At 65.2% G+C, this 911670-nt stretch carries 919 protein-coding genes, 12 tRNA genes, 15 pseudogenes and 2 riboswitches (2 of these 948 cut by a window edge); of the genes and pseudogenes, 512 read left to right on the top strand and 434 right to left on the bottom strand.

Annotated features, from left to right (window positions below; translation table 11 throughout):
* Positions 1 to 748, top strand: partial view of an alpha/beta fold hydrolase gene (locus tag G6N36_RS18875; protein ID WP_163688438.1) — the 3' portion only. It extends 23 nt beyond the left edge of the window; only the last 748 of its 771 coding nucleotides appear in the window; its start codon lies beyond the left edge, outside the window; the stop codon is at positions 746 to 748.
* Here the strand turns inward: G6N36_RS18875 and G6N36_RS18870 are convergent.
* Positions 722 to 976: a hypothetical protein gene (locus G6N36_RS18870; RefSeq protein WP_163688437.1), complete on the bottom strand. Its 255-nt coding sequence runs from the start codon at positions 974 to 976 to the stop codon at positions 722 to 724. The genes G6N36_RS18875 and G6N36_RS18870 overlap by 27 nt on opposite strands.
* A 71-nt stretch (positions 977 to 1047) precedes the next feature.
* Here G6N36_RS18870 and G6N36_RS18865 point away from each other — a divergent pair, with 71 nt between their 5' ends.
* The gene (locus G6N36_RS18865) at positions 1048 to 2034 is read left to right on the top strand and encodes a helix-turn-helix domain-containing protein (protein ID WP_163688436.1); all 987 of its coding nucleotides are present in this window, start codon (positions 1048 to 1050) and stop codon (positions 2032 to 2034) included.
* Between the two features lie 11 nt (positions 2035 to 2045).
* On the opposite strand, the gene G6N36_RS18860 is transcribed toward G6N36_RS18865, so the two are convergent.
* Both G6N36_RS18860 and G6N36_RS18855 read right to left on the bottom strand, forming a co-directional pair.
* Positions 2046 to 3404, bottom strand: a complete 1359-nt coding sequence (locus G6N36_RS18860; protein ID WP_163688435.1) for a bifunctional lipase/adenylate cyclase LipJ — start codon at positions 3402 to 3404, stop codon at positions 2046 to 2048.
* A 13-nt stretch (positions 3405 to 3417) separates the two neighbouring features.
* Positions 3418 to 4287 (bottom strand): iron-sulfur binding domain-containing protein, encoded by an 870-nt coding sequence (locus G6N36_RS18855; RefSeq protein ID WP_163688434.1) that lies wholly within the window; start codon positions 4285 to 4287, stop codon positions 3418 to 3420.
* On the opposite strand from G6N36_RS18855, the gene G6N36_RS18850 reads away from it, so the two are divergent.
* Complete coding sequence (locus G6N36_RS18850; RefSeq protein WP_163688433.1) at positions 4286 to 4906, top strand: carbonic anhydrase; 621 nt, start codon at positions 4286 to 4288, stop codon at positions 4904 to 4906. The two genes, G6N36_RS18855 and G6N36_RS18850, sit on opposite strands and share 2 nt — an antisense overlap.
* Before the next feature lie 71 nt (positions 4907 to 4977).
* Positions 4978 to 5736, top strand: a complete 759-nt coding sequence (locus tag G6N36_RS18845; protein ID WP_163688432.1) for a hypothetical protein — start codon at positions 4978 to 4980, stop codon at positions 5734 to 5736.
* Here the strand turns inward: G6N36_RS18845 and disA are convergent.
* From disA to G6N36_RS18830, 3 genes are all read right to left on the bottom strand, one after another.
* Positions 5733 to 6851, bottom strand: coding sequence for a DNA integrity scanning diadenylate cyclase DisA (gene disA / locus G6N36_RS18840; protein WP_163688431.1), 1119 nt, complete (start codon positions 6849 to 6851; stop codon positions 5733 to 5735). The genes G6N36_RS18845 and disA overlap by 4 nt on opposite strands.
* A 10-nt stretch (positions 6852 to 6861) precedes the next feature.
* Positions 6862 to 8256 (bottom strand): DNA repair protein RadA, encoded by a 1395-nt coding sequence (gene radA / locus G6N36_RS18835; protein WP_163688430.1) that lies wholly within the window; start codon positions 8254 to 8256, stop codon positions 6862 to 6864.
* Between the two features lie 68 nt (positions 8257 to 8324).
* Positions 8325 to 8888, bottom strand: coding sequence for a copper chaperone PCu(A)C domain-containing protein (locus tag G6N36_RS18830; protein WP_163688429.1), 564 nt, complete (start codon positions 8886 to 8888; stop codon positions 8325 to 8327).
* 239 nt (positions 8889 to 9127) lie between these two features.
* On the opposite strand from G6N36_RS18830, the gene carD reads away from it, so the two are divergent.
* The 4 genes from carD to rlmB are packed head-to-tail and all read left to right on the top strand — an operon-like array spanning position 9128 to position 12463.
* The gene (gene carD / locus G6N36_RS18825; RefSeq protein ID WP_003888533.1) at positions 9128 to 9616 is read left to right on the top strand and encodes an RNA polymerase-binding transcription factor CarD; all 489 of its coding nucleotides are present in this window, start codon (positions 9128 to 9130) and stop codon (positions 9614 to 9616) included.
* 5 nt (positions 9617 to 9621) lie between these two features.
* Entirely contained in the window at positions 9622 to 10101 is a 480-nt protein-coding gene (gene ispF, locus G6N36_RS18820) for a 2-C-methyl-D-erythritol 2,4-cyclodiphosphate synthase (RefSeq protein ID WP_163688428.1), read from the top strand.
* A 20-nt stretch (positions 10102 to 10121) separates the two neighbouring features.
* Positions 10122 to 11522, top strand: coding sequence for a cysteine--tRNA ligase (cysS, locus tag G6N36_RS18815; RefSeq protein ID WP_163688427.1), 1401 nt, complete (start codon positions 10122 to 10124; stop codon positions 11520 to 11522).
* Positions 11522 to 12463: a 23S rRNA (guanosine(2251)-2'-O)-methyltransferase RlmB gene (gene rlmB / locus G6N36_RS18810; RefSeq protein WP_163688426.1), complete on the top strand. Its 942-nt coding sequence runs from the start codon at positions 11522 to 11524 to the stop codon at positions 12461 to 12463. Before cysS ends, rlmB begins: the two co-directional genes overlap by 1 nt.
* Here the strand turns inward: rlmB and G6N36_RS18805 are convergent.
* The 4 genes from G6N36_RS18805 to G6N36_RS18790 form a co-directional block, all read right to left on the bottom strand.
* Positions 12460 to 13236, bottom strand: a complete 777-nt coding sequence (locus G6N36_RS18805; protein ID WP_235690104.1) for an SGNH/GDSL hydrolase family protein — start codon at positions 13234 to 13236, stop codon at positions 12460 to 12462. The two genes, rlmB and G6N36_RS18805, sit on opposite strands and share 4 nt — an antisense overlap.
* Positions 13237 to 13340: 104 nt before the next feature.
* A complete protein-coding gene (locus G6N36_RS18800; RefSeq protein ID WP_163688424.1) occupies positions 13341 to 14582 on the bottom strand; it encodes an SLC13 family permease in 1242 nt (413 codons plus the stop codon).
* Entirely contained in the window at positions 14573 to 15493 is a 921-nt protein-coding gene (locus G6N36_RS18795) for an MBL fold metallo-hydrolase (RefSeq protein WP_163688423.1), read from the bottom strand. Before G6N36_RS18795 ends, G6N36_RS18800 begins: the two co-directional genes overlap by 10 nt.
* 17 nt (positions 15494 to 15510) lie before the next feature.
* The gene (locus G6N36_RS18790) at positions 15511 to 15909 is read right to left on the bottom strand and encodes a VOC family protein (RefSeq protein WP_163688422.1); all 399 of its coding nucleotides are present in this window, start codon (positions 15907 to 15909) and stop codon (positions 15511 to 15513) included.
* A gap of 66 nt (positions 15910 to 15975) precedes the next feature.
* Here G6N36_RS18790 and G6N36_RS18785 point away from each other — a divergent pair, with 66 nt between their 5' ends.
* Positions 15976 to 17007 (top strand): CobW family GTP-binding protein, encoded by a 1032-nt coding sequence (locus G6N36_RS18785; RefSeq protein WP_163688421.1) that lies wholly within the window; start codon positions 15976 to 15978, stop codon positions 17005 to 17007.
* A gap of 10 nt (positions 17008 to 17017) precedes the next feature.
* Here the strand turns inward: G6N36_RS18785 and G6N36_RS18780 are convergent, their stop codons facing one another.
* Together G6N36_RS18780 and bluB are read right to left on the bottom strand one after the other, a co-directional pair.
* Positions 17018 to 17773, bottom strand: a complete 756-nt coding sequence (locus tag G6N36_RS18780) for a LamB/YcsF family protein (protein WP_163688420.1) — start codon at positions 17771 to 17773, stop codon at positions 17018 to 17020.
* Entirely contained in the window at positions 17770 to 18444 is a 675-nt protein-coding gene (bluB, locus tag G6N36_RS18775; protein WP_235690103.1) for a 5,6-dimethylbenzimidazole synthase, read from the bottom strand. Before bluB ends, G6N36_RS18780 begins: the two co-directional genes overlap by 4 nt.
* Before the next feature lie 30 nt (positions 18445 to 18474).
* Between bluB and G6N36_RS18770 the strand changes: the two genes are divergently transcribed.
* Positions 18475 to 19281: a sulfurtransferase gene (locus G6N36_RS18770; RefSeq protein WP_163688418.1), complete on the top strand. Its 807-nt coding sequence runs from the start codon at positions 18475 to 18477 to the stop codon at positions 19279 to 19281.
* Here the strand turns inward: G6N36_RS18770 and G6N36_RS18765 are convergent.
* Genes G6N36_RS18765 through G6N36_RS18755 form a run of 3 tightly spaced genes read right to left on the bottom strand, consistent with a single transcriptional unit; the run spans position 19278 to position 21847 of the window.
* Positions 19278 to 20138, bottom strand: coding sequence for a metal ABC transporter permease (locus G6N36_RS18765; RefSeq protein ID WP_163688417.1), 861 nt, complete (start codon positions 20136 to 20138; stop codon positions 19278 to 19280). The genes G6N36_RS18770 and G6N36_RS18765 overlap by 4 nt on opposite strands.
* Positions 20131 to 20934, bottom strand: coding sequence for a metal ABC transporter ATP-binding protein (locus G6N36_RS18760; protein ID WP_163688416.1), 804 nt, complete (start codon positions 20932 to 20934; stop codon positions 20131 to 20133). The genes G6N36_RS18765 and G6N36_RS18760 overlap by 8 nt, the downstream gene beginning before the upstream one ends.
* A 7-nt stretch (positions 20935 to 20941) precedes the next feature.
* Complete coding sequence (locus G6N36_RS18755) at positions 20942 to 21847, bottom strand: metal ABC transporter solute-binding protein, Zn/Mn family (RefSeq protein WP_163688415.1); 906 nt, start codon at positions 21845 to 21847, stop codon at positions 20942 to 20944.
* Between the two features lie 101 nt (positions 21848 to 21948).
* Between G6N36_RS18755 and G6N36_RS18750 the strand changes: the two genes are divergently transcribed.
* A complete protein-coding gene (locus G6N36_RS18750; protein WP_163688414.1) occupies positions 21949 to 23049 on the top strand; it encodes an Rv3575c family transcriptional regulator in 1101 nt (366 codons plus the stop codon).
* Here G6N36_RS18750 and otsB read toward each other — a convergent pair.
* Together otsB and kstR are read right to left on the bottom strand one after the other, a co-directional pair.
* The gene (gene otsB / locus G6N36_RS18745) at positions 23046 to 23792 is read right to left on the bottom strand and encodes a trehalose-phosphatase (RefSeq protein ID WP_163688413.1); all 747 of its coding nucleotides are present in this window, start codon (positions 23790 to 23792) and stop codon (positions 23046 to 23048) included. The two genes, G6N36_RS18750 and otsB, sit on opposite strands and share 4 nt — an antisense overlap.
* Positions 23793 to 23794: 2 nt before the next feature.
* Positions 23795 to 24466 (bottom strand): cholesterol catabolism transcriptional regulator KstR, encoded by a 672-nt coding sequence (gene kstR, locus G6N36_RS18740; RefSeq protein WP_163688412.1) that lies wholly within the window; start codon positions 24464 to 24466, stop codon positions 23795 to 23797.
* Between the two features lie 210 nt (positions 24467 to 24676).
* Here kstR and G6N36_RS18735 point away from each other — a divergent pair, with 210 nt between their 5' ends.
* Positions 24677 to 26770 (top strand): acyl-CoA dehydrogenase family protein, encoded by a 2094-nt coding sequence (locus G6N36_RS18735; RefSeq protein WP_179964952.1) that lies wholly within the window; start codon positions 24677 to 24679, stop codon positions 26768 to 26770.
* On the opposite strand, the gene G6N36_RS18730 is transcribed toward G6N36_RS18735, so the two are convergent.
* Entirely contained in the window at positions 26767 to 27315 is a 549-nt protein-coding gene (locus G6N36_RS18730; RefSeq protein ID WP_179964814.1) for a hypothetical protein, read from the bottom strand. The genes G6N36_RS18735 and G6N36_RS18730 overlap by 4 nt on opposite strands.
* A 39-nt stretch (positions 27316 to 27354) precedes the next feature.
* Positions 27355 to 28407, bottom strand: coding sequence for a ferredoxin--NADP reductase (locus tag G6N36_RS18725; RefSeq protein WP_163688410.1), 1053 nt, complete (start codon positions 28405 to 28407; stop codon positions 27355 to 27357).
* Positions 28408 to 28563: 156 nt separating this feature from the next.
* Between G6N36_RS18725 and hsaA the strand changes: the two genes are divergently transcribed.
* Genes hsaA through hsaB form a run of 4 tightly spaced genes read left to right on the top strand, consistent with a single transcriptional unit; the run spans position 28564 to position 32111 of the window.
* Positions 28564 to 29748: a 3-hydroxy-9,10-secoandrosta-1,3,5(10)-triene-9,17-dione monooxygenase oxygenase subunit gene (gene hsaA, locus G6N36_RS18720; RefSeq protein WP_163688409.1), complete on the top strand. Its 1185-nt coding sequence runs from the start codon at positions 28564 to 28566 to the stop codon at positions 29746 to 29748.
* Positions 29749 to 29761: 13 nt separating this feature from the next.
* Entirely contained in the window at positions 29762 to 30652 is an 891-nt protein-coding gene (gene hsaD, locus G6N36_RS18715; protein WP_163688408.1) for a 4,5:9,10-diseco-3-hydroxy-5,9,17-trioxoandrosta-1(10),2-diene-4-oate hydrolase, read from the top strand.
* On the top strand, positions 30649 to 31548 hold the full coding sequence (gene hsaC / locus G6N36_RS18710; protein WP_163688407.1) for an iron-dependent extradiol dioxygenase HsaC: 900 nt from the start codon (positions 30649 to 30651) through the stop codon (positions 31546 to 31548). The genes hsaD and hsaC overlap by 4 nt, the downstream gene beginning before the upstream one ends.
* Positions 31548 to 32111: a 3-hydroxy-9,10-secoandrosta-1,3,5(10)-triene-9,17-dione monooxygenase reductase subunit gene (hsaB, locus tag G6N36_RS18705; protein ID WP_163688406.1), complete on the top strand. Its 564-nt coding sequence runs from the start codon at positions 31548 to 31550 to the stop codon at positions 32109 to 32111. Before hsaC ends, hsaB begins: the two co-directional genes overlap by 1 nt.
* On the opposite strand, the gene G6N36_RS18700 is transcribed toward hsaB, so the two are convergent.
* Positions 32108 to 32356 (bottom strand): fibronectin-binding protein, encoded by a 249-nt coding sequence (locus G6N36_RS18700; protein ID WP_163688405.1) that lies wholly within the window; start codon positions 32354 to 32356, stop codon positions 32108 to 32110. The genes hsaB and G6N36_RS18700 overlap by 4 nt on opposite strands.
* On the bottom strand, positions 32356 to 33135 hold the full coding sequence (locus G6N36_RS18695; RefSeq protein WP_163688404.1) for an alpha/beta fold hydrolase: 780 nt from the start codon (positions 33133 to 33135) through the stop codon (positions 32356 to 32358). The genes G6N36_RS18700 and G6N36_RS18695 overlap by 1 nt, the downstream gene beginning before the upstream one ends.
* A gap of 50 nt (positions 33136 to 33185) precedes the next feature.
* Between G6N36_RS18695 and G6N36_RS18690 the strand changes: the two genes are divergently transcribed.
* Together G6N36_RS18690 and G6N36_RS18685 are read left to right on the top strand one after the other, a co-directional pair.
* Entirely contained in the window at positions 33186 to 33563 is a 378-nt protein-coding gene (locus G6N36_RS18690; protein ID WP_163688403.1) for a BlaI/MecI/CopY family transcriptional regulator, read from the top strand.
* On the top strand, positions 33560 to 34474 hold the full coding sequence (locus G6N36_RS18685; RefSeq protein ID WP_163688402.1) for a M56 family metallopeptidase: 915 nt from the start codon (positions 33560 to 33562) through the stop codon (positions 34472 to 34474). Before G6N36_RS18690 ends, G6N36_RS18685 begins: the two co-directional genes overlap by 4 nt.
* A 3-nt stretch (positions 34475 to 34477) precedes the next feature.
* Here the strand turns inward: G6N36_RS18685 and G6N36_RS18680 are convergent, their stop codons facing one another.
* From G6N36_RS18680 to G6N36_RS18670, 3 genes are all read right to left on the bottom strand, one after another.
* Positions 34478 to 35641: a L,D-transpeptidase gene (locus G6N36_RS18680; RefSeq protein ID WP_276067285.1), complete on the bottom strand. Its 1164-nt coding sequence runs from the start codon at positions 35639 to 35641 to the stop codon at positions 34478 to 34480.
* A 152-nt stretch (positions 35642 to 35793) separates the two neighbouring features.
* Entirely contained in the window at positions 35794 to 36567 is a 774-nt protein-coding gene (locus G6N36_RS18675) for an alpha/beta fold hydrolase (protein WP_163688400.1), read from the bottom strand.
* An 18-nt stretch (positions 36568 to 36585) separates the two neighbouring features.
* Positions 36586 to 37509 carry a LysR family transcriptional regulator gene (locus tag G6N36_RS18670; RefSeq protein WP_179964812.1) on the bottom strand — a complete coding sequence of 308 codons (924 nt, stop codon included), beginning with the start codon at positions 37507 to 37509 and terminating at the stop codon, positions 36586 to 36588.
* A gap of 108 nt (positions 37510 to 37617) precedes the next feature.
* Between G6N36_RS18670 and G6N36_RS18665 the strand changes: the two genes are divergently transcribed.
* From G6N36_RS18665 to G6N36_RS18655, 3 genes are read left to right on the top strand one after another with little or no spacing between them, the layout of a single operon-like run.
* On the top strand, positions 37618 to 38994 hold the full coding sequence (locus G6N36_RS18665) for an MFS transporter (RefSeq protein WP_163688398.1): 1377 nt from the start codon (positions 37618 to 37620) through the stop codon (positions 38992 to 38994).
* On the top strand, positions 38991 to 39737 hold the full coding sequence (locus tag G6N36_RS18660) for a 3-hydroxybutyrate dehydrogenase (protein WP_163688397.1): 747 nt from the start codon (positions 38991 to 38993) through the stop codon (positions 39735 to 39737). Before G6N36_RS18665 ends, G6N36_RS18660 begins: the two co-directional genes overlap by 4 nt.
* On the top strand, positions 39734 to 41629 hold the full coding sequence (locus G6N36_RS18655) for an acetoacetate--CoA ligase (protein WP_163688396.1): 1896 nt from the start codon (positions 39734 to 39736) through the stop codon (positions 41627 to 41629). Before G6N36_RS18660 ends, G6N36_RS18655 begins: the two co-directional genes overlap by 4 nt.
* 165 nt (positions 41630 to 41794) lie before the next feature.
* Here the strand turns inward: G6N36_RS18655 and G6N36_RS30445 are convergent.
* The 3 genes and pseudogenes from G6N36_RS30445 to istA (G6N36_RS18640) all read right to left on the bottom strand — a co-directional run bounded on the left by G6N36_RS30445 (position 41795) and on the right by istA (G6N36_RS18640) (position 45722).
* Positions 41795 to 43013 (bottom strand): annotated as a pseudogene (locus G6N36_RS30445) (IS110 family RNA-guided transposase).
* Positions 43014 to 43297: 284 nt separating this feature from the next.
* A complete protein-coding gene (locus G6N36_RS18645; RefSeq protein ID WP_163688395.1) occupies positions 43298 to 44074 on the bottom strand; it encodes an ATP-binding protein in 777 nt (258 codons plus the stop codon).
* Positions 44074 to 45722 (bottom strand): annotated as a pseudogene (istA, locus tag G6N36_RS18640) (IS21 family transposase). Before istA (G6N36_RS18640) ends, G6N36_RS18645 begins: the two are co-directional and overlap by 1 nt.
* Positions 45723 to 45968: 246 nt before the next feature.
* On the opposite strand from istA (G6N36_RS18640), the gene G6N36_RS18635 reads away from it, so the two are divergent.
* On the top strand, positions 45969 to 47423 hold the full coding sequence (locus G6N36_RS18635; RefSeq protein ID WP_163688394.1) for an HNH endonuclease signature motif containing protein: 1455 nt from the start codon (positions 45969 to 45971) through the stop codon (positions 47421 to 47423).
* Here G6N36_RS18635 and G6N36_RS18630 read toward each other — a convergent pair.
* The 6 genes from G6N36_RS18630 to fadD3 are packed head-to-tail and all read right to left on the bottom strand — an operon-like array spanning position 47420 to position 53902.
* A complete protein-coding gene (locus G6N36_RS18630) occupies positions 47420 to 48574 on the bottom strand; it encodes a pyridoxal phosphate-dependent aminotransferase (RefSeq protein ID WP_163688393.1) in 1155 nt (384 codons plus the stop codon). The two genes, G6N36_RS18635 and G6N36_RS18630, sit on opposite strands and share 4 nt — an antisense overlap.
* Positions 48571 to 49311: a phosphate/phosphite/phosphonate ABC transporter substrate-binding protein gene (locus G6N36_RS18625; protein WP_235690100.1), complete on the bottom strand. Its 741-nt coding sequence runs from the start codon at positions 49309 to 49311 to the stop codon at positions 48571 to 48573. Before G6N36_RS18625 ends, G6N36_RS18630 begins: the two co-directional genes overlap by 4 nt.
* A 10-nt stretch (positions 49312 to 49321) precedes the next feature.
* Positions 49322 to 50263: an acyl-CoA dehydrogenase IpdE2 gene (gene ipdE2, locus G6N36_RS18620; protein ID WP_163688392.1), complete on the bottom strand. Its 942-nt coding sequence runs from the start codon at positions 50261 to 50263 to the stop codon at positions 49322 to 49324.
* A complete protein-coding gene (locus G6N36_RS18615; RefSeq protein WP_163688391.1) occupies positions 50260 to 51225 on the bottom strand; it encodes an acyl-CoA dehydrogenase family protein in 966 nt (321 codons plus the stop codon). Before G6N36_RS18615 ends, ipdE2 begins: the two co-directional genes overlap by 4 nt.
* 4 nt (positions 51226 to 51229) lie before the next feature.
* Positions 51230 to 52354 (bottom strand): acyl-CoA dehydrogenase family protein, encoded by a 1125-nt coding sequence (locus G6N36_RS18610; protein WP_163688390.1) that lies wholly within the window; start codon positions 52352 to 52354, stop codon positions 51230 to 51232.
* A 9-nt stretch (positions 52355 to 52363) separates the two neighbouring features.
* The gene (fadD3, locus tag G6N36_RS18605) at positions 52364 to 53902 is read right to left on the bottom strand and encodes a 3-((3aS,4S,7aS)-7a-methyl-1,5-dioxo-octahydro-1H-inden-4-yl)propanoate--CoA ligase FadD3 (RefSeq protein WP_163688389.1); all 1539 of its coding nucleotides are present in this window, start codon (positions 53900 to 53902) and stop codon (positions 52364 to 52366) included.
* Positions 53903 to 53949: 47 nt separating this feature from the next.
* Between fadD3 and ipdE1 the strand changes: the two genes are divergently transcribed.
* The 4 genes from ipdE1 to fadA6 are packed head-to-tail and all read left to right on the top strand — an operon-like array spanning position 53950 to position 57633.
* Positions 53950 to 55098 (top strand): acyl-CoA dehydrogenase IpdE1, encoded by a 1149-nt coding sequence (ipdE1, locus tag G6N36_RS18600; RefSeq protein WP_163688388.1) that lies wholly within the window; start codon positions 53950 to 53952, stop codon positions 55096 to 55098.
* Positions 55095 to 55883 carry a (5R,7aS)-5-hydroxy-7a-methyl-1-oxo-2,3,5,6,7,7a-hexahydro-1H-indene-carboxyl-CoA reductase gene (gene ipdF / locus G6N36_RS18595; RefSeq protein WP_163688387.1) on the top strand — a complete coding sequence of 263 codons (789 nt, stop codon included), beginning with the start codon at positions 55095 to 55097 and terminating at the stop codon, positions 55881 to 55883. Before ipdE1 ends, ipdF begins: the two co-directional genes overlap by 4 nt.
* Positions 55880 to 56485 carry a TetR family transcriptional regulator KstR2 gene (gene kstR2, locus G6N36_RS18590; protein WP_163688386.1) on the top strand — a complete coding sequence of 202 codons (606 nt, stop codon included), beginning with the start codon at positions 55880 to 55882 and terminating at the stop codon, positions 56483 to 56485. The genes ipdF and kstR2 overlap by 4 nt, the downstream gene beginning before the upstream one ends.
* The gene (gene fadA6, locus G6N36_RS18585; RefSeq protein ID WP_163688385.1) at positions 56485 to 57633 is read left to right on the top strand and encodes a steroid 3-ketoacyl-CoA thiolase FadA6; all 1149 of its coding nucleotides are present in this window, start codon (positions 56485 to 56487) and stop codon (positions 57631 to 57633) included. Before kstR2 ends, fadA6 begins: the two co-directional genes overlap by 1 nt.
* Here fadA6 and G6N36_RS18580 read toward each other — a convergent pair.
* From G6N36_RS18580 to echA20, 7 genes are read right to left on the bottom strand one after another with little or no spacing between them, the layout of a single operon-like run.
* The gene (locus G6N36_RS18580) at positions 57630 to 58745 is read right to left on the bottom strand and encodes an NDMA-dependent alcohol dehydrogenase (RefSeq protein WP_163688384.1); all 1116 of its coding nucleotides are present in this window, start codon (positions 58743 to 58745) and stop codon (positions 57630 to 57632) included. The genes fadA6 and G6N36_RS18580 overlap by 4 nt on opposite strands.
* Positions 58746 to 58800: 55 nt before the next feature.
* Positions 58801 to 59538, bottom strand: coding sequence for a hypothetical protein (locus G6N36_RS18575; protein ID WP_163688383.1), 738 nt, complete (start codon positions 59536 to 59538; stop codon positions 58801 to 58803).
* Positions 59535 to 60188, bottom strand: a complete 654-nt coding sequence (locus tag G6N36_RS18570) for a SatD family protein (RefSeq protein WP_163688382.1) — start codon at positions 60186 to 60188, stop codon at positions 59535 to 59537. The genes G6N36_RS18575 and G6N36_RS18570 overlap by 4 nt, the downstream gene beginning before the upstream one ends.
* Positions 60189 to 60239: 51 nt before the next feature.
* Positions 60240 to 61301 (bottom strand): (3aS,4S,5R,7aS)-5-hydroxy-7a-methyl-1-oxo-octahydro-1H-indene-4-carboxyl-CoA dehydrogenase, encoded by a 1062-nt coding sequence (ipdC, locus tag G6N36_RS18565; protein WP_163688381.1) that lies wholly within the window; start codon positions 61299 to 61301, stop codon positions 60240 to 60242.
* Complete coding sequence (gene ipdB, locus G6N36_RS18560; protein WP_276067718.1) at positions 61301 to 62044, bottom strand: cholesterol ring-cleaving hydrolase subunit IpdB; 744 nt, start codon at positions 62042 to 62044, stop codon at positions 61301 to 61303. The genes ipdC and ipdB overlap by 1 nt, the downstream gene beginning before the upstream one ends.
* On the bottom strand, positions 62044 to 62919 hold the full coding sequence (gene ipdA / locus G6N36_RS18555; RefSeq protein ID WP_163688379.1) for a cholesterol ring-cleaving hydrolase subunit IpdA: 876 nt from the start codon (positions 62917 to 62919) through the stop codon (positions 62044 to 62046). Before ipdA ends, ipdB begins: the two co-directional genes overlap by 1 nt.
* Positions 62916 to 63671 (bottom strand): (7aS)-7a-methyl-1,5-dioxo-2,3,5,6,7,7a-hexahydro-1H-indene-carboxyl-CoA hydrolase, encoded by a 756-nt coding sequence (gene echA20 / locus G6N36_RS18550; protein WP_163688378.1) that lies wholly within the window; start codon positions 63669 to 63671, stop codon positions 62916 to 62918. The genes ipdA and echA20 overlap by 4 nt, the downstream gene beginning before the upstream one ends.
* 64 nt (positions 63672 to 63735) lie before the next feature.
* Between echA20 and G6N36_RS18545 the strand changes: the two genes are divergently transcribed.
* The 4 genes and pseudogenes from G6N36_RS18545 to G6N36_RS18530 all read left to right on the top strand — a co-directional run.
* The gene (locus G6N36_RS18545; RefSeq protein WP_163688377.1) at positions 63736 to 64509 is read left to right on the top strand and encodes an SDR family oxidoreductase; all 774 of its coding nucleotides are present in this window, start codon (positions 63736 to 63738) and stop codon (positions 64507 to 64509) included.
* A 33-nt stretch (positions 64510 to 64542) separates the two neighbouring features.
* Positions 64543 to 65448, top strand: a complete 906-nt coding sequence (locus G6N36_RS18540; RefSeq protein WP_163688376.1) for an SDR family oxidoreductase — start codon at positions 64543 to 64545, stop codon at positions 65446 to 65448.
* A gap of 73 nt (positions 65449 to 65521) precedes the next feature.
* Positions 65522 to 66544 (top strand): TAXI family TRAP transporter solute-binding subunit, encoded by a 1023-nt coding sequence (locus G6N36_RS18535; RefSeq protein WP_235690099.1) that lies wholly within the window; start codon positions 65522 to 65524, stop codon positions 66542 to 66544.
* 56 nt (positions 66545 to 66600) lie between these two features.
* A pseudogene (locus G6N36_RS18530) lies at positions 66601 to 68553 on the top strand (TRAP transporter permease); the annotation flags it as partial.
* On the opposite strand, the gene G6N36_RS30135 reads toward G6N36_RS18530, so the two are convergent.
* From G6N36_RS30135 to G6N36_RS18515, 4 genes are read right to left on the bottom strand one after another with little or no spacing between them, the layout of a single operon-like run.
* The gene (locus G6N36_RS30135) at positions 68525 to 68596 is read right to left on the bottom strand and encodes a hypothetical protein (protein WP_264001558.1); all 72 of its coding nucleotides are present in this window, start codon (positions 68594 to 68596) and stop codon (positions 68525 to 68527) included. The pseudogene G6N36_RS18530 and the gene G6N36_RS30135 sit on opposite strands and share 29 nt — an antisense overlap.
* A gap of 40 nt (positions 68597 to 68636) precedes the next feature.
* Positions 68637 to 69095 (bottom strand): nitroreductase family deazaflavin-dependent oxidoreductase, encoded by a 459-nt coding sequence (locus G6N36_RS18525; RefSeq protein WP_163688375.1) that lies wholly within the window; start codon positions 69093 to 69095, stop codon positions 68637 to 68639.
* A 9-nt stretch (positions 69096 to 69104) separates the two neighbouring features.
* Positions 69105 to 69494, bottom strand: coding sequence for a DUF8021 domain-containing protein (locus tag G6N36_RS18520; protein ID WP_163688374.1), 390 nt, complete (start codon positions 69492 to 69494; stop codon positions 69105 to 69107).
* On the bottom strand, positions 69494 to 70669 hold the full coding sequence (locus G6N36_RS18515) for a steroid 3-ketoacyl-CoA thiolase (protein ID WP_163688373.1): 1176 nt from the start codon (positions 70667 to 70669) through the stop codon (positions 69494 to 69496). Before G6N36_RS18515 ends, G6N36_RS18520 begins: the two co-directional genes overlap by 1 nt.
* 130 nt (positions 70670 to 70799) lie before the next feature.
* Between G6N36_RS18515 and G6N36_RS18510 the strand changes: the two genes are divergently transcribed.
* The 16 genes from G6N36_RS18510 to G6N36_RS18435 all read left to right on the top strand — a co-directional run bounded on the left by G6N36_RS18510 (position 70800) and on the right by G6N36_RS18435 (position 87891).
* Positions 70800 to 72053 (top strand): cytochrome P450, encoded by a 1254-nt coding sequence (locus G6N36_RS18510; protein ID WP_163688372.1) that lies wholly within the window; start codon positions 70800 to 70802, stop codon positions 72051 to 72053.
* 24 nt (positions 72054 to 72077) lie between these two features.
* Complete coding sequence (locus tag G6N36_RS18505) at positions 72078 to 73091, top strand: acyl-CoA dehydrogenase family protein (RefSeq protein ID WP_163688371.1); 1014 nt, start codon at positions 72078 to 72080, stop codon at positions 73089 to 73091.
* Complete coding sequence (gene fadE29, locus G6N36_RS18500; RefSeq protein ID WP_163688370.1) at positions 73076 to 74239, top strand: acyl-CoA dehydrogenase FadE29; 1164 nt, start codon at positions 73076 to 73078, stop codon at positions 74237 to 74239. The genes G6N36_RS18505 and fadE29 overlap by 16 nt, the downstream gene beginning before the upstream one ends.
* The gene (locus tag G6N36_RS18495) at positions 74236 to 75198 is read left to right on the top strand and encodes a bifunctional MaoC family dehydratase N-terminal/OB-fold nucleic acid binding domain-containing protein (protein ID WP_163688369.1); all 963 of its coding nucleotides are present in this window, start codon (positions 74236 to 74238) and stop codon (positions 75196 to 75198) included. The genes fadE29 and G6N36_RS18495 overlap by 4 nt, the downstream gene beginning before the upstream one ends.
* On the top strand, positions 75195 to 75626 hold the full coding sequence (locus G6N36_RS18490) for a MaoC family dehydratase (RefSeq protein ID WP_308205936.1): 432 nt from the start codon (positions 75195 to 75197) through the stop codon (positions 75624 to 75626). The genes G6N36_RS18495 and G6N36_RS18490 overlap by 4 nt, the downstream gene beginning before the upstream one ends.
* Positions 75626 to 76792, top strand: coding sequence for a 17-hydroxy-3-oxo-4-pregnene-20-carboxyl-CoA lyase (locus tag G6N36_RS18485; RefSeq protein ID WP_163688367.1), 1167 nt, complete (start codon positions 75626 to 75628; stop codon positions 76790 to 76792). The genes G6N36_RS18490 and G6N36_RS18485 overlap by 1 nt, the downstream gene beginning before the upstream one ends.
* Positions 76793 to 77461: 669 nt before the next feature.
* Positions 77462 to 78304: a glycosyltransferase family 2 protein gene (locus G6N36_RS18480; protein WP_163688366.1), complete on the top strand. Its 843-nt coding sequence runs from the start codon at positions 77462 to 77464 to the stop codon at positions 78302 to 78304.
* Positions 78301 to 79404 carry a glycosyltransferase family 4 protein gene (locus tag G6N36_RS18475; RefSeq protein WP_163688365.1) on the top strand — a complete coding sequence of 368 codons (1104 nt, stop codon included), beginning with the start codon at positions 78301 to 78303 and terminating at the stop codon, positions 79402 to 79404. The genes G6N36_RS18480 and G6N36_RS18475 overlap by 4 nt, the downstream gene beginning before the upstream one ends.
* Positions 79392 to 80438, top strand: a complete 1047-nt coding sequence (locus G6N36_RS18470) for an NAD-dependent epimerase/dehydratase family protein (protein WP_163688364.1) — start codon at positions 79392 to 79394, stop codon at positions 80436 to 80438. The genes G6N36_RS18475 and G6N36_RS18470 overlap by 13 nt, the downstream gene beginning before the upstream one ends.
* On the top strand, positions 80435 to 81205 hold the full coding sequence (gene rfbF / locus G6N36_RS18465) for a glucose-1-phosphate cytidylyltransferase (RefSeq protein ID WP_163688363.1): 771 nt from the start codon (positions 80435 to 80437) through the stop codon (positions 81203 to 81205). The genes G6N36_RS18470 and rfbF overlap by 4 nt, the downstream gene beginning before the upstream one ends.
* Positions 81205 to 82383: a DegT/DnrJ/EryC1/StrS family aminotransferase gene (locus G6N36_RS18460; RefSeq protein ID WP_163688362.1), complete on the top strand. Its 1179-nt coding sequence runs from the start codon at positions 81205 to 81207 to the stop codon at positions 82381 to 82383. Before rfbF ends, G6N36_RS18460 begins: the two co-directional genes overlap by 1 nt.
* Before the next feature lie 6 nt (positions 82384 to 82389).
* Complete coding sequence (locus G6N36_RS18455) at positions 82390 to 84633, top strand: hypothetical protein (RefSeq protein ID WP_163688361.1); 2244 nt, start codon at positions 82390 to 82392, stop codon at positions 84631 to 84633.
* The gene (locus G6N36_RS18450; protein ID WP_163688360.1) at positions 84630 to 84821 is read left to right on the top strand and encodes a hypothetical protein; all 192 of its coding nucleotides are present in this window, start codon (positions 84630 to 84632) and stop codon (positions 84819 to 84821) included. The genes G6N36_RS18455 and G6N36_RS18450 overlap by 4 nt, the downstream gene beginning before the upstream one ends.
* Positions 84822 to 84922: 101 nt before the next feature.
* On the top strand, positions 84923 to 85642 hold the full coding sequence (locus G6N36_RS18445) for a glycoside hydrolase family 16 protein (RefSeq protein WP_163688359.1): 720 nt from the start codon (positions 84923 to 84925) through the stop codon (positions 85640 to 85642).
* A gap of 18 nt (positions 85643 to 85660) precedes the next feature.
* Entirely contained in the window at positions 85661 to 86629 is a 969-nt protein-coding gene (locus G6N36_RS18440) for a glycosyltransferase family 2 protein (RefSeq protein ID WP_235690097.1), read from the top strand.
* Positions 86629 to 87891, top strand: a complete 1263-nt coding sequence (locus tag G6N36_RS18435; RefSeq protein WP_163688357.1) for a lipopolysaccharide biosynthesis protein — start codon at positions 86629 to 86631, stop codon at positions 87889 to 87891. Before G6N36_RS18440 ends, G6N36_RS18435 begins: the two co-directional genes overlap by 1 nt.
* Here the strand turns inward: G6N36_RS18435 and G6N36_RS18430 are convergent.
* Positions 87888 to 88748, bottom strand: a complete 861-nt coding sequence (locus G6N36_RS18430; protein ID WP_163688356.1) for an enoyl-CoA hydratase ChsH3 — start codon at positions 88746 to 88748, stop codon at positions 87888 to 87890. The two genes, G6N36_RS18435 and G6N36_RS18430, sit on opposite strands and share 4 nt — an antisense overlap.
* Positions 88748 to 90430 carry a 3-oxosteroid 1-dehydrogenase gene (gene kstD / locus G6N36_RS18425; protein WP_163688355.1) on the bottom strand — a complete coding sequence of 561 codons (1683 nt, stop codon included), beginning with the start codon at positions 90428 to 90430 and terminating at the stop codon, positions 88748 to 88750. The genes G6N36_RS18430 and kstD overlap by 1 nt, the downstream gene beginning before the upstream one ends.
* Before the next feature lie 73 nt (positions 90431 to 90503).
* Between kstD and G6N36_RS18420 the strand changes: the two genes are divergently transcribed.
* The 5 genes from G6N36_RS18420 (at position 90504) to G6N36_RS18400 (ending at position 95873) form a co-directional block, all read left to right on the top strand.
* A complete protein-coding gene (locus G6N36_RS18420; RefSeq protein WP_163688354.1) occupies positions 90504 to 91289 on the top strand; it encodes a 2-keto-4-pentenoate hydratase in 786 nt (261 codons plus the stop codon).
* Positions 91290 to 91302: 13 nt separating this feature from the next.
* Positions 91303 to 92229: an acetaldehyde dehydrogenase (acetylating) gene (locus G6N36_RS18415; RefSeq protein WP_163688353.1), complete on the top strand. Its 927-nt coding sequence runs from the start codon at positions 91303 to 91305 to the stop codon at positions 92227 to 92229.
* Positions 92226 to 93281, top strand: coding sequence for a 4-hydroxy-2-oxovalerate aldolase (gene dmpG / locus G6N36_RS18410; RefSeq protein ID WP_163688352.1), 1056 nt, complete (start codon positions 92226 to 92228; stop codon positions 93279 to 93281). Before G6N36_RS18415 ends, dmpG begins: the two co-directional genes overlap by 4 nt.
* Entirely contained in the window at positions 93278 to 95362 is a 2085-nt protein-coding gene (locus G6N36_RS18405; protein WP_163690750.1) for a RecQ family ATP-dependent DNA helicase, read from the top strand. The genes dmpG and G6N36_RS18405 overlap by 4 nt, the downstream gene beginning before the upstream one ends.
* Before the next feature lie 103 nt (positions 95363 to 95465).
* Positions 95466 to 95873, top strand: coding sequence for a hemophore-related protein (locus G6N36_RS18400; RefSeq protein WP_235690096.1), 408 nt, complete (start codon positions 95466 to 95468; stop codon positions 95871 to 95873).
* 21 nt (positions 95874 to 95894) lie between these two features.
* Here the strand turns inward: G6N36_RS18400 and G6N36_RS18395 are convergent, their stop codons facing one another.
* Positions 95895 to 96836, bottom strand: coding sequence for an IclR family transcriptional regulator (locus tag G6N36_RS18395; protein WP_163688350.1), 942 nt, complete (start codon positions 96834 to 96836; stop codon positions 95895 to 95897).
* A gap of 70 nt (positions 96837 to 96906) precedes the next feature.
* On the opposite strand from G6N36_RS18395, the gene G6N36_RS18390 reads away from it, so the two are divergent.
* The 3 genes from G6N36_RS18390 to G6N36_RS18380 are packed head-to-tail and all read left to right on the top strand — an operon-like array spanning position 96907 to position 99963.
* The gene (locus G6N36_RS18390) at positions 96907 to 98034 is read left to right on the top strand and encodes a hypothetical protein (protein ID WP_163688349.1); all 1128 of its coding nucleotides are present in this window, start codon (positions 96907 to 96909) and stop codon (positions 98032 to 98034) included.
* Between the two features lies 1 nt (position 98035).
* On the top strand, positions 98036 to 98821 hold the full coding sequence (locus G6N36_RS18385) for an SDR family oxidoreductase (RefSeq protein WP_163688348.1): 786 nt from the start codon (positions 98036 to 98038) through the stop codon (positions 98819 to 98821).
* On the top strand, positions 98821 to 99963 hold the full coding sequence (locus G6N36_RS18380; protein WP_179964811.1) for a sulfotransferase family protein: 1143 nt from the start codon (positions 98821 to 98823) through the stop codon (positions 99961 to 99963). Before G6N36_RS18385 ends, G6N36_RS18380 begins: the two co-directional genes overlap by 1 nt.
* A 3-nt stretch (positions 99964 to 99966) precedes the next feature.
* Here G6N36_RS18380 and G6N36_RS18375 read toward each other — a convergent pair whose 3' ends face one another.
* Genes G6N36_RS18375 through G6N36_RS18365 form a run of 3 tightly spaced genes read right to left on the bottom strand, consistent with a single transcriptional unit; the run spans position 99967 to position 102292 of the window.
* Positions 99967 to 100608, bottom strand: coding sequence for a sensor domain-containing protein (locus G6N36_RS18375; protein ID WP_163688347.1), 642 nt, complete (start codon positions 100606 to 100608; stop codon positions 99967 to 99969).
* Positions 100609 to 100625: 17 nt separating this feature from the next.
* The gene (locus tag G6N36_RS18370; protein ID WP_163688346.1) at positions 100626 to 101129 is read right to left on the bottom strand and encodes a hypothetical protein; all 504 of its coding nucleotides are present in this window, start codon (positions 101127 to 101129) and stop codon (positions 100626 to 100628) included.
* Positions 101126 to 102292, bottom strand: a complete 1167-nt coding sequence (locus tag G6N36_RS18365; RefSeq protein WP_163688345.1) for a 3-ketosteroid-9-alpha-monooxygenase, oxygenase component — start codon at positions 102290 to 102292, stop codon at positions 101126 to 101128. The genes G6N36_RS18370 and G6N36_RS18365 overlap by 4 nt, the downstream gene beginning before the upstream one ends.
* Before the next feature lie 130 nt (positions 102293 to 102422).
* Here G6N36_RS18365 and G6N36_RS18360 point away from each other — a divergent pair, with 130 nt between their 5' ends.
* Complete coding sequence (locus G6N36_RS18360) at positions 102423 to 102953, top strand: gamma carbonic anhydrase family protein (RefSeq protein WP_163688344.1); 531 nt, start codon at positions 102423 to 102425, stop codon at positions 102951 to 102953.
* A gap of 16 nt (positions 102954 to 102969) precedes the next feature.
* The gene (locus G6N36_RS18355; protein WP_179964810.1) at positions 102970 to 103950 is read left to right on the top strand and encodes an MOSC domain-containing protein; all 981 of its coding nucleotides are present in this window, start codon (positions 102970 to 102972) and stop codon (positions 103948 to 103950) included.
* Here the strand turns inward: G6N36_RS18355 and G6N36_RS18350 are convergent.
* Genes G6N36_RS18350 through G6N36_RS18325 form a run of 6 tightly spaced genes read right to left on the bottom strand, consistent with a single transcriptional unit; the run spans position 103947 to position 109160 of the window.
* Positions 103947 to 104570 carry a hypothetical protein gene (locus G6N36_RS18350; protein ID WP_235690095.1) on the bottom strand — a complete coding sequence of 208 codons (624 nt, stop codon included), beginning with the start codon at positions 104568 to 104570 and terminating at the stop codon, positions 103947 to 103949. The two genes, G6N36_RS18355 and G6N36_RS18350, sit on opposite strands and share 4 nt — an antisense overlap.
* A gap of 29 nt (positions 104571 to 104599) precedes the next feature.
* Entirely contained in the window at positions 104600 to 105016 is a 417-nt protein-coding gene (locus G6N36_RS18345) for a nuclear transport factor 2 family protein (RefSeq protein WP_163688343.1), read from the bottom strand.
* A 3-nt stretch (positions 105017 to 105019) separates the two neighbouring features.
* Entirely contained in the window at positions 105020 to 105898 is an 879-nt protein-coding gene (locus G6N36_RS18340; protein ID WP_163688342.1) for a TIGR03619 family F420-dependent LLM class oxidoreductase, read from the bottom strand.
* Between the two features lie 5 nt (positions 105899 to 105903).
* A complete protein-coding gene (locus G6N36_RS18335) occupies positions 105904 to 107085 on the bottom strand; it encodes a thiolase family protein (protein WP_163688341.1) in 1182 nt (393 codons plus the stop codon).
* Between the two features lies 1 nt (position 107086).
* Positions 107087 to 108145: a thiolase family protein gene (locus tag G6N36_RS18330; protein ID WP_163688340.1), complete on the bottom strand. Its 1059-nt coding sequence runs from the start codon at positions 108143 to 108145 to the stop codon at positions 107087 to 107089.
* Positions 108146 to 108155: 10 nt separating this feature from the next.
* Complete coding sequence (locus G6N36_RS18325) at positions 108156 to 109160, bottom strand: Zn-ribbon domain-containing OB-fold protein (RefSeq protein WP_163688339.1); 1005 nt, start codon at positions 109158 to 109160, stop codon at positions 108156 to 108158.
* A gap of 58 nt (positions 109161 to 109218) precedes the next feature.
* Here G6N36_RS18325 and G6N36_RS18320 point away from each other — a divergent pair, with 58 nt between their 5' ends.
* The 3 genes from G6N36_RS18320 (at position 109219) to G6N36_RS18310 (ending at position 112260) form a co-directional block, all read left to right on the top strand.
* The gene (locus tag G6N36_RS18320; RefSeq protein ID WP_163688338.1) at positions 109219 to 110250 is read left to right on the top strand and encodes an LLM class F420-dependent oxidoreductase; all 1032 of its coding nucleotides are present in this window, start codon (positions 109219 to 109221) and stop codon (positions 110248 to 110250) included.
* A 78-nt stretch (positions 110251 to 110328) separates the two neighbouring features.
* Positions 110329 to 111042 (top strand): acetoacetate decarboxylase family protein, encoded by a 714-nt coding sequence (locus G6N36_RS18315; RefSeq protein WP_163688337.1) that lies wholly within the window; start codon positions 110329 to 110331, stop codon positions 111040 to 111042.
* A gap of 3 nt (positions 111043 to 111045) precedes the next feature.
* Positions 111046 to 112260, top strand: a complete 1215-nt coding sequence (locus tag G6N36_RS18310; RefSeq protein ID WP_163688336.1) for a cytochrome P450 — start codon at positions 111046 to 111048, stop codon at positions 112258 to 112260.
* Between the two features lie 51 nt (positions 112261 to 112311).
* On the opposite strand, the gene G6N36_RS18305 is transcribed toward G6N36_RS18310, so the two are convergent.
* Complete coding sequence (locus G6N36_RS18305) at positions 112312 to 113118, bottom strand: crotonase/enoyl-CoA hydratase family protein (protein WP_163688335.1); 807 nt, start codon at positions 113116 to 113118, stop codon at positions 112312 to 112314.
* Positions 113119 to 113188: 70 nt separating this feature from the next.
* Here G6N36_RS18305 and G6N36_RS18300 point away from each other — a divergent pair, with 70 nt between their 5' ends.
* The gene (locus tag G6N36_RS18300; protein ID WP_163688334.1) at positions 113189 to 114841 is read left to right on the top strand and encodes a medium/long-chain-fatty-acid--CoA/3-oxocholest-4-en-26-oate--CoA ligase; all 1653 of its coding nucleotides are present in this window, start codon (positions 113189 to 113191) and stop codon (positions 114839 to 114841) included.
* 30 nt (positions 114842 to 114871) lie between these two features.
* Positions 114872 to 115993, top strand: a complete 1122-nt coding sequence (locus G6N36_RS18295) for an NAD(P)H-dependent flavin oxidoreductase (RefSeq protein ID WP_163688333.1) — start codon at positions 114872 to 114874, stop codon at positions 115991 to 115993.
* 159 nt (positions 115994 to 116152) lie between these two features.
* Here G6N36_RS18295 and G6N36_RS18290 read toward each other — a convergent pair whose 3' ends face one another.
* The 5 genes from G6N36_RS18290 to G6N36_RS18270 form a co-directional block, all read right to left on the bottom strand.
* On the bottom strand, positions 116153 to 116869 hold the full coding sequence (locus tag G6N36_RS18290) for an envelope biogenesis lipoprotein LpqN (protein WP_163688332.1): 717 nt from the start codon (positions 116867 to 116869) through the stop codon (positions 116153 to 116155).
* Between the two features lie 287 nt (positions 116870 to 117156).
* Positions 117157 to 117801 carry a trimeric intracellular cation channel family protein gene (locus tag G6N36_RS18285; RefSeq protein WP_163688331.1) on the bottom strand — a complete coding sequence of 215 codons (645 nt, stop codon included), beginning with the start codon at positions 117799 to 117801 and terminating at the stop codon, positions 117157 to 117159.
* Positions 117802 to 117848: 47 nt separating this feature from the next.
* Positions 117849 to 119369: a long-chain-fatty-acid--CoA ligase FadD17 gene (fadD17, locus tag G6N36_RS18280; RefSeq protein WP_163688330.1), complete on the bottom strand. Its 1521-nt coding sequence runs from the start codon at positions 119367 to 119369 to the stop codon at positions 117849 to 117851.
* Entirely contained in the window at positions 119366 to 120463 is a 1098-nt protein-coding gene (locus tag G6N36_RS18275; protein ID WP_163688329.1) for an acyl-CoA dehydrogenase family protein, read from the bottom strand. Before G6N36_RS18275 ends, fadD17 begins: the two co-directional genes overlap by 4 nt.
* A gap of 13 nt (positions 120464 to 120476) precedes the next feature.
* Complete coding sequence (locus G6N36_RS18270) at positions 120477 to 121658, bottom strand: acyl-CoA dehydrogenase family protein (protein WP_163688328.1); 1182 nt, start codon at positions 121656 to 121658, stop codon at positions 120477 to 120479.
* A 161-nt stretch (positions 121659 to 121819) separates the two neighbouring features.
* Between G6N36_RS18270 and G6N36_RS18265 the strand changes: the two genes are divergently transcribed.
* From G6N36_RS18265 to G6N36_RS18210, 12 genes are all read left to right on the top strand, one after another.
* Positions 121820 to 122011 (top strand): ferredoxin, encoded by a 192-nt coding sequence (locus tag G6N36_RS18265; RefSeq protein WP_015309489.1) that lies wholly within the window; start codon positions 121820 to 121822, stop codon positions 122009 to 122011.
* 12 nt (positions 122012 to 122023) lie between these two features.
* A complete protein-coding gene (locus tag G6N36_RS18260; protein ID WP_163688327.1) occupies positions 122024 to 122944 on the top strand; it encodes a 3-oxoacyl-ACP reductase in 921 nt (306 codons plus the stop codon).
* Positions 122945 to 123210: 266 nt separating this feature from the next.
* The gene (locus G6N36_RS18255; RefSeq protein ID WP_083127371.1) at positions 123211 to 123972 is read left to right on the top strand and encodes an MlaE family ABC transporter permease; all 762 of its coding nucleotides are present in this window, start codon (positions 123211 to 123213) and stop codon (positions 123970 to 123972) included.
* Positions 123972 to 124814: an MlaE family ABC transporter permease gene (locus G6N36_RS18250; RefSeq protein ID WP_163688325.1), complete on the top strand. Its 843-nt coding sequence runs from the start codon at positions 123972 to 123974 to the stop codon at positions 124812 to 124814. Before G6N36_RS18255 ends, G6N36_RS18250 begins: the two co-directional genes overlap by 1 nt.
* A gap of 15 nt (positions 124815 to 124829) precedes the next feature.
* Positions 124830 to 126020 (top strand): MCE family protein, encoded by a 1191-nt coding sequence (locus G6N36_RS18245; RefSeq protein WP_163688323.1) that lies wholly within the window; start codon positions 124830 to 124832, stop codon positions 126018 to 126020.
* Positions 126020 to 127048: an MCE family protein gene (locus G6N36_RS18240; protein ID WP_163688321.1), complete on the top strand. Its 1029-nt coding sequence runs from the start codon at positions 126020 to 126022 to the stop codon at positions 127046 to 127048. Before G6N36_RS18245 ends, G6N36_RS18240 begins: the two co-directional genes overlap by 1 nt.
* A complete protein-coding gene (locus tag G6N36_RS18235) occupies positions 127041 to 128087 on the top strand; it encodes an MCE family protein (protein WP_163688319.1) in 1047 nt (348 codons plus the stop codon). The genes G6N36_RS18240 and G6N36_RS18235 overlap by 8 nt, the downstream gene beginning before the upstream one ends.
* On the top strand, positions 128084 to 129511 hold the full coding sequence (locus G6N36_RS18230; protein WP_163688317.1) for a virulence factor Mce family protein: 1428 nt from the start codon (positions 128084 to 128086) through the stop codon (positions 129509 to 129511). The genes G6N36_RS18235 and G6N36_RS18230 overlap by 4 nt, the downstream gene beginning before the upstream one ends.
* Entirely contained in the window at positions 129508 to 130704 is a 1197-nt protein-coding gene (locus G6N36_RS18225; RefSeq protein ID WP_163688315.1) for an MCE family protein, read from the top strand. Before G6N36_RS18230 ends, G6N36_RS18225 begins: the two co-directional genes overlap by 4 nt.
* Positions 130704 to 132524, top strand: a complete 1821-nt coding sequence (locus G6N36_RS18220; protein ID WP_163688313.1) for an MCE family protein — start codon at positions 130704 to 130706, stop codon at positions 132522 to 132524. Before G6N36_RS18225 ends, G6N36_RS18220 begins: the two co-directional genes overlap by 1 nt.
* Complete coding sequence (locus tag G6N36_RS18215) at positions 132524 to 133219, top strand: Rv1363c family protein (RefSeq protein ID WP_163688311.1); 696 nt, start codon at positions 132524 to 132526, stop codon at positions 133217 to 133219. Before G6N36_RS18220 ends, G6N36_RS18215 begins: the two co-directional genes overlap by 1 nt.
* Positions 133219 to 133695, top strand: a complete 477-nt coding sequence (locus G6N36_RS18210) for a mammalian cell entry protein (RefSeq protein WP_163688309.1) — start codon at positions 133219 to 133221, stop codon at positions 133693 to 133695. The genes G6N36_RS18215 and G6N36_RS18210 overlap by 1 nt, the downstream gene beginning before the upstream one ends.
* Here G6N36_RS18210 and G6N36_RS18205 read toward each other — a convergent pair.
* From G6N36_RS18205 to G6N36_RS18190, 5 genes are all read right to left on the bottom strand, one after another.
* The gene (locus G6N36_RS18205; RefSeq protein ID WP_163688307.1) at positions 133682 to 135142 is read right to left on the bottom strand and encodes an alpha,alpha-trehalose-phosphate synthase (UDP-forming); all 1461 of its coding nucleotides are present in this window, start codon (positions 135140 to 135142) and stop codon (positions 133682 to 133684) included. The two genes, G6N36_RS18210 and G6N36_RS18205, sit on opposite strands and share 14 nt — an antisense overlap.
* Positions 135143 to 135307, bottom strand: a complete 165-nt coding sequence (locus G6N36_RS29425) for a hypothetical protein (protein ID WP_170311127.1) — start codon at positions 135305 to 135307, stop codon at positions 135143 to 135145.
* 52 nt (positions 135308 to 135359) lie between these two features.
* Positions 135360 to 135731 carry a hypothetical protein gene (locus G6N36_RS18200; RefSeq protein ID WP_163690746.1) on the bottom strand — a complete coding sequence of 124 codons (372 nt, stop codon included), beginning with the start codon at positions 135729 to 135731 and terminating at the stop codon, positions 135360 to 135362.
* 100 nt (positions 135732 to 135831) lie between these two features.
* Positions 135832 to 136188: an intersectin-EH binding protein Ibp1 gene (locus G6N36_RS18195; protein ID WP_163688305.1), complete on the bottom strand. Its 357-nt coding sequence runs from the start codon at positions 136186 to 136188 to the stop codon at positions 135832 to 135834.
* Between the two features lie 68 nt (positions 136189 to 136256).
* Positions 136257 to 136616 carry an intersectin-EH binding protein Ibp1 gene (locus tag G6N36_RS18190; protein WP_163688303.1) on the bottom strand — a complete coding sequence of 120 codons (360 nt, stop codon included), beginning with the start codon at positions 136614 to 136616 and terminating at the stop codon, positions 136257 to 136259.
* Between the two features lie 244 nt (positions 136617 to 136860).
* Between G6N36_RS18190 and G6N36_RS18185 the strand changes: the two genes are divergently transcribed.
* A complete protein-coding gene (locus tag G6N36_RS18185; protein WP_163688301.1) occupies positions 136861 to 137784 on the top strand; it encodes an enoyl-CoA hydratase in 924 nt (307 codons plus the stop codon).
* Positions 137785 to 137829: 45 nt separating this feature from the next.
* Positions 137830 to 138666: an SDR family oxidoreductase gene (locus G6N36_RS18180; RefSeq protein ID WP_163688299.1), complete on the top strand. Its 837-nt coding sequence runs from the start codon at positions 137830 to 137832 to the stop codon at positions 138664 to 138666.
* Between the two features lie 12 nt (positions 138667 to 138678).
* Here G6N36_RS18180 and G6N36_RS18175 read toward each other — a convergent pair whose 3' ends face one another.
* The 3 genes from G6N36_RS18175 to G6N36_RS18165 are packed head-to-tail and all read right to left on the bottom strand — an operon-like array spanning position 138679 to position 141973.
* Complete coding sequence (locus tag G6N36_RS18175) at positions 138679 to 139563, bottom strand: NAD(P)-dependent oxidoreductase (RefSeq protein WP_163688297.1); 885 nt, start codon at positions 139561 to 139563, stop codon at positions 138679 to 138681.
* Positions 139564 to 139610: 47 nt separating this feature from the next.
* Positions 139611 to 140732, bottom strand: a complete 1122-nt coding sequence (locus G6N36_RS18170) for an XdhC family protein (RefSeq protein ID WP_163688294.1) — start codon at positions 140730 to 140732, stop codon at positions 139611 to 139613.
* 20 nt (positions 140733 to 140752) lie between these two features.
* Positions 140753 to 141973, bottom strand: coding sequence for a cytochrome P450 (locus tag G6N36_RS18165; protein WP_163688292.1), 1221 nt, complete (start codon positions 141971 to 141973; stop codon positions 140753 to 140755).
* A gap of 150 nt (positions 141974 to 142123) precedes the next feature.
* On the opposite strand from G6N36_RS18165, the gene G6N36_RS18160 reads away from it, so the two are divergent.
* Genes G6N36_RS18160 through G6N36_RS18150 form a run of 3 tightly spaced genes read left to right on the top strand, consistent with a single transcriptional unit; the run spans position 142124 to position 144943 of the window.
* Positions 142124 to 142744, top strand: a complete 621-nt coding sequence (locus G6N36_RS18160; protein ID WP_163690745.1) for a M15 family metallopeptidase — start codon at positions 142124 to 142126, stop codon at positions 142742 to 142744.
* Between the two features lie 16 nt (positions 142745 to 142760).
* Positions 142761 to 143630, top strand: a complete 870-nt coding sequence (locus tag G6N36_RS18155; protein ID WP_163688290.1) for a DKNYY domain-containing protein — start codon at positions 142761 to 142763, stop codon at positions 143628 to 143630.
* Between the two features lie 2 nt (positions 143631 to 143632).
* Positions 143633 to 144943, top strand: a complete 1311-nt coding sequence (locus G6N36_RS18150) for a spinster family MFS transporter (RefSeq protein WP_163688288.1) — start codon at positions 143633 to 143635, stop codon at positions 144941 to 144943.
* Here G6N36_RS18150 and G6N36_RS18145 read toward each other — a convergent pair.
* Both G6N36_RS18145 and G6N36_RS18140 read right to left on the bottom strand, forming a co-directional pair.
* Positions 144911 to 146590 (bottom strand): alpha-amylase family protein, encoded by a 1680-nt coding sequence (locus G6N36_RS18145; protein WP_163688286.1) that lies wholly within the window; start codon positions 146588 to 146590, stop codon positions 144911 to 144913. The genes G6N36_RS18150 and G6N36_RS18145 overlap by 33 nt on opposite strands.
* The gene (locus G6N36_RS18140; protein WP_163688283.1) at positions 146587 to 147570 is read right to left on the bottom strand and encodes a TIGR03885 family FMN-dependent LLM class oxidoreductase; all 984 of its coding nucleotides are present in this window, start codon (positions 147568 to 147570) and stop codon (positions 146587 to 146589) included. The genes G6N36_RS18145 and G6N36_RS18140 overlap by 4 nt, the downstream gene beginning before the upstream one ends.
* Before the next feature lie 41 nt (positions 147571 to 147611).
* Here G6N36_RS18140 and G6N36_RS18135 point away from each other — a divergent pair, with 41 nt between their 5' ends.
* The gene (locus G6N36_RS18135) at positions 147612 to 148640 is read left to right on the top strand and encodes an NADP-dependent oxidoreductase (protein ID WP_163688281.1); all 1029 of its coding nucleotides are present in this window, start codon (positions 147612 to 147614) and stop codon (positions 148638 to 148640) included.
* Between the two features lie 32 nt (positions 148641 to 148672).
* Positions 148673 to 149455 carry a cutinase family protein gene (locus G6N36_RS18130; protein WP_163688279.1) on the top strand — a complete coding sequence of 261 codons (783 nt, stop codon included), beginning with the start codon at positions 148673 to 148675 and terminating at the stop codon, positions 149453 to 149455.
* Here G6N36_RS18130 and G6N36_RS18125 read toward each other — a convergent pair.
* Together G6N36_RS18125 and G6N36_RS18120 are read right to left on the bottom strand one after the other, a co-directional pair.
* A complete protein-coding gene (locus G6N36_RS18125; RefSeq protein ID WP_163690744.1) occupies positions 149439 to 150410 on the bottom strand; it encodes an SDR family NAD(P)-dependent oxidoreductase in 972 nt (323 codons plus the stop codon). The two genes, G6N36_RS18130 and G6N36_RS18125, sit on opposite strands and share 17 nt — an antisense overlap.
* Entirely contained in the window at positions 150407 to 151621 is a 1215-nt protein-coding gene (locus tag G6N36_RS18120) for a cytochrome P450 (RefSeq protein ID WP_163688278.1), read from the bottom strand. Before G6N36_RS18120 ends, G6N36_RS18125 begins: the two co-directional genes overlap by 4 nt.
* Positions 151622 to 151715: 94 nt before the next feature.
* Between G6N36_RS18120 and G6N36_RS18115 the strand changes: the two genes are divergently transcribed.
* A complete protein-coding gene (locus G6N36_RS18115) occupies positions 151716 to 152345 on the top strand; it encodes a TetR/AcrR family transcriptional regulator (protein ID WP_163688276.1) in 630 nt (209 codons plus the stop codon).
* Here the strand turns inward: G6N36_RS18115 and G6N36_RS18110 are convergent.
* From G6N36_RS18110 to G6N36_RS18100, 3 genes are all read right to left on the bottom strand, one after another.
* On the bottom strand, positions 152342 to 153049 hold the full coding sequence (locus tag G6N36_RS18110; RefSeq protein ID WP_163688275.1) for a cutinase family protein: 708 nt from the start codon (positions 153047 to 153049) through the stop codon (positions 152342 to 152344). The genes G6N36_RS18115 and G6N36_RS18110 overlap by 4 nt on opposite strands.
* Before the next feature lie 117 nt (positions 153050 to 153166).
* The gene (locus G6N36_RS18105; RefSeq protein WP_179964950.1) at positions 153167 to 154408 is read right to left on the bottom strand and encodes a DUF445 domain-containing protein; all 1242 of its coding nucleotides are present in this window, start codon (positions 154406 to 154408) and stop codon (positions 153167 to 153169) included.
* A 17-nt stretch (positions 154409 to 154425) separates the two neighbouring features.
* Positions 154426 to 155100, bottom strand: a complete 675-nt coding sequence (locus G6N36_RS18100; RefSeq protein WP_235690094.1) for an Abi-alpha family protein — start codon at positions 155098 to 155100, stop codon at positions 154426 to 154428.
* 93 nt (positions 155101 to 155193) lie between these two features.
* On the opposite strand from G6N36_RS18100, the gene G6N36_RS18095 reads away from it, so the two are divergent.
* Positions 155194 to 156078 carry an NAD(P)-dependent oxidoreductase gene (locus tag G6N36_RS18095; protein WP_163688271.1) on the top strand — a complete coding sequence of 295 codons (885 nt, stop codon included), beginning with the start codon at positions 155194 to 155196 and terminating at the stop codon, positions 156076 to 156078.
* On the opposite strand, the gene G6N36_RS18090 is transcribed toward G6N36_RS18095, so the two are convergent.
* From G6N36_RS18090 to G6N36_RS18075, 4 genes are all read right to left on the bottom strand, one after another.
* Positions 155967 to 156917, bottom strand: a complete 951-nt coding sequence (locus G6N36_RS18090; protein WP_235690093.1) for a hypothetical protein — start codon at positions 156915 to 156917, stop codon at positions 155967 to 155969. The genes G6N36_RS18095 and G6N36_RS18090 overlap by 112 nt on opposite strands.
* Before the next feature lie 18 nt (positions 156918 to 156935).
* Positions 156936 to 157355: a cupin domain-containing protein gene (locus G6N36_RS18085; protein ID WP_163688270.1), complete on the bottom strand. Its 420-nt coding sequence runs from the start codon at positions 157353 to 157355 to the stop codon at positions 156936 to 156938.
* A 69-nt stretch (positions 157356 to 157424) separates the two neighbouring features.
* Positions 157425 to 159155, bottom strand: a complete 1731-nt coding sequence (locus G6N36_RS18080; protein WP_163688268.1) for an L-aspartate oxidase — start codon at positions 159153 to 159155, stop codon at positions 157425 to 157427.
* A gap of 260 nt (positions 159156 to 159415) precedes the next feature.
* Positions 159416 to 159760: a hypothetical protein gene (locus G6N36_RS18075; RefSeq protein WP_163688267.1), complete on the bottom strand. Its 345-nt coding sequence runs from the start codon at positions 159758 to 159760 to the stop codon at positions 159416 to 159418.
* A gap of 50 nt (positions 159761 to 159810) precedes the next feature.
* Between G6N36_RS18075 and G6N36_RS18070 the strand changes: the two genes are divergently transcribed.
* Complete coding sequence (locus tag G6N36_RS18070; RefSeq protein WP_163683900.1) at positions 159811 to 160077, top strand: hypothetical protein; 267 nt, start codon at positions 159811 to 159813, stop codon at positions 160075 to 160077.
* Here G6N36_RS18070 and G6N36_RS18065 read toward each other — a convergent pair.
* Positions 160074 to 160511, bottom strand: coding sequence for a hypothetical protein (locus G6N36_RS18065; RefSeq protein WP_234809789.1), 438 nt, complete (start codon positions 160509 to 160511; stop codon positions 160074 to 160076). The two genes, G6N36_RS18070 and G6N36_RS18065, sit on opposite strands and share 4 nt — an antisense overlap.
* A gap of 173 nt (positions 160512 to 160684) precedes the next feature.
* Between G6N36_RS18065 and G6N36_RS18060 the strand changes: the two genes are divergently transcribed.
* Positions 160685 to 161377 carry a cupin domain-containing protein gene (locus G6N36_RS18060; RefSeq protein ID WP_163690742.1) on the top strand — a complete coding sequence of 231 codons (693 nt, stop codon included), beginning with the start codon at positions 160685 to 160687 and terminating at the stop codon, positions 161375 to 161377.
* On the opposite strand, the gene G6N36_RS18055 is transcribed toward G6N36_RS18060, so the two are convergent.
* The gene (locus G6N36_RS18055) at positions 161374 to 161778 is read right to left on the bottom strand and encodes an HNH endonuclease family protein (protein WP_163688265.1); all 405 of its coding nucleotides are present in this window, start codon (positions 161776 to 161778) and stop codon (positions 161374 to 161376) included. The genes G6N36_RS18060 and G6N36_RS18055 overlap by 4 nt on opposite strands.
* Positions 161779 to 161826: 48 nt before the next feature.
* Positions 161827 to 161901 (bottom strand) — tRNA-Thr (locus tag G6N36_RS18050).
* Positions 161902 to 161951: 50 nt separating this feature from the next.
* Between G6N36_RS18050 and G6N36_RS18045 the strand changes: the two genes are divergently transcribed.
* Positions 161952 to 162281, top strand: coding sequence for a hypothetical protein (locus G6N36_RS18045; RefSeq protein WP_163688263.1), 330 nt, complete (start codon positions 161952 to 161954; stop codon positions 162279 to 162281).
* Positions 162282 to 162283: 2 nt separating this feature from the next.
* On the opposite strand, the gene G6N36_RS18040 is transcribed toward G6N36_RS18045, so the two are convergent.
* A complete protein-coding gene (locus G6N36_RS18040) occupies positions 162284 to 163114 on the bottom strand; it encodes a hypothetical protein (RefSeq protein WP_163688261.1) in 831 nt (276 codons plus the stop codon).
* Positions 163115 to 163208: 94 nt separating this feature from the next.
* On the opposite strand from G6N36_RS18040, the gene G6N36_RS18035 reads away from it, so the two are divergent.
* Both G6N36_RS18035 and G6N36_RS18030 read left to right on the top strand, forming a co-directional pair.
* Positions 163209 to 163931: a response regulator transcription factor gene (locus G6N36_RS18035; RefSeq protein WP_163688259.1), complete on the top strand. Its 723-nt coding sequence runs from the start codon at positions 163209 to 163211 to the stop codon at positions 163929 to 163931.
* 11 nt (positions 163932 to 163942) lie between these two features.
* Positions 163943 to 165376, top strand: a complete 1434-nt coding sequence (locus G6N36_RS18030; RefSeq protein WP_163688256.1) for a sensor histidine kinase — start codon at positions 163943 to 163945, stop codon at positions 165374 to 165376.
* Between the two features lie 3 nt (positions 165377 to 165379).
* Here G6N36_RS18030 and G6N36_RS18025 read toward each other — a convergent pair whose 3' ends face one another.
* The gene (locus tag G6N36_RS18025) at positions 165380 to 165784 is read right to left on the bottom strand and encodes an HIT family protein (protein ID WP_163688254.1); all 405 of its coding nucleotides are present in this window, start codon (positions 165782 to 165784) and stop codon (positions 165380 to 165382) included.
* A gap of 158 nt (positions 165785 to 165942) precedes the next feature.
* Here G6N36_RS18025 and G6N36_RS18020 point away from each other — a divergent pair, with 158 nt between their 5' ends.
* Positions 165943 to 167319 carry an HNH endonuclease signature motif containing protein gene (locus tag G6N36_RS18020; protein ID WP_308205935.1) on the top strand — a complete coding sequence of 459 codons (1377 nt, stop codon included), beginning with the start codon at positions 165943 to 165945 and terminating at the stop codon, positions 167317 to 167319.
* Between the two features lie 75 nt (positions 167320 to 167394).
* On the opposite strand, the gene G6N36_RS18015 is transcribed toward G6N36_RS18020, so the two are convergent.
* The 9 genes from G6N36_RS18015 to G6N36_RS17975 form a co-directional block, all read right to left on the bottom strand.
* On the bottom strand, positions 167395 to 168255 hold the full coding sequence (locus tag G6N36_RS18015; protein ID WP_163690741.1) for an SDR family NAD(P)-dependent oxidoreductase: 861 nt from the start codon (positions 168253 to 168255) through the stop codon (positions 167395 to 167397).
* Positions 168251 to 168694 carry a nuclear transport factor 2 family protein gene (locus tag G6N36_RS18010; protein WP_163688252.1) on the bottom strand — a complete coding sequence of 148 codons (444 nt, stop codon included), beginning with the start codon at positions 168692 to 168694 and terminating at the stop codon, positions 168251 to 168253. The genes G6N36_RS18015 and G6N36_RS18010 overlap by 5 nt, the downstream gene beginning before the upstream one ends.
* 5 nt (positions 168695 to 168699) lie before the next feature.
* Positions 168700 to 169830: an NDMA-dependent alcohol dehydrogenase gene (locus tag G6N36_RS18005; RefSeq protein WP_163688250.1), complete on the bottom strand. Its 1131-nt coding sequence runs from the start codon at positions 169828 to 169830 to the stop codon at positions 168700 to 168702.
* A 91-nt stretch (positions 169831 to 169921) separates the two neighbouring features.
* Positions 169922 to 170461, bottom strand: coding sequence for a nuclear transport factor 2-like protein (locus G6N36_RS18000; RefSeq protein ID WP_163688248.1), 540 nt, complete (start codon positions 170459 to 170461; stop codon positions 169922 to 169924).
* A gap of 2 nt (positions 170462 to 170463) precedes the next feature.
* Complete coding sequence (locus G6N36_RS17995; RefSeq protein ID WP_163688246.1) at positions 170464 to 170673, bottom strand: ferredoxin; 210 nt, start codon at positions 170671 to 170673, stop codon at positions 170464 to 170466.
* A gap of 8 nt (positions 170674 to 170681) precedes the next feature.
* Entirely contained in the window at positions 170682 to 172034 is a 1353-nt protein-coding gene (locus G6N36_RS17990; RefSeq protein WP_163688244.1) for a lanosterol 14-alpha demethylase, read from the bottom strand.
* On the bottom strand, positions 172031 to 172858 hold the full coding sequence (locus G6N36_RS17985) for an SDR family oxidoreductase (protein WP_163688242.1): 828 nt from the start codon (positions 172856 to 172858) through the stop codon (positions 172031 to 172033). Before G6N36_RS17985 ends, G6N36_RS17990 begins: the two co-directional genes overlap by 4 nt.
* 11 nt (positions 172859 to 172869) lie before the next feature.
* A complete protein-coding gene (locus G6N36_RS17980; RefSeq protein ID WP_163688240.1) occupies positions 172870 to 174099 on the bottom strand; it encodes a cytochrome P450 in 1230 nt (409 codons plus the stop codon).
* Positions 174096 to 174704, bottom strand: a complete 609-nt coding sequence (locus G6N36_RS17975) for a TetR family transcriptional regulator (RefSeq protein WP_163688238.1) — start codon at positions 174702 to 174704, stop codon at positions 174096 to 174098. Before G6N36_RS17975 ends, G6N36_RS17980 begins: the two co-directional genes overlap by 4 nt.
* A 142-nt stretch (positions 174705 to 174846) precedes the next feature.
* Between G6N36_RS17975 and G6N36_RS17970 the strand changes: the two genes are divergently transcribed.
* From G6N36_RS17970 to G6N36_RS17950, 5 genes are read left to right on the top strand one after another with little or no spacing between them, the layout of a single operon-like run.
* Entirely contained in the window at positions 174847 to 176316 is a 1470-nt protein-coding gene (locus G6N36_RS17970; protein WP_163688236.1) for an aldehyde dehydrogenase, read from the top strand.
* A 10-nt stretch (positions 176317 to 176326) separates the two neighbouring features.
* The gene (locus G6N36_RS17965) at positions 176327 to 177088 is read left to right on the top strand and encodes an SDR family oxidoreductase (protein ID WP_163688234.1); all 762 of its coding nucleotides are present in this window, start codon (positions 176327 to 176329) and stop codon (positions 177086 to 177088) included.
* On the top strand, positions 177085 to 177936 hold the full coding sequence (locus G6N36_RS17960; RefSeq protein ID WP_163688232.1) for an NAD(P)-dependent oxidoreductase: 852 nt from the start codon (positions 177085 to 177087) through the stop codon (positions 177934 to 177936). The genes G6N36_RS17965 and G6N36_RS17960 overlap by 4 nt, the downstream gene beginning before the upstream one ends.
* Before the next feature lie 5 nt (positions 177937 to 177941).
* Positions 177942 to 178385: a carboxymuconolactone decarboxylase family protein gene (locus G6N36_RS17955; RefSeq protein ID WP_163688230.1), complete on the top strand. Its 444-nt coding sequence runs from the start codon at positions 177942 to 177944 to the stop codon at positions 178383 to 178385.
* Complete coding sequence (locus tag G6N36_RS17950) at positions 178375 to 179601, top strand: hypothetical protein (protein ID WP_163688228.1); 1227 nt, start codon at positions 178375 to 178377, stop codon at positions 179599 to 179601. Before G6N36_RS17955 ends, G6N36_RS17950 begins: the two co-directional genes overlap by 11 nt.
* On the opposite strand, the gene G6N36_RS17945 is transcribed toward G6N36_RS17950, so the two are convergent.
* Together G6N36_RS17945 and G6N36_RS17940 are read right to left on the bottom strand one after the other, a co-directional pair.
* The gene (locus G6N36_RS17945; protein WP_163688226.1) at positions 179540 to 180208 is read right to left on the bottom strand and encodes a TetR/AcrR family transcriptional regulator; all 669 of its coding nucleotides are present in this window, start codon (positions 180206 to 180208) and stop codon (positions 179540 to 179542) included. The two genes, G6N36_RS17950 and G6N36_RS17945, sit on opposite strands and share 62 nt — an antisense overlap.
* 20 nt (positions 180209 to 180228) lie before the next feature.
* The gene (locus G6N36_RS17940; RefSeq protein ID WP_163688224.1) at positions 180229 to 181452 is read right to left on the bottom strand and encodes a cytochrome P450; all 1224 of its coding nucleotides are present in this window, start codon (positions 181450 to 181452) and stop codon (positions 180229 to 180231) included.
* A gap of 82 nt (positions 181453 to 181534) precedes the next feature.
* Between G6N36_RS17940 and purD the strand changes: the two genes are divergently transcribed.
* Positions 181535 to 182803 (top strand): phosphoribosylamine--glycine ligase, encoded by a 1269-nt coding sequence (gene purD / locus G6N36_RS17935; RefSeq protein WP_163688222.1) that lies wholly within the window; start codon positions 181535 to 181537, stop codon positions 182801 to 182803.
* A gap of 1 nt (position 182804) precedes the next feature.
* Here the strand turns inward: purD and G6N36_RS17930 are convergent, their stop codons facing one another.
* Positions 182805 to 183626 carry an alpha/beta hydrolase gene (locus tag G6N36_RS17930; protein WP_179964809.1) on the bottom strand — a complete coding sequence of 274 codons (822 nt, stop codon included), beginning with the start codon at positions 183624 to 183626 and terminating at the stop codon, positions 182805 to 182807.
* A 123-nt stretch (positions 183627 to 183749) separates the two neighbouring features.
* Between G6N36_RS17930 and G6N36_RS17925 the strand changes: the two genes are divergently transcribed.
* From G6N36_RS17925 to G6N36_RS17915, 3 genes are read left to right on the top strand one after another with little or no spacing between them, the layout of a single operon-like run.
* Positions 183750 to 184379, top strand: a complete 630-nt coding sequence (locus tag G6N36_RS17925) for a TetR/AcrR family transcriptional regulator (protein ID WP_083127427.1) — start codon at positions 183750 to 183752, stop codon at positions 184377 to 184379.
* Positions 184380 to 184420: 41 nt separating this feature from the next.
* A complete protein-coding gene (locus G6N36_RS17920; RefSeq protein WP_163688220.1) occupies positions 184421 to 185386 on the top strand; it encodes an SDR family NAD(P)-dependent oxidoreductase in 966 nt (321 codons plus the stop codon).
* A 19-nt stretch (positions 185387 to 185405) separates the two neighbouring features.
* Positions 185406 to 186833 (top strand): APC family permease, encoded by a 1428-nt coding sequence (locus tag G6N36_RS17915; protein ID WP_163688219.1) that lies wholly within the window; start codon positions 185406 to 185408, stop codon positions 186831 to 186833.
* Here the strand turns inward: G6N36_RS17915 and G6N36_RS17910 are convergent.
* On the bottom strand, positions 186830 to 187684 hold the full coding sequence (locus G6N36_RS17910; RefSeq protein ID WP_163688217.1) for a DUF429 domain-containing protein: 855 nt from the start codon (positions 187682 to 187684) through the stop codon (positions 186830 to 186832). The genes G6N36_RS17915 and G6N36_RS17910 overlap by 4 nt on opposite strands.
* 40 nt (positions 187685 to 187724) lie before the next feature.
* Between G6N36_RS17910 and purB the strand changes: the two genes are divergently transcribed.
* Genes purB through G6N36_RS17895 form a run of 3 tightly spaced genes read left to right on the top strand, consistent with a single transcriptional unit; the run spans position 187725 to position 191298 of the window.
* Entirely contained in the window at positions 187725 to 189143 is a 1419-nt protein-coding gene (gene purB, locus G6N36_RS17905) for an adenylosuccinate lyase (protein WP_163688215.1), read from the top strand.
* Positions 189140 to 190375 (top strand): cytochrome P450, encoded by a 1236-nt coding sequence (locus G6N36_RS17900; RefSeq protein WP_163688213.1) that lies wholly within the window; start codon positions 189140 to 189142, stop codon positions 190373 to 190375. Before purB ends, G6N36_RS17900 begins: the two co-directional genes overlap by 4 nt.
* Positions 190372 to 191298 (top strand): tellurite resistance/C4-dicarboxylate transporter family protein, encoded by a 927-nt coding sequence (locus tag G6N36_RS17895; RefSeq protein ID WP_179964808.1) that lies wholly within the window; start codon positions 190372 to 190374, stop codon positions 191296 to 191298. The genes G6N36_RS17900 and G6N36_RS17895 overlap by 4 nt, the downstream gene beginning before the upstream one ends.
* On the opposite strand, the gene G6N36_RS17890 is transcribed toward G6N36_RS17895, so the two are convergent.
* Both G6N36_RS17890 and G6N36_RS17885 read right to left on the bottom strand, forming a co-directional pair.
* A complete protein-coding gene (locus G6N36_RS17890) occupies positions 191222 to 192085 on the bottom strand; it encodes a type IV toxin-antitoxin system AbiEi family antitoxin domain-containing protein (protein ID WP_163688210.1) in 864 nt (287 codons plus the stop codon). The two genes, G6N36_RS17895 and G6N36_RS17890, sit on opposite strands and share 77 nt — an antisense overlap.
* Before the next feature lie 96 nt (positions 192086 to 192181).
* Complete coding sequence (locus G6N36_RS17885) at positions 192182 to 192802, bottom strand: hypothetical protein (RefSeq protein ID WP_163688208.1); 621 nt, start codon at positions 192800 to 192802, stop codon at positions 192182 to 192184.
* A gap of 30 nt (positions 192803 to 192832) precedes the next feature.
* Between G6N36_RS17885 and G6N36_RS17880 the strand changes: the two genes are divergently transcribed.
* The 6 genes from G6N36_RS17880 (at position 192833) to G6N36_RS17855 (ending at position 199410) form a co-directional block, all read left to right on the top strand.
* Complete coding sequence (locus G6N36_RS17880) at positions 192833 to 193726, top strand: phosphoribosylaminoimidazolesuccinocarboxamide synthase (RefSeq protein ID WP_163688205.1); 894 nt, start codon at positions 192833 to 192835, stop codon at positions 193724 to 193726.
* Positions 193723 to 195858, top strand: a complete 2136-nt coding sequence (locus tag G6N36_RS17875) for a S9 family peptidase (protein ID WP_163688203.1) — start codon at positions 193723 to 193725, stop codon at positions 195856 to 195858. The genes G6N36_RS17880 and G6N36_RS17875 overlap by 4 nt, the downstream gene beginning before the upstream one ends.
* Positions 195859 to 195895: 37 nt before the next feature.
* The gene (locus tag G6N36_RS17870; RefSeq protein WP_163688201.1) at positions 195896 to 196462 is read left to right on the top strand and encodes a TetR/AcrR family transcriptional regulator; all 567 of its coding nucleotides are present in this window, start codon (positions 195896 to 195898) and stop codon (positions 196460 to 196462) included.
* Positions 196463 to 196472: 10 nt separating this feature from the next.
* A complete protein-coding gene (locus tag G6N36_RS17865) occupies positions 196473 to 196964 on the top strand; it encodes a glutathione peroxidase (RefSeq protein ID WP_163688199.1) in 492 nt (163 codons plus the stop codon).
* 74 nt (positions 196965 to 197038) lie between these two features.
* Positions 197039 to 197743: a DUF2334 domain-containing protein gene (locus tag G6N36_RS17860; RefSeq protein ID WP_163688197.1), complete on the top strand. Its 705-nt coding sequence runs from the start codon at positions 197039 to 197041 to the stop codon at positions 197741 to 197743.
* Between the two features lie 23 nt (positions 197744 to 197766).
* On the top strand, positions 197767 to 199410 hold the full coding sequence (locus G6N36_RS17855; protein WP_163688196.1) for an FAD-binding dehydrogenase: 1644 nt from the start codon (positions 197767 to 197769) through the stop codon (positions 199408 to 199410).
* Here the strand turns inward: G6N36_RS17855 and G6N36_RS17850 are convergent.
* A complete protein-coding gene (locus G6N36_RS17850) occupies positions 199407 to 200018 on the bottom strand; it encodes a hypothetical protein (protein ID WP_179964807.1) in 612 nt (203 codons plus the stop codon). The genes G6N36_RS17855 and G6N36_RS17850 overlap by 4 nt on opposite strands.
* Positions 200019 to 200044: 26 nt before the next feature.
* Complete coding sequence (locus G6N36_RS17845) at positions 200045 to 200698, bottom strand: MBL fold metallo-hydrolase (RefSeq protein ID WP_163688194.1); 654 nt, start codon at positions 200696 to 200698, stop codon at positions 200045 to 200047.
* A gap of 44 nt (positions 200699 to 200742) precedes the next feature.
* Here G6N36_RS17845 and G6N36_RS17840 point away from each other — a divergent pair, with 44 nt between their 5' ends.
* Genes G6N36_RS17840 through G6N36_RS17815 form a run of 6 tightly spaced genes read left to right on the top strand, consistent with a single transcriptional unit; the run spans position 200743 to position 204784 of the window.
* Positions 200743 to 201405 carry an ATPase gene (locus G6N36_RS17840; RefSeq protein WP_163688192.1) on the top strand — a complete coding sequence of 221 codons (663 nt, stop codon included), beginning with the start codon at positions 200743 to 200745 and terminating at the stop codon, positions 201403 to 201405.
* A gap of 36 nt (positions 201406 to 201441) precedes the next feature.
* Positions 201442 to 201693: a phosphoribosylformylglycinamidine synthase subunit PurS gene (gene purS, locus G6N36_RS17835; protein ID WP_083127467.1), complete on the top strand. Its 252-nt coding sequence runs from the start codon at positions 201442 to 201444 to the stop codon at positions 201691 to 201693.
* Positions 201690 to 202364 (top strand): phosphoribosylformylglycinamidine synthase subunit PurQ, encoded by a 675-nt coding sequence (purQ, locus tag G6N36_RS17830; RefSeq protein ID WP_163688191.1) that lies wholly within the window; start codon positions 201690 to 201692, stop codon positions 202362 to 202364. The genes purS and purQ overlap by 4 nt, the downstream gene beginning before the upstream one ends.
* A 57-nt stretch (positions 202365 to 202421) precedes the next feature.
* Positions 202422 to 202706, top strand: a complete 285-nt coding sequence (locus G6N36_RS17825; RefSeq protein ID WP_163688189.1) for a type VII secretion target — start codon at positions 202422 to 202424, stop codon at positions 202704 to 202706.
* Positions 202707 to 202709: 3 nt separating this feature from the next.
* Positions 202710 to 204056: a hypothetical protein gene (locus G6N36_RS17820; RefSeq protein WP_163688187.1), complete on the top strand. Its 1347-nt coding sequence runs from the start codon at positions 202710 to 202712 to the stop codon at positions 204054 to 204056.
* Positions 204056 to 204784 carry a hypothetical protein gene (locus G6N36_RS17815; protein WP_163688185.1) on the top strand — a complete coding sequence of 243 codons (729 nt, stop codon included), beginning with the start codon at positions 204056 to 204058 and terminating at the stop codon, positions 204782 to 204784. Before G6N36_RS17820 ends, G6N36_RS17815 begins: the two co-directional genes overlap by 1 nt.
* Here the strand turns inward: G6N36_RS17815 and G6N36_RS17810 are convergent, their stop codons facing one another.
* Together G6N36_RS17810 and G6N36_RS17805 are read right to left on the bottom strand one after the other, a co-directional pair.
* Positions 204785 to 205582 carry a family 1 encapsulin nanocompartment shell protein gene (locus G6N36_RS17810; RefSeq protein WP_163688182.1) on the bottom strand — a complete coding sequence of 266 codons (798 nt, stop codon included), beginning with the start codon at positions 205580 to 205582 and terminating at the stop codon, positions 204785 to 204787.
* Positions 205582 to 206604 (bottom strand): Dyp-type peroxidase, encoded by a 1023-nt coding sequence (locus G6N36_RS17805; RefSeq protein WP_163688180.1) that lies wholly within the window; start codon positions 206602 to 206604, stop codon positions 205582 to 205584. The genes G6N36_RS17810 and G6N36_RS17805 overlap by 1 nt, the downstream gene beginning before the upstream one ends.
* A gap of 52 nt (positions 206605 to 206656) precedes the next feature.
* Between G6N36_RS17805 and G6N36_RS17800 the strand changes: the two genes are divergently transcribed.
* On the top strand, positions 206657 to 207913 hold the full coding sequence (locus G6N36_RS17800; protein WP_163688178.1) for a M18 family aminopeptidase: 1257 nt from the start codon (positions 206657 to 206659) through the stop codon (positions 207911 to 207913).
* Between the two features lie 109 nt (positions 207914 to 208022).
* Here G6N36_RS17800 and G6N36_RS17795 read toward each other — a convergent pair whose 3' ends face one another.
* Positions 208023 to 208412, bottom strand: a complete 390-nt coding sequence (locus G6N36_RS17795; RefSeq protein ID WP_163688176.1) for a nuclear transport factor 2 family protein — start codon at positions 208410 to 208412, stop codon at positions 208023 to 208025.
* An 86-nt stretch (positions 208413 to 208498) separates the two neighbouring features.
* Here G6N36_RS17795 and G6N36_RS17790 point away from each other — a divergent pair, with 86 nt between their 5' ends.
* From G6N36_RS17790 to G6N36_RS17765, 6 genes are read left to right on the top strand one after another with little or no spacing between them, the layout of a single operon-like run.
* Complete coding sequence (locus tag G6N36_RS17790) at positions 208499 to 208846, top strand: VOC family protein (RefSeq protein WP_163688174.1); 348 nt, start codon at positions 208499 to 208501, stop codon at positions 208844 to 208846.
* A 36-nt stretch (positions 208847 to 208882) separates the two neighbouring features.
* Positions 208883 to 211192, top strand: coding sequence for a phosphoribosylformylglycinamidine synthase subunit PurL (gene purL, locus G6N36_RS17785; protein ID WP_163688172.1), 2310 nt, complete (start codon positions 208883 to 208885; stop codon positions 211190 to 211192).
* Complete coding sequence (locus G6N36_RS17780) at positions 211189 to 212913, top strand: alpha/beta hydrolase (protein WP_179964806.1); 1725 nt, start codon at positions 211189 to 211191, stop codon at positions 212911 to 212913. Before purL ends, G6N36_RS17780 begins: the two co-directional genes overlap by 4 nt.
* Positions 212913 to 213551, top strand: coding sequence for an Rv0804 family intramembrane glutamic endopeptidase (locus G6N36_RS17775; RefSeq protein ID WP_163688170.1), 639 nt, complete (start codon positions 212913 to 212915; stop codon positions 213549 to 213551). Before G6N36_RS17780 ends, G6N36_RS17775 begins: the two co-directional genes overlap by 1 nt.
* Before the next feature lie 9 nt (positions 213552 to 213560).
* Positions 213561 to 214058 carry a hypothetical protein gene (locus G6N36_RS17770; RefSeq protein ID WP_163688168.1) on the top strand — a complete coding sequence of 166 codons (498 nt, stop codon included), beginning with the start codon at positions 213561 to 213563 and terminating at the stop codon, positions 214056 to 214058.
* 28 nt (positions 214059 to 214086) lie between these two features.
* Positions 214087 to 214872, top strand: a complete 786-nt coding sequence (locus G6N36_RS17765) for an SDR family NAD(P)-dependent oxidoreductase (protein ID WP_163688166.1) — start codon at positions 214087 to 214089, stop codon at positions 214870 to 214872.
* Between the two features lie 4 nt (positions 214873 to 214876).
* Here G6N36_RS17765 and G6N36_RS17760 read toward each other — a convergent pair whose 3' ends face one another.
* Together G6N36_RS17760 and G6N36_RS17755 are read right to left on the bottom strand one after the other, a co-directional pair.
* A complete protein-coding gene (locus G6N36_RS17760) occupies positions 214877 to 215299 on the bottom strand; it encodes a PPOX class F420-dependent oxidoreductase (RefSeq protein WP_163688164.1) in 423 nt (140 codons plus the stop codon).
* Positions 215300 to 215339: 40 nt separating this feature from the next.
* Positions 215340 to 216545 carry an MCE family protein gene (locus G6N36_RS17755; RefSeq protein ID WP_163688162.1) on the bottom strand — a complete coding sequence of 402 codons (1206 nt, stop codon included), beginning with the start codon at positions 216543 to 216545 and terminating at the stop codon, positions 215340 to 215342.
* Between the two features lie 16 nt (positions 216546 to 216561).
* Here G6N36_RS17755 and G6N36_RS17750 point away from each other — a divergent pair, with 16 nt between their 5' ends.
* Both G6N36_RS17750 and purF read left to right on the top strand, forming a co-directional pair.
* Positions 216562 to 216954, top strand: a complete 393-nt coding sequence (locus G6N36_RS17750) for a sterol carrier family protein (RefSeq protein WP_163688160.1) — start codon at positions 216562 to 216564, stop codon at positions 216952 to 216954.
* A gap of 218 nt (positions 216955 to 217172) precedes the next feature.
* Positions 217173 to 218705 carry an amidophosphoribosyltransferase gene (gene purF / locus G6N36_RS17745; RefSeq protein ID WP_163688158.1) on the top strand — a complete coding sequence of 511 codons (1533 nt, stop codon included), beginning with the start codon at positions 217173 to 217175 and terminating at the stop codon, positions 218703 to 218705.
* A 22-nt stretch (positions 218706 to 218727) separates the two neighbouring features.
* Here purF and G6N36_RS17740 read toward each other — a convergent pair whose 3' ends face one another.
* Entirely contained in the window at positions 218728 to 219696 is a 969-nt protein-coding gene (locus G6N36_RS17740) for an NAD(P)H-binding protein (protein ID WP_163688156.1), read from the bottom strand.
* Between the two features lie 34 nt (positions 219697 to 219730).
* The gene (locus tag G6N36_RS17735; RefSeq protein WP_163688154.1) at positions 219731 to 220165 is read right to left on the bottom strand and encodes a cupin domain-containing protein; all 435 of its coding nucleotides are present in this window, start codon (positions 220163 to 220165) and stop codon (positions 219731 to 219733) included.
* Positions 220166 to 220273: 108 nt separating this feature from the next.
* On the opposite strand from G6N36_RS17735, the gene purM reads away from it, so the two are divergent.
* A complete protein-coding gene (gene purM, locus G6N36_RS17730) occupies positions 220274 to 221344 on the top strand; it encodes a phosphoribosylformylglycinamidine cyclo-ligase (RefSeq protein WP_163688152.1) in 1071 nt (356 codons plus the stop codon).
* A gap of 3 nt (positions 221345 to 221347) precedes the next feature.
* Here purM and G6N36_RS17725 read toward each other — a convergent pair whose 3' ends face one another.
* Both G6N36_RS17725 and ygfZ read right to left on the bottom strand, forming a co-directional pair.
* Positions 221348 to 221524, bottom strand: a complete 177-nt coding sequence (locus G6N36_RS17725; protein ID WP_083129021.1) for a DUF3073 domain-containing protein — start codon at positions 221522 to 221524, stop codon at positions 221348 to 221350.
* 162 nt (positions 221525 to 221686) lie between these two features.
* Entirely contained in the window at positions 221687 to 222760 is a 1074-nt protein-coding gene (ygfZ, locus tag G6N36_RS17720; RefSeq protein WP_163688149.1) for a CAF17-like 4Fe-4S cluster assembly/insertion protein YgfZ, read from the bottom strand.
* A gap of 32 nt (positions 222761 to 222792) precedes the next feature.
* Here ygfZ and G6N36_RS17715 point away from each other — a divergent pair, with 32 nt between their 5' ends.
* The 3 genes from G6N36_RS17715 to G6N36_RS30130 all read left to right on the top strand — a co-directional run bounded on the left by G6N36_RS17715 (position 222793) and on the right by G6N36_RS30130 (position 224843).
* Positions 222793 to 223710, top strand: coding sequence for an aminodeoxychorismate lyase (locus tag G6N36_RS17715; protein ID WP_163688147.1), 918 nt, complete (start codon positions 222793 to 222795; stop codon positions 223708 to 223710).
* Positions 223711 to 224001: 291 nt separating this feature from the next.
* Positions 224002 to 224583: a transporter substrate-binding domain-containing protein gene (locus G6N36_RS17710; protein WP_264001548.1), complete on the top strand. Its 582-nt coding sequence runs from the start codon at positions 224002 to 224004 to the stop codon at positions 224581 to 224583.
* Positions 224547 to 224843 (top strand): type 2 periplasmic-binding domain-containing protein, encoded by a 297-nt coding sequence (locus tag G6N36_RS30130; protein WP_264001547.1) that lies wholly within the window; start codon positions 224547 to 224549, stop codon positions 224841 to 224843. The genes G6N36_RS17710 and G6N36_RS30130 overlap by 37 nt, the downstream gene beginning before the upstream one ends.
* Here G6N36_RS30130 and G6N36_RS17705 read toward each other — a convergent pair.
* From G6N36_RS17705 to lmeA, 8 genes are all read right to left on the bottom strand, one after another.
* On the bottom strand, positions 224840 to 225100 hold the full coding sequence (locus tag G6N36_RS17705) for a hypothetical protein (protein ID WP_163688145.1): 261 nt from the start codon (positions 225098 to 225100) through the stop codon (positions 224840 to 224842). The two genes, G6N36_RS30130 and G6N36_RS17705, sit on opposite strands and share 4 nt — an antisense overlap.
* Positions 225100 to 225774, bottom strand: coding sequence for a heme-binding beta-barrel domain-containing protein (locus G6N36_RS17700; protein ID WP_179964948.1), 675 nt, complete (start codon positions 225772 to 225774; stop codon positions 225100 to 225102). Before G6N36_RS17700 ends, G6N36_RS17705 begins: the two co-directional genes overlap by 1 nt.
* A gap of 128 nt (positions 225775 to 225902) precedes the next feature.
* Positions 225903 to 226205, bottom strand: coding sequence for a DUF1416 domain-containing protein (locus G6N36_RS17695; protein WP_083129015.1), 303 nt, complete (start codon positions 226203 to 226205; stop codon positions 225903 to 225905).
* Position 226206: 1 nt separating this feature from the next.
* Positions 226207 to 227040 carry a sulfurtransferase gene (locus tag G6N36_RS17690; protein WP_163688141.1) on the bottom strand — a complete coding sequence of 278 codons (834 nt, stop codon included), beginning with the start codon at positions 227038 to 227040 and terminating at the stop codon, positions 226207 to 226209.
* A gap of 36 nt (positions 227041 to 227076) precedes the next feature.
* Positions 227077 to 227544, bottom strand: coding sequence for a DUF4395 domain-containing protein (locus G6N36_RS17685; RefSeq protein ID WP_163688139.1), 468 nt, complete (start codon positions 227542 to 227544; stop codon positions 227077 to 227079).
* A 96-nt stretch (positions 227545 to 227640) separates the two neighbouring features.
* Positions 227641 to 227757, bottom strand: coding sequence for an Ms5788A family Cys-rich leader peptide (locus G6N36_RS30375; RefSeq protein WP_350310128.1), 117 nt, complete (start codon positions 227755 to 227757; stop codon positions 227641 to 227643).
* Between the two features lie 5 nt (positions 227758 to 227762).
* Positions 227763 to 228185 carry a thioredoxin family protein gene (locus tag G6N36_RS17680; protein WP_163688137.1) on the bottom strand — a complete coding sequence of 141 codons (423 nt, stop codon included), beginning with the start codon at positions 228183 to 228185 and terminating at the stop codon, positions 227763 to 227765.
* A gap of 28 nt (positions 228186 to 228213) precedes the next feature.
* On the bottom strand, positions 228214 to 229011 hold the full coding sequence (gene lmeA, locus G6N36_RS17675; protein ID WP_163688135.1) for a mannan chain length control protein LmeA: 798 nt from the start codon (positions 229009 to 229011) through the stop codon (positions 228214 to 228216).
* 178 nt (positions 229012 to 229189) lie between these two features.
* Between lmeA and G6N36_RS17670 the strand changes: the two genes are divergently transcribed.
* Complete coding sequence (locus G6N36_RS17670; protein WP_163688133.1) at positions 229190 to 229963, top strand: winged helix-turn-helix transcriptional regulator; 774 nt, start codon at positions 229190 to 229192, stop codon at positions 229961 to 229963.
* Positions 229960 to 230865 carry a mycothiol synthase gene (gene mshD, locus G6N36_RS17665; protein WP_163688131.1) on the top strand — a complete coding sequence of 302 codons (906 nt, stop codon included), beginning with the start codon at positions 229960 to 229962 and terminating at the stop codon, positions 230863 to 230865. Before G6N36_RS17670 ends, mshD begins: the two co-directional genes overlap by 4 nt.
* On the opposite strand, the gene G6N36_RS17660 is transcribed toward mshD, so the two are convergent.
* A complete protein-coding gene (locus G6N36_RS17660) occupies positions 230862 to 232160 on the bottom strand; it encodes an NAD(P)-binding domain-containing protein (protein ID WP_163688130.1) in 1299 nt (432 codons plus the stop codon). The two genes, mshD and G6N36_RS17660, sit on opposite strands and share 4 nt — an antisense overlap.
* A gap of 140 nt (positions 232161 to 232300) precedes the next feature.
* On the opposite strand from G6N36_RS17660, the gene G6N36_RS17655 reads away from it, so the two are divergent.
* A complete protein-coding gene (locus tag G6N36_RS17655) occupies positions 232301 to 232762 on the top strand; it encodes an ArsI/CadI family heavy metal resistance metalloenzyme (RefSeq protein ID WP_163688128.1) in 462 nt (153 codons plus the stop codon).
* Positions 232763 to 232765: 3 nt separating this feature from the next.
* Here the strand turns inward: G6N36_RS17655 and G6N36_RS17650 are convergent, their stop codons facing one another.
* Positions 232766 to 233389 (bottom strand): sigma-70 family RNA polymerase sigma factor, encoded by a 624-nt coding sequence (locus G6N36_RS17650; protein WP_163688126.1) that lies wholly within the window; start codon positions 233387 to 233389, stop codon positions 232766 to 232768.
* Between the two features lie 17 nt (positions 233390 to 233406).
* Complete coding sequence (locus tag G6N36_RS17645) at positions 233407 to 233766, bottom strand: Rv2640c family ArsR-like transcriptional regulator (RefSeq protein ID WP_163688124.1); 360 nt, start codon at positions 233764 to 233766, stop codon at positions 233407 to 233409.
* Between the two features lie 95 nt (positions 233767 to 233861).
* Here G6N36_RS17645 and G6N36_RS17640 point away from each other — a divergent pair, with 95 nt between their 5' ends.
* The 5 genes and pseudogenes from G6N36_RS17640 (at position 233862) to G6N36_RS17620 (ending at position 237108) form a co-directional block, all read left to right on the top strand.
* Complete coding sequence (locus G6N36_RS17640) at positions 233862 to 234338, top strand: ArsI/CadI family heavy metal resistance metalloenzyme (protein ID WP_163688122.1); 477 nt, start codon at positions 233862 to 233864, stop codon at positions 234336 to 234338.
* A gap of 67 nt (positions 234339 to 234405) precedes the next feature.
* The gene (locus tag G6N36_RS17635) at positions 234406 to 234774 is read left to right on the top strand and encodes an ArsR/SmtB family transcription factor (RefSeq protein WP_163688120.1); all 369 of its coding nucleotides are present in this window, start codon (positions 234406 to 234408) and stop codon (positions 234772 to 234774) included.
* A complete protein-coding gene (gene arsB / locus G6N36_RS17630) occupies positions 234771 to 235889 on the top strand; it encodes an ACR3 family arsenite efflux transporter (RefSeq protein ID WP_163688118.1) in 1119 nt (372 codons plus the stop codon). Before G6N36_RS17635 ends, arsB begins: the two co-directional genes overlap by 4 nt.
* Before the next feature lie 16 nt (positions 235890 to 235905).
* A pseudogene (locus tag G6N36_RS17625) lies at positions 235906 to 236081 on the top strand (arsenate-mycothiol transferase ArsC); the annotation flags it as partial.
* A gap of 241 nt (positions 236082 to 236322) precedes the next feature.
* Positions 236323 to 237108 (top strand): bestrophin-like domain, encoded by a 786-nt coding sequence (locus G6N36_RS17620; RefSeq protein WP_163688116.1) that lies wholly within the window; start codon positions 236323 to 236325, stop codon positions 237106 to 237108.
* A gap of 80 nt (positions 237109 to 237188) precedes the next feature.
* Here G6N36_RS17620 and G6N36_RS17615 read toward each other — a convergent pair whose 3' ends face one another.
* Complete coding sequence (locus tag G6N36_RS17615) at positions 237189 to 237857, bottom strand: arsenate reductase ArsC (RefSeq protein ID WP_163688114.1); 669 nt, start codon at positions 237855 to 237857, stop codon at positions 237189 to 237191.
* A gap of 13 nt (positions 237858 to 237870) precedes the next feature.
* Positions 237871 to 238548: a metalloregulator ArsR/SmtB family transcription factor gene (locus tag G6N36_RS17610; protein ID WP_163688112.1), complete on the bottom strand. Its 678-nt coding sequence runs from the start codon at positions 238546 to 238548 to the stop codon at positions 237871 to 237873.
* A gap of 224 nt (positions 238549 to 238772) precedes the next feature.
* Between G6N36_RS17610 and pstS the strand changes: the two genes are divergently transcribed.
* Genes pstS through pstB form a run of 4 tightly spaced genes read left to right on the top strand, consistent with a single transcriptional unit; the run spans position 238773 to position 242645 of the window.
* Entirely contained in the window at positions 238773 to 239903 is a 1131-nt protein-coding gene (gene pstS, locus G6N36_RS17605) for a phosphate ABC transporter substrate-binding protein PstS (protein WP_163688110.1), read from the top strand.
* A 12-nt stretch (positions 239904 to 239915) separates the two neighbouring features.
* Positions 239916 to 240962, top strand: coding sequence for a phosphate ABC transporter permease subunit PstC (gene pstC / locus G6N36_RS17600; protein WP_163688107.1), 1047 nt, complete (start codon positions 239916 to 239918; stop codon positions 240960 to 240962).
* Entirely contained in the window at positions 240959 to 241861 is a 903-nt protein-coding gene (gene pstA, locus G6N36_RS17595; protein WP_163688105.1) for a phosphate ABC transporter permease PstA, read from the top strand. Before pstC ends, pstA begins: the two co-directional genes overlap by 4 nt.
* A 7-nt stretch (positions 241862 to 241868) precedes the next feature.
* Positions 241869 to 242645 (top strand): phosphate ABC transporter ATP-binding protein PstB, encoded by a 777-nt coding sequence (gene pstB / locus G6N36_RS17590; protein ID WP_163688103.1) that lies wholly within the window; start codon positions 241869 to 241871, stop codon positions 242643 to 242645.
* Positions 242646 to 242712: 67 nt separating this feature from the next.
* Here the strand turns inward: pstB and phoU are convergent, their stop codons facing one another.
* The 4 genes from phoU to G6N36_RS17570 form a co-directional block, all read right to left on the bottom strand.
* The gene (gene phoU / locus G6N36_RS17585) at positions 242713 to 243378 is read right to left on the bottom strand and encodes a phosphate signaling complex protein PhoU (protein ID WP_163688100.1); all 666 of its coding nucleotides are present in this window, start codon (positions 243376 to 243378) and stop codon (positions 242713 to 242715) included.
* Between the two features lie 102 nt (positions 243379 to 243480).
* Positions 243481 to 245604: an LCP family protein gene (locus G6N36_RS17580; protein ID WP_163688097.1), complete on the bottom strand. Its 2124-nt coding sequence runs from the start codon at positions 245602 to 245604 to the stop codon at positions 243481 to 243483.
* Between the two features lie 206 nt (positions 245605 to 245810).
* The gene (gene dusB, locus G6N36_RS17575; RefSeq protein WP_163690737.1) at positions 245811 to 246944 is read right to left on the bottom strand and encodes a tRNA dihydrouridine synthase DusB; all 1134 of its coding nucleotides are present in this window, start codon (positions 246942 to 246944) and stop codon (positions 245811 to 245813) included.
* A gap of 17 nt (positions 246945 to 246961) precedes the next feature.
* Entirely contained in the window at positions 246962 to 247975 is a 1014-nt protein-coding gene (locus tag G6N36_RS17570; RefSeq protein ID WP_163688096.1) for an acyl-ACP desaturase, read from the bottom strand.
* A gap of 192 nt (positions 247976 to 248167) precedes the next feature.
* Here G6N36_RS17570 and G6N36_RS17565 point away from each other — a divergent pair, with 192 nt between their 5' ends.
* Together G6N36_RS17565 and G6N36_RS17560 are read left to right on the top strand one after the other, a co-directional pair.
* A complete protein-coding gene (locus G6N36_RS17565; RefSeq protein ID WP_235690303.1) occupies positions 248168 to 248599 on the top strand; it encodes a hypothetical protein in 432 nt (143 codons plus the stop codon).
* An 87-nt stretch (positions 248600 to 248686) separates the two neighbouring features.
* Positions 248687 to 249106 carry a hypothetical protein gene (locus tag G6N36_RS17560; RefSeq protein ID WP_163688092.1) on the top strand — a complete coding sequence of 140 codons (420 nt, stop codon included), beginning with the start codon at positions 248687 to 248689 and terminating at the stop codon, positions 249104 to 249106.
* A gap of 3 nt (positions 249107 to 249109) precedes the next feature.
* On the opposite strand, the gene G6N36_RS17555 is transcribed toward G6N36_RS17560, so the two are convergent.
* Positions 249110 to 249694 carry a TetR/AcrR family transcriptional regulator gene (locus tag G6N36_RS17555; RefSeq protein ID WP_163690736.1) on the bottom strand — a complete coding sequence of 195 codons (585 nt, stop codon included), beginning with the start codon at positions 249692 to 249694 and terminating at the stop codon, positions 249110 to 249112.
* A 74-nt stretch (positions 249695 to 249768) separates the two neighbouring features.
* Between G6N36_RS17555 and G6N36_RS17550 the strand changes: the two genes are divergently transcribed.
* Together G6N36_RS17550 and G6N36_RS17545 are read left to right on the top strand one after the other, a co-directional pair.
* Positions 249769 to 250776, top strand: coding sequence for an oxygenase MpaB family protein (locus tag G6N36_RS17550; protein ID WP_163688090.1), 1008 nt, complete (start codon positions 249769 to 249771; stop codon positions 250774 to 250776).
* Positions 250777 to 250915: 139 nt separating this feature from the next.
* Positions 250916 to 252892, top strand: coding sequence for a serine/threonine-protein kinase (locus G6N36_RS17545; protein WP_163688088.1), 1977 nt, complete (start codon positions 250916 to 250918; stop codon positions 252890 to 252892).
* Positions 252893 to 252943: 51 nt separating this feature from the next.
* On the opposite strand, the gene G6N36_RS17540 is transcribed toward G6N36_RS17545, so the two are convergent.
* Positions 252944 to 253019, bottom strand: a tRNA-Lys gene (locus G6N36_RS17540).
* Between the two features lie 121 nt (positions 253020 to 253140).
* Between G6N36_RS17540 and G6N36_RS17535 the strand changes: the two genes are divergently transcribed.
* From G6N36_RS17535 to G6N36_RS17510, 6 genes are all read left to right on the top strand, one after another.
* Positions 253141 to 253213 (top strand) — tRNA-Glu (locus G6N36_RS17535).
* 43 nt (positions 253214 to 253256) lie between these two features.
* Positions 253257 to 253333: transfer RNA gene (locus tag G6N36_RS17530), tRNA-Asp, on the top strand.
* 44 nt (positions 253334 to 253377) lie between these two features.
* Positions 253378 to 253451 (top strand) — tRNA-Phe (locus G6N36_RS17525).
* 142 nt (positions 253452 to 253593) lie between these two features.
* Positions 253594 to 254952 carry a cytochrome P450 gene (locus tag G6N36_RS17520; protein ID WP_163688086.1) on the top strand — a complete coding sequence of 453 codons (1359 nt, stop codon included), beginning with the start codon at positions 253594 to 253596 and terminating at the stop codon, positions 254950 to 254952.
* On the top strand, positions 254949 to 255860 hold the full coding sequence (locus G6N36_RS17515) for an alpha/beta fold hydrolase (RefSeq protein WP_163688084.1): 912 nt from the start codon (positions 254949 to 254951) through the stop codon (positions 255858 to 255860). Before G6N36_RS17520 ends, G6N36_RS17515 begins: the two co-directional genes overlap by 4 nt.
* The gene (locus G6N36_RS17510) at positions 255844 to 256689 is read left to right on the top strand and encodes an SDR family NAD(P)-dependent oxidoreductase (RefSeq protein ID WP_163688082.1); all 846 of its coding nucleotides are present in this window, start codon (positions 255844 to 255846) and stop codon (positions 256687 to 256689) included. Before G6N36_RS17515 ends, G6N36_RS17510 begins: the two co-directional genes overlap by 17 nt.
* Here the strand turns inward: G6N36_RS17510 and G6N36_RS17505 are convergent.
* The 4 genes from G6N36_RS17505 to G6N36_RS17490 are packed head-to-tail and all read right to left on the bottom strand — an operon-like array spanning position 256686 to position 259459.
* Positions 256686 to 257690 (bottom strand): zinc-binding dehydrogenase, encoded by a 1005-nt coding sequence (locus G6N36_RS17505; protein ID WP_163688079.1) that lies wholly within the window; start codon positions 257688 to 257690, stop codon positions 256686 to 256688. The two genes, G6N36_RS17510 and G6N36_RS17505, sit on opposite strands and share 4 nt — an antisense overlap.
* Before the next feature lie 2 nt (positions 257691 to 257692).
* Entirely contained in the window at positions 257693 to 258478 is a 786-nt protein-coding gene (locus tag G6N36_RS17500) for an MBL fold metallo-hydrolase (RefSeq protein WP_163688078.1), read from the bottom strand.
* Positions 258475 to 258936, bottom strand: a complete 462-nt coding sequence (locus G6N36_RS17495) for an ester cyclase (RefSeq protein WP_163688076.1) — start codon at positions 258934 to 258936, stop codon at positions 258475 to 258477. The genes G6N36_RS17500 and G6N36_RS17495 overlap by 4 nt, the downstream gene beginning before the upstream one ends.
* Before the next feature lie 28 nt (positions 258937 to 258964).
* Positions 258965 to 259459, bottom strand: a complete 495-nt coding sequence (locus tag G6N36_RS17490; RefSeq protein WP_163688074.1) for a DUF2834 domain-containing protein — start codon at positions 259457 to 259459, stop codon at positions 258965 to 258967.
* A gap of 70 nt (positions 259460 to 259529) precedes the next feature.
* Here G6N36_RS17490 and G6N36_RS17485 point away from each other — a divergent pair, with 70 nt between their 5' ends.
* The 3 genes from G6N36_RS17485 (at position 259530) to G6N36_RS17475 (ending at position 262852) form a co-directional block, all read left to right on the top strand.
* Positions 259530 to 260123, top strand: a complete 594-nt coding sequence (locus G6N36_RS17485; RefSeq protein WP_163688072.1) for a TetR/AcrR family transcriptional regulator — start codon at positions 259530 to 259532, stop codon at positions 260121 to 260123.
* Between the two features lie 49 nt (positions 260124 to 260172).
* Positions 260173 to 261735: a phytoene desaturase family protein gene (locus G6N36_RS17480; RefSeq protein ID WP_163688070.1), complete on the top strand. Its 1563-nt coding sequence runs from the start codon at positions 260173 to 260175 to the stop codon at positions 261733 to 261735.
* A 136-nt stretch (positions 261736 to 261871) separates the two neighbouring features.
* Positions 261872 to 262852: an NAD-dependent epimerase/dehydratase family protein gene (locus G6N36_RS17475; RefSeq protein ID WP_163688068.1), complete on the top strand. Its 981-nt coding sequence runs from the start codon at positions 261872 to 261874 to the stop codon at positions 262850 to 262852.
* Here G6N36_RS17475 and G6N36_RS29420 read toward each other — a convergent pair whose 3' ends face one another.
* The 3 genes from G6N36_RS29420 to G6N36_RS17465 are packed head-to-tail and all read right to left on the bottom strand — an operon-like array spanning position 262853 to position 263869.
* A complete protein-coding gene (locus G6N36_RS29420; RefSeq protein WP_170311126.1) occupies positions 262853 to 263029 on the bottom strand; it encodes a hypothetical protein in 177 nt (58 codons plus the stop codon). It lies immediately after the preceding gene.
* 18 nt (positions 263030 to 263047) lie between these two features.
* Positions 263048 to 263401 carry a UBP-type zinc finger domain-containing protein gene (locus G6N36_RS17470; protein ID WP_163688066.1) on the bottom strand — a complete coding sequence of 118 codons (354 nt, stop codon included), beginning with the start codon at positions 263399 to 263401 and terminating at the stop codon, positions 263048 to 263050.
* A 24-nt stretch (positions 263402 to 263425) separates the two neighbouring features.
* Positions 263426 to 263869 (bottom strand): nuclear transport factor 2 family protein, encoded by a 444-nt coding sequence (locus tag G6N36_RS17465; RefSeq protein ID WP_163688064.1) that lies wholly within the window; start codon positions 263867 to 263869, stop codon positions 263426 to 263428.
* A gap of 31 nt (positions 263870 to 263900) precedes the next feature.
* Between G6N36_RS17465 and G6N36_RS17460 the strand changes: the two genes are divergently transcribed.
* The 3 genes from G6N36_RS17460 (at position 263901) to G6N36_RS17450 (ending at position 267551) form a co-directional block, all read left to right on the top strand.
* Positions 263901 to 264344, top strand: coding sequence for an SRPBCC family protein (locus tag G6N36_RS17460; RefSeq protein WP_163688062.1), 444 nt, complete (start codon positions 263901 to 263903; stop codon positions 264342 to 264344).
* A gap of 38 nt (positions 264345 to 264382) precedes the next feature.
* Positions 264383 to 264829 carry an SRPBCC family protein gene (locus tag G6N36_RS17455; protein ID WP_163688059.1) on the top strand — a complete coding sequence of 149 codons (447 nt, stop codon included), beginning with the start codon at positions 264383 to 264385 and terminating at the stop codon, positions 264827 to 264829.
* Between the two features lie 115 nt (positions 264830 to 264944).
* The gene (locus G6N36_RS17450; protein ID WP_163688057.1) at positions 264945 to 267551 is read left to right on the top strand and encodes a LuxR C-terminal-related transcriptional regulator; all 2607 of its coding nucleotides are present in this window, start codon (positions 264945 to 264947) and stop codon (positions 267549 to 267551) included.
* On the opposite strand, the gene G6N36_RS17445 is transcribed toward G6N36_RS17450, so the two are convergent.
* Positions 267548 to 270838, bottom strand: a complete 3291-nt coding sequence (locus G6N36_RS17445) for a beta-propeller fold lactonase family protein (RefSeq protein ID WP_163688055.1) — start codon at positions 270836 to 270838, stop codon at positions 267548 to 267550. The genes G6N36_RS17450 and G6N36_RS17445 overlap by 4 nt on opposite strands.
* 106 nt (positions 270839 to 270944) lie before the next feature.
* Here G6N36_RS17445 and G6N36_RS17440 point away from each other — a divergent pair, with 106 nt between their 5' ends.
* A complete protein-coding gene (locus tag G6N36_RS17440) occupies positions 270945 to 271346 on the top strand; it encodes a hypothetical protein (RefSeq protein WP_163688053.1) in 402 nt (133 codons plus the stop codon).
* Between the two features lie 434 nt (positions 271347 to 271780).
* Here the strand turns inward: G6N36_RS17440 and G6N36_RS17435 are convergent, their stop codons facing one another.
* Positions 271781 to 274969 carry an AAA family ATPase gene (locus G6N36_RS17435; RefSeq protein ID WP_264001646.1) on the bottom strand — a complete coding sequence of 1063 codons (3189 nt, stop codon included), beginning with the start codon at positions 274967 to 274969 and terminating at the stop codon, positions 271781 to 271783.
* A 119-nt stretch (positions 274970 to 275088) separates the two neighbouring features.
* On the opposite strand from G6N36_RS17435, the gene G6N36_RS17430 reads away from it, so the two are divergent.
* Genes G6N36_RS17430 through G6N36_RS17410 form a run of 5 tightly spaced genes read left to right on the top strand, consistent with a single transcriptional unit; the run spans position 275089 to position 279756 of the window.
* The gene (locus G6N36_RS17430; RefSeq protein ID WP_163688049.1) at positions 275089 to 276168 is read left to right on the top strand and encodes a CaiB/BaiF CoA transferase family protein; all 1080 of its coding nucleotides are present in this window, start codon (positions 275089 to 275091) and stop codon (positions 276166 to 276168) included.
* Between the two features lie 58 nt (positions 276169 to 276226).
* Positions 276227 to 276661, top strand: coding sequence for an SRPBCC family protein (locus G6N36_RS17425; RefSeq protein ID WP_163688047.1), 435 nt, complete (start codon positions 276227 to 276229; stop codon positions 276659 to 276661).
* Positions 276662 to 276716: 55 nt separating this feature from the next.
* A complete protein-coding gene (locus G6N36_RS17420) occupies positions 276717 to 277436 on the top strand; it encodes a GntR family transcriptional regulator (protein ID WP_163688045.1) in 720 nt (239 codons plus the stop codon).
* Positions 277437 to 277489: 53 nt separating this feature from the next.
* The gene (locus tag G6N36_RS17415) at positions 277490 to 279043 is read left to right on the top strand and encodes an NCS1 family nucleobase:cation symporter-1 (protein WP_163688043.1); all 1554 of its coding nucleotides are present in this window, start codon (positions 277490 to 277492) and stop codon (positions 279041 to 279043) included.
* Positions 279040 to 279756, top strand: coding sequence for an aspartate/glutamate racemase family protein (locus G6N36_RS17410; protein ID WP_163688042.1), 717 nt, complete (start codon positions 279040 to 279042; stop codon positions 279754 to 279756). Before G6N36_RS17415 ends, G6N36_RS17410 begins: the two co-directional genes overlap by 4 nt.
* Here G6N36_RS17410 and puuE read toward each other — a convergent pair.
* The 4 genes from puuE to G6N36_RS17390 are packed head-to-tail and all read right to left on the bottom strand — an operon-like array spanning position 279738 to position 284017.
* Positions 279738 to 280625 carry an allantoinase PuuE gene (gene puuE, locus G6N36_RS17405; protein WP_163690735.1) on the bottom strand — a complete coding sequence of 296 codons (888 nt, stop codon included), beginning with the start codon at positions 280623 to 280625 and terminating at the stop codon, positions 279738 to 279740. The genes G6N36_RS17410 and puuE overlap by 19 nt on opposite strands.
* Before the next feature lie 17 nt (positions 280626 to 280642).
* Entirely contained in the window at positions 280643 to 281605 is a 963-nt protein-coding gene (gene alc, locus G6N36_RS17400; RefSeq protein WP_163688040.1) for an allantoicase, read from the bottom strand.
* On the bottom strand, positions 281602 to 282822 hold the full coding sequence (locus tag G6N36_RS17395) for a DUF6986 family protein (RefSeq protein ID WP_235690091.1): 1221 nt from the start codon (positions 282820 to 282822) through the stop codon (positions 281602 to 281604). Before G6N36_RS17395 ends, alc begins: the two co-directional genes overlap by 4 nt.
* A gap of 10 nt (positions 282823 to 282832) precedes the next feature.
* On the bottom strand, positions 282833 to 284017 hold the full coding sequence (locus tag G6N36_RS17390; RefSeq protein WP_163688037.1) for a pyridoxal phosphate-dependent aminotransferase: 1185 nt from the start codon (positions 284015 to 284017) through the stop codon (positions 282833 to 282835).
* A 54-nt stretch (positions 284018 to 284071) separates the two neighbouring features.
* On the opposite strand from G6N36_RS17390, the gene G6N36_RS17385 reads away from it, so the two are divergent.
* The 5 genes from G6N36_RS17385 to G6N36_RS17365 all read left to right on the top strand — a co-directional run bounded on the left by G6N36_RS17385 (position 284072) and on the right by G6N36_RS17365 (position 292123).
* A complete protein-coding gene (locus tag G6N36_RS17385) occupies positions 284072 to 285178 on the top strand; it encodes an alkene reductase (RefSeq protein WP_163688035.1) in 1107 nt (368 codons plus the stop codon).
* A gap of 128 nt (positions 285179 to 285306) precedes the next feature.
* Positions 285307 to 286518, top strand: a complete 1212-nt coding sequence (locus G6N36_RS17380; RefSeq protein WP_163688033.1) for an acetyl-CoA C-acetyltransferase — start codon at positions 285307 to 285309, stop codon at positions 286516 to 286518.
* Positions 286519 to 286526: 8 nt separating this feature from the next.
* Complete coding sequence (locus G6N36_RS17375) at positions 286527 to 288671, top strand: 3-hydroxyacyl-CoA dehydrogenase NAD-binding domain-containing protein (protein WP_163688031.1); 2145 nt, start codon at positions 286527 to 286529, stop codon at positions 288669 to 288671.
* Between the two features lie 86 nt (positions 288672 to 288757).
* Positions 288758 to 290587, top strand: coding sequence for a S9 family peptidase (locus G6N36_RS17370; protein WP_163688028.1), 1830 nt, complete (start codon positions 288758 to 288760; stop codon positions 290585 to 290587).
* Positions 290588 to 290641: 54 nt separating this feature from the next.
* Positions 290642 to 292123 (top strand): class I adenylate-forming enzyme family protein, encoded by a 1482-nt coding sequence (locus G6N36_RS17365; protein WP_163688026.1) that lies wholly within the window; start codon positions 290642 to 290644, stop codon positions 292121 to 292123.
* Here the strand turns inward: G6N36_RS17365 and G6N36_RS17360 are convergent.
* Together G6N36_RS17360 and G6N36_RS17355 are read right to left on the bottom strand one after the other, a co-directional pair.
* Positions 292120 to 292545 carry a pyridoxamine 5'-phosphate oxidase family protein gene (locus G6N36_RS17360; RefSeq protein WP_163688024.1) on the bottom strand — a complete coding sequence of 142 codons (426 nt, stop codon included), beginning with the start codon at positions 292543 to 292545 and terminating at the stop codon, positions 292120 to 292122. The two genes, G6N36_RS17365 and G6N36_RS17360, sit on opposite strands and share 4 nt — an antisense overlap.
* A gap of 35 nt (positions 292546 to 292580) precedes the next feature.
* Positions 292581 to 292814: a hypothetical protein gene (locus G6N36_RS17355; protein ID WP_235690090.1), complete on the bottom strand. Its 234-nt coding sequence runs from the start codon at positions 292812 to 292814 to the stop codon at positions 292581 to 292583.
* A gap of 170 nt (positions 292815 to 292984) precedes the next feature.
* Between G6N36_RS17355 and G6N36_RS17350 the strand changes: the two genes are divergently transcribed.
* Together G6N36_RS17350 and G6N36_RS17345 are read left to right on the top strand one after the other, a co-directional pair.
* Positions 292985 to 294388: an amidase gene (locus G6N36_RS17350; RefSeq protein WP_163688022.1), complete on the top strand. Its 1404-nt coding sequence runs from the start codon at positions 292985 to 292987 to the stop codon at positions 294386 to 294388.
* Positions 294389 to 294399: 11 nt separating this feature from the next.
* Positions 294400 to 295389 carry an LLM class F420-dependent oxidoreductase gene (locus G6N36_RS17345; protein WP_163688020.1) on the top strand — a complete coding sequence of 330 codons (990 nt, stop codon included), beginning with the start codon at positions 294400 to 294402 and terminating at the stop codon, positions 295387 to 295389.
* 3 nt (positions 295390 to 295392) lie between these two features.
* On the opposite strand, the gene G6N36_RS17340 is transcribed toward G6N36_RS17345, so the two are convergent.
* Positions 295393 to 296004 (bottom strand): hypothetical protein, encoded by a 612-nt coding sequence (locus tag G6N36_RS17340; RefSeq protein WP_163688018.1) that lies wholly within the window; start codon positions 296002 to 296004, stop codon positions 295393 to 295395.
* Positions 296005 to 296307: 303 nt separating this feature from the next.
* Between G6N36_RS17340 and G6N36_RS17335 the strand changes: the two genes are divergently transcribed.
* The gene (locus G6N36_RS17335) at positions 296308 to 296652 is read left to right on the top strand and encodes a cupin domain-containing protein (RefSeq protein WP_083129260.1); all 345 of its coding nucleotides are present in this window, start codon (positions 296308 to 296310) and stop codon (positions 296650 to 296652) included.
* Here G6N36_RS17335 and G6N36_RS17330 read toward each other — a convergent pair.
* Both G6N36_RS17330 and G6N36_RS17325 read right to left on the bottom strand, forming a co-directional pair.
* Positions 296649 to 298298, bottom strand: coding sequence for a DNA repair helicase XPB (locus G6N36_RS17330; RefSeq protein ID WP_163688016.1), 1650 nt, complete (start codon positions 298296 to 298298; stop codon positions 296649 to 296651). The two genes, G6N36_RS17335 and G6N36_RS17330, sit on opposite strands and share 4 nt — an antisense overlap.
* 37 nt (positions 298299 to 298335) lie before the next feature.
* On the bottom strand, positions 298336 to 300585 hold the full coding sequence (locus tag G6N36_RS17325; RefSeq protein WP_163688014.1) for a helicase-associated domain-containing protein: 2250 nt from the start codon (positions 300583 to 300585) through the stop codon (positions 298336 to 298338).
* Between the two features lie 57 nt (positions 300586 to 300642).
* Between G6N36_RS17325 and G6N36_RS17320 the strand changes: the two genes are divergently transcribed.
* The 5 genes from G6N36_RS17320 to G6N36_RS17300 all read left to right on the top strand — a co-directional run bounded on the left by G6N36_RS17320 (position 300643) and on the right by G6N36_RS17300 (position 303397).
* Positions 300643 to 300846 carry a hypothetical protein gene (locus G6N36_RS17320; protein ID WP_163688012.1) on the top strand — a complete coding sequence of 68 codons (204 nt, stop codon included), beginning with the start codon at positions 300643 to 300645 and terminating at the stop codon, positions 300844 to 300846.
* Entirely contained in the window at positions 300846 to 301352 is a 507-nt protein-coding gene (gene moaC, locus G6N36_RS17315) for a cyclic pyranopterin monophosphate synthase MoaC (RefSeq protein WP_163688010.1), read from the top strand. Before G6N36_RS17320 ends, moaC begins: the two co-directional genes overlap by 1 nt.
* Positions 301349 to 301828 carry a MogA/MoaB family molybdenum cofactor biosynthesis protein gene (locus G6N36_RS17310; protein WP_163690733.1) on the top strand — a complete coding sequence of 160 codons (480 nt, stop codon included), beginning with the start codon at positions 301349 to 301351 and terminating at the stop codon, positions 301826 to 301828. The genes moaC and G6N36_RS17310 overlap by 4 nt, the downstream gene beginning before the upstream one ends.
* Positions 301825 to 302250 carry a molybdenum cofactor biosynthesis protein MoaE gene (locus G6N36_RS17305; protein WP_163688008.1) on the top strand — a complete coding sequence of 142 codons (426 nt, stop codon included), beginning with the start codon at positions 301825 to 301827 and terminating at the stop codon, positions 302248 to 302250. Before G6N36_RS17310 ends, G6N36_RS17305 begins: the two co-directional genes overlap by 4 nt.
* 154 nt (positions 302251 to 302404) lie before the next feature.
* Positions 302405 to 303397: an IS481 family transposase gene (locus G6N36_RS17300; RefSeq protein ID WP_163685615.1), complete on the top strand. Its 993-nt coding sequence runs from the start codon at positions 302405 to 302407 to the stop codon at positions 303395 to 303397.
* Between the two features lie 9 nt (positions 303398 to 303406).
* Here the strand turns inward: G6N36_RS17300 and G6N36_RS17295 are convergent, their stop codons facing one another.
* The 4 genes from G6N36_RS17295 to G6N36_RS17280 all read right to left on the bottom strand — a co-directional run bounded on the left by G6N36_RS17295 (position 303407) and on the right by G6N36_RS17280 (position 307139).
* Positions 303407 to 304945 carry a transglycosylase family protein gene (locus tag G6N36_RS17295; RefSeq protein ID WP_163688006.1) on the bottom strand — a complete coding sequence of 513 codons (1539 nt, stop codon included), beginning with the start codon at positions 304943 to 304945 and terminating at the stop codon, positions 303407 to 303409.
* A 10-nt stretch (positions 304946 to 304955) separates the two neighbouring features.
* A riboswitch (cyclic di-AMP (ydaO/yuaA leader) is annotated at positions 304956 to 305136 on the bottom strand.
* Positions 305137 to 305389: 253 nt separating this feature from the next.
* Positions 305390 to 305674 carry a MoaD/ThiS family protein gene (locus G6N36_RS17290; protein WP_179964804.1) on the bottom strand — a complete coding sequence of 95 codons (285 nt, stop codon included), beginning with the start codon at positions 305672 to 305674 and terminating at the stop codon, positions 305390 to 305392.
* Positions 305675 to 305676: 2 nt separating this feature from the next.
* Positions 305677 to 306726: a GTP 3',8-cyclase MoaA gene (moaA, locus tag G6N36_RS17285; protein ID WP_163688004.1), complete on the bottom strand. Its 1050-nt coding sequence runs from the start codon at positions 306724 to 306726 to the stop codon at positions 305677 to 305679.
* Positions 306723 to 307139: a YccF domain-containing protein gene (locus G6N36_RS17280; RefSeq protein ID WP_163688001.1), complete on the bottom strand. Its 417-nt coding sequence runs from the start codon at positions 307137 to 307139 to the stop codon at positions 306723 to 306725. The genes moaA and G6N36_RS17280 overlap by 4 nt, the downstream gene beginning before the upstream one ends.
* A 145-nt stretch (positions 307140 to 307284) precedes the next feature.
* On the opposite strand from G6N36_RS17280, the gene G6N36_RS17275 reads away from it, so the two are divergent.
* Both G6N36_RS17275 and G6N36_RS17270 read left to right on the top strand, forming a co-directional pair.
* The gene (locus G6N36_RS17275; RefSeq protein ID WP_083127806.1) at positions 307285 to 307695 is read left to right on the top strand and encodes a cold-shock protein; all 411 of its coding nucleotides are present in this window, start codon (positions 307285 to 307287) and stop codon (positions 307693 to 307695) included.
* Positions 307696 to 307731: 36 nt separating this feature from the next.
* Complete coding sequence (locus G6N36_RS17270) at positions 307732 to 308736, top strand: glutathione S-transferase family protein (RefSeq protein ID WP_163687998.1); 1005 nt, start codon at positions 307732 to 307734, stop codon at positions 308734 to 308736.
* Here the strand turns inward: G6N36_RS17270 and G6N36_RS17265 are convergent.
* Both G6N36_RS17265 and G6N36_RS17260 read right to left on the bottom strand, forming a co-directional pair.
* Entirely contained in the window at positions 308721 to 309215 is a 495-nt protein-coding gene (locus G6N36_RS17265; RefSeq protein WP_163687996.1) for a DUF2771 domain-containing protein, read from the bottom strand. The two genes, G6N36_RS17270 and G6N36_RS17265, sit on opposite strands and share 16 nt — an antisense overlap.
* Entirely contained in the window at positions 309212 to 310927 is a 1716-nt protein-coding gene (locus G6N36_RS17260; protein WP_163687995.1) for an MFS transporter, read from the bottom strand. Before G6N36_RS17260 ends, G6N36_RS17265 begins: the two co-directional genes overlap by 4 nt.
* An 88-nt stretch (positions 310928 to 311015) precedes the next feature.
* On the opposite strand from G6N36_RS17260, the gene G6N36_RS17255 reads away from it, so the two are divergent.
* Positions 311016 to 311813, top strand: coding sequence for a DUF3027 domain-containing protein (locus G6N36_RS17255; protein WP_163687993.1), 798 nt, complete (start codon positions 311016 to 311018; stop codon positions 311811 to 311813).
* 125 nt (positions 311814 to 311938) lie between these two features.
* Positions 311939 to 312931: an IS481 family transposase gene (locus G6N36_RS17250; RefSeq protein ID WP_163687991.1), complete on the top strand. Its 993-nt coding sequence runs from the start codon at positions 311939 to 311941 to the stop codon at positions 312929 to 312931.
* On the opposite strand, the gene G6N36_RS17245 is transcribed toward G6N36_RS17250, so the two are convergent.
* Positions 312928 to 313383, bottom strand: coding sequence for an SRPBCC family protein (locus tag G6N36_RS17245; protein WP_163687989.1), 456 nt, complete (start codon positions 313381 to 313383; stop codon positions 312928 to 312930). The two genes, G6N36_RS17250 and G6N36_RS17245, sit on opposite strands and share 4 nt — an antisense overlap.
* A gap of 27 nt (positions 313384 to 313410) precedes the next feature.
* Positions 313411 to 313650, bottom strand: coding sequence for a DUF2530 domain-containing protein (locus tag G6N36_RS17240; RefSeq protein WP_163687987.1), 240 nt, complete (start codon positions 313648 to 313650; stop codon positions 313411 to 313413).
* Positions 313651 to 313710: 60 nt separating this feature from the next.
* Here G6N36_RS17240 and G6N36_RS17235 point away from each other — a divergent pair, with 60 nt between their 5' ends.
* The 3 genes from G6N36_RS17235 to G6N36_RS17225 are packed head-to-tail and all read left to right on the top strand — an operon-like array spanning position 313711 to position 315262.
* A complete protein-coding gene (locus G6N36_RS17235) occupies positions 313711 to 314142 on the top strand; it encodes an Rv0880 family HTH-type transcriptional regulator (protein WP_163687985.1) in 432 nt (143 codons plus the stop codon).
* A 35-nt stretch (positions 314143 to 314177) separates the two neighbouring features.
* Positions 314178 to 314993 (top strand): TrmH family RNA methyltransferase, encoded by an 816-nt coding sequence (locus G6N36_RS17230; protein ID WP_163687983.1) that lies wholly within the window; start codon positions 314178 to 314180, stop codon positions 314991 to 314993.
* The gene (locus tag G6N36_RS17225; protein WP_163687980.1) at positions 314990 to 315262 is read left to right on the top strand and encodes a DUF2537 domain-containing protein; all 273 of its coding nucleotides are present in this window, start codon (positions 314990 to 314992) and stop codon (positions 315260 to 315262) included. Before G6N36_RS17230 ends, G6N36_RS17225 begins: the two co-directional genes overlap by 4 nt.
* A gap of 63 nt (positions 315263 to 315325) precedes the next feature.
* Here G6N36_RS17225 and sepH read toward each other — a convergent pair whose 3' ends face one another.
* Together sepH and serC are read right to left on the bottom strand one after the other, a co-directional pair.
* A complete protein-coding gene (sepH, locus tag G6N36_RS17220; protein WP_163687978.1) occupies positions 315326 to 316141 on the bottom strand; it encodes a septation protein SepH in 816 nt (271 codons plus the stop codon).
* Between the two features lie 85 nt (positions 316142 to 316226).
* Positions 316227 to 317339 (bottom strand): phosphoserine transaminase, encoded by a 1113-nt coding sequence (gene serC / locus G6N36_RS17215; RefSeq protein ID WP_163687977.1) that lies wholly within the window; start codon positions 317337 to 317339, stop codon positions 316227 to 316229.
* A gap of 174 nt (positions 317340 to 317513) precedes the next feature.
* Here serC and G6N36_RS17210 point away from each other — a divergent pair, with 174 nt between their 5' ends.
* Positions 317514 to 317975 (top strand): CAP domain-containing protein, encoded by a 462-nt coding sequence (locus G6N36_RS17210; protein ID WP_163687973.1) that lies wholly within the window; start codon positions 317514 to 317516, stop codon positions 317973 to 317975.
* A 6-nt stretch (positions 317976 to 317981) separates the two neighbouring features.
* Here the strand turns inward: G6N36_RS17210 and map are convergent, their stop codons facing one another.
* Positions 317982 to 318746: a type I methionyl aminopeptidase gene (gene map / locus G6N36_RS17205; protein WP_163687969.1), complete on the bottom strand. Its 765-nt coding sequence runs from the start codon at positions 318744 to 318746 to the stop codon at positions 317982 to 317984.
* Between the two features lie 133 nt (positions 318747 to 318879).
* On the opposite strand from map, the gene G6N36_RS17200 reads away from it, so the two are divergent.
* Together G6N36_RS17200 and G6N36_RS17195 are read left to right on the top strand one after the other, a co-directional pair.
* Positions 318880 to 319908, top strand: a complete 1029-nt coding sequence (locus tag G6N36_RS17200; protein ID WP_163687967.1) for an AurF N-oxygenase family protein — start codon at positions 318880 to 318882, stop codon at positions 319906 to 319908.
* A 7-nt stretch (positions 319909 to 319915) separates the two neighbouring features.
* A pseudogene (locus G6N36_RS17195) lies at positions 319916 to 321594 on the top strand (FAD-dependent oxidoreductase).
* A 5-nt stretch (positions 321595 to 321599) separates the two neighbouring features.
* On the opposite strand, the gene G6N36_RS17190 reads toward G6N36_RS17195, so the two are convergent.
* Complete coding sequence (locus tag G6N36_RS17190) at positions 321600 to 322052, bottom strand: VOC family protein (protein WP_163687964.1); 453 nt, start codon at positions 322050 to 322052, stop codon at positions 321600 to 321602.
* A 129-nt stretch (positions 322053 to 322181) separates the two neighbouring features.
* On the opposite strand from G6N36_RS17190, the gene G6N36_RS17185 reads away from it, so the two are divergent.
* A complete protein-coding gene (locus G6N36_RS17185; RefSeq protein WP_372512348.1) occupies positions 322182 to 323714 on the top strand; it encodes a glycosyltransferase family 39 protein in 1533 nt (510 codons plus the stop codon).
* A 1-nt stretch (position 323715) separates the two neighbouring features.
* Here the strand turns inward: G6N36_RS17185 and G6N36_RS17180 are convergent, their stop codons facing one another.
* The 3 genes from G6N36_RS17180 to G6N36_RS17170 form a co-directional block, all read right to left on the bottom strand.
* A complete protein-coding gene (locus G6N36_RS17180) occupies positions 323716 to 324561 on the bottom strand; it encodes a glycoside hydrolase family 16 protein (RefSeq protein ID WP_163690731.1) in 846 nt (281 codons plus the stop codon).
* 85 nt (positions 324562 to 324646) lie between these two features.
* The gene (locus G6N36_RS17175; RefSeq protein ID WP_372512349.1) at positions 324647 to 325252 is read right to left on the bottom strand and encodes a maleylpyruvate isomerase family mycothiol-dependent enzyme; all 606 of its coding nucleotides are present in this window, start codon (positions 325250 to 325252) and stop codon (positions 324647 to 324649) included.
* A gap of 2 nt (positions 325253 to 325254) precedes the next feature.
* Complete coding sequence (locus G6N36_RS17170; RefSeq protein ID WP_107529057.1) at positions 325255 to 326373, bottom strand: citrate synthase 2; 1119 nt, start codon at positions 326371 to 326373, stop codon at positions 325255 to 325257.
* A gap of 126 nt (positions 326374 to 326499) precedes the next feature.
* Here G6N36_RS17170 and pdxH point away from each other — a divergent pair, with 126 nt between their 5' ends.
* The 3 genes from pdxH to G6N36_RS17155 all read left to right on the top strand — a co-directional run bounded on the left by pdxH (position 326500) and on the right by G6N36_RS17155 (position 329345).
* Complete coding sequence (gene pdxH / locus G6N36_RS17165) at positions 326500 to 327159, top strand: pyridoxamine 5'-phosphate oxidase (RefSeq protein ID WP_276067872.1); 660 nt, start codon at positions 326500 to 326502, stop codon at positions 327157 to 327159.
* Positions 327160 to 327293: 134 nt separating this feature from the next.
* A complete protein-coding gene (locus G6N36_RS17160) occupies positions 327294 to 327944 on the top strand; it encodes a TetR family transcriptional regulator (protein ID WP_163687954.1) in 651 nt (216 codons plus the stop codon).
* A gap of 105 nt (positions 327945 to 328049) precedes the next feature.
* Complete coding sequence (locus G6N36_RS17155; protein ID WP_083127825.1) at positions 328050 to 329345, top strand: citrate synthase; 1296 nt, start codon at positions 328050 to 328052, stop codon at positions 329343 to 329345.
* 55 nt (positions 329346 to 329400) lie between these two features.
* Here the strand turns inward: G6N36_RS17155 and G6N36_RS17150 are convergent.
* A pseudogene (locus tag G6N36_RS17150) lies at positions 329401 to 330491 on the bottom strand (IS30 family transposase).
* 339 nt (positions 330492 to 330830) lie between these two features.
* Here G6N36_RS17150 and G6N36_RS17145 point away from each other — a divergent pair.
* A complete protein-coding gene (locus tag G6N36_RS17145; RefSeq protein WP_163687952.1) occupies positions 330831 to 332291 on the top strand; it encodes an MFS transporter in 1461 nt (486 codons plus the stop codon).
* Positions 332281 to 332709: a MarR family winged helix-turn-helix transcriptional regulator gene (locus G6N36_RS17140; RefSeq protein WP_163687950.1), complete on the top strand. Its 429-nt coding sequence runs from the start codon at positions 332281 to 332283 to the stop codon at positions 332707 to 332709. Before G6N36_RS17145 ends, G6N36_RS17140 begins: the two co-directional genes overlap by 11 nt.
* Before the next feature lie 10 nt (positions 332710 to 332719).
* Here G6N36_RS17140 and G6N36_RS17135 read toward each other — a convergent pair whose 3' ends face one another.
* Both G6N36_RS17135 and G6N36_RS17130 read right to left on the bottom strand, forming a co-directional pair.
* The gene (locus tag G6N36_RS17135; protein WP_163690730.1) at positions 332720 to 334282 is read right to left on the bottom strand and encodes a phytoene desaturase family protein; all 1563 of its coding nucleotides are present in this window, start codon (positions 334280 to 334282) and stop codon (positions 332720 to 332722) included.
* Positions 334279 to 334527, bottom strand: a complete 249-nt coding sequence (locus G6N36_RS17130) for a DUF2630 family protein (protein ID WP_099038641.1) — start codon at positions 334525 to 334527, stop codon at positions 334279 to 334281. The genes G6N36_RS17135 and G6N36_RS17130 overlap by 4 nt, the downstream gene beginning before the upstream one ends.
* A 22-nt stretch (positions 334528 to 334549) precedes the next feature.
* On the opposite strand from G6N36_RS17130, the gene G6N36_RS17125 reads away from it, so the two are divergent.
* Positions 334550 to 334933 carry an FKBP-type peptidyl-prolyl cis-trans isomerase gene (locus G6N36_RS17125; protein WP_179964803.1) on the top strand — a complete coding sequence of 128 codons (384 nt, stop codon included), beginning with the start codon at positions 334550 to 334552 and terminating at the stop codon, positions 334931 to 334933.
* A 20-nt stretch (positions 334934 to 334953) separates the two neighbouring features.
* On the opposite strand, the gene G6N36_RS17120 is transcribed toward G6N36_RS17125, so the two are convergent.
* Together G6N36_RS17120 and prrA are read right to left on the bottom strand one after the other, a co-directional pair.
* A complete protein-coding gene (locus G6N36_RS17120) occupies positions 334954 to 336294 on the bottom strand; it encodes a sensor histidine kinase (RefSeq protein ID WP_163687945.1) in 1341 nt (446 codons plus the stop codon).
* Between the two features lie 4 nt (positions 336295 to 336298).
* On the bottom strand, positions 336299 to 337009 hold the full coding sequence (gene prrA / locus G6N36_RS17115; RefSeq protein ID WP_163737715.1) for a two-component system response regulator PrrA: 711 nt from the start codon (positions 337007 to 337009) through the stop codon (positions 336299 to 336301).
* A 292-nt stretch (positions 337010 to 337301) separates the two neighbouring features.
* On the opposite strand from prrA, the gene G6N36_RS17110 reads away from it, so the two are divergent.
* Both G6N36_RS17110 and G6N36_RS17105 read left to right on the top strand, forming a co-directional pair.
* Positions 337302 to 339257, top strand: coding sequence for an ABC transporter ATP-binding protein (locus G6N36_RS17110; protein ID WP_163687942.1), 1956 nt, complete (start codon positions 337302 to 337304; stop codon positions 339255 to 339257).
* The gene (locus G6N36_RS17105) at positions 339254 to 341074 is read left to right on the top strand and encodes an ABC transporter ATP-binding protein (protein ID WP_163687939.1); all 1821 of its coding nucleotides are present in this window, start codon (positions 339254 to 339256) and stop codon (positions 341072 to 341074) included. Before G6N36_RS17110 ends, G6N36_RS17105 begins: the two co-directional genes overlap by 4 nt.
* On the opposite strand, the pseudogene G6N36_RS30370 reads toward G6N36_RS17105, so the two are convergent.
* Positions 341071 to 342464, bottom strand: a pseudogene (locus tag G6N36_RS30370) (NAD(P)-binding protein). The gene G6N36_RS17105 and the pseudogene G6N36_RS30370 sit on opposite strands and share 4 nt — an antisense overlap.
* A gap of 8 nt (positions 342465 to 342472) precedes the next feature.
* Positions 342473 to 343570, bottom strand: a complete 1098-nt coding sequence (locus tag G6N36_RS17095) for an epoxide hydrolase family protein (RefSeq protein WP_163687936.1) — start codon at positions 343568 to 343570, stop codon at positions 342473 to 342475.
* Between the two features lie 35 nt (positions 343571 to 343605).
* On the opposite strand from G6N36_RS17095, the gene G6N36_RS17090 reads away from it, so the two are divergent.
* Both G6N36_RS17090 and G6N36_RS17085 read left to right on the top strand, forming a co-directional pair.
* Complete coding sequence (locus tag G6N36_RS17090; protein ID WP_163687933.1) at positions 343606 to 345231, top strand: AMP-binding protein; 1626 nt, start codon at positions 343606 to 343608, stop codon at positions 345229 to 345231.
* 30 nt (positions 345232 to 345261) lie between these two features.
* Complete coding sequence (locus tag G6N36_RS17085) at positions 345262 to 345663, top strand: hypothetical protein (protein WP_163687927.1); 402 nt, start codon at positions 345262 to 345264, stop codon at positions 345661 to 345663.
* Here the strand turns inward: G6N36_RS17085 and G6N36_RS17080 are convergent.
* The gene (locus G6N36_RS17080; RefSeq protein WP_163687923.1) at positions 345641 to 346777 is read right to left on the bottom strand and encodes an FAD-dependent oxidoreductase; all 1137 of its coding nucleotides are present in this window, start codon (positions 346775 to 346777) and stop codon (positions 345641 to 345643) included. The two genes, G6N36_RS17085 and G6N36_RS17080, sit on opposite strands and share 23 nt — an antisense overlap.
* Positions 346778 to 346877: 100 nt before the next feature.
* On the opposite strand from G6N36_RS17080, the gene G6N36_RS17075 reads away from it, so the two are divergent.
* Both G6N36_RS17075 and G6N36_RS17070 read left to right on the top strand, forming a co-directional pair.
* Positions 346878 to 347423 (top strand): TetR/AcrR family transcriptional regulator, encoded by a 546-nt coding sequence (locus G6N36_RS17075; RefSeq protein WP_163687920.1) that lies wholly within the window; start codon positions 346878 to 346880, stop codon positions 347421 to 347423.
* Positions 347424 to 347432: 9 nt separating this feature from the next.
* A complete protein-coding gene (locus G6N36_RS17070) occupies positions 347433 to 347879 on the top strand; it encodes a hypothetical protein (RefSeq protein ID WP_163687917.1) in 447 nt (148 codons plus the stop codon).
* A 6-nt stretch (positions 347880 to 347885) separates the two neighbouring features.
* Here the strand turns inward: G6N36_RS17070 and G6N36_RS17065 are convergent, their stop codons facing one another.
* Both G6N36_RS17065 and G6N36_RS17060 read right to left on the bottom strand, forming a co-directional pair.
* A complete protein-coding gene (locus G6N36_RS17065; RefSeq protein WP_163687915.1) occupies positions 347886 to 348578 on the bottom strand; it encodes a hypothetical protein in 693 nt (230 codons plus the stop codon).
* Between the two features lie 99 nt (positions 348579 to 348677).
* The gene (locus G6N36_RS17060; protein ID WP_163687912.1) at positions 348678 to 350147 is read right to left on the bottom strand and encodes an acetyl-coenzyme A carboxylase carboxyl transferase subunits beta/alpha; all 1470 of its coding nucleotides are present in this window, start codon (positions 350145 to 350147) and stop codon (positions 348678 to 348680) included.
* A 26-nt stretch (positions 350148 to 350173) separates the two neighbouring features.
* Here G6N36_RS17060 and G6N36_RS17055 point away from each other — a divergent pair, with 26 nt between their 5' ends.
* From G6N36_RS17055 to G6N36_RS30125, 7 genes and pseudogenes are all read left to right on the top strand, one after another.
* Positions 350174 to 350908, top strand: a complete 735-nt coding sequence (locus G6N36_RS17055; protein WP_163687909.1) for an enoyl-CoA hydratase — start codon at positions 350174 to 350176, stop codon at positions 350906 to 350908.
* Positions 350908 to 352017, top strand: coding sequence for an MBL fold metallo-hydrolase (locus G6N36_RS17050; protein WP_163687906.1), 1110 nt, complete (start codon positions 350908 to 350910; stop codon positions 352015 to 352017). The genes G6N36_RS17055 and G6N36_RS17050 overlap by 1 nt, the downstream gene beginning before the upstream one ends.
* A gap of 26 nt (positions 352018 to 352043) precedes the next feature.
* Positions 352044 to 353630, top strand: a complete 1587-nt coding sequence (locus G6N36_RS17045) for a serine hydrolase (protein ID WP_163687903.1) — start codon at positions 352044 to 352046, stop codon at positions 353628 to 353630.
* The gene (locus G6N36_RS17040) at positions 353627 to 356014 is read left to right on the top strand and encodes a cation-translocating P-type ATPase (RefSeq protein WP_163687900.1); all 2388 of its coding nucleotides are present in this window, start codon (positions 353627 to 353629) and stop codon (positions 356012 to 356014) included. Before G6N36_RS17045 ends, G6N36_RS17040 begins: the two co-directional genes overlap by 4 nt.
* 9 nt (positions 356015 to 356023) lie before the next feature.
* Positions 356024 to 356305, top strand: a complete 282-nt coding sequence (locus G6N36_RS17035) for an antitoxin (protein ID WP_163687896.1) — start codon at positions 356024 to 356026, stop codon at positions 356303 to 356305.
* Between the two features lie 5 nt (positions 356306 to 356310).
* Positions 356311 to 356757, top strand: a complete 447-nt coding sequence (locus G6N36_RS17030) for a type II toxin-antitoxin system Rv0910 family toxin (protein WP_163687893.1) — start codon at positions 356311 to 356313, stop codon at positions 356755 to 356757.
* 5 nt (positions 356758 to 356762) lie between these two features.
* Positions 356763 to 356876, top strand: a pseudogene (locus tag G6N36_RS30125) (glyoxalase superfamily protein); the annotation flags it as partial.
* 77 nt (positions 356877 to 356953) lie between these two features.
* On the opposite strand, the gene G6N36_RS17025 reads toward G6N36_RS30125, so the two are convergent.
* From G6N36_RS17025 to G6N36_RS16965, 14 genes are all read right to left on the bottom strand, one after another.
* Positions 356954 to 357520: an isomerase gene (locus tag G6N36_RS17025; protein ID WP_163687890.1), complete on the bottom strand. Its 567-nt coding sequence runs from the start codon at positions 357518 to 357520 to the stop codon at positions 356954 to 356956.
* Positions 357520 to 358725 (bottom strand): cytochrome P450, encoded by a 1206-nt coding sequence (locus G6N36_RS17020; RefSeq protein ID WP_235690087.1) that lies wholly within the window; start codon positions 358723 to 358725, stop codon positions 357520 to 357522. Before G6N36_RS17020 ends, G6N36_RS17025 begins: the two co-directional genes overlap by 1 nt.
* On the bottom strand, positions 358722 to 359135 hold the full coding sequence (locus G6N36_RS17015) for a hypothetical protein (protein ID WP_163687887.1): 414 nt from the start codon (positions 359133 to 359135) through the stop codon (positions 358722 to 358724). The genes G6N36_RS17020 and G6N36_RS17015 overlap by 4 nt, the downstream gene beginning before the upstream one ends.
* The gene (locus G6N36_RS17010) at positions 359132 to 360190 is read right to left on the bottom strand and encodes an NAD(P)H-dependent amine dehydrogenase family protein (RefSeq protein ID WP_163687884.1); all 1059 of its coding nucleotides are present in this window, start codon (positions 360188 to 360190) and stop codon (positions 359132 to 359134) included. Before G6N36_RS17010 ends, G6N36_RS17015 begins: the two co-directional genes overlap by 4 nt.
* Positions 360183 to 361232 (bottom strand): NAD(P)H-dependent amine dehydrogenase family protein, encoded by a 1050-nt coding sequence (locus tag G6N36_RS17005; protein ID WP_163687881.1) that lies wholly within the window; start codon positions 361230 to 361232, stop codon positions 360183 to 360185. Before G6N36_RS17005 ends, G6N36_RS17010 begins: the two co-directional genes overlap by 8 nt.
* Complete coding sequence (locus tag G6N36_RS17000; protein WP_163687878.1) at positions 361229 to 362446, bottom strand: cytochrome P450; 1218 nt, start codon at positions 362444 to 362446, stop codon at positions 361229 to 361231. The genes G6N36_RS17005 and G6N36_RS17000 overlap by 4 nt, the downstream gene beginning before the upstream one ends.
* Positions 362443 to 362868 carry a hypothetical protein gene (locus G6N36_RS16995; protein ID WP_163687876.1) on the bottom strand — a complete coding sequence of 142 codons (426 nt, stop codon included), beginning with the start codon at positions 362866 to 362868 and terminating at the stop codon, positions 362443 to 362445. Before G6N36_RS16995 ends, G6N36_RS17000 begins: the two co-directional genes overlap by 4 nt.
* Positions 362869 to 362890: 22 nt before the next feature.
* The gene (locus G6N36_RS16990) at positions 362891 to 363586 is read right to left on the bottom strand and encodes a hypothetical protein (RefSeq protein WP_163687873.1); all 696 of its coding nucleotides are present in this window, start codon (positions 363584 to 363586) and stop codon (positions 362891 to 362893) included.
* Positions 363583 to 363714 carry a hypothetical protein gene (locus G6N36_RS30120; RefSeq protein ID WP_024445692.1) on the bottom strand — a complete coding sequence of 44 codons (132 nt, stop codon included), beginning with the start codon at positions 363712 to 363714 and terminating at the stop codon, positions 363583 to 363585. Before G6N36_RS30120 ends, G6N36_RS16990 begins: the two co-directional genes overlap by 4 nt.
* A 1-nt stretch (position 363715) precedes the next feature.
* Complete coding sequence (locus G6N36_RS16985) at positions 363716 to 364501, bottom strand: CbbQ/NirQ/NorQ/GpvN family protein (protein ID WP_163687872.1); 786 nt, start codon at positions 364499 to 364501, stop codon at positions 363716 to 363718.
* Positions 364498 to 366030 (bottom strand): nitric oxide reductase activation protein NorD, encoded by a 1533-nt coding sequence (locus G6N36_RS16980; protein ID WP_163687869.1) that lies wholly within the window; start codon positions 366028 to 366030, stop codon positions 364498 to 364500. The genes G6N36_RS16985 and G6N36_RS16980 overlap by 4 nt, the downstream gene beginning before the upstream one ends.
* A 135-nt stretch (positions 366031 to 366165) precedes the next feature.
* Positions 366166 to 366768 carry a TetR/AcrR family transcriptional regulator gene (locus G6N36_RS16975; RefSeq protein WP_163687867.1) on the bottom strand — a complete coding sequence of 201 codons (603 nt, stop codon included), beginning with the start codon at positions 366766 to 366768 and terminating at the stop codon, positions 366166 to 366168.
* Positions 366769 to 366825: 57 nt separating this feature from the next.
* Positions 366826 to 367557: a hypothetical protein gene (locus G6N36_RS16970; RefSeq protein WP_163687863.1), complete on the bottom strand. Its 732-nt coding sequence runs from the start codon at positions 367555 to 367557 to the stop codon at positions 366826 to 366828.
* A gap of 40 nt (positions 367558 to 367597) precedes the next feature.
* A complete protein-coding gene (locus tag G6N36_RS16965) occupies positions 367598 to 368197 on the bottom strand; it encodes a TetR family transcriptional regulator (RefSeq protein WP_163687860.1) in 600 nt (199 codons plus the stop codon).
* Positions 368198 to 368298: 101 nt separating this feature from the next.
* Between G6N36_RS16965 and G6N36_RS16960 the strand changes: the two genes are divergently transcribed.
* Genes G6N36_RS16960 through G6N36_RS16950 form a run of 3 tightly spaced genes read left to right on the top strand, consistent with a single transcriptional unit; the run spans position 368299 to position 372433 of the window.
* On the top strand, positions 368299 to 369087 hold the full coding sequence (locus G6N36_RS16960) for an SDR family NAD(P)-dependent oxidoreductase (RefSeq protein WP_163687858.1): 789 nt from the start codon (positions 368299 to 368301) through the stop codon (positions 369085 to 369087).
* A gap of 14 nt (positions 369088 to 369101) precedes the next feature.
* Entirely contained in the window at positions 369102 to 370175 is a 1074-nt protein-coding gene (locus G6N36_RS16955) for an NAD(P)H-dependent amine dehydrogenase family protein (protein WP_163687854.1), read from the top strand.
* Positions 370176 to 370228: 53 nt separating this feature from the next.
* Complete coding sequence (locus G6N36_RS16950; protein ID WP_163687851.1) at positions 370229 to 372433, top strand: molybdopterin-containing oxidoreductase family protein; 2205 nt, start codon at positions 370229 to 370231, stop codon at positions 372431 to 372433.
* Here G6N36_RS16950 and G6N36_RS16945 read toward each other — a convergent pair.
* From G6N36_RS16945 to G6N36_RS16915, 7 genes and pseudogenes are all read right to left on the bottom strand, one after another.
* Positions 372417 to 373076 (bottom strand): SDR family oxidoreductase, encoded by a 660-nt coding sequence (locus tag G6N36_RS16945; protein ID WP_163687849.1) that lies wholly within the window; start codon positions 373074 to 373076, stop codon positions 372417 to 372419. The genes G6N36_RS16950 and G6N36_RS16945 overlap by 17 nt on opposite strands.
* 69 nt (positions 373077 to 373145) lie before the next feature.
* Positions 373146 to 374421: pseudogene (locus G6N36_RS16940) on the bottom strand (IS30 family transposase).
* A gap of 87 nt (positions 374422 to 374508) precedes the next feature.
* On the bottom strand, positions 374509 to 375975 hold the full coding sequence (locus G6N36_RS16935) for an acyl-CoA synthetase (protein ID WP_163687846.1): 1467 nt from the start codon (positions 375973 to 375975) through the stop codon (positions 374509 to 374511).
* Positions 375972 to 376742 carry an SDR family NAD(P)-dependent oxidoreductase gene (locus G6N36_RS16930; RefSeq protein ID WP_163687843.1) on the bottom strand — a complete coding sequence of 257 codons (771 nt, stop codon included), beginning with the start codon at positions 376740 to 376742 and terminating at the stop codon, positions 375972 to 375974. Before G6N36_RS16930 ends, G6N36_RS16935 begins: the two co-directional genes overlap by 4 nt.
* A gap of 1 nt (position 376743) precedes the next feature.
* Entirely contained in the window at positions 376744 to 378291 is a 1548-nt protein-coding gene (locus tag G6N36_RS16925; protein ID WP_163687840.1) for an AMP-binding protein, read from the bottom strand.
* Positions 378288 to 379034 (bottom strand): GntR family transcriptional regulator, encoded by a 747-nt coding sequence (locus tag G6N36_RS16920; protein ID WP_163687837.1) that lies wholly within the window; start codon positions 379032 to 379034, stop codon positions 378288 to 378290. Before G6N36_RS16920 ends, G6N36_RS16925 begins: the two co-directional genes overlap by 4 nt.
* Entirely contained in the window at positions 379031 to 380635 is a 1605-nt protein-coding gene (locus G6N36_RS16915; protein ID WP_163687834.1) for a Vgb family protein, read from the bottom strand. The genes G6N36_RS16920 and G6N36_RS16915 overlap by 4 nt, the downstream gene beginning before the upstream one ends.
* 138 nt (positions 380636 to 380773) lie before the next feature.
* Here G6N36_RS16915 and G6N36_RS16910 point away from each other — a divergent pair, with 138 nt between their 5' ends.
* From G6N36_RS16910 to G6N36_RS16855, 12 genes are all read left to right on the top strand, one after another.
* On the top strand, positions 380774 to 381619 hold the full coding sequence (locus G6N36_RS16910) for an SDR family NAD(P)-dependent oxidoreductase (RefSeq protein WP_163687831.1): 846 nt from the start codon (positions 380774 to 380776) through the stop codon (positions 381617 to 381619).
* Positions 381620 to 381631: 12 nt separating this feature from the next.
* Positions 381632 to 383044 carry an aromatic ring-hydroxylating oxygenase subunit alpha gene (locus tag G6N36_RS16905; RefSeq protein WP_163687828.1) on the top strand — a complete coding sequence of 471 codons (1413 nt, stop codon included), beginning with the start codon at positions 381632 to 381634 and terminating at the stop codon, positions 383042 to 383044.
* A gap of 68 nt (positions 383045 to 383112) precedes the next feature.
* Positions 383113 to 384972: a flavin-containing monooxygenase gene (locus G6N36_RS16900; RefSeq protein WP_163687825.1), complete on the top strand. Its 1860-nt coding sequence runs from the start codon at positions 383113 to 383115 to the stop codon at positions 384970 to 384972.
* Positions 384965 to 385900 (top strand): SDR family NAD(P)-dependent oxidoreductase, encoded by a 936-nt coding sequence (locus G6N36_RS16895; RefSeq protein ID WP_163687822.1) that lies wholly within the window; start codon positions 384965 to 384967, stop codon positions 385898 to 385900. Before G6N36_RS16900 ends, G6N36_RS16895 begins: the two co-directional genes overlap by 8 nt.
* Complete coding sequence (locus G6N36_RS16890) at positions 385893 to 387053, top strand: CaiB/BaiF CoA transferase family protein (protein WP_163687819.1); 1161 nt, start codon at positions 385893 to 385895, stop codon at positions 387051 to 387053. Before G6N36_RS16895 ends, G6N36_RS16890 begins: the two co-directional genes overlap by 8 nt.
* 3 nt (positions 387054 to 387056) lie before the next feature.
* Positions 387057 to 388223: an acyl-CoA dehydrogenase family protein gene (locus G6N36_RS16885; RefSeq protein ID WP_163687816.1), complete on the top strand. Its 1167-nt coding sequence runs from the start codon at positions 387057 to 387059 to the stop codon at positions 388221 to 388223.
* A gap of 5 nt (positions 388224 to 388228) precedes the next feature.
* Entirely contained in the window at positions 388229 to 389146 is a 918-nt protein-coding gene (locus tag G6N36_RS16880) for an acyl-CoA dehydrogenase family protein (protein ID WP_163690728.1), read from the top strand.
* Complete coding sequence (locus G6N36_RS16875) at positions 389143 to 390063, top strand: Gfo/Idh/MocA family protein (protein WP_163687814.1); 921 nt, start codon at positions 389143 to 389145, stop codon at positions 390061 to 390063. Before G6N36_RS16880 ends, G6N36_RS16875 begins: the two co-directional genes overlap by 4 nt.
* Positions 390060 to 391220 carry an acyl-CoA dehydrogenase family protein gene (locus G6N36_RS16870; protein WP_163687812.1) on the top strand — a complete coding sequence of 387 codons (1161 nt, stop codon included), beginning with the start codon at positions 390060 to 390062 and terminating at the stop codon, positions 391218 to 391220. The genes G6N36_RS16875 and G6N36_RS16870 overlap by 4 nt, the downstream gene beginning before the upstream one ends.
* On the top strand, positions 391220 to 392167 hold the full coding sequence (locus G6N36_RS16865) for an acyl-CoA dehydrogenase family protein (RefSeq protein ID WP_179964802.1): 948 nt from the start codon (positions 391220 to 391222) through the stop codon (positions 392165 to 392167). The genes G6N36_RS16870 and G6N36_RS16865 overlap by 1 nt, the downstream gene beginning before the upstream one ends.
* 19 nt (positions 392168 to 392186) lie before the next feature.
* Positions 392187 to 393899 carry a thiamine pyrophosphate-binding protein gene (locus G6N36_RS16860; protein ID WP_163687809.1) on the top strand — a complete coding sequence of 571 codons (1713 nt, stop codon included), beginning with the start codon at positions 392187 to 392189 and terminating at the stop codon, positions 393897 to 393899.
* Between the two features lie 28 nt (positions 393900 to 393927).
* Entirely contained in the window at positions 393928 to 395352 is a 1425-nt protein-coding gene (locus tag G6N36_RS16855) for an aldehyde dehydrogenase family protein (protein WP_163687806.1), read from the top strand.
* A 55-nt stretch (positions 395353 to 395407) separates the two neighbouring features.
* Here G6N36_RS16855 and G6N36_RS16850 read toward each other — a convergent pair whose 3' ends face one another.
* Positions 395408 to 395731: a DUF1330 domain-containing protein gene (locus G6N36_RS16850; protein ID WP_163687804.1), complete on the bottom strand. Its 324-nt coding sequence runs from the start codon at positions 395729 to 395731 to the stop codon at positions 395408 to 395410.
* A 4-nt stretch (positions 395732 to 395735) separates the two neighbouring features.
* Here G6N36_RS16850 and G6N36_RS16845 point away from each other — a divergent pair, with 4 nt between their 5' ends.
* Positions 395736 to 396644, top strand: coding sequence for an amidohydrolase family protein (locus tag G6N36_RS16845; RefSeq protein ID WP_163687801.1), 909 nt, complete (start codon positions 395736 to 395738; stop codon positions 396642 to 396644).
* On the opposite strand, the gene G6N36_RS16840 is transcribed toward G6N36_RS16845, so the two are convergent.
* Complete coding sequence (locus tag G6N36_RS16840; RefSeq protein ID WP_163687796.1) at positions 396641 to 397297, bottom strand: SDR family oxidoreductase; 657 nt, start codon at positions 397295 to 397297, stop codon at positions 396641 to 396643. The two genes, G6N36_RS16845 and G6N36_RS16840, sit on opposite strands and share 4 nt — an antisense overlap.
* Before the next feature lie 159 nt (positions 397298 to 397456).
* Between G6N36_RS16840 and G6N36_RS16835 the strand changes: the two genes are divergently transcribed.
* Positions 397457 to 397834 carry an Hsp15 family ribosome-associated heat shock protein gene (locus tag G6N36_RS16835; RefSeq protein WP_163687793.1) on the top strand — a complete coding sequence of 126 codons (378 nt, stop codon included), beginning with the start codon at positions 397457 to 397459 and terminating at the stop codon, positions 397832 to 397834.
* A 4-nt stretch (positions 397835 to 397838) separates the two neighbouring features.
* On the opposite strand, the gene G6N36_RS16830 is transcribed toward G6N36_RS16835, so the two are convergent.
* Positions 397839 to 398285 carry a cupin domain-containing protein gene (locus tag G6N36_RS16830; protein ID WP_163687789.1) on the bottom strand — a complete coding sequence of 149 codons (447 nt, stop codon included), beginning with the start codon at positions 398283 to 398285 and terminating at the stop codon, positions 397839 to 397841.
* A gap of 22 nt (positions 398286 to 398307) precedes the next feature.
* On the opposite strand from G6N36_RS16830, the gene G6N36_RS16825 reads away from it, so the two are divergent.
* Entirely contained in the window at positions 398308 to 398745 is a 438-nt protein-coding gene (locus G6N36_RS16825; protein ID WP_163687786.1) for a hypothetical protein, read from the top strand.
* Complete coding sequence (locus tag G6N36_RS16820; RefSeq protein WP_163687784.1) at positions 398742 to 399338, top strand: GNAT family N-acetyltransferase; 597 nt, start codon at positions 398742 to 398744, stop codon at positions 399336 to 399338. Before G6N36_RS16825 ends, G6N36_RS16820 begins: the two co-directional genes overlap by 4 nt.
* Positions 399339 to 399420: 82 nt before the next feature.
* On the opposite strand, the gene G6N36_RS16815 is transcribed toward G6N36_RS16820, so the two are convergent.
* The 4 genes from G6N36_RS16815 to G6N36_RS16800 form a co-directional block, all read right to left on the bottom strand.
* Positions 399421 to 399870, bottom strand: a complete 450-nt coding sequence (locus G6N36_RS16815) for an Hsp20/alpha crystallin family protein (RefSeq protein ID WP_163687781.1) — start codon at positions 399868 to 399870, stop codon at positions 399421 to 399423.
* Positions 399871 to 399975: 105 nt separating this feature from the next.
* On the bottom strand, positions 399976 to 400836 hold the full coding sequence (locus tag G6N36_RS16810; protein ID WP_163690727.1) for a winged helix-turn-helix transcriptional regulator: 861 nt from the start codon (positions 400834 to 400836) through the stop codon (positions 399976 to 399978).
* Positions 400837 to 400869: 33 nt separating this feature from the next.
* On the bottom strand, positions 400870 to 402393 hold the full coding sequence (locus tag G6N36_RS16805; RefSeq protein WP_163687778.1) for a carotenoid oxygenase family protein: 1524 nt from the start codon (positions 402391 to 402393) through the stop codon (positions 400870 to 400872).
* 1 nt (position 402394) lies between these two features.
* Positions 402395 to 403609, bottom strand: coding sequence for an acetyl-CoA acetyltransferase (locus G6N36_RS16800; protein ID WP_163687775.1), 1215 nt, complete (start codon positions 403607 to 403609; stop codon positions 402395 to 402397).
* A gap of 189 nt (positions 403610 to 403798) precedes the next feature.
* Here G6N36_RS16800 and G6N36_RS16795 point away from each other — a divergent pair, with 189 nt between their 5' ends.
* The 4 genes and pseudogenes from G6N36_RS16795 to G6N36_RS16780 all read left to right on the top strand — a co-directional run bounded on the left by G6N36_RS16795 (position 403799) and on the right by G6N36_RS16780 (position 406223).
* Complete coding sequence (locus tag G6N36_RS16795; protein WP_163687772.1) at positions 403799 to 404506, top strand: GAF and ANTAR domain-containing protein; 708 nt, start codon at positions 403799 to 403801, stop codon at positions 404504 to 404506.
* Positions 404484 to 405176, top strand: coding sequence for a DUF6766 family protein (locus tag G6N36_RS16790; RefSeq protein WP_163687770.1), 693 nt, complete (start codon positions 404484 to 404486; stop codon positions 405174 to 405176). The genes G6N36_RS16795 and G6N36_RS16790 overlap by 23 nt, the downstream gene beginning before the upstream one ends.
* An 8-nt stretch (positions 405177 to 405184) precedes the next feature.
* Positions 405185 to 405631 (top strand): annotated as a pseudogene (locus tag G6N36_RS16785) (peptidase); the annotation flags it as partial.
* A 58-nt stretch (positions 405632 to 405689) separates the two neighbouring features.
* Positions 405690 to 406223, top strand: coding sequence for a hypothetical protein (locus tag G6N36_RS16780; RefSeq protein WP_163683898.1), 534 nt, complete (start codon positions 405690 to 405692; stop codon positions 406221 to 406223).
* A gap of 92 nt (positions 406224 to 406315) precedes the next feature.
* Here G6N36_RS16780 and G6N36_RS16775 read toward each other — a convergent pair whose 3' ends face one another.
* Positions 406316 to 409138, bottom strand: coding sequence for a CocE/NonD family hydrolase (locus G6N36_RS16775; protein WP_163687764.1), 2823 nt, complete (start codon positions 409136 to 409138; stop codon positions 406316 to 406318).
* Positions 409139 to 409539: 401 nt separating this feature from the next.
* Between G6N36_RS16775 and G6N36_RS29870 the strand changes: the two genes are divergently transcribed.
* Positions 409540 to 409875, top strand: a complete 336-nt coding sequence (locus tag G6N36_RS29870) for a hypothetical protein (protein ID WP_235690086.1) — start codon at positions 409540 to 409542, stop codon at positions 409873 to 409875.
* Positions 409876 to 410015: 140 nt separating this feature from the next.
* On the opposite strand, the gene G6N36_RS16765 is transcribed toward G6N36_RS29870, so the two are convergent.
* Positions 410016 to 411020, bottom strand: coding sequence for a cobalamin B12-binding domain-containing protein (locus G6N36_RS16765; RefSeq protein ID WP_163687761.1), 1005 nt, complete (start codon positions 411018 to 411020; stop codon positions 410016 to 410018).
* Between the two features lie 7 nt (positions 411021 to 411027).
* Positions 411028 to 412290, bottom strand: coding sequence for a PP2C family protein-serine/threonine phosphatase (locus G6N36_RS16760; RefSeq protein WP_163687758.1), 1263 nt, complete (start codon positions 412288 to 412290; stop codon positions 411028 to 411030).
* Between the two features lie 787 nt (positions 412291 to 413077).
* On the opposite strand from G6N36_RS16760, the gene G6N36_RS16755 reads away from it, so the two are divergent.
* On the top strand, positions 413078 to 414202 hold the full coding sequence (locus G6N36_RS16755) for a hypothetical protein (RefSeq protein WP_163687756.1): 1125 nt from the start codon (positions 413078 to 413080) through the stop codon (positions 414200 to 414202).
* 1873 nt (positions 414203 to 416075) lie between these two features.
* On the opposite strand, the gene G6N36_RS16750 is transcribed toward G6N36_RS16755, so the two are convergent.
* The 3 genes from G6N36_RS16750 to G6N36_RS16740 are packed head-to-tail and all read right to left on the bottom strand — an operon-like array spanning position 416076 to position 418016.
* Positions 416076 to 416726 (bottom strand): adenylate/guanylate cyclase domain-containing protein, encoded by a 651-nt coding sequence (locus tag G6N36_RS16750; protein ID WP_163687753.1) that lies wholly within the window; start codon positions 416724 to 416726, stop codon positions 416076 to 416078.
* Positions 416719 to 417393, bottom strand: coding sequence for a methyltransferase family protein (locus G6N36_RS16745; RefSeq protein ID WP_179964801.1), 675 nt, complete (start codon positions 417391 to 417393; stop codon positions 416719 to 416721). The genes G6N36_RS16750 and G6N36_RS16745 overlap by 8 nt, the downstream gene beginning before the upstream one ends.
* Complete coding sequence (locus tag G6N36_RS16740) at positions 417390 to 418016, bottom strand: class I SAM-dependent methyltransferase (RefSeq protein WP_163687751.1); 627 nt, start codon at positions 418014 to 418016, stop codon at positions 417390 to 417392. The genes G6N36_RS16745 and G6N36_RS16740 overlap by 4 nt, the downstream gene beginning before the upstream one ends.
* 122 nt (positions 418017 to 418138) lie before the next feature.
* Here G6N36_RS16740 and G6N36_RS16735 point away from each other — a divergent pair, with 122 nt between their 5' ends.
* Positions 418139 to 418906, top strand: coding sequence for a helix-turn-helix domain-containing protein (locus G6N36_RS16735; RefSeq protein WP_170311171.1), 768 nt, complete (start codon positions 418139 to 418141; stop codon positions 418904 to 418906).
* Between the two features lie 48 nt (positions 418907 to 418954).
* Positions 418955 to 419914 carry a sterol desaturase family protein gene (locus tag G6N36_RS16730; protein ID WP_235690085.1) on the top strand — a complete coding sequence of 320 codons (960 nt, stop codon included), beginning with the start codon at positions 418955 to 418957 and terminating at the stop codon, positions 419912 to 419914.
* A 65-nt stretch (positions 419915 to 419979) separates the two neighbouring features.
* On the opposite strand, the gene G6N36_RS16725 is transcribed toward G6N36_RS16730, so the two are convergent.
* A complete protein-coding gene (locus G6N36_RS16725) occupies positions 419980 to 420249 on the bottom strand; it encodes a metal-sensitive transcriptional regulator (protein ID WP_137146001.1) in 270 nt (89 codons plus the stop codon).
* Between the two features lie 70 nt (positions 420250 to 420319).
* Positions 420320 to 421174 (bottom strand): sulfite exporter TauE/SafE family protein, encoded by an 855-nt coding sequence (locus G6N36_RS16720; RefSeq protein ID WP_163690725.1) that lies wholly within the window; start codon positions 421172 to 421174, stop codon positions 420320 to 420322.
* Between the two features lie 163 nt (positions 421175 to 421337).
* Here G6N36_RS16720 and G6N36_RS16715 point away from each other — a divergent pair, with 163 nt between their 5' ends.
* The 6 genes from G6N36_RS16715 to G6N36_RS16690 all read left to right on the top strand — a co-directional run bounded on the left by G6N36_RS16715 (position 421338) and on the right by G6N36_RS16690 (position 426918).
* On the top strand, positions 421338 to 422714 hold the full coding sequence (locus tag G6N36_RS16715) for an MBL fold metallo-hydrolase (RefSeq protein WP_163687746.1): 1377 nt from the start codon (positions 421338 to 421340) through the stop codon (positions 422712 to 422714).
* 83 nt (positions 422715 to 422797) lie between these two features.
* Positions 422798 to 423205, top strand: coding sequence for an ArsR/SmtB family transcription factor (locus G6N36_RS16710; protein ID WP_179964800.1), 408 nt, complete (start codon positions 422798 to 422800; stop codon positions 423203 to 423205).
* The gene (locus G6N36_RS16705) at positions 423202 to 425163 is read left to right on the top strand and encodes a heavy metal translocating P-type ATPase (protein WP_163687744.1); all 1962 of its coding nucleotides are present in this window, start codon (positions 423202 to 423204) and stop codon (positions 425161 to 425163) included. Before G6N36_RS16710 ends, G6N36_RS16705 begins: the two co-directional genes overlap by 4 nt.
* A complete protein-coding gene (lspA, locus tag G6N36_RS16700) occupies positions 425160 to 425666 on the top strand; it encodes a signal peptidase II (protein WP_163687741.1) in 507 nt (168 codons plus the stop codon). The genes G6N36_RS16705 and lspA overlap by 4 nt, the downstream gene beginning before the upstream one ends.
* Positions 425663 to 426262: a cadmium resistance transporter gene (locus G6N36_RS16695; protein ID WP_163687737.1), complete on the top strand. Its 600-nt coding sequence runs from the start codon at positions 425663 to 425665 to the stop codon at positions 426260 to 426262. Before lspA ends, G6N36_RS16695 begins: the two co-directional genes overlap by 4 nt.
* Positions 426263 to 426321: 59 nt before the next feature.
* A complete protein-coding gene (locus G6N36_RS16690; protein WP_163687736.1) occupies positions 426322 to 426918 on the top strand; it encodes a TlpA family protein disulfide reductase in 597 nt (198 codons plus the stop codon).
* Positions 426919 to 427114: 196 nt separating this feature from the next.
* On the opposite strand, the gene G6N36_RS16685 is transcribed toward G6N36_RS16690, so the two are convergent.
* The 4 genes from G6N36_RS16685 to G6N36_RS16670 all read right to left on the bottom strand — a co-directional run bounded on the left by G6N36_RS16685 (position 427115) and on the right by G6N36_RS16670 (position 429778).
* Positions 427115 to 428074 (bottom strand): M56 family metallopeptidase, encoded by a 960-nt coding sequence (locus G6N36_RS16685; protein WP_163687733.1) that lies wholly within the window; start codon positions 428072 to 428074, stop codon positions 427115 to 427117.
* Positions 428071 to 428445: a BlaI/MecI/CopY family transcriptional regulator gene (locus G6N36_RS16680; protein WP_163687731.1), complete on the bottom strand. Its 375-nt coding sequence runs from the start codon at positions 428443 to 428445 to the stop codon at positions 428071 to 428073. Before G6N36_RS16680 ends, G6N36_RS16685 begins: the two co-directional genes overlap by 4 nt.
* 225 nt (positions 428446 to 428670) lie before the next feature.
* Positions 428671 to 429222 carry an MPT63 family protein gene (locus tag G6N36_RS16675; protein WP_264001322.1) on the bottom strand — a complete coding sequence of 184 codons (552 nt, stop codon included), beginning with the start codon at positions 429220 to 429222 and terminating at the stop codon, positions 428671 to 428673.
* A gap of 250 nt (positions 429223 to 429472) precedes the next feature.
* Positions 429473 to 429778: a hypothetical protein gene (locus G6N36_RS16670; RefSeq protein WP_163687728.1), complete on the bottom strand. Its 306-nt coding sequence runs from the start codon at positions 429776 to 429778 to the stop codon at positions 429473 to 429475.
* Between the two features lie 392 nt (positions 429779 to 430170).
* Between G6N36_RS16670 and G6N36_RS16665 the strand changes: the two genes are divergently transcribed.
* On the top strand, positions 430171 to 430659 hold the full coding sequence (locus G6N36_RS16665; RefSeq protein ID WP_163687725.1) for a DUF4365 domain-containing protein: 489 nt from the start codon (positions 430171 to 430173) through the stop codon (positions 430657 to 430659).
* Positions 430656 to 431807: a hypothetical protein gene (locus tag G6N36_RS16660; protein WP_163687722.1), complete on the top strand. Its 1152-nt coding sequence runs from the start codon at positions 430656 to 430658 to the stop codon at positions 431805 to 431807. Before G6N36_RS16665 ends, G6N36_RS16660 begins: the two co-directional genes overlap by 4 nt.
* 543 nt (positions 431808 to 432350) lie before the next feature.
* Here the strand turns inward: G6N36_RS16660 and G6N36_RS16655 are convergent.
* Positions 432351 to 433259, bottom strand: coding sequence for a hypothetical protein (locus G6N36_RS16655; RefSeq protein WP_163687720.1), 909 nt, complete (start codon positions 433257 to 433259; stop codon positions 432351 to 432353).
* A 1077-nt stretch (positions 433260 to 434336) separates the two neighbouring features.
* On the opposite strand from G6N36_RS16655, the gene G6N36_RS30365 reads away from it, so the two are divergent.
* The 4 genes and pseudogenes from G6N36_RS30365 to G6N36_RS16635 all read left to right on the top strand — a co-directional run.
* Complete coding sequence (locus G6N36_RS30365) at positions 434337 to 435032, top strand: endonuclease domain-containing protein (protein WP_372512262.1); 696 nt, start codon at positions 434337 to 434339, stop codon at positions 435030 to 435032.
* A 446-nt stretch (positions 435033 to 435478) separates the two neighbouring features.
* Positions 435479 to 436552, top strand: a complete 1074-nt coding sequence (locus G6N36_RS16645; RefSeq protein WP_163687713.1) for an ATP-binding protein — start codon at positions 435479 to 435481, stop codon at positions 436550 to 436552.
* Entirely contained in the window at positions 436443 to 436751 is a 309-nt protein-coding gene (locus G6N36_RS30360) for a helix-turn-helix transcriptional regulator (protein WP_372512261.1), read from the top strand. Before G6N36_RS16645 ends, G6N36_RS30360 begins: the two co-directional genes overlap by 110 nt.
* Positions 436708 to 437745 (top strand): annotated as a pseudogene (locus G6N36_RS16635) (tyrosine-type recombinase/integrase); the annotation flags it as partial. The gene G6N36_RS30360 and the pseudogene G6N36_RS16635, both read left to right, overlap by 44 nt.
* Before the next feature lie 348 nt (positions 437746 to 438093).
* On the opposite strand, the gene G6N36_RS16630 reads toward G6N36_RS16635, so the two are convergent.
* Positions 438094 to 438169, bottom strand: a tRNA-Arg gene (locus tag G6N36_RS16630).
* 118 nt (positions 438170 to 438287) lie between these two features.
* On the opposite strand from G6N36_RS16630, the gene G6N36_RS16625 reads away from it, so the two are divergent.
* Genes G6N36_RS16625 through G6N36_RS16615 form a run of 3 tightly spaced genes read left to right on the top strand, consistent with a single transcriptional unit; the run spans position 438288 to position 439869 of the window.
* On the top strand, positions 438288 to 439004 hold the full coding sequence (locus G6N36_RS16625) for a hypothetical protein (RefSeq protein ID WP_179964799.1): 717 nt from the start codon (positions 438288 to 438290) through the stop codon (positions 439002 to 439004).
* The gene (locus G6N36_RS16620; RefSeq protein ID WP_163687703.1) at positions 439001 to 439591 is read left to right on the top strand and encodes a cytochrome c oxidase subunit 3; all 591 of its coding nucleotides are present in this window, start codon (positions 439001 to 439003) and stop codon (positions 439589 to 439591) included. Before G6N36_RS16625 ends, G6N36_RS16620 begins: the two co-directional genes overlap by 4 nt.
* Entirely contained in the window at positions 439591 to 439869 is a 279-nt protein-coding gene (locus G6N36_RS16615) for a cytochrome C oxidase subunit IV family protein (protein ID WP_163687701.1), read from the top strand. Before G6N36_RS16620 ends, G6N36_RS16615 begins: the two co-directional genes overlap by 1 nt.
* Here G6N36_RS16615 and G6N36_RS16610 read toward each other — a convergent pair whose 3' ends face one another.
* A complete protein-coding gene (locus tag G6N36_RS16610) occupies positions 439870 to 440691 on the bottom strand; it encodes a TIGR03621 family F420-dependent LLM class oxidoreductase (RefSeq protein ID WP_163687698.1) in 822 nt (273 codons plus the stop codon).
* Positions 440692 to 440864: 173 nt separating this feature from the next.
* Here G6N36_RS16610 and G6N36_RS16605 point away from each other — a divergent pair, with 173 nt between their 5' ends.
* Positions 440865 to 441965, top strand: coding sequence for a glutamate--cysteine ligase (locus G6N36_RS16605; protein WP_163687696.1), 1101 nt, complete (start codon positions 440865 to 440867; stop codon positions 441963 to 441965).
* Here the strand turns inward: G6N36_RS16605 and G6N36_RS16600 are convergent.
* The 13 genes from G6N36_RS16600 to G6N36_RS16540 form a co-directional block, all read right to left on the bottom strand.
* Positions 441962 to 442681: an anti-sigma factor gene (locus G6N36_RS16600; protein ID WP_163687692.1), complete on the bottom strand. Its 720-nt coding sequence runs from the start codon at positions 442679 to 442681 to the stop codon at positions 441962 to 441964. The two genes, G6N36_RS16605 and G6N36_RS16600, sit on opposite strands and share 4 nt — an antisense overlap.
* Positions 442678 to 443259, bottom strand: a complete 582-nt coding sequence (locus tag G6N36_RS16595; protein WP_163687690.1) for a sigma-70 family RNA polymerase sigma factor — start codon at positions 443257 to 443259, stop codon at positions 442678 to 442680. Before G6N36_RS16595 ends, G6N36_RS16600 begins: the two co-directional genes overlap by 4 nt.
* The gene (locus G6N36_RS16590) at positions 443256 to 444041 is read right to left on the bottom strand and encodes a DUF1295 domain-containing protein (RefSeq protein WP_163690721.1); all 786 of its coding nucleotides are present in this window, start codon (positions 444039 to 444041) and stop codon (positions 443256 to 443258) included. The genes G6N36_RS16595 and G6N36_RS16590 overlap by 4 nt, the downstream gene beginning before the upstream one ends.
* Positions 444042 to 444063: 22 nt before the next feature.
* Entirely contained in the window at positions 444064 to 445338 is a 1275-nt protein-coding gene (locus G6N36_RS16585; RefSeq protein WP_163687687.1) for a class I SAM-dependent methyltransferase, read from the bottom strand.
* The gene (locus G6N36_RS16580; RefSeq protein ID WP_163687684.1) at positions 445335 to 446078 is read right to left on the bottom strand and encodes a DUF1365 domain-containing protein; all 744 of its coding nucleotides are present in this window, start codon (positions 446076 to 446078) and stop codon (positions 445335 to 445337) included. The genes G6N36_RS16585 and G6N36_RS16580 overlap by 4 nt, the downstream gene beginning before the upstream one ends.
* Positions 446072 to 447370, bottom strand: coding sequence for an NAD(P)/FAD-dependent oxidoreductase (locus tag G6N36_RS16575; RefSeq protein WP_163687681.1), 1299 nt, complete (start codon positions 447368 to 447370; stop codon positions 446072 to 446074). The genes G6N36_RS16580 and G6N36_RS16575 overlap by 7 nt, the downstream gene beginning before the upstream one ends.
* A gap of 48 nt (positions 447371 to 447418) precedes the next feature.
* Positions 447419 to 448483, bottom strand: a complete 1065-nt coding sequence (locus tag G6N36_RS16570; protein WP_163687678.1) for a poly-gamma-glutamate hydrolase family protein — start codon at positions 448481 to 448483, stop codon at positions 447419 to 447421.
* Positions 448483 to 449709 carry an Nramp family divalent metal transporter gene (locus tag G6N36_RS16565; protein ID WP_163687675.1) on the bottom strand — a complete coding sequence of 409 codons (1227 nt, stop codon included), beginning with the start codon at positions 449707 to 449709 and terminating at the stop codon, positions 448483 to 448485. The genes G6N36_RS16570 and G6N36_RS16565 overlap by 1 nt, the downstream gene beginning before the upstream one ends.
* Before the next feature lie 78 nt (positions 449710 to 449787).
* Positions 449788 to 449997 carry a hypothetical protein gene (locus G6N36_RS16560; protein WP_235690084.1) on the bottom strand — a complete coding sequence of 70 codons (210 nt, stop codon included), beginning with the start codon at positions 449995 to 449997 and terminating at the stop codon, positions 449788 to 449790.
* A 201-nt stretch (positions 449998 to 450198) separates the two neighbouring features.
* Positions 450199 to 450516: a hypothetical protein gene (locus G6N36_RS16555; RefSeq protein WP_163687668.1), complete on the bottom strand. Its 318-nt coding sequence runs from the start codon at positions 450514 to 450516 to the stop codon at positions 450199 to 450201.
* A 30-nt stretch (positions 450517 to 450546) separates the two neighbouring features.
* Positions 450547 to 451623, bottom strand: coding sequence for an NAD(P)H-dependent amine dehydrogenase family protein (locus G6N36_RS16550; RefSeq protein WP_163687666.1), 1077 nt, complete (start codon positions 451621 to 451623; stop codon positions 450547 to 450549).
* Between the two features lie 10 nt (positions 451624 to 451633).
* Positions 451634 to 452425, bottom strand: coding sequence for an SDR family oxidoreductase (locus tag G6N36_RS16545; protein ID WP_163687663.1), 792 nt, complete (start codon positions 452423 to 452425; stop codon positions 451634 to 451636).
* A 167-nt stretch (positions 452426 to 452592) separates the two neighbouring features.
* Positions 452593 to 453678: a methyltransferase gene (locus G6N36_RS16540; RefSeq protein WP_163687660.1), complete on the bottom strand. Its 1086-nt coding sequence runs from the start codon at positions 453676 to 453678 to the stop codon at positions 452593 to 452595.
* A 72-nt stretch (positions 453679 to 453750) separates the two neighbouring features.
* On the opposite strand from G6N36_RS16540, the gene G6N36_RS16535 reads away from it, so the two are divergent.
* Complete coding sequence (locus G6N36_RS16535; RefSeq protein ID WP_163687656.1) at positions 453751 to 454413, top strand: TetR/AcrR family transcriptional regulator; 663 nt, start codon at positions 453751 to 453753, stop codon at positions 454411 to 454413.
* A 3-nt stretch (positions 454414 to 454416) separates the two neighbouring features.
* Here the strand turns inward: G6N36_RS16535 and ku are convergent, their stop codons facing one another.
* Genes ku through G6N36_RS16515 form a run of 4 tightly spaced genes read right to left on the bottom strand, consistent with a single transcriptional unit; the run spans position 454417 to position 458677 of the window.
* Positions 454417 to 455337, bottom strand: coding sequence for a non-homologous end joining protein Ku (gene ku / locus G6N36_RS16530; RefSeq protein WP_163687655.1), 921 nt, complete (start codon positions 455335 to 455337; stop codon positions 454417 to 454419).
* A gap of 9 nt (positions 455338 to 455346) precedes the next feature.
* On the bottom strand, positions 455347 to 456294 hold the full coding sequence (locus G6N36_RS16525; protein ID WP_163687652.1) for a carbohydrate kinase family protein: 948 nt from the start codon (positions 456292 to 456294) through the stop codon (positions 455347 to 455349).
* Complete coding sequence (locus G6N36_RS16520; RefSeq protein WP_163687650.1) at positions 456291 to 457679, bottom strand: mannitol dehydrogenase family protein; 1389 nt, start codon at positions 457677 to 457679, stop codon at positions 456291 to 456293. The genes G6N36_RS16525 and G6N36_RS16520 overlap by 4 nt, the downstream gene beginning before the upstream one ends.
* Entirely contained in the window at positions 457676 to 458677 is a 1002-nt protein-coding gene (locus G6N36_RS16515) for an NAD(P)-dependent alcohol dehydrogenase (RefSeq protein WP_163690720.1), read from the bottom strand. Before G6N36_RS16515 ends, G6N36_RS16520 begins: the two co-directional genes overlap by 4 nt.
* 115 nt (positions 458678 to 458792) lie before the next feature.
* Here G6N36_RS16515 and G6N36_RS16510 point away from each other — a divergent pair, with 115 nt between their 5' ends.
* The 7 genes from G6N36_RS16510 (at position 458793) to G6N36_RS16480 (ending at position 467057) form a co-directional block, all read left to right on the top strand.
* A complete protein-coding gene (locus tag G6N36_RS16510; RefSeq protein ID WP_179964798.1) occupies positions 458793 to 459815 on the top strand; it encodes a sugar-binding transcriptional regulator in 1023 nt (340 codons plus the stop codon).
* 19 nt (positions 459816 to 459834) lie between these two features.
* The gene (locus G6N36_RS16505; protein WP_163687647.1) at positions 459835 to 461199 is read left to right on the top strand and encodes an ABC transporter substrate-binding protein; all 1365 of its coding nucleotides are present in this window, start codon (positions 459835 to 459837) and stop codon (positions 461197 to 461199) included.
* Complete coding sequence (locus G6N36_RS16500; protein ID WP_083128871.1) at positions 461199 to 462173, top strand: carbohydrate ABC transporter permease; 975 nt, start codon at positions 461199 to 461201, stop codon at positions 462171 to 462173. Before G6N36_RS16505 ends, G6N36_RS16500 begins: the two co-directional genes overlap by 1 nt.
* Positions 462173 to 463042: a carbohydrate ABC transporter permease gene (locus tag G6N36_RS16495; protein ID WP_163687644.1), complete on the top strand. Its 870-nt coding sequence runs from the start codon at positions 462173 to 462175 to the stop codon at positions 463040 to 463042. Before G6N36_RS16500 ends, G6N36_RS16495 begins: the two co-directional genes overlap by 1 nt.
* 28 nt (positions 463043 to 463070) lie before the next feature.
* A complete protein-coding gene (locus tag G6N36_RS16490) occupies positions 463071 to 464150 on the top strand; it encodes an ABC transporter ATP-binding protein (protein WP_163687642.1) in 1080 nt (359 codons plus the stop codon).
* A 1-nt stretch (position 464151) separates the two neighbouring features.
* Positions 464152 to 465471, top strand: coding sequence for a DUF4032 domain-containing protein (locus tag G6N36_RS16485; protein WP_163687639.1), 1320 nt, complete (start codon positions 464152 to 464154; stop codon positions 465469 to 465471).
* 95 nt (positions 465472 to 465566) lie between these two features.
* Complete coding sequence (locus tag G6N36_RS16480; protein ID WP_163687636.1) at positions 465567 to 467057, top strand: HNH endonuclease signature motif containing protein; 1491 nt, start codon at positions 465567 to 465569, stop codon at positions 467055 to 467057.
* Between the two features lie 8 nt (positions 467058 to 467065).
* Here the strand turns inward: G6N36_RS16480 and G6N36_RS16475 are convergent, their stop codons facing one another.
* Complete coding sequence (locus G6N36_RS16475; protein WP_163687634.1) at positions 467066 to 467296, bottom strand: hypothetical protein; 231 nt, start codon at positions 467294 to 467296, stop codon at positions 467066 to 467068.
* Between the two features lie 31 nt (positions 467297 to 467327).
* Here G6N36_RS16475 and G6N36_RS16470 point away from each other — a divergent pair, with 31 nt between their 5' ends.
* Positions 467328 to 469622 carry an ATP-dependent DNA ligase gene (locus G6N36_RS16470; RefSeq protein WP_163687631.1) on the top strand — a complete coding sequence of 765 codons (2295 nt, stop codon included), beginning with the start codon at positions 467328 to 467330 and terminating at the stop codon, positions 469620 to 469622.
* An 89-nt stretch (positions 469623 to 469711) separates the two neighbouring features.
* The gene (locus G6N36_RS16465; RefSeq protein WP_163687628.1) at positions 469712 to 472693 is read left to right on the top strand and encodes a serine/threonine-protein kinase; all 2982 of its coding nucleotides are present in this window, start codon (positions 469712 to 469714) and stop codon (positions 472691 to 472693) included.
* Here the strand turns inward: G6N36_RS16465 and G6N36_RS16460 are convergent.
* On the bottom strand, positions 472690 to 473304 hold the full coding sequence (locus tag G6N36_RS16460; RefSeq protein WP_163687626.1) for an FHA domain-containing protein: 615 nt from the start codon (positions 473302 to 473304) through the stop codon (positions 472690 to 472692). The two genes, G6N36_RS16465 and G6N36_RS16460, sit on opposite strands and share 4 nt — an antisense overlap.
* A 117-nt stretch (positions 473305 to 473421) precedes the next feature.
* Positions 473422 to 474426 (bottom strand): hypothetical protein, encoded by a 1005-nt coding sequence (locus G6N36_RS16455; protein WP_163687623.1) that lies wholly within the window; start codon positions 474424 to 474426, stop codon positions 473422 to 473424.
* A 223-nt stretch (positions 474427 to 474649) separates the two neighbouring features.
* Between G6N36_RS16455 and G6N36_RS16450 the strand changes: the two genes are divergently transcribed.
* A complete protein-coding gene (locus tag G6N36_RS16450; RefSeq protein WP_163687620.1) occupies positions 474650 to 475615 on the top strand; it encodes a bile salt hydrolase in 966 nt (321 codons plus the stop codon).
* On the opposite strand, the gene G6N36_RS16445 is transcribed toward G6N36_RS16450, so the two are convergent.
* Complete coding sequence (locus tag G6N36_RS16445) at positions 475612 to 476487, bottom strand: TIGR03619 family F420-dependent LLM class oxidoreductase (protein WP_163687617.1); 876 nt, start codon at positions 476485 to 476487, stop codon at positions 475612 to 475614. The two genes, G6N36_RS16450 and G6N36_RS16445, sit on opposite strands and share 4 nt — an antisense overlap.
* A 67-nt stretch (positions 476488 to 476554) precedes the next feature.
* Between G6N36_RS16445 and G6N36_RS16440 the strand changes: the two genes are divergently transcribed.
* Positions 476555 to 476821 (top strand): DUF4235 domain-containing protein, encoded by a 267-nt coding sequence (locus tag G6N36_RS16440; protein ID WP_163687614.1) that lies wholly within the window; start codon positions 476555 to 476557, stop codon positions 476819 to 476821.
* 27 nt (positions 476822 to 476848) lie between these two features.
* A complete protein-coding gene (locus G6N36_RS16435) occupies positions 476849 to 478063 on the top strand; it encodes an MFS transporter (protein WP_163687611.1) in 1215 nt (404 codons plus the stop codon).
* Here G6N36_RS16435 and G6N36_RS16430 read toward each other — a convergent pair.
* Both G6N36_RS16430 and G6N36_RS16425 read right to left on the bottom strand, forming a co-directional pair.
* On the bottom strand, positions 478003 to 478290 hold the full coding sequence (locus G6N36_RS16430) for a DUF4873 domain-containing protein (RefSeq protein ID WP_163687609.1): 288 nt from the start codon (positions 478288 to 478290) through the stop codon (positions 478003 to 478005). The genes G6N36_RS16435 and G6N36_RS16430 overlap by 61 nt on opposite strands.
* Positions 478287 to 479177, bottom strand: a complete 891-nt coding sequence (locus tag G6N36_RS16425; protein ID WP_163687606.1) for an AurF N-oxygenase family protein — start codon at positions 479175 to 479177, stop codon at positions 478287 to 478289. Before G6N36_RS16425 ends, G6N36_RS16430 begins: the two co-directional genes overlap by 4 nt.
* A 121-nt stretch (positions 479178 to 479298) precedes the next feature.
* Between G6N36_RS16425 and cobF the strand changes: the two genes are divergently transcribed.
* Genes cobF through G6N36_RS16410 form a run of 3 tightly spaced genes read left to right on the top strand, consistent with a single transcriptional unit; the run spans position 479299 to position 481348 of the window.
* Positions 479299 to 480042: a precorrin-6A synthase (deacetylating) gene (cobF, locus tag G6N36_RS16420; RefSeq protein ID WP_163687605.1), complete on the top strand. Its 744-nt coding sequence runs from the start codon at positions 479299 to 479301 to the stop codon at positions 480040 to 480042.
* 25 nt (positions 480043 to 480067) lie between these two features.
* Positions 480068 to 480469 (top strand): phage holin family protein, encoded by a 402-nt coding sequence (locus tag G6N36_RS16415; RefSeq protein ID WP_163687602.1) that lies wholly within the window; start codon positions 480068 to 480070, stop codon positions 480467 to 480469.
* A gap of 15 nt (positions 480470 to 480484) precedes the next feature.
* Positions 480485 to 481348: an Fpg/Nei family DNA glycosylase gene (locus G6N36_RS16410; protein ID WP_163687596.1), complete on the top strand. Its 864-nt coding sequence runs from the start codon at positions 480485 to 480487 to the stop codon at positions 481346 to 481348.
* On the opposite strand, the gene G6N36_RS16405 is transcribed toward G6N36_RS16410, so the two are convergent.
* Positions 481341 to 481928, bottom strand: a complete 588-nt coding sequence (locus G6N36_RS16405; protein ID WP_163687593.1) for a chorismate mutase — start codon at positions 481926 to 481928, stop codon at positions 481341 to 481343. The genes G6N36_RS16410 and G6N36_RS16405 overlap by 8 nt on opposite strands.
* Positions 481929 to 481939: 11 nt before the next feature.
* On the opposite strand from G6N36_RS16405, the gene G6N36_RS16400 reads away from it, so the two are divergent.
* The 4 genes from G6N36_RS16400 to G6N36_RS16385 all read left to right on the top strand — a co-directional run bounded on the left by G6N36_RS16400 (position 481940) and on the right by G6N36_RS16385 (position 484051).
* Entirely contained in the window at positions 481940 to 482689 is a 750-nt protein-coding gene (locus tag G6N36_RS16400) for an SDR family oxidoreductase (RefSeq protein ID WP_163687590.1), read from the top strand.
* A gap of 47 nt (positions 482690 to 482736) precedes the next feature.
* Positions 482737 to 483114 (top strand): hypothetical protein, encoded by a 378-nt coding sequence (locus G6N36_RS16395; protein ID WP_163687587.1) that lies wholly within the window; start codon positions 482737 to 482739, stop codon positions 483112 to 483114.
* Positions 483115 to 483222: 108 nt separating this feature from the next.
* Entirely contained in the window at positions 483223 to 483531 is a 309-nt protein-coding gene (locus G6N36_RS16390; RefSeq protein ID WP_163687585.1) for a helix-turn-helix transcriptional regulator, read from the top strand.
* Positions 483506 to 484051 (top strand): hypothetical protein, encoded by a 546-nt coding sequence (locus G6N36_RS16385; protein ID WP_163687582.1) that lies wholly within the window; start codon positions 483506 to 483508, stop codon positions 484049 to 484051. The genes G6N36_RS16390 and G6N36_RS16385 overlap by 26 nt, the downstream gene beginning before the upstream one ends.
* Positions 484052 to 484110: 59 nt before the next feature.
* On the opposite strand, the gene pgi is transcribed toward G6N36_RS16385, so the two are convergent.
* A complete protein-coding gene (gene pgi / locus G6N36_RS16380) occupies positions 484111 to 485778 on the bottom strand; it encodes a glucose-6-phosphate isomerase (RefSeq protein WP_163687578.1) in 1668 nt (555 codons plus the stop codon).
* A gap of 48 nt (positions 485779 to 485826) precedes the next feature.
* On the opposite strand from pgi, the gene G6N36_RS16375 reads away from it, so the two are divergent.
* Together G6N36_RS16375 and G6N36_RS16370 are read left to right on the top strand one after the other, a co-directional pair.
* Positions 485827 to 487275: an NAD-dependent succinate-semialdehyde dehydrogenase gene (locus G6N36_RS16375; RefSeq protein WP_163687575.1), complete on the top strand. Its 1449-nt coding sequence runs from the start codon at positions 485827 to 485829 to the stop codon at positions 487273 to 487275.
* A gap of 88 nt (positions 487276 to 487363) precedes the next feature.
* Positions 487364 to 489301: an SGNH/GDSL hydrolase family protein gene (locus G6N36_RS16370; protein ID WP_163687572.1), complete on the top strand. Its 1938-nt coding sequence runs from the start codon at positions 487364 to 487366 to the stop codon at positions 489299 to 489301.
* 102 nt (positions 489302 to 489403) lie between these two features.
* On the opposite strand, the gene G6N36_RS16365 is transcribed toward G6N36_RS16370, so the two are convergent.
* Complete coding sequence (locus G6N36_RS16365; RefSeq protein ID WP_264001313.1) at positions 489404 to 489739, bottom strand: chorismate mutase; 336 nt, start codon at positions 489737 to 489739, stop codon at positions 489404 to 489406.
* A gap of 179 nt (positions 489740 to 489918) precedes the next feature.
* Here G6N36_RS16365 and pcrA point away from each other — a divergent pair, with 179 nt between their 5' ends.
* A complete protein-coding gene (gene pcrA / locus G6N36_RS16360; protein ID WP_163687568.1) occupies positions 489919 to 492240 on the top strand; it encodes a DNA helicase PcrA in 2322 nt (773 codons plus the stop codon).
* On the opposite strand, the gene G6N36_RS16355 is transcribed toward pcrA, so the two are convergent.
* Both G6N36_RS16355 and G6N36_RS16350 read right to left on the bottom strand, forming a co-directional pair.
* A complete protein-coding gene (locus G6N36_RS16355; RefSeq protein WP_163687566.1) occupies positions 492237 to 492806 on the bottom strand; it encodes a hypothetical protein in 570 nt (189 codons plus the stop codon). The two genes, pcrA and G6N36_RS16355, sit on opposite strands and share 4 nt — an antisense overlap.
* A complete protein-coding gene (locus G6N36_RS16350) occupies positions 492807 to 493880 on the bottom strand; it encodes a M23 family metallopeptidase (protein WP_163687563.1) in 1074 nt (357 codons plus the stop codon).
* Between the two features lie 260 nt (positions 493881 to 494140).
* Between G6N36_RS16350 and sucC the strand changes: the two genes are divergently transcribed.
* The 3 genes from sucC to G6N36_RS16335 all read left to right on the top strand — a co-directional run bounded on the left by sucC (position 494141) and on the right by G6N36_RS16335 (position 497837).
* The gene (gene sucC / locus G6N36_RS16345; RefSeq protein WP_163687561.1) at positions 494141 to 495304 is read left to right on the top strand and encodes an ADP-forming succinate--CoA ligase subunit beta; all 1164 of its coding nucleotides are present in this window, start codon (positions 494141 to 494143) and stop codon (positions 495302 to 495304) included.
* A 12-nt stretch (positions 495305 to 495316) separates the two neighbouring features.
* Positions 495317 to 496219, top strand: coding sequence for a succinate--CoA ligase subunit alpha (gene sucD / locus G6N36_RS16340; RefSeq protein ID WP_163687558.1), 903 nt, complete (start codon positions 495317 to 495319; stop codon positions 496217 to 496219).
* Positions 496220 to 496304: 85 nt separating this feature from the next.
* Complete coding sequence (locus tag G6N36_RS16335) at positions 496305 to 497837, top strand: acetyl-CoA acetyltransferase (protein WP_179964797.1); 1533 nt, start codon at positions 496305 to 496307, stop codon at positions 497835 to 497837.
* Here G6N36_RS16335 and G6N36_RS16330 read toward each other — a convergent pair.
* Entirely contained in the window at positions 497834 to 498682 is an 849-nt protein-coding gene (locus tag G6N36_RS16330) for an LLM class F420-dependent oxidoreductase (protein WP_163687555.1), read from the bottom strand. The two genes, G6N36_RS16335 and G6N36_RS16330, sit on opposite strands and share 4 nt — an antisense overlap.
* Positions 498683 to 498740: 58 nt before the next feature.
* Here G6N36_RS16330 and G6N36_RS29860 point away from each other — a divergent pair.
* From G6N36_RS29860 to purH, 5 genes and pseudogenes are all read left to right on the top strand, one after another.
* A pseudogene (locus tag G6N36_RS29860) lies at positions 498741 to 499083 on the top strand (dimethylsulfone monooxygenase SfnG); the annotation flags it as partial.
* A 34-nt stretch (positions 499084 to 499117) separates the two neighbouring features.
* A complete protein-coding gene (locus G6N36_RS16320) occupies positions 499118 to 499960 on the top strand; it encodes a DUF5336 domain-containing protein (RefSeq protein ID WP_163687553.1) in 843 nt (280 codons plus the stop codon).
* A gap of 59 nt (positions 499961 to 500019) precedes the next feature.
* Complete coding sequence (locus G6N36_RS16315; RefSeq protein WP_163687550.1) at positions 500020 to 501525, top strand: cell division protein PerM; 1506 nt, start codon at positions 500020 to 500022, stop codon at positions 501523 to 501525.
* A gap of 10 nt (positions 501526 to 501535) precedes the next feature.
* The gene (gene purN / locus G6N36_RS16310; protein WP_163687547.1) at positions 501536 to 502165 is read left to right on the top strand and encodes a phosphoribosylglycinamide formyltransferase; all 630 of its coding nucleotides are present in this window, start codon (positions 501536 to 501538) and stop codon (positions 502163 to 502165) included.
* Positions 502162 to 503730, top strand: a complete 1569-nt coding sequence (gene purH, locus G6N36_RS16305) for a bifunctional phosphoribosylaminoimidazolecarboxamide formyltransferase/IMP cyclohydrolase (RefSeq protein WP_163687543.1) — start codon at positions 502162 to 502164, stop codon at positions 503728 to 503730. Before purN ends, purH begins: the two co-directional genes overlap by 4 nt.
* Positions 503731 to 503798: 68 nt before the next feature.
* On the opposite strand, the gene G6N36_RS16300 is transcribed toward purH, so the two are convergent.
* A complete protein-coding gene (locus G6N36_RS16300; protein WP_163687540.1) occupies positions 503799 to 504056 on the bottom strand; it encodes a DUF7218 family protein in 258 nt (85 codons plus the stop codon).
* Positions 504057 to 504210: 154 nt separating this feature from the next.
* Between G6N36_RS16300 and G6N36_RS16295 the strand changes: the two genes are divergently transcribed.
* Together G6N36_RS16295 and G6N36_RS16290 are read left to right on the top strand one after the other, a co-directional pair.
* A complete protein-coding gene (locus G6N36_RS16295) occupies positions 504211 to 505593 on the top strand; it encodes a sigma 54-interacting transcriptional regulator (RefSeq protein WP_163687537.1) in 1383 nt (460 codons plus the stop codon).
* Complete coding sequence (locus tag G6N36_RS16290; RefSeq protein ID WP_163687534.1) at positions 505586 to 507565, top strand: VWA domain-containing protein; 1980 nt, start codon at positions 505586 to 505588, stop codon at positions 507563 to 507565. Before G6N36_RS16295 ends, G6N36_RS16290 begins: the two co-directional genes overlap by 8 nt.
* Before the next feature lie 21 nt (positions 507566 to 507586).
* Here the strand turns inward: G6N36_RS16290 and G6N36_RS16285 are convergent, their stop codons facing one another.
* The 10 genes from G6N36_RS16285 to G6N36_RS16240 all read right to left on the bottom strand — a co-directional run bounded on the left by G6N36_RS16285 (position 507587) and on the right by G6N36_RS16240 (position 519444).
* Positions 507587 to 508168, bottom strand: a complete 582-nt coding sequence (locus G6N36_RS16285; RefSeq protein ID WP_083126795.1) for a DUF1707 SHOCT-like domain-containing protein — start codon at positions 508166 to 508168, stop codon at positions 507587 to 507589.
* 158 nt (positions 508169 to 508326) lie between these two features.
* Positions 508327 to 509088 (bottom strand): SDR family oxidoreductase, encoded by a 762-nt coding sequence (locus G6N36_RS16280; RefSeq protein ID WP_163687531.1) that lies wholly within the window; start codon positions 509086 to 509088, stop codon positions 508327 to 508329.
* 15 nt (positions 509089 to 509103) lie between these two features.
* The gene (locus G6N36_RS29540) at positions 509104 to 509505 is read right to left on the bottom strand and encodes a hypothetical protein (RefSeq protein ID WP_179964796.1); all 402 of its coding nucleotides are present in this window, start codon (positions 509503 to 509505) and stop codon (positions 509104 to 509106) included.
* A gap of 74 nt (positions 509506 to 509579) precedes the next feature.
* Positions 509580 to 511085, bottom strand: a complete 1506-nt coding sequence (locus G6N36_RS16270; protein WP_163687528.1) for an ArnT family glycosyltransferase — start codon at positions 511083 to 511085, stop codon at positions 509580 to 509582.
* Between the two features lie 9 nt (positions 511086 to 511094).
* Positions 511095 to 511865 (bottom strand): enoyl-CoA hydratase family protein, encoded by a 771-nt coding sequence (locus G6N36_RS16265; RefSeq protein ID WP_163687526.1) that lies wholly within the window; start codon positions 511863 to 511865, stop codon positions 511095 to 511097.
* A complete protein-coding gene (locus tag G6N36_RS16260) occupies positions 511865 to 513025 on the bottom strand; it encodes an acyl-CoA dehydrogenase family protein (protein WP_163687523.1) in 1161 nt (386 codons plus the stop codon). Before G6N36_RS16260 ends, G6N36_RS16265 begins: the two co-directional genes overlap by 1 nt.
* A gap of 8 nt (positions 513026 to 513033) precedes the next feature.
* Positions 513034 to 514968, bottom strand: a complete 1935-nt coding sequence (locus G6N36_RS16255) for an acetyl/propionyl/methylcrotonyl-CoA carboxylase subunit alpha (protein WP_163687520.1) — start codon at positions 514966 to 514968, stop codon at positions 513034 to 513036.
* A 5-nt stretch (positions 514969 to 514973) separates the two neighbouring features.
* Entirely contained in the window at positions 514974 to 516569 is a 1596-nt protein-coding gene (locus G6N36_RS16250; protein ID WP_163687517.1) for an acyl-CoA carboxylase subunit beta, read from the bottom strand.
* A complete protein-coding gene (locus tag G6N36_RS16245) occupies positions 516566 to 517726 on the bottom strand; it encodes an acyl-CoA dehydrogenase family protein (RefSeq protein ID WP_163687513.1) in 1161 nt (386 codons plus the stop codon). The genes G6N36_RS16250 and G6N36_RS16245 overlap by 4 nt, the downstream gene beginning before the upstream one ends.
* Positions 517723 to 519444: an acyclic terpene utilization AtuA family protein gene (locus G6N36_RS16240; protein ID WP_163687510.1), complete on the bottom strand. Its 1722-nt coding sequence runs from the start codon at positions 519442 to 519444 to the stop codon at positions 517723 to 517725. Before G6N36_RS16240 ends, G6N36_RS16245 begins: the two co-directional genes overlap by 4 nt.
* Positions 519445 to 519728: 284 nt before the next feature.
* Between G6N36_RS16240 and rpmF the strand changes: the two genes are divergently transcribed.
* The 8 genes from rpmF (at position 519729) to G6N36_RS16200 (ending at position 527316) form a co-directional block, all read left to right on the top strand.
* Positions 519729 to 519902 carry a 50S ribosomal protein L32 gene (gene rpmF, locus G6N36_RS16235; protein ID WP_066978450.1) on the top strand — a complete coding sequence of 58 codons (174 nt, stop codon included), beginning with the start codon at positions 519729 to 519731 and terminating at the stop codon, positions 519900 to 519902.
* Between the two features lie 89 nt (positions 519903 to 519991).
* On the top strand, positions 519992 to 520678 hold the full coding sequence (locus G6N36_RS16230) for a response regulator transcription factor (protein ID WP_163687506.1): 687 nt from the start codon (positions 519992 to 519994) through the stop codon (positions 520676 to 520678).
* Positions 520678 to 522165 (top strand): HAMP domain-containing sensor histidine kinase, encoded by a 1488-nt coding sequence (locus G6N36_RS16225; RefSeq protein WP_163687503.1) that lies wholly within the window; start codon positions 520678 to 520680, stop codon positions 522163 to 522165. Before G6N36_RS16230 ends, G6N36_RS16225 begins: the two co-directional genes overlap by 1 nt.
* Positions 522166 to 522311: 146 nt before the next feature.
* On the top strand, positions 522312 to 523682 hold the full coding sequence (locus G6N36_RS16220; RefSeq protein ID WP_163687501.1) for a S1C family serine protease: 1371 nt from the start codon (positions 522312 to 522314) through the stop codon (positions 523680 to 523682).
* Between the two features lie 29 nt (positions 523683 to 523711).
* Positions 523712 to 524257, top strand: a complete 546-nt coding sequence (locus G6N36_RS16215) for a MogA/MoaB family molybdenum cofactor biosynthesis protein (protein ID WP_179964943.1) — start codon at positions 523712 to 523714, stop codon at positions 524255 to 524257.
* A 596-nt stretch (positions 524258 to 524853) separates the two neighbouring features.
* A complete protein-coding gene (locus G6N36_RS16210) occupies positions 524854 to 525495 on the top strand; it encodes a porin MspA (protein WP_163687498.1) in 642 nt (213 codons plus the stop codon).
* Positions 525496 to 525764: 269 nt separating this feature from the next.
* A complete protein-coding gene (locus tag G6N36_RS16205; RefSeq protein ID WP_163687495.1) occupies positions 525765 to 526406 on the top strand; it encodes a porin MspA in 642 nt (213 codons plus the stop codon).
* A gap of 268 nt (positions 526407 to 526674) precedes the next feature.
* A complete protein-coding gene (locus tag G6N36_RS16200) occupies positions 526675 to 527316 on the top strand; it encodes a porin MspA (RefSeq protein ID WP_163687492.1) in 642 nt (213 codons plus the stop codon).
* 65 nt (positions 527317 to 527381) lie between these two features.
* Here G6N36_RS16200 and mscL read toward each other — a convergent pair whose 3' ends face one another.
* The gene (gene mscL / locus G6N36_RS16195; RefSeq protein ID WP_163687489.1) at positions 527382 to 527804 is read right to left on the bottom strand and encodes a large-conductance mechanosensitive channel protein MscL; all 423 of its coding nucleotides are present in this window, start codon (positions 527802 to 527804) and stop codon (positions 527382 to 527384) included.
* Positions 527805 to 527949: 145 nt separating this feature from the next.
* Here mscL and G6N36_RS16190 point away from each other — a divergent pair, with 145 nt between their 5' ends.
* A complete protein-coding gene (locus G6N36_RS16190) occupies positions 527950 to 528153 on the top strand; it encodes a hypothetical protein (protein WP_163687486.1) in 204 nt (67 codons plus the stop codon).
* Between the two features lie 5 nt (positions 528154 to 528158).
* Here G6N36_RS16190 and G6N36_RS16185 read toward each other — a convergent pair whose 3' ends face one another.
* The 3 genes from G6N36_RS16185 to G6N36_RS16175 form a co-directional block, all read right to left on the bottom strand.
* Positions 528159 to 528821 (bottom strand): SAF domain-containing protein, encoded by a 663-nt coding sequence (locus tag G6N36_RS16185; protein WP_163687484.1) that lies wholly within the window; start codon positions 528819 to 528821, stop codon positions 528159 to 528161.
* Positions 528822 to 528882: 61 nt separating this feature from the next.
* Positions 528883 to 529233: an FmdB family zinc ribbon protein gene (locus G6N36_RS16180; RefSeq protein ID WP_163690717.1), complete on the bottom strand. Its 351-nt coding sequence runs from the start codon at positions 529231 to 529233 to the stop codon at positions 528883 to 528885.
* Positions 529234 to 529321: 88 nt separating this feature from the next.
* A complete protein-coding gene (locus G6N36_RS16175; RefSeq protein WP_179964795.1) occupies positions 529322 to 529888 on the bottom strand; it encodes a 5-formyltetrahydrofolate cyclo-ligase in 567 nt (188 codons plus the stop codon).
* A 64-nt stretch (positions 529889 to 529952) separates the two neighbouring features.
* Here G6N36_RS16175 and G6N36_RS16170 point away from each other — a divergent pair, with 64 nt between their 5' ends.
* From G6N36_RS16170 to G6N36_RS16150, 5 genes are all read left to right on the top strand, one after another.
* A complete protein-coding gene (locus tag G6N36_RS16170; protein ID WP_179964794.1) occupies positions 529953 to 530864 on the top strand; it encodes a UTP--glucose-1-phosphate uridylyltransferase in 912 nt (303 codons plus the stop codon).
* A 37-nt stretch (positions 530865 to 530901) separates the two neighbouring features.
* Positions 530902 to 532176, top strand: a complete 1275-nt coding sequence (gene glp / locus G6N36_RS16165; RefSeq protein WP_163687479.1) for a molybdotransferase-like divisome protein Glp — start codon at positions 530902 to 530904, stop codon at positions 532174 to 532176.
* Between the two features lie 20 nt (positions 532177 to 532196).
* Positions 532197 to 532850 (top strand): GNAT family N-acetyltransferase, encoded by a 654-nt coding sequence (locus G6N36_RS16160; protein ID WP_163687477.1) that lies wholly within the window; start codon positions 532197 to 532199, stop codon positions 532848 to 532850.
* A gap of 180 nt (positions 532851 to 533030) precedes the next feature.
* Positions 533031 to 534062 carry a divisome protein SepX/GlpR gene (sepX, locus tag G6N36_RS16155; protein ID WP_163687473.1) on the top strand — a complete coding sequence of 344 codons (1032 nt, stop codon included), beginning with the start codon at positions 533031 to 533033 and terminating at the stop codon, positions 534060 to 534062.
* 54 nt (positions 534063 to 534116) lie between these two features.
* Positions 534117 to 534189: transfer RNA gene (locus G6N36_RS16150), tRNA-Ala, on the top strand.
* Between the two features lie 41 nt (positions 534190 to 534230).
* Here the strand turns inward: G6N36_RS16150 and G6N36_RS16145 are convergent.
* Together G6N36_RS16145 and G6N36_RS16140 are read right to left on the bottom strand one after the other, a co-directional pair.
* Positions 534231 to 534632, bottom strand: a complete 402-nt coding sequence (locus tag G6N36_RS16145) for a tyrosine-type recombinase/integrase (protein WP_163687470.1) — start codon at positions 534630 to 534632, stop codon at positions 534231 to 534233.
* A 19-nt stretch (positions 534633 to 534651) separates the two neighbouring features.
* Positions 534652 to 535842, bottom strand: a complete 1191-nt coding sequence (locus tag G6N36_RS16140; protein ID WP_163687467.1) for a site-specific integrase — start codon at positions 535840 to 535842, stop codon at positions 534652 to 534654.
* 230 nt (positions 535843 to 536072) lie between these two features.
* On the opposite strand from G6N36_RS16140, the gene G6N36_RS30245 reads away from it, so the two are divergent.
* The 6 genes from G6N36_RS30245 (at position 536073) to G6N36_RS16110 (ending at position 540971) form a co-directional block, all read left to right on the top strand.
* The gene (locus tag G6N36_RS30245) at positions 536073 to 536477 is read left to right on the top strand and encodes a ferredoxin (RefSeq protein WP_308205959.1); all 405 of its coding nucleotides are present in this window, start codon (positions 536073 to 536075) and stop codon (positions 536475 to 536477) included.
* Positions 536470 to 537213 carry an SDR family NAD(P)-dependent oxidoreductase gene (locus tag G6N36_RS16130; RefSeq protein ID WP_163687464.1) on the top strand — a complete coding sequence of 248 codons (744 nt, stop codon included), beginning with the start codon at positions 536470 to 536472 and terminating at the stop codon, positions 537211 to 537213. Before G6N36_RS30245 ends, G6N36_RS16130 begins: the two co-directional genes overlap by 8 nt.
* A 299-nt stretch (positions 537214 to 537512) precedes the next feature.
* Positions 537513 to 538772 carry an aromatic ring-hydroxylating dioxygenase subunit alpha gene (locus tag G6N36_RS16125; RefSeq protein ID WP_235690081.1) on the top strand — a complete coding sequence of 420 codons (1260 nt, stop codon included), beginning with the start codon at positions 537513 to 537515 and terminating at the stop codon, positions 538770 to 538772.
* A 101-nt stretch (positions 538773 to 538873) separates the two neighbouring features.
* Positions 538874 to 539281, top strand: a complete 408-nt coding sequence (locus G6N36_RS16120; protein WP_235690080.1) for a 3-methyl-2-oxobutanoate hydroxymethyltransferase — start codon at positions 538874 to 538876, stop codon at positions 539279 to 539281.
* An 11-nt stretch (positions 539282 to 539292) separates the two neighbouring features.
* Entirely contained in the window at positions 539293 to 540114 is an 822-nt protein-coding gene (locus tag G6N36_RS16115) for a 3-methyl-2-oxobutanoate hydroxymethyltransferase (RefSeq protein WP_163687455.1), read from the top strand.
* Positions 540115 to 540116: 2 nt separating this feature from the next.
* Positions 540117 to 540971, top strand: coding sequence for an alpha/beta fold hydrolase (locus tag G6N36_RS16110; RefSeq protein ID WP_235690286.1), 855 nt, complete (start codon positions 540117 to 540119; stop codon positions 540969 to 540971).
* Here G6N36_RS16110 and G6N36_RS16105 read toward each other — a convergent pair.
* Positions 540957 to 541655, bottom strand: coding sequence for a FadR/GntR family transcriptional regulator (locus tag G6N36_RS16105; RefSeq protein ID WP_163687449.1), 699 nt, complete (start codon positions 541653 to 541655; stop codon positions 540957 to 540959). The two genes, G6N36_RS16110 and G6N36_RS16105, sit on opposite strands and share 15 nt — an antisense overlap.
* Positions 541656 to 542189: 534 nt before the next feature.
* Between G6N36_RS16105 and G6N36_RS16100 the strand changes: the two genes are divergently transcribed.
* Together G6N36_RS16100 and G6N36_RS16095 are read left to right on the top strand one after the other, a co-directional pair.
* Complete coding sequence (locus G6N36_RS16100) at positions 542190 to 542513, top strand: 2Fe-2S iron-sulfur cluster-binding protein (protein ID WP_163687444.1); 324 nt, start codon at positions 542190 to 542192, stop codon at positions 542511 to 542513.
* Entirely contained in the window at positions 542510 to 543790 is a 1281-nt protein-coding gene (locus tag G6N36_RS16095) for an NAD(P)/FAD-dependent oxidoreductase (protein ID WP_308205958.1), read from the top strand. The genes G6N36_RS16100 and G6N36_RS16095 overlap by 4 nt, the downstream gene beginning before the upstream one ends.
* On the opposite strand, the gene G6N36_RS16090 is transcribed toward G6N36_RS16095, so the two are convergent.
* Both G6N36_RS16090 and G6N36_RS29855 read right to left on the bottom strand, forming a co-directional pair.
* A complete protein-coding gene (locus G6N36_RS16090; protein WP_014211426.1) occupies positions 543765 to 544688 on the bottom strand; it encodes a substrate-binding domain-containing protein in 924 nt (307 codons plus the stop codon). The genes G6N36_RS16095 and G6N36_RS16090 overlap by 26 nt on opposite strands.
* A 160-nt stretch (positions 544689 to 544848) precedes the next feature.
* On the bottom strand, positions 544849 to 545286 hold the full coding sequence (locus tag G6N36_RS29855; RefSeq protein WP_235690341.1) for a hypothetical protein: 438 nt from the start codon (positions 545284 to 545286) through the stop codon (positions 544849 to 544851).
* Between G6N36_RS29855 and G6N36_RS16085 the strand changes: the two genes are divergently transcribed.
* The 6 genes from G6N36_RS16085 to G6N36_RS16060 all read left to right on the top strand — a co-directional run bounded on the left by G6N36_RS16085 (position 545201) and on the right by G6N36_RS16060 (position 551564).
* Positions 545201 to 546187 carry a zinc-dependent alcohol dehydrogenase gene (locus G6N36_RS16085; RefSeq protein WP_235690284.1) on the top strand — a complete coding sequence of 329 codons (987 nt, stop codon included), beginning with the start codon at positions 545201 to 545203 and terminating at the stop codon, positions 546185 to 546187. The two genes, G6N36_RS29855 and G6N36_RS16085, sit on opposite strands and share 86 nt — an antisense overlap.
* Positions 546188 to 546189: 2 nt before the next feature.
* Complete coding sequence (locus G6N36_RS16080) at positions 546190 to 546882, top strand: 4-carboxy-4-hydroxy-2-oxoadipate aldolase/oxaloacetate decarboxylase (protein WP_083128687.1); 693 nt, start codon at positions 546190 to 546192, stop codon at positions 546880 to 546882.
* On the top strand, positions 546879 to 547937 hold the full coding sequence (locus G6N36_RS16075; protein ID WP_083128690.1) for an amidohydrolase family protein: 1059 nt from the start codon (positions 546879 to 546881) through the stop codon (positions 547935 to 547937). The genes G6N36_RS16080 and G6N36_RS16075 overlap by 4 nt, the downstream gene beginning before the upstream one ends.
* A 75-nt stretch (positions 547938 to 548012) precedes the next feature.
* Positions 548013 to 549224: a cytochrome P450 gene (locus G6N36_RS16070; protein WP_163687438.1), complete on the top strand. Its 1212-nt coding sequence runs from the start codon at positions 548013 to 548015 to the stop codon at positions 549222 to 549224.
* Entirely contained in the window at positions 549221 to 550672 is a 1452-nt protein-coding gene (locus G6N36_RS16065; protein ID WP_163687436.1) for an aldehyde dehydrogenase family protein, read from the top strand. Before G6N36_RS16070 ends, G6N36_RS16065 begins: the two co-directional genes overlap by 4 nt.
* Positions 550673 to 550760: 88 nt before the next feature.
* Positions 550761 to 551564: a 2-keto-4-pentenoate hydratase gene (locus G6N36_RS16060; protein ID WP_067396793.1), complete on the top strand. Its 804-nt coding sequence runs from the start codon at positions 550761 to 550763 to the stop codon at positions 551562 to 551564.
* A 284-nt stretch (positions 551565 to 551848) separates the two neighbouring features.
* Here the strand turns inward: G6N36_RS16060 and G6N36_RS16055 are convergent, their stop codons facing one another.
* Both G6N36_RS16055 and G6N36_RS16050 read right to left on the bottom strand, forming a co-directional pair.
* Positions 551849 to 552352, bottom strand: a complete 504-nt coding sequence (locus G6N36_RS16055; RefSeq protein WP_083128701.1) for a hypothetical protein — start codon at positions 552350 to 552352, stop codon at positions 551849 to 551851.
* Complete coding sequence (locus G6N36_RS16050) at positions 552352 to 553152, bottom strand: IclR family transcriptional regulator (protein ID WP_163687432.1); 801 nt, start codon at positions 553150 to 553152, stop codon at positions 552352 to 552354. Before G6N36_RS16050 ends, G6N36_RS16055 begins: the two co-directional genes overlap by 1 nt.
* A 532-nt stretch (positions 553153 to 553684) precedes the next feature.
* On the opposite strand from G6N36_RS16050, the gene G6N36_RS16045 reads away from it, so the two are divergent.
* From G6N36_RS16045 to G6N36_RS15725, 65 genes are all read left to right on the top strand, one after another.
* A complete protein-coding gene (locus G6N36_RS16045) occupies positions 553685 to 555139 on the top strand; it encodes an aromatic ring-hydroxylating dioxygenase subunit alpha (protein ID WP_083128740.1) in 1455 nt (484 codons plus the stop codon).
* The gene (locus G6N36_RS16040) at positions 555136 to 555732 is read left to right on the top strand and encodes a 3-phenylpropionate/cinnamic acid dioxygenase subunit beta (RefSeq protein WP_083128703.1); all 597 of its coding nucleotides are present in this window, start codon (positions 555136 to 555138) and stop codon (positions 555730 to 555732) included. Before G6N36_RS16045 ends, G6N36_RS16040 begins: the two co-directional genes overlap by 4 nt.
* Entirely contained in the window at positions 555729 to 556034 is a 306-nt protein-coding gene (locus tag G6N36_RS16035) for a hypothetical protein (RefSeq protein ID WP_083128705.1), read from the top strand. The genes G6N36_RS16040 and G6N36_RS16035 overlap by 4 nt, the downstream gene beginning before the upstream one ends.
* A complete protein-coding gene (hcaB, locus tag G6N36_RS16030) occupies positions 556031 to 556834 on the top strand; it encodes a 3-(cis-5,6-dihydroxycyclohexa-1,3-dien-1-yl)propanoate dehydrogenase (RefSeq protein WP_083128707.1) in 804 nt (267 codons plus the stop codon). The genes G6N36_RS16035 and hcaB (G6N36_RS16030) overlap by 4 nt, the downstream gene beginning before the upstream one ends.
* Positions 556835 to 556862: 28 nt before the next feature.
* Positions 556863 to 557063, top strand: coding sequence for a ferredoxin (locus G6N36_RS16025; protein ID WP_014211439.1), 201 nt, complete (start codon positions 556863 to 556865; stop codon positions 557061 to 557063).
* Positions 557060 to 558301 carry an NAD(P)/FAD-dependent oxidoreductase gene (locus G6N36_RS16020; RefSeq protein ID WP_083128709.1) on the top strand — a complete coding sequence of 414 codons (1242 nt, stop codon included), beginning with the start codon at positions 557060 to 557062 and terminating at the stop codon, positions 558299 to 558301. Before G6N36_RS16025 ends, G6N36_RS16020 begins: the two co-directional genes overlap by 4 nt.
* Before the next feature lie 550 nt (positions 558302 to 558851).
* A complete protein-coding gene (locus G6N36_RS16015) occupies positions 558852 to 559937 on the top strand; it encodes a cupin domain-containing protein (RefSeq protein WP_083128712.1) in 1086 nt (361 codons plus the stop codon).
* A 126-nt stretch (positions 559938 to 560063) separates the two neighbouring features.
* Entirely contained in the window at positions 560064 to 560960 is an 897-nt protein-coding gene (locus G6N36_RS16010; protein WP_235690079.1) for a dihydrodipicolinate synthase family protein, read from the top strand.
* Between the two features lie 18 nt (positions 560961 to 560978).
* On the top strand, positions 560979 to 561869 hold the full coding sequence (locus tag G6N36_RS16005; protein ID WP_163687428.1) for a VOC family protein: 891 nt from the start codon (positions 560979 to 560981) through the stop codon (positions 561867 to 561869).
* A 46-nt stretch (positions 561870 to 561915) separates the two neighbouring features.
* The gene (locus G6N36_RS16000) at positions 561916 to 562302 is read left to right on the top strand and encodes an SCP2 sterol-binding domain-containing protein (protein WP_163687425.1); all 387 of its coding nucleotides are present in this window, start codon (positions 561916 to 561918) and stop codon (positions 562300 to 562302) included.
* A gap of 166 nt (positions 562303 to 562468) precedes the next feature.
* Positions 562469 to 563545: a dihydrodipicolinate synthase family protein gene (locus tag G6N36_RS15995; protein WP_083129042.1), complete on the top strand. Its 1077-nt coding sequence runs from the start codon at positions 562469 to 562471 to the stop codon at positions 563543 to 563545.
* Between the two features lie 945 nt (positions 563546 to 564490).
* Positions 564491 to 565000: an aromatic-ring-hydroxylating dioxygenase subunit beta gene (locus G6N36_RS15990; protein ID WP_083129082.1), complete on the top strand. Its 510-nt coding sequence runs from the start codon at positions 564491 to 564493 to the stop codon at positions 564998 to 565000.
* A 122-nt stretch (positions 565001 to 565122) separates the two neighbouring features.
* Positions 565123 to 566346, top strand: coding sequence for an FAD-binding protein (locus G6N36_RS15985; RefSeq protein ID WP_235690078.1), 1224 nt, complete (start codon positions 565123 to 565125; stop codon positions 566344 to 566346).
* 102 nt (positions 566347 to 566448) lie between these two features.
* Positions 566449 to 566820: a 4Fe-4S dicluster domain-containing protein gene (locus G6N36_RS15980; RefSeq protein ID WP_308205963.1), complete on the top strand. Its 372-nt coding sequence runs from the start codon at positions 566449 to 566451 to the stop codon at positions 566818 to 566820.
* Positions 566821 to 567016: 196 nt separating this feature from the next.
* Entirely contained in the window at positions 567017 to 568477 is a 1461-nt protein-coding gene (locus G6N36_RS15975) for an aldehyde dehydrogenase family protein (protein WP_163687421.1), read from the top strand.
* A gap of 555 nt (positions 568478 to 569032) precedes the next feature.
* On the top strand, positions 569033 to 569542 hold the full coding sequence (locus G6N36_RS15970) for an aromatic-ring-hydroxylating dioxygenase subunit beta (RefSeq protein ID WP_083129082.1): 510 nt from the start codon (positions 569033 to 569035) through the stop codon (positions 569540 to 569542).
* 60 nt (positions 569543 to 569602) lie between these two features.
* Entirely contained in the window at positions 569603 to 570970 is a 1368-nt protein-coding gene (locus tag G6N36_RS15965) for an aromatic ring-hydroxylating dioxygenase subunit alpha (RefSeq protein ID WP_083129047.1), read from the top strand.
* 64 nt (positions 570971 to 571034) lie between these two features.
* Positions 571035 to 571817, top strand: coding sequence for an SDR family NAD(P)-dependent oxidoreductase (locus G6N36_RS15960; protein ID WP_179964942.1), 783 nt, complete (start codon positions 571035 to 571037; stop codon positions 571815 to 571817).
* A 57-nt stretch (positions 571818 to 571874) separates the two neighbouring features.
* Positions 571875 to 572900: a 2,3-butanediol dehydrogenase gene (locus G6N36_RS15955; protein ID WP_163687419.1), complete on the top strand. Its 1026-nt coding sequence runs from the start codon at positions 571875 to 571877 to the stop codon at positions 572898 to 572900.
* The gene (locus tag G6N36_RS15950) at positions 572897 to 574000 is read left to right on the top strand and encodes a beta propeller repeat protein (protein WP_233151270.1); all 1104 of its coding nucleotides are present in this window, start codon (positions 572897 to 572899) and stop codon (positions 573998 to 574000) included. The genes G6N36_RS15955 and G6N36_RS15950 overlap by 4 nt, the downstream gene beginning before the upstream one ends.
* Entirely contained in the window at positions 573997 to 575178 is a 1182-nt protein-coding gene (locus tag G6N36_RS15945) for an aromatic ring-hydroxylating oxygenase subunit alpha (protein WP_163687417.1), read from the top strand. The genes G6N36_RS15950 and G6N36_RS15945 overlap by 4 nt, the downstream gene beginning before the upstream one ends.
* A complete protein-coding gene (locus G6N36_RS15940) occupies positions 575172 to 575669 on the top strand; it encodes an aromatic-ring-hydroxylating dioxygenase subunit beta (RefSeq protein WP_069416746.1) in 498 nt (165 codons plus the stop codon). The genes G6N36_RS15945 and G6N36_RS15940 overlap by 7 nt, the downstream gene beginning before the upstream one ends.
* 28 nt (positions 575670 to 575697) lie before the next feature.
* Positions 575698 to 576096 carry an SCP2 sterol-binding domain-containing protein gene (locus G6N36_RS15935; protein ID WP_163687414.1) on the top strand — a complete coding sequence of 133 codons (399 nt, stop codon included), beginning with the start codon at positions 575698 to 575700 and terminating at the stop codon, positions 576094 to 576096.
* Between the two features lie 2 nt (positions 576097 to 576098).
* A complete protein-coding gene (locus G6N36_RS15930) occupies positions 576099 to 576617 on the top strand; it encodes a peptidase associated/transthyretin-like domain-containing protein (protein WP_083129054.1) in 519 nt (172 codons plus the stop codon).
* A gap of 133 nt (positions 576618 to 576750) precedes the next feature.
* Entirely contained in the window at positions 576751 to 577560 is an 810-nt protein-coding gene (locus G6N36_RS15925) for an MlaE family ABC transporter permease (RefSeq protein ID WP_083129055.1), read from the top strand.
* Positions 577557 to 578414 (top strand): ABC transporter permease, encoded by an 858-nt coding sequence (locus G6N36_RS15920; RefSeq protein ID WP_163687411.1) that lies wholly within the window; start codon positions 577557 to 577559, stop codon positions 578412 to 578414. Before G6N36_RS15925 ends, G6N36_RS15920 begins: the two co-directional genes overlap by 4 nt.
* A 5-nt stretch (positions 578415 to 578419) precedes the next feature.
* On the top strand, positions 578420 to 579763 hold the full coding sequence (locus G6N36_RS15915) for an MCE family protein (RefSeq protein ID WP_083129057.1): 1344 nt from the start codon (positions 578420 to 578422) through the stop codon (positions 579761 to 579763).
* 58 nt (positions 579764 to 579821) lie between these two features.
* Complete coding sequence (locus tag G6N36_RS15910) at positions 579822 to 580850, top strand: MCE family protein (protein ID WP_083129058.1); 1029 nt, start codon at positions 579822 to 579824, stop codon at positions 580848 to 580850.
* Entirely contained in the window at positions 580847 to 582175 is a 1329-nt protein-coding gene (locus tag G6N36_RS15905; protein ID WP_083129059.1) for an MCE family protein, read from the top strand. Before G6N36_RS15910 ends, G6N36_RS15905 begins: the two co-directional genes overlap by 4 nt.
* A complete protein-coding gene (locus G6N36_RS15900) occupies positions 582172 to 583521 on the top strand; it encodes an MCE family protein (protein WP_083129060.1) in 1350 nt (449 codons plus the stop codon). The genes G6N36_RS15905 and G6N36_RS15900 overlap by 4 nt, the downstream gene beginning before the upstream one ends.
* The gene (locus tag G6N36_RS15895; RefSeq protein ID WP_083129061.1) at positions 583518 to 584657 is read left to right on the top strand and encodes an MCE family protein; all 1140 of its coding nucleotides are present in this window, start codon (positions 583518 to 583520) and stop codon (positions 584655 to 584657) included. The genes G6N36_RS15900 and G6N36_RS15895 overlap by 4 nt, the downstream gene beginning before the upstream one ends.
* Entirely contained in the window at positions 584657 to 586117 is a 1461-nt protein-coding gene (locus tag G6N36_RS15890; protein ID WP_083129062.1) for an MCE family protein, read from the top strand. Before G6N36_RS15895 ends, G6N36_RS15890 begins: the two co-directional genes overlap by 1 nt.
* Complete coding sequence (locus tag G6N36_RS15885) at positions 586114 to 586761, top strand: Rv1363c family protein (RefSeq protein ID WP_163687408.1); 648 nt, start codon at positions 586114 to 586116, stop codon at positions 586759 to 586761. Before G6N36_RS15890 ends, G6N36_RS15885 begins: the two co-directional genes overlap by 4 nt.
* The gene (locus G6N36_RS15880) at positions 586758 to 587417 is read left to right on the top strand and encodes a hypothetical protein (protein ID WP_099042074.1); all 660 of its coding nucleotides are present in this window, start codon (positions 586758 to 586760) and stop codon (positions 587415 to 587417) included. The genes G6N36_RS15885 and G6N36_RS15880 overlap by 4 nt, the downstream gene beginning before the upstream one ends.
* Positions 587418 to 587504: 87 nt before the next feature.
* Entirely contained in the window at positions 587505 to 588629 is a 1125-nt protein-coding gene (locus G6N36_RS15875; RefSeq protein WP_036349499.1) for an epoxide hydrolase family protein, read from the top strand.
* Positions 588630 to 588791: 162 nt separating this feature from the next.
* On the top strand, positions 588792 to 590231 hold the full coding sequence (locus G6N36_RS15870; RefSeq protein WP_163687404.1) for an aldehyde dehydrogenase family protein: 1440 nt from the start codon (positions 588792 to 588794) through the stop codon (positions 590229 to 590231).
* Between the two features lie 315 nt (positions 590232 to 590546).
* Positions 590547 to 592007: an MFS transporter gene (locus G6N36_RS15865; protein WP_163687401.1), complete on the top strand. Its 1461-nt coding sequence runs from the start codon at positions 590547 to 590549 to the stop codon at positions 592005 to 592007.
* Positions 591997 to 592425, top strand: coding sequence for a MarR family winged helix-turn-helix transcriptional regulator (locus G6N36_RS15860; protein ID WP_013470368.1), 429 nt, complete (start codon positions 591997 to 591999; stop codon positions 592423 to 592425). Before G6N36_RS15865 ends, G6N36_RS15860 begins: the two co-directional genes overlap by 11 nt.
* A 282-nt stretch (positions 592426 to 592707) precedes the next feature.
* Entirely contained in the window at positions 592708 to 594099 is a 1392-nt protein-coding gene (locus G6N36_RS15855) for a Rieske 2Fe-2S domain-containing protein (RefSeq protein ID WP_163687397.1), read from the top strand.
* Entirely contained in the window at positions 594096 to 594638 is a 543-nt protein-coding gene (locus tag G6N36_RS15850) for an aromatic-ring-hydroxylating dioxygenase subunit beta (RefSeq protein ID WP_163687394.1), read from the top strand. Before G6N36_RS15855 ends, G6N36_RS15850 begins: the two co-directional genes overlap by 4 nt.
* 106 nt (positions 594639 to 594744) lie before the next feature.
* Positions 594745 to 595776 carry a 2,3-butanediol dehydrogenase gene (locus G6N36_RS15845; RefSeq protein WP_163687391.1) on the top strand — a complete coding sequence of 344 codons (1032 nt, stop codon included), beginning with the start codon at positions 594745 to 594747 and terminating at the stop codon, positions 595774 to 595776.
* A 54-nt stretch (positions 595777 to 595830) separates the two neighbouring features.
* The gene (locus G6N36_RS15840; protein ID WP_163687389.1) at positions 595831 to 597084 is read left to right on the top strand and encodes a CaiB/BaiF CoA transferase family protein; all 1254 of its coding nucleotides are present in this window, start codon (positions 595831 to 595833) and stop codon (positions 597082 to 597084) included.
* On the top strand, positions 597081 to 598247 hold the full coding sequence (locus G6N36_RS15835) for a thiolase C-terminal domain-containing protein (RefSeq protein WP_163687386.1): 1167 nt from the start codon (positions 597081 to 597083) through the stop codon (positions 598245 to 598247). Before G6N36_RS15840 ends, G6N36_RS15835 begins: the two co-directional genes overlap by 4 nt.
* Positions 598248 to 598283: 36 nt before the next feature.
* Positions 598284 to 598742, top strand: a complete 459-nt coding sequence (locus G6N36_RS30115; protein ID WP_069416765.1) for a Zn-ribbon domain-containing OB-fold protein — start codon at positions 598284 to 598286, stop codon at positions 598740 to 598742.
* Positions 598729 to 599775 (top strand): FAS1-like dehydratase domain-containing protein, encoded by a 1047-nt coding sequence (locus G6N36_RS15825; protein WP_163687383.1) that lies wholly within the window; start codon positions 598729 to 598731, stop codon positions 599773 to 599775. The genes G6N36_RS30115 and G6N36_RS15825 overlap by 14 nt, the downstream gene beginning before the upstream one ends.
* 30 nt (positions 599776 to 599805) lie before the next feature.
* A complete protein-coding gene (locus tag G6N36_RS15820; protein WP_069416767.1) occupies positions 599806 to 600003 on the top strand; it encodes a ferredoxin in 198 nt (65 codons plus the stop codon).
* 251 nt (positions 600004 to 600254) lie between these two features.
* A complete protein-coding gene (locus G6N36_RS15815) occupies positions 600255 to 601670 on the top strand; it encodes an aromatic ring-hydroxylating oxygenase subunit alpha (protein WP_083043724.1) in 1416 nt (471 codons plus the stop codon).
* Complete coding sequence (locus G6N36_RS15810; protein ID WP_163687380.1) at positions 601667 to 602221, top strand: 3-phenylpropionate/cinnamic acid dioxygenase subunit beta; 555 nt, start codon at positions 601667 to 601669, stop codon at positions 602219 to 602221. The genes G6N36_RS15815 and G6N36_RS15810 overlap by 4 nt, the downstream gene beginning before the upstream one ends.
* Before the next feature lie 99 nt (positions 602222 to 602320).
* A complete protein-coding gene (locus tag G6N36_RS15805; protein WP_011559081.1) occupies positions 602321 to 602764 on the top strand; it encodes a cupin domain-containing protein in 444 nt (147 codons plus the stop codon).
* Positions 602765 to 602853: 89 nt separating this feature from the next.
* The gene (locus G6N36_RS15800) at positions 602854 to 603732 is read left to right on the top strand and encodes an NAD(P)-dependent oxidoreductase (protein ID WP_163687377.1); all 879 of its coding nucleotides are present in this window, start codon (positions 602854 to 602856) and stop codon (positions 603730 to 603732) included.
* Between the two features lie 165 nt (positions 603733 to 603897).
* Positions 603898 to 604416 (top strand): MarR family winged helix-turn-helix transcriptional regulator, encoded by a 519-nt coding sequence (locus G6N36_RS15795; RefSeq protein WP_036348802.1) that lies wholly within the window; start codon positions 603898 to 603900, stop codon positions 604414 to 604416.
* 451 nt (positions 604417 to 604867) lie between these two features.
* Positions 604868 to 605767, top strand: coding sequence for an alpha/beta fold hydrolase (locus G6N36_RS15790; RefSeq protein ID WP_011559084.1), 900 nt, complete (start codon positions 604868 to 604870; stop codon positions 605765 to 605767).
* The gene (locus G6N36_RS15785) at positions 605767 to 607083 is read left to right on the top strand and encodes an aromatic ring-hydroxylating oxygenase subunit alpha (RefSeq protein ID WP_163687374.1); all 1317 of its coding nucleotides are present in this window, start codon (positions 605767 to 605769) and stop codon (positions 607081 to 607083) included. The genes G6N36_RS15790 and G6N36_RS15785 overlap by 1 nt, the downstream gene beginning before the upstream one ends.
* A 2-nt stretch (positions 607084 to 607085) precedes the next feature.
* Positions 607086 to 607598: an aromatic-ring-hydroxylating dioxygenase subunit beta gene (locus G6N36_RS15780; protein WP_011559086.1), complete on the top strand. Its 513-nt coding sequence runs from the start codon at positions 607086 to 607088 to the stop codon at positions 607596 to 607598.
* Positions 607599 to 607634: 36 nt separating this feature from the next.
* Positions 607635 to 608864 (top strand): Gfo/Idh/MocA family protein, encoded by a 1230-nt coding sequence (locus tag G6N36_RS15775; protein WP_163687372.1) that lies wholly within the window; start codon positions 607635 to 607637, stop codon positions 608862 to 608864.
* Between the two features lie 19 nt (positions 608865 to 608883).
* Positions 608884 to 609837: a DODA-type extradiol aromatic ring-opening family dioxygenase gene (locus G6N36_RS15770; RefSeq protein ID WP_083043909.1), complete on the top strand. Its 954-nt coding sequence runs from the start codon at positions 608884 to 608886 to the stop codon at positions 609835 to 609837.
* 535 nt (positions 609838 to 610372) lie between these two features.
* A complete protein-coding gene (locus tag G6N36_RS15765) occupies positions 610373 to 611152 on the top strand; it encodes a 3,4-dihydroxyphthalate decarboxylase (RefSeq protein WP_011559089.1) in 780 nt (259 codons plus the stop codon).
* A 236-nt stretch (positions 611153 to 611388) separates the two neighbouring features.
* Positions 611389 to 612240, top strand: a complete 852-nt coding sequence (gene hcaB / locus G6N36_RS15760) for a 3-(cis-5,6-dihydroxycyclohexa-1,3-dien-1-yl)propanoate dehydrogenase (RefSeq protein ID WP_163687369.1) — start codon at positions 611389 to 611391, stop codon at positions 612238 to 612240.
* 12 nt (positions 612241 to 612252) lie between these two features.
* Entirely contained in the window at positions 612253 to 613143 is an 891-nt protein-coding gene (locus tag G6N36_RS15755) for a VOC family protein (protein WP_163687366.1), read from the top strand.
* A gap of 205 nt (positions 613144 to 613348) precedes the next feature.
* Complete coding sequence (locus tag G6N36_RS15750) at positions 613349 to 614746, top strand: Rieske 2Fe-2S domain-containing protein (RefSeq protein WP_163687363.1); 1398 nt, start codon at positions 613349 to 613351, stop codon at positions 614744 to 614746.
* 64 nt (positions 614747 to 614810) lie between these two features.
* Positions 614811 to 615329, top strand: coding sequence for an aromatic-ring-hydroxylating dioxygenase subunit beta (locus tag G6N36_RS15745; protein WP_114740559.1), 519 nt, complete (start codon positions 614811 to 614813; stop codon positions 615327 to 615329).
* Positions 615330 to 615376: 47 nt separating this feature from the next.
* Positions 615377 to 615595, top strand: coding sequence for a hypothetical protein (locus tag G6N36_RS15740; protein WP_014211497.1), 219 nt, complete (start codon positions 615377 to 615379; stop codon positions 615593 to 615595).
* A 147-nt stretch (positions 615596 to 615742) separates the two neighbouring features.
* Positions 615743 to 615952: a ferredoxin gene (locus G6N36_RS15735; protein ID WP_083129296.1), complete on the top strand. Its 210-nt coding sequence runs from the start codon at positions 615743 to 615745 to the stop codon at positions 615950 to 615952.
* A 74-nt stretch (positions 615953 to 616026) separates the two neighbouring features.
* The gene (locus G6N36_RS15730; protein WP_083129295.1) at positions 616027 to 616287 is read left to right on the top strand and encodes a hypothetical protein; all 261 of its coding nucleotides are present in this window, start codon (positions 616027 to 616029) and stop codon (positions 616285 to 616287) included.
* A gap of 246 nt (positions 616288 to 616533) precedes the next feature.
* Positions 616534 to 617535, top strand: coding sequence for an AraC family transcriptional regulator (locus tag G6N36_RS15725; protein WP_232076037.1), 1002 nt, complete (start codon positions 616534 to 616536; stop codon positions 617533 to 617535).
* A gap of 38 nt (positions 617536 to 617573) precedes the next feature.
* On the opposite strand, the gene G6N36_RS15720 is transcribed toward G6N36_RS15725, so the two are convergent.
* Together G6N36_RS15720 and G6N36_RS15715 are read right to left on the bottom strand one after the other, a co-directional pair.
* Positions 617574 to 618578: a ketopantoate reductase family protein gene (locus tag G6N36_RS15720; protein ID WP_163687360.1), complete on the bottom strand. Its 1005-nt coding sequence runs from the start codon at positions 618576 to 618578 to the stop codon at positions 617574 to 617576.
* Positions 618578 to 619555 (bottom strand): dihydrodipicolinate synthase family protein, encoded by a 978-nt coding sequence (locus tag G6N36_RS15715; RefSeq protein ID WP_163687358.1) that lies wholly within the window; start codon positions 619553 to 619555, stop codon positions 618578 to 618580. Before G6N36_RS15715 ends, G6N36_RS15720 begins: the two co-directional genes overlap by 1 nt.
* A gap of 343 nt (positions 619556 to 619898) precedes the next feature.
* On the opposite strand from G6N36_RS15715, the gene G6N36_RS29845 reads away from it, so the two are divergent.
* The 5 genes from G6N36_RS29845 to G6N36_RS15690 all read left to right on the top strand — a co-directional run bounded on the left by G6N36_RS29845 (position 619899) and on the right by G6N36_RS15690 (position 623005).
* Entirely contained in the window at positions 619899 to 620210 is a 312-nt protein-coding gene (locus G6N36_RS29845; protein ID WP_235690075.1) for a hypothetical protein, read from the top strand.
* On the top strand, positions 620203 to 620787 hold the full coding sequence (locus G6N36_RS15705) for a CAP domain-containing protein (RefSeq protein ID WP_372512252.1): 585 nt from the start codon (positions 620203 to 620205) through the stop codon (positions 620785 to 620787). The genes G6N36_RS29845 and G6N36_RS15705 overlap by 8 nt, the downstream gene beginning before the upstream one ends.
* 402 nt (positions 620788 to 621189) lie before the next feature.
* Positions 621190 to 621672 (top strand): cupin domain-containing protein, encoded by a 483-nt coding sequence (locus tag G6N36_RS15700; RefSeq protein ID WP_163687355.1) that lies wholly within the window; start codon positions 621190 to 621192, stop codon positions 621670 to 621672.
* A gap of 490 nt (positions 621673 to 622162) precedes the next feature.
* A complete protein-coding gene (locus G6N36_RS15695; RefSeq protein ID WP_163687352.1) occupies positions 622163 to 622579 on the top strand; it encodes a hypothetical protein in 417 nt (138 codons plus the stop codon).
* Between the two features lie 3 nt (positions 622580 to 622582).
* Positions 622583 to 623005: a MarR family winged helix-turn-helix transcriptional regulator gene (locus tag G6N36_RS15690; RefSeq protein WP_163687349.1), complete on the top strand. Its 423-nt coding sequence runs from the start codon at positions 622583 to 622585 to the stop codon at positions 623003 to 623005.
* A 542-nt stretch (positions 623006 to 623547) separates the two neighbouring features.
* Here the strand turns inward: G6N36_RS15690 and G6N36_RS15685 are convergent.
* The 4 genes and pseudogenes from G6N36_RS15685 to G6N36_RS15670 all read right to left on the bottom strand — a co-directional run bounded on the left by G6N36_RS15685 (position 623548) and on the right by G6N36_RS15670 (position 628606).
* Positions 623548 to 624360: an ATP-binding protein gene (locus G6N36_RS15685; RefSeq protein ID WP_163685366.1), complete on the bottom strand. Its 813-nt coding sequence runs from the start codon at positions 624358 to 624360 to the stop codon at positions 623548 to 623550.
* Positions 624357 to 625909, bottom strand: a pseudogene (gene istA / locus G6N36_RS15680) (IS21 family transposase). Before istA (G6N36_RS15680) ends, G6N36_RS15685 begins: the two are co-directional and overlap by 4 nt.
* Positions 625910 to 626959: 1050 nt before the next feature.
* Positions 626960 to 628171, bottom strand: coding sequence for a thiolase family protein (locus G6N36_RS15675; RefSeq protein ID WP_163687346.1), 1212 nt, complete (start codon positions 628169 to 628171; stop codon positions 626960 to 626962).
* 36 nt (positions 628172 to 628207) lie between these two features.
* Complete coding sequence (locus G6N36_RS15670) at positions 628208 to 628606, bottom strand: Zn-ribbon domain-containing OB-fold protein (protein ID WP_163687343.1); 399 nt, start codon at positions 628604 to 628606, stop codon at positions 628208 to 628210.
* A gap of 95 nt (positions 628607 to 628701) precedes the next feature.
* Between G6N36_RS15670 and G6N36_RS15665 the strand changes: the two genes are divergently transcribed.
* Entirely contained in the window at positions 628702 to 629085 is a 384-nt protein-coding gene (locus G6N36_RS15665; RefSeq protein ID WP_163687340.1) for a hypothetical protein, read from the top strand.
* A gap of 30 nt (positions 629086 to 629115) precedes the next feature.
* On the opposite strand, the pseudogene G6N36_RS29840 reads toward G6N36_RS15665, so the two are convergent.
* Positions 629116 to 629451, bottom strand: a pseudogene (locus G6N36_RS29840) (DUF742 domain-containing protein); the annotation flags it as partial.
* A gap of 117 nt (positions 629452 to 629568) precedes the next feature.
* Positions 629569 to 630090 (bottom strand): annotated as a pseudogene (locus tag G6N36_RS29835) (peroxiredoxin); the annotation flags it as partial.
* A gap of 107 nt (positions 630091 to 630197) precedes the next feature.
* Between G6N36_RS29835 and G6N36_RS15655 the strand changes: the two are divergent.
* Positions 630198 to 631004 (top strand): crotonase/enoyl-CoA hydratase family protein, encoded by an 807-nt coding sequence (locus tag G6N36_RS15655; RefSeq protein ID WP_163687334.1) that lies wholly within the window; start codon positions 630198 to 630200, stop codon positions 631002 to 631004.
* Positions 631005 to 631020: 16 nt separating this feature from the next.
* On the opposite strand, the gene trhA (G6N36_RS15650) is transcribed toward G6N36_RS15655, so the two are convergent.
* From trhA (G6N36_RS15650) to G6N36_RS15635, 4 genes are all read right to left on the bottom strand, one after another.
* Entirely contained in the window at positions 631021 to 631797 is a 777-nt protein-coding gene (trhA, locus tag G6N36_RS15650) for a PAQR family membrane homeostasis protein TrhA (protein WP_372512334.1), read from the bottom strand.
* 88 nt (positions 631798 to 631885) lie between these two features.
* A complete protein-coding gene (locus G6N36_RS15645; protein WP_170311125.1) occupies positions 631886 to 632953 on the bottom strand; it encodes a phosphotransferase in 1068 nt (355 codons plus the stop codon).
* Positions 632950 to 633921: a DNA polymerase domain-containing protein gene (locus tag G6N36_RS15640; RefSeq protein ID WP_163687331.1), complete on the bottom strand. Its 972-nt coding sequence runs from the start codon at positions 633919 to 633921 to the stop codon at positions 632950 to 632952. Before G6N36_RS15640 ends, G6N36_RS15645 begins: the two co-directional genes overlap by 4 nt.
* Position 633922: 1 nt before the next feature.
* Entirely contained in the window at positions 633923 to 634723 is an 801-nt protein-coding gene (locus G6N36_RS15635; protein ID WP_163687328.1) for an SDR family oxidoreductase, read from the bottom strand.
* A gap of 73 nt (positions 634724 to 634796) precedes the next feature.
* Between G6N36_RS15635 and G6N36_RS15630 the strand changes: the two genes are divergently transcribed.
* A complete protein-coding gene (locus G6N36_RS15630; protein ID WP_163687323.1) occupies positions 634797 to 635795 on the top strand; it encodes an acetyltransferase Pat in 999 nt (332 codons plus the stop codon).
* 1 nt (position 635796) lies between these two features.
* Positions 635797 to 636627 (top strand): shikimate 5-dehydrogenase, encoded by an 831-nt coding sequence (locus G6N36_RS15625; protein ID WP_163687320.1) that lies wholly within the window; start codon positions 635797 to 635799, stop codon positions 636625 to 636627.
* Positions 636628 to 636663: 36 nt separating this feature from the next.
* Here the strand turns inward: G6N36_RS15625 and G6N36_RS15620 are convergent, their stop codons facing one another.
* The gene (locus tag G6N36_RS15620; RefSeq protein WP_163687317.1) at positions 636664 to 637368 is read right to left on the bottom strand and encodes an envelope biogenesis lipoprotein LpqN; all 705 of its coding nucleotides are present in this window, start codon (positions 637366 to 637368) and stop codon (positions 636664 to 636666) included.
* Between the two features lie 170 nt (positions 637369 to 637538).
* Here G6N36_RS15620 and G6N36_RS15615 point away from each other — a divergent pair, with 170 nt between their 5' ends.
* Positions 637539 to 639110 carry a PE-PPE domain-containing protein gene (locus G6N36_RS15615; protein ID WP_163687315.1) on the top strand — a complete coding sequence of 524 codons (1572 nt, stop codon included), beginning with the start codon at positions 637539 to 637541 and terminating at the stop codon, positions 639108 to 639110.
* 8 nt (positions 639111 to 639118) lie between these two features.
* Here G6N36_RS15615 and G6N36_RS15610 read toward each other — a convergent pair whose 3' ends face one another.
* Complete coding sequence (locus G6N36_RS15610; RefSeq protein WP_163687312.1) at positions 639119 to 639427, bottom strand: hypothetical protein; 309 nt, start codon at positions 639425 to 639427, stop codon at positions 639119 to 639121.
* 62 nt (positions 639428 to 639489) lie between these two features.
* Here G6N36_RS15610 and G6N36_RS15605 point away from each other — a divergent pair, with 62 nt between their 5' ends.
* Together G6N36_RS15605 and G6N36_RS15600 are read left to right on the top strand one after the other, a co-directional pair.
* Positions 639490 to 640179 (top strand): DUF5642 family protein, encoded by a 690-nt coding sequence (locus tag G6N36_RS15605; RefSeq protein ID WP_170311124.1) that lies wholly within the window; start codon positions 639490 to 639492, stop codon positions 640177 to 640179.
* 41 nt (positions 640180 to 640220) lie between these two features.
* Positions 640221 to 640892 carry a DUF5642 family protein gene (locus G6N36_RS15600; protein WP_163687309.1) on the top strand — a complete coding sequence of 224 codons (672 nt, stop codon included), beginning with the start codon at positions 640221 to 640223 and terminating at the stop codon, positions 640890 to 640892.
* Here G6N36_RS15600 and G6N36_RS15595 read toward each other — a convergent pair.
* Both G6N36_RS15595 and soxR read right to left on the bottom strand, forming a co-directional pair.
* The gene (locus tag G6N36_RS15595; RefSeq protein WP_163687307.1) at positions 640889 to 641494 is read right to left on the bottom strand and encodes an alpha-ketoglutarate-dependent dioxygenase AlkB; all 606 of its coding nucleotides are present in this window, start codon (positions 641492 to 641494) and stop codon (positions 640889 to 640891) included. The two genes, G6N36_RS15600 and G6N36_RS15595, sit on opposite strands and share 4 nt — an antisense overlap.
* 33 nt (positions 641495 to 641527) lie before the next feature.
* On the bottom strand, positions 641528 to 641962 hold the full coding sequence (soxR, locus tag G6N36_RS15590; protein ID WP_163687304.1) for a redox-sensitive transcriptional activator SoxR: 435 nt from the start codon (positions 641960 to 641962) through the stop codon (positions 641528 to 641530).
* Positions 641963 to 641996: 34 nt separating this feature from the next.
* Between soxR and arcA the strand changes: the two genes are divergently transcribed.
* Positions 641997 to 643223, top strand: coding sequence for an arginine deiminase (arcA, locus tag G6N36_RS15585; protein WP_163687301.1), 1227 nt, complete (start codon positions 641997 to 641999; stop codon positions 643221 to 643223).
* Positions 643224 to 643305: 82 nt separating this feature from the next.
* On the opposite strand, the gene G6N36_RS15580 is transcribed toward arcA, so the two are convergent.
* Positions 643306 to 644847 carry a dolichyl-phosphate-mannose--protein mannosyltransferase gene (locus G6N36_RS15580; RefSeq protein ID WP_163687299.1) on the bottom strand — a complete coding sequence of 514 codons (1542 nt, stop codon included), beginning with the start codon at positions 644845 to 644847 and terminating at the stop codon, positions 643306 to 643308.
* A 24-nt stretch (positions 644848 to 644871) separates the two neighbouring features.
* Between G6N36_RS15580 and rsmI the strand changes: the two genes are divergently transcribed.
* Positions 644872 to 645708 carry a 16S rRNA (cytidine(1402)-2'-O)-methyltransferase gene (gene rsmI / locus G6N36_RS15575; RefSeq protein ID WP_163687289.1) on the top strand — a complete coding sequence of 279 codons (837 nt, stop codon included), beginning with the start codon at positions 644872 to 644874 and terminating at the stop codon, positions 645706 to 645708.
* 12 nt (positions 645709 to 645720) lie between these two features.
* Complete coding sequence (locus G6N36_RS15570; protein WP_163687287.1) at positions 645721 to 646179, top strand: hypothetical protein; 459 nt, start codon at positions 645721 to 645723, stop codon at positions 646177 to 646179.
* Positions 646180 to 646229: 50 nt separating this feature from the next.
* On the opposite strand, the gene G6N36_RS15565 is transcribed toward G6N36_RS15570, so the two are convergent.
* The 6 genes from G6N36_RS15565 to metG form a co-directional block, all read right to left on the bottom strand.
* Positions 646230 to 647489 (bottom strand): aminodeoxychorismate synthase component I, encoded by a 1260-nt coding sequence (locus G6N36_RS15565; RefSeq protein WP_163687285.1) that lies wholly within the window; start codon positions 647487 to 647489, stop codon positions 646230 to 646232.
* A 19-nt stretch (positions 647490 to 647508) separates the two neighbouring features.
* Entirely contained in the window at positions 647509 to 648405 is an 897-nt protein-coding gene (locus G6N36_RS15560) for an RNA polymerase sigma-70 factor (protein WP_163687283.1), read from the bottom strand.
* On the bottom strand, positions 648402 to 649583 hold the full coding sequence (locus G6N36_RS15555; protein ID WP_163687280.1) for an NAD(P)/FAD-dependent oxidoreductase: 1182 nt from the start codon (positions 649581 to 649583) through the stop codon (positions 648402 to 648404). The genes G6N36_RS15560 and G6N36_RS15555 overlap by 4 nt, the downstream gene beginning before the upstream one ends.
* 131 nt (positions 649584 to 649714) lie before the next feature.
* On the bottom strand, positions 649715 to 650641 hold the full coding sequence (sigJ, locus tag G6N36_RS15550) for an RNA polymerase sigma factor SigJ (protein WP_235690073.1): 927 nt from the start codon (positions 650639 to 650641) through the stop codon (positions 649715 to 649717).
* Positions 650638 to 651843 (bottom strand): NAD(P)/FAD-dependent oxidoreductase, encoded by a 1206-nt coding sequence (locus G6N36_RS15545; protein ID WP_163687277.1) that lies wholly within the window; start codon positions 651841 to 651843, stop codon positions 650638 to 650640. The genes sigJ and G6N36_RS15545 overlap by 4 nt, the downstream gene beginning before the upstream one ends.
* Before the next feature lie 63 nt (positions 651844 to 651906).
* The gene (metG, locus tag G6N36_RS15540) at positions 651907 to 653442 is read right to left on the bottom strand and encodes a methionine--tRNA ligase (RefSeq protein WP_163687276.1); all 1536 of its coding nucleotides are present in this window, start codon (positions 653440 to 653442) and stop codon (positions 651907 to 651909) included.
* A gap of 25 nt (positions 653443 to 653467) precedes the next feature.
* On the opposite strand from metG, the gene G6N36_RS15535 reads away from it, so the two are divergent.
* The 3 genes from G6N36_RS15535 (at position 653468) to rsmA (ending at position 656465) form a co-directional block, all read left to right on the top strand.
* The gene (locus G6N36_RS15535) at positions 653468 to 654322 is read left to right on the top strand and encodes a TatD family hydrolase (RefSeq protein ID WP_163687274.1); all 855 of its coding nucleotides are present in this window, start codon (positions 653468 to 653470) and stop codon (positions 654320 to 654322) included.
* An 83-nt stretch (positions 654323 to 654405) separates the two neighbouring features.
* On the top strand, positions 654406 to 655533 hold the full coding sequence (locus G6N36_RS15530; RefSeq protein ID WP_163687272.1) for a resuscitation-promoting factor: 1128 nt from the start codon (positions 654406 to 654408) through the stop codon (positions 655531 to 655533).
* The gene (gene rsmA / locus G6N36_RS15525; protein WP_163690710.1) at positions 655530 to 656465 is read left to right on the top strand and encodes a 16S rRNA (adenine(1518)-N(6)/adenine(1519)-N(6))-dimethyltransferase RsmA; all 936 of its coding nucleotides are present in this window, start codon (positions 655530 to 655532) and stop codon (positions 656463 to 656465) included. The genes G6N36_RS15530 and rsmA overlap by 4 nt, the downstream gene beginning before the upstream one ends.
* A 9-nt stretch (positions 656466 to 656474) precedes the next feature.
* Here the strand turns inward: rsmA and G6N36_RS15520 are convergent, their stop codons facing one another.
* On the bottom strand, positions 656475 to 657257 hold the full coding sequence (locus G6N36_RS15520) for a serine/threonine-protein kinase (protein WP_163687264.1): 783 nt from the start codon (positions 657255 to 657257) through the stop codon (positions 656475 to 656477).
* Between the two features lie 83 nt (positions 657258 to 657340).
* Here G6N36_RS15520 and G6N36_RS15515 point away from each other — a divergent pair, with 83 nt between their 5' ends.
* The 4 genes from G6N36_RS15515 (at position 657341) to G6N36_RS15500 (ending at position 662161) form a co-directional block, all read left to right on the top strand.
* A complete protein-coding gene (locus G6N36_RS15515; protein WP_163687262.1) occupies positions 657341 to 658297 on the top strand; it encodes a 4-(cytidine 5'-diphospho)-2-C-methyl-D-erythritol kinase in 957 nt (318 codons plus the stop codon).
* A 286-nt stretch (positions 658298 to 658583) separates the two neighbouring features.
* Positions 658584 to 660218, top strand: a complete 1635-nt coding sequence (locus G6N36_RS15510) for a fatty acyl-AMP ligase (protein ID WP_163687261.1) — start codon at positions 658584 to 658586, stop codon at positions 660216 to 660218.
* 120 nt (positions 660219 to 660338) lie between these two features.
* On the top strand, positions 660339 to 661316 hold the full coding sequence (locus G6N36_RS15505; RefSeq protein ID WP_163687259.1) for an efflux ABC transporter ATPase subunit, DrrA-related: 978 nt from the start codon (positions 660339 to 660341) through the stop codon (positions 661314 to 661316).
* Positions 661313 to 662161 carry an ABC transporter permease gene (locus tag G6N36_RS15500; RefSeq protein WP_163687258.1) on the top strand — a complete coding sequence of 283 codons (849 nt, stop codon included), beginning with the start codon at positions 661313 to 661315 and terminating at the stop codon, positions 662159 to 662161. The genes G6N36_RS15505 and G6N36_RS15500 overlap by 4 nt, the downstream gene beginning before the upstream one ends.
* On the opposite strand, the gene G6N36_RS15495 is transcribed toward G6N36_RS15500, so the two are convergent.
* Positions 662158 to 663207 carry a phosphotransferase family protein gene (locus G6N36_RS15495; protein WP_163687257.1) on the bottom strand — a complete coding sequence of 350 codons (1050 nt, stop codon included), beginning with the start codon at positions 663205 to 663207 and terminating at the stop codon, positions 662158 to 662160. The genes G6N36_RS15500 and G6N36_RS15495 overlap by 4 nt on opposite strands.
* Positions 663208 to 663418: 211 nt before the next feature.
* Positions 663419 to 663982 carry a TetR/AcrR family transcriptional regulator gene (locus G6N36_RS15490; protein WP_163687256.1) on the bottom strand — a complete coding sequence of 188 codons (564 nt, stop codon included), beginning with the start codon at positions 663980 to 663982 and terminating at the stop codon, positions 663419 to 663421.
* A gap of 186 nt (positions 663983 to 664168) precedes the next feature.
* On the opposite strand from G6N36_RS15490, the gene G6N36_RS15485 reads away from it, so the two are divergent.
* The 3 genes from G6N36_RS15485 (at position 664169) to G6N36_RS15475 (ending at position 667206) form a co-directional block, all read left to right on the top strand.
* On the top strand, positions 664169 to 665332 hold the full coding sequence (locus G6N36_RS15485) for an Rv3169 family protein (RefSeq protein WP_163687255.1): 1164 nt from the start codon (positions 664169 to 664171) through the stop codon (positions 665330 to 665332).
* A 63-nt stretch (positions 665333 to 665395) separates the two neighbouring features.
* The gene (locus tag G6N36_RS15480; RefSeq protein ID WP_163687254.1) at positions 665396 to 666427 is read left to right on the top strand and encodes a 4Fe-4S binding protein; all 1032 of its coding nucleotides are present in this window, start codon (positions 665396 to 665398) and stop codon (positions 666425 to 666427) included.
* 83 nt (positions 666428 to 666510) lie between these two features.
* Positions 666511 to 667206, top strand: a complete 696-nt coding sequence (locus G6N36_RS15475; RefSeq protein ID WP_235690072.1) for a cutinase family protein — start codon at positions 666511 to 666513, stop codon at positions 667204 to 667206.
* Positions 667207 to 667208: 2 nt separating this feature from the next.
* Here G6N36_RS15475 and pth read toward each other — a convergent pair whose 3' ends face one another.
* The 7 genes from pth to glmU all read right to left on the bottom strand — a co-directional run bounded on the left by pth (position 667209) and on the right by glmU (position 673042).
* Complete coding sequence (gene pth, locus G6N36_RS15470) at positions 667209 to 667787, bottom strand: aminoacyl-tRNA hydrolase (RefSeq protein WP_163687252.1); 579 nt, start codon at positions 667785 to 667787, stop codon at positions 667209 to 667211.
* 6 nt (positions 667788 to 667793) lie between these two features.
* The gene (locus G6N36_RS15465) at positions 667794 to 668480 is read right to left on the bottom strand and encodes a 50S ribosomal protein L25/general stress protein Ctc (RefSeq protein WP_163687251.1); all 687 of its coding nucleotides are present in this window, start codon (positions 668478 to 668480) and stop codon (positions 667794 to 667796) included.
* 131 nt (positions 668481 to 668611) lie between these two features.
* Positions 668612 to 669481: an oxidoreductase gene (locus G6N36_RS15460; RefSeq protein WP_163687250.1), complete on the bottom strand. Its 870-nt coding sequence runs from the start codon at positions 669479 to 669481 to the stop codon at positions 668612 to 668614.
* Between the two features lie 39 nt (positions 669482 to 669520).
* Positions 669521 to 670177, bottom strand: coding sequence for an LpqN/LpqT family lipoprotein (locus G6N36_RS15455; RefSeq protein ID WP_163687249.1), 657 nt, complete (start codon positions 670175 to 670177; stop codon positions 669521 to 669523).
* A complete protein-coding gene (gene arsC, locus G6N36_RS15450) occupies positions 670174 to 670518 on the bottom strand; it encodes an arsenate reductase (glutaredoxin) (protein WP_163687248.1) in 345 nt (114 codons plus the stop codon). The genes G6N36_RS15455 and arsC overlap by 4 nt, the downstream gene beginning before the upstream one ends.
* Positions 670518 to 671498: a ribose-phosphate diphosphokinase gene (locus tag G6N36_RS15445; RefSeq protein ID WP_083126661.1), complete on the bottom strand. Its 981-nt coding sequence runs from the start codon at positions 671496 to 671498 to the stop codon at positions 670518 to 670520. The genes arsC and G6N36_RS15445 overlap by 1 nt, the downstream gene beginning before the upstream one ends.
* 74 nt (positions 671499 to 671572) lie before the next feature.
* On the bottom strand, positions 671573 to 673042 hold the full coding sequence (gene glmU, locus G6N36_RS15440; RefSeq protein WP_163687247.1) for a bifunctional UDP-N-acetylglucosamine diphosphorylase/glucosamine-1-phosphate N-acetyltransferase GlmU: 1470 nt from the start codon (positions 673040 to 673042) through the stop codon (positions 671573 to 671575).
* Positions 673043 to 673196: 154 nt separating this feature from the next.
* Here glmU and G6N36_RS15435 point away from each other — a divergent pair, with 154 nt between their 5' ends.
* Positions 673197 to 674066 (top strand): DUF559 domain-containing protein, encoded by an 870-nt coding sequence (locus G6N36_RS15435; RefSeq protein WP_163690709.1) that lies wholly within the window; start codon positions 673197 to 673199, stop codon positions 674064 to 674066.
* A 73-nt stretch (positions 674067 to 674139) separates the two neighbouring features.
* Here G6N36_RS15435 and G6N36_RS15430 read toward each other — a convergent pair.
* Positions 674140 to 674211, bottom strand: a tRNA-Gln gene (locus G6N36_RS15430).
* A gap of 104 nt (positions 674212 to 674315) precedes the next feature.
* Between G6N36_RS15430 and G6N36_RS15425 the strand changes: the two genes are divergently transcribed.
* The 9 genes from G6N36_RS15425 to G6N36_RS15385 all read left to right on the top strand — a co-directional run bounded on the left by G6N36_RS15425 (position 674316) and on the right by G6N36_RS15385 (position 684901).
* Positions 674316 to 674921, top strand: coding sequence for a TetR/AcrR family transcriptional regulator (locus G6N36_RS15425; protein ID WP_083126663.1), 606 nt, complete (start codon positions 674316 to 674318; stop codon positions 674919 to 674921).
* A gap of 42 nt (positions 674922 to 674963) precedes the next feature.
* Positions 674964 to 678599: a transcription-repair coupling factor gene (gene mfd, locus G6N36_RS15420; RefSeq protein WP_163687246.1), complete on the top strand. Its 3636-nt coding sequence runs from the start codon at positions 674964 to 674966 to the stop codon at positions 678597 to 678599.
* A gap of 242 nt (positions 678600 to 678841) precedes the next feature.
* Positions 678842 to 679351 (top strand): hypothetical protein, encoded by a 510-nt coding sequence (locus tag G6N36_RS15415; RefSeq protein WP_163687245.1) that lies wholly within the window; start codon positions 678842 to 678844, stop codon positions 679349 to 679351.
* A 184-nt stretch (positions 679352 to 679535) separates the two neighbouring features.
* On the top strand, positions 679536 to 680606 hold the full coding sequence (locus tag G6N36_RS15410; protein WP_163687243.1) for a nucleoside triphosphate pyrophosphohydrolase: 1071 nt from the start codon (positions 679536 to 679538) through the stop codon (positions 680604 to 680606).
* A 79-nt stretch (positions 680607 to 680685) separates the two neighbouring features.
* Positions 680686 to 681429 carry a lytic transglycosylase domain-containing protein gene (locus G6N36_RS15405; protein WP_163687241.1) on the top strand — a complete coding sequence of 248 codons (744 nt, stop codon included), beginning with the start codon at positions 680686 to 680688 and terminating at the stop codon, positions 681427 to 681429.
* A 73-nt stretch (positions 681430 to 681502) separates the two neighbouring features.
* Positions 681503 to 682792: a phosphopyruvate hydratase gene (gene eno, locus G6N36_RS15400; RefSeq protein WP_163687239.1), complete on the top strand. Its 1290-nt coding sequence runs from the start codon at positions 681503 to 681505 to the stop codon at positions 682790 to 682792.
* 3 nt (positions 682793 to 682795) lie between these two features.
* Entirely contained in the window at positions 682796 to 683479 is a 684-nt protein-coding gene (locus G6N36_RS15395; RefSeq protein WP_163687237.1) for an FtsB family cell division protein, read from the top strand.
* Positions 683472 to 683966 (top strand): DUF501 domain-containing protein, encoded by a 495-nt coding sequence (locus G6N36_RS15390; protein WP_163687236.1) that lies wholly within the window; start codon positions 683472 to 683474, stop codon positions 683964 to 683966. The genes G6N36_RS15395 and G6N36_RS15390 overlap by 8 nt, the downstream gene beginning before the upstream one ends.
* Positions 683963 to 684901, top strand: coding sequence for a Ppx/GppA phosphatase family protein (locus tag G6N36_RS15385; protein ID WP_163687235.1), 939 nt, complete (start codon positions 683963 to 683965; stop codon positions 684899 to 684901). Before G6N36_RS15390 ends, G6N36_RS15385 begins: the two co-directional genes overlap by 4 nt.
* Before the next feature lie 115 nt (positions 684902 to 685016).
* Here G6N36_RS15385 and G6N36_RS15380 read toward each other — a convergent pair whose 3' ends face one another.
* The 5 genes from G6N36_RS15380 to G6N36_RS29825 form a co-directional block, all read right to left on the bottom strand.
* A complete protein-coding gene (locus G6N36_RS15380) occupies positions 685017 to 686879 on the bottom strand; it encodes a pyruvate kinase (RefSeq protein ID WP_163687234.1) in 1863 nt (620 codons plus the stop codon).
* Between the two features lie 78 nt (positions 686880 to 686957).
* A complete protein-coding gene (locus tag G6N36_RS15375; protein WP_163687233.1) occupies positions 686958 to 687239 on the bottom strand; it encodes a hypothetical protein in 282 nt (93 codons plus the stop codon).
* 86 nt (positions 687240 to 687325) lie between these two features.
* Positions 687326 to 687772 carry an enoyl-CoA hydratase-related protein gene (locus G6N36_RS15370; RefSeq protein ID WP_276067816.1) on the bottom strand — a complete coding sequence of 149 codons (447 nt, stop codon included), beginning with the start codon at positions 687770 to 687772 and terminating at the stop codon, positions 687326 to 687328.
* A 654-nt stretch (positions 687773 to 688426) separates the two neighbouring features.
* The gene (locus G6N36_RS29830) at positions 688427 to 689215 is read right to left on the bottom strand and encodes a class I SAM-dependent methyltransferase (RefSeq protein ID WP_163687232.1); all 789 of its coding nucleotides are present in this window, start codon (positions 689213 to 689215) and stop codon (positions 688427 to 688429) included.
* Positions 689212 to 690852, bottom strand: coding sequence for a radical SAM protein (locus tag G6N36_RS29825; RefSeq protein ID WP_235690070.1), 1641 nt, complete (start codon positions 690850 to 690852; stop codon positions 689212 to 689214). The genes G6N36_RS29830 and G6N36_RS29825 overlap by 4 nt, the downstream gene beginning before the upstream one ends.
* 145 nt (positions 690853 to 690997) lie before the next feature.
* Here G6N36_RS29825 and G6N36_RS15350 point away from each other — a divergent pair, with 145 nt between their 5' ends.
* Both G6N36_RS15350 and G6N36_RS15345 read left to right on the top strand, forming a co-directional pair.
* Positions 690998 to 691573: a protein disulfide oxidoreductase gene (locus G6N36_RS15350; protein WP_372512337.1), complete on the top strand. Its 576-nt coding sequence runs from the start codon at positions 690998 to 691000 to the stop codon at positions 691571 to 691573.
* Positions 691570 to 692457, top strand: a complete 888-nt coding sequence (locus G6N36_RS15345; protein ID WP_163687231.1) for a cytochrome c biogenesis CcdA family protein — start codon at positions 691570 to 691572, stop codon at positions 692455 to 692457. Before G6N36_RS15350 ends, G6N36_RS15345 begins: the two co-directional genes overlap by 4 nt.
* Before the next feature lie 11 nt (positions 692458 to 692468).
* Here the strand turns inward: G6N36_RS15345 and G6N36_RS15340 are convergent, their stop codons facing one another.
* From G6N36_RS15340 to G6N36_RS15305, 8 genes are all read right to left on the bottom strand, one after another.
* Positions 692469 to 693467 carry an Rv1681 family radical SAM protein gene (locus G6N36_RS15340; protein ID WP_179964793.1) on the bottom strand — a complete coding sequence of 333 codons (999 nt, stop codon included), beginning with the start codon at positions 693465 to 693467 and terminating at the stop codon, positions 692469 to 692471.
* Positions 693461 to 694285, bottom strand: a complete 825-nt coding sequence (locus G6N36_RS15335; RefSeq protein WP_163690706.1) for an Rv1680 family SBP-like protein — start codon at positions 694283 to 694285, stop codon at positions 693461 to 693463. The genes G6N36_RS15340 and G6N36_RS15335 overlap by 7 nt, the downstream gene beginning before the upstream one ends.
* Positions 694286 to 694300: 15 nt before the next feature.
* Positions 694301 to 695428, bottom strand: coding sequence for an Rv1679 family acyl-CoA dehydrogenase (gene fadE16, locus G6N36_RS15330; RefSeq protein ID WP_163687229.1), 1128 nt, complete (start codon positions 695426 to 695428; stop codon positions 694301 to 694303).
* A 3-nt stretch (positions 695429 to 695431) separates the two neighbouring features.
* The gene (locus tag G6N36_RS15325; RefSeq protein WP_163687228.1) at positions 695432 to 696343 is read right to left on the bottom strand and encodes an Rv1678 family membrane protein; all 912 of its coding nucleotides are present in this window, start codon (positions 696341 to 696343) and stop codon (positions 695432 to 695434) included.
* A 129-nt stretch (positions 696344 to 696472) separates the two neighbouring features.
* Positions 696473 to 697843: an MFS transporter gene (locus G6N36_RS15320; protein ID WP_163687227.1), complete on the bottom strand. Its 1371-nt coding sequence runs from the start codon at positions 697841 to 697843 to the stop codon at positions 696473 to 696475.
* Positions 697844 to 697977: 134 nt separating this feature from the next.
* A complete protein-coding gene (locus tag G6N36_RS15315) occupies positions 697978 to 698274 on the bottom strand; it encodes a glutaredoxin domain-containing protein (protein ID WP_163687226.1) in 297 nt (98 codons plus the stop codon).
* 405 nt (positions 698275 to 698679) lie between these two features.
* Positions 698680 to 699369 (bottom strand): peroxiredoxin family protein, encoded by a 690-nt coding sequence (locus G6N36_RS15310; protein WP_235690069.1) that lies wholly within the window; start codon positions 699367 to 699369, stop codon positions 698680 to 698682.
* The gene (locus tag G6N36_RS15305; protein ID WP_163687225.1) at positions 699366 to 699941 is read right to left on the bottom strand and encodes a carboxymuconolactone decarboxylase family protein; all 576 of its coding nucleotides are present in this window, start codon (positions 699939 to 699941) and stop codon (positions 699366 to 699368) included. The genes G6N36_RS15310 and G6N36_RS15305 overlap by 4 nt, the downstream gene beginning before the upstream one ends.
* Positions 699942 to 700011: 70 nt before the next feature.
* Between G6N36_RS15305 and G6N36_RS15300 the strand changes: the two genes are divergently transcribed.
* Entirely contained in the window at positions 700012 to 700632 is a 621-nt protein-coding gene (locus tag G6N36_RS15300) for a TetR/AcrR family transcriptional regulator (protein ID WP_163687224.1), read from the top strand.
* 147 nt (positions 700633 to 700779) lie between these two features.
* Here the strand turns inward: G6N36_RS15300 and nrtS are convergent, their stop codons facing one another.
* A complete protein-coding gene (nrtS, locus tag G6N36_RS15295; protein WP_163690705.1) occupies positions 700780 to 701070 on the bottom strand; it encodes a nitrate/nitrite transporter NrtS in 291 nt (96 codons plus the stop codon).
* Positions 701067 to 701669, bottom strand: a complete 603-nt coding sequence (locus tag G6N36_RS15290; RefSeq protein ID WP_235690068.1) for a hypothetical protein — start codon at positions 701667 to 701669, stop codon at positions 701067 to 701069. Before G6N36_RS15290 ends, nrtS begins: the two co-directional genes overlap by 4 nt.
* Before the next feature lie 148 nt (positions 701670 to 701817).
* Here G6N36_RS15290 and G6N36_RS15285 point away from each other — a divergent pair, with 148 nt between their 5' ends.
* The gene (locus G6N36_RS15285) at positions 701818 to 702543 is read left to right on the top strand and encodes a Crp/Fnr family transcriptional regulator (protein WP_163687223.1); all 726 of its coding nucleotides are present in this window, start codon (positions 701818 to 701820) and stop codon (positions 702541 to 702543) included.
* Positions 702544 to 702559: 16 nt separating this feature from the next.
* Here the strand turns inward: G6N36_RS15285 and G6N36_RS15280 are convergent, their stop codons facing one another.
* The gene (locus G6N36_RS15280; protein ID WP_235690067.1) at positions 702560 to 702967 is read right to left on the bottom strand and encodes a hypothetical protein; all 408 of its coding nucleotides are present in this window, start codon (positions 702965 to 702967) and stop codon (positions 702560 to 702562) included.
* Positions 702964 to 703311: a DUF427 domain-containing protein gene (locus tag G6N36_RS15275; protein WP_163687222.1), complete on the bottom strand. Its 348-nt coding sequence runs from the start codon at positions 703309 to 703311 to the stop codon at positions 702964 to 702966. The genes G6N36_RS15280 and G6N36_RS15275 overlap by 4 nt, the downstream gene beginning before the upstream one ends.
* A 281-nt stretch (positions 703312 to 703592) precedes the next feature.
* Here G6N36_RS15275 and G6N36_RS15270 point away from each other — a divergent pair, with 281 nt between their 5' ends.
* A complete protein-coding gene (locus G6N36_RS15270) occupies positions 703593 to 703907 on the top strand; it encodes a hypothetical protein (RefSeq protein WP_163687221.1) in 315 nt (104 codons plus the stop codon).
* Between the two features lie 402 nt (positions 703908 to 704309).
* Here G6N36_RS15270 and G6N36_RS15265 read toward each other — a convergent pair whose 3' ends face one another.
* Both G6N36_RS15265 and G6N36_RS15260 read right to left on the bottom strand, forming a co-directional pair.
* Positions 704310 to 704849: a peroxiredoxin-like family protein gene (locus G6N36_RS15265; RefSeq protein WP_163687220.1), complete on the bottom strand. Its 540-nt coding sequence runs from the start codon at positions 704847 to 704849 to the stop codon at positions 704310 to 704312.
* Between the two features lie 275 nt (positions 704850 to 705124).
* A complete protein-coding gene (locus G6N36_RS15260; protein WP_163687219.1) occupies positions 705125 to 707149 on the bottom strand; it encodes a hypothetical protein in 2025 nt (674 codons plus the stop codon).
* A 211-nt stretch (positions 707150 to 707360) separates the two neighbouring features.
* Between G6N36_RS15260 and G6N36_RS15255 the strand changes: the two genes are divergently transcribed.
* Positions 707361 to 708092, top strand: a complete 732-nt coding sequence (locus G6N36_RS15255) for a DUF1889 family protein (protein ID WP_163687218.1) — start codon at positions 707361 to 707363, stop codon at positions 708090 to 708092.
* A 136-nt stretch (positions 708093 to 708228) separates the two neighbouring features.
* Here the strand turns inward: G6N36_RS15255 and G6N36_RS15250 are convergent, their stop codons facing one another.
* The 6 genes from G6N36_RS15250 to G6N36_RS15225 are packed head-to-tail and all read right to left on the bottom strand — an operon-like array spanning position 708229 to position 715678.
* The gene (locus tag G6N36_RS15250) at positions 708229 to 708651 is read right to left on the bottom strand and encodes a hypothetical protein (protein WP_163687217.1); all 423 of its coding nucleotides are present in this window, start codon (positions 708649 to 708651) and stop codon (positions 708229 to 708231) included.
* The gene (locus tag G6N36_RS15245) at positions 708648 to 710783 is read right to left on the bottom strand and encodes a hypothetical protein (RefSeq protein WP_163687216.1); all 2136 of its coding nucleotides are present in this window, start codon (positions 710781 to 710783) and stop codon (positions 708648 to 708650) included. Before G6N36_RS15245 ends, G6N36_RS15250 begins: the two co-directional genes overlap by 4 nt.
* Positions 710780 to 712657, bottom strand: coding sequence for a hypothetical protein (locus G6N36_RS15240; protein WP_235690066.1), 1878 nt, complete (start codon positions 712655 to 712657; stop codon positions 710780 to 710782). Before G6N36_RS15240 ends, G6N36_RS15245 begins: the two co-directional genes overlap by 4 nt.
* Entirely contained in the window at positions 712654 to 714102 is a 1449-nt protein-coding gene (locus tag G6N36_RS15235) for a site-specific integrase (protein ID WP_163687215.1), read from the bottom strand. Before G6N36_RS15235 ends, G6N36_RS15240 begins: the two co-directional genes overlap by 4 nt.
* A gap of 50 nt (positions 714103 to 714152) precedes the next feature.
* A complete protein-coding gene (locus tag G6N36_RS15230; RefSeq protein WP_235690065.1) occupies positions 714153 to 714518 on the bottom strand; it encodes an enoyl-CoA hydratase-related protein in 366 nt (121 codons plus the stop codon).
* The gene (locus tag G6N36_RS15225) at positions 714515 to 715678 is read right to left on the bottom strand and encodes an aromatic ring-hydroxylating oxygenase subunit alpha (RefSeq protein ID WP_163687214.1); all 1164 of its coding nucleotides are present in this window, start codon (positions 715676 to 715678) and stop codon (positions 714515 to 714517) included. Before G6N36_RS15225 ends, G6N36_RS15230 begins: the two co-directional genes overlap by 4 nt.
* 109 nt (positions 715679 to 715787) lie before the next feature.
* Here G6N36_RS15225 and gnd point away from each other — a divergent pair, with 109 nt between their 5' ends.
* The 3 genes from gnd to G6N36_RS15210 are packed head-to-tail and all read left to right on the top strand — an operon-like array spanning position 715788 to position 719002.
* Positions 715788 to 716801 carry a phosphogluconate dehydrogenase (NAD(+)-dependent, decarboxylating) gene (gene gnd / locus G6N36_RS15220; RefSeq protein ID WP_179964938.1) on the top strand — a complete coding sequence of 338 codons (1014 nt, stop codon included), beginning with the start codon at positions 715788 to 715790 and terminating at the stop codon, positions 716799 to 716801.
* 5 nt (positions 716802 to 716806) lie between these two features.
* On the top strand, positions 716807 to 718198 hold the full coding sequence (gene zwf / locus G6N36_RS15215; RefSeq protein ID WP_163687212.1) for a glucose-6-phosphate dehydrogenase: 1392 nt from the start codon (positions 716807 to 716809) through the stop codon (positions 718196 to 718198).
* Complete coding sequence (locus G6N36_RS15210) at positions 718199 to 719002, top strand: PaaX family transcriptional regulator C-terminal domain-containing protein (protein WP_163687211.1); 804 nt, start codon at positions 718199 to 718201, stop codon at positions 719000 to 719002.
* 7 nt (positions 719003 to 719009) lie between these two features.
* Here the strand turns inward: G6N36_RS15210 and G6N36_RS15205 are convergent, their stop codons facing one another.
* Complete coding sequence (locus G6N36_RS15205) at positions 719010 to 719624, bottom strand: TetR/AcrR family transcriptional regulator (RefSeq protein ID WP_163687210.1); 615 nt, start codon at positions 719622 to 719624, stop codon at positions 719010 to 719012.
* Positions 719625 to 719660: 36 nt separating this feature from the next.
* On the opposite strand from G6N36_RS15205, the gene G6N36_RS15200 reads away from it, so the two are divergent.
* Positions 719661 to 720131: a DUF2867 domain-containing protein gene (locus G6N36_RS15200; protein ID WP_163687209.1), complete on the top strand. Its 471-nt coding sequence runs from the start codon at positions 719661 to 719663 to the stop codon at positions 720129 to 720131.
* Position 720132: 1 nt separating this feature from the next.
* Here the strand turns inward: G6N36_RS15200 and G6N36_RS15195 are convergent, their stop codons facing one another.
* Positions 720133 to 722046, bottom strand: coding sequence for a propionyl-CoA synthetase (locus G6N36_RS15195; protein WP_163687208.1), 1914 nt, complete (start codon positions 722044 to 722046; stop codon positions 720133 to 720135).
* Here G6N36_RS15195 and G6N36_RS15190 point away from each other — a divergent pair.
* From G6N36_RS15190 to G6N36_RS15180, 3 genes are read left to right on the top strand one after another with little or no spacing between them, the layout of a single operon-like run.
* Positions 722045 to 722911, top strand: a complete 867-nt coding sequence (locus G6N36_RS15190) for an alpha/beta fold hydrolase (protein WP_163687207.1) — start codon at positions 722045 to 722047, stop codon at positions 722909 to 722911. The two genes, G6N36_RS15195 and G6N36_RS15190, sit on opposite strands and share 2 nt — an antisense overlap.
* 28 nt (positions 722912 to 722939) lie before the next feature.
* Entirely contained in the window at positions 722940 to 723410 is a 471-nt protein-coding gene (locus G6N36_RS15185) for an SRPBCC family protein (protein WP_163687206.1), read from the top strand.
* Positions 723411 to 723434: 24 nt separating this feature from the next.
* On the top strand, positions 723435 to 723911 hold the full coding sequence (locus G6N36_RS15180) for a DUF309 domain-containing protein (RefSeq protein WP_163687205.1): 477 nt from the start codon (positions 723435 to 723437) through the stop codon (positions 723909 to 723911).
* Here G6N36_RS15180 and G6N36_RS15175 read toward each other — a convergent pair whose 3' ends face one another.
* The 9 genes from G6N36_RS15175 to G6N36_RS15135 form a co-directional block, all read right to left on the bottom strand.
* Positions 723912 to 724601, bottom strand: a complete 690-nt coding sequence (locus G6N36_RS15175) for a response regulator (protein ID WP_163687204.1) — start codon at positions 724599 to 724601, stop codon at positions 723912 to 723914.
* Positions 724598 to 727129 carry a DUF4118 domain-containing protein gene (locus G6N36_RS15170; protein ID WP_163687203.1) on the bottom strand — a complete coding sequence of 844 codons (2532 nt, stop codon included), beginning with the start codon at positions 727127 to 727129 and terminating at the stop codon, positions 724598 to 724600. The genes G6N36_RS15175 and G6N36_RS15170 overlap by 4 nt, the downstream gene beginning before the upstream one ends.
* 8 nt (positions 727130 to 727137) lie before the next feature.
* Positions 727138 to 728013, bottom strand: a complete 876-nt coding sequence (locus tag G6N36_RS15165) for a potassium-transporting ATPase subunit C (RefSeq protein WP_163687202.1) — start codon at positions 728011 to 728013, stop codon at positions 727138 to 727140.
* A gap of 1 nt (position 728014) precedes the next feature.
* Positions 728015 to 730159, bottom strand: coding sequence for a potassium-transporting ATPase subunit KdpB (kdpB, locus tag G6N36_RS15160; protein WP_163687201.1), 2145 nt, complete (start codon positions 730157 to 730159; stop codon positions 728015 to 728017).
* A gap of 1 nt (position 730160) precedes the next feature.
* Positions 730161 to 731831, bottom strand: coding sequence for a potassium-transporting ATPase subunit KdpA (kdpA, locus tag G6N36_RS15155; RefSeq protein WP_163687200.1), 1671 nt, complete (start codon positions 731829 to 731831; stop codon positions 730161 to 730163).
* Entirely contained in the window at positions 731832 to 731933 is a 102-nt protein-coding gene (gene kdpF, locus G6N36_RS29820) for a K(+)-transporting ATPase subunit F (RefSeq protein WP_234809744.1), read from the bottom strand.
* A 268-nt stretch (positions 731934 to 732201) separates the two neighbouring features.
* A complete protein-coding gene (locus G6N36_RS15145) occupies positions 732202 to 732819 on the bottom strand; it encodes a hypothetical protein (RefSeq protein ID WP_163687199.1) in 618 nt (205 codons plus the stop codon).
* A gap of 192 nt (positions 732820 to 733011) precedes the next feature.
* Positions 733012 to 733170, bottom strand: coding sequence for a hypothetical protein (locus G6N36_RS15140; RefSeq protein WP_163687198.1), 159 nt, complete (start codon positions 733168 to 733170; stop codon positions 733012 to 733014).
* 512 nt (positions 733171 to 733682) lie between these two features.
* Positions 733683 to 733758: transfer RNA gene (locus tag G6N36_RS15135), tRNA-Leu, on the bottom strand.
* Positions 733759 to 734053: 295 nt separating this feature from the next.
* Between G6N36_RS15135 and istA (G6N36_RS15130) the strand changes: the two genes are divergently transcribed.
* Positions 734054 to 735571, top strand: a complete 1518-nt coding sequence (gene istA, locus G6N36_RS15130; RefSeq protein WP_163687197.1) for an IS21 family transposase — start codon at positions 734054 to 734056, stop codon at positions 735569 to 735571.
* Between the two features lie 71 nt (positions 735572 to 735642).
* A complete protein-coding gene (istB, locus tag G6N36_RS15125) occupies positions 735643 to 736383 on the top strand; it encodes an IS21-like element helper ATPase IstB (RefSeq protein ID WP_372512369.1) in 741 nt (246 codons plus the stop codon).
* Between the two features lie 71 nt (positions 736384 to 736454).
* On the opposite strand, the gene G6N36_RS15120 is transcribed toward istB, so the two are convergent.
* Complete coding sequence (locus G6N36_RS15120) at positions 736455 to 737039, bottom strand: hypothetical protein (protein ID WP_163687196.1); 585 nt, start codon at positions 737037 to 737039, stop codon at positions 736455 to 736457.
* Between the two features lie 333 nt (positions 737040 to 737372).
* Here G6N36_RS15120 and G6N36_RS29815 point away from each other — a divergent pair, with 333 nt between their 5' ends.
* The 3 genes from G6N36_RS29815 (at position 737373) to G6N36_RS15105 (ending at position 740041) form a co-directional block, all read left to right on the top strand.
* On the top strand, positions 737373 to 737570 hold the full coding sequence (locus G6N36_RS29815; protein ID WP_235690063.1) for a tyrosine-type recombinase/integrase: 198 nt from the start codon (positions 737373 to 737375) through the stop codon (positions 737568 to 737570).
* A 577-nt stretch (positions 737571 to 738147) separates the two neighbouring features.
* Entirely contained in the window at positions 738148 to 739401 is a 1254-nt protein-coding gene (locus G6N36_RS15110) for a cytochrome P450 (RefSeq protein WP_163690700.1), read from the top strand.
* Positions 739394 to 740041 carry a TetR/AcrR family transcriptional regulator gene (locus G6N36_RS15105; RefSeq protein ID WP_163687195.1) on the top strand — a complete coding sequence of 216 codons (648 nt, stop codon included), beginning with the start codon at positions 739394 to 739396 and terminating at the stop codon, positions 740039 to 740041. Before G6N36_RS15110 ends, G6N36_RS15105 begins: the two co-directional genes overlap by 8 nt.
* Positions 740042 to 740054: 13 nt before the next feature.
* Here G6N36_RS15105 and G6N36_RS15100 read toward each other — a convergent pair whose 3' ends face one another.
* Positions 740055 to 742430 carry a putative bifunctional diguanylate cyclase/phosphodiesterase gene (locus tag G6N36_RS15100; RefSeq protein ID WP_163687194.1) on the bottom strand — a complete coding sequence of 792 codons (2376 nt, stop codon included), beginning with the start codon at positions 742428 to 742430 and terminating at the stop codon, positions 740055 to 740057.
* Positions 742431 to 742681: 251 nt separating this feature from the next.
* Between G6N36_RS15100 and G6N36_RS15095 the strand changes: the two genes are divergently transcribed.
* The 4 genes from G6N36_RS15095 to G6N36_RS15080 all read left to right on the top strand — a co-directional run bounded on the left by G6N36_RS15095 (position 742682) and on the right by G6N36_RS15080 (position 747000).
* Positions 742682 to 742912 carry a hypothetical protein gene (locus G6N36_RS15095; RefSeq protein ID WP_163687193.1) on the top strand — a complete coding sequence of 77 codons (231 nt, stop codon included), beginning with the start codon at positions 742682 to 742684 and terminating at the stop codon, positions 742910 to 742912.
* A gap of 90 nt (positions 742913 to 743002) precedes the next feature.
* Positions 743003 to 744655 carry an acyl-CoA synthetase gene (locus G6N36_RS15090; RefSeq protein WP_163687192.1) on the top strand — a complete coding sequence of 551 codons (1653 nt, stop codon included), beginning with the start codon at positions 743003 to 743005 and terminating at the stop codon, positions 744653 to 744655.
* 108 nt (positions 744656 to 744763) lie between these two features.
* The gene (locus G6N36_RS15085; protein WP_163687191.1) at positions 744764 to 745447 is read left to right on the top strand and encodes a hypothetical protein; all 684 of its coding nucleotides are present in this window, start codon (positions 744764 to 744766) and stop codon (positions 745445 to 745447) included.
* Between the two features lie 53 nt (positions 745448 to 745500).
* The gene (locus tag G6N36_RS15080; protein WP_163687190.1) at positions 745501 to 747000 is read left to right on the top strand and encodes a M28 family peptidase; all 1500 of its coding nucleotides are present in this window, start codon (positions 745501 to 745503) and stop codon (positions 746998 to 747000) included.
* A 60-nt stretch (positions 747001 to 747060) separates the two neighbouring features.
* Here G6N36_RS15080 and G6N36_RS15075 read toward each other — a convergent pair whose 3' ends face one another.
* On the bottom strand, positions 747061 to 747891 hold the full coding sequence (locus G6N36_RS15075; RefSeq protein WP_163687189.1) for a lysophospholipid acyltransferase family protein: 831 nt from the start codon (positions 747889 to 747891) through the stop codon (positions 747061 to 747063).
* Between the two features lie 161 nt (positions 747892 to 748052).
* On the opposite strand from G6N36_RS15075, the gene G6N36_RS15070 reads away from it, so the two are divergent.
* Entirely contained in the window at positions 748053 to 748931 is an 879-nt protein-coding gene (locus G6N36_RS15070; protein WP_163687188.1) for a cutinase family protein, read from the top strand.
* A 63-nt stretch (positions 748932 to 748994) separates the two neighbouring features.
* Here the strand turns inward: G6N36_RS15070 and thpD are convergent, their stop codons facing one another.
* From thpD to G6N36_RS15045, 5 genes are all read right to left on the bottom strand, one after another.
* On the bottom strand, positions 748995 to 749909 hold the full coding sequence (gene thpD / locus G6N36_RS15065) for an ectoine hydroxylase (RefSeq protein WP_163687187.1): 915 nt from the start codon (positions 749907 to 749909) through the stop codon (positions 748995 to 748997).
* Entirely contained in the window at positions 749906 to 750298 is a 393-nt protein-coding gene (locus G6N36_RS15060) for an ectoine synthase (RefSeq protein WP_163687186.1), read from the bottom strand. The genes thpD and G6N36_RS15060 overlap by 4 nt, the downstream gene beginning before the upstream one ends.
* Positions 750299 to 750330: 32 nt before the next feature.
* On the bottom strand, positions 750331 to 751620 hold the full coding sequence (gene ectB / locus G6N36_RS15055; protein WP_163687185.1) for a diaminobutyrate--2-oxoglutarate transaminase: 1290 nt from the start codon (positions 751618 to 751620) through the stop codon (positions 750331 to 750333).
* Between the two features lie 17 nt (positions 751621 to 751637).
* Positions 751638 to 752186 carry a diaminobutyrate acetyltransferase gene (ectA, locus tag G6N36_RS15050; protein WP_372512273.1) on the bottom strand — a complete coding sequence of 183 codons (549 nt, stop codon included), beginning with the start codon at positions 752184 to 752186 and terminating at the stop codon, positions 751638 to 751640.
* A 355-nt stretch (positions 752187 to 752541) separates the two neighbouring features.
* Complete coding sequence (locus G6N36_RS15045) at positions 752542 to 752916, bottom strand: hypothetical protein (RefSeq protein WP_163687184.1); 375 nt, start codon at positions 752914 to 752916, stop codon at positions 752542 to 752544.
* 141 nt (positions 752917 to 753057) lie between these two features.
* Here G6N36_RS15045 and G6N36_RS15040 point away from each other — a divergent pair, with 141 nt between their 5' ends.
* Positions 753058 to 753480, top strand: a complete 423-nt coding sequence (locus G6N36_RS15040; protein ID WP_163687183.1) for a nitroreductase family deazaflavin-dependent oxidoreductase — start codon at positions 753058 to 753060, stop codon at positions 753478 to 753480.
* Here the strand turns inward: G6N36_RS15040 and G6N36_RS15035 are convergent, their stop codons facing one another.
* Positions 753481 to 754614 (bottom strand): 3-ketosteroid-9-alpha-monooxygenase, oxygenase component, encoded by a 1134-nt coding sequence (locus tag G6N36_RS15035; RefSeq protein ID WP_163687182.1) that lies wholly within the window; start codon positions 754612 to 754614, stop codon positions 753481 to 753483.
* An 82-nt stretch (positions 754615 to 754696) separates the two neighbouring features.
* Between G6N36_RS15035 and G6N36_RS15030 the strand changes: the two genes are divergently transcribed.
* Positions 754697 to 755308 (top strand): TetR/AcrR family transcriptional regulator, encoded by a 612-nt coding sequence (locus G6N36_RS15030; RefSeq protein WP_163687181.1) that lies wholly within the window; start codon positions 754697 to 754699, stop codon positions 755306 to 755308.
* Positions 755309 to 755371: 63 nt separating this feature from the next.
* Here the strand turns inward: G6N36_RS15030 and G6N36_RS15025 are convergent, their stop codons facing one another.
* Entirely contained in the window at positions 755372 to 756625 is a 1254-nt protein-coding gene (locus G6N36_RS15025) for a serine hydrolase domain-containing protein (RefSeq protein ID WP_163687180.1), read from the bottom strand.
* A 147-nt stretch (positions 756626 to 756772) separates the two neighbouring features.
* Here G6N36_RS15025 and G6N36_RS15020 point away from each other — a divergent pair, with 147 nt between their 5' ends.
* The 5 genes from G6N36_RS15020 to G6N36_RS15000 all read left to right on the top strand — a co-directional run bounded on the left by G6N36_RS15020 (position 756773) and on the right by G6N36_RS15000 (position 761165).
* Positions 756773 to 758056, top strand: a complete 1284-nt coding sequence (locus G6N36_RS15020) for a H(+)/Cl(-) exchange transporter ClcA (RefSeq protein ID WP_235690062.1) — start codon at positions 756773 to 756775, stop codon at positions 758054 to 758056.
* Positions 758057 to 758088: 32 nt separating this feature from the next.
* Positions 758089 to 758595, top strand: a complete 507-nt coding sequence (locus tag G6N36_RS15015) for a nucleoside deaminase (RefSeq protein ID WP_163687178.1) — start codon at positions 758089 to 758091, stop codon at positions 758593 to 758595.
* Positions 758596 to 758823: 228 nt separating this feature from the next.
* Positions 758824 to 759171 (top strand): STAS domain-containing protein, encoded by a 348-nt coding sequence (locus G6N36_RS15010; RefSeq protein WP_163687177.1) that lies wholly within the window; start codon positions 758824 to 758826, stop codon positions 759169 to 759171.
* 32 nt (positions 759172 to 759203) lie between these two features.
* Positions 759204 to 759665, top strand: a complete 462-nt coding sequence (locus G6N36_RS15005) for an ATP-binding protein (protein WP_163687176.1) — start codon at positions 759204 to 759206, stop codon at positions 759663 to 759665.
* Between the two features lie 441 nt (positions 759666 to 760106).
* Entirely contained in the window at positions 760107 to 761165 is a 1059-nt protein-coding gene (locus G6N36_RS15000) for an MmpL3/TtfA transport complex stabilizer (RefSeq protein WP_276067558.1), read from the top strand.
* Positions 761166 to 761196: 31 nt separating this feature from the next.
* Here the strand turns inward: G6N36_RS15000 and G6N36_RS14995 are convergent, their stop codons facing one another.
* The 3 genes from G6N36_RS14995 to G6N36_RS14985 are packed head-to-tail and all read right to left on the bottom strand — an operon-like array spanning position 761197 to position 764308.
* Positions 761197 to 761883 carry a response regulator gene (locus tag G6N36_RS14995; protein WP_163687175.1) on the bottom strand — a complete coding sequence of 229 codons (687 nt, stop codon included), beginning with the start codon at positions 761881 to 761883 and terminating at the stop codon, positions 761197 to 761199.
* The gene (locus G6N36_RS14990; protein ID WP_163687174.1) at positions 761880 to 763421 is read right to left on the bottom strand and encodes a sensor histidine kinase; all 1542 of its coding nucleotides are present in this window, start codon (positions 763419 to 763421) and stop codon (positions 761880 to 761882) included. The genes G6N36_RS14995 and G6N36_RS14990 overlap by 4 nt, the downstream gene beginning before the upstream one ends.
* Positions 763418 to 764308: an alpha/beta fold hydrolase gene (locus G6N36_RS14985; protein ID WP_235690060.1), complete on the bottom strand. Its 891-nt coding sequence runs from the start codon at positions 764306 to 764308 to the stop codon at positions 763418 to 763420. The genes G6N36_RS14990 and G6N36_RS14985 overlap by 4 nt, the downstream gene beginning before the upstream one ends.
* A gap of 98 nt (positions 764309 to 764406) precedes the next feature.
* Between G6N36_RS14985 and G6N36_RS14980 the strand changes: the two genes are divergently transcribed.
* Positions 764407 to 765780 carry a cation:dicarboxylate symporter family transporter gene (locus G6N36_RS14980; RefSeq protein WP_163687172.1) on the top strand — a complete coding sequence of 458 codons (1374 nt, stop codon included), beginning with the start codon at positions 764407 to 764409 and terminating at the stop codon, positions 765778 to 765780.
* Between the two features lie 152 nt (positions 765781 to 765932).
* Positions 765933 to 766229: a hypothetical protein gene (locus tag G6N36_RS14975; RefSeq protein WP_083126716.1), complete on the top strand. Its 297-nt coding sequence runs from the start codon at positions 765933 to 765935 to the stop codon at positions 766227 to 766229.
* A gap of 57 nt (positions 766230 to 766286) precedes the next feature.
* Here the strand turns inward: G6N36_RS14975 and G6N36_RS14970 are convergent, their stop codons facing one another.
* The 5 genes from G6N36_RS14970 to G6N36_RS14950 form a co-directional block, all read right to left on the bottom strand.
* Positions 766287 to 766610: a hypothetical protein gene (locus tag G6N36_RS14970; RefSeq protein ID WP_163687171.1), complete on the bottom strand. Its 324-nt coding sequence runs from the start codon at positions 766608 to 766610 to the stop codon at positions 766287 to 766289.
* Positions 766610 to 767800 carry a lipid-transfer protein gene (locus G6N36_RS14965; RefSeq protein ID WP_163687170.1) on the bottom strand — a complete coding sequence of 397 codons (1191 nt, stop codon included), beginning with the start codon at positions 767798 to 767800 and terminating at the stop codon, positions 766610 to 766612. The genes G6N36_RS14970 and G6N36_RS14965 overlap by 1 nt, the downstream gene beginning before the upstream one ends.
* A gap of 64 nt (positions 767801 to 767864) precedes the next feature.
* Positions 767865 to 768206, bottom strand: coding sequence for a DUF732 domain-containing protein (locus G6N36_RS14960; RefSeq protein WP_163687169.1), 342 nt, complete (start codon positions 768204 to 768206; stop codon positions 767865 to 767867).
* Between the two features lie 120 nt (positions 768207 to 768326).
* Positions 768327 to 770072, bottom strand: coding sequence for a serine/threonine-protein kinase (locus tag G6N36_RS14955; RefSeq protein WP_163687168.1), 1746 nt, complete (start codon positions 770070 to 770072; stop codon positions 768327 to 768329).
* Positions 770073 to 770122: 50 nt separating this feature from the next.
* Positions 770123 to 771262, bottom strand: coding sequence for a BTAD domain-containing putative transcriptional regulator (locus tag G6N36_RS14950; RefSeq protein WP_163687167.1), 1140 nt, complete (start codon positions 771260 to 771262; stop codon positions 770123 to 770125).
* Positions 771263 to 771416: 154 nt separating this feature from the next.
* On the opposite strand from G6N36_RS14950, the gene G6N36_RS14945 reads away from it, so the two are divergent.
* Positions 771417 to 772466 (top strand): NAD(P)H-dependent amine dehydrogenase family protein, encoded by a 1050-nt coding sequence (locus tag G6N36_RS14945; protein ID WP_163687166.1) that lies wholly within the window; start codon positions 771417 to 771419, stop codon positions 772464 to 772466.
* Here G6N36_RS14945 and G6N36_RS14940 read toward each other — a convergent pair.
* Both G6N36_RS14940 and G6N36_RS14935 read right to left on the bottom strand, forming a co-directional pair.
* Positions 772463 to 773209 carry an SDR family NAD(P)-dependent oxidoreductase gene (locus G6N36_RS14940; protein WP_163687165.1) on the bottom strand — a complete coding sequence of 249 codons (747 nt, stop codon included), beginning with the start codon at positions 773207 to 773209 and terminating at the stop codon, positions 772463 to 772465. The two genes, G6N36_RS14945 and G6N36_RS14940, sit on opposite strands and share 4 nt — an antisense overlap.
* Complete coding sequence (locus tag G6N36_RS14935) at positions 773206 to 774249, bottom strand: zinc-binding dehydrogenase (protein ID WP_163687164.1); 1044 nt, start codon at positions 774247 to 774249, stop codon at positions 773206 to 773208. Before G6N36_RS14935 ends, G6N36_RS14940 begins: the two co-directional genes overlap by 4 nt.
* Before the next feature lie 82 nt (positions 774250 to 774331).
* Here G6N36_RS14935 and G6N36_RS14930 point away from each other — a divergent pair, with 82 nt between their 5' ends.
* Positions 774332 to 775183, top strand: coding sequence for a patatin-like phospholipase family protein (locus tag G6N36_RS14930; protein WP_235690058.1), 852 nt, complete (start codon positions 774332 to 774334; stop codon positions 775181 to 775183).
* Between the two features lies 1 nt (position 775184).
* Here G6N36_RS14930 and G6N36_RS14925 read toward each other — a convergent pair whose 3' ends face one another.
* Together G6N36_RS14925 and lpqV are read right to left on the bottom strand one after the other, a co-directional pair.
* Entirely contained in the window at positions 775185 to 776135 is a 951-nt protein-coding gene (locus tag G6N36_RS14925; protein WP_163687163.1) for a patatin-like phospholipase family protein, read from the bottom strand.
* Positions 776136 to 776150: 15 nt separating this feature from the next.
* Entirely contained in the window at positions 776151 to 776597 is a 447-nt protein-coding gene (lpqV, locus tag G6N36_RS14920; RefSeq protein ID WP_163687162.1) for a lipoprotein LpqV, read from the bottom strand.
* A 271-nt stretch (positions 776598 to 776868) separates the two neighbouring features.
* Between lpqV and G6N36_RS14915 the strand changes: the two genes are divergently transcribed.
* Positions 776869 to 777396 carry a cysteine dioxygenase gene (locus G6N36_RS14915; protein ID WP_163687161.1) on the top strand — a complete coding sequence of 176 codons (528 nt, stop codon included), beginning with the start codon at positions 776869 to 776871 and terminating at the stop codon, positions 777394 to 777396.
* Positions 777393 to 777776, top strand: coding sequence for a rhodanese-like domain-containing protein (locus G6N36_RS14910; protein WP_179964792.1), 384 nt, complete (start codon positions 777393 to 777395; stop codon positions 777774 to 777776). Before G6N36_RS14915 ends, G6N36_RS14910 begins: the two co-directional genes overlap by 4 nt.
* Here the strand turns inward: G6N36_RS14910 and G6N36_RS14905 are convergent.
* The 3 genes from G6N36_RS14905 to G6N36_RS14895 are packed head-to-tail and all read right to left on the bottom strand — an operon-like array spanning position 777773 to position 781293.
* Entirely contained in the window at positions 777773 to 779473 is a 1701-nt protein-coding gene (locus G6N36_RS14905) for an alpha/beta hydrolase (protein ID WP_163687160.1), read from the bottom strand. The genes G6N36_RS14910 and G6N36_RS14905 overlap by 4 nt on opposite strands.
* Before the next feature lie 9 nt (positions 779474 to 779482).
* Positions 779483 to 780259: an enoyl-CoA hydratase gene (locus G6N36_RS14900; RefSeq protein ID WP_163687159.1), complete on the bottom strand. Its 777-nt coding sequence runs from the start codon at positions 780257 to 780259 to the stop codon at positions 779483 to 779485.
* Positions 780256 to 781293: an enoyl-CoA hydratase/isomerase family protein gene (locus G6N36_RS14895; RefSeq protein WP_163687158.1), complete on the bottom strand. Its 1038-nt coding sequence runs from the start codon at positions 781291 to 781293 to the stop codon at positions 780256 to 780258. The genes G6N36_RS14900 and G6N36_RS14895 overlap by 4 nt, the downstream gene beginning before the upstream one ends.
* Before the next feature lie 155 nt (positions 781294 to 781448).
* Here G6N36_RS14895 and G6N36_RS14890 point away from each other — a divergent pair, with 155 nt between their 5' ends.
* On the top strand, positions 781449 to 782297 hold the full coding sequence (locus G6N36_RS14890; protein ID WP_163687157.1) for a Bax inhibitor-1/YccA family protein: 849 nt from the start codon (positions 781449 to 781451) through the stop codon (positions 782295 to 782297).
* A gap of 158 nt (positions 782298 to 782455) precedes the next feature.
* On the top strand, positions 782456 to 783325 hold the full coding sequence (locus G6N36_RS14885; RefSeq protein WP_163687156.1) for a hypothetical protein: 870 nt from the start codon (positions 782456 to 782458) through the stop codon (positions 783323 to 783325).
* Positions 783326 to 783361: 36 nt separating this feature from the next.
* Here the strand turns inward: G6N36_RS14885 and G6N36_RS14880 are convergent, their stop codons facing one another.
* Positions 783362 to 784579, bottom strand: coding sequence for an acetyl-CoA C-acetyltransferase (locus G6N36_RS14880; RefSeq protein ID WP_163687155.1), 1218 nt, complete (start codon positions 784577 to 784579; stop codon positions 783362 to 783364).
* A 32-nt stretch (positions 784580 to 784611) separates the two neighbouring features.
* Positions 784612 to 785580, bottom strand: coding sequence for an SGNH/GDSL hydrolase family protein (locus G6N36_RS14875; protein WP_163687154.1), 969 nt, complete (start codon positions 785578 to 785580; stop codon positions 784612 to 784614).
* 195 nt (positions 785581 to 785775) lie between these two features.
* Here G6N36_RS14875 and G6N36_RS14870 point away from each other — a divergent pair, with 195 nt between their 5' ends.
* The 6 genes from G6N36_RS14870 (at position 785776) to G6N36_RS14845 (ending at position 791815) form a co-directional block, all read left to right on the top strand.
* A complete protein-coding gene (locus G6N36_RS14870) occupies positions 785776 to 786837 on the top strand; it encodes an alpha/beta hydrolase fold domain-containing protein (RefSeq protein ID WP_163687153.1) in 1062 nt (353 codons plus the stop codon).
* Between the two features lie 44 nt (positions 786838 to 786881).
* Positions 786882 to 788294 carry a cystathionine beta-synthase gene (locus tag G6N36_RS14865; RefSeq protein ID WP_163687152.1) on the top strand — a complete coding sequence of 471 codons (1413 nt, stop codon included), beginning with the start codon at positions 786882 to 786884 and terminating at the stop codon, positions 788292 to 788294.
* 175 nt (positions 788295 to 788469) lie between these two features.
* Entirely contained in the window at positions 788470 to 788811 is a 342-nt protein-coding gene (locus G6N36_RS14860; RefSeq protein ID WP_083126733.1) for a CD225/dispanin family protein, read from the top strand.
* 370 nt (positions 788812 to 789181) lie between these two features.
* Entirely contained in the window at positions 789182 to 789928 is a 747-nt protein-coding gene (locus tag G6N36_RS14855) for a DUF7847 domain-containing protein (RefSeq protein WP_308205927.1), read from the top strand.
* 106 nt (positions 789929 to 790034) lie between these two features.
* Positions 790035 to 790586, top strand: coding sequence for an Rv1078 family RDD domain-containing protein (locus tag G6N36_RS14850; protein ID WP_235690057.1), 552 nt, complete (start codon positions 790035 to 790037; stop codon positions 790584 to 790586).
* A 74-nt stretch (positions 790587 to 790660) separates the two neighbouring features.
* The gene (locus G6N36_RS14845; RefSeq protein WP_163687150.1) at positions 790661 to 791815 is read left to right on the top strand and encodes a cystathionine gamma-synthase; all 1155 of its coding nucleotides are present in this window, start codon (positions 790661 to 790663) and stop codon (positions 791813 to 791815) included.
* Here G6N36_RS14845 and G6N36_RS14840 read toward each other — a convergent pair.
* The 3 genes from G6N36_RS14840 to G6N36_RS14830 all read right to left on the bottom strand — a co-directional run bounded on the left by G6N36_RS14840 (position 791807) and on the right by G6N36_RS14830 (position 793658).
* The gene (locus G6N36_RS14840) at positions 791807 to 792469 is read right to left on the bottom strand and encodes a GOLPH3/VPS74 family protein (protein WP_163687149.1); all 663 of its coding nucleotides are present in this window, start codon (positions 792467 to 792469) and stop codon (positions 791807 to 791809) included. The genes G6N36_RS14845 and G6N36_RS14840 overlap by 9 nt on opposite strands.
* Positions 792470 to 792507: 38 nt before the next feature.
* Complete coding sequence (greA, locus tag G6N36_RS14835; protein ID WP_083126812.1) at positions 792508 to 793002, bottom strand: transcription elongation factor GreA; 495 nt, start codon at positions 793000 to 793002, stop codon at positions 792508 to 792510.
* Positions 793003 to 793238: 236 nt separating this feature from the next.
* The gene (locus G6N36_RS14830) at positions 793239 to 793658 is read right to left on the bottom strand and encodes a DUF4307 domain-containing protein (protein WP_163687148.1); all 420 of its coding nucleotides are present in this window, start codon (positions 793656 to 793658) and stop codon (positions 793239 to 793241) included.
* A gap of 136 nt (positions 793659 to 793794) precedes the next feature.
* On the opposite strand from G6N36_RS14830, the gene mca reads away from it, so the two are divergent.
* Genes mca through G6N36_RS14810 form a run of 4 tightly spaced genes read left to right on the top strand, consistent with a single transcriptional unit; the run spans position 793795 to position 797314 of the window.
* A complete protein-coding gene (gene mca, locus G6N36_RS14825) occupies positions 793795 to 794667 on the top strand; it encodes a mycothiol conjugate amidase Mca (protein WP_163687147.1) in 873 nt (290 codons plus the stop codon).
* A complete protein-coding gene (locus tag G6N36_RS14820; RefSeq protein WP_163687146.1) occupies positions 794664 to 794921 on the top strand; it encodes a hypothetical protein in 258 nt (85 codons plus the stop codon). Before mca ends, G6N36_RS14820 begins: the two co-directional genes overlap by 4 nt.
* On the top strand, positions 794908 to 796932 hold the full coding sequence (locus tag G6N36_RS14815; RefSeq protein ID WP_163687145.1) for a thioredoxin domain-containing protein: 2025 nt from the start codon (positions 794908 to 794910) through the stop codon (positions 796930 to 796932). The genes G6N36_RS14820 and G6N36_RS14815 overlap by 14 nt, the downstream gene beginning before the upstream one ends.
* A gap of 10 nt (positions 796933 to 796942) precedes the next feature.
* Positions 796943 to 797314 carry a nuclear transport factor 2 family protein gene (locus G6N36_RS14810; RefSeq protein ID WP_163687144.1) on the top strand — a complete coding sequence of 124 codons (372 nt, stop codon included), beginning with the start codon at positions 796943 to 796945 and terminating at the stop codon, positions 797312 to 797314.
* 7 nt (positions 797315 to 797321) lie between these two features.
* Here G6N36_RS14810 and trhA (G6N36_RS14805) read toward each other — a convergent pair whose 3' ends face one another.
* Complete coding sequence (gene trhA / locus G6N36_RS14805; protein ID WP_163687143.1) at positions 797322 to 798056, bottom strand: PAQR family membrane homeostasis protein TrhA; 735 nt, start codon at positions 798054 to 798056, stop codon at positions 797322 to 797324.
* Between the two features lie 53 nt (positions 798057 to 798109).
* On the opposite strand from trhA (G6N36_RS14805), the gene G6N36_RS14800 reads away from it, so the two are divergent.
* The 4 genes from G6N36_RS14800 to G6N36_RS14785 all read left to right on the top strand — a co-directional run bounded on the left by G6N36_RS14800 (position 798110) and on the right by G6N36_RS14785 (position 801263).
* Complete coding sequence (locus G6N36_RS14800; protein WP_163687142.1) at positions 798110 to 798907, top strand: (2Z,6E)-farnesyl diphosphate synthase; 798 nt, start codon at positions 798110 to 798112, stop codon at positions 798905 to 798907.
* A gap of 15 nt (positions 798908 to 798922) precedes the next feature.
* Entirely contained in the window at positions 798923 to 800278 is a 1356-nt protein-coding gene (locus G6N36_RS14795; RefSeq protein ID WP_163687141.1) for a hypothetical protein, read from the top strand.
* Between the two features lie 69 nt (positions 800279 to 800347).
* A complete protein-coding gene (locus tag G6N36_RS14790; protein WP_163687140.1) occupies positions 800348 to 800761 on the top strand; it encodes a hypothetical protein in 414 nt (137 codons plus the stop codon).
* A 91-nt stretch (positions 800762 to 800852) separates the two neighbouring features.
* Positions 800853 to 801263: a hypothetical protein gene (locus G6N36_RS14785; RefSeq protein ID WP_163687139.1), complete on the top strand. Its 411-nt coding sequence runs from the start codon at positions 800853 to 800855 to the stop codon at positions 801261 to 801263.
* A gap of 85 nt (positions 801264 to 801348) precedes the next feature.
* Here the strand turns inward: G6N36_RS14785 and coaA are convergent, their stop codons facing one another.
* A complete protein-coding gene (gene coaA / locus G6N36_RS14780) occupies positions 801349 to 802287 on the bottom strand; it encodes a type I pantothenate kinase (RefSeq protein ID WP_163687138.1) in 939 nt (312 codons plus the stop codon).
* Between the two features lie 30 nt (positions 802288 to 802317).
* Here coaA and G6N36_RS14775 point away from each other — a divergent pair, with 30 nt between their 5' ends.
* From G6N36_RS14775 to G6N36_RS14760, 4 genes are all read left to right on the top strand, one after another.
* On the top strand, positions 802318 to 803532 hold the full coding sequence (locus G6N36_RS14775; RefSeq protein ID WP_179964791.1) for a DUF885 domain-containing protein: 1215 nt from the start codon (positions 802318 to 802320) through the stop codon (positions 803530 to 803532).
* Positions 803533 to 803558: 26 nt separating this feature from the next.
* Positions 803559 to 805007: a glycine hydroxymethyltransferase gene (locus G6N36_RS14770; RefSeq protein ID WP_083126748.1), complete on the top strand. Its 1449-nt coding sequence runs from the start codon at positions 803559 to 803561 to the stop codon at positions 805005 to 805007.
* A gap of 54 nt (positions 805008 to 805061) precedes the next feature.
* Complete coding sequence (locus G6N36_RS14765; RefSeq protein WP_163687137.1) at positions 805062 to 805889, top strand: acyl-ACP desaturase; 828 nt, start codon at positions 805062 to 805064, stop codon at positions 805887 to 805889.
* A 190-nt stretch (positions 805890 to 806079) separates the two neighbouring features.
* Positions 806080 to 807393: an RNA 5'-3' helicase PhoH2 gene (locus G6N36_RS14760; RefSeq protein WP_083126816.1), complete on the top strand. Its 1314-nt coding sequence runs from the start codon at positions 806080 to 806082 to the stop codon at positions 807391 to 807393.
* A 4-nt stretch (positions 807394 to 807397) separates the two neighbouring features.
* On the opposite strand, the gene G6N36_RS14755 is transcribed toward G6N36_RS14760, so the two are convergent.
* From G6N36_RS14755 to G6N36_RS14745, 3 genes are all read right to left on the bottom strand, one after another.
* On the bottom strand, positions 807398 to 807622 hold the full coding sequence (locus tag G6N36_RS14755; protein WP_235690056.1) for a hypothetical protein: 225 nt from the start codon (positions 807620 to 807622) through the stop codon (positions 807398 to 807400).
* A gap of 79 nt (positions 807623 to 807701) precedes the next feature.
* Positions 807702 to 809894, bottom strand: a complete 2193-nt coding sequence (locus tag G6N36_RS14750; RefSeq protein ID WP_163687136.1) for a DUF1810 family protein — start codon at positions 809892 to 809894, stop codon at positions 807702 to 807704.
* Positions 809895 to 810264: 370 nt separating this feature from the next.
* On the bottom strand, positions 810265 to 811335 hold the full coding sequence (locus G6N36_RS14745) for an HNH endonuclease (protein ID WP_163687135.1): 1071 nt from the start codon (positions 811333 to 811335) through the stop codon (positions 810265 to 810267).
* 71 nt (positions 811336 to 811406) lie between these two features.
* Between G6N36_RS14745 and G6N36_RS14740 the strand changes: the two genes are divergently transcribed.
* The 3 genes from G6N36_RS14740 to G6N36_RS14730 are packed head-to-tail and all read left to right on the top strand — an operon-like array spanning position 811407 to position 814520.
* Positions 811407 to 811736: a nucleoside triphosphate pyrophosphohydrolase gene (locus G6N36_RS14740; RefSeq protein WP_163687134.1), complete on the top strand. Its 330-nt coding sequence runs from the start codon at positions 811407 to 811409 to the stop codon at positions 811734 to 811736.
* A gap of 4 nt (positions 811737 to 811740) precedes the next feature.
* On the top strand, positions 811741 to 814176 hold the full coding sequence (locus G6N36_RS14735; protein ID WP_163687133.1) for an AAA family ATPase: 2436 nt from the start codon (positions 811741 to 811743) through the stop codon (positions 814174 to 814176).
* Positions 814173 to 814520 (top strand): hypothetical protein, encoded by a 348-nt coding sequence (locus G6N36_RS14730; protein WP_163687132.1) that lies wholly within the window; start codon positions 814173 to 814175, stop codon positions 814518 to 814520. Before G6N36_RS14735 ends, G6N36_RS14730 begins: the two co-directional genes overlap by 4 nt.
* A 696-nt stretch (positions 814521 to 815216) precedes the next feature.
* Here G6N36_RS14730 and G6N36_RS14725 read toward each other — a convergent pair.
* Positions 815217 to 816794, bottom strand: a complete 1578-nt coding sequence (locus G6N36_RS14725) for an SIR2 family NAD-dependent protein deacylase (RefSeq protein ID WP_163687131.1) — start codon at positions 816792 to 816794, stop codon at positions 815217 to 815219.
* Positions 816795 to 817003: 209 nt separating this feature from the next.
* On the bottom strand, positions 817004 to 817264 hold the full coding sequence (locus G6N36_RS29810) for a hypothetical protein (RefSeq protein WP_235690055.1): 261 nt from the start codon (positions 817262 to 817264) through the stop codon (positions 817004 to 817006).
* A 183-nt stretch (positions 817265 to 817447) separates the two neighbouring features.
* Between G6N36_RS29810 and G6N36_RS14715 the strand changes: the two genes are divergently transcribed.
* Both G6N36_RS14715 and G6N36_RS14710 read left to right on the top strand, forming a co-directional pair.
* Positions 817448 to 818020, top strand: a complete 573-nt coding sequence (locus G6N36_RS14715) for a hypothetical protein (protein ID WP_163683895.1) — start codon at positions 817448 to 817450, stop codon at positions 818018 to 818020.
* A 30-nt stretch (positions 818021 to 818050) separates the two neighbouring features.
* On the top strand, positions 818051 to 818926 hold the full coding sequence (locus G6N36_RS14710; protein ID WP_163687130.1) for a hypothetical protein: 876 nt from the start codon (positions 818051 to 818053) through the stop codon (positions 818924 to 818926).
* 43 nt (positions 818927 to 818969) lie between these two features.
* On the opposite strand, the gene G6N36_RS14705 is transcribed toward G6N36_RS14710, so the two are convergent.
* From G6N36_RS14705 to G6N36_RS14695, 3 genes are read right to left on the bottom strand one after another with little or no spacing between them, the layout of a single operon-like run.
* A complete protein-coding gene (locus G6N36_RS14705) occupies positions 818970 to 819197 on the bottom strand; it encodes a hypothetical protein (RefSeq protein ID WP_163687129.1) in 228 nt (75 codons plus the stop codon).
* The gene (locus tag G6N36_RS14700; RefSeq protein ID WP_163687128.1) at positions 819197 to 819934 is read right to left on the bottom strand and encodes an ankyrin repeat domain-containing protein; all 738 of its coding nucleotides are present in this window, start codon (positions 819932 to 819934) and stop codon (positions 819197 to 819199) included. Before G6N36_RS14700 ends, G6N36_RS14705 begins: the two co-directional genes overlap by 1 nt.
* Positions 819934 to 821397 (bottom strand): ADP-ribosylglycohydrolase family protein, encoded by a 1464-nt coding sequence (locus G6N36_RS14695; RefSeq protein WP_163687127.1) that lies wholly within the window; start codon positions 821395 to 821397, stop codon positions 819934 to 819936. Before G6N36_RS14695 ends, G6N36_RS14700 begins: the two co-directional genes overlap by 1 nt.
* A gap of 75 nt (positions 821398 to 821472) precedes the next feature.
* Here G6N36_RS14695 and G6N36_RS14690 point away from each other — a divergent pair, with 75 nt between their 5' ends.
* The gene (locus G6N36_RS14690) at positions 821473 to 822126 is read left to right on the top strand and encodes an NUDIX hydrolase (protein WP_163687126.1); all 654 of its coding nucleotides are present in this window, start codon (positions 821473 to 821475) and stop codon (positions 822124 to 822126) included.
* 62 nt (positions 822127 to 822188) lie between these two features.
* A riboswitch (SAM riboswitch) is annotated at positions 822189 to 822300 on the top strand.
* Positions 822301 to 822335: 35 nt separating this feature from the next.
* Positions 822336 to 822659 (top strand): hypothetical protein, encoded by a 324-nt coding sequence (locus G6N36_RS14685; protein ID WP_163687125.1) that lies wholly within the window; start codon positions 822336 to 822338, stop codon positions 822657 to 822659.
* A 178-nt stretch (positions 822660 to 822837) separates the two neighbouring features.
* On the opposite strand, the gene G6N36_RS14680 is transcribed toward G6N36_RS14685, so the two are convergent.
* Complete coding sequence (locus G6N36_RS14680; RefSeq protein WP_163687124.1) at positions 822838 to 823128, bottom strand: hypothetical protein; 291 nt, start codon at positions 823126 to 823128, stop codon at positions 822838 to 822840.
* A gap of 324 nt (positions 823129 to 823452) precedes the next feature.
* Between G6N36_RS14680 and G6N36_RS14675 the strand changes: the two genes are divergently transcribed.
* The 3 genes from G6N36_RS14675 to G6N36_RS14665 all read left to right on the top strand — a co-directional run bounded on the left by G6N36_RS14675 (position 823453) and on the right by G6N36_RS14665 (position 826231).
* Positions 823453 to 823794 (top strand): contact-dependent growth inhibition system immunity protein, encoded by a 342-nt coding sequence (locus G6N36_RS14675; RefSeq protein WP_163687123.1) that lies wholly within the window; start codon positions 823453 to 823455, stop codon positions 823792 to 823794.
* 254 nt (positions 823795 to 824048) lie between these two features.
* Positions 824049 to 825461, top strand: a complete 1413-nt coding sequence (locus tag G6N36_RS14670; protein WP_163690692.1) for an amino acid ABC transporter substrate-binding protein/permease — start codon at positions 824049 to 824051, stop codon at positions 825459 to 825461.
* Positions 825458 to 826231, top strand: coding sequence for an amino acid ABC transporter ATP-binding protein (locus tag G6N36_RS14665; protein ID WP_163687122.1), 774 nt, complete (start codon positions 825458 to 825460; stop codon positions 826229 to 826231). The genes G6N36_RS14670 and G6N36_RS14665 overlap by 4 nt, the downstream gene beginning before the upstream one ends.
* A 98-nt stretch (positions 826232 to 826329) precedes the next feature.
* On the opposite strand, the gene G6N36_RS14660 is transcribed toward G6N36_RS14665, so the two are convergent.
* The 9 genes from G6N36_RS14660 to G6N36_RS14620 form a co-directional block, all read right to left on the bottom strand.
* A complete protein-coding gene (locus G6N36_RS14660; RefSeq protein WP_163687121.1) occupies positions 826330 to 826593 on the bottom strand; it encodes a hypothetical protein in 264 nt (87 codons plus the stop codon).
* On the bottom strand, positions 826586 to 826912 hold the full coding sequence (locus tag G6N36_RS14655) for a contact-dependent growth inhibition system immunity protein (protein WP_163687120.1): 327 nt from the start codon (positions 826910 to 826912) through the stop codon (positions 826586 to 826588). The genes G6N36_RS14660 and G6N36_RS14655 overlap by 8 nt, the downstream gene beginning before the upstream one ends.
* Positions 826909 to 827400 (bottom strand): hypothetical protein, encoded by a 492-nt coding sequence (locus G6N36_RS14650; protein ID WP_163687119.1) that lies wholly within the window; start codon positions 827398 to 827400, stop codon positions 826909 to 826911. Before G6N36_RS14650 ends, G6N36_RS14655 begins: the two co-directional genes overlap by 4 nt.
* Positions 827401 to 827717: 317 nt before the next feature.
* Complete coding sequence (locus tag G6N36_RS14645; protein ID WP_163687118.1) at positions 827718 to 828140, bottom strand: hypothetical protein; 423 nt, start codon at positions 828138 to 828140, stop codon at positions 827718 to 827720.
* 2 nt (positions 828141 to 828142) lie between these two features.
* Positions 828143 to 828637, bottom strand: coding sequence for a hypothetical protein (locus G6N36_RS14640; RefSeq protein WP_163687117.1), 495 nt, complete (start codon positions 828635 to 828637; stop codon positions 828143 to 828145).
* A gap of 10 nt (positions 828638 to 828647) precedes the next feature.
* Positions 828648 to 829130: an Imm61 family immunity protein gene (locus tag G6N36_RS14635; protein ID WP_235690276.1), complete on the bottom strand. Its 483-nt coding sequence runs from the start codon at positions 829128 to 829130 to the stop codon at positions 828648 to 828650.
* 344 nt (positions 829131 to 829474) lie between these two features.
* On the bottom strand, positions 829475 to 829798 hold the full coding sequence (locus tag G6N36_RS14630) for a contact-dependent growth inhibition system immunity protein (protein ID WP_163687115.1): 324 nt from the start codon (positions 829796 to 829798) through the stop codon (positions 829475 to 829477).
* Positions 829795 to 831816 carry an RNase A-like domain-containing protein gene (locus G6N36_RS14625; RefSeq protein ID WP_235690053.1) on the bottom strand — a complete coding sequence of 674 codons (2022 nt, stop codon included), beginning with the start codon at positions 831814 to 831816 and terminating at the stop codon, positions 829795 to 829797. The genes G6N36_RS14630 and G6N36_RS14625 overlap by 4 nt, the downstream gene beginning before the upstream one ends.
* The gene (locus G6N36_RS14620) at positions 831813 to 832088 is read right to left on the bottom strand and encodes a type VII secretion target (protein WP_163687114.1); all 276 of its coding nucleotides are present in this window, start codon (positions 832086 to 832088) and stop codon (positions 831813 to 831815) included. The genes G6N36_RS14625 and G6N36_RS14620 overlap by 4 nt, the downstream gene beginning before the upstream one ends.
* Positions 832089 to 832316: 228 nt before the next feature.
* Here G6N36_RS14620 and G6N36_RS14615 point away from each other — a divergent pair, with 228 nt between their 5' ends.
* Genes G6N36_RS14615 through G6N36_RS14605 form a run of 3 tightly spaced genes read left to right on the top strand, consistent with a single transcriptional unit; the run spans position 832317 to position 833751 of the window.
* Positions 832317 to 833042: a hypothetical protein gene (locus tag G6N36_RS14615; protein WP_163687113.1), complete on the top strand. Its 726-nt coding sequence runs from the start codon at positions 832317 to 832319 to the stop codon at positions 833040 to 833042.
* A 44-nt stretch (positions 833043 to 833086) separates the two neighbouring features.
* Complete coding sequence (locus G6N36_RS14610; protein WP_163687112.1) at positions 833087 to 833344, top strand: type II toxin-antitoxin system Phd/YefM family antitoxin; 258 nt, start codon at positions 833087 to 833089, stop codon at positions 833342 to 833344.
* Entirely contained in the window at positions 833341 to 833751 is a 411-nt protein-coding gene (locus tag G6N36_RS14605) for a type II toxin-antitoxin system VapC family toxin (protein WP_163687111.1), read from the top strand. The genes G6N36_RS14610 and G6N36_RS14605 overlap by 4 nt, the downstream gene beginning before the upstream one ends.
* A 6-nt stretch (positions 833752 to 833757) precedes the next feature.
* Here G6N36_RS14605 and G6N36_RS14600 read toward each other — a convergent pair whose 3' ends face one another.
* The 4 genes from G6N36_RS14600 to G6N36_RS14585 all read right to left on the bottom strand — a co-directional run bounded on the left by G6N36_RS14600 (position 833758) and on the right by G6N36_RS14585 (position 838731).
* Complete coding sequence (locus G6N36_RS14600; protein ID WP_163687110.1) at positions 833758 to 834444, bottom strand: sensor domain-containing protein; 687 nt, start codon at positions 834442 to 834444, stop codon at positions 833758 to 833760.
* 224 nt (positions 834445 to 834668) lie between these two features.
* The gene (locus G6N36_RS14595; RefSeq protein ID WP_163687109.1) at positions 834669 to 836279 is read right to left on the bottom strand and encodes a peptide chain release factor 3; all 1611 of its coding nucleotides are present in this window, start codon (positions 836277 to 836279) and stop codon (positions 834669 to 834671) included.
* 51 nt (positions 836280 to 836330) lie between these two features.
* On the bottom strand, positions 836331 to 837104 hold the full coding sequence (locus tag G6N36_RS14590; protein WP_163687108.1) for an esterase: 774 nt from the start codon (positions 837102 to 837104) through the stop codon (positions 836331 to 836333).
* 49 nt (positions 837105 to 837153) lie between these two features.
* Positions 837154 to 838731 carry an FMN-binding glutamate synthase family protein gene (locus tag G6N36_RS14585; protein WP_163687107.1) on the bottom strand — a complete coding sequence of 526 codons (1578 nt, stop codon included), beginning with the start codon at positions 838729 to 838731 and terminating at the stop codon, positions 837154 to 837156.
* A 111-nt stretch (positions 838732 to 838842) separates the two neighbouring features.
* Between G6N36_RS14585 and G6N36_RS14580 the strand changes: the two genes are divergently transcribed.
* Complete coding sequence (locus G6N36_RS14580; protein WP_163687106.1) at positions 838843 to 839994, top strand: serine hydrolase domain-containing protein; 1152 nt, start codon at positions 838843 to 838845, stop codon at positions 839992 to 839994.
* Between the two features lie 165 nt (positions 839995 to 840159).
* Entirely contained in the window at positions 840160 to 841698 is a 1539-nt protein-coding gene (locus tag G6N36_RS14575; RefSeq protein WP_163687105.1) for a DUF4407 domain-containing protein, read from the top strand.
* On the opposite strand, the gene G6N36_RS14570 is transcribed toward G6N36_RS14575, so the two are convergent.
* Complete coding sequence (locus tag G6N36_RS14570; protein ID WP_163687104.1) at positions 841695 to 842309, bottom strand: dihydrofolate reductase family protein; 615 nt, start codon at positions 842307 to 842309, stop codon at positions 841695 to 841697. The genes G6N36_RS14575 and G6N36_RS14570 overlap by 4 nt on opposite strands.
* Positions 842310 to 842441: 132 nt before the next feature.
* Here G6N36_RS14570 and G6N36_RS14565 point away from each other — a divergent pair, with 132 nt between their 5' ends.
* The 4 genes from G6N36_RS14565 to G6N36_RS14550 all read left to right on the top strand — a co-directional run bounded on the left by G6N36_RS14565 (position 842442) and on the right by G6N36_RS14550 (position 845194).
* Positions 842442 to 843254 carry a DUF1206 domain-containing protein gene (locus G6N36_RS14565; protein ID WP_163687103.1) on the top strand — a complete coding sequence of 271 codons (813 nt, stop codon included), beginning with the start codon at positions 842442 to 842444 and terminating at the stop codon, positions 843252 to 843254.
* Between the two features lie 83 nt (positions 843255 to 843337).
* Positions 843338 to 843487: a hypothetical protein gene (locus G6N36_RS30240; RefSeq protein ID WP_163687102.1), complete on the top strand. Its 150-nt coding sequence runs from the start codon at positions 843338 to 843340 to the stop codon at positions 843485 to 843487.
* 193 nt (positions 843488 to 843680) lie between these two features.
* A complete protein-coding gene (locus G6N36_RS14555; RefSeq protein ID WP_163687101.1) occupies positions 843681 to 844247 on the top strand; it encodes a TetR/AcrR family transcriptional regulator in 567 nt (188 codons plus the stop codon).
* Positions 844244 to 845194 carry a PP2C family protein-serine/threonine phosphatase gene (locus G6N36_RS14550; protein ID WP_235690051.1) on the top strand — a complete coding sequence of 317 codons (951 nt, stop codon included), beginning with the start codon at positions 844244 to 844246 and terminating at the stop codon, positions 845192 to 845194. Before G6N36_RS14555 ends, G6N36_RS14550 begins: the two co-directional genes overlap by 4 nt.
* Before the next feature lie 185 nt (positions 845195 to 845379).
* Here G6N36_RS14550 and G6N36_RS14545 read toward each other — a convergent pair whose 3' ends face one another.
* The 3 genes from G6N36_RS14545 to G6N36_RS14535 form a co-directional block, all read right to left on the bottom strand.
* Positions 845380 to 846744 carry a flavin monoamine oxidase family protein gene (locus tag G6N36_RS14545; protein WP_163687100.1) on the bottom strand — a complete coding sequence of 455 codons (1365 nt, stop codon included), beginning with the start codon at positions 846742 to 846744 and terminating at the stop codon, positions 845380 to 845382.
* A 105-nt stretch (positions 846745 to 846849) separates the two neighbouring features.
* Positions 846850 to 847827: an esterase family protein gene (locus G6N36_RS14540; RefSeq protein WP_163690689.1), complete on the bottom strand. Its 978-nt coding sequence runs from the start codon at positions 847825 to 847827 to the stop codon at positions 846850 to 846852.
* A 114-nt stretch (positions 847828 to 847941) separates the two neighbouring features.
* On the bottom strand, positions 847942 to 848958 hold the full coding sequence (locus G6N36_RS14535; protein ID WP_163687099.1) for a TIGR03617 family F420-dependent LLM class oxidoreductase: 1017 nt from the start codon (positions 848956 to 848958) through the stop codon (positions 847942 to 847944).
* Between the two features lie 38 nt (positions 848959 to 848996).
* On the opposite strand from G6N36_RS14535, the gene G6N36_RS14530 reads away from it, so the two are divergent.
* Both G6N36_RS14530 and G6N36_RS14525 read left to right on the top strand, forming a co-directional pair.
* On the top strand, positions 848997 to 849350 hold the full coding sequence (locus G6N36_RS14530) for a Fe-S protein (protein WP_163687098.1): 354 nt from the start codon (positions 848997 to 848999) through the stop codon (positions 849348 to 849350).
* Between the two features lie 85 nt (positions 849351 to 849435).
* Positions 849436 to 851229: a sensor histidine kinase gene (locus tag G6N36_RS14525; protein ID WP_163687097.1), complete on the top strand. Its 1794-nt coding sequence runs from the start codon at positions 849436 to 849438 to the stop codon at positions 851227 to 851229.
* A 1-nt stretch (position 851230) separates the two neighbouring features.
* Here G6N36_RS14525 and G6N36_RS14520 read toward each other — a convergent pair whose 3' ends face one another.
* Positions 851231 to 852301: a tartrate dehydrogenase gene (locus G6N36_RS14520; RefSeq protein ID WP_163687096.1), complete on the bottom strand. Its 1071-nt coding sequence runs from the start codon at positions 852299 to 852301 to the stop codon at positions 851231 to 851233.
* Positions 852298 to 853902, bottom strand: coding sequence for an SLC13 family permease (locus G6N36_RS14515; protein ID WP_163687095.1), 1605 nt, complete (start codon positions 853900 to 853902; stop codon positions 852298 to 852300). The genes G6N36_RS14520 and G6N36_RS14515 overlap by 4 nt, the downstream gene beginning before the upstream one ends.
* Before the next feature lie 202 nt (positions 853903 to 854104).
* Between G6N36_RS14515 and G6N36_RS14510 the strand changes: the two genes are divergently transcribed.
* Positions 854105 to 855223: a glycosyltransferase gene (locus G6N36_RS14510; RefSeq protein ID WP_163690688.1), complete on the top strand. Its 1119-nt coding sequence runs from the start codon at positions 854105 to 854107 to the stop codon at positions 855221 to 855223.
* A gap of 7 nt (positions 855224 to 855230) precedes the next feature.
* Here the strand turns inward: G6N36_RS14510 and G6N36_RS14505 are convergent, their stop codons facing one another.
* A complete protein-coding gene (locus G6N36_RS14505) occupies positions 855231 to 856409 on the bottom strand; it encodes a N(5)-(carboxyethyl)ornithine synthase (protein WP_163687094.1) in 1179 nt (392 codons plus the stop codon).
* Positions 856393 to 856530 (bottom strand): hypothetical protein, encoded by a 138-nt coding sequence (locus tag G6N36_RS29415; protein ID WP_170311121.1) that lies wholly within the window; start codon positions 856528 to 856530, stop codon positions 856393 to 856395. Before G6N36_RS29415 ends, G6N36_RS14505 begins: the two co-directional genes overlap by 17 nt.
* A gap of 212 nt (positions 856531 to 856742) precedes the next feature.
* Between G6N36_RS29415 and G6N36_RS14500 the strand changes: the two genes are divergently transcribed.
* From G6N36_RS14500 to G6N36_RS14490, 3 genes are read left to right on the top strand one after another with little or no spacing between them, the layout of a single operon-like run.
* Positions 856743 to 857906 (top strand): fatty acid desaturase family protein, encoded by a 1164-nt coding sequence (locus tag G6N36_RS14500; protein WP_163687093.1) that lies wholly within the window; start codon positions 856743 to 856745, stop codon positions 857904 to 857906.
* Between the two features lie 2 nt (positions 857907 to 857908).
* The gene (locus G6N36_RS14495) at positions 857909 to 858616 is read left to right on the top strand and encodes a GAF and ANTAR domain-containing protein (protein WP_163687092.1); all 708 of its coding nucleotides are present in this window, start codon (positions 857909 to 857911) and stop codon (positions 858614 to 858616) included.
* A 25-nt stretch (positions 858617 to 858641) separates the two neighbouring features.
* Positions 858642 to 859397 carry a GAF and ANTAR domain-containing protein gene (locus G6N36_RS14490; protein ID WP_163687091.1) on the top strand — a complete coding sequence of 252 codons (756 nt, stop codon included), beginning with the start codon at positions 858642 to 858644 and terminating at the stop codon, positions 859395 to 859397.
* 1 nt (position 859398) lies between these two features.
* Here the strand turns inward: G6N36_RS14490 and G6N36_RS14485 are convergent, their stop codons facing one another.
* The 4 genes from G6N36_RS14485 to G6N36_RS14470 form a co-directional block, all read right to left on the bottom strand.
* Entirely contained in the window at positions 859399 to 860205 is an 807-nt protein-coding gene (locus tag G6N36_RS14485; RefSeq protein WP_163687090.1) for a GAF and ANTAR domain-containing protein, read from the bottom strand.
* Positions 860206 to 860253: 48 nt separating this feature from the next.
* Positions 860254 to 861888 carry a fatty acyl-AMP ligase gene (locus tag G6N36_RS14480; RefSeq protein WP_163687089.1) on the bottom strand — a complete coding sequence of 545 codons (1635 nt, stop codon included), beginning with the start codon at positions 861886 to 861888 and terminating at the stop codon, positions 860254 to 860256.
* A gap of 451 nt (positions 861889 to 862339) precedes the next feature.
* Positions 862340 to 864136, bottom strand: coding sequence for a sulfatase-like hydrolase/transferase (locus G6N36_RS14475; RefSeq protein ID WP_163690687.1), 1797 nt, complete (start codon positions 864134 to 864136; stop codon positions 862340 to 862342).
* Between the two features lies 1 nt (position 864137).
* The gene (locus tag G6N36_RS14470) at positions 864138 to 864584 is read right to left on the bottom strand and encodes an SRPBCC family protein (protein ID WP_163687088.1); all 447 of its coding nucleotides are present in this window, start codon (positions 864582 to 864584) and stop codon (positions 864138 to 864140) included.
* Positions 864585 to 864640: 56 nt separating this feature from the next.
* Between G6N36_RS14470 and G6N36_RS14465 the strand changes: the two genes are divergently transcribed.
* Positions 864641 to 865075, top strand: coding sequence for a nitroreductase family deazaflavin-dependent oxidoreductase (locus G6N36_RS14465; RefSeq protein WP_163687087.1), 435 nt, complete (start codon positions 864641 to 864643; stop codon positions 865073 to 865075).
* Positions 865076 to 865081: 6 nt separating this feature from the next.
* Here the strand turns inward: G6N36_RS14465 and recD are convergent, their stop codons facing one another.
* The 6 genes from recD to G6N36_RS14435 form a co-directional block, all read right to left on the bottom strand.
* Entirely contained in the window at positions 865082 to 866773 is a 1692-nt protein-coding gene (gene recD / locus G6N36_RS14460; RefSeq protein ID WP_163687086.1) for an exodeoxyribonuclease V subunit alpha, read from the bottom strand.
* Entirely contained in the window at positions 866770 to 870054 is a 3285-nt protein-coding gene (gene recB / locus G6N36_RS29535) for an exodeoxyribonuclease V subunit beta (protein WP_163687085.1), read from the bottom strand. Before recB ends, recD begins: the two co-directional genes overlap by 4 nt.
* A complete protein-coding gene (gene recC / locus G6N36_RS14450; protein ID WP_163687084.1) occupies positions 870054 to 873293 on the bottom strand; it encodes an exodeoxyribonuclease V subunit gamma in 3240 nt (1079 codons plus the stop codon). The genes recB and recC overlap by 1 nt, the downstream gene beginning before the upstream one ends.
* 31 nt (positions 873294 to 873324) lie before the next feature.
* Positions 873325 to 873588 (bottom strand): hypothetical protein, encoded by a 264-nt coding sequence (locus G6N36_RS14445; protein WP_163687083.1) that lies wholly within the window; start codon positions 873586 to 873588, stop codon positions 873325 to 873327.
* Positions 873589 to 873659: 71 nt separating this feature from the next.
* Entirely contained in the window at positions 873660 to 874277 is a 618-nt protein-coding gene (locus G6N36_RS14440) for an HD domain-containing protein (protein ID WP_163687082.1), read from the bottom strand.
* 95 nt (positions 874278 to 874372) lie between these two features.
* Positions 874373 to 875104 carry a DUF3060 domain-containing protein gene (locus G6N36_RS14435; protein WP_163687081.1) on the bottom strand — a complete coding sequence of 244 codons (732 nt, stop codon included), beginning with the start codon at positions 875102 to 875104 and terminating at the stop codon, positions 874373 to 874375.
* 92 nt (positions 875105 to 875196) lie between these two features.
* Between G6N36_RS14435 and G6N36_RS14430 the strand changes: the two genes are divergently transcribed.
* On the top strand, positions 875197 to 876387 hold the full coding sequence (locus tag G6N36_RS14430; protein WP_372512272.1) for a glycoside hydrolase family 3 N-terminal domain-containing protein: 1191 nt from the start codon (positions 875197 to 875199) through the stop codon (positions 876385 to 876387).
* A gap of 142 nt (positions 876388 to 876529) precedes the next feature.
* Complete coding sequence (locus G6N36_RS14425; protein ID WP_163687080.1) at positions 876530 to 877657, top strand: NAD(P)/FAD-dependent oxidoreductase; 1128 nt, start codon at positions 876530 to 876532, stop codon at positions 877655 to 877657.
* A gap of 3 nt (positions 877658 to 877660) precedes the next feature.
* Here G6N36_RS14425 and G6N36_RS14420 read toward each other — a convergent pair whose 3' ends face one another.
* From G6N36_RS14420 to G6N36_RS14375, 10 genes are all read right to left on the bottom strand, one after another.
* Entirely contained in the window at positions 877661 to 878650 is a 990-nt protein-coding gene (locus G6N36_RS14420) for a magnesium transporter CorA family protein (RefSeq protein ID WP_163687079.1), read from the bottom strand.
* A complete protein-coding gene (gene mddA, locus G6N36_RS14415; protein WP_163687078.1) occupies positions 878647 to 879399 on the bottom strand; it encodes a methanethiol S-methyltransferase in 753 nt (250 codons plus the stop codon). Before mddA ends, G6N36_RS14420 begins: the two co-directional genes overlap by 4 nt.
* 48 nt (positions 879400 to 879447) lie before the next feature.
* A complete protein-coding gene (locus G6N36_RS14410; protein WP_163687077.1) occupies positions 879448 to 881010 on the bottom strand; it encodes an HD domain-containing phosphohydrolase in 1563 nt (520 codons plus the stop codon).
* 31 nt (positions 881011 to 881041) lie between these two features.
* Positions 881042 to 881779 carry a hypothetical protein gene (locus tag G6N36_RS14405; protein ID WP_163687076.1) on the bottom strand — a complete coding sequence of 246 codons (738 nt, stop codon included), beginning with the start codon at positions 881777 to 881779 and terminating at the stop codon, positions 881042 to 881044.
* A gap of 162 nt (positions 881780 to 881941) precedes the next feature.
* Complete coding sequence (locus G6N36_RS14400; RefSeq protein ID WP_163687075.1) at positions 881942 to 882532, bottom strand: TetR/AcrR family transcriptional regulator; 591 nt, start codon at positions 882530 to 882532, stop codon at positions 881942 to 881944.
* A gap of 9 nt (positions 882533 to 882541) precedes the next feature.
* The gene (locus G6N36_RS14395) at positions 882542 to 883240 is read right to left on the bottom strand and encodes a crotonase/enoyl-CoA hydratase family protein (protein ID WP_163687074.1); all 699 of its coding nucleotides are present in this window, start codon (positions 883238 to 883240) and stop codon (positions 882542 to 882544) included.
* A gap of 193 nt (positions 883241 to 883433) precedes the next feature.
* Positions 883434 to 884438, bottom strand: a complete 1005-nt coding sequence (locus G6N36_RS14390; RefSeq protein WP_163687073.1) for a DUF8453 domain-containing protein — start codon at positions 884436 to 884438, stop codon at positions 883434 to 883436.
* A 135-nt stretch (positions 884439 to 884573) separates the two neighbouring features.
* A complete protein-coding gene (locus G6N36_RS14385) occupies positions 884574 to 885248 on the bottom strand; it encodes a DUF4352 domain-containing protein (RefSeq protein WP_163687072.1) in 675 nt (224 codons plus the stop codon).
* A gap of 107 nt (positions 885249 to 885355) precedes the next feature.
* The gene (locus G6N36_RS14380; protein ID WP_083124440.1) at positions 885356 to 886066 is read right to left on the bottom strand and encodes an MBL fold metallo-hydrolase; all 711 of its coding nucleotides are present in this window, start codon (positions 886064 to 886066) and stop codon (positions 885356 to 885358) included.
* A gap of 13 nt (positions 886067 to 886079) precedes the next feature.
* A complete protein-coding gene (locus tag G6N36_RS14375) occupies positions 886080 to 886940 on the bottom strand; it encodes an NYN domain-containing protein (RefSeq protein ID WP_163687071.1) in 861 nt (286 codons plus the stop codon).
* Between the two features lie 88 nt (positions 886941 to 887028).
* Between G6N36_RS14375 and G6N36_RS14370 the strand changes: the two genes are divergently transcribed.
* The 11 genes from G6N36_RS14370 (at position 887029) to rplA (ending at position 891701) form a co-directional block, all read left to right on the top strand.
* Positions 887029 to 887101 (top strand) — tRNA-Thr (locus G6N36_RS14370).
* A 36-nt stretch (positions 887102 to 887137) separates the two neighbouring features.
* Positions 887138 to 887211: transfer RNA gene (locus tag G6N36_RS14365), tRNA-Met, on the top strand.
* 34 nt (positions 887212 to 887245) lie between these two features.
* A complete protein-coding gene (gene rpmG / locus G6N36_RS14360; protein WP_003929651.1) occupies positions 887246 to 887413 on the top strand; it encodes a 50S ribosomal protein L33 in 168 nt (55 codons plus the stop codon).
* Positions 887414 to 887462: 49 nt separating this feature from the next.
* Positions 887463 to 887942, top strand: a complete 480-nt coding sequence (hadA, locus tag G6N36_RS14355; RefSeq protein ID WP_083124444.1) for a (3R)-hydroxyacyl-ACP dehydratase subunit HadA — start codon at positions 887463 to 887465, stop codon at positions 887940 to 887942.
* Complete coding sequence (gene hadB, locus G6N36_RS14350) at positions 887929 to 888357, top strand: (3R)-hydroxyacyl-ACP dehydratase subunit HadB (protein WP_083124446.1); 429 nt, start codon at positions 887929 to 887931, stop codon at positions 888355 to 888357. Before hadA ends, hadB begins: the two co-directional genes overlap by 14 nt.
* A gap of 3 nt (positions 888358 to 888360) precedes the next feature.
* Entirely contained in the window at positions 888361 to 888888 is a 528-nt protein-coding gene (gene hadC, locus G6N36_RS14345) for a (3R)-hydroxyacyl-ACP dehydratase subunit HadC (protein ID WP_163687070.1), read from the top strand.
* 152 nt (positions 888889 to 889040) lie between these two features.
* Positions 889041 to 889113 (top strand) — tRNA-Trp (locus tag G6N36_RS14340).
* A gap of 78 nt (positions 889114 to 889191) precedes the next feature.
* Positions 889192 to 889614, top strand: coding sequence for a preprotein translocase subunit SecE (gene secE, locus G6N36_RS14335; RefSeq protein WP_083124450.1), 423 nt, complete (start codon positions 889192 to 889194; stop codon positions 889612 to 889614).
* Positions 889615 to 889640: 26 nt separating this feature from the next.
* Entirely contained in the window at positions 889641 to 890462 is an 822-nt protein-coding gene (gene nusG, locus G6N36_RS14330) for a transcription termination/antitermination protein NusG (RefSeq protein ID WP_083124452.1), read from the top strand.
* 33 nt (positions 890463 to 890495) lie between these two features.
* A complete protein-coding gene (rplK, locus tag G6N36_RS14325; RefSeq protein WP_083124454.1) occupies positions 890496 to 890924 on the top strand; it encodes a 50S ribosomal protein L11 in 429 nt (142 codons plus the stop codon).
* A gap of 69 nt (positions 890925 to 890993) precedes the next feature.
* Positions 890994 to 891701 carry a 50S ribosomal protein L1 gene (gene rplA / locus G6N36_RS14320; RefSeq protein ID WP_083124456.1) on the top strand — a complete coding sequence of 236 codons (708 nt, stop codon included), beginning with the start codon at positions 890994 to 890996 and terminating at the stop codon, positions 891699 to 891701.
* A gap of 247 nt (positions 891702 to 891948) precedes the next feature.
* On the opposite strand, the gene G6N36_RS14315 is transcribed toward rplA, so the two are convergent.
* The 4 genes from G6N36_RS14315 to G6N36_RS14300 all read right to left on the bottom strand — a co-directional run bounded on the left by G6N36_RS14315 (position 891949) and on the right by G6N36_RS14300 (position 894521).
* Positions 891949 to 892200: a hypothetical protein gene (locus G6N36_RS14315; RefSeq protein ID WP_163687069.1), complete on the bottom strand. Its 252-nt coding sequence runs from the start codon at positions 892198 to 892200 to the stop codon at positions 891949 to 891951.
* Between the two features lie 64 nt (positions 892201 to 892264).
* Positions 892265 to 892489 carry a hypothetical protein gene (locus G6N36_RS14310; RefSeq protein WP_163687068.1) on the bottom strand — a complete coding sequence of 75 codons (225 nt, stop codon included), beginning with the start codon at positions 892487 to 892489 and terminating at the stop codon, positions 892265 to 892267.
* A 90-nt stretch (positions 892490 to 892579) separates the two neighbouring features.
* On the bottom strand, positions 892580 to 893809 hold the full coding sequence (locus G6N36_RS14305) for an RNA polymerase sigma factor (RefSeq protein WP_163687067.1): 1230 nt from the start codon (positions 893807 to 893809) through the stop codon (positions 892580 to 892582).
* Positions 893810 to 893819: 10 nt separating this feature from the next.
* The gene (locus G6N36_RS14300) at positions 893820 to 894521 is read right to left on the bottom strand and encodes a YciI family protein (RefSeq protein WP_163687066.1); all 702 of its coding nucleotides are present in this window, start codon (positions 894519 to 894521) and stop codon (positions 893820 to 893822) included.
* A gap of 155 nt (positions 894522 to 894676) precedes the next feature.
* On the opposite strand from G6N36_RS14300, the gene G6N36_RS14295 reads away from it, so the two are divergent.
* Positions 894677 to 896311, top strand: a complete 1635-nt coding sequence (locus G6N36_RS14295; protein ID WP_163687065.1) for a PE-PPE domain-containing protein — start codon at positions 894677 to 894679, stop codon at positions 896309 to 896311.
* Between the two features lie 70 nt (positions 896312 to 896381).
* Here the strand turns inward: G6N36_RS14295 and G6N36_RS14290 are convergent, their stop codons facing one another.
* The 5 genes from G6N36_RS14290 to G6N36_RS14270 all read right to left on the bottom strand — a co-directional run bounded on the left by G6N36_RS14290 (position 896382) and on the right by G6N36_RS14270 (position 901704).
* Positions 896382 to 897281 carry a cyclopropane mycolic acid synthase family methyltransferase gene (locus G6N36_RS14290; protein ID WP_163687064.1) on the bottom strand — a complete coding sequence of 300 codons (900 nt, stop codon included), beginning with the start codon at positions 897279 to 897281 and terminating at the stop codon, positions 896382 to 896384.
* An 87-nt stretch (positions 897282 to 897368) separates the two neighbouring features.
* Positions 897369 to 898250 (bottom strand): cyclopropane mycolic acid synthase family methyltransferase, encoded by an 882-nt coding sequence (locus G6N36_RS14285; RefSeq protein WP_163687063.1) that lies wholly within the window; start codon positions 898248 to 898250, stop codon positions 897369 to 897371.
* Between the two features lie 156 nt (positions 898251 to 898406).
* Entirely contained in the window at positions 898407 to 899306 is a 900-nt protein-coding gene (locus G6N36_RS14280; RefSeq protein WP_163687062.1) for an alpha/beta fold hydrolase, read from the bottom strand.
* The gene (locus G6N36_RS14275; RefSeq protein ID WP_163687061.1) at positions 899307 to 900653 is read right to left on the bottom strand and encodes an ABC1 kinase family protein; all 1347 of its coding nucleotides are present in this window, start codon (positions 900651 to 900653) and stop codon (positions 899307 to 899309) included.
* 61 nt (positions 900654 to 900714) lie between these two features.
* Positions 900715 to 901704: an oxygenase MpaB family protein gene (locus G6N36_RS14270; RefSeq protein WP_163690685.1), complete on the bottom strand. Its 990-nt coding sequence runs from the start codon at positions 901702 to 901704 to the stop codon at positions 900715 to 900717.
* Positions 901705 to 901800: 96 nt separating this feature from the next.
* Between G6N36_RS14270 and G6N36_RS14265 the strand changes: the two genes are divergently transcribed.
* The 3 genes from G6N36_RS14265 (at position 901801) to G6N36_RS14255 (ending at position 903638) form a co-directional block, all read left to right on the top strand.
* Positions 901801 to 902397 carry a TetR/AcrR family transcriptional regulator gene (locus G6N36_RS14265; protein WP_163687060.1) on the top strand — a complete coding sequence of 199 codons (597 nt, stop codon included), beginning with the start codon at positions 901801 to 901803 and terminating at the stop codon, positions 902395 to 902397.
* A gap of 27 nt (positions 902398 to 902424) precedes the next feature.
* Positions 902425 to 902817 (top strand): DUF6319 family protein, encoded by a 393-nt coding sequence (locus tag G6N36_RS14260; protein WP_163687059.1) that lies wholly within the window; start codon positions 902425 to 902427, stop codon positions 902815 to 902817.
* A 518-nt stretch (positions 902818 to 903335) separates the two neighbouring features.
* Entirely contained in the window at positions 903336 to 903638 is a 303-nt protein-coding gene (locus tag G6N36_RS14255) for a hypothetical protein (protein ID WP_163690684.1), read from the top strand.
* Here the strand turns inward: G6N36_RS14255 and G6N36_RS14250 are convergent.
* Genes G6N36_RS14250 through G6N36_RS14240 form a run of 3 tightly spaced genes read right to left on the bottom strand, consistent with a single transcriptional unit; the run spans position 903635 to position 905700 of the window.
* Positions 903635 to 904543: an alpha/beta fold hydrolase gene (locus tag G6N36_RS14250; protein WP_163687058.1), complete on the bottom strand. Its 909-nt coding sequence runs from the start codon at positions 904541 to 904543 to the stop codon at positions 903635 to 903637. The genes G6N36_RS14255 and G6N36_RS14250 overlap by 4 nt on opposite strands.
* Positions 904544 to 904552: 9 nt before the next feature.
* The gene (locus tag G6N36_RS14245) at positions 904553 to 905161 is read right to left on the bottom strand and encodes a DinB family protein (protein WP_163687057.1); all 609 of its coding nucleotides are present in this window, start codon (positions 905159 to 905161) and stop codon (positions 904553 to 904555) included.
* A gap of 2 nt (positions 905162 to 905163) precedes the next feature.
* The gene (locus G6N36_RS14240; protein WP_372512270.1) at positions 905164 to 905700 is read right to left on the bottom strand and encodes a DinB family protein; all 537 of its coding nucleotides are present in this window, start codon (positions 905698 to 905700) and stop codon (positions 905164 to 905166) included.
* 62 nt (positions 905701 to 905762) lie between these two features.
* Here G6N36_RS14240 and G6N36_RS14235 point away from each other — a divergent pair, with 62 nt between their 5' ends.
* The 5 genes from G6N36_RS14235 to G6N36_RS14215 all read left to right on the top strand — a co-directional run bounded on the left by G6N36_RS14235 (position 905763) and on the right by G6N36_RS14215 (position 908566).
* On the top strand, positions 905763 to 906725 hold the full coding sequence (locus G6N36_RS14235; RefSeq protein WP_163687056.1) for a helix-turn-helix transcriptional regulator: 963 nt from the start codon (positions 905763 to 905765) through the stop codon (positions 906723 to 906725).
* A gap of 50 nt (positions 906726 to 906775) precedes the next feature.
* On the top strand, positions 906776 to 907021 hold the full coding sequence (locus tag G6N36_RS14230) for an AbrB/MazE/SpoVT family DNA-binding domain-containing protein (protein WP_163687055.1): 246 nt from the start codon (positions 906776 to 906778) through the stop codon (positions 907019 to 907021).
* Positions 906981 to 907427: a type II toxin-antitoxin system VapC family toxin gene (locus G6N36_RS14225; RefSeq protein WP_235690048.1), complete on the top strand. Its 447-nt coding sequence runs from the start codon at positions 906981 to 906983 to the stop codon at positions 907425 to 907427. The genes G6N36_RS14230 and G6N36_RS14225 overlap by 41 nt, the downstream gene beginning before the upstream one ends.
* A 78-nt stretch (positions 907428 to 907505) precedes the next feature.
* The gene (locus G6N36_RS14220; protein ID WP_163687054.1) at positions 907506 to 907727 is read left to right on the top strand and encodes a nuclear transport factor 2 family protein; all 222 of its coding nucleotides are present in this window, start codon (positions 907506 to 907508) and stop codon (positions 907725 to 907727) included.
* Positions 907727 to 908566: an oxidoreductase gene (locus tag G6N36_RS14215; RefSeq protein WP_163687053.1), complete on the top strand. Its 840-nt coding sequence runs from the start codon at positions 907727 to 907729 to the stop codon at positions 908564 to 908566. The genes G6N36_RS14220 and G6N36_RS14215 overlap by 1 nt, the downstream gene beginning before the upstream one ends.
* Here G6N36_RS14215 and G6N36_RS14210 read toward each other — a convergent pair.
* Entirely contained in the window at positions 908563 to 909375 is an 813-nt protein-coding gene (locus G6N36_RS14210) for a MerR family transcriptional regulator (RefSeq protein WP_163687052.1), read from the bottom strand. The genes G6N36_RS14215 and G6N36_RS14210 overlap by 4 nt on opposite strands.
* Before the next feature lie 26 nt (positions 909376 to 909401).
* Entirely contained in the window at positions 909402 to 909953 is a 552-nt protein-coding gene (locus G6N36_RS14205) for a nucleotidyltransferase (protein WP_163687051.1), read from the bottom strand.
* 44 nt (positions 909954 to 909997) lie between these two features.
* Between G6N36_RS14205 and G6N36_RS14200 the strand changes: the two genes are divergently transcribed.
* Both G6N36_RS14200 and G6N36_RS14195 read left to right on the top strand, forming a co-directional pair.
* The gene (locus G6N36_RS14200) at positions 909998 to 910765 is read left to right on the top strand and encodes an endonuclease/exonuclease/phosphatase family protein (RefSeq protein ID WP_163687050.1); all 768 of its coding nucleotides are present in this window, start codon (positions 909998 to 910000) and stop codon (positions 910763 to 910765) included.
* 17 nt (positions 910766 to 910782) lie between these two features.
* On the top strand, positions 910783 to 911670 hold the 5' end (the start) of the coding sequence (locus G6N36_RS14195) for a glycoside hydrolase family 38 N-terminal domain-containing protein (RefSeq protein ID WP_163687049.1). Its footprint extends 3294 nt past the window's final position; only the first 888 of its 4182 coding nucleotides appear in the window; it begins with the start codon at positions 910783 to 910785; the stop codon falls past the right edge of the window.

Raw genomic sequence — 911670 nt, 5'->3', positions numbered from 1 at the left:
CCGAGGAGGAGCCGGCGAGCCGCTGGTCCTGGTTCACGGCCTGATGGGCCGGGGCAGCACGTGGTCGCGGCAGCTGCCGTGGCTGACCCGACTGGGCCGGGTGTACACCTATGACGCGCCGTGGCACCGCGGTCGTGATGTCGACGGTCCGTATCCGATCAGCACCGAGGGATTCGTCGCCGACCTCGGAGACGCCGTCGCGACGCTGGGCGCCCCGGCCGTCATGGTGGGACATTCGATGGGCGCGCTGCACTCGTGGTGTATGGCGGCAAGCCGGCCCGAACTGGTACGCGCGCTCGTCGTGGAGGATATGGCGCCGGACTTCCGTGGCCGCACGACCGGTCCGTGGGAACCGTGGTTGCGTGCGCTGCCGGTCGAATTCAGCACGGCGCAGAGGGTTTACGACGAGTTCGGCCCCGTCGCCGGGCAGTATTTCCTCGAGGCCTTCGACAAGACCGATTCCGGTTGGCGCCTGCACGGACACCCGAAGACGTGGATCGAGATCGCCGCCGAGTGGGGCACCCGCGACTACTGGCAGCAGTGGTCGATGGTGCGGGTGCCCTCGCTGCTGTTGGAGGCGGGCAACTCCGTCACGCCGCCGGGACAGATGCGCACAATGGCTGAAACCGGCTACCGGACGACGTATCTCCACGTACCAGGGGCCGGCCACCTGATCCACGACGATGCGCCGCAGGTCTATCGAGACGCGGTCGAGTCGTTTCTAGCGACCCTCACCCAGCGACCCTGACGAGGGCCATAACGGGTGCTGCTCGAAGCGCGTGCGCACCGCATCGGCGTCGTGGTCGATGCGGAAGGCGTCGCGATCGTCCTCGAAGTACCGACCAGTCATGGGACCGGCCATCCGGAACTGGTCGAGTCGCAGCCGCAGTGATCCGGAGCGACGAGCGGCCCAGCTGAGGGCCACTGCCACCGCCAGGGGGGCGATCAGAATGAGGAAGGTGAGTGCAGTGGTCATGGCAGTAATGCTCCGCTCACAAATATTCCGCCAACAGTGGCAGGAAGGACACCTTAGGATAAAATGCTGCCATGGCAATAAAGAGCGTATCGGCGCTGGTGCTGGACGGTCTAGCGATTTTCGAGTTCGGCGTCATCTGCGAGGTGTTCGGCATCGATCGCTCGGCGGACGGCGTGCCCAACTTCGATTTCAAGGTCTGCGGTCCGGAACCCGGCAAGCCGCTGCGGACCTCGGTCGGCGCGACGATCACCCCCGACCACGGCCTTGACGACCTCGTGGGAGCGGACCTGGTGGCCATTCCCGCGATCGGCGGATCGGATTACCTACCCGCGGCGCTGGAGGCGGTTAAAGCTGCCGCCGACTCCGGGTCGATCATCCTCACGGTGTGCTCGGGCGCATTCGTCGCGGGCGCCGCAGGGCTGCTCGACGGCCGGCCGTGCACCACACACTGGATGCACGCCGACGACCTGGCGCGCCAGTATCCGACCGCGAAAATCGATCGCAATGTGCTGTTCGTCGATGACGGCAATCTGATCACCAGTGCGGGAACCGCGGCGGGTATCGACGCGTGTCTGCATCTGGTCCGCCGCGAACTCGGCAGTGAGGTCACGAACAAGATCGCGCGCCGGATGGTGGTGCCACCGCAGCGCGACGGCGGTCAACGGCAGTACATAGATCAACCGATCCCGGTGCGATGCTCGGAACGCTTTGCGCCGCAACTCGACTGGATCCTGGGTAACCTCGATCAGCCGCACACGGTCGCCAGCCTCGCTGCCCGTGCGCACATGTCGGCGCGCACATTCGCGCGCAGGTTCGTCGAGGAAACCGGCCGCACGCCGATGCAGTGGGTCACCGATCAGCGCGTGCTCTACGCCCGCACCCTGCTCGAAGAGTCCGATCTCGACATCGACCGGATTGCCGAGCGATCCGGCTTCGGCACCGCGACGCTCCTGCGACACCACTTCCGCCGGATCATCGGCGTAACACCGTCGGACTACCGACGCAGGTTCTGCTGCACCGACAGCGATTCCGGCGATGAGGAAGCGGCCACCGCCTGACTGGCACTGCCCTATTCGCGCACCAGCGCATACACCCGCCATCGGCCGGGCACACCCTTGAGGTCGTGCTCGCCTCGGTCGTCGAAAGCCAGTCGTGACCCCGTCACGATCTCGCGCACCGTCGAGGACACCAGCACCTCGCTCGCGCCCGCCAGCCCCGCCACCCGCGCTCCGATGTGCACCGCCATCCCGGCGATGTCGTCGCCGCGCACCTCGACCTCCCCAGCATGGATGCCCACCCGTACCTCGATGCCGAGTTGACGCACCGCGTCGACGACCGCGGAGGCGCACTGGATGGCCGCGCTGGGGCTGGGGAACATGGCGACGAAGCCGTCGCCGACGGTGTTGACCTCGATGCCCCGGAACCGTTCGAGCTCACGACGGACGACGGTGTCGTGGTTGTCGAGCAGGGCGTGCCACCGGTCGTCGCCGAGGGCGGCCGCGCGCTGAGTCGAACCGACGATGTCGGTGAACACGATGGTGGTCAGGACGCGTTCGAATTCGGCGCCGCGGCGCGAACCCGTGACGAACTCTTCGATCTCGTCGAGGATCGACGAGCTGTCGCCGACCCAGTACAGCGAGTCCGCGCCGGGTAACTCGACATAGCGGGCGTCCCCAATGTGCTCGGCCAGATATCGGCCGTGGCCGACCGGAACAAAGGCGGTGTCCCTGCGATGCAGCACCAGCGTCGGCGCCGAGATGTGTGGCAGCTTGTCCCGCACGTCGCCTTCGGCTAGCGCCTGGCTCGACCTGCGGGCCATGCTGGGTGACGCCGCGCGGTTGCCCGCGGCGTCCCACCAGGTCCGGAATGCGATGTCGTCGGCGACCGACGGCGCCACCAGGGCCAGGACGTCGAATCCCTGCTCGACGGCATCGGGTTCGACCGCAACGGTGGTGAACGGGCTCGCCGCAGTCGCGCGCGATCCGGGCTCGTAATCGGGGGCCCACAGCGCTCGCGCGGCACCGTTGGCGATGACCAACTTCGATACCCGCTCCGGGCGGTCGCCGGCCAGAAAAAGTGCACTCATCGCGGAGAACCCGGTCGCGAACACCGTGGCCTGCTCCGAGCCGACGGCATCCATCACGGCGACGACGTCCTCCGCCCAGCAGGCCGGGGTGATCTTGTCGGCTCCGATGCGCGACGACATGCCCATGCCTCGGTGGTCGAACCGGATCAGCCTGCAAAACGACGACAGTCGCCGGTGAAACCGGTACATCGAGGGTTCGGCGTCGATGGAGTCGATCGGCACGAAGGGGCCGGGCATGACGACGACGTCGACGGGACCATCGCCGAGTACCTGGTATGCGATGTCCAAGTCGCCACGCGATGCGTAGCGGGTCCGCGGCGCCCCTGAACCGGTCACAGCCACAGCACCAGGCTAACTAGTCGCCTTCCCCGGCAAGTGCGAAACGCCCGTCTGCGGTCTGCTCGACGAGCCCGTCGACCAACAGCGAATCCAGCGCACGATCCCGCTGTGCGGTGTCGGTCAGCCATGCCATGTCGAGCTGCGCCCTGGGAACCGGAGAGTCGTTGCCGCGCAACACATCCAGCAACCGGCCGCGCACCTGGCGATCGGTTCCGGCGTAACGCTGAACCCGGCGCACCGGCGCCGCCGCCTCCGGATAACCTCTCGAGCGCCACGCGCAGACACTCAACGGGCACAGCCCGCACCGGGGTGCGCGCGCCGTGCACACCGTTGCTCCGAGTTCCATCAAAGCCACCGAAAACGTTGGCGCGTCGGCACTATCGGGCAGCAGCGCCGCGACGTCGTCGAGATCGCGGACCGAAGACGGGGAGTCTGCGCGTCCGTGTACCACCCTGGCCACCACCCGGCGCACGTTGGTGTCCACGACGGGCACCCGCTTGCGGTAGGCGAAGCAGGCGACGGCCCGTGCGGTGTACGTACCGACGCCGGGAAGGGTCAACAACGTCTCGATGTCCGACGGCACGACGTCGTCGTGCTCGGTGGCGATCACCGTCGCGCACTCGTGCAGCCGCTTGGCGCGGCGCGGATAGCCGAGCTTTCCCCACGCGCGCAGCACATCGGCCGCGCTCGCGGCCGCGGTCGCCGACGGGGTCGGCCAGCGCTCGATCCACGCCAGCCAGATCGGCTCGACTCGCGCGACGGGTGTCTGCTGAAGCATGAATTCGCTGACCAGAATCTGCCACGGCGAGACGCCCGATCGCCGCCACGGCAGATCGCGCTGCTCGGTGCGGTACCAATCGAGCAGCTGAGGCACAATGTCGGTCATGCCCAACACCAGCCCCGTGACCGCGTGGAAAGCACTCAAAGAGGGTAACGAGCGGTTCGTCGCGGGTAAGCCCGAGCACCCGAGCCAGGGAATCGAACACCGAGCCAGCCTGACCGCGGCGCAGAAGCCGATCGCCGCTGTGTTCGGCTGCGGCGACAGTCGAGTGGCCGCCGAGATCATCTTCGACCAAGGTCTCGGAGACATGTTCGTCGTACGCACAGCCGGTCATGTCATCGACTCGGCGGTGCTCGGCTCGATCGAATTCGCGGTCACGGTGCTCAACGTGCCGCTGATCGTCGTCCTCGGTCACGACAGCTGCGGCGCGGTCAAGGCGACGATTTCGGCGCTGGACGACGGTGTGGTGCCCGGCGGCTACGTGCGTGACATCGTCGAACGGGTGATGCCGTCGATCCTGGCGGGCCGCCGCGAGGGATTGAGCAGAGTCGACGAGTTCGAGGTCCGGCACGTCACGGAGACCGGCGCGCAGCTGATGTCCCGATCGACCGCCATCGCCGAACGCGTCGAGGCGGGCAGCTTGGCGATCGTCGGCCTGACCTACCAGCTGGCCGACGGCCGCGCGGTTTTGCGGGACCATCTCGGCGACATCGGCGAAAGCTGAGTCCAGGCTCACTCGCGACACGCCGGGCGACCTCGGACGAACAGGCATAACCCGGCCTTACCGTGTGAATTGTGCTGGATCTAGAACCGCAGGGCCCACTACCCCAACAGATTTACTGGCGCCGTAGGGCACTGGCGCTGGGCGTTGCGGCGATCGTCATCGGCGTGATCGCAGCCCTCTCTGTCGTGATCATCAAGTCCACGGGCGGCACCGAGAACACCGCCGCCGAACAGCCTGCCCCGCCCGCCGCGACGCCATTGCCGGGGGAGAACCCCGAGGTCAAGACCCCGGTCATGCCGCCGGCGCAGAATGCCCCACCGCCGACCCCCACCCCCACCGCGGCCGTCGCCCCGCCGCCGGTGCTCAACGAGGGCGACGACTGCCCCGATTCGACGCTGGCCGTCAAAGGCATCACGAACCAGCCGCAGTACGTCGTGGGCGATCAGCCGAAGTTCACCATGGTCGTCACGAACATCGGCCTGGTGGCGTGCAAGCGCGACGTGGGCGCCGCGGTGCTCGCCGCCTACGTCTACACGCTGGAGAACGGCAGGCTGTGGTCGAACCTGGACTGCGCGCCATCGAACGAGACGCTGGTCAAAACGTTCCAGCCCGGCGAGCAGGTGACGACCGAAGTGACCTGGACCGGGATGGGCTCGGCACCGAACTGCCCGCTACCGCGGCAACCCATCGGACCCGGCATGTACAACCTGGTGGTCCAGCTGGGCAACCTGCGCTCGGCGGCGGTTCCGTTCGCGCTCGCTCAGGCCGCAGAGGTGCCGCACGCCGAGGGCGTACCGCTGCCGGGTCCCGCTCCGGCCGCAGTCGGCTAGGCCAGCCGGTCGGCGATCGTCGATTCGGCCAACTGCGACAAGCCTTCTCGGATGTGGCGTGCCCACATCGATCCGATTCCCTCGACGTTCTGCAGATCGGTCGCGCTCGCGGCCAGCAGTCCCTGCAGTGAGCCGAACGAGCGCACCAGCAGGTCGACATGGGCGAACTGCAATCGCGGAATGCCCGCCATCGCGCGGTAGCCGCGCGAGCTCATCGCCGAATCCTGTGCCTCGGCGGTCGATGGGTAACCGAAAACCCTTGCCAGCGCGGTGAAGTCGAGGAGCTCGTTGTCGGACAGATGGTCCAGCTCCTCCAACGTTGCGCTGACCTGAGCGGCGGTCGGCGGGTCCGGGTTGGCGTGGTAGTCGCGCACGATCAGCTCGCGCGCGGTCTCGTTGTCGCCGACCAGCTCTTCGAGCTGCAGCTTGAGCTGGCGTCCGTCGGTGCCGAGTTCGACCACGTCCGAATCGATTTCCAGGCTGATCCGCCGCACCATCTCCAGCCGTTGTACGAGCGTCATCACATCGCGGAGCGTGACGAAGTCCTCGATTTCAGCCGTCGACAGTTGCCTGCTGACCTCGTCGAGGCGGGCCTTGTAGCGCTCCAGCGTGTCGATGGTCTGGTTGGCGCGCGACAGGATGGTCGCCGAATCGGGGATCACGTGGCGTTCGCCGGCCACGTAGACGGTCACGATGCTCATCGAGTGGCTCACCGAGATCACGGGATAGCCCGTCTGGATGGCGGTGCGTTCCGCCGACCGGTGCCGGGTGCCGGACTCCTCGGTGGGGATCGACGGATCGGGCACCAACTGGACGTTGGCCCGCAGGATCCGGCTGCCGTCGGTGGACAGCACCACGGCGCCGTCCATCTTGGACAGCTCGCGCAGCCGCGTAGGCGCGTAGCGGACGTCGAGCGCGAAACCGCCGTCGCAGATCGCCTCGACGCTGTCGTCGTAGCCGATGAGGATCAGCGCGCCGGTGCGGCCGCGCAGGATGCGCTCGAGCCCGTCGCGCAGCGCGGTCCCCGGGGCCAGTCGGGAAATGGTCTCGCGCATGGTTGGCCTCGCCAACGGCACGACTGTGCGGCCGGACCTCCCACCAGGCTTGACAGCCATCGAACCCCTCCTACGACTGGCCGTTATTCTGCGCGATTTCTCGCAGCACCCGCAATGCCGAGCCGATGTTGTCGGCCGAAATCGCGCGCAGTCGGGCGGGCACGGCCGTCACGCCGGGAGGCACCACGGCGACGGTGAAGCCCAGCCGTGCGGCCTCGGCCAGCCGTCGATCCATCCCGCTGACGCGGCGCAGATCGCCCGCCAGTCCGACTTCGCCGATGGCCACGGCGGAGCCGGGCATCGGCAGGTCCATGCACGACGACGCGATCGCCAGTGCCACCGCAAGATCGGCGGAGGGATCAGTCAACCGCATGCCCCCAACCGTCGACAGATAGATGTCGTTGGCGCCGACCGGCAGCTTCGCCCGCTTCTCCAGCACCGCGGTGATCATCGCCGCGCGCGACGAGTCGATACCGCTGACCGCGCGCCGTGGCGACCCGCTGGCCGGTGCTCCGATGAGCGCCTGCACTTCGCCGATGAGAGGGCGCTTACCGTCGAGCGTAACCGTGACGGCCGTCCCCGACACCGGCTGCGGCCGTTGATCCCGGAACAGTGCCGACGGATCCGAGACGCATTCGATTCCGTTGTCGTGCAACAGAAAACAGCCGACCTCGTCGGCCGCCCCGAAGCGGTTCTTGACACCGCGAACCATGCGCAGCGACGACTGCCGGTCACCCTCGAAGTGCAGGACGACGTCGACGAGATGCTCCAGTGAGCGGGGTCCCGCGATCGCGCCGTCCTTGGTGACGTGGCCGACCAGGATCATCGCCACTCCAGAGGTTTTGGCGGCCATCGTCAGCGTCGTGGTCACTGCGCGCACCTGGGTGACGCCACCCGTGACGCCCTCGGCTTCGGTCGTCGACATCGTCTGCACCGAGTCGACGATGACCAGGCTGGGCTGCACTTCGTCGATGTGACCGAGCACCATCTGCAGATCCGACTCGGCGGCCAGGAAGACCTCGTCGTGCGTGCAGCCGGTGCGCCCGGCCCGCATCCGGATCTGGCCGGCTGATTCCTCGCCGGACAGGTAGAGCGCGCGCTTTCCGCTCTCGGCCCACCGGTGAGCGGCCTCCAGCAGCAGGGTCGACTTCCCGACTCCGGGTTCTCCTGCCAGCAGCGTGACCGACCCGGGGACCACTCCGCCCCCGAGGACCCGGTCGAGTTCGGTGATTCCGGTGCGGATGTGCCGGGTGCGGCCGGGATCGATCGAGCTGATCGGTACCGCGGGTGAGGTCGGGGCGACCGCGCGGCGCATTGATGACCCGTTGACGGCTGAGAGCACCGCCACCTCGTCGACCGTGCCCCAGGTGCCGCAGTCCGCGCACCGGCCGACCCACTTCGCTGTGACGTGGTGGCATTCGGAGCAGCGGTACTGCGACCGTGGCTTAGCACCACTTTTGGGCATGGGCCGACCGTAGCCGCACGGACCGACAGAAACCCCGTGGTGAGGGGCCGTGTCGCGGAGTAGTGCGGTCAGTGACCGCCGGAGCCGCCGCTCGAGTGGCCTGCGCTGCCGCCCTCTTCGCGACGCGGGCTCTCACCGGCGGAAATCGGCACGGCGAAGGTGCCCTCGCCGCTCTTCTCGAACGTGAACGTGAAGTCGTAAGTCAAGCCGTTGGTGATCGGCTTCGTCAGCTCCACCTTGGCTTCGGCCGCGTCGACCGTCTCGACGCTTTCGAGCGGAGTGATTTGCCCGTCGGGGGCGCCCACCACGAGGTTGCCCGTCGCCGGCAGGGCGGTGTCGCCACTCAGCGTGACCGTTCCGACGTCGGAGGTGATCGACAGCAGCTTGTCGTTGACGTCCGGCGAGTTGTTGGAAGCGACGAAGATCAGCTCCACCTCACGGCCCGGCTGTACGTAATCCGACGTCTGGTCGACCCGCAGGTGGGCGTTGCGTACCGCAATCTGCCCGATGTTCGCGCTGGTGCCGTTGACCGCGGGTTCCTGGGTGGCCGTTTGGGAGACCTGCCCTGCCCCGCAGCCACTCAGGACGACGGTGGCTGCCAGTCCACAGGCGGCCAGTTTGAAGCGGTCCACACGTGCCTCCTGCTCGACGGACTTTGGATTCGACTATGGACTGTAGTAGGTGCGCGTGGCGGGCGGTAGCTGAGGGGCGACGGACGGTCTGCATATTTCTCGATGGCAGCAGCGTGTTGCACGTATTCATCCGCCTGTCAACCCCTAGTCTCGACCCGGAGTGCCCCTGACCTGCACCGTTGATCCACGCCTGTCTGGACACCGTGCTAACATTGGGTTGTGAAAGGGGCTCTAATCTGATGATTTTCAAGGTCGGAGACACCGTCGTCTATCCACACCACGGCGCCGCGCTGATCGAAGCGATCGAAACCCGGACCATCAAAGGCGAACAGAAGGAATACCTCGTCTTGAAGGTCGCCCAGGGCGATCTCACCGTTCGAGTCCCAGCGGAGAATGCCGAATACGTGGGCGTGCGAGACGTCGTCGGGCAAGAAGGTCTCGACAAGGTTTTCCAGGTGCTCCGCGCGCCGCATACCGAGGAGCCGACCAACTGGTCGCGCCGCTACAAGGCCAATCTCGAGAAGCTGGCCTCCGGCGACGTGAACAAGGTCGCCGAGGTGGTCCGCGACCTGTGGCGTCGCGATCAGGAGCGTGGCCTGTCCGCCGGCGAGAAGCGGATGCTGGCCAAGGCGCGTCAGATCCTCGTCGGTGAGCTCGCGCTTGCGGAGAACACCGATGACGAGAAGGCCGCGACCATTCTCGACGAGGCACTTGCTGCCGCCTCCTGAAGGCCATGACGAGCCTGCCCAGAGTCGGGCTCGGTACCGACGTACACCCGATCGAGACCGGTAGGCCGTGCTGGCTGCTGTGCCTGTCGTTCGCTGACGCCGACGGTTGTGCCGGACATTCCGACGGCGACGTCGCCGCACATGCGTTGTGCGACGCGTTGCTCTCCGCCGCCGGCCTCGGCGATCTTGGCGAGGTGTTCGGCACAGGCCGCCCCGAATGGCGCGACGTCAGCGGTGCTGACATGTTGCGCCACGTGCACGGTCTGCTGGTGGCCGAGGGTTACCGCGTCGGCAACGCCGCCGTTCAGGTCATCGGCAATCGGCCCAAGGTGGGTCCGCGTCGTGCCGAGGCCCAGAAGTTGCTGTCCGAACTCATCGACGCCCCGGTGTCGGTTTCGGCGACCACGACAGACGGTCTGGGTCTGACCGGCCGGGGCGAAGGTTTGGCCGCGATCGCGACCGCACTGGTCATTCCGCCCGAATAAGCCCGGTAAGCTGGCCCGTCGTGACCGACCTGCGGCTATACGACACGATGACGGGCGCTGTCCGCGACTTCGTGCCGGTGCGCGAAGGCCACGTGTCGATCTATCTCTGCGGCGCGACGGTGCAGGGTCTGCCTCATATCGGCCACGTTCGCAGTGGGGTGGCGTTCGACGTCCTGCGGCGCTGGCTGATGGCGAAGGGTTACGACGTCACTTTCATCCGCAACGTCACCGACATCGACGACAAGATCCTGAACAAGGCCGCCGATGCGGGCAGGCCGTGGTGGGAATGGGCCGCCACCTACGAGCGCGCGTTCTCGGCCGCTTACGACGCCCTGGGCGTCCTTCCGCCGTCGGCTGAGCCGCGGGCCACCGGACACATCACGCAGATCATCGAGCTGATCGAGCGCCTGATCGAACGTGGCCACGCCTATGTCGGCGGTGGTGACGTCTACTTCAACGTGCTCAGCCTGGCCGACTACGGGAAGCTGTCGGGCCACCGTATCGATGACGTACATCAGGGCGAAGGCGTTGCCACCGGTAAGCGCGACGAGCGCGACTTCACGCTGTGGAAGGGCGCGAAACCGGGTGAACCGTCGTGGCCGACACCGTGGGGGCGCGGCCGTCCGGGCTGGCACACCGAGTGCGTAGCGATGTGCGAGGCCTACCTGGGCGCCGAATTCGACATCCATGCCGGCGGTATGGACCTGGTGTTCCCGCATCACGAAAACGAGATCGCACAGGCCGAGGCCGCCGGTGATCCGTTCGCCCGGTTCTGGCTGCACAACGGCTGGGTGACCATGGGCGGCGAGAAGATGAGCAAGTCACTGGGCAACGTGCTGGCGATACCGGCTGTGTTGCAACGGGTTCGGGCTGCCGAACTGCGGTATTACCTGGGCAGCGCGCACTACCGGTCGATGCTGGAGTTCTCGGAGACGGCGCTGCAGGACGCCGCGAAGGCCTACACCGGAATCGAGGATTTCCTGCACCGCGTGCGTACCCGGGTCGGTGCGGTGGTGCCGGGCGAGTGGACACCGAAGTTCGCGGCGGCCCTGGACGACGACCTCGCGGTGCCGATGGCGCTGGCCGAAATCCACGCCGCGCGCGCTGAGGGGAACCGAGCATTGGACGCCGGCGACCACGAAGAGGCTCTGTCACAGGCGATGTCGATCCGGACGATGATGGGCATCCTGGGCGCCGATCCGCTCGACGAGCGCTGGGAGTCCAAGGACGAAACCTCGGCCGCGCTGGCCGCGGTCGATGTGCTGGTGCAGGCCGAGGTACAGCGCCGCGCTGACGCCAGGGACAGACGCGACTGGGCCGAGGCCGACGCCATCCGCGACCGTCTCAAGGCGGCCGGGATCGAGGTCACCGACACCGGTGACGGACCGCAATGGACACTGCTGGACGGTTATACAAAGTAATGGCTGGAAACTCCAAACGCCGTGGCGCGGTTCGCAAGCCGGGCACCAAAAAGGGGCCGACCGTCGGATCGGGCGGTGTGCGCCGCCGTGGACTCGAGGGCAGGGGAGCGACTCCGGCCGCCACGGACCGGGTCAATCATCCCGCGGCCAAACGCGCCGCCAAGGCGGCGAGAAAGCAACAGGGACGGCAACGCAAGACCGACGACGTCGAATTGGTGCTCGGGCGCAACCCGGTCGTGGAATGCCTGCGCGCGGGAGTGCCCGCCACCGCGCTCTACGTCGCCCTCGGCGCGGAATCCGACGAGCGACTGACCGAATCAGTCACGCGGGCAGCCGATTCCGGCATCGCGATCCTCGAGGTGCCCCGGACCGATCTGGACCGAATGAGCACCAACGGGCTGCATCAGGGAATCGCGTTGCAGGTGCCGCCGTATCAGTACGCACATCCCGACGACCTGGTGAAGTCTGCGACGACGGACGTGTCGCCCGCACTGCTCGTCGCACTGGACAACATCTCCGATCCGCGCAACCTCGGCGCGATCGTGCGGTCGGTGTCCGCGTTCGGCGGTCACGGTGTGCTCATTCCGCAGCGCCGATCGGCGTCGGTGACGGCGGTCGCGTGGCGCACAAGTGCGGGTGCGGCGGCCCGGCTTCCGGTGGCGCGGGCGACGAATCTCAATCGCACGCTGAAGGATTGGGCCAGCGCGGGTCTGCAGGTGGTGGGTCTCGATGCCGACGGTGACATCACGGTGGACGAGCTGGACGGCTCGGGCCACATCCTGGTCGTCGTCGGATCCGAGGGCAAGGGTCTGTCGCGGCTGGTCAGGGAGAACTGCGATGTGATCGTGTCGATTCCGATGGCCGGGCCGACGGAATCGCTGAACGCATCGGTGGCCGCCGGTGTGGTACTCGCCGAGATCGCCCGCCAGCGCCGCAGCTAGTACGCGGGCTGCAGAATCTCGGCCAGCCCAGGCAATTTCGGTTCTATACCGGCACCTGGCGTCACGCGCCGTAGCCGACGCGCCACCCACGGCGCAGCGAATGCTGTCGCCCATCGCAGGTTCTGCCACCAGCTGTGTACCGGAGGCGACGACGCCAGCAGGGCGGCTGAGCGCGACGTGAGGCTGTGCGGCACCGTGAGTGTGTCGAGGACTTTGGCGGCCATGCGTTCATGCCCGAGTGGGGACAGGTGAATGCGGTCGCCCGCCCACAGCCGCGGATCCCGAAATTCGGTGAACCGCCAGAAGTCCACGAGCTGAACACCGATATCGTCGACGACGGTGCGCAGCAACTCGTTGTAGATCGCGGCACGGCCGCGCAGCCGCCGGAACAACGGCACCGTTCCGAGATCGGCCGCGGTGAACGTCAGCACCACGGCACCCGTCTGCTGCAGCGTCTTCAGCGCGTCGGCATAGCGCGCCATCATGGCGTCGATGTTGTTGCGCACCAACAGCAGATCATTCATCCCGGCATAGACCGTCACGATATCGGGCTCGAGCATGACGGCGGTCTGGATCTGCTCGGCGAGGATCTCGTCCATGGTGCGCCCGCGCACCGCCAGGTTGGCGTACCGCATGTGCGGGTTGTGCTGTCCGAGCACTTCTGCGACGCGATCGGCCCAGCCGCGCAGACCGTTCGGGCAGTCTGGGTGGGGGTCGCCGATACCTTCGGTGAACGAGTCGCCGAGCGCGACGTACCTGCTGAACGCCTCCATAGCATCAATCTGGCCGATACTATGGCGACGCGCACCCCGCAGCGCCGCCGGTGGCTCAATCGACATGCGTTGTCCCACTGTCGTTTGAGCGCAGGTAACCGGGCCTACACGCCGATCAATCGGATGCTCACCCATAGCGCTGCGACCGAAGCCAGCAGGGTGAGCGGTACGGTGCACAACCCGATCCGGGTGAATTCGACAAACCCCGTCGGCATCTCGCGGCGTACCACGCCGCGCCACAGCAGGTTGGCCAGTGAGCCGATGTAGGTCAGATTCGGCCCGATGTTCACCCCGATAAGTACGGCGAGCACGGCTGCCGGGCCCGATGCCGCGACGAGCGGAAGCATGACCAACACCGCGGGCAGGTTGTTGACGGCGTTGGACAGCGCGGCGGCGATCGCGGCGATTCCGAGCAGCGCGGGCAGCGTGGTCCCGGTGGGAAGCACATGGCGCATCGCGGAGTCGAGGCCGTGCAGCATCACCGCGTCGACGACGACCCCGAGGCACAATACGAACGCCAGGAACGGCGCGTCGATCGCGGCGGCGATCCGTATGACGGTGGTGTCGCGGTGCGCGAGTGCGCGCACGCCCAGGATGGTCGCGCCCGCCAGGGCCGCCCAGGCCGGGGAGTGTCCGAGTAGCGAGGCCACCGCAAAACCGACGAGGGTGAGTGCGAGAACCACCAGCACGAACACCGGGACGTCGACGGGCTCTGAGGTATTTGCCTGCTGCGATTCGATCGACAGATCACGCTTGAAAAGCCAACGCAGAAGGACGAATTCGACGGCGATCGCCGCCAGCCACGGCAGGGCCATGATCGCGGCGAAATGCAGGAAGGTCAGGCCCGCTGCCGTGAACGCCAACAGGTTGGTCAGGTTGGACACCGGCAGCAGCAGCGACGCGCTGTTGGACAGGTGGGCGGTGGCGTACGCGTGCGGTCGGGCCGGTACGGCCAGCGTGCGTGCCGTCGCGAGGACGACCGGTGTCAGCAGCACGACGGTGGCATCCAGGCTCAGGATCGCGGTGGTCGCCGATGCGACGACGAACACCATGGACAGCAGGTGTTTGGGGTTGCCCGCGCTGAACCGCGCCATCGCGACGCCTGCGGCGCGGAACAGGCCTTCGTCATCGCACAGGCGCGCCAGCACCAGTATCGCCGCGAGGAACCCGACGACGGGCAGCAGCCGGTTCACCTCGTCCAGCGCTTCCGGCACCGAGATGACGCCGGCGACGAGCAGCGTGGCGGCCGCCGGCACCGCGACGATGGCCTCGGGCCAGCCGTGCGGGCGCACGATGGCGAACAGCAGCACGACGGCCAGCGCGACGAGCGCCAGGCTCAACTCCACGGGTCCGTGCGCTGCCAGAGCGTAGGCAGATGCAGCGCGACACCGTCCTCGACAGCCAGCCGGGAAAGCAGCCGCATCGTGACGTCCAGGTCGTCACCCGCGTAGGGCAACGCGCGCAGCGGCTTGTGCAGCGGGCGGAAGAAGTCGTCCCAATTGGTCAGGACGACGCGGCGCGCACCAACCGTGCGCACAGCCTCTGCCCAGTAGTCGAGCAGGTACTGCTCGGGCTGCACACCGAGCTGCCCGACGCCGAGGTAGACGACGTCGGCCTGTTGTCCGGCCAGCGCACCGGGCACGAAACCGGCGCTGCCGACGATCAGCAGCCGCCGGTCCGACGGCCGGTGATGCACGACCGTCGACCATGCTTCACCGCACTTGTATGCCGGCGCGCGCACCGGTGGCGTGACGGGTTCGGTGATGACTCCGGGAAATCGGTCGGGGGGGCAGTGTTCGGACTCGATCAGCGTGACGTCATACGCCCCAAGGGTTATCGGTTCACCCGGTATCGCCACGACGAGACGATCGTCGGGCAACCCGTGACCGAGGCCGACCTGTCGCGCCGATGTTCCGCCGACCACCTTCGCGCCGGTGCGCTCGGCGACGACGGCGCTGTCCATCGCGTGGTCGAAATGGGTGTGCACCGGCAACACCGCCTCGAGCCGCTGCACGCCCAATCGCGCCAACGAGCCGTCAATCCTAGGCGCCGAGGGCGACAACGACCGCAGCCCGACCTCGGCGAGGCTCGGTCGGGAGAAGAAGCCGTCGGTCATCACCGCGGACTCACCGTCGTCGACGAGCAGCGTGGTGACGCCGGCCCAGGTGACGGTCAGCGGCGCACCCTCGGGCGCAGCGGGCGCGTCGAAGTAACCGGCGTAGTCGGCCAGGTTCGGCCTGCCGAGCTTGAGGCGCATGGCGCCAGCCTATGGGGTCAGAACACCGGCCTTGGCACCAGCACGACACGCCAGCCGTCGGGATCCTCGAAGGTCAGCGCACCCACTCCCGCCCAGTACGGATTCTCGGCGTCGACGGGGTACCGGCCTGCCAGCGCCAGCCTTTCGACGACCTCGTACATCTGAGCATCGCTGCGGAAATACAGGACGAGCAGATTCTCGCGCGACGGCGCGGGTCCTGGACTGCCGTCTACGTGCGAGGTGAACTCGAGGTGGTAGTCGATGCCGGGCAGCCCGATCATGACGCCGTCGTATCCGGCGTGGTTGGCGAACCGGTAGATCACCGGCAAGCCCAGCGCGTCGGTGTAGAACCGCTCGACTTCGGCAAGTCGGTCCGTCGGCCTGGCCATCCGCACTTGCGCCACCGCGGTGTTCATTTCCGCAGTCTGCAACCTCAATCGCGGTTCAGGTCAACTACCGGTCGGCATCGTAGAGTTGTGCGAGTGAGCAACATCCCCGTCATCGCGCTGACGGGATATCTCGGCGCGGGCAAGACCACCCTGCTGAACCATGTCCTGCGAACGCCGAGAGCTCGACTTGGCGTGATCATCAACGATTTTGGCGCGCTCAACGTCGACGCCGGACTGGTCACCGGCCAGATCGACGAACCCGCCTCGATCACCGGCGGCTGTGTGTGCTGTCTGCCGGACAACGGTGGGCTGGACGAGGCGCTGACCAAGCTCACCGACCCACGGCTCGACCTGGATGCCATCATCGTCGAGACCAGCGGCCTGGCCGACCCCGTCGCCGTGGCGCAGCTGATTCGGTTCAGCGGTGCTGACGGCGTGCGGCCGGGTGGCATCGTCGACGTCATCGACGCCACCACCCACTTCGACGTGGTGGATCGCGATGCACGCCCGCCGGCGCGCTATGCCGCCGCCTCGTTGATCGTCGTCAACAAGATGGATCGACTGCCCGAGGGGGACCGGCAACCGCTGCTCGAGCGAGTCGAGCAGCGTGTGCGAGAACGGAACCCTCATGCGCCTGTCGTCGGGACAGTCGGCGCACGAATCGACCCCGCACTGCTGTATGACCTACCCGGATCGGATGACGAGCCGGGCCAGCTCTCGTTCAGGGAACTCCTCTTTGACGCCGCGGACGAGGCACATGCCCACGCGGACGATGATCACGCCCACGCCGACGCGGTCACGGTGACCAGCTCGGGGTGTATCGACCCGGGCAAACTTCTTGACCTACTGGAGGATCCGCCGTCTGGGGTCTATCGAGTCAAGGGGACGATCGCCGTGCGATACCGCTCGACAGTGCGGCCCTATGTCGTGCATCTCGTTGGTCCGTCCATTCATATCTCCACCGCTTCCGCGTCGGCGGCGCCGAACAGCCTCGTCGCCATCGGAATGGAGCTGGACACAGAGCACGTGCGCGCCCTTCTTCACGACGCGCTCGCTCCTTGTGACGGAAACGCGTCGGCAGGCGCCATCCGCCGACTGCAGCGCTATCGCCGGCTGAGCCTGTGAGCACGCAGGCTCAAGTGAACGGCCTGATCTCGACTCCGTCGGATCCCAGCCGGGCCCGAACCGCGTTGGCGATGTGCACCGCCCCCGGCGAATCTCCATGCACGCAAACAGATTCGACCGTGATCGGAATCGTGGAGCCGTCGGCGGCGGCAACTCGTCCCGCCGTCACCATCGACGACACCCGGTCGGCGATCTCGTCGACGTCGTGCAGCACCGCGTTGGGCAGGCGTCGGGATATCAGCTGCCCGTCGGATCGGTACGCGCGGTCGGCGAACGCCTCGGACACAGTCCGCAGGCCGAGCTCCTGCGCCTCGGCGAAGAACACCGAACCGGACAGGCCCAGGACGGGCAGGGCCGGGTCGACAGCGTATACCGCTTCGGCGACCGCCCGCGCCTGATCGTGATTGGTGACGATCGTGTTGTACAGCGCGCCATGGGGTTTGACGTAGGTTACCGTCGATCCCGCCACGCGAGCGATCGCCTGTAGCGCGCCGATCTGGTAAATCACGTCCGCCTTCAGGTCTTCTGGATCGGCGTCGATGAAGCGTCTGCCGAATCCGGCGAGATCGAGATAGCTGACCTGCGCACCGATGCGCACATTGCGTTCGGCGGCCGCCCGGCACGTCCGCAGCAACAATGCAGAGTCGCCGGCGTGGAAACCGCACGCGACGTTCGCGCTCGTGACGACGTCGAGCATGGCGTCGTCGTCACCGAGCTTCCACACTCCGAAGCTCTCGCCGAGATCGGCGTTCAGGTCGACGGTCACGTCGACCAGCCTACGATCGGCGCCTGCGCGGCCCACCGGTTCTCGGCGACGAACTCGCTCAGCGGCCGTCCGACCGCCCAATCGTCGATCTCGAGTTGCGGACGGTCGGGAAACTCCGGCACCGGACCGAGACACAGCACGGCGACCGCTTCGGCGTCCTCCGGAACACCGAGCAACTCCCCGAGCCGGCGCGGGTCGAAAATCGACACCCACCCCATGCCGAGACCTTCGGCACGTGCGGCCAGCCAAAGGTTCTCGATGGCGCACGACACCGACGCGAGATCCATCTGGGGCAGCGTGCGCCTGCCGAACACGTGGGCCTGCCTACCGTCGCCGAGCGCGACGACGAAGAGCTCGGCACAGTCCAGAATGCCTTCGACCTTCAGGGCCAGGAACTCGGCGTTGCGCGGGCCGAGCGCCTCTGCCGTGCGCTGACGCTCGTCGTCGACGACGGCGTGGATGTCGCGGCGCAACGCGGGGTCGGTGATCCGGATGAATCGCCACGGCTGCATCAGCCCGACGCTGGGCGCGGCATGCGCGGCCTGCAGTAACCGGAACAGGACGTCCTCGGGGATCTCGGATCCGGGGACGAAGCGGCGCATATCGCGGCGCGCGGCGATCACCCGATAGATCGCGCTTCGCTCAGCAGGGCTGAATGCGTGCTCGGTCACGCTGGTGAGCTTAGGTGGCACCATCGAAAGGTGACCCGCGAGCAAGTATTGATCAGTGCGGCGGAGCTGAAACAGCGACTCGACGACGGCGAGCGGCCGACGATCCTGGACGTGCGTTGGCAGCTCAACGAGCCCGACGGTCGCCCGGCATTCGAGCGTGGGCACATCCCGGGCGCGGTGTACGTCTCGCTGGAGGACGAGTTGTCCGACCACACCGTCACCGGGCGCGGGCGCCACCCGCTGCCCTCCGGTCGCGACCTGGAGGCAGCCGCCAGGCGTTGGGGTGTACGCGACGGTTCGCCGGTTGTCGTGTACGACGACTGGAACCGGGCCGGGTCGGGGCGCGCCTGGTGGGTGCTGACCGCGGCGGGCATCCCCGATGTGCGGATCCTCGACGGCGGACTGGCCGCCTGGTCCGGTCCACTCGAATGCGGTCCGGCGAGCGTGCAACCCGGCGATGTGACGGTGGCACACCACGACCTGTACGCAGGCGCGTTGTCGACACTCACCGCCGAGCAGGTGACCGCCGCCGACCTGACCCTGGTGGATGCCCGCGCGCCGGAACGCTTTCGCGGCGAGGTCGAGCCGGTCGATCCGGTCGCGGGCCACATTCCCGGCGCCCGTAATGTCCCGAGCACGAGCCTGCTGGACCGCGACGGGCGTTTCGTCGCCGATGTGCCGGAGGCCAGCGGCGCCGTGGGCGTGTACTGCGGATCGGGTGTCACGGCATCGGTCGTGGTCGCTGCGCTCGCCGCGGCCGGAGTCGACGCCGCGCTGTATCCGGGCTCATGGTCTGAATGGTCCTCGGACTCAACACGTCCGGTGGAACGGGACTAACCGCGGGCACGGCCCCGGCGACCGATCAGCCAGCACACCAGGAAGATCGCGAACGAGATCGTCGTGACGAACACCGAGACCGGAACGCCGGGCGCCAGCGACAGCAGGATGCCCCCGACGGCGGACACCTCGGCGAAGATCACCGATGCCGCGAGCGCCGCCCCGGGTGACGAGAACACCCGAACGGCGGCCGCAGCGGGTGTGATCAGCAGCGACATCACCAGCAACGCCCCGACGATCTGCACGCCCTGTGCGGCCGTGACCCCGACCAGCGCGGCGAAAACGATGCCCAACGCGCGCACCGGAACTCCGCGTCCCGCCGCCACCTCGGGGTCGACAGTGGCGAACAACAGGGGACGGTAGGACACCGCAAGCACGACGATGACGACTATCGACACGACGGCCAACAACGCCAGCCCCGAGTAGCCGACGCCGACGATCTGCCCGGTCAGCAGCGCGAAGCTCGTCCCGCTGCGCCCGGGATAGAGATGGATGAACAGCACCGCAAGGCCGAGCCCGAACGCGAGCACCACACCGATCGCCGAATCCCGTTCGCGCGCACGCTGGCCCAGCACCCCGAACAAGACCGCGGCCAATGCGCATCCGACAAGTGCGCCGATACCGACGTTGAAACCGGCTAGCAGCGCGAAAGCCGCTCCGGTGAGCGACAGTTCGCTGGACCCGTGCACCGCGAACGACATCTGCCGCATCACGATGAACGGTCCGATCAACCCGGACACCAGGGCGAGCAGTGCGGCCGCGAGTAGGGCCTGCTGGACGAAGTCGCGGCGCAACAGGTCGATGGTGATGTCGAACGAGAACAGGTGTGCCAGCAGGTCGGTGAGCCGTTCACTCATGGTCGTGGCCGCTCGCGTGTGCCGAGTGGTCGTGCTCGCCGACCACGACGTAGCGGCTGCCGACCTTCACCACCTGGATGTCGGCGCGATACAACTCGGACAGGGTCGCCGACGTCATCACCTCTTCGACGGTGCCGATCCGGAATCGACCGTCGACCAAATACAGCACCCGGTCTACATATGGCAGAACGGGATTCACCTCATGGGTGACGAAAAGTACGGCGGTGTTCGCGTCGCGCCTGCGCGCATCGATCAGCGTCGACACCAGCCGTGCGTTGGCCGGATCCAGGTTGAGCAGTGGCTCGTCGCACAACAGCAGCACCGGATCCGTGGTCAGCGCCTGGGCGATCCGCACCCGCTGGAGCTCGCCGCCGGACATCACACCGACCGGCACATTCGCGAGTGCCTTGCCGTTGACCTGGTCCAGCGCCCGCTGCACGGCTGTGCGCTTGGCCGAACGGTCGGTCGCCAGACCCCAGCGGTGACCGTCGAACCCCAACCCGACGAGATCACACCCCCGCAGCGACAGTCCGCTGTCGATCGCGCGGTGCTGGGGCACGTAACCGATTCGCCTGCTGCCCTTTTCGACCGGCTTACCGCAGATCGTGACCTTGCCCGCGGTGAGGGGCAGTTGGCCGAGCAGCACCTTGAGCAGGGAAGTCTTGCCGGTACCGTTGGGGCCGAGCACTGCGATGAATTCGCCCGCGCGCACGGTGAGGTCGAGTTGGTCCCACAGCACGCGTTCGGCGAACGCCAGCCGGGCGCTCGTCAGTTCGGCGACGACGTCAGCGGGCACGGATCGATTATCTGTTCGCCGGTGGCGCCTTATCCAACTGGCTCGCCAGCTGTTCGGCGGTTTGGCGCTGCCAGGTCAGGTAGTCGGTGTCATCGGGCAAAGTCTCCGTCACGTTCACGACGGGTATCGAGGCGCGGCTGGCGGCGTCCCGAAGCTGGCTGGTGACCGCGGTCTCGGTCTGCGGGTTGTACACCAGCGCGGACACCTGCCGAGCGTTGATCAGGTCGAGCACCGCGGCCAGGTCCGCGGGCGACGGGTCGGTGTCCTGCTCGATCGCGTTGGCGAAGCCCTCCGGAGTCTTGTCGGTGATACCTGCATTGACCAGCAGGTAGTGCGCGACGGGCTCAGTCGCGACGACGGAGGCCCCAGGATGTTCCTGGCCGATCGTGCGCTCGAGCGCCAGGATCTCGTCGGTCTTGGCGCCGAACGTCGCGGCGTTGGCGCGGTAGGCCTCGGCGTTGCCGGAGTCGATCGTCGACAGCCGTTCGGCGATCTGCGCGGCGACGGCCTTGGCGGTCGCCGGGTCGTAGAAGACGTGCTCGTTCGGGGGTTGCGACGAGGCCGGCAGTAGCGCGACGGCGTCGACGCTGGGCACGTCCGGATGTTCTTCCAGCACGTGCTCGACCCAGTGGTCGTAGTCGCCGCCGTTGAAGACGACCAGCGAGGCGTCGGTAAGCGCCGCGGTGTCGGCAGGGCTGGCCTCGAACGAGTGCGGATCGGCGACCGTGCCGTTCACGATCGATGTCACGGATGCATGGTCGCCGGTGACAGCGCTGGCCACGCTGCCCCAGACATCGGTGGATGCGACGACGGATACGGCGCCGTCGCCGGATCGCGCCGATTCCTGCTGAGTGCATCCGGCCGCGCCGATCGCCACCACGACCGCCGTCATCGCCGCAAAGCTGGCACGCATGGCAACCTCCCGTAAGCCTCTGAATAGAAATGAAAACCGTTTCCAATAACTCTATCCCACGGCATCCCGGGTTACGCAAATTCATGGGCTAACGTCACAGCATGTCCAGGAGTCCAGCGCCCCGGCGCCGGGCGACTCTGGCTTCGTTGGCCGCCGAGTTGAAGGTCTCGCGGACCACCATTTCCAACGCCTACAACCGGCCGGATCAGCTGTCGGCCGATCTCCGCGATCGTGTACTGGCCACCGCGAAGCAGCTGGGCTACCCGGGGCCGGACCCGGTGGCCCGCTCGTTGCGCACCCGTAAGGCGGGGGCGGTCGGGCTGATGATCACCGAACCGCTCAACTACTCCTTCAGCGATCCCGCCGCGCTCGACTTCGTCGCCGGACTCGCGGAGTCGTGCGAAGAGGCCGGGCAGGGACTGCTGCTCGTGGCGATCGGTCCGAAGCGAAGCCTCGACGACGGTTCGGCTGCCGTCCTCGCGGCGGGGGTGGACGGGTTCGTGGTGTACTCCGCCTCCGACGACGATCCCTATCTGTCGGTGGTGCAGCAGCGGCACCTGCCGATCGTCGTCGTCGACCAGCCGAAGGATGCGCCGGGCACCTCGCGGGTGTGTATCGACGACCGCGAAGGCATGCGCCAACTTGCCGAACATGTTGTGGGCCTTGGCCACCGGGAGATCGGGCTGTTGACGATGCGACTGGGACGCGACTGGCCGCATGGTGGACCGAAGCCGGCGTTGGCCGACCCCGACCGAGTCCAGACTCCGCACTTCCACGTGCAGCGCGAGCGCATCCACGGCGTACACGACGCAATGACCGCCGCGGGCCTCGACCCGGCGTCGCTGACCGTGGTCGAGAGCTATGAACACCTGCCGACGTCCGGTGGGGCGGCCGCCGAGGTGGCCCTCGACGAGAACCCGCGTATCACCGCGCTGATGTGCACGGCCGACGTGCTGGCGCTGTCGGCGATGGATCACTTGCGCGCGAAGGGTATCTACGTTCCCGGGCAGATGACGGTGACCGGCTTCGACGGTGTGCCCGAGGCGTTGCGGCGCGGCCTGACGACGGTCGTGCAGCCGAGCATGGAAAAGGGCAGACGCGCGGGCCGATTGCTGCACAACCCGCCGCGCTCCGGGCTGCCGGCGATCGAGGTGCTCGAGACCGAGGTGGTGCGCGGCCGCACGTCGGGTCCGCCCGCCTAGCTCTGGCGACGGGCACTCAGCAGGTACGCCATCGCTTCTGCGACATCGGCGGGCGACTCGATGCGAAAGCCCGCCGCTGTGTCACCGGGTCCGACCTTGACCCCGATGTCGCCGTCGCGCAGCCGCGCGAATGCCTTCTCGTCGGTGACATCGTCCCCGAGAAAGACCACAGCGGTAGCGGCGTTCTGCTCGCGCAGGATGTCGACCGCCTCGCCCTTGTCGGTCTGGATGACGGCGAACTCCAGCACCGCCTTGCCCGCGGTGGCGTGCGCATCCCAGGTGTCCGAGGCGCGGCGGGCCTGGTCCAACGCCGCCTCGCCGTCGCCCGGACTGGCATTGCGGACATGCAGGGCGACCGATGCCGGTTTCGTCTCCACCGTGACGCCGGGCTTGTCCGCAGCGATCTCGTTCAGCTCGGCGATGATTCGGGTCAGCAGGCCCTCGTCGATGTCGTGGGCGAAGCCGGTGTCGAATTCGGCCCCGTGGCTGCCGACCAGGTGAACGGATGCCGGCATCCTCGACAGCGTGCGCAGCACGCCGAGCGCCCGTCCGGATACCAGGGCCACGTGGGTGTCGGGCAGTTCGGCGAGCGCGGTCAGCGCGGTGGCCGCATCGGGCAGCATCCGGGCGTCGGCCGGGTTGCTGACGATGGGCGCGAGGGTGCCGTCGAAATCGCAGGTGACCAGTAACCGGGGAACCCGGGAAACGGTATCGAGCGCGCGCTGCAGTTCGACCGGGAGCACGCCTAGATCTTAGGGTGCTCGCCGTCGCCGATCAGAAGCCGCACGGCGAGGTCCAGACGCTTGGCGACATCGGTCGCCGACGCCCGCCGCGTCAGCCAGGCGAGCAGGTTCGAAAGCCAGACGTCGGAGATGACGCGCGCGATGTGGTACTGGTCCTCGGTCGGCTCGCCGTCGCTCATGGCGCGGGCGAACATCGAGTCCATCAGCTTGCCGACGTGGTCAACCTCGCCCGCCGCCGACGCGTCGGCGAATACGAATGCCCGTGTCATCGCCTCGGTCAACAGCGGATTGCGCTGCATCGACCGGTTGAGCTTGCCGACCATGACGTTCAGGCGCTGGTACGGGGTGCCCCCGACGATCGTGGCACGGTCGGTCTTGGCGTCGATGCGCTCGAATTCCCGGCCCAGCGCCGACACGAGCAGGTGCACCTTCGAGGGGAAGTAGCGATACAGCGTGCCTACCGCGACATCGGCCCGTTCCGCGACCGCGCGCATCTGCACCGCCTCGTAACCGCCCTTGGAGGCGATGGCCAGGGTGGCGTCCAAGATTCGCTTGCGGCGCTCCCGTTGGGCTTCGGATCCCAGTTCGGACTCGGCCAATACCGCCACGGTCATCACCTGGGGCGGTCGCGAATCCGACCCCGATCCCGGGTTTGGCTGTGACAGGCCGGACATCTGATCGACTACTCCCTCTCCGCGCGCGTACTCGTGAAAACGATACGCATGCCGAACTACATTTTCTCACTTCAGAAACGCCGCGGCACCGACGTGTCCTGCTGCTATGGCGGTCGACTTGACGGTCGATCGCTGGCACTATTAGAACACGTTCTAGTGGGAAGCATGGACTTCTCACCCAAACGCTAGGAGCAGACGGTGTCAGCCACAATGACCGACGAGCAGTTTGCCGCGCGCGAGCTGGTCCGTAGCTGGGCAGCTGCTTCCGGCCCCTCCGAGGCGGCCAGGAGGGTGGAGGCGGGCCAGCCGGACGCGTGGCGTTCAGCTTACGACGGGCTGGCTCAACTCGGCCTCTTCGGTGTCGCGCTTTCCGAGGAGAAAGGCGGCGCCGACGGCACCGTCGAGGATCTGTGCGCGATGGTCGACGAGGCCGCCGCGGCCCTGGTCCCGGGCCCGGTCGCGACCACGGCCCTGGCCACGTTGCTGGTGGAGCAGGCCGACGTCCTGGAGTTGCTGGTCGGCGGTGAACGGGTAGCGGGCGTCACGCTGACGGCCGACATCGAACTCGACGGCGCCCGGGCATCCGGCACCGCCGACTACGTGCTGGGAGCCGATCCCGGCGGGTTCTTGCTGCTGCCCGCTGCGGATTCCGTCGTGCTGATCGACGCGTCTGCCGACGGTGTCACCGTCGAACCGCTGACCCCGACCGACTTCTCGCGGCCGCTGGCGCGTGTCGTGCTCGACGGCGCACCCGCGGTGAAGCTGTCGACGTCGCCGCAACGTTTCGCCGACCTGGCGGCCACGGTGCTGGCCGCCGAGGCAGCGGGGTTGGCGCGCTGGGCGCTACAGACCGCGACGGAGTACGCGAAGGTGCGCGAGCAGTTCGGCAAGCCGATCGGCAGTTTCCAGGCCATCAAGCACATGTGCGCCGAGATGCTGCTGCGCTCCGAGCAGGCGTCGGTGGCCGCGGCGGACGCGGCCAGGGCGGTGGCCGAGGATGACGAACAGCAACTCTCCATTGCCGTCGCGGTGGCTGCGGCCGCCGGAATCGACGCCGCGAAGGCCAACGCCAAGGACTGCATTCAGGTACTCGGCGGCATCGGGATCACGTGGGAGCACGACGCGCATCTGTATCTACGGCGCGCGTACGGCATCGCCCATTTCCTCGGCGGCGCTGACAAGTGGCTGCGTCGTGTCGCGACACTCACTCAGCAGGGTGTGCGCCGCGATTTGAAGATCGACCTTGAATCGGTGGAGCATCTGCGCCCCGAAATCGCTTCTGCGGTAGCCGAAGTCGCCGCTCAGCCTGCGGAGAAGCGGCAGGTTGCGTTGGCTGATTCCGGTCTGCTGGCGCCGCACTGGCCGCGTCCACACGGCCGCGAGGCCGGCCCGGCCGAACAGTTGCTGATCGATCAGGAGCTGGCCAAGGCCGAGGTGGTCCGACCGGATCTGGTGATCGGATGGTGGGCGGTGCCGACGATTCTCGAGCACGGCTCTCCCGAGCAGATCGAGCAGTTCGTCCCGGCCACGCTGCGTGGCGAGTTCCTGTGGTGCCAGCTGTTCAGTGAGCCCGGCGCGGGGTCGGATCTGGCCGCGCTGCGCACCAAGGCCGTTCGCGCTGACGGGGGCTGGAAGCTCACCGGTCAAAAGGTGTGGACGTCGGCGGCTCACAAGGCGGCATGGGGGGTGTGCCTGGCCCGTACCGATCCGGACGCCCCCAAGCACAAGGGCATAACCTATTTCCTCGTCGACATGAAGTCGGCGGGCATCGACATCCGTCCGCTGCGAGAGATCACCGGCGACAACCTGTTCAACGAGGTGTTCTTCGACGAGGTCTTCGTGCCCGACGAGATGGTGGTCGGCCCGGTCAACGACGGCTGGCGGCTGGCACGCACGACGCTGGCCAACGAGCGGGTGGCGATGGCGCATGGCACCGCGCTGGGTAACCCGATGGAGGAGTTGTTGCGTCAGGTCGCCGATCTCGATCTCGATTCGACCGGACAGCACCAGCTCGGCTCGCTGATCCTGGCGGCGCAGGTCGGCTCGCTGCTGGACCAGAAGATCGCGGAACTCGCTGTGGGGGGCCAAGATCCGGGCCCGCAAGCCAGCGCGCGCAAGCTGATCGGGGTGCGCTACCGGCAGGCGCTGTCCGAGCTGAGGATGGAGCTGTCCGAGGGTGCCGGCGTCGTCGACAACAAGACCGTCTTCGACTTCTTGAACACGCGCTGCCTGACGATCGCGGGCGGAACCGAGCAGATTCTGCTCACCATGGCAGGCGAACGACTGCTCGGCCTGCCCCGCTAGCTGAAGGCGGCCTGCGCGCAGGCGTTGGGTGTCGTGAGGTTGACGCCCGCGTACACCACCTGGATGTAGGAGCACACGATCAGCGGAACATCGGTGCGGGGGCGGCCGGTGTAGGAGTCGATCGGCCACGCGACGCCGTGCAGGCTGACCCGATCCGGCGGTCCACCGCCGAAGTAGACCGTCGAGATCTCGTTGTCGGTCAACGATTTGAAGATCCGGGTGTTCGGCGTCGCGACGTTCGAGTTGATGTAGACGGAGCGGTCCATCGTGCGCAGCGTCACGTTCTGCCGGGCGTACAGATCACCGGGAAACCCGACCACACCGGTCGGTGTGCGCAGGTTTGCGACGGTGTCGAACAGGCATCTCGCTTCGGCCGTAATGCAATTGGCGGTCACACGCATCTGAATTGTGTCCACCGGATTCGCGGGAATCGACGAGTCCGCCGTGTCCAGCGCAGCCGATGACACGGCCGTCGGTGTGATGGACGCTAGTGTCAGCACTGTCGCCGAGATCGCCACGAACGCGCCGGCCAACCGCCTAATCACAGAGATGCTCCCTTCGGTGCGCGCATCGTAGCCCGCGGGTTACTCGTCGTAGGTGACTTCGACCGAATCGGATCGCGGCAGCGCCTGGCAGCCCAGGATCAGGCCTTCGTCGAGGTCGGACTGCTCGAGCACGTCGTTGATTTCCATCTCGACGTCGCCGCTCTTCTTCAGTACCGCGCATGCGCCGCAGTGGCCCTCTCGACACGAGAACGGCGCATCGAGGCCCTTGTCGAGCAGGACGTCGAGCAGCTTCGCCTTGCGCGGCCAGGTGATCTCATGCTTCTCACCGTCGAGCGTGACGACCGCTGTGGCCGGGCCCTCATCGCTGTCGTCTTCCTCGATGACCACCGCGGCGAACGGGTCGGAGTCCAACGACTTGAACACCTCGATGTGAATGCGTTGCGCGCCGACGGTCTTGAGCGCTTCCTCGGCCGCGACCATGAACGGACCCGGGCCGCAGATGTACGCGTCATGTCCCGCATACGGCTCGGCCAGGCCGGCCAACGCCGCTGCGCTCGGCAGCCCCTGCACGCTGACGAGCCAGTGCACGACAGTGAGGCGATCGGGGTACTTGGCCGCCAGGTCGCGCAGTGCGGCGTTGAAGATCACCGAGTTCTCGTCCTCGTTGGCGTAGATCAGCACGACCTTGCCGCTGCCCTCGGCGAGCGCCGACTTGCAGATCGACATCATCGGCGTGATGCCGCTGCCGGCTCCCAACAGCAGGAAGTCGGTGTCGAGGGTCTTGGGTACGAAGGTGCCCGACGGCGCCAGCACGTGCATCTTCATGCCGGCGTGCGCGTTGTCGCACAGCCAGTTCGAGGCGTATCCGTCCGCGGTGCGCTTGACGGTCACCGTCAGCGGGTCGTCGGTGAAGGGGGAACTGCACAGCGAGTAGCAGCGCGCCACCGAGCCGGTGCGATCGCTGGGCACCCGCAGCGTCAGGAACTGACCCGGCGAGTAGCGCAACCGGTCGGCGGGGACGTCGGCTCCGTCCGGGACGGCGAAAACCAGCGAACGCGCGTCGGTGGTCTCCTCGACGACGTCGGTCAGCTCCAGCTCGAGCACGTGGCTTCCGAGCGGCTCGTCCGTCACCGTGCACCCTTCCTCGCGAAATATCATGGCCAATAACTAGAACAGGTTACAGAAATGCATGTCCCCAGGTCCAGCCGCCGCAGCAAGGCCCTTCTCGACACAAATCGTAACGTGTTCTAATCTTTATCTAGGCCCATACTCCGGAAGGCGAATCCAGTGACGTCCATTGAACAGCGTGACGTGCAGTCGGTCCTAGCCGGCATCGACGATCTGCTGCCGCTCATCGCAAAGCGGGCGCAGGCGGCCGAGGAACTGCGGCGGTTGCCCGACGAGACCGTCGCCGAACTCAACGAGGCCGGGTTCTTCAAGCTTCTGCAGCCCGAGCAGTGGGGCGGCCTGCAGTGTGATCCGACGGTCTTCTACGAAGCCGTCCGCCGCATCGCGAGCGCCTGCGGGTCGACCGGATGGGTCAGCTCGATCATCGGCGTCCACAACTGGCATCTCGCCCTGTTCGACCAGCAGGCGCAGGAAGAGGTCTGGGGCGACGATCCGGCCGTCCGGATCTCCTCGTCGTACGCGCCGATGGGGGCGGGCACCGTGGTCGACGGCGGTTATCTCGTCAACGGCGCGTGGCACTGGTCCTCGGGCTGCGACCATGCCACGTGGACGTTCGTCGGCGGTCCGGTGATCAAGGACGGCAAGCCGGTCGACTTCGGCAGCTTCCTCATTCCGCGGTCGGACTACGAGATCGACGACGTCTGGCATGTCGTGGGGCTCAAGGGCACCGGGAGCAACACGCTCAAGGTCAAGGACGTCTTCGTCCCGCGGCACCGCTTCCTGTCCTACAAGGCGATGAACGACCGCACTGCCGGTGGGCTGGAGAACAACACCGCACCGGTTTACAAGATGCCTTGGGGCACCATGCATCCCACGACCATCTCGGCGCCGATCATGGGTATGGCGTACGGCGCCTACGACGCCCACGTCGAACACCAGGGCAAGCGCGTCCGCGCGGCGTTCGCCGGCGAGAAGTCCAAGGACGACCCGTTCGCCAAGATCCGGATCGCCGAGGCGGCGAGCGATATCGACGCCGGCTGGCGGCAGCTCATCGGCAATGTTCGCGATGAGCATGAACTGCTGAAGGCGGGCAAAGAGATTCCGTTCGAGCTGCGGGCCCGGGCCCGACGTGACCAGGTCCGCGCCACCGCCCGCGCCATCTCGTCGATCGACCTTCTCTTCGAGGCCTCCGGCGCGACCGCGCTGAACTCCGATCAGCCGGTGCAGCGTTTCTGGCGCGACGCGCACGCCGGCCGCGTGCACGCCGCCAACGAGCCGGAGCGGGCCTACCTGATCTTCGGGAACAACGAGTTCGGCCTGCCACCGCAGGACACGATGGTTTAACTGGGAAGGCCTGATGACCTCCTTCGCTGCCGAAGCTGCGCAGCAGCAAGAGATCACGTTCGAGTCGACCTCGCGCTACGCGCAGGTTCGCGATGACATGCGCCTGCATTACCACGAGGCGGGTGTCGGCAACGAGAAGACTGTGGTGCTGCTGCACGGCGGCGGACCGGGCGCGTCGAGCTGGTCGAACTTCGGTCGCAACATCGCTGTGCTGGCCCGCCACTTCCACGTGCTCGCAGTCGATCAGCCGGGATATGGACACTCGGACAAGCACACCGAGCACGAGCAGTACAACCGCTACAGCGCCACCGCGCTGCTGAACCTGTTCGACCATCTGGGGATCGAAAGCGCCGACCTGGTCGGCAACTCGCTCGGCGGTGGGACCGCGGTGCGGTTCGCGCTCGACAACGGCAGGCGCGCCGGCCGGCTGGTGTTGATGGGCCCCGGCGGCTTGTCGGTGAACCTGTTCGCACCCGACCCCACCGAGGGTGTGCGGCTGCTCGGCAAGTTCACCGCCGAGCCGACGCGCGAGAACATGGAAAAGTTTCTGCGCATCATGGTCTTCGACCAGAACCTCGTCACGCCCGAGCTGATCGACGAGAGGTTCGAGATCGCGAGTCAGCCCGAATCGCTGGCCGCCGCCCGCGCGATGGGTAAGTCTTTCGCGGGTGTGGACTTCGAGCTCGGCATGATGTGGCGCGAGGTCTACAAGCTGCGCCAGCGGGTGCTGCTGATCTGGGGCCGCGAAGACCGGGTCAACCCGCTCGACGGGGCGCTGGTGGCGCTCAAGCAGATCCCGAAGGTCCAGTTGCACGTCTTCGGACAGTGCGGGCACTGGGCGCAGGTGGAAAAGTTCGACGAGTTCAACAAGCTGACTATCGATTTTCTCGGGGGTGGCTCATGAGCATCAAGTCATTGGGTTATCTACGCATCGAATCAACCGACGTGGGGGCGTGGCGCGAGTACGGCCTGAAGGTGCTCGGCATGGTGGAGGGCTCCGGTCAGACCGAGGGCGCGCTGTACCTGCGGATGGACGAGTTCCCGGCGCGGCTGGTCATCGTCCCCGGCGAGCATGACCGCCTGCTGCAGTCCGGTTGGGAGACCGCGAATGCCGCGGCGCTGCAGGAGATTCGCAACCGCCTCGACATCGAGGGCACGCCCTACAAAGAGGCATCGGCCGCCGAACTCGCCGAGCGCCGCGTCGACGAGATGATCACGTTCGACGATCCCTCGGGCAACACGCTGGAGGTCTTCCACGGAGTTGCGCTGGAACACCGCCGCGTCGTCAGCCCGTACGGCCACAAGTTCATCACCGAGGAGCAGGGTCTCGGTCACGTGGTGCTCACCACGCGCGACGACGCGGAGACACTGCACTTCTATCGCGACGTGCTCGGCTTCTTCCTACGTGACTCGATGAAGCTGCCGCCGCAGCTCGTCGGCAGGCCCGCCGATGGCGCGCCGGCGTGGCTGCGGTTCCTCGGCGTCAACCCGCGCCACCACAGCCTCGCGTTCATGCCCGGTGAGACACCAAGCGGGATCGTGCATTTGATGGTCGAGGTCGGCGAGGCCGACGACGTCGGGCTGTGCCTTGACCGTGCGCTCCGCCGCAAGGTCCCGATGTCGGCCACCCTGGGCCGTCACGTCAACGACAAGATGCTCTCGTTCTATATGAAGACACCCGGCGGATTCGACGTCGAATTCGGTTGCGAAGGCCTGCAGGTCACCGACGACGATTGGGTCGCCAGGGAGAGCACCGCCGTCAGCCTGTGGGGCCACGATTTCAGCATCGGCTTCAAGTAGTGGGTGAGCCCATCGATCCCCGCACATTCCGAAATGTGCTGGGGCAGTTCTGTACGGGCATCACGGTGATCACCACCGTGCATGACGGGCAGCCCGTCGGGTTCGCGTGCCAGTCGTTCGCCGCGCTGTCGCTGGATCCCCCGATGGTGCTGTTCTGCCCGACGAAGGTGTCGCGATCCTGGAAGGCCATCGAGGCCAGCGGGCGCTTCTGCGTCAACGTCCTGCATGAGAAACAGAAAGACGTATCGGCGCGCTTCGGCTCCAAGGAGCCGGACAAGTTCGCCGAAATCGATTGGCATCTATCGAAACTCGGATCGCCCATCATCAAGGACACGCTGGCGCACGTCGACTGCACGGTGCATTCGGTGCACGACGGCGGCGATCACCTCGTGGTGTTCGGCGCGGTGCACTCGCTGTCGGACGTGCCACACAAGAAGCCGCGCCCGCTGTTGTTCTACAAGGGGCAGTACACCGGGATCGAGCCGGACAAGAACAGCCCGGCACATTGGCGCGACGATCTCGAGGCGTTTCTCACCGCCACCACCGACGACACCTGGCTCTAGATACAGCCCGCCGAGCAGGGGTCGAGCGGCGGCATCATTTCGGGGTCCGGGGCGTTCGGATCCACCGGCACCTGAGTCGACAGGTCGACATTGTGATCGAGTTCGGGCGCCGTCGGGATGATGTTGCAGATGAAGGTGAGTGCAAGGTCGCACGGAGGACGTCCGGGCTGTGCGGCGGCCGGGACGGCGAACGCCACCGCCGCGCCACAGATGGCGACGGCCGCGAGGACTGCCTTCTTGATCATTACGACGAGCTTAGTCCCACCCTCTCGATGAATTCGACGATTGTCCGAGCCACCTCACGGTGCACCGTCTCGTTGAGAATGTCGTGGCGGCCGCCTGGGAACTCGGTGAGCTGCAGCGGCGCGATCTGCTCGGCATAGGCGCGGACGGCGCCGACCGGTGCTATCGAGTCGTTGACGCCGTGCACCGCCAACGTCGGCACCGACAGGTTCGGCAGATCCCCGCCGAACCGGTCCCAGGCCCTGTCCAGCTCTCGGGCGAGCGACGTCCCGTCGGCGCCGACGAACGCCAGCGGATCGTTCTCCAGCGAATCGACATAGAAGGGGTCCGCCGAGAGCCAGCCGGGCTCGAGGTCGAACGCCGTGTCGGTGTCGAGGAGTTCGGGGATCGGCACCAGGGGAGCGCCGGAGACGACTCCGGCCCGGTAGCGGTCGGGTTGATCCAGCAACCGGAACAGGGTCACGACGGAACCGAACGAATGGCCCTGGGCGATCAGCGGCACGCCGGGCCGCTCGCCTTCGGCCAGTTCGGTGAGGGTGTCAGCCAGGTCGGAACAGTATTCGATCGAACCGAAATCGCCGCGGTCACCCGGGCTGAGTCCGTGGCCGAACTGGTCGACCGCCCACAGGTCGATGCCCGCGGCGTTCAGTGCGAACCCGTAGCGGTGGTAGACCCCGGTGTGTTCGCCGAAGCCGTGCAGGAAGACGACCGCGGCGCGCGGCTCGGGGGCGGCCCAGTGCCGGTAATACGCGCGGCCCTTCGGGTGGTCGATGAACGGCATGCCTCGACGCTAGCGCTGATCGACTACCCTTCACAGGCCAGGAGGTATCAATGCAGCAGCGCGGATTCGGCGACCTCGAGGCGACCGTCATGGAACGTGTGTGGGGTCGCGAGCGCGGTGTGACCGTCCGCGAGGTCTTCGAAGAACTCTCCGGCGCGCGACAGATTGCATATACAACCGTGCTGTCCACGATGGACAACCTGCACCGCAAGGGCTGGGTGAAGCGAGAGCGCGAGGGTAAGGCGTACCGGTACTGGCCGACGATGACGCGCGAGCAACGTTCGGCGAATCTCATGCGAGCCGCTTTCGACGCCGGCGGCGACACCGAAGCGGTTTTGGCTTTCTTCGTCAACCAGATGACCGAGACGGAGTCCGCTCAGTTGAAGGCGGCGCTGCGCCGCACAGGTACCGGGAAGCGGCGTCGATGACGGTCGCGATTCTGCTGCTGGTGTATGCGGCGCTGGTGACGTGGGTGTCGCCCCCGCTGCTCTCCCGGCTCACCTGCCGCGGGGTGAGCCCGCGCCTTGGGGTTGCCGCATGGCTCTCGGCGATCACCGGTGCGCTGCTCGCATGGGCGGCGGCCGTGACGATCCTGGTCGCAGCGGGCGTGCAGGGACTTTCGAACTCCTCGGCGATGATGTTCTGCCTGAAGCTTGTGGGTCTGCCCGCGGCGGCGCCGAGTCCGTTGAGCATGGCGGCGCTCATCGTCATCGGCCTGGTGGCGTCGGCGGTGGTCACGGTCAAAGTGACCCGGGCTGTTCGCGGGTTGCGGCTGCACAGTCGCGAACACGCTCATACCGCCCGGGTCGTCGGCGTCCCCACTGATCGGCCCGATGTCTTCGTGGTGGCCGCCGATCGGCCCGCCGCATACTGCGTCGTGGGGCGGCCGCACGCGATCGTCGTCACGTCGGCGGCGGTGGAAACGCTTGACGAAGCGCAACTCGCGGCGGTGCTCGCACATGAGGACGCTCACCTGTCCGGCCACCATCACCACCTGCTGATGGTGCTGCGCGCGCTCGCGTCGTCGTTACCGTTGTTGCCGTTGTTCACCCGCGGTGCCGCGCAGGTGGCCGACTTACTGGAGATGCGCGCCGACGATTCGGCTGCGCGCCGGCATGGCACGCGGCCGTTGATCGCGGGGATGATCATGCTCGCGGGCTCGGCGTCATCGCCCGTTGCGGGTATGGCCGTAGCCGCCAACGCGGTGATCGCGCGGGTGACCCGGCTCATGGATCCGGCACAGCGCGGGACACGTTGGGCTCACCGGCTTTTGGTGTCGGCGACCATCTCGGCGATCGTCACCGCGCCCGTCGTCGTCAACATGCTGTGCCACCACTGACGACTACACTCCGGCGTTTCCGGCCTTCCACTGCTCCCAGGGGATGTTCCAGTCGCCGAGTCCGTCGACGCCGGACAACGTCGGCCCGACGGTGTTGACGACCTCGACGATGTCGCCGCGTTTGGTGCTCTCGTAGAACCACTCGGCGTTCTGTGGGCTGACGTTCAGGCAACCGTGGCTGACGTTCGACCGGCCCTGGCTGCCGACGGACCACGGCGCCGAATGGACATAGATTCCGCTGTAGGACATCTGGGTTGCCCAGTTGACCTCGGTGCGGTATCCGTCGGGTGAATTGACCGGAACACCGTATGTCGACGAGTCCATCACGAGGAAGTAGTAGCGGTCGCCGATGATGTAGGTGCCGTTGTCGGTCGGAGTTGCGTTCTTGCCCATGGAGATCGGCATCGTCTTCACGACTTCGCCGTTGATGCGCACTGTCATCGTCTTGGTGGTGTCATCGGCGGTCGCGATGACCTCGTCACCGATGGTGAAGTGACTCGTCACGTCGTCCTGGCCGAAGAGTCCGTCGCCCAGGTCGACACCGTAGGTCTTGACGCTGATATCGACCCTCGTCCCGGGCTTCCAGTATTCGGCTGGGCGCCAGCGGACTTCGCGATTGTTCACCCAGTAGAAGGCGCCCTCTACCGGGGGATCGGTCTTCACGGTGATCGCCTGCTGCGCGGCGAATCGGTCGGGGATGTTCTCGTCGAACCGCACCGCGACCGGTTGACCGACGCCCACTACTTCACCGTCCTTGGGGAAGACGTAGGGCATCGTCAGATTTCGGGGCGAGTGAGTTTCGAACGTCGCGTTGCTCTGCGTCGCCCCGCCGAGGCCCAACGCTTCGGCGGTCAGGGTGTACTGCTTGTTGTAACCAAGCGGCTCGGCCGAGCGCCAGATGAGACCGTCGGGACTCAGTTCCCCCTTGACCATGCGGCCCGCGTCGTTGACGAGCGTCACCGGACCAAGGACGCCGTCTTCGGCGCTCACCGTGACAGGCGATTCGACGGCGACCCCGACGGCGCCATCGGTGACCGACGTCTGCAACTTCGGGATCAGTAGATCGCCGTACGGCGTGCCCTTGTCGATGATCGCCTGCGGTTGTGGCGGCGGCGACGAGCTGCTGCATGCGCCGAGCCCGACGACGAGCGCGACGATGGTCATCATGGTCGCTGTCGTCCACCAGACCCGCCGCATAGGTGTCGTCCCGTCGTTCGTCGGAGCAATTGCATCACCAGTCTACGTAGTTCCTACGTAGATGCAGGTCGGAGAAGCTTGTGTTGGAAACAAGCGCTGGCCGTTGAGGAAGCGCTCGCGAACTAGCTCGTCGTCTCCAGGATCAGCTCGATCGTCTCGGCGGGCTGATCCCAGTGCGGGAAGTGGCCACTGTCGGTGAACCAGTGCAAGTCCGCATCTGGATACAGCTCTGCGGCTCGGCGCGCCTGCCGCGGAAGGGTCACCCGGTCTTTGTCTCCCCACCCGATGACCACGGGTGCGCGCAGAGAACCCGAAGGTGCCCCAGCCTGTTTGGGTCCGTGCACCAGAGCGTGCATCGCGTCATCGAGGCTCGGCGCCTTCTTGAACGCGCGCAGCTCGGTGAGCACCAGGTCGCGATCCAGGCGCCACGGTTTGGCCGAGAACTGGAGCAGGAGCGCGGTGCGCCCTGCGACGCTGCGCGTCAGGGCAGGCAGAATCGGATCGATCGCCCGCACGAGTTTCAATGAACCTCCGACGCTGGCGCCGAACACCTTGACCTCGGTGTCGGTCCAGAAGCCACCGGGATCAAGGGCGACGACGGCGCCGGGGTGGCCGCGGCGAGCCAATTCCAACGCGATGCGCGCACCCATCGAACTGCCGACCACGTCGACCGTCGCGAGTTGGTGCTCTTCGATGAACTGCTCAACCGCGTCGGTCAGCGTGGCGATGCTCACCTCGCCGGCCAATGGCGGACTATCTCCGAAGCCGGGCAGGTCGACAGTGATGACCTCACGGTCGCGTGCGAGCGCAGGGACGATGGGATCCCAGTTGTGCAGCTGGGATATGCCGTGGACGAGTAGTAGAGGCTTGCCGGTGCCGGTGCGAACGAAGTGCATCGACGGTGCATACCCTCCTCAACGCACTCCCAACAGCACGTCACGCTGCTCGGTCATCCGCTGCTGTATCGCGTTCACGACGGCCGCGACCTCGGGTCTGCGCAACGTCTCCGCACGCGTGACAAGCCAATACGTCAACCGGACCGCCACCTCGTCGGGCAGCACCCGCACGAGGTCGTCGTGGCGGTCGGCCATGAAACACGGCAGCAGACCGATGCCCGCCGCCGCCCGCGTCGCCTCGACGTGCACGAACACGTTGGTGGACGTCACCGATTCGCGCATGGCCGGCGCGAAGCTCGTGGCGACGTCGAGGTCGTCGACCTGAAGCATCGAGTCGATGAAGTACACCAGCGGATAGCGGGCGAGGTCGGCGATGTTCGCCGGTGTTCCGTTGTCGGCCAGGTAATCACGTGCACCGTAGAGACCAAGACAGTAGTCGCCGAGTCGGATCGCCTTGGCGCGGTGTACTTTCGGCTCCCCGACCACGACTTCAACATCCAGGCCGGATCGTTGTTGGGTGGCGCGCCGGGTCGCGGCGACGATCTCCACCGCGACGTCGGGGTGGTTGCGTTGCACCTGGGCCGCGGCGGGCGCGGCGATGTAGGCGGAAAAGCCGTCGGTCGCCGATATCCGAACCACGCCTTCGAGCGCGCGCTGGCCGCCGGTGTTGACCGACAGCGAACGCACTGCCGACTCGACGGCTTCGGCGGCCGACAATGCCTCGCGCCCGAGATCCGTCAGCTCCCAGCCGCCGGCGACCCTGGCCAGCACCCGGCCGCCGACTGACTGTTCCAGCGCGTTGATGCGGCGCGAGATCGTCGTGTGGTTGAGGCCGAGCTCCTCCGCGGCGATGGTGTAGCGGCCCGACCGCCCGACCGCCAGCAACACGAGAAGGTCGTCGGCGCTGGGCTGGCGACCCGATGAGCGAGAGGACACAGCCATATCTGCATTTTTGCAGATAACTCCTGCAGTTTTGACCATTGCAGGTGGGGGTACCTGCATGAATACTCACAAAGGTCTGTGCGTTGCATCACAATCGAGGAGCGTTCGATGACGATTCACAACGACCCGAAAACCACCGGGGGTGACGGCACCTCCGCTCCGGCGGGCCTCAAAAGGGTGGTCGCCGCCTCTATGGCCGGCACCGTCGTCGAGTGGTATGAGTTCTTCCTCTACGGCACCGCGGCCACGCTGGTCTTCAACAAGGTCTTCTTCCCGGAGAGTGACAGCGCTTACGGCGCCATCTTCGCGGCATTCTTGACCTACGCGGTCGGCTTCGTCGCGCGCCCATTGGGCGGCGTGGTGTTCGGGCATTTCGGGGACAAGTTCGGGCGCAAGAAGCTGCTGCAGTTCGCCATCCTGCTCGTCGGTGCCGTCACGTTCCTGATGGGTTGCCTGCCGACGTACGCCCAGATCGGCATCTGGGCCCCGACGCTGCTGGTGGTGTTGCGGTTCCTTCAGGGGTTCGCCGTCGGCGGCGAGTGGGGTGGCGCCGTGCTACTGGTGGCCGAACACAGCCCGAACCGGAGCAGGGCCTTTTGGGCCAGCTGGCCGCAGGCCGCGGTACCAGTGGGCAACATGCTTGCGACGGTCGTGCTGTGGGTGCTGACCGCGACCCTGTCGGAAGAGGCGTTCCTGTCCTGGGGCTGGCGAGTGGCTTTCTGGCTGTCGGCAGTGGTCGTGCTGATCGGCTACTACATCCGGACGAAGGTCAGCGATGCGCCCATTTTCCTCGAGGCACAGCAGGAGGTGGAGCGCGTCAAGGCCGTGTCCTACGGCGTGGTCGAGGTGCTCAAGCGGTACCCGCGCGGCGTGTTCACGGCCATGGGACTGCGATTCGCCGAGAACATCATGTACTACCTCGTCGTCATCGTGTCGATCACGTATCTCAAGGTGCAGGTCGGTGTCGACACCAACGCGATTCTGCGGTACATGCTCGTCGCGCACGCGGCGCACTTCCTGGTGATCCCGTTCGTGGGCAAGCTGGCCGATCGGTACGGCCGCAGGCCCGTCTACCTCGTCGGCACGATTCTGGCGGCGACGTGGGGGTTCTTCGCATTCCCGATGATGGACACCGCCAACTATCTGCTCATCATCGCCGCGATCGTCATCGGACTGATGATCCACGCGCTGATGTACGCACCGCAGCCCGCGATCATGGCCGAGATGTTTCCGACCCGGATGCGGTATTCCGGTGTGTCGCTTGGCTATCAGGTCACCTCCATCGTTGCGGGATCCCTCGCACCGATCATCGCCGTCAAGCTGCTGGAGATCTACGGCTCCTGGGTGCCGATCGCGATATACCTGGCAGCCGCTTCGGTTGTCACGCTGATCGCCGTGCTCGTGATGCGTGAGACGAACGGCCTCGACCTGGAGGCCATCGACGTCGCCGACCGCGAAGACCTCGCCAAGGCCGGGGTCGTATGACCGAGCTTGCGGGACGCACCGCGCTGGTGACCGGCGGTGCGAGCGGCATCGGCGAGGCGTGCGCGCGGGAGCTGGCCGCCCGCGGCGCGGTGGTCACCGTGGCCGATCGGGACGACGTCGGCGCCAAGGCCGTAGCCGACGATATCGGCGGAAAGGCATGGCCCGTAGACCTTTCCGATGTGTCGGCGCTCGAAGAGTCGCAGCTCGAAGCCGACATCCTGGTCAACAATGCCGGTGTTCAGCACGTCAGCCCGATCCCCGAATTCGCGCCTGACCGCTTCCGCCACCTGATGACGCTGATGGTGGAATCGCCGTTCCTTCTCATCCGCGCCGTGCTCCCGCACATGTATCGGCAGAACTTTGGCCGGATCATCAACATCTCCTCGGTGCACGGGATCAGGGCATCGGAGTACAAGGTCGCCTACGTCACGGCCAAGCACGGTCTCGAGGGCCTTTCGAAAGTGACTGCGCTCGAGGGCGCGGCGTACGGCGTGACGAGCAACTGCGTGAACCCGGGATATGTGCGAACCCCGCTGGTGACCAAGCAGATCGCCGATCAGGCCAAGGTGCACGGCATCCCGGAGGATAAGGTGGTCACCGACATCCTCCTGAAGGAGAGCGCCATCAAACGTCTGGTGGAACCGGAAGAAGTAGCGGCATTGGTTGGCTGGCTGGCGTCGCCGACCGCGGGAATGGTGACGGGGGCGTCGTACACCATGGACGGGGGCTGGAGCGCGCGATGACCGGTGCCGCACCGCAATGGGTGCCGACGGACGAGGACGTCGCCGCAGCCCGAGTGACCGACTTCGCGCGCTTCGCGGCTGATCGCACCGGCGCGCCGACCGCCGACTACCAATCGCTGTGGCAGTGGTCGGTGGACGAGCCCGCCGCGTTCTGGGCGACGTTGTGGGACTATTTCGAGCTCGGGCAGCGCGGCGAGAAAGTCCTCGAGAGCGATACGATGCCGGGCGCGCAATGGTTTCCGGGTGTCACGCTGAACTATGTCGACCGGGTCATCCGCAACGCACGCACCGACCGGCCCGCGATCATCCATGTCGTCGAGGACGGCCCTGACATCGAAGTCTCCTGGACCGAATTGCTCGGGCGCACCGCGGCATTCGCGGAAAAGCTGCGTTCGCTCGGAGTCGGCGTGAGCGATCGCGTCGCGGGATACCTGCCCAACATCCCCGAAGCCGTCATCGCCTTCCTGGCGACGGCGAGCGTAGGGGCGATCTGGAGCGCCTGCGGCCAGGACTATTCGGCGAAGGCCGCGCTGGATCGGCTGGGTCAGCTCGAGCCCGTGGTGTTGGTGACGGCCGACGGATACGACTTCGGCGGAAAGCACTACGACAAGAATGAGGATGTCGAAGCCCTGCGCGAGGGACTGCCGACGCTGAAAGAGACTGTGCTGGCCTCTGAGCTCACCGCGACCGGCGGCGAGCTCACGACGGTGCCCGTCGGCTTCGACCATCCGCTGTGGATCCTGTATTCGTCTGGGACCACGGGTAAGCCCAAGGGAATAGTCCACGGGCACGGTGGAGTCGTGCTAGAGCATTTGAAAGCCGTTGCTCTGCAGTCGAATATCGGGCAAAATGACACGTTCTTCTGGTACACCAGCCCCAGCTGGATGATGTGGAACTTCCAGATCGCCGGGCTGCTGGTGGGTGCGACGATCGTCTGCTATTCGGGAAGTCCGAACTCGCCCGCGCCGGATGCGCTGTGGGACATCGCGGCGCGGCTGCGAGTGACTGCCTTGGGTACCAGTCCCGGCTATGTGCTCGGATGCGCCAAGGCGGGCGCCGTTCCGCGCAATGAGCATGACCTGACGGCGCTGCGGACGGTGGGCATCACCGGATCGTCGTTGCCACCATCGTCCTCACTGTGGTTGCGCGACAACGTCGGTGAACATGTCCAGGTCGCTTCGATCAGTGGTGGCACGGACGTGGTCTCGGCCTTTATCGGCGGTGTGCGCACCGTGCCGGTGTGGCCTGGGGAGCTGTCGGCCCCGTTCCTCGGTTGCGCGCTGGACGCGTGGGACGAGTCGGGTAACCCTGTGCGCGGTGAGGTCGGCGAGTTGGTCGTCACGAAGCCGATGCCGTCGATGCCGATCTACTTCTGGAACGACGACGACGGATCGCGTTATCGCAGCGCTTATTTCGAGATGTTTCCCGGAGTGTGGCGCCATGGTGACTGGATCACGATCACCGAGCACGGCAGCGTCATCGTGCACGGGCGGTCGGACTCGACGCTGAATCGGCACGGGATCCGGATGGGCAGCGCTGACATCTACCAGTCGGTGGAGCGCCTGCCGGAAATCGCCGAGGCGTTGGTGATCGGGTGTGAGCAGGAGGACGGCGGGTATTGGATGCCGTTGTTCGTCGTGCTGGCCGACGGCGCTGAGCTGACCGATGATCTGCGTGAGCGGATCAAGAAGGCCATCCGCGACGAGGTTTCCCCGCGGCATGTGCCCGACGAGATCATCGAGGCTCCCGGGGTGCCGCATACGCGCACCGGGAAGAAGCTCGAGGTGCCGATCAAGAAACTGTTCGCAGGCGCTGACGCAGCGAAAATCGTGGAACGCACCGCTGTCGACGATCCGGACCTGCTCGACTGGTATGCGAATCTGAAACGCTAGTTCTCCGATCGAATGATGTGGTCGTCGTCTTCGTAGGTGGGTGTCACGGTGACGATCATCTGAGTTCTCCTTTCTTCCGGTTATCAAGCTGACGGATCAGTCTTGGCGTTTCCTTAATGCGTTGGGTTCGGCGGCCTGATTAGATGCTCCTATCTCTGTTATGGGTCAAGCAGCGTCGATGATCAGGGTGTTTAGCCATTGGCGGTAGTTGGTTGCGAGGGTGTCGTCGCGTTTGAGGCCGCGTTCGAGTCGGGAGATCGTGATTGGCCAGACGTTGAAGTGTGCTGCCGCTGGCGGTCAACGTGATGTTGCGGGCTTGGCGGGCTGGACGTAGGTCGCTGTAGTCGTCGATGGGGCAGGGCTGGGTGAGGTGTCGGAACATCTCGCGAGCGATGGCCCGTTTGAGTAGACGTAGGACGTCTTTCTTGCTGCGCCCGGCGGCCAGTTGGCGGGCGACGTAGTCGCGGGTTCGTCGGTCGTGAGACCAGCGGACCAAAGCGATGCGGTGCAGGGCGTTGTCGGCGGCGCGGTCTCCGCCGCGGGAAAGCCGATGCCGGTTGGTTTTTCCCGATGAGGCCGGGATCGGCGCGACCCCAGTCAGCATGGCGAACGCTGCTTCGCTGCGTAGTCGGTGACTGTTGGTGCCGGCGGTGATGAGCAGTTGGGCGGCGGTGTCGGGGCCCACTCCGTAGGCCGCCCGCAAAGCGGGGTTGAGCGCGGCGGTCAAGGCGTCGAGCTCAGCGGTCAGCTCACGGTCTTGGCGCTCGAGGTACCCGATGCGCTGCGCGAGCGCTTTGCAGGCGATCAGCACCGACACCGTTGTGGGGTTCTCGTGTGCGCTGGGGCGGCAGCCGGCCAGCGCTTCGACCAGACGCAGGGTGGTGGGGTAACGGCGCTAGCGTTCCCGAAGGTCGGCCGGGGCGGTCACGAGCAGGTCCTTGATCTGCTGGATAGCCGCGGTGCGGGCTTTGATCGCGCCGCGACGAGCGATCAGCAGCGCTTTGAGGGCCCCGGTGTGGGGGTCTTTGGGCACGGCAAGGCCGTGGCCGGCCAACACCGCACGAGCAGCGCTATAAGCATCGAGAGGGTCGGATTTGCCTTGGCGGCGCCGCGCCGAGCGGTCGGGACGGTTGACCTCGACGACGTGAATGTCGTTGATCTGCAATGCTTGTGTCAAGCCTGCACCGTAGGAGCTGGTGCCCTCAACACCGACAGCGACGACCTCGCCGAAACTACGCGCCCAGCAGATCGCGGCCCAGTAGCCGCTCGGGTTGGTTAGGAATTCGGCATCGCCAAGCAGTCCGCCGGTATCGGTGATCGCAGCCACGTGGATGGTGTCGAGGTGGGTGTCAGCGCCGATGACGACGCGGCGTGGGGATGTCACGATGGTGGTGTCCTCTCCGTGCAATGAACCGTGCGGCCGAGTGACAACCCGGTAGGGCGGGCAGACAAGACATTGATGAGGCAGCGGACAGGCTCCTGATTAAGTCATGTCCGCCCTACCAGGGCTGTTGTGGTACTTGCCCGCACGTCGCCGGTGAGACAAATCAATTGGAAGACAACCCAGCAGGGCGCCAGTCTGTCATTTGCCACGGTGATGGGACCACCGGTTCGCCAGCGGGTAGGGACCACCTGTTTGGCTCAAGGGGCATGATCTTTCGTCTTGGGTCAGCTGTCAACTGAGGGTTTCTGGCGTCGGCGGTAGGACTGGCCTTCGACGACGAGTTCGTGTGCTGTGGAGGTGAGCCGGTCCACGGCGGACTGGGCCAGCAGTGGGTCGGTCATGACGGCCAGCCATTCGTCGGGAGTTCGGTTGGATGTCAGCACGGTGGAGGCCTTCTGGTGGCGGGCCACGACCAGCTCGTAGAAGTCGGCGGTCGCGGTGGCGTCCATGGGCTGCAGGGCGAAGTCGTCGACAATCAGCAACCGGACTTGAGCGAGCCGCCGCATCTCGGCTTCGGTGCTGTTGTCGAGTCGAGATGCCCTGAGCCGCTTGAACATCGAGTCTGCTCGCAGCATCAGGGTGGGGATCTTGCGGCGCACCGCGATATGGCCGAGCGCGGTTGCCAGATGGGTTTTGCCGACCCCGACCGCACCCAGCAGTAGCGCCCCGTGCGGTCCGTCGAGGAACCGCAGGCTGGTCAAGTCGGCCCATAGTGTGCGGTCGTAGCGCACGGCCGCGGTCTCGTCCCACGCCTCGAGGTGCATGGCCGGGTCCAGGCCGGCGTCGCGGGCGCGCCGGGCGGCTGAGCTGGTGTCTCTGCGGGTGGCCTCATCGGCCAGGACGAGTTCGAGGAACGCGGCATGGGACATGTGTCGTTGCCCGGCCAGGATGAGCCGCTCGGGCAGGGTGTCGAGCATGCGGCCGAGTTTGAGTTGACGCATCACGTGTTTCAGATCGGCCGAGACTGGATCAATGACAACGTCTTTGGTGGGTCTGGGCATCACAGTTGCTCCTGTCCGGGCTCGTCGAGGACGCCGCCGTCGATGACGGTCAGCCAGTCCGGCCTGGTCGGCTTGGCCGGCGTGGGTGGGCTGGTGCGGTATTCGTCGGGGTCGCGGGCGAACCGTGCCGGGGCCAAGCCGGACGCGGCGCGTGGTGGCGGCTGTTCGGCGTTCTCGGTGGCTTTGGCCAGCATGGCCGCGATCTTGGTCACCGAGACGACGTCGAGGTCCAGGGCACGCCCACAGGCGGTATCGGTGGGATCCGGGCCGTAGCGTTTGACCAGCCCCAGCAGTCGGTACACCTGACGCATCCGGGTCCACGGCAGGTCGTGATCCAGCAGCCGTTCGGCGTAGATGCCGATGTTGGTTCCGTGCCCGGCGGCGGTGGCGATCAGCCGGTTCAGGTCGCGCATGGCGTAGCCGGTCTTGGCCGCGGGCAGATCGACCGGGTCTGTGCTGCGCCCACCGGGGGGTTGTCGTGGGTGGGTCTTGACCAGCTGACCGCGGTGGAACATCTTGACCAGTTCACCGTCGGCTCGGGCTGAAATCGTCTGTCCCCGATACTGTTCGGGTATCGAGTAGAGTGCTTTGCCGACTTGAACGTGGTAGTCGCGGTGCACTTTGACTTGGGCGTAGATCGGTACCGCGTAAGGTGCGGCGGGCGCCTCGACCAGCAGTGCGGCTTCGGTCTCGGCGAACACCACCGCCGGGCGGGCACAGGTGGTGCCGTGGATGCGTTTGCCGGCCTTCTCGGCGCACCACGCCTGGGCGCGGGCCTGGGCGTCGGCCAGATCGGTGAAGTCCTCCCCGGCGAAGAAGTTGTTCCGCACGTACTGGACCATCCGCTCGACCCGCGGCTTGTCCTGCGGGTGGGCCACCCGGGCCGGGTCGGTGAGGAACCCGCGGGCCTGACTGTATTCCAGCCAGCCGACGGTGAACCTCGGATTCACCGAATCGGCGTGGGCCACAATAGTACTCATATTATCGGGGATCAGGACCTTGAAGACTCCGCCGAAGAACCGCCACGCCGCCTCACAGCCATCGATGACCGCTTGCAACGTCTGGGAGAACGTCAGCCACACGAACATGTGCCGCGAATACACCGCGGTGAAGATCAATGCGTGCACCACCCGGCGGCGCCCACTGACCGAGTCGAACAGCATGCCCATCCGAGCGAAGTCGATCTGGCACTCCACGCCGGGTTCCCCGTCGACCACGGGCACCGTGCCCCCTCGGCCCCGATAGTCGGTGCGCTCAGCGCAATAGCGGTGCAGGGTCCGCTGAGGCACCACCACCCCGCGGCGGGCCAGCAGATCACCGATCTTGACCACCGTCAAACCGTCCTTGACCCAGTCTTTGATCTGATCATGGTTGGCGCACAACGATTCCCACGCCACACCATGGCCTTGCGGACGGTCCGGGCGGACCGCGGCTACCACCGCGCCGATCAACTCGTCACTGAGCTGGTCGACACCACACTCACGATCCAACCCGCCGCCACTGCGGCATCGACGTAGCGTCGCGCCGTCTTGCGGTCCACCCCAGCCTGGGCAGCCACCGTCCGATACCCCGAACCCGACAGCCATGCCCGCAGCACCTCACGAATCTCGATCACCGAAACCTCCCGATACACAGCGGACCTCCACATCGATTGACGTGAAGCAATCCGACCCAGCAATCGAGCGACTCCAGGCGCGACGCGCCGGGTGGTCCCATTACTGGCAAACGGGTGGTCCCATGACCGTGGCTAAACCCAGCTCAAACCGGTCCCATCACCGTGGCGGGCGACACCAGTCAGAGGCCGAGTCATCACCGGCGGCGAACGAGCAAGACCATCCTCACCCGAACCCGTTTAACGGAATCAATGTCAGTGGAGTGATGTAGTGTCGAACACATGTTCGAGTCAGAGTTCGTGGGTGTCGAGGACGCCGCTGTCGTTGCGGCCGTCGCCGACAGTGCCCGGGCGGAGGCTGCGAGCGCGGCGCGGCGGTTGGCGGCGATCGCTGAATTGACGTGTCGTCGGGTTCTCGACGATGACGAGCGTGCGCGGTGGGCCTGTGATTGGTGGGATTGCGCGGCCGCGGAGGTGGCTGCGGCGATGAACATCAGTCCGCGTAAGGCCTCGGGGCAGATGCGGATCGCGGTGGCGTTGCGCGATCATCTGCCGGCGGTGGCGGCGATGTTCGCCCGAGGCGAGGTGAGTGCGCGGGTGGTCGGCGCGATCACCTGGCGGACCCAGTTCATCACCGAGGCGTCGGTGTGGGCGCAAATCGATCAAGCCATCGCGAAGCGGGCGGGCCGGTGGGGTCCGTTGGGCGAGGACAAACTCGTCGCGGCCGTCGATGCGTTGGTGTTGGAGTTCGACGAGTCGGCGGTGATCGTGGCCAAGGCTGTGGCGCGCGCCCGCGATTTTGTGGTCGGGGATCTGGAGGATGAGGACGGGACGACCTCGGTGTGGGGGCGGTTGTCGGCGGCGGATGCGGCGGTGTTGAAGAAGAAGATCGCCGCGATGGTGGCCACGGTGTGTGAGCACGATCCCCGCACCGCCGGTGAGCGGCGCGCGGCGGCGGTGGGGGCGTGGAGCCAGGGCAACGATCACCTGCCGTGTGCGTGTGAGAGCCCGTCCTGCCCGGCCCGGGCCGCCCAGCCGGCACCGAAGTCCTCGGTGGTGGTGAACGTCTACACCGACCAAGCGACCGTCGACAACGTGCAGAGATCCGGAGCGCAAGCAGCCCCGTCAGAGTCCTCTGCCCCCTCGGCTCCCGTCACGGCGGGCACGGCGTTGTTGTCGGGGACCGAGGTGATGCCCACGCCGCTGCTGGCCGAACTCTTGCGTGATGGCGCCAAGCTACGGCCGCTGTGCACCCCGGCCGAGGAGCCCGAACGGGGGTATCGGCCGTCGGCGGGGTTGGCGCGCTGGGTGCGGGCGCGGGATCTGACGTGCCGGTTTCCCGGCTGCACTGCGGCCGCGGAGTTCTGCGATATCGATCATGTGATCCCCTACCCGCTGGGCGCCACGCATCCGTCGAATCTGGTGTGTTTATGCCGAAAACATCACTTGCTCAAAACGTTTTGGACCGGGGATTGGGACCTGACACTGCGGCCTGATGGCGCGGCGGTGTGGACATCGCCGACCGGGCACACCTATACGACATACCCCGGATCACGGGCGTACTTCCCGGACTGGGACACCAACACCGGAGACCTGCCACCCCCACCACAGCCGCCCACGTTCAGTACTGACCGGGGTTTGATGATGCCCCAACGTAAACGCACCCGAGCCGAGGACCGCGCCGCCCACATCAAAGCCCAACGCGCACAAAATAACTCAGACCCGCCAACCTTCTAGCCGAGCCACGCGCCGATACGGCGAACAGCCTCCTCGATATCAACCTCGGGGCCTGCAAAGGACAGCCGCACGAACGATCCGCCCCGCACCGTGTCGAAGTCGACGCCGGGCGCGATCGCGACACCGGTATCGGCTAGTAACTTCGAGCAGAACGACAGCGAATCGGCCGTCAGGTGCGATACGTCGGCGTACACGTAGAAAGCACCATCTGTCGGCGCGAGTTTGTCGATGCCGATGCCGCGAAGTCCGTCGAGCAGAAGTGTCCGGTTGCTCGAGTAGTGATGCAGCAGCGCGTCTGCCTCGGCGATCGACTCCGGCGTGAACGCCGCGACCGCGGCGACCTGTGCCAGCGTCGGCGGGCAGATGGTGAAATTACCGGTGAGGCAGTCGACTGCCCGCTGCAATTCCTGCGGGACCAGTAGCCAGCCCAGCCGCCACCCGGTCATCGCGTAGTACTTCGAAAAGCTGTTCACCACAACGGCTTGCCGCGACGTGGACCATGCGCAACTCGTCTCGGGCGCACCCTCATAGACCAGCCCGTGGTAGACCTCATCACTGATCAGCCGAACACCAGTCGACTCGCACCAGGACGCGATCGCCGCCAGTTCCTCCGGCGGAATGATCGTCCCCGTCGGGTTGGCAGGGCTCGCGACGATGACGCCCTGCAACGGTGGATCGAGTTCGGCCAGCATCTGCGTCGTCGGCTGGAACCGCGTCTCCGGTCCGCACGGAATCTCGATGACCTCACATCCCAGCGCCGACAGAATGTTTCGGTAGCACGGATAGCCCGGGCTCGCGATCGCCACCCGGTCGCCCGCGTCGAAGCATGCGAGGAACGCCAGCAGGAAACCACCACTCGACCCGGTCGTCACCACCACGTCCGCCGGGTCGACCGTTAGCCCGCGCCGAGTCTGATACGACGCTGCGATCGCCGCCCGCAGCTCTGGAATGCCAAGCGCCACAGTGTAACCAAGCACCGTATGATCCAGCGCTGCCTTTGCCGCCGCACGCACCGCTTGCGGTGCGCCGGAACTCGGCTGACCCGCCGAGAGATTCACCAGATCGCCGTGACTGCGCTGACGCTCGGCAGCAGCCAGCCACACGTCCATCACATAGAACGGCGGGATGCCGGCACGCAACGAGACGTTCATCGGGCCGGAAGTTGATCGAGGTCGTGGAAGAACCCGTGCACGTCGGCGTAATAGAAGGGCTTGAGCCCGCCGTACACGCCGCTCCAATCAGGCACCCACGCGACCACTGCGTCGAGAAGCATTGTGCGGGTGCCTTCGTCCAGTCCCTTGCGTGCAATCACCACGGGTGGTTTGCAGTTGTCGTACTGTCCGATGATTTTCGTGTCCTTGGCGTTGTCTGGCCGTGCTCGCCAGACATCCTCCAGGACCATCGTCGCCCGAACTTGCTTGGAGACAACGGCATCGATCTGGCCTTGCCACGCCGGGACTGCGACCATATGCAGGAAATCATCCCGCGATTTACCCTGCCTGGCCAACAGAATCGCCGGTGAGAAGTAGCTCGACGTACAGGCCGTGTTGATGTATCCGTAGTCAGCGCCCTGCAAGTCGGCCCACCCCGTCGCGGGGTCGTCGGCCCTGACGACGAGCAGGCTGGTCTGGCGAGGATCGCCGGTGAACTTCGACGTGGCGATCGCCAGGCCTCGGTAGGTGTCGTCGCCACTTCGGAAGATCCGGTGAAAGTCGGCCGTCGGCACATACGCGATGTCCGGCTGGTGTCGGTCGAGAGCCTCGTCGATCGCGGCGAGATCGGCGGTCTGGCTCGCGACGATGTCGGCGGCGGTGAGAATGCTCTTCCACGGCTCATCGCTGGTCGGCAGCCCAAGATTCTGGTCCAGGACGAAGGTCAGCGACGTCACGTAGCCAACGTTAGAACACTTCGGATTCGAGCCGACGCAAATGCTCCCTAGGCGGTCCGAGCAGTTGCGCGCTGCCGTGCGCTCGCTTGAAGTACAGCTGAATGTCGTGCTCCCACGTGATGGCGATGCCACCGTGCATCTGGACTGCCTCGCCCACCACCTCGGAGAACGCTTCGCTCGCCGAGAAACGCGCCAGCGCCGCTGATGTCGGTGATGGTTCGGCTACCGCGTCATTGACCACCGCGCGCGCCGACTGCACTGCGACGTACAGGTCGGCCATCCGGTGCTTGAGCGCCTGGAAGCTGCCGATCGGCCTGCCGAACTGAACCCTGTCCTTGGTGTACGCGACGGTGAGATCGAGACACCGTGCGGCCGCTCCGATCTGCTCGGCGGCCAGCAGGATCGCCGCCGTATCGGCGAGCCCCGGGTCGGCGCCGATCTCGGTATCGCCCTGCGATTCGATGCGGGCCAGCCGACGCGTCGGATCCATGGTGTCGACGCGGTTCGCGGTGAACTCCGACAGCAGCGTCAGCCGCTCTCCGTCCGCGGTGATCACGATGTCAGCGACGTCGCCGCTGATCACAAAATTCGTATCGAACGCGACCGTGCCGATCTTGGTACCGGCCGCGAGTTCTTCCAGCGCGGAGGCGTCGGGTTGCTCGGCGGTCAGCAGCGCCAGCTCAGCCAGCGTCGTGCCGAGCAGAGGCGTCGGCACCAGGCCCTTGCCGAGTTCTTCGAGGACGACGGCGGCATCGGCGAGCTCACCACCCGCACCGCCGAGCTCCTCGGGTACCACCAGAGCGGCGGCGCCCACCTGCTCGCACAACAACTTCCACAGCGACTCGTCGAAACCTCGCTCGGACTCCATCGCCTGCCGTACGGCCTCAGGCGACGCGTGCTTTTCGACCAGGGCGGCTACCGTGCCCCGCAGCAGTTCCCGTTCTTCGCTCACAGTGCCTCCAGAAGCCGTCGCCGGTGCAGCGTGGGATCGCCCCACGCCGAACGCAGTGCCTGCACCCGCAACAGCGACAGCGACATGTCGTGCTCTTGCGTGAATCCGATCGCGCCGTGGGTCTGTAGCGCAGAGCGTGCCGCCAGCAGCGCGGCGTCCGCCGCGGCGACCTTGGCGGCACTGACGTCGCGCGCCGTCTCCGGCGTCTGGTCGGCCACCGACAGCGCCGCCCCGTAGACCAGGGGCCGAGCGAGCTCCAGGGCAATGTGCACGTCGGCGAGTTTGTGTTTGATTGCCTGATACGTACCGATCACCGTGCCGAACTGGCTGCGCTGCTTGGCGTACTCGACCGACATGTCGAGCAGCGCCTGCCCTGCCCCGACCAGCTGCGCCGCAGTCGCCAACACGCCGAACTCGTATGCGCGTTCCACATCGGCGGCCTGGCCGTCCCCGGACACGCTGACGTTGAACAACTTTCGACTCGGGTCGACGGATTGCGCCTGCTCGCCCGCGGTGCCGTCGCTGACTTTTCCATCGGCCGCCACCAGAATCAGGCCGGCGGTGTCGGCGTCCACCGCCCGCGGTACCTGTGGGGGCATCGCCACGGTGGCGATCAACTTACCGGCCGCCAGCGCCGCGCTCCGTTCGGCCCCGTCATCGTGGCTGGCGAGGAGAACCGGTGCCACCGCGATCGATTCGGTCACCGGGCCGGGAACGCACCACCGACCCAACCGCTCGGCGGCGACCACCAGATCGACGGGGTGCGCGTCGATCCCGTCGAACTTCTCGGGCACCATCAGGGCGGTCACACCCAGGTCGGCCAGCTGTGCCCACACCTTGCGGCCAGGCGCGGGGTCGCCCGCGGCCCACGCGCGCACCGCGGCGGGCATGTCGGCCGCGCCGAGTGCGGCGTCGATGCTGGCGGCGAAGTCGCGCTGCTGTTCGTCAATCTCGAAGTTCATCTGTCTACTTCCGCGGCAGGCCCAGTAGGCGCTCGGCGATGATGTTGCGCTGAATCTCGTTGGTGCCCGCGTAGATCGGGCCGCCCAGTGCGAAAAGCAGACCTTCGGTCCACGAGTCGACCAGCTCGGCGTCGGCGCCGCGCATGTCCAGCGCGGTCTGATGGATCGCCACGTCGAGGTCCGACCAGAACACCTTGGTCACCGACGACTCGGCGCCCAGTTCACCGCCGCCACTCACTCTGGTCACGGTGCCGAACGTGTGCAGCCGGTAGGCCTGCGCCTTGATCCAGGCGTCGGCTACCCGGTCGACGAAAACGGGGTCGGGGTTGGCCTTCCACTGGGACACCAGTCTTTCGGCGGGCGCGATGAAGCGGGCCGGGCTGCGAAGTGACATCCCGCGCTCATTGCTCGACGTACTCATTGCGGCGCGCCAGCCGTCGTTCACCTCACCGATCACGTCGTTGTCAGGCACGAACACGTCGTCGAGGAAGATCTCCCCGAAACCGGTGTCGCCGCCCAGCTGGGCAATCGGGCGCACCGTGACCCCGTCGGCCTTCAGGTCGAACATGACGTACGTCAGCCCTTTGTGGCGCTGCGCCTCGGGATCCGAGCGGAACAACCCGAACGCACGCTCCCCGAACGGCGCCCGCGAGCTCCAGATCTTCTGGCCGTTGAGCAGCCAGCCACCGTCGGTCTTGGTGGCGGTCGATCGCAGCGACGCCAGGTCGCTGCCCGACTCGGGCTCCGACCAGGCCTGCGCCCAGATCTCCTCGCCACTGGCCATTTTGGGCAACGCCCTGTCGAGCTGCTCCTGGGTGCCGTGCGCGAACAGGGTCGGCGCGAGCATCGACGTGCCGTTCGCGCTCGCTCGGCCGGGCGCGCCCGCGCGGAAGTACTCCTCCTCGTAGACCACCCACTGCAGCAGCGTCGCGTCGCGGCCGCCGTACTTCTCGGGCCACGTGATCACCGACAAGCCGGCGTCGAAGAGCACCTTGTCCCAGGTCCGGTGTTGTTCGAAGCCCTCGGCCGTGTCGTATGACTTGGTCGGGAACTTGTCCTTGTTCGCCGAGAGGAATTCGCGCACCTCGGACTGGAAGTCCAAGGTCGCGTCGTCGAAATTGAGATCCATCAGTGCTTCCTATTTCCTCATCCCGCGGAGGACTGGCTTGACCACTTTGCCGCCCGGATTACGCGGCAGCACGTCGAGGAACTCCACGAAACGCGGCGCCTTGAAGTTCGCGAGATGCTCACGCGTATAGGTGATTACCTGTTTTTCGTCTAGTTCCGCGCCTGGCTTGAGTACGAGGAACGCCTTGCCGACCTCGCCCAAGCGATCGTCGGGCACCCCGATGACGGCCGACTCGGCGACGCCGTCGAGGCGCGCCAGCACCTGCTCGATCTCGGCGGGATACACATTGAATCCGCCGCAGATGTACATGTCCTTGAGCCGATCGGTGATCGTCAGGTTTCCGCGCTCGTCCAATCGGCCGACGTCGCCGGTGTGTAGCCAGCCGTCGGAATCGATTGCGGCGGCGGTGGCTTCGGGATCATCGAGGTATCCGAGCATCACGTTGGGCCCGCGCAGCAGCACCTCACCCGACCCGTCCTCGGACGGGTCGTCGATGCGCAGTTCGAAGTCGGCGATCGGGCGCCCGCATGTCGCGGCCACGGTGACCGCGTCGTCCTCCGCGCGGCACATCGTGCCGAACCCGCTGGCCTCGGTCAGGCCGTACGCCGTCAGCACGATGTCGATGTCGAGTTCGCTCTGCATGCGTTCGATCAGAACCACGGGGATCGTCGCCGCGCCGGTCACCGCGAATCGCAGCGACGTCAGGTCGTAGTCGCCGCGCTTCGGATGGTCCAGCAGGGTCTGGTAGATCGTGGGCGGCCCCGGCAGCACGGTGATGCGGTGTTCGGCCACCGCGGCCATCGCGTTCTCCGGGTCGAACGTCAGCTGCGGGATGAGCGTCGCGCCGGTCTGCAGGCACGCCAGGATTCCGGCCTTGTAGCCGAAGTTGTGGAAGAACGGATTGATGCACAGGTAGCGGTCGGCGCTCGTGAGCTGTCCGCAGGCGGCCCACGCCGCGGGCGCGTCGAGCGACTGGCGATGCGCGCACAGCGCGCCCTTACTGCGACCGGTGGTGCCGGATGTGAAGAGGATGTCGGAGACGTCGTCGGGGGTCAGCGCGGCGACGCGCGCGTCGACCGCCGCCAGGTTTGTCCCCCGCGCCACGAACTCGTCCCACGTGCCGTCGGCCTGCTCGATCGGGACGCGAATCACGTGCCGTAGGTCGGGCAGGGAACCCCGATCGATGGACGCGGCCTTGTCGGCGCCGAGGAACTCGCCCGCGGCGAACAGCAGCGGAGCGGCGGTGCGGGCGAGAATGTCGGTGGCCTCACTCGCGGTGTAGCGGGTGTTCAGCGGCACCACCACAGCGCCGGCATAGTGCGTGGCCAGGCACGCGACCACCCAATGCCAGGTGTTCGGCGACCAGATCGCGACCCGGTCCCCGGCCTGCACGCCCAGGTCGATCATGGCGGCGGCGGCCTGGCGCACCTCGGTGCGCAATTGCGCGTAAGTCAGCCGGCGATCGGTCGTGACCAGGGCGTCGTGGTCCGAGAACTGGTCAGCAATCCGGTCCAGGACCTGCGGAATGGTCCTCAGATCGGGCGTCATCGATGCTCCTCTAACAAAGCAAGTGCTTGGTAGGTTAGCCTACAGGGGTGATAGAGGTCCAGGAGTTCAGGGCCGAGGTCCGCGACTGGCTCGCCGAGAATCTCACCGGCGAATTCGCCGCGATCAAAGGCCTCGGAGGCCCGGGTCGCGAGGATGAGGCGTTCGAGGAACGACGCGCATGGAACCAGCATCTCGCGGCCGCCGGCTACACATGTCTCGGCTGGCCGGAGGAGCACGGCGGCCGCGGCCTGACCGTTGCGCACCGCGTCGCTTTCTACGAGGAGTACGCCCTCGCGAACGCGCCCGCGAAGGTGAACCACTTCGGTGAGGAACTGCTGGGTCCGACAGTGATCGCGTTCGGAACCCCAGAGCAGCAGCAGCGCTTCCTGCCCAAGATTCTCGATGTCACCGAGCTGTGGTGTCAGGGCTACTCCGAACCCGGCGCGGGCAGCGATCTGGCCAACGTGTCGACGACTGCCGAGCTCGTCGGTGACGAGTGGGTGATCAACGGGCAGAAGGTGTGGACATCGCTGGCGCACTGGGCGCAGTGGTGCTTCGTCGTCGCCCGCACCGAGAAGGGTTCCAAGCGTCACGCCGGTCTGTCCTTCCTTCTGGTGCCGTTGGATCAGCCGGGTGTCGTGGTGCGGCCGATCGTGCAGTTGACCGGGGACTCTGAGTTCAACGAGGTGTTTTTCGACGACGCGCGCACCGAGGCCGATCTGGTGGTTGGGACGCCGGGCGATGGTTGGCGAGTCGCCATGGCACTGTTGACGTTCGAGCGTGGTGTGTCGACGCTCGGCCAGCAGATCGAGTACGCCCGTGAGCTCTCCGGCGTCGCCGAGCTCGCCAAGCGCAACGGCGCAGCCGACGATCCGCTGATCCGCGAGCGGCTCACTCGGTCGTGGGCCGGTCTGCGCACCATGCGGTCCTACGCGCTGGCGACCATGGATGTCGAGCAACCCGGTCAAGACAACGTCTCGAAACTGTTGTGGGCCAACTGGCATCGTGAGCTAGGCGAGATCGCGATGGAGGTGCTGGGGCGCGACGGCCTGACGCTGACCGACGGTGGCTTCGACGAATGGCAGCGGCTGTACCTGTTCTCCAGGGCGGACACGATCTACGGCGGCTCCAATGAGATCCAGCGCAACATCATTGCCGAGCGGGTGCTCGGCCTACCCCGTGAGGTAAAGGGATGACTCTGGCCGAAGCGCCGAAAGAGATTGAGGGCCACGGACTTCTGACGGACAAGGTCGTGGTGGTGACCGCAGCCGCAGGCACCGGCATCGGCTCGTCGGTCGCACGACGCGCGCTGGTCGAGGGGGCTGACGTCGTGATCTCCGACCACCACGAGCGGCGCCTCGGTGAAACCCGCGACCAGCTCCTCGAACTCGGCCTCGGTCGCGTCGAGAGCGTCGTGTGCGACGTGACGTCCACCGCGCAGGTCGACGCGCTGATCTCGTCGACCACCGCTCGGATGGGGCGGCTGGACGTGCTGGTCAACAACGCGGGGCTGGGCGGCGAGACGCCCGTTGTCGACATGACCGACGAGGAGTGGGACCGCGTCCTCAACGTGACCCTGACGTCGGTGATGCGTGCGACGCGCGCCGCGCTGCGGTACTTCCGCGACGCGGACCACGGCGGTGTGATCGTCAACAACGCCAGCGTCCTCGGCTGGCGGGCGCAACACTCCCAGTCGCACTATGCCGCCGCCAAGGCGGGCGTGATGGCGCTGACACGCTGCAGCGCAATCGAAGCCGTCGAGCACGGCGTTCGGATCAATGCGGTGTCACCGAGCATTGCCCGGCACAAGTTCCTCGAGAAGGTCAGCAGCTCAGAGCTGCTGGACCGGCTCTCGGAGGGCGAGGCGTTCGGCCGGGCTGCCGAGCCATGGGAGATCGCCGCCACCATCGCGTTCCTGGCCAGCGACTACTCCAGTTACCTGACTGGAGAAGTGATTTCGGTGTCGAGCCAACGAGCATGAGTACCGAAAGTCCCGCTGGACAGACACGGCGCGACGAGCTCCTCGAGCTCGCCGCGACGATGTTCGCCGAGCGTGGGCTACGGGCGACGACGGTGCGCGACATCGCCGACTCGGCGGGAATCCTGTCCGGCAGTCTCTACCACCACTTCTCGTCGAAGGAGGAGATGGTCGACGAGGTGCTGCGTGGTTTCCTGGACTGGCTGTTCGATCGGTACGAGCAGATCGTCGCGGAGGAACCCAATCCGCTGGAGCGGCTCAAGGGCCTTTTCATGGCGTCGTTCGAGGCGATCGAGCATCGGCACGCGCAGGTCGTCATCTACCAGGACGAGGCCAAGCGGCTCGCGGGCCAGGAGCGGTTCTCCTATGTCGAGAAACGCAATCAAGAGCAGCGCAAGATGTGGCTGGACCTGCTCGACCAGGGCGTCCAAGACGGGTACTTCCGGCCCGACATCGACGTCGACCTGGTCTACCGGTTCATCCGCGACACCACCTGGGTTTCGGTCCGCTGGTATCAGCCGGGTGGACCGCTCACGGCCGAAGAGGTCGGCCGACAGTACCTATCCATAGTTCTCGGTGGTATCACCAAAGAAGGAGTCGAGTAATGGCTGAGGCATATGTCATCGAAGCTGTCCGCACCGCAGTGGGCAAGCGCAACGGCGGTCTGTCCGGCGTGCATCCCGTCGATCTGGGCGCCGCCGGGTGGCGCGGACTGTTCGACCGCGTCGACGTCGACCCGGGCGCCGTCGATGACGTCATCGCCGGCTGCGTTGACGCCATCGGACCCCAGGCAGGCAACATCGCCAGGCTGTCATGGCTGGCCGCCGGATATCCCGAAGAGGTGCCAGGCGTCACGGTTGACCGCCAGTGCGGGTCGAGCCAGCAGGCCATTTCCTTTGGCGCACAGGCCATCATGTCCGGCACCGCCGACCTGATCGTGGCGGGCGGAATGCAGAACATGAGCCAGATTCCGATCTCGTCGGCCATGACCGTCGCCGAGCAGTTCGGGTTCACCTCGCCGACCAACGAATCCAAGAGCTGGCTGCACCGCTACGGCGACCAGGAGATCTCGCAGTTCCGCGGTTCGGAGCTGATCGCCGAGAAGTGGAACCTCTCGCGTGAAGAGATGGAGGAGTTCTCACTGATCAGCCATCAGCGCGCGCAGGAGGCGATCCGGGCCGGACACTTCGAGAACGAGATCATCGGCGTCGACGGTTTCGCCATCGACGAAGGTCCACGCGACACGTCGCTGGAGAAGATGGCCGGCCTCAAGACCCTTGTCGAGGGCGGCCGGCTGACCGCCGCGATGGCCAGCCAGATCTCGGACGGTGCGAGCGCGGTGCTGCTCGCATCGGAGAACGCAGTTCAGGCTCATAATCTTAAGCCGCGCGCCCGCATCCACCACATCAGCGCCCGCGGGGCCGACCCGGTGTTCATGCTGACGGGGCCGATTCCCGCCACCCAGTACGCGCTGAAGAAGACCGGCCTGACGATGGATGACATCGACACCGTCGAGATCAACGAGGCGTTCGCACCCGTCGTGATGGCGTGGATGAAGGAGCTCGACGTCGACCACGCGAAGGTCAACCCCAACGGCGGCGCGATCGCGCTCGGTCACCCGCTCGGTGCGACGGGCGCCAAGCTGTTCACCACGATGCTGAACACGTTGGAGCGCACCGGCGGTCGCTACGGTCTGCAGACGATGTGCGAGGGCGGCGGCACCGCCAACGTCACGATCATCGAAAGGCTCTAGTGGTTGTGGACGATCACACCGCGGATGTTGCGGCCGGCGAGCATGTCGTCGTAGGCCTCGTTGATGTCGGCCAGCTTGTACTCCGCGGTGACCGTCTCGTCGAGCAGTAGCTTGCCGTCGCGGTAGAGGTTGAGTAGCCGCGGAATGTCCGCGCGGGGATTCGCCTCGCCGTAAAGGCTGCCGAGCAGCCGCTTCTGGTACAGCGTCACCATCGCCATCGGGAGGGTCGGCGTCACGTCGGCCATCGAGGCGATGGCGGTCATCACCACCGCGCCGCCCTTGCGGACGATGTCCATCGCCTCGTTGATCATCGGGCCCTTGAGCAGGCCGACGGTCAGCAGTGCGGAATCCGCCATCACCCCGCGGGTGATTTCGGCCACCAACTCCGTCGCTTCCGGCATGGACGTCACGAAGTGGGTGGCACCGAACTCGAATGCCTTGTCGCGCTTGGACTCCACGATGTCGACGACGACGATGTGCTCGGCACCCGCCAGCCTGGCGCCCTGGATCGCACCGCTGCCGATACCGCCGCACCCGATCACCACGACGGTGTCACCCGGGGTCACGTCGGCGGTGTTGACGGCTGACCCCCAGCCCGTCATCACCCCGCAGCCCAGCAGGCACGCGCGCGACAGCGGCAGGTCGTCGTCGACCTTGACCAACGAGGTCTCCGACACCGTGCTCAGTTCGGAAAAACTTCCGACGCCGACCATCACGCCGACGTCCTTGCCCTTTACCCGGCGCCGGTACGTGCCGTCGGCCTGCAGGCCCAACAGGATGATTGCGCCCATATCGCACAGGTTCTGGTGTCCGCTGGCACACCAGCGGCAGCGGCCACACGCGGGCAGGAAGGACGCCACCACGTGGTCTCCCGGCTTCAGGTCCTTCACGCCGGGGCCGACCTCCTGCACGACGCCGGCACCCTCGTGTCCGCCGATCATCGGCAGTGTCACGCCGGCCAGATCACCGGTCTGGACGTGGTGGTCGGAATGGCACAACCCGGTGGCCTCGAACGCGACGAGAACCTCGCCCTCCTGCGGACCATCGAGATCGATCTCTTCGACGCTCCACGGTTCGTTGAGTCCCCACAGCATGGCGGCGTTCGTCTTCATGGGCCGAGTTTAGGAAACTGCGACGCGGATTGGGCTGGATCGAAAGGCTTACTGTTCACTGCGCGAGAACCAGCCCGCCCAGTGCCACGATCCAGCTGGCGAAGCTGCCGACCAAGAAGTACTCCGTGACGTCATCGATCCCGATGTGCCCGTTCTCACGGGCCTTCTGCGCATTGATTTCCGGGAACCGGATGATGCTCTTGGCCGCGACCACCGCGGTGGCGGCCGCGAGCTGACCGGCCAGTCCGAGCCCGAGAATCAGCAGCCGTTCCATCGGGCCAAGCAGACGACCGCCCTTGAGTCGATCCGATGCCTGCGGTTGGCCGGCGGGCTTCACCGCACCGACCGAGGCGAGGACCAGCCGCACCAACTGGTTACCGGTCACGATTTGCAGGAGTACCACCGCGACGACCATGAGTATCCGGTCGGGATCCAAGTCTGCGATGCCTGGCAGGTCGACCCACGTCGACCATCGCCGCACCAGGCCGCCTGCTTCAGACCCCAAGCCCGACAACAGAATCAGCAGACCGACCGCCGTGGCGAACACAACCAGCGGAGCCAGCTGGCTGTCGCCGGTTCGCTCGGAGCGCGCGCACAGCACGACCCACGTGACGCTCGCCGCGATGGCGATCTCCAGCAGCACGATGTCGCGGGGGTGCCACAGCCCCGCGAGCGCCGCTGACGCAATCACCACAGCCACCGCGACGACGGGCGGCACCCAGGACCGGTCGGTCAACCGCCGCGTCAGATCGGCGATGCCCATCGCGATCAGCATCACCGCGAGCGCGCTCACGGGACACCACGCAGGTATTGCGATGCGACGACGATCAAGTCAAGGCCGTCGCGCCCGGCGCGCTGGGACACCGCCGATGCGCTGATGCCCTCGGCGGCGGCGATGTCCTTCTTCGTCTGGTTGGTCAACAGGCCCTTCACTATCCGTACCGATCGGTCGTCCAGCGATCCAAGCAGATGGTCCCGACACAGCAGGGCGGCGTTGATGGCGTCGGCGTCTGCGCGGTCAACGCCGTTGACCCGGAACGACGTGCGAACCAAGGCCAGCCCGGGTTGCCGTTGCGCGGCGGCCGTCCACTCGATCGCTTCACGTGCCGCCCACCAACCCGGACCGTCCTGGATACCGCGCTCGGGATCGAGCACCGACACCGCGCCCCAGCCGATGCCGAATCGGACATCGATGTGGGTTGCGACGGCGAGCCTGATGGACAGTGCGGCGTCGATCGCCGCGCCGACGCTGCGGTAGCTGCCCTGAAATTCGTCGCCGACCGTGAACGCCGGCGGATCGATCGCGCCCGCGCCGACGTCGCGCAACGCGTCTTTCAGCGCGACGTGAACGGCGCCGCGATCGGCGAGGTGACGTGAGCCGACGACGTCTCCGATCAGCGCAGCGCGTACGCCTGATGAAGTCTGGTACTTCATATCGGACATATGAAGATTATAGCTTCATTTTGAAGAAATGAAGCTTCAGACTTCAGATGGCTATTCGACCAGCGCGGCAGCCGCCTGCAGGTGTTTGACCGCATCGGCCACGATTGATTCGACCAGTTCGGCGCACGACGGCAGGTCGCTCAGGATGCCCGCCACCTGGCCTGAAGCCAGCACCCCCGCGTCGGTGTTGCCCTCGACCAAACCGGCCTTCAGCAGCATCGGGGTGTTGGCCGCCATGACGACCTGCGACCAGGTGAGTTCTTTACCGTGCCGCATCTCCAGGCCGTCGCTGATCATCGAACGCCATGTCATGCCGGACATCTTCTTGAACTTCTGGGCGTTGCGGATCGCGGCGGAAAAACCACGCAGGCGCGAACCGCTCTCGAGTTTCTCCACGAGCCCGGTGCGCAGCACTCGATGCGGCATACCGTCGACGCGGGTCGACACGACCGTGCCGTCCAATGCGGCCTCGAGGTATCGCCGCTTGACCGCTTCGGGCACGGTCGAATCGGAGGTCAACAGGAACCGGGTTCCCATCGCGACGCCGGCCGCTCCGTAGGACAGCGCTGCGGCGAGCCCGCGGCCGTCGAAGAATCCGCCCGCCGCGACGACGGGAATGTCGACCGCATTCAACACCGAGGGCAGCAGCAGCGTGGTGGCGATCGGCCCGGTGTGGCCGCCACCCTCGCCGCCCTGGACGATCACCGCGTCGGCACCCCACCCGGCCACCTTCTTGGCGTGCTTGGCGAGGCCGACCGACGGAATCACCACCACTCCGGCGTCTTTCAGCTTCGCGATCAGGTCGGGTTTGGGCGCCAGCGCGAACGATGCCACCCGCACGCCTTCGCGAATCAGCAGGTCGATTCGCTCGTTCGCGTCTCCGGCGTCGGCCCTGATGTTGATGCCGAACGGCTTGTCGGTGGTTGCCTTGACTTTCGTGACGGCGGTCGCCAGCTCCTCGAGCGTCATGGTCGCCGATGCCAGGATGCCGAGTCCACCGGCATTGGAGGTCGCCGCCACCAGCCGCGCACCCGCCACCCAGCCCATGCCGGTCTGCACCACCGGATGCTCGACGCCGACCAGCTCGGTCAGCGGAGTGCGCAGCTTGACCATTATCGTATTTCCTTGTCCCGTAGTGACTTCGGATCAATGACTTCGCGGATCAGTTTCTGCTCCTCGTCGGTGGGCAGCCGTGTCGTGTCGGCCGCCTCGAGGCCGTGCACCTCGAAAGAGGTGTTCTCGGCGACCTGCTCGGCCTCGACGCCGGGGTGCAGCGACAGCGCGCGCATCTGGTGGTCGGGTCCGTTGAAATCGAAGACGCCGAGGTTGGACACCACGCGGAACACGTTGACGAACCGGTAGGCGGGATTGTCGGGATCAACTTTGTCCCAGCCGATTCCGGATACCACGTCGACGAAATCGCCGAACACCCGCTTGGAGTGATTGCCCACCCAGTAGCTCGTCGCATGGTTGATGGTGTTCCCGGGGGCGCCGCGCACGCCGAACATCTGGCGGGTTGGATGCTGCAGCGGGCCAAACGCCGACAGGTTCTGATTGCCGTAGCGGTCAACCTGATTGGCACCCATGACGACATGGCGCCTACCCCAGGCCAGCGTCTCGAAGACACGGCCGAACGGCATCCAGCCCTCGATCGCCCCAGCCGCACCGAGCGCGGGGGTATCGGCTAGCAGCCGGGCCTCCCCGTCGGTCAGCAGTATGTCGGGGGAGAAGGTCAGGCGGGCCAGCCGGGCCCCGATCGACACCATGTTCGCCATCGGGCTGACCATGATCTCGCCTGCGTCGCGGAACAATTCGGCGCACGCCACGGCACACACCTCGGCGCGGGTCACTGACATCACTGGCTCTCTCCAAACTTCCGCACGGCGGCCTGATAGTCGGCCTCACTGCCGGACAGATACGTCGTGACGAAGTCTTGCCACGTTTCGTCGGAACCCGCGGCCTCGGCGTAGTGCCGCTGGAACTTCTCGTCGCGGCGGTAGTCGGGTTCGGCCGTGGTGAAGTGAGCACCGCCCGGTGCCTCGACCACGGTGTCGACCATCATCCGATTGATCAGCAGGGCCTGCGGGGGCACCGCCTTGACCAACTCCTCCGTCGGCACCACCCGCTCGACGGACAGCAGCCGCTTCTTCGCTGCCATCAGGAACAGGTCGTCGAAATACGGGTCGATGCCGGTGTATGCGGCATTGCCCTGGGCATCACCGAGATTCAGGTGGACCAATGCGGCGTCGAGGTTCAACGCGGGCATGGCGATCAGTTCCTCGAAGCCATCTCCGGTGGGGTAGGGCGACTTCACCGTCTTCAGCTCGTCGCCCCAGAACGCGCGGACGTCGCTGCCCAGCCCGGCGCGGATCGGCAGGAACGGCAGGCGCTGTGCGGCGGCCTGCAGACCGCAGCGCACCATACCCTCGTCCATCTCGCGGGCCTCGATGGCGCCGCTGGTGCGGGCCTTGGCGAACCACGGGTCATAGAACGGCGGTGAGTCCAAAGACACGAAGCCGTAGTAGACGCGCTTGACCTTGCCCGCCGAGCACAGCAGACCCAGGTCGGGACCGCCGTAGGTGACGACCGTCAGGTCCTTCACGTCGGTGCGCAGCAGCGCGCGCACGAACGCCATCGGCTTGCGCCGCGACCCCCAGCCGCCGATACCGATGGTCATGCCGCTCTCGATGGACGAGACGGCCTCGTCCAAAGTTGTTCTCTTGTCGCTCATTTGCCTCTCTTATCGGTCCCCGCGAACGCGTCGCGGTGCTCGTCGGCCACGCCTGCGAGGTTGAGCTCGAACGTGAAGCCCTGTTCCATGCGGTAACTCGAGTTCACCCTCTGCACATCGATGAGGTTCAGCGCTTCCTTGGCCGCGCGGATGACGCGGGTGTCCTTGGCGGCGATGTCGCGCGCCACCCGCAATGCGGCCTCGTCGAGCTCGTCGCGCGGCACGACCTCGTGCACCGAACCGAAGTGGTGCAGGGTCGCGGCGTCGACGGTGGCCGCGGTGAAGAACAGTCGGCGCATCATGTGCTGCGGCACCAGTCGCGACAGGTGCGTCGCCGCACCCAGGGCACCGCGCTCGACCTCGGGCAGGCCGAAGGTCGCGTCGTCGGACGCGACGATGACGTCCGCATTGCCGACCAGCCCGATGCCGCCGCCGACGCAGAAGCCGTTGACCGCCGCGACCACGGGCACCTCGCACTCGTACACGGCGCGGAACGCGTGAAAGCAACCGCGGTTGGCGTCGATGAGCGCGGTGAAGCCCTCGGTGTTCTGCATCTCCTTGATGTCAACACCCGCGTTGAAGCCGCGGCCCTCGGCGCGCAGGATCACGACGTGGGTGCTGCGGTCGCGGCCGGCTGCGGTGATCGCGTCGCCGAGTTCGAACCAGCCGCGCGATGGAATCGCGTTGACCTTCGGATAGTCCACGGTGACCGAGACGATGCCCGGTTCGACCGTATTGGTGGTGATCGTCATGCGGATACCTCGGTTACTCTGGGGGTCTCTACCTAAGCAAGCACTTGCTTGGTACGCTAGCACAGTGACCGACCGCCCAGAGATAGTCCTCGGACTCAATGACAGGGTCGTCCTGGTGACCGGAGGAGTACGCGGCGTCGGCGCCGGCATCAGCTCTGTGTTCGCCGCTCAAGGTGCGACCGTGGTGACGTGTGCACGTAGGCCGGTAGACGGATCGCCGTACGAATTCCACAGCTGCGACGTGCGCGACGACGAGTCGGTGGCGGCGTTGATCGACGCGATCACGAGTCGCCACGGGCGCCTGGACGTCGTCGTCAACAATGCGGGCGGATCGCCCTATGTGCTGGCCGCGGAGTCGTCGGCGAAGTTCAACACGAAGATCGTCGAGCTCAACCTGCTCGGACCCCTTTCGGTGTCGATCCACGCGAACGCCGTGATGCAGGAGCAGGCCCAGGGCGGTTCGATCATCAACATCGCCAGCGTCAGTGGGCGCAGGCCGACGCCCGGAACCGCACCGTACGGCGCGGCCAAGGCGGGCATGGAGAGCATCACCGCCACGCTGGCCGTCGAATGGGCGCCGAAGGTGCGGGTGAACTCGGTGGTCGTCGGGATGGTGGAGACCGAGCAGTCCGAATTGTTCTACGGCGACGCCGATTCCATCGCGGCCATCTCCAAAAACGTCCCGCTGGGACGGCTCGCCAAACCGGACGACGTCGGCTGGGCCGCCGCGTTCTTGGCCTCCGACGCGGCGTCCTACATCAGCGGCGCCTCCCTCGAGGTGCACGGTGGCGGCGAACCTCCGCACTACCTGGCAACCACCTCTGCAGACATCAAGTGACACATTCTTCAAACAACCGAGGAGATTTGAGATATGGGACTGCTCGACGGCCGCGTGGTCATCGTGACGGGTGCAGGCGGCGGCATTGGGCGCGCACATGCGCTGGCGTTCGCCGCCGAGGGTGCGCGAGTGGTGGTCAACGACATCGGTGTCGGGCTGGACGGCTCGCCCGCGGGCGGCGGTAGCGCCGCACAGGGCGTGGTCGACGAAATCACCGCTGCCGGAGGCGAAGCCGTGACCAGCGGCGCCAATGTCGCGGACTGGGCGCAGGCCGAGGGCTTGATTAAGACTGCCGTCGACTCGTTCGGCGGGCTCGACGTACTGGTGAACAACGCCGGCATCGTCCGCGACCGGATGTTCGCCAACACCAGTGAGGAAGAGTTCGACGCCGTCATCGCGGTGCACCTCAAGGGGCACTTCGCGACCATGCGCCATGCCGGCGCCTACTGGCGCGCGCAGTCGAAGGCGGGCCACACCGTAGACGCGCGCATCATCAACACCAGCTCCGGCGCCGGCCTGCAAGGCAGTGTGGGACAAGCCAATTACAGTGCGGCCAAGGCGGGAATCGCGGCGATGACGCTCGTCGCGTCCGCGGAGATGGGCCGCTACGGAGTCACCGTCAACGCCATTGCGCCGTCGGCCAGGACCCGGATGACCGAGACGGTGTTCGCGGAGATGATGTCCACCCAGGACAAGGACTTCGACGCGATGGCACCGGAAAACGTTTCCCCACTTGTGGTTTGGCTTGGCAGTGTCGAGTCCAAGGACGTCACCGGCAAGATGTTCGAGGTCGAGGGCGGCATCATCCGCGTCGCCGAGGGCTGGGCCCACGGCCCGCAGGTCGACAAGGGCGCGCGCTGGGATCCGGCGGAGCTCGGTCCCGTCGTCGCCAAACTGCTGGCCGAGGCGCGCCCGCCTGTGCCGGTCTACGGGGCCTGATCGCCGCCGATTGCGCCGAAACGCCGTGCGATAGCGCGCCGCCTTCCATGATGGAGAGGTGAGAGGTTATGCAGTGGGCGGCGTTGCCCGGATAGCCGGCTCGGCCGGCGTTGTTCTCGGCGCAATCCTGTTGGTGGTGGCCGGTTGTGGCGGTCAACGTGGCGGCGAGAACGGGGCGGCGGCGACCGATCCGACGTCGTGTGAGGTCACGTCCGACGCCAGGCTGAGCATCGCGACGGGCAACACCACCGGGGTGTACTACGCCCTCGGCGGCGCCTACGCCGAAGCCATCAATCAGCAGACCGACGGCAAGCTGAAGGCCACCGCCGCCGAGACGTCGGCCTCGCTCCAGAACATCCAGCAACTCGTGGCCGGCACCCATCAGGTGGCGTTCTCGCTGGCCGACACCGCGGCCGACGCGGTCAACGGCATGGCGGCGTTCGACGACGACCAGCCGATCGCCGCGCTGAGCCGGCTGTACCCCAACTACACCCAGGTGATCGTCCGCAGCGACGCAGGCATCAATTCGATCCTCGACATGCGTGGCAAGCGGGTATCCACCGGATCGCCGAACTCGGGCACCGAGGTGATCGCCAACCGCATGCTGGAGGCCGCCGGTCTCGACCCGAAGACCGATGTGCAGGCCCAGCGCACCGAACTCGGCAAGACGGTCGAAGGCATGAAAGACGGTTCGATCGATGCGATGTTCTGGTCGGGCGGGCTGCCGACCGGCGGCATCACCGACCTGTTCGTCAGCCAGCGCGACAACGTCAAGTTCATCGACGTGACCGACACGCTGCCGAAGTTGCAGAACATCAACCCGATCTACGAAGAGGGCGTCATCCCGGCGGACACTTATCAGACGCCCACGGACGTCGCGACCGTCTTGGTGCCCAATCTGCTTCTGGTCAAGAACGATATGGACGGCGACACCGCCTGCGTGCTGACCAAGGCGCTGTTCGACCACAAGCCCGAATTGGTCAAGGTCAACAAGGCGGCCGAAGGCATCTCGCTGGACACCGCACGCGAGACCATGCCCGTGCCGCTGCATCCCGGCGCCAAGCGCGCCCTCGACGACCTCGGCGCGGCGAACTGACCTCCACCGAAGCGGCTGCGTCGGCCGGCTACGAGGACGAGAAGCCGGCCCGGCAGTTGACCGGCTGGGTACACCACCTGGTGACCGTGGGCTGTGTCCTGATCGGGCTGTTCGCGCTGTATCAGGTGTTCTTCCCGCTGGCGCAGGGCAATCAGGTTTCGCTGATCCTGTTCCTGGCGGCAGTCCTTCCGCTCACGCTGTTGTGTTACCGATCCGGTGTGCGGTTGCGCCGCCGGACGGACAAGTCGGAGAACACCGACGAGGCGCCGCGGCAGAATCCGACGTGGTTCGACTGGCTGCTGGCGGTGACCGCGCTGGTGGCCTGCCTGTACCCCGTGTTGCCGTTCCAAATCGGTGACGGCGGAGGGGGATTCGACGAGTTCCTCAGCAGGCAGAGCACGCCGGCGATGGTCGACGTCGTCGTCGGAACGATCGTCGTCCTACTCGTCCTGGAGGCGTGCCGCCGGACCACTGGTGTGGCGCTGCCCATCGTGTGCCTGCTTGCTCTGGGTTACGCCTACTACGGCGGGTACCTGCCGCAGGGGGCGGCGATCGCCCACGCCGGCGTGGATTGGGTGCAGATCGTCAGTGCGTCGTTCATGCAGTCGACGGGACTGTACGGCGTGCCACTCGATGTCGCGGCGACCTACATCGTGTTGTTCACCATCTACGGCGCGGTGCTCGAGGGGTCCGGTGCGAGCAAGTTCTTCATCGACCTTTCGTTCGCCGCGTTCCGCCGGTCGCGGGCGGCCCCGGGACGGACGGTGACACTGGCCGGGTTCCTCATGGGCAGTGTGTCCGGATCCGGGACTGCGACGACGGTCAGCTTGGGTTCGGTGACGTGGCCGGTGTTGCGCCGCGCCGGGTATCCGCGCGAAAACGCGGGCGGAATGCTGGCCGCCGCGGGCATCGGTGCGATCCTGTCGCCGCCGACGCTCGGTGCTGCGGCGTTCATCATCGCCGAGTACCTCGGGGTGCCGTACCTGACCGTCCTGGTCTGGGCGGTGGTGCCGACGATTCTGTACTACCTGGGCATTCTGCTGGCCGTCGAGATCGACGCGCGGCGGTACGGCACGCGCGAGGTCGATGTCGACGCCGGGTCGTTCTGGCGTCTGCTCGGCAGGTTCGGTTACCACCTGATCTCGCTGGTGATGATCGTTGTGTTCCTCGCGCTGGATGTGTCGGCGATGCGCGCGGTCGTCTACGCCATCGCAGTCCAGATCGTGCTGTCGTATTTCGACCGCGAACACCGGCTGACCCCGGTGCGGCTCTACCGGGCGCTGGCCACCGGGGTGCGCGGGGTGCTCTCGGTGGCGGCGGTGTGCGCGGCTGCGGGCGTTGTCGCCGCGATGATCACGCGCACGGGACTCGGTCTGCAGCTGAACTCCATCCTGGTCAACACCGCCCGCGTCATATCTGAAAACCCAACGGTCGTATTGATTTTCACGGCGATATTCGCCGCGTTGGCGGTCTCGGTGCTGGGGCTGGCGGTGCCGGTCACCGCGTCGTTCGTGATCAGCTGGGTGATCGTCGGGCCCGCGCTGCAGGACCTCGGTGTCGCCGCGCCCGCGGTGGCGATGTTCGTCTTCTACTTCGCGGTGCTCTCCGAAGTGACACCGCCGACGGCGCTGGCATCGGTGGCGGCGTCGGCGATCACCGGCGGTCGCGTCATCCCCACGATGATGCAGACGTGGAAGTACACCCTGCCCGCATTCCTTGTACCATTCGCGTTCGTCTTGACCGACAACGGTGAAGGTCTGCTCGGGCTGCGATCGTTCGTCGACATGGTGTGGACGGGCGCGGTGGCCGCGCTGGCGGTGGCCGCGCTGGCTGTCGTCACCGGCGGCTGGATGATCCGGCGGGCGGGCTGGCCTGAGCGCGTGCTGTGCGTACCGGCGTCCGCGCTGCTGCTCTATCTGAACCCGGTGACGATCGCCGTCGGTGCGGGCCTGTTGGCGGTGGCCGCGGCGGTGAACGTCGTCATGGCTCGCAGACGACCATCGGAATCACCCGATCGGCAGCCTCTCGATATCCCCGATACGGCGGGTACATCTTGATCAGGCTGGGCCAGTAGCGCTTTCGCTCATCGTCGTTACGACGGTTCGCAGATGACGAGCGGGATCACCCGGTTGGTCCAGGATTTGTAGTCCTCGTACGTCGGATACATCTCGACCAGTCTCGGCCAGTACTTCGCACGTTCCTCCTCGGTGGCGTCGCGCGCGGTGAGATCGAGGATCTCTTTCTTGATTTGCACCTGGACTTTCGGGTTGGCCTTCAGGTTCAGGTACCACATCGGATGCTTGTCGCTGCCGCCCTTGGACGCGGCAACGACGACGGTGTCGCCGTCGCGGTGGAAGTACAGCGGACTGATCCGCGGCTCGCCGGTCTTGCGACCGATGGTGGTGAGCAGCGCCACCGGGATGCCCTGGAAATCACTGCCGAAGCCTTCACCTCCGCTGCGCCGGTACATGTAGGTGTTGAGCTTCGACATCCACTTGATGAAGGTGTCGGAAGCCTTCGTATCCATGAAGCGGGGACGCGATTTGGCCATGCGGTGATCTTAGGACTCGGTGAGGAACGGGCGGATCCCTGCGCGGATGTGGTGGATCAGGCCGTCGGCCGGGATCTGGAACGTCTCGTCGATGTGCGCGCCGACCTTGCGCCCCAACAGCGAAGGCTTGGTCACGAGATCGAACTTCGCCCGGATGGTGTTGCCGTCGACGACGGTGAACTCGGGCACGGTCGTCGCCTGGATCACCCGGTACTGCAACCCGCGATTCAGGCTGCGGCGCAGGTGATCTCCCGAGAACCCGGTCTTGAGCCCCACCTCGATACGCGTGCACCCGGGCGCGAACGGCACCTTGTCCGCGTCGTGAGAGACCAGCGCGTCGATGTACGCCTGGGCGGCCGCGATGCGCTGGGCTTCCGTGGACGATGGGGCCGCAGACATCAGATCCGCTCGATGATCGTTCCGGTGGACAGTGCGCCGCCCGCGCACATGGTGATCAGCGCGGTGCTCTTGTCGGTGCGTTCCAGCTCGTGCAACGCGGTGGTGATCAGGCGGCTGCCGGTGCTGCCGACCGGATGGCCGAGCGCGATCGCGCCGCCGTTGACGTTCACCTTGTCCATGTCGGGGTTGTGCACCCGCGCCCACGACAACACGACCGACGCGAAGGCCTCGTTGATCTCGGTGATGTCGATGTCGCCCATCTTCATCCCGGCCTTTTCGAGCACCTTCGCCGTCGACTGCACCGGGCCGTCGAGGTGGTAGTACGGCTCGGCGCCGACGAGCGCCTGGCTGACGATCCGCGCGCGGGGCTTCAGGCCGAGCGCCTTGGCTTTCTCCTCGTCCATCCACAGCACAGCGGCGGCGCCGTCGGAGATCTGCGACGACGTCCCTGCGGTGTGGATACCGCCCTCGATCACGGGCTTGAGCGAGTTCAGACCCTCCAGCGTGGTCTCCCGCAGGCCCTGGTCCTTGGTCACGATGTGACGGTCGCTGGTCGGCTGCTTGTTCTCGTCGAGCACCGGCGCTTCGATACCGCTGATCTCGCGGTCGAAGCGTCCTTCCGCCCAGGCCTGGGCGGCCTTGCGCTGCGAGTCGAAGCCGAACTGGTCGATGTCCTCGCGGGTGATACCGCGGCGCTGCGCGATGCGCTCGGCGGCGGTGAACTGGTCGGGCAGGTCGATGTCCCATGAGGCGGGGCGCAGGATGCCGCGGTCGGGGCCGGCGTTGGCGCCGAGGCCGACGCGGCTCATCGCCTCGATGCCGCAGGCGATGCCGATGTCGATGGCGCCGGCCGCGATCAGACCCGCGACCAACCCGTTGGCCTGTTGGCCGCTGCCGCACTGGCAGTCCACGGTCATGGCGCCGACGTGTTCGGGCAGTCCGGCGACCAGCCAGCTGACCCGGGTGATGTTGTTGGACTGCTCGCCGAACTGCGTGACGCAGCCGCCGATGACCTGCTCGACCATGTCGATTTCAAAGCCAGAGTCGTGCCTGGCCTTTTCGACTAGAGCCTTCTGTGTTGCGCCAAGCAACTCGGTGGCGTGTAGGCCGGATAGCCATCCGTTCCGCTTACCGATCGGGCTGCGAGTGGCTTCAACGATGACAGGGTTACCCATTCCGTCAGGCTAGAACACGTTTCATTACTCTGACAAGCGAGGATGGTGACCTGCCTTTTATCTGCGGAGAAGGCATGTTTTACTGGCACTAGAACACGTTGCAATTTGTGTTGAAAAGGAGCGCACGGTCATGGCACCCCACAACATTCCCGCAGACTTCGACTTCCTCGACGCGAGTCTGAACCTCGAGCGTCTACCCGTGGAGGAGCTCGCCGAGCTGCGGGCCTCGGAGCCCGTCCACTGGGTGGACGTTCCGGGCGGAACCGGCGGATTCGGAGACAAGGGCTACTGGCTTGTCACCAAGCACGCCGACGTCAAAGAGGTGTCGAAGCGCAGCGACATCTTTGGCAGTTCGCCCGACGGCGCCATCCCGACCTGGCCGCAGGACATGACCCGCGACGCCATCGACCTGCAGAAGGCCGTGCTGCTGAACATGGACGCGCCACAGCACACCCGGCTGCGCAAGATCATCTCCCGCGGCTTCACGCCAAGGGCGATCGGTCGGCTCGAGGACGAACTGCGCGCGCGTGCCCAGAAGATCGCCGAGACCGCCGCGGCCGAGGGCTCAGGAGACTTCGTCGAACAGGTCTCGTGCGAACTGCCGCTGCAGGCGATCGCCGAACTGCTCGGTGTACCGCAGGACGACCGCGACAAGCTGTTCCGCTGGTCCAACGAGATGACCGCCGGTGAGGACCCGGAGTACGCCGATGTCGATCCGGCGATTTCCTCGTTCGAGCTGATCCAATACGCGATGAAGATGGCCGAGGAGAGGGCCAAGAACCCGACCGAGGACATCGTCACCAAGCTCATCGAGGCCGACATCGAGGGCGAGAAGCTGTCCGACGACGAGTTCGGCTTCTTCGTCGTGATGCTCGCGGTCGCGGGCAACGAGACCACGCGCAACTCGATCACCCACGGCATGATCGCGTTCTCGCAGCATCCCGATCAGTGGGAGCTGTACAAGAAGGAGCGCCCCGCCACCGCGGCGGACGAGATCATCCGCTGGGCCACACCGGTATCCGCTTTCCAGCGCACAGCGCTCGAGGACACCGAGCTCGCGGGCGTGAAGATCAAGAAGGGCGAGCGTGTGGTGATGTCCTACCGCTCGGCCAACTTCGACGACGAGGTCTTCGAAGGTCCTCATCAATTCAATATCCTTCGGGATCCGAACCCGCACGTCGGCTTCGGCGGCACCGGTGCGCACTACTGCATCGGGGCGAACCTGGCCCGCATGACCATCAACCTGATCTTCAACGCAGTGGCCGACGCAATGCCCGATCTCAAGCCGATCGGGGAGCCCGAGCGGTTGATGTCGGGGTGGCTGAACGGCATCAAGCACTGGCAGGTTGACTACTCCGGCAAGAGCGCAGCCGTCGCACAGTAGCTTTCGCGGATCAAGGAGGATTCGGTGGATTTCAGTCCGGACGAAGGACAGCAGGCTGTCGCCGATGTGGTGACGTCGGCGCTCGGCAGGGACAACAGCTGGGACGCGCTGGTGTCCGGCGGCATCACGGCCTTCGGCGTACCCGACCGCCTCGGTGGCGACGGCCTGGGCCTCGCCGAGGTCGGCACCGCACTCATCGAGATCGGCAGACACGGCACCGTGAGTCCCGCGCTGGCGACACTGGGTCTCGGGTTGATCCCGCTGCTGGAGCTGGCGTCCGACGAGCAGCAGGATCGCTACCTCGCTGGGGTGCCGAAGGGCTCCGTGCTCTCCGCGGCGCTCAACGAGCCCGGCGCACCGCTGCCGGACCGGCCCGCGACCTCGCTTTCCGGCGGGAGGCTGAACGGGGTCAAGGTCGCGGTTCCCTATGCGGAACAGGCGGATTGGCTGATCGTGACCGCCGGCGGCGCTGTTGCGGTGATCTCCCCGAAGGCCGCGGGCGTACAGGTGGTCAAGACGCCGACCGCCAACCACGGCGACGAGTACTCGGTGACTTTCTCCGATGCCGAGGTCGACGGGGTGCTCGACGGTGCGCAGCCGCGGCGGGTGAACCAGCTGGCGCTGGCGGGCATCGGCGCGTTCGCGTCGGGTCTGGTCGCGGGCGCCCTACGGCTGACCGCGGACTACGTGGCCAACCGTGAGCAGTTCGGCAAGCCGCTGTCGACGTTCCAAACCGTCGCCGCACAGCTCGCTGAGGTATACATCGCCTCTCGCACACTGACCTTGGCCGCGACCTCCGTGTTGTGGCGGCTCTCTGAAGGGCTGGACGCCGACGACGACACCGACATCCTCGGCTACTGGCTGGCCTCAGAGGCGCCGCCGGCGATGCAGTTGTGCCACCATCTGCACGGTGGGATGGGAATGGACATCGACTATCCGATGGACCGCTACTACTCCGGCGTCAAGGACCTGACCCGGCTGGTTGGCGGCCCGTCGCACCGACTCGATCTGGTGGGAGCGCAATGTACATCGAACTGACCCCTGAGCAAAAGCAGCTCCAAGCCGAACTGCGGCAGTACTTTTTGAACCTCATCTCGCCCGAAGAGCACAAGGAGATGGAGAGCGACCGCCACGGCAAGGCCTACCGCGCGATCATCAAGCGGATGGGCTCCGACGGCAAGCTGGGTGTCGGCTGGCCCAAGGAATTCGGCGGCCTGGGCTTCGGCCCCATCGAGCAGTCGATCTTCGTCAACGAGGCACACCGCGCCGACGTGCCCCTGCCCGCCGTCACCCTGCAGACCGTGGGACCGACGCTGCAGCAGTACGGCACCGATCTCCAGAAGAAGAAGTTCCTTCCCGGCATCCTCGCCGGTGAAATCCATTTCGCGATCGGCTACACCGAGCCCGAGGCCGGCACCGACCTCGCATCGCTGCGCACCACCGCGGTCAAGCAGGGCGACGAATACATCGTCAACGGCCAGAAGGTGTTCACCACCGGTGGACATGACGCCGACTACGTATGGCTGGCGTGCCGTACCGACCCGGAAGCCGCCAAGCACAAGGGCATTTCGATGCTGATCGTCGACACAACCGATCCCGGCTACAGCTGGACGCCGATGATTCTGTCCGACGGCGCTCACCATACGAACGCGACGTACTACAACGACGTCCGGGTACCCGCCGAGATGCTGGTCGGCGAGGAGAACGGCGGCTGGCGCCTGATCACGACGCAGCTGAACAACGAACGCGTGATGCTCGGTCCGGCAGGGCGATTCGCCTCGCTGTACGACCGGGTACACGACTGGGCCGCGAAGCCCGGTTCCAACGGCGACACCCCTCTCGATCACGACGACGTGAAGCGGTCGCTCGGCGAACTCAAGGCGATGTGGCGGATCAACGAGCTGCTGAACTGGCAGGTGGCCGCCTCCGGCGAGACCATCGACGTCGCAGATGCCGCCGCCACCAAGGTGTTCGGCACCGAGCGGATCCAATATGCCGGCCGGCTCGCCGAGGAGATCGTCGGTAAGTACGGCAACCCGGCGGATGCGGAAACCGCAGAACTGCTCGAGTGGCTGGACTCGCAGACCAAACGCAATTTGGTGATCACGTTCGGCGGAGGTGTCAACGAAGTGATGCGAGAAATGATCGCGGCGGCCGGACTGAAGGTGCCGAGGGTTCCCCGGTGAGCGCGGTCGAGGACATCCAGAAGGCCGCCGAGCGGGTCAAGGCCGAGGGCAAGAGCAAGCCGCGGGTTGCCCGTCACCCGGTGAACCAGCCGATGATCGACCACTGGCTCGACGCAATGGGGGACACCAACCCCATCTACGTCGACGAGGCAGCCGCCAAGGCGGCGGGTCATCCGGGCACCGTCGCACCTCCCGCGATGATCCAGGTCTGGACCATGATGGGGCTGGGCGGCAACCGCGCCGACGACGATCCGCTGGGCAAGATCCTCGGATTGTTCGACGACGCAGGGTATATCGGCGTCGTCGCGACGAACTGCGAGCAGACCTATCACCGCTACCTGCGCCCCGGTGAGCAGGTCAGCGTCGCCGCGGAGCTCACCGACGTCGTCGGCCCCAAGCGGACCGCGCTCGGCGAGGGTTTCTTCATCACCCAGCGGATCTCCTGGCAGGTCGGCGACGAAGACGTCGCCGAGATGATGTGGCGCATCATGAAGTTCAGGCCCGCCGATCAGGACGCTGCGACCGGCGCGGTGCCCGATGACTTGGACGCCGACTCGATGATGCGGCCGGCATCGTCGCGGGACACGAAGTTCTTCTGGGACGGCGTCAACGCGCACGAGTTGCGTATCCAGAAGCGCGGCGACGGCACGCTGCAGCATCCACCCGTGCCGGCACTCTGGCAGGACAAGGAGCTGGAGACCGACCACGTCGTCGCCTCCGGTAAAGGGACGGTGTTCAGCTTCGTGGTGCACCACGCCCCGAAGGTGCCCGGCCGCACGCTGCCCTTCGTCATCGCATTGGTCGAACTCGAAGAGGGTGTGCGGATGCTCGGCGAGCTCCGAAACGTCGACCCCGCGGAGGTGGAGATCGGATTGCCGGTCCGCGCAATGTATATCGACTTTCCCGAAGGGGATTCCGGGCCTGCTTGGACCAACTACGCATGGGAGCCCGCAAAGTGAGCGCCACAGGGTCTGATGTCGCCGCCGGAGCGGCTCCGGAAATCCAGGTGGGCACGAAGCTGCCCGAGCTCGCACTCTACGGCGATCCGACGTTCATCGTGTCGACGGCGATTGCCACGCGCGACTATCAGGATGTGCACCACGACCGGGACAAGGCACAGGCCAAGGGTTCCAAAGACATCTTCGTCAACATCCTGACCGATACCGGCCTCGTGCAGCGCTACATCACCGACTGGGCCGGACCGAACGCGATCATCAAGACGATCGGGCTGCGGCTCGGTGTGCCGTGGTACGCGTATGACACCGTCACGTTCAGAGGTGAGGTCACCGCCGTCGAGGACGGCCTGATCTCACTGAAAGTGACTGGTAGCAACAGCCTTGGCGATCATGTGATCGCCACCGCGACGTTGACGATCGGAGATGCCTGATGCCGGGTGAGCTTTCCGGAAAGGCGGCGATCGTCGGGATCGGCGCCACCGACTTCTCCAAGAACTCCGGTCGCAGCGAATTGCGGCTGGCGTCCGAAGCCGTGCTGGACGCGCTCGACGACGCCGGCCTGACACCGGCCGATGTGGACGGCATGGTCACCTTCACCATGGACTCCAACACCGAGGTGTCGATTGCGCGCGCCACCGGAATCGGTGAGTTGAAATTCTTCTCCAAGATCCATCACGGTGGTGGCGCGGCGTGCGCCACGGTCCAGCAGGCAGCGATCGCGGTGGCCACCGGGGTCGCGGATTGCGTTGTGGCATACCGGGCCTTCAACGAGCGGTCGGGCATGCGCTTCGGCCAGGTTCAGATGCGACTCGTGGAGAACGCCGACTCCACCGGTGTGGACAATTCGTTCTCGTATCCGCACGGTCTGTCCACGCCTGCCGCTCAGGTGGCGATGATCGCCCAGCGCTACATGCACTACTCCGGTGCGACCAGCGCGGACTTCGGCGCCGTCTCGGTGGCCGACCGTAAGCACGCCGCCAACAATCCGAAGGCGTACTTCTACGAGAAGCCGATCACTATCGAGGATCACCAGAACTCGCGGTGGATTGCCGAGCCGCTGCGGCTGCTTGACTGCTGTCAGGAGACCGATGGTGGTGTGGCGCTTGTGATTACGTCTGCTGAGCGGGCCAAGGATCTCAAGCACCGGCCCGCCGTCATCGAGGCGGCCTCGCAGGGTTCCAGCCCCGATCAGTATTCGATGACAAGCTACTACCGGTCGGAATTGGGGCTGCCGGAGATGGGCTTGGTCGGTAGGCAGCTCTGGGAGCAGTCCGGGCTGACGCCCGCCGACATCCAGACCGCGATCCTGTACGACCACTTCACGCCGTTCACGCTCATCCAGCTGGAGGAGCTGGGGTTCTGCGCTCCGGGTGAGGCCAAGGACTACATCAAGGACGGCGCGATAGAGATCGGCGGCAGGTTGCCGATCAACACCCACGGTGGTCAGCTCGGTGAGGCGTACATCCATGGCATGAACGGCATCGCCGAAGGTGTCCGGCAGCTTCGCGGGACGTCGGTGAACCCGGTGGACGACGTCGAGCACGTGTTGGTGACCGCAGGCACCGGTGTCCCCACCTCCGGGTTGATTCTGGGCTGACGCCCGCTGTCGACACGATGCCCGACCGCGCGATGCGGTCGGGCTACTCGGCGATCTCGGTGATCCGCCCATCGGCCAGCAGGTTTAGGCTTTGCGTGCATATAAGTGCAAATCTAACAAACAAATCTGCGCCCGATATCCGACTCGTAGCGCCATTGCTGTCCCAGATCTGGGAGTCGAGAGACAGTGCCGGCGTGTGGGATTCGTCACTAACGAGAACGTAAGTAAATTCGAGTCGATCGCCGGGAAAAGCAGAGGTTCTCCCGGCAATACGCGTCTGCAGCAGGGAAGACGCTGCGGCGGTAGCCAGTACGCGAAGAGTCGCCGCCGGGCTATTTGATTGAAAACGCAAGCTTTGCCCAGTTCATGCAAACTCTCGAGTTGCTGCAGATCTGGCAAACTCCTACTCTGTTCATGACGCAGTCGGAAAGCTGATCTAGGTAAGAGCAGTCACGGTGGCCAGCTCACGGACAACGAGAGTCCATCGGCCGTCGGGACGGCGATCGAGCCCGGCTGAAATCACGTTCGCGGGGGCGACGAAAACAAGTCAGGAGTTTTGACCTTGGCAGGCCGCAGGGGCCCCGCGCCGGACGCACGCGAGACAAGAACTGGTTCATCGAGGCACCTCGTTGCTGCCCCATCACGCCCATCTCTGATCGGAGTACACAAATGACCAGTGCGGTGACCAACGGCAACGGATCTGCCGAACACGCAAAGCCGTTACTCAGCTCGTTACCCAAACCATCCGGTGGCGCCCAAACGTCTTCGGTCAGTCTCGTCATCCCGGTACGTAACGAGGCCCGCAACATCGCGTGGGTTCTGGAGCAGATCGCCGACGATGTCGACGAAATCATCCTCGTCGACGGCGAATCGACAGACGCCACGTTGATCACCGCCCGCAGTTACCGACCGGACGTCAAGGTCGTGGCACAGGAGGGCACCGGCAAGGGCAGCGCATTGCGAACCGGCTTCCTCGCGGCGACCGGCGACGTGATTGTCATGATGGACGCGGACGGCAGCATGTCGCCCCAGGAGATCCGGCACTACGTGCACTTCTTGGCCAATGGCTATGACTTCGTCAAGGGCTCGCGGTTCATGGGTGGCGGGGGGTCACTGGACATCACGCCGTTCCGGCGGCTCGGCAACCGATTCCTGCTGTCCGTCTTCAACAACCTGTACGGGACGGAACTCACCGATCTGTGCTACGGCTTCTGCGCATTCCACCGCCGCTATCTCGACCTTCTCGATCTCACCGCGACCGGATTCGAGATCGAGGCGGAGATGACAGTTCGGGCAGTGCAATCCGGTCTCCGCATCGCCGAGGTCCCCAGCCTCGAAATGCCGCGCCGAGCGGGCAAGTCGAACCTGCGTGCCATACGCGACGGCCGACGGGTATTGGAGACCACCCTGCGCGGACGGCGCGCGCCACGTCAGCGCAATGCGGGCCAGTTCATTAACGAGCTCGGGACCAGTTCGCTCGCGTCGGAAGCAGCAGCCGGGTCGGGATCGTGAGCCAGGCGTCGACCACGTTGGTTCGGCCGCCGCGCATCGTCCTGGCGACCGACCGGTTGAGTCCGGGGGGAGTCTCACACTTCGTCCTACAGCTGGCGAACCACTTCCGCGCTCGGGGGTGCCAGGTCGACGTCGTGTCACTGCGCCCCGGAGAGTGGGATCACCGGCTGGTCGAATCCGGCGTCGACGTCCATACAGTGCCGAGTCGCAAGGTCGTCGAGCTGATCCGTTCGGCTGACGTGATCCATTGTCAACAAAGGATTCTCGGTCTGCTTGCCGTCCTTCTCGGCGCGCGTGCCCGCACCATCGAACACGTCCACAACGTCATGTCGGGCCACCGATTGCTTTCGTTTCGCGCCTCGACCATCGTCGCGGTGTCGAATCACGTACGGAGCGGTCTGCAGTCACATTATCCGCGGTTGGCGAATCGCCATTTGAGCGTAGTGTCCAACGGCGCGCGCAAACGTCCCGGTGATCCCCTGCCGTTCGGACGCCGGTGCTACGACATCGTCGGTGTCGGCCGGTTTGAGGAGCAGAAGGATCCCCTCGCCTTCCTCGACTTGGTGGCGCGCCTGCACCGGCACAACGCCGGCCTGAGAGCCGTGTGGATCGCGCCCGGCGCGGGATCGCTGCAGCAGCAGTTCATTGATCATCAACGCCTGCTGGGCCTGAACGACGTCGTGACGGTATCGCAGGGCGGCACGCATGAGGCCACTCGGGACCTGATCGCACAGTCAAAGGTGTTCCTGATGACGTCGAAGTGGGAGGGCCTGCCACTCGCGGCTCTCGAGGCGCTCGCCAGTGGCACCCCCGTGGTGACGACACCCTGCGGTGAGATCGCCGACATCATCGGGAACGGCGGCTGTGGGGCGGTGTTGGACTCCGATCTCGACGCAGGGACGTCAACACTGGTATCGCTGACCTGCGACCGCTCGCTCTGGGAAAGCAACTCTGCCAACGCATTCTCGGTCGCCGACGATTTCTCCGAGGACGGCATGACGGCCATGGTCGAACGCACCTACAGATCGGTGCAGCCGAACGTGTGGCCCGATGTTCCTGATCGGGTGCCAAGCGAAGGAGGGGTGTTATGCGAGTCTTGATGACCGGCCATCGCGGCTACCTCGGCGCAGAGATGGTCCCAGTCTTGAGACAACTGGGGCACGACGTCGTCGGGCTCGATACGGATTACTATGCCGGGCGCGACTTCCTGCGCTCTCCCGATCCGATTCCGATGCTCGCGATGGATATCCGCGACGTGAGCGCCCGCGAGCTGCGAGGGTTCGACGCCGTGGTGCACCTGGCCGCGCTGTCGAACGATCCGGTATCGGCACTGAATCCACAGCTGACCTACGACATCAACCTGCACGCCAGCGTCAGCTTGGCTGAGGCGGCCAAGGCCGCTGGCGTCAGCCGCTTCGTGTTCTCGTCGTCGTGCAGCCTCTACGGTCGCGGCGGTGACAAGGCACTTTCCGAACTGGCCCCGCTCAATCCGGTGACACCATACGGTGAGTCTAAAATCCAGGTCGAGCGCGCGCTCTCGGCGCTCGCCGACGACACCTTCTCGCCGACCTATCTGAGGAACGCGACGGCATACGGGCTGTCGAGGCGGTTGCGTGAGGATGTGGTTGTCAACAACCTGGTCGGACATGCGATGACCAGTGGCCGTGTGCTGTTGCTCAGCGATGGCCAATCGTGGCGCCCGCTGGTCCACGTTCTCGACATAGCGCACGCATTCGCCCAAACACTCTCCGCACCACGTGAAACCGTTCACGACGAAGCCTTCAACGTGGGCAGGTCGGCCGAGAACTATCGGATCGCCGACGTGGCAAAGCTCGTCGCCGAACTGGTCCCCGACTGCGTCGTCACTTGTGGTGAACACGCCGTCCCGGATATCAGAAACTACCTGGTCGATTTCACGAAGATCGAGACCCAGCTACCCGGTTACCGTCCGACGTGGACTGTGCCGGCGGGTATCGCACAGCTCCGCGACGCTTTCGCCGCCGGAAACATGACGGCCGAACTGTTCGACGGGCCGGACTATGTGCGGTTGCGCACCCTTCAGCAACTCATCGAGAAACGTCTGCTGGACGACGAATTGAGATGGAATCGCAGAGATGAGGAGACACCCGAATGAAAGCAGTCATCTTGGCGGGCGGTCGAGGCACCCGCATCAGTGAGGAGTCGCAGGACCGTCCGAAACCGATGGTCGAAATCGGCGGACGCCCGATCATCTGGCACATCATGAAGATCTACGCCTCGGCCGGCATCACCGACTTCATCGTGCTGCTCGGATACAAGGGCTACATGATCAAGGAGTATTTCGCGAACTACTTCCTGCACACCAGCGATGTGACGATTGATCTCGAGAACAACACGATCAGGACCTTGAAGTCCACCAGTGAACCCTGGCGTGTCACGTTGCTGGACACCGGGTTAGAAACGATGACCGGTGGCCGACTGTTGCGCGCCCGAGAGCACATCGGCAACGAGGACTTCGCGTTCACCTACGGCGACGGCGTTGGGAACATCGACGTCGCGAAGGTCGTCGACTTTCACAAGAACGCGGGCTCGATCACCACCGTGACCGCGGTGCAGCCGCCAGGCCGATTCGGGACCCTCGAGATCGATGACGTGCACGCAGAGTTCAGGGAGAAGCCGAAGGGCAGCAGTGGCTGGATCAATGGCGGATTCTTCGTGTCCTCGCCGAAGATTCTCGACTACATCGACAGTGACAGCACGCTTCTGGAACGCGAGCCGCTTGAAAGACTTTCTGCCGAAGGACAACTCGCCGCATACAAGCACCATGGCTTCTGGCGCGGGATGGACACCATCTGGGACAAGATCTACCTCAACGATTTGTGGAATCAGGGCAACCCGCCGTGGAAGGGTTGGGACGACTAGTGCGCGACGCGACCGACGTCGTCGACAAGAGCGAGGGACCGGTGCCGGTCTATCGGCCTTATCTCGGTGACGATGTGCAGAAAGCAGCGACCGACGCGCTCGCGGCGGGTTGGCTGGGCATGGGAAAGCTGAGCCAGGAGTTCGAGATCTCCATCGAGCGCTATCTCGGCCTGGAGGATCGTCGGGTGGTCTCCACGAACTCGTGCACCGAGGCACTGCACCTGGCCGGCCGCCTGATCGGTCTTGGACTCGGTGACGAGGTGATCTGCCCCTCCTTCACCTATGTCGCCGGCCACCAGGCGATCAGCCGTACCGGCGCCGAGATCGTGTTCTGTGACATCGAGCCAACGTATCTGAGCATCGACCCCGCCGAGGTCCGCAAGCTGATCGGTCCGCGGACCAAGGCCATTCTGGCGGTCGATTACCTCGGTCTCCCTTGCTATCTCGACGAGCTGATGGTGATCGCACGCGAGCATGGCCTGAGGGTCATCGAGGATGCGGCACACGCCTTCGGCAGCGTCAGTAAGGGCAGAGCGATCGGCTCGTTCGGAGACATCACCTGCTTCAGCTTCGGGCCCGTCAAGACGATCACCAGCCTGGAGGGCGGCGCGGTGATCACCTCTGATGTCAACGATGTCCAGGCATTGCACGAGCTAAGGCATCTCGGTATCGACTCAGATACCGACGCCCGATACCGCAATCAACGCAATTGGGATTTCGACGTGGTCCGGCAGGGCTACCGCTGTCACCTGGGTTCGGTCCCTGCCGCGATCGGCCTCTCGCAGCTGGCCCGCGTCGATGAGTTCATCGACAACCGGCAGCTGTACTGCCGTTACTACGACGAGGCTTTCGCCGATCTCGACGGCGTGACGCTGTTCGATACCGACTGGACCGACGTCGCCCCATACATTTACGTCATCAGGCTGCCCGACGCCGGTGTGCGCGGAGCCCTGATCGACCACCTCAAACGCCTCGGCATCGCCACCGGCATCCACTTCCTGGGTGCGCACCATTTCAGCTACTACCGCGATTGCCGTCGCGGCAGTCTCGAGGTCACCGAGGCCGCTGCCGACAGTGTGTTGACGCTACCGCTGCATCCCTACATGAGTAAAAGCACCCTGGACAGGGTGATCGACGGTGTTCGCGACTTCATGACGATGCACATGCGGAAGGCGTAGCCACGGGTGGTTAGCTCCCTGGACACCATACGCATAGGCCACGCGAACGGGCGGCACCGGCGTGGCACGGTCGGTCCGGCGCCCCCGAGCGATTTCGAGACGCCGACGATCCTGGTGCTGTCGTCCGTATTGATCTGTGCCTCAGCCATATTGACGATTCTGTCGATCATCGGTCTGAGTGAGTTGGTGCCCACGGCAGTCCGAGTTGCGCTGGTCGTCCTCACCTCCGTGACGCTGCCCGGCCTGCCGATTGCGTCGTGGTTATGCCTGCCGCGTAACGGGATATTCGCCAGTGTGGCGGTTGCGCTGTCACTCGCGTCGACCCTGTTGTTGTCACAGCTGAGCAATGTCGCGGGCTTACATCACCCCTTTGCTGTTCAGCTTCTGATTCTCGGCATGGCTACGGTGCCCACCGTGCTTCTCGCGAACCGATGGCGCACGCACCCGAGTGTGCCTCGCGCGTCGCCCGGCCACAGCTTCCTTGTCGGTGTTCGCGCAACGCTCGGGAGAGTCAGCGGATACAGCATCGCGATGCTGGCCATCGCCCTGGCGCTCTTCGTCGCCGGAGTGTCCGACCTCGATACCGGTCGTAGCGGCGCCACCGGGCTGATCGGGATTCTGGGCATCAAATACATTGCCGGGTTTGCGCTTTTGTGCGTGGTCCTCGCCGTGGAGTACAGCAGGACCGTCATCGACAAGGCGACGCTCGCGTTGTCGAACGTGATGTTGGTGATGTACATGACCATGCCGGTGGCGTGGGCGGACCGTACAGCGCCATTCTCGACGGCATACGTTCACCGATACATCGCCGACTGGATCTTCGACATCGGCGCCATGCCACCACCTGTCGACGCCAGAATCAGTTGGGGCGGGTTCTTTTCCGGCGCCGCGCACCTGATGAGCATCGGGTCGCTGAACGACAGCGCAGTGTTCGTCACCAGTGCATCCTTCTTCTTCGGTGTACTGCTGATCTTCCCGGTTTATGCCATCGCCCTGGCGCTGAGCGGGAATGCCCGGACGGCCTGGCTCGGTGTCACCGTCTTCGTCCTTTTCAACTGGTATCAGCAGGATTACTTTGCGCCGCAAGCGGTCGCGATGCAGCTCTACGCCACCATTCTGGCGGTATTGATCTGGCAGCTGCGGGCAGCACGGCTGCCGGCACTGCACGGAGGTCGATTCGCGGGACTGACGAAACCCTGGAGTCGCCTGCCCGGACTGGTTCCCGGCGCCGATTATCGATGGTCACTTGCGATGGAGGTTGCGCTGGTCGTGCTGATCGCGGCCATGGTGGTGTCGCATCAATTGACACCGCTGGTGACCATCGGTGCACTGCTGGCGATGTCGGTGCTCGGCGTCACACGACTCAAACTGCTTTGGCTTGCAGCGCTTCTCATCTTCGCGGCGTGGTTCACCTACGGCGCCAGCGCATACTGGCATGGCCACCTCGGCGAACTGCTTCACGAACTCGGTAGCGTGCGCAGTAGCTTGGGCGTCGGCGTGTCGAATCGTATCGCTGGGGATCCTGTCTACAGCAATATGCAGCTGCTGCGGATCGGCGCCGGCGTCCTGCTGTTCGCCATGGCCGCGGTCGGCCTTTACCGGATACGGCGGACCAAGTTCTGGCTCATTGCGGCGGCGCTCGCGTTGCAGCCCTTCATGTTGGTCGTGGTGCAGAGCTATGGCGGGGAGGTCGTGATCCGCTGCTTCCTCTACGCGTCCCCGGTATTGGCGCCGCTGGCGGCGATCGCACTCCGGTCAGTGCTGCGGCTGGGAACGAGAGGGCGCCGACGGCGATCGGGCATCATCCTGGTGACAGGTGTGCTGTTGCTCATCCTGGGGCTGTGGGGCCTGACCAATCGGGGGTTGAACACGTCGTTCGAGCACACCGACCCAGCCGAGCTGGCGATCTCGGAGCAATTGGCAAGGCAGGTTGCTCCGGGGTCGGTCGCCTTCTGGGGTCAAGGCACGTTGCTCGGCCTGCCCAGGGGTCACGACGTCGGTGCCGCCTGCATCGAGGCGGGACGCGATCTCGCCGAGTGCACCGCCGAAACAGACGCGTCGTATCTCATCGTCACTCGGCAGGACGAGAAGCTTCTCGAATACCGCTATCGTGTCGACCACGATGCGGTGGCGCGGGCGATCGAGTTGCTGGTGTCCTACTACGCCTTCACCCCGGTTTACGGCAGCGAGCTCGTCACGGTGCTCGAGCGCGCCGGTGCCAAGCCCGTTTTGCTCGGGATACCGCAATGACGGTCATCGCGCTCTTTGCCCTTGCGGGACTGCTGTATGTTTTGGCGACCCTGCGCCGTGAGTGGCTGGTGTCCTATTCCGGCGATCTGGGCCATGACGACATGAAGACCGTGCTCACCTTCGCTGCTGTGACCGTCTCTGTTTTCGCGGTGGCAATCGCAGCCCTCTCAATGGTGCTACAGACGTGAAAGGCTTGACGTTGCCAAGACGTGCCGTTTCGGCGGCGATATTGCTGACGGCCGTGGTCGTGGCTACCTGTCCGACACCGGCTTCGGGGCAAGCGCCGCGGATGGAATTGCCAGGCTGGACGCCGGTGTTCTACGACGACTTCGATCGGGACGCTCCGATCGGAAGTTGGGCCAACGATTGCGATCCCCGGAAGGTGGTGTACCAGGGCCAGCAGGGCCAACAGTGGCTCAGCTATCCGCGCTGCTTCAACGACACGATCGATCGCCGACCCTACCGGTCGGACCAAGTGCTGCAGGTGGCCGACGGGATGCTCATCTTCAACCTGCAGAGCGTGGACGGTCAGCCTGCGGGCGCCAACCCTTCCCCGATACTAAGCAGCGGCAGTCAGTACCAGCGTTACGGCCGGTACTCCGCACGGATGCGCGTCGACAATCCCAATCTCACCGAGTACTACGTCGCCTGGCTATTGTGGCCGCAATCCGAAAACTGGCCGTACGACGGCGAATTGGACTTTCCAGAAGGCGGGTTGGCGGGTCCGGTCGGTGGCTTCCAGCACTTCGCAGGCCCCGCCTCATGCGACGGCTGCAAGATTCCTTCCCGGGACATCGGTGCGCGGTTCTCCGATTGGCACACCTACACCATTGAGTGGTCACCGGGGCGGGTGCGCTACCTACTGGACGATGTGGTGGTTCTCGACAGCAGCGAATCGGTGCCGGACACTCCGATGCGTTGGCAGCTGCAAACCGAAACTCGCGGAAACGGAAACAACAGTGGACGGCTGCTCGTCGATTGGGTCTCCGTCTGGTCCTACAGCGGATAGCGAACTATGGAGACTGCCGTGACGGCCACCGCGACACACCGGGTCAGCGTGATCATCTGCGCATACACCGACGAGCGCTGGGACGACCTGGTGCGCTCAGTGAGCAACGCCGCCGAGACACTCCTCGACGAGGACGAGTTGATCGTCGTCGTCGACCACAACGCTGCGCTGTTGGCTCGCGCACAACGGGAGATCGGCGACGTCGGGCGACCGGCGCTACAGATCATCGCGAGTACGGACAAGAAAGGTCTGTCCGGTGCTCGTAACAGCGGGATCGCTTGTGCCACCGGTGACATCGTTGCATTCGTCGACGACGACGCCGCGGTGCATCCCGGCTGGCGTGACGCCCTCACCGGCCACTATGCCGACGCCGCGGTGGCAGTCGTGGGAGGCTCCGCCCAACCGGTGTGGCCCGATGAACGACCGCGATGGCTGCCCGGTGAGTACGACTGGATCGTCGGATGCGCCTACGTCGGGCTGCCGACGACGGTGCTGCCGGTACGCAACGTCATGGGCTGCAACATGTCGTTTCGTCGTGAAATCCTCGGCTCGGTAGGCGGTTTCAATACCGATCTCGGGCGAGTGGGACGACACCCGGTCGGTTGCGAGGAGACCGAATTCTGTATCCGGATATCGCAGCGGTGGCCGTCGAAGAAGATCCTGTTCGATCCCGATCTCCGCGTTTCACATTATGTATCGGCCGACCGCACCAAACTTCGGTACGCACTGCGGCGGTGCTTCGGCGAAGGCATATCGAAGCGACAGATATCACGGCTCGTCGGCTCGCGTGATGCCACCAGCGCGGAGCGAAGCTACCTGACCAGCACGGTGCCGCGGGCGCTGCTGCGCGGTGTGCGGGAAGGCCTGTCGCCGAGGACTCGTCGCTTCGCGCCCGGCGGTCTGGCCCGATCGGCGGCACTGGTCCTTGGCGTGGCGGCGGCCGGCGCCGGTTACGTGTACGCCGCAGCGCAGGAGAGACGGCACTGATGTCGATCACTGTGTCGGGCCCGCAGCCGCGCAGTGGGCTGGCCGGGGATTCGATCGCGATCGTACTGACGTACTTTCTCACCGCCGCGGCGGGCATGCTGTTCTGGATCGTGGCGGCCAGGACGATACCTGCTCACGAACTCGGTGTGCAGACAGCGCTCATCTCCCTGATCACGACCATCGGGACCGTCACCGCCTACGGCGTCGGCAGTGCCTACAAAGCCATGCTGTCCGCGCCCGGGTGCGTCCGCCGTCAGCGCCTCGTCGACGGTCTGATCATCACGGTTGTGGTGTCGCTGACCGTCGGGGCGCTGGCAGGCCAGTTCGCCGGCGAAGCTGTGGCCGGCGATTCCATAACCGCGCTGTTGGTGCCTGCCGGCGCGCTGGTGCTGGCATTGTTCGTCCTCAAGGACGCGGCGCTGATCGGCCTGCACGCCACTCGGTGGCTGCCGGTCCTCAACCTGGTTTCGGTTTTGGTCAAGGTCGGTCTCGTACTGTTACTTGCGGGGTGGCTGGACCTGCCCGCAGTGTGGGCGACCGTCATCCCGGCCGCCGCGACGGCATTGTTTGCCTTCGCATTTCTCATTCCCGCGTTGGTCAAGCATCGCGGCGGTGTCCCGTCGCAAGACGTGCCGGATCCCCGGCTCAGCCGTCGGGCGATGGGCGCGTTCGTCTTTCGTGACGGCGTCGCCAGCTCGACGTCGTTCGGCCTCATCCTGGTGCTGCCGTTTGTCACCACCTGGCTGGCGGGGCCGGTTGCGGGTGCGACGTTGGCGATCGCGATGGCCGTCGCGCAGGCATTGGACTTCGTTCCAGACGGGGCCGGCGCGGCACTGACCTCTCACATGGCCCGCGAACCCGCGGCGGCGACCTTTCACGTGCGACGAATCTGGCTGATCTCCACGGTGCTGGTCAGCACCGGCGCGGTGGTTCTGGCAATCGGCTCGCCCTGGATAGGTCGGCTGTTCGGGGACGGCTACAACGGCGCCGATTTCCGCGCTTGCTTGATCGTGGTCGCAGTGGGTTCGGTTCTGCGCGTGCCGTACTCGATCTGGATGTCGGTGCTGCGGGCATCGCTGGAGACCCGCACGATCTTGCGAGTCAACGCGGCGGCGTTCGTCGTCTCGTTGCCGACCATCGGGTGTCTGACCCACTACTGGGGGGCCATCGGCGCCGCAGTCGGCCTCGCCATCGGCTCTGCCCTGCTCGGTGGCTTTGGGGCGTGGGACCTCAAGCGACGCTGGCTCGGCGGCAGCTGCTAAGCGGGGACGAGCTCCACGCCCGCCAGTGCCACCGCGTTGTCACGCTCGGGCGCGGTCACGACGCCGGTGAAACCCTCGCCCTCTTTCCAGATGCTGGCCAGCAGCGTCTCGCCGGGGAACACCACACCAGCGAACCGGGCGCCGTAGCTACCGACCCGGGCGGTGTCGCCGTCGAGCAAGGTGTCGACCATCGCCTTGCAGGTCATGCCGTAGGTGCACAGACCATGCAGGATCGGCCTCGGAAAGCCTGCGGCGGCCGCGAATTCGGGATCCGAATGTAGCGGATTGCGGTCACCGCACATCCGGTACAGCAGGGCCTGCTGTGGCGACACCGCGATCGATATCTCGAAATCCGCGGCGCGCTGCGGCGGTTCCGACGATGTCGACGGGCCGCGTTCGCCCCCGAAGCCGCCCTCGCCGCGAGCGAAGATCGACCGCTTCTGCTTCCACAGAACCGTGCCGTCCGGTGAGGAGACCGTGGTCTCCGACCAGATCACCGCGGCCTTGCCCTTGTCCCAGATGTCGGTGAACCGGGTGACAGCTACGCCGGTGCCCGACGGCGGGATCGGCCCTGGCACGGACACCGCTTCGCTGGCGTGTAGCACCTTCGACAGCTCGATGTCGATACCGGGGAACTTGACCGCAGGTGGCTTGGTGTCGTGGAACGTCGCAGCGACGTTGCCGAACGTCGGCAAGACCTGCGGAGTGTCATCGGTCAGGTAGCGGAGTTCGCGCTTGTTCATCGGGTCGCCGCCCGCGCCGAGGCCGAGGTGGTACAGCTGGACATCGCTACTGGTCCAGGAGAATTCAGCGGGTGGAAGCTCGGCGCCCAGCGCCTCGTCGAGATTGATGGGCATCAGTTCTTCCCCGCGATGTGTAGTGCTGCCAGGTATCCGAACGTCATGGCGGGCCCGATGGTGCCGCCGGGACCGGGATAGGTGTGGCCCATCACCGGTGAGCTGACGTTACCCGCGGCGTAGAGGCCTTCGATGATCGACCCGTCGTCGCGCAGCGCGCGCCCGTGAATGTCGGTGCGGACGCCACCCTTGGTGCCCAGGTCACCCGGCACCATCTTCGCCGCGTAGAAGGGCGGTTTGGCGATCTCACCGAGGTTCGGGTTCGGTTTGACCGTCGGATCGCCGTAGTAGCGGTCGTACGCGCTCTCGCCGCGTTTGAAGTCCTCGTCGACACCCGAGCGGGCGAAGCCGTTGAAGCGCTCGATCGTCGCGGTTAGGGCTTCTGCGGACACCCCCGTCTGCTCGGCCAGTTCGCCAATGGTGTCGGCCTTGACGATTACCCCGGATTCCATCCACTTTGTCGGAATCCGTTGTCCTGGCTGCAATCCCGCGAAGATGTAGCGATCGCGATAGGTCTGGTCGAACACCAGCCACGCCGGGATGTTCTCGCCGGGACCCGGGCCCTGGCCGTATTGACCGCCGTACATGTGGTGGCACGCCTCGACGTACGGCATCGACTCGTTCATGAACCGCTTACCGGCCATGTTCACGATGATGGAGCCCGGGGAGTTGCGTTCGGACAGCGCGAACCACGGTGCATCCACCAGCGGAACCGTCGGACCCCACCAGGCGTCTTCCATGATCTCTAGTGCGGCGCCCAGCTTCTCGGCGGCCAGAATGCCGTCGCCGGTGTTCGCCTTCGCGCCGACCGTCCACTCGGTGGTGATCGGGGCGCGCTGGTACTTCACCCGCATCTGCTCGTTGTGCTCGAAACCACCCGACCCGAGGATCACCGCGCGGCGTGCCCGGATGAGTTGCGGCTCAGCACCAGCGGAGTCACGGGCATCAACAACATAAATCCCGCTGACCCTGCCGTCCTCCACGTAGAGATCGGTCAGCGCGGTGTTCAGCTGGACCGGCACGCCCGCCTTCTGCAGCCCGATGCGCAGCGGCGCGATCAGGGCGCGGCCCATGCCGACGAGGTTCTTGCGGGTGGCGTTGGCCCACACGGAGCGCACGCCGACCTTGATGCTGCGCAGCACCCCGCGCGGATGGCGCTTGAGCTGGTTGAGACGCACATAGTCCTGCTGCATCACCACCATGTTCAGCGGCACCTTGCCGTACGGCGGTTCGAGGCCCTTCTCGTCGGGGCCGAGCTTGCGGGCGTTGAACGGCTTCGGCTCGATCGAGCGTCCAGCGGGACGCCCGCCGGGTGTTTCGGGGTAGTAGTCGGAGTAGCCGGGCACCCAGCACATCTTCAGCGGCGAGTTCTTCAGCACGAACGACAACATCTCGGGTCCGCGCTCCAGGTAGGTGTCGACCTTCTCCGCGGGCACGACATCGCCGATGATCGCGTGTAGGTAGGTGCGCGCCGCCTCGGGGCTGTCTTGGACCCCGTCTCGCTTGAGAATCTCGTTGTTCGGGATCCACACGCCGCCACCGGACCGCGCAGTGGAACCGCCATAGTGTGCAGCCTTCTCGACGACTACTGTGGAAAGTCCCTGGTGGGCGGCGGTGAGGGCGGCGACCATGCCGGCGGCGCCGCTTCCTACCACGACGACGTCATACTCCTGACCAGTCATGTAGAACACGTTATAGAATTGCCCGGCCTTACAACAACTGCGCCGGTCGAACAAACGAGGGGACTTCGCAAACATGCTCAGCGCTCAGGTGCGTGAACAGCTCGCCGCCGATCTGGCCGAGGCGGAGCGCAGCCGCGTGCCCATCGCCCCGTTGACCGACGCGCACGCCGATATCGACGTGGTGGATGCCTACGAGATTCAGCTGATCAACATCCGCCAGCGGGTCGCCGAGGGCGCCCGCGTGATCGGGCACAAGGTCGGCCTCTCGTCGGAGGCCATGCAGAAGATGATGAACGTCGACGAACCCGACTACGGGCACCTGCTCGACGAGATGCAGGTCTACGAAGACAAGCCGGTCGTCTCGGCGAACTACCTGTACCCGCGGGTCGAGGTCGAGGTCGGCTTCATCCTCGCCGACGACCTGCCCGGTGCCGGATGCACCGAGGACGACGTCCTGGCGGCGACGGCGGCGTTCGCCCCCGCGATCGAGTTGATCGACACCCGCATCACCGACTGGAAGATCAAGCTCTGCGACACGATCGCCGATAACGCGTCGTCGGCGGGCTGGGTGCTCGGCGAGGCCAGGGTGTCGCCGAAGGACATCGACATTCGCAACATCGACGCCGTGCTCACCAACAACGGCGAGGTCGTCGCGGAGGGCCGCAGCGATGCGGTGCTCGGCAACCCGGTCACCGCGGTGGCGTGGCTGGCGCGCAAAGTAGAGGGCTTCGGGGTCCGGTTGAAGGCCGGTGACATCGTGCTGCCGGGGTCGTGCACGCGTGCGATAGATGCACCGCCTGGCAGCAATTTCGTCGCCGACTTCGCCGGGTTAGGTTCAGTCCACCTGAGTTTCGAATAGTAGGGAAGTCACAATGGCCGGAACGTCCAGGAAAAGCACAGTCGCCATCGTCGGGTCGGGCAACATCAGCACCGACCTGCTGTACAAACTGCTGCGCTCGGAGTGGCTCGAGCCGCGCTGGATGATCGGGATCGATCCCGAGAGCGAGGGCCTTGCGCGGGCGCGCAAGCTCGGGCTGGAGACGTCGCACGAGGGCGTGGACTGGCTGCTGGCGCAGAGCGAGAAACCGGATCTGGTGTTCGAGGCCACCAGCGCCTACGTGCACCGCGACGCCGCACCGCGCTATGCCGAGGCGGGCATCCGCGCCATCGACCTGACTCCAGCCGCCGTCGGCCCCGGCGTGATCCCGCCGGCGAACCTGCGTGAACACCTGGAGGCGCCCAACGTAAACATGGTCACCTGCGGCGGTCAGGCCACCATCCCGATGGTCTACGCGGTGAGTCGCGTCGTCGACGTGCCGTACGCCGAGATCGTCGCGTCGGTGTCGTCGGCGTCGGCCGGGCCGGGAACGCGGGCCAACATCGACGAGTTCACCAAGACCACGAGTGCGGGCGTCGAGGTCATCGGTGGTGCCAAGCGCGGCAAGGCGATCATCATCCTCAACCCGGCCGATCCGCCGATGATCATGCGCGACACCATTTTCTGCGCGATCCCCGAGGACGCCGACCACGATGCGATCACGCAGTCGATCAAGGACGTCGTCGCCGAGGTGCAGACCTACGTGCCGGGCTACCGGCTGCTCAACGAGCCGCAGTTCGACGAGCCGACGGTGTTCAACGGCGGAAACCACCTGGTCACGACCTTCGTGGAAGTGGAGGGTGCGGGCGACTATCTGCCGCCCTACGCTGGAAACCTGGACATCATGACCGCTGCGGCCACCAAGGTCGGGGAAGAGATCGCGAAGGATCGCGCCTCCGCGGGAACTGGAGCGCAAGCATGAGCACTGACGAGATCTACTTCAATCCCATGTGGGACATCCGGATGACGGACACGTCGCTGCGCGACGGCAGCCACCACAAGCGTCATCAGTTCACCAAGGACGAGGTGCAGGCGATCGTCGCGGCGCTGGACACTGCGGGCGTTCCGGTCATCGAGGTGACCCACGGCGACGGGCTCGGCGGGTCCAGCTTCAACTACGGGTTCTCCAAGACCCCGGAGCAGGAGCTGATCAAGCTGGCCGCCGAGACGGCCAAGGAATCCAAGATCGCCTTCCTCATGCTGCCCGGCGTCGGCACCAAAGAGGACATCAAGGAGGCGCAGAACAACGGCGGGGTGATCTGCCGGATCGCCACCCACTGCACCGAGGCCGACGTGTCGATCCAGCACTTCGGCCTGGCCCGCGAGCTGGGCTTGGAGACGGTCGGCTTCCTGATGATGAGCCACACGATTCCGCCCGAGAAACTCGCGGCGCAGGCACGCATCATGGCAGACGCCGGCTGCCAGTGCGTCTACGTCGTCGACTCGGCGGGTGCGCTGGTGCTCGAGGGCGTGGCCGACCGAGTTTCGGCGCTGGTCGCCGAGCTCGGCGATGACGCTCAGGTCGGTTTTCATGGCCACGAGAACCTCGGCCTCGGCGTCGCCAACTCCATCGAGGCCGTGCGGGCGGGCGCCAAGCAGATCGACGGGTCGTGTCGCCGGTTCGGCGCCGGTGCGGGCAACGCACCGGTCGAGGCGCTGATCGGCGTGTTCGACAAGATCGGCGTCAAGACCGGCATCGACTTCTTCGACATCGCCGACGCCGCGGAAGAGGTCGTCGCACCCGCCATGCCGGCCGAGTGCCTGCTGGACCGCAACGCGCTGATCATGGGCTACTCCGGCGTGTACTCGAGCTTCCTCAAGCACGCCATCCGCCAGTCCGAGCGCTACGGCGTGCCCGCGCACCAACTGCTGCACCGCGCGGGCCAGCGCAAGCTGATCGGCGGCCAGGAGGACCAGCTGATCGACATTGCGCTGGAGATCAAGCGCGAACAAGAAGCGGCACCGGCCTCCTGACACGCCAGGCCGCACAGGCGCTACTGGAACAGCTGGCGGGGCAGACCGCCGTCCTGCGCGACGACCAATGGACCGCGATCGAAGCGCTCGTCGTCGCACGTCGGCGGGCACTTGTCGTCCAGCGCACGGGTTGGGGTAAGTCGGCGGTGTACTTCATCGCCGCCAAATTGCTGCGCGAAGCGGGCCGCGGCCCGACGGTGATCGTGTCGCCACTGTTGGCGCTGATGCGCAACCAGGTGGCCGCCGCCGAGCGGGCCGGGGTGCACGCCGCGACCATCAACTCCAGCAACGTCGCCGACTGGGACGAGATCAACGAGCGCGTGCACCGCCGCGAGCTCGATGTCCTGCTCGTGAGCCCAGAACGGTTGAACAATCCCGACTTTCGCGATCAGGTGCTGCCAGCGCTGGCGCACGACGCGGGTCTCGTCGTCGTCGACGAGGCGCACTGTGTGTCGGACTGGGGCCACGATTTCCGACCCGACTACCGACGCATCCGCACCCTGATCGGTGAACTCGGCGCCGACGTTCCCGTGCTGGCCACCACCGCGACCGCCAATGACAGGGTCGTCGAGGACGTCGCCGCTCAACTCGGCGTCGGGGGCAAGGACACGCTGGTGCTGCGCGGCGGCCTGGATCGGGAGTCGCTGCGACTATCCGTGGTCAAGGCGGGCAATCCGGCGCAACGCGCGGCTTGGCTTGCGGCACATATCGATTCGCTTCCAGGATCGGGGATCGTCTACACCCTGACCGTCGCTCAGGCGCATGACGTCGCGTCGTTGTTGCGTGAGCAGGGCCACGACGTCGCCGCCTACACCGGGTCCACCGAAGCCGCCGAACGCGAACAGCTCGAGGCGGATCTGCTGGCCAACCGGGTCAAGGCGCTGGTGGCCACGTCGGCGCTGGGCATGGGGTTCGACAAACCCGACCTCGGCTTCGTCGTCCATCTCGGTGCCCCGTCCTCGCCGATCGCCTACTACCAGCAGGTCGGCCGTGCAGGACGAGCCACGGAGAGCGCACAGGTCATCTTGTTGCCCGGCCACGAGGACCAGGACGTCTGGCGGTATTTCGCCTCGGTGGCGTTCCCGTCGGAGTCCATGGTGCGCAACGTGATTGGCGTGCTGGACCCAGAGCGGCCGCAGTCGACACCCGCGCTCGAGCCCCTCGTGGACCTGGGGCGGTCGAGGTTGGAGATGGTGCTCAAGGTGCTCGACGTCGACGGTGCCGTGCGCCGCGTCAAGGGTGGCTGGATCGGCACGGGAGCGGCGTGGGAGTACGACGAGCCGCGGTACCGCAAGCTCGATGATGCCCGCAAGCGCGAACAGCAGGCGATGCTGGACTACCAGGCGACCGACGGGTGCCGGATGGCGTTTCTGCGTGGGCAACTCGACGACCCGTCACTCGCGGCGGGGGAGCGGTGCGGGCGCTGCGACAACTGCACGGGCGAGCACGTCAGCGCCGATGTCGATCCCGGTACCACCGAGGAGACGAGGCAACGGCTGATGCGTCCCGGCGTGGAACTCGCGCCACGCAAACAATGGCCGTCCGGGCTGGCCAAGCTCGGCGTCGAGCTGAGCGGCAGGATCGCCGACGGCCCGGAACCAGGACGCGCCATCGGCAGGCTGACGGATCTGGGGTGGGGTGCGCGGTTGCGGCGCGTGCTCGACGAACCCGACGCCGAGGTGTCCGACGACCTCGTTGCCGCGGCGGTGAAGGTGCTGGCGTCCTGGGACTGGGCGCAGCGGCCGGCGGCGGTGATGGCATTGGATTCCGAACGTCACCCGCTGCTCGTTTCCTCCCTGAGCCGCGAGCTTGCCCGACTCGGAAGGCTGACCGACCTCGGCACCCTGCAGTACTCGCCGACGCGGCGGCCGGTGACCGCGGCGAACTCCGCCTACCGCGTCGCTGCACTCGATGGGGCATGGACGCCGCCGGATCCTGACCTTTTCGCCTCCGTCGGCGGACCGGTGCTGCTCGTCGACGACCTCTCCGACACTGGGTGGACGCTGACCATGGCAGCCAGGGTCGTGCGCGCGGCGGGCGCCGTGGCCGTCCTTCCGTTCACGCTGGCCACCACCAGCTGACACGCCGGGCTGGCCAGGAGATTGTTTAAGTCAGACCCCACATCGGTTACGCCTTTTGGCAGCGACCACGAGGTCGCCGACTAGAGGAGTGATTTTGATGAAGATGTCCGAGAAGACCGTGCGACGCGGCCTGTACGGCATGTTCGCCGGGGGTCTGCTTGCTTTCGGTTCCGCGGCCATCGTGATTCCGGTCGTGAATGCCCAGCCTGCGCCGGGTCCGGGCACGGAGCCCCAGAACTGCAGCGTCAGCACGATTGCCGACACCTCACGCACTGTGGCGGAGTCCACCAGCACGTATCTGGCCGGCAATCCTGCAGCCAATGACGCGCTGACCACCATCGTCGAGCAGTCGCCTGCCGATGTGACCCAGGCGTTCCGCACCTACTTTGCGGAGAATCCGAAGGTCGAGACCGAGTTGATGACGATCAATCAGCCGGCGATCGATCTGGCCAGCCAGTGTGGTGTCGAGGTGGCACCCACACCGATCACCGAGGCGCTGACTGACCTCTAAAGCCAAATGAATCTCCACCGCTCAATCGCGTCGGCTGTCCCGCCGGCGCGATTGAGTGTTTCCCAGCTGAGCGCTGACCGCGTCGGCGGTCGCCACCACGGCGCGGGCCCGCTCGACGATCTCGTTGTCCGTCAACGACGTTCCGATGTGCATCGAGGCGACCATCACCTGTCGCTGGTCGTGGTCGTAGACCGGCGCCGAGATCACGCTGATGTCATGCCGCCTCCGGCCCGCCTGCCCGTTCTCGTCGCGCAGATACACGCGCTCACCGATGTCGGAGACCAATTCGCCGAGTAGCGCCCGCAATTCGTCGGGCAGGTTGCTCGACATCCCCGCCATCAGGGAATACAGCCGTCGGCCACCCGGCGTCAGCCGCTCGACCAGATAGCCGTCCTCGCGGCACCTGGCGATCACCCTGTTGAGCCGGTCCGAATGAGTGCGCAGCGGGATCGTCGGCTCCTTGGCGAGCCACTTGCGTTCGGCCTCTTCATCCCACAGCACGAACATCAAACCGACGGGCGGAGCGAACGGATAACTCTGCCCCACCTCGACGCCCGGTCTGGTACCGGCGGGAGCCACCAGGTCCAGTAGCGTAATCCGGTCGTCGATGACACCGGACAGCGCCGCGGTGACACCGAAGCGAGCCGACAGTCTCCGCAGTTCTTCGCGTGCCGCCGGGCTGACCCGCATCGACTCCTGGGCCTTCTGGCCGAGAGTGATCAGTGCCGGGCCAAGGCGGTACGTCTTGTCCGCGGCGTCGCGCACCAGGTATCCAGCATCGGCGAGGGACGTGACGATGCCGAGGCACGTCGGCTTGCTCAGTCCGACCCGACGGGCCAGATCGGACACCCCGAAGCGTTCCGTGGGGCGGCCCGCGAGGTAGTCGAGGATCCGCACGACCCTGTCGGTCGGTGGCGATGCACGGCCGGAAGGTTCGGGGGCGGACACCCCAGCAGCGTACATCTCGTTCCATATATGTACCGGAACGGTCGATATATTGACTCTTGTTAGAACGCGTTCTAGTTTCGTAGGCATGTATTCGCAGCCGCTGATCGACGCGATCGCAGAGGCCGAACACCTCGTCGCGACGGCCCACTTCATCGAATCCGAAGCCGACCTGCTCGAGGGCCTGCAATACCTCGCCGGGTGTATCGCAGCCTGCACGCACGTGGCCTTCGACTACGACCGCGACCACCCGTTCCTGCACAGCGGGACCGGACCGTTCACCAAAATGGGCCTCGACAATCCCGACACCATGTACTTCGGCACCCGCGTGCAGCCCGGCAACGAGTACGTCGTCACCGGAACGCGCGGCACCACCACAGATGTCAGCTTTCAGCTCCTCGGTGGTGAGTACACCGACGAGGTCGTACCGGATAGCGAGACCGCTTTCGACGACCGCAAGCTCGACATCGCCTCGGATGGCACCTTCGAGTGGCGGTTCACCCCGGACAGCCCTTCGCAGTTGGTCATTCGCGAGGTGTACAACGACTGGTCCGCTCAGCGCGGCACCTTCGCCATCGCGCGCACCGACACCGCGGGCACCGCACCGCCGCCGCTCACCACGGCGCTGATCGAAAAACGCTATGCGGTGGCGGGTAAGCAGCTCGTGCAGCGGGTCAAGACGTGGTTGCAATTCCCGAAATGGTTCTACGACGATCTGCCCGTGAACACGCTGACGGCGCCGAGGCTCACCCCCGGTGGTCTCGCTACGCAGTACTCGTCGGTCGGACATTACGATCTGACGCCCGACCAGGCGATGGTGATCACGCTGCCCGTCACCGACGCGCCGTACCTCGGCTTTCAGTTGGGCAGCCTGTGGTACATCTCGCTGGACTACATCAACCATCAGACGTCGCTGAACGGCACTCAGGCACAGGCTGATCCGGACGGCAAGATCCGTTACGTCGTGTCCGATGCCAACCCCGGTGTGACGAACTGGATGGAAACACTGGGTCACAGCAAGGGGTACCTGCAGTTCCGGTGGCAACGGGTATCCCGAGAACTGACCGAAGCCGACGGCCCCACCCTCGAGATCGTCGACATCGACAAGGTGGCCGCCGCGCTGCCGTACTACGACTCCAACAAGATCAGTGACGCGGACTGGCAGGCGCGGATCGCGCTGCGCCAGAAGCAAATCGGCGAAAGAATGGTGGGTTAGGGTGTCCACGGAACTCTTGAAGGACAAGGTTGTCGTCATCAGTGGTGTCGGCCCGGCGCTGGGCACCACGCTCGCCAGGCGCTGTGCCGAAGCGGGTGCGGATCTGGTGCTGGCCGCCCGCACCGTCGAGCGGCTCGAGGACGTCGCCAAGCAGATCACCGACATCGGCAGGCGTGCGGTCACGGTGGGTACCGACATCACCGACGAAGCGCAGGTGAGTAACCTCGTCGACCAGACGCTGGCGGCGTACGGCAAGGTCGACGTGCTGATCAACAACGCTTTCCGGGTGCCGTCGATGAAGCCGTTCGCCAACACGACGTTCGAGCACATGAAAGACGCCATCGAGCTGACGGTGTTCGGCGCGCTGCGGATGATCCAGGGCTTCACGCCTGCGCTGGCCGAGTCCAAGGGTTCGGTCGTCAACGTGAACTCCATGGTCGTACGTCACTCGCAGGCCAAGTACGGCGCCTACAAGATGGCGAAGTCGGCGTTGCTGGCGATGTCGCAGACATTGGCGACCGAACTCGGCGAGCAGGGCATCCGCGTCAACTCCGTTCTGCCGGGCTATATCTGGGGTGGAACCCTGAAGGGCTACTTCGAGCACCAGGCCGGCAAATACGGCACCAGTGTCGAAGACATCTACAACGCGGCCGCCGCCGGATCCGACCTGAAGCGGCTGCCGACCGAGGACGAGGTCGCATCGGCGATCCTGTTCATGGCCAGCGATCTGTCCAGCGGCATTACCGGGCAGGCCCTGGACGTCAACTGCGGGGAGTACAAGGCCTGATGACCAGGACGGACGTTGGCACCGTCGACGATCTGCACGCTTCGGCGACGAAGGCGTGCGGACTCGACGACTTCGGTGCCGACGATGACAACTACCGGGAGGCGCTGAGCGTCCTGCTGGAGTCGTTCCGGCGCGACGCCGATCTCACCGAACTCGGTAGCAAGATGAACCGGTTCTTCGTCCGCAACGCACTGGTGGCGCGACTGGTGTCGGAGGCGGCGTGGAAGCAGTACCCCGAGCACGCCGACGTGACGGTCGAGCGCCCCATCTTCGTCACCGGGCTGCCGCGCACGGGCACGACCGTCATTCACCGACTGCTCACCGCCGACCCGCGGCATCAAGGACTGGAACTCTGGCTGGCCGAGTTCCCACAACCCCGTCCGCCACGCGAGACATGGTCGGAGAACCCGGTTTTCGCGCAGATCGACGCCCAGTTCGCCAAGGCGCACGCGGAGAATCCGGACTACACCGGTCTGCACTACATGACGGCCGACGAGGTGGAGGAGTGCTGGCAGCTGCTGCGCCAGTCGCTGCATTCGGTGTCGTACGAGACGCTGTCCCATCTGCCGACGTACTCACAGTGGCTGGCCAAGCAGGACTGGACCAAGCCATATCAGCGGCATCGCAAGAACCTGCAGTTGATCGGTCTGAACGATGCCGAGAAGCGCTGGGTGCTCAAGAATCCGAGCCATCTGTTCGCGCTCGACGCGATCTTCAAGACGTACCCGGATGCGCTCATCGTGCAGTGCCACCGGCCCGCGGAGACCATCATGGCGTCGATGTGTTCGCTGGCGCAGCACACGACCGAAGGATGGTCGAACTCGTTCGTCGGCGCGCAGATCGGTGCGGACGCGATGGAGACGTGGACGCGAGGTCTCAGGCGGTTCAACGAGGTTCGGGCCGACCATGACCAGGCGCAGTTCTGCGATGTCGACTACTTCGAGTTCGTCAAGGATCCGGTGTCGGCGGTCGAGGGCATCTATTCGCACTTCGACATCGAGTTCACCGGCGAGGCCCGCACGGCGATAGCCGAGAGCCACGCCGAGAGTCAGCAGGGCCCCCGCGCGCCGAAGCACACGTACTCACTTGCCGACTACGGGCTGACCGACGAGCAGGTCAAGGAGCAGTTCAAGGGGCTGTGACGGTCAGGCCGTCGTATTGGCCAGCCTCTCAATGCGATCCAACGCTTCTGCAGCCAGCGTGCGCACCGGATAGCCGCCGGCCGCGCCACACGTGGAAATCTCGATCGCCGCATTGTGGGCGGCGACGAACGTACTGTCGCATGCCCAGTCGCTGGCTGTGAAGGACCACAGCAGGATGTTGGGCGAGCTGGATGACGTCAGCGGCTGCAGCGTGAAGTCGTAGACGCGGCCCTTCATATCGGTGACAGTGAACGGAGTATCCGCGCACGACTGCAGCGTCCGCTTCGCTTGCGCCAGTGCATTCTTCGCGTCGTAGTCCGCCCGATAGACGCCGACCATCTCCTCGATGTACACCTGGCGTCCGGCGTCGTCGACCATCCAGTGCCCGCCGTCGGTCGCAGCCGGATCGTGGTCGAAGATGAACGGCGGATCCACCTCTCTGGCGACGCCGCTGCACTCGTCGGGTTCGACGGTGGCGAACAGATTCCCGTCGTACTTCTCGACTTTGGGGCTCAGCAGGTCCTTGACCTGTCCGGCGGTGATAGGCGCCACCGGCGGAGCGGCCCTCGGAGGGGCGTCGACGACTTCGGTGCAGCCCGGAACGAGGACGAGCGCAAGCAGAAGCACCGACCGCCGCGCCACCATGGCCGCCATGGTGGAAGCTAGCCGTCCCCCGGGGATGGCGCTGAGGACGTCTCCTCCAGGCAGCCTTCAACCACAGCGTGTTTGATGCTGCCCGCGAGCTTCGGGCAGGAGCGGGCCCGTGCCGGATCACCGCCGGCCTCGCGGATCTCGTTGAAGTACGCGCAACGGCGGGTTGCCTCGGAGTTCCACTGCACCGACGTCTGCGCGGGACCGAGCTTCTTCACCTCGACCGCCACGTGGCAGAACCTGCAGTCGACCGAAACCAGCCCCGATCGCAGGTAACGCTCACGGTCGCGCACGGTGGCCTCCCGAAGCGCCTCGGCTCGGTCGTCGCCGAAAGTCGGTGCCTTGGACCAAGACCGAGCCCCGGCTTCCCTGGAATCCCCTGTCTCACTGTCGCCGTGGCTGTGGTCGTCGTCGTCATGAACGCCGTGCAGAAGCAGCATCGACCTCGCCAGCTGGTCGACGTCGGCGGGGCCGACAATCTGACCGGAGTCAGGGGCGTCCTTACGCGGGGTCATGAGCTCGCGTGCTCTGCCTTTTCGTTCTCGTCCTGCTCTTTGGCCTGAGTCTTGAGGTTCTCCTCGACCTCGACGTGCCACTTCTCGTTGGCCACCGTGGTGTCGACCTCGATCTCGAAGCGGTCGGTCATGTCGGGAGTCACGTCGGCGACGTCGACGTAGAACTGCTGGTACCAGCGGCGCATCTGGTAGACCGCGCCGTCCTCCTCGACGAGCAGCGGGTTGTCGATGCGCGTCTTGTGCTTCCAGATCTCGACGTCCTGCAGAAAGCCCTTGCTGACGCCCTCGGTGAACACCCGTGCGAGCTTGTCGGTCGTGGCCTCGTCCAGGCCCTTGGGCTTCTCGACGATGACACCCCACTGCAGCACGAACGAGTCCTGGGTGACCGGGTAATGGCAGTTGATCAGGATCGACTCGGCCTTGAATCCGCCGTAGTTGTTGTGCAGCCAGTTGATCATGAATGACGGCCCGAAGTACGACGCCTCCGAATCGAGATGCGCCTCACCGTAGGAGGTGCCCAGATCGCTGACGTCGGGCCTGCCCACATTGTGCAGGTACTGCGACGCGATGTGGCCCTCGAAGACGTTCTTGAAATACGTCGGTAGGCCGAAGTGGATGTAGAAGAAGTGCGCCATGTCGGTGACGTTGTCGATGATCTCGCGGCAGTTGCTGCCCTCGATGAGCATGGTGTTCCACCGCCAGTCGGTCCACCCGTCGTCGGCGAACTCCGGGATGTCGGGGATACGGACCTCTTCTTGAGGCGGGTTGCCCTCGTGGTCGTGCCAGACGAACAGCAGACCACCGCGGACGTCGGTGTGCCAGGCCTTGGTGCGGGCCAGCCGGGGAGTGCGCTTGGCGTAGGGCACCAGCTTGCACTTTCCGTCGCCACCCCAGCGCCAGTCGTGGAACGGGCAGGCGACCTCGTCGCCCTTGATCGTGCCCTGCGCCAGGTTGCCGCCCATGTGCCGGCAGTAGCCGTCCAGGACCTTGAGGTCGCCGTTGGAGTCGGCGAAGACCACCAGCATGGTGCCGAAGATCTCCACGCCGTGCGGCTTGCCGTCCAGGTAGTCCTTCACAGGACCGAGGCAGTGCCAACCGCGCGCAAACCTGTCCGGGAGCGCGCCGGTGTCGATTTCGCGGACGGCTGCTGTTTCGGTAGTCACGGTGGGCCTCCCGTTTCTGTGGCTCTAACTAGAACACGTTACAGTTTTTCCCCGCGGCCGCGCAATCAAACGCATCTACCTGCTTTTTCGCGCCGGCACTATCGCGGGGCAACTGCGGTATATCTAGACAATGCCGTTGTACTCGTTCGAGGGGCGATCACCGATCGTCGATCCCAGTGCGTTCGTCGCTCCGACCGCCACTCTGGTCGGTGACGTGCATGTGGAGGCGGGTGCTTCGGTGTGGTTCAACGCGGTGCTCCGGGCCGATTTCGCTCCGATCGTCGTCCGCGAGGGCGCGAACGTGCAGGACTGTTGTGTGCTGCACGCCCCACCGGGCATCCCGGTCGACGTCGGACCCGGTGCCACGGTCGCGCACGGGTGCGTGGTGCATGGCGTGCACATCGGCGCCCAGGCCGTGCTGGCCAACCACTGCACGGTGCTCGACGGCGCGGTCATCGGCGCACGCAGCCTGATCGCGGCGCATTCGCTGGTCATCGGCGGCACCAAGATTCCCGACGAGGTGGTGGTGACCGGTGCACCGGCGAAGGTGCGCGGACCCGTGGCGGGGACCGGCGCGGAGATGTGGGTGAAGACCAATCCGGGCGCTTATCAGGATCTGGCCCGTCGCTACATCGCGGGACTGCAGCTCATCCCCGATTAGCGCGTACCGTAGCCGCATGTCGTTCGGTCAGGTCACGGCGCTGTGGCGCTACCCCGTGAAGTCCCTCGGCGGCGAGCAGCTCGAGCAGATCGACATCGGCGCCCGCGGTGTGCACGGCGACCGGTTGTGGGCGGTTCGCGACCTCGAACGCGACGTCACCGCGACGGCCAGGCGCATCCCTGCCCTGCTTGGTGCAACGGCCCGCTACGCGCATCCGGTCGGTGCCGACGCAGGCCCGGGGAACGCACCCGAGGTCGAGATCACCTTCCCCGACGGCAGTGTGTGCTCCAGCAGCGACCCCGATGTGCACAAGAAGCTCTCCGAGCTGGCCGATCGCGACGTCCGTCTCACCGCCCTGCCACCCGCCGACGACACCTCGCTGCACAAGCTGAGCAAGGACGAGCGCGAGAACATGTCGATCGCCGCGCTGCGCAAGGACTTCGGGGTCGCCGAAGGGGAGAAGTTCCCGGACATGTCGATGTTCCGGGTCACCGATCTGACCTTGCTGGGCAGATACTCGACGCCGCCGGGCATGTTCGTCGACCTGGCGCCCGTCCATGTCATGACGCAGACGAGCTTGAAGACCATTGGGGCCGAGATCGGCGGTGACGACGTCGATGTGCGCCGCTTCCGCCCCAACATCCTGCTCAACCTGGCCGATCCCGAGGACGGGCTGCCCGAGTCGCAGTGGGCCGGCGGACGCCTCTCGCTCGGCGGGGCCGTGCTCGCGGTGACGATGCCGACCATTCGGTGCGTCGTGCCGAGTCGTGCGCAACCCGGCATCGAGGTCGACCGCCGAATCACCAAGGCGGTCGCGTCCCGGGCCGGACGCTGCCTGGGCACCTACTGCTGGGTGAACGTCGGCGGCCCGGTCAGCGTCGGTGACGAGGCGACGCTGAAGCAGACCAGGAATCGTGTGCTCGCCGATGCCGCCCGCCGTACGAAGCGGTTCGCGTTCGGCGTGGCGACGTCGGCCATGGAACGATTCGGACGCTAGCCGGCCGACGCCAACCCGGTTCGCAGCGCGATCTGCTGCATCTTGCCGATGTTGATGACGAACTGGTCAGTGGTGACGTCACCGAGTGCGCTTTGAAATTCAAGGCGCACCAGCGCGGGTCCCTCGGTGAAAAGCAACAGCGTCGTCGCCTTGCTGCCGTTTTTCGACATGCCGACGGCCATGGTGCCGTCGGTGCCGACCGGAACGGGTCTCGGTGTTGCGCCGGTGATCGTCGTTCCGAACGCGGGTAAGGCGTCACGCAGTGTTCTTGTCGCGGTCTCGGCATCCGGGTAGATCACGATGGTGTCGGCGATGGCCCGGGTGTCGTCCTGGTTGACGAAAAACGCACTGGCACCGGGCAGCCCGTCCGGACCGGACGGCGTGCTCGACTGCTCGGTGAATGTGTCCTCGTTGTCGCTGAGGTCGCCCGGCTGGAGTAGCAATCGGCTGTAGTCGACCTGGTCGTCCGTCTTGGTGGTGGTCGGAGCGGCCGACGCCGACGAGGTCGTTGACGCGGGCAGGCTCGGAACGGTACCCGCCGGGCCGGTGCCGGATGAGTCACATCCGATCGCCGCCACGCACATCAACGCTGCCAAGGCCGCGGTGGATCTGGATCGCATACCTCCACCGTGCCACAGCCGGCGTGGCGCTAGATTCTGCGAGCGCTCGCCGTCGCCCGGTCGAGCTCCCAGAACGCCCGCAGTGCAACGATCTTGCCGTCGTCGTTCACCCGGTAGGTGAACACGCCTTCGGCCTTCACCTCGTAGCCGGCGGCCCTGATCACGATGTGGCCGACGTTGGCCTCCTCGTTGCCGCACTGGTATGTCTGCTCGAAGTGGAAGGTCAGGTCGCTGGGGGCGATCGCCTTGTCGTAGAACAGCGCGATCGCTTCCTTGCCGCGGTGACCCTTACCCTCCGGGTCGAAGTGCGACGGCCCGATGGGATCCTCGACGACGGCGTCGTCGGCGAAGTTCGCCAGCCAGGCATCCTTGTCGTGTGCGATCGCCGCCTCGCGAGAACGCTTGCCCGCCAGATGAGCCGGGGCGTTCGGGTCGGTGACCGCCATGCTTCAGTCCTGCCAGCCAGAGTGAATGTACGTATCGGCGAAGCGCTTCATCGCGTCCTTCTTCTGCTCCAGCGGTGCGTCGAAGGCGAGTCCCTCGAACACCCACGGAATCCCGATGTAGTCGGTGACACCCGCCGCGACCAGGTCGCGGTGGCCGTCGACGCCGAACTTGTCGATACACACGGCCTGGTATTCGAACGGGTCGTCGGCGCGACCTGCTTCAGCCAGCAGACCCTTGAGTTTGCCGATGGTCTCGGCCAGCTGGTCGCAGGTCATCATCGCACTCGTCCAGCCGTCACCGATCCGGACAGCGCGTTTGAGCGCGACGTCGGTGTGCCCGCCGACGTAGAACGGCACCGGCTCCGACGGTGCCGGGCTCATCTGCAGTCGGTCGAAGTCGTAGAACTCGCCGTGGTGTTCGACCATGCCTCCGGCGAGCACCAACTTGATGACGTCGATCATCTCGTCGACGCGTTTGCCGCGCTTCGCGTAGGGCACTCCGCACCACTCGAATTCCTCGGGAGCCCAGCCGATCCCGACACCGAAGCCGAACCGGTTGTTGGTGAGGTTCGCCACCGACCCGACCTGCCGGGCCAGCAGCAGCGGGTTGCGGGAGCCCAGCTTCATCACGTTGGTGTAGAAGCGCAGCTTCGAAGTCACCGCACCCAATGCGCCCGCGAGGATCAACGGATCGACCCATGGCGAGTTCTCATCGAACATCCGCTTGCCGTCGGCAGTGTAGGGATAGTCGACCGACTGCTCCTCGAAATAGAAGATCGAGTCCGGCAGCGCGATGTTGTCGAAGCCGAGTTCCTCAGCCGTTTTCGCGATTTCGATCAGCTGGTCGAGTGGGCTGAACGCGATGCTGATGGTGTACCGCATGCGAGTCACGGTTTGTCAGCTCCCACGACCCACATCGAGTAGTACTGCGCGCCACCGCCATACGCGTGGCCCAGCGCTTTGCGAGCACCGGGGACCTGATGGTCGCCGCCCTTGCCCATCACCTGGATCGCCGACTCGGCGAACCGGATCATCCCGGAGGCGCCGATCGGATTCGACGACAGCACACCGCCGGAGGCGTTGAGCGGAATGCGGCCGGTGATCTCGGTTTCGCCCGCCTCGGTGAGCTTCCACCCCTCGCCTTCCGGGGCAAACCCGAGGCTCTCCAACCACATCGGCTCGTACCAGGAGAACGGCACGTAGACCTCGGCGGCATCGATCTCATCGATTGGGCTCTTGATGCCCGCCGCTTTCCAGAGGGCGGCCGCGGCGTCCCGGCTGGCCTGCGGGTTGACCTGGTCGCGGCCCGCGTAGGCAAGCGGTTCGGTGCGCAGCGACGTGGCATGAATCCATGCGACCGGGTGACCGTTGGCGAGATGCGCTTCCGCTGCTTCCTCGTTGCCGATCACCATGGCCGCGGCGCCGTCGGACGAGGGACAGGTCTCGTCGTAGCGGATCGGGTCCCACAGCATCGGGGACTCCATCACCTTCTCGACCGTGATGTCGGGTTGGTGCAGATGAGCCAGCGGGTTCTTGGCGCCGTTGCGCCGATCCTTGACCGCAACGATCGCACCGATGTGGCTCGGTGCACCCGAGCGACGGATGTAGGCGCGGATGTGCGGCGCGAAATAGCCGCCGGCGCCCGCACCGACCGGCTTGGTAAACGGTACCGGGATGCTCAACGCCCACATGGCGTTCGACTCGGACTGCTTCTCCCACGCCATCGTCAGCACGCGCTTGTACTTGCCCGACTGCACGAGGCTGGCGGCGACGATCGCGGTCGAGCCACCCACCGAGCCGGCCGTGTGTACACGGATGAGCGGCTTGTTCGTGGCGCCGGTGGCGTCGGCCATGAACAGCTCCGGCATCATCACGCCCTCGAAGAAGTCGGGCGCCTTGCCGACCACCACGGCGTCGATGTCGTCGAACGTCGAGCCGGCGTCCTCGAGCGCCCTGTCGATGGCCTCGCGAACCAGGCCGTTCATCGACACGTCGTGGCGCTTGGCGACGTACTTCGTCTGCCCGGTGCCCAGCACCGCAGCTAAGTTCTTTTGAGGTGCGCCAGCCACTTCAGTTCTTCCCTTCCAGAACGGCGACGAGATTCTGTTGCAGCGCAGGGCCGCTCGTGGCATGCGCGAGTACCCGCTGCGCGGAACCGTCGAAGATGTGCTGCGCGGCGAAGCCGATGCGCTCCAGTCCGGCCGAGAACATCGGGTTGGCCGCCAGTGCGCCACCCGAGGGGTTGACCTTCGTCTTGTCCGTCAGCCCGATCGCTTCTTTGAGGATCAGCTGCTGGTGGGTGAATGGTGCGTAGAGCTCAGCGACGTCGATCGAACCGGCATCCCCGTTCGTCGCGACCTTGGCCGACGCCGCGGTCGACGGCGAGGTGGTGAGGTCGCGCGCGCCCAGGATCGGGGTCTCGATGCGGTGCTCGAAACCGGTTATCCAGGCCGGGTTTTCACGAAGCTCGCGCGCCCTGTCGCCCGCTGCGAGCACGATCGCCGACGCGCCGTCGGTGATCGGGGCGATGTCATGGCGCCGCAGTGGATCGGCGAAGTACGGCCGGGACAGCAGCTCGTCGACGCTTCCGGTGACCTCTTCTTTGTCGGTACGTCCGCCGGCGGCGTAGGAATCCAGCGCCACCTGAGCCATCTGCTCGACGGTCCATTTGCCGGCGTCCAGGCCCGCCCGGGCCTGCAGACCCGCCATCGACACCGAGTCCGGCCATAGTGGCGCGACGGTGTAGGGATCGGTCTGCAATGCCAGAACGCGACGCAGCGTGCCCGCCGACGACTTGCCGAACCCATAGACCAATGCGGTTTCGACCTGACCGGTGAGCAACTTGATGTAGGCCTCGTACAGCGCCCAGGCTGCGTCCATTTCGACGTGGCTCTCGTTGATCGGTGGAACCGCGCCGATCGAGTCGATCGCCGAGATGAACGAGAAGGCCCGGCCGGCAAGGTAATCCGAGGATCCCGAGCACCAGAAGCCGATGTCGGTCTGCTGCAGGCCCAGCTCGTCGTACAGCTCGCGGAAGCACGGCATCAACATCTCGACGCCGTTGGTGGTGCCGTCGGTACGGCGGACGTGGGGTGCGTGCGCGAAGCCCACCACTGCAATGTCAGTCATGAATGTGCCTTTACAGGTGGTGCTTGTAGGTGTCGTAGTCGGCGTCGGGCTCACCCGTCGGCCGGAAGTAGTCGATGTTGTCGATGCCCAGACCCCACTCCTCGCGGGGCTTCCACACGGCTTGCACCCGCATGCCCATCCGGACGTCCGCCGGGTCGATCTCGGTGACCAGATGCAGGAACGGGATGTCGGCGCCGTCGAGAAGCACGTACGCCGCGACGTAGGGCGGCTTTATGCGCTGTCCGGGGAACGGGATGTTGATGATGGCGAAGGTGGTGACGGTTCCCTTGTCGTCGAGTTCGAGGAACTCGTCGAGTTCCAGGCCGGTGGCCGGATCGGCCTCCTTCGGCGGGAAGTACACCGGGCCTGGCTTATCGCCGCGTCCGCTCCTGGTCCGCGCCGCGAGCAGCTTGCCTTCCTCGAGCGCACGCAGGAACCTGCTCTCGGGCAGCGAGGCGGTGTGCTGGATCTCGATCATCGACGGCGACACCTGGATCTTGACCGGTTCGCGATCGTCGGGCTGGCCTTCGGGCTCCGCGTCTTCGCCGGGCAGGAAGTGCGCGATGTCGGTGATCGCGCCGACCGGTTCGTCTATCCAGTGCGCATGCACCCTGGTCCCGGTGCTGATCGCGTCCGATGACCCGGCGTCCACCGCGTGCAGCAGCGGGGTGTCGGCGCCGTCGAGCTTGATCAGCGCCCACGCGAACGGCTTGTCCAGCGGCTGGCCCTCCAGCGGCGTCGACTGCCAGGTCCAAGACATGACCGTTCCGACGCTGCTCACCGGCACGACCTCGGTCAGGGGCTCGTACGTCACGGGGTCATACTCAGCAGGCGGCACGTGCACCCGCCCGTCCGAACCGCGTACGCCGACGATCCGTCGCTCCCGCAGGGCGGTGAAGAACTGGGACAGGAGTGGTCCGACTGAACGGGTGTAGTCGAATGAGAGCTTCAGCGGAGCCGAGAGAGGCCGCTCATGCTTGTCGATCTGCACCGGGCTGCTTTGGCCTGTGGTCACGGCATCGAGTAGAACAGGTTCTAATAATAGTTTCAACCATGGGTCTGGAGGCTCGCTAATGAAGCTGGGTTTGCAGTTGGGTTATTGGGGCGCGCAGCCGCCGGAGAACCACGCCGAACTCGTGGCCGCGGCCGAGGAGGCCGGCTTCGACACTGTCTTTACCGCCGAGGCATGGGGTTCGGACGCCTACACGCCGTTGGCCTGGTGGGGGCGCGAAACCACGAAGATGCGGCTCGGCACATCGGTGATCCAGTTGTCGGCGCGGACGCCGACGGCGTGCGCGATGGCTGCGCTGACGCTCGACCACCTCTCCGGTGGCAGGCACATCCTCGGTCTCGGGGTGTCGGGGCCGCAGGTGGTCGAGGGTTGGTACGGCGCCAAGTTCCCCAAGCCGCTGGCCCGCACCCGCGAGTACATCGACATCCTGCGTCAGGTCTGGGCCCGCGAGGCACCGGTACACAGCGACGGCCCGCACTACCCGCTGCCGTTGACCGGCGAGGGCACCACCGGGCTCGGCAAGAACCTGAAGCCGATCACCCACCCGCTGCGCGCCGACATCCCGGTGATGCTGGGCGCCGAGGGGCCCAAGAACGTCGCCCTGGCCGCCGAGATCTGTGACGGCTGGCTGCCCATCTTCTACTCGCCACGGATCGCCGGCATGTACAACGAGTGGCTCGACGAGGGTTTCGCGCGTCCCGGCGCGCGGCGCACCCGCGAGACGTTCGAGATCTGCGCGACCGCACAGGTCGTCGTCACCGACGATCGCGCCGAGATCATGGAGTTGATGAAGCCCCACCTGGCGCTCTACATGGGCGGGATGGGCGCTGAGGACACCAACTTCCACGCCGACGTCTACCGCCGCATGGGGTACGCGGAGGTGGTCGACGACGTCACGAAGCTGTTCCGTTCCGATCGCAAGGACGAGGCGGCGAAGATCATCCCGGACGAGCTCGTCGACGATTCGGCGATCGTGGGTGACCTCGCCTACGTGCAGGAACAGATCAAGGCGTGGGAGGCCGCCGGCGTGACGATGATGGTCGTCGGTGCGCGCTCCGTCGAGCAGATCAAGGATCTTGCCGCACAGGTCTGAAGCTCGGAGGCGAGCCGCCAATCCAACTCGGTAGACACTTCCTTGCTAGTTGTCTAGTCGGCGTTCTAGATTGACCCGATGAGCCAGCACACCATCGCGGGCACCGTGCTCACCATGCCGGTCAATGTCCGCAAAGCGACTCAGCACATGGCGATGTTCCCGGTGGACGCCGACGCCGCCCAGGCGATGATCGACTACAGCGGTTTGCAGGTGTGCCAATACTTGCCGGGCAGAGCGATAGTCGCGCTGATGCTGATGCATTACATCGACGGCGATCTCGGTCAGTATTACGAGTACGGCACAAACGTGATGGTCAACCCACCGGGGACCGATGCGAAGGGGATGCGGGCCCTGCAGTCCGCAGGTGCATTCATCCACCACCTTCCCGTCGACCAGGAATTCACGCTCGAAGCCGGGACGAAGATCTGGGGCTATCCAAAGGTGATGGCCGACTTCACGATCCGCGACGGCCATTCGTACTCGTTCGATGTGACGATCGACGGCCAGTTCGCGGTCGGCATGGACTTCCGGCCGGGGCTTCGCGTGCCGGCAGCATTCACCTCGAAGCCGCAAGATCCGCCGACGTACGCCTATCGCGATGGCGTGCTACGCGAGACCATCGGGGTGATGAGGTCAACCGACGTTCGCTACCGGCCCGGCGGTGCAAAGGTTCGGCTCGGCGAACATCCCTACGCGAAAGAATTGGCCTCGCTAGGCTTCCCCAAACGCGCGATGGTCTCCGGTTCGGCAGGCAACGTGGCGATGTCGTTCGCAGACGCGCAGGAGGTTTGAAACATGGCGGCGCCGACAGTATTCACGAAGCCGGACGTAGACCTTGCCGATGGCGGGTTCTATGCCGACCGGCCTGCATCCCGCGAGGCGTACAAGTGGATGCGGGCCAACGAGCCCGTGTTCCGGGACCGCAACGGATTGGCCGCGGCCACAACGTACGAGGCCGTGATCGACGCGGAGCGAAACCCCGAGCTGTTCTCGAACGCCGGCGGTATCCGTCCCGATCAAGACGCGCTGCCGATGATGATCGACATGGACGATCCGGAACATCTGTTGCGCCGCAAGCTCGTCAATGCGGGCTTCACGCGGAAGCGGTTGAAGGTTCAAGGCGATTCGATCAGCTCGCTGTGTGACTATCTCATCGATCGGGTCTGTGAGCAGGGTGAGTGCGACTTCGTCAGAGACATTGCCGCGCCGCTGCCGATGGCGGTGATCGGCGACATGCTCGGCGTGCTTCCCGAAGAGCGAGAGCTGTTCCTCAAGTGGTCTGACGACATGATGGAAGGCCTGAGTTCCACTGTGTCCGAGGCCGATATGCAGGTCACCTTGGATGCCTTCATGGCTTACAACGAGTACACCATGAACAAGATCGAACAGCGTCGAGCGGAGCCGACCGAAGACCTGATCAGCGTGCTGGTGCACGCGGAGGTCGACGGTCAGCGGTTGTCCAACGACGACATCCTGCAGGAGACCCTGCTGATCCTCGTGGGCGGCGACGAGACCACACGCCACACGATCTCCGGTGGAATCGAACAGCTCATCCGCCACCCCGAGCAGTGGGAGCTGTTGCAGAACAACCCCGACAAGATCCCCCTCGCGATCGAGGAGATGCTGCGCTGGACCTCACCGTTGAAGAACATGGCGCGCACGATCACCGCCGACACCGAGTTTCACGGAGCGCAGCTGCGCAAGGGCGAGAAAATGCTGCTGATGTTCGAGTCGGCGAACTTCGACGAGGCCCAGTTCGGCGACCCCGAGAAATTCAACATTCAGCGAGATCCGAACAGCCATTTGGCATTTGGCTTCGGCACGCACTTCTGTCTGGGTAATCAGTTGGCCCGAATCGAGCTCATCAACATGATCGGCGCGGTCCTGGAGAGGCTGCCCGATCTCCAGTTGGCGTCCGACGCCGTGCTGCCGTTGCGGCCAGCTAACTTCGTCAGCGGCCTCGAGTCGATGCCGGTGACGTTCACCCCGACGAAGCCGCTGCTGACGTAGCGATTTGGGTGCGCCTACGATCGCTCAGCGGCTGTATGCGCACCGAAATCACTACTTCATCTGGAAGTTGGGCTTGCGCTTCTCCAGGAACGCCTTCGGCCCCTCCTTGGAGTCCTCGGACAGGAACACCGGAATGCCGTTCTGGGTGTCCGGCTTGAAGGCGTCGTTCTCGTGCATGCCTTCGGTCTCGCGAATGGTCTTCAGGATCGCCTGAACCGCGAGCGGACCGTTGTTGTTGATCACCTCGGCGATCTCCAACGCCTTGTCCAGTGCCGAGCCGTCGGGCACGACATAGCCGATCAGACCGATCTCTTTGGCCTCGGCGGCGGTCAGGTGGCGGCCGGTCAGCAAGATGTCGCAGGCAATCGTGTAGGGGATCTGGCGGACCAGTCGGACCGCGGAGCCGCCCATCGGATACAGGCTCCATTTCGCCTCCGAAACACCGAATTTGGCGCTCTCACCCGCGACGCGGATGTCAGTGCCCTGCAGGATCTCGGTGCCACCCGCGATGGCCGGGCCCTCGACGGCAGCGATCAGCGGCTTGGTCAAGCGACGGCCCTTGAGCAGTGCGTCGATGCGCGTCGGATCGAAGCCGCCCTTGAAGCTGTCGCCGGGCGACTGCTGATCGGCTTTCTTCAAGTCCATGCCCGCGCAGAAATAGCCGCCGGCACCGGTGAGGATGCAGGTGCGTATCTCTGGATCTTCGTCGACGCGGTCCCACGCGTCCACCATGATCGACATCATCTCGGTGGAAAGTGCATTGCGCTTCTCCGGCCGGTTCATGGTGACGATCAAGGTGTGTCCGCGCTGCTCAATGAGGGCGTCGGCGCCATTTTCCGGTTTTCCTTCGTCGCTCACGAACTAGTCCGCCTTCCAGCGTCGATGCCACAGACTTGTCTGGAAATGTAACACGTTCTAGTTTAGTGCTGTGGCCCTGAACATTGCCGATCTTGCCGAGCACGCCATCGACGCCGTGCCAGACCGTGTCGCCCTCATTTCCGGTGACGTACAGCTGACCTACGCCGAATTGGAGGATAAGGCCAACCGTTTGGCCCACTACCTCCTCGACCAAGGCGTGAAGAAGGACGACAAGGTCGGGCTGTACTGCCGCAATCGCATCGAAATCGTCATCGCGATGCTGGGCATCGTCAAGGCGGGCGCGATTCTGGTCAACGTCAACTTCCGCTACGTCGAGGGCGAGCTGAAGTACCTGTTCGACAACTCGGACATGGTCGCGCTGGTGCACGAGCGCCGCTACGCCGACCGCGTCGCCAACGTGCTGCCCGAGACACCCGCCGTCAAGACCATCCTTTCGGTCGAGGACGGCAGCGACGACGACTATCAGCGTTACGGCGGTGTCGAGTTCTACTCGGCGCTGGAGCAGGGCTCGCCCGAGCGCGATTTCGGTGAGCGCAGCGCCGACGACATCTACCTGCTCTACACCGGCGGCACCACCGGCTTCCCCAAGGGCGTGATGTGGCGCCACGAGGACATTTATCGGGTGCTGTTCGGCGGCACCGACTTTGCGACCGGCGAGTTCGTCAAGGATGAGTACGACCTGGCCAAGGCCGCCGCGGAGAACCCGCCGATGATCCGCTACCCGATCCCGCCGATGATCCACGGGTCCACCCAGTCGGCCACCTGGATGTCGATCTTCTCGGGTCAAACCACCGTGCTCGCACCGGAGTTCGATGCCGACGAGGTTTGGGAGACCATCGAGAAGCACAAGGTGAACCTGCTGTTCTTCACCGGCGACGCGATGGCGCGCCCGCTGCTGGACGCGTTGACCAAACTGCACGACGAGGGCCGCGAGCCCGACCTGTCGTCGCTGTTCCTGCTCGCCAGCACGGCCGCGCTGTTCTCGACGAGCATCAAGGAGAAGTTCCTCGAGCTGCTGCCCAACCGGGTGATCACCGACTCGATCGGTTCCTCGGAAACCGGCTTCGGCGGCACCAGCATCGTGGCGAAGGGCCAGTCGCACACCGGCGGACCGCGCGTGACGATCGACCATCGCACCGTCGTTCTCGACGAGGACGGCAACGAGGTCAAGCCGGGCTCCGGGGTGCGCGGAATGATCGCCAAGAAGGGCAACATCCCGGTCGGTTACTACAAGGACGAGAAGAAGACTGCCGAGACGTTCAAGACGTTCAACGGTGTGCGCTATGCGATTCCGGGTGACTACGCCGAGGTCGATGCGGACGGCTCGGTGACGATGCTCGGCCGCGGTTCGCAGTCCATCAACAGCGGTGGCGAGAAGATCTACCCCGAAGAAGTCGAGGCCGCACTCAAGGGCCACCCCGACGTCTTCGACGCGTTGGTAGTCGGCGTGCCCGACGAGCGGTACGGCAACTGCGTGGCCGCCGTCATCCACCGCCGCGAAGGCACCAACCCGACGCTGGCCGAACTCGACACCTTCGTCCGGAATGAGATCGCGGGTTACAAAGTGCCGCGCAAGGTTTGGTGGGTCGACGAGATCCACCGCACGCCCGCCGGAAAGCCCGACTACCGGTGGGCGAAGGACACCACCGAGGAGCGGCCCGCCGACGACGCACACGCCAAGCACGCGGGCAGCACATCCTAGCGGGGCGAGCGAAGCGACGGGGAGAAATACATGCGTACCGAGCTGTGTGACCGTTTCGGCATCGACTATCCGATATTCGTCTTCACGCCGTCGGAGAAGGTCGCCGCCGCGGTCAGTAAGGCCGGCGGTCTCGGTGTGCTCGGCTGCGTGCGGTTCAACGACGCCGACGATCTCGAGAACGTGCTGTGCTGGATGGACGAGAACACCGACGGTAAGCCGTACGGTGTCGACATCGTGATGCCGGCCAAAGTCCCGCAGGAGGGCACGGCCGCCGATATCGGCAAGCTCATCCCGCAGAGCCACCGTGACTTCATCGACAAGACGCTCGCCGATCTCGGCGTTCCGCCGTTGCCCGAGGACGAGGAGCGTAGCTCGGGTGTGCTGGGCTGGCTGCATTCGGTGGCCCGCTCGCACGTCGAGGTGGCGCTCAAGCATCCGATCAAGTTGATCGCCAATGCCCTTGGCTCACCGCCGAAGGACGTGATCGATCAGGTACACGCGGCCGGGGTGCCAGTGGCCGCTCTCGCCGGTAGCGCCAAGCACGCGCAGCGACATGCCGAGAACGGGGTCGACATCGTCGTGGCGCAGGGCCACGAAGCGGGCGGGCACACCGGCGAGATCGGTTCGATGGTGCTGTGGCCGGAAATCGTTGATGCGCTTGACGGTAAGACTCCGGTGCTGGCGGCAGGCGGTATCGGCACCGGGCGGCAGGTCGCCGCGGCGCTCGCGCTGGGCGCCCAGGGGGTGTGGATGGGCTCGGCGTTCCTGACGTCGGCCGAGTACGACCTGGGCCATCGCAAGCCGTCCGGTGTGTCGACGATCCAGGAGGCCCTGCTCCGGGCCAACTCGAGCGATACCGTGCGCCGCCGCATCTACACCGGTAAGCCCGCGCGCCTGCTGAAGTCGCGCTGGACCGACGCCTGGGATGCACCCGATGCGCCCGAGCCGCTGCCGATGCCGCTGCAGAACATCCTCGTCAGCGAGGCCCATCAGCGGATGAACGAATCGGACAATCCCGACACCGTCGCGATGCCCGTCGGCCAGATCGTCGGCCGGATGAACGAGATCCGGCCGGTCGCCGACATCATCGCCGAGTTGGTCTCCGGCTTCGACGAGGCCTCGAAGCGACTCGACGGTATCCGCGGCAACTAGCTCACGCCCGACTGATCACCGTTCTACTCACGTCCGAGAGTGCCTGCCGCGCTGTTGCATCAGACGGGCAAGGGCTAATGCACGAAATCCACGTTTTGCAGACGAAGTGCGAGTAGAGGTCTGCAAAACGTGGATCTCGAAGCGCGCGGCAGTGCTACATCACGGGGTGATCGTCGTCTGCTCGTCGATGACATCCGTTGCCGCGCCGACGATGTCGCCCTGGTTCTCCAGGCCGTCGGCGTTGAGCTGCAGCACGTACAGGCCGTCGGCTCCGGGGATCACGACGGTTTTCTGGGCGACGATCTTGGTCATCCCTTCCGACTCCCAGGTGCCGCCGAGCTGGTAGGCCGGGTAGTCGCTGAGCGTGCTGTTCTGACCCTCGTTCGACGCGCTCCAGCCCGGCAGGTTCTGCAGTTCGCCGGGAGCCAGGTCGATGATCTGCTGCGGGTCGACGTTGCCGGTCAGTTTCGACACCAGCGCGACGATGCTCGGGGAGTACTCGGCGGCTTCGGGGCCGGTGTAGATGATGGCGCCGTAGGCCCACTCCGGGGTGTTCTCGCCGGCCGGCTCCCAGCCCTCGGGGATCGGCAGATCGATGGTGGGTGAGCCGGGGTCGCCACGCTTGACCGGCGCCTCCTGGATGTTGTTCTCCTTGATGTAGCTGGCGATCGTCGGGTTCGGGCCGGCGGCGTCCTCATCGCGAGGAGCGACTTTGGCCGTCGTCGTCGGTGCGGCCTCGGCCGTGGTCGTGGTGGTGGTCGTGGTCTCCGACTCGCTGGTGCTCGGCTCGGTCTTGGTGTCCGAGCCGCAGCCGGACAAAACCAGGGCCAGAGTGGCGGCCAACGCGGCCGCCCCGGTGATCGCCGTGCGCCTCATCAGTCACTCCTGTCGTCCTGCAACGCGTGTCACCGTTCTCGGCAAACATGGCCGGTTGCTTTGGTCGTGACGAAGCGTAATCGAAAAGGGCCTGTATTAAGGGCGAGTAGTACTACTCGATGTGAAAGCCGGCAAACCGAAGTCGGGGCGTGTCCGATTTGTTCACGACCTCTCGCGGTGGCCCGACATAGCGTCAGGGCCACCGAGATTCGTCTGACATCAATTGTCTGTCAGGTTTTCACAGCTCGCCGGACTTCTACCGGCTGCCCGAGGATTCCGCAACGCAATTACCGGCAGTCTGCGGGACCACCGCGGCCAGGCGGCTGAGGTGCGTGCAAGTCGAACCGCATGCCGACCACGCGAATCGCGAAGCACACCAGAGCCGCGCCGAGTGCGGCAAGGGTCCCCTGATAGCCAAAGCTGTTCGCCGCGGCCGCGCAGCCCGCGCCGATCAGGGCGGGTATGGCGTACAGCTCGCTACGAAGGACCGTAGGAATTCGACCGATCATCACGTCGCGGATCGTGCCGCCCCCGACGGCGGTGATCGCTCCGACGATGACCGCCTGCGCCACACCGAATCCCATATCAAGAGCCTTGTATGCACCGAGCACCGCGAAGACGCTCAGTCCGATCGCATCGAGAACGTTGATGGTCTCGGCAAGACGGTCGAGGAATCGGCTCAGCGCAAAAGCGATCACCCCGCCTGCCGCGGCGACAGCCAAGTAGCGCCAGTCGACGAACGTGGCAGGCGGCAAGGCATCGAGCAGGATGTCACGGATGGTGCCGCCGCCAAGGCCGGTGAACATCCCAAGAGCGAGGACACCGACGATGTCCAACCGCGCGGCGCGCACCGCGGTCAGTGCGCCGTTGAGCGCGAACGCAAACGTACCGATGAGATCGAGGATCAACCACAACGGCGATTCAGCCAACATGACAGAGGTATACCGCGTCCGAGCTACCGTCGTCGCGACATCAATTCTCAGCGTGGAACGGGATACACCGGATCGTCGCAGTCGGTCCCTTCGGCCTGCAGTCGGCGTTTGATCACCTTGAACGTCTCGGTGCGGGGTAGGTCGGTACCGACTCGCACATACGACGGCCACTGCTTGGGGCCGAGGTCGGATTGATCGGCGAGGAATTCGCGGAACTGTTCCGGATCGAACGACGCGCCGTCGGTCAGCACCACCGCCGCCATGATTTGGTCGCCGACATCGGGCGCGGGGATTCCGTACACCGCCACTTCGACGACGTCGGGATGGCGCAGTAGCACCCGCTCGATCGGCGCCGAGCCGAGGTTCTCACCGTCGACGCGCATCCAGTCACCAAGTCGGCCGGCGAAGTACGCGTAGCCGTTCTCGTCGCAGTAGGCCAGATCGCCACTGTGGTATGCCCCGCCGCGCATCCGTTGGGCGTCGGCGTCCGGATCGTTGTAGTAGCCCTCGAAACGCCCAGCGTTGGATGTGTTCACCAACTCGCCCGTGACGCCGGGCGGGCAGGGCTCCCCGGTCTCGACGTCGAGAATTTCGGTGCCTGCGGGCAGCGGGCCGAGCGACCCCGGCGGGGTGTCCGGTGTGCGGCCGATCGCGATACCGCCCTCGGTCGAACCGAACCCGTCCATCACCAGGGTGTTGAACCGGCTGGCGAACCTCTCGACGTCGGCGGGTGCGCCCTCGTTGCCGTAGACGGCGCGCAGCGGATTGTCGGCATCGTCGGGTTGTTCGGGAGTGGCGAGCACATACGACAGCGGCTTGCCCACGTAGTTGGCGTACGTGGCACCGAACCGGCGGACATCGGGCAAAAATTGCGACGCGGAGAACTTGCGCCGCAACGCAAGTGAGCTTTGCGAAGCCAAGGCCACGGCCCAGCCGACCAGCACCGCGTTCGAGTGGAACAACGGCATCGACACGTAGCAGACGTCCCGGGACCCGAGCTCGAATCGCTCCGTCATCATCTGACCCGCGATGGCGACCTTGCCCTGGCTGCACTTGACCGCCTTGGGGTCCCCGCTGGTGCCCGACGTATAGATCAGCATGAACAGATCACCGGGGTCGGCGTCGTAGGCGACGACGGGTTCGTCGGAGTAGCGCGCTACCTCGGCTGCCCACTGCGGTGAGTCGACGTCGATGTGCTCGATATCGCCGACGACGGCCGCCGATGCCGAATCCGCAAGCACCACCTGGCAATCCGCGTGCGTGACGTCGCGCTGCAGCGCCGCGCCACGGCGCACCGGGTTCAACCCCACCGGCACGATCCCGGTGAGCCCCGCCGCCATCAGAACCGACGAGAAGAACGGGGTGTTCTGCAGCAGCACGCCGACATGCGGCGGCCGCTCAGGATCCATGCGCGCGCGCAGCGCGGCCGCCACCGCAGCACCGTTGGCGATGTGCTCACGCCACGTGGTGAACGTGTCCTCGAAGTAGACCCCGCGGTCGTCGACGTCGACCAGCGGTGCGATCAGCGAGGTTACGGTGGGAAGCTCGCTTCCCGTCGCCGGGTTCAAGCCGGGGTGTCGGCCAGTTCGCGACCGATGCGCAGCAGCTGCCCGGTGGCCCCGCCGACCGCGAACTCGGTCTGCTTGGCCGCCAGGAAGTACCTGTGCACCGGGTGGTCGGTGTCGATCCCGACGCCGCCGTGCACGTGCACCGTGGTGTGGGCGACCCGATGGCCGGCCTCGGCCGCCCAGAACGCCGCCGTATTCACCTCGACATCGGCGGGCAGATTTTCGGACAGCCGCCATGCCGCCTGCGTCACCGTGAGGCGCAGCGCCTTGACGTCGATGTAGCCATCGGCCAGCCGTGACGAGACGGCCTGGAAGCTGCCGATCGGCCGCTCGAACTGCTCACGCTCGCGGGCGTATTCGGCCGTGAGCTCGAGTGCACGCTCCACCACACCGAGCTGAAAAGCGCTGCGGCCCAACGTGCCGTGTGTGGTCAGCCAGGCGAGTACCTCGTCGCCGCCGACGACGCGGTCGGCGCTCAACTCGACACCGCGGAGTTCCAGATGGCCGACGCTGCCGTGTCCGGTGGTGCTCAGCGACTCGACCGTGACACCGGAATCGGCGGCGGCGACCACGAAGACCCTGGTGCCGGAATCGGTTTCGGCGGGCACGAGGAACGCGTCGGCAACCGGGCCGTAGCTGACCTGGGTGCGGCTGCCGGTCAACCGGAATCCGTCGCCGTTCGCACTCGCCTGGACCGGGCCCTCGCCCATCTCACCGTCGAGCGCGACGGACAGGACCTTCTGCCCGTTGACGGCGGGCACCGCCCACTCCTGCTGCAGCGCTTCGGACCCGAACGTCGCCAGCGCGCCCGCGGCCAGCACCGCCGATTCCAGATACGGAACGGCGGCCATCTGCCTACCCAGCGCGACCAGCACCGCGACCTGCTCCAGCACACCGAACCCGCCACCGCCCAGGGATTCCGGCGCAGCGGTGGACAAGATGTCGGCTTCGATCAGCTTGCTCCACAGCGTCTTGTCGAAGCGTTCGTCGAGACCGTCGAGTTCGCGTTGGCGTTCCGGCGTGCTGACCGATTCGGTGATGGTGCGCGCCAGACCTCCGAGATCCTCGGATGCCTCAGTTGTCTTGAAGTCCATGTCGTCTCAGTCCTTACCGGTTGACCCTGGGCAGGCCGAGCGCGACCATGCCGATGATGTCGCGCTGGATCTCGTTCGTGCCGCCACCGAAAGTGAGGATCAGGCACGAGCGGTGCATGCGTTCGATGCGGCCCCGCAGCAGGGCCCCGGGGGTGTTCGTGCGCAATGTCGCGGCGGTGCCGAGCACCTCCATCAGCAGTCGGTAGGCCTCGGTGGCCAATTCGGTGCCGTACACCTTCGCGGCCGACGCGTCAGCCGGTGACGGGGCGGCATCCGTGGAGGAGGCGAGCTCCCAGTTGATGAGCTTGAGTACTTCGGCTTTGGCGTGCACCCGGGCCAGGTTCAGCTGAACCCATTCGGAGTCGATCACACGCCTGCCATGGGCGTCCTTGGTGTTCTGCGCCCATTCGCGGACACCGTCGAGCGCCGAGAAGATCGGCTGCGCGGAAACCAGTGCGACGCGCTCGTGGTTGAGCTGATTGGTGACCAGCTTCCACCCCGCGTTCTCCTCGCCGACGAGGCTGGAAACCGGCACCCGCACGTCCTGGTAGTAGGTGGCGCTGGTGTCGACGCCGGCCATGGTGTGCACCGGCGTCCACGAGAAGCCCTCGGCCGTCGTCGGCACGATGAGCATCGAGATGCCGCGGTGCTTCTTGGCCTCCGGGTTGGTGCGCACCGCGAGCCACACGTAGTCGGCGTAGGCGATCAGGCTGGTCCACATCTTCTGACCGTTGATGACGTAGTCGTCGCCGTCGCGTACCGCCGTGGTCCGCAGCGCGGCCAGGTCGGTACCGGCGCCCGGCTCGGAGTATCCGATCGCGAAGTGCAGTTCTCCGGCGGCGATCTTGGGCAGGAAGAACTTCTTCTGCTCGTCGCTGCCGAAGTGCATGATCGTCGGCGCGACGCTGTTGATGGTCAGGAATGGCACCGGGACGTTCGCGATAGCGGCCTCGTCATTGAAGATCAGCCCGTCCATCGGCGGACGCGCCTGGCCGCCGTACTCCTTGGGCCACGAGAGCGTCAGCCACCCGTCCTTGCCCATTTGGGCGACGGTGTCGCGATAGACGTTGCCCCGCCCCATCTCTCCGTCGCTGGAGGCCAGCGCTTCGGCGCGCTCGGGGGTCATCAGCTTGGTGAAGTACGCCCGTAGCTCGCGGCGCAACTCCTCCTGCTCTGGGGTGTAGCCGATCCGCATCGCCTTGTCCTAACTTCTGTAGAGCACCGGTAATTAAGTGCACCAGACTGGAACCGAAGTCCAGCCCGACTTCACTCCCGGTTGTAACACGTTCTAGTCTTGGGGTCCAGGCCGGTGCCACACTGGCTGCTCGAAGCAGCCCCGAGCGCAAGGAGTGCATCATGCGAGTGGAAGTGGACCGTGACCGTTGCGAAGGCAACGCCGTATGCGTTGGAATTGCCCCCGACCTGTTCGATCTCGACGACGAGGATTACGCGGTCGTCAAGGCCGATCCGGTGCCCGCCGACCAGGAGGACCTGGCGGAGCAATCGATCGCCGAGTGCCCTCGAGCAGCCCTGATCCGCAGAGACTAGAGGTATTCATAAATGACTGCAGATGCGACTGATCTTTCCGGCCTCGTCGCCGTGGTGACCGGTGCGGCCGCCGGGCTGGGCCGGGCCGAGGCCATCGGTCTCGCGCGAGCCGGCGCCACCGTCGTCGTCAACGACATCGCAGGTGCGTTGGATGGCTCCGACGTGGTCGACGAGATCGTCGCCGCCGGTTCCAAGGCAGTCGCGGTCGCCGGTGACATCAGCGAGCGGTCGACGGCCGACGAGCTGGTGTCCACCGCCGACGGCCTCGGCGGTCTGAGCATCGTCGTCAACAATGCGGGCATCACGCGCGACCGCATGCTGTTCAACATGACCGATGAGGACTGGGATGCGGTCATCGCCGTCCATCTGCGGGGTCACTTCCTGCTGACCCGCAACGCAGCCACGTATTGGCGCGCGAAAGCCAAGTCGGCCGGAGCAGATGGGGCCGGCCGCGTCTACGGCCGCGTCATCAATACGTCGTCGGAGGCCGGCCTGGTCGGGCCGGTCGGGCAGGCCAACTACGGCGCTGCGAAGGCGGGCATCACCGCGCTGACGCTGACGATGGCGCGGGCCCTGGATCGCTACGGCGTGCGGGCCAACGCGATCGCGCCCCGCGCCCGCACCGCGATGACCGCCGAGGTGTTCGGCGAGGCGCCGGAACTGACCGAGGGGCAGATCGACTCGCTGTCGCCCGAGCATGTCGTCACGTTGGTGCAATTTCTGGCATCGCCCGCTGCGGAAGGCGTCAACGGACAGCTCTTCATCGTTTACGGTCCTACGGTGACGCTTGTTGCGGCGCCAACGGTCGAAGCTCAGTTCAGCGCGCTGGGTGACGCCTGGAAACCAGCGGATCTGTCAATTACCCTGCGCGACTACTTTGCTGAGCGCGGCTCGGATGCGAATTTCGCGGCGACCGACATTATGAATTCATAAGCTCGATAATCTGGGCCGACCTCGACTTGGGAGACTAGAACACGTTCTAACATGGCGTGTGTCACACCTGCTTTGACCAGCATGTTTATAACAATTTGTACCTTTTTTCCGGTTCTTTGACACTGTGAACTTGTTCTAGTTAGTATGATCCGGCTCACTAAGAGCAGCGCTTAAACCGCGGGTGTGAAGCAAGCGTCGGCTACGTTATTCGAAGTCTTCGCCACGCGAGCCCTCCATCCGCCACCGCAGAGAAACGGAGCCCGAGGTTGATCGAACAGCTCGCGGCACCGACTCGGGCCGTGGGCGGTTTCTTCGAAATGTCGATGGACACCTTCGTCAAGATATTTCGACGCCCCTTTCAGTTCCGCGAGTATCTCGACCAGACGTGGATGATCGCGCGTGTTGCGCTCATCCCGACCCTGTTGATCTCGATCCCGTTCACAGTGCTGGTCGCGTTCACCCTCAACATCCTCTTGCGCGAGATCGGCGCGGCGGACCTGTCCGGCTCCGGTACCGCGTTCGGCACGGTGACGCAGCTGGGCCCGATCTCGACCGTGCTCGTGATCGCCGGCGCCGGCGCCACCGCGATCTGCGCCGACCTGGGTGCCCGCACCATCCGTGAAGAGATCGATGCGATGCGAGTGCTCGGCATCGACCCCATTCAGCGCCTTGTGGTTCCGCGTGTGCTGGCCTCGACCACCGTCGCCCTGCTGCTCAACGGCTTGGTGATCGCGATCGGTCTCACCGGCGGTTACGTGTTCTCCGTGCTGCTGCAGGGGGTGAACCCCGGTGCGTTCATCAACGGTCTGACGATCCTGACCGGCTTGGGCGAGTTGGTGATCTCCGAAGTCAAGGCCCTTTTGTTCGGTGTGATGGCAGGCCTCGTCGGCTGCTACCGCGGCCTGACCGTCAAGGGTGGACCCAAGGGCGTCGGAGAGGCCGTCAACGAGACCGTGATCTATGCGTTCATCTGCCTGTTCGTCATCAACGTTCTGATGACCGCAATCGGCGTTCGGGTGCTCGGCTGATGAGCTACGACGTGACGCTGAAGATGCGGCGGGCACTCGGATGGCTTCCCAGGGCGGTCGACACGTTCGGCGAGCAGGCGTTGTTCTACGCCGAGTCGGTCCGGTACATGCCGAACGCGGTGCGGCGCTACGGCAAGGAAACGACCCGGCTGATCGCGGAGATGACGCTCGGCACCGGCGCGCTGGTCCTCATCGGCGGCACGGTCGGCGTCGCGGCGTTCCTCACCCTGGCCTCCGGCGGTGTCATCGCCGTACAGGGCTACGAATCGCTGGGCAACATCGGCATCGAGGCACTCACCGGCTTCCTCTCGGCGTACCTCAACGTGCGCATCGTGGCGCCGATCATCGCCGGCATCGCGCTCGCGGCCACTATCGGTGCGGGCACCACGGCCCAACTGGGGGCCATGCGCATCTCCGAGGAGATCGACGCCGTCGAATCGATGGCCGTGCACTCGATGTCCTATCTGGTGTCCACCCGCATCGTCGCCGGACTCATCGCGATCATTCCGCTGTACTCGCTCGCTGTCTTGGCCGCGTTCTTCTCAGCCCGCACCATCACGGTCTTCGTCAACGGACAGTCCGGCGGGCTGTACGACCATTACTTCAATACCTTCCTGATCCCCACCGATCTGCTGTGGTCGTTCGCTCAGGCAATCGTGATGGCGGTCGCGGTGATGTTGGTCCATACCTACTACGGCTACAACGCATCCGGCGGACCCGTCGGCGTCGGCGTCGCCGTGGGTAAGGCTGTCCGGACCTCGCTGATCGTCGTCGTCATCATCACCTTGTTCATCTCCCTGGCCGTGTACGGTGCCACCGGAAACTTCAACCTCTCGGGGTAAGGGGAAAGAGAGACCATGTCGAGGACAGCCGCGATCAGGGTCGCCGCCGTAGTGCTGGCGGCGATCATCGTGGCGTTCTCGGTGTTCACCTACCTGTCCTACTCCGCAGCCTTCACGCCGACCGAGAGCGTGGTCGTCACCTCTCAACGTGCCGGTTTGGTGATGGACCGCGACGCCAAAGTCAAGTACCGCGGGATCCAGATCGGCAAGGTCGAGGACATCTCGTACACCGGTAATGAAGCAAAGTTGACTCTGACGATCAACAAGGGCGAACTGCGCTACGTCCCGTCGAACGCGCCAGTGCGGATCGCCAGCACCACGGTTTTCGGCGCGAAATCGGTGGAATTCCTTGCGCCGGAACAACCCTCGGGTACGCCGTTGCGGGCCGGGGCCGTCGTCGCGGCCAAGGACGTCCAGCTCGAAGCGAACACGTTGTTCCAGACGCTGATCGACGTACTGGACAAGATCAATCCCATCCATCTGAACGCGACGATGTCGGCGCTCGCGGAGGGCCTGCGTGGTCATGGTGAGGATATCGGCGTCAGCACGGCCGGGCTGAATCAGTACCTCACGCAACTGAATCCGAAGCTGCCGCAGGTCGAGGCGATTCTCGCGCAGACAAACACGGTGGCCAACGTCTACGGCGATGCCGGCCCCGACCTGGTGACCGTCATCAAGAACGTGCCGACCATCAGCCAGACGGTCGTCGATCAGCAGGAGAACCTGAACGCCACGTTGCTCGCGACGATCGGCCTGGCGAACGAGGGCGCCGACACCCTCGAGCCTGGCGCCGACGATTACATCGCGGCGATCCAGCGACTGCGGGCGCCGTTGAAGGTGCTCCACGACTATTCGCCCGTCCTCGGTTGCATCGTCCAGGGTGTCGCGAAAGGCCGCCAGCGGGGTGCTGACATCCTGGGCGGCTACAAGCCCGGCGCCATGGTCAGTTCCAGCTTCGTGTTGGGAGTGCCGTCATACACGTATCCGGAGAGCCTGCCGATCGTGAATGCGACGGGTGGCCCGAATTGCCGTGGCTTGCCGAACCTTCCGAGCATGCAGTTCGGTGGCTCGTACTTCCGGTCGCCGTTCCTGGTCACCGACAACGCGCTCATTCCGTATGAGCCGTTCACCGAGGTACAGGTCGACGCTCCGAGTACATTCCAGTTCCTCTTCAATGGCGCGTTCGCAGAACGGGACGACTTCTGATGAAGGGAATCCTGACGAAGGTGGGCATCTTCGTGGTGGCGATGCTGTTGGTCTCCGCCGGGTTGATAGTGATCTTCGGCGAGTTCCGCTTCGCGTCGACCACCAGCTACCACGCCACGTTCGCCGACGCCTCGCGACTCGAGGGCGGTAATGACGTACGGATCGCAGGCGTTCCGGTCGGCACCGTCGAAGGCGTCAAGCTGAACCCCGACAACACCGTCGACGTGGCGTTCACGCTCGACAAGAAGTATCAGTTGTATACGTCGACCCGAGCCGTGATCCGGTACGAGAACCTGGTCGGCGATCGCTTCATGGAGATCACCTCGGGCCCGGGTGAACTGAAGAAGCTGCCTAGGGGCGGCACCATCTCGAAAGAGAACACGCAGCCGGCCCTTGACCTGGATGCACTGCTCGGCGGTCTGCGACCGGTGGTCAAAGGCCTCGACGGCGATCAGGTCAATCAGATCAGCAATGCGATCATCGAGCTGCTGCAGGGCCAGGGTGGTGCGCTGTCTCAACTGCTTTCGGAGACAGGAACGTTCAGCCAGACGCTGGGTGATCGTTACCAAGTGATCTCGGAGGTGATCCAGAACCTCAACCAAGTGTTGGGGACCATCGACTCCAAGAGCGCCGAATTCAATGCCAGCGTGGACGAGTTGCAGAAGCTCGTCACGGGGCTCGCGGAGGGCCGGGACCCCATCGCCGGCGCGATTCCGCCGCTGGCCTCGGCCGAGTCGAATCTGACGGAGATGCTGGCCAACTCGCGACGACCCGTACAGGGCGTCCTCGAGAACCTTCGCCCGCTGGCCACCGAGTTCGACAACCGCAAGTCCGAGGTAAACGCGGTCATCGAACCTCTCGCCGAGAACTATCTGCGACTCAATTCTCTTGGGGCGTACGGGTCGTACTTCAACTACTACATCTGCGCGACAACGCTCAAGTTCAACGGACCAGCAGGTAGCGACATCCTGCTCCCGATCGGTGGCGTGCCGGACCTCTCGAAGGGCAGGTGCTCCGAGAATGGATAAGACGCTACGGGCGGGCATCTTCGGAATCGCGGTGCTGGCGATGGTGGTCGTCGTCGCATTCGGCTACAGCAGCCTCCCGTTCTTTCCGCAGGGCAAGCCCTACGAGGCCTACTTCGCCGACGCCGGCGGCATCTCGCCGGGCAATGACGTCAACATCTCCGGCATCACGGTCGGCAAAGTGACGGACGTCGCCCTCGCCGGAGAGTTCGCGAAGGTGAATTTCACCGTCGACCGTGATATCCGGCTGGGTGACCAGACGCTCGTGTCGATCCGCACGGACACAGTGCTCGGCGAGAGGTCGCTCGGTGTCACTCCAGCGGGCGGCGGATCGGTGACCTCGATCCCGGTGGCCCGCACGACAGTTCCGTACACCTTGAACCAGGCGCTGCAGGATCTCGGTCAGAATGCGGCCGCGGTCGACCAGGAGCAGCTGACCCAGGCGCTGGGGGTGCTCACCGATTCGTTCCGCGACGCAACGCCCGAGCTGCGCCGCACGCTCGACGGGGTTGCGGAATTATCCCAAAGCATCAACGCCAACGACGAGGCGTTGGGCCAGCTGTTGACGCGTGCGAAGTCGGTGACCCAGACACTCGCCGACCGGGCCGGTCAGGTGAACCAACTCGTCACCGACGGCAACCAGTTGTTCGCCGCGCTCGATGAGCGACGTGCCGCGCTGAGCACCTTGATCGCGGGCATCGACGATGTGTCCGAGCAGCTCTCGGGTTTTGTGAACGACAACCGTCGCGAATTCGGACCGGCCCTGAGGAAACTGAACCTGGTGATGGACAACCTGCTCGAACGCCGGGACCACATCAGCGAGGCGCTGAGGCGTCTGCCGCCGTACGCCACCGCACTCGGCGAGTCGGTCGGTTCCGGTTCGGGCTTCATGGTGAACCTGCCCAACGCGATTCCGAACAGCACGCAGGAAGGCTTGCTGCTGGACCTCTACTTCCAGCCGGGCAAGATTCCTGACAGCCTCTCTGACCTCCTGCGCGGGTTCATCAACGAGCGCCTGATCATCAAGCCGAAGTCGCCATGAGCCGGCTCGTGCGTCTCGGAATCATCGGCGCCCTGGTGGTGGCGCTGATCGGTGGGCTTTACGTGATCTGGCCGCGCGTCACCACGTACAAAGTTGTCGGCTACTTCGCCTCGGCTGCCGGCGTGTACCCGGGCGACGAAGTACGCGTCGTCGGCGTTCCGGTCGGCAAGATCGAATCGATCACGCCACAGGCCGATGCCGTCAAGATCACCATGCGGGTCAACAACGACGTCAAGATCCCTGCCGATGCCCGCGCGGTGATCATGTCACCGAATATCGTTGCCGCCCGGTTCGTTCAGCTCACGCCGGTCTACCAGGGCGGCGCGGAGATGCAGGACGGTGCCACCATCGAGTTGAACCGCACCGCCGTGCCGGTGGAGTGGGACGACGTCAAGACCGAGCTGACGAGGCTGAGCCAGCAGCTCGGGCCGTCGACGGGCCAGGTTCAGGGACCGTTGAGCGAGTTCGTCAATCAGGCCGCCGATACGTTCGACGGCAATGGGGATTCGTTCCGGAACGCCCTGCGCGAACTGTCACAGACCGCGGGACGGTTAGGTGACTCGAGCACCGACCTGTTCGGCACGATCAAGAATCTCCAGATCCTCGTCGACGCGCTGTCGAAGAGCAACGAGCAAATCGTCCAATTCAGTGGGCATTTGGCGTCGGTCTCTCAGGTCCTGGCGGACAGCACGGTGGGACTCGACAGCACGCTGGGCAGCCTCAACCAGGCCCTGTCGGACGTCCGCGGCTTCCTCGACGAGAACAACGAGACGCTGGTCAACAGCATCACCAGGCTGACCGACTTCACCAGCATCCTCACGAACCAGACCGACGACGTCGAGCAGATCCTGCACGTCCTGCCTAACGCGATGGCGAACTTCTACAACATCTACAACCCGGCCCAGGGCACCGCCAACGGTCTGCTGGGCCTGCCGGAGTTCCAGAATCCGGTGCAGTTCATCTGCGGCAACTTCGACGGTGCGGGCATGCCCGACTACGACAAGCGGGCCGAGATCTGCCGCCAGCGGATGGCCCCGGTGCTGAAGCGCCTCGCCATGAACTTCCCGCCGTTCATGGAGCACGGGATCAACACGATCACCGCCTACAAGGGTCAGGTCATCTACGACACCCCGGCGACCGAAGCCAAGGCCAAGACGTACATCCCGTACTTGGAATGGGTTCCGGCCGATGGTCGGTTCCCGCCGCGGCAGGGCGATCCAGGAGATCCCAGCGCGTTGCTACTGCCGCAGCCCGCGGTGCCGGGCCCGCCCCCGCCCGCGCAGCCGTACACGCTCGGTCCGGTGATACTCCCGCCAGGTCCAGCGCCCGCGCCCGGTCCGGTTCCGGGTGCGCCGCCCGCGCCGATTCCGCCCGGTCCGCTTCCCGCCGAGGCCGGCGGCGTCCCGCATGGAGGTGGACAGTGATACGCAAGCCAGTGCGCCGCAAAGCGGGTCGCGCGGCCACCCGGTCGCTGGCCATCGGCGCCGGCGCAGTGCTGCTCGCCGGCTGCCAATTCGGCGGGCTGAACTCGCTCGACATGCCCGGCACCGCCGGGCACGGCAAAGGCTCGTTCGTCATCACGGTGGAAGTGCCCGACGTGGCGACGCTGCCGCAGAACTCGCCGGTGCTGGTTGACGACGTGACGGTCGGCAGCGTTTCGGGAATCGAGGCCGTTCAGCGTCCCGACGGCAGCTTCTACGCGGCGGTGAAACTGTCACTGGACGAAAACGTCAAGTTGCCGCAGAACTCGACGGTGCGCGTCGGGCAGACCTCGCTATTGGGTTCGCAGCACATTGCGCTGGCCCCGCCGATCGACCAGGAGCCGGTCGGCCAGCTGCGTGAGGGCGCCCAGATTCCGCTGAGTGACGGCAGCCGCGCTCCGACGACGGAGGAAGTGCTGTCCGCGTTGGGGACGGTCGTCAACAAGGGCAATCTCGGTGCGCTGCAAGACATCACGCAGGAGCTCTACACCGCGGTGGCCGGCCGTGAAGGGCAGTTCGCCGGTCTGATCCCGCGGCTCGCCGAACTGGCATCGTCGCTGAATCGTCAGACCGACGACATCATCGCGACGGCCGAGGGCCTCAACCGATTCGCCGGTGTCCTCGCGCGTAACAAGGATGATCTGGGTCGGGCGCTGGACACTCTGCCGGGAGCGTTGCGGGTGTTGAACGAGAACCGCGGCCATATCGTCGATGCGTTCGCCGGCCTGCAGCGTCTCGGCACGGTGGCGTCGCGCATCCTGTCCGAGACCCAGCAAGACTTCACACAGGACATGATTGCGGTGTACTCGGTGATCAAGCCGCTCAACGACAATCGTGCGGATATGGTTTCCGGCCTCGACAGCCTGGCGACGTTCCCGTTCCCCGGCAAGAACCTGTCCAAGGTTGCGAGAGGCGACTACTTCAACATCTTCGCCACATTTGATCTGACGATCCGCCGGCTCGGCGAGACCATCTTCACCACGTCGTTCTTCGACCCGAACATGAAGCGCCTCGCAGAAGTCGTCAGCCCGCCGGAATTTCTCACCGGGGAGATGGCGAATCTGTCAGGGCAGGCCGCTGATCCGTTCGCCATCCCGGCAGGCACCGCGTCGGGCCAGGAGGTGCCAGCGGAGTAATGTACAGCCGAACTACACGAATTCAGTTGTGGGTCTTCGCCGTTGTGACGGTGCTGGCCGTCGGTGCGATCGCTCTGCTGTATGTGCGCGTCCCCGCCCGACTGGGCATCGGCACGTACGAGGTCACCGCGAATTTCGTGGCCGGTGGCGGACTGTACGAGAACGCCAACGTCACCTACCGCGGCGTGCAGGCAGGCCGGGTCGAGTCGGTCAGGCTGACCAATGACGGTGTCGCGGCGCGCATGCGGATCAACAGCAGCATCAAGATTCCGGAGAACTCCACCGCCACCGTCAAGAGCGTGTCGGCGGTCGGCGAGCAATACGTGGATTTCGTTCCGCCCGCTGATCCCTCGCAGGCGCTGCTGCGCAACGGCGCAACCATTCCCAAGGATCGGACGGCGATCCCGCAGGATGTCGCCGAGCTGTTGCAAGAGGCCGACAACCTGGTGACCAGCCTTGACAACACTCGCCTCCAGGACCTGCTGCGTGAGACGTTCGCGGCGTTCAACGGCTCCGGGCCCGAGCTCGCGCGACTGCTCTCCTCGGCGCGGACGCTGATCGACGAGGCCAACGCGAGCTGGCCGCAGACCTCGATGCTGATCGATCAGGCGGGGCCGTTCCTGGACGCGCAGATCCAGAGCGGCGACGATATCCGGTCGTTCTCCGAAGGCCTTGCGCGTCTCACCACTGAAGTGGCGGACGCCGACCCCCAGGTGCGTGACCTGCTCGCCACTGCGCCGGGAGCCGCGGCCGAGGCCAGCGAGACGTTCTCGGGCATCCGTCCGTCGTTCCCGGTGCTCGCCGCCAACCTGGCCAACTTCGGCCGCGTCGGCGTCATCTATCACAAGTCGATCGAACAGGCGCTGGTCATCTTCCCCGCGCTGCAGGCGTCGCTTATGACGATCGGCGGTCAGCTTCCCGTGAGCGAGGGCGGTAAGCAGGACTTCAAGATCTCGATCAACGACCCGCCGCCGTGCACCACCGGCTTCCTGCCGGGCGCCGACATCCGCACACCCGGTGACACGACCATTCGCGATCTGCCGACGGACTTGTACTGCAAGATCCCGCAGAATGATCCGACCGTGGTGCGTGGCGCGAGGAACTACCCGTGCCAGGAGTTCCCCGGTAAGCGGGCCCCGACGATCCAGTTGTGCCGCGACCCGGCCGGCTACGTGCCACTGGGCAACAACCCATGGCGCGGTCCGCCGGTGCCGATAGGCACGCCGTCGGACATCATGGAGGACGACACACCCGAGGATGGGCGAAATATCCTGCCGCCCAATAAGTTCCCGTATATTCCGCCGGAAGCTGATCCGGATCCGGGGTATCCCGTCGCGCCGGGCCTGCTGCCGCCTGACGTGCCGAGGGGTCCTGGACCGGCACCGCACCAGCCGTGGCCGTACATTCCGCCGCCGAACTCGGGACCGCCGCCGCCGCCGTACACCGCGTGGATTCCGCCGGCGCCGTATCCGAATGCGTGGCCGCCACCGGCGATCCCGCCGGGCTGGGCGACCAATCCGACGAATCCGCCGGACATCTTCGCCGGGCCCTATGGTCCGCCGCCACCGCCGCCGCCGGCGCCGCCGCCGCCGCCGGGACTGCCACCTGCGGCTGCGCCGCTCGCGGGATTGCCAGACGCAGCGCCGTCACCTGTGGGAACGCCACCTGCGGCCGGTGGGGCTGGCTACGGGACGTACGATCAGCACACAGGAGTCTTCGTTGACCCGGCCGGCGGTACGGGGGTGTACGCGCCCGGTGCCGCTGATCTGCGGCCAACTGAGAACTGGCTTGATCTGATGCTGTATCCGAAGCAGGTGTAATGACGTCCACCCCGACACCACCGGGGAAGCCCGTGCGCCGGCGCGCTTCCCGGCCGGCAGGTCCCACCGCCGGCAAGGCCCCGGAGGCCACCGCTGTAAGCGTTCCGACGGCTGAAGCGGTGGGTGCGACGACCGTTCGCAAGGTCGTCAAGCCCGTGGCCCCGCCTTCGCGCCGGTCGGCGCCCAGCCGGCTCGTGACGGTCGTAGCGTTGGCCTGCGGGCTTGTCGCGACCGCCATTGTGGGCGCCGCGGTGGCGGTGTTGATCGTTCAGCAGAACAACGCCGAAGAAGCGCAGGCGCGCAATCAGCGATTTGTCGACACCGCGACGCAGGTCGTGGTGAACATGTTCAGCTTCAAGCCGGACAGCATCGATGACAGCGTCGACCAGTTCTACAACAGCACCAGCGGCCCGCTGCGCGACATGTTCAGCCAGAACAACAATGTCGAGAATCTCAAGGCGATCTTCCGGCAGACCGGCGGCAGTTCCGAGACGGTGATCAACGGCGCCGCGCTGGAGAGCTTCGACGATGTCAGCAACAACGCAACGGTGTTGGTCTCGGCGAGGGTCACCGCCAGTGACATGAACGGCAACAACCGGCCGTCGCAGCCGTACCGGCTGCGCATCATCGTGCACGAGGATGACGACGGGCGGATGACGGCCTACGACCTCAATTACCCCAACGGCGGTAACTGATGCGCGGAATCGTCGCGCTGGTGGCTGTCGCGTTCGTGAGTCTCGCCGCGGTGGGTGGCGGGCTGTACTGGCAGCGGGTGGAGACACGTGGTGAGCAAGCGGCGCGCGCTGAACTCGGACCGCTTGCGCAGAAGCAGATTCCGAGTGTTTTCACCTACGATTACAAGACCGTCGAGCGTAACCTCACCGACGCGTCGAGCATGCTCACGCCCAGCTACCGCAAGGAGTTCGAGGACAGGGCGAACGCTGAGATCATTCCGCAGGCCCGGGCTCGAGAACTAGTGAGTCAAGCCAATGTGGTCGGCGTCGGAGTGCTGGACGCGCAGCGGGATTCGGCGGCGGTGATGGTCTACATCAACCGGACGGTTTCGGACAAGACGAACCGTGAGCAGCCGATCTATGACGGTGCGCGACTGCGCGTCGATTATCAGAAGATCGACGGCAAGTGGCTGATCGACTACATCACTCCGATTTAGCTTCGCGGGTGGCGGCCAGCGCTTCGAGGAACGACTGTGCCCACAGGTCGACGTCGTGTACGAGAACCTGGCGACGCATGGCTCTCATCCGTCGCCTGCCCTCCTCGGGTGTTTGGTTCAACGCCGCTTCGATGGCGTCCTTGACACCTTCGAGGTGGTGCGGGTTCGCCAGGTAGGCCTGGCGCAATTCGGCTGCGGCGCCGGTGAATTCGCTGAGGACCAGGGCGCCGCCCAGGTCGCTGCGGCAAGCGACGTACTCCTTGGCGACGAGGTTCATACCGTCGCGCAGTGGTGTCACGAGCATGACGTCGGCGGCGACGAAAAAGGCGATCAACTCGTCGCGAGGTATCGGTCGGTGCAGGTAGTGCACGATCGAATGTCCGACCTCGGCGTGTTCACCGTTGATGTGGCCGACCTGACGTTCGATGCTCTCGCGCATCGCGATGTAGCTCTCGACTCGCTCCCGGCTCGGCGTCGCGAGCTGAACCAGCACGGTGTCCTCACGATTCGCGCGGCCCTCGTCGAGCAACTCCGAGAACGCCTTGAGCCGGACGTCGATGCCTTTCGTGTAATCGAGCCGGTCCACGCCGAGCAAGATCTTTCGCGGATTGCCCAGCTCGCGGCGAATCTCCTTGGCCCGCTGACGGATCGGGCGTGTCCGCGCCTGCTGATCGAGAGCCGTCGAATCGATGGAGATCGGAAACGCGCCGACTTTGACGGTGCGCGAGCCGACTTCGATCTCGCCGAACCTGGAACGAACGCCGATGTTGGCGCGCGAGGTGTTGGCGCCCACGAGCCGACGAGCCAGGATCAGGAAGTTCTGCGCGCCTCCGGGCAGGTGGAAGCCGACGAGATCAGAGCCGAGCAGCCCCTCGATTATCTCGGTGCGCCAAGGCATCTGCATGAACAGCTCGACCGGCGGGAACGGGATGTGCAGAAAGAAGCCGATTGTCAGGTCGGGTCGCAGCTCCCGCAGCATCTTCGGAACGAGCTGCAGCTGATAGTCCTGGATCCACACCGTGGCGCCGGTGGCCGCCGCTTTCGCCGTCGCCTCCGCGAACCGGCGGTTGACGTCGACGTACCTGTCCCACCACTCACGGTGGTAAATCGGCTTGACGATGACGTCGTGATACAGGGGCCACAGCGCCGCATTGGAGAAGCCCTCGTAGTACTCGGCGATGTCCTCGGCGGACAAGCTGACCGGACAGAGCAGCATGTCGTCCTGCGCGATCGGCTCGTCGCCGGCGTCGGGTACGCCTGGCCAACCGATCCAGGCACCCCGACGGCGGCGCAGAAGTGGCTCCAGAGCTGTCACGAGGCCGCCGGGGGCTCGTTTCCAGGTCGTGGTGCCGTCCGGCAGCCGTTCCATGTCTATGGGCAGCCGGTTGGCGACCACGACGAAGTCGGAATCACCGGAGCTGACCTCCCGGTCACCCCCCCGACTCACTTACGCCTCGAGTTTCGAGGGTCCAATGCCGAGCATCGACAGGAAAACCCGGCACTCGTCGGCGTCGTTCGCATAAGCGGCAACGACGCGCCTGGCCTGGCGCGCAGTGCTGTCGGCAAGCGGTTCGACGTCGCCGAGTTCGGCGGGATCAGATTTCGCAGGCATACGACAACTCTAGGGGACGGTGTCATAGCCCCTGTTCGGAGGCTTCCGAAGGCTAGTTCGTCACCGTCGGACTGCTCCCGAAGACGGGTGCCGGAGGCGGCGTCACCGTCATAGCCTGCTGCTCCTCGGCGAGGCCGATGCACTGACCCGAGTTGTGTCCGGCGCACGGGATGCCCATGACTGTCGGGATGTCGGGATTCTGCGGGGTGGTCGAGTATGGCGAGGAGCCCGAGTTGGGAACCGTGTGGGGGACGCAGACGCCGGTGAACTGGTCGGACTCTTCACCGCCCGGGCAGCCTTGAGCGATGGGGGCGATATCGGTGGCCGGCACCGCGAGCGCGGAGATTGCGGGGGCCGCGGCAACTGCGACCGCAAAGCCACCGGCAAGGATCAGTCGTCGAGCTGAGAGCTGGAAGGTCGCCATCGTCACGCTTTCTCTAGTTAGACCGTGTCGTCGGCAAGATTCTATGGAAGCTGCCAACTTTCTGCACAGCTTCGGTGAGTTCCCTGGTTACAAGCCAGGGCTAGGTCACCGTAGGGCTGGCGCTGACCGTGGAACGCGGCGTGACATTCGGGATGAGCGCTTGATCCTCGGCCAGGCCGATGCACTGACCCGAGTTGTGCCCGATGCACGGAATGCCGTCGATCTCCGGCACATCCGGGTTGGCCGCGGTCGTGGTGTACGGGGATCCGGCGTTGGGCACCATGAAGGGCACGCAGGTGGTCGTGAACTGGTCGGGTTCCTCACCACCCGCGCATTGAGCCACGGGTATTCCGGGCTCGGGCGTCGAGTATGCGGCAACGACGGGCGCGGCTGCCGCCGCGACGACGAAGGCGCCGATCAGAAGGTGACGCCGGATCGCGAATGAGGAAGAGGCCATTCCGAGAGTCTAGTGATCGCGCCGTGATTCTGTGGATCTTCTGAGGGGTGAGGGAGCGCCCGCCGCGGTTAGGGGCTGGAGCTCACGCTGGTGTGCGGCTGAACCAGGGGAGTTTGGGCCTGCTGCTCTTCGGCGAGTCCGATGCACTGACCCGAATTGTGGCCAGCGCAGGGGATTCCGTCGATCGCGGGTAAGTCCGGATTACCCGGAATCGTCGAATACGGGGAGCCCGCGTTCGGCACGAGGTCTGGGGTGCACGTCGTGGTGTACAGGTCCTCGGATTCGCCGGAGGGACAAGCCGTTACCTCGGGCTTGCCGGCGGGCGCATCGTGGGTCGCCAACGCCGCCATCGCGGGTGCGGTGAGGGCTGCCGCCGCGAATCCGCCTACCAGAATGAGTCGTGATGCGGTGATCCGCTGAGTGGCCATCTCTCGCACTTCCTTCTAGTTTGCTGTACTGGTACAGCGCGCCGACGAAGTTGGACTGCGCGCGGCGTCGAATAGCTCAAGTGTACTCGTAAACAGGGGAATAGCGATGTGGGCGCATTGTCTGGAAGTTGGCGCTCATCTGACTGTGAATTCGCTGGGCGATGGCTGTGGCACCGCTGAGCGACCGCTTGACCGAGCACCGTAATGTGCAATCTGCCCAACTACGCGAACGAGGTGGTCGGCTGTGGCTAGCCCTGATGTGACACGTGCGGAACCGACCGGACAACAGGTCACCTACGAGACTCTGGACGAGGGGCGTATTGCGCGCATCTGGCTCAACCGGCCCGAAGCGCAGAACGCCCAGTCGCGAACTCTGCTGGTGCAACTGGACGAAGCCTTTGGCCGTGCGGAGGCGGATGACGAGATCCGGGTGGTTATTCTCGCCGCCCGCGGCAAGAACTTCTCGGCCGGACACGATCTCGGCTCGGAGGAGGCGATGCTGGAGCGTAAGCCCGGCCCCGGCCAGCATCCGACGTTCTCCATCAACGGAGCCACGAGGCCCGCCGTCGCTGAGAAGACGTACCTGCAGGAGTGGCACTACTTCTTCGAGAACACCCGCCGCTGGCGCGATTTACGCAAGATCACTATCGCGCAGGTGCAGGGCAACGCGATCTCGGCTGCCCTGATGCTGATCTGGGCGTGCGACCTGATCGTCGCCGCCGACGACGCGAAGTTCAGCGACGTCGTCGCCGTCAGGATGGGCATGCCGGGAGTGGAGTATTACGCGCACCCATGGGAATTCGGCGCGCGTAAGGCGAAAGAGCTTCTGTTGACCGGTGATTCGATCGACGCCGAAGAGGCTTACCGGCTGGGTATGGTATCGAAGGTCTTCCCGCGCTCCGAGCTCGAGGACAAGACGCTTGATTTCGCGAGACGCATCGCCGAGCGACCCACGATGGCGGCACTGTTGGTCAAGGATTCGGTCAATGCCGCGGCCGACGCGATGGGCTTCACCGAGGCGCTTCGGCATGCGTTTCACATCCACGAACTCGGGCACGCCCACTGGGCGGCTGCCAACGAGAACCGCTACCCGGTCGGACTGCCGCCGGACGTACCGGACTGGCGAACGTTGGGAGCGCCCAAGCCTGCGCGCTATGACGAGCCGTGACGTATAACTAGAACCTGTTCTAGTTGTCGGACGAAGGGGTCTGCAGTGCAACTGTCATTGACGGGGCAAACGGTTCTGGTCACCGGTGGTGGCAGTGGCATAGGTAAAGCGTGCGCCGCTGCGGTGGTCGCGTCCGGCGGCAAGGCGATGCTCGTCGGACGCAACGCGGACAGGCTTTCGGCCGCGGCCGACGAGATCAAGGCCCTGGGCGGACCCGGTGAGGTGCTGTACGAGCCCGCCGACGTCTCCAACGAGGACGAGGTCAGCCGCGTCGTGGAGGCGACGACCGCGTGGTCCGGCAGGTTGCAGGGTGTCGTGCACTGCGCCGGTGGCAGCGAGACGATCGGGCCGATCACGCAGATCGACTCCGAGGCGTGGCGACGCACCGTCGACCTGAACATCAACGGCACCATGTACGTGCTCAAGCACGCGGCGCGGGAGATGGTTCGCGGCGGTGGCGGATCCTTCATCGGTATCTCGTCGATCGCGGCGAGCAACACCCACCGGTGGTTCGGCGCCTACGGGGTCTCGAAGGCGGGCATCGACCACATGATGCAACTGGCGGCCGACGAGCTCGGTGCGTCCTGGGTACGGGTGAACTGCATCAGGCCGGGCCTCATCCGCACCGAACTCGTCGCGCCGGTTCTCGAGTCGCCCGAACTGAGCGCCGACTACGCGGACATCACGCCGCTGCCACGGCCCGGTGAGGTCGAGGACATCGCGAACTGTGCGGTGTTCCTGCTGAGCGACGCTGCGAGTTACATCACCGGCCAGGTGATCAACGTCGACGGTGGGGTGCTGGTGCGCCGTGGGCCCGATTACTCGGCGATGCTCGAGCCGCTCTTCGGGGCTGACGGCCTGCGCGGGGTCGTCGCGCAGTAGGTCGCCATCCGGTTACAACCGGCGAGCGCCCGCTTCCCACGAGGCGACCTTGCCCAGCGCGGACCAGTCGAGATGGGCGCCGCCATTGGCGAGCAGGGTGAGGAAGCGGTCGCGGATCAGGCTCGCCACCGGCAGCGGCACCTCCAAAGACTCGCCCGCGGCGAGCACCAGCCGGACGTCCTTCAAGCCCAGTGAGGCGGCGAAGCCTGCCGGTTCGAACTCCTCGCGCGCCAGCAGTCCTCCGTACGTCTTGTAGACCGGTGCGTCGAAGAGCGTCGACGTCAGCACCTCGAGGTAGTCCTGCTTGTCGACGCCGGCCTTTTCCACCAGCGCCATCGACTCGGCGAGCGACTCGATCACCGACGCGATGAGGAAGTTCCCGCTCAGCTTGACGAGGTTCGCGGCCGTCGGCTGTTCCGCCACGACGAACGTCCGCTGACCGATCGCATCGAATATCGGCGAAAGTGCTTGCACCGCAGCGGGTTCACCGGCCGCCACCACGAACAGCTTGGCCGCTTCCGCGGCCTCGGGACGCCCGAACACCGGCGCCGCCACGAACCGCTGGCCCGCCGCGGCATGGGCGTCCGTCAGCCGTTCCGCCAGCGCGAGGCTGATCGTGCTCGACGAGACATGAGTCGCGCCGGCCGAAAGCGTCGCGAGAATGCCTTCCTCGCCGAACGTGACCGTCTCCACCGCAACGTCGTTGGCCAGCATCGTGATCACCACGTCGCCCCCGCACGCCTCGGCCACGGTCCGCGCCGCGCCGGCGCCCTGCTCGACCAGCGCGGCGACCTTGTCCTGCGAGCGGTTGTACGCCGTCACCTCATGCCCGGCCGCCAGCAGGTTGGTCGCCATGCCCGCGCCCATGTTTCCCAGTCCTATGAACCCGATTTTCATGACATCCACATTGCCGGGTCTTGCTGGGAGGCGCCTACGGCCGCCCCTCACCGGTCGTGGTGGATTCGTCCATCCGTATCTGCGAGCCTCAGACCCCCGCCGCCCCACCGTCGCGCGATGATCTCCGCGGCGATCGATACCGCCGTCTCCTCCGGTGTGCGTGCACCCAGATCGAGGCCGATCGGGCTCGACAGCTTGCCCAACTCCAGATCTGAGATGCCGGCCTCGCGCAGGCGGGCGATCCGATCGTCGTGGGTGCGGCGCGAGCCCATCACGCCGATGAAGCCGACCTGCGGCAGTCGCAGCGCGCCGTGGAGGACGGGGACGTCGAACTTGGCGTCATGGGTGAGCACGCAGATCGCGGTGCGGTCATCGATCAAGTCCTTGGCCGCCTGTCCGGCGAGATAGCGGTGCGGCCAGTCGACGACGACCTCGTCGGCCCCCGGAAACCGCGCCGGTGTCGCGAACACCGGCCGCGCATCGCACACCGTCACCCGATAACCCAGGAACGAAGCCTGCGTGACAAGCGCCGACGCGAAATCGGTCGCACCGAATATCAGCATCCGGGGACGCGGGGCATGGCTGGCGACGAACACTTCCATACCGGACTCCTGCCGCTGCCCGTCGGCGCCGTAGGACAGCACCGTCGACCGCCCGGCCGCCAGCAACCCCCGCGCGTCGTCGATGATCGCGGCGTCGGCCCGATGCGATCCCAGCGAGCCGTCGACGCCGTGCTGTCCGACGACGATCCTGCGCCCCACCCGCCGTGGGTCCGGGTGGGCGATAACCGTGGCCACGGCAGTCGGACGATGTGCCGCGATGTCGTCGGCAATCGTCTCCAGTTGCGGGAAGGTGCTGCGCGATACCGGCTCGGCGAAGATGTCGACGATCCCCCCGCAGGTCAGCCCGACCGTGAACGCATCGTCGTCGCTCACGTCATAGCGTTGGAACCGGGCCTGGCCGGACGCGACGACATCGTTGGCCAGTTCGTAGACAGCCGCCTCGACGCAGCCTCCGGATACCGAGCCGGCCACCGTCCCGTCGGGGGCGACGAACATCGTCGCTCCGGGCTGCCGCGGCGCCGACCGGATCGTATGAACGACGGTGGCGACGCCCGCCGTGCCACCGGTCCGCCACACCGAAAGCAAATCGTCGAGGACGTCGCGCACCGTCGAAGTGTAAGCCCGAATCAGCGGCGCTCGTCGAACTCGATCGGCAACACCGCGGGACCGGTGATGCCCACCAACGGCTTCCACACCGCGGGCGCCGTTCGCCGCACGTTGGTCATCCGCTGGGTCATCACCACCAGCGCCTCGGCAAGCTCGCGTCGTGCCAGATTCGCGCCGAGGCAGTAATGCGCACCCGCGCCGAACGTCTGCATGGGGGCTGCACCTGCACGCGTGATGTCGAGGCGATGCGGATCGTCGAACACCTCGGGGTCGCGATTGCCCGCGGCCGTGTTCACCATGACGAAGGTACCGGCCCGGATCGTCACGCCCCCGAACTCGACGTCCTCGATCGTCATCCGCATCGCGCCGAAGACGACGGGGTTGAAGCGCACCAGCTCCTCCACCGCGGTCATCGCCAGCTCCGGCCGTTCGGCGAGCAACTCCCATTGATCGGGGTGATCGCACAGCGTGTCCACCGCTGCCGCGAGCTGATTTCGGGTGGTGTCGGTGCCCGCCATCAGGATGCCCGCCGCGAGCATGCGCAGCTCGGGTGTCGTCAGCCGGTCTCCGTCGTCCTCGGCGCGGATCAGATCCGAGATCAGATCGTCGGTCAGCGAGTTGCGGCGTTCTGCGACCATGGCGTCGATGTAGTCGTCGAGCTCCGCCCAGGCCTGCAGAATCAGCTGCTCGTGCTCGGCCACGTTCCAGGTGAACAGCTTGAAGAAGTCATCGGCCCACTCGGAGAACAGCTTCGCGTCCTCGCTCGGCGCGCCGAGTAGCTCCGCGATCACCGGGACGGGGTAGGGCCGGGCGATGTCCGCAACGATCTCGCTCTTGCCCATGGGCAGCAGCGGTTCGACCAGCCGCGTGATGATGTCGGTGATCACTGTGTCGAGGCGGCCCACCGCCCGCGGTGTGAAGGCTTTGGACACCAGACGGCGCAGCCGATCGTGGTCGGGTCCATTGATGCTCAAGATGGTCGAGACCGCGCGATCCCAGATGGGGCCCGACGTGATGCCCTGCGTCTCGAGGCCAAGGCCTTCCGGCACGCACATGCGGTGATCGCGAAGCGCGGCGCGGGCCAGGTCGTAACTCAGAATCTCGGGGCCGTGCGCCCCCATCACGACCGGCCCCTGGCTCAGGGCGATAGCCAGTCGGCGGTGCGCTTCTCCAGGGTCGGGTGCGGTTTCGTAGTCGACTGTCGGCAGGTCGACGATGGTGGGTTCAAGCGCGATGGTCATGAGGGCCTCCCCGGCGTTTGAAAGGACACCTCGATAGTCGATCCGGGGCGGGGAAGCGGACTAGCGTAGGCGACTACCCCAGCCAGAGATCCCCAGCGCAGAGTGAGGTCACGAGTGCGACAGGTCATTGCAGGTCTGCTCGTCGCGGGCATGGTGGCGTGGGGTGTGCCCGGCGTCGCGTCGGCGGCCCCCGACATCCCGCCGGTTTCGGATGCGGCGCGCGCCGCCGGACTGGTCGACGTCCGGACCGTCGTGCCCGACGCCGTCATCGACCTGCGCTACGCGACGTCGAACAACTTCGTCGGGGTGGCGATGTATCCGGCCGACGCACGGTGCCTTGTCGCTCAGTCCATGGCCGACGGCCTCAGGACCGCCGCCGGCATCCTGCGGGCCGACGGCGATGTCCTCGTTTTCTGGGACTGCTATCGGCCGCACGCGGTGCAAGTCCAGATGTACGAGGTGGTATCTGAGCCCGGCTGGGTCAGCAAGCCCGGACCCTATGCCCGTAGCCACGAGGCGGGACTGTCGGTCGACGTGACGCTGGCACATGACGGCGCGCTCGTGGACATGGGAACCGGCTTCGACGAGTTCACGCCTCGCGCTCATGCGTACGCCACCGAGGGTGTCAGCCCGGCGGCACAGGCGAACCGGACCCGGCTGCGCGACGCGATGGCCGCCGGCGGGTTCACCGTCTACGAGGGCGAATGGTGGCATTTCGACGCACCCGGCGCGTACGCCAACCACCCGATTCTCGATGTTCCTGTGAATTAGGTGATTTGATTCCTCGGTGCGCAGATTGATTGCGGCGGTGTCGCTGGTCGCGGTCGCGCTTGTGCCGGCATGTAGCCGGGATGCCCCGCCCAGTTCGCTGTTCAATGCCGGCGGTTACCACGTGCGCGGCGAGAAGGTCTACTACCTGCATTCGTTCCCGGGCGACGCGTTCGAGATCGACGGCGCCGACGCCACGTCGTTCCACGTGTTCGATCACACATATGCCCGCGACAAGTCGACCGTGTACGTCGACGGGCGCGCGCTGCCCGGCGCGGACGCATCGAGTTTCGAACTCCTCGACCGCCCCGGCTTCGCGAAGGACGCCAGCCACGTCTATCAACGCGACCGTCGGGTGAGCGACGATCCGGCTCACTTCGAACTGCTCGACGGAGGTCTGTCCAAAGACAGCACCGCGGTGTACTGGAGCGGCGGAGAGGTGCTCTCCGATGACCCCACGCATTTCACGATCATCTCGAACACCGACCACTACCTGTTCACCAAGGATGCCCGGACCGTCCACGTCAACGGCAATCCGATCGACGGTGCCGACCCTGCGACATTCGCCGTGTTTAAGGGCGCCTATGCACGGGACAGCGGACGGGTCTACTACTTCACCGACCAGATCGCCGGCGCGGATATGGCGTCGTTCCGGGTCTTCGAGGGCCCGTATGCCGCCGACGCCGCGCGGGTCTTTTGGATGGGCGAACCCATCGAGGACGCGGACCCGCAGACGTTCCGGGTACTCAACGCCGATTTCGAGTGTTCGGCCGATGCGCGCCGCGCCTACTACCGTGATTCCGTTGTCACACAAGCAGATCCGTCGACCTTCCCGCCCGATCGGTCCGTTACCCGATGTGACGAGACCTCGATTTCCTTCGCGGAGTAGCCATGACCGAAGTTGCCGCGGACAAGTTCGTCGAACAAGCGACCCACAGCACCCGACGCGCCTGGGTGGCCGTCACGCTGCTTGCGGTGGTCGGCACCCTCAACTACGCCGACCGGTTTCTGCCCGCCGTCCTGGCCGAGCCGATCAAGAACGACCTGGCGTTGTCCGATACCGCAATCGGTGTCATCAACGGCTTCTGGTTCCTGGCCGTCTATGCGGTGCTGGGCCTCGTGATCGCCAGGATCGCCGACCGTGGCGCCTTCGGTCTGGTGATCTCGACGTGCCTGACCCTGTGGGGCGCCATGACGATGCTCGGCGGCGCCGTCCAGTCGGCATTCCAGCTCGCCCTCACCCGCGTAGGAGTCGCGGTGGGGGAGGCGGGCAGCACGCCGGCCGCGCATGCCTATGTGGCACGGAACTTTCCGCCGGAACGCCGCGCCGCACCGCTGGCCGTCATCACCCTGTCGATCCCAGTGGCTAGTGCCGCAAGCCTGCTCGGCGGCGGTCTGCTCGCACATTCGCTGGGATGGCGGACCGCGTTCGTGGTGATGGGCGCGATCAGCGTGTTGTTCGCGCCTTTGGTGCTCGTGGTCCTCGGACGCCGCCAACCGATGCCCGGGGTGACGGCACCCGCGGGCGGCGACGTGCAGGCGGTGAAAGTGCTTGACCTGCTGAAGAAGCCGAGCTTTTGTGCCGTTGTACTCGGCGCGGCGTTCATCTCGCTCGCGGGCTACTCGCTGACCACCTTCGCTCCGGCCTACCTCATGAGAGCCCGTGAGATGTCGTTGGCTGACGTGGGTGTGCAATACGGCCTGGCCAGCGGCCTGACCGGGATCTTGAGCCTGCTGATCGTCGGACGCGTCGCAGATCGCCTGTCCGCCAGGGATCCTCGCTGGTTGCTGTGGCTGGTGGTCGCGATGACCGCTGTCTTGCTCCCGTTTTCGGCACTGGCATTCATCGTGGAGGACCGCACGTGGTGCGTGTGGTTCATCGCGCTGAGCTACGTCATCGGGACTGCGCACATGGCGCCGTCGATTGCCGCGATCCAGCGGTTGGCACGAGCTGCCCAGCGCGCAACCGCCTCGGCGATCTTCTTGTTCGTCGGTTCCATGCTCGGATCGGTCGGGCCGTTCCTGACCGGCGTCATCAGCGATGCGCTCAAGGCCGACCTCGGCAACATGTCGCTGGGCCGGGCATTGCTCATCGTGCCTGCGGCACAGGTGATCGCGATCATCTGCTACCTCGCGGCGAGCAGGAGCTTCATGCGCGAGATCGTGGAATCAGATGATGGGCTGGTCGTCCGGGCGGCGTAACCGTAACCACCGATAGCCATAGGGTTCGAGGCCGATCTCGATGCGGCCCTTGGCATCGAGCGCATGCTCCGTGAGATCATCGAGCAGATCTACGAGCACGGAATCGGGCGGCGTGCTGTCAATCTGGATCGGCACGATGCAGCTGTCCGCGCCGAAATTGTGCAACGCGACCATCGCCCAGCCAGACTTCTCGCGGCACACGTGTGCCAGGACGGCCGGGTTGGGTTGCTCCAGGATTTCAGCTGTCGACCAGCCGATCTCCGGCTGCTGGCGGTAGGTGTAGATGAGGTTTCGCATGAACCACCAGAAGGAGCCGTGGTCGTGCCGCTGGTCGGCCGCGTTGACGCGGTCCGGACCGTACAGACCGTCGGGCATCGGGCGGGTCAGTCGACGCCTAGCCGCCTCGGAAAAGCCACCGTTGACCCCGTTCGTCCACTGCATCGGTGTGCGGACCGCGAATCGTCCTTCGATGTCGAGGTTCTCGGCCATCCCGATCTCCTCGCCGTAGAAGAGGACGGGTGTGCCGGGCATCGAGAACGCCAGCGAGTACGCCATGCGCATTCGTCGCTCATCGCCCCCGAGCATGGACGGAAGTCGCCGCCGCAGTCCGCGGCCGTAGAGTTGCATGTCCGGGTCCGGACCGAACGCGTCGAAGACCTCCTGTCGCTCCTCGTCGCCCAACTTGTCGAGCGTCAGCTCGTCGTGGTTGCGCACGAAGTTGGCCCACTGGCTGGTCACGTCGAGCGGGGGTCGCTCGCGTAAGGCGTCGGCGATCGGACCGGCGTCGCCACGCGCGAGCGCGAGATACATGTTCTGCATCGCGATGAAGTCGAACTGCATGTTCAGCCCGTCACCGTCGGGACCGCCGAAGAATGTCAGCTGGTCCTTGTACGGCAGGTTCACCTCGCCGAGCAGGACCGCGTCTCCCAGGCGGCGGGTGATGAAATTACGAATGTCGCCCAGGTACTCGTTGGGGTCGAACACTCCGGGGTCTCCGGGTGCGCCGTCCTTGGCGAAGAGGAACGGCACGGCGTCCACCCGAAAGCCCGAAACGCCAAGCTCGAGCCAGAACCCGAGAGTGCGCGAAATCTCCTCCTGCACTTGCGGGTTGGCGATGTTCAGGTCGGGTTGATGCTTCAGGAAGTGGTGCAGATACCACTCGTCGGTCTTGGGGTCGAGCTCCCACAGGCTGTCCTCCTGATCGGGGAAGACCACGTCCTTGCGACTCGACTTCGGTTTGGTCTTGCTCCACACGTAGTAGTCGCGGTACGAGTCGTCGGTGCTGCGGCGCGCCGACTTGAACCACGGGTGGGCATCGGAGGTGTGGTTCATGACGAAGTCGATGATGACCCGGATGCCGGCGGACTTGGCCGTGCGTACCAACTCGACGAAATCGCCGAGAGTTCCCAGGCGCGGGTCCACACCGAAGAAGTCGGTGATGTCGTAACCGTCGTCCACCCGGGCGGTCGGATAGAACGGCATCAACCACAGACAGGTCACACCGAGGTCGGCGAGATACTCGATCCGCTCCGACATGCCGCGGATATCACCGCAGCCGTCGCCGTTGTAGTCGTAGAAGGTTTCGATGTCCGCGCAGTAGAAGACGGCGTTCTTCCACCACAGGTCGGCGGTGTCGCAGTGCCTCATGCCCGTGCCACCTGTGGCGCAGTTGGAGACAGCGACGGCAGCACACGTTCACCGAACGCCTCGATGAAGGCGCTCTGATGCTGCCCGACGAAGTGCAGATAAAGCTCGTCCCATCCCTGCTCGATGTCTTGTTGCAACCATTCGGTGTGCTGACCCAGATCGTCTGAGACCCGGACGGATTGGCGGACGTCTTCGGGGGACACCTTCTCGGCGATCACGTCGAACGCCTCGACCGACTCGGTGTCCCAGCAGACCGGAGGATCGAACACGTTGCTGCGCCACTGATGATGGGCGATGGCGAGTGCCTCGTCCTCGGTGGGCGCCCAGCTGAGATGGATCTGGAGGCGAGCGGGCCCTCTGCCGCCGGCGTCGCGATAGGACTCCATGACCTTGCCCAGTGTCTCCCGTGACTGATTGACGGTGACCAGGCCGTCGGCCCACGCGGCATGGCGAGCCGCGGTGTCGGGCGTGACGGCCGGTCCGACGAGGTCTGGAACGACGTCGGGCAGCGTCCACAACCGCGCCCGGTTGACGTGCACGAGGCCGCTGTGGCTGACCTCCTCACCGTTGAGAAGACGCCGGATGACGTCGACACATTCGACGAGGCGTTCGTCGCGCACGTCCTTGCGCGGCCATTCATCGCCGGTGATCCGTTCGTTCGACGCTTCGCCCGATCCGAGCGCCGCCCAGAATCGCCCGGGAAACATCTGCGCGAGGGTCGCTATCGCCTGCGCGACGATGGCTGGGTGGTAGCGCTGCCCCGGCGCATTCACGACGCCGAACGGTAGTTGCGTGGTAGCGAGCGCGGCTCCCAGAAACGACCATGCGAAGCCCGACTCGCCTTGACGCTCACTCCAGGGGCTGAAGTGATCCGAGGACATGGCGGCAGTGAATCCGGCTTGTTCAGCGTGCTGGACGTCCCGCAGTAGTTGGCGGGGTGCGATCTGCTCGTGAGAGCAGTGAAAACCAATGACCGTCATGGGTGAGCGCATACCCGATATGGACGAGTAGTTTCACGTTCGTGGCTGACCTGATGAACCGGCAGATCGTCTTGCGTCGTCGTCCGACCGGGTTGGTTGCGCCCGATGACACCGAGTTGGTGACCACACCGGCGCCCGAGCCCGCCGAGGGTGAGGCACTGATCCGCACGACCTATGTCGGCATCGACGCCGCCGCGCGCACATGGCTCAACGATCAACCCGGCTATCTCCCGCCCGTGCAGATCGGTGAGGTCATCCGCGCGGCAGGCATCGGCGAGGTGGTCGCTTCGCGCTGTGAGGCCTACGCCGTCGGCGACGTCGTCACTACGCTCACCAATTTCCAGGAGTACGTGATCTGCCGCGACGACATCTTCACCACCCCGGTGCCCGGACCGCAGGACAAGGTCGACCAGCTCGCGGTGATGTCCGTGTACGGGCCGACGGGTGCGACCGCCTACTTCGGCATGGTCGGCATCGGTCAGCCCAAGGAGGGAGAGACGGTGGTCGTCTCCGCTGCGGCGGGAGCCACCGGATCGGTGGCCGGTCAGATCGCCAAGATCGCGGGCGCCCGCGTCGTGGGCATTGCCGGTGGTCCCGACAAGTGCAAGGCGGTCGTCGAGGACTTCGGATTCGATGCGTGCATCGACTACCGGGAGGACAACGTGAAGGCCGCGCTCAAGGAGCACTGCCCGCGCGGGGTCGATGTTTACTTCGACAACGTCGGCGGTCCGATTCTGGATGCAGTGCTCGGCCGTCTCGCACCGAAGGCGCGCGTGGTGCTGTGCGGTGTCATCTCCAGCTACCTCACCGGTGAGCATCCCGGACCTGCCAACTACGTGAACTTGCTCGCGAAAACCGCGACGATGCAGGGCTTCAACGCGCTGGATGAGTGGAGCCGATTCGATGAAGCGTTCGGCCCCCTGCGTAAGTGGTCGGATGAAGGCAAGCTCGTCCACCGCGAAACCATTTACGAGGGCATCGAGTCGTGCGTCGACGCCATGAACGGGTTGTTCACCGGGGCGAACATCGGGAAGATGTTGGTGAAGATCAGCGAGCCAAAAACCGGCTGAATACCTCCGAAAGAAAGGGGGTACAGGGGGGCATGGTTTCTAATGTCCTTCGTTTGCTCGGCGTCGCCGTCACCGCCGTCGCGGCACTCCTGATCTCCCCTGTCCCGTCCGCCACCGCCCAGGGATGTCCCGATGTCGAGGTGGTCTTTGCACGCGGCACCGGTGAACCGCCGGGCGTCGGCGGCGTCGGCCAGGCCTTTGTCGACGCCCTGCGGGCGCAGGCCGGCCCCCGGTCCATGAACGTCTATCCGGTCAACTACGCGGCCAGCAGCGACTTCATGGGAGATCGCATCGCCTTCGCCAGGACCGTCGTGGATGGCATCCGCGATGCGGGTACGCACATCGAGGCGACTGCGGCGAACTGCCCGGACACCAAGATCGTCCTCGGCGGCTTCTCCCAGGGCGCAGCCCTCGCAGGTTACGTGACCTCGGCCGAGATCCCTCAGGAGGTGCCCGCCGAGTACCGCGAGTTCATTCCGAATCCGATGCCCGCGGAGGTAGCTGACCATGTCGCGGCCGTGGTCCTGATCGGGCTGCCCTCGCAGGAGTTCCTGAGCACCGGAGGCGCCCCGCCCATCAGGATCGGTCCGTCCTACGTCGACAAGACCCTCAAGATCTGCGCGCCTGACGACAACATCTGCAACGGGGCACCGGCTGGTCCGCCCAGCTTCTCCCACGCGATGTACGGCGTGAACGGAACCACGAATGACGCGGCCGCTTACGTGGTCGCCAGACTTGGTCCCACCGCGCCACCTCCAGCCGCTGCGTCGATGACCCCGGCGCCTCCGGCCCCGTGGTCTATGCCGGTGCAGTGATCGTCGCGAATAGTTCGGCCATCTCGTCAGCCGGGCCACTGGGCACGGTGTAGCCGGTTTCGTCCCGGATCTCGTCTAGGTGCTCGTACACGTCCTCGACGGACAGCTCGCGACGATAGAAGCCCTTCGTCCTGCCGATGAAGAAGCGCGCCACGTGGCCCGCGCCGACGGTGTAGATCTCGCCCGACACCGGACACTGCCGGTGCGTCAGGAACGCCGCCACCGGTGCGACGAGTGCAGGGTCGAGCCTCTTCAGGTATCGGCCGGCGAGCTCGTCCAGGATGGCCTGTGCAGTGGCGTCGTCCTGTCGCGGCGCCGCGAACGCTGTGTCGACGGAGTGCTGCAGCATCCGCGTGAACGCAATCGGCGCGATGGCGTTCACCTTTATGTCGTCATCGCCTCCCTCGGCCGCCAGCACGCGGGTCAAGCCGACCAATCCGGTTTTGGCCGCGCCGTAGTTGCTCATCCGCTCGGCGCCCAGCAGACCGGCTGCCGAGCAGGTGTTGAGGATCCGGCCATAGCCCCGTGCTCGCATCACCTTCCACGCCGGCCGCGTCAGGTTGAACGCACCCCTCAGATGCACATCCACCAGCGGATCGAGGTATTCGGGCGTGACGTCCTCGAACGGGGCGTCGCGCACGATGCCCGCGTTGTTGATGAGGATGTCGACCCGACCCCACGCCCCAACGGCGGCGTCGATGATGGCCTGCCCGCCTTCGGGCGAGCTGACGCTGTGGTGGTCGGCGACTGCCTCTGCGCCCATCGCCCGGATCTCGTCGGCGACCGCGTCAGCAGTCCCGCGGTCCGAGCCGTCACCGGTGACGGAACCGCCGATGTCGTTGACGACGACGTGCGCGCCGCGTGACGCGAGCAGCAGTGCGTACTCCCGGCCGAGACCGCCGCCCGCGCCGCTGACCACCGCGACCTGGCCGTCGAACCGCAGCGTCGGTGTCACCACGTGACCGGAAGCTCTTTCATGCCGTAGATGCCGGATTCGCCCTTGAAACTCAGCTCGTCCACATCGACGGCCAGTTGCAGTCCCGGCACTCGTCGCGCCAGTGTCGTGAACGCGATCTGCATCTCGACCCGGGCGAGGTTCGCACCGATGCAACTATGCACGCCGTAGCCGAAACCCAAGTGCCCACGCGCATTTCGGTCACCGTCGAGTACATCTGGGTGGTCGACGAAGTCGGGATCCCAGTTTCCGGCGGGCAAGTTCATCACCAGCCAGTCGCCGGCGTAGATCTGTTGTCCGCCGAGGATGAGATCTTCGGTCGCGATCCGGTCGACCTGGCTGTGCACGATGGCAAGGTAGCGCAACAATTCCTCGACGATCTTGGCGATCACCGACTGGTCGTCGGTATGCCCGAGCAGCTCGAACATCTCCCGATGTTCCATCAGCGCAACGGTTCCCAGGGCGATCATGTTTGCCGTCGTCTCGTGACCGGCCTGCATCATGATCGCGCCGGTGACGGTGGCGGTCTCTGGACTGATATCGCCGGTCACCACATGATCGATGACGAGTCGGCTGAGCAGATCGTCGCCGGGCTCGTGCTTCTTGCGTTCGACCAGCTCGGCGATGTAGGCGAACATTTCCCCGAAGGCCTTCGCCTTCTCTTCGTCCGAGGTGTGCACGTCCAGTCCGACAGTCGTGTGATGGTGGAAGAGTTCGAGGTCATCGCTGGGTACGCCGAGCAGGTGTGCGATGACGAGCGAGGGCACCGGCAACGCGTAGGCACGCACGAGATCGGCCGGCGGGCCGGTCTCGAGCATCGCGTCGAGATAGTGATCGACGATCTCCTGGATCTGCTGACGCATACCGTCGACGCGCCGGAAGGTGAAGTCTCTGGTCAGCATTCGCCGGATGCGATGGTGTTCGGGATCGTCGACCCGCGCGAACATGATCGGCGTCTTGTTCTCGCTGTCCTTCGGCATCATTTCGGATGGAATGGTTTCGGCGGACAGCCGGGGATCGACGAGCGCGGCCCGGATGTCTTCGTACCGGCTGACCACCCATGTCGGCCTGCCCTGGTAGATCGCACGTCGCAGGCCGGGCTCGTCGCGCCACCGCGTGAACTCTGCGGGCGGGCGCAACGGGCAGGTCGCCGAGCGCGCAGCGGGGATTGCGGGGAGGTCGGACTCTACGGTTGTGGAAGTGCTTGTCATCACCGGTGTTTCCGTCAAGTGTCAGTGTCCTGACAGTTAGTCTTGAGCGTAGGACCCACCGGAGTGGCAGTCAACTGTCAGTTAGACTGGGTTGATGACCGACATCGCCGATCGGCCGTTGCGTGCCGACGCGGCACGCAACGCGGAGCGCATTCTTCGCGCAGCGCGTGACGTCTACGGCGAACTGGGGGCAGAGGCGCCGATGGAGGCCATCGCCCGCCGCGCGGGCGTCGGCGAGCGCACGCTGTATCGGCGATTTCCCACCAAGGGCGACTTGATCAACGCCGCACTGGACCAGAGCATCGCCGAGAACCTGACGCCGGTGATCGAGAAAGCCCTTGGCGACAAGGACCCGATGCGCGGACTCGTCGCGTTGATCGAGGCGGCGATCTCTCTGGGGGCCCGCGAGCATCACATGCTGACCGCGGCGCGTCGTGCGGGCGCGCTGCGGTCCGACGTCTCGGCCGAACTGAATGACGCCCTAGCCACGCTCATCACGCGCGGCCGGAAAGCGGGAGTGATCCGGGCCGACGTGGTTGCCGACGACCTGCCCCGCTTCATCGCGATGCTCTACGGCGTGCTGTCGACGATGGATTCCGACAGCGACGGCTGGCGGCGTTACGTCGCTCTGCTCATCGACTCGATATCGACGGGTGCGCGGCAGCGCACCCTCCCGCGCGCGGTGCCGCTGCGCTTCGAGCCCTCGCCGAACAGCTGGCCCTAGTGCGCGCTGGTGCCGCGGCCGGATGCGATGTGGTCGGCCGCATAGGTCGCGGCCTCGTCGATCATCCCGTTGACCGGATAGCTGTTGTGGGCGGCACCGTCCCCACCGCCGGCTGAGCAGATCGGGTCCGCGGGGGCGCACAGGTCAAGGGTTCTGCCCGAATACAGACTGCCGACGGTAATCGGCGGCGCGGCGGTGTTGATGGTCTGCAGAAAGCCGTTCGACGGCTTCCCGAACAGCGCCACCGCGGCGACATGGTCGGCGACGTCGGAGGGCATCGGACCGGTGATCCCCTGCGGCAGCGTGAATCCGGGCGGGACGCCGTCGGCCGTGATGTACCCGGCGACAGCGGCACCCTGTGAAAAACCTCCGAGGACGATATCGGTCTCGGGGCAGGTGTTGGCGACGTCCTGGACCTTGTTTCTCGCGTCGATGACGCCGTCTGCTGCGGTCGCGAAATCCAGTGACGCTGGGTAGTTCACGGGGTAGACGTCCATGGACTGGTCGCCGATCTTCGATTTCAGCGAATCGACGAACGCCTGGCCGACGCCGCCGACCCCCGGTGCCTCGAATGTGCCGCGCGCGAACACAACCTGCACATCCGGACACTGTGCGGCCGACGCCGAAGGGACAGCGACGGAGGGACTGAGCAACGCCGCCGCCGTCACCCCCGAAGCAACGACCAACTGATTGATGACCCGCATACCGACGCACCACCTGTGGATAGTTCTGGAACTGGGGTGGGGCTCAACGTTGCGCTCCGCGGGCGCGGAGTTCCCCTCCGGCGCAGGCGTAAAACACACGCGCTCATGTGATCTGGATCAATGCCCGAACTGTTCGATGATGAGTACCTGCAACTCGCCGACCACGCCGCCGAGGATACCGCCCACGGTGATCATCAAAGGCTCGTCGTCCTTGAAGATCGGTCGCAGAATCGACTCGTATTCTTCGTTCGTGAGCTGATCCATCTTCTCGACGATGGTGTTCTCGAGGTCTATCACGCTCGTCGCGTAGTCCTGTGCCTCGAGCAGTGTCGACGGGAGACGCTCGAGCACGAGCTCGACCACCCGGTCCTTGAGGGCGCGATAGCGTTTCGTGCCGACGGCGAGCACAACGAGCGGGCCCGCGATCCCCGTCTGTGCATCGATTGCCGCCTCGGTCTCCTTGGCGGCGAGCGCAAACAGCTTGTCGGAGCCGGGACCCTTGAGAATGCCGTCGAAAAGAATCTCCGGTGAGAACAGATCGTCGGCGAGGATCTTGGCGTAGTCGCGCGTGATCTTGTCGCGCTGGGCGTGCAGCATCCCCTGAAACGGGATGAAGCCCAGGAACTTCTTCTCGTGCACGGGCCGGAACAACATATTGAGCGCGATGTAGTCAGACAGAAAGCCGACGGCGAAACCGAACGCCGGCATGATCCACGGGTTCTTGAACAGGGCCCACGCGATCATCTGCACCAGACCGATGGCGAAGCCGAAATAGATTCCGCTGCGCCGGACGAAGGCCATCGCGTCGTCGCTGACACCGCGCATCAGCTTGTTGAGCTTCTCTTTGTTGCGCACCAGCGTGGTGACCGCAAGAAACTGCAGATCGACGTAGCGGACCAGGTCCGACTTCATCTCGTTGAGCATGTTCTCGGTGACCTTGGGCGCTTGCGCCTGAATCCGATCCTGGATGGCCCTGCGGGCGGGTTCGGGCAGTGAGTCCCACAGGCCGGGGCGAATCTGCTCGGCGAGGTCGCGTGTGATCTCGTCGATGGCCTCGACCAACGGGCCGCGCAAGGCCTCGACCGCTTCCGCGGCGTCGATTCGCTCCAGCAGCTCTTCGGGCTTGAGCAGGTTCGTGGTGAGCAACTCGATGGTCTTGGAGCCGACCTTGCCCGCGCGCCGCGGCACAATGCCCTGCCATCCGATCGGTCCGATGCCCTTGAACTCGAGTGGGCGGTAGATCATCTCCAGCGCAACGATTTTGGTGCCCCAGCCGACAAATGCGGCCACGAGTGGCATCGACAGGTAGATCAGCCAGTTGGCGCCGAAGTCGCTCTTGATCTCCGCCCAGGACTGCATGGCGACGACGAGATCGCTCACGTGCCGCCCTGCTGCATCGTCGCTTCCCACAATGACTTGCCGAGCCCGGACAGTGACAGGCTGAACTTGTCGACCTTTGCGACCAGAGGGCCGCGAGAGGCTCTCTTGATTGCGTCCAGTACCGCTGTTTCCGCCAGCAACACCTCGTAGTCGTCCTTCAGATCGGGATCCTCAGGACCGATCTCGACCAGCCCCAACGACAGTAGATGGCTGACGTAGGTGGGGACCATCGCGGGCAACGCGACATTGGCCGTACGACCGATGAGAGAGGCGTTCTCGAGGACGGCGCGGCCGGGCGCGGCGCGTCGAACCCAGTCGTGCACCGTTACCAACGGCGATGACGAGCCGTCGGAAAGCGCGCTGATGATGCGCGCTTCGTCGGCGACCAGCTGGTCGAGGATGTGGTGAAACAGTTCGACCTGGCTGCTGCTCGTGCTGTTGTCCAGCGCGCGGTCGAGCAGCTCGCGCATCTTCGAGCCAAGGGCGTCGGTTTGCGGAGCGGCGGGCGGGGTCGACGTCGGCCGGTCGGGCGGGGCTGCGGATTTGTCGGAGTCGTCGTCGAGCCATCCCATCAGGTATTCCTGCGTTCGGATGGACGTACGAAGCCAGTAGCGCGCAGCGCCGGTCGCGAGCCCGGCGACGCGTTCGAGCGGGTCCTGCGAGTTCCCCACGGCGCAACGGTAACGGCTCGACTGTAAGAATCGGCGAAAAGGGAGGTTGCGCGTGAACCAGGACACCTACAAGGGCCGGGGCTAGCAGCCGGTATGGACATCGGGTTCATCGGGCTGGGAAACATGGGGCTTCCGATCGTCTGCCGGCTGATGGATGCCGGGCATCGCGTCGTCGTCTTCGACACCCGAGCGGCCGTCGTCGACGACGCTGTGGCGCGCGGCGCCGAGTCCGCGCAGTCCGCGACCGACGTTGCCCACCGCGTAGCCACCGTCATGGCCAGCCTGCCGACGCCCCAGGCGTCCGGCGCCATCGCGGACGCCGTCGCCTGCGGGTCCGCCATCCGCCGCTTCGTCGACTTCGCCACGGTGGGAAGCCCGACAGCGCAACGCAATAGCGCGCTGCTGGCCCAGTCTGGTGTCGCTGCGCTCGACAGCCCGGTCAGCGGAGGCGTGCACGGCGCGGAGGCGGGCACGCTGGCGGTGATGGTGTCCGGACCACGAACCGATTTCGACGTATGCACAGCGGCGTTCGACGCGATCGGCCGCGCCACCTACATCAGCGCGAAACCCGGCGCGGCGCAGACGATGAAGCTCGTCAACAACCTGATCGCCGCATCGTCTTTGGCGGTCACCGCGGAAGCCGTGGCGATGGGAGTCAAGGCCGGTCTGGATGCACAGACAATGATCGATGTGCTCAACGCGGGATCGGGTGGGACCCACGCGAGCCGCGACAAGTTCCCACGAGCCGTGCTGCCGCGCACGTTCGACTACGGTTTCGCGACCGGCCTGATGGTCAAGGATGTCCGGCTCTATCTGGACGAGGCCAGGGCACTCGGAATGCCGACGCAGATGGCCGACGCCATCGCTCAACTGTGGGAGACGACGCTGGCATCAGAGGGGCCCGACTCCGACTTCACATCGATCGTCAAGCCGATCGAGGCGGCGGCAGGGGTTGTCATCGAGGCTCGAGAATCCTGAGTGGGGTGCAGCCACGCGGCGATATTGCGGACGTAGTCCTTGAACGCCGCCAGGCGTGATGGATACTCCTGGATCTGGGAGCCTTCGGGTTCGGTGACGAATGTCGGTGCGCCGCAGGCGAGATCCCAGTTGTAGTCGGCGAAGTGGTGAAAAGTCGACGCGGCCAGCGCGCGACCCATCCGTCGGCCGCCCTCGGTGAGCTCGCCGTCCAGCGCGACGGCGAGGCTGAACCGGCGGCCGGACGCGATGCTGCGGCCCTGGGCGACAACCGTCGCGAAGTCCACACACGCCGACACCGCACCCTCATGGGGATGCGCGGGGAACCACTCGATCCGGCCGCTGTCGGTTCGGGCCGTGCGCAACAAGTCGTGCACTGGTTCCGCGGCGAACACCGGCGGGTAGTCGCCGTTGGCGCCGGAGTGATAGTTGGGCCATGAGATCGTCGGCGTGTCTTGGTCGTCGCGCATCCTGGCCGGGTCGGGATTCTTCTCATGAAAGTGGTTGACCTGACCCAAACTTCCCAGACCGATCAGGCAGCTGCCGAGATCCTGGTGGTCGCGGGCGGTGAGCACCCCGCCGCCGTTCTCGCGGAACCGCACGATGGCTCGCGACTCGGCACCGGTGAGGCCATCGCCGACGTCGACGGCCAACAGCCAGAGCTGGTCGTAGTCAAGCTCGTCGAGCCTGCTCAGTATCGGATCGTCGGCTGTGCTGAGCCGATTGCGCGCCGTCACCTGGTGGCCCGCGGCGCGCAGCTCGTCGGCCAGCAGCGCAAACCGGGTGATGTCCCAATCGTCGAGGTGGTGCACAATCGTGGTCTGCAGCAGGATTTTGGACATCGGAATCCCTTCTTGCACTCAGGATTTGGTGGCGGGGACACGCTGGTCTCGGCGGGCCATCAGTTCGTCGTCTTCGACGAGGGTGAGCATCGGCTGACCCGGAACGCAGAGCATTGTGACGAGGAAGCGGACCTTGACGTCGTCGCGGGCATTTCCGTCCGAGTAGTGAATGACGTCGCCGCCGGGCTCCCAGAACGTCTCCCCGGCCTTGACCACGCGAGGCGCCTCACCCTCGAGTTCGAACAGCATCTCGCCCTCGAGTACATAGCCGAACGCCGGCCCGCTGTGACGGTGCGGTGGCGTGCCGGGGTCGCCCGGAGGGAATTCGACGGCGATGGTCATCGCATGCGAACCCGCGGCCACGTCCGGTGGTGTGGCCTCCTGCAGCACAGTGACCGCGGTCTGCCACGTGTTGCTGCGTTGCTTCGGTGTGGTCATCTGCGGCTCCTTCGGTTTTGCGGATACACCTCGAAGACCGGGCAGGCCCGAGATTTGTGACAGACCCGGTTATTCGACGAGCTTGCCGTCGGCGGACACCTCGCGCATGAGCCCGGCGATCTCGGCTGGGATCTCGGGAATGGGCTCGCGTGTCAGTTGTCCCGGTCCCGACCAGATGAAATTCACCTGCAGCGACTCGTCGAGCTCGGGGTAGTCGGAGCGGTTGTGGCAGCCGCGGGATTCGCGGCGTTCCAGCGCGGCCTCGAGCGTTGCACGCGCGGCCATCAGGCTCGACTTCAGATCGAAGGCGTGGGCCAGATCCTGATATCCGGCGATGTCGGGATGGACGCCGACCTGGGCGGCGTGCTCGTCGATCGCGTCGAGCTCGTGCAGGCCTGCGCGCAGTCCGCCCTCGTCGCGCACCACGCCGCAGTGTTCGGTCATGGTGTTGCGGACGCCGCGCTGCAGGTATCTGACGGTCTCGCCGCCCTTCGCCGAGAGCAGCGCGTCAATCTCGTCCCGGGCATGAGAAACCGCAGCGGCAGAACGTTGTTGGGCGCCAAGGGCCGTCGAGTAGGCGGCCGCGTCGGCGCCGACGATGCGGCCGTAGACGAGCAGTTCGATGAGCGAGTTGCCGCCGAGCCGGTTGGCGCCGTGCAGCCCGCTGGATGCCTCACCGATGGCGTACAGTCCCTGCACGTCGGTGGTGTGGTCCTCGGGCCGCACCCACACGCCGCCCATCGAATAGTGTGCCGTCGGTGCGATCTCGATGGGGGTGGTGGTGATGTCGAGCAGCTGTAGCTCCATCAGCGTGTGGTAGACCCGCGGCAGTCGCTCCATGATCTGTTCGCGCGGCAGGTGCGAAACGTCGAGCCAGACACCGCCACGAGGTGTGCCGCGACCCTCTTTGATTTCGGTGTACGCGGCGAGCGCGACGCGATCTCGGGTGGACAGCTCCATCCGCTCGGGGTCGTAACGCTTCATGAAGCGTTCGCCGAGGTCGTTGCGCAGGATTCCGCCCTCGCCGCGGGCGGCCTCGGAGACCAGTGTGCCCGCGGAATCCGCCGGCTCGATGAGCCCGGACGGATGGAACTGGACGAGTTCGGGATCGCGGATACGCGCACCCGCTTCGACAGCGAGACGGAAGGAATCACCGGTGTTTTCGTCGCGGCGAGATGAGGTGCGCCGCCAGATTCGGGTGTGTCCGCCGGCGGCGAGGATGACGGCGTCGGCGCGGATGACGTAGCGGGTGCCGTCGCTCAGGTCGAAGCCGTACGCCCCGAAAATCACCTTGTCGTGTACCAGGAGCCGGGTGATGTATACGGAGTCAAGAATCGGGATGTTCAGCTGCGCAGCGCGTTTGACTAGGGTGCGCTGGATCTCCAGCCCGGTGTAGTCGCCCGCGAAGGCGGTGCGGCGAAACGTGTGCGCACCGAAGAAACGTTGGGAGATCCTGCCGTCCTGCTCGCGGGCGAAGTGCATGCCATACCGCTCGAGGTCGCGGATGCCCTCGGCGGCGCCTTCCGTGACGACCCGGACCGTATGCGGGTTGGCCAGCAGGTAACTCTCTTTCAGGGTGTCGGCAGCGTGCTGCGCGGGACTGTCCTGCGGATCCATGGTCGCCAGCGCGGCGTTGATACCGCCGGCGGCCAATGTGGTGTGAGGGTCGGACTTGGGTCGCTTACCGACCGCCAGCACATCGATTCCGCGTTCCGCCAGTTCGATCGCTGCCCGTAGACCCGAGCCTCCGGTACCGATGACAAGCACAGACGTCGCGATCTGCTGTTCGAAGGTCTTCATGTCCTTATGACACCGCCGGCTGGCGTTCTGTGACAGATCTCGAAAGCGGACGTGCGTCTGAGTCCAATTCGGTTGAACCGCGGGCATGTACGCGGACCGGCCGTCCCTGCCGGTCGGCAAGTCGGAACGTGATGTGCTGCATCGACGTCGCACTCGGCCGGTCCGCGTGCGCAGAGATTATCACATCATCTGAACAGTTGGACATATAATATAGTGTGTGGTCGTACGGATGGGGGTCATGGCCGAGACGGCCTGAACTCCTAGAGGCCGCCGCACTCCGAGGGCCCGATGATGACGTTCCACGGCGGGCAGTGCGCCGGCCGCGGAGCAGGCGGGGGAGGCGGACCCATCGGCGGTGGTGGGGAATCCATCCATAGGTAGCTGGCCATCGCGTTGCCGTTCACATCGAACATCGGGATATTGCCCTTGCCCATCGGGACGGTGACGAAGGTGTGGCACACGTCCATGTCCCAGCCCAGGCCGTGCATCGGCAGCGGCTGGCCGGGGCACCACGTGTAACTGCCCTGGGCGGTTGCCGTTCCCATTCCGGCCGCGAGGGCGGCACACACGGCGACCCCTGTTGCGAACCGCGAGTATCGGTACATCTCTGGCTCCTTTCGAACGCCCAACTGAAAAATCGGCGTAGCCTGCAGTTATGTGGTCATCAGCGTTGATCGTTGGTGGATTGTGTGCTGCCCTGATCGCCACGGCGCCGGCCGCGCTCGCGGAACCGACTCCGGGGTATCCGGCGACCGACGCCAACGGCGTCCCGACGAACAGATCCGGTGGCCCCGCCCCGACGATGAACGGGATCACCTGCACGGGTGGCCATTACGGCGTGTGCTTCGCGATGGCGCAAAGTCAACAGCCGCGCAGGACTCCCCGTGTCACCGTGGGCCACAGCCCGACCGTCAGGAACTAGCGCCGCAACGAGCCTGGCGGCCAGTCATAGCCGATCTCATCGCAGATCGGCGGGATGATGATCAGCGATCCGCGCGGGCTGCAGAAGGGCATACCCGGCGGCGGCTGCAACGGAGCCGGGGGCGCGCCGACTGGAGCGGGTGGCGGCGAAGCCGGATGCGGGGAGCCCGACCACGGGTACATGGTGTTGGTGGTGACGTCCACGATGCCCTCGGAGGTCCAGTACCAGTCGTGCGGGACGTTCCAGTCCCACGTCAATACTTGACCGCCCGGCGGCGGGGGCTGGCCGGGTAGCCAGTGGGTGCATGTCTGGCCCGGGGGACAGTTGCCGCCCTGGTAGCTGGGTCCCTGGGCGGACGCGGTCGTCACCAATCCCAATCCGGCCAGCGCCAGACCGGTGGTCGCCACCGCGATTTTCGCGATTCGGTTGATCATCGTTCTCCTTCGTCGGGGCACGCATGAGTTGCGTCGCCGGTGTTGCCAAGTACAGAGCCCGACGTTGGCTACCGAACCCAACAATGATGGCCCAGCAAGCGTCCGGCTGAGTGAATTAGCGGCATACTCATCGGACTTCCGTCGCAGGTGCACGGCCGGCGTTAGGCTCACAGATCGTGACGGTGAATCGTCGCAAAGTCTTGGGTGCGGCAGGCCTGGCGGGCGCTGGCGCCGCGACCGGCGTGGGTGTTGACCGCCTCATCTCCAGCGGTTCCGGAAATAGTGAGAAGGAAACTCCGATGACTGTTTCGGATGATGCCGCGCGTTTCGGTGACCCACGAATACCCGCAGAAACGATCACCTCGCAGTCACACCTGTTCCGGCTCGGTGAGCAGCCGCGCAGCACGCACGACGGCGGCTGGTTCCAGCAGGCCAACGAGGACAACTTTCCAATCCTCAAGGGACAGGAAGCCAGTCTGTTGCTGCTCACGTTGGAGCCGGGTGGTATCCGTGAGCCCCACTGGCATCCGAGCGCGTGGGAACTCAACATCGTCACCCGCGGGGTGGCGACGTGGGTGGTCATCGATGGCAACGGCAACCACGAGAGCTTCGAACAACGGGTCAACGACCTCGTTTTCGCGCCCCAGGGGTCGTTCCACTACTTCGAGAACCGCGGGACCGACGATCTGACGATCATCATCATCCAGAACACGAGTGCGCCCGAAGACAAGGACAACATCGGTATCGGGGAGTCCATGAGCAGGCTGCCACCGCGGGTCCTGTCCGCCATATTCGGTGTTCCCGCAGAGACTTTCGGTTCGTTCAAGAAGATCGACAACTCGATCGTCATCCTGCGGTCGACTTAGTAGGACTGCCCGTCGGCGTACCGCTGCCGGCGAAAATGGCGTCCTTTCCCACGGTTGCGGCTCTTGTACGTCGCCAGCTGTGAGTCACAGTTGGGGCAGATCAGCCGCAGGTTCTCGCGTCGGTTGTTGTTCGGGTTCCCGTCGATGTGGTCCATCACCAATGCGAGCGGCAGGTCGAGCCAGATGCTCGGTGCGCCGCAGATCGCGCAACATCGCGACTGGGCATCGGCGATGTACTGCCGGATGTAATGGCCACGGGTGGTGCCTACCCGCGCCTGGCCGCATTCGAGCCAACGTTCCAGACTCGCCTTGCGCCGGAACGCCTGCTGACATGCGTTACCGCAGTAGACCTTCTGACTGCGCCTCGTGAGTGCACAGGCGCAATTGCGACACTGTCTCATGCTCGGAAGCTACGACGGGCCACCGACAACCAGGCGGGTGCCGGAACGTGGAGCCTCCTATCGGGATTGAACCGATGACATTCCGCTTACAAGGCGAACGCTCTACCACTGAGCTAAGGAGGCCTGCGGGCTAAGAGTTTATCGGGTCACCCTTTCGGGGAACTAGCTGCGGTGTGAGTGTCAAAGACGACCTGCTCGAGGACTTGCCGCATGTTTACCCGGGATTGAAGCGGCCCGACGTCGAGCGGCTGCTGACGTTGCTCGACCAGAGCGCCAGCACCGAGGCCAGCATGGGCCTGTCGATCGCCACCGCACTCGATCCGCTCGTGCCGAACGTCGCCCGACGAATCGAGTCGTACAAGGCGTCCGGCGACGTCGATGATTACCTGCGGATGCTGCGCGGCGCCGCGGTTCTGCTGCTTCAGGAGTGGCAGCCGCAGGGTCAACCTCCGCCGCCGGACAGCATCGCCAACTTGGTCGACAAGGTCGAACGCGACAGCTGAGATCACTCGTCGACGTCGATGACCCGTTGCGACGTCACGGTCCTCGACGCTTCAGCCCTGGCGCGGGCTCTGGGCCGTCGGCCGGGCAGGGGAATTCGGTCAGCGATGTTGCTCAGCGGGTTGACCACCTGACTCAGGGTGATGACGGCCTCGTGCAGGGCATCGATCGTCGGCGCCAACGCCTCCAGTCCGGGCGCCAACCGGTTCAGCGTGTCGGCGACATCGGCCAGTTTCAGCAAAGGGCCGTTCTCGTCGGTCAGGGTGTCCAGCAGCCCACCCTCGGCCAGTAGTCGGTCGGCCACTCCATCCTCGCGCAGCACCCGCTCGATCAAGCCGTCGTTGGCCAGCAGCTGATCGGCGAGCCCGCCAGGGGCGATAACCCGTGATATCGCGCCGTCGTCGGTGGTCATCCGGTCCAGCAGCCCACCCTCGGCGGTCACCTGGTCGACGATGCCGCCCGGTGCCAGTGCTCGGGCCACGGCTCCGTTCTCCGCGGTCAGCCGGTCCAGCAGCCCGCCCTCGGCGGTCACCTGGTCCACCACCCCGCCGGGGCGCAGCAGCCGGTCGAGTGGACCGTTGGGCGCCAGCGCCCGGCCCAGGGGCGCGTCGTCGTCCATGAGCCTGGCCAGCCGGTTTGCGCGTTCGACGGCGTCGTCGAGACCGAGCAAGTGTGCGAAGGAGGCCGACCCGACGGCGTCGGTACCCGTCTCACCGAGGGTCCGGTGCGCGATGCCGAGCGCGCCACTGGCCATCGAAAGCCCTGTCTCCGCCATTGCCAGTCCGACCCGGACCGGCGCTGTGGCGAGGTCGGTTACGGCTTTGCCGAGGTTCATTTCCCCAGTCTATGGACCGCGCAAGCATAAACTCACAGGAAGCACACAGCTATCGGGCAGGATCATTACCAGGCAAGAGGTGGACAGTAGCGAGATGGCGATGCCTGCTGCACCCGAAAAAGCCCCAGAAGCCAGGGTCCTCGTCGTCGACGACGAGATGAACATCGTGGAGCTTCTGTCGGTCAGTCTGAAGTTCCAGGGATTCGAGGTCTACACGGCGTCCAACGGCTCTGCCGCCCTGGACAAGGCCCGGGAAGTGAAGCCGGACGCGGTGATCCTCGACGTCATGATGCCCGGGATGGACGGATTCGGCGTGCTGCGCCGACTGCGCGCCGACGGTATCGACGCCCCGGCCCTGTTCCTCACGGCGCGCGACTCGCTGCAGGACAAGATCGCCGGCCTCACTCTCGGCGGCGACGACTACGTGACCAAGCCGTTCAGCCTCGAGGAGGTGGTGGCCCGCCTGCGGGTCATCCTGCGGCGTTCGGGCCGCGGCGCGGTCGAGGAGGCTCGCAGCTCCCGGCTGATCTTCGCCGACATCGAACTCGACGAGGACACCCATGAGGTGTGGAAGGCCGGCGAGCCGGTCGCGCTGTCGCCGACCGAGTTCACTCTGCTGCGGTACTTCATCATCAACGCGGGCACCGTGTTGTCGAAGCCGAAGATCCTCGACCACGTGTGGCGTTACGACTTCGGCGGGGACGTGAACGTCGTCGAGTCCTACGTCTCGTATCTTCGCCGCAAGATCGACACCGGCGAACAACGCCTGCTGCACACGTTGCGCGGTGTCGGCTACGTGTTGAGAGAGCCCCGCTGAACAATGGGGGTGTGGGCGCACTGAGCGGACGTGGCATCCCGCTGCGGGTTGGGCTCGTGGCCGCCACTCTCGTGCTGGTGGCGTGCGGTTTGCTCGCCGCCGACGTCGCGGTCACCTCGATCCTGCGCCACACGCTGAGCAACCGCGTCGACCAGGAACTGCTCGACGCCTCCCGCAGCTGGGCGCAAGCTCCCCGGCACCAGCCCGCGCTGCCCATGGAGGGACCCAATCCCGCGCGGCCGCCGTCGAACTTCTACGTCCGGGGCATCGGTCCCGACGGAAACATCTGGATGGCGGTCAACGACCGCGACGCCGAACCGGCGCTCCCTGACGACAACGACGTCGGGCCGGTCCCGGTGACCATTGGCTCGGTCGGCGACTCCGGCGTCGAATGGCGCGCGATGACGGTGCGCGGGCCGCAGGGAGAGCTCACCACCGTGGCCATCGACCTGTCCGACGTCCAGACGACGGTGCGGGCCCTGACGTACGCGCAACTCGGCATCGGCTTGGCGGTGCTGTTGGTGCTCGGGGTGGCCAGCTATGCCGTCGTGCATCGGAGCCTGCGCCCGCTCGCAGAAGTCGAACGGACCGCCGCGGCGATTGCGGCGGGTCAGCTCGACCGCCGGGTTCCAGAACGTGATCCCCGCACCGAGGTCGGCCGATTGTCGTTGGCGCTCAACGGGATGCTCGCTCAGATACAGAGTGCGATGGCGGCATCGGAGTCGTCCGCGGAGAAGGCGCGCGGGTCGGAGGAGCGGATGCGACGGTTCATCACCGATGCCAGCCATGAGTTGCGCACGCCGTTGACCACCATCCGGGGTTTCGCCGAGTTGTACCGGCAGGGCGCAGCCAACGACGTCGAGATGCTGATGAGCCGGATCGAAAGCGAATCGAGCCGGATGGGTCTGCTGGTCGAGGATCTGCTGCTGCTCGCGAGGCTCGATGCGCAGCGCCCGCTGGATCGGCGCAGGGTCGACCTGCTCGTGCTGGCGAGCGATGCCGTGCACGATGCGCGCTCGATCGCGCCGAAACGCACCATCACCATGGAGGTGTTCGACGGGCCGGGAACTCCCGAGGTGCTCGGTGACGAGCCGCGACTGCGGCAGGTGCTCTCCAACCTGATGACCAACGCGCTGCAGCACACCCCGGACACCGCCGACGTGACGGTGCGGGTGGGGACGGACGACGACACCGCGGTGATCGAGGTGTGCGACAAGGGTCCGGGGATGAGCGTGGAGGATGCGCAGCGCGTCTTCGAGCGGTTCTACCGCGCCGACTCGTCTCGCGCGCGGGCCAGCGGCGGGACCGGGCTCGGGCTCTCGATCGTCGACTCGCTCGTATACGCGCACGGCGGCTCGGTCAGCGTCGCCACCGCGCCGGGAAAGGGCTGCCGGTTCAGGGTCGAGCTACCGCGGATCGCCGACGTGCCCGCCCATGTCGGTTGAGCCTCAGCGCAATTCGGCCAGCGCGGCCTTGATTTTCGCCTGAGCGTCGTCGAGGGATTGCGGCGACGGGTTCTGGTCGGCGTTCGCGAAACCGAAGTCCGCGAGGTTGTTCGTGGGGAAGACGTGGACGTGGAGGTGCGGCACCTCCAGGCCGGCGATGATCACGCCCGCACGTTCAGCGGGGAAGGCCTTGACGACGGCCTTGCCGATCAGCTGCGACACCTCCATCACGCGGGCGAACACCGCGGGCTCGACGTCCTGCCAGTTGTCGATCTCCGCGCGCGGCACCACCAGCGTGTGGCCGACGGTGATGGGCGCAATCGTCAGGAATGCGACGATGTCGTCGTCCTCGTAGACGAATCGACCGGGTAGCTCTCCGTTGATGATCTTGGTGAACACGCTCGCCATGTCCGACAGCATTCCAGGGGGCAGGCCCCGGGCGCGACGGGGGTGGCGTCGGCAGTCTCGTCCCCCCAGTTGTCCCCAATCGGCAATTTATCCACAGGTCGGTGCTGAGAACAAAATGGCGTGTCTGTGCTGTCGGGTGCCGCCTATACGGTTCAGACATGTTCGATGGTTCCCTGCCTGAAATCGGCGAAGTCGCCGCGCTGAGTGATGCGGCGCTGATCGATGCCGCCGGTGGCTGGGGCCGTGTCGAGGCGGCGGCGTGCGCGCGCAAGCAGGCCGCGATGGCCGAGATCTTCGTCCGACGAACCGGTTTGGACGCCGGCGAGCGTGAGCTCTGGTGGGTTGACCCCGAAGCTGGTGTGGCCGCCGAACTGGCCGCCGCCTTGAATGTCAGCACCGGTATGGCGTTGCATCTGACTCATCGCGGTGTCGCCCTGCGCGACCGCCTGCCAAAGGTGGCCGAGCTATTTCACAGTGGGTCGATCAGCGACCTGCTGGTGCGCGCCATCGTGTGGCGCACCTATCTGATCGAGGATCCCGACGCGATGGCGAACGTGGACGCCGCGCTCGCCGAGCAGGTCGTCACGTGGGGACCCTTGTCGGCGAAGAAGACCGAACAAGCCATCGACGCCCTCGTCGAACGATTCGACCCGGGCGCGCTGCGGCGCAGCCGCGATAGCAGTCAGTACCGTGACGTGACGTTCGGCTCGCCGTCCGACGAAGCGGGGTGCACCAGCATGTGGGCTCGGCTGTTGACCGGGGATGCCAAGGTGCTCGAACAGCGGGTCAACGAAATCGCCGGCAGCGTGTGTGACGCCGACCCGCGGACCCTCGGTGAACGTCGTAGCGAGGCGTTGACGGCGCTGGCCGACGGCCTCACCGAACTGGCCTGCCAATGCGGTGACGCTGAATGTGCGGCGGCCGGACGTAGACGCACCTCGCCGACGTCCACGGTGGTCCATGTGATTGCCGACGCCGATACCGTGTCCGCGGCTCAGGTCGCATCCGCCACTGACACCGCTCCCGCATTCGTCATCGGCGGAGGGATTCTGCCCAGCTCGCTCCTTGCCGCGACACTCGAACGGGCTACCTCGCGCCAGGTTCGTCATCCCGGTGTCGACGCTTCACCTGAGACGCGCTATCGCCCCTCGGCCGGACTGGCCGCGTTCGTGCGTTGCCGGGATCTGACGTGTCGCTGGCCCGGCTGTGACAAGCCGGCCGACGTCTGCGATCTGGACCATACCGTGCCGTATCCGCTGGGGCCGACTCATGCGTCAAACCTGAAGTGCTTGTGCAGGTTTCACCACCTGTTGAAAACCTTTTGTGGTTGGCTTGATCAACAATTGCCCGACGGCAACGTCGTATGGACGGCGCCTACCGGGCACACGTACATCACCAGACCCGGAAGCGCCGAACTCTTTGCGAGCCTCTGCCGGTCGACTGGAAAACTCGCTTTGCCCGAGCCACGCACGATCGCCCAATCGACCGGTGATCGCGGCGCGATGATGCCCAAGCGTCGCCACACGCGCGTATAACCGCGCGAAAGCCATCGCAGCCGAACGCCGACTCAACGACCCATTTGTCGCCGAACGGAATCGTCCTCCGCCGTTCTAGCTGTCTCGCAGCATCTGGTGAAGCTCTGCCATTGACCATGGCGGCGAGTCACTGTGGTCGCGGTAACCGATGATCGCCGGTGTCTGACGGTCGAAACGTCCGATGAAACCGCCTGCGGCGATGAAGATCTGGCCCGTCACATCCTTGGCGAGATCACCGGCGAGATAGGCGTAGGCCGGTGCGGCGTACTCGGCCGGGGGCGCGTCCAGCGCGGCCTGCGTGCTGACGTCGTCCAACAGGCCGCGACGGTTCAGTTCGGCGATGTGGGATTCGTACTCCCCGCCCGTCGACAGCCGCGTCTTCGCGCCGGGGCACACCACATTCGCTCGCACACCGTGTTCCCTCAGCTCCGCGGCGATCGCCAACGTCAGCCCGTTGACGCCGCCCTTGCCCGCCGGATAGCCGGTGCCGCCGTAGTCACCGAGGTAGGCGAACGAACTCGTGTTGATGATCGAACCACCACCGTTGGCGACCATTTTCGGCGCCGCGGCCCGGCAGGTCTCGAACGTGGTCATCAGGTGCGCGTCGATGAGATCACGGAACAGCTCGCTGGTGACGCGCAGAATCGACTCGGCGGCCAATCCCGGTGTGCCCGCGCAGTTCACCAGGATGTCAATGCTGCCGAACTCGTCGACGCACCTGTCGATCAGTACATCGGCGACCTCAGGGTTGGCGGGTGAGCCGGGATGAGCCACCGCACCGGGTATGCCTTCGGCGGCCTGTTTCGCGGTATCGGGGTCGCGCCCGTTGAGCACCACTCCGGCGCCCTGTTCGGCGAGCAGTTGCGCCACGGCGAGCCCGATGCCGCGGGTGCCGCCGACGACGACGGCGCCGCGGCCGGCAAGGGGACGGCTAATCGCCGCCTTCCTCCTGCCCGAATTCCATCGCGTCCATGTTCCAGTACCCGCGCAGGTTGGTGATCAGCCCGGCATCGTCGACCTTATAGGTGAACACGCCGCGCACGGTGGCGGTGAAGCCGTTCGGGAACAGGGTGCGCAGCACCAGGATGTACGCGATCTCGTTCGGAGAGCTGGACGGGAACGTCGCCTCGCGGGTGACGGTCAGCTTGTTCGGTCCGATGTTGGTGTCGAAGAACTCGCCGACCGCCGCCTTGCCGCGCACACCGTTGCCGTCGGGATTCGTCACCGAAGGACCAATCGGGTCTTCGATGACGATGTCGTCGGTCATCAACGCCAGCCAGCCGTCCTTGTCGCCTGCCTGCACGCATCGCCACGACGACTCGGACGCGGTGACGACCGGCGATTTCTCGACTGTGTCAATCGTGCTGTCGGACATGGCGATTACCGGTCTTCGTCGGTGTACCGGATGACGCCGCGGATGTTGCGGCCCTGCAGCATGTCCTGATAGCCGTCGTTGATCTGCTCCAGCTTGTACTGCCGGGTGACCATGTCGTCGAGGTTGAGTTTGCCCGCCTTGTACATCGACAGCAGCTGCGGAATGTCGTAGTGCGGGTTGCCGCCACCGAAGATGGTGCCCTGCAGCCTCTTCTGCATCAGAGTCAGCAAGGCCAGGTTCAGCTTCACATCCATCTCGGCCATGTTGGCGACTGCCGTCACCACGCAGGTGCCACCCTTGGAGGTGCAGTTGAGGTAGTTGTCGATGTCCTCGCCCTTGAGCTCACCGGTCGTGATGATCGTCTTGCGCGCCATGCCGCCTGCGGTGACCTCGGCGATGCCGGCCATTGCGGAGAAGACGTCCGGGTAGACATGCGTCGCACCGAACTTCAGCGCCTGGTCGCGTTTCCACTCGACCGGATCGATCGCGAAGATGTTGCGTGCGCCCGCGTTCACCGCACCCTGCAATGCGCCCATGCCGACGCCGCCGATTCCGAAGATGGCCACGTCCTCACCCGGACGGATATCCGCGCTGCGGGTGGCCGAGCCGTAGCCGGTGGTCACTCCACAGCCGACGAGGCAGGCCACCTCGAACGGGATGGACGGATCGATCTTCACGACCGAGCTCTTGTGCACGACCATGTACGGGCTGAAGGTGCCGAGCAGGGTCATCGGGATGACCGGCTTGCCGTCGGCGGTATGCACCCGGTTGGTGCCGTCGGACACCGCGGTCCCCGTGAGCAGCAGCGCACCCAGGTCGCACAGGTTGCGCTGGCCGCTTTGACAGGTCGAACACTCACCACACGAGGGGATGAAGGAGAGCACCACGTGATCGCCGACGGCGACGTTCTCGACGCCGGGGCCGACCTCGGTGACGATGCCTGCGCCCTCGTGGCCGCCCAGCACGGGGAATCCGGCCATCGGGATATCGCCGGTGACCAGGTGGTGGTCGGAGTGGCACATCCCCGACGCTTCCATCTGAATCTTGACCTCGTCCTTGACGGGGTCGCCGATCTCGATCTCTTCGATCGACCACGGCTGGTTGAACTCATAGATGAGAGCGCCCTTTGTCTTCATCCGTACGCCTTCCGTTAGAGCCTGTGAGGCCAGACTAGAGCCATTAGTTAGGTGCGTCACACGCGCCCCCAAGCAACCGCTTGGCCGGGAGCTACCAGATTTTTGCTGGAGCCTGGCCGAGAGGGTAGTAGCCAGGCAGCTTCTCGCCCGCCATGGATCGCTCGATACGCTTCTGCATCCCGTCGCTGAGGTCGCCGGATTCGATGAGCTTGCCAAACATATAGGCGACGTGACCGAAGTCGAAGAAGTCGCGCTGCCACTCGATCATGAGGTTGCTGTCGAGCCGGAACCAGCTGCCGCCGATGCCGTAAATCTCGTCCTGCGTGCCGTCAGACTTGTTCACGATTTGCTTCCAGAACCCGACGATCTCGTTCTGCTTCTCGTCTACGAGCACCTTCTGGTACTCGTACACCCAGTTCTCCAGGCCCTCCATCTCGAGGCCGAGTGCGACGTCGCGAATCTCGTCCTTACCGATACACATCACGTCTTCCTTCGGCCCGATGTTCCAGCCGTAGGTCGCGTCGTCGGTATAGAAGTCGGCGAGGGGCTTCCAGTCGCCTGCCTTTTCGCAGTCCTGATTGGCCTTGAGCCACCGGGCTACCCAGTCGTCGAGTTCTTCACGTGACGCCATTGTCAGTCTTCTTTCTCTTTGATGAACAGGGCTTGGGTGGGGCACATATCGACCGCGTTCTGCACTTCCTCGCGGACGTCGTCGGGCGGTTCGGTATCGAGGATTTCGACCTTGCCGCGTTTGGGAACCGTGAAGACGTCGGGCGCCTCCAGTTCGCACATGGCGTGGCCCTGGCACAGGTCCAGGTCGACTTCGATTCGGTAGGAGGCCATGCGTGCGCCTATCCCTTGCGCCTGCGATACCTGGCCTTCGCGGGCCGGGCCAGCTGGACGACCATCTTGGAGTGATCGTTGCGATAGCTATCGGCCGGCTGAGCCATCTCGAACTCGTACTCGCGCAACAACACCGAGAAGATCGCCTTGATCTGCATCTGCGCGAATGCCGCACCGACGCAACGGTGTCGGCCCGCGCCGAACGGAATCCACGTCCATCGGTTGACGATGTCGGCCTGCTCGGGCTTGTTGTAGCGGTCCGGATTGAATTCGTCTGGATCCGGGAAATCCTCAGGGATTCGGTTGGAAATCGCCGGGGAAGCCGCCACGAAATCACCCTTGTGAATCGGGAAGCCCTTGACCTCGAACTCACCCTGCGCGACGCGCATCAGGATGATCAGCGGCGGATGCAGGCGCAGCGTCTCTTTGACGACGTTGTCCAGCTTCGGAATCTGGCGCAGTGCATGGAAACTCACCTCCTGGCCGTCGGAGTAGAGCTCGTCAAGTTCCTTGCACACCTCGGCGTAGATCTCGGGGTGGCGGATCAACTCGATGAGCGTCCACGCAGAGGTGCCCGAGCTGGTGTGGTGCCCGGCGAACATCAGCGAGATGAACATGCCGGTGACCTCGTCGGCGGCGAACCGCGGGTTGCCCTCTTCGTCTTTGATCGACACGAGCACGTCGAGCATGTCGCGGTCGGCCTTGTCCTCGGGAGGGTTGGCCAGCCGCTGATTCATGATCTCCTGCACCAGCGCAACAAGTTTCACGCGCGACTCGTCGCGTAGCCGGAAGCTCTCGATGTCCAGGTAGGGGTCGACGTAGCACAGCGGGTCGGTGCCGCGTTCCAGGTCGTGGTAGTACTCCGCGAAGCGGTGGTCGAGCTGGTTGCGGAACTTCTCGCCGATCAAACATGCTGTCGAGGTGTAGATGGTCAGCTCGGCGAAGAAGTCGAGCAAGTCGATCTCGCCTTCGTCGCCCCAGTCGGCGATCATCCCCTTGACCTGACGCTCGATGGTCGCGGCGTGGCCTTTCATCTGCTCGCCACGAAGCGCCGAGTTGTGCAGCATCTCCTTGCGACGTTCCGGGCTGGCGTCGAAGACCACGCCCTTGCCGAAGATCGGCGTCATGAACGGGTAGGCCTCGGCCTGGTCGAGATCCTCGTCGGCGGACCGGAAGAAGAACTCGTTGGCCTCGGCGCCGGACAGGAAGATGACGTGCTTGTCCACCAACTGGAACCAGCCGACGTCGCCGCATTCCTCGCGGATGCGCTTCATCAGGCCGATCGGGTCGGTGCGGAACTCTTCGAGGTGTCCGTGTTCTTCCTCGCCGCCGGAGACTCGGGGCACACTTGCCGTGGTCATGTGTTCAAGTTCTCCTCGTTCAAGACCAGCTTCTGACGCTCTGCCGGTGCGTTGGCCAACGGGGCTTCGGGCTGAAGTTCCATGCTCGCGATGAAGCCGCCGCGCGGCGTCTCTGCGACGAAGGTGATCGCCCGCGCGAGATCGGAAGCCCGTAGGAAGTAGTCGTGTCTGGCCTGCCCCCACTTCGCCCAATCCTCAAGTGCTGGACCGATCTTCTCGGCAGGCAGGCTCCAGCCCATGCTTGTCTTGGTCGGTCCCGGATGCACGATCGACGCGCGGACACCGGTGCCCTCGAGCTCCATCTGGAAGTTCGTCACCATCGCGACCAGCGCAGCCTTGGCCGCCCCGTAGGCGCCCATGTGGGGGCGCTGGCGCAGTGCGACGTCGGAGCCGACGAAGATCAGGTCGCCGCGCTGACGTTCGAGCATGCCCGGCAGCACCGCCGTCGCCAACCGGTTGGCTCCGATGAGATGAATCTGCAGCTGCGAGTCGAATTCGTCGGTGCTGATCTCGGCCAGCTTGCCGAAGTAGGTGTCGCCGGCGCCCGCGACCAGTACCTCGATCTCGCCGAGTGCATCAACGGCGTTGGCTACGAACGATTTCACCGAGTTGGGGTCGGTGACGTCGAGGTGGAAGCCCACGGCCTCACCGCCTTCGGCGTTGATCTTGCCGACGAGGTCGTGGAGCTTCTCCACCCGACGGGCGCCGAGCGCGACGGGGAAGCCGCGCGACGCCAGCTCGATCGCGGTGGCTTCACCGATGCCCGCCGACGCTCCTGCGACGATGACCGGTCGGCGGTCGGGAAGTGGTGCAAAACGTGGCATCCTGTTGGCCTTCAGTTGATCTCGAGGGTCATGGGTAGGTGGGCGAACCCGCGGACATTGCTGGAGTGGACGCGGACGGCGTTGGCCTCGTCGACTTCGAATCCGCGGATTCGCTTGAACATTTCGGTCAGCGCGACTCGGGCTTCCATCCTGGCGAGGTGTGCACCGAGGCAGAAGTGGGCACCGCTGCCGAAGCTCTGGAGTTTGGCCCCGATCTCGCGGCCGACGATGAAGTCGTCGGGGTTCTCGAAGGCGCGCTCGTCGCGGTGGGCGGAGCCGGGAAGCAGCAGCAGCACGTCACCGTCGGGGATGGTCGTGTCGTAGATCGTCAGTTCGCCCTCGACGGTGCGGGCCAGTATCTGGCTCGAGGTGTCGTATCGAAGCGTCTCTTCGACCCACAGCGGTATGCGGTCGAGATCGGTGTAGATCGGCGCCAGCTGATCGGGGTTCTTGTGGCCCCAGAACGCCGCGTTGGCAAGCAGTTTGGTGGTCGTCTCGTTGCCGGCGATCACCATCAGGAACATGAAACCGAGGATCTCGTCGTCGGTGAGGCGGTCGCCGTCGATCTCCGCCTCGAGCAAAGCCGACGTCAGATCGTCGGTGAGCTGGCTGCGGCGCTGGGCGACCATCTCCTGGTAGTAGACGATCAGGTTGAGCGACGCCTCGATGGCTGCGGGCGGCACGTCGGTCACGCCTTCGTCGCGGTGCATTACACCGTCGGCCCACGCCCGAACCTCATCGCGGTCCTCGACGGGCACGCCCATCAGCTCGGAAATGACGTCCATCGGGAGCTTGCCCGCGAATTCGTTGACGTAATCGACGGTCTCCGAAGGAGAGGAGCGCGCCTTCTCCAGCATCGTGTCGAGATGCTGGGTCGCGATCTCGGTGACCCGCGGTTCCAGCTCCCGGATGCGACGCGGCGTGAAGCCCTTGGACACCAGGGTGCGCAGCCGTAAGTGCGCCGGATCGTCCATCGCCAGAAACGACATGGTCTTAGACGCGTGTGGACCGCGCGACGCGGGATCCAACGACACCCCGAACTTGTTGGAGAGCGTGGTGCTGTTGCGGAATCCGGCCAGCACGTCGGCGTGCCGCGACAACGCCCAGAAGCCCAAGTCGGGGTTGTGATAGAGCGGAGCTTCGTCGCGTAGCCGCTTGTAGTACGGATACGGGTCTTCGTGGAAGTCGTAGTCGTACGGGTCGAGGAGCAGATCGCTCGTCTCAACGCTCTTAAATGTCACGAGTCGTCCCCGATGATGAGGCCGACCACGTAGCTGAGCCGGTCGGCGATCTGGTGATAGGTGAACGCGCCGCTGCCGGCATTGACCAACGCGCCGAAGAACGTCATCTCCAACGCGGCAAGCGTGCGCGGGTCCGCATCCGGGCCGACGGCCGAACGGATGCGACGGTGGATCTCTGCACCGATGCGATCGCGGACCGCGCGCACCGCCTCGTCGTTTCCGCTCAGCAGCGCGGTGGTGCACGCGGCGGCCACCTCCGGCTCGTCGGCGACGGTCAGCGCCATGCTGCGCAGCGTCTTCTCGACACGGGCGACCCGGCTGTCGTTGACGTCGGTGAAGTAGGGCACCTGTCGGATCAGGTTCAGATACACCTCGGCGATCAAGTGGTTCTTCGATGAGAAGTAGGTGTAGGCGGTCGCGGGCGCGACCTTGGCCCGCGCCGCCACCGCGCGCACTGTCAGATCCGCATAGGACGACTCGCGCAGCATCTCGACGCCGGCAGCGAGCACCTTGTTGAAGGTCTCCTCCTGGCGGCGGTTGCGCGGCGTCTCCCCAGGCTGAGGGGGAGGCGGCTGCGTGACCACAACCACGGGATCACTGGACACATGTCCAACTTATCGGATGTGGTCAGTCTGAGGCAAGTACACAGGTGAAGTCGGGTGCCCTTGCTTCTCTCCGTACAGTGCAGCTAAGGTTCGTCGTAAGATAGTCGGACAGTTGTCCAGTAGTACGAACACAGGAGTTCGGATGGGAATCCTCGCCGATCGCGAGAGTCGTTTGCTCATCGACGGCGAACTTGTCGCCGGCAGCGGGGGCACGTTCCAGACCATCAACCCGGCGACCGAGGAGGTGCTCGGAGTCGCCGCCGACGCGAGCACCGACGACATGGGTCGGGCGATCGAGGCGGCGCGGCGCGCGTTCGACGAGACCGAATGGTCGACCGACACCGAGCTGCGGGTGCGCGGTATCCGCCAACTCCAGCAGGCGATGCGCGATCGCGCCGAAGAATTGAGGGAACTCGCCATCTCCGAGGTGGGCGCACCGCGGATGTTGACCTCGATGGCCCAACTCGAAGGTCCCGTCGAGGATTTGACCTTCTGTGCAGATACCGCCGAGGGCTATCAATGGACTACCGATCTCGGTATCGCCGAGCCGATGGGAATCAAGACTCGTCGGACCATCGCCAGGGAGGCGATCGGCGTCGTCGGCGCCATCACACCGTGGAACTTCCCCAACCAGATCAACCTCGCCAAGCTCGGCCCCGCGCTGGCGGCCGGCAACACGGTGGTGCTCAAACCCGCTCCAGACACTCCGTGGAGCGCGGCCATCCTCGGCGAGCTGATCCTCGAGCACACCGACATCCCGGCCGGCGTGGTCAACATCGTCACTTCCAGTGACCATGGTGTCGGCGCGCTGCTGTCGAAAGACCCACGGGTGGACATGGTTTCGTTCACCGGATCGACGAACACCGGCCGCGCGGTGATGGCTGACGGTGCCCCGACCCTGAAGAAGGTGTTCCTCGAACTCGGCGGAAAGTCGGCGTTCTTGGTCCTTGACGATGCGGACCTGGCCGGTGCCTGCTCGATGTCGGCGTTCACGGCGTCGATGCATGCGGGTCAGGGTTGCGCGATCACCACTCGCCTCGTGGTGCCGCGGGCCCGCTACGACGAGGCCGTCGAAGCCGCAGCGGCCACTATGGCCGGACTGCGCCCGGGTGACCCCAACGATTCCGGCACCATCTGCGGGCCGGTGATCTCAGAACGTCAACGCGACCGTATCCAGGGCTATCTCGACTCGGCCACTGCCGAGGGTGGCAAATTCGCCTGTGGCGGTGGACGTCCCGCCGATCGCGACAAGGGATTCTTCATCGAGCCCACCGTAATCGCAGGCCTGGACAACAACGCCAAGGTTGCGCGTGAGGAGATCTTCGGGCCGGTGCTCACCGTCATCGCCCATGACGGCGACGACGACGCCGTGCGGATCGCCAACGATTCGCCCTACGGGCTGTCGGGCACGGTGTTCTCCGCGGACGAGGAACGTGCGGCGGGCATCGCCGCACGGTTGCGGGTCGGCACGGTCAATGTCAATGGCGGCGTCTGGTACTCCGCCGACATGCCGTTCGGCGGGTACAAGCAATCCGGCCTGGGCCGTGAGATGGGGCTCGCCGGTTTCGAGGAATACCTGGAAATCAAAGCCATCGCGACTGCGGCTAGTTAAGGAGACACGCGTGGGATTCTACGGAGATCAGTTCAAGGAGAAGGTCGCGATCGTCACCGGTGCCGGCGGCGGTATCGGCCAGGCGTACGCCGAGGCGCTGGCCCGTGAGGGTGCGGCCGTGGTGGTCGCCGACATCAACGTCGAGGGTGCACAGAAGGTCGCGGACGGCATCAAGGGTGAGGGCGGCAACGCGCTCGCCGTCCGGGTCGATGTCTCGGATCCGGACTCCGCCAAGGAAATGGCCGCGCAGACACTCGCCGAGTTCGAGGGCATCGACTACTTGGTCAACAATGCGGCGATCTTCGGCGGGATGAAGCTCGACTTCCTCATCACCGTCGACTGGGACTACTACAAGAAGTTCATGAGCGTGAATCTCGACGGTGCGCTGGTGTGCACCCGCGCGGTGTACCGCAAGATGGCCAAACGCGGCGGGGGCGCGATCGTCAACCAATCCTCCACCGCGGCATGGCTTTACTCCAACTTCTACGGCCTGGCCAAGGTCGGCATCAACGGCCTCACACAGCAGCTCGCGACCGAACTCGGTGGACAGAACATCCGCGTCAACGCCATCGCTCCCGGCCCCATCGACACCGAGGCCAATCGCACCACCACGCCGCAGGAGATGGTCGCCGAGATCGTCAAGAACATCCCGCTGTCGCGAATGGGCGAGCCCGAGGATCTCGTCGGCATGTGCCTGTTCCTGCTGTCTGATCAGGCCAAGTGGATCACCGGCCAGATCTTCAACGTCGACGGCGGACAGATCATTCGATGAGTGGCGACGTGAAGCTCGGCTACATCGGCCTCGGAAACCAGGGTGCCCCGATGGCCAAGAAGCTCGCCGATTGGCCGGGCGGACTTATCGTGTTCGATGTGCGCACCGAGGCCATGACGCCGCTGGCCGAGCTCGGCGCCTCACTTGCCGACAGCGTGGCGGATGTCGCTGCCGCAGACGTCATCAGTGTGACCGTCCTGAACGACGCACAGGTGCGCGACGTCGTCGGTGAACTCGGCGCGCATGCCAAGCCCGGCACCGTCATCGCGATTCACTCCACCATCGAGCCCAGCACCGCAGCCGAGCTGGCGGAGCAGCTGCAACCCAAGGGGATTCACGTCGTCGACGCTCCGGTCAGCGGCGGTGCGGGCGCGGCGGACAAAGGCGAGTTGGCCGTCATGGTCGGTGCCGACGACGAGGCGTACGAAATGGTCAAACCCGTCTTCAAACGATGGGCATCGCTGGTGGTGCGTGCCGGTGAACCGGGCGCAGGCACCCGGATGAAGCTGGCGCGTAACATGCTGACGTTCATCGGCTTTGCCGCCGCGTGTGAATCGCAGAAGCTGGCCGAGGCCGCGGGTATCGACCTTCAGAAGCTCGGCCGCGTGGTACGCCACAGTGACGCGCAGAGCGGCGGCCCCGGTGCGATCATGTTCCGGGATGACATGAAGCCACTCACTTCGGACCACTTCCTTCACGACATGTTCGTTCACACCCGCGGTCTGGGCGAGAAGGACCTGAAGCTGGCGATCGGGCTCGGGGACGCCACCGGGGTTGACCTGCCCCTGGCCCAGGTGGCATTGAATACGCTGGCCGACGGGCTCGGCGTACCGCACGCGAAGGAGTAACCGGTATGGACGAACTGCGCCGCAAAGGCCTCGAGAAGATGAACGAGGTGTACGGCTGGGAGATGCCGAACATCGAGGGCGATCCATTCTTCGACCTCACCGTCGACCATCTCTTCGGCACCATCTGGAACCGCCCCGGACTGTCGATGCGGGACAAACGGATCATGACGCTGACCGTAGTGACCGCCGTCGGGAACGCCGACCTCGCCGAGATCCAGGCCAACGCCGCGCTCGCCAACGGCGAAATGACGGAGACCGAACTCAAGGAGATGGCGGTCTTTCTCACGCACTACCTGGGATTCCCGTTGGGGTCCAAGCTCGACGGTGTCGTGTCCTCGGTGATCAAGAAGCGCAAGAAGGCCGCGGAACGGGGTCAGGGCGAGGACAAGAAGGGGAACGTCAACGCGGCGGTACGAATGCACTCCGGGGGCTCGGTCCATGATGAGTAGGTATGCAGCGCTGTCGCGCGAGGAACTGGCCACCCTCGTGCCGGAGCTGTTGTTGATCGGTCAGCTCATCGACCGCTCCGGAATGGCGCACTGCATCAGCGCGTGGGGACGCGAGGAGATGCTGCAGATCGCCATCGAGGAGTGGGCCGCGTCCAGCCCCCTCTACACCAAGCGGATGCAGAAGGCGCTGAACTACGAGGGCGTCGACATATTCACCCTCTTCAAGGGGCTGCAACTCGACATCGGTGCGCCGCCGCAGTTCATGGATTTCCGCTACGTGGTGCACGACCGCTGGCACGGTGAGTTCTACCTCAATCACTGTGGCGCTCTGCTCGATGTCGAGCCGATGGGCGAGGATTACGTCAAGGGCATGTGCCACGACATCGAGGACCCGACCTTCGATGCGACGGCCCTGGCCACCAACCGCAAGGCTCAGGTTCGACCGATCCACCGGCCGCCGAGGACACCGTCCGACCAGCATCCGCACTGTCGGTGGACGGTGATCATCGACGAGTCCTACCCAGAGGTTCCCTTCATCCCGGCGATGGACATCGTCGGTGCCACCCGCGCCCACCACACCGAGCTCGCGCCGATCGACCCGAACGACGAAGGCATGGCGGACTATTCGGGAGAGCTGCTCGCCGATGTCGACTTCGGGGCGTTCTCGAAGTCGGCGCTGGTCCGGATCGCCGACGAGGTTTGCCTGCAGATGCACCTGCTGGTGAAGTCATTCACGATCGCGGTCGAGAAGCGTGCCAAGGACGATGTGGCGCTCGCGCGGTCGATCCGCACCAAGCAGCTGATCGGCATCGCCGGCGTCGCGGCGGAACGAATTCACAAGGGACTGAAGATCGCCACGGATGTCAAGGGCGCACTGCGGGTGCTCGAGTTGCATCCGCTGTTCAATCCGGCTGCCTACGTGTGGGCCGACGTCGATCCCGGCTTCGTACGTGTGCGCCAATCGCCGGCACACGAGGACGGTTCGTGGATCTCGCTGGTCTCGCCCGTCGCTGACCTGCCGCTGCAGGCGATCGTCCAGGCGGTCGATCCGCATTTGCGCGCCGAGGTGTCGGGTACCGAGTCCGATTGGACCGTGCGGGTGATCGAAACGGACACCGCAGCAAAGGAACTGCCCGAGGTGTCCGTATGCAAGTTCAGCGGTGGAGCGTCGTGGGAGTTCGAAGAGCGAAAGTCGCTTCCGCTGACGGTTGTTTGATTGTCGGCTCGGCCGACGGTCGTATAGCACCGCCCACCCAGCGCCGCAGGTACCGGCGCAACTCAGCGCCCCGGCGTGGCGGTCTGCCCGGGTCGATCACGAACGACTGGATGATCCGCAGCAGATGCTCGACCAGTTCGGCGAGATCGGCGTCGGTGTACCCGAGGCCCGTCCAGTCGACGTCGAATCTGCGCACCAGCGAATGGCCGAAATCCATCGCGACGTCCGACGTCACCGACTCCGTGTGGCGACTGGGCTGGCCGGGCATGATGAGCAGGCCGATGTGCTTGTCCTCGGGTAACCATTCGAGCGCTGTTGCGACGGCCTCGGCGATGGCGTCGGCCGGATCGGTGATCCCGCGCAGATGTGCTGCCAGCCGGTCGAGGAAGCCACTGGCCGCGTGGACGGCGGCGGCGATCAGCAGCGCGTCGGTGCTGGGGAAGTAGCGGTACACCGTCTGGCGGGTGACGCCGAGTGTGCGGGCCACGTCGCTGATCGAGAAATCGGCACCACGCTCGTCGATTGCCCTGCTCGCCGCGTCGAGGATGCGGCTGATGGCCTCCTCGTCGGTGGCGGGTGCCGATCCGGACCAGCCGTGGGTGCGCATCCTGAGGATAGTACTGCGCTTCAGAACGAGACGGGCAACGCCTTGACCCCGTTGATCCAACCCGACCTAAGCCGTTGAGGTTCACCCAGTTTGGCGATGTTCGGAATCTGATCGGCGAGCTCGTTGAAGATCAGCTTGATCTCCATGCGCGCCAGGTTGGCGCCGATACAGAAATGTGCACCGTTGCCGCCGAAGGCCAGATGCGGGTTCGGGTTGCGCAGGATGTTGAATTCGAAGGGGTTCTCGAAGACGTCTTCGTCGAAGTTGGCCGAACTGTAGAACAGCCCGACTCGCTGCCCTTCGCGGACGGTCACACCGCCGATCTCGTTGTCCGTCAACGCCGTTCGCTGGAAGCAGTGCACGGGCGTCGCCCAGCGGATGATCTCGTCAACCGTGGTCTCCGGCCGCTCCCGCTTGAACAGCTCCCATTGGTCGGGGTTCTCGAAGAACGCGTTGATGCCGTGCGTCATGGCGTTGCGGGTGGTCTCGTTGCCCGCGACGGCCAGCAGGATGACGAAGAACGCGAACTCGACGTCGCCAAGTGCCTCGCCGTCCATATCGGCCTCGATCAGGCGCGTGACGATGTCGTCTGCCGGACAACGCCGTCGCTCTTCGGCCATGTTGTAGGCGTAACCCATCAGCTCGGCATTGGCGGTCGTCGGATCGGAGTCGAAGTCGGGATCGTCGGTGTTCATGATCGAGTTGGTCCAGTGAAAGAGCTTCTCGCGGTCAGCCTCGGGCACACCGATCAGGTCGGCGATCGCCAGCAGCGGCAGGCTCATCGCGATGTCGTCGACGAAGTCCCCGGTGCCCTTCTCTTTCGCCGCGCGGACGATGTCACGTGCGGCGACGGCGAGCTTCTCCTCGAGTGCCGCGACCGCGCGCGGGGTGAACAGCCGCGACACGATCTTGCGCAGTCGGGTGTGCTCGGGGGCGTCGTGGTTGATCAGCAGCGCCTTCGTCAGGTCGAGTTGCTCGCTCGTGACGCCATCGGGCAGCCGCATCACCGCGCCCTTGCGGTTCGTGGACCACAGCTCGCCGTTACGGGAGATCGCTTTGATGTCCTCGTGACGGGTGATCACCCAGTAGCCACCGTCATCGAAGATCGATTCCTGCTGGTCGTTCCACCACACCGGCGAGGTCTTGCGCAGTTCGGCGAATTCGTTGACCGGGATGCCCTGCAGCAGGACGTCGGGGTCGGTGAAGTCGAAGCCCGCGCCGAAGGGGCATGTGCTCTGCGTCATACTTTGACCATACACTGCGCAGTCAAGTGTATGGCCGAGATGATCGCTGTCTGCACCGCGAGAGGCATTAAGGTGTGCGGTTGTGCGCGTCCTGGTGATCGGATCCGGTGCCCGTGAACATGCGTTGCTACTTGCGCTGCGCCGAGACCCCGAGGTCGAGGAACTTGCGGTGGCGCCCGGTAACGCCGGCACCGCGATCATCGCCGACCAGTACGACGTCGACATCACCTCCGGTGCGGCCGTCGTCCAGCTCGCCCAGCGCATCGGCTCCGACCTGGTGGTCGTCGGCCCCGAGGTGCCGCTCGTGCTCGGTGTGGCCGACGCGGTCCGCAGCGCGGGCATCGCCTGCTTCGGGCCCACCAAGGACGCCGCTCGCATCGAGGGCTCGAAGTCGTTCGCCAAGGACGTGATGGCCGCCGCGGGGGTGCGCACCGCGACCAGTGAGATCGTCGACAACCCCGCCAATCTCGACGCGGCCCTGGACCGGTTCGGCCCGGCGGTCGGCGACCCGTCCTGGGTCGTCAAGGACGACGGTCTGGCCGCCGGCAAGGGTGTCGTGGTGACCGCCGACCGCGATGCGGCGCGGGCACATGCCGCCAGCCTGCTCGACTCCGGACACCCGGTGCTGCTCGAGTCGTTTCTCGACGGTCCCGAGGTTTCACTGTTCTGTGTCGTCGACGGCGAAACCGTTGTGCCGCTGCTCCCCGCCCAGGACTTCAAGCGTGTCGGCGACGGCGACACCGGACCCAACACCGGCGGCATGGGCGCGTACGCACCGCTACCGTGGCTGCCCGCCGGTGTGGTCACCGCGATCGTCGATGACATCGTGAAACCCGTTGCCGCCGAACTGGTCAAGCGCGGCAATGGCTTTTCGGGCCTGCTGTACGCCGGGTTGGCCCTCACGTCGCGCGGGCCCGCCGTCGTCGAATTCAATTGCCGCTTCGGCGATCCGGAGACCCAAGCGGTGTTGGCACTGCTGGAGACGCCGTTGGGTCAGCTGCTGTACGCTGCTGCGACGGGGAGGCTCGCCGAGCAGCCGCAGCTGGTGTGGCGCGGTGGCGCCTCGGTGACGGTCGTGCTGGCCGCCGAGAACTATCCCGGCCGGCCTCGGGTCGGTGATGTCATCACCGGGTCGGAAGCCGACGGGGTGCTGCACGCGGGCACCACGCGCCGGGACGACGGCGCGATCGTATCGTCGGGCGGCCGGGTGCTGTCGGTGGTCGGCACCGCGGACGACCTGTCTGCGGCGCGTGAGGCCGCGTATGCGTTGATCAAGTCGATTCGCTTGCCGGGCAGCCACTTTCGTGGCGATATCGGGCTGGCCGCGGCGCAGGGCCGCGTCTCGGTCTAGATCAGGCGACGAGCAGGGGCGCCATCCACGCCACCTCGCCGGGCAACTGCGAGCTCCAGTAGGCGCCGTCGTGGCCGCCGGGGGAGAAGCCGCCCGCGGGCGGGTTGGCCAACTGGGCGACGAACTGCTTCGTCGCCGAGTAGAAGGGATCGCTGTCGCCGCAGTCGATCCGGATCGGAATCGAGTTCAGCGCAGGCAGGCCCCACACGCTGTTGGCCTCGTAGTCGTCGGCACCGTCGAACGCACCCGGCGCAGTGGCACCCGAAGATGTCCACAACGCGGGGCTGACTGCGGTGATCGCCGCGGTGCGTGCCGCACCCAGGCGCGCGCCGAGCAGCAGTGCGCCGTAACCGCCCATCGACCAGCCCATGAATGCCACGCGTGACGTGTCGAGTCCCTGCTCGCCGAGCATCGGGATGAGCTCGGTGAGCACCATCGCACCGGAGTCCTCGCCGGAGGCCCGCTTGTGCCAGTAACTACCGCCGCCATCGACCGCGACCACGGCGACCGGCGGGATGCCGGCGTCGACCGCTTGCGCCAGTCCGTTTTCGACACCACCGGCCATCACACCCGCGGCGTCCTGGCCCTTGCCATGCAGCGCGATGATCGGGCGCAACGGGGTGGTCTGTCCCGGCGGACGGGCGATCGCCCAGTTCGTCGAGACGCCGCCGCGCGCCGCCGAGACGAACGAGCCGTCAACGTACGTCGGGGCGGGGGCTGCGGTCGCCGGTGGCGACAAGCGCAGAGTCGCCGCCCCGGCCACCGCGCCGACACCGAGGCGCAAAAGGGCGCGTCGACTCAGTTCGGGCATGGCGGCCATCATGCCATCGGCGCCTCAGGCTGCCGGATCGGCTTCGGTGGGCACGGTGAGCAGAAGTGCGGACTTGTCTGAGTAAAGGCTGATGATTGGCCGAAAGCCCGATGCCGTGCCCTTCAGACTGGCAGCATGCTTTACGTGACAGCAGCGGTCACTCCGAAGGGGGAGAGAAGGCGCTACGCGCTGGTCAGCGCTGCTGCCGACCTGCTGTGCGAAGGTGGGTTCGACGCAGTGCGGCACCGTGCGGTGGCTCGTCGCGCCGGGCTGCCTCTGGCGTCGACGACGTACTACTTTTCATCGCTCGAGGACTTGATCGCCAAGGCTGTCGAATACGCGGGCGCGCGTGAGGCCGAACAGCTTCAGGTGCGGGTGTCCGCCCTGTCGCGGCGGCGCCGCGGCGCGGAGTCGACGGCCGACATCTTGGTCGACCTTCTCGTCGGGGAGGCCAACGGACTGCGGGTCACCGAGCAGTTGATCTCCCGATACGAGCGTTACATCGCCTGCGCCCGCCAGCCGGGGCTGCGCGATATCGAACGGCGCATCCTGCAGCAGCGCACCGACGCCGTCGTCGAGGTCGTCGAGCGATCCGGACGGGCGGTGCGCGTGGAGCTGCTCACGGCGTTGGTGTGTGCTGTCGACGGCGCGGTGGTCGCCGCGCTGGTGGGCGACGGTGACGGTCCGCGCGCGACCGCCCGCGCGACATTGATCGACGTCATCGATGTGCTCGCGCCGATCGACGAACACGTCGCCCAGGTGTGATCGACGTTTGCGCAGTTCGCATGTTGGATAACTAGCTACGGGTGAGATTCGCCAGGCTTCTCGACAACGCGCTGGACCGCTCCGTCGTACTCGGTTACACAAAGATCGGTTCACGTTTGCGGCGGACATGGTGGCCGGCGGACCCGCGGCCAAAGGCGATGGCCGGAAAGCGCGTTGTCGTCACCGGTGCGACGGCAGGGATAGGTGAGGCCATCGCCCGCTCGTTCGCCGAACTCGACGCGACCGTCCATCTGCTTGGTCGAAACCCCGACAAGGTCAGGCATTCGGCGGGTGCGATCCGGCGCGCGGTATCCGGGGCGATGGTGGTCGAAGAAGTCTGCGATGTATCCGATCTGGACGCCGTCCGGGCCTGGTGCGACGACCTTTCCGGTCGCATCGAAGAACTCCACGGGGTGGTTCACAACGCCGGTGCGATGCCGAAAGAGCGCATCGAAACGCCTCAGGGTCACGAAACCCAGCTGGCTTGCCACGTCCTGGGACCGCACCTCATGACCGAGAAACTCTTGCCGTTGCTGCGGGCTGCCCATGGCGCTTCGGTCGTCTTCATGTCGTCGGGAGGCATGTACACATCTCCGCTTTCGGTCGACGACATGGAATCGAAATCCGGTGATTACAACGGTGTTCGGGTGTACGCGCGAACCAAGCGGATGCAGGTGACGCTCGCGGAAGCGTGGGCGCACAGGCTCTCGGGTTCTGACATTCGGGTCGAGAGCATGCACCCGGGCTGGGTAGAGACTCCCGGCGTCGCCGGAGCATTACCGGTGTTTCGAGTGGTGACACGCCCACTGCTGCGCGATACTGCAGACGGTGCAGACACTGCGGTGTGGCTGGTCGCCACCCGACCCGAATCTGAACCGGGCCATTTTTGGCACGACAGGGCCCAGCGGCCAACGACGTTCGGCTGGCAGCGCACCGAGGATCCTGAATTGGTTACGCAATTCCTCGACGCGGTTTCATCGATGACGGGAACAATGCAGTTCACCTAGGACTGGCGGGAGGCGCATCGTGACAAAGCCGGAAACTGCGGAGGGTCAGCCGGAGCTGAAACGGGTGATGGGCCCGGGACTGCTGCTGCTGTTCGTCGTCGGCGACATTCTCGGCACCGGCGTATACGCGCTCACCGGGCAGGTGGCCGGCGAGGTCGGTGGCGCAGCGTGGCTGCCGTTCCTGCTCGCGTTCGTGATCGCGACCATCACCGCATTCTCATATCTGGAGCTGGTGACCAAGTATCCGCAAGCGGCGGGCGCAGCGCTCTACGCGCACAAGGCATTCGGCATCCACTTCTTCACCTTCATCGTCGCCTTCGTCGTGATGTGCTCGGGTATCACCTCGGCGTCCACCGCGTCGCAGGCGTTCGCGTCCAACTTGATCAAGGGCTTCGGACTGGACTGGGGCAAGGTCGGAATCGCGGTCATCGCGTTGTCGTTCATGGCGGGCCTCGCTGCGATCAACTTCCGCGGCGTCAGCGAGAGCGTGAAACTGAACGTCTTCCTCACGATCATCGAGATCACGGGCCTGCTGATGGTGATCATCGTCGGACTCTGGGCGTTCACGCAGGGCGGCGACAACCTCGACTTCTCACGGATCATCCTTTTCGAAAGTGAAAGCGATAGAAGTACTTTCGTGGCGGTGACAGCGGCGACCTCGTTGGCGTTCTTCGCGATGGTCGGCTTCGAGGACTCGGTCAACATGGCCGAGGAGACGAAGGACCCGGTGCGGATCTTCCCCAAGGTTCTCCTCAGCGGCCTGACGATCGCCGGTGTCGTCTATGTCCTCGTGTCGATCATCGCGGTGGCACTGGTGCCGATCGGTGACCTCAGGGAGAGCAAGACCCCGCTTGTCGACGTCGTCGAGGCGGCGGCGCCCGGGCTGCCGATCGACACGATCTTCCCGTTCATCACGATGTTCGCGGTGTCCAATACGGCCCTGATCAACATGCTCATGGCCAGCCGATTGATCTATGGCATGGCGCGCCAACACGTACTGCCCCCGGTATTGGGTTCGGTGCACAAGACCCGGCGCACTCCGTGGGTGGCCATCATCTTCACGACGGTCATCGCATTCGGGCTGATCTTCTACGTGTCCGCCTTCGCCAGCGACAGCGCTGTCTCCGTGCTCGGTGGCACGACTTCGCTTCTGTTGCTTGCGGTTTTCGCGATGGTCAACATCGCGGTGCTGGTGCTCCGCCGAGACGTCAAGCAGGCAGGCGGGCATTTCAAGACGCCGACAGCGCTGCCTGTGATCGGTTGCATCGCATCGCTGTACCTGGTGACTCCGCTGTCGGGCCGTCCGGGTTCGCAGTATCTGTTGGCCGGCGCACTGCTGCTCGTCGGGATCGCGCTCTTCTTGATCACCCTGGCGATCAACAAGCAACTCGGAATCAAGCAGACGGCCATCACCGATCCCACCCAGCTGGCCGAAACGCCGGACTAACCCCCGAGTTGTCTGCGGATCGCGGTGAGCTCACGCTGAGCCCGCTCGATCATCTGTTGCACCTGCTCGAGCCGGGCAACGATATCGTCCGAACCCGATTGCGCTGCGGTCTGATTCGGCTTCTTGACACGGTCACCCGGCAGCGTCGGGGTGACGATGTATCCGCTTTCGGCGTCGCCGTAGATGGTGACGTCTTCGGGTCTGTCGTACCAGTAGGCGCACACGTAGGCGCAGATGACCGCGTCGACGGGATCCTCGTCGCGGTCCAGCTGTGACGGCCGGGTGGCCGCCTCGACCCGCTTGCGCAGCGCGACCCACGCGACGTTGCGATTGACGCGCAACCTCGGAGTGGCCGCGTCGAGGCCCTCGATATGAGTCATCAACGTCAGCAGCGCAGCCTTGCGCTCGTCGAACGGTCCGCGCTTGTACTTGAGGGTCTTGGTGAGATTGAACAGGACGATCGACGCGGGATGCGGGAAGACCTCGATCGCCCGCCTGCTCGCATCCGACGACGGGTCCAGCTCGAGACCGAGCGCTTCGGCGAGCCGCGCGCCGCGGGGATGCTTGAACTCGGGCTTGTCGGTGAAGGCCGGGCGCGCGCCGGCCTCGAAGCGCTGGAAGTCGCGGTTGTAAGCGGCCTCGGCGGGACGGTGGCCCGTCGCGTTCTTCACTATCAGGGGGGCGTCGATACCCACCAGGCATGCGTCGCCGGTATAGGGCGCGATCGCGGCGATGATGCTGTTGTCGTCCCCGGCGGCCCCGACGTGCAACAGCCTGCCGTCGGCATCGATGGCCGCAACGCCGGTCTGGTTCTTCTCACCCCATGCGAGATCAAGCCCAACGAAGTACATACGGCAAGACTGCCTTACCCGGGCCGTAAGCTGTGTGTTTGTGTCGATCCCGAATGTGCTGGCCAACCGGTACGCCAGCGACGAGATGGTGGCCATCTGGTCGCCGGAGGCGAAGGTCATGGCCGAGCGGCGGCTGTGGTTGGCGGTGCTGAGAGCACAGGCTGAACTCGGCGTCGATGTGCCGGAAGGCGTGATCGAGGACTACGAGCGGGTGCTCGAGGACGTCGACCTTGCGTCGATCGCGGCGCGCGAGCGGGTGACCCGCCACGACGTGAAGGCGCGCATCGAGGAATACAACGCGCTGGCGGGCCATGAGCATGTGCACAAGGGCATGACGTCTCGCGACCTCACGGAGAACGTCGAGCAGCTGCAGATTCGTCGCTCCCTGGAACTGGTGTTCTCGCACGGTATCGCGGTGGTGGCCCGGCTCGCCGAGCGCGCCGTCGTCTATCGCGACCTGGTGATGGCGGGACGTTCGCACAACGTCGCCGCGCAGGCCACCACGCTGGGTAAGCGATTCGCGTCGGCCGCCGAGGAGCTTCTGGTCGCGTTGACCCGGCTGCGTGAACTCATCGACCGGTACCCGCTGCGCGGCATCAAGGGCCCGATGGGCACCGCGCAGGACATGCTCGACCTGCTCTCCGGCGACGCGTCGAAACTGGCCGATCTGGAACGGCGTGTCGCCGAATTCCTTGGCTTCACAGAGATTTTCATCAGTGTCGGCCAGGTATATCCGCGGTCGCTGGACCATGATGTCGTCTCGGCTCTCGTGCAGGCCGGTGCGGGACCGTCATCGATGGCGCACACGATCAGGCTGATGGCGGGCCACGAACTGGTGACCGAGGGTTTCGCGCCCGGCCAGGTCGGCTCGTCGGCGATGCCGCACAAGATGAACACGCGCTCCTGCGAACGTGTCAACGGGCTGCAGGTGGTGCTGCGCGGTTACGCGTCGATGGCAGCCGAACTCGCGGGCGCGCAGTGGAACGAAGGCGACGTCTTCTGCTCGGTGGTGCGGCGGGTGGCGTTGCCCGACGCGTTCTTCGCGATCGACGGGCAGACGGAGACGTTTTTGACCGTGCTCGACGAGTTCGGCGCCTATCCGGCGGTGATTCAGCGCGAGCTCGACCGGTATCTGCCGTTCCTGGCGACGACGCGGATCCTGATCGCGGCGGTGCGCGCAGGCGTCGGCAGGGAGACCGCTCACGAGGTGATCAAGGAACACGCCGTCGCGGTGGCGCTGGCGATGCGGGAGAAGGGCCAGGAGCCCGACCTGCTCGACCGGCTGGCCGCAGACTCGCGACTGCCGCTGGACCGGATGTCGCTGGAGGCGGCACTGGCGGACAAGCAGGCGTTCACGGGTGCGGCCGGCGATCAGGTGGACCGGGTCGTGGAAGCGGTGGGCGAGTTGGTCAGCCGGTATCCGGAGGCCGCCAAATACACGTCGGGCGCGATCCTGTGACTTCAGTGGCGGGTGCGCTGGCCGGGATCGACTTCACCGATCTGGACAACTTCGCCGACGGCTTTCCGCATGCGCTATTCGCGGTGCACCGTCGCGAGGCGCCCGTCTACTGGCACGAGCCGACCGCCAACACGCCCGACCACGAAGGGTTCTGGTCCGTCGCGACCCACGCCGAAACCCTTGCGGTGTTCCGGGATCCGGTGACGTACTCGTCGGTGACCGGGGGAGCCCGGCCGTTCGGTGGCACGCTGCTGCAGGATCTGGCGGTTGCGGGACAGGTCCTCAACATGATGGACGATCCGCGGCATTCCCACATCCGCCGCCTCGTCAGCTCGGGTCTGACACCGCGGATGATCGCCCGCGTCGAAGACGATCTGCGGAGCCGCGCCCGTCGACTGCTCGACGACATCGAGCCCTGCAGTGCCTTTGATTTCCTGGTCGACGTGGCCGCCGAGCTGCCGATGCAGATGATCTGCATACTGCTGGGAGTGCCTGAATCCGAACGCCATTGGCTGTTCGAGGCGATCGAGCCGCAGTTCGATTTCGGAGGCTCGCGGAAGGCCTCAGTGGGGCAGTTGACCGCGGAGGAAGCCGGTTCGCGGATGTACACCTACGGCCAGGAGTTGATCGCATCGAAGCGGTCCGCGCCGACCGACGACATGCTGTCGGTGGTCGCAAACGCGACGGTGGAGGACGAGAGCCTCTCGGACATGGAGCTGTACCTGTTCTTCAGCTTGCTGTTCAGCGCCGGTGCGGAGACCACACGCAATGCCGTCGCGGGCGGGTTGTTGGCGTTGATCGAGTATCCGGACCAATTCCAGGCGCTGCGTTCGGATTTGACACATCTGCCGACCGCGGTCGAGGAGATGGTGCGGTGGACGTCGCCGTCGCCGTCGAAGAGGCGAACCGCGACGCGCGACGCGGAGCTGGCGGGCTGCGAGATCAAGGCCGGCGATAAGGTGCAGATCTGGGAGGGCTCGGCGAATCGCGATCCGCTGGTGTTCGCGGATGCCGAAACCTTCAACATCACGCGCAAACCCAACCCGCACTTGGGGTTCGGCCAGGGAGTGCACTACTGCCTCGGCGCGAACCTGGCGCGGCTCGAGCTGCGGGTGCTCTATGAGGAGCTGCTGACGCGGTTCGGATCGGTGCGGCTGGTCAAGCCTGTCGAGTGGACGCGCAGCAACCGGCACACGGGTATCCGCCACATGGTGGTCGAACTACGGCCGTGAGACCCGACGTATTCGCGGCGGTCATGGCGACCGGCATCGTGTCGATCGCGGCCGCGGATCACGGCCTCGGTGTCATCAGTGAGATCCTGATTGTCTTCGCCGCAGTTGGGCTGCCGGTGTTGATGTTTCTGGTGGCCAAGGCATGGCGCGAGTTCGATATGCGCGATCCCGACGTCACACTGGCGCTGTTCACCTATGTCGCGGCGTGTGCGGTGGTGGGTACGCGGCTGGCCGATCATCGCATCGTGCTGTGGGTGTTGGGGGGCATGGCGTTGCAGGGCTGGTTGTCGTTGGCGCCGATCTCCGCTCGCTCGATGTGGCGGCACCGGTGGACGGGGCTGCGCGATCGTGCTCGCGGCGGATGGGAGCTCGCTGCGGTCGCGACGTCCGGGTTGGCGATCGTCTTCGCCGAACTCGACGTCGTCTTCTGGGCTTTCATTTTCTGGGTGCTCGGCATCTGTCTGTATCTGGCGATGACATCACTGGTGCTCTGGCGGGTGCGCCACGATGCGTCGTCGGCGGAGCTGGTTCAGCCTGACGTATGGATTCTGATGGGCGGCATAGCGATTGCGACGCTGGCCGGTGACCATCTGCATCACGCGCTGATTCCCGGGCCGATCGCCGACGGCGTGCGCGCGGTGACAATCGCAACGTGGATCGTGGCGACGGTGTGGATTCCGGTGCTCGGCTACGTGGCGGTCCGGCGATCGGTGGGGCTTGGCTGGCCCGCGGTCTTCCCATTCGGAATGTACTCGTCGGCGACCTATGCGATGTTCGTGGAGACCGGCTGGCGGTGGTTCGTCGTGATCTCACTGGCGTTCTTCTGGATCGCGTTCGCGGCGTGGCTCATCGTGGCTGTCGGAGAGCTGCTGCGATTTCAGCGATTACGCGCTGCGGGTACTCCGTCAGATCCAGCCAGGTGAACCGCAGCACCTGCCAGCCACTGAGCGATATCGTGTTCTGGCGCGTGCGGTCGCGCTGGAAAACTTCTTCGTCACTGTGAAATGCCCAGCCGTCGACCTCGATGGCGATCTTTTCCTTCGGGAAAGCGATGTCGACCTTGTAGCCGCCGACCGGATAGTTGGTCTTCCATCCAGTGAATCGTGCATCTCGCAGGAGTTTGACCATTAGACGCTCAGCCTCCGAACGCGCGCCGTCCCCGGCGGCTTGTAGCAACTGGCGGGCGGCGGGTGAACCATGCCTGCCTTTGTTGCGCAGGTGTGCGCGCCAAAGCTGTTCGAGCTCGACGTGACGCTGCAGGGCGCGGTCCATCAGCTTCGCTCCGTCGCGTCGACGTACCGCTGCCTCGACGACGGTCAGCGGGAGCGCGGTCACCCGCAAGCCATTGCGTTCGACAACGTCGCGGGGGCTCAGATCGCGTCGCCGAGCACGGACGCCATATCGTCGGCGGTGGTTGCTGACCTTGGGCACCGTTACTTCCACGGGGTCGGGTGCATATCGAGTGAGCCCATGCCACCACGCGGCGGCAAGTCCGCTCGCCGTTGCCTGCGGGCCGTAGGACCAAACCGCAGCACGAATTCTCGCGGCCTCGGTGAACGGTCGGTCAGCGACGAAGTAGACACCGGGCGTACACCGAAGCCATGCGCCCGAGCGGACCCGTCGGTTTACAGCGTCGTGACTGAGGCCGGCGGCGCGCGCTTGGACGAGCGTGATGACCCCGTCGTGGTCACGCAGATAGTCCTCGAGCACGCGAGTTCGGACGCGCGTGAACTCGCAAATGGTTCCCCTCGATGCGATTTGTGCACACTTACCGGCGCTCACCGCCGCTAGACGTGCACAAATCGCTTATTGGCGAACGCGTCGGACGCCGGCGGCCCGCAATTCCAACGCCGCGAGGCCGCGGATGACCACGGGGTCGTAGCTGCGCCACGCTCCGACGGGGTCCTCGTCGACCGCCAGCAGCTTGTTCAACGGGCGATTGGCCAACGCCCGCATCGCCAGCAACTGTTCACCCGCGGGCGTTCGCGCCAACGTGATTGCAATCCACTTGCGACGGAAGAACCGAATACGCAGGAACAGCCAGGGCAGTGCGACGAAAAGAATCGGCGGGGCCGCAACCGCCAGCGCCAGCACCCACGCCAGCCACGACGCCGTCGAGTCGAGGCTCTGCCCGGCACCGGCGATGTCGAGCGCGGCCTCGGCCGCCGCCCGCAAGGGTTTGGCCAGCGAGTCCCCGACGAGCGGGAAGTCGTCGGTGTTGTCACCGGCTGAGTTGAGGTTGTCGGCGACGCCGTTGGCGCCGTCCCGCACTTTACGGCCCACTTCGGCGATCGTGGACACGGCGGAGTGGACGGCCATGCCGATCAGCACCCAGATCACAGCCCAGGTGATCACGACGATGTCGCTGATCAACTGGGCCAGCAGGCGGGTCGGCGTGGTGGCATAGGGAAGAAACCGCGAACTCATGATGCCGATGCTGCCCGATAGGCTGGCCCGATGCGTCCCGCTCTGTCCGACTACCAGCATCTGGCCAGCGGCAAAGTTCGTGAGCTGTATCGAATCGACGACGAGCACCTGCTGTTTGTCGCCACCGACCGCATCTCGGCCTTCGATTACATCCTCGACAGTCAGATCCCCGACAAGGGTCGGATTCTGACCGCCATGAGCGTGTTTTTCTTCGACCTCGTCGACGCACCCAACCATCTGGCGGGCCCACCCGACGACGAACGCATCCCCGAGGATGTCCTGGGCCGGGCGCTGGTGGTCACCGAACTCGAGATGATGCCCGTCGAAGCGGTGGCGCGCGGCTACCTGACCGGCTCAGGGCTGATCGACTACCAGAAGACCGGTTCGGTGTGCGGGATCCCGCTGCCGTCCGGTCTGGTCGAGGCCAGCCGGTTCATCGAGCCGTTGTTCACCCCGGCGACCAAAGCCGAACTGGGCGCGCACGACGAGAACATCTCCTTCAACGACGTCATCGAGCTGGTCGGCGCGGTGCGGGCGAACCAACTGCGCGAGCGCACGCTGCAGACCTACATCCAGGGCGCCGACCATGCGCTGACCAAGGGCATCATCGTCGCCGACACCAAGTTCGAGTTCGGTGTCGACTCCGACGGCAACCTGCGGCTGGCCGACGAGATCTTCACGCCTGACTCGTCGCGCTACTGGCGCGCCGAGGAGTACTCCGAAGGCGTCGTGCAGAACAGCTTCGACAAGCAGTTCGTCCGCAACTGGCTGATCGGCCCGGAGTCCGGTTGGGACCGGCACGGAGACAAACCACCGCCGCCGCTGCCGGCAGAAATCGTCGACGCGACCCGTTCGCGTTATATCGAAGCCTACGAACGCATCTCGGGCCTGAAGTTCGACTCCTGGATAGGGCGACCCTCATGAAACCACCCGTCGCGAAGAGGGTAAGTCATCGAAGAGAGCATCACGGCGACGTCTTCATCGACCCCTACGAGTGGCTGCGCGACAAAACCGATCCCGAAGTGACCGAGTACCTCGAGGCGGAGAACGAGTTCACCGACAACGCCACCGAGGGCCTCGCGGACCTGCGGCAGAAGATCTTCGACGAGATCAAGGCCCGCACCAAGGAGACCGACCTCTCGGTGCCCACCCGGCGCGGCGACTGGTGGTACTACGGCCGCAGCTTCGAGGGCAAGCAGTACAACGTGCATTGCCGTTGTCCGATAGGTGATTTCAACGACTGGACGCCGCCGGAGCTTGACGAGCAGACCGCGATCCCCGGCGAACAGATCCTCATCGACGAGAACGTGGAGGCCGAGGGCCACGACTTCTTCGCGCTGGGCGCCGCGGGGGTCAGCATCGACGGGAACGTCCTCGCTTTCTCGGTCGACACCAATGGCGATGAGCGATACACGTTGCGGTTCAAGGACTTGCGAACCGGCGCGATGTACGACGACGAGATCGCCGGCATTAGTGCAGGCGTGACGTGGGCCGCAGACAACCGCACCGTCTACTACACGACGGTCGACGATGCGTGGCGGCCGGACACCGTGTGGCGGCACCGCATCGGATCCGGTCTACCTGCCGAGCGGGTGTATCACGAGGCCGACGAGAAGTTCTGGCTGGCAGTGGGGCGTACGCGCAGTGACAAGTACGTTCTCATCGCCGCGGGTAGCGCCGTGACGACCGAGGTCCGATACGGCGACGCTGTGGACCCGCAGACAGAGTTCACCCAGGTCTGGCCGCGCCGCGAGCTGGTCGAGTACTCGGTCGAACACGCCATCGTCGGCGGTGAGGATCGATTCCTGATCCTGCACAACGACGGTGCGGAGAACTTCGCGCTCGTCGAGGCACCGGTGTCGGACCCGATGACGTTCCGCACGCTGATCGAGCACCGCGATGACGTTCGCCTCGACTCGGTCGATGCGTTCGAGGGACACCTCGTCGTCGGCTACCGAAGCGAGGCATTGCCGAAGATCCAGCTCTGGCCCATCTACGCGAACGGCACCTACGGCCATCCCGAGGAACTCACCTTCGAATCGGAACTGATGTCGGCGGGGCTGGGGGGAAACCCGAACTGGAGCTCACCCAAGCTGCGGATCGGCGCCACCTCCTTCGTCATCCCGGTGCGGATCTACGACGTCGACCTGGCCTCGGGGGAGCGCACGCTGCTGCGCGAGCAACCGGTGCTCGGCGAGTATCGGTCCGAGGACTACGTCGAGCGTCGCGACTGGGCCGTCGCTGCCGACGGCGCGCGGGTTCCGATCTCGATAGTCCACCGCATCGGCTTGCAGTACCCGGCACCGACGCTGCTGTACGGCTACGGGGCCTACGAGTCCTGTGAGGATCCACGGTTCTCCATCGCCCGCCTTTCGCTGCTCGACCGCGGCATGGTGTTCGCGGTCGCCCACGTCCGAGGCGGCGGTGAGCTCGGGCGCCCCTGGTACGAGCACGGAAAGCTGCTCGAGAAGAAGAACACGTTCACCGATTTCGTCACCGTTGCACAGCATCTCGTCGACACCGACATCACCCGGGCCGAGACCATGGTCGCCTACGGCGGCAGCGCGGGCGGGCTGCTCGTCGGGGCCGTCGTCAACATGGCTCCGGAACTGTTCGCGGGCGTCCTCGCCCTCGTGCCGTTCGTCGATCCCCTGACCACCATCCTGGATCCGTCCCTGCCGCTGACCGTGACTGAATGGGACGAGTGGGGTAATCCGTTGCAGGACAGCGACGTATACGACTACATGAAGTCCTACTCGCCGTACGAGAACATCGAGGCCAAGCGATATCCGCCCATCCTCGCCATGACGTCGTTGAACGACACCCGCGTGTTGTATGTCGAACCTGCGAAATGGGTGGCCGCACTGCGGCACACCCATCCCGAGGCCGCACCCGAGGTGCTGCTCAAGACCGAGATGAACGCCGGCCACGGCGGCATCAGCGGACGCTACGAGCGGTGGAAGGAAGCGGCGTTCCAGTACGCATGGCTGCTCGACGCCGCCAAGGCCAACCATGTCGGCGGCGCGTACGAAGAAGAACTGCTCGACCGTTCCTAGATCTAGGCGTTGTCAAGATCGACGGTATGATCACGGGATGACCAGGGATTCCTACCATCACGGCGACCTGAAGGCCGTGATCCTCGCGGAGGCGGCCGAACTGGTCGCCGAGCGGGGTGCCGACGGGATCTCGCTTCGGGAGTTGGCTCGTGCCGCCGGGGTCTCGCACGCCGCCCCGGCGCATCACTTCACCGACCGACGTGGGCTGTTCACCGCGCTGGCTGCCGAAGGTTGGCGCAAGCTGGCGACCGCTCTCGACGGTGCCCGTCCCGAGTTCATCGACGCAGCAAGGGCATACGTGGGTTTCGCACTCGAGAATCCCGGTCACTACGCGGTGATGTTCGACCGCTCGCTCGTCGATCCCGACAACGAGGAGCTGATCTCGGCGCAGGACGCGGCGGGTGCCGAACTCGTCCGTGGCGTCGGCACTCTCGACGACGCGCGGGCCGAGAACGACCCGCGGGCCGCGCAACTGGCGGCATGGTCTCTGGTGCACGGATTTTCGCTGCTGTGGTTGAACGGCAACGTCCCAGCCATCGACGACGGCGCCGATCCGATGCAGACGGTGCACCGAGTCGCGGGGATGCTGTTCAAGAGCGGGTAGCGTGCCAGGCATGACATCGCTCAACGACATCCCACTGACCACGCTCGACGGCCGGCCGACCACGCTCGGCCAACTCGCCGACGGAGCCGCGCTGGTGGTCAACGTCGCCTCCAAATGTGGCCTCACGCCGCAGTACACGGCGCTGGAGAGGCTGGCCAAGGACTACCGGGACCGCGGGCTCACCGTGATCGGCGTGCCGTGCAACCAGTTCATGGGTCAGGAGCCGGGTTCGGCCGAGGAGATCGCGGAGTTCTGCTCGACCACCTACGGGGTGACGTTCCCGCTGCTGGAGAAGACCGACGTCAACGGCGACGGCCGGCATCCGCTGTACGCCGAGCTGACCAAGACGGCCGACGACGCAGGTGAAGCGGGCGACATCCAGTGGAACTTCGAGAAGTTCCTACTCGCACCGGGTGGCACCGTGGTCAAGCGGATCCGACCGCGCACCGAACCGGACGCCCCTGAGGTCGTCGCGGCGATCGAAGAAGTGCTGCCCCGGTAGTTCGCACCGGATGGACAACTGCGCGCAGGGTGTCAGAAACCGTTGCGACACCTGCAGTTGCCACACTTGAGCGCGTGGCTGGACAACTGATCGTCTCGATCTCCGGGATCAGCGACCGCACCATGGGAGAGGTCGAGGACTTCTGCGGTCAGCTCGACGCGCGCGCAGTGCCGGTGTCGTTTCTGGTGGCACCGCGAATCAAAGGTGGATACCGGCTCGATGAAGACACCCCCACCGTCGAGTGGCTGAGCCGCCGGCGCGACGCGGGCGATGCGATCGTGCTGCACGGTTTCGACGAAGCGAGCACCAAGAAACGGCGCGGTGAGTTCGCGACCCTGCCCGCACACGAGGCGAACCTGCGACTGATGGCCGCTGACCGGGTGATGGAACACGTCGGGCTGCGCACCCGACTGTTCGTCGCGCCAGGCTGGACCGTGTCGGCTGGGACGGTCACGGCGCTGCCTCGCAACGGCTTTCGCATGCTCGCGGCACTCAACGAGATCACGGATCTGGTGCGTGACACGACTGTGCGTGCCCGGGTGCTCGGCATAGGTGAGGGTTTTCTCACCGAGCCATGGTGGTGTCGCACGTTGGTGCTCGCCGCCGAACGCACGGCACGACGCGACGGCGTTGTTCGGGTCGCCGTGGCGGCCCGTCATCTGCGTAGGCCCGGACCGCGGCAGGCGATGCTCGACGCTGTCGACCTCTCCCTCATGTACCAGTGCACGCCCGTCGTCTATCAATGGACGCCGTACAGCGCATTGACAGACGCCGCGTAGCCCGCGGCCGCTAACGTGGCGGCATGACAGACGCTGATGTCATTGTCGTAGGAGCTGGTCTCGCCGGTCTGGTCGCCGCGTGTGAGCTCGTCGAACGTGGCCGCCGGGTTCTGATCGTCGACCAGGAGAACGCCAACAATGTGGGTGGTCAGGCGTACTGGTCGTTCGGCGGGCTGTTCTTCGTCGACAGCCCCGAACAGCGCAGGCTCGGCATCCGCGACAGCTATGAGCTCGCGCTGCAGGACTGGCTCGGCGCTGCGGGATTCGACCGGCCCGAGGACCACTGGCCGCGGCAGTGGGCACACGCCTACGTCGACTTCGCCGCCGGCGAGAAGCGCGGCTGGCTGCGCGAGCGTGGACTGAAGACCTTCCCTGTGGTCGGTTGGGCCGAGCGCGGCGGCTATGACGCTCGCGGACATGGCAATTCGGTCCCGCGGTTCCACATCACGTGGGGCACCGGACCGGCGATCGTGGAGGTGTTCGCCCGCCGGCTTAGCGGGAACGCGAAAGTGACCTTCGCGCATCGCCGTCGGGTCGACGAGCTTGTTGTCGAGGACGGCGCGGTGGTCGGCGTGCGCGGCGCGGTGCTCGAACCGTCCGATGCGGCCCGTGGTGAGGCGTCGTCCCGAAAGACCGTCGGCGACTTCGAATTGCGGGCGCAGGCGGTGATCGTCGCCAGCGGGGGGATCGGCGGCAACCACGACCTCGTCCGTCAGAACTGGCCGACGCGGATGGGTCGCGTTCCCGAGCAATTGCTGAGTGGTGTCCCCGCGCACGTCGACGGCCGGATGATCGGCATCAGCGAGACGGCAGGCGCGCGGGTGATCAACAGCGACAGAATGTGGCATTACACCGAGGGCATCACCAACTACGACCCGATCTGGCCGCGGCACGGCATCCGCATCATTCCCGGCCCGTCATCACTGTGGCTGGACGCCACCGGCAGGCGTCTGCCGCCGCCGTTGTTCCCCGGCTTCGACACCCTCGGCACGCTGGAGTACATCGCCAAGACCGGTCACGACTACACCTGGTACGTACTGAGCGCGCGCATCATCGAGAAGGAGTTCAGTCTGTCGGGGCAGGAACAGAACCCCGATCTGACCGGGCGTAGCGTGCGCCAAGTGTTGAGCCGCGTGAGGCCGGGTGCGCCGCCGCCGGTGCAGGCCTTCGTCGACAAGGGCGTCGACTTCGTGACGGCGAATTCGTTGCCGGAGTTGGTATCCAAGATGAACGCGGTGCCCGACGTCGAGCAACTCGACTACGACGTCGTGGAAAGGGAAGTCACCGCCCGCGACCGGGAGACCGTCAACAAGTTCACCAAGGACAGCCAGATCACGGCGATCCACGGTGCGCGCGCGTTCATCTCCGACAAGATCAGCCGCGTCGTGGCGCCACACCCGATCACCGACCCCAAGGCAGGTCCGCTGATCGCGGTGAAGCTGCACATCCTGACCCGCAAGTCCTTGGGCGGCTTGGAAACCGATCTCGATTCCAGGGTGTTGAGGGCCGACGGTTCGGTGTTCAGCGGGCTGTACGCCGCGGGCGAGGCTGCCGGATTCGGGGGCGGTGGCGTGCATGGTTACCGCTCGCTGGAGGGAACCTTTCTCGGCGGCTGCGTGTTCTCCGGCCGTGCGGCGGGTCGGGCGGCGGCGAGGGACGTCGGCTAGGGCAGGTCGATGGTGGTGGTCACCGCGACCAACTGCGGTGTCGACGGTGCGGACGAGAACCCGAACCGCACCGGCGGATGCAGCGCCGTGAGCCCGCCGACGTCGTCTCCTTCGAATGTGCCGTCGACAGCTGTGATGAGCCTCGTGCGCCCGACCCCGTAGTACTCGCGACGCCCATTGCCCGCGCTGCCCGCGGTCCGAACGCCCGGCACCAGCATCGTCGCGAGCGGATTGATGAGGCGCAGCCAGGCCGGCGTTCTCATCAGTCTCGGTGGTACCAACCGGAGCAACCAGTCGAACGGCGCGGGACCGCCGAGGCTGCCGGACACCGCGAGGCCGGGCGCGGTGACGCTGAACCCCTCGGCGGTGCGCCGGACATCAACCTCGCCGAGTTCTATCCGGTCGAAAGTGTAGGTCTGCGAGACGAATTCGGCGATGACGGATGTCGGTGCGAGTAAGGTGCGTTCACCGTCCGCCGATTCGACCATGACGTCGGCGAAGCGGCCGAACGGCGACTCCTCCCACGCCCCGACGACCATCCGGACACCCGCTTCGGTTCCGAATCCCGCGATGTGGCCACTGAACACCAGGCGCCGTGCGCGCACCACTCAGAACTCCGCCGCCCAGACGCGAATCAAAACTCCGTGCCGTTCTCCTCTGCGAGCACTTGGAAGTCGGTGTCGGTCATCTCCTCGAGCCGGCCGTAGAAGATGCCCCTGGCGCTGGGGTCGACGATGCCCTGATGGATCGGGACTGCATGCGTAGGAGCGACCGCGCGCAGGTAGTCCACCGCCTCTGAGATCTTCATCCACGGAGCGGCGGTCGGTGTCGCGAGCACGTCGACCGGTTCGCCGGGAACGTGTAATGCATCGCCGGGATGCATCAGTCGTGCCGAATGGGTGGCATCGCCGACCAGATACGAAATGTTGTCTATCACAGGGATTTCCGGATGGATGACCGCATGGCGCCCGCCGGTGCCGCGGACGGTGAGGTGTCCGATGCTCAATTCGTCGCCGACGTTGACCGCCTGCCATGAACCGCCGAGCTGGGCGGCCGTCTGTGGATCGGCGTACAGCGCGGCCTGCGGGTTGGCGTCGAGGAGTGCGGGCAGGCGCTCCCGGTCGGCGTGATCGGGATGCTGATGGGTGATCAGGATGGCAGACAGGCCGGTGATGCCCTCGAATCCGTGGGAGAACGTACCCGGATCGAAAAGAATCGTGGTTTTGTTCGCCGAATCGTCGCGAAAGTTGGCGAGTAAGCACGAATGGCCGAAATGCGTCAATTGCATTCCTATATTGTGCGCGCAGGCGTTCTCCAGGGGGTAGTGCAGACGTGCGATTGTTGTGGGCGTTGGCTGTCGCGACGTGCGGGCTGACCATCGCCCCGGCGACTGCCTCCGCGGTGCCCGGCATCTGCCCGCCGATCTGCGACGCCATCCCCGATCCGGCGTGGATCGCACCGTCCGCCATTCCGCTCGACGCGGTCTATCATTGGCCCGGCCTTGCCGGTCTTGCCGTCAGAGCGCCCGCGCCACGGTTCATCTTCGAGGAGATGTGCGCGTCGCCGCCGCTCATCGCCGACGCCAGGGACTATGCGGTGGCCGCGATTGCGACGGTGACCGAGCCGCCCGGGCAGTGGCAGCTGCGGGCGCAGGTCATTCACTGGCGCGGCCCCACCGCGCAGTTCGGGCCGACGGCCACGCAGACCCTGGATCTGGCCAGAGCGCGGCTGCGGGACTGCCAGGTCACCGCTCCGCTCGCTTCCCCGTCGATCACGACGAGCGATCCGTTTCGGCTGGCCGCGGTGATCAGCGTGCCCGGTCAACGGGTGGTTCACCAGTACCTGTTCGCCCACCCGTCCAGCAGCACCGTCGTGGAATTGGCCATGTGGTCGACACTGCCGCCGCTCGTGCCCTGGTCAGCCGCGCCGGACGCGCAGGTGTTCGACGCGCTGGCGGCCCCGCTGTGCGATGCGTACATCGGATCGTGCCGGTGAGGCGGCCCGGCAGAACCCGCAGGTAGAGTGGTCGCCGTGGCAAGGGTGGTAGTGCATGTGATGCCGAAGGCCGAGATCCTCGACCCCCAGGGGCAGGCGATCGTCGGCGCGCTGGGTCGTCTCGGCTTCGGCGCGGTCTCAGATGTGCGGCAAGGCAAGCGGTTTGAGCTTGAAGTCGATGACAGTATCGACGACGACACGCTCGCCGAGATCGCCGAGTCGCTGCTGGCGAACACCGTCATCGAGGACTGGAGCGTGAGCCGGGAACCGGCGGGGGACGGGTCGTGACGGTCCGGATGGGTGTGATCACCTTCCCCGGCACGCTCGATGACGTCGACGCGGCGCGGGCGGTCCGGCTCGCCGGTGCGGAGTCCGTGAGTCTCTGGCACGCCGACGCCGACCTCAAGAAGGTGGACGCCGTGGTGGTGCCCGGAGGCTTCTCTTACGGCGATTATCTGCGGACCGGTGCGATCGCGAAGTTCGCCCCCGTGATGGGTGAGGTCGTCGGCGCAGCGGCGCGGGGTCTCCCGGTATTGGGTATTTGCAACGGATTTCAGATCTTGTGCGAGGCCGGGTTGCTTCCCGGTGCGCTGACCCGCAACGCCGGTCTGCATTTCGTGTGCCGCGACCTCTGGCTCGAGGTGGCATCGAATACGACGGCGTGGACATCGCGGTACGAGCTGGGTGCCGACCTGCTGGTGCCGCTGAAGTCGGGGGAGGGCCGGTACGTTGCCAGCGACGACGTGCTCGACGAGCTCGAGGGTGAGGGACGGGTCGTCTTCCGCTACCGCGAGAACCCGAATGGTTCGATGCGCAACATCGCCGGGATCGCGTCGGCCAACGGCCGGGTTGTCGGTCTGATGCCCCATCCCGAACACGCCACCGAGGCGCTGACCGGGCCGTCCGACGACGGTCTTGGCCTGTTCTACTCCGCTCTGGACCAGGTGTTGGCCGCGTAGCGGTCCTAGTGAAACTGGTGCGCTGACGGTCCGGTGACCGGTGTTACGTTCAAGACCGTGTTAGTCGATCCCGAAGTATTGCGCGCATTTGCTGCACAGGTGAATACGGAGTCCGGCGCCATAACGACCACCAACATCGGGCTCAAGGCGACCACGGCTGCCGACGGGCTCGCAGGGTCCACCACGCAATGGGCGATGCGCCTCGCGGGTGAGCACATCGCGCAGCAGGGCAACGACATCGGTACGAACATCACCAAGATGGGCGCCGCGGTACGCGGCGCCGGCGACACGTACGAGGTGGAAGACAGCGCCCTCGCCGGCGCGTTCGACGGGTTGTTCTGACCCGTGATTCCGTCACGATCACAGCTGCGGACCTGGAATCCCGACGCAGCCGAGAATGGCTCATCGACACTCAGCGACGCGGGCCTAGCGGTGTACCGCGCGGTGCGCAACCTGGACGACGGCTGCGACCGCATGTCCGAGGCCCGCGCATGGGGCGGGCCTGCGCATGATGCCGCGGCGGCGATGTTTCACCGTGCAACGGATGCCAGTTCGAAGTTCAGCCACTACACCGAAGGCGTGGCGGCCGCGCTGTCGAAGGGCGCGGTCGCAATCAGCGCCGCTCGTACCGCGCTGCTGAATCACGCCGACGCAGTCGATCGTGGCGAACTCTTGGTCAACGACATGTGGGTGGTGCTCATCAAACCGGCCCGCGTCTCGGCGGAGAAGGCGGCCGACCTGCAGGCTGCGGCGAAGGCAGAGCAGGCTGAGATCAATCGGTTGCTGACTGCCGTCGGCGACGCCGACGACACTACTGCGTCCCAGATACAAGCTGCGGCAGAGAGTTTCGGCTTCACGATGCCCAGCCCCGACGATCCACACCGTCTCTTTCCTGGCGTCGGAATGGCCCGACCCGCCGACGAGGTCCCCAATCCGATGGACCTCTACGGCCTGATGCAACAGGGCGTCTTCCGCGACAACGACATGGCGCAGACCGTGCGGGAGAGCAAGGAGTGGATCACCGAGGACGGTCAGGTGCGCAAGACGTTGCTCATGATGGACGGCAGTAGACATGAAATCTACGAGTGGAACGAATCGCTGCCGTGTGTCGAGGACACGTACTACGACAAGAACGGACATGAGGTGTCGAGCACGTTCTCGCAAGACAAGACGCACTATGACGGAACGAAGTTCACGTCCATCAGATTCGCCAACGGCACCGAGGTCACGATGACGCGGACCGCGGACGGCAAGTGCACCGGCGGTGTGACGACGGGCGATGGCCGCCACGGCGCCCTGCCCGACGAGTTCTTCTCACACCCGGCGCTGACAACCGTCGGCGGAGCGCTCACCGGTCTCGAGGAGCAGGCCGCGCGCGGAATCCCGATGTTGTCACCGCAGTCCGTGGAGAACCTGGGCAAGGTCGGCAAGTACGGCGGCCCGACGCTCGGGGTGGCGGTGGCGCTGTACGACACGGTGACGGCGAAGACCTTCGAGGACGCCTGTGTTGCAGCGATTTCGGGTGGTGCGGCAATCGGGGGTGGTATGGCGACCGGTGCTGCCTTCGCAGGGGGAATCACCGCGGCGGGTGCTCCTGGGGCTGCTCCGGCGCTCGCGTTTGTCGGCGACATAGCCGGCGGGGCGGCGTTCGGTTACCTCGGCGGCATCATCGGCAATATTGTGTGCCGTTGATGAAGCGTGCGACCGCGATCTGCTCGGGGCTGTTCTGCGTCAGCTTCGGTGTCTTCACCGCGGCGTGGACCGTGATCTTTGTCGTCCACGGAGAGTTCCTCAATGCCGTCGTCGCATTCGGGTTCGCAACGTTCTGCTTCGGTTTCCTCATCCCGCTCTTCACGGTGATTCCCGGGAAAGCCGCTCCGCGTGTGAACGTGGACGAGGGAGGAACGACGTTCCGGCCCGATCGCGGCGTTGAAATGCCGTTGTATATCGGGCTGCTCGGCGCTGTGACGGCGTGTGCGGTTTACACGATTTTCGCCCCCGCGGGAAGGGTGACTATTGCGATACCGCACTCCATGCGGTACTCAATACCATTCGCGTCCGGCGTTCTCGTGTTGATGGGTGTGCCCATGCTGTGGCGATACTTTCGTCGGGGCAGCACCAAGTATCTACGCCTGACGCCCAGCGGATTTGAACTGGAAGAAAGCTGGCGGACTGAGTCCGGCGAATGGGGTCAGGTGAAGAACGTCACTGACGAGTCAAGCGACAAGAAGTGGGCCAGGTCCGGTCCGATCGTGTTCGTCATGTCCGATGACCGTACGCCGACGATCGCGGCGAGTGCGATGACGCCGGACGGCAAGGCATTGCGCGAACTGGTCCGGTTCTATTGGGAGCATCCGGAAGTGCGCGACGAACTCACCGACGGAAAGGCGATCGAGCGCCTGGCCCGGAGCCTGGCCTAGCTACTTCGCCAGCGCCACAGACGCTTCTGCGGTGTAGCACAGGAAGGTCAGCGTCTCCTGCAGATACAGCTCGACGGATTCCGCGTTGTGCGACAGGTAGCCGATGCATACGTCGGTCCCCAGCTGCAGATCGAAATCGCCACCGCGCGTCGACAACACAAACGCTCCATCGATGGCGGGCGCCCAGATGATCTCGCCGTCCACCAGCCGGTTGAGGTGCTCGCGAATCGGATAGCCGTGCTCGGTCGTCTCGCTGACCTCGGTGTACACGTCTGCCGACAGCAGCACCGAATACGGCCCGTCGACACCGGCCAGCCGCAGCTCGGTCAGCGCCTGGGAGATGACGTCGGGGATCTCGCGGACATCGCTCGGTAGCGCCAGCGCAGGATTGTTGCTGCAAGCCCGGATGCCCTCGATCGACGCTGCGCCGTAACCCTCGAAGATCGCTCGGTCCTCGACGAAGGCCAGTCTCTTCGCGGCCTCCTTGACCGGATCCCAATCCGAGTCCTGCGAGCCACGCTCGACATCGTCGATCGCGGTGCGGCTCAACGTGAACGGCACGCGCAGGCGCACCAGCGGCTTGCTCTCCCGCAGGTGTGCCACCACGCCCTCGCCCGGCGGGGACACATCACGGAGGTGGCCGGTGCTGACCGCCGCCGTCACCGGGCCTCCCGGCTCGCTGACGTCGACGACGCGCCGCCCCGCGATGTGCCGTTTGAACGTTCGGGTCGCCTCCAGCTCGATTTCGTCCCAGGCGGCTTCGGTGATCGGAGCGAGCTCGCGATACAGGTTGTTCATCAACGGGTTCCTTTCAGGCTGCCGATGCCCAACGAGCCGTCCCTGACGGGCAGGCCGGCATCGGCGGGGACGTCTTGTGCTGCCTCCGAATCCGGAAGCGGAGGAGGGTCGTTGAGAAAATCGACGATCGGCGTGAAGAACTTCCCGCCGGTGATGGCAGTGGAGAACTCCAGGATGTGGTCGGTGTTGCCCGGCGGATCACCGAGGAACATGTTGGAAAGCATCTGCTCGGTTACCGCGGCAGTTCGCGAGTAGCCGATGAAATACGTACCGTATTCGTCCTTTCCGATCTCACCGAACGGCATGTTGTGACGCACGATCTTCAGTTCGGTGCCGTCCGCGTCCTCGATGACGTTAAGTGCGATGTGTGAGTTCGCCGGCTTGACGTCGTCGGCCATCTCGATGTCCTCGAGCTTGCTGCGTCCGATCACCAGTTCCTGCTCGGTGACCGACAACGAATCCCACGACGACATGTCGTGTACGTACTTCTGCACGTGCACATAGCAGCCACCGGCGAAATCGGGATCCTCATCGCCGATCTCGGTGGCGGACACCGCAAGTGGACCCTCTGGGTTCTCGGTGCCGTCGACGAACCCAAGTAGATCGCGGTTGTCGAAGAAGCGGAATCCGTGCGTCTCGTCGACGACGGTGACCGCGCCCAGCGCCTTGACGATCCGGCCCGCCAACTCGAAACACATATCCATCGACATCGCCTTGATGTGCAACAGCAGGTCCCCCGGCGTCGACGGCGCGTGGTGGCGTGGGCCGGACAACTCCATGAAGGGGGTCAACTCCGCCGGCCGCGGCCCCGAGAAGAGCCGGTCCCACGCGTCCGACCCGATCGACGTCACCACCGATAGGTGCTTGTCGGGGTCGCGGAAACCGACCGCACGCACCAGTCCGGCGATATCTCCGAGCCCGTCGTGCACAGCTGCCTCGCCGCCTTCGTCAATGGTCACCACCAGGAAGATGGCCGCAGGTGTGAGCGGCGCCGTGACCGGCTGCGGCAGTGGTGCGGGCACCTCACGACCCTAATTCAAGATCGGCGGCGATGATCGGAGAAGATGAACAACCATGTCGGCAAGTCCGCAAGGCCTGTGTGAGTTCATCGACGCTTCGCCGTCGCCGTTCCATGTCTGCGAGACGGCGGCCGACCGATTGCGCGCCGCCGGCTTCACCGAGCTGAACGAAGGCGATGCATGGCAAGCCGAGGGTCGGTTCTTCACGCTGCGGGCGGGTTCGTTGGTCGCCTGGAAGGCCGAGACCGGCCCGTCGGCACCTTTTCGGATCGTCGGCGGCCACACCGACAGCCCGAATCTGCGCGTCAAACAGCATCCCGACCGCTTCGTCTCGGGCTGGCAGGTCGTCGCGCTGCAGCCGTACGGCGGGGCGTGGCTCAACTCCTGGCTGGACCGTGACCTCGGCATCAGCGGACGGCTGTCCGTCCGCGGCCGGGACGCGATCGAGCACCACCTGATCCGCATCGACGAGCCCATCTTGCGCGTACCCCAGCTGGCCATCCATCTCGCCGAGGACCGCAAGGCAGTCGAGCTGAACCCCCAGCGCCACGTCAACGCCGTGTGCGGCGTCGGCAGCGGGACCCGGTCGTTCCTCGGCTACGTCGCCGACCGCGCCGGCGTCGCCGTGTCCGACGTCCTTGGCGCGGACCTGATGACCCACGACCTCACCCCGTCGACCCTCGCGGGTGCCGGAGACGAACTTCTCAGCGCGCCGCGGCTGGACAACCAGGCGACCTGCTACGCCGGTCTCGAGGGCCTCCTCGCCGCCGAACTGCGCGGCCATGTGCCCGTGCTCGCGCTGTTCGATCACGAGGAGGTCGGCTCGCAATCCGACCACGGCGCCCAATCCGAGCTGCTGCTCACCGTGTTGGAACGCATCACGCTGGCCGCCGGCGGCGGTCGCGAGGAGTTCCTGCGCCGGATGCCGGGCTCGATGGTGGCGTCGGGCGACATGGCCCATGCCACGCACCCGAACTACCCCGAACGTCACGAACCCGGCCACCTCATCGAGGTCAACGCCGGACCCGTGCTCAAGGTGCAGCCGAACCTGCGCTACGCGACCGACGGGCGGACCGCGGCGGCGTTCGCGCTCGCGTGCGCTCAGGCCGATGTGCCGTTGCAGCGCTACGAACATCGAGCCGATCTGCCGTGCGGTTCCACGATCGGACCGATGACGTCGGCGCGCACCGGCATCCCGACAGTCGACGTGGGTGCCGCCCAGTTGGCCATGCATTCGGCACGTGAAGTGATGGGTGCCCACGACGTCGCGGCGTACGCCGCTGCGCTGGGGGCTTTCCTGTCCCCGGCGTGAGTCGGTGTGCACATCGAGGGTCGATCGCAATGTCACCCTGACAGCCGCTCCGTGCATATATGTCCATGTCGGCGTCGTCAGGCTGACATTGCCGTTGCCCGAGCGGGCTTCAGGTCGGGTCGACCAGGTCGTAGCGGATGACGTTCTCCACGACCACGCCGTCGCGGGCGCGGACCCGGTCCAAACCGCGGATCGCGATCGGCCCCTCAGGCCCGGTGCCCTGGCCGACGTAGTGCAGATACACCAGCTGTTCGCCGGGGACATCGCCATCGATCGTCGCGCTGTCCAGCAGCTCGAGTCGCAGGTCGGGTACGGCGGTGATGAGCTCGACGATCTTCGCGGTGTAGGCCGCGCGACCGTGCACCGGCTTCGGCTCGCCCTGCCAGTAGCCGACGATGTCGTCGGCCAGGATGTCGCCGATGCGCGATTCGTCGGGTGCCGCCCAGAACGCGGCCCACATCTGTGAACTGAACTTCGGTTGGGTTTGGGTCTCGGTCATGGACCAAGCGTGCGGCCGAACGCGGCGCCGCTCAATTACGCCAGACGTAAGCGCCCTTGTCGCCCGGCTGCTCTAGGGTCAGCCCCATGGCACTCAAGGTGGAGATGATCACGTTCGACTGCGCCGACCCTGACGCCCTCGCCGACTGGTGGGCGCGCGCCGCGGGAGGCGACGTAAATGCCGTTGCACCAGGTGAATTCGTCATGGTCACCAACGAAGGCCGGCCGGCTCTGGGCTTCCAGCGCGTGCCCGATCCCACACCGGGCAAGAACAAGGTCCACCTGGACTTCCAAGCCGCCGACAAGGAGGCAGAGGTGGCGCGGCTGATCGGCCTGGGCGCGCGGGAGACGGCGCGGAACAGCTTCGGGCCGGAGTTCGATTGGGTCGTGATGGCCGACCCCGAAGGCAACGCCTTCTGCGTCGCGGGCGGCTGACGGCGTGTCCGCCGGCTCGCAAACTAGACTGGCCGGGTGACGTCGGAGCTAACCCACGCCCTCGACACCGTCGAACACGCCACCGCCACACCCGACCAGCCCCAGCCGCACCGCGAGCTGGGCCTCAAGGACGATGAGTACCAGCGGATCCGCGAGATCCTGGGCCGTCGGCCCACTGACGCTGAGCTGGCGATGTACTCGGTGATGTGGAGCGAACACTGCTCCTACAAGTCGTCGAAGGTGCACCTGCGCTATTTCGGTGAGACCACCACCGAGGCGATGCGTACCGGGTTGCTCGCCGGCATCGGCGAGAACGCCGGCGTCGTGGACATCGGCGACGGGTGGGCGGCGACGTTCAAGGTGGAATCCCACAACCACCCGTCCTACATCGAGCCGTATCAGGGTGCGGCCACCGGGGTCGGCGGCATCGTGCGCGACATCATGGCCATGGGCGCGCGCCCAGTGGCGGTGATGGACCAGCTGCGATTCGGCGCCGCCGACGCGATGGACACCCGCCGCGTCGTCGACGGGGTCGTGCGCGGCATCGGCGGGTACGGCAACTCGCTGGGCCTGCCGAACATCGGCGGTGAGACCGTGTTCGACGCCTCCTACGCGGGCAACCCGTTGGTGAACGCCCTGTGCGTGGGGGTGCTCCGGAAGGAGGACCTGCACCTGGCGTTCGCCTCGGGGACCGGGAACAAGATCATCCTGTTCGGTGCGCGCACCGGGCTCGACGGTATCGGCGGCGTGTCGGTGCTCGCGTCGGACACCTTCGGCGGCGACGAGAGCGGCGCCGCCGGGCGCAAGAAGCTGCCCTCGGTTCAGGTGGGCGACCCGTTCATGGAGAAAGTTCTCATCGAGTGCTGCCTCGAGCTGTACGCCGCCGATCTGGTGGTCGGCATTCAGGACCTCGGTGGTGCCGGATTATCCTGTGCGACATCGGAACTCGCGTCGGCCGGTGACGGTGGTATGCGGATCGAACTGGATACCGTCCCGCTGCGTGCCGCGAACATGACCCCCGCGGAGATCCTGTCGAGCGAGTCCCAGGAGCGGATGTGCGCGGTTGTCACACCCGACAACGTCGACGCGTTCATGGCAGTCTGCCGCAAGTGGGACGTGCTGGCGACCGTCATCGGTGAAGTCACCGACGGGGACCGCCTCGAAATCACCTGGCACGGCGAAACCGTCGTCGACGTGCCGCCACGCACAGTCGCCCACGAGGGACCCGTCTACGAGCGCCCCGTCGAGCGCCCCCGTACCCAGGACGCGCTGAACGCCGACACCTCGGCGAAACTCCCACGGCCGTCCACCGGCGACGAACTGCGCGCGACGCTTTTCGCGATGCTCGGCAGTCCGCATCTGTGTAGCCGCGCCTACATCACCGAGCAGTACGACCGCTACGTCCGCGGCAACACCGTCCTTGCCGAGAACGCCGACGGCGGGGTGCTGCGCGTTGATGAGGCCTCCGGCCGTGGCATCGCGATCTCGACCGACGCCTCGGGCCGCTACACCGCGCTCGACCCGTACACCGGTGCGCAACTCGCACTGGCCGAGGCGTACCGCAACGTCGCGGTCACCGGCGCCACACCGGTCGCGGTCACCAACTGCCTCAACTTCGGCTCGCCGGAGGATCCGGGAGTCATGTGGCAGTTCAGCCAGGCGGTCCGCGGACTCGCCGATGGCGCTGCGAAGTTGGGTATTCCGGTCACCGGCGGCAACGTCAGCTTCTACAACCAGACCGGTACCACGGCAATTCTGCCGACCCCGGTCGTCGGTGTGCTCGGCGTCATCGACGACGTGAAGCGTCGCATTCCGACCGGGCTTGGCACCGAACCCGGTGAAACCCTGATCCTGCTCGGCGACACCCGCGATGAGTTCGACGGCTCGGTCTGGGCGCAGGTCACCGGCGACCACCTGGGTGGACTGCCGCCGAAGGTCGACCTGGACCGGGAGATGCTGCTGGCCGACGTGTTGGCCGCGGCATCGCGTGACGGACTGGTGTCCGCAGCGCACGATCTGTCCGAAGGCGGGCTCGTCCAGGCCGTGGTCGAGGCCGCGCTGACCGGCGAAACCGGTTGTCGCATCGTCGTTCCCGAAAATTCAGACCCGTTTACCTTCCTCTTCTCGGAGTCGACGGGCCGGGTGCTGGTGGCCGTGCCACGGACCGAGGAAAGCCGCTTCGTCGCCATGTGTGAGGCGCGCGGACTGCCGGCCACCCGCATCGGTGTCGTCGACCCCGGACCACGAGGGGGAGAGGCCGCTGTCGAGGTTCAGGGCCTGTTCACCGCCAGTCTGGAGGACCTGCGAAGCACGTCGGAGGGCGTGCTCCCCGGGTTGTTCGGGTGATTGCGCAGAACCGCGAACGGCACCCCTTCTATGTCTGGGCATGGAGCCTGGTCCGGCTCGACTTTGTCGGAATCGCTTTTGGTGCACTGTTTTTCTGTCTGAGCCTGACACCGTCGCTGTTGCCGAGAGACTGGCTGTTCCAGGGGCTCATCGGCGGGCTGAATGCGGCCATCGGCTACGGTATCGGCGTATTCGGTTGGAGGTTGTTCCGCCGCTTCGTGATTCGCCGGCGCAAGGGTTGGCCGCCGCCGAGGCGGGTGCAGTACGTGTTCAAGACCACGACCGTGGTGCTGGCGATCGCGGCGTGTGTGCTGATGCTGATCCCGGCCGCCCAATGGCAGCGCCAGGTGTCGGCGGTGGTGGGTATCGAGGGGCCGACGACGCTCGGATACCTGAGGACACTGATCATCGCGGTGCTGGCCGGTGGCGCGTGCGTGGCCGCCACCCGGGTGCTGATCGACTTGATCAAGGCGATGGCGCGGTTCTTCATCCGGCGTTGGCGACTCAACGACGAGGTCGCCTTGTTCATCGGCACCGCGATCGTCGTCGTATTGACGATCACGCTGATCAACGGTGTCCTCGTCCGTGGCTTTCTCACCGCCTCGAACCGGATGTTCCAGCCGCAGAACTTCACCACACGGCCCGGGGTCGTCCAGCCGCTGGAACCCGAAAAGTCTGGCAGTCCAGACTCTTTCGCGCCGTGGGAGACACTGGGGTATCAGGGCCGCAATTTCGTCGCGACCGGACCCGACGCCGCAGAGCTGACCGAACTCAACGGTCGGCCCGCCAAGGAGCCTATCCGCGCCTACGTCGGCCTGCAGACCGCCGACACCGACGAACAGCGAATGGCGGTGTTGCTCAGCGAACTAGAGCGCACCGGAGCGTTCGAGCGCAAGCTGCTGGTGATCATCCCGACCACCGGCACCGGGTGGATCAACCCGGTCGCCGCACGGTCGCTGGAGATGATGTACAACGGCGACACCGCGCTGGTCGGCTCGCAGTATTCGTATCTGCCGAGCTGGATCTCGTTCCTGGGCGACCAGCAGAAGTCCATGGAATCCGGCCGCATGATGATCGACGCCATTCACGAACGCTGGGCGAAGTTGCCACCGGACCGGAGGCCGAAGCTATTGCTCTACGGCGAAAGCCTCGGCTCGATGGCAGGCCAGGGCGCGTTCGCGTGGTTACCGGATATCGCCGAAATGGGCTTCTCGTCGGTGCTGTGGGTCGGCCCGCCGAATGCCAGTCCGCTGTGGAGCGCGATCACCGAGCGTCGCGACCCGGGTACCCCAGAGGTCCGGCCGCGCTACGACAACGGCCGGACGGTGCGGTTCTCCGAGGCCACCGACGCCCAACAGATCGCCAATGTAGCGGAAAAGCCTTGGGAGGGAACGCGTGTGTTGTTCATGCAGCACCCCTCCGATCCTGTCGTGTGGTGGTCGGAGGACCTCCTTTTCAGCAGGCCCGACTGGCTGCGGGAACCCCCGGGCCGTGACCGCACGGCGTCGATGCGGTGGTATCCGATCATCACGTTCTGGCAGGTCGCCGTCGACATGACCAACGCCGGATCGGTCCCGGCTGGGCACGGACACAACTACGGCGACTATGTGCTCGACGGCTGGGCGGCCGTCGCGCCACCTGACGGCTGGACACGAGAGGACACCCAGCGGATCCGCCTCGCACTCCAGAAGACCGAAGCCGAAGACGGTCCCGAATACTAGTGCGCCCCAAGCAACGTTCGGCGGTAGAGGCGCTGGGCCTGGCGGCCATCCTCGTGGGGTGGAGCCTGGTGGCCCCGCGGTTGCCGTCGCGCTGGCATCCCGCCGCGCATGCCCTCGGCGGCGCCACACTGGTCGCCCTGACGCGCGCGCCCGTCGGCTTTCGGCATCCGGGCTCAGGTCTGCGGTTGGGCCTCGGCGCTGCCGCCCCCGTCGTGATCGGCGTTGCGACGGCGACGGCGTTGCCCCGGGTGCGGCAGGAGATGGCGGACCGGGACCTGCCCGATGGTGCGCTCCGTTGGCTCTTGGTCGGTATTCCGCTGGGCACGGTGTGGTCGGAGGAGGCCGCTTTCCGCGGTGCCCTGGGCACCGTCGCCGCGGAGGCGTTCGGGACCGGCGGCGGCCGGTTCCTGCAGGCCGCGGCCTTCGGGTTGTCGCACATCACCGATGCCCGCCGGACCGGAGAGCCCGTCGTTCCCACGGTGCTGGTCACCGGACTGGCCGGCTGGGTGTTCGGCTGGCTGTACGAGCGCTCGGGCAGCCTGATCGGCCCGATGCTGGCGCATCTGGCGATCAACGAATCCGGTGCGGTGGCGGCACTGGCAGTGCAAAACAGCCGTGCACGTGCGATTTCTCTGTGATAGTGACCTATGGCCATCACCCGGGCCGCAGTTGTCGCCGTAGTCGGCATCGTCGCCGGCTCTGCGTTCGCGGTCTGCGCATCACCGGTCGCCGCGGCGACTCCGTTGACCGACGGCCTGTACCGGCTGAGCTTCGCGGGCACCGAAGCGAGTGACTTCGACTATCCGGAGCCCCGCGGACCGTACACCTGGCTCTTGGCAATTCGCTCGGCCTGCCCGCCCGCCGGCTGCGTCGCGACGGCGACCAACGTCGGCGGCGTATCGACAACCTACGTCTTCCGCGAAAGCGGAGGTCGGTACATCTCCAGCCAGGCACAAGGTTTCGCGTGCGAGGGCAAGAAGACCGCGGGCACTTCGACGATGTCCTTCTCCGCGTCGGGGACCTCGCTGAGCGGTGAGTTGGTCGAGTCGGCGTCGCCGTGCCAGCCGATCTCGCGGTCGTTCACCGCAGTCCGCGAGGGTGACCTGCCGTCAGGCGTGACCGTGGCGGACCCCAATTCCGTCTGACACGAATCGAATTGCGTATCGTCTGCCCATGACAGACAGATCCGCATCCCGCACCTTCGTCGTCACCGGCGCAGCGTCAGGCATCGGCCTGGCCACCGCTCGGCGACTGCTGGCCGAGGGCGGCACCGTCGTCGGCACCGACCTGGTTGCCCCCACCGAGGACCTGGGCGCCCGATTCACCTTCGTCGCAGCCGACGTGGCCGACGAAGCGGCGGTCGCGGAGGTCTTCGCTGCGGTTCCCGGCCGCGTCGACGGGGTGGTCCATTCCGGCGGTGTTGCGGGAGGAGGCCCGGTGCACCTGCTCCCCAAAGAGGAGTGGGAACGGGTGATCTCGATCAACCTCACCGGCACGTTCCTGGTCGCGAAGGCCGCACTGGCCAAGATGATCGAGCAGCCGAGGGTCGACGGTGAGCGTGGTTCGATCGTGACGCTCGCCAGCGTCGAGGGGCTCGAAGGCACTGCGGGTGGTAGTGCCTACAACGCGTCGAAGGGCGGCGTCGTCCTTCTCACGAAGAACATCGCACTGGACTACGGCCCCAGCGGCATCCGCGCCAACGCCATCTGCCCCGGCTTCATCGACACCCCGATGCTCAACGCCGTGATGGGTCTCGAGGGCATGGAGGGCCCGTTGCAGTCGATCACCGACGAACACGCCCTGCAGCGCAGGGGTCGGCCTGATGAGATCGCCGCGATGGCAGCCTTCTTGGTGTCGATCGATGCCTCGTTCGTCACCGGGCAGGCGATCGCGGTCGACGGCGGCTACACCGCGGGCCGCGATCACGGTGTCGTCAAGATGTTCGGCTTCCCCGACTGAGCTGCTACACGTCCCGGATATCTGCGGTGAGTTGGTGCGGCTCGGTGTCCTGATCGTCGATGCCGAAACTGATGATCCGCGTAGGGGTGACGCGGATGATCGCCGTATCCAGATGGTCGCCCGCCGCGCCCTGTGACGGGGCGATCACGGCCTGTTCGGCGGTGCCGCGAATCTCGAGGCAACGCACCCGCCACGGCGCGCGCGACGCGATGTCGTCGACCACGAACGCAACCCGGTCGTTGTGCGCGATGTTGCGATACTTCTGGCTCTTGGACATCTGATAACCGGCGATGTCGATCGTCCCGAGCTGCTCGTTGTAGGTGAATCCGACCGGACTGTTCTGCGGTGTCCCGTTGCGCTGAATGGTGGCCAACCGACCCAGGTCGGCCCGCCGAAGATATTCGATCTCATGTGATTTGAACGTCATGCTGCGAACGTAAAACCTCAACAAATGTTGATGTCAACGCTCACGGGTTGATGGTCAGCTCGCCGACCTGCCTGCCCCACACGTAGTCGATCAGGATCGGCTGCCCGATTTCGGCGTGGTTGTACGGCGCGATGCTGGCGCCGGTGTCCATCACCAGGTACGGCGCGGGCCACAACTCACGGGAGATCTTCTGCCAGCAGCCCGGACGACCCTCCGGGCCGCCCCTGGCGTTCACCCGCGGCAGGTTGTCGGGGTAGATGTACGGGTTGCCGGCACCGGCGAATGTGCCCGACGACGTAGCAAGCGAATAGCCGTTCCCGCCGAGAGTCTCGGCGACCTTCTTCTCGATCTCGGCGAAGTTCCGCAGCGTGCAGAACAGCTGGGGGCTGTAGTCGTCGAACAGTTTGGACGTGGGGATCAGATCCGCGGCGCCGCGCACGAAGTACGGTCCGCCGCGATTCAGGCTGTCGGCAGCGGGGTCGGCGAAGCCCAGCGCGGCCATCAACGCCGCGTCGATGCCGTCCCACTGCGCGTTGAACGTGCGCACGGTGGTGACCGCGTCCTCCAGGCCGTCCCACAGATCCGGTGACGCATCGGCGTACACGTCGAGAAGACCCGCCACCAACCTGGTGTCCTCGCGGATCTGCGGCATTCGCACATTGAGATCGTCGAGGATGCTGTTGCCATTCGACAGCGACTCACCGAACCGGTCACCCAGGCCCGTCAACGCCTCGGCCGTGGCGGTCAGTGTCTGGTTCAGCTTGATCGGGTCGACCTGCTCGGCAAGTGACAGCACCGTCTCGAACAGGGTGTTGAACTCGGTGCTCACCGAGGACACCTCGATCACGTCTGTGCCCGAAACACGTTCTGCAGATGGATCTTCCGGTGATCGAAACGACACGTACTTGTTGCCGAAAACGGTGGTCGCCTGCACGTCGGCGATCACATTGGCCGGAATGAGCTCGAGGTATTCCGGGTCGACGTCGAGGGACAGCTGCGCCTTCGCGGTGCCATCCACATCGACGGTGCCGATGCGCGCGACGCGGCCGATCTCCACGCCGTTGTAGGTCACCTTCGCGCCGGGTTCGACCACCAGTCCAGAGCGCGACGAGACCAACGTGAGTGGTGTGGACGGGATGAAGTCGCCCCGGAACTGCAGGTAGATCAGGCCCGCCGCAACCGCGGCGATCACCACCAAGACCGCGCCCGCCGTCCGGTAGGGCGGATTGTGGCGGTCGACAAACACTTTGAGAATCTAAAGTATGTCCAGCTCTCGTAGGGCCGATCCGGCGATGACACGTGCTGCGGTTTCGGCCGTCGCCGCGTGGCTGCGCGACGACAGCGAACCCGCTCCCGCGCGCGCCGAACTCGCCGAGGCGGTGCGATTGACCGCTCGCACGCTCGCCGCGCTGGCGCCGGGCAACAGCGTCGAGGTCCGTGTCCCGCCATTTGTTGCGGTGCAATGTATTTCAGGGCCGGCGCACAGGCGGGGAAATCCACCCAATGTGGTGGAGACCGACCCGCGGACGTGGCTGCTGCTCGCGACGGGCCTGCTGGACGTGGCGGACGCCACCGCGGGCGGGCTGTTGACGTCTTCCGGGGCGCGTGCCGGTGAGGTCGCCGGTTGGCTGCCGCTGATCCGCCTCGACGGTTAGCTTCGCCACACGTCCGCCTGAGCCGATGCTCAGGCCAGGGACGCCGCCGCGCACCCGTGACCTGGTGGTTCGCCGATTGGAAGCGATATGCGAGGAATTTCTCGACCCGTAGAAGTCGTTCTTTTGGGTGCACGACATCGTCGGTGTCTTCCGTGATTTACCGGTGATGACCGTAGACTGATCTCGTCTACCCACACCGCCCTGGGAGCAGCCATATCGTGACCGGCCCGCAGACCGATCAAGAACCCCGCGAAGAATGTGGCGTATTCGGCGTCTGGGCGCCGGGTGAAGAAGTCGCCAAACTCACCTATTACGGCCTCTACGCGCTGCAGCACCGCGGCCAGGAAGCGGCGGGCATCGCCGTCGCCGACGGCTCCCAGGTGCTGGTCTTCAAGGATTTGGGCCTGGTCAGCCAGGTGTTCGACGAGCAGACGCTGGCGGCCATGGAGGGCCACGTCGCCGTCGGGCACTGCCGATACTCGACGAGCGGATCCACCACTTGGGAAAATGCCCAGCCGGTGTTCCGCAACACCGCGGCGGGCACGGGCGTCGCGCTCGGCCACAACGGCAACCTGGTCAACGCCGCCGACCTGGCCACCCGGGCCCGCGAGGCGGGTCTACTCGGCACCCGTGGCGCCCCGGCGGCCACCACCGACTCCGACATTCTCGGCGCACTGCTGGCGCACGGCGCCGCCGATGCGACGCTGGAGCAGGCCGCACTCGAACTGCTGCCGACGGTGCGCGGCGCGTTCTGTGTCACCTTCATGGACGAGAACACCCTCTATGCGGCCCGCGACCCCTACGGCGTGCGGCCGCTTTCGTTGGGGCGGCTGGACCGCGGCTGGGTCGTGGCCTCCGAAACGGCGGCTCTCGACATCGTCGGCGCCTCGTTCGTCCGCGACATCGAGCCCGGTGAGTTGCTGGCCATCGACGCCGACGGGGTGCGCTCGACGCGCTTCGCCAACCCCGAGCCCAAGGGTTGTGTCTTCGAGTATGTGTACCTGGCCCGACCCGACAGCAACATCGCGGGTCGCTCGGTGCATGCCGCTCGCGTCGATATCGGCCGCCGCCTGGCCCGTGAGAAGCCCGTCGAAGCCGACCTGGTGATCGGCGTGCCGGAATCGGGCACCCCGGCGGCCGTCGGTTACGCGCAGGAGTCCGGCATTCCGTACGGGCAGGGCCTGATGAAGAACGCGTACGTCGGGCGCACGTTCATCCAGCCGTCGCAGACGATTCGGCAACTGGGTATTCGGCTCAAGCTGAATCCGCTCAAGGAAGTGATCCGCGGTAAGCGGTTGATCGTCGTCGACGACTCCATTGTCCGCGGCAATACGCAGCGGGCGTTGATCCGTATGCTGCGTGAAGCCGGCGCCGTCGAGGTGCATGTGCGCATCGCATCGCCGCCCGTGAAGTGGCCGTGCTTCTACGGAATCGACTTCGCCACGCCCGCCGAGCTGATCGCCAACGCCGCGAGCACCGAAGGTGATGCCGGCGAACTGCTCGAGGGTGTCCGCCATGCCATCGGCGCCGACACGCTGGGCTACATCTCGCAGCGCGGCATGATCGCGGCCACCGAACAACCGGCGTCGCGACTGTGCTCGGCGTGCTTCGACGGCAACTACCCGATCGAGCTGCCTGGCGAAACGGCGTTGGGCAAGAACGTCATCGAGCACATGCTGGCGACCGCGGCCCGCACCGGGGTGCCGCTGCAGTCCGACAACGACAACGTCTCGGCGCTCAGGAGACCTTGACGGCTCGGCCGTCGTGCAGACGCTAACCGGCCGGGCGGCCGACGTGTGCCCACTTCGGATCGCTCGGCAGCGGACCATGACTCATCGCATCGGCGACCGCATCGCGGTAGCCGGTGAGTCCGCCCGGCGGCGGCCCGATGACGGCGTCGATGTCATGCTCACTCATCACCGCGTCGACCTCCAGCGATTCGATCAGCGGCCGCGCCAGGCCCGGTGGCATGGGCGTGACGAGACCGATCCACAAGCTGGCGATCGTCGGTGTCAGGAACGGAATCGCGATGATGATCCGTGGCCGCAGACCGGCCACTTGCGCGTACACCTGCATGGCGTCGCCGTACTCGAGCGCGTCGGGGCCGCCGATGTCCCATGTGCGTGACGCGGGCATCTCGGCGGTGGCCGCCTCGGCGAGGTAGTAGAGGACGTCGTCGATCGCGATCGGCTGGATCTTGTTGTGCACCCACTTCGGCGTCGTCATCGCCGGCAGACGGTTGGTGATGTGGCGCATCATCTCGAACGACGCCGAGCCGGCACCGACCACGATCCCGGCCTGGAACACAACTGTCTCGATGCCGGAGTCCAGCAGGATGTCCCCGACCGCCACTCGCGACCGAAGGTGCGGCGACAACTCCGCGCCCGAGGGGTGCAGCCCGCCCAGGTACACGAACCGCCGCACGCCGGCCTGCCGTGCTGCCGCGACGACGTTGCGGGCCGACGCCGCCTCCGCAGCCACGAAATCCTTCGATGTGCCCATCGAGTGCACCAGGTAATAGACGACGTCGACGCCGTCGAACGCGTCGCGTAGCGAGTCGGCGTCACCGAGATCGCCGCGCGCGACCTCGACCCTGTCCCGCCACGGCCGGTCCGCCAGCTTGTCGGGCTGGCGGGCCAAGGCTCGCACCGGATGGCCGCGACCGAGCAGTCGCGGCACGAGTCGGCCACCGATATAACCGGTGGCGCCGGTCACCAGGCAACGGGGCTTGTCATTGGGCATCAACGCGTATGGCCGTTCTCGGCGCGGGGCAAACCTAGATCGGGCAGCCGGGCGGCGGCGGGACGTCGACGGACAGCGGCGTGCCCGCCGGCTGGATGTAATCCACCCACAGCACGACGGGAACGGGGCCCAGGTTGCGACCGTTGTGGGCATGGTCGGGACCGGACCCTTCGGTCACCGGAGCGCCGGCCGGATCGACCACGTCCTTGCAGTCCGGCATGGTCCGCGTCAGGGTGCCTTCCTTGACGATGCCGAACACCCGACCGTCGTGATAGTGCCAGCCGGTACTGCCGCCGGGCTGGATGGTGATCCTGCGGGTGATGTAGTCGACACCGTCGACCGTCGACTGATTGATGACCACCGAATCGACGTTGACAGGCGCGGTGGCGACGGCGGCGGGGGCCACCACGGCGGCGGCGGCCGTCAGAAGCACGGGCAGAGCCGGCGCGCACCAGCGAACAAGTTTCATGGTCGGTCACATTCCCATACTCGGCGGCCCGCCCGTGAGCGATCGGACTGAATCCGATCCGGGAGGACAATCAACCTCGCGCAGTCATCACCGGTAGCCTTGTGCGCGATGACCGAACGCGCCGAACCTGCCGGCATCTCCTACGCGTCGGCCGGGGTCGACATCGAAGCCGGTGACCGCGCCGTCGAACTTCTGAAACCGCTGGCCAAAAAGGCCAGCAGACCCGAAGTGCGGGGTGGCCTCGGCGGATTCGCCGGGCTTTTTGCGCTGCGCAGCTATCGGGAACCCTTGCTGGCGTCATCCACCGACGGTGTCGGTACCAAGCTCGCGGTCGCCCAGGCGATGGACAAGCACGACACCGTCGGCATCGACCTCGTCGCGATGGTCGTCGACGACCTCGTCGTCTGCGGCGCCGAACCGTTGTTCCTGCAGGACTACATCGCCGTCGGACGCACTGTTCCGGAACGGATCTCCGAGCTGGTCTCGGGTATCGCCAACGGCTGCGTGATGGCCGGTTGCGCCCTGCTGGGCGGGGAGACCGCCGAACATCCTGGCCTCATGGCGCCCGACCACTATGACATCTCGGCCACCGGTGTCGGCGTCGTGGAGGCCGACGACGTGCTGGGACCCGACCGGGTCAAGCCCGGCGACGTGCTCATCGGGATGTCCTCGACCGGCCTGCACTCCAACGGCTACTCACTGGCCCGCAAGGTCCTGCTGGAGATCGATCGGATGAACCTCGCCGGACACGTCGAGGAGTTCGGGCGCACGCTCGGCGAGGAGCTACTCGAGCCGACTCGGATCTACGCCAAGGACTGCCTCGCGCTGATCGCCGAAACGCAGGTCCGCACCTTCTGCCACGTGACCGGTGGCGGACTGGCCGGCAACCTCGAACGGGTCGTCCCGCCCGGACTCACGGCCGAAATCGACCGTGGCACATGGACTCCCGCGCCGGTTTTCACGATGATCGCGCAGCGTGGCCGGGTCGAGCGGGTCGAGATGGAAAAGACGTTCAACCTCGGCGTCGGGATGGTCGCCGTCGTCGCGCCGGAGGACACCGATCGCGCGCTGGCTGTGCTTACGGCCCGACATCTGAACTGCTGGACGCTGGGCACCGTCACCAAGGGCGGTAAGGACAGCCCACGAGCCAAGCTCGTGGGCCAGCACCCGCGCTTCTAGGGCTTAACGACGCCAGTCGTCATCGTCGGCCACGTCATCGTCGGCCAACCTGTCGGTGCCGTTGAGATCGTCGGCGCCCGCCAGTTCGCGCTGGAGGCGGTCGAAATCGGTCTGCGGTGAGCTGTATTTGAGCTCACGAGCAACCTTGGTCTGCTTTGCCTTTGCCCGGCCGCGGCCCATTGGGGGTACCCCCTCGCGCAATAACGGAGCGGCCCAAATTTCAGGCGGCTCCGATCTGAGTGTGTTTTATCGTCCTGCCGACACTTTACCGTGCCGCGGTGCGGTGCGCTGGCAGGCCCGTCCGGAGGGACCCGAGCCCGCGAACCAGCGAAATATCGACACTCATCGCGAGCCGCCTCGCAGCTGTTCGACCGCGAGGCGTCCGGCGCCCGTCGCATCCGGTGGCGGCATCGAATCGACGTCGATCACGGCGGCCACCGGCGATTCCCCGCCGATGGTCAGTTCGGTCTCAGCCAGTAGGCCCCGCTTGACCAATGCCAGGGCGATCGGCCCCTCGTCGACGTGATCGACCACGGTGCCGAGTCGGCCGACGGTCCGGCCGCCGGCCAACACAGGATCCCCGGTCGCCGGCCTCTCGCCGGAGCCGTCGAGATGCACGAGCACCAGCATGCGCGGCGGTTTGCCCAGGTTGTGGACGCGCGCGACGGTCTCCTGGCCGCGGTAGCAGCCCTTGTCCAGGTGAACCGCCGAGCCGATCCAGCCGACCTCGTGCGGAATCGTGCGCTCGTCGGTGTCGACCCCCAGCCGTGGCCGTAACGCGGCGACGCGGTGCGCCTCATAGGCCCAGACACCGGCCGCGCGCACCCCGACCGCAGCGAGCCGATCGCGCCATGCCGCGACCTGATCGCGGGGGACCACCAGATCCAGCTCCACATCCGGACCGCCCATCCTGCGCAGGAAACCACCCTCGGGAAGGGCCACCGCGGTCATTTCGGCCGGTAGCGAAACCACGCCGAGGACGTCGACCACCGGCGGATCCACCAGGCGCGGGCCGAGCAGCGAAAGTACCGCCAGATCAGCGGGTTCGACGACCACGTCGGCCCAGAACACCATCTTGCGCAGATAGGCGGTCAGGGGTTCGCCACGCCACGATTCGGTGTCGAGATAGGTGATCCCGTCGAGCTCCGTCTGGATCCAGTGATCCTCGACACGACCCTGGCCGTCGAGGCTCAGATTCTCGGTCACGGTGCCATTGGCGAGGCCGGCGACGTGCTGCGTGGAGATGTTGTGCAGCCAAGAATTGCGCTCAGCGCCGGTCACGGTGATCACAGCTCGTTGTGAACGGTCCACCAGGACCGCTGCATCGGCGGCCGACCGTTGTTCGCCGAGGGGATCGCCGTGATGCCAGACGGCTCCGGCGTCGGGCCCGGTGTCCGGGGCTGGCACAGCTGACATACCTCAACCTTACGGCGCTACGCTTCTTGCCCATGGCGAGCCAACCTGCGGTCGTGGTCACGCTCGACGGTGAATTGCACGACCCGGCCGCCCCACTGCTGTACGCCGACGACCTGGCAGCCGTTCGCGGTGACGGCATCTTCGAGACACTGTTGATCCGCGACGGCAGGCCCTGTCTGCTCGAAGCCCACCTGGCCCGGCTCACGCAGTCGGCGGAGCTGATGGACCTTCCCGCACCGGACTTGCCGCGGTGGCGTGCGGCCGTCGACGTGGCGGTACAGCGGTGGCTCGCCGTCGGCGCGGGCGAGGGGGTGCTACGGCTCGTCTACAGCCGCGGGCGCGAAAGCGGTTCACCGCCAGTTGGAGCCGCAGGGTCGGCGACATCCGGTACGGCGTTTGCGACCATCGGTGCGCTGCCCGCCCGGGTGGCCGCCGCGCGCAGCGGCGGGGTCGCGGCGGTGACGTTGGCGCGTGGACTCTCCGCCGAGGCCACCACCGGGATGCCGTGGCTGCTGGCGGGCGCCAAGACGCTGTCCTATGCGATCAACATGGCCGCGCTGCGGCACGCCGAACGCCTGGGCGCAGGAGACGTCATTTTCGTCGGCGCCGACGGCCTGATCCTGGAGGGTCCGCGGTCGACGGTGGTGGTCGCCACCGAATCAGAAGATGGGGCCGGCGACACCGCTTTCTTGACCCCGCCGCCGTGGTATCCGATCCTGCGTGGAACCACGCAGGAGGCCTTGTTCGAAGTGGCGCGCAACAAAGGGTATACGTGCGACTACCAGGCGCTTACGCCCGCTGATTTGTATGCGGCACAGGGTGTTTGGTTGGTATCGAGCATCACGCTTGCCGCACGGGTGCACACCCTGGACGGCAAGGCTCTGCAACCCGCCCCCCTTGCCGGTGAGTTCGCCGAACTCGTCGACGCCGCGATCGTCAGCGATCGCTGAGCGCTGAACCGGTCAAAATCTGTTGTCGCGTTCCTACTCCGCGGGTACCGTCGGCCGTACACAAGGAAGGAGGTGGTCCGAGAAATTGAATGACTTATGGACATGTGAGGTGGCTGCGAGCTAGCAGCGCCAGGGGATGAACCGCCTGCGCGCGCTGGCGAATTCCCCGCAGTCACCCGGCCCCCGAGCCTCTTGGTTTTGTCCAACCAGAACACACGGCTCGGGGGCCGCCCCATGTCTGGGTGACCTCAATGGTGGCGTCGGCTCTCGCCGTGCGCGATGATGCCGCACATGCGCAACAGGTGGTGGCTGCCAGCCCTGCTGGCCGTGGCCACGTCGGCCGCCGCCTGTGCTCCCGTCGACGACGAGTCTGCGTCGGGCATTCAGAACTGCCGCAAGGACTCGCTGTCGACCCTTTACCCCGGCATCATCACCGTCGGCACCGATCAGCCCGCCTATCCGCCGTGGTACATCGGTGACGATCCGACCAACGGGGAGGGATTCGAAAGCGCACTCGCCTTCGCCGTAGCGGGAAACCTCGGCTACACCCCCGACGAGGTGCGCTGGGTCCGGGTGCCGTTCAACGGAGCTCTGGAGCCTGGCCCGAAGACGTTCGACGCCAGCCTTTCTCAGTTCTCGATCACCGATCAGCGCCGGGCGTCCGTCGACTTCTCATCGCCATATTTCGACGTCACCCAGGTTGTGGTCACGACGGACACCTCTCCGGCCGCGCGGGTGCGAAGCATCGGTGACCTGGAGAAGACCCAGCTCGGCGTGCAGGTCGGCACGACCAGTCACACCGCGGCGATCGAGATAGCGGCGACGTCCCGGTCGAGGTGTACAACACGAACGCCGACGCCAAGGTGGCGCTGAGCAACGGCGAGATCGACGCTTTGGTCGCCGACCTGCCGACCGCCTACACCGTCGCGGGTGAGCTTCGCGGCGGCAGGATCGTCGGACAGCTTCCCACGGACACCGAGGACGTGGAGCAGTTCGGGATCGTGCTCGACAAGGACAGTCCACTCACGCGCTGCGTGTCGTCGGCCGTCGATGGGCTGCGTTCGGATGGCACGCTGGGGCGGTTGGAGCGCCAGTGGTTGTCCGACGCTGGGAGTGTGCGGATTCTGCGTTAGCCGGCCGGTCCAGGGGCCAGCGACGAGCAGGTCTGCATGGCCTTGTTCCACGCGTCGGGATCCACGCCCGGCGGCGGTCCGGCCATCGGGCCCGGAGCCGCAGGCACCCCGTGTTCACTGAGGCATTGCGCCAGCGAGCCGTGACCGGTCGGTGCCACCGACTCGTCGGTGGTGGACTGCTCGGCGGGAGTATTCGACGAGCACCCCGCGAGGATGCCTGCCGTGGCGAGGCCCGCGGCCAACAATGACACGCGCATCAGCCGACGTACCTCGACAACCGTGCGGACAGGTGCGGCACCAGGCCGCCGTCGGCGTCGACGCGCTCCTCGACGTAGGCCAGATCGCCGCCCTCGACGATGCCGTAGAGCCGTTTGGCACCGCCGACGAGCATCCCGGACTTGGTGCGCGCGAGCGCGTCGGTGGCCAACTCCCACGACGACTGATTCAGTGGCCGGCCGTAGAACAGCTCGACGTAGCCGGCCGAATGCGCCAGCAGCAGCTCGATGGCGTCACTCTCGGTGGGATCGGCAGGGTCATTGATAAACCGCCAGAAGCCGGACTCGCGCAGCGACGCGCTCTCGAACTCGCCGTCCGCGGTGATGCGCCACGACCTGGCCTCCCAGATCAAGTAGTCGCCACCGTCGTGTGAGACCACGATCTGCTGACCGAAGCGGTAATCGCCGTCAGGCCCCCGACCCTCGCCTTCGCCGCGCCACACGCCGACGAGGGGCAGCAGTGCAAGCAGCGCGTCGTTGAGGTTGGCGCCTTCGCGAAGATTGGCCGTGTCGGCCGGCGCAGGGAGATCCCCGAGGGCGGGGATATTTCGGGCTGCGGTCGTTTTCGCGCGCTCGGCCGCGGCCGCTACAGCGTCGTCGCCTGAGGTCACGACTCGTCGGTGATGAGGCGGTAGAGCGTGTAAAGCGCGAACCAGGTGATGACCACCACGGCGGCGATCAACAGGATCTCGAAGAACAGCACCACGGCAGAAAGTCTAGCCGCAACACTGCCGACAACCCTCGTCGGTCGCAGTGGAATCGATCACGGAACCGGCGGACCGGCTCAGGCGACCTTGACGTCGACCTCGTGGATGCCCGCGCCCGACGGTGCGATGCTGGCATCGCCGTTGCCGGCGGGGGACAGCGCACGCAGCGTCCACGTGCCCGGTGCCGCGAAGAACCGGAAATCACCGGTAGCGGACGCGACGACCTCCGCCGTGAACTCGTCAGAGCTGTCCAGCAGCCGGACGAACGCGCCGCCGACGGCCTGGCCCGCGCCGTCGACGACGCGTCCGGTGATCACGGTCTCCCGTTCGAGGTCGACGCTGGAGGGCAACGTCAGACCTTGCTTCGGTGCAGAGCACATATCAACTTCCCAACTCGATCGGGGCTCCCACGAGAGAGCCGTATTCGGTCCAACTTCCGTCGTAGTTCTTGACGTTCTGGTGTCCCAACAACTCCTGCAGCACGAACCAGGTGTGCGACGAGCGCTCACCGATCCGGCAGTAGGCGATGGTCTCCTTCTGGCCATCCAGTCCCGCCTCGGCGTACAGCTTGGCCAGGTCCTCGTCGGACTTGAAGGTCCCGTCCTCGTTGGCCGCCTTGCTCCAGGGAACATTGATGGCGCCGGGGATATGCCCGGGCCGCTGACTCTGTTCCTGCGGTAGGTGGGCGGGGGCGAGGATCTTGCCGGAGAACTCATCGGGGGAGCGCACGTCGACCAGGTTCTTCTCGCCGATCGCGGCGATGACCTCGTCGCGGAACGCGCGGATGGCGTTGTTCGGCTGCTTGGCCTCGTATGAAGTAGCAGCGCGGGCGGGGACCTCCGTCACCAGCGGGCGCCCGTCGAGCTCCCACTTCTTGCGTCCGCCGTCGAGCAGCTTGACGTTCTCGTGGCCGTACAGCTTGAAATACCAGTACGCGTAGGCGGCGAACCAGTTGTTGTTGCCGCCGTACAGGATCACGGTGTCGTCATTGCTGATGCCTTTGTCGGACAACAACTTCGAGAACTGCTGCTGGTCGACGAAGTCACGCTTCACCTGGTCCTGCAGCTCGGTCTTCCAATCGAGCCGCACAGCGCCGGCGATGTGGCCGCCCTCGTATGCGGAGGTGTCTTCGTCGACCTCGACGAAGACGGTGTTAGGCGCTTCGAGATTGCTCTCGGCCCAGTCGGTCGTGACCAGGACGTCGGAGCGTGCCATGTAGGAAATCCTTTCGGTTGCTTGCTATTTGAAGTGTTAAGCGGGGTCGGGGCGGAAACGTGCGACGAGCGGATAGATCTGACAGCCGAGGCAGATGCCGAAGGCCGCGTTGAGAAACGCCGCCACGAGCGCGAAGCCCGTGGCGATCAGGCCGAGCAGTGGGACACCGACGGCGAACCCGACGACACCGACCGCCGCGAACGCCAAACCGACGAGTTGGGCGAACTTCAGCGGGGGTACCGGTTCCTTCTCGGTGACCGGTCCGAAGCGCGGAGCGACCAGCGACCGGAAGATCAGCCCGTACGGATGCCGCTGCGGTCCGCGCTGTGCGCCGATCGCGAACACGATCGCCTGCACACCGAGGATCGCCGCCGCAGCGACGGCGCTGACGGCCGACGCCAGGAGCGCCACGATGAGGACGCCGGTGGTGACCCACGCGGCGAAACGCGGCCCGCGCACGTCCACCTGATCAGGTGGGGCGATGGTGTTCGTGCCGGTCGGCATGGATGTGCTCCTGTTGCATGGATGGCTGGCTGGAATGGGAGGGCAGGCCACATGGGGCTACTCCCGAGTGCGGCGCGAGGGGGACGGCGCGGCTACTCAGCAGCTACAACAACAACAGCAACAACCCGCGACGCGGCACAGATCGACTGCGCGGCGCTTGGTGAGCATCGGCTCGAGGCGGGCGGACACGAGCGACAGCTTACCCAATGACATGGTGATCAAGCCAACAGTGGTTCCAGGGCCGAGCGCAGGTCAGCAGGCTTGGGAACACCGTGGGTGCGAAAGCGCGGGCGCCCGTCGGCGTCGAAGATGATCGTGGTGGGCAGCGACAACACCGAAAGTCGCCTGGCCGCTTCCGGATTGGCATCCATGTCGATCTCGACATGAGCGACCCCGGGCAGCTCTGCGCACACCTGGTCGACGACCTGTCGCACGCCCGCGCAGGGTCCGCACCACTCGGCGCTGAAGTGCAGCACCGTCGGTCCGGTTTCGGACAATCCCAGGTCACTGGTGTCCACGTTGGCGGCGTCCTCGCTCGCTTTGAGGAGCCCGGCACGCAGGGTGAGCAGCCTGCCGATCACGTAGGCCAGCCCGAGCGCGGCGACGAGCACGACGACCACCAGTACCCATGAAGAGCTCATCGCCACCCTCTGTTCTTCGCGCAAGCGCTCATCTCATGTTGAACCCGCTCAGCGGCACGGTTACTCCCTCGGCGATGCCTTCGATGATGAGGTCGGAGCCGCGGGCGCCTTCCGCGGTCGGCGCGAGTCCGAACGGCAGCTTCTGACCGGGCAGTCTGGTGGAGAACGCGGCCAGCACCTCGTCCTTCTTGTCGTCGGGAACGGCCTGGTCGGCGGTGCCCGCGCCGGTCAACACGTCGGTCGCGGTCAGGACCAGGGTGGTTTGTTCCGGCCCGACGATCGACAGGTCCACCGCGATGCTGACCCTCTCGTCGAAGCCAGCGGATGTCGGGGTTCCGGTGAAGACCACCCCGCGATTGCTGGATATTCCGGATTCGGTGGTGCCGCCGGTGGAGTCATTGCTTTCCCGCGTCGGCGCCTCGACCAGCAGGTCCGGAATGCCCATGAATCTCCCGACGTGCGTCGAATCGATGATGATGCGGCTCTCTGCCTTGCCCACCCTCAGCTTGGCCTCCGGGCTGACCAGCCACGAAGAGTCCAGAAGGTCGATCGAATGCAGCGTCGCCTCCAGCGACGCCTTCCCGACCACGGGGTGGCCGACACCGGCGGCCCGAATCTCCACTTCGTCGTAGTGCCGGTTGGCCGCTTGGGTGATGAATGGAAAACCGAGGATGGCCACCGACGGGTCCCAGGCCAGGTCAGCGGCGCTTCGTACACTTCTGGCCAGGCGATACTCGGCGTAGATCGCCGCGCCGAAATCGGCTCCGAGGGCACCGACCACCACCGCGGTCGTCGTCGCCAAAACACCGATCAGCAGCTTTCGCACCCGCACATTCTTGCCCACTCGCGCCCACTGGACCGCGTTGAGTCAGCTGACCAGGAGGTGTCGCGCTATCGTTAGATCACCATCGGCCGAGTAACGGCTGTATGTCAGGCATGAATCTGGGAAGTCACCGACCGACATTGTTGTCCAGGCGAGGTCCCCATGGCTGCTGGAGGGCCAGTTGGATCTACTGCTACTGACCGTTGATCCCAATCCTGAGTCCGTGCTGCCTTCGTTGGCCCTACTTGCGCACAACGTACGAACCGCGCCCACTGAGGTTTCCTCATTGTTGGAAGCCGGCAACGCGGATGTGGCGATCGTCGACGCGCGTACAGATCTGGCCGCCGCGCGTGGCCTGTGCCGCCTGTTGGGCACGACCGGTACGTCGGTGCCTGTGGTGGCGGTCGTCAACGAGGGCGGCCTGGTGGCAGTCAACGTCGAATGGGGTCTCGACGAGATTCTCCTTCCGAGCACCGGACCCGCCGAGATCGATGCGCGGTTGCGACTGCTGGTCGGGCGTCGCGGCGGCACGGCCAATCAGGAGAACGTCGGCAAGATCAGTTTGGGCGAGCTCGTCATCGACGAAGGCACCTACACCGCGCGACTGCGCGGCCGGCCGTTGGACCTCACCTACAAGGAATTCGAACTCCTGAAGTATCTGGCACAGCATGCGGGCCGGGTGTTCACCCGTGCGCAGTTACTCCAGGAGGTCTGGGGCTACGACTTCTTCGGCGGCACCCGCACGGTCGACGTGCACGTGCGGCGTCTGCGGGCCAAGCTCGGTACTGAATACGAGTCGCTGATCGGCACCGTGCGCAACGTCGGATACAAGGCCGTTCGGCCCGCGCGGGGGCGGACCCCGACGCCTGCTGCCGATCCGCCCGACGAAAGCGGTGACCTCGACGATTACGACGCGGTGCCCGAGGCGCTTGCCGACCCGCTGCGCAGTCAGTGACCGGTCGGGTCATCGGCTGGCGCACCGGTCTGTCCGCGGACGATCGACGCCGCATCGGCGAGCTCATCGAAGCGGCCAGCAGGGCCGACGGCGTTGCGCCGGTCGGCGATCAGGTATTGCGTGAACTGAGCCACGACCGCACCCGGCACCTGTTGGCCGTTGACGGCGCCGACGTGGTCGGATACCTCAATCTGACGCCTGCCAACGAACAGGCATCGGCGATGGCCGAACTCGTCGTGCACCCGTCGGCCCGGCGTCGCGGCGTCGGTTCGGCAATGGCGCGGAAGGGGTTGACCGAGGGCGGTGACGGCGCCCGGATCTGGGCGCACGGCAACCTCGAGGCCGCGCGCGCCACCGCGGCGTCGCTCGGCTTGTCCGTCGTCCGGGAGTTGCTGCAGATGCGCCGGCCACTCCTCGATCTGCCTGCGACGACCATTCCCGACGGCGTGCGTATCGCCACTTATTCAGGACCCGCCGACAACGCGGAACTGTTGCGCGTCAACAACTCCGCGTTCGCCTGGCATCCCGAACAGGGAGGCTGGACCGATGCCGATATCGACGAGCGCCGCGGCGAAACGTGGTTCGATCCGAACGGGCTCTTCCTGGCGTTCGACGAGACGAGTGGAAAGCTGCTGGGCTTCCATTGGACCAAAGTTCACAATGCCGACCTCGGCGAGGTTTACGTCGTGGGCGTCGACCCGGCGGCGCAGGGTCGCGGACTCGGTGCCGCGCTGACGCTGATCGGGCTGCATCATCTCGCCGACCGGTTGTCAGACAGCTCGAAAGGCGCGGTGATCCTGTACGTCGAGGGGGATAACGCCGCGGCCGTAAAGACCTACCAGCGACTCGGTTTCGAGGTGTCGTCGGTCGATGCCGCTTATGCGATGCGCGGGTCGTCCTAGCCGCACCCGCTCGCCGTCAGCTCGTGGTCGGCTCCCTTCGCCTCGGTCTGGGTCTTGAGGCCGCAACCCGATCCTGCCTGGGGAAGGACCAGTTCGACACGGGCGGCGGCTTCGTGGTCGCCGGCAAGTTCGGCCACGACTGAACGGGCCTGCTCGTACCCGGTCGCCAACAGCAGGTTGGGCGCGCGGCCATAGCTCTTGGCGCCGATGGCATAGAACCCGTGCTCGGGATGCGCCAGTTCCGCAGCGCCGTGCGGGGGCACCGAACCGCACGAGTGGACGTTGGGATCGATCAACGGCGCCAATGCTCGCGTGCTCTCGACCCAGGGATCGAGGTCCAGGCGCACCTCGCGCAGGAAGCTGAAATCAGGTCGTAATCCGGTCGCCGCGATGATCTCGTCGAACGGCCCGACGGCACGCCCGTCCGGGGTCATCAGCATGATGCCCAACTCGTCGGAATGGATTCGTTCGGTACGGAATCCCGTTTCGAGCTGGACCCGTCCTGAGGAAACCAACTGGTGCGCGTCGGCACCCAGCTTGCCTCTTTCGGGGAGCCGGGCGTCGACCTCGTTCCCGTAGACCCGCTGATCCTCGCCTCTGCGCACGATCCAAGTGATCGTGGTGTCGGCCGCCTGCTCGGCCAGACGCGACAATTCCCGGATCGCATGTTTGGCCGAATGGCCGCTTCCTACGACGGCAATTCGCCGCTCCGCATAACGGTTCCGGTCGGCACCGAGGACATCCGGAATGCCATAGCTGATCCACTGGGCTGACTCTGCCTCGCCGATCGCCGGTATACCCTCGGCGCCAACCGGATTCGGGGACAACCAGGTGCCGGTCGCGTCGATGACGGCACGCACCGGTGTCCGCGTCATACCTGCGGGCCCGCTGGTGGTCACGATGAACGGCCGTTCGTCGCGCTCGTCGTCCCGCAGCTTGTCGACACCTTGGCGGGTGACGCCGACGACTCGATGGCGCAGTCGGACATTCGGCGCGATCGCGTCTAGCTGTGCCAACGGCGTCAGGTAATCATCGACGATGTCTGCCCCGGTCGGGAAGTCGGCCGGATCCGGGGAATTCCAGCCGTGTGCCTTGAGAAGTCGTTGCGCCGCGCGATCCAGGTCGGTTCGCCACGGCGAGAACAGGCGGACGTGACCCCAGCGACGGATGCTCGCGCCGACGGAGTCACCCGCTTCGAAGATGACGAAGGGGAGTCCTCGCTCGGTCAGATGAGCGGCTGCTGCCAGCCCAACCGGGCCCGCTCCGAGGACAGCTACTGGGAGTTGTGTCGACATGATATTTCTCCTGGTGTGGTGGATGTTCACGAGTACTGACGCCCACTCACCCAAAAGGACGCACAACGGTACTCCGGTGCGTCCCGGCGGACCTCGATACGTCATTGCAGGTGTCAACCACTGACCCTGAAAGGATCGCCATGTCCATCAATCGAATCCAACTCGCACTCAATGTCGACGATGTCTCCGCTGCAACCGCGTTTTACGAGAAGATGTTCGGCGTGCCCGCGCACAAGATCCGCGATGGGTACGCCAACTTCGCTATCGAGAACCCGCCGTTGAAGTTGGTCCTCATCGAAAAGCCGGGCGCTACCGAGCATCTGAACCACCTCGGCGTCGAAACGGCGACGGCCGATGACGTCGCCGCGGCAATGGAACGTTTTACGGCGGCTGGCCTGGACACCACGGTCGCGGAGCAGGACATCTGCTGTCACGCCACACAGGACAAGGTGTTCGTCGCCGCGCCGGACGTGCCGCTCGGTTGGTGGGAGTTCTACAGCATCAGCGACGACAACCCGGCCAACCCGGATGGTGAGTCGAACTCCGTGTGCGCAAAGAACTGCGCAGCCGAGGACAACGCTGAAAGCACTTGCTGCGCATAGCTGTCAGCCGGGCTGCGGTCCGTCCTTCGCGCAACCGCAGCCCGGTCCCGGCTCGTAATCCATTGGCACGCCCCGGCCGTCGAGAATGAGTGCACAGCACTGTCCCAGCAGCTCGGCGAGCCGCCGGCGGCCGCGCTGCACGCGGGACTTCATTCCGGACAGTGAAACCCCCGCCTGTTGCGCGGCATCGGCTTGGGTGATCCCCGCCAGATCCACCATCTCCAGAGCCTCACGCTGGTCCGCCGACAGCCCCTCGAGCAATGGCCGCAGGCACGCGGAGAGCTCACGCACCGCGCTGGGCTCGTCCGGATCCGTGAACGGCTCGATCACCCGCTCGGGCGGGGCCGACGTCAGCTGTTCGCGGCTGCGGCCGGCTCGACGGTACTCGTCGATCACCGCGTTCCGCGCAATGCGGAACACCCAATTCGGCAGCAGCTCCCGATCGTCGAGTGAGGCCACGTTCTGGTGGATACGCAGCAGGATGTCGGCGACGAGGTCGTCGGCTCGGTCGGGGTCCGCTATCCGGCGACGCACGAACCTTCGCAGCTGCGGCAACATCTCGCGCCACATTTGTTCGGTCGGCTGCCGCACGGCCGCAGATTCCGTCTTCATCATGTCGGCGTTCATGACCGCCGTCCTTCCGGCTAGCCGCAGCACGTCGGGTCGAGGACACCGCACAGCGCGACCAGCGCGTCGCGCCGCGCACGGTGATAGACGTTCATGCCCCGACGATCGGAATCGACCAGTCCCGCTTTGCGTAGTTGTGTCAGGTGATGGCTCACCGTCGATTCGGTCAGCGCCACTGCAACTGCCAGATCCCCGCTGTTCAGTTCGCCGATCGGCGAGCTCAGAAGCAATGACATCAGTTTCACGCGCGCGGGGTCGGCGAGCGCCTTGAGCCGTAGGGCGACTTCGAGAGCCGCGGTGTCGTCAACAGGACCTGCCGCGACAGGCGCGCAACACACGGGGGCGGACATGTCGATCACGGGCAAGGCCTTGGGCATGAGTCCATCTTGCCAGTAGTCTTGACATATATCAAAGAGGTGGGCATGCTGGCGGTGTCCATTAGTTTGATATATGTCGTACTACAGGAGGCACCATGTCCCGCGCTCAACTCGCTCTCAACGTCGACGACCTCGAAGAAGCTGTGACGTTCTACTCGAAGCTGTTCAACGCCCAACCGGCCAAGCGCAAGCCCGGCTACGCCAATTTCGCGATCACCGAGCCTCCCCTCAAGCTCGTTCTCATCGAGAACCCGGGGCACGGCGGCACCCTCAACCACCTGGGCGTCGAGGTCGAGACCAGTGACCGGGTGCATGAAGAGATCGCCCGCCTGTCCGGTGAGGGGCTGTTCACCGACGAAGAGATCGGCACCACCTGTTGCTTCGCGACGCAGGACAAGGTCTGGGTGTCCGGCCCTGGCGGTGAGCGATGGGAGGTCTACACCGTGCTCGCCGATTCCGACACTTTCGGGAGCGCTCCGAAGGATCTCGGCGCGGCGGGCGAATGTTCGTGTGGGACCGCCGAAGAGCATGCCGAGGGAGAGCGGGTCAAGGCCGACACCGGCTGCTGCTGACGGTTGCCGCCGAGAATTCATCTGCTGTCGGTTTGCCCGCAGATTCGATATGGGTCAATATCGATGCATGTCGAATCAGTTCGCGTCGTCGGAAGCCTGCTGTGCGCTTGAGCCGTTGGTACGGGAACCCCTGACAACGGCTCAAGCGACGGAAATGGCGTTGAAGTTCAAGGCGTTGTCCGACCCGGTACGGCTGCGCTTGCTGAGCTCGGTGGCAAGCCATTCCGGCGGAGAGGCGTGCGTGTGCGACATCTCACCCGGCCTCGAGGTGTCGCAGCCGACGATCTCGCACCACCTCAAGGTGCTGCGCGATGCGGGGTTGCTGACCTCGGAGCGGCGCGCTTCCTGGGTGTACTACACGGTCGTGCCCGAGGTGCTCGGCTCGTTGTCGTCGTTGTTAAGTGTCAGTGCCGACGCGGCGGTCGCTCGGGCATGACCGACAAAGTTCAGCAGCGTCAGGCAGCGGCGCCACCCGTCGTGGCGAAGTTGTCGACGTTGGACCGGTTCCTCCCCGTCTGGATCGGCATCGCAATGGCCGCCGGCCTGTTGCTCGGCCGCTGGATTCCGGGACTCAACACGGCTTTGGACAAGGTGCAGATCGACGGCATCTCGCTGCCGATTGCGCTTGGACTGTTGATCATGATGTATCCGGTGCTCGCCAAGGTCCGCTACGACCGCCTGGACACTGTCACCGGTGACCGCAAGCTGCTGATCAGTTCGCTGTTTCTGAACTGGGTTCTCGGTCCGGCGCTGATGTTCGCGCTGGCGTGGCTGTTGTTGCCGGACTCGCCCGAATACCGCACCGGGCTGATCATCGTCGGCCTGGCTCGTTGCATCGCCATGGTGATCATCTGGAACGACCTCGCCTGTGGAGATCGCGAGGCAGCGGCCGTGCTGGTTGCCCTCAACTCGATGTTCCAGGTCGTGATGTTCGCGGTTTTGGGCTGGTTCTATCTGTCGGTGTTGCCGGGATGGCTGGGGTTGCAGCAGACCACCATCTCGACATCCCCCTGGCAGATCGCCAAATCCGTCCTGATCTTCTTGGGCATCCCGTTACTGGCCGGGTACCTGTCTCGGCGATTCGGGGAGAAGGCCAAGGGGCGCGAATGGTACGAATCCAAGTTCCTGCCGACCGTAGGGCCGTGGGCTCTTTATGGACTCCTGTTCACCATCGTGATTCTCTTTGCGCTGCAAGGAGATCAGATCACCAGCCGGCCACTGGACGTAGCCCGGATCGCCCTGCCGCTGTTGGCGTACTTCGCCATCATGTGGGGTGGCGGTTATCTGCTGGGTGCGCTCCTGCACCTCGGGTATGAACGCACCACCACGCTCGCGTTCACCGCGGCAGGTAACAACTTCGAACTGGCCATCGCCGTTGCCATCGCAACGTATGGGGCCACTTCCGGTCAGGCGCTGGCCGGAGTCGTTGGACCGCTGATCGAGGTTCCTGTACTGGTGGCGCTGGTATACGTGTCTCTTGCGCTGCGACGCCGTTTCGATGCCGGAGATGGCGCCGCTGTGCCGGCGGCACCCACGGGCAGACCGAGCTAGCGCGGTGTCGAAACGGATGAAGCCCTCGGTGCTTTTCGTATGCGTCAAGAACGCCGGGAAGTCGCAGATGGCGGCCGGTCTCATGCGACAAGCGGCGGGCGACGCGGTGGACGTGTACTCAGCGGGTACCAACCCGGTGCGGAGATCAACGCTCTGTCCGCGGAGTCTCTCGTCGAGCTGGGAGTCGATATCGCGGTACGCGTGAAAGCACTTGCTCCCAAATGACTGCCACGACGTAACCAGCCCTGGTACACGTCGCAGCAACCGGGGGCGCCATGTGTCGCCAGCAGAGCCCCTCGCTTCGGCGTGTCATTCCCGTTCGCGCACCCCAATATCGCAACGACTCCTACAGTCAAGAAGTTCGCCAGCTAGAGAGTTCTAGCGCGAGCGGGCAAACGCGCCCGCCCCACCCTGGCGGTCGCAGGAGAGCCGAATGATTAGTCAATGGTTGGTGGCCAACCTTCCCTCGTGGGTGCTGTTGCTGGGAATCATTGTCTTCGTCGCCGGTGGAGCGATTCTCGTTCAAGTATTTGTGCGCCGTCGTTTCCCCAACCTCAAGGGTGAAGAGCACAACGATGTCATCAAGTTTGCGTTCGGGGTGGTGGGATTCGTGTTCGCGTTCTTCCTTGGCTTCGTCGTATCCGCCATGTGGGGACAGATCGGCGACGCGGACGGAAGAGCGCGTACCGAGGGTGCAGCGGGGGTGCAGCTTGTCAGAACTGTCACAGTGTTCGACCAGCCTGATGAAGATCGGATTCGGAAGGCTCTGCTCGAGTACCAGCAGGCAGCGTTAGTCGAGTGGCGCGAAATCGCCCAAGGCGGCTCATACCCCGACGCCGACGAGGCCTTTACGCGACTTTATGCGGCCTATGAAGAAGTTCAAGCACGCACCGACGCGCAAAAGACAATACTCTCAACCTCTTTCGGCAATCTCGACAGCGTCGGGCAGGCACGTACGCAGCGCTTGGCGCAAGCGCAAACGGATGATGGGCCGCCCTGGTCGCTGTGGGCGGTCATCTGGTTGACCAGCGGCCTCCTTCTGGCCTGCGCAATCATTTACGATGTCAAGAAACCCGCGACCCACTACACGATGGTTGCGATTCTGGGCATTCTGGTGGCCGTAAACCTGTTCCTCGTCGCGGAACTCTCACACCCATTCATCGGTGAAATTGGGACGACCTCGGAACCACTGCAACAGGTCATCCGGCAGTTGTCGTGAGGTCGTATTACCGCGGGGATGCGTCGGCAGGCTAGCCGGCGCGAAACCATCCGATGAGCTTCCGCAGGGGGCGCAGAGGGTTACCCACGAGCCGGCACCTCGAGTTCGGTCAGCAGCGCTCGGACCCGACGCTCGATCTCGTCGCGGATGGGACGTATTGCGGCGACGTCTTGTCCGTGTGGATCATCGAGGATCCATTCCTCATACCGACGGCCCGGAAATATCGGGCAGGCGTCGCCACAGCCCATCGTGATGATGACGTCTGCGGCCCGCACGATTTCATCCGTCCACGGCTTGGGGTATTCACCCGAAATGTCGATGTCGCGCTCGGCCATGGCTTCAACCGCTGCCGAGTTGACCAACTCGCCTGGCTCGGAGCCCCCGGACCACGCGACCGCCCGATCGCCGGCCAGATGGGTGAAGAATCCCATCGCCATCTGCGACCGGCCGGCGTTGTGGGTGCACAGGAACAGGACGGTCGGCTTTCCGTCGTTCGATTTGCCCTCGACTTTTGCGAGTGCGCGGAGTCGTTGTCGCGCAAAGCGTTCGGCCAGCAAGGGGAGGAAACGGGGTACCGTCGCCCGGCCGGCGAATTGGTCATAGGACGAGTGCAGGAACCTTTCGATGGTTTCCACCCCGAACACACCGTCGAACTCCTTCTGGAGTTGGCTGGCCGCCGTCTTCATCGCCAAACGCTGGTCGATGGACAGATCGCTACGGAGATGGTGCTCAACGATGTTGTCGGTCATGGCTTCTCCTGAACTAGGCGGGCTGGACATCGGGGACGAAACGGTCGATTCGGACGGTGAGTTCACGTACCGCATCATCGAACGCGGACGCGATGGCGGTGCGGGTCGGATCGCTGATCGACCAGTGGATGCGAGGTAGTTCAGCGGGCAGCTCCTCATGCGCGTTGTCGCACACCGCGATCACCAGGTCGTCGGCGGCGAGGACATCCCCTAGATAACGCGGTTTGACTGCGCGCATCGACAAGTTGAGGCGTTTTGCGGCGGCCACCGCGCCCCGATGCACCTGGGGCGCGGGTTTGGTGCCGGCTGAGGTAGCGGGTAGTTCGCTGCGCCGGTTCCAGATCGCGGCGGCTAGCTGGCTGCGGGCCGAGTTGTGGGTGCAGACGAACACGACGCGACGAGCCCGATGTTGGGCTGATGGGAGCAGACCGTCGAGCGCCGCATGGTTGAGCTTGAGGTATGTCCGCCGCCCGTCGGCTTCTGACCGGCCCTGCCGTACCAGCCCGGTGTTCTTCAGCACAGCGAGGTGATGCGCGAGCAGGTTGGAAGACATCGACAGCACGGCGCGCAGTTCTGAGGGGGACACATCCGCATTGAGCAGGTGGTCGACGATCGTCAGCCGGGCGGGATCGGATAGCGCGGCGAAAACCGCGGTACGTCGCGCCAAATCCAAAGTCGTATCAACAGACATTGACTCAATATCTACTGAGGCAAGTCGGCGATGTCAATCCGTCCAGTGGAAATGTCGCCTCGAGCCCCTTACCGGTTCATCTTCCGTTCACTATCCGTAGGCAAGTGATTAACGGCGTGCGCTTAGGTTTTCAGCCGAGCAGCAACCGGTCTGCTCGACGCGACATGTGTCATGGCGGGGGCAACGGCCCCTGCCAGCGTCTACCTGTTTCACAAAGGAGCTTCGTGAAGGCCAATCGAACTGGTGCCGCGCTGAGCCTGCTGGCCGCTGGCACCTTGCTACTGGCGGCGTGCGGTAGCGACAACAACGCCTCTTCGGGATCGGGATCAGACAGTGGGTCGACTCCGGCCGGTGACTGCGGCGGCAAGGAAGCGCTCAAGGCCAGTGGCTCGTCGGCACAGGCGAATGCGATGACGCGCTTCATCAACGCTTACGAGAAGGACTGCCCCGGCTTCACTCTCAACTACACCTCGAGCGGCTCGGGTGCCGGTGTCTCGGAGTTCATCGGCGGACAGACCGACTTCGGCGGTTCCGATTCGCCGCTAAGCGCCGAGAAGGGCGAGGTCGACAAGGCCAAGGAGCGGTGCGGCGGCAGCGACGCGTGGAACCTTCCCGCCGTGTTCGGGCCCATTGCCGTCACATACAACGTCGCAGGCGTCGACGGCTTGGTGCTCGATGGACCGACCTTGGGCAAGATCTTCAACGGCACGGTCAAGACGTGGGATGCCCCCGAGATCGCGGCACTGAACGAGGGCGCCAGCCTGCCGGCCGAGCCGATCAACGTGATCTTCCGCAGCGACGAGTCGGGCACGACGGACAACTTCCAGAAGTACCTGGACGCGGCCTCGGACGGATCGTGGGGCAAGGGTGCCGGCAAGTCGTTCGCCGGCGGGGTCGGCGAAGGTGCGAAGGGTAACGAGGGCACGTCCGCAGCGATCGCGAGCACCCCGGGTTCCATCACCTACAACGAGTGGTCCTTCGCCAAGGCGCAGAACCTGTCGATCGCCAGGATCATCACCTCGGCAGGGCCGGAGCCGGTCGAGCTGAACACTGAATCGGCGGGTAAGGCCATCGACGGCGTCAAGTTCAAGGGCGAAGGTAACGACCTGGTGCTCGACACCGCGTCGTTCTACATGCCGACCGAGCCCGGTTCGTACCCGATCATGCTTGCCGCGTACGAGATCGTGTGCTCGCAGTACCCCGACGCCGAGGTCGCCACCGCGGTGAAGGCGTTCCTGCACTCAGCACTCGGTAACGGCCAGACCGGTCTCGAGGATAACGGCTACATCCCGATCCCCGAGGCGTTCAAGACTCGCCTGACCGAGGCCGTCGACGCGATCAACGCGAAGACGTAGTAGCAACGACGCATGGCTGTGACACCAGATTCGACCGCTGTGGGCTCGTCAACCACGACGAGCCCACAGCAGGTTGGGCATACTTCAGAGAAGCCAACCAAGGATCGGAAGGGATCGGCTTTGAAGCAGGGCGAGGGACGTTGGGGCGACACCGTCTTCAAGTCCATCGCGATCGCGGCCGGCGCAACCATCATCGGCGCGATCGCTCTGATGGCCCTCTTCCTGATCGTCAAGGCGATCCCGTCGCTGCAGGCCAACCAGGCGAACTTCCTGACCAGCACGGAGTTCCTCACCAGCGACTCGGCCAACCTCCGCTTCGGCGTTCGCGACCTGTTCATGGTGACGGTGCTCAGCTCGGTCTTCGCCCTGATCATCGCCGTGCCCGTCGCGATCGGCATTGCGGCGTTCTTGACGAACTACGCACCGAAGCGGTTGGCACGGCCGTTCGGAATGCTGGTGGATCTGTTGGCGGCGGTGCCGTCGATCGTTTTCGGTCTGTGGGGCATCTTCGTGCTGGCCCCGTGGCTCACCCCGGTGGCGACTTTCCTCAACGAGAACCTCGGCTGGTTCTTCCTCTTCTCCGAAGGCAACGTCTCGCTCGCGGGAGGCGGCACCATCTTCACGGCGGGAATCGTTCTGGCCGTGATGATTCTCCCGATCATCACCTCGGTCACCCGGGAAGTGTTCGCACTCACCCCACGTGGTCACGTCGAGGCCGCGCAGGCTCTCGGTGCGACCAAATGGGAAGTCATCCGGATGACGGTCTTTCCCTACGGCCGCAGCGGCATGATCGCGGCGTCGATGCTGGGCTTGGGCCGGGCGCTCGGTGAGACGATCGCGATCCTGATCATCTTGCGGACGGCTGCTCAGGCGGGCCACTGGTCGCTGTTCGACGGTGGCTACACGTTCGCGTCCAAGATCGCCTCGGCAGCAGCGGAGTTCAGTGCGCCACTGCCCACAGGCGCTTACATCGCCGCCGGCTTCGTGCTCTTCGCGCTGACCTTCGTCGTCAACGCACTGGCCCGGGCCGCGGCCGGCGGAAGGGTTAGCGGAGGATGACGGCAACACTGGACCAGCCGGTGAAGGCCCCCACCTTCCACCCGGTGAGCACGGGTCGCAAGTTCAAGAATCGCCTCGCGACAACACTTTTCACCGCGTCTTTCGTGGTCGCGATGGTCCCGTTGATCTGGTTGATCTACACGGTACTTGCCAAGGGCATCGCGGCGATCACCTCTTCGACGTGGTGGAGCCACTCGCTCGCCGGCGTGCTGCCGGAGGAGATGGCCGGCGGTGTTTATCACGCGATCTATGGCACGGTGATTCAGGCCGCGATCGCCGCCGTGCTGTCGGTGCCGTTAGGTGTCATGGCCGCGGTGTACCTGGTCGAATACGGACGGGGCAAGTTCGCCAAGGTGACCACGTTCATGGTCGACATTCTTGCCGGCGTGCCGTCGATCGTGGCCGCGCTCTTCATCTTCGCGCTGTGGATCGCGACCCTGGGATTCGAGCAGAGCGCCTTCGCGGTGTCGTTGGCATTGGTCTTGCTGATGCTTCCCGTCGTCGTGCGCAACACCGAGGAGATGCTGAAACTCGTACCGGACGAGCTGCGAGAAGCGTCGTACGCGTTGGGCATTCCCAAATGGAAGACGATTGCACGCATCGTCGTACCCACCGCGTTGCCCGGGATGATCAGCGGCATCCTGTTGGCCCTTGCCAGGGTGATGGGGGAGACGGCTCCGGTGCTGGTGCTAGTGGGTTACAGCCGGTCCATCAACATGGACCCACTCGAGGGCAACATGGCGTCGCTGCCACTGCTGATCTACACCGAACTGGTCAACCCGGAAGCGGCGGGCGCGCTGCGAGTCTGGGGTGCCGCGCTGACCCTCATCTTGATCATCGCGGCGCTGTACCTCGGCGCTGCATTCGTCAACCGATACCTGACGCGGAACAGAGTTTAGGAGCCTCATGGCCAAGCGGCTGGATCTCAAAGACCTCAACATCTACTACGGTTCGTTCCACGCCGTCGCCGACGTGGGATTGTCCGTCACACCGCGTAGTGTCACCGCCTTCATCGGCCCCTCGGGCTGCGGAAAATCGACGGTGCTGCGCACTCTCAACCGCATGCACGAGGTCCTGCCCGGCGCCCGGGTCGAAGGCTCGGTGCTGCTGGACGGTGAGGACATCTACGCTGCGGGCATCGATCCGGTGAGCGTCCGCAAGACCATCGGTATGGTGTTCCAGCGGCCGAACCCGTTCCCCACCATGTCGATTCGCGACAACGTGGTTGCCGGTCTGAAGCTGCAGGGTGTGCGCAACAAGAAGACGCTCGAGGAGGTCGCCGAGCGCTCACTCAAGGGCGCCAACCTCTGGAACGAGGTCAAGGACCGGCTGGACAAGCCCGGCGGCGGCCTGTCCGGTGGGCAGCAGCAGCGACTGTGCATCGCGCGCGCAATCGCAGTGCAGCCGGACGTGCTGCTGATGGACGAGCCATGCTCGGCGCTGGATCCGATTTCGACGTTGGCAATCGAGGATCTGATCTCAGAACTCAAGCAGGACTACACAATCGTCATCGTGACCCACAACATGCAACAGGCCGCCCGCGTCAGTGACCAGACGGCTTTCTTCAATCTGGAGGCCACCGGTAAGCCGGGTCGGCTCGTCGAGATCGACGTAACCGAGAAGATCTTCTCGAATCCGACGCAGAAGGCGACCGAGGACTACATCTCAGGCCGCTTCGGCTAAGCGCTGAGTCCGAAAAGCCAAGAGCCCCCGATCACTCGGGGGCTCTTGGCTTTGAAGTGAACGACCTTCAGCGTGATGCCAGCTGGTCTTCTTCTGGGAGGTTGCCGGTGGCCTGGAAGATGACCCGGCGGGCGATCTCGACCGCGTGATCGGCGAAGCGCTCGTAGAACCGGGACAGCAGCGTCACGTCGACCGCGGCGGTGACGCCATACTTCCACTCGCGGTCCATCAGCACGGTGAAGAGGTGGCGATGGAGATCGTCCATCGCATCGTCTTCTTCGCTGATCCGTGCCGCCTTCTCCGGATCGCGCGTAACGAGCACCTCCTGGGCGCTGTTACCCAATTCGACTGCCACCCGGCCCATTTCAGCGAAGTAGCCGTTGACCTCTTCGGGCAGCGCATGCTGGGGATGGCGACGGCGGGCGATCTTTGCCACGTGTAGCGCCAGGGCGCCCATCCGATCGACGTCGGCGACGATCTGGATCGCCGTGACAATCGAGCGCAGATCGCCTGCCACCGGCGCCTGCAGCGCCAGCAGCACGAACGCGGCCTCCTCGGCGCGCGCGCTCATCGCGATGATATGCTCATGGTCGCTGATCACCTGCTCGGCCAGAACGAGATCGGCCTGCAACAGGGCTTGGGTTGCGCGCTCCATCGCCGCGCCGGCCAGCCCGCACATGTCGCCGAGCTGTCCAGATAGCTGATCCAACTGGTCGTGGTACGCGGTTCGCATGTATCCACCCTACGGTCTGAGCAGCCGGAACGTCACGGCGTGCAGGGTGAACGCCAGGTGAATGGCGCATGCCGAAAAGCCGACGATGCCACGCGGACAGGACTATTCGCAGGTCGTGTCGGCAGCGTTCGTGACGGTCAGATCCTCGGGCAGGTCGGTCGGTGTGCTGTCGGTGCCGCGCACGATCTGGACCTGCACCGGAGATCCGCTCGATGGCGGCGAGGTCACCGAGTAGAAGTCGTTGCCGAGTACCACCTGAACGACGTCGCCGAGGTTGGTCGCGCGTTCGATGGTCGAGTTGGGGAACGACGCGGCAACGGTTGCCGCCGCCTGCTCGTTGCCCGGGGAGAAGAACACCGTTGTGGTGTCCAGCGGACCGGGGTAATCGTCGGGCGTGATGACGTTGAAGCCATGCGTTTGGAGTTCGCCGGCAGCGGTCGCACCCAGCCCGTCTTCGCCCGTCGAATTCGACACCTGCACGGTGATGTCGTTCGGGTCGGTCGTGATCGTGTCGACGAGCTCGGTCGGTGCCGCGGCGTCCTGACTGGGTGCCTCGGTCTGGCTTTCGGGAGTGCCGGGCACCGGGGTGTTGTCGGCGTTCTTTTCCTCTGGCAGCGGATCGTCGTTGATGATCGCGTCGAAGATGGCCCGGTTGTCTTCTTCGCGAAGGTGCTCGTTGCCGTACTCGTCCATGAACCCCGTCGTCGGCACGGTCAGGAACGTGATCCGGCCCGCGGCGATGCCCTGAACCGACTGGCCCAGGGTGACCAGGTCTTTGGTGTTCATGTTGTCGACATAGCTGTCGTTGATGAACATGTTGACGACGTTGTTGAGCTTGTTGAGGGAGAAGAACACTTCCTTGGAGATCATCGAGCGCAGCAGCGAGGACAGGAAAAGCTGCTGACGCTTGATGCGGCCGTAGTCGCCGTTGGTTTCCGTCGTGACCTGGCGTGCCCGCACGTACTGAAGTGCGGTGTGGCCGTCCACCGTCTGGCGGCCGGCATTGGCCAGCACGGTGCCCAGCTCGTAGTCCTCGAGCGGGGTGGTGCTGCACACCTCGACACCGCCGAGTGCGTCGACCATCTTCGAGAAACCCGCGAAATCGACTGCCATGAAACGGTTTACGTACAGGCCCGACAACTTCTGAATGACCTTCACCAGGCACTTCGGTCCACCGACGGCGTACGCGGAATTCAGCTTGTACTCGGTGTAGACCCTGTCGGCCCCGTACATGGGTGACTCGGGGTCGGTGATCGGGCCGTATTCCCCGGTTTTGGGGTCCCACGGCTCGCACTGCATGGGCTCGATGGCGAGGTCTCGCGGAAATGACACCGCCACAACACGTTCACGGTTTGCGGGGATGTTCACCAGCATCACCGTGTCCGACCTCGCGCCGGCGGCCTCGTCGGTCGTGCCCGCACCCATGTCGACGTTCTCGCCCATGCGGCTGTCCACGCCGACGATCAAGAAGTTCTCGTCACCGAACTGTGCGTTCGGATCGAGGATGTCGCGGGAATCGGGATCGAGCGCGGAGATCCGGTTGAGCATGTTGTTCTTCGCCGACTGCCACTGCCACGCCCCACCGGTGAGGGCAAGAGCGAGCACGGCGATCAGGGCGGTGACCACGCGTCCGACGATCATCGACCTGTGCCGGCCCCGTGACGGCTGATGCTCATCGGTTCGGCGACGGCCGGCACCGACATGAGACGGCGGAACGCGGCCGTGCCGATGGGTGGATGTCAGGTCCGGCAGGTCCATCGCGACGGCCGGGATGATCTCGGTGTCGTAGTAGTCCTCGGCCTCAGGAACGTCTGCAGCGGCTTCGTGAGGTTCGATGTCGGGTCCGAAGGGCCGCTCGTGCCGACCGTACGCCGGCACGGCATCGATGACCTCGGTCAGCGGAGACGGCGGCGGTTCGGCGGGCGGCGGCGTGCTGAGGTCGGGCCGGTCTCGCTTCAGCTCAGCTGGGACGGCCTCGTCGCCGTTGAGCTTGGCGATGAGGTCGGCGACCGTCACTCCGTCGGTGTGGTTACCGACGGAGGACGCCGATGGCTCCTCGGTGGGCGCATCGTCATTGTCGGACACGTGCGCGCGCTCCCACGGCGCGGCGCCTGGTGACGGGTGAGATCTTCGGGTATGCCATTGATAGGTCTCGGACTGGTCGTCAGGCGACGACGAGGCACCCCGGCCATGACGGCCAGGAGTGGCGTTGTCGCCGTCACTCATCCTTCTACCGGCCTCCGACTCATCAACCGCCGCGTGCGACGTTGGGCTCCGATGTACCCGGTGCTTCCCTACAGGTCACAGCACCCAGCAACACTTCAGTGGCCCCGACGTTGGAGCCGACTTCGAACGAGACTCATATCGTACTGAGACATCCTGAGAGATGTGATGTCAGAGTCGTCTCAGGTGGGAGACGACTATGAGACGTACTAACCTCCTGAATGCATGACCTCGGCGCCCACCGGGACGGTGCAGTCGTCGGGGTTTGTTAGCCAGCCCTCGGGCAGTGACACCGCGGCAGGGGAGCCCTGCCGGCCCCGCGGCCCCATTGCCGCGGCGGGAAACTCGATGGTCTGGTCGAGGTTGCCGAGCAGGCTCCGCAGTTCCTCCAGCGACTTGACCAGCGCCAACGCGCGCCGCAGGTCCGCACCGGCGGGGAAGCCGTGGAGATACCAGGCGACGTGCTTGCGGATGTCGCGCATTCCCCTGTCCTCGCCGAAATGCGCGGCGAGCAGTTCGCCGTGGCGCAGGATGATCGCCGCGACCTCGCCCAGTGTCGGCGGGGCGGCGGCGGGTGTGCCGGCGAATGCGGCCGACAACTCGGCGAACAACCAGGGTCGACCTAGGCACCCCCGACCGATGACAACGCCGTCGCAACCGGTCGCATCCATCATCGCCAGCGCATCGGCGGCTTCGAAGATGTCGCCGTTGCCGAGCACGGGAACCGTCGTGACGTGCTGTTTCAGCGCGGCGATCTGCTCCCAGTCCGCCTCGCCGGAGTATCGCTGTGCCGCAGTGCGCGCATGAAGCGCGACGGCGGCGGCGCCCTCCTCGGCGGCGATCCGGCCGGCGTCGAGGTGGGTGTGATGAGAGTCATCGATTCCGATCCGGAATTTCACCGTCACCGGAATGTCAGTGCCCTCGGTGGCGCGCACCGCCGCGGCCACGATCTGCCCGAACAGCCTGCGCTTGTACGGCAGCGCCGCCCCGCCACCGCGTCGGGTGACCTTGGGAACCGGGCAGCCGAAGTTCATGTCGATGTGATCGGCCAGGCCCTCGTCGACGATCATCTTCGCCGCCAGATAGGTGTTGTGCGGATCAACGGAGTACAGCTGAAGCGATCGCGGGGTTTCGTCGTCGGCGAAGGTGACCATGTGCATGGTCGACGGGTGGCGCTCGACGAGTGCCCGGGCCGTCACCATCTCGCACACGTAGAGCCCGCTGACGGTGCCGGCCCTGGCCGTTTCCAGTTCGCGGCACAGCGTGCGGAAGGCGACGTTGGTGACGCCCGCCATCGGTGCCAGCACGACGGGGCTTCGCAGCGCGATAGAACCGATCTGCAGGGCTGGGCGGGCGTCGGTCAGGACGCTGATGACGTCACCAGGAGGTTCTTGGCGGCCTTCTTCTCGGCTACCTTGGCGATGCGTTCGAGCCTGCGCTGCTTGGCGATTTCGAACTTCACGCAGGTGTCTTCGAGCTCCTCGACGTGGGCGGCCAGCTCGTCGCGCAGCCGGGCGGCCTCACCGGTGAAGTCGTCGCGTTCGAAGATGCGCCACTTCTTGAGCACCGGCATCACGACATCATCGAGGTGGATGCGGGGGTCGTAGACACCGCCCGAGGCGATGGTGACAGCCTTACGCCGGAAGTCCGGGATCGTGTATCCGGGCATCTTGAAGTTGGTCAGCACCTTGTGGAGCGAGTGCATCGCCTGGTTGGGGGCAATATCGAACCCGGCAGCCGAAACGTCACGGTAGAAGATCATGTGCAGGTTCTCGTCAGCCGAAACCCGTTGCAGCAGTTGGTCGGCGACGGTCTCGTTGCAGGCCTTGCCGGTGTTGCGGTGTGACACGCGGGTGGCCAGCTCCTGGAACGTCACGTAGATGACGGAGTCGAACAAGGATTCGGCGAACAGGTTGGCGTCACCCTCCAGCTGCTGGTTCTGGCCGGGGGAGAAGCCGCGGGTGACCTGTTCCATGCGTAGCTGCTCGAGCTCGACGGGGTCGATCGCGCGGGTGACGACCAGATAATCGCGCAGCGCGATGCCGTGCCGGTTCTCCTCGGCGGTCCAGCGGTTCACCCAGAAGCCCCACGGTCCGTCCATGCTGAAGTTCATCGCGATCTCGCGGTGATAGGACGGCAGGTTGTCCTCGGTCAACAGGTTGGTCAGCATCGCGACCTGGGCGACCTCGGACAGCTTCGACTCTTCGGGGTCCCAGTCCTTACCGCCGAGGGCGTAATAGTTCTTGCCGTCCGACCACGGGATGTAGTCGTGCGGATTCCAGTCCTTGCGCATGGTCAGGTGCCGGTTGACGTTCTTCTCGACCACTGGCTCGAGTTCGGTGAGCAGCTGTAGGTCGGTCAGGTCTTTCGACATGGCCCCTCCCGAGTTATCTGTACCTGTTGGTTGCACTCAATATATCTGTGCCCCGCGGTGACATTCAAGTCACTACGCATCGTGTCACATAAGCCACACGGGACCCACGTGCGCTGGCTAATATTTCGCCGGGCAAGTAACTGAAGCCCGCATGTCAGGCGAAGACGACTCGGAGGACGGGCTCAGGTGAACATGCTCAATATCGTTGCCGGTGCGATGGCCGCGGCGGTGGTCGCCGGCACCGGTATGTGTCTGGGGGCGGGCATTGCGAACGCCGCCCCGGAGGTGGTCGACCGCACCTATAACGACGCCAAGCGGATGATCCAGCAGGCGGGCGGCACCGCTGTCATCGCGACGCGGACAGGTGCGGGCCTGGAAGACGGAAAATGCCTTGTGATGAACGCCTGGGACGCGGGTTATCAACGCATCGTCCGCGGCGGTATGCGGGCTAACAACGAGGTGCTGCTCGCCCTGAACTGCAACGGCGTTCTGGCAGGTCCAGGCTCCTCTGGCAACTCCTTGGCGAGTCCGGTCGGTCGCGAGGCAAAGCTTAAGGCCGAGCAGGAAGCCGCGAAGCGAGCAGCGCAGCAGAGGCAGGCCCAAGCGGCTGCCTCCGCCGGCTAGCTCCCCCGGTGGCGGCCTCGACCGGGAGGCCATAAGCTACGGTCATCAACCGTTTTGAGGTTCATTGACTGTGGAGGTCGGGCGCACGTGAAGAAGCTCATCGTTCTAGGGGCGGGCTCGGCGTTTGCCGTCGCGGCAGCCACGTCTCTGTTGTTCGGGGCAGGCATCGCATCGGCCGCCCCTGATGTCGTGGGCGACACGTACTCGGATGCCGAACAGGCGATCTCGGACAGCGGCGGTTCCGTGGTCGTCGCGTCGCGGGTCGGCGACAAGCTCGACCAGGGTGACTGCATCGTCACCAACGCATGGGACGCGTCATTCCTGCGTATCGATTCTTCCGACGATTCTCAGGTCAATGTCGCGCTGAACTGCAATGGTGGGCATGCCACTGCTACCAACCCCGGCTCGTCGGCGCAGAATCCGCTCGGTCGGGCTTCGAAGGAAGAGCAAGAGGCCGCCGAAGCCGAAGAGCAGGAGCTCGCCGGGCCTGAGATCCCCGATAACTAGGGATCAGTAGCTCGATACGCGGCTCAGCAGCATCTCCACGCAGTAGTCGATGAATTGCTCGCGTGAAGCTGCGAGGCTGCCGTTCAAGTAGGCGGTGAACAACGCCGTCAACGCACCGATCAGGCCAGTGGCGACCATGGCTGCCTGCACAGGGTCCCCGATGCGGGTCAGCTTGCGCTGTACGAGTTCGATGAAGCTCGGCATCCATTCGGCGCCCGAGCGGGTCAGTACCGGTTCCTTCTCGGGCGCCAGCAGCAGAACCCGGCCGCGCGCTGGATCGTCGACCATGAGCGCGACGAATTGCTCGACGGCGTCGCGCGGGGTTTTCGCCGTCGTCAGCGTGGACATGGCCCGCGCGCAGACGTCGTCGTAGACCGCGCGGACGAACTCGTCTCGGTCAGTGAAGCTCTCGTAGAAGTAGCGTTCGGTCAGCCCGGCCGACTGGCACACCCCGCGCACCGTCAGGGCCGGCCCCTGCGCGCCTCCGAGTCGGGCGACGCCCGCGGCGATCAGTTCGTCGCGGCGCAATGCCTGCCGGTCCTCCAGGGGTACACCGGACCACCGGCCCCGTCGTTGACCCGACGCCACATCCCTCCTAGACTTCATTCTGACAACGCGTGTAGTCAGAATAGGTCGTTCTGACTGGATGGGAAGCTAACCCAGTGACTCAAGATACGTCCGCGACATGCCCCGTGCACAGAGACGAGGCTCCCGCGGCAGCCGGGTGCCCTGTTTCGTCAGCGGGATACGACGCTCCGCCGCCGTCGCTGGGGCCCGACTCGCTGACGTGGAAGTATTTCGGTCGGTGGACCGGAATGCTGCAGGGGCCCTGGGCCGGCTCGATGCAGAACATGCATCCACAGCTGGGTGCCGCAGTCCAGGAGCACTCGATCTTCTTCATGGAACGGATGCCGCGGCTGTTCCGGTCGGTGTATCCGATCGGCGGCGTGGTGTTCGACGGTGACCGCGCGCCCCAGACCGGGGCACAGGTCCGCGACTATCACATCGGGATCAAGGGCGTCGACGATCAGGGTCGTCGCTACAGCGCGCTGAACCCCGACGTTTTCTATTGGGCACACGCGACATTCTTCAAGTCGACGCTGCTGGCGGCGGAATGGCTCGGCGGCGGGCTCACGGAGGCGCAGAAACGGCAGCTGTTCGACGAGCACATCGTCTGGTACCGCATGTACGGCATGAGCATGCGGCCGGTGCCGAAGTCGTGGGAGGAATTCCAGGAGTACTGGGATCACATGTGCCACAACGTGTTGGAGAACAACTGGGCCGCACGCGAGGTACTCGATCTGTCATCGATGCCGAAGCACCCCTCGCTGAACTGGATGCCCGACTGGATGTGGAAGCTGAACATCGCGGGGATGCAGCGGTTCTTCAACTTCACGACCGTCGGCCTTTTCGATCCGGCGGTTCGTGACCTGATGGGCTACACCTGGACGCCCCGCCAGGAGCGGCTGCACAAACTGTTCGGCAAGGTGGTGTATCACGCCGTCAAGCTGCTGCCCAAACGCGTGATGATGCACCCGCGCAAGCGATCTGCGTGGGATCGTGCCACCGGCCGGCTGCCCGCGGACTCACCGTTGGTCGAGACGCCGGCGCGCAACCTTCCGCCGGTGGAGTACCGCGATAACCCGCATTACTACTCGCCGAAGGTCTGAGACCTGACGTCAGACGGTGTGCTCCGTCCATGCCACACCGTCGAAAGCCTTATCCGGCAACGGCATATTCTGCACCAGGAATTCCCAGGCCACCCGTGCTGCGGCGTTAAGATGCAGATGACCTGGAACGAGGGTGTCAATGACCGATCCGACTGCCCGCCGGCAAGCCGAGTTCGCTCCAACTCAAGTGTCGGCCGACACTGTCGACGAAACACGCGGCGGCACCGGAACACTCGGCTCGTCATTTGACATGTCCAGGCCGCCATCCGCCCAGATCGCGCGGATCGAGGTCGGCCAGCGGCTCGACGACTTCGATCTGCTCGTCGAACTCGGCAGCGGCGCATTCGCACGAGTCTTTCTAGCTCGTCAACGGTCTATGCAACGCCTGGTGGCGGTGAAGATCTCCGCGAACCGCGGCGAGGAAGGGCAGACACTCGCCCAGCTTGATCACGACTACATCGTCCGGGTCTTCGACCAGCGGATACTCCGAGATCGGGACTGGCGGCTGCTCTACATGCAATATGTGCCCGGCGGGACGCTGCTCGACCTCGGTCGACTGATTTTCGGTGACGAGCGGCGACCCGAATCCGGTCAAGCGCTGCTCGACGCGGTCGACGTCGCGCTGGAGGCACGCGGCGAGAGCCGGCCCACCGAATCAACCGCTCGCGCTGAGCTCGCGACGCTTTCCTGGCCCGAGACGGTCGCATGGCTGGGGAAACGACTGGCTGAAGCATTGCACTACGCGAATTCGCGGGGCGTCCTGCACCGCGACATCAAGCCCGCCAACGTATTGCTTGCACCCGATGGCACCCCCAAACTCGCGGACTTCAACATCAGCTTCGCCCGAAACCTCTCCGGCGCAAGCCCGTTCACCTACTTCGGCGGCTCACTGTCCTATATGTCTCCTGAGCAGCTCATGGCTACCCGGCCCGGGCACGTTCAGGACGCGGCAATGCTCGACACGCGCAGTGACATCTACTCACTCGCGGTCATGCTGTGGGAACTGCTGACGGGAATGAAACCGTTCGACGATTCCGCGGCGCAGGCTGCTCGCGCGGAGTCGGCCGAATTGGTCGGCGACACCACCGCGCTCGATCTGATGCTGTCCACCCGCGCAGGAGGGATTACATCGGAGGCACTTGCGGCGCTGCCGAGTGACTGTCCTACCGCGCTGCGTCGAGTTCTGTTGAAGGCACTGAGCGCAGACCGCGATCAACGCTGGGCCTCGGGGGCCGAACTCGCCGAGCAACTGCAGTTGTGCCTTGATCCGCAAGCGCGTGACCTCGTGGATCCACCTGAACGAAGTTGGCGGCTGCGTCTGCGGCCGTACTTTCTGCCGATCGCCGTGCCGGCCGTCGTGATTCCCAATGCGTTGGCCGCCGCCTACACCATCCACCACAATCAATTGCTCATCGTGAGCAAGCTTTCCGAGCAGGGCCAAGACCGTTTCATGCTGCTCACGACGCTGCTCAACCTACTGGTCTGGCCGCTCGGCATTGTGTTGGCCGTCTATTCGATCCGTTACGTGATCTTCGTCCCGCGGCGCCTGCGGCGTGGTCCGACACCGCCTGCAGAAGCATTGGCCCGCGCGCGCCACGACTGCCTCGTCGCAAGTGAACGGGTGGTCTTCGTCGTCATTGGTTTGTGGGTGATGTCTGGGCTGACGTTTGCGCTCATCCTGCAGTCCGTTGCGGGTGGAATGCCCGGTCGATCCGCGATCCACTTCGTGGGGTCCCACGCGGTGGGCGGCGCGATCGCGATCGCGTATCCGTTCTTTCTGCTGACCTTCCTCATCGTCCGCAGCATCTATCCGGAGCTGATCGCCCAAGGACAGACAGACGCGCGGGATGCCGAGCAGTTACGCGCACTCAGCCGTCGACTGTCACGCTATTTGGCGATCGCAGCGTCGGTGCCGTTGCTCGCCATCATGGCCGTCAGCTTCCTGACCGCTTCCGAGATCGCCGAAATCATCGTCCCGATCAGGGTGGTGTGTATCGGGGGAATTGCCGCATTCGTATTCGCGTACTGGCTGTCGCGCATGATCGAATCCGACATTCAAGCGCTCGAGCGGGTGATTCTCCAGGCACGGATTTCAGAACGCCGCGTGCCGTCGTAGAGCCGGTGCCGTGCACCGCGCCAGGCGGTGCAGCTTGCGAATTCGTACTTCTGGTGCCCCCACCAGGGCTCGAACCTGGGACCTGCGGATTAAAAGTCCGTAGCTCTACCAACTGAGCTATAGGGGCGCGAGGAATCAGGATACTGGGTGCCGTCGGGCACCGCGTTTGAGGATTGGGGTGTCCGTACCCTAAGCTAGCGAGGCTCCCAGCGTCACAGCGTTGTGAGTACCCCGGAGAGATTCGGCTGGCCCCCTTCGTCTAGCGGCCTAGGACGCCGCCCTTTCAAGGCGGTAGCGCGGGTTCGAATCCCGTAGGGGGTACGCGCGGCACCGTACGATTGGAAGCCGCAAGCGTAGAAAGCAAGGCCCTGTGGCGCAGTTGGTTAGCGCGCCGCCCTGTCACGGCGGAGGTCGCGGGTTCGAGTCCCGTCAGGGTCGCCAGTATTGGCGAGGCACTTCGGTTATCCATACGGCCGGTGCCTTCCGGCCAGGTAGCTCAGTTGGTACGAGCGTCCGCCTGAAAAGCGGAAGGTCGCCGGTTCGATCCCGGCCCTGGCCACTCCGGAGGCGCTCTGCCTCGATGCCCCGTCGACGTTCGTTCGAGTATCGACGGCCTCCACCACGACTGGCCGGGACAGTTGCGTCTTTCTGGCGGAGCGCATATCTTCCGTTGGTACGATGATGTACCACGGAGGGATCAAATGGCCGAGCCGACCACGGACCCGGTGCGCCTGCCGCCGGCGCCACGCATACCCAAGCTGCTGCAGGGCGTGGGATTCCTCGCTGCCCGGGATAGGGCGGTCGCCGCGGTGTCCAAGCGTTACGGCCCCACATTCACGCTCAACCTGCCGATTTTCGGCCCAACCGTCGTCGTCGGTGATCCGGCCCTGATCAAGGAATTGTTCACGGCGAAACCGGACCTGATCGCACGCGCCGGGGTGCTCGGCGAGATGTTCGGCCCGGGCTCGACGTTCAGTCTCGCGGGCGCCGAGCACCGGGAACGTCGCAAGCTTCTGGTTCCGCCGTTCCACGGCAAGCGCATGGCCGGCTACGAGGCGATCGTCGAAGAAGAGGTCATGCGTGAGGTTGCGTCCTGGCCCGAAGGTCAGGAATTCGAGACCATGCCCTCGATGATGCGCATCACCCTGAACGCCATTCTGCGCACGGTGTTCGGCGCCGAGGGGACGGCCCTGGACGAACTGCGCGATTGTCTGCCGCAGATGGTGTTGTACGCCTCTCGGTTGGCCGTCATGCCGCCGGTGGTGCGCAAGGACTTCGGGCCGCTCAGCCCCGGGCGGAAACTCACCGAGAACCGCAGGCGCTACGACGAGATCATCGCCCGCCTCATCGCCGACATCCGCAACGACCCGGCGTTTGAGCAGCGCACCGATGTCCTGTCGCTTCTGCTGCAGGCTCGGTACGACGACGGGTCACCCATAGCCGACGATCACGTGGCCGACGAACTGCTGACGCTGCTGGCCGCCGGACACGAGACCACCGCCACCACCTTGGCGTGGACGGTCGAGCGGCTGCGCAGACACCCGCGGCTCTTGTCGCGCCTGGCCGCTGAGGTCGACGCCGGCGGGTCTGAGCTCGTCCAGGCCACCATCTGGGAGGTCCAGCGGACCCGGCCCGTCATCAACGGCACCGCGCGAATGACGAAAACGCGGATCCGGCTGGGCGATTGGGTCATTCCGGAGCGTCACGTCGTGATGGCCAGCATCACCCTGGCGCACGTCGCTGCGAGCAGTTTCCCCAACGCAGAGGTGTTCGATCCTGACCGGTTCGTCGGCAATCCACCGGACAATTACGCGTGGATTCCCTACGGTGGCGGCGTCCGCCGATGCATCGGGGCCGCGTTCGCCAACATGGAGATGGTCGTGACGCTGCGAACGCTGATGCGCGAGTTCGAATTCGGCACCACCTACACCGCGGGTGAGCGCAGGCATTCGCGCGGCGTCGCCACCGCGCCCGGTCGCGGCGGCCGGGCGGTCGTTTATCGCCGTCGTGCCGCGGCTCCGCGGATGAGTCCTTCCGGCGCGGCGAGGATATCGGCATGACAGCGAACGAGACCGTCGTCGACGTCGGCCGTGGCATCGAACTCTGCTACGACCACACCGGTGACCCAGCCGATCCACCAGTCATGCTGGTCGCCGGTCTGGGGCAGCAATTGCATTCCTGGCCCGACGAATTCGTCGCAAAACTGGTGGGACTCGGCTATCACGTGATCCGGTTCGACAACCGCGACGCGGGCCGTTCCACCCACATGTCCTATCGTCCGCCCAATCCGGTGGCCATGTTGCGCGGCGGCGATTCCCGGCATCAGTACCACCTGGGTGATATGGCGCGCGACACCGTCGGCCTGATGGATGCACTCGGTTATCGAGATGCGCACCTGGTGGGCGTGTCGATGGGCGGCATGATCGCGCAGACCGTCGCCGCGCATCATCCGGGCCGGGTGCGCACACTCACCTCGATCATGTCGACAACGGGGGCGCGTCGGTTGGGACGGCCCGCGCTGTCCACGTGGCGACGGATGCTGACGTCGAAGCCACCGCGGACGAGGGAAGACGAAATGGATCGGGCCGCGAACATCTTCGCCCACATCGGATCCCACGGCTTTCCCTTCGACGAGGAGGCGGTGCGCACCTATGCCGGCATCGCCTTCGACCGTGACCCCAGCCCGGCGGGCATCGCTCGGCAGCTGGCGGGCATCTTCGCGTCTGGCGACCGAACCGCCGAGCTCGCCCACATCGACGTACCGACCCTGGTCATCCACGGCGATCGGGATCGGATGGTGCATCCGACCGGCGGAGCGGCGACCGCCCGAGCGATACCGGGTGCACGCCTCGAGACGATCGTCGGCCTCGGGCACGACCTGCCCGCCGGGGCATGGGACCAAATCGTCGACCTGATCACCGACCACTTCACTGGCGCAGAATGGAGAACGCATGACACAGAGGCGTAGGACGATAAGTGGCCGCACCGCGGTCATCACCGGTGCGGCATCGGGTATCGGTCGCGCTCTGGCGCAACGGTTATCGGCGCACAGCTGCCCGGTCGCCATCGCCGACGTCGACGAGGCCGGGTTGAAGGAAACCGAGGCGTCGTTGCCTGGCCCGGCCCTACTGCGCGTTCTCGACGTCAGCGATGCGCAGGCGCAGCACGACTTCGCGGCAGAGGTACGTGACTGGGCACCCCAGCCACTCGGCGCGGTGTTCAACAACGCCGGCGTTGCCGTCGGATCGAGCGTGCTCGACGCAGTCCCGGCGGACGACGAATGGCTGTGGAGCATCAACTTCGGCGGCGTCGTCAACGGCACACGGGCGTTTCTGCCCATCCTCGTCGAACAGGATGAGGGCGTGGTCGTCAACACGTCGAGCGTCTTCGGTCTGGTCGGCATGCCGACCCAGAGTGCTTACTGCGCAGCCAAGTTCGCTGTCCGCGGCTTCACCGACGCCCTGCGTCAAGAGCTGCGCGGCACCGGCGTCACTGCCATCAACGTGCACCCGGGCGGGATCAACACCAACATCGTGCGCAACGGTCGGATGCGCACAGATCCCGAGGGCCGAGGTCGCACCCAGGAGCAGATGGCCAAGGAGTTCGCGAACATCACCATGACGCAGCCCGACAAGGCCGCCGAGATCATCCATCGCGGTGTGGAATCGGGCAAGGCGCGCATACTCGTCGGACCCGACGCCTACATGTTCGACGCCTTGGCGCGACTGGCACCGACGCACTATTACGACGTACTCGGCCGGCTGCAGAGCGTCCTGCGAAGGCGCGCCTCGAGCTAGGGGACCAGCACGACCTTGCCGATGTTCTCGCGCGCGGCGAGGATGCGGTGCGCCTCGCGCGCGTTGTCGAACGGCACGGCGGCGTGCACGATCGGCCTTACGACGGCGTCGGCCAATGCCTTTGCCAGGGGACCGATCCACGGTTCGAGTGTGCCGCGGTCATCCCAGAGTGCCAGCATGTTGAGGCCGACGACTGCCTTGGAGTCCGAAAGCTGTTTGGTCAGGTTGAATCCGCGCAGCATCGGTAGCAGCTGAGGCAAGACGGTACGTAGAGAACGCTTCTCGCCCTGCTGCAACGCCGAGATGCCATACGCGATCAGTTTGCCTCCGGGCCGGAGCAGGTCGTAGGAGCGGCGCAGCGACGCACCGCCGATCGCGTCGAGCACCATGTCGTAGGGCGGCAGATCTTTCCACCACCCGTCACGCCGATAGTCGATGGTGCGGTCCACGCCCATATCCTTGAGCACCTGATGCTTACCCGGTGACGCCGTGCCATGGATTTCGACACCCGTGGGCTTGGCCAGCTGGATCGCTGCGGTGCCGACGCCGCCTGCCGCCGCATGGATGAGGACGCGTTCACCGGCCTTCGGTGAGCCGTATCCGTGTAGCGCGGCCCATGCAGTCGCGTAGTTGACCGGAACGGCGGCACCCTGCTCGAAGGTCAGGCGGTCCGGAAGCACAACCGTATCGGAAGCCTTGACGTTCACGATTTCGGCGTATCCACCGAAACGCGTTCCGGCCAGCACTCTTTCGCCCACCCTTGCCTCGTCAACACCTGGACCGACCGCCTCGATGGTCCCGGAAACTTCGTAGCCGACCACAGAGGGCGGTTTGGGCGCTTCGGGGTAGAGGCCGACGCGCGCGAGATGGTCGGCGAAGTTGACGCCGGCGGCGTGCACCTCGATACGGACCTGGCCCGGCCCGGGAGGCGGCGGCTCGGGTCGGTGTTCGACCTTGAGCACTGAGGGATCACCGTGCTTGGTGATGACGACGGCGCGCACGGTTACGAAGTCGCTTTCGCGTGTTCGTACAGCTCGGCGTCGTGGGCGCAGACCATCAGCAGGTCGGGCTCCTGACGCTGGTAGAGCTCGGCGAGGCGAGCGTGGTTGTCTGCCACCTTCTTTCGGTCGAATGCGAGAAGAGGCTCGATGATCCTGATCGGCCGGGGGACCTCGGAAATGCCGTCCAGGGTGCCCTGCTGATAGAACGCGTCGCCGCAGTGCAACACCCAGCGGTTCCCGGCGTCGACGGCGATACATGCGTGTCCCCGCGTGTGGCCGGGCAGCGACACCAAGACGATTCCCGGCGCGATGTCGTCGAGCTCTTTGGCGGCGGCGAATCCTCGCCATTTCTCGCCTGTCGGCTCGTGCTCGACGATCTTGGGGCCATGCGCCCATTGGACGGCGCGAAAGCGCATCTTCTCCTGAAACGTCGGTTCCCTTACCGCTCCTTTGATTTCGGCGCGGGTGGCGTGGACTTGGGCATCGGGGAAGTCGGAGATGCCGCCGATGTGGTCCATGTCGAAATGAGTGACGACGATGTGGCGGACGTCGGAGCGATTGAACCCGAGTCGTTCCACCTGACGCAGTGCCGTCTCGCCGTGGTCGAACACCGGCTTGAACAGGTGGCGGGTGGGCCCGACCCGGGCGTGGTCGTCGCAGTCGCGTGTCCCGTATCCGGTGTCGACGAGCACCAGCCCGTTGTCGGTCTCGATGAGCAGGACGTGGCAGACGATCCGCGGCGCGATGTACGGGTTCATCGTCCCGCAGTTGAGATGGTGGACCTTCACAGCTCTCCCGCCATAGCGAGCAATTCGCCGCGCCCGATCTGCGTGACGAGGCTGGCCGAGTCGAAGTAGATGCGTTCGTTGACGACACGGTCGCCCTCGAAGTAGAACACCGCGATGATCGGTACCCGGAATGCCTTGCCGGTCGGCGGCAGGCCGTAGAACTCGCCGAGATTGGTTCCCAGCAGGTCGAATTCGACGATGACGGCATCATCGGCGACGTGGCATACGACGTTGTCGTGCCGCTGGTCCGGGAATGCGGTTCTGGTGGTCCGGTAGTAGCCCATGACTTCATCGTCGCCGTCGAAGACCTGTCCGGTGGCCATGATCTCGTAGTGCGGGCGACCCCCCGAATCGTTCTTGAAGGTGGCCAGGGTGCGGTCGAACTCCTTGGTCACCTCGGTGTCCATGTGCTCCCGGATCACCTCGAGGCGCCGCTCGCGCAGATCGTCTGTGATCATGCCTTGACTGTAGGCCGCCTGCCGGGTGTCAGACCGCGGATTGCAGGGGCGCTCCGAACTGCTGGTGCCGGTGCTGGCGTTCGACGACGGCGAGGTAGGCCGCCCACGCGAATGCCGAGCTGGCGAACAGGATGAATCCGCAGAAGAGCCACGGGTGTTTGATGCCGCGTCTACGGCCGTCGACGATGGACCACAGCGGGAACAGCAGCAGGCTCATGATCGTGTAGTCCTGGCTGGCCGAGGCGGCAGCCGGGTTGGCGTATCCCAGCGTGATGAACTCCCACCAACTGCCGGGTCCCCAGATGAAATTGTGCATACCGCCCGGCGGCGCGTACTCGGCGACGTACTGGTTGTTGAAGTAATAGCCGAGCACGACCGACGCGATACCGGCGACATAGTAGAAGAGTTCGAGCCCGGTGACCTGACGGCCGGACGAGTAGCGCGCGAAGATCGCCGGATTCGTCTTGACGATTAAAGCCATCGTCGCGAACCCGAGGACGAGGTGGACGATCAGGGAAACCATAAAGGCGGAGTCTCATCAGGGTGTGAAGTTTTGTCAATAGTGACAGAACTTGGTGCGGTAGTTTCTCCACATGGTCCGACCCGCCCAGACGGCACGAAGTGAGCGCACGCGCGAGGCGTTGCGGCAGGCCGCGGTGGTGCGGTTTCTCGCCCAGGGGGTCGAAGACACCTCGGCCGAACAGATCGCGGCTGATGCCGGGGTTTCGCTGCGGACGTTCTATCGGCACTTCGCGTCCAAACACGATCTGCTGTTCGCCGACTACGCCGGACTGCAGTGGTTCAGGACGGCGCTGGCGCAGCGCGATCCCGACGAGTCGATCATCGATTCGGTGCACGCCGCGATGATGGCGCGGCCGTACGACGACTGGGCGGTAGCGCAGACCGCCGCCCTGCGCGCACAGGAGATCGAACCCGACCGGATCGTGCGGCATATCCGGCAGGTCGAAGCTGATTTCGCCGAGGCGATCGTGCATCGCCTCACGGAGGAGAACCCGCCCGCACCGGGTACCGACGAGGGAATGCGCGTTGCGATCACGGCGCGGTGCATCGCGGCGGCGGTCTTCGGTGCGATGGAGGTGTGGATGCTCGGCCAAGAGCGCTCACTGCCCGAGTTGTCGCGGCTGACGCGGGAGGCGCTGGACACAATCGCCAAGGGGATTGGCTGAAAGTTTTGTCAATATTGACAAAACGTGTGGCGCGTGTCAGCCTCAGCGCATGGCTGACTTTGATGCGATCGTCGTCGGCGCGGGCCACAACGGGTTGACCGCTGCCGCACTTCTTCAGAAGGCGGGGCTGCGTACGCTCTGCCTGGACTTCAAGCTGTATGCCGGCGGCATGGCCTCGACTGTCGAGCTGTTCGACGGCTTCCGATTCGAGATCGCAGGGTCGGTGCAGATTCCGACCTCGGCCGTGGTCAGCCGCGAACTCGGACTCGACGAGTTGCCGACCGTCGACCTGGACGTGATGTCGGTGTCACTGCGTGGCGTCGGCGACGAACCGCTGGTCTACTACACCGACCCGATGAAGCTGATGACGCACATCAACGAGGTGCACGGCGCGGAAGCCGTCAACGGGATGGCCGGTCTGATGGCGTGGTGTCAGGCGCCGACGCGCGCCCTGGGCCGGTTCGAAGCCGGCCAGCCGCCCAAGACACTCGACGAGATGTATGCCTGCGCGACAAACGAATTCGAGCGACAGACGATCACCGATCTGCTCTTCGGCTCGGTTACCGATGTGATCGACCGCTACCTGCCCGACCGGGAGAAGCACGGCGCGCTGCGCGGCATGCTCTCGTTGCTCGCATGCAACACCACCTATCGCGGCCCAGCGACGCCGGGTACCGCGGCGGCGCTGGCCTACGGTTTCGCCGTTCCGGACGAGAACGCGCTCCTGGTGAAGAAACTCCAGGGTGGCATCGGCGCCTTGACGTCGCACCTGTGCGACGTGTTCACCTCGGCCGGCGGCGAATTGCGGTTGCGCAGCAAGGTCGAGGAGATCCAGATCGCCGACAGCCGGGTGAGCGGTGTCCGGCTGGAGGACGGGACAGTCATCACCGCGCCCATCGTGATCTCCGGTATCGCACCGGATCTCACCATCAACGGCATGATCGACCCCGCCGCGCTACCCGCCGATGTTCGTGAACGCTTCTCCGGCCAGGATCACCGCGGCAGCTATCTGCAGATGCACTTCGCGCTCGACGGCATACCGGAGTTCGCGGCGCCATACGAACTGCTCAACGATCCGGCGATGCAGTCGAATATCGGAATCTTCTCCACCCCCGAGGAACTGCAGCGGCAGTGGGAGGAGTGCAGGCACGGCATCGTGCCCGCCGACCCGTCCATCGCACTGCAGATACCGTCGGTGAACGACCCGGGCCTGGCGCCTGAAGGCAAGCACGCGGCATCGGCGTTCTCGCTGTGGTTCCCCATCGAGGAGTCGGATTCGAGCTACGGGGAGATGAAGGCCGAGATGGGGCAGCGGGTGATCGACAAGATCACCAGGCTGGCGCCCAATTTCGAGAGCCTGATTCTCAAACACACCACCTTCACTCCCAAGCACATGGGCACGATGTTCGGGGCGCCGGGCGGCGACTACTGCCACGGGCTGATCCACCCCGACCAGATCGGGCCCAACCGGCCAGGCCCGAAAGGCTACGTCGACCAGCCTATTCCGATCGACGGCCTCTACCTGGCCAGTGCCGGATGCCACGGTGGCCCCGGCATCACGTTCGTGCCCGGTTACAACGCGGCCAAGCAGGCACTCGCCGACGCGACGTAGATCCCGGACGAGATTCCGGCGAGCAGACGCAAACTCCCCCTTTTCAGCGACGTTTTGGGCAGTTTTGTGTCTGCTCACCGATCTGATTGCCTGCGGTCTCCGTTTCGATCCCGCCTGGACGGGCATCCCAGACGGCATGGGTCTCACGGTCGCCGTCACCGGCCCGACGGGGGAAATCGGCATCTCGGCTGTCACCGCGCTGGACCGCGACCCGGTCGTCGAGCGGATCATTGGGATGGCGCGTCGTCCGTTCGACCCGGCGGGGCAGGGCTGGACCAAGACCGAGTACCGGCAGGGCGACATCACGGAGCGCGGCGACGTCGACGACCTGGTCGCGGATGCGGATGTCGTCGTGCATCTGGCCTTCATCATCATGGGGACGCGCGAAGAGAGCGCTCGGGTCAACCTCGCAGGCACCCGCAACGTGTTCGAGGCGACGGTGGCCGCGCAGCGACCGCGCCGCCTGGTCTACACCTCCTCGGTCGCCGCGTATGGCTACCACTCCGACAACCCTTCTCCGATCACCGAGGACGTTCCGCCGCGTGGTTCGCCCGAGCACTACTACTCCGAGCAGAAGGCGGCCTGCGAGGCGGCGTTGAAGGAGACCGTCGCAGGCTCTGACCTCGAGGTGTACGTCTTGCGCCCGTGCATCGTCGCCGGGCCCAAGGCGCCGGCACTGGCAGATGCCATGCCGTGGAATCAACTGCCGGGGCCCATCAAGCGGGTGACCCAGCTGCTGCCGTTACCGAAACCTCTGTTGCCCGATCCCGGCGTCCCGATGCAATTGGTGCATCACGATGACGTCGCCTCCGCCATCGCGCTGGCCGTGACCACTGATGCTCCTCCCGGTGCGTACAACCTGGCCGGTGACGGTGTGGTGTCGATCTCGGACGTAGCCACCGAACTCGGCGCCCGTCCCGTTCGTGTGCCCCAGTTTGCAGCGACTGCCGCATCAGGACTGATGGCCAGAATTCCATTCCTCCCGTCGTCCCTGGAGTGGCTGCACGCGAGCCGCACGTCGGTCGTCATGGATACCGGTAAGGCGAAGACCCAGCTGGGCTGGGAGCCGAAATACACTGCCGCCGAGACATTGTCGGAATTGGGACGATCGCGCTAGCTACTGAGTGTGATCCCCGGTGTCGGCCGGGCCGCCAGGAGTGGCGCCGCCTTCATCGGACCAGTCGGCGCCATCCTCGTCACCCTTGGCCGGGTCGCTCTCTACGTCATCGTCCGCACCGCTGGGGCCGGCGTCGGTTTCGGTGGTGTCGGGTTTGTCGGGGTTGGTCTCAGTCATGTCGCTCGAATACCCAATTCAGTCGGAGCGACTACGAAGCTGTGCCATCCAGTTGCCGGGAACCCGATCCGCCGGTCCGGGGGCGGGCTGGTCTTCGGGGTGGTTTTGGGGGGCCGCGAGCTCGGGTCCGTCGTAGTACCGGTTCGTATCGTAGTTCCAGAACCAGTCCTCGCCCGGTTCGAAGGACCGGATGATCGGATGTCCGGTGGAGCGCCAGTGCGCCGACGCGTGCCTCGCCAACGAGTCGTCACAGCAACCGATGTGTCCGCAAGCGGCGCAGCGCCGAAGGTGCACCCACCACCCGCCGTGCTCATCGCACTCAACACACCCGGTACCGCTCGGCGGGACGGTCGGATCGACGGCTTCGCTCATAGTCGATGAGCCTACCGATTTCGGCTAGCCGGCCATGGTCGAGTTCGGCGCGTGCCAATCGGTCGAGACGAAGCGGTGACGGATCAGCCACTCATCATCGACCGGCACGAAGAGGTCACGATAGCGGCCGTAGTGATCGAGGCCGATCTCGGTGAAGACGGTGAAGTAGCAGGCGACCCTGGCCCGCTGCGGCGTCATTTCGGTGAACCGGATGTTCGTCACGTTGTGACGGACGATGCGGCGCACGCCCGATTCCTGCGCCACCGCATTTGGTGATGCGACTGCGCCACCGAGGAACTCGACGATAGCCGCGCGACCCTGAACCGGGGCGCCACCGCGCAGCTCGAGCTCCCCGCCCTCGCAGAAGGATTCGGCGAGCTCGGGTAGCCGCATCGCGTCGCCGGACCAGTTGTAGCGGGCGAGGCTGTCGCGGATGCGTTCGCGCGCCGAAAGCTCCCAAAGTTCCATGTGGTCAACCGTATCGGGCTAGGGTCACGCCATGGCTACCAGCGATTCCCGCGAGGTCGTAATCGAGGCAAGTCCCGAGGAGATTCTCGACGTCATCGCCGACGTCGAATCGACACCAGATTGGTCGTCGCAGTACCAGAGCGCGGAGATCCTGGAGTCTCATCCCGACGGCCGGCCCCGGCGCGTGAAGATGAAGGTGAAGTCCGCCGGAATCACCGACGAACAGGTGGTCGAGTACACCTGGACAGACAACAAGGCCAGCTGGACGCTGATCTCGGCGGGCCAGCTGAAGGCGCAGGACGCGTCGTACACGCTGACGCCGGACGGGGACAAGACAAAGGTCAACTTCGATATCACCATCGACCTGTCGGTGCCGATGCCCGGATTCGTGCTCAAGCGGGTGATGAAAGGTGCGATGGAAACCGCCACCGACGGCCTGCGCAAGCAGGTGCTGAAGGTGAAAAAGGGTAGCTGACGGGTTTCGCCGGAGCGCACCCGTGGAACCAAGCCGGCATGGCTGTCACAGAAACGCGCGACGTCGTCATCGAGGCGACGCCCGGCGAGATCATGGATGTGCTGACTGATTTGGAGACGTTGACCGAGTGGTCACCGACCCATCAGAAGGTCGAGGTGCTCGAACGCGATGCGGAGGGACGCCCGAGCAAGTCCAGGCAGGTCGTCAAGATCGTCGGCATAACCGACGAGCAGGTGCTGAACTACACCGTTTATGACGACGGTGTGGGCTGGACTCTCGTCAGCTCAAAGCAGCAGCGCGCCCAGACCGGCCGTTACACGCTGACGCCCGACGGCGATTCGACGCTGGTGCGCTTTGAATTGATGGTCGACCCGACGGTCCCCCTGCCCGGCTTCCTGATCAAACGGGGAGCCAAGGGACTGATGGAGACTGCGACCAAGGGCCTTCGCGAGCAGGTGCTGAAGGTCAAGAACCGCGCGGGGTAGGTTGCTGGTTCGGCCACCCGTCCGGACCGCGGCAAACCCCCTGGCCGGCAGCGCAGCGGCGTGGCGAACTCGCGATATCTCCGCATGGCGTTTCGAGGACTCCTAGGCTCTCGGTGTGCGATTGACGTGGCCGTTATTTGGCCGCACCGACGAGATGCAGATCATTGACGCCGCACTCATGGACGGCGATGTCTCAGGCGTGCTGGTCAGCGGCGTGGAGGGGGTCGGGAAAAGCCGAATCGCACGCGAATGCTTGGCCGCGGCGGCAAAGCGGGGTTCCGAAACTCGCTGGACGGCGGGTGCGTCGTCGGCCAGGGCGATACCGCTCGGCGCTTTCAGTGCCTGGGCACCGTCCGGGGTAACGGACACGCTTCAGCTGTTGCGCGGGGTAATCGAGTCGCTTACCGAATCGCCGTCAGGTGCCCAGGTTGTGCTGGCTGTCGACGACGTGCATCTGCTCGATGATCTGTCGACGTTCGTCGTGCACCAGATCGTCCAGCGAGGCGCGGCCAAGGTGATCCTCACCGTGCGAGACGGCGAGCCCATTCCCCCTGCGGTACAGGAGATATGGACGACGGGCAGGTTCGCGCGGGTCGATCTCGGGCAGCTGACGTTGGCCGAGACGACGGCGTTGTTGACGGCAGCACTGAACGGTCCGGTGGATCCGGACGCCGCTGGGCGACTGTGGAACCTGACCCGCGGCAACATGCTGTACCTGCGCAACATCGTCGAGCAGGAAGTTGCCGACGGACGCATTCTTCAACAGAACGGCCTTTGGCGATGGGTTGGTGAACCGGTTATGCCGCCGGGCCTGGTAGAGCTGATCGAATCTCGGATCGGTGCGTTATCCGCCTCGGTCGGTGACGTGGTCGATGTGCTCGCGGTGGGCGAGCCGATCGAACTCGCGAGCTTGACGCGGATAACCGATGCCGGCGCGATAGAGGAGGCCGAAACGCGTGGCCTCATCTCGCTGGAGCCCGCGGGCGACGGCATCGAAGTCCGGGTGACGCATCCGCTGTACGGCGAGGTGCGACGCAGGCGTGCGCCACACAGCCGACTGCGACGGCTTCGCGGAGTGGTCGCAAGCGAGCTGGCCGCATCCACGCGCGACGGCGACATTCGAGGTGTCGTGCGCCGCGCGACGTTAACGCTCGACTCTGACCTGACGCCGCACGCGGACCTACTCGTCAAGGCCGCATACGGAGCCGTCTGGTTGGGAGACCTGGCTCTCGCGGATCGGCTCGCGGAGGCGGCGAGCAACGTAGGCTCCGGTCCGGAGCCGAATTTTCTTCGCGCGCACGCGTTGTCATGGTTTGGACGGGGCGGAGACGCCGAGTCGTTGCTGGCCAGTATCGACACCAGCCAGTTGACCGACGAAGAACACGCGAGGTTCGCGTTTCTTCGATCGAGCAACCTGCTGTGGGCGCTGGGGGATCCGCAAGGTGCCAAGGATTTCATTGACGAGGCGTCACGTCGAGTGCCGTCACACAAGCACACGTACATCGACGCTTTTCTCACGGTCTACTGGTTCGCGATGGACCAGCCGGAGATGGCGACTGAATGCGCGAAAAATGTTGGACTCGAGGATATTCCGGTTGTCGGCGCCGAGGTGGCTTGGGCGCTGGCCCAGATTGCGGCGGATGCGGGCCGCACTGCCGAAGCGGTAGCGGACGCGGCTGCGGGATACGACGTGGCGACTCGCAAGCTGGACGCGCCGCACATGAGATTCAACATCGCCGACGCAGAAGTCAGTGCGTTACTGCTGGCCGGCCAGGTGTCCGATGCGCTGGCGGTAGCCACACGTACCCGCCGCCAGGCGAATGATCTTCCAGGCGCCGCGCCATTGCTCGGCGCGGCGGTGGCCGGGCGCGCCGCCCTTGGTGCAGGAGATCTGCAGAATGCAATTGCGCTACTGGAATACGCCGCCGAAGGGTTGTCTGCCTCGTATCCCGAGGGCTGGGGCTACCGATACCGGGTACCACTTGCCACTGCGCTGGCGATGCGGGGGATGAGCGGAGAAGCCGCGGCAATGCTGGCCGCTCTAGACAAATTTCAACGTCGATTCCGATCGCTGGACCTTGAACGGAGCCTTGCGCGGGCGTGGGTGGCCGCAGGGCAAGGTGTGGTCAGTGAGGCGATTTCGGAGTTGCTGGCCGCAGCTGAAAGGGCTTCTACCAAAAAGCAATTCGCGGCTGAAGTTCTGTGTTTGCAAACGGCTGTCCAGTTCGGTGACCGCACCAGCGCACCACGGTTGCGTGAGCTCGAGTCGGTTGTCGAGGGACCCCGAGTGGGCTTGGCGGCGCGCTTCGCCGAAGGCGTGCGTGATGGGGATGCTGCTCAGTTGGCCTCGGTGTCGGAGGAATTCGAATCCATGGGCGATCCCGTTGCCGCGGTGGATGCGGCCGCCCACGCTGCGCTGGCATTCCGTCGTCAGGACAAACGAGGTTCGGCACTCGGGTGCTCGACGCGCGCCGATCGCTTGGCCGCAGAGTGTGGCGCAGTAACGTCTGCGCTTTGTCAGGCCGGTGAGACGTTGCCGCTGACCGAGCGTGAACTAGAGATCGTGATGCTGATCGGGGAGGGATTGACGAATCGCGCTATCGCAGAACGACTTACCCTGTCCCCCCGAACGGTCGAGAGTCATATCTATCGGGCCATGACGAAGACCGGGACGGCCAGCCGTGAGGAACTGGCGACCCTGCTGCCACGGCGCGGGGGCTAGGTAACGCGCAGCACATTCACCCGGGTCGGGTTGTATTTGGTAACGATCAACGCTCGGGTGCCGTCGGGGCTGAAAAGTGGATAACCGCCGCCGGCGACGGCACTTCCGGCTTGGGTGCCGGTCGCGGTGTTGATCACCGCCAGCTGGGAGCCGGTTGCGACCAGAAGCCGGGTGCCATCGGCGCTCAATCGCACCAAACCGGAGCCACCATAGCCGAGCTTGGCGCCAACCTGTGTTCCGGTGGTGGTATCGATCACCACCACTTGGGTGCTTGGAGTGCTCGTGGTGACCACGGCGCGGCGGCTGTCAGCGTTGAACAGGACTGGGCCGTTGAGGAAACCGGTCATAGTGGTGGTGCTGCCTACCTGGGTGCACGTGGTCGTGTCGATCACCGTCAACCTAGTGGTGTTGACGCTAGTGCGCCCGTCATAGACGTTCGTCACGATCAGCGCGCGGCTGCCGTCTGTGCTCACCAGCGCCGAACCGAATTCGCCGCCGGCGACGGTAATGGTGTCGCCGGACTGGCGACCGGTGACGGTGTCGATCACTGCAACCTGAGTGCTCGCGGCGCCTGTTGACGGGTCAATCACTTTCCTGGTGATCAGCGCGCGGCTGCCGTCGGCATTCAAGAGCTGTGTGCTGTAATCGGCACCTATCAGCGATATGGACCACCCTCCGGCCAATGTGAAGGATGTCCCGACCTGGGTGCCGGTGGCGAGATCGAAAACCGATACTTGGGTAGAGGTTTCGGTGACCGAATCTGCCGCGGACGTGATGACCACGGCGCGGGTGCGATCGGCGCTCAACACCACGGTGGCTTCATAATCGAGAACCATAGTGCTGCCGGTCTGCGCACCGGTGGCGGTATCGATCGCCGCCAACTGCGTGGTGAACGCGCCGGTGGCCCGGTCGTAAGTGCGCGTGGTGATCAAGGCGCGACTGCCGTCGGCGTTGAACATCAAACCGGTCGCATCGCCGACGAGGACGGTCTCGGTCTGGGTGCCGGTGATGGTGTCGAGGACCGCGACTCGGGTGTTTCCTGTGCCCCAGTCCCCATCGGTCGTGGTTATCAGGACGCGGGTGGCATTGCCGTTCAATAGCTGTGCGCTGTAACGGTTGCCGACGAAGTCCGCGATCATCTTGCTTTGGGTGCCGGTGCTGGTATCGATCATCGTGACTCGAGTGGTCGGAATATTCGTCGTCGGGTTAGGCAGGGACGTCGTGACCAGGGCGCGGCTGCCGTCCACGCTCGCCATTGAATCCAGTGGTGAACCGGAAACGGCAAGGGTCGTGCCGATCTGCGCTCCTGTCGTGGTGTCGATCACCGCCACTCCGGTGATGTGTTCGGTACCGTCCCAGTCGTACTCGTCGTAAACGTCGGTGAGAATCAGGGCACGCTTGCCGTCGGCGCCCAAAAACCGTATCCCTGCTGGGGAGCCGGCCACGGAGACGGTGTTGCCGACCTGGGTCCCTGTCGTGGTGTTGATCACTGTGACTCGCGTCGTCGAAATGCCCGTCGTGGGGTTAGGTATGGATGTCATGACCAAGGCGCGAGTACCGTCGCCACTCAGCACTGTCGTGGCCGGCTTACCGACAATGGTGACGGTGCGGCCGACTTGCTTTCCCGTAGTGGTGTTGACGACCGCCACTTGAGTGGTGGTGGTACCAAACGCATCGAAGCTGCGTGTCGTGATCACGCCTCGGGTGCCATCGGCACTCATCACCGGCCCCGTACTCAGCGGGACGCCGGGGAGGGAGACACCGCCGATGGTGGTTACGGCCGTGGCTGCGATAGGTGCCGCGATAGGCACCGTGACACTCACGGGTGTGCTTGCTTGACCGTCGGTAGCCGTGACGATGAAGGTGATGCTGGTTGGTCCGCCAGCGGCTGCCGCGACACGCGCGGCCGAGGTCGGTGTGAAGGTGTACGTGCCAGCGCTCGTGATGCTGACCGTGCCGGTGGAGGGTTGGGTCACACTGTAGGACAACGTGTCTCCGTCGGCGTCGGTGAAGTTGAGCGCGCCGGTGACGGCTCCCGTGCTCTCGGTTGGCGTGCCGACAGTGGGCGTGCCCGCTGTGGGCGCGGCGTTGCCCAGACGGATGGCGAGTACCCGCACGGTGCGGTCGGCGGCATCGGTGATGTAGACGGTGCCGTTCGGGCTGACCGCAACGACGTGGCCGCCGGTCGTGTCCGTGTCGATCGCTACCGTGCCGACCACGGCGTATGTGGCGGTGTCGATTACCGAGACGGTGTCGTTGCCATTCGTGACGTAGACGAACTTGCCGTCGGGGCTGAGAGCGACCGAACTCGGCGATGGCCCGACCGTGATGGGATTTGTACCGGCCACATCGGGATTCGCGTCGATCACGGTGCTGGTGGCCGTGTTGATCACCGACACAGTGCCCGCTCCGGAGTTCGCGACGTACAGCCTGCCGTCGAGGCCGAGCGCGGCGCTGGAGGGCTGGTTCCCGACGGCAATCGTATTGGTGAGGCCGTAGGTCGCGGTGTTGATCACCGACACCGTACCGTTGCCTTGGTTGACTACATACAGTCGGCCGTCCGCTCCCAGTGCCAGCGCAGTCGGCGCCGTACCCACCGAAATAGACTGGACGCCAGATGTATTGGTGTTGACATCGATTAGGGTGTTGTTGGCCGTGTTGATCACCGACACCGTGCCGCTCCCGCGGTTGGCGACATACAGCCTGCCGCCGGCGCCGATCGCCAGCGCGCTAGGCGACGCATTGACGCTGATGTCTTGGGAGAAAAAGCTCGGATTGGCGTCGATTCGCTTGTAGGTGGCGGTGTCGATCACCGACACGGTGCCGCTTCCGGTATTGGCCACGTACAGTCGCTTGCCATCGGGGCTCAGCGCTAGCGCACTGGGCGAAGTCCCCACAGAAATATCCGTCGAGAAGAAATTCGGATTGGCGTCAATCCGTTGACCGTTGGCGGTGTTGATCACCGACACTGATGCGCTGCCGGTGTTGGCGACGAACATCCTGCCGTCCGCGCTGATCACCACAGCAGAGGGGTTGGTGCCCACCGCGATCGGAGGCCTGCTGACAAACCTCGGCGGTGCCGCCGCGGCTCCTTCCGCCGTGAGCGCGGTGAACGGCTGTGCGGTTTCCACGCTTTGACCGTTGAATGAGGAGCCGGGCAGGCGTGAGCGAGCGCCGATAGCGAACATCGCCAGTGTCAGCGGCGAATCGACAGGTGTCTGCGGACCGTTGGACGCCTGCGGACCCAATCCTGTCGCTGCCAACGCGTTCAATACCGCCGTGCTCAACGAAGGGACCGGCTTGGTGTCGGCGACCGACGCAATTTGAGGGGTGATACGTGTCGGCGCAGGCAACGTAATATGCACCGGCGCAACAATTCTCGTGACAGTAGTCATGTCCGTTAAATCGACGACGCGCGATGGTCGTGGTGTAGAGCTCTCCGGCCGCGACGGTGGTGAGTATGTCACGGCAGACATATCGGCGTCATCGACTGATCGCTGGTGCCTGTTCGTCCTGCCCCTCGTCATGCCCCGAGGCAGGGTCTTCGGCGGCGCACCGGAGGTCAACGCCTCCACGACGTCGTTCACGGCGGCCCGGAGGTTGTCGGGTTTCGTCGAGGAGTGCGCACCGCCGCTGGCTCTGACAATGCCCGGTAGTGCACGGCGCACCAAAGCGCCCGTCGACGCGGTGGCACGTGTCTTCGCGGCGGTCCCCGAACTCGACCCAGACGCAGAGGTGTCCCCGGAGTCGGTCGGTGTGCCCGCGCGATCACCCGTGGTCGTCGGGGCGTCCTGAGACTCGGAGTTTTCGCCGGGTGCGGTACTTGTCGTACTGGACCCCTCGGAACCGTCGCCCCCGGGGTCGTCGGCCCATGCCGCTGGGGCGCCTAACGACACTGCGGCGCCGACCCCCAACGCCACCGCCAAACCCCCTATGCGGCCTACGAACCGTGCTGCCCTCATGACGACCTCCCCGGGAATTTGCTCCGCGAATCGATCCTGGGGTGACGTCCCCGTCGAAACGTCAGTAGTGCCCCACTGCAATTCCTTGGGTATCGACGACGCACTACCTAGCGGCTGAACAGCGGGTTCATTGCTGAATCCAGGGAGGCGTGCACTGGGGCGGTGAGAATGCAGTAGTGCACTACTGACGCGGTTATGCACCGCCGGAGCGACGATGAATCTGAATTGGCGCCGGCTTGCAGAGGGGGCAGGCCGGCGCCAAATCGCCTAAGAGCTCGCCTCGAGCATGGCCGCGGCCCAGTCGATGTGTCCTTCGTAGCCATGCGATTCCGCGATCGCGCGGTAGCGCTCGCGGAGCTCCGTGTAGTTTTCGGCATCGCCGCGAGCGCGTGCCACCAACGCGCGCATCCGCAGCAGCCAGATTTCACGAATGGCTAGACCGTCGTCGCCCGGCGCGGCCGCGAGGCGTTCGATAGCGGTCTCTGCTTCGGCTACGCAACCGCTTTCCCCGCCCTCGAGAAGTGTCTCGACGAGCACGCCTGTCACCGGAGCACTCCAGAGCAGCAGCCCGCCGTCGCGGAACAGATCGTTGACGACGATGCGCATCCGTGGAATGGCGTCATCGCCATGTCCGCCCCGAGCGAGCTCACGCAACGAGAGAACGTCGATGATCGGTAACTCGGCCAGGTTGTGTCCTCTTCGCACGAACACATCGCCGACCTCTCCCAAGAGCTGCTGTCCGCGTTCGCGCTGAGCAGCTGTCCTGCAGTGTGCCAGCGCCATGCCCAGCGCCATGCGGACGTTGGCCACCGCGAGATCATCACCGGAGCGTTGGGCAACTTGCAGGGCGTCCTCGATCTCGCCCACCACGGTGTCGTCGGGTCTGAGCACGCCAGCCGGTATTCCCGCGAAGTAGCTGAAGCTGTTGGTCGCGGCGTAGGACAGGGGGTCGGCGTTGCGGCCGATAGCCAGGCCGTGACGCAGGTCGTCGCGCCACCCAGGACGTCCCAGGGAGTATCGCGCCATGCCTCGCGCCGTATAGGCGACCGCCAGCGGCGATCCAAAGATGAAGTTGCCCTTGCGCGGGTCATCGCCGGCCAATCTGATGACCTGTTCTGAACATCGCAGGACGTCAGACCATTCGCAGGCCTCAATCTTGGCGTACATCAACGGCAGAAACAGCCCTACCGTGAGGTTCGGATCACCGAGTGACCCGGCGATCGACCAGGCCTCAGATGCCAGCTGCGCCGCCTCGCGAATGCGGGCGTGATACGCGTGATCGATCACCAGCCCGCCCATCCCGATGGCCAGTGAAGCCTCGTCGCCGGCCTCACCGCACAACTGCCGCAGTTCCTCGAAGCGCTCCCCGGTGGCATCTACGTGAACACGCCAGGCGTTCCCGCACAGCATGGTGCGCGGAGCGATGCGCATCGACAATTGCTCTGGGTCATAGTCGGGTAGCGCATCGGCGATGCGGCGCGCGCGCTCCCAACTCGACCATGCCGCGCCGATGTCTCGATTGGTCGCCCACGCTGCGGCACGCATGTGCCAGCCGTAGGCGGCGTGCAGGTCACCCGCGGCCTGCAGATGTTCGGCGATGACCGCCGCGTTCTCCTCGGCGGAGTCAGGCTCGGACTCTTCGATAGCGGTGGCGAGCCGTCGATGCCACTGGGCGCGATCGGATTTCAGCTGTGACTCGTAAGCCACCGCGCGGATCAGCGGGTGACGAAACGCGAACTCCGCGTCCGCCGTGAACCGCACCTGATCGATCAGCTCCGCGCGAAGGAGTTCGTCGAACATGGCACCGATGCTCAACGCGGTGAGCAGCTCCGACTCGAACCGCGCGCCGATCACCGATGCCGCGTACAACGTCTGCCGGGCGGGCCCACTGAGCCGGTCGATGCGCGCCTCGATGGCCGCTTGCACGGTGGCAGGCACGCTCAACTCGGAGACGTCCGTGCGGCAGACGTAGTGCCCGCGCTCGCCCGTCAGCACCCCGCGTTGCACGAACTCGCGCACCATTTCTTCGGCGAAGAACGGGTTCCCGGCGGCGCGGTCGGCGATGACCGCCGACAGGGCGCCAACCGAAGGATCTGAGCCCAGCAATACGGCCAGCAGCGTTGCGGTATCCGAATCATCCAGCGGGGCAAGGGCGATCGCCTGAGATCCGTGCACCTGCTTCAACGCGCCTTCGTATTCGGGACGCGAAGTGATCAGCACCATCGCGGGGGTGCGGGGGATGACGGTGAGCAGGTCGGCCAGCATCGACTCGCTGACAGCGTCGATCCAGTGCGCGTCCTCGATGATGTAAAGCGCCGGTTCGTTCCGCGCCAGCGTCACAGCGTTGATCATGGTGGTCAAGCGGCGCCGCCGCGCGTCCGGATCAATCTGGGGGAGCGGCACATTGGGGTCCGCAATACCGAGCAGATCCTCCAGCAGTAATCGGTCCTGCGGGTCGATATCGGGCACGAAGGCCCGCAATCCGTCGCGAGCGGTCTCGTCGTCCGCGTTGTCGACTCCGCTGCCCACCCGGAGCAGGCGGCTCAGCACGCCGAATGGGACGTCACGCGCGTGTGACTCACAGAAGGTCCAGAAGACCTCAAACCCGCGGCCGGCTGCCGCAGCAGCGGCCTCCCGAGCCACCCGGGACTTGCCGATGCCCGCGGGACCCATCACATTCACCACGCTGCCGCGGCCACCGAGCGCGCGGTTCACCAGGGCGTCGACGGCGGCCATCTCCCAACGCCGTCCGACCAAGTCCGTTTCGGCGTGACCAAGGTGGACCTCGCGAGTGCCGATCGCCACCAGTCGCTGCGCACGCACCGGTTCGTCGGTTCCTTTGACGTGAACCCACTCGGGTTCGGCCAGTTGGGCAGCGTTTTCAACGAGCCGCGCGGTCGACTCCGAGAGCATCACCCCACCCGGTGGTGCCGACGATTCCATCCGCTTTGCGAACCCGATGGGTTCGCCGGTCGCGGCATAGCCGAGCGACCCCGAGCCGAGCTCGCCCGCGATCACCCGCCCGGAGTTCAGGCCGACTCGCAGTCGCAGCGTCACGCCGTCGCGACTCTGCACCTCGGTCGCCAATCGGCTGGCCTCCTCTTGGATGGCCAGCGCGGCCAGGCAAGCGCGAAATGCATGGTCTTCCAGGGCAACCGGGGCACCAAACAGTGCCATGAGGCCGTCGCCGGTGTACTCGATGCCACCGCCGCCGTAGCGCTTCACCACCGCGGCCGAACGCTCCACGAGTTCGGTCATGACTTCGCGCAGCCGCTCTACATCCAGCGCGGCGGCGATGTCCATCGACCGCACCACGTCGGCAAACAGCACCGTCACCTGCTTGTACTTCGCGGTGCCAGCGGATGGCGCCAATTGTGCACCGCAATTGGGACAGAATCGCGCCCCGCCGGGCGGTGTGGCTCCGCAGGCCCGGCACACCTGCCCTGCCGGCCCCACTACATCCGCCGGTCCGGCGGCCCCCGTTGCCTCACTGATGCGCCACAGCGTATGACCTTCCGCGCGCGGAAGTGCCAACATTGACATCTCCGTCAGATGCCGCGAGTTACCTTGCTTCGGTGACGAACACAGGCCCCCTGGCGGGAGTGAAAGTAATCGAACTCGGCGGTATTGGGCCGGGACCGCACGCGGGCATGGTGCTGGCCGATCTGGGCGCCGACGTCGTTCGGGTACGGCGGCCGGGCGGGCTACAGATGCCCGCGGAGAACATCGACCTGATGCACCGTGGAAAGCGAACGGTCGACCTCGACGTCAAGAAGGAGCCGCAGGTTCTGCTCGACCTCGCGGCCAAGGCCGACGTGCTGCTGGATTGCTTCCGCCCCGGCACCTGTGAACGCCTCGGTATCGGACCCGACGACTGTGCTGGCGTGAACCCCCGACTGATCTTCGCGCGGATCACCGGCTGGGGCCAGGACGGTCCCCTGGCCACGACTGCCGGCCACGACATCAACTACCTGTCGCAAACCGGTGCGCTGTCGGCCATCGGTTACCGTGACCGGCCGCCGGTCGCACCGCTGAATCTGGTCGCGGACTTCGGTGGCGGGTCGATGCTGGTGCTGCTGGGCATCGTCACCGCTCTCTACGAACGCGAGCGCTCGGGCCTCGGCCAGGTCATCGATGCCGCCATGGTGGACGGCGTCAGCATCTTGGCCCAGATGATGTGGACGATCAAAGCCGGAGGCACGCTGAAAGACACCCGCGAGTCGTTCATGCTCGACGGCGGCGCCCCCTTCTACCGCACCTACGAAACCGCCGACGGCGGATACATGGCGGTCGGGTCGATCGAACCGCAGTTCTTCGCGCAGCTGCTCGTCGGCCTCGGGTTGTCCTCCGAGGAGGTGCCCAACCAGTTCGACGTCGCCGCGTACCCAGAGATGTTCGAGGTCTTCACCGAGCGGTTCGCGAGTAAGACCCGCGATGAGTGGACGGCCGTCTTCGCAGGAACGGATGCATGCGTCACACCGGTGCTCACCTGGACAGAAGCGGCGCAGAACGAACACCTGCTGGCGCGGTCGACGGTGATGACGGCGCACGGCGTCGAACAGGCGGCTCCGGCGCCGCGATTCTCCCGCACTCCGGCAGGTCCGGTCGGGCCCCCTCCGCAGGCAGCCACGGCCGTCACCGAGATCGGCTGGTAGGAAGGTTAGCTGGCAATTCCATTACATGAGGCACACGAGGTGGCTATGATTTGCCACTATGACTGTCCGTGCGTCACGAGAGGTGGTCTTCGACGCCCCGCCTGAGGCAATTCTGGAAGCGCTTGCCGACATCGAGGGTGTGCCGTCGTGGTCGCCGTTGCACAAGCACATCGAGGTCCTGGACCGCCATCCGGACGGCAGACCGCACCACGTCAAGGCGACGTTCCGGATCATGGGGATCACCGACAAGGAGCTCCTCGAATACCACTGGGGCGACGACTGGGTGGTCTGGGACGCGAGGGAAACCGGTCAGCAGCGCGGTCAGCATGCGGAGTACAACCTCACCCCGGAGCTCGACGGCAAGACGCGGGTGCGGTTCGACATCATTCTTGATTTGGCGACGCCGGTTCCCCGTTTCCTCGTCCGGCGAGGCAAGCAAATGGTGCTCGATATCGCGACCGAGAGCCTGCGCAAGCGCGTGATGCAGGCGTAGGCCTGACGGCCCCGACTGCAACATCGACGCAACATAGCGTGCCTACGGTGATCGAATGCGTCGCCACTCGATTCTGGTCGACCGGCTGACAGTCACGACCCCAGGTGGATCACAGCAGAGCATTCTCGACGAGCTGCGTCGCGTCATCCTCGACGGCGCGGTTCTGCCCGGCACCCAGATACCACTTGCCGAGGTTGCCGATCTGTTCGGCGTCAGCCAGATCCCGGTCCGTGAGGCGCTGAAGACACTGATCGGCGAGGGACTGGTTGCCCACCGGAGCAACTTCGGCTACTCGGTTGCGCAGCTGACTCCACAGGAGCTGCGCGAGATGTACATCGTGCGTGAGACTTTGGAGGCAGCAGCGCTCGCGGCGTCGGTGGCCAACGCCGGTGACATGGACCGCGCCGCCGTCGTCGCTGCCCACGACGTTCTGCAACAGGCCGTCCGTGACGACGATCCCGTCACCTACCATCGCCAGAGCCGCGAATTCCATCTCGCCCTGACCCGCCCGTCGCGCATGCACAGGCTGCTGCACATGCTCGAATCAGCCTGGAACGTAACCGAACCCGTGCAATCGATGGTGCATGTCTCCCCGGATCAGCGCACGGCACTGCACGCAGATCATCTTCAGATGGTCGAGTTTTTCCTCGCTAGCGATGTCGAGCAACTGCTCGCCACCGCCGAATTGCACGCGCAGCGGCTCAACTCGGTGATCGCGACGCTACCGACCGACACCGGTCTGCTCGTGGCGCCGAATATATCTTCCGCGCAATAGCCAGGTAGTTCGTAGGAAATACCTGTGCAATACGTCGTGGATAGCGTCCGCGCATGACCGACCTCGACACACCCCAGACCACGAAGGACCTGCCCCCAGGCGCGGTTGTCGGCGCGGGTGACCTCGTCGAAGCGTCCGGCCACCCGGTCGGCGGCGGCGTCATCAAACCGGGCTACGACCCACGCCTGACGAACGAGGACCTCGCCCCGCTCGGCAAGCAGACGTGGACGTCATACAACATCTTCGCCTTCTGGATGTCCGACGTGCACAGCGTCGGCGGATACGTGACAGCGGGCAGCCTTTTCGCGCTCGGCCTCGCCAGTTGGCAAGTGCTGGTGGCACTGCTCGTCGGCATCACGATCGTCTATTACTTCTGCAACCTGGTCGCCAAACCCAGCCAAGCGGCTGGGGTGCCCTATCCGGTGATCTGCCGCACCGTGTTCGGCGTCCTGGGTGCGAACATCCCGGCGATCATCCGCGGGCTGATCGCCGTGGCGTGGTACGGCATTCAGACCTACCTGGCGTCGGCAGCGCTGGATATCGTGCTGCTCAAGCTGTTCCCCGGCCTCATGCCGTACGCGGAGGTCGAAAACTACGGATTCGCCGGCCTTTCCTTGCTTGGCTGGGGCAGCTTCCTGCTGTTGTGGGTGCTGCAGGCCTGCGTGTTCTGGCGTGGCATGGAGTCGATCCGCAAGTTCATCGACTTCTGCGGGCCGGCCGTGTACGTCGTGATGTTCATCCTGTGCGGCTACCTGATCGCCAAAGCCGGTTGGGGCGCCATCGATCTCAATCTGGGCGATGTCACCTACACCGGATGGTCCTCGCTTCCGGTGATGCTCGGTGCCATCGCATTGGTGGTGTCGTACTTCTCCGGGCCGATGCTCAACTTCGGTGACTTCTCGCGGTACGGCAAGTCGTTCGCGGCGGTCAAGAAGGGCAACCTCCTGGGCCTGCCCGTCAATTTCCTGGTGTTCTCGGTGTTGGTGGTCGTCACCGCCTCGCTGACGCTGCCGGTGTTCGGTGAATTGATCACCGACCCGGTCGAGACAGTGGCGCGAATCGACTCGACCTTCGCCATCGTGCTTGGCGCGCTGACGTTCACGATCGCCACGATCGGCATCAACATCGTCGCCAACTTCATCAGCCCGGCGTTCGACTTCTCCAACGTCAGCCCGCAGCGGATCAGTTGGCGCGCGGGCGGCATGATCGCTGCCGTCGGATCGGTGCTCATCACACCGTGGAACCTCTACGCCAATCCCCAGGTCATCCACTACACACTGGAAACTCTCGGCGCGTTCATCGGCCCACTGTTCGGCGTGCTGATCGCCGACTACTACCTGGTCCGCAAGCAGAAGGTGGTTGTCGATGACCTTTTCACCATGGATGAGGGCGGCAAGTACTGGTATACCAAGGGGTACAACAAGGTTGCGGTGATCGCCACCGCCATCGGCGCCGCACTCGCCGTGATTCCCGTTCTGCTGGGCGGTTCGGTGGTGGGTATGCACACCGCAGCGCAGTACAGCTGGTTCATCGGTTGCGGTGTGGCGTTCGTCGTCTACTACCTGATGGCGACCCGCGACGCACTGGTCGCAGAATCGTTGTCGTGACACGGATCTGGGTGATCAACCCGAACACCACCGCTTCGATGACAGCCACGATCGAAAGATGTGCCCGTGCCGTCACCGCACCGGACACCTCGGTCACCGGCATCACCTCAGAGTGCGGGCCCCCGTCGATCGAGAGCCATTACGACGAGGCGATGAGTGTGCCTGGACTGCTTCAACTCGTCGCGCGGGGTGAGCGAGAGGGCGTCGACGGCTACGTGATCGCCTGCTTCGGTGATCCGGGTTTGGACGCTGCCCGCGAGTTGGCACAGGGTCCGGTGATCGGTATCGCCGAGGCGGCCATGCACACCGCAAGTCACCTGGGCCGCGGCTTCAGCGTCGTGACCACGCTTGCCCGGACCAAGGGACGCGCCGCTGACCTCGCGGAACACTATGGTATGCAACGGTTCTGCCGCGGCATCCATGCCTGTGAAATCCCGGTGCTCGACCTCGAGACCGATCCCGTTGCCCGCAAGGTCGTCACCGAGACCTGCCATGATGCGATCGAGGCCGACGGCTCCGATGTCGTGGTGCTCGGATGCGCAGGGATGGCGGACATGTGTGCGCAGATCTCCGCCGAGCTCGGCGTGCCCGTGGTCGATGGTGTCAGTGCCGCGACACTGACCGTGCAGTCGCTGGTAGGCATGGGCCTGGGTACGTCGAAGCGCGGCGAGTTCGCCGCACCGCCGGCGAAGGACTACACGATCGGGGGATGATTGGCGCGCCAATGGTCGGCGACTTCGATCCGCCGCGCAATCCACACCCGGTCGTGGGTTTGCACGTAGTCGAGGAATCGTTGCAGCGACGCGGCGCGCGCGGGCCGTCCGACGATGCGGCAGTGCAGACCTACCGACAGCATCTTCGGTTGGCCCGCAAGGCCTTCGGCGTAGAGCACGTCGAAGGCGTCCCGCAGATGTGCGAAGAACTCGTCGCCGTTGGCGAAGCCCGCGGGCGATGCGAACCGCATGTCGTTGGTGTCCAACGAATAGGGCACGACCAGGTGATCGGTCTCGCGGACCCGGACCCAGTAGGGCAGGTCGTCGGCGTAGGAGTCGGAGTCGTAGACGAAGCCGCCGTGCTCCGCGACCAGGTCGCGGGTGTGTGGCGAATCCCGGCCGGTGTACCAGCCGAGCGGACGGGCGCCGACGAGGTCGGTCAGGATGGCGACCGCTTCGGCCATGTGGGCGCGCTCGGTGTCCTCGTCGATCAGCTGGTAGGACTTCCAGCGCAGTCCGTGGCAGGCGACCTCGTGGCCGAGTTCGGTGAACGCCGCGACGGCCTCGGGGTTGCGTTGCACGGCGCGGGCGACCGCGAAGATCGTCAGTGGCAGTCCCCGGTCCTCGAAAATCCTTAGAATTCGCCATAATCCGGCCCGCGAGCCGTATTCGTAGAGCGACTCCATGCTCATGTGCCGATTGCCGAAGGGCTCGGCCGGGGTGATCTCGGACAGAAATGTTTCTGAGGACGGGTCACCGTCGAGGACGCAGTTCTCGGCTCCCTCCTCGTAATTGAGCACGAACTGGACGGCGATGGCGGCGTCGCCGGGCCACCGTGGGTCGGGCGGGTGCGCTCCGTAACCGATCATGTCGCGCGGGTAGTCACTCACAGCAGATCCCCGAACATCCGCAACCGGGCCAGGCCACCGTCGGGGAAGATGTCCAGCCGGGCCTCGGAAACGGTCGTTTCGGTATCGATCAGAAAGCGGTGCCTGGTGTCGGGCAGCAAGTTGGTCCGGGGGAGCAGTTCCACCCATTCACCCTGTGGGTCAAGGCCCTTCAGCGATGCTGCAGCGGGGCTGTTGTCGATGAAGTAGGACGTGTCGATCTCCACCAATCGCATCCGGCCCGGCCCGGCCAACCGGATGTGCACCCAGTCGTTGGCGTCGTCACGTCGGCGCGCCGTCTCCCAGCCGTCGCCCATGACCTTGGCCAGCCCGGGGAAGATCAGGTTCTGCGGCGAGCTGTAGAACCGGTTCGAGCAGTCCAGCACCAACCCACCGTTCTCCAGTGCGGCCAGATCGACCGGCCCGCTGCTGAGGAACCGGCGGTCGGGCCTGCCCTCGCCGTGGACGCGCAACCGTGCCACACCGCCATCGGGATAGATGCGTAACCGTACGTGCGTCCAACGACGTTCGGAGGTCACCTCGAAAGGGTTGCGGCTGTCGCCGTAGACCTTGACGCGGTCGACGAGGCATTCCCAACCCGGTTCGGTGACAAGCTCTTCCGCGGTCGGATACCCCTCGACCTCGAGGGCGTCCAGTGCCGCCTCCGGCGGGAAATTGCCCTTGAACCAGGCGGTGTCGATGACCACGCCGCGGATCACCCCGGGTACGCCGAGCCGCACGATCGCCTCGTCGAAACCGGGTTCGCGGCGGCGTCGCGTCTCCCAGCCGTCGTAGATCTGGCCGCGGTGTCCGAACGTGGCCGGCTGATACTTCGCCGGCCCCGGCTTGATCAGGTTCTCCTTCTCGGCGAACGAGTCGTCGTTGGCCCACACGACCGCGCCGCCTGCCGTGCGCAGCGCAAGGTCGGGGAGCCACGTGAAATCCGGTGCGGAATCGGTCATGAGTGCTTGCGTTCCTTCAGGTTTCGCAGGACGGTGAGGTCGGCACCAGGTGCCAGGGCCAGTACGTCCTCGATGGCGAACGCGTCGACCCCGAGCCCGCGCAACACGACGGTAGCCAGCGCCTCGGCTGTTGCCGGCTCGTCAACGATCGCGCCGCCGCGGCGGTCGAGGTAGGCCTGCAGGCGGGGCGCGGCCGCCGCCAGGGCCGCGCGGAAGAACGTGACAGTGGCCAGCCAGCGCGTCACCAGGTGCCCCGGGTGCATGTCCCAGCCCTGGTAGTAGCCACGTTCGAGGGAACGGGTGACCAGGTGGTGATGGCGCCGGATCGCCGATCGGACCTCCTCACCGGTGCCGGTGGGCGTCACCTGGGTGGACCCGTCGACGACGCGCACACCGGTCTGTGCCGCGGCGGCCATCATGACGGCCTTCGCATGATCGGCGACCGGATGGTCCAGCGCCTGCTGCTGCGGCGCGATACCGCATGCCGCGCTGTAATCGTAGGTGCCGTAATGCAATCCAAGACAGCGTCCCTCGCTGCGGTGCAATGCCTTGGCGACGGTGGCGGTGCCGTCGGCGCCGAGAATCGCCTGCGGACTCTCGATCTGCAGCTCGAATCGCAGGGTGCAGTCCGGCAGGCCGTGCGCCTGTTCGAGGGCTTCGCACAGCCACACGGCCGCGGTGGCCTGTTCGGCCGCGCGCAGCTTCGGCACCGTGAAGACGAAACCCGACGGGACGTCGCCCGCCGCGTCGAGTACCAGCTCGAGGGTTCGGACGGCGCGGTTGCGTTCCGCGGACGTCAATCCCTTGATGCGGATACCGCAGACGTCGGTGTCCAGTGCCGCGAGGGTGTGACCGGCGCGTCGGGCGTCGCGGTCCTCGGTGTCGTCGGAACGACGCCCATAGCCGTCTTCGAAGTCCAGGCGCAGATCCTGGATCGGTGCGGACTCCAGCCGGCGTGCCACGATGTCGACCGCATCCGCTCCGCCGAGTTCGGTGACGAGGTCGCGGTGGGTGTCCAACAGATCGGTGGCGGCCGCACCCCACTCCTGAGGCGTCTGGGGTGTGGCGTCGGCGGCGCTGACGTACACGGTGTGCACGGGTTGGGTGGTGTCTCCGTCGCCGGGATAGCCGGTCTGTAGGTCCGCGTCCACCCCCGCCAGCAATTCGTCGATGCGGGCGCGCAGAGTCGGAGCTATCGGCCTGCCGGGTTCTGCCACCGGTCCATCGTCACAGATGGCGCCCGTCACGTCTTATCGACGACAGCCGGCGGATCGCCTCGTCGAGTGTCTCGTCACGCTTGCAGAAGGCGAAGCGCACCAGATGGTTCCACTGCGCGAAGTGCGCACTCTGCGGATCGCAGAATGCCGCCATCGGGATGGCCGCCACCCCCGTCTTCTCGGGCAGCTGTGCGCAGAACTCCGTGCTGTCGTGGAAGCCCAGCGGGCGGGGGTCGGCGCACAGGAAGTACGTGCCGAAGCTGTCGTGCACCGCGAAGCCCAGGTCGGCAAGCGCCGAGCCCAGTTTGTCGCGCTTGGCCTGCAATGAATCGCGCAACGCTGTCACCCACGCATCTTCGGTGTTGAGCGCGTGGGCGACCGCGGGCTGAAACGGCGCGCCACCGACATACGTCAGGTACTGCTTGGCGGCGCGGACACCGGCGATGAGTTCGGCTGGGCCGCATGCCCATCCGATCTTCCAGCCGGTGACGTTGAACATCTTCGCCGCACTCGAGATGGTGATCGTGCGCTCGGCCATGCCGGGATAGTTGGCCAGCGGAACGTGCTTTTGATCGTCGAAGACCAGATGCTCGTAGACCTCGTCGGTGATGACCAGAAGGTCTTTGTCGACGGCGAGTTCGGCGATGCCCGCCAACTCGGCGTCGCTGGCGACCATGCCGGTCGGGTTGTGCGGGGAGTTGACGATCAGCGCCCTGGTCTTCGGCGTCACCGCGCGGCGCAGACCGTCGACATCGATGGCGAAACCGCGATCGTTCTGAATCATCGGTACCGCCCGCCGCTCGCACCCCGCCATTGCGAGCACGGGGGAGTACGAGTCGTAGAACGGCTCGATCAACAACACCTCTGAGCCTGGTTCCACGAGGCCGATCACCGAGGCCGCGATGGCCTCGGTGGCGCCGACCGTCACGAGCACCTCGGAGTCGGGGTCGTAGTCGGTGCCGAAATTGCGCTTGCGCTGCGCGGCGATCGCCTCGCGCAACGGCGCGATGCCCAGGCCCGGCGGGTATTGGTTGACGCCCTCGACGATCGCCTCCTCGGCGATCTTGAGCATCGCCGGCGGGCCGTCCTCGTCGGGGAATCCCTGGCCCAGGTTGACGGCGCCGACGCGTGCGGCCAGCGCCGACATCTCGGCGAAGATGGTTACCGCATAGGGCTGCAGCCGCTTCACCGTCATGGCTGTCGAGCGTAGGCCAGGAATGAAAGCGGACTCGACAGCGCTTACTGCGGCGTGGCCTTCACACTCGATCCCGACGCATCCCTGCTGAAACCCGTCCGAATCGGCGACACCGTCGCCCCCAACCGGATCTTCATGGCGCCCCTGACCAGATCGCGCGCCCACACCGACGGCACGCCGTCCGACCTGGCCACCGCGTACTACGCCCAGCGCGCCGCCGCGGGCCTGATCATCAGTGAGGCGACCGCGGTGTCGGAAGCGGCCAACGGCGCGTATGTGAATACGCCCGGCATGTACACCGACCGCCATCAGAAGCAGTGGGCGGAGATCGCCGCCGCCGTGCACCAGGCGGGCGGTCCGATGTTCGTTCAGCTCTGGCATGTCGGCCGGATGGGACACCCCGACATCAGCGGCGTCGAGACCGTCGCACCATCCGCGATCGCCGCGGACATGTCAGCGCACACGCCGACGGGCAAGAGGCCGCTTCCCGTGCCGCGTGCCCTGCGCACCGACGAGATCGCGGGCATCGTCGCAGATTTCCGTGCCGCCGCGCGTCGCGCTGTCGACGCAGGGATGGATGGCGTCGAGATTCATTCGGCCAACGGTTACCTGCTGCACGAGTTCCTGTCCGATGTGACCAACCGTCGTGACGACGGCTACGGCGGAGCGCCACACAACCGGGCGCGGCTGACGGCCGAAGTGGTCGAAGCCGTGGTCGACGAGATCGGCGCCGGACGTGTCGGCCTACGCATTTCGCCGGGAGGCTCCGCGGGTGACATGCGTGAGGTGGACGAGGTGTCGGCGTACGAGGCGCTGCTGCAACGGATCGCGCCGCTGGGCATTGCCTACCTGCACGTGTTGATCGACCCGACGGCGCGCACCTTCGGTTTGTTGCGCGCGCTGTGGTCGGACCCGCTTGTACTGAATACCGGCAGGGACAGCGAAACCGACTTCTGCCAGCTGGAGAGTTTCGCGGAATGGGGTGCGATCAGTGCGGCGACGGTCGGACGCGCCTTCCTGGCCAATCCCGACCTGATCGACCGCCTGCTGCTGGGTGCCGAACTGAACGAACCCGACGTCGCGACGTTCTACGCGCCAGGCCCGGCGGGCTACACCGACTACCCGACGCTGACCGAGTTGGAAGAGCCGCAGTCGGCCTGACGAGCCTGCAGGCGGGTACTTAGGCCACCCAACCAGCCGGTTGGGTGGGGCTGTTAGGCTGGCGCGCAGAGGACGACCGCCCAGGTGGGCAGGTCTCCCAACAACCCATCTGAACAGGAAATATCTTCATGTCTGAAGAAGCCTTCATCTACGAGGCCATTCGCACGCCTCGCGGCAAGAACAAGAACGGCGCCCTCAATGAGGTCAAGCCCGTCAACCTGGTCGTCGGCCTGATCGACGAGCTACGCACCCGCTTTCCCGACCTGGACGAGAACCTCATCAGCGACGTCATCCTCGGCGTCGTGTCGCCCGTCGGCGACCAGGGTGGCGACATCGCCCGCACCGCAGCGCTGGTGGCCAAGCTGCCCGAGACCACCGGCGGATTCCAGCTCAACCGCTTCTGCGCGTCCGGCCTGGAGGCCGTGAACACCGCGGCGCAGAAAGTCCGCTCCGGCTGGGACGACCTGGTGCTGGCCGGTGGCGTCGAGTCGATGAGCCGCGTGCCGATGGGCTCCGATGGCGGCGCCTGGGCCACCGACCCGGAGACCAACTACCGCCTCGGCTTCGTGCCGCAGGGCATCGGCGCCGACCTGATCGCGACCATCGAGGGCTTCTCCCGCGAGGACGTCGACCGCTACGCGCTGCGCAGCCAGGAGAAGGCCGCCGCCGCATGGTCAGGGGGCTACTTCGCGAAGTCCGTCGTTCCGGTGAAGGACCAGAACGGTCTGGTCATCCTCGACCACGACGAGCACATGCGTGCCGACACCACGCTCGAGGGCCTCGGCAAGCTGAAGACCGCGTTCGACGGCGTCGGCGCGATGGGCGGCTTCGACGATGTGGCGCTGCAGAAGTACCACAACGTCGAGCGCATCAATCACGTCCACACCGGTGGCAATAGCTCCGGCATCGTCGACGGCGCCGCCTTGGTGCTCGTCGGTTCCGAGAAGGCCGGCAAGTCGCAGGGGCTGACCCCGCGGGCGCGCATTGTGGCCACGGCCACCAGCGGTGCCGACCCGGTCATCATGCTGACCGGTCCGACACCGGCCACCAAGAAGGTGCTGGACCGCGCCGGGCTGACGGTCGACGACATCGACCTGTTCGAGCTGAACGAGGCGTTCGCCTCGGTGGTGCTCAAGTTCCAGAAGGACCTGAACATCCCCGACGAGAAGCTGAACGTCAACGGTGGCGCCATCGCAATGGGTCACCCGCTGGGCGCCACCGGCGCCATGATCACCGGAACCATGGTCGACGAGCTCGAGCGCCGCAACGCGCGCCGCGCGCTCGTCACGCTGTGCATCGGCGGCGGCATGGGTGTCGCGACCATTATCGAACGCGTCTAGGAGTAACCATGGCAGAGAACACAATCAAGTGGGACAAGGATGCCGACGGCATCGTCACCCTGACGCTGGACGACCCGACCGGTTCGGCCAACGTGATGAACGAGCATTACCAGGAGTCCATGCACAACGCCGTGGAACGACTTGTCGCGGAAAAGGATTCGATCACCGGCGTCGTGATCGCCAGCGCGAAGAAGACCTTCTTCGCCGGCGGTGATCTCAAGGGCATGATCAAGCTGGGGCCGGAGGACGCGGGTGAGGCCTTCAGCATGGTCGAAGCCGTCAAGGCCGACCTGCGCAAGCTCGAGACGCTCGGCAAGCCGGTCGTGGCAGCCATCAACGGTGCCGCGCTCGGTGGTGGACTCGAGATCGCCCTCGCGTGCCATCACCGGATCATCGCCGACGTGGCCGGCGCGGTTGTCGGCTTCCCCGAGGTGACGCTGGGACTGCTGCCCGGCGGCGGTGGTGTCGCCCGTTCGGTGCGGATGTTCGGTATTCAGAAGGCCTTCATGGAGGTGCTGAGCCAGGGCACGCGTTTCAAGCCCGGCAAGGCCAAGGAGGTCGGCTTGGTCGATGAATTGGTGAGCGATGCTGACGAACTCGTTCCCGCCGCGAAGGCCTGGATCAAGGCCAATCCCGATAGCCACACCCAACCGTGGGATGCCAAGGGCTACAAGATGCCGGGTGGTACCCCGAGCAGCCCCGGTCTGGCCGGCATCCTGCCGTCGTTCCCAGCGCTGCTGAAGAAGCAGCTCAAGGGCGCGCCGATGCCCGCTCCGCGGGCCATCCTGGACGCGGCCGTCGAGGGCGCTCAGGTGGACTTCGACACCGCCAGCCGGATCGAGAGCCGCTACTTCACCCATCTGGTCACCGGCCAGACCGCCAAGAACATGATCCAGGCGTTCTTCCTGGACCTGCAGCACATCAACGGCGGGGGGAGCCGTCCCGACGGCATCAAGCCCGTCGAGATCAACAAGATCGGTGTGCTCGGCGCGGGCATGATGGGCGCCGGCATCGCCTACGTCTCGGCCAAGGCCGGGTTCGACGTCGTGCTCAAGGACGTCTCGATCGAGGCCGCGCAGAAGGGTAAGGGCTACTCTGAGAAGCTCGAAGCCAAGGCGCTGGAGCGGGGCAAGACCACGCAGGAGAAATCCGACGCACTGCTGGCCCGCATCACCCCGACCGCCGACGCCGCCGACTTCAAGGGCGTCGACTTCGTCATCGAGGCGGTCTTCGAAAGCCAGGACCTCAAGCACAAGGTGTTCCAGGAAATCGAGGACATCGTCGAGCCCAATGCGCTGCTGGGGTCGAACACCTCCACGTTGCCGATCACCGGTCTGGCGACCGGCGTGAAGCGCCAGGAGGACTTCATCGGCATCCACTTCTTCTCACCGGTCGACAAGATGCCCCTGGTCGAGATCATCAAGGGCGAGAAGACCTCTGACGAGGCGCTGGCCCGCGTGTTCGACTACACGCTGGCCATCGGCAAGACGCCGATCGTGGTCAACGACAGCCGTGGCTTCTTCACCAGCCGCGTCATCGGCACCTTCGTCAACGAGGCGCTCGCGATGCTCGGTGAGGGCATCGCGCCGGCCAGCATCGAGCAGGCGGGTTCGCAGGCCGGCTATCCGGCGCCGCCGCTGCAGCTGTCCGACGAGCTGAATCTCGAGCTGATGCACAAGATCGCCGTCGCTTCCCGCAAGGGTGTCGAGGATGAGGGTGGCACCTATGTGCCGCACCCGGCCGAGGCGGTCGTCGAGAAGATGATCGAACTCGACCGGCCGTCACGGCTCAAGGGCGCCGGCTTCTATGAGTACGTCGACGGTAAGCGGGCCGGACTGTGGCCGGGGCTGCGTGAGACGTTCAAGTCCGGCAGCACCGAGATCCCGCTGCAGGACATGATCGACCGGATGCTGTTCGCCGAGGCGCTGGAAACGCAGAAGTGCCTTGACGAAGGCGTTCTCACGTCGACCGCCGATGCCAACATCGGCTCGATCATGGGCATCGGCTTCCCGCCGTACACCGGTGGGTCGGCGCAGTTCATCGTCGGCTACGAGGGTCCGGGCGGCGTCGGCAAGGACGCGTTCGTCGCGCGCGCCAAGGAGCTGGCCGCCAAGTACGGCGACCGTTTCAACCCGCCGAAGTCGCTGCTGTAAGTTCTCCGACGAGACGCGAAATCCCCCGAAATGCCGAACTTTCGGGGGATTTTGCGTCTGTTCGCCGGATCGGTGACGATAGTCCGATGGCCGACGTGAAGCTCATTCCGCTCGAAGTGCTGCTTGGCAACCCAGAGCGGGCGGGAGCCCAGATCTCGCCGGACGGCAAGCGGCTGTCGTACATGGCGCCGCTGGACGGCGTGATGAACGTGTTCGTCGGCGCCGCCGGGGCGGACAACGAACGACCGGTGACCCACGACACCGAACGCGGGATCCAGGGGTATTTTTGGGCGCACGACAGCCGCCACATCATGTACGTGCGGGACAAAGACGGCAGCGAGAACTTCCGCCTCTTCGACGTCGACTTGGAGACGGGCGTCGAGCGCGACCTGACTCCGTTCGACGAGGTGCAATGTCAGATCATCGCCCACCGCAAGGAATTTCCCAACGTCGTGCTGCTCGGCCTGAACAAGGACAACCCTCAGCTGCACGACGTTTACCGGCTGGATCTGACGACGGGAGAGCTCGAGAAGATCGTCGAGAACCCCGGTTTCGTCGGTTGGGTCGTCGACCCCGACCTGAAGGTTCGCGGCGCCGTGCAGCCACTGCCCGACGGTGGCGCGGTGTTCCTGGTGCGCGACGACGAGGCGTCGGACTGGCGCCCGCTGTTGCAGGTGCCGCCGGAAGATGCAGAGACGTCGGGACCACTGGGCTTCACCAGAGACGGCCACAGCATGTACGTCCAGACCTCCGTCGACGCCAACACCGGTCGCCTGGTGAAGATGGACACGGCGACGGGTGCTTTCGACGTGATCGCCGAGGATCCGGATTACGACATCGCGGGCGCGATGTTGAACCCGGACACCCGCGAGGTCGAGGCCGTGCTGGTGTACCGGGATCGCCTGGAGTATCAGGTATTCGACGACGCGGTCCGTGGCGACATCGCAGCCCTGCAACGGCTGAGCAGCGGCGATCTGTCGATCACCGATCGAAGCAACGATGACAAAACGTGGCTCGTGACGTTCGACGACGACAGCGGCCCGGTGAAGTTCTACACCTGGGACCGTGACACGAAGACGTCGACGTTCCTGTTCGACCATCGACCGCAGCTCAACGACTACGCGCTGGTGCCGATGGAACCGTTCAGTTTCACCGCGCGCGACGGGCTGACGATCCACGGCTATTTGACCTTTCCGGCGGAGGCCGAGCGCTCAGGTCTACCCGCTGTACTCACCGTGCACGGCGGGCCGTGGGTCCGCGACGCGTGGGGGCTGGATCCCGAAGCGCAGTGGCTGGCGAACCGGGGCTACGTGTGCGTGCACGTGAACTTCCGCGGCTCCGCCGGTTACGGCAAGAGCTTCCTCAACGCCGGAGATCGCGAGTGGGGCGCCAAGATGCACGACGACCTGCTGGACGCCGTCGAACACCTTGTCGCACAAGACATCGTCGACCGCGACCGCGTCGCGATCTACGGCGGCTCGTACGGCGGCTATGCCGCGCTGATCGGTGCGACGTTCACCCCCGACGTCTTCAGGTGCGCGATCTCGATGGTCGGCCCGTCAAACCTGAACACCCTCATCGCGTCGATTCCCGAGTATTGGAAACCGCTGCTGTCGATGTTCCACAAACGGGTCGGCGACGACGAGGACTTCCTGTGGTCGCGCTCGCCGCTGTCCAAAGTCGACAACATTGCGATCCCCATCCTGATTGCCCAGGGCGAGAACGATCCACGGGTGAAGCAGGCGGAGTCCGAACAGATCGTCGCCGCCATGAAAGAGCACGGCATCGACCACGAGTACGCGCTGTACGAAAACGAAGGCCACGGCCTCGTCAAACCCGAGAACCGCCTCGACTTCTATCGCCGCGCCGACCGATTCCTGGCCAAGCATCTCGGCGGTCGCGCAGAGACCACCTGACCTCAGGCCGGCGAGTCGATGCCGGCGTGAGGTCCGACTGACTAGATTGACGGGGTGCCCGGGAGCTTCACCGAATCGTTCGCCGCGGGCTTGGCGAGCTACGGCGACCGCCAGTGCATCCAGTTCGAGGGCCGCTGGTACACCGGCGACGAGGTCGCCGCATACGGTGCCGCCATCGCCGACGTATTGCGCAGCGCTGACGTCGCCGACGGCGCACCCGTCGGTCTCGTGGTCCGCAACCGGTTGCAGCACGCCGCCGCGATCGTCGGCTTTCTCGCCATCGGCCGCCCGGTCTCGATGATCTACTCCTTCCAGTCGCCCGAGGCGATCGGCCGCGATATCGAGAAGCTGGCACTGTCGGCGATCATCGCGGATCGCGAGGACTGGACGCACGAGGTCATCGCGGCGTGCCAGCGGGCAGGTTGTGCCGGCGTGGCCATTTCGCTGACCGACCCGACGGTGTCACAGGTCGAGGGCCTCGAGCGGCGAGACCCGTCGCGAAAGCACGCCGAAGTCGAACCCGGTGTGGCACTGCAGATCCTGACCAGTGGCACCACCGGCCCGCCGAAGCGGCAGGCGATCATGACACCGGTGCTGGCGCGCACGGTGTTCAGCGTGACCAGCGGGGAAACCGCCCCGTCGGACGCGCCTCCGGAACTGGCGTACTGGCAGTTCGGGGGTATCGGCGTCTGCCAACTCGTCGCGGGTATCTACAACTCCAGGCGGATCGTGATGCTGGAACGCTTCTCGGTCGAGGGATTCGTCGACGTGATCAAGACGCACCGCATCACGCGTTCCGGTGTGCAGCCCGCGGTGGTGCGCATGCTGCTGGACGCCGAGGTCGCCAAAGAGGAACTGGCGTCGCTGGAGTTCCTGATCAGCGCCTCGGGGCCACTCGACCCGCAGACCCGTGTCGAATTCGAGGAGCACTTCGGCATTCCCATCCGGTTGGCTTACGGTGCAACGGAATTCGCCGGATCGCTGTGCGCCTGGACGCCGGACCTCGTCGACGAGTTCGGTGAATCCAAACGTGACAGCGTCGGGCGGGCGCTGCCCGACACCGAGGTCCGTGTCGTCGACGCGGATACCGGGGCGGAACTGCCCGCCGGCGAGCAGGGTCTGCTCGAAGCGAAGGTGGCGCCGATCAGCCCGGATTGGATCCGTACCACTGACATCGCCTCCATCGACGCCGACGGCTTCGTCTACCTGCACGGTCGGGCCGACGGTGCGATCAACCGCGGCGGGTTCAAGATCATGCCGGAAACCGTTCGGCGCGTGCTGATCTCGCATCCCGCCGTGCGTGACGCGTGCGTGGTCGGCGTAGCTGACCCACGGCTGGGCCAGGTGCCGTTCGCCGCGATCGAAGTCGTCGAGGGCATGGCGGCGCCATCCGGCGATGAACTGAAAGACCTTGTCCGCCAGGAGCTGCCGGCCTACAACGTGCCGGTTGCCTTCACCGTCGTCGACGAGCTGCCGCGCAACCCCGCGCTGAAGGTCAGCCTGCCGGCGGTGGCCGCGCTCTATCGGGAGGGTTAGACCGCTCCCAGGTCGGACGAGAGCCAATGCTGCGGCTTCATGAAGATGGCGACGCCCTCGCCGTGCTCGCGGCGGGCGAATTCGAGATAACCGTCGACCTTGTCCGGCGGGAGGTAGCGCCTGACCATCTCGACGAGTTGTTCGTCGGTGGCCGGTTCGATGCGGCTGACCGGGCCGTCGACCGCGACGTAGCGCACCGTCGGCTCGAGGCGCTGGGCCATCAGAGTGAACTCGCCCTGCGTTTCGATGAGGCGATGCTTTCGCGAGCCGGCACCCGTATGGATCCAGGGTTCACCGCCGGGACTGTACTGGTACCAGATCGGCACTGTCAGCGGCCCGCGCTTGTCACCAGCGCTCACCGAGAGCGCCCCAATGTGGGGCTCGGCCAGAAACTGTTCGCGTTCTTCCTTGGAGAGGGCCATGGCGCCAGGCTAGCGCCGGCCCCCGTCAAGTACGGTCAGCAGCCGATCCGCGAGAAGAACGCCACGGCGACGAGGCCGATGACGAACGCCACCTGCGGCTGTCCCATCGCCATGGTGCTGACGATGCCCGCGATCGCGGCAATCGCGATCACGACGAGCAGGAGGACATAGAACCATCGGACGTGGTGGTGGCTGTCTGCACGAACCGGGTGCGACTCCAACCCCGTCAGCGGGTCACGGCCCACAACCGCCTCCTTTGTGACATGCATCACATCGATCTTCACTATGTGAGCCACACCATATAACACCGATCCGGCTTCCGCGATGCCGATGGATCAGATGTCGCCATTGCAGCCTGATAACGGCCCGACCACTGCGTATCTGGTGAACACTGCCACGTAACCCCTGCGGAAACCGGGGAAGTACGAGACGAGCGAGCATGACCGATCTCTGTCAGTTGCCGGCCCACCAGCTGATCGCGCTCATGGCGGCGGGCACGGTTTCGTGCCGTGACGTCGTCCACGCGCACCTCGCGCGAATCGAGGCGATCAACCCCGCCCTCAACGCGCTCGTACAGGCCACCGACCCCCAGCAGTGCCTGACGGCCGCGGCCGAAGCCGACGATCGCGTCGCCCGCGGCGCCCCGCTCGGCCGGGCGCATGGACTGCCGGTTGTGGTCAAAGACGTCATGCACGTCGCGGGGCTTCGGTGTTCGGGCGGCAGTCCGGTGCTGCGCGCGACCGCAGACAAGGATGCGACCGCGGTCTCCAGGCTGCGCGGGGAAGGCGCCATCGTGCTCGGCCTGACGAACGTCCCCGAGATGGGCCGCGGCGGAGAATCCAACAACAGCGTCTACGGTCGCACCAACAATCCGTTCGACCTGTCGCGCACACCCGGCGGTAGCAGCGGCGGATCGGCGGCCCTCGTGTCCGCCGGCGGCGCCGCACTGAGCGTGGGGTCGGACGGCGGCGGCAGCATCCGGCAGCCGTGTCACAACACCGGAATCGCCGGCCTCAAGCCCACCCACGGCCGAATCCCGCGCACCGGCAGTGTGTTCGGCGACGCGCTCGGCATCTTCGGCCCGTTCAACTGCTACGGCCCGCTCGCCCGGGCGGTGGCTGACCTACATCTGGGCCTGTCGATCATGAACGGTCCGGATCTGCGCGATCCATACGCGGTGCCCGCGCCGCTTGGCGACCCGGACGACGTCGACGTCTCGGCCCTGCGCGTCGCCACGTATCTCGACGACGGCATCTCGCCGCCCGACGACGACGTCGCCGCTGTCGTCAGCGATGTGGTGCAGGCACTGACGGGAATGGTCGGCGCCGTCGAGCACAACAGCCCGCCCTGCCTGGTACGCACGATGGAGTTGTTGTGGGAGTGGGTGTTCCTCGGCGGAGATCGGGGCCGCGGGTTCGAAGCGGATCTGGCCGCCATCGGGGCCACCGATCCCTCCGAGGAACTTGCCGAATTCCTCGAGCAGGCGCGGCTGGTCGAGTTCTCGCTGTCCGATGCGCGAAGCAGGCTGGTCGACATCGACACCTACCGCATCGAGATGCTCGAGTTCATGGCCGACTACGACGTGATCGTCGGACCCGTGATGCCGACCGCGGCCAAGCCCCACCATCACGGGCTGGTCGAGATCACGGACTTCTCCCATCTGATGGCGCACAACCTGACCGGCTGGCCTGCGGCAGTGGTCCGCTGCGGCACCTCGAAGGAGGGTCTGCCCGTCGGTGTGCAGATCGTGGCGAGACCATGGCAGGACGCGACGGCGCTGGCGGTCGCGGGTCGGCTGGAAGCGGTATTCGGAGGATGGCGGCCCCCACCGTTGTTTGCATAGAGTTGCAAGCCATGCGCTTTGGACTCTTCATTCCGCAGGGCTGGCGACTCGACCTGGTGGACATCCCGACCGACCAGCACTGGCCGATCATGCGTGACCTCGCCGCGTACGCCGACGCGGGCCCCTGGGATTCGCTGTGGGTATACGACCATTTCCACACCGTTCCCGTGCCGACGGACGAGGCGACCCATGAGGCGTGGTCGCTGATGTCGGCCTACGCCGCGAGCACATCCCGCATCAAGCTCGGCCAGATGTGTACGGCGATGGGCTACCGCAATCCGGTGTATCTCGCGAAGGTCGCCGCGACGGCCGACATCATCTCCGGTGGCCGGGTGCAGATGGGGATCGGCGGCGGCTGGTATCAGCACGAGTGGGAGGCCTACGGCTACGGGTTTCCGTCGGCCGGTACCCGGCTCGCCATGCTCGACGAGGGCGTCCAGATCATGCGCGACGCCTGGCGTGACGGGCGGGTCAGCCTCGCCGGTAAGCACTATCGGGTCGACGGCGCGATCGTCGCGCCCAAGCCGTTGCAGGACGGCGGGCCTCCGATGTGGATCGCCGGGGGCGGCGAGAAGGTGACGCTGCGCATCGCCGCGAAGTACGCCCAGTACACCAACTTCACCTCGGATCCCGACGGCTTCGTGCACAAGTCGCAGATCCTGGCCGAACACTGCCGGGCCGTGGGCACCGACTACGAGGCGATTGTGCGGTCGTCCAACTTCAACGCCGTCATCGGCACCTCGGAGCGCGACGTCAACGAGCGCTTGGCGCGGCTGCGCGCCCAGCAGGTGACCAAGGCGGACGGATCCGCCGTCGACGCCATGCTCGGCACTGTCAGCGCTCCTGAATCCGCCACTGGCACAACCGAACAAGCTGTCGAGAAGCTCACGCGCATGCGGGAACTGGGCTGTGAATACGCGATCATGTACTTTCCCGAGGCGGCGTACGACCGCACCGGCATCGAACTGTTCGAGCGCGAGGTCATCCCCGCGCTGGCGTAACCGCTACGGCGTGACGGGAATCGGGCCGCCCGGTGGGAGTGCGTTGGGGTCGACCGGAGCGATCGTCCCCGGAGGCGGCGGCGCATCGAAGTAACCCGGCGGTGGCGGGCCGGTGAGCGGGTGGTAGCCCTCCGGTAGCGGCGGTCCGCCCGCGTAGTTCTTCTCCGGAACGGGAGCACCGTTGGACGCCGGGTCGGTCAGCGACTGGTATCCGGGTGGCAGCTGCGGCGCCGGACCGGCTCCGGGTGGCGGCGCCTGCGGTTTCACATCGCCGGGCTGCATGGTGCCGTTGTAGTTCTGCGGGTCCTGGGCCATGTGCCAGGCGTCGCGGAGGAACCCCAACGGCCCCGACGTGTTGCCCTGCCCATACTGCTGGTTGGCGACCTGGGGCACGGGCGGCGCACCGACCGGTGGTGGCGCGGGCGCGGCGACCGGTTCGGCTCCCGGAACCTCCATGACGGGCTGGCCCGGCGGTAGCGGTTGGCCCGGGGGCGGCGGCGGTGGTGCCGGCTGTGCGTTGGCCTGGGTCGAAGCGACCAGCGCGCCCAAGCCGATCACGACGCCGGCGAACGCGATCTTCGCGATCTGCCGAAGTGAGGAGGTATGTCCGCTCATGTGTGGCGTGTGTGCTTCCTGCTAGAGCCCGTGGGCTGCTGCCGACTCGTGACGAGGCTAACGCGTTTGCGCGGCCCGTGCGTAGTCCAGGCCGATGTCTGTGAAGTCGCCCGACCCGGTCGAGGCGTTACGGCGCGAGGCGCCTGCAATCCCGCTTTCGGTGTTGCCGGTGCCGCCGATGACGAGAATGGTGTTAAAGGTGTTATTGCGTCGGCCATGTCTCGAACTCGCCAGCCCGAATCGAGACGATCCATGGCCTATGCGGTCCGTGACATATCCGACGGTCGGAAAGGCGCGTTGACGATGGAGAAGATCTCGCTCACCGCACTCGCACGTGAGCATCTGGAAACCGCCCGGGCGGCGACCAGTGGCCGCAGTGCACACACGGTCTACGGCGGCCATGAACATTCGCTGCGCCAGACTTTGATGGCACTGAAGGCGGGCAGCAAGCTCGACGATCACGAGAGCCCCGGCGAGGCCACGCTGCAGGTGCTGCACGGCCGAGTGCGGGTGACCAACTCATCGTCGGGATGGGACGGTTCAGCCGGTGACCACATCATCCTGCCAAGGGAACGTCATGGTTTGAGCGCGATCGAGGATTCCGTCGTGCTACTGACCGTCTCGAAACCCATCGGGCCGCATACCTAGATCGCGGGACCGAGTAGGTCGTCAGCGTCCTTGATGATGTAGCCGTAACCCTGTTCGGCGAGGAACCGCTGACGGTGCGCGGCGTACTCGGCGTCCAGGCTGTCGCGTGACACCACCGAGTAGAAGACCGCGCCGCCGCCGTCGGCCTTGGGCCGCAACAGCCGGCCGAGACGCTGCGCCTCTTCCTGTCTCGACCCGAAGGTGCCCGAAACCTGTACGGCGACATTGGCTTCCGGTAGGTCGATGGAGAAGTTGGCGACCTTGGATACGACCAGCGTCGGGATCTCGCCGCGACGGAACTCATCGAACAGCGCCTCCCGCTCGGCGGTCTTGGTCGACCCCTGGATCACGGGAGCGTTCAGCTCTCGCCCAAGCTCGTCGAGCTGGTCGAGGTAGGCGCCGATGACCAGCGTCTGGTCGCCCTTGTGCTTCTCCAGGATGGACTTCACCACGGCGATCTTGGAATGCACCGTCGAGCACAGCTTGTAGCGCTCGTCGGGTTCGGCGACGGCGTAGAGCATCCGCTCGTTGTCGGTCATCGTCACCCGCACCTCGATGCACTCGGCGGGCGCGATCCAGCCCTGGGCCTCGATGTCCTTCCACGGGGCGTCATACCGCTTCGGCCCGATCAGCGAGAACACATCGCCCTCGCGTCCGTCCTCGCGGATGAGGGTGGCCGTCAGGCCGAGCCGTCGCCGCGACTGCAAGTCCGCGGTCATCCGGAACACCGGCGCGGGCAGCAGATGCACCTCGTCGTAGATGATCAGGCCCCAGTCGCGGCTGTCGAACAGTTCGAGGTGCTTGTACTCGCCCTTGGTGCGGCGCGTGATCACCTGATAGGTGGCGATGGTGACCGGGCGGATCTCCTTCTTCTCGCCCGAGTACTCGCCGATCTCGTCCTCCGTCAACGAGGTTCGGTTGATGAGCTCGCGCTTCCACTGCCTGCCCGCCACCGTGTTGGTCACCAGGATCAGTGTCGTCGCGCCCGCCTTCGCCATCGCCGCGGCGCCGACGAGGGTCTTACCGGCGCCGCACGGCAGCACCACGACGCCGGACCCGCCCTCCCAGAACGAGTCGGTCGCCATCTCCTGATAGTCGCGCAGGTGCCAGCCGTCCTGCGCGAGGCTGATCGGATGCTTCTCGCCGTCCACATAGCCGGCGAGATCCTCTGCGGGCCAACCGATCTTGAGCAGCATCTGCTTGACGCGACCGCGCTCGCTGTTGTGCACCTGAACGGTGTCGTCATCGATGCGGGCGCCGAGCATCGGCGCGATCTTCTTGTTGCGCAGCACTTCCTCGAGAACCGCACGGTCCAGGCTCACCAGCGTCAGCCCGTGCACCGGAGACTTGACCAGCTGCAGGCGGCCATAGCGCGCCATTGTGTCGACGATGTCGACCAGCAGCGGCTGTGGCACCGCGTAGCGGGAGAACGTCACGAGCGCGTCGACGACCTGTTCGGCGTCGTGGCCCGCGGCACGGGCGTTCCACAGCGCCAGCGGGGTGATGCGGTAGGTGTGGATATGCTCGGGCGCACGCTCGAGCTCGGCGAACGGGGCGATGGCGGCTCGGGCCGCACCGGCCTGTTCGTGGTCGACTTCGAGCAGCACCGTTTTATCGGACTGCACGATCAGGGGGCCGTCACTCACTTTGTCCATTATCCAGGACCGTCGGACAAGGGTGTTCTCAGTGGGCGGAGTCGGCGGATACGACCGACGTCACGCGGTGGATGGCGAACTCCCGCACGCGGCCGGACGCCGGGTCGTAGGCGGTCAGCTGCCCGCCGCGAACATTGATGGGTGCCACCACCCGTTGGGTGGCGACCCCGGCCGGGTCGACGTAGCCGATCACCACCGACGTCTGGAGATGGGCGGCCTCCTGGAGTTGGGTGATCGCCACAGTCGGGTCCAGGCGCATGCCGCTCGACGGTCCGGCCGCCACCCTGCGCAGTACCGCGACGATCGCGGCCAGCGTCTGACTCGTCGGGGCCGGCGCCCGATGGGATCGACGGCGCGATGGTGCGGGCACCCTGGCTCCCCGCGCGCGGATGTCGACGATCGTGCCCGTCGAGTCCTCGGCCGCAGGGGCGAACCCGGCCCCTCGAAGGGCGGCCAGCACCTCGGAGATCGGCGCTTGGGACACCGCGACGGTCGGGGCCAGCAGCCGCATCTCCAGTTGTTCGGCCGCCGGTGCGGTGATCGCCTGCGCCAGCAACGCGGCGTCCTCGCACCGCACGAACGAAGCCGCCATGCCGACCCGTAGCTGCCCGTGCCGGCGGGCTACATCATCGATCAGGTACGTGAGTCCTTGTGGGACAGGCGTTTTAGAGTATCGGGCGAAGAAGGCGTGCAGGTCGGCCGCGGTGCGTCCGGTGTCCAGCGCGCGCCGGATCGACGACTCGCTGACGCGGTACACCATCGCCGCACCCGCCGACTCAACCCGCGCGACGGCACCCAACTGCTCGGCCAGGTCACGTTCCAGCGGACCCGGCACCACGACCGTCAGGTCCGCCTGCAGCAGGAAGTGGTCGATGGGCTGGGGCAGCACCTTGTCCATCGCCTTGACGACATTCTCCGGCGGGGCGTCCGAGAGCAGGGCCCGCGCCGGGGTGCTGATCGCACCGCGGCCGACGACGCCGACCATGTGCGCCTCCGACAACAACGCACCCACCGGGCCCGGTTGCAGTCGATTGCCCCAGCGGGGCCGGCGCCAGATCATCGCGCGTGCCGCCTCGGTGGCGTCGGCGCCGGCGCCGGGCGCGAGATCGGCGAGCGTTTCCAGGAGCAGCCGCCGGTCCAGCGGCGCGGCTGTCGAGAAAAGCGAATCCGAAAGCGCCGCATAGGGTTTACCGTCAGGGCCCCGGCTCCCGACCAGGCTCGGCCTGCCCTGCAGTTCCAGCCATGTCGACGCCAGCAGATGCCATTTCTGCGCGGTCGGAGATTCGAGGAAGCGGTCAGTGGCCACAGTCGGCGCCCAATAGGGGCCGGTGCCGTCCTGCGGTTCTGGTTCCGGCATACCGGTCGCGATCAGCCCGGCCGCCGCGGTCACCTCGAGAATCAGGCCGAGCCGGCTTTCGTCGATGCCGGTGATCTTCGTCAGCCGTTTGACGTCGCGCACACCGAGCCCGCCGCTGCGCAGCTCGGGAATGGGTGCAGCGCTGAGGGTTTTGAGCACGACCTCGACCTCGCGCAGCAGGTCGATCACGGCACCCGCGGCCACCGCGTCGACGTCGGCGATGGTCGTGGTCGACACCACGGGATCGGGTGCGGTCAGCCCGACGGGCCCGGGAAGTTCGCCGCGCAGCGCCTGGCCGACGAGCCTGGGCAGGATCACCGTCTCGTCGTCCACCTGACGTAGCAGTCCGTTCGCCAGCAGTCGCTGCACCGGGCGATCAGGCGGGGTGCCGGCGGCCGCGTCGCGGGTGCGTCCCACCGGGGAGCCCTCCAACAGTCGCTGCAACAGGTCGGACTGCGCCTCGTCGAGAGCGGCGAGGCGCTCGACGAGCCCCGTTGGCTCGGTGTCTTCGACCGTGGCCTGACCGGGATACCAGGGCAGGCCCGTCGCGGCCTCGGAGGTCACCCGCACCGAATCGTCGCCCCACACCAGCGCGCGCTCGCGAAGGTCCTCAACGGCGCGCATCACGACCGTCTCGGTGCCCGCGTCGCCGACCAGCTCCAACAGCTTCGACAGCGGCACCGCCGTCGTATCGGCATGCAGGACCAGCAGCGCGTCGATCACCGCGAGATGAAGAAAGTCCAGGCCATCGGTTGCGGCCTTGACCGACTGGCGTGCCTGCGCGCGCGCCGCCAGCGCCGCGATGGTCCCCGGCGGCGGCTGTGTCAGATCGGGCCGCAGCTCCAGCAGCCGGATCAGCCGCTCATCGCCGAGTTCGGCCAGCCAGGCGCCCAGAGGAATGCCCGGCGCGTTTTCGGTCATTGCTGACCAGCGTAAAGCAGGCCGCCGGTGTCGCCACTGCGCGCGTTGCCTGCCACAATGTCAGGCGTGGCTGACAACAAACGGCAGAAGAAGCAGTATGTCGACCCGGGCTGGCCCGCAACCGACGGGGACGACGATCACGCAGTCAGCGAGCTGGCTGCCGACCGCACCGGTGCGTTGTCGCCGTTCGGCGACCTGACGTTCCCGCTGCCGACGGAGGCCGTTCCGTACGTGCACCCGGTCACGGTCGTCAACAAGTAGTGACCGAACCGGCTGGGGCCGCTTCGGCGCCCTCCGCCCGCACCGCGCTCTCGCACATCGACGAAGCAGGCGCGGCGCACATGGTCGACGTGACCGCCAAGGACGCCACCAAGCGCACCGCCGTCGCGGCCGGTGCCCTGCACACCACCGCCGAGGTCGTCGCGATGATCGCGTCGGGCGGGCTGCCCAAGGGCGACGCGCTGGCCACTGCGCGGGTCGCCGGCATTCTTGCGGCCAAGCGCACCAGCGACCTGATTCCGCTGTGCCACCAGCTGGCCCTGACGGGGGTCGACATCGACTTCGTGATCGACGGCGCTCAGGTCGCGATCGCCGCGACCGTGCGCAGCACCGACCGGACCGGGGTCGAGATGGAGGCGCTGACGGCGGTGAGCGTCGCCGCGCTCACGCTCTACGACATGATCAAGGCGGTCGACCCCGCAGCCCGCATCGATGACATCAGAGTGCTGCGCAAAGAAGGCGGCAAGACCGGCACGTGGGTGCGGTGACCCGGTCGGGGCGGGTCATCGTCGCATCCACCCGCGCCGCGGCGGGGGTGTACGAGGACAAGACCGGACCGATCATCGTCGGCTGGCTCAATCAACGGGGCATCGGCGCCCCCGCACCGACTGTCGTCGCCGACGGCGGCGGAGTTAACCAGGCCCTGTCCGCCGCAGTCGGCGAGAAGGTCGACGTCGTCATCACTTCCGGCGGAACCGGGATATCGCCGACCGACGGCACCGCGGACGCGACCGCCGCCATCGTCGACTACCAGATCCCCGGTCTCGCCGACGCGATACGTCGAGCAGGCGAAGACAAAGTGCCTACGTCAGTGCTCTCCCGTGGCGTCTGCGGCGTCAAGGGGCGCACCCTGATCGTCAACCTGCCGGGTTCGACCGGTGGCGTCAGAGACGGTCTGGCGGTGCTGGACAAAGTGCTCGAGCACGCACTGGATCAGCTTGCGGGAGGGGACCATCCACGATGACCGTCGTCCTGCGCGCCGACGTCAGCGAGCACTCGATCGAGCTGACCGAGCACGAAGCGCTTGTCGCTCATGAAGCCGCGGGCGCGGTGGTGGGTTTCGCCGGCGTCGTCCGCGACCACGACGGCGGCCGCGGGGTGATTCGGCTCGAGTATTCGGCGCACCCCACGGCGCAGCAGACGTTGGCCGACGTGGCCGCCGAGATCGCCGCAACCAGTCACGGAGTGCGGGCCATCGCGGTCAGCCACCGCATCGGCGTACTCGACATCGGCGACGCTGCACTCGTCGCCGCGGTGGCCGCAGACCATCGCGGTGCGGCGTTCGAAACCTGCCAGCGGTTGGTCGACGCCGTCAAAGAACGGCTACCGGTGTGGAAGCACCAGTTCTTCTCGGACGGCTCCGAAGAGTGGGTCGGATCCGCCTAGGAGCCGCCCCGGCGGCGACATCGGGCTAGATGTACTGCCCAGGCAGGTTGGTTGAGGAATTGTGACGACACGCTGTAGCGGTCGTTGATAGGTGAAGGCCTCCCGTCGTGGAGTGGAGCTGCTACCACTTCACCGCAACGATCAGGAGGCCTTCGTGGTCCACGCTAATGCTGTTTTGACTCCTCGCGGGCGTCTAATGCTGGCCCGTCGTGTCGTCGAGGAGGGCTGGCCCATCGTGCGGGCCGCTGAGCACTTCCACGTGTCATGGCGTACCGCGCAGCGGTGGGCATCGCGCTATGCGGCGATGGGTGCTGCCGGGATGACTGATCGATCCAGCCGGCCGCATCACTGCCCCAATCGGACACCGGCGCCGGTGGTGCGCCGCATTGTGGAGTTGCGGTGGCGGCATCGTCTCTCACCCATGGCGATCGCTTCGCGGCTGTCGATGCCGGCTTCGACCGTGCACGCGGTGCTGGTGCGGTGTCGGCTGAACCGGTTGTCTCACATCGATATCCGTACCGGCGAGCCGATCCGCCGCTACGAGCACGGCCACCCCGGCGCGATGCTGCATGTCGATGTCAAGAAACTGGGCAACATCCCCGACGGCGGGGGTTGGCGGTTCGTCGGTCGAGCACGCGGCAAACGCAATCGCCATGGGACTTCTGAGGTCCGGCGCAATCACCGCTACCAACCGATCCTCGGGCATGCCTACGTGCACACGGTGATCGATGATCATTCCCGGGTCGCCTACGCCGAGATCCACGACGACGAAACCGCTCAGACCGCGATCGGGGTGCTGCGCCGGGCGGTGGGATGGTTTGGTACCCGCGGCGTCCATGTCGAGCAGGTGCTGTCGGACAACGGAGCCTGCTACAAGTCCTACGCATGGCGCGACGCCTGCGCGGACCTGCACATCGCGCACAAACGCACCCGCGCCTACCGTCCCCAGACCAACGGCAAAATAGAGCGCTTCCACCGCACCATGGCCGCCGAATGGGCCTTCGCCCGGCACTACCCCAACGAACGCACCCGCCGCTCAGCCCTATCGGCCTGGCTACATACCTACAATCACCACCGGCAACACTCGGCAATCGGCAAGGTCCCACCCATCACCCGGTTGACCAACCTGCCTGGGCAGTACAGCTAGAGCGTGGACTCAGGCCGGCGGTAGCGGCGGCGGCAGGGGCGCACCGGGCGCCGCAGGTGCCGGCGGCGCGGGCAACCCCGGTGCCGGAGCAGGGGGCGGCGGAGGCGCAAGCGCCGGATCCGGCGGGAGCTGGCCCGGCAGGTTCGGCACCTGACCGGTGGCGCGGTCCGGGGTTGTCAGCGGACGCTGAGTCAGCGCCAGCAACGCATCCTTGCCGGTGACGTCCTGGGTCTGGATCGCATGCCAGATCTCCTTGAGGTAGGAGACGTTGGGGCTGTCGGTCGTGACGGCGCCACGATCGATCGTCGTCCCCGGGTTCAGGTTCTCCGGGCTCGGCAGGTGCGGAACCTCGGCGGGCACGGGGAGCTCACCGGACACGGCCTGGTTGGCCACGTCCATGGCGGGCTGCGGAAGGTTGACCTGGGCCAGCGGATCGGGCGCGGGTGCCGGCGGGGCCGGGGCGGGCGGCGGAGGAACCGCCGGCGCGGGCTGAAGCGGAGCGTCGGCGTGCAACGCCCACACCTCAGGCTGATCGCCAGGCACCATGCCCTCGGCGACATCCCAGTTCGCCACCTCCTGCGCGACGTCTGCCGACGGGGCCATCGGATCGACCGGCGGCGGCGGAGGTACGGGTGCGGCCAGCGCGTCGATCGGGGGTGGCGGCGGCGGGGCCATCGGGTCGACCGGCGGCGGAGGAACCGGGGCGGCGAGTGCGTCGATAGCTGGCGGCGGGGGCGGGGCCATCGGGTCGACCGGTGGCGGCGGAGGTACGGGTGCGGCCAGCGCGTCGGCCGGGGGTGGCGGCGGAGGCAGTGGTGCGGCCGGGGGTGGCGGCGGTGGAACGGGTGCGGCCATCGGGTCGACCGGCGGCGGCGGAGGCAGTGGTGCGGCCGGGGGTGGCGGCGGTGGAACGGGTGCGGCCAGCGCGTCGGCCGGGGGTGGCGGCGGAGGCAGTGGTGCGGCCGGGGGTGGCGGCGGTGGAACGGGTGCGGCCAGCGCGTCGGCCGGGGGTGGCGGCGGAGGCAGTGGTGCGGCCGGGGGTGGTGGCGGCGGAACCGGAGCGGCCAGCGCGTCGAACGGCGCGGGTGGCGGCGGAGGCGGCGGGGGAGCGAACGGGTTCGGCGGCGGGGGCGGCAGCAGATTGTTCAGGTTGGCGATCGCGTCGTCGACCACATTGCGCGGAGTCGGGCCGGACAGCGGACCACCACACGACGGCCATGCGCCCTTGCCCTGACCGGCGAGCACCCGCTCGGCGACGGCAATCTGCTCTTCCTTGGTGGCCAGGTACGCGGCAGGCGCGAACTCGCCGCCGCCGTGGCCCGACCAGGTGCTCGGGGAGAACTGGAGGCCACCGTGGTATCCGTTGCCGGTGTTGATCGCCCAGTTGCCACCAGATTCGCACCTGGCGACCTGATCCCATTCGCCGTCGGTGGCGGCGTTGGCCTGTCCGGCGAGGGCAAGGCCCCCGGTGCCCATGACAGCGCCTGTGAAGGCGATCTTCGCGACGTTTACGGCCGATGCAGTGGGCTTACGATGCCGTCCACTCATAGGTGCGTTGGTGTCCTCTCTTCAAGCGCCCGCGAGGTCAGCTGTCGGGTTCGGGCTGGAGAGGTTGCCCGGCCGGCGGCGTCGAGACGACGCCGGCTTCACCCCAAGGAGCCGAAATCTGCTCCAGGTCCTTCCGTTTCGGTGGACCGGTGGGTCCCCCGCCTCCGTCCAAAGTTGTTCGTTGTTGACTGGGTCCCGACTGGACGGAGCTCGGCGCGATCGGGGCACAGCAGGTCACCCGATTGAGGTCGAGGGACTTGGGAGTTGACGGTAATGGGTATGCCCGTGAGCGTCATCTTTTGCAGATAACGGCGTTTTCGCCTTGGGCAAATCCTAAAGAAGCTCTAAACCCGCAGGAGATTTTGGCGTTCTTGCAGGTGCTTCGGGCGCTCCACCTGTCCGTAGCCAGTCTGTGATCATTTCGTTATGTGATGTAAATCACCATCATCCGCCGGCGAAGGGCGGAAGAACGTCGATCGTCACGGCGTTCGTCAACGTCGCGTCGGCGTCGCGCACGGCCACGCCGTCGCGCAGAAACGAGCAGCGCATCAACACTTTCGCGAGATTCTGGTCGCGCGCGCCGAGTTGCGCGACCAACTCGGCGAGCGTCGTGCGCGGACGAAGCCGGATCGTCTCCACTTCGTTACCCGCGGCGGCCCTCGCGGCGGCGAAGAACCGAACGGTCACCTCGATATCGGTGGACCTCGTGGTCCTGGAAGTAGAGGTCACGCCTACCCGCCGATTGCGCTCATCGGACGATCCGGCTGGACGAAGCCAGGGTCATTGATTCCGTGCCCGGCAGCCTTGGTCCACATCGCGGCGCGCCAGGCGGCTGCCAGGCTGTCGTCGTCGACGCCGCTCCGCATCAGGTGACGCAGATCCGTCTCCTGTCGCGCGAACAGGCAGTTGCGCACCTGGCCGTCAGCGGTCAGGCGGGTGCGGTCGCACGCCGAGCAGAACGCCTGCGATACCGAGGCGATGATGCCCACCAAGCCCCGGTCACCGTCGACCCGCCACAGTTCTGCGGGCGCCGAACCTCGCGGCTCAGTGTTCGGCGTGAGATCGAAATGGCGGCGCAACGCGACGAGGATGTCATCCGCAGTCAGGGCCCTGCCGCGCTGCCACTGATGGTCCGCGTCGAGCGGCATCTGCTCGATGATGCGCAGTTGGTATCCGTGGTCGATACAGAACCGCAGCAGTTGCACGGCGTCGTCCAGACCCGTCTCCGGGTCGAGCACGGCGTTCACCTTGACCGGATCGAGCCCGGCGGCCTTTGCCGCCTCGAGGCCTTCCAGAACGTCGCTTAACCGGTCGCGGCGGGTGATCCGGCTGAACCGCGCGGCGTCCACGGTGTCCAGGGACACGTTGATCCGGTCCAGCCCGGCGTCCCTCAGCTTCGCTGCGCGCCGGGCAAGCCCAATGCCGTTGGTGGTCAACGTGATCTCGGGCCGCGGGCGTAGTGCGGCGGTGGCCGCGACGATGTCATCCAGATTCTTGGCGACCAACGGCTCGCCGCCGGTGAAGCGCACGCTGGTGATGCCGAGCCGCGTCACGGCGATGCCTAGCAGCCGGATCAGCTCCGCCGGTGCCAGCAACTGTTCGCCGGGCAGCCAGTCCAGCCCATCGGCGGGCATGCAGTAGGTGCAGCGCAGGTTGCACCGGTCGGTCAGCGACACGCGCAGGTCGGTGGCGATCCGCCCGAAGGTGTCGACGAGTGGACCGTCGGTGGGCGCGGGATCGGCCGGGCCCAGCGAGGGCACACCGAGGTCGACAACCGTCATGCGGCGGTTCCGATCGGCCGGTTCGTCCCGCCGTTGAGGCTGTCGACCGGGACAATCTCCTTGCCCAGTGGCAGCAACGAGACCGGGATCATCTTGAGGTTGGCCAGCGCCAGCGGAATGCCGATGATGGTGATCGCCATGGCGGCCGCGCTGACGAGATGGCCGATGGCCAGCCAGATGCCGAACAGGATGACCCAGATGATGTTCCCGATCAGCGCACCCGGACGCGTCCCCGGCATGTCGACGACGGTTCGGCCGAACGGCCACAGCGCATAGGACGCAATGCGCAACGACGCGAAGCCGAACGGGATCGTGATGATGAGGATGAAGCAGATCAACGCTGCCAGCAGATAGCCCAACGCCAGCCAGAGACCGCCGAAGACCAACCATATGACGTTCAGGATCAGGCGCATCTTTTCCCTCCAGCGGTCATTCCAGCCTACCGAGTAAAGGGGGTGAGGGCGGTTCGAGGTCCGAGTAGGATCACCCGAGACGCGTCCCTGCGCACGGGACGCTTTCCTTTTGTTGGGCTCTTCAGAAGACAAGCAGGTGAGACCAGTGCCGACCGGCCGGGTTAAGTGGTACGACGCCGAAAAAGGCTTCGGCTTTCTGTCGCAGGAGGAAGGCGAGGACGTCTACGTCCGCTCGTCCGCGCTGCCGTCCGGCGTCGAGGGGCTAAAGGCGGGACAAAAGGTCGAGTTCGGGATGGCCGCCGGCCGTCGCGGCCCGCAGGCGCTGAGCGTGAAGATCATCGACTCGCCGCCGAGCCTGACGCGCACCCGTCGTGAGGCGGCCGCCGCCGAGCACAAGCACACACCGGACGAGCTGCACGGCATGGTCGAAGACATGATCACGCTGCTCGAGGGCGCGGTTCAGCCCGAGCTGCGCAAGGGTCGTTACCCCGATCGCAAGGTCGCGCGGCGGGTGTCCGAAGTGGTGCGCGCGGTCGCAAGCGAGCTCGACGCCTGACACGTCGCCGCCCAGCGGTTCGGGCATGCTGGAGACATGAGCTATGTCGCCAGCGGTGGCGATTTCAACCGCGACACGAATTACATCACCACGCGAATCACTGCCGACGGTCGCGACGGGTATCCCGTCGAGGCCGGCCGGTACCGACTGGTCGTCGCGCGGGCCTGCCCGTGGGCCAACCGCACGATCATCGTGCGGCGGCTGCTGGGGCTCGAAGACAGTCTCTCCATTGGCTTTTGCGGCCCCACCCACGACGAGGACAGCTGGACGTTCGACCTGGACCCCGGCGGCGTCGACCCGGTGCTGAAGATTCCGCGCCTCAAGGACGCCTTCCTCAAGCGGTTCCCCGACTACGCGAAGGGCATCACGGTGCCCTCGATCGTCGACGTGCCGACGGGGGAGGTGGTGACCAACGACTTCGCTCAGATAACGCTGGACTTCTCGACCGAGTGGACGAAGTTCCACCGCGAGGGCGCGCCGCAGTTGTATCCAGAACACCTGCGCGACGAGATCGACGAGGTCGCCAAGCGCATCTACACCGAGGTGAACAACGGCGTGTACCGGTGCGGATTCGCCGGCTCCCAGGACGCCTACGACAACGCCTACGACCGGCTGTTCACCGCGCTGGACTGGCTTTCCGAGCGGCTGGAGAATCAGCGATATCTGGTCGGCGACACCATCACTGAGGCCGATGTCCGGCTCTTCACGACACTGGCCCGCTTCGACCCCGTCTACCACGGCCACTTCAAGTGCAACCGCAACAAGCTCTCCGAGTTGCCGGTGTTGTGGGCCTACGCCCGCGACCTTTTCCAGACCCCCGGCTTCGGCGACACCACCGATTTCGTGCAGATCAAGCAGCACTACTACATCGTGCACAAAGACATCAACCCGACGCAGGTCGTGCCGAAAGGCCCGGAACTGTCCAACTGGTTGACCCCGCATGGCCGGGAAGCATTGGGCGGCAGGCCGTTTGGCGATGGCACTCCGCCGGGGCCGACGCGCGATGGCGAGCGTGTGCCCGCCGGTCATTCAGCGGGCTGAGGCCAGACGGTTCGCACCGACCACTCCGCATGCCATGCCGGCAACTCGTTGCCGTCCTGGTCGACGACGATCGTGGGCAGCTGCACGACGAAGCCCGTGAGCTTTCCACGATGCGGGTCGACGGTCGGGATGGTGACCGCAAGCGTGCTGCCCGGCGTGAACTCCTCGAGCACGTCGGAGCCCTCGTACGTGCGGCCGAGCAGCCAGGGTGCGTCCGAGATCGCCGGCGGCACGGACAGTTGCACGGGGTGCCGCCCGTCGACAGCGAGTTCGCCTATCGTTTGCGGGGTTTCGCAGTCGTTGAGGTTCACCACGTCGCAATAGCTGTACGGCCCGACCCGTACGAGCTGTCCGTCGGTGTAGGCACTGATCTCCGGGTGCTTGGGCGGAGGGTGCTGAGCCAGCCGCCAGATCAACACACCCGTGGCCGCGGACGCGATGACGACCACGACCGCCAGGACGGCGAGAACGCGTTTCACTCCGGCGCCACCGCAGCATTGTCCGGGCGCCGTCCGCCCTCCTGCTCGGCCAGGACCGGACGGTTACCGCCGAGGCCGGGGATCAGCGAGTCGCCGCGATAGCTCACCACCGTCTGCGCGAGGCCCAGGATCAGGACCGCGCTGACGCCGGTGAAGCCGACCCACAATTGGGTGTAGATCAGCACGCCGATCGCGCCGCCGGCGACCCAGGCCAACTGCAACAACGACTCTGAACGACCGAAGGCGGACGCTCGGGATCGTTCGGGGAGGTCGTCCTGCAACGACGCGTCGAGCGACGCCTTCGCGATCGCGCTCGCGCCCGAAGTGATCAGCGTGCCGATCGCAGCCACCAGCAGATTGCCTGCGATTGCGGTCGCCAGCGCGCTCGCGGTGACCGCGATGGTGCAGCGCACGACCATCTGTGCCGGGTGGCCGAGCTTCATCCGCGCGCTGGCCAGGTTGCCGATGAAGTTTCCGATAGCGGCTGCCGCACCGATCATGCCGAGGATGCGCAGCTGTTCCCAACCGCTGGCGTCGTGCGATTTCGCGTAAAAGGCCGGGTAGAGGAAGAGGAAGCCCACCATCACCTTGATGGTGCAGTTACCCCACAGCGCAGTGATCGTGTTGCGGCCCAACGGTTGTCGTGCCGGGGCCGAGTTGTACGGTGCTGGCTCGCGGCGCAGCTCACCGGTGCGACCGTGATAGCTCAGCGTCGCGGGCACTTCCCCCTCGGTCACCTCGACCCACTTGGGGATTCGCATCGACAATGCGGCGCCCGCCACCGAGACTGCGACGACGACGTACAGCGCGCCGGGCAATTCCAGTACGCGGAAGAGATACTGGGCTGCCGCGGCAACCGCGCCGCCGACCATCGTTCCACCGAGCAAGCCGAACATCGTCAGCCGAGAATTCACCCGGACCAGGTCGATGGTCGGCGGTAGCACCCGCGGAGTCACCGCGCTGCGCAACACGCTGAATGACTTGGACAGCACCATCATTCCCAATGCACACGGGTAGAGCACCCACGGCGGGAAGCTGCCGGTGGCACCGTCGAAGTTGGCGATCAACACCACCACAAGCGCGGTGCGCAGGATGAACGACGTCGCGAGTGCGAGCCGGCGGCCGTGCTGCAGCCGATCCAGGGCGGGGCCGATCAGGGGAGCGATGACTGCGAACGGCGCGATCGTGATGAGCAGGTACAGCGCCACCTTGCCCTTGCTCTCGCCGGACGCCGCTGCGAAGAACAACGTGTCGGCCAGTGCGACGGCCATCGCCGCGTCGACCGCGAAGTTGGCGACCACCGGCCACGTGAGTGCAGTCAGCCCGGACTTGTCGGCGCCGTCGGCCGTGGCGGCGCGGTGCACCAGGCCGTACATCTTGGAGCCCATCTCGCGGCTGCGCTGGGCGGCGGCTCTGGTCACCGTGATCCGTTCGCCCGCCCCGGCGCCGACGGACCCGTGCGGGGGGCCGGATGCGCGTGATCGTGCCGACTCATCGAGCGGTGGCAGCCATCGATTGGCGCTCGGCGTGGGATTCGGCCGCGCCCGGCGTTGGCCGCCGACGCCGGGATTGCTGGGGTAATTGGCCATCCCCGGGTGTTCCCGGCCGCCGGCGGGCGGGCGGGGCGGGTAATAACCGGGCGGGTTGGGCGGGAGACCGCCGGACTCACGCGAACCCGCCCGATCCCTGTCCTCACGACGCGGTCCGGTCACAGAAAAGATTGTCCCCCATAGAGGCGACAGCGCACGTGCGGCCGACCGGTGTGGCTACTTGCCGGCGGCTACGGCAAAATCAGTACCGATGGACAGCGTGACGGAATCCGCCGAGAACGGCGTGGCCTCCTCTGGCGGGGATGCTGTGCCCCGGCCTGACCTGGAGACGGTGCTGCTGGGCTCCGTCGACGACGCGCGTGCCGCGATCGTCGAGTTCAGCGGTGAGGACACCGTCGGGGAGTATCTCGGTGCCGGTTTCGACGATCCGACCGCGGCTACCCACAGGTTCCTCGCCGACATGCCTGGATATCGCGGCTGGCAGTGGGCCGTCGTCGTGGCAGCGTGCCCGGGCGCCGATCACGCCACCATCAGTGAGGTCGTGCTGGTGCCCGGTCCTACAGCGCTGCTCGCACCGAAGTGGGTGCCCTGGAACGAGCGCGTCAAGCCCGGCGACCTCCGCCCCGGCGATCTGCTCGCTCCCTCAGCCGACGACCCGCGGCTCGTACCCGGCTTCATGTCCAGCGGGGACCCCGAGGTCGACGAGGTGGCCGCGGAAGTGGGCTTCGGCCGTAGGCAGGTGCTCGGCCCGTGGGGCCGCGCCGACGCCGCGCAGCGCTGGCACGACGGCGATTACGGGCCCGGTTCCGCGATGGCACGGTCGACGCGCCGCGTGTGCCGCGACTGCGGGTTCTATCTCCCGGTGTCGGGATCGCTCGGGTTGATGTTCGGAGTGTGCGCCAACGAGATGTCCGCCGACGGCCACGTGGTCGACGCTGAGTACGGCTGCGGTGCTCATTCGGATACGCCTCAGCCGCCGGGCAGCGGTACGCCGCTCTTCGATCCCTACGACGACGGCGTCCTGGACCTCACGGAACCGGCCGACTAGCTGTACTGCCCAGGCAGGTTGGTTGAGGAATTGTGACGACACGCTGTAGCGGTCGTTGATAGGTGAAGGCCTCCCGTCGTGGAGTGGAGCTGCTACCACTTCACCGCAACGATCAGGAGGCCTTCGTGGTCCACGCTAATGCTGTTTTGACTCCTCGCGGGCGTCTAATGCTGGCCCGTCGTGTCGTCGAGGAGGGCTGGCCCATCGTGCGGGCCGCTGAGCACTTCCACGTGTCATGGCGTACCGCGCAGCGGTGGGCATCGCGCTATGCGGCGATGGGTGCTGCCGGGATGACTGATCGATCCAGCCGGCCGCATCACTGCCCCAATCGGACACCGGCGCCGGTGGTGCGCCGCATTGTGGAGTTGCGGTGGCGGCATCGTCTCTCACCCATGGCGATCGCTTCGCGGCTGTCGATGCCGGCTTCGACCGTGCACGCGGTGCTGGTGCGGTGTCGGCTGAACCGGTTGTCTCACATCGATATCCGTACCGGCGAGCCGATCCGCCGCTACGAGCACGGCCACCCCGGCGCGATGCTGCATGTCGATGTCAAGAAACTGGGCAACATCCCCGACGGCGGGGGTTGGCGGTTCGTCGGTCGAGCACGCGGCAAACGCAATCGCCATGGGACTTCTGAGGTCCGGCGCAATCACCGCTACCAACCGATCCTCGGGCATGCCTACGTGCACACGGTGATCGATGATCATTCCCGGGTCGCCTACGCCGAGATCCACGACGACGAAACCGCTCAGACCGCGATCGGGGTGCTGCGCCGGGCGGTGGGATGGTTTGGTACCCGCGGCGTCCATGTCGAGCAGGTGCTGTCGGACAACGGAGCCTGCTACAAGTCCTACGCATGGCGCGACGCCTGCGCGGACCTGCACATCGCGCACAAACGCACCCGCGCCTACCGTCCCCAGACCAACGGCAAAATAGAGCGCTTCCACCGCACCATGGCCGCCGAATGGGCCTTCGCCCGGCACTACCCCAACGAACGCACCCGCCGCTCAGCCCTATCGGCCTGGCTACATACCTACAATCACCACCGGCAACACTCGGCAATCGGCAAGGTCCCACCCATCACCCGGTTGACCAACCTGCCTGGGCAGTACAACTAGCGCTCGGCCGCGGCCTTGATCCGCGACAGCGACTCGTTCATTCCTTCGACGAGTTCGCGCTCGAAGTTGGGCACGCCACCCATCAATGCGTTCACCGTCGCGTTGGACAACGCTTTCACGCCGTTTTCCGCGTGCCGCGTTTCGATCAGCCGGGTTCCGGTCTCGGTGGGCTCGAGCTCGTAGCTCCAGATGGTCCCGTTCTCGTTCACCCGGAAGGCCAGCTTCTTGTCGGGTATGAACTCGGTGATGCGGCTGGTGGTCGGCCACATGAGGTACTTGCGCCGGTTGAGGTTGATCGTCCGGCTGCCTTGACGCGGTGGACCGCCGAGAGTCTTCATCAGCCGGCACTGCGGGCTCCACTGCGGCATCTTGCTCAGATCGGAAACCAGCGACCAGACCTTCGTCACCGGAGCGTTGATTTCAACTTGAGCTTGCAACAGCGGCTCTGCCATCGCTACCTCCTTGGGTGTCAGACGAATTCAGTCGAGTCCGCTCTGCGCGCCGCGCGACCCGCGGCGCACCGCCCGACGCTGCCACAGAAAGATCGATGTGCCAAGCACGCCGACGCCGAGTCCGGCGATCGCGAATGGCCGACAGCCGTGCAGTGCGGGCACCGTGAAGGCCAACAACGTGGCGATCAGCCAGCCCGTCGTGATCACAGCGATCACCGGCCACTGCTTCAGCAGGACAGGCGGCAGGGCAGGTGGTTGCGGGGTCATCGATTGAAACCTAACCCATAACCTTTCTTTTCTTCAGCACTGCTATGTACTCTTTGCCTCGTGAAAGAACCCGACGGTCGCTTGGCGAGCGATCTGTCGCTCGCGGTCATTCGCCTGGCCCGCCAATTGCGCTTCCGACGACCGGATTCGCATGTATCGCTCTCTCAGCTGTCGGCGCTATCGACCCTCGCCAAGGAGGGTCCGATGACGCCGGGCGTGTTAGCCGAGAAGGAACGCGTGCGTCCACCTTCGATGACTCGGGTGATCGGATCGCTGTGCGAACTAGGCCTCGTCGCGCGGATGGCGCATCCCGACGACCGACGCCAGGTCCTGGTGTCGGTGTCCCCGGCGGGTGTCGAGTTGATCGAGGCCGAGCGCCGCGCGAGCCAGGAGTGGCTGTCGCAGCGGCTGGCCAAACTCGATCCCGCACAACGTGAGGCACTCCTGACCGCTGCTGACCTGATGTCGGCGATGGTCGACGAAAGCGCGTGAGCGGTATTGGGCGGGCACGAGCGTAGCGAGCGGGATTGTCCGAAGTAATCGACGTCTTCGACCCCGCAGATCCGCGGCTGGACGACTTTCGCGATCTCAACAGCGTGGACCGCAGACCTGACCTGCCGACCGGCAAAGGCCTGGTCATCGCCGAGGGTGTGCTGGTCGCGCAGCGCATGCTCGTATCACGGTTCACGCCGCGGGCCCTGCTTGGCACGGACCGGCGCCTGGCAGAACTGGCCGCCGACCTGGACGGCGTCGCGGCGCCCTACTACCGCGTGAGCGCCGACGTGATGGCCGACGTGGTGGGTTTTCATCTCAACCGCGGAGTGTTGGCGTCGGCGTCGCGCCCACCCGAGCTGACGGTGTCGCAGGTGATCGAGACCGCTAGGACCATCGCCGTTCTCGAGGGCGTCAACGATCACGAGAACCTCGGATCGATCTTCCGCAATGCCGCCGGCCTCGACGTCGACGCGATCGTGTTTGGCACGGGATGCGCGGATCCTCTGTACCGACGTGCCGTCCGGGTGTCGATGGGACATGCCCTGCTGGTGCCCTACGCATGGGCGGATGATTGGCCGGAGGATCTGGAGATGTTGCGGGACAGCGGCTTTCGCCTGCTCGCGATGACACCCGATCCATCTGCTGGCACACTGTCTGACGCGATGACCGATATGGCCGATCATCGCGTAGCGGTGCTAGTCGGTGCGGAGGGACCGGGGTTGTCCGAACGCGCGATGCGGGCCAGTGACGTGAGGGTGCGCATCGCGATGTCGCGCGGCACCGACTCGCTCAACGTGGCCACCGCCGCGGCCTTGGCCTTCTACGAACGGGTTAGATTGAACCGGTGACCGACGATTCGACTCCGTGGGCGATGGGCCTGACGGTGTCCGCATTCGTCGCCGCGGTCGTTGGTGCCGCCATCGTCGTGCTGAGCGTGGGGCTGACAAGGGTGCACCCGATGTTGGCCGTCGGCCTCAATCTGGTCGCCGTCGGCGGCCTGACGCCGACTGTGTGGGAATGGCGTAAGCGACCCGTCTGGCGCTGGTTCGTTCTGGGCGCCGCCGTCGGGGTGGCCTGCGCATGGGTCACCGCCATCGCTATCGCCCTTGCGGGATAACGGGATTCACCTGTTCGAATCCCGGCTCAGCCGGCGTCGATCAGCGCCTCAGCCAGCCAAGCGTCAGCGCTGGCCGCTGGACCGCACGCCAAGCAGCACGTCCTCCCACGCGGGCACTGCCGGCTTGCCCTTGCGTGCGCGTGGCTTCGGCGCGGCAGGCGGTGTCGGCTCCGGTTCTGGCTCGGACTCCGGCCTGAGGTCCAGCTCAGGTTCGGCGACCGGCTCCGGCTCGTCCTCCAGCTCGAAGTGTGGCACCGCAGCGACCGGCCGCAATGGACGCGCGAAGTTCGGGTCGATGAGTTCGGATGCCGAGTCGTCGGCCGCAGTCACCGTGCCGCCGTGTGCGCCCGGGGTGAACCGGAAATGCGCGACGTTGTCGGACAGGCCCGCTTTCCATGCCATCTGGACGGTCCAGCGTCCGTCTTCGTTGCGCCAGGCGTCCCAGTTGGTGGCCTCGGCGCCCAGACCGCGGGCGATCAGGGACGTCGTCACCGTCTCCAACAGCGTCAGCACCGAGGGGCCGTCGGCCAGCACCGGGTGCGCCGCCGTCGCCAGCTCGGCCGCTCTCGACCGCTCCAGCAGGACCGGATGAGCAAATCGCTCGACGCGGCTCAAATCGACGCCGGAGGCCGCGGCGACCTGCTCGACGGAAGCACCTGCGCGGATCTTGGCCTGAATCTCTTTGGGACGCAGCACGCTTGGACCCTCGTCGTTGGTTTGAGAAGTTTCCCGGGATGGCGTGGAACCGGTCTTGTCGCCGCGCGCGGCGGCCCGCAACCGGTCATCGGGGACCAGCAGGAACTTCTCGCCGGAGTCGTCGGCCTCGCAGATGATTTGTCTGCCGTCGACGTCGAGTCCAACGACTTTGAGTTTGCGCATGTCGACCTCCTCCGGGCGGCTACGATGCCCGATCACGCGACCCTACTGCGTTATCCGCCTGTTACCAGGTAGACACGCGGGCAGGTCAGAGGCGTTCGACGACCCAATCGATGCACGCGGTCAACGCGCTCACGTCGTCCGGGTCGACGGCCGGGAACATGCCGACGCGCAGCTGGTTGCGACCGAGTTTGCGGTAGGGCTCGGTATCGACGATTCCGTTGGCTCGAAGTGCCTTCGCGATCGCGGCGGCATCGATCTCCTCGGCGAAATCGACGGTGCCGACCACCTGCGACCGCAGCTCGGGGTCGGCGACGAACGGCGTGGCCACCTTCGACGCCTCGGCCCAGCTGTACAGCCGCTGCGACGAGTCGGCGGTGCGCTTGACCGCCCAGTCCAGGCCGCCGTTGCCCAGCATCCATTCAAGCTGATCGGCGAACATGATCAGCGTGCCGATCGCCGGGGTGTTGTAGGTCTGGTTCTTGAGGCTGTTCTCGATCGCGATCGGGAGCGACAGGAACTCGGGCACCCAGCGGTCCGCCGCCGCGATGGCTTCCACGCGGGCGAGCGCGGCGGGGGAGAGGATCGCGATCCAAAGGCCGCCGTCGCTGGCGAAGTTCTTCTGCGGTGCGAAGTAGTAGGCGTCGGCGTCGGCGATGTCGACGGGCAGGCCACCGGCCGCCGAGGTGGCGTCGATGGCGATCAACGCGCCATCCGAGCCTTCTGGTCGCTGCACGGGAACCGCTACGCCCGTTGATGTTTCGTTGTGCGCCCAACCGATGAGATCCACCGACGGATCCGATTGTGGTTTGGGTGCGCTGCCTGCATCGGCCTTGACGACGACTGGGTCGCCGACGAACGGATTCTTGGCCACCGCCGAGGCGAACTTGCTGCTGAATTCGCCGTAGGTCAGGTGCAGTGAGCGCTTGTCGATCAATCCGAATGCGGCCGCGTCCCAGAACGCGGTGGTGCCGCCGTTGCCGAGGATGACCTCGTAGCCGTCGGGTACCGAGAAGAGTTGACGCAGCCCGTCACGCACACGGCCGACGAGGTTCTTGACAGGCGCCTGCCGGTGTGAAGTCCCGAATACGTCGCCCGCGGCGGCGAGGGCTTGCAGTTGTTCGGGGCGCACCTTGGACGGTCCACAGCCGAAGCGGCCGTCGCGAGGTTTGAGGTCGGCGGGAATCGTGAGGTCGGCCATGGGGACAAGAGTAGTGACCCCCGCTGCGCGCCTTCGGCGGGGAGGTCAAGCAGAAAATGTTGGAAAAGTGGGTAAAGAACACACGATGGAACCATTTTGTATCCATAATGTGATCTGTCGGGGACTGAGCCCATTGGGGGGCACGTGATCAGTCATGGGAACGTTACGGCCCTCATGCCGATGTGTGCAGCGGCGATGATGGCGTTGGGTGCGATAGCCGCTGCGGCGCCGACGCAGGCTTCCGGAGACGAGGGCGGCGCGGTGCTCAACGAGATCAACGCGACGCGCGCGGCCAACGGATGTGGTCCGGTGGCGCCCAATCCGCAGCTGACGGCGTCGGCCGCGCGCCATGCCAACGACATGCTCAGGTCCGGAGTGCAGGCCCACACCGGTTCGGACGGCTCCTCTGTCGTCCAGCGCGTCACGGACGCCGGCTATACGTCGTTCGAGGATCTCGGCGAAATCGTGTTCTGGGCCAATGGCCCCGGCGGTTCACCTGCTGCCGCGGTGAATTGGTGGATGAACAGTCCGGGGCACCGCGCGGTCATCACCGACTGTGGCATGACCGATGCGGGATTCTCGGCCGTCAGAAGCGGCAGCATGTTGACCGTGGCTGGCGACTTCGCGAAGAGGTAGCCGTCGCTAGTTCGTCAGGATTCGAGCCCCGTCGGGGGTGACGGCAACGGTGTGCTCGCTGTGGGCGGCCCGGGCGCCCGACAGACTTCGGAGCGTCCACCCGTCGGGGTCGTGCCGGTATTCGTCGGTGCCGTCGCCGATCAACATGGGCTCGATCGCGATGACCAAACCGGGACGCAACTTCATTCCCTTGCCAGGCCGGCCTTCGTTGGGTACGTCCGGGTCCTCGTGCATGGTGCGGCCGATGCCGTGCCCGCCGTGGTCGGCGAGCAGACCGAAGCCCCTCTCATGCACCGTCGTCGAGATCGCATGGCCGACGTCTCCGAGCCTGTTGCCCGGCCGCACCGCCGCGATGCCCGCCGCGAGCGCCGCGTCGGCGGCCTCGATCAGCGCGGCATCCCCGTCGCGCGGGGTTCCGACGATGAAGCTGCGCGCCGCATCCCCGGTCCAGCCGTGCAGGGTGGCGCCGAAGTCGACCGACACCAGATCGCCGTCGGCGAGTACGTACTCATTGGGGATGCCATGCACAACGGCGTCGTTGACGCTGACGCACAGCACGCCGGGAAACGGGGTCGGCGCCCACCGCGGGTGGTAGTTCAGGAACGGTGACGACGCGCCGTGCCGCGTCAAGACCTCAGCGGCGATGCGGTCCAGGTCCAAGGCGGTCATCCCCGGCTTCGCCCGCTCGATGACCGCGCTCAGCGCCTCGGCGACGACGGCGCCCGCGTCGGCCATCAACTCGATTTCGTCTCGGGTCTTCAGCTCAACCATGTGTGGCCTCCGTCACAAAAGTAGGTTCCGGGCCCGGTGTGCCACATGCCGGAAAGGGGTATTCACGGTATGCGATACCTGCGGTACCGTGTTTGACAATCAAGGCTCGTAGACCTCACCGAGGAGGTGTCGAATGGCAGTCAAGGAAGCCCGAACACGCACGGTCCGGCGCTGGCGGCGCAATATGGATGTCACCGATGACACCGCATACGTCGACATGCTCACCACATTGTCCGAGGGGTCGGTGCGACGCAACTTCAATCCGTACACCGACATCGACTGGGACTCGCCGGAGTTCAAGGTCGTCGAGGATGACGAGCGCTGGATCCTGCCGGCGACCGACCCGATAGGGAAGCACCCCTGGTATCAGTCGCAGCCAAAAGAGCGCCAGATCGAGATCGGCATGTGGCGGCAGGCCAACGTCGCGAAGGTCGGTCTGCACTTCGAGTCCATTCTGATCCGCGGGCTCATGGAGTACGCCTTCTGGACGCCCAACGGCTCGCCGGAGTACCGGTACTGCCTGCATGAGGCGGTCGAAGAGTGCAACCACACGATGATGTTCCAGGAGATGGTCAACCGCATCGGTGCCGATGTGCCCGGTATGCCGCGCTTGCTGAAATGGATTCAGCCGGTCATCCCGCTCGTCGCGGGGCCGCTGCCGATCCCCTTCTGGTTCGGCATTCTGGCCGGCGAGGAGCCCATCGACCACACCCAGAAAAACGTGCTGCGCGAGGGCAAGACGCTGCATCCGATCATGGAGCGCGTGATGGCCATCCACGTGGCCGAAGAAGCGCGGCACATCTCGTTCGCGCACGAATACCTGCGCAAGCGAGTTCCTGACCTGCCGCGGCGGAAGCGGTTCTGGTTGTCGCTCTATGTTCCGGTCGTGATGCGCGTGCTGTGCTCGGCGATCATCGTGCCGCCGCGGGCGTTCTGGAAGGAATTCAATATCCCGCGGTCAGTTCGCAAGGAGATCTTCTTCAAGTCACCCGAGTCGCGGCAGATGCTGCGCGACATGTTCGGCGACGTCCGGATGCTTGCCCACGACACCGGGCTGATAAACCCGCTCGCGAAACTGATCTGGCGGATGTGTCGGATCAGCGGCCGGCCGAGCCGGTATCGGAGCGAGCCTGCCCGCCAGCATCTGGTGTCGGCTGCGTAGGACACCCATGCCTCATGTGATAACCCAGTCGTGTTGCAGCGACGGGTCCTGTGTCTACGCCTGTCCGGTGAACTGCATCCACCCGTCACCGGACGAGCCGGGCTTCGCCACCGCCGAGATGCTCTACATCGACCCGGTCGCGTGCGTCGATTGCGGCGCGTGTGTCTCGGCGTGCCCGGTCGGAGCGATCGCACCCGACACCCGGCTCGAACCCGAGCAGCTGCCGTTCATCGAGTTGAACGCGTCGTTCTATCCCAAACCCGAGGGCAAGCTGCCGCCGACGTCCAAGCTGGCGCCGGTGCTCGAGGCGCCGTTGGTCCGGCCACGCTCCGGTGGACCGTTGACGGTCGCGATCGTCGGCTCGGGACCGGCGGCCATGTACGCCGCCGACGAACTGCTGACGCAGCGCGGTGTGCGGGTCAACGTCTTCGAGCGGCTGCCGACCCCGTACGGGCTCGTGGTGCCGGGGTGGCCCCCGACCATCAGAGCACCAAACGGGTGACGTCGCTCTTCGACAAGGTGACGAAGCTGCCCGGCTTCACGTTCTATCTGAACGTCGACGTGGGATCGGATGTCACGCACGCCGATCTGCTGGCTCACCATCACGCGGTGCTCTACGCCGTCGGTGCGCCGAACGATCGCCGCCTCGACATCGCCGGCATGGGACTGCCCGGCACGGGGACCGCGACCGAGATGGTTGCGTGGATCAACGGCCACCCTGAATTCACCGATTTACCAGTCGATTTGAACCACGAGCGGGTGGTCGTCGTCGGCAACGGCAACGTGGCGTTCGACGTCGCCCGCATTCTGACCACCGACCCCGATGTGCTGGCGCGCACGGACATCTCCGACCACGCGCTGGCCGCGTTGAGGGGTTCGAAGGTCAACGAGGTCGTAGTCGCCGCCCGCCGGGGTCCGGTGCACTCGGCCTTCACGCTTCCGGAACTGATCGGGCTGACCTCGGTGTGTGATGTGGTGCTGGACAGCGCCGATCATGATCGGGTCATCAGTGACCTCGCGACGGTCACAGATCCGTTGACGCGCAACAAGCTCGAGGTCCTGTCGAAGCTCGGGGATGCGTCGGCACCGGCGACGCGACCGCGGATCCGACTGGCCTATCAGTTGACGCCGGTACGCATCGTCGGTGAGCACCGAGCGACGGGTGTCGAGTTCGCGGTGACGGGCACCGACGAGGTCCACCGCATCGAGGCCGGTCTGGTGTTGACGTCGATCGGTTACCGCGGCAAGGCGATTCGCGACATTCCGTTCGATGACGACGCTGCGGTGGTGCCCAATGACGGCGGCCGGGTCATCGATCCGGCGTCGGGTGAGGCGGTGCGCGGCAGCTATGTGGCGGGCTGGATCAAGCGCGGCTCCACCGGCTTCATCGGTACCAACAAATCGTGCGCCGGCGAGACGGTGCACAACCTGGTCGCCGACTACAACGCGGGGATGCTCGCGGATCCGGCCGGCAAGCCGGCCGCGCTGGACAAGCTCGTGCGAAGCAGGCGGCCAGACGTGATCGGCGCTGCGGGGTGGAAGGCCATCGACGACGCGGAGATCGCGCGCGGCGGCGAGCATCGACCCCGCGACAAGTTCACGACGATTGCCGAGATGCTCGCCGCGGCGGCCGAGGCACCCGCGCCGTCGATGCGCGAGCGCGTGCTCGCCGGCCTGCGCCGCTAGGTCCGTTACTGGCTCTGCTTCATCGCCTCTTCGATCTCCTCCATGCTGACCTCGCGCACCGGCTGGCCCATCGACCAGAGGTGGCCGAACGGATCGCGCACGACGCCGTACCGGTCACCCCAGAACGCGTCCTCCAGCGGGTGCACCACAGTCGCTCCCGCGTCAACGGCCTTGGCGAACTTGGTGTCGACATCGGTGACCGTCAGATGGATGGTCACCGGGCTGCCGCCGAGCGTCTTGGGGGTCGTCGACTTGCCCTCGGTCATCTCAGGGAAATCGTCGTTGAGCATGACCGTGGAACCGTTGATGTTCAATGCGGCGTGAACGAGCTTGCCGTCGGGCCCGGGAACTCGGCCGTACTCCTCGGCGCCGAAGGCCTTGACGTAGAAGTCGATGGCCGCCGCAGCATCGTCGACGACGAGGTGGGGGGATACGGCGGGCTGGACGTCGATTGCCATGAGCAGTCTCCTAGAGAGTTGAATTTCCCGTGCGGGCAACGAGTACGACTCGGCCAGCGAGCCAAACTCATCGCGCCGGTCCCCATGCAAGCACCGGGCACCGACAAGTGCTTCTGGCAACATAGCGGCGTGCCCGGCCAGGAAGTCGCGACGAAGTCGAGGGTCGCGGTGCTCGATCCCCTCGTCGTGGGGGTGTTCGGCGCCGCGCTCAGCATCGCCGGCGCCGGTCGGCCATCCTTCTGGTACGACGAGGCGGCGACGATCTCGGCGTCGTACAGTCGCTCGCTGGGTCAGCTGTGGCACATGATGGGCAACGTCGACGCCGTCCACGGCCTGTATTACGTGCTCATGCACGGCTGGTTCACGATCTTCGGACCGACGGAGTTCTGGTCGCGCGTGCCCAGCGCACTGGCCGTCGGCGGTGCTGCGGCGGGCGTCGTGGTGCTGGGCAGACAGTTCTCGACGCGCACTGTCGCACTGAGCGCCGGTGTCCTGTGCGCGATCCTGCCGCGCGCGACGTGGGCCGGCATCGAGGCGCGGCCGTACGCGCTGACGATGCTGGCCGCCGCGTGGTCGACTGTTCTGCTGGTGCACGGTGTGCGCCGCAACAACGACTGGATCTGGCTCTGCTACGCGGCGGCCATGACGGCATCGATTCTGCTCGACGTTTACCTCGCGCTGATGTTCCTGGCACACGCCGTCTTCCTGTGCTTTCATCGTCCGGCCCGGACCGTCGTCGTACGGTTCGCCGTCGCCATGGTGTGCACATGTCTGGCGGTGGCGCCGTTCGTGCGGCTGGCCGTCGGTCAAGCGCACCAGATCATCTGGATCTCACCGGTGGGCCGCCGGACCGTCGAAGACGTGGCCGTTCAGCAGTACTTCGAGAGAAGCCCGTTGTTCCTGATCGTCTCCTGCTGCGTCGTCCTCGGAGCGATCATCTTGTGGCGCTTCACATCTGCGGAACTTTCCGGGCCGGATCGCCAGTTGTTGGCCGTCGCGATCGCGTGGCTGGTGGTCCCTACCGTGTTGATCCTCGGGTGGTCGGCCCTGGTCCATCCGATCTACACGCCGCGGTATCTGTGCTTCACCGCACCGGCGATGGCACTCGCACTGGGGGTGTGCGTCGGCGCGTTGGCGGTCCGGCCATGGGCAGTCGCCGTCGTGCTGGTCGTCTTCGCTGCTGCGGCGGCGCCCAATTACCTTCTGGTGCAACGCAGTCCGTATGCGAAATACGGAATGGACTACAGCCAGGTCGCCGACCTCATCGAAGCGAAGTCCAAGGGCGAGCCGGGTGAGTGCCTGCTGGTGAACGACACCGTGACCTTCATGCCCGCGCCGATGCGCCCCCTGCTCGCGGCTCGGCCCGATGCCTACGACAACGTCGTCGACATCAGCCTGTGGCAGACGGCGGTCGAGCGCGACGACGTCTTCGACACCAACCTCATACCTGAGGCGTCGGTAGGTCCCCTGAACGTCTGCCGCGTCCTGTGGATCATCACGCAGGCCGATCCGGAACGGCCTGCCCACGAACAGCATCCGGCGATGGATCCGGGCCCGCTATTCGGCGGCACCCCGGCCTTCGCCGTAACCCGTGAAACCGGCTACCGGCTGTTGGAGCGCTGGCAGTTCAACCTGATTCAGGTCATCAAAGCGGAGCGATGAGTTACCAGACGCGGAGGTAGTCGACGAGCATGGTCGCCGGGAACACACCGGCGGCCGGGTTGCCGCCACCGGGCCCACCGACCGCGAGGGTGAACATCGGCTGCATCCAGTAGCCGGGAATGCTGAAGGGCCACCGGAGGTCACCGGGCCGGCCCGACACGGGAATCGGGTTGGGCGGCACATGGAAGTACGGTTCGGCGCCATCGACGTAATCCCGCCAGAACGTGAAACCGTCCTCGCCCCAGTGCATTCGCCACGTGTGCCAGGCGTTGTCGACCATGCCGGGGATCGACTTGCCCTCCCAGGTCTTGCCGTTGGACGCGGCGTGCACCGTGGTGCCGGGCGGCCACTGGTTGTTGCCGTACCACTCGAAGACGTCGACCTCACCGTCGGGCAGCGGATCCTCGTTGACGGCCCAGAACGCCGGCCAGCAGCCGGGGGTCAGGCAGTCGAGCTTGATCCGCGCTTCCCACGTCTGGTTGATCATGCCGCGCCAGATGCCGCGCAACTTGGCGCCGTAGTAGGTGCCCATCTCGTTGGTGGCCATCATCACCAGGTTGGAGTTTCCGTCCTGGAAGATGTTGCGGCGGTCGTCGCGATAGATGCCCTCAACCGGCGGGAAGACCTCGTCCTGCCAGGTTTGGATCAACCACTTGGACGGATCGGGGGCCGATCCGGCCGGCCCGTCGAACTCGTCGTGGAAGATGTAGGTTCCCGGGTCGGCTGTCGGCGGCTGCGTCGGCAGCGGCGCCCGATTCAGCGGGCCGGCCTGGGCTTGGGCGAGGGGAATCGTGGCTGCCATGAAGCCAAGACCCGCCATCATCGTCATCATGTTGCGGCGATCCATCTGAGGCACCCGCCCACCCTAGAAGGAAGTTCACAGGTTTAGGTTCATTTCCGGGTCGCTCGTGTTGTATGTAATCTTTGCCGGCTCACACCACGGAGAATGACGGCGGCAACGCGGAGCGACCCGTCAGCGCCAGTAGCAGCGACTCTCCTCGGCCGGTTGCAATGGCCGTGCGCGTCGCGACGTCGAGGGCCTCGGCGATTACGTCCTCGGGCACCTGGAACAAAATGTCGACCGCCCTGGCGATGTCGACCCCGTGGACAGCCAGTTCGAACACCCGGGTCGGCAGGTACGTGCGCAGTCGAATTCCCAGGCCGCCAATGATCTTGATCAATGGATCGCCGTCGATCTCTGTGAGCGCGTCAAGCACTTCTGAGACCAACGCGTCGACGGCGGCCGCCGGATCCGCGCCGAGATCCCGGCCCGCCTGTCTGCCGCGCTCGGCGACATCGGCGGGATCGATACCCAGCGCGGACGGTGTCACCCGCACGTAGTACTCGTGCGGAGTCGCGATGTCCTCACGGTCCGCGGCGGTTTGCAGGTAGCTGAGCACGGTGGTCAGCGAGCGCGACGTGTGGCCCACCAGCGCGCGGACGTCCCAGTCACCCAGTCCGGGTTGGCCCCACGCGCCGGCCGGAATGTCGCGCACCAGCGCGGCGAAGCTCGTCGCCGCCGCACGATACGTTTCGATTGTCACGACCGGGCGACTTGGTCCCAACCCTCGACGGACTCCGGGCTGCGCGGGCCCGGGCCGACGTAGATCGCGGCCGGGCGCACCAGCTTGCCGAGCCGCATCTGCTCGAGGATGTGCGCACACCAGCCGGCGGTGCGACCGCAGGTGAACATCGCGGGCATCATCTGGGTCGGTACCTGGGCGAAGTCCAGGATCACCGCCGCCCAGAATTCGACGTTGGTCTCGATCGCGCGGTCGGGACGGCGTTCGCGTAGCTCGGCGAGCGCGGCCTGCTCCAGCGCGGACGCCACCTCGAAGCGGGGCGCCCCCAACCGCTTGGCGGTGGCCCGCAGCACCCGCGCCCGCGGGTCCTCGGCGCGGTAGACGCGGTGGCCGAACCCCATCAGCTTTTCCTTGCGGTCGAGGATGCCCTTGACGACCGCGCGCGCATCGTCGGTCTTCTCGACCTCCTCGATCATCGGCAGCACGCGGGCCGGCGCACCGCCGTGCAGCGGTCCGCTCATCGCGCCGATGGCTCCGGACAGTGCGGCCGCGACGTCGGCACCGGTCGAGGCGATCACGCGGGCGGTAAACGTGGACGCGTTCATGCCGTGCTCGGCGGCCGACACCCAGTAGGCGTCGATCGCCTCGACGTGCTTGGGGTCGGGCTCACCCTGCCAGCGGGTCATGAATCGTGCTGTCACGGTGGAACATTCGTCGACGACCCGCTGCGGAACCGCGGGTCGATAGATGCCGCGTGCGGACTGCGCGACGTAGGACAGTGCCATCACTGACGCGCGGGCCAGTTGGTCGCGCGCGGTTTGTTCGTCGATGTCGAGCAGCGGCGCATACCCCCAGATCGGGGCGAGCATCGCGAGGCCGGCCTGGACGTCGACGCGCACGTCGCCGCTGTGAATCGGCAGCGGGAACGGTTCGGCGGGCGGCAGGCCACGGCCGAACTTGCCGTCGACCAGCAGCGCCCACACATCGCCGAAGGTGACGTGCTGGCTGACCAGATCGTCGATGTCCACGCCGCGATAGCGCAGCGCGCCGCCATCCTTGTCGGGTTCGGCGATCTCGGTGGTGAAGGCGACCACGCCCTCGAGTCCGGGTACGAAATCCTCAGGAACCGTCGACACCGTAGTCATGGGCAAAATTCTCGCACCCGCCGCCGCGCCATTTACTACCGGTCGGTAATGGGTCGGCAAGCGGCGCAGGCGTAGCGTGAGCGCGTGGCACCTCGCGACGACGATCATCTGGCGAGAATGCGGGTCGAGTACGGCTCGGTGGAGAAGGACGGCAGCGGCGACCTCGACGCGGACTGGCTCGCTGACGGCTGGGTTGCGCTGCTGCACAAGTGGTTAGCCGACGCCGAACGCGCAGGGGTGGCCGAGCCCAACGCGATGGTGGTGGGCACCGTCGATGCGCGCGGACGCCCGTCCACCCGCTCAGTGCTCTGCAAGGGTGTCGACGCCGACGGCATCACGTTCTTCACCAACTACGACTCCGCCAAAGGTGATGACCTGGCCCGGACGCCGTACGCATCGGCGACGTTCCCCTGGTACCTGCTGGGCCGCCAGGTCCACGTCCGGGGACTGGTCACCAAGGTTTCCGCCGAACAGACCGCGGACTACTGGTCCAAGCGTCCGCGGGGTTCGCAGCTGGGCGCCTGGGCGTCGCACCAGTCCGCGCCGATCGCCTCGCGGGCCGCGCTACTGGAACAGTTGGCCGAGGCGACTCAGCGGTTCGCCAATCTCGACGAGGTGCCGGTACCGCCCAATTGGGGCGGGTACCTCATCTCTGCCGAGGTGGTGGAGTTCTGGCAAGGCCGGGAGAACAGGGTGCACAACAGGATTCGCGTCGTCACCGATGCCGAGCTGCCGATCACCATGCACAACAGCCGCATCGAGCGGTTACAGCCGTAGGTGCTCGGCCGGATTCCCGGTGGCGGGTGCCCGGCGATCCCAGCCGATGACAAAGTGTGACCTAGGGGGCCAATTGTCGGAGGGTGCCACTTTTCTCAGCGGCCTCTTACGTTGGCTGGCTAGCATCCGAGTTCGTGTCTGATCTCAGCGGGGAGGCAACCCTCGGGCTGCGGGAACGCAAGAAGCAACGCACCCGTGCCACCCTCATCGACGCTGCGGTCGACCTGTGCGAACGCCAAGGGTTCGATCGCACCACCGTCGACCAGATCGCCGCCGTGGCCGACGTCTCGCCGCGCACCTTCAGCCGGTACTTCGCCACCAAGGACGCCATCGCGCTGGCCCTCATCGACGAGGTGCTGGAACAGACGGCCGTCGAACTGGCCCGCCAACCGCACGACGTCAACCATTTCGAGGCGCTGCTGAACGCCTATCTCGCGATGGCCACTGCGGCGAAGATCGCACCGGCCGGCGAGCTGTCGGCGGACCGGGTGATGTGCATCGTGCGGATCATCTTGTCGTCGTCGGCCTTGCGGCAGTCCGCACTGGAGTACCGCGGAAACGCCATCGACGCGGAACTCGCCAGGCGGATGGGACTGGGCATCGGCGATCGCGCGCCACGGCTGGTCTCCGCGGTGTGGGGTTCGATGCTCATGACCGCGCTGACCGGTCTGGCCGCAGGCGGCCGAGACGGGACCCAGCTGACGATCGACGACGTGGCCGCCTATCTGGAAGACACATTCGCCGAGTTCACCAGGCTCATGACGGGCAATCGGCAGCCGGTCTGACCGTCTGGCGGGCCCCCCTCGGGCGGGATCGTTGGAATGGGACTACCTTTTGAGGGACAGACACGACATGTTCTCGATATTCCTTGCAACGTAGAAGGGATCCCCGTGGCCGAAAAAGACGAGCATGCCACGCTCAACTACCCCGGTGGCGAGCTTGAATTGGACGTCGTCAAGGCCACCGAGGGCTCCGACGGCATAGCCCTGGGTTCGCTGCTGGCCAAGACCGGCTACACCACGTACGACGACGGTTTCGTCAACACCGCGTCGACGAAGAGCGCCATCACCTATATCGACGGCGACGCCGGCATCCTGCGCTACCGCGGCTATCCCATCGAGCAGCTGGCGGAGAAGTCGAACTTCATCGAAGTCAGCTACCTACTGATCTACGGCGAGCTGCCGACCCCGGATCAGCTCGAGGCCTTCACCACCCAGATTCAGCGACACACCCTGCTGCACGAGGACCTCAAGCGGTTCTTCGACGGCTTCCCGCGAAACGCACACCCGATGCCGGTGCTGTCCAGCGCGGCGAATGCGCTAAGCGCTTACTACCAGGACTCGCTGGATCCGTTCGACGACGAGCAGGTCGAACTGTCGACGATCCGGTTGCTGGCCAAGATGCCGACGATCGCGGCGTACGCGTACAAGAAGTCGGTCGGCCAGCCGTTCCTCTACCCGGACAACTCGATGAGCCTCGTCGAGAACTTCCTGCGGATGACGTTCGGTCTGCCGGCCGAGCCCTACGAGGTCGACCCGGAACTGGTCCGCGCTCTCGACATGCTCTTCATCCTGCACGCCGACCACGAGCAGAACTGCTCGACGTCGACGGTGCGCCTGGTCGGCAGCTCGCAGGCCAACCTGTTCACCTCGATCTCCGGCGGCATCAACGCGCTCTGGGGTCCGCTGCACGGCGGTGCCAACCAGGCGGTGCTCGAGATGTTGGAGAAGATCCGCGTCGGCGAAAACGATGTGCAGACCTTCGTCAAGAAGGTCAAGAACAAGGAAGACGGCGTCAAGCTGATGGGCTTCGGCCACCGGGTCTACAAGAACTACGACCCGCGGGCGCGCATCGTCAAGGAGCAGGCCGACAAGATCCTGGGCAAGCTCGGTGGCGACGACGAGCTGCTGGACATCGCCAAGGAGCTCGAAGAGGTCGCGCTCACCGACGACTTCTTCATCGAGCGCAAGCTGTACCCGAATGTCGACTTCTACACAGGCGTGATCTACCGGGCGATGGGCTTCCCGACCCGCATGTTCACCGTGCTGTTCGCCCTGGGTCGGCTGCCCGGGTGGATCGCGCACTGGCGGGAGATGCACGACGAGGGTGGCGGCAAGATCGGCCGTCCGCGCCAGATCTACACCGGGTACACCGAGCGCGACTACGTCGACACCGGCTCCCGGTAAGCACACCCCCGCATCCGCCGAACGTGGGTTACCCGCACGCTTCGACCGGGCGGTTTCAAGCGGTAGATGCAACAGCGGGTGGTTTGGACGGGTTGGACAGTAGTTCGTCGAGGGCTTCGGCGGGTGTTTTCCAGCTCAAGGTTTCGCGGGGCCGGCGGTTGAGTTTGGTCGCGACGTAGTCGAGGTAATCGGCCGGAAAGACCGATAGGTCGGTGCCTTTGGCAAAGTATTGGCGCAGTAGGCCGTTGGTGTTCTCATTGGTGCCGCGCTGCCACGGGGAGTGCGGATCGCAGAAGTAAATATTGAGCTCGGCGGCTTGGGCGATCGCCGCATGGTTGGCCATCTCGCTGCCCTGATCCCAGGTCAGTGTTTTGCGCAGGATCAACGGCAGTTGCGCCATTTTCGCCACGATCGCTTCCTGCACGGCCACCGCGGTGTGATCGTCGGGCAGATGCAGCAACATCACAAACCGGGTCATCCGTTCGACCACGGTGCCAATCGCTGAACCCGAGGCAGTACTGCCCAGGATCAGATCGCCCTCCCAATGCCCGGGCACCGCGCGGTCTTCAGCCTCGGGTGGACGCTCACTGATGTTGACCATGTCGCGGATGCGACCACGGCGTTCATCGGGGCGGCGCTGGGGCTTACGCAACGCTCGCCCGGTGCGCAGACAGGTATGCAGTTCGCGACGCAGACTGCCTTTGCCCTGGACATAAATCGAGGTGTAGATGGTTTCGTGCGACACCCGCATCTCCACATCGTCGGGAAAATCCAGCACCAACCGCTTGGCGATCTGCTTGGGACTGTGCTCGTCGAGCAGCCGGGCCTGCACTTCATCGTGCAGCTTCTCGCTAACAGCCAGCTTGCCCGCTTTCGGGCGACGCGCCCGCCGATCAGAGTATGCCTGCGCCGTCAGCGCGCAGTAGCCCCCCGCGGCGCTGCGGTACTCTGGCGTGCCCCGAAGGCATGCTTTCGCCGATACCCTGAGTTGCGGTCCGGGTGATCGACGGTGTGTCGGCCGTTGTTGTCGATTTCGCGTTTGATTGTCGACGCCGGCCGAGGAGGTAACAGCCGGCTACCAATCGCACGCAGCGACTCATTGGTCGCCACGCCGATTTCGATCTGAATCCGATCCTGCAGCGTCATCCGCGGCTTCAGGCCCGATGAGCTGGGCACTACCGATCGTGGTTTCACCCCGCCAGCGTCGCGGAACCAGCGAAATCCCGTGCGCCTCGACACGCCGACAGCCCAGCTTGCCTCCTCGACAGTATGGCCATCACTGACATGCCTCCAGAACTGACGAACAACAGAGCTCAAAGTCAAAACAGACAACGCAACACGCCTCCACACGAATCAGAGACTGTTGCATCGACCCCTAGACCCCAAGCCGGCCCGAGCGTGTCATAACTCCACACTCGGCGTCGTAACGCATCTCACTCGCGGCGGGGCTTGCCATCGCAACAGTTGTAGTTTCACAATAGTTGTGTGAATGAAAGTGTCGTCCGCTCATTGAGCCCCAGGCGCAAGGCCATCATCTTGGTGTCCTGCTGCCTGAGCCTGCTGATCGTGTCGATGGACGCGACGATCGTCAACGTCGCCATTCCGAACATCCGCAAGGATCTCGGCGCCACGGCCTCGCAGCTGCAGTGGGTCATCGACATCTACACGCTGGTGCTGGCGTCGCTGCTGTTGCTGGCGGGCGCGGCGGCGGACCGGTTCGGCCGTCGGCGCACCTTCCAGATCGGGCTGACGGTGTTCGCGATCGGCTCCCTGCTGTGCAGCCTCGCGCCCAACATCGAGACGCTGATCGCCGCGCGATTCGTACAAGCCGTAGGCGGTTCGATGATGAACCCGGTCGCCATGTCGATCATCACGCAGGTGTTCACCGGCCGGGTCGAGCGCGCCCGCGCCATCGGCGTGTGGGGTGGTGTCGTCGGCATCTCGATGGCGTTGGGCCCGATCGTCGGCGGGGCGCTCATCGAGTTCGTGAACTGGCGTTCGGTGTTCTGGATCAACCTGCCGATCTGCGCGCTCGCGATCCTGCTCACCGCGATCTTCGTGCCGGAATCCAAGTCGACCACCATGCGCGACGTCGACCCGATCGGTCAGGGCCTCGGCATGGCCTTCCTGTTCGGCACCGTTTTCGTCCTCATCGAAGGCCCGAACTTCGGCTGGGGTGACGCCCGCACCATCGTCGTGGCCGTCGTCGCGGCTATCGCCCTGGTCGCCTTCCTCCTTTTCGAGTCCCGACGCCACGACCCCTTCATCGATCTCCGCTTCTTCCGCAGCATCCCGTTCGCGTCCGCGACCGTGATCGCGGTGTGCGCGTTCGCGGCGTGGGGTGCCTTCCTGTTCATGATGTCGCTTTACCTGCAGGAAGAGCGCGGATTCTCGGCCATGGAGACCGGGTTGATCTATCTGCCGGTAGCCATTGGCGCGCTGGTGTTCTCACCGCTGTCGGGCCGGATGGTCGGACGATGGGGGAGCCGGCCGTCGATCGTCATCGCGGGTGTGCTGATCACCGCGTCGACGGTGCTGCTCACCTCGTTGAGCGCGACGACGCCGGTGTGGCAGCTACTGATGATCTTCGCAGTGTTCGGCATCGGCTTCTCGATGGTGAACGCCCCGATCACGAATGCTGCCGTCAGCGGCATGCCGACCGACCGGGCCGGCGCGGCATCGGCCGTCGCGAGCACCAGCCGCCAGGTGGGCGTCAGTCTCGGTGTGGCGGTGTGCGGTTCGATCGCCGGGGCGGCGCTGGCGACGGCGGGAGCGGACTTCGCCGTCGCTGCGCGACCGCTGTGGGTCATCTGCGCGCTGCTCGGGGTGACGATCGTCGCGCTCGGCGTGTACTCGACCTCGCCCCGCGCACTGCGTTCGGCCGAGCGACTCGCACCGCTGATCGCGGGAACTGACGCACGAGTGGAGGTCGCCAATGTCCGATAACCCGTTGGCCGACGAGGTCTGGCGCACCATGGCCGCGGTGGTGATCGACAACCGCGACTCGTGGAAGCGGGCGGTGGTCGAGCGATCAGGCTTGCCGTTCAGCAGGATTCGCATTCTCAAGCGACTGAGCCGTCGATCGATGTCTGTGAAGGAGTTGGCGCATGCGGCAACCATCGACGCGCCTGCGGCGACCGTGGCGGTCAACGACCTCGAGGGTCGCGGGCTGGTGGCGCGCGAGATCGATCCGGCGAACCGACGCTGCAAGATCGTGTCGCTCACCGAAGACGGCCAGGCGATGGTTCGCATGATCGACGCGACCGAGGACCCGGCACCCGAGGCGCTGACGTCCCTCGACGACGCCGATCTCAAGCGGCTTCAATCGATTTTGGTGCGCATACAATCGCTCAGCGATCGTTAGCGCGCCGAAATCACATTTCCAGAACGGCCATCGCGGCATTGTGGCCGCCGATCCCCGAAACCGCGCCACCACGGCGTGATCCCGAGCCGCACAACAGAATCCGGTCATGCGCGGTCGCCACACCCCAGCGCCGCGCCGGGGTGTCCAGCGGCTCGTCGTTCTCGACGAACGGCCACGACAGCGCGCCGTGGAAGATGTTGCCCGCCGTCATGCCGAGCGAGTGCTCCAGGTCGGCTGTCGTCTTCGCTTCGATGCACAGCCGTCCGGCGGAATCCTGCATCAGCACATCTTGAATGGGTTCGGCCAGAACGGAGTTCAGCGAGTTGAGCACTGCCGAGGTCAAGGTATCCCGCATTCGGTCGGGGTCGCCGGCGGAAACCAGCGTATGCGGGGTGTGCAGGCCGAAGACCGTCAATGTCTGCGCGCCGGAGGCGCGAAGGCTGTCGGACAGGATCGTCGGATCGGTCAGTGAGTGACAGTAGATCTCGCACGGTAGCGGGTCGGGTACGACGCCGTGATCCGCACGCGTGTAGGCCGTGTCGAGTTGGCGGTAGGTCTCGTTGATGTGGAATGTCCCGCCGAAAGCCTGTTCCGGCGAGACGGTTTGGTCGTGCAACCGCGGCAGTCTCTGCAGCATCAGGTTGACCTTCACCTGCGCGCCCGGTGCCTGCACGGGTGCGGGTTCGCCCAGCAGCGTCGCGAGCACCGTCGGCGTGACGTTCGAAAGGATGTGTCCCGCGTGGACGCGGTGGTCGCGGCCCTCCCGACGGTAACGCACCTCCCCGTCGGCGGTGATCGCGTAAACCTCGGCATCACAGATGATTTCGGCGCCGTATCCGGTGGCTGCGGCAGCCAGTGCACCGCTGACCGCGCCCATACCGCCGATCGGGACGTCCCAGTCGCCGGTGCCACCGCCGAGCAGGTGGTACAGGAAGCAGATGTTCTGGGTCAGCGCGGGATCGTTGAGGCGGGCGAACGTGCCGATCAGCGCATCGGTGGCCATCACACCGCGCACGAGGTCGTTCGACACGGCGGCGGTGATGGCCTGTCCGATCGGCTCGTCCACCATCAGGTGCCAGGTGACGTCGTCGCCGACGTGCCTGCGCGCTTCGTCGCGGGTGCTCAGCGGCCGCAGCAGCGTCGGCCACATGCGCGACGTCAGCGCGCGGCAGCGTTGGTAGAACGCCTCGAAGCCGGCCTCGTCCGACGCCGCGCCCACGGAGTCGAAGGTCGAGGGCGGCCCGATCAACAGCCCGGTCCGGCCGCCCGCTTCCGGATCGGGTGTGTACGACGAATAGCGGCGGCGCACCAGCCGAACCCGAGCGCCCAGGTCCTCGACGATGCGCCGCGGTAGCAGGCTCACCAGATACGAGTAGCGCGACAGCCGCGCGTCCACACCCTCGAAGGCGTGCGCGGACACCGCCGCGCCGCCGACGTGGTCCAGCCGCTCCAGCACCTGTACCCGTCGACCGGCTCGGGCGAGGTAGGCGGCAGCCACCAGCCCGTTGTGCCCGCCGCCGATGACGACGACGTCGGATGTCGCCGGCCTGGCGGCTCCGGTGTCGGAGTTCAGTTGAGGTAACCCTCGACCTCGTCGGGCGGACGGACGCTCGCAGCCCCCGGATCGCCGCCGGTCTCACGAAGCGCGCGGCGCTGGCGCAGCAGGTCCCAGCACTGGTCCAACTGCACCTCCAGGGCGCGTAGACGTTGATGCTCCTCGGACTCGTCGATCTCGCGGTGCTGCAGCTGCGCGCGCAGCTCCTTCTCCTCGGCAACGAGCTGGTTCACCTGATCGAGAATGTCTTGGTCCTTCGCCATTGCTTCAGTGTGCCCGACTACGGTGAATACGGTGACTTCCAATTCAGGACAGAAGCCCGAGATCGAGTTCATCGACGGCCCCCCTCCAACCGAACTGGTCATCAAGGATCTGGTCGTCGGCGACGGTGCCGAGGCGGTGCCCGGTGGCAACGTCGAGGTGCACTACGTTGGCGTCGAGTTCGACACCGGCGAGGAGTTCGACAGTTCGTGGGCGCGAAACGAGTCGATCGAATTCCCGCTGCGTGGCCTGATCCAGGGCTGGCAAGACGGCATCCCCGGCATGAAGGTCGGCGGCAGGCGCCAGCTCGTCATCCCGCCGGAGCAGGCCTACGGACCCGCAGGCGGCGGGCACCGGCTGTCCGGCAAGACTCTGATTTTTGTTATCGACCTACTGGGCACTAGGTAACTTTCTCCCAGGAGACTCAACTAGCTCGGGCCGGGCAGCCTCAGCAACAGCCGGGCGCCGCCGAGCGGACTCTCCTCCAGAGCGGCTGTGCCGCCGTGCAATTCGGCCTGCTGCGCAACCAGCGCCAGCCCCAGCCCCGACCCCGAGTGCGACGCTGTCGAACCGCGCGAGAACCGGTCGAACACCAGCTTGCGTTCCTCTTCGGGGACGCCGACGCCGTCGTCGTCGATCGCGATCTCCACGCCGGCGCGCGAACTGACCGCCGACAGCTGCACCCGGGACGCGCCCCCGTGCTTGATGGCGTTGGCGATCGCATTGTCCACCGCCAGCCGCAACCCGGCAGGCAGCCCGACGATGATCACGGTCGGCGCGGGCACCAGCGACACGTCCAGCTCCGGGTACACCCGCATGGCGTCGTGGGCGGCGCGGTCCAGCAGCTCGGTGATGTCGACGGGCACGTGGTCGTCGGCCGTCGACAGCTCACCCTGGGCCAGCCGCTCCAGTGCCCCGAGCGTGGCCTCGATGCGCGACTGCGTGCGGATGACGTCGTTGACGACTTCCTTGCGTTGTTCCTCGGGCAGATCCAACGTGGCCAGCACCTCGAGGTTGGTCCGCATCGCGGTCAGCGGCGTCCGGAGTTCGTGCGCGGACACCGACGCGAAGTCGCGGGCCGACGTCAACGCCGCCTTGGTCTTGTCCTGTTCGTTCCACACACGTTCGACCAGTCCCTGCACCGCCTCGGCGATCTCGACGGCCTCGGTGGCACCGGCGACGTCGATGTCGGGATCCTCGTCGCCCGCGTCGATCTGCCGGGTCTGCTGGGCAAGGCGTTTGAACGGGCGCACGGCGAACGCGGCGAGCACCCACCCGCCCACGGTTGCGGCGCCGATCGCCAGGGTGCAGATGATGATCACCCGGCGATGCAGGTTGTTGATGTCGGCGATGGTTCCTTCGTACGTCGCCCCGACGGCCACCGACATCGGTTCGGGCAGGCGGATGTCGACGGTGCGGACGCGGTAGCGCACGCCGTCGATGTACGTGTCGGCGTAGCCCGGCTCCATCTCCGGCAGGACGATGTCGGAGTTCGACGTGACCTGACCGTCCTTGCGGACGGTGATGATGGCGTCCTGATCGTTCGGCGACTTCGGGATCTCGTCGAGCCCGCGGGGAACGAACGGGATCGCGAAGCCGGCCGCCTCGTCGAGCCTGCGGTCCAGCCGCTCGTTCCACGCGTCGGTGATGCCGAACCAGACCACGGTGCCCGCGATGACGACGACGATCGCGCCGGCGATGGCGCTGGTGAACGCCACCCGCTGTCGAAGTGAGGGGGTCCGCCGGAAGACGCGCGTCAGAATGCTCATCGGACTACTGCGTGCGCAGGACGAAGCCCACTCCACGCACGGTGTGCAGCAGCCGGGGTGCGCCACCTGCCTCGAGCTTGCGGCGCAGATATCCGATGAAGACGTCGACGACGTTGGTGTCGGCGGCGAAGTCGTATCCCCACACCAGCTCGAGCAGTTGAGCCCGTGACAGCACCGCGGTCTTGTGCTCGGCCAGCACGGCGAGCAGATCGAACTCGCGCTTGGTGAGGTCGACGTCGACGCCGTTGACGCGGGCGCGACGGCCGGGGATGTCGACCTCCAGAGGGCCGACCTGGATGGTCTCGGACGAGAACGTCGCTGTGGAACCGCGGCGGCGCAGCAGCGCCTTGACCCGGGCCACCAGTTCCTGGAGCACGAACGGTTTGACGAGATAGTCGTCGGCGCCGGCTTCTAGACCGGCGACCCGGTCGTCGACCGAACTGCGCGCCGACAGGACACACACGGGCACGTCGTTGTCCATCGCACGCAGCGCGGTCACCACGCTGACGCCGTCGAGGACGGGCATGTTGATGTCGAGCACGATCGCGTCCGGGCGGGTCTCCGTCGCACTGCGCAGCGCTTCGGCGCCGTCGATCGCGGTGGACACATCGAAACCGGAGAGCCGCAGTCCGCGCTCGAGTGAGGCGAGCACGTCGGGGTCGTCGTCGACCACGAGCACCCGTGGGGAGGCTGCTCCACTGTCCATGGCCACAATCTTGCCTGATGGCACCCTCGGGATGTGTCAGGCGCGTACGTCCGGCGGTCTCACCGCAGCCACGGTCTTGTCACCGCCGCGTCACGGGCCCCGAAACGATCGACTGATAGCAAGTCGTGGGCCTCTTCGGCACTTTTTTGACGCGGACGACAAAAAGAGCGCTGCGGCTTCCTCCAACGCGTGCGGTTTGTTCTCGGCGACCCGTTCGGAAGCAATTGACCTCAATGTTTGTTGAGGTTTTACGGTGCGTCCAGCACGTTAACAGTTTGCAGGTAATGGGAAGATCTTCTAAGTGACTGACTCCTCGAACGCGCTTCGCGCGGCGCCGGCTCTTGCGCCGCCGCCCAAACGCGTCAGAGCGAGCTCGGATTTGTGGCGCATCCTGCCCTACCTCATGCCTTACCGCGTCCGCTGGATCGCGATGGTCGCGACCGCGCTCCTTTCCCTTGTCGCCACCGTGGCGATCCCGCTGATGACCAAGGCCGTCATCGACGGCCCGGTGCGTCAGCAGGATCAGCAGGGACTCTGGCTGCTCGGCGCCGCGGCGATGGGCGTCGGCATCTCCGAGGCGGTGCTGTGGTTCATCCGGCGGTGGCTGGTCGCGCGGGCCACCATGGGCGTGGAAGCCGACATCCGCAAGGACCTCTACGCCCGCCTGCAGATCCTGCCGATGATCTTCCATGGCCGTTGGCAGTCGGGTCAGCTGCTGTCGCGAATCATGAACGACCTCGGCACGATTCGCCGATTCATGTCGTTCGGCATGGTCTTCCTGCTGCTGTCCACCATTCAGATCACCGCGGTGACCATCATTTTGCTGACGATGTACTGGCCACTCGGTGTGGTCGTGCTGCTGTCGATCGTGCCGATCGCCGCGACCGTGCTGCATTTCCAGCGGGAGTACGTGCGGTTGTCGCGGTTGGCTCAGGATCAGGCAGGCCACGTCGCCACCCATGTCGAGGAATCCGCGTTGGGTTTGCGGGTGGTGAAGTCGTTCGGTCGCGAGGACTACGTCTACGAGAGGTTCGACGAGCAAGTCACCGATCTCTACGACACCCAGCTCGACAGAGTCCAGGTGTCCGCCAAGTTCTGGACGCTGCTCGAGGTCATCCCCAACCTGACGCTGATCGTGGTGCTCGGCTTCGGTGCGTACGCCGCCGGGCACGGCGTGGTGACCATGGGCACGCTGGTCGCGTTCATCACGATGATGCTGTCGCTGGTCTGGCCGATCGCGTCGCTGGGATTCCTGCTGTCCATGACGCAGGAGTCGTTCACCGCCGCCAACCGCATCGCCGAGATTTTCGATGCACCAGTGGAAATCGTCGACGGTCCCAGTGACGTCGTGCCGTCGCGCGGCAGGCTGGAGTTGGTCGACGTCGGGTTCCGGTTCCCCGATGCCGGCGATGACCGGCCGGCGGCGTCCGGTGAAGCGGACAACTGGGTTCTGCGCCACGTCACCGTCACCGTGGAACCGGGGGAGACGCTGGCGCTCGTCGGTTCGACAGGATCGGGCAAGTCCGTGTTGGCATCGCTGGTGTCGCGGCTCCACGACGTCACCGAGGGCGCGATCCGCATCGACGGCACAGACATTCGTGAGATGTCGCTGCCCACCCTGCGCAAGACGGTGGCCACCGCGTTCGAGGATCCGACGCTGTTCTCCATGTCTGTCGCCGAGAACCTGAGGTTGGGCGCCCCGGATGCGACCAACGAAGAGATGGCCCAGGCGATCGACGTCGCAGCCGCACAGTTCGTTTACGACCTGCCGTTCGGTCTGGACACCCGCATCGGCGAGCAGGGCATGAGCCTGTCCGGCGGTCAGCGGCAACGGCTTTCGCTCGCGCGCGCCATTTTGGCGGCACCGAAGATCCTCGTCCTCGACGACACGCTGTCCGCGCTGGACGTGCACACCGAGGCCGTCGTCGAGGAGGCTCTGCGTCGGGTCTTGCACGCGGTGACCGGCATCGTCGTCGCGCATCGCGCATCGACGGTATTGCTCGCCGACAAGGTCGCACTGCTGGACGACGGCGTCATCACCCACGTCGGCACGCACGCCGAGTTGCTTGCCGCCGTCCCGCAGTACCGCTATCTGCTGGCCGCCGACGACGAACTCGACGACGGCCGCGAGCGTGCCTGCGAGTGGCAGGAGGACGACGACCGTCACCGGCTCGACCACACATACAGCGAGCAGGAAGCACTGGAACACGAGCGCGTAGAGCCCAGGTTCGTCACCTCGGAGGCCGAGGGTCGATGAGCATCACCGAGTGGCGCGGTAGGTTCGACGAGGACCAGGACGACGACCTGCCGATCGACGAGAGCCTTCCGCGGCGCCGCGAGGCCCGCGCACTGCTCGGCTCGCTACTGCGGCCGTACAGCAGGACGGTGGCCCTGCTCGCGCTCGTCGTCGTGGTGGAAAACGCTGCCCGCCTTTCTGTTCCGATTCTGGTGCAGCGAGGCATCGACCGGGGCATTCCGCCGATCGTCGACGGGGTTCGGCACACCCTGATGCTGGTGGTGGCTACCTTGGCCGGAGTGGTGCTGGTGCAGGCCGTCAGCAGAGTCTTCTTCCTGCGGCGGTCGGGCCGTGTTGGGCAGAAGGTCCTGACGGAGTTGCGGCGCAGGGTGTTCCGGCACTTCCAGCGACTCGACATCAGGTTCCACGACCGCTACACCTCGGGCCGGGTGGTGAGCCGGTCCACCAACGACGTCGAGGCCATCCAGGACATGCTCGAGACGGGTTTCGACAGCATGATCACCGCGGCGCTGACCCTGGTCGGCACCTCGATTCTGCTTGTGACGCTGGATGTTCGGCTCGGCCTGATGTGTCTGGTCGCCGTGCCCATCCTGGTCGCGCTGGTGTGGTGGTTCCGCAACGAGTCGGCCAAGGTCTACCGCAAGGTGCGCGAAAGCGCGGCACTGGTGATCGTGCAGTTCGTCGAGACGATGACCGGTATCAAGGCGGTGCAGGCGTATCGCCGGGAACCCCGCAACCAAGAGATCTTCGAGGACGTTGCCGACGACTACCGCGAGATCAACGAGAAGACCTTCAGGTTGCTCGCGATCTTCATGCCCGGTGTGAAACTCGTCGGCAACTTGACCACCAGCGTGGTGCTGCTCTACGGCGGCTACCGCGTGCTGCACGGCGAGATGACCATCGGCACGCTGGCGGCGTTCCTGCTCTACCTGCGGATGTTCTTCGAACCGATGCAGGAGATCTCGCAGTTCTTCAATACGTTCCAGTCCGCATCATCGGCGCTGGAGAAGCTGGCGGGTGTGCTCGCCGAGCGGCCGAGCATCAGCGATCCGCAGCAGCCCGTCGAACTCGACACGGTCCGCGGTGACATCGCGTTCAACGATGTGCAGTTCTCGTACGTCGAGGGACGTCCCGTGTTGCCGGATCTCAACCTCGTGGTGCCTGCAGGTCAAACCGTCGCGCTGGTGGGCACCACAGGTGCGGGCAAGACAACCATCGCGAAACTCATTGCGCGCTTCTATGATCCGTCGTCGGGATCGGTCACCTTGGACGGCGTCGACTTGCGCGACCTCGCCCAGTCCGAGCTGCGTCGCCACGTCGTCATGGTGACGCAGGAGAACTTCATGTTCGAGGGCACCGTGGCCGACAACATTCGCTTCGGCAGGCCTGACGCGACAGACGACGAGGTGGTCGCGGCGGCCAGGGCCGTCGGCGCGGACCGGTTCATCGACGCGCTTCCCGAGGGCTACGACACCGACGTCGCCAAGCGCGGTGGACGGCTGTCGGCCGGCCAGCGGCAACTGGTGGCCTTCGCCAGAGCCTTTCTCGCCGACCCCGCGGTGCTGATCCTCGACGAGGCGACGTCGTCGCTGGACATCCCCAGCGAGCGGCAGGTGCAACGTGCGCTGGAGACGGTGCTCGCCGACCGGACCGCGCTCGTCATCGCGCACCGGCTGTCCACCGTGCAGGTCGCCGATCGGGTGTTGGTAGTCGAGCACGGGCGCATCGTCGAGGACGGCTCGCCCGACGAGCTGATCGGTCGCACCGATGGCCGGTACGCGGCGCTGCACCGCGCCTGGGAAGAGTCGCTGGCTTAGTCGTCGGCGTATCCGGCCTGCGCCAGCAGCTTCTCCAGCTTGTCGTTGATCACGGGCATATTGGAGTTCAGCACCGAGATGATCTTCTCCCGGGCACGCTCGCTGACGCCGGCCGACACGTGATGCAGGACGTTTAGCCGTGACGCGTCGACCCACGCCATCATGTCGGGATCGGTGAACCACTGCAGCTGGTTCTTGTTGAACGCCAGCATCATTCGCAACCAGTCGATGGGATCGGACGGATAGGGCACGGGGTTGCAGTACGCGTTCTTGGTCTCGTCGTCGGGGTACGTCGCTTCGACGTGGCCGATGACGGCCGCGCTGAATGCGGGCTGGCAGGTCCGCACCGCCTGTAGGGCGATGCCCTCATCGGTGAACACCGTTGTCGGCGCGATTCGCGCGAAACCGTCTGCGCTGCAGTCGATGTACAACGCTGAGCCGTCGATGTCGAGGGTCCCACCCTCGAGCGTGATGCGGCCCGGCTCGATCGACTGGACATGACCCATCCGGACGACATCGGAGATTCGTCGCAACTCCTCGAGTTCTGACTTCGACAGGATCGCGCACCGGTACATCGTGGGCTCGACGGAGGTGTCGATGCGCTGTAGACAGCCCTTGTCCTCCAGGATCCTGAACAGATCCGGCAGCGACTCGGCCTCCAGCACCGCGTTGAGCTGATTGGAGAAGTCGCGCAACACACCGCGCGCGAACTGCGAGCCGGGCTGGATCGCCGCGCGGTCCAGCAGCCACGAGTCGCGCGGCTTGATCCACGTCAACCGCGCCGGCGCCACGCCGTGGCGCAACAGCCACAGGCATGCATCCATCGCGGTCTTGCCCGCCCCCCACGATCACGTACCGCCCCCCGCGCCTCGCGGAGACGCGGCAGCGCGTTGGGCGGCACGCATTCGACGCCGGCGGCGACGTCGTAGGACGGCCCGCGCATCGACGGCACGACGATCTCGACGTGTGTGGTGACGACGCGGCGCGCGGTCACTTCGATCTCTTCGCCGCCGAGCGTGCGCACGCGCCCGTCGCCGAGGTATTCGCTCATCGGCAGGTACGTCACTCGACCCGTCGGCAGCAGATGCTGACGCATCACCGCGTCGAAGTAGGCGCAGACCTCCGCGCCGCTGGCCAACTCGTAGTAGCCGGCGTTCAGGCCGCTGTGGTCGATGGTGTCGCTGCCCAGACTCCGCGAGTTCACGCCGTAGTACGCCGACGGCTGATGCAGGCGCACGAACGGGTACGCCGCCGTCCAGTGGCCCCCCGGCTGGTCGTTGCGATCGACCACCACGACCGTCGCGTCCGTTTCGGCCACCAGTGTGTCGGTGAACGCGAGCCCCATGGCGCCCGCGCCGACGACGAGGTAGTCGGCCTCGATCGTTCGCATCGAATCTCCTAGCGCAGCGTGGTGAAGAACTTTCCGACGTCGTCGACGAACAGCTCCGGCTGTTCGAACGCCGCGAAATGTCCCCCGCGCGGCATGTCCGTCCAGTGCGTGATGTTGTACCCGGCCTCGCACCAACTACGCGGCGCCTTGAGGATCTCCCTGGGGAACGCCGCGACGCCGGTGGGCAGCTCGACGCGGTCGAAGCTGCCGAACGCGTTGAAGCTCTCCCAGTACAGCCGCGCCGACGACGCCCCGGACGCGGTCAACCAGTACAGCATCACGTTGTCGAGCATCTCGTCGCGGGTCAGCACGTTCTCCGGATCGCCGTCGCTGTCCGTCCACGACCAGAACTTCTCGACGATCCACGCCAACTGGCCAACGGGGGAGTCCACCAATCCGTAGCCGACGGTTTGCGGCCGCGTCGACTGCTGTTTGGAGTAGCCGGAATCCCACTTCTGGTAGTACTGGCCCCGTTCGAGCGCCGCCTTCTCCTCCTCGGTCGGATTGTCGAGTTTGCCGGGCGGGAAGCCGAGCGGCATGTTCAGGTGGATGCCCGCGCATCTGCCGCCGTTGCGGCCGATCTGCGTCGTCACGGCAGCGCCCCAGTCGCCGCCCTGCGCGCCGAAGCGTTCGTAGCCCAACCGGCCCATCAGGGTGTCCCACGCCGTCGCGATCTTCTCGACGCCCCAGCCCGTCGCGGTGGGCTTGGCGGAGAAGCCGTATCCCGGCAGCGACGGGCACACCACGTCGAACCCGCGTTCGGTCAGCGGCTCGATGACTTTGTGGAACTCGACGATCGAACCGGGCCAACCGTGGGTGATCAGCAGCGGGAACGCATTCTTCTCATCCGAGCGCTGATGAATGAAATGAATGTCGAGACCGTCGATTTCCGTCGTGAAGTGGTCGAACCGGTTCAGCGCCGCTTCGCGTGCCCGCCAGTCGTATTCGGTGGCCCAGTAGTCGGCCAGCCGCCGGGTGTAGGCCAGCGGGATGCCCTGGCTCCAGTCGTCGACGCATTCGGCCTCGGGCCAGCGGGTGCGGGCCAACCTGGTCTGCAGGTCGTCGAGATCGGAGTCGGGAATTGCGATGCGGAAGGGAGAAACCATGGTCGGATCCTCCCAGAGAGCGCAATATTGAGCTGATGAAGTCGCAAGACGCGGGTCGCACCGACATCCCCATTCTCGAGGAGACCATCGGGCAGAACTTCGAACGCACCGTCGCGGCCAACCCCGGCGGCGATGCATTGGTTGACATGGCAAGCAGTCGGCGGTGGACGTACGCCGAACTCAACGACGACGTGGACCTGATCGCCCGCGGCCTGATGGCGCTGGGCATCGAACGCGGTGAACGCGTCGGCATCTGGGCGCCCAACTGCCCCGAGTGGACGATCGTGCAGTACGCGACCGCGAAGATCGGCGCGATTCTGGTCAACATCAATCCGGCTTACCGCACCCACGAACTCGCCTACGTACTGCAGCAGTCCGGTATCCGGACGCTGATCTCCGCCACATCGTTCAAGACGTCGGACTACGTGAGCATGGTCGACGAGGTGAGTGCCGAGGCACCCGAACTGCGGGACGTGCTGTACCTGGAAAGGGACTGGCGTGCTCTGGTCGACAAGGCGGAGCAGGTATCCGTCGACGAACTCCGGGCGCGGACGGACTCGCTGGACAACACCCAACCGATCAACATCCAATACACCTCGGGCACAACGGGTTTTCCCAAGGGCGCGACGCTCTCGCATCGCAACATCCTCAACAACGGCTACTTCACCACCGAGCTCATCAACTTCGGCCCGAACGACCGCCTGTGCATACCGGTGCCCTTCTATCACTGCTTCGGCATGGTGATGGGCAACCTGGGGTGTACGAGCCACGGCGCCACGATGGTGATCCCGGCGCCGGCCTTCGATCCCGCCCTCACCCTGGAGGCCATCGAAAAGGAAAGGTGTACAGGCGTTTACGGGGTGCCGACGATGTTCATCGCGATGCTCGGCCAGCCCGACCTGGCGCAGCGCGATCTGTCTTCGCTGCGCACGGGCATCATGGCCGGATCGGTCTGCCCGGTCGAGGTCATGAAGCGCTGCGTCAGCGACATGCACATGACCGAGGTGGCGATCGCCTACGGCATGACGGAGACGTCGCCGGTGTCCTGTCAGACGCTCATCGACGACGACCTCGAACGTCGTACCAGTTCGATCGGCCGGGCCCATCCGCACGTCGAGATCAAAATCGTCGACCCTGAAACCGGCGCGGTCGTCGAACGCGGATTGCCCGGCGAATTCTGCACGCGCGGTTACTCGGTGATGCTCGGCTATTGGGACGACGAGGCCAAGACCGGCGAGGCGATCGACCGGGACGGCTGGATGCACACCGGTGATCTGGCGGTCATGCGCGACGACGGGTACTGCAACGTCGTCGGCCGCATCAAGGACATGGTGATCCGGGGCGGTGAGAACATCTACCCGCGCGAAATCGAGGAGTTTCTCTACACCCATCCCGATATCGACGACGCGCAGGTGATCGGCGTCCCCGACGAGAAGTTCGGCGAGGAAGTCTGCGCGTGGGTGCGGATGAAGCCGGGTAAGGACCCGCTGGACGCCCAGGCTCTGCGGGAATTCGCCGACGGAAAGCTGGCCCACTACAAGATCCCGCGCTACGTGCACGTTGTCGACGAGTTCCCGATGACCGTCACCGGCAAGGTGCGCAAAGTCGACATGCGCGCCGAAACGGTCAAACTTCTCGGTCTCGACTCCACGGAGGGATGAGTTCTGGTCGCCACCGGAGTCTTCACCTACGTGACGTCCCCATCGACTCTCGCCCGACGGGCGTGCGCGGTGCTGGCGGCCGTCTCGGCCGGACTGCACGCGGCGATGCTCGGCCACGCGTCCAGCCTGGTCGCGGCGGCGCTGCTCGCGACCATGATTCTCACCTGCCTGTATTGCGCACATGACCTGTGGCGTCACGGCACGGCGCGGGCGTGGGTGGTCGTCGCGCTGATGAACCTCGCCATGATCGCGCTGCACCTGCCCGCTCCCGCGCATCACCACAGCGCCCCACACGCTGCGGTGCCGACGCCGTCGACCCTCATGACGGTGGCGACGCTGCTGGCGTTCACCGAGATCGTTGCTGCGACCGCGGCGCTGTATGTCGGCAGCCGCGGCCGGATGGGCGCGCTCAGCGGTACACCAGACCGCTGAGCCTGCGGGCCAGCGCCAGCCGAATCGACGGCACCCGCCCGGCCAGACCGATGACCGCATTGCGGATCGGGCGTACCGCGGGCGGCAGTGTGGCCAACCGGGTGAGCCGATGGGTCGTCGCCACAACGTCTTTGGCGATCGGTCGACGAGTACCGCTGTACTCGTCGAGCAGGCTGTCCGGAGCTCCGTCGAGGACGGCGGCGAGCGCGTGGGCCAATGCGACGGCGTCTTGAATGCCCAGATTCATGCCCTGCCCGCCTGCAGGGCTGTGCACGTGCGCGGCGTCGCCCGCGAGTAGCAGACGGCCCGCGCGGAAGGTGTCCGCGACGCGGTGGTGGACGCGGAACCGCGAACCCCAGATGACCGCGGTGACCTCCAGTCGGTGCGCGCCGACACGGGTGTCGAGAATCTGTTGTACGAACTCCGCGGACGGCGCCTCGGGGGCGTCGGCGACGGGGGCGACGATTCGGTACGTGCCATCCGGCAGGGGAGCCACCACGGTCAGGCCGGCCGTCGCCCAGTACAGGATCACTTCGTCACGTGGCGCGTCGCCGGCCAGCTTGACGTCGGCGAGCACGAACGACTCGTCGTACACGCTGCCTTCGAAATCGATCCCCGCCTGCCGGCGCACAATGCTGCGGATGCCGTCCGCGCCGACGGCATAGCGTGCGCGAACGACGTCACCGTCCTCGAACGTCGCCGTCACCCCCTCGGGATCCTGATCGATCGCGGTGACGCTCCGCGGCCGCTGCACGGATCCGCCGACCTCTTCGAGGCGTTCGAGCAGCAGGCGCTCGGTGGTCGACTGCGGCACCATCAGCGAGTACGGATACTCGGTCGGCAACCCGCTGAAGTCGATCGGGATCAGCGTGCGGCCCCGGTCGCGGATGGTGAACCGCGGCGCCTCGACGCCTTCCTTGACGAGGCGCCTGGCCAGGTCCAGGTCTTCCAGCACCTCGAGCGTGCGGGCGTTCACCACGGCGGCGCGGGAGGTGTTGGCTCCCGCCGCCTGCTGGTCGACGACCGTGGTCGCGACTCCGCGTGCGACCAGGGAGGCGGCCAGGGCCAAACCGGTCGGACCTGCGCCGATAACCAGAACATCGGTGTCATACATTGCCTTCTCCTTTCTCGGACTGCCTATGCCAACACTTGTTGGCATAACTATGGCCCGCGTTGTGACGAATGTCAACAATCGTTGGCATACACTTGTTGGCATGCGTAGATCGTCGGAGCAGACCAAGGCCGTGATCCTGGCGGCAGCCAGGGAGCAGTTCGCCAAAGCCGGGTTCGAGCGGGCGACCATCAGGGCCATCGCCGGGGACGCGAACATCGACCCGTCGATGGTGATGCGGTACTTCGGCAGCAAGGACCAGCTGTTCGCCGCGGCGGCCGACTTCGACCTGGAGCTACCCGACCTCTCGGATATCGCTCGTGATCGGTTGGGCGCCGCCCTGGTCGACCACTTCATGAAACGGTGGGAACGCGACGAGGTGCTCATCGTGCTGCTGCGGGCCAGCGCCACCAATGCCGAAGCGGCGCAACGGATGCGGGCGATGTTCGCGAGTCAACTGTTGCCGGTGATCGCGAAGATCAACCCCGCCGAACCCGAACGCCGCGCCGCATTGATCGCCACGCAGACGCTCGGTCTGGCCCTGTGCAGGTACGTCCTGCAGTTGCCGCCGATCGTCACGATGCCGCACGACGAGGCGGTCGCGTGGCTGGGACCCACCGTTCAGCGCTATCTCGACGCGCCTAGATAATTGGCGGTGATGTGGACACCGACGCTCGTCCTGATCGCCACGACGACCCTCGTCGCCTGCGTTCTGTTCGGCGGCGGCCTCTATGAAACCGTCGTCGTCGACCCCGCCTGGCCGAAGCGACCCGGCATCATCCAGGCGCAGAACGGTGGCATTTCGCGGCGCCGATTCTGGATTCCGGCGCACACCCTCTTCGAGGTGCTGCTGATCGTCGCGCTGATCGCCTCCTGGGGTAACGCCGATGTACGGCTTGCGCTGCTGGTGGCCTTGGTCAGCCACGCCGTGATGCGGGTGTGGTCGCTGGTCGACTTCGTGCCCAGGGCCGTGGAATTCGAGAAGGCCGATCCCGCTGGCATCGACGAGGCGGCCGCAGTCGCCTGGACCCGACGCAGCCTTTTGCGGCTGCCGCTGGACCTCGTCACCTGCGCGGCGTTGCTCGTCGCACTGGCCGTCGCCTGAAAAGGGTCAGGCCTCGATCTCGCCCGCGATCTTGCGCTCGATGGCGGCGCGGGTGACGGCCGGAAGGACGATCAGCCCGTCGAGTTCCTTCTTGGCGCGCGCGTAGGCGGCCCTGCGCTCCTCGTTGGTGGCGCCGCCGTCCGATGCCAGCCGCAATAGATGCTGTGCACGCTCGAGACGCTCCTGCGCCTCGGCGGAGAAGTCGCTGCGGCGTCGGCGGATCGCCTCGGCCTCGGCCACATCGAACGCGGCGACGTATTCGTGCACCGCGTCGCGGTACTCCAGTTGCGCATCGCGGTCGTCGAGGATGTCTTCGATGCTGTCGGGTCGCAGTAGATCGGCACGGCTGCGAGCCTTGTGGAACGCAATGGTCAGTGGGTCGCGCATATCGGTCATCAGCGGAAAGTCCAGCAGCTTGGCGACGTCGATCTCGTATTCGAGCCAGCGGGCGTCGGTGTTGTCGTGGCGGGCCAGCACTTTCGTCATCTCCCGACGGTTGGCGGCTTCGTTGGTGCGGGCCCGGCCCGACGCTTCCGCGAGTGCGACCTTGGTCTGCTGTTTGATGCGGTAGCGCTCGAGCCGTCGCTGCGCGCGGCGCTCGTTGGCCGCTTGGACGGCCTTCAATCCACCGCCGATGACCCCACTGAGCGGAAAGATCAGCCACCAGAAGTTCCCGGCGAAGTGCAGGAGCGCTTCCATCTATCCCAGAATGCCACGGCGAAGTCTGACTCCGCCGAACGTGGGTTACCCGCACAAGAAACTGCGCTTTGGTGTGCGGGTAACCCACGTTCGGCGGCGCTACAGCCCGATCTCCCGATAGCGCGCGAGCCGGACGTTGAGTCGTTCCGCGTCGGGCATCGAGCGCAACCCGTGCAGTTCGTTGGCGATGGTGTCCGAGAGCCGTCGCGTGAAGGCCAGCGGTTCATCGGCCGCATCGGGAGACTCGGGCACGATCGCGTCGACGATACCGCTGCGCAACAGGTCGACTGAGCGGATGCCCTGTGCCGCAGCAAGTTCCGGAGCGTGTTCGGTGTCGCGGAAAACGATGGCGCTCGCCCCCTCCGGTGGTAGCGGGGCGAGCCAACCGTGCAGGGCGGCAAGTACCCGGTCGGCGGGCACCATCGCCAGCGCGGGCCCCCCGCTGCCCTGGCCGAGCAGGATCGACACCGTCGGTGTGTCCAGCGTGACGAGATCGGCCAGACAGCGGGCGATTTCGCCGGCCAAGCCGTCCTGTTCGGCCTCGACCGTGAGCGCCGGTCCCGCCGTGTCGATGACGAGTACGAGCGGCAACTTCAGTCCTGCGGCCAGCGCCATGCCGCGCCGCGCCTCGCGCAGCGCCGCCGGGCCGACCATGCCGCCGAGCACCCGCTGCTGGCCGAGCACGACGGCCGGTTGACCGCCGAACCTGGCCAGCGCCAGCAGTGTGGTGGCATCCTCGCCGCGGCCGGTGCCCGACAACAGGACCCGGTCGGATGTGCCGTGCCGCAACAGGTATCCCACGCCGGGGCGGTCCGGCCGACGCGAGGCCACCACCGAATCCCATGCGGGCACGTCGGCTATCGGCACGGACGCCGGCGGTGGCGGTGGCGGCTCGGGCGCATCGGCGAGAACCTTCAGCGTGCGGTCGAGCGTCGAGCGCAGCGCCTCCAGCGGTATCACGCCGTCGATCACGGCGTGGCGCTCCAGGTTCTCCGCGGTCTGCACGCCCGATGGGAAGGGTTCACCGTAGAGGTGCTCGTACACCCGCGGACCGAGGAAACCGATCAGCGCGCCCGGTTCGGCTGCGGTGACATGGCCAAGCGACCCCCACGAGGCGAACACCCCACCGGTCGTCGGATGGCGCAGGTACACCAGATACGGCAGATGTGCCCGCTTGTGCAGTTCGACGGCCGCGGCGATCTTGACCATCTGCAGGAACGCGACCGTGCCCTCCTGCATGCGGGTGCCACCTGAACTCGGCGACGCGACCAACGGCAGGTGCTCGGCCGTCGCGCGGGCCACCGCACGGGTGATCCGCTCCGCCGCGGCCACCCCGATCGAACCCGCCAGGAAGTCGAACTCGCAGGCCACCAAAGCCACTCGCCGCCCGAAGACGGTGCCCTCGCCGGTCAGCACCGACTCGTCGAGGCCGGTCTTGGTGGCCGCGTCAGCCAGCTCGCGCCGGTACTCCGCGCTGCCGCCGACCTCCATAGGTGGGGTGTCCCAGCTATGGAACGAATTGGCGTCCAGCACGGCATCGCGCAGTTCAAAGGCACCGATCCGGCTCACACTCAGAGGTTATATAGGGTGGCGCCATGATTGGTGTGACCCGCGACGGCGACGTGATGACGCTGGAAATGCAGCGCGCCGACCGCCGCAACGCGCTCAACGGCGCACTCGTAGACGGTCTGCGCGATGCGGTGGAGAAGGCCGCGAGCGAGAATGTCCGCGCCATCGTGCTCACCGGCCAGGGCCATGTGTTCAGTTCCGGCGCGGATCTGTCCGATGCAGCGGGCGTCGCCGAGGAGCTCCCCGACAAGGCCAAGGCCCTCAACATCGCGATCGACAGGGCCCCCGTGCCGGTCATCGGCGCCATCAACGGACCCGCGATCGGCGCAGGCGTCATCCTCTCGATGATCTGCGATCTACGGGTCGTCGCACCCGAGGCGTACTTCCAGTTCCCCGTCGCGAAATATGGCCTGGCGTTGGATAATTGGAGCATCCGGCGGCTCACCTCGCTGGTCGGAGCCGGCCGCGCGAGGGGCATGCTGCTCGGCGCCGAACGGCTGACCGCCGAGGCCGCCCTGCACACGGGCATGGCCAACCGCATCGGCACGCTGGCGGACGCGCAGGCCTGGGCCGCCGAACTCGCCGGCTACGCGCCGCTGGCCCTGCAGCACGCCAAGCGCGTGCTCAACGACGACGGCGCCTACGAGGACCCGTGGCCCGAGCACACGGATCTGTTCGACCGGGCATGGGCCAGTCAGGACGTCATCGAGGCTCAGGTGGCGCGCATCGAGAAGCGGCCGCCGAGGTTCCAGGGGGCCTGATGATCGGGGCGGCGCTGCGCATCGGCTTTGGAACGGCTTCGTTGCTGGCCGGTGGATGGGCATTGCGCGCGCTGCACGGCACGCCGTCGGCCCTCGGCGCGTCCCCGCAGGAGATCGACGGTGTCGCCAAGAGGTCCCCGAACTACCGGGACGGCGTCTTCGTCAACCTCGAGGCCGCGAACCCGGTCAGCCTGACCCGCCAGGAACAGTTCCTGCTGGTCCGTGAGGTCATCGGCGGGAGTTCGAGCCAGCTCCCGCCCTCAGAGGTCCCGTTGGTCACCCCCGACCCGAGCCTGGCGGCGGGTGACCTCGCCGTCACCTGGTACGGCCATTCGTCGGCGGTCATCGAGGTCGACGGCTACCGCGTGCTGGCGGACCCCGTCTGGAGCGACCGTTGCTCGCCGTCGAGGACGATCGGCCCGCGGCGGCTGCACCCGGTGCCTGCCCCGCTCGAGGCGCTGCCGGCCATCGACGCGGTCATCATCAGCCACGACCACTACGACCACCTCGACATCGACACCGTCAAACAACTGGCGCGCACCCAGCGAGCCAAGTTCTTCGTCCCACTCGGCATCGGCGCCCATCTGCGGTCCTGGCACATCCCGGCCGACCGGATCGTCGAACTCGACTGGAACGAGAGCGCCCGCCTCGGCGACCTGACCCTGGTGTGCACCCCCGCGCGGCATTTCTCCGGCCGGTTCCTGACCCGCAACACGACGCTGTGGTCGTCATGGGCGCTGATCGGGCCGAGCCATCGCGCGTTCTTCGGCGGCGACACCGGATATTCGAACAGCTTCGGCGACATCGGCGTAGAGCACGGACCGTTCGACCTGACCCTGATGCCGGTGGGCGCCTATCACCCCGGCTGGCCAGACATCCACATGAACCCCGAGGAAGCGGTGCGCGCGCACCGCGACGTCACCGACGCGGGGTTGCTGGTTCCGATCCACTGGGCGACGTTCCGGCTCGCGCCGCATCCGTGGTCTGAGCCGGTGCAGCGACTGGTCAAGGCGGCCGAAGCCGACAAGGCCCTGATCGCGGTGCCGAAGCCGGGGCAGCGGGTCCAGCCCGACGCGGCGTTGGCGAACGACCCGTGGTGGCTGCCCTAGCCATTTCGACGGGATACGGTGCACGCATGAATGCACTGGCCAGGCTGGCCGTCGTGGGGTTGATCGCCCTCGCACCGGGCTGCACCACGGACAAGCCTGCCGACCCGGCGCCGCCGTCAACGCCGACCCAGGCGGACATACCGCCGCCGCTGGTGCCCGCGATGCCCCTGCCCGAGAACGCCGTCGACAAGGCCATCGCCAAACTCGACGGCATCGCTGAGGAACTGATGCGTCAATCCGGGATTCCCGGCATGGCGGTCGCCGTCGTGTACCGGGGGGAAACCGTGTACGCGAAAGGTTTCGGCGTCAAAGACGTCCGAGCCGGCGATGACGAGAAGAACCGCGTCGAACCCGACACGGTGTTTCAACTGGCGTCACTGTCCAAGCCGATCTCCTCGACGGTGGTCGCCCACCAGGTCGGTGTGAACGCGATCGGCTGGGACACCCCCATCGTGTCGAAGTTGCCGTGGTTCGCCCTGTCGGACCCGGTCGTCACGCAGATGGTCACCGTCGGTGACATGCTCTCGCACCGATCCGGACTGCCCGACCACGCGGGAGACATGCTCGAGGACATCGGCCACGACCGCCGCTACATCATGGACCGCCTGCGCGACCAACCACTCGATCCGTTCCGAATCTCCTACGCCTACACCAACTACGGCTACACCACGGGCGCCGAGGCGGTCGCGGTGAGTGCCGGCAAGCCGTGGGACGTGCTGGCCGACGACGTGCTGTTCGACCCGCTTGGCATGCCGTCGACAAGCTACCGGTTCGCCGACTACGAGTCCCGCGCCGACCGCGCCGTCGGACACATCCACGTCGACGGCCGGTACGAGCCGCTCTATGTCCGTGACGCGGACCCCCAAGCGCCCGCCGGCGGTGCGAGCTCGTCCGTCAACGACATGACCCGGTGGCTCGCGATGGTGCTCGCGAACGGAAAGCACGGCGACAAGCAGATCGTCGACGCCGACGCACTGTTGCCCGCGCTCACCCCGCAGATCGTGTCGAGCCCCGCGTCGGAACCGGCGATGCGGTCCGGCTTCTACGGATTCGGCTTCAATGTGGGGACGACGTCGGCATCGCGTACGGAACTGAGCCACTCTGGTGCGTTCGAACTCGGCGCCGGAACGAATTTCGCGATCCTGCCGTCGGCCGACGTGGCGATCGTCGCGCTGACCAACGCCACCCCCTCGGGCGTTCCCGAAACGCTGACAGCTCAATTCGCGGATCTCGTCCAGTTCGGCGAGGTGCGTGAGGACTGGTACGGCCTCTACAGCGCGGTCTTCGCTGAGATGGAGAAGCCCGATGGGTCGCTCGTCGGCAAGCCGCGGCCCTCGAGTCCGGCACCGGCCGCGCCGCTGGCCACCTACGTCGGCACCTACGCCAACGACTATTGGGGTCCGGCGCGGGTCACCGAGAAGGACGGCCAGCTGATGCTGGCGCTCGGCACGAAGCTGACCGTGCCACTGCAACATTGGGACGGCAACGTCTTCACGTTCACGTTCGTCACCGAAAATGCGCCGCCGGGAACCATTTCCAAGGCGACATTCGACGGCGACAGGCTGATGCTGGAGTACTACGACGAGCTCGGTAGAGGGACTTTCACCAAGTGACCACCGTTCCCGTCGAAGCCGCCGGTCTGACCGATGCCGAAGTCGCACAGCGTGTTTCCGAAGGCAAGACCAATGACGTGCCGACCCGCGCCGCCCGCAGTGTCTCCGAGATCGTGCGGGCCAATGTGTTCACCCGTATCAACGCGATTCTCGGGGTGCTGCTCGTCATCGTGCTCTCCACCGGTTCGGTGATCAACGGCGCATTCGGGCTGCTCATCATCGCCAACAGCGCGATCGGCATCATCCAGGAACTACGGGCCAAGCAGACCCTGGACAAACTGGCCATCGTGGGTCAGGCGAAACCCTTGGTGCGCAGGCAATCCGGGACCGAAGCGGTACTTCCCGCCGAGGTCGTGCTCGATGACATCATCGAACTCGGCCCCGGCGACCAGATCGTCGTCGACGGTGAGATCGTCGAGGAATCCAACCTCGAGGTCGACGAGTCCCTGCTCACCGGTGAGGCCGACCCGATCGCCAAGGACGCCGGTGACAACGTCATGTCGGGCAGTTTCGTCGTCGCGGGCAGCGGCGCATACCGGGCCACCAAGGTCGGGAAGGAAGCCTACGCGGCCAAACTCGCCGAGGAGGCGAGCAAGTTCACATTGGTGAATTCCGAACTGCGCAGCGGTATCAACAAGATCCTGCAGTTCATCACCTACCTGTTGATCCCCGCCGGCCTGCTGATCATCTACACCCAGCTGTTCACCACCGGTTCGGATTGGCGGGAGTCGGTGTTGCGGATGGTCGGCGCCCTGGTGCCGATGGTGCCCGAGGGTTTGGTGCTCATGACGTCGATCGCGTTCGCCGTCGGCGTCGTCCGACTCGGCCGCAGGCAGTGCCTGGTCAACGAATTGCCTGCCATCGAGGGGCTGGCCCGCGTCGACGTCGTATGTGCCGACAAGACCGGCACCCTCACCGAAAACGGTATGCGGGTATCGGATCTCAAGAAGCTCGACGAATGCGCAGTCGCCGATATCCTGGCACAGCTCGCCGCCGACGACGCGCGACCCAACGCCAGCATGGCGGCCATCGCCGAGGCCTACAAGATGCCGCCTGGGTGGGAAGCCACCGCCACCGCACCGTTCAAATCCGCGACCAAGTGGAGTGGCGCGTCGTACGCCGACCACGGCAACTGGGTGATCGGCGCACCTGACGTGCTACTCGCACCGGGGTCGGAAATCGCCAAGCAGGCAGAGGAGATCGGCGCGCAGGGACTTCGTGTACTGCTGCTCGGCTCGTGCGAGTTGCCCGTCGATCACGCCGAGGCGCCCGGTGCTATCACACCGGCTGCGCTGGTGGTGCTCGAACAACGAATACGGCCTGATGCCCGTGACACTCTGGATTACTTTGCTGATCAGAAGGTTTCGATCAAGGTCATCTCGGGTGACAACGCGGTGTCGGTCGGGGCGGTCGCCGGCTCGCTGGGCCTCGACGGCGAGACCATGGACGCCCGCCAGCTGCCTGACGAGCCCGAGCAGCTGGCCGACACACTTGAGGAGTACACGACGTTCGGCCGGGTGCGGCCCGACCAGAAGCGGGCCATGGTGCACGCTCTGCAGTCCCGCGGGCACACCGTGGCGATGACCGGCGACGGCGTCAACGACGTGCTGGCACTCAAGGACGCCGACATCGGTGTCGCAATGGGCTCGGGCAGCTCAGCCTCCCGCGCGGTGGCTCAGATCGTGTTGCTGGACAACAAGTTCGCGACGCTGCCGTATGTGGTCGGCGAGGGCCGCCGGGTGATCGGCAACATCGAACGGGTCTCGAACCTGTTTCTGACCAAAACCGTGTACTCCGTGCTGCTGGCGATACTCGTCGGCCTCGGTGGACTGTCATCGGAGCTGTTCGGTACCGATCCGTTGTTGTTTCCGTTCCAGCCGATCCACGTCACGATCGCCGCGTGGTTCACCATCGGCATCCCGGCGTTCATCCTGTCGCTGGCGCCCAACAACGAACGGGCGCACACGGGATTCGTGCGACGGGTCATGACGGCGGCACTGCCGTCGGGCATGGTGGTGGGTATCGCGACTTTCACGTCGTACCTCGTCGCCTATCAGGGGCGCGAAGCCACCGCTGCCGAACAGATGCAGGCGTCGACGGCGGCCCTAATCACACTGCTGGTGACCGGGGTCTGGGTGCTGGCAGTAGTCGCACGGCCGTATGAATGGTGGCGGGTGGCGTTGGTCGTGGTGTCCGGTCTGGCGTACGTGGTGATTTTCTCGATACCGCTGGCGCGAAAGGCGTTCATGCTCGACCCGTCGAACGTCAAAACCACGACGACGGCGCTGATCATCGGCCTCGTCGGGGCAGCGGCGATCGAGGTCATCTGGTGGGTTCAGGGCGCCGTCTTGGGGGAACGTCGCAGGTTGTGGCGTTCGGAGTAGGGTGGCCGCATGGCATTCCTCGACAAGCTGAAGACCGTGCTGGCCAAGAACGCCGACAAGGTGGACACCGCTATCGACAAGGCCGGTGACCTCGTAGACAAGAAGACGCAGGGCAAGTACGCCCAGCACGTCAACAAGGTGCAGGACGCCGCCAAGAAGGCGGTGGATAACAACGTCAACCAACCCGGGCAGGTACCTCCGACGCAGCAGTCGGGCCAGGTACCGCCGCCGCAGCCGCCGCCGGGCGACGCGTCGCCACATCGACCCCCGACGGCCCCGCCCACCTCTTAGCACGGATGGCCAAACTTTCCGTCTCCGTCGACGTCCCCCTTCCGCCGGAGAAGGCGTGGGAGTGCGCGTCGGATCTGTCCCGTTACAAGGAGTGGCTCAGCATTCACCGGGTGTGGCGGAGCAAGCTGCCCGAGACCCTGGAGAAGGGCACGGTCATCGAGTCGATCGTGGAAGTCAAGGGCATGCCCAACCGGATCAAGTGGACCATCGTGCACTTCAAACCGCCGGAGGCGATGACGCTCAACGGCGACGGGAGCGGTGGCGTCAAGGTCAAACTCCTCGGCAAGGTGCGGCCCGTCGAGCAGGATCCAGGCGGGTCGACGGTCACATTCGACGTACACCTCGGCGGTCCCGCGCTGTTCGGTCCGATCGGCATGGTCGTCGCCAATGCGCTCAAGAGCGACATCCGAGAGTCGTTGAACCGCTTCAAATCTGTGTTCGCGCCGGACTGATCGCCATGCGGCTCGAGCGGGCCGTCCGGGTGCTGCGCATCTTCGACCAGGCCAAGGCCGAGGAGTTCTACCTCGACTATCTGGGCTTCGTCACGGACTGGGAGGACCGATTCGGGCCGGACTTTCCGCGATTGGCAACTTATACGACGGAAACCGGCGCCGCAGAGCGTGACAAAACCCAACACTCGAGAACGCGTCAGCGGCGCAGTTGGCGGCGCACCAGCTTGGCGAACTCGACTGTCGAGCGGCGCACCGATTCGAACTCCAGTGACACCAGCAGGGTGTCGACCATCGCGAACGGCAGGGTGGTGGCCACCGCACCGCGGCCGTACTCAATGTGCCATGAACCGGGATGGATGGTCATACCGCGGGCTTGACCGCGCACCATGTGTGCGTGCTCGCCGGGCATCAGCGGTTTGGCGGATAGGTCATCGGATTCCAAGTCGTACCAGTCTATTTGGCCGGCGATCAGGAACTTGTGCACGTCAACGTGTTTGTAGCGGCCCGAAAAGCCCTGGGTGCCAGTTGGTGAGCCGAAGATCACGATGTACTCACGCGGGCGGAAGTAGAGGAAACGGACCTTGCCGAGGATGCCGCCCGCCTTGCTGCCCACCCAGCGTCCTGACGTGGCATCGATGAGGTCTGGGTATTCGTCGGCGAGCGCCTCGATGGCCCGGGTGATCAACTCACCGCTTTGCAGCGGCAGGCCGACGACCTGCTTGGCCACCGTGCCCAGCACGTCGGGATCGAACTTGTAGGACATCAGGCGAACTCTATCTGCAGGCTGGTCGGTCCGCTGAGACCGAGCAGAGGTTTCCACGGCACCGATTCGGTGCGCCGTGGGGCCCGGATGCGCTTGGTGAGTATCTTCAGCGCCTCCGCGAGTTCCAACCGTGCCAGGTTGGCGCCCAGGCAATAGTGGACGCCGCCACCGAAGGTCAGGATCGGTGGCGGTTCGTCGCGGGTGATGTCGAAACGAGCCGGATCGTCATAGATCGCGCTATCGCGGTTGGCGGCATAGGTATTCACGATGATGAAGGTGTCCGCCGGAAAGGTGTAGTCGCCGATGGTGACGTCCTCGGCGACGCTGCGCACCGTGCTGCACATCGACGGTGAATGACGCATCGTCTCCTCGACGGCCGGCATCGCCAGCCTCGGCTGCTCTCTCAGCAGTGACCACTGCTCAGGGTGATCGCAGAGCACCTGCATCGACGCGGCGAGCTGGCTGCGGGTGGTGTCGGTGCCGGCCACGAGAATGCTGAACGCCAGCATGCGCAACTCCCCGGTGTCCAACCGGTCTCCGGCATCCTCGATCCGGATGAGGTCGGACAGCAGATCGTCGGTCAAGTTCTGCCGCCTGTCGGCGACCATGTCGTCGATGTAGTCGTCGAACTCGCCCCACGCCTTGAGCACGACGGGTTGCTCCTCGGCGAGATTGCAGTCGAAGCTGACAATTTTGAAGATGTCGTCGGCCCAGCGGGAGAACTGCCGCCAGTCCTCACGCGGAGCGCCGAGCAGGGCGCAGATGACCGGAATGGGGTAGGGCCGTGCGATATCCGCGACGAACTCGCAACCGCCCGAATCGGCAACCTGGTCGATGAGCTCGTTGACGACGGTGTGAATGGTGTCGTGCATTCGGGCCGTCGCCCTTGGCGTGAAGGCCCGCGACACCAGGCTCCGCAGTCGACGGTGTTCGTCGCCCTCCATGTTGAGGATGCTGCGGGTCACCCTGTCCCACAACGGTCCTGACGTGATGCCGTGGGCGGACAGGTGGATGCCCTTGGGGACGACGAAACTCGGATCGCGAAGCACGGTTCGGGCTAGCTCATACGAGATCACCTCGGGACCGATCGGCCCTAGCGCGATTGGCGCGAGCTGCTGTGCGGCCCGAAACTGCGGGTAGATCTCCTGCGGCGTGTCGGTGACGTCGTAGGACAGGGTCGGGAGGCCGGCGTCGAATACGTTCACGGAATGTTGGTGTCCAACAATGTCAACGGCAGGCCCAACACCGACAGGTCGATCTCCTCGAGGTGCGTGCCGTCGCCCTCCAGCTTCTGACGAAAGCGGATCGTCGACCCGTACCGCTCGGCGACGGCCCCGGCCTCCGAGGCGCCGGGGACCTGCAGCACGACGGTATAGATGCCGTCGCCGTTGCTGTCGAGAAACGCCTGGACCGATGCCGCCACCTCCGTCGTCGCGCCCGCAGTGGGGCTGATGAGCTCGATGCCCCGATCCCAGTCCAGGCTGACGGTGACCCCGAGTTCGGCGAGTTCGGCCGGTTGCAGACGAAAGCCGAGGTCGGTGAACATCTGCGCGCCGGTCTCGTGGCGCTCTGGAGCGACGGCGAAGACGACGTGATGGAGTCGCGGTGCGGTCATTTGCGAACCAGGCCTCGCGGCCGGATCAGGCCCAGGTCGAAATGGTGCACCCACCCGGGCTGCGCATCGCAGACGTCGGGGATCGCGTTGATGGCACCCATTGCGGTCCAGTCGTAGCCCGGATGGTGCATCGTGCCGTCGGGTTGGTCGACGCCCTGGAGGATGAGTTCGGTCGGCGGGTCGCCCTGGATCTCGATGCGGTAGCGCGTTTTCCCGAATTCCCAGGCCGGGTCGAGTTTATCCGATGTGGTGGTGGTGTAGAGGGCCCCGAAGACGATGAGTGGTTTGCCGTCGACCCAGGCCGTCCACTCGTGGCGTTGGGCCGCGACAGTGCCGCGCGGTATCGCACCCAAGGGATGGGGGATGTCCTCGGTCGCCACCCCGGCCGCGACGTCGGCCGCGGTCACCTGGTCGATGGCCACACCGAGGCCGTCGGCGATCATGTACATCGATTGCGCGAAGAACGGAAGGCCAAGGCCGAGAATCGTTGGCTCAGAGAGGAATTTGTCCCTGTCCTTGCCGAACCCCATCCATTCGATGTGGTCGAGTGGCGCATCGGTGAGAACGTTGACCACCTCCTCTACGCGGATCTGGTCGATCCTGTTCATCACCCGGGCCAGCGTTACCGGCAGGATGTCGCCCGCGTATCCGGGGTGGATACCGCCGCCGTGAAACGACGTTCCGCCGTCGGCACACGCAGAACGGATCTTCTCGCAGTCCGCGGCGAAATCGGGTGACGGGTAGAAGAAGCCGCTTGTGGTGACGACGTTCTTGCCGGAACGCAGGAGCCTGCAGACGGTCTCGGTGTCCATGATGATCGGCGTGTAGAAGACACAGTCGGCATCCATGGTGATGACCGCCTCGATGTCATCGGTCGCGATGACACCTGTCGGGGGGATGCCTGCGATCTCACCCGCGTCCTTGCCGACCTTTTCCTCGCTGTGCACGAGGACGGCGACGAGGTCGAACGTGGGGTTGTCGGAGAAGTGCCGGACCCCGACCTGCCCGACGTCGCCGGTCATCCATTGAATGACTCGATAGGTTTTCTCAGACATTAATGACACCTCGGGGCAGAAGCAGCGGCAGGTCGTTGTAGGTCGCGATGCCGGGGTCCGCCGCGACGACGGCGGGGATCGCGGTGATCGCCGGGACGGCGGTGATGGTGAGTCCGAGCAGGATGTATTCCTCGATGGTTTCGGCCACGAAGTCGGGCGGCGGCTCGAAGGCGAGAGTGGTCTTGATCGTCGGCCGCCCCTCGACCGTGATCTGGTAGCCGAATCCCATCTCCCAGAGAGGTTCCAATGCTTGACCTTTGGTCCACACCGCCCGTGCTTCGACGACGTCCCGGTCACCGACGTAGCCCTTCCAGCTCACGTCGATTCCCGCTACGCAACCTTTGGCGATGACCCAGTCACCGGGAAGGCTGACGTCCTCCGTGGCCTGCGCGTACTTGGCCTCGCAGCGGATGTCGTCGAGTTCGACCCCCAGGGCGTCGGCGACGAGCATGACCGCTTCACGGAATATCGAAGACCCTTCCTCGGTCACCGCATGCAGATCCGGGTAGTCGATCGGGTATCCGAATCCCATGATCTTCTCGGTCTCCGGAGAGTTGTAGATCGTGGTGTCGAAGGATTCCTCGATGTAGACCCGATCGATCCGATCGGACAGCCCTGCCGAAACGATCGCGAAGAGCTGGATGAAGCCGGGGTTCAGTCCGCTGCCGAAGATCGTCGACTTGCCGGCCTCACATGCCTTCGCAACACGATCACGCCCTTCGCCGAGCCGGTGTCCAGTGATGAACTCCGATGTAGTGACCACGTTGATGCCCGCTTCGAGAATGCGGACAAGGTGGTCGACGTCGGCGAACATCTGGTTGTAGACAACGCAATCCGGCTTCAGCGCGATCAAGGCGTCGACATCGTCGGTGGCCGTCACACCGAGCGGTGGGATGCCACACAGTTCGCCGACGTCTTTGCCGACCTTGTCCGGTGACCAGGCGTAGCATCCGACCAACTCGAGCTGTGAGTTCTCGACGATCGCGTGCACCGACTTCACTCCGATGTTGCCGGTCGTCCACTGGACGATTCGGAACGTCATATCGACTTCTCGCCGGGCGTGAAAATCACTGGGATAGACCGGAAACCTCGGGTGACGGAGTTGCCGTGGAACATCGCATCCTGGTCGGTCGCGAGGCGGTAGTCAGGCATCCGTGACAGCACCTGCTCGACCCCGATCTGGAATTCCAGGCGAGCCAGATTGGAGCCGAGGCACCGATGGACGCCTGCGCCGAATCCCAGGTGGCGATTCGACTTGCGATCGAGGATGCAGCGGTCTGGGTCGGGAAACTGTCCCGCATCGCGATTCGCGGAGGCGTAGTTGACGATGACGGATTCACCGGGGCAGAAGGTGTGGCCACTCAGTTCGACTTCCCGGGTGACGGTTCGCGGGATGCCGTGGATCGACCCTGAGAAGCGAAGGAACTCCTCGATGGCGCGGGGCCGCAGCTCGGGGTCCTCGATGAGGCGGTCGCGCTCCTCGGGATGCGTCGCGAGATAGTGGAAAGCGAACGACATTGCGCTTGCCGTGGTTTCGAGACCTGCCTGCACCAAGAGCATTGCGTTGCCGACGATGTCGCCGAACTGCAGCCTTTCGCCGTCGATCTCGGCGTTGAGAAGGACGTCAATCATGTCGTCCTTCGGGGGTTGGGTGGTCCGTGCGGTGATCGCGTCGTGGAGGTGCTGGTATAGCCCGCCCCACGCGGCCCCGCGCGCTTCCTCGGTGTCGCCGTTCAACCCGCCGTCGGTCAGGTCGATACACAGCGGTACGTCGTCGATGGGCAATCCGAACAAGTACTTGAAGAACACGATCCCAGGCTGACGCCACGCAACCTGGGCGAGGTCTCCGCGGCCCTCGTCGATGAAATCGTCTATGAGATAGTCGGTTTCGTCGCGGATCTGGGGTGTGAGCGCCTTCATCCGCGCCGGTGAGAAGTACGGGTTGAGCACCTTGCGGAACTGCTGCTGCCGAGGCGGATCGAGCGTGATCACGAGATCGCCGGCGAGCCGCTCGGAAGCCTCGGGCGTCGGATTGGACGAGAAATGCTCCCAGTCCTGCAGAATCTTGTAGCAGTCCTCATAGCGGACCGCCACCCATGCGCCGCCGGGCGTCGCGCTCAGGAATGGCGTATCGGTATGCGCGAAGGGGGAGTTGCGGCGCATCACTTCGTAGACGTCGTAGAGGAAGTCGTTGTCCTGGAAATCCTCATGTCGGAGATCCCAGTTGTTCGCGTGCTCCTCGAGCGACTTCGTCACGGTGCCCCTTGTTGCTCGGCGGCCAGCCGCGCTTCTCTCTCGTCGTGGATTCGCACGAGTTCGCGGAATCCGATCCGGTTGTACTTCGGCACGGGCTGGATACCCCATTCATCCTGCGCGGTGTCCTTGCCTTCGGCTCCTTCCGGCGGACCCAACGGCGGATACGGGACCTTGCACTCCAGCGCGTCGTCGGAGTAGCGCACCTTCAGCAGTTCACTGCAGATCTCGGTGAGGCTGAGCGTCGGATAGCCGTAGTAGACGGCCATGAACGGCAGCGTGAACGCACCCTCGATGACGAGTGCGACGAGACAGACCAGCACCGCTCGCTTGATCCACTTGTGCATCCGGGCGTAGTACGGCGTGGTGCCCGGGGGTAGATCCTCGGCCTTCGCTTCGGTCTGGGCTTCAGGCGTCGTCGTCATGGCAGTACTCCTCGAATCAGGTTCAGTCGGAGAAGATTTCGCGATTGACCGTATGCAGGTACGGGATCGCCAGGAAGGGGGTGATGTAGAAGATGTCGTAGAGCCACCAGCCGATGACCGGGAAGACCACGCCGGCGAATCGGACGTCGGCGTACATGGTCATGTTGAACACGTACAGGCACCAGATGAGCACACCCATCCAGCAGGTGATGATCATCCACTGGTGTCCCCAGCGCTTCATCTGCAGGAACCCGATGGCCGCGGCGCACCGCATCGCGAACACCGTGACGATCATCCCGAACACCATGGACTTCTCGCCGGGTCCGGCCGCGCCCCCGACCCAGAATTCGTTGTAGTGCCAGAAGTATCCGGCGTCGAACATCGCACCCCAGCCGACCATCAGCACGCGGTTGATCAACGTGTGGTTGGCGACGAGGTCCAGCGCCCAGCCGAGGCTGTTGAGCATCCCGTCGATCAGCACGAGGTAGCCGATCAGGGTGACGATCATCGGGCGCATCGACAGACCGGCGCGCGCCGCCTGGCGCTGTAGCCATACTCCGCGCAGGAAGATGGGCAGCCCGAAGATCCCCGGTGCCCACATGCCCATCAAGCCGGCGCCGACGATCATCCACTTGTCGGCCCGGCGCTGTGCCAGCCGCGATTCTTCGTCGTGCTCCTCGAGGCTTACCGTGCCGCCCGATCGAACGTCCAGGCTCACAACTCCCACCACCCCCGGGCGAAGGACATGTAGAGCTGGATCCCGAACATCGTCAGCAGGTAGCCGTAGATGACGATCTGCAGGATGATCAGTGCCTTCTTGCGCTTGCGTTCCTTCTGGTCAACCATCTCAGTTGACTCCTTCCATGAGGCTGGCTGCCGCTACTTCGCGTAAACCTTCTGAGATGGCTCCGTCGCTCGACAGCGGCGCGAGGATGCAGGCCTCAGCCGCTTCCAATTCGGTTGCGCCCGCAGCAATCAGCTGGGCGGCAGTGACCAGCACCCGGGTGGACGGGGGTTCGAAATGGAACGCTTCGTCCGCGGTCCTGATCGCTGTCGCGCACTGCACGAGCCGCTGGGCCGATCCCATTTCAATGCCCGCCTCGGCGACGATCACCTCCGCCTCATGGCCCGGCGGGAGATAGCGCATCGGCAATGTGACGAAGCGCTGGCGGAACGACGGCTTGAGTTCCTTCAGCGAGCTGCGGTAAGCGGGGTTGTAGGAGCACACGAGCATGAAGGCCTCGGGTGCTTCGACCACCTCGCCCGCGCGGTCCAGATAGAGCGCGCGACGGTGATCGGTCAGCGAGTGCAGGATCGCGAGCGAATCGTGGCGGGCCTCCACGACCTCGTCCAAATAGCAGATTGCCCCGGCCTTTACGGCTCTGGTGAGCGGACCGTCGGTCCAGACGACGTCGCCGCCGGTCACCATGAACCGTCCGACGAGATCTGAGCTCGTCAGGTCGTCGTGGCAGCTGATCGTGACGACGGGACGCCGCAGCAGCAGGCCCATGTGCTCGACCAGACGTGTCTTACCGCAGCCGGTCGGGCCGGTGAGCATCACGGGTAGATGCTGGCGGTACGCCTGTTCGAACAGCTGAACTTCGTTGCCATTGGAGTAGTACGTTTTGGTCACGCGGCCACCAACTCTCGATGTACATGGGCAAGTACGCGGGGGAGCTCTTCGATTCGCCGGATGCGTTGGGAGCGCCGAGGTCCGAAGACTTCGGGGAGCGGGTCGACGCGGGTCGGGCCGACACCGACGTAATAGATGCTCACGCCCGCCTCGCTGGCTTCTTCCACGGCATGCGCGGCATCCGCCCACGCGTAACGGCCCTCGTAGCCCTCATCGGAGATCAGCCCGTCGCCGATGACGATGAGCAGCCGGCGTTCCGATGGCTGAGCCAGGAGCCGGCTGGTGAGGTGGCGCAGTGGCGCACCGAGCCGGGTATATCCGCCGGTGGCCAGTCCGAGACCGCCCGGCGGCACGAACCTGCGGTCCTCGAAGTCCTTGAGACAGGTGACCTCGACCCGGTGGCGGGTGTTGCCGGTGAACACAAAGATCCCGTGGCGCTCACGGGCCAGCGTCATCGCCTGTGAAAGTGCGTCGGCGCAGGCCAATTCGAGCTTGAAGATCTTGCCGCCGTGCACACCCAGCGACGAGCTGCCGTCGAGCAGCAGCGCGGTGGTGACGTCACGGCTGCTGGGTAGCAGGTCCCGGAAGATGCGCGGCTCGACGGCCTCGCCCGTGGTCAGATCGATGTAGTGGCTGACGTACTGCTCGACGTCGAGATCGGAGCCGTCCTCCAGCCTGTTCTTCATGGCGCGATGTGTGTGCTCGGAGAACCACTTCCGCAGATCGGCCGACGCCATGACCTGATGGCGTTGCCGGCTCGTATGCGTGCGTTCGAGCACCGCGACATGGTCGGCCAGGAAGCTCTCGGTCCATGCGTTCCACTCCGGATACGGGATGCCGGGACGGTGTTCGGGTGTGATGTCCAGATCGTTGTCCTGCGGACGGCTCGGCGGCGGGAGATTCGGATTGCGCACTCCGCCGTCGCCGCCGACGGGAACGGAGTACGGCCGCGGAAGCCGCTTTTGCGTTGTGGTCCAGGGCATCCGACCGAAGGTGCGACGCAGTTTGTCGGTTATGCCCTGCGGGTCTGTGTACGCCCGGGGCAGCGTGCCCAGCAGTGGGTCGACAGCCAGCTGTTGCGATGTGCGCGCGAGCGCGAGCGCCCGGTCGAGCATCTCCTTGCCATCCATGTCGCTGGGCGCGATCGCGAGATCAGGTAGCAGGCGGTGCACTTCCGCCAGCAGCCCAGGCCAGTTGTCGACGATCCAGCCCACGGCGACGCCCGCCTCGACGAGGGTCAGCGCGCTCAGCTCCCGCGCCGAGAGCTCGTTCAATCGGTAGTCGACCACGCGGTCCTTCGACGGTGAACATTGAAGCGCGACACCGCATGTCAGGCTGCGTCTGGTCCAGTCCCGAACGGGCGGGGGATACGGGACATGCACGAAATCGAGAGTGGAGCTCAGACCGAAGCCGCGCCGCTGTCCGCTCACCAGACGGACGCCTTCCCGCCGCTGCCCACTGAGGGCGACGGCCGTGACGGCGCAGCTGCGTTCCACGGCGAGCGCGTGCGTGTCGGAGAGCTCAGACATGTCGATTGCTCAGAACGTGCCGATGTTCGAGAACATCCAGTACCAGAACCAGATGATCAGACCGGTGCCGCCCCAAGCGGCGACGTATCGCAGGATCTCCCATACCCAATCCACGTCAGGCCTCCTTGCTACAAGTCATCGGATCTCGAGTCCTCGGACGGCGGTGTCGACCAGCTTGGCGAGCATGGTGTTCCGGATGGCGGAGTTACCCGTCGTCGTGAGTACGCCGTACACGCCGAGCAGGAAGAACGCGGCGCTGTAGAACGCGTCGACGGCCGGATGCACCGCACCGTCGCCGCGCGCCCGTTCGATCTCATCGACCAACAACACGATCATCGGGTGGTCGGTCCATTCGTCCTTGGTCGGCCGGGTCGGCGAGAAGTGCAAGGCGAGTAGCTCTTTGAACAGCAGCGGGCCAAGACGTTCTTCGAGTCCGGTCACCAGCTGGACCGCCTCATCGAGCACCGTCACCAGATCATGTGGGTCGCCCAGGAAGCGGGCGAAATCGGCAGCCATCCGTGCCTCTTCGCGGCTTTCCAACTCGAGGAGGACGTGCTCCTTGCTCGGGAAGTGAAAGAAGAAGGTGCCGTGGGCGACGCCGGCGGCCGTCGCAATCGCGTTCACGTCGGCGCCGGACATGCCCGCGAGCTTGAACTCGGCGATCGCTGCGCCGAGGATGCGTTCCCGCGTCTGCAACCGGCGCGTTTCCCGCGCCGACTGCTTGACTTGAGGCGTCATGGTCCGCCCTTTGTAACTCAGTTACTGACCAAAGTCAATGAGTTGAGTCATTGACTGTCAGTCGGAGAAGATCTCACGATTCACCGAATGCAGGTAGGGGATCGCGAGGAACGGGGTGATGTAGAAGATGTCGTAGAGCCACCAGCCGACGACTGGCAGGACGACGCCCGCGTAACGTACGTCGGCGTACATGGTCATGTTGAACACGTAGAGACACCAGATGAGCACGCCCATCCAGCAGGTGACGATCATCCACTGGTGCCCCCACCGCTTCATCTGCAGGAATCCGATCGCCGCCGCGATGCGCATGGTGAAGACGGTGAGGATCATCCCGACTTCCATGGCCTTCTCGCCAGGGCCGGCCGCACCTCCCAGCCATAGTTCGTTGTAGTGCCAGAAGTAACCTGCGTCGAACATTGCACCCCAGCCGTTCAACAGGATTCGGGCCAGGATGGTGTGGTTGGCGACCAGGTCCAAGGCCCATCCGACGGTGTTGATCGCGGCGTCGATGATCACCAGATAGCCGAGCAGCGTCACCAGCATGGGGCGCACCGTCAGACCTTCGCGTTGCGCCTTGCGAAGGAGCCATACCCCTCGCAGAAACAGCGGCAGACCGAAGACGCCGAGCGCCGCGGTTCCGATCAGCAGGCTGCCGGAGATGAGCCACTTGTCGGCCTGGCGCTGTGCTGCCTGCGATGCCGCCATGTGCTCGTCGAGGCCACTGCCGGAGGGCTTCGCGCTCGTCGAGGCATCACGTTTACGGCCCAGATTCAGCGTGGGCAGATTCATGCAGACTGACTATAGTCAACCAGTTACGGTAGTCAATCGGCTACTCTGCTTCGATGCTGCGCAGTGTCCTGGTCACGTAGTCGTCGATCATCGCGGCCTGACCCGGCCACGCGTGGGTCGTCGTCAACAGCGCATACAGCCCGAGCAGGAAGAACACCGCGCTGTTCATCGGGTTCACATCGGGTGCTACTTCGCCCCGCTTCCGGGCGTGTTCGATCGCCTGTGCGACCTCAACGATCACGGGGTGCTGACGGCTCTCGTCGGTGGGTCGTGTCTGTGAAAAATGAAGCGCAAGAAAGTCTTTGAACAGCACCGCGCCGAGACGGCGTTCGAGCCCCATCACCAGCCGCACCGCTTCGCTCAGCATCGATGCGAGGTCATGCTCGGAACCCGTGGCCCGCGCGAGTTGTTTGGCGATGCGTTCTTCTTCACGCTGCTCGAGTTCGAGCAGTACGTGTTCCTTCGTCGGAAAATGAAAGAAGAACGTGCCGTGAGCGACGCCTGCTGCCGCGACGATCGCGCCGACATCCGCTTCGGCCATCCCCGCGCGTTTGAACTCGGCGATAGCCGCTCCCATCAGACGCTCGCGGGTCTGCAGACGCTTCGTCTCACGCGCTGAGGTCCTGTCTACCAGTGCCATACGCCGACTCTACCGTCTGACCGCGCGTACTCGAACGACAGATTATTGACTTCAGTCAATGAACGTCGTTAGATGAGCAGCACTCAAAGGAGAGGACGCGGATGGCGCTGGAGCAGTTCAACCTCGCCGGGCAGGTGGCCATCGTCACCGGCGCCGGCAAGGGGGTCGGTCAGGGGATCGCGAGGGTGCTTGCCGAAGCCGGCGCGACCGTCGTCGGAACAGCACGTACGGAGTCGGACATCGTCGCGACGATCGACGGCATCGAGAAGGAGGGCGGCAAGGGGCTGGCGCTGGTCGCCGACGCCATGAGTCGACCCGACGGTGAACGCGTCGTGTCGACGGCCATGGAGCAGTTCGGCCGCATCGACATCCTGATCAACAATGTCGGCGGCTCAACATTCGGGTCGTTTCTCGACATCACCGACGAGGACTTCAGGCGCACCTTCGACTGGTGCGTGACTTCGGCGTTCATCATGAGCCAGCTCGCTGCTCCGCACATGATCGAGGCCGGACACGGGTCCATCGTCAACATCTCCTCGGGTTCAGCACGTTTCGGCATCCGTGCGCTCACTGCGTACTGTGTCGCCAAGGGTGGGCTCGAAGCGCTCACCCGGGCGATGGCCCAGGAGTTGGCGCCGAAGATCCGGGTCAACGCGATCGCACTGGGCTCTTTCGCTACGGAAGGCCTACAGAGCGGCTTGGACATGATGCCGGGGGCGCTGGACACGATGCTCGGGCTCACGCCGCTGCACCGCCTCGGCGACGTCGAGGACCTCGGGCGTCTCTGTGTGTATCTGTCGACCAGAGACTGTTACGCGACCAACGCTATCTTCCATGTGGACGGCGGCATCGACTCGAACAACCTACCGCTGCCTATTCCCGACTACTGAGCGAGGAACCTCACATGCGACGAGTTGTGCAGTTCTCCACCGGCAACGTCGGCCAGCATTCACTCAAGGCGATCATCGGTCGGCCGGATCTGGAGCTGGTGGGGGTGCACGCGGCCAGTCCGAACAAGGTCGGGCGTGACGCCGCCGAACTGTGCGGATTGACCGAGCCGACGGGCGTCATCGCGACAGACGACATCGATGCGCTGATCGCGCTCAAACCCGACTGCGTCGTCTACACAGCACAGGCCGAGACCCGGCCGATGGAAGCCGTGCAGCAATTGGCGAAGCTCCTTGCCGCCGGCATCAACGTCGTCGGCTCGTCGATGGTGTGGCTGGTGACGCCGCGTCAGGCCGACGACTGGCTGACCGGACCGCTGGAGAAAGCGTGCGAGGAGGGCAACTCGTCGCTGTACGTGAACGGCATCGACCCCGGCTACTCCGGCGACACCGAGGTGCACAGCGCGCTCAGTCTGGTCACCCGCGCGACGTCCGTGCTTGTCCAGGAGATTTTCGACTACGCGAACTATGACGACTACGAGTTCACCGGTAAGTCAATGGGTTTCGGGCTGAAGGCGGATGACGAGCAGCCGATGTTCTTTCTGCCTGGTGTGCTGACGACCATGTGGGGAGGCCCGGTCCGCAATCTCGCCGACCAGCTGGGCATCGAACTCGACGATGTGCGACAGCGGATCGAACCCTGGTACACCGACCAGAGGATCGAGTGCAAGCTGTGCACCGTCGAGCCCGGTGGCATGGCCGCGGTCAAGTTCGCGGTCGAGGGGGTGCGGGACGGGGTTCCGGTGATCACGATGGAGCACATCACCCGGCTGACCGAGGTGGCCGCGCCGGAGTGGGAGTTCCCGCCCGTCGGCAAGCCCGGTGTGCACCGCGTGGTGGTCGAGGGTGAGCCGCGGGTCGAGCTGAACACGCACGTCTCGGATCCGCTGCTCGATGTCACCGAGGCCGGATGCGTCTCCACCGCGGCCAGGGTGGTCAACGTGATCGATTGGGTGTGCGACGCCCCCAAAGGACTGATCGCGGTCGAGGACATACCGCAGGCAGCGGTCATCCGCGGGCTGTTCTGGTAGCCGCTATCCGCATTCCACCACGACGATGCTGAGCGGTCGCTTAGCATGGGGCGATGGCCCATACCACCACCCAGCCGGGCATCTGCCGCATCTGCTCGGCCCACTGCGGCGTGCTGGCCACGGTGACCGACGGCCGGCTCACCAAGGTGACGGGCGACCCGGACAATCCCATGTTCAAGGGCTACACCTGCGTCAAGGGTCGGACCCTGCCCGAAATTCACAACAACCCTCTGCGGCTTCTACACAGCCAGAAACGACAGGCCGACGGTACCTACGCGCCGATCGAGTCCGGACACGCGATGGACGAGATCGCGGCCAAGCTCCAGGAACTCATTGCGGAGCACGGTCCGCGGTCGGTGGCGATGTATCTGGGGACGAACGGGCTGCCGTACCCGGCCTCGGCGCTCATGGGTAATGCCTTCATGAGGGGCATCGACTCGCCGATGTTCTTCACCGCCAACACCATCGACCAACCCGGCAAGCAGATCGCGCTTGCCGCGCACGGTCACTGGCTCGGCGGGGATATCGACTTCCACCAGGCCGACAGTTGGATGCTGGTGGGAACGAACCCGCTGGTGTCCAAGGCCATCGGCATCCCCGGGCAGAACCCGGCGCAGAACCTGCGGGCGGCGATCGCCCGCGGGATGAAACTCATCGTCATCGATCCGCGTCGGTCTCAGACGGCGGCTCGCGCTGCGATTCACCTGCAACCCCGCCCCGGTGAAGACGTGACGATTCTCGCCGGGATGATCAACTTCGTCATCCGCGAAGGTCTGTGCGACACCGCGTTCATCGAGGAGAACGTGTCCGGCTTTGACGACCTGGCGGCAGCCGTGGCCGGTTTCACCCCGGCTTACGTCGCTGACCGCGCCGACATTCCCGAGAACCAGTTCATCGACGCCGCAAGGCTGTTCGCGACGTACGGCGAGCGGCGCGGAATGGTGAACGCGGGTACCGGCGCGAACTTCGCGATGCACGGCAGCCTGCTCGAGTATCTGTGCCTGGCGCTGACGACGATCTGCGGCCGCTGGCAGCGGGCCGGCGAAAAAGTGCTGCGGCCCAACACATTGATGCCTGCGTTCACGGCCAAGGCGCAGCCGCATCCGCCGTATGAGGGGTGGGGTTACGGCGAGAAGTTGAGGATGCGCGATCTCACCGACACCGTGGCCGGTATGCCGACCGCGGCACTCGCCGATGAGATCCTGCTCGAGGGCGATGGTCAGGTGAAGGCGCTGATCTGTATCGGCGGCAATCCGATGGCCGCGTGGCCCGATCAGCGAAAGACCCTGCGCGCTCTGGAGAGCCTCGACCTGTTGGTCACCCTCGATACCGAGATGTCGCTGACGTCGCGGCTCGCGGACTATGTCATCGCTCCGATGATGCAGATGGAGACGCCCGCGATGACGATGGGCAGCGAGCTGATCAAGTACTACACCAGCGGCACAGGTATTCCCGCCGCATACGCGCAATATGTGCCCCGCCTCCTCGATCCGCCGGCGGGCTCCGATCTCATCGAGGAGTGGCAGTTCTTCCTCGGACTGACCAAACGCATGAACCTGGATCTGTGGTTCGTGAACTTCTTCGGCGGCGGTGGGGGCAGGTTCATGGAATCACCGCCGGTGGTGCTCAACATGAATCGCGACACCGACCTCTCTACCGAAGAGCTGTTCGCGCAAATGTGTTCGACTTCGCGTATCCCTTTCGACGAGGTACGCAGCCATCCGCACGGCAAGATCTTCGATGTGGATGCCGTGGTCGAGCAGCGGGATCCGGACTGCACGGCCCGGCTCGACGTGGGCAACGCATACCTGCTGGCTGAGTTATCAGAGGTCATGCTCGAGGACTTCGCTGCTGCTCGAAGCGATTCCGCATTCCCGTTTCGACTGATCCCGCGACGCAGTCAGAACTTCATGAACTCGTCGGGAACCAGCCTGGCCGCCCTGCACCGGGGCAAACCGTACAACCCCGCGTACATGCACCCCGATGCGATCGACGCACTCGGCCTGCAGTCCGGCGATTCGGTGCGAATCGATTCCCCGCACGACGGCGTTCCGGCGGTGCTGGAAGCCGACGACACACTGCGGCCCGACGTCGTCGCGATGCATCACGCCTTCGGCGGGCTGCCCGAAGAAGACGCGGAGTTTCGCAGCAGGGGGACCAACGTCGGCCGGCTCGTTCCGACCGACGTCGACTACGACCGCATCACCGGCCTACCGCGTCAGGGCAACATCCCGGTCGTCGTCACCGCGCTTGCGTGACCGCCTCGGCGACCGGCGTTTCCCCGCTGATCAGCTCCAACGTGCGCCCGGCGGTCTCGGCAGTGTCGAGCACCGCCAGCAGAACCCTGGCGACGTCCTCGCGGGGGATGTCACCATGCCCGGTCTGGTCGGATAGCTCGACCCGACCCGTGCCCTTGTCGTTGGTGAGGTGTCCGGGCCGCACGACCGTGACATCGAGTGCATCGCGGTCTCGGATCACGTCGTCCGCATGGCCTTTCGCGCGCAGGTACGCGACGAAGACCGGATCGCCGATGTCGTCGGGCGCCTCGACGTCGGCACCCATTGCCGACACCATCACGTAGCGCCGCACTCCCGCGGCCTCGGCTGCGTCGGCGAGCAGAATGGCCGCGTCACAGTCGACGGTCTGCTTGCGTGCCGCGCCGCTGCCAGGGCCTGCCCCCGCCGCGAACACGACCGCGTCGGCGCCCTGCAGGTGCGTGGCGACGTCGGCGGCGGTGACCGACTCGAGATCGACGACCACCGCCTGGGCACCAGTCGCTTCCACATCGGCGACGTGGTCGGGGTTCCTGATCAGGCCGACCGCCGCATCTCCGCGGTCCGCGAGCAGCCGTTCGAGAATCAGGGCGATCTTGCCGTGCCCACCGGCGATGACGACGCGCATGTCGCCCAGCCTACGGTCTCAACTTCTCCGCCGAACGTGGGTTACCCGCACATGTATTCGCCGGCGGTTTCAAGCGGTAGATGCAACAGCGGGTGGTTTGGACGGGTTGGACAGTAGTTCGTCGAGGGCTTCGGCGGGTGTTTTCCAGCTCAAGGTTTCGCGGGGCCGGCGGTTGAGTTTGGTCGCGACGTAGTCGAGGTAATCGGCCGGAAAGACCGATAGGTCGGTGCCTTTGGCAAAGTATTGGCGCAGTAGGCCGTTGGTGTTCTCATTGGTGCCGCGCTGCCACGGGGAGTGCGGATCGCAGAAGTAAATATTGAGCTCGGCGGCTTGGGCGATCGCCGCATGGTTGGCCATCTCGCTGCCCTGATCCCAGGTCAGTGTTTTGCGCAGGATCAACGGCAGTTGCGCCATTTTCGCCACGATCGCTTCCTGCACGGCCACCGCGGTGTGATCGTCGGGCAGATGCAGCAACATCACAAACCGGGTCATCCGTTCGACCACGGTGCCAATCGCTGAACCCGAGGCAGTACTGCCCAGGATCAGATCGCCCTCCCAATGCCCGGGCACCGCGCGGTCTTCAACCTCGGGTGGACGCTCACTGATGTTGACCATGTCGCGGATGCGACCACGGCGTTCATCGGGGCGGCGCTGGGGCTTACGCAACGCTCGCCCGGTGCGCAGACAGGTATGCAGTTCGCGACGCAGACTGCCTTTGCCCTGGACATAAATCGAGGTGTAGATGGTTTCGTGCGACACCCGCATCTCCACATCGTCGGGAAAATCCAGCACCAACCGCTTGGCGATCTGCTTGGGACTGTGCTCGTCGAGCAGCCGGGCCTGCACTTCATCGTGCAGCTTCGCTAACAGCCAGCTTGCCCGCTTTCGGGCGACGCGCCCGCCGATCAGAGTATGCCTGCGCCGTCAGCGCGCAGTAGCCCCCCGCGGCGCTGCGGCCACTCTGGCGTGCCCCGAACGCATGCTTTCGCCGATACCCTGAGTTGCGGTCCGGGTGATCGACGGTGTGTCGGCCGTTGTTGTCGATTTCGCGTTTGATTGTCGACGCCGGCCGAGGAGGTAACAGCCGGCTACCAATCGCACGCAGCGACTCATTGGTCGCCACGCCGATTTCGATCTGAATCCGATCCTGCAGCGTCATCCGCGGCTTCAGGCCCGATGAGCTGGGCACTACCGATCGTGGTTTCACCCCGCCAGCGTCGCGGAACCAGCGAAATCCCGTGCGCCTCGACACGCCGACAGCCCAGCTTGCCTCCTCGACAGTATGGCCATCACTGACATGCCTCCAGAACTGACGAACAACAGAGCTCAAAGTCAAAACAGACAACGCAACACGCCTCCACACGAATCAGAGACTGTTGCATCGACCCCTAGACCCCAAGGCCCATTGACGTAGCACAACCCCACACTCGCGCTAGGGAAGCAGCCGTTCGCGCAAATCCCGCTTGAGCACCTTGCCGTAGCTGTTCTTCGGCAGCTCGTCGATGTACTCGTACCGCTTGGGCCGTTTGAAGCGCGCGATGCGCTCGAGCAGGTGAGCGTCCAGGTCCGCGGGCGACGCCGAGCCGACGATGAACGCCACGACGACCTCGCCCCACTCCCCGTCAGGCGCCCCCACGACGCCGGCTTCCTCGACGCCAGGATGCTCGAGCAGGATCTCCTCGACCTCACGCGGATAGATGTTGCTTCCGCCGCTGATCACCACATCCTTGGAGCGGTCCCGCAACGTGAGAAAGCCGTGCTCGTCGAACGACCCCATGTCGCCGGTGCGCAGCCACCCATCCTGCAGGGTTTTCGCGGTGGCCTCGGGATTGTTCCAGTAGCCGGCCATGACAACGTCTCCGCGACAGACGATCTCACCGATCTCGCCCGCCGACGCCGGTGTGTCGTCGTCGCGCAGCACCGCGACGTCCACGCCTGACCGGGCGTACCCGACGGAACCCAGGACCGCGTCGTCGGCGTCGATGTGGTCGGCCCTGCGCAGGCCGGTGATGGTCATCGGTGACTCGCCTTGACCGTAGAGTTGGACGAAGATCGGGCCGAACGCCGCCATCGCCTTCTTCAGGCTGTCGACGTACATCGGGCCGCCGCCGTAGACGATCGTGCGCAGGTTCGGAGGGCGTGCGCGTCCGGTCTGGACGAGGCGCTGGACCATGGTCGGCGCGAGGAATGCGCTGCAGCCGGGATGACGTTCGCAGAGGTCGAGGAACTCCTGCGGATCGAACCCTGCAGAGGCCGGAATCACCTGCCGCGCAGCGCGTAACACGTACGGCGGGATGTACAGACCCGAGCCGTGCGACATCGGCGCACCGTGCACGAGGCTGCAGTTCTGGTCCGGCGAGTCGAAATCCGCCAGATGGGACACCGTCATCGCCATCAGGTTGCGGTGCGTGAGCATCGCCCCCTTCGACCGACCGGTGGTTCCGCTGGTGTAGAAGAGCCACGCCAGGGCCGCCGGATCAGTGGTGCGCGGCCGCTCCGCCGGCGTGCTGGCCGTGCGTGCCGAATAGGCCTGCGAGTCAACCGCTTCGACGGGAACCTCGGTGACCGGCGTCAGTTCCGCGCCGATCTTAGGCGACGCGAACACCCGCGAAACGCCTGCGTCGTCGATGATCTGGACCATTTCGCGCGGATGAAGCTTGTAGTTGATCGGGACGACGACGCACTCGGCGGCCCATGTCGCGAACATCAGCTCGACGATCTCGGGGCGGTTCTCGCTGGCGATGGCGATACGGGTGCCGGGGTCACCGAGAGTGGACGCGATGCGCAGGGCCCGCTCACGCAACTGCGACCACGTGTGCAACTGGCGCTCACCGCAGAACACCGCGCCACGATCGCCGAACCGCTCGGCGGCCTGGTCCAGAAGGCCGAACAGGTTCAACGCTGTTCCACCCAATCGGCGTTCAACGCGAAGTCCGAAAGGTACTTGGTCGACGTCCAGCCGCCGTCGACGGCGATCTCCTGCCCGTTGATGAAGGCTGCTCCGTCGCTACACAGGAATGCGACGGTGCTCGCGATGTCCTCGACCTCACCGAGGCGTGGGTACGGCGTCATCTCGGTGTTGATCTTGCGGAATCGTGGGTCTTCGAGGCGGCTCGCCACCATCGGAGTGAGGGTGACGCCCGGGGCGACGGCATTACAGCGAATGCCTTGCGGCCCGTACTGGCAGGCGATGTGCCTCGTCAATGAGGTCAGGCCGCCCTTCGCCGCCGAGTACGCGCCGCCGCGCAGACCGCCCACAATGGCGAACGTCGAGGTGATGTTGATGATCGCCGAACCGGGCTGCATGTGCACAACCGCCTCGCGGGCCAACCGGAACGGCGCGCGCAGCATCAACCCCAGGAAATAGTCCAGTGATTCGTCGTCGGTCTCGTGCAGTGGCTTCGGGCTGCCCACTCCGGCGTTGTTGATCAGGAAGTCGATGCGGCCCCACCGTTCGATGGCGGTGTCCACGATCCGGCGCGGCGCATCGTCCGCGGTGAGGTCCACGGCGAGGGTCTCGATGTGCTCCGGGTCATGGCTCTTGAGTTCTTCGAGCCTGGCGTCGTCGCGGCCGGTACCCAGCACCGCCATGCCCTGGGAGGCGAGTTTGGTAGCGCATCCGAACCCGATGCCGCTACTCGCGCCCGTCACGATCGCAACCTGCATATCACTCCACCTTTTCAAGTGCCGCGCGGATCTGATGCTTGAGTACCTTGCCCGCGGCGTTCTTCGGCAGCGCCTCCCAAATGACGATCTGCTCAGGGATTTTGAACTTGGCCAGCCCTTCACCGATCAACAGTGTCCGCATGTCGTCGATGTCGGGTACGCGTTCTCCGGTGGCGACGACCACCGCGCACGCCCGTTCTCCCGTCCGCTCGTCGGGCACGCCGACGATCGCGATCTCGGCGATCGCCGGGTGCGCGATGAGTAGGTCCTCTACTTCCTTCGGCGAAATGTTCTCGCCGTTGCGGATGATGATGTCCTTGGCCCGGCCGGTGACCACCAGATAGTCCTCATCGACCCATCGCGCGAGATCGCCGGTGCGGAAATAGCCCTCGCTGTCGAAGGATTCCGTCTCGTCGTCGGAGTGCAGATAGCCGACGAGCATCTGCGGGCCGCGCGCACAGATCTCACCGTCGGTCAGTTTGACATCCGCGATACCCGCGCGACCATCGGTGTCGGCCGCATGGTCGACGTCATCGAGAGAACCCACGGTTGTCACCGGCACCTCGGTCGATCCGTACACCCGGGACACCGCGGCTCTCTCGAAATAGCCGGTCGCCCTGCGGATCAGGGACGGCGGGACCGAAGCGCCGCCGCAGATGAACACCTTCAGGTCTGGCAACCGGCTGTCCGCTCGCTCAGCGGCCGCCAGCAGACCGTCGAGAAACGGTGTGGCACCGGCCATGTGAGTGCAGTGTTCCGCCAACATCAGCGACACTGCGGCATCCGGATCCCAGCGCTCCATCAGCACCGCCGTGGTGCCGAGCAGCAGTGGGCACTCGAACGCATAGATCGATCCGCCGATGTGTGCGATCGGCGACGGGACCAGGAACCGGTCGCCGTCTGCCACCAGCCAGTGCTCGCCGATCTGGCGGATCAGCGCGTGAATCGAATTATGCGTGTGCAGAACGCCCTTGGGCCGTCCGGTCGTACCGGAGGTGTAGAGGATCATGCGCACCGTGTCGGGATTCAGCACCGGCAACACCGCGGTCGTCTCGGTCTCGAACATCGAGGCGTACGGCGTATGGCTGTCACCGCGGACGACCACGACCAGGGGCGGTGAGGCCATCGATGCGGTCACCCGATCCAGCATCGCGGCGTAGTCATGGCCGCCGAAGGTCGACGGTATGAAGATCGCCCGGCTGTCGGCGTCGGACAGGATGAACGCGAGTTCGCGATCGCGAAGCGAGGGCAGAATGGGATTCACCACCATGCCGGCGAGCGTCGCGCCCAGATAGATGACGGCGGCCTCATACCAATTCGGCAGCATGAACGACACCACGCTGCCCGCGGGCATCAACCCCATCAGGGTTTGAGCCAGTGCGGTGGCCTCGTCGTGTAAACCCTTGCAGTCGAGCCGAATTTCGCCGTCCACCAGCACCGTGCGCTCGGGCGTAGCCCTGGCCGCGACGCGCAGCGAGTCGGCGAGCGTCTCGCTCACCCACAGCCCACGCCGGTAGGCGTCGGCCGCGCGCTGCTCGTCGACCCTCACTGCCCGGCCTGCCCCTTGACCCGGCGCATCGTCATCGAATGCCGGTAGCGTGACGAGGGATGGGTGTTGACGGTGACCTGCGCGACCTCACCGTCGGACGTCTTGTAGGTGCGCTGCATCTCCAACGCCGCGCTGCCCACCTCGACCCGGAGCACCTCGGCCAGCTCGGACGTGACGGGCACCGCGGCGATCTCCTGTCGCACCTCGACGATGCTGACCCCGAACAGATCCTCGATCAGCGGGAAGATGGGACCCGAATGCCGTTGCAGCAGGCGGCCGACCGCCGCGAACGCCCGATTGATGTAGTACTCCGTCGCGCATACCGGAGCCGCGGTGCCGTCCGCGCGGTAGCCGCGAACGGCCAGCCATTCCGTTCCCACACTCAGGCCGGTCCGCTCACGCAGGTGCTCGTCGATGACCACCATCGCATTGCTTTCGATCGTGAGCTGTGCACCAGAGGCGAACGCCAGCAGGTCGTTGATCGACATCACGTCCTGGGCATAGCTGTTCGTCTCCGGCCGCGGTACCACCAGCGTTCCGGCGCGAGGACGGGACGCGACGAGATTGTCGTCGCGCAGCCGTCGCAGTGCCTCGCGCACGGTGTAGCGGCTGACCTCGAAACGTTCGCACAGCTGTTGTTCGGTAGGCAGTTGAGATCCGACGGGATAGACCCCGTCCACGATCTCCTTCCGGAGCGTGCGCGCCACCTGCAGGTACCGGTGGTCGGCCGGCGTGACTGTCATGTGCGCCGCAACGCCAGAACGCTGCCATCGCCGTCTGCCGAGAAATACAGGGAGCCATCGGGTCCCGAGGTGATACCGGCGAACGGTCCTTGTGGCCCGGAGAACGGCGGCATTCCCTTGAGCGGCTTGGGATCAACCCCCGGCGGCGGCCCGACGGGCAGGCCCGAGGCGATGGTCCAGCGTTCTCCGCTCGCGAGATCGACCGCGACGACCTCCTTGGCTCCCGCGTCGACGATGTACAGCTTGCCGTCACTGACGTGGATGCCCTGCGGTCGTTGCAATCCGTCGACCACGGTCTCGGTCGAACCCGTAACCCGTACGACTCGGCCGGCACCCGACTCTGCGACCATTGGGACACCGTCGGGGCCGAAGGTCACACCGACGGGGTCCTGTAGGCCGGAGGCGAGCAATTCGACGCGGCCCGACCGCAGCGTATGCACGCTGCCGGTACCGAGTTCGGCGAACACGATGGCCTCGCCGGGTCCGATGGCAACACCGTAAAGCTGATCGAATCCGTCTGCAAGGTAGTCGGTTTCGCCATCGCCGGGTCGGTAGCGCGCGATCTGGCCGCCAGATGTCGCGACCACGAATGCACCGGCACCCGCGGGGGCCAACCCGCGAAGAAAGCCCGGATACCCCGGGGTGAACAGCATCCCGACGGTTTCCAGCACACCGTCGGTGCCGACGGCGTAGAAGTAGGTGCCGTCGGCGACGTAGATCCGGCCGTCGTCGCCGACGACCAGGTCCAGCGGCCAATTCAGCCCGCCGGGCAGCGCGGTGCGGGTCTCGCCTCCGGCGAGGACCTCGGTGATCTCGCCGGTGAAGTTGGAGACGAACAACCGGTCGCCGACGAAGGTCAGGTTGTCCAGGCCCGGGTTCAGTTGCGCCAGTAGCGTCTTGTCGCCGCTGCGGGGGTCGATGCGCAGCACCTGCCCGCTGGCCACCTGCGTGGACACCAGGAAGCCCTGCGGATCGAACTTGACCGCGTCGGGCACGCCGAGATCACCGGTGACCCGTTGCGGCTCACCGCCATCGGGATGAACGCGCCAGATTTCGTTGGCCGTCATCAGCGGGTAGTACAGCATCCCGTCGGGGCCGACCTCCATCGCGTTCGGCGAGGGCAGGTCCTCCAGCAAAATTCGCGATGCGCCGGTGGCCCTGTCCAGCTCCATGAGCCGGCCGCCGTCTCGACATTCGTTGATGAACAAGCGGTCCTGATACACGGTGATGCCGTTCGCGCACGGAAGATCGTCGCGCAGCACGCGTGCCGCACCGCTGACGTCACGCACGCTCACCCGGCCGTCCATCACTTCGGTCGCGTACAGGTTGCCGCTCGAATCGAAGGCGACATCATCGGGCGCGATGATGTCGCCTCCCTTGGGGCTGATCGCCTCGACGTCGCCGTCGAGACCAAGGGCGCTGATCTGGCTGCCGGTCACCTGGGCGACATAGACCCGTCCGTCGGGACCGGTGCGCAGGCCGTTCGCCCCGAACAGCCGGCTCGGTGTCGTGAGCCTCTCGAGCCGCCAGCCGTCGGCCGTCCTCGGGTCGGTCGCGATGTACCGGGAGGGCGGGCGCGAGGCCGTCGCGGGAACAGTCATGAACCCGGACGCTACCAAGCCCCGCTAGTCCAGACAATAGCCCGAACCACCAGGTGGACCGCTCTTGACGGGGTCATTACCGCTGCGGAATAGTGTTCTGCAATATGCAGAGCACCATATGTTGTCCGGACAAATATCATGCCTGACCTGTTGCGGCTGGCTGGCCGCAAGGTCGTGGTGTCCGGCGCGGGCGGTGGCGGCATCGGCACCACGGTCACGCGCATGGCCGCGGAGGCGGGCGCCACCGTGATCGCAGTGAGCCGGTCGAAGGAGAACCTCGACGAACATGTCGCACCCCTGGCCGAGCAGGGTTTGTCGGTGGTGCCGGTCTCCGCGGACGCGTCCACCGACGAGGGGATCGCCACGGTGATGGATCACGTGCGGCACACCGATGGCGCGCTGTACGGGTTGGTGAACATCGCGGGCGGTGCGGCGCCGTCGACGTGGATGCCTGCCACGCGGGTCACGCGTGAGGACTGGCGGGCGCTGTTCGCCGCGAATCTGGAGACCGCGTTCTTCATGAGCCAAGCGGTCGCCGCCGAGATCCGGGCACAGCAGAAGCCGGGATCGATCGTCTCGGTGTCCTCGATCAGCGGGATGAACACCGCGCCCTTCCACATCGCCTACGGCACCGCGAAGGCGGCGATCGTGGCGATGACCCGCACGATGGCTGCCGAACTGGCGCTGGACAACATCCGCGTCAACGCTGTCGCTCCCGGTGTGACGGCGACGGCCGCGTCGCGCACCTACGTCGACGACGACCCGGATCGCGACCGCACCGCCATCGCGATGGGCCGTCGCGGCACTCCCGAGGAGCAGGCGGGTGCGATCCTCTTTTTGCTATCGGACATGTCGAGCTACATCACCGGCCAAACCCTGCTTGTCGACGGCGGCCTCAACCTCAAATGGACGCATCTCGGCGCCGACAACACGTCGCTTTTCCTCGCCGACGATTCCTTCCGCGAAGCCATCAGTCGGCCCTGAAAGGACGATGAAGTGACCCACACCGAATCCGATCTGGACGCCGCGATCGAGGTCGATGGAGACCCGGACGACTCGACGGGAGAGATCGCCGAAGATCTGTCGTCGCCGATGACCATCGGCGTCGACGCCTACATCTCGCCGGAGTATGCCCGCAACGAGCGGGATCGGTTGTGGCGCAAGGTATGGCAACAGGTCGGCCGGGTGGAGGAGATACCCGAGGTCGGCAGTTACCTGACCTACGACATCCTCGATGACTCGATCATCATTGTACGAACGGGTGCGGACACCTTCGCTGCCCATCACAACGTGTGCATGCACCGCGGCCGCAAACTCGTCGACAATCCCGAAGGCGCCAAGAACGCTGTCGGCCGTGCGCGCAAGTCCTTCGTCTGCGGATTCCACGGCTGGACATACGATTTGGACGGAGCCTGCACCCACATCCGCGAACAGGATGACTGGAAGGGTGCACTGACGCCGGACAACACCCACCTCGTACCCGTTCAGGTCGACACCTGGGGCGGCTGGCTGTTCATCAACATGGACCCGGATTGCGAACCGCTGGGCGACTACCTGTTTCCCGCGGCGAAAATCCTCGATCCGTTCGGTCTGGAGAACATGCGCTACAAGTGGCGCAAGTGGCTGTACTTCGACTGCAACTGGAAGGTCGCGATGGAGGCCTTCAACGAGACCTACCACGTGTTCACCACCCACCCGGAGTTCAACAGGTTCGGCGAATTCAAGGGCTGGGCAAAGGCGCAGGGTAAGCACAGCAACATCGGGTACGACGCCCCCAAGGGGATGGACGAAACCAAGTCCAAAATCCGTCTGGGAACCGGCGATCCGCGTATCTCGACCGCTGAGATGCAGGTTTACACCATGGAGGAGTCGAACGCGACCACGACCAACACCCTGGTGAACGCCGCCAAGCGCCTGGTCGACGAACTGCCCGAGGGCACCCCCGCCGACCAGGTGCTGCAGCATTGGCTCGCGTCGGCCCGTCGTGACGACGAAGCGCGTGGGGTGATCTGGCCGACGATCCCGCCCGACATTCTCGGTCAGAGCGGGACCGCCTGGCAGATCTTCCCGAACTTCCAGGTCGGCCAGGGCTTGACGAGCGCGCTGTGCTACGCAGCCCGTCCTGATCCGAGCTACGACCCCAACAAGTGCATCTTCGAGGTCGCGGTGTTTGAGCTCTATCCCAAAGGCGAAGAGCCGCAGACGGAATGGCAGTACACACCGAAGGACTCGCCGAATTGGCTGTCGGTGCTGCCGCAGGACTTCTCGAACATGGCCGCAGTACAGCAGGGCATGAAGTCGGCCGGCTTCCCCGGTACGAAGCCCAACCCATACCGCGAGCGCAGCACCGTCAACCTGCATTACCAGCTCTCCAGGTACATGGGCACCGGCGAACCACAAGACCTTTAGCGAATCGGGCGCGCTGACGCACCGCCGGGGTCGCTTCGCGCGCCGGATTCGCAAGGAAGAGGAGATACATGACGACCACCGAGAACACGTGCGGGCCCACTGACACCCCGTCCGACATCGACATCCCCGAGATCCGGGAGAGGTATGCCGCTGAACGGGCCAAACGTCTGCGGCCCGAGGGCGGTTCGCAGTACTTGGAACTCGAAGGGGAGTTCGCGGAGTTCTCCGAGGTCGACCCCTACACGACGGTGGTCGAGCGCGACCCGATCGCCGAAGACGTCGACGTCGTCATTCTCGGCGGCGGCTTCTCCGGACTGCTGGCCGGCGCCTATCTCAAGAAGGCCGGCGTCGACGGTATCCGCGTCATCGAGATGGCGGGTGACTTCGGCGGCGTGTGGTACTGGAACCGGTTTCCTGGGATCCAATGTGACAACGACGCTTACTGCTACATCCCGCTGCTGGAAGAGCTGGACTTCATGCCCTCGAAGAAGTTCGCCGACGGCGCCGAGATCTTCCAGCACTGCCGCAACATCGGCAAGCATTTCGGCCTATACGACGGCGCGCTGTTCTCCACCCAGGTCCGCGAATTGATCTGGGACGACGCCACCGAGCGCTGGCGGATCAGCACCGACCGCGGAGACGACATCCGCGCTCGCTTCGTCGTGATGGCTCAGGGCTCGTACAACCGCCCGAAACTTCCCGGAATCCCTGGCATCAAGGAGTACCAGGCCGCCGGTGGGCACGTGTTCCACTCCGCCCGTTGGGACTACGACTACACCGGCGGAGACGCCGACGGCGGCCTGACCAAGCTGGCGGATAAGCGCATCGCGCTCGTCGGCACAGGTGCCACGGGCATCCAATTGGTACCGCACCTCGGTCGCGACGCCGGGCACCTGTTCGTGTTCCAACGGACGCCGTCCTCGGTCGATACGCGCACCAATCCCGCCACCGACCCCCACTGGGCCGCCTCGCTGCAACCGGGTTGGCAGGAGGAGCGCAAGCGCAACTTCCACAACTGGTCACCGTTTGTCGGTGTCGTGTTCGGGGAGCCGGATCTGGTGTGCGACTTCTGGACTGAGCTCGGCCGCAACCTGACCGCCCGCATTGCAGGTAGCGATGACCCGGCGTCGGTGACCATCGAACAGATCATGGCCTTCCGGGAAGAGGAAGACTACAAGATCATGGAGCGGCTGCGTCGCCTAGTCGACGAGATCGTCGACGATCCGGACACCGCCGAGGCGCTCAAGCCGTACTACCGCTTCATGTGCAAGCGGCCGACGTCCAGCGAGCAGTATCTCGCCACGTTCAACCGACCCAACGTGACGTTGGTCGACGTGTCCGCGACCAAAGGTGTGGAACGGCTGACTGACAAGGGAATCGTCGCCGACGGTGTCGAATACGAGGTCGACTGCGTCGTGTTCGCCAGTGGCTTCGAGATCTCGACCGAGATCAGCCGCCGGTACGCGATCGATCGAATCGTCGGCCGCGACGGGCTTTCGCTTTTCGACTATTGGCAAGACGATTACAAGACCCTGCACGGGATGACGAGCCGCGGGTTCCCCAACCAATTCTTCATGGGTTTCATCCAGGGCGGTGTGTCAGCCAACACCACAGCGATGTTCGAGCAGCAGGCCAACCACATCGCCTACCTCATCGCCGAGGCGCAGAACCGCGGTGCCGCGACCGTCGAGCCTAGTCAGGAGGGCCAGGACGCCTGGGTGCAGACCGTCCGCGAACTCGCGATCGACAACTCTGCATTCGAACTGTCCTGCACTCCCGGCTATTACAACAACGAAGGCCAGGGCGGCGCCGTGAAGAACGGCGCATTCCTCGGCGACTTCTATTCGCCGGGCTTCTACGCCTTCGACGAGTTGATCGCGCAGTGGCGAGCCAGGGGCGACCTCGACGGGCTGGAACTTCGTGGATGACATGAGGTTCGACGGTCGGGTCGCGGTCGTCACCGGCGGCGGCAGGGGGTTGGGCCGCTCGTACGCACTGTTGCTGGCGGCGCAGGGCGCCAAGGTCGTCGTCAACGACCCCGGCGGCAGCCTCAGCGGCGCCGGCGCCGATGAGACGACGCCCGCTGAGGATGTGGTGGGCGAGATCATCGCTGCGGGAGGGGAAGCCGTCGCCAACACCGATTCGGTCGCGACTCCTGAGGGCGGTCAGGCGATCATCGGGACGGCGCTGGACCGGTACGGTCGCATCGACATCCTCATCCACAACGCTGGCAACGTCCGGCGCTCTCCGCTGCGCGAGATGTCGTATGAGGACTTCGAGGCCGTCGTCGACGTCCACCTGCGCGGAGCGTTCCACGTCGTGCGGCCGGCCTTCCCGGCGATGTGTGACGCGGACTATGGCCGCATTGTGCTGACGTCTTCGATCGGCGGGCTGTACGGCAACCACGGCGTCGCGAACTATGCGGTCGCCAAGGCGGGCGTGATCGGGCTGTCCAACGTCGCCGCGATGGAGGGTGTCGATCACGGCATCAGGAGCAACGTGATCGTGCCCGCCGCCGTCACACGCATGGCCGAGGGCATCGACACCTCGGCGTATCCCCCGATGGGTCCGGAGCTGGTGGCGCCCGTCGTCGGATGGCTGGCGCACGAGACATGTTCGATCACAGGGGAAATACTCGTCGCGCTCGCGGGCCGGGTGGCGACGGCCGTCGTCGCGGAGACTCCGGGTGTGTACCGGCCGTCGTGGACGATAGCCGACGTCGGCGAGAACATGACGGCGATCCGCGACGACACCGAACCGCTGGTGTTCCCCGTGGTACCCGACGGCCACGGTGACCACATCCGGTACAGCTTCGCGATGGCGGCGCGCCAGTCAGATGAACTGAATCATGCCTAGCGGTCCGCTGGCGGGCGTACGCGTCGTCGACCTCACCGCTGTGGTGATGGGGCCGTACTGCACCCAAATCATGGCGGACATGGGCGCCGACGTCGTGAAAGTCGAACCACCTGAAGGCGACATCGTGCGTTACGTCGCCGAGGGGCCCGCGCCAGGCATGAACGGTGTATTCATGAATGTCAACCGTGGTAAGCGCAGCGTTGTCCTGGATCTGACCTCCGACGAGGACGCGGCGGCGCTTCGCGCGCTTGTCGCCACGGCCGATGTCTTCATTCATTCCATGCGGGCGAAGGCGGTCGCCAAGCTCGGATTCGACTACGACGCGGTCGCGGCCATCAATCCGAAGATCATTTACACCAACTGCTATGGCTACAGCAGGCGTGGTCCGGATGCCGAACGCCCGGCCTACGACGACACCATTCAAGCCGAGTGCGGATTACCCGCCGTCCAGAAGGAACTCACGGGCGACGCCACTTACGTGGCAACGATCATGGCGGACAAAGTGACCGGGCTTACGGCGCTGTACGCCACCATGATGGCGCTATTCCATCGGGAGCGAACCGGCGAAGGTCAGGAAGTCGAAGTCAGCATGTTCGAGACCATGGCATCCTTCATGTTGGTCGAACATGCCAACGGCGCCATGTTCGACCCTCCGTTGGGTCCGGCAATCTACCCGCGTACCGTCGCACCAAACCGACGTCCGTACCGAACTAGCGACGGTCATGTCGCCGCGTTGATCTACAACGACAAGCATTGGAATGCCTTCATCGCGTCGGTGCAGCCGGTATGGAACTGCGATGAATTTGCGACGCTGGCTCTGCGCGCCAGACAGATCGACAGGGTCTACGGCCTGCTGGCACAGACCATGTTGGAGCGCACCACCGACGAGTGGCTGAAGCTTTTCGCCGAGTTGGAGATTCCCGCCACACCGATCAACACGCTCGACTCTCTGTTCGACTCGCCGCAGCTGAATGCGGCCGGTCTGTTCGAGACCGTCGAAACTCCCCAAGGCTTAGTGCGGTTCCCCGGTGTGCCGACGTGGTTTTCGCGAACGCCGGGACGCGTCGCCGGTCCAGCGCCGATGCTGGGCGAGGACACCGACGATGTGCTCGACGAGCTCGGACTCACCGACCTCACGACGAGACGGGGCTAGGTCATGGATTTCCAGATGGGGCAGAAGGCCGATGCGCTGAGGTCAGAGCTGCGCGAGCTGGTGAACAGCAATGTACCCGAACACTTTCTGGGTGCCTTCACCGACGATCCCGCCGACCTGGAGACCGCCCAGGCGTTCTGCAGACTGCTGGCCGAACGCAACCTGCTGTGCCTGTCCTGGCCCGAGGAGTTCGGCGGAGGCGCCGCATCGGTGTGGGAGCAGACGGTCGTGCGCGAGGAGATGTGGGCGCACCACGAACCGCGCGGAGCCCAGTACATGGGAGTGAACTGGGTCGGGCCGATCATCATGCGGCACGGCAGCCCCGACCAACAGCAGACACATCTGCCGCCCATCGCGCGCGGCGAGGTCATCTGGTGTCAGGGATTCTCCGAACCCGAAGCGGGCTCGGATCTCGCGTCACTGCGCACGACTGCACGACGCGACGGCGACGGTTGGTTGGTCAGCGGGCAGAAGATCTGGACCTCTTACGCGACTATGGCTCAGTGGTGCTTCCTGCTGGCGAGGACGTCGAAGGTTGGAGACGGAGCAACCCACAAAAAACAACAGGGCCTGACGATCTTCCTGGTGCCGATGGACGATCCGGCAATTCAGGTGCGACCGATCCGCTGCATGATGGGCCCGCACCACCTCAACGAGGTGTTCTTCGACGACCTGCGGGTCACCGGGGCCGACGTGCTCGGCACCGTCGATGCCGGCTGGTCGATCGTGCAGGACGTGATGTCCTTCGAACGGGTCGGGATCGCCCGGTATGCCCGCTGCGAGCGTCTACTGGCCTCCGCCCCAACGGTTCTCGGGGACCGCTGGGACGACCTGTCCACCGAACTGCGCGGACGCTGGGTGCGGATGCTGACACACTGCCGCCGGGCGCGCCTGATGGCGTACCGCGTGGTCTCGCTGCAAAGCAGCGGACGTATCCAGCCCGGCGACGCGGCGGCCTACCGGATCGCCGTCACCAAGCTGGACCAGGACAGCGCTGAGGTGCTGATGGACATCGCGGCAGAGGTCTCGCACGACGACCCGCGCGCGGCATGGTTTCTCGGCGAGGTCGAGGACCATTGGAAATACTCGCAGGCCTCCACCGTGTCCTCCGGCAGCATCGAAATGCAGCGCATCCTGCTGTCACGCAGCCTGCTGGCGGCCGCCAGATGAGCGACATGATCCTAGACCTCTCCGACGACGCCAAAGAGTATGGCCGTCAGGCTCTTCGCGCGTTCGAAGCTGCGGGCGGCGACCAACTCGTGCAACAGGCCGAGGCCAAACCCGCCATCCGTGAGTCGCTGGCGGGGCCGGTGCTCGCCGGACTCGGCGCGTGGGAACTCGATCCCCGCAATGACGCCGACGGCCTCGAGGCCGCCGCCGCACTCTGCCGCAGCGCCGGTTACTGGGCGGTGCCCTACCCGGTCGCCGAACGGCTGGCGGCACCGACCGACCTCGACGCCGACGGTCTGATCGTGGTCGCGCGTACACGTCCGTCCGGTGCGCTCGCTGGCCTCGAATCACGTTGGGCCGCAGTAACGCTGGACGGAGCTCGATCGACGGTCGCAGGTATCGGCGGCGCAGGCCCGGGATTCGTCACCGAGGTGACACTGTCTGCGATCGACGATGGCGGCGCGGCCGACGTGGCGCTCGGACTGGTACTGCCGTGCTGGACGCTGCTCGGCATGCTCGACCGTGCGATCGAACTGACCGTCTCGCACGTGAGCCTGCGCAAGCAGTTCGGGCAGACGCTGTCGTCGTTCCAGGGTGTGCAGTTCCAATTGACCGACGCCGAGGTCGAGCGCAGTGGGTTGGACATTCTCGCCAAGTACGCGCTGTGGAGTATCGGCAGCGGCCAACCGGACGCGCTCAACGACGCGTTGGCGCTGCGGATGTCGGCGATCGAGGCAGCGGAGATCGTCTTCCGGGTGTGCCATCAGTTGCACGGTGCGGTCGGATTCTGCGACGAGACCACGCTGTCGTGGCTGTCGCGTTACAGCCAGCCGCTGCGTCGATTGCCGCTCGGCCTTTCCGCCACGCGCGACGAGTTGACCCGACGCGTGGGTGGATCCGGATTGACGGGCCTGTTCGCATGAAGGTCGTCGTGATCGGAACCGGCTTCGGCAAGCACGCGGCCGCCCCTGTGTATGAAAGTCTGGGGCTCGACGTCGAGGTCGTCAGCCCGCGCGACGAGGCGGCGGTGAAGACCGCATTCGCCTCCGACGTCGCCCTCGTCTCGGTGCACTCGCCGCCCTTCATGCACGTCGATCATGTGAACGCCGCACTCGACCACGGGCACGCAGTGCTGTGTGACAAGCCGTTCGGCCGCAACGCCGAAGAGGCGGAGTCAATGCGCGAACGGGCCCGTGTCACCGGGGTATTGAACTTCCTGAACTTCGAGTTCCGCTACAACGAGTCCTGGGCGAAGATCAAGCGGCTGGTCGACGATGGAATCATCGGCACACCAATCCATTTGAGCTGGACGTTCTACGGCAGCGGATTGCGCGGTCGCAAGTACGGCTGGATCAATGACCGTGAGCTCGGCGGTGGATGGATCGGCGCCTACGGCTCCCACCTGATCGACTTCACGCGCTGGCTGTTCGACAGCGAGGTCACCGACTGTGGCGGCGTGACCCGGATCGACGGGTCGCCACCCGAGGCCACCGCCGAAGATGCGTATTCGGCATGGTTCACGATGGCGAACGGCTGCACCGCCGCGCACGACACCGGCTTCGCCGGGGCGGTCTCCCTCGCTCCACGCGCGACGCTGCTGGGCAGCGACGGTTCGCTCGAGCTGACCGGGGACACGACACTGGTCGTGCATCGACCCGGTGCGGAATCGCAGACGTTCGAATTCCCGTCGGCGCCAAGGAGATCTCCGCCCCCGGCGCTGACGGCGTTCCTGAGTGACGTCGTGGAGGCGGTACGAACCGGCACACAGATCGCCCCGTCGTTCGACGACGGTGTGGCGGTCGCACACGCGATGGACAGACTCCGGGTGACCGCATCATGAGCCTGGACGACTTCCGCGACACCGTGCACGCGTGGTGCATCGAGCACATCCCGCCGGATTGGCGGCAGACCCAAAGCGGCGCCACCGCCGAGGAATTCATCGCCTTCCAGAAGTCGTGGTTCGCGACGCTGCACAGCGCCGGCTACGCCGTCCCGCACTGGCCGCGCGAATGGGGCGGCGGGATTTCGGTGCCCGAACAGGTCGTGCTGTACCAGGAACTGGCCGCCCACGATGCGCCGCGGCTGGTGCTCGCGTTCGTCGGAATCCACCACGCCGCGTCGACCCTCCTCGTTGCGGGCACCGACGAACAGCGCCGTCGACACCTACCCGCGATCCTCGACGGAGAGATCTGGGTGCAGGGCTTCTCCGAACCCGAGGCCGGGTCCGACCTGGCGAGCCTGCGCACCACAGCACGACGCGAGGGCGACACCTTCGTCGTCAACGGCCAGAAGCTGTGGGCCAGCGGCGGCATGCACGCCGACTGGTGCCTGCTGCTGGCTCGCACTGATCCTGATGCCCCCAAGCGCAAAGGCATTTCGTACTTCCTGCTGGACATGGCGACGCCCGGAGTCGAAGTGCGGCCGATCCGCAACGCGATCGGGGATTCGCACTTCTGCGAGGTGTTCCTCAACGATGTGCGAATTCCGGCCGCCAACCTCGTCGGGGACGAGAACCACGGCTGGCAGGTCGCCCAGGCGACGTTGGGTGCCGAGCGGGGCATGACGATGCTCGAGCTCGCCGAACGTCTCGGCAACGCGGGCTTCCGCTGGCTGCTGGAAAGCTGCCCAGTCGACGATCCCATCGTGGCCGACCGGCTGGCACAGTTCGAAATCGAGATCGCCGGACTGCGCGGCATGTGCCGAAAGGTGGTCGAAGATAACGAGTCAGGCTCGGCGGACCCCGCCGACGCATCCATTGTCAAGCTGTTCTACAGCGAGCTGCTGCAGCGGATGACGGATTTCGGCGCCGAGGTCGGGGGACTGGCCGCGCACACCGAGTTGACGAAGCCAATGTCGAGCGGCTGGGAGTCCGGTGCCTGGATGCTCGACTTCATCGGGTCGTGGGAGTGGACGATCCCCGGTGGGGCGAGCGAGATCCAGCGCACCATCATCGGCGAGCGCGGGCTCGGGCTGCCGCGAGAACCGAGTGCCGTCTGATGGCCGACTATTCGGAGTTTCACGACGAGCTGCGCTCGGTCGCAGGCGACCTGCTGGCCAAGGATCGCGCAGTGGACTGGCCGGTCCTCGTCGACGCGGGGTGGGTCGGGCTGGAGGTGCCCGAGGAGTTCGGCGGTGCGGGCGCGACGTTCGCGGAAACCGCGGTCTTGTGCCGGGAGATCGGGCGTGCTGCCAGCGCCAACCACTACCTGGGTAGTGCGGTCCTTGCCGTCGGCGCCCTGAACACATTGCAGCCCAGCGAGACTCGGGACCAACTGCTGACCGACATGGCATCGGGCGTGATACGGGTGGCCGTCGCGCTGGATTCGGCCTTCGTGCCCGATGCCGCGGGTGCCGACAAGGTCCTCGTGGTGAGCGACGAAGGAGTCGCTGTCACCGCGCCGACCGTCACCGCGCGGCCGGTGCTCGATGAGACGCGCAGACTGGCCACAGTCACGGCGGCGGACAACGCAGAGGTGCTCTCGTTCGACGGCGATACCGCTCGCGCTATCCGTCGCCTACGCGAACGCGCCGCGGTCGCCGTCGCCTGCGACAGTCTGGGCATCTCGGAAGCGATGCTGGACGCGACGGTGGGCTATGCGAAGGTCCGTGAGCAGTTCGGCAGGCCCATCGGCTCGTTCCAGGCCGTCAAGCACGCCTGCGCCGACATGCTCGTCACCATCTCGGTCTCGCGCCAGCTCGTCGGCGCGGCGGTGCAAGCCGTTGTCGACGACCGACCCGACGCCGATGTGGCCGCCGCGATGGCCAAGTCGTACGCCTGCGGATCGGCCGTCGACATCGCGGGCAAGGCCATGCAGCTGCACGGCGGCATCGGTTACACGTGGGAGAGCGGCATCCACGTGTTCCTCAAACGGGCCGCTCTCAACCGTTCACTGTTCGGCTCGCCGGCTGCGCACCGCAAGCACTTGGCGCAACGCTATCTCTAAGGAAATCAAGGAGTTCCACATGGGTGTACCCGTCTACAAACGCATTCTCGATCTGTTCGAGGCCGAGGGCGTCAACACGCTGTTCGGCATCCCGGACCCCAACTTCGTGCACATGTTCTCCGAGGCGGACGCACGCGGATGGTCGGTCGTTGCGCCCCACCACGAGTTGAGCGCCGGCTTCATGGCGGAGGCGGCGTCGCGGATGACCGGCAGGCCCGGCGTCTGTATCGGCACGCTCGGTCCGGGTATGGCGAACATCGGGGGCGCCATCCAGTGCGCCTTGGTGGAGAACTCGCCGGTGATCTTCCTCGGTGGCCAGCGCGCCCGCGTCACCGAACGTCGCGTGCGTCGCGGCCGTATCCAATTCGTGCAGCAGGAACCGCTTTTCGCGAACTCCGTGAAGTACAGCAGCTCGATCGAGTACGCCGACCAGACCGACGAGATCATCCGGGAGGCCATCCGTCGCTCGATGTCCGGCACGCCCGGTCCGTCGTACATCGAGTTCCCGTCGCACGTCATACTCGAGGAGCTCGACGTCCCGGAACCCCTGCCGCCCAACCGGTATCGCCTCGTCAACCAGGGTGCGGGCGCACCTGAGATCGCAGCGGCTGCCAAGCTGATCCGCGAGGCGAAAAGTCCGGTCCTGTTGGTGGGCCACGGCGTGCACACGTCGCGCACCCAGCAGGAGGTCAAAGAGCTGGCGGAGCTGATGAACTGTCCCGTCATCCAGACCTCCGGTGGTACGTCGTACATCCCGGGACTGCAGGACCGGACCTTCCCCTACTTGTTCTCCCCGGCCGCCAACGAGGCCGTCGAGGAATCCGACCTATGCGTCGCGTTGGGGACCGAACTCGGTGAGCCCATGCACTACGGCCGGACCCAGCACTGGGCCGGTAACGACGCCAATCGCAAATGGGTTTACGTCGAACAGGATCCGGCAGCCATCGGCGTCAATCGTCAGTTCGACGTGCCGCTGGTCGGCGATCTGCGCGGTGTTGTGCCGCAGCTCGTCGAGGCGCTGAAGGATACCCCGCGTGCCCCGTCGGCGAACCTCGACAAGCTCGTCAAAGCCGATTCCGAAGAACTGGCGGAACTCGCCACATCTGCACCATCGGGACGCTCGCCGATTCACCCGGCGCGCTACGTCGTCGAGGCCACCAAGGCGTTCAACGAACTCGACGACGGCATCATGGTCCGCGACGGCGGCGCGACGGTCATCTTCCAGTGGACGTATTCGCAGTCCAAGCCGCGCGACGTGATCTGGAATCAGAATTTCGGCCATCTCGGTACCGGACTGCCGTACGCGGTGGGGGCGTCGGTGGCCGAGGGACGCAAGCGTCCGGTGATGCTGCTGACAAGCGATTCCGCGTTCCTCTTCCACATCGCCGAGCTCGAGACCGCCGCGCGAGAGGGTCTTCCCCTGGTTTGCGTCGTGGGCGTCGATCATCAGTGGGGCCTGGAGGTCGGCGTGTACAAGCGCACGTTCTCCCAGCCGTCGCCGCAGCCCGGTGTGCACTGGAGTAAGGACGTCCGGATGGACAAGATCGCCGAGGGTTTCGGCTGCCACGGGGAGTACGTGGAGAAGGAAGACGAGATCGGTCCGGCCATCGCCCGCGCCTACGCCAGCGGCAAAGTCGGTGTGGTGCACGTGTGTATCGATCCGAAGGCCAACTCCGAGGAGATGCCGAAGTACGACCGATTCCGTACCTGGTATGCAGAAGGCACCCAGTAACAGCCCGCGTTAAGGAAGAGTGCAAGTCATGCGCGAATATCTGAAGTTCTATATCGACGGCAAGTGGGTCGACCCGGTCGAGCCGAAGACGCTCGACGTCGACAACCCGACCACCGAGCAGGTGTCGGGCAAGATCGCGATCGGCGGGGCCGCCGACGTCGACAATGCGGTGAAAGCCGCGAGAAAAGCATTCGCCACCTGGTCGGTGAGCAGTCGCGAAGAGCGCCTCGATCTGTTGCAGGCGATCCTGGCCGAGTATCAGAAGCGTTCCGCGGATCTCGGTGAGGCGGTGTCCGAGGAGATGGGCGCGCCGCCGTCGCTGGCCTCCGGCGCCCAGGTCTACATGGGGATGGGGCATCTCAACGGTGCCATCGACGCGCTGAAGAATTTCGAGTTCGAAGTCCCACGCGGCGCGGCGATGATCTTCAAGGAGCCGATCGGGGTGTGCGGTCTGATCACGCCGTGGAACTGGCCCATCAACCAGATCGCCTGCAAGGTGTTCCCGGCGCTGGCCACCGGCTGCACGATGGTGCTCAAGCCGTCGGAGGTCGCGCCGTACTCCGGGCAGATCTTCACCGAGATCATGGACGCCGCCGGCACGCCCGCCGGTGTGTACAACATGGTGTTCGGCGAGGGCGCAGGCGTCGGTGCCGCTCTGTCCAGCCACCCGGACATCGACATGGTGTCCTTCACCGGCTCGACGCGGGCCGGCATCGACGTCGCCCGCAACGCCGCGGCGACGGTGAAGCGGGTGACCCAGGAACTCGGCGGCAAGAGCCCGAACATCGTCCTCGACGACGAGAACTTCGCGCAGAACGTCGCGGCCGGTGTGGCTGCGATGATGCCGAACTCGGGTCAGAGCTGTAACGCGCCGTCGCGCATGTTGGTGCCGAAGTCCCGTAGGGACGAAGCCATCGCCGCGGCCAAGGCGGCCGCCGAGCAGGTCAAGGTCGGTGACCCCGAGGACAAGTCGGCGATCGGGCCCGTGGCGTCCAAAGCCCAGTTCGACAAGATCCAGGGGCTGATCCAGAAGGGCATCGAGGAGGGCGCGACGGTCGTCGCCGGTGGCCCCGGTCGGCCCGAGGGCCTGGACACCGGCTACTACGTCCGGCCAACGGTGTTCGCCGACGTCACCAACGACATGACGATCGCGCGCGAGGAGATCTTCGGGCCGGTGTTGTGCATCCTCGAATACGACGACATCGATCAGGCGATCGAGATCGCCAACGACACCGAGTACGGGCTGGCGGGCTACGTCGCGGCCGCCGACATCGAGGCGGCGCGTGCGGTGGCGCGCCGGATCCGGGCCGGCCAGGTCGCCATCAACCACGCGTTCGACCTGAACACGCCGTTCGGTGGCTACAAGCGCAGCGGCAACGGTCGCGAATGGAGCGAGTTCGGCTTCGACGAGTACCTCGAGATCAAGGGCGCCCTGGGCTATTCACCGGCCTAGCACCTGCGATTTCGGTGCGCAAACAAGTCGCTGAGCGATCGTTAGCGCACCGAAATCACTCGGTTTTGAGCAGCGGCCGCAGATCGTCAAGGCGGTCGAAGAGGTGCCAGATGTAGGACGACGACCCGTTCTCCCGGTGTGCGTGCAGATCGGCGAGTTCAGGGTCGTCGCAGTAACTGTCGAATGCCTCGCGTGAGTCCCATTCGACGAGGATCAGCACCTTGCGCGGTTCGATGTCGCCCAGCATCGCGTCGTTGAACTGCCCGAGCGCGACGACGCGGCCGCCGTGCTTGGCGACCTCTTGGGGAGAGCGTTTCGAGTAGGCGAGGTACTCGTCGCGATCGGCGATATCGAAGAGGTTCAGCGCGTATATCGTCACGTGGGTGACGGTACAGGGCGAAAAGTACGAATATGCGATCGATTTCGACAAGGTCGCGGCCATCGACATTCACACTCACGTCGAGGTCGACGCGCACGGCCACAAGGCGTACGACGACGCGCTGGTCGACGCGGTGGGCAAGTACTTCAAACGTGGGCCCGGCGCGCTGTCGAGCGTCGACGCGCTGGCCGACGAATACCGGCGGCACAACACCGCGGCGGTCGTCTTCACCGTCGACGCGCGCACCGGAATGCGGCACATACCCAACTCGATCGAAGACCTCATCGCGGGCGCGGTGCGCAACAACGACGTGCTGATCCCGTTCGGCAGCGTCGACCCGTGGCATGAGCGCCGCGCGGTGCATCGCGTCCACGAACTCGTCCGCGACTACGGGGTGAAGGGCTTCAAATTCCACCCGAGCATGCAGGCCTTCGAACCGAACAACCGGAAGTTCTACCCGATCTACGAGGCGATCGCCGAGGCCGGCGTGCCCGCGCTGTTTCACACCGGGCAGACGGGGATGGGCGCGGGACTGCCCGGCGGGCACCGCATCAAACTGCGGTACTCGGATCCGATGCTGCTGGACGACGTCGCCGCCGATTTCCCGGAGATGACGATCGTGATGGCGCACCCGGCGGTGCCCTGGGTCGACTCGCAGATCGCGATCGCCACGCACAAGACCAATGTCTACATCGATCTCTCGGGCTGGTCGCCGAAGTACTTTCCGCCGCAACTGGTGCGCGCCGCGAGCCGGCAACTGCGGACGAAGGTGCTGTTCGGAACGGACTACCCGTACATCCAGTTGGACCGCTGGCGTCGGGACTTCGAGGAGCTCGATGTCGATCCGGCGGTGGTGTCGCTGATCTACAAAGAAAACGCCTTACGAGTGCTGGGCATCTCGTCGCTGGACTAGGCGATCTTCAGCGAATCAGCGCCGCCGACGTACACGATTCCGGACGGGTTCGGGGTGCTGGCGGCGTTGGCGATTGCAGCGGCGAACGCCGCGTCTGCGCTGTCACCGGAGACCACCGTGAAATGCACTCCGGCACGGCGGAATTCCGAACGCAACGCATACAAAGCGGTTTCGCCTGCCCACTTGCTCGCGGCAACGGCGGTCTGCCCCTTGGGCACCGCGCGATGGGGAAAGAAATGGGCCGCGTGGCTCGTGACGAACACGATGCGTCCGCCGGCCGGCATCAGGGGCACGGTCTTCAACGCGATGCGGCGCTGTGCATCGCGGTTGAGACGTTTCGCGTTTCCGAGATCATCGCCCGCTTCGGGACCGACGGATGCGTTGAGGATGGCGGCGTCCAGACGACCGAAGCGATGCGAGATGGTGTCGATCATGGCCGCGCACTCGGCCTCGTCGGAGATGTCGGCGCGCAGCGTTGATGCGTGGCCACCGGCGTCACGGATGGCCTGAGCGATGGATTCGGCTCGCTCGGCTCGCTTGCGGAAGTTCACCACGACATGGGTGTCGGGGCTGGCGAGTTGTCGGGCGATCTCCGCGCCGATACCCCGCGATCCGCCGGTGACCAGGACGATCCGTGCAGGTGCGTGTTGCATGTCGCCTTCCTTCCATGGCTGCAGTGCGTGAGCCCGACGCCTACGGTACACGAATTCTTAAGAAAAATAAGGCTTCCATAAGGTCACAATAAGGCTGCGGTTGCGGTGCGTTCTCGTAATACGACGAATCGGCCCGGTGCGTGGTTCACCACCTGGTCCATGATTGAAGGCGTGGAATCGACCCGCGTGGACAGATGGCTGTGGTCGGTCCGGCTCGTCAAGACGCGGCCGGACGCCGCCGACGCCTGCCGGGGTGGACACGTGCGGGTGAACGGTCGTCCCGCGAAACCCGCCACCACGGTGTCGCCGGGTGACGAGGTACGCGCACTGGTGGGCCAGACCATGCGGGTGGTCGAGGTGGTGCGGGTGATCCAGAAGCGGGTGGGCGCCGCCGATGCGGCGACGTGCTTCCTGGACCGAACGCCCAAACCCGAGCCCACCGAGACGATCGCGATCGCCGTCCGCGATCGTGGCGCGGGCAGGCCGACGAAGCGGGACCGGCGACGGCTGGACAAGCTGCGCGCCGGCCGGGTCTGACGAATCAGTCGGCTGGGGCTCCGAGAGCGAAGTCGGCGAAGTCGAATCCCGGGACCACGACACAGCTGACAAGGCAGGGCTGATCGTCACGCGGGCGGGCGCGCTGCCAGTGCCCCGGCGGCACGATGATCTGCGGGCTCTCGCCACCCATGATGTCCGAGCCGAGTAGATGTGTTGTGGCGGTGTCCTGTTCGGGACCGAACTCGAGGAGCAGCGGCCCGCCGGAGTGATACAGCCACAGCTCGGCACTGCGCACGGTGTGCCATGCCGACTGCTGGTCCGGCATCAGGAGGAACAGGATGGCCGTCCCCGCGTTACGCGGGCCGTTGTAATCCAGTGGAAGTGCCGATTGGGGCACCGTCAACTCGCTGCGCCAGGTCTCCTTGAAATAGCCGCCCTCGGGGTGAGGAGCCATGTCTATGTGGCGCGCCCAGTCGGGAAGTTCGGTCATCGTCATACCGTAGTCTTCACGCATGTCGCGCCTGCGTCCCGGATGGCTGGTCGCACTGTGCGCGACGGTTCTTGTGGTCAATGCGTGGATGCCCTGGTTGACGGCTGACGGTGCTCGCGCCAGCGCGGTCGGCGGCGTGGTGGGTGATATGGATGAGTTGCGGAACCGGTTATCCGGCTTCGGCGTCGGTCAGCTCATCGTCCTGCTGTCAGCGACCTTGATCGTGGCGGGAGCGATGGCGGCGCGGGGGTTGTCGGCCCGAGTGGCATCGTCGGCGGCGCTGGCCATTTCGGTGTTGCTGGTGGTCCTCACGGCGTTCTACTACCGGCTCTACGTGTACACGCCGGTGTCGGCGGGATTCGGACTCTATGTCGGAGTCGCGGTGGCTATCGTGGCGGCGGTACTGTCGGTGATGACGATGGTCGCCGCGTGGTCGGCGGCCACTGTGAGAACGTCATGAGCGGGTTCGTCGAACCGGTCACGCTGACCGGGGACCGCTGGGTCAAGCTGGAACCCCTTAGCTCAGAACATGTTCCGGAGATCAAAGCGGCTGCGGCCGACGGTGAGCTCGGTAGCCTGTGGTTCACCGCGGCGCCGGCCCCGGAGGCGGTCGAGCGATGGGTCGACGCCCGGCTGGCGGTGCAGACGCCGGATACGGGGCTGACCATGGTCGTGCGTCGCCTGGACGGCTCGTTCGTCGGCTCGTCGAGCTTCATGAACGTGGACCCGGCCAACCGGAGACTCGAGATCGGCAACACGTGGTACGTGGAATCGGCCCGGCGCAGCGGGGTCAACAGTGAGACGAAGCTGCTGATGCTCGGCCACGCCTTCGATGAGTTGGATTGTGTCGCAGTCGAATTCCGGACGCACTTCTTCAACTTCGCCAGCCGGAGAGCGATCGAGGGCCTAGGCGCCAAGCTCGATGGTGTGTTGCGCAGTAACCAGTTGCTGGCCGACGGATCGCGGCGCGACACCGTCGTGTACTCGATTCTGGATATCGAATGGCCGTCGGTGCGCAACAACCTGCGGTACCGGCTGGACCGTCACACGTGAGCCGCTCTCGGGTGCGCCGAAACCGCGGACAGATCGCGGTTTCGAGCTGAATCGCGATCTGCCCGCAGTCTCGATGTAGTGGCTACTCGGACTCGACGGTGGTCGGCTCGATCGACTGTTGTCTGCCGCTATGGGCGACCTCGATCTTGCGCGGCTTCGCGCGCTCGGCGACCGGGATCGTCACGGTCAGCACGCCGTTCTCGTAGGTCGCCGAAATCGCCGATGCATCGATGCCTTCCCCGAGGGAAAGCTGCCTGCGGTAGGTGCCGAAGAACCGCTCGTTCGCCAACCACTGGACGGCGTCCTCTGAACGGGCGGTGCGATGCGCGGAGATCGTGAGGGTGCCGCTGTCGACGTCGACATCCACCGAACCGGGATCGATACCGGGCAGGTCGGCGGTCAGGACGTAATGATCATCGATCTTGCAGAGGTCCATCGGCATGAACCGAGGGGTCCGATTCGATCCGGTCTGGCTGGTCAGCAAGCCCCGGGTCAACGCATCAAGGTCACTGAACGGATCAAAACGCAGCACAGCAATCCACCTCCTCAATCGTTCAGAGCCCGCCACCCTGGCGGGCGACCAAATCACTGTGCACCTGCGAGATTAGCACTCGCATGCCGAGAGTGCCAGAACTTTTCAGCTAGTTTTCTCGACCGCGGCGACATGCGCGCCGCGCAGTGGTTCGGAGCACTGATCGCAGGTCAGGACTGGAACGAACTGGCGGCCACACGCCGTGTGGGCGAGGGCGACCGCGGGCCCCTCGGGTGACTGGTACCAGCGCTGCGCCCACTGCAGGGCGGTCACCAGGACCGGAAACAGCGCCCGCCCCTTCTCGGTCAGGCGGTATCGGTTGTCGGACATCTCGAACACCCCGTTGGCCGTGAAGGTCGCCAGCCGGTCGGCGATCGAGCCCGGGGGTGCGCCCAGCTGCGTCTGGAAATCGGTGAACCGACTCATCCCCACGAACGCGGCGACCAACAGCGCGAATCCCCATCGGTTGCCCATGACGCTCATCGTCTGAGGGAATAACCCTGCGGACTGATCGGACGCCGACCGTCGTCGTGTCGCCGCCACTGGAATCGACCGCGACCATGAGCCGCTCGGACCCCACTGTGCGACGACGTCCTTCTCGCTCGCAGCCTCTCCGCATGAGCCGCACGTGACCACCGGTGCGAAGTCGCCGCCGCACGATGCGTGACGCATGCCGGGCAGGGGATCGTCGTGGTCGGGCACCCAGTGGCGTTCCCACTCCCAGATCGACAGCAGCACCGGCCACAGCGATCGGGAGCGCTCGGTGATGACGTATTCCGAACGCGGTGGATTCGATTGATAGGAACGGCTTTTGAGCAGCGCTTCACCGGTCAACAATCGCAGCCGTGCCGTCAGCACGGAGTTCGATATGGGTAGCCGAGCGCGGAAGTCGCCGTAGCGGGCCGCCCCGAGGAGCGCCTGTTGGACGACGAGCAGGGTCCACTCGTCGCCGAGGAGCCCCAACATGCGTGCGACGGCGTTGGGGTCCGGCTTGGTCACCTACAGACCGACCGCGCCGGCCGCGGTGTCGGTGTCTCGCCAGCGCCGAAGCTCCGAGCCGGGTGCCCACGTCGAGTGGGTGCCGCTGGAAATCCTTTCCGGCAGTGCGAGTTTGCACACCGGTCCGTCGGTGAGTCGGGCCGCGTCGAACACCAGACAGTACGAGGCGTCGGCGTTCATGTCGGTGGTCAGCGTCACGAGGTAACCGTCGTCCTCGGCGCTGCTCCCCACCCGCGGTGCCATCGCGGTCTCGCTGCCGTACACGCCGTCGTCGAATGCGAAACGTTCCTCGGCGCCCGTCGCAACGTCGTGCTTCACCAAGCCGTCGAACAGGAACCATCCCGGCTTACCCGTTGCGGCATAGGTGTATCGGTACTCGCTGCCCGCGTAGCCACCGTTGATCATGCCGAATTCGGTCGTGGAGTCCGACAGGCGTTCTTCGCGCGTCTCACCGGTGACCAGGTTGAAACGCCAGCGATGAAGGTTGGTCTGCAACCCGTCGAGGGCGAGATACCGGAAAGCCTTCTTGTACTTGTCGCCGGTCAGGGTGTCGACCGGCGTGGGGTCACCTTCGAAGAAGCCGTCGAGGACGATCTCATCGCCGTCCTCGTAGGCGTTGACCCAGTGCAGGACGAAGGTTGGTTCGGCTTCGAACCACCGGATCTCCTCGGGGCCGCCGCGGCGGGGGATGACCGCGAACCGGGACGGCATATCTCGGTGAAAACCGGGGAAGTGGACGCCGGACTGCAGCAGCTTCGGATCCCAGAACAGCGGAAAGTCGTTGAGGATCGCATAGTTTTCGGTGAACGCCATGTCATGAGGGAGTCGCGGTCCGGGAAGCGGGATATCGGTGAAATGCACCAGATCATTGGCGGCGTCGACGACGCCGTAGCGCATGTATGGCGCTTCCTTGCTGTAGGTGAAGAACAGCAACTCGCCGGTGCGGTCGTCGACCTTCGGGTGCGCCGAAACCCCCCATTCGAAGGGGAACCCGCCGTTGAAGTCCTGCTTACCCAACGTGTTTCCAGTGAAGGGATCGATGCGGTACATGTCGCCGCACTGGTAGTGGCTCGTCAAGGCCGTGCCGCGGTGCACGATCACATCGGTACTCGACGCGTCCTTCATCAGCGTCCGTGCGCCCCAACCGTAGTCGCGTTTGGCGAGCTGGATCGGTTCGGCGAGGCCCGGCCACAACGGGCCGCCCTCCTCGTTCTCCGCGGCGAAACCGTCGGTACGCACGAACCTGTTGCGGTAGAACGCCTTTCCGTCACGGAATCCGACGACGTGCACCATGCCGTCGCCGTCGAACGGGTGGTAGAACTTCAGCGCGGGGTGCAGGGGGTTTTCGGTGTTGCGCAGGTACACGCCATCGAGGTCGTGCGGAATCTCGCCCTCGACCGCCTGCAGATCGTCGGCATCCCACTCGGTGGTCTGTGGGCGCCACGGTCCGGTGCGGTACGGATGGTCGTCGTCCTCTGGCAGCGTCGACAGAAACTTCCCGACGACCTCCACGTTCACACTCATCTCACACTCCGCTCACGACGAAACTGACGGTGGTGGCGGTGCTTCCGCCGAAGTTCAAGGTGCCGAACGTCTTTGCGCCCTCGACCTGGTAATCGCCCGCACCGCCGCTGACTTGCTTAGCGGCGTCCAGGAGCATGCGCACGCCGGACGCGCCGACGGGATGCCCGCCGCCGATCAGGCCGCCGCTGGGGTTGATCGGCAGCAGCCCACCCATCTCGATCTCGCCGTTCTCGATGGCTTTCCACGATTCGCCGGGTCCGGTGAGGCCGATGTGGTCGATCGCGAGATACTCGCTCGGCGTGAAGCAGTCGTGCACCTCGAAGCCGTCGACGTCATCGAGGGTGACGCGCGCCCGGTCGAACGCGTCGAGCACCGCCGTGCGCACGTGGGGCAACACGTAGGGGTGGTCGGCCGAATGGTCGAGTTTCTGCTGCAGGCCGAGGCCGACGGTGCGGTGGCCCCAGCCGTCGATTCGTCCGAGCGGACGTGCGGCGGGGTGGTCGCGCAGCCAATCGTCGGTGACGAGGACGATGCCCGCGGCCCCGTCGGTCATCTGGCTGCAGTCGAAGCGACGGATGCGCCCGTCGATTACGGGGTTCGCGTCGTCATCGGCGGTGATCGGGTCCGGAACCGCCCACCCTCGCGTCTGCGCATTGGGGTTGTTGCGCGCGTTGGCGAAGTTGACTTGGGCGATCGCGCGCAGGTGCGCGTCGTCGATGCCGTAGCGGCGGTCGTACTCGGCGGCCAGTCTGTCGAACATGTGCGGCCACATGAATTTGACGCCGGCGCCCTCGTGGTCGGTCCACGCCGCCGCGCCGAGGTACTGGGCGGCGGTGTCGCCGTGCACCGTCTTCTCCAGCTCGACGCCCAGAACCAACGCGGTTCGGTATGCGCCCGAACGGAGATCCGCGATAGCCGCCAGTGTCGCGACACTGCCCGAGGCACACGCGGCCTCGTGCCTCGACGCGGGCGTGTCCCACAAGCCGCTGTTGACGGTGGCGGGCATGGCGCCGAGGTGGCCCTGCCTGGCGAACATCTCGCCGAAGGCGTTGCCCAGGTGTACGACCTCAATGTCGGATGCGGCGACCTTTGCGGAGGCGAGTGTGGAGTCCACGACTTCGCAGGTCAGGTCGGCGAAATCGTGTCCCTCACGGGTGAGGTTACGGGCGAAATCACTCTGATACCCACCGAGGATCCAGACATTGGAGGCGCCCATGCATGGTCACGTTACTACAATTAAGAGAGTGACTCTAGAAAGTCGGCCCCGTCGGCACTCAGGTCTGAACCGACGGAACCTTGGCCGTGCGTAGAGGTCGACCACCACGCAAGCCTCTACTGGGACTGCCCGCTGTGTGAGATGGCAAACGTTCGTGTATCGGACAGCTGGATTGGGAAGACTGTAGCGATGACTGACGTACGGAACCACGACCTGGCTCGCCGCATGGCCGAGTTGGCGCGCGCTGCCGCGTCGCCTCGCAGTGTCGGCGAAGTCTTGTCCGACGTCACCGAGACGGCGAAAGAACTGATTCCGGGTGTCGACACGGCGGGGGTTCTGCTCGTCGGCAGGAACGGCAAGTACGAATCGCTGGCCGGCACCTCCGAGCTACCTCACACCCTCGACGACCTGCAGATGAAGTTCGACGAGGGGCCTTGCGTGCAGGCTGCGATAGACGATCTGATCGTGCGCACCGACGATTTCCGGACCGAGAAGCGCTGGCCGAAATATTCGCCCGCAGTCGTCGAGCTCGGTGTGCTCAGTGGGCTGTCGGTCAAGCTGTATACCGCCGATCGGACCGCTGGCGCGCTGAATATGTTCAGTTTCGAAGCGAATTCGTTCGACGGCGAGGATGAGACCATCGCGACTGTTCTCGCCGCGCACGCGGCTGCGGCGATTCTGGCGAGTAGGCAGGGTGAGCAATTGCAATCGGCGCTGACCACCAGGGACCGAATCGGCCAGGCCAAGGGCATCATCATGGAGCGATACAACGTCGACGACGTGCGGGCGTTCGAGATGCTCAGACGGCTCTCGCAGGACAGCAATACTCGGCTGGCCGACATTGCTCAACGGGTCATCGATACTCGGAGCGGTAATGACTCGCGCGACGGCGGTTAATCGGTCTTGGCGGGACTGGGTCCGTGAGAACGGACTATTGCTGGCATGCCTCGGTTTCTTCGCGGTGTTCTTCGCGGGCATGGTCGTTTCCGGTGCCGCAACCTACAACCAGGAACAACTCGAACACGGTTCGCCCGAACAGCTTTCGGTGCTGCAATACCTCACCACCGGGAACTTCATCGAGGCGACGTTCGAGAACTGGGAATCAGAGTTTCTTCAGATGGGGATGTACGTCGTCCTGACCGCGTTGCTGTACCAGAAAGGCTCATCGGAGTCCAAGCCGTTGAAGAAGCCTGCACCTCAGGATGCCGATCCCCGCGAAGCCGCCAAGCGGAGTTCACCTTGGCCTGTGCGGCACGGCGGATGGCCGCTGGCCGTCTATGAGCATTCGTTGGTGATCGCGTTCTTCGCGCTGTTCTTTGCATCGTGGGCGCTGCACGCACTTGGCGGTGTCAGCGCTTTCAACGAGGAGCAGCTCCAGCACGGGCAGTCGGCGATCTCGATGTGGCGGTACGTGACCACCGCGCAGTTCTGGTTCGAGTCGATGCAGAACTGGCAGAGCGAGTTCATTGCGGTCGCGGCGATCATCGGACTGTCGATCTTCCTGCGCCAGCGCGGGTCTGCCGAATCGAAACCCGTCGCCGATCCGCACCGTGAGACGAGCGCTTGACCGAGCCGGCGCCACCATTCCAACCGGTCTATCGCGCCCTCGACGGTTTCGCGGGCGGCGATGTTCAGCTTGGCTGGGCCACGATGGAAGACACTGGCATGAAAGACGTGATCTTGGGCCGATACGCTAAAGGCGCTGTGCTGGTGGGCATTTCAGCAGGCGCGGTGCAACTGGGATGTTACGGTCTCGGCCAGACGAATGCATCGACGCCGTTCGAGGTGTTCGGGCTTGTCCGCCTGGTCGTCGACACACATGACGAGCGCGCCGGGTGGGCGCGGCTGGCGCGCACGATTGATCTGCTCGACGGAACGGTCGCCGGGCTCGGGATCCCCTCCGGTGGCGGAGTCATCGTGCACCCGGATGCCACGATCGAGCCGCTGCGACGGGCCGCCCACGAATTCCGTTCAGAGCGTGGAAGGATCGCGCACTCACTGCTCCACCCGGAATGTCGTTAGTTGTGCGGATCCCGCGCATCGACCTCATGACGTGTCACAATGAGGTGGCCGACACTCGATGAAGGAACCGATCGTGGAGTTTCCCAGGGGGGCCCTTAGTTGGCCGGATCGCCGGCTATGGGCTGCTCGGCTGTTCGCACTGCGGGCCGCTGTTCTCCGTTTCATCGAGCAGTATCCGTGGGCCGTGGGGGCGATCGCGGTGCCGTTGACGATCATTGCCCTGGCCGGCGTGGCTATGCTCCCTCTGCTCTTCGTGCCACTGCTGTTGCTCATCGGCGTCGCGTTGATCGTGATCGAGTATTACGCGGATCAGCAGACGCCGGGCGAGTACGCGGCGAGCGCGGCGGGCGGGGCCCCGAGGTGGAATCTCCGGTCGCGAATGGGCCGATTCAGGCTGCCGGGCAGCTCCAAGTGGCCGCAGATGATCACGGAAGCGCGCGCTCGGGCGGAAGCCGTCGCCGCCGAGTCGCTGGCCTCCGCAGCCCGAGCCCTGGCCGCTGACGCCAGGAAGCAGGCAGACGTCGCGCAGTCCCGGGCGCGGGCAAACCAGCCGCATTTCGAGGGTGTCACCGATCACCCGAAGGACGTGTGAACCTCCAGCCGAAGAAAACCAGCGGTCGGTGCTTCCGGCGAGTCGAACCTCTTTGACCGGTGCTCTGCGTTCGGCCCTGAGTTGGCGGATTGTCAGACGGCCATCAGAGCTGCGGTCACTTCCGGCTCGACATTGGCTGCAACTCCCGGCGTCGGCAGGGAGATGGTCACGTTGCTGATGTCGATGACACCGTAGGCGAAGTTGCTCGCGTAGGGGGTCGCCGTGCCGGTGATCTGTAGTTCGAGATCGTCGACGTTCGACGTCGCGGGATCGCCGGTGTTCGTGTACGTCCACACGATGTTCTCCATCGCGATGTCGACATGCTGGTCCGTGCCGTCGAGCGTGACAGGAACCGGCGTGACGATGTTGCCGACCACCAGACCGGTCTTCTTGTCGACGATCTGCGCGAAGACGTGGCGGGTGAGGCCGACGCCTGAGTAGTCGAACGACAGCGTCGGCGCTCCCACGACCGTCGTGCTCTCGCCCACCGGCACGTCGGCTTGAATCGGCACGGTGATGGAATTTTCCTCCGGCGCTGGCGCGGCCAGACCCAGCGATTGCGGCGACCCCGCCAAAGTCTGCGGACCCGATCCCCTGGTGAAAACCGTGAAGAAGAGGCGGCCGCCGTCGGCTTGAGAAGCGACGATTGGTGTGCCGCCGGTGTAGAAGCCGGTGTCAGTCGGGATGAGGTCGGACGTGTACCACTGACCGTTCTGGTCGACGAACTGGAACTTCGGTATCTCGTTGTCCTGACCCAACAGGTAGTTGCCGAGGAAGTCGATCGTGTTCTCGCGCAGCCGGACCTCTTGGTCTGCGAGCTGGTCCGCGTCCTCGGTCAGGCACACGCCGTGGCCGCCGCAGTACCAGATCATCCTGATGTCCTCAGCCGGCGTTCCGATGGTGGCTGCATTGGTTAGGGCCTGATCGAGCGGGAACAACACGTCGACGGTGCCCTGGATGAACATCGTCGGCGTGTCGATCTGGTCGATGAAATCGAAGGGACCGCTACGCCGCAGCAGGGCGATCTGGCTCGGCGTGAGGACACCCAGAGCGTCGCCGGTGATGATGCCGGTGTAGAGCTGCGGGTTGATCCTGGCCCCCGATGCGACCAGCGAAAGCAGCAACAGCGACGCGTACGAGGTCTTGAAGGCTTCTCTGGGATAGAGGGCATCCTCGAGTGAGTTCCACGCGATTCCGGGCACGATCACGTCGATGCGCCGGTCGTTGATGGCGGTGGCGAATTGGATTCCGCCGCCGTAAGATCCGCCGACCATGCCGATGGCCGGATCGGTGTCGTCACCCGGCACGGCGGACGGGTTGTTGTCGGTCTCGGAATCGTTGTCGAAGGCGGGATGGGTGAAGTCGGCGTTGTCGACGACCCAATCGATGATGCCGACCACGTCTCGACCCTCGAACTCAGGAGAGTCCAGCTGAAGCACGCCGCCGGAGGCGAACTCGCCTCGCGGGTCCCATGTGACGACGTTGTAGCCCGCCTCGCGCAGGAAGTTGATGCCTGGCACCAGGCCATCGACCGTACTCGGCGCGTTCGGATCGATGTTGCCTGCGCTCGCCAGGCCTGGGCCGTTGAGGACTGTGGGTGCCGTGGTGTTGCCGGTGGGGTCAGCCGCGACGGAGTAGGCGGGGAAGTAGTTGGTGCTGATGAGCGCTCCGTCGACGGGTGAGGCGATCATCACCGTGAACGCGACGGGCTGCTCGCCAGGCGCGTACTGCTGCACCGCGATCGTTTCTTCAGTGACCAGGGAGGGCCCGATGAGCGGCGCCATCGCCGCGCCCACCCCGGGAGTCGAGTAGAGGATCGCGAAAGTCGGTTGGTAGATCGCCCCGAACAGCGGGAGGCCCAGGAGCGTCGCGACGAACGGCGTCGGCTGGGCGACGACCACGCCGAACGTTTCGGTTTGGCTGCGATCTTGCACCGACGAGAAGTCAGGCAGGTAGGTGAAATTGCCTTGCGGGTCGAGGAATACCTTGCCGCCGCCGCTGGGTTGGCTGGCGACGAGATAAATCACGCCGTCTTCATGATTTGCCGTGTTGTCCCCGCTGATGACGCCGTTGACGAGCGAAATCGTCGGGTCGTAGATGAGCGAGGTCGCTGTCGGCGCCAAAACCGCTTGCGACGTCAATGATTCGATGCCGATCTCGCGGCGTGCCGCCCCCGCGAGTATCAGCGCGAACGGTGAGTCCACGCCGGCGGGCGTCCCGGGCGCGCCTCCGGCCAACGGATTGGCGATGTTGAGCGCCACCGCCAAGGGTGTCGTCGCACGGGTGATCGTCGACGGTGCCGACACAGTGCCCGGTGGGGTGACGATACGCGGCGGAGTCCACAGTGGCGTCGAGACCGTCTGCGTGGTCACCGCGGACCGTCCGGCGACTGCCTGAGAAGACGCGACCCAATCCTTCACCGCCGTTGCGGTGTTCACGAATTGGTTGGCGACGACGTTGGTGGTCGGTGCCGCACCGTTGCCCGAATCGTCGTGAGGTGATGTCGGTGCATCGGCGCGGTCGGTCCGCGCAGCGGGGCGGTCGGTCAGCGGCCTCGTCGAGCGCACCACGGTGTGGTCGGCTGCGTTCTGGATCGCATCGGCCACACGCTTCTTGGTCTCGGCGATCTGGTTCGGAATCGCTGCGGTCGTCTGAGAGGCGGATATCGGGCCTGTGAGGTGGCGCCCGCCGACGTCGGCGAGCGTCGGAAGCTTGAGGTCGATTTTGCGGGGACGGGGCTTGACGGTGTCGTTTGTGGTGGTGGTACCCCCGCCTTGGGTGTCGCCGCCGTTTTGCGAGGAATCGTCGCTGGCCGGTGTCGCGTTGGCAACTCCCTGGCCGGAGAAGATCGCGGCGCCCACCCCGAGAGCCACTGCCAACCCCCCGATTCGACCGATGTAGCTTGCAGCGCTCATTTGCTTCCTCCTTGCCGGTGATCAGCAGCCGACGCTACGCGCGTCTAACTGGGACGATGACCGGAATAGAGGAGAAAATTTATGACGGCGATAATTTTTGCTGGATGAGCATGGCCGTGGGTGAACGGCGGCCCATCGGGGCCGCGTGGTCGACCCCGGCCGACGAATGCCGAGCCGCGATTCGAGTGAAGTTCGACTGAAATCTGTGCCCCGTCAGGGTTTTCGAACCCCGGACTCGCTGATCAAGAGAACGTCACTGGCTAACTCTGACCTGCGGCGATGATCTGGGCTAGCTCAGATCAGCCCAGCCAGAGCCACGTTTCTGTAGCTATTTGGGAAGCGTCTTCGGTCGGCCTAAGGCGGCTGCAGTTAACTGCAACTCGCCCGAGTGTGGAGACCCGATGGAGACCCTGACGGGTTTGCTGGCCCAACACGGAACGGAAACGCTGGCAGCGCGGGGCGGTCGTTTAGTCGGTTCTCACCGGCATGACCGGCGCCCAACTTTGGCCTGTCAGCGGTATCCGGCCGTAAGTCGCTCGCGCCTCCCGACGCAATGGGGGATGCTCACGCTGACCCAGGTGCTGGCCGCCGCGATCTTCTCTCCGGCGATGATGTTCTCGCTGATGGCGTTGGCAGCGGCGGCATTTCGGGCCGGGCAGCGTGATCCGGAGATCACCCAGGCGTTCAGTGACTTCTCTGGCTGTGGTTCATCGGCATCGTCGTCACCATCGTCATGACGACGTAGCGGCCTGCGAGATGCTGACGCGTTGAAACTCTTGCAGGACAGCAACGTTCCATTGGCTGATATCGCGCAATGGGTCGGGGTCCAGTGCAATCCTCGAACCAGAAGACCAGCGCAGGATGGTCATCCACCGCATCACGCAAGACCATCTGCTAAGTGTTGCAATACGAGTCCCCGGGCCTGCGGGTAGTCCCGAAGCGCGGCGGCGAGTAACTCACCCAACTCACGAACCACCGTTATGTCTACGCCACGGTTCTGCATCAGATCGGCTACCCAGGTGAAAGTCTCGGCCACCGGGCGCGGATCACACGTTAGGAGTGCCGCCGACACGGCATGCAAGACCAAGTTCAGCACGTCCTCGGCATCAGTGAGCGAGACGGCGGAAGGGGCCTCGCCTGCGACGAGAAACGCGGCCGTCAGCGACCACCGCTCGCGCAGCAGCGCGAACAGCCGACGGCGATCAAGTTCCAACGCGGCCTGCTCGGTAGCCGGCCCCTCAGGCAGCGGCGGCGCCGGTGACACGACTGCCGGAAGCCCCTCCATCGCGGCGACCGCGCCCTCAGCATCCCGAGCCCATGCCGTCGCACCCAGCGCCCGGGCACGTACATCGTCATCACCGAATGCCGCGCCGCCCACGACCACCGGCACTCCCGCTGCGGTACTTGCCTCGATGAGCCGCCTGGTCGCGGGTAGGGCTCCGAGCATTGAGCAGCTCACGGCGACCGCCTCGGGTCCAAGGTCGTGGATGTACTGGTTCAGCCGCAGTGCTGACGTCGATGCTCCGAGCAGGGTCGTGTCCCAGCCGTGGGCACTCAAAGCGCAGGCGATGATCATCGCCGGAAGGGCGTGCCATTCCCGTTCTGCACACGCCACGACGAGCCGCCCGCGGGTGGCCGGTGACCGGCGGACATACTTCATCACCGTCTTCGTCGCGGCAACGGCCATCGCGGTCGCCGCGTGCTCCTGGGCCACGGTCCATTCGCCGCGTGTCCATCGGACGCCAACAGCACGTTGTGCCGCAGCGATGGCGTCGGTCAACACGGTGACCGGTGGAGTACCAGCGGAAAGCATGTCGTTGACCAACGCGATCATCACCGCGGTGTCGCCGGACTCGGCTGCGTTCTCGTAGCTTGCCAGCATGTCGGACCTATGTACCGCAAGTGATGGCTAGCAGCGCGATGTCATCATGGTTGCGACCGTCGAGGTACTCGACAACGCTCTGTTCGACGGCATCGCAGATCACCTCCGGTGAAGCTCCGGCGTAGGGGGGCAGGAACGCCTCCAGCCGCTCCACGCCGTAGAACCCGTCCTCACCTTCGGCCTCATCGAGACCGTCGCTGAACATCAGCATGGCGTCGCCGCGATCCAGGCGGACGGCCGCCGCCTGATAACGCGCGTCTGGAGTAGGCCCGATCGCCATACCCGAGACGTCGATTTTCTGCACCCGTCCGTTCGCGCGCAGCACTATTGGCGCCTGATGACCGGCCACAGCCAACTCGATCTCCGCGTCGCTTCCATCGGGCGCGCTGCGCATCCGTGCGCAGACGAGGGTCACGAAGCGGTCGTAATCCGCCTCGTAGAACACGCTGTTGAGCGCGCCGAGAACTACTGTCGGGGAGCGGTCGAAATGCGCCGCTGTGCGGATGCTCTGTCGGGCGCGGTCGGTCAGCACTGCTGCTTCGACGCCTTTTCCGGACACATCGCCGAGTGAGATGAGCCAGTCGTCACCCGTCCCGTAGACGTCGTAGAAGTCGCCACCGATATCCAGGTGCTCGGCGGCGGGCCGGTAGCTCGCGGCGATGCGCACCCCGGGGATCTCGGGCAGCTTGCGTGGGCGCACGGAGTGCTGAAGCTCTGATGCAATGAGGCTGCGTTCCTCGTACATCCGCGCGGAAGCGAGTGCCAGCGCAGCGCGGGCGGCGATTTGCTCGGCGAAGGCAATCTCGTCGTCATCGAAGCTTCCTCCAAAGCCTCGGGCGATCACCAGTGCCCCGAGCGTGGTGCCGCGTGCAGTAAGGCCGAGACCAAGCAATGTCACGGGACGCAGTTCAGCTGCCTCGGCGACGAGCGCGCGGTGGGTGACCATGTTGGACAGCTCGTCGGTGGAGTCGGCGGCGACGCACAGTTCGGTGCGGCCCGTCCGCAGGACTCGGTCCAGCCCCGGCCCCACAACAGAGTCGCGCTCGACGACAGTGCCGGAACCGCCGTCACTGCCGCCGAACAGCATCAGCCCGCCGGAAACACTGTCAGAGATGACCAGCACGGCCCAGTCGGCCAGCCGCGGCCGGAACATGCTGATGAGACGGAGCGCCGTTCGGCGCATGTCGAGTGAACCGGTCAGGCTCAGAACCTCTTCGGACAGCTGAGTGCGAGCGTCAGCTAGAGCGAACTGATCAATCTCTGCGGCCATCGAATCAACTCCGTCGCCGAACTGCTATGTGCACCAGATCAACCCAGCCGGAGCGCACAGTGAAAATGCACCGCGTGGTCTATGAATGTGCGTTGGCACGGTCAGACTATGCATACGATCCGGAGCCCGCTACGCGCGTGCACCTGGAAAAGAACCGGTGGCCCCGGTGGATTGCTGTCCCCTTTTCAGCAATGCACTCAACACCGATGATGCCACACCGCTATCACGCGACGTCGGATAACTGGCCGGCGACCTAGACCGTTCATGCTGCGAGTCGGCGGGGCTCCGCCAGACCCGGACCGGCACAGGACTCGAAGCCGGGCTGCTCAGCCACGCTCAACTCCCTCATCTCGGGAGTGTCAAGGATCAACCGAAGTGGGTGTAAAGCATCAGCCGAAACACTGTCAGCCATCAACCGACATAGAAAACGTCAAGCATCACCCGACGCCATACAAAGCAAAAAGTGCCCCCGGCAGGATTCGAACCTGCGACACCGGCTTTAGGAGAGCCTGCAAGCTCATCTGGTGACAGTCTCGAAAGTGGTCCTGAACTGGCGATATGGCGCCAATCGGTGCCACCCGAAACCATGGCGTGTCGCAGATTCACCGACCAGGCACCGACCACAGATCAGCGTTCGATTCCGGGCTCATTAACGAGCGAAGCCCCCGGCTGCAACCGAGGGCTTCATCACGGAGGCGAATATGGAAACCACCGATCTTGCGTGCGTGACGAGTCTATCGCGGGCGCTTAACGACAGCACCGTTCCGGCGATTCGGGGCGGTGTGCGATGAGCCAGTCCGACGATGAGTGGTTGGTTGACGTCGAGGGCCCGAACGTAGTCGTTACGGTCAAATCGGGCTCCCAGACGGAGCGCCGAGTTCTCGGCCAACATCAAACGCGCGTGCTGAGGGAACAGCTACGCCTCGCAGATCTGCTCGCCAGGCGTAACAGGTGGGTGAGTGGTTCAGTTCCATCTCCCATCGAGGACGCGGCCGGAGACTTCTCAATCAGCGGCGTCCGGGTGCAACCAGCGACGCTGGATGGCCCGGCTCCGAGGCCAACGGTGCCAGCCGACGATGATGCCGACAGCGGCGAGCTGCTGGAGCAAATGCGCGAGGAACGTGGTCGCGCGATAGACGGTTCTGAGGACGACGATGCCCAAGCAGACGTGAGGGCAAGGCGTCTGGAAGCAATCAGGCTGACCTCTGGAGCGCTGGACGAGGTGGCGAAGGCGTACGCCGAAGGGCTGGCGCCCCTGGATGACGACGACGCTTGGGCAAGGTCCGCGCGTGCAGGCATGGCTTTCCCGGGCCGCTGGGAGATAAGGGCCGAGGGCAACGGGGTCTTCTTCAGTGTTCCCGGGAGCGCCGTCGATGGAGAATTTCACCTGACCAGTTCCGAGGCGCTGGCGGTTGGCGTGCTGATGATTCAAGTATCGCAGCGGCAGTGGGCAGAGAAACGACTCAACGACTCGCAGCTGCGTGAGCTTCAGAGCCGATTGTTACGCGTCACGCGATACGAAGAGCTGCTTGAAGTTATCGGGCGTGGGTGGAACGAAATGGCCTCGCAGTCCGCGTCCAGTGACGCATATGAGATCAGGATTGTGCCCTCGCCTGCTCAGGGGAATGACATATTCGAGGCCTGGCATTCATCGAAACCGACGCCGTTGGTGTCTGCGCTCGCTTTCCGCGGTGCCTGGCTGCTGTATGTAGATCCGGAAGTGGCGGAGGTTGTCCATGATCCCGTCAGCTTCACGGGTATGAAGATCGAGAGTCGGCTGGCTGCGCTCGACTGGGTCGATACGTTCGCACAGAGATATGTTTCGGTCGCAGAAAGTATTCCGCGTACAACGGGCCGCGACGATGAAGCTCCTGACAGCGATCTGGAAACCGATGCAGGAGATCAAGGATGAGCCCGGACACCTCAATGCTCTGCGACGACTGGACGGGCAGGACGGCGGACCGGAGCGCTTGCGCGACGGGCCAGAGTCCTGCCGGCGCGAGCGAAGCGAGCGCCCTTGGTAGTACTCAGAGTTATTGCTTCACCAGTCCGATTCGTGGCGATGCCGCGGTAGAAGGGCGAATGGAGCAGCGTCGGGATCGGTTGGCGGCGCGGGTGATGCTCTGGACGGCTTCATCGCTAAAGGCTGTCCGGTGCTGTGGGCGGATGCTGCATAACGACGCTGTCGGCGACCCGGACGATGGTCAGGCCGTCGTAGTTAAGCGTCGCGAAGTGGATGGCCAGAACATTGCTAGTTTCGGCGGGTTGATGACGTGCGGGTCGGTGTGGTCATGTCCGCGTTGTTCGGCGGTGATAGCGCATGAACGAGCCACCGAGATAGGCAACGCAGTGCGTGAGTGTTGCGACCGTGGCGGAAGCGTGTACTTGCTGACTCTGACCATGCGTCACGGCGGTCGAGATAAGTTGGCAGATCTTTGGGATGCGCTGAGTTCAGGATGGCGTAGCTCATTCGGCACGCGCGCCTGGACGGGTCAGAAAGAGCGAACAGTCGAGCGGGCTGGCCGGCCGACTACGGTCCGGTCCGTGATGGGCGACGCAGAGCGGTTCGACATCGCTGGGGTCACACGTGTCGTGGAGGCGACCTATGGCTCACCTGCGGACGGAGGCAACGGCTGGCACCTCCATATCCACGCTCTCCTTTTCTCGGCCACCTCTTTGGCGACCGGTCTTGTCCAAGACCTGCCTGTGGTATTTCGGGCCGTCGACCCAGCCTGGTTGAGTCGAGTCGTTCTCGCGTCTCGGCTTCATGAGCGTTGGTCTGCTGGTTTGCGAAAGCACGGGCTCAGCGAGACAGGCTCTGTAGCAGTTGATTTGCGGGAAGTCTCGAATTCCGGCGCGGAGTATGTCGGCCGCTACCTTGCGAAAGCTACTTATGAGGCCGCCGAGCAAGTCGGTATGGAGATCGCGAGAGGTCAGATCACCAAGGAGGGTCGCACGAAGAGAAACCGAACGCCGTTCCAACTGCTGTCCGACTTAGCCGCCTCTGTAGACGCTCGGGGCTTTGGTGTGCGTACTCCGCGGCGGTGGTCGGTGGAACAGGCAGGCGGCGGTGACTGGGCTGTCATCGACCGGGAGACTGGCGAGGTTGTGCACGTGACACCCCCTGGGGAGTGGCGAGTTTGGCATGAGTGGGAGCAAGCTTCGAAAGGTAGGCGCCAACTCCTGTGGTCGCGTCGGCGTAGGGACCCGGCATCCATCCGCGAAGCGATGTGGAACGACCTCCTAGATGCGCGCGGCGCAAGCGCCGAGGACTCCGACGAGGTGCTTGCGTCGCGTGAGGTTGACGCAGAAGTGTTGGGCGAGATCAGCCGGCGAGACTGGTACCGAATCGTCGTTTGGCGACCTAGCCTGTGGACGGCACTGCTTGACGCTGCCGAGTCGGGGGGTCAGATAGCCGTCGACGATCTGTGCTCGCGGAATGGGGTTGAGTTTGTGCCGCAGCGAAGACTGCGGCTAGCGGGCTGAGCCCAAAAGCCTTTGCGGGAACGCTTTCCGGTGGCGCATCTGTGCGGGCTCGCTAACGTGTCTTCGTCGCAGGTGGTGCCGCTGACCGGTCGATGACTGAAGGGTTGACACGGTAGTCCGCGCTGAAAGGTGCGGCCCGCCACGATGTTGGCTTCGGCCTTCAGAAGCATTCCCAGATGCCTGCTATGCGAGTGAGTGCTCGCGGAACGGCGTCAAGTGCAGCGGAGGTTGAGGCTAACGGGTTGAGAATGTGAGGTCCGCTCTCAGAGCTGCCGTAGCACGATTTGTGAGTTGGGGGGTTAAATCGCGTGGCTGGCGGGGTGTGCTGCGAAGCGCCGAGCGCAGCGGTCGGAGCAGAACCAGAGATCATGGTCGTTGTGACGCAGATGGTGGGTGGCGGTGCGTGGGTCGATGCGGATGCCGCAGACCGGATCGGTGGGGTATTGCGACGGCGGTAGCTGCACCCTGTACACCGCCACTGGGGCGCTGATATTGCGTAGCTCGGTCTCGCCCATCGGGTGGGCTGCGACGCCGCGCGCTCTACACGCGGTCAGGATCGGTTCGGTGATGACGGCGTGCCCGGCGCCTGCGAGTGCGGTGACGCGTGCGGCGGTGTTGACGGCATGGCCGAAGTAGTCGTGGTGGCGCCGGACTGCGCTGCCGTGGTGAATTCCGGCGCGTAGTCCGAGGAAGCCGTCCTCGTCTGCGGCGCGGTCGGCGAGGTCAAGGATGGTCGCCATCATCGTGTCAGGGTCGTGGGCGTGGAGCATCACGGCATCACCCATCGCCTTCACCAGCGTGACATCGAGGGCCAACGAGTCACGCGTCAGTTCGACTAGCCGCCCGGCGAGGTAAGCGGCTTGCTCGTCGCCGCACATTTCGGTTAGGGCGGTGAAGCCGGACAGATCGACGAACGCGAAAGTCGCGTCGGCGGCGGCGGTCTCACGCATGCTGTCCACCGTCGGCTTCGCGATCGGTGTGTCTGACTTTGGTGGTGTCGTGACGGCCGGTGCGCAGGCGCCCCAGTCCTGGCAGGAAGCGCCCAACCCTTGCGGCGTAGCGGGCGTAGGGCTCACCGTGGACGCGTTTCAGGTGGGGCTCTTCGATGCGGCGTACTTGCGCTTCAATGCCGGTGAAGGCAAGGAACCAGCCGATGAGTGCAACGAGGTTGGGGACCATGAGCGCAAGGCCGAGTAGTGCAACGAGCACCGCAGTGAAGATGGGGTTGCGCACCCAACCGAACGGGCCGCCGGTGACTAGTGCGGTGCGTTCATTTTGGTCGACCCCGATCCGCCAGGATGCACCCAGCGCCATCTGTGCACCGAAGGCGGTCAGAATGCCCATTACCGCTAGGGCCACGCCGAGCACGTAGACGGGAAGGTGCTGCAACACGCTCATGGGTGATAGCCCCAGCCAGTGCGCCAGCGGGCCGCCGACACCGACCATGAGGTAGCCGATGTCGGTGGCGGTGAGCGCTGACCATCCCAGCGAGCCCCGTGGAGACAGTGTGCGCCGGTTGCCGCTGTCCCCGGTGCGGCGGCGCTGGATGAGGGTGCGCAGCGCCCCAGCGATCAGCATCATGACCACGAACAGGGCCAGCGCGGCGGCGGCCATCATCGACCACCTGCCGCAGCGAGTGGCTTGGCGGCGACGCCGAGCAGATAGTCGCCCTGGATGCGGGTCACCGATCCGAGGATGACCAAACCCTGCCGGCTCACCTCGTCGAGGAAGTCCTCGGCCGTGAACCGGTCGTCTGTCGGATGGTCGAACAACCGCCGATAAGTGAGACGGTTGAGGGCGTGGGCGGTGACTTCTTCGAAGTAGAATCGCCCACCTGGGGTGAGCACTCTGGCGGCTTCGGCTACCGCGGCCCGCCAGTCGGGGACGTGGTGGATGATCCCGAAGTCGAACACGGCGTCGTAGCTGCCATCGTCGGCGTCGAGCGCCGCCCTCAGATCGGTGGCGCTGCCGGTGGCCAGGTGTACCCGGTCACCGTAGGGGGCGAGCTGGGCTCGCGCCCGTTCGATCATTGCCGGGTCCAGATCGAGGGCGTCGATCCGCGCGGCGCCGAAGCGCTGCAGCACCAGCTGCGAGCCGTAGCCCGATCCGCAGCCGATTTCGAGGGCTCTGCTGCCCGGGGGGAGCCGACCGCCGAAACGCAGTAGTACCGGTACCTCATAGAGGCGTTGCAGCCAGCGCCGAGGCGGCGAGTTGATCAGAGCTGTTTCTGCCCGGTTCATCAGCACCGTGGACTCCTTTCCCAGTCGACAGGCCGGTCGCCACCAGCGTCCGAATGATCGTCGGCTGTGGGTGGCATCGTCCTTTAACGATCTATAGTGGACGCTATCATCGTTTTGTGACGATGAATAGACCTGGTGGCGATGCAGCTGCTGGACCGCGCTGGGGTGGCGCGGCGCTGCTGCGCCCGGGGGTGTTGGCCTTTACCGGATCAATCGGCCCCACTGACGTGCATGCCCACCATGCCGTTCAAGTCATCACCGCGACAACGGCTTTGACGGTGCTCGACGAGCACGGCGCGCGACACGTCGGGATGAAGGTGGTCGTGCCCGCCGATGCGCCACATCGGATCGAGGTCGGCGCCCAGGAGGGCACGGTGGTGTTCCTGGAACCCGAATCCGCGCCGGGACGGTCCGCGCACTCCCGTGCCGTCGGTTCCGGATGGACGGTCACCCCAGTGCTGGGTCCTACCCGTCGGCGAGCGTTGGCGACCGTGGTTGACGAGCTGATCGCGCACCTGGCGCCCGTCACTGCCGACTACGCCACCGCAGCGCGGCATCCCGCCGTCGATGACGCGTTGCGGCTGTTGCCCGACCTGGTGGCGGCGGGTCCGGTCACTGGTACCGAACTTGCTGCCCAGCTCTACCTGTCGGCGAGCCGGTTGACTCATTTGTTCACCGAGCAGGTCGGTATCCCGTTGCGGCGTTACGTGTTGTGGTCACGGTTGCGGGCCGCGATCACCCGGGTGCAGGACGGTGATGACCTGACCGGCGCCGCGCACGGGGCGGGATTCGCCGACAGCGCCCACCTCACTCGCACCACCCGCGAGATGTTCGGCTTGGCGCCCTCGGTGCTGAGCCGGCACGTGTCCTGGGACCTCGACAGCAGATAGCCGAATCATTCAAGCCCTGCTACGTCGGTGACCGCGACGATCGAAGGCATGAGCACGACTTCTTCGACATCGACCGCGACCACCGCGGCCCAGGCGGTGGCCCGCTACGGCTACGTGCCGTTCATGCTGATCGGTCTCAACGGGGCGGGTGTCGCGGTGGCCGCCGCTGGCGCCCCGAAGTACTGGCTGCTGGTGATTCTGGCGGCGGCGATCGCCACGGCGTTTCTGGTGGAGCGGGTGATCCCGTATGACCCGCAGTGGAACCACGACCGCGCCGATGGCACCCGCGACCGCATCCACGTCGCGGTCAACGAAACCCTCATCCTGGCCAGCGTCGCGGCTATCCCGCTGCTGGCCGCGATCGTCCCCGCGCCCCAGTTATGGCCCCACAGCTGGCCTTTCGTCGCACAGGTGCTGGCCGCGATCCTGGTCGCCGACTTCGGCATCACCGTGGTGCATCTGGCCAGCCACAAGATCGGCGTGTTGTGGCGCTTTCACGCGGTGCACCACAGCATCACCCGCTTCTACGGCCTCAACGGTCTGATGAAGCACCCGCTGCACCAGACCGTGGAGATGGCCGCCGGTGTGGCACCCCTGATCCTGATCGGGTTGCCCGTCGACGTGGCTTCCGCGCTGGCCCTGGCCGTGGCGATCCAGCTGCTGCTGCAGCACTCCAACGCCGACTACCGCATCGGGCCGGCCAAGTACGTTCTGGCCCTCAACGAAGGACATCGTTTTCACCACCTCAAATGGGCCGGCGTCGGGGACGTCAACTTCGGGTTGTTCACCCTGGTGTGGGATCACCTGATGCGCACCTACTCCTATGACCCCGCCCGGCGCTTCGACTCCACCCAGCTGGGCATGGCTGCCAAACCCGACTACCCCAGCAGCTATCTGCGCCAGATGATCTACCCGTTCACCTCCGGCGGCGGCTGCACCCTGGCACCCGACACCGACATCCCTGTGGCAGAGACACGGCCCCCGAAATTCGGTTCACCCTCGAACTAGGCCGATCGTGCAACGCAACGCAGTTGTGACATCAACCCGGTCACTGAGTCTGCTAGCCGCTCGGGTTAGGCCAGAGCCAGGAACAGCTTCTCCAGCTCGGCCTCGGTCATGGGTTGTTGTCCCTCGGTGGCCTCTCCGGTCAGGCATTCGCGTAAGCCGGTGGCGACGATCTTGAAGCCGGCCTTGTCCAGGGCGCGCGACACCGCGGCTAGTTGGGTGACGACGTCTTTGCAGTCGCGACCCTGTTCGATCATCGAGATCACCCCGGCAAGCTGGCCCTGGGCCCGACGCAACCTATTGAGTACCGCGGCAATGGCGTCTTCGTCACCGACCATGAATATGGTTCCTCTCAACAGCGGGGTTAACCTCCCATGTTACCCGTGGGGGTATTCCTTTGGGCAGTTCTCACGTGGCGATCCGAGTCGGGATGAGACGGCGCAGGGGGCAGTAGGCGTACCGGACACACGCGAATGTCATGGTGGCGGCCACGGCGGTGAAGGACGCGGCGGCGATTCCCACGCCAGGGTGAATCTCTTGGGACACAATGACCGAGGACATCGCAAGGACAAACCAGCCGAAAGCCTTTCGCAACAGGTCGGGGTTGACCATGGCGGTCAGGCGGGCACCGACCAGGGCGCCGATCGCGGCCGCGGTGGCTACTGCCAGCGCCGCCGCCCAATCGATCTGCACGCTGGACAGATAGCCGCCCAGGCCCGCGAACGAGTTCATCGAGATCACGATCAACGAGGTGCCGACCGCGACCGGCATCGGCAACCCACCCAGCACCGCGAGGGCGGGCACCACCAGAAATCCTCCGCCAGCGCCGACCAAGCCGGTCAGCAGGCCAACCGCCAGGCCCTCGACGAGGATCTTCCACAGATGTGGTCCGTCAGCGGCGACGGCGGCCGAACGGCCGCGCAGCATCGCGACCGCCGTGGCGGCCATCATCGCGGCGAAGCCGATGAGCAGGACCGTGCCCGGAATGAACCGGGCCAGTTGTCCGCCGCCGTAGGCGCCCGCCATGCCCGCTGCGCCGAAGGTCAGGCCCGTGCGCCAGTGCACCCGGGCGGCCCGTGCGTGGGAGATCCCGCCGATCGTGCTGGTAACGCCGACGACCACCAGCGAGGTGGCGATGGCCTGCTTGGCGTCCATGCCTGCGACGTAGGTGAGCAGCGGCACCATCAGGATCGAGCCGCCGCCGCCGAGTAAACCCAGCACCATGCCGACGATCAGGGCCAGGCCGACGGTGAGCACGGTCATCGTCACGGCGAATCCCTTCAGATGGTGGTTGCGTCATATACCTGGGGGGGTATAGTTACGTACTGTGGCATACCCCAGGGGGTACCTGCAACTCTGTATCCGTCGCCCTGGGGCCGCTGGGGCGGTGACACTCGCCGCCACACACGAAAGGACTCTTCCCACCATGAAATTCATCCAGTACTACTTGGACTGTCTGTCCCACGCGTCGTATCTGATTGCCGATGAGAGCACCGGCCGCGCAGTCGTCGTCGATCCCCAGCGCGATGTTGCGGAGTATCTGTCGGATGCCGAAAAGCTGGGCTGCCGAATCGAACTCGTCATCGAGACTCACTTCCACGCCGATTTCGTGTCCGGTCACCTGGAGCTAGCCGCAGCCACCGGCGCCACGATCGTGTACTCCTCGGTCGCGCAGACCGAGTTCGCGTCGATGGGTGTCGCCGACGGCCAGCGCTATGGCCTGGGTGAGGTCACGCTGGAGTTCCGCCACACCCCAGGGCACACACCCGAGTCGATGAGCATCGTGGTCGAGCGCCGCGGCGATGAGGTCCCCTACGGCGTCCTGACCGGCGATACCTTGTTCATCGGTGACGTCGGGCGGCCCGATCTGCTCGCCTCCATCGGGTTCACCCGCGAACAGCTGGCTGGCATGCTGTACGACTCGCTGCACACCAAGCTGATGACACTGCCTGATGCCACTCGGGTGTACCCGGCACACGGCGCGGGTTCGGCCTGCGGCAAGAACCTTTCCACCGACCTGTGGTCGACCCTCGGCGAGCAGAAGCTGACCAACTACGCGGTGCGCGCTGCCGACAAGGCCACGTTCATGGATCTGGTCACCCAAGGACAACCGCCCGCTCCCAGCTACTTCGGCTATGACGCCATGCTCAACCGCGAGGACCGCGAACTCCTCGATGAGACGAAGATGCCGGCTGCGATGACCTACACCCAGGTCCTCGACGCGCTCAACGGCGGCGCACTCTTGGTCGATGGCCGTAGCCCCGAAGAATTCGCGTTAGGCCACCTTTCTCGCGCCATCAACATCGGACTGGAGGGCCGCTATGCAGAATTCGCCGGGTCGGTGCTGCCCTCCGACGTCGACATCGTGTTGTTCAGCGAGCCCGGCCTGGAACTGGAAGGCAAGAATCGTCTTGCGCGTATCGGTTTCGACCGCGTCATCGGCTACCTCGACCGCCCGTTCGAGGTCATGTTCGAACACCGAGATGACGTGCAGATCGCTCCGCGGTTGACGGCCAAATCCTTCGACCAGCGCACCTCCGAATTGACCGACGTGCAGGTCGTCGACGTGCGCAACCCGGGCGAGGTCGCGGCGGGAAGCATCCCGAATGCCGTCGCGATCCCCGTGGGCCAGCTGCCCAGCCGGTCCGGTGAACTGGATCCCGCCAAGCCGACGGTGGTGTACTGCGCCGGCGGTTACCGCTCCTCGGTCGCCGCGAGCCTGTTGCGTCAGCGCGGATTTGGGGACGTGAGCGACATCGTGGGCGGCTTCAACGCCTGGGAAGCCGCTCAACAGAATGCTTAGGTAAGTAAGCGCAACGACGAGCCTGTGGTGCTCAACCGTGACCCACGCTCGAATTATCGCCACTGACCGGCTATCATCGCCGCATGACGATGAATAGGGCGGATGGCTGCCTCACCGGAGGTGCTTCGGGGAATCAAAATCTGGATGCCGCGGTGGCGCTGTTTCATAGCCTCTCCGATTCGGCACGGTTGGCGATCGTGCGCCGCCTGGCCGACGGGGAGGCCCGCGTGGTCGATCTGATCGGGGAGCTGGGTCTGGCGCAGTCCACAGTGTCGGCGCATGTGGCGTGCTTGCGGGACTGCGGCCTGGTCACTGGCCGCCCCGAGGGGCGGCAGGTGTTCTATTCGCTGACCCGCCCTGAGCTGCTCGATCTGCTGGCCTCGGCCGAGACGCTGTTGGCCGCGACCGGCAACGCGGTGGCGCTGTGCCCCAACTATGGAATCCGCTCCGGCACCGCCGCGACGACGGGTGCGCAGGAGGCTCGGCGATGAGCGATGCATGCGGCTGCGGCAGCGACGAACCCCGCGGTGCCGAGGAGCGTGAGCCCGAGCGGCTCTGGCAGATCAAGGAGATGCAGTTCGCCGCCCTCTCGGGGGTGTTCCTGCTGGCAGCGGTGATCGCCGGGTCCCTCGACGTCACTGAGCCGGTCGTGCGCACCCTGGAAGCGGTGGCACTGCTGGCTGGCGCCTACACCTTTGTGCCGTCGACCTTGAAGCGGCTGGTGAAGGGCAAGATCGGGGTTGGCACGCTGATGACCATCGCCGCCGTCGGCGCGGTGATCCTCGGCGAGGTGGGTGAGGCCGCGATGCTGGCCTTCCTGTTCTCCATCAGCGAGGGACTGGAGGAGTACTCGCTGGCGCGCACTCGACGCGGCCTGCGGGCGCTGTTGTCGCTGGTCCCCGATGAGGCGACCGTGCTGCGTGACGGCGCCGAAAAGACCGTTGCGCCGGCGGATTTGCAGATCGGCGACCGGATGCTGGTCAAGCCCGGTGAGCGTGTCGCGACCGACGGCATCATCCGGTTGGGCCGCACCGCACTCGATGTCTCGGCCATCACCGGCGAGTCGGTTCCCGTGGAGGCCGGCCCCGGTGATGAGGTGTTCGCGGGGTCGATCAATGGCACCGGGGTACTCGAGGTGGAGGTCACCACCACCGCCGAGGACAACTCGCTGGCCCGCATCGTGCGCATCGTGGAGGCTGAGCAGTCCCGCAAGGGCACCTCCCAGCGCTTGGCCGATCGCATCGCCAAACCCCTGGTGCCCGGCATCATGATCGTCGCGGCGCTGATCGCGGTGATCGGCAGCCTGCTCGGTGACTCGGCCACCTGGATCGAACGTGCCCTGGTCGTGCTGGTCGCGGCCTCACCGTGCGCGCTGGCGATCTCGGTGCCGGTCACCGTGGTGGCTGCGATCGGCGCCGCCAGCAAGCTCGGCGCGCTGGTCAAGGGCGGCGCCGCGCTGGAAGGGCTGGGCAAGATCCGCGGTGTCGCCTTGGACAAGACCGGCACGCTCACCGCGAATCGGCCCGCCGTCATCGACGTGGCCACCACCAACGGTGCGACCCGCGAGCAGGTGCTGGATCTGGCGGCCGCGCTGGAAGCGCGCAGCGAGCACCCGCTGGCCGCGGCGATCCTCACCGCAGCTGAGAACGTCGTGCCCGCCACCGACGTCGAGGCCGTCACCGGTGCCGGGCTCACGGGGCGTCGCGAAGGGCACACGCTTCGTCTGGGCCGCCCCGGCTGGCTGGACCCCGGCCCGTTGGCCGGTGATGTCGCGCGGATGCAGCAGGCCGGCGCCACCGCCGTGCTGGTCGAAGACAACGGGCAGGTGATCGGTGCGATCGCCGTGCGCGACGAGCTGCGCCCCGAGGCCGCCGAGGTGGTCGCCCGCCTGCGCCGCGACGGCTACCACGTGGCGATGCTCACCGGCGACAACCACGCCACCGCCGCCGCGCTGGCCCACGACGTCGGGATCGAGGCCGTGCACGCCGAGCTGCGCCCCGAAGACAAAGCGCGACTGATCGAACAGCTACGCGCCCAGCGCCCCACCGCGATGGTCGGCGATGGCGTCAACGACGCACCCGCGCTGGCCACCGCCGACATAGGTATCGCGATGGGCGCGATGGGCACCGACGTGGCCATCGAAACCGCCGACGTGGCGTTGATGGGCGAAGACCTGCGCCACCTGCCCCAAACGTTCAACCACGCGCGCCGGGCACGGCGAATCATGCTGCAAAACGTCGGCCTATCCCTCGGGCTGATCATCGTGCTGATGCCGCTGGCACTGTTCGGCATTCTCGGATTGGCAGCGGTCGTGCTGGTTCATGAACTCGCCGAGATCGTGGTGATCGCCAACGGTGTGCGGGCCGGGCGCACCCGACCGCTGGCCGCCGCCCCGCTCGATCCGGCAGCCAGCCACACCCGCGCGGCACCAGTGAGCGCACCGTCGTGACCCCCGGCCCCACCAGCCCAGAGGCCAGGGTGAGGCGGGCGCAGATCACTTTGGCCGCCACCGTGGTCATCGTCGCCGCCTTGGACCTGGGATTGAAGACCTGGGCCGGCCGCACCCTAAATGACGGCAGCTCAATAGATCTCGGGCCGCTCAACTTGCGACTGGCGTTCAACCCCGGGGTGGCATTCAGTTTCGGCGACACCCTGCCCCCCGCGGCTCTGCTCGGCGTCACCGGCGTCATCGTGGTCGGTTTGGCGGTGTTCGCCGTCCGCGTGACGCGCACCGCCGCGCTGCCCGTGGTGCTGGCGCTAGCGGCGATGCTGGGCGGCGCGGTGGCCAACGTGATCGACCGCGCCGGTGATGGGCTGGTCACCGACTACCTGCACACCGGCTGGTTCCCCACCTTCAACCTCGCTGACGTCTTCGTCGTCACCGGGGCAGCAGCACTCGTCGTGGCCAGTTGGCGGGCAAGCGCCACCGCAGACTCGGAGGTAACCGGATGATCTTGTCCTCAGTGCTGCCCGCGATCGGCTTGTTCATCGTCACCAACATCGACGACATCATCGTGCTCTCACTGTTCTTCGCCCGCGGCGCAGGCCAACGCGGAACCACCGCCCGGATCACTGCCGGGCAATACCTCGGATTCGCCGGAATCCTGGGCGCGGCGGTGCTCGTTACCCTGGGTGCCGGAGCGTTCCTACCCCCAGAAGTCATCCCGTACTTCGGGCTCATCCCGCTGGCCCTGGGGCTGTGGGCGGCATGGCAAACCTGGCGCGGAAACGACGATGACGATGACGACGGCAAGCTCTCTGGAAAGAACGTCGGCGTCTTGACCGTCGCAGCAGTCACCTTCGCCAACGGCGGGGACAACATCGGCGTCTATGTTCCGGTCTTCCTCAGCGTGGGTCCGGCTGCCGTGGTGGCGTATTGCGTCGTCTTCCTCGTGCTCGTCGCGGTACTGGTCATCGCCGCCCGATTCGTGGCCACCCGCCGGCCGATCGCCGAAGTCCTCGAACGCTGGGAGCACGTCCTGTTCCCGATCGTCCTGATCGGCCTGGGCATCGTCATCCTGGTCAGCGGCCTCGCCTTCGAGAACTAGCCGGCCCCCAACACCGGCGGTGAACTGCACGTCAACGCCACTCACCGAAAGGCTCCGCCATGACTCGCCCTAGGCGAATCGTCGCCGTCGCGGCAGCCCTCGTCATCGCGACAGCCTCGGGTGCCGGCTGCACCACCGGCGAGGACGCCGTCGCCCAAGGCGGCACCTTCGACTTCGTCTCGCCCGGCGGCAAGACCGCTATCTTCTACGACCCACCCTCGACACGGGGCACCATCGGCGACCTGACCGGACCCGATCTGTTCACCGACGAACCGATCCGGCTGTCCGATTACACCGGACAGGTGGTCCTCATCAACGTTTGGGGCTCCTGGTGTGCGCCATGCCGCACCGAAACTCCCGAACTCGAAACGGTATACGCCGAATATCGCGACCGCGGCGTGCAATTTCTCGGTATCGACGTCCGCGACAACCGCGACACCGCACGCGATTTCGTCACCGACCGCAACGTGCAATACCCCTCCATCTTCGACCCAGCAATGCGCAGCCTCATTACCCTGGGACGCACCTACCCGACCAGCGTGGTTCCCACCACCATGGTCCTCGACCGCCAACACAGAGTCGCGGCGGTGTATCTCATGGCACTCCTAGCCGAAGACCTCCGGCCGCTGCTCGATCGGCTCACCAGCGAGGGCTGATACCTCCACCTCGCCGGGTAACACTCTGATCGCTGAACGGGTGGACCGTTCCCTTAACAGCGCGAATTAGAAGAAACCCCACAGATCTTCCAGAACATCGAGAACGCCCAGAAAGCCCGTCGCCGACCGCTCGCAATGGTTCAGTCAGCCCTTGACCCAAGGTGGGACGGTGTGGTGCCACGGTGCAACGAAGACGCTATATGCACGTCATCCCGGGTTGGGCGATCATCAGCGCGATCGTGAAGACCGGCCCGAGGAGGGCCGTACCGGTCGCCGTGATGAGAGCGGTACGGGCGGTGATTCCGTTGGGCGGGAACAAAAGTCGCTCCACGCGTTGTGTGACGGCCAGTCCGGCGGCGCTGAGCGCCGCTGCTGGTGTGAAGGTGGGGGTAGGGGTGGGAAGGCTGAGGGCAAGGAGTGCATCGACGACGATGTCGGGGCTGTGGCGGCGAGCGGCGACGTCGTCGGCGCGCATCTCCAGGAGCCGGGCGACGTCGCCGGCACCTTGGGTGAACAGCCGGACCCGGGGAAGTAGTGTGCTCAGTGCCCTGGTAAAGGCAAGGATTTGGTGGTGACGCCCCCGGAGATGGGCGCGTTCGTGGGCGAGCACCGCGGCCAGCTGGGCGTCGTCGAGGACGTCGAGGGCGGCGCGGGTGATGACGATGGTGTGCGGACGCCCAGCCAGGCAGTACACCCCGCGGCGGTCACTATCGATGACGAACGTTCCTCCGGGACCCCGTGGAATGTGTCCGGTGGCGACCCGGACGGCGTGAACGTGATCGTGACTTCCCCGACGCATCCGATGAAGAGCCAGCGCGGCGCGAGCGCCCAGCATGATCACCGCCAGGGTGCTCATCGCCGCCACGGCCAAGACGCCGGCTTGCACCAGGTGGCCGTACCCGCCGCGGGCGATCAATCCCAGACCGGCCACGCACCCGGTCAGCACCGAACCGATCCGACCCCAAGAGGCAACGGTCTGGGACAGGAACAGCGCCACCGCGACCACCGCAGCCACCAGCACACTTCCCATCACGGCCAGCCAGACACCGATGCCCCATCGTGGTGCGGCGCCGGCGCGGGTGGCACGCGACAACAACGTCGGCCCCAGCACAGTCAGGGACACCGCGTACGCGAGCAGGCACACGGCCAGGTTCATCGCTTGGTGGCCCTTCTGCTGCGGCGCCGGATCACGTCTTCGAGCCCGGCGAGTTCCTCGGGGCTCATCTCGTCGACGAAGTGCATCAAAACAGCCGTGGTGTCCTCCTCACCGTCGCTGAGCGCTTCGCGCATCAGTCCAGCGATGTGTTCGGCGTGGCTGAGGGTGGTGCGGTAGCGGAAGGCCTTGCCCTCGCGTTCCCGGCGCAGATGCCCTTTACGGTATAGGTTTTCCATCGTCGAGAGCACCGTCGTGTAGGCGACCTCACGGTCGGCGCGCAGCTGGTCGACCACCTCCCGGACGGTGCCCTGCCCGTCGGCGGCCCAGAGTTGGGCCATCACCACGGTCTCCAAATCACCGAACACCCGCACCAATACCACCCATTCCGTTCGCTGTGCCAGGCAAGCTCTCGGCTGCGGCCCGTTCCGACCCCCGGCAAGTGCCCACTCGAGCCCACACGCGCCAACTACTATCTCGGTACCGAGATAGTACTCACGGGACTTAAGAACGAGCGCGCGTTGCCGCTCAACGATGTCCTCACCGTCGTGCGGCCCGCCACGGTGATCGGGCGGGCCGCACACACGGTTGAACCCTTCCTACATCTTTCCCGCGCAGCACGGGCACGGTTCCTTCATGTCAGCGCAACAGGTGCACTTGTCCATCGGCATCATCATCATCGACTCGTCGCAGCACCACATCAGCGGCTTCGCGCCGCCAGCGGTGTAGGTGACCGCCATCGGGTCCCCGCCAGTGACGTCGAAGTAGATCTTGCCGGTCGAGGTCTGTCCTTGAGCCAACGAGACAGGGGAAATGCCGTGCGGACTCGCCACCTGCCACAGCACCGGATAGCTGCCGCCGTCAGAGGTTGCGGCGAAGTTAGGGATGACTGGTGTCGAGGTCCCCGAGATTGACGTCACCGTCGCAGTCGCCTCCCATAGCTGCCCGGCCACGGGGAAACCAGGCGCGACATCACCGCTCTTCTTCAAATCCGTGACCGACCAGTCCTGCATGCCACCGCCATCGGCCACCTGCTGATGTGACCCGAACCGGTGCGCACAGTCCTCTGCCGCCGTCGCCACGCCCGCGAAACTCACCCCCACTATCGCCGCGATCGCCGCGAACACCGCCGTCAGATAGAACTTGCGCACACCTTGCTCCTTCTTCGTTGGGGGCCCCGGCCACTGACCACCCATCATCTACTATCTCCGTACCGAGATAGTAGATGATGTTCGACGGGCCTGGCGCGTTTCCGCCCCGAGAACCTATGAGAAGGATCGAAACCATCGCCGAATCCACGAACAGGGTCCATGTGCCGTCCGCATCGTCATCCAATGAATATCGTTCGCCAGCAATAGAAATTGCGACGGTGTTCAACAAATCGTCAACCTATTGCGGCCCTCAAATTGAACTGCTCGTTATCCCCGATTGTCCGTACGCGACGCTCGCCGAGGCGTTGATCGCAGTAACACTCAACAAACTGGACTTATCCCACGCGCCGGTCATCACCACGGTGATCGCGACCACCGCCGAAGCGGCCCGCCGGAGATTCACGGGATCGCCCAGCATCGTCATCAACGGCGTCGACCCGTGGGCGAACCCGATGGGCAACCCCGCCTCACCTGCCGCGTCCATCCCTCCCCGGCCGGACTGCCCTCCCCACACGATCTCGCCCAGGCACTGTTTACCGCGGTGCTTGACGACCACCGAGTCCCTCGCTGAAAACAGGCCGAGTGGTCCAACCCCGAACCGCAAGCCCGTCTCGAATCTAAAGAAACGAGATAGGCCTAGGTGACTGAGCAGGCGCTTGCATTTCCCCAGATCGCGCTGTCTCGTTTCCTGTCTCGCACCGCGCGTCTCAGATTGACGCCGATCGCGCGCTGAAACTGACGTCCGGGTCAGGCGAGAACGTCTGCGTTTGCATGCATTGCCGTGCCGATTCGCATCTGTCCCGTTGACAAGTTCAGAGAAGGAGTGCGCAGTGGAGAGCAATACGCCATCGCAGTGACGGCTCGCCCCAGGCGAGTTGCCAGGAACTGACGATCTGGTCGCTACTCTGCGTGGATGGGAGACATGCCTCTCGGACATTGGCGGGGCACGTGAGTCGGCTTGGCCTCGGCGTTGACGGTGCGAAGTCGCGATACAGTCAGGCCTATCTTTCCGCGGTCTGCTCGCAGTCAGGGCACACGTTGCAAGAAGGTCGCCAGGACGAAGATTGCTGGGCGGTGGACACGACCGTCGACCTGACTGCGGCACCAGTTCTAGTGCAGCTGAAATGCACGTCATCGCCAAAAGGGAAGCGAAAAGGTGACTACCGCATCCCGCTTAAAGCGCATTGGGTGGACAGCTGGTCAACGAAAATGGTGCCGGTTTACGTGATGCTAGTTGTCGTACCCACGCTGCAAGATGAGTGGATCGAGCAGGCTGGCGAGCAGACGGTGCACCGGACACACGCGTACTGGGAAAGGTTTGATCCGAAGAGGCACAAGAAGGCCATCGTTCTGCCAAGAAGCCAACGCTTCCAAGCGTCGACGCTCAAGACGTGGGAGATGCAGTTGAACGATGTCTTCGCAGGAGGTGCCGTGTGAGCGACGCAGGCACAGGTGCAGTGCACCTTGACGACGCGAACGCCTGGCTGACCGCGAATGGGTGGAATCCGGAGTCTGAGGGTCGTGGCGGCTGGATGTGGGTCAACACCGCGCTCGACCGAAAAGTGGGCGTCGTCCGGAATCTGGACTTTGATGCATTGGCCTGGGACGGACTTGTCACCCGGCTTGCCGACGCACACGGACGCGAGCCGGCCGACATTCGGCGGGAGCTACAGTTTTGGGGCATTGACGTGACTTATGTCCGCGCGGCGAACGATGTGGTGATAGCTGACACCATTCCGCTCAACGCTGGCGCGGCAATGACAGAGTCCGCTCGCTTAATGTTCCGTTCGGCCGCGTCAGCAGCGTTGCGTCTGCGTCCGGTTATCAAGGGTGGCTACTCCAAGCTCGGAGATTCCGTAGCGGACTCAGTACGCATGGGCCATACGATTAAGGGGTCGTACATCATCCCTGTCGAGGTTCGAGTCGGGGATGCCGAGTCACCTGAAGAACCGGAGGCTGGCAAGGACGAGGGACAGGATCCGTTGTCAGGTTGGGAAACCGCTACGACGGTGGAGTCGCTGGAGCGGCGCATGACCCGTACGTTTGCACAGGCGATGGCAGCTGTGCACGAGGAGATTGTCCAACGGGAGAAGCTGCCTCAAGGCGAAGCGCTCCTGCGGTTGGTGTCGCAGGGGGTGACGGCTGAGTTCGTCGATGCTGTAGCACGGGTCCTCGACCACAGTGCGGTCGCACAGTTGGACACCACGTTCCAGTGGGCGCAGGCTCAGCCAGCGCCGCGTGATGTCCGAACGTCGGTTGCAATTCCATCTGATGCGAAGGAGAAAATCCGTCGAACAGGAGCGGAATTACGGTCGGGCCGGCTGCCTCGGACTGAGGTGTTCACGGGTCCAGTGGTCCGTGTTTCCCACGAACCAGAGGAGCACACAACGGGTTTCGCCATCAGGACTGTTCGCGGCGGAAGGTTGTGTCGTATTGAAGCAGTGACGACGATCCCGGTTGCGGAAGTAACTCAGTGGATGCGTGATGGGACCACTATCCAGCTCCAGGGCATGGTGCAACGCGGTAATAGCGGTCTGTACATACCGAAGGCGAATGTGGCAGCGCTTGTACACTTATCGGACTAGGTGTGGTGTCTTATGAGACAACAGACCTTAGGTGGTTTAGATGGGTTGTCCCTGCGGCGTCCCCGACAAGACTGCCGGACTGGTTCGGTTCGTCGGTCACCCTCTCATCCTGCCGCGGCGATGAAATACCCCGATCTGTATGTCGCGCGGGCTGACGGTAGGCGCTCTTGCCGGCCGACTCGGCTACTCGCGCAGTTCGTCAAGTAGTTTCTTGCCCCGGAAGCCATGCAGCGCGGCACCCTACAATTGAGCCGCAAGCTGTCTCAGGTCAGGAGCATCGTGATGGCGCGGAAGCGGGTGGTAGTGAGTGCCGCGGCGTTGAAGAAAGCGGGCCGTCGTTCGACGCGGGCTTCGGCGAAGCTCGAAAATCGGGAAGTGCCTGCCGATCATGTGCGCTCGGAAGCAGTACAGCGCTACCTCGATGAGTGCGCGGTCCAAAGGGTGTCGGATCGCCTGCAGCCGGCGCCTGAGAGCGAGCACGGGCCCGCCACATCGCACGAAGGCTAATCTGCATATTTGTTTTCAGATCTTTTGACCGGTCACCTAACGGCTGGGATGATTGGCAATCGCCGCGCGCAAAGTGTGGTCGCGGATCTCGTCCGTCTTGTGCTCTTCATGAAGACGTCGCCGTTCGATGGCGAACTGTTCGCAGGTAGTGTTCCATTCCTTCATCAGGCGGAGAGCTTTTTCCCGGAAGGCTGGACCGGCGCTGACCTCTTCAAATGGGCAAACCAGCATCCTCCGCAGGGTGGAAGATGGGATGAATACCATTGCTTCAGAACGGTATTGAGGCACGTGGCGTGAGTGGTAGTAAACGCGTTTTGCCTGATGGCGACGATATCGGTCCATGACTGCGCCGGTCTGCTTCAATGTGGTTGCAAACAAGGCGCGTAAGGAGTCACGTTTTCGGACAAGTTCTTCGATTTTTTGAACGCTCACTCTGCGCGCTGGCCACGGTGTGGAAGCCGTGATGCCCTTGGCTAGTGCAGCTAGGTGCTCGCCGATAAGTTCGTACTCTTCGTCCAGGTCTTTGACCTTCTTTTTGCACCGGGCGAATTCGTCGACGATGGCGGTGAGTTCGCGAGTGAACGCCTCCGTGTGATCGCGATAAATGTGCAGTCGCTCGTTGTGGCGCGCTTTTTCACATATTGCGAGGTAACGCGGACCTAGTTCATCGATGCCGACTCCCTCAAGGATTCGGGCCGTTGTCTCAGCCCCGCTGATTAGTTCGTCCGGTATCTCTTGAGCAGTAAGCACAGCTGCATGCGCGAGCGCCGTCACCTGGCGATGTATTGGTCCGCGGGCACGCTTGATCTCAATCCGTCGCAGACCGCTCGCGCGGCGCACCTCCGCTGGTGTGACGCCCGCTGCGATGGCGAGCTTGGCCGCGGCGACGTTTAGTGATCGGTGCCAATCCGCGGCGACACCGGGTGCAGGGGAGCCGACGAGCATATTTCTAGGGTAAGTCCGATAACAGACATACGTCTCTTGTTAGCCATTGGCGTGATCGTGCCCGGAGTGCTCGAAGTGGCAGCTGGTGGCGGTGAATGATCGGCAGTGGCTGATCGGCGTGGGGCTTGACCTGCAATTTTCCCGGTTTGGTAACAGCAGATGCCTGTTCGCGACGATGCAAGCAAACTCGGGTTCAGTGGGCGCGGAAGACGTCCTTCACCCGAAAGGCACTGACTCATGGCTGATTTGAACCGACTCGATGATCTTGTACTCGACCCGACCCAGGTGCTCGCATTTGGCACCGGGGGTGGATCGCGAGCCCAGAGTGTGTACCGAGATGGCGCGGCGACGGATGAACCGGTGTTGGTAGACGACGCGCAGCTGTACAAAGTGACAGGCCTCGCAGTGAGTGTTGGCGGTCGCGGCCTGGATGGCGCCGAGGTGCGGACTACCACTCCGCTTGAGACCGTGCCGGCGGGCGTTCTGTTTCAAGCGGAGGGCCGATGCACATTGTCCATCCGTGCTGACGCACGCCCAGGCTGGGGGGATCGCGGGCCCAGAGGCGTATTGGCGGTGACGGTTTACATCCAGACGCTCAAGCCGGTCGGTTCGGTGACGGATATTCTCCGCGGGGCCAACAGCGGGTCCCGTCGTGGAGGTGCTGAGTGATGTTCAGAGGGCATCGAATTAGATCTTCCGATCCGTTCCGCCTATCGACCCTCGGTCGCTGTCGGGCCGTAGTCGCCTGGCTCCGTGGTCCTGCGCTGATGCGACGATGGTTGTTACTGCTTCTCACCGTCGGGACGATCTCGTGCTGGGCTGGCGTTCTGCTCATCCTCTTCGTGATGCAGCCTGCATCACCGGGGGAGACGATAACGGCGCGTGAGCCGGAAGAGGATACTGCCGCGCTGTTTCGCGTGGGACCCTCGTCGTCGGAAGTAATCGAACTGCCCGGGTACGAGTGCCATCCGATGCCCAAACTTGGTCTGAAGTATCTGAACCCGATGCGTACGGGGCCGTCTGTGGTGGCGATCGGCAAGGACGGCGTGGTGTGGGGTCCTTCGTGTGTCGTGGAATATGGATTGGCTGGTTCGTGAGATGACCGATCCATTGGCAACGTTCCCGAAGCATCGCCAACCGATGGTAATTCGGACATTGGTGTGCCGCCGCGGTGTCGAGAGAATTGAAATACCCGGGGTTGCATCGGATTATCGGTCCTCCGAAGACATCCGGACTGTGCTCTTGGTGCTCAGAGAGCGACCATGCTTCGGTTCGCCGACGAACGATGTGGGCTCGCGGCCAAGCCCGTTCAAGAACGCCTCGCGGCAACGACTGTACGAGGTCTTGGTCGACGAATTTGGACCGATGTGCCAATCATGCGGGCAGCGCTACGGTCACGTTGCCGACCATGATCATTTCACAGGACTGGTCCGTGGCTTGCTCTGCCGAGTGTGCAACACGTGGGTCGATACGTGCGTGCACGCTGACTCGGCGGACTGCGACTACGCCTTTTACTTGAACGCACCGCCTGCTGAGAGTCTGAAACTCCGCTATCCGGCGAGTCATCGTCAACGGGCACTCGACGAAGTCCGGCGGTCAATCCTGGGATTCGAAGTTCTTGATCCGAGGTCCTGGCCGTCGACCGATCCAACCGGCTGGCGGTGGCCGGCTCCTGATCGGGCACAACTGGCAGAAGTCGCGAGCAACTGGTGGAGTCGACATCCAGACGCCACGTCACGGAGGCGGGATCAGCGGGAAGCCGTGATGCAATGAACGTTCGACGTCTCGTATTCTCGTGCGGGTTAGCTAGTTTCGTCTTCTGGATAGGTTCGCTACTCGGGTACGGCAATCTCCTGTTCTGGGGTATCTTCGCGATCGCTTTGTCGATCCTGCTGATACTTCTGGCTATTGGTGTACGCCGCCGCCGTCAGTGGTCGCGCTATGGTCCGGATCTCCGGTACGCCATGTCTGTGCTCTCAAACCGCCGCAAGTGGGCGGATCTCGCCGAAATTCTAGGTCTTTCGGTTGACGCGGACCTGCGCCGTCCGCTATCGAAGCGGGCGGTGGCTGGTGCAGTGGGCTTGACTCGGGGGGACCGTCGACTCGTTCGATATATCCCTGTAGTCACGGAGAAGCGGAGAGCGCCATACGGATTGGCTGTGGCGGTGCGGGGTGTGCCCGGTCAAAGTTTGGACGGCTGGCATCGCCATTGTGGTCAGTTGAGCTCTGCACTGCGAGTGCGGGAGGTAACCGTGGCGGAGCCGCGAGCCGGCGTCTTCGAACTAGCGCTCCGGGTGCGTGATCCGCTCAGTGCGCCGATTCTGTTGACGGCTCCTCAGATTGCGCGAGACTGGGATATTCCGCTTGGGGTCGACGAGCACGGCGGAGCAGTTGCAGGCTCGTGCCGCAATGTGAGCGGGGTCGTCGTCGGAGGCGTGCCAGGGGGTGGGAAGAGCGCATGGCTGGCGTTTGCACTTGGTTCTCTGGCGCACCGCGAAGATGTTCAGTGGCTGCTAATTGACGGCAAGCAGGGCTACGACCTGGACGGCTTGGCGGCGCGGGCGTATCGGTACGTGAGTGGTGACGAGGCGGGAGATCTCGAAGTAGTCAGAGATTCGCTCCAGGACATTCAGACTCTGATGCGGGAGCGGCTGAGGAACGCTCCAGAACTGTATGGACACGCGAATCTGTGGTCGGCCGGTCCGTCCCGGTTGCATCCAGTCGTTGTGGTCGTCATCGACGAGTGTCAGGCGTATCTCGATGCCCGCTCACATCCGACGAAGGACGCAAAGGCTGTCGGTGCGGAGATTGATTCTCTTGTAAGAGATCTGGTTAAGCGGGGACGATCGGCAGGCATCGTCGTCGTCCTCAGTACGCAGCGCCCAACTGCGGACAGTATCCCGACGAGCACGCGTGACAACTGCGCGCTGAGAGTGTGTTTCTCTGTCCGGACGCGTGAAGCTGCGACCTCAGTGCTGGGGGAGTTCTCGACGGAATCTGAGATCAGTCCCATTGGCGCACCCACCGGCGTCGGAGTGAGTTCGATTGATGGGGAACAGATTCGGTTTAGAAGCCCCTTTGTCCCCGACAACATGCTTCGGCAGCACATCCAGGCGTTGCGCGGTCTCGTAGCCAACCCGCTCGAACTACTTGCTGATGCGCTGATGGAATCAGTCAGGAGGGATGCGGAGTCCGGGGCCGATTCCTGCTCCCTGGACATCCAGTGCTCAGACGCAAGCCGGCGCATGCCGGCGCGTGAGCCCGGGCTTGAAAGGGGAGACAGTGCGAGCTAAGGCTGTTACTCGCGGCGATGAGTTGTTGAAGATCGACCAGCTAGCGAGTCGTCTGAAAGTTTCGGTTGGCTGCATCAGAGCGTGGCGGCTTCGTGGAGAGGGTCCTCCGGCGATCCGGATCGGCACGGCGCTCCGTTGGGACGCAGCTGAGGTCGATGAGTGGCTCGATTCGCGCCGTGAGTCGCGAATGGAGGCGTAGAACAGTGATTGAGCCGAGGACCGGTCCGAATGGAGCCCGCGTCTACCGGGCTCGGGTGTATTTTCGCGGACGGTACGTCGCCTCCAGAACGTTTCCTCGCAAGCGCGACGCACAGGAGTGGGAACGCAAGCAAGTCGAGACACTGAAGACCGGAGCATGGGCCGACCCCAAAGCGGGCGAGCTACCGGTCCGAGAATGGTGCGAGATTTGGTTGTCGGCTCAACCGGCGAGGGCACAAGCTACGGAGCGCAAGATTCGCGGCGTGGTCGCCAAGCAGATTGCTCAGGCATTTGGTCGGCGCCCGCTTGTATCGGTGCGACCCTCCGAGGTCCAGGCTTGGGCGGCCGAGATTTCACGCAAGCAGTCAGCGGCGACCGCGCGCCATTCGCTCGGCGTACTGCGCCGAGTGTTCGATCATGCGGTCCGCGATGGTGCCATCCATCGCAACCCTGCTGCCGGTATCCGCCTGCCCAAGGTCCAGGGCAATGACCCGCGTCCGCTGACGCATGACGAACTCTGGCAGCTGGCCGACCACCTCAATGAGAGACGGGACCGGATCCTCGTATTGGTCGCCGGATATTGCGGCCTGCGGTGGGGCGAACTAGCGGCTTTGCGATGGGCTGAGGTCGATCTCGGCAGGCGATCCCTGCGGGTTGCGCGTGCGTACTCGGAAGAAGCGCCACGTGGCGAGATGTCGTCGGTCAAGGATCACCAGGCCAGGACCGTGCCCATCCCGGCGATCGTGTCGGAGGAACTCGTTAGGTTCCGGGGAGTCCACAAAGCTGATGAACTCGTCTTCCCGTCTGCGAATCGCACCCCGCTCCGGAATCGCAACTTCCGCCGCGACGTCTTCGATGATGCGGTCAACGCCCTGGAACTCGACATCACGCCGCACAATCTTCGCGACACTGCCGCATCGCTAGCCATACAGGCTGGAGCGTCCGTGGTAGCCGTCGCCCGCCTACTTGGCCATGAGTCCGCAGCAACGACCCTGAACCATTACGCCGGCCTCTTTCCAAGTGACTTGGACGATGTCGCCAATCGGCTTGATGCGGCAGCCCGCGAGGCTATCGAGCATGGGCGCGCGACAGCGGATCGGACGACGCGGAGTGATTCTCAGGAGGACGATTTGTCTGTGGTCGATCCTGCTACGGGGGACCAGACGGACTATCTACTGCGCTCCCCGGAGAACGCGCGTCGGCTCATGGAGGCCGTCGCCCGAGACAAAGGCAGCCACCCGGAACCATCTGATACCAACGAAGCACCGACCACACACCGACCAGAGAGGAGCGAGGGGAAGTAGGGCAACCGCCCGGAAACCGCGCTGACCTGCAAACCGTCTTGGTGCCCCCGGCATGATTCGAACATGCGACACCGGCTTTAGGAGAGCCGTGCTCTATCCCCTGAGCTACGGGGGCGGACCGCAGGAAGCTTACCGGTCGGGACCTGCCCGTCCTGCGCAGCCCAGATCTCGGTTTTGGCAAATTTGACAAAACTTCTTCCGAATCGGGCCGCCGCACCGTAGCGTTCTCAGCCGTGGAGCTGAAGTTACAGCGCGTCGGCGCATGGTGTGGGACCGCGATGATCGTCCTTTACAGCGTGTGCTTTTCCGGCATCGCAAAACTCTTTCCGCCGATGTCCCCGTCGGACACGGCCGAGCAGACCGACGCCTTCCTGAGCACCGAGAACCTCTGGGTCCGATTCGGGCTTGCCGGCGCACTGCTCGCTGCCGCGCTCGCCATTCCGTTCCACGCAGTGATCGTGCTGCGCCTGCGGCGAGCCGAGGGGCAATGGGGCATGCTCACCCTGACCCAGCTGCTGGCCGCCGCGATCTTCACCCCGGCGATGATGTTCTCGCTGATGGCGTTGGCGGCGGCGGCATTTCGGGCCGGGCAACGTGATCCGGAGATCACCCAGGCGTTCAGCGACTTCTTCTGGCTGTGGTTCATCGGCATCGTCGGCACCATCGTCATGCAGAACCTCACACTGGCGATCGCGTCGTTCACCGACAAGGGCGACCCCCCGACCTTCCCGCGCTGGTATGGCTTCCTCAACCTGTGGGTGGCCATGCTGTCGCTCCCCGGCTGCGTCGTGGTGGCCATGAGTACCGGCCCGCTCGCCTGGGATGGCGTGTTCGCCTACTACCTGCCCGGGCTCGCCCTGATCGTCTGGATGATCGGCACCACCGTCGTGCTGCTGAAGTCCATCAAGGCGGAGGAAGCCGCCGAAAGCCGGTTGGCCGCAACACCGTGACGGCGGCTGCGACGGCGCCGGGCGACCCCTCCGCCCGGCGGATCCCCGCCGAGTCCGGGACCTGGGTGTTCCTGTTCGGCGACATGCTCGTGTTCGGCGTCTTCTTCGTCACCTTCATGGTGGAACGGGCCAAGGCGCCCGACCTGTTCGACGTCGCCCGCACGTCTCTGCACATCGGCATCGGCGTCACCAACACCCTGGTCCTGCTCACCAGCTCGCTGTGCATCGTCGTCGCGCTCGGCGCGATCCGCGCCGGCGCGAAGTCGATTGCCGCCCAAGCCGTTTCCGCAGCGATCGCGTTCGGCCTGCTCTTCGTCGGCCTCAAGGTCTTTGAATATGTCTCGCTGGCAACCAGCGGCCACGGCCCGGGCGCGAACGACTTCTTCCTCTACTACTTCATCCTGACCGGACTGCATCTCTTCCACGTATGCGTCGGCATCGGCGTGCTGGCGTTCCTGCTGACGCAGACCCGCCGCCACGAAATCAGCGCCGCCAGGATGGCCGCCATCGAGGGTGGCGCGTGCTTCTGGCACCTCGTCGACCTGCTGTGGATCTTCCTGTTCGCACTGCTGTACCTGGTGAGCTGATGCAGGGTCCTTCGGTGTTCCAACTGGTGCGCAACCGCGCGGGCCTCTCGTGGCTGATCCTCGTCGCGGCGACCGTCGTCTCGTGGGCCGTCGGCGCCGACCACGGCACGGGTTCGATGGTGGCGATCGTCGTGCTGGCCATCGCGGCGATCAAAGTGCGCCTCGTCGGCCTGGACTTCATGGAACTGCGCCACGCGCCGACACTCTTGCGCGTGTTGTTCGAGGTCTACTGCTTCGCCGTCTGGGCGGTGCTGTCGGGCCTCTACCTCTGGCTGTGACTAGCGGAGCTCGGCGATCACCTTCGCGAACTCCTCGCCGTGTTGCTGCTGCACGGTGATGTAGGTGACGCCGTAAGCGTCGCGCAAGTGCCGAATGGTGTCGGCGATGTCCCTCGGCGTACCCGAGAACACCGCGGGCGTCGCCAGCATCTCTTCCTCGGACAGGTCCGGCAGGAATCGCCGCACGAGCGACAGATCGGGAACCCCCGAGTTGTCGGTCGGCAGCGCGATCACGGACAGATTCAGCTCCAGCTCACCGAATCGGTCACCGGCCGCCCCGCGGACGAACGCGATGCGGTCGGCGAGCGGATCAACGCCGCCGATGATCGGGTGACCGCCCGTCAGCCCGATGATGTTCGCCTTCTGCGCGGCGAGGGTCAGCAGCTTGTCGCCATTGCCCGCGATGAGGATCGGCACATCGGCCGCGTGCTCGTTCATGTGCTCGGTGACGTGACGCAGCCACGCGACGCGTTCACCCGCCGTCGGGTACGGCAGCTCGGCTTGCTCGAACTCCTCTTTGACGTACCCCGCGCCGAGGCCGAGATCGAAACGGCCGCCGCTGAGGTCACGCAGCGACGTGACGTCCCGCGCCAGTAGCGCGGGCCGGTAGAAGCCGGCGTTCAGCACGAAGGTGCCGACGCGCAGCTTCTCGGTCGCCATCGCCATGGCCGTCATCATCGGGAACGGCGCCGTCGTGTAGAGGTGGTCGGCCATGTGGACGACGTCGTACCCCATGCCCTCGGCTCGGCGCGCCCAGTCCTGAACCGACTTCTGACGACGTGCGGCCTGCAGTCCGACACCGAACCGGAAGTCTTTGACCATCCACTGATCGTAGAAGTTCTGCGCGCCAGGTTTAGCAGCTGTCCGCAATGGGCATCATTCTGCCGCTGACGTCGAACCCCGACGTCACGCCAACTCAGGACTTGTCACCCCGATCCGGTCCGTCGTGAGCCAGACTCCGACGGACCGGATCAATTTTCAGACCCGAACACACCATGGCCACTCATCCCACCATCGGCGTCGAAGAGGAATTCTTGCTCGCCGATCCCGCAACCGGCGAACCGGTCGCCGTCAACACGACGGTCGCCGGGCACGCCGCCGAGCGCGGCGTGAAACTGCAGCTCGAGCTGACCAGCTGCCAGGTCGAGACCACCTCCGATGTCGTCGGCGGAACCCGCGAACTGGCCGACCAGCTGTTCAGGTTGCGCCGCATCACGGCTGAGGCCGCCGAAGCAGGCGGCGCCCGGCTGCTGGCCGTCGGATTACCGCCCACCGTGCCGCACGAATTCCCGATCACCGACACCCCGCGCTACCGAAAGATCGCCGAAAGGCACGGCATGATCGCGCACGAACAAGGCATCTGCGGTGCCCATGTTCATGTCGCCGTGCCGAACCGCGAGGCCGCGATCCGGGTCAGCAACCGGCTGCGGCCGTGGCTGCCGCTGCTCCTCTCGCTCAGCGCCAATTCGGCGATCTACCGCAACACCGACACCGGCTTCGCCAGCTGGCGCAGCGTGCTGTGGGCGCGGTGGCCGAGCGCGGGACCGCCGCCGGCATTGGATTCCGTCGACGAGTACGACGCCGTCGTGCAGATGCTGATCCGCGTGGGCGCCGCGCTGGACGATGGGATGGTCTATTGGGATGTGCGGCCGTCGGCGAAGTTTCCGACTGTCGAGGTCCGGGTCGCCGACGTGCCGGCCACGGTCGCCGAGACCGTGCTGCTGGCGGCGTTGATCCGCGGAGCGGTGATGACGGCGCTGGACGACGAGCGGCAGCGCCAACCGGTGCCGCCGCTGACCGCTCATGCCCTGCGTGCCGCCTATTGGAAATCGGCGCGCGACGGCCTCGACGGCGAAGCGCTCGACCTGGCCGAGGGGCACGAGTGTGCGCCTGCGCGAACGTTGTTGGGGAACCTGGTCGAGCACGTGCGGCCCGCGCTCGAGGCCGTCGGCGACTACGACCTCGTCACCAGCGAACTGCACCGCGTCGCCGAGGAGGGCAACGGGGCGATGCGGCAGCGGCGGGCGTGGCAGCGGGGTCACGACGTCGCCGATGTGATCGCCGAGGCCGCAGCGGCCACTCTCGAAGGGACCTAGGTCAGTGGCAATGCCGCGAAAGGCGCGGTGGTCGGCATCAGGGAACCGCCGGCCGGCTCGATGGTGAACGCCAGCGTGCTCGACCCGTCCAGATCCGGCAGCACAGCGGTGGTCGACGGCGCGATGGCCTGCGCGTCCATGGTGCCCGCCGAATGCGGCCCCTCGTCGTTGATCAACCACATCTGGTAGACGGTGCCGGTCTTGGGCGGCGCGACGTTGTTCATCACCAGGACGCCGGCGTCCTTGTCGCGGGAGAAGACGACCGTTGCCCGGCCGCCGCCGGGAATGTCGCCGGAAACGGTGCGCACGTCCGGTGCGGCGAAGATCTGCTCCGCTGTCGTCGGTGGGGGCCGCAGCGCGAGCCCAACGCCGAGGGCGCCGAGTCCGACGATCAACGCAGCCGCGGCGGCCAGCACGGCCGTGCGCCACCGCTTTGAGCGAGGCTTCATCGGGATCACCGGTGCCGGCACGGCAGGTGTCCTGCTGATTTCGGCGAGGACACGGTCGCGAAGTTCGTCCGGTGGCTCGACCGCGGTGGCGGCCGATATCGCCGCCATCGTTTCGCGCACCGCACGGACCTCGTCGCCGAAGGCGCGCGCCACGTCGGGCGGCGCACTCGCAAGACGACGGTCGATGTCGGCACGTTCGGCCTCGGGCATCGCGTGCAACGCATACGGCGTCGCAAGGGCGGTCAAATCGTCTATCGGTTGAGTCATGTCAGTCCCAAACACCTGCGTAGGCCGCGGATGGCATCGCGCATCCGCGATTTGATCGTCGCGAGGTTGGCCGACAGCCGCTCGGACACCTGAACGTAGGTCAGGCCGTCGTAATAGGCGAGGTGAATGGCCTCTCGCTGAGTATCGGTCAGTGAGCCGAGACATTCGGTCACCTGGCGGTGCTCGTCGCTCTGGATCACCGAGTCGGCGACCTGGTCGGACGGCGGCTCGACATTGGCGGCGCCGTAGCGGGACTCGCGCTGACCGGCGGCCTGCTCAGAGCGCACCCGGTCCACGGCCCGGCGATGCGCGAGCGTCATCAGCCACGACATCGGGGACCCCGCGGCGGGATTGTATGTATCCGCGGTGCGCCATACCTGCAGGTAGATGTCCTGCGTGGTCTCCTCGCTGTAGCCGGGATCGCGCAGAACCCGGGTGACCAGGCCGAATACCCGCGCCCGAGTCTGGTCGTAGAACTCCGCGAACGCGTCGACGTCCTGCTGGGCCACGTGGCGGAGCAGCTCGTCGAGGTCCCTTGTCACAGGCCGTAGCCTATCGACCGGTGCAAATAGCGTCATGGTATTCGCGATCTAGGTGGACGCGGTACGAAAAATGAAGTACGCGAACGGTATTCGTCGAAGCCGTTTCGATTGGCCATGTACTTCTCGGTGAGCCGGGCTCCGGTGGCGTACACCAGGAAATAGGTCATGACCACCGGGGACAGCACGGTGACGAGCGAAATCGCGCCCGCGATGCTGGCCAGCCACAGTCCCCACCACACGCATGCGTCGCCGAAGTAATTCGGATGCCGGGTCCACGCCCACAGTCCGCGGTCCATGATGACACCCTGGTGGGCTGGGTCGGCCTTGAAGCGCCGCAGCTGATGATCGCCGACGGCCTCGAACAGCAAGCCGAGTGCCCACACGGCCCCACCTAGGACAAACACCGGGCGCAGCAGCGCCGGCGTCGGCCCCAGGACGGCCGAAAGCTGCACGGGCAACGAGACGAACCACGTCGCCGCCCCCTGGATCAAGAACACCTTTCGGATGACGTGGCCTGCCGAGAAGTCGCCGCGCAGCAGATCGCGGTAGCGTGGATCCTCGCCCTTGCCAGCCGATTTCAGCGTCATATGCCACGCCAGTCGCAACCCCCAAACCGCGACGAGAACCAGCAGGACGACCCGCCGGAACACGTCACCCGTGCCGAGCGCGGCGGCAACGGCGGCCACCGCGACGAATCCCAGACCCCACGCGGTGTCGACGACGTTGTAGCGCCCGATCCGGCGACCGATCAGGAATGTGACGGTGTGAACGATGACCAGGATGGCCAGCGACGCCGTGGCGACGACGACGAAGTTCATCACCCGCCTCCGGCGGACGGTGTCATCTCGCACGTCCCGACGGCGCGAATGTCCACTGGTAAACGTCGAGGTACCCCGACCGGAACCCGGCCTCTGAGTAGGCCAGATAAAGCTCCCACATCCGCTGGAAGACGTCGTCGAACCCCAACTCCGCCAGAGCATCCTGGCGACCGACGAAGCGTTCCCGCCACAACCGAAGCGTCTCGGCGTAGTGCAGTCGCAGTGAGAACATGTCAACGGTGCGCAGCCTGGTGGTGGACTCTGTGATGCCGAGGATCGCCTCGGTCGACGGCAGCAGACCGCCGGGGAAAATGTACTTTTGGATCCAGGTGTAGGTGTTGCGGCTGGCCAGCATCCGGTCGTGCGGCATCGTGATGGCTTGGATCGCCACCCGCCCTTCGGGAGCGACCAGCCGGTCAAGCGTCTGAAAGTACGTGGGCCAGAACGGGTATCCGACCGCCTCGATCATCTCGATCGACAGCACGGCGTCGTAACTGCCTTCGACGTCGCGGTAGTCGCACAGGTCGATCTCAACCAGGTCGGAAAGGCCCGCCTCGGCCACCCGCTGTCGGGCCAGTCGCTGCTGCTCGGCCGACAAGGTGATCGAACGGACGTGTGCGCCGCGCATGGCGGCGCGGATGCACAGCTCGCCCCAGCCGGTGCCGATCTCGAGCACCCGGCTGCCCGACCTGACCCTCGCGGCGTCGAGGATCCGTTCGATCTTTCGGTGTTGCGCATCCGCCAGGCTCGAGTCCTGGGCGGGAAGGGACTCGAACAGCGCGCTCGAGTACGTCATCGTCTTGTCGAGGAATTCGGCGAACATGAGGTTCGACAGGTCGTAGTGGTCCGCGATGTTGCGGCGCGCCTGCCGAGGGCTGTTGTACTGCGACCGCGGCGGGCGTACGACGGCGAGCGGCCGGAACCTCTGCAGGACAGGAGGAATCAGCTCCGTCAGCCGCTTGCCGAATTCGGTCAGCAGGCAAGCGATATCCGTAGAACTCCAGTCGCCGGCCATGTACGACTCACCGAAGCCGATGAGCCCGTAGCGACCGACTCGGCGAACCATTGCCTCGGGCCGATGCACCACCATGGTCGGCAGCGTGGGGTCAGCCGCCCCGATGACGCTCCCGTCGGGATAGACCACGCGGATCGGCAACCGCGACACCGCTCGGCGGAACAACCGGTCGGCGATCGCGCCCGTCGCGGCACTGAGCGGCCCGCCGGGCACTCGTGCCACGGCCGGCCATCTGTCCGAATCGATGGTGGCCGGAGCGGCGGTGGTCAGGTCAATGGTCACGACTGGTGGACTCTTTCCTTGACGTGGGACTCGCGGGGCACGATTGGGACTCGTCGCAGCCAGAGAGTGATGCCTTGTACCCGAATCCCGATCGCACCCATCAAGGGAGCCAGCGGCGCGACCAGTTGCAGCCGCAGGATCTCGGCAATACCTGCGCGCCTTCGATTCCCACGCATCGTGACGACGAAGGCCGGCTGGTTCTCGCGGTGCAGGGAGATGCGCACGTCGAGATTTTCGTCGGGCCGTGGGGCGGTCACCAGGTAGTAGCCGTCCACGTCATTGAACGGTGAGACGTACAGCTTCTTCATGACGATCGTGGGGTGGTCGCTGTCGGGCGGCAGCACGTAGGCGTGGCGTCCGCCGTAGGTGTTGTGAACCTCGGCGATGATGTGGCGCAGCGTTCCGTCGGCGTCGTGGCACCAGTAAAGACTGAGCGGGTTGAAGACGTATCCGAGTACCCGCGCCTGCAGCAGTGCGGTTATCCGGCCGCCGTTTAGGTCGATGCCCCGGTCGGCGAGGAACGCGTCGATGCGTTGGCGCAGGGTGTCATTCGGACCGTCGGATTCGAAGAGGTGGTCGCGTGCGTCGAATCGGGCGAATGGCCGCAGCCATCGGGGCAGCTTGGGTAGTGCGTCGACGTCGACATACCAGCTGTACCCGCGATGCTCGAAGTAGTGGTGCACCGGGGCGCGACGGAGGTGGGTGATCCGAGTGCGGTAGATGGCGGGTGGTGTCAGCATGCCACCGCCTCGCGGGCGACGGCCGGCCAATCGACCCCCAGGCGTTGTGCCGCCCGCAATCCGGAGGCCGCACCGTCTTCGTGAAAACCCCAGCCGTGGTACGCGCCTGCGAATACGACGCGGTCGTCGTCCAACGTCGGCAAAAGTCGTTGAGCGGCAACAGAGGTCGGCGTGTACATCGGATGGCTGTAGGTCATCTCGGTGAGGACACTGGCGGGGTCGACGTGGTCCCTGCCGCCAAGTGTCACCAGGATTCGGGGGCCGCCGCCGAGACGCATCAGTCGAGTCACGTCGTAGGTGACCATCACCGATGCGTCGTCGGAGGTGGCCAGGTAGTTCCACGACGCCCTGGCGCGTCGGCTCTTGGGCAGCACCGATTCGTCGGTGTGCAGCTGTGCATGGTTGATGCTGTACTCGATGGCACCGAGCACTGCGCGTTCGGTTGGTGTCGGGTCGGCGAGCATGAGCAGCGCCTGATCGGGGTGGGTGGCGACGACGGCGGCGTCGTAGTGCCGCGGTCCGTGGGTTTCGTCGGAAACCTCGACGCCGTCGGGCAGTCGTGCCACCGAGCGCACCGCGGTGCCCAGGCGCACCTCGTCGATCACTTTGGCCACCGCGTCGACGTACGTGACGGAACCGCCGACCACCGTCCGCCATGTCGGTGAGTCGAACACCGACAGCATCCCGTGGTGCTCCAGAAACACGAACAGGTAGCGGGCCGGATAGTTCAGCGACTGCCCGGGCGGAGCCGACCACACCGCGGCGATCAGCGGCGTCATGAAGTACTCGATGAAGTACGGGGAGAAACCGTGGCGGTCGAGGAATTCGCCGACAGTCGCGTCGTCCTCGCCACTTTCGAGCAGGCGCAGCGCCGCCCGGTGGAATCGTTTGACCTCGACCAGCATGTAGAGGTACCGCGGGCGGGTGAGCGCTGACCACGACGGGAACAACCCGCCGACCCCTCGCGCACCGGCATATTCGAGTCCGCTCGCGTCGTCGCGCACCGACATCGACATGTCGGTCTCGCGCGTGGCGATGCCGAGTTCGTCGAACAGCCGGCACAGCGTCGGGTAGGTGCGGTCGTTGTGCACCAGGAATGCCGAGTCGACGGCGATGGTGCGGCCGTCGTCGGTGTGGGTGATCTGGTGGGTGTGGGCGTGCCCTCCGAGCCGGGTGTCGGCCTCGTAGAGGGTCACGCGGTCGCGCTGTGCCAGTACATAAGCCGCGACTAGGCCTGACACGCCGCTGCCGATGACGGCGACGGAGCGTGCAGCGGGGCTGGAACTTTCCACATCCCGTATTCGGAGCGGGGGCCCGTCCGGATGGGTGAGGTGTCTCCGCTAGGTCGGGGGCGATTCCCAAGACCGCGCCGCCGCGGCCAGCCCCTGCACCAACGTCGACGTCGCGGGGGAGAGGCCGTCGTCACCGGGCAGCTGGCTGCGCGGGCTGATGCCCCGCACCCGCGGCGTGAGTTCGAGCTGTGTACCGCCCCGGCGCACACGGTTCACCGGGTTGTCCGGGTGCAGGCCCCGCAGTTCACGAGGTATGGCGTCGATGTCGGTGACCACCTGATACCCCGGAACGGTGACGTGGTGCGCGAGATGTTCGGCCAGTCGGCGGTTGCGGCCGCCGGCGAGCAGTTGCGTGCTGCGACCGATGCGGCCGTAGCCGTGCAGCGCCACCACCACGTCGACATGGTCGAGGAACTCGGCCAGTCGTTCGGACTCCGCGGGGTCATAGCGCGCCGAGGACAGGTGGTGCGGGTAGTGGTCGGGGTGACGCACCACATACAGCGACGCGTCGGCGGCATCGGCTGCGCGGTGGGCGATGACGTCGGTCATCTGCTCTAGGCCGCCGCCGTGGAAGGCCATGAACCCGAACCGCGACCGCAGAGTGAGCTCTTCGACGATGCCGGGGTCCGCAAGTAGCTCCGAAAGTGATTGTGGTGCAGGTGAACTCGAATGTGCCGTGCTCCCGGGCCACCGCGTTGGATCCCAGCGTCTCAGGAAGTCGATCCAGCGTTGTGGCAGGCCCTGCTGCAGTGCGCCGTCGACGACGCGTTCGAGATAGCCCGGCCGCGGCGGGCCCGGTTCGACGCGGTGATCGATGTACACCCACGCCTGGTACGGACCGTCGTCGGTGTGCACGGTGAGGCGATCGCGGCGATACCGCACCGGAACACCTTCTGCGCTGTCGAGGGTCGCGAGGTCGGTATCGGTCAGCTGCCACACGACGCCGTGTACCTGCGAGCCGTCGAACTGTTCGACGGTCGCCACGCCGCGCTCGTTGATCAGCCAGTCGTGGTCGGCCAGCGTCGCCGGCCGCGGATCGACTGCGCCAGGGCACCGCCGCGCCATCTGCCGAACGCACAGGTTCGACCCGTAGGCGAAGTAGGTATGCCGCATCAGCCCTTGATGGTCAGATAGATGAGCACCACATTCAGCACTGTAATCAACGCGGCGACCAGCCACCCAAGGGCTGTGGTCACTCGATGGTTGGTGTCGTCGCCCATCACTGCGCGGTCGCTGGTCAGCCGCACCAGCGGAATCAATGCGAACGGGATTCCGAACGAGAGCACCACCTGGGACAACACCAGCGCGCGGCTCGGGTCGACGCCCACCGCCAGGATCACCAGTGCGGGCACCAGGGTGATGAGCCGTCGGGCCACCATCGGAATCGATACGTGGAGCAGGCCCTGCATGATCATCTGGCCTGCATATGCGCCCACCGACGACGACGCGAGACCAGACGCCAGCAGTCCGATCGCGAACAGCAGGGCGACCGTCGGGCCCAATGTGTCGTTGACCGCGGCGTGGGCTCCCTCGATCGAGTCGGTGTTGTCGCGGCCCTGCAGGTTCGTCGCCGCCACGAGCAGCATCGAGAGGTTGACCGCACCCGCGACGACCATCGCGATTCCGACATCCCAGCGGGTGGCGCGCAGCAGCATCCGGCGCATCGGACCGGGGTCGGGGTGACCGTGGCGGTCGCGGGTGAGACCGGAGTGTAGGTAGACCGCGTGCGGCATCACGGTCGCTCCGAGCATTGCCGCGGCGAGCAGCACGCTCTCGGTGCCCGCGAACATCGGCACCAGTCCGGCGGCTGCCTCGCTCGCGGGGGGCGCTGCGACGAACAGGCTGGTGCAGAACCCGATCGCGATGACCAGCAGCAGTCCGGTGATGACCCGTTCGAACATCTGCTGGCCGCGGCGGTCCTTGATCACCAAGAGCAACAGCGAGACGGCTCCGGTGATCACGCCACCGGTGAGCAGTGGGAGATCGAAAAGCAGGTACAGCGCGATGGCTCCGCCCACTACCTCGGCGAGATCTGTTGCCATCGCGACCAATTCCGCTTGCATCCAGTAGCCCAGCCGAGTCGGGCGGCGCATCCTGCCGCCGACGGCTTCGGGCAACGACTGACCGCTCACGAGACCGAGCTTCGCCGACAGGTACTGCACCAGGCACGCCATGATGTTGGCCACCACGATGACCCACACGAGCAGGAAGCCGAACTGCGCGCCCGCGCTGACGTTGGCGGCGACGTTGCCCGGGTCGACGTAGGCGATGGCGGCGACGAACGCCGGCCCGAGCAGCAGCCAGCTCGGCCGCAGCCGCACGTCAGCGTCCTGTGCCACCAACCCACCTTCTATCGGAACGTCGAATAGAAAAGTTAGGTTAGCCGAAACCTCCGCTGGCGCGAAACTAACGCAGCGTCACCAACCCAAGCCCCAGCCGCCGAGGCTGATGACCAGGCCGCCGCCGCCCCAGTAGGGGTACCAGCCGCCGTTGCTGATCGGTGGCGGTGAGGTGACGATCTGTGCGCTGCCGTTGGTCTGGCACTGGGTCGTGTTCGGGCCGGTGTTGATGCATTCGGGTGCGGCCGCAGCGGCGGGAGCAAGGGCAACGGCGCACACGCCGGCCATCGCAAAACATGCTGCGGTACAACGAATTCTTGACGACATGATTGGGCCTCCTTCAGGCCGCGAGTGGTGGAGTCAGCGGCTGCCGTGGCCGCCACCACCCCCGCCGAAACCGCCACCACCAAAGCCCTGCTGCGAAAGGCAGTGTGAGACAGCGAATATCAATTCGCACGGGTGGCTCCTAGGCCGTGCCCAAGACCCCGGTCAGGGGAAGAACAAGCCGGGCTCGCCCCACATGTCACCCCACGGACCGACGTACTCCTGCTGGGCGGGTGTGTCGTTGATCTGCACATTGCCCGGCGTGGCGCACTCGGTCGCGGAGCCGCCGAGGGCTGCGGAGCCGCCCTCGTTGACGCACTGTGGGAGGAGACTCGACGCCTGCGGACGCTGTTCCTGTGTTGGCGCAGGTGCAGGTGCAGGTTCGGGCGCCGGCTGGGCGCCGGCCGCGGGTGCGACCACGATCGCGGCCGCTGCTCCGGCAGCGGCGAAGAGCGGAGTAAGGATTCGAAGTGTGGTCCGCATAGGCGCGCCCTTCTCTACTGTGTCCCCGGCTTATTGCACAGAGTACAACCCTTTTCCGGTGATCAGGGGTAGGTCGAGGGTGGTCCTGATGCCGGCCGGCGCGGCGACCACGGCGGGGATCGCGTTGACGACGCGGGCGGTCGTGGCGACCAGTCCGGCGTGATTGTGATCGCCGTTGGGACTGCTGAGGCAGAGGTCCAGAGCGTAGGAAGGCTCACCGGTGATCTCGATGCGGTAGGAGCCGCCCTCCTGCGCCGGCTGCGGCCAGTCAGGCCGCAAGTCGTCGCGCAACCGAGTGACGTGTTCGAGCACGACGGCCACCTTGCCGTCCTTCTTCCCCTGGACCTCGAAGCGCAGCGCCGCCGCGGTGCCCTTCTCGACATGGCCGGACGCGATGTCGAAATCCTCGGGGGCGGGCTCGCGAACATAGGTCTCGGTCACCTCGTCCAGTTCGACGCCGATTCCCGCGGCCAGCTGCCGAACCACCGAACCCCACGCGAGGCTCAGCACCCCTGGCTGCAGGAGCATCGGAAGGTCGTCGAGCGACCGGCCGAACCCCATCACGTCGAACATCACGGTGGCGCTGTCGTAAGTGTCGTAGTTGATGATCTCCATGCACCGGATCTGCTCGATGCGCTGGCACGTTCCGGCCAGCGCAAGCGGAAGCAGGTCGTTGGCGAACCCGGGGTCGATGCCGTTGACAAATATGCTGGCATTGCCCTCCTTCGCCGCATCCTCGATCGGTTTGAGGAGTTCGTCGGGAATCACGCCCCATGGGTATTGAAGGAACACCGCGCTGCTGGCGACCACGTTGACGCCCGCGGTCAAGATGCGCCGGTAGTCCTCCAACGCATCGGGCAGACGGTTGTCGGCCATCGCGGTGTACACCGCACAGTCCGGTTTGGTCGCCAGGATGGCGTCGAGATCGGTAGTGGCGGCAATTCCCGTCGAAACATCAAGTCCGGCAAGCTCTCCGGCATCCTTACCGGCCTTGGAATCCGACGACACCCACACCCCGGTCAGCTCGAACTGCGGATCGTTGATGAGCTGGGTCAGAGCGTGCCGGCCGACGTTGCCGGTGCCGATCGCGGCGACCTTGATACTCATGCGTTGCTCCTCACAGATCCGGGATGGGCAGGTCGAGATTCGGGAAAGTGAGGCCGCCGTCGACCTCGAGCGTCTTGCCGGTCAGGTAGGAGCCTGCGGGGGAGGCGAGGTACACGGCCGCTGCGGCGATGTCCTCGGGTTGGCCCAATCTGCGCATGGGCGTGGCTTTTTCCATCGGTGCGCGCAGTTCGTCGTTCGAGGCGACCACGTCGAGCGCCGAGGTGAGGATTGACCCGGGGGCGATCGCGTTGACGCGAATCTTGGGGCACAAGTCCAAAGCGGTGAGCCGGGTGTAGTGCGCGAGCGCGGCCTTGGCGGTGCCGTATGCGGCGAATCCGCGACCGGCTTCCCGGCCCATCGTCGACGTGATGTTGATGATGCTGCCGCCACCGGAATGCTCGAGCATCAGCGGAACGGCGGCCGTGGTGAGCGCGTGCGCAGTCGCCACGTTGAATGTGAACGCGTCGCGCAGGTCCTTCGTAGAGGTGGTCAGCAGCGTGTTGGGCATGGTGCCGCCGACGTTGTTCACGACGATGTCTAGTTTTCCGAAGGCCTCGATGGCCTCGTCCGCGAGCTTGGCGGTGTCCTCGGGGTGGGCGAGATCGGCGACGACGACGTGGGCTCTGCGACCGACACCCTTGATCTGCTCGGCGACCTCTTCGAGTTGCGATTGCGTGCGGGCGGCAATCACCACGTCAGCACCGGCTTCTGCGAATGCCACAGCCATCGCCGCGCCGAGGCCGCGGCCCGCGCCGGTCACCACCGCGACGTGGTCGTCCAGCCGAAATCTGTCCAATATCACAATTGCTTCCTTCCGTCGCCCGGGCGAACCTTAGCAAGCCTAGACAGCGCCGGTAAGTACTTTCTGAAACACGTTCTACTTTTGTCAGGGACGGTGGCGGTTGTGGCGGTGCTCGCGCCGTTCCACGGCCAGCGGCTCCAGGTTCGGCACCCATCGGGATCTCGCCGTCACCGGGACACGACTCTCGCCTCGACAAGGCTGTACGGAGACGCCGTCGGAATGACGCGCGTCAGCTCGAATCCGCTTCGGCGCAGTAGGTCGCGATACTCGTCGGCACTGCGCTCGCGGGCGCTTCCGCCGAGCAACATCTCCAGATCGGCCCACTTGCCGATGAAGTCGCGGTCGTGTTCGGGAATCACGAGTTCCACCAACACGATTCGGGCCGCGGGGCCGACAGACGCACGAGCGGTGCGAAGGATCTCGACAGCCTGATCGTCAGGCCAATCATGAATGATGTGCTTCATGAGGTAGACGTCGCCGTCGGCTGGGACCTTCTCGAAGAACGACCCGCCGTCGATTCGGACACGGTCGGCCACTCCCGCTTTCTCCAGCAGCGCAGGCGCGTTCGCCACTACCTGCGGCAGGTCGTAGAGCACACCGCGGGCGCCGGGCGTAGCAGCCAGGACGGAAGCTAGCAGCCGACCTTGTCCACCCCCCACATCGACGATCGTCGAGCCGCGGCTGAAGGGGTATGCGGCAATGACGGATTCCTCGGACAACCCCGAAATGTTGGTCATGGTTTCGTTGAACAGCGCAGCGAGTTCGGGCTCGTCCTCGAGGTACTCAAAAAAGTCCTTGCCGCGCAGCCGCGGAACACTCGCTTGGCCCGTCCGAATCGAGTCGACGAGCATGCTCCAGTGCTCGCGGTGCTGCGGCGAACCGTAGTATTTCGCGGCCGCGGCCATGGACTGCGGCGAGTCGGACCGCAAGGTGTCGGCAAGGGGATTGAGCGCGTAGCGGCCATGGCGGTCCTGACGGAATATGCCGCGTCCGATGAGAGCTCGTAACAGCCGGCGGAGCGCGTCGGGGTCGGCGTCCACGCGACGCGCCAAGTCCCCAATGGACAGGGGACCCGCCGCGAGAGCGTCGGCGACGCCCAGCTGCGCGGCGGCCTGGAGCGCCTGCGACATCCACGCCGCCAGGATCAGTTCGACCATCGCCACCGGGGCAGGTGCGAGCCGGAGATGCAGTCGATTGACGCGATGCCGTGCACGCTCGACGACTCTCGCGAGTCCAGCGGGAATGGCAGTCATGGCGGCCTCCATGCTAATTTGAATAGAGCACCATATATTGGATATAGCGAACTATAAGGAAGTAGAGGATCGGTGTCAACAGCTTCCGAATCGAAGCCACGTCGCAAGTACGACAACAGTCGCCGGCGTGCCGACGCCGAAGCCCGCCAACGCAGCATCATCGAGGCGGCCACCGAGTTGTTCGTCGAGCAGGGTTTCGGTCCGACGACGATCGATCAGATCGCCGCCGCGGCCGATGTGTCGGCGCAGACCATCTATGCGACCTACGGTTCCAAAGCCGCCGTCCTCTTCCGCGCCATCGAGATCGCCGTCGCCGGCGATTACGACGAGGCCCCGCTCATGGATTTGGCGCCTGATCTCGCAGAGCTGAGCGAGCACCGTTCTCAATTCACCGCCGCCGCGCATTTCGTGCGTGAAATGCATGACCGTGTCGCGGCGCTCATGCGGGTGATGGAAGGGGCCGCCTCGGCTGATCCCAGTCTCGAGGAAAGGCGCACAGACCTACTTCGCCAGATTCGATCCGGTTGTGCGGTGTGGATCTCGCAGATCGGATCGGAGGCGCTGCGGCCCGGCCTGTCCGAGGATCAAGCGACCGATGTGGCGTTCACCGTGCAGGCCCCGCACCTGTATTCGCTGTACACAGCCGATCTGGGCTGGACGCCGGACGAATACGAGGAGTGGCTCGCGCACGCGCTACCCCGCCTCTTGCTGCGTCCAGAATTACTGACCGAATGACGGCTACTTCTTGGCGGCGGCCTTCTTGGCCGCCTTCTTGGCGGGTGCTTTCTTCGCGGCTTTCTTGGCCGGGGCCTTCTTCGAAGCGGCCTTCTTCGCGGGTGCCTTCTTGGCAGGGGTGTCCGAACCGCCTTCGCGGCGGGCCTTGACGCTGGCCTCGAGCTTCGCCAGCAGATCCGAAACGTCCTCGGTCTCGTCGAGTTCCTTCGGCTGCTCCTCGGTCGTAAACGCCTCGCCGCCTTCGAGTTTCGCCTGAATCAGCTCGTGCAGCTGTTCCTGGTAGTCATCGTGATAGCGGTCGGGCTTGAAGTCGTCGGTCATCGACTCGACGACTTGGCTTGCCATCTTGAGCTCGGCGGGCTTGATGTCGACCTTCGCGTCGAGCGACGGAAAGTCAGGATCGCGGATCTCGTCGGGCCACAACAGCGTCTGGATCACCATGACATCGCGTTTTGAGAAGTCCTGCACCCGCAGTGCCGCCAGCCGCGTCTTGTTTCGCAGCGCGAAGTGCACGATCGCGACCCGGTCGGTATCCATCAGCGTCTTGGCCAGCAGGACGTACGACTTCGACGACTTGCCCTCTGGTTCGAGGAAGTAGCTCTTGTCGTACATCATGGGATCGATGTCGCTGGCGGGAACGAACTCCAGCACCTCGATCTCACGGCTGCGTTCCTCGGGCAAGGTCGCGATGTCGTCGTCGGTGATGATCACCGTCTGACCGTCGTCGGATTCGTACGCCTTCGCGATGTCGCGGAACTCGACGACCTCACCGCACACCTCGCAGACGCGCTTGTACCGGATGCGTCCGTTGTCCTTCTCGTGCACCTGGTGGAACTTGACGTCGTGGTCTTCGGTCGCGCTGTAGACCTTGACCGGGACGTTCACCAGTCCGAAGGCGATTGAACCCTTCCATATGGAGCGCATAAGCCCACGTTAGCCGGGTCGGGGCGACCGCGGGCCGGAGCTTGCCGCTGCAGCCTCACGTGTTGCGCGATCGGGGAGGTCGGCACCGGCACGGCCGACGGTCAGCGCCGACGAGAGCGCCGCCGTCGCAACGACCGAGTTGAGCGCATCGAGCCCGATGGCGCGCAGGTCGTGGCGTCTTTCGGCGCCCAGCAGATTCAACTCCCACAGCGCATCGATCAGCCCGGTCATGAACGCATCGCCGGCGCCCACTGTGTCGACCACGTCGACCGGGAGGGCCGCGATCCGCACCGTACCCGCTTCGCACATCGCGAAGGCGCCGCGATCGCCCATCGTCACCGCGACGATCGACGGGCCCAGACTCAGCCACGTCCGGGCGATCTGTTTGGCCGAGCGATTCGGGTCGATCCAGCGCAGGTCCTCATCGCTGGCCTTGACCACGTCGCACTTCTCCAGGAGCCGGTCGATGCGGGCCCTCGTGGCGTCACCGTCTTCGATCAGCGCCGGCCGCACGTTCGGATCGAAGGTGATAGTCGCCGACGGGTGGTACGTATCCAGTAGTGCGGCGGTGGCCCGGCAGCCGGGCTCGTGCCAGCTCGCGATCGATCCCGTGTGCGCGACGAGCGGCGGTGTGACCTCCGGAGTGCCCGCGAGCTTCCAGTCGATGTCAAACGTGTACTGCGCCGAACCGTCTTCGTCGAGCGTGGCTACGGCGGTCGGGGTGCGGTCGGCGGACATACTGCCTGAAACCAGTTGTACTCCAGAGCTTTCGACGTACTCAGCGATGCGTCTTCCGCGCGCATCGTCGCCGATGTGGGTGAGGAAGTCGACTCCCCGGTCCAGCCGGGCCAACCCCACCGCCACGTTGAGCGGGCTGCCGCCGACATGCTCACCCGTCACCTGACCGTCACGCTCGACGATGTCGATCAGCGCTTCGCCGATGACCAGCGCTCTCATCGCGAATCCTTGCGGAGCAACGTCTCGAGCGTTGCCCGTGCTCCGTCACGGTGCAGCGATTCGAGTGCCCATACATAGGCCTCGACGAAACGTGAATCGTTGGCCAGGTCGCCGAACACCTCGGCATTCTCGATGAACGCGGTCGGGTTCGTTCGTTGCGACTTCGCCAGCGGGACAAGGGTATCGGCCAGTTGATCCTGAACGTCGATCGGCTCACCCTGCTCGTCGACACCTTCGGCGTACCGCGCCCAGCTGGCGACGGTGGCGGCGGACAGCCGAATCGGCGCATCAGTCCTCAGGTTCTCCCTGATCACCGGAAGCAGCCATTTGGGGATGCGGTCCGACGAGCCATAGCACAGCCGCGCGATCGTGTCCTTGACACCAGGATTGGCGAACCGCTCGATCAATGTCCGCTTGTAGTCCGGTAGGTCGATACCAGGCACCGGCTTCAGCGTCGGGGTGGCTTCGGTGTCCATGTACGACGTCAGGAACTCGGCGAACAGCGGATCACCCGCGGCATCGTGCACCAGCCGGTATCCCGCCAGATACGCGAAGTAGCAAAGACTTTGATGGCTGGCGTTGAGCAACCTCAGCTTCATCAACTCGTACGGCGTGACGTCGTCGACCATCAGCACGTCGACCTTCTCCAACGGCGGACGACCATCGGAGAAGTCGTCTTCGAGCACCCATGAGGTGAACGGTTCCGCGACCACCGGCCATTGGTCGTCGACGCCGAATTCGTCCTTGACGGTGGCGATCACGTCGGGTGTCGTGACCGGGGTGATGCGGTCCACCATCGAGTTAGGGAACGTGGTGTGCGCGGCCATCCACTCGCCGAGGCCGGGGTGGACACGGTCGGCGTAGGTGGTGAACGCATGTCGGGCGACATCACCGTTGCCCTCGATGTTGTCGCACGACACGATCGTCGGTGAGGCGATGCCGCCGTCGCGCCGACGTGCCAGCGCCTCCGCGACGAGACCGAACACGCTGTCCGGTCCGGCGGCCTCGATGTTGTAACCGCCCTCAGTGATGGTCAGCGAGATGATGCGGGTGCTGGGTGCGGCGAGCAGTTCGATCACCGACTCGGGATCGTCGGGCGCGTAGCGATAGTCGATGATCGACCCGATCACCCGCGCGGTGCGGGTGCCGTCGGGGTTCTCCAGCAGCAGCGTGTACAGCCCGTCCTGTGCGGCCATCACGTCGGCCATCTTGCGGTCGGCCGCCATCACACCGACTCCGCAGATCCCCCAATCCTTGGCGAGGCCCATCTCGAGGAGCCGGTCGATGTACATTGCCTGGTGGGCGCGATGGAAGCCGCCGACCCCGAAATGCACTATGCCCACGCTGATCTCGTCGCGATCATAGCTAGGCCTGCTGACTGTCATGACACCGTCACCACCGACTTGACGCTACCCGGGATCCGGTCTGAGTCCAGTGCCTCAGCGGCCTTCTCCAGGGGGAAGCGGGCGGTCACCATGGCATCGAGGTCGACCCGCCCGGATTCCACCAGCGCGATCGCCGTCGGCCACGTGTTGGCGTACCGGAACACGCCGGTCAGCACCAGCTCACGATTCTGGATCAACTGCGTCGGCAGTTCCATGGACTCGGCTCCCGAACCGACAAGGACAACCCGGCCCGCGGGACGTACGGCGCGGATGCCGGCGGCGACGGCAGCCGCGGCACCGGATGCATCGATGAATGCGTCGACCGCCAGATCGTCCTTGCTCCCGGCGGTGGGGTCCACGGTTGTGGTGGCGCCGAACGTCAAGGCCCGGTCGCGGCGGGTCGGGTCGGGATCGCTGACGACGATTTCCGTTGCGCCATAGGCCCTGGCGAGCTGGGTCAGCACGATGCCGATGGGTCCGGCGCCTGCAATGAGCACCCGCGATCGGCCGTCGAGCTCAGCCTTGCGGATCGCGGCGATGCCAACGGACAACGGCTCACACAGCGCGGCGGCATCGTCGGACATCGAGTCCGGCACCGGGTGCGCGAATTCCGCGCCGATGGTCACGTACTCACAGAGTGCGCCGTCGACCGGCGGGGTGGCGAAAAACTGCATATGCGGACACAGGTTGTAGTGACCGCGCCGCGTCTCGTCGCTGTCGGGGTCGGGCCGCTGCGGTTCGATCGACACCCGCTGACCGATGCGCGACGGGTCGACCGAATCGCCGACGCCGACGATGGTGCCCGCCGCCTCGTGTCCGAGGACCAGTGGCTTCTCCACGACGAAGCCGCCCACCCGGCCGTGCCGGTAGTAGTGCGTGTCCGAGCCGCAGACACCCACCGACGAGACCTGTATCAGCACATCACCGGCCCGCGGCGTCGGCACCGGGCGCTGCTCCATTTCGATGCGGCCCGGCTCGATGAGTACGGCGGTCCGCATTCGGGTATCAGGCGAAAGTGTTGTGTGCGTCACACTGAACATGTTAGCGTTATGAGCATCTACTCGCACCCCTGAGCAAATGCTCACGCGGTTGAGGGAAAGTGGGGCGCATTACGTGACCGCTTCGACGTCGAACGGCGAGGTCGCCAGACCGGCTGCGCAGACTCGTGCCGGGGCGCCCGAGGACCTTCGGCTCGCGCTGCGGGCGGCGACGCTGTACTACCTGGACGGCCTGACGCAGGCCGAGATCGCTGCCCGTCTCGGCGTCTCACGCCCGACCGCAGGTCGGCTGGTGGCCAGGGCGAAGGCCAAAGGCCTGGTGCGCATCGAAGTCGTCGTACCGCCGGATCTGCGTGACAACCTGCACGCCGACGAGGAGCGCGAGCTCGAACGCTGCTTCGGCCTGACCGAGGCCGTGGTGGCCGGACACGGTGTCGACGTCGGATCGCCCGGACGTCCGGCCGCGTACGCGAGCGTGGGTCGCGCCGCGGCCGCACTGCTGATGCGCCGGCTCTCGCCGGAGGATGTCCTCGGATTCACCTGGGGCCCAGAGCAGGTCGCGGTGGCCACCGGGCTGATGCCCGGCGTCGCCAGCTGCCGGGCCGTGGTGCAGCTGGACGGCGCCATGTCCACTGCGGCCTACCAGACCGGTACCGAGCTGATCCTCAGCCGTTGCGCAGATATGTTGCGCGCCACTGCGATCCGGCTACCCGCCCCGCTCTATGCTGATCCTTCTACCGTCGCCTCGATGCGCAGCGACTCGGTGATCTCGCGGACGCTCGAGGCTGGCAGGCGTGCCGACGTCATGGTGTTCGGCGTGGGCGCGGTTTCGACCTCCACGACGCTGTTCGAAGGCAGTTATCTGGACACCCGCATGCTCGACGAGCTGATCTCGCTGGGCGCGGTGGGGGAGATCGGCGGACGCTTCTTCGACGCCGACGGTGCGCCCGTCGACACCGAACTACAGCAGCGCGCGGTCTCGGTTCCGCTCGAGGACATCCGCCGCTGCCACAAGACGCTCCTGATCTCCAGCGGCGTCACCAAGTATCCCGCCACGCTCGGCGCACTACGCGGAAATCTGGCCAGGCTACTGGTCTGTGACATCGATTGTGCCCGTTGGCTACTGGCCCAGGCGTGATCCAGCGAAAGGTGATGTGATGGTGAAAGTGCTCAAGCGATGGGCCGCATTGACCGCCGTGGCGGGGTTGACGCTGACGGCGGTCGGCTGTTCCGGCGCGGGCAGCCTTGGTGCCTCGGGTGATCAGGTGACGATCGCGCTGGTGTCCAATTCTCAGATGACGGATGCCCAACAGCTGTCGTCGGATTTCGAGAAGAAGAATCCGGGCACGAAGCTGAAGTTCGTCACGCTGTCGGAGAACCAGGCGCGCGCCAAGATCACCATGTCGGCTGCGATGGGCGGTAGCGAATTCGACGTGGTCATGATCAGCAACTTCGAAACCCCGCAATGGGCGCGCGACGGCTGGCTGGTGAACCTGTCGGACTACATCGAGAACACGCCGGGATACGACCCCGACGACTTCATCCCTTCGCTGCGGGAGTCGCTGTCGTATGAGGGCGACATGTACTCGGTGCCGTTCTATGGCGAGTCGTCGTTTCTGATGTACCGCAAGGATTTGTTCGAACAGGCCGGCATCGAGGTCAACCAGGACCCGAACTACCAGCCGCAGTGGCAAGAGGTCGCTGACTGGGCGAGAAAGTTGAAGACCGACGACCGGGCGGGGATATGCCTGCGCGGCAAGCCTGGTTGGGGTGAGGTGCTGGCACCACTGGACACCGTGATCAACACGTTCGGTGGCCGGTGGTTCGACGAGCAGTGGAACGCGCGGCTGGACAGCCCCGAGGTGAAGGAAGCTGTCAACTTCTATGTCGACACACTCAACAGCGCGGGCGAACTCGGAGCGTCGTCGACGGGATTCCAGGAGTGCGCCAACCTGTTCGGTCAGGGCCAGACGGCCATGTGGTACGACGCGACGTCGGCCGTTTCGGTACTCGAGGACCCAAAGTCCTATCCGGAACTGCAGGGCAAGATCGGTTACCTGCCCGCCCCCATCGTCGTCAAGCCGAACTCGGGGTGGCTCTACACCTGGTCGCTGGGAATTCCGAAGGGAGCGAAGAACCCCGACGGCGCGTGGAAGTTCATCTCATGGATGACCAGCAAGGAATACCTGAGAATGGTTGGCGAGGAACTCGGCTGGGCACGCGTGCCACCGGGTAGCAGGACGTCGACCTACACGGAATTGCCGGAATACGAGGCGATCTCGAGGGCATACGGCCCATTGACGTTGCAGTCGATCAGGAACGCGACGCCGAACGACCCGACGGTGAAACCTGTTCCTTACACCGGCGTGCAGTTCGTCGGGATCCCCGAGTTCCAGGATCTCGGGACGAGAGTGAGCCAGCAGATCAGCGCCGCAATCGCCGGACAGAAGTCGGTCGAAGACGCGCTCGCACAATCACAGGAATACGCCGAAGTCGTCGGCCGCACATATCAGGAGAAGTGATGACCGTTACCGCTGATGCCGCGGCCGAGGCCGACGAAAGGGCCGTGGCCGAAAGAGTTCGAAAAATTCGGGAGGCCCAAGACGTCGGCGTGAGCCGCGCCGAGGGTTGGCGTCGGCGCGGGCCGTTGCTTCCCGCCCTGATCTTCATGATCGCCGTCACGCAGATCCCGTTCCTGCTCACGCTCTACTACTCGACGCTGTCGTGGAACCTGGTGCGTCCCGGCTCACGGCAGTTCGTCGGCCTGCAGAACTACATCGCCGTCGCCAAGGACAGCCAATTCTGGTCGGTCGCCCTCAACACCGTCATTCTCATCGTCGTGGTGGTATTGATCTCGGCGTTCTTCGGCCTGTTACTCGCGTTGCTCTTGGACAGGGCATTCCTCGGACGCGGTGTGGTCCGAACCCTGTTGATAACGCCGTTTCTCGTCACACCCGTTGCGGCAGCATTGATCTGGAAGACCACCATCCTCGACGCCACGAACGGCATCCTCAACTGGCTGCTGTCGCTGGTGGGCATAGGGCCGGTCGACTGGATCGGCCAGTTCCCGCTCACCATGGTGATGGTTGTCCTGATCTGGCAGTGGACGCCGTTCATGATGTTGTTGATCCTCGCCGGCCTCCAGTCGATGCCTCGCGACATCCTGGAGGCCGGTCGAGTCGACGGTGCGGGCGCGTTCCAACTCTTCCGCGAGTTGACGCTGTCCCACCTTCGACGCTTCATCGAGTTGGGCGTGGTGCTCGGCGCGATCTATCTGGTCAACACCTTCGACACCATCTACATGTTGACCCAAGGTGGTCCGGGTATCGCCAGTGCGAACCTGCCGTTCTACATCTATCAGCGCGCGTTCCTCGGCTTCGACATGGGCGAGGCCGCGGCCATGGGTGTGGTGGTGGTGATCTTCACGATCATCATCGCGAACTTCGCGCTTCGACTGATCTTCAAATCGTTCACCGGCAAGGAAGAGGCAGCCTGATGACGACGACAATTGAGAAGGACACGGCCACCGCGGCTTCGGCCGCACCGTCAAAGAAGAAGTCCCGGAAGTTCAGCCCATGGGGTGTAGTGGCATGGATCGTTGGACTCGGCTTCTTCTTCCCGGTGTTCTGGATGGTGTTGACCGCCTTCAAATCCGAGGCCGATGCGGCGACGAGTCCGCCTAAGCTCTTCTTCACCCCTACGCTGGACCAATTCAACGCAGTATTCGAACAGGGTATCGGCCCCGCATTTTTGAACTCGCTGTTCGCCACCGGGATCTCGACGCTGTTGGTATTGCTACTCGGTGTGCCTGCCGCGTTCGCGCTGTCGTTGCGTCCGGTGAAAAGGACGCAGGACGCACTGTTCTTCTTCATGAGCACCAAGATGCTGCCGATCGTCGCGGTGATCCTGCCGCTGTACGTGATCGTGTCCAACATCGGTCTGCTGGACAACATCTGGGCGCTGGTCATTCTCTACACGGCGATGAACCTGCCGATCGCGGTGTGGATGATGAGGTCATTCTTCCTGGAGGTGCCCGGTGAACTGCTCGAGGCGGCCAGCCTGGACGGCGCAAGCCTGTGGCGGTCGGTGCGCGAGGTCATCTTGCCGCTGGTCTCACCCGGCATCGCCGCTACCGCGCTGATCTGTGTGATTTTCGCCTGGAACGAGTTCTTCTTCGCGGTGAACCTGACCGCGGTGAACGCTCAGACCATGCCGGTGTACCTGGTCGGCTTCATCGCCGGTCAGGGCCAGTACTGGGCCGTGTTGTCGGCGGCCGCAACCATGGCTGCGCTTCCCGTGGTCCTGTGCGGGTGGGTCGCCCAGAACAAGCTGGTGCGCGGACTTTCGTTCGGCGCGATCAAGTAACCGTCAAAAAGCAACCAGGAGAAGATCAATGGCATCGATCACCTACAAGAACGCGTCGTGCATCTACCCGGGCTCCGACAAGCTCGCGGTGGACTCGCTCAACCTCGACATCTCCGACGGCGAGTTCGTCGTGCTGGTCGGTCCTTCGGGTTCGGGCAAGAGCACCGCGCTGCGCATGCTCGCCGGACTCGAGGACATCGACGAGGGCCACATCGAGATCGGCGGCAAGAACATGGTCGGCGTCCCGTCCAAGGACCGCGACATCGCGATGGTGTTCCAGAACTACGCGCTGTACCCGAACAAGACCGTCGCCGAGAACATGGGTTTCGCGCTGAAGCTGCGCGGCGTGTCTGCCGAGGAGCGTCGCAAGAAGGTCGAGGAAGCGGCGAAGATCCTGGATCTGACCGAGTTCCTGGACCGCAAACCGGCCAAGCTGTCCGGCGGTCAGCGGCAGCGCGTCGCGATGGGTCGCGCCATCGTGCGTGAGCCACAAGTGTTTTGCATGGACGAGCCGCTGTCGAATCTCGACGCCAAACTCCGGGTGCAAACGCGCACCCAGATCGCGGCGCTGCAACGGCGTCTGGGCACCACCACCGTTTACGTCACGCACGATCAGGTCGAGGCGATGACGATGGGCGACCGGGTGGCCGTACTGCGGTTCGGCAAGCTGCAGCAGTTCGCGTCGCCGAACGAGCTCTATGACCGGCCGGCCAACGCCTTCGTCGCAGGCTTCATCGGTTCACCCGCAATGAACCTCGTGACGCTGCCCGTCGCGCCCGAAGGCGTCAAGATCGGTGAATCCGTATTGGAACTCGAGCGTGACGATCTGACCAAGCTGAGCGATGCGGGCCTGTCGGAGGTCACCTTCGGCATTCGGCCCGAGCAGCTCGAAATCTCCGAGTCCGACGGCGTCGAGGTCGTGGTCGACCTCGTCGAAGATCTCGGCAGTGAGGCGTATGTGTACACGCACGCAGGTTCGGGCGTGGAACTGGTTGCGCGGTGCAACCCGCGCACCGCACCCAGGCTGGCCGACACGGCGCGACTGCGCAAGAACCCCGAAGGCGCGGTGCATCTGTTCCACCCCGAGTCGGGTGAGCGCCTGAATTAGCATGCGCGCGCCGTCCGGCGGGCAGGAGCGGTGGGCCCACGCGCGCAGCGCAGGGGACGACCGGGGATTAACCCAGTTCCGGCTCCGGACACCGACTCCCGGTCTGCTGGGGCTCCCATGGGACCGGCCACTCCACGACTGGACGGTTCCCGATGTCCCGTTGCGCGACATTGCGGTGGGGCCGAGCCGTCACCTGGTGAAGTTCGTCGACGCCGACGGTGCGCTGTGGGCGGTCAAGGACATGCCGCCGCGGATCGCGGCCAAGGAGTACGACGTCCTGCGGCGGCTCGAAGAGATGGGCCTGCCCGCGGTGCGTCCCGCCGGTGTGGTGGTGCAGCCCGAATTCGACACCGCGATCCTGGTCACCCGCTACCTCGAAGGGTCTTGGCAGTATCGCCGGCTGTTCATGCGGCTGCCGCCGGACCAACCGAAACACCGCGCGCGGCTGCTGGACGGAATGGCCGGTCTTCTTGTGGAACTCCACCGGCACGGCGTGTTCTGGGGTGACTGCTCGCTGGCGAACACATTGTTCTCCCGCGGCGGTCAGCTGCTGCAGGCGTGGCTGGTCGACGCTGAAACCTCGGAAATACACCCGAGTTTGAGTCGGGGGCAACGCGAGCACGATCTCGACATCATGGTCGAGAACGTCGCGATGGGAATGGTCGACCTTGCCGAGCGGCTCGGACGGACGGCCCTGGAGGACGTGCTCATCTCCGAGGTTCAGGACACCAGGGCTCGCTACGACATGCTGTGGGACGCGTTGCACGCCGAGCCCGTCTTCGGGTTCACCGATCGCTACCGCGTCGAGGGGACGGTGCGGAAACTGAACGACCTCGGCTTCGCGGTGGACGAAGTGTCACTGCAGCCGATTGAGGCGGGCAAGCTCAAACTCCGTGTCGCGGTGGGTGATCGGCGCTACCACGCGCAACGCCTGCAGCAGCTCGCGGGACTGGATGTGGGCGAGGGGCAGGCCCAGATTCTGCTTGGCGATCTGCTCGCGTATCAGGCGCAGTTGTGTCGGGAGGAGGGCCACGACGTCGACGAACGCACCGCCGCAAGGTTGTGGGTGATCGAAGTGTTGACTCCGTACGAGCGGCTGGCCCACGACGTCGTCGGCAACAAAGGCACGCCGATCCAGGCCTACTGCGATCTGCTCGAAGTCCGCTGGCTGCTGAGCGAGCGGGCGGGTCACGATGTGGGCACCAACGCAGCGCTCGCCGCCCTACATGGGGACGTGATCCCCACTGATTCGGCGGCGAAGGTGGCGGTCGCCGAGACACCGACGGAGCCGTTCGAGGTGTTGGCGATCGACGATGACTGAGCGACAATTCGATTGCATGACAACGCTTTATGTTCTTAGAGATCTCTTCGAAAGTTACCTAGGGTGTTCTTAGAATTCGAACGTATGTTCGAGATATGAGTGCGGAGGCGGTGCAGACAGCGGTGACGGCGATGCGCGCCGCGCACGACGAATTAGCCGGGCTGCCCATCGATTTGCTCACCAAGTCCGAGTTGCTCAATGCGCTCGATGAGCTGGAGACGCTGTCGTGTCAGTTGCCTGCCCAGAGTCATCGCCTGCTGGCACGTCTGCAGACCGAGACGACGGCCAAGGAAATGGGCGCCAAGTCCTGGCGTCAGGTGTTGGCACTCCGGTGGCGAATCTCGACATCTGAGGCCGGTCGTCGCTTGGATGAGGCGGCGGCATTGGGGCCGCGCCGCTCGCTGATCGGGGAACCGCTCGATCCGGTGTTGCCGTGCTCTGCGCTGGCGCAGGCCGGCGGCATGATCAACGGTGAGCACGTCAAGGTGTTGCGCGACACGATGGACCGTATCCCGCCGGGGGTCGACACTCTGACTCGCGCGCAGATCGAGGTAGATCTCGTCCGACACGCGATCGGGTTGGGCCCCAAGGAACTCAAGGACAAGGCCGAGCGGACGCTGTTTCTGCTGGATCAGGACGGCCCCGAACCCGACGACGCCGAACGTGAGCGCCGCCGCGGCGTGTCGAAGGGGCCGCAGGGCTCGGACAAGATGATCCCGTTCAAAGGGAATCTCACCCCGGAAGCGTGGGCGATCTATGAGGCGATCTTCGCCAAGTGGGCCGCACCGGGAATGTGCAACCCTGCCGACGAGAACCCCTGTGTCTCGGGAACTCCGACGCAGGCCCAGATCGACAATGATCACCGCAGTCTGGCGCAGCGCCAGCACGACGCAATGCTGGCGGTCGGTCGCAGTGTTTTGGAAAGCGGTGAGCTCGGTCAGCACAACGGGTTACCGACCTCGATCATCGTCCGCACCACGCTGCAGGACTTGGAGAGTCGCGCCGGGGTGGGCGTCAGCGGCGGCGGCTCGCTGATACCGATCAGCGATGTGATCCGAATGGCCGCCCACGCCAACCACTACTTGGCGGTTTTCGACAAGGCCACGGGTTCTGCTCTTGATCTGTTCCGCGCCCGCCGTGTCGCCTCACCGGCGCAGCGGATCATGCTCATCGCCCGCGATGGAGGCTGCACCAAACCCGGTTGCACCGTGCCGGCCTACGGCAGTCAGGTTCATCACGCGGCCCGCGATTGGGCTGATGACGGGTTGACCAATGTCGATGAGCTGGGGTTGGCGTGCGGTTCGGATAACCGGATGGTCGGCCCCGGCGGCTGGACCACCCAGATGAACGCCGAGCACGAGGTGGAATGGATCCCACCATCACACTTGGATACCGGCCAGGCCCGGGTCAACGACTACCACCGCCCCGAACGCCTGCGCCCACCAGACGACCAACCCATCACGCCCACCGACGAAGAACAACCCCCGGATATCCCGCCGTTCGACGACGAATGGCTCATCGGACCACCCGACTACCAACCAATCCACCCACACGAACCCGGCAGGCCAGAACCCAACGCCGCCTAAATGTTCGGTCAGCCGACCACGGCCGGGTTGCCAGGGTCGAGGCCGCTCGGCAGGTTCGGGCTGAGACCGCTCCCGCCGTGGGTGACTTCCTGGTGGGCCATCGGCCGGCAGTTGTTGTCCATCGGGGTCTGATCGCCGGAGCAATAGGGCAGCAGATCTTGAGGGTCGGCACCGGCCTGCGGCGCCGAGAAGATGACGGTTGCGCCCGCGATCAGGCACGCCGCGAAAATCCTCGTCATAGTCGCACGCTACCCGGGGTAATACCGTGGTGTGGTGGATCAGTTCGGTCGGGTGAAACTGACCAACCCGGACAAGGTGCTGTATCCCGCCACGGGCACCACCAAAGCCGAGGTCTTCCACTACTACGTCAGCGTTGCCGAGGCGATGCTCCCGCACATCGCCGGCCGCGCCGTCACCCGTAAGCGCTGGCCCAACGGCGTCGACGAGCCGGCATTCTTCGAAAAGCAGCTCGCCTCTTCGGCGCCGGATTGGCTGGAACGGGGATCGATCACCCACAAGTCGGGCACCACCACGTATCCGATCATCAACAGCGCCGAGGGGCTGGCGTGGATCGCCCAGCAGGCGTCGCTGGAAGTGCACGTGCCGCAATGGCGATTCGTCAGCACCTGGACCAGAGAGGAGGGAGCCGAGCAGACGCCGGGCTTGGCCACCCGGGTGGTTTTCGACCTCGACCCGGGCGAAGGTGTCACGTTCCGGCAGCTGTGCGAGGTGGCGCACGAGGTGCGTGAGCTCATCACCGGCATCGGACTCACAACATTCCCGTTGACCAGCGGCAGCAAGGGGTTGCATCTGTACGTGCCGCTGGAAAAGCCGATCAGCTCACACGGCGCTTCGGTGCTTGCCCGCCGCATCGCCGTGCAGCTCGAGAAGACGATGCCCAAGCGCGTGACGGCCACCATGACCAAGAGTCTTCGCAGCGGGAAGGTGTTCGTCGACTGGAGCCAGAACAACGGCAACAAGACGACCATCGCGCCGTATTCGCTGCGCGGTCGCGGCGAGCCGACCGTCGCCGCCCCTCGTACCTGGGAAGAGATCGAGGATCCCGATCTGCGGCACCTCCGATTCGACGAGGTGCTCGAGCGGTTGGAACGTGACGGTGACCTGTTGGCCGAGATGGACGCCGACGCTCCGGTGGCCGACGCGCTCAGCACCTATCGCAGCATGCGCGACGCCGGCAAGACACCCGAGCCGGTCCCCAACATCGCGCCCACGCCGGGCAACGACGACTTCTTCGTCATCCAGGAGCACCACGCCCGCCGACTGCACTACGACTTCCGGCTGGAGCGCAACGGCGTCCTCGTCAGCTGGGCGGTGCCGAAGAACCTGCCGGACAGCCCCGCGGTCAACCACCTCGCCGTGCACACCGAGGATCATCCGTTCGAATACGGCAGCTTCGAGGGTGAAATCCCGAGGGGTGAATACGGCGGAGGCAAGGTGATCATCTGGGACACCGGCACTTACGAGACCGAGAAATTCCGCGACCACTCGCCGGACGGCCCTGAAAAGGGTGGCGAAGTCATCATCACGTTGCACGGCAAGAAGATCGACGGCCGCTACGCGCTGATCCAGACAAACGGCAAGAACTGGCTGGCGCACCGCATGAAGGAGCAGGCCAATCCGCAGGCGAGCGATCTGACACCGATGCTCGCGACCGAAGGTTCGATCGCGAAGATGACCAAGGCGCAGTGGGCTTTCGAGGGCAAATGGGACGGCTACCGTGTCCTTGTCGACGCGAATCACGGTAGGCTCAACCTGCGATCACGACGAGGGCGTGACGTCACCGACGAGTATCCGCAATTCGCCGCGGTGGCAGCCGATCTCGCCGATCACCATGTGATCCTCGATGGTGAAGCGGTGGCTCTCGACGACTCGGGCGTGCCGAGTTTCGGCGAAATGCAGAACCGCGCGCGTTCGACGCGGGTCGAGTTCTGGGCGTTCGACATCCTCTACCTCGACGGCCGCTCGCTGCTGAAGGCCAAGTACTCCGACCGCCGCCGCGTGCTGGAAGCGCTCGCCGAGGGCGGCGGTCTGATCGTGCCGGATCTGTTGCCCGGCGACGGCCCCGAGGCGCTGGAGCATGCGCGCAAGAAGCGTTGGGAGGGTGTGGTCGCCAAGAAGCGCGACGCTACCTACCAACCGGGACGACGGTCGTCGTCGTGGATCAAGGACAAGATCTGGAACACGCAGGAAGTGGTGATCGGCGGTTGGCGCAAGGGCGAGGGCGGACGATCCAGCGGCATCGGTGCGCTGATGCTGGGCATCCCGGCCGACGGCGGCCTGCAGTTCGTCGGCCGAGTCGGCACGGGGTTCACCGATAAGGCGCTGAAGAACCTCAAGGGCATGCTCAAGCCGCTCGAGACCGACGAATCACCCTTCAACACACGCCTTTCCAAGATCGACGCCCGGGGCGTCACCTTCGTTCGGCCCGAACTGGTCGGCGAGGTGCGCTACAGCGAGCGGACCTCCGACGACAGACTGCGTCAACCGAGCTGGCGGGGGCTGCGTGCCGACAAGGAACCGTCTGAAGTCGTCTGGGAGTCGTAGCCGCAACGAAAGCGCGAATGCGGCGCTTGCGGGATCTTCGCTCGGTACCTTTAGCGAAGTATTCGCATTTCACGGAAGTCGAGAACACGATGAGCGGGATAGCGTCTGAACTGGCGGCCGCCGGGTTCGAAGACGCTGTCGAAGTGGGCCGGGGCGGCAGCGGTGTCGTCTTCCGCTGCTCCCAGAAGTCGCTCGGGCGAAGTGTTGCCGTCAAGGTGCTGGCGTCTGATCTCGACGAATCCGATCGCGAGCGTTTCCTGCGCGAGGGTTTCGCGATGGGCAGGCTCTCCGGGCACCCGAACATCGTGAACATCCTTCAGGTCGGCGTCACCGAGAGCGGCCGGCCGTTCATCGTAATGCCTTATCACTCAGTGGGTTCGCTCGCGGAGCGGCTGCGCCGCGAGGGCCGCATCGCCTGGCCCGAGGCACTGCGCATGGCGGTGAAATTGTGCGGCGCCCTCGAGACCGCCCACCGCGCGGGTACGTTGCATCGCGACATCAAACCCGCGAACGTCCTCTTCAACGACTACGGCGAACCGCAACTCAGCGACTTCGGGACCGCGCGAATCGCCGGTGGATACAAGACGGTGACCGGATTCTTCACCGGCACCCTGTCCTACACCGCCCCCGAGGTGCTCGCCGGCAACCCCCCGACGGTCGCGGCCGACGTGTACTCCCTGGGCGCCACGATCTACGCGCTGATCGCCGGTGGGCCACCGCACGAGCGCAAGGCCGACGAGGATCTGATCGCGCACTACCTGCGCATCACCTCGACTCCCGTGCCAGACCTGCGACCGCACGGAATCCCCACCGACGTCTGCGCTGCGATAGAGAAGGCGATGTCCCGCGAGCCCGGCGATCGGCAGGTATCGGTCGCCGAGTTCGGCCACGAACTGCAGTTGGCGCAGCGTCACAACGGCTTGACGGCGGATCCGATGGCACTCAGTGAGGCCGGCGGAGAACCCGAGCCGACGGGCGGCACCCAGGCGCTGCCGCTCACGGGAGCGCCTCGCGAGCCCGAGCCGTCTCAATTCAAAACCGAGGTCCCCGAATCCGCACGCAGTCTGCCGGTGAGCCCGGAGAGTTCGGCACCGCCGCTGGACCCGAACATGTTCGCGCACACCGCGTCAGTCAGCCAGGGAAGTATGCCCTGGCAGGTTCCGCCGACACCGCCCAGTCCGGGGAAGAAAAAGGGTCCGAAGCGTCTCCTGATCACTGTCGGCGCGGCTGCCGTCGCGCTGCTCCTCGTCATCGGCGGCATTGTGTTGTTCACGTCGCGCGACAAGGGCGCGGAACAGCAGGCGGCCACGACCCGGCCCACCGTCGAAGCGCAACCTGAATGGGCACCGATCGCGGACGCGCGCGTCGCCCGCGATGCGGTGGCCGCCACCGAAGCCGACGGCACCATCTGGGTGTTCGGCGGTCTCGGAACAGGCGACCAGGTGAGCGGAGCGCACGAGGGCTACGACCCCGCCCTCGACAGCTGGAAGGGTGGCGAGAATCTACCCGTCCCCGTCCAGCACGCGATGGCGGTGACGTGGGAGGACACCCCGGTCGTGCTCGGCGGCTGGCGTACCGATGGCACCAATCGGGAGGTGGCGACCGACAAGGTGTGGCGGGTCGTCAACAGTCGCTGGGTCGAGTTGCCGCCACTGCTGCAACCGCGGGCGGCGGCAGCGGCCGGCGTCGTCGGCGACCTGCTCGTCGTGACCGGCGGTGTGGACGTCGACGGGAAGCTGCTGAACACCACCGAGATCTACGACGGCACCGGATGGCGGCTCGGAGCCCCCATTCCGACGCCACGCCAGATGTCCGGTGCGGCGTCGGACGGCAAGCTCGTCTACGTGGTCGGCGGCTCCAACGACACCGCAGACCTGACCGCCGTCGAAGCCTATGACCCCGTCGCGGACAAGTGGGCGACCATGCCCGCACTTCCGCAGGGGCGCAGCGACTTCGGCGTGGCGATCGCGGACGCCCGGCTGCTGGCCGTCGGCGGAATGTCGGATGGTGAAGCCCTCAAGAGTGTGGCCGCGCTCGACCTCACCACGGCGACCTGGACTGCGCTGCCGGATCTGGGGACCGCGCGGCACGGGGCTGCGGTCGCCGCCGTGGGCAAGACCGTTTACGCGATCGGCGGGTCGGCGGGTGCGACAGACCAGATCGTCGCGTCGGCCGAATCGCTGAGACTCGCACCACGCAAACCTCAACCGGCAGCGGAGTGGCGGTCGTTGCCGGACGCACCGACGGCGCGACTGATGATGGCGTCAACCGTGCTCGACGGAAAGATCTTCATTGCGGGCGGCATGTTGGGTCACGCCGAAACGCTCGACACGTTCGAGAGCTACGACCCCGAAAGCGGCGATTGGGAGACGCTGCCTTCGTTACCCGTTCCGCTGCACCACGCGACCGCGACGGCCTATCGCGGCGAGGTCGTCGTCATCGGTGGGGCCAGCGAAACCGTCACCGAGGCGTCGAACAAGGTGTTCGCCTTCCGCAACGGAAAGTGGGAGGAGCTGCCGAGCCTGCAGCATGCCCGGGCCGCGCCGTCGGCGGCGGTGGTCGACGACAAGATCGTGGTGGTCGGCGGACAGGACGACAAGAAGCTCGTCACACAGACCGAGATCTTCGATGGCGACTCCTGGACGACGGCTGCCGATATGCCAACGCCGCGTGAGCATTTGGCGGCGGTATCGGACGGCGTCTATGTGTACGCGGTCGGTGGCCGGTCGTTGAGTGCAGACGAGAACTCGGCGGCCTTCGAGCGCTTCGATCCGGAATCCGGAAGCTGGCAGAAGCTCACGGACATGCCGACTCCGCGCGGCAGCTATGGCGCCGCGTTCATCGACGGCCGGATCATCTCCGTCGGTGGGGAAGAGCCGACGCGGGTGCTCGCCACGGTCGAGATGTACGACATCTCCACCGGGAAGTGGACGACGCAGGCGCCGATCAACACGCCGGTGCACGGTCAGGTGGTGGCCGCCGTCGACACGACGCTGTTCTGCATCGGCGGCGCCGACCGGCCCAGCCACGAAGGTCCCGTGGCGATCGTCGAGGCGCTCGACTTCAACTAGCTCCCGCTGTCGCGCAACTGCGCGATCGTGACGGCGCCGCGCCGGAGCGCCTCGTTGGCCAGCCGCACGCGTCGGTCCCCCTCGGTGGGGATGGCGAACTTGTCATAGAGGTTCTGCAGGTGCTGTTTGACGGCGGCCTCGGTGACGTACAGCTCGCCTGCCATCCGCCGGACCGACGCCGGTTCGGGAAACGGGTCCTCGGACACCAGCGGACGGCACAACACCATGAGCACGTCGACCTCCCGTCGGGTCAGCCGCGGCGGGAGCTGTGCGGCATCGGGCACGATCGTCGCCTCTTCGACCGGTTCGCCGGACTGGCGTGCCTGCAGGTACACCAACCTGGACTTGCCGATGCGCACCTCATCGCCGGGTCGCAGCACCTGTTCGTAGGCGATCTTCTCGCCGTTGACGAACGTGCCGTTGCGACTGCCCACATCGCGGATCGACCACGCCGACCCGTGGTTCTCCAGGATCGCGTGCAGGCGAGAGACGGTGGGGTCGTGTTCGAGTGCCACCCCATTGGTCGAAGCCTTGCCGAGCGTCACCCGGGTGCCGGTCAACGGGACCAGCTCGCGTCCCGTCGGCTTGAAGACTTCCAAATGGGAAGACATGCAGACCTCCTATAGGGGGCAATTTTCACCCACGGCACGGGTCCGTGGTCTGCGAACGGCCGTGCATGTGGCCGCGGGTCGCCGGAGATCTCTCCCGACGACCCGCGGCGCGCACACCTAGTGCGGCGAATTGGTGATCTTCTTCCTGAACCGGATGGCCCGCTTGGCCAGCGCCGATTCCGACAGCGGCGGCCACGGCCATCCGCTCTGGTCCCCGCGCGGCGCCTTCAAGAACGCCAGCCCGAGGAACAGCCCGAAGATGACGTGCCCCAGCAGCGTGATGATCACCGTGGCCGTGTTCAGCGGGAACATCCGCTCCTCGCCGTTCGGCGACAGCGCGACCGTTGCCATCAGGCCGGCCCAGGTGGGAAACACCCCGAAGGCAATCGCGGCCAGCACCGCGTAGACATTCTTCCACCTGTCGATGCCGATGGCGTACGCGACGACGAAGAAGGCCACCCCCAGCCCGCCGGCATCGCCGAGGTACCGGTACACGTAACCGACTGCCGCGCTGCCCGCCGTGTCCGGCTCGCCGGTGACGAACGACCCCATCACGGGGATGAAGTCGCCCATCAAACCCAGCACGTGCACGGCGAACAGCCTGGCGGCGTCGTACACGATGCAGGCCACCATGCCCGCGATCAACCCACGCCCGACGATCATGTCGATCCGGTGCGGGGCGAACGCGATGAGCGTTGCGAGCAACGCAACCAGCGAAATGGTCACCAGGGTGATGCCGCTCTGGGGCAGCAGACCGAACACCTCGACCGAGATCGCGAGGATCGGCATCGACGCCAGCAACAGCACCAGGGCGATGCGCGCGTACTCCCACCTGGTCGGCGGCGTGACCGCCGCCTTGCTCAGGTCGAGGTAGCGCTGCCGGATGGTGTTGGTGACTTTTCCGACGACCGGGATGTCGACGAGTGGGCGCAGTCGAACGGTGTCGCTGTCGACTCCGCTGACGGCCTTCGGAAGTGCCTTCAGCCGCACGGTCATCGGCTCGCCGAGGACCGAGGCCCTGCGGGGCGTGGTGCCTTGCGAGATCGGCCTGGTCGGCAGGTCGCCGGGGCGCAGCCGCACAGTTTCTTCAGGAGCTCGGCCGGTCGGTGCTGTCGTGGACATCGGATTTTCCTATTTCGTGGTGTTAGCGACCTCTGCGGTCGTTTTCAGTTGTTGTGGACGACATTCATGATGGTTTTCCGAGGTCACTACGGGTAATCGCCGCGAAGTCAGTTTTTCGGCCGCAGCGGATAGGTTTTCCTATCCGCCAGGCAAGTCTCACCACGAATCCGCGACCGGACATGGCAGGGTGAGGATCGATTCTCAGGGGGAGGTGACGCGGTAGATGTGCACGCGGGTGCTGTGGAACACCGACAGCAGATACATCATGTCGGGGCGCACGATGGACTGGCCCGAGTCGACGCAGCCGACGATCGTCGCCTTTCCGCGGGGGCGGCAGCGCGACGGCGGCAAGGTCGGCGACATCGTCGCGGTGCCCGACAACCCCTTGCGGTGGACGAGTCGCCACGCGAACCTGGTCACCACGGTGTACGGGATCGGCACCGTCGACGGGTTCAACGAGGTGGGCCTCGGCATGCACGCCCTGTTCCTCAAGTCCACCGACGTCGGAGCACGGGATCCGGGCCGGCCGGGCCTGCAGATGGGGCTGTTCGGCCAGTACCTGCTCGACCAGGCAGGCAGCGTCGCCGAGGCCCTCGAGTTGATCGGCACATTCCAGCCGGTGATGGTGGAGGCGCACGGCCGCCAGGCCACCATCCATTTCGCGCTTGAAGACGTCGGTGGGGACTCGGCGATCATCGAGTTCGCCGAGGGTGAACCCGTCATTCACCACGGTCGTGAGTTCACCGTCATGACCAACGATCCCACCTATGACGAGCAGCTGGATTTGCTTGCACAGCAGGACTTTTCGAATCCGAGTAGTGACACCCCATTACCCGGAAACGTGAACCCGAGGGATCGGTTCCAGCGTGCGGCCTATTATTCGGCCCTGTTGACGCCGCCCGTCGATCGGCGGCAGGCGGTGGCGAGCGTGATGGCGATCATGCGCAACGTCTCGGTGCCGTTCGGTGCGCCGTACCACGACTTCGGCGTCTACAACACCGAATACCGGACTGTCATCGACCTGACGGAGAGGCTGTATTTCTTCGAACTGTCGACCAGTCCGAACGTGATCTGGATCGATTTCGGCGCGCTGAAGCTCGACGGTCAGCCGTTGGAGATCAACCCGTACGACACCACTCTGGTCGGCGACGTCACATCCCGGTGCGAACCGCAGGCGGTGCCGTTCTAGACCTTCGTGATGACCTTCTCGCCGTACTTCTCGATGGCGCGCAGCTTGTTCTCCAGCGGTTCGGGGTCGGGCCCTACGGCGTAGGGCATCCGGAAGCCGACCATGATGTTCGTGACGCCGCGGTCCTCGAGCCGCTTGATACCGTCGGGCTTGTAGGCGTCGAGCGACTGGGCGTGAATCTCAAACGGCCCCGTGCGGCCCTCTTCCTCGCGAAGTTCGTTGAGCCGCTTGATATATCGGTCGAGCGACTCGGGATCGCCGAGGTCACCCCCGCCGTGCATCCAGCCGTCGTTTCGGGCCGCGCGCCGCAGCGCGGCCTCGGCGTGCCCACCGATGAGAATCGGGATCGGCTTGGTGGGCGCCGGTGACATCTTGGTCTTGGGGATGTCGTAGAACTCGCCGTGGTATTCGAAGTAGTCACCGGTCGTCAGACCCTTGACGATGTCGATGCACTCGTCCATCCGTTTGCCGCGCCGCGCGAACGGCACGCCCATCAATTCGTAATCCTCGGGCCACGGGCTGGTTCCGACGCCCAGGGCGAGCCGGTTGTCGGAGAGCGCGGCGAGCGAGCCGGCCTGCTTGGCGGTCAACGCCGGCGGGCGGATCGGGAGCTTGAGGACGTACACGTCGAACCGCAGCGTCGTGGTGACGGCGGCGAGTGCGCTGGCGAGGACGAACGTCTCGACGATCTCCTTGCCGTCGAGAAATTCGCGGTTTCCGTCGGGGGTGTACGGGTATTTCGAGTCCGACTCGTACGGGTAGGCGACGCTGTCGGCGATCGTCATCGCGTCGAAACCCGCGGCCTCGGCCGCCCTGGCGAGCGGGATGTAGTACTTCGGATGAGTCAGTGATTCCGCATAGGTGAAGCGCACGCCCCCAATATTAGAACGTGTTCTAGTCCAAGGTTTGAGGAACGGGACGACGGGAACGTTGTTGGCCATGAGTGCGGCGAAGTCTTTATTCAAACCTCTATCGATCGTCAGCAGCGTGATGGGCGGCATAATCGCGGGCAAGATCTTCACCGAAATCTGGCAGCGCGTAAACCCCGACGACGAGGAACCGGATCCGCAGGACTTGAGTCGCTCGTTGCGGGAGGTCATGATTGCCGCCGCGGTCCAGGGGTTGATCGTCGGCGTGGTTCGTGCCGCGCTGGCCCGTGGGCAAGCCAAAGGATTCGCTGCGATCACCGACGAGGACCTGAGCTAGCCGGCCCGACACGGCATCATGGCGTAGGTGCGCAGCTGGCTGACCCGCAATGTGCGGGTGCTATCGGCCGTGTCGTTCCTCCAGGACACCGCCAGCGAGCTGCTCTATCCGCTCCTACCGATCTACCTGACGTCGGTCCTCGGTGCGCCCGCCGCGGTGGTCGGCGCCGTTGAAGGGGCCGCCGAGGGCGCGGCGTCGCTGACGAAGCTGGCGGCCGGGCCGCTCGGTGACCGCTTTTCGCGCCGGCCGCTGATCGCCACCGGCTACGGCATGGCCGCACTGGGCAAGGTGATGGTGGCCGCCGCCTCGGGGTGGACGGGCGTGCTCGCGGGCCGGGTGGTGGACCGGCTGGGCAAGGGCATCCGCGGCGCGCCTCGCGACGCGCTTCTGATCGTCGATATCGACGCGGCCGCGCGCGGTCGGGTGTTCGGATTCCACCGTGCGATGGACACCTTCGGTGCGGTGGTCGGTCCGCTGCTGGGTCTGGTGGGCTATCAGCTGCTGGACCAGCAGATCGCACCGCTGTTGTGGGTCGCGGTCGTGCCCGCCGTGCTGAGCGTCGCGCTGGTGTTCCTGGTGCGCGAACGAGTGCCGCTGCCGGACAAGGCGACTCGCCGCGCGGTGTTCTCCCGGGTGAAGGATCTGCCGCGCAGCTATTGGCGGGTGACCGCGGTCGTGGTCGCGTTCGGCTTGGTGAACTTTCCCGACGCGTTGCTGTTGTTGCGGCTCAACGAGATCGGGTTCTCGGTGACCGAAGTGATCCTCGCCTACGTGACCTACAACGCGGTGTACGCGGCAACGAGCTATCCGGCCGGGATGGTCGCCGATCGGTTAGGCAAACCGGTGGTGTTCGGCATCGGACTGGTGTTCTTCGCCGTCGGCTACACAGGGCTCGGCATGACGACCGACGCGCTGACGGCGTGGCTGTTGATCGGCGTCTACGGTCTGTTCACCGGATGCACCGACGGCGTCGGCAAGGCGTGGATCTCGTCGCTTGTCGTCGACGACGTACAGGGCAGCGCGCAGGGAGTCTTCCAGGGCCTCAGCGGTTTTGCGGTGCTGGCGGCCGGCATCTGGGCTGGATTGCTCTGGGGCGCCGACGGTCGACTACCGCTGTTGATTTCGGGTGTCGCGGGCGGGGTGGTCGCCGTTGTGGTGCTGGTGATCGCGATCGGCGGACGTCACCGACCCTCGACTGCCTCCAGCGCGAAGGGCGGTGCGCCGACACCGGCGACCGAATAGCCGCCCTGCGGTGGCCGCTCGACGATGCGTGCCTGCGCCTGGTGCCGGCCCACCGACACGATGACTTGCCGAGGCAACCTGGTGTCGGGAAGCGGTTCGTCGAAAACCGTTCCTTGCCAGTGATATCGGCCGTCTATCGGATCGATACGGCCGGCCAGTCGTACGCGCACGGTGCGTTCGTCCTCGCCGATGCGCACGGTGGCGGGCCCGTCGTAGATGTCGCTCACCGTGGTAGAAACCCGCTTCGCCGCCACATGCGGCGCGCGATCGGCCCCATCAGCCCGACCTCCTCCAGAAACGCCGCAAGCGGCGCGAACCCGAGGACGTGGGTTTCGTGCCTGTGCGCGCTGCTGCGTGCTGCGCGACGGGCCTCGAGCGCGTCCAGGCCGACGCGGCGGTACTGCACCTTGTTCGTGAACAGGAAGCGGAAGAAGTACCCACCGACGCCGTTGATGTTGGCCACGAAGAACTTCGGCAGCCGCCGCATGGTCGGGGTGCGCTTACGCAGCCCGTCGCGGGCGAATTGGATGTGGCGGGCTTCCTCGGTGACATGGATACGCATGAGGCGCTGGATGATCGGCTGCAGGTCGTCGTCGTCCATCATCTGCCGCTGAAGGGAGTCGAAGATCTCCTCCCCTACGAGCGCGGCGACCCACAGCATCGGTCCCTGAAAGGCGAAGGGCAGCAGGTTGATGATGAAGCGTTGGTAGTACTTGGGCCGCACCGGGTTTGCGCCGACACGTTCGATCGCCTTGCCGAACATCACCATGTGACGGGTCTCGTCACCGAGCTCGGTGAGTTCGTAGTGCGTGGCGCTGGCGGTGGGGTCCTGGTGCATCATCTTGCGCAGCAGCGCCTGGTTCAAGATGTTCTCGAACCAGATGCCGGCCGACAGGGTGTTGACGAGCTCCTGCCGTGAAAGTTCGATCTGCTGCTCGCGGGTCATCGCGTTCCACATCGGCGTGCCGTAGAGCGAGACGCATTTCGGCGGCAGGAAGAACTTGTCGGGGTCCAGCGGGGCATCCCAGTCGATATCGACGACCGGCGCGTAGGACTTCTTGACGGAGCCCTTCAGCAGACGTTCGGCGAACTCTTCACGAGTGGGTGCGGTCATCAACGAACTCCCTCCGACTGCGCTGTCGATTGTTTGAAAGGTACGGAGCCGGGCGCCAGCAGTCAATACCCCGGGTATCGGATACCCACGGTATCCCCAGCTCGTACCGTATTCTCGGCGCGTGACTCGTCGGATCCACGTCATCGGTATCGGCGCGGGCGACCCCGACTACGTGACGGCGCAGGCGGTGACCGCGCTCAACGACACCCGGGTGTTCTTCGCAATGGACAAGGGTGACACCAAGGACGACCTGGTCGCGCTGCGACGCCTGATCTGCGAGCGATTCATCCGCGAACCCGGGTACCGATTCCACGAGATGCCCGATCCGCCACGCGCCAAGGACAGCGAATACCGACAGGCCGTCGCCGACTGGCACGCCGAACGCGCCCGCCTGTGGGCCGACGCGATCACCTCAGAACTCGGCCCCGGCGACGTGGGTGCGTTTCTCGCATGGGGTGATCCGTCGCTCTACGACAGCACACTGCGGATCCTGGACCGCGTGGCCGAACACGTCGACATCGACTACGACGTCATCCCCGGGATCACCGCGATCCAGGCGCTGACGGCGCGACACCGCATACCGCTCAACGACGTTGGCGAGCCCGTGCTCATCACCACCGGACGGCAGTTGCGCGCCAGCGGTCTGGCGGGCAGCGCGGTCGTCATGCTCGACGCCGACTGCTCGTTCCAGGGGTGCCCGCCCGACACCCGGATCTGGTGGGGTGCCTACCTCGGCACGGCCGACGAACTGCTGTTCTCCGGAACGGTCGGCGACGTCGGTGCGCACATCGTGACGGCGCGCGCAGCAGCCCGCGCCGAACATGGCTGGATCATGGACACCTATCTGCTGCGCGGCCCGGAATAGCCCGCAGCGTGGGAAGATCAGCCGCATGGGATCTTTCCTGCTGCGTGCGGCACTGACCGGGTTTGCGCTGTGGGTTGTCACATTGATCGTTCCCGGGATCAGCTTCATCGGCGGGGATTCGACGCTACAGAGAGTCGGCATCATCTTCGTCGTCGGCGTGATCTTCGGTCTGGTGAACGCGATCATCAAACCGATCGTGCAGTTCATCTCGATCCCGCTCTACATTCTGACGCTCGGCCTGATTCACATCGTGATCAATGCGCTGATGCTGTGGATCACGTCGTGGATCACCGAGCACACGACGCACTGGGGCCTGTTCATCGACGACTTCTGGTGGACGGCGATCTGGGCGGCGATCGTGCTGTCGATCGTGACCTGGTTGTTGTCGCTCGTTGTCGGCTCGAGTGAACGTGCAGCGGACCGCTAGCGGGACACTGGAGACATGCCCGAACTGCCTGAGGTCGAAGCGCTCGCCGATCACTTGCGTCGCCATGCCGTCGGTCTGACCATCGGACGGATCGACGTGTCGGCGTTCTCGGTGCTCAAGACGTTCGACCCGGCGATCTCGGTGCTGCACGGCCAGACCGTCACCGGCGCCAATCGTTGGGGCAAGTACCTCGGCCTGCAGTCCGGCGACTTGCATCTGATCACGCACCTGTCGCGGGCCGGCTGGCTGCGGTGGTCAGACAAGCTCGCGGCGGCGCCGTTGAAGCCCGGTAAGGGACCGATCGCGCTGCGCGTGCACCTAGGCACACCGGGGGAGGCGGCGGGCTTCGACCTCACCGAGGCCGGGACGCAGAAGCGGCTGGCGGTGTGGCTGGTCGACGATCCGGCCAAGGTGCCGGGCATCGCCGCGCTCGGGCCCGATGCGCTGTCGCTTGGACCGGAGGACCTGGCCGCCGTTCTTGCCGGGAACAGCGGCCGAATCAAGACCGTGATCACCGACCAGAAGGTGATCGCCGGCATCGGCAACGCCTACAGCGATGAGATCCTGCACGTTGCGAAGATCTCGCCGTTCGCGACGGCGGGCAAGCTCACCGAAGCGCAGCTCTCCGCATTGCACGACGCGATGATCTCCGTCCTCACCGATGCCGTGAGCCGATCCGTGGGTCAGGGGGCCGCAACGCTGAAGGGGGAGAAGCGATCCGGGCTGCGCGTACACGCCCGTACCGGCCTGCCATGTCCGGTGTGCGGCGATACGGTGCGCGAGGTGTCCTTCGCCGACAAGTCGTTCCAATACTGCGCGACGTGTCAGACGGGCGGCAAGATTCTGGCGGACCGGCGAATGTCGCGTCTGCTCAAGTAGATCGGCAGTACGAGCGGGTGGCCGACGTCAACGCCTGCTGGTAGAGGCCGTCGAGTTTGCGTGCGGAGACTACCGCGGCCGTCGCATCCGCCAGGTCCCTGCCACAGCCCTGACTATGGAGCGAATTCCAGTGCAGCGCAATCTCGTCGACCAGGGTCTTGTTCAGACCGTTGATCTGGGTTCGTGATTCGGCGAGGTCCGGTGCGCTTGTCGGTGCGAGGCCCGGATCGAACTTCCACTGGCCGAAGCGGGTGTACTGGACTCCTTCGTTGGCGGCTATCTGATCGGTGAAGACGGTACGCACGTAGGCCGGGTCGATACCGTGGGCCGTCGCATCGGCTGCCACCGAGTCCAGTACCTGGTTCGCCCTCGCGGGGTCGGTGATGGGGCCGCCATTGATCCACTTGGTGGCCGCCACCGGATCGGCGGTCGCCAAGCGCTGGGCTGCCGCGTCGACCAGTTGATAAAAGGGGTGGACGGGCTGGGCCGCGGCGACCGGCGCCAGGACGACCTGGCCCGCCAGCAGGGCAGAGGCCACAAGAAGTGAACTTCGATTCGGGATCACCCCATCATCATGCATAAGCTGACCGCGTGACTCGGCAGAAAATCTTGATCACCGGCGCCAGCTCGGGGCTCGGAGAAGGCATGGCCAGGGCGTTCGCCGCCAAGGGGCGCGACCTCGCATTGTGCGCCCGCCGCGTCGAGCGGCTGGACGATCTGAAGGCAGAACTCCTGGAGCGCCATCCCGGCATCAAGGTGGCCGTCGCCGCGCTCGACGTCAACGACCACGATCAGGTGCCCAAGGTTTTCGCCGAGCTCTCCGACGAGTTGGGCGGTATCGACCGCGTCATCGTCAACGCGGGTATCGGTAAGGGCGCGCCGCTCGGGTCGGGCAAGCTGTGGGCGAACAAGGCCACGCTCGAGACGAATCTCATTGCCGCACTTGTCCAGATCGAGACTGCGCTCGAGATGTTCAAAGCCGCCGGCGGTGGACATCTGGTGCTGATCTCTTCGGTGCTGGGCAACAAGGGCGTCCCGGGGGTGAAGGCCGCGTATGCGGCGAGCAAGGCCGGTGTGACGTCGCTCGGAGAGTCGCTGCGCGCCGAATACCTAAGCGGGCCAATCAAGGTGACGACGCTCGAACCCGGCTACATCGAATCCGAGATGACGGCCAAGTCCGCGTCGACGTTGTTGATGGTGGACAACGAGACTGGGGTCAAGGCGATGGTCGACGCGATGGAGCGTGAGCCCGGCCGGTCAGCCGTTCCGTGGTGGCCGTGGGGACCGCTGGTGCAGGTGATGCGAATGCTGCCGCCACGACTTGCGAAACGTTTTGCTTAGAAAAGCTTCATGTTTAATCGCCGCGCAGCCGCGGGTAGCCCAATTTCATGAACGCGAAGATGATGAAGTTGACGCCTTTCCTATTCGCGGGTGCGGCGGCCGCCGCGATCGCCGCTGCGCCCATCTCCGTTGCTCAGCCGGCTCCGCCCCCGTGCGTGAATGCTGACGGCACGCCATGCGGGGCCATCGGCAACGTCACAGCCGGACCCGGTGGTGGAGCGGATGTCGCCATTCCCAATGGCCCGGTCGGTACCGCTGACGGCGGTGGCGCCTCCGGTGTGATCCCCAACGGTCCGGGCGGTTCCGCAGGCCCGGGCGGCGCCAGCGGCTCGCTGTCGCCCGTCGGACCCGGCGGTACGGCAGGCCCGGGTGGAGCCAGCGGATGTCTCCCGAACGTCGGGTGCATCAACATCCCCGCCGGATAAGCCGGCACAAGTCGACCTCAGCGCGGCGCACGCCCCTCCTGGGCGGGCGCCGCGCTGTCTTGCTGTAGCGACTTGACAAAGTGTTGGGTTTTCACAACAGTATGTTGCATGAGTCCGGTGAGGCGAGGTGACGCTCTCCCCATCCACAACCGCATCGGCGTCCTGCGCGCAGAGCGGCGGATGACTCGAGCGCAACTCGCGGAGTTGGTGGACGTCAACCCGCAGACCGTTGGCGCGCTGGAACGCGGCGATCACTATCCGAGCCTCGATTTGGCGTTCCGCATCTGCGACGTCTTCGGGCTGCCCGTTGAGGCGGTCTTCTCGCGTTCCCCGCTCACGCCCCTGTCCACCGAGCTCTACGCCAAGCCCACGCGAAGAGGAGGCGAAGCCAATGCCCAGCTCGACCACGCAAACTGAACCGACGCTGATCGATCGATATCAGAGCTTCCGCACCCGGCGATTCCTCAAATACGAACGCACGTATGCCCATTCACTGCCGCGCTGGCGCACACAGCGACGCCGCCGTGCCCTGGTGGTGGGGTTGGCGGTCACCTTCGGCCTGATGGCGGTGGTGAGCGTGATGTGTGCGTTCGGAATTCGGTGGGCGCCACTGCTCTGGCTGCCGGCGTGCTTGTTCTTCCTTCCGTTATGGGTCGTGCTGCAGATCGTGTCCGGTAGGCAGGGCGACGCACCCGACGCGGCACTCGACGAATACGAGGTGCAGCAGCGCAACACCGCACGTTCGATCGGCCTGACGGTCACGCAGAACCTGATGCTGCTGCCGATCTTCTACCTGATCTTCGGCTCGGTCATCACCGGCGGCACCGACGTCGACATGGCGTACGCCGGAGGCCTGATGGCGATGACGGTGTTGCTGATCGGCGGCTGCCTGCCGGCGATGATCCTGGGCTGGATCCGTCCCGACCCCGACGCCTAACTACCCGCGATTTCGGTGCGCGAATGTTCGCTCAGCGATCGTTGCCGCACCGAAATCACTCAGGCCGTTCTACCGCGCTCCGCGCGGTAGTGGCGTACCAGCGCGTCGGTTGAGGAGTCCGACTGTTCGGCGGGCGCGTCGTCGGCGGTGATCACCGGCAGCAGCGCCTTGGCCTGGGTCTTGCCCAACTCCACACCCCACTGGTCGAACGAGTCGATGCCCCAGACGACGCCCTCGGTGAACACCTGATGCTCGTAGAGGGCGATCAACTGGCCCAGCACCGAGGGCGTCAACTTGGTGGCCAGGATCGAGGTGCTGGGCCGATTGCCCGGCATCACCTTGTGCGGGACCACATCCTGGGGCGTGCCCTCAGCGGCGATCTCCTCGGCGGTCTTGCCGAACGCCAGCACCTGGGTCTGCGCGAAGAAGTTGCTCATCAACAGGTCGTGCATGCTGCCACTGCCGTCGGCGGTGGCCAGATCGTCAGTCGGCTGGGAGAACCCGAGGAAATCGGCGGGTACCAATCGGGTGCCCTGATGCAGCAATTGGTAGAAGGCGTGTTGGCCGTTGGTTCCCGGTTCGCCCCAGAAGATCTCGCCCGTACTCGTCGTCACCGGCGAGCCGTCGGCCCGTACCGACTTGCCGTTCGATTCCATGGTGAGCTGCTGCAGGTAGGCCGCGAACCGTGATAGATCATTCGAATACGGCAGCACCGCACGGGTTTCCGCGCCGAAGAACTCGTTGTACCAGAGCCCGATCAGGCCGAGCAGCACCGGCGCGTTGGCCTCCAGCGGCGCCGTGCGGAAGTGTTCGTCGACGATGTGGAAACCGGAAAGGAACTCCGCGAACCGCTCTCGCCCGATGACCGCCATCACCGACAACCCGATCGCCGAGTCCACCGAATACCGTCCGCCGACCCAATCCCAGAAGCCGAACATGTTGTCGGTGTTGATACCGAAGTCGTCGACGAGCTTCTTGTTCGTCGACACCGCCACGAAGTGCTTGGCCACGGCGGCGTCGCCGAGCGCATCGGTGAGCCAGCGACGCGCGGCAGTCGCATTGGTGAGCGTCTCCAGGGTCGAGAACGTCTTGGACGCGATAATGAAAAGCGTTGTGGCCGGGTCGAGTCCGTCGAGCTTGGCCACCAGGTCGGCGGGGTCGACGTTGGATACGAACCGGGCCGAGATGCCGGCGTCGGCGTAGTGGCGCAGGCCGAGGGTGACCATCGCGGGGCCGAGATCCGAACCGCCGATGCCGATGTTGACCACCGTCGTGATGCGCTCGCCCGTCGCGCCGGTCCATTCTCCGCTGCGCAGCCGGTCGGTGAACTCGCCCATCTTGTCGAGCACCTCATGGACGTCGGCGACGACGTTCTGACCGTCCACGGACAACTGGGCGCCACGCGGCAACCGCAGCGCGGTGTGCAGCACCGCACGATCCTCCGAAGTATTGATGTGCACGCCGGCGAACATCGCGTCGCGGCGCTGCTCCAGTCCCGCCGCGCGGGCCAGATCGACGAGCAGTTTGAGGGTCTCGCGGGTGACCCGGTGCTTGCTGTAGTCGATGTAGAGATCGCCGACCGTCAGCACCAGTTCGCTCCCGCGCGCCGGCTCGTCGTCGAAGAACGTGCGCAGGTGCTCCTTGCCGATCTCGTCGTGGTGCCGCTGCAGCGCCTGCCAGGCATCAGTCGTGGTGATGTCGGAAATCTGCTGAGTGTTGGCGGTCATGTAACCGACATTAATGCGGCCAAATGTCCAAAGGTGTAAGAGAGAGTTATGGATACCGCGAAGCTCCTGTCGTCTATGCCCACCGGCCTGTGGATCGGGGGCGAGGAACGCAAGGGTTCCTCGACGTTCGACGTGCTCGACCCGTCCGACGACAAGGTTCTGATCTCTGTTGCCAACGCGACGCCCGAGGACGCCGTCGCCGCCCTCGACGCCGCGTGCGCCGTACAGGCCGACTGGGCCGCCACCCCGCCCCGCGAGCGCGGTGAAATTCTGCGGTCGGTGTTCGAGAAGATCACCGAACGTGCCGAAGACCTGGCCACCTTGATGACGTTGGAGATGGGCAAGGTGCTGCCCGAGAGCATGGGCGAGGTCAAGTACGGCTCGGAGTTCTTCCGCTGGTTCGCCGAGGAGGCCGTGCGCATCGCGGGTCGCTTCACGCCGAGCCCGGCGGGCACTGGCCGCATCCTCGTCACCAAGCAGCCGGTCGGGCCCTGCTACGCCATCACGCCGTGGAACTTCCCGCTGGCCATGGGGACCCGCAAGATCGGCCCGGCGTTCGCGGCCGGCTGCACCATGATCGTCAAGCCCGCCCAGGAGACGCCGCTGACGATGCTGCTGCTGGCCAAGCTGATGGACGAGGCCGGCCTGCCGAAGGGCGTGCTGTCAGTGCTGCCGACGAGCAGCCCCGGGCCGGTCACCGAGGCTCTGATCAACGACGGCCGGCTTCGCAAGCTGACCTTCACCGGATCGACCGGCGTCGGGAAGGCGTTGGTGAAGCAGTCGGCCGACAAACTGCTGCGCACCTCGATGGAGCTCGGCGGCAACGCGCCGTTCATCGTGTTCGACGACGCCGATGTGGACGCCGCTGTCGACGGCGCGATCCTGGCCAAGATGCGCAACGGCGGTGAGGCGTGCACGGCGGCCAACCGCTTCCACGTCGCGAACTCGGTGCGGGAGGAGTTCACCGACAAGCTGGTCAAGCGGATGAGCGAGTTCACGCTCGGCAAGGGCACCGACGAGTCGTCGACGCTGGGCCCGCTGATCAACGCCAAGCAGGTCGCCACCGTCGAGGACCTGGTGTCCGACGCGGTGTCGCGCGGCGCGACGGTCGCGGTCGGCGGCGTCGCCCCCGGTGGTCCGGGCAACTTCTACCCGGCGACAGTGCTGGCCGATGTGCCCGCCGACGCGCGCATCCTCAAAGAGGAGGTGTTCGGACCCGTCGCGCCGATCACCGGCTTCGATACCGAGAAGGAGGGCATCGCCGCTGCCAACGACACGGAGTACGGGCTGGCCGCCTATGTCTACACGCAGTCACTGGACCGGGCGCTGCGCGTCGCCGAAGGCATCCAGGCCGGCATGGTGGGCATCAACCGCGGGGTGATCTCCGACCCAGCCGCACCGTTCGGCGGAGTGAAGGAATCCGGTTTCGGCCGTGAGGGCGGATCCGAGGGCATCGACGAATACCTCGACGTGAAGTACATCGCGCTGACGAAGTAACACCCCTTTCGGGGGACTGCGTAAAAGGTCCGTCCGGCACGGCGTGTCGGGCACTTTCGCGTCTGCTCGCGCGGGAAAGATTTCGGCAGTGCGCACCGCTGAGAGCCGTCGGGGAATTCCCGCGTTGGACGGCATCCGTGCGGTGGCGGTCGCGCTGGTCCTGGCCGATCACGGCGGTATCCCGGGCCTGTCGGGCGGCTTCCTCGGCGTCGACGTGTTCTTCGTGCTCAGCGGATTCCTGATCACGTCGCTGCTGCTCGACGAGCACCGGCGGACTGCGCAGATTCGGCTCGGCGACTTCTGGATTCGGCGCGCCCGCCGACTGCTGCCCGCGCTGCTGGCGATGGTGCTCGCCGTGGTGGCGGCCCGCGATCTGTTCTCGCCCGAATCCACGGCGTCGCTGCGCGAGGACGCCGTCGCCTCGTTCTTCTGGGTGTCCAATTGGGCCTTCGTCGCCCAGCGTGCTGACTACTTCTCACAAGGCGCGCCGCCGTCGCCGCTGCAGCACACGTGGTCGCTCGGGGTGGAGGAGCAGTACTACCTGCTGTGGCCGCTGCTGCTCATCGCCGTCGCGGCGCTGTTCTGGTCGCGGCTACGACTGGCCGTTTTCGTGCTGTCGACCGCCGGCGTCATCGCTTCGGCGACCGCGGCGATCGTGCTCACCACGGACTCGACGCTGAACCGCATCTACTTCGGCACTGACAGCCGCGCACAGGCGTTGTTGGTCGGTGCTGCCGCGGCCGCACTGCTGGTGCGGGACTGGTCGGTGCTCAACGACGGCGGAACGCTGATCCGGACGCGGTGGGGCCACATCGTCGCGCGCATCCTGCCGTTCATCGGCCTGGCTGTGCTCGGCGCGGCGGCACACTATGCGACCGGCAGCGTCAGCGACTTCCGCAGCGGCCTGCTGATCGTGGTGGCGATCGCGGCCGTCCTCGTCGTCGCACCGGTGGCACTGGAACAGGAGGGACCCGTTGCGCGCGCCCTGGCGTGGCGGCCCCTGGTGTGGCTCGGCGCGATCTCCTACGGCGTGTACCTGTGGCACTGGCCGATCTTTCTGGCGTTCAACGGTGAACGTACGGGGCTGTCTGGCTGGCCGCTGTTCGTCGTGCGCTGCGCGATCACGATGGGCCTGGCCGCCGCGTCGTGGTGGCTGCTGGAGCAGCCGATCCGTCGCTGGCGGCCTATACATGTGCCGCTGCTGCCGTTGGCGGGTGCGACGGCCGCGACTGCCGCTGTGGTCACGATGACGGTGCTACCCGTCGGCGTGGAAACCGAGCAGCCGCCGCTGGGTCCGGCGATCGACTCCGCCGCGCTGGCGCTCGTCGGGCCGGAAGTGCCCGTCGAGGTCCGCAAACCGACGGCGCACGATCCCGGCACCCGCACCGTGGCCGTGTTCGGCGACTCGATCGCGTGGACGATGATGCGGTATCTGCCGCCGACACCAGGGCTGGCGTTCACGAACTACACGACGATCGGGTGCGGTATCGCCCGCGGCGGCCCCTACCGGTACGTCGGGCAGACACTGAACCAGAAACCCGAATGCGACACCTGGCCCAGCCGGTGGTCGCAGCGCATCAACCATGACCGCCCGGACGTGGTGCTGCTGATGGTCGGCCGCTGGGAGGTGGTCGACCGGATGAACGAAGGCGTCTGGACCAACATCGGCGAGGACGGTTACGAGGACTATCTGCGTGGCGAACTCAACCGCGCGCTCGACATTCTCGGCTCGACCGGCGCGCAGATCGTGGTCACCACCGAGCCCTACAACCGGCGCGCCGAAAAGCCGGACGGCAGCTTGTATCCCGAAGACAAGCCCGATCGCGTCGACGACTGGAATGCATTGCTGCGCAGCGTCGTCAAGACACGCAAGAACGTCGAATTGCTCGATCTGAATGACAAGCTCGGGCCCAACGGCGTCTACACCAACTGGGTCAACGGCATCCGCGTGCGCAGCGACGGAGTGCACCCGACACCGGAAGCGGTGGAGTGGTTGACGCCCTGGCTGACCGACGCGCTGCGCTGAGTCCTAGTGCCCCAGGCGTCCGACCGATGACCCGCCAGTTGTGTGTCGTTTGTTGCCGCAAATGACGAGTCATTGCGGCAACAAACGCAACAGAAAAGTGGGCTAGTGACCGAGGCGGCCGCGGCCCAGCCGCAGCAGCAGCATCGCCAGGTCCTTGCCGTCGGGTCCGAGTTCGCTGTAGCGCTCGATGACCTTCATCTCACGGCTGTGCACCAGACGGGTGCCACCGGACGCCATCCGGGCCTGGCCGATGAGCTTGGACACCTCGGTGCGGCGTTTCACGGCTTCCAGGATCGTCGCGTCCAACTTGTCGATTTCCTGGCGCAGGTCGTCTATGTCTGGCAACTGTTCGGCTTCGATCGGCTGAATTGTCATGGGAGTGTTCTCCGCTCTCTCGTTGTGTGGGGACTGATCCGTCCGGTTTCGGGCCTCACACAAGAGACGAGCCCCGGATCCGGAAGCGGACCGCGGGGCTCTGGGAAGCAGCTAGACCACGGGCACCTCTGGGCGGTACCCGTAGAAAAATCGTCCTTGCTGCATGAGCACGTATGGAGTGTGCCATCTAGGGCCGCGCCGATGCAAAGATGTCGCTGGACAGCGGTAAGTTCGGGGGTGATATGCCTCCATCTTCTAGCCCAGCTGCTTCACCTTCCATAGCCACCGAGACCGACGAACTCCTCGACGGCCTCAACCCGCAGCAGCGCCAGGCCGTGTTGCACGAGGGCTCGCCACTGCTGATCGTCGCGGGAGCGGGTTCGGGTAAGACCGCTGTGCTGACTCGCCGGATCGCCTACCTGCTCGCCGCCCGAGAGGTCGGTGTCGGCCAGGTGCTGGCCATCACGTTCACCAACAAGGCAGCCGCCGAGATGCGTGAGCGGGTGGTCAACCTGATTGGACCGCGTGCTCGGTCGATGTGGGTCTCGACATTCCACTCGACGTGTGTGCGAATCCTGCGTAACCAGGCATCGCTGCTGCCCGGGCTCAACTCGAACTTCTCGATCTACGACGCCGACGACTCGCGCCGGTTGCTGATGATGATCGGCAAGGACATGGGGCTGGACACCAAACGGTACTCGCCCCGGCTGCTGGCCAACGGCATCTCCAACCACAAGAACGAGCTGATCGGCCCCGAGCAGGCGTCGGCTGAGGCGTCGGAGGCGGGCGAGGAGTTGCCGCGCATCATCGCCGAGGTCTACGGCGAGTACCAGCGGCGCCTACGGGCGGCCAACGCCCTGGACTTCGACGACCTCATCGGTGAGACAGTCGCTGTGCTGCAAGCCTTTCCGCAGATCGCGCAGTACTATCGGCGGCGATTCCGGCACATCCTGGTCGACGAGTACCAGGACACCAACCACGCGCAGTACGTCCTGGTGCGTGAGCTCGTGGGCCGCGAAACCGAAGACGGGGTGGCGCCGGCCGAACTGTGCGTCGTCGGCGACGCCGACCAGTCGATCTACGCCTTTCGCGGTGCGACCATCCGCAACATCGAGGACTTCGAACGCGACTTCCCCAACGCCACAACGATTCTGCTGGAACAGAATTACCGCTCGACGCAGAACATCCTGTCCGCGGCCAACTCCGTCATCTCACGCAACGCCGGCCGCCGCGAGAAGCGGCTGTGGACGGACTCCGGCGAGGGTGAGCTGATCGTCGGCTACGTCGCCGACAACGAGCACGACGAGGCGCGGTTCGTCGCAGGGGAGATCGACGCGCTGGCCGATCGCGGCGACATCTCCTACAACGACGTCGCGGTGTTCTACCGCACCAACAACTCCTCGCGTGCCCTGGAAGAGGTGTTCATCCGGGCCGGTATTCCGTACAAAGTCGTTGGTGGCGTTCGCTTTTACGAGCGCAGGGAGATCCGTGACATCGTCGCCTACCTGCGCGTGCTGGACAATCCCGGTGACTCGGTGAGCATGCGGCGCATCCTGAACACCCCGCGGCGCGGCATCGGCGATCGCGCCGAGGCGTGCGTGGCGGTGTACGCCGAGAACACCGGCAGCAGTTTCAACGACGCGCTGCAGGCCGCCGCCGAGGGCAGGGTGCCGATGTTGAACACCCGTTCGGAGAAGTGCATCGCCAGCTTCGTCGAGATGCTCGACGAGCTACGCGGGCGTCTGGACGGCGAACTGGGCGAACTCGTCGAGGCGGTGCTCGATCGCACCGGCTATCGCTCCGAGCTCGAGAATTCGAGCGACCCGCAGGACCTTGCGCGGCTCGACAACCTCAACGAATTGGTCAGCGTCGCACACGAATTCAGCACCGACCTGGCGAATGAGGAGGCCCTGGGCGAGCCCGAGGACGAAGACATCCCCGACACCGGGGTGCTCGCCATGTTCCTGGAACGGGTGTCGCTGGTCGCCGATGCCGATGAACTGCCCGAGCACGGCGCGGGTGTGGTGACGATGATGACGTTGCACACCGCGAAGGGGCTCGAATTTCCGGTCGTGTTCGTGACGGGCTGGGAGGACGGCATGTTCCCGCACATGCGGGCTCTCGGCGATCCGACGGAGCTGTCCGAGGAGCGACGCCTGGCCTACGTCGGCATCACCCGTGCCCGACAGCGGCTCTACGTCAGCCGCGCCAAGATCCGCTCGTCGTGGGGCCAGCCGATGCTCAATCCGGAATCGCGCTTCCTCAAAGAGATCCCGCAGCATCTGATCGACTGGCGGCGTACCGACCCCGGCCCGTCAACGCCCGCGCCGGTGAGTGGGGCGGGTAGGTTCGGGACACCTCGCCCTTCGCCGACACGTTCCGGCGCAGGCAAGCGGCCCCTGCTCGTGCTCGAGCCCGGCGATCGGGTCAACCACGACAAGTACGGCCTGGGTCGCGTGGAGGAAGTATCCGGCGTCGGCGAATCGGCGATGTCGCTTATCGACTTCGGCAGCTCGGGTCGGGTCAAGCTGATGCACAACCACGCCCCGGTATCGAAGCTTTAACCGCCGCTGCGGCCCCACCGCGCCGTTGCGGGCAGCAGCGCGAACGCGATCGTGGCCAGCGGAAGCACCGGGATCGCGTAGACGATCGTCGGCAGTCTGGCGCCGGCGACGAACAGGCTGGAGAAGATCAGCAGCGCGACGACGGCGCCGACGACGATCAGCAGGCGGCTCACCCGACGGCGCAGCAGTAAGCCGATCAGCCCGGCGATGAGCGCCGCCGCGGAGATGGCCGTCAAAAACGCGACGGCCACGCAGAACAGCAGGTCGGTTTCCCACCAACCGGTGATCAGGTCGGTGGCGATGACCGCCGTCGCCCAGCCGCTCAGAATGCTGAGGATGGCCGTCGCGATCGCCGACCGCGGATCGGGCCATGGATTCTTGGGCGTCACCGGGGTCGGCCTGGCACGCGGGATGTACGAGGTCTGCGGATCTGCCGCGGCGGGAAACTCGCCGGTGGGGTGGCGGCGAATGATCGACGTCTGCGGATCCGCTCCGACGGGGATTTCGCCCGTGGGGTGTCGGCGGATTATGCGGGTGGAGCTGGGTTCGTCGTCGTCACTGGCCACTCAGCCAGAGTAATTGGACAACGCGAGACCCCGTTTGGAGAGCCAGCCGACGGGGTCGACGCGGTCGGTGCCGTTGAGCAGCACCTCGAAGTGCAGATGCGGGCCCGTCGAGTTGCCGGTGTTGCCCATCTTGGCGATCTGGTCGCCAGCCCACACGCGCTGCCCGATATCGACGTTCCAGGCGCTGAGATGTCCATAGAGCGTGACGGTGCCGTCGGCGTGCCGCAGCTTGACCCAGTTGCCGTAACCGCCCTGCGGTCCGGCGTCGATGACGATGCCGTCCGAAGCCGCAAGGATCGGTGTGCCGATCGCGTTGGCGATGTCGATGCCGCCGTGCAGTACGCCCCAGCGGTAGCCGAAGCCAGACGTCCACGCGCCCTTGGTGGGCATCACGAACATCGGGCGCTGCAGGCGGGCCTCGCGTTCTGCGCGCTCATTCGCGAATGCGGCGGCCTTGGTGACCTCCTCGGCGTGCACAGCTGCATCGAACGTCGAGGAGACGGTCACCACCTGCATGCCGTCGGTCGAACCGGTGATCGCGCCGCCGGAGAGGACGTCCTGGTCTGCTGCCAGTACCGTCGCGGGGCCCTCCTTGGACGCGCTGGCCATCGTGTACGCGCCGGCAGCGGTGGCGCCGACCGCCATCGCGGCGACCATCAACCGGCCCTTGACGGGCACTTCCTGCTTACGGTGCACGCCGCCGCGGGTGATCGCGAAGATGTCGGTCGCGGCCGCGCCATCGCTGACGTCGGTGTGGCTGTCTCGGTACGCGCGAGATGAACGCCGTTCGTCGCGCGGATCGCGGCGGAATTCGGACGGCACAGCCAGTCGCTGCGGTAGCTGATCGTCGGTGTCGTGCAGGTCGTCGAGCTCGGGAGCGTGGATGACGCGAGCTTCGCGATCGAAGGCACCGTTCTGATTGAAGTCCAGCTCAGCCCCGAGATCAGGGAGGTCGCCGAACTCGTTGAACGGAATGATGTCGGTGATTTCCGCGGGTTGTTCAGCGGGGCGACGGATGGTTAGCCGAGTGGTCGACACTCCAGACGGAGATCGTGACGCACGGTGTTGAGCCAACCGAAAGTCCCTTTGCTCGTGATCTATTCGTTACCAACGCGGACCAAAGGCACGTTAACCAAATCCCAATGTTGGTGGCAACCTGAGGGAGTATTCCGCCCGTGATTGTGACGTGTATCACTAACACCCGGCGGTGAGATCCACCACATGACAGGTAGGCGGTTCTGAGGTCTCAACCTCGTGTGGATAAAGTTCCCCCGAGCCTGTGAGGCCCAAACCTTCGACTTCAACGCTCGACAGACAGGGATGTTTCAGAGCCCATGGACCTTTTCGAATACCAAGCCAAAGAGCTGTTCGCGAAACACCACGTGCCGACCACACCTGGCCGCGTCACCGAATCCGCCGAAGACGCCAAGGCGATCGCCGAGGAGATCGGCAAGCCGGTCATGGTCAAGGCCCAGGTGAAGGTCGGCGGACGCGGTAAGGCCGGCGGCGTGAAGTACGCCGCGACTCCCGACGACGCGTTCACACACGCGCAGAACATCCTCGGTCTCGACATCAAGGGTCACGTCGTCAAGAAGCTGCTGGTCGCCGAGGCCAGCGATATCGCCGAGGAGTACTACATCTCCTTCCTGCTCGATCGTGCCAACCGCACCTATCTCGCGATGTGCTCGGTCGAGGGCGGCATGGAGATCGAAGAGGTCGCGGCGACCAAGCCCGAGCGGCTCGCCAAGGTGCCTGTCAATGCCGTCAAGGGTGTCGACCTGGCCACCGCTCGTTCGATCGCCGAGCAGGGCCACCTGCCTGCCGAGGTGCTCGACGCGGCCGCGGTGACCATCCAGAAGCTGTGGGAGGTGTTCGTCGCCGAGGACGCCACGCTGGTCGAGGTCAACCCGCTGGTGCGCACTCCCGACGATCAGATCCTCGCCCTCGACGGCAAGGTCACGCTCGACGCGAACGCCGACTTCCGCCAGCCCGGTCATGCGGAGTTCGAGGACAAGGACGCGACCGACCCGCTGGAGCTCAAGGCCAAGGAGCACGACCTCAACTACGTCAAGCTCGACGGTTCGGTCGGCATCATCGGTAACGGCGCCGGGCTCGTCATGTCGACGCTGGACGTCACCGCCTACGCGGGGGAGAAGCACGGCGGAGTGAAGCCGGCCAACTTCCTCGACATCGGTGGCGGCGCGTCGGCCGAGGTCATGGCCGCGGGCCTGGACGTCATCCTCAACGACGCTCAGGTCAAGAGCGTCTTCGTGAACGTGTTCGGCGGCATCACCTCCTGCGACGCGGTGGCGACCGGCATCGTCAACGCGCTGAAGATTCTCGGTGACGAGGCCAACAAGCCGCTGGTCGTCCGCCTCGATGGGAACAACGTCGAAGAGGGCCGCCGGATCCTGGCCGAGGCCAATCACCCGCTGGTCATCCAGGCCGACACCATGGACGCCGGTGCCGACAAAGCCGCCGAGCTGGCGAACAAGTAAGGGAGTCAGGATATGTCGATTTTTTTGAACAAGGACTCCAAGGTCATCGTCCAGGGCATCACCGGCGGTGAGGGCACCAAGCACACCGCGCTCATGCTCAAGGCCGGCACGCAGCTCGTCGGTGGTGTGAATGCCCGCAAGGCGGGAACCACGGTGTCTCACAAGGACAAAGACGGCAACGACGTCGAACTACCGGTGTTCGGCTCGGTCTCCGAGGCGATGAAGGAGACGGGCGCCGACGTGTCCGTCGTCTTCGTACCGCCGAAGTTCGCCAAGGACGCGATCATCGAGGCCATCGACGCCGAGATCCCGCTGCTGGTCGTCATCACCGAGGGAATCCCGGTGCAGGACAGCGCTTATGCGTGGGCGTACAACGTTGACAAGGGGCAGAAGACCCGCATCATCGGCCCCAACTGCCCGGGCATCATCACGCCGGGTGAGGCGTTGGCGGGCATCACGCCTGCCAACATCACCGGCTCGGGCCCGGTCGGTCTGGTGTCGAAGTCGGGCACGCTGACCTACCAGATGATGTTCGAGCTGCGTGACTTCGGCTTCTCGACCGCCATCGGCATCGGTGGTGACCCCGTCATCGGCACCACCCACATCGACGCCATCGAGGCGTTCGAAAAGGATCCGGCGACCAAGGTCATCGTGATGATCGGCGAGATCGGTGGCGACGCCGAGGAGCGGGCTGCCGACTACATCAAGGCCAACGTCAGCAAGCCGGTCGTCGGCTACGTCGCGGGCTTCACCGCACCCGAAGGCAAGACCATGGGCCACGCCGGCGCCATCGTGTCGGGCTCGTCGGGCACGGCACAAGCCAAGAAGGAAGCCCTCGAGGCCGCCGGTGTGAAGGTGGGCAAGACCCCGTCGGAGACGGCGCGTCTGGCGCGGGAGATCCTGCAGAGCCTCTGACTTGGCGTGAGATGCGCCGCAGAATTAGGAACACGTTCTAGTTATCGATTAGCCTGACGAATTAACACGCGTCAGGAGGTCTGTAATGGTGGTCGACCCGCGCACGCCGGTGTTGGTCGGTGTCGGCCAATTCACCGAGCGCATCGACGATCCCTCCTATCGGGGCATGTCATCGGTGGAGCTGGCGACGGCTGCGGTACAGGCAGCCCTGGCTGACACCGGTGTCGACGTCGGCACCGTGGCGAAGGCCATCGAGGTGTTCGTCGGACTGCGGCAGTTCGAGATTTGCACGCCGTTCGAGAAGCCGCCGCTGGGTTGCTCGGACAACTACCTGCGATCGGTGGCCAGGCGCGTCGGCGCGGATCCGGCCCGCGCGGTGCTGGAGCCCATCGGCGGCAACGGACCGCAGAAGCTTGTGACGGAGTTCGCCGGAGCGATAGCGGCAGGCGATATCGAGGTCGCGCTGATCCTGGGCTCCGAGAACGGCTCCACGTTGCGGACTTTCGCGCGCCGCGACGACAAGCCAGATCACAGTGAGAACGTCGGCGGCCAGCTCGAGGACCGGGGTTACGGCTTCGAGCAGTACATGAGCGAGTACACCGCGACGCACGGGCTGACCGGTGCGCCGGTGCAGTACGGTCTGCTGGACAACGCGCGCCGCGGCCGACTGGGTTTCAGTGTCGCCGACTACCGCGTGCAGATGGCCGAACTGTTCGCGCCCTTCTCCAAAGTGGCTGCCAAGAACCCGTTTTCGTCATCGCCGGTCGAACGTTCGGTGGATGAGCTGATCACGGTCACCGACGACAACCGGATGATCTGCGATCCGTATCCGCGTTTGATGGTGGCCCGCGATCAGGTGAACCAAGGTGCGGCCGCACTGCTGATGTCGGTTGCCGCCGCGCAACGGCTCGGCGTGTCCGAGGACAACTGGGTGTACCTGCGTGGTCATGCCGACCAGACCGAACAGGATCTGCTGGACCGCGTCGATGTCAGCATCAGCGCATCGGCCAGACAATCTGTCGCAGAAGCACTTCGGGTCGCTGGAATCGGCATTGACGACGTGGCGACGTTCGACCTCTACAGCTGCTTCCCGTTCCCGGTCTTCACCGTGTGCGACGAGTTCGGGCTGACGGCCGACGATCCGCGGGGCCTCACGCTCACCGGCGGTCTGCCGTACTTCGGCGGCCCGGGTAACAGCTACTCACTGCACGGCATCGCCGAGACGGTGAGCCAAATGCGAGACCATCCAGGCACGTTCGGTCTCGTCGGCGCGAACGGCGGCGTCATGAGCAAGTACTCGGTGGGCGTCTACTCGACGGAGCCCGCCGACTGGGTGGCCGACCGCAGCAAGGCGCTGCAGGCGGATATCGCCGCGCTGCCCAAGGTCGCGGTCACCCGTAACGCCGAGGGTCGGGGCAGGATCGAGACCTATTCGGTGCGCTACGACTGGCCCGTCACCACGGGTGTCATCATCGGCCGACTCGACGCCGACGACAGCCGGTTCATGGCGCTCACCGAGGACGAAGACCTCGTGAAGCTGATGACCACGGGTGACCCGCTGGGCGCGGCGATCTCGGTGACCTCGGACGGCAAGAAGAACACCGCCACGTTGGCCTAGACGAGCGCGGCGAGCTTGCCGGCCAGCCGTTCGACATAGGCCGCGACCTCGGCCTCGGACTTGTCGGGCAGTCCGAACAGGACCTCGGTGACCCCGAGGTCGGCCCACTTCGCGAGCTTGTCGGGGTCGGGCTTGAAGTCCAGGGCGACGATCTGCGGCGCTCCGTTGCGACCGGCCGCGGCCCAGGTGTCCTGCAGCAGCTTGACCGGTGCGTCGATGTCGAAGTCACGCGGCGTCGTGATCCAGCCGTCGGCCGAACGCGCGATCCACTTGAAGTTCTTCTCGGTGCCCGCCGCGCCGACCAGCACGGGGATGTGCGCCTGAACCGGCTTGGGCCAGGCCCAGCTGGGGCCGAAGTTGACGAACTCGCCCTGATAGGACGCTTCCTCCTCGGTCCACAGCGCGCGCATGGCCTCCAGGTACTCGCGCAACATCGTGCGCCGCCGGCCCGGAGGCACGTTGTGGTCGGCCAATTCGTCTGTGTTCCAGCCGAATCCGACACCGAGGGAGACGCGTCCGCCGGAGAGGTGGTCCAGGGTTGCAATCGACTTCGCCAGCGTGATCGGGTCGTGTTCGACCGGCAGCGCCACGGCCGTGGACAGCCGCACCCGCGAGGTCACCGCGCAGGCGGCGCCGAGCGAAACCCAGGGGTCGAGGGTGCGCATGTAGCGGTCGTCGGGCAGTGACTCGTCGCCGGTGGTGGGGTGGGCAGCCTCGCGCTTGATGGGGATGTGCGTGTGTTCGGGCACGTAGAACGTGGTGAAGCCGTGTTCGTCGGCGAGTTTGGCGGCCGATGCGGGGTCGATGCCCCGGTCACTGGTGAAAAGTACGAGCCCGTAGTCCATATCAGGATTAGAACGTGTTCTAGTCCGAAGGGCAACGTCGGGGCCCCGAAACGCCGCCGCGAGGGACACCGAATGGGAAGCCAAGAAGTCCTGCGAGAGATCATCGCGAAGACGAATCAGCCCGCCGTGGTACGCGGGCGGACTCGACGTTCGAGGACCCGGTTCAGTACAACGACGGCTTACGCACGCAGTCGATCGGCACGCGCGAACAGATCGCGAAACGCATTGCGGCATACCGTAAAGGCGGCGTCGATCTGATTCTCGGCGGCTTGTTGCACTTCCAGCAGGAGATCGAATACTTCGGTTCGCGCGTGCTGCCGCTGGTTCGCGAAATCGAGGGATCCGAGCAACGTTCAGCAGTGGAACCCTTGCTGGCGTCGCGGTTACCGGGAGTGCGCTAGCGTGGGTTCGAACCCGTCCAGCACAGGAGAGGTCATGTCGTACCCCCAAGGTCCGCCCGGCAATCCCGGATACCCGCCCGCCCAGCAGCCCACCACGCAGTTCGCGGCCCCGACGCAACAGTTCGGTAGGGCGCCCGAGCCCGGGCCAGCCGCGGGTCCGAGCCAACTGCCGAAGTACCTGACCATCGCAGTCGTGGTCCTGGGCCTGGGCGTGTATCTGTCCAGCTTCGGGCCGCTGTTCACCGCAGGCGCGGACTACTTCACCCCGACGCTGCTGGATCTCGGCGTCGTCGCGGCCCTCGCCGCCGCGCTGATCGCCGGCGTATCGCTGCTGCCAAAGCAGAAGCTCCTGCCTGCGGTTGTCGCGGTGCTGTCGGTGCTGGCGTTCCTCCTGGTGATCGCCATCGTGCTAACGGCGCCGGAAGGGGTGTCCATCGACTGGGGCCTCTACCTGATCATCGCGTTCACCATGTTCCAGGCGATCGTCGCCGTGGCGGTGCTGCTGTTCGATGCGGGCGTCATCACCCCGCCCGCGCCGCAGCAGCCCCGGTACGACCAGCATTACGGCCAGTACGGCGGGCCGAGCGCGCCGTACTACGGTCAGCAGTCTCAGCACGGCGGCCCGCCGCAGCATCAGCAAGGGCTGTCGCAACGTCCCGGTTATCAGTCGCAGTACGGCGGTTACCAGGGTGGCGGCCCGTCGACCGCCGGATATTCCGGCGGCCAACCCAGCGGTCAGCAGAGCGGGCCCCCGACCCCTCCGACCGGTTTCCCGACCTTCGGACAGCCGCCGTCGAGCTCCACGCCGACGGCCCAGGCGCAGATGCCGTCGCAATCGGGAGCGTCTTCCACCCAGTCGGGCCCCCCACCGTCGTAGTCTGAGCCGCGCGTGCGTCAACTTCGCGCGCGTGTGAGCCTGCGCGAGGAGCGGCCTTAGTGGAAAACCGGCCAGTCGGCACACGCCAGGCGCGTGAGCTGCTTCGGGTCGCGTTCGGGCCGTCCATCGTGGCGCTGGGCGTCATCGCAGCCGTGGTGTTGCTGCAGCTGCTGATCGCCAACAGCGACATGACCGGCGCGCTCGGCGCGATCACCAGCATGTGGCTCGGCGTACACATGGTGCCGATCTCGATCGGCGGTAGCGAGCTGGGCGTGATGCCGTTGCTACCGATGCTCGCGATGGTGTGGGGAACCGCACGCGCGACCGCCGGTGCGACATCACCGCAGGGCTCCTGGTTCGTGACGCGGTGGGTCGTCGCATCGGCCGTCGGCGGCCCACTGCTGATCGCGGCGATCTCCCTGGCGATCGTCCACGACGCGGCGTCGGTGTTCACCCAGCTGCAGACGCCGGACGCGCTGCGCGCATTCGGCAGCGTCCTGGCGGTGCACGTGGCCGGCGCGGTGATCGGGGTCGGGTCGCGCATCGGACGGCGCGTCCTGTCGGAATCGCCGCTTCCCGAGTGGCTGCCCGACGCGATTCGGGCTGCCAATGCGGGCGTCCTGGCGCTGCTGGGACTGTCCGGCGTCGTGATGACCGGTTCGATGATCGTGCACTGGGCGACGATGCATGATCTCTACGGGATCACCGACTCGGCGTTCGGGCAGTTCAGCCTGACGCTGTTGTCGATTCTGTACATCCCCAACGTGCTCGTCGGAACCGCTGCGGTCGCCGTCGGGTCCAGTGCACACATCGGGTTGGCGACGTTCAGCTCGTTCACGGTCTTCGGTGGTGACATCCCCGCGCTGCCGGTGCTGGCCGCCGTGCCGACTCCACCGCTCGGCCCGGTCTGGGTGGCGCTGTTGATCGTCGGCGCGGCATCGGGTGTCGCGTTGGGCCAGCAGGCGGCGCGACGACCACTGCCCCTGCTGCCCGCGATCGGCAAGCTCGTCGTCGCGGCCGCGCTCGCGGCGCTGATCATGGCCGTACTCGGCTACGCCGGCGGCGGGCGGCTGGGCAATTTCGGCGATGTCGGCGTCGACCAGGCCACGTTCGGACCCGCCCTGTTCCTGTGGTTCGCCGGCATCGGGGCGCTGACCGTGGCCATGACGGGTGGTATCGCGCGGCGGGTCAGGGTGCCCAAGCCCGAAACCGAACCCGAGCCCGAATCCGAGCTCGAATCCGAGACCGGGATGGCGGCCGACGCTGAGCTCGAAGCCGAAGCCGAACTCGAGGCCGAGTCGGACTTCGAGCCTGCGTTCGATGACGAGTCTGAGGCCGACTTCGAGCCCGCGTTCGAGCCCGAGCCGGAAACCGCCATCGACGACCTCGAAGCGCAGGCCGTCGACGAACCTTTCGACGAGCCCCAGCCCGCCGCTGGGCGGCCTCGCAGCGAACACCGAGACGCCTTCGGAGATCCCGAGGACCACTTCGTCGTAGACGACGTCCCCGACGATCAACCCACGCCGGGCGCGACCACGGACCGGGCGCCCGATCGCGACGATTAGGCTGCCAGGCGTGCAGCAACCGCTTCGAGTGCCCCCGAAGGTGCCCGCACGTGTTGTGGTGCTCGCATCGGGTACCGGTTCGCTGCTGCGATCCCTCCTCGACGCCACCGGCGGCGACTACCCAGCCGACATCATCGCCGTCGGCGTGGATCGCGACTGCCCGGCCGTCGACATCGCCGCGTCGGCATCGGTACCCAGCTATACGGTGCGGCTGCGCGATCACCCTGACCGCGAGGCCTGGGATGCTGCGATCACCAACGCGACCGCAGCGCAGGAACCAGATTTGATAGTGGCGGCCGGGTTCATGAAAATCCTTGGGCCCCATTTTCTTTCCCGCTTCATGGGCCGGATCATCAACACCCACCCGGCGCTGCTGCCTTCGTTTCCCGGGGCGCACGCGGTACCCGACGCGCTGGAATACGGAGTCAAGGTGACGGGGTGCAGTGTGCACCTCGTCGATGCCGGCACCGACACCGGCCCGTTGCTTGCCCAAGAAGCCGTACCGGTGCTCGACGACGATGACGAGGCTTCCCTGCACGAGCGGATCAAAGTCGTCGAACGGCGGCTGCTGGTGGACGTGCTGGCCGCGGTGGCTACCCGCGGCGTGACCTGGACCGGACGAAAGGCGACATTGGGATGACTGACCGCAGGGCTATCCGGCGCGCGTTGATAAGCGTGTACGACAAGACCGGTCTCACCGACCTCGCGCGTGGTCTGCACGAGGCGGGTGTCGAACTCGTGTCAACCGGGTCGACCGCGAAAACCATTGCTGACGCCGGTATTCCGGTCACTTCCGTCGAGCAGGTCACGGGGTTCCCCGAGGTGCTCGACGGCAGGGTCAAAACCCTGCACCCGCATGTGCACGCAGGACTGCTCGCCGATCAGCGCAAGCCCGAACATGTTTCGGCACTCGCCGAACTCGGCGTCGCGCCCTTCGAGCTGGTGGTCGTCAACCTCTACCCGTTCACCCAGACCGTCGACTCCGGCGCGGGCGAAGACGAATGCGTCGAGCAGATCGACATTGGTGGCCCGTCGATGGTGCGCGCCGCCGCCAAGAACCATCCGAGCGTCGCGGTGGTGGTCGATCCGCTGGGCTATGACGGTGTGCTCGCGGCGGTACACTCCGGTGGCTTCACGCTGGAGGAGCGAAAGAAGCTGGCCTCCTTGGCATTCCGGCACACCGCCGAATACGACGTCGCAGTTGCGGCGTGGATGTCGTCGGTGCTCGCGTCCGAAGGCGATGCGGCGCCGCCGTCGCTGCCGCTGTGGACGGGCGCGACGTGGCGACGCGAGGCGGTGTTGCGCTACGGCGAGAACCCGCACCAGCAGGCCGCGCTGTATCGCTATGACTCGGGATGGCCGGGCCTGGCGCAGGCGCAACAGTTGCATGGCAAAGAGATGTCATACAACAACTACACCGACGCCGATGCCGCCTGGCGCGCGGCGTTCGACCACGAAGAGATCTGCGTGGCGATCATCAAGCACGCCAACCCCTGCGGGATCGCGATCTCGTCGGTGTCGGTGGCCGATGCGCATCGCAAGGCCCACGAATGCGATCCGCTGTCGGCGTTCGGTGGGGTGATCGCGGCCAACACCGAAGTGACGGTCGAGATGGCGGAGACGGTCGCCGACATCTTCACCGAGGTGATCATCGCGCCCGCCTACGAGTCGGGTGCCGTGGACGTGCTTGCGCGCAAGAAGAACATCCGTGTGCTGCTGGCGTCCGAACCGCAGCAGGGCGGGACTGAGTTCCGTCAGATCAGCGGCGGCCTGCTGATCCAGCAGCGCGACGAGTTCACCGCCCCCGGCGACGATTCCGCCAACTGGGAACTGGCCACCGGCTCACCCGCCGACCCGGCGACGCTGGCCGATCTGAAGTTCGCGTGGTTGGCCTGCCGCGCGGTGAAGTCGAACGCGATCGTGGTCGCCGCCGACGGGGCCACCGTCGGGGTCGGCATGGGTCAGGTCAATCGGGTCGACGCGGCCAAGCTGGCCGTGCAGCGGGCGGGCGATCGAGTGCAGGGTGCCGTCGCGGCCTCCGACGCGTTCTTCCCGTTCCCCGACGGGCTCGAGGTGCTCACCGAGGCCGGCGTGAAGGCGATCGTGCACCCGGGTGGTTCCGTGCGCGACGAGGAGGTCACTGCGGCGGCCGCGCAGGCGGGCATCACGCTGTACCTCACCGGGGCGCGCCACTTCGCGCACTGAGGGCCCGCCGAACGTGGGTCACCCGCACGCTCTCGGTCCGGATAGCGTGCGGGTAACCCACGTTCGCGCTAGGAGTTGCGGATCTTGTCGATCAGCTTCGACTTGGTCAGCGATGAGTAGCCGGAGATACCGATCTCCTTGGCGCGCTTCTTCAGGTCCGCGACCGTCCAGTCGTCGTATGACCCGGATTTCCCACCCTTGCGCCCGACGGCCGACTTGCCGCGCGCCGCGGCTGCGTTGGCGATCCTGGCGGACTTCTGCTTCGAGTTGCCCTGTTCGCGCAGGTCTTCGTACAGCTTCTCGTTCTTGATGGACGGGTTCGGCATGATGGACGCTCCTTGATCGACTACTCCCCGAAGGATGCCCGCCGGCGACCGTTTTATGCAGAGCAAGGCTGCTGAGCGTGCGCAGAATGTGACGGATTAACGGCGTGTCCACCGGGGACACGCACGTTCGGGACACAAGTCGTAGCGTGGAGTTGTGACATCACCTAACGATTTGCCCCGGACCGTTGCCGAGCTGAGGGCCTCCGGTCACGTCGAGCGGGGCGTCAAGGCCGAAATCCGCGAGAACTTGCTGGCCGCGCTGGCCGAGGGTCTCGACGCGTGGCCGGGCATCCTGGGCTTCGAGGACACCGTGATCCCGCAGCTGGAACGGGCCCTGATCGCCGAGCACGACGTGGTGCTGCTCGGCGAACGCGGGCAGGGTAAGACGCGTCTGCTACGCGCACTGACCGGCCTGCTCGACGAGTGGACCCCCGTCATCGCCGGTTCGGAACTGAACGAGCATCCGTACTCGCCGATCACCCCCGAGTCCATCCGTCGGGCCGCCGACTCGGGCGACGACCTGCCCGTCGAGTGGCGACATCGCAGCGAGCGCTACACCGAGAAGCTGGCGACTCCGGATACCAGCGTGGCCGACCTGGTCGGCGACATCGATCCGATCAAGGTGGCCGAGGGCCGCAGCCTCGGCGACCCCGAGACCATCGCCTACGGCCTCATCCCGCGGGCGCACCGAGGCATCGTCGCGATCAACGAGTTGCCCGACCTCGCGGAGCGCATCCAGGTGTCGATGCTCAACGTGATGGAGGAACGCGACATCCAGGTGCGCGGTTACACGCTGCGGCTGCCGCTCGACGTCCTCGTCGTCGCCAGCGCCAACCCCGAGGACTACACCAACCGCGGCCGCATCATCACGCCGCTGAAGGATCGCTTCGGCGCCGAGATCCGCACCCACTACCCGTACGAACTCGAGGCCGAGGTCGGCGTCATCAAGCAGGAGGCCAACCTCGCCTCCGAGGTGCCCGAGTACCTGGTGCACGTGCTCGCCCGGTTCGCGCGCTACCTGCGGGAGTCGCGGTCCATTGACCAGCGGTCCGGTGTGTCGGCGCGCTTCGCGATCGCGGCTGCGGAAACGGTCGCCGCCTCGGCGCGGCACCGTGCGGCCATCCTCGGCGAGCAGGATCCGGTGGCGCGCGTCGTCGACCTCTCGACGGTGATCGATGTGCTGCGCGGCAAGCTGGAGTTCGAATCCGGCGAGGAAGGCCGCGAACAGGCCGTGCTCGAACACCTGCTGCGCCGTGCCACCGCGGACACCGCGCAGCGGCTGCTCGGCGGCATCGATGTCGGGCCGCTGGTGATGGCGATCGAGAACGGTTCCGCGGTGACCACCGGTGAGCGCGTGTCCTCCCGTGACGTGCTGGCAGCGGTCCCCGAGGTTCCGGCGATCGCCGAGATCCAGCAGCGGCTCGAGGCGACGACGGACGGACAGCGCGCGGCGGCCGTCGAGATGGCGCTCGAGGCGCTGTATCTGGCCAAACGGATCGACAAGGTGTCCTCAGAAGGCGAAACCGTCTATGGCTAAACGCACATCGCGATATTCGCGATACACCGGCGGACCCGATCCGCTGGCGCCGCCGATCGACCTGCGCGAGGCGCTCGAGCAGATCGGCCAGGACGTCATGGAGGGCAGCTCACCCCGGCGCGCGCTGTCGGAGCTCATGCGGCGCGGCACGCAGAACATGCGCGGCGCCGACAAGCTCGCCGCCGAGGCCAACCGGCGGCGCCGGGAACTGTTGCAGCGCAACAACCTCGACGGCACCCTGCAGGAGATCAAGAAGCTGCTGGACGACGCGGTGCTCGCCGAGCGCAAGGAGCTGGCGCGTGCGCTGGACGACGACGCGCGGTTCAACGAGATGCGCATCGAGTCGTTGCCGCCCTCGCCGGCGAAGGCCGTGCAGGAGCTCTCCGACTATGACTGGCGCAGTGCAGAGGCGCGCGAAAAATACGACCAGATCAAGGATCTCCTCGGCCGCGAGATGCTCGACCAGCGCTTCGCGGGCATGAAGCAGGCGATGGAGAACGCCACCGACGAAGACCGCCAACGTGTCAACGAGATGCTCGACGATCTCAACGACCTGCTGGACAAGCATGCGCAGGGCAACGACACGCAGGAAGATTTTCAAAACTTCATGGACAAGCACGGCGAGTTCTTCCCGGAGAACCCGCGCAACGTCGAGGAGCTGCTGGACTCTTTGGCCAAGCGTGCCGCCGCCGCACAGCGTTTCCGTAACAGCCTGTCGGCTGATCAACGCGCTGAGCTTGATGCGCTGGCGCAGCAGGCATTTGGATCACCGTCGCTGATGAATGCGCTCAACCGGCTCGACGGCCACCTACAGGCGGCCCGGCCGGGCGAAGACTGGGATGGTTCGTCGCGGTTCTCCGGTGACAATCCGATGGGCATGGGTGAGGGCACCCAGGCGATGGCCGACATCGCCGAACTGGAGGAGCTCGCAGAGTCGCTTTCGCAGAGTTACGCGGGCGCCACGATGGAGGATGTCGATCTCGATATGCTCGCTCGCCAACTGGGCGACGAGGCCGCGATCGACGCCAAGACGCTGGCCGAACTCGAGCGGGCGCTGATGGACCAGGGATTTCTGGACCGCGGCTCGGACGGGCAGTGGCGGCTGTCTCCCAAGGCGATGCGACAGCTGGGACAGGCTGCGCTTCGCGATGTGGCACAGCAACTTTCAGGGCGACACGGCGAGCGCGAGACCCGTCGCGCGGGTGCGGCCGGAGAGCTCACCGGCGCGACGCGACCGTGGGCATTCGGTGACACCGAACCCTGGAACGTCACCCGCACGTTGACGAACACGGTGCTGCGCCAGGCTGGCACCGGCGGCGTCGACATGCCGTTGAAGTTCGCCGTCGACGATGTGGAGATCTCCGAGACCGAGACCCGCACCCAGGCCGCGGTAGCTCTGCTGGTCGACACGTCATTTTCTATGGTGATGGAGAACCGCTGGCTGCCGATGAAGCGCACGGCGCTGGCGCTGAGCCACCTCGTCAGTACGCGGTTTCGCTCGGATGCGCTGCAGATCATCGCCTTCGGCCGATATGCGCGCACCGTGTCCACCGCGGAGCTGACCGGTCTGGAAGGCGTGTACGAGCAGGGCACCAACCTGCACCATGCGCTCGCACTGGCGGGTAGGCACCTGCGCCGCCATCCCAACGCGCAGCCGGTGCTGCTTGTGGTGACCGACGGTGAACCCACCGCACACCTGGAGAATTACTCGGGTGGTGCCGAAAACGGTCCTCAGGTGTTCTTCGACTATCCGCCACATCCCCGCACCATCGCCCACACGGTCAAGGGATTCGACGATATGGCGGGGCTGGGTGCGCAGGTGACGATCTTCCGGTTGGGCAGTGATCCGGGGCTGGCCAAGTTCATCGATCAGGTGGCGCGTCGTGTCGAGGGACGCGTCGTGGTGCCCGATCTCGACGGGCTGGGTGCCGCCGTCGTCGGCGACTACCTGCGGTCGCGGCGTCGGCGTTGAGCAGGCGCGGCTTGCGCGCCGCTAGACCGGCTTGCGCTTCCTGCGCTTGACGCCGACGCTGCCCCACAGCGAGAAGCCGCGGATGCGCACGCACGGCGCTCCCGGCGAACCTTCTCCGCTCACGCTCTGGTCGAAGGATCCCATCACCCCGACACCGCGCAGGTCCACGTTCACCTCCGGCGGCACCAAGATGGTCTGGCCGCCGAAGATCGAGTAGGAGTGGATCTCGACTTCCGGTGAGGTGAAGTCGGCGTACCGCAAATCCACCACGCCGCCGCCGAAGAGAGCAAAGGTGGTCATCCGCTTCGGCACGTTCCACCGGCCGCGACGCTCGAACCCGCTCATGATCGCCAGCAGCATCGTCGACGGCGCAGGCCGCACCGGCCCGCCGCTGGGACCGGCCGAGACGGAACCGGGCAGGTCCGCGGAAAGCCGATCGAGTTCGTCATATGTCTGCGCGGCGTAGGCCCTGGTCAGGCGTTCTTCGTATTCGTTCAGCGGCAGTCGGCCCTGGGCAGCGGCATCGGTGAGGAGCTGCGCCATGTGGATACGATCGGTGTCTGCAGCGCGCCTTGAGCCGTTCCGCGACGCTGGAGTGCTCATCCCGGCCATCTGTTCGTTGCGCAGGCGCTCATCAAGACCATCTGTTCTTCGCGGAACGCTCATCACCGACGAGCCTACGACGAACGCTGGCACATGCAAGGCCGATGTCCAAACTGTGCACTCAATCGATGCCGGCGAATCAGATAGATAAGCAAACTTTATTCCGCGCCGGCCAAGTAGTCGGCAAAATCGATGGTGCCGACGGGGTGCTGGGGTGCGAGGTGCGCGCCCGATCGGTAGGCGGCAACGATGCGTCCCGGGATGGGGGCGGCCAACACTTTGCGACGGCCCCCACGCGCGGCCAGGTACATCCGCCCCAACTCGGCATGCGTGTGCACCGTCGGTCCGCCGATGTCGGGCACCCGGCCCGACGGGTCGGAATCGATCAGCTCGACGAGCCGACGCGCGACGTCGCGGGTGTCGATCGGCTGGAAGCTGACGCCGCGCAGCGCCCACAGCACGGGTGAGTACCGCTGGACACCGAAGCTGGTCGCGATCAGGTCGTGGAACTGGGTGGCGCGCAGCACCGTATGGGCGACGCCGGAGTCCTCCAGTGCTTGCTCGACGCGGACCTTGGTCCGGTAGTAGGGCAACGGGATTCGGTCGATACCGACGATCGATACGTGCACGAGGTGGCCGACGCCGCCGCGTCGCACCGCCGATGTCAGGTGCTGCATCGAGGTGACGTCCTTGTCGCGGGTCGGCTGCGTGGCACAGTTGACGATCACGTCCACCCCGTCGACCGCCGCATCGACTCCGCTGCCCGCGAGCAGATCGGCTCGCCGCCAAGGTAATTCGCCGCTGTCAGGTTGGTTGCGCCGACTCAGCGCGTAGACGTCGTAACCGGCTGCGATGGCCGCGGGCAACACGTGTCGACCGAGCGTGCCGGTCGCCCCGGTGACCAGGACCCGTTTCGCCATGCAGGGCGGCCGAAGCTATCTGTTCGCCGTAGGCAGCGGCGCAGTGGGCAGCGGTCCTGTGGGTAGTGGTGCGGCGGGGAGCGGCGCTGTGGGCAACGGTGCGGTGGGGAGCGGTGTGTTGGCCCGCGGTGCGGTCGGTGCGGGGAATTGCGGAAGTGCGGTCGGCAGGGGAAAGAACGGCGCGGTGGGCAGCGGAAAGAAAGTCGGTAGCGCGGTCGGCAACGGTGGAGGTTGTTCCGGGGGCGCCGAGTCAGGTGTCGCGGAACCCGCTGCTGCTCCGAGCGCGCAACCCGCCACGATCGCCGTCGTTGCGGCACCACATATCACTGCGATGGCGAGTGGTTTGAGTTCCTTGCCGCGTTCGTTAGATCGAAGGCCATGCTTCGGTGGCGGAGTGAATGCCCAGTCCATGTCCATTCGGCGGACCTCCGCATCACTTGCTGATTGGCGAAGTGTACTCCGTGAGGACCTGGTGTGCTCCGCAATCGAAGTCAATTCCGCGTCAGGATGCACACGTGCCTTCTCGGACCGTTGTAGAAGCACGATCCGTCTTTCACCGGAAAGCTGACCAGAGCGGCCTCTGCCGCCTCTGCTGGTCCGCCGCAAGCCAATCCGATCGAGCGCTCGAAAAGCGGATCACATGTCACGACAAGGAATGTCGCGTTCGGCGGGTCGACGATCGTCACGCCGTCGCGGCTCAGCGGAAAGCCAATTGCGCCGCCGGATTTGTTGACTCCGATGACCGCTGTCGGCGCGTCCCCGAGTGCGGGTTTGATCGTCTCGGCTGCCTGCGCGGCGTGCGACCATCCCCTTTCCGACACTGAGAACGAGGGCAACACGAGAATCGACGAAACCGCGCAGACGGCGACCACCGCGACCGCCCCGGACCGCACGAGAGCCGACCGGGCCGACCACATCCAGTCGGCACCAATACCGATGGCGACGAACGTGATCGGATCAAGCCAGGAGTGGTACTGATCTCTCGGCAGACCTGGGTGGATCACGGCCAGAGTCGGTGCGACGACCGTCAGCGCGGCGATCGCCCATACCGTCGTGAGCACCGTCCAGCGTCCGAAGCACCGTGCGATGCCCTGCGCTCCGACTGCGGCGATGGCCAGCGCCACTACGGTGACGAAGACTGTCGGCAACGCCCAAAGCGGAGCAGACGCGACATCTCCGGCCACCGGCCACGCGAGGACGCGCCAGAAGATCACAGGCACGGCGCCGATTCGCTGCCCCACCGAGTTGTTCACCCCGACGCTCTCGGCGAAGAGGTAGTCCCACACGCCGCGTGTTTCGGAGAAGTCGGTGCGCAGTTCGTGGATGGCAACCGGGGTGAGTCCAGCAGCAATGATCAGCGCCGTCGCGGCCACTACGCCGAGCACTGACCGTCGGGGCATTCGAAGCGCATCGGCGACGAACAAGGCGATCAAGGGTGGTACCGCCAGCACCGCCAGCAGGTGGGCGTGGACCAGGAGAACCGTTGCGGCTGCGGTCAATACCCACCAGCCGAGTTCACGCGTGCGCCATGCATACCATGCGCTGGCCGCCGCCAGTGCGGCCACCGGGCCGACGATGTTTGCGTTCCACAGGAACGTCGACGCGCCGATCGCCGACGGGCTGATGGCCATCAGCAGTGCCGCAACATGGCCGGGCAGGGCGCCGCCCACCGTGCGGCCGAGCCACCACGTCGCCGCCACTCCGGCGATGCCGATGAGCGCGATGGTCGTCACCACCAGCGCAGGATCGACGTCGCTGATGAACGCGCTGGGCGCCAGGAGCCAGTAGTAGGCGACACCGTGGTGCGCTGTGCCGGACGACGCTTCCGGTCCCACCAGCGGTATCTGGCCGTCGCGCACCCAATGCAACAGGGTGAGCATTTCGGTGCCCTGATCGTCGTCGAACTCGCCGCGCCCCGCCAACCCGACCAGGCGGACGACCGTGGCGAGCAACAGGATCGCCCCCAGCACGAGCCCGTCGCGTCGTACCGGGGTCACACTGTCTCCCTAGGGACTCGCCCACTTCGGCGGGCGCTTCTGCAGAAACGCCATCATGCCCTCTCTGGCCTCTTCGGAGACGAACAATTCGGCGGACTGCCGCGTCAACGCCTCGGCGTCCCGGTCGAACGCCGCCAGCAGCGAGGCGGTCGTCAGGGCCTTGGAGGCGGCCAACCCCTGCGGCGAGGCCTTGCCGATCTCCGCGGCCAGGGCCGCCACCGTCGCCTCGACGTCGTCGGTGGCGACGGTGATCAGGCCGATGTCGGCGGCCTCGACGGCGCCGAACTTCTCACCGGTCACGAAGTAGCGGCCCGCGGCGCGGGCCGTCAGCTTCGGCAGCAGGGTGAGCGAAATGATCGACGGCGCAACCCCAATGCGCGCTTCGGTCAACGCGAACGTGCTCGCCTGGCCCGCGACCGCGATGTCGCATGCGCCCACCAGGCCCAGCCCACCGGCGCGGACGTGTCCGTCGATCGCGCCGATCACCGGGATCGGCAGTTCGAGGATCCTGCGCAGCAGCCGGGTCAGTTCGCGGGCGCGCTCGACGGCGGTATCGGCGGGGTCACCACCTGAGGCTTGTGCGAGATCGGCTCCTGCGCAGAAGGTTCCGCCGGTGTGGCCGAGCACCACCGCACGGACTCCGCCGTCCGTGGTGGCGTCGGTCAGACCCTGGTGCAGCTGGTCGATCAGCGCGGTCGACAACGCGTTGCGGTTCTCCGGCGAGTCCAGCGTGAGGCGCGCGACACTGCCCTCGACGGAGTAGCGGACGAGCGCGCTCATCAGTACGACCTGGGCAGACCCAGGGACGTCTGCGCGACGAAGTTGAGGATCATCTCTCGGCTCACGGGTGCGATGCGGGCCAACCGCGACGCCACCAGCACCGAGGCGATGCCGTACTCCTTCGTCAGGCCGTTGCCGCCGAGGCACTGCACCGCCTGATCGACCGCGCGCACCGACGCCTCACCGGCCGCGTACTTGGCCATGTTTGCGGCCTCGGCCGCGCCGACGTCGTCGCCGAGGTCGTACAGCGAAGCGGCCTTCTGCATCATCAGCTTCGCCAGCTCGATCTCGATGTGGTTCTGCGCCAACGGGTGTGACAGTCCTTGATGCGCGCCGATCGGCGTCTTCCACACCTGGCGCGTCTTGACGTACTCGGTGGCCTTGTTGATCGCGAACCGGCCCATCCCCACCGCGCTGGCGGCGCCCATGATGCGCTCCGGGTTGAGTCCGGCGAACAGCTGCGCGATGGCCGCGTCTTCGGACCCGACGAGCGCGTCGGCGGGAAGTCGCACCTCGTCCAAGAACAGCTGGAACTGGTTCTCGGGGCTGACGATCTCCATGTCGATCTTGGTCCACGTCATGCCCGGGGTATCGGTCGGAACGACGAACAGTGCCGGCTTGAGGTTGCCGGTCTTGTGATCTTCGGTCCGGCCGACGACCAGCACCGCCTGCGCTTGGTCGACGCCCGAGATGTACACCTTCTGACCTGACAGAATCCAGTCGCTGCCGTCACGGCGGGCGGTGGTGGTGATCTTGTGACTGTTCGACCCCGCGTCGGGTTCGGTGATCGCGAACGCCATGGTGATCGACCCGTCGGCGATTCCCGGGATCCAGCGCTTCTTCTGCTCTTCGGTGCCGAACTTGGCGATGATGGTGCCGTTGATGGCGGGGGAGACCACCATCAAGAGCAGGGCGCAGCCGGCGGCAGACATCTCCTCCATGACCAGCGACAGCTCGTACATTCCGGCCCCGCCGCCGCCGTACTCCTCGGGCAGGTTCACCCCGATGAAGCCGAGTTTGCCTGCCTCGCTCCATAACTCGGTGGTGTGCTCACCAGCGCGGGCCTTCTCCAGGTAGTACTTCTCGCCATAGTTGGCGGCCATCGCGGCGACTGCCTTGCGCAGCGCCTGCTGTTCTTCGGTCTCGACGAAGCTGCTCATGTGTTTCCTTAGGGGTTGTCCACTCGGGCGAGTACGGTCCCGACGTCGACCTGCTGGCCGACCTCGACGTTGAGTTCGGCGAGCACTCCGTCGCCGGGCGAGGTCACGGTGTGCTCCATCTTCATCGCCTCCAGCCACACCAGTGGCTGTCCGGCGGTCACCGAGTCGCCTACTGCGGCGCCGATGCGTAACACCGATCCGGGCATGGGCGCCAACAGCGACCCCTGCGCTAGAGCGGCGTCTGGGTCGCCGAAGCGAGGTAGCGCCGCCAGGTGCACGGGTCCCAGGGACGAGTCGACGTACACGTCGGCGCCGTATCGCGCGACATCGAAGGCACGCTCCACCCCGGCGATGGACAGCACGACGCGATCGGCGGCGCAGGACACGACGCCGACGCCGTCATGGTCGGGAAGGTGCACGCCGTTGCGGGTGTAGCGGTAGCGCACCACGTGCTCTGTGCCGGCGGCCTCGCCGTAGGACTTGGTCTGGAATCCGGACGCCAGGTTGCGCCAGCCGCTCGGTGTGGCGGCGAACACCGTTGCGCTGTCGCGGTTCTGCGCGGCGTCGGCAAGTGCCGCGGCGACCGCGGAGAGTGCGGCGGCCCGATCGTCGCCCAGTGGGGCGGATAACCGGTCGAGGCCGTGGGTGTCGAAGAAAGCCGTATCGGTGGCGCCGTCGAGGAAAGCCGGGTGCCGCAGTACGTTGACCAACAAATCGCGATTGGTCCTGATGCCGTGCAGCCGGGTGCGGCTCAGCGCGTCGGCGAGGACGGCCGCGGCTTGGCGTCGCGTCGGTGCGTAGGAGATGACCTTGGCGAGCATCGGGTCGTAGAAGATCGACACCTGCGAGCCGTCCTGGATGCCGGTGTCGACACGCACCGTCTGCGGTACCTCGAACCGGTGCACGGTGCCCGCCTGCGGCTGCCAGTTCTTCGCCGGGTCTTCGGCGTACAGCCGTGCCTCGATCGACGATCCACGCGACGGTGGCGGTTCGGGATCGAGCCGTCCGCCGTCGGCGACGTGCAGCTGCAACTCGACGAGGTCCAGCCCCGTGGTGGCCTCGGTGACGGGATGTTCGACCTGCAGTCGGGTGTTCATCTCGAGGAAATAAAAAGACCCCGCCCCTGGACCATCTGGGCCGGCCATGAACTCGACGGTGCCCGCACCCGCGTATCCGATGGCCTCGGCGGCCAGCCGCGCGGCGTCGAACAGCTTGGCGCGCATTCCTTCCGTCCGCTCGACGAGCGGCGAGGGCGCCTCTTCGATGATCTTCTGATGGCGCCGCTGGATCGAACATTCGCGTTCGCCGACCGCCCACACGGTGCCGTGCTGGTCGGCCATCACCTGGACCTCGACGTGATGACCGGTGGCGAGGTAGCGCTCGCAGAACACGGTCGGATCGCCGAAGGCCGACTGCGCTTCGCGGCGTGCGGCCTCCACTTGACCGGGCAGCGAGGACAATTCGTCGACGACCCGCATCCCGCGGCCGCCGCCACCGGCAGAGGCCTTGATCAGCACCGGCAACTGGTCGGCGGTGACGGTGTCGGGATCGAGTTCCTCGAGCACCGGGACGCCCGCGGCCGCCATCATCTTCTTCGCCTCGATCTTGGAGCCCATTGCGGCGACCGCGGCCACCGGCGGACCTATCCACGTGAGCCCGGCATCGATCACCGCGGCGGCGAACTCAGCGTTCTCCGAGAGGAATCCGTATCCGGGGTGGATTGCGTCGGCACCGGCCGCCTGTGCGGCGGCGATCAGCTGGGCCGCGTCGAGGTAGCCCTTGGTGCCTTCCAGTCGCACCTGGGCGTCCGCCTCGGCGACGTGCGGAGACGCCGCGTCGGGATCGGTGTATACGGCCACCGTGCCGATGCCGAGCTTGCGGCAGGTGTCGAACACTCGGCGAGCGATCTCGCCGCGATTGGCAACCAGGATTTTGGTGATCATCAGGTTCACATCCGGAAGACGCCGAAGTTCGACGTCCCCTTGATCGGGCCATTCGCGATGGCGGACAGGCACATTCCCAACACTGTGCGGGTGTCTCGCGGGTCGATCACCCCGTCGTCGTAGAGCCGGCCGGACAGGAACATCGGCAGCGACTCAGCCTCGATCTGTGCTTCCACAGCGCCCCGCAGGGCGGCGTCGGCGTCCTCGTCGACCTGCTGGCCGCGGGCCTCGGCGGCGGCGCGGCTGACGATCGACAGCACGCCCGCCAGCTGCGTGCCACCCATGACAGCGGACTTGGAGCTGGGCCACGCGAACAGAAATCGGGGATCGTAGGCGCGGCCGCACATCCCGTAGTGGCCCGCGCCGTACGAGGCGCCGATCAGCAGGGAGATGTGCGGCACGGTGGAATTGGAGACGGCGTTGATCATCATCGAGCCGTGCTTGATCATCCCGCCCTCCTCGTACTTGCGGCCGACCATGTAGCCGGTCGTGTTGTGCAGGAACAACAGTGGAGTGTCGGCACGGTTGGCCAGCTGGATGAACTGGGTGGCCTTCTGCGACTCCTCGGAGAACAGCACCCCGCGGTGGTTGGCCAGGATGCCGATCGGATAGCCGTAGAGGGTGGCCCAGCCGGTCACCAGCGAGCCACCGTAGAGGGGTTTGAACTCGTCGAAGTCGGAGCCGTCGACGATGCGGGCGATGACGTCGCGTGGATCGAAGGGAATCCGCAGATCTGCGGGGACGATGCCGACCAGCTCCTCCGGATCGAACAGCGGCTGGGTGACCGGGCCCGGCGGTGGGCCCTGCTTGCGCCAGTTCAACCTGGCCACGATGCGACGGCCGATGCGGATCGCGTCGAGCTCGTCGACTGCGAAGTAGTCGCCGAGTCCCGAAGTGCGGGCGTGCATCTCGGCGCCGCCGAGCGATTCGTCGTCAGATTCTTCGCCGGTCGCCATCTTCACCAGCGGCGGTCCCGCCAGGAAGACCTTGGAACGCTCCTTGATCATCACCACGTGGTCGGACATTCCGGGGATGTAGGCACCGCCGGCCGTCGAGTTGCCGAACACCAGCGCGATGGTCGGGATCCCCGCCGCCGAGAGCCGGGTGAGGTCGCGGAACATCTGACCGCCGGGTATGAAGATCTCCTTCTGCGTCGGCAGATCGGCGCCGCCGGATTCCACCAGTGACACCACCGGCAGCCGGTTTTGCAGCGCGATCTGGTTGGCGCGCAAGATCTTCTTCAGAGTCCACGGATTGCTGGTGCCGCCCTTGACCGTTGGGTCGTTGGACACGATGAGGCACTCCACGCCCTCGATCGCGCCGATGCCCGTCACGACGCTGGCCCCGACCGCGAAGTCGCTACCCCATGCGGCCAGCGGGCTGAGTTCCAGGAACGGCGAATCGGGGTCGAGCAGCATTTCGATGCGCTCGCGCGCGGTCATCTTCCCGCGGTCGTGATGGCGTCTGACATACTTTTCACCGCCACCGGCCAACGCCTTGGCGTGCTCGGCGTCGAGTTCGGCGAGCTTGGCGGTCATGACCTCCGCGGCCTCGGAGAACGCCGCCGACCTCCTGTCGATGGTCGACTTCAGCGCGGTCACGACTGGAACCCAAGGGTTTTCGCGGCCAGGCCGGTGAGAATCTCCGTCGTGCCGCCGCCGATGCCCAGGATGCGCATGTCGCGGTACTGCCGCTCCACTTCGGATTCGCTCATGTATCCCATCCCACCGAACAACTGGACCGCCTGATTGGCCACCCACTCGCCGGCCTCGACGGCGGTGTTCTTCGCGAAGCACACCTCGGTGATCAGATTGGTCTCGCCGGCAAGCTGCCGTTCCACGATGTGGCGCGTGTACACCCGCGCCACATCGATGCGCCGGGCCATTTCGGCGAGAGTGTTCTGTACGGATTGACGTGCGATCAGCGGCCTGCCGAACGTTTCGCGGTTGCGGCACCACTCGACGGTCAGGTCGAGGCACCGCTGCGCGCTCGCGTATGCCTGCGCGGCCAGCCCGACGCGTTCGGAGACGAATGCGCCTGCGATTTGGATGAATCCGGTGTTCTCCCCGCCGATGAGGTTGGCGGCGGGCACCCGCACATCTGTGTAGGAGAGCTCGGCGGTGTCGCTGGACCGCCAGCCCATTTTGTCCAGTTTCCGGCTGACCTCGAATCCGGGTGTCTTCTTGTCGACGACGATCAGCGAAACACCGGCAGCGCCGCCGCCTCCCGTGCGCGCCGCGGTCACCACATAGTCCGCCCGCACACCGGAGGTGATGTAGGTCTTCGCGCCGTTGATGACGTAATACGGCCCATCGCCATGAAGAATCAACTCAGCGCGCGTGGTCAGGTGCCCGACGTCTGAACCGCCGCCCGGTTCGGTGATGGCCAGGCTGCCGATCAGGTCGCCGCGCAATGTCGGCCGCACGTAGGTGTCGATCAACCGCTCGTCGCCGGAGGCGATCATGTGCGGCACCGAGATCCCGCAGGTGAACAGCGAGGCGAACACGCCGCCGGGTGCGCCGGAGTAGTGCATCTCCTCGCAGATGACCACCGCGTCCGCACCGTCGCCACCGCCGCCGCCGACGGCTTCGGGCATGCCTGCCCCCAGCAGGCCCGCATCGCCCGCCTTGCGGTGCAGATCGCGGGGCAGGTCGCCGCTGCGCTCCCACTCGTCGACGTTGGGCAGGATCTCGCGTTCTGCGAACGCCCGCACCGTCTTTCGAAGTTGTTCGCGTTCCGGGGTGTGCCAGATGCTCATGCGGTTTCCTCGGGTATTTCTCGACAGAACTCGACAGGCATGTCGATGGTGCGGCTGCGCAGCCACTCGCCCAGCCCCTTGGCCTGTGGATCGAAGCGGGCCTGATAGGCCACACCCTGGCCGAGGATACCCTCGATCACGAAGTTGATCGCCCGCAATTGCGGCAGCAGATGACGGGTGACTTCCAGATCGGCTGTCTCAGGCAGCAATTCGCGAAGCTTGTCGATGGTGAGGGTGTGTGCCAGCCATCGCCAGTGGTCGTCGCGCCGTACCCACAACCCGACGTTGGCGCTACCGCCCTTGTCGCCGCTGCGCGCGCCCGCAATCCGTCCCAGCGGCACGCGTCGGGTGTCGCCGTCGGGGAATGGTTCGGGCAATGCCGGCGTTGGGACATCGGCCAGTTCCCGGGTCGCCGAGGCGGCGGGAATGTCGGTGCGGCTGCCGTCGGCGTGCACGGCGACATGGGCGACCTCGGTGGCGGGCACGAATGCGGGGCGGAAAATGCCGAAGATCTGACCGTCACCCGGTGGCGCGGTGCTGGTGAAACCTGGATAGCTCGACAACGCGAGTTCGACAGCCGCCGAGGAGAATTGACGCCCGACGTTGGCGGGATCGGGGTCGCGCACCACGCATCGCAGCAATGCACTGGCGGCTTCCTCGGTGTCGGCGTCGGCGTGATCGGTGCGCGCCAGCGTCCACTGCATCTCGGCGGGCTTGACCGCCAAGGCGCTCTCGAGCTGGCTGCGTACCAACGCGGCCTTGGCCTCGATGTCCAATCCGGTGAGCACCAGCGTCATCTCGTTGCGGAATCCGCCGATGCTGTTGAGCGAGACCTTCAACGTCGGAGGCGGTGCTTCGCCCGTCACCCCGCTGATGCGAACGCGGTCCGGCCCGTCGTCGCCGAGTTCGATGGTGTCGACGCGCAGCGTCGCATCGGGATTGGCGTATCGCGCCCCGGTGATCTCGTAGAGCAGTTGTGCGGTGACGGTGTCGACGGTGACCGCTCCGCCGGTGCCCGGGTGTTTGGTGATGACCGACGAGCCGTCGGAGTGGATTTCGGCGAGCGGAAAGCCCGGATGCGTGAGATCGGCTATCTCGGTGAAGAACGAGTAGTTGCCGCCGGTGGCCTGCGCGCCACACTCGATGACGTGGCCCGCGGCGATCGCGCCCGCGAGCCGGTCGTAATCGGTGCGATCCCATCCGTGATGCGCGGCGGCCGGCCCGACGATGACCGACGCGTCGGTGACGCGACCGGTGACGACGACGTCCGCGCCGGAGTTCAGGCAGTCGACGATGCCCCACGCGCCGAGATACGCATTGGCCGCCAACGGTGCGCCTTGAAAGCCCAACTCCTCGGCCCGTGGCAGCAGATCGTCGCCCTCGACGTGGGCCACCCGCACGCGCAGCCCGAGACGGTCCGCCAGACCGCGCACCGCCTGTGCCAAACCGGCCGGGTTGAGGCCGCCAGCGTTCGCGACGATCCGCACGCCGCGATCCAGCGCGGTGCCGAGGCACTCCTCGAGCTGGATCAGAAAGGTCTTCGCGTAGCCGCGGTCGGGCGACTTGGCGCGGTCGCGCGCCAGGATCAGCATGGTGAGTTCGGCGAGGTAGTCGCCGGTGAGGTAGTCCAGCTCACCGCCGGTGAGCATCTCCCGCATGGCCGCGAGACGGTCACCGTAGAAACCGGAGTGATTTCCGATGCGGACCGCAGGTGTCACCTACTCGCTCCCCTCGTCATCGAGACGGGCCAACCAACCGGTAGGTTAGCCGTCGCTGTCGCCGAGAGTGCACACCGGGTCGTGCATACGCGGCGACAACAGTCGTGGCTGCACTTTCGGCGTCAGGAGCTCCGTCGCTACCAGCTATTTCATCGCTGCCACCCACCGTCGGAGGCGCATTTTGGAGCAGATACAGGTCAGGGGCTATCCTGAAGGGCAATCGTCGACGCCTGACTACTCGCGTGACGCAATAATCAGGACCCTTCAAGAGGAGAATCTCGATCATGGCTGTCCCAAAGCGGAGGATGTCGCGCGCGAACACCCGTAGCCGGCGTTCGCAGTGGAAGGCCAAGCGCACCGAGCTCGTCGGCGTGACGGTTGCTGGTCAGCAGCACAAGGTGCCGCGGCGCCTGCTCAAGGCTGCGCGCCTCGGCCTCATCGATCTCGACCGCCGCTGATCTCGTCCCCGCTTGTCGGGCGGGGTCTTTCCCGGTGAGGTCGGCGCGCCTCTCAGGCCGCTCTCAGACAGCGGGTTGACACTGTGGCTGTGCGAATACTTGTCGTCGACGATGACCGCGCTGTGCGCGAATCGCTGCGTCGATCGCTCTCCTTCAATGGTTACTCCGTCGAGCTGGCGCAAGACGGTCTCGAAGCTCTCGATCTGATCGCCAGCGATCGGCCGGATGCCGTCGTGCTGGACGTGATGATGCCGCGGCTGGACGGCCTCGAGGTGTGCCGTCAGCTCCGCAGCACCGGCGACGACCTGCCGATACTCGTGCTGACCGCGCGAGACTCGGTCTCCGAACGTGTCGCCGGCCTGGACGCGGGCGCCGACGACTATCTCCCGAAGCCGTTCGCGCTGGAGGAACTGCTCGCCCGCATGCGCGCCTTGCTGCGGCGCACCTCGCCCGATGAGGGCACGGATACACCGGCGATGACGTTCTCCGACCTGTCGCTGGATCCGGTCACTCGCGAGGTCACCCGCGGTGAACGCTCGATCAGCCTGACGCGCACCGAGTTCGCGCTGCTCGAGATGCTCATCGCGAACCCGCGGCGGGTACTCACCCGCAGCCGCATACTGGAAGAGGTGTGGGGTTTCGACTTCCCGACCTCGGGCAACGCCCTCGAGGTGTACGTCGGCTACCTCCGCCGTAAGACCGAGGCCGAAGGAGAGCCGCGACTGATCCACACCGTGCGCGGGGTGGGTTATGTGTTGCGCGAGACACCTCCCTGATGTCAGCTCGAACCTCCTCGCCTCGTCCCGGGCCATATCCACAGGCGGCGCAGTCGACGGCCAGTTCGTTGTCGCTGCGCTGGCGGGTGATGCTGCTCGCGATGTCGATGGTGGCGATGGTGGTGGTCTTGATGGCCGTCGCCGTGTACGCCGTCGTCTCACGCGCGCTCTACGACGATATGGACAACCAGCTGCACAGCCGTGCCAGCCTGCTGATCGAAAGCGGCTCGCTGACCACCGATCCCGGTAAGGCGATCGAGGGCACCGCGTACTCCGACGTGAACGCGATGCTGGTCAATCCCGGCCGCTCGATCTTCACTGCGAACCAGCAGGGGCAGACGCTGCCACTCGGTGATCCCGAGAAGGCCGTCATCCGTGGCGACCTGTGGATGTCGAAGCGATCGGTCAACCAACAGCGGGTGCTGGCCCTACATCTGTCCAACGGCAGTACATTGCTGATCTCCAAGAGCCTGGTGCCGACCGACAAGCTGCTCAAGCGGTTGGGCACCGTGCTGCTCATCGTCGGCGGGGTCGGCGTGGTGGTGGCCGCGATGGCAGGCGGTGCCGTCGCCCGCGCGGGGCTGAGGCCGGTGGCGCGGCTCACATCGGCGGCGGAGCGCGTTGCGCGCACCGACGATCTGAGGCCGATTCCGGTATACGGCAGTGACGAACTCGCCCGTCTCACCGAGGCTTTCAACATGATGCTTCGTGCCTTGGCCGAATCGCGTGAGCGGCAAGCACGGCTGGTCACCGACGCCGGCCACGAACTGCGCACCCCGCTGACGTCGTTGCGCACCAACGTCGAACTGCTGATGGCATCGATGGCCCCGGGGGCTCCGCGGCTGCCCGAGGAGGAGATGGCGGGCCTGCGCGAAGACGTCATCGCCCAGATCGAAGAGCTGTCCACCCTCGTCGGCGATCTGGTCGACCTTACCCGCGACGAAGCCGGTGTCGTCATCCACGAGCCCGTCGACATGACCGAGGTCGTCGACCGCTCACTGGAGCGAGTTCGCCGCCGCCGCAACGACATTCAGTTCGATGTGCACCTGGTGCCGTGGCAGGTCTACGGCGACGGCGTCGGCCTGGGGCGCGCGGTGCTCAACGTGCTCGACAACGCCGCCAAATGGAGCCCGCCCGGCGGACGGGTCGGTGTGCGGTTGTCACAGGTCGACTCGATGCATGCCGAATTGGTGATCACCGATCAGGGTCCCGGTATCCCGCCGCAGGAACGGCGGTTCGTGTTCGAGCGGTTCTTCCGCTCGACCTCCGCACGTGCGATGCCGGGATCGGGTCTGGGTCTGGCGATCGTGAAACAGGTTGTGCTCAAACATGGCGGCTCGCTGCGCGTCGAGTACGCCGTGCCGGGAGGGCAGCCGCCGGGCACCGCGATACACATGGTGCTGCCGGGCAGACCGATACCCGGTGAGTCCGCGCGACACGCGGTCGCAGGCGTGGACTTGCCCGTGGTCAGCGTTGACAATGATTAGCCTAGGCGCGCTCTGGGGAAGCAACTCTCTGTGCATGTCCCGAACGTTCTCTAAGTGGATTCTCAGCCCGCTGAGGCAACTTTGAGAGTGCGAACGCCGTTGTTCTGGATGTCGGACCCACAACAGGAAAAGAGCACCGCAGCGACATGACCAACCATCCGAGGTATTCGCCGCCACCGCCACCGGGTCGTCGCCCCGAGCCCGCGGCCGCCGGATACCCCGGTGCGCAGCGGCCCGATCCGTACCAGCAGCAGCCGTATGACTGGCGGTACCAGACGCAACAGCAACAGCCTTTTCGCGCCCCTTACGATCCGTACAGTGGTGCGCCGCAGCCGGCGACGGCGCGGTTTCCCCACCCGCCCCTTCCGGTGCAGCAGGCCCAGAAGCGTTCTCGCGCAGGCTCTTTGATCGCCGGCGCCATCGCCGTCGCCGTCGTGTCCGCCGGTGTGGGCGGGGGAGTGGCATTGCTGGCGCAGTCCGAGCGGCCCGCGGCGACGTCGACCATCAACGGCGCCGCTCCCGGGCAGCCCGTCGCCAGCCTGCCCGCCGGCACGGTCGAACAGGTCGCTGCCAAGGTGGTGCCCAGCGTGGTGAAGCTCGAGGTGGACCTTGGCAGGCAATCCGAGGAGGGCTCCGGGATCATCCTGTCGCAGGACGGCCTCATCCTGACCAACAACCACGTCGTCAGTGCGGCGGCACAAGACCGGCCGGGCGGCCCCGGCGGTCCGGCGGCACCCACGGGTGGCGGCGGCGCGCAGACCAAGGTGACGTTCGCCGACGGCCGCAGCGCACCGTTCACGGTGCTCGGAACCGACCCCAGCAGCGACATCGCGGTGGTGCGCGCCCAGGGAGTGACGGGTCTGACGCCGATCACCGTCGGCTCGTCGGCCAACCTGCGCGTCGGCCAGGACGTCGTGGCGATCGGTTCGCCGCTCGGGCTCGAGGGCACGGTGACCACCGGCATCATCAGCGCGTTGAACCGGCCTGTCGCCGCCGGTGGTGACATCCGCAACCAGAACACGGTGCTGGATGCGGTGCAGACCGACGCCGCCATCAACCCCGGTAACTCCGGGGGTGCGCTGGTCAACATGAATGGCGAGTTGGTCGGCGTCAACTCGGCCATCGCCACATTGGGCGGCGACGCCGATGGCGCGGCGCAGGGCGGTTCGATCGGGCTTGGCTTCGCCATCCCGGTCGACCAGGCCAAGCGCATCGCCGACGAGCTGATCGAGAACGGCACCGCCTCGCACGCCTCGCTGGGTGTCCAGGTCGGTAACGACGCGACGGTCGACGGTGCCCGCATCGTCGAGGTGACCGGCGGCGGCGCCGCGGCCGCCGCGGGCCTACCCAGTGGTGTCGTCGTGACCAAGGTCGACGACCGGGTGATCAACAGCGCCGATGCGCTGGTCGCGGCGGTGCGATCCAGGGCGCCCGGCGACAAGCTGACGCTCACGTACCTCGATACCGCCGGCAAACCGCAGACCGTGGAAGTCACGCTCGGCAAGGCCCAGCAGTGAGGCCCACTGTGACCTCCGGACCGACGACCCTGAGAGTGGCTGCGCCGCCGTCGCTGCCCGGATATACGGTTGGCGTCATGGAACAGCCAGGGGAGTTGGTGGGCCGAGCTTTGGTCGTCGTGGTGGACGACCGCACAGCGCATGGTGACGAGGAGGACCACAGCGGTCCGCTGGTCACCGAATTATTAGGTGAAGCGGGCTTCGTCGTGGATGGCGTGGTCGTGGTGGCTGCCGATGAGGTCGAGATCCGTAACGCGCTGAACACCGCGGTCATCGGTGGAGTGGACCTGGTGGTGTCGGTCGGTGGGACCGGTGTCACGCCGCGTGACGTCACCCCCGAGGCGACGGTCGATCTGCTCGACCGGGAGCTGCTGGGTATCGCGGAGGCACTGCGGGCGTCCGGGTTGTCCGCCGGCGTCGCCGACGCCGGACTGTCACGCGGCCTGGCAGGAATCTCGGGGAGCACGCTGGTCGTGAACCTGGCCGGATCTCGTGCCGCGGTGCGCGATGGTATGGCGACCCTTACTCCGCTGGCTGTTCAGATCATTGGACAGCTGTCGAGTCTCGAGATTTAAGAGAAATCTGTGGACGGTCACACGAAAGTGTGATCTTTGTCACAGCTGAGGAGGGCCATGGCCGACCGGTCGGAGCGCCCGCGTGACGCGGTTGACGAAATTTTCGGCGACGGACTGTGTCCGAAGTCTATTGACGATCGCGAAGACTCATTTGCCGACGAGAATCGACACGATGAGTGGTTGCAGGAGAACACGCCTCCGCACCACCAGTGACCTGTGGATATGCCTGCGTGAGGGAATGTCGCACACGTTGCCTTGATCTTGACCCAGTGCCTGGCAGCCAGGGGTAAATTACCGGCCCCTACGGGCCGCTCGACGCCCCCTGTCAACGTCGGCATGGGCGCTACTGGAGTGAGCAAAGTGGCAGGTCTGGTAACACTGTGCCAGCTATATGCGATGTCACGTTGCCGGGGTGATGCCCGACCGTTATGTTCCTCGTGTTAACGATGAGTAAGACGTAAGAGCAGTATGTGAAGTTTCTCATTTGCGACACATGCGACTCCTGCGTCCTGTGTGGTGTACGCAGCAGTGCCAGGCACGAACAACAAAACACAGTGGTCCATTCGGGGGTCGCTGTCGACATAGCTAGGGAGAACATGAAGGTATTCAGTCGGGTGCTGATGGCTTTGGTTTTGGCAATAGCCGGAGCCATCGCGTCTTTGTTCGTGAGCGCTGGCACCTCTCACGCCGGGCTGGACAACGAGCTGAGCCTCGTTGACGGCCAAGACCGGACGCTGACCGTTCAGCAGTGGGACACCTTCCTCAACGGTGTGTTCCCGTTGGACCGCAACCGGCTGACCCGCGAGTGGTTCCACAGCGGTCGCGCGAAGTACATCGTCGCCGGCGCCGGAGCCGATGAGTTCGAGGGCACCTTGGAGCTGGGTTACCAGATCGGCTTCCCGTGGTCGCTGGGTGTGGGCATCAACTTCAGCTACACCACGCCCAACGTCCTGCTCGACCAGTTCTCGCCGGTGGACCCGACTGGCCCGGCGTTCACCACGCCGAACCTGTTCCCCGGTGTGTCGATCAGCGCCGACCTCGGCAACGGCCCCGGTATCCAGGAGGTCGCCACCTTCTCGGTGGATGTCGCCGGTGCGTCCGGTGGTGTGGCGGTGTCCAACGCGCACGGCACGGTGACCGGTGCTGCCGGTGGTGTGCTGCTGCGTCCGTTCGCTCGGCTCATCTCGTCGGCTGGTGACAGCGTCACCACCTACGGCGAGCCCTGGAACATGAACTAACCTCTCCCAGGCAAAGAAGGGGTCCCCCGGAGAACTCCGGGGGACCCCTTTTTTCATGACCCCGGTCTTGCCAGTGTCTGAACCGGTCAGGCCGGCAAGACCAATTTCTTCCTCGCGTTGCGAGGGTGGTGCCCGACCGTTATGTTCCTCGTGTCAACGATGAGTAAGACGTAAGAACCGCCTGTGAGGCTTCTCATTTGAGGGCCAGGCACGAACAACAAAACACAGTGGTCCATTCGGGGGTCGCTGTCGACATAGCTAGGGAGAACATGAAGGTATTCAGTCGGGTGCTGATGGCTTTGGTTTTGGCAATAGCCGGAGCCATCGCGTCTTTGTTCGTGAGCGCTGGCACCTCTCACGCCGGGCTGGACAACGAGCTGAGCCTCGTTGACGGCCAAGACCGGACGCTGACCGTTCAGCAGTGGGACACCTTCCTCAACGGTGTGTTCCCGTTGGACCGCAACCGGCTGACCCGCGAGTGGTTCCACAGCGGTCGCGCGAAGTACATCGTCGCCGGCGCCGGAGCCGATGAGTTCGAGGGCACCTTGGAGCTGGGTTACCAGATCGGCTTCCCGTGGTCGCTGGGTGTGGGCATCAACTTCAGCTACACCACGCCCAACGTCCTGCTCGACCAGTTCTCGCCGGCGGACCCGACTGGCCCGGCGTTCACCACGCCGAACCTGTTCCCCGGTGTGTCGATCAGCGCCGACCTCGGCAACGGCCCCGGTATCCAGGAGGTCGCCACCTTCTCGGTGGATGTCGCCGGTGCGTCCGGTGGTGTGGCGGTGTCCAACGCGCACGGCACGGTGACCGGTGCTGCCGGTGGTGTGCTGCTGCGTCCGTTCGCTCGGCTCATCTCGTCGGCTGGTGACAGCGTCACCACCTACGGCGAGCCCTGGAACATGAACTAACCTCTCCCAGGCAAGAAGGGGTCCCCCGGAGAACTCCGGGGGACCCCTTTTTTCATGACCCCGGTCTTGCCAGTGTCTGAACCGGTCAGGCCGGCAAGACCAATTTCTTCCTCGCGTTGCGAGGGTGGTGCCCGACCGTTATGTTCCTCGTGTCAACGATGAGTAAGACGTAAGAACCGCCTGTGAGGCTTCTCATTTGAGGGCCAGGCACGAACAACAAAACACAGTGGTCCATTCGGGGGTCGCTGTCGACATAGCTAGGGAGAACATGAAGGTATTCAGTCGGGTGCTGATGGCTTTGGTTTTGGCAATAGCCGGAGCCATCGCGTCTTTGTTCGTGAGCACTGGCACCTCTCACGCCGGGCTGGACAACGAGCTGAGCCTCGTTGACGGCCAAGACCGGACGCTGACCGTCCAGCAGTGGGACACCTTCCTCAACGGTGTGTTCCCGTTGGACCGCAACCGGCTGACCCGCGAGTGGTTCCACAGCGGTCGCGCGAAGTACATCGTCGCCGGCGCCGGAGCCGATGAGTTCGAGGGCACCTTGGAGCTGGGTTACCAGATCGGCTTCCCGTGGTCGCTGGGTGTGGGCATCAACTTCAGCTACACCACGCCCAACGTCCTGCTCGACCAGTTCTCGCCGGCGGACCCGACTGGCCCGGCGTTCACCACGCCGAACCTGTTCCCCGGTGTGTCGATCAGCGCCGACCTCGGCAACGGCCCCGGTATCCAGGAAGTCGCCACCTTCTCGGTGGATGTCGCCGGTGCGTCCGGTGGTGTGGCGGTGTCCAACGCGCACGGCACGGTGACCGGTGCTGCCGGTGGTGTGCTGCTGCGTCCGTTCGCTCGGCTCATCTCGTCGTCCGGTGACAGCGTCACCACCTACGGCGAGCCCTGGAACATGAACTAACCTCTCCCAGGCGTTAACGAGAAACAGCCCCCCGGATCATCCGGGGGGCTGTTTTCGTATGTCGCTCAGGTCTTGTCGTTGCTCGTGGTCTCTGCGGTGTCGGTGCCGCGCCCGGGGGTGTCGGCCAAGAGGTTGCGGATCTCGGTGAGCAGCGAAAGTTCGGTGTCCTGAGCCTGTTCGACTTCGCCCTTCTTCCGCAACCTGTTGTAGGGCAACACGACCAGGAAGTACACGACGGCAGCGACGAGGATGAAGTTGATGGCCGCCGACAGCAGAACGTTCAGGTCGATGGTCTGGTCACCGCCGATGCTGATTCTCAGGATGCCGTAGTCGGAGTCTCCGCCCGCGCCGATCCGGTTGATGAGTGGCTGGATGATGCTGTCGGTGAACTTGGTGACCAGCGCCGTGAACGCGGTGCCGATGACCACCGCGACGGATAGGTCGACGATGTTGCCTCGGGCGAGAAACTCCTTGAAGCCCTTTAACATGCGCGCGATTTCCTTCCTATGAGCCCGGCTATATGACAGACACTCGACGTTAGTCCCGATGGTCCTGCGGCACGCGGGGTCCGATGCTAGCTTGCGTGGTGATGCCAGTTCGGCTGTGTGACAGACAAGTTTGGGAGGGCGTGCCATGCGGTGGCTGTTCGCGGTGGTAGCAGGAATGCTGATCGGCATCTCGGCGATCGCGACGAGCCCGGCCAACGCGCAACCGGTTCCGCCCCCGCCGCCGCCGACGCAACCCGGCTCGTCGAGCACCGAGGAGCCGGCCGACATGGTACTGGATGCGATCGAGCAGGACGTGGCCGCGAGTACCACGCCGGCACCGCAAACCTGACGGGCTCAGTGGAAGGTGAGCGTGACGGTCTGAACCAGCGCCGCGCCCGCAGCCTTGTTCGCGTCGTGAGCCGGCAGGGCGACAAGCACCACACGATCACCTCCGCCGCCCGCGCCGGTCGGTTTCGGGGATACGAGGACGACGACCGCGTCGGTCGCCACGACCGCAGGCTCGGCGTCGGCGCCGACGCCCGCATCGGCTCCGGCGCCGAGTACATCAACCACGTCTCCCGGCCGGATCAGGTCGAGTAGTGCTGTGTCGTCAAGGTGGAGCGGAACGATGCGCGCATTGGGGCCCGCCGCCGATTCGGCCAGCCGCGGTCCCAGCAACCGCACGTCTGTGAGCGCCTCGCCGCGGCGCGCCGGGCCGGCCAGCGTCGCGCCGACCACGACCGTGAGATCCGTCTGGGATCCATCGGGGACCGTTGTCGCCAAACGGGTTTCGACGCGGACATCGTCCGCGCTGAGTTCGATGCCCGGCGCCAGATCCCGGGCGGCAACGACGATATCGGTGCGCTCGTGCGCCGGGTCGGGCCGAAGTGCCGCGACGGCAGCCAGGATCACGAGAGCGCCGGCGGCGACGCGCCGGGCCGTCGCGGTGCGTGACCAGTCGGGGCGCAGACGATCGACGAGTCGGCTCAGCGCCGTCGGATTGAGTGATTCCCCCATACCGCCAAACTAGGCAGCCGAGGAGGGTGACGGCGCGGTGTGACCACGCGCCTGTGGATAACTAGCTCGACGCCGCCGCGGCGGGTGCCGAACTCGAGGAGCTGGAACTCGACGAGCTGGAGCTCGAGTCGCCGGACGACTTCGAGGTGGACTTGTCCGCTGACGAGGACTCCGAACCACCGGACGAACCGTTCGAGGACGGCGCCGAAGACGACGAGGACGTGCTCTTGGCCGTCTCGCGGCTGTCGTTGCGGTAGAAGCCGCTGCCCTTGAACACCACTCCCACATTGCCGAACAGCTTGCGCAGGCGGCCGCTGCACTGGGGGCAGGTGGTCAGGGCATCGTCGCTGAAGGCCTGCACCTCATCGAAGCGATTGCCGCATTCGGTGCACGCATAGGAATACGTGGGCACGAAAACCTCCGAGATCGTCAAACTTCTTAGCACTCTACCGGCTCAAGTGCTAGAACCGCTACGTGCCCGTCGGCATTCCCAGTACCTGCTAGCCGAGCGTCACCAGTCCGCGGATCGGGGTCAGTGCGTGGGTCATGCGCACATCGTGGGGTTCGGCGGGCAGGGCCTCGACGAGTTCGTCGTCGCGCACGACGGCGATCCGGCGCGCGGCGGGATCGGCCAGCGGCAGAGCGCGGTCGTAGCACCCCGCGCCGCGGCCCAGCCGCACACCGCTGCGATCGACCGCCAGCGCGGGCACCAGGATCACCGATGCCTGCGCGATCGCGTCGGCCCCCTGCCACGGTGCAGCGGGTTCGCGCAGTCCGAACGGTGCCTCGACGAGCTTGCCGGGACGGTACTCGCCCCACTGCAACCCCGCGATATCGCCGCGCGCGACCGGCAGCAGCACCCGCACACCGAGGTCGTCCAGTGTGTCGACCAGGTCCATGGATCCTGGCTCGGAGCCGACCGGCACGTAGGCGCACACAGTCGCGGCGTCCGTGATGAGTGCCGCCAGATGGCGAGCGAGGGCCTGCGCCTCGACGGCGTGCTCGCGCGGCGTTACTGCGCGGCGAGCCATCAAGATCGCCGTGCGCAGTTCAGCTTTCGTCCGCACGCGCCGCCTCCAAACCTCGGGACTTGGGGGGTTCAACTGCGGTATGGACACTAGTGTGTGAACGATGACACGGCCCGAGGTACCGATTCCGCGCACCGCGGTCGTTCCGGCTGCAGGCCTGGGGACACGATTCCTGCCGGCGACGAAGACGGTGCCGAAAGAGTTGTTGCCTGTCGTGGACACACCAGGCATCGAACTGGTCGCCGCGGAAGCCGCCGAGGCCGGTGCCGAACGGCTCGTCATCGTCACCTCCGAGGGCAAGGACGGAGTGGTGGCCCACTTCGTGCAGGACCTCGTGCTCGAGGGCACGCTGGAAGCGCGCGGCAAGCACGTGATGCTCGAGAAGGTGCGTCGTGCCGCGGCACTCATCAAGGTCGAATCGGTGGTCCAGGCCCAACCGTTGGGTCTCGGCCACGCCGTGGGCTGTGTGGAGAGTGTCCTGACCGACGACGACGACGCGATCGCCGTGTTGCTGCCCGACGACCTCGTGCTGCCCACCGGTGTGCTGGAGACGATGTCGAAGGTCCGTGCCAAGCGCGGCGGTTCGGTGTTGTGTGCGATCGAGGTGCCCGGCGACGAGATCAGCGCCTACGGCGTCTTCGACGTCGAACCCGTCAGCGACACCAACAACCCGAACGTGATGCGGGTCAAGGGCATGTTCGAGAAGCCCAAGCCCGAGGACGCACCGTCGCCGTATGCCGCCGCCGGCCGCTACGTGCTGGACCGGGCGATCTTCGGTGCGCTCAAGCGGGTGCCCCGTGGCGCCGGCGGTGAGATCCAGCTGACCGACGCGATTGCCCTGCTGATCAACGAAGGACATCCCGTGCACGTCGTCGTGCATCGCGGTTCTCGACACGACCTCGGAAATCCCGGCGGCTACCTCAAGGCTGCGGTTGACTTTGCGTTGGAGCGCGACGACTACGGGCCCGAGCTACGGCGGTGGTTGGTGGAGCGCTTGGGGCTGATCGATTGCTGACCCGCGGCGATCGCCCTGACACCTAGAAAGGCGTGTTGTGCGGTCGGTTGAGGAGCAGCAGGCCCGAGTGGCCGCCGCCGCGGTGGCCCCCAGACCGGTCAGGGTGGCGATTGCCGAAGCGCAGGGTCTGATGTGCGCCGAAGAGGTGGTCACCGAGCGTCCGCTGCCGGGTTTCGATCAGGCCGCCATCGACGGCTACGCGGTCCGAAGCGTCGACGTGCTCGGCGTCGGGACTGGGGACGAGGAAGACGGCGATGACGCGCGGACTGGCTCCGACGGTGAGGTGAGCCTGCCGGTCATCGGTTCGATCGAGGCCGGGGCGCGCACCCCCAGCCGCCTGCAGCCGCGCCAGGCCGCCCGGGTCCAAACGGGTGCGCCGATGCCGACACTCGCCGACGCGGTGCTCCCGCTGCGGTGGACCGACGGCGGCGACTCGCGGGTGACCGTGCTGCGCGGTGTGCGCTCCGGCGCCTACGTCCGCAGGACGGGAGACGACGTTCAGCCTGGTGACGTGGCCGTGCGCGCCGGAGCGATCATCGGACCGGCGCAGGTGGGATTGTTGGCCGCGGTCGGGCGGGACCGCGTGCTCGTGCATCCGAAGCCGCGACTGTCGGTGCTGTGTGTGGGAGGCGAACTCGTCGACATCTCCCGCACGCCGGGCAACGGGCAGGTCTACGACGTCAACTCCTACGCGCTGGCCGCTGCGGGACGCGACGCGGGCGCCGAGGTGAACCGCGTCGGCATCGTCGACACCGACCCCAAGGCTCTGCGCGATGTCATCGAGGGTCAGATCAACCGGGCCGAGGTGGTGGTGATCGCGGGCGCGGTCGGCGGGGCCGCCGCCGAAGGGGTGCGGGCGGTCCTCGCGGAACTCGGCGAGATGGAAGTCGTGCGTATCGCCATGCATCCGGGCTCGGTGCAGGGCTTCGGTCAGCTCGGACGCGACGGCGTGCCGGTGTTCCTGTTGCCCGCCAACCCCGTCAGCGCGCTCGTTGTCTTCGAGGTCATGGTGCGCCCGCTGATCCGGCTGTCGCTGGGTAAGCGCCAGGCGCATCGGCGGATCGTGCAGGCGCGCACCCTGTCGCCGATCGCCTCGGTGGCCGGTCGCAAGGGTTACCTGCGTGGACAGTTGATGCGCGATCAGGACACCGGCGAGTACCTGGTGCAGGCGCTCGGCGGCGTGCCGGGCGCACCGTCGCATCTGCTCGCGACGCTCGCCGAGGCAAACTGTCTGGTCGTCGTTCCCAGTGAGGCCGAACAGATCCGCACGGGCGAGATCGTCGACGTCGCGTTCTTGGCCCAGCGCGGCTGATCGACGCCGGGCACACCGTCATGAACCTGTGGCGTTCCAGTTCAATACATCCGGGGTGGCCGCAGCCGGCCGGCCCGCTGCGGGTGCCCGGCGGCGTGGTGAGACTGCGTCCGGTACGGCTGCGCGACGGTCCGCAGTGGAGCCGTATCCGGTTGGCCGACCGGGCTCATCTCGAGCCGTGGGAGCCGACCACCGGTCAGGATTGGGAAGTGCGGCACGCCATTACGGCATGGCCTTCGGTGTGCTCGGGGCTGCGGTCAGAGGCGCGTAAGGGTCGGATGCTGGCGTTTGTGATCGAACTGGATGGGGACTTCGCCGGCCAATTGACGATCGGAAACGTGACGCATGGGGCGCTGCGTTCGGCGTGGATCGGGTACTGGGTGGCCAGCTCGTCGACGGGCGGTGGGGTCGCGACGGCCGCGCTGGCGCTGGGGCTGGACCATTGTTTCAATGCGGTGCGGTTGCACCGTGTGGAGGCGACGGTGCGCCCCGAGAACGCCGCGAGCCGCGCGGTCCTGGCAAAGGTCGGCTTTCGCGAGGAGGGTCTGCTGCGCCGTTATCTCGAGGTGGACGGCGCATGGCGGGACCATCTGTTGGTGGCGATCACCATCGAGGAGCTCAACGGGTCGGCGGCGTCGGCTCTGGTGCGCCAGGGCCATGCGAGCTGGACGTGAATTTCTGGGAAAACCGCAATTGCGGAAGGTCTCGGTTGAGAGCCAATCTGTTGCAAAAGTGACACATGTGACTGTTGGTGCTTGTCACCAGCGAATTACAGGTGTGTAATTGTCTCGGCGCGCCATCCACGGATGCGCAGGTCAGAAGACCTAGCCTTAACGGGGAAAGGAGCCGGCGACATGCCAAGCATCCCCCAATCCCTCCTGTGGATCTCTCTCGTCGTCCTCTGGCTGTTCGTGCTCGTCCCGATGCTGATCAGCAAGCGAGACGCAGTGCGCCGCACCAGCGACGTCGCGCTGGCGACGCGGGTTCTCAACGACAGCCGCGCTCGGCTCCTCCGGCGCAAGGCGCCCGCGGCCGGCCATGCCAGCGATCCGGACTGGCGGCCGTCCGAGGAAGACCTCGATGACGACCTCGATGAAGACCGCGACGACGAGGCAGAAGAGGCCCCGGCCCGTCGGACGGTCGTGCGGGTCGCCGCCGTCGATGAGAAGGACGAGGATCCCGGCTACCTCGATGTCGACGTGATCGACGAGGACGCCACCGCGCTACCGGCCGGCGAGTCCGCGCGGGCTGAAACCGACGAGCTGACACTGGATTTCGATGATGTCGCCGAAGCGGAGCCCGTTGCCGAAGAGGCCGGCGAACCGCAGGCCGAGCGCGAACCCGAAGGTGGACCCGAAGCCGACGGCACCGACGACGAATACGAGTACGTCGCCGATTCCGCCGGCCTGGAGGCACCGTCGGACAACGAGCTCGAGCTGGCCGACTCGCTGAGTGCTGCACGGAAGCGGCGCTACGAATCGAAGACAGCTGCCGCGGTGAGCGCGCGCAAATACAAGTTCCGCAAGCGGATGCTGACCGTCATGGCGGTGCTGGTGATCGCGGCGGTGGTGTCGGCGTACACCGTCTCGTCGACGATGTGGTGGGTGAGTGCCGCCGTCAGCGCGGTGACCCTGTTCTACCTGGGCTATCTGCGACGCCAGACGCGGATCGAGGAGCGGCTGCGGCGCCGCCGCGCACAGCGCATGGCCCGGTCGCGGCTCGGGGTGGAGAACACCGACGACAGGGAGTTCGACGTCGTGCCGTCACGGCTGCGGCGGCCGGGTGCGGTGGTGCTGGAGATCGACGACGAAGACCCGGCCTTCGAGCACCTCGACTACGCCCCGTTCGCACGTCACTTCGACCTTCCGCGCGCCGCGGGACAGTAGCCCTGCGGTTTTCGACCCGCGGGCTGCGGCTGGTAGCGTGTGCTACCGGTATCAGGGGCTATGGCGCAGTTGGTAGCGCGTCTCGTTCGCATCGAGAAGGTCAGGGGTTCGAATCCCCTTAGCTCCACAACGATTCACGCAGATAAGCGGCTCCACTCGATTAGCTGATTACTGTGTCCCTGGCATACTAGTCCGCAGTTGGTCCGCAACAGATCGGATCGTGATGTCAAGACGGTCGGCTACGCCGTCCAGGTCCTCATCGAAAAGATCCGCGTACACGTCTAATGTCATCGACGCCTTCGCGTGCCCCAGCATCCGCTGGACAGCTTTGACATTCGCCCCTGCGCTCACCGCGAGACTGGCCGCAGTGTGGCGCAAGTCGTGCGGAGTGACGGTGGGGAACGAGTCATCGATCTTCTGGCACTTTTCCACGGCAGGCTGGAACACCCGAGCGCGCCAGTTGGAATTGCGAAGGACGCAACCCCGCTGATCGGTGAACACCAGCGCATCACGGTCCTTGCCGACCATCAGCGCGGCCAGCTCCGTGGACAACACGGCGGGGAAGGGCACGGAGCGACGCTCGTGTGTCTTACCCTACCTCCGCCGAGGGCGGAATGCCGTTGGGATCCCTGCTGATCAATGGGCTTTTTGCGAGGGGACTCGCATCGGCTCCCGCGCGTCGTGCCCACGGAATGCCCACATTTTTCTGCGCGTATGCGTCGTCCAAGTTCGACGCCACATCGTCGAGATCGGAATCGAACAAGTCGGCATATACATCGAGTGTCACTTTTGCGCTGCGGTGCCCAAGCATGCGCTGTAGCGCGAGCACGTTGGCTCCGGCCGATACCGCCAACGAAGCACAGGTGTGTCGCAAATCGTGCGGAGTGATCGACGGCAACCCGGCTCGTCGCAACGCCGCGGCGAACCACCCAGTAGAGGAGCGCGGACGGGGGAGGTAGCCGCAATTAGGGCCCGGGAAGATCAGGGCGTCGCGTGCCTTGCCCACGCAAAGGCGTGAGAGCTCGTCGAGAACGAATTGCGGAATTGGCACCGATCGCGAACGGCGTTCCTTTGTGGGCCCAATCTGATGGCCTCCTCCTAGTTGCACCGCATTGGTCGAGACCAGGATTCGGTGCCGAAGGAATTCCACGTCGCCGACCCGTAGTGCAATGGCCTCCCCCCATCGCAGACCACAAAACGCCAACAGCAGCACCAACACTCGGTGCTCTCCCGCCTCGACAGCCAAGGCGTGAACCTCAGACGCAGTCAGGTAGCGGTGTCGGCGCGCGACCCGGCGCGGCAGGTTCTCCACACCGCGAGCTGGATTGACGGCCAGCCGGTGGGACTTCACCGCATCGCTCAAAATTCCTGACAGCACGGCGTGCGCGCGACGCACTGTGGTCGTCCCATGTCCTCGACGTGCCATCGCGGTGACCCAGCCCTCGACCTCGATCGTGGTGATCTCGACGATGGACCGCGTCGCCCAGACCGGGTGAACATGGGTCCGCCAGGATGACTCCAGCGTGCGGTAGTGAGACGAGGCCGCGGAGTGCTTCTTTTTTTCCAGCCACGCTGCCGCAAGTTCGTCCACAGTCACACGTCCGGCTGCCGGGGATACGAACGTGCCCATCGCTTTTCGTACTTCGATAGTTGCGGCGAACGCCCGGGCGTCTCGCTTAGTCGCAAACCCGCGCTTATCGGTCTGCCGTCGGTCCGGTGTCCGGTAACGCACGCGCCACCTTCGGCCGGCCTTGGTCTCGTACGCTGTCACCGACGCCATTGACTCGCCTCCAACGTCCCGCCTCCGCAACACAAGTGAAACGCTCGCGCCCACCCAGCTGTTCCAAGAGGCGCAAGGGCGCGAATATAGCCGAACAAATTGCCGCACAAGGACTTAATGGCTCCTCGACCAGTCGTTGTCGATTGACCCAGGTAATATCCACTGCTATTTTACAGAACAAAGCTCTGTTTAGCAGAAACAGCCCGTCAGATATTTGAACCAGGATTCCCGTGATCAAGATCCATGCAGACCAGGAACGGCGCGAGGGAGACTTTGTCGCTGCGCCGGATGTGTTTGATTTGGACGATGATGGCATCGTCATGTTGCTACGCGATGAGATCGAGAGCTCCGAGCGTGAGCATGTCGATGAGTCCGCGCGCAGCTATCCGGTTGCAGCGCTTCGCACTCGAGCAGATGTCCGGGGCCGACCACTAGCACGTCTCGAAAACACCGCGCAGACAGAGAAACTGATGAAATATGCGACCTGCGCGCAGCAGGGCATGAGTGGCAATGAAGACAGGGCCCTGTTCGCAGATGCGGTTGTCCTCGGTAACGGACGCTACGCATCTAGCTCGGCGGACCTCACTGATGCCGACCCCTCCCGTCGTTCGCCATTGATCCGCTGCCGTGGCTGACCGGGACCCGTTCGACGTGGCCGGCACCGTCATCGTGGTAACCGGCGGCGCTAGTGGCATAGGCGATGAAGTGGTTGCAGATCTCGTGGACGCTGGCGCCAACGTGGTGGTTGCCGACCTCGCGCCACCGCCCTGGCGGCCGACGGTGATCTATCACCGTCTCGACGTCACCGACGAAGACGCGCTGGCTGGACTCGTCAAAGACACCGTGGAGCGCTTCGGTCAGATAGACGGCTTGGTCAATTGCGCTGCGATGTATAAGGCGCTCGGCTCCAAGAAGTCCTTGGAAGAATTGACCATCCAAGAATGGGACGACGTCCTACGCATCAATGTGCGGGGTACGTGGCAAGCGATGAAAGCCATTCTGCCAGCGGTGCCAGCGCGGGGCGGTCGCGTTGTGAACGTTTCCTCGTCGACCGCGCGGACGGGAACGCTCGGTTTTCCGCACTACATCGCCTCCAAGGCTGCAGTCGAGGGCCTCACCCGCGCTGCGGCCCGAGAGCTGGGCGCGCGTGGAATCACCGTCAACGCAGTCGCCCCAGGGCTCGTGGACGACGAGGCCACAAACGAACTCAACGATCCCAACTACGTCGCCCAGGCGGTCAACCGCCGGTCAATCAAGCGGACGCTATTCCCCGCGGATGTCGCGTCCGTGGTGCGATTTCTATGCAGCGGCGGCAGCGCGTTCATCACCGGTCAAGTCCTGATCGTCGATGGCGGGGGAGTATTTGTCTAAGTCTCGACCTACCGTGAGGTCTGACAAAGAAAGTCGCCGTCCATAATCCCCTCCGCGGTGCAAGTCTGCGCTCGCCCACACCGCTTACGGCAGAGTCCGGTCCCGGTGTCCTTGACGGGCCGCGCAACATCGGTGCGGGCCGTCGACCAATGCCCACGACGTCGAGCGAGGCGGCTGGTTGGTCCTGAATACCTAATGGTATTACTATTAGGGCAATTTGATCGGGCGTGAACGGCCGATGGTGGGAGAGAAAGAGAGAAGCTGAGGTAGAGGTGCTACGCGCAGAGGTTAACGAGCTTTTGACCAGGACCGGGCCGGGGACGCCGATGGGGGAGTTGTTCCGCCAATACTGGATTCCAGCCTTGCTCGCCGAGGAGCTGCCGGAGGATGATTGCCCACCGGTACGCGTGAAGCTGCTGAACGAGCGAATGATCGCTTTTCGTGACAGTCACGGCAACTTCGGCCTGATCGACGAGTTCTGCGCGCACCGTGGCGCCTCACTGTGGTTTGGCCGCAACGAAGAGGGCGGTCTTCGATGTCCCTACCATGGCTGGAAGTACGACGTCACGGGACAAGCCGTCGAGGTGCCGTCCGAACCTGTGGGGTCCACCTTTTGTGCGCACGTCAAACTGACGTCCTACCCGCTGGTCAAGATCGGGGACGTGCTGTGGACCTACATGGGCGACCCCGCGAAGCAGCCGCCGTTACCGGAATTCGAATTTGCTCTCGTGCCGGCCGATCAGACCTTCACGTCCAAACGATGGCAGGAATGCAATTGGCTGCAAGCCTTCGAGGGTGGCATCGATTCCAGTCATGTGTCGTTCCTGCATTCCGGGGGCCTGAAGTCGGACCCGCTGTTCAAAGGCAGCAAGGCTAACGAGTACAACATGGCGGACCTCAAGCCGTTCTTCGAGGTCGCGGACTCCGAGGGTGGTTTGTTCGTTGGTGCCCGCCGCAACGCTGACGCCGACAACTACTACTGGCGCATCACGCCGTGGGTGATGCCGTGCTTCACGATGGTGCCGCCACGAGGGGATCATCCTGTTCACGGCCACTTTTGGATTCCCATCGACGATGAGAACTGTTGGGCGTACTCGTTTGACTATCACCCCGTGAGACCGTTGACTTCGCAGGAAGTTCAGGCGATGAAGGTCGGGCACGGGGTGCACAGTGCCAACATCCCTGGCACGTACCGACCGCAGGCGAATAAGGACAACGACTATCTGATGGATCGTGCGGCGCAGAAGCGTGGCCACACATACTCGGGCGTGCGGGGTATCGCGATCCAAGACTCGTCGCTGCAGGAGAGTATGGGACCGATCGTCGATCGGACCAAGGAGCGGTTGGTGTCTGCCGACAGTGGCATCATCAAAGCGCGTCAAAAGTTGAAGCGGGCGGCTGAGGCGTTGCGCGACAAGGGTACGACTCCTCCAGGTGTTGACCCTGAACATCATCGAGTCCGGTCTGCGGCCGTCGTCCTTCCGCGTGACGCATCGTTCAGCGAGGCGTGCGGAGAAGATCTCAGGGTGCGCGAAGGCGTGCGGCAGACATCGGTATGACCAGTCCACTTCAGCCGAGTCTCGGGAGTAGTTGCGCGCGTGCGACATCTGCTGCCGAGATGCGATACCGGATCAACCGCCCGATCGCCGGGCGGAGGGGCGTGCGCGTCATTGCGCTCGACGGTGGTGCACGAGCGGTCATCGAGCGGCTTTCATCTCAGCCGTGGGGACATGCACGCTTCCTGTCGGTAGCCGAACCGAGAAGGAATACGGAGGAGCAGGGTTGGGTTTCGCTGCTCGACACCGACGGCGCCGTCTCCACTCTTGCGGTGGAGCTTGCCGACGCCGATGTGGTCGTCATGGTTGCCACCACCGGTGGGGATGCCGCTGCAGCAAGCATCATCGGTGCGGCGAGCACGGTTCGCGCGATCATGACCGCTGGCGTCGTCGTCGGCGCAGGCGCGGCGGCGAGTCAGACCGTGGCTGTGTTGCGGCCGCTTGCGCGCGTACTCGTCGTCAGCGGTCACGAAGAAGACGTGTCCGATCTGCTCTCAGCGCTGCGAGCCTGAAGGGACCCGTCGTGGGCACGAAGGTGAAACTCGCTGACCTGCAGGACATGAAACTGCGTGAGCAGAAGATCGTCGGTGTGGTGGCGTGGGACTACCAGATGGCACGGATAGTCGATCGTGCCGGCGTCGACTTGGTGTCGGTTGGTGACACTGTGGGAATCAACCTGTGGGGTCAGCCGAATCAGCTTGAAATCACCATGGATCAGATGGTCGTGGTGTGTCAGGCAGTGCGCCGCGGTGTCCGGCGCGCCTTGCTGTCCTGTGATTTCCCGTTCGGTCCGCTGCAGGACGGGCGAAAGAGTGCTGTGCGGGCGGCAATTCGTCTCGCCAAGGAAGCCGGCATCGACATGGTGAAACTAGACGGGGCATCCGATCATCTAGATGCCGTGACCGCGGTGACGCGTGCAGGGATTCCCGTGTTCGCTCAGTTCGGTATCACCCCGCAGACTTCCCTCAAATACGGTGTGACGTATAGCGCCACACCGAGCGCCGAGGATGCGGTTTCAGACGAACTTCTCAATGAGATGGTTTGTGAGGCCCGTCGTCTCGCTGATGCGGGCGCAGTGCTGCTGAACTTCACGAATTCGGGACCCGTCGTTGGGGCGGCAGTGGCCGAGGCGGTGCCCATCCCGGTGCTCGGTGGATTCGGTGGCGGCCCGTGGCTGGACGGCCGGATCCGGATGGCCACGGCCGCAATTGGTTACAGCGCCGATGGGCTCGACAGCCCACCGGATACTTATGCCAACGTCGCCCAGATCGCGCTGGACGCCATCACGGCGTATGCAGATGACGTGCGGGCTGCTCGCCAGATCAGGGGAGGTCTTCGACGTTGAACGTGGCTTCGGCGAGGATCGATGGCATTGAAACGCGTTACGCGGTAGCAGGTTCGGGCCCGCCGCTGCTGATGTTCTCGCCCGGCGGCTTCGCCGCATCCATGGACGCGTGGGAGAAGCACGGCCTCTATCGTCGAACGCGGATGCTGTCACAGTTGCAGGAGCGGTTCCAATGCATCACGTTCGACAAGCGTGAGGCCGGCGAGTCTGGCGGGCGCGTCGAGCGTGTCTCATGGGCTGATTACGTGAGACAGGGTGTCGGCCTGTTGGACCATCTCCGGCTGGGCCGAGTGCATATCATGGGTGCCTGCATTGGGTGTTCGATCGCGGCGTGCATGGCGAGCGCTCATCGCGGGCGGGTTGGGGGGATGGTGCTGTATTCGCCGGCCGGCGGCGTACGGTACCGGCGAAAGCAGCTCGAACGGTTCCGAGCCCACCTCGCCTACGCCGCGGAGCACGGGCTGGCCGGTGTTGTCGACCTGGCGGCAACGACCGAAGGCAACTTCTCCTCAGACGCCAGACTGGGTCCTTGGGTCAGCGTGTTGCGCTCCGACCCTGATTTCGCCGCGCAATACCGTGATCTCGGCAGCCGTCAATACCAGATCACTGTCGCGGCGATGGCGACTCTGTTGTTCGACCGTGACACCGTGCCTGGCCCTGAAGCTGATGACCTACTGGTGTCGGACGTGCCCGCGCTCATCGTGCCGGGTGAAGATGCGTCGCATGCACCCTCGGCGGCGCGTTACCTACAGGAGTGCCTTCCCATCAACGAGTATTGGGACGTTCCGGTCGCGGCGCAGACCGCCGAAACTGCGCCTGCGCGGGTGATCCGTTTTTTGGGGTCAGTTGCCCTTTGAGACGTGCTTTGCCGTTCGGCCGATGTGGGTACGCATCACGGACGTCGCTTTGTCGACATCGCGCTTCTTGATCGCCGCCACAAACTGGCGGTGCTCCCGAATGCCTCGGATACCCATCTCCGGGTGTGACTGCTGGACGTGGCGCATCGAGAGCAGAGTGGGTCCGTGAAAAGATTCAGCCAGCATCGCGATTGCCTTGTTATGGCTGGCCTGGGCGACGCGTGCATGGAACTCCGCTGACAGTTCCATCGGATAGAAACCTTCTTTCAAAGCCGCGTCCCCCCGGTCGCAGATCTCTGTCAGTTCTTCGATGTCCTGTTCAGTCGCACGCTCGCACACGAGCGGGATGATTCCGATCTCGAAAACCTGCCGCGCTTCGGTCACATCTTTGTCGGTCAGGCCCGACAAGCTGAGCAGATCCTCGATGCCTTCACCGATACGCTGGCTCGTTGGTGCCGTCACAAACGCGCCGCCGTGGGCGCCGACCTTGATGCGCACCATGCCGTTCGCCTCGAGGCCGCGCAATGCTTCGCGCACCGTAACCCGGCTCACCCCGAACTTGTCACCGAGTTCACGTTCGGCAGGCAGGCGGTCGCCCGGCCGCAGCTGACCTTCCCGAATCAACACACGTATCTGGTCGACAATCATCGCCGAGGCCCGGCCCGGACTGACCGGGCTGAACATCGAATCAGCCGGGGTCGTCGAGGGACTCTCGGATGCAGGCATGGCCCAATGATAAGGCGATCGCCCTGGCGGTCGTCCGCCACTTGAGCGCCGGCGTGGCGTGGCCGCTTAGAGGTAGACGCCTCCTCGTAACAAGTGGCATTAGCTTATCGCCTTTGTCGTAACGCAGCGCCGCTCCGGTCGGTATGTCCAGGGCACGTACCTGCGCGGGCATCATCTGTTCCACAATCATACGAATCATTCGCAGTGGATTTCCATGTGCCACAACTAATGTGACTGGCTGGTTCGCCAATCGACTGCTATCGCGGAAGTCCAATAGGGCAGAACCCGTGCTCGCACGTCGGCTAGAGGAGAACCCGCGTCATCAGTCGATCCGCCGCGAGCAGCGGCGGAAATCCCCGTGCCAGCTCGCCACGAATGCGTGCGATTCACAGCCGTTCGCGTCGATGCGCATCCTTCCTCGTCCCGTATCCCCGTAGGTCCCCAACCTCAAGGTATTATGGTCAGGCCTTAATCTCTTGACTGGAGTACCACATGCCAAAGGTTGTCTTCATCGCTCCGGACGGTTCGCAGCGCGTGGTGGATGCGCATCTCGGCGAGCCGGTCATGTCCGCCGCCGTACGCAACGGCGTTCCCGGCATCGTAGGCGAGTGTGGCGGAAACTGCAGCTGTGCCACCTGCCACATCTATGTCGATGAAGAGTTTGCAGTTGACGTTGGTGGGCCTCAGGGAATGGAAGAGGACCTACTCGAACTCGGTGCTGCCGCCGAACGGCGTGAGTCGAGCCGATTGTCTTGTCAGATCACGATGATCGAGTCGCTCGACGGCCTGATCGTTCACATTCCAGAGGAGCAGTGAGGGTGAGCGCAGGGACGTTAATCGTCGGCGCCAGTCAAGCAGGAATCCAACTGGCTCTTTCGCTTCGTGATGCAGGAGAAGGCGGACCAATAACACTAGTTGGCGACGAGCCGCATGCGCCGTACCAACGGCCCCCATTGTCGAAGTCCTACTTGCAGGGTGACATCGGCTTCGAACAGCTGCTACTCCGTGCCCCGGAGTATTTGGCGGGCCAGGACATTTCGGTACTCACGGGTGAGCTTGTCAATTGGGTTGAACTAGAGGGGGAGGGGCCGTCAGGAGTCGCGCTTACAGCGTCAGGAGAAACGCTGTGGTTCGATAAGTTGGCGTTGACCGTTGGCGCCAGTCCACGGCGACTGGCCGTGTCGGGCGCCGATCTCGACGGGGTGATGTACCTCCGGACAGCGAATGACGCCGCGAAGCTGCGCCAGCTCCAGGGCGAAGCAGAATCCGTCGTCGTGGTCGGCGGCGGGTTCATCGGACTCGAAGCCGCGGCGGTTGCGCGTGCCCAAGGTAAAACGGTGACCGTGGTTGAGGCCGCCGATCGGTTGATGGGGCGAGCCGTGGCACCCGTGGTCTCCGGCTTCTACCTCGATGCGCACGCGCGCCGCGGTGTCACCATACGTCTGAACGCGGAAGTAGTGTCGCTGACCGGGCGGGATGCCCGCGTGCAATCGGTGGAACTGTCAGACGGCAGCAGCCTTCCCGCAGATCTTGTAATCATCGGTATCGGAGTCGTGCCACGGACCGAACTCGCGGACCAACTGGATCTCGTTTGTGACGGTGGCATTGTTGTCGACCGCTTCGCGCGTACCAGCAATCCGAACGTCGTAGCGGCGGGCGATTGCACTGTTCAACCCGATTGGCGTACCGGCAGCGGCAAAGTACGCTTGGAGTCGGTTCAAAACGCCATAATTCAGGCCAATGCGGCTGCCGCGACATTGGCGGGCAGGGTGGAGTCAGACCTGCCGGTGCCGCGGTTCTGGTCCGAACAGTTCGATCTCAAGCTTCGCATCGCCGGCCTGTCGAGGGGACACGACTACTACTTGGTTCGCGGCGCTCCCGAACGTGAGTCATTCTCCGTGCTCTATTACCACGACGACGCTTTGATGGCGGTTGACTCCGTCAACGCGCCAGGTGACTACATGGCAGTACAAAAGGCGCTCACCCAAGGATCCACAATCCGGGCCCAGGATGCCCGCGATGTCTCGGTTTCGCTTCGCGAGCTGATCCGTCCCGCACCCGCGGATGCTAGACGAATACATCCTCGATCTTGATCGGTCGGCTCAAAATGTGTTGCGCCAGTGCGAACTCCAACAATTGCTCGAGCATTGGCCGGTTGAGCTCAACACCATAGGGCAGCGGGTCTGCGCCCGTCGTCTTCATCACCTCGGCGTACATCCGATCGGTTGGGCTGGTCACCCGTCCGTCGGAGAGCCGAGCGACATAGCGCTCCTTAGCTTTACTGAATGCTGCGTACACTGCAGCCGCAGCGTCCGGGTAGTGCTGCAGCACCTCGTCCTTGAGGACGATGAGGTGGTTGATGGGGTAGAACGAACGATCACGCAAGGCGCTGATTGCGGCACCGTGGGGGTCGGCGATCAACGGCGCGATATCAGGATGGTCGACGTCGACGCCGATGACCGCATCGATTTCGCCTGCGATCAACATATCGGCCAAGTCTGCGTCGGGGCCGGCGGAGACCACGTTGGACGGAGGGACGTACGACTCGACGTGTTCGTCGCCGGAAAGCAGCCAAGTCACTCGGTCGAGGTCGACGTCGTGTTCCGAGGCGAGAATGCCGCGCGCCCACACACCCGTGGTGACGGTATACCCGCGGTTGACGCCGACCCGCCGGCCTTCGAGGTCTTTCGGGTGTCGGATCGTCGAGTGCCGGTTGTACAGGATGGCCCCGTGGTGAAACCCCCGCACGAGAAAGACTGGTAAGGCGGTGAAGGCGACACCGTGTTCACGTGCGGTCAGGTAGGTCGTGAGCGCCATCTCGCTGACGTCGAACTCCAGGTGCCGAACCATTCGGCGGAACCCCTTGACCAACACGGGTATTTCCTCGAACTTCAGCTGAAATCCTGCAGGAGCTACCGAGCCGTCCTTGACGGCTTGGTTGGCTCCTTGAGAGCGCGTCAGCGTGGTCAGCACGCGGCGGTTTTCAGGCATCAGTCTCCGGGCACTGGCGGCTTGGATAGCATATTGGTAAATTGGCATGGCCATTGTGTCACGGTCGCTGCGGGGCCGTGGCAAGTCATGCCATCATCCGGAGTCATCACCGCGGCACAACAGGCGATTTGCGGATCGCCCTGCGGCGAGCGCGGCAGTTTTAGGCGCCGGCTTTGAGCACATCGCGCTGATGCTGAGAGCACCGTATCCGGATCGTGTCGCGGAGTGTGTTGCCGAAACCATCATTCCCGAGGGTCGAAGGGCTGGCGGCGTTGGCAACCCTTGGAAAACGGGCAGTTACCGGCAATGGTGGCCGATGCCGCAGATGGTAAATTGGCATGACCATAATGCCAAAAAGCGATTGCGAGGATGAATTGGTCGAGCGCGTTTTGGCTGCTGTACGTACGGCGCCGAACACCACCGAGTTGCGGGACTTGCCCCTGCCGGAACTGTCCGATGATTCCGCGCTGCTGAAGGTGGAGGTCGCCGGGATATGCGGCACGGATGTCAAGATGTATTCCAAACCGCCATTCGACGAGCCGGTGATCATGGGCCACGAGAACGTCGGCATCATCGCCGCGGCGGGAAAGAAGTTCACGCGGTTGCACGGTGTGGGCGAAGGCGACCGAATCTTCGTCGAGCATTACGTTGGTTGCTATCAGTGCGAATGGTGCCGAATCGGCGAGTACCGCCACTGCGAGGCAACGGACTGGCGAACGAACGCCGATGCGCGCAGATACGGTTACACCTCAGCCAACAACGCCGGAACGCTGTGGGGTGGCTTCTCCGAATACATGTACTTGCCGTGGAATGCCGTGGTACACAAGGTGCCCGAAAGTGTCGATGCTGAACTGGCCGGTCTCGTTACTCCCTTGTCGAACGGCATCGAGTGGGCACTGATCGCCGCGGGTGTCGGTTACGCCGACACTGTTCTGATTCAAGGGCCGGGCCAGCAGGGACTGTCGCAAGTCGTGGCTTGCAAGCAAGCCGGCGCGTCCCAAATCATCGTTACGGGCGCTTCTCGGGACAAAGCTCGCCTGGACCTCGCGTTGGAGCTCGGTGCAGACGAGGTCATCGACATCGACGCAGAAGCTCCCTACGACCGGATCATGGATCTGACCAACGGGCGCGGCGTCGACTTCGTGCTCGACTGCACCTCGCGGGCTGGTGTGGAACCGGTGTTGCTCGGTATCGACGCCTTGAAACGCCGTGAGGGCACAATGCTCATCCAGGGGGAACTTGCCGCGTTCCCTGATTTCCCGGTGAAAAAGCTCACGGAGAAGGCCATCACGATCAGAAGCGCACGTGGCCATAGTTACCGCGCGTGTGAGCTTGCACTCAAACAGCTTGCATCGCACAGGTTTCCGCTGGAGCGGCTGTCGACGCACAAATTCCCGCTCGATCAGGTCGACAGGGCTATCCGAGCGCTGGCTGGTGACACAGAGGACGCCGACGTGATCCACATTTCGCTGATGCCTTGGCTGGGAAGGGAGTCTTGACGGTGTCTGTCGTCATCCGCAATCCGCCTCGCGCCCATCCCGCGGTGCGGGATGAACTCGCCCAGTTCGGAGTTGCGACCATTCATGAAGCACAGGGCCGCACCGGGCTGCTCGCTGCGTACATGAGGCCGATCTACACCGGTGCACGGGTCTGCGGATCGGCGGTGACTGTCAGTGTCCCGTCAGATGACAACTGGATGGTCCATGTGGCGGTGGAGCAGTGTCAGGCAGGCGATGTCTTGGTGATCGCTCCCGAAGAGCCCTCGGAGTATGGGTATTTCGGTGAACTGCTGGCCACGGCACTCGCGGCCCGGGGTGTCGGTGGTCTGATGATCGACGCCGGATGCCGGGACGTCGCTGAACTCGCCGCCATGAAGTTCCCGGTCTGGTCAAAATGTGTCTCAGCACAGGGGACGGTTAAAAAACGCCTTGGTTCGGTCAATATTGGGATCACGTGCGCCGGCGCATGGGTCGAACCGGGTGACGTCGTGGTCGGCGACGACGACGGTGTCGTAGTAGTCCCCCGCACGGAGGCCGCTGCCGTCGCAGCGGCATCCAAGCTGCGCGAGACCAAGGAAGCCGCGAACCGGAAGCGTTACATGCGTGGTGAACTCAGCCTCGACGTCAACAACATGCGTGGCGACCTTGCCCGCGCGGGGTTGCGCTATGTCGACTACGAGGACGCCGTGCGGTGATCATTGACATCCACGGTCACTACACCACGGCACCGCCGGCGCATCAGGCGTTTCGTGACCAACAGCTCGCGGCGTTGGAAAATCCCAGCGTGCCGGCACCGGCAGCGCCGAGGATCGGTGAAGACGAGCTCCGAGAGAGCGTCGAGAACAATCAGCTGCGCGTGCTTCGCGAGCGAGGTGGTGATCTGATGCTGTTCTCGCCGAAAGCTTCCGGGATGGAGCACCACATAGCGGACCAGGCCACCGCCACCGCGTGGGCCCGTGCGTCCAACGACCTGGTCCACCGTGTGGCGCAACTTTATCCCGACGCTTTCGCGCCAGTGGCTCAGTTGCCACAGACACCTTGTGGAGACCTGCGTCCGGTGGTCGACGAGCTACGACGTTGCGTGGATGAACTCGGTTTCGTCGGGTGCAACGTCAACCCGGACCCGACGGCCGGGTACTGGACGTCGCCCCCGATGACGGACGAATACTGGTACCCGCTGTACGAGGCCATGATCGAGTTGGAAGTGCCTGCGATGGTGCATGTTTCGATCTCGTGTAATCCAAACTTCCACACGCTCGGCGCGCACTACCTCAACGCTGACACGAGCGTTTTCATGCAGTTCGTGCAGTCGGACTTGTTCCAGCGATATCCGAAGCTGACCTTTGTGATCCCGCACGGAGGTGGCGCCGTCCCGTACCACTGGGGCCGTTACCGCGGCTTGGCGGCTCGGCTGGGCCGACCAGACCCAAGCGAACTCCTGGGAAATATGTACTTCGACACTTGCGTCTATCACCAGGCTGGAATCGATCTGCTGCACCGGGTGATCGGCCCGGCTAACCTGCTCTTCGCTTCCGAAATGCTCGGCGCGGTTCGAGGAGTTGACCCGGACACCGGAGTCGCATGGGACGACACGCTGGTCTACATCAACGAACTCGATTTGAGTGAGGAAGAACACCACGCAGTGGTGGAGGGTAACGCGCGCCGAGTGTATCCCCGGCTGGACCGGCATTTGGCCAGTAAAGATCTCGCCGGCAACGGATCCGCCGCAGTCGACGTCCGCTTCGGATGAGGTGACGGGCGACAAGGATACGTCTCGCACGGCAACCGGGGGGCAACCCAATACAACAGAAGGAGCCGAGAGTCGGTGAGCACGATCCCAGAGTTCGACGTCGATATCTTCTCCGACGAGGTGTTGCGTGATCCGTTTCCCACGTACGCCCGCATGCGTGAGCTGGGGCCGGTCGTCCGCCTGACCGCTAATGGCGTGCTCGCGGTGGCGCGGTATGCCGAAGTGCGGGCAGTTCTCATTGACCACACGCGATTCATATCCGGCAAAGGTGTCGGCTTCAACAATCAGTTCAACGAGGTCCGTAGACATAGCGTCATCGCGTCCGACCCGCCACGCCACGAGATGCTGCGCGGTGTTCTCCAGGATCGTTTGGGGCCTCGCTCAATTCGCAATGTGGAGCAGATCATTCGGCCCAGAGCTCAATCGCTTGTCGACGAGATGACCAGAAGAGGCTCCTTCGATGCGGTGACCGACTTCAGTCAGGTCTTTCCCGTAGAGGTCGTCGGAGAGCTGATCGGCCTCCCCGTTGATGCTCGCTCGGAGTTGCTGCGCTGGGCCAGCGGTGCGTTCAACGCCTTTGGGCCGCCAAGTGATCGCACCTCCGCAGGCCTGGCCGACATCGCCGAGCAGTTCGAGTACATCCGCACCGTCGCAACGAGGGACCAACTGGCGCCGGGCAGCATGGGTGCCGCGGTATACGAAGCGGCCGACGCTGGGATCATCCCCGAGGAGTACTGCCTGCACCTACTTTCGGCGTACCTTACGGCGGGGATGGACACGACCGTCAATGCGCTTGGGGCGATGGTGTGGCTGCTCGGGACGCATCCTGAGCAGTGGCACGAACTCCGCGGGTTACCGCACCGGGTCAACGCCGTCGTGAATGAGGTGTTGAGGATCGAAGCACCTGCGCAGCTCTTCTCCCGTGTCGCAGCGGTGGACGCCGAGGTAAGCGGAATTGAGATCGCCGCGGGTGAGCGGGTTGCTGTCATCTATGGAAGCGGCAATCGCGATGAGCGCCAGTATCCGGAGCCAGACAAATTCGACATTCACCGAAACGCCGCGGGTCATTTGACCTTTGGAACCGGTCTTCATGCCTGCGCGGGTCAGGTGTTGGCCCGGATCGAGCTCCAAGCGGTATTAGAATCGATGATCGAGCGCGTCGAGACGATCACGATTGGCGAGCCCATCCGCAAGCTCAACAACGTGTTGCGTGGATTCCATAGTGTCCCTGCGACTTTCACGCCCGCTGTGGTCAAGAATCCAGTACTTTCCGGAGAATCGGCGTGATCGGCAGTCGCCACAGCCATATCTATGTCGATGGTGTCTGGCAAGAGTCCGATTCCGATGCCTTCATCGACCTCACCGATCCGGCCACCGAGGACTGGGTCGGGAGCGTTCCAGACGGGAGCCCCGCCGATGTAGCGTCAGCGGCGATGGCGGCGCACGCCGCGCTGCGGGGGTGGGCCGAAGCGCCATCCAAAGATCGTGCAGCCCTGATCGCCGCGCTGGCCGACCGTTTCGATGAACGACGCGAGGAGATCGCGCACCTCGTGACGGCCCAGAATGGAGCCGTCATCTCGAGGTCACGTCGTACCAATGGCACTCGTCCCATAGCTCTCTACCGTCACTATGCCGAGGAAGCCGAATCGTTCGAGCCCGAAGTTGCTAGTGCCGACGGGAAGAACATCGTCAGACGTGAACCGGTGGGCGTCGTCGGGATCATCATCCCGTGGAATGCGCCCCAGTCACTATTAGCCCACAAGCTGGCTCCGGCTCTCGCCGCAGGGTGCACGGTCGTCGTGAAACCTGCGCAGGAAACACCTTTGGACTCATTGCTCATCGGGGAGCTCGCTGCGGCAGTCGGATTCCCTCCCGGTGTGATCAACGTCGTCACCGGTGGCCGCACGACAGGGTCCGCGGTGGTTGACGATCCGAACATAGACATGGTGTCCTTCACGGGTTCCACGGATGCCGGTCGCGTAATCGCCTCGCGTGCAGGGCATTTGTTGAAGCCGGTCGTAGCGGAGCTGGGTGGGAAGTCGGCGGCCGTGTTGCTCGACGATGCGGACCTCGAGCTCTTCTCCGACAACTTGGTCACCACCTGCCTGCCGAATACGGGGCAGGTCTGCTACTCGTGCACGCGTGTCATCGCGCCTCGCGCACGCTTCAGCGATGTACTCGAGGTCGTCACATCATGCTTGGCCAGTGCTCAGGTGGGTGACCCGCTGGATCCAGGGACAGTCTTCGGTCCGCTTGTCAGCGCGGCGCAGCGTGCACGTGTCGAGGACTACATCGACTCGGCTCGTGCCGAAGGAGCTCGGGTGACCCTCGGAGGTGGCCGTCCGTCCATTGCGACCGGCTTCTACGTCGAGCCCACGGTGATCGTCGACGTCGACCGTACGATGCGCGTGTTCCGCGAAGAGATATTTGGGCCCGTGCTGGTCGTGGTTCCTCATGACGGAGATGAGGACGCGACACGAATGGCCAATGATTCGTCATATGGGCTTGGCGGTGCGGTGTTCAGTCGTGACGTCGAGCGTGCGACGGCGGTGGCGCGCAAAATGCATACCGGGCGCATCTCGATTAACGCGCGGAGCCACGGTGTCTCCGACCCAGCCGAGGGATACAAAGACAGCGGAGTCGGCGGCTCGCTCGAGATCTCCTCCCATCTTCGACTCAAGTCCATTGCCGGGGTGGCCGACGTCGACCGGCATGCGAAAAGCGCTCGGCAGTAAGAAGGCTTTGCCTGGCAACACTTGCGCGAACCCCATTAACCCTGTCCATAACGTCGATGACGTTGCCGCCCAAAAAGGAAGGTCACATATGACAACCACAGTTCGCGACATCAGCATCATCCGAGCTGCCGTCGACCGTATCCAAACCGCTTTCGTGACAGGGCAACCAGCACTTCCGGTGCGCACGCTGATCGGCGCGGAGGACATTGATTCGGCGTATGCGGTTCAGCAGGAGCTCAACGCTCGCCGGGTGGCGGCGGGCGGAGTGGTAATCGGTCGAAAGATCGGCCTGACTGCTCCTTCAGTACAGCAACAACTCGGCGTCGACCAACCGGATTTCGGTGTCCTATTTGCGGACATGGACGCATCCGGCGAGACGCCCGTTCCTTATCGAAAGTTGTTGCAGCCCAAGGTCGAAGCCGAAGTCGCCTTCGTACTCGCGGAAGATATCGACAGAGATGTGTCAAGCGAAGATCAAATTCGAGGATCGATTCGCTACGCCGTTGCGGCACTGGAGATCGTGGACAGCCGCATAGCGAATTGGGACTTGAGTATCGCTGACACCGTGGCGGACAACGCCTCCAGCGGGCTGTTCGTTCTGGGGAAGAACCGGCTCGAAATCGACGAATTCGAGCCCCGGGACGTCGTCATGCGAATGTCGGCCGATGGCGTTCCGGTATCAGCCGGCTCTGGAGCGGCCTGTCTGGGTGACCCGATCCTTGCATTGATGTGGTTGGCCAGGACAGCTGCTGCGTACGGGCAGCCACTTCGCGCTGGCCAGATCGTTCTTTCAGGAGCGCTTGGACCCATGGCCGCGGTCAGGCCCGGAGTTCATGTCGAAGCGGAGATCGAGCCTTTGGGATCGGTTTCCGCCACGTTCTCAGAGGCATGATGGCAATGACGAAAGTCGCCATCATCGGTTCGGGGAACCTGGCACCGACCTACTGCAGAACATCTGCGCATTACCGCGGTACTGGACGTCGCCGGGATGGTGGGCATAGATCCCGCTAGCCGGCGTCCAAGGGGGAGAGGTCGGTTTCCAATAACCCGTGAGGGCCTACAGGGCCTGATTGCGATGTCTCATTTCGACGAGATCGACATCGTGCTATGGAGAAGCGAGGTTTGATCGTGCGCCTCGGCGTCGGTGGACGTCTACCGCCTTCGTCGCTGTAGCGCTTATTCGTCGAACCCTTCACCTGGGATGGCAAACACCGCCCGTGCGTTTTCGTTGAGATTGGCAAATCCATCGATAATCACCTGCTTCACGCGCATCTCGTTGTCAGCTATGCGAATCAGCCACGTGCGAAAGGCCGACCCGGTGAATTCTTCGCTGACCAACGAGGGTGCTTTCCAGCGTCGAAAGTAGAACTCAAGATGGGTCGTCAGCTCGACCACACCCTCCTTCGCCGGGATGTAGGAAAGTACGTGGCGCAGTTCCAGGCGTTCGTCGAAGATCCCGGCCCGTTGGTCAAGGTACGTCTGCAGACCATCGCGGCCTTTCCACTGGTAACCACCACGAAAACCGATCTGAAAGTCGTCGGTGAGGACCGCCGCGAACATCGGTTCGGCATTCCGTTGCTTCTCCATGCTTAGGAACGCGTCGAGGGTGGCAATGAAGCCAGGCAAATCTGGGGCGCCGCTGAGCATTTCACTGTCGGCTTCCACTTTTTTGGACGTCATCAGCCGAGATTGCGGGCTAGCTCGGCGGCGGCGTCTGTTAGGGCAGTGCGAGCTTTGCGGATATCTGAGGGCCCGAATCGATAACTGGGCGCTGACGCATTGAGTGCCAGCCTCATCTGGGAACCTCCTACGGGTACGGCCACGGCAACAGACGCGACGCCTTCCTCACTTTCCTGGTTGCTGGTCGCAAACCCACTCTTTCTGACCTCTGCCAATTGAGCGCGCAGTTCGGTGAGGGTACGCACGGAATGCTCGGTGAGTGGCTCCAAATGTGGGTCGGGATACAACTGGTCAAGCTCGTCATCGGATAGTCCGGCGAGTAGGACTTTACCTGTCGACGTGCAATGGGCAGCACGTGTAGTACCCAAACGCGAAATCACTCGAACAGCAGAAGGGCTTTCGAGTGCCGCGATGAAGCGAACGAGTCTGCCGTCCAACGTTCCTACGTGCACGGTTTCTTGCAACGTCTCCGCGAGGTGGCGCAGAATCGGCGCGGCGGTGCGCGGTATGTCCATCCTGGAGTGCACAGCGAACGCCACGTTCGTCAAGGACGGTCCGGGCTGGTATGCCCTGCTGATCGGATCTTGGCGGACAAAACCGCGGTACTGAAGCATGGATAACAGGCGATGCGCGGTCGACGAAGCGACCTGCAGGTACTCGCTGGCGTCAGTGAGCCGGATCTCAGAGCGGTCTCCGAGGAGGAGGATTAGGCGAAGAGCATTGTCGACAGACTCGATCGGATATTGCGGGAGCTTTCCGGTGCTGTCATGCTCCATGCCCGCGACAGGAGGTTTCTGCATGACAGAGACCTTACCGCGGTGAAAGCCGAATGCAGCTCGAAGAATCGCGACGCTCAGGCATCGGCGGCGTAATGTCGCCTCACCGCACAACATCTGGCACCGCCGTCGGCCCGGGCGGTCCGCAGACTTGCTTCCCGCGGCGTCGTCGTCGGTGACCAGTCCAATCCGTAGGCGGCGCAAAATCTCCGACGAAATCTGCTCGGCCAGTACCGCTGACAGCTGCTGGCATCCCACGCATGCCTGCCCGTGCGCAGCAGTACCGGGCCGGTCGTTTTCGTTACGGGCCCTGTGCCCACTCGTCGCAAATCGCGTGGGCAAGGAAGACATACTGCCTCGGGCGGTGAATGCCGTTGTGGACGTTTCGTCGAAGGCAACGAAGCGGGCTGCGCGACAGTTCGACAGCTCAGCGAGGCCGGTTGACTACACCGGCAAATTGACGGCATACTCTCTGCTAGACAGAGTCGTGTTCTACATAACAGTGAAGGCGCCTCAGTCGAGGATTGGGTCCCGTCGCTGAGTCATGGAGTTGAAGATGCAGGATCACGGTGAGGTGTTGGCGGCAGTACGCACTGGCATGATTCCGGCGCACGTGTACAACGACAAGCAGATTTTCTCGCTCGAAAAGGAGCGGCTGTTCAGTCGGGCGTGGTTGTTCGTCGCGCACGAGTCCGAAATTCCGCAGCCGGGCGACTACGTGGTCAGGCAAGTGCTACAGGATTCGTTCATCGTCGCTCGTGATTCTGCAGGCGAGGTCCGGGTGATGTTCAATATGTGCCTCCATCGCGGTATGCAGATTTGTCGGGCGGAGATGGGGAACGCGTCGAATTTCAGATGCCCTTACCACGGGTGGTCTTACCGCAACGACGGCCGCATTATCGGACTGCCTTTTCACCAAGAGGCCTACGGAGGGGAGGCGGGGTTCAACAAGGCGGGTCAGACCCTGTTGCCAGCGCCGAGTGTGGCCAGTTACAACGGGTTGATCTTCCTGTCGATGGATCCTGACGCAGAATCGCTTGAAGATTACCTGGGTGATTTCAGGTTCTATCTCGATTTCTACACCAAGCAGGGCCCCAACGGTCTCGAGGTGCAGGGTCCCCAGCGTTGGCGGGTAAAAGCGAACTGGAAGATCGCAGCTGAGAATTTCGCCGGGGACATGTACCACACGCCGCAGACGCACACGTCGGTGGTCGAGATCGGCCTGTTCCGAGAGCCGAAGGCTCACAAGCGCAAAGACGGCGCAACCTATTGGGCGGGCAGAGGTGGGGGGACCACATACAAGCTGCCTGAGGGGAGTTTCGAAGACCGGATGAGCTATGTCGGCTACCCGGCGGAAATGATCAGTCGTGCCAAGGCGACCTGGACCGAGCAGCAGCGACAGGTGGTGGGCGCCGATGGGTTCATGATCTCGGCGGCGACGTGCTTTCCGAACATCAGCTTCGTGCACAACTGGCCGAAAGTCGAGGACGGCGAGCACGTCTTGCCGTTCATTTCGATTCGAGTATGGCAGCCCATTAGCGAGAACGAGACTGAAGTGCTGTCCTGGTTTGCGGTGGATTCTGATGCCCCGGAAGCGTTTAAGGCGGCCTCATACAAGGCTTATTTGATGTGTTTCGGCTCGACGGGAATGTTCGAACAAGACGATGTCGAGAATTGGGTGTCGCTGACCAACACCGCGGGGGGTTCGATGGCCCGCCGACTGCGGCTGAACAGCCGGATGGGGCTGCTCGCAGACGATGCCCGGGTGGTCGACACCCTAAGCAGCGCTCAGTTTCACGGGCCTGGATACGCTCAGCTCGGTTACAACGAGAACAATCAACGGCAATTATTGAGGCTCTGGGCTGACTACCTCGACATGCCGCCGCTGCGAGTCGACCCGGCTACTGTGCTCACCGACAACCCGCAAGGTATTGAGCCAATGGTGCAGACCAATGGCCGGGCCGTTGCCGGTATCGACTCGGAGTCGGCTCCGACGTCGGTGATGCTGTGACCGTCGAGGATCAGCGCACTGGTCGACCCATGGCCCCATCGGTACTTGGTGCGCACGCAGCCCGCGCCCAACGTGTGGGGGAAGCCTTGCCGTTCGACGATTCTCGCCATCTGGAGGCGCATCGCTTCCTCATCAACGAGGCGTACCTTCTCGATGCCCAAGACTACGACAGGTGGCTGGGTGTTCTTACCGAGGACATTCACTATTACATGCCGGTGCGGATCACCACCGCCGCCGGCGCCGGATTCGATAGCTCAGCAGGAATGGCGCATTTCGACGAGAACAAATACTCACTCAGTCGTCGGGTTGCGCGATTCGCCACCGAGCACGCCTGGACTGAGGATCCGCCGTCGCGCCTGCGTCACTTCATCACCAACGTGCGCACATTCCTCACCGACGACGCCGACTACCTCGCGGTCGACAGCGCTGAGTTGTTGTTCCGCAGCCGCGGCGACGTCAATGAGTCCACGCTCCTTTCATGCGGTCGTGAGGATCTCCTACGTCGCGATGGCAACGCCCTCAAACTCGCCCGGCGCACAATCGCCGTCGATGAATCAGTGCTTCGAATGCAGAATCTGGCGGTATTCCTATGAGCTCGAATCGACCCGGCGAGGGCGCGCAGTCACCACCACAATCGGCGTGCGAGGAACTGGCTACGCTGCTGGCCGGGGCGACCGGCGATGCACTTAACATCGCCAACGAGTTCGCAGAGGTCGTCGTGCGCCGAGTGACCACTCGCAACGGAGCTCGGCTGTTGATTCAGGCGCCAAAATCGGCGCAGTGGGTGTCGCTGGATGCCTTGGAGATCGAGGCGTTGACCTGGCAGAACCCAGCCACCTTAGCGGCCATGGTGGGGAACGCAGGGACTCCCTTGATTCTGGGCGACGAGGTATGACTGGCTGGCTGGCGGGCAAACGCGCATTGATCGTCGGCGGAGGTTCGGGTATCGGTCGGGCCACCGTCGACGCGTTCCTGAACGAGGATGCCCAGGTCGCCGTGCTCGAGTACGACAGCGATAAGTGCTCGGCGCTGCGCCATCAGCTGCCCGACATCCCGGTAATCGAGGGTGATGGGACCACCCACACCGCCAACGACGAAGCTGTGCAGGTCGCTGCCGACGCGTTCGGCGGACTCGACACATTGGTGAACTGCGTGGGGATCTTCGATTTCTACCGTCGTCTTCAGGACATCCCCCCCGAGCGAATCGACAAGGCGTTCGACGAGATGTTTCGTATCAACGTCCTGAGTCATATCCACTCAGTCAAGGCTGCAGTGCCGGCATTGATGGGCCAGGACGGCGCCTCGATCATCCTCACCGAGTCCGCTTCATCATTTTATCCAGGACGTGGCGGCCTGCTGTATGTCGCGTCGAAGTTCGCGGTGCGTGGCCTCGTCACCGCACTGGCTCACGAACTCGCGCCGAGGATCCGTGTGAACGGTGTTGCCCCAGGGGGAACGTTGAACACCGACCTGCGCGGACTCGACAGTCTCGACCTTGGCGCCCGCCGTCTGGATGCTGCACCCGACCGGGCCCGCGAATTGGCTGCTCGCACACCGCTCAACGTGGCCCTATCGGGTCACGACCACGCGTGGAGTTACGTCTTTCTCGCTTCGCACCGCTCCCGCGGGCTTACCGGCGAAACGATCCGCCCCGACGGCGGTTTCGGCCTCGGACCTGCACCCCAGCGCAATTGAACCCGACGAACATAGGGAAGGAAAGCACATGGACGGAGTCATAAAGGCTAACCACGCGGTATGTCAGGGATACGCGAACTGTGTCGTAGCCGCCGAGGACTACTTCGACATCGACGACCGGGGACTCGTGTTGGTCCGGAAGACGGAGGTCCCTTCCGCGGACAGGACCCGGGTCGAGGAGGCTGCGCGCAGCTGTCCGGTGGCAGCGTTGGAAGTCGTAGACGAATGACGTCACGGGTCGTCATCGTCGGCAGTTCTGTCGGCGGGGTCCGCACGGCCCAGGCGCTGCGATCGGAAGGCTACGACGGCGACATCGTCCTCGTGGGCGAGGAAACTGCACTGCCCTACGACAAACCGCCGCTATCCAAAGCGTTGCTTGCGGGTACGAGTGACATCGCGGCTGCGACGTTACTCACCAGAGACGCTGCCGCCGCCGACGCCATCGAGCTTCGCCTCGGCCGCCGCGCGATCGGAGTGGATGTCGCAGCGTGCGAGGTTGAGTTCGCCGATGATGAGCCCCTGCACTACGACCACCTGGTGGTGGCCACCGGAGCGAGCGCGCGACCATCCCCGTGGGGCCAGGGACCGGGCGTTCATGTGCTACGCACCCTAGAGGACTGTCTGCGGCTAAGGGCCGACCTCGTTGCCGGTGCCCGCCTCGTGGTGATCGGGGCAGGATTTATTGGGGCCGAGGTCGCGTCAACCGCGCGGTCACTGGGGCTGCAAGTGACGGTTGTCGACCCGGTGCCGGTGCCGATGAGCCGGGTGCTTACCGAAGAGATCGGTGGGTGGTTCGTCGATTTGCACCGAGACCACGGAGTGCACACGCGATTCGGCGTCGGTGTCGAGAATATTGAGGGGGAGCGCGGCAACTTGGAGGTCGGCCTCACGGACGGGACCGTCGTGGAAGCCGACACGGTGGTGGTGGGCATCGGCGCCGTGCCGAACGACGGCTGGCTGATGCCGTCCGGACTGGTCGTCGATGACGGCCTGGTCTGCGACGAGTTCTGTCGTGCCGTCACGTCAGAAAACGTCTACGCAGTCGGCGACGTGTCGCGTTGGTTTCATCGCGCCCGCGGCGTGATGATGCGCATCGAACACTGGACAAACGCGGTCGACCAGGCGTCTTGCGTCGCGCACAATATCTCGCACCCCGACCATCTGCGCTGCTACGAGCCCGTCGAGTACGTATGGAGCGACCAGTACGACTGGAAGATCCAGTTTTGCGGCCAAACAACTCACCTAAGTGAGCCACTCGTCGTCGGAGATCGATTGTCCGACAATCGATTCACAGCGCTCTACCCCGATGGCGAGCAACGTTTGAGCGGCGCCGCGATCGTGAACTGGCCTCGAGCACTGATCGAGTGCAGGCGTGCACTGAAGGCCGGCAGCGATCTCGAAACTGTGCGGGGGAGGCTCGAACTGTTGACGAACCCACCCGACACTGCCGCGACGCGATCACCATAGTGCGGCCACACGTGGTTGCCCGCCCCATTGGACGTGGCACTGTACGTGCACCGAAGACGCTCGCAGCGGCGTCGCAATCTTAATTCGACAACGTCTCACCAGCGGGGAAAACGGCCCTCAAGATCAACGCCTTGCCGTTATCTCGCCTCACCCGATCTCGAGTTGCTCCCCAGCGGCAACAGTGTCGTCATTGTGTTGTGCGCCGATCCGAGATGACTAGCGGAGCTGGCGCGAGTCGGCACGGGGGGCCGCCGACGTGTTGGCTGAAGATAGATAGTCTTTCCGCAGATCGGCGCGCGAGCAGCTCAACGAACACGCTCGCAAGTCCATCCGGGAGCACCCGCGACACCACGAATTGCGGCACCGGATGACCTGGATGGCGGCGGAGTCGAATTCGTCTAGCGTGCTGCATAACTCGACCTTTCGCCCCGTTAGGGGTACTGACCCAAGAGGTCAGCTCAGTGCTGCCCGTGCGCTATTGACGCGACCGGCGGGTGCCGATAATCTCTAATTGACAGAGTGTCATTCTGCCAACCAGAGAAGGTAGCCAATGTCCACCGCCGAGAGTTCAGAGCTCCGCGAATTCGACGTCGAGCTCGAGGCTGCCAACTTACGTGGGCAATGGATATACGACGAAATGCTGGAAAGCGTCGTCGGCGGCCCCAAGCCCGCCGGTGTTCCCTTTCTGTGGCGATGGCACGATGTTCACGCGAAGCTTCTGAAGTCGTGCGACGTGATGCCCGAAAGTTTGACGGCGCGACGCAATCTCTCGTTCATCAATCCGGATGCCCGGGGAACCACGCACACCATGAACATGGGCATGCAGATGCTCAAGCCCGGCGAGATTGCCTATGCGCACCGCCACACCATGGCAGCGCTGCGGTTCGCTATTCAAGGCGGCCCCGGCCTGATTACTGTGGTGGACGGCGAGCCGTGCCAAATGGAGGACTACGACCTCGTCTTAACCCCTCGCTGGACGTGGCACGACCACGAGAATGCCACTTCGGAGAACGTCGTTTGGCTCGACGTGCTCGATATCGGATTGGTGCTCGGGCTCAATGTTCCCTTCTATGAGTCCTACGGCGAGAAGCGCCAACCTCAACGCGAAGAGCCTGGAGAGCATCTCGCCGACCGCGGGGGCCTACTCCGCCCTGCGTGGGAGCAGGTCAAGACGGCGAACTTTCCATTCCGCTATCCCTGGCGCGACGTCGAGCGGCAGCTCCAGCGGATGGCGGGCCTTGCGGGCAGTCCCTACGACGGCGTCGTCCTGCGGTATGCCAACCCCGTCACAGGCGGATCGACCATGCCAACGCTCGATTGCTGGGTGCAATTGCTGCGGCCCGGCCAGCGGACCGACGCCCATCGCCACACGTCGAGTGCCGTGTATTTCGTCGTGCGTGGCGAAGGGACGACGGTCGTCGACGACGTGGAGCTTGACTGGGGGCCCCACGACAGTTTCGCGGTGCCTAACTGGAGCACCCATCACTTCGTCAACCGGTCGACAGAAGATGCCGTGCTGTTCTCGGTCAACGACATCCCCACACTCAAGGCGCTCAATCTCTACTACGAAGAGCCCGAGCTGTCATTGGGGGCGCACCCGTTTCCCCCAGTACCCGCCAACCTCCGAGCCCGCTGACGTTTCACCAGAAAGGCAATGCCTGTGCCTGACACGAAGTTGACCGTTGATGACATCACCGGGGTCGTCGGCATCATTCCTACGCCCTCCATCCCGACGGCCGACCAGCCCGACACAACATTCTCCGTGGACCTCGACGAGGCGGCGACGCTTGCCGACTCGATGGTCCGCGGCGGGGTCGACGTGCTTATGACCACAGGCACCTTCGGCGAGTGTGCTTCGCTGACATGGGACGAGTTGCAAAGCTTCGTCGCCACCGTCGTCGATGCCGTCGCGGGGCGAATCCCGGTTTTCGCTGGAGCGACGACGCTCAACACCCGCGATACGATCACTCGAGGTCGTCGGCTCGGCGAGCTCGGTGCCGACGGTTTGTTCGTCGGTCGTCCGATGTGGCTGCCCCTCGACGACGCCGGGATTGTGCGTTTCTATCGCGATGTGGCCGAGGCATTGCCGAACCTGGCAATGGTTGTCTACGACAACCCAGGCGCCTTCAAGGGAAAGATCGGGACCCCCGCATACGAGGCGCTTAGCCAGATACCGCAGGTTGTCGCTGCCAAGCATCTCGGACTGCTCAGTGGCTCCGCCTTCCTCTCCGACCTCCGCGCCGTCGGCGGTCGTGTGCGGCTACTGCCGCTTGAGACCGACTGGTACTACTTTGCCCGGCTATTCCCAGAGGAGGTCACCGCCTGTTGGTCGGGCAATGTGGCCTGCGGCCCTGCGCCGGTAACCCACTTGCGCGACTTAATCCGAGCCCGCCGCTGGGACGACTGTCAAACGCTCACCGACGAACTCGAGGCCGCTCTCGAGACGCTCTACCCGGGCGGCAACTTCGCCGAATTCCTCAAATACAGCATCCAGATCGACAACGCCCAATTCCAAGCAGCCGGTTTTATGCGCACCGGGCCCACCCGGCCGCCGTACACCGAAGTGCCGGAGTCCTACTTGGCTGGAGGGCGCGAGGCCGGCAAGAACTGGGCCGCACTCCAGCAGCGCTATGCGTCACTTACCGTCTCGAACCACTGAATCGCCCGAGGACAGCACATGTTGGTGAAGGCGTTGGGTTATGTGGGTGTGGAGTCTCCGGATGCGAAGGAGTGGTTGGAGTTCGGTCCGGAGGTTTTGGGGATGGAGGCGGTGGAGGCGGCCTGTGGGTCGGTTCTGTTGCGGATCGATGACGCGGACCACCGGTTGGCTGTGCATCACGGGGAGCGCAACCGGATGTTGTATGCGGGGTGGGATGTGGGCAGCGAGGAGGCGGTTGAGGCTGCTGGGGAGTTGTTGCATCGGCAGGGCATCGGGTTTGAGGTGGGAACCGAGGAGGACTGCGCGGCCCGCGGTGTGTTGGGCTTTTTGACGCTGTCGGATCCTTCGGGGTTGCGTCATGAGTTGTTTTACGGTCAGAAGGTGGTGCCGGGTTCCTTCCGGCCCGGTCGTGCGATATCGGGGTTCGTCACCGGGGCGCAGGGGTTGGGTCATGTGGTGCTGGCGACGCCGGACCTCGCGCAGGCCGACCGGTTTTTGCGGGGGGTGTTGGGGTTTAAGAAGAGTGATGAGATTTACACCTTCATCGATCTGTGGTTCTACCACTGCAACCCGCGCCATCACAGCATCGCGTTGACTCCGATGCCTGGTGTGCGGGGGCTGCATCACGTGATGGTCGAGGTGCAAAGTTTTGATGATGTGGGGATGGCTTATGACCTGTGCATGTCGCGCAACATTCCGCTGAGCATGACGTTGGGGCGCCATGTCAACGATCGGATGGTGTCGTTCTACGTCCGAACACCGAGCGGTTTTGATCTCGAGTACGGCTGGGATGGGGCCACCGTCGACGAGGAAACCTGGACCGTCGCCCAGTACGACCGACCCAGTGTGTGGGGCCACCAGATGGTCGCCCAAACACCACCAGGAGCACTCGAAGCCGCAACAACATGAACGGCTCGACAGACGAGACGGCGAAAAACGATCATATGGAGGTGAAATGGCGATCCAGTTCCTGACCGACGACTGGGCGACTGCGGTGACCGACGCTGCGAATTCTGACGAGAAGTTCCGCATTGCAGCGACGGGACATGACGTGGTGCTGCGCGTATCCGTGTCGCAGAGCCCGGCCAGCGATGACTACTACATGCATTTCTCTGACGGGTCACTCATCGTGGGTATCGGGTCGCCACCGCGCACGCCCGACGTTGAGGCCGAGCTCAGCTACGAAACGAACGTCGAGCTGTCTCGGGGAGCGCTCAACGGCCAGACTGCGGCCATGACCGGGCAGATGAAAGCTGTCGGCAACATGATGAAGATGATGTCGATCGGAAAAGCCCAGGATCGGCTCGCTGAACTCGAGAGCGGCTTAGACATCGACTACTAGCACGGATCGCGGCGCCTAAGTTGACTTCGCCCGAGGGACGGGATTCCACGAACGGGTATGCATCGGCACCGACCATCGACTCAAGTCCCACCCTGGGCGGTCTCGCGCGACCATACCGCCAATAAAACCCATTCCGAAGATCCTCAAACCAGATTGGACACGGCTCATGACAACACGTAGCAGCGAACTCGTTCCCAGCGACATGAAGGGGCTGTGGGGATTCGTGCCAGCCTGCTCGACGCCGGACGCCGCCGATGTCAACGCGGTCGACACGATCGACACCGATGCGCTCGCGTCTCTGGTGGATCGACTGGTGCGTGATGGTGTCGACGGCATCGTCACGACCGGCAGCGCCGGCGAGTCGCACACCCTTTCCGACGACGAATACCGCACGCTCATCACCGCGGTCGTGGAGACGGTAAACGCCCGGGTTCCGGTGTTCGTTGGTGCCAGCACGCTCAACACGCGCGACTCGATCCGACGCGCCCGCGTCATCGCCGACCTCGGGGCGGACGGCATCATGAGCGGACCGCCGATGTATTTGCCGCAGACTGCCGAGAACGCGGTCCAGTACTACAAAGACCTCGCCGAGGCCGTTCCGGAGCTGGCGATCATGATCTACCAGAACCCGCACGCGTTCCGCATCACATTGCCGCCCGGTGCATTCAGGGAGCTGGCCCAGATTCGCAATATCGTTGCGCTCAAGCAGACCTCGATGGACATCTTCAATGTGATCGGCGCCATCAAAGCGGTCAAGGACAAGATGTCGGTCCTCGTCTTGGACCAATTGATGTACCCCGCAATGATGTTCGGTGCTGCCGGAGCGTGGAGCATCGACGTATGCATGGGTCCCTGGCCCGCGCTTTCGCTGCGCGATGCATGCCAGCGTGGCGACTGGGCAGAGGCCGCGACCATCGCCGACCAGATGCAGGCGCCATTTCGAACGCTGGGCTTGACTATGGAGGAATTCCAAGCCATGCAGTCCGCCTGGTGGAAGATCGCAATCGACACTGCGGGCTATGGGCGTGCTGGGGCTGCTCGGCCGCCCTTCGTTCACATACCGCAGACCGTCGTCGACTCCGCGCACCGCTACGGTGAACGCTGGGCAGGACTTGCGGAGCGCTACCACCGGTCAAGGGAAGCCGCTGGGCTGCCGCCTGCCGCGGCGAACGGCACCCCCGCCTCGTCGTCGACGCCGGGAAAGAACCTTCAGGGCGACCTGCTGACCACGCCCGCCACCTAGGCGTCTAGGTCTGTAGCCAACGTCGCCAGCCCACTCAGCACCGGCTGAACTTCGGGAAGGACTGCCAAGCCGAGCACTGCGACGGTGGCGAGGTTGAACAATGCCGCCTGCTCGCGGCCACCGACCTGGTGGGCTTCTCCAGAGCCCGTGCACGATGATGGGTCAGCCAGTCAGGATTGTGATCGAGAGCAGCGTCAGGATAGGAAGTCGCACCCGACCCAACGCGTCGCCGAGCACCCAGATGTTCGGCGTAACAAGCGTTTTCGCCGCCGTGGCCGCAGCGAGCATGTCACAAGTCACAAGCGCCACGGGCGGTCTGCCAGGGACCACGCCGGCGATCACTCGGAGATGTCCGAACCCATAGGTGCGACAATCATCATCGCCTGCCGACCCGGGCGATCCGGGGAGAGAAGCCGGCTAACGCCCGCAACCGGGGTGTTTGTCGGCTTCGCCGCGGACAGTAGCGGCAGCGACCGCCGCGAGCGCTTTCTGTTCCCGAGCCCCGCGGCCGAAAGCTCCCAGCAGGGCACCGGCAGCACGACGACATCGCCAAAACCTCCGCCGTGACCGGCTGGCGGCCCCGGCGCAAAGGCAAGTCGGTCAACGAGATCAACACGTCCCGGTCTCGATCTTGCTTGAACTGCCGCAGCCTGCCGAGCGCGTCGTAAATGCCTGATTCGTCAGGATTTAGCGTGATCTCGCCGACATAAGGTGACGCGTCAGGCGCCCGGGTATCGCGCATCGGCTGGAGCCGCCACGTGAGCTCGCGTCCAGATCGGTTGTGCAGCATCGTCGTTAGCTCCGCGCCGTTTTGGTCGTGGTTCATTCCGACATGGCGTCTTGACGGGCCGGTGTGACGTATCTAGCATTCTCTACAGCGGAGGACGCATCTGTTCAGCAGAATAGAGAGTGAGTGTTGACGGGTTGATCGAGGAGTTCGGTGTGATGAATGCGGTCGGGGTCGATCGGGATACCCGTGAGGCTGTCGAGGCGTTCATGTTCCGGGAGGCGGAGCTACTCGATGGGGGGCAGTTCCGGGAATGGTTGGGTCTGCTCGACCCCGACATCCGGTATGTGGTTCCGGTGCGCACCACGAGGGAGGACTCCGCGGGTTGGGTGGGCGCGATCGCGCACTGGAACGACGACTACACGGGTTTGGAGATGCGGGTTCTTCGCGGCGAGACGGACTTCTCGTGGGCCGAGTCACCTCGGTCGCGGACCCGGCACTTCGTGTCCAACATCCGCACGACTGCCGGACCGGGGACTGATGAGTTGACCGTGCGCTCGAACCTGTTGTTCTTTCGCAGCCGCGGAGATAGCGGCCGCTGGGAGTTGCTCTCGGCCGAACGCGTCGACGTGTTGCGCCGGACCGACGATTCGCTGCGGCTGGCTCGGCGCGAGGTGTTGCTCGACCACTCGACGTTGCCCATCGACAACCTGTCGGTATTCCTGTAGGGCCAGCTCCCCTCACCACCTCCTCGTGGATATCGCCAATTCCAGAAAGGGCCCGACCATATGACCACCGAAACAACCGAGACGGACGTGATCGAGATGTTGGTGAAGGCGTGACTGACGTTATGGGCAGTGACCTGGATGTGTCGGTCCAAGAATGCGACGTCTTGGTGGTGGGTGGGGGAATTGGCGGAGTGCGGGCAGCACTACGGGCCGCCGAGTTGGGGTCGTCGGTGATTCTGGTGGAGAAGGCGGTGGTGTCTCGGGCAGGGCCGATGACGTATGTCCACAGCCAATACGCCCCTGATCACCGGGTGCAGGGTGAGGAGATGACAGAGTGGGCGCGCGAGTTCGTAGTGGGCAGCAATTATTTGGCCGATCAGGATTGGGTGCAGCAGTACATAGCCGAGGCCTATGACAGGGTTAACGAGCAGATCGGGTGGGGTGTGCCCTATTCCACCCATAAGGATGGGTCGCTGAAGTATGTGACGGTCCGCGGCCATAACCTTGGCACCACGCTGGGTGTGGATGGTCGCGTGTGTATGGAAATCCTCAAGGAGAGGATGAAGGCGGCGGGGGTGCGTCTGTTCGAGCGAGTCGATGTGATCGATCTGCTGACCACCGACGGGTGCCGGCCCACCGCTGGTGCGGTGTGTGGTGCGGTGGGGGTAAACGTTGTCACTGGCCAGTGTCATGTCTTTACGGCGGGCAGCGTCATCCTCAACACCGGCCCCTGGTATCCCAAGCTGCATTACGCGTTCGCCGACCATTGCAGCGGCGAGGGGCATGTGGCGGCGTGGCGAGTGGGTGCCGAGTTCGCCGGCATGGAGTTCGGCCAGTTCGCCGCCTGGAGTTACTTCAATCGTTCATTCTTCACACCGGGTCAAGCCAAGATTCAGGGGATCGGTGGCAAGTTCTGCAACGTGGCGGGCGAGTACTTCATGGACCGCTATGACCCGATCTGGGGGGATAAGGGCGGGCTGTTCACCATCGCGCGCGCGATCATGACCGAGATGGTGGAGGGCCGAGGGCCGTGCTATCTCGACTTGCGTCACGTACCACAGGCGGATCTAGAGGTGCTGTATGAAGTGTCTCCGACGGTGCGGCGCGCCTTTACCGAGTTTGAGGTCGATCCCTCCACTGACCTGCTGGAGGTGACCCCGTTCATCGTGCTCGGCACGAGCAGCACCAGCGGTCCCACGATCGACTTGGACGGAGCCACCACAGTGCCCGGCCTGTACGCGGCCGGGTATGGCACGGCGTGTAGCGCGTCAGTTCTCGACTGCGGGGTCGCGGAGTGTCTGGGGCAGGCGGAGATCGCTCCGATGCCAGGTCCGGCCTGTGTGTGATCCGGCATTCGGGTAGGCACGGGATTCGCGGCACTGCGGCGGCGGGCGCGCGCGCGCCGAAAGTCGCAGCGCGCGATACGCCGCGCAGTCCGGCGAATAGTCGTGGCCGGTGCAGGCCCCGCCCGGCCGCCATCCAAGTCCATATACCGTGCCGCAAGGCTACCGCGAGGAGGCGGCGGTTCAGTGATCGAAAGCATCGACGAGACAACGTGCGACGGGTGCAACGTCTGCATCGACAGCTGCCCAACCGGGGTGATCCGGCTGGTGGAGGGCGACGAACCGTGGGCCACGACCAAGTGGCGAGCCAAGATCATCTACCCCAACGACTGTCATTCCTGTCGGTTGTGCGCAATCGATTGCCACGTGGACGCGATCGTTGTCAGCCACGCACTAGTGATCCCGGACCCCTTCCTCCCGGGCGTAGAGCCCCTCGACGGCAGCGGCGACTCTCCGCCCGACGAAAATAAAACTTGATGTCCTTCGGAGTAGCGCAAGCCGGGACGTGTTCGGCTTCGGCAAGGTCCAGGCTGCGGGGTCAGGCGATGATGGTCGCCCGATGCGGCCGGCGCCGGATTCGGCACTTATCTGGCGGTCGCCGGGCGATCCTCCGATGACCCAGACATGGCTCCCACAAATCAACCGTTCCCCGCAGGAAAGTTAGGACTTCGGCATGATCAACGCAAACCTCATCATCAACGGACGTGAGGAAACATCCGACCGGACGATCGACGTCGTCAGCCCGGCTGATATCCGAGTACTGCTCGGTTCGGTCCCAGACGCCGCACCCGGGCAGGTCGACGAAGCGGTTGCAGCGGCCTCAATGGCGTTCCCAGAATGGTCGTCGCGGCCCCTGGAAGAACGCCAGGGAGCACTACTTGCCGCCGCAGGCACGATCCACGACATGATCGAGGAATATGCGCCGATCCTGAGCCGGGAGAACGGAAAGATCCTCGAAGAGTCGCACGTCGACCTCGAATTCGCGTCGGGCATTTGCGGCTACACCGCAGGCATTTCGGCTGAAATCCTGGCAGACCAACAGATTCGCGACACCGGGGGCACGACCCTCATCCGCCGCCGCCCAATCGGGCCGGTGGCCGCCATCACGCCGTGGAACTTCCCGGTGGTCCTGGCATTCATGAAGCTGGCGCCCGCGCTCGTCGCCGGCAACACAGTCGTGTTAAAGCCGGCGGCAAACTCCCCGTTGGTTCTCGCTGAAGTCATCCGAGCCCTTCAACAGCACTTTCCTCCGGGCGTGCTCAACATGGTCACCGGAGGCGACGCGGTCGGAGAAGCACTCGTCGCTCACCCGAGAATTCGCAAGATTGGTTTCACCGGCGGCATCGATACCGGGCGCAAAGTTATGGCCGCGGCCGCGCGCGACATCAAGCGGGTGACGCTCGAGCTGGGCGGAAACGACCCTGCGATCCTCCTCGACGACGTCGACCTCTCGCCCGAGACTATGCGGCAGATCGTAAAAGGCGCGTTCGCGACCACCGGCCAGGTGTGCTTCGGTCTCAAACGTATCTACGTGCCGACCCGCATCCACGACCGCTTCGTGGAAGCGTTCTCAGCCGCCGTGGATGAAATCGTCGTCGGGCCCGGCGACGACCCCCGAGTCACCATGGGGCCGCTGAACAACGCTCAGCAGAAGAACCTCGTCGAGAAGATCGTGGACGACGCGCGCTCGAGCGGCGCGACCGTCACCACCCTCGGGCAGCGGCTCGATTCGGCGGCCTGGGACCACGGCCACTTCATGATGCCCAGCGTGGTCACTGCGGCTGATCCCCGCCTCGCAATCGTCGAAGAGGAACAGTTCGGCCCGGTAGTGCCCGTGCTGAAATACGACGAACTGGACGACGTGATCCGGCTCGTGAATCAATCGCAATACGGGCTTGCCGCCTCGATCTGGACGTCAGATGAAGAGCGGGCGTTCCTGCTTGGCCGTCGGTTCGACACCGGCTCCGTCTTCATCAACAGCCACACCTTCACCTCCCTCGACCCCCGCGCACCCTTCGGTGGGGCGAAAGCAAGCGGCTTGGGACGCGAATTCTCTCCAGCCAGCCTGGATTCCTACACCGAATTACAAACAATCAGCCGTCGCATCGGGCCGCCAGGCCCTCCGCTGTCCTGAGTCCGGCCGGGAGCCTGACCGACACATAAACGTCACGGGCGTAGATCCGCGACGACGACGCGGCGGTATCGATGCATAGGGATAACTCCGCCGAAGGTGCGGAGGCATGAGCGGCGCGTGCTTTAGCAGGCTGCCGCCATTAATGATCCATTCCAGCCCTCTAATCGCGGCGATTCGACCCTCATAACGTAGGGACCGGCCAATAGACGTGCGTGTGCTGCCGCGCGTTGACGAGGAAAACGCCGGCAGCGCTCTCACCGACAGTGCGCACATTGCAAGGGCCGCCGCCGCTGTCAAGCCGCCGGGCAAGGCGACGACCGGGCGATACATCCGGTTGTCGTCTGCAGGTTCGCTGGCCGTCAATGACGTGTGCCGTGGGGCTGGTTCGGGGAGCGCCGTGGGGCTTGCTGTGGGAGCCGTTTTGGTCGTGGTTCATTCCGACATGGCGTCTTGACGGGCCGGTGTGACGTATCTAGCATTCTCTACAGCGGAGGACGCATCTGTTCAGCAGAATAGAGAGTGAGTGTTGACGGGTTGATCGAGGAGTTCGGTGTGATGAATGCGGTCGGGGTCGATCGGGATACCCGTGAGGCTGTCGAGGCGTTCATGTTCCGGGAGGCGGAGCTACTCGATGGGGGGCAGTTCCGGGAATGGTTGGGTCTGCTCGACCCCGACATCCGGTATGTGGTTCCGGTGCGCACCACGAGGGAGGACTCCGCGGGTTGGGTGGGCGCGATCGCGCACTGGAACGACGACTACACGGGTTTGGAGATGCGGGTTCTTCGCGGCGAGACGGACTTCTCGTGGGCCGAGTCACCTCGGTCGCGGACCCGGCACTTCGTGTCCAACATCCGCACGACTGCCGGACCGGGGACTGATGAGTTGACCGTGCGCTCGAACCTGTTGTTCTTTCGCAGCCGCGGAGATAGCGGCCGCTGGGAGTTGCTCTCGGCCGAACGCGTCGACGTGTTGCGCCGGACCGACGATTCGCTGCGGCTGGCTCGGCGCGAGGTGTTGCTCGACCACTCGACGTTGCCCATCGACAACCTGTCGGTATTCCTGTAGGGCCAGCTCCCCTCACCACCTCCTCGTGGATATCGCCAATTCCAGAAAGGGCCCGACCATATGACCACCGAAACAACCGGAACAGCTGACGCGACCGATCCCTACCTGCGGCTCGCGTTGCGCGACGTAGCGGACGGGCTCAAGGTCGGGCGCTTACCGGCCCGCGTCGTCAGCGATCCTGCGCTGCACACGATCGAGATGGAGCGGATCTTCGGACGAGCGTGGGTGTTCCTCGGACATGAGTCGGAGTTGACCAAGTCCGGCGACTTCGTCGTGCGGCACATCGGGGCCGATTCGGTGATCGTTTGCCGGGACAGCTCCGGCCGGATCCAGGCGCTGTCCAATTCTTGTCGACACCGTGGTGCGCTCGTGTGCCGGGCGGAGATGGGAAACACCGCGCATTTCCAGTGCCCGTACCACGGCTGGGTGTACAGCAACACCGGCGAGCTCGTCGGTGTGCCGGCGATGAGGGAGGCCTATCCCGGCGGCTTCGACAAGTCGCAGTGGGGATTACGTCACATCCCCCATGTCGACTCGTACGCCGGATTCATCTTCGGCAGCGTCGATCCTAAAGCGCCCAGTCTGACCGACTACCTCGGCGACACGACGTTCTACCTCGACCTCATTGCGAAGAAGACGGCGGGCGGTTTGGAGGTGATAGGGGCACCGCATCGATGGGTGATGTCGGCGAACTGGAAGACAGCCGCCGACAATTTTGTCGGCGACTCCTACCACACCCTCTTTGCTCACCGCTCCATGGTCGAGCTGGGAATGGCGCCCGGTGACCCGAACTTCGCGAGCGCACCAGCGGAGATCTCGCTGCAGAACGGCCACGGCGTCGGCGTACTCGGCTTTCCGCCCACGCTCGCCGATTTTCCCGAGTACGAGGGATACCCCGACGAAGTCGTCGACCAGATGGCGGCGTCCTATCCGTCGCCGGCACACAAGGACATGATGCGACGCTCGGCCTTTATTCACGGCACCGTGTTCCCGAATTTGTCGTTCATCAACGTGACCATCGCGCCGGACCATATGTCGCCCCCAACCCCCTTCATCACGTTCCGGGTGTGGCATCCGCTCTCTCATGATCGGATGGAGATCCTCTCCTGGTTCCTGGTCGAACGCGACGCTCCGGAATGGCTGCGCGATGCGTCCCAGGCGTCCTACGTCAACAACTTCGGCCCGGGCGGTGTTTTCGAACAGGACGACGCCGAGGCATGGAAGGCCATCACCGAATCTGTCCAGGGTCCGTTCGCCGGTGCAGGCCTGCTGAACTACGAGATGGGCATGGACTTGACTCCGCTCACCGACTGGCCAGGGCCGGGAGAGGCTCTCCCGAGCGGGTACGCAGAGCAGAACCAGCGGCGGTTTTGGGGGAGATGGCTGGAATACATGGGCCAACCTGCCGCATTCGGTGGGCGTGCTTGATGAACCTGTTACCCAGGCTGTGCGCGAAATGCGCCCGTCCAACGATCGGCGCCGCGTGAGTGCCGTGACGGCGGGGGACCGCCGGGTCGCGATCGTCACCGCCGCCGCGGCGGGGATCGGTAAGGCGATCGCCATGCGGTGGTGCCGCGAAGGTGGGTGCTGTGTCATGGCCGACACCGACGGCGAGGGTCTCGATGCCGCCGTGGCCGAATTGGCCGAGTCCGGCGCGGCAGTTTGCGGCGTCGCCGGCGACGTTTGCCTCCGCGAGGTCGCCAACGGTGTCGTCGAACGGACAATGACCGAGTTCGGGCGGCTCGACTCACTGTTCAACGTCGTCGGCGGGAGCCTGGCCCGCAATGTTGAGGAGATCAGCGAGGAGCAGTGGCGCAGCCAGATCGACATGAACCTCGGCAGTGTCTTTCAGATGTCCAAACCCGTAATCCCCTTGCTACGCCAGCGTGGCGGCGGATCGATCGTTAACGTCGCATCGACGGCCGGGATTCTGGCCGAGAACAGGTGCTCCGCCTACAGCGCGAGCAAAGGCGGGGTCGTGCTGCTCACGAAAAACATGGCCCTCGACTTCGCTCGCGACAACATCCGCGTGAACGCGATCGCCCCTGGGGGCACCCGTACGCCGAGGATCGAACGGTTCCTGGCCGAGCACCCCGAACACGCCTCGATGATGGTTGACCTCTGCGCGATGCAGCGTTTCGCAGGACCAGACGAGATCGCTGCACCGGCTGTGTTTCTTGCCTCGCCCGAGGCGTCCTACATCACTGGTGCCGTGCTGCCGGTCGACGGAGGCATGACCGCCGGCGTCACTTTCCGGGCGTTCGAGGCGGTATGAGCATGGTCCCTAACCATTGGAATCGTCGCCGGACCCACGAAAGCGCCGCGGGCTGAGATGGAAGCGATCGTTCTGAACGGCAACAACGACGTCGGGCTGACATCGGTGCCAGACCCGGCGCCGCAGGCCGGTGAGGTCATCATCGAGGTGGCGGCGACCGGACTGTGTGGAACTGACCTCCACGAGTTTGTCGCGGGGCCTACCTTCTCGCAGCCGCCAGTGGTGCTCGGCCACGAAATCTCGGGCCGGATCGTTGAGGTTGGAGCGGGCATCGACCAATCCCGCATTGGCGAGGGCGCCGCGGTGATTCCGATGGACTTCTGCGGGAGCTGCCACTATTGCCACCGGGCGCTCTATCACTTGTGCCAGCGCCCAGGGTGGATCGGCTTCACCCGAAACGGGGGCTTGGCGAACTACGTCGCAGTGCCATCTCGGCTCGCGGTCCGAGTGCCGGACGTGGTGGACCTCGAGGTGGCGGCGCTGACCGAGCCGACGGCGGTGGCGTTCCACGCGGTGCGGCGAGCGAAACTGCTCCTCGGCGAAACGGTGATGGTCCTCGGCGCCGGGGCACTCGGGCTCACCGTGATCCAGTGCGCACGCGCAGCCGGAGCTGCGCGAATCTACGTCACAGAGCCAAGCGGCGTGCGGGCCAGCCTGGCGCGCGACCTCGGCGCCACGTTGGTGCTCGATCCGCATGACCCCGGGACCACCGCGTGCATCCTGGAGGAGACCCGCGGCGTAGGGGTGGACGTGGTCTTCCATGTGGCGGGCAGCGCGGAGGCGTTCACACAGGGCCTGGACTGCCTCCGCAAACAGGGCCGTTTCATGGAGATGTCGTCGTGGGCCGGCGCGGCCTCGCTCGATGTCAACCGCCATCTGCTCAAGGAGATTCAGCTCCGGATGGTTTTCGGTTACGACATGTTCGACGATTTCCCGGCCGTTCTCGCCCTGATCGCCGACGGAAAACTCGCGCTCGCGCCGCAAATCACCGCTCGAGTCCCGCTGGACCGCGCCGTCAAGGAGGGATTGGGCGGGCTATTGGAGGGCCGGGAGGGTCTGGTCAAGGTGCTGGTGAAGCCGTGAGTGAGGGAGGCTTGATGGTCGTCGCCGCGACAAGCCGCGGTGTATTCACCGTGTCCGGCGACGGCAAGGCCCGGGCCTGGCCCGAGTTGCCGGGGCAGGTCATGGCCATGGCTGTCCAGGACGAGCGCGTCGCCGTCGCCGTCCACAAGCACGGCGTGTTTCTGGCCACCGCGGGCGCAGACCACTGGACTGACCTCGGCGATGGCCTCGCCCACCGCGACGTGCGCGCGCTGGCGTTCGATCCGCACACGCCCAACGCGCTCTACGCCGGAACAGAACCAGCGCACTTGCTGCGGTGGCAAGACGGGATCTGGGCCGAGTGTGGAAACGTCCTCGGCGTACCCGAAGCGAAAAGGTGGAGCTTCCCCATCCGCCCGGGAATCGCGCACGTCCGTACCATCGCCGTGCACCCACTAGAAGCTGACGTCGTCTACGTCGGCATTGAAGTTGGATCCCTCCTGATCACCCGGGACCGGGGACAGACGTGGGAGGAGATCGATGGCCTCGGTCACGACATCCACCGCGTGGTCCTGCACCCGGAAGCTCCCGACCGGCTCATCGTCACCACCGGCCAAGACACCAAGCCTTACCGCGGCGGCAAGGGCATTTACCGCAGCACCGACCGCGGATCGAGCTGGGTGCAGTCCAACAACGGACTTGGCGAGCGCAACTACACCGAAGACGCGATCGTGGTGCATCCCGCCGACCCCGACGTGGTGTTCCTCGCCGCCGCCGACGGCATCCCACCGAAGTGGGCTGCAGTGCGCCGGCTGGTGATGGGCGTGATCAACGGCAACGTCTATTTCTTGTCGCCGTCCAAACTGCGCCGACGCCGCGGCGCCGACGTGGGATTCTTCCGCAGCAACGACGGTGGCGCCTCCTGGGTACGGCTGGATAGCGAGGACGACCGCGGCCTGTTCGACATGGTCTGGGCGCTGGAAGGCGAGCTCACTGAAGGCGGCGAGCTGCTGCTGTACCACGGCACCACGGCGGGTGGGCTTTACGTGTCGGAAGACGAGGGCCACACCTGGAAGTGCCTGGCCGACGGCCTGGGCGCGATCACCCACATCGCGACGCCGAAGAAGGGAACAGCGCAGTGAAGCTTGGACCGACGCTGGAGTTCGACCACATACAGCCGGCGATCCGGAAACGGTTCACCTCTGCCGCGGACATCCCCAAAGAGGTGTTCAGCGACCCCGACGTCTACCGGGAAGAGCTCACCCGCATCTTCTATGGCCCCTACTGGCATCCGATCGCGCACCGGGCCGAGCTGGCCGAGCGCAACGCCTTCCGGACGAGATGGCTGGCCGACGTGCCGCTGCTGATGGTGCGAGACGGCGATGACCGCATCCGCGTGTTCGTCAACTCCTGCGCCCATCGGGGAACGCTACTGGAACAGCGCCGGTGCGGGGTGGCGGAGCGATTCGAGTGTCCGTATCACCGGTGGCTCTTCAACAATGACGGCCGTTTCGCCGGCGCGCCCCGCCGCATGCAGTTTCGCCCGGACTTTCGCGAGGAGGACTACGGCCTCCGGGAGCTGCACGCAGTCGAGGCGTGGGGTTTGATCTTCGTCAGCATGGCTGAGCAGCCGCCGCCGTTCGACGATTATCTCGGCGATAGCGCGGATCCGTTGCGCGACTGCATGGTCGATGACGGGAACTTGACGTTGCTGGGCTACCAGACGGTGGTGTTTCAGAGTAATTGGAAAACCTACATCGACAACGATCCCTATCACGCGCCGCTGCTGCACAGCGCATTCAAACTGCTCAACTGGCAGGGCGGCAGCGGAAACGTCTTGGTCAGCAAGCCCTATGGGCACATGTCGATTCTGTACGATGCGCAACCCTACGTGGACAACGGTTTCCTGGCTGACCCGAGTGTGGTCACGCGGATGGGGGATGACAGCCGAGCCCGCGTGATTGCGTTACGGCCGGTTACCGGGATCGTGCGTCACGTCGACACAATCAACATCCGGTACGCCCGCCCGCTGGGGGTTGATCGAACCGAGGTGCGATACACGTTCTTCGGCCATGCCAGTGACACCGAGGACTTCGCACGCCACCGAGTCCGCCAGTCGTCAAACCTGCTGGGGCCGAGCGGCTTCATCAGTATCGAGGACGCCGCCGTCTACAACCGCGTGCAGGCGACCGCGCGTGACGGCGGCTATCAGCGCTTTGTCGCCGGCGTCGGCCGACCATTGTCGGAGTCGTCGCAGAACGACGAGGTCGCCAATACCGGCTGGTGGGCGCACTACCAGGAGGTGATGGAGTTTTGCTGACATCGAGCGTCGAAGATCGGCGGGCACGTGCCGCGTACCTGGTGGACGAACTGCTGGCAGCCTACGCCCGCGCAGTCGACGATCAAGACTTCACCGCGTGGCTTGCCCTGTTCGCGCCGGAATGTGCCTACGAGGTGCGCGCGATGGAGAACGTCCGTGAGGGGCTGCCGCTGGCGTACATGATGGACGATTGCCGAGAACGGCTGGCCGACCGCGTGAAGATGATCCAGGAGGTCTGGGCGGGCACGGTTGAACCCTACGACACCCGCCACTTTCAGCAGCGTGTGGCGATGCGTGAGCTCGGCGAAGACCGCTGGGACGTACGGTCCAACGTCCTCGTCACCTACACCGGCGCCTCCGGCGAGCCCGGGATCTTGGTCAGCGGCTACAGCGAAGACGTCGTCGTCTTCGACGGTGAAACCGCGCTGTTTCAGCAGAAATTCGTGGTGGTGGACAACACTCCGCCGCGCTATCTGGTGTACCCCGTTTGACTCGTCGACCGAAGGAGTGGATTAGATAATGAGTGCCGTTGCGTTGATGTCGCCCGAGTGGGCACGCGCGTACCGCGACCTGTGGAACGACTCGGCCGAGATCCGGCAGGGCGCCAAAGAGTTGAGCATGCTCATCGAATGGCGAGTTCAGGACGCCAACGACCAGGTCTCACAGTTGGCGATCACCGAAGGTGAGGCCGTCTACGGCGGGGTGCAGATCGAAGGGCGAAAGCCTGACTTCGTTCTGACTGCAACCGCGAGCGTCTGGCACCGGGTCGCGGACGGCGAGCTCGGCGTAGCGAACGCCATCGCGACGCGCAAGATCAAATTCGTGGGCCCGGTCAAGGTGGCGATGGCGAACATGGCGGTGCTCGGCGCCGGACTCCGCCTCCTAGGTCAGGTCGACGGACTCGTCTGGGGAGACTGAGGATGGCAGCTGCTTCGCGGTGGCGTTGGGACCGGAGGGCCGGCGCCTCCGGGGCCATTCAGTTTCACGGGGTGATCACCGGTGAAGATGGTCGACCAGTTCCTGACGCCTTGATCGAGACCTGGCTTTCCGCGGGCGACGACAACAACGCGGTGGAAAAGACCGGACTGCTTCGGAGCGACGGCTGGATTAATGCTCGACCGACGTGCGTCATCACCGACCAGCAGGGTCGATACAGCGTGAAAATGGTGCCGCCTCAAGCACCTGAGCACGGATCAGCACCGTTCATAGCGGTATCAGTAGAAGCCCGGGGGGGTCTCGATCGGCTGATCACCCGCGCCTACCTTCCGGGGTGCCATCTCGCCAAAGACTCCCTGCTGCGCCGCTTGCCCGCCGAGCAGCGGCAAGCCCTTATCACGACCCGCGACGACATCGGACTTCGTTTCGACATCACACTGCGGCCAGCAATTTGCGTGACGGCTGAAACCTCTGATGAGTCGCGCCAGGGAGCAGTGACGTGAACGTTTTGGGGCGATGCGGCCTCGCCGTACCGGCTGTCATGGACGCATTCTGGCGATGCTGTTGGCGTCGGCGTGGCCGCGGCGACGCCGACGGTCCCGGAGGCGCACCTCAGCACGGTAATGGGGTCTTCGAGTGAAGCGCTTTTCCCTCCGTAACACGGTCGCAGCCTTCCCGACAGCGGCTGACGTCAAAGCGCTGAAACCACTCAGCATTATTGGCGGGCTCTACGCGATGACGCTGGACATGCTCGTCGCGATGGTCAAGCCACCGTTCCAATGGCGCGAGTTCCTCTTCCAAACATGGTTCGTGGCGCGGGTTTCTGTGGTTCCCGCGCTGACGTTGTCGATTCCCCTCGTTGTCCTCACGTCATTCACCTTCAACACGTTGCTCAGCGAATTCGGCGCCGCCGACTTCTCAGGAACCGGCGCAGCCTTGGGCGCGGTCAACCAGATCGGCCCCTTCGTCACCGTTCTCGTCGTGGCGGGTGCGGGCGCTTCGGCGATGTGCGCCGATCTCGGGTCGCGCACCATCCGCGAGGAAGTCGATGCGATGCGGGTCCTGGGGCTTGACCCGATCCATTCCCTTGTCGTCCCCAGGGTGCTGGCGACGACGACGGTCGCGGTGCTCCTGTCATCTGTCGTGACCGTGACTGGTCTCTTGGGCGCTTTCTTGTTCTCGGTGTACTTCCAGCACGTGACTCCCGGGTCATTCGTTGCCAGTATGACGCTGCTCACCGGTCTCAGCGATGTCCTCGTGTCTCTCGTCAAGGCCACGCTGTTCGGTTTCGTGGCAGGTCTGATCGCCTGCTACCAAGGCTTGCGGGTGCAAAAAGGCGCGGCCGGTGTGGGTAACGCGGTCAACGAAACCGTTGTCATTGCCTTCTTGTTGCTGTTCGTCGTCAATGCCATCGTCACTGCGGTCGGGTTCGAGGTCACGAAATGAGCGCCGGCGTTGTCTTTCGGCAGCGGTTTCCCGGCACCGCCCGCTCGTTGAGTCGGTGGCGGGCCAAGTGGAGAGATCTCGGCGATCAGGCTCACTTCTACGGGCAGTCGGTCGCCTCGATAGTGCAGGCGGTGGGTATTTATCGGGCTGAATTGCTGCGCCAGATCGCCGCGATCGGTCTCGGAGCGGGATCCTTAGCGGTGGTTGGTGGCACCGTGGCGGTCGTTGCCTTCTTGAACATATCGACCAGCGGCGCCCTCGCAAGTCAGGCCTACAACCAGATGTCTCAAGTCGGCGTGGAAGCGTTGGCGGGCTTCACCTCTGCCTTCGTCAACGTTCGGCTGGTAACCCCGGCCAGCTCCGCCTTCGCGTTCGCCGCGACGATCGGTGCTGGTACCACCGCGCAGCTGGGCGCAATGAAAATCAACGAGGAGGTCGACGCGCTAGCGGTGATGGGCATCCGGCCCATCGCCTATCTGGCCTCCACCCGTTTGCTCGCCGGCATGATCGTGGTCATTCCACTGTATTGCGTGGCCTTGTTGATGTCGTTCTTCTCGGTACGGGTCATCACCACCGCTTTTTACGGGCAAGGGCCCGGAGTATTCGACCACTACTTCGACACCTTTCTCAGTCCGCAGGCTGTGTTCTTCTCCTTCGCCGTCACGGTCGCCGAAGTGCTGGTGATCATGTTGATCCACACGTACTACGGACTTAACGCCACCGGCGGGCCCGCGGGCGTGGGCGAAGCGGTCGGGCGCGCGACCCGGACCTCACTGATCGCGTCTCAAATGGTGATTCTGTTAGTCACCCTGGCTCTCTACGGCCAGACCGGCAACTTCAACTACGCGGGGTGACGCATATGGCAGACGGTATGGGCGCTCGTCGGATCTCCCCTGAATGGTGGGCGATGTTGCTCGTCGTGGGCATCGTCGCGGCGGTGGTGCTAAGTCTGACCATGTTCAACAGGACGTTCACCCCAAGCGTGACGGTGACTCTGACAGCGGACCGCTCCGGTCTGGTGCTGGAGCCCAACTCCCGCGTGAAGATGCGCGGGGTGCAGGTCGGCCGCGTCAGTTCTGTCGGCGGCGGAGACTCGACCCGCATCCAGCTGGACATTGACCCTGCCCAGATTCAATACATCCCGGCCAACGTCGAGGCGCGAATCCAATCGATATCCCTGTTCGGGGCGAAGTACGTCGACCTCGTCTACCCACCCAACCCAAGCCCACAGCGGCTGTCCGCGGGAGCGGTGCTGAGATCATTGAACGTCGCCACCGAGGTCAACACCGTGTTTCAAAACGCGGTGCAGCTGATCAAGGCGATCGACCCGTTCAAGCTGAATGCTGTACTCAGCGCGCTTGCCGAGGGCGTGAGAGGACAGGGCGACAGGATCGGCGAAGCGATCACCGCGAGCAATCAGGTTCTGCTGCAGCTGAATCCGCGCACAGACACTCTGCGCGAGGACTTCCGCGCGCTTAAAGGTGTCAGCGACACCTACAGCGCCGCGGCAAAGAACATCATCGACACCCTGGCCGCCGCGACCACCACCAGCGCGACAGTCACCAGCCATGCCCAGCAACTCGATGCGCTGCTGCTCAACGTAGTGGGGCTGTCGCGCAGCGGAGTGGACCTGCTAGGGGCCAGCAAAGACAACCTGGTGACTGCGGTCAACCTGCTGGAACCCACGACGAACTTGCTTATGAAGTACAACCCCGAGCTCACCTGCTTGATCGTCGGCGCCAAGACCACTCTGGACTCCGGCTATGCCGACATGCTTGGCGGAAACGGCAAGTCTCTCATCATGGACGCTGAGCTGTTGCCGGGATACGACCCGTACCGGTATCCGAAAAACTTGCCCATCAACGCTGCTAAGGGCGGGGAAGGAGGCAAGCCCGGGTGCGGCTCGCTCCCCGACGTCGCCCAGAACTTCCCGGTGAGACAGCTGATCGCCAACACCGGCTTCGGCACCGGATTGGATTGGCGGCCCAATCCCGGCATCGGATTCCCCGGGTACGCCAACTACTTCCCGGTGACTCGGGCGGTCCCCGAACCGCCGAGTATCCGCTACCCGGGCGGCCCGGCGCCCGGTCCCATGCCCTACCCCGGTGCGCCGCCCTACGGCGCACCCCAGTACGGCCCCGACGGAACGCCCCTATATCCCGGGGTCCCGCCACCGCCGTCACGGGGACCCACACCACCGTGACCGCCCGCCACGCAAATGGTTCGAAACATACCCGCAAATGTCGGAGGGGAGCATAGCCGTGACCAATAGAGTGTCGGCTGTCTTGTGGCGCCTCGGCATCTTCGTGCTCGTGTGCGCTCTGGGTGCATTTGCCCTCTTTGCCGTCTTCGCGCAGCTGCGCTTCGAGCGCGAACAGACCTATACCGCTGTCTTCACCAACGTCAGCGGACTGGAGAGCGAGGATTTCGTCCGCATCGCCGGTGTGGAGGTCGGCAAGGTCCAAACAATCACAGTCCGCGATGACTCCACGGTCCAGGTCGAGTTCGGGGCCGACGACTCGGTGGTACTCACCGACGGCAGCCGCGCTGTCATCAAATACGACAACCTGATCGGAGACCGCTACCTGGCGATCGAGGAAGGCGCGGGCGGGACCAAGAAACTGCGGCCCGGCGACACAATTCCGTTGAATCGCACCGCGCCCGCACTGGATCTGGACGCGGTGATCGGTGGGTTCCGGCCGCTGTTCCGCGCCCTGGACCCCACACAGGTCAACACTCTCACCAGCCAACTCATCGCAGCTTTTCAGGGTCAAGGCGCCACAATCGGTTCCATACTGGCTCAGACCGCAGCGCTGACGAACACTCTGGCCGACCGAGACGAGCTGATCGGGCAGACCATCGTCAACTTGAACGCGGTGCTGGGATCGCTGGGCGAGCACAGCGAGCAATTCGGCAAGGCTATCGACTCGCTGTCGGAGCTCGTACACGGGCTGCAAGCCCGCAAGCAGGACATCAGCAACGGAGTGGCCTACGCCAACGAGGCTGCCCGCTCGATCGCCGACCTTCTCGCACAAGCCCGACCACCGCTGCAGAAAACTGTGCACGAGACCGATCGCACCGCGACCGCTGTGCTCGCAGATCGTGACTACTTCGACAACCTCCTCAATACATTGCCCGACGCCTACCGAGTACTGCTGCGGCAAGGGCTCTACGGCAACTACTTCGCCTTTTACCTGTGCGATCTGCTGCTGAAAGTGAATGGAAAGGGCGGACAACCCGTGTACATCAAGCTGGTCGGACAAAGTAGCGGCAGGTGCACACCCCAATGAAGCCGTTCGCGGAGCGCAACTTCGTTCTCATGGGAACCATCGGTGTATTGGCCACCGCCGTGCTCGTAGTCGGCGCGCTCAACTACAGCAAGCTGCCGTTCGTCTCCTCCGGCAAGACCTATTCGGCATATTTCGACGAGGCTGGTGGACTGACCACCGGAGCCCCGGTGCGGGTGTCGGGCGCTCCCGCCGGCCAAGTCGAGAGCATCACGCTCGACGGGCAGTGGGTACTGGTCAAGTTCACGGTGGCCGACGGTATCCGGCTGGGGGACCGCAGCGAGGCGTCGATCAAGACGACCAGTGTGCTTGGCAATAAGGTCCTTGATCTCACCACCCGCGGCGCGGGGACACTCTCCGGCGCCATCCCTGTCGAGCGGACGACCTCACCGTATCAATTGCCGGACGCCCTCGGAGACCTTACGACTACCATCAGCGGGCTCGACACCGAGCAGCTGTCAACGTCGTTAACAGTGCTGTCCCAGACGCTCCAAGACACCCCCGATGACCTGCGCCTCGCCGTCGCAGGTGTCGCACGTTTCTCGGAAACTCTCAACCAGCGCGATGCCCGGCTGCGCGAACTGCTCGCGAACGCCGCCAAGGCGACCACCGTCCTGGGCGAACGCACTACCGACATAGTGCGTCTGATCTCCGACACCAATGCGTTGCTGGCGCAGCTGCGTTCGCAAAGCGCTGCGCTGGATGAGATCTCGACGAACATCACTCAGCTCAGTCGGCAGATCGCCGGGTTCATTGCGGAAAACAAGACGACGCTCAAACCTGCACTCGACAAACTCAACGAGGTTCTCGCGATCCTCGACAACCGGAAAGTTCAGATCCAAGAGTCCATCAAAGGACTGGCGGCCTATGCAATGCAGTTCGGCGAGACCGTCGCTGCCGGTCCCTTCTTCAACGCTTACCTCGCCAACCTAGTGCCTGGACAGTTCATTCAACCGTTCGTCGATGCGGCATTCTCCGATCTCGGTCTGGATCCCAACGTGCTGCTGCCCTCCGAGCGCACCGACCCCCAGGTGGGCCAGCCCGGCACCCCGGCGCTACCGATTCCATATCCGAGGACCGGCCAGGGCGGCGACCCCAAATTGACTCTGCCGGATGCGATCACTGGAAACCCGGGCGATCCCCGCTACCCGTACCGCGAACCCGTACCGGCCCCGCCGCCAGGCGGCCCGCCGCCAGGTCCGCCGGCACCCCCGCCACCCGATCAGCAGTTCCCACAGCCGCCGACGCCAAGCCCGGTCTTCGTGCCGGCGCCCGACGAAGTCGCGCCCGGACCAACAGACTCCTCGATCCCCCAAGGCAGACCATGACAAACTCTCGGACCAAACTCGCATTGGCAATCGTTTTGGTCAGCCTCATTGTGGGCGGCGCGATTGCGGTGACGCGTGCGGCACACCAGGTCGATCGTGTGCACGTCGTCGCCTACTTCGACAACAGCAACGGAGTGTTCGTCGGCGATGATGTGCGTATAAAGGGCGTTCGCGTAGGCGGGATCGAGGCCATCGAACCGCAGCCCACACTAGTCAAAATCGCGTTCTGGTTCGACGCCAAATACACGGTGCCCGCCGAGGCCAAAGCGGTGATCCTGTCGCCGACGCTGGTGACCTCTCGCGCCATCCAATTGACCCCCGGCTACACCGGTGGCCCGATGCTGCAGGACAACGCCGTCATCCCCAGAGAACGCACCGCTGTTCCAGTGGAGTTCGACGAGTTCCGGCAACAGCTCGAACGGTTGACGACACTGCTGCAGCCAACCGAGCCCGGCGGAGTCAGCACGCTGGGCGCCCTGGTAAACACCGCCGCCGACAACTTGCGTGGCCAAGGCCCGGCAATACGCGACGCCATCATCAAGTTGTCACAGTCGGTGTCCGCGCTAGCCGATCACAGCCCGGACATCTTTAGCAGCGTCAAGAATCTTTCGACACTCGTGTCTGCGCTGCAGGACAGCACTGTGCTGGTACGTCAGCTGAATCAGAACCTGGCGGCGGTAACCGGGCTCCTGACCAACAACCCGACCGAAGTCGGGGACGCTGTGAAGAACCTCAATGACGTGGTGGGCGACCTGACGGCCTTCGTCGCCGCAAACCGCGAGACGATCGGCGCCACGTCGGACAAGTTGACGTCGGTCTCCGATGCACTGACGGGCAGCATCGACGACATCAAACAGCTGCTGCATATCGCGCCGACGACGTTGTCAAACGCCGCCAACCTCTACAAGCCCGCCCAGGGCACACTCACCGGAGTGCTCAACGTCGCCAACTTTTCGGATCCAATTACTTTTTTGTGCGGCGCAGTACAGGCCGCCTCGCGACTGAACAGCGAACAATCGGCGAAATTATGCGTGCAGTACTTGGCGCCGATCATCAAGAACCGCCAATATAACTTCCCCCCGATCGGGGTGAACCCGTTCGTCCAGGCCAGCGCCCGGCCGAATGAAGTGACGTACAGTGAGGACTGGATGCGGCCGGACTACGTTCCGCCGCAACCGATTTCGCCACCCGATGCAACCGCCTCCGACCCGAATGCGCCGCCACCGCTTGCCGGGCCAGCGCTGCCTGCTGAAGCCCCGGTGCCGGTTTCTGGCCCGTCGGGTCAGCCCACCGATCCGGCCGCCGGGCTGCCCGGCATGATGATTCCACCCGGGGGCGGCTCATGACGGGGAAGCGCTGCTTTCGTGCCGCCGCGGTGCTCGTGATCGCGCTGACCATCGCCGCGCTGCCGGGATGCGGTTTTCGCGGCTTGAACTCCTTTCGGCTGCCCGGGACGCAAGGCCACGGGCAGGGCTCTTACACGATCCAAGCCGAAATGCCCGATGTCGAAAACCTTCAGCCGAACTCGCGTGTCCGAGTGGGTGACGTCAATGTGGGTACGGTCACGAAGATCGAGCGTCGAGGGTGGCATGCGCTGCTTACCCTCGCACTCGATGGTGGCGTCGACCTTCCCGCCAACTCGACCGTGTCGCTGGGTCAAACCAGCCTGCTGGGCTCGCTACACATCGAGTTGGCGCCCCCCACCGATGTTCGCCCGGCGGGAAAACTCCGGGCCGGTTCGCTGATTCCGTTGTCCTCGGCTGGGGCCTACCCGTCCACCGAACAGACCCTGGCGTCGGTCTCCCTCCTGCTCAACGGCGGCGGAGTGGGGCAGGTACAGGACATCACCACAGCACTCACGTCCGCGCTGGGAGGCCGCGAAAACGAATTCCGCAGCCTGCTCACACAACTGGACACCTTCACCGCCAACGTCAACGGTCAAATCGACGACATCATCGCGGCCACCGAGAGCCTCAACAATCTGGCCGCCCAGTTCGCCGCACAAAAACCGGTCATCGACAAGGCGCTAGAAACGATTCCCGACGCGCTGGCGGTGATTAACGCCGAACGCGACCAGCTCGTGGAGGCGGTCGACCAGCTCGGCAAATTCGGCGCACTGGCCGCCGACACAGTCAACCAGTCGCAGGAGTCATTGATCCAGATCTTGAACGACCTGGGACCGGTACTGGAATCACTGGCGAACGCCGGTCCCGCGTTGACCCGTTCACTGAACCTGTTCACCACGATTCCGTTTGTGAAAGACAACCTGACCAAGTGGTGGCGGGGTGATTACGCCAATATCACCACCATCGTCGACTTGACATTAAGTCGCATCGACGCGGCGCTATTCACCGGTACCCGGTTCGAAGGCAACCTCACCGAACTCGAATTGCAGTGGGGCCGCACGATCGGGCAACTGCCAAGCCCCTACACCGCGCGAAATCCGCTAATTGTCCCCTACCGGTTGGACCAAGGACCGTAATGTACCTGAGTAAACGAGTTCGGGTGCAGCTGGCCGTGTTCGGAGCGGTGACGCTGTTGGCCGGTGGAACCATGGGCTTCTACTACCTTCGGCTGCCGAGCCTGCTCTTCGGTGTCGGCCGCTATCAGGTCACCATGAAGCTTCAGGACTCAGCAAGCCTGTACGACAACGCCAACGTGACCTACCGCGGCGCGACGGTAGGCCGGGTCTCAGATGTCCGCCTCAGTGACACGGGCGTCGACGCCGTGCTGTCGCTGCAGTCAGACATCAAGATCCCGGCCGACCTCGACGCTCACGTGGGCAGCCAGACCGCGGTAGGCGAATTGTTCGTCGACCTCGTCCCGCGAAGCGGTGACGGCGCGCCGTTGGAGAACGGCGACGTGATATCGGCCGACCGCACCTCGGTCCCTGCCGACATCAACGCACTGCTGCGGGGTGTCAACACCGGTGTCCAAGCGATCCCGCGCAACAACCTCAAAACGGTGATCGACGAGTCCTACACGGCTTTCGGTGGTCTGGGGCCTGAACTTTCCCGGCTGACCCGGGGTGCCACCACGCTCGCGATCGATGCGCGCAACAACCTGCCTGCACTGACCACCCTGATCGACGAATCCAAGCCCGTCCTTGATACCCAGACCGAAACCTCCGACTCCATCCAGACCTGGGCAGCCAATCTCGCTCAAATCACCAATCAGTTGCAGCTGCACGACGAATCGGTGAAAGGCCTACTGGTCAACGGACCCCCCGCCGCTGACCAGGTACGTCAGCTGTTTGACCGCGTACGGCCCACTCTGCCCATCCTGCTGGCCAATATGGTCAGCCTCGGGCAAGTGGCCCTGACCTATCAACCTAATCTCGAGCAGATCCTCGCCCTCTACCCGATTGAGATCGCCGGCCTCCAAGGTGCCGCACTGGCCAACCGAAACACCAAACAGGACTACAAAGGTGTGTTCTTGTCCTTCAACCTGAACCTCAATGTGCCCCCGCCGTGCAGAACGGGATACCTACCCGCCCAACAGCAACGCGTACCGTCTGAAGTGGATTACCCACCGAAGCCCGCCGGTGACTTCTACTGCCGGATACCGCAGGAATCCGGCCTCACGAACGTCCGCGGAGCGCGCAACCTGCCCTGTGTGACTCGGCCGGGAAAGCGTGCGCCCACGGTGAAGATGTGCGAAAGCGACGAAAACTACGTACCACTCAACGACGGCACCAACTGGAAAGGCGATCCGAATGCGACGCTGTCCGGTCAGGCGGTTCCGCAGCTGCCGCCAGGAACGCCACCGCCCACCCCGGTGCCGGCGACCGCCCCGATTCCGGTCGCCGAGTACGACCCGAGCACAGGCAGCTACATCGGACCGGATGGAAAACAGTACAGGCAGGCGGATTTGGGCCGGAATGCTGCCGGGGATCAGACCTGGCAGGACATGCTGCTTCCGCCAAAGGACGGTGAACGGTGACCATCCACACCGCCGACGACCCGGCCGACGATCCCACAGCGAGTGGGACGGCCCCTGATGACACCGTCGATGTCGGTTCGGCCGAAGGCGCCGACGGCGGGGACCCCGAAGTCGCCAACGAAAAACAACATGGGGACACCGCGCCCCCCTCGCGAACCCCGATGCCGCCGCAGCGACTAGCGCTTGTGATGGGGTTGCTGGCGGCCGTGACGATGGCCGCTCTGACCAGTTGGCTCGGCTTCCAGACCTACCAAGCGCATCAGGCCGCCGAACAACGTCAGCTATTCGTGCAGGTCGGACGGCAAGGCGCACTGAATCTGACCACGATCGACTGGCAGCACGCCGACGTCGATGTAAAGCGCATTCTCGACTCGGCTACCGGCACGTTCTACGACGAGTTCTCCCAGCGGTCACAGCCGTTCATCGACGTGGTCAACAAGGTGAAGTCCAAATCGGTGGGCACCATTACCGAGGCCGGCTTGGAATCGCATTCCCGTGACACGGCCCAGGTGCTGGTCGCGGTCAGCGTGAAGACCACGGTCGGCGATGGGCCAGAACAGGAACCCCGGTCATGGCGAATGCGCGTCACGGTGCAGAAAGTCGGCAACGATGCGAAGGTCGCCGACGTGGAGTTCGTGGTATGAGGAATTCACCAGCGAAAGTCGAGCCCGATGACGGCGACGCCGCCCACTCCGCCGGAGCCGACGCCCAACCACCATCACCCGAGAAAACATCGAAGAGCGCGTCGGGATGCGAGGCCGCCGTAGCGCCAGAATGCCTGGACCGCGACGATGTGGCCTCGATAGCCGACCGTCGCGGCACTTTCGTGCGGATGCTCGGATTCTGGCTCTTGCCCTCAATCGCGTTGTTGCTGGCGCTGGGCGCGGCCTACTTCAAGTATCAAGAAGGAACCGCCAGTGACGAGGATCGCGCCCGCGTTGAAACCGTTCAGGTCGCCACCGAAGCGACGGTCGCGATGCTGTCCTACACACCCGAAACGGCAGCCGAGAAACTCAAGGCCGCGCGCGATCGACTGACGGGACCATTTCGCGGTTCATATACATCGTTGACTGAGGATGTCGTCATTCCTGGGGCACAGCAGCAACGAATCTCAGCCACCGCCAGGGTGTCAGCCGCCGCCTCCGTCTCCGTAAGCAAGAACCGTGCCATCGTCATGGTGTTCGTCGACCAAACCACCACTGTGGGCAAAGACGCGCCGACAGAGACCGACTCCGTAGTCCAGGTCAGCCTCGACAAGGTCGAATCCCACTGGTTGATATCGGGTTTCGAGCCGAAATGAGCACCATCCAAACTTCAAGGTCGGCTGGTGGCCCCCAAGTCCGCCGATAGCAGCGTGTGAGGAGTGACCTTGAGTGCCGTGCGCGCAGTGAGACCATTTAGCATCCACGTCGCCGATGACGTTCTCGACGATCTACGAACGCGTCTTTCGCGGACCCGTTGGCCGGAAGCCGAATGTGTACCGGACTGGACCCAGGGCATCCCGCTCGGGTACACCCGCGAACTGGCCGCCTATTGGGCCGACGGATACGACTGGCGGTCCCGTGAAGCCGCCCTCAACCGATTCGATCAGTTCGTCGTCGAAATCCACGGCGTGGACATCCATTTCATCCACCAGCGATCTCCGCACCAAGAGGCTTTTCCGCTGGTGATCACCCACGGCTGGCCCGGCTCGATCGTGGAGTTTCACAACGTGATCGAGCCGCTGACCAACCCGACTGCCCACGGGGGACGGGCCGAGGACGCCTTCCACGTGGTGTGCCCGGCGCTTCCGGGCTACGGTTTCTCCGGCAAGCCCACCAACGCCGGCTGGGGTGTCGGGAAGATCGCGCAGGCCTGGGAGACGCTCATGCTGCGCCTTGGCTACCAGCGCTACGGCGCCCAGGGCGGCGACTGGGGCGCAGCGATCACCACACAAATGGGCCGCAACCGCGGCCACTGCGCCGCCATCCATCTGAATATGCCGATCGCTTACCCTCCAGCGGGCGGCATCACCGATCCGACCGAGGAAGAACAGCTGGCCCTGGCCGCCCTGACGACTTATCAGCGTTGGGAGACAGGCTATTCCGAGCAGCAGTCCACCCGGCCTCAGACCGTCGGCTACGGACTGGCCGATTCGCCGGTCGGCCAGATGGCCTGGATCGTCGAGAAATTCGCAGCGTGGATGGACTGCGACGGCCATCCCGAGAACGTGCTCAGCCGCGATGAGCTCCTCGACAACGTCATGATGTACTGGGCTACCAATAGTGGCTCCTCCTCGGCCCGGTTGTACTGGGAGAGCTTCAAGACCCTGGACGCGACAACTCGTGTGGAATTGCCCACTGGTATTGCTGCCTTCCCCAAGGAGGTCCTGCGCGCACCGCGAAGTTGGTGCGAACCGATCTACAACATCACCCATTGGACGACCATGCCGCGCGGCGGGCACTTCGCCGCTCTGGAACAACCGAGGCTCTTCGTCGACGACATCCGCGCATTCTTCGAATCCGTGCGGTGATGCGGCCAGCCGGCAGGCAACGAAGCTTTGGGAGCACGCTTTCGATGAGCTAAACTTTCTGTATTGCGGAGATATTATCTGCTAGCAAGAGGATGCCCGCTGACAAGCACGTGTCAACTATCAAGGAGGCGATGAGTGGTAGACGACCCACGGAGTGCAGTCATGAGAACGTGGACGCTCCCGCTAGGTGACGCAACTTTGCAGGGCCAAAGCGTCTACGACGTGGAGGATCCGTGTACCGGCGACGTGCTGACCCAGGTGCCCGACTGCAGCAGTGAGGATGTCGACAGGGTGGTGGCGACTGCACATGCCGCTCAACGCGATTGGGCGCTGCGGACGCCTCGCCAGCGCGGCACCGCGCTGCGGGCTTTGGCGACACTCATGCGCGATCACTCTGAAGAGCTCGCGCTGCTCGACGCAATTGACGGCGGCTTTCCACTGCCTGCGATGCGCGACGACGTCACGTGGGCGGCCGACGTGCTCGAGCTGATGGCAGACGACGCGCTCGACCTCGGCGGACGGACTATCCCGCTCTCGGCGAACCTGCACTACACGCTGCAGCAGCCCTACGGCGTAGTCGCTCGAATCGTCCCCTTCAATCATCCCGTCCTATTTGCAGGATCCAAGATCGCCGCTCCGCTGATGGCGGGGAACGCCGTGGTGCTCAAAGCTCCCGATCAAACACCGTTGTCGGCCATCCGGCTCGCCGAGCTCGCCAGGGAGGTCCTGCCCGAAGGCCTATTCGGGGTGGTAACCGGGCACGGGGCAACTGCCGGCGCCGCGTTGGTTGCCCATCCACTAGTCCGGCGAATCGGCTTCATCGGCTCCCCGGGCACGGGCCGACATATCCAGCGCTTGGCGGCCGAGCACGGCGTCAAATACGTCACGCTGGAACTCGGCGGCAAGAACCCGATGATCGTCATGCCCGACGCCGACCTCGAGGCGGCTGCCAAAAGCGCCGTGGTAGGGATGAACTTCACCACCACCGCGGGCCAATCATGCGGATCAACAAGCAGACTGCTGCTGCACGAAGCGATCGCTGACGAGGTGATTGATCTGGTCGTCGATCAGGTCGCTGCCATCAAGGTAGGCGACCCGCTCGTTGACGGCACGGACATGGGACCCGTCATCGACCAAGCGCAATACTCAAAGTCGTTGCGGGCCATCGAGTCAGGACGGGCGGGCGGCGCCAGCGTACTTACCGGTGGAGGACGCGCGCAGGGTGTTGGTAGCAAAGGCTGGTATGTCGCCCCGACCGTATTGGCTGGAGTGGCACCACAAGCCGATGTCGCCCGCGACGAGATCTTCGGGCCCGTTCTTTCGGTGCTGACCGTCCGTGACGAAGCCGAGGCTGTCGAAGTTGCCAACAGCGTCGAGTTCGGGTTGACCGCCGCGGTGTGGACCAACGACGTAAGCCAAGCCCACCGCATGGCTGCGGGACTTGATGCCGGCTACGTCTGGATAAACGGCAGTGCACGCCATTACTGGGGGTTGCCCTTCGGCGGTTGGAAATCGTCAGGTGTTGGATCCGAAGAGTCCACGGAGGAACTGTTGTCCTACACCCAAGTCAAGGCAGTAACCGTAACCGTCACCTTGGACTGAACTGCGTCGATGCGCTGGAAGGCGTCGACTGCGGACGGTGACCTTTCTCGCAGTCGAAATCCTGTGGGAGAACTGCTATTTGACGTAGGGCGTCAGTCGGCCGTGCATCGGCGCCCCAGACGATAAGCGACCGATTAGAAAATCGACTCGGGACACGGCATCGCGCCGTTGCGGGTATGTGACACGCGGCTGTTTCCCCCGGAACCCCTCCGATGCCCGCGGCGGCGGCTATGTCCGGCGTCGGGTCGGGCAGCACGCAATCGACTGGTACACGCCGACTTGCGCTAGCATCAGTTGTAGTTTCAAAATAGTTGTGTGAATGAAACTGTTGTCGAACGACTGAGCCGCCGGCACAAGGCCTTCGTCCTGGCGTCCTGCTGCCTGAGCGTGCTCATTGTGTCGATCGACGTGACCATCGCCAACGTTGCAATCCCGAGCATCCGCGCCGACCTTTCGGCGTCGCCTTCGCAAATGCAGTGGGTCATTGACATCTACACCTTGATGGTGGCCTCGCTATTGCTGCTCTCGGGTGCCATGGCCGACCGATTCGGTCGGCGGCGTACGTTGCAGATCGGGTTGACAATCTTTGCGTCGGCCTCCCTACTGTGCAGCGTGGCTCCCAACGTCGAAACGCTGATCGGCGCCCGCTTCCTGCAGGCGATCGGCGGTTCGATGCTCACTCCTGCTGGGTTGTCGATCGTCACGCAGGTGTTCACCGGCAGAGTGGAGCGCGCGCGCGTCATCGGCATATGGGGGGGCGTCGTAGGCATCTCGATGGCCTTGGGTCCGATCATGGGCGGAATACTTCTCGAGTATGTTGACTGGCGAGCAGTGTTCTGGATCAACGTGCCGATCTGCGCGCTTGCGGTGCTGTTGACCGCGATCTTCGTTCCCGAATCCAAGTCGGTCACCATGCGCGACGTCGACCTGATCGGCTTGGTCCTGGGCATGGCCTTCCTGTTCGGACTGGTGTTCGTGCTCATCGAAGGGCCAGGGATGGGCTGGACCGACACCCGCGTCGTCGTTAGCTGTTGCCTCGCAGCGCTGGCCTTCGCGACATTCCTGCGCTACGAGTCACGCCGCCTCGACCCGTTCGTCGAGCTCCGATTCTTCCGCAGCATCCCGTTTGCTTCGGCGACGGCCATCGCGGTGTGCGCATTCGCTGCATGGGGCGCGTTCCTGTTCATGATGTCAATCTATTTGCAAGGGGAGCGCGGGCTTTCAGCGGTGAATACCGGGCTGATGTTTCTGCCCGTGGCCGTCGGCGCATTCATCTTCTCGCCCTTGTCTGGCCGGCTGGTGGGGCGATTTGGTGCCAGACCGTCGCTGATGATCGCCGGCGCATTGATCGTCGCCGCGACTCTCATGTTCGCGCAGATGAGCGACGCTACCCCGCAATGGCGAATGCTGGTCGCCTTTGCGGTTTTCGGCGTCGGTACTTCGATGGTGAACGCACCGGTCACAACCGCGGCCGTCAGCGGTATGCCGACCGACCGCGCCGGTGCGGCGGCGGCTATCACATCCACGAGCCGACAGGTGGGCGTCGCCATCGGTGTGGCCATATGTGGCCCGGTCGCTGGTGCGGCATTGGGCGACACCAACGTCGATTTCGCGGTCTCCGCCCAGCCCCTATGGCTAGTGTTCGCTGGAGTTGGTGTGCTGATCTTCACGCTCGGTGTCTACTCGACGTCGAAGCGCGCGCTGCGCTCAGCAGAGCATCTGGCGCCGCTGATCGCAGGAACCGATCCGCGACGGGAGGCTGCCGATGTCGCGTAATCCGGAAGCGGACGAGGTCTGGCGCGCGATGACCGCACTGGTCACCGACAACCGCGACAGTTGGAGGCGAGCGACCGTCGACCAGACGGGCCTACCTTTCAGTCGCATCCGGATCCTGCTCCGGCTGTCCCGCGGTTCGATGACCGTCAAAGAGGTCGCGCACGCCGTGACAATCGATCCCCCGGCGGCCACGGTGGCCGTCAACGATCTGGAGGACCGCGGCCTAGTCATGCGTCAGACTATTCCCACCAACCGGCGGTACAAAGTGGTATCACTGACCGACGCCGGCTGGTCGATGGTGGCCACCATCAATGCGGTCGACGACCCGGCTCCCGAAGCGCTTGCGGCACTTGAGGGTAATGAACTGAGGGCGCTGCGCGATGCGATAGCAAGAGTCAGCGCCGCCGCCAAACACTGAATGAAAGCCGCGGCCGGATCGCTCAACGAACGACTCTCAGTCCGGCCTAGCGAACCTGCAACATGCCAGGGTCGCTGTGGGTCTGCAGAAGTCGGGTCAGATGGCGGGATTGGTGGACCAAGGGCCGCGAGTGTCGAGAAGAACCCTGTTCGGTTGGAGTCCTGGGTGGCAGACGTCGGTCTGCGAGGGGATGCCGGCTGATACCGCCGTTACCGCGGTGGCCTAAATAATAGCTTGCAAACAGTTATCATCCTATGTAAGCTTCCGTGTGGTGTAGCCCACATGAGTGCTCACGTTCTACGGGCACAAATCGATAGGAAGGTGCGCCCGGTGGATTCGATGGCGCCTGATGCGACGACAATGCGAACATTAGAGAATGCGCGCGGCTCCATCCTAAAGGGTCGCCTCCCTGCGTCTCTCATCGCTAATGCAGCGCTTTACGAGCTTGAATTGAAGCGAGTATTTGGTAGGACCTGGCAGTTTCTCTGCCACGAAGACGAGATCCCCAATGCGGGTGACTATGTAGTGCGCTACATCGCTGATAACTCAATTATTGTCGCGCGGCAGCAGGATATGACGATTCGGGCGATGTCGAACTCGTGTCGGCACCGCGGCACGCTGCTTTGCCGAACCGAGTCTGGGAATGAGTCGGCGTTCCAGTGTCCGTACCACGGTTGGACCTATCGAAACAACGGTGATCTCATCGCGATACCTGCGCAGCAGGCAGTGTACGGTGCTGCGTTCGACAAGAGTCGGCTAGGGTTGCGCGCTCTGCCGATGCTGGACTCGTACGCGGGCCTTGTCTTCGGGTGTGTGTCGGATGAGGCGCCGGGACTGGATGAGTACCTCGGGGACATGCGCTGGTATCTCGACTTGATGATGAAGAAGAGCCCGACCGGCCTTGAGGCGTGGGGTGCCCCGCAGCGTTGGGTGATTGACGCGAACTGGAAGACCGGCGCCGACAACTTTGTTGGGGACGGCTATCACACGGTCATGACGCACCGTTCGATGTGTGAGCTGGGGTTGTTACCGCCCGATAATGTGGCCGTTTCGCCGGCCCACGTCAGCCTATCGGGCGGGCACGGGGCGGGCGTTCTAGGCGCACCACCCGGCATACCCGCACCGCCGTACATGGGCTATCCGGAGGAAATCGTCTCCGGTCTCAGCGAGGGTTACGGCGATGACGTCCATGGCGAGATGCTGAAACGGACGATGTTCATTCATGGCAATGTGTTCCCGAACTTGTCCTTCTTGAACGCCTTCATCGCCAAGGACGGGCAGTCTATGCCGGTGCCCATTCTGACCTTGCGGCAATGGCGTCCCTTGGACGCAGCTCGTATGGAGGTGTGGTCGTGGTTCTTCGTGGAGCGCAACGCGCCCGAAGAGTTCAAGCAGCAGTCGTTTGAGACTTATGTTCGGACGTTCGGGGTCGGGGGTGTCTTCGAGCAGGATGACGCCGAGATATTCCAGGCTATTACCAAGGGAACACGCGGCGAGTTGGCTGGTGGTGTGGAGCTGAACCTGGAGATGGGACTGGACAATCTGGCTCCTGATCCAACGTGGCTGGGCCCGGGACGACCGTTGGCCAGTGGCTACGCCGAACAGAATCAGCGCGAGTACTGGAAGCAGTACTTCGACTATCTGGCCACACCGAGAAGGGATGAGAACGTATGACGACAACGGTGCCGCAGGATCCACCTAAGGCTGCGAGGGTTTCGCGCGACGTGCGCGAGGAAATCGAAGACTTCCTTTTCGACGAGGCCGATCTGTTGGATCGCGATGAGTTCGAAGAGTGGCTGGAATTGCTGGCACCGAATGTGCACTATTTCGCGCGCGTCCGTCAGACGCTTCGCAGAGCAGGTGGCCCGGGGTTCTCTGAGCGCTCTATGCACCTGAGTGATAACTACACGAGTCTGAAGATGCGTATTCAGCGGCACCGAACGTCGTCGGATTGGGCTGAGGATCCTCCGTCGCGGATCCGGCACTACATCACCAATGTCAGGGTCAGGTCTGGTGAGGACAGCGATGAGTACCGTGTGACGTCGAATGCGTTGCTGGTGCGCACGCGCGCGGACGAGCCTAAGGCGGAGACAGTCGCTGCCGAGCGCCGAGACATTATTCGTCGCGACGAGACGGGTTTGAAACTGGTCCAGCGCGAGATCCTGCTGGATCACACCACATTGCCCACGCACAACCTGTCATTCTGGATCTAAGGTGCCGGTGAGCTTGACATCATTACGGCGGCGCCTCCGCCGAAACTCCGGCCCACGAACGTTGTGGCCGAGCGAATTTGGGTCTGTCCTTAAGGTAGGCCGGTAGGTGCGCGCAGCTATTTATCACGGCCGCGAAGACGTGCGGATTGAAGAGCTTCCCGACCCGAGTCCACGTGCGGGCGAAGTGGTCATCGAGGTGGCCCGAGCGGGGATCTGCGGCACAGACCTGCATGAGTACATCGCCGGTCCGATGCATGCTGCGCCAGGGGTCGTCATTGGCCACGAATATTCCGGGACGGTGGTCGGCGTCGGGCCCGGCGTGCGCGAGTTCACCGAAGGTGACCGAGTCTGCGGCGTCGGCGTTTTCGGCTGCGGTGAATGCGGCTTCTGCAAACAGGGGGCTGAAGCACTCTGCGGAACAGTCGGTTTCATCGGCTTCGCTGTCAACGGAGCACTTGCCCGCTACGCGTCGTTGCCGACGAAGGCGTTGTTTCGCATCCCGGATGAGATCAGTCTCGCCGAGGCTGCCGTCGTTGAACCGATCGCGTCGGCGTACCACGCTGTCCGCCGTAGCGGGTTGGCAGCGGGTGGGACCGTCTTCATCGCCGGCGCTGGCCCGATCGGCCTCGCCCTGGTGCAGTTCTCACTTGCCAAAGGTGCGACTCAGGTCATCGTCAGTGAGGTTTCGGCGACGCGCCGCGTTGCCGCTCACCGGGTCGGGGCTACGCGCGTAATCGATCCTCTGGCTGAGGATGCAGTTGAGGTGGTTCGGACGTTGACGAACGGAAACGGCGTCGACATCTCCTTCGACGCTGCCGGCGTACAACCCGCGCTTGATGCGGCGTTGGGCGTGCTGCGCCCCCGCGGTCGATTGATGGTCGTGGCGATTTGGGAGGCTCCGGCTGGTATCGACATCAATCGAAGCATCATGCGCGAAGCAGATATTGGCTTCTCATTTTGTTACGAAGCGCAAAGGCAGGTCCCGGCGATTCTTGACTTACTAGCTACGGGGGCGATCAGCCTCGGTGAACTCATCACCGACGAGATCCCGTTGGATGCCGTGATCAGTCAGGGCTTCGAGGAATTGCGCGTCAACCGCGATGCACACGTAAAGATACTGATCGACCCATCGGCATAGCTGCGACCGGTATCGCACGCAGTAGATGTCACGCCGCCGCACCAAAGGAGTTAAGTGTCTGCCAATATGGAGAGCCTGTTCGACGGTCTGACCGTCCTCGAGCTGGGGCACGTGATCGCGGCGCCTTTCGCTGCGTCGCTGATCGGCGACTTCGGAGCACAGGTCATCAAGATCGAAGACCCCGGCTCAGGCGACATGTTGCGCGGGTCCGGTCCGAGGAAAGACGGAGTGCACCTTTGGTGGAAGTCCGCGGCGCGGAACAAGTCAAGCGTCGCTATCGATCTGCGTCTCCCCGAGGGGCAAGCGCTGGTGCGCAAAATGGTCGAACGCGCCGACGTGGTGATCGAAAACTTCCGCCCGGGAACGCTCGAGCGTTGGGGACTGGGATGGGAGGAACTGCACGCAGCGAACCCGCGGCTGATCATGTTGCGGATTTCTGGGTATGGCCAGATCGGCCCGGAGAGCGCAAAGCCGGGATACGGACGGGTCGGCGAGGCCATGAGCGGAGCGGTACACATCACCGGGCACCCTGACCGACCACCGACGCATTTCGGTTTCTCCCTGGGCGATGTCACGACAGGAATCATGGGTGCGTTCGCTGTTGCCGGAGCACTCTTCAAACGTGAAGCGATCGGGAATCGCTTCGATGGGGAATGTATCGACCTGGCTCTCTACGAGTCACTGTTTCGTGGAATCGACTGGCAGGTAATCCTCTACGACCAGTTGAACTATGTTGCCGAGCGTCAGGGCAACCAGTTTCCGGTCAGCCCGTCACCGGTGTCAGATACTTATCTCAGTTGCGATGGGGTGTGGTACACCGTGGCGACCGGCACCGTCCGGTCAGTACAGAGCCTGCTCGAACTGCTGGGCGGCACGACTCTGCGCAACGATCCGAAGTACGCGACACAGGAACTGCAGATGTTGCACCGCGAGGAGCTCGGCGAGATGGTTCGCCAGTGGTTCGCCGAAAACAACTCCGATATTGTCGAAAAGGCCTGCGCGAGCGCGGGTGTCGTGGCTGCGCGGATCTTCACGCCGGCAGAGATGTTCTCCAGTCCCACGTTCGCGGCTCGCGAGAGCCTGGTCGAGGTCGCTGACCAGGAATTGGGTCCGGTCCGCGTCACCGGGGTGGTGCCGAGGTTGACGAACTTTCCCGGATCCGTGCGCAGCACCGGGCCCCGTCTCGGGATCCACGGCCAAGAGGTGCTGACTGAGTGGCTCGGCTTGGCCGACTCGGAGTACGAGGCGCTGGTATCGAGTGGCGTCGTCGGGGCGGTCGACGTTGACGGAGAGGTTCCCGGGCATTGAATTCGCTGCGGGACAGGGCTTGCATCGTCGGCGTTGGTCATACGGTCTACCGTCGTGATGCCACTGAGTCGGCAACGGACCTTGGCCTGCAGCTTGAAGCGGCCCATGCCGCGATCGTGGATGCCGGGCTGTCGGTTGGCGAGATCGATGGCCTCATCTGCCCGATCAACGGTGGCACGGCCGAAGATTTCATCGCGAATCTTGGCCTGACGAATGTTCGTTACGCGGTGACTTCCCATACCGGAGGCGCGGCAAGTGTGGCGGGTCTGGCAACTGCGGCGATGGCGGTTTGGTCGGGCGTCGCTCGCCATGTCCTCATTCCCGCGGGCTGGTGTGGATACTCAGGTCCGCGTGCCCGCGGGATGGCATCGAGCGCGGACATGGCGATAGGCAAGGTTGTCCGGGATTATTACGCGCCACAGGGCGCGGTGTCGGCGGTGCACCAGTATGCGCTCGTGGCCGACCGCTACGTCCGCAAGTATGACGTGCCGCCTGAAGCGATGGGGGCGGTGGCAGTTGCGTTTCGTGCTAACGCGCAGCTCAACTCGAATGCGGTGATGTGCGGCCGTGAGTTGACGATGCAGGACTACCTCGACGCTCCACCGATCAGTTCGCCGTTGTGTTTGTTCGATTGCAGTTTGGAGACCGACGGCGCAGCAGCGGTGGTGGTATCAGGGGCCGAATGTGCGGCTGACGGCCCGCACCGGCCGGTGTTTGTGATGAGCGTGGCGGAAGGTCGCCCATTTCCCGTCGACGAATTCGCCAACAGGGCCGATCCATTGGAGATCGGGCTCGCCGAGGCGGCGCCGCGCGCGTTTGCCGACGCCGGTGTCGCCCCGTCTGATATCGATCTGCTCGAGGTTTACGACAGTTTCACTGTCAACGTGTTGCGGCAGATCGAAGCGGCCGGATTCTGCAAGCCGGGCGAAGCAGCGGATTTTGTACTCGACGGGTGTATCGCCGCGGACGGCCTGTTGCCGACGAATCTCAATGGCGGTTTGCTCTCCGAAGCGCACGTGCAAGGGATGAACAATCTGGTCGAGGCGGTGCGGCAACTGCGCGGGGGCTTAGCGGAGCGCCAGGTCCACGACGCGGAGTTGGCCGTAGTGACCGGTATGGGCGGCGGATGGGGTTCAGGTGCTCTCGCCATATTGCGTCGGTGACGGCGTTGTGACTGGCCGCTTCACAAGGGGCCCGATGTGAGGCGAACGGAAACGGATGTCGCAGCACCGCTGTTGCCATCCCTGGAAGGTCTCACGGCGGAGTTCTATGAGCATTGCCGACGTCAGGAGCTGTCGTTTCAGCGGTGTTCAAGGTGCGGCCGTTGGCGTCACGTTCCTCGCCTGACGTGTGCTGGCTGCGGCAGTAACTCCTGGTCTTGGCAGAGGTCGTCGGGCAGGGGAGTGGTATTCAGCTACACGGTTATTCACCGCGCGCTGCATCCCGGGTTCGACGAGGCCGTCCCGTTCGTGTGCGCCGTTGTCGAAATGGATGAGGGTGTGCGGATGGTGGCACGGATAGTGGACCTAGTTGCCGACCGGACGGCGATGCTGGTTGATGCGGCCGTCGAGGTTGTCTACGTGCACGTCGCCGATGATGTTGTGCTGCCGGCATTTCGGCTGTCCGCTGCGGAAGTGCGGGGCAATGGCCGCCGCTGACGAGTTACGCGATCGTGTCGGTGAGAAGATCCACTTTCGAGGAGCCGACTCGGTGACGCAGAACGACATCCGCCGCAAACTGGAGGTTTTCACCTTTTCCTGCCCACTGCATGACGACGAGGCGGCAGCGAAGGCGCACGGCTACCTCGGCGTCGTGGCCCCGGTGACGATGACCCCGCTGTGGGGGCTGCCGCCGTATTGGGCACCCGGACAGCCCAGTCCCTATCTGGTCGACGGGCAGGAGATGACGGGCAACATCACCGACACGCTGGCTCTGCCGTTCAGCCGATCGGTCAACGTCAGCAGCGAGTGGCAATACCACACACCGCTGTACTTGGGGGACAGGTTGCAGGGGACTACGACGATCATCTCGGTAGAGCAGAAGCGCACCCGGGTGGGTACCGGAGTCTTCCTGCAATACGAGTCGGAGTACGTGAAGTTTTCGGGAGAACTGGTGGCGCTCAACCGAAATACCGTCTTCAACTACGACCCAGACGACGCCTCCAGGCCTGAGCCCGGCACTTCGGCCCGCGCCCAGCAGGGCGACCGAGGTCCCCGCACGCGCTCAGTGGATGATGCCGATACCAGTGTCGACTGGAACACGCCACTTCAGTTCGACGACGTTACGGTCGGTGCGCAAGTGCGCGGACCGGCTCTGGCCCTGACCTACCAGCGCATTGTGATGAACATTGCCGCGGATCGCATGTTTTCCGGGATACACCATAGCGCCGCGGCCGCTCATGCCGCGGGGCTTGCCGACATCATCTTCAATACTCGTGGCCTGGAAACTCTTTTCGAGACCGGGCTTCGTCGCTGGATGGGCCTTCGCGGCAGGTTGGTGCATCTGGGTCCGTTCAAGATGAGTGCCTCAGTTCACCCGGGCGACGTCGTGCAGGCGCGATGGACGGTGACTGGCAAGCATGCCCAGGCTGGCGCAGAAACCGTAGATCTCGATTTCGGTGTCTTCGCCGGGGATCGGCAAGCGGTGCAAGGGATTGCCGCCATCGCCCTCGATGGCAAAGAGCAAAGCTGATCAGAAGTTTGTAGGACAAGAGGGGTTCCCATGAGTGTCATCAAGGCGGACGTGGAGGTCTGCCAAGGCTACGCGAACTGTGTCGTTGCAGCGGCCGACGTCTTCGACATCGGTGATGCGGGAACCGTTGTCATTCTTGATGACACGGTAACCGAGAGCGCTGAGGCAAGGATCGTCACGGCAATTCGCAGTTGTCCCGTCTCGGCTTTACGTCTCGCAACGATTTGAGTGAGACGGCCGTGAACGTGCAAGTACCAGCGGGTGAGTGCGTCGACCATGGTTGAGACGAGTTGGTTCCCGAATGTGCTTGCGTTTCAACCGGCACGAGTTCTGCTGCTTGCAGGCCGACCGGGGTCTGGCTCCACTCGACGAGGTACGACGTGAGATCGACGCCTGGCAGACGCGGTGACGGTTTGTGGTGATCTGAGTTACGGCTGTCTCGGGGGTGGTTCGGGCATTACAGCAAAGGAAAGGTAGCGATGACGTTAAGAATGATTACTTCAGGCGGTTCAGATCAAACCGCTCGTAGTCTCGTCGATGTCGATCGCGGGGAGATCAGTCGCGAAATCTTCATCGATGCTTCGATTTTCAACCGTGAGTTGGAGTATTTGTTTCCGCGAGCCTGGTTGTTTGTGGGCCATGCCTCGCAGGTGTCTGCGCCGGGCCAGTTCTTCTCGTCGAGGATGGGTTCGGATCCGGTGCTGTTGACCCGTGACGCTCAAGGTGATGTGAATGTCCTCCTCAATTCGTGCCGACATCGGGGTATGGCGGTGTGTCGCTATGACGAGGGCCGTACGCTGCAGTTCACCTGCCCCTACCATGGCTGGTCGTACTCGATGGACGGTTCGCTGGTGTCCACTCCAGGGGATTTGCACGGTGTGCCGCAGCAGGGCATGGCCTACGGCAATGGCCTTGACAAAGCGAGTTGGGGACTTGTCAGGGCTGCCAAGGTGCACAACTTCAAAGGCCTGATCTTCGCGTGCTGGGACCCCGCCGCCCCGGATTTCGACGAGTATGTCGGCGACTTTCACTATTGGCTGGACAACCTGGCTGATGCTTTCGATGGCACCGAGGGCGCGACCGAGGTGTTCCGTGGAGTGCAGAAGTGGCGCATCAGATCGAATTGGAAGTTCGTTTCAGAAAACTTTCTGGGCGATACCTATCACGGGGCGACGACTCACGCCTCAGTTGAACAGGTGGGTATCGGCCCGGGCGGCAGAAACTCCCGGCGTCACGGTGAACGACAGGATCAGGGTGGTTTTTCGAAGGGCCGAGTGAAGACGTCGTTTCGTACGGGCCACGGTGCATCGGACAACCTGGCGTATGAGATCGCCTATCCTGAGTTCGCCGAAGAACCGGCCTTGAGTGAGTACTTCTCCCAGGCCTGGGCACTCCGTAAAGAGCGGTTAGAGGCGCAGGGCAGACAGCTCGGTGGTCGTGGCCCAGCGACGATGTTCCCCAATATGTCGTTCTCCGCCGGTTTTCCGCGGACGATCCTGGTGTCACACCCGATCAGCCCCACCGAAACCGAAGTGTGGCGGTGGTACCTCATCGACAAGAACGCACCCGATGATGTACGTGACTGGCTGCGCCGCTATTACATGCGCTACTCGGGTCCTGGAGGGATGACGGAGCAAGACGATATGGAGAACTGGAATTACGCGACGCAGGCCAGCCAGGGCGTGATAGCCCGGCGCTATCCCTACAACTATCAGCAGGGTCTCGATATGGAAACTCCCAGTGCGCTCGACCAGGCTGTGCATTCTCACCACCCCATCGCAGGCGAGGTGAATGCACGCGCCTTTTACCGGCGATGGGCCGAGTTCACCGACAACCTCTCGTGGCCTCAACTCATCGAACTTGCCAAATCCGACGAGAGAGCCGCACGGTCGTGAGTGCAACGGGCGGTGAAATTTCCACGAGGCAGGATGCGGTAGAGAAGTTGCTGCTTCAGGCCGAAATCGCCGATTTCCTCTATCGGGAAGCCGACCTGCTCGACGAACGACGTTACTCCGAATGGCTCGGTCTGCTCACCGACGACTACGAGTACTCCGTTCCACTGCGGGCGAACGTCGCCTACGACGACCTCGCGCAGCTGGAGCAGACTCAGGAAGGTCACGACATCTGCTGGTTCGACGAGAAAAAGGAGACCGTCGCTTTGCGGGTGGAGCAGCTGATGACTGGCCTGCACTGGGCCGAAGAACCCGTCTCGCGAGTGTCACACCTGGTTACCAACGTGCGTATTGAAGGAGTAAACGGCGCGGAAGTCGATGTGAGTTGCCGGTTCCTGGTGTATCGAAACCGGGTCGCCGATGAGACTGATTTGCTGGTCGGCCGGCGCAAGGACCGGTTGCGCCGCGTCGCCGGTGACTGGCAACTGTGCCGTCGCCGGCTACTCCTCGACCAAACGGTCTTACTCGCTAAGAACCTGTCGATCATTCTATGAAGCCGGACCATGTCCTTGAACCCTTGACCTTCAGCACGGCAAAATATATTCTTCTCTAAACATATTTGATGGGCCGCGACCGATGAGGGGGCAGCTGGATTGTCTACTTCGCTCCAACCGAAGCGGCGTGCCGATGACGTGACCGCTCTGCGTGTGATGACAGAGGAAATGCGCCCGCTTCTCGTCGGCGACGGGTACCAGATGTTCGATGTGCGCGCTCCGCAATCATCGGGCCCACCGCCGCACCAGCATCCCTGGGATGAAAGCTATGTCGTGCTGGAGGGCGAACTGTGGGTAAGCCGCGGCGGCGAAGAAGCGACCCTGCAGGTGGGTGAGGCGATTCGAGTGCCGGCTGGCGTCGTGCACGCCTATCGCGTTCTCTCTGACGGCGCCCGGTGGATCACGACTTCGTCTTGCCCGGGCGGCGCGCTGGATTTCTTTTCAGACGTGGACGAAACGTCGAACGGTCCGGGTGACGTGAAGGCCCTCATTGAGGCGGCCAAGCGAAACAGTGTCCGATTCGCCGATCCGGCGCTGGGATAGCCGTCTGTTGAGCCACAGGGCCGCAGATGCCGGCATTCGCCGACGGTGTCGGTAGTCGGTTTACGGCCTGACATTCGGTGGTCGGTGTCATGAGGCGGGTCGGCGTGATCGGCTTGGGCGGCATGGGTTCCGCGCTGGCGGCGTCACTTCTTGCGACGGACCATTACGTAGTCTGTTTCGACATTCGGCCCGACGTATTACGCCCAATTGTCGAGCTAGGCGCCGAGGCTGCTGCGGACGCGCGTGAGTTGGCCGGCGCATGTGATGTCGTTTTGACGTTCCTCCCGGGGCCGAGTCAGGTGCTGGAGGTGGCGCTCGGGTCGGAGCGAGGTGTCCTGGCCGGCCTTGCCGACGGGGCCGCCCTGCTGGATATGTCGACCTGTAATCCCGAGGTCGCAGCAATCATCGGTCAGGCCTACGACGCGGCTGGGAGGCGTTTTGTCGATTGCCCCGTCAGCCGAAAGGCGCCGAACATGACCGTTCTGGTCGGAGGCCCAAGCGGGGTGCTCGGCCCTGATGCCGATGTCCTCGCCGCCGTCTCGCGCACCTTGGTGTACTGCGGCCATCGAGGTGCGGGATATGCCACCAAGCTTCTCAACCAGCACATCAAGTACAGCTGGTACCTCGCTTCGGCGGAAGCCCTCTTAATCGCTGAGGCGATGGGATTGAATGCCGGCGAGGTAGCCGACGCGATCGCGGAGTGCAGCGGGGGGGACTCGGGTCTCACCACGGCGGCGGCGTACTTCCGCCACGACACCGAGTCAGTTAGAAACCGCGCCCCCGCTAGCACCATTACGAAAGACTCCGCGCTCGCGGAACGAATGGCGACGAACGCCGGTATCCGCAGCAGGACGCTTGAGCCCGTCGTGGACTTCTTCCAAAGTGTTGCGGCCTCGGAGTTTCGCGACCGTGCCTACCCCGAAAGCACAGAACTTCTTCAACGAATCCGGTCGATGCCTCCGAGGTGAACCCCTACGTCTTGAGTGCGACCCCCGTCACGCTGTATAGCTAACTGAATTGTAAACGGGCCGAATATCGGTGAGCGGAAAGAAAGACCACCGACCATTTGCCGGTATGATCACCACCCGGTGGAGATGTCTGCCGAACCGCTGATCAACGTTGCAAGGGACTTCATGAGTACCGAGAAGTTGACGATGGCCGAACAGGTCGCGGCCAAGACCCGCGAAGCCGGACCCGATCACGACCCCTCTTCGTTGGCGCTCCCGCTTGCGCTCTACCGTGCTGTGACCGCCTTCGGTCGGGTAGCCGTCGATGAGTTGACGCCGGTAGACCTCTCGATGAGCCAGTTCAACGTTCTGACCGTCCTGAAGCGCGCCGACGGGCCGATGACGATGGGCGCACTGGCCGATTCTATTTCCGTACGCCAAGCCAGCCTGACGAGCGTGGTGGACACGCTGACCAAGGCAGGTTTTGTCACACGCAAGGTGAATCCCCGCGATCGGCGCTCGGTTGTGGTCGCGATATCGAAGAAGGGCGATCAGTTCATGACCGAGTTTCTGCCCGGTCATTACGACTTTCTGCAGAGACTCTTTGCCGGTATCAACCCGCGACACAGGCAGCAGCTGCTTGCACGACTGAACGAACTAATAGATTGCTTGGAGAACTACCCGAGCGGCCAGCGCACCTCCTGATCGGTCCCCGGGTATAGGACGGTCGACGCCGCTACGGTGCTGACGTCCACTCACCGGTCCTCGCTTGGCATCCACGGCTCCAACTGAGGGGTCTATCGGGTGCACTCAGGTAGTGAGTACTCCCGAGAAGAACGTTCGCTCGTCGGCTAGGTTGCGTCCGACCTTGGTGAAACGCGGCAGTCCGCGTGGCGCTCAGGGTTTGTCGCGAGGTGCGAATGACATTGCGGCACAGAAGAATTATTGATACGACGCTGCACGACCGCAGTGAAGAACTGTGTCGATGTGATGGTCGACAGCTTGCGTCGGCAGCCGCACCGCTGCGCCCGCTTGACGTGGGCATCGTCTCCCCTTCGAGAGTCCCATTTACACAGAAGCCTAAATTTCTACCTTGCAGATATTCGGGAAGTATGATAAAAACTGGGTACTGTACTGGCTGAGGGGACGTCGAAGGTTGCTCAAAGACGCTTCAATTTGTGTGAGCTTGCTTGGAGCGGAAACACGCTTCGTAGATGTCGACGGCGTCCGAACCAGGACAATTCAGGCAGGGGAAGGTCCGGACCTCATTCTCATGCACGGGGGAGGCGGTCACGCCGAAGCCTTCGCCCGCAACGTGACGGCGCTGTCGCGTCATTTCCGAGTGCATGCGCTGGACCTGTTGGGTCACGGTCTCACCAGTGGTTGTGAGGTCGCCCCGAAGCGTAAGGACTATGTCAGTCACCTACTCGGATACATGGACCAGGAAGGCATCGACCGAGCCCACCTGGTGGGCGAGTCGTTAGGAGGTTGGATCGCGGCGTGGACTGCGTTGGAACATCCCGACCGTGTCGACCGGTTGATCTACGTGTGCGGCGCGCGGTTGACGCTAGAGGTCGGCGCCGATGCCGAGGCTCGCACCGCTGCCGGGCGCGCAGAGCTTGCCCGGGTCACCCGGCAATTCCTGGCTGACCCGAGTCCGGCGAATGTGCGGGAGAGGATGGCCTGGCTTTTCCACCACCCTGACCGCGACCTGACCGATGAACTGGTGGCGCTGCGGTGGGCACTTTACCAGAGCGAAGAATCGCGGTCGGCACTGACGAACGCGACGGCGCCGCCCTCAGCGGCGACTGCTGAGGACAATCTCACGGCTGAGCGATTGACCAGCTTGACCAGGCCCACGCTCGTGCTGTGGACGAGTCACAATCCCTCGGCGACGGTGGAATTCGGACGGCGGGCAGCCGAGCTAATTCCCGGCGCTGAATTCGCATTGATGGAGGATTGTGGCCATTGGCCGCAGTGGGAACGGCCGGAAGAGTTCAACCAAATCCTCACCAATTATCTTCAAGGTGATCGCGAGTCCCGAGGGCAACGTTGATGGAGACAATCGGTTCCAAAACCGGCTCGGCGCTGCCGATAGACTCCTCGGCCTTCTACGACGAGGCGGTGTACCAGCGGGAACTCGACTCCATCTTCAAGCGGTCGTGGCTATTCGTCGGCCACGAGTCCATGATCCCCAAGCCCGGTGACTTCCGCACAACCTATATGGCCGACGACGCCGTGATCGTATGCCGGGACAAGGAATCTCGTGTTCGTGTGCTGCTGAACAAATGTCGGCACCGAGGCAATAAAGTCTGTCAGTTCGACAAGGGCAACGCGAACATCTTTCACTGCAGCTATCACGGCTGGAGTTACGACACTGCCGGACGGCTGCGCAGTGTTCCGCTAGCCGGGAGCGCCTACGGGCCGCAGTTCGATAAGGCCAGCATGGGCCTCGTCTCCCCCCGGGTAGCTACCTACAAAGGACTTATCTTTGCTTGCTGGGATCAGTCGGCGCCGCCGCTGGAAGAATATCTGGGGGAGGGCCTGCTGTGGTACCTCGACAACTTTCTACTCGACTGTGACCCCAACGGCCTGCAGGTCGTTCCCGGCCTGCACCGCTACCTCATGCCCGTCAACTGGAAGTTGTTGGCCGAGAACTTCGGCGGCGACCAGTATCACTTCGCTGCCACTCACGGATCGGTTTCCGCACTGTCGAAAGCTGGGCAGACTGCCCGCATCAACTTTTCGATAGACGAGGGGCAGCACTACAGCGTGGTTCTCGACGGCTGCGCGCCCCATGGGTTGCTGCAACTGGCAGTCGGTAAGAATTTCTATCAGGACGATCTCGCCCAAGCCGAAACGCTGGGTACCGAAGCAGTCGACTGGCTAACCGAGCGGCAGCGCCTGCAAGACGAGCGGTTGGCGACATCCCCCGTGCAGCCCTACAGCTTTCACGTAGCCAATATCTTCCCAAACTTCAGCATGATTGGCATGGGCACGGCTTTTTACGGTCGGGGATTCATCATGTGGCAGCCTCGGGGACCGCGGTTGACCGAGGTTTGGGAGTGGTGTTTGGTGGAAAGCTCCGCGCCCCGTGCTGTCAAGGAACGCATGGTCTTCGTCTTGAGTCAGCGGCAATCGGCGGCCGGTCTCGTGACGCCCGATGATCACGAAAACTTCGAACGATTGTCTGATGCCCTTGACACCGGAGTCGCCCGGGATGTGCCGTTCAACTACTCACTCGGCGAGGACGTCGAACCAATGGAGTCGCTGGTTGCGGAGTTACCCGGCAATGTCAGGCCGCAGATCAGCGAAGCCTACCAGCGCGAGTTCTATCGGCACTGGCACCGAACTATGACGGAGCCGGCCTAGCCATGGAGACCAGCCAGTTGGACGTGGAACTGCGGCTGCGAATAAACGAATTCTATGCGCGGGAGACCATGCTTCTCGATGATGGGCGGCTGGACGAGTGGCTGGGCTTATTGGCGCCGGATGTCAGATACACGATGCCATTCCCAGAGTCCAGCACGCATCCGGTCGACGATGATGACGGCCTACCGCCGTTTCTGTTGTTCAACGACGACTACGAATCGCTGAAGCTGAGAATTGCCCGGCTGGCTACTGGGCTCGCCCCCGGGGAAACTCCACGCACGATCACTCAGCGCTTAGTCAGCGACATCCTGGTCACCGATGTATCCGATCAAGAGCTGAGCGTCCGATCCAGCGTCATGGTGTTTCTCGTACGCCACGAACGCCACGAGAGCTTCTTCATCGGCAAACGACAAGACGTTCTACGCCGAGACGAAGACTCGGGCCTGCTGCTGGCCGCCCGGGACATCACCCTGGCTCATAGCGTTCTTCCACGAGCGATTTCGATCTTCTTCTAATGCCCAGTCGTTCACTAGCTCTCAGATAGGTCGCACATGACAGATGTCGCGTCACGCGAGCTCGGCCTAGGATTTCTCGGAATCGGTCAGGCAGTCGCCCGAATCTTCCAGCAGTACCCAGACATGTCGACGCTGCCGTATCGGGTTGTGGCGGCAGCCGATACCCGATCACACTCGCTCGCCCGCTTCGCCACCGAGTTCTCCGGCCAGACCTACACGAACGCAGAGCAACTGTGTGCCGATCCAAGCGTGGACGTCGTCTACATCGCCACCCCTCCCGAGCTGCATCGGGAGCATGCGCTAATGGCCGCACGTCACGGAAAACACATGATCGTCGAAAAGCCGTTGGCCATGTCGATCGACGATTGCACTGCAATGGTCGAGGCGGCCCAGGCAGCGGGCGTGCAGCTGATGGCCGGCCACACACACAGCTTTGATGCGCCGGTGCGAGCGATGGCCGAACTTGTAGCCAGTGGCGAACTCGGCGAGTTGCTCATGGTCAACACCTGGAATTTCAACGACTTCAACCGGCGACCGTGGCCGACTTCGGAATTGCGCTCGACCAGCGGGCCAGTTCTCAACCAGGGGCCCCACCAGGTCGATATCGTGCGGCAAATAGTCGGCGGTTTGGCCAGAACAGTGCGTGCGTCGACAATATGGGACGACGTCCGGGAATGCGTCGGGGGATACACCTGTCATCTCGGATTCAAATCAGGAGCTTCCGCCACGCTCGTCTATGACGCGCGAGCTTTCTTCGACGTCGCGGAGTTGCACTCGTGGGTGGCAGAAGACGGCGGCCGCCGCAGCCCCCAAGCCAACCAGCGAGTAGCCAATAACTTCGCTGCGCTCAGTCAGAACCCTGACCAACTTGAAGTCGCACTGGAAGCTCAGAAGGAACAGGGCCGCTACGGTGCTGCGACGACGACCGAAGAGTCACAGGAGCTGTGGGGTTACTCCGCCCCCGGAGAGATCATCCACCACCCCTACTTCGGCCTGACGTTGGTGTCCTGCGAACGCGGCGCGATCAGGCAGTCGCCCGACGGGCTGGTGGTGTACGGGCAAAACGGATTGCAGGAAATACCGGTCGCGCGCACCATGCGGGGCAGGGCCGCAGAGTTGGCTGAACTACACCGGGCGATCACTGAGGACCGCCCTGTTCAGCACGACGGTCGCTGGGGGCGCGCGACGCTAGAAGTATGTTTCGCCATCCTGCAGTCGGCCTACGAAGATCGCGAAGTCGTTCTCTCCCACCAGGTATCGCTGTGACTTCAGATGAGGAGAAATCGTGGGTGAGATTGTAGCGGGTTACGCGTCGTCCCATGCCTTCACTTTCATCCCGCCTCCCAGGTGGGAAGGCTTCCGCATAAAGAACAGGCAAAGCTACACATTGCGACGTGGTAAGACCCCACCTCGCCTGAGGAAAGACGAAGAACCATTCGACGACGCTGCGGCGCGTTACGCGCACATCGAGAACGGGCTTCAAAGGCTGCGTGACAGCATCAGACAAGACCGACTGGATTGCCTGATCATCGTCGGTGATGACCAGAACGAAAACTTCGACGGTTCGGCACTGCCCCAGATAGCCATCCACACAGGAGATGGGTTCACAGTGTCTGACCGCTTCTTGCCAGAGGCGCGGTTTTGGAAAAGTTCGCCCGAGCTCAGTAAGGACTTGAGTGAGCACACCGTCGAGGCGGGGTTCGACGTCGCCACCGTTGTCGATTTCCGTGAGACCACCTTGCACTCACACGCCCATGGCGAGATTGTGGCCAATATCCTTGGAGACCACCAAATCCCAGTGGTGTTGGTATTCCTCAATGCCGTTCACGTGCCGTCGTTGTCGCCTAAACGGTGCTTCGCGCTCGGCCGCGCGATTGCCGACGCCGTGCGGTCACGCCGCCCTGCAGACGAGAGGATAGGTCTTTACGCGTCCGGTGGACTTTCACACTTCACTGCCGGCTTTCCGTGGGCTGCCTACGATGGGCCGCGCGTTCACGGTTCAATCGACGACGAATTCGATCGCCGCACCCTGAAGTGCCTCGCTACCGGAAACGGCTACGAGCTGAGCAAACTGACCAGCGAAGACCTGCTCAACTCTGGCAACATCGAGCTGAGATCGTGGATATGTGCTGTCGGCGCAGTCGGCGGCAACACGCCATGGGCCAGCGTCTATGAGCCCATTCCCCGCGCCCTGATGGGAATGGCCGTCGCCTGGACGAACTGCGAAGTCACTGTTTAGCGCGTCGAAGGTGAGGCACGCGAAATTTGATTCGGCGGGTGTGTGGGTTATCCGCAGATCTACTCGACGTTTGCACTGAGAACCCCCACGGTCGAAGGAAGATGTCGTCGGCCGTGACCCTGGGACGAGGGCATGTCTGCCCACCCTCTGGCCCAGTCAACCGGCAGAACCGTGGGCCGCCGAGACGCCGCTCGCGAAAGGGTATGTGTCTCAATGTCGTTGTTGCGCCGCCTGCGCGGACTGTCGGCGACAATAGGCCCACACCGAAACCAGAGTCTCTGTTTTACAGAGTAGATCTCTGTTATACAGTAAGGCTATTGGGTGTAGCGCCTAACTGCGTGGAAGTGATGGCTCGTGGTTAACGATGCCTTCTGCTTCGGGGCCTCAACAGCCCAAGCCCTATAGGAACGGTTAAGGAGGCGAACCGGATGGCCATCTGCGCTGCCAGCACCGCCCATCGCAGTTTGGGTAAGGCATCCGCGGACTTCGCTGTCGTCGTCAAGGACGGCGTCGACACCGAAACCCCGAGTTGGCGATGAGCTCCACCCCTTCGGGTGCAGGGCTAGACACTGAACGACACGCCATCGCGCTGGCCTGTCGCGTCCTGGCGGCGCGCGACTTGGCGCCAGGCATCCTCGGCCACATCAGCCTGCGCGTCGACCGAGATCGACTGCTGATCCGATGTCGTGGTCCGCGCGAGCGAGGGCTCGCGTTCACCAGCGCAGAGGACATCCGGATGGTCACGTTGGACGGTACAGCGGGCGGCAAAGGAGAACTCGACGATGGTTACCAGCCGCCGAACGAGTTGCCACTGCACACCGAAGTGCTCCGCACCCGCCGCGATGTCAATGCTGTGGTTCATGCGCACCCCGAGGCGGTAGTCGCCGCCGATCTCGCCGGTCTGGCTGTCCGACCGATCGTCGGAGCGTTTGACATACCCGGTTTTCGGCTCGCCGCGGCTGGCGTGCCGGTCTATCGGCGAGGCGTATTGGTGCGCAATCGGCAACTAGCCCAGGAAATGGTTGCTGCTATGGCAGACCGGCCGGTGGTCGTTCTCCGGGCCCACGGCCTCACCAGTGCTGCGGACACCGTCGAGCGGGCCGTACTACAGGCCATCAGCGTCGACACGATCTCGCGTTTGTCGCTCCAGATCGCTTCTGCGGGTGGCACTCTGGCTGATTTGCCCGACGCTGATGCAGCAGAGCTGCCTGATCTCGGTAACGCTTTCAACGAGACCATCGCGTGGCGTCACGAGTTGGCGCGCCTCGAAACCCATGGTTTGTCGTGTCACCCATCGGAGAAAAGGTCCTCATAGGCACATCCGGGCACGCGCTCATGTCCATTGCCGCGGGTGGTCTGGGACGCGGCTTCCGATCCCATCGGACCATTGGCGTAGACATCCCCCGCACTCTCCTCGCCCGAGCATCGAGACCCGCGTGAATCGGAGCTTCGACAGCGCTGCGCGGATAGACCCCCCATTCAGCGGCGAGGACACTGGTGGGCAGATGCAGAGCAACAAGAGCATTGCGCATCACCGGAGGGACGATAGTTTTGAGTTGGTTGACCGGGCAAGTCGCCCTGGTGACCGGCGGGGCAGCCGGTATCGGTTTGGCCGTGGTCGAGCGTTTCTTGGCCGAGGGCGCATGCGTGGGCGTCCTGGATCGCTCGGAAGGCGACCTGGCTACCATCGGCAACGCCGACGGCAGGCTCATCGCGGTAACAGGTGACGTGACGTCGTATGCAGACAACGTCATGGCGGTGCGCGAAACGGTCGATGCGTTCGGAAAGCTCGACGTCTTCGTCGGCAACGCTGGGATCTTCGATTACTTTGCCCCTTTGGTGGGTTTCGACGGAGCCGACCTCAGCAGCGCCTTCGATGAGATCTTCGCGGTCAATGTAAAGGGCTACCTCCTTGGTGCCAGGGCCGCCGTTCCTGAACTCCTCAAAAGCGATGGCCCGAGCATGATCTTCACCGTCTCCAACTCTGGCTTCTATGCCTCCAGTGGCGGCCCGCTGTACACCGCTTCCAAGCACGCAGTCGTTGGCGTAGTGCGTGAACTGGCCTACGAGTTGGCGCCGAAGATCAGGGTGAATGGCGTCGCTCCAGGCGGCACGGTAACGGGCCTGCGTGGAATCGAGGACCTCGGCCAGGGTCAGAACGTGTTGTCATCGGTGCCCGGCATCGCCGACATTATGAGTACTACAAACCCATTGCAGTACGCGCAGCAGCCCGCCGATCACGCCGGCCTGTATCTGCTACTCGCGTCTGCAGACAACTCGCGAGCGGTGACCGGCGTCGTCATCAACAGCGACGGCGGCTTGGGCGTGCGGGGCCTCAACCAGCCGTCCGGAGGGCTGGAACTTGCCACCGGCGCGATGCGCATCGACGTCGGGTCAACATAGGAGGTTTTACACATGTTGGTGAAGGCGTTGGGTTATGTGGGTGTGGAGTCTCCGGATGCGAAGGAGTGGTTGGAGTTCGGTCCGGAGGTTTTGGGGATGGAGGCGGTGGAGGCGGCCAGTGGGTCGGTTCTGTTGCGGATCGACGACGCGGATCACCGGATCGCCGTTCATCACGGGGACCGCAACCGGATGTTGTATGCGGGTTGGGATGTGGGCAGCGAGGAGGCGGTTGAGGCTGCCGGGGAGTTGTTGCATCGGCAGGGTATTGGGTTTGAGGTGGGAACCGAGGAGGACTGCGCGGCCCGCGGTGTGTTGGGCTTTGTGACGCTGTCGGATCCTTCGGGGTTGCGTCATGAGTTGTTTTACGGTCAGAAGGTGGTGCCGGGTTCCTTCCGGCCCGGTCGTGCGATATCGGGGTTCGTCACCGGTGCGCAGGGGTTGGGTCATGTGGTGCTGGCGACGCCGGACCTTGCGCAGGCCGACCGGTTTTTGCGGGGGGTGTTGGGGTTTAAGAAGAGCGATGAGATTTACACCTTCATGGATCTGTGGTTCTACCACTGCAACCCGCGCCATCACAGCATCGCGTTGACTCCGATGCCGGGTGTGCGGGGACTGCACCACGTGATGGTCGAGGTGCAAAGTTTGGATGACGTGGGGATGGCTTATGACCTGTGCATGTCGCGCAACATTCCGCTGAGCATGACGTTGGGGCGCCATGTCAACGATCGGATGGTGTCGTTTTACGTGCGCACACCGAGCGGGTTTGACATCGAGTACGGCTGGGATGCGGTCACCGTCGACGAGGAAACCTGGACAGTCGCTCAGTACGACCGACCCAGTGTGTGGGGCCACCAGATGGTCGCCCAAACACCGCCAGGCGCACTCGAAGCCGCAACAACATGAACGCCGTATTCAGAAAACCATCTGTCAAAGCTCAATCACCAGCGCACGGAAAGGGGAGCTCGATGAATCATCACCATCGGGTAGACCCCAGGATCGGCTATGCGAACCGAAAGCGGATTGAATTGGATTATCAATAGCAATCTTTTTCGGATTCGAGTTAAAACAGAATTTTTATCCAGCCAGCCCAAGAAACGTAGGAGATGACATGTCCATTGTCGGAGATAAGAACGACATCCAGCAGCTGATCGCAGCGGGTCAAGAAAGCCTTGCAAAGGGTCGTCTGCCCGCTGGATTGGTCGCCAACGCAGAACTCCACAAGCTCGAAGCTCAGCGAGTCTTCGGCCGGTGCTGGCAATTCCTGGCCCACGAGACGGAGATCCCCCAGGCAGGGGACTACGTGGTCCGATATCTGGGTGGCGGTTCGATCATCGTTGTCCGCGGCGAAGACGGCGAAGTGCGCGCCATGGCGAACTCGTGTCGGCACCGCGGAACAATGCTGTGCCGCACGGAGATGGGCAACACTTCGCACTTCCGCTGCCCCTATCACGGCTGGACCTACCGCAATACCGGAACTCTGGCGGGTGTACCCGCACAAAAAGAGGTCTATGGGGTCGAGATGGACAAAAACGAGTGGAGTTTGACCCAGGTTCCGCGCCTCGAGAACTATGGCGGATTGATCTTCGGTTGCCTAGACGAGAAGGCAGCACCTCTCGTCGACTACCTGGGCGATATGGCGTGGTATCTGGACCTCATCACGAAGAAGACCCAGGGTGGACTGGAGGTGCGTGGCGAGCCGCAGCGTTGGATCATCGACTCCAACTGGAAGCTCGGCGCAGACAACTTCGTCGGGGACGCCTACCACACGTTGATGACGCACCGATCGGCGGTGGAACTCGGTCTGGCTCCGCCCGATCCAAAATTTGCATCGCAACCCGCCCATATCAGTCTCTCCAACGGTCACGGCCTCGGCGTCCTCGGGGTGCCACCCGGCCAACCGATGCCGCCCTTTATGAACTATCCACGAGAGGTCGTCGACGGGCTCGCCGAGGCTTATGGCGACCAGGACCACGCAGACATGCTGCAAGGTACGGCCTTCATTCACGGCACGATCTTTCCGAACCTCTCATTCCTCAACGTCCTCATCGGTAAGGACAACAAGTCAATGCCGGTGCCGATGTTGACGTTTCGGCTGTGGCGGCCACTGTCACACGACGCGATGGAAGTTTGGTCGTGGTTCCTCGTCGAGAAGGACGCCGACGAAGAGTTCAAACAGCAGTCGTATGAAACCTACGTGCGAACCTTCGGCATTTCCGGGGTGTTCGAACAGGACGACGCCGAGACCTGGCGCTCCATCACTGCGGGAACGCAAGGCCTTCTCGCAGGCAGCCAGATGCTCAACTTCGAAATGGGCATGGGTGTCCTGACGAGCGACGACACTTGGAAGGGGCCCGGTCGTCCCCTGTCCAGCGGGTACGCGGAGCGTAACCAACGCGAATTCTGGGGTCGCGTGCTGGAGTTACTCACCGACACGGGCGACGACGCCAGCGAAACTGGGCCCCAACTGCGCGCGCAGCCTCTGACCGGTGCGGACGAGGTCGCCTGATGACGCATCGGGTATCTGCTGGTCGCGCAATCGGGTTCAAGCGAGTCATAAAGGATGGTGTTCCATGGTAGCGACGGTCGAACAACAGATTCTTCTCCGCAGTGAGATGGAAAACTTTCTGTTCCAAGAGGCGGAACTGTTAAACGACGGCCGGTTTCACGATTGGCTGGAATTGTGTGCCGAAGATATCCGGTACATCATCCCGGTGCGCATGAGCAGAGAACGCGCCAACGGCGACGGAAATTCGACGACAATGACCCACTGGGACGACGACTACGCAGGCTTGCAGCTACGGGTGCTACGTCTGGACACCGAATACGCATGGGCAGAAGATCCGCCCTCACGGATCCGACACCACGTGTCGAATGTGCGGGTACAGCCCGGGACAGGGACGGACGAATACGATGTCCGCTCCAATCTCCTCGTGTTCCGAAATAGGGGGGACAGCCCGCAGCACGACCTCATCTCTGCGGAGCGCCACGATGTCATCCGCCGCAGTGAGGTGGGCCTGCGGTTAGCGAGCCGACGGGTAGTGCTTGATCACGCCGTTGTCGGCACCCACAACCTGGCTAACTTCTTTTAACGGGTGACGTTGAGGTTGCATCACTTAATGCCTAGGAAGGTGCAGTCGTGACAGGCGATGCCAGCACGGAAACGACCATCGCGAACGAGTTCGCGTTCGTCACTGTGGACAAAATCTATACCCGCAACGGTGAGCGGTTGGAGATCGCCAGTCCCCGCCTTGGGTTCCGTATTCAGCTCGACCCACTGGAACTTGAGAGTCTGTCGTGGCAAACCAAGGAGAGCCTTTCTCGGTTTCTTCAGGACCCCTACGGTCCCCGCGATTGAGGTGGCGCGAGAACGCAGTAGCGGATCGTTTCTCATTCACCCATTCACAGATGGTCGGCAGGACGTCTGCAAGACAACTGCAGGCGCCTCGGCCTGGGACCGCTTGAGCCATGTCGGTGAGGGGCGCACTTAGTGAGGAGTGGACAAATGGTCCATGCGGACATCGATCCACGTCGGTGCTGCGGCTACCGTTTGTGCGTTGACGTCGCGCCAGACGTCTTCGCGATCAACGCCGCTGGGAAGGCGAAAACATTGGTGGGCGACATTCCGGTTGGTCTAGTAGTCGCGGCCCGTGCGGCATCGCACGAGTGCCCGTCGGCGGCGATCACCATACGCGATGCCGACCGCCAGCGATAGCGCCGCTAACGGCTCACATCAGAAGAAGGCCGATAGCTCCTCGACGACGTGATGGGATTGTTAGAGGTTGAGCTATGAGAACGGCTGTCGTCTATCGTCGGCTTGCAACAGCCGCGAAAGATGACTTCGCAAAGGACAACTACAACGCGCCTGATGAAGTGCAATTCGAGCTATGCGTTTTCTCTGATGGCCGTGTCGCGCAGCGCTGGATGGTGGGCGCTGGCTCTGGCGTTTGGTGGGATGACCTAGACCATCTGTATAAGGTGCACATCTACGCGCACCCTGATTACGGAACCAAGGTTGTCTGGTCCGACGGCGAGGTCGAGGAGCTATGAAAGCTGGTGCCATTACGACGCCTCACGTCCAACCTGGTGCCGGTCATGATCACCGCAGCCACACCGCCGGGTGTCCGCTCCAAACCTCTCTGCTTAACAGAGCCCTCTTCTACTAGAATGGTTGTGTGCATGCGGTGACGCACGACCCTGGGTCAGGGGGCCAGACCTTCGGCGTTGGTGTTCGGCGGAGCGACAGACTCTGTCGGCGAGCTGCGTTTTCCGCAGCGAGAAAGTGAGGTGTTGCCAATGGCGGCGACGGCGAAGATCGGGGAATCGTACTTCAGCCGACGGGAGACCGTATGCACTGAACAGTTGAGCGCGGCCGAGCACCTCGCTTCGGAAATTTTCACGCCGCACCGTCTCCGCTTCTCCGGGCGCGGCCAGCGGTTGAATGCCCGGCTCAGCGCCGCCCGCATCGGTGCTGTGACCATCGGTTATCTTCGGTACGGTGCAGATGTCGAACTCGTCAATTCGACTGCGCTCGATGATTACCACATCAACGTTCCCCTCACGAGCCACGCCGATTCGTGGTGCGGCTCAGCCACTGCTCAAGCGACGCCCACCCAGGCGGCGGTTTTCCTCCCAGGCCGTCCTGCTGGCATCAAGTGGGCCGCCGACTGTGGCCAGCTATGCGTGAAGTTCAGCCGCGCGGATCTGGAACTCGAACTCGAAGGCTTGCTTGGAAGACCTGCGATTAGACCGTTGAATATCACGCATAGCATGAACCTGACGGCGGACAGCAGCCGGGCCTGGCTTGCGCTGCTATCGATATTGTACCGAGAGGTCTCTCGCCCTGAGAGCATCGTGCAACATCCGATGACCGGGCGACATTTCGAACACTTGCTTATGCATGGGTTTCTACTCGCCCAACCCCATTACCAGGCCATGGCGCTCGCCGCCGCCGACCAACAAGCGGCGCCGCCGCCCAAAGTGCTGAGGACAGCACTCGATCTGATTGAGGAGCATCCCGAACGGAGTTGGACGACAACCGATCTTGCGCGCGAGGTTGGTATCGGTGTCCGCGCTCTTCAAGAGAGCTTCAGGCGGCACGTCGGGGTTCCCCCGCTCACGTATCTGCGCGAAGTCCGGCTAATCCGTGCGCACGCAGAACTGGCGGCGTCGTCCGAGGGTGCCGTCACTGTTGCTCGCGTAGCGATGAAGTGGGGCTTTGGTCATTTGGGTCGCTTCAGCGCGGACTATCGGCGCAAGTTCGGCGTCACTCCCCAACATACTTTGCGCGCGAGCTGAATTCGCCTTGGCGCAGCGCCATCGAACGGCGTCAGCGGCTAGGCCAGGAATCCGTCGACGGTCTTGATGATCTGGTAGGCGACTCGCAGCGTGGGCACATCCATGCCCAGTTCTTCAGCGGCGGCGACGTAAGGGCCCAGCATGAAGTCGACCTCTGTCTTACGTCGTCGCAGAACATCCTCGTACATCGAGGGGTGGCCCGTGCTTCCCTTCTCGCGCATTACTTTGCCCTGTCCGATGACAAACTTGATCGCCTCGTCCGTCGGAAGGGCGTCGAGTTCCTTGAGACGGGATAGAGGCGCAAAGAAGTTCATCGGCTCGTAACCCTTCGCGCGGTAGACCGCGAGAAGGTCCTTCGCCAGCGCGACGAAGTACATCGCTCCCTCAGGCACCTCCATGCCCTCGAAGACCGAGGCGCCAGGGATTGCGCCCAGCGCGGTGACCGACCACGCGGCCGCCAGCGCGATCTGAGCTAGCTTTTCCCACTCGACCTGCTCAATGTTGCCCACCGCCATTGCAGGAAGGCCGGCGTTGGTGAAGGCAGCCGTCAGATCGTCGACGCGCGCACTACATGATCCGTCAAGTTCGCCAAAGTAAGCAGTCACCTCAGCTGTTAGGTGATTGCGTACGAGGCCCGGTTCGAGCAAGGTGCCGCCCTCGATCGTGGAGGCTCCGATCACCCGGTCCGGCCCAAGCCACCCGGCGAGAGTCGCATCTTTCTCGACGGTGTTCTGCACCGACAACGCGCTGCCCACGACATCTCGCAGCCCGTCAGCCTCTGCCAGCGCTTGAGCCGTATCTTTGCCTTTCACCGCCAACAGTAGGTAATCGAAGTGTCCAGTGGCCTTGGCGGTCTGGTCGACCGCTGTCAAGTTGTCGGTGATCAGCAGGTCGCCCCGACGGCCCGTGATTCGGAGGCCGTCGCGGGTGATCGCCTCGGTGTGCGCCGGCCTACCGACCAGGGTGACATCCACGCCAGTGTTCGCCAAATAGCCGCCCAGGACCGAACCGAGCCCGCCCGCGCCGAGGATCAAGACGCGCATCAAATGGCCTCCGCGGCCGTCAGTTTCTCCTGCAGAACTTCCCGCTCCGGAGCAGATAGCCGGGCTTTGACGGGCGGCCGTACTGGGCCGGCACGAAGCCCCAACAGCTCGAACCACGCCTTCAGATAAGGCATCGCCGCGACGTAGGAACCCGTTGCCGCGATGCGGCCGATGAGCACCTCTTCGTACACCTGGCGGATTGCGTCCAGCTTCGCCGACACAGGCAGTGCCCCCGCCAGTTCACCAGCGAAGGCAAGGTCGGTGTAGTGGTGCAGTTCCTGCCGCCGTTTCCCGTACAGGATCAGGGAGAGCTCCCCATAAAGCACCCGACCCCCGAAGAGCGCAGCATCATGCGCCCAATAGCGCTCATTCGGCTCGCTGATGACAAGGCGGTCCCCGAAGCGGCGGCGTAATGCGATGCTGTCGGTCCAACTCAAAGTGCCATTCTTGATCCCGATGACGTTGGAGTGCTCGGCGATGCGAGCGACGGCGTCGTGGCTGTACACGAAACTGGATACCGGCGTCCGGTAGAGCACTAGCGCCAGCCCGGTGGCAGGCGCCACGAAGTTGAAGTAGTCTACGACGTCGTCGTCGGTCTTGAGCTGCACCGATGGGTTCATTATCTCGGCGCCGGTGAAGCCCAGAGACGCCACGAAGCGTAATCTTTCGACCGCCTGGTACGCCGACGAGTCCAGAATGATCGTAAACAAGGGAAGGCGGCCGGAAGTGGCGTCAGCGACTACCTCGTGGTAGCGCTGCCATTCGGCCAGTGTCATGTTCCATCCCTCAGCGAAAAAGCCGCCGACGACGAGGCCAGTGCAACCCATCTCCACAAACGCGTCGATGTTCTGCCGCAGACCGTCCTCGTCCAGCTCGAAATCGTCGGTGAGGGGCGTGACAGGACACATATAGAAGCCTCGAAGGTTCTCTGTGGCCCACGCCCTAGCATCGGATCCGAGCGGTGTCGTGATGGTCATCTTGTATGCGGTTCCTTCGGCAGTAGTTCGGCAGTTTGAGGGTTTGAGGCGGACCGAATCGCCTACTCCTCCGCTTAATGTTCGAAACTGACGGAGCGCGTTGGCTCTCTGCCGAACATTGCCGGGGAGAACCGTGGACGTCTATCCCGTAAGCGCTGCGGAGACTCCGATTCGCGCCCAACCTGTGGCACTTCGACCTTGTTGGAGATGCACCGATTCGTTGCAAATCAGCGAGTCGACAGTGGTTCTGCGCGTCGAAACATGCCTGCCAATTTCGGGCCCCCTTCCGCTGAGTGGAATTCTTCGGTTCGCCAGTCTCGAAGTCGTCGGTACCGTAGGCGCCGTGACAGCGTTGGTCGACAGCAATCCCGACGGCGCCTTGGCGAGTCAGCAGGCGATCAGCGCGGAGACCGCGATCGAGTCCGCTCGCCGGCGTGATTGGGCTCAGCACGTCACATCCATTTCAGTCTTGGTTCGTGTGACACCTAATTCTCAGTGGCAGGCCTTGCGCATCGATCGAAGAGCCGTGGTGAGCTTGATCCTCGCTGCGCCGTCGGCCGCTGTTGGTGGGATCCCGTCCATTTTCGATCAGGGGGACGAGGCTGCGGCCGGCCCGCCGACAGACTGCCGCATTCATGAAATTCCTCATGAGTAACTCGATGCACGAAAAGCGCTCCTGCCGTGACAAATTCGACGCCTTGGAACCCACTCCACGCAGGGTGAAGACGGTCAAAGAGGGATCGGCGTCCGGTCTCCTGCACCGTTTGACGCTAGGCATCGTTGCAGTACTTGGCGTGCAAGTACTACTGATACCGCCCGCCGCGCACGGCGACAACAAGCGACTCAATGACGGCGTGGTAGCCAATGTCTACACCATTCAACGCCAGGCGGGCTGCCCGAACGACATCATCATTAGTTCGACCCTCCAGCTCGCTGCCCAGTGGCACGCTCGCGATGCGCTGGCCAACCGCAAGGTCGACGGCGACATTGGATCGGATGGTTCCACGCCCCAGGTGCGGGCGGAAGCCGCGGGATTCAGCGGCGTGGTGTCTGAAACCGTTGCGATAAATCCGGCACTTGCGTTGAGCGGTATGGAGCTGATTAACCAGTGGTATTACGACCCGGTCGATTTTGCGGTCATATCTGACTGTGCAAACACCCGGATCGGGGTGTGGTCGGAGAATTCCGTCGACCGCACAGTTGTAGTTACGGTGTACGGCAAGCCCCAATGAGTCAAGAAGCAAGTCACCGCCCAGACTGTGCGTCCTGTTCAACACCTCCTGACAAGCCGCGCAAAGTGGTTCCTAGTGCATGAGGCCGCGAGGCCGCGAAGCGCACCTTCACTCCGATGGCGGCATCTATGTCTCTAACCAGCGTTATTTCATACGAGGCTCCGCCGTCGGCAATTGTGACGGCGATAACGCACTCAGCAGAACCAGAGCTGATCCAGCCAAACCTTAAGCCGCGCCGACGAATGCTGACGGGTGCATTCCCCTTCAAGGCCATTTACACGTTTCTGTGGTTATCGAACGACGAATCCCATTGGCGCCGCATTGTTCCACCGGGTGTCCATCTTTCCAGCAAGCCAACAAATTCTGTGGACTCAACGAAGGAATACACGAAGGAGCCGTTCAATGACGCTATCCCGTGACGAGATAGATGAATTCTCGAAGAGTATGGATCGAGCAGCAGGCCGCGACAGCCAGCACGTGGGGGAGGAGCACCTTGTCGTTAGCTCCGACGACGCGCACTGGATCCAGACTGGAAGCCCATCTCAGATTGGGCTGCTCCTACGAATACCTGCTCGCTCGGTAGAGTTTTTTCTGCAGAAAATTCCCGGGGGCGAGGGCAGTGACCTTCATCGACACGTACATGAGTCGGTTCACTTCGTGCGACATGGCTCGGGTTGGTCGGAGATTGGCGATCAACGCGTCCGGTGGAGCGCAGGCGACTTCGTGTATACGCCGCCGTGGATCTGGCATCGCCACTATGCCGATGAGGGGCGTGACGTGGAGATGATCGTCATCGAGAATTCCCGCCTACTGGCTGCGCTGGATGCCACCCAGAGGGAAAGCATGGGTAACAGTAGCTTCGCCGACGCCTTCGGCGAGAAGTAGCGATTGGCTGCTCAACGGATATTAGAGCTCCGCACATCCGCTCGCGCGCCGACCTCGCCGGGCGAAGGAACAAACCCCGAAAACCTCGGCTAGGGGCATCTTTTGACGGCTTCGCCAACCAAGGTGAAGGACGTTCTGGTGTTCATTTCGCATTTCCGGAGGCGGATTTCGAACAACCGGCAATGTGGCGGCAGACGGCAGCTTCGAGCATGGCGAGGTGACCCGCGATGCAATTTCGCGGTTCGCCGGCAACGGAACGGAGGGAGTGATTGGTTTCGTCCGGTGGAGTTCTCGTGGCAGCCAGTCAGTGTCAGTCATAAATAGGGCTGTTTGCCGCGACCGAATCCTGTTGTGCCGCATAAGTAAGGTCGGCCCGGGGACTTCTCCGTTGTCACGGATAGGAGGTTTGCCTAATATTACCCATAATTGAAATTCATGTGTCTGAACTATATGGCCTCCGTACGGTGGCGGGTTGGCCTAGCCTTTCACTATGCGCCAAATCGCAGATGCTGATGTCTTCTCGCCCTGGTCGACGCGCGAGACTGAGCTGCGTGAGGTCGCGTTGCAGCCGCAACAGATGGAATGTGGCGGGCTGACGGTCGACGCGGTTGCTGCCACCGGCGCTGCCAGCAAGGCCACTGTCTACCCGCCCTGGACCAGGACGGCATCGCTGGTGTTCGCAGCAATAACGGTAAGCGTCCGCCACGGCGCGGACCTGATCGACACCGGAACGCTGCGAGGTTATCGTCTCGCTGGGGCGCAAGGGAATGCGTGCACACCCCGTCGAAACTCGGCCACGGGAATCTGCACCGGTTATGTAGTCTTGCGCTCAATCGTCGTCGGCTGGCCAACCCACGACCGCACCGTTCAGATTCTCGACGACATAGTCGTTCCCACCCTGACCTGATCCATGGAGCGGGTTGAGACCCAGCCGCTGGGCTACCTTCTGCACCGCTTAGCTTCGGCGCTGCGTCGCGAGGTGACGGCGAGGGTGCTCGCGCCGTTGGGTTTGTCCTTCGCTCATTACCTATGCATGCGCTTGTTGTCCCAATCGCCCGGCATGTCCAATGCGCAATTGGGGCGCGCTATCAACGTTTCCCCACAGGCGATGAACAGGGTGGTGCAGAAACTGCAGAAGCGCAGCTTAGTGGTGCGGGCCACCGTGGTGCCGTCTGGGCGATCACTTCCAATGGAGTTATCGTTTGAGGGCGCCGAGTTCCTCAAGCGCACCAACTCTGGTGTGCGTGCGGCCGAACGCCGCGTTCTCGCCGAATTCGCCGAACAGGACCGGCGTGACTTGCTGAAGCTACTCGCTACGCTGGGACATGGGTGACGACCCTGAACTGTCTACCCACCTGCACGAGCTCTTTACCGTGGAGCGGTGCCGGGCCGACCTTCTCGCGCCAATGCACCGCCGGAGGATCCGCTCACCCCGGTAGGTTCCTTTGCCTCCCGCCGGCGCCAATTTTCTGCCGTATTCGGAATCGGAATGAGTGTGCTCACCGCACTGATGAAACCCACCGGGCGTACCGCCAAATCTCGGCCGCCGAGCGAGGGCCTTGGCGATGTGGACGGCCACCGTGCAACTCGAGACACCGTGGGTTACGCCGCCGACCGCGGGAGACTTGTCTGACAAGCTGTGTGAGTACCGTCGAAGAGGGTTCCACCAACTTTCAATGACATTGAAGGCATTCAGAACACGCCAGTGGAGGCCACCGCGATACTCGTGCGGTAATCCGTTCAACATCCTCCGCGTGGTGGGCACAACGGTGTCGCCTGCCAGGGTGATGGGACCTCTGGTTTGCCATGAGCATGGGACCGGGTTGTTCCGGTTGTAGGCCGTGTGTTGATAGTGGCCGAAGGTGTGGTTGCCGGTCAATCCGACGAAGTCGGAGGGGCCGGCTTTCGCGTCCCTGGTTTCTGGCGTTGCCGGTAGGACTCGCCTTCGACGACGAGTTCGTAGGCTGCTGATTGCAGTCGGTCCATCGCCGATTGGGCCAGCAGTGGGTCGGCCATCATGGTCAGGATCTCGGGTGGTTCGCGGTTGCTGGTGATGACGGTTGATGCGGCGCGGTGGCGTTCGACGATGATCTCGTAGAAGTCGGTGGTCTCGGTGGCCTCCAGGCGGTGCAGTGCGAGGTCGTCGATGATCAGTAGTTCGACGCGGTGCAGTTTGCGCATCTCGTCTTCGTAGCTGCCGTCCAGGCGTGCCCCGCGTAGGCGTTTGAACAGTTTGTCGGCGCGTTCGGTGTGCACGCTGTGGTGTTTGCGTACCGCGATGTGGCCTAAGGCGTTGGCCAGGAACGTCTTTCCGACTCCGACCGGTCCCATGACGAGGACGTTGTAGGCATCGGCGAGGAATCGCAGTGAGGTCAGCTCGGCCCACAACTGTTGATCGAACGCCACGGCAGCCGAGTCGTCCCAGGCGTGCAACTGCATCGCCGGGTCCAGGTGGGCGGCCTTGGCGCGACGCGCCGCGGATTCGCGGTCACGGCGGGTGACCTCATCGGCGAACAACAATTCCAGGAAGTCGTGGTGGGGCAGCCGGTTGGTGCGGGCCAGCGCCAACCGCTCGGGCAGCGTGTCGAGCAGCTGGCCGAGTTTGAGGCGGCGCATCAGGGCTTTGAGTTCGGCGGAGACTTCGATCGGTTTGACCGCCGGCGCGGCATCGGGACGTTGGGTGCTCATGAGGGCCTGCGCACCGCGAAATCCGAGCCGTCGCGGACGAACCGCGACGCCGCGCCGGGCGGTTTGGGTATCAGGGGTAGTTGTTCACCGCCGCCGCGGGTGCAGATCCGCTCGATGAGCCCGACGTCGATCACCTCGGCGTCCAGGGCGCGGCGGCACGCGTCGTCTACGTGCGCGGCGCCGTGGCGGCGCACCAGCCCCAGCAGCCGGTAGACCTGACGCATCTTGGTCCACGGCAGCGGATGCTCCAACACCGCGGCGGCGTAGACGCCGACATGGGTTCCGTGGGCGGCAGCTTTGCGCTGCAGGGCGTTTAGATCCCGCATGGCATAGACCGACACCTCGGCGGGAAGGTCGGCCGGATCAGTGTGTCGGCGGCCTGGGGCCACGGCCGGATGCACCTTGATCAGCTCACCACGCCAGTACAGCTTGACCGAGTGCGCATCGGCACGGGCGTCGATGCGCTTGCCGACCAGCTCCCCGGGCACGCTGTAGAGGGCCTTGGCGATCTGCACGTGGCGGTCGGGAGCCACCTTCGGATGCGTCCAGACCGGAACGTCGAACACCGTCTCAGGCACGGGCTTGAGCGCGGGCAACTCATCGGCGGAAAACACCTGCACCGGGCGCAGCCGGGTGGTGCCGTGAATACGCATCCCCGCGATGTCCGAACACCACAGCTGGGCGCGGTTGCGGCAATCATCGAGATCCCGGAAGTGCTCTCCGGCAAAGAAATTCGACCGCACATAGGACACCATGCGTTCCACCCGCGGCTTATCCTTCGGGCTGCGGACCCGCGCCGGATCGATCGCGAACCCACGCGACTGGGCGTACTCACGGAAGGAGTCGTTGAGCCGGGGCTCGGTCGCGTGCGCGGTGGTGACGATGGCTTTCATGTTGTCGGGGATCACCACGGCGAACACTCCGCCGAAGAACGCCCACGCCGCTTCGAACCCGGCGATCACATCAGCCAAATTCTGGCGGTAGGTGGGCCAGACGAACATGTGCCGCGAGTACACCGCGGTGAAGATCAACCCGTGCACCACCCGACGGCGGCCATCGCTGATGTCGGTGAGCATGCCGAGCCGCCCGAAGTCGACCTGCACCTCCGCGCCCGGTTCGCAGTCGGCCACCGGCACCGTGGCCTGGCGCCGACCGAAATCCAATTCCGTTGTGGCATAACGGTGCAACGTCCGATACGACACCACCACACCCCGGCGCCCCAACAAGGTGTGGATCTTGGTCAACGTGAGCCCGTCTTTGAGCCACGTCTTGATCTGGTCATGCTCGGCGGCGATGGTTTCCCATGCCAGACTCTTGCCGGCCGGCCGGTGCGGGCGCACCCGGCAATCACCGCCGCGATCAACTCATCAGTGAGCTGACCGTCTCCGCCGTCGCGGTCGAGCCCGCAGGCCCGTGCACGGTCGACGTACCTGCGAACGGTTTTGCGGTCAGTCCCCGAGAGCCGGGCCACCTCCCGCAACCCCAACCCCTGCAGCCACAGCCGCAGCATCTCCACAATCTCGATCACCGATACCTCCCGGTAGCTCATTGGGCCAATACAGCGGCCCAACAACCGGAAGAACCCACGCCACGCCGGGGTGGTCCCATAACTGGCAAACCAGCCAGCCAGGTGGTCCCATCAATGACAAACAGGTGGTCCCATGCTCATGGCAAAACCAGCCCTAAAGTGGTCCCATTCACCTGGCAGCTGACACAACGGTGGCGAAAGCCACCATGCGGGCCGGTGGAGACGCATGGCCGAAGAGCTATGCCAGTTCGCATCGAGCAGGTCAGGGCGACCTTAAATGGGCTGCGCTCGTGTTGATGCCATCAACACCTGGCCCGTTTTTCCAGGTCATCTCGCGCGCTTTCATGTCGTCTCGCGTACCTGATTCGGCATTCTTGCAGTTCAACAGGATTTTTGGAGCGGGTTCGATTCCCGGCAGCTCCTCCGGTTAGAGATGCGTGTCAGCCGCTCATTTGGCACCCTCGGCCGAGCGCTGCATCAACTTCCCATCAACCATTCGCGTATGGGTCAGGGATCGCTATGCCCTACTCGCCGACGTGAGGTCGGCGTCAAACCGGAAGGAAACTCGGCTCGCTCCGCCGGTTGATCGTCGCTAGGTGAAGGACTGTTGCGATAGCGCTCAATCAGGTCTTCGACATCTCCATGCGTCATCCGCCAGGACCGGCCGACACGATATCCCGGCAGCTCGCTGCGGTTCAGGCGCTGCGAACGCCAACGCACACCCCTCGTCATGTCCGGAAGAACCATGTCTGCGACCTCGGCGAGCCAGTATGTCTTGATCGCCGAACCCTTATTGTCCACGGTCTCCACTCTGGCTGGGCCGTCGCCCAGGTGGCCGGAAGCCCGCATTCTCGAGCGTGGTCGATATGGAACTACTTCGCCAGTCCGCACTCAGTCCGCAACAGATCTAGTCGGAACTTTTTCCAACCAACGGAGCCAACGGCCGTTAGCTGCGGTTTCATCCTTAGCCAACACAGTTTCGCGCGACAAACGCCCAGTTCGTCTCGTTCGCATCGAGAAGGTCAGGGGTTCGAATCCCCTTAGCTCCACCACGATTGATCAGCAGCTGGCTTACGCAGCCGATTTCTCCAGAATGTGGACGCCGCAGGCCGAACCCAGTCCGATCACGTGGGCCAGGCCCACTTTTGCGTTCTCGATCTGCCGGTCGCCGGCCTCGCCGCGCAGATGATGGCAGATCTCCCAGACGTTGGCGATGCCGGTCGCGGCAATGGGGTGGCCCTTCGATTCCAGCCCACCGGACACGTTCACCGGGGTCGAGCCGTCGCGCCATGTTGCGCCGGAATTGAAGAAGTCAGCGGCCCCGCCCTCTTCACAGAGCATCAGGTTGTCGTAGTGCACCAGTTCCGCAGTGGCGAAGCAGTCGTGTAGCTCGACCAGATCGAGATCGTTCGGTCCGACGCCGGCCTGCTCGTAGGCGATGGCGGCGGCCTTGCGCGTCAACGTGTTCACGTTGGGCAGCACCTGGCACCCCTCTTCATAGGGGTCGGTGGTCAGCACCGAGGATGCCACCTTCACCGCTCGGCGCCGCTGTTCGAGCGACAGCGAAGCCAGCGTCTCGCCGTTGCACACGACCGCGGCGGCCGCGCCGTCACAGTTGGCCGAGCACATCGGACGGGTGTTGGGGTACGCGATCATGACGTCGTTCATGATCTGTTCCAGCGTGAACCTCTTCTGGTAGGACGCAAGCGGATTCAGTGTCGAGTGCGCGTGATTCTTCTCGCTGATCTTGGCGAACAACTCGAAGCTGGTGCCGCCGTACTTGTGGCCGTACTCCATGCCGATCTGCGCGAAAACGCCGGGCATGGTCTCGGTGCCGATCCGGCCGTCAATCGGCGCGACCGCGCCGTACCGGCCGGCAGGCGTCCAGGTGTCGGCGTCCTTCTTCTTCGAACCGCCCCCGCCGAGCAGACCTGCGCCGGAAAGCTTTTCGACGCCGACTGCTAGACCGTAGTCGACTTCGCCTGCCTTCACCGCCATGATGGCGGTCCGCAGCGCCGTCGCGCCGGTCGCGCACGCGTTGGCGACGTTGTAGACGGGGATGCCGGTCTGACCGATCTGCTTCTGAAGTTGTTGTCCGATACCGGCACTCGCATTCATCAGGTTGCCCGCGGCTATCACGCCGATGTCAGCCATCGTGACCCCTGCGTCGGCGAGTGCTCCCGTCGCCGCCTCGGCCGCCAGGTCGACGGTGTCCAGGTCGGGGTGCTTGCCGAACTTGGTCATCTGAATGCCGACGATCCACACCTCGTCGCTTGCGCTCATCGTTGAAACTCCTTCGCCAGATGGATGGGGGTCGGGTCAGTCGACGGGCTCGAAGCCGAAGCCGATGGCCTCGGTGCCCTCGGAATCGGTGCCGATCGAATGGGTGGCGAGTCGCACCTTCATGCCGTCGCGGACGTGTTGGGCGTCGGGCTCGACGTTGATGAGGTTGGCGCGCACCTGCGTCCCCCCGCAATCGACGACCGCGGCGACGAACGGAACGGGGATACCCGGTGCGGCGAAGGCGACGATCGTGAATGCCCGCACCACGCCCTCGGTCGGGATCGGCACCGTTGTGAAGTCGGTGCCGAAACAGCCGGCGCACGCGTTGCGCCGGTCGAAGAACCGGGCGCCGCAGTTCGCGCATTGCTGCGCGACCAGATGCGGCTCGTCGCCGTCCAGCACCAGGTAGTCGACCAAGGGAATCCGTCCGGCCACGCGCACCTCCATCGTCGGTGGCATCGACGTTAGTACTCATGCGCCGGATGCCGATATTGGGATCGGTAGGCAACTCGGCGCGGTTCACTGGCCATATGCACAAAGCCCTCATCGCAGTGTGTGCGACGGCCACGTTTGCCTCCGTCGGTATGAACGTCGCAGCCGTGCTCGCGCCTGCGGCCAACGCAGTACCGTTCTGTTCACCGTCGAACGCGAACACTCCGCCGTGTGCGCCGCCCGAGGGGCCGCCGGGCACCTGCGACGCGAACGGCGTCTGTGGTCAGCTGTGGTGTCCAGGCTCGGGCATGGACCCAATACCGAACTGGGATATGAACGTCTGCCACACCTTCTACTTCGACCCCGCGGCGCCGCTGACCGAACCGGTGATCATCCAGGGGCAACCGCCCGGCCCGCCGGCGCCACCGCCTCCACCGGGCATACCGTTCATCAATTGCTTGCCAGGCCTGACACATCCATAGCGGCTCACCGGATTGAACGCATCGACCCGCTCAGAGTGCGCGTAGGCCGCGCAGCGTCCTCGTCAACAGTTCGCGTCGTTCCTCGATCGTCATCGAGTCGCCGGGGGTGGCGTTCACCCGCAAATAGCCCTGTGTCACCAGATCGCCGACCAGGAACCGCGTCGCCCCGAGCGGTAACGAGAGCGCAGCGGCGATCTCGGCGACCGAGCGGCTGCGCGCGCAGTATGTCAGGATCTGGCCTCGCACATCATTTTTCGGCCAGCGCGGCGGCTTTGTCGTCGTGGCGACCGCTTGGACCGGAGCCTCGAGGGGCACCTCGACATCGGTATCGGTGCGGCCAGCCGTCAGTGCGTATGGCCGGACCAGACTCGGCTCGCGCGCGGCGGCCTCCGGTGCGATGAAAAGATCGCCGATCGGTCTGGCTTCCGGCGGCGGCTGTTGCGCGGCGGAGTGCGTGCCTCTGGCATGCGGCAGGTGCAGGTTCTGCAGGAACCACAAGGCCTGGTCGGCGTGCACCGATGCGCGCAGCTCGGTGGAGACGACCTTGAGCACGGTGCGATCGGTGCCGATGACGAACGTCGTCCGCCTGACCGGCAGCAGCCCGGCCAGCAGGCCACGGCGCCGAGTGTGCCTGCCGCGTCGGGGCGCCTCGCGTGTCCACAAGGACTTCTGCAGCTTGGCGAGCCTGCCGCGGCGCACCCCGAACATTTCCGACACCACGCCGTCCACGTCGGACAGCAGCGGATAGTCGAACGAGCGCTGCTGGGCGAAGTGGGCCTGCTTGTCGACGGTGTCGGTGCTGATGCCCACACGATGGGCCCCCACCGCGGCGAATTCGTTGCTCAGGTCCCGAAAATGACACGCCTGGGCCGTACACATCGGGGAGGACGCCAAGGGGTAGAAGAACAGCACGACCGGCCCTTCGGAAAGGAGTCCGGACAGCGTCCGTGCTCGGCCCGTGTGATCCAGCAGCGTGAAGTCAGGCGCCTTGTCGCCTGCGATCATCGGCAAAGACTAGCGCGGGGACGCACCGTGCAATACACGTCTGAAGCATTTCGGTCGTCGCGGCGGTTGGCAGATTCTCCGACCCAACCGGTCGGTAGATTGCACGCATGGGCGAAGACAGAGTGCTGGTGCGGACGGCGGCCGAGGGTGTGGCAACGGTGACGATGGTGCGCGCCGACAAGCACAATGCGCTCGATCAAGCCATGTTCGATGCCCTGATCCGGGCGGCCGAGCAGGTGGCGGGCGACTCATCGATTCGTGCGGTGGTCCTGCACGGCGACGGCAAGAGCTTCTGTTCGGGCCTGGACGTCGCCAGCTTCATGTCAGGAGGCGGCAACGGCACCGGCGGTCTACTGGCGCGCGACGCCGATCGGGTGGCCAACTTCGCCCAGCGCGTCACCTACGACTGGTCGTTGGTCCCGGCGCCGGTCATCGCCGCGATCCACGGCAACTGCTTCGGCGGTGGTCTGCAGATCGCGCTCGGCGCCGACATCCGGATCGCCGCGCCGGACGCACGACTGTCGATCATGGAGATCAAGTGGGGCCTGGTGCCCGACATGGGAATCACGCAGACGCTGCCGAGGCTGCTGCCGATCGATGTCGCCAAGGAGCTGACCTTCACCGGCCGCATCCTGGCCGGTGCCGATGCCGCCGCAATCGGATTGGTCACCAGGACCGCCGACGATCCCTTGGCGGCGGCGCTGGCGCTCGCCGACGAGATTGCGCAGAAGTCTCCCGATGCGGTGCGCGCGGCGAAGAGGCTTTACAACGAGACGTGGGTCAGCAACGACGTCGCGGCGGCGCTCGGGCGCGAATCCGAGCTGCAGTCTGACCTGATCGGCAGGCCCAATCAGATCGCCGCGGTGATGGCGGGCATGTCAGGGGAGCGGCCGGTGTTCGCCGACCCCGCCTAGCGGCGCACCCCACGAACTAGAGGACGACGAACCAGACTGCGGCATAATGACTTACGGCTGCGGCCGCAGTGAAGGCGTGAAAGAACTCGTGATAGCCGAACGTGTGCGGCCACGGGTTCGGCCAACGAATGGCGTACAGGATGGCTCCCACGTTGTAGAGGACTCCGCCGAGGACGAGCAGCCCGACGACGATCGGACCACCACCGTCGAGCAGGCTGCCTGCGAACCAGATAGCGACCCAGCCGAGCAGAAGGTAGAGCGGCACTCCCACCCACCGCGGTGCCGATGGCCACCACATCTTGAGTGCCACGCCGGCGGCGGCGCCGGTCCACACGATGGTCAGCACGAGGTTGCCGGTGCTCGGCGGCATCGCCAAGAGGGCGAACGGCGTATAGCTACCGGCGATGAAGATGAAGATCGCCGAATGGTCGAGGCGCTTCATCCATCTCAGAGCTGCCGGGTTGTGCCAGTGATTGCGGTGATAAACGGCGCTGATGCTGAACATCGCGACGACGGTGACGGTGTAGATCAGCGTCGCGAGAATCGCCCTCGGCAACGACTCGATGACGGCTACGGAAACGAGCGCCAGGCCGCCCGCAGTGGCGGTGATCGCGGAGCACAGATGGATCCAGCCGCGGGCACGTGGCCGTCCGATGAGGTCTGCGACCGTGTCGGCCAGGCCCTGGGGAAGGTCGTCAACGACCGGAGCGCGCGGCCCGCTGACCTGGGCAGATGCCAACGGATCTCGTCGACCGCGCGTCAGGTGGTGTTCATCGTCGATTAGCGCGTCCAACGCCTCTCCCAGGTTCGCCGAGCCGGATGGCTGGCCATCGCGGAGTGCGACGACGCGGGTCGAGCCTACCCATGACGATTCCCGGCCGTCAGCGCGTCCCATCGAGTGCTGCGCGTAGCAGGTCCAGCGACCCGAAGTCGCGGACCGCTTGTACCGCCCGGTCGAGGCCCGCCCGCGTGGTCGCTTCGCCCTGCAGGCGCCGGCCGAAGGCCGCCGTGACACCGGCGGCGATGTAGCCGGTAAAGGCGAACAGTCGATACGAGTCCCATGCGGCGCCGTAACTGAGCCGGGTGGTGCCGTCGGCGTTCAACGTGTCGACGTAGGTGCGCACGAGCTCGGTGTCGATGGCGCGCCGGATGTCGGATTCGACCGACGTGGCTGCGAAATATGCCAGGTCCTTGATCGCCGGTCCGCACGAGCTGACCTGCCAGTCGAACAGGACAGGCCGGTCGCCGACGAAGCCGATGTTGCCCAGGTGGGTGTCACCGTGCAGGAGCGAGTTCGGGTAGGTGCGCATCAGCGCCGCGATTTCCCAACGGCGCTTGATGAGCATCCTGGCGTCGTCACGGAACTGCGGCGGCACGATGTCGTCGAAGTCCTTGGGGATCGTGTGCAGCAGATGCCACGAGTGCGGACCGAGCCGGGTGTTACGCGATCGTGCCGGACCGAGAAACGCGAGATCGCCATCGAAACGCGATGACTGCCAGAACTTTTGGTGCACAGCCGCGAGCGCGCCGGCGACGGCGAGCGCCTGCTGGGCGCTGGCCCCGGTCGCCAGCGGCGGGAAAGCCGCACCGCGCACCGCGAGATCCTCGAGGATGACCACCGCGCGGCCACGGCCGTTGGATGCCGCGCCGTATAGTGCAGGCATCACCTCGGACAGGTCGGCGTGCAGTCGTCGGTATACCTCGGCTTCGTTGTGCGCCAGCGCCATGAACCGATTGAAGAGGCGCTCGGCGGGCCGGGTAGGGGCCAGCTTAACGAACGCCGTGCTCGGCAGTTGCGCATCACCGGTGATATCCAGTCGGGCCCGCGTGGCCGTCCCATGGTCGACGTTGTGGACATGCACGGCGGTCACATCGTCGCGTGCCGCCAGCGCCCGAAACGTCGTCACATCGATGTCGGCCGGTCGGCGCGGAATCATGTTCTTGTTCAACGTGTGTCGGTATCCTCGCCACGTTCTCGGCGCGCTCTCGCCCGCCGCTTGCCTTCGTGCATCGCCGCCACTCGTGCGACGGGAATGGTGCGGCCCTGTGCGATCAGGTCGGTGGGCAGCCGCTGCGGTGCCGGCATCGACTCCAGCCACGATGGCCGGCCGTCGAGCGCGTCGATCGCGGTATGGACGGTGAAGTCGGCGGGGGAGACCGAGTCGAGTTCGGACCATTGGAGCGGAAACGACACCGGCGTGTTGGGGCGCAGCCGCGGGCTGTACGCCGCCGCGACGGTGGCTCCGCCCGCGCGGGTGGCGTCGACGAACACCTTGCCGCCGCGGTCTTCGACGATGAACGCCGTCGTTGCGATGTCCGGATCGAGAGCTTCCGCGCGGGCCGCGAGCGCGCGGGTCGCCGCGGCGACGTCGTCGACCGGTGCCGAGTCGTCGATCGGGACGAAGACGTGCACCCCCTTGGCCCCGCTGGTCTTGACCGCGCCGTCGAGACCGGTGTCGGCCAGTGCCTGATGCACCAGATGCGCGACGGCCACCACCTTCGTGAAGTCGTCGTCGGGCGGGTCGAGGTCGAGCACGAGATGTGTTGGGCGATAGATGTTGTCCGCCAGCCCGAGCGTCGGGTGGTACTCCACCGCCCGCTGGTTGGCCAGCCACAGCAGGGTGCGCCAGTCGTTGCACAGCGCGTAGCGAACCTCGCGGTGCGAGGCCTCCGCCCACATCGTCACCGTCCGCACCCAGTCGGGGGTGTACTTGGGCACGTTCTTCTGCATGAACGGTTCGCGCCCGCGTAGGACCCGCAAAACGGTCAGCGGCCGGTCGACGAGTCCCGGCAGCATCCGACCGGCGACCGCCGCCAGATAGTCGACGAGGTCGCGTTTGGTGGCCCCGGCATCGGGGGTCAGCGCCTCGTCGAGATTGGAGAGCTCGACGCCGTCGCGATGTTCCTTGGCGGCCACGTCACCCGGCGGCGGTCGTCGCGAGTCCGCCGTCGACGGGGATCACCGCTCCGGTGAGATAGGCCCCGGCACGGCTGGCGAGAAACACCGCGATGCCCGCCATGTCGTCGTCGCGCCCGATCCGGCGCAGCGGCGCCGACGCCGCGATCGAGTCGCCGAACGACTCGAGCGTCGCGGCCATCATCTTGGACGGGAAGGGCCCGGGAGCCACGGCATTCACGGTGATGTGCTGCGGTCCCAGGTCATACGCCAGCATGCGGGTCAGGTTGTGCAGCGCCGCCTTGCTGCTGACGTAGGAATACACCGGGAGCCGGCTTGGGCGAATGCCGTCGATGCTGCCGACGTTGATGACTCGCGCGGGATCTTCTGCCGTTCCGGCCTCGCGAAGCGCGGGGACCAGCGCCTGCACCATCCAGAACGGCGACTTGACGTTGAGATCGAGAACTTTGTCCCAGGCCGAATCGGGGAAGCTCTCCAATGGCTCACCCCACGTGGCGCCCGCGTTGTTGACCAGGATGTCCAGCTGCTCGCCGCCCGCGGTGACCTCTTCGGCCAGCCGCAGGCACTCCTCGTGCCGGGACAGATCGGCCGGGATCGCCTGGACGTCGCCGAGGTCCGACAAGTGCTCGCGGGCCGCTTCGCAGGCGTCGGCCTTGCGCGAGCTGATCACCACACGGGCGCCGGCCTGCACGAGGCCGCGGGCCATCATCAGGCCGATACCTCGCGATCCGCCCGTGACCAGGGCGCGCTTTCCGCTCAGATCGAAGAGCTGGGCATGAGTGCTGAACTGGGCGTCGGTCATCCTCGAATAGTGCCCTATCGGCCGCGCGCAGCGTTCCTTGCTCGTCGAGTCGAGCACCCCGTAGCCTCGTGAGGTGGCCGGCCCGACCGTCGTCCGAGCCGACGAACTCGTCGAACTAGAAGTTTTCGCCGGCTGTTCGACCGCAGCTCTGGCGCCGCTCGCGGCGCAGTTGCAGCCGCTGAATGCAACTCCCGGACAGGTGCTCATGCAGCAGGGCGAGCTCGCGGTGTCTTTTTTGCTGATCGGATCCGGCCGCGCCGAAGTCACCCATGCCGGCGATGACGGGCACGACACCGTGGCCGAACTTCAGCCCGGCCTCGTCGTCGGCGAGATCGCGTTGCTGCGCGACACGCCGCGCAGTGCCACGGTGGTGGCGCTCGATCAACTCTCGGGATGGGTCGGTGACCGGGAAGCGTTCGCGACCATGCTCGAGATCCCGGGCATGGTCGAGAAGCTGGTGCGAACGGCGCGGCAGCGGCTCGCCGCGTTCATCACCCCGATCCCGGTGAAACTGCGCGACGGGTCCGTCTTCTATCTGCGCCCGGTTCTGCCGGGAGACAGCGAACGCACGACGAACGGGCCGGTCGAGTTCTCGAGCGAGACGCTGTACCGGCGGTTCCAGTCGCCGCGCACGCCGACGAAGTCTTTGATGACATACCTGTTCGAGGTCGACTACGTGCACCACTTCGTCTGGGTGATGACCGAGGGCGCCGAGGGGCCCGTGGTTGCCGACGCGCGGTTCGTCCGTGACGAGGACGACCTGGCGGTCGCGGAGGTGGCGTTCATCGTCGGCGACGACTACCAGGGCCGCGGCATCGGTACGTTCCTGATGGGCGCGCTCGTCGTCACCGCGGATTACGTTGGGGTCGAACGCTTTACCGCACGGGTGCTCAGCGACAACCATCCCATGCGGGCGATCATGGACCGCTTCGGCGCCAGCTGGCACCGCGACGACCTCGGGGTCGTCACCACCGTCGTCGACGTCCCGAACCCGGGCTCGCTACAGCTGCCCGCATCGTTGGTCAAGAAGATCCGAGGCGTGACGTCCCAGGTGATCAAGGCGGTCGGGTGAGGTGAAGCCCGCGCTGAATAAGGACACCCGACTGTGTATCTCGCTGGCGGCGCGGCCGAGCAACATCGGTACCAGGTTCCACAACTACCTGTACGACCTGCTCGGCCTCGACTTCATCTACAAGGCGTTCACGACGACGGACATCGCCGCGGCGATCGGCGGTGTTCGTGCGCTGGGAATCCGCGGGTGCTCGGTATCGATGCCGTTCAAGCAGGATGTCATCGAACTCGTCGACGAGGTCGAACAGTCCGCGACGTCCATCAACGCTGTCAACACGATCGTCAACGACACGTCGGTCCCCGGCGGCCAGCTGACCGCGTCCAACACCGACTACCTGGCTGTGGCGCGGCTCATCGCCGAACACAGTCTGCAGCCGTCGCAGTCGGTGCTGTTCCGGGGCAGCGGCGGAATGGCGAGCGCCGTCGCGGCGGCCTTCCGGGACAACGGCTTTCACCGGGGCACGGTCGTCGCCCGCAACCCCGACACCGGGCGGGCACTGGCCGAGCGGCTCGACTACGAGTACGTGGCCGAAGTGGGCGACCGCACCGCCGACGTCATCGTCAACATCACGCCGGTGGGGATGGCGGGCGGCCCCGAGGAGCACGACCTCGCCTTCGACGCGACGACTATCGACGCCGCGCACACCGTATTCGATGTGGTGGCGTTGCCGTCCGAGACCCCGCTGATCACCGCGGCTCGCGCCGCGGACATCGCCGTCATCACCGGTGCCGAAGTGATCGCGCTACAGGCCGCGGAACAGTTCGAACGGTATACCGGGGTGCGGCCGACCGCCGAACAGATCGCGGCGGCCTCGGCGGTGTCACGTGCCTAGCGGCACCGAGCAATACGGCGAGGGATGTGCCCGGTCTCAGGGAGTGATCGTGGTCTGCTCGTCGATGGTGACGGTGGCAGGACCCAGGACGTCGATCTGATCCTCGCGACCATCGGCGTTGAGCTGCAGGACGTAAAGCCCGTCCTGGCCCGGGATCACGACGGTTTTCTGCGCGATGGCGCGGGTGACGCCGTTCTTCTCATAGGTGCCGCCGACCTGCATGGCGTCGAAACCGCTCAGTTTGCCTGGGGTTCCGGTGTTCGAGCCCTCGAAACCGGGCAGGTTGTTTATCTCTCCGGGGGCGAACTCGAGGATCTTCGCCGGATCGACGTTACCGGTCAGCTTGGAGACCAGCGCCATGATGGACGGCGGATCGCTGCTGAAGGCCGGATCAGAGGAAAGGATTGCGCCGTAAGCCCAATCGGGGGTGCGCGGACCGGCATCCTCCCAGCCCTCCGGCATGGGCAGGTTGATGGTGGGCGAGCCGGGATCCCCGCGCTTGACCGGAGTTTCGGTGATGCCGTTCTCACGGATGTAGTCGACGATCGTCTTGTTCGGTCCCGCGGCCTGGCCCTCGCTGGTGGGCGCGGCCGCCGCGCTGGTCGTCGTGGCCGCTTCGCTGGAAGACGCACTTTCCGTCGCGGATTCGTCGGTCTTGGTGTCCGAGCCGCAACCGGCCAGGCTCAATCCGAGTGCGACGGTCGCGATGGCGATGACGCCGGCCCTCACTGACTTGCTCATTCGGTTTCCTTTCAAAGTCTCGCCGTAGCCTACGGTCGGCCTACCGCTAGCGCCATGCCCAGTGTTGCTCTAGACTCGCGGAAAGTTTGCTGGCCCGCTGTGAATTCCTCAGGCCGGATCCAGATGTGTTCTTTGATCGGCGGCTGTGTCCTGCTGAGGAGGGTTTCCGCATGCGGGGGTTGATTCGTTCGCTGGGCGTGGTGGGTCTAGCGTTGCTGAGCGTCGTCGGTCTGGTAGTGGCATGGACCGCGGCGACAGTCGTCCAGCTGACGGCAACCGCGCTCATCATGGGCGGTACCGGTCATTCGCTCAGCTCGCCGCCGGATGATCCGGTGGGTTACATCAACCCGTATATGTCCAATGCGATCGACGGGTTCATCAACCCCGCCTTCGCGTCGACCGGCCCGGGGGGCACCCCGATCGACGAGGTCGGACCCGGTGACGACCGCTACGCCGTCGTCACCCCCGAGCAGTTCTTCCCGGTGTCCGGATCGATGACGTTCGATGCCTCCGTGACCGCGGGCCTCGCGAACGTCAGCAGGTGTATCCGTGGGTCGACCGACTGCTCCTACAACCCCGCGGTCCCGGGCGCCCCCGCCGGCACACCCGACGCCACGGACGAATTCGCCGTCTTCGGCTACTCGCAGAGCGCGGTGGTCGCCTCACTTCTCAAGAAGGACATCATCGATAATCCGGACGCCTATCCCGATCTCGAGCCGGGCGACGTGTCCTTCATTCTGTTGTCCAATCCGATGCGTCCCAACGGCGGCGTCCTGGCCAGGGGACCCGAGGGCCTGACGATCCCGATCATCGGAATCACCTTCCACGGAGCCACTCCGACCGACAGCTGTAATGCGTCTGGTGAGTGCTACGAGACCGTCGACGCCGCAGCGCAATACGACATTCTCGGCGGCGACGCACCGGCCAGCCTCACCAACCTGTTGGCCATCGCGAACGCCGTAGCCGGGTACTACTACTTCCACGGTGACATGCAGAACGCGAGCCTCGAGGACGCCGAGTACCAAGGCTCGCACGGCGACACCGACTACTATCTCGTTCGCGCCCAACGCCTGCCCATCCTGATGCCGTTCGAGGCCTTCGTGCCGTCGCCGATCCTCACGCTGCTCGAGGCTCCATTGAAAGCGGCGATCGAAGCCGGCTATGCGCGCGACGTCAATCCGGGCGTGGCCACCAAGGTGGGGCTGCTTCCGTTCCGGGATCCCGTCCAGGCCATCGTGAACATCGTCAAAGCGATCCCGGTGGGTATCGACGACGCGATCGCCGAAGCATCCGGAGACGAAAACAATCGGCCCCTCGGAACCGATCCATTGACCAGCCCGTTCGGGGTGGGCGGTCCCGAGCTGCCCGATCCACCATCGGCCGACGGCGACGAGAATTCACGACTGGGTGACGACCCCGGACAGGACGCCCTCGAAGGGGAGAACGCTGAGGAGCAGGTCGTCGAGGGAGAGGTCATCGAAGCGGGCGCGCCAGAGGGAGAAGGCGCCGACAACCTCGACGCGACCACGCCCCGCGTCGGGCCCAGGCCGGTGACCAGAGTCGGCGCGCACATCCGCAGCACTTTGGACTCGATCCGCTTGTCGAAGATCAGAGGCCCGATCAGGTTCGACTCGCAGCGCGACGCCAGACCTACTTCACCCGCAACGCCCGGCGATGACGACACCGCGCCCAACGCACCGGCTTCCACCCCGGCCGATACGGCAAACCCGGCGGCCGCCTGACGGACGAATCAGACGTCGCAGTTGAGCGAAACGGTGATCGACCGGCTGACGACGACGGTGATGTACTCGCGGTCCTCACCCTTGCCGACGGAGATCGTCTGGGTGACCTCCTGCGGGTTGCGCACGTTGGTGACGAAGCACTCGCCCAACGGCGCGCTGCCCACCCGATCGATCACGACGTTGTATCCGACGGACTCCAACTCGCCGATCGTCTGGTACGCGTTGCCGCCCCTGTTGGGCTCCGCCGCCGCCACGCTCGCGGGGGCGATGACGACTCCTATCAACGCTATCGTTGCTACTAGACCCCATTTGCGCATGAGGGCCTCCGTTCTTAATTTGCCTGGTACTTATGCATCGGCGAACGGACATATTTCGTTGCATGGATAGCTGTAAGGGTTCTCTGAGGTATTGGCGCCCGGTGTGGGCCATGGGTGCGACGGCGGCTCTGCTCGCGGCGGCCTGTGGCTCGGGCGAGCATCCGCAGCCGGAAGTAGCCATGTCGCCGGGCGCAACGCCGCGGATCAACCCGGCCAGGATCGATCGGGTTCGCCATGATCTGCCCGACGGATATGAGGTCGCCACACTGACGGGCCCGGCGCGGCCGCCGGCGTTATGGGGGTTCGGTACGCAGTGGTCGGCAGAACCGCCGCAATGCGGTCAGCTCGCCGATCCCGCCGTCGACGCCGCCTCGGCCAAAGGGTGGTCGGGGTCGGGAACAGGTGGCATCGTCTACGTCGTCGTCGCGGAGTCGACGGCAGGTCTGGCCCCAGGGGTCGCGGAGTCATGCGGGCAGTGGACCCTCTCGGCCGGGCAGGCGAACGGCACCGTCACCATGACCGCCGCGCCGGCGATCGAGAACGCCGAGACCGTCGCAATGGCGACCGTGACAACGACCGTCGTCGAGGGCGGCACCGAAACTCACTCGCACGCCGATACCGTCACCGCCTACCTGGACGGTCACGTGGCGTTCGTCTCCGTGGTGACCGATCCCGGATCGCCGCATCCGCAACTCGACGCCGCTTTCGCGAATGGACTGATGGTGAAAACGGCGGCGGCATTGCGGGGTTGACGCTTGTGGCGGCGCGGTACCGAAGGGGTACCCTGTCGGCGATGTTCAAGAGCGCAAGGCTCGGCAGCCAGTTGGCCCTGGTTTGCGTGGGGCTACTGGCTGCATGTGGATCGTCGGAGTCGGCGGATCTCTCCAGCGCCGACATCGCCCGCGTCAAGGACGTGCGCTCGAGCTTCGGTCCGCAGTTCAAGGTGACCGAGGTGGCGCCGACGGGGATCGACCCGCGACTGCTCGGACGGCCGACGCTGCCCCAGGGGATGAAGTTCGATCCAGCCGACTGCGGGTCCTTCGCCACCGCACAGGTGCTGCCCGATGGCGTGAAGGGCAACATGGCAGCCACCACCGCAGAGGGCGACGGTAACCGGTTCATCGTCATCGCGGTGGAAACCTCCGAACCCGTTCCGGTCAACCGTCCCGCCGACAACTGCAAGCGGGTGGGTTTCGCCGGTGGCGGCATGCGTGGTCTGGTCGAGGTCGTAGATTCGCCGCAGATAGAGGGGGCCGAGACGATGGCGACCCATCGCGTGCTGCAGACGATCGTCAACGGCAAGCCGGGCGCCGGGGAGATCTACAACTACATCGCGAGCTTCGGAACATTCCTCGTCATCGTCACCGCGAACCCGTTGGTGCTGCCGGACAAGCCCGTCGCGCCCGTCGACACGCAGCGCGCCCGTGACCTCCTCGTGTCGGCCGTGGGGGCGGTCAAGGGTTAGCGGACGTCGTGCGGGCGGAACTGGATGCTGATCCGTGGGCCGGTCGGTCGAGACGTCTTCGGGATCGCGTGTTCCCAGGTGCGCTGGCAGGAGCCACCCATCACCAGCAGGTCGCCGTGGCAGTGTCTGAGGCGCAGCGACTTGCCGCCCCCGCGCGGCCGCAGCGCGAAAACCCTTGTGGCGCCGAGGCTGACGATGGCGACCATGGTGTCCTCGGTGCTGCTGCGGCCGATCGTGTCCCCGTGCCAGGCCACGCTGTCGTCACCGTCGCGGTACAGGCACAACCCGGCGGTGGTGAACGGTTCGCCGAGTTCGCCCGCGTAGGCATCGTTGAGACGGCGCCGCATTTGTTTCAGCCGCGGGTGCGGAACCGGCGCGGCGTCCTGCTCGGCAAAATCCCAGAAGCTGACGAGCCGGGGCACATCGAGCACGCGGTCGTACATCTGCCGTCGCTCGGCGCGCCACGGGATGACGTCATGCAGCTCGGTGAACAGCGAGTCGGCCTCCTCCAGCCACCCGGACCGATAGTCGATCCACGCGCCGTCGCCGAGATGGCGCCGTTCGGCGTGCTCGAACAGCGAGCTCTGTAGAGCCAGCTCCATGCCCGCGAGTTTATCGCACAAGCGTTCGAAATTTTAGAGGCGCACGGCTCCCGGTCCCTCACCGGCCAGGACATCGCCCGGATTGGACAGCGCGCAGGTCTTCAGGCTCAGGCAACCGCAGCCGATGCAGCCGGTGAGATTGTCGCGTAGCCGCTGCAGGTGCAGGATGCGGTCGTCGAGGTCCTGGCGCCAGCCGGCGGACAGCTTGGCCCAGTCCTTGCTCGTCGGGACGCGGTCGGTGGGCAGGGTGGCCAGTGCCTCCCGGATGCGGGCGAGTGGAATGCCGAGGCGCTGGCTCATTCGGATGAACGCGACACGACGCAGGGTTTCACGGGCATAGCGCCGTTGATTGCCGCCGGTTCGCTTGCTGGTGATGAGCCCTTCGCGTTCGTAGAAGTGCAGCGCCGAGATGGCGACGCCACTTCGAACGGACATGTCCGAGGGCGTGAGTTCGTGTACCACCTCCATGACCTCAACCCTAGTTGAGGTAGCCGCGCGCGCCATGCGCGATACGGTGCTAGATGTGACGACGCTGGGCTGTGACTCCGAGGTCGGCAGGCTACGGGCGGTAATCCTGCACCGGCCCGGTGCCGAACTGCAGCGGCTGACTCCGCGCAACAACGACAAGCTCCTTTTCGACGGGCTGCCATGGGTGGCCAAGGCGCAGCGCGAACACGATGCGTTCGCCGCCCTGCTGGCTTCGCGTGGTGTCGAGGTGCTGTTGCTTGCCGATCTGCTGACCGAGGCGCTGGCGAAGAGTGGTGCGGCACGGATGCATGGCATCGCGGCGGCTGTCGATCCGCGACGGTTGGGACTGCCGTTGGCGCAGGAGCTTTCGACCTACCTGCGCACGCTGGACGCTGCGCCGCTGGCGTCGGTGCTGATGGCCGGGATGACGTTCAACGAGTTGCCGTTCAGCGGCGGTGACCTGTCGTTGGTGCGGCGAATGCATCACGGCGGAGATTTCGTCATCGATCCGCTGCCGAATCTTCTTTTCACGAGGGACTCGTCATTCTGGATCGGTCCGCGGGTGGCGATCACGTCGTTGGCCCTGCCCGCGCGCGTTCGCGAGACGTCGCTGACTGATGTGATCTACGCGCACCACCCGCGATTCCTGGGTGTACGGCGGGCGTACGAGTCGCGCTCCGCGCCGGTCGAGGGCGGCGACGTGTTGCTGCTGGCGCCGGGAGTGGTCGCGGTGGGGGTGGGGGAGCGGACTACGCCTGCGGGGGCAGAGGCGCTGGCGCGCAGCCTGTTCGACGATGACCTGGCACATACCGTCCTCGCCGTGCCGATCGCCCAGGAGCGGGCGCAGATGCACCTTGACACGGTGTGCACGATGGTCGACATCGACGCGGTGGTGATGTACCCGAACATCGTGGAGTCGTTGTCGGCATTCACGATTCACCGCGACGGTGCCGGTGGTGTACGGATCGACGACGCACGACCGTTTCTGGTCGCCGCGGCCGAGGCGATGGGCATCGAGAAGCTGCGAGTCATCGCGACCGGGTTGGATCCCGTCACCGCGGAGCGCGAACAGTGGGACGACGGAAACAACACGCTGGCGGTGGCGCCGGGAGTGGTGATCGCATACGAACGCAACGCCGAAACCAATGCGCGGCTGGCTGATTCGGGTATCGAGGTGTTGTCGATCGAGGCGTCGGAGCTGGGCACCGGCCGCGGCGGCCCGCGCTGTATGTCGTGTCCCGCAGCGCGAGACCCGCTCTAGCTTCCTTCACGCCGAAATCGGAGTTTTGTAGAGAAAGTGCGAGTAGTCGTCTACCAAAGTCGGATTTCGGCGCGGACGGGCACTAACTCCAGGACGGCAGCCAGATCTGCATGTTCCAGGTGGCCTGCGAAATCGGGATGCCCGTCAGGATCGGGTACATCCACGCGAAGTTCGTCAACACGAGCGCGATGTAGCAGCTCACCACTATCAGCCCGAGCGTTCTTCGCTCGGAGTTCTGATTCGGTTTGTACAGAATGTCGCCGAGAATCAACGCGATCATCAGCACGAGGAACGGCGCCATCGTCGCCGCGTAGAAGAAGTACATCTGCCGATCGATGTCGGCGAACCACGGCAAGAACCCGGCGCTGTAGCCCACCAGGACCGCCGCGAAGCGCCAGTCGCGCTTCACGAAGGTCCGCCACACCGCCCACGCCAGCACCGGCACCGCGATGAACCACATCGCGGGCGTGCCGACCAGCATCACGGCCTTCACGCACGACTGATCCCCGCAGCCCGGCACGTTCTGGTTGTCGATCGCGTAGAGCACCGGCCGCAGCGACATCGGCCACGTCCACGGCTTGGACTCCCACGGGTGGTGATTACCGTCGGCATTGGTCAGGCCGGAATGGAACTTGTACGCCCCGTAGGTGTAATGCCACAGCGAGCGAACCGCGTCGGGCAGCGGCAGGATGCTGTCCTCTCCGATGTCTCTGCCGACCGCGTGCCGGTCCACGCCGGTCTCCGACGCGAACCACGGCGTATAGGACGCCAGGTAGACCCCGAACGGAATCAGTACCAGTGCATACAGCGACGGGCCCAGATCGCGCCGGAACGCACCGAGCCACGGCCGCGGGACGCGATACTGCTTGCGCGCGGCGATGTCGAACGCCAGCGTCATCACCCCGAAGAACGCCACAAAGTACAGCCCGGACCACTTTGTCGCACAAGCCAATCCGAGCAACACACCGGCGCCGAACCGCCACCACCGCACGCCGAGTCGCGGCCCCCATGGTGTTTCACCGATGCGGCCCTCGAGCAGCGCCACATGCATGCGCTCACGGACCTGGTCGCGGTCGACCATCAGACAACCGAACGCTGCCACGACGAAGAAGACCAGGAATCCGTCGAGCAGCGCGGTGCGCGCGGCGACGAAGCTGACCCCGTCGGCGATCAGCAGCAGCCCCGCGATTCCGCCGACGACGGTGGACCGGCTGATCCGCCGCGCGATACGCACGACGAGCAGCACGGTGATGACCCCGCAGACGGCTCCGGAGAAACGCCACCCCAGGCCGTTGTAACCGAACAACCATTCGCCGAGCGCGATCAGCTGCTTGCCCACCGGCGGATGCACCACCAAGCCGTAGCCGGGGTTGTCCTCGAGGCCGTTGTTGTTCAGCACCTGCCACGCCTGCGGCGCGTAGTGCTTCTCGTCGAAGATCGGCGTTCCCGCGTCGGTCGGCGAGCCGAGGTTCAAGAAGCGGGTCACCGCCGCCAGCGCGGTGACGACGGCGGTCATCGCCCAGCCCTGCAGACGGTCCACCGGGCCGAAGTCGGCGACCGGGACCAGCGGCGCGGGGCTGATGACAGGGACCGCGCGCGAGGCTTCGGTTGCGGGGGCGGTCACGCAAGCGATCGTAGGCTGTCCGGCATGAACCCCGGCCGACTGCTTATCGGCGCCACGCCGCTGGGTCAGCCCTCGGATGCGTCTGCGCGGCTGGTCAGCGCCCTGGCCAGGGCCGACGTGGTCGCCGCCGAGGACACCCGACGGATCCGGACCCTGGCACAGGCGCTCGAGGTCAAACCCGCGGGCAAGATTGTCAGCCTGTACGACCAGAACGAGGCGGCGCGGGTTCCGGCGCTGGTCGCCGAGATCGCGGCCGGCGCGACGGTTCTGCTGGTCAGTGACGCCGGCATGCCCCTGATCAGCGATCCCGGATACCGGTTGGTGTCCGCCTGTATCGATAGTGGGCTACCGATCTCGTGCCTGCCGGGCCCTTCGGCGGTGACGACGGCGCTGGCGGTGTCGGGGCTCCCGTCGGAGCGGTTCTGCTTCGAGGGTTTCGCGCCACGCAGGCACTCGGCGCGGATGACGTGGCTCGCCACACTGGCCGTCGAGCCGCGCACGTGTGTCTTCTTCGAGTCGCCCCGGCGGCTGGCCGAGACGCTCAAGGACGCCGTCGAGGCGCTGGGTCCAGACCGCGAAGTCGTCGTGTGCCGCGAGCTGACGAAGACGCATGAGGAGATCATCCGCGGCTCGCTGGCAGAGCTGGCCGAGTGGGCGAAGGAGGGTGTCCTCGGCGAGGTCACCGTCGTGCTCGCGGGCGCGACGGTGAAGGCGGATGTGGAGTCGCTGGTGTCGCAGGTGCAGGACCTCATCGAGCAGGGCATGCGGGTCAAGGATGCGTGCGCGCAGGTGATCGCCACGAATCCCGGCTCACCGTCGCGACGCGAACTCTACGATGCGGTTCTGCGCTCGCGTGAGTGAAGGAGTCGAGAGGTGAACACAGTGCTGTTCGTAGTCCTCTTGGTAGTCGGCATTGTGGCCCTGTTGGTGCTGATCTGGATTCCGATCATGGTGTGGTTGCGCCGTCGCAGCGGCGCCACTGCCGAGCAGCTGAGCGCGGAGATCGAAGGCGAATCGGTTCTGCGCGCGCCGGAGAAAGGCTCCTACCGCGGGTCGACGGCTCCGGGATTCCCCGCGGTGAAGAACACCGGGCTGATTGCGCTGACCCAGCGGCGGCTGGTCTTTCGAACTCTCACCGGTCATCTGATCGAAGTTCCGGTCGAGTCGATCACCGGAGTGCGAGAGGCCGCGGTCTTCAGTGGTTCGGTCGTCGGCGGGCAGGCGCATCTGATCGTCCAGACATCCGCGGGTGAGATCGGTTTCTACGTATTCGCAGGCATCGCCGACTGGATCGCGGCACTCGAGACGTTGGTACCCGGCCAGCGGATGTAGCCGTCGGCGCTGCGTTCCAAGTCCCGGCTGAGCTCCGGCAACGCCTCGGATCAGCTGTGCGCGGGAATCCGCCGCTGAGCGTCGATCTCGATGAACGGCGCTGCCTTGTGCAGGCACTCATCCCACTCCCGGTCGGGATCGGAATCCGCGGTGATGCCGCCGCCGACGCCGAGTACCGCGTTACCGTCGGCGTCGAACTCGACGGTGCGGATCGCGACGTTCAGCTCGCACCCGGCGATCGGTGAGGCCAAGCCGACTGTGCCGCAGTAGATTCCGCGGCGATTCTGCTCCCAGCCGGTGAGCAGCTGGCGGGCGCGCAGCTTAGGCGTACCCGTGACCGAAGCGGGCGGGAAGGTGGCGTCGAGCACCGCCTCCATCGGCATGTCGACGTCGACGCGCGCCGTCACCGTGGATACCAGGTGCCACACGCCCGGCGCCGGACGTACGGCCAGCAGCTCGGGAACGGACACACTACCGGTCACCGCGACCCGACCGAGATCGTTGCGGACCAGGTCGACGATCATGATGTTCTCGGCGACGTCCTTGACCGACGCTCGCAGTTCCGCCGGATCAGCGTGCCGCGGCAGCGTGCCCTTGATCGGACTCGACGCCACCGCCTCGCCGTGCCTGCGCAGAAACAGTTCAGGCGACAGCGACGCAACCGCGCCCCAGCCGCCGCCCACAAAGGCGGCGCGTGCCGGCGAGGTTCGCGCGACGGCGTCGGCGAAGAAATCGATTGCGGCTGCGTCCGATGTCGTTCGGGCGGCGATTCGGCCTGCGAACTGCGTGCACACACACGCCTGGTAAACCTCGCCGGCCGCGATCGCCTCGAGGCACGACAACACGCCGCGCCGGTGCGCCTCACGATCGGCCGCGCCCCAGGTGATCGCGCTCGAGGCCGGCGCCACGGGTTCGCGCAGCGCTTCGGACACCCAGCCGGGAAGCTCGGCACCGGATAGGTTTTCGTGCCACCACTGCCCTTCGTCGTCCTGGCGCAGCACGCAATCCGACCAGCCGCCCGCGGCCTCGGGTATGCGTGGCCCTCGCCCGTCGGCGCCTGCGTCGGGGTATGACAGGTAGCCGAACCATCCTCCGCCGACGGCATCGCCGGACGTGCCGGGGGATACGTCGAACACTTCGGATACGCCGACGGGCGTCACCTCCACCGACGGCGCGATGACCGCGCCGGAACCGAACCACTCCCCGATCAGGGCGGCCGGCGGCGGCAGATCGCGCCGTCGAGTTCCGTCGGCCAGCGCGCGCAGCACCGCAGGGGCACTGCCCAGCTCGCCGAGTCGATCGATCCGCACACCTCAAGCGTGTCAGAAGCTACCGGCTGATCTCCCGCGGGATGTCGACGCCGGTCAGTTTGTCCGGGTTGCGCATCGCGTAGAAGTGGCTGATCCGGCCGTCGGTGATCTCGACGGTGATGATGCCTTCGAAGCTGTCGCCCATGTAGAGCTTCAGCGCGGGAGCGTTGTTGTACATCGCGGGCTCGACCCGGCCGGACTCCCCGGCCACGCGGATGAGACCGATGATCAGCTTGGCCACCCGCTCGGCGCCCGTGACGGGTCGGCGTGCCGCGCTGACCTTGCCGTCGCTGTCGGCTGTCCACACGACGTCGCTCGAGAGCATCTCGATGAGCCCGTCGACATCGCCGGTCGAGGCGGCGGTGAAGAAGCGCGCGGTGATCTCCATGGAGAGTTTGGGGTCGACGGGCTCGAATCGCTTGCGGCGCGACTGAACATGCTCGCGCGCGCGGTGGGCCATTTGACGGACCGCGGCCGCGGATTTGCCGATCGTGGCGGCGATCTCGTCGTGGCTGAAGCCGAAGACCTCGCGCAGCACGAACACGGCGCGTTCGTCAGGGCTCAGTGTCTCGAGCACGACCAGCATGGCCATCGACACCGATTCGGCAAGGATCACGTCGGACGACGCGTCTGTGTCGCTGGCGGTCTCCAGCAGCAGCGGCTCCGGTAACCACGGGCCGACATAGTCCTCCCGCCGGCGAGACTGTGTCCGCAGCGCATTGAGGGATTGCCGGGTGACGAGCTGGGCGAGGTAGGCCTTGGTGTCCTGCACCGTCGACAGGTCCACCTCGGCCCAGCGCAGGTAGCTCTCCTGCAACACGTCGTCGGATTCAGTTGTCCGGCCGAGAATCTCGTAGGCGATGGTGAACAGCAGCGGTCGCAGTTGAGTGAATCGTTCGGCGTGTTCCTCGCTCACGGTCGCACCGGCTGACCTGCTGACTCCAACTGCTGCTGCCGCTTACCGCCCTTGAGCCAGAAGTAGCTCCCCGGTTTGCGCGCCTCCCGCTGCAGGAAGCTGACCGTGCCCTTGCAGACGGCCTCCTTGATCGTGGCTGCGGTGCGGCCGCCGATATGCAGCGGCATTACGGTGTCGTCCAGGTGGGCGAGCTGGACCAGACCGCCTTTGCGTCCGAGGCTGATGCACTGGCCGGTGAAGGCCTGGTTCAGCCGTTTGGGCTCGGTGCCCGCGATGCGGCTGAGCACCGTGTTCGCGGCTTGTGCGCCCAGCGGGATCGCGGCCTGGCAGCTCATCCGCAACGGTAGGTTCGACGGCGCGGCCGCATCGCCCGCGGCGATGATGCGGGGATCGTCAACGCTGGTGAGGGTCTCGTCGGTGAGAAGGCGACCGGCCGCATCGGTGCTCAGGCCGCTGCGCGTGGCCAGATCGGGCACGCCGAAACCGGCGGTCCAGATCGTGACCGCACTGGCGATCGTGCGTCCGTCGGCCAGGATCACCGAGTCGGGGCGCACCTCGGTCGCGGTGGATCCGGGGCCGTCGATGATGGTGACGCCGAGGCGGTTCAGCCGCTTGGCGGCCGCACGGCGACCACGGGCGTGCAGGTAAGGGCCGAGAACTCCGCCGCACACCAACGTCACCCGTCGGCCTTCCTCGGCGAACTCGGCGGCCACCTCGAGGCCCGTCGGACCCGCGCCGATCACCGTGATCGGCGCGTCGTCACCGGCAGCGTGATATGCCGTCTTCAACTGCTCGGCGTGCTCGAGTTCCGAGATGGGATAGGCATATTCAGCGGCTCCGGGAACGACCGGGGGCGCCCCGTGACTACCGATGGCGTAGATCAGATAGTCATAGTCCAACTCGCCACCGGCTGAGAGCTCGATCCGCCGTTGCGGCGCGTCGATGCGTGTCACAGAGTCGACGACCAGCTGGATCCCCTCACCGAGGATCTCCGGGTAGTCGACCACCGCATCATCGGTGCCGGTCACCAACTGATGCAGCCGGATCCGCTCGACGAACGTCGGCCGCGGGTTGACCAGCGTGATGTCGACGTCCTCGTTGAGCCGCAGGTGGTTGGCCGCGAGCACACCGGCGTATCCGCCGCCGATCACGATGACGCGGTGGTTCTGTTCGGTCATGTCAATCTCCTCGGGATCATCCTCGCTCTCCGCCGGCCCCGAATGTGGCCGTTCAGCTTTGAGCTGGTCTGTCCTCTAGACACCGCGGCAATTCGGAGTGTGACAGTCCGCGCCCGATGTGGCCGACGTCACTATCGACTGATCACCCGTGGGGTCGTGACCCCGGTCAACTTGTCGGGATTACGCATCGCGTAGAGATTCGTGATCCTGTCGTCGACGATTTCGAACACGAAGACGCCCTCTAAGTGGTCACCGTCGTAGATCACCGTCGCCGGCGCGCCGTTGTACACCGCCGACTGGAACCGAAGGTCCGGCATGGTCTTGGCCACGCGAAACAGTTCGGCCATGAGCGCGGCCACCCTTCGCGCGCCCGAAACCGGCCGGCGAAGCCCGGTCACCTTGCCGCCGTGGTCGGCGGTCCAGGTCGCCCGCGGCGCCAGCAGCATCAGCAACCCCTCCATGTCGCCGGTGGCCGCCGCGGTCAGGAACTGCTCGGTGATCTGGGTGGTCCGCTTGGCGTCGACAGGTCCGAACCGCTTCCGTCGTGCATGCACGTGTTCGCGGGCGCGGTGCGCCATCTGGCGCACCGTCCCCGCGGATTTGTCAACGGCCCCTGCGATTTCCTCGTACTCGAAGCCGAACACCTCGCGCAGCACGAACACCGCCCGCTCGTCGGGCGTGAGCGTTTCGAGCAGCACCAGCATCGCCATCGAAACCGATTCGGCGAGAACGACATCGGAGGAGGCATCGCCCGTGTCCACCAGCAGCGGCTCGGGTAGCCACGGCCCGACGTAATCCTCCCGGCGGCGGGCGCCCTCCCGTAACGCGTTGAGCGCCTGTCGGGTCACCAGTTGTGCCAGATACGACTTGGTGTCCCGCACGGTCGCAAGGTCCACGTCGGCCCACCGCAAATAGCTGTCCTGCAGCACATCGTCGGCTTCGGTTGCCGAGCCGAGGATTTCGTAGGCGATGGTGAACAGCAGCGGACGCAGGAGGGTGAACCGCTCGGCGTGTTCGGCGCCGGCCGGGCCGGCAGCCGGACCTGGGGAGGTGGTCACGCTTCCTTGACCACCTCTCCGGCGAACACCGGTCGCTCGGGACGCGGACCGCCCTTGAACCAGAATGTGGAGCCGGGCTTGCGGCCCTCGCGACGCAGGCCCCATAGCGTGCCCTTGCAGATCGCCTCTTTGAGTCGAGCGCCCACGCGCCCACCGATGAAGAGATTCACCGGCGTGTCGTCCTGGCGACCCAGTTGAAGGATCCCGGCGCGCCTACCCAGGCTGGTGCACGACCCCGGGATGCCGTAGGCGAGCGGTGCCGGGGAGATGCCGGCGATGCGGTTCAGCACGGTATTGGCCGCCTGGGGGCCCAGCTGCGAGGCAGATGCGCAGCACATCCGCAGCGGCACCCCCGACGGGGAGGCGCAGTCACCGGCGGCCACGATGCGATCGTCGTCGATGCTGGTCAGCGTCTCATCGGTGAGCAGCCGGCCCAGCTCATCGGTGTGGAGGCCGCTCACCGCGGCCAGTTCCGGCACACCGAAGCCCGCCGTCCAGATCGTCAGCGCGCTCGGGCGCACGGCCCCGTCGGCGAAGACGACCGCGTCGGGCCGGACCTGCGTCACGATGTCGGACTCGAGCACCGTCACACCCAGCTTGCGCAGCACCTTGGCGGTTGACCTCCGCCCCGGCTCCGACAGCGACGGCGCCAGTCGGCCACCGCAGACCAGCGTGACCCTGCGGCCCCGCTCGGCCAGCTCGGCGGCGGTCTCGACGCCGGTCAACCCGGCGCCGACGACCGTGACCGGCGCATCCGGATGCACGGTGGCAATGGCGGTGCGCAGACGTTGCGCCTGCTCGAATTCCGCTATCGGATAAGCGAATTCAGCGGCGCCGGGTACCGATGCGGGCACTGCGCCGGTGCTGCCGACTGCGTAGATGAGGTAGTCGTAGCGCAGTGCACGGCCCGAGGCCAGTTCAACGGTGCGGTTGGCGGCGTCGATGCGCGTCGCAGTGTCGACGACGAGATCTATGCCCTGGCCGAGCAATGTGCCGTAGTCGACTGCCGCGTCGTAATTGCCCGCCGCGTGCTGGTGCAACCGGATCCGCTCGACGAACTTCGGGCGCGGGTTGACCAGCGTGATGTCTGGCATCTGCCAGTTGCCACGCATCCGCAGATGGTTGGCTGCCAGCGTTCCTGAGTAGCCGCCGCCGATGACGACGACCTTGGGCGAATCAGATGTGGTGATGTGTCGGGTCATGCCCTCAAGACACCTCCCACCCGCCGAGCGTGACAAAAAGTGACGTGCGTCACTCCCGTCGCGTCACTCCCTCTGATAGCGCGGGAACACGCCGACCGGGGCCGGCAGTTGGGCCCCGGGCGCGATCCGCGTGCCGACCGACGCGAACGTCCGCTGATCGTCGGGCTGGCCCAGCAGGTCGAGCATTTTGGTCATCGACTCGGGCATCACCGGCTGACTCAGCAGCGCCGCGATCCGCACGGTCTCGAGCGTGGTGTAAAGCACGGTGCGGAATCTCGCCTCGTCGGACTTGCGCAGGACCCACGGCTCCTGCGCGGAGAAGTACCTGTTCGCCGCTCCGAGCACCGACCAGATGGCCTCCAGCGCCAGATGCATTGCGGTGGCGTCGAAATGCGTGCGCACCCGCTCGAGCAACCCGTCGGCGGCATCCAGAAGCTGTTGATCCTCGGCGGTGAATTCGCCAGGCTCAGGCACGATTCCGTCGAGGTTCTTGGCCACCATCGACAGCGAACGCTGCGCCAGGTTGCCAAGCTCGTTGGCTAGGTCGGCGTTGATGCGGCCGATGATCGCCTCCTCGCTGTAGCTGCCGTCCTGGCCGAACGGCACCTCCCGCAGGAAGAAGTACCGCACCTGGTCCACACCGAAGGCGTCCACCAACGCGTTCGGATCGACGACGTTACCGACCGACTTGCTCATCTTCTCGCCGCGGTTGAGAACGAAGCCGTGCACAAACACCTTGCGCGGCAACTCGATTCCCGCCGACATCAGAAAGGCGGGCCAGTAGACGGTGTGGAACCGGATGATGTCCTTGCCGATCATGTGCAGATCGGCCGGCCAGAACCGCTGGAACATCTCCGACGAGGTGTCGGGGAATCCGACGCCCGTCAGATAGTTCGTCAGCGCGTCGACCCACACGTACATCACATGGTCGGGATGGTCGGGAACCGGTACGCCCCAGTCGAACGTCGTGCGGGAGATCGAAAGATCGCGCAGCCCACCCGAGACGAAGCTGACCACCTCGTTGCGCCGCACGCCGGGCTCGATGAACTCCGGGTGCGCGTCGTAGTGCGCCAGCAGCTTCTCGGCATAGGCCGACAGTCGGAAGAAGTACGTCTGCTCTTCGGTCCACGTCACCGGGGCGCCGGTCTCGGTGGCGATCCGCACACCGTCGGCGTTGACGCTGGTTTCACCCTCGGTGACGAAGCCTTCGTCGCGTACCGAGTACCACCCCGAGTATGTGTCGAGGTAAATGTCGCCCGCCTCGTTCATCCGCTTCCAGATCTCGACCGACGCCGCATAGTGGTCGGCGTCCGACGTCCGGATGAACCGGTCGAACGAGATGTTGAGCTTCTCCTGCATCCGCTGGAAGACATCGGAGTTGCGTCGCGCCAACTCCGCGGTCGGAATCCCAAGGGCGGTCGCCGTCTCCGCCATCTTCTGGCCATGGACGTCGGTGCCGGTCAGGTAGCGCACGTCGTAGCCGTCCAGACGCTTGAACCGCGCGATCGAATCGGTCGCGATGTACTCGTACGCATGCCCGATGTGCGGGTCGCCGTTGGGATAGGCGATGGCCGTAGTGATGTAGTAAGGCTCACTCATTTGGGGGTCAGCTTATTGTGTGGCGGTGAGTGACAAGCGTTCAGCCAGACGGGAGAAGCCCCCGCCCCCGGAACGGCTGGCACCCCTGATCGACGCGCACACCCACCTCGATGCCTGCGGTGCGACCGATGCCGAGAGCATCCGCACGATCGTCGACCGGGCCGAAGCCGTCGGCGTGCAGGCCGTCGTGACGATCGCCGACGATCTGGACTCCGCGCGCTGGGTCACCGGGGCCGTCGACGCCGACCCGCGGGTCTACGGTGCGGTGGCGCTGCACCCCACCCGCGCCAACGCGCTCACCGACGAGGCCAAGGCCGTCATCGAGGGGCTGGCCGGGCATCCGCGCGTCGTCGCGGTCGGCGAGACCGGCGTGGACATGTACTGGCCGGGCAAGCTCGAGGGCTGCGCCGACCCCGCGACCCAGCGCGACGCGTTCGCCTGGCACATCGACCTCGCCAAGCGCATCGGCAAGCCGCTGATGATCCACAACCGTGACGCCGATGCCGACGTCCTGGACGTCCTGGCCGCCGAGGGTGCTCCCGAGACCGTGATCTTCCACTGTTTCTCGTCGGACGCCGCGATGGCCAGGACGTGTGTGGCCAACGGCTGGCTGCTCAGCCTGTCCGGAACGGTGAGCTTCCGCAATGCCACTGCCCTGCGGGAAGCGGCGTCGCTGATCCCCTCCAAGCAACTCCTCGTCGAGACCGACGCGCCGTTCCTGACTCCGCACCCGTACCGAGGTGCGCCGAATGAGCCCTACTGCCTGCCCTACACTGTTCGTGCGCTCGCCGAACTCCTCAGCAGAGCCGCTGAGGACGTTGCGCAGGAAACCACTTCGACGGCTGCCCGTGCCTACGGGCTGGCGAGTTGCTGCGCGTGAGCGTTTTCGTTACCGTCTTGTGATCAAACTCGGTGGGCTTCCGCAGGTAGGCCCATCGACCGATAGTCGGGGTAGACGACGTTTTGAACATCTTCAATAGGATCCACCAGGAGCGGTCGCCGTTATTGCGCCTCGTGGTCGGGGTGACGTTGCTTGCGCTGACGTTCGCCGGTGGATTCGCAGTTGCTACGCATAAAACAGTAACCCTGGCCGTGGACGGGTCGTCCGTCACCGTGAGCACCATGAAGTCGCGCGTCATCGACGTCGTCACGGAGAACGGATTCGACGTCGGCGAACGTGACGACCTTTACCCGGCGGCCGATCAGCCGGTGCATCAGTCCGACACGATCGTGTTGCGCCGTAGCCGCCCGCTGCAGATCTCCACGGACGGTCGGGACAGTCGTGAGGTGTGGACGACCGCGTCGACAGTCGATGAGGCGCTGAGCCAGCTGCAAATGACCGACAAGGCGCCCGCGGCGGCGTCGCGCGGCAGCCGAGTGCCGCTAGCAGGCATGTCGCTACCTGTGGTGAGCCCCAAGACCGTTCAATTGTCCGATGCCGGCGTCGTCCGCACGGTGCATCTGGCCGCGCCGAACGTCGCCGCCCTGCTCGAGGCGGCCGGCGCGCCGCTGCTGCAAAGCGACGAGGTGGTGCCTGCTGCGTCCTCGCCGATCGTCGACGGAATGCAGATCGAGGTGAAGCGGATTCGGATCGAAAAGGTCACCGAACGCGCGCCGCTGCCACCGGTGAATCACCGCATCGAAGACCCTGAACTCAACATGAGCCGTCAGATCGTGGAGGATCCCGGTACGCCGGGAACGCAAGACGTGACGTTTGCCATCGCAAAGGTTAATGGCGTCGAAACAGGCAGGATGCCAGTAGCCAATGTCGTCGTTGTTCCGGCCCGCGACGGTGTCCTTCGAGTCGGCGCCAAGCCCGGTACCGAGGTCCCTGAAGTGAGCAACGGATCTACCTGGGACGCGCTTGCTCGGTGCGAAGCAGGAGGTAATTGGGCCATCAACACCGGCAACGGATATTACGGTGGCGTTCAATTCGACCAGAACACCTGGGAGCGCAACGGTGGTCTGAGGTATGCTCACAGGGCCGATTTGGCAACGAGAGAAGAGCAGATCGCGATTGCTGAGGTCACTCGGGCACGACAAGGGTGGGGTGCGTGGCCGACGTGTAGCGGGAGGATTGGTGCGCGCTGACCATTCGATTACTCGGGCGGACCGAGATACGACACCTGGCGAGAGAGATTGATTTCCGGCCACGCAAATCGTTTGGCCAGAACTTCGTCCATGACGCCAATACCGTTCGTCGAATAGTCTCGGCGTCCAGCGTCAATCGGCACGATCACGTTCTCGAGGTCGGCCCAGGCCTGGGCTCACTGACGCTGGCCCTGCTGGACCGGGGGGCCCGGGTGACGGCGGTGGAGATCGATCCGGTGCTGGCCCGACAGCTGCCCATCACTGTCGCCGATCATTCGCACAGCGAGATCAACCGGCTGACGGTGCTCAATCGCGACATCCTGAACCTGCGTCGAGCCGAAATCGCCGATGAGCCCACGGCTTTGGTTGCCAACCTTCCGTACAACGTCGCAGTGCCCGCGCTGCTGCACCTGCTGGCCGAGTTCCCGTCGATCCGCACCGTGATGGTGATGGTGCAGGCCGAGGTCGCCGAACGTCTCGCGGCCGAACCCGGCGGCAAGGACTACGGCGTGCCGAGCGTGAAGGTCCGGTACTTCGGCAACGTCCGGCGCTACGGCATGGTCTCGCCGACGGTGTTCTGGCCGATCCCGCGCGTCTATTCCGGCCTCGTGCGCATCGACCGGTATGAGAAGTCGCCGTGGCCTACCGACGAAGGCTTCCGCGAACGCGTTTTCAACCTGATCGACATCGCGTTCGGGCAGCGGCGTAAGACCTCGCGCAACGCCTTCGCCGAATGGGCGGGCTCTGGCAACGAATCGGCCAGCCGGTTGCTGGCGGCGAGCATCGACCCGTCCCGGCGAGGTGAGACGCTCTCGATAGCGGACTTCGTCCGACTGCTGCAACGGTCGGAGGAAAGTCAGGAGTCGGTACCGGTCGAGCCGAAGCCCGTCGTTCACCATCGGCATCCGCGCGACGGTTCCCTGCACGTCTGATCCGGTCGCCTACTGCAGCGCCCGGATGATCAGCGCGACGAATTCACGGCAGGACGCGTAGCGGTCCTCCGGTGTCTTCGCCAGGGCTTTCGCCACGATTGCGTCGAATACGCGTGGCAGCCAGGCGATTTCATGTGACCAACGTGGTGGCGGCGTGTGCAGATGTGCGTCGATGAGACTGAGTCTCGACGAGGCAGTGAACGGTGGCGATCCGGTGATCAATTCTACTGCGGTGCATGCCAGCGCGTATTCGTCGGTGGCTCCCGTCGGCGGGTGGCCGGTGATCAACTCCGGCGCCGCATAGGGGAGCGATGCCTCGATCTGCGAGGACCGGTGGCCGATATCGTCGGTGATCGCATATGCGACTCCGAAGTCGATCAGGACAGCACTGGAAAGATCCTGGCGGACAAGGATGTTCGCGGGCTTCACGTCGCAGTGCACGATCGCGCGGTTGTGGGTGTAGTCCAGCGCGTCGGCGATCTGTTCCAGTGCGGCCAGACGATTGGTCATGGTGCCGACAGCGACGATCCCGCCGCCGGTGACGAGTTCCATCGACAGCCACCCGGTGCCGCGTTCGTACACCGTCACGATGTGGGGATGGGCTAGGCGACGGGCGAATTCGAATTCGCGGCGCAGTCGCGCGATATGGGCGAGATCGCGGTGATCCTGGTCGAGGACTTTCAGCGCCACGTCCCGATTCCGGGCGCGCGCCCGGTACACCGTCGCATAGCCGCCGCGGCCCAGCACCTCGTCGACGATATGACCTTCAAACTCTTCGCCAGCGGAGAGCACGCCCCTCAGACTAGGGGTTTGATCGGCGAGATCGACCTGCTCAGACGGCTCCTCGGTGCGGTGTCCTCCGATAGTGTCGTCTGGTGTCCAACGGCAACACCGCATCCGAATGGGTCCCGACCGGATCGGTGACGGTGCGGGTGCCGGGCAAGGTCAATCTGTACCTCGAGGTCGGAGATCGCCGCGACGACGGCTATCACGAGCTGACCACTGTGTTTCACGCGGTTTCGCTGCTCGACGAGATCACCGTCCGCAACGCCGACGTGCTGTCGCTGGATTTGGCTGGCGAAGGCGCGGACACGCTGCCGACCGACGAACGCAACCTCGCGTGGCGTGCCGCCGAACTGCTCGCCGAACATGTCGGGCGCGCACCCGACGTGGCGATCACCGTCGAGAAGTCGATCCCCGTCGCCGGCGGCATGGCAGGTGGCAGTGCCAATGCCGCGGCCGTGCTCGTCGCGATGAATACGCTGTGGGAGCTGGGAGTGCCGCGGCGCGACCTCCACGTGCTCGCCGCGCAACTGGGCAGCGACGTCCCCTTTGCGCTGCACGGCGGCACCGCGCTGGGTACCGGCCGCGGCGAGGAACTGGCAACGGTACTGACCCGCAACACTTTTCACTGGGTGCTGGCCTTCGCCAAGGGCGGGCTGTCGACTCCGTCGGTGTTCGCCGAGATCGACCGCCTGCGTGAGACCGAGCGCGATGCGCCCCGCCTCGACGATCCCGAGCCGCTGCTGGCCGCCCTGGCGTCCGGCGATCCGGTGCAGCTGGCGCCGCTTCTCGGCAACGATCTGCAGGCGGCTGCGCTGTCTTTGGATCCCGAGCTGCGTCGCACCCTGCGCGCGGGAACCGAGGCCGGGGCGCTGGCGGGCATCGTCTCCGGCTCGGGACCGACGTGTGCCTTCCTCTGCTCGTCGGCGTCCTCGGCCGTCGACGTCGCCACCGAGATGGCCGGTGCCGGTGTCTGCAGGACCGTGCGCGTCGCCAGTGGACCCGTGCAGGGAGCACGGGTGGTGCCCGCGCCGTCGGCCTCGGTCTGACCGCGCACCGTGTGACCCAGGCCGCAATGCCCGCCAGATTTTGGCAGGTCCTTAAGAAATGTTTAAGATGATCGACGGTGAAAACTAGCGGTCATGAATTGGACGCGGCAATCGCGCCCGCCGACAACATCGGTGGGCGACTTGTCATAGCCGACCGCTCACCAGAGGCATCACCAATTCGAGACTCAACCGCTCCCCAATTGTGTGCGCGCCTCCTGGAAAGCGCCTCTGATCAGGCGGAGCATTACATCCGGACATTTCCTGTTCGGAAACCGAGGAGGTTGTCGTGAGCCGTTTCACCGAGAAGATGTACCGAAACGCCCGCACCGTGACAACGGGCATGGTCACCGGTGAACCGCACGAGCCAGTTCGCCATACCTGGGGCGAGGTTCACGAGCGGGCCCGCGCCGTCGCCGGAGGTCTGGCGGAGGCCGGAATCGGACTCGGCGACTCGGTAGGCGTGCTCGCAGGCTTCCCCGTGGAGATCGCGCCGGTGGCGCAGGGCCTGTGGATGCGCGGCGCCTGCCTGACCATGCTGCACCAGCCCACGCCCCGGACCGACCTCGTGATCTGGGCCGAGGACACCATGAACGTCATCGGCATGATCGAGGCGAAGGCGGTTATCGTCTCCGAACCGTTCCTGGTCGCGATCCCGGTTCTCGAGGAGAAGGGCATCACGGTTCTGACCGTCGCCGACCTGCTGGCGTCGGACCCGATCGACCCCATTGAGGTCGGCGAGGACGACTTGGCGCTGATGCAGCTGACGTCCGGATCGACTGGGTCTCCCAAGGCGGTGCAGATCACGCACCGCAACATCCACTCCAACGCCGAGGCCATGTTCATCGGCGCCGAGTACGACGTCGACAAGGACGTCATGGTCAGCTGGCTGCCCTGCTTCCACGACATGGGCATGGTCGGCTTCCTCACCATCCCGATGTACTTCGGCGCGGAACTGGTCAAGGTCACGCCGATGGACTTCCTGCGCGACACCCTGCTGTGGGCCAAGCTCATCGACAAGTACAAGGGCACCATGACCGCGGCGCCGAACTTCGCGTACGCGTTGTTCGCCAAGCGGCTGCGCCGCCAGGCAAAACCCGGCGAGTTCGACCTGTCGACGCTGCGGTTCGCGCTCTCGGGCGCCGAACCCGTCGAGCCCGCCGACGTCGAGGACCTGCTTGACGCGGGTAAGCCGTTCGGTCTGAAGCCCGACGCGATCCTGCCCGCCTACGGCATGGCCGAGACCACCTTGGCGGTGTCGTTCTCACCGTGCGGCGCGGGCCTGGTTGTCGACGAGGTCGACGCCGACCTGCTCGCGGCGTTGCGCCGCGCCGTGCCCGCCACCAAGGGCAATACCCGGCGGCTGGCCTCGCTCGGTCCGCTGCTGACGGACCTCGAGGCCCGCGTCATCGACGAGCACGGCAACGTCATGCCCGCCCGTGGTGTCGGCGTCATCGAGCTGCGCGGCGAGTGCCTGACCCCCGGCTACATCACGATGGGCGGCTTCATCCCGGCCCAGGACGAGCACGGCTGGTACGACACCGGTGACCTCGGCTACATCACCGAAGACGGCAACATCATCGTGTGCGGCCGTGTGAAGGACGTCATCATCATGGCGGGCCGCAACATCTACCCGACCGACATCGAGCGTGCCGCCGGCCGTGTCGAGGGCGTTCGGCCGGGCTGCGCCGTCGCGGTGCGACTCGACGCCGGTCATTCGCGGGAGACGTTCGCCGTCGCCGTGGAGTCCAACGCATGGCAGGACCCGGTCGAGGTGCGTCGCATCGAGCATCAGGTCGCCCATGAGGTGGTGGCCGAGGTCGACGTGCGGCCGCGCAACGTCGTCGTGCTGGGGCCGGGAAGCATCCCGAAGACCCCGTCGGGCAAGCTGCGTCGCTCCAACTCGGTCTCACTGGTCACCTAAGTTTTTTTCCCGCGAGCAGACGCAAAATTGCCCATTTCGCGCAGTAAACAGGCAGTTTTGCGTCTGCTCGCGAGCTAAATCGAGTGGCTCGTCGTCGGACCCCGTCGCTACGGTTGGCCAATGACCTCCCCGGCCATCGAGGCGATCGACCTCGTCAAGACATTCGGTGACAACGCCTCCGAACGACCAGCTGTCGACGGGGTCAGCTTCGTGGTGCCGCCCGGCACGGTGCTGGGCCTGCTCGGTCCCAACGGTGCGGGTAAGACCACCACGGTCCGGATGATGACGACGCTGACGGTCCCCACCAGCGGCACCGCGCGGGTGGCGGGATACGACGTCCGCGAGCAACCGGACATGGTGCGCCGCAACATGGGCCTCACCGGACAGGTCGCCACCGTCGACGAGCTGCTGACCGGTCGCGAGAACATCAGGATGATCGGCGGTCTCTACGGCATCGGTCGTCGCGACCTCAAACGCCTGGGGAATCAACTGTTGGAACAGTTTTCGATCACCGACGCGGCGGACCGCCCGGTCCGCGGCTACTCCGGCGGCATGCGACGACGGCTCGATCTCGCGGTCAGCCTGATCGCGTCACCGCCGGTGCTGTTCCTCGACGAGCCGACCACCGGTCTGGATCCGCGTAGCCGCAGCGAGCTGTGGGAGATGCTGCGCGGCCTCGTCGCCGAGGGCACGACACTGCTGCTCACCACGCAGTACCTCGAGGAGGCCGACCAACTCGCCGACGACATAGTCGTCGTCAATCACGGCCGGATCATCGCGCAGGGCACACCGCTTCAACTCAAACAGCAGGCAGGCAACGCCAGCCTGGTCGTCACCGTCTCGCACGCCACCGACCTGCCCGTGGCGCGGGAGCTGATCGCGCGTACCGGCGCCGAGGTGCATCTCGACGTCGGTGCCCGGCAACTCACCGCGGCCGCCGACGGCATCGCCGACCTGACCCGTGTCGCCGGCTGGCTGCAGGATCGCGCGATCGAGGTCGACGACATCGGCCTGTCCCGGCCCAGCCTGGACGACGTGTTCCTGTCCTTGACCGGCCATCGCGTCGAGGGCGACGAGGCCGAGGAGGTCAGCGCATGACCACCACCGAGAGCGAGAAGCGCGACACGTTGGCGCGGCCCCGGATCCGCCAGACGAACATCGCCGAGCAGTCGTGGATCATGGTCAAGCGCAACATGATCCACACCAAGCGGATGCCCGAGATGTTGAGCGACGTCACGGTCCAGCCCATCATGTTCGTGCTGCTGTTCGCGTTCGTGTTCGGTGCGTCGATCGCCACCGCGGGCAGCGCGTCCTACCGCGAGTTCCTGCTTCCCGGCATCCAGGCGCAGACCATCGTGTTCACCGCGTTCGTGGTGTCCACCGGTATCACCGCCGATGTCGAGAAGGGCATCATCGACCGGTTCCGGTCGCTGCCGATCCGACGGTCGGCGGTGTTGATCGGACGGAGCATCGCCAGCCTGCTGCACTCGTCGATCGGCGTCGTGGTGATGGCGGTGACGGGATTGTGCATCGGATGGCGGATCCGCGGCGGCTTCGTCGACGCGGTGCTCGCCTTCGTGCTGATCCTCGTGTTCGGCTTCGGGATGATCTGGTTCGGCATCCTGATCGGATCGCTGATGCGCTCGGTCGAAGCGGTCAACGGCGTGATGTTCACCGTGCTTTTTCCGATCACGTTCCTGGCCAACACTTTCGCGCCGACCGAGCCCATGCCGCGCTGGCTCCGGGTGATCGCCGAGTGGAATCCGGTGTCGTCGCTGACCCAGGCGGTGCGAGAGCTTTGGGGCAACGGCCCGCCCGCCCCGCCGGAGGCGCAACTTCCACTTCATCACCCGATACTGGCGACGATCCTGTGGTCGCTCGCGATCACCGCGGTGATCGCGCCGTTCGCGTTGCGGGCGTACGCGCGCCGCACGGGCGACTAGGAGCGGATCGCGTCGACCGTCCACGCCGGCAAAATCGCTGCACGCGTGAGGAAATGGTCGGCCTGTCCGTTGCGGCGCAGCAGCGACTGCATGCGCACGATGCAGCAGCCCATGCGCACCATCGCGAACACCTCGTGCCAGCCCAGGTGCTCGAGCCTACGGCCGATCATCTCCTCGAACCTGCCCACGACCGCGGCGCGGCTGTCAAAGCCCGGCAGTTCCGGGTCGGCGTCGAGCCCGTTGGCCTCCAGCATCTGCTTGCGCGAGGCCAGCCACCACCCCACGTCCGTCTCGACCGGACACAGGCAGGCCTGCTCCCAGTCCAATGCGCCGACGATCTGGCCCGAATCGTCGAAGATGCCGTTCGACGGTCGCGCGTCACCCCAGCAGACGCTCAGTTCGCCACCGTCCTCGGGCTGTCCGCGGCGCAGCCAGTTGAACGCCTCGGTCATCAGGTCGGGGACTTGATTGTCGGTGCCCCACCGCACATATTCCAGCCACCAACCGATTTCGGCGGAGATGCCGACACCTGCGGGCCGCGACAACCACGACGCCTCGCTGACCGGCACCGTCGTCAGCCGCACCAATGTGTCGAGAAACGAATCGTGCACGCGACGCTGGACGTCGGGCCCGGCATCCCGCAGCCACCCCTTGACGGCATAGGTGAAATCCGACGGCGTGTGTCCGACGATGCGGGGCATCACCATGAACTTCGAGCCGATCCAGGTCCGGTCGGGCTCGTAGTAAATCGGCGAAGGGGTCGGGACGTCGTATTCGTGGAGCAGTTCCTGCGTCAGGGTTTGGGCGCCCAGGTCGTACTCGCGGAAGATGCCACCGCCTGCGGGCGGAATCCTGATGATGTAGTCATTCGCCTCGCCGTCGACCGTCGCGGAGAACATCAGGCTCTCGCTGGAGAATCCGCCGGCCCGGTTCGCCGCAACGAGTTCCGATACGGCGGCGTCACTTGAGAACTTGCGCTCGAACCACTTCTGCAGTTGCGACCGGGCGGCAGCGAGGTCTCGTCGGACGAGCGTGATGCCAGCCATGCGGAACAGATTTACATAGCAGGTTGTAGATGTAAAGAATTCACGCCTCGCTCCCCACCCCTTACCGACACCGCCGAGCCGCTCGCGGTGCTCATCCATGTGAGCGCCGGTTACGGCGTGGTGTCCACCGACCGTGCCGCCTTCGGCCGCGCTCCTGCATCTCGAAGCAACCGACGGCGATTGCGACGAAGATCGCCGACGGGCTGGACGACTAGCCGTTGACCACCTGAGACAGCCGGCGTCGTGACGGGCCGATGCCCGCCGCGTGACGCAACTCGGCGAGGAACTGCTGGGGCGTGCCACCCCCGATGACATAGTGGCAGACCGCGATTCGAACGACAGCGGCCGCCGCGACGTCGTTGTCCTGTCCGGGGATCAGGCGGGCGATGCGCTCGTGCATGATCGGCAGGGCCCTCTTCATCTGATGCAGCACATGCTCTGGCTCGACGTCGGCGAGGGAGCCCAGCGAGTACGTACTCTGGAACTCGACGATGAACCGCAATGCCGCATCGAGGCGGTCGGGCCCATCGAGGCCGGCGATCGCGGTGGCGATGCCTGCGTCGAAGTTGTCCTGTTCGTAAAGGGCGAACGCCTCGAGCAGTCCTTCCTTGCTGCCGAAGTAGCGATACAGCGTCGGGCGCGACACCTTGGCCTCCGCCGCCACGTCGGAGAGCTGCAACTTGCGTCTGCCGGCCCTGGCGAGCACGACGAAGGTGGCGGCGAGGATCCGTCGCCGCGTCGATGGATCCGCGTCGGCGGTGGGTCGAGAAACCACGATCGCATCCTTTACATCTAAGGGTCCAAATGTCACACTAGCGCCAATCCGGGCGCAGATGCGGGCTCCACGACCCGAGACACCGCGGGTGCCAATGTTTACGTCCCATCCGGGGGAGGTGGCGGTCGATATGACGGAGTTCTTCGGTTCCTCCCGTTCCACCAAAACCATTGGAAGGCAGTCATCTTGCTGACGACGAACTACGGCGCCTTGGTACCCGAAGACGAACTTCTCACCCATCAGATCGTCGATACCTTCGCCACGGTCAGCCAGTCGGACCCGTCGTGGACCGAGAAGATCTGGACGATCGCCCACGCCCGCGACAACTCATTGCAGGTCGTCCTCGGTGTCGGTAAGTACACCAACCGCGGCGTCTTCGACGGGGCGGCCGGCGTGTGCCGCGGCACCGAGCAGTGGACGGTGCGGGCCGGGCGTAGGTTGTCGTCGGACCCGGCGGGCACCCAGGTGGGGCCGATCTCCTACCGCGTCGTGGAGCCGTTACGCGCCGTCCGGATGAGTCTGGAGAGAACAGAGCACGCGCCCATCGCGTTCGACGTCGAACTGCGAGGAAGTTTCGACGCTGCGCTGGAGGACCCGTGGCCGGACCGCAGCCCGGACGGCTACCGCGTCACGCACAATGTATTGCGCTACCACCAGATCGGAGTCGCAACCGGATGGGTGGAGCTCGACGGCGAGCGCACCGAAATAGAAGCGGACAAGTGGATTTCGATCCGCGACCATTCGTGGGGACTGCGGCCCGGGGTCGGCAAGCCGATACCGGGGCTGCCCAGGGGAGGCCGCAAGATCAAGCAGATGTTCATGACGTGGATGCCGATGACGATGACTCGGCAGGACGGGTCGACGTACTCGCTGTTTGTCATGTATCAGGAGGAGCGCGGCGACGGCTATCTCGAGATCCGTGGTCAGGCAGAGCAACAGAACGACGACGGGACATCACACCGGTTCGTGTCCGTCGAGCAGGACATGCACTTCCAGGACGACAATCGCCGCTTCACTCACGGCACGGTTACCCTCATCGATGCCGACGGCTCCAAGCGGCCGTTGACCATCACCAAGGCCGGGCCGGGCGGCTTCCACCTCGGCACTGCTGGTTATTACGGCTGGGACGACTGGGTGAACGGCCAATGGGTCGGCGATCTCAAAGTCGAGGGCAACCACGTCACCGACTGTGACAAACCCGAGAAGGCTCGCGAACTCCATCAGCTGCGCGATCTGCTGGTCCACGTCGAGGACCCCGTCGGGGGTGGAGTCGGGCTGGGCAACGCCGAGACTTTCGCGCTGGGAGCCTTCCCCGAACGCGGACTCACCGCGGAGAACTCATTCTTGTGATGCGCGTCCGGCGCGGACATCGGCCGGCTGCTGAACATCTGGGTATTGTGTACTATACCTAGCATGACCGACAGAGTCCCCGCTCGGCTCGCCGACCACCCGACAGTGCGCAAGGTGCGGGCACGCAAAACCGAGAAACCCGGCGTCATCGACGCCGACTGGCTGCGTCAGGTCTGTCTCGACGCCGGCGTCGACGACGTCGCGTTCGCCAGTGTCGACAACCCCGACCTCGCCGCCGAACGCGAGCACGTCGACGAGGCCCTGCCCGGCGTCGCAAGTTACATCTCCCTGATCGTCAAGATGAACCGCGACAACGTCCGCTCCACCGCGCGCAGCGTCGCCAATCAGGAGTTCCACCGCAGCGGCGAGATCATGAACGAGGCCGCGCACCGGATCACCCGCGCGCTGGAGGATGCCGGATACCGCGCGATCAATCCGTCGATGTCGTTTCCCATGGAGATGGACCGGTTCCCCGGCCGGATCTGGGTGGTGGCGCACAAACCTGTTGCGGTCGCCTCCGGCCTCGGAGTGATGGGCATTCACCGCAACGTGATTCACCCGAAGTTCGGCAACTTCATCCTTCTCGGCACCGTGCTCGTGGCCGCGCCGATCAGCAGTTACGGTAGGCCGCTTGACTATTCGCCGTGCCTGGAATGCAAGCTGTGTGTAGCGGCCTGCCCGGTAGGTGCCATCAAGAAGGATGGGGAGTTCGACTTATTCGCCTGCTCCACCCACAACTACCGCGAGTTCATGGGCGGATTCACCGACTGGGTGCAGACCATCGCCGAAAGTGAAGATGCGGCCGATTTCCGTTCGCGAGTCAGCGATTCCGAGAACGCCTCGATGTGGCAGAGCCTGTCCTTCAAGGCCAACTACAAGGCGGCCTACTGCCTGGCGGTGTGTCCGGCCGGAGAGGACGTCATCGAGCCGTACCTCGACGACCGTAAGGGCTTCATGGATCTGGTCCTCAAGCCGCTGCAGGAGAAGAAGGAGACCCTCTACGTCCTGCCGAACTCGGCGGCAAAGGAGTACGCCGAGCGGCGGTTTCCGCACAAGCAGATCAAGGTGGTCGACAGCGGCATCAACGGGCTCTGATTTCGCCAGACGGAATAGATTCGCCGCTCGGCGGCGTTTGGCCCGGTATGAAGATCAGCCGAGGGGTCGCGCGCGGTTTGCTGATGGGTGTTGCTGCACTGATGGTTTCGGGTGTGACGCTCGTCGCACCGGCATTGCTTCCGTCGGGCCCGACGGGTGTCGCCTCGGCGCAGCCCGCCGAGTGCGCCGACGTCCAGGTCGTGTTCGCACGCGGCACCGGCGAGCCGGCGGGCATTGGACGCGTCGGAGACGCGTTCGTCGACGCGCTGCGACCGCTGGTGCCGGGGCAGTCGGTGGACGTGTACGCGGTCAACTACCCGGCCTCATACGACTTCCTCCGCGCCGCCGACGGCGCCAATGACGCCAGCGCATTCGTTCAGAACACGGTCGCGACCTGCCCCGACACCAAAATCGTGCTCGGCGGCTTTTCGCAGGGTGCCGCGGTCATCGATGCGCTGGCGATCGCCAACCAGCCGACGCTCGGCTTCACCAACCTGTTGCCGCCGGCCGCCGCCGATCACGTGGCCGCGGTCGCGGTGTTCGGCAACCCGTCCATCCGGTTGCTCGGCGGTCCGCTGACGTCGCTGAGCCCGCAGTACGGATACAAGGCCATCGACCTGTGCAACGGGGCCGATCCGGTGTGCTCCGGTGGTGACGACAGGCCCGCGCACAGCCTGTACGTGCAGGCCGGATTGATGACGCAGGCAGCACAATTCGTGGCCAGCCGACTCACCTCCGAGGCGCCGATCACGACGCTGGCGGGTCAGACGCACGGCTGACGCTAGCCCCAGGCGTGCACGGTGTTCTGAGCCGCCTCCAACCCCTGGGAGATCAGCAGTTCGGTGGCGTCGGCGGCCTGCTCGCAGATCGTTGGCACCTCTTTCCACTCCGCCGAGGTGAACGTGCCGAGCACGAACGCCGCGCCCTCCATCCGGCCGGGCGGGCGACCGATTCCGATGCGAACCCGCTGAAAGTCGTTGGAGCCCAAAGACGATCCCACCGATCGCAAGCCATTGTGCCCGGCGACCCCGCCACCGAACTTCAGCCGGATGCGGCCGAAGTCGATGTCGAGCTCGTCGTGGATGACGATGATGTCGGCGGGCGCCACCGAGTAGAACTTGGCCAGCGGCGCCACCTGACGCCCGGACTCGTTCATGTAGCAGCGCGGCTTGGCGAGCACCACCGGGCGGCCGGCAAGCTGACCGGTGACCACCTCGGCCCCCGATTTCTTGTGCACCTTGAAACCCGAGCCGATGCGATCGGCCAGGATGTCGGCGACGAGGAAGCCGACGTTGTGCCGCGTGGTGGCGTACTGCGGACCGGGGTTGCCGAGGCCGACCACGAGTTGGGGTTCGGCCATCGCGCACTACTCGGATTCCGCGGCGGGTGCCTCGCCGGCTTCGCCCTCGCCCTCGCCCTCGGCTGCTTCGCCTTCGGCGGCTTCGCCTTCGGCCTCTTCAGCGCCGGCCTCGCCGGCACCCTCGGCCTCGAGGTCTTGCTCGGTCGGGGCCGCGACGACGTTGACGACGAGCAGCTCGGGATCGGAGATCAGCGAAACACCGTCCGGCAACGGAATCGCGCTCGCGGTGAACTGGGTGCCGATCTCGGCGCCCTCGACCGAGACGGTGAGGTTTTCCGGGATCGACTGCACGTCGGCCTCGATCTCGATGCTGTTGCTGTCCTGGGTGACCAGCGTGCCGGGAGCCGCTTCGCCCTCGACGATGACGTTGACCTCGACGGTGACCTTCTCGCCGCGACGCACGACCAGCAGGTCGGCGTGGGTGATGTTGCGGCGGATCGGATGGATGACGAGTGACTTGGTGAGCGCCAGCTGCTCCTTACCCTCGATGTCGAGGGTAAGGACCGCGTTGGTGCCGGCGTGACGCAGCACGGCCGAGAAGTCATGAGCATCCAGCTCGAGGTGCTGCGGATCGCTGCCGTGGCCGTAGAGGACGGTGGGTACCTTGCCGTTGCGGCGGGCGCGCCGCGAGGCACCTTTGCCGGTCTCGGTGCGGACCGCTGCTGCGATGTTGTTCGGCGCGTTTCTGGCCATTCGGGTTCAACTCCTGTGTCGTGTCGAGCACGGCCAGGGAACCTCTGAGATGGTTCGCGTCGATAACGGTGGCTGCCCACCCTCGCCGTGATTAGCAGCCAGGGTAGCCGCAGCTGCAGCTCAACCCCAAATCAGAGCCCGAACTTGGTGTCCGTGAGCTGCTCGGACAGGTCCCACAGGCCGGCAGCCTTCTCGGCGTCGCGGGCCAGCGGGCTGCGCAGCGGGGTAGGGCCGGTCGGACCCCACATCGCGAACCGCGGCCCGACGAACGTATTGCCCGGCAGGTCTTGCGCCACCGCGTACAGCGTCTGGCGGGCACCGAAGTCGGCGTCGGTGGCCAGCTTGTTGCCGAACGTCATCAATGCGTCGCCCAGCTTGCGACCGGTGTGGCCCTGCAGATTGGTCGCCGAATAACCGGGGTGGGCGGCGTGCGCTTTCAGCGTCGACCCCGCGGTGTCGAGTCGCTTCTGCAACTCGCTGGTGAACAGGAGATTGGCCAGCTTGGACTGGCCGTAGGCCCGCCACGGCGAGTAGGGCCGCGCCTTCCAGTTCAGGTCCGTGAGGTTGATCTGGCCGATCAGATGCATGCCGGAGGACACGGTCACCACGCGGTCGGTGATCTTGGGCAGCAACAGGTTCGTCAGGGCGAAGTGGCCGAGGTGGTTGGTACCGATCTGGCTCTCGAACCCGTCGACGGTCAGCGCGTAGGGGACCGCCATGATGCCCGCGTTGTTCACGAGCACGTCGACGCTGTCGACTTCCTCGGCGAAGGCGCGCACCGAAGCGAGATCCTGCAGGTCGAGCTTGCGCACCTCGACGTCGCCGGTGATGGATTTCGCGGCATCGTCGCCCTTGGCCGTATTGCGCACGGCGAGGATCGTCTTGGCCCCGACGCGGGCCAGTTCGCGCGCGGTGATCAGGCCCAGGCCGCTGTTGGCCCCGGTCACGATGACGGTCCGTCCGGCGAAGGACGGGAGATCGGCCGCGGTCCATTGACTCATGGCGCCCACCCTAGTGAGCCTTCTCAAACTCGGCGCAACCTACTTCGGCACTGCGACGTTGAAACCCCGGATGATCGCCTCGATATCGGGTGCCTCTTCGACGGCCTTGTCCGCGTAGCCCGTCACCGTGAACTGGATGAGGTACCGATTGTTGGCCGGCGGCGCCCCAGTCGCGATGACGATTCGGTTGTAGGTGTGCATCCGGGCGCCGTTGAGGTCGTAGCTGCCCTCGATCATGGCCGACGGGAAACCCTTGAAGTCGTCCATGGATGCGTTGAGACGCTTGAAGTTCTCCGACATCTCGGCGTCGACGTAGCCGTGCCCAATGGCCTCGTTGACATCGAAGTCACCGTTGAGTTTGAACACGATCACCATTGCCGTCGGATAGGTGGTGCCCTTGGCGATCATCCGTGTGCCCGGCGACAGGTTCGAGTTGACGAACGGCTTCCAGCCCGGCGGCGTCGGATACGTCACCGTCAGATCGGTGAGCTTGTCCGCCGGAATGGGCTCACCGACGACGCCCTTCTGCTCCAGGTAGGTCGCGATGGGCACCTGCGCCTCGTCGCCCGACGAACTGGTCGCGGTCGTCGTCGGGGTCGTCGACAAAAGCGACTGGTAGTCAGGCGGTTCCGGTGCGCAACCCGACGCGGCGAGAACCGCCAGCGCGGCGGCTACCACGCGGTGGCGAACCCTCACAGAATCTCGCGCACCGCGTCGATTGGCCGGGCGAGTCGGGTTCCCTTCGCGGTGACGACGAACGGCCGCTCGATGAGGATCGGGTGCTCGGCCATCGCGTCGAGTAGTTCGTCGTCACCGGCGTCGGCGAGATTCAGCTCGCCGTAAAGGGATTCACGTTTACGCACCGCGGTGCGCACGTCGATGCCGGCATCCTTGATCATCTTCGCGAGCTCGGCGCGCGTCGGTGGGGTCTTGAGGTATTGCACCACCGTCGGCTCGATGCCGTTGTCGCGCAACAACTCCAGCGTCTTACGCGACGTGCTGCACTTCGGGTTGTGATAGATGGTTCCCTCTGGCACTACGCAGACCCGTCGAAAAGGCTGGTGACGGAACCGTTGTCGAACACCGCGCGAATGGTGTTGGCCAGCAGCGGTGCGATCGACAGCACGGTCAGCTGCGGAAAGCGCTTCTGCTCCTCGATCGGCAGCGTGTTGGTGACGATGACCTCGCGTGCACCGCAGTCCGCGAGCCGTTGCGCGGCGGGATCGCTCAGCACGCCGTGCGTAGCGGCGATGATGACATCGCTGGCACCGTCGGCGCGCAGCAGGTTCACCGCGCCGGCGATGGTGCCACCGGTGTCGATCATGTCGTCGGTGAGGATGCAGGTCTTGCCCTTCACATCGCCGACGACGCGGTTGGACTTCACCTGGTTGGGAACCAGCGGGTCGCGGGTCTTGTGAATGAACGCCAGCGGGACGCCGCCCAGTGAGTCGGCCCACTTCTCGGCGACGCGCACGCGGCCCGAGTCGGGGGAGACCACGACCATGTCGTGGTCGGAGTAGTTCTCGGCGATGTAGCCGGTCAGCAGCTTCTGCGCCCGCATGTGGTCGACGGGGCCGTCGAAGAAGCCCTGGATCTGATCGGTGTGCAGGTCGACCGTCAAGATCCGGTTCGCACCCGCGGTCTTGAGCAGGTCGGCGACCAACCGTGCGGAGATCGGCTCGCGGCCGCGATGCTTCTTGTCCTGGCGGGCGTAGGGGTAGAACGGCAGGATCGCGGTGATGCGCTTGGCGCTGCCCCGCTTGAGCGCGTCGATCATCAGCAGCTGTTCCATCAGCCATTGGTTCAGCGGCGCGGGGTGCGACTGCAATACGAAGGCGTCGCAGCCGCGAACCGACTCGTCGAAGCGGACGAAGATCTCGCCGTTCGCGAAATCGCGGGCGGTCTGCGCCGTCACGTGAACGTCGAGCTCTTTAGCGACCTGTTCAGCCAGTTCGGGGTGCGCGCGACCCGAGAACAGCATCAGATTTTTGCGGTTGTCGGTCCACTCGGTGCCCACAGTGCCCTCATTGCTCGGGGACGATATCGGCTCAATCGTACGGGTTGCCAAATCCCGAACACCTGGCAACCGGCTCACGGCTTGGCGGCGTCGTCTGGGCCGGGCTGTTCGCCAGATGCCCTACGTGCGGCCATATCGGCTGCCGATCCGGGTCGCTTACGTGCCACCCAGCCCTCCACGTTTCGCTGCGGCCCCGCCGACACCGCCAGCGCGCCCGGCGGCACGTCCTCGCGCACCACGGTGCCCGCGCCGGTGTAAGCGCCGTCGCCGATGGTGACCGGCGCGACGAACATCGTGTCGGATCCGGTGCGCACGTGGGAGCCGATCGTCGTGCGGCTCTTGTTCTCGCCGTCGTAGTTGACGAACACGCTGGATGCGCCGATATTGCTGTGCTCGCCGATGTCGGCGTCGCCGACGTAGGTCAGGTGCGGCACCTTGGTACCCGCCCCGATCGTGGAGTTCTTCGTCTCGACGAACGCGCCGAGCTTGCCCTCGGCGCCCAATACCGTGCCGGGCCGCAGGTACGCGAACGGGCCGACGGCTGCCCCGTCGCCGACCGCCGATTGACTGCCGTGGGTGCGGACCACCATCGCCTCGTCGCCGACGGTGACGTCGGTCAGCGTGGTGTCCGGGCCGATCTGGCAGTTCGCGCCGATGTGGGTTGCCCCCAGCAGTTGACTGCCGGGGTAGACAACGGTGTCGGGTCCGATGGTCACGTCGACGTCGATCCACGTCGTGCCCGGATCGGTGATCGTCACCCCGGCGCGCTGGTGTGCGGTCACGATGCGCCGGTTCAGTTCGGCGCCCAGCGTGGCCAACTGCACCCGGTCGTTGACGCCGGCGACCAGCATTGAGTCGTCGACGTGCTTGGCCCGCACCACGTGGCCGTCGGACCGCAGGATCGAGATGACGTCGGTCAGGTACTGCTCATGCTGCGCGTTGTCCGACCGCAGACGGCCGAGTGCCGACCGCAGCGCGGTGGTGTCGAAGGCGTAGACGCCGGCGTTGACCTCGGTGATGGCCAGCTGCGACGGGGTGGCGTCGGCCTGTTCGACGATGCCGATGACCTCGCCGTCCTGGGTGCGCAGGATGCGGCCGTAGCCCTTCGGATCCGGCAGTGTCGTCGTCACGACCGTCGCGGCGGCGGATTCGGCACTGTGCACGGCGATCAGGTCGGCGAGCGTGCCGGCGTCCAGCAGCGGTACGTCGCTCAAGGTGACGACGACAGTGCCGGTGAAGCCGGCGGGCAGGGCGGTCAGGCCGCAGGCGACGGCGTGCCCGGTGCCCAGCTGCTCCTCCTGCACCGCGATGCCGATGCCGCGGCCGAGGTCGGCTGCGAGCTGGTCGACTGCGGGCACCACCTGGTCGCGGTCCTTGCCGACGACGACGACGAGGTGCTGCGGCGTCGCGTCGGCCACGGCGTGCAGAGCGTGCGAGAGCATGCTGCGGCCTGCGATTTCATGCAGCATCTTGGGGGTTGCGGAACGCATCCGGGTGCCTGCGCCTGCCGCCAAGACGACGACGGCCGAATCACGATCGGTCATTGCGAGTCCATTCTCCTCGGCTCGACTGTGCATCCCACGACGATTCTCGGCGGATTTCGTCGTCAGATTCACAGTGTTCGCCTGTGGATAACTAGGCATGGCTGCCGTCATTGTGTCAGGCAGCGTCCGCAGCATTCTGCCCATGACCGAGCTGATGACTCAATTGCGCTGGCCGTTCATCGGTGCCGAGGCGCTCGCGGGCCGCGCGATTCCAGAGCGTGCGCTGCGCAGGCAATATCAACCGCTCTATCCCGGCGTGTATCTCCCACACGACGTCGAACCCACGGCGCGCGTCCGTGCGGAAGCGGCATGGTTGTGGTCGAAACGACGCGGGGTGGTTGCAGGTCTGTCGGCCGCATCGATGCTCGGCACCAAGTGGATCAGCGGGAGGCTGCCCGCCGAGCTGATCCACGACAATCGCAGACCCCCGCGGTTGCTTACCGTTCGTGCCGACGTTCTCGCCGCCGGTGAGGTCGCCCGCGTCAGGGGTATCGCGGTCACCACGGCGGCTCGCACCGCCTTCGACATCGGCCGTCACACCGTCAACGAGACAGTGGCGGTCATGCGTGTCGACGCGTTGATGAACCGGACGTCGCTCGACGTCGAGGCCATCCGCGCCGTCGCTGAGGAACATCACCGTGTGCGGGGCCTGCCGCGACTACGGGCGGTGCTGTCGTTGGTCGACGGCGGTGCCGAGTCGCCGCAGGAAACGGTCGCCCGGCTGGCGCTGATCCGCGCCAATCTCCCGCGGCCGACGACTCAAGTCGAGATTTTCGACGAGTTCGGGCAGTTCATTGCCCGCGTCGATATGGCCTACGAGGAGGTCAAGGTCGCCATCGAGTACGACGGCGAACAGCACTGGGCCGATCCTGCGGTTAGGCAGGCCGACATCGACAAGATGTACGAGCTCAACCGGTTGGGGTGGATCGTCATCCGGGTGAGCAGCGATCAGCTCCGGTACCGGCGGACCACGTACACGATGCGCGTGGAGAAGGCCCTGCTGGAGCGGGGGTTGCGATGGTGACGGCCTCGACTGTGAATCTCACGACGATCAAGCGCGAAATCTGTCGCTGGATGCACAGTCGCCGCGCAAAGTGCTCCGTCGCCAGGACTCGAACCTGAACTATCTGAACCAAAATCAGAGGTGCTGCCGATTACACCACGACGGATCGATCAACCCGTGATGTTAGTCGAAGGGCATACCCTGAAAGCCGTGGCAGTGCCCGCTAAGCCCGACGGCCCCGATAGCAACATGCGCACGCCCCGCGCCAGGATGACCGGTGCGGAGCGGCGGCATCAGCTCATCGACATCGCGAGATCGTTGTTCGCCGAGCGCGGGTATGAGGGGACCTCGATCGAAGAGATCGCGCAGCGCGCCAACGTCTCCAAACCGGTCGTCTACGAGCACTTCGGCGGCAAGGAGGGGCTGTACGCGGTGGTGGTCGACCGCGAGATGTCCGCGCTGCTGGACCGCATCACGTCGTCCCTCACGAAGATGACCAACAACCGGTCCCGGCTGCGCATCGAGCGGGTGGCGCTGGCCCTGCTGACCTATGTGGACGAGCGCACCGACGGATTCCGCATCCTCATTCGCGACTCCCCGGCGTCGATCACGTCGGGCAGCACCTACTCGACGCTGCTCAACGAGGCCGTCAACCAGGTGTCCTCGATTTTGGCGGGTGACTTCTCCCGCCGCGGCCTGGACGCCGAGATGGCGCCGCTGTACGCGCAGGCCCTGGTCGGCTCCGTTTCGATGACGGCGCAATGGTGGCTGGATGTGCGAGAGCCCAAGAAAGAGGTCGTGGCCGCGCATCTGGTCAACCTCTGCTGGAACGGGTTGATGCATCTCGAGAAGGACCCGCCCCTGCTCGACGAGTAGCGGATTCGGCGCGCGCCTCCGCCGACCTACGATGGAGGCATCATGACCGCATCGGGGATCAACCATGTCCAGACCCCGATCGCCGGAGTTGTCGACCTGGCGCTACGGGATCCTTCGCTTCAGAAGGTCGCCGACCGCGCCGCCGACAAACCCGCCGATCTCACCATGGTCGGACCCGCCAGCGCGCGGGTGTATGTGGCGAGCGCACTTGCCTCTTCGAGCCCGCTGCTCGTCGTCACCGCGACCGGGCGCGAGGCCGACGACCTGACCGCCGAACTGCACGGCGTATTCGGCGACGCCGTCGCACTGTTCCCATCCTGGGAAACGCTGCCGCACGAGCGGCTGTCCCCGGGCGTCGACACCGTCGGTGCACGGCTGATGCTGCTGCGCCGATTGGCACACCCGGACGACGAACGCCTCGGCCCGCCGCTGCGCGTGATCGTCACGACCACCCGGTCGCTGTTGCAGCCGATGGCCCCCGACCTGGCCGAGATCGAGCCGGTGACCCTGACCGTCGGCGAGGACGCGACATTCGACAAAGTGATCGCCCGGCTGGTCGACCTGGCCTACACCCGCGTTGACATGGTCGGCAAGCGCGGTGAGTTCGCGGTGCGTGGCGGCATCCTCGACGTGTTCCCGCCGACCGCTGAGCACCCCGTGCGCATCGAGTTCTGGGGTGACGAGGTGTCGGAGATGCGGATGTTCTCCGTCGCCGATCAGCGCTCCATCCCCGAGATCGACGTCGACGTGCTCATCGCCGTGCCATGCCGCGAGGTGCTGTTGACCGACGACGTCCGCGCCCGCGCCTCCGACCTGGCTGCCGAGCACCCGGTGATCGACAACACCGTGACCGGCAGCGTGCCCGACATGCTCGCCAAGCTGTCCGAGGGCATCCCCGTCGACGGAATGGAGGCGCTGCTGCCGCTGCTGCGTCCCACCGACCTGGCGACGCTGACCGCGCATCTGCCGTCGGGCACGCCGGTGCTGATCTGCGACCCGGAGAAGGTCCGCACCCGCGCGGCCGACCTGATCAAGACGGGCCGTGAGTTCCTGGAGGCTTCCTGGTCGACGGCGGCGGTCGGCGGTGATGCACCGATCGACCTCGAGGCGATGGGCGCGTCGGGCTTCATCGATTTGGATGACGCGCGCTCCGCGGCCCGCGACGGCGGCCACCCGTGGTGGACGCTGAGCCAGCTGTCCGACGAGTCCGCACTCGAGATCGACATCCGCCCGGCGCCGTCGGCGCGGGGTCAGCAGAGCAATGTCATAGAGATTTTCGCGATGCTGCGCGCCCACGTCCTCACCGGCGGGCATGCCGCCGTCGTCGCGCCCGGCACCGGCACCGCGCACCGAATAGTCGAACAGTTGCGCGAATCCGACACTGCGGCAGTCTGTTTGGAGCCGGGCGAGGATCTGAAGGACGGAATCGTCAACGTGCTCAAGGGGCCGTTGCACGACGGTGTCGTGATCCCGGGCGCCAATCTGGTGGTGATCACCGAGACCGATCTGACGGGCAACCGGATCGCCGCCACCGAGGGCAAGCGGTTGGCTGCCAAGCGGCGCAACGTCGTCGATCCGCTGGCGTTGACCGCGGGCGATCTGGTGGTGCACGACCAGCACGGCATCGGCCGGTTCGTCGAGATGACCGAGCGGGTGGTCGGCGGCGCCCGACGCGAGTACCTGGTGCTCGAGTACGCGTCAGCGAAAAGGGGCGGTGGTTCGGACCGGCTGTACGTGCCGATGGACTCGCTGGATCAGCTGTCGCGCTACGTGGGCGGTGAATCACCGACGCTGAGCAAGCTCGGCGGCAGCGACTGGACGAACACCAAGACGAAGGCCCGCCGGGCGGTCCGCGAGATCGCGGCCGAGCTGGTCTCGCTGTACGCCAGGCGGCAGGCTTCGCCCGGACACGCCTTCGGGCCCGATACCCCGTGGCAGGCCGAGATGGAGGACGCGTTCGGGTTCACCGAGACCGTCGACCAGCTCACGGCCATCACCGAGGTCAAGGGCGATATGGAGAAGCCCGTCCCGATGGACCGCGTGATCTGTGGCGACGTTGGCTACGGCAAGACCGAGATCGCGGTGCGGGCGGCGTTCAAGGCAGTCCAGGACGGCAAGCAGGTCGCGGTGCTGGTGCCGACGACGCTGCTCGCCGACCAACATCTGCAGACGTTCACCCAGCGCATGGCCGGCTTTCCCGTCACGGTGAAGGGTCTGTCCCGGTTCACCCACCCCGCCGAGTCCCGCGCGGTACTCGAAGGCATGAAGGACGGCTCGGTCGACATCGTGATCGGCACCCACCGGCTGTTACAGACCGGTGTCATGTGGAAGGACCTGGGCCTGGTCGTCGTCGACGAAGAACAGCGGTTCGGTGTCGAGCACAAGGAACACATCAAGTCGATGCGCACCCACGTCGACGTGCTGACCATGAGCGCCACCCCGATTCCGCGCACGCTGGAGATGAGCCTGGCCGGCATCAGGGAGATGTCGACGATCCTCACCCCGCCCGAGGAGCGCTATCCGGTGCTGACGTACGTCGGCCCGCAGGACGACAAGCAGGTCGCCGCGGCGCTGCGCCGCGAGATGCTGCGCGACGGGCAGGCTTTCTACATCCACAACCGGGTGCGCTCGATCGACCAGGCCGCGGCGAAGGTGCGCGCGCTGGTCCCCGAGGCCCGCGTCGCCGTCGCGCACGGCCAAATGCCCGAGGAGCAGCTGGAGAGGACCGTCGAGGGCTTCTGGAACCGCGAGTTCGACATCCTCGTGTGCACCACGATCGTCGAGACCGGCCTGGACATCTCCAACGCCAACACACTGATCGTCGAGCGGGCCGACACATTCGGCCTGTCGCAACTGCATCAGCTGCGAGGACGGGTGGGCCGCAGCCGCGAACGCGGTTACGCGTATTTCCTCTATCCGCCGGAGGTTCCGCTCACCGAGACCGCGTACGACCGGCTGGCCACGATCGCGCAGAACAACGAACTCGGCGCCGGAATGGCGGTGGCGCTGAAGGACCTCGAAATCCGCGGCGCCGGAAACGTTCTCGGTGCTGAGCAGTCCGGTCACGTCGCCGGCGTCGGTTTCGACCTGTACGTGCGGCTGGTCGGTGAGGCCGTCGAGGCCTATCGCGCCGCAGCGGACGGGAAAACGGTTCTGGCGCCTGAAGAACCGAAGGATGTGCGCATCGATCTGCCGGTCGACGCGCATCTGCCGCCGGACTACATCGGCAGCGACCGATTGCGGTTGGAGGCCTACCGCAGGCTGGCGGCGGCGGCCGACGATGCCGCGGTCGCCGCGGTGATAGACGAGCTCGTCGACCGGTACGGCCCGCTGCCCGAACCCGCGCGTCGGTTGGTCGCGGTGGCGCGGCTGCGATTGCTCTGTAAGCACTATGGCGTGACAGAGATGAGCACGGTGTCGGAAGCCACGCTGAAGCTGTCGCCGTTGCAGTTGGTGGATTCGCAGCAGCTGCGGCTCAAGCGGCTCTACCCGAGTGCGGCGTACCGCGCGACGACGTCGACGGTGCAGGTACCCATACCCCGTGCGGGTGATGGTGTCGCCGCACCGCGGATCCGCGACCTCGAACTGGTACAGATGGTCGCCGACCTGCTCCTGGCCTTGGACGGAAAGCCGCAGGGGAGCGTCGACATGATTTCTGGCTTCGTTTCGACGGTCTAAACCCCTGGTCGCCGCGGCGTTTCGTTGCTGCACAGCGGCTTTGGATCGGCAGGCACTGTTAACGCACGGCGGCGCCGATCCGACACACAAGTCGGGGGGTCAAGGTGTTGCATTGTCGTCTATACCGAGGGCGGCGAGATCGCTAGACAGAGGCGGTCGCGCAATTTCCTAAACCGATACATCACGCGATCACCACCGAGCTGGTTGGTGGGGTCGTGTGATCGCAAGGCGAAGGAGTCGACATGAACTTCAAGAAGATGACAATAACCACCACGATGACCGGTGCACTCGGACTCGGCGCGCTCGGCCTTGGCGCAGGGCTCGCGCAGGCTGTGCCGCAGCCGCCGATTCCCGTCCCGGGTATTCCGCACGTTCCCGATGTGAACGTGCCTGCGGTCAACGTTCCTGATGTGAATGTGCCTGCGGTCAACGTTCCTGATGTGAATGTGCCGGCGGTCAACGTTCCCGATGTGAACGTGCCCGCGGTCAACGTTCCCGATGTGAACGTGCCCGCGGTCAACGTTCCCGATGTGAACGTGCCGAGTGTGCAGTTCCCCGAGGTGGACAACTACTTCCGGCTGCCGGTCGGACACATCCCGCCCGGGCAACTGAAGAATGCGGCGTTCATCAACGGCGTGCCGAACCCGTTCTTCAACATCCCGCCCGGCCAGCTGAAGAAGCTGCCGACGGTGAACGGGATCGTCAACCCGTTCTTCGATGAGGCGCCGGGCCACTGGGTGATCCCGGCCTGATCCAGACGAAGTTCTGCGTCGCTCGACGTGACACGATGGCCGCTCCGCCTCCGGGCGGGGCGGCCATCCCCGCATCAGAACCGCAGAGTGCAGCGCTGCCGGTTCTCACCAGGCGGGTCGGGTCTGGCAATGTTGGTATAACCGAGATCAGCGGTCTCACAGAACGCGTGAGGGGGTCGAGCCGATGACCGTCGTATTGGTCGATCCGCGCCGCCCCTCATTGGTGCCGGTCGAGGCGATCGATTTGCTTGCCGGAGACGTCCAGTACACCGAGGAGATGCCGGTTCGGGTGCCGTGGTCGCTGCCCGCGGCCAGGCCCGCGTACGGCGGCGAGGATGCGCCGGTGCTGCTGTCGTCAGACCCCGACCACCCCGCGGTCAAGGCGCGACTGGCGGCCGGTGACCGACTCATCGAGGCGCCCGGCGCCTCGGCTGGTGAGCGGTTGGTGGACGCCGTGGCCATGATGGACAAGCTGCGCACGTCGGGCCCCTGGGAATCGCAGCAGACCCACGATTCGCTGCGCCGGTACCTACTGGAGGAGACCTACGAGGTCTTCGACGCGGTGCGCAGCGGCAACGCCGAAGAGTTGCGCGACGAACTCGGAGATGTGTTGCTGCAGGTGCTTTTTCACGCCCGCATTGCCGAGGACGCACCTGAGCGCCCGTTCTCGATCGACGACGTGGCGGACTCGCTGATCCGAAAGCTCGTCAATCGCGTGCCTGCGGTGCTCGCCGGTGAGGAGATCTCGCTGGAGGATCAGCTCGCGCAGTGGGAAGAGCGCAAAGCCCTGGAGCGGTCGAAAAAGGGCGTTCGCTCCGCGATGGACGACGTGCCGACCGGGCAACCCGCACTGGCCTTGGCGCAGAAGGTGCTCGAGCGGGCGACCGCGGCCGGTGTGCCCGCCGACCTGATTCCGAAATCCATGACATCGGTCAGCGTGGCCCCACACGTCGACACCGAGAGCGCGTTGCGTTCGTCGGTGCTGGAGTTCATGGACACGGTCCGCACGACCGAACTCGCGGTCGCCGCCGACCGGCGCGGGGCCGACGTGCCCGAAGAACTCGACGTCGCGTCGCTCGGCGACGTCACCGAGCAGGAGTGGCGAGCACACTGGCGCGCCGCAGACCCTGAGCCTGAACCGGCCGAAGAGCCCGTGCCGGCGCTCGCCGGCGTCTCGGACGACGACGCCGGTGGCGAGAATGACGGTGAACTGCAAGATCAAGTGATGATCCCGCTGGACCGGGATTCGGCGTAAGGGGCGTCGGCCGCGCCTTCCCACCATGCCCTGAGCGCGTGGGACGATGGCATGACCGAGGTTGGTTTGAGGGAGTTTGGTGTCGCGCGTGCGTTGGCTGCGAGCGGTCGCGGTATTGGGAGCGACAGCGCTGATCATGGCTTCGAGCTGTTCATGGCAGGTGGGCACCCCGATTCCGGAGGGGGTGCCACCGCCGGCAGGCGACGCTGTGCCCAAAATCGACACCCACGCCGACGGGCGTCCCGCCGATCAGCTGCGCCAATGGGCGGCCGAGCGTGCCCCTGCGCTGGGGATGCCCATTGCGGCGCTGGAGGCCTACGCCTATGCGGCCAGGGTCGCCGAGGTGGAGAACCCCGACTGCCACCTGGAGTGGACGACGCTGGCAGGTATCGGGGAGGTGGAAAGCCACCACGGCACGTTCCGCGGCGCGACGATCGCCGAGAACGGTGACGTCACCCCGCCGATCCGTGGTGTCCGCCTGGACGGCACCAACGGCAACCTCGAGATCTTCGACAGCGAGGGCGTCAGCCACGACGAGCAACAGGACGCGGAGTCCGTCCACGCGCGCGCGATGGGCCCGATGCAGTTCATTCCCGACACCTGGAAGCTCTACGGCGTCGACGCCAACAACGACGGGGTCATCAGCCCGGACAACTTCGACGACGCCGCGCTGTCGGCGGCCGGTTACCTGTGCTGGCGGGGCAAGGACCTGGCCACACCCCGGGGCTGGATGGATGCCCTGCGGGCCTACAACCATTCCGACCAGTACGCGCGCACCGTGCGCGACTGGGCGACGGCCTACGCCAACGGACACCCCCTCTAAACACGCCGGTTCTCGGCGCAACCTCTAGGCTCATCCACGTCAGGAACCCATTCTCAAGACCACGGAGGCGCAAGTGCCCATCATCGAGCAGGTCGGAGCCCGCGAGATCCTCGACTCCCGCGGCAACCCGACGGTCGAGGTCGAGGTGGCCCTGCTGGACGGGACCTTCGCGAGGGCGGCGGTGCCGTCGGGTGCCTCCACCGGTGAACACGAGGCAGTCGAGCTGCGCGACGGTGGCTCCCGCTACGGCGGCAAGGGCGTCGAAAAGGCCGTCGAGGCGGTGCTGGACGAGATCGCTCCCGCCGTCATCGGGCTCAGCGCCGACGATCAGCGGCTCGTCGACCAGGCCCTGCTGGATCTGGATGGCACCCCCGACAAGTCCCGCCTCGGCGCCAACGCGATCCTCGGCGTGTCGCTGGCCGTGTCGAAGGCCGCGGCGGACAGTGCCGCTCTACCCCTTTTTCGGTACCTGGGCGGCCCGAACGCCCACATCCTGCCGGTGCCGATGATGAACATTCTCAACGGCGGCGCGCATGCCGATACCGGCGTCGACGTCCAGGAGTTCATGGTGGCCCCGATCGGCGCCGCCAGCTTCAAGGAAGCGCTGCGGTGGGGCACCGAGGTGTACCACTCGCTGAAGTCGGTGCTCAAGAAGCAGGGTCTGTCCACCGGCCTCGGCGACGAGGGCGGGTTCGCTCCGGACGTCGCGGGGACCAAGGCCGCGCTGGACCTGATCTTGACGGCCATCGAGGGCGCGGGCTATAAGGCCGGATCCGACGTGGCGCTGGCGCTCGACGTCGCCGCAACCGAATTCTTCACCGAGGGAACGGGTTACAAGTTCGAGAAAGAAACCCGGACCGACATGCAGATGATCGAGTTCTATGCCGGGCTGCTCGATTCGTATCCGCTGGTGTCGATCGAGGACCCGCTGTCGGAGGACGACTGGGACGGCTGGGTGGCGCTGACCGCCGCGATCGGTGACCGCATCCAGCTCGTCGGCGACGATCTGTTCGTCACCAACCCCGAGCGGCTGGAGGACGGCATCGAACGGGGTGCGGCCAACGCACTTCTGGTGAAGGTCAACCAGATCGGCACGCTCACCGAGACGCTGGATGCCGTCGCGCTCGCACACAACAGTGGCTACCGCACGATGATGAGTCACCGCAGCGGCGAAACCGAGGACACCACGATCGCCGACCTCGCGGTCGCGGTGGGCAGTGGTCAGATCAAGACCGGCGCCCCGGCGCGCAGCGAGCGCGTCGCCAAGTACAACCAGCTGCTGCGCATCGAGGAGACCCTGGGCGACGCCGCCCGATATGCGGGCGATCTGGCGTTCCCTCGCTATTCGGTGGAGACCAAATAGCCCGTGCCAGAAGCGAAGCGGCCCGACCCCAAGCGGCGATCCCCGACTTCTCGACCTGGGAAGTCGGGTAAGTCCGAGGCATCGCGGGGCCGTCCGCGGAGCACGTCGCCCGTACGTCGCGAGCAGCGAATCACCGAGCCGCGGCCGGTGCCGGAGGCGCAAGCCGCCGAACCGAAGGACGCCGCCGACTCGATCCGTAAATCCATCGTGGTGGCCGCGGAGCAGCAGTCCGAGCAACGGTTCGGGTCCGCGGCGCGGCGTGCGGCCATCCTAGCGGCGGTGATCTGCGTGCTGACGCTGACCATCGCGGGGCCGGTACGCACCTATTTCGGGCAGCGCACCGAGATGAAACAACTGAAAGCGACCGAGGAACAACTTCGCGCACAGATCGCCGACCTGGAACAGCAGAAGGTCAAGCTGGCCGACCCGGTGTTCGTCGCCGCGCAGGCGCGTGAACGCCTCGGATTCGTGATGCCCGGCGAGATTCCGTACCAGGTGCAGCTTCCGCCAGGCAGTGCGGTGCCGACGATGCCCGGCGTGGAACCGGCCACCGTCAACCCCGACCAGCCCTGGTACACCGCGCTGTGGAGCACCATCGCCGAGAAACCCTACGGTGTCGCGCCGGCACCGACGCCCGGGCCTCCTGCGCCCGCACCCCCGAACAATGCGCCCCCTTCCGGTGGTTGACCCGGCGGATCTGGAGGCGGTCGCGGCGCAGCTGGGTCGGGAACCCCGCGGTGTCCTCGAGATCGTCTACCGGTGCCCCAATGGCGAGCCCGGCGTCGTCAAGACGGCGCCGAAGCTGCCCGACGGCACACCCTTTCCGACGCTCTACTATCTGACCCACCCGGCGCTGACCGCCGCGGCCAGCCGGCTCGAATCCTCGGGTCTGATGCGCGAGATGACCGAGCGTCTGCAGGAGGACCCGGAACTCGCCGCCGCCTATCGCAAGGCGCACGAGTCGTACCTTGCCGAGCGCGATGCGATAGAACCCTTGGGCACAACGTTTTCCGGCGGCGGCATGCCTGATCGGGTGAAGTGCCTACACGTGGTGATCGCCCACTCGCTGGCCAAGGGGCCGGGGGTCAACCCGTTCGGCGACGAGGCGTTGGCGGTGCTGGCCGGCGAACCGGCGATGGCGGGAATTCTGGAACGGGAGACGTGGAGCGTATGACTAGGGTCGGCGCCATTGACTGCGGCACGAATTCGATTCGGCTGCTGATCGCCGACACCGACGACGGCAAGCTGGTGGATGTGCATCGAGAGATGCGGATCGTCAGGTTGGGCCAAGGGGTCGACGCCACAGGGCAATTCGCTGCTGAGGCACTGGACCGCACCAGGGCAGCGCTCACGGACTACGCCGAGCTGCTGCGTACGCATGACGTGACGACGGTGCGGATGGTCGCCACCTCCGCGACTCGCGATGCGTCGAACCGCGACGTGTTCTTCGCGATGACCGCGGAGGTTCTCGGCGCTGTGGCGCCGGGTGCTGTCGCCGAGGTGATCACCGGGACCGAGGAGGCCGAGCTGTCGTTCCGCGGTGCGGTCAACGAATTGGACACGGCCGACGGACCTTTCGTCGTCGTCGACCTCGGCGGCGGATCCACCGAAGTGGTGCTCGGAGTGCGCGATGTGGAGGCAGGCTTCTCCGCCGACATCGGCTGTGTGCGGCTCACCGAGCGGTGCCTGCATTCCGACCCGCCGACCCCTCCGGAGGTCGCCGCGGCACGGGAGGTCGTCCGCGACGGCTTGGGGCAGGCGTTCGGCGTGGTGCCCGTCGAACGCGCGCGCACATGGGTCGGGGTGGCCGGCACCATGACGACCGTGTCGGCGCTGGCGCACAAGCTGGCGACCTACGATTCCGAGGCGATTCACTTGTCCCGCGTCGGTTTCAACGACTTGATGCCCGTGTGCGACGAGTTGATCACGATGACACGGGCGCAACGCGCCGCGTTGGGTCCGATGCACGAGGGCAGGGTGGACGTCATCGGCGGTGGCGCGATCATCGTCGAGGAGCTCGCGTATGCACTGGGTCAGCGGTCCGGCATCGACGAGCTGGTGGTCAGCGAGCACGACATTCTCGATGGCATCGCGCTGTCGATCGCCTAGCCCTCAAGACCCAAGCGGCTGAAGCTCTTTGAGGACGGTTGCTACGCTCAGGAATGCGAAGACATTGGGGTGCCTGGCCTAATTGAGTGCGGTGCAGGCGTTTTCGCAGATGCGGTTACGGCACCAGCTGCGGGTGCCAGGAATGCAGCTGTCGCAGCAACGCGTTCTTCTTGTAGTGGTGCTCGGCCATCCTGCCGAGGATGTCGTCGAGCACAACAACGGCGTCGTCGATGTGTGTGCCCTTGTTGAGCATGACGCATTCGGCGCGTTCACCCATCGCGGCATCGCTGATTTCGGCGCGGGAGGGCAGTCCGCTCTTCGCGAGTTGTTCGAGCACCTGCGTTGCCCAGATCACCGGCAGGTGCGCGGCTTCACACAGCCACAGGTTTTCCTCCTGCAATTCGGCCAGCCGTTCGTAGCCCACCTCGACCGCGAGGTCGCCGCGCGCGATCATCACCCCGACGCGCGGCCGGCGCATCGCAGTCAGCAGCAATTGCGGCAGGCGCTCGAACGCTTGCCGTGTCTCGATTTTGAGCACGATACCGAGGTGGTCGCCGCCGAACCGGCGCAGCGCGTCGTGCAGCTGGACAACGTCGGATACATCCTGCACGAACGACAGGTCGACGACATCGGCGATATCCACCACCGTGGCCAGGTCGGCGATGTCCTTGTCGGTCAAAGCCGAGATCGGCAGCCGGGTGTCCGGCACATTGATGCCCTTGGCCGCGCGTAACCGGGAACCTTCGGGCGCGGCGTGATCGATGCGTACCCCCAGCACGTCGCGGTCGACGGACACGATCTCGCCGCCGATGCGGCCGTCGTCGAAATGGATCTTCTCGCCGACCTGAGCGTTGTCGAAAACCTCGGGAAGCGTGCAGCCGATTCTCGGTACGCCCCCGGTGTCGACGGGCGCCGGCGAGCAGTCGCGGGTCAAGTGCAGAGTGTCGCCCTGGCGCAACTGCAGGTATTGCTCCCGGGCGGGTAAGAGCGCCAGCTCGACCGGGTCGTCAGCGTGCTGGACGTGCAGGAGGGTGTGGGAGGTCAGGTACGTGGTTTTGGAGGTCGTGGCAACGAGTCCCGCGGCATTGTCATCGGATCTCGAGAGCACCAGGTGCCGTTTCGCGCCGCGGGTGTCGTAGAGGGCGAGGACGTCACCGTCGCCTCTGCGGCCCAGCCACGGTGCGGGTACAGGCAGAATGTGCATGCCGGGTTCGGGTGGGGTGGTCGGGTTGTCGGCGGCGGTCAGCCAGGCGCGCGCCGGTGCGATGACGTGGCCGAGGACGTCGCGGTGGGGCCGGAGCTTCACGACACCAGGCCCGGGCTGGATCGGTCCGGTGCGCAGTTTCGGGCCGGCGAGGTCCATGGCGACCAGGCAGCATCGGCCGGTCACCGTGCTGGCGTGTCGCACATTGCGGGCCATGGCCCGCCAGGCATCGGCATCCTCGTGGGCGCAGTTGATGCGGGCGACGTTCATGCCGCACTCGACCAGCCTGCGCACGAGGTCGGGGTCCGTCGCTGCCTCCGACGGCAGTGTGACCATGATGCGGGCCTCACGACCGGCTGGGGCCGGCCCGAGCAGCTCGACCGCGCGTCGCCGCAACAGCTCGCGACCGTGTTCTGCGCTGACCGCGGCTGGTTCGGGGGGACGCCAGGTGTCTTCTAGTATCGCGACGACCGCAGATCGGACAAGCCGCAGCGTGGCCTCGACGTGTGGCTCGCTGCGGCCCAACGTGGACAAGCCGAAAGAGCCAAGCCGGGCCTGCAAGTCGCGCAGGTCGTGTTGCCGAATCGCCCAGTAGTGCAGAATGTTTCGCGCACTGACGCGAAACTCTGGTGCCACAGTGGGCAGCCACTCCGACCACTCCTGTTCGGCCGCCTCAAGGCTTTCGAGCAGGTCGTCGAGCTGCGCAAGCAGACGGACCAGTTCGCGGTCGGTCGGGTCGTTACGGGCCCAGAGACCGGTCTCATGTAACGACATGAACGCACGCTATCGGCCGCGGGTTACTGGCCGATGAACACCGACGCTGACCTTAGGCACTCGTCAATCGGATCGGCGCTAACGGTCAGCCCAGATCGCGGCGAAGCGGTGGTCGAGGGCGGCGATCATGCGGTCCAGATCGCGGACTTCGGTTTCGTTGGCGCGGATGTCTCGACGCAGCCGGCTGATGGCCAACGCATCCGACCGGGTGGACATGCCATTCAGTTTCCGGGTCTGTCGCACGAGTTCAGCGGCGATCAGCGCCCGCTGATCGACCAGCGCGCCGCGGAAGTACCTCGCCTGTAGCGAATCGGACGCCTGCTTCTCGGCGTAGTCGAAAGGCACAGTCGGAGTAGCCACGTCAAAACCGTAACCGAGGTTAGGTCCGCTGGCCGACTTCCCGGGCAAATAAGTGACCGAAGTCGCGGCGGTCAGCTGGCTCGTTCTTATCGGGACGGCGCGAGGTCGGGATGGTCGCGCTCGTTGAACCGTCGCAACCCTTCGAGGGTTTCGGCGGCGTAGATGGACCGGCCGAAGCATTCCGCTTCGATGCGCAAACCGTCGTCCAACGGTCGGCCCTGTCCGGTGCGGGCGGCCTCGAGGTCGGTACGCAGCGCGGGTTGGGGGAGCGCCGCGATCGTGTCGGCGAGTTCGAGGGCGTGCTGCACGCAGGTGCCGCTCGGCACGACCCGGTTGACGAGGCCGATGCGTTCGGCCTCGATCGCGTCGACGACGCGGCCGGTGATGATGAGGTCGATCGCGCGTCGGTAGCCCAGGATGCGGGTGAGGCGCTGGGTGCCGCCGTCGGCCAGCCCGATGTTCCAGCGGCGGCAAGTGACTCCGAAGGTGGCGTGCTCGTCAGCGATCGCGAGGTCCGTCCTTCTGTCGCTCATTTGAACTGTTGCATTCTTCGCGCCACGGTCGCCCATTTTTCCAGGTTGGTGGCGGCAATTTGTTCGCAGTTGGTAACAACAGTGCATCGACACGTTCGAAATCGCGATCTGGTTCGGCAACTGCGACGTTCCGCTGGACCTACAGTTTCGCAGTGGACGGACAGGGTGTTGACGTCGGATTCGACGCTGCGATTCCGCGAGCGGGAAGAAGTCGAGCCGGGACTGGTCGTGCATGGACACGAGACCAGCATCGTCGCTGTCTTGAGGGTCCAGCTGGCTGCTAGCGACAACGAATTCAAGATTCTCAGAAGCACGGTCGCACAACAGGATCGACAATCGTCCTCCTCAACTGACAACTCGTCGACGGTTCCTGACGTTGCCCCGCTTTGCAGCTACCGCAAAGCTGACCCACCGGGTAGACGGGGGTGCGTTCATGCCTGTAGCCGTTCCCATGCGTGTCTGAGTTGATCGCAACGAAGGGAACTGACATAGGATCACCGTCGATGAAGCGCGACCCGCACCGTCGTGGTACCCCACGTCATCAGCTCGAACGTCGCTCCACCACATCTCCGGGGTTCTGACCCCGCGGGCGCGGCGCGTCGGCCGAAGCGGCCGCGGAAAGATGCCGGACCGGTGTTGACCGTCGTCGGGGTGTCAGCGTTTTTCTGCGATGAGCAGTGAGTAGCCGAGGAGGCCGTCGGTGACGGCGCTGCGGGCTAGGTCGATGTAGCGGAACACGGCGTCGGCGTCGACACCGGCGGCTTCCAGAACCGGCGCGTGCGTCATTCGCGCGAGGTGTACCCGGGCCTCGATCTGGTCGATCATCCGCAGTAGCGCGTCATCGTGCGTTTGACTGTGGCGGGTCCGCAAGCCAGCGCGAGCCAGGATGTCGCTGTATTCGTCGAGCGGGCGGGCATCGGCGATACACGCCACCCACGCTGCCAAGGTGGTGAGTTCGCCCGGCAGACCGTCCCGGGCGACAGTCACGTCGGTCATTCCGAGGCGTCCGCCGGGGCGCAGGACCCGGGCGAATTCGGCGGCGGCGACATCCTTGCTTGGGAAGGTACAGAACGAGCACTCGGTCACCACCGCGTCAAATGCCTTGTCGCGGAACGGAAGTTGCTCAGCATCACCGGTCTGGAATTGGATGGCGTTGCCGAGCCCGGCGGAATCCGCCGCGCGCTGCGCGTTCGAGACGACTGGGGCCGCGAGGTCGACACCGTCGACGGTCACGCCGAACTCGGTGGCCAGCAGTCGCGCTGTGGCGCCGCGGCCGGCCGCAACGTCAAGCACCCGTTGGCCGACCCGCAGGCCCAACAGGTTGGCCAGCCTGCGGGTCAACGCCGCGCCGCCCGGGTGATAGGACTCGCCGAGCACCAACGCCACGACGTCGGAGGAGTACATCGCCGCACAGCACGACTTGACGTTCTCGGGTGTGCTCATCGACGAACCGCCTTGGTGCCGACATTCGTGGTATCCGCACCCATCGCCGTGGTCGGCGCGACCCCGTCCCCGGCGATTTTCGATCCGTGTGGGGAGTTCGTCAGAATCGGGTGCAGCGGTGTGGCGTTGGGCACGACGTCGGCCACCGGCATGCCGGTCATTTGGGCGCGCACCTGCTCGCGGTAGCCAACGGAGTTATACGCGCAGAACGGGATCAGCCGGCCATCGGGGGTGATCTCTTCCACGCAGCACTTCATCAGCTGCTTGACGTTGAGGGTGTAGGGATCCTGGAAGTCTTGAATGACGATCGCGAACGCGGTATCGGTGAGTCGGGCCAGCGCCTCGGGTAGGTTGATGCCGCGCACGTTGGCGCAGTCGAGCGCGTTGGCCACCTGGGCCAACCGTTCGACGGTAGTTTCGGTGCCCATGAAAGCCGATGCGCTCCAGAGCTTTTCGAGCGCTTCGCGGATCGCGATATCGGGGATCACGCGGTTGGTGACGTAATCCAGGTAGTCCTCGACGGCGAGCAGCCGCGGGATCGGCAGCACACTGTCCCCGTCGGTAAGCAGATAGGTGACCGACCGACAGGTCGGAAAGCAACACGGCACCGGAAAGAAGTCATCTGCGCGGAACCACTCGGGAAGCTGGGCGGCGATGGCATGCACGATGTCGGAATTGGTCAGCCGGGTCAGCGGGTCGAACTGCACGTGCCGCCCCGCATGGGTGACGGGTTGAAACGCCACGGACCGCACCGCCGGATGCGCGATTCCGTGCCGGATGATCGCACCGAGCTCGTGGTCATTGAGTCCGCGCTCGACCGCGGCCACCAGCGTTACCGTCAATCCGGCCTCCGCGCAGTTGTCCAGCGCGCGGCGCTTGATCTCGCGCAGGTCCTTGCCGCGGATTTCGCGGTGGGTGCGTTCGTCGAACCCGTCGAACTGCAGATAGATGCCGATGTGGTGGCCGGGTCGGATGCGGGCGGCCAGGTCGGCGACGAACTGCCGGTCGCTGGCCAGCCGGATTCCGTTGGTGTTGAGGATGACCGCCTTGATCGGACGCGCCTGCGCGGCGTCGACGAAGTCCGTGATCTGCTTGTGGATGGTGGGTTCGCCGCCGGAGAACATCAGTACTTCGGGCTCGCCCTCGGCGGCGACAAACGCATCCAGCATCCGCTCGCACTGCTCCAACGTGATGGAGTAGCCGTCGCGGTGATGCCCGGAATCGGCGAAGCAGATCGGGCAGTCCAGGTTGCAATGGGTATTGACCTCGATCATGCCCAGGCACGCGTGCTGCTTGTGTTGCGGGCACAGCCCGCAGTCGGACGGGCAGCCGTCAACGACGTCGGTCTGAAACTGCAGCGGCAGCAACCCGGGCTTGTTGAATCGCGTGCTGTCCATATACATCTGTGCATCGCCGTAGACCAGCGCCTCGAACTGGCCGTGTGTGCGGCAGACCTTGCGCAGATACACCTTGTCGTCGCGGATGTTGACCTCGGCGTCGACGACGACCTTGCAGACCGGGCAGATCGACTTGGTGTACTCGACGAACACTTCATCCAAGCCCTGAGGTGCATCGACCATCGTCTTGACGACCCCTTCCTTCTCGCGACCCAGACCGCATACCTTGGTGGCCGACACACCGCAGCACGGCGAGTTTGTCAGCACGCTGACAGGACTGGGCCGGCCACGCCGTCTATTGGGCTGACTCTGTCGCCACCCGAGACTGTCAGCTGGCCGACTAACGGCGGCGACTTGTCCTCCATCGGGCCGTATCGTGCGGGCGATGGCCACTCAGTTGAAAGGAATCATGCTGACACGCAGCCTGTTCGCCACGCTTGCCGCGACGACCATCCTGGTCTCCGCATGTGGTTCGGATACCGGATCCGAAGCATCGCCCGCCCCGCCAACCACCTCGGTCGCCGCGGGCGACCACACCCAAACCAGCACCGACGTGCCGGCCCAGCTCCAGTTCACCGCCACCACGCTGGAGGGCCAGGAGTTCAAGGGCGAAAGCGTGCTGGGCAAGCCCGCGGTGTTCTGGTTCTGGGCACCGTGGTGCCCGACGTGTCAGCGGGAGGCGCCGATGGTGGGCAAGCTCGCCGATACGCACCCCGACGTAACGTTCGTCGGCGTGGCCGCGTTGGACCAACTGCCAGCGATGCAGCAGTTCGTCGACCAGTACCCGGTGAAGGGGTTCAGTCACTTGGCCGACACGGACGGGGCGGTGTGGGCCAAGTTCGGCATCACACAGCAGCCGGCGCTTGCGTTCGTCCGCGCCGACGGCAACATCGACGTCGTCAGGGGAACGCTTCCAGAACCCGAGCTGACCGAGCGGATTACGGCGCTCACCAACCAGTGATGGACACCGCGGCACTCGGTTTCGCGCTCGGTGCCGGGGTGGTGGCCGCGCTCAATCCGTGTGGGTTCGCCTTCCTGCCAGGCTATCTCGGTCTGGTGATCGCCGGGAGCAGCCAGGCCCCGTCTCGGCCAGCAGCACTAGCCCGCGCCGGTGCCGCGACCATCGCCATGTCCGCCGGATTCGTCACGGTGTTCGGCCTTTTCGGTCTGGTGGCCTCGCCGTTGATCGCATCGGTGCAGAAGTATCTGCCGTTCGCCACCGTGGTCATCGGTGTCCTACTCGTCGCGCTGGCGGTCTGGCTGTTGGCGGGCAAGGAGCTCGCCGTCATGGTGCCGAAGCTGTCCGGCTCGGCGCCGACAGCTCGATTGCGCTCCATGTATGGCTATGGCGTGGGCTATGCGGTGGCATCGCTATCGTGTACGGTCGCACCGTTTCTCGCGGTCATCAGCACGACATTCAAGCAGGGATCCATTCTCACCGGCGTCCTGGCCTTCATCGCCTACGCCGCCGGGATGGCGATCACGGTCGGAGTGGCCGCGCTGGCGGTGGCGCTGGCCGGTTCTTCTGCCGCGGGCGCCATCCGTCGGATCCTGCCGCACGTCGGCCGCATCGCGGGTGTCATCGTGCTGTTGACCGGGCTGTACGTGACGTACTACGGCTACTACGAGATCCGGTTGTTCTTTACCGACGCCGGACCCGACGATCCGATCATCGAAGCGGCCGCCTCGGTGCAGGGTTGGCTGGCCCGCCAAGTCGACACGCTGGGGGTGTGGCCGCTTCTCGCCGCGCTCGCGGTGCTGGCCGTGGCGGCGGTGGGATGGCGCCGCTTCACCCGCCGCAATCGGACTCGTCGCGACGCCGACGATTCGACAATGACTCGTTGACGGCGAGGGTGTCACGCGCACGGGAACAATTGCGCGGCGGTCGCGGCGCGGGCCCACTGCTCGGCGAAGGCCCGTGAGATCTCGTCGAGAGCGGGAGTGAGCGGTTCAACCTGGTGGGTGACCAACGCCTGCTCATCGGTGGCGGCCACCGGATGCCAGTAGACGCCGTCTGCGGTGACGGTGATTTCGGGTACCAGCGATGCGCGGGTGATCACCACGCCTTCGGTTGCCAGACCCTCGTGGGCGATTGGCCGCACAATTTGATCGTCGGGCGCGATCCCGAGATCATCGAGGAATCGGTGGAAGGACCCCAGTTCGCCGGGCCCTGGTGCAGCGACGGTGGCGGCTACCCGCACGCGAAAACCCCTATCGAGAGCCAGTCGTATTCCGTTGACAGCTTTGGCCCAGCTGCCCTGGCCGCGGTGCGCATCGTGCAGTTGTGGCGTGGCCGAGTCGAGGCTGATCTGCAGCGCGACGTTGTCGCGTGGGATCGACTCGAGCTCCTGTAAACCCCTGCCCCGGAATACCATTGCGTTCGTGAGCACCGTTGTCCGCAGCAGTGCGGCGCAGCCGCGCACGATGGTTCCGATGTCGGGCAGCAGGAACGGCTCGCCGCCGGTGAGATAGATTTCGCGAACCCCCCAGTCCGCCGCCTCCCGAGCCAGTCGAGCGATCCGGTCGGCGCCGAGCTCCCGGCGCGGCGCCTGTGGCGACGACGCGACGCAGCAGTAGTCGCAGGCAAGGTTGCAGTGGAAGTTGGTGTACATCCACAGCCGCGCGCCGGGCATCCGGTCTGGACCGAGAACCGCCGCGGGGTCGGGTGGACGGCCTCGTCGCACCGTCAGCGTGCCGGCCCCCGAAGCGTCGGTGTCGGCGTCGAGCACCGTGTTTCCGCTTCGCGCGCACCACTTTTCGGCGAGTTCCCTCTCCGCGGCTGATCGCACGCTGACCTCACCGGTCGCGCCGTCGGCCAACGTGCCCATCAACCTCATCAGGTCGAGGATCACCACCGAGGGTCGACCCCCTGCTCTTCCACGGCGGCGAACAGCGGCTTGTAGCCGTCCAGGTGCGGGCCGACCCAGTGGCGCAATCCTTCGAGTTCGAGAATTTTGCGGTGCTCGGGATCGTCCCAGTCCATCGCCAGCAGTTTGTCCACCCACGGCGTATACCGTTCGGCCGGCAGGGTGTCGAGCGCGGTGAACATGCAGTGGCAATATCCCTCGGTGCGCCATACCTCCTCGAGGGTGTTTGGCATCAGCTCGTCGCGTCCCATCGCCTCCCAGGTGCTGCTGCCGATCGCGGCTACGTCGGCTTCACCGGCCAACACCGCTTCGACCGCGTCGAGCTCACTGCGGCCGGTGTCGCCGTGTTTGCCGATGTCGGTGTCGAACCGGATGACGTGCATGTCCGTCTCGGGCACACCCGCGCGCGCGAGGTAATACAGGGGCAGGATCGCCGCATGCGCGGAGTCAGCCGAACCGAGCGCAAGCCGCTTGCCGGCGATTGCCACCGGGCCGGTCAGGCCGCTGCCTGATCGGGCGATGAACACCGTCGTGAACCCGACATCGGTGTCGCGCTGGGCCAACGCGGTGCAGTGGCCGTTGGTCTGCATCACCGTCCGCACGTAGGCCAGGTTGGTGTTCCAGGCAATGTCGATGTGCCCGGCTATCAGTGAGGTGACGAGTCGCCCGTAGTTGGAGTACAGAACGAAATCCATGGCTGCGGCGGACTCGCCGGAATCGTTGAAATACTCGCGGATGCCCTCCCAGATCGGCACCACGTTCGGTGTGTAGGCCACGGCGCCGACGATCAGTGGTTCGGTCATCAGTTCAGTCCCCCCGCGTTAGAAGAGTGGTATACCGGTGACGGCTTTGCCGTAGAAGTCGTAGAGCACGTCGGCGGTCGGCGCCATGACCGCGCCCGCGCGCGTGTCGCGGAATGCTCGTTCGATGGGTAGGTGCTTGGAGAACGCCGCGCCGCCACAGACCCGCATCGCTGACTCGGTGATGGCCAGTGCGGCGTCGTTGGCCGCCGCCTTCACACCGAGAACGTGGATGAGTGTGTCGTCGTCGGGCGCGCTGACGCTGTCGGCGGCGAGTTTCAAATACGCCCGCTGGGCCGTGAGAGTCGTTCCCATTCTTGCGATCTGCGCGCGAATGGTCGGAAGGCCCGACAACGACTCGCCGAGATGTTCCAGTCGCGCACTGCCAGCGTGCGCGATCGTCGCGGCATAGGCCGCGCCGGCAAGTCCGAGTGAGACGGCGGCGTTGCCGAGGTTGAACCACGGCAGCACTGTCTGCATCATCAAGGCGAACCCGGCGGCTTGTTCACCCAGGCGTGATGTGACGGGGATCGTGGTGTCGAGTGTCATCGGCGATGATGCGTTGCCGCGCAGGCCCATTCCCGCGAACGGTGCGACGACTGAAAGGCCAGAATCCGAACTTGGCACCGCGAAGAGGTCGACTTCACCGGCGATGCCCGAGGCGCTCCCGGCGGAAACGACATAGACGTCGGCGTGGCCTGCGGAGGTGACCCAGCTCTTGTCGGCCCGCAGCTTCACCGATTCCCCATTATCGGACAACGCGGCCGTCGACACCGGCGCCCAAAAGTGCGAACGTGATCCTCTCTCGCTGAACGCCAGTGTCCCCAACGCCTTTCCAGAGGCCATGGCAGACAGCAATTCCGGCATACCGGCCGGCGGCGCGGCGGCGACGGTGACCGCGGCGGCAGCGTGCATCAGATAAACCATCGCGGTGGACCCGCACGCGGTGGCCAATTCGCGGACCACCTCGATAAACTCCAGCGGACCCGCCCCGAGACCACCGACTGCCTCGGGAAGGATCAGTCCTAGCAACCCGCTACCGCGCAGCGCGTCGATCGCTGCTGCGGGGAAGGCGCCGTCGGCGTCGACCTGTTCGGCGTTCCCGGCGGCTACGTCAACGACCTGCTTCACCGCGTCCGTCGTAAGCATGTTTCACGACGATACGCGCAGCGGGCGCGCACCGAGGGCGATTACCGTTGCGCAGATGAAAACGGCTGCGGTGCTGGGGTTTCCGCCCAGCCAGACCTCCGTGCGACCGAGCTGCAAGTAGATCGACAGCGCGGCCGCCGCAGCGATGGTGGCCGCGATCATGGCCAATGGCCGGGCCCGCACGACCGCCGCCGCGAGCATGAGAACCGCGACGGCAAGCAGCAGCACGGCGGCGAGCATGTTGTAGTCGCCGAGAAACAGCTGAAGGGGTGGATAGCCGACGCCCCGGCCGCGAGGCGCAACAAAGTTGTCGCCGAGCGATTTGACCGCGGCGACGATCCCGATGAGTGCGAGCACTACACCCCATCCGGCGAGCAGGCGCCTGGCGATCGGTGCGGCGTCGCCGCCGGCCCGGGCCGCCCGGACCGCGTCGACCGCGGCGTACTGCGCGCTTGGTGCGAGCAGCAGCACGAGATGAATGCCGATCATCATCGCGTACGCCCACGGCCACTCGTTGGGCGCCTGCGCCACTGACAGCCCGATCGCCACCGACTGACCGATGCCAATCAGCGCGGCCAGCCGGACGGCGGTTCCCGTCAACAGCAGCACCGGTAGCAGCGTTTCCAGCACCAGCACCAGCCACCCGAACGGTGTGAAGTTCGGCAGCACAAGATGTTCGACCAGCCAGCTATACGGCGGAAACACCGGATGATCGACGGCCAGATGCGTCCAGAACCACAACCCGGTGCGGCGGTGTTCGCCGAAGTCCGGTGGCACCTTCCACCACACGTGCGCCAACCACAACAGGCCAGCCACGATCCGCAGTACTGCAAGGGAGACGCCCCCCGCCCTTGCCGATGGTGGGGTCGGCGAGAATATGAGGTCGAGCGCCCGAGCAGGGCTCGCCGTAGTCATGCCTCCAGTCTCACCTTCCCTCGCGACTCCCATGAGGCGTTCGGCGGTTCCGCGCCTGGCTCCACCGAATCGGGTCACCGGCATTGCATGCCTGATGAATGTCAGCGTGATGACATTGTCGGCGGGTGTCTATTTCGCGAGGCCGGCGTTAATGTCGGCGGTCCGCGCGCCCAGGGCGTCCACCGAGACGCCGCGCGCCTCGACACCTTTGAGCCACCACAGCGCCCCGGCGGCCGCGCCGATCAACCAGAACAGCCCGAGCACGACGAACACAGTGGTCAGGTTGAAAAACTCCGCGACCTCGGCCAGCAGGATCTGCCCGACGACGGCGCCCATCCGCCCGACGCCGACGGATGCGCCGATACCGGTGGCCCGCAGGTCGGTGGGAAAGATCTCGGAAAAGGTGGGGTATGCGGATACCCACGCGCAGGTGGCGAAGAACGCCGCGACGGTGAAGGCCACCAGCACAAGGGTTTTGGAGCCGGTTGCTGCGGCGGCCGCGCATCCCAACATGCTGGCGGCGGCCGCACTGTAGGAAATCGTCACCGTGGGTCGCCGTCCGGCGGCGTCCAGCGCCCACGAAACCAGCAGGCCGCCGAAGAAGGCGCCGATATTGGCAGTCAGGAAGTAATACGGCAGCGCGCTGTCGCTGATCGGCACCGCGCCGGTAGCCGAGGAGAACACATAGATGCTCATCGCGGTGAACAGGCCGTAGTAGCCCGCCGCCTCGGAGAAGTCCAGGGCCATCCCGAAGAACAGCTTGGGTCGGTGGTTGGCCCACAACTCGCCCAGTGCCGAGCGGGTCCCGCGCGGCGGCCCGGCCAGGATATAACCGTCGGCGCTCTTGATGCCGGTGATCGCGGTGACCACCCGGTCGGCCTCGTCCAACCGCCCTTGGGCGGCCAGCCACCGCGGGGACTCGGGAATCAACCGACGGGCGATGACCCCATAACCCGCGCTGATCACCCCGAAGAGCATGGTGTAGCGCCAGCTCAAGCCGAAGGTGGAGATGACAAGGATGGACACCAGGCTCGCGAGGATCCCGCCGACTGCCCAGAAGCTCATCACGACCCCGTTGCTGCGGCCGCGGGTGCGCGCTGGGGTGAACTCGGCGATCGCGGAGGTGACCGCCGAGTATTCGCCGCCCACCCCGAGCGCGGTGATGAAGCGGAACAGCACGAAGATCTCGTAAGAGGGGGCCGTCGCGGTCGCGATCGCGGCAAGCGAATACAGGATCAGGGTGGCCACGAACAGCCTGCGCCGCCCCACCCGATCGGCGAGATAACCGAATCCCAGTGCACCAAAGGCGATCCCCACAAACCAGACGATGTTGATCAGTACCGCCTGCCATCCGTCCAGGTTGAACTCGGCCTGAATTCCCGGGATGACCGAGCCGATGATCTGCACCTCGAACGCGTCGAGCATCCAGCCGATGCCCAGGGCGGCCGCGATGCGCGTGTGCATTGGCCGCCAATTGGATTCGTCGAGCCGTCGTGCCATCGAATCCTCCCCATGCGCCCGTGGTCAGCGACGCTTGAGCACCTTATGCGCGGGCGGCGGCGTGGTCGCCGCTGTAGTCAGCGTGCTGACAGTCTGGGGGACGTCACTTGGGTGCAACGTGGTGACGGGCGCGGTTAGCGCCTCCACTGGGACCACCATCGAGTGGGCTCCGGCTCGCCCCGCGCCGCCGCAAGCACCTGCCGCAGGGTCGGATTGACAATGGCGTGGTCCCCGATGAAAACCGTTGGAACGGTCTCGTTTCCGTTGGCGACCGAGCGTACGCGCGCGGAGGCCACTGGATCTTCCCAAATGTTGATCTCGCGCAACCGCAGACCGCTGCGTCGCAAGGGGCGCAGCAGCATGCGGCAGTATGGACAGCCGGGCCGCCAGTACACCTCGACGATCGGGTCCGCGGCGTGCGACTCGGTCATTGCATCTCCTCAAGCTGCGAATACACACGTGCAACGTATCCGACTACGAGATCTCCAATCTTGCCTGCTTGCAACAAGTTTTGTCAGGTAGCTGACCATTCGCGGGTAAGCGAACCTCATGCAAACCCAATTCAACCTCCGCGACGCTTACAGTGTTGCCTAAGGTTGGCGTTGCAGGACCTCCTGTGGCGTGTCGGCGTGCTGGCCGAGAATAGCGCGAGCGTGCGGGGCATTGTCAAAGGTATGTCAGCGCACTGACATGCAGCCCATGAAGCCGCTGCTCTGGTCAGACGAACACGATGAGTGCCATTGCCACAACCACCATCACCAATGCGATCGTGATCATGACTGCGATGCCCCTATGGACGGGCCGGAGAAAGCCGAACAGTTTCGAAATAGCGATCATCACGCCGAACGGCGGTGCCGCCTTCCATGTGTCGAAGACGGCACCCCTGCCGGCTGTTGCGACCCCGCGTAACCGGTCATGCGCGCCATCGCTTGCACCGTCTGGTTGACCTCGGTACGTGGCGGGCGACGACCTGCTGCCGCGGCTGCCACCGCCTCTTCGATGGCGGGCGTGACGTTGGACCAGTGGGCGCGGAAGGTGATCTCGCCGGACGGGGTGACCATGTACGCCGAACTCGGCCGTGGCCCGAACGCGCGATGCAGCGTGCCGTCGAGATCGTCCGTTGCGACCTCGAACGGCAAGCGGTGATGCTGCTTCAACAGTGACGCGTGTTCGGCCTTCTGGCGTTCGGTCTGTGGCTGCGGTGTGGATGCGCCCGGATGTGCCTCGCGGACGTTGATCAGCACGAAGCGAACCCGGTCTCCGTAACGCGTATGCAGCTCGCGCAGGCCGTCGCCGGCGCTCTCGGTGACCGGGCAGGTCATCGAGCCGAACACGATCAAGGTCGGTCTGCCGTCGCGGCGAAGACTGGCGTTGTCGATGTCGGTTCCGTCAGTCGTCGTCACGCTGAAGTCGGGAATGAGGTCGCCGGGACCAGGGTCGGTGCGGGGGATCCGCATGTCGCGCAGCACCATCGCCGTCGTGGGATGTGTGAAGCGGTAGTCGTTGTCGGCGCGTGTCACGCTCATGATCGCGCCTCCCAGAGCCGACTCGCGAACGCGCCGTCGACCTCGGTGTGGAACAGGTGATTGGTGTAATTGCTGATCGTCTTGATGGCGATCGCAAGCAGTACCTGCAGCACGTCGGACTCGGTGAACCCTGCTGCGAAGAAGGCGTCGAGCTCGGCGGCGGCCGGCAGTCCACGAGACTGGACCATCGTCGTGGTGAAGGCGGCGAGTGCGTCCAACCTAGCGTCGGGGATCGTATGACCTTCCCGGAGCGCATCGGTGACTTCGGCCGGTACGCCCGACCGATCCGCGATCGTACTGTGCGCGGCGACGCAATACTCACAGCCATTCGTGCGGCTGATTGCCAGAAGCACCGTTTCCTGTTCGGCCGGGCTCAGTCCCGAATCGCCTCGAAAGGCGTCATATCCAACCATGTACGTCTCGAGCAGCCCCGGCGCGTTGGCCATGTTCCGGTACATATTCGGCACAAAGCCGAGCTTGGATCGGGCCTTGGTGAGAATCGCCACGATCGCCGGATCAGCGTCGCCGACGTCGCGGGGCGGCAGTGTGAGGGCGCGTTCGGAATGGGGCATGTCGCTTCACCTTCTCTTATTTACGGAGTATCTGCTCCAATATTCATAATTGTGTAGTATTCATTCCGAAATGTCAATGAGTCCTGCCTCCCCGCGAAAGCGCGGCCGCCCGCGCGAGTTCGACCTCGACGCCGCGACCGCCGCGCTCGAGCGTGCGTTGTGGAGCCGTGGCTTTCGGTCGACGAATGTTGAAGAGCTCGCAGCGGATGCCGGCTTGAGCCTGTCGAGCCTTTACGCTGCGTTCGGAAGCAAGCAAGGCGTCCTTGACGCGGCGTTGGCGCGCTATGAGTGCGAGATGAGTGGGATGCTCAGCGAGCTCGAGTCGGCAACTCGCGGTCTGCCCGACGTCGAACGATTCGTCGGTCGGGTTCGGGCCGTGATCGATGACCCTGCCTCGCCGTCGGGGTGCTTCATGGTCAACACCATGGTGGAGGTCGGCGATGGTGTCCCCGAGGTGCAGCGGCGGACAGCAACGTATCGGCGAAGGATCGAACGCGCCCTTAAGTCCGCACTCGATGTGGCGGCTGATAACGGAGACATCGAAGTGGGGTCCGCGGCGGACCGCGCCCGGCTGATCCAGGCGGCACTATTCGGCGCCCTTGCCGCGTCGAGGGCGGGCGATGCCGTAGCCGCACGCGACGGGCTCCGGTCGATCACCCGTGAACTGCGCCGGTGGCGGGGGTCAGCTTAGCGGGGCTAGCCCCGGCGTCCCGACCGACGAGCAGCCTGCGCAACGCTGCTTTAACCGCACGTGGGTCATTCCACATCGCGCGGAACGCGACAACGCCGATTTTCAGTTGGGTCCCGTATGTCAACCGTGAGGGCCGGTTTGGCCTACCTATTGCTCAGGTTTACGACGGCGCTGTGGAGATTGAAGTTCGCGACGTCGGATGTGGTGGGCCCCGAGATAACCGATGCTGGCGACGAGGAACGGCACCATGTAGTTGATCGCCATGCGTACCCAGGTGCCCGCCGTCGCCTGGTCTGCGAGCAGCGTCGCGCCCTGATTGACTGCGCACAGAACACTTCCCACGATCAGTGCCGTCGGTATGGCGGTGCGCAGCGTGTGGCCACGCAGGAACAGGCCGACCGCCTCGGCCGGCCTGCGCCATCCCGCGTCATCGGTTATCCGCGTGGTGCGCTCCCGGTCCGCGCCGCACTGTTGCGCGCTGCGCCGAGGAGAAGAATCCCCAGTGCGGCACCGAACATCAGATGCTCAACGATGAATGTCGGATACCCGACCATGCTGGCCATGTTGCGAATCGGGTCACCGCCGCCGAACAGTGCGGCCGCGACGGGCAATCCGATCCAGGCGCTGATTGCGAAAACGATCAGGCCCCAGACCATCGCCGCTCCTACCAGCGCCACTCCGTGCCACCGCAGGAGGTGCGCTACGACGGCGAACGCCGCACCGTACATCGCGCCCACCATCATGTGGATCATCGCACCGAGCAGCGCCGGACCGAACACGAATGTGAACGAGTTACCGGCCATCGCCGCTTCCATCGACGTCATCATCGTGTCGGGTGCGGCGAACGTCGCCGCGATGTGGTACAGGGGCGTGAAGAATCCGGTGTGCTGATACGTCCACGCAGCGATCATCGCGTACATCGCCATCACCAGCGACGCACCAACACCGGCCATGGCACCCCAGACCGCGGCGGTTACGAGCGTCCGGCCGCCCGCCTTCGCTACGGCAGGCGTGCTGTTTGACGCAGCCGAAGACATGTGTGTTCCTTCCGTTGGGTTGTACGTGTCTGCCTGGAAGGAAACCGCGAAACCCACCGCCTCTACCGCCAGATTGTCAGGAATATGACAGTCGTTGCTTGCGATTGTCGGCAGGATGACACCATAGGCGGATCCACTGGAGAGGACGATGCCCGAACACCCGATCCGACACGCCATACGCGCGCTCGCTGGCGGAGAGAGCCCCGAGGACGCTCAGATCCGCCATGCCGCCTGGGTGGCCCGCTGTGTCGGTCGCGGTGCCGCCGCACCGTTGTCGCCAGGAGACGTCACCGCGCTGGCCGGAACGCTTGTCTCCAGGGAATTTTCCACCGGCACAGTGCTATTCGCCGCTGGGCAAGCACCAACCGGAGTCTGGATCGTTCGTCAGGGGCAGATCGAACTCGCGGTCGGATCGGGCCGTCGACGCGTCGTGGTCGATATCATGCGCGCCGGCGACGTCGACGGCGACATCGCGCTGCTGCTGGAAATGCCCAATGCCTACACCGCGCGTGCACTTCATGACAGCACGTGCCTATGCCTGGACCGAAACGCATTCGAAACGCTCGTTGCCACTCACCCGAACATTGCGCGTCGTTGGTTGTCGTCGGTCGCTCAACGCGTTTCGGCCGGCCAGGGCCGGCTGGTCGCCATGCTGGGTCGGCCGCTGCCGGCTCAGGTCGCACAGCTGCTGCTCGACGAATCCGTCGATGGCTCAGTCCAACTCGCGCAGCGGACCCTTGCCGCCATGCTGGGTGTGCAGCGGCCGTCGTTGAACAAGATTCTCAAAGAACTCGAACGAGACCAACTCATCGCCATCCACTACGCCGGAATCGACATCCTCGACGTCGACCGCCTCCGGGCCAAAGCAGCGTAACCACCCCATTGAGCGTTCACACGAAGGTGCCCAGCCAGGTTGTGACGGCATACAACGCCGCGTAGGTGCCGATAGCGATCGCGAACACCGCAATCAGTCGCTTTCGGCGGCGGCGGATTCCGTCGACGCTGCACTGGCGTTGACGGCGCAGTGATAACCAGACCAGCGCCGCGAGCACCGCCAGTCCGCCCAACCGGAACCACCAGGCGTAGTTGTCGTACAGGTTGTTGGCCCAGGCGAATGCTGTTGCGGCGCTGATAATCCCCAGCATGCCCAGAACCGTCGGACCGACGCAGCACAGGAGTCCGACGACGCCGCCGGTGATGCCGATCCGCCACACCGGAAGCCGGTCACTGGCGGCGTCGACCGCCGATTGGTTTACGGATTGGCCTTGCCCAACAACACCATCGGCGCGTCGAGTCACTGCCTACCGCCCAGCCAGGCCGGCAGCCGGTCGGCCAATCCGCGGCGCGGGCCTTCCGGTTCACCTTGGATCTCAACGCCGTTCCAAAACGCCACATGGTTCTTGATGCGGCGGGCAAGCGGGCTCGGCTTCGGGTAGTCCCACGCCGCGTCAGGGTTGACGTCGCCGTTGACCGTCAGGGTGTAGTAGTGGGCCAGTCCCTTCCACGGGCATACCGACTTGGTGGCGCTGTCCAGGAAAAAGTCGCGACGAACGGAGTCGGGAGGGAAGTAGTGGTTTCCCTCGACCCGCACCGTCCTCGGCGTTTCGGCGACGACTGTTCCGTTCCACACTGCACGAATCATCAGCGATCTCCTCAATAGTTGTCTACCAACAGTGCATTCGTCGACCCACCGGCGCGAGCGGAATGTCACCGTGCTGACACCCTGCTGGGCGTGCTGTACGCCGGGCAACCAGAGGGCTCGGGGACCGCGAGAAAAGCACTCCTGACCTGCGTGAGATGTGTCAGCGGAAAGACAATTCAACAGCGAAATCGGTTGGCTTTCGGTCACTGTGGTTCATGGATGAACATGCCCCGAGACCTCGGACAGACATGCTTCATCTGCACAAAGCAGAAGGCACGAACATGAGGAAGGTCACTTTCGCGACGATTGCAACCGCCGGTTTGGCCGCTGCGACATTCGCACTGGCATCACCAGCGTCGGCGGCGCCGACTCAGGTCGGCACGGCGCAAGACACCATCAATCGGCTGCAGGCCCAAGGCTATACGGTGATCGTAAACAAGGTCGGTAACGCTTCACTCAGCCAATGCAGCATCAGCGCGGTGCGAGACGGCCAGACCTACACCCGCACCACCGGCCAGGTCATCGGAGGCCCAGACCGCGGCGGCGTCCACACCACCATCACCGGACGCACCATCTACCTCGACGCTGCGTGCTGACATCTTGCCCGGCGACTCTGTCGCGATCGGACACTGAATGAACTGGCGCACAGTGACATTCGGCTCCAACCGCGGGAATAACCCGCGACCCCTGCCGTCGAACGAGAGGCACGGCGATGAGAAGATTGGCATTCGCAATGATTGCGACCAGCGGTCTGGCGGCGGCTGCGGCCGTGGGATCAGCGTCTCCAGCGATCACGGCGCCGTCCGGCGTCGGCACGGCGCAAGAAACAGTGAATTCACTGCTGGCTAGCGGCTACACCGTCGTCCTGAAACAGGCCGGCAACACTCCACTAGACGAATGCACGGTCAGCTCGGTTGGACCGAACCACTCGTCCGCCGCCACGGGCGAGTCTCCCGCGGTCTGCCTCCGGGTCAGCTGCTGATATCACGCAGCTCGACCTATCGGGTGGCCGTGCTGACGTGCTCCAACAGCTCGTCTACCGACCACTGATCGTCGGCGTGACGGCCGTACTTGGTTGCCAAAACGCGACCATCGGGACCGATGAGGAAGTCTGCGGGCAAACCGAGGTGGTCCTCGCCGCGCCCGGCCGCGCCGCGCATCGGGTGCCCTTTCATGCCGCGCGCGGCCGACAACATGGCGCGCGGGCTCAGCAAGGCCATCGGCGAAGACTCAACACCGAACTCGCGGTAGAGATGCTTACCGGGGTCGGCGATCGTCGTAAACGGCAGCTCCGACTGAAACTCACGCATCGCCTCGGCGCTCGAATGAAACACCACAACCTCGCGGACTCCCGCGGCAATAATCTCGTCGTGTCGCCCGCTGATCGACCGCAAGTGCAGGTTACAAATCGGGCAGCCGGCGAAACGGCGGAACTGCAAATGTACGAGACGATCCTGGTCGGGAACGCGTACCAGCTTGTCGTGGATGTCGGCGAGCTCACGCGCGGTGACAACATCACCGGCTTCAATCTTTGGCATCGCATCAGCCAATCACGAGGGGAGACTAGGCCGAAGCCAAGGTGTCAGCGTGCCGACACTCACGGTGTCCGTACCCCGATAGGGACGCTCCTTCGAAACTGCACGGCCGAATCCACTCGTAACGGGGAACACACTGGCAAGGCTCCGTTCCCTCTCACGGCCAGACCATTGATGCGAAGCTACTCGGTTACAGTCGTACACAGTCCATTCAGACCCCAGATAACACGGTTGGATTCGATCGCGCAACCGCGAAGATGCTTGGAAAGCGGACGCTTTCACCGGCGAGACGGAATATTAAGCCTGATCGCGCCGTCGACACGTTCGAACGATGATTCCCCATCCGGCAAAGCGACGAGGGACACCCGGTCGTTGAGGACGAAGGTTCCACCGCGGCGGTGCTTGGCCCGGAACCGCTTCCACTTCTTCCAGAGAGACGAGTCCGCCATCATCACCGCGTCGAGACACTCCACCCATCCCGGCTCCCCGAGCGCATTCGTCAACGCGCCAGTGATCTCTGTTGGCACGCCCGCGGTGGGCTTGGTCGCCTCCAGACCCATTTCTTGCCGCGTGTAGAAGTCGTTGAGTGACTCGCAGGAATATCCGATGAAGATGCGCGCCGCTTCCTCGGTGGTCGACTGGTCCACGATGCGGAGGCGATCGAGCAGGTAGGCGCCGAGCGCATCGGCCTCTGCCGCAGCCGACGCCTCGGCCGAGTGCATACCCGCACGCGTCTGCGCGTAGTGATGGAATGCTGCCGGATCCGACAGGATGTCGGCGACCATCAGCAGGTCCGTCAGGGATACGACCCAGGTTGGCCGGTTGACGTCGCCGGCCGCCGCCAGCCCGCCGGAAGCGAACGGGTCGATCCGCTCGAACGTGACGATGATCGCGGTCCCACCGGCAATGTCGTCGGGAAGCAGCGAGATCTGCCGCCCGCTCTCTGTGGGCGCGAACGACCGTCCGCCTTCATCGAGTATGTAAATCAGGGCGCGATCGATCTGGTCGAGTGCCTTGCCGAGGATCTCCTCAAGTTTCTTGTCTACGCGCCCTGGGGCGCCGCGCCGCCCGGACTCGGTCAGTGCGATCGCCTTGGCTTCGACGACCAGGGGCCACTCAGTGCACACGAGCGCGTCGATCTCGCCCTTGCCTCCGGAGCCCAGCGTGTAGTGCTGTGACGAGTGGACGTTCGACGTTCCGAACACTTTCTCTAAGGTGCTCGCGACCAGCCGCTCGTGTGCTTCTTGGCGGTGCTTGTAATACTTCTGCGCGTCGTAGCCGCTGCGTTTTGGTTCCACCGCGAGGCGCTGGTGGAGGACGGCCGACAACGACCACGAGTCCGGGACCAGGAACGTCCCGTCGTCGAGCTTGATGCACGGATGGGTGCGTGCCCGGTTCGCATCACCAGGTGCCCGGAATTCCGGCTGGCAGCCGAACACCGTCGAGAAGAAGTCCAACATCGCGGTGATCTGCTCTACCGGGATGTCGGTGCAGGCCGCCACGTCGTTGGGATCCCACAGCGTGGGTGCGGCAAACCCCTTGCGTATGACCTTTCCGGCTGCGGGATCCGGAGCGCCGCTGTTTAGTGCGTCGGTTAGTGCGTCAAGAGCCGACTTGAATGTCTGGTTCACCCAGCGGGCACGCAGCCGAGTGACCCGGATGACATCCGCGGGGTCGAAACCGAGTCCCTTCACGTAGTAATCCCTGTGCCGTCCGAACACCTCGGCGTCGACGTGTTCGAGATGCACCGCGTAGCCGGGCATCCGGTCAACCTGGTACTCCAACTGCAGCTGCTGCAGCAGTAGCTCACGGTCGGCGTCGTTGGCGTCGGCGCGCGCGAGACCGTCAGTGATCATGCGCACCTGGTCGGCTTCGAAGATGTCGGTGATCAGTTGCCTCACGCGTTCCGTGACCTGGGGTGGGGTGTCGGCGTCCCCGTCGGGATCCACCGACAGCGCGACACCCACCAGATACTCGATCTTCGCCGCCCAAGACGATGTCGAGTGTCCGTCGGCGAGGCTCTCTCCGTCGGCGTATGCGACCGTCGTGGCGGGCACCACCACCGAGTTGATCAGCTGGGTGAGATCCCGACCGGTCATCAGGTCGCGGAGCTCTTCGATCAACGTGGATAGGTCCTCGGCATCCGCTTGGACCGCCTGCAGAATCTCGGTCAGGAGCGCGTCACGCTCGGGTCCCGGCGGCAATGATCTCCGAACTACACCGGGCCCGGAGCTCGTCACGGATTCGTAAAAGGCATCTGGATCAAACGGCTGGGCCTCCGGGAATCCACCAAGTCTGGCCATGACGCGATCGTAAATGGGTGCTCCGACAAGCTGACGCTGATCGACTTGCAAGCGGCTACCGCTTCCTCCGAGATGGGACCACACCCAGGAAGCGTTCGGCTGGCGGGAAGGCCGCTGGGTTGATCTGGCTATGACGCGTAAGCGACCTCGCGCCTGTATGTCGGTTGCGACCGCTAGCGTGAGGCATCGATCAGTACACCCAGGGGGAAGCATGTTCGATCGAGACGTCAACTACCCGACCGCCGTGGCCAGCTATGACGACGACGGCGTCACCGCCGCGATCGACTGGTGCGTGGAACACATGCAGAAGGGCGACACCCTGTCGGTGTGGACCTCGCTCAAGTCGAATTTGCGGAACTGCGCGCAGCTTGCGGATCTCGTTCAGCGCCAAAGCGACGTCGCGCACATCACCGGTCGCGGAAGCCATGGGCCGGCAGGCAGCGGCCCCGTCCTGATGGCGTGGGCGGGCATGGACGCCATCGGCGAACTCGTACGGTTCGGCCACGGGATCCGCGCTCTCTGTGTCATCGCGTGGAACGAGGACGCTATCCGGCCGTGGGTCACGGCGGTGAGTCCAATCATTCTCGGTGATGGCTCGGCGTGGGAGATCCGCACCCCCGGCCTCGACCCGGTCCTCGTCGAAGCGCTCACCGACCTGACGTCGATGATCAATCACAACAACACAATCGCCGCGGGTGACGAGAAGGACGAAGTCGTGAGCGTCCTGCTGGCGTTGAAGTCCGCTGGAATCTCCTTGGACGGCGAGGCGATGCAGGGATGGGCACTCGCCCACGGATGGGCCGGCAAGAACCCCGACCAGCTGGCGAAGTACGCCCGTGACATCAACGCTGGCAAGCGTCCGCGACACCGGAAGGCCATCCGCTCCGACTACGTCGACGTCCTACAGGAACGTATCGAGCCCGGAAACCGACACGACTGTTAAGAGTGCCGGGTCTTTCATCGGAACCAGGGTCAACCGGGCGCCAGTACGACGGAACCCCTGGGATGGGAAGGCTGGACGGGACCAGCGGTCGAGTGTTCTGAACATCACAGTTGACCACGGCCTGCTCCGCCAGGGTTCATTCCCCGGGAATCGTAGGCACGCGACGTGTTCTGATGTCGGTGACCACGGCCCTGCCTGAATCGGCGCGCTTTTCTAGTGCGAGCAGGTTGATCACGCTGGCATACATCTGCAGGCGTTCTTCGATTTCGGCGCAGTGCGCCAGTAGTTTTGTGTGATCGGCTTTGAGTTTCTCGTACTCGTTGAGTCGGCGTGCGAAGGCCGCTGGTGCGCCGTCGGCGTTGCTGACTTTCGCTTGGAACAGCTCCTTGAGGTCGGTGTGCTGGTGGGTGAGGTGCCAGCGGGCCACGCCGGCCTCGATAGCTAGTTGTGAAATGCTCAGGCGTCCCGTGGAGCGCAGCGGCTCACCGGCGAGCAACCGGTCCATGGCGGCGGCTATCTGGTTCCGGATCGGGTCATCCTGTGCAGCAGGGTTTTTCACTGATGCTTCTCCAAGATGATGTTGAGCCGGTTTAGTTCCTGTTGCTCGCGGTGGCGCCTGATCGGCGGCGCCAGTGTGTCGTTGACGATCTCCTTGAGATCATCGCGGCGGGCGCGGATCGTGACGACGTCGCGGTCGGTGTGCGCGATGTTGCGGCAACGTGGTCGGCAGTCGTCGATGTCGGGAGTGACCATCGGATCACTGGCGCTGCCCCGGATTTGGCATAGCGCCCGGGCGGGTTCAAAGACGCATGTCATACCCTCGCCGTGAAAGATCTGCAGAAGAGGGTTGCCCAGCAGGTCGCGAGCTTGCTTGCCGGTGGTCAGCACATGGCCGGCGAACTGCGCCGTGGCTGCACCTATCCGACTGCGGTACGTATCCGCGGCTGGGCCCGACACATGCTCGCCGGCGGCCAAGGCGCGCTCGTCAGCGGCCAGCTCATCCAGCCGCGCCAGGAAGTCTTCGAAGGCGTATTCGTCGGGGAACCCCGAATTGTAGTCGCCGGCGTAGCCCTGAATCAGCCGAGTATGCACGTGGCCGTATTGGATCGCGCCGGCGACCAAACCGCGCGGGCGGCGCCGAATGAACCACGCCAGGGTGCGCCGGAACCGCGAAATGTTCAGCCGGCCACGAGGATCTGGTGGGATCGTAGGCAGTCCACGCCGTGCGCAGTAGTCGTTGACCCAGCCGACGAACACGCCCAGATCATCACCGGTGTCGGTTCGGGCCTGCCCACTCCGTGTGACACGTCCGGGCCGATGCCGATACGGTTCAATCTTGGCCGGAAACAACAACTCTTGAGCATGCAACCTCTCCAGCACCGTCACGGCGTCGGCCACCGGTTTCACGACAATCCACGGGTCACGGCGTCGCGCACCGGCCGGGATTTTGTTTCCGTTCCCATCCACCGCATTCTTGAAGTAAACCCCCGACATGAGCCACATATCCGTGTCGATGTCGTGCTCAATGCATCCCCGACGTAGGTTCAGCACCTCACCGGGCCGGGCCCCCGACAAATAGGCGATGACCACCACGCACGCAGTGCTCAGCTGCCGGGCAAGGAAACTGGCTTGCTGATAGGGAATCGGCCCATCGTGCCATGGGCGGCCATCGAGGTCCGCGGTGATCGGGGTGTCGAGATAGGCGTCATCGGCGATCGGCAGCCCTGACGCCAGCAGCAACCGCCCCACGGCGAGATCGGCTGTCTTGGGCGTAAACGCGCGGTCCAGGATCTTGCCAACGTGGCGCCAATCCACCTGGATGTGCCCGTCGGCGCCGCGCTTGCCAGGCAGTGAACCACCGCTGTGGCGCAGATGTGTGAGGTAGGAACAGACCTCCTGCTCGACAGTCCCGTGCGGGGGGCGATGGGGGACCGGTCCCCGCCGTCGCCGCCCTTCCGGCGTGCGGCTTTTCAACCAGAGGTATTCGGTGTGGGCGGCCAAAATGTCCTCTGCGAAGTGCTCCACGAACCGCAGCGACCATGACAGCAGCGCCTGCATCGTCGCCTCGCCGATACGTGGCGTGCGGTTTTCGCGTTGCCCCCGGACGCGGCCGAACAGCTCTCCGGCCGGATCCCCGCCCCACGGCGGCAACACCGGCAGCCGCATCGGCTCGGGAAGGATGCTGCGATAACACCACAGCCGCCGCACCTCGACGGCTCGGCGGAACTTCGCCTCCAGTGTGATGTCTCGGGCGCCAACGTGACTGAGGTAGTCATCCAGAAGTTCGTGGGTAACCTGCGAGAACTGCGTGACCTGGTGGCCGTGCAGCCAGAGCAGGAACTCTTTGAACGCCGGCCACCCCGTCAGGATGGTCCTGATTGCGGCCCTCTCGGTGGTCACCCGATACAGCGGCGTCGGAGCGTCGTGGTTAATCAGTTGCCACACATAGTGTTTGGCCGCCATCCGCAGCGGTTCGGGGATCGCCGTGAAGTTCACACTGACCGCAGTTTCGTGTTGCTCGAAGACCGCCTCACTCAGCCCCCAGCGATCCTGACCAAAAAAGCACAGCGTGGCCGCTTCGGCTCCCGGCGCCAGCTCACGGCGTAGCAACACCAGCGTGTCGGACTCCGGCCATTCCACCCCCGCCGGTGGGCCTTCCGGCCAATAGTCGGCCGACGCAACAGCGCTCACCGCAGATCCAGTTCACGATTGACAAACCGCGTCACCAACGCCCGGTCGGTATCCGTGGCGACTGCGCGGGCATCGGCCACATCGATCGGATCATGTCGCGACAGCAGATCGGTCAGTTGGGCGTGCGGCAGGGCGAAGCGGTGCGCCCAGGTCACCGGGGACATCTGCGCCTTGCCAGCCTCCAACCGGTCATGCACCAGCACCTGAATGGGCAGGTGGTGGGGCAACGCCCGCGCGCACGGGCAGTCCAAACACGTCATAAACGAGGCCCGACACGGTTGACCGGCCGGTCCATGCGGACTGTTGCCGTTGTCGACGCAGGCGTTCATGACGGTATCGAGCTCGCCGTCCAGCATGCGTTGCAGGGTCGCGGCATCTACCTGATGCTTCGCGGCGATCGCCTCCGCGTCGGTGGAAGCCCGCTCGACCTCAGCCTTCGACACCACGTCCATAACACCGCGGGCGCGGGCCTTATCGACCTGCTCGCCCAGGGCAGCGGCGACCACCTCGCGGTAGGCGGCGAAATTGCCCCGGTTGCGTCCCAGGTAGTCGTTCACCAGCGTGGTTTCGGTGTGCGCGACCGGTTTTTGGTGCAGCTCCAGGTAGGTGAGCCTGATCCGGCCCGGCAGCACATCCAACCGCCGCGACCCCGACGCGTCAACCTGGTCTGACGGAAGGTTATGTAGGGCGGCCCAGGCGCGAAAACAGTAGGGTCCCCGTGGAATTCGCAGCCCGCGGGGCCACCCACGGTGCCCGCCGGCCGGGTGATACCCGATCAGCAGCCGATCGCTGCCGGTGACCTCGCGCGAGCCAGCGGTCAACTCGTGTATCAGGGCGTAGGCACCGAAGGGCGTGTGCAGCTCGTCTCGAAATGAGAGCTGCTCGGGGCGTTCGGGAATGCTAATCCAGTCGGGCACCTCGGTCAGCGCAAGATTCATGTAGGCGCGCTTGCCCCGGCGCGGTTTGCAGGTGTCCAGGATCGCTGTGGCCGCCCCGCCAGCGTGTCCGTCGGCGCGGTGATGCGCTGCTGGCGCATCAAGGATGACACTGATATTTTCACCGGTCATCACCGCCAATAGGGTCGCCGCCGCGGTCGCCTCCAGACTGGTCAGATGCAGCCAACTGACGATCTCCATAACCCCGCCGAATCGGCCGCGTTGCACCCAGGACTCGATGTTGTGGGTTCCTGGATTTGACTTGGAGTCATTGCGCGGGACATCGCCGTGGCGGTCGACGAAGTCCAGCAGTTCCAACCGCCGATCCGGATCGGCCACCTCGCCGGCGCGGTAGCGCCCCAGTAATGCGCGGTTGGCGCGAATCCGTGCAGCGGCGGTGCGCAGATCCGCCCGAGCGGCATCGCTGATGCGTTTGAACTCCGCGCGGCTGTAACTCGTCTTCGGGTCAGCGCCGGAAACATAGCGCGGATTGGCTTCGTGAAGCTTGGCTGTCAACGCCTCGGGCAAGTCCGCGGCACGCAGCAACAGAGTCTTGAGGGTGCCCAGCTCCATCGGCATATGGGGGGCGTGCTTGCGGTAGGCCTGGAACCCGTCGATGTGGTCGCCGGTGACGTCGCTCAACGTCACCGGGGGGCACGACACGGTCGCGAGGTACTGCGTGAACTGCCGGGCCACGCGAAAACTGGACCGCATCGACTCCAGCGCATTCAACCCGGCGCCGGGGGCGGTGCGGTGCGCGAACGCGATCGCCAGCCCGCGTTGAATATCAGGAGCGGCCGCCAATTGAGAGAAGTCGAAATCGTGTACCGCGCTGCCCTTTTGGGCAAAGCAGCGAACGATCAGCGTTCCCGGGAGCAGTCCGCGATCCGTCGGGGCCCCGGTCTTGGGTAACGCCGCGGACCGTCCCCGCCGGCTCACCGGACCGCTGCCGGGTCACTGACCACCTTGGGGTGCCCGGCGAAGGCTTGGGCCATGAACTCCGCGACCGGGAATCCCTCCGCGTGGGCCAGCAGGGTTTCGACGTCGAGTTGGCGGAACGGCTCCAAGTACACGTTTTTCGTCGTCTCCACCCGCGCATGTCCCAGCATGGTCTGCACCAGATGCCAGGTATCGCCGAACTGGGCGCGAAAGTCCTGAGCTTCCTGCGCACTCAAGTGGCCCATACGTGCCGAGTTCACCAGTTTGGCGATCGAAAACCATTTCAACGCAAAGGAATGCCGGCACATGTGAGGTGTGCAGCTGAAGTCACGTAAACCCAGTGCGGCGATGCGCCGGTTGCCGGCGTCGAAGGTGTGATGCCAGGCATGCGCCTGGCGCGGCATGCCATCCTCGTTCAGCCACAACATCAATGGCTCCACACCCGACGCGGTGCGCCGAAAGAGCCTGCGCCGCATCCCGGGACCGAGCACGTTCCACCGTCGGCGCACCCTGTCACCAGTCTCATCGGGTAGCCACACCGACAAGCCGTCGACGTCCTCACCAACGACAGTCAGTCCCACCACATCGTCATAACGGCCGACAGCCTGCGCCGCGCGCACCGCCCGAGCCCGCGCACCTTCCACGTAGGCCCACACCGAACTCAACGCGACCCGCGGCATCCAATACGGGTGGCCGTAGCCGCCCTTTGCGCAAGCGTCGGCAAGATGGCATGTATAGAAGCTGCGGCCGGACTGAAGTACTCCCAGCTCGGGCAGCACGACACTGGCCCACTCGCTCAGCCGCAGCCCGGTACCGTAAAGGCCGTCGACAAAAGCGCTGTCGCGCTGCTCATTTCGGCCCTTCCACGTCCGATCACGACGACCCGTAAGGGTCCTGCCCCGCACACCCACATCGCGCCAGCGGGTGATCGCAGCCAGGTCTAACCATTTCACGCCCGCTTCCCGTTTGGCGCTCGGAAAGGCCACCTGATCGAACACATCCACCACCGCCTCAAACCGCGCCGAGGACCACCGGTAGAACTTCTTGCAGGCCGCCACATCTTTAGAAAACGCCGACGTCCCGACCGTTTTCGCGTTGGCCGGGTCGGTCAGTCGCCAAAACTGGAACTCCTCAGCGTCCTCGATCGAAGCATCCCACCACGGCGTGCCGCGGGTCTCCAAGAAGTTCAACCACAACGCCAACGAATGCGCATAATCACGCTGCGTAGTCTCGGCCAAGTTCCGCATCCTCGCTGACGCCAGAAAGGAATTCACCCGAATATCGGGAAACCCCTTGGGGTTCAATAAGAACCGCTGACCATGCCGCACACCCAGCCGTCGTGTCCATGCGCCCACGTCAGACTCGTGCTCTACCACCCCGTCGAGAAGCGCATCCCATGACCGCTGCAAGTCGAACCGATGCACGCACCAACCACCAGCAGTCATGCGCCGCTCCCATCGTGGTTTGGATCATTGAACCACAACAGTTGGCCTGGCTATAGAACAGACCAGCACGCCCACTCCAGACCGCCGGCATAGGCGACGCCGTTGACCGCGGCGATCGTGGGTTTGTAGATGTGGGTCCAGCGCGACGGGCCGAGGACCCCGTCGTCGGGGCTCGCGTCGACCGGCAGCTCGCCGGCCTGTGCGGCCTTGAGGTCACCGCCCGCGCAGAACGCGGTGTCGCCCGCGCCGGTGAGGACGCCGACGAGGGCGTCGTCGTCTGTGCGGAAGCGCTCCCACGCGTCGACGAGCTCGCGATGAGTCTGGGGGCCAATGGCATTCATGCGCTCCGGCCGGTTGATGGTGATGACGGTGACCGGACCGCGTTGTTCGTAGAGCAGGTGCTCGTAGGTGGTCATCGCATTTTCGCCAACCGGTCGTCGAGCGTGGCGTGGAAGAGGCCGATCGCGCTTTCGTGGGTGCCGAACTCGACGAACGTGTTGGCCCCGGCGTGCAGGCCCAGTTGTACGCCTTCCGACATGTCGTTGTCCTCGATGCCGCCTTCGTTCAGCAGGTTTCGCGCGTCCTGGGAGGCCACGGGGTCCTTCGAGGCCCGCTGCATCACTTCCGGGGTGACCATGGCGTAGATCGTGACTGTGGTGTGGTCGATGTCGATCGGGTCGATCGTGATCACCAGCACCTGGTTCGGGAACGTCGCCACCATGACGTTGGGGAACAGGTGGTATACGTACGTCACCCGATGCCCGACCTCCCACGCCGACTCGGGACGGTCACGCAGGCGTTCGATGTTCTTGTAGGGGAACGTGACTCGGGTGTTCGGCCCGAACGATTCGACGACGTTGAGGTCGTCGTACTGGATCGGGTAGAAGGTGTCCTTGTGGGTGGTGCGAATGTGGTAGCCCTCGAGGAACTGCTCGACGAGGACCTTCCAGTTCATCGCGCGCAACGCCGGCCGCACCGCGACGAGCCGCGTCGAGTGCACCAACTTGTCCCGCCACGGGCTGCCGTCGGCCAAGGCCGCCATCGCGGTGTCCGCCTGTGGGTGCGGTGTCCCCAGCGGGCCGATCACGATCAATCCGTCGACCTCTCGGCTCTCGACCTCGACCAGTCCGCGGGCGGACACATCCAGGCCGGGAAAGGCATCGGCGTGGGGCACGTGCGACAGCGCGCCATCGAGACGGTAGGTCCAGCCGTGATAGCGGCATATCAGTGCCTGCCCACAGCCAGGCCCTTCGACGAGCGCCATGCCCCGGTGCCGACACGAGTTGCGGAACACCCGCGCCGTGCCGTCGCGGCCGCGCACCGCGAACAGCGGTACACCGAAGCTGACGCGTGCGACATGGTCGCCCGGTTTGGGTAGCGCTGCCGAGGGCAGATAGACGCTCGGGTAGGAGCGCAGCATCTCGAGTTCTTCGGCGAATCTGGTTGGGTTCACATAATTTTCGACGGGCTCGCGCCAGGCGTCACCTTCGTCGGTCGTGCCCGCGTCGATATGCGCCAGGATGCGGCGGACGACGGTGACATCGTCGGCGACCGACGCCCGTGTCGGAGTGGCCATACCACGGGAGTATCACACTCATAGTGCTACGTGTCAATCAGATCGTGAGATAGCGTTAACATCGTGGGAGACCACGATCACTAGGAGAAACATGGCCACGGATTCGCCAATGCAACTGGGAATGGTCGGGCTCGGCCGGATGGGTGCCAATTTGGTGCGACGGCTCATGCGCGACGGGCACCGGTGCGTGGTCTACGACATGAACGCCGACGCGGTGTCCCAGCTTGCCGGTGAGGGCGCCACGGGTGCGGACTCGCTGAGCGATTTCGTCCAGAAGCTCGAGACCCCGCGCGCGGTGTGGCTGATGTTGCCCGCCGCGGTGGTGGACGCCACCCTGGAGCAGCTGGTGGATCTCTTGGAACCCGGCGACGCGGTGATCGACGGCGGCAACTCCTATTACCGCGACGACATCACCCGCGCCAAGAGCCTGCTGACCAAGAACATCCATTACGTCGACTGCGGAACCAGCGGCGGGGTGTGGGGTCTCGAGCGTGGCTACAGCCTGATGATCGGCGGCGAGAAGGAAGTGGTGTCGCGGCTCGATCCGATCTTCAAGACCATCGCGCCGGGGGAGGGCAGCGCCGAGCCGACTCCCAGCCGTACCCGCACCGACGGCACAGCGCAAAACGGCTATCTGCATTGCGGGCCAAGCGGCGCAGGGCATTTCGTGAAGATGGTGCACAACGGGGTGGAGTACGGGATGATGGCCGCCATCGCCGAGGGCCTGAGCATCATCAAGCACGCCGACGCGGGCAAGGTCGACCGCGCGGTCGACGCGGAAACCACCCCACTGCGTGATCCGTGGGCCTACCAGTACTCGATCGACGTCGGTGAGGTCGCCGAAGTCTGGCGTCGCGGATCGGTGGTCGGCTCGTGGCTGGTCGATCTCACCGCTGATGCGCTCGCTCGTTCACCCCAACTCGACGACTTCACCGGCCGGGTTTCGGATTCCGGCGAGGGCCGCTGGACGGTGCTGGCCGCGGTGGACGAGGGGGTCCCCGCCCCGGTGATCACCACGTCGCTGTTCGAACGGTTCTCCTCGCGTGACCTCGGCGAGTTCACCGACAAGCTCCTGTCGGCCATGCGCAGTGAATTCGGCGGCCACGCCGAGAAGAAGAACTAGACATCATGACGTCACCCGTGACCACCCCCGCGGACGTACTGGTGATCTTCGGCATCACCGGAGACCTCGCCAGAAAGATGACCTTCCGGTCGCTGTACCGGCTCGAACGGCGCAAGTTGTTGGACTGCCCGATCGTCGGTGTCGCGCTGGACGAATGGTCCGAGGCGACGCTGCGCGATCATGCGCGAAGTTCGATCGAGACCGCGGGCGAAACCATCGACGAGGAGGTTTTCACCCGTTTCGCGCAACGCCTTTCGATGGTGTCGGGCGACTTCGCCGACGCGAACACCTATGAAAAGGTGGCCCGGGCCATCAAGGGCAAGCACACGCCGGTGTTCTATCTCGAGATCCCGCCGTCGCTGTTCGGCATGGTCGTCGAAGGCCTGGCGCACGCCAACCTCACGGATCGGGCCCGAGTTGTGGTGGAGAAGCCGTTCGGCCACGACCTGGAGTCGGCCCGTGCCCTGAACGCCCAACTTCGCAGCGTGCTCGAGGAGTGGCAGATCTTTCGCATCGATCACTTCCTCGGCAAGGAACCGGCGATGGACATCATGTTCCTGCGGTTCGCCAATTCGGTGTTCGAGCCGCTGTGGAATCGCGACCGCATCCAATGCGTGCAGATCACCATGGCCGAGAACTTCGGCGTGGAGGATCGTGGCAGCTTCTACGATCCGGTCGGCGCCCTGCGTGACGTGGTGCAGAACCACCTGCTTCAGCTGATCGGACTGTTCGCCTCCGAGCCGCCGAGTTGCGCGGGTGCCGACGGGCTGCGCGATAAGCGAGCGGAGGTTTTTCGTGCGATCCCGTCGATCGATCCGGCGCACTACATCCGGGGCCAGTACGACGGATACCGGTCGATCAAGGGGGTGCGACCGGACTCCCAAACCGAGACGTTCGCCGCGCTCAAGCTCGAGATCGACAACTGGCGATGGGCCGGGGTGCCGTTCTTCATCCGCGCCGGAAAGGCACTTCCGGTGCGGGCCACCGAGATTCGGGTGTTCTTCAAGCGTCCGCCCAAGCTTGCCGTCATGCCGGAACGGCCCGATCCCAACCAGCTGGTGCTGCGGATCGATCCCAACCCGGGTACCGACCTGATCATCCAGGCCAAGGAGCCCGGTGCGAACACCACCCGATGCGTCGATCTGTCGTTGACGTTCGCCAAGGAACTCGGTGAGGCGCCCGAACCCTACGAGCGGCTGCTGTCCGACGCCATGCGCGGCGACTCCGCCCAATTCGCCCGTGAAGACGGTGTCGAGGAGACCTGGCGCATCGTCCAGCCGCTGATCGAATCGCCCCCCGAACTGCAGACCTACGTAGTCGGATCGTGGGGGCCGCCGTCGGTGTCCAAACTCGTTGCCGGATACCCCAGTTGGCGCGAGCCCTGGCTGGAGTCCTAGGTGCGGACAGCCTCTCGCGCACGAGTCGTCGACCTGATCGGCGACCGCACCCTGAGCGCCAGGTCCGTCCTGGCGACGGCGCTCCTCGGCGCCGACGAACCGCACCTCACGGTTGGCGAGCTCGTCGGGATCGCTTCGCTGTTCGGTATCAGTGACGGCGCCACCCGTACCTGCCTGTGGCGCATGGTGTCCAACGGTGAGCTGACCGGCGACGACGGGATCTATGCGCTGGCCGGGCCGTTGCTCGAGCGTCGGCAACGGGTCGACGAAGCCGCCCGCTACGACGACAGCGCGTCACCGTGGGACGGCACCTGGGAGTTGGCGGTGGTCTCGCTGGACCGTCGTTCTGCGGGTGATCGGCTCGCGCTGCGCAAGGCCGCGGCGGGGCTGCACCTCGCCGAGTTGCGCGAAGGTGTCTGGATCCGCCCGGACAACCTGGATCCCAAGCGGTTGCCGACGCTGCGCGCTGTGCTGGACCGCCAATGCGTGCACTTTCACGGTGCTGCCACCGACATCCCGGCCGCGACCGTGAGATCCCTTTTCAATCTTGATGATTGGACGTCAGATGCCCGACGGCTGACGGTGGCCATGCGCGACGAGCTCGATGTCGAAGCGCTCCAAACCGACGACTTCATCTATCAGTTCGCGCTGTCGATCACCGTCGTCCGGCATCTGCAACTCGACCCGCTGCTGCCCGCCGAATTGGAGGCCAAGGACTGGCCGGGCCACGAATTGCGCAGCACATACCGCCAGTTCGACGAGGTGTTCAAACGCCAACTAATGCGGGCAGGGCCCACGGCGTAGGCACGGCCTACACTCCCAGGACGCCCCGCACCATCCGCTCGGCGATGACCTCGTCGCCCGGCATTCCGGCCACGCCGATCGCAAGACCCTCGAGTGCGGCGATCAGTCCGGCAGCCAGCGTTCGGGCCGGCGGCCCGTCCGGTATGGCGCCGTTGCGACGCCCCGCGGTGATCAGTGCGCCGAATCGTCGCACCAGATCCTTACCGATCTCGGAGACGGCCTTGCCGACCGGATGGTCGCGGCCCGCGAACTCGACGCGCAGCGCCATCATCACGCGGGGAATGTCCTGGCGGCAGAAGACGATGTGCCCGCGGGCAAGCGCGATCAGGACGTCGACGGGTCCACCACGGTCGGCGGCCGGCTGCCACACCTGCTCCTCCCAGGCCGCCGCCACCCACTCGACGACCGCCATCGCGAGGTCCTCCTTGCCGTTGAACAGGTGATACAGCGCGCCGCGCGTATATCCGGCGTCGCCGGCCACCTGTTCGAGAACCAGGTTGCCGTACCCGTAGCGCGAAATTCCCTGTGCCGCAGACTCGATGAGCGCGGAGCGGGTGGCGGCGCGACGCTCGGCCTGGGTGCGGCGGCTGCTGCTCTTCCCCGGCGATCTAGAAACAGACATGTATGTATGTTACAGTGCCTGCGAGGAGGTTCCACCATGACACTCCAAACCGACCGGCTCAGTGCCCGCCGATGTGAGGTGACTGAATCGCCGGCTCCGCTGTCGGATTACGCCGACGCCTTCGAGGTTACCGTCGACGAGGCCGACACCCGCACCGCCGAGGAGGTCATGCGCACCGGGCTGTCGAGAGTTGCACCGTCACGGTTCTCGGCTCTACTCATGGCGCACCGGCATTTACTGGGGTTCCGGCTGGGGCCCCCGTCGGCTGCCGATCACGTGATGGGCTGGCGCGTGGTGACGTCGGAGCCGGACCAGTGCCGCCTCGAGGCCGACGGGCCGGTGATGGCGGGCACCATGGTGATGCGCCGGGCCGATCCGGTCACCATGAGGTTGACGACGTTCGTGCGCTACCGGCAACCGCTGGCGCGGGTCATCTGGGCGTTTGCCGGCCCCATCCATCGGCGGGCCGCACCGCAACTGATGGAACTGTCGGCCACACCGCGCTGAGTCACTCCTTCAGAACGGGTTTCAACGCCTCTAGCACCGCGGGATCCTCGATGGTCGACGGCACCGGCTCGTCGCGGCCGTCGGCGATACCGCGCATCGTCTTGCGAAGTATCTTGCCGGAGCGGGTCTTGGGCAGCGCCGTGACGACATCGACGAGCTTGAAACAGGCGACCGCGCCGATGTTTTCACGCACCGCATCGATCAGCTCCTCGGCAACCCGGTCGGCCGACGCACCGGCCTTGAGAACGACGAATCCGCGGGGCACCTGGCCCTTGATCTCGTCGGCGACGCCGATCACCGCGCACTCGGCGACCGCAGGGTGCGTGGCCAGCACGGCTTCGATCGAACCCGTCGACAAGCGGTGTCCGGCAACGTTGATCACATCGTCGATGCGCCCCATCACAAACAGATAGCCATCCTCGTCGAGATAGCCGCCGTCGCCGGTGAGGTAGTAGCCGGGGTGCTCGCAGAGATAGGACGCTTCGTAGCGGTCGTCGTCGCCCCACAGTGTCGGCAGGGTGCCCGGCGGTAGCGGTAATCGGATGCAGATCGCGCCCTCCTCGCCGGGGTCACAAGCGGAGCCGTCGACGTGAAGGATGCGCACGTTGTAGCCCGGCATCGGAACTGTCGGCGAGCCTGGCTTGATCGGCATGGATTCCAGACCCATCGGGTTGGCGGCGATCGCCCACCCGGTTTCGGTCTGCCACCAGTGGTCGACGACGGGCATGCCCAGCTTCTCCGATGCCCACGCATAGGTATCGGGATCGAGACGCTCGCCGGCCTGGAACAGATATTTCATACCGGACAGGTCGTAGCGGTCGATGTGTGCGCCGTCGGGATCCTCCTTGCGGATGGCCCGTAGCGCGGTCGGCGCCGAAAACAGCGCCTTCACACCGTGTTCCGACGCAACCCGCCAGAACGCGCCCGGGTCGGGCGTGCCGATCGGCTTGCCCTCGTAGAGGACGGTCGTCGCACCGAGCATGAGCGGCCCGTACACGATGTAGGAGTGGCCCACCACCCAGCCGACGTCGGACGCCGCCCAGAAGACCTCCCCCGGCGCGATGTCGTAGATATTGCGCATGCTCCACAACAGGGCCACCGCGTGTCCGCCGTTGTCACGGACGATGCCCTTGGGCTTGCCGGTCGTACCCGACGTATAAAGCACGTACAGCGGATCGGTGGCGGCGACCGGCACCGGATCGACAGGATCTGCGCCGGTGAGGTCCTGCCAATCGATGTCGCGGTCCGGTGTCAGCTCGCAGCGGTGACCGTCGCGCTGCACGATCACGCAGTTGCGGGGTGGGTGCTCAGACATCTCAAGTGCGGCATCGAGCATGGGTTTGTACTCGACTGTCCGGGTCGGTTCGATGCCGCAGGACGCGGACACGACGACGGTCGGTTGCGCATCGTCGATGCGGGTAGCCAACTCGTGGGCCGCGAACCCGCCGAACACCACCGAGTGCACCGCGCCAAGGCGAGCGCACGCCAGCATCGCGATCACCGCTTCGGGGATCATCGGCATGTAGATCACGACGCGGTCGCCCTTGCCCACCCCGAGTGCTCGCAGCGCACCGGCGAATCGCGCGGTCTTGTCGAGTAGCTCGCCGTAGGTGTAAGTGCGCTTCGACCCTGTCACTGGGGAGTCGTAGATCAGCGCCGGCTGGTCGGCGCGGCCGCTCCCGGCGTGACGGTCCAACGCGTTGGCGCATGTATTCATCTCGGCATCGGGAAACCACCGGTAGAACGGCGGATTCGAGTCGTCGAGAATCTGCTGCGGCTCGCGGGTCCAGGTGACGGCTCTAGCGGCGTCCGCCCAGAAAGTCGCAGGATCGGAGATGCTGGCTTCGAAGAGTTCGCGATACCCGGCCATATCCCGCACCGTAGCGCGCGACGGGTTCTCTAGAGTCGGATTCATGACTGCCGAACCGCCGAGGATCGAAGGTGTGCGCCGGTCGTTCGTCGACGCAAACGGAGTGAACTTTCACGTCACCGAGGCTGGTCCGCCGGACGGCCGTCCCGTCGTCGCGTTGCACGGATGGCCGCAGCACCACTACGAATGGCGCGACCTGCTGGCCGATCCGCCGCCCGGCCTGCGGATCATCGCGCCCGACCTGCCCGGATACGGCTGGTCCGGTCCGCCGCCGCACCGCTGGGCCAAGGAGGACGTGGCCACCGACGTGCTTGCCCTGCTCGACGCGCTGCGTTTGCCCCGCGTCCTGCTCGTCGGTCACGACTGGGGGGCATATGTCGGTTACCGCATGATCCTGCGGGAACCCGATCGCTTCGACGGATATCTGGCGATGAATATGGCCCATCCCTGGCAATCGCCGAAGACGGTGCTGCCGCACATCTGGCGGTTCGACTACCAGATACCGCTGGCGACCTTCGGCGTCTTCGTGCAACAACGCACGAAATACGTGGAGAAGGTGATCCTCGCCATCGGGTCCGATATGGATCCCGAGACGAAGCGACTGTTCGCCGATCGGTTCCGTGACCCCGTGTGCGCGCGGGCGGGCAGAGACACCTACCGCACGTTCCTGACCCGTGAAATACCGCACAGTGCAAGGAATCCCGAGACCCGCCGGGCGACGGTGCCGATCCGTGTGCTGTTCGGAACTCGCGATCGTGCGGTCACCTCGTCCATGGTGTCGCCGGAAACCGCCAATGCCGACGACTACACGCTGGAGACGGTCGATGCCACCCACTTCGTCGTCGACGAGCGTCCCGACCTGGTCCGCAAGAAGCTGATCGCCCTGGCGGAGGAGACGGCTGGCGTTTGACGTCGCCGTGGCCGGGTAGCCCGTCACCATGACCGGACCCGCCGCAGTCGACAGCTCGCTGACAGTCAAACGCGACACCACCGCCACCCGCCAGCAGGTATGGGACGTGATCGCCGACGGCTGGACCTACTCGCAATGGGTGGTCGGCAACAGCCGCATGCGTGCCGTCGACCAGAACTGGCCAGCGGTCGGCAGCAAGATCCATCACACCATTGGAATATGGCCGTTGACCATCAACGACGAGACCGAGGTCGAATCCTGCACGCCGCTGGAGGAACTCGTGCTGCTGGCCCGCACCCGGCCGTTCGGAATGGCGCGGATCACGCTGCGCCTCCACGACACCCCCGACGGATGCCGCATCGAGATGGCCGAGGTGCCCGTAGGCGGCCCGCTGAATTTTGTTCCGCGTCGGCTTGCGTTGGCGGCGGCGTTTCCCCGCAATCGCGAATGCACATGGCGGTTGGCGGCCCATGCAGAGCGCCGCACGCAACCGGATTGAGCGCCCGGCTGTCAGGATGGGTTCGTGGTGGACCGCGACCGAGACGAATACGGCAAGGCCCGCAACAGCCGACCGCGTGACGCGCTCGGCCGTCCGCTACCGCACGGCAGCCGGGGCGTCGCGCGGATACCCGACGATCTGGATCTTTCCCCGGCCGAGTCGCTGACCTACGCCCAGGACCTGCTGGATCAGGGAATGGCGTTTCACGCCCACGAGGTGCTCGAGGCGGCATGGAAAAGCGGACCCGACGACGAACGGGGGATGTGGCAGGGGCTGGCTCAGCTCGCTGTGGGCATCACCCACATACAGCGCGGCAACACGGCCGGAGCGGCGGGCGTCTTGCGCAGGGCCGCCGACCACCTCGACGAGGTCGACCACCCGGCTCCGCACGGCGTGGACGTCGACGCGCTCGGCATGCACGCACGAGCCCTGATCGACGATCTTGCGCACGACGTCGACATCGACGTCGACCGCCTGCGGCCACGCCTGTCAGCCTCGTAGTCATTGCTGGAAGCGGTAGCCCATCCCGGCTTCGGTCAGCAGGTGCACGGGATGCGACGGATCGTCCTCGAGCTTGCGCCGTAGCGCCGCCAAATACACACGCAGATAATGGGTTTCCTTCGCGTAGGCCGGACCCCACACTTCCTTGAGCAGTTCTTCGCGGCCGACGAGTTTGCCGCGATTGCGCACCAGCATCTCGAGCATGCCCCACTCGGTCGGGGTGAGATGCACCTCCGTGTCGTTCTTGGTCACCTTTTTGGCGGCCAGGTCGACCGTGAACGACGACGTCTCGAGCACGGGTTCGTCGATTTCCGAGGATGCCGTGGCTCGCCGGACGGCCGCGCGAAGCCGGGCCAGGAACTCGTCCATGCCAAAGGGTTTGGTGACGTAGTCGTCGGCGCCTGCGTCCAGCGCCTCGACTTTGTCCGATGAGTCGGTCCTGGCCGACAGCACGATCACCGGCGCGGTCAGCCAGCCGCGCAGCCCGCCGAGCACGTCGATGCCCGACATGTCGGGCAGTCCGAGGTCCAGCACGATGACGTCGGGTTTGTGATCGGCGGCCTGCTTCAGCGCCTCTGTGCCGCTGGCGGCGGTGAACACCTCATAGCCGCGCACCGACAGGTTGATGCGTAACGCCCGCAGGATCTGCGGCTCATCGTCGATGACAAGGACCCGGGTTTTGGTCGTCATACCGCCGCCAAATCGATTTCGACCGTGAGTCCACCGCCGGGGGTATCGTTTGCCGAGATCGTGCCCCCCATGGCCTCTACGAAGCCGCGGGCGACCGAAAGGCCAAGGCCGACACCGATGCTGGTGTCGTGGTCGCCGAGGCGCTGGAACGGGGCGAACAGTTGATCCTCGGTGCCGCGCGGGATGCCGGGACCTTCGTCGACGACGGCGATCAGCACTCGGTTGCCGACCTGCCCTGCGGTCACGCGCACCGGGCTGTCCGGGGCGTAGCGCAGCGCGTTGTCGATCAAGTTCGCGAGCACCCGCTCCAGCAGGCCGGCGTCGGCCTCGACTACCGCGCCGTCAACCGCGATCTTGACCCGCTCGATCCCGCGTGGATAAAAGCGGCTGTTGCCCTTGGCAACGCTGAGCAGGGCCCGTTGGACAGTCTCTTCGAGGTAAACACGCTGCAAATCCGGGCGCACCGCACCGGCGGCCAGACGCGACGAGTCCAGCAGGTTGCTCACCAATCCGGTGAGCTGATCGACCGACTCTTCAACTGTGGCCAACAGTTCCGCTGTGTCGTCGGCAGAGAACCCGACATCACTGGAACGCATGCTCGACACCGCCGCCTTGGCGGCAGCCAGGGGCGTCCGCAGGTCGTGGCTGACGGCCGACAACAGAGACCGGCGCAGCCCGTCTGCCTGGCTGACCGCCTCGGCCTTGCTTGCCTCCTCGGTGAGCTGCCGCTGTTTGAGCATGCTCACCGCTTGTTTGGCTACAGCGCTCAGCACGCGTCTGTCTCGGGCGGTCAACGTCCTGCCCGCCAACAGCATCCAGAACTCATCGTCACCGACGTCGATAGCGGTGTCCGCATCCTCGACGGTGGTGCAGGGGTCCTTGCCAACGGATGCAACGACCTCGCTGTCCCGTTCGTCGCTTCGCACCGCCAACATGCTCACGGCGCGTTGGGAATACGCTTCACGAATCCGCTCGAGGAGCATGTCGAGGTCGGCATCGCGTAATACGGAATCGGCAAAAAGAGCAAGCAGTTCGGCTTCCTGAGATGACCGGCGAGCCTCTGCGCCGCGGTTGGCGACGCGGTCGACCAGCGCGGCCACGGCGACCGCGACCAGCAGCAGTACGACGATGGTGATCGCGCTGTCCGGATCGTCGATTGTCAACGTATGCAGCGGCGTCACCAGGAAGTAGTTGAGCAGCAGCCCAGACAGCACCGCGGACAACACTGCCGGCGCGATGCCGCCGAGTAGTGCGACGACCAGTACTCCGGTGAAGAACAAGGCGCTCTGACCGCCGATGCTCAACACTCCGTCTGGCAGGGACAACGTCACCGCGAGAATCGCCAACGGAATAGCGATGGCAGCCAGCCAGGACAGCACGCGACGACGACCACGTGATAACCGTGACAGTGACATGCCGCTGTGCGCCTCGGGATGTGTCACCAAGTGCACATCGATCGAGCCGGACTGTTGTACGACATTCGCCCCGATGCCGTCGTCGAAGATCCGCGCCCACCGTGACCGTCGTGAGGTGCCGAGGACGAGTTGCGTGGCGTTGGCGTCACGGGCGAAATCGAGCAACGTGGTGGCCACGTCATCGCCGACGACGGTGTGCATCGTGGCACCGAGACTGGCGGCGAGCGTGCGCACCGCGTTCTTCTGTTGTGACGAGATGCTGGTCAGCCCATCACCTTGAATGACGTGGACGACTTTGAGTTCGGCCCCGGACCTCGAAGCGATCCGCGACGCCCTGCGGACCAGAGTTTCCGACTCGTCGCCTCCGGTGACGCCCACGACCACCCGCTCACGGGCCTCCCACGTGTCAGTGATGTTCTTGTCGGCGCGGTATTTGGCCAGCGCCGCGTCAACCTGATCGGCAAGCCAGAGCAGTGCCAATTGTCTTAGCGCAGTGAGGTTTCCAGGACGGAAGTAATTGGACAGCGCGGCATCTACACGCTCCGGCGCGTACACGTTTCCGTGAGCAAGCCTACGCCGCAGGGCCTCCGGCGTGATGTCCACCAGCTCGATCTGATCGGCGGAACGCACGATCTCGTCGGGAATCCGCTCTTTCTGTTCGATACCGGTGATCTGGGTGACGACGTCGTTGAGGCTCTCCAGATGCTGCACGTTAACCGTGGTGATCACTGTGATGCCGGCGTTGAGAAGCTCGTCGACATCCTGCCAGCGCTTGCCGTTCCTACTGCCCGGGATATTGGTGTGGGCGAGTTCGTCGATGAGCACGACCTGGGGCCGACGGGCCAGTACCGCTTCGACGTCGAGTTCCGGATAGCTGTTGCCTCGATACTCGATGGTTTTGGGCGGGATCACCTCGATGCCGGCGAGCAGCTGGCTTGTCTTTCGGCGTCCGTGGGTTTCCACCACCGCGGCGACCACGTCGGTTCCGCGTTCCATCCGTCTGTGCGCCTCGGCAAGCATCGAGAACGTCTTTCCCACGCCTGGGGCCGCGCCCAGGTAGACGCGCAAATCACCACGTTTGCGGCCAAGAACTCTCACCCCTCCATCATCCATGGGCGGCCTCAGCTTCTTGCCGGATACTTCTGGTCGAGGGCCAGGTTGAGCTGCAGCACGTTGACGGTGGGCTCGCCGACGAAGCCGAGGAACCTGCCGTCGGTGTGGGCGGCCACCACCTCATCAACCTGTTCGGTAGTGATACCGCGCGCCGTGGCGACTCGGCTCACCTGAAGGTCGGCGTACGGGATCGAGATGTGCGGGTCCAGGCCGCTTCCGCTTGCGGTCACCGCGTCGGCGGGCACCGCGGGATCGGCCGGCGCGCTGCCGCGGATGGGCACGAGCTGGCCGATGCTGTAGTCCCCGTCGGGTGTCGCGCACTCGACGCGCACACCTTCGTACGTGTCGAGGAACGGCGTCTGGGTGGTGGCACAGGGTTCGTTGACGCTGACCACCCGCGTCGGCTTCACGACGTTGCCCCGGGCGTCGCGCGGGCCGATCACCGACAGCACGGCGCCGACACCGTCACCGGTGCAGAACGGCCGTGTGCCGTCTACACCTTCGGTCTCACCGACGATGGTGCTGCGCTCGCAGACCAGGGTGAGCAGGCTGGGCTTGTCGGGTGTATCGACGATGCTCTCGGGGCCGAGGTTGCTTGCGCTGGTGGCCAACGTGTCGTATCCGTCGCCGGCCACGGACGGCCGGCTCTGGAAGTACTGAGGCAGCACGTTGCCGTCGGCATCGGTGAAAGACTGTCCGATCAGGCTGCTGCCCAACAGTTTCCCGTCGACCTCGATAAGCGACCCATTGGCTTTGTCGTTCAGGCCGGGCAACTGGGCCACGAGCCAGATGAGCAGCGGGTAGGCGATGCCGAGGATGACGGTGAGCACCAGCAGCGCACGCAACGCCGCCCAGTGTTGGCGAACGAGATTGGAGAAATTCATGTCAAAGTCCCGGGAAGAGTTGTACGACGAGGTCGATGACCTTGATGCCGATGAACGGGGCGATGACGCCGCCGAGTCCGTAGATGTAGAGGTTGCGGCTCAACAGCTTTGACGCGCTGGCCGGTGTGTACCGCACGCCGCGCAGTGATAACGGGATCAACGCGATGATGACCAAGGCGTTGAAGATCACCGCCGACAGGATCGCCGACTGCGGGCTGTGCAGCCGCATGATGTTCAGCAGGTCCAAGCCTGGGAACAGCGCCACGAAAAGCGCGGGGATGATCGCGAAGTACTTGGCGATGTCGTTGGAGATCGAGAACGTCGTCAGCGCACCACGCGTGATGAGCAACTGCTTGCCGATCTCGACGATCTCGATGAGCTTCGTCGGATCGGAGTCCAGGTCGACCATGTTGCCGGCCTCTTTGGCCGCCGACGTGCCCGTGTTCATCGCGACGCCGACATCGGCCTGCGCGAGCGCGGGCGCGTCGTTGGTGCCGTCACCGGTCATCGCGACGAGCTTGCCGCCGGCCTGCTCCTTCTTGATCAGCGCCATCTTGTCTTCCGGCGTGGCCTCGGCGAGGAAGTCGTCGACACCGGCCTCGTCGGCAATGGCCTTGGCGGTCAAGGGGTTGTCGCCGGTGATCATCACGGTGCGGATGCCCATGCGGCGCATCTCGTCGAAGCGTTCCCGCATGCCGTGCTTGACGACGTCCTTGAGGTGGATGACGCCGAGCACCGATGCGTTGCCGTCGCGTACCTCACCGACCACCAGAGGGGTGCCGCCGTCAGCGGAGATGCCGTCGACGACGTCGCCGAGCTGGGTCGGCACGGTGCCTCCTTCGGAGCGCACCCATTCGGCGACCGTGCTCGCCGCGCCCTTGCGGAGCTTGTGGTCGTCCAGGTCGACGCCGGACATCCGTGTCGTCGCGCTGAACTCGATCCAGGTCGCGTGCGCCAATTCGCCCTGTGTGCGGGCCCGCAGACCGTACTCCCGCTTCGCGAACACGACAATCGACCGTCCTTCCGGCGTTTCGTCGGCGAGGCTGGACAACTGCGCGGCGTCAGCGAGCGCTTCGGCTGTCACCCCGTCGAGCGGGACGAAGGCCGCGGCCTGCCGATTGCCGAGCGTGATGGTTCCTGTCTTGTCGAGCAGCAGGGTGTTCACGTCACCGGCCGCCTCCACGGCGCGTCCGGACATGGCGAGCACGTTTCGCTGCACCAGGCGGTCCATTCCGGCGATGCCGATCGCCGACAACAGGGCACCGATGGTGGTTGGGATGAGGCACACCAGCAGCGCCACCATTACGATGCCGCTGACACCGTTGCCGTTGAGCGCCAACGAGTCCGCGACTCCCGGATTGTTGGCCTTCGAGTAGATGGCCAGCGGTTGCAGCGTCGCGACGGCGAACACGAAGATGATCGTCAGCGAGGCCAGCAGGATGTTGAGCGCGATCTCGTTGGGCGTCTTCTGCCGGTCGGCACCCTCGACGAGCGCGATCATGCGGTCGATGAAGCTCTCACCCTGCTTCTGGGTGATCTTCACGACGATGCGGTCCGACAGCACGGTCGTGCCGCCTGTCACGGCCGAGCGGTCGCCGCCAGACTCGCGGATGACGGGTGCGGACTCACCGGTGATCGCGGATTCGTCCACCGAGGCAATGCCTTCGACAACGTCGCCGTCGCCAGGGATGGGCTGACCGGCCTCGACCACCACGACGTCGCCCTGCTGCAACAGGGGTGCGGCGACCTCTTCCTCACGGCCGGGTGTACCCGGTGTCCAGCCGACGAGGCGCCGCGCCATCGTGGCCGTCTTGGTCTTACGCAGAGAGTCGGCCTGAGCCTTACCGCGTCCTTCGGCGACGGCCTCGGCGAGGTTGGCGAAGAGCACAGTGAGCCAGAGCCACACCACGATCAGCCACGCGAACCAGGACGGCTCCATCACGGCGAGCACCGTGCTCCAGACGGCGCCGATCTCGACGATGAACATGACGGGATTGCGCCACAGGGTGCGTGGATCGAGCTTGCGCAGCGCGTCGGGCATTGACTTCCACAGCATCCTCGGGTCAAGCAAGCCGCCCTGAACACGCTTGGGCGCGTGCTGTTTCGGCGGTGCGGGCACAGTGGAACCGATGGTGGGCGCGGACATGTCAGTGAATTCCTTCAGCAAGAGGTCCCAGCGCGAGCATGGGAAGGAAGGTCAAGGCGACCAGGATCAACGCCACGCCCGCGACCATGCCGACGAACTGAGGACGATGGGTGGGCAGCGTGCCGACGGAGTCCGGCGTCTTGCCCTGCCTGGCCAGCGATCCGGCCAGCGCCAGCACGACGATGATCGGCAGAAACCGGCCGAACAACATGGCCAGTCCGAGTGCGGTGTTGTACCACTCGGTGTTGACCGAGATGCCGGCGAACGCCGATCCGTTGTTGTTGCCCGCAGAGGTGAAGGCGTACAACGCTTCCGAGAGGCCGTGTGGGCCGGTGTTGAGCATGCTCGCCCTTTGTCCGGGCATCGCCATCGCGACCGCCGTGCCGGTCAGCACGATGAGCGGGGTGATGAGGAAGTACGTTGCCGCAAGCTTGATCTCCCGCGGCGTGATCTTCTTGCCGAGGTATTCCGGGGTGCGGCCGACCATGAGGCCCGCGACGAACACCGTGATGATCGCCAATACGAGCATGCCGTACAGGCCCGAGCCCACGCCGCCGGGTGCGACCTCGCCGAGCTGCATGTTGAACAACAACACCATGCCACCGAGGCTGGTGTAGGAGTCGTGGAACGAGTCGACGGCACCGGTGGACGTCAACGTGGTCGATGCCGCAAATATGGCCGAATTCGCAACGCCGAAGCGCTGTTCCACGCCTTCCATCGCGGCGCCGACCGCGGTGGGGACCGTGCCGTGGGCCTGCAGCTGGAACAGCAACATCGAGCTCCAGCTGATGGTCGCGATGACGCCCATCACGGCGACGATGGCGTAGCCCTGCTTCTTGCTGTCGACCATTCTGCCGAATGTCCTGGGCAACGAGAATGGAATGACCAGCAACAAGAATATTTCGAACCAGTTCGTCCACGTGGTGGGGTTTTCGAACGGATGCGCGGAGTTGACGTTGAAGAACCCGCCCCCGTTGGTGCCGAGCTCCTTGATGACCTCCTGGCTGGCGACCGGGCCGCCGGGAATGGTCTGCTGACCGCCGGCCAGCGTCGAGGCAATCTGCGTGTGCAGGCCGAAGTTCTGCACCACACCGCCAGCGATGAGGATGATCGCGCCGATGATGCAGAGCGGCAACAGGATCCGAATGACTCCGCGGACGAGGTCGACCCAGAAGTTGCCCAGCTCGGTGGTGCCGCGACGGGCCAAGGCGCGCACGAACGCCATCGCCACGGCCATACCCACCGCTGCGGAGACGAAGTTCTGCACGGCTAGACCGGCCATCTGGACCAGGTGACCCTGGGTCGACTCGCCCGCATAGGCCTGCCAATTGGTGTTGGTGACAAAACTGACCGCGGTGTTCCACGCCAGCGCCGGGGTCATCTCAGTGCCCGGGTCGTTGAGATGCAATGGCAGCTTGCCCTGCACCAACTGGAGAATGAACAGGAACAGCAGGCTGATCGCCGAGAACGCGAGCACGCTGCGGGCATAGGAACCCCAGGTCTGTTCCGCCTTCGGGTCGGCGCCGATCAATCGGTAGATGACGCGCTCACCGCGCAGGTGGCGTTCCGAGGAGTAGACCCGATACATGTAGTCGCCCAGCGGCACGTGGACGACCGCGAGGCCGATGATGAGCGAGACGAGGAAGAGGATCCCCGCGGTGGTGGTGCTCACTTAGAACCGCTCGGGGAAGAGCAGGGCGGCGAAGAGGAACACCGCGATGAGAACCGCCAGCACGAGTCCGATGACGTTTTCGATCACAGTCCCTCGGCCCACTTCTGAATCAGACCGAAGACGGCGAAAACCGCCACCGTCAACGCGATGTACACCAGGACGGACATGACACTCTCCGACGTTTACAGGCCGCCGGATTTCGGCGACCCATAGCAGGATCGCCACAGCTCAGGAGGTCAATACCGGCCTTAACGGTTTCTTGACGGTAGCGCTGCGTTCCTTTACGGATTCCAGCGACGAACGTGGGTTACCCGTACGCTTTGATGGCCTCGGGCGTGCGTCAACCCCACACTCGCCGAGCGCGCGAGGACTAGCGGGCGCGTCCGAAGCGCCGCTTCGACTTCTTCGGCGACTGGTAGGAATCCTGAACCCAGGCGTCCCAGTTCGCTCCGGAGTCCCCCTGGACGGGGCTGTTGCTGACATGCCAACCGAGGGTCTCGACTTCCATTGTCGACCAACGAATCAGCGTGCCGTCGCCGCCGATCTCTTGGGCCAGGAGAACCCGTTGGTCGTTTTCCAACCCGTCGCTGAACGCTTGCATCGCATTCTTCAGGCGGAAGTAGGGGACCGCGTCGTCGAACTCCCGGCAGAGTTTCGTGAGTTCTCGTCGCGCGTGGTCCAGGAGGGTCGTTGGCTCCTTCTCCTCCGGTTCGGCGGTCGTGGCGTCACTTTCCGCCGCCTCGCCGTACTTGGCGCGCAATGCCTCGACCTCGGCCGTGGCCGCCAGCGCCTTCTCCCGCCACCATGCGAGGTGGTACTGAATCAGCTTTTGTTCGCATTCCGGACAGACCGCATCGGGGTCGGTCAGCGTGGTCACATCGTTGATCGCCGCTCCGCAGAGCGCGTGATTGTCGCGCCGGTCGAGGTAGTCCGCGTGGTGTGCCACCGAAGCGGATGCCTCCCGTATGTAGGTGTGGGGTGGCTCCACATAGCGAACATAGTTGACAACGCTATGAGATGGTCCCGATCGGGGGCGGCTCTCAGGCACCTCAGATGAGAACGTTCTCATCGAAGGTATCTCCCTGGCGAAAAGCGGCGACCAGTTGCGCTGGTCATGCGAATACCCGGCTGACGCGAGAACGCTCGCTGTCCGAGGGCAGCGGGCGTCATGGCGCGGGACTCAGTCGAAAACCTCGAACTGGCGTTCCACGTTGTTGCCGAAGTTCTCAAACTGGTGCTCGGTTCGATCGCCGAAGTTCTCGAACGGCTGCTCGACGACGTCCTCGAAGTCGACGAAGGGGAAAAAGGCGGGTGCGGTGTCGACGCGGGGGGTCGGCAAGCGCGGTGCCGGCACCGGCAACGGCCATGGCGCCGAAGGCCGCGCTGACGAGAGCGAGCTTGACGATGTTGCGGTTCATGGTTGTTCTCTCCCTTGGTTTGGTGGTGTTGACAGCGAGAATGGGGCGGGTGACTTGGAGTTTCTCGGAGACCGAGCGCCGCCGTCTGGTGGGCGGTGGGCACCCTTCAGATGGGGACAGTCGTCATTCCTAGGCGTCGTGCCAACCCACGATGCCGTTTGATCTGGAGCGGATCATCAGGTGCGCCTCGCGCTGCCCATCGGTTTCGTTCCGGCGAACTCAGGGTTCGCGGCGGATCCTTGACGAGTCTCGTCTTCGGTTGGCCGTGCTGGCCAACCGCGGCCAGAACCGCTTGGAGCCGGTCGCGACCGAGACCTGCGAGACGCTCCCGACCTTCGGCCGACCCTCGGGGTTCATGAGATTAATAGCCATGGCGGGTTCAGCGCCAAGCTGCGGTCGGCATTCGTCGGTCGAACAGGACCCGCCGAGACGGTGGGGACGGTGGGACTCGAACCCACAAATGTCAGGCGTTTTAAGCGCCCCGCCGATGCCAATTAGGCTACGTCCCCTCTAGGCGATCGAGTCTAGTGCGGAGGCACAGCTCTTGTTCTTGCCCCTGAAGGTCGACGTAAGCGCATGACAGTTGGGGCACAGCAGCCGAAGGTTTTGCAGCGCGTTGTTCTTGACAGCGGACGCGTAAAAATCCCCATTGGCGGCCAGCTGATCTCCCCGCTGGCGGTCACGAGATCTCCCCACTGACGGCCCAGCGATTTCCCCGTTGCGGTCGTGTCGTTGCCGGTGATCGGCGGCGGTGTCGGGCTGGCTGTTTGTCGACCAAGTGTGTCGAGGGCGGAAGGCCAGTAAGTGAAAAGCAGTGAGGAGATCATGGAGATTTTGGAGGCGTTCGACTTGACCGGTGGGTACCGCGCCGCGGCCGCGCTGGCCGGTTGTGATCACAAGACGGTGGCCCACTACGTGGCGTTGCGCGACGCCGGGCTCAGCCCGGATGAGCGGCCGCGGCGAGAGATGGCCATTGATCCATTCCTGGACAAGGTCGAGGAGTGGGTGGACCGCTCCAACGGGTTGATCCGCGCCGACGTCGCCCACGACAAGCTGGTCGCGATGGGCTTCGACGGCTCGGAGCGCACCACCCGACGCGCGGTCGCGGCGGTCAAGAAGAGCTGGCGGTCGGGTCATCGCCGGGTGTTTCGGCCGTGGGTGGCCGAGCCGGGGTTGTGGCTGCAGTTCGACTGGGGCCAAGGACCCACCGTCGCGGGCCGGCAGACATTGTTGTTTTGCGCGTGGCTGGCCTGGTCGCGGTTTCGGGTGGTGCTGCCCACCTGGGATCGCACCCTGCCGAGCTTGCTGGGCTGTCTGGACACCACGCTGCGGGTGATCGGCGGGGCACCGACGTATGCGTTGACCGACAACGAGAAAACAGTGACCGTCGAACATGTTGCGCGGGTGCCGATTCGGCATCCCGATGTGGTCGCCGCAGGCCGTCATTACGGGATGACGATCCGCACCTGTGTGCCGGCTGATCCACAAACCAAGGGTGGTTCGGAGGCCACGGTGCGCATCGCCAAGGCCGATCTGGTGCCCACCGAGGCTAATCTGCTGGACGCCTACGCCACTTTCGCTGAACTCCAGCAGGCGTGCCGGGACTTCTGCGAGCAGGTCAATGCCCGCCCGCATCGTGCCACCGGTCGGGTGCCTGCCGAGCTGTTGGTCGAGGAACTCCCGCGGCTGCATGTGCTGCCCGCCCAGCCGGTGGCCCTGGCGTTTGGGCTGACCCGTCGGGTGGGGTGGGACTCCACGATCAGCGTTGAGGGGGTGCGTTATTCGGTGCCGCACCACCATATTGATGAGCGGGTCTGGGTGCGCTGGTGTGGCGAGGAGTTGGTGGTCACCGTCATCGCCGACGGCGGCCCGGTCGAGATCGCCCGCCACGCCCGTGGGCAGCGCGGGCGACCGCAGATCCGCGACGAGCATTACCCCAGTGATCATCCCGGGCGCCGCGCGCTGCCCGGGGACCGCACCCCACGGGCGGCCAACCCGGCCGAGGCGGCGTTTCTGGCCATCGGCGACGGCGCGGCCGCGTGGCTGGTCGAGGCCGCTGCGGCCGGCGCGTCGCGGGTGCGTTCCAAGATGGCCGAAGCGGTGGCGTTCGCCAAACTGCACGGCGCGGCCGCCGTCGATCAGGCGTTGGGTACCGCGGCGCTGGCCGGCCGCTTCGCCGATGCCGACCTGGCCGCGATCTTGACCCATCAGCAGCACGGGCCGGCCGCCGCGCCGATCCGCGTCAGCGACACCCACAGCCTGCAACCGGGTACCGCCGGCTGGGCCGGGTTCGGTGCGGTGAGCCCGGACGGTGACAAGTGACCGCGACCAACAAGCCGGCGGTGTCGGTCGGATCTGGCGTCGCCGGGCCCTCGGCCCAGACCCTCGAGGAGGTGATCGCGTTGACCCGCCGGCTGCGGATGCCCTATCTGCGCAAAGCCGCCCTCGATGTGGTCCCGACCGCCCGTGCCCAACGCTGGGATCCCGCCGAGGTGCTGCGCGTGCTGCTGGCCGAGGAGATCACCGGCCGCGACGAAGCCACCCTGCGGATACGACGCGCACGCGCGAACTTCCCGGCGGGCAAGACCTTCGCCGTCTGGGACGAGAACCGCTGCTCCATTCCCGCACCCACCCAACAAGCCCTACGTGGCATGGAGTGGGTCGACCGGCGTGAGAACCTGTGCGTGTGCGGGCCCAGCGGGACCGGCAAGAGCCACTTCTGCGAAGCGTTGGGGCAGTTGGCCATCGACACCGGCCGCACCGTGGCCTGGTTTTCCATCGACGAACTCGGCGCCCTGGTGCGCCGTCACCGCGCCGACGACTCGATCACCAAAGCCATGCGCCGCATCACCCGCGTCGATCTGATCATCGTCGACGACATCGGCATGCTGCCCGTCGGCGAGGACGCCGCCGAAGGGTTCTACCGCCTCGTCGATGCCTGCTACGAAACGCGTTCGCTGGCAGTCTCATCGAACCTGCATCCCGCCGGATTCGACGAACTGATGCCCAAGACCCTGGCCACCGCCACCGTCGACCGGCTGCTGCACCACGCCCACGTCTGCGTCACCGAAGGTCAATCGTTCCGGCTCGCTCAAGCCACCACCGGCAAGGGGGTGGCGCCACTGCCCAGCTGAACAAACCGGGGAGATCCCGTGTCCGTCCGTGAGGAGTTTTCATGGCCACCAGCGAGGAGATCTCCTGACCGTCAGTGGGGAGAACTACATGACCGTTGACAGTTCTGATGGTTGCCGTCTATGTGGTCCAACTCCAGAGGAATCGGCTGGCTCATCCAGCTATCGAGCTTGCAGCCGGAGCACCTACGCTCGAAAACGCCTTCGTTGATGAGGCGCCGGCGCAACCGATCAGACTGAATCGGATACGTGTTCGATAGGAAGTCCTCGATCGGTCGCAGGCGATGCGAGGCCCTCTTGCCTTTCGCCCAGGACTGCCCGGCGAAGTGGGATGTATCGAGACCGAGTCGGTCGATGGCTCGGCGGAGGACACGGTAGTTGCCGCCTTCCGGCACGACACCCAGCAGCCTGAGCGCGCCGGCAATGGAAACGGACTGCCTCACCGCCTCCCGATACTGCTCATCGCGGATCTTGTAGCGTCTCAGGCGATTTGATTCGGGCGTTTGAGCCAAGAATGCCTCGGCCGCAACGGTAGTCTTGAAGCGTCGTCTCAACCGTTTCCTCTTACCGTTGATGGAAACCGAAGCTCGAACTTCATATCGGATTTCGCCATTCGAGAGTTCAACACGAATAGGCCTGCTTTCGAGCCGGTCAATCACCTTGTCTCCCGCTTTCGCACACCACGCCAAATACATCATGACGGTCGGGTCTGACTACGGGGGAGGTTAGTTCAGCGCACCGACAGGCAGGGTGACGTTCACGGAGTGGCGCCGCTATCTCAAGCCGTGGTGCTGGCGTCGTGGACTACAACACGGCGGTGCCATGAGTGGCAGTGCAGGCCGACAGGTAGACCCGTTGCACCATCTGCATGTGGCGCAGGTTCTCGGTCACGCGAAGGTGCGACATTCACCGACCGCCACGGGATGCAGCGATCGGATCGGCTGGGCAGTTCGCGAAGGCGTGGGTCGACGCGCAACAGGTGAAGGTGGCGAATGGGAAAACTAAAGCGGTCGACTCTGGACGGTTACGCGGGCGTGCTGAGCCGCTATCTGCTCGACGACTTCGGACCGCTCGCGATCGCCTCCATAACCCCGGCGCACTGCGAGCGGTTACTGACCGCGTTGGTCCGGCAGCAGTCCCGACAATCCGCACACGGCCTGCTCGACAACGCCCTCACGCCGGGCACTTGAAGCACGGTTGGATGGTGCTCCGGCGAGTGTTCCGCTACGCAATGCAACACGGCGCAATCGTGTCGAACCCCTGCGAGCGCGTCGACTTCTCGACCGCCCGCGCAAGCGGAGACCGCAGCAGCTTCGAGCACTACCCGCCGTCCGCTGAACAGGTCGGCCGGTTGTCCGCCGCAGTCACCGGAAACCTGCCCGGCCTACCCGGTGTACGCGCTGCTCGTCGAGTTCATGGCATATAACCGGCCTGCGCGCGGCAGAAGTCGCAGGACTCGAAGTCGGCGACCTCGTCATCACCACCCGCCCTGGTGTATCCGTGCGTGTTATGCACGTCCGCCGAACGAAGGACCGGAAGCAAGGTGTCTGGGTAACCGGGGCTCTGCTGGTGCTCGCCGACCTTCAATACGCTAGACAGCCGTTGCAGACGTTATCGATCAAAACGTATGACCAGAGCTATCTATTCGTCGTCTTAACTGGACCTATAACGCCATGTCTTGACCAGCACGGGTTTTTGGTCATACACTTTTGGCGTAAATGTCCGTATCCATCGTCTGCCCAGCCACCATCGGAAGTTGAGAAATCGATGAACGTGCACAGCGCCGCACCCAACGTCTTCGAGGCTGGTCTCCCCACGTTCGACTACGGCCTCACCGCCACTCCGCACGACATCCTCGACGATGTCCGAGCGGCGCAATCGCAGGCGCCTATCGCCATCGGCCCCCTCGGCCCGGAAATCCTGTCCTACGACCTGGCTCGCGAGATATTGCGCGACAACAGATTCCGCTTGCCGCCCGGAATCACCTTGGCGGCGCAGGGAATCACGTCTGGTCCGCTGTACGACAAGATGGCGACCAGTCTGCTGGGCCTCGACGGTGCGCCGCATGTGCGGTTGCGCAAGCTGGTTTCCAGGGCCTTCACGCCCCGCGCGACGTCGCGTCTCCAAGACACCATCCAAGAGGTGGTGAACGGGCTGATCGACCAGGTAGCAGACGCCGGGCGGTGCGACGTCGTCACCGACATCGCGCGTCCTTACCCCACCCCGATCATGTGTGCCCTGCTCGGTGCGCCTCGCGAGGACTGGCAGTTGTTCGCGGACTGGACCGAAGAGGTCTTCAAAGCCCTCAACTTCCAGCCAGATGCCAACTTCGACGAGGCCGCGATCATGCGCGCGTGGAGCGAACTCGACGCCTATGTCGACGGCATGGTCGCAGACCGCCGAGACCATCTGACCGACGACCTGCTCTCGGAGCTCATTCGCGCCGAAAGTGACGGTGACCGACTGAATCTCGACGAACTTCGCATGCTGGTGGCCGGCTTCTTGATGGCGGGAACGGATACGACGCGAAATCAACTGGCGGCGTCGATTCAGGTTCTCTGCGAGCACCCGGACCAATGGATGAAGCTGCGCGAACACCCGGAACTTGCGATGCAAGCGGTCGAGGAGAGCATGCGCCACTCACCGGCCGCCTGCATCGTGCCGCGAGCCGCCGTCGACGATATCGAGTTCGGTGGTTACCTGTTCCCGGCAGGAACCTTCGTCTTCGCGAACACCTTTGCCGCCAACCGAGATCCAGCGATCTATCACGATGCCGACCGCTTCGACATCGCCCGCAAGGACGTTCCCCCGATTCTGACGTTCGGCGGAGGCGCGCACTACTGCCTGGGGGCGAACCTCGCACGCCGCGAACTGGCGGAAGCACTCGTAGTCCTCGCCCGCCGCCTCCCTGCGCCCCATCGCGCAGGCCCGGCCCCGTGGAAATCCCTGCTCGGCATGACCGGTCCGACAACTCTTCCGATCGAGTTCGAGGCCGAAAGGCTGGTGACGGCGGATGCGTAGTCGTGGCTGGGCTGGTGCGACGCCCTCCTCGGACGAGGAAGCGATTTCGCGCATTCTGAGTGCGGTAGACGAAGTGGTCGCCGAACACGGAGCGGCGATACGCCTTGCCGACGTCGCCCGGAGGCTGGGAGTCACCCGCCAGACGGTGTACCGCTATTTTCCCAACGCCGACGCGCTGCTCATCGCCAGCGCCATGCGTGCCGTCAACGGATTCATCGACCAAGTCGCAGACCATGTCAGCGGCGTCAACGATCCGGTCACTGCAGTGGTCGAGGCCATCTCATTCGGAGTCGAGAACCTCTCCGGCGATCCCCAGTTGGAAAACCTGCTGACCCGGCGACATGAGGGCGAAGCCGTCACTTCGCTGACCTCCGACACCGCAATCGCGTTCTGCCTGTCCGTGTTTCAACGCCTCGACGTCGACTGGACCCTGCACGGCTTCGACACTGTCGCGCTCCGTGATCTTGCCGAGATGACCTTGCGCACCGTGCAGTCCCTTTTGACCGATCCCGGGCAGCGGCAGCGCGACGGAGACGCACTACGCCGCTTTGTTGCGCGGTGGCTCGGCCCAGCGATCCTCTATCCACGGATGACGTCGCTGGAGATCCCCGACAGGTCCCACGCACCCGTGGCCAACTAGGCAACCGGAGCAATCACGGCTGTATCGAAGGCTCGTCGCACTGCGCGGGCACGGCCAGAGTTGGTGTCCGCGCGGCTATCGGCGTGCGCTGCGCCGACAACATGCGTTGCAACGCGTCTGCCGTCACGGGCGGGCTGTAGTAGTAGCCCTGTGCAACCTCGCAGCCGTAGCTGATGAGGAGGTCCGCGGTTGCCGAGTTCTCGATATGCTCGGCCACGCACACCATGCCCAGTTCCCTTGTCAACTCGATGACTTTGCGCACGATGATCGCCGCGGGCGGATCCACCGCGATCGGTGCGACCAGGTTCTTGTCGAGTTTGAGCTCGTCGATGGGCAACTGGATCAGGTAGTTCAAAGCCGAATAGCCACTCCCGAAGTCATCGAGGGCGACTCGAATACCGAATTCGTGTAACCGAATCAGGACCTCACGCGCACGCTCGGGATCGCTCAGCACAAGGTCCTCGGTGATCTCCACGGTCACGTGATCGAACGGAAGATGGTGGTCGGCCATCACCCCGGCGACCGTCGACGCCAGGCTGAGGTCGTTCAGCGACGGCGGAAAAAGGTTGATGGCGAACGGAATTAGGAACCCCATCGCGTGCCATTCGACGGCGTCGTCGGCCGCTCGGTGCAGTATCAGCTCGGTCAGTGCTCCCATCAACCCGTTCTGTCGTGCGATAGGGAGGAACTGGTCCGGCAGCAGCGTGCCCAACCGTGGATGCGGCCAGCGCACCAAAGCCTCCACGCCGATGATCCGCCCGGTGGCCATGTGGTACTTCGGCTGGTACACGGCAGACAGCTCGCCATCGCTTATGGCAGTGCGCAATTCGCTCAACAGCCGCATGCCGCCCACCCGTGCGTCTTGAGCGCCGGAGCTGCACGACGGTTCAACCTCTTCGGTGTCGACCAGCTTCATGTCCTCGCTGAACGTCGCGATTCCACCCGAGCGGGTGCGCTTGGCCGAATACAGCGCCACATTGGCCCGCTTGAGCAGCTCCTCTGACGTCAAGCCTGTCGTGACGCTCCCGTTCAGCTCCGCCAGTCCGGCGCTCGGCCGCACGTCGATCGACTGTTCACCGACCGAGAATTCGGTGTCGAACGCCTCCAGGATGCGTTCGGCCGCAGTCACGGCCGGCTCAACGCCTCCTTCAAGCAGTACCGCGAACTGGTCGCCGCCGAGCCGCGCCACCGTGTCGCCGGTACGCACGCTGCGCTGCAGACGCTCCGCGGACTCGATCAACACTGCGTCGCCTACGGGATGACCCAGACTGTCGTTGATGAGTTTGAAGTCGTCCAGGTCCAGTGCCAGCACGGCGATGTCGCGACCGTCGCGGGCGTGCATGGCCACCGCGTGCGCCAGTCGGTCTCCGAACAGCACCCGGTTCGCCAACGACGTCAGTGGGTCGCGCAGTGCCTGATCGGTGACTGTGTCCAACAGCCGCCGACTTTCGGCGACGAACAGCACCTGCCGCACCAACACTGTCGCCATCAACAGCAGCAACGCGGCAAATACCGGGCCGGTGTTCTTAGCGCCGAACAGGTACCACACGCTGGGGATCACCGCGACCAGCAGCGGCACGTACGGCACCCAGACCGCCACTCGCGTGGTGTCGTGTGAATCGACGACGTGCCACCGCGCCCGGGCCGCCACCAGCGCGGCACCGGCCATCAGCAGCACCCCACCCGCCCACAGGATGTCGATGTAGTTGCCGCTCAGATACGTGCCGTTGATGGCGAGGTACAGGTACACGCTGTCGGCAATGGCCACCGCCGCGATGCCAGTCGCCAGCAGGCTGATCGTGACCCGCTGGTCGGGGCCGGCACGCGCGAGCATGAGCGCCGCCATCGTGAACAACGCCACGTCAGCCAGCGGGTAGAACAACGACAGCGCGAACGACAACGGATCGGGTCCGCCGGCCGCTACGACGTCGTCCAGACCCGACACCCATGCCAACGCGAACAGCGACACCGCCATCAGGAGCCCGTCGAGGAACAACCGGGCGACGGTGACGCGGGCGTTGCCTGTCGGCAACACCACCAGCACGAAGAGCGTGCAGACGTAAAACGACAGATAGGCCACGTCAGCCAGCGACGGGAACGGCACCTCCGCATCGAGACCCAACTCGTAGATCGTCCAGATCGCGTCGCCGACAAACCAGCTGGCCAGCGCAGCTGCCAGGGCTACCCATGCGATGCGCTGCCGACCCGAGGTGGACGCGATGGCCAGCACGACGCAGGCGACGGCCAAGGCCTCGGCCACCAGCGAGCCCAGATCGCTGACAGCGGTGACCACGTCAGGGCCGCCCCAGCCGAACATTAGCCACGACGCGTAACCGAGAAGGTAAATCGCGCCGATCCACGCGATCAGCCGAACTCTCGGTCGCTCCACGTAAACCCCCAGGTTGCGGGATTGGCCAACCATAGCAACGGCCAGCCAATCACACTGCTGAACCGCATTTGCCAGAAACCGCGCTGATGGGTCGGTTTCGTGCGGCCGCAGTTAGCTCATATTCGCGCGGCGGTGTCGGTCACTGTGCGGTCGGCGTCGAGGGCAGTACTTGTGTTCAACCTGGAAAGTTTCAGAGCATTTCCCTAGAAAACGCTTCGGATTTCCTCAGGCGGCGCACGCACAGTGGGTTTTTGACCGACTCGATGGCATTGCGGCGCACGGCACTCGCCGCAGCTTTCGGCGCCATATTGACCGGCGTCCTCCTCATCAGCAACGAGATGGTGCATTCGGTGGCTTCAATAGCCGCGGTCGCGACGGCGGTCGCCGTCATCGGCGCGGCCGTCATCGGTTGGGAGCGCCTCATCGCCAACGCGGAGTCGATGGGCCTGGTCGCCGGGCGCGAGAGTGTGCCCCACCTCTGACTCGGCGCCTGGCGTCCGCGGTGCAGGTACAGATTCGACATTAACTTGTGACTGCTACTGTGCTCGCAAAACACATGGTGAGGAGGCCCGATGGCTGATGTGCTGAGCGGCATTCGGCAGAGGTTGCGGCACGCGTCGGAAGCGGGACGGGCGGCCAAACGGCTCATCGACACCGGAATCATCGACCTCAAGGACCTTCGCGGCGGCGCCGAGACCGCCAAGCTCGCCCGCGTCTATGGCCCGCAGGCCACGATGGCGATCCAGGGTGGACGCAAGTACGCGGACCTGCCGGCGGTCGTCGACGAACGCGGAACCCTCACCTATAAGCAGGTCGACGATCAGTCCTGGGCCCTGGCGCACGGGTTGCAGAAACTGGGCGTGTCCGCCGGCTCGGTCGTCGGCGTGCTGTGTCGCGACCACCGAGGACTCGTCATCACCATGGCCGCGTGCGGCAAGGTCGGTGCTCGGATGGTGTTGATGAACACCGGTTTCGCCAAGCCCCAATTCGCCGAGGTGTGCGAACGCGAGCACGTGACGGTCGTGCTGCACGACAGTGAGTTCCTCGGTCTGCTCGACGCGCTGCCCCCCGATCTGCCGCGTGTGCTGACGTGGGTGGACGACGGTGCAGACGTGCCTGCCGGGGCGCAGATCCTCGACGACATCATCGCGGCCAACTCCACGGCCCCGCTGCCCCCGCCGAGTCAGGCTGGCGGGTCGGTGATCCTCACCAGCGGGACGACCGGCCTTCCCAAGGGTGCGCCCCGTGAGGCGGTTTCCCCGCTCGCCACCGCGCAGATCGTCGACCGAATTCCGTTCCCGCGCAGGGGGACCATGGTCATCGTGTCACCCATCTTCCACAGCACCGGGTGGGCCACCTACACCGTCGGCGCAGCCCTAGGCAACAAAGTCGTGACAGCCCGACGCTTCAAGGCCGAGAACACGTTGAAGCTCATCGCCGACCACCGGGCCGACATGCTCGTCGCGGTCCCGACGATGCTGCACCGGATGGTGGAGCTCTTGCCCGACGTCATCGCCAAGTACGACACGTCGTCGTTGAAGGTGATCCTGATCGCCGGGTCGGCGCTGAGCCCCGACCTGTCCAACCGCGTCCAGGACACTTTTGGCGACGTGCTGTACAACATGTACGGCTCCACCGAATGTGCCATCGCCACGGTCGCGACCCCTGCCGAGCTGCGCGCGGCCCCCGGCACCGCGGGCCGCGCTCCGGTGACCTGCGAGGTGGTGCTGTACGACGAGCACGACCAACGGGTCGAGGGTGCAAATCGCCGCGGGCGGATCTTCATCCGCAACGGTGCGCCGTTCTCCGGTTACACCGACGGTCGCAACAAGCAGATCCTCGAAGGCTACATGTCGAGCGGCGACATGGGCCATTTCACCGACAGCGGACTGCTGTTCGTCGACGGCCGCGACGACGACATGATCGTGTCCGGTGGTGAGAACGTCTTCCCGCAGGAAGTCGAGAATCTGCTGGAAGAGCGCGACGACATCGCCGAGGTGGCCGTGGTCGGGGTCGATGACGTCGAGTTCGGAAAGCGGTTGCGCGCCTTCATTGTTTCCGAGCCCGGCGCCGAGCTGGACGGCGCAGAGGTCAAGCAGTACGTGAAGGACAACCTTGCGCGGCACAAGGTGCCCCGCGATGTGGTCTTCATCGACGAGCTTCCCCGGAATGCCACCGGAAAGCTGCTGCGCAGGGTGTTGGTCGAGATGGATACCGAGGCCTGACCTCGCCCTTGCGGAAGGCCCGCTGCTGCCTTTCTGCGGAACTGCGCCACGGCGCCAAGATTGCGTCGTAGTGTGCGGGAATCGAATCATTACCGTGGGGGGTAATCGATGACGACTGGCCGGTGGTATCAGCTCGGCGGCATCGCCGGCATCGGGTACGTCGTGGCCGCAGCTATCGCCATTGTTCTCACGGGATTCCACCCGCCACCCGCAGCCAGTTCCGAGGAAGTTCGGGAGTTCTTCGTCGAGAAGCACGCCTCGCTGACAGCACAGGGGTGGTTGATCGCCCTTGGCGCTGCCCTCCTGCTGTGGTTCGCGGTCACGTTGCGAAGCGTTCTGCGCGCTGCCCCAGGCGGCAGGAAGCTCGGCGATGTGTTCTTCGTAGGCACCGCGGTGGCCGCGGGACTGTCACTGGTGGCAATGTCGATACAGATCGTCATCGCGAAGGCCGCATGGCGGTTGACGCCCGAGGCCGTGCGCGTGGTCGGATTCGACTTCGTCCGCGCCCAATACTTGTTATGCGGGTTCATCGTTGCGTCCGCGGCGTTGGCATACGGGCTTTGTGTGTTCCGCGGCGCCGGCCTTCCGCGGTGGACCGCCTGGCTGGCGATCGTCGCGGCGGTGATGAATTTCGTTGGGACGCTTTGTGTCTTCGTTCCCGACGGTGCGCTCTCGGTCGCGAGCAGCGTTGTCATTTGGTTGCCCGGGTTCGCCACGACGGTGTGGTACCTCGGTGCCGCTGTCGCGTTGCTCGGGGTGGGGCGGATCCAACCCCCGGCAAACGAGGACTGACCCGAGGTGTCAAAGCGACTGCGGTGGGTGACCTCTCGCCCTACTGTTCGAGCATGGTCAACACGGGTCGGCGCGCGATCGTGGCGGGGGCGGCAATCGTGTCACTGGTTGGCGCCGGTGGCTGCGGGCGCGGTCAAGGGGAAGTGGCGCCGGCGAACAACGCGGCCGAGTACGCCCAAGATCTCCAGTCGAAGGTCACCCTGGATGCCACGATGGCGCATCTGCAGGAACTCCAGAATATCGCCGATGCCAATGGGGGAACCCGTGTCGCAGGATCTCCCGGCTATGACGCCAGCGTCGAATATGTAGCTAAGACGCTGCGCGACAAGGGGTTCGATGTCGATACTCCCGAGTTCACGATGGGGATCTTCTCCGTCGACAGAGAATCGTTGAGCGTCAACGGCAAACCGTTCGAAGCGCACGCCATCGAATACAGCGGCGCCGGTCCCGCCAAGGGGGCGACGGGCAGGTTTGTGGTGGTCGGTGGGGACGGGCACCTGGGATGTGCCGAAAAGGACTACGGCGAACTGGAGGTCGCGGGTGCGGTGGTGATGGTGGACAGGGGTGACTGCGATCTGGCCGACAAGGCCCTGGCGGCCACCGAACGCGGCGCCGTTGCGCTCGTGGTCGCGAACGACGTCGAGGAGGAGGAGTTCAGCGGCGGCATGGACGACAGCGACGCGATCAAGATTCCTGTGCTCAGCGTGTCCAAGGCCGAGGGCGACAGACTCCGCCCAGAAACCGGGACGGCGACCGTCGTCGCGGACGTCAAGGTCGAGCAGATAACGACACGCAACGTGATTGCCCAGACCAAGACGGGGTCCGCGGACGACGTCGTCATGGTCGGCGCACACCTCGACAGCGTCAAAGCGGGCCCGGGCATCAACGACAACGGCTCGGGTGTGGCGACGGTGCTAGAGACGGCGCTGCAGATGGGCCCCTCGCCACAGGTTGCTAATGCGGTGCGATTCGGGTTTTGGGGAGGCGAGGAGCAGGGCCTGTTCGGGTCGTATGACTACGTCGGGTCGCTGGACCTCGAGGCACTGAAAGACATTGCGCTGTATCTGAACTTCGACATGATGGGCTCGCCCAACGCGTGCTACTTCACCTCTGACGCCAACCAGTCCTTACCGCCGGACTTCGAGCTCGACTTCGACGTGCTGATTCCCGAAGGCGCAGCCGGGATCGAGCGCAGCTTGGTCGAAACCATCGAGAGCGCGGGCAAGACGCCGCAGGATATGCCGTTCGACGGCCGCAGCGATTACGACGGCTTCGCCAGCGCGGGCATCCCGGCCGGCAACTTCGACACCGGCTCCGACACGGTCAAGACGCCGGAGCAAGTCGCGTTATGGGGCGGTACCGCGGATCAGCAGTGCGACCCCAACTATCACACCGCCAATGACACGATCGCGAACATCAACCGCGACGCTCTGGCTCTCAGTGGCGGCGTCATCGCCCGTGTCATAGGTCTGTACGCCCAAGAGGAGGGCGGACGGAACGGAGTGCCGGCGCGCGACGACCGCACCCGCCACCCCTTGCCCGACGAGGAGTAGAACACCTCTGCGTGCACAAGCGCCGGGAGTCAGTGTGTTGATCGCCGTGCCTCGCGCTGGTCAGTCCGGGCGATAGACCGCTCGACCGTGTGTGCGCTGGTACTCGCCCAGCGCCGCGACCATGTCCGCGCACCGGGTCGCGATCGCGAGGTGTGCCTCGGGATCGTCTGTCTCCCAGCGTAGGTCGGCAGCATCCACGGGATCGCCGAACACCACATCGACGGGGTATTCGTCGCGGCGGAACCAATTCCGGTATGTCTCTCGCAGCAGATCGTTGTCGATGCCGAGGACGAAGATCGGCAACACCTTCACTCCCGGCCCCGCGCGCTGGATGACCTCGCCGACGCCGGGGCGCACGGGCAGGAACTGGTACGGATCGCCCCCGCGCTGCCTCGTGCCCTCGGGATGAAAGCCGACCAGTCGGCCGGGCACCTGGAGCTCTGAGATGATGCGCGCCACGGCGTACTGGTTGAACGTGCGTTTCGCGGGATCGCGCAGGACAGGCGGAAACATCGCCATGCCACTCATCAGGAAGTTGACGGCGACGCCGGCGGGGTTGTCGTAGAAGAACGCCGATCGGACCGGGAACAGGATGCGGCTGGACAGCTGAGTCGACTGGAAGATGACGTGCATGACGGTGAAGTAGTCGAAGAAAGACCGGTGGTTCGCCACCATCACGACTCGATCGGAACCGGTGAGGCCCTCGATGCGCTCGAGGCCGTACGCGCGGATACGACGCGCCGCCGTGATTCGCAGCACCACCACCATGAACGTTCGGTTCCAGAAGCGCGCGAACAGTCCGAATCGACGGTTGAAGATGTCCGCGAAGCGGAAGGCGAAGCGCTCCATGCGTGACAGCGAAGCCAGTTGCTCGGACGTGGCTTGGAGCACGGTTTCTCCACTGAGTTGAGGTGGCGTAGCCCGCTACTTGTTAGCTGCCCGGCGAGTATCGCACGGTATGCATTTCTTAGCAGCCAATTAAATATTGGCGATTATCTGTGTATTTGTTTGCTTGAGGTGTCAATTGCTGTGCCCCGTGTCAGCATTAACCTATGGGGGCAGTTGAGACAGTTGGGGTAATTGGTGCGGTGGCGGCGGCGGCGGCATTGCTGCACAGCGCTCCGCTACCGTTCGCGCAGGCGGCCGCATGTCCCGACGCGAAGGTGATATTCGCCCGCGGCACCACGGAGCAGCCCGGCGTCGGCCCGACCGGGAATGCATTCGTGAACTCCTTGCAATCCCAAGTCGCCGGAAAGTCGGTCGAGGTGTATCCGGTGAATTACCCGGCCACGACTGACTTTCGAACTGCTGTCGACGGCATCAGCGATGCCCGCGCAAACATTCTCGCCACGGCCGCGACGTGTCCGGACACCGAAATGGTGCTCGGCGGCTTCTCCCAAGGGGCGGCCGTGATGGGTTTTGTCACCGCGAACGTTGTGCCCGACGGTGTTTCGGCCGAGACCGTGCCTACGCCGATGCCGCTCGACGTGGCCGACCATGTCGCCGCGGTCGCGCTGTTCGGAAAGCCCTCGGCGCGCTTCATGCGGGCGATCAACGACCCGCAGATCGTCATCGGTCCAAGCTACGTGGACAAGACCATCGACCTGTGCGTCGAGGATGACCTGGTGTGCGACCCCGACGGCAAGAGCTTCGGCATCCACAGCCGCTACGCCGACGTGGGTATGGCCACTGAGGGAGCGACGTTGGTCGCCAACAAACTCCAGGCGCTTTGGGCGGCCGATGCCGCGACAGAAGCGGCGGCTACCGCTGATCCGGATGAGCCCGAATCGCCCGAGCAGCTGTCGGCGGCCAACGCAGATGAAACGCCGCCGGCTCATGCCGCAGTCTCAACGCCTGGGCCCATCGGACCGCTGCCCGGACCCGCTCCGGCGGTATCGGTATCACCGGACCAGTCCCATTTGGCGCCGTAAAACGCATTAAGACTTGTTGCGGGGTGTGGGCGGAGTCGCTGGCGTGACGGGTGGGTTGCGGACCTACGTCGTCAACGTGGGAAAGCTGTTCAACTCAGAGTTCCTGGTAGCCAGGTACGACGGCCGAGGCGCTTGGGCCCGGTATGGCGCCACGAGCTGGTTGTCCACCGAGTTGAACACGAGGAAGATGTTCGACCGCGGGAACGGCGTGATGTTCGAGCCAGAGCCGTGCATCACGTTCGAGTCGAACCAAAGTGCGGTGCCGGCCGGTCCGGTGACCTGGTTGATGCCGTAGCGAGCCGCCGCCTCCGTGAGCGTTGCTTGGTCCGGTACCCCGATCTCCTGCTTGATCAGCGACGAGGCGTGGTTGTTCTGCGGAGTGGCCCCGATGCAAGGGTAAAACGTCCGGTGCGAACCGGGCATCACCATAAGCGAGCCGTTGTAGGGGAAGTTCTCGGTCAGCGCTATCGAGCATGACACCGCGCGCATCGCTGGCATACCGTCCTCGGCATGCCAGGTCTCGAAGTCGGAGTGCCAGTAGAAGCCGGTGCCGGTGAAGCCAGGCATCATGTTGACCCGCGCCTGGTGGATATAGACGTCACTGCCCAGTAACTGACGGGCCACCGGCAGCACAGTGTCGAGGGTGATCACTTCGCCGATCACTTCGCTGAATCGGTGCGGCTCGAAAACGGAGCGGATCGTCCCTCCCGGTTCGCGGATTATTCGCGGGTCGCTCGGGTCGGCGTCGGCATCCAGACAACTGAGTTCGTCACGGAGCACCGAAAGCCAATCCCCCCCGACCGTCCCTGGCCGGACCAGATACCCGTTGGTGCTGTGGGTTTCCAGTTCACTGTCGTCCAGCGGACCATTGGAGGCTGCGCCCCACACGGTCGGTTCCTGGCGAGGAATCGGCTCGCTGCGCTGTTCCAGCCTCGTTGGGTATCGGTCGATCCGCGTGTCGAATTGCTGAGTACTCAACTCGCTTGCACCGCCGGGGGATAGGTGCCAGTCTCGTCGTGCACCTCCCGTCCCGTGACCGGGGGATTGAAAACGCACAGCATCCGCAATTGCGTTTCACAAGTCACGCGGTGACGTTCGTTGCCGTCGAGCAGGTACATCGTTCCGGGCCGCAGTGGATGCACCTCGCCGGTTTCGTGGTTGGTGAGTGTGCCCGTGCCCTCAACCACCCACACTGCTTCCACATGGTGGCGATAGTGGAACTCGCTTACGGACTTCGCCTTGATGGTGGTCTCGTGAAACGAGAAACCCACTCCGTCACCGGCAAGGATGATGCGTTTGGATCTCCAGTCGCCGGCTGCGACGTCGCGGTCGGTTCCGGTGATCTCGTCGGTGGTACGCACGATCAACGTTCTTGCTTCCCTTCGTTCTCCGTAAGAGTTCAGATATGAGCAGCAGCCACCGATTCGGCGAGGATGCCCAAGCCGGCATCGAGGTCGTCCTCTGACGTGGTCAGCGGTGGAAGCAGCTTGACCACCTCGTCGGAGGGGCCGCTCGTCTCCATCAGCAGACCGCGCTCGAAGGCCACTCGGCATATCGCCGCCGCCTTCGACGTTTCCTCGAATTTCAAGCCTTGGGCCATTCCCCGTCCCCGTGCGCTGACACCGGGTGTGGCGGCGGCGATCTTCTCCAGACGCTCGCGGATATGGCGCCCCTTGGTCACTGTTTCTTCGGCGAAAGTTGGATTTTGCCAGTAGGTTTCGAGTGCGCGCGTCGCGGTAACGAAAGCTGGGTTATGACCACGGAATGTGCCGTTGTGCTCACCAGGCGACCAGACGTCCAGGTCATGCCGGAATAACGTCAGTGCCATCGGCAGGCCGTAACCGCTGATCGATTTCGACAGTGTCACGATGTCTGGAACGATGCCAGCCTCTTCAAAGCTGAAGAAGGGGCCGGTACGGCCGCAACCCATTTGGACATCATCCACGATGAGCAGGATGTCGCGGCGACGGCACAGTTCGGCAAGGGCCTGCAACCACGCGATCCGAGCCACGTTGAGACCGCCCTCCCCCTGCACGGTCTCGACGATCACCGCGGCGGGATGGTTGAGACCACCACCCGAATCGTCCAGGACCCGCTCGAACCAGTGGAAGTCCTCGGTGATGCCGCCAAAGTAGTTGTCGTAGGGCATCGGAGTCGCGTGGACCAGTGGAATGCCGGCGCCGGCACGTTTCATCGAGTTGCCAGTCACTGAGAGCGCGCCAAGCGTCATTCCGTGAAAGGCATTGGTGAAGTTGATGATCGACTCACGTCCGGTGACCTTCCTGGCCAATTTGAGCGCAGCCTCGACTGCGTTGGCGCCGGTTGGGCCGGGGAACTGCACTTTGTAGTCGAGGCCGCGCGGTCGAAGAATCAACTGCTCGAACGTCTGTAGGAAGGCGGTCTTGGCCACCGTCGCCATGTCGAGCGAGTGCACGATCATGTTGCCGGCCAGATAATCGATCAACGCCGTCTTGAGGTTGGGATTGTTGTGTCCGTAGTTCAACGCCCCGGCACCGGCGAAGAAATCGAGATACCGGTTGCCGGACGTGTCGGTGATCCATGACCCCTCGGCCGTCGCCATGGTGGTCGGCCAGCTGCGGCAGTAGCTTCGCACCTCGGATTCGACGGTGGTGTACACCTCGGGTAGATCGGGATCCTCGGGACGGGCGAGTACGGCTGAGGAAGACATGAGTCCTTTCCGGTATGTCAGTCGTTTGGTGATGCGGTGATGGGGCCGATGCGCAGAATCGGCTCGTCTTCGTGCGATTGATCGGCGGCCAGCTGTGCCGCGGTGAAGTGGCGTTGCTCCGTCACAGGTACTCCGTGTCTCCTGGCGAATGCACAGAAAAGTGCCCGTGAGACCGAGTTGCTCGGTGCCACTGTGGCTTCCACGGTGATTGGGTGGCCGTGCCGTTCTTCTTGAACGCGTTGTACAAGGCTGTCGAGCATCGTCCCGCCAAGGCCCGTGCCCTGCGCGGTTCGCGCCACGGCGACCTGCCAGACGAACAGCACCTCGGGTCGCACGGGTGGGTGGTAGCCCGTGATCAAACCGCGGATCTCGCCGCGCACGTCCGCCACGATCGACGTGCTGGCAAAGTCCGTCGCCATGAGGAGGTACGTGTAGGTGGAGTTCCGATCGAGCACCTCGGTCGCTGCCACAAGTCGCTGCATCGAGATTGCATCCCTGGCATGGGGTTGCCGCAGATAGTGCCTCCACGAATTGTGTTGCTGTGCAATTGATTTCGAGCTCTTGATCCACGGGCGCAAGGCAGAAGCGCCTTCGCGCGGCGCGCGGGTATTCACGTAGGTGTCACCACCGAACTAGGTCATCGAGTTTCGTCAGTTACGTCATCGGCGAGGGGGACGTTATGACGGCAAAGATCTTGAATCAAGTTCTCCCGGGGGTGGCGAGTTTCGTCAGACGACGGAATGACCTGCGCCGACGACGGCTACGTGGTCCACAAGGCAAAGTCGGCTTGTTATCAAATCGTTACGGTGCACCCGCCGCGACGAACGCCAGGACGCCGTCCGGCGGCACACAACGACCCCTGCGTTGGCACTGACTGTCGGCGCACGGGCCGTGGCTCGTGCGATGTGCGGGGTTGGCGAATCAGTAGTCAGGCGTGACCACGTCAGCGAGCTCCTGCTCAGGCTGCTGTGGTGGAGGGTTGGCGGGCATGTTGGGTCCTGAATTCGCCGGGGCCTGGATCGCGCACTCTGAGCCGCTCACTCCGGCCGGGCAAGCGCTTGGAGCCGCGTTGCCGGCAGGGGCGGCGGCAGGATTGCCGCCTGGGGAGTTGGGGACGAGATACGGAACGCAATGGCCCGTATAGGCGTCACCCTCCTCGCCGCTCGAGCACTGGCCGAGGTACGTGGATTGGCTGGCGGGTGCGACGAGAACCGCCGCGACCAGCGGTGCCGCCGCCACTGCCGCGAGGCCGCCTGAAATGGTCAGTCGTCGCGTGAATCGGTGGGTGGCCCCCATGGTTCTCCCCGCTTTCAGTGGTTTTGTGAACTCATGCCTGATCACGACATTACCGCGCATCAACTCGACAGTTTCGATTACTGGGCAGGTCCGTTGCGTGTCGGGAGGGAATATCGAAGCCGTTACGACGTTGAACGCCTCGTGACAGAGGAAGCGAAGCTGAGCCCCACCGACTGGGTCCGCGAACAGACCGAACGCATTCTGGAGCAGGGCACCACCGATGGCGTCGAAATCCTCGACCGCCCGGTCGTTCTGTTCACCACGACCGGCGCGAAAACCGGCGCCAAGCGCTATGTGCCGCTGATGCGTGTCGAAGAGGGTGGCAAGTACGCCATGGTCGCGTCGAAGGGTGGCGATCCGAAACACCCGTTCTGGTACTTCAACGTCAAGGCGCACCCCGAGGTGACGGTCCAAGATGGCGACAGGGTTTCCACCATGACCGCCCGCGAGGTCGAGGGCGCCGAACGCGAGCATTGGTGGAAGTTGGCGGTGGAGGCCTACCCGCCGTACGCCGAATACCAGACCAAGACGTCGCGGCAGATCCCGGTTTTCGTCGTCGAGTGATCAGCTCGGCGTCAAAGCGGTGAGGTTCTGAGCAACCTCGCTTTGCCAAATTTCGTTGGCGTGCGCGGTGTCCACCTCGATCTCGAAGCGGTCGGTCATGTCGGGCGTCACGTCGGCCGCGTCGACATAGAACTGCTCGTACCACCGCCGGTGCTGGTACACGGCGCCGTCCTCTTCGGTGAGCAGCGGGTTCTCGATGCGCGTCTTGTGCTTCCAGATTTCGACATCTTCGAGAAACCCCTCACCGAACGAACGGCTCATCGCCGCAGCCAGTTTGGTCGCTTTGTCGGCGGGAAGACCCGGCACCGCCTGCACGGCGACACCCCACTGCAGCACGAACGAGTTGTGTGTCACCGGATAGTGGCAGTTGATCAATGCCACCTCGATGGTGAAGTCCGGCGCGACGTCGTTGTGTAACCAGTTGATCATGTACGCCGGGCCGAAGTACGTCGCCTCGGAACGGAGTTTGGTCCCGTCCCAGAGGTTCTCGTAGTTCTTGGTGTAGTCCGGGCGAGCTTTGGATTCCATGAACTGCGACGCCGTGTGCCCCTCGATGACGTTCTTGAAGTATGTGGGGTAGGCGTGGTGAATGTAGAAGAAGTGCGCCATGTCGACGTTGTTGTCGACGATCTCGCGGCAGTGCGACCCTTCGATGTGAATCGAATTCCACGACCACGGCGACCACAATCCGTCGTCGTAGCCGTCGATCGTGGGCGGAAAGAGCTCCGCCGGCGGCGTCGAACCTTCGGGGTCATGCCAGACCAGCAGCTGGCCGTTGACCTCGCCCGTCAGCCAGCGCCTGGTCCGGGCCAGCCGGGGCGTTCGTTTCGCGTACGGCACCAGCTTGCATTTTCCGTCGCCGCCCCAGCGCCAGTCGTGGAACGGGCATGCCACCTCATCGCCCTTGACGGTTCCCTGCGACAGGTCGCCGCCCATGTGCCTGCAGTAGCCATCGAGCACCTTGAGGTCACCTTGCGAGTCGGCGAATACGACGAGCCGAGTGCCGAATGCGTTGATGCCGTGAGGTTTTCCGTCGCGGAAGTCCTCGGCCAACCCAACGCAGTGCCAGCCGCGGGCGAACCGCTGCATGGGCGTGCCCGCGTCGATCTCACGAATCTCGTGCGTCGGGGTCATGGAGTCACCTCTCCGGAACTGTCGGCCGGCACCAATTTAAGCATATTCGCTTAATCGTGGTCCAGTTCTTATCATCGTTCGTATGAACCGTGGTGAACGCGCCAGGGCAGACATCCTCGACGCGGCCGAACGGCTGATCGCCGAGCGCGGCATCCAGGTGCCGTTGCGGGACATCGCGGTGGCGGCTGGTCAGCGAAACAACTCCGCGGTCAACTATCACTTCCGAAATCGCCAGGACCTCATCGATGCGATCGTTCGGCGCCGGCTCGAGCCGATGGAGCGGGAGCGCGCGCAGATGGTCGATGAGTTGGAGGGTGACGCTCCCGATGACGTCCGGGCGTGGTTGCGAATCATGGTGCTTCCGTTCGCCGGCGTGGGCAGCCCGTACTACGCCAGGTTTCTGCAGGCGGCATCGATGCACCTGCACGCCGACGTCGACGAGTCGCAGGGGCGGGTGTGGCCGAAGGTCCTCGAACGGCTGGCGCTCGCCATTCCGACGGACGATCGGCATGCCCGCAGCCGCCGGGTCTCGGCGATCGCGACCACGATGTTCGCGCTGCTGGCGGAGCGTGAGAGGTTGGCTGAGGCCGGAGCCGAAGCGGGCAGTCCCGAGGAGATCGTCGCCATGCTGGCTGCGGCGCTCACCGCGCCGATGCCGGCGGATGTGGCAAGTGCGGGGGCCTCGTCGGGTTAGGTCCCCGCACTTGCTGATGAAAGATTGCGGGCCGGTTCTTGGAAGTTTCTTGGAGGCTCCGGACTACCGAGGTTTGCTGGTCGTCGGTGCCGGCGGGGCCGGCGGCGAGGTGATGTCGGGAGGCTGCACCGCGTCGCCCATCGTGTAGGCGTTCCCTGGGCTGATGATCTCGGTGATGGCTTTGGCCACCACCGTGCTCGGCTCCTGTCCGTTCGACGCGATATCGGTGTTGGTGAAGATCACCAACGACGTCTGCTTTTCCGGCAGGTAGACCGAAACGGTCTGATAGCCGGGCAGGCTGCCGTTGTGGCCGATCCAGCCGCCCAGCTTGAAAAGCCCGACGCCGTACCCGTCTTGAGCGGGCATCCCAGGGGTGGTGACGGTCTGTAACCGCTGCGCCTGCATCTCCGGCGTCAACAGCTTTCCGGTCGCCAGTGCGGGCGCCCAGATGTGCATGTCCTCGAGGGTCGAGATCATCGCGCCCGCGGCCCACGCCCAGGACGGGTTCCAGTCGGTGGCCACCACTACCGAATTGTCGGGGTCCGCAGTGGTGTAACCCTGCGCGTGCGGATCAGGAAACGCGTTGGTCGTTGGAAAGCTGGTGTGACTCATGCCCAATGGGGTCGTGATGTGGTCGCGGATGTAGTCCGGCAGAGTCTGTCCGCTGACCTTCTCCACGACCAGGCCCAACAGGACGGTGTTGGTGTTGCAGTACAGAAAACCCTCGCCGGGTGCGAATTTCACGGGTTCGGCGAACGCGTAGTCGAGAAGTTCCTGCGGTGTGAAGTTCCGGTACGGGTCGGCGAACAGCGCCTGCTGGAAGTCGACTGAATCGGAGAAGTTCGCCAGGCCGCTCTGCATCCGCGCCAGTTGTCGCAGCGTGATCTTGTCGCCCTCGGGCACGCCGTCGACGAACTCGGCGATGGGATCATCGAGCCCGAGCTTGCCTTGATCGGCCAGCTGTAGGACGCCGGTGACGGTGAATGTCTTTGTTTGGCTACCGATTCGGTGATAGAAGCCAGTCTGCATCGGTGCGCCGCCGGCCTGGTCGGCGACGCCGAACGCGCGGACGTACTCACCTTCGGGGCCCCAAATTCCGACGATCGAGCCCGGCACCCCGGTCTGGTCCATTGCCTTGGTGATGGCGTCATCGAGCCGCTGTGCCACAGCGGCGTCCACCTGCTTGGCGTCGGGTGCACCCGGCGTCTCGGTGGTCGCCCCGTCCTGCGATGCCGAGTCGTTGCCACATCCGGAGACGAACATCAGCGCGGCAGTCAACGCGAGAACACCGCACCGTCGAAACACCCTTGCCGCCATTCCTTGGTCCCATCCGTCGAAATTCGCGTCGGCCGAGCATCACCATAGGTCGCACTCGACCTCCGCGGCGTCGCAACGATGCGCGTCCCGATCTGCGAAACTGACCTTCCATCGACGGGTTTGTTCGCAGAAGGGGGATGCACGGGCGTGCAAAGGCGCGGATCGATCCTCGTCTGTCTGACCGCCGTCGTGGCGGGTGTGGCCATCGGTTTCATCGGCGGAGCCTTCCGCTGGTGCTTGGAGACCGCGGACCGGTCACGCGTCGAACTCGTCGATTGGGCCCATGGGCTGCCGGGTCCTGGATGGCTGGTGCCCATCGCGTTCGCGGCGCTCGGTGCAACGCTCGCCGCGCTGATCGTGCGGTGGGTGCCCCTGGCCGCCGGCAGCGGGATTCAACATGTGGAAGCCGTCTATCGGGGTGAGGCCGACCCGCCGCTGATTCTGCTACTTCCCGCAAAGTTCATCGGCGGCGTGCTGTCGATGGGGGCCGGCCTGGTGCTGGGCCGCGAAGGTCCGACAGTCCATATGGGGGCGGCGATCGGAGCGGAATCGGCGCGGCGGGCACGGCTTTCGGACGCCGATGTCCGGATGATGCAGACCGCCGTGGGCGGTGCCGGCCTCGCGGTCGCATTCAACGCGCCCATCGGAGGCACGATGTTCGCGCTCGAAGAGGTCACGAAATCGTTCCGCCTGCAGACGGTGCTGGCCACCTTGTTCGCGGCCGCCTCAGCAGTCGGATGCATGCGCCTGATGTTGGGGAACGAGCCGGACTTCCATGTCGAGGCGCTCGCGGCACCGGCGCTGGCGTGGCTGCCGCTGTTCGTGATTTTCGGTCTGCTCACGGGATGTCTGGGCGCCGTGTACAACCGGCTGTTGCTGTGGTTCCTCGATCGCGTCGGGGGGATCCGGCGCATTCCGGTGGTCGCCAAGGCTGCCCTGATCGGCGCCGTCATCGGGCTGGCGATGTTCATCTATCCAGAGTCGGTGGGTGGCGGTGACAGTCTGACGCAGTTGATTCTGAGCGGGCAGAGCTTCGTCTTCCCGGTGGTACTCGGACTGCTGCTGGTGCGTTTCGTCGCGGGCCCGCTGTCGTATTCGGCAGCCGTGCCGGGCGGCCTGTTCGCGCCGCTGCTGGCGGTCGGTGCGCTGTGGGGACTGCTGTTCGTCGGCGTCTTCGGCGCCGTGTGGCCCGGGGACGCGAGCGGCCTGGCCGTCCCGATGGCGCTGGTCGGCATGGCCGCGTTTTTCGGCGCGACGGTGCGCGCCCCGGTCACGGGCGTCGTGCTCGTCATGGAAATGACGGCGACGACGGCTGTGGGCATCCCGATGCTGGCGGCCACCGCCGCCGCGGTGCTCGTCGCGGAGCTGACGAAATCGCCACCGATATACGACTCGCTGCGAGAGCGGATGTCGCCCGATTTGCGCCGCTGAGCCGGCCGATCAGAGGGCTATATTCGGACACCGTGGCCGACTACGTTCAGCGCACGATCGACATCGCTCGAAACAACGTCATCGCCGGCGGCAGACCGTTTGCCACGGTGATCGTCAGGGATGGCGAGATCCTCGCCGAAAGCCCGAATCTCGTCGCGCAGAGCCATGACCCCACCGCCCATGCCGAGATTCTCGCCATCCGTGAGGCATGCGTACGTCTCGGCACTGAGCACTTGGTCGGAGCCACCATCTACGTCCTGGCGCATCCGTGCCCGATGTGCCTCGGCGCGTTGTATTACTGCTCGCCCGACGAAGTCGTCTTTCTGACCACCCGCGATGCCTACGAACCGCACTACGTCGACGACCGCAAATACTTCGAGCTCGACACGTTCTATCCGGAGTTCGCCAAGCCGTGGGAGCAGCGTCGACTTCCGATGCGCTACGAACCGCGGGAGGATGCCGTCGACGTCTACCGGCTCTGGCAACACCGCAACGGCGGCGACCGCCGCGTGTCCGGCGCGCCGCGCTCGCAACCCTGAATCGACGAGCCGGTCAATTTCTGGTCGTCCGCGTAGTCGATGCCCCTCGAGAGCAGGCAAGTTGCAGGTCCCGACCCCACGTCCTATATCCTGTGCCCTGACCAGGACAGGCAATGTCCGCCGATGCTTCGGTGTGATTTACTCGCTAGCCTGCGGCGCGGGTTCAGACTGCAGCCTCGCGAGATAAGCTCCGACCGCATCTGCCGGTCGCGTAACAAGAGGTGAGGCTTGGAAGAGCAGCTTTGCACTGAGAAGTGGGTCGACCGGGTGGCGATTGTCGCGGCCTCGGGAGAACTCGACATGCTCACGGCACCCCAGCTGAGGGACGCTGTCCAATCCGCGCTGGCGCAGAACCCCGCAGGATTGATCGTCGACCTCACCAACGTCGACTTCCTCGGCTCGGCGGGCATGCAGGTGCTGATGGAGGCGCACAACCAGACGGGCGGAACGGAGACGCGGTTCGCTGTGGTCGCCGACGGGTCGGCGACGAGTCGACCGCTGAAAATCACCGGTATCGCCGACCTGATCGATCTGTTCTCGTCACTGGACGACGCTGTGGAGAACCTCACTGAGTGACTTAGCGTCCCGTTGGGTATTCGTTCGGCATCATGTCCGATCAGATTCTTGCTACGAGCGCGGCGGACGCTAAGTTCGTCCGAGTCGACAACGCCGATGCGCTCACCGTGGCCAGGATGCGGCGCGAGTTGTCGCAGTGGCTGCGGGCTCACCTCACGCTGGACCCAGACCGGCTCAACGATGTCCTGCTTGCGGTGAACGAGGCGTTGACCAACGCGGCCGAATTCGCGTACCGAGGGCAGCAGGGCACGATGACCCTGCGGGTCCGCTACGACGGCGCCCGGGGCACATTGCTCGTTGACATCTCGGATCGCGGGACTTGGCGGCACGTGGATCCCGAAAGCCAGCCGAACACCAGGGGTCGCGGCATCCCGCTGATGCGCGCCCTGTCCGACCAAACCACGATTTCCCCGATGCCGGACGGCACCCACGTGCACATGCAGTTCAGCGATTGCGCCGCAAGCGTCGCTCCGCAGGTCTACGCGCAGGCTTGAAAGCGCTGGTCCAGCGAACACTGTCTACGGGCTTTCCGCACCGCAACAGAGTGTCATTCCGTGACCGGTGGGGCTGCTGACCCGATCTGGGCCGAGTTTGCTGTCGTGTCCTGTTGTGATTTACCGCTCAATTTCCGTCTGAAAACTAAGAAGTCGTTACCTGTGCAAACTATCCAGGTCGGCAGATCGAAGTTGCTGGACGACTATTGTTGCAGGTTAAAGCCGATAAAGTGATTGCTGAGGTGATATAACGAGTGGATAACGAATAGTTTTATAAGCGGTGTCTGAGAGGTTTCGGGGGATTGTCATCAACCGCTATTTGCGCCGCTCCGAAGCATTGATTTTGGTCGCTAGACTCAACACAGATCGCGCCCCAGCGGGGCGTATGAAGACGTGAAACGACAGCCGGTGCTCGTCAAACCGGTGGAGGTACCGATAAATATGGCTAACTTTTTGATGCCCAAGAATGCTCCTGTGGCAGATGTGGCTGACGGGACGCACCTGAACGCGGACGTCACCCGGGTCGGTGCGGTCGACGTGCAGCGTGGCGCCATCGCTGACATCGCCGCCACGGACGACGGCACCGTCGTGGTCACCCACCACGCCGACGACACGGTGTCGCTGCTGCGGGCGGGCACCTTGGCCGTGGCCGGCGTCGTCGAGGTCCCCGGTGAGCCATTCGCGGTCGTCGTCGCCGACGGTCGGGCCTACGTCAGCACCTCGTCGTCGAGCTGCGACGCGATCTCGGTGGTCGACACCGTCACGCGAACCGTGGTCGCCACGTACCCGATGGCCTTCAGCGTCACGGCTCTCGCCGCCAGCCCGGACGGCAAGCGCGTGTACGCGGCCCGTACCGGTGACGGCGCCGCGGACGTCGTGGTCGTCGACACGACCGCCGAGCGAGTAAGCACCATCGACATCGCGGCCGGCGCGGGTATCGGCATCGACGCCCTTCAGGTCGATCCGGACGGTAAGCGCCTGTACGTCGCCACCACCGATGATCGCGGCAGCGCGCTCGTCGTCGTGGATGCCGAAACCGCGCGGGTTCGACGCACGGTGTTGATCGGTTCACCGATCCGCGACATCGCCATCGCCGACCGTGTCGCCTACGTCCTGACCTCCGACCGCATCAGTGGCGGGACGGTCAAGGTGGTCGACCTGTCCAACGGCCGCATCACCGGCGCTGCCGAACTGGGCATCGGTGCTCCGACGCAGATGACCGTCAGCGCGGACAAGACCCGTGCCTACATCGTCGACTACGACAACATCACGGTGCTGTGCACCCTCACGCTCAAGATCGTCAACAGGGTGCAGCTCGATGCTCGGCCATCCTGTGTCGCAGTGGATTCCGACGCGGGCCTGCTGTACGTGGCCGACTATGCGGGCGCAGTGACCGGGTTGTCCGTCGAGGCGGCGACGCCGCTGCTGTACTCACAGTTCGTGGCGACCGATCCCATCTACGTGCCTCAGGCTGTTGAGCTGGAGCCGGTTACCGCCTGAGGTCGTGGCTGGGCCCACGCGAAGCCGGGGACTAGCGCCACTGGTAGCGGGTCTTGGGGCGACCGGCCTTGCCGTAATCGGTTTGCCGGGTGACGGTGCCTTCGTCCGCCAACCTCTCGAGGTAACGCCAGGCGGTCACCCGCGACACACCGACCTGCTTGGCCACTGCATCCGCGGTGATGCCGTCGGCGGAATCCCTGACGGCACGGGCGATGTCGTCGTTGGTCCCCGGGGCGGCGCCCTTCGGCGACACTGCTCGATCGCTCACCCGTAGCTCTGCGAGTGCGCGGTCGACCTCGGCCTGGCTGGCGGCATCGGTGCCGGCGGGCAGGGCCTCGCGGTAGCGGCGGTAGCGATCCAGCCGGTCGCGAAACGCGGCGAACGTGAACGGCTTCAACAGGTACGCGAGAGCGCCCTGGCCTACCGCCGCGCGAACCATCTCCAGGTCGCGCTCCGAGGTGATCGCGATGATGTCGGGGATCGGCCGCAGCCCGGACAATCCCGATGCCAGGGCGATCCCGCTGGCGTCGGGCAGGCCGAGGTCCAACAACACCAGGTCGATCGGTGAGTCGGTGGCCGACGCCTCTGAAGCCATGCGCATCGCATCGCGTGCGGTGTGCGCGACACCGGCCACCGCGAACCCCTCGAGTCGGCCGAGGTACGTCTGGTGGGCCTCGGCGATCAGCGGTTCGTCCTCGACGATCAGCACGCTGATCATGAGACCGTCACCGTCACGACCGACCCGTAGGTGATGTCGGTACTGAGCTTGCCGTTGTGGCGCTTGACGATCTGACTGACCAGAGCCAGGCCAAGGCCTTGATGGCCGGAGTCGCCCTTCGTGGAATATCCGCGCTGCATGGCCTTTTCGAAGGTAGCCGGATCCATCCCCGGTCCGCTGTCGGCGACACGCAGCGTGAGCGTGTCATCCGCCATGAGCACGGTGACTTCGACCCACGGATCGTCGCGGTCGCAGGCGTCCATCGCGTTGTCGATGAGGTTGCCGACGACGGTGACCATCTCCTGGCCAGTCAACGGCACTTCGTCCGAATTCGACGGCAAGTGAGTGTCTTCGGTGATCGTCAGCTCGATACCGCGCTCGTCAGCCTGTGCGGCCTTGCCCAGGAGCAGGGCCACCAGCGCGGGTTCGCCGACGGCACTGGACAATTTGTCGACGAGCTGTTGGGAGAGCGCGAGCTCCTCGGTGGCGAACTGTACCGCGTCTTCGGGCCGGCCCATCTCGACCATCGTGACAATGGTGTGCAGCTTGTTGGCGGCTTCGTGCGCTTGGGACCGGAGGCTGTCGGTGAGTATCTTCAGCGAACCGAGTTCGCCAAGCGCGCCCTGCAATTCGGTGCGGTCGCGGATCGTGACGACCTCCGAGGTGTGGGCGTCGTCGACGGGGGAGCGGTTCACGACAAGGACGCGGTCGTCGGTGACTTGCACCTCGTCGCGGGCTCCCGGGTTGTACGTCCGCAGAAATTCCGGCAGCTCGGTGCGGTCGACGCGCCCCGGTGGAAGCGCGAGGAGGCGGCGCGCCTCGTCGTTGACCAGCAAGACGCCGCTGCGATCCATCACGATCAGTCCCTCCGAGACCGAATGCAGGATCGCGTCATGATGCTCGTACATCAACCGCAGTTCGTCAGGTCGCAGGCCGTGGGTCTGCCGCAACAACCGTCGCCGGATGAACCAGACGCCCGCCAGTGAAATAGCCAGTGCGGCAAAGCTCACCGCCGCGATGGTCGGCCACGTGGAGCGCCATCGATCGGCCAGACTCGTCTGTAGGATCCCCGCGGAGACCAGGCCGACGATCTCGCCCGATTGGTTGCGCACCGGTGCGACGGCGCGAATCGAAGGACCCAATGTGCCGGTGTGCACCTCGCTGAGCGTTTCGCCGCGCAGCGCGGGTTCGATGGTGCCGATGTACTCGCCACCGATCTGGGTCGGGTCGGTGTGGGTGAACCGGATGCGATCCGGCGACATGATCGTGATGAATGCGATGTCGGTGTGCCTGCGGACGGCTTCGGTGACCGGCTGGAGAATCTCAGTGGCCCTGCCGGATTCGATGGCAGCCGCCGTCGACGGGGAGTCCGCGAGGGAGGTGGCGATACCGAGGACCTGCTGGCGGGCGGCTTCGTCCGCGTCATTGCGGGCGTCGAGCACCGCCAGCGCGCTCCCTGCGAGTACCACCACCGCGACCACGATGATCTGCAATGCGATCGCCTGACCGGCCAGCGAGCGGGGCCACGGGCGGGTCAAGCGCCGAGTTCCTCTGCCGCAACCGCGAGTATGTCGTCGCCCTCACCGACGGCGATGAAGTGTCCGGCGCCGTCGACGGGATGCCAGACCGAACCCGGCATCGCATCGGCGACCGCCCTGTTGATGGGATCGGGAACCAGCATGTCATCGAGCCCCTGCCAGATGTGGACGGGGCGTTCGATCGCGGCGACATCGAAAGCCCAATGGCGGTAGAGCAGTTCGGCGTCGCGGACGAGTCCGTCAGAGCCGTGCGCGAAGCATTCCGCACAGGTTTCGCCGAAGGCCTTGCCGACATCGGGACGGAGGAGGAGCTGTTGGTCGTAGTCGTTGAGGGCGCCGCGGACCTGTTTGACGAATGAGGACGGGAAGCGTTTGGCGGTGAAACCCAGTGCGGCGTACATCAGCCGGAAGCCGGGCGTGAAGCGCAGGGCCAGTGTTCCGCCGAGCGCATCGATCTTCGAAAGGTATTGCGCCGCTGAGTTGTCGCCGAATGCACCGTAGCTCCCGGGCGCGATGCTGCTGACGTGCAGTAGCCGGTCGGGGTCGATGTAGGCGGCCGCGGCGAGTGCCCACGGTCCGCCCTCCGACCAGCCGGTCACGCCGAATTCCCGGTATCCCAACGCGTCGGCAACGGTGACCAAGTCGTCGGCCCAACCGGAGTAGGTGCGGGTCTTCTGGCGGCTGGACTGACCTTGGCCTGGCCGATCGACACCCACCAACCGGATCCGGTTCTTGGTTGCCGACTCCGCGAGCATCAGGACCTCGAGCCGGCTGCTGGGTCCGCCGTGGTTATGAATGACGAGTGGTCCAGCGGGCTCACCGACTTCGAGATATGTGAGCCGACGACCGTCCGCGGTCGTGACGTGAGCAGCGGTTTCGTCGGCCACGTTCGTGAACATACCGAACTAAATGAACTAAAGCGTGACCCGGCTCACGTCGTCCTCGACTCTGACTGCAGATCACATTCAGCGACTTGGAGGTACCAATGGCCATCCTTGACCGTCCGTCACCGGCAGCCGAACCGCCGGACAAACCACGCCGCGACCGGACCCACTGGTTGTACATCGCCGTCATCGTCGCGGTGTTCGCCGGCGTCGCCGTCGGCATCCTGGCGCCAGGCGTAGGCAAAAGCGTCGGCGTCTTGGGGACCATGTTCGTCGACCTCATCAAAATGATGATCGCGCCGGTCATCTTCTGCACGATCGTGTTGGGCATCGGCTCGGTGCGCAAGGCCGCGACCGTCGGCAAGGTCGGCGGTCTGGCGTTCATCTACTTCCTCGTCATGTCCACCTTCGCACTCGCCATCGGCCTGGTGGTCGGCAATCTCCTGCATCCCGGCACCGGCATGAACCTCACCGAAGGTGCCTCGGGCAAGGGCGCCGAGCTCGCCGAAACCGCCCACGAGGCAGGCGGTCTCATGGACTTCGTCAAGGGCATCATCCCGGAGACGCTGTTCTCGTCGCTGACCGCGGGCAGCGTCCTGCAGGCGCTGTTCGTCGCATTGCTCGTCGGTTTCGCGCTGCAGGCCATGGGTACGACCGGTGAGCCGATCCTGCGGGGCATCGAATCGCTGCAGAAGCTGGTGTTCAAGGTTCTCGTGATGATCCTGTGGCTCGCGCCGATCGGCGCGTTCGGCGCGATCGCCAACGTCGTCGGCCAGACCGGGTGGACTGCGGTGACCCAACTGCTCGGCCTGATGCTCGGCTTCTACGTGACGTGCCTGGTGTTCGTCTTCGGTGTGCTCGGCACGATCCTGCGGGTCGTCTCCGGAGTGTCGATCTTCAAGCTGGTGCGCTACCTGGCCCGTGAATACCTGCTGATCGTGTCGACCTCGTCGTCGGAATCCGCATTGCCGCGCCTCATCGCCAAGATGGAGCACCTGGGCGTCGACCGCAGCACCGTCGGCGTCGTCGTACCCACCGGCTACTCGTTCAATTTGGACGGCACCGCGATCTACCTGACGATGGCGTCGCTGTTCATCGCGGGTGCGCTCGGCGACCCGCTGTCGCTGCCCGAACAGATCGGTCTGCTGGTGTTCATGATCGTCGCGTCCAAGGGCGCCGCCGGTGTCACCGGTGCCGGCCTGGCCGCCCTCGCCGGCGGGCTGCAGAGCCACCGCCCCGACCTGCTCGACGGCGTCGGTCTGATCGTCGGCATCGACCGGTTCATGTCCGAGGCCCGCGCGGTGACCAACTTCTCCGGCAACGCCGTCGCGACGGTTCTCGTCGGCTCGTGGACCAAGACCATCGACAAGGATCGGGTGAATTCGGTCCTGCGTGGCGAGGATCCGTTCGACGAGTTGACGATGGTCGACGACGACCACTCCACCCGCGAGGAGCGCGTCCCCGTCCCCGCTTAGTACCTGATTGAAAGACCCGGCCGAATCCTCGCGGCCGGGTCTTTCGCTGTCGCCGAAACTTTTTCGAGATTGCTTTGAACCTCATTCGCGGGTGTCCCGTCGTACCGCGTGAAGGCCACCGGGCCTACACAACGACGAAGGGAGACGCAGACATGCGCTCAACACTATTGATAATGACCGGAATCGCCGCGGCGGCATGCGGAATCATCCTCGCGCCCGCAGCCATCTCGTCGGCTCAGGAGTCGGCTCAGCTCACGATCGCGAATCTCGAGGCGCAGGGATTCGACGTGAAGATCAACCGAATCGGCAGCGCACCGCTCAACCAGTGCGTCGTGACCGACATCCGAAATGCAAGGAATCGAACCGAATTGGTGCGCCGGGGCGATGACCTGATCGAGGTGGTCGCCGAACGCAACATCACCGTCACCGCCGATTGCTCGCGGCGCTGACTAGTGACTTCGGTGCGCGGACGTTCGCTCAGCGAATGTTCGCGCACCGAAATCGCCTCAGCGCGAGCAGTCCAGCGATACCGAGATCGGCTGGCTGATCACCTGCGGGAACAGCACGCCGTCGGTGTTGCCGCCGAGGAGCGGCACCAACTGGGTGAACTGTTGGGGATTGCGGACGCTCGTGACCACACAATCCGACAGCGGGGCCGTCCCGATCTTGTCGATCGTCACGTTGTAGCCCTTGTCCTGCAGGTCCTGGATCGTCTCCTGCGCTGATTTGCCCTCATCGGCCGACGCGATGCCGGCTGCGGCCAGCGCGCACACTCCGAGGGCACCCGCGGCGAGCGTCAATGTAGTCCGCACCCGCCAAGTATCCGTCATCAGCGCTCGGCGCGCTGGTATGCGGTCACAACCGCCGCACCGCCCAGGCCGATGTTGTGCTGCAGAGCGGCGGTGACGTTGTCTACCTGCCGCTTGTCGGCGGTACCGCGCAGCTGCCACGTGAGCTCGGCGCACTGTGCCAGACCCGTCGCACCGAGCGGATGCCCCTTGGAGATCAGGCCACCCGACGGGTTGACGACCCAGCGCCCGCCGTAGGTGGTGTCGTTGTTGTCGATCAGCTTGGGCGCCTCGCCCTCACCGCACAGTCCCAGCGCCTCATACAGCAGCAGCTCGTTGGCCGAGAAGCAGTCGTGCAGCTCGATCACCTGGAAGTCTTCGGCGCCGAGCCCGGACTGGTCGTAAACCTGCCGTGCGGCCTGCACATTCATGTCGTAACCGATGACGTTGCGGGCGCTGCCATCGAACGTGGAGTCGAAGTCGGTGGTCATGGCCTGGCCGACGATCTCCACGGCTTGCGAACCCAGCCCGTGCTTGTCGACGAACGCCTCGCTGGCGAGGATCGCCGCACCCGAGCCGTCGGAGGTCGGCGAGCACTGCAGCTTGGTCACCGGATCGGAGATCATCTTCGCGGCCAGGATGTCGTCGAGCGTGTACTCCTCCTGGAACTGCGCGTAGGGGTTGTTGACCGAGTGCTTGTGATTCTTGTAGCCGATCTTCGCGAAATGCTCTGCGGTGGTGCCGTATTGGCGCATGTGCTCACGGCCCGCGGCCGCGAACATCCACGGCGCGACCGGGAACGCGAACTCGTCGATCTCGGCAAGCGCCTTGATGTGACGGCCGAGCGGTGACTCGCGATCCTCGGCGCCGCCCTGCAGCGCGCCGGGCTGCATCTTCTCGAAGCCCAGCGCGATCGTGCAGTCCGCGAGACCACCGCGAATCGTCTGCGCGGCAAGGAACAGCGCGGTCGAACCCGTCGAACAGTTGTTGTTCACGTTGACGATCGGGATGCCCGTCATGCCGAGTTCGTAGAGGGCGCGGTTTCCCGACGTCGAGTCGCCCGAGCAGTAGCCGACGAATCCTTGCTGCACCTCGGTGAAGTCGATGCCGGCGTCTTCGAGCGCCTTGGTGCCCGACTCGCGGGCCATGTCCGGGTAGTCCCAGCCTTCGCGACGACCTGGCTTTTCGAACTTCGTCATTCCGACGCCGACGACGAAAACTTTGTTTGGCATGCGACGACAGAAACATACGCCGGGGAAACTGTCTAGCCCGCCTATCGGAAGACGCGTGGCACTTCTAGGCGAAGAGGCCGCCGTACTCGGGGCAGTAGTTGTCGACGGCGGAGACGACGAAGGTCGCGACCTGATCGGTGGTCAGGTCAGTTGCGCCCATGATCTCCATGCCGAGGTCGACCGGGTCGGCGCCGTCGTCGAACGCGACGCAGACCTCGTGTCCGGCGGCGATCGCGCCCCGCGGGGTGTCGTACGCGATGCCCTCGGCGGTGATATCCGCCAGGAAGTTGTCGTCGGCCGAACTCAACGCGGCGGCGGTGCCCGCGGAGGCGAATGCGGCCAGCCCCAACGCACCCGCGACGATCGCGGTGCCTGCGAACTTGGTGACTCCGTTGCGACTGAACATGGGGACTCCTGATGTCGATTCGTTCCGGTTGTTTCCGGGTCGACATCAGAGTCGGACAGCCGCCTTGACGGATTCTTGCCAGATTCTTGGAGCGCGAAGAATCCCTCGCGAATCAGCGGGTCAGGCGAACTTCAGCCACCAGTCGTGCAGCGCATTCATGTCCGAGCCCTGCACATCACCGATGAGCATGTTCGAGTTGAAGGTCCAGGTGATGTCCTGGTTTCCGTTGAAGATGCCGCAGGCGATCCGGCCCTCGACCTTGTCGGGCGTTTCGGTGAAATGCCACGTCGTCGGCGAATCGGCATTGGCGTTCGGGCACGGCATCAGTTCCGAGTTCGCCGCCACCGAACCGTCGAAAGCCCGGTCGAGGGCCGCCTGGTCGGCGAACAGCGAATATCGGGCGTTTTCGGGGCCACCCTGCGGGGAGGCCTTTCCGCAGTCCACCGTCGCCAGCGCGCCCGTCGCAGGCGGGCTCACCGCCTCGCACACGCCCGCGTCGTAGCCCCGCGGCAAGACCGCCATGAGCTTCGATTCGAAGGAGTCGGGATCCTGCGTCGGCGTCGGTGTCCGCGACGTCCTGGTCCGCTCGGAGGTTTCGGCCGTGGTCGTCGTCGTGTCGTCTGTGGCGATCGGCTTGTCGTCTTCTCGAGTGCCCAAGTAGATGCCCACTGCCCCGAGGATCAGCACCAACACCGCGCCTGCGGCCGCAATCGGAATCCACGGAATCTTTGAGCCGCCCGACGGCGGCTGCCCGGGCGTCTGCTGAAGCGGACCGGACGGTGGTGGTGGCGGCGACGTCGACCACATCGGGCCGCTCGGCGGGCCGCCCGTCGGCGGGGGACCGGCATGGAATGCCGCAGGTTGTGGGCCGCTCGGCGGCGGCGGGCCCTGCGTCGCGTAGGGGGGTGGCGGTGGTTGCGGCGGTTGCGACGAGTACATCCGCGGTTGCGACGGCGGTGGCGGCGGAGGCACCGGCCGGGTGGCCGCCTCACTGCGCTGCAGAATCGTCGCGGCCTGATCCTGTTCCCGATGAGTGAGCGCGTCGGTCGCCGCCGTCGCGAGATCGCCCGCGCTGGCGTAGCGATCTTCGGGTTTCTTCGCCATCCCGCGGCCGATCACCTCGTCGAACTTCGGTGGAATGCCCGGTCGCTGCACGCTCGGGCGCGGTGTCGGGTTCATCAGGTGCGCGGTGATGATCGTGCCGACGCTGTCACCGGAGTACGGCTGCGCCCCCGTAAGGCATTCGTGCAGCACACACGCGAGCGCGTACACGTCGGCGCGGTAGGTGACGTCGTCGTTGGTGAAGCGCTCCGGCGCCATGTACGCGTAGGTCCCGACGGCAGTGCCCAACTGCGTCAACTTTTCGTCGGTGACGGCGTTGGCGATGCCGAAATCGACCAGATAGGCGAAGTCCTCCCGGTTGAGGATGATGTTCTCGGGTTTCACGTCGCGGTGGGTGATTCCCGCTTCGTGGGCGGCGTCGAGCGCCGAGGCGATCTGCTTCACGATCGCCACTGACCGGGCCGGTGTCATGGGTCCGTACCCCTTCAACACCTTGCGCAGGTCGGTGCCGTCGATCATGCGCATGTCGACGAACAGGAAGCCGTCGACCTCACCGTAATCGTGGATAGGCACGACATGCGGCTCCTGCAGCCGGCCCGCGGCGTGCGCCTCCCGCTGCAGCCGCTTGCGGAACACCGGGTCGGTCGACGCCGATTCCGGCAACAGCTTCAGCGCGACGATGCGGTCCTTGACCGTGTCCTCGGCCTCGTAGACCTCCCCCATGCCGCCCTTGCCCAGCAGTCGGCGCAATTTGTACGGGCCGATCTGGGAACCAACGCGTGACCCCTGCTCGGAATCGCTCATCGGTCTTCTCCTCAGAAATCAATTGGCAGCAAAGACACCCTAATTCCTCGCTAGCCCGAGCGCGGGTCGATCTCGAACGTGAACTCGTGATCGCAGATGCGGATCGTGTCGCCGTCGCCCAGGGTCGCGGTGCCCCGGATTCGCTCTCCCCGCACGTCGATACCGTTGGCCGAGCGCATATCGGTGATCACGAAGCTGGTTCCTGTGTCGATGATCACCGCGTGGTGGCGGCTGACATTGTTGTCGTCGAGCACGATGTCGTTGTCCGATAGCCGCCCGATCCTGGTCGCCGTCGCCGTCAGGCGATACGCGCGCCCGGTCGCCGAACGCAGGGTCGCCAGCGCCGCTGTCGCGTTGACCGCCGTCCGCATGTCGATGTCGTTGACCTGGTGTACGGCCGTCGTCTTCGCGGCCTGCTTCACGTCCAGCGGCTCCTGACGGAGGATCTTCTCGTGCAGCGCACGCACCGTCGGCCCTGGGTCGATACCCAGGTCTTCGGCCAGGGTGGTTTTCAGCCGCTGGTAGGCGTCCAGCGCCTCGGACTGGCGTTCGGCCGCGTAGAAGGCGGTGATCAGCTGCGCCCACAGCGGTTCGCGGTACGGATACTCGACCGTGAGGCTCTCCAGCTCGGAGATGACGGTATAGGCACGCCCGCAAGCGATTTCGGCTCCAGCCCGCGCGGTGTGCGCCTCGACCTTGTCCTCGGTCAGCGCGGTCGCGAACACGTCGACGAACTGGAAGGTGCGCAGGTCGTCGAGGACGGGTCCGCGCCATTCGGCCAGGGCATCGGTCAGGTGCCTGCTGGCCTCCTCGAAACGGCCGGCGGCCGCGGCGTGCACCCCGGCCGCCTTCTCGACCACGAATCGGCCGATGTCGCAGTCCGCGTCGGCGGCGTTCAACCGGTAGCCCGGCGGCGCGTTGACCAACACCTGCTTCGGGTCCGCCCCCGCGGTGCTGACGAGCTTGCGCAAATTCGAGATGTAGGAGTGCAGGCTGGCCCTGGCCTCCGCTGGCGGCCCCTCTTCCCACGCGGCGGTGATCAGGGAATCGGTGGACACCGGGCGGTTTCGATTCATGACGAGCAACGCGAGCACGGCACGCAGCTTCGGCGTGCCCAGCGTCACCGGCGCAGCGTTGACCGTCATCTGGAGTGGCCCCAGCACGCCAAAGCCGATCTTGATCGCACCCATTACCGAAGTTCTATCGCGAACCGGCGCGACACGCACTCATGACGCGAAATCGGGGGCCCGGCACCGCTCGCGCCCTTCCTCGAGCAGATCGCCGCGCACGATGTCTCCGTCGTGTAGACCTAAGTAGAACGTGTTCTAGTTACCAGGAGGCGGTATGGCGCTGAAGGTCGTGCAGTGGGCGACGGGCGGCGTCGGAGTCGCCGCCATCAAGGGCGTGCTGGAGCATCCCGAGCTCGAGCTCGCCGGCTGCTGGGTGCACTCGGCCGCCAAAGCAGGCAAGGACGTCGGCGAACTCATCGGGCAAGAGCCTCTGGGCGTCACCGCGACCGACAACGTCGACGAGATCCTGGCGCTCGACGCCGACGCCGTCATCTATTCGCCGCTGCTGCCCAATCCCGATGAGGTCGCCGCCCTGCTGCGGTCAGGGAAGAACGTGGTCACTCCGGTCGGCTGGGTGTATCCGAGCGAGCGGCAGTCGGCGGCCCTGCGCGAGGCCGCGATCGAGGGCAACTCGACGCTGCACGGCACCGGCATGGCGCCCGGCGGCATCAGCGAGAAGTTCCCGCTGCTGTTCTCGGCGTTCTCCACGGGCGTGACTTTCGTTCGCGCCGAGGAGTATTCCGACTTGCGCACCTACGAGGCACCCGACGTCGTCCGCCACGTGATGGGGTTCGGAGAGGTGCCCGACAAGGCCCTGAGCGGACCCATGCAGAAGCTGCTCGACGGCGGCTTCATCCAGGCGGTGCGGATGATCGTCGACAAGGCGGGCTTCAACGCGGACCCGAAGGTGCGTTCTACGCAGGAGATCGCCGTCGCCACAGCACCCATCGAGTCGCCGATCGGCGTGATCGAGCCCGGAGAGGTCGCCGGCCGAAAGTTCCACTGGGAGGCGCTGGTCGGCGACGAGGTCGTCGTGCGCGTCACCGTGAACTGGCTCATGGGCGAGGAAAAGCTCGATCCCCCATGGACATTCGGCCCCGAAGGACAGCGGTACGAGATGGAGGTTCGTGGTAATCCCGACATCTCGATCTCGGTGAAGGGGTTCCAGTCGGCGGTGGGCGGCGAGGGTCCGGAGTACGGGATCGTCGGCACCGCCGCGCACTGCGTGAACTCGGTGCCCGCGGTGTGTGCCGCCGAACCGGGCATCGCCACCTATCTCGATCTGCCACTCATCAGCGGCAAGGCGGCGCCCCGGCTGAGTTAGTCGCGCGGCAGGATACCGCCGTCGAGCGTGACGACCTTGTTGGTCAGATAACCGTTGCGCAGCATGGCGATTGCCATGTCGGCCACCTCGTCGGGCCGGCCGATGCGGCCGACGGGGATCGGGATCGGGGGAGTGCCGGTCTCGAGGTCTGCCGGAAACATCTTCGTCTCACCCACCAACGCGGGGGCCAGGCTGTTGACCGTCACTCCGTCGGCCGCGACGCGCGGTGCGAGGTGGTGCATGAGGCCGTGCAGTCCCGCCTTGCTGGCCGCGTAGTGGGCTCCGACCACGCCGCCGGTGAGGGCGGCGACCGACGAGATGAACAGGATGCGGCCGTACCTCCGCTCGATCATCGCGGGCAGAACCTGTTGCGCCAACAACCACGGCGCGGTCAGGTTGACCGCAATCGTCGCGTTCCACGACGCCAGGTCGGTCTTCTGCCACCCCTTGATGTCGGCCGTGCCCGCATTGGGGACGAGCAGGTCGACCGGGCCGAGTTCGTGGACCGCATGCGCGACGAGAGCGGCCGGCGCCTCGGGATCGGAGAGATCGGCGGCAGCGACGGCGACCCGCCGCCCCTGGTCTCGCGCGTAGGCCGCGGCCTCTTCGGCATCGTCGGCGTGTCTGCCGTAGGACAGGCACAGGTCAGCGCCCTCGTCGGCGAGCCGTCGCGCGATCGCCTTGCCGATACCGCCCGACGCGCCGGTCAGCAGCGCGACCCGGCCACGCAGGTCACCTGTCACGGCTGAACCAGAATTCGGATCGGGTTGCCTTCCTGGCGATCCAGCCTTTCGATGCCGATCGCGATGTCCTCGAGGGAGACCACCTCGCTGATCGAACGCGAGATGTCCAGGCGGCCACGGGAAACCAGCGTGGCGAGCGTTTCGATGTCGACGTTCTGGTAGCCCAGGTGGCCCAGGACTTGCTTTTGCGTGAGTGCGAACATGCTGGTGGGACCGACGCACGCGGGCTCGGCGCTCATTCCGACCGCGACGAGACGGCCGCCGACCGTCAGGTTGTCGAGCGCCTGCTCGAACGTCGACGTGAGGCCCACCGCGTCGAACGCGACGTCGAGCTTGCGCCCGCCGGTGAGCTCGCCGATCTTCTCCGAGAGTCGTTCGTCGCGGGCGTCGAACGCATGGTCCGCACCGAGTTCGACGGCGCGCTCGAGCACCGCTGCCTTGACGTCGACGGCGATCACCGGGGCGGCACCGACCAGCCTTGCCAGCTGCACAATGTGGGTTCCTACCCCGCCGACACCCCATACGCCGACCGATTCGCCGATGCCGACCTTGCCGGTGCGCACGACGGCGCCGAACGGCGTCGACACCGCGTCGGCCAGGATCGCGGCCTGCTCCAGCGGGACGTTGTCGGGCACCCGGGTCAGGCCGGCGGCCTGCGCGACGGTGTACTCAGCCCACGCCCCGTCGTAGGCGAACGCCATCAGCTGGATGGCCAGACAGTTCGTGACGTCGCCGCGGCGGCAGTTCGCGCATTGGGTGCACGGCTTGCCCGCGGCCACGACCACCCGGTCGCCTTCGGCCCAACCGGTGACGTCCGGGCCCATCTTGGCGATCGTTCCCGCCGCCTCGTGGCCTTGGGTGACCACCGGGCGCATGGCCGGGAACGTGCCGTTGATCAGGCTGAGGTCGGAATGGCAGATGCCGCAGAACGCGACCTTGACCAACACCTCTCCCGGTCCGGGCTCGGGTATCGGAACAGCCTCTACCGCAAACTTTTTGGTGTCCGCGTAGAAGCGTTGCGCCCTCATCGTGTCGGCCATGTCACTCCCAGGGGATGCGTAAAGAGGTTTGGGCAGACCTTAGCCGCCGCATCTTTTCGGCAGCCTGGCAGACTCAGTTCCCGTGACGAAACGGGCACTGGTGCTGGCAGGTGGTGGTCTGGCGGGAATCGCGTGGGAGACGGGCATCCTGCGGGGCATCGCCGACGAAGCGCCGGAGACGGCCGAGGCCCTGCTCAACAGCGACGTGTTGGTCGGCACGTCCGCGGGGTCGACGGTGGCCGCCCAGCTGATCAGTGGCCTCGGTCTCGACGCGCTGTTCGAACGGCAACTGGCGACAGCGACGACCGAGCGCAACCCTGACGTCGGCATCGAGGAGATCACCGAACTGTTCCTCGCGGCAGTGACACAACCCGGCTCCAAAGAGGAGAAGCTGCAGAGGATCGGCGGCGTCGCCTTGTCTACCAAGACCGTGCCGGAGATAGTCCGGCGTCAGGTGATCGAACACCGGTTACCCGAGCACGAGTGGCCGGAACAGGTACTGCGTATCAGCGCAATCGACACCGCGACAGGTGAATTGGTGACCCTCGATCGCGACTCCGGGGTGAATCTGGTTGACGCTGTGGCCGCCAGCTGTGCGGTGCCCGGCGTCTGGCCGCCGGTCACGATAGGCGGTCGACGATTCATGGACGGCGGTGTCGGCAGCACCGTCAACCTCGAACTCGCCGCCGACTGCGATGTCGTGGTGGCGCTACTGCCACAAGGCCGGACGTCCCCATCACCGTTCGGCACCGGAGCGGTCGAGGAGGTCGACAACTTTCCCGGCTCGGTGTTCGCCGTGTTCGCCGACGACGAGTCGCTGACAGCCTTCGGCCCCAATCCGCTGGATCCGGCCTGTCGCGCACCGTCCGCCGAGGCGGGACGTGAGCAGGGCAGGCGGGTGGCGGCCGAGGTCGCAGCCTTCCTGGACCGCTGAATCAGGCTTCGGCGGAAACGGTTTCGGGTTTCTCCAGCCCATCAAGCACCGCGGCGGTGAGTTCGCGGCCGATGGCGATTACCTCTGCGGCACGGTGGAATTCGAGGCTGCGGCATGCGGTTCGCGGCACCTCGATCAACACGTCGGGGGGATAGGCCGCCAACGTGTGGCGCGCCAGTGCGGCCTGCGCGATGTCGATCGTCCGGTTCATCACCTCGAAGCTGCCGAGCCGGGGAACCGATATGTCTTTGGCGGTTACCTCTTTGGAGGCGTCGACGAGCTTGTCATCGCCCTCTTCGGCTTGGCCGGTGTCGAACAGCGCCGTCGTGCTCCGCCACATCCGGCCCAGCCACTCCGTCGTCGCCCTTGGCCCGTCGCCCTGGGGCTCGTCGCCGCCCGCCTCGCTGCCGGCCAGGCTCACCGCGATCGTCAGATCGGCGTTGACGGCCGATATCGGCGCCATGGGCAGCGGATCGAGGATGCCGCCGTCGGCCAGCAGCCGGCCGTCGAGCACGTGCGGCACGATCACTCCCGGAATGGCGATCGACGCCCGGATCGCGGCATCGACGGGCCCGCGTTGCAGCCACACCGACTTTCCCGACAGCAGATCGGTGCTGACCGCCGTGTACGGGATCGGCAGCTCTTCGATCGTCACTTCACCGAGGATGTCGCGGACCGCGTCGAGGATCTTCTCGGCGCGCAGGACCCCGGCGGCGGTGATCTTCGGGTCGAGTAGGCGCAGGATCGCCCGCTGGGTGAGCGCCCTGGCCCATTCGGCGAAATCGTCGAGCTTGCCGGCGGCCTGCAGCCCACCCACGAGGGCACCCATCGACGACCCCGCGATGCCGACGATCTCGAAGCCACGTTCTTGCAGCTCGTCGATCACCCCGATGTGGGCGTAACCGCGCGCTCCTCCGCTGCCGAGGGCGAGGGCAACTCGCTTGCCGGCCATGAGGTCATTCTGCGCTCATCCGCACAGGGCGTCTGCGGCGGCCTGGGCAGCCACGATCACCGCGGCCTGCCGCTCCGGTGGGAGCGCAGACCACGGCATGCCGAACGTTCCCGGGCCGGGAGCGGCGTCGGCACTTTGCACGCTCTTCAGGTAGGGCTCGAGTTGGGACTTGGGGTCTCCGCCCTGCCGACCCATCCAGTCGCGCGCCGCCTGACACGCCTTGAAGTACTCGTCTTCGGTGGAGTCCGCAGGTGCCCCGACGGCCGTTGTGACACCGCCGGGGGAGACCGCGACGTCGCCGGGTGCTGCGGTGGGGGTGTCGGAGGGTTCCGTGGCAGACGTCGTCTCTGGGGTCGAGGTGGCCGGTTCACTGTCATCTCCGGTCGAGCACCCGGTGGCTATTGCGGTGCCGACGATCACGAGTGCCACCGCGTGGGCGGCCCGACGGAAATGCCTGCGCATACAGCCAATCTATGCAATGGCCGCGTTGCCGCGATCGGCACCCGTCTACTTCGGTTCACCGTGAATCTTGCGCGCCGCCGTGCACATGGCCGCCTGACCAGGTTGTTGACCGCGGTGTTGACGCGACAGGAATTCAGCGGAGCCGTCCTGGTCGGTTCGACATGCCAGACTTGCCGCTGTGACGACCGGATACCTGCTGATGTGCGACGGGGACTGTCGCGCCTGACGCGCGTGCCCCGATCCCTTTCCGTTCGTCACTGCTGGAGTCTTGATGGTTTCCACCCTGTCGTCGCCCACTCGGCTGCGCCCACCCGAGCTGCTGTACATCTCTGACCGGTACGCCGACGACGTGTTGTCCGGCCGCTACGACGGTCTGTTGCCTGCCGGCGGCCTGCCGGCGAACGACCGCTGGTTCACCCGTCTGCACGGCGACGAAGCACTCGACGTCTGGTTGATCAGCTGGGTCCCGGACCGCTCGACCGAGCTGCACGACCACGGCCGCTCGCTCGGAGCGCTGACGGTGGTGTCCGGCGCGCTGAAGGAAACCCGCTGGAACGGTCGGGCCTTCAAGCGCCGGCGGCTGACGGCGGGGGATCAGGCCGCCTTTCCGCTGGGCTGGGTGCACGACGTGGTGTGGGCGCCCGATCGCCACACCGCCGCACCGATCGCTCAGGTTGTGCCGACGCTGAGTGTTCACGCATACTCGCCACCGTTGACCGTGATGTCGTACTACGAGGTCACGCACCGGAATGCGCTGCGCCGCAAGCGCACCGAACTCACGGATGAGCCGGAAGGATGACATCGATCTTGGGTAGCCGCATCGACCGTGTGCTTGACGACGCCCGCAGCAGGTTGACCAGGATGAGCGCGCAGGACGTGCCCGCGGCGCTGGCCCGTGGCGCGGTGCTGGTCGACATCCGGCCTCAGGCCCAGCGCGACCGTGAGGGCGACGTTCCGGCGGCGCTGGTCGTCGAACGCAACGTGCTCGAATGGCGATGCGACCCCACCAGTGACGCCCGTCTTCCGCAGGCCACCGACGACGTCGAATGGGTGGTGCTGTGCTCGGAGGGTTACACGTCGAGCCTGGCCGCTGCGGCCCTGCTCGACCTTGGGCTGCACCGCTCCACCGACGTCATCGGCGGCTACCACGCGCTGAGGGCCGAAGGTGTTCTCGCCTAAGCATTTTCGTCATTGGACAGTAGCGGGCGCAACTTCTCCGTCTTTTGCGGCGTCCAGCCCGGCGGCTCCAGAATCGCCGCCCAGGCGTTGGCGACGTCTTTGACGTAGACGTGGCCGTGACCGTCGGGCACGTCGACTGCCACCGCCATATCCGCGGATACCTGTAGGAAGGTGACGATCGGTATCCACTGCATGCGCCCCGACACGTCGTAGCCACGCGGCTCTCTGAGCCAATCCGGTTCGGCGAACAACAGATCCGGATTCCACCAGGCGATCGGGTCCGACGCGTGCTGTAGGTACACCACTCGGGGATTGCCCCACTCGGCCCCTTCCGGCCGGTTCAGATTGTCCGAGCGCGCGGCGAAGCGGACGTTCTCGCCCCTGTCGAAGATGGGCAGCCACTCCGGCGAACCCGCGTCGCGATCACGGGTGAGTTGAGTCCAGATGGTGTTGTTGAACGTCGGGCCGGAGAACAGCGCACCGTCGGTGCGGGCGATGAGATTGTTCAGCGCCAGGAACGGTGCCTCGCCGCCGAACGAGCCAAGGCTCTCACCGAACACCACCAGCCGTGGCCGCTGAGCCTCCGGCATCTCGCGAACCAGCGCGTCGACGGCCTCGAACAGCGCCTGCCCGGCCTGTCGCGCATTCTCCTTGTCGACGAGGAACGACAGCCAGCTCGGCAGGAACGAGTACTGCATGGACACGATCGCCGTGTCGCCGTTGTACATGTACTCGAGCGCCGAGGCCTCGGCCTCGTTGATCCAGCCGGTACCGGTCGTCGTCGCGACGGCGACCACCGCACGATCGAGTCCGCCCTTGCGCTGCAACTCCTCGGCGGCCAGCGCCGCCGTCGCCTTGATGCCGTCCGCCGAATGCAGTCCGGCATAGGCGCGGATCGGTTCGATGGCGGGCCGGCCGTTGAACTCGGCGAGGTCGTCGACGGTGGGTCCCGCCGAGACGAACACCCGTCCCTGGTGGCCCAACGATTCCCACGACATTGCCGAGCCGGGACCGCCTGAACGCAACGGGGACGTCGGCGCCGCGAATTCGGGATCGGTCTCGTCGTTGGCCGCCGCGAACGTCTTGTTCAAGGCGCTCATACCGAACCGCACGACGATGCCATTGAGCAGTGCGATACTCAGCGCGAGCAGCAGAGCCACCACCACCACGGCCGAAACACGTGGCGGCGCAACGCGTTCCAGCTGGCGGACCAAGAAGCGCACCAACTTGCCGATGAGCTGGCCGATTTCGACGAAGATGAACAACACCACGATGGACAGGAATGCGCACCAGGGGTAGTCCCAGAATTCCAGGCGTGGTACGCCGTTGAGGTCGCGGACCTCGTCCTGCCACCGATGGAAGTAGAAGATCATCAGGATCTGGCCAACGACCCCGATGCCCACGAGTGTGAGCCAGGCCCACCGCGGCGCCGGTGGGCTGGCGTCCCTCGATGCCATGTAGCGCACCAGCCAAACCCCGAACACCCCGAGGCCGTATCCGATCGCACCCGCGGCTCCGCTGACGATGCCTTGGAAAAGGGGCCCGCGCGGCAGCAGCGACGGCGTCAAGGAGAACCAGATGAAGACAAGCCCGAGGGCCGTTCCGAAGAACGTGTAACGGCGCACCCACCAATCCGGCTTGGGGGGCGACTCCTCCTGCGGCGATGCGTCGTCAACAGCCTCAGCGGTGTCTGTCACCCACGCAGATTAACGGTGGCGGAAGTTCGGTGGGCGCTTCTCCGTGAACGCGTTCATGCCCTCGGTCTGGTCGTCGGTGGCGAACGCGGAGTGGAAGAGCCTGCGCTCGTAGAGCAGACCCTCGGCCAGCGTCGACTCGAAGGCGCGGTTGACGGCCTCTTTGGCCATCCGCGACGCCGACAGCGACATCCCGGCGATGGTCTTGGCGACCTTGTTGGCCTCGTCGAGCAGCGTGTCCGCGGGCACGACGCGGGACACCAGGCCGGCGCGCTCGGCTTCCTCGGCGTCCATGTTGCGTCCGGTGAGGATCAGGTCCATCGCCTTGGCCTTGCCGATGGCGCGGGTCAACCGCTGCGAGCCGCCCATGCCGGGGAGGACGCCGAGCTTGATCTCGGGCTGACCGAATTTCGCGGTGTCGGCGGCGATCAGCAGATCGCACATCATCGCGAGCTCACAACCGCCTCCGAGCGCGTAGCCGTTCACCGCGGCGATGGTCGGCGTCCGTGTCGCGGCGAACTTGCCCCACGCCGCGAAGAAGTCGGAGGAGAACACGTCGGCGAACGACAGTTCGGCCATCTCCTTGATGTCGGCGCCGGCGGCGAAGGCCTTCTCGCCGCTGCCGGTGACGATGATCGCGCCGATACCCGGATCGTTGTCGAATTCCGCTGCGACCGCGACGACTTCGTTCATCACCTGGCTGTTGAGCGCGTTGAGCGCCTTCGGGCGGTTCAGCGTGATGGTGCCGACGCGGTCGTCGCGCGTGACCAAAATGGTCTCGTAGCTCATGAGAACTCCAGTTCGCGGTCGGCCGGCGCGAAGTAGGCCTCGACGTCGGCGGTGGTGACGGCCGCCAGTGAGGCGGGCGACCATTTGGGATTGCGGTCCTTGTCGATAACCTGAGCGCGGATGCCCTCCACGAGATCGTGGCTGCGCAACGATCCGCATGACGTTCGGTATTCCTGGCGCAGCACGTCTTCCAGTGTGTCGAGCTTGGTGGCGCGCCGTACGGCTTCCAGCGCGACGGAGACTGAGACGGGTGAGCGGGTCTCGATGAGGTCGGCGGCGTCGTGCGCGGCGGTCGCGTCGTCACCGCGCAGGGCGTCGACGATCTCGGCGGCCGTCGCCTCGGCATAGCACCGGTCGATCCATTCCCGCTGCGACAGAAACTGACTCGCGGGCGGCTCGGCGGAATGGGCGGCCAGTGCGGCGTCGACGCCGTCGGCGATGACGGTCTCTTTGAACGCGGCGATCGCATCGTGCGGCATGAAGTGGTCGGCGAAACCCATGGCGATCGCGTCGCCCGCACCGAACGTCGCACCGGTGAGGGCGGCGTGTGTCCCGAGCAGTCCCGGCGCCCGCGACAGAATGAGTGTGCCGCCCACGTCGGGAATGAAGCCGATGCCGACCTCCGGCATCGCCATCTGGGTGGTGTCGGTGACGACGCGGACGCTGCCGTGCACGGCGACTCCGACGCCGCCGCCCATCACGATGCCGTCCATCAGCGCGACGTAGGGCTTGCCAAGTCGGGCGATCTGGGCGTTCAGCCGATATTCGTCGTACCAGAACTGCCGCGCCTCCGACCCGCCGGCCTTGGCGCTGTGGTAGATCGCGACGATGTCCCCGCCTGCGCACAGGCCGCGTTCACCTGCACCGTCGATGACGACCGTATTAACATCGCCGTCGTCCGCCCACTCGGTCAGCATGGGTGAGATCGCGTTGACCATTGGGTGGGTAAGCGAATTGATGGCCTTGGGCCGATTGAGGGTGATCAGGCCGACGCCCTGACGCACGTTTACTAGGACATCCTCGTTTTCGTCCACGGAATGCAATCTAGATCGTCAACCTGCATGGAGCTTCGCCGGGTAGGGTTTCCTGTGAAGACCCTGGGAGGTTCTTTCGGGAACCGTCCGGGATCGCCAATCGTTGATCGAGTGTTCGTCAACGAGTCGAACCAAGCATCAGAGAGGAACCGACGGTGCGGGAGTCCAGCAACCCGGTATTTCGTTCCCTGCCCAAGGGCCAGGGTGGCTATGCGCAGTTTGGTACCGGAGCCGCCGGCTACGGTGCGCAGGCGGTACAGGCCGAGCCATATGTCACGCAGTACCCCGACCAGCGGCAGACGGGTGTCTCCCGGCCGCTGACCATCGACGATGTCGTCACCAAGACGGGCATCACCCTTGCGGTGGTGACCGCGGTCGGCGTCGCGTCCTACTTCCTGGTGTCGCAGAACCTTGCGCTGATGATGCCGTTCGTGCTCATCGGCGCGCTCGGCGGCTTGGTGATGGTCCTGATCGCGACCTTCGGGCGCAAGCAGGACAACCCCGGCATCGTGCTGAGCTACGCCGCGCTCGAGGGCCTGTTCCTCGGTGCCGCGTCGTTCTTGTTCGCGAACCTCGTCTCCACCGGTGGACCGGGAATGATCGCGCAGGCGATCTTCGGAACGGTTGGCGTATTCGTCGGCATGCTCGTCGTCTACAAGACCGGCGCCATTCGGGTGACGCCGAAGTTCACGCGGATGATGGTCGCGGCCCTGTTCGGTGTCGTCGCCATCGCGCTGCTCAACTTTGTGCTCGCGATCTTCGGTGTCGGCGGCGGCGAGGGCTTCGGCCTGCGCAGCGGTGGTCCACTGGCGATCATCTTCTCGCTGGTCTGCATCGGTCTGGCGGCCTTCATGTTCCTGATCGACTTCGACCAGGCCGACCAGCTGATTCGCGCCGGTGCGCCGGAGAAGGCCGCGTGGGGCGTCGCCCTCGGCCTGACCGTCACGCTGGTCTGGCTGTACCTCGAGATCCTGCGACTGCTGTCGTACTTCAACAGCGACTAGCAGTCACCGCGAAAGGCCCGGCACGAAATGTGCCGGGCTTTTTTCGTGCCTCTTCCGTTGACTCTGCGCACACGCCGAAACTGCTGGCAGATCGCGATTTGTCCACATTTTGCGATCTGCCAGCAGTTTCGACCGCGTGGAGCAGCGAGAGTCGAAACATGACGACATTCAACTGGCCGTTCGTCGGCAGCGAAGCCATCACCAACGGCCTCCTCAGGAAGCACGAACTGCGGGCTGGCTTCCGCGCGGAGTTTCCCGATGTGTACGTACCGAAGGATGCCGTGCTGACGCTGCATCAGCGGGCCGTCGCGGCCTGGCTCTGGTCACACCGCGAGGGTGTGATCGCGGGGTTGACGGCATCGGCGTTGCACGGCGCGAAATGGGTTGACGCAACAGACCGCATCGAGTTGGTGTCGCAAAACGCGCGCCGTCCGCGAGGTTTGCACACCTACGACATGAGGCTGCGGCACGGCGAGTACGGGTTATACCAGGGCCTTCCCGTCACCAGTCCGGAGCGCACCGCATTCGACATCGGACGCCGCGGCCGACTTGATCTTGCTGTCACACGGCTGGATGCGCTTGCCAACGCCACCGGCATCTCGGCCGAAGCGGTGCTTGCGGTGGCGCGAGCCCACCCCGGGGCTCGCAACCTCCGTCAACTCGCGGCTGCCCTCGATCTGCACGATCCTGGAGCCGAATCGCCCAGAGAAACTTGGCTGCGACTCCTGGTGATTCGCGCAGGATACCGGCGTCCACGAACACAGATACCGGTACGCAGCCTCGATGGCCGTCGGCAGTACTACCTCGATATGGGTTGGGAAGACCTCATGCTGGCGGTGGAGTACGACGGCGAGCAACACCGCAACGATCCGCATATCTACGCCAACGACATTCAGCGATCTGAAGACATCGCCGAAGTCGGCTGGAAGCGTCTCCGTGTTGTCAAGGCGAACACATCAGGCGAAGTGCTGCGGCGTCTTGACCGCATGTGGCGATCGAGACTGCGCACAGATCGCGGAATATCGTAAAGTCGCGATCTGTCTGCAGTCTCGAGTCAACGAACCTCAGCTGAGGCGTTCCACCACCATCGCCATGCCCTGGCCGCCACCCACGCACATCGACTCGATGCCGAACGTCTTGTCGTGCGTTGCAAGGTTGTTCAGCAGCGTGGCGGTGATACGCGCGCCGGTCATACCGAACGGATGACCCAGCGCGATCGCGCCGCCCGACACGTTCAGCTTGTCCTCGTCGATGCCGAGTTCGCGCGCCGACCCGAGCACCTGCACCGCGAACGCCTCGTTGATCTCGACCAGGTCGATATCGGAGATCGTCTTGCCCGCCTTGGCAAGCGCCTTCTTGATCGCCTCGATCGGGCCAAGGCCCATGATCTCCGGCGAGAGCCCCGACACACCCGTCGACACGATGCGCGCCAACGGCGTCAGGCCCAACTCCTTGGCCTTCGTATCGCTCATGATGACGACCGCGGCCGCACCGTCGTTCAGCGGACATGCGTTGCCCGCGGTGATGGTGCCATTGGGCCGGAACACGGGCTTCAGCTGCGAAACAGCCTCGTAGGTGGTGCCCGCACGCGGGCCGTCGTCCGTCGTCACGGTCGTGCCGTCGGGCAGCTTGACGGGCACGATCTCGCGCTCGAAGAAGCCGCTCTTGATCGCATCCTCGGCGCGGTTCTGCGAACGCACGCCCCAGTGATCCTGGTCCTCGCGGCTGATGCCGGTGTGCAGCGAGACGTTCTCAGCGGTCTGGCCCATCGCGATGTACACATCGGGCACCAGGCCGTCCGCGCGCGGGTCGTGCCATTCGTCGGCGCCCTCGGCCTGCTTGGCCGTGCGGGCCTGGGCCTCGTCGAAGATGGTGTTCTTCGAGTTCGGTGCACCATCGGCCGCACCCACCCCGAACCGGGACACCGTCTCGACACCCGCGGAGATGAACACGTCGCCTTCACCGGCCTTGATGGCGTGGAAAGCCATCCGCGTGGTCTGCAGCGACGACGAGCAGTACCGGTTGACCGTGGTGCCAGGCAGGAAGTCGTAGCCGAGTTCGACGGCCACCGCCCTGGCGATGTTGTAGCCGGCCTCACCGGCGGGCTGCGCGCAGCCCATCATCAGGTCGTCGATGTCCTTCGGGTCCAGCGACGGGACCTTGTCCAACACGGCCCGAACCATCTGCGCCGCGAGGTCGTCGGGGCGCATCGTGGCGAGCGACCCCTTGACGGCGCGGCCGATCGGCGAGCGTGCAGTGGCGACGATGACGGCTTCAGCCATGAGATTCTCCTCTATCTACGGATAGAGGAAACCTAACTTGCGGGCACCACGATGGGCGCGGGGACCCCAGTTGAGCGACGCCACAACCGGCTGATGTTGCCCACCCGGGCCAGCAGCGAGCTGCCCTCGGCGTTTCGCGGCTCCAGCGCGTCTTCGGGCTGATCTCCGTCGATGCACTCGCCCAACGCATTACACAGAGCGGGGAGTAATTGCTGCGCCGCCAGTGCGTAACCGGCGCCTGACGGGTGGAACATGTCCTGGCTGAATAGCTCTTCGGGCGCCTTGCGGAACTCGGGTGTGAGCAGATCGGAGAACGGCACGGGCACACCGCCTGCGGCGCGCACGGCCGACGCCTGGGCACGCGCCAGGCGCAACCCGCGACTGCGTGCCACCCACCTCAGCGGCTGGGGGATCGCGGTGATCACGCCGAAGTCCGGGCAGGTTCCCACCACCACGACGGCGCCGCTGGCCCGTAACCGCCGCACCGCCCTGCCCAGCCGTCGCGCCGACGGACCGATGCCGTTGGGCCGGGTGATGTCGTTCGCGCCGATCATGATCACCGCGGCATCCGGTGGCGGGCCGGCGACGAACATCGCGTCGATCTGCCCGGACAGCCCCTTCGACGTCGCGCCCATGATGGCTTTTGTGCTGAGCCTGATTCGTTCGCGCGACACCTCGGCGAGGCCGCGCGCTATGAGCACGCCGGGCACCTCCTCGGCGTCATCACAGCCATAACCGGTGGCCGTGGAGTCGCCGAAGACCATCAGGTGCAGGTCAAATGGGACGCCGCGGTGCCATTTCTCGACGGGTCCACCGCCATGCGCGTAGACGCCGTCGGCGCGTGGTGGCACGTCCCACGCCTTCGGTATGACGCGGCGAGCCCTGTCTGCCTGGCCGCTCAGCAGATTGCGGGCTCCCACATATGCGGAGCCCGTCGACGCGAGCGTGGCCGCGGCCGCGACGGCGACGGTCGTTGTCCTGCGCGGAACACGTATGCCCACGCGACAAGTTTAGGTGGGATTTTCTGGGATATCCGCGTGGCGACCAACGCCAACGGATCACAGTGCGGTATCAAGTCCGGTATCGAAATCGACTCGTTGATTGTTGAAATGAACGGAGCCTGTCAAGCTAAGGTATCGGTAGCGCTGAAGCAAACGGCGGCCCGGGGCTCTACAAAGTCGTAGGGAGTGGTGGCGATGACGGCACCCAGTAAAGTGGCCAGGACGTCTCGTGTTGGCAAAATGCCTGCTAGAGCACATAAACCGCGCAAGTTCCCAGTTAGTGACGGCGCACCCGTAGAGGTCGTCGAGGACGGCCCAAGCCTCGCGGGACGGCTCACTTCTCTTGCGGCTCTGCTAACAATTCGACCGACACTAGCTATCGGAAGCTACGCTCCGCGTCTGCCCTGGCCATGGGGTTTGGTGGATTTTGCGTCGCGGGTCATGCGTCCCGCCCCCGGCACGGTGCGCGCGACGATTTCTTTGCCGAAATGCACCGCACAGCTCGTGCGGGCGGGCGGCGTGCTGCCTGCGGACGGCAAGCGCGGCGTGATTCTGTACATGCACGGCGGGGCGTTCTTGACGTGTGGTGTGAACTCCCACGGCCGGCTGGTGACCGCCCTCTCGGGGTACGCCGACTGCCCGGTGCTGGTCGTCAACTACCGGATGATCCCCAAGCACTCCGTCGGTCAAGCGCTCGACGACTGTTACGACGCCTATAAGTGGTTGCGACTCAAGGGTTATGAGCCGAATCAGATCGTGCTGGCGGGTGACTCCGCCGGCGGGTACCTGGCCCTGGCGCTCGCCGAGAAACTGCAGCGCGAGGGCTTGGAAGGCGAAATCCCCGCGGCGATGGTGACGATGTCGCCGCTGTTCGAGATCGACAACGAAGGCCGCGCCAACCACCCGAACATCCACAGCGATGCGATGTTTCCGCCGCGCGCGTTCCATGCGTTGGTGGACTTGGTCAAGGAGGCGGCGGGCCGGCACATGGTCGACGGAAAGCCAGAAGAGGTCTACGAGCCGCTCGACCACATCGAGCCGGGGCTGCCGCGCACGCTGATCCATGTGTCGGGGTCTGAAGTTCTGGTGAGCGACGCGCGCAAGGCGGCCCGGCGGCTCGCGGCCGCTGGTATACCCGTCGAGGTCCGCGTCTGGCCGGGTCAAATGCACGTGTTCCAGCTGGCATCGCCCGCTGTTCCCGAGGCCAAGCGATCGCTGCGCCAGATCGGCGACTACATCCGCGAAGCCACCTGGTAAACCCTGAGCTGGTACCCCGCTGCCCCGCCTGACACGATGGAGTCATGCGGATCGCACGGCACATCAGTGAGCTCATCGGCAATACCCCTCTGGTACAGCTGAACTCCGTCGTCCCTGACGGCGCGGGCACCGTCGCCGCCAAGATCGAGTACCTGAATCCCGGCGGTAGCTCCAAGGACCGCATCGCGATCAAGATGATCGACGCGGCCGAAGCCAGCGGCGAACTCAAGCCCGGCGGCACCATCGTCGAGCCGACCTCCGGCAACACCGGTGTGGGCCTGGCGCTCGTGGCGCAGCAGCGCGGCTACAAATGCATCTTCGTCTGCCCCGACAAAGTCAGCGAGGACAAACAGAACGTGTTGCGCGCGTACGGCGCTGATGTCGTGGTCTGCCCGACGGCCGTGGCGCCGGACAATCCGGACAGCTATTACAGCGTCTCGAATCGGCTCGTCGAGGAGATCGACGGCGCGTGGAAGCCCGATCAGTACTCCAACCCCATGGGGCCCGCCAGCCACTACGAGACCACTGGCCCCGAGGTGTGGGCGGACACCGACGGCAAGGTCACCCATTTCGTCGCAGGCGTCGGCACCGGCGGCACGATCACCGGGGCCGGGCGGTATCTCAAGGAGGTTTCTGCACGGCGTCCAGAAGGCCCGGTCAGGATCATCGGCGTCGACCCCGAGGGGTCGGTGTACTCCGGCGGCACCGGCAGGCCGTACTTGGTCGAAGGCGTGGGCGAGGACTTCTGGCCGTCGGCCTACGACCCGACCGTGCCGGACGAGATCATCGCCGTGTCCGATGCGGACTCATTCGAGATGACGCGCAGGCTGGCCCGCGAAGAGGCCCTCCTCGTCGGTGGTTCGTGCGGCATGGCCGTCGTCGCCGCCATCAAGGTCGCCGAGAAAGCGGGCCCGGATTCGGTTGTGGTCGTCCTCCTACCGGATGGCGGAAGAGGTTATCTGTCAAAGGTTTTCAATGACGGATGGATGTCGTCCTACGGATTTCTGCGGAGCCGGCTCGACGGTTCTGTCGAGGAGACGACCGTCGGAGAGGTGCTGCGCGGCAAGTCGGGTGCGCTGCCCGACCTGGTGCACACCCACCCGTCGGAGACCGTGCGCGACGCGATCGGCATCCTGCGCGAGTACGGCGTCTCCCAGATGCCGGTGGTGGGTGCCGAGCCGCCGGTGATGGCGGGTGAGGTGGCGGGCAGCGTCGCGGAGCGCGAACTGCTGTCCGCGGTGTTCGAGGGCCGGGCCAATCTGGCAGATGCGGTGTCCCAGCACATGAGTCCGCCACTGCCGCTGATCGGTGCGGGCGAGCTCGTCAGCACCGCGGCGAAGACACTGCGCGAGTGCGACGCCGTGATGGTCGTGGAAGAGGGTAAGCCGGTGGGCGTCCTGACCCGTCATGACCTATTGGGCTTCCTGTCCGACGGAAGCAGCCGTCGAGTCCGCTAGTCGGATTTACAAAGACTGGCAAACGATTGGGGTCGCGGGCTCCGATCCGGCCGTTACCGGCGGGTTTCGCTGCTTCGCCACATGATCAACTTCCGCACAGAAACCTCTGCGGCAACCCACTTCTCAGGTAGGGTAAGCACGCTTGTACCAGCTAAGACAATGACTGGAAGGCCCCATGACCGAACAGCCCCCACCGCCCCCCGGGAACTATCCTCCGCCGCCACCACCGAGCGGCGGCATGCCGCCTCCTGCTCCCGCAGCGCAGCCGAACAACAACCTGATCTGGGGCATCTTGGTGACGGTGTTGTGCTGTCTACCACTCGGAATCGTGTCGATCGTAAAGTCCACTCAGGTCTCCGGTCTGTGGGCACAGGGGCGCGCAGCAGAAGCGCAGCAGGCGGCTGACGACGCGAAGAAGTACGCGGTGTGGGGCGCGATCGCCGGCGTCATCGTCTTCGTGATCGTCATCATCATCAACGTCGTCGTCGGCATCGGCGCGACAACCAGTTACTCCTAGCGTTCACGGAGCTATTGCTCCGCGTCGTCGCTCTGGGCCGCGGTTGCCACTTCGACGGTGCCAGTGGGGATTTGGATTCAGACCGGATCGTGAATCCGGCAATCATGGAAGTCATTGAAAGGAACGGCAAACCATGAGCGATCAACCGCCTCCTCCGCCCCCGCCGGGGGGTAACTATCCTCCGCCCCCGCCGGGTGGTAACTATCCTCCGCCCCCGCCGGGGGGTAACTATCCTCCGCCCCCGCCGGGGGGCAACTACCCGCCGCCGCCAGGTGGCGGTTACGCACCACCCCCGCCTCCCGGTGGTGGTTACGCACCGCCGCCGCCAAGCGGACCGGGCGGCTACGGCCCGCAGGGGGGCTACCCGCAAATGGGCGCGCCGGGCGGTTATCCACCGGCTCCGGGCCCGGGTTTCCCTGGCGCACAAGAGCTTAACGTCGGCGAGGCGTTCTCTTGGGCGTGGAACAAGTTCAGCAAGAACGCTGCCGCGCTGATCGTCCCGGCACTCGTGTACTCGGTCATCGTCGGCATTCTCGTCGGTGCCGTGTACGGCCTGGCGTTCGCTCTTGCGCCGACGCAGACCTACGAGTCCTACGGCACCAGTTACAGCTACGAAGCGAGCTTCGGCTTCGCGAGCTTCCTGGCGCTGATCGTCGGATACCTCATCCTGATGGTGGTCGCCGCGGCGATGCAATCGGCCTATCTGGGTGGTCTATTGGACATCGCGAACGGACAACCGGTTACGATCGGGTCGTTCTTCAAGCCGAGAAACGTAGGCAGTGTGATCGTCGCGACCCTGATCATCGGGATAGCGGCGGGAATCCTGTCCTTCTGCTTCATCGGTGGGATTGCGGTGTCGCTGTTCACACTCTTCGCGACGGTGATCATCGTCGAACGCAATGCCTCTCCCATTGACGCGATCAAACAGAGCTTCGAGATCACCAAGAACAACTTCGTTCCGGTGATCCTCGCACTGCTCGTCATCTACGCCATCACGATCGTCGGGACGTTGGCCTGCTTGATCGGGCTGATCGTTGCCATCCCGGTCGCCGCGCTGTTCCTGGTGTATACCTACCGCAAGCTCACCAACGGCCAGATCGCTCCGCTGACGCCGTAATCGTGAACGACCCGGTCTGCGCGCATATTTGCAGACCGGGTCTTCGCGTCTCTCTGCGCCATCGCGGTCAGATTTGTAAGCTGCCACCAGTCGCGATGGATTGACAGTGAGGGCGAACGTGACCAGTCAGCCGCCACCGCCACCCGCGGGTGACTTCGCCCAGGGTGTTCCCTCGATTGCGCCCGTGGTCACTGGAGGTAACTACACGCCGTGGTTCACCCGCGTGCTCGCCTACGTGATCGACAGCATCCCGGTGTACCTGCTCACCGCCATCGGTGGCGTCGTCCTCTACATCTTCCAGCCGACCGAAACATTGTGTGTGGCCGAGGCGTTCTGCGCTACCGGAAGAAACGGACCGTCGACGACGGCGTGGATCATCTTCTCGCTCTGTGTGTTGGTCGCCGTCGCGTTCACGTTGTGGAATTTCGTTGTACGGCAGGGTAATACCGGCTCTAGCATCGGTAAGCAGATAATGGACTTCAAGGTCGTCGGCGAGCAGACGCAGCAGCCGATCGGAGTCGGCAAGTCGTTTCTGCGCCAGATCGCCCACGGTCTCGACGCTCTCATCTGCTACATCGGTTTCTTGTTCCCACTGTGGGATCCCAAACGGCAGACGATCGCCGACAAGCTCCTCAAGACCGTTTGCGTACCGCTGTAGATCGGCTGGGTGCTGGGCTGCCGCCACCCCCGCAGTGGATCGAACCTTCGGACCCGTCGCTACCCTGATCGATGATGAATGAACAGCACAGGTCGAGGGGGCTTGCCACCAAGGCCATCCACGCAGGCTTTCGACCCGATCCGGCGACCGGCGCCGTCAACGCCCCGATCTATGCGAGCTCGACCTTTGCCCAGGACGGAGTCGGCGGCCTGCGCGGCGGATACGAGTACGCCCGTACCGGCAATCCGACCCGTACCGCACTGGAAGCATCGCTTGCCGCCGTCGAGGAGGCCCAGTACGGGCGCGCGTTCGCGTCGGGGATGGCGGCCACCGATTGCGCGCTGCGTGCGGTCTTGCGGCCCGGCGACCACGTCGTCATGCCCGACGACGCCTACGGCGGCACCTTTCGTTTGATCGACAAGGTGTTCACGCAGTGGGGTATCGACTACACCGCGGTGTCACTATCCGACCTCGACGCCGTTCGTGCCGCGGTCACACCGCAGACCAAGTTGATCTGGGTGGAGACGCCGACCAATCCGCTACTGTCGATTGCCGATATCGCAGGCATCGCCGGTATCGCGGCGTCGTCGAAGGTGAAAGTGTTGGTGGACAACACGTTTGCTTCGCCTGCGCTGCAGCAGCCCCTGACACTGGGGGCGGACATCGTCCTACATTCGACGACGAAGTACATCGGTGGGCACTCGGACGTGGTGGGCGGCGCGTTGCTGACCAGCGATGAAGAACTCGACACCGCGTTCGCGTTCCTCCAGAACGGCGCGGGCGCTGTCGCGGGCCCGTTCGACGCCTACCTCACGATGCGCGGACTCAAGACCCTGGTGCTGCGCATGCGTCAGCACTGCGAAAATGCGACGCTGGTCGCCGAGTTCCTGGCCGATCACCCGGCGATCGGGACGGTGCTGTATCCGGGATTGCCGAGTCACCCGGGCCACGAGGTCGCCGCAAAGCAGATGAGCGGCTTCGGCGGCATGGTCTCGGTGCGTATGCGGGGCGGTGCCGACGCCGCCCGCCAGCTGTGCGCGAGTACGGAGATCTTCATCCTCGCCGAGTCGCTGGGCGGGGTGGAATCGCTGATCGAGCACCCCGGTGCGATGACGCACGCCTCGACGGCGGGATCCCAACTGGAGGTGCCCGACGACCTCGTGCGTCTGTCGGTCGGCATCGAGGACTCGGCGGACCTGATCGCCGATCTAGAGCAGGCGCTAGGTTAGCTCGGGCCGCAACGCCGACGCGGTGACTACGAGATTCAGTTCGCGTATCGACGTCGGGTACTCGTCGATCCAACTGCCGCTTGCGATTTCGCCAGCCCGGGCGTGCACCCACCGCCATCCGCGATCGTTGAGCGACAGAATTGCGCCCAGCCCGTCGACAGCGTGCAGCAGCGTGATGATCGCCGCTGTCGCCGGTGCCGGTGGCCGCCGGTCGAACAGCGCGGCCAACATCGCCGAACGCGCCTGATCCACCCGCTGCCGATCCGTCAGCGGCCACGCGTAAGGATGGGTCAATCGGTTGGACTGCAACCGAATACGCCGAATCTGGCCGGTCTGCTCGAGATGGTGGGTGAGATCGTCCGCGGTGCGCTTTGACAGCTTTTTCACGGCAGCCGCCGGCCGCAGCGGCCGCCGCTGCAGCAACTGGAACGCCGACTCGGCAATCGGATCCATCACGCCCGGGGCGGACAGCGCGATCAGCCGACCGGGTTCGACTGCGTCTTCGGCCATCGCAGGCCGGATCCTGCAGGCGTACGCGAGATCCAGCAGTACCGCGGCCGCGAGCACCCGCTCACGCCGTTGACGCTCGAGTCCCGGCTGCGCCGACGCGTTGTCGAGCAGAAGCAGAAGGAGATCCTCGGCGATCTGCGCCATGGTGCGGACTGTAGCGCGGGGCCGCCGAGGCGGCTGCCTCAGGAGTGATAGGGCTCAGCGCTGAGGAGTGTCACCTTGACGGTGTTGCCGTTGGGGATCGTGTAGGTCTTGACGTCGCCGACCTTCGCGTCGATGAGCGCCTCGCCGAGCGGCGACTTCGGCGAATAGACCTCGAGCTTCCCGTCGCTGACACCCTCCTGGCGGGTGGCGATCAGGAACGTCTCGGTATCGCTCTTGTCGTCGCCGTACTGCACCTTGACCACCGAACCGGGCAGCGCCACGCCGGACTGCTTGGGAGCCTCGCCGACCTTGGCGTTGTTCAGCAGCTCCTGCAGCTGGCGAATGCGGGCCTCTTCCTGGCCCTGCTGCTCGCGTGCGGCGTGGTAGCCACCGTTCTCGCGCAGGTCGCCCTCTTCGCGTCGATCGTTGATCTCGGCGGCGATGACCGGTCGGTTGGCGATCAGCTGATCGAGCTCGGCCTTCAGCCGATCGTGTGCTTCCTCAGTCAGCCACGTGACCTGCGTGTCGGTCATGATGTCGCGCTCCCGTCGTTCGTTGCTCTCGCGCTCTTCGCGTAAGTAGGTTTCTTGTCGCGCCGCCGGGAGCTCTTCGTGTATTGCCACCGTCGTCGACGCCTAATCAGCGCACTAAATGCAGCAATACACGGTCCCAACGGGGAACCGTGTATCGATCCATCGTAGCACCGCGGGGACAGCAGATTTTCACGTATTCGCAGTTCGGCGTTTGTTGCGTCGTCTCGTGCGGGTGTCTACGGGGCCACCAGGTAGGACGGCACGTCGGCGCCGCAGCCGTAGACGTCGCCGACGACCGGCGGCTTGTTGGACTTGACGACGGCTGTCACCTGCACGGTCTGCTGGGCGGCCGGCGGGACCAGAACCTCGCGGCGACCTGTTTCGCTACCGTCGATCGCGCGGGCCCGGATGATGCACACCACCGGCTGGGACGGATCCTCCCGCGTCACGCTGATCGTGACGTCGACGGTTTCGTCGTCGACCAGGCGGTAACCGCCCAGTTCACCCTTGACCGCATTGCTGAACCGCCCCGACGCGATTACCGCGATCGTCACCCCGACCACCAGGACCAGCGCGGTCAGCCCACCGGCGATCAACCGCCGCTGGCGCCGGGTCAGACGCTGGCGCCCATAACGCGCGGAGGGACGCTCGATCATCTAGTTTTCATGCCCGTCGGTCGGATGGATCTACAGAACTGGAACTATAGGGCTACTCGGAATGGTTGAAATCGAGCGACGTGATCGGTAAGGGCCGAGTGGCGACATCTTCGGGACATAGATGAGGCAGAACAGGTTGAGTGAACTGCGGTTGATGGCGGTACACGCCCACCCGGACGACGAGTCCAGCAAGGGTGCGGCCGCCACGGCACGGTACGCGGACGAGGGCGTGCGCGTCATGGTGGCGACGCTGACCGGGGGCGAGCGCGGCGACATCCTCAACCCGGCCATGGACCTGCCCGAGGTGCACGGCCGGATGACCGAGATCCGGCGCGACGAGATGGCCAAGGCGGCCGAGATCCTGGGCGTCGAGCACCACTGGCTCGGTTTCGTCGACTCGGGCCTGCCCGAGGGCGACCCGCCGCCACCGCTGCCCGACGGTTGCTTCGCCCTGGTGCCCCTCGAGGAGCCCACCGAATCGCTGGTGCGCGTCATCCGCAAGTTCCGGCCCCACGTGATGACGACGTATGACGAGAACGGCGGCTATCCGCATCCCGATCACATCCGGTGCCACCAGGTGTCGGTCGCCGCGTATGAAGCCGCGGGCGATCATATGCTGTTCCCCGATGCGGGGGAGCCCTGGAACGTGCTGAAGCTGTACTACAACCACGGCTTCCTGCGAAAGCGCATGCAGCTGATTCAGGACGAGTTCGCCAAGCACGGCGAGGTGGGCCCCTTCGAAAAATGGCTCAAGCACTGGGAAGCCGATCACGACATCTTCGAGAGCCGGGTGACCACCAGGGTCGAGTGCGCGAAGTACTTCGCCCAGCGAGACGACGCGCTTCGTGCGCACGCCACCCAGATCGACCCCAACGGCGACTTCTTCCGCGCGCCGATCGAATGGCAGCAACGGCTCTGGCCGACAGAGGAATTCGAGTTGGCACGGTCACGCGTACCGGTGTCGCTGCCCGAGACGGACTTGTTCGCAGGGATCGAGATCGACGAATGAACGACATCGCATTGGCCATCGTCACCCTGCTGGCACAGGATCCACCCCGCCAGACCGGTCCGGACTTCGGCAAGGCCAGCCCGTTCGGCCTCCTGGTCCTCGTGCTGTTGTTGATCGCCACGTTCGGCTTGGTGTGGTCCATGAACCGTCATCTGCGAAAGCTGCCGAAGTCCTTCGACGAGCCCGACGAACAGGCCGGCGGGGGGTCCGACGGGCCTGCTGACGACGGCGAGAGCAAGCGTGAGTCCGGCTGAGTTCGCCGGCCGAAACACCTTGGGCGGGGCCACGAGTCCCTACCTGCGCCAGCACGCCGACAACCCGGTGCACTGGCTCGAGTGGTCACCGCAGGCGTTAGCGGAGGCGGCGGCACGGGACGTGCCGATCCTGCTGTCGGTCGGATACGCGGCCTGCCACTGGTGTCATGTGATGGCCCACGAGTCGTTCGAGGACGAGCAGGTCGCGGCCGCGATGAACGAGGGGTTCGTCTGCATCAAGGTCGATCGCGAGGAACGGCCTGACATCGACGCGGTGTACATGAACGCCACATTCGCGCTGACCGGTCAGGGCGGCTGGCCCATGACGTGCTTCCTGACGCCGGATGGCCGCCCGTTCTTCTGCGGTACGTATTACCCCAAGGCCAACTTCCTGCAACTGCTCGCCGCCGTCTCCGACACGTGGCGGACCCGCCGTGCCGACGTCGAGGAGACCTCCGACCACATCAGCGGCGAGTTGCGGTCGATGGTGTCGGATCTACCTCGGGGCGGACCGCCGATTCAGCCGTCGCTGTGTGATCATGCCGTCGCCGACGTGCTTGCGCACGAGGATCCCGTCAATGGGGGTTTCATCACCAATCAGACTGGGGCGCCCAAGTTTCCGCCGTCAGCGATGCTGGAAGCGCTGCTGCGCAGCCACGAACGCACGGGTGACCTGATGCCCCTCGAGGCGGTCGAGCGAACCTGTACGGCGATGGCGCGCGGCGGCATTTACGACCAGCTGGCCGGAGGGTTCGCGCGATACAGCGTCGACGCCGCGTGGGTGGTGCCGCACTTCGAGAAGATGCTGTACGACAACGCTCTGCTCTTGCGCGCATACGCGCACTGGGCCCGCCGCACGTCAGACCCGCTGGCGCGCAGAGTGGCCGGTGAAACGGCGCGGTTCCTCATCGACGATCTCGGCGCCGACGGCATGTTCACCTCGTCGCTGGATGCCGACGCCGACGGACACGAGGGCTTGACGTACGTGTGGACGCCGGCCCAACTGACCGAGTTGTTGGGGCCGGATGACGGCTGTTGGGCCGCAGAGGTTTTCGGTGTCACCGAAGCCGGCACCTTTGAACACGGCAGCTCGGTGCTGCAATTGCCGGGTGACCCCGACGATGCCGATCGGTTCGATCGGGTACGCACGGCGCTGCTGGCCGCCAGGTCGACGCGCCCCCAGCCCGGCCGCGACGACAAGGTCGTCACCGGGTGGAACGGACTGGCGATCACCGCGCTCGCCGAGGCGTCGGTGGCGCTCGATGACCCCGAATTCCTGAACGCCGCAACGCAATGCGCGAGCGGGATCGTCGGGCTGCACATCGTGGACGGCAGACTGCGCCGGGCCAGCCTCGGCGGCCGTGTCGGCGACAGTGCCGCCATTCTGGAGGACCACGCCGCGCTGGCCACCGGCCTGCTGACGCTGTATCAGCTGACCGGCGAGACGTCGTGGCTGAGTTCGGCGATGCTGTTGATCGACATCGCCCTGCGGCATTTCGCCGATTCGGAGACCGCCGGGCGCTGGTACGACACGGCGGATGACGCTGAAACCCTTATGGTTCGGCCCGCCGATCCGTTGGACGGTGCGACGCCGTCCGGTGCGTCCCTGATCGCCGAGTCGTTGCAGTTGGCGGCACATCTGGCTCCCGCGCACCGCGCTGACGTTTATGCATCGGCGGCCGAGTCGACGCTGACGGGTGCCGCACACATCCTGGCGCGCCTGGCACGCTCTGGCGGCCACTGGCTGGCCGTCGCCGAAGCGGCTGTGCGCGGGCCCATTCAAATCGCCGTCGCCTGCGATCCCGTCGGCTCGGAGCTGCTGGCCGCCGCGCGCACGCTGGCCCCCGGTGGGGCGATCGTCGTGGGCGGTGAAGTGGACTCCTCGGAACTGCTGGCCGACCGCGACCGGGTGGCCGGCGCCGACGCCGCGTATGTATGCCGTGGCAGGACCTGTGACCTGCCGGTCACCTCCGCCGGGGATCTCGCCGTCGCGCTCGGTGTGTCCGTGTAGCCTTCGGCGCATGCCATCGCCTGAGGACAACGCCGCGACCGTCAACCGCTACCTCGAATACGCCGCGGCGGGAAAGATCGACGACATCGTCGAGCTCTACGCTGACGATGCCACCGTCGAGGATCCTGTCGGCAGCGAGGTGCACATCGGGAGCCAGGCGATCCGGGGCTTCTACTCGGCCATTCCCCAGGGCGACAACGGGACCGAAGTTCTCACCCTCCGCGCCCTCGGTAACGAGGTGGCGTTCCACTGGTTGCTGACCATCAGCATGGGCGACGCCAAGATGAGTATCGACATCATCAGCGTCATGACCTTCAACTCCGACGGCAAGATCGCGTCGATGAAGGCCTATTGGACCCCGGAGAACATGACCCAGCTCTGATCGGCGATCAGAAGACGGCGAACCACATCGCGATGTAGTGGCAGATCGCGGCGACCGCTGTGCACGCATGGAAGAACTCGTGGTGGCCGAACGTAGTGGGCCACGGGTTCGGCCACTTGAGGCCGTAGAGCACGCCGCCGATGCTGTAGAGCGCGCCACCGACGATCAGCAGAACCAGCGCGGCGACGCCCGCGCCGTGCATGATCGGCCCGACGAACCACGCCGCCACCCAGCCCAGTAACAGGTACAGCGGCACCCCGACCCAGCGCGGGGCCGACGGCCAGAACATCTTGAGCAGTACCCCGGCGATGGCGCCGGCCCAGACGATCGCCAACAGGACCAGGCCGTCGGACTCCGGCAGTGCCAGCACCGCGAACGGCGTGTAGCTGCCGGCGATGAAGATGAAGATCATCGAGTGATCGAGGCGCTTCATCCATTTTCGGGCCGTCGCCGACTTCCACTCGATCCGGTGGTACGCGCCGCTCACAGCGAACATCGCGACGATCGTCAGCGTGTAAACCAGGGTGGCGAGGCCGGCGCGGGTGGACACCGCTGACCACGACACCGACACCAATGCCGCGCCGGCGATGAACGCGACGACCGCGGCGTAGACGTGGATCCAGCCGCGCAACCGCGGCTTGTGGAAGAAGTTGGCGACACCATCGACAACCGCTTCGGGCAAATCCTCCGCGTAGACGCGCACCGGTGGCTGCTGAGCCTCGTCGGCATCTACCTGCACCATGTTCACCTCCGCTTACGCCGTGGGGGATTCGACTGCCACAGTAGTCTGATTCGGTGGCCATCATTCCTTCGCGACTCAAGGAACCGATGTACCGCCTCTACGAGATGCGGTTGCGCCAAGGCCTGGCTTCCTCGAAATCCGAGCTCCCACGCCACATCGCGGTGCTGTGTGACGGAAACCGGCGGTGGGCTCGTGACGCTGGTCACGACGACGTCAGCTACGGGTACCGGATGGGTGCTCACAAGATCGCCGAGATGCTGCGCTGGTGCCAGGAAGCCGGCGTCGAGATGGCCACGGTGTACCTGCTGTCCACCGAGAACCTGCAGCGCGAACCCGCTGAGTTGGCGACGCTGATCGAAATCATCACCGACGTCGTCGAAGAGATCTGTGCGCCCGCCAACCGGTGGAGCGTGCGCACCGTCGGCGACCTGGAACTGATCGGCGAGGAGCCGGCCAAGCGTTTGCGCGACGCCGTTGAGTCGACGCGATCGCAAGCCGGCGCCGGGTCCTTCCACGTCAACGTCGCCGTCGGCTACGGGGGCCGCCAGGAGATCGTCGACGCGGTGCGGCAGCTGCTCGCCAAGGAACTTGCGAACGGTCGTACCGGCGAGCAGCTGATCGAGGCCGTCACCGAGGATGCGATCTCCGAGAACCTCTACACCTCGGGGCAGCCCGACCCCGACCTGGTGATCCGCACCTCGGGGGAGCAGCGACTGTCAGGTTTTCTGTTGTGGCAGAGCGCCTACTCGGAGATGTGGTTCACCGAGGCGTACTGGCCCGAGTTCCGGCGGGTGGACTTCCTGCGGGCGCTCCGCGACTACACCGCGCGTCATCGCCGCTACGGCATCTAGTGCGACACTAGGTCTATGGCTGCGCTGTCGGCGCTCGTCTTCTCACTCAGCTGGTGGCTGGGGCTATATCTGCTGGCTCGTGACCCGCGTAAGCCCGTCCTGGTGTTGGCCGCTGTCGGCCTGACGAGCTTCGCCACCGTCGTGGCGCTGGACGCCGTTCGTACCCAGAGTGGCTCGACGGTGCTGAGCAGCGTCGAGGTCTACCTCGTCACCGTGCCGGGCATCGCCTGGTTCGCCGTACTTCTCGAGCTGTCGCGGCCCCGCGACACGTGGCGAAGCAGGGCGACCGAACTGGTGGCGGTGACCGCGGTCGCGGTGGGCGCCTTCATGGGTGCGGCGATGGCGGGCAACGTCGACGGCCCGGTGCGTCTCGGTCACTGGGTGATGTTCGGCGTCATCTCGCTGTCCTCGCTCGGTGCGATGCTGCGCGCGGTGTTCGGATCGTGGCAACCCAGGCCGGTGGTGCCCTACATCATCGTCGCAACGCTGTTCTTCGCACTCGGCAACGCGATCATCGTCATCCCGCTCGGGCTGGTCCCGAGCTGGTTGGCGTTGGCGTCGACGGGATTCGACGTCGTGCTGCTCGGTGTGGCGGTCGCGATGTGGGACGCCTTCGATGAAGGTCAGGCTCTGCGGGCCGACATGTTGCGTTCCTTCGTCGCAACGGGCGTCGTCGTGGTGCTGTTCGGCGGGCAGGCGCTGATCGGCCTGTCGGTCACCGGCCCGCAAACCGCGTTGACGGTGATGCTGTTCACCAGCCTGGCCATCGCGATCTCGATCAACGTGCTGGCCGATCCACTGGCCGACCTGCTGGACCGGTTGGCGTTTTTCCGCTCACCCGGGTTGCGCGCCGACCGTGCCGCGCTGCGAAGCACCGGTGCGGCGTTGCCGTTGCGAAAGGCCGGCCCGCTCGACCACATCGACGACGACACCTTCGTCCGGCTCACCCGCCGAGCCCTCGGCCACTACGGCGACTTGTCCAAGCTGGTCGCCAGCCCGCTCACCGCACTGCCGGTGATCGACGAGCGGCTCGCCGCACGCGGCGCCCCCGACCAGCCGCTGGAACGGGCTAACGAGCTCAAGGCTCTGCTCGCCGACCGCATCGCCCGACTCAAGCCGCGTGACGGTGGCGAGTTCGGCACGACGGAAGAATGGCGCTACTACAACTCGCTGTACTTCCCCTATGTCGTCGGGGTGCGGGCATACGCGCAGAACGCGACCGCCGCAGGGCTCGATCCCGTCGCGCGTCAGGCCTGGCAGTGGTTCGTGACCGAGGTGCCGCAACGGTCGCTGCACAACTGGCAGAACTCGGCGGCCCGCGTGATCGCCGCCGATCTGCGCGGAAACCTGGTGGCGGCACAAGACCTCTGACCTGCGGCTGGCAGTAGCTGGCAGCGGCTGGCGTCGATCTGGCAGTGGCATCTGCGCAGCATCGAAGCCATGACCGCCATCACCACCCGGCCCGTCCGGGAAGCCCGATCCGATGACTCACTGTTGCGGTTCGCCCTGCGCGCCGACGCGACCCTGTGCGCCGGCCTCGGTCTGCTGATCGCCATGGCCGCCGATCCGCTGTCACGGCTGTCGGGTCTGTCGTCCACGTCCGAGTGGATCGCGGGTGCGGCGCTCGTCGTCTACGGAGCGACGCTGTTCCTGCTCGCCGGCCTGCCCGACGTCCGTCGCGTCGGTTCCGGTGTGCTGGCCGGAAACGTCGCATTCGCGATCGTCGTGACCGTCGTCCTCGTGGCGGGTTGGCTGCCCCTGACCGAATTCGGTGTCGCCGCGACCATCGCCTTCACCGTCGTCACCTTGGCCTTCGCCTACGTGCAGTACCTCGGGGTGCGCCGATTGGCGTGACCCCCACATGACTGGTCCGGAGCCGCCGCCGTAAGAGGTTGCGTCGTCGGCTCCGGAACGGTCCATCACCCACCCCGAGAAAGGAAATCGCATGACCGCCACCACCACACCCAAACTGCGGGCCTCCAACGACTCGTTTCTGCGCTTCGCGCTGCGACTCGACGCGACCTGCAGCGCCGTCATGGGGATCGTCGGCATCGCGCTTGCCGGCTGGATCGCCGAGATATCGGGCACGACAACCGCCTTCGAGTACGGGGTCGGTGCCTTCTTCATCGCCTTCGCGACCGGCGTTTTCGTTTTCGCCGCCCGGCCTTCGGTGAAACTGACCGGAATCGTGATCGCTGCCGGCAACGCGTTCTACACCGTCCTGAGCGTGGTGTTCGTCCTTGCCGACGTGTTCCCGCTGACCACCTTCGGTGTGGTGGCGACGCTGGCCACCGGCGTCTACACCCTGGTCATGGCCGAGCTGCAGTATCAGGGCGTGCGCCGCATCAACAGGTAGCGGGACGACAAGACGCACACCAGCCGAGCTGACGTGAAAACCCCCGAAATGGCGCGATTTTGGGGGTTTTCGCGTCTTCTCGCGTCTAAAGCTTCCGCAGTCGCAGCCGGTTGATCGCGTGATCGGCATCCTTGCGCAGCACCAGCGTGGCCCGCGGACGGGTCGGCAGAATGTTCTCGATCAGGTTGGGCCGGTTGATCGAATGCCAGATGTCGCGCGCGGCGAACACGGCCTGATCGTCGGTCAGGGTCGAGTAGTGGTGGAAGTGTGAGGCCGGGTCGGCGAAGGCGCCGGCCCGCATCGACAGGAACCGCGAGATGTACCACTGCTCGATGTCCTCGATGCGGGCGTCGACGTAGACCGAGAAGTCGAACAGGTCCGAAACCATCAGGGCCGGACCGGTTTGCAAGACGTTGAGGCCCTCGAGGATGAGGATGTCCGGATGGCGGATCATCTGCTTCTCGCCGGGCACGATGTCGTATAGCAGGTGCGAATACACCGGCGCGCAGGTCGCGTCCGAGCCCGACTTCACCGTCGTGACGAACCGCATCAGCGCCCTGCGGTCGTAGCTCTCCGGAAAGCCTTTGCGATGCATCAGGTTTCGCCGTGCCAACTCGGCGTTGGGGTACAGGAAGCCGTCGGTGGTGACCAGGTCGACGCGGGGGTGGTGCTCCCAGCGCGCCAACAGCGCCTGCAGCACACGCGCGGTGGTGGACTTACCGACGGCGACGCTGCCCGCCACGCCGATGATGAACGGCACCGGGCGGTCCGGATTCTGCTGCGGCTCGCCCAGGAACTGCGCGGTTGTCGCAAACAGCGCCTGGCGGGCGGCGACCTGGAGGTGTATCAGTCGGGCCAGCGGCAGGTAGACCTCTTCGACCTCGAGCAGGTCGAGCTTCTCGCCGAGACCACGGAGTCGTTGCAGCTCGTCCTCGCTCAATTTCAGCGGGGTCGACATACGCAACGCACGCCACTCGGTCCGGTCGAACTCCACGTAGGGGCTCGGCTCGCTCAGCCGCGGCATACGCCCAGTCTTGCAGTTAGCGTTGGACGCATGAACTCGGGCTTGTCGAACACCACTTTGATCCGTGAATATCTGATGCTCGGACTGCGCTTCGATCGGGTCGAGGATGGTTACGTCGACTCCTTCACCGGGGATCCGGAGTTGCGCCGCATCGTCGCCAACGAACCGCCCCCGGAGCCCGCCGATCTCACCCTTCAGGCCGAACGTCTGCTGGCCGAACTGGACGCGGGCACCGACCTGGAGCAGAGCCGCGCCGAGTTCATCGCCGCCCACCTGCGGGCGCTGGCCTGCGCCGGCCGCAAGTTCTCGGGCCAGCACGTCGGTTTCGTCGACGAGGTCGACGCGTATTTCGACGTGCGCATCGCCAAGGGCGACCCGGAGCAGTACCGGCAGGCGCACGCCAAGCTCGATGAGGCACTGAGCGGCACCGGGTCGCTCGCCGAGCGGATGACCGCCTACCGGGCCGGTGAGGAGGTGCCGCCCGAACGCCTGGAGGAATGCATCCACGCGTTCTCCAGCGCACTTCGTGACAGGGTGCGCGCCGAGTATCCGCTGCCGGACGCCGAGACCATCACCTACGAGGTGGTCACCGACAAGCCCTGGTCGGGCTTCAACTACTACCTGGGCAACTACACCTCGACGGTGGCTGTGAACGCCGACCTCAAGCAGCAGATGTCCAATCTGCCGCGACTGGTGGCGCACGAGTCCTATCCCGGCCACCACACCGAGCACTGCCGCAAGGAATTCGGACTGGTCGAGGGTAAGGGGCAGGCCGAGCAGACGATCTTCCTCGTCAACACCCCGCAATGCCTGATGGCCGAGGGGCTGGCCGACTTGGCGCTGTACGCGGCGATAGGCCCGAACTGGGGGTCCTGGGCCGCCGAGATCTACGCCGATCTGGGCCTGAGTTTCGACGGCGATCGCGCGCAGGCCGTCTCCGAGGCGGCGGCAACGCTGGCCGACGTGCGCCAGGATGCCGCGCTGATGCTGCACGACGAGCACCGTGACGTCGACGACGTCGTCCAGTTCCTCAAGCGCTGGCTGCTGGTCAACGACGAGCGCGCCCGCCAGATGCTGCGGTTTCTGTCGTCGCCGCTGTGGCGGGCCTACACCAGCACCTACGTGGAGGGCTATCGGCTGCTGCGGGCATGGCTGGAGGCGCGACCTGCGGATGTTTCGCTGACCCAGCGGTTCGGCCGGCTGCTCGACGAGCCACTGATCCCGTCGACGCTGCGGACCGCTTGAAATCTCGCCCGACTAGGCTGAGCTGCATGACTGCAGAGTCCAATGGTCTGGGAGCCGAGTACGCCGACACCGCCAGCGAGGCCTACCGCGCCGCCCTGCGGGTGATCGAGTCCGTCGAGCCTCGAATCGCCGATGCCACCCGCAAAGAGCTTGCCGATCAACGGGATTCGCTCAAGCTGATCGCCAGCGAGAACTACGCCTCGCCCGCGGTGCTGCTGACGATGGGCACCTGGTTCTCCGACAAGTACGCCGAAGGCACCATCGGGCACCGGTTCTACGCCGCCTGCCAGAACGTCGACACCGTGGAGGCGCTGGCCGCCGAGCACGCACGCGAACTGTTCGGCGCGCCGTACGCCTACGCCCAACCGCACTCGGGTATCGACGCCAACCTGGTGGCCTACTGGGCGATCCTGGCCACTCGGGTCGAGGCTCCGGGTCTGGCCGAACTCGGCGCCAAGCACGTCAACGACCTCTCCGAAGCCGACTGGGAGACCCTGCGCGGCAAACTCGGCAACCAGCGGCTGCTGGGCATGTCGCTGGACACCGGCGGCCACCTGACCCACGGCTTCCGGCCCAACATCTCCGGCAAGATGTTCCACCAGCGCCAGTACGGCACCAACCCAGAGACGGGTTTCATCGACTACGACGCCGTCGCCGCTCTCGCCCGCGAGTTCAAGCCGTTGGTACTCGTCGCCGGCTACTCCGCCTATCCGCGGCGGGTCAACTTCGCCAAGATGCGCGAGATCGCCGACGAGGTCGGGGCGACGCTGATGGTCGACATGGCGCACTTCGCCGGCCTGGTTGCGGGCAAGGTGTTCACCGGCGACGAGGATCCGATCCCGCACGCCCACATCACCACCACGACCACGCACAAGTCGCTGCGCGGACCGCGCGGCGGACTGATCCTGGCCACCGAGGAGTACGCCCCCGCAGTCGACAAGGGCTGCCCGATGGTGCTCGGCGGACCGCTGTCGCATGTGATGGCCGCCAAGGCCGTTGCGCTGGCCGAGGCGCGCCAGCCGGCGTTCCAGACGTATGCGCAGTCCATCGCCGACAACGCGCAGGCGCTGGCCGACGGATTCACCAAACGCGACGCGGCGCTGGTCACCGGCGGCACCGACAACCACCTCGTGCTGCTCGATGTGACGTCCTTCGGGCTGACCGGACGGCAGGCGGAGTCCGCGCTGCTTGACTCCGGGATCGTGACCAACCGCAATGCGATTCCGGCCGACCCGAATGGCGCCTGGTACACCAGCGGCGTCCGGCTGGGCACACCCGCGCTGACCACCAGGGGATTCGGCGCCGACGACTTCGATCGCGTCGCCGAGCTGATCGTCGAGGTGCTGTCCAACACCGAGGCTGAGGGCACGTCAAAGGCCAAATACAAGCTGGCCGACGGCACCGCCGACCGCGTGCACGCCGCCGCCGGCGAACTGCTGGCGGCCAACCCGCTGTATCCGGGGCTCACGCTGTAAGACACGCCCCGCGCGATTTTTGGAAACCTGTGAATTCGGGTTACAGTTACTTTCATGGCACAGAGACCTGTCGCTAATGCGCTGATCCTCGAACTCGAGCCGGTCGTGCAGCGGGAGCTGCGTCGTCATATCGACTCGGAAGACCTGTGGTACGCCCACGACTACGTCCCGTTCGAGCAGGGTGAGAACTTCGCCTTCCTCGGCGGGAAGGACTGGGATCCGTCTCAGGTGACGCTGCCCAATGTGGTCACCGATGCGCTGGAGATCCTGCTGATCAACAAGGACAATCTCGCCGGCTATCACCGCGAGCTCGTCTTCAGCTTCATCCTCGAAGAGAAGTTCGGGCGCTGGATCGGCCGGTGGACCGCCGAGGAGCATCTGCACGCGATCGCGCTGCGCAACTATCTGGTCGTCACCCGTGAGATCGATCCGGCCGCCAACGAGGATGTCCGCGTCGAACACGTGATGAAGGGCTATCGCGCCGACACGTACAGCCAGGTCGAGCGCCTGGTGTTCATGGCGTTCTTCGAGCGCGAGCACGCGGTTTTCTGCCGCAACCTCGAAGCCCAGATCACCGAGCCCACGCTGAAGGCTCTCGTCGGCCGCATCGCCAAGGACGAGGAGCGCCACGAGGAGTTCTTCGCCAACCTCGTCGCGCACCTGCTGACGACCAATCGCGACGAGACCATGGACGCCATCGCCAAGCGCGCCGCCGAGCTCGACGTCGTGGGTGGCGACATCGACGCCTACGCCGACAAGGTGCAGCACATGGCCAAGGCCGGCATCTTCGGGCCCGACCAACTGCGCCAGGTCATCGCCGATCGCCTCACCGCGTGGGGTGTGGCCGACGAGCCCGCGCTCCAGCAGTTCACACAGCGCTAACCCGTAGCCACGGCGCGCCTGCGCGGCGCATATGGCGCCACGGGAGTAGCGTCGTTTTCGATGGCTAGCGACATGCTCTGCTATCCGGGCGGTACCGATCGTTTGATCACGAGAGGACCGGCCCCGGTCCTAGTACCGCAGCGTCCGCCGAACGGTTCGCGTGGGGCCGCGCGGGCTCGAGGAGCGCTACGTGACTGATTCGCCCTTGCGGACCTATGTTCTCGACACCTCAGTCCTGCTTTCGGATCCGTGGGCTTGCACCCGGTTCGCCGAGCATGACGTCGTGGTCCCGCTCGTGGTCATCAGCGAACTTGAAGCCAAGCGGCATCATCATGAGCTTGGCTGGTTCGCGCGGCAGGCACTGCGGATGTTCGACGATCTGCGACTCGAACACGGCCGGCTGGATCAGCCGATACCCGTTGGGACGCAAGGTGGAACGCTGCATGTCGAGCTCAACCACAGCGATCCGACGGTATTGCCTGCGGGATTCCGCAACGACAGCAACGATGCGCGCATCCTGACCGTCGCGGCCAACCTCGCCGCGGAGGGCAAACTGGTCACACTTGTCAGCAAGGACATCCCCCTGCGGGTGAAGGCGGGCGCGGTCGGCCTGACTGCCGACGAGTACCACGCGCAGGACGTCGTCACGTCGGGCTGGACCGGGATGGACGAGGTCGACGTCACACCCGACGAGATCGACACGCTCTTCGCCGATGGTGAAATCGACCTCGAGTCGGCACGGAACATGCCGTGCCACACCGGAATCCGGCTCCTCGGTGGTAGCTCGTCCGCGCTGGGACGGGTGAACGCCGAAAAGCGGGTGCAGTTGGTTCGTGGTGACCGCGAAGTGTTCGGCCTCCGGGGAAGGTCGGCCGAGCAACGCGTGGCACTGGATCTCCTGCTCGACGAATCGGTGGGCATCGTGTCGCTGGGCGGCAAGGCGGGCACCGGCAAGTCCGCGCTCGCGTTATGTGCAGGGCTGGAGGCGGTGCTCGAGCGCCGGACCCAACGAAAGGTCGTGGTGTTCCGGCCGTTGTATGCGGTCGGCGGACAGGATCTCGGTTACCTACCCGGCAGCGAGAGCGAGAAGATGGGCCCCTGGGCGCAGGCGGTCTTCGACACGCTCGAGGGGCTGGCCAGCCCCGCGGTGCTGGAGGAGGTGCTGTCGCGCGGCATGCTCGAAGTGCTTCCGCTGACACACATTCGCGGTCGGTCCCTGCACGACTCGTTCGTCATCGTCGACGAGGCGCAGTCGTTGGAACGCAACGTGCTGCTGACGGTGCTGTCGCGGTTGGGTGCGGGATCTCGGGTGGTGCTCACCCACGACGTCGCGCAACGCGACAATCTGCGCGTAGGCCGTCACGACGGTGTGGCCGCAGTGATCGAAAAGCTAAAGGGTCACCCGCTATTCGCCCACATCACCCTGCTTCGCAGCGAGCGTTCCCCGATCGCGGCTCTCGTCACCGAGATGCTCGAGGAAATCAGTCCGGGCGCGCTGCCCTGATCGACTAGGCGCGGCGGCGGCCCCGGACCAGGAACCAGCCTGCGGCCGCCGCACCGCTCAACGCCACGACTCGGTCCGCCCGGTCCGCCCTCGGCAGATCGAGCAGCGACACCAACCCCAGCACCGCAAAGCCTGTGCACAGTGCCGGGGTACTGGTCGCCGTCGTCACCAGAGCGGTGCTCTCGGAGACCGCGGGAGTCGGAATCGAGGCAGCTTGGTCAACGCTCACCTAGTCCTCCTGGGAAGCCTGTTCTGTCCGGCGACTTGACGCTAATTCGTCGGACGGCGCTGGGGAATAGGGTGTTTCCCTATCGTCGAGTCGTCTGGACCCCACCTATGTGGCGGCCCAGCTCCGCACGCGACCGGATGCCGAGCTTGCGGTAGATCCGGGCCAGGTTCGCCTCGACGGTCTTGGGACTGATGAACAGCGCATTGGCGACATCACGGTTCTTCATGCCCGACGCGGCGAGCTCGGCGACGCGCTGCTCAGACGGGGTCAATAGGTTGGATCCCTGCGGGCCGACGTTGGCCCGCGCCAGCTCGGCGCGCGTGCGGTTGGCCCAGAGCGGCAGGTTGTGGCGCTCGAATACCTCGAGCGCCAGCTGCAGGCTTCTCGACGCCGCCTCCTTCTTGCGCATTCGACGTTCGAGCTGGCCGAGCAGCAGCAGGGTCCGTGCCCGATCGAACGGCATGTCCACCCGCTCGTGTTCGGTCATCGCCTGCTGCGCTGCGACGTGAGCGCCGGCGAGGTCACCCGTCGCCGCGAGCATCATCGCACGGCCACGCCCCCCGACGGCCAACATCCAGGCCCGGTCGAAGGTACGGCCGTTGCGTTCCAGTGCCTCGATGAGCGGCGCGGCTTCGGCGAGCCTGCCCAACTGCACCAGGGACTCGATGGCATCGGGCAGGAACGCGGCACCGGGCAGTTCGGTCGGCGTGGACGCGGGATCGAAGCCCGACAGCAGCGGAGCGACCGCGGCGAGCGCTTCGGGGTAGTTGCCCAGCGATACCTCGAGGAATGCGAGGGTGGCAAGCAGCCGCTCTCCGAGTCGGAAAGTTCCTGTCTGCCTGCCGATCTCGAGTCCTGCTGCGATAGTGCGACGCGCTTCGGCCTCCTGGCCGGCGAACACGGCCAAGGGTGCGCGCATGCTGTGCGCCAAGAACAGTGGCGTGCCGCCGCTGAGCTGACGGGCGCGTTCCATGGCGTCTTCGGCCACCAGGTTGGCGTTGATGAAGTCGCCAGCCCATACCGAGCTCATCACGACGTGCTGTGCGATGAAGACGTATTCGCCTTCCTCACCCTTCTCCATGCAGCGCAGCCGGATCGCTTCGAGTTTCTGCCGCGCCGTCGCCAGTTCGCCGGTCCACTCCAGCAATAGTGCGTGCTGCATTCTCGGCCGGAACACCAGCGGCGTGAAGGCGTCCTCGTCCTCGAGTTCGAGCGCGCGTTGCAGGCTTGCGTCGTCGAAACCTTCGCCGGCCACGAAGTCCAACATGACCCGCATGCCCAGCGCCAGGCTGAGCAGGTGCGGCTGGCCGAGTCGCTCGGCGTCTTCGACCGCCTGCCGTGCGACATCCTTGCCCTCGCGAACCTGGTTGGCGTGCATGAGCGAGTAGGCCAGCGTGATCAGCACCTGCACGCGCAGCGGACTGTCGTCATCCGCATCGTCGAGTGCCTGTTGCAGCACGGTCGTCGCCTCGAAAAAGCCCTCGGTGTACAGGCGTACAACGGCCAAGCGGCACAACGCCTCTGCCCGCAGATCTCCCGGCGGCAGCCGACTTACGGTCTCCTGGAGCATCGTCGTCGCCCGCTCATGGTCGCCGGCGTCGAAGTGGTTCAGCGCCGAGCGGAGCCGGCGTTCCGGGGCATCACCGCCGAGGCCGATGGCCAGGTCCGTGAGTTCGGCGGCGGCCTCGGGTGCCCCGCGCGCCCGCGCCGAGTCGGCAGCCTTGTCGAGCGCGCGCAGCGTCACATCGTCGCCTCTGGTAGCGGCCAGCGCGAGATGCCTTGCGCGCAGCTCGGTCTCGTCGACGAGCTCGGCGAGCCGACGGTGCATCGCTCGGCGCGCCGCGGGACGCGCTTCGGTGTAGACGCCCCTTGCCAGCAGCGGGTGCGTGAAATGGATCCGGTTGCCGTCGATGGAGATGATGCCTTTGTCCTCGGCGATCTCGAGAAGGTCGACCAGCTGGTCACCGTCGCCGATCGTCGCCATCGCCACCATCTCGACCGTGGGCGTGGCCATGCACGACGCCGCGAGCAGCGCTTCGTGCACATCGGGGTCGAGGCTGCCGAGGCGGCTACGGACGACATCGTTGAGCGTTCGAGGTAACGATGCCACCGTGGTGCCCAGCGTCCCGTCGAGTTGAGGGAACACGAACCACATCCAATGCGACTTCTTGCGGCCGGCGCGCAGTTCCCGTACCGCCGCCTCATAATTGTCGGCGCTTCCAGGATAGTTTTGCGCGACGACGAAACGGCCGAGGTTATAGACGTCCGACATCACTTCCAACGATGCCCGACTGAGTGAATCCTGTCGACACTCTATATTCTGTGTTGCGAACGACCGGCTGCTTGAGTTGCGGTGTACGCCATAGGTACCCGGTCTATTGCGCGAAGAGTCGCTGGATCTGAAGGTGCTTGATGACCGCATCGACATGTGCACCTTGATCAACACGTGCTTTCCTCTTCGACGGGGCCGCCCCGGGCGCATGCAGGCCAGCGGGATCGATCCACCACCGAGGCAGTTAACGTCGAACGCGTCGCAAATAACGGAACACGGTGCCGGAGCTCGGCCCGCCACCCCATTTGCACGGCGTGGTGACGAGGCCCGCGCGCCGAGGGCTCAGAGAAGTGAGCCGAGCCATCACGACCTAGAACCATGTCGGCGGGAAGCTCACGTCAAGCCGCTCCGTCTGCTTATAGCCCGACCACGTCGGTACACCGCTAGGTTGGCCGCGATAGATACCGCGCGCTGCGGCGACAACTCGTTCATGCTGCGTGGGCCATTGCAGGCTTGCAGCGATCTCATTCAAGATCGCCTGGTCACGTCGCAGCACTTGATCAACGAGTCCCACCGCAGGTAGCGCGCCACTCTTGTCGCCGTTGCACCGGGCGCACGCGAGCACGAGATTGGACAGCCCGTCGATTCCCACCAGTGACCATGGCAGCACGTGATCAATTGGGTTGTTTGGCGGCAGGTGGGTGCCGCAGTAGAAGCAATGCGGGCCGAACGCATCCTTGAACGGTTCGCGCACCGCTACCAGTGCCGCGCGCTCCCGCCCGAACAGGTGCCCGGCCACATCCGGCACCTCGGCGTCGAGAAACTTGTTCATCCGGCGTACGTCCTCGACCCACATGATCTCCAACGCTGGCTTGAGCAGACCCGCAAGCCGCGCCAGCCCGGATCCCACACCCGGCTTCAGTTCGATCGCATCGCCGTGAGCGCGCAGCGTCGAGCGCGAGATCTGATCATGCAGGAAGGAATCGTCGTAGAGGAACGGGTCGCTCGTCGGAGAGCCAGGCAGTTTCTGAAGCCGATGCAGAGGTTGCTGTGCCAAGCAGAGCACGATGTCGCTGATCGCCCGGGCGTGAGCCTCGGGAGCACGCATCGCCGCGATATCAACCGACCCGCTGAAGCGGCCCGCCGCTGCGTGCAAGTCGTTTACGGCGATCAGGATCCGTGCTCGCGGCTGCGTCGACTGCCGTAACTCGCGTCCGTCAAACGGTCGCACCTGCTGCCAGTAGAGCGACAACACGCGATGCGCCAACTCCGGCAGCGGCACCCGCAGGGTGTCGTGCGGCTGCTCCGGCAGGTTCTCGATGCAGTGTTCGACCAGCGCCATCAACGTCGCCAGCTTGTACGTCGCCGTCCGCAAACCCGTCTCGAGAATCGCGACTACCCGCTGCCCGAGCAGCAACGGATCTACCACGTCATCGGACACGTTTCGCCCTCGATGTCACCGGCAGGGGGTACAACAGCACCACATCATTATTGCGAGGGGGGAGCACCGCCGTGGGCAAACTCGTACGGGACCGGATCCCGGACATCATCCGCGCGTCCGGCCGTACCCCACATGTGACGATCATGCGCCCTGACACCTATCGTCGCGCGCTGATCGACAAGCTGCGTGAAGAGGTAGCCGAGCTTGCCGCGGCGCCGACGACCGAGTCGCTAGTCGAGGAGGCGGCCGACGTCCTGGGAGTCCTCACCGCGATCGCCGTCGAGCACGGTGCCGATCTCGCTACCATCGGCGACATCGCACGAGCAAAGCGCAACGAGCGGGGCGGCTTCGATCGGCGACTCTGCCTGGACGACGTCGACCCGCTCCACACGGGGAGGTGACTGGGTGTACGACGAGCGGCTGAAGAACTACGTCCTGGCCCGCGCCGACGAAGATGCGGAGCTCAGCGAACAAGCCCGCGTCGTCATTCTCGCCGCACTGGAATCCTCCGACGATCTCTCCGAAGTCCTCGGCGGTGGCACCACCCGCCGCGAACTCGTCGACCTTCTGACCGCGCCTGTCGACGAGCCCACCGAGCCGACCGGCGCCTACCTCACCGAGATCACCGTCGAGGGCTTCCGTGGCATCGGCCCCAGAGTCGCATTGCCGTTGAAGCCCGGACCAGGATTGACCGTCGTCGCCGGGCGCAACGGCTCCGGCAAGTCGACCCTCGCCGAGGGCCTGGAGCTCGCCCTCACCGGCACCAATTCGCGCTGGAGGAACAAGCCCAGCATCTGGTCCCAGGACTGGCGCAACCTCCACGCCGGCGCCAAGTCGGAAATCCGGGTCGGCCTCGCCGAGGAAGGCGCCGGAACCACGGCCATCGGCGTCGACTGGCCGCCCGGCGACGACATCGACGTCGACGACGCCAAGCGGTGGGTGCAACGCAAAGGCAAGAAGCAAGAGGACTTCTCGGTGCTCGGCTGGGACAGCGCGCTCGAGATGTATCGCCCGCTGATGAGCTACGACGAGTTGAGCGGCATCCTCGAAGGCAGCCCCAGCGCCTTCTACGACCAGCTCTTCAAGCTGCTCGGCCTCGAACAGCTCACCGAGGCGGTGGCACGTCTCGACGCCGAGGTCAAGCAATTGCGTCAACCCGCGGGCGAACTGCGAAAGGTACGCGACGCGCTGAAGCCCATCTTGGAGTCGCACGAAGATCCCCGCGCTGCAACCGCTTTGGCGCAGATCCGCAAAAGCAAGCCGAACCTCGACATCGTGCGACCGTTGATCACCGAGGGCACCACTGCTGCTGTCCCGCAGGCCTGGTTGCGCGCTGAGCGTCTCACCCTTCCAGAGTCCGAGGACATCGCGCTCAAATGTGGCGCGCTGCGATCCGCCGCCGACAGTCAGCGCCAGGAGACGGAGCGCTCCGACGCGCTCGCCGCTGACCGCGCCCAGCTGCTCGAAATGGGGCTCGACTTCCATGAGCACTTCGGCGACCAGAAGTGCCCGGTCTGCGGTCATGGAACGCTCGACGCGAACTGGGCCGTCGCCGCTCGCGCCGCCCTGGAACAGGAGCAGCAGGCGGCGCAGGATCTGACCGCCGCGCGAGCCGCGACCGACCAAGCCCGATCCGCGGTGATGGCCGCGGTGCGAGAGGTGCCGGCTCCGCCGACGACCGACCCCGACCTTACGACTCTCGACGCCGCCCGCGTCGCCTACGACGCATTCGTCAAACTGCCGGACGGCGACGCCGCTCTCGCCGACCATGCGACCGACACATTCGAGGCACTGCGCCAGGCGTATGCGAACCTGCGTCAACAGGCCGTCACCTTGATCCAATCCCGCGCTGACGCATGGCAACCCGTGGCGTTGGACCTTGCCGAGTGGGTCGGCAAGGCCGAGAAGGTCGCCGAAGCCGAACCTCGGCTCGCTGTCGCCGATGAGGCGCTCAAATGGTTGCAGAAAAACGCCGGGGTGCTGCGCAATGAACGCATCGCCCCGTTGGCCGACCAGGCGAAGGGTATTTGGGCGGCGCTGCGGCAAGAGAGCAACGTTGACCTCGGCGAGATTCGGCTCGAAGGCCAAAAGACTACGCGCCGTGTCGTTTTGAAGGCGGACGTTGACGGCTCGGATACTGACGCGTTCGGGGTGATGAGTCAGGGCGAGTTGCAGGCGCTGTCGCTGGCGATCTTCATCCCGCGCGCCACCTCGCCGGCGAGTCCGTTCCGGTTCCTCGTACTCGACGATCCGATCCAGGCGATGGACCCGTCGAAGATCGACGGTTTTCTCCAGGTGCTCAACCGACTAGCGGAGCACCGTCAAGTCATCGTTTTCACCCATGACGACCGCCTGCCGTCGGCTATTCGGTTGTCACGATCACCGGCCAGGATCGTGGAGCTCGTCCGCGGCGCGAATTCCGTTGTCACCGTGATGGAGTCGACGCGGCCCGCTGACCGACTGCTTGAGGACGCGTTTGCGATCGCGGCTGACGACGCCGTTCCTGACGACATCAAGAAGAAGGCCGTTCCGCTGTTGTGCCGAGAAGCGTTGGAGGTTACCGCGTGGGACGTCTTCTCGTCGCGGCAGTTCGTCGCGGGCAGCTCTCGTGCCGAACTCGAAGACATATGGAACGGCGCTACGACGACGCGGCAGCGCGTCGGGTTGGCCGTCGATCCGACCAACAGCACCGCGATCGACAAATGGTTGGACGGCGGGTCTGCCCGCCGCGCCACGATGATGGTGGCCACCAAAGGTGCTCATGCCGGGGTGAAGGACTACCTCGAAGCCGTCAAGCAGGCCCGCCTGGCTGTGGATGATCTTGGACGGCTGGCCTCATGACCGCCCGTGCCGCTCTACTCGACCACGCTGATCGGCTGCTGGACGGTGAATATGGACTAGGCGCGCGCGGGCCTCGTATCGCTGCGTTGCTCGCGCGTTCGGTGCTTGAGGACTGGCTCGACGAACAGAACGCCTCATGGGTGAAGCAGACATACCCGTATCCGACGACCAGATCGAAACTTGTTGCTCTGGGAGCGCTTAAAGGCACCGCGTTAGGCGAACAGGCCAAGCGCGCGTGGCACGGATTGAGTCTTGCGGTGCACCGCCATGCTTACGAACTACAGCCTTCCGTCGCTGAGATTCGACATCTCGTCGGCGTGGCGCGGTACCTGGAGGAGCAGTGATGTTCGGCGGAATCAAACAGTTGTTTAGCAGAACGGAAACGGAGGAGAGGGTCGAGAAAGCTCGAGTCCCCTGCGCTTCGTTCAGACGGACAAGGAGATACGGGATACGACGGTGATCGCATACGTCGATAACTCGCCTCGCGCAGCCGTCCAAGAATCCCGCGACCACGTTCTGCCGCTCGCCAGAGGCCCTCTCAAGAGAAACAACCAGAAACTGGTGCGTTGGTGGGTCGAAGACAAGAGCGGGAACATTCTCGAATCGCAAGACGAGTTCGATCCACCTGCGCGGCCCTCGACGAGAGCGCACGGAGTCTTTGAGGTACGTGGAGGCTGAAGGCGTAGACAGCCGCCGCATTCCAGCGTAGACGCGCTAACTTTTGAACCGGAGCAGAGTTCTCAATATTCAACCGAAGCTGTCATTTGTCCGCCCTTCACCGGGTTAGCTTGAAGGTGGCGCCATCGGATCGGCGTCTCTCGGCGGTTGCTCACGCTCGCTCTCGATAACGAGATCGCCAATTGCCGGCGCTGTGACGGTATGAATAAGAATATCGACCGCGTCACCACGTCACCACGCGCCCGCCTGCGGCTGCGGCCGCCTGACTCACCGGAGGCGCTGGTTAGGCAGAGGCTCTGCGAGAAGTTCATGGAGACGCGGTCGGGAACTGGCGGGGATGTCGAAACCTGCGGCGCAACTGGTCAGTCGACAGCTGACTGGTCGATTGGCTTCGAGTCGTAATTGGCACCCAACCTGGTCAAGAATTCCTTCACCTGGCTTCCGACCGTGCGTGGCGCACTGTCCGCGGTTCTTCGGACCAGTTCATTAAGCGGTTTTAGCAAATCAGACTCGCACTTGGTGAGCTCAGCATAGGACCGATCGAGGAAGAAGGCCGCCGACGTGGTAGCCAGGTAACCGACAAGGTCAAGGAATAACTCGAGTTGCCTTGCTGCCCAGGGGAGATCGCTACTGGCATTTTCACCTATCACCATTGGCACGGTGTCCAGGTCCTGTTGCCAGAGCTTCCGTTCGAGCGGGTCGTCATGCAACGTGAGGACGGTTCCACGCCCAACGCCATCGTCGCTGTCGCCGCGTGCCGCCCGCACCTCATCAAGAAGTTCGTGAAAATCCTCGTCACTCAGTGAATAGCCCACAAAAACCATCTTGCGCATCATGAGCAAACCTTGGACCAGACCCATGAGTGCGCCGTACTGGCGCGGCATCCTGAGATAGTCGGACCGGGTCAGGATCATGCCTTGATGGTCATCGACGCTGCCGTGGAGTTTAAGTAGCAACCGTCCGTCTGTCTTGCGAGGGTCACGGGGCAGGACAGCTATACCGCTGCCGGATACTGCGGCGGCATCCTCGAACAACTTGTCGAAGTTGGTAGTCACTGCTTCTTTACTTGGTAAGGATGCGAGTAAGCCGTGAACAAGCGAGTAGAGCTTTCTTTCGGCAATGCGGTTGGCGACGCGCTTCTTGAAACTGTCGCTTGAGTCGCGCAATGCCGACTCGATTAGCGTCGCTTGGTCCCGCAGGTCCTTCTTCGCCAGGAGTTCACGCTCCTTGTCGGTGAAATTGGCCTTTTCGGCCATACCTTCCAGCAAGCCCTTCCAAGTATCGACGCCGGCGCCAGCGCTCACACCGGCGCCGATGAAGAGCACCAACTGGTGCTCGATGGCGTCTTGGGCCAATTCCTCAGCCTTTGTTATCAGGTCATCGCGAAGTGGCCAGGTGTCGGACGTGTTGGCGCGGACAAGGTAGTTGCGGCGTGCCCATTGGGCGGCAGCATAGGGAGTGTTCCCGTACGTGACGAGGATGATGTCGATCACGTGCCTCTTGGCCAACCGGCTCAAGGTCTCGACGAGCCCCGACGCCAGGTGGCCCTTTGTGCCCCTACCACCGCCTTTTCCTGAGCCGACCATGTTGACTGCCAAGCGGCGCAGCGGCCAGTTGTAAATGCGTTTCCGCATCGGATCATCCTGCGGTTCGGCGGCCTCATGTGCTACGAACTTTTCGACGACTGGAGCGAAAACGGAGAAATCCGATTGATCACCAAACTGCCCAACATTCCCCAGCCACACGCGTGGCCTATGGTGCCGTTTAGTGAGTGAAATGACATTTCGGCCGTTCCAAGAGACGGGAATTTCGTCTCTATAATCCTGGATTAGACCATCCCAATGGGGCTCAATTCTGAACGAGTCGTCCGTCGGGATCAGTACCGCGTCGCACGCGATCTTCGTCAAGTCACCGTTGATGATGAAGAGATGGCCGTCCATGCGCTAGAGCGTAGCGACAGTCCGCGTACACCGTCGCCGAATGCATTCGTGCCATCTGCCGCCTATGTGGCAAACCGATTGCGTATTGTGTTCACACCCGACGTCGCGAACAACGCTGCGTAACAGTGAAGTTGAAGACATCTGCGACCGAATGCCATCGAGGTGTCGTCGTCGACAAGGCGGGGAGACTTGTCCGACGCAAGCGAAGTTCACCGACCCGATGATGATTCCAATCGCGGAGCATGGGCGACCATGTGCATTGCTGACCCGACGAAGGGGCGTGGGTTGTCGAGCACCAGCGCAATCATCGATCCGCAGAATCGGATCGACTCCAGCCTCAGCAGCTGGCAGGACGAAGACCAATGCGCGCAGAGCTGGTTGCCGATATCGATCATCGACTCGTAGTACACGCCCCTGTTGTCGAGCTGTGCGATGAAGTCGTACTGATCGGCTCGAGCCCGGCTCGACATCGCCACCGCCCCCGCACACCGCGAGCACGTCTGAAATAGCCCCACGGCCGCGCATGATCCCCCTAGATTCGCGCGTCGCCGCCGACTGTAGACGCGGCGTCCGACACATACGCGATCGCAGATACTGCCCACGTTGTCGCGCTGCTGTTGTTGAATCGGGGGCATGGGTGAGTGCCACATCCGATGACCATCACGCGGAATGAGACTCCGCGACTTGCCAGCGCCGCCGAACGCAGGGTCTATCAGGTGCTCCTCGATCAGTTGCAGCCCAACGACCGCGTCATTCCCGGCCAGCGCGTCACCGACCATCTCAAGGACTACGAGGTCGATCGCGTCGGAAATCGAGCAGGATCCGAATTGGGGGTTACCGCGATAGACCTCACAATGATCGACCTATGGGACGAGCTGACCGACGTCGGCGAAAGTGCACGACAGATCGCCGACGACCGTCGCGCCACCGAATCGCTTCAGAAGAGCAGACTCCGGGACCACGAGGACATGAAGCGCACGATCGCCGAGGACAAGAAGCTCCGCAAGGAGGCGCGCTCACTCTCTTGGCCGCCCGCGTCTATTCGTTCGCCGGTTACCGGGACCACGTGCAGCGGCTCAGCATTACCGCTCGGCGTGACGAGAACGCGCTCAGTCGGGCCGTTCGACGAGTATCTGACGAGCAGGCAACAAACCGTCTGGTCTGAACGGTGTCGCGTGCGTCTGCCGCTCCTCGGGGTAGTCCATAGCAAATCCGCGCGTGACTGAATTGTCATACTCCATTGGCATAATGGATATGTGAAGCAAACAAAAACCGAGCGCGTGCACATCGTCGAGGGAACCGATTGGAAAGACGCGGCGATCGCCCTCATGGAGTCTCGCTGTCCCTATCGACCCTGGCGGTACGGCTTCGGCGAGATGCACGAAGGCGACCCGGTCGCGATCGTCCTCAACACGGATCCGCCCTCGATCATGACCACGCTCGGACGCATCGGCATCGATGGCCGGTCTGATCGAGCCGTGGTCGAGTGGCCCTATCCCGGTCCCGCTCTCCTGGACCTTGCCACGTTGACGGCGGTGGTCGACTTTCCCCACGATCAAGATCCGCGAAATGTATGGATGCGTCGCGGTGACGCTGCGGTTCGGCTCGAACTCGCGCTGAGGGAGACAGAGTGGCGGAACGATCAGTCGATGCGATTAGGGCACTCAAGCGCGGTCGCCGCACGCATCCTGTTGCATTCCGAGGGCCGCTGCACCGGCTGCGACTCGGGCATCGACCTGACGTGGTGGGACGCGCGCGACCATGCGCATATCCGTACTGTCGACGCGCCTCTGCGCGATCCGTCGGAGGTGCTGATCCAGGACAAGAGGGGCGAGGCCAGCTATGTCGACGGACCGTTCGATCCGAAGAGTTGGTTGCTTCCCGAGCTTCCGTCCGATTGGCCTGGCGTCCTGTGTCCGCGGTGCGCCACGCGCATGGACGAAGACGGGCACGCCACTCTGCTCGATTTCCGCTTCTCGCAGCACCCGAAGTGCCCGAACTGCGGAGCGGGACGCACCCAGCGCGCGCTCTACGGCATGCCCGCCATGCACATTCCGCCATGGCGCGATGCGCGCGGCTGCTGCGTGAAGCCCGAAACGTGGACCTGCACGGCGTGTGCATATCGATGGTGAACGTTTCGGTGGAACACCCTGTCCTTCACATTCACTCGAGGGCTCACAGCACTCCACGGTCTACATCACGTTCCGCCAAACCCTTCGCCGCGCGCAGTGTCGGCGTCGGGTCCCAGCTGACAGTTCGGCTGGCGCCGGCAACATGTCGCGTCAGCACCCAACCCGTCTCGTCACGAACCGCTACATACGTGCATTGAGCATCGCCGATCCATGACGTCATCGTGTGCGCGCCCGCGCGCAGTCGGTGCCAACGGTATGCACGTTTCGTCATCACACGAATCCCTCGTCGACGAGGATCGCGCCCGCGCTCGTGATCAGATGCTGTTGGCCGGACCCGCCGACCACGCGGCACCAACTCTTCACATCGAGGAAGTTCTCCTGCTGGCGGATGTCGAAGCCGCCATACATCCCCGGCACCGGAAACCACACGTGTTGATTCGGCACTTCGTGCAGTATTCCGACAAGTGGGTACCGCAGGACGTCTCGCGGATTGCGGCCGTCGAACAGGCAGCGGATGCGTCCGTCGATGACTTCAGTGAGATGACTATCAAGCGAACGGATTTCGTCCGATGAGAGCGGTGATGGCGGCGGCATCAGCTGCTGTTCAAGCAGGGTTCGCGACTCTTCGGCAACGCCGACGCCCTTGCCCCAGTGGATCTTGCGCGCCCGGTCTATGAATACGTCGTGTGCGGTTCGGCCCCTCGATTCCGTCAGCGTCAACAGCGCGCCTCGACGGATTAACGTGGCAACCACATTGGCCGGTGCGCCGTGCCAGGCCGCCTGGTGCAGCACCGTGAACCACGCGGTACCTCCCGGCCGCCACCAATTGATGTCAAGCTGCAACGTCGGATCGTTGAGCATTGTCAGCACGGTTGACCACTCACCTGTCTTGGCGGCATCGGCAAAACGGTGTGACGCGGCAACGACGTGATCGTGCACCAGCCCAGGATCGAGCGCGCCGCGCCACGCGAAGGGTTGGTCGCTCGGCGACGCGTCATCTCTCGACATTACGAGCACCTCCTTGGCGATTCGAGGCCGCGAGACTGCAAGCGTCGCAGCGCGTCTCGGAACGACCGGTTCGGATATGAGTCCGGCAACACGGCCTTGATGTCGCGCATTGCCTCGTCGACGTCGATGCCGCGCAGGCGTGCCCCGTACAGCGCCCCGACCGTCGGCGTGCGGCTGTACGCCCCCACGCAGTGGACCAACACCGTGCGACCCTCCCGTCGCAACTGCTCCACCAGGCGAACCGTGTCTCTCAGCACGAAGTCCAGATGCGGATTCTCGTCGCGCTCGGGCCGATCGATCAGCCGCACCTCCACATGCGGTATGTCGTCGCGTATGTCGTCGTCCGCCAACCGGCAGAGTGACACGACCGCGCCGACCTCCTCCGGCAGTTCGCGAAGGACGCCGATGCCGCCGAGCAGGACTCGGTCGTCATACGGGTGACGGGCGAACGTGTCGATCGGCGAACCCGGATACGAAAAGTCGAAATCGTCCGGTTTGCCGTTGCGCTCGATCGCCGTTGCGAGCCCCACCAGGTCGTGCGCGGTCATGCCGGGCCACCCGTGCAGCAGTCGCCGCCATTCTCCCGGGACCGCCGATGCCCCGTAGACGGCACCGAGTAGTCCTCCCGCGATCGCCGCGACCGTATCGGTGTCGTAGCCGGCCCGCACGGCGGCGTCCAACGCCAGCCGAAGATGATCGGCGCGGAAGGTTTCGGCTCTCGGATCGTCGGCGGGTACCGGCGTGGTGGCGATCGCCGACACCGCCGCCTGCAGGGCAGTCACCACCCAGCCGTTGTTCGGGAACGACGCCGGGGGAGCGGACTCGGCCTCACCCAGTCGCGTCGACCACAGATCGCGGCGGTCGGATGCGATGTGACGCAGTCCGATTCGCACATCGAGCTTTCCCGTACGCACGGCATGCCGGATCGCGCAGCACCACAACACGCACGCATCCGCCGCGTCGGGGTCGAAGTGCGTGAGCTCGCTGATCGCGCGCGCAGCCTCGACCAACGCGCCCTCATCGTCGAGGTAGGCGAGGGCCAGCGGCGCCGTGCGCATCAGCGACCCGTTGCCGGCCGTGCGGCCGGTGCGCTCATGAAGGTCGGCCGACAGGGCGCGGGCGCGCGCCGCAGTGATGACGCCGCCGCGCGCCGCTGCCGACAACACGGAACTGGTTTGAATCCCCACGTCCTTGGCGGTGAGTGACCACTCGCGCCACCTCTGCACGATGAGATCCTGGGCGTCTTCGCCACGCAGGTCGCCGCCGGTCGCGGCCACTTCCGCAATCGCGATGGCCATCGACGTATCATCTGTCCACTCACCGGCCGCCCATGGACCACCGCCGACCATCGCCACCTCTAGTTCTGGGCCGCGCGGCGGCTTGAACTCGTACGGCGCACCGAGCGCATCCCCGGCCGCGGTCGCCAGCAAGACACCTTCCACCCGATCGTTGTATGAAGTCATTGCGGCATTCCCTCCCTCGAGCTAATTTGAGCGCGCTTGCGCTAATTAACTTTCACTGTACGCTAGGGCACCGACATGAGCCAGCGACCCTACAAAGACTCCAGCGGGCGGACCCTCGCCGACTATCCGCGACCGTCCGTCGCAGTGGACACTGCCGTGCTCACGGTGGACGCCCATCACAGGTTGGTTGTGCTGGAAGTACGCAGGCCGACGTCCACCGGGTGGGTTCTGCCGGGAACCTTTTTGCACGAAGGGGAAACGCTGGCCGACGCTGTCGACCGGTCGTTGCGGCTGAAGGCCAACGTGCGGGGACTGCATCCGCGCCAGTTGCATGTCTTCGACGACCCGCATCGCGATGAACGCGGATGGGTGCTATCGGTGGCACATGTCGACGTGGTGCGTCTCGAACAACTGGAGTCGCGGTTAGCCGACGCGACGAGGCTCGTTCCGGTCGATGCTCCCGGGCGCCTGCCGTGGGGCCATAGAGGCATCATCGAGCGGGCGGTCGATCACGTCCGCGCCGACTACCTCGACAAGCCGGACCCCGCCGGCCTCCTCGGTGACCATTTCACGCTCCGCGATCTCCGGCTGGTGCACGAGGCCATCGCGGGAAAGGCCCTTCAGCGCGACACGTTTCGGCGCACGATGGAACCGCATCTCGATGCGACGGGTTCCACAACGATCCGAGGGCGAGGGCGCCCAGCAGAGCTGTTCCGACGGAGCGGGTAGTCGCATCCGCCGTCGCGTGGGTCGCTAAGTCTCTGTCCGACCGTCGACGTAAACTGGCGTTGCTTCATGAGATGTCGTCGCCAAGCTCCGACTGGACGGCACGCCAACCCCACGCTCGTGGGTGGCTCGGATGACGAAGCGGCCAACACCGACCGGTGTCGGCAAGAGCGCCTCCGTCAGCGGAGGCCCGAAGTTCGGAAGTGCTGCCAATGTCCAATCGCACTTGCGGGTCCTATATGCCCGGCCACGGGATGCATTGGATCCACGGGAAGAAGTCACTTGAGGATGGTCAACCGGTCATCCGCGTGAAAGTGGTTGCGGTCAATGATGATGGCTATATCGACATCGAAGGCGACGACCTCGAACTGACGCTCTGGCACCACAATCCCCATCGCCTGCGTTCGGCCTTCTACGTTGGTGGTATTGCTGAGTGGAGGCCGAAGTATCACGTGTTGTACGTGATCGGGAGTGGATCGTTCAATCTCGCAACGCGCGACCAAGTGAAGCCGTGCAAGCCGTCGAGGTGGACGTGACCGGTCGGGAGCGTCCTAGTCAGGCTTTCCGGGCCGCGCGTCCACAGCAGTAAATGGAAGGAGGCGAAATATTTCGCTGTGGCGGATTTTAGGACGCTCAGTGCTGGGATCTCGACGAGGCGGTCTGGGCCGTCCTGATCATTCGCTACGCGGACCGACTACGGCACACACGTAGATGTCAGACATACTCCTCCCTCGAAAGGACCAGCGTGTCGGTCGGCTTGGAGATATCGACGTACTGGTGTCCAGGGCGGTCGTTGCTCTTCAGCGCGTGCAGATACGTGATGACTTCTTCTGCCTTGGCAAGGTCCAGTCGCCAGATCACGCGATCGCCATTCAGCTCGACTCCGGACTCTCCGTCTCGGATTGAGAATTCATGCGTGATGCCGCCATTCTCCAGCTGCGATGTCTTGTGCTTCGCCGCATCCTCCATCGCCGCGCTGAACACGACCACGCCGGCGCCGTCCATAGCAAGGAGCACCAATCATCGCCAAGCATGAACTCTGGCGCGAATTCGGCGCGGATAACCACGATGCCTTCCCTGCGGAAGAGGTCAGTTCCGATGAGATCAACGATAGCGCCAAGGGCGCCCCTGGCATTCACCGCTTTGGCTACTGCGGCAGGAGCGCGAGATTGCCAACGGAGCGAACGGAAAGCTCGAGTTGGTTGCACCGTTTGACGGCGGATCGGTTTTAGCGCGGGGATCCGACGCCCCGGTACCGGGGTCAAGCGTCAAGATGATCAAATCCGATGGATCCGGAGGATGGTACGTACTAACAGGAATGGTCAATCCATGAACGCGCATTCGATATCAGATCCAATACGCCATTTCTTCGGGGCATACTTCCACGAGGACTGGGTTCTGGAGGCCGCTGACTGGCAAGGGGTTGTCGACAGTTACGTTCAGGACGAACAACCCTCTGCGGACTTGCTTCGCACGTTGTCCCAGGAAATCGATGACCTGGCTGGCGAGTGCACCGAACCCGACGCCGAACGACTTGTGACGCGCACGATGGGTGCCAACTACTACCCACTACCTGAATTCACCTATAAGGCGTGGCTCGGGCAGGTCGCCGCGCGGCTACGCCAGCACTCCGCTGCGATTGAGGGTGGTCCTACCCCTCCTACTGCTTGAGAACACCCCGTCGGCTGTGACGGATTGGAGTATCGCCAGCGTCGGACGAGTAGCCAGAATCCTCACTTTGCCGCCCAACCCGCCGGCACCGATGCCGGAGGAATCGCTTGCGTCTGGAAACAAATCCCACCCGATATCGCCGCGCGAACAGCGCAGGACTACTAGCGTGAATTCTCCGTAACAGCTGACGCTGGGAGGCAACGATGCAAGCCGAGTACGTGCCCGACCGAAGTGGCCCACATCGACTGGCGGCAATGTTCGCCGCGATCCTCATAGCGTTCCTGGGCATCGGGCTGCTCAGCCCTGCGCCCGCACACGCACAAGACGACGACTCTTACGTCATCGCCACCGATACCACTTTCGCGCCGTTCGAATTCCAAGACGAGGACGGCGAATTCGTCGGCATCGACATGGACCTTCTGCGCGACATCGCCAAGGACCAGGGCTTCCAGGTCGACATCAAGCCGTTGGGCTTCGACGCCGCACTGCAAGCGGTGCAAGCCAACCAGGTCGACGGCGTCATCGCGGGCATGTCGATCACCGACGAACGCAAGAAGGTCTTCGACTTCTCCGACCCGTACTTCGAGTCCGGCGTCCAAATGGCCGTGCTGGACACCAACAACGACATCAAGGACTACGAAGACCTTCGCGGCCAGCGCGTGGCCGTGAAGAACGGCACCGAAGGCGCGACGTTCGCTGAGTCGATCAAGGGCAAGTACGGCTTCGAGACCGTCTACTTCGCCGACTCCTCGTCGATGTACGACGAGGTGAAGACCGGCAACTCCGTCGCCGTCTTCGACGACTACCCCGTCCTCGCCTACGGCATCACCCAGGGCAACGGCCTGAAGACCGTGACGCCCAAGGAGAAGGGCGCCAGCTACGGGTTCGCGGTCAATAAGGGCCAAAACGCCGAACTCCTGGCCAAGTTCAACGCCGGCCTGAAGAACCTCAAAGAGTCCGGCCGTTACCAGGAAGTACTCGACACCTACCTCGGCGAAGACGCTGTCGCTGCGGACAACTCGTTCTTCGGCCTGCTCAAGAGCACCTTCCCGCTGTTGATGGAAGGCCTGAAGATGACCGTCATCCTGACGATCATCTCCATCGCGTGCGCGTTGGTGCTCGGCGTGATCTTCGGACTGATGCGGGTATCCCGCTCGATCTGGCTGCGTGCCATCGGCACCACATTCGTCGACATCTTCCGCGGCACACCGCTTCTCGTGCAGGCGTTCTTCATCTACTTCGGTATCCCCGCCGCGCTGGGCTTCGAGATGTCAGCCTTCACCGCGGGCATCATCACGCTCTCGCTGAACGCGGGTGCGTACATGACCGAGATCGTGCGCGGCGGCATCCTGTCCGTCGACAAGGGTCAGATGGAGGCCTCCCGCAGTCTGGGTGTCGGATATCTGCCGACGATGCGCAAAGTGATTCTGCCGCAGGCGGTCCGCACGATGATCCCGTCCTACATCAACCAATTCGTCATCACCTTGAAGGACACCTCGATCCTGTCGGTCATCGGCATCGCCGAGCTGACCCAGACGGGGCGGATCATCATCGCCCGCAACTTCCAGTCGTTCCAGATGTGGCTGATCATCGGCATCGTCTACTTCATCGTCATCATGGCGCTGACCAAACTCTCGGATCGCGTCGAGAAAAGGATCAACAAATGAACCAGCTAGTCCCGGAGGCCGCTACCGCCGAACCCGAAGGGGCCGTGAAGGTCCGCATCGAGGGACTAAAGAAGTCCTTCGGCGATCTGGAGGTGCTCAACGGCATCGACACGACGATCAGGAAGGGCGAGGTGGTCTGCGTCATCGGCCCGTCGGGGTCGGGTAAGTCGACGTTCCTGCGGTGCCTGAATAAGCTGGAGGACATCACCGAGGGCACGGTCACGGTCGACGAGTACGACCTGACCGACAAGAAGGTCGACCTCGATAAGGTCCGCCAGCGCATCGGCATGGTGTTCCAGCACTTCAACCTCTTCCCGCATATGACGGTGATCGACAACGTGACGATGGCGCCACTGCTGACGAAGAAGATGGACAAGGCCGCAGCGGAGAAGAAGGCGCTCGAACTTCTCGAGCAGGTGGGGCTCAAGGAGAAGGCGCACGTGAAGCCCTCGACGTTGTCGGGCGGTCAGAAGCAGCGCGTCGCGATCGCCAGAGCGTTGGCGATGAACCCGTCGATCATGCTGTTCGACGAGGCCACCAGCGCCCTGGATCCCGAGATGGTGGGTGACGTGCTCGAGGTGCTGCGTGAACTCGCTGCCGGTGGTATGACGATGGTCGTCGTCACCCACGAGATGGGTTTCGCGCGGGAAGTCGCCTCACGGGTGCTGTTCATGGACGGCGGCAACATCGTCGAGGATGCCCCACCGGCTGAACTCTTCGACAACCCCAAACATCCACGGCTGCAGGAGTTTCTGTCGAAGGTTTTGTAGGCGGAGGTTGGAGCGAACCGTCGAGACTGCGGGGGATGTATTGCAGCGCGTGGGTGTTCACTCTCCGCTGGTGCCCCAGCGATTAGCTCAGATGGCAGTCAGTTGCTTTCGGGCAGTTGTGGTTCGTAGTCGTCCCTGCTGTGGAAGATGATCTCAGCACCGCATCCAGGGCAATGGATCCAGTACTCGTGCCTCCTGTCGGCAACATCCCCCGCCGCGACCCATAAACGCTTGTCGATCACCAAGTCGGCATCGCCGTTCTGCGGGCAGCGGATACCCTCCCATGAGCCTGCAGCGACCAGCTTGGTCACCTCGGTCCACCGCTTCACTTGTGAAGCGTAATCGGGCATTTCGTCAGTCACTGCTGCCGTCTTCGAACGCGGCGGCCTGCTGGCGCAGGCGATCCGCGACCTGACCCAGCCACTCTTTGTAGGTCAGCGGCTGGGGACCGTAGTAAACACCGACTGTGCGCACCAAATAATGTTCCAAGTCCGGTTCCGCACGGGCCCCGCGCAGGTCGTCGATCTCCTGGGCCAGCGTCCGCAGGGGCCCAGCGGTGGGATCCTGGTTGGCATAGTTGTCGACGATTCCTTGCCAGTCATCAGCTTCGAGATCCCAGTCCTGATGGAAGTTCGCGGCTAGAAAGTGGTACAAGGCGGTAGAGATCGAGCCGTCGTTCATGGCTTGGGGAATCCTTCTGACAGCGAACGCAGTTCGGTTGCCGATGCGATGATGTGGACGACGCGCTCGGGCGAAACATTCTGTTCGACATCCGGGTCGATGGCCCTGGCTTGGTTGAGTACGTATTGGGCGGCTTCCCGAATCTGGGTACCGCCGACGACCTGCGCCTGGGCGCACATCTTCACGTACTCGAGCACATCTTCGAGGAACGCGCATCGCTGCCCATATGATCCCCGGGGCGTTGCCCGCAAGATGCGCTCGAGGTGACGAGTATCGCGGTGATGGAGCAGAAAATAGACCACCGACCAGTTGTCGCCAGCCTCCAGCTTGTCCAGCTTGGTTGCGGTGAGCTCCTCAAGCCATTGCTTCCGAAGCTGCTCGGGTATTTCATAGCTCCGGAATTCCCATTCGACGTCGTCGCGAGACATATAGAAACGGGAGCCGTCGTATTTGAAGAAGAGTTCGCGGGCACGGGCCATCGGATCCACGGTTCGGAACTCCTGTCTACTACTGGAAGCACTCGGGGAGGCCTGCGTCGACTGAACAGGCTTGCGTCAGTTCTTAATGCGGAGCGAAAGCCATTCGTCATCTTGCACTGGCTCAACTGACCGGCCACATTGCGACCAGATAAGTGTGGCGGGTAGACGCACAACCGGCGGAGCGATTCACTCGCTGTCGTTGTAAACGGTAAAGCGGCCTGATGGCCTGTCTACTCGCGCGACCACCTATACCCACATTGACAACCATGGCTTTCCTCGTCTCGTCTGTGTCTATGCGCTCGCGCGGTGCGAGTTGGGGGCGCCTGTCATTGATGTTTGAACATCTCGAGAATCCCCGAACGCGCTGTCTCGAAATTCTCCGAGATGGTCGTCTTAACTCGTTCCAATTGCTCCGCATCGCTTCTCGCCGCGAACGTCACTGACTTCACCAATTCTTCGAGCGGTACGTCGGGCTGCGGGGAAAATCTGGGGAGGTATTGCCACCTGCCGGAGCGATCATGAAGGCCGATCTCGTTTGGCGCGTCGACCGGCCCGATCATGCAGTTGATGTTGCCCTCCCGGGCCGACTGATAGATTTGAATCTTGCAATCGTCGGCGCGGTAGTAGACGACGGAAGCTCGCCGACCGCCTTCGTCGACGTTGTCATCGACCGCATCGAGCTCAAATCCCAACTCGGACAACATAGGTCCTACGACCGATTGAACTTCAGCGGAAAACGTCTCAGTCACGCTCATCCTCCTTTTATCCGCACCCACGAGTTTCCGACCCGCTCGTACCCATGCGCGCCTGCGTTTTCAAATAAGTACCGGATCTCTTTCGCAGAGAACGAGTCCGAATCCAACCGGAGTACATCTTCAAGTGACGAGAATCTCTTGAAATCTACAACACAGTCGATGCGAGCTAAACCATCTTCCATTTGTGTTGCAAGGAAACTCTCGTTGAGCCGCCAGGTTAAACCCGCTGCCTGCTGGCTATCCAGCCCCTGCTCCATCGCATTCCAGGTGTCATCTCCGGTGTAGAAGAAGATCCCTCCGTTGTTTCTCGCTTCACCGATGTACCCAGCGTCTTGCCCGTCCCACTTGCCGCGAACCAGGCGGTTTGCATCACCGAAGTGGTGCGCCGACAGGTCAGTCAGGTGGCGCGTGAGATCGGCTGTCGGCTGCCCGTTCACGAAGGCGGTGTTGAGATCTGTCGCCACGCCTGGCGCTTCTGGCACATAGGTCATGGGTCGTCGGCTAGCGCAAGCCTTCGTGGACGAGCTGCTCGATCTCGTTCATAGGCTTCGACATCAGATGACTGAAAATGTTCTCAATTGACCTGGGTACGACGGCGGAACCGTCGGACGTCCTCAGCTCAACGGCACCTTCCCGATCTGTCGCCGCAGATTCAACCCCTGGCGCCATCCCCAACCTTTGAAGCTGTGCGCCAAGGGATTTCGCACCAATAGCGCTACGCGTTATCGACGACCATCGCCAGATGAGGTACTTTTCGACGAGGTCAAATGTAGAAAATCTAGCCAAGTCATTCCGCCGCTGGTTGCGGTCATCGATCTTGTCGACGACCCACCAATCGTTCTCTTGCCGCAGGTGGAACGATTCGTTGTCCGATGTAAAGGCGACCTGGCAGTCTTCGCAATCCTCGGAGACTGCGACACCGCCGATTCGGGCGCGACTTGTCCATTCAAACCAATTTGCGGACAAGCGGGAGAAATCCACCATCACTTACTGCCCCTTCTCAAGAAGCCCCACTCGACCAGTGCATCAACCGAAGGCTCGTCTCCGTCTGGTGCGATGATTCGGTATTGCATTTCACCAACAGGTTGGTGAAACCACGGCGCCGCCTGTGATTTAACTGTCGCACCCCCGTTCACGAAAGCGTCGTCGAGCTTGATGCGACGCCGGAGCGTCAGGGGAGTAGTTCGCGAAGTAGTCCCAAACGCTAGGTGCTGAGTGTGAGTATCCACGCAATCAACGAGTTCCGCGGATCGGTCTAGCCGTGCGCCGAGAAACCGGCGTCCCCGAACAGGGCAGGGCGGGGAATCGAGCTTCCATGAACTGAGCTGTTACGCGCTGCCATCCTCGATCGCGCTGGCCTGCTTGCGTAACCGGTCTGCGATCAGGGACAACCATTCCTTATACATCAGCGGCTGAGGGCCGTAGTCAACGCCGACGGTGTACACCAAGAACTGTTTCAGTTCCGGCTCTGGGCGGGTGTCGCGCAAGTCATCGATTTCCTGGGCTAGTTGTCTCAGGGGCCCGACTGCGGGGTCCTCGTTGACATAGTTGTCGACGATTCCTTGCCAGTCATCAGCTTCGAGGTCCCAGTCCTGATGGAAGTTTGTGGCAAGGAATTGGTACAAGTCAGCAGAGATCGAGCCGTCGTTCATGGCTTGGGGAACCCTGTCAGCACGTACCATCCACCGTTTCCGTCACCTTTGAGTACCACTCTAACGCTGGTTCCCGTCGCCGCGTCAGCTGCGCCCCGCTCCAGTACCGTCCCGCCGGTGAAGGGCGCGTCGAGTTCGAGTTTGCGTGATGCTCCATTTGCGACCCAGTCGTTAAGGAGTTCCTGATTGTGTTGTAGTGCAGTGCTCACTGCTGAGGCTGCTTCGTCAGCTGTTGCAAATGTCGAGACCGTTTGAACATTGGTTGCCTCCAGGCGTGCGGCGAGGTCGGCCGGGGTCTGGGCGACGTGGCGTTCGATGAGGTGCCCACCGCTGGATTCGCTGTGGGTAAGGAGTGCGGCGGTTTCCTCAACCCCGAACTGCGCGGTGGCCCCGTCGTCGACATGGCTGTGGCCGCCGGTCGGTGTGTCTACGCTGGGCGCATCACCGCTGTGGCCGCGGCTGGATTCGACGCCGTCATGCGGAATGCCCGGCTCCACAACGTCATCGGCGTGGCGGCCCGCGGTAAACGCATCGAGCCCGTGTTGCAGCGCTTCGCCGATCGGTTTGGCACCGGGTAGCGGTAATGAGCCGGCAGTGTCGAGCACGGCTCCGAGCTGCTCGGCTCCGGAGTGCTCACCCCAGTTCGCGTACACATCGGCGATCTCAGCGACATCCGGCACGATTCCGAATGTCTTTTCGCTGATGTCGTGGCTGAACTCTGTGAGCCCTTCAGCGGCTTGCTCGGCCACGCTGGGCGGTGCGGGGAACGCTTGCACGTCGGCGTTGGGCGGAAGCGCAGGCACATCGACCCGCCGGCCTCCTGTTTCGGCTGCGGCCTGATTGAGGTTTTCGAGGATCTCGGTCTGCGTGGTCAGGTCAGCGCGAGCGTCAAACAGCGCCTGTGTCAACGGCTCGGTGACGTCGCGACCGGGACCAGCGCCGGGCCCCTGTATGACTGTCTGTGCGGCGGCGGCATCCAGATCGGCCTGGGCGGCGGCCACCGCTTGCTGGGCGGTCTCCACCCGCGCCAGCTGTTGATCCACGATCGCCGGGTCCGCCGCAGCGATCGGGCCTTCCAACGGGGACCGCATGTAGGGCGCGTCGGTGGGAGTCTTTTCCCCGCGTGCTTGGGCGGCCAGCCGATCCAGCACGCTCGGCGGCGTGGCGGCGCCGGGCCCGAACAGTGCCTCATCCACGTTGGCGGGTGTGTCAGGGTCGGCGCTCGATCCCTCTCCGGCCAACGCGTCCAGAGGGTTTGGCGGCCCGTCGTCGGCCGGTTCGGCGTCCTCACCTGCGGCCGCGTCCGGCCCGCCCTCCGATCTCTCGGCGTCGGGGCCGTCTGGTTCTTCTGGTGGCAGCAGCATGTCTTGCCAGGTGCGGTCGCCGGATTGCTCCTCCTTCGTGCCTTCTGGGTTGGCCTCGGTATCGGTTCCGGTCTTGTTGTCCACCAGCTGGACTGAGCTGTCAGACCGGTCATCGCGTTCACCGTCGAACCGAATACCCTCCAGCTCAACAGCTTTGTCCTGCAGACGCTTACCGACGAACTCATCCGTTTGCGAAAGTCGCTCGGCGAACCAGCGGATGTCCTCGGCGTGCTCGCGCGCCGCCATCGTCCGCGCAGCGATCTCGGTCTCATCTACCTCGCGGGTATCGGTAACCGACAGATCTTCGCCGACCTCGAACCCGTCTGCCTCGGCCGCGGCGATAGCACCCAGAGCTTCCCGCTTGGCCGCCTGAATGTCGCGGCTCCCGTCCTCGGCGATCTGAGCGCCCGCACGTTGCACGGCGGTCTGGCTGGCGACCACGACGGCATCGGTGGTCACCCGGTTCAGCGCGGCGTCTTTGGCATCGCCCGCCCAGGCGGTGTTGACGATGTTCGCGCGATGCTGGGCGAAAGCTTCGTCGGACTGGGTCGCGGACGCGCGCCACCGTCCCGCCGCCGCATCGAGGTCGCGGGTCGACCATTCCTCGATCTCCGAACGTGACGGCACCCCGAGTGCCGCGCCGACAGGACTCACACCGTCGCCGAAATGTCTTCCGCGCTACCGCCGTCGGTGTTGTCATAGCGAGCAGCAGCCACCGTCAGGTCGCCGGCTTGGCCCGACACCCGCGCGGACTGGCGGGCACGCGTCGCACTCATCGCGGCATCCAGGGCCGAAACGCCCGCGGCGCTGGGCTGTGCGCCAGTCGGGCCGCCCACGGCCGCGCCCGCCAACGTCCCGGCCGCGGCGTCACTGCCGGCAGCTGCCGCCCGAAGATCGCCCGAATCAACTTCCAGTTCGTTCCCCACGTCAACCTCCCATCGGCCTCACACGCCGCAGCCGAGACTAACTCAGCTGCGCTGTAGCTCTGCGCAGAAGTTTTCCGCGGTCTGCGCCGGGCTGGGTCCGGCGTCTCCCGAGCGGTGACTGCCGTCGACGGCCTGAGTTGTCAGTAGGTGCCGATAGCGTCGAATCAAGTCAACAGATGCCGCAGCCTCAGCCTGGCCCGGCATCTCACCTGCTGAGGGGAGCTCGTCATGATTCGACCCCACAACGCCACCGAAACCGTGGTCATCGTGCTCGGCGACGACGAAACCGTCCGCCGCTGTGAACAATTGACGGCTCGCGCCGCGCTGCGATCGACGACCGTCGTCGCGATGTTCGCATTCCCGGCGGGCGCGCCTGCCTCGCACGACGACTTGACCGAGGTCGAAGGAGTCGTCGCCGCACTGGCCCGGGCGATCTCGCTCCGGCTGCCGATATGGATGCCAGAGCCGATGGCGGACCTGAGGCGCGAGCAGCACTATCGCCGGCTGAGTCTGGTGCTGCAGCGGCATGGACTCGACCTGCTCGTGGGCCACGATCTCTGGCCGATGCCGGACACGGGCGGTATGAACGAAATTGACTACGCGTTACGCCGTGAGGTGCAGACCGTCGACGACCTTGATCGCGCGGCCCTGGCCGCTGCCGGGGTGGACAGTCTTGAGAGGGTCGTCGAACAGGCAGCCAACGCTTCACTGGCTGCCGCTCACGAAAATGATTGGCCACCAGTGCTTCCGCAGGCGGGCTTGCAGTGGGCCCAGCGTAGCCAGGCCGTCCTAGGCTATGTGCGCTGGCTGGTAGACGGTTGCGGTGTGACTCGTGCGGCGGCCGCGAGGGTGCTGAACTCGTCGGGTCAACGCTCCCCTGACGGCCGGGCGTGGCAGTCGCGAAACGTGTCGGCGTTGCTCGACGGTCACTACGACCGACAAGCAGCGGCATAACTCCTGGCGCCGCCCATGTGCTACATAAATGCTACAGTCGTAGCATGTCAACGGTCGCCTCCCGCGAACTGCGAAACGACACGGCGGGCGTGCTTCGTCGGGTCCAAGCCGGCGAAGAGGTGACGATTACGGTGAATGGGCGAGCCGTCGCGATGATCACCGCGGTGCAGCCCAGGCGTCGGCGGTGGGTGTCGAAGGGTGAATTGGTCAAGCGGCTCGAGACCAGCCAGGCGGATTTCGGTTTGCGCGATGACCTCGCGGAGCTCGCCGGTGAAACCACCGAGGAACTCGACGAGTTGTGACGACCGATCAGCCCGCCGCCGGCATCCTCGACACCTCGGTCTTCATCGCCAACGAGAGCGGGCGCCAACTCGAGACATCGCTGCTTCCAGAGGAACTCGCCACGACTGTGGTGACCCTGGCCGAACTGAACGCGGGCGTGCTCGCGGCGAAGACCTCCGAGATCCGAGCGCGTCGGCTTCGCACCTTGGATGCCGTCGCCGACATGACGGCGTTACCGGTCGACGAAGACGCGGCTCAAATGTGGGCGCTGCTACGCGTCCACCTCGCTGAGGCGGGGCGACGGGTCCGAGTCAATGACCTGTGGATCGCGGCAATCGCAGCCGCTAAACAGCTGCCCGTCGTCACGCAGGATGGGGACTTCGACGTCCTGGAAGGTGTCGCGGGTCTCGCAATAGTCCACGTCTGATTCCGCCTACCATTGTGCGCTGACATTGGCGGCGATCTGGTCGGCGATCCTCACCGCCGAGTCGCCAGGGTTGGCGCTGCACGTGTTGATGTCGATGATGACGTTGTTGCGCAATGCCAGTGCGCGCCCGCACGCCCAGCCGGGAGCACCAGCGTCCCGTTGCGCCGCAATGGTTCTCAGCGTGTCGTCCGCAACGGAGATGTGCCCGACCGACCACTGCGACCCGCTCTGCGTATGGATGTACTCGCTGCAGGCCGGCCACTGCTGGGCGGAGGCATCCAAGAACGCACGGGCCATCTCCACCGTGGGAAACAACACCACCGCTTGCTTGAGATAGTGCGTGAAGTCATCGCCGTTGTTAAGGCTCTGATCGCGCTCGGCCCGAAAGCCGCTCTCGGCATACACCGGCGCCTCCGCCGCGCCGTCGACGGCCAGGCATTCCGCAGGCGCCATGGTGGCGCTGTTGTCGGACATCGAGGTCTGGGTGTTAGTGACCGTCATCCCGACTGTGCCCATCGCGACGTTCACCTGTTCGGGGTGCAGCAGCAACTTGACCAACTCACGCTCGACGAGCGGACGCGGACTCATCGTTCGGGTGGTGGTCACCGACTCGGCGTTGCCGACATTGCTGACGCAGCCGGTGATCAGAACGGAGATGACTGCAACCGCCAGTGCGGCCGTGGGTCGGCGCATATGTTCCCTCCCGTCAAGGCGTGCGCAACCGATTCGTCGCGTGTCATCCCCCTATAACGCGCACTGAGGAAATGATGCAGCAGCACCGATGAGGCCTGAGCGAGGTGAACGGTGTTTCATGGTCACGATGAACAGTGCTTTTCATAACGGGTCGAGCACAGCGCGCAAATAACACACGAGGAGAGTGCGGTGACGGTGCAGCTGCGCTATCCGCAGAACGCGCCCTAACCCTCCGCAGCGACCAGCGACCCCAACTTCACGTCGGGGTTGTCCCGTTGGAACCCCTCAAGCCTCCATGGTGTCGAGAACAGCACCAGCATCACGCCGTCCGTGCGCGTCAGCACCTCCGCTGACACCTGCCGGTTCATGAACTCGGCGTCCGCTGGATCCACCACCCGCGCAACCTGATACGGCAGCGACTCCAACGAAATCGGCGCACCGATCTCCGTGGCCATCCGGTGGGTCGCCACCTCGAACTGCATCGGTCCGACCGCGGCCAGCACCGGTGCCTGCTCCCCGCGACGGTCCGAGCGCAGCACCTGAACGACACCCTCCTGCTCCAGCTGCTCGATTCCGCGGCGAAACTGCTTGTGCTTACTGGGATCTGCGCCGCGCGCCACCGCGAAATGCTCGGGCGAGAAGCTCGGTATCGGCGGATACTGCACGGGCACATCGACATACAGCGTGTCACCTGGCCGCAACGCAGCCGCGTTCGCCAACCCGATCACATCACCGGGCCACGCCGTGTCCAGCGTCGCGCGCTGCTGCCCGAACACCGACTGCGCGTACTTCGTCACGAACGGCTTACCCGTCGCGGCATGGGTCAGCACGTCCCCACGCTCGAACGTCCCCGACACCACCCGCGCGTACGCGATCCGATCCCGGTGCGCGGAATCCATCCCGGCCTGCACCTTGAAAACGAAAGCGCTGAAGGGAGATTCGACCTCGCGAAGCGCCCCGTCGACCGAAGCTGCCCCGCTCGGCGCCGGCGCCAGCTCGGCGAGCACATCGAGCAACTGATTCACCCCGAAGTTCAACGCCGCCGACGTGAACAGCGTCGGAGTCGACTCTCCGCCCAGAAACGCCGAACGGTCGTAATCGGAGCCGTCCATCGACAGCAGTTCGGACTCCTCGACCGCGGTCTCCCAGTCGACGCCCGCAGCAGCGAAAGCATCCGCCGCCTCGATGTGCTCTTCCGGCGCCGCGGTCGCGCCACCGGCGGTACGGGTGAACCGAATAAAACGACCAGTACGGCGGTCCAGCACTCCCTTGAAATCTCCGGCGATGCCGACCGGCCACGTCAGGGGAGTGGGCCGCAACCCAATCCGCGAGTGGATCTCGTCGATCAATTCCAGCGCGTGGCGACCCGGACGGTCCCACTTGTTGATCACCGTGATGATCGGGATTCCGCGGTGCTTACACACCTGGAACAACTTCAACGTCTGCGGCTCGAGACCCTTCGCCGCGTCGATGAGCATCACCGCGCAGTCCACCGCCGTCAGCACCCGGTAGGTGTCCTCGGAGAAATCCGCGTGGCCCGGGGTGTCGAGCAGATTGATCACGCACTCGCGATACGGGAACTGCAGCGCCGTCGAGGTGATCGAGATGCCCCTGGCCTTCTCCATGTCCATCCAGTCCGACACCGTCGAGCGGCGGCCCGCCTTACCGTGCACCGCGCCGGCTTCGGTGATCGCCCGGGCGTGCAGCGCCAGCGCCTCGGTCAGCGTGGACTTGCCGGCGTCGGGATGGCTGATGACGGCGAACGTCCTTCGACGGCCGGCCTCAGCAGAGATGCGGCCGGCGGGCGGCGCGGCGGCCAGGGCGTTTTCGGTCATAGCACCCGCGATGGTATTGGCCCCGGAGTGCAAACCGTTAATCGAGCCAGGTCAAGCCAGGATCGATGCGAGTTCTGCGCGGGGGATCGAGACCGTCCGCGGGCCGGCCGCCGAGATGGTCCACTGCCCCTGGCTGAGGAAGAACAGCACCGCGTCATCGGTGAGTGCGAAGTTCTTGTACATCCGCGCGCCGATGGGGTTGTCGCCGACGGTCACGCTCGGCAATTGCTTCTCCAAATCGGCCGCCACCAGACGGTCCAGCATCGCGACGGGATCGGCGTCCGGTTTGAACAACTCGTCGAAGGTGATCGGCGCCTTCTTGCCGAGGTCGTAATTGAGGGCGTCGTAGTTCGTCACCGGGTGAGCGCCACCGAAGTTGACGTACTCCTCGAAGACCAGGCTTTCGGTGCCCGAGCCCGGCGCACCCGATCGGAATGTCTGCGACTTGATGTCGAGCGCCTTGGGCACATCGCGGGCCGGAGAATCCTCGACCAAGTCGATGAACTCGTCGCGTTGATCGGTCAGGACGTCCTCCACCGCGCCTTGGTCGGGATAGTCGACGGGGAAGCTCATGTCGATCGTGTAGTCGGGCGTCTCGGTGTGGACCGTGCAGAGGCCGGCAGCACCGACCGTTCCCTCGAGCTCGGTGCACGCGGAGGACCCCGCAGCCGTGGCGGTCGGCGCCGCGGACGTGGTGGCCGTCCCGGACGTCGAGGTTGTCGGCGGCGTCGTGACGGCCTCCGACGGCGCCGGTTCGGTGGAGCTGTCGCACGCCGCCACGGTGAGGATCACCGCGACCGCAATCACCAGGTGCCGCTTCGTCATGTATGGAGCATGCCTCACTCGACATCACCGGTCACTGCAATCACCAGGGTCAGCCGACGGCGGACGCCGACGGCGGGGCCGAACCACCCTCCGGCTCGCGGTCCGTCATCAACGCGGCGATCGCGTCGCGGTCGGCCGCCGAGGGAAGGCCCATCCCGCGCGCATACCCGTAGACCTCATGCAGCGGGGTCGAGCCAGTGCGGCCCTGAAGAATGTCCACCGACTCCGTCCTGATCAAACCGGGATGCTCCACGCCGCAGGCCTCGGCCACCTTGACCAAATCGCGGCGCAGCGTCTTGACGTAGTTCGCCATCCGCTCGGCCTTGACTTCCGGCACCACGCCGCGGGCCAGCCACGCGTTCTGAGTGGCGACGCCGGTGGGACACGTGTCGGTGTGGCACTTCTGCGCCTGAATGCAGCCGATGGCGAGCATGGCCTCCCGTGCGACATTGACCATGTCGCAGCCGAGCGCGAAGCCGATGATCGCGTTGTCGGGCAGGCCGAGCTTGCCGCCACCGATGAAGACGACCTGCTCGTGCAGATCCCGCTCGGCGAAGATTTGGTACACCTGAGCGAACCCGAGTTGGAAGGGCAGCGAAACGGTGTCGGTGAAGATCATCGGCGCCGCGCCCGTGCCGCCCTCGCCGCCATCGATGGTCACGAAGTCGACCCCGCGCCCGGTCTCGCGCATGAGATCGGTTAGCTCGCACCAGAATTCGAGATCACCGACGGCCGACTTGATCCCGACCGGCAAACCCGTCTCCGCGGCGAGCAGTTCCACCCAGTCCAGCAAGCTGTCGGTGTCGCTGAACTCCGCATGTCGCGACGGACTGATGCAGTCGCGGCCCTCCGGCACCCCGCGCGCCTCGGCGATCTCGGCCGACACCTTCGGCGCGGGCAGCAGCCCACCGAGGCTCGGCTTGGCACCCTGACTGAGCTTGATCTCGAGAGCACGCACCGGAGCGCCGGCCACCACGGCCTTGAGCTTGTCGAGATCGAAACGACCCTCCTCGTCCCGGCAGCCGAAATACGCTGTGCCGATCTGGAAGACGAGCTCGCCGCCATGCCGGTGATATCGCGAAATGCCGCCCTCGCCGGTGTTGTGTAGACAGTCGGCCAGCGCGGCGCCGCGGTTCAGTGCCTCGACGGCGTTGCCTGACAGCGAGCCGAAACTCATTGCCGAAATGTTGACGATTGACTTGGGCCGGAATGCCTTGGGGCGGTTGCGCGCTGCGCCTATCACTTTGGCGCAGGGCACCTCGAGTTCGTGCCCGGCCTTCGGCGCCGACGGCGGGTCGGCTCTGCTGAACGTGCGGTGCTTGATCACCGGATAGCCGGCGGTGTACTCGAGATCGTTGTCGGTGCCGAAGCCGAAGTAGTTGTTCTCCTTCTTCGCCGAGGCGTACACCCAGCGACGCTGATCGCGAGTGAACGGGCGCTCCTCGTCGTTGGCCGCCACGATGTACTGCCGAAGCTCGGGGCCGATCGCTTCGATCAGATAGCGAGCGTGTCCGAGCAGCGGATAGTTGCGCAGCAGCGCGTGCTTGCGCTGGAACAGGTCGCGCGCGACGACAGCCCCCACCGTCGAGGCGGCCGCCGCCGCGAGTGTGCGAACAGCTCTGCCCATGTGGGCAGTGTTTCCGCGCTGACGGGGCGTAAACCCCGCCTCTCGTTCTGCCCGCGGCGTGTCCACCCTCCGTGGGATGATGCCCGCACGCGATACGCGAAGGAGATTCCGATGGGGTTCGAACGAATCGACGACCTACTCAACGCCGTAACGGCCAACGGGTCCCTGCACGGCATCGCCGCCACCGTCGTCGGCCGCGACGGCGTCCTCTACGAAGGCGCGGCCGGAGACGCCCGGCCCGACACCATCTTCCGCAATGCATCGATGACCAAGGCCGTCGCCACCACCGCCGCGCTGCAACTCGTCGAGGAGGGCCGCCTCGACCTCGACGCAACGGTGGCCTCGATTGTCCCCGAGTTCGGCGAGCTCCAGGTGCTCGACGGGTTCGAGGACGGGCAACCGGTCCTTCGCGCGCCCAAGACCCAGGCCACCGTCCGCCAGCTGATGAACCACACGTCCGGCTGCGGCTACTTCTTCCTCAACGAGAAGCTCCACAAGTACTGCATGGACCACGGATTCCCCCACGTGCTCACCGGGCTCAAACAGAGCATCAGCTCGCCGCTGGTCCACGATCCCGGCACGGTCTGGGAGTACGGAGTCAGCACCGACTGGGTCGGCCAGGTCGTCGAGGCCGTGAGCGGCCAGGCGCTGGGCGACTACGTCGCCGAGAATGTCTACGGCCCGCTCGGCATGACGGACTCGACGTTCACCCCGACCGACGAGCAGCGCGCGCGCTTCCTGCCCGTCCTGACGAGGGCGGCGGACGGCAGCCTGGTGCCGACCGAGATCGACCTCGATGTCGAGCAGGAATGGCATTCAGGCGGCCACGGGTCCTACGGGACGATTCGCGACTACGGGCGGTTTGTCCGCGCGTGGGTCAACGGCGGCGAACTCGACGGCAGGCGCATCCTCAACGAGGCGACGGTGGAGCTCGCGCTGCGGGACCACCTCGACGGGGCACCGCTGCCGAAGAAGCTGGAGCCGACTGTCCCCGAGCTGGCCAACCCGGTCGAGCTGCTCGATGTGCCGCAGGGGTGGGGCCTGGGGTTCCACGTGTACTCGATCGATCTGCCCGGCATGCGCAGCGCCGGCTCCGGCGACTGGTCGGGCCTGTTCAACACCTACTTCTGGGTCGACCGCAAGGCAGGGATCGGCGCCGTCATCGCGACGCAACTGCTGCCGTTCTTCGACGCCAAGATGGTCGAGACCGCCCTCGGCTTCGAGGCCACCGTCTACGCCGAGCTCCGCGCCGCGGTGTCCTGAGCACTGGGCGCCGCGCGGCCCCGGCCGCTGTGGGAAGATTCAACGCATTCGTATCGGCGTGATGATGCGATGCGCGGGGGGTTCCGCCTGGTTCCACACCCTCGACAGGGTTGTCGGTGGGCGCATCTGTCACGTCTGCAAAAGCCCGTAGATGTTTGGAGTTCCATGTCCACCCATAGGTTTTCGGAGCGCGATCCTGCCCCGATTGTGGTGCTGATCGCCGCGATGCTGGCGTGGCTGGTGTCGGCCGTAGCCCTGACCGAGTCGACAACGTGGCCGATAGCGGCCGTCGTCGCCGTGACGGCAGGGTTCGGGCTGCTGGTTGGTGCGGTGAGCCGCGCGATCGCCTCCGGTGCGATTCGTCGCGGCGCCGGTGTCGCGGGACGGGCTGCCGTCCTGATTGCCATCGGGCTCGTGGTCGGCGAACTCGCCGCCGTCGTCGTGTTCTCCGGATCGATCGATCGGCTGCTCGGCGAGCAGGCGGCGCACACCGCCGAGTCCACCCCGGCCGCATCGCAAGCCGCGGCCGACCTCGACCGGAGTCGTACGGCGCGCGACGGGCTCGACGGGGCTGTGGAGCAGGCCGTGCAACGCCGTCAGGAGGCCCTGGTGGTAGCCCGTTGTGAGTTCAACCCTCGGCCCGACTGCCCGCAAATCGCGATCACCGGTGTGCCCGGTGCCGGCCCGGAAACCCGCACGGCGAACGATTTTCTCGCCGACGCCCAGCGGACGCTCGACGCCGCGTTGGCCGAGCGGGACCGCCAGGCTGCCGTGCTCGATTCCCAGATCGCCGATGGCGAGCGTGCGGTGGCGCAGGCCCGGCAGGAGGCGGTGGCCGACGCGGATCGCGGGCTGGGCGCTCGGTGGGTCGCGATGAACGATCACACGTTGGCTGATTCGGGTGCTTTCGTCATGCGGCTGCTCGTCGACGGATTCTTCGTCCTGCTGAGCTTGCTGCCGCTGATCCTCAAGCTGTGGCGCGGCGAGACGTCGCAGGACCGCGTTGTCGCCGCCGATGTCGAGCGGGATCGAGCGGAACTCCATGCCGACACCGCGATCGCGGTGAAGCGGGCCGAGGTGCGCGCAGCCATCGACACCATGTGGGCCGAACAGCAGTTGGCCAGTGCCCGCATGGCCGTCGAGGCCCAGCTCGAGATCGATCGCGAGGAGCAACGCCGCCGGGTGATCGAGGCGACCGAGCCGGCGGTGACCGCACGATCGGAGCGCATACCCCAGACCGCAATCGAGGACGTGTACCTGCCGATCGCCGCCGAGGCCGAAGCGGCCAGCCTCTTACCGGCCGAGTTGGCGCCCGCGGTGGTCGACGACGCATCGGAGGACGACGGCCGCTCGGTGGAGCGGTCCGGACGTCCGCTGATCCCGGCCATTCCGGACGTCACTCGGGCCGCCGCGCGCTGGATTCGCCCCCTGGTGCCGCCGATCCTCGCCAACGCGATCGACACCACCACCAAGCCGCTGCGGGGCATGCGGCAGATCTTCGAGGAGACCGAGGAGATCCACATCTCGATGCGACGCACCCACAGGGTGAGTTCTCACATCGAGGAGGCCGAGGAGGCTGGGCAAGCTACCGAGCCTGTGTCACCCACAACGTCGAGGGGCGACGATCGGGCCGAACTCGCCGGCAGCAGCACGCGTGAACTGCGCGGGCGTCGCGGCCCCCGGGAACTCCCTCCGGGGCGCTAGCGCTTCACCGCATAGCGCAGGTGCGCCACACCCGGCGCATGCAGGACGCGGACGAGTTCCAGCACGGGGACGCCGGCCTCGAAGCCGTCGAACAAGCGCTCGCCCGAGCCGAGGATCACCGGCGACACCTGAAGGTCGATCTCGTCGACGAGGCCGGCCTTGATCGCCTGCCGCGCGCATGAAGCACCGCCGGCGATGGAGATGTCGCGGTCGCCGGCGGCGGCCCGGGCTTGTGCGTAGGCGGCTTCGATGCCGTCGGTCACGAAATGGAAGGTGGTTCCCCCCTCCATCTCGATGGGCTCGTGCGCGTAGTGCGTGAGGACGAACACCGGGCAGTGATACGGCGGGGTGTCGCCCCACCAGCCTTTCCAGTCCGAATCGGCCCATTCGCCGCGGATGGGGCCGAACATGTTGCGGCCCATGATGGTTGCGCCCATTCCGTCGAGCATCTCCGATATCACCTGCTGGTTGACCGGATGCTCACTGGCCGGCCCGATATGCCACTGGTGAACATTGATCCCACCCACGCCGAGGGGATTCTCCTCACTTTGGTCGGGTCCGGCGACGTAGCCGTCCGCCGACATCGACATCGAGAGGTTGGTTCGCGTCATGCCCAAGGAGACCACCCGGCCCCCCAAAACTCATCGGCAAGTGGCGAATCGGGCGCGCAAACCCACCGTTTACGGTGCGTCAGCGCGCCGAATTCGTTTCAGCAGTCCACGCCGAGGGTAAGAAGTGCCGGCATGGCGAGCGTCAAAGGTGCGGTCAACGAAGCCACCCAGACGCGCGTCGTCGAATGGATCGCGCGGGCCGGCTATCCGGTCAGCGGGGTACTGCATCTGCTCATCGCCTACCTGATCGTCCGGGTCGCGCTGGGTTTCGGCGGTGACGCCGACCAGACCGGCGCGCTGGCGACGCTAGCCAACCGTGGTGGCGGCGCGCTGCCGCTGTGGATCGTGGCCGCCGGACTCATCGCACTGGCGATGTGGCGGTTCGCGGAAGCGGTGCTGGGCCTGCATCCTGGTGAAAGCGCCCACGCCCACCACCGCGATTCGCCGATCAGCGACCGGCTCAGGGCCTCCGGACTGGGTCTCCTCTACTGCGCCGTCGCATTCACCGCCATCCAGTTCGCGCTGAACGTGTCGCGCTGGGGCAAGGACGCGACCGAAGGACTGAGCGCACGGTTGATGCAGTCCGGCGGCGGCAAGACCGTACTGGTCATCGTCGGATTCGTCGTCGCCGCAATCGGCGCCTATTACGTGCACAAAGGAGCGACCCGGAAATTCCTCAACGACCTGACGGTTCCGGGCGGCCGGCTGATCACGGTGCTCGGCATCTGCGGTCATGTCGGGGAGGGGTTCGTGCTGTTCTCGGCGGGCCTGTCCGTCATCGCGGCGACATACATGAGCGATCCGGCCAAGGCGACCGGTCTGGACGCAGCGGTCAAATCGCTGGGGCACGCACAGTTCGGAACGGCGATCTTGATCGCTGCCGCAACGGGTTTCGCGGCATATGGCTTGTACAGCTTTGCGTTGGCGCGCTACTCGCGGATGTGAGCAGTTGCTCTTGGCTTTCTCGTGTCGCGCGATAGCTCTGGAGATACCGGTCGATCTGCTCACGCCGCAGTGGCCGCGCCCAGATGTTCGACCCCTCGATCTCGATGCCGCTGTCGTTGGACGCGGCGCGCTTGCGGGCACCGACGCGGAACCCTGCGACCGTCGCGACCATCAAGACGACCAATCCGGCGCCGATGATCCCGGCCAGCGGACTCTTGGCCGCCAGCGAGTAGACGAACGTCCCGAGTGCGACGAACGTCAATAGGAACAACACATACGCCACATTCGTCGGAGAAATTCGTCCCAGTATCTTTCTCATCCCTTTCACCTCTACCGTCTACCAAAACGCTACGCGTATCGTAGCGCTACGCCTAGTGTAGCGTTTGGTCGGCTCCGGGTATTCCCGGTGAGAAGAAGGGGGAGTCGATGGCGCAACGGCCAACCACCGACGAACGCATCGCCGACGCCACCCTGGCGTTGCTGCGCACCAAAGGCGCCGGCGCGGTGACGGTCGAAGCGGTGGCGGCGCGCTCGGGCATAGCCAAGACGACGATCTATCGACGGCACCGCGACCGCCGCGCCATGCTCTCCGCCGCGTTGACGGGAATCGCCAATCCGGAACCGCTCGCAGACGACGCGACGGCGCCCGATCGGTTGCGGTGGGTCATCCGGGAAGCCGTCAAGGCGATCGACGACGGAATCGGCTTCGGTGGCCTGGCATCGCTGCTCACCGATGACGACCCCGACTTCACGAAGCTCTTCCGCCGTATCCTCGCCCGCCAGCGAGCGAAACTGGAGTCAGTGATCGACGACGCCAAAGGCGACGGGTCCTTTCGCGCCGATGTCGACGGCGCGACCTTGATCGACGCGATCGTCGGTGCGCACATCGCCGAACGTTCCCGCACCGGTCGGATCACAGCGGCATGGGAGCGACGGCTGTTCGACCTCTTCCGGCCCAGCGTGCTCACACGAGTGCAAAGCTGTTCATCGTGAGTGGTGCAGTGTCGACGTGTACGGAGTGTGGAACGCATGCAGGTCCCGCGGAGGGAGTCTGTGAGAACTGCGGTGCCGCGTTGACGGCGATCCGACAGCTCGCGGTGCCCAGGTCAGCTCCGGGCCCCGATGGCCAGGAGCCGGATCGCGATGAAAATCAGATCGGCGCGATCGTGCTGATCACCGACCGCGGTATCGAGCACGCGCGCAACGAAGACGCCGGCGCAGCGGGAATCGTGGTCAACAGCGCGGGGGACCGGCCGCGTGCGATCGTCGCCGTGGTCTGCGACGGCGTCTCCACCTCCGCCGACGCACAGAAAGCGTCGAGGGCCGCGTCGGCGGCAGGCGTCGACGCAATGCTGAAGGCACTGGCCGCATCCCGCGACATCCCGTCGGTGATGGTGGCCGGACTCGCTGATGGGGCAAAGGCGGCCGCGGAATCCACGTCGCCCGAAGGATTCAGCGCTGCGTCGTGCACCTACACAGCTGCGGTCGTCGTTCCGGCCGAGGGCGGACAGGTGCAGATCGCGGTCGCCAACGTGGGGGACAGCAGGGTGTACTGGCTGCCCGAGCCGCCCGCGCAGCCGCAACGGCTGACCGTCGACGACACCGTTGCGCAGCAACTGATCTCCGCGGGCATACCGGCGGACTCGCCGGCCGTACTGCGAGGGGAGCACACTCTGACCCGGTGGTTCGGTCGCGATGCCGATCGGGAGTGGGACGAATCAAGCGTCCATACGATGACCACCGCCGACCGAGGCGTCCTGGTGTTGTGCTCGGACGGACTGCACAACTACCTGCCCGAGGCCGCCGACATCGCTCGGTTCTGCACCGGAATCGCACCGGACGAGGCCGCTCGCGCGCTGGTCGATCATGCATTGCGTGCCGGCGGTCACGACAACATCACCGTGATCGTCATTCCGATCGGGCCTCACGAGTTTGGTTGAGCGGCGGCGACTTTGCCAGTGACGGTGGTTTCTCGGTCTCACTGACCAATATGACTGTGTGCCAACCTCACAGCGACTTTGTCGCTCAACTACTACCGCAACACCAATGTCAGCGACTTTGTCGCTGAGAGCTTGGCACCAACCACATATGGTCCCGCTGAACCGCGAAGTCCTCGACACAAGAGTCAGGCGGTCGTCATCGCCTTGTCGTGCTCCATCACCTCGACGGCTGCACGCTCACCCGAGCGCACCGCACCATCGATGAACCCGAACATGAGCGCCGAGCTCTCCGTGCCCGCCCAGTGGATCCGCCCGCACGGCTCCCGAAGCGCCGGCCCGAACTCCGTCAGCACCCCCGGCGGAGTGTGCGCGATCATGCCGCCGCCCGAATACCGCTCGAGCGTCCAGTTCTGCTCGACGTAGTCGATCGGCGTCAGCGCCTTGTCGCCGAACCGCTCGGCCACCGCCGCGAGCACCCTTTCCCGGCGTTCTGCCTCGCTGAGTTTCGTCATCTCGCGTGCGACGGGCCCTTCGGTGATGACCGTCAGGCTGCCGGGCGTCCCCTTGTCCGTGCACGAGTCGATCGTCAGGTTGGCCATCGACCCGGGCGCGAACGACTGACCCGACAGGCCGTCGGCCCGCCAGAACGGTTCGTCGTAGATCAACGCGATCTTGTACACCGCGCCCGACGGCACCCGCTGCTGCAGGAACGCTCGATCCACGGGAAGCATTGGCTCGAAGATGATTTGGGACACGATGCTCACCGGCACGGCCACGATCGCACGGCGTGCCCGGACCACCATGTCGTCGGACCGGACCGTGACGCCGCCGTCGTCCTGGGTGACACTGCGCACCGGCTGCGACAGATGGATGACGTCACCCAGTTCGGCAGTGATCGCGCGATGGATCGCGCCCATCCCGCCGACCGGGCGCTCGTCCTCGGCCGCATCCTTGACGCCGAGCACAAAGCTCGGCCCGCCGGCCGAGGCCATCTGATACAGCACGAACAGCAGCGAAATCTCCGATGCCGCAGAGGTATACAGCCCGGATATGGAGTAGTCGAGCAATTGGTGAGCGGGCTTGGACAGCGTATTGCGATCCAGCCACTCCGCCCACGTGATCTGGTCCCACTTCTTCGCCTTCGGCGCATCCCACGGAGCCTCCGGCGGAATCGACTTGCACATCGACGTCAGCTCGAGGAAGACCTTGCCGATGTTCGCCACCGCCCACGGACTCATCGACAACGGGATCGTGCCCTTGTACTTGTACGCCTTCCCGTCGACGAACATCATCGCCTCGCCGTCGGTGTACTGCTTGTAGCTCGGGATGCCGAACTCCTTCATCAGCGCATAGATGGCGTCCTGGCCGGGCCCGATCCACGCGCCGCCCCGATCGATCCACAACCCGTCGTCCCGGGTCTCGGTCCACGTGCGACCGCCCACCCGGTCGCGCGCCTCCAGTAGCGCGACCGAATGCCCCGCCTGCTTCAAGCGCAACGCCGCGGTCAGTCCGCCGAACCCGGCACCCACCACGCAGTAGTCAACATCCATGCTTATTAGACATACGCCTAATTAGACATGGCGTCAATACCCGCAAAGAGGTCGCTGACAAGGCGTTTGATGCGAAGTCGAGCTAGAAGTTGCGTAGTGCAGTAATTACCGGGCCGGCGCCCCGGGCGGGCCCGGCGCCGCAGGCAACGGCGCGGGCGGCGGGGGAGGCGGGGGGTTGATGATGCGCAGGATGTCCGGCTTCATCTGCTGCAGCTGCGCACCCCAATAGCCCCAGCTGTGCGTGCCATTCGGCGGGAAGTTGAACACCGCATTGCGGCCGCCGGCGGCCTGGTACTTCTCCTGGAACTCCTTGTTCGTGCTCAGCGTGATGTTCTCCAGGTACGACGCGCTGAACTGCGTTCCGAAACCACCACCGCCTGCGTCGAGGTCGGACGATGTGCCGTTGCCGCAGTACACCCAAATCGCCGTGCGGTTGGCCACCAGTCGATTGATGTTGAGCATCGGGTCATTTCGCTGCCACGCCGGGTTGTTCGGCGGCCCCCACATGTCGGCAGCCTTGAAGCCGCCGGCGTCCATCATCGCGAAGCCAATCAGCGTCGGCCACATACCTTTCGACGGGTTGAGGTATCCCGACAGCGACGCGGCGAAGAAGAACTGCTGCGGATGCCACGCCGCCAGCGTCAGCGCCGCTCCACCCGACATCGAGAGTCCCACAACGGCATTGCCGCGCGGATCCTGTCCTTTGTTGGCCATCAGCCAGCTCGGCAGCTCATTGGTCAGGAACGTCTCCCATTTGTAGGTGACCGTTCCGTTGAAGCCTCGCGCCGGCGCGTACCAGTCGCTGTAGAAACTCGACTGCCCGCCGACGGGCATCACGACCGACACACCGGATTCGTAGAACCACTCGAACGCCGCGGTGTTGATGTCCCAGCCGTTGAAGTCTTCCTGCGCGCGAAGGCCGTCGAGCAGATACACCGAATGCGGCCCACCGCCCTGGAACTGGACCTTGATGTCGCGGCCCATCGACGGCGACGGCACCATCAGCGTCTCGACCGGCAGGCCATCCCGCGAGTAGGCCGAGGCCTGCGGCGACGGAACAACCATCACAGCCGCAGCCATCATCAGGGCGCAGACGACCAGCCTGCCGACACGACGCGCGAATCCCTCCACCACGGCGCGAAACTAACAACACCACTGCATACTCTTGCGCTCCCGCGCTCGGCAGTGATCAGTCTGTTATCGGGATGAGATCCGTCGTGACACTTCGCCATAGCGCTCGATACGCGCGGGGTCGGCCAACGCGTTGTACAACACGATGCGCGTCGCGAGCTCTCCGTACTTCGAGATTAGGGCGTCGGCCAGCCCCTCCCACGTCGACTCCGTCGCGAACTGAGCGATGTGCTCGTCGGTGATCTGCGCGGCCATGCCCCTGTAATCGCCGGCCTTCTGCTTCTCGCGGATCCGCGCCGTCGTGCCCTCGAACCCGGCCTCGTCCCAGATGAACGCGTAATTCGGTGTGCTCCCATAGAAGCTCATGCTCGTGCGGACCAGTTCGCGCTCGCGATCCCGTTCCTCGTCGCTGTCCCCGACGATCGTCATGACCGGCACGATCACCGCCACATCCGATGCCGTCCGGCCCGACTTCGTCGCTCCCTCAGCGATATTCGGCACCACGTGCCGTGTGATGTAGCCCGGCTCGCCCAGCGGATGCACGTGCACCCCGTCGGCCACCTCGCCGGCCATGCGCAGCATCCACGGATTGACCGCCGCGATGTCCACTTTCGGATCCGGCGCGTCGATCGGGCCCGCGCTCCACTGCGGGGTGATGAAGTCCATGTCGTAGAAGTCGCCGTGGTGGTCCAGCCTGCCCGTCCGGAATGCTCTGAAGCACGCCTTGACGGCCCGTACGTAATCGCGCAGCCGCGGGCCCGGGCGCTCGAAGTCGACGCCGTAGCGCCGCACCACATGCGTGCGCACCTGCGTGCCGAGGCCGAGGCGGAACCTGCCGTCCGTCGCCTCCTGCAGTTCCCACGCCGCCGCCGCCGTGACGAACGGGCTACGCGGGAACGCCACCGCCACACCCGTCGACAGGTCGAGGCCCGGCGCGGCCTGCGAAGCGACGGCCGCATTCAGATACGCGGTCCGGCCGGTCTCGGTGAACAACAGCCCGGAGAATCCCGCCGCTGCTGTCCGGGCCGCGAGCGTCCCGATCGTCTTCAACGGCTGCGGCGTGATCATCGCGTCGACATCCACAGGGGCACGGTACGCCCGGCTTGTCGTACGCTGAGTCGATGGAGCTACTACGTGACGTAGTTGTACTGCTGCACATCGTCGGCTTCGCCGTCACCTTCGGCGCGTGGGTCAGCGAGGCAGTCGCCAAGCGGTTCAGCTTCACCCGCGTCATGGACTACGGGCTGCTGCTGTCGTTGCTCACCGGCTTGGCGTTGGCCGCGCCGTGGCCCGCGGGCATCGAACTGAACTATCCGAAGATCGGCATCAAGCTCGTCATCCTCATCGCGATCGGCGGCGTGCTCGGCATGGGCAGTGCCCGGCAGAAGCGCACCGGAGTGGCCGTGCCGCGTGCGCTGTTCGTCACCGTCGGAGTGTTGTCCTTCGTCGCGGCCGCCATCGCCGTGCTGTGGTAGCTGAGGATTCACCGCACCGCCGCGGTACCGGCTAGCAGGAATTACGATCGGCCGGCTGGGCGCCGCAACGGCCACCCGATGGCAAATGCTCTACCGCCGGTTCCTGGCGCTGGTGGTACGGCCGACCGCGCCGCCGCTCTGGCTCGGCGTGCTCGTGGGGGCTGGGTTCATCGCCGTCGAATGGGTGCTCGTCGTCCAGCTGAAACGAGTCGCGCCGGAGAACGCCTTCGGCGCCGTCTTCCTGCTCGGCGTGCTGGTGGTGTCCGCCGGCTGGGGCTTCGGCCTTGCCGTCGCGACGTCGCTGGCCAGTGCCGCGGTCTACGTCTACATCCACAGCGAGGGGGCCGACAGCTTCGTCCCGGCAGTCCTCGTGTTCCTCAGCTTGGCGCTGCTGGCCAACGTGTTGGTGGGGCAGGCCCGACTGCGTGCACTCGAGGCCGAGCAGCGCCGGCTGGAGGCCGACCTCTCGGCCGAACTCGCGCGATCGACGCTGCGCGCCGAGGATCTCAATGCCGCACTCGACGCGGCAGGCCGCCGCATCGCCGACGCACTCGACCTGCCGTTCGCCGTACTGGATCCGTCAGACATACCCGGCGACGACGAACGCGCGGCCATCGCGCTGCGCGACGGCGGCGACGTGGTGGGGACGTTGGTGGTGCCGTCAAACTTGCCCGCCGCGGCACGGCGGCGTGTCGAACGGATGGTCCCGTCGCTCGAGGCGTTGATGGCGGCCACCCGTGACCGCCAGGAGATCACCGGCGAGGTGACCGCACTGGCCACCCAGCAAGCCGCGCTGCGTGCCGTCGCGACGCTGGTGGCCCGCGGCGCCGAGCCGTCCGAGGTGTACCGGGTCGCCGTCGCCGAGCTGGCGCGCGGTCTCGGCGTCGAGCACGTGACACTCGTGGGCTACGACGAGGACGGCGTCGGCATCGTGCTCGCCACCCGCGACAGCCCGGACCGCGCGGCAATGACTGTGGGCGAACGGTTTCCGCTCGACGGGCACAGCCTGAGTGCGCAGATCGTCGACACCGGCGCACCGGCGCGCATCGACGACTACAGCACCGCGGAAGGTCCTATCGCCGACCGGATGCGCGGACTGAACGTGTGCTCCGGTGTCGGTGCTCCCGTCTTGGTCGACGGCGAGGTTCGCGCTGCGCTGATGGTGGGTTCGATTGTCGCGCAACCATTACCGACGGGAACCGAAGACCGGGTTTCCGACTTCGCTGATCTGATCGCGACGGCGATCTACAACGCGGAGAACCGCGCCGCTCTCAAGGCCTCACGCGCCCGCGTCGTCGCCGCAGCCGATGAGGCGCGCCGAGGCTTCGAGCGCGATCTGCACGACGGAGCGCAGCAGCGGATCGTGTCCCTCGGCCTGCAATTGCGGGCGTTGGAGGCTTCCGAGCACGGGTCGACGCGCGAGGGCATCGACAGGGCAGTCGCGGACCTGATGGAGGTACACGAACATCTGCAGGAGATCTCGCGCGGCATCCATCCGGCGATCCTGTCGCGAGGCGGGCTGGGGCCGGCGATCAAGACGTTGGCCCGACGATCTGCGGTGCCCGTCGTGCTGGACGCCGACGTGGACCGCCGACTGCCCGAGTCGATAGAGGTGGCGGCGTACTACGTTGTCGCCGAAGCGCTGACGAACACCGCGAAGCACGCGCAGGCGTCGGAGGTTCAGCTACGCGCATCGTCTGACGATGTCGAGCTTCGGATGACGATCAGTGACGACGGCGTCGGAGGAGCGACGACCGGCGGCGGGTCGGGGTTGATCGGGCTCAAGGACCGGGTCGAGGCGGTGTCGGGCCGATTGGAGATCGTCAGTGCCGCGGGGGCGGGGACGACGTTGCACGTGACGATCCCGCTGACCGGTTGAGTCACCGCAGTTGCGCGACGAGTGCCTCGGTCACCTCGACCGTCGACGCGCTGCCGCCCAGATCTCCGGTTCGGGTCTCCGGCTTCGCCAGCGTCGCCTCGATCGCCGCCATCACTTCGGCGGCCGCGTCCAAATGCCCCAAGTGCTCCAGCATCAACGCCGCCGACCACACCGCGCCGACGGGGTTGGCGATCCCACGGCCCGCGATGTCGGGCGCCGAACCGTGCACCGGTTCGAACATCGACGGGTACTGCCTGGTCGGATCCAGATTGCCCGACGGGGCGATCCCGATCGACCCCGCGACGGCTGCGGCGAGGTCAGACAGGATGTCGCCGAACAGGTTCGACCCCACCACGACGTCGAAGCGTTGCGGCTGCAACACGAACTTCGCGGCCAAGGCGTCGATGTGCTCGCTGTCCATCCGAACATCCGGGAACTGCGCCGCCCGCTCGGCGACCACCTCGTCCCAGAACGGCAGCGTGTGCACGATCCCGTTCGACTTCGTCGCCGACGTGACGTAGCCGCGCCGCGACCGCGCCAACTCGAAAGCATAGTCGGCGATCCGGCTGACCCCGACGCGCGTGAAAACCGACTCCTGGACGGCCATTTCCTCCGGGAATCCGCGGTTGAGCCGTCCGCCGATCTCGCTGTATTCGCCCTCGACGTTCTCCCGCACCACCACGAAGTCCACGTCACCCGGTGCCCGCAGCGGACTTTCGACGCCGTCGAACACCTTGATCGGGCGTAGGTTGACGTACTGGCGGAACGCCCGCCGGATCGGGATCAGCAGTCCCCACAGCGACACGTGGTCCGGTACTCCCGGCCAGCCGACCGCACCGAGCAGGATCGCGTCGAAGCCGTGTAGCGTGTCGATGGCGTCCGCGGGCATCATCGCCCCGGTCTGGGTGTAGCGCTCACATGACCAGTCGAAATCCTTGTAGGACAACTTGATTCCGTGCTTGGCGCCGGCCACGTCGAGCACCGCGCGGGCCGACGTGATGACCTCGGGTCCGATCCCGTCGCCCGGGATCACGGCGACGGTGTGCATGGCCGGCTCGGCCGGCGAGGTCATCCGCCGAGTCCTAGCAGGCCGACCATGATCGGCAACAGGATGATGATGAGGATCGCGCCGGCGATATCGAACGTGATGCCGGATCTGATCATCGTGGTGATCTTCACGACGCCGGAACCGTAGACGATCGCGTTCTGCGGCGTCGACACCGGCAACATGAACCCGAACGACGCCGCGAACGTCGCCGCCAACGCAGGCACGAACGGGTTGACGCCCGCGGCGACCGCCACCGGGATGATGATCGGCACCACCACCGCCGCCGACGCCGTGTTACTCGTCGTCTCGGACACGATGATCGCCAGGATCACCGCGAAGATCGTGATCGGGACGATGCTGGACAGGCCCAGCGCGTCGTTGACCGAGTTCCCGATGGTCTCGGCCAGTCCGGTCGAGCTGATCAGCGACCCGAAGATGATGCCGCAGCCGAAGAGAATGATGGTGCCCCAGTCGATTTCGGCGGCATCGCTCCAACGCAGCGTGAACTCGCGGTCCTTCCAGTCGGTCGGCAGCAGGAACAGCAGCGCCGCACCGAACACGGCGACCACACCCTCGTCAAGACGATCGCTGACGAACTCGTAGGTACTGGAGTCGGTGCCGGTGATCAGCGCGAAAATGCCGGGCAGGATCCACAGCGTGACGGTGACGCCGAACGCGATCAGTGTGTTCTTCTCCGCGCGCGAGATCGAACCCAGCTTCTCGCGTTGCTCGGCGACGTACTCGGCCACGCCGTCGATCTGCTTGATCTCGGGCTTGTTCAGCCGCAACAAGATCAGCGCCAGCAGCGCAAACATGATCAGGCAGATCGGCACGGCCATCACCATCCACTGCCCGAAGCTGATCCGCTCCCCAGTGGCTTCCTCGATCAGGCCGCGCCCGATCAGGTTGGGCGGGCTGCCTACCGGGGTCAACAAACCGCCGACACTGGCGCCGTAGGCGAGCATCAGCATGATCGCCGCGCCGACCCGCAGCCGTTGCGGATCGAAGTCGGGTTCGACGTCACCGCGCTTCTGCAGGAGTTTGGCGATGACCGAGAGGATGCCTATCGCCGTCGGCAGCAACATGGCCACGGTCGCGGTGTTGGACACGAACGCCGACAGCAGGCAGGTGATCGCGCCGAACGCGAGGATCACGCCGGTCGTGGAGCGACCGACGCCCGGCAGCGACAGTATCCGGAACGCGAACCGCCGGGCGAGACCGTGTTTGAGCATCGCCTGCGCCAGGATGAACGCGCCGATGAAGGTGAAGATCGTCGACGACCCGAACGGACCAAGGACGTCGTCGACCGGGGCGACGCCGAGGAACACGGCGACGGCGACGCCGAGCAGACCGCCGACGGGAATGGGGATGGCTTCGCTGATCCACAGCGCGATGACACCGAGCAACACAGCCCCGAGGACCTGCTGCTCGCGCGGGATATCGATGGGAAGGACCAGAAAACCGACCGTCAGCAGCGGAGCGAGAAAAAGGCCGACGGTCCGTCGACCCTTCTCGAACCGTTCCTCCTTGGGGGAGAGCTTCTGCTCACCGAGGCTTCGATACGTTGCGCTACCGAGGAGCGCTTTGTCGACATCGGTCTGTTTGGCCGGGCTGTCCGTGGTCATGGGGCGGCTCCATCGCTGCAGCTGTGTTCTACACCACACTCGTGACAGGGGGAGTTCCTGTAAACCGCGCACCTTAAACATGCCGGGTACGCAACGGTCGCCGCCGGTCAGGGTGTAGCGTCGAGGTGTTGGGAGCCCAGCCAGTCCGGGAATGTTTCAGCCGATCCTCGCTGATCCGCCGAGCAGACCGCTCACGCCGGACATGCCGGTACTGACCGCAAAGTCTGGACTGCCCTTGACTGCTCTACCCGACTACGAGCCGATCCCTCCTTATGCTGCGCCGCAACAGATCTCGCGCACCGTCCGATTCGGAATCTTCGACACCCACACATCCCCACCGTGCGGCCTTGCGCGGTTCGCCGCCGGTCTAACCGCCGCCTTGAGCATCGATGGATCCAGCGCCAGCCGGGTGGCTGACGGCTCGCTGCAGGGTCAGGTCGACGTCGCGATCCTGCAATACCAAGACGGCGCGACTCACGAGGTGGTCGACATCGTCGACGCCCTGCGCGTCCCCTCGATCGTCGTCATCCACACGGTTCCGAAAGCCCCTACTTCGCAGCAACGTTCGGTGCTCGAGGCGATCACCGCCGCCGCGGACCACGTGGTCGTGATGTCCGAAGCGGCGCGACAGCGGCTCAGTCTCATATATGCCGTCGATCGCCAAAAGGTCAGCATGATCCCGCACGGCGCCACCTTGCCGACCGCCCCCCGGGTCAAGCGCCCGAGTAGACCCACCATCCTGACGTGGGGACTCCTGGGTCCGGGTAAGGGCATCGAAAGGGTCATCGACGCCATGCCTTCGCTGAGCGATGTCCCCGGCCGGCCGCGTTATGTCATCGTCGGCCCCATGGATCCCGGCATCCCGCAGACCGAAGCCGAGGCATACCGGGCCGCGCGCATCGAGCAGGCCAGGCGGCTGGGTGTGGCCGATTCGGTGTCGTTCGACCCGCGCTATTACGACAAGTCGAGCCTGGCCGAACTGATTCAGCAGGCCTCGGTGGTCGCGTTGCCCTACGACTCCACGGAACAGGTGAGCTCGGGCGTGCTGGTCGACGCGGTCGCGAATGGCAGACCCATTGTGGCGACGGCATTTCCGCATGCGATCGAGCTGCTGAGCAGCGGGGCGGGCATCGTCGTGGACCACAACGACGGCGTGGCACTCGCGGCGGCGCTGCGACAGATCATCACGCAGCCGCGGCTCGCCGGTGCCATGGCGGCCGAGGTTCGGCAACGGGCGCCGGAGGTGGCGTGGCCGGTGGTCGCCGCCGCCTACCTGAAATTGGCGCTACGACTCACCGCCGGAACACCCGTGTTGGCCTGACCGTCCATCACGTTGCGGCGCGGGCCTCGCGCATCGCGTGCGGATAGGCGTCGTCGCGATGCTGGAACGACAGAATCGCGGGGTTGAGGACGACACCGTCGCGGATTTCGATCGCGCGAGCGATCGTCGCAGACTCCTCCCACGCCGCCGGCCCTGCCAGCAGCGCGTCGAGGTGAGGCAACAACGCCTCGCTGATCTCCCAGGTCGCCGAGTTCCACAGATATGACGGGCTGTGGTCGACGGCGTAATAGTGGACGCGGTTCGCCACCTCGATCATCGGCTCGGTGAACGACGTGGGCTGTGCCCAGCTGAAGCCCATGCCCACATCGCACGAGACGTCGACGATCAGACTGCCCGCAGTGAAGGAAGCCAGGTCCTCCTCGGTGACAAAGACGAGCGGGGCCCCGGGGTCCTGGAGGACACAGTTGACGACGATGTCGTTGTCGGCGAGCAGTTCGACCACCGGAATGACCCCTTCCGGCGTGTCCGCCAGAATCTTTGCGGGTGCGTCCGGATCGGGGACCATCTGGATGATCTGGGTGGAGTGGATCGGCGATCCGACGGCGGCGACGTCGCGGTTGGTCAGCACGCGCACGTCGTCGACACCGTGGGAGTTCAGCGCGGTGACGGCGCCGCGGGCGGTGGCGCCGAATCCGATGACGGTCGCGCGCAGCCGTCGGCCGTAAATGCCGGTGACCCCTACGGATTGCATCGCGTGCAGGACCGAACAGTAGCCCGCCAGCTCGTTGTTCTTGTGGAAGACGTGCAGCCCGAAGCCGCCGTCGGATTGCCAGTGATTCATCGCCTCGAAGGCGATCAGCGTCAACCGCGAATCGATGGCGATCTGAGTCAGCTCGGCGTCCTGCACACAGTGCGGCCAGCCCCAAACAACTTGGTCCGTACGGAATTCGGCGAGGTCTTGTGCCTGAACTTTGGGCAGCAGAATGACGTCGCAATCGGCGATCAGTTGCTCGCGGGGTGCCATCCCGCCGACGAGAGCGCCCAGGTCGTCGTCCGTGGCACCGAAATCGGAGCCATAGCCATCTTCGAGAAAGATGCGCTGCGCCAGCGGGCGATCTATCCGGTCGAAATGTGCCGGGTGTATCGGCAATCGGCGCTCGTTCGGTTTACGCGAGCGAGCGAAAATGCCAAGCGAAAGCGGTTGGCCTTCAGCGCTTCTTGTCATGGAACAGGGCCTCGGCAGACGTGGCCTTGGCCGCCGCCTTCTGGTGCTTCGCCGCGCGTTTCTCCTTCAGCGACTTTCCGGACTTCTTCGTCATGGCTTGTCGAGGAGATTTATCAGACATCGATGGCCCCTTGATCGTGGGGGCCTGAATGGTCCCGATCTCCCTGACCCTACCCCTTGAACGGCGCGATTACCCGGCCTCTCGACGGGTAGGCTGTCAGTAGCCGACGCGCAACCGTCGTCCTTTTCCGTCACGACCGCTCGTCCGCTTTATCTTCGGGTTCGCTCAGGAGCCCAGACCTGACTCACCGCCGGCTCCACGGGGACTTTCTAATGGCCATTGCCGATGTTGCCGCGTTCGCGCACCTGAGCGACGCGGATGTCGAGGCGCTCGGTCGCGAGCTCGACGCCATCCGCAGCGACGTCGAGGAGTCCCTTGGCGAGCGCGACGCGGCCTACATCCGGCGCACCATCAAATTCCAACGGACGCTGGACGTCGCCGCTCGCCTGATCATCGCGTGCTCGCGGTCGAGGGCGGGCTGGCTGCTGGGCACTGCATCGCTGGCCTTCGCGAAGAGCGTCGAGAACATGGAGATCGCCCACAACGTCGGCCATGGTCAATGGGATTGGATGAACGACCCGGAGATCCACTCGAACACGTGGGAGTGGGACATGGTCGGCGTGTCGTCGCAGTGGAGGTACTCACACAACTACCGCCACCACGTGTTCAGCAACGTCGTCGGGGTGGACGACGACCTCGGCTTCGGCGTGATACGGATGACCCGAGACCAGCCTTGGAAACGCGAACATCTCGTGCAGCCACTTCGTAATCTGTTGTTGGCCAGCATCTTCGAGTGGGGGATCGGTCTCCACGGAATTCATTCTGAGCGCGATCGGCTGGCCCCGGATGTCGACAAGGTCGGTGCGGCCAGACGCGCGTTCGTCGGCAAGATCGCCCGCCAATCACTCAAGGACTACGTGTTCTTCCCGGCGTTGAGCCGGTCCCGCTGGCGCAGGACCCTTGCCGCCAACACGGTGGCCAATCTGCTGCGTAACCTGTGGGCGTACGTGGTGATCTTCTGCGGCCACTTTCCGGATGGCGCACAGAAATTCACCGCCGACGTACTGAACGAGGAAACCAGAGGCGAGTGGTACCTGCGGCAGATGCTGGGTGCCGCGAATTTCAGGGCCGGGCCGCTGCTTGCCTTCTCGAGCGGGAATCTGTGTTACCAGATCGAGCACCATCTGTTCCCCGACCTGCCCAGTAACCGCCTTGCACAGATCTCGGTGCGCGTGCAGGGACTGTGCCAAAAGTACGATTTGCCCTACACCACCGGATCCCTTGCGCGCCAGTATTTTCAGGTGCTGCGCACGATTCACACGCTGGCGCTTCCTGACCCCGCTGTATTCACGACTTCCAGTGGAGAGGACGCCGAAGGGATGACGACCTCGCCACGACCCGCGGGCCACCCTGTCGCCCCGCCGCTGTTCGGCTAGATGTGGCGATCCAGGATCAGTTGCTCGCCGCGATCGACGGTCGCCGCGGGACCGACGCCGCCGACCGGCTGTGCGAGGCGTGCGTAGTGCTCTTCGACGTGGATGCGGCGGCGATCTCGCTGGTGTTCGACGGCGCCAACAATGGAACCCTCGGCTGCAGCGGTGAGCCCGCGCGCACGTATGACGAGCTCCAGTTCCTCGTCGGCGAGGGTCCCTGCCTCGACTCGGTCACGCTTCGCGCGCCCGTCCTGGTGATCGACCTCGCGGATCCCGACGAAGGACGCTGGCCGCTGTACGGCCCCGCGATGCTCGATCTTCAGATCCGCGGGGTATTCGCGATGCCCGTCTTGGTCGCGGGCGAATACGTCGGCGCGCTCGACCTGTTCCGCATTCAGCCCGGCCAGCTGGACCGCGAGCAATTGTCGGGTGCCGTCGTCGCCGCAGAATTGGCAGGCGCTCCCGTGCTGGACCTCCTGGACGGAGACCTTTCCGCGGCCGCTTCCGACCCGCTCAGCAACGCCTGGGCGGAACTGAACTCACTCTCGCGCGCCGAAGTCAGTCAGGCGACCGGCATGCTGGTCGCCCAGCTCGACGTCGAGCCTGCCGAGGCGCTGGTCCGCCTGCGCGCGCACGCCTACGCCACGGGGCGCACCTCGACCGAGGTCGCCCGGGACATCCTGGAACGTCGACTGCGCCTCGAGGCCGACTGATGCATACCGAGGAAAGGACTGTGGCATGACCGAATCCTCCCGCGAGACCCGTGTCCTGGACGCGGTCGTATCCCTCGTCGACACCCTCCTGGAGGATTTCGACGTGGTAGATCTGCTGACCGAGCTGACCGAGCGCAGCGCCCAGCTGCTCGACGTCGAGGCCGCCGGCTTCCTGCTCGCCGACCCGCTCAACCAACTGCGACTGCTGGCCGCCACCACCGAGCAAGCCCGCGAACTGGAACTGTTCCAACTGCAGGCCGACGAGGGGCCGTGCGTCGAGTGCTATGCCAGCGGCCGACCCGTGTCGGTCGCCGATCTGACCGTCACGGCCGAGCGCTGGCCCCGGTTCGTCCCGGCCGCGCTCGATGCCGGCTTCGCCTCCGTGCATGCCGTCCCGATGCGTGCGGCCGGCATCGTGCTCGGCGCACTCGGGCTTTTCGGCGCCGCCCCCGGCGAACTCAACGACGCGGACCGGCTCGTCGCGCAGACGCTCGCGCATATCGCCTGCGTCGCGATCCTGCAGGAGCATGCGCCGACTCCTGCCACCGTCATGCCGCAGTTGCGCTCGGCGCTGGCCAGCCGAGTCATCGTCGAACAGGCCAAGGGGCTGCTGCGCGAAAGCCTTGACGTCTCCATCGAAGACGCTTTCATCCTGCTGCGGTCCTACTCCCGCGCCAACGGCGAGCACATGACCGAGGTCGCCAGGAGACTGATGGCCGACCGGAACGCGCGTCTGGTTCTGGTCTCCGCCATAGCCGAATTCGCAACGCCGCCAAACTGATTCACTCGCGCTGGCGGGCCTTGGCGCGTCGTACCGCTTCTTCGACCAGCCGCTCCGCCACGACGTGGAGCTTCACGTTTTCGGTCTGGCTCATCCGCACGAGCCGATCGAACGCCACCTGGGGGCCGACCCCCGAGCGGGCGCGGATGATTCCGATCGCCTGGTCGATCGTCGCGCGGGTGCCCAGCGCGCTCTGCAACTGCCTGGTGCGGGCCTGGGCGTGGTCGAGCAGCTGGGCATTGTGGACCGACACCGCCGCCGGTCCGGCGAACTGCGAACCCAACTCCACGGCGTGGTCGCCGAAGGCATCGCGGCTTCGGGCATAGGTGTTGATCGCGCCGACCAGTTGATCGCCGACCATCATCGGCAACGCGAGCGCGGAATGCACACCCATCCGCGCCACGCGTCCGCCGAAATGCGGCCACCGGCTGTCACTTCCCAGCGACCCGCTGACCGTGGGCCGGCGTGTGTGCATACACGTGACGCACGGCCCCTCCTTGATTTCGGCGTACTGCAGCCTGTCGATGTCTTCGACGAACGGCACGGTGACCGCCCACTCTCTGACGGACGTGGTCTCCCCGCAGATATCGATCAGGGTGACGCCTGCGCCGTCGACACCGGGAATGGCACGAGCTGCGAACTCTGCCACGTCACGCAGGAGGTCGGTGACCCCGCGCCCCCCGGCCACCAGTCCCGCCACGCCGCGCAGGCCGGCAGACAGGTCCACGTCGTCCGCTTCGCGCTGGGCGGCAGACAGATCAGGCTCCGGAGCCGAGGATCGGCCGGGCTGGGCATCGTAATCAGCCATGTGGTTAACGAATGTACGCGCCGCCGCGGGGGTATTTAACCCATCCCGTCAGTCCACGAGTGACAGCGCGTGTGCGCGACGCAACTTGCCCGACGGCGTCTTCGGAATCATCCCGGGTTCGAGTACCACGACGTTCCGTGGGCGTACATCTACCTCGGCGAACACCTCGTGGGCGACCTGTCGCTCGACCCGGCGCACCTGCTTGGGATCGCCGAAATCCTTGCACTCCACCGCGACGGCGAAGGTCTCGCGCGACAGCCCCGCGTCGAGGCGGACCGCGACGGCGCAGCCGGGCCGCACGCCGTTGACGCGGCTGGCCGCACGCTCGATGTCGGTCGGATAGATGTTGCGCCCGGCCATGATGATCACGTCCTTGATGCGCCCACACACGACTACCTCACCGGTCTCGGTGAGATAACCCAGATCGCCGGTGTCGTACCAGCCGCGCTCGTCCTGGGCCGGGATGAATCCGGCCACCGTGGTGTAACCCCTGGTCACCGGCTCGCCGCGGACCTCGATGACACCGACGCCACGTGGCGCCAGCACGCTGCCGTCTTCGTCGACGATGCGGACCTCCAGGCCCTCCAGCGGCTTGCCGAGCGATACCAGCCGTCGGGTGTTCCCCCTGGTCGCCGGGACAGCGCGGTGCAGGACCGAGAGCAGATCCGCGTCGATCTCGTCGACGACCATGCCGCCGCCGCACTCGGAGAAGGAGACGGCCACCGTGGTCTCGGCCATCCCGTACGCGGGGATGATGGCCTCGGGCTTGAGCCCGAACGGTGCGCCCGCATCGCACAGATCCTCGACGTCGAGTGGGTCGACCTGCTCGGCGCCGGACAGCGCCCAGCGCAGCGAGGACAGATCGAATTCGCCGGGCGTGGCCTGCCTGCGCAACCGCTTGGCGAACAGGTTGTAGGCGAAGTTCGGTGCGGCGGTCATCGTGCCCTTGTACTTGTCAATGAGCTTGGCCCACAACAACGTATCGCTGAGAAAGTCCATCGGCGTCACCTTTACCAGCTCGGCTCCGATGTACATCGGCACCGTCAGGTACCCCGTCATGCCCATGTCGTGGAAGCACGGCAGCCAGCTCACGATCACATCCGTGTCGAGATCGAAGTCGCAGCCCACGACCATCGCCTCGGCATTGGCGACGATGTTGGCGTGGGTGATCTGGACGGCCTTCGGCGAGCCCGTCGAGCCCGACGTCAGCTGCATCAGGGCCACATCGTGGTCGAAGGTCTCCAACGGCTCGATGGGATCGTTGGCCAGCAGCGATTCGATCGTCACCACCGTCATTCCGAGTCCCTCGAGCACCGGCGCCGCGGCCATGAACGGGTCGGAGATGACGACGGCCTTCGCGGAGATCATCTCGATCACGGCGGTGGTCTCCTCGGCCCATCGCACCAGGTCGGTGCGGGGAGTGGGCTGGTGAACCATGGTCGCGCTGGCACCGCGCATCCAGATGCCCTGAGCGGTCGGCGCGATCTCGACCGGGGCGCCGGCGAGAACGGCGACGGCGTCACCAGGCCCGATGCCCGCTTTCGCCAGGCCACCTGCCACTCGGCGGGCCCGTTCGTGCACCTGAGCCCAGGTATGGCGCACAGGCGCGCTGGGCTCCCCGGTGACCATGCCCTTGCGACTGGTCTGCGCGTTGCTGTACATCGTCTCGGTGAATCGGCTCACGACAATCCCTTTGGCCTTGGCGCGCAACGACGCCGCGAATTGGCTGTATTGGTAGACCTGGCGCGAAATTGCTGATGCGCCAGGTGATGTGGAAGCCGCTGGGGTTCGGCCGTCGTCCAGCCCGGTGCCGGGCCGACGATGACTGTGGAGGTGCGTGTCTCCTCTGTGTTCACCCCAGATGGGTCACCGCCCCGGTCGGAGCGGCGTGTAGTCCATGTCGGACGCACTGACTGTACAGACTCGACCGTTGCCGGACACCCTTGCGCGCCGACACCGCCCCAAGTCGTTATCAACTTTGTACCTGCGGGCAAAAGAGCCCCCCAGCCCGAGAATGCGTACCCGTGAAAATTTGGCTGACGTCGGGGTCAGGGACCCGATTGGCGGGGAGGCGAAGTCGCCGCCGAGACGTTTCCGTGTGGCTGGGGTATCAACCGGCTCACACTTTACCGTGTCACTGGTCAGCTCTGCTGGGCCGACCTCGTCTAGTCACCCGGGCGAGTATCGACGGCTTGGCCGCCGGTGGCCGGCGGGACACGTACGGCCACGGGTTGTTGCGCTCCGGCACGGCGGCGGTCCGGGTTTCCTTGAGTTGCGTGCGAAGGTGGCGGCGCAGGTCGTCGAGATCGGGGTCGTCCCACCGGTTGACGGCCTCGGTCGGGTCGACGGTCAGGTCGTAGAGCTCCCACTGATCATCCAGCGGTGACGTCCGATACGCCTCTCCGCCAAGCCCGTTGGCGGCGAGGTGTCGTACCCCGGGCTCTGTCCAGGTCGCCGGATCGTCGAACGTGCGCACCAGCTTCCACAGGTGTTCGTCGACTCGCACGACCAGTCCTTCGAAGTTGGATCCGACATGCGCTGGTATCTGAATGCGTAATGGCATAGGGGGATTGACCGTAAGCTTCAATTGACGCGCCACACCCGACGCGCCGGTGTCGCCCTCGAGCATGTTGTCGCGCGTCATCAAGTACACCGGACGTGACTCGTCGGCAGGCGCACCGTCGACGACAGGCATCAGATCGCGGCCCGGCAGGTCGTGCACCTCGGAGAACGAATCACGCAGCGCCGCCGCCACCGCCGCGATGTCGATACCCGCCGCACCCAACAGCGTCGGCACCAGATCGACGTGCGACGTCGGCGCCGTCACCGTGCGGGCGGACGTCGCGGCCGCTCCGGTGCGCGCGACGACGAACGGAACTCGGGTGGCCTCGTCGTACAGGTTGAACCATTTCTGATGCAGGCCGCCGTGTGCACCCAGCAGATCACCGTGGTCGGAGGTGCGCACCAGCACCGCGTTGGCCGAGCCGTCGGTGACCATTCGACGCACCCGGTCGATAGGCCCGTCGACCTCGGCATGCAATCGGTAGTAGAGGTCGCGATAGCGCTGGCCGTTGCGGTTGTACGTCCGGTCCACCGCGGGCGCCACGCCGTAGCCGGTGTAGTACGCCTCGCGGAACGCGATCTGGGCGGCCGGCTTGGTCGACAGGTCCTCGTCCGCGGTCGGAGCGGCGGGCACGTGCGGCGGATCCAGCGGCGACGGCCGCAGCGGACTCCTGCGCGACCACGCCGGGAACAGAACGATGTCATGGGGATTCACGAAGCTGGCCACCAGTAGGAACGGTGTCAGCGCGTCCGCGTCACCAGCGCGGCGCCGCGCATACCGGTCGTCGAGCCAGGCGACGACGCGGTCGGCGATCAACCCGTCGCGCCGAACTCCGGCGTTCGCCAGCAGCGCGCCGTGCGGTTCGGGGCCCACCCAGCCCGAAAACCCGAACGGTGCAAGGGGATCGGCGTCGAGGTAGGCCTGCACCGCGTCGTGGTCGACCACACCGTCGTCGTCGTTGGTCGCCAGCGGCTTGCCGGTGGCCGGATCGGTGAGATCCGCGTGGGTGATGTGCCATTTGCCGTCGTAATGGGTGTCGTATCCGGCGGCGCGAAACCAATTTCCGAGCGTGGGCACCTCGCCCTGACGTAGCCAGCGCATGCGGGAGTCGTTGTACACCTTGCCGATGCCGTCGGTCTGCGTGACGCCGTGCAGGTCGGGGTACTGGCCGGTGAAAATCGTTGGGCGACTTGGCACGCAGGCCAGCGAGCCGGTGTAGTGGCGGCCGAAGCTGACCCCGTGCTCGTCGAACCACTTGCGGCCGGCCAACGTGTGGTCACGCCAGGCGAGCACCTCGGGTGACTCGTAGGGCGGTATCGCGCGTTCCTCGTCGGTCATCAGGATGACGATGTCGGGACGCTCAGACAGCTCAGACACGAGTGTTCTCCAATCGCTTGGTAAGCCCATCGAGCAGGCCGTCGGACTCTCGGGTCATCAGACGGCACATGGCGCGTTCGGCGAGCTCCCGTATTCGGCCGGAACCGATCTCGACGGTGCTTGTCAGGGTGACGACGGTCGATTGCCCCGACGGCCGCAGCGTCCAGCGGTTGTTGACCCGCTCGAGCTGCTTGGGCAGGCCCTCGATGTCGTAGGCGAGCGCGTGAGGCGGGTCGAACTCGACGATGCGCTCGACAAGGGTCTGACGGCCCAGCTGAACCCGTCGCGTCGTGCCGATGGGACCGTCTGCGCCGTGCACCAGGATGCAGGAATGGTCGACGCGGTCGACCCACGTACTCAGCGCGCCGAAATTCGCAAGAAGGTCCCAGACGTCCTGCGGGGCAGCTGCGATGGTGCGCGAGCGGTCGATCCGGGCCACCGCCCCACGCTACGCGTTTCGGCTCGCCCGGTCCGCGCAAGTGCCACGATGGGAGCATGTCCGACGACGCAATGGCCGAAGAACGCGAATTCAACAAGCGCAACATCGACGAGTTCCGCCGCAACGGTGGAAAGGTCGGCGGGCAGTTCGAAGGCTTTCCGCTGCTGATTCTGACCTCCTCGGGTGCCAAGAGCGGCGCTGAGCGGGTCAATCTCATCGCCTACTTCGACATCGACGACAAGATCTACGTCGTCGGTTCCGCGGCGGGCCGCGAGGAGAGTCCGGCCTGGGTGTTCAACCTGCGCGCCCACCCGCACGTCCAGGTCGAGATCGGCGCGGAACCCAAACGCCCGGTCGTCGCCCGAGAGCTGACGCGGGAGGACCGCGACCGCATCTACCAGACCGTCGTGGAGCGGGCGCCGGGGTTCGCCGAGTACGAAAAGCGGACCGACCGCGTGATCCCCGTCTTCGAGCTGGTGCGCGACAACTAGTTCTCGTCAGGCGCGGAGTCGCTGTGCCAGACCGGACGCTCGGACCGCGCGCCGCTGCACCGCGGCGCGCACCGAATCCTCCGAACCGATGACGCGGATCTTCTCCTTGGCCCGTGTCACCGCCGTGTAGAACAGCTCGCGGGTCAGCAGCCGCGAATCCTCGGGCGGCATCAGCACGGTCACCTCGTCGGCCTGGCTGCCCTGCGACTTGTGGATCGTCATGGCGTGCATGGTCTCGACATCGGAGAGCCGGCTGGTCGCGAACTCCACCTCATCGGAGCCCGCGATGGCCACCCGCATCGCGCCGTCGCGCAGCAGCGTCACGCCGGCGTCACCGTTGTAGAGGCCCAGTCCGTAGTCGTTGGCCGTCACCAGTACCGGACGTCCCGGATACCACTCCGACCAGATCGGGTCGCCGGTGATCTCCGCCAGCCATCGCTCGATCTGGTGGTTCCAGTACCGCACGCCATAAGGGCCCCGGCGATGCGCGCACAACAGCCGATGCTCGTCGAGTGATGCCAAGGCTGCTTTCCGATTGTCGAGCACGGCTGCCTGACGCAGCGCATTCGCCTGCGGCAGAACGACTCTGCGCAGATGGTTGGCGGGTTCTTCGGTGTCGATCCACTCGATGTGCTCGCCACCCGCGCGCAGCACCGCGATGACCTGATCGGCCTCGCCGGTCCGGATGGCCGACGCCAACTTGCCGATCGATTCGCCGAACCGGTGCGATGTCGTCAACTCGGCGATGCGAGCACCGCCGAGTCCGTCGACGAGATCCGCGAGCACCGCACCCGCCTCCACCGACGCCAACTGGTCCGGATCGCCGACCAGGATCAAACGCGCGTCGGGACGGACCGCCTCGAGCAACCGCGCCATCATCGTCATCGACACCATGGACGTCTCGTCGACAACGATCACGTCATGAGGCAACCGGTTGGCGCGGTTGTGCCGGAACCTCGCCGAGGTGTCCGGCTTGCTGCCGAGCAGGCGATGCAACGTCGTCGAATGCAGACCCGACAGCGCCTCCCGGTCCGCGGCATCCTCCAGCTTGTCGACCTGCAGTTGAACCGCTTCCTGCAGTCGGGCCGCCGCCTTGCCAGTCGGTGCCGCCAGCGCGATCCGCAACTGTGTCCCGCTGGCCAGCAGCGCGAGCAGTCGCGCCACCGTCGTCGTCTTGCCTGTGCCCGGGCCGCCGGTGAGCACCGTCAACCCCTGTGCCAGAGCCACTTCCGCGGCGGCGCGCTGCTCCTCGAAACCCTTCGGGAAGAGGCGGTCGATGTCGGTGGTGGCCTTCGCCGGTTTGGTGGCGATCAGGGTGAGGATGTCGTCGCATACCTGCTGCTCTTCGAGCCAGTACCGGTCGAGGTAAAGCAGGTCGCCTTCGACCCGGAGCACCGGTGGCTGCCCGCTCAGCGGACTCTCCCGGATCGCCGCCAGCCACGCGTCGACAGCAGGCCACGGCAGTCCCTCGACGCCGACCTGCTCCTCGACCGAACGCACATCGAGGCACACCGATCCGTTCCGCAGCGCGCGCACCACCAGCGCCACGGCAAGGGTCACCACGTCGTCGGTCTCGGACGCCATCGCGCTGAGGCGTTGTGCCACATGCACATCCGATGCATCGATGATCTCGGCATCGGAGAAGGTCTGCAAGAGTCCGGTCGCGCTGACCGCCCGTCGCCACTCGAGGCTCGTCATGCGACCACCCTGCCCGCGTCGAGGAGGTCGGACATCGCGGTGATGAGTGACGTGGGCGGTTGCCAGCTGAACACCCCCGCCGGGTGTCCGTCGACCACCGGGGTGCCCGGTCCGCACATGCCGCGCAGGAACAGATACAGCACCCCGCCCAGATGTGTGTCCGGCAGGTACCCCGGCAACCGCCATCGCAAGAACCTGTGCAGCACAACGCTGTACAGCAGGGCCTGCAACGGGTAATCGGAATGCAGCATCGCCTCGGTCAGCCTGGGGCGCGAGTAGTCCGCGGCGGTGAGCGGATGCTGATTCCGGTCGCCCAGCCAGTTGGTCTTGTAGTCGACGACGATGTACCGCTCACCGATCCGTAGCACCGCGTCGACCGAACCCGACAGATAGCCCTTGAGGGACTGCCCGCCCAGTGTCGCCCCCGTCAGCCGGCCCGCGTACGGCGCGAGTGGATCGTCGGTGGCGAGGTGTCGCCCCACGAGCTCGCCGACGTCGGCGAGCCGGATCTCCGGTGCGGATCCCCGCAGATCCCCTCCGGCAAGCGGGAACTCGAAGTCCATCTCCCGCATCCGGTCGTGCAGACCGATCTGTCGCAGCGTCTGGCCGGCGGCGAGCGGACCCAGCGGAGTGTCGTGCATGGGCAGCATCGCGGCGGCCAGGTCGGCCGCCGCGACGTCGACCGGCCACCAGAGCGCGTGTTCGCGGATCTGCGCCTCCAACTCCGCGGCGAGATCGGGCGCGAACGGATCCGCGGTCTCCAGCACGGCGTGCACCAGGGTGCCGAACTTCGCGCCGCTCGGCAGGTCAGCCATCGGCGACGGCACATCCGTCCCCACCGCGGCGGTCACCAGGGGGATCTCGGCGGCCTCGTCGTCCAGCTCGACCACCTCGGGTTCACTACTCACCGGCGTCGACTCGCTCGCCCGGATCAGGCCGGAGTAGGAGGTGCGCCGCCACGCGGTGTCGATCGTCCGGTGAAAGTGCCGGGCGTCGAGGTCATCTCGTGGCTGGTCGCCGGGCAACGTGGGCGCTGATCGCACCACCGACTCCTCGATCACGAGTCCGCCCGCCGCTTCCCATTCCGCGAAGCGGGCCATGGCGTCGTCGTCGGAGATCTTCTCAGGAGTACACCTGTCCGGCACCAAAGCCTCACCCGGTCGACGATCCCGAAGCATCCGGGACAATCCTCCGTTGGGTTCGTCGCGCGACGGCGCCCACCACGCGACCACCTGAGCCTGCGCCCGTGTCATTGCCACATAGGTCAGTCGACTGTCGTCGCTGGCGTCTTCCTTGACGCCCGCTCGGGAAGCGGCGTTGAAATCTGGACTGTCGCTTCCTCCGATGTGTAGGCAGCGCACATCGCCGTCGTGAAACAGGACGATCTCGGGCTTCCTCAGGTACCGATTGAACGAGAACGGCAAGTAGACCACTGGAAACTGCAGACCCTTGGCCACCCACACCGTCATGATCTGCACCGCCGCGGCGTCGTTGTCCAGTCGGCGGGCGCGTTCGGCCGCACCGGTGCGATCCTCCCGCTGCGCGCGCAACCAGTCCCGTAGGGCCGGGAGCGCGAAGTGCTCGCGATGGGCGGCTTCCTGCAACAGCTGCGTCATGTGTGCGAGATCGGTCATCATCCTGTCGCCGTTCTGCCACGACAACACCCGGTCGTCCATACCGTTGAGCTGGGCGGCTTCGAAGATCGCCGAAACGCCGCGTTCACGCGCATGACTTGCCCACTCCCGCAACGTCTCCGCGATGCGGTCGGTCAAGCGGTCGCCGCCCTCGACGAGCGATTCGGCCGTTTCGCCGAAGAACATCGTCGCCGCGGCGGCTCGGACGATGCCGGGGCGGTGCGGCTGGTCGAACGCCTCCAGCAGGCACAGCCAGTCGTCGGCGGCCGGGGAGTTGAAGATGTCCGAGTCACCCGTGTACACGGCGGGGATGCTGGCCTCGCACAGCGCTTCGAAGCAGTAGCGCGCATCCTTGTGCGTTTCGACGATCACCGCGACGTCGCCCGCCCCGACAGGCTCACCGTCGAAGGTGGCGCCGTTCGTCAGCAGTCCGCCGATGTCGGCGGCGAGATCGGCGGCGATGTGCGCTCGGAACGTGTCGATGGGCACGTTCTGTACACCCCTGCGTTTGAACGTCTCTCGTCGCACCACGCGCAGCCGGAACGGATCACCGGCACCGACCAACCGTGAACCGACATGATGCGCGTCTACGTCGTGCACGATGATGCGTCGGTCGCCGAGTTCGGCACCGCCGAGCAGCACCCGCAGGCGGTCGACCAGATCGGCATCGCTGCGCCAGTTGGTGCCGAGCGTCATCCGCTTCCCTGCCGTCTCCGACGCTTTGAGATAGGTGACGATGTCGCCGCCGCGGAACGCGTAGATGGCCTGCTTGGGATCGCCGATCAGGATGATCGTGGAGCGGCCGGTGAACGCGCGGTGGATGACCTTCCATTGCACGGGGTCGGTGTCCTGGAACTCGTCGACCATCACGATCGGCCACCGGCGGTGCATTCGCAACTGGGCCGGCGAGTCCTCGGCGTCCAGCGCATCGGCCAGCCGGCTCAGCAGATCGTCGTAGCCGAGAATGCCCCGACGCCGTTTACGGGTTTCCAGTTCGGCGAGAACGTCTTTGGCGAAGCTCAGGCAGATCGCCGAACGCGAATCGGGCGCTGGATCGGACGGTCGCAGCTCGGTCGCGGGATGGTTGACCACCTCCCGGGCCAGACGCAGCGCGTCGGCGTGGGTGAGCAGCGGATCCTCGCGTTCGAGGCCGAAGTGGCGCAAATAGAGATCGTCGACGATCTCGGCGACCAGCTCGTCGAGACTCTCGACCAGCGTGACCCCGGCGTCGGTGTCGCCGGCCACCCCGAGCGAGCGAAGCACCATCTGGCAGAACTGATGTGTGGTGGCGATGGTCGCGGCATCGAAGGATGCCAAGGCGTCGCGAAGACGCTCTCGACGCAGACGCTTCTCGTCGTCGCTGCCGGACAGCAGATGGGCGATCACCTGGTTGTCGCCGACCAACGACTCGTCGTCGAAAGCTGCTACAGCGGCGAAGATCTGGCGACGCACACGGTCACGCAACTCCTGCGTGGCCGCCCGCCCGAACGTGATCAGCAACATCTGGTCCAGCGTCGCGATACCCTCCGCGATGTACCGGGTGACCAGACCCGCCAACGCGAACGTCTTGCCCGTGCCCGCGCTTGCCTCCAGTACCGTCGTGGAATTCGCCGCCGGCAGCGGGCCGAGTAGGTCGAAGTCCTGCATCACGCGTCCATCGCCTTCAGCATCGGCAGCCACAGTCTGCGCGAAGCACCGTCGAGACCCTTGTCGATGAGGTCCTCGAGCCACGTGTTCCTGCCCCAGGCCTGGATGTGCGCCGGTTCCTGATCCTCGCCCGGATAGTTGTTGGTTTTCCACCGGTACAGCGCAGCCTGATGCGGATCAGTCTGACCGTGAACGGCATCCGCCCACGCGAACGAGGTCTTGACGGGCAACGGCAGCGGTGCGCGACGGCCCTCGTCGTACATCGCGACCAGATCGGCCAGCAGTTCATCGGCGGCGTCCGCAGGCCTGCGCAGCAACTCCGTCCGTGGACTGTCCCCCCGCTTGGGCCGGCCGATGCAGACGGCCGCCCAGTCGCGCTTGGAATCGTGGGAGATCAATGCCAGCAACGGAATCCACGACTGCATCAGGTGGTTACCGCCCAGCCTGGAGTACGTCACCGACACCAGGCGTTCCCCGAAGACGGGCGAGACCGTACCGACCAACCGCCGTCCGGATCCGAGATCGATGTCGACGTCGATGGCGTTGGCCTCAGCCGTGCGGTACCCGCGGGCTTCGGCGGCCAGTCGGACAGCCCGGTCGCGAACCTCCTTGGCCTTGCGCCACCCCAGCTGACCCGGCGGCAGGGTGCCGCGCCGCCATTCCGCATCCAGTGCCCGGCCAGGCTCTTGGCCGCGCAACATGTCCTGCAGCATGCGGTCGCCCACCGTCCACTCCTCGAGGGCGTTGATGTCGACGGGCATCGCGTCCTCGACGCCGTCGACCTCCCAGGGCAGCGTGTAGTCCAGCGCGCGGAAGAACCCCTTGACCGGATCGCGGAAGAACGCAACGAGGTCGGCGAGGACGACATCGTCGGCCGGGGGAGCGGGCAGCAGACCGGAGATGAACAACGGCCGTTCGGCGCGCTCGCCTGCGCGGGCCAGTGCGGCACGTTTCACGGTGGAGTCGAAGGTGAAGGGCTCGCCGGGTATCAGCTTGCCGGGGATGACATTTCGAGTGTCGAACGGCTGCAGCGGATGTTTGACGACAACCTTGCGTTCCTTGGTCTCGGTGGTCAGGTCGAGGGTGTCGAGCAGTTCGGCGAGCGGGACCGCGGGCGGACGCTCCTGGCCGGAGTATTCGTTGGCGCCGGTATAGGTGATCACGAGCGATTCGGTCGCGGCGCCGATGGCGTCGAGCAGCAATTGCCTGTCCTCGGAACGGATATCGCGCTCGCCGGTCATCGGAGCGCGGGCCAGGACGTCGTCGCCGTCGACCACCCCGAGCCTGGGGAACACCCCGTCGTCGAGCCCGACCAGGCACACCACCCGGTGCGGTACGGACCGCATCGGCACCATCGTGCACACCGTCAGCGTGCCGGTGCGGAAGTTCGCGCGCGTCGGCCTGCCGGCCAGGTGGCGGTCGAGCAGCGCCTTGATGTCGGGGAGTCGCATGAGGCTGTCGGCGCGGGCGCCGGCGGTGGAGAGCACGTCGCCGAACTCGCGTTGCAGCTGGCTGGTCTGCCAGGCGTCATCGTCGCCGACCTCGGCGAGCAGATCGATGCTGTCGGCCAGTGACGACAGCCAGTCACTGAGTGGCCTTGCGCCGGTGAGCGATTCGACAGCGTGCTGCAGCCGGTCGACGTACTCGGCGAGCTGTCCGGCGAGCTCCACGCGGTTGCTGCTGACGTCGTCGAGCGGCAGCGTGGTGTCGATCCAGGCGTGTGAGTCGTCGGACATCGCGACACCGGCGAGGACGCGGTCGATGCCGAAGCGCCAGGTGTTCTGGATGAAGTCGACACCGTAGGGCTTGCGGTGGTCGGTGTCGAAGCCCCAGCGGATGTTCGCCTGGCGGACCCAGCGAGTGATGTCCTCGAGGTTGTCGTCGGTGAACCCGAAGCGGGCACGCACCGGCGCGGACTGGGCGAGGTTGAGTACTTCGCTCGCGGTCGCCCGCCCCCCGGCGAGGGTGAGCAACTGTGACGCGACGCCGAGCAGTGGGTTGGTCTGCACAAGCGACCGGTCGGCCAGTCGCACCCGCAGTTGGTGGGCGGGATGTACGCCCTTGATCATGTCGCCGAGGCCGAAGCCCGCGACGATCAGCGGCGCGTACGTCTCGATGTCCGGGCACATGACGAGGATGTCGCGTGGTTCGAGGGTCTCGTCGTCGGCGAGCAGGCCGAGCAGCACTTCGCGCAGGACATCGATCTGGCGGGCCGGACCGTGGCAGCTGTGTACCTGCACGGAGAGGTCGTCGGACTTCAGTGTGCGGCCCTGCGGGCGAACGGCGTTGGCGGTGATGTCGGATTGCAGCCAACCGAGCAGTGTTTCGGAATGGGTTGTCCCGCCCAGATATTCGTCGGTCTGCGGGTCGGCGGGCAGGCTCCGTTGCAGCTCGCGCAGATCGCGTCCGAGCGTCGCCAGCAGCGGGTGCTGGACCCTGCGGTGGGTGGTGTCCTCGCGGCGGCGGATGGCTCCGTGGTCGCCGGCGAGCGATGTCCACAGGTCGTCGCTGGGGTGCGGCAGCCACAGGTGCAGGTCGTGGTGGGTGGCCAGCGCTTCGAGCAGTTCGATCTCGGTGCTCGGCAACCGCGTATGGCCGAACAGCGATAGGCGCTGCGGCAGGTTGGTGGGGGATTCCCGCAGTGCGGCAAGGGTTTTGGCGTGATGGACATGTGGCGGGTCGGCGTCGATGCGGTTCACCAGGGCGCGCCAGAGGGGCGGCTGCCACAGCAGGTCGTCGTCGATGCCGCCGTCGGCACCGTTCTCCCAGTCGATGAGCAGGTGCGGACGTTGGCGGGCGTAGGACGCGAACAGTCCGGCGAGCCGTCGCGCGACCGAGTAGCGCCTGCCCTGCCGAAGTTCGCGTTCGTCACCAGCTTCGAAGTGGCCCAGGTGGGTCGACAGGGTCTTGCACCAGGGCTGATCGCAGCTTTCGTCGATGACGTCCAACAGCGGCCAGACCATCGCGTCGGGCCTCCACGGATCGTCGCGGTCGGTGCCGCTGATCTCGGCGATCAACGAGTAGGGGTTGCGGAACGCGATGCCTGCGCATACGCCGTCGGCGCCGGTGCCGCGACCGAGGACGTGCGAGAGCCGCTGGCTCAGCCAGCGTTCGACGCCCTTGGCGGGGACGATGACGACTTCCTCGGCGAACGGGTCGGGCAGGGGGTTCGAGAGCAGGGCGCCGAGACCGTCGGCCAGCAGATCGGTGCGCTCAGCACGGTGCAGATGCAGTGCCATCAGCGTCCACTCTAGGAGGCTCCGGACGCCCTCAGGTGCTGTTGCGCCCGATGATCAGATCCTTGAGTTCGGCGATGTGTTCTTCGACCGTGCGGAAGCCGGCGCGAGTTTCCTGTCGAAGGTCGGCGAGCCCGGACTCGACCGCGGTAAGTCGTGTCTCGACTCCGATCATTCGCTGCGAATGCTCCCGCTGATTGGCGCCAAGGGCGTTGACCGCCGACAGCACCGCGCGGTAATCGGCCTGCGAGGCCTCGAGAGCCGCAACTCGCGCCTCCAGATCTTCCATCGTGGCCATCACTGCATCCTATGGCGGCGGCGTTGCACAGGCCGCGGGAAGTGGTGAGGTTGGGGATAGACAGGGGGCCGTCAGACGAGCACGATTCGGTCGCCGCCTTCGACCAGGCGCTTCAACTCGTCGACGACGCGCCCGAGCTCGTCGACCATCCAGCTGTCCAGGCTGCGCTTGCGGTACGCGTCGAGCAGTCCGCCGTAGTACCAGAGGTGATCGCGCGGGTCCTTCACGGTGAAGCGCTCCCACAGCTTGGGGCCGTGTTCGTGATAGTCCCGCAGCATCGACCGGGCGTTGTCGAGCTTGTCGGCCACCGAAACCAGCAGCGTGTCCGCGCCGACCCGCGCGAGGTGCTCGATGTAGGCCGTCTTGCGTTCGCGCCACGGCGGTTTCGGCTCGACGTCGGTGTCGCTGCACTCTTTGACGATAGTGGCGACGCCCTCACCGAAGTTTTTCCGGATCTCGTCCAGCGTCGGCGGACCGCCGGCGTCCTCGACACAGTCGTGCAGCAGCGCCGCGATCGCCTGCTCTTCGGAGCCGTTGTCGTTGATCACCAGACCAGCCACCGACAGCAGGTGTCCGAAGTAGGGGATGTTGCCCCCCTTGCGGACCTGGTTGTGATGCTTCAGCTCGGCGTACACGAGCGCCTTGGAGAACTGGCCGGTCAGCTTGGGTGTCGAGGTCTGTTCACTCACGTCGTCTCCTCTCCGACATCCCGACCATAACCCCGGGGGTGATATGCCCTTGGTGCCAAGCTCGGAGCGACAAAGTCGCTCAACGGCGACGCCCCTCAGCCGCGGGTGACCTTGTTGGAATCGGTGGTGTTGATCTGCGGATCGCCCGAGAGATAGACGATTTCGTTGTCGAAGCCCGAGGCGCTGATCGCGTTGGCGCTGTCTACGGTGATCTTGTTCTCGACACCGGACACGGAGACGGTGCCGCAGTTTCCGGTCAGCGTGACCGTGTTGTTGACGCCGCTGATGTTGACGTCGCCGTTTTCGCAGACGACCGTTTTCGTCTCGTCGACACCCGCGACACTCGCCGGGGCGTCGGCCGTCGCGGTCTGTTCGGTGTCGTCGCTCGGCAGACCGGTGATGTCCGGGAAGCTCGGGAAGGTGATCGTCGGCGGGACGAACGTCCGCGTGTTGTCCGGGTTGTCGAGCGACTCGTCGATCGTCGACGACATGAACGACACCACTACGCCGATACCGGCGAGGATGACGAACACGAGCGCGATGAGTCCGATCACCACTCCGGTCGGAACGCCGGACTTCTTCTGGATCGGTGTGTAGTGCGTGCCGAACGGCGGCTGGTAGGGATCGCCGTAGGGCTGCTGACCATAGGACGGTGGGCTTCCGTAGGCCGGCGGCGGCGCGGGGTAGACCGGGGGCGGCAGCGGCGACGACGGGTTCACCCCGTCGCCGTATGGGGGCTGGTCGGTGCCCAGCTCCCGTGCCCCGTATGCGGCCGCTGACTGCTCGAGCTGCCGAATGCGTTCCTCGGGGTCGTCCGGGGAGGTCATGCGCAGATCCTGACATATCGGGATGACGTGCGGGCGGCGAAGCAACCACGCCGGGTAACTTCATTCCCATGTCGCCGAGCCTCAAGGAACGTATGCAGGCATCGAGGTGGATCACGATCGCGTTCGCCGTGCTCGCGGTGGCGCTGCTCGGCGCCGCGGTGGTCCTCGTCATCAAGCCCCGGCTGTCGGGAACGTCGTCAGCGCCGTCCACCGAGGCCTCGGCGCCCAGCTCGCCGGCGCCCACCTCGCCGGTGGCGCCGCCCTGCGGCGAGGCCGAAGGCTTGGTCAACTCCATGTCCACCCGCGACAAGCTCGCCCAGCTCCTGATGGTCGGGGTGACCGACGCCGAGGACGCCCGCGCCGTCGCCGCCGACCACCGCATCGGCGGCATCATGATCGGAAGCTGGACCGACCTGTCGATGCTGCAGGACGGATCCCTGCCCGCGATCGCCGCGTCCACGGGCCCGCTGCCGCTGGCCGTCAGCGTGGACGAGGAAGGTGGCCGCGTGTCACGGCTGGCGACCATCATCGGCGAGCAGCCGTCGCCCCGCGTCCTGGCCGCCACCACGTCGCCCGACGAGGTGTACGCCATCGCCTTCGAGCGGGGCACCGCGATGAAACAGCTCGGCATCACAGTCGATTTCGCCCCGGTGGTCGACGTGACGGATGCCCCCGACGACACCGTCATCGGGGACCGCTCCTTCGGCTCCGACGCCGAAACCGTCACCACCTACGCCGGTGCGTACGCGCGCGGACTGCGTGACGCCGGAGTGCTCCCGGTGCTCAAGCATTTCCCCGGGCACGGCCACGGCTCAGGTGATTCGCACACCGGCGGGGTGACTGTCCCGCCGCTCGAGCAACTGCAGACCGACGACCTGATCCCGTACCGGACGCTGACGACGCAGCATCCGGTCGCCGTGATGCTCGGCCACGTCCAGGTGCCAGGCCTGACGGGCACCGATCAGGCCAGCCTGTCCAAGCCGGCATACGACCTGCTGCGGTCCGGCGGCTACGGCGGCCCGCCCTTCACCGGCCTGGTGTACACCGATGACCTGTCCAGCATGGCCGCGATCAACGAGCAGTACAGCGTGCCGGAGGCGGTGTTGCGCGCCCTGCAGGCCGGCGCCGACGTCGCGCTGTGGATCACCACCGACGAGGTGCCCGCGGTATTGGATTCGCTTGAACAGGCGGTCAATTCGGGTCAGCTGAGCATGGACCGCGTCAACGAGGCCGCGACGCGGGTGGCGGCCTCGAAGAGTTCGACGCCGAACTGCGGGGGCTGACTTTCGTTTGCCGTGTCGCGAGAACGGCAACTCCGCAGTAATGATCGGCAAGCTGAGGGCTCGCGGGGGAGCACCGATCAGCAAAAGTGACAAAAGGCTGACGAAGCACGTCACAGGCGCCGCGAGGTGGTACGCAGGAAATGTGGCGACACCAGGTTTCATCGCCATCGGGAGCGGTCCCGCGGGGGTGAGCGCGGCGGAGACGTTCCGCAGCAAGCACCCCGGCATTCCGGTGCGCATCCTGACCGTCGATCCTGCGCTTCCCTACGCCAAGCCGCCGCTGAGCAAGGGCTATCTGTGCGGCCGTGAGGGCCGGCGCGAGTTGCACAGCGCCGGCTGGTTCGACCGCAACAACGTCGACCTCATTCGCGGGGTCACCGTCGACCACATCGACACCGACGGCCAGGAGGTGGTCACTGCGGGCGGGCAGCGTTACCCCTACTGGCATCTCGTCGTCGCGTCGGGCGCGACCCCCATCAAGCTGACCATCCCCGGCGCCGAGTCCGCGCTCACGCTGCGGTCGTTCAGCGATGCGGTCGCGCTGAAGATGGCAGCCCGTTACGCAGACTCGGCAGTCGTCATCGGCGGCGGCCTGATCGGCTGTGAAGCCGCCGCGGCGCTGGCGGCCGGGGGTGTGAAAACCGCGTTGGCGGTCCCGGAAACCCTTCCGCTGCAACGACGATTCGGTGTCGAGGTCGGCGAGCGCGTGGTGAAGATTCTCGCCGACAACGGGGTCGGCTTCGTCGGTGAGACCACAGTCGTCGAAATCGACGGCTCGGGCGTGGTGCTCGACGACGGCACGGCTGTCCAAGCCGACCTCGTCGTCTCCGCCAATGGTGTGCGGCCCGACATCCGGCTCGCCGAATCCGCCGGATTGGAAACCCGAGACGGGCGGATCGTGGTCGACGAGCACATGCACGCGTCGGCGCGCAACGTCTACGCCGCGGGCGACGTCGCACTCGCCCACAATGTCACCGCCGGGCGCCGCATCCGCGCCGAGCACTGGCGCGATGCCGCGCAGGAGGGGCTGGTCGCCGGACTCACGGCCGCCGGCTTCTCCGCCGCCTGGGATCAAGTTCCCGGGTTTTCGTCCACCATCGGCGATTCGGTGTTCAAGTACCGCGGCTGGGGCAGCTACGAGACGTGTCGACTCGTCGATCACCAGGACGGGTTCACGGTCTGGTACGAGTCCGACGGCGAGGTCGTCGGGGCGCTGACGCTCAACGCCGACGAGGACCTCCGGCACGCGGAAGAACTGCTGCGCGCGTAGCGATTACAGCCAATCCCGCCGCTTGAACATCCAGTACAGGATGAGCGAAATCGCCACGATGATCGCCGTGCTGGTGACGAACCCGCCCACGGTCTCGATGCCTGGATATATCACGTTCTGGCCGTAGAAGCCGGTGATCGCCGTCGGCACCGCGATGATCGCGGCCCAGCCGGTGAGCTTCTTCATCACCGTGTTCAGCCGCGCGTCCTGCAGCGACAGATTGGTCTCGAAGACCGTGGTGATCATGTCCCGCAACGACTCTGTCCACTCCGATGCCCGCAGCACGTGGTCGTACAGGTCGGCGTACAGCGGGTCGAGCTCGGGCGACGTCTTGGCGTCCAGCCTGCGGTGCTGAATCGAGTTGACGACCTCCCGCATCGGCAGCACCACCCGCCGCAGCTCGACGAGATCCTTGCGTAGCCGGAACGTCTTTCGCTGCAGTCCTTTTCGTGCATTCTGCTCGAAAAGATCGTCCTCGACAGCTTCGATACCGTCGTCGAGGGACTGCACGGCGTCGAAGTGGCTGTCCACGACGACGTCGAGCAGACCGTGCACCAGCGATCCGACGCCGTACTCCTGGCCGCCGAGCTCGTCGAACCGCTGCGATATGGCGTCGATGTCGAAGTTCGGCGACAACCGCACCGTGATCAGTCCGCGCGGGAGCACGAACCCCGAGATCCGGTGAATCTCCAGGCTCGACTCGGAGTCGTCCTCGGGCGGCGGATCCTTGACGTCCACGCCGTACACGGTGAAGAAGGTGTGCGAGCGGTAGACGGCGGCTTTCGTGCGTTCGGCCTCGGCGATCGCGTCCTCGACCGCCCAACTGTCCAGATCGAGTTCCGTGGCCAAGTCTTTGAGGATCGCGTGGTCGGGGTCGTAGATGTCGCACCAGACCAGGGTTTCGTCCTCGGCGAGATAGTCCGAGATGGAGGCGAACTCGAAGTCGTCCTGCGGCTTGCCGTGGCGCCACACCCGGCCTCGAACGTCGGTCACCCAACCATGATGTCAGTGTGTCGCCTGCGTAGGCCGGGGATCAGCATGGGAACTCGCTGCCGGTACTCGGCGTAGCGTGCCCCCAGCGCCGCGGTCAGGTCATGCTCTTCGAGCTGCAGGGCGAGCAGGATGTATGCCGTCATCATCGCAGCGAACAGCAGACGACCCGCAGACATCGTCGGGGCCGCCCAGAACGCGATGAGGAAGCCCAGCATCAGCGGATGGCGCACCACCCGGTACAACAGCGTCACCCGGAATCCGGTCTCCGCCGTTGGCCGCGCCCGCCAAGCGGCGAACACCTGCTTCAGCCCGAACAGCTCGAAGTGGTTGATCATGAAGGTCGACGCCAGCACCATCGCCCAGCCCAGCCAGAACATCGTCCACACCGCCAGACGCGCGGGCTGCCACGTCACGTCCCAGACGACCGCAGGCAGCTCTCGCCACTGCCAAAACATCAGGACGAGAACGAGACTCGCGACCAGCACGTAGGTGCTTCGCTCGATGGACGCCGGCACGATGCGCGTCCACCATCGCTTGAACGCCGGACGGGCCATCACGCTGTGCTGCACTGCGAACAGCGTCACGAGGACGACGTCGATCGGCACCGCCCAGCCGGCCGCGGCGACGAGGGCGTTGTCGACACTGCGTGGCACGGCGAGGCCGCCGACGAAGCCGATCAGGTACAGGAAGACGACGAGAAACAGGGTGTAGCAGAGTGTGCCGTAGACGACGGCGATGGTTCGTTTCATGGTTCGACTTTTCGCCACAGCGGTGCGCGGGCGCGTGAGGCGGATGCCTCAACTTTCAGCGACCAGACCGTGCTCGAGGGCATACATGCTGGCGCCGATCCGGTTCGAGACGCCGATCTTGGTGTACGTGCGTTCCACGTGATTGCGGACCGTCTTCTCGCTGAGGACCAGTTTGGCCGCGATCTCCCTGTTGCTGACTCCTTGCGCGACGAGCCTCAGCACCTCGACCTCTCGCGCCGTGAGCCCGTGCGGGCGCGCTTTGGGCTTGGCCGGCGCGTGACCGGAGGCGTACAGCACGGCGTCGGCGGCCACCGAGTCCAGTTCCCCGTCGCGGACCCGTTCACGCAACCGGCGTGCCGCACCGGCGGGCCCGAGCGCCTCGCGGTAGGGCCGCGGTTCCAGTGCGCTCTGATAGCTCACCGCACACGCCAACAACCGGTCGGGCATCGTCAACTGCCGCGCGGCCAGCCCACGCGGATACCCGGAGCCGTCGAGGCATTCGTGATGGTTGGTGGCCACGGCCGCGACGTCGTTCAGGCCCGGCACCCGGGACAGGATGCGCTCGGACAGGTAGGGGTGCAGCCGCATGCGCTCGAACTCAGCCGTGGTCAAATCGCTTGACTTGGACCAGATCTGATTCGACACGCCGATGCGGCCGACGTCGTGCACCCATGACGCGCGCCGGGTCAACGTCACGGCGTCCTCGTCCAACCCCGCGGTGACGGCGGCCTCGGCGGCGAGTTGTGCGACCGCGCGTGAATGCCCGAGGGTGAACGGGCATTTGAGGTCGACGAAATCGCCGAGCGCCATCAGCAGCGAGTCCAGCGAGGGCCCGTCGAGGCGGGTGTGGCGGTCAGGCGCATGCTGCAGCGCGGTGGCCCATACGTCGCCCGTCGACGGTACGGCGAGCACCCCCGACGGGTCGGCGACGAACGCGTCGACGACCGCGGGATCGAACTGCCCACCTCGACGGCTGCGTGCCATCGCGACCGCACCCTCGGTGCCGTATTCGCGTTGATGCACCTCGACCATGTCGGCGAGCTGGGCGACACGCATTTCGATCGGGATGGCTTCGCCTGCAGCGCCGGTCGGCAGGCCGCCACCGTCGAAGCGCTCGAAGGTGAACCGCAGTGCAGTCTGCACGTCGTCGGCCAGCCCGATCCGTTGGGCCAGCAGCGCCGCCGAGGTGCAATGTGAGTGGATGAGTTGCGAAATGTGGCCCCGCGCATTGGCGTACAGCGTCGCGGCGGTCTTCAGTCGTGACAGCAGGGATTCACCACGCCCGATGTTGGTGAGCAGGAATCGTTGATACGGCAGGCCCGACCAGTCGACCAGATACGAGCCGCGGCGCACCGCGATGTCGTCGCCGAACCACCGCGCATACTCGTGCGAGTCGGCGTGACAGCCGATCCACATGATCAGCGTCGCGTAGTAGATGCAATCGCGCTGGGCGGCAGTGAGTCCAAGCCGGTCGGCGATCCGCGTCGCGATCAGCGCCGACCGCAGCATGTGCTCGGCGGGTTGTCCCAGCCCGAGGTCGATGGCCACCGACAGCGCCGCCAGCACTTCCGCGCGGGTCGGAAGAGCTGGCGGCGACTGCCGAGGGGGCATGTGCCGATTCTGCGCCGTCGTCATCGCTTGGTCAGCTGGAAAGGTCAAGACGGTCGCCGTCGCGATGGCGGGCGACGTCGAACGCCTCGAAACGGCCCTGCGCGACGACGCAGATGCCGCGTTGGGGCAATTGGAAGTCGGCCAGGCTGCCCTGGACGGGGTGGGGCCCGACGGCTCCCAGGTCCTCGCCCTTGACGACGGCGCTGGAGTCGGCGACCGCCCACACCCGTCGCGGAGCGATGCGGAATTCCTGGCCGTTGGGCAGGTGGCCGGTGAGCTTCATGCGGCCGATGCCCAGCAGCGGGCCGACGATCGGGCTCATCGCGGCGAGCACTCTGCGGTTGCGCGACATCGTCGCGGGCAGCTTCGAGCCGACGACGCTCATCAGTCGCGTCGCGGGCGTGGTCGTGATGTCGACGCGCCAATCCAGCACTCCGTCAATGGAAATCGCCAGCGACCACGGGGTGACCCAGCGCGACGTGATGTCGCAGACGACCGGATCGACCGGGGTCGCCGAGCTGAAGTAGCGCGAGCAGCTCTGCGGGCCGGGTGTGGTCGCGTAGAACGTCCACACGCCGTCCGGGGTGCGATGCCACACCGACTGGTAGGCGGGGGAGAAGGACGTCTCGGGGAAGTCGCGGAAGGCGAGATAGTGCCCGTTGGCGAAGGGCAGGCCCATGACGCCGAAGCCGACGACGCGTTCGTCGTCTCCCTCGGGCAGGGGCATGGTCTTGGAGGCGGTCGCGGCCGCTTCGGGTGTCGTGGTCATGCCTGTGATCATGTGTTGGTGACCGGGGAGGCCGCATGGGGCAATTGCCCCAAGTTCGGCCGCCGAGGGCTCACGCGCAAGCCGGCGAGCGGCCGTGTCTGTACGCCGACACGCCGATTACTGCGTGCATTTTGGGGCCCCTCGCGGCGGTTCACGGACCCGCTAACCGCGGAAGCCCGCCAGCACCGCCCCGACACCCAACTTCCAGCGGCGCTCGACCGTCGGACCCGTCGGCCCCAGCCAGCGGCCCAGCTCCTGCACCGCCAAACCCTGCGCCAGCGCGAGCAGTACGTGCGCGATGTCGGTGACATCTCCCGACAGCAGCCCGGCGTCGACGCACCGCTGGATCCGGCCGATGAACACCTCGCGCACCGACGCGCCTGCTGCCAGCTCGTCGGGCCCGGGTTCGAAGTCCATGAACGGTCGCGAGAACATCACCTGCGCCAGCCGCGGGTACGCCCGGCAGAAGAGCCGGAACACCGGCACCAGCCGTTCCAGGTCGGCCAACGGGTCGTCGCTGACCGGGACCTTGGCCAGCTCGGCGCCGAGCAGGCGGAACCCCTCGAAGAACATCGCCCGCACCAGGCCGGCCTTGTCGATGAACAGCTCGTAGACCGCGGGGACCGACGTCCCGGCCCGCTCGGCGACCCGCCGCGTAGTGAAGCCGGTGAAGCCGTCCTCGGCGAGCGTCGCGATCGCGACCTCGAGCAGATGCTCGCGAAGCTCCGGCGTGCGTTGCTTGGCCCTCGGCATCTCAGCGGCCTAGCCGAGACTGAATTCCGTTGCCAATCCGTCGATTCCGGCCCGGATCGCCTGTAACGCCGATTCTCGCGCCTTCAGTTTGGTCGCCACGTGGGAGCCGGTGTGCAACTGCGCCGCCGCAGCGGCGGCTTCCTGCGCCTTGGCGAGAACCTGGTCCTTCTCGACGATCTCGTCCAGCCAGCCCGCCGTGATCGTCTCGTCGCCGACGTAGATCGACGCCAGCGCCGCGCCGCGATGGAACGCCGCCGGCGTCAACCGCATCCGCATGATCTCGATCGCGGAGATCGGGATCGTCATTCCGATCGCCACCTCGATCGCCTGACACTTCGTCTTCGGCTGCCCGACGCGATGGTCGCCCGACAGCAGCAGGAACGAGCCCATCGCGATGGCCGAACCCGTCGCGGCCATGATCACCGGCGCGGGGAACGTCAGGCACCGCACCGACAATTCGAAGCCGCCGGCGAGCATGTCATGCGCGGCCTTCGCGTCGCCGGACTGGAACACCGCGAGGTCGAAGCCGCCGCTGAACACACGATCGTTGCCTGCGAGTACGATGGCCTTCGCGGCGTCTTTCTCCGCGCGGTCCAGCGCCTCGTTGATCGCGGCCTGCATATCCGGACCCAGGACGTTGACCTTGCCGTCGTCCATCGTGATCGTCGCGACTGAATCATTGAGTTCGTAGCCAACCGGGCTGGTCATCGCCTCTCCTTTGGGCACGTCAGGAATTTGGATCGATGTTACGTAACAGTGTTACGAAAGCCAACCCCCGGCGCCGGCGAGTGGGGTAGTCGATTACGCACGACGCCGGTCGGCCGCCGTCGTAGGTTTGTTTCAGCCCGGCAGCGTAGGGGGCGGTGCCGGGCTCCTAGAACTTCGACCGCACAGGACCGCGCTAGCCGAGATCGCGCCGGTGCCTCGGCCGTCCGTTGATCACCTGGGTGTGCGCTTCATCGTCGTCATAGTCCGTGTCGTCGTTGTGGACGACGTCCTGGGGTGACGGCCCATTGAACTGCGCTTCACGCGGTGGCGTGATGAACGGCACCTCGTGCGGACCGGTGCTGAACGGCACCTGACGCGGCGGCCCGTTGAACGGGATTTCACGCGGCGGCGCGGGGCGCGGCGGCTGCGGCGCCGGTTTCTCAGCGGACGTTTTCGCCTTGGCGGTCGTGAGGCGCTCGCGCATCTTGTCGGCCGCGGTGCGGACCCTGTTGATCTCGCTGCGCAGCACCTCTTCGCGACTCTCGCTGGCGGCGTAGTGGTAGTAGGTCAACAGGTTTCGCAGCAGCTCGAGCTTCTGCTTCTCCTGTCGCGCGAGATCATGCGTCGTCAGCAGCTCCAGGCGTTCGACGGGATGCAGTGTGGCCCAGTCCAATACGGCTGCGGACCGGAACTGGCGACCGGCGCGCTTGGATCCCTTGGTCGTGGGCTGATCGGAGTAGGTGACGGCACCGTCGAACCGCGACGCAATGGTTTCTCCGAGCTCGCGGCGGTCCAGCGCCGAATCCCACACGATGCGAAATTCCTGCGACGGTGCCAGATACGGGATCTCCGCGGGCAGATTGAGCGGGACGATGTCGACGTAGCGATCCTCGTAGACGTTCTCGTACTTGCCCACGGTGGGAGGGTGGGCCCACTCGAATCGGATGCCGTACGCCGGCGTCTGACCGAAGTTCCTGACGACGAGTTCGACGAGGTGCCAGTCGTGGGCGGCGGGCTCCATGAACATCGCGACGTTCGGCTGCATGAGCTCTTCGGCGTGTGCTCTGGCCCGCTGGTAGGCCCGCCACGCGTAGATCAACGCCGCGACGAGCACCATGACGGCCACCCAGGCGGCCAGTGCAATCCACCCGTGGGCCGAGACGTCGGTCACGCGTAGTGCCCGGAGGTCGGTTTCCACGTCCCGGTGTATACCACGGTCCGAGCGCCGCTACCGCATCAGAAAATTTGCACCAACGTCATTTGCTGGAAAATCCCAGGAAGGTGGGTAAGCAGAGACGGGAGTGCTTATAGAGGCGTGCGGCTACCTTGCCAGCTACGGCAACGGAACCTGGATGCCCGGACCGCCCGGCTCGCCGTGCAGCTCGAGGAATTCGGGCACCGAGCCCGGCGGCACGTCGAACGCGATGGAGACGACCGTCGTCGCTGCCGGATCGAGTGGCACGGCCGTGCCCCCGAGGTAGGCCGTCGCCTCGTCGGCCAAGGGATAGATGGCGCCGCTGGCCTGGAGTTTCTGGAACGTGCCGACGAACGACGCGGGCTCGGTGCCGATGTTCGCCACGGTCATGTGTACGACGACGAACACACCGTCCGCGGTCTTCTCCAGCGGCGCGTCCGACATGACGACCTTCGGCCCGATCTCGACGCCGTCGACGGTGAACGACAGGGGACCGTCGATGGCGCCCGCGGTGGGGCCAGGCATGGGTGGCGCGTTCGTCGTCGGTGCTGCGGCCGGCGTCTCGGACGGGTCGCCGTCGCTGCCCGGTAACGAAAGTTGTACGTCCGCATCGTCTTTGATCAGGAACCCGTAGACGGCCAAGCCGACGAGGACCACCAGCAGGGCCGCGCATGCAGTGCCGAATCGGAGGACGAGACTGCGGTTACCGTCCGGCGGTGTCGCGGGTGCGTCGACGGCGGGCGGGTCCGGGACGGCTTCAAGCCGCCGCGGCGTCTTCGGGGGGAGGTCGGGTTCGGTCGGCGGCGTCGGCATCGCGTCGGGGCCCCCTCCCGCGCACCGTAGGCGCTGAGGCGGAGAATAACGCAGGTTCGGCGCTACCCGGCGAGTTTTGCTGAGGCAAACTCCGACGTCAGACGAGGTTAGCCGCCCATCAACATGCGCCACTGGTCCAGATTGCTAGCCCGGTATACATAATTCGTGCGCTTGACCTCCGACAGCGCCGCGCTGGGCTCCTGCGAGTACCAGTGGCCAGGAAAGACTGTCGGATCGCCAGAAAGCTGTGCCAGCGCCTGCAGACTGCGGAACATCTCGTCGACGTCGCCGCCGGGGAAGTCGGTGCGCCCGCAGCCCTCCAGGAACAGTGTGTCGCCCGCGACGAGTCGGCCGTCGAGCAGGAAGCACTGGCTGCCGGGGGTGTGGCCGGGAGTATGCAGAAGCTCGATGTCGATGTCTCCGACCTTGACCACGTCGCCGTGCTGATGGTCCGTCAGCTCGCTGCGGGCGATGCCGGTGACACGTGAAACCCATTCAGCCTCAACACTATTGACGTGGACGGGGACGCTGACCCGCTCCAGCAGCTCGGCGAGGCCCTTGAGTTCGAAACCCATCATCGAGCCGCCGACGTGGTCGGGGTGGTGATGGCTGACCAGCACGCCGGACAGGTGCATGCCGTCGGCCTCCAGCGCGTCGACCAGATCACCAGCCGCATACGCCGGATCGACGACGACGCAGTCGCCGGTCTCGCGGTCGCCGATCAGGTAGGCGAAGTTGCGCATCTGCTCGGCGATCATGTCGCCGGCGGCGAAATCCCTGCCGGACAGCAGTTGGCGGAAGTACAGGCGGTCGGTCATGCCGTAAGACTATTCAGTCGTTGCCACGCAGCCGCACCATGCGGGTGGTGCTGCTCTCGTCGAGCTCGGCCACCTCGGCGCGTGAGCGCAGGAAATCGCTGAACGAGCGGAATCCCAGCGACTTCTCCGAGAACGACGGATCCATCCGCTTCATCTGCGCCTTGACCGCGGAGTTGTGCAGCCAGTCGGCGTCGTCCTTCTCGTGGCCGATCCGCAGCGCCCGTTCGAGCAGAGCGGTCGCGGCGGCCTGCGGATCGGGGGACTCGGGCTCCTGGTCGCCGTCGGCCGCCTTCTTGCGCGGCTTCTTCTTGGGCGGCTCGGTCACCGGCACACCCGGCAGCGCGTCGTAGGTGACGAACTCGTCGCAGGCGGCCGTCAGCGATTTGCTGATCGATCCGGTGATCCCGATGCCGACGACGTAGCGGCCCAGCCGCTTGCAGCGTTGGGCCAACGGGATGTAGTCGGAGTCCCCGGCCACGATGACGACGTGGGTGAGGTCGGGCAGCCGGAACATGTCCTCGACCGCGTCGACCGCCAGCCGGATGTCGGCGCCGTTCTTGGCGTAGGCGGCAGCGGGAAACAGCTGGACCAGGTCGACGGCGCGGCCGACGAGCTGGCCCTGGTATTCGGCGTTGACGTCGGCCGACCAGTCCGCGTAGGCGCGCGTCAACACCAGCGTGCCGAACGAGGACGCGAAGTCGATGATCGCGCTGACGTCGACGGTCGCCTCGGTGAGCCGGCCGGGTTTGGTGTGAAAACCGGCGGCTTTGTCCTTCTGGAATGAGCTTCGACCGTGTATCTGGTCGTATCGGGAGATGACGATGTTGTCGAAATCAAGATAGACGGCCACGCGCGGAGCGCCGGGTTCGGTCACTTGTCCGTCCTATCACCACCAGCGGTTTGGCGTGGCAAACGGGTTGAATGTACCCTCTTTAAGGCCCACGACGAGACTGTCAGGGCAGGCCCCCTTAGCTCAGTCGGTAGAGCGTTTCCATGGTAAGGAAAAGGTCAACGGTTCGATTCCGTTAGGGGGCTCGGTGGCCGGACCGGTTCGCCGGACCGGACTATCGGGGCGGTGTAGCTCAGCTGGTTAGAGCGCACGACTCATAATCGTGAGGTCGGGGGATCGAGTCCCCCCACCGCTACAAGACGTTAGAACCGCAAGACGAAGGACAAGAAGTGGCCTCCAGTACCGACGTACGGCCCAAGATCACCTTGGCGTGCGAGGTGTGCAAGCACCGCAACTACATCACGAAGAAGAACCGTCGCAACGATCCCGACCGGCTCGAGATCAAGAAGTTCTGCCCGAACTGCGGCAAGCACCAGGCGCACAAGGAATCGCGCTAGCGATCCCTAATCCGCGGGCGGTTGCCCCCGGGTGACGGATAGGTCCACTGTGGCGCTGTCAGAGCAGATCGTCGGGATGCACTACCGCTATCCCGACCACTACGTCGTCGGGCGAGAGAAGCTGCGTGAGTACGCCGTCGCGGTGAAGAACGAGCACCCCGCGCATCACGACGAAGACGTCGCTGCGCAGCTTGGCCACTCCGCGATTCCGGCGCCGTTGACGTTCATCTCGGTGTTCGGCTACATGGCGCAGTTGGCATTCTTCGAAAACGCCAACATCGGCATCAGCGACATGAAGATCGTGCAGGTCGACCAGACGTTGAAGTTCCGCAAGCCGATTCATGCCGGTGACACGCTCTTCTGCGACGTCTACGTGGACTCCGTCCGGCAGGCGCACGGCGCCGACATCATCGTGACCAAGAACGTCGTCACCGACGACAAAGGCGAAATCGTCCAGGAGTCGTATACGACCCTGGCGGGGCGAACCGGGGAAGAAGGAGAAGAGGGTTTCAGCGATGGCACTGCGTGAGTTCGATTCGGTGAAGGTGGGCGACCTGCTTCCCGAAAAGACGATCCCCCTGACCCGAGGTGACCTGGTGAATTACGCCGGAGTGTCCGGCGATCTGAACCCCATCCACTGGGACGACGAGATCGCCAAGCAGGTCGGTCTGGACACCGCGATCGCGCACGGCATGCTCACCATGGGACTGGGCGGCGGATATGTCACCTCCTGGGTCGGCGACCCGGCGGCGGTCACCGAATACAACGTGCGTTTCACCGCGGTGGTGCCGGTTCCCAACGACGGCGTCGGCGCTGAAATCGTGTTCAATGGAAGGGTGAAATCCGTTGAGCCCGAAACGAAGTCGGTAACGATCGCGTTAACCGCCACCGCTGGCGGTAAGAAGATCTTCGGTCGCGCTGTCGCCACCGCGAAGCTGGCATGACCGATGGCGCTTAAGACAGACATCCGGGGGATGATCTGGAAGTACCCCGACACGTTCGTGGTGGGCCGCGAACAGGTCCGCCAGTACGCCAAGGCCGTGAAGTCGGCCGCGCCGGCCACTGTCGACGAGGCCGCGGCCGCCGAACTCGGGCATGACGCCCTTATCGCGCCGCTCACTTTCGCCTCGATCTTCGCGGTGATGATCCAGAACCATTTCTTCCAGCACGTGGACGTCGGCCTGGAGACCATGCAGATCGTCCAGGTCGACCAGAAGTTCCACTTCCACCGGCCGATCAAGGTCGGTGACGAGCTGACCGGGACCATGCACGTCGAATCGGTCGACGAGCGGTTCGGCGCCGACATTGTCCTCACACGCAACGTCTGCGCTGAGCTGGACGGCACGGTCGTTATGGAGGCGTTCACCACGTTGATGGGCCACGAGGGCGACAACTCGATCTCGGTGAAATGGGATCCCGAGTCGGGGCAGGTCATCCGCACCGCCGCCATCCAGAATGGCCAGGACGCGGATTAGTAACTGACGTGGGTGGCGCGCTACACTCGCAACTCGGGGTTTCCCCAGTCCAGCGCGCTGTCCGTCGGTTTCAGATCGACCGAACGGGGAGCGCGCGGTTTGTGTGAGCCCCGGAAACCGGTGATATCGCAGCGCCAGCGGTGTCAAGGTAAAGGGGCGTAGCTCAACTGGCAGAGCAGCGGTCTCCAAAACCGCAGGTTGCAGGTTCAAGTCCTGTCGCCCCTGCTCAACTGAATACTCGACACGGCGTGGACACTGGAAGGTGTCCACACAACTAGACGACCAGAACAAGGAAGGCATGCGGTGAGCGACGAGCGTGATCGTGACGGCTCCGCAGGGTCCGACGACACCGGCGGCAGCGGCGCGGTCGTAACCCGGCCTACTCGGCCCAGCGGCAAGCGGTCGCGCCGCGTAGCCAGCGGCGAGAACGTCAGCAGCGCCGTCGACCTGGAAACCGGCACCGAGGCGTCGCCGACCAAGAACGGCTCGGGCACGGCGAAGAAGACGGCCAAGAAGCGCGGCGACGGCTCCTCGAGCAACCCGTTCCTGTATGTCTGGAACTACCTGAAGCAGGTCGTCGCCGAGCTGCGCAAGGTCATCTGGCCGAACCGCAAGCAGATGGTCAGCTACACCATCGTGGTGCTGGTCTTCCTGGCGTTCATGGTGGCGCTGATCGGCGGAGTCGATTTGGGCGTCGGCAAGATCGTCATGTGGGTGTTCGGCTGACGTGGAAGTACTGAGAGGACTGACAAGTGACTAGCTTCGAGGGCGATACGCCTTCGGCCGTTTCCGAGGCAATCGCCGAAGCGGCAGATCCGGCGACCGTGATCGCAGACGAGGCGGCCGAGCGTCTGGAAGACAGCACGGCGGCCGAAGCCGTCGAAGACGCGGCACCAGTTGAGGTTGCCGAGCCCGAGGCCGCCCCCGAGGCGGCTCCGGAAGAAGACGAAGACGAGGACCCTGCGGTCGCGCTGAAGAAGGATCTGCGCCTGCGGCCCGGTGACTGGTACGTCATCCACAGCTACGCCGGCTACGAGAACAAGGTGAAGGCCAACCTCGAGACCCGCGTGCAGAACCTCGATGTCGGCGACTACATCTTCCAGGTCGAGGTGCCCACCGAAGAGGTCACCGAGATCAAGAACGGCCAGCGCAAGCAGGTCAACCGCAAGGTGCTACCCGGTTACATCCTGGTCCGCATGGAACTCAACGACGAGTCGTGGGGCGCGGTGCGCAACACGCCCGGCGTGACGGGCTTCGTGGGGGCGACGTCGCGGCCGTCGCCGCTCAGCCTCGACGACGTGGTGAAGTTCCTGCTTCCGCCGGCGTCGGCGAAGAAGCCGGCCAAGAGCACGGCGGGCGCCGCTGCGTCCTCCGAGGCCTCGTTGGAGCGTCCGGAGATCCTCGTCGACTTCGAGGTCGGCGAGTCGGTCACGGTCATGGACGGCCCGTTCGCGACGCTGCCCGCATCCATCAGCGAGGTCAACGCCGAGCAGCAGAAGCTCAAGGTGCTGGTGTCGATCTTCGGTCGCGAGACACCTGTCGAACTGACCTTTACTCAGGTCGCCAAGATCTAAAGACAAGTAAGAAAGAAAAGGAACCGAACACTCATGGCCCCGAAGAAGAAGGTCACTGGGCTGATCAAGCTGCAGATCCAGGCCGGAGCGGCCAACCCCGCCCCGCCAGTGGGTCCGGCGCTCGGCCAGCACGGCGTCAACATCATGGAGTTCTGCAAGGCGTACAACGCCGCGACGGAAAGCCAGCGCGGCAACGTCATCCCCGTGGAGATCACCGTCTACGAGGACCGCAGCTTCACGTTCGCGCTGAAGACCCCGCCCGCCGCCAAGCTGCTGCTGAAGGCCGCAGGCGTGCAGAAGGGTTCCGGCACCCCGCACACCACCAAGGTCGCCAAGGTGACCTGGGATCAGGTGCGCGAGATCGCCGAGACCAAGAAGGAAGACCTGAACGCCAACGACATCGACGCGGCGTCCAAGATCATCGCCGGCACCGCCCGGTCGATGGGGATCACGGTCGAATAGTTCGGCCGATCCCGTGGGAGAGCTGGCATCGGCTCGCCAACCACACCTCTGAAACACAAGGAGATACCAATGAGCAAGAACAGCAAGGCATATCGCGAAGCCGCGGAAAAGATCGACAAGGACAACCTGTACTCCCCGATCGAGGCTGTGCGCCTCGCCAAGGAGACGTCGTCGAAGAAGCAGGACGCGACCGTAGAGGTGGCGATCCGGCTGGGTGTCGACCCACGTAAGGCCGACCAGATGGTGCGCGGCACCGTCAACCTGCCCAACGGCACCGGTAAGACCGCGCGCGTCGTGGTGTTCGCCGTGGGCGACAAGGCCGAGGCGGCGCTGGCCGCAGGCGCCGACGAGGTGGGCAGCGACGACCTGATCGAGAAGATTCAGGGCGGCTTCCTGGACTTCGACGCCGCGATCGCGACGCCGGACCAGATGGCCAAGGTCGGCAAGATCGCCCGCGTGCTGGGTCCGCGTGGCCTGATGCCGAACCCGAAGACCGGCACCGTGACTCCCGATGTCGCCAAGGCGGTTTCGGATATCAAGGGCGGCAAGATCAACTTCCGTGTCGACAAGCAGGCCAACCTGCACTTCGTGATCGGCAAGGCCTCCTTCGATGAGACGAAGCTGGCCGAGAACTACGGCGCCGCGCTCGACGAGGTCCTGCGGGCCAAGCCGTCGTCGTCGAAGGGTCGTTACCTGAAGAAGGTTGTCGTGTCGACGACGACCGGTCCCGGTATCCCCGTGGACCCGGCGGTCACCCGCAACTTCACCGAGGCGTAAGTCTTAGGTACGTCGAAGCCCCTGAAGGTCACAGCTTTCAGGGGCTTTGGCGTTGGTTGGGCACTAGCAGGCGGGCAGTGGGTCGGGTCGCGGTTGTTGATCGCCGGCTAGCACACGATCCCTGACGATTCGCTGAGACGACGCGTTTGGACACGCTGTTTCCTCATGCGTCGATACCCGGCTATTTGCACTGCAGTCCACGGTGAGTCTGCATCGCAAATGGGGGGAGTCTTTATGCGCACCTTCCTCAAGAATTGTCAGCGCTTTTACGATTGCTTCCCCCGCAGCCTCCTTCTGGCGGACCAGGCACCTGACCGAATCTCGCCATCAGCGGCTCGAACGCCGCGATCGCCTCGGTGTAATCACCGACCGAGACTTCGAGGAATCCAAGGCTGATGGATGACCAATCGGCCAATCGAGGCGAGCCGCAGCGATGCCCGAGTTCGATGGCGGCCTTTGCAGCAGTGCGGGTTTCGGATTCGCGCGCGGTATAGGCCATCACAATTGCTTGCGCAGTCCACCCGACGACTTGGAGGTGATCGCCACCCAATTGCTATACTCGCTCAACGCTTTTCGTCCGCGCCGAACTCCGCATCAAAGTATCTGCCCCGCCAGACCTCCATGAGCGTGATGAAATACGCGACGTAAACCAGATCGGTTTCAGCGCCGCGGTCAATGCATCGTTGACGCACTGCCGCCATCCGCTCAGCGGCATCACTCAGCCGTCCCGTCCACGACAAGAGGACTGCAAAGGTGGCGCTGGCGGCGAGCAGGGGCGTTACGCCCACGATTGTGCTGTTGATCCCTGGTGTCGAGTTCAGCGGCGGACCTCGGTGGTCGGCATCGGCCCCATTGGCCGGTGACGACCGATGACCTGCTCAACCGAAGCGGCTGTCGCATTCGACGAGTCGCCGACGTAGGAACTGTCGCGCTGGATCTGAACCCGCCCGCTCCACCGCCTGGAGGTACCACTGCTGTGCCTCAACGTGGCGGCCTGAGCGCCGAAGCAGGTCGGCGCGAATCGTCGCGACGGTGTTCGAGCGAGCCATCCGCGGATCCTTCGCGACCTCGTCCAGCGCTGCCAGGCCCGCATCGAATCCGTCGCGAAAGCCAACCGCGAGCGCCCGATTCGCCTTGGCGACGGGCGAATCCGTGATCGCGATCAGCCGGTCATACGCGCGACAGATCCCATCCCAGTCCGTGTCCTCCCACCGCGCGGCCGTCGCGTGCAGCGCCGCGATCACCGCCTGTGGCAGGTACGGTCCCGTCGCTCCGGCTGCGTTACGAAGGCGATCCAGCCCGCGAGTGATGCGCACACGGTCCCACCGGCCGCGGTCCTGCTCGTCGAGCGGTACGAGTGCACCGTCGGCGTCGATGCGCGTCTGCCGTCGGGAATCATGCAGAAGCACGAGCGCGGCCAATGCGTACCCGTCGCGCGCATCGGGCATCAACGAACACACCTCGCCCGCAAGCCGGATGGCCTCGTCGCACAACTCGTCGCGGATCGCCGACGGTCCGGCCGTCGACCAGTAGCCCTCGGTGAAGACGGAGTAGATGCAGGCGAGGACGTGCGGAGTGCGCTCAGGAAGTAGTTCTCGCGGCGGCACCCTCAGCGGTATGTTGGCGTGCCGAATCTTGTTCTTGGCCCGGGTGATTCGTTGACCGACCGCAGCCTCGGACTGCAGCAGGGCGCGGGCTATCTCGGCGACTGTGAGCCCGGAAATCAGCCGCAGCGTCAGGGCCAACTGTGAGTGCGGGTCCAGTGCCGGGTGCGCGCAGGTGAACATCATCCGCAGTTCGTCATCGCGAATCCGGTGCGGCACGCCCTGGCGGTCGGTGCGGGCGGTTATGTCGTCGAGCACCGCGGCAAGCTCCTTTCCTGGCCTGACCGATTCGCGGCGCAGCCGATCCAGCGCACGATTGCGCGCGGCCGTCACGATCCATCCGCCGACGTTGGCGGGAACGCCGTCGCGTGGCCAGGTCCGTATCGCATCGGCGAAGGCCTCCTGGACGGCGTCCTCGGCGACGGTGAGGTCGCCGGACCATCGCGCCAGCGCGGCGACGGCCGGTCCCCATTCGCGTCGAAAGACGCCGTCCAGGTCGGTCATTCGGCGGCTGCTAGAGGGCGGAGATACCCATGAGCTGGCGGAGCTCGATGGTCGTCGCCGGAATCATCGACGCGACCTTGATGGCCTCGTCTCGGTCGGCGACGTTGAGGATGTGGTAGCCGTTGGCCACCTCGGCGCCTTCGATGTAGGGCCCGTCGGTGAGCAGCACCTCGCCGTCGCGCACCCGCACCGTCGTCGCCGTCGACGGCACATGCAGAGGCGCACCTCCGTTGGCGCGAGCTCCCACCTGTGCGGCGAACTTTCCGTGTTGTGCGGCGATCTCGTTCCACTCCGGGGTGCCCGGCGCGAGGACGGAGTCGGCGGGCTCGAGCAGCAGGGCGATCCAGTTGTTGTCGAGCGGTTCAGTCGGCGGCATGTACTCCAACATCGGCCACACCTCGACTGCTCCGTTGTGACAGGCGGGGATCGCCGCCGCGATGGTCAATGCGTCGTCAAGATTCTCCGCCTCGAAGACGTAGTAGCCGCCGGCCACTTCGGCCGCCTCGGCAAACGGGCCGTCGGTGACGACCGGCGCGTCTGGCCCACCGGTGATCCGGGCTCCCGTCGCCGACGGGACGAGCGCGTCCCCGGCACGAATCGCAGAGCCGAACTTGGCGTGGAAGTCCTCGTAGGCCGACATGACCTGGGCCTGCGTCGAGGCGTCCGGCTCCTCGGCGGTCTCGGGACCTAGCAACAGGGCGAAGTAGTGCATGGAATCACCTTTCGGTTGCGAGTAGAACCCTGCGTTCCACTCTCTACCTGGTAGACGAACGACGCGACGCGAATCCGACACCCACCGCCCAAAAACCGGCTGGCAAATTTTCGATTCCACCGATCCGAAGGCGCGCAATATGTGATTGTCTACCCATGTTTAAGGCCGGTCGAGTCCTACTTCTCTTCATCTTGAGCTTGTTCAGCACCGCGGTCCTCGGTGCCATGGCCGCTGTGGTGGCGGCCGTGAGCCTGGCCGCCACGGCGTTGATCGTGCCCGGCACAGGCACGCCCGACGCAAACGAAGTCGAGAACTACCTGGAGAACTTCCGCGACTACTACATGCAGACACCATGCGAGGAAGGCGGTGGCTGCGCAGACGAAGACTTGGAAGGCGTCAACTACTATGCCTCGTTCTGGCCGATACCCCTGCCGGGCTGGTGTGACCCAGGCCGCTGCGAGAAGTTCGACGACTCCGTCGACGACGGTGTCGACAACCTCGGCGACGCGCTGACGACTCTGCAGGAACTCGGCTACACGGGTGACATCATCATCGCCGGCTACTCGCAGGGCGCCCGGGTCGTCACCATCTCGAAGATGCAGTTCGCCAACGGGGAGTGGGACGAGTTGCTCGAACAGATCGAGAGCGAGGGCGGCGAGGTGAAGTTCGTCTACATCGGCAACCCCAACCGCCCCAACGGCGGCCTGCTGTCGCGGCTCGGCTTCCTCGGCACGATTCCGATCATCGACGTGACCACCGGCGAGCCCACGCCCACCGACACCGAGTTCGAAACCGAAGACTGGGCGATCCGCTGGGAGGGCATCGCGGACTTCCCGCAGTATCTGTTCAACCCGTTGGCGGTCGTCAATTCGCTGCTCGGCTTCTATTACGACCACGGCACCTATCTGGCGATCAACGGGGGCAGCGATCCCGGGGAAACTCCCGCCGGGTACACGGTCGAGGAGTGGGAGGCGATCACCTCGAACCCGGAGCTCTATCCCGACATCGTTGATATCCAGGTCTACGGAGACACCACCTACTACACGATCACGCCCAAGTATTTGCCGATCGTGCGGCCGCTGCACGCCATTCCGATCGTCGGCAAGCCGATTGCGGACCTCATCGAGCCCGCCCTGCGCGTGATCATCGAGGAGACCGGTTACAACCGCGACATTCCGTTCGGACAGCCCACGGAACTGCAGCTGATCCCGATCTTCAACCCGATCACGCTAGGGGTCAAATTGGTCCCGGCGATCTTCCTGGGCCTCAACAATTTCCTCGCCAACTTCGGATTGGCGACGGAGATCCCGCTGTCGCCCGTAGTCCCGATCACGCCGGCGCCGCCCGTGGCCGAGCAACAGGACGAGCAAACCGAAGACCTCGAGCAGGCGGCAACGCTCAATGAAAAGCAGGCGACAACCCTCAACGAAAACGAGGACTCATCGGTGGCCAGGCTGTCGGTGGTGCAAGACAACACCGACGTCGAGCAGCAGCCGGCCGGCGGCGACGACAAGACAACGGCGGATCAGTCCACAGTCAATCCTGTGGAGGCCGCTAAGGCTAAGTGGGAGGCCGCCAAGGCTGAGCGTGAGGCCAAGCGGGAGGCGGCCAAGGCTGAGCGTGAGGCCAAGTGGGAGGCGGCCAAGGCGGCGCGGGAAGCCGCGATGCAGGACCTGAAGGACAGGTTGGAAGCGACAAAGGCCACACTCGAAGGCAAGGGCGACGACGCCGGCACCGACGTTGAGCCCGAGCCTGCGGACGCCGCCGAGGCCGGAGACGCCGCGGCTTAACCACGAGAAGACGCGAAAACCCCCAATTTCGGATGAAGTCGGGGGTTTCCGTGTCTGCTCGCGCTAAAGATCAGGCGGCTGCGGCGCCCGGCTTCAGGTAGGTGACCAGGCTGACATCGATCGACTCGTCGATGAAGTAGTACTGCGCGCCCAGGAGATACCGCATATAGCGGTGGTAGTTCTCCTCGTCGGTGGCGGCGATCGCCTCTTCTTTGTTGCGCTCCAGCCGGTCGGCCCAGATGCCGAGGGTCTTGATGTAGTGGTTGCGCAGCGACTTCGGTTCGGGAACCACGAAGCCGGCCTTCTCGCCGTGCTCGACCATCATCTGCGTGGTCGGCAAGCGACCGCCCGGGAAGATCTCGGTGATGATGAATTTGACGAACCGGGCCAATTCGAACGTCAGCTTCTTGCCGCGCTCGGCCAAGTCGTAGGGGTGGTAACCGACGCTGCTCTGGACGGTCATGCGGCCGTCATCAGGCAGGATGTCGAAGCAGGTTTTGAAATAGTCGTCGTACCGCTCGAAGCCGAAGTGCTCAAAGGCCTCGATCGAGACGATCCGGTCGACGGGGGAGTGGAACTGCTCCCAACCCTCCAACCGCACATCGAAAGTCCGCTCGGTGTCGAGCTTGGCCAGCAGCTGGTCGCAGTAGGCCTTCTGGTTCTTCGAAAGCGTCAGTCCGATGACGTTGACGTCGTACTTCTCCATCGCCCGCTGCAGGGTCAGGCCCCAGCCGCAGCCGACCTCGAGCAGGGTCATGCCGGGCTTGAGATCCAGCGCGTCGAGGTGCTGGTCGACGTTGGCGATCTGCGCCTCGGACAGCGTCACGTTGGGGCTGGTGAAGAACGCGCAGCTGTACTTGCGCGTCGGGTCCTGGAACACGCCGAAGAAGTCGTCCGACAGGTCGTAGTGATGCTGGATGTCCTCGAAGTGAGGAGTCATATCCTTGGTGCCGGTGGAGTTGTCAGACATAGTTCGCTAGTTGGCCTTCCTGGTGACGTCTACGGATTCGTCACTGTGATCTGGTCGTACACCCTAGCGTTTGCCGCCGTTCAGGCCCTAATTCGACGCCTGTTTGGCGAGCGTGAATTGGTTGACGTCGATATAGCCCATCCGGAAGCCCCTGGCGCAGCCCGTTAGGTAGTGCATATAGCGGTCGTAGACCTCTTCAGACTGCACAGCGATCGCGTCGTCCCGGTGCGCCTCCAGCGCGGCGGACCAGGTGTCCAGCGTGCGCGCATAGTGCAGCTGCAGCGATTGGCGGCGGGTCAGCGTGAATCCGGCCGGGGTCGCGTGCTCGGAGACCTTCTCGATCGACGGCAGCCGCCCGCCGGGGAAGATCTCGGTGAGAATGAATTTAACGAACCGCGCCACCTCGAAGGTCAGCGGAATCTTGCGCTCCGCCATCTGCGGCAGCGTCAACGCAGTGATCGTGTGCAGCAGCATCACGCCGTCGTCGGGAAGAGCCCGATAGGCCATCGCGAAGAAATCGTCGTAGCGGTCGAACCCGAAGTGCTCGAACGCTCCGATACTCACAATGCGGTCGACGGGCTCGTCGAACTGCTCCCAACCCTGCAGCAACACCCGCTTTTCGCGTGGACTGTCCGAGTTCGCGAAAACCTTTTCGACATGGGCCTTTTGGTTCTCGCTCAAGGTCAGCCCGACCACGTTGACGTCGTAGCGCTCGAGCGCGCGCAGCATCGTCGAACCCCACCCGCAACCGACGTCGAGCAACGTCATGCCGGGTCGCAGACCCAACTTGCCCAGGGCAAGGTCGATCTTGGCGAGCTGGGCTTCTTCGAGCGTCATGTCGTCACGCTCGAAATAGGCGCAGCTGTAGGTCTGGCTGGGATCCAGCCACAGCCGGAAAAACTCGTCGGACAGGTCGTAATGCGCCTGTACGTCGTCGAAATGCGGTTCCAACTTGCGGGCAACAGCCATCGGTTCGGTGCCTTTCTGGGGCGTATCAGCAGCCCTACCGTCATCGCCGTTGACAGCACGCAAAGCCCTGAAGCACTCGACGTCGAATCTAGACCCGATCGTTCTCGGTCACTAATCGCGAGTGAAAGATCACACCGCTTACACAGCTGGAAACCGCTACGCCGCCGAAAAATTCGTCTTCAGTTCACCGACGATGTCGTCCCACAGTTCGCGCGGCAGCTCGTGTCCCATGCCGTCGAAGAGCACCAGCCGCGCACCCTTGATCGCGCGGGCCACCGCACGGCCGCCGAACGGGCGCATCAGCCTGTCGGCCTTGCCGTGGAGGACGACGGTGGGCGCGGTGATCTGGCGGTCGTAGTGCAGCAGGCTGCCGCTGCCCATGATCGCCGCGAACTGGCGACCGATGCCCGCCGGGTAGTAGGCGCGGTCATATCCCTCGATCGCCTCGGCGCGGACACGTTCGTGAGGCGCGGGATAGCCGGGACTGCCGATGATCTTGCTGACGCGGATCGCGTTCTCGATGATCGCCTCGCGGGACGTGCCCTTGGGTCGCTGCAGAATGGCCAGCAGTTGTTTGGGGCCCGGCGGCGGCAGCACCGCCTGGTTGTTACTCGAGAAGATGACGGCCAGCGTCTTCGTGCGCACCTTGTGCCGGGCGGCGAAGACCTGCGCGATCATCCCGCCCATCGATGCGCCGACGATGTGGGCCGCGTCGATCTTCAGGTGGTCGAGCAGGGCGGCGGCGTCATCAGCGACATCCTCGAGCGTGTACACCGCCGGGCTTTTGAGCCCGAGGAAGGACCGCACCATCCGTGGCGCCAGCGCCGCGCCGGAGTGCTGCCCCGTCACCTTGGACGACAGCCCGACATCGCGGTTGTCGTAGCGGATGACGCGCAAACCCTGATTGACGAGCATCTCGCAGAACTCGGTGCGCCACAACAACAATTGCGCACCGAGGCCCATGATGAGCAGCACCGCCGGGTCGTTAGGGTCGCCCATGTCCTCGTAGTAGATGTCGAGCTCGCCAGACTTGGCCGTGCCAGCGCGGACGTCCAATTACGCCTCGACTTCTTCGGTGTGCTCTCTACTGACCTCGACCATGAAGTTGGCGAAGTACCCCGTCAACTGCGGGTCGGTCATCATCTGCCACTTGGGTGCGAGCAGCTTCATGTAGCGCTCGACGTAGAGGAACTGCTTGCCGATCAGCACCAGCTCGCGCGGCAGCTTCACGTCGTACGCGTCGGCAAGCGTCGAAAGTTGTTTCCCGATCTCGGCATAACTCATATCGCCCAGCGACGACATGGTCAGCGGTGTCGCGAACTTCTCCAGATCCTTGGCGGCCTGGGCTTCGGGCTTCATGGTGCCGACCGCACCCATCAGGACGACGATCTTGCCCGCCGCGGCGTGGTCCTTCTTCACCAGCAGCGCGTACACGAGCTCTCTGAGGAGCCATCGCGTGCGAGGGTCGATGCGGCCCATGATGCCGAAGTCGAGGAACACGATCTTGCCGTCGGGGTCGACGAACAAGTTGCCCGCGTGCAGGTCGCCGTGGAACAGACCGTGCCGCAGCCCACCCTCGAAGACGCTGAACAGCAACGCCTTCACGAGTTCGGTGCCGTCGAAACCAGCCTTACGAATCGCCGCGACGTCGTCGATACGGACACCTGCGACGCGCTCCATGGTGAGCACCCGCGCGCTCGTCAGATCCCAATAGACCTGCGGCACACGAATGTTCTTGCCCAGCGTCGAGGCGTGCATGTGCGACACCCACGCGTCCATCGACTGAGCCTCGAGCCGGAAATCCAGCTCCTCGGCGAGATTGTCGGCGAAGTCGGCGACGACGTCCTGAGCCGACAGCCGCTGCCCGAGCTTGGCGAGCTCCACAAGACGCGCACCACGTTTGAGGATCTGCAGGTCGGCGGCGACGCGGCGACGGATGCCGGGCCGCTGGATCTTGACGACGACTTCTTCGCCGCTGTGCAACGTCGCATAGTGCACCTGGGCGATCGATGCCGACGCGAACGGTTTCTCGTCGAACTTCGCGAACAGGTTGGTCGGCTCGTCGCCGAGCTCCTCCTGGAACAGCTTGTGCACTTCGTCTTCGTCGGCGGGCGGGACCGCGTCGAGCAGACTGCGGAACTCACGGCTCATCTGCTCGCCGAACGCGCCCGGGCTGGAGGCGATGATCTGGCCGAACTTGACGTAGGTGGGGCCGAGGTCGGCGAACGTCTGCGGAATCTGGTGGATGATCTTCTGCTGTAGCGAGCCCTTACCGGTGAGCGTGCTGAGGACTCGCGCGCCTGTGCGGGTGATCTGCCAGCCGGTCGCGCCGACGCGGGCTGCCTCGATCGGCAGCGGTACGCGGTCCAGCTTCGCCACCTCGCGGGGTTTCGAGGTACTCATAGCCGCCAGTGTCTCAAAATCGGCGATGAGCCGCGAAAACGTGTGGAACGGGTCACAGTCGTTACGCGAAGCTGTGCTCCACCTCTGCGCGGGAGAGCACCGGATCGTCGCCGAGCGTGTATTCCGGCAGCGTGTGCTTGACCGTCGTCCCGGATTTGACCCTGGCCTGGGCCTGCCGGAACTCCGGTGCCGGGCCGGCCGCGACGTGCAGGCCGTTGATGATGCTCCACACGACGGCGCGCCTGGCCGTGCGCTCGACGATGTTGGGATCGCGATGTTGGATCAGCTGCTTGGCCCACTTCGGCATGGTGTCGCGGATGGCCCAGTCGATCGCACTGTGCGGCATCGGGAGATTGGACCCGGTGGACATCGCCATGCCGTGGGTGACCGCAAGCCGGGGCAGATACGACTTCAGGCACTCCAGGGTGTCGGCCTTGGTGGTGGGCAGGTCCGTGCCGCCGAGTGCATGCCCGACGCGAACGAACTCGCCGTAGTAGTCGTCGATCTTCTTGCCGCGCAGCGGGTTCGGGTGATACAGCTCGTGTGCGGTGGCCAGGCCCCAGACGACCGTCGCATAGTTCCAGCGCAGCCATTCGGGATCGTCGGCGTCGTAGGTGGCACCGTCGGGTCGGGTGCCCTTGATGGTGTGGTGCATCGAGCGCACCGATTTGGCCAGCCGTTCGGCGGTCTCGCTCGAGCCGTACGCCGTCCCGATGAAGAACGCCACGGAATGACCAAGTCGCACCGAGGCGCCTTTGGGATCGATCTCGGGGACGGCCGTTCCGTTCTCGTCGCGTTTGACCAGTCGCGAATGGTGCATGCCCATCCAATAGATCGACGGGTCCAGTCGCTCGAGGTACGCCGCGCACTGCAGACCGAAGATGAGCGCGTGCATGTGTGAATGCACGTGCCAGACGGCGCTGCTGGGCCCGAACCAGCCCGGATCGGCGACGGGTGCGGCGAACTCCATGCCGCGGAAGAAATGCTTGCGCACGCCCTCGTCGAAGCGCTGGTTGACGAACTGCCCGACCATCTGGTGCGGCAGGTACACGGTGGTTCCCTTCGAAGTTCTGGTCACAGCTGTAGCCAGAATACTATTTGGACACGGATGTGACCAGAGTTGGCGGGTTCGGCCTACCCTGTGTTGGTGTCCAGTCCGACCCGATGGGCCGGCGTTCCGCTGACCGACCGGCGCGCCGAACGCCGAGCCCAGTTGATCGACGCGGCGTTCCGTCTGTTCGGCGACGGGGGTGAGGCCGCGATCGCCGTGCGCTCGGTGTGTCGCGAGTGCGGGCTGAACACGCGCTATTTCTACGAGAGTTTCGCGGACACCGACGATCTGCTCGGCGCGGTCTACGACCAGGTGAGTGCGCAGCTCGGGGGGGTGGTGGAGGCGGCGATCGCGGGGTCGGGCGATTCGCTTCGGGACCGCACGCGGGCAGGGATCGCCGCGGTGCTCGGGTTCAGCTCGGCCGACCCGCGGCGCGGACGGATTCTGTTCACCGACGCGCGCGCCAATCCGGTGCTCGCCGCGCGGCGGACGGCGACCCAGGATCTGCTTCGCGAGGGCGTGCTGACCGAGGGTTGGCGGTTGAATCCGGGCTCGGATCCCGTTGCGGCGCAAGTAGGTGCGGCGTTGTACACCGGAGCGATGGCCGAGCTTGCCCAGCAGTGGCTGGCCGGCAACCTCGGCGACGATCTCGACTCGGTGGTCGAGTACGCGGTGCAGACGGTCCTGCGCTGAACGTCGAACATATGTTCTAATGGGGCCATGTCCCTAGATACTCTGGCACCCGAAACGCAGTCCAACTATTTCGACACGCCGGCTCCCGCCGCCGAAGAGGCCGTCGAGGAGATGCCGAAGAAGGCCCCGGCGAAGAAGCCCGCTGCGAAGAAGCCGAAGACGCTGGAGCTGACGTTGACGGTCACCGGTACCGCCGATGGAGAATGGCGGGCCGAGCTGAAGCAGGGGACGACCTATCGAGCACGGAATCTCGCGGTCGCGGCCGCAGCCGTCTCACGCGCCGCGAAAGAATTGCACGAGGATCTCTCGGCCCCGATCGACGAACTGATCGAGGAGGCACGCACCCAGCAGGCAGCCAAGGTCGCCGCCCTCGAAGCCGAACTGGAAGCCGCCCGCAAGGCTCTCGCCGAGCTGGAGTGAGGCCCCTCTGGGGGAAGGTGAGATCCCTCCGGGGGAGTATGTCGTGGTGCCAAGCTCTGAGCGACTAAGTCGCTGACGTTGGTGGTGGCTGTAGTAGTTGAGCGACAAAGTCGCTGTGAGGTTGGCACACAGGCATATTGGTCCGGAGGGAGGGCGGCGGGAGACCAGTGGTCTGGCGGCGGCCGCCCTCGCACTCCACCGCGCTGAGATTCTGGGGGAAGGTGAGATCCCTCCGGGGGAGTATGTCGTGGTGCCAAGCTCTGAGCGACTAAGTCGCTGACGCTGGTGGTGGCGGTAGTAGTTGAGCGACAAAGTCGCTGTGAGGTTGGCGCCAAGGCATATTGGTCCGGGAGACCAGGTGCCGAAGCGGCGGTATCCCCAATGAGTAGTCGATCCACAGACGGCCCCTGCGTGCCTGCCGCTACGCCGCAGATGTCCGAATTGGCTGCCTCAATAGTCTCGTGGATGCTCAGTATTCGCGACGCCGAAAAGTGCTGCAGGGCATCGAGCTTCGCCACATGCTCACGGTGAACCTCGACATACACGGTCCGGCGTCGATCTTCGAAATGATCGAGCTTCTCGAGTACCAGGGATTTGCGATCCCTGGACGGGCATCGAAATCAGTGTCGGACGCCCTGCGATGGGAAATGCGCCGCGGCCGGGTCCGTCGGCTCCGGCGCGGCGTCTACGGACCCGGGCTGATGCCGCGCTCCACCGAGCACCACATCCACAAACGAGCGGCCGCGCTCCGTGACGAGGCCGATCGAAGCATGGGTCGTGACGACGACGCCTTCTGGGCCGCTGCGCCCGACTATTCCTAAGGCGCCCCAGCCGCGAAGTTTTCCGTCAACGCTTCGGCGACCGGACGCCAAACCGGCTCTGGCAGATCGTGTCCCATGCCGTCGACGACGACATAGCGAGCACCGTCGATGATGCGCGCCAGGTGGCGCCCATTGCGAGGCCGAACCATCGGATCTTCCGAGCCGTGGATCACCACCGTCGGCGCCACGATGCTGCGCGTGTACCGAAGCAGGCTCCCCGTGCCCAGGATCGCGTCGAACTGCCGCAGCATGCCCTGCGGGTAATCGCTGCGCGCCCGCAGATCCTCGACCCGTCGCCGCAGTTGTTCAACGGGCGGAAGGAAATTCGGGCCGTTGATGATCGAAATGTTGCGTACCTCCGACGCCAGCCTGTCCTCCCACGGCGCGTCCTTGCCCGGTCCGCCGAACGCCAGCTTGATCACCCGCCACCGCGGCAGCGCCGAGAACGCCTTGCCCGAACTCGACATGACGATGCCCAGCGAGCCCACCCGGTCGGGGTGATTGCCCGCGAGAACCTGCGCGATCATCCCGCCCATCGACGCCCCGACCACGTGAGCGCGCTCGATCTGCAGAAAGTCCAGTAGCGCCTTCGCGTCGTCGGCCATATCGACCAGCGTGTACGGGACCGCGCTACCCCGACCCATCGCATAACGGGCCACTCGCCGATACACCGATCCCTCGGCGCGGTGGCCGGTCATCTTGGTGGACAACCCGATGTCGCGGTGGTCGTACCGGATGACCCGATAGCCGCGCCGGACCAACTGCTCGCAGAAGCCGTCCGGCCACATCGGCAGCTGCGCGCCCACGCCCATGATCAGCAGAACAGGCGGAGCCGCGGAGTCGCCGAGATCCTCGTAATAGAGCTCGACTTCCCCGCAGACCGCCGTCCCACTGCGCGTTTGCATTACTCGAGACTATGTTGCAGCGTCCTGCCGAGGTCGCCACCGCTTGATGAAGTCGGTCTCCGGCCACCCCTCGTTGGCTGCCATCAGCTCGTACATCGTTGCGTTGTCGATGCTTTCGCGAATGATGTCGGCATGCCCAGCGTGGCGCGCCAGCTCCTCGATGAGATGCATAGCCACCCAGCGCACCGTCCAGTTGTCGATGTCGTGCGGAAACCACGGCACTTCGTGCGGGACGGGCACCGGCGTGTCGAGGTCGACTTGGCCGAAGACGCGTAGCGTTTCGGCGTTCTGCGTGGCCAGCTCGCCGAGCAGGTCGGCCAGAGTTTCGTCTTCGCGCATCACGTACTGATCGGCATACTCCGCCATGAGTTCTTCGATTGGGCGATCGTCGCGCGGTGGCATCTCGGGCGCCGCGGACGCTCGATCTACCCAACCCTTCTGAACGTTCGCGGCGTGCTTGATCAGTCCGCCGATCGAAAGCGCGCTGACCGACGGCGTCGATCGCGCCTGCTCATCGGTCAAGCCGTAGGCCGTCGAGAAGAACGCGTCCTGGTTGAAACGCAAGAACTCGATCAAAGTCTGTCGTTCGTCGGCGGCTGGTGGGGGCATTCCCGGCATGGCTACTTTCCCTTCTCGGTCGTGTGGACGTAAAGGTCTCGGATGCAAGCAATTTCGGCGCCGTGGTGAATGACCTCGCGGTTGATGTGCAGAATAAGCGTGGCCATCGGATAGTCGGCGTACGGCCCTTCCGCGGGACCACACGGCCGCCACAGGTCATCCTCGGACAGCCCCCGCACACCTTCGGTCCACACTCGATACTGCTCGTCGAGCTGACCGAGCGCCGCTGCGGCGTCGGTGGCGTACGACCAGGTCTCGTAGCTCGCCTCGGGCGCGCCGAAGTGGCTGTGATTGCGCACGGCGAAGACGCCGACGATCACGTGCGCGAGCCGCCAGGCGATCGTCGTGAACGGCGCCGGCTCGGGTGCGGGATACGCGAAGTCCACGCCGCCATCCGGGTGCACGGTCCAGCAGTCCGGCACCGGCTGCCAGAAGTACTCGTCATCGGTCAGCCCCTCCAACCGCGGACGCAGTGCTTGCGTCCAGTGGAAGTCGAGCTGAAACGCCAACTCCTCGGTCATGTTCGTCGTCATGGTCATACGATTACCCTGAATCGCATATAGGACAGTTTCGGTCCTATAAATACGACAGAGTCGACGACATGGCGGAAACGACCAGCAGGGTGCTGCAGCTTCTCGGGCTGCTGCAGTCGCGGCGGGTATGGACAGGCGAAGAACTCGCCGAGCGACTCGGCGTGACGACCCGCAGCGTCCGCCGCGACGTCGACCGACTGCGTGACCTGGGCTATCCGGTGCACGCCAGCAAGGGCCACGGCGGGGGCTATCAGCTGGGCGCGGGCGCCGCATTGCCTCCGTTGCTGCTCGATCCCGACGAGGCCGTCGCGATGGCCGTATGCCTGCGGCTCGCGGCGGGCGGCACGGTTGCCGGCGTCGGCGAGTCCGCCCTGCGGGCGCTGAGCAAGCTCGATCAGGTGATGCCGTCGCGGCTGCGGTCTCAGGTGGCCGCGGTGCACGACGCCACCGTCACGCTGACCTCGCCATCATCCACCGAGGCCGTCGAACCCGACGTCCTGATGACGCTGGCGCGGGCCTGCCGCGATCGAGAGCACGTGAGCTGCGGCTACGTCGACATTCGCGGCAATGCGACCCAACGACGACTGGAGCCGTACCAGCTGGTGACGACCGGCAGGCGCTGGTACCTGCTGGCCTACGACCGCGACAAGCAGGACTGGCGCAGCCTGCGACTGGACCGGATGGCCGACGTCCGCGCGCTCGGCAGCACGTTCCTCGCCCGCGACGCACCGGATGCGGCGTCGTATGTTCAGAAGTCGATCAGCAGCTCGCCGTACCGCTACGTGGCGCGGGTTCGCTTCCACGCACCAGAAGAAGCACTGGCGCAACACTTTTCACCTGCCTCGGTGAGCATCGAAACCGACGGCCCCGACGCTTGCATCGTCACCACCGGCGCCGACGACCCCGAACGGATGATCTTCTACTTCGCCACCGTCGGCCACGACTTCGAAGTCCTCGAACCGCCCGAGGTGGTCCGCGCGGTCGATGTCGTCGCGCAACGACTGCGCCGCGCCGCGGGGCAATCGTTCTAGATTGGTATTGCACTGGGCAGAAAGTCCCAATTCGGTGGTAATTTGGTGCCATGCGTGTGACAGTGGACCGAGTGGGGCGGGTGGTGATTCCGAAAGCTCTGCGCGTTGCGCTGGGAATCACACCGGACACAGAGCTCGAACTCATTCCAGACGGGTCCGGTCTGCGGATCGAGCCCGTCCGTCGGCATCAACGCGCGATCGCTACCAGCGACGGGCTGCCGATACTCGGCAGCGTCGAGGGCGTCGTGCTGACTGATGACGAGATCCGCCGACTTCGCGATGACATCCAACGCTGATCGTTGGGCCTGCGACACCAGCGTCGCCATCGCCGCACTCGATCCGAACCACGAAGCGCATCTAGTTTGTCGTCGCGCCCTAGTTGAGCTGCGTCCCGCGCTCGCAGGGCATGCTGTGTTCGAGACGTATTCGGTGCTGACCCGATTACCCGTGCCACTGCGCCTGAGCGCTGGCCAAGCGGAATCGGTATTGGCCATGGCGTTTCCGGACGAGTGTTGGCTCGACACCATCGGGACGCGCGACCTGCGCGAGCGGCTTGCACGGCTCGACATCGTCGGGGGATCGGTCTACGACGCCCTCGTTGGACACGCCGCCGCCACGAATCACCGGGCACTACTCACCCGTGACCGTAGGGCTGAGCGCACTTATCGCTCACTCGACGTCGAGTACCGGTTCCTGGACTGACGGGCATTGTCTGATCGCCGGTTGACGAAGCCTCGGCCGGCTTGACTCTCTCCCCGCGGGAGACCCCACCGTGGAGGCATGACAACCGACAAGCAACAGACACCGACGTCGTGGGACGAGTTATCTGCGACCATCACCACCTACCTGACCGCGCACGAGGCGCGGGACGTGACCACGGCCATCAGCACCTTCACCGCTGACGCGGTCGTGACCGACGAGGGCCAGACCTACCGCGGCATCGACGAAATCCGGTTCACCACGGACCGTGCACTGATCAGCCGACTGGTGATCGAGCCCTGATGTCGAAGACATGGTTCATCACCGGCGGCACCCCGGGCGGGTTCGGCATGGCCTTCGCCGAAGCTGCGCTCGAGATCGGCGACAACGTCGTGCTCACCGCACGTCGGCCTGACGAATTGCGTTCGTGGACCGAGAAGTACACCGAACGCGCATTCGTCGTGCCCCTCGACGTGACCGACGCCGGGCAGGTCCGGGAGGCAGTGCGCGCGGCCGAGTCACACTTCGGCGGCATCGACGTGCTGGTCAACAACGCCGGCCGCGGCTGGTACGGATCAATCGAGGGTATGGACGAGGCCGCAGTGCGGGCGATGTTCGACCTGAACCTCTTCGGCATGCTTTCGGTCATCCGAGCGGTGCTGCCGGGTATGCGTGCCCGCGGCAGCGGGTGGATCGTCAACATATCGTCGGTGGCGGGCCTGCTTGGGGCGATCGGGTTCGGCTACTACAGCGCCACCAAATTCGCCGTCGAAGCTGTCACCGAAGTGCTTCGAGAAGAGGTTGCGCCGCAGGGCATTAACGTGATGGCCGTCGAGCCCGGGGGGTTTCGCACGCGGGCCTATGCCGGCTTCGTCGACGAACCGATCACCGAAACCATCGCCGAGTACCGGCCCATGTTGGAGCAGGTACGCCAAGAGTTCATCGACCAGGACGGCGCGCAGCCCGGCGACCCGATGCGGGGAGCACGTGCGGTGATCGCCGCGATGGCCCAGGACGAGCCGCCCCGGCGGCTGGTGCTCGGCAGCGAAGCGTTCGACGGTGTGGTGGCCGCGCTGGAGCAGAATCTGGCCGACATCCGGTCGAGCGAAACACTCTCGCGCGGAGCCGATTTCCCCCGCTAGCTCTGGGCGAGACGAAATACCGGCCACCCGATCTCGGTACGCCACTGTGCCGGGTCCGCAGTGTCACGTGGCGCCACCGTGTAGACCTCGTGAATGGGGCCGTCCACCGCCAGCGCGTGCGTGACCACCCAGGTCCCGAGGCGACCGTAGGTGACATTGATGTCGTCGTGTGGACCCGGATGAACCGTGACAGCGAGTTCGGCGGCGGGCAGCTCGACGACCCCGATCCGGCCGGATGGACGGGGTGCTCGAACCGGCCGGTACACGGTCATCTCTCCGGCGCCGTCGGTGAACAGTTCGTTGGCGTAATACCCGCCGGGCGGTCCCGTCCGCTCCGCGGACGAAAACTCCGCATCCAATTCGGCCATCGCGGCGTCGTACCATTCCAACGAATCATCAAGCTGCACATGACCGTTGATGGCAACGACGGTGCGCGCCGGGGCAGATTTCAGCTCGACATCGAATTCGTCGGCATCGGGGCGCAGCAACCGGCGCAGCGACACCACGGCCGCCTGGGTGCGGTCCAGCTCGGCTTCGAGGCGGCGCAGATGAGCCGCGATCACCTCGGCGCGCTGCTGCGGATCGCCTGCGGAAAGGATGGACTCGACCTCGGCCAGGGGCACGTCGAGCTGCCGAAGCTGGTAGATCACCTGCGCGGTCGGGATCTGCTCGGGCGTGTAATACCGGTAGCCGGTCGACGGGTCGACGGTGTCCGGCTCCAGGAGTCCGGCCGCGTGGTAGCGCCGCAACGTCCGCACGGACAAGCGCGTCAACGTGGCGAAGTCCCCGATGGTCAGGCCGGAGCGCATGTGAGTGAACTTAGCCTGGGCCACCGTCAAGACGTGAGTTCGAGGCGATCGGCAAGAAACAGGAAGGCCGATGCGAAGTCGTTGTCCTTCGTCGCGATGCGCAGACGGTCCCAGTCGAGCTGTTCGCGGACCGCGCGCACGCCAGGTATCAGCGCCGCGAAATCGCAATTGTGCTCGTTCAGGGCGTTGAGTTTCTCGGTGAGGACGTTGGTCGGCGCGAGCACCCGCATCCTGACCGCCAACACGTCGTGCTCCTCCGCATCCTCGATCGCTCGCGGCTCGACCGGCACACCGTTGAGACGGTGCAGCACGTCGATGACGAAATCGTCGCCGACGCACGCCTTGAACAGCCAGTCCTCAGGCGTTCGCTCGATGTTGAAACCGGCGTCCTTCAGCGTCGCGGCCGCCTTCTCGGTGTCCAGCTCGGCGACGACGAAGTCCACGTCGTGCACGGGTTCGGGACCGCCGAACACCCACAGCGCATAGCTGCCTGCCAGCGCGAAATCGGGGCCCTGGGCGCGCAGGGCCGATGCGGCACGTTTCAGTGCGTCGCGCAGGTCGTCATTTCGTGCGGGCACGTCTCTCCTGATCGGCAGGGGACCATTTCGGGTATGGAGTACCCATGCGGATGGCCACCTTCAACATCCTGCACGGCCGCAGCGTTCACGATGGGCTGGTGCACCGCGATCGGCTCGTCGACGCGATCCGGGAAATCGATCCCGACATCCTCGCCCTCCAGGAGGTCGACCTCGACCAGCCCCGTTCCGGAATGGCCGATCTGACGGCCGTCGCCGCCATGGCCATGGAGGCGACGAGCCATCGCTTCGTCGCCGCGATCGCGGGTACGCCCGGCGCAACGTGGATGGCCGCGACGGGTCGCGAGCAGCCCGGCACCGCCGCCTACGGCATCGCGCTGCTGTCGCGCTATCCCGCCGACGCCTGGCAAGTGGTTCGGTTGCCGCGGATCCCGATGAAGTTCCCGATGTACCTGCGGGGACCCAACCGCGTTCAGGTGGTCAAAGAGGAGCCCAGGGCGGCGGTCCTCGCCCGGCTCGACACCCCCGTCGGCCCGCTCACCGTCGCTAACACCCATCTGTCGTTCGTCCCCGGCTGGAATCGACGGCAGCTGCGCCTACTCATGCGCGACCTGCACGGCTTCCCGGGCCCACACGTGCTGATGGGCGATCTGAACATGGTGCCGGCGAAAGTCGCGCGGTTGAGCCAGCTGCGCGCGCTCGGCGAAGCACCGACGTTCCCGGCCGACGCGCCCGAAACACAACTCGACCACATCCTGACCGACGACGACGGGCTGCGCGTCGAGCGCTGCGTTGCGCCAAGGCTGTCAATCTCGGATCACCGTGCGCTCGTCATCGACATATCGAGGCACTGACGCCGTAGGGTTTTGGGGTGCACGTGATCTCCGCGGAGTCGACGGAGCTCTTCACAGGGCCGTCGCATGCGCCGCAGCAACTGGTGCGGGTCGCCTACAGCGATGGCGGCGGGAACGTACGCATCGAAGGCGACGGTTTGACCGGACGCGCGCAGGCCGGTCCCGGCGAAGGCATCAGCGAGGTTCCCGTCGTGGTGACCAATCCGACCATCGGCGAGCAGCGCGACGCGCGGGTGATCGCCGGGGACAGCATCACCGGGTTCGTGTTCACCGTCGCCGAGCCCGGCTGGACGATGCACATGATCAGCCACTTCCACTACGACCCGGTGTGGTGGAACACCCAGGCGGCCTATACCAGCGTGTGGACCGAAGACCCGCCCGGGCGCTGCCGGCAGACCAACGGTTTCGACCTCGTACGAGCACATCTCGAGATGGCACGCCGCGAACCCGAATACAAATTCGTGCTCGCCGAGGTCGACTACCTCAAGCCGTTCTGGGACACCCACCCCGAGGAGCGTGCCGACCTGCGCAGGTTCATCGCGGACGGCCGGGTCGAGATCATGGGCGGCACCTACAACGAACCCAACACGAATCTGACCAGTCCCGAGACGACCATCCGGAACTTCGTGCACGGCATCGGTTTTCAGCGCGACATCCTCGGCGCCGACCCGGCCACCGCGTGGCAGCTCGACGCGTTCGGACACGACCCCCAGTTTCCGGGCATGGCCGCCGACGCGGGGCTGACCTCCAGTTCGTGGGCTCGCGGGCCGCATCACCAGTGGGGTCCGATGGCAGGCGGCGGCGACCCCGAGCGCATGCAGTTCAACAGCGAGTTCGAGTGGATCGCTCCGTCGGGGCGCGGACTGCTCACCCACTACATGCCCGCGCACTACGCCGCGGGGTGG

It is taken from the genome of Mycolicibacterium gadium, from assembly GCF_010728925.1.
GTDB classification, from domain to species: domain Bacteria; phylum Actinomycetota; class Actinomycetes; order Mycobacteriales; family Mycobacteriaceae; genus Mycobacterium; species Mycobacterium gadium.
This window is presented reverse-complemented; position numbering and strand designations above follow the sequence as displayed.

Coding starts and splice junctions, on each gene's coding strand:
- G6N36_RS18870 (WP_163688437.1), bottom strand. CDS start 976: ATGACCACTGCACTCACCTTCCTCATTCTGATCGCCCCCCTGGCGGTG.
- G6N36_RS18865 (WP_163688436.1), top strand. CDS start 1,048: ATGGCAATAAAGAGCGTATCGGCGCTGGTGCTGGACGGTCTAGCGATT.
- G6N36_RS18850 (WP_163688433.1), top strand. CDS start 4,286: ATGCCCAACACCAGCCCCGTGACCGCGTGGAAAGCACTCAAAGAGGGT.
- G6N36_RS18855 (WP_163688434.1), bottom strand. CDS start 4,287: ATGACCGACATTGTGCCTCAGCTGCTCGATTGGTACCGCACCGAGCAG.
- disA (WP_163688431.1), bottom strand. CDS start 6,851: ATGGCTGTCAAGCCTGGTGGGAGGTCCGGCCGCACAGTCGTGCCGTTG.
- radA (WP_163688430.1), bottom strand. CDS start 8,256: ATGCCCAAAAGTGGTGCTAAGCCACGGTCGCAGTACCGCTGCTCCGAA.
- carD (WP_003888533.1), top strand. CDS start 9,128: ATGATTTTCAAGGTCGGAGACACCGTCGTCTATCCACACCACGGCGCC.
- ispF (WP_163688428.1), top strand. CDS start 9,622: ATGACGAGCCTGCCCAGAGTCGGGCTCGGTACCGACGTACACCCGATC.
- rlmB (WP_163688426.1), top strand. CDS start 11,522: ATGGCTGGAAACTCCAAACGCCGTGGCGCGGTTCGCAAGCCGGGCACC.
- G6N36_RS18805 (WP_235690104.1), bottom strand. CDS start 13,236: ATGGAGGCGTTCAGCAGGTACGTCGCGCTCGGCGACTCGTTCACCGAA.
- G6N36_RS18795 (WP_163688423.1), bottom strand. CDS start 15,493: ATGCGCCTCAAGCTCGGCAGGCCGAACCTGGCCGACTACGCCGGTTAC.
- G6N36_RS18790 (WP_163688422.1), bottom strand. CDS start 15,909: ATGAACACCGCGGTGGCGCAAGTGCGGATGGCCAGGCCGACGGACCGA.
- G6N36_RS18765 (WP_163688417.1), bottom strand. CDS start 20,138: ATGAGTGAACGGCTCACCGACCTGCTGGCACACCTGTTCTCGTTCGAC.
- G6N36_RS18755 (WP_163688415.1), bottom strand. CDS start 21,847: ATGCGTGCCAGCTTTGCGGCGATGACGGCGGTCGTGGTGGCGATCGGC.
- G6N36_RS18750 (WP_163688414.1), top strand. CDS start 21,949: ATGTCCAGGAGTCCAGCGCCCCGGCGCCGGGCGACTCTGGCTTCGTTG.
- kstR (WP_163688412.1), bottom strand. CDS start 24,466: ATGTCCGGCCTGTCACAGCCAAACCCGGGATCGGGGTCGGATTCGCGA.
- G6N36_RS18735 (WP_179964952.1), top strand. CDS start 24,677: ATGACCGACGAGCAGTTTGCCGCGCGCGAGCTGGTCCGTAGCTGGGCA.
- hsaD (WP_163688408.1), top strand. CDS start 29,762: ATGACCTCCTTCGCTGCCGAAGCTGCGCAGCAGCAAGAGATCACGTTC.
- hsaC (WP_163688407.1), top strand. CDS start 30,649: ATGAGCATCAAGTCATTGGGTTATCTACGCATCGAATCAACCGACGTG.
- G6N36_RS18700 (WP_163688405.1), bottom strand. CDS start 32,356: ATGATCAAGAAGGCAGTCCTCGCGGCCGTCGCCATCTGTGGCGCGGCG.
- G6N36_RS18695 (WP_163688404.1), bottom strand. CDS start 33,135: ATGCCGTTCATCGACCACCCGAAGGGCCGCGCGTATTACCGGCACTGG.
- G6N36_RS18690 (WP_163688403.1), top strand. CDS start 33,186: ATGCAGCAGCGCGGATTCGGCGACCTCGAGGCGACCGTCATGGAACGT.
- G6N36_RS18685 (WP_163688402.1), top strand. CDS start 33,560: ATGACGGTCGCGATTCTGCTGCTGGTGTATGCGGCGCTGGTGACGTGG.
- G6N36_RS18680 (WP_276067285.1), bottom strand. CDS start 35,641: ATGATGACCATCGTCGCGCTCGTCGTCGGGCTCGGCGCATGCAGCAGC.
- G6N36_RS18675 (WP_163688400.1), bottom strand. CDS start 36,567: ATGCACTTCGTTCGCACCGGCACCGGCAAGCCTCTACTACTCGTCCAC.
- G6N36_RS18670 (WP_179964812.1), bottom strand. CDS start 37,509: ATGGCTGTGTCCTCTCGCTCATCGGGTCGCCAGCCCAGCGCCGACGAC.
- G6N36_RS18665 (WP_163688398.1), top strand. CDS start 37,618: ATGACGATTCACAACGACCCGAAAACCACCGGGGGTGACGGCACCTCC.
- G6N36_RS18660 (WP_163688397.1), top strand. CDS start 38,991: ATGACCGAGCTTGCGGGACGCACCGCGCTGGTGACCGGCGGTGCGAGC.
- G6N36_RS18655 (WP_163688396.1), top strand. CDS start 39,734: ATGACCGGTGCCGCACCGCAATGGGTGCCGACGGACGAGGACGTCGCC.
- G6N36_RS18645 (WP_163688395.1), bottom strand. CDS start 44,074: ATGCCCAGACCCACCAAAGACGTTGTCATTGATCCAGTCTCGGCCGAT.
- G6N36_RS18635 (WP_163688394.1), top strand. CDS start 45,969: ATGTTCGAGTCAGAGTTCGTGGGTGTCGAGGACGCCGCTGTCGTTGCG.
- G6N36_RS18630 (WP_163688393.1), bottom strand. CDS start 48,574: ATGAACGTCTCGTTGCGTGCCGGCATCCCGCCGTTCTATGTGATGGAC.
- G6N36_RS18615 (WP_163688391.1), bottom strand. CDS start 51,225: ATGAACTTCGAGATTGACGAACAGCAGCGCGACTTCGCCGCCAGCATC.
- G6N36_RS18610 (WP_163688390.1), bottom strand. CDS start 52,354: ATGGATCTCAATTTCGACGACGCGACCTTGGACTTCCAGTCCGAGGTG.
- fadD3 (WP_163688389.1), bottom strand. CDS start 53,902: ATGACGCCCGATCTGAGGACCATTCCGCAGGTCCTGGACCGGATTGCT.
- ipdF (WP_163688387.1), top strand. CDS start 55,095: ATGACTCTGGCCGAAGCGCCGAAAGAGATTGAGGGCCACGGACTTCTG.
- kstR2 (WP_163688386.1), top strand. CDS start 55,880: ATGAGTACCGAAAGTCCCGCTGGACAGACACGGCGCGACGAGCTCCTC.
- fadA6 (WP_163688385.1), top strand. CDS start 56,485: ATGGCTGAGGCATATGTCATCGAAGCTGTCCGCACCGCAGTGGGCAAG.
- G6N36_RS18580 (WP_163688384.1), bottom strand. CDS start 58,745: ATGAAGACGAACGCCGCCATGCTGTGGGGACTCAACGAACCGTGGAGC.
- G6N36_RS18570 (WP_163688382.1), bottom strand. CDS start 60,188: ATGTCCGATATGAAGTACCAGACTTCATCAGGCGTACGCGCTGCGCTG.
- ipdC (WP_163688381.1), bottom strand. CDS start 61,301: ATGGTCAAGCTGCGCACTCCGCTGACCGAGCTGGTCGGCGTCGAGCAT.
- ipdB (WP_276067718.1), bottom strand. CDS start 62,044: ATGTCAGTGACCCGCGCCGAGGTGTGTGCCGTGGCGTGCGCCGAATTG.
- ipdA (WP_163688379.1), bottom strand. CDS start 62,919: ATGAGCGACAAGAGAACAACTTTGGACGAGGCCGTCTCGTCCATCGAG.
- echA20 (WP_163688378.1), bottom strand. CDS start 63,671: ATGACGATCACCACCAATACGGTCGAACCGGGCATCGTCTCGGTCACC.
- G6N36_RS18540 (WP_163688376.1), top strand. CDS start 64,543: ATGGGACTGCTCGACGGCCGCGTGGTCATCGTGACGGGTGCAGGCGGC.
- G6N36_RS18525 (WP_163688375.1), bottom strand. CDS start 69,095: ATGGCCAAATCGCGTCCCCGCTTCATGGATACGAAGGCTTCCGACACC.
- G6N36_RS18520 (WP_163688374.1), bottom strand. CDS start 69,494: ATGTCTGCGGCCCCATCGTCCACGGAAGCCCAGCGCATCGCGGCCGCC.
- G6N36_RS18515 (WP_163688373.1), bottom strand. CDS start 70,669: ATGGGTAACCCTGTCATCGTTGAAGCCACTCGCAGCCCGATCGGTAAG.
- G6N36_RS18510 (WP_163688372.1), top strand. CDS start 70,800: ATGGCACCCCACAACATTCCCGCAGACTTCGACTTCCTCGACGCGAGT.
- fadE29 (WP_163688370.1), top strand. CDS start 73,076: ATGTACATCGAACTGACCCCTGAGCAAAAGCAGCTCCAAGCCGAACTG.
- G6N36_RS18485 (WP_163688367.1), top strand. CDS start 75,626: ATGCCGGGTGAGCTTTCCGGAAAGGCGGCGATCGTCGGGATCGGCGCC.
- G6N36_RS18480 (WP_163688366.1), top strand. CDS start 77,462: ATGACCAGTGCGGTGACCAACGGCAACGGATCTGCCGAACACGCAAAG.
- G6N36_RS18470 (WP_163688364.1), top strand. CDS start 79,392: ATGCGAGTCTTGATGACCGGCCATCGCGGCTACCTCGGCGCAGAGATG.
- rfbF (WP_163688363.1), top strand. CDS start 80,435: ATGAAAGCAGTCATCTTGGCGGGCGGTCGAGGCACCCGCATCAGTGAG.
- G6N36_RS18450 (WP_163688360.1), top strand. CDS start 84,630: ATGACGGTCATCGCGCTCTTTGCCCTTGCGGGACTGCTGTATGTTTTG.
- G6N36_RS18445 (WP_163688359.1), top strand. CDS start 84,923: ATGGAATTGCCAGGCTGGACGCCGGTGTTCTACGACGACTTCGATCGG.
- G6N36_RS18435 (WP_163688357.1), top strand. CDS start 86,629: ATGTCGATCACTGTGTCGGGCCCGCAGCCGCGCAGTGGGCTGGCCGGG.
- G6N36_RS18430 (WP_163688356.1), bottom strand. CDS start 88,748: ATGCCCATCAATCTCGACGAGGCGCTGGGCGCCGAGCTTCCACCCGCT.
- kstD (WP_163688355.1), bottom strand. CDS start 90,430: ATGACTGGTCAGGAGTATGACGTCGTCGTGGTAGGAAGCGGCGCCGCC.
- G6N36_RS18420 (WP_163688354.1), top strand. CDS start 90,504: ATGCTCAGCGCTCAGGTGCGTGAACAGCTCGCCGCCGATCTGGCCGAG.
- G6N36_RS18415 (WP_163688353.1), top strand. CDS start 91,303: ATGGCCGGAACGTCCAGGAAAAGCACAGTCGCCATCGTCGGGTCGGGC.
- dmpG (WP_163688352.1), top strand. CDS start 92,226: ATGAGCACTGACGAGATCTACTTCAATCCCATGTGGGACATCCGGATG.
- G6N36_RS18400 (WP_235690096.1), top strand. CDS start 95,466: ATGTCCGAGAAGACCGTGCGACGCGGCCTGTACGGCATGTTCGCCGGG.
- G6N36_RS18395 (WP_163688350.1), bottom strand. CDS start 96,836: ATGTACGCTGCTGGGGTGTCCGCCCCCGAACCTTCCGGCCGTGCATCG.
- G6N36_RS18390 (WP_163688349.1), top strand. CDS start 96,907: ATGTATTCGCAGCCGCTGATCGACGCGATCGCAGAGGCCGAACACCTC.
- G6N36_RS18380 (WP_179964811.1), top strand. CDS start 98,821: ATGACCAGGACGGACGTTGGCACCGTCGACGATCTGCACGCTTCGGCG.
- G6N36_RS18375 (WP_163688347.1), bottom strand. CDS start 100,608: ATGGTGGCGCGGCGGTCGGTGCTTCTGCTTGCGCTCGTCCTCGTTCCG.
- G6N36_RS18370 (WP_163688346.1), bottom strand. CDS start 101,129: ATGACCCCGCGTAAGGACGCCCCTGACTCCGGTCAGATTGTCGGCCCC.
- G6N36_RS18360 (WP_163688344.1), top strand. CDS start 102,423: ATGCCGTTGTACTCGTTCGAGGGGCGATCACCGATCGTCGATCCCAGT.
- G6N36_RS18355 (WP_179964810.1), top strand. CDS start 102,970: ATGTCGTTCGGTCAGGTCACGGCGCTGTGGCGCTACCCCGTGAAGTCC.
- G6N36_RS18350 (WP_235690095.1), bottom strand. CDS start 104,570: ATGCGATCCAGATCCACCGCGGCCTTGGCAGCGTTGATGTGCGTGGCG.
- G6N36_RS18345 (WP_163688343.1), bottom strand. CDS start 105,016: ATGGCGGTCACCGACCCGAACGCCCCGGCTCATCTGGCGGGCAAGCGT.
- G6N36_RS18340 (WP_163688342.1), bottom strand. CDS start 105,898: ATGCGGTACACCATCAGCATCGCGTTCAGCCCACTCGACCAGCTGATC.
- G6N36_RS18330 (WP_163688340.1), bottom strand. CDS start 108,145: ATGACTGACATTGCAGTGGTGGGCTTCGCGCACGCACCCCACGTCCGC.
- G6N36_RS18320 (WP_163688338.1), top strand. CDS start 109,219: ATGAAGCTGGGTTTGCAGTTGGGTTATTGGGGCGCGCAGCCGCCGGAG.
- G6N36_RS18315 (WP_163688337.1), top strand. CDS start 110,329: ATGAGCCAGCACACCATCGCGGGCACCGTGCTCACCATGCCGGTCAAT.
- G6N36_RS18310 (WP_163688336.1), top strand. CDS start 111,046: ATGGCGGCGCCGACAGTATTCACGAAGCCGGACGTAGACCTTGCCGAT.
- G6N36_RS18295 (WP_163688333.1), top strand. CDS start 114,872: ATGCGTACCGAGCTGTGTGACCGTTTCGGCATCGACTATCCGATATTC.
- G6N36_RS18290 (WP_163688332.1), bottom strand. CDS start 116,869: ATGAGGCGCACGGCGATCACCGGGGCGGCCGCGTTGGCCGCCACTCTG.
- G6N36_RS18285 (WP_163688331.1), bottom strand. CDS start 117,801: ATGTTGGCTGAATCGCCGTTGTGGTTGATCCTCGATCTCATCGGTACG.
- G6N36_RS18275 (WP_163688329.1), bottom strand. CDS start 120,463: ATGGACTTCAAGACAACTGAGGCATCCGAGGATCTCGGAGGTCTGGCG.
- G6N36_RS18270 (WP_163688328.1), bottom strand. CDS start 121,658: ATGCGGATCGGCTACACCCCAGAGCAGGAGGAGTTGCGCCGCGAGCTA.
- G6N36_RS18265 (WP_015309489.1), top strand. CDS start 121,820: ATGCGAGTGGAAGTGGACCGTGACCGTTGCGAAGGCAACGCCGTATGC.
- G6N36_RS18260 (WP_163688327.1), top strand. CDS start 122,024: ATGACTGCAGATGCGACTGATCTTTCCGGCCTCGTCGCCGTGGTGACC.
- G6N36_RS18250 (WP_163688325.1), top strand. CDS start 123,972: ATGAGCTACGACGTGACGCTGAAGATGCGGCGGGCACTCGGATGGCTT.
- G6N36_RS18245 (WP_163688323.1), top strand. CDS start 124,830: ATGTCGAGGACAGCCGCGATCAGGGTCGCCGCCGTAGTGCTGGCGGCG.
- G6N36_RS18240 (WP_163688321.1), top strand. CDS start 126,020: ATGAAGGGAATCCTGACGAAGGTGGGCATCTTCGTGGTGGCGATGCTG.
- G6N36_RS18235 (WP_163688319.1), top strand. CDS start 127,041: ATGGATAAGACGCTACGGGCGGGCATCTTCGGAATCGCGGTGCTGGCG.
- G6N36_RS18230 (WP_163688317.1), top strand. CDS start 128,084: ATGAGCCGGCTCGTGCGTCTCGGAATCATCGGCGCCCTGGTGGTGGCG.
- G6N36_RS18220 (WP_163688313.1), top strand. CDS start 130,704: ATGTACAGCCGAACTACACGAATTCAGTTGTGGGTCTTCGCCGTTGTG.
- G6N36_RS18215 (WP_163688311.1), top strand. CDS start 132,524: ATGACGTCCACCCCGACACCACCGGGGAAGCCCGTGCGCCGGCGCGCT.
- G6N36_RS18210 (WP_163688309.1), top strand. CDS start 133,219: ATGCGCGGAATCGTCGCGCTGGTGGCTGTCGCGTTCGTGAGTCTCGCC.
- G6N36_RS29425 (WP_170311127.1), bottom strand. CDS start 135,307: ATGCCTGCGAAATCTGATCCCGCCGAACTCGGCGACGTCGAACCGCTT.
- G6N36_RS18200 (WP_163690746.1), bottom strand. CDS start 135,731: ATGGCGACCTTCCAGCTCTCAGCTCGACGACTGATCCTTGCCGGTGGC.
- G6N36_RS18195 (WP_163688305.1), bottom strand. CDS start 136,188: ATGGCCTCTTCCTCATTCGCGATCCGGCGTCACCTTCTGATCGGCGCC.
- G6N36_RS18190 (WP_163688303.1), bottom strand. CDS start 136,616: ATGGCCACTCAGCGGATCACCGCATCACGACTCATTCTGGTAGGCGGA.
- G6N36_RS18175 (WP_163688297.1), bottom strand. CDS start 139,563: ATGAAAATCGGGTTCATAGGACTGGGAAACATGGGCGCGGGCATGGCG.
- G6N36_RS18165 (WP_163688292.1), bottom strand. CDS start 141,973: ATGACCATCGCGCTTGAACCCACCATCGTCGACCTGCCGACAGTCGAC.
- G6N36_RS18160 (WP_163690745.1), top strand. CDS start 142,124: ATGGTGGCGTGGGGTGTGCCCGGCGTCGCGTCGGCGGCCCCCGACATC.
- G6N36_RS18150 (WP_163688288.1), top strand. CDS start 143,633: ATGACCGAAGTTGCCGCGGACAAGTTCGTCGAACAAGCGACCCACAGC.
- G6N36_RS18145 (WP_163688286.1), bottom strand. CDS start 146,590: ATGAGGCACTGCGACACCGCCGACCTGTGGTGGAAGAACGCCGTCTTC.
- G6N36_RS18140 (WP_163688283.1), bottom strand. CDS start 147,570: ATGACGGTCATTGGTTTTCACTGCTCTCACGAGCAGATCGCACCCCGC.
- G6N36_RS18130 (WP_163688279.1), top strand. CDS start 148,673: ATGGTTTCTAATGTCCTTCGTTTGCTCGGCGTCGCCGTCACCGCCGTC.
- G6N36_RS18120 (WP_163688278.1), bottom strand. CDS start 151,621: ATGACAAGCACTTCCACAACCGTAGAGTCCGACCTCCCCGCAATCCCC.
- G6N36_RS18115 (WP_163688276.1), top strand. CDS start 151,716: ATGACCGACATCGCCGATCGGCCGTTGCGTGCCGACGCGGCACGCAAC.
- G6N36_RS18110 (WP_163688275.1), bottom strand. CDS start 153,049: ATGCGGGTCATCAATCAGTTGGTCGTTGCTTCGGGGGTGACGGCGGCG.
- G6N36_RS18105 (WP_179964950.1), bottom strand. CDS start 154,408: ATGCAGTCCTGGGCGGAGATCAAGAGCGACTTCGGCGCCAACTGGCTG.
- G6N36_RS18095 (WP_163688271.1), top strand. CDS start 155,194: ATGGACATCGGGTTCATCGGGCTGGGAAACATGGGGCTTCCGATCGTC.
- G6N36_RS18090 (WP_235690093.1), bottom strand. CDS start 156,917: ATGTCCAAAATCCTGCTGCAGACCACGATTGTGCACCACCTCGACGAT.
- G6N36_RS18085 (WP_163688270.1), bottom strand. CDS start 157,355: ATGACCACACCGAAGCAACGCAGCAACACGTGGCAGACCGCGGTCACT.
- G6N36_RS18080 (WP_163688268.1), bottom strand. CDS start 159,155: ATGAAGACCTTCGAACAGCAGATCGCGACGTCTGTGCTTGTCATCGGT.
- G6N36_RS18075 (WP_163688267.1), bottom strand. CDS start 159,760: ATGTACCGATACTCGCGGTTCGCAACAGGGGTCGCCGTGTGTGCCGCC.
- G6N36_RS18070 (WP_163683900.1), top strand. CDS start 159,811: ATGTGGTCATCAGCGTTGATCGTTGGTGGATTGTGTGCTGCCCTGATC.
- G6N36_RS18065 (WP_234809789.1), bottom strand. CDS start 160,511: ATGATCAACCGAATCGCGAAAATCGCGGTGGCGACCACCGGTCTGGCG.
- G6N36_RS18055 (WP_163688265.1), bottom strand. CDS start 161,778: ATGAGACAGTGTCGCAATTGCGCCTGTGCACTCACGAGGCGCAGTCAG.
- G6N36_RS18040 (WP_163688261.1), bottom strand. CDS start 163,114: ATGAACCTCGGCAAAGCCGTAACCGACCTCGCCACAGCGCCGGTCCGG.
- G6N36_RS18035 (WP_163688259.1), top strand. CDS start 163,209: ATGGCGATGCCTGCTGCACCCGAAAAAGCCCCAGAAGCCAGGGTCCTC.
- G6N36_RS18025 (WP_163688254.1), bottom strand. CDS start 165,784: ATGGCGAGCGTGTTCACCAAGATCATCAACGGAGAGCTACCCGGTCGA.
- G6N36_RS18020 (WP_308205935.1), top strand. CDS start 165,943: ATGTTCGATGGTTCCCTGCCTGAAATCGGCGAAGTCGCCGCGCTGAGT.
- G6N36_RS18010 (WP_163688252.1), bottom strand. CDS start 168,694: ATGTCCGACAGCACGATTGACACAGTCGAGAAATCGCCGGTCGTCACC.
- G6N36_RS18005 (WP_163688250.1), bottom strand. CDS start 169,830: ATGAAGACAAAGGGCGCTCTCATCTATGAGTTCAACCAGCCGTGGTCG.
- G6N36_RS18000 (WP_163688248.1), bottom strand. CDS start 170,461: ATGGCGTCACGTGAAGAACTCGACGACTGGGTAGCCCGGTGGCTCAAG.
- G6N36_RS17995 (WP_163688246.1), bottom strand. CDS start 170,673: ATGGCCTCCTACCGAATCGAAGTCGACCTGGACCTGTGCCAGGGCCAC.
- G6N36_RS17990 (WP_163688244.1), bottom strand. CDS start 172,034: ATGACCACGGCAAGTGTGCCCCGAGTCTCCGGCGGCGAGGAAGAACAC.
- G6N36_RS17985 (WP_163688242.1), bottom strand. CDS start 172,858: ATGCCACGTTTTGCACCACTTCCCGACCGCCGACCGGTCATCGTCGCA.
- G6N36_RS17970 (WP_163688236.1), top strand. CDS start 174,847: ATGGGAATCCTCGCCGATCGCGAGAGTCGTTTGCTCATCGACGGCGAA.
- G6N36_RS17960 (WP_163688232.1), top strand. CDS start 177,085: ATGAGTGGCGACGTGAAGCTCGGCTACATCGGCCTCGGAAACCAGGGT.
- G6N36_RS17955 (WP_163688230.1), top strand. CDS start 177,942: ATGGACGAACTGCGCCGCAAAGGCCTCGAGAAGATGAACGAGGTGTAC.
- G6N36_RS17950 (WP_163688228.1), top strand. CDS start 178,375: ATGATGAGTAGGTATGCAGCGCTGTCGCGCGAGGAACTGGCCACCCTC.
- G6N36_RS17945 (WP_163688226.1), bottom strand. CDS start 180,208: ATGCGCACCCACGGCTGGTCCGGATCGGCACCCGCCACCGACGAGGAG.
- G6N36_RS17940 (WP_163688224.1), bottom strand. CDS start 181,452: ATGACGCAGAGCACATGCCCCTTCGGCGCGGGCTTCGACTTCACCGAC.
- G6N36_RS17930 (WP_179964809.1), bottom strand. CDS start 183,626: ATGATGGCCGCCATGCCCGAACTGAGTCGACGCGCCCTTTTGCGCCTC.
- G6N36_RS17925 (WP_083127427.1), top strand. CDS start 183,750: ATGCTTTACGTGACAGCAGCGGTCACTCCGAAGGGGGAGAGAAGGCGC.
- G6N36_RS17910 (WP_163688217.1), bottom strand. CDS start 187,684: ATGTACTTCGTTGGGCTTGATCTCGCATGGGGTGAGAAGAACCAGACC.
- G6N36_RS17885 (WP_163688208.1), bottom strand. CDS start 192,802: ATGAGTTCGCGGTTTCTTCCCTATGCCACCACGCCGACCCGCCTGCTG.
- G6N36_RS17880 (WP_163688205.1), top strand. CDS start 192,833: ATGCGTCCCGCTCTGTCCGACTACCAGCATCTGGCCAGCGGCAAAGTT.
- G6N36_RS17875 (WP_163688203.1), top strand. CDS start 193,723: ATGAAACCACCCGTCGCGAAGAGGGTAAGTCATCGAAGAGAGCATCAC.
- G6N36_RS17870 (WP_163688201.1), top strand. CDS start 195,896: ATGACCAGGGATTCCTACCATCACGGCGACCTGAAGGCCGTGATCCTC.
- G6N36_RS17865 (WP_163688199.1), top strand. CDS start 196,473: ATGACATCGCTCAACGACATCCCACTGACCACGCTCGACGGCCGGCCG.
- G6N36_RS17855 (WP_163688196.1), top strand. CDS start 197,767: ATGACAGACGCTGATGTCATTGTCGTAGGAGCTGGTCTCGCCGGTCTG.
- G6N36_RS17845 (WP_163688194.1), bottom strand. CDS start 200,698: ATGCAATTGACGCATTTCGGCCATTCGTGCTTACTCGCCAACTTTCGC.
- G6N36_RS17815 (WP_163688185.1), top strand. CDS start 204,056: ATGAAGCGTGCGACCGCGATCTGCTCGGGGCTGTTCTGCGTCAGCTTC.
- G6N36_RS17810 (WP_163688182.1), bottom strand. CDS start 205,582: ATGAACAACCTGTATCGCGAGCTCGCTCCGATCACCGAAGCCGCCTGG.
- G6N36_RS17800 (WP_163688178.1), top strand. CDS start 206,657: ATGTCGGCAAGTCCGCAAGGCCTGTGTGAGTTCATCGACGCTTCGCCG.
- G6N36_RS17795 (WP_163688176.1), bottom strand. CDS start 208,412: ATGACCGAGACCCAAACCCAACCGAAGTTCAGTTCACAGATGTGGGCC.
- G6N36_RS17790 (WP_163688174.1), top strand. CDS start 208,499: ATGGCACTCAAGGTGGAGATGATCACGTTCGACTGCGCCGACCCTGAC.
- G6N36_RS17770 (WP_163688168.1), top strand. CDS start 213,561: ATGGCCATCACCCGGGCCGCAGTTGTCGCCGTAGTCGGCATCGTCGCC.
- G6N36_RS17765 (WP_163688166.1), top strand. CDS start 214,087: ATGACAGACAGATCCGCATCCCGCACCTTCGTCGTCACCGGCGCAGCG.
- G6N36_RS17760 (WP_163688164.1), bottom strand. CDS start 215,299: ATGACGTTCAAATCACATGAGATCGAATATCTTCGGCGGGCCGACCTG.
- G6N36_RS17750 (WP_163688160.1), top strand. CDS start 216,562: ATGTCCAGCTCTCGTAGGGCCGATCCGGCGATGACACGTGCTGCGGTT.
- G6N36_RS17740 (WP_163688156.1), bottom strand. CDS start 219,696: ATGCCCAATGACAAGCCCCGTTGCCTGGTGACCGGCGCCACCGGTTAT.
- G6N36_RS17735 (WP_163688154.1), bottom strand. CDS start 220,165: ATGAAACTTGTTCGCTGGTGCGCGCCGGCTCTGCCCGTGCTTCTGACG.
- purM (WP_163688152.1), top strand. CDS start 220,274: ATGACCGAACGCGCCGAACCTGCCGGCATCTCCTACGCGTCGGCCGGG.
- G6N36_RS17725 (WP_083129021.1), bottom strand. CDS start 221,524: ATGGGCCGCGGCCGGGCAAAGGCAAAGCAGACCAAGGTTGCTCGTGAG.
- ygfZ (WP_163688149.1), bottom strand. CDS start 222,760: ATGTCAGCTGTGCCAGCCCCGGACACCGGGCCCGACGCCGGAGCCGTC.
- G6N36_RS17715 (WP_163688147.1), top strand. CDS start 222,793: ATGGCGAGCCAACCTGCGGTCGTGGTCACGCTCGACGGTGAATTGCAC.
- G6N36_RS17710 (WP_264001548.1), top strand. CDS start 224,002: ATGCGCAACAGGTGGTGGCTGCCAGCCCTGCTGGCCGTGGCCACGTCG.
- G6N36_RS17705 (WP_163688145.1), bottom strand. CDS start 225,100: ATGCGCGTGTCATTGTTGGCCGCGGGCCTCGCCACGGCAGGCATCCTC.
- G6N36_RS17695 (WP_083129015.1), bottom strand. CDS start 226,205: ATGTGCTCTGCACCGAAGCAAGGTCTGACGTTGCCCTCCAGCGTCGAC.
- G6N36_RS17690 (WP_163688141.1), bottom strand. CDS start 227,040: ATGGCACGCTCCGACGTCCTGGTCACGACCGACTGGGCCGAGAGCAAT.
- G6N36_RS17685 (WP_163688139.1), bottom strand. CDS start 227,544: ATGCCGACCGGCACGAACACCATCGCCCCACCTGATCAGGTGGACGTG.
- G6N36_RS30375 (WP_350310128.1), bottom strand. CDS start 227,757: ATGTCATTGGGTAAGCTGTCGCTCGTGTCCGCCCGCCTCGAGCCGATG.
- G6N36_RS17680 (WP_163688137.1), bottom strand. CDS start 228,185: ATGAGCTCTTCATGGGTACTGGTGGTCGTCGTGCTCGTCGCCGCGCTC.
- G6N36_RS17660 (WP_163688130.1), bottom strand. CDS start 232,160: ATGTCGACACAACTCCCAGTAGCTGTCCTCGGAGCGGGCCCGGTTGGG.
- G6N36_RS17655 (WP_163688128.1), top strand. CDS start 232,301: ATGTCCATCAATCGAATCCAACTCGCACTCAATGTCGACGATGTCTCC.
- G6N36_RS17650 (WP_163688126.1), bottom strand. CDS start 233,389: ATGAACGCCGACATGATGAAGACGGAATCTGCGGCCGTGCGGCAGCCG.
- G6N36_RS17645 (WP_163688124.1), bottom strand. CDS start 233,766: ATGCCCAAGGCCTTGCCCGTGATCGACATGTCCGCCCCCGTGTGTTGC.
- G6N36_RS17640 (WP_163688122.1), top strand. CDS start 233,862: ATGTCCCGCGCTCAACTCGCTCTCAACGTCGACGACCTCGAAGAAGCT.
- G6N36_RS17635 (WP_163688120.1), top strand. CDS start 234,406: ATGTCGAATCAGTTCGCGTCGTCGGAAGCCTGCTGTGCGCTTGAGCCG.
- arsB (WP_163688118.1), top strand. CDS start 234,771: ATGACCGACAAAGTTCAGCAGCGTCAGGCAGCGGCGCCACCCGTCGTG.
- G6N36_RS17620 (WP_163688116.1), top strand. CDS start 236,323: ATGATTAGTCAATGGTTGGTGGCCAACCTTCCCTCGTGGGTGCTGTTG.
- G6N36_RS17615 (WP_163688114.1), bottom strand. CDS start 237,857: ATGACCGACAACATCGTTGAGCACCATCTCCGTAGCGATCTGTCCATC.
- G6N36_RS17610 (WP_163688112.1), bottom strand. CDS start 238,548: ATGTCTGTTGATACGACTTTGGATTTGGCGCGACGTACCGCGGTTTTC.
- pstC (WP_163688107.1), top strand. CDS start 239,916: ATGGCTGTGACACCAGATTCGACCGCTGTGGGCTCGTCAACCACGACG.
- pstA (WP_163688105.1), top strand. CDS start 240,959: ATGACGGCAACACTGGACCAGCCGGTGAAGGCCCCCACCTTCCACCCG.
- pstB (WP_163688103.1), top strand. CDS start 241,869: ATGGCCAAGCGGCTGGATCTCAAAGACCTCAACATCTACTACGGTTCG.
- phoU (WP_163688100.1), bottom strand. CDS start 243,378: ATGCGAACCGCGTACCACGACCAGTTGGATCAGCTATCTGGACAGCTC.
- G6N36_RS17580 (WP_163688097.1), bottom strand. CDS start 245,604: ATGAGTGACGGCGACAACGCCACTCCTGGCCGTCATGGCCGGGGTGCC.
- G6N36_RS17570 (WP_163688096.1), bottom strand. CDS start 247,975: ATGTCGAAAGACCTGACCGACCTACAGCTGCTCACCGAACTCGAGCCA.
- G6N36_RS17565 (WP_235690303.1), top strand. CDS start 248,168: ATGCTCAATATCGTTGCCGGTGCGATGGCCGCGGCGGTGGTCGCCGGC.
- G6N36_RS17545 (WP_163688088.1), top strand. CDS start 250,916: ATGACCGATCCGACTGCCCGCCGGCAAGCCGAGTTCGCTCCAACTCAA.
- G6N36_RS17520 (WP_163688086.1), top strand. CDS start 253,594: ATGGCCGAGCCGACCACGGACCCGGTGCGCCTGCCGCCGGCGCCACGC.
- G6N36_RS17515 (WP_163688084.1), top strand. CDS start 254,949: ATGACAGCGAACGAGACCGTCGTCGACGTCGGCCGTGGCATCGAACTC.
- G6N36_RS17510 (WP_163688082.1), top strand. CDS start 255,844: ATGACACAGAGGCGTAGGACGATAAGTGGCCGCACCGCGGTCATCACC.
- G6N36_RS17495 (WP_163688076.1), bottom strand. CDS start 258,936: ATGATCACAGACGATCTGCGCGAGCGGCGCCTCGAGGTGATCCGGGAG.
- G6N36_RS17490 (WP_163688074.1), bottom strand. CDS start 259,459: ATGGTTTCCCTGATCGTCCACCTCGTCCTCGGGTTCGCGACGATGGCT.
- G6N36_RS17485 (WP_163688072.1), top strand. CDS start 259,530: ATGGTCCGACCCGCCCAGACGGCACGAAGTGAGCGCACGCGCGAGGCG.
- G6N36_RS17480 (WP_163688070.1), top strand. CDS start 260,173: ATGGCTGACTTTGATGCGATCGTCGTCGGCGCGGGCCACAACGGGTTG.
- G6N36_RS17475 (WP_163688068.1), top strand. CDS start 261,872: ATGGGTCTCACGGTCGCCGTCACCGGCCCGACGGGGGAAATCGGCATC.
- G6N36_RS29420 (WP_170311126.1), bottom strand. CDS start 263,029: ATGACTGAGACCAACCCCGACAAACCCGACACCACCGAAACCGACGCC.
- G6N36_RS17470 (WP_163688066.1), bottom strand. CDS start 263,401: ATGAGCGAAGCCGTCGATCCGACCGTCCCGCCGAGCGGTACCGGGTGT.
- G6N36_RS17465 (WP_163688064.1), bottom strand. CDS start 263,869: ATGGAACTTTGGGAGCTTTCGGCGCGCGAACGCATCCGCGACAGCCTC.
- G6N36_RS17460 (WP_163688062.1), top strand. CDS start 263,901: ATGGCTACCAGCGATTCCCGCGAGGTCGTAATCGAGGCAAGTCCCGAG.
- G6N36_RS17455 (WP_163688059.1), top strand. CDS start 264,383: ATGGCTGTCACAGAAACGCGCGACGTCGTCATCGAGGCGACGCCCGGC.
- G6N36_RS17440 (WP_163688053.1), top strand. CDS start 270,945: ATGTCCGTTAAATCGACGACGCGCGATGGTCGTGGTGTAGAGCTCTCC.
- G6N36_RS17425 (WP_163688047.1), top strand. CDS start 276,227: ATGACTGTCCGTGCGTCACGAGAGGTGGTCTTCGACGCCCCGCCTGAG.
- G6N36_RS17420 (WP_163688045.1), top strand. CDS start 276,717: ATGCGTCGCCACTCGATTCTGGTCGACCGGCTGACAGTCACGACCCCA.
- G6N36_RS17415 (WP_163688043.1), top strand. CDS start 277,490: ATGACCGACCTCGACACACCCCAGACCACGAAGGACCTGCCCCCAGGC.
- puuE (WP_163690735.1), bottom strand. CDS start 280,625: ATGATCGGTTACGGAGCGCACCCGCCCGACCCACGGTGGCCCGGCGAC.
- alc (WP_163688040.1), bottom strand. CDS start 281,605: ATGACCGATTCCGCACCGGATTTCACGTGGCTCCCCGACCTTGCGCTG.
- G6N36_RS17390 (WP_163688037.1), bottom strand. CDS start 284,017: ATGACGGTGAAGCGGCTGCAGCCCTATGCGGTAACCATCTTCGCCGAG.
- G6N36_RS17380 (WP_163688033.1), top strand. CDS start 285,307: ATGTCTGAAGAAGCCTTCATCTACGAGGCCATTCGCACGCCTCGCGGC.
- G6N36_RS17375 (WP_163688031.1), top strand. CDS start 286,527: ATGGCAGAGAACACAATCAAGTGGGACAAGGATGCCGACGGCATCGTC.
- G6N36_RS17370 (WP_163688028.1), top strand. CDS start 288,758: ATGGCCGACGTGAAGCTCATTCCGCTCGAAGTGCTGCTTGGCAACCCA.
- G6N36_RS17360 (WP_163688024.1), bottom strand. CDS start 292,545: ATGGCCCTCTCCAAGGAAGAACGCGAACAGTTTCTGGCCGAGCCCCAC.
- G6N36_RS17355 (WP_235690090.1), bottom strand. CDS start 292,814: ATGCATGTCACAAAGGAGGCGGTTGTGGGCCGTGACCCGCTGACGGGG.
- G6N36_RS17350 (WP_163688022.1), top strand. CDS start 292,985: ATGACCGATCTCTGTCAGTTGCCGGCCCACCAGCTGATCGCGCTCATG.
- G6N36_RS17345 (WP_163688020.1), top strand. CDS start 294,400: ATGCGCTTTGGACTCTTCATTCCGCAGGGCTGGCGACTCGACCTGGTG.
- G6N36_RS17340 (WP_163688018.1), bottom strand. CDS start 296,004: ATGAGCGGACATACCTCCTCACTTCGGCAGATCGCGAAGATCGCGTTC.
- G6N36_RS17335 (WP_083129260.1), top strand. CDS start 296,308: ATGGAGAAGATCTCGCTCACCGCACTCGCACGTGAGCATCTGGAAACC.
- G6N36_RS17325 (WP_163688014.1), bottom strand. CDS start 300,585: ATGACCGAAAACGCGCCGGGCATTCCTCTGGGCGCCTGGCTGGCCGAA.
- G6N36_RS17320 (WP_163688012.1), top strand. CDS start 300,643: ATGTCAGGCGTGGCTGACAACAAACGGCAGAAGAAGCAGTATGTCGAC.
- G6N36_RS17305 (WP_163688008.1), top strand. CDS start 301,825: ATGACCGTCGTCCTGCGCGCCGACGTCAGCGAGCACTCGATCGAGCTG.
- G6N36_RS17295 (WP_163688006.1), bottom strand. CDS start 304,945: ATGAGTGGACGGCATCGTAAGCCCACTGCATCGGCCGTAAACGTCGCG.
- moaA (WP_163688004.1), bottom strand. CDS start 306,726: ATGACGGTTGTCGACCTCGGTGTGCCCTCGCTGGGCCCGGCCGATCCC.
- G6N36_RS17280 (WP_163688001.1), bottom strand. CDS start 307,139: ATGCGCCTGATCCTGAACGTCATATGGTTGGTCTTCGGCGGTCTCTGG.
- G6N36_RS17270 (WP_163687998.1), top strand. CDS start 307,732: ATGAGCTATGTCGCCAGCGGTGGCGATTTCAACCGCGACACGAATTAC.
- G6N36_RS17255 (WP_163687993.1), top strand. CDS start 311,016: ATGGACAGCGTGACGGAATCCGCCGAGAACGGCGTGGCCTCCTCTGGC.
- G6N36_RS17245 (WP_163687989.1), bottom strand. CDS start 313,383: ATGGCAGAGCCGCTGTTGCAAGCTCAAGTTGAAATCAACGCTCCGGTG.
- G6N36_RS17240 (WP_163687987.1), bottom strand. CDS start 313,650: ATGACCCCGCAACCACCTGCCCTGCCGCCTGTCCTGCTGAAGCAGTGG.
- sepH (WP_163687978.1), bottom strand. CDS start 316,141: ATGCGCAAACTCAAAGTCGTTGGACTCGACGTCGACGGCAGACAAATC.
- serC (WP_163687977.1), bottom strand. CDS start 317,339: ATGGCCGACCTCACGATTCCCGCCGACCTCAAACCTCGCGACGGCCGC.
- G6N36_RS17210 (WP_163687973.1), top strand. CDS start 317,514: ATGCCGATGTGTGCAGCGGCGATGATGGCGTTGGGTGCGATAGCCGCT.
- map (WP_163687969.1), bottom strand. CDS start 318,746: ATGGTTGAGCTGAAGACCCGAGACGAAATCGAGTTGATGGCCGACGCG.
- G6N36_RS17200 (WP_163687967.1), top strand. CDS start 318,880: ATGGCAGTCAAGGAAGCCCGAACACGCACGGTCCGGCGCTGGCGGCGC.
- G6N36_RS17190 (WP_163687964.1), bottom strand. CDS start 322,052: ATGGCAATCGACGTCCAGCCCGCCGTATCCCCCCACCTCGTCGTCGAC.
- G6N36_RS17180 (WP_163690731.1), bottom strand. CDS start 324,561: ATGGATCGCCGCAACATGATGACGATGATGGCGGGTCTTGGCTTCATG.
- pdxH (WP_276067872.1), top strand. CDS start 326,500: ATGCGGGTCGAGTACGGCTCGGTGGAGAAGGACGGCAGCGGCGACCTC.
- G6N36_RS17140 (WP_163687950.1), top strand. CDS start 332,281: ATGTCCGATAACCCGTTGGCCGACGAGGTCTGGCGCACCATGGCCGCG.
- G6N36_RS17130 (WP_099038641.1), bottom strand. CDS start 334,527: ATGGCGAAGGACCAAGACATTCTCGATCAGGTGAACCAGCTCGTTGCC.
- G6N36_RS17120 (WP_163687945.1), bottom strand. CDS start 336,294: ATGAGCATTCTGACGCGCGTCTTCCGGCGGACCCCCTCACTTCGACAG.
- G6N36_RS17105 (WP_163687939.1), top strand. CDS start 339,254: ATGAGCATCACCGAGTGGCGCGGTAGGTTCGACGAGGACCAGGACGAC.
- G6N36_RS17095 (WP_163687936.1), bottom strand. CDS start 343,570: ATGGTTTCTCCCTTCCGCATCGCAATTCCCGACTCCGATCTCGACGAC.
- G6N36_RS17090 (WP_163687933.1), top strand. CDS start 343,606: ATGAAGTCGCAAGACGCGGGTCGCACCGACATCCCCATTCTCGAGGAG.
- G6N36_RS17080 (WP_163687923.1), bottom strand. CDS start 346,777: ATGTATGACACCGATGTTCTGGTTATCGGCGCAGGTCCGACCGGTTTG.
- G6N36_RS17075 (WP_163687920.1), top strand. CDS start 346,878: ATGCGTAGATCGTCGGAGCAGACCAAGGCCGTGATCCTGGCGGCAGCC.
- G6N36_RS17070 (WP_163687917.1), top strand. CDS start 347,433: ATGTGGACACCGACGCTCGTCCTGATCGCCACGACGACCCTCGTCGCC.
- G6N36_RS17065 (WP_163687915.1), bottom strand. CDS start 348,578: ATGGAAGCGCTCCTGCACTTCGCCGGGAACTTCTGGTGGCTGATCTTT.
- G6N36_RS17055 (WP_163687909.1), top strand. CDS start 350,174: ATGATTGGTGTGACCCGCGACGGCGACGTGATGACGCTGGAAATGCAG.
- G6N36_RS17050 (WP_163687906.1), top strand. CDS start 350,908: ATGATCGGGGCGGCGCTGCGCATCGGCTTTGGAACGGCTTCGTTGCTG.
- G6N36_RS17045 (WP_163687903.1), top strand. CDS start 352,044: ATGAATGCACTGGCCAGGCTGGCCGTCGTGGGGTTGATCGCCCTCGCA.
- G6N36_RS17035 (WP_163687896.1), top strand. CDS start 356,024: ATGGCATTCCTCGACAAGCTGAAGACCGTGCTGGCCAAGAACGCCGAC.
- G6N36_RS17030 (WP_163687893.1), top strand. CDS start 356,311: ATGGCCAAACTTTCCGTCTCCGTCGACGTCCCCCTTCCGCCGGAGAAG.
- G6N36_RS17025 (WP_163687890.1), bottom strand. CDS start 357,520: ATGTCCTACAAGTTCGATCCCGACGTGCTGGGCACGGTGGCCAAGCAG.
- G6N36_RS17015 (WP_163687887.1), bottom strand. CDS start 359,135: ATGACCGCACCGCGACTCCATCACGTCGTCTTCGCCGTCGCTCCAGAG.
- G6N36_RS17010 (WP_163687884.1), bottom strand. CDS start 360,190: ATGTCTGAGAAAACCTATCGAGTCATTCAATGGATGACCGGCGACGTC.
- G6N36_RS17005 (WP_163687881.1), bottom strand. CDS start 361,232: ATGACGTTCCGAATCGTCCAGTGGACGACCGGCAACATCGGAGTGAAG.
- G6N36_RS16995 (WP_163687876.1), bottom strand. CDS start 362,868: ATGACGACGACGCCTGAAGCCCAGACCGAAGCGAAGGCCGAGGATCTA.
- G6N36_RS30120 (WP_024445692.1), bottom strand. CDS start 363,714: ATGGTTGACCAGAAGGAACGCAAGCGCAAGAAGGCACTGATCATCCTG.
- G6N36_RS16980 (WP_163687869.1), bottom strand. CDS start 366,030: ATGTCTGAGCTCTCCGACACGCACGCGCTCGCCGTGGAACGCAGCTGC.
- G6N36_RS16975 (WP_163687867.1), bottom strand. CDS start 366,768: ATGACGCCTCAAGTCAAGCAGTCGGCGCGGGAAACGCGCCGGTTGCAG.
- G6N36_RS16970 (WP_163687863.1), bottom strand. CDS start 367,557: ATGAATCTGCCCACGCTGAATCTGGGCCGTAAACGTGATGCCTCGACG.
- G6N36_RS16965 (WP_163687860.1), bottom strand. CDS start 368,197: ATGGCACTGGTAGACAGGACCTCAGCGCGTGAGACGAAGCGTCTGCAG.
- G6N36_RS16960 (WP_163687858.1), top strand. CDS start 368,299: ATGGCGCTGGAGCAGTTCAACCTCGCCGGGCAGGTGGCCATCGTCACC.
- G6N36_RS16955 (WP_163687854.1), top strand. CDS start 369,102: ATGCGACGAGTTGTGCAGTTCTCCACCGGCAACGTCGGCCAGCATTCA.
- G6N36_RS16950 (WP_163687851.1), top strand. CDS start 370,229: ATGGCCCATACCACCACCCAGCCGGGCATCTGCCGCATCTGCTCGGCC.
- G6N36_RS16945 (WP_163687849.1), bottom strand. CDS start 373,076: ATGCGCGTCGTCATCGCCGGTGGGCACGGCAAGATCGCCCTGATTCTC.
- G6N36_RS16930 (WP_163687843.1), bottom strand. CDS start 376,742: ATGCAGGTTGCGATCGTGACGGGCGCGAGTAGCGGCATCGGGTTCGGA.
- G6N36_RS16920 (WP_163687837.1), bottom strand. CDS start 379,034: ATGACAGTCACGCCGGCCGACCACCGGTACCTGCAGGTGGCGCGCACG.
- G6N36_RS16915 (WP_163687834.1), bottom strand. CDS start 380,635: ATGACTGTTCCCGCGACGGCCTCGCGCCCGCCCTCCCGGTACATCGCG.
- G6N36_RS16910 (WP_163687831.1), top strand. CDS start 380,774: ATGCCTGACCTGTTGCGGCTGGCTGGCCGCAAGGTCGTGGTGTCCGGC.
- G6N36_RS16900 (WP_163687825.1), top strand. CDS start 383,113: ATGACGACCACCGAGAACACGTGCGGGCCCACTGACACCCCGTCCGAC.
- G6N36_RS16890 (WP_163687819.1), top strand. CDS start 385,893: ATGCCTAGCGGTCCGCTGGCGGGCGTACGCGTCGTCGACCTCACCGCT.
- G6N36_RS16885 (WP_163687816.1), top strand. CDS start 387,057: ATGGATTTCCAGATGGGGCAGAAGGCCGATGCGCTGAGGTCAGAGCTG.
- G6N36_RS16880 (WP_163690728.1), top strand. CDS start 388,229: ATGATCCTAGACCTCTCCGACGACGCCAAAGAGTATGGCCGTCAGGCT.
- G6N36_RS16875 (WP_163687814.1), top strand. CDS start 389,143: ATGAAGGTCGTCGTGATCGGAACCGGCTTCGGCAAGCACGCGGCCGCC.
- G6N36_RS16870 (WP_163687812.1), top strand. CDS start 390,060: ATGAGCCTGGACGACTTCCGCGACACCGTGCACGCGTGGTGCATCGAG.
- G6N36_RS16865 (WP_179964802.1), top strand. CDS start 391,220: ATGGCCGACTATTCGGAGTTTCACGACGAGCTGCGCTCGGTCGCAGGC.
- G6N36_RS16860 (WP_163687809.1), top strand. CDS start 392,187: ATGGGTGTACCCGTCTACAAACGCATTCTCGATCTGTTCGAGGCCGAG.
- G6N36_RS16855 (WP_163687806.1), top strand. CDS start 393,928: ATGCGCGAATATCTGAAGTTCTATATCGACGGCAAGTGGGTCGACCCG.
- G6N36_RS16840 (WP_163687796.1), bottom strand. CDS start 397,297: ATGCAACACGCACCTGCACGGATCGTCCTGGTCACCGGCGGATCGCGG.
- G6N36_RS16835 (WP_163687793.1), top strand. CDS start 397,457: ATGATTGAAGGCGTGGAATCGACCCGCGTGGACAGATGGCTGTGGTCG.
- G6N36_RS16830 (WP_163687789.1), bottom strand. CDS start 398,285: ATGACCGAACTTCCCGACTGGGCGCGCCACATAGACATGGCTCCTCAC.
- G6N36_RS16825 (WP_163687786.1), top strand. CDS start 398,308: ATGTCGCGCCTGCGTCCCGGATGGCTGGTCGCACTGTGCGCGACGGTT.
- G6N36_RS16820 (WP_163687784.1), top strand. CDS start 398,742: ATGAGCGGGTTCGTCGAACCGGTCACGCTGACCGGGGACCGCTGGGTC.
- G6N36_RS16810 (WP_163690727.1), bottom strand. CDS start 400,836: ATGTTGGGGCTCCTCGGCGACGAGTGGACCCTGCTCGTCGTCCAACAG.
- G6N36_RS16805 (WP_163687778.1), bottom strand. CDS start 402,393: ATGAGTGTGAACGTGGAGGTCGTCGGGAAGTTTCTGTCGACGCTGCCA.
- G6N36_RS16800 (WP_163687775.1), bottom strand. CDS start 403,609: ATGGGCGCCTCCAATGTCTGGATCCTCGGTGGGTATCAGAGTGATTTC.
- G6N36_RS16795 (WP_163687772.1), top strand. CDS start 403,799: ATGACTGACGTACGGAACCACGACCTGGCTCGCCGCATGGCCGAGTTG.
- G6N36_RS16790 (WP_163687770.1), top strand. CDS start 404,484: ATGACTCGCGCGACGGCGGTTAATCGGTCTTGGCGGGACTGGGTCCGT.
- G6N36_RS16780 (WP_163683898.1), top strand. CDS start 405,690: ATGAAGGAACCGATCGTGGAGTTTCCCAGGGGGGCCCTTAGTTGGCCG.
- G6N36_RS16775 (WP_163687764.1), bottom strand. CDS start 409,138: ATGAGCGCTGCAAGCTACATCGGTCGAATCGGGGGGTTGGCAGTGGCT.
- G6N36_RS29870 (WP_235690086.1), top strand. CDS start 409,540: ATGGAGACCCTGACGGGTTTGCTGGCCCAACACGGAACGGAAACGCTG.
- G6N36_RS16765 (WP_163687761.1), bottom strand. CDS start 411,020: ATGCTGGCAAGCTACGAGAACGCAGCCGAGTCCGGCGACACCGCGGTG.
- G6N36_RS16760 (WP_163687758.1), bottom strand. CDS start 412,290: ATGGCCGCAGAGATTGATCAGTTCGCTCTAGCTGACGCTCGCACTCAG.
- G6N36_RS16755 (WP_163687756.1), top strand. CDS start 413,078: ATGAGCCAGTCCGACGATGAGTGGTTGGTTGACGTCGAGGGCCCGAAC.
- G6N36_RS16750 (WP_163687753.1), bottom strand. CDS start 416,726: ATGCGTGAGACCGCCGCCGCCGACGCGACTTTCGCGTTCGTCGATCTG.
- G6N36_RS16745 (WP_179964801.1), bottom strand. CDS start 417,393: ATGATGGCCGCCGCCGCGCTGGCCCTGTTCGTGGTCATGATGCTGATC.
- G6N36_RS16740 (WP_163687751.1), bottom strand. CDS start 418,016: ATGAACCGGGCAGAAACAGCTCTGATCAACTCGCCGCCTCGGCGCTGG.
- G6N36_RS16735 (WP_170311171.1), top strand. CDS start 418,139: ATGAATAGACCTGGTGGCGATGCAGCTGCTGGACCGCGCTGGGGTGGC.
- G6N36_RS16730 (WP_235690085.1), top strand. CDS start 418,955: ATGAGCACGACTTCTTCGACATCGACCGCGACCACCGCGGCCCAGGCG.
- G6N36_RS16725 (WP_137146001.1), bottom strand. CDS start 420,249: ATGGTCGGTGACGAAGACGCCATTGCCGCGGTACTCAATAGGTTGCGT.
- G6N36_RS16720 (WP_163690725.1), bottom strand. CDS start 421,174: ATGACCGTGCTCACCGTCGGCCTGGCCCTGATCGTCGGCATGGTGCTG.
- G6N36_RS16715 (WP_163687746.1), top strand. CDS start 421,338: ATGAAATTCATCCAGTACTACTTGGACTGTCTGTCCCACGCGTCGTAT.
- G6N36_RS16710 (WP_179964800.1), top strand. CDS start 422,798: ATGACGATGAATAGGGCGGATGGCTGCCTCACCGGAGGTGCTTCGGGG.
- G6N36_RS16705 (WP_163687744.1), top strand. CDS start 423,202: ATGAGCGATGCATGCGGCTGCGGCAGCGACGAACCCCGCGGTGCCGAG.
- G6N36_RS16695 (WP_163687737.1), top strand. CDS start 425,663: ATGATCTTGTCCTCAGTGCTGCCCGCGATCGGCTTGTTCATCGTCACC.
- G6N36_RS16690 (WP_163687736.1), top strand. CDS start 426,322: ATGACTCGCCCTAGGCGAATCGTCGCCGTCGCGGCAGCCCTCGTCATC.
- G6N36_RS16685 (WP_163687733.1), bottom strand. CDS start 428,074: ATGAACCTGGCCGTGTGCCTGCTCGCGTACGCGGTGTCCCTGACTGTG.
- G6N36_RS16655 (WP_163687720.1), bottom strand. CDS start 433,259: ATGCTCGTCGGCTCCCCTGCACCCGGTGTCGCCGCGGATTGGCACCGA.
- G6N36_RS30365 (WP_372512262.1), top strand. CDS start 434,337: ATGGATTGGCTGGTTCGTGAGATGACCGATCCATTGGCAACGTTCCCG.
- G6N36_RS30360 (WP_372512261.1), top strand. CDS start 436,443: ATGCGGAGTCCGGGGCCGATTCCTGCTCCCTGGACATCCAGTGCTCAG.
- G6N36_RS16615 (WP_163687701.1), top strand. CDS start 439,591: ATGCAGGGTCCTTCGGTGTTCCAACTGGTGCGCAACCGCGCGGGCCTC.
- G6N36_RS16610 (WP_163687698.1), bottom strand. CDS start 440,691: ATGGTCAAAGACTTCCGGTTCGGTGTCGGACTGCAGGCCGCACGTCGT.
- G6N36_RS16605 (WP_163687696.1), top strand. CDS start 440,865: ATGGCCACTCATCCCACCATCGGCGTCGAAGAGGAATTCTTGCTCGCC.
- G6N36_RS16600 (WP_163687692.1), bottom strand. CDS start 442,681: ATGACTCAACCGATAGACGATTTGACCGCCCTTGCGACGCCGTATGCG.
- G6N36_RS16595 (WP_163687690.1), bottom strand. CDS start 443,259: ATGACGCTATTTGCACCGGTCGATAGGCTACGGCCTGTGACAAGGGAC.
- G6N36_RS16590 (WP_163690721.1), bottom strand. CDS start 444,041: ATGAACTTCGTCGTCGTCGCCACGGCGTCGCTGGCCATCCTGGTCATC.
- G6N36_RS16580 (WP_163687684.1), bottom strand. CDS start 446,078: ATGCTGACACCACCCGCCATCTACCGCACTCGGATCACCCACCTCCGT.
- G6N36_RS16570 (WP_163687678.1), bottom strand. CDS start 448,483: ATGCGGCATACCTACTTCGCCTACGGGTCGAACCTGTGCGTTCGGCAG.
- G6N36_RS16560 (WP_235690084.1), bottom strand. CDS start 449,997: ATGGCCGGCGTGTGCGCCGTTGCCCTTGCTCCCGCCGCTGCGGCCGCA.
- G6N36_RS16555 (WP_163687668.1), bottom strand. CDS start 450,516: ATGCGGACCACACTTCGAATCCTTACTCCGCTCTTCGCCGCTGCCGGA.
- G6N36_RS16550 (WP_163687666.1), bottom strand. CDS start 451,623: ATGAGTATCAAGGTCGCCGCGATCGGCACCGGCAACGTCGGCCGGCAC.
- G6N36_RS16540 (WP_163687660.1), bottom strand. CDS start 453,678: ATGACTGCCATTCCCGCTGGACTCGCGAGAGTCGTCGAGCGTGCACGG.
- ku (WP_163687655.1), bottom strand. CDS start 455,337: ATGCGCTCCATATGGAAGGGTTCAATCGCCTTCGGACTGGTGAACGTC.
- G6N36_RS16525 (WP_163687652.1), bottom strand. CDS start 456,294: ATGAGAGCGCTGGTCATCGGCGAAGCGCTGATCGACATCGTCGAGCGT.
- G6N36_RS16520 (WP_163687650.1), bottom strand. CDS start 457,679: ATGACAGTCAGCAGGCCTAGCTATGATCGCGACGAGATCAGCGTGGGC.
- G6N36_RS16515 (WP_163690720.1), bottom strand. CDS start 458,677: ATGCGGACCGCCGTACTCATCGAGCCGGGCCGCATCGAAATGGAGCAG.
- G6N36_RS16505 (WP_163687647.1), top strand. CDS start 459,835: ATGGTGAAAGTGCTCAAGCGATGGGCCGCATTGACCGCCGTGGCGGGG.
- G6N36_RS16500 (WP_083128871.1), top strand. CDS start 461,199: ATGACCGTTACCGCTGATGCCGCGGCCGAGGCCGACGAAAGGGCCGTG.
- G6N36_RS16495 (WP_163687644.1), top strand. CDS start 462,173: ATGACGACGACAATTGAGAAGGACACGGCCACCGCGGCTTCGGCCGCA.
- G6N36_RS16490 (WP_163687642.1), top strand. CDS start 463,071: ATGGCATCGATCACCTACAAGAACGCGTCGTGCATCTACCCGGGCTCC.
- G6N36_RS16485 (WP_163687639.1), top strand. CDS start 464,152: ATGCGCGCGCCGTCCGGCGGGCAGGAGCGGTGGGCCCACGCGCGCAGC.
- G6N36_RS16480 (WP_163687636.1), top strand. CDS start 465,567: ATGAGTGCGGAGGCGGTGCAGACAGCGGTGACGGCGATGCGCGCCGCG.
- G6N36_RS16475 (WP_163687634.1), bottom strand. CDS start 467,296: ATGACGAGGATTTTCGCGGCGTGCCTGATCGCGGGCGCAACCGTCATC.
- G6N36_RS16465 (WP_163687628.1), top strand. CDS start 469,712: ATGAGCGGGATAGCGTCTGAACTGGCGGCCGCCGGGTTCGAAGACGCT.
- G6N36_RS16460 (WP_163687626.1), bottom strand. CDS start 473,304: ATGTCTTCCCATTTGGAAGTCTTCAAGCCGACGGGACGCGAGCTGGTC.
- G6N36_RS16455 (WP_163687623.1), bottom strand. CDS start 474,426: ATGTCCACGACAGCACCGACCGGCCGAGCTCCTGAAGAAACTGTGCGG.
- G6N36_RS16450 (WP_163687620.1), top strand. CDS start 474,650: ATGTGCACGCGGGTGCTGTGGAACACCGACAGCAGATACATCATGTCG.
- G6N36_RS16440 (WP_163687614.1), top strand. CDS start 476,555: ATGAGTGCGGCGAAGTCTTTATTCAAACCTCTATCGATCGTCAGCAGC.
- G6N36_RS16425 (WP_163687606.1), bottom strand. CDS start 479,177: ATGACCGCACCCACTCGTGAAGAGTTCGCCGAACGTCTGCTGAAGGGC.
- G6N36_RS16415 (WP_163687602.1), top strand. CDS start 480,068: ATGGGATCTTTCCTGCTGCGTGCGGCACTGACCGGGTTTGCGCTGTGG.
- G6N36_RS16410 (WP_163687596.1), top strand. CDS start 480,485: ATGCCCGAACTGCCTGAGGTCGAAGCGCTCGCCGATCACTTGCGTCGC.
- G6N36_RS16405 (WP_163687593.1), bottom strand. CDS start 481,928: ATGCATGATGATGGGGTGATCCCGAATCGAAGTTCACTTCTTGTGGCC.
- G6N36_RS16395 (WP_163687587.1), top strand. CDS start 482,737: ATGAACGCGAAGATGATGAAGTTGACGCCTTTCCTATTCGCGGGTGCG.
- G6N36_RS16390 (WP_163687585.1), top strand. CDS start 483,223: ATGAGTCCGGTGAGGCGAGGTGACGCTCTCCCCATCCACAACCGCATC.
- G6N36_RS16385 (WP_163687582.1), top strand. CDS start 483,506: ATGCCCAGCTCGACCACGCAAACTGAACCGACGCTGATCGATCGATAT.
- pgi (WP_163687578.1), bottom strand. CDS start 485,778: ATGACCGCCAACACTCAGCAGATTTCCGACATCACCACGACTGATGCC.
- G6N36_RS16375 (WP_163687575.1), top strand. CDS start 485,827: ATGGATACCGCGAAGCTCCTGTCGTCTATGCCCACCGGCCTGTGGATC.
- pcrA (WP_163687568.1), top strand. CDS start 489,919: ATGCCTCCATCTTCTAGCCCAGCTGCTTCACCTTCCATAGCCACCGAG.
- sucC (WP_163687561.1), top strand. CDS start 494,141: ATGGACCTTTTCGAATACCAAGCCAAAGAGCTGTTCGCGAAACACCAC.
- sucD (WP_163687558.1), top strand. CDS start 495,317: ATGTCGATTTTTTTGAACAAGGACTCCAAGGTCATCGTCCAGGGCATC.
- G6N36_RS16335 (WP_179964797.1), top strand. CDS start 496,305: ATGGTGGTCGACCCGCGCACGCCGGTGTTGGTCGGTGTCGGCCAATTC.
- G6N36_RS16330 (WP_163687555.1), bottom strand. CDS start 498,682: ATGGACTACGGGCTCGTACTTTTCACCAGTGACCGGGGCATCGACCCC.
- G6N36_RS16320 (WP_163687553.1), top strand. CDS start 499,118: ATGTCGTACCCCCAAGGTCCGCCCGGCAATCCCGGATACCCGCCCGCC.
- purH (WP_163687543.1), top strand. CDS start 502,162: ATGACTGACCGCAGGGCTATCCGGCGCGCGTTGATAAGCGTGTACGAC.
- G6N36_RS16300 (WP_163687540.1), bottom strand. CDS start 504,056: ATGCCGAACCCGTCCATCAAGAACGAGAAGCTGTACGAAGACCTGCGC.
- G6N36_RS16290 (WP_163687534.1), top strand. CDS start 505,586: ATGGCTAAACGCACATCGCGATATTCGCGATACACCGGCGGACCCGAT.
- G6N36_RS16285 (WP_083126795.1), bottom strand. CDS start 508,168: ATGAGCACTCCAGCGTCGCGGAACGGCTCAAGGCGCGCTGCAGACACC.
- G6N36_RS16280 (WP_163687531.1), bottom strand. CDS start 509,088: ATGGCGAAACGGGTCCTGGTCACCGGGGCGACCGGCACGCTCGGTCGA.
- G6N36_RS29540 (WP_179964796.1), bottom strand. CDS start 509,505: ATGGACATGGACTGGGCATTCACTCCGCCACCGAAGCATGGCCTTCGA.
- G6N36_RS16265 (WP_163687526.1), bottom strand. CDS start 511,865: ATGAGCGCGCTCGTCCGCTACTCCGTCGAGGGCAGTGTCGCGCGCCTC.
- G6N36_RS16260 (WP_163687523.1), bottom strand. CDS start 513,025: ATGAGCAGCTTCGTCGAGACCGAAGAACAGCAGGCGCTGCGCAAGGCA.
- G6N36_RS16255 (WP_163687520.1), bottom strand. CDS start 514,968: ATGATCACCAAAATCCTGGTTGCCAATCGCGGCGAGATCGCTCGCCGA.
- G6N36_RS16245 (WP_163687513.1), bottom strand. CDS start 517,726: ATGAGCATCTGGCACACCCCGGAACGCGAACAACTTCGAAAGACGGTG.
- rpmF (WP_066978450.1), top strand. CDS start 519,729: ATGGCTGTCCCAAAGCGGAGGATGTCGCGCGCGAACACCCGTAGCCGG.
- G6N36_RS16225 (WP_163687503.1), top strand. CDS start 520,678: ATGTCAGCTCGAACCTCCTCGCCTCGTCCCGGGCCATATCCACAGGCG.
- G6N36_RS16220 (WP_163687501.1), top strand. CDS start 522,312: ATGACCAACCATCCGAGGTATTCGCCGCCACCGCCACCGGGTCGTCGC.
- G6N36_RS16210 (WP_163687498.1), top strand. CDS start 524,854: ATGAAGGTATTCAGTCGGGTGCTGATGGCTTTGGTTTTGGCAATAGCC.
- G6N36_RS16205 (WP_163687495.1), top strand. CDS start 525,765: ATGAAGGTATTCAGTCGGGTGCTGATGGCTTTGGTTTTGGCAATAGCC.
- G6N36_RS16200 (WP_163687492.1), top strand. CDS start 526,675: ATGAAGGTATTCAGTCGGGTGCTGATGGCTTTGGTTTTGGCAATAGCC.
- mscL (WP_163687489.1), bottom strand. CDS start 527,804: ATGTTAAAGGGCTTCAAGGAGTTTCTCGCCCGAGGCAACATCGTCGAC.
- G6N36_RS16190 (WP_163687486.1), top strand. CDS start 527,950: ATGCGGTGGCTGTTCGCGGTGGTAGCAGGAATGCTGATCGGCATCTCG.
- G6N36_RS16185 (WP_163687484.1), bottom strand. CDS start 528,821: ATGGGGGAATCACTCAATCCGACGGCGCTGAGCCGACTCGTCGATCGT.
- G6N36_RS16170 (WP_179964794.1), top strand. CDS start 529,953: ATGACACGGCCCGAGGTACCGATTCCGCGCACCGCGGTCGTTCCGGCT.
- G6N36_RS16160 (WP_163687477.1), top strand. CDS start 532,197: ATGAACCTGTGGCGTTCCAGTTCAATACATCCGGGGTGGCCGCAGCCG.
- sepX (WP_163687473.1), top strand. CDS start 533,031: ATGCCAAGCATCCCCCAATCCCTCCTGTGGATCTCTCTCGTCGTCCTC.
- G6N36_RS16140 (WP_163687467.1), bottom strand. CDS start 535,842: ATGGCGTCGGTGACAGCGTACGAGACCAAGGCCGGCCGAAGGTGGCGC.
- G6N36_RS16105 (WP_163687449.1), bottom strand. CDS start 541,655: ATGTTCAGCCCGGTCAGTCCGGGCCGGGCCTCGGCGATGATTGTCGAC.
- G6N36_RS16100 (WP_163687444.1), top strand. CDS start 542,190: ATGCCAAAGGTTGTCTTCATCGCTCCGGACGGTTCGCAGCGCGTGGTG.
- G6N36_RS16090 (WP_014211426.1), bottom strand. CDS start 544,688: ATGCCTGAAAACCGCCGCGTGCTGACCACGCTGACGCGCTCTCAAGGA.
- G6N36_RS16085 (WP_235690284.1), top strand. CDS start 545,201: ATGTATTCCAAACCGCCATTCGACGAGCCGGTGATCATGGGCCACGAG.
- G6N36_RS16060 (WP_067396793.1), top strand. CDS start 550,761: ATGACAACCACAGTTCGCGACATCAGCATCATCCGAGCTGCCGTCGAC.
- G6N36_RS16055 (WP_083128701.1), bottom strand. CDS start 552,352: ATGACGTCCAAAAAAGTGGAAGCCGACAGTGAAATGCTCAGCGGCGCC.
- G6N36_RS16050 (WP_163687432.1), bottom strand. CDS start 553,152: ATGCAGAAACCTCCTGTCGCGGGCATGGAGCATGACAGCACCGGAAAG.
- G6N36_RS16045 (WP_083128740.1), top strand. CDS start 553,685: ATGCAGGATCACGGTGAGGTGTTGGCGGCAGTACGCACTGGCATGATT.
- G6N36_RS16035 (WP_083128705.1), top strand. CDS start 555,729: ATGAGCTCGAATCGACCCGGCGAGGGCGCGCAGTCACCACCACAATCG.
- hcaB (WP_083128707.1), top strand. CDS start 556,031: ATGACTGGCTGGCTGGCGGGCAAACGCGCATTGATCGTCGGCGGAGGT.
- G6N36_RS16025 (WP_014211439.1), top strand. CDS start 556,863: ATGGACGGAGTCATAAAGGCTAACCACGCGGTATGTCAGGGATACGCG.
- G6N36_RS16020 (WP_083128709.1), top strand. CDS start 557,060: ATGACGTCACGGGTCGTCATCGTCGGCAGTTCTGTCGGCGGGGTCCGC.
- G6N36_RS16015 (WP_083128712.1), top strand. CDS start 558,852: ATGTCCACCGCCGAGAGTTCAGAGCTCCGCGAATTCGACGTCGAGCTC.
- G6N36_RS16005 (WP_163687428.1), top strand. CDS start 560,979: ATGTTGGTGAAGGCGTTGGGTTATGTGGGTGTGGAGTCTCCGGATGCG.
- G6N36_RS16000 (WP_163687425.1), top strand. CDS start 561,916: ATGGCGATCCAGTTCCTGACCGACGACTGGGCGACTGCGGTGACCGAC.
- G6N36_RS15995 (WP_083129042.1), top strand. CDS start 562,469: ATGACAACACGTAGCAGCGAACTCGTTCCCAGCGACATGAAGGGGCTG.
- G6N36_RS15990 (WP_083129082.1), top strand. CDS start 564,491: ATGAATGCGGTCGGGGTCGATCGGGATACCCGTGAGGCTGTCGAGGCG.
- G6N36_RS15985 (WP_235690078.1), top strand. CDS start 565,123: ATGGGCAGTGACCTGGATGTGTCGGTCCAAGAATGCGACGTCTTGGTG.
- G6N36_RS15975 (WP_163687421.1), top strand. CDS start 567,017: ATGATCAACGCAAACCTCATCATCAACGGACGTGAGGAAACATCCGAC.
- G6N36_RS15970 (WP_083129082.1), top strand. CDS start 569,033: ATGAATGCGGTCGGGGTCGATCGGGATACCCGTGAGGCTGTCGAGGCG.
- G6N36_RS15965 (WP_083129047.1), top strand. CDS start 569,603: ATGACCACCGAAACAACCGGAACAGCTGACGCGACCGATCCCTACCTG.
- G6N36_RS15955 (WP_163687419.1), top strand. CDS start 571,875: ATGGAAGCGATCGTTCTGAACGGCAACAACGACGTCGGGCTGACATCG.
- G6N36_RS15935 (WP_163687414.1), top strand. CDS start 575,698: ATGAGTGCCGTTGCGTTGATGTCGCCCGAGTGGGCACGCGCGTACCGC.
- G6N36_RS15930 (WP_083129054.1), top strand. CDS start 576,099: ATGGCAGCTGCTTCGCGGTGGCGTTGGGACCGGAGGGCCGGCGCCTCC.
- G6N36_RS15920 (WP_163687411.1), top strand. CDS start 577,557: ATGAGCGCCGGCGTTGTCTTTCGGCAGCGGTTTCCCGGCACCGCCCGC.
- G6N36_RS15915 (WP_083129057.1), top strand. CDS start 578,420: ATGGCAGACGGTATGGGCGCTCGTCGGATCTCCCCTGAATGGTGGGCG.
- G6N36_RS15905 (WP_083129059.1), top strand. CDS start 580,847: ATGAAGCCGTTCGCGGAGCGCAACTTCGTTCTCATGGGAACCATCGGT.
- G6N36_RS15900 (WP_083129060.1), top strand. CDS start 582,172: ATGACAAACTCTCGGACCAAACTCGCATTGGCAATCGTTTTGGTCAGC.
- G6N36_RS15895 (WP_083129061.1), top strand. CDS start 583,518: ATGACGGGGAAGCGCTGCTTTCGTGCCGCCGCGGTGCTCGTGATCGCG.
- G6N36_RS15890 (WP_083129062.1), top strand. CDS start 584,657: ATGTACCTGAGTAAACGAGTTCGGGTGCAGCTGGCCGTGTTCGGAGCG.
- G6N36_RS15880 (WP_099042074.1), top strand. CDS start 586,758: ATGAGGAATTCACCAGCGAAAGTCGAGCCCGATGACGGCGACGCCGCC.
- G6N36_RS15870 (WP_163687404.1), top strand. CDS start 588,792: ATGAGAACGTGGACGCTCCCGCTAGGTGACGCAACTTTGCAGGGCCAA.
- G6N36_RS15860 (WP_013470368.1), top strand. CDS start 591,997: ATGTCGCGTAATCCGGAAGCGGACGAGGTCTGGCGCGCGATGACCGCA.
- G6N36_RS15855 (WP_163687397.1), top strand. CDS start 592,708: ATGAGTGCTCACGTTCTACGGGCACAAATCGATAGGAAGGTGCGCCCG.
- G6N36_RS15850 (WP_163687394.1), top strand. CDS start 594,096: ATGACGACAACGGTGCCGCAGGATCCACCTAAGGCTGCGAGGGTTTCG.
- G6N36_RS15825 (WP_163687383.1), top strand. CDS start 598,729: ATGGCCGCCGCTGACGAGTTACGCGATCGTGTCGGTGAGAAGATCCAC.
- G6N36_RS15820 (WP_069416767.1), top strand. CDS start 599,806: ATGAGTGTCATCAAGGCGGACGTGGAGGTCTGCCAAGGCTACGCGAAC.
- G6N36_RS15815 (WP_083043724.1), top strand. CDS start 600,255: ATGACGTTAAGAATGATTACTTCAGGCGGTTCAGATCAAACCGCTCGT.
- G6N36_RS15800 (WP_163687377.1), top strand. CDS start 602,854: ATGAGGCGGGTCGGCGTGATCGGCTTGGGCGGCATGGGTTCCGCGCTG.
- G6N36_RS15795 (WP_036348802.1), top strand. CDS start 603,898: ATGAGTACCGAGAAGTTGACGATGGCCGAACAGGTCGCGGCCAAGACC.
- G6N36_RS15785 (WP_163687374.1), top strand. CDS start 605,767: ATGGAGACAATCGGTTCCAAAACCGGCTCGGCGCTGCCGATAGACTCC.
- G6N36_RS15780 (WP_011559086.1), top strand. CDS start 607,086: ATGGAGACCAGCCAGTTGGACGTGGAACTGCGGCTGCGAATAAACGAA.
- G6N36_RS15775 (WP_163687372.1), top strand. CDS start 607,635: ATGACAGATGTCGCGTCACGCGAGCTCGGCCTAGGATTTCTCGGAATC.
- G6N36_RS15765 (WP_011559089.1), top strand. CDS start 610,373: ATGAGCTCCACCCCTTCGGGTGCAGGGCTAGACACTGAACGACACGCC.
- G6N36_RS15755 (WP_163687366.1), top strand. CDS start 612,253: ATGTTGGTGAAGGCGTTGGGTTATGTGGGTGTGGAGTCTCCGGATGCG.
- G6N36_RS15750 (WP_163687363.1), top strand. CDS start 613,349: ATGTCCATTGTCGGAGATAAGAACGACATCCAGCAGCTGATCGCAGCG.
- G6N36_RS15745 (WP_114740559.1), top strand. CDS start 614,811: ATGGTAGCGACGGTCGAACAACAGATTCTTCTCCGCAGTGAGATGGAA.
- G6N36_RS15735 (WP_083129296.1), top strand. CDS start 615,743: ATGGTCCATGCGGACATCGATCCACGTCGGTGCTGCGGCTACCGTTTG.
- G6N36_RS15730 (WP_083129295.1), top strand. CDS start 616,027: ATGAGAACGGCTGTCGTCTATCGTCGGCTTGCAACAGCCGCGAAAGAT.
- G6N36_RS15725 (WP_232076037.1), top strand. CDS start 616,534: ATGGCGGCGACGGCGAAGATCGGGGAATCGTACTTCAGCCGACGGGAG.
- G6N36_RS15720 (WP_163687360.1), bottom strand. CDS start 618,578: ATGCGCGTCTTGATCCTCGGCGCGGGCGGGCTCGGTTCGGTCCTGGGC.
- G6N36_RS15715 (WP_163687358.1), bottom strand. CDS start 619,555: ATGACCATCACGACACCGCTCGGATCCGATGCTAGGGCGTGGGCCACA.
- G6N36_RS15705 (WP_372512252.1), top strand. CDS start 620,203: ATGAGTAACTCGATGCACGAAAAGCGCTCCTGCCGTGACAAATTCGAC.
- G6N36_RS15700 (WP_163687355.1), top strand. CDS start 621,190: ATGACGCTATCCCGTGACGAGATAGATGAATTCTCGAAGAGTATGGAT.
- G6N36_RS15695 (WP_163687352.1), top strand. CDS start 622,163: ATGCGCCAAATCGCAGATGCTGATGTCTTCTCGCCCTGGTCGACGCGC.
- G6N36_RS15690 (WP_163687349.1), top strand. CDS start 622,583: ATGGAGCGGGTTGAGACCCAGCCGCTGGGCTACCTTCTGCACCGCTTA.
- G6N36_RS15685 (WP_163685366.1), bottom strand. CDS start 624,360: ATGAGCACCCAACGTCCCGATGCCGCGCCGGCGGTCAAACCGATCGAA.
- G6N36_RS15675 (WP_163687346.1), bottom strand. CDS start 628,171: ATGAGCGCAAGCGACGAGGTGTGGATCGTCGGCATTCAGATGACCAAG.
- G6N36_RS15665 (WP_163687340.1), top strand. CDS start 628,702: ATGCACAAAGCCCTCATCGCAGTGTGTGCGACGGCCACGTTTGCCTCC.
- G6N36_RS15655 (WP_163687334.1), top strand. CDS start 630,198: ATGGGCGAAGACAGAGTGCTGGTGCGGACGGCGGCCGAGGGTGTGGCA.
- G6N36_RS15635 (WP_163687328.1), bottom strand. CDS start 634,723: ATGACCGACGCCCAGTTCAGCACTCATGCCCAGCTCTTCGATCTGAGC.
- G6N36_RS15620 (WP_163687317.1), bottom strand. CDS start 637,368: ATGAGCAAGTCAGTGAGGGCCGGCGTCATCGCCATCGCGACCGTCGCA.
- G6N36_RS15615 (WP_163687315.1), top strand. CDS start 637,539: ATGCGGGGGTTGATTCGTTCGCTGGGCGTGGTGGGTCTAGCGTTGCTG.
- G6N36_RS15610 (WP_163687312.1), bottom strand. CDS start 639,427: ATGCGCAAATGGGGTCTAGTAGCAACGATAGCGTTGATAGGAGTCGTC.
- G6N36_RS15605 (WP_170311124.1), top strand. CDS start 639,490: ATGGATAGCTGTAAGGGTTCTCTGAGGTATTGGCGCCCGGTGTGGGCC.
- G6N36_RS15600 (WP_163687309.1), top strand. CDS start 640,221: ATGTTCAAGAGCGCAAGGCTCGGCAGCCAGTTGGCCCTGGTTTGCGTG.
- G6N36_RS15595 (WP_163687307.1), bottom strand. CDS start 641,494: ATGGAGCTGGCTCTACAGAGCTCGCTGTTCGAGCACGCCGAACGGCGC.
- soxR (WP_163687304.1), bottom strand. CDS start 641,962: ATGGAGGTGGTACACGAACTCACGCCCTCGGACATGTCCGTTCGAAGT.
- arcA (WP_163687301.1), top strand. CDS start 641,997: ATGCGCGATACGGTGCTAGATGTGACGACGCTGGGCTGTGACTCCGAG.
- rsmI (WP_163687289.1), top strand. CDS start 644,872: ATGAACCCCGGCCGACTGCTTATCGGCGCCACGCCGCTGGGTCAGCCC.
- G6N36_RS15555 (WP_163687280.1), bottom strand. CDS start 649,583: ATGACCGAACAGAACCACCGCGTCATCGTGATCGGCGGCGGATACGCC.
- G6N36_RS15545 (WP_163687277.1), bottom strand. CDS start 651,843: ATGACCCGACACATCACCACATCTGATTCGCCCAAGGTCGTCGTCATC.
- metG (WP_163687276.1), bottom strand. CDS start 653,442: ATGAGTGAGCCTTACTACATCACTACGGCCATCGCCTATCCCAACGGC.
- G6N36_RS15505 (WP_163687259.1), top strand. CDS start 660,339: ATGACCTCCCCGGCCATCGAGGCGATCGACCTCGTCAAGACATTCGGT.
- G6N36_RS15500 (WP_163687258.1), top strand. CDS start 661,313: ATGACCACCACCGAGAGCGAGAAGCGCGACACGTTGGCGCGGCCCCGG.
- G6N36_RS15495 (WP_163687257.1), bottom strand. CDS start 663,207: ATGGCTGGCATCACGCTCGTCCGACGAGACCTCGCTGCCGCCCGGTCG.
- G6N36_RS15480 (WP_163687254.1), top strand. CDS start 665,396: ATGACCGACAGAGTCCCCGCTCGGCTCGCCGACCACCCGACAGTGCGC.
- G6N36_RS15475 (WP_235690072.1), top strand. CDS start 666,511: ATGGGTGTTGCTGCACTGATGGTTTCGGGTGTGACGCTCGTCGCACCG.
- pth (WP_163687252.1), bottom strand. CDS start 667,787: ATGGCCGAACCCCAACTCGTGGTCGGCCTCGGCAACCCCGGTCCGCAG.
- G6N36_RS15465 (WP_163687251.1), bottom strand. CDS start 668,480: ATGGCCAGAAACGCGCCGAACAACATCGCAGCAGCGGTCCGCACCGAG.
- G6N36_RS15460 (WP_163687250.1), bottom strand. CDS start 669,481: ATGAGTCAATGGACCGCGGCCGATCTCCCGTCCTTCGCCGGACGGACC.
- glmU (WP_163687247.1), bottom strand. CDS start 673,042: ATGACCGATCGTGATTCGGCCGTCGTCGTCTTGGCGGCAGGCGCAGGC.
- G6N36_RS15435 (WP_163690709.1), top strand. CDS start 673,197: ATGACTCAATTGCGCTGGCCGTTCATCGGTGCCGAGGCGCTCGCGGGC.
- G6N36_RS15425 (WP_083126663.1), top strand. CDS start 674,316: ATGACCGGTGCGGAGCGGCGGCATCAGCTCATCGACATCGCGAGATCG.
- mfd (WP_163687246.1), top strand. CDS start 674,964: ATGACCGCATCGGGGATCAACCATGTCCAGACCCCGATCGCCGGAGTT.
- G6N36_RS15415 (WP_163687245.1), top strand. CDS start 678,842: ATGAACTTCAAGAAGATGACAATAACCACCACGATGACCGGTGCACTC.
- G6N36_RS15410 (WP_163687243.1), top strand. CDS start 679,536: ATGACCGTCGTATTGGTCGATCCGCGCCGCCCCTCATTGGTGCCGGTC.
- G6N36_RS15385 (WP_163687235.1), top strand. CDS start 683,963: ATGACTAGGGTCGGCGCCATTGACTGCGGCACGAATTCGATTCGGCTG.
- G6N36_RS15380 (WP_163687234.1), bottom strand. CDS start 686,879: ATGTCGTTACATGAGACCGGTCTCTGGGCCCGTAACGACCCGACCGAC.
- G6N36_RS15370 (WP_276067816.1), bottom strand. CDS start 687,772: ATGAGCGACAGAAGGACGGACCTCGCGATCGCTGACGAGCACGCCACC.
- G6N36_RS29830 (WP_163687232.1), bottom strand. CDS start 689,215: ATGAGCACACCCGAGAACGTCAAGTCGTGCTGTGCGGCGATGTACTCC.
- G6N36_RS15350 (WP_372512337.1), top strand. CDS start 690,998: ATGGCCACTCAGTTGAAAGGAATCATGCTGACACGCAGCCTGTTCGCC.
- fadE16 (WP_163687229.1), bottom strand. CDS start 695,428: ATGCTTACGACGGACGCGGTGAAGCAGGTCGTTGACGTAGCCGCCGGG.
- G6N36_RS15325 (WP_163687228.1), bottom strand. CDS start 696,343: ATGACTACGGCGAGCCCTGCTCGGGCGCTCGACCTCATATTCTCGCCG.
- G6N36_RS15320 (WP_163687227.1), bottom strand. CDS start 697,843: ATGGCACGACGGCTCGACGAATCCAATTGGCGGCCAATGCACACGCGC.
- G6N36_RS15315 (WP_163687226.1), bottom strand. CDS start 698,274: ATGACCGAGTCGCACGCCGCGGACCCGATCGTCGAGGTGTACTGGCGG.
- G6N36_RS15310 (WP_235690069.1), bottom strand. CDS start 699,369: ATGAGCGTGACACGCGCCGACAACGACTACCGCTTCACACATCCCACG.
- G6N36_RS15305 (WP_163687225.1), bottom strand. CDS start 699,941: ATGCCCCATTCCGAACGCGCCCTCACACTGCCGCCCCGCGACGTCGGC.
- G6N36_RS15300 (WP_163687224.1), top strand. CDS start 700,012: ATGTCAATGAGTCCTGCCTCCCCGCGAAAGCGCGGCCGCCCGCGCGAG.
- G6N36_RS15290 (WP_235690068.1), bottom strand. CDS start 701,669: ATGTCTTCGGCTGCGTCAAACAGCACGCCTGCCGTAGCGAAGGCGGGC.
- G6N36_RS15285 (WP_163687223.1), top strand. CDS start 701,818: ATGCCCGAACACCCGATCCGACACGCCATACGCGCGCTCGCTGGCGGA.
- G6N36_RS15275 (WP_163687222.1), bottom strand. CDS start 703,311: ATGATTCGTGCAGTGTGGAACGGAACAGTCGTCGCCGAAACGCCGAGG.
- G6N36_RS15270 (WP_163687221.1), top strand. CDS start 703,593: ATGAGGAAGGTCACTTTCGCGACGATTGCAACCGCCGGTTTGGCCGCT.
- G6N36_RS15265 (WP_163687220.1), bottom strand. CDS start 704,849: ATGCCAAAGATTGAAGCCGGTGATGTTGTCACCGCGCGTGAGCTCGCC.
- G6N36_RS15260 (WP_163687219.1), bottom strand. CDS start 707,149: ATGGCCAGACTTGGTGGATTCCCGGAGGCCCAGCCGTTTGATCCAGAT.
- G6N36_RS15255 (WP_163687218.1), top strand. CDS start 707,361: ATGTTCGATCGAGACGTCAACTACCCGACCGCCGTGGCCAGCTATGAC.
- G6N36_RS15235 (WP_163687215.1), bottom strand. CDS start 714,102: ATGACTGCTGGTGGTTGGTGCGTGCATCGGTTCGACTTGCAGCGGTCA.
- G6N36_RS15230 (WP_235690065.1), bottom strand. CDS start 714,518: ATGACCACCTACGAGCACCTGCTCTACGAACAACGCGGTCCGGTCACC.
- G6N36_RS15225 (WP_163687214.1), bottom strand. CDS start 715,678: ATGGCCACTCCGACACGGGCGTCGGTCGCCGACGATGTCACCGTCGTC.
- gnd (WP_179964938.1), top strand. CDS start 715,788: ATGCAACTGGGAATGGTCGGGCTCGGCCGGATGGGTGCCAATTTGGTG.
- zwf (WP_163687212.1), top strand. CDS start 716,807: ATGACGTCACCCGTGACCACCCCCGCGGACGTACTGGTGATCTTCGGC.
- G6N36_RS15205 (WP_163687210.1), bottom strand. CDS start 719,624: ATGTCTGTTTCTAGATCGCCGGGGAAGAGCAGCAGCCGCCGCACCCAG.
- G6N36_RS15200 (WP_163687209.1), top strand. CDS start 719,661: ATGACACTCCAAACCGACCGGCTCAGTGCCCGCCGATGTGAGGTGACT.
- G6N36_RS15190 (WP_163687207.1), top strand. CDS start 722,045: ATGACTGCCGAACCGCCGAGGATCGAAGGTGTGCGCCGGTCGTTCGTC.
- G6N36_RS15195 (WP_163687208.1), bottom strand. CDS start 722,046: ATGAATCCGACTCTAGAGAACCCGTCGCGCGCTACGGTGCGGGATATG.
- G6N36_RS15185 (WP_163687206.1), top strand. CDS start 722,940: ATGACCGGACCCGCCGCAGTCGACAGCTCGCTGACAGTCAAACGCGAC.
- G6N36_RS15175 (WP_163687204.1), bottom strand. CDS start 724,601: ATGACGACCAAAACCCGGGTCCTTGTCATCGACGATGAGCCGCAGATC.
- G6N36_RS15170 (WP_163687203.1), bottom strand. CDS start 727,129: ATGGATGATGGAGGGGTGAGAGTTCTTGGCCGCAAACGTGGTGATTTG.
- G6N36_RS15165 (WP_163687202.1), bottom strand. CDS start 728,013: ATGAATTTCTCCAATCTCGTTCGCCAACACTGGGCGGCGTTGCGTGCG.
- kdpB (WP_163687201.1), bottom strand. CDS start 730,159: ATGTCCGCGCCCACCATCGGTTCCACTGTGCCCGCACCGCCGAAACAG.
- G6N36_RS29815 (WP_235690063.1), top strand. CDS start 737,373: ATGGGAAAACTAAAGCGGTCGACTCTGGACGGTTACGCGGGCGTGCTG.
- G6N36_RS15110 (WP_163690700.1), top strand. CDS start 738,148: ATGAACGTGCACAGCGCCGCACCCAACGTCTTCGAGGCTGGTCTCCCC.
- G6N36_RS15105 (WP_163687195.1), top strand. CDS start 739,394: ATGCGTAGTCGTGGCTGGGCTGGTGCGACGCCCTCCTCGGACGAGGAA.
- G6N36_RS15090 (WP_163687192.1), top strand. CDS start 743,003: ATGGCTGATGTGCTGAGCGGCATTCGGCAGAGGTTGCGGCACGCGTCG.
- G6N36_RS15085 (WP_163687191.1), top strand. CDS start 744,764: ATGACGACTGGCCGGTGGTATCAGCTCGGCGGCATCGCCGGCATCGGG.
- G6N36_RS15080 (WP_163687190.1), top strand. CDS start 745,501: ATGGTCAACACGGGTCGGCGCGCGATCGTGGCGGGGGCGGCAATCGTG.
- G6N36_RS15070 (WP_163687188.1), top strand. CDS start 748,053: ATGGGGGCAGTTGAGACAGTTGGGGTAATTGGTGCGGTGGCGGCGGCG.
- ectB (WP_163687185.1), bottom strand. CDS start 751,620: ATGTCTTCCTCAGCCGTACTCGCCCGTCCCGAGGATCCCGATCTACCC.
- G6N36_RS15045 (WP_163687184.1), bottom strand. CDS start 752,916: ATGGGGGCCACCCACCGATTCACGCGACGACTGACCATTTCAGGCGGC.
- G6N36_RS15035 (WP_163687182.1), bottom strand. CDS start 754,614: ATGACCCCGACGCACGAGATTCGTGAGATCGACGCGGGCACGCCCATG.
- G6N36_RS15030 (WP_163687181.1), top strand. CDS start 754,697: ATGAACCGTGGTGAACGCGCCAGGGCAGACATCCTCGACGCGGCCGAA.
- G6N36_RS15025 (WP_163687180.1), bottom strand. CDS start 756,625: ATGGCGGCAAGGGTGTTTCGACGGTGCGGTGTTCTCGCGTTGACTGCC.
- G6N36_RS15005 (WP_163687176.1), top strand. CDS start 759,204: ATGTCCGATCAGATTCTTGCTACGAGCGCGGCGGACGCTAAGTTCGTC.
- G6N36_RS15000 (WP_276067558.1), top strand. CDS start 760,107: ATGGCTAACTTTTTGATGCCCAAGAATGCTCCTGTGGCAGATGTGGCT.
- G6N36_RS14995 (WP_163687175.1), bottom strand. CDS start 761,883: ATGATCAGCGTGCTGATCGTCGAGGACGAACCGCTGATCGCCGAGGCC.
- G6N36_RS14980 (WP_163687172.1), top strand. CDS start 764,407: ATGGCCATCCTTGACCGTCCGTCACCGGCAGCCGAACCGCCGGACAAA.
- G6N36_RS14975 (WP_083126716.1), top strand. CDS start 765,933: ATGCGCTCAACACTATTGATAATGACCGGAATCGCCGCGGCGGCATGC.
- G6N36_RS14970 (WP_163687171.1), bottom strand. CDS start 766,610: ATGACGGATACTTGGCGGGTGCGGACTACATTGACGCTCGCCGCGGGT.
- G6N36_RS14965 (WP_163687170.1), bottom strand. CDS start 767,800: ATGCCAAACAAAGTTTTCGTCGTCGGCGTCGGAATGACGAAGTTCGAA.
- G6N36_RS14960 (WP_163687169.1), bottom strand. CDS start 768,206: ATGTTCAGTCGCAACGGAGTCACCAAGTTCGCAGGCACCGCGATCGTC.
- G6N36_RS14955 (WP_163687168.1), bottom strand. CDS start 770,072: ATGAGCGATTCCGAGCAGGGGTCACGCGTTGGTTCCCAGATCGGCCCG.
- G6N36_RS14950 (WP_163687167.1), bottom strand. CDS start 771,262: ATGGGTGCGATCAAGATCGGCTTTGGCGTGCTGGGGCCACTCCAGATG.
- G6N36_RS14945 (WP_163687166.1), top strand. CDS start 771,417: ATGGCGCTGAAGGTCGTGCAGTGGGCGACGGGCGGCGTCGGAGTCGCC.
- G6N36_RS14935 (WP_163687164.1), bottom strand. CDS start 774,249: ATGGCCGACACGATGAGGGCGCAACGCTTCTACGCGGACACCAAAAAG.
- G6N36_RS14925 (WP_163687163.1), bottom strand. CDS start 776,135: ATGGCCGGCAAGCGAGTTGCCCTCGCCCTCGGCAGCGGAGGAGCGCGC.
- lpqV (WP_163687162.1), bottom strand. CDS start 776,597: ATGCGCAGGCATTTCCGTCGGGCCGCCCACGCGGTGGCACTCGTGATC.
- G6N36_RS14915 (WP_163687161.1), top strand. CDS start 776,869: ATGGTTTCCACCCTGTCGTCGCCCACTCGGCTGCGCCCACCCGAGCTG.
- G6N36_RS14910 (WP_179964792.1), top strand. CDS start 777,393: ATGACATCGATCTTGGGTAGCCGCATCGACCGTGTGCTTGACGACGCC.
- G6N36_RS14900 (WP_163687159.1), bottom strand. CDS start 780,259: ATGAGCTACGAGACCATTTTGGTCACGCGCGACGACCGCGTCGGCACC.
- G6N36_RS14885 (WP_163687156.1), top strand. CDS start 782,456: ATGACGACATTCAACTGGCCGTTCGTCGGCAGCGAAGCCATCACCAAC.
- G6N36_RS14880 (WP_163687155.1), bottom strand. CDS start 784,579: ATGGCTGAAGCCGTCATCGTCGCCACTGCACGCTCGCCGATCGGCCGC.
- G6N36_RS14870 (WP_163687153.1), top strand. CDS start 785,776: ATGACGGCACCCAGTAAAGTGGCCAGGACGTCTCGTGTTGGCAAAATG.
- G6N36_RS14865 (WP_163687152.1), top strand. CDS start 786,882: ATGCGGATCGCACGGCACATCAGTGAGCTCATCGGCAATACCCCTCTG.
- G6N36_RS14860 (WP_083126733.1), top strand. CDS start 788,470: ATGACCGAACAGCCCCCACCGCCCCCCGGGAACTATCCTCCGCCGCCA.
- G6N36_RS14855 (WP_308205927.1), top strand. CDS start 789,182: ATGGGCGCGCCGGGCGGTTATCCACCGGCTCCGGGCCCGGGTTTCCCT.
- G6N36_RS14845 (WP_163687150.1), top strand. CDS start 790,661: ATGAATGAACAGCACAGGTCGAGGGGGCTTGCCACCAAGGCCATCCAC.
- G6N36_RS14840 (WP_163687149.1), bottom strand. CDS start 792,469: ATGGCGCAGATCGCCGAGGATCTCCTTCTGCTTCTGCTCGACAACGCG.
- greA (WP_083126812.1), bottom strand. CDS start 793,002: ATGACCGACACGCAGGTCACGTGGCTGACTGAGGAAGCACACGATCGG.
- G6N36_RS14830 (WP_163687148.1), bottom strand. CDS start 793,658: ATGATCGAGCGTCCCTCCGCGCGTTATGGGCGCCAGCGTCTGACCCGG.
- G6N36_RS14820 (WP_163687146.1), top strand. CDS start 794,664: ATGAACGACATCGCATTGGCCATCGTCACCCTGCTGGCACAGGATCCA.
- G6N36_RS14810 (WP_163687144.1), top strand. CDS start 796,943: ATGCCATCGCCTGAGGACAACGCCGCGACCGTCAACCGCTACCTCGAA.
- trhA (WP_163687143.1), bottom strand. CDS start 798,056: ATGGTGCAGGTAGATGCCGACGAGGCTCAGCAGCCACCGGTGCGCGTC.
- G6N36_RS14795 (WP_163687141.1), top strand. CDS start 798,923: ATGGCTGCGCTGTCGGCGCTCGTCTTCTCACTCAGCTGGTGGCTGGGG.
- G6N36_RS14790 (WP_163687140.1), top strand. CDS start 800,348: ATGACCGCCATCACCACCCGGCCCGTCCGGGAAGCCCGATCCGATGAC.
- G6N36_RS14785 (WP_163687139.1), top strand. CDS start 800,853: ATGACCGCCACCACCACACCCAAACTGCGGGCCTCCAACGACTCGTTT.
- coaA (WP_163687138.1), bottom strand. CDS start 802,287: ATGCCGCGGCTGAGCGAGCCGAGCCCCTACGTGGAGTTCGACCGGACC.
- G6N36_RS14775 (WP_179964791.1), top strand. CDS start 802,318: ATGAACTCGGGCTTGTCGAACACCACTTTGATCCGTGAATATCTGATG.
- G6N36_RS14770 (WP_083126748.1), top strand. CDS start 803,559: ATGACTGCAGAGTCCAATGGTCTGGGAGCCGAGTACGCCGACACCGCC.
- G6N36_RS14765 (WP_163687137.1), top strand. CDS start 805,062: ATGGCACAGAGACCTGTCGCTAATGCGCTGATCCTCGAACTCGAGCCG.
- G6N36_RS14750 (WP_163687136.1), bottom strand. CDS start 809,894: ATGTCGGACGTCTATAACCTCGGCCGTTTCGTCGTCGCGCAAAACTAT.
- G6N36_RS14730 (WP_163687132.1), top strand. CDS start 814,173: ATGACCGCCCGTGCCGCTCTACTCGACCACGCTGATCGGCTGCTGGAC.
- G6N36_RS14725 (WP_163687131.1), bottom strand. CDS start 816,794: ATGGACGGCCATCTCTTCATCATCAACGGTGACTTGACGAAGATCGCG.
- G6N36_RS29810 (WP_235690055.1), bottom strand. CDS start 817,264: ATGTCGAGCCGGGCTCGAGCCGATCAGTACGACTTCATCGCACAGCTC.
- G6N36_RS14715 (WP_163683895.1), top strand. CDS start 817,448: ATGACCATCACGCGGAATGAGACTCCGCGACTTGCCAGCGCCGCCGAA.
- G6N36_RS14705 (WP_163687129.1), bottom strand. CDS start 819,197: ATGACGAAACGTGCATACCGTTGGCACCGACTGCGCGCGGGCGCGCAC.
- G6N36_RS14700 (WP_163687128.1), bottom strand. CDS start 819,934: ATGTCGAGAGATGACGCGTCGCCGAGCGACCAACCCTTCGCGTGGCGC.
- G6N36_RS14695 (WP_163687127.1), bottom strand. CDS start 821,397: ATGACTTCATACAACGATCGGGTGGAAGGTGTCTTGCTGGCGACCGCG.
- G6N36_RS14690 (WP_163687126.1), top strand. CDS start 821,473: ATGAGCCAGCGACCCTACAAAGACTCCAGCGGGCGGACCCTCGCCGAC.
- G6N36_RS14685 (WP_163687125.1), top strand. CDS start 822,336: ATGTCCAATCGCACTTGCGGGTCCTATATGCCCGGCCACGGGATGCAT.
- G6N36_RS14680 (WP_163687124.1), bottom strand. CDS start 823,128: ATGGACGGCGCCGGCGTGGTCGTGTTCAGCGCGGCGATGGAGGATGCG.
- G6N36_RS14675 (WP_163687123.1), top strand. CDS start 823,453: ATGAACGCGCATTCGATATCAGATCCAATACGCCATTTCTTCGGGGCA.
- G6N36_RS14670 (WP_163690692.1), top strand. CDS start 824,049: ATGTTCGCCGCGATCCTCATAGCGTTCCTGGGCATCGGGCTGCTCAGC.
- G6N36_RS14665 (WP_163687122.1), top strand. CDS start 825,458: ATGAACCAGCTAGTCCCGGAGGCCGCTACCGCCGAACCCGAAGGGGCC.
- G6N36_RS14655 (WP_163687120.1), bottom strand. CDS start 826,912: ATGAACGACGGCTCGATCTCTACCGCCTTGTACCACTTTCTAGCCGCG.
- G6N36_RS14640 (WP_163687117.1), bottom strand. CDS start 828,637: ATGACCTATGTGCCAGAAGCGCCAGGCGTGGCGACAGATCTCAACACC.
- G6N36_RS14635 (WP_235690276.1), bottom strand. CDS start 829,130: ATGGTGGATTTCTCCCGCTTGTCCGCAAATTGGTTTGAATGGACAAGT.
- G6N36_RS14630 (WP_163687115.1), bottom strand. CDS start 829,798: ATGAACGACGGCTCGATCTCTGCTGACTTGTACCAATTCCTTGCCACA.
- G6N36_RS14615 (WP_163687113.1), top strand. CDS start 832,317: ATGATTCGACCCCACAACGCCACCGAAACCGTGGTCATCGTGCTCGGC.
- G6N36_RS14610 (WP_163687112.1), top strand. CDS start 833,087: ATGTCAACGGTCGCCTCCCGCGAACTGCGAAACGACACGGCGGGCGTG.
- G6N36_RS14600 (WP_163687110.1), bottom strand. CDS start 834,444: ATGCGCCGACCCACGGCCGCACTGGCGGTTGCAGTCATCTCCGTTCTG.
- G6N36_RS14595 (WP_163687109.1), bottom strand. CDS start 836,279: ATGACCGAAAACGCCCTGGCCGCCGCGCCGCCCGCCGGCCGCATCTCT.
- G6N36_RS14590 (WP_163687108.1), bottom strand. CDS start 837,104: ATGACGAAGCGGCACCTGGTGATTGCGGTCGCGGTGATCCTCACCGTG.
- G6N36_RS14585 (WP_163687107.1), bottom strand. CDS start 838,731: ATGGGCAGAGCTGTTCGCACACTCGCGGCGGCGGCCGCCTCGACGGTG.
- G6N36_RS14580 (WP_163687106.1), top strand. CDS start 838,843: ATGGGGTTCGAACGAATCGACGACCTACTCAACGCCGTAACGGCCAAC.
- G6N36_RS14575 (WP_163687105.1), top strand. CDS start 840,160: ATGTCCACCCATAGGTTTTCGGAGCGCGATCCTGCCCCGATTGTGGTG.
- G6N36_RS14570 (WP_163687104.1), bottom strand. CDS start 842,309: ATGACGCGAACCAACCTCTCGATGTCGATGTCGGCGGACGGCTACGTC.
- G6N36_RS14565 (WP_163687103.1), top strand. CDS start 842,442: ATGGCGAGCGTCAAAGGTGCGGTCAACGAAGCCACCCAGACGCGCGTC.
- G6N36_RS30240 (WP_163687102.1), top strand. CDS start 843,338: ATGTTCGACCCCTCGATCTCGATGCCGCTGTCGTTGGACGCGGCGCGC.
- G6N36_RS14555 (WP_163687101.1), top strand. CDS start 843,681: ATGGCGCAACGGCCAACCACCGACGAACGCATCGCCGACGCCACCCTG.
- G6N36_RS14545 (WP_163687100.1), bottom strand. CDS start 846,744: ATGGATGTTGACTACTGCGTGGTGGGTGCCGGGTTCGGCGGACTGACC.
- G6N36_RS14540 (WP_163690689.1), bottom strand. CDS start 847,827: ATGATGGCTGCGGCTGTGATGGTTGTTCCGTCGCCGCAGGCCTCGGCC.
- G6N36_RS14530 (WP_163687098.1), top strand. CDS start 848,997: ATGGAGCTACTACGTGACGTAGTTGTACTGCTGCACATCGTCGGCTTC.
- G6N36_RS14525 (WP_163687097.1), top strand. CDS start 849,436: ATGCTCTACCGCCGGTTCCTGGCGCTGGTGGTACGGCCGACCGCGCCG.
- G6N36_RS14520 (WP_163687096.1), bottom strand. CDS start 852,301: ATGACCTCGCCGGCCGAGCCGGCCATGCACACCGTCGCCGTGATCCCG.
- G6N36_RS14515 (WP_163687095.1), bottom strand. CDS start 853,902: ATGACCACGGACAGCCCGGCCAAACAGACCGATGTCGACAAAGCGCTC.
- G6N36_RS14510 (WP_163690688.1), top strand. CDS start 854,105: ATGCCGGTACTGACCGCAAAGTCTGGACTGCCCTTGACTGCTCTACCC.
- G6N36_RS14505 (WP_163687094.1), bottom strand. CDS start 856,409: ATGACAAGAAGCGCTGAAGGCCAACCGCTTTCGCTTGGCATTTTCGCT.
- G6N36_RS29415 (WP_170311121.1), bottom strand. CDS start 856,530: ATGTCTGATAAATCTCCTCGACAAGCCATGACGAAGAAGTCCGGAAAG.
- G6N36_RS14500 (WP_163687093.1), top strand. CDS start 856,743: ATGGCCATTGCCGATGTTGCCGCGTTCGCGCACCTGAGCGACGCGGAT.
- G6N36_RS14490 (WP_163687091.1), top strand. CDS start 858,642: ATGACCGAATCCTCCCGCGAGACCCGTGTCCTGGACGCGGTCGTATCC.
- G6N36_RS14485 (WP_163687090.1), bottom strand. CDS start 860,205: ATGGCTGATTACGATGCCCAGCCCGGCCGATCCTCGGCTCCGGAGCCT.
- G6N36_RS14465 (WP_163687087.1), top strand. CDS start 864,641: ATGTCCGACGACGCAATGGCCGAAGAACGCGAATTCAACAAGCGCAAC.
- recD (WP_163687086.1), bottom strand. CDS start 866,773: ATGACGAGCCTCGAGTGGCGACGGGCGGTCAGCGCGACCGGACTCTTG.
- recB (WP_163687085.1), bottom strand. CDS start 870,054: ATGCAGGACTTCGACCTACTCGGCCCGCTGCCGGCGGCGAATTCCACG.
- recC (WP_163687084.1), bottom strand. CDS start 873,293: ATGGCACTGCATCTGCACCGTGCTGAGCGCACCGATCTGCTGGCCGAC.
- G6N36_RS14445 (WP_163687083.1), bottom strand. CDS start 873,588: ATGGCCACGATGGAAGATCTGGAGGCGCGAGTTGCGGCTCTCGAGGCC.
- G6N36_RS14435 (WP_163687081.1), bottom strand. CDS start 875,104: ATGACCTCCCCGGACGACCCCGAGGAACGCATTCGGCAGCTCGAGCAG.
- G6N36_RS14430 (WP_372512272.1), top strand. CDS start 875,197: ATGCAGGCATCGAGGTGGATCACGATCGCGTTCGCCGTGCTCGCGGTG.
- mddA (WP_163687078.1), bottom strand. CDS start 879,399: ATGAAACGAACCATCGCCGTCGTCTACGGCACACTCTGCTACACCCTG.
- G6N36_RS14410 (WP_163687077.1), bottom strand. CDS start 881,010: ATGCCCCCTCGGCAGTCGCCGCCAGCTCTTCCGACCCGCGCGGAAGTG.
- G6N36_RS14405 (WP_163687076.1), bottom strand. CDS start 881,779: ATGACCACGACACCCGAAGCGGCCGCGACCGCCTCCAAGACCATGCCC.
- G6N36_RS14400 (WP_163687075.1), bottom strand. CDS start 882,532: ATGCCGAGGGCCAAGCAACGCACGCCGGAGCTTCGCGAGCATCTGCTC.
- G6N36_RS14395 (WP_163687074.1), bottom strand. CDS start 883,240: ATGACCAGCCCGGTTGGCTACGAACTCAATGATTCAGTCGCGACGATC.
- G6N36_RS14385 (WP_163687072.1), bottom strand. CDS start 885,248: ATGCCGACGCCGCCGACCGAACCCGACCTCCCCCCGAAGACGCCGCGG.
- G6N36_RS14380 (WP_083124440.1), bottom strand. CDS start 886,066: ATGACCGACCGCCTGTACTTCCGCCAACTGCTGTCCGGCAGGGATTTC.
- hadB (WP_083124446.1), top strand. CDS start 887,929: ATGGCACTGCGTGAGTTCGATTCGGTGAAGGTGGGCGACCTGCTTCCC.
- hadC (WP_163687070.1), top strand. CDS start 888,361: ATGGCGCTTAAGACAGACATCCGGGGGATGATCTGGAAGTACCCCGAC.
- rplK (WP_083124454.1), top strand. CDS start 890,496: ATGGCCCCGAAGAAGAAGGTCACTGGGCTGATCAAGCTGCAGATCCAG.
- rplA (WP_083124456.1), top strand. CDS start 890,994: ATGAGCAAGAACAGCAAGGCATATCGCGAAGCCGCGGAAAAGATCGAC.
- G6N36_RS14315 (WP_163687069.1), bottom strand. CDS start 892,200: ATGGCCTATACCGCGCGCGAATCCGAAACCCGCACTGCTGCAAAGGCC.
- G6N36_RS14305 (WP_163687067.1), bottom strand. CDS start 893,809: ATGACCGACCTGGACGGCGTCTTTCGACGCGAATGGGGACCGGCCGTC.
- G6N36_RS14300 (WP_163687066.1), bottom strand. CDS start 894,521: ATGCACTACTTCGCCCTGTTGCTAGGTCCCGAGACCGCCGAGGAGCCG.
- G6N36_RS14295 (WP_163687065.1), top strand. CDS start 894,677: ATGTTTAAGGCCGGTCGAGTCCTACTTCTCTTCATCTTGAGCTTGTTC.
- G6N36_RS14290 (WP_163687064.1), bottom strand. CDS start 897,281: ATGTCTGACAACTCCACCGGCACCAAGGATATGACTCCTCACTTCGAG.
- G6N36_RS14285 (WP_163687063.1), bottom strand. CDS start 898,250: ATGGCTGTTGCCCGCAAGTTGGAACCGCATTTCGACGACGTACAGGCG.
- G6N36_RS14275 (WP_163687061.1), bottom strand. CDS start 900,653: ATGAGTACCTCGAAACCCCGCGAGGTGGCGAAGCTGGACCGCGTACCG.
- G6N36_RS14260 (WP_163687059.1), top strand. CDS start 902,425: ATGTCCCTAGATACTCTGGCACCCGAAACGCAGTCCAACTATTTCGAC.
- G6N36_RS14255 (WP_163690684.1), top strand. CDS start 903,336: ATGCTCACGGTGAACCTCGACATACACGGTCCGGCGTCGATCTTCGAA.
- G6N36_RS14250 (WP_163687058.1), bottom strand. CDS start 904,543: ATGCAAACGCGCAGTGGGACGGCGGTCTGCGGGGAAGTCGAGCTCTAT.
- G6N36_RS14245 (WP_163687057.1), bottom strand. CDS start 905,161: ATGCCGGGAATGCCCCCACCAGCCGCCGACGAACGACAGACTTTGATC.
- G6N36_RS14240 (WP_372512270.1), bottom strand. CDS start 905,700: ATGACCATGACGACGAACATGACCGAGGAGTTGGCGTTTCAGCTCGAC.
- G6N36_RS14235 (WP_163687056.1), top strand. CDS start 905,763: ATGGCGGAAACGACCAGCAGGGTGCTGCAGCTTCTCGGGCTGCTGCAG.
- G6N36_RS14230 (WP_163687055.1), top strand. CDS start 906,776: ATGCGTGTGACAGTGGACCGAGTGGGGCGGGTGGTGATTCCGAAAGCT.
- G6N36_RS14225 (WP_235690048.1), top strand. CDS start 906,981: ATGACGAGATCCGCCGACTTCGCGATGACATCCAACGCTGATCGTTGG.
- G6N36_RS14220 (WP_163687054.1), top strand. CDS start 907,506: ATGACAACCGACAAGCAACAGACACCGACGTCGTGGGACGAGTTATCT.
- G6N36_RS14215 (WP_163687053.1), top strand. CDS start 907,727: ATGTCGAAGACATGGTTCATCACCGGCGGCACCCCGGGCGGGTTCGGC.
- G6N36_RS14210 (WP_163687052.1), bottom strand. CDS start 909,375: ATGCGCTCCGGCCTGACCATCGGGGACTTCGCCACGTTGACGCGCTTG.
- G6N36_RS14200 (WP_163687050.1), top strand. CDS start 909,998: ATGCGGATGGCCACCTTCAACATCCTGCACGGCCGCAGCGTTCACGAT.